General features: G+C 56.1%; 856 protein-coding genes, 4 tRNA genes, 2 other RNA genes, 21 pseudogenes, 1 riboswitch and 2 other annotated features (2 of these 886 running past the window's edge). Of the genes and pseudogenes, 465 read left to right on the top strand and 418 right to left on the bottom strand.

Annotated features, from left to right (window positions below):
- Positions 1-376 carry the 3' end of a copper homeostasis membrane protein CopD gene (copD, locus tag OKF39_RS14545; RefSeq protein ID WP_479983084.1) on the top strand. 494 nt of this gene lie to the left of the window's left edge, so the window shows 376 of its 870 coding nt (coding positions 495-870); its start codon lies off the left edge, out of view; the stop codon is at positions 374-376.
- 16 nt (positions 377-392) lie between these two features.
- Entirely contained in the window at positions 393-731 is a 339-nt protein-coding gene (locus OKF39_RS14540) for a YebY family protein (protein ID WP_028013604.1), read from the top strand.
- Between the two features lie 440 nt (positions 732-1,171).
- On the opposite strand, the gene OKF39_RS14535 is transcribed toward OKF39_RS14540, so the two are convergent.
- Positions 1,172-2,047, bottom strand: a complete 876-nt coding sequence (locus OKF39_RS14535; protein WP_193031980.1) for a glycosyltransferase family 17 protein — start codon at positions 2,045-2,047, stop codon at positions 1,172-1,174.
- Between the two features lie 172 nt (positions 2,048-2,219).
- Complete coding sequence (locus OKF39_RS14530) at positions 2,220-3,161, bottom strand: VirK/YbjX family protein (protein WP_045260308.1); 942 nt, start codon at positions 3,159-3,161, stop codon at positions 2,220-2,222.
- A gap of 168 nt (positions 3,162-3,329) precedes the next feature.
- Here OKF39_RS14530 and pphA point away from each other — a divergent pair, with 168 nt between their 5' ends.
- A complete protein-coding gene (gene pphA, locus OKF39_RS14525; RefSeq protein WP_041909471.1) occupies positions 3,330-3,974 on the top strand; it encodes a protein-serine/threonine phosphatase in 645 nt (214 codons plus the stop codon).
- Between the two features lie 34 nt (positions 3,975-4,008).
- On the opposite strand, the gene OKF39_RS14520 is transcribed toward pphA, so the two are convergent.
- From OKF39_RS14520 to yebS, 4 genes are all read right to left on the bottom strand, one after another.
- On the bottom strand, positions 4,009-4,248 hold the full coding sequence (locus tag OKF39_RS14520; RefSeq protein WP_008500472.1) for a YebV family protein: 240 nt from the start codon (positions 4,246-4,248) through the stop codon (positions 4,009-4,011).
- Positions 4,249-4,353: 105 nt separating this feature from the next.
- Complete coding sequence (gene rsmF / locus OKF39_RS14515) at positions 4,354-5,802, bottom strand: 16S rRNA (cytosine(1407)-C(5))-methyltransferase RsmF (protein WP_479983083.1); 1,449 nt, start codon at positions 5,800-5,802, stop codon at positions 4,354-4,356.
- Positions 5,803-5,873: 71 nt separating this feature from the next.
- Positions 5,874-8,507, bottom strand: a complete 2,634-nt coding sequence (locus tag OKF39_RS14510) for a PqiB family protein (protein WP_045630782.1) — start codon at positions 8,505-8,507, stop codon at positions 5,874-5,876.
- Entirely contained in the window at positions 8,476-9,759 is a 1,284-nt protein-coding gene (yebS, locus tag OKF39_RS14505; protein WP_041909475.1) for a membrane integrity lipid transport subunit YebS, read from the bottom strand. Before yebS ends, OKF39_RS14510 begins: the two co-directional genes overlap by 32 nt.
- Positions 9,760-9,891: 132 nt before the next feature.
- Here yebS and OKF39_RS14500 point away from each other — a divergent pair, with 132 nt between their 5' ends.
- From OKF39_RS14500 to htpX, 4 genes are all read left to right on the top strand, one after another.
- Positions 9,892-10,389 (top strand): GAF domain-containing protein, encoded by a 498-nt coding sequence (locus OKF39_RS14500; RefSeq protein WP_008500476.1) that lies wholly within the window; start codon positions 9,892-9,894, stop codon positions 10,387-10,389.
- A gap of 96 nt (positions 10,390-10,485) precedes the next feature.
- Positions 10,486-11,172: an RNA chaperone ProQ gene (gene proQ, locus OKF39_RS14495; RefSeq protein WP_028013543.1), complete on the top strand. Its 687-nt coding sequence runs from the start codon at positions 10,486-10,488 to the stop codon at positions 11,170-11,172.
- A gap of 19 nt (positions 11,173-11,191) precedes the next feature.
- Positions 11,192-13,240 (top strand): carboxy terminal-processing peptidase, encoded by a 2,049-nt coding sequence (gene prc / locus OKF39_RS14490; protein ID WP_028013542.1) that lies wholly within the window; start codon positions 11,192-11,194, stop codon positions 13,238-13,240.
- A 193-nt stretch (positions 13,241-13,433) separates the two neighbouring features.
- Positions 13,434-14,315 carry a protease HtpX gene (gene htpX / locus OKF39_RS14485; RefSeq protein ID WP_010432647.1) on the top strand — a complete coding sequence of 294 codons (882 nt, stop codon included), beginning with the start codon at positions 13,434-13,436 and terminating at the stop codon, positions 14,313-14,315.
- A gap of 50 nt (positions 14,316-14,365) precedes the next feature.
- Here htpX and OKF39_RS14480 read toward each other — a convergent pair whose 3' ends face one another.
- Positions 14,366-15,739 carry an MFS transporter gene (locus tag OKF39_RS14480; protein ID WP_479983082.1) on the bottom strand — a complete coding sequence of 458 codons (1,374 nt, stop codon included), beginning with the start codon at positions 15,737-15,739 and terminating at the stop codon, positions 14,366-14,368.
- A 178-nt stretch (positions 15,740-15,917) separates the two neighbouring features.
- Here OKF39_RS14480 and kdgR point away from each other — a divergent pair, with 178 nt between their 5' ends.
- Positions 15,918-16,709, top strand: a complete 792-nt coding sequence (gene kdgR / locus OKF39_RS14475) for a DNA-binding transcriptional regulator KdgR (protein ID WP_014884288.1) — start codon at positions 15,918-15,920, stop codon at positions 16,707-16,709.
- 64 nt (positions 16,710-16,773) lie between these two features.
- Here the strand turns inward: kdgR and OKF39_RS14470 are convergent, their stop codons facing one another.
- The gene (locus OKF39_RS14470) at positions 16,774-17,013 is read right to left on the bottom strand and encodes a YobH family protein (protein WP_041909477.1); all 240 of its coding nucleotides are present in this window, start codon (positions 17,011-17,013) and stop codon (positions 16,774-16,776) included.
- Between the two features lie 159 nt (positions 17,014-17,172).
- Here OKF39_RS14470 and mgrB point away from each other — a divergent pair, with 159 nt between their 5' ends.
- The 7 genes and pseudogenes from mgrB (at position 17,173) to rlmA (ending at position 22,405) form a co-directional block, all read left to right on the top strand.
- On the top strand, positions 17,173-17,316 hold the full coding sequence (mgrB, locus tag OKF39_RS14465; RefSeq protein ID WP_006175995.1) for a PhoP/PhoQ regulatory lipoprotein MgrB: 144 nt from the start codon (positions 17,173-17,175) through the stop codon (positions 17,314-17,316).
- Positions 17,317-17,390: 74 nt separating this feature from the next.
- Complete coding sequence (locus OKF39_RS14460) at positions 17,391-17,681, top strand: YebO family protein (protein WP_047364849.1); 291 nt, start codon at positions 17,391-17,393, stop codon at positions 17,679-17,681.
- A 23-nt stretch (positions 17,682-17,704) separates the two neighbouring features.
- The gene (locus OKF39_RS14455; RefSeq protein ID WP_479983081.1) at positions 17,705-18,694 is read left to right on the top strand and encodes an MBL fold metallo-hydrolase; all 990 of its coding nucleotides are present in this window, start codon (positions 17,705-17,707) and stop codon (positions 18,692-18,694) included.
- 524 nt (positions 18,695-19,218) lie between these two features.
- A pseudogene (locus OKF39_RS14450) lies at positions 19,219-19,363 on the top strand (DUF2627 domain-containing protein).
- A gap of 13 nt (positions 19,364-19,376) precedes the next feature.
- A complete protein-coding gene (cspE, locus tag OKF39_RS14445) occupies positions 19,377-19,586 on the top strand; it encodes a transcription antiterminator/RNA stability regulator CspE (protein ID WP_001062678.1) in 210 nt (69 codons plus the stop codon).
- A 217-nt stretch (positions 19,587-19,803) separates the two neighbouring features.
- Positions 19,804-21,522: a peptidoglycan glycosyltransferase FtsI gene (gene ftsI / locus OKF39_RS14440; RefSeq protein ID WP_028013537.1), complete on the top strand. Its 1,719-nt coding sequence runs from the start codon at positions 19,804-19,806 to the stop codon at positions 21,520-21,522.
- 67 nt (positions 21,523-21,589) lie between these two features.
- Positions 21,590-22,405, top strand: a complete 816-nt coding sequence (rlmA, locus tag OKF39_RS14435) for a 23S rRNA (guanine(745)-N(1))-methyltransferase (RefSeq protein WP_214573865.1) — start codon at positions 21,590-21,592, stop codon at positions 22,403-22,405.
- Here rlmA and mntP read toward each other — a convergent pair.
- The 5 genes from mntP to manX form a co-directional block, all read right to left on the bottom strand.
- Positions 22,402-22,968: a manganese efflux pump MntP gene (gene mntP / locus OKF39_RS14430; RefSeq protein ID WP_041911997.1), complete on the bottom strand. Its 567-nt coding sequence runs from the start codon at positions 22,966-22,968 to the stop codon at positions 22,402-22,404. The two genes, rlmA and mntP, sit on opposite strands and share 4 nt — an antisense overlap.
- Position 22,969: 1 nt before the next feature.
- Positions 22,970-23,169: riboswitch (yybP-ykoY riboswitch) on the bottom strand.
- A gap of 198 nt (positions 23,170-23,367) precedes the next feature.
- Positions 23,368-23,826 carry a DUF986 family protein gene (locus tag OKF39_RS14425; RefSeq protein ID WP_479983080.1) on the bottom strand — a complete coding sequence of 153 codons (459 nt, stop codon included), beginning with the start codon at positions 23,824-23,826 and terminating at the stop codon, positions 23,368-23,370.
- A gap of 54 nt (positions 23,827-23,880) precedes the next feature.
- Positions 23,881-24,732: a PTS mannose transporter subunit IID gene (locus OKF39_RS14420; protein WP_006810994.1), complete on the bottom strand. Its 852-nt coding sequence runs from the start codon at positions 24,730-24,732 to the stop codon at positions 23,881-23,883.
- Between the two features lie 12 nt (positions 24,733-24,744).
- Positions 24,745-25,545, bottom strand: a complete 801-nt coding sequence (gene manY / locus OKF39_RS14415) for a PTS mannose transporter subunit IIC (protein ID WP_003859914.1) — start codon at positions 25,543-25,545, stop codon at positions 24,745-24,747.
- 47 nt (positions 25,546-25,592) lie between these two features.
- Complete coding sequence (manX, locus tag OKF39_RS14410) at positions 25,593-26,561, bottom strand: PTS mannose transporter subunit IIAB (protein ID WP_028013533.1); 969 nt, start codon at positions 26,559-26,561, stop codon at positions 25,593-25,595.
- A 462-nt stretch (positions 26,562-27,023) separates the two neighbouring features.
- On the opposite strand from manX, the gene yoaE reads away from it, so the two are divergent.
- Positions 27,024-28,583: a CNNM family cation transport protein YoaE gene (yoaE, locus tag OKF39_RS14405; protein WP_028013532.1), complete on the top strand. Its 1,560-nt coding sequence runs from the start codon at positions 27,024-27,026 to the stop codon at positions 28,581-28,583.
- Between the two features lie 240 nt (positions 28,584-28,823).
- Here the strand turns inward: yoaE and sdaA are convergent, their stop codons facing one another.
- The 3 genes from sdaA to pabB all read right to left on the bottom strand — a co-directional run bounded on the left by sdaA (position 28,824) and on the right by pabB (position 32,282).
- Positions 28,824-30,188 (bottom strand): L-serine ammonia-lyase, encoded by a 1,365-nt coding sequence (sdaA, locus tag OKF39_RS14400; protein ID WP_028013531.1) that lies wholly within the window; start codon positions 30,186-30,188, stop codon positions 28,824-28,826.
- A 184-nt stretch (positions 30,189-30,372) separates the two neighbouring features.
- Complete coding sequence (locus tag OKF39_RS14395) at positions 30,373-30,951, bottom strand: CoA pyrophosphatase (protein WP_028013530.1); 579 nt, start codon at positions 30,949-30,951, stop codon at positions 30,373-30,375.
- Positions 30,952-30,953: 2 nt separating this feature from the next.
- The gene (gene pabB / locus OKF39_RS14390) at positions 30,954-32,282 is read right to left on the bottom strand and encodes an aminodeoxychorismate synthase component 1 (protein ID WP_288764608.1); all 1,329 of its coding nucleotides are present in this window, start codon (positions 32,280-32,282) and stop codon (positions 30,954-30,956) included.
- Positions 32,283-32,343: 61 nt separating this feature from the next.
- Here pabB and OKF39_RS14385 point away from each other — a divergent pair, with 61 nt between their 5' ends.
- Positions 32,344-32,526 (top strand): YoaH family protein, encoded by a 183-nt coding sequence (locus OKF39_RS14385; protein WP_008500497.1) that lies wholly within the window; start codon positions 32,344-32,346, stop codon positions 32,524-32,526.
- A 6-nt stretch (positions 32,527-32,532) separates the two neighbouring features.
- On the opposite strand, the gene OKF39_RS14380 is transcribed toward OKF39_RS14385, so the two are convergent.
- Positions 32,533-32,877: a RidA family protein gene (locus OKF39_RS14380; RefSeq protein ID WP_028013528.1), complete on the bottom strand. Its 345-nt coding sequence runs from the start codon at positions 32,875-32,877 to the stop codon at positions 32,533-32,535.
- A 133-nt stretch (positions 32,878-33,010) separates the two neighbouring features.
- On the opposite strand from OKF39_RS14380, the gene yoaA reads away from it, so the two are divergent.
- From yoaA to rnd, 5 genes are all read left to right on the top strand, one after another.
- Positions 33,011-34,921, top strand: coding sequence for a DNA repair helicase YoaA (gene yoaA, locus OKF39_RS14375; protein ID WP_479983079.1), 1,911 nt, complete (start codon positions 33,011-33,013; stop codon positions 34,919-34,921).
- 66 nt (positions 34,922-34,987) lie between these two features.
- Positions 34,988-35,683, top strand: a complete 696-nt coding sequence (gene tsaB / locus OKF39_RS14370) for a tRNA (adenosine(37)-N6)-threonylcarbamoyltransferase complex dimerization subunit type 1 TsaB (RefSeq protein WP_047367799.1) — start codon at positions 34,988-34,990, stop codon at positions 35,681-35,683.
- A 37-nt stretch (positions 35,684-35,720) separates the two neighbouring features.
- Positions 35,721-36,302 carry a Slp family lipoprotein gene (locus OKF39_RS14365; RefSeq protein WP_041909497.1) on the top strand — a complete coding sequence of 194 codons (582 nt, stop codon included), beginning with the start codon at positions 35,721-35,723 and terminating at the stop codon, positions 36,300-36,302.
- Positions 36,303-36,505: 203 nt separating this feature from the next.
- Positions 36,506-38,191 (top strand): long-chain-fatty-acid--CoA ligase FadD, encoded by a 1,686-nt coding sequence (gene fadD / locus OKF39_RS14360; protein WP_072252102.1) that lies wholly within the window; start codon positions 36,506-36,508, stop codon positions 38,189-38,191.
- A gap of 71 nt (positions 38,192-38,262) precedes the next feature.
- Complete coding sequence (gene rnd / locus OKF39_RS14355) at positions 38,263-39,390, top strand: ribonuclease D (RefSeq protein WP_028013523.1); 1,128 nt, start codon at positions 38,263-38,265, stop codon at positions 39,388-39,390.
- 74 nt (positions 39,391-39,464) lie between these two features.
- On the opposite strand, the gene minE is transcribed toward rnd, so the two are convergent.
- The 3 genes from minE to minC are packed head-to-tail and all read right to left on the bottom strand — an operon-like array spanning position 39,465 to position 41,281.
- Positions 39,465-39,734 (bottom strand): cell division topological specificity factor MinE, encoded by a 270-nt coding sequence (minE, locus tag OKF39_RS14350; protein WP_010432714.1) that lies wholly within the window; start codon positions 39,732-39,734, stop codon positions 39,465-39,467.
- Between the two features lie 3 nt (positions 39,735-39,737).
- The gene (minD, locus tag OKF39_RS14345; RefSeq protein ID WP_028013522.1) at positions 39,738-40,550 is read right to left on the bottom strand and encodes a septum site-determining protein MinD; all 813 of its coding nucleotides are present in this window, start codon (positions 40,548-40,550) and stop codon (positions 39,738-39,740) included.
- A 23-nt stretch (positions 40,551-40,573) separates the two neighbouring features.
- Positions 40,574-41,281, bottom strand: a complete 708-nt coding sequence (gene minC, locus OKF39_RS14340; RefSeq protein WP_028013521.1) for a septum site-determining protein MinC — start codon at positions 41,279-41,281, stop codon at positions 40,574-40,576.
- 123 nt (positions 41,282-41,404) lie between these two features.
- Here minC and OKF39_RS14335 point away from each other — a divergent pair, with 123 nt between their 5' ends.
- The 3 genes from OKF39_RS14335 (at position 41,405) to OKF39_RS14325 (ending at position 42,921) form a co-directional block, all read left to right on the top strand.
- Entirely contained in the window at positions 41,405-41,680 is a 276-nt protein-coding gene (locus tag OKF39_RS14335) for a YcgL domain-containing protein (RefSeq protein ID WP_041909499.1), read from the top strand.
- Positions 41,681-41,727: 47 nt separating this feature from the next.
- Positions 41,728-42,387 (top strand): fumarylacetoacetate hydrolase family protein, encoded by a 660-nt coding sequence (locus tag OKF39_RS14330; RefSeq protein ID WP_028013519.1) that lies wholly within the window; start codon positions 41,728-41,730, stop codon positions 42,385-42,387.
- A gap of 93 nt (positions 42,388-42,480) precedes the next feature.
- The gene (locus tag OKF39_RS14325) at positions 42,481-42,921 is read left to right on the top strand and encodes a YcgN family cysteine cluster protein (protein WP_028013518.1); all 441 of its coding nucleotides are present in this window, start codon (positions 42,481-42,483) and stop codon (positions 42,919-42,921) included.
- 33 nt (positions 42,922-42,954) lie between these two features.
- On the opposite strand, the gene dsbB is transcribed toward OKF39_RS14325, so the two are convergent.
- Together dsbB and nhaB are read right to left on the bottom strand one after the other, a co-directional pair.
- Positions 42,955-43,485: a disulfide bond formation protein DsbB gene (gene dsbB / locus OKF39_RS14320; protein WP_028013517.1), complete on the bottom strand. Its 531-nt coding sequence runs from the start codon at positions 43,483-43,485 to the stop codon at positions 42,955-42,957.
- 46 nt (positions 43,486-43,531) lie between these two features.
- Entirely contained in the window at positions 43,532-45,070 is a 1,539-nt protein-coding gene (gene nhaB / locus OKF39_RS14315; protein ID WP_028013516.1) for a sodium/proton antiporter NhaB, read from the bottom strand.
- Positions 45,071-45,271: 201 nt separating this feature from the next.
- Here nhaB and fadR point away from each other — a divergent pair, with 201 nt between their 5' ends.
- Positions 45,272-45,991: a fatty acid metabolism transcriptional regulator FadR gene (fadR, locus tag OKF39_RS14310; RefSeq protein WP_028013515.1), complete on the top strand. Its 720-nt coding sequence runs from the start codon at positions 45,272-45,274 to the stop codon at positions 45,989-45,991.
- A gap of 45 nt (positions 45,992-46,036) precedes the next feature.
- On the opposite strand, the gene OKF39_RS14305 is transcribed toward fadR, so the two are convergent.
- A complete protein-coding gene (locus OKF39_RS14305; protein WP_023293929.1) occupies positions 46,037-47,569 on the bottom strand; it encodes a SpoVR family protein in 1,533 nt (510 codons plus the stop codon).
- Positions 47,570-47,890: 321 nt separating this feature from the next.
- Between OKF39_RS14305 and OKF39_RS14300 the strand changes: the two genes are divergently transcribed.
- The 3 genes and pseudogenes from OKF39_RS14300 to OKF39_RS14290 form a co-directional block, all read left to right on the top strand.
- Complete coding sequence (locus OKF39_RS14300) at positions 47,891-49,189, top strand: D-amino acid dehydrogenase (RefSeq protein WP_049138818.1); 1,299 nt, start codon at positions 47,891-47,893, stop codon at positions 49,187-49,189.
- Positions 49,190-49,198: 9 nt separating this feature from the next.
- Positions 49,199-50,269 carry a catabolic alanine racemase DadX gene (gene dadX / locus OKF39_RS14295; RefSeq protein WP_047367798.1) on the top strand — a complete coding sequence of 357 codons (1,071 nt, stop codon included), beginning with the start codon at positions 49,199-49,201 and terminating at the stop codon, positions 50,267-50,269.
- A 16-nt stretch (positions 50,270-50,285) separates the two neighbouring features.
- A pseudogene (locus tag OKF39_RS14290) lies at positions 50,286-50,378 on the top strand (hypothetical protein); the annotation flags it as partial.
- A gap of 3 nt (positions 50,379-50,381) precedes the next feature.
- Here OKF39_RS14290 and OKF39_RS14285 read toward each other — a convergent pair.
- Positions 50,382-52,049 (bottom strand): annotated as a pseudogene (locus OKF39_RS14285) (potassium/proton antiporter); the annotation flags it as partial.
- An 88-nt stretch (positions 52,050-52,137) separates the two neighbouring features.
- Positions 52,138-53,052 carry a muramoyltetrapeptide carboxypeptidase gene (gene ldcA, locus OKF39_RS14280; protein WP_041909506.1) on the bottom strand — a complete coding sequence of 305 codons (915 nt, stop codon included), beginning with the start codon at positions 53,050-53,052 and terminating at the stop codon, positions 52,138-52,140.
- 106 nt (positions 53,053-53,158) lie between these two features.
- Here ldcA and emtA point away from each other — a divergent pair, with 106 nt between their 5' ends.
- Positions 53,159-53,770 (top strand): membrane-bound lytic murein transglycosylase EmtA, encoded by a 612-nt coding sequence (emtA, locus tag OKF39_RS14275; protein ID WP_028013510.1) that lies wholly within the window; start codon positions 53,159-53,161, stop codon positions 53,768-53,770.
- A 36-nt stretch (positions 53,771-53,806) separates the two neighbouring features.
- Here emtA and ycgR read toward each other — a convergent pair whose 3' ends face one another.
- The gene (gene ycgR / locus OKF39_RS14270) at positions 53,807-54,538 is read right to left on the bottom strand and encodes a flagellar brake protein YcgR (RefSeq protein ID WP_028013509.1); all 732 of its coding nucleotides are present in this window, start codon (positions 54,536-54,538) and stop codon (positions 53,807-53,809) included.
- Positions 54,539-54,745: 207 nt separating this feature from the next.
- Between ycgR and OKF39_RS14265 the strand changes: the two genes are divergently transcribed.
- Both OKF39_RS14265 and OKF39_RS14260 read left to right on the top strand, forming a co-directional pair.
- On the top strand, positions 54,746-55,000 hold the full coding sequence (locus tag OKF39_RS14265) for a GlsB/YeaQ/YmgE family stress response membrane protein (protein ID WP_028013508.1): 255 nt from the start codon (positions 54,746-54,748) through the stop codon (positions 54,998-55,000).
- Positions 55,001-55,112: 112 nt separating this feature from the next.
- Positions 55,113-57,215 (top strand): TonB-dependent siderophore receptor, encoded by a 2,103-nt coding sequence (locus OKF39_RS14260; RefSeq protein WP_473711343.1) that lies wholly within the window; start codon positions 55,113-55,115, stop codon positions 57,213-57,215.
- Positions 57,216-57,275: 60 nt separating this feature from the next.
- On the opposite strand, the gene OKF39_RS14255 is transcribed toward OKF39_RS14260, so the two are convergent.
- A complete protein-coding gene (locus tag OKF39_RS14255) occupies positions 57,276-58,961 on the bottom strand; it encodes an alpha,alpha-trehalase (protein ID WP_047367795.1) in 1,686 nt (561 codons plus the stop codon).
- 281 nt (positions 58,962-59,242) lie between these two features.
- Between OKF39_RS14255 and OKF39_RS14250 the strand changes: the two are divergent.
- Positions 59,243-59,920 (top strand): annotated as a pseudogene (locus tag OKF39_RS14250) (carbohydrate porin).
- 14 nt (positions 59,921-59,934) lie between these two features.
- Here the strand turns inward: OKF39_RS14250 and OKF39_RS14245 are convergent.
- Complete coding sequence (locus OKF39_RS14245) at positions 59,935-60,891, bottom strand: AraC family transcriptional regulator (protein ID WP_028013503.1); 957 nt, start codon at positions 60,889-60,891, stop codon at positions 59,935-59,937.
- A gap of 115 nt (positions 60,892-61,006) precedes the next feature.
- Here OKF39_RS14245 and OKF39_RS14240 point away from each other — a divergent pair, with 115 nt between their 5' ends.
- Entirely contained in the window at positions 61,007-62,194 is a 1,188-nt protein-coding gene (locus tag OKF39_RS14240; protein WP_045260284.1) for an MFS transporter, read from the top strand.
- 41 nt (positions 62,195-62,235) lie between these two features.
- Here the strand turns inward: OKF39_RS14240 and gap (OKF39_RS14235) are convergent, their stop codons facing one another.
- Both gap (OKF39_RS14235) and OKF39_RS14230 read right to left on the bottom strand, forming a co-directional pair.
- Entirely contained in the window at positions 62,236-63,246 is a 1,011-nt protein-coding gene (gene gap, locus OKF39_RS14235; protein WP_049138809.1) for a type I glyceraldehyde-3-phosphate dehydrogenase, read from the bottom strand.
- Positions 63,247-63,324: 78 nt separating this feature from the next.
- Positions 63,325-64,305, bottom strand: a complete 981-nt coding sequence (locus OKF39_RS14230; protein WP_479983078.1) for a GlxA family transcriptional regulator — start codon at positions 64,303-64,305, stop codon at positions 63,325-63,327.
- Between the two features lie 148 nt (positions 64,306-64,453).
- On the opposite strand from OKF39_RS14230, the gene OKF39_RS14225 reads away from it, so the two are divergent.
- Positions 64,454-65,425: a fatty acid desaturase gene (locus OKF39_RS14225; protein WP_479983077.1), complete on the top strand. Its 972-nt coding sequence runs from the start codon at positions 64,454-64,456 to the stop codon at positions 65,423-65,425.
- The gene (locus tag OKF39_RS14220) at positions 65,418-66,176 is read left to right on the top strand and encodes a phosphate/phosphite/phosphonate ABC transporter substrate-binding protein (protein ID WP_479983076.1); all 759 of its coding nucleotides are present in this window, start codon (positions 65,418-65,420) and stop codon (positions 66,174-66,176) included. Before OKF39_RS14225 ends, OKF39_RS14220 begins: the two co-directional genes overlap by 8 nt.
- On the opposite strand, the gene OKF39_RS14215 is transcribed toward OKF39_RS14220, so the two are convergent.
- Complete coding sequence (locus OKF39_RS14215) at positions 66,155-67,051, bottom strand: LysR family transcriptional regulator (RefSeq protein WP_479983811.1); 897 nt, start codon at positions 67,049-67,051, stop codon at positions 66,155-66,157. The two genes, OKF39_RS14220 and OKF39_RS14215, sit on opposite strands and share 22 nt — an antisense overlap.
- Positions 67,052-67,074: 23 nt before the next feature.
- On the bottom strand, positions 67,075-69,363 hold the full coding sequence (locus OKF39_RS14210; protein ID WP_100170107.1) for an FdhF/YdeP family oxidoreductase: 2,289 nt from the start codon (positions 69,361-69,363) through the stop codon (positions 67,075-67,077).
- Positions 69,364-70,341: 978 nt separating this feature from the next.
- Between OKF39_RS14210 and OKF39_RS14205 the strand changes: the two genes are divergently transcribed.
- From OKF39_RS14205 to OKF39_RS14080, 26 genes are all read left to right on the top strand, one after another.
- A complete protein-coding gene (locus OKF39_RS14205) occupies positions 70,342-70,836 on the top strand; it encodes a hypothetical protein (protein ID WP_028013496.1) in 495 nt (164 codons plus the stop codon).
- Positions 70,837-70,859: 23 nt separating this feature from the next.
- Positions 70,860-71,363 (top strand): type VI secretion system lipoprotein TssJ, encoded by a 504-nt coding sequence (gene tssJ, locus OKF39_RS14200; protein ID WP_028013495.1) that lies wholly within the window; start codon positions 70,860-70,862, stop codon positions 71,361-71,363.
- 28 nt (positions 71,364-71,391) lie between these two features.
- The gene (gene tssK / locus OKF39_RS14195; protein ID WP_479983075.1) at positions 71,392-72,735 is read left to right on the top strand and encodes a type VI secretion system baseplate subunit TssK; all 1,344 of its coding nucleotides are present in this window, start codon (positions 71,392-71,394) and stop codon (positions 72,733-72,735) included.
- A 17-nt stretch (positions 72,736-72,752) separates the two neighbouring features.
- Positions 72,753-73,991 (top strand): DotU family type VI secretion system protein, encoded by a 1,239-nt coding sequence (locus OKF39_RS14190; protein ID WP_028013493.1) that lies wholly within the window; start codon positions 72,753-72,755, stop codon positions 73,989-73,991.
- A gap of 2 nt (positions 73,992-73,993) precedes the next feature.
- Positions 73,994-77,614 carry a type VI secretion system membrane subunit TssM gene (gene tssM / locus OKF39_RS14185; RefSeq protein WP_047367788.1) on the top strand — a complete coding sequence of 1,207 codons (3,621 nt, stop codon included), beginning with the start codon at positions 73,994-73,996 and terminating at the stop codon, positions 77,612-77,614.
- Between the two features lie 16 nt (positions 77,615-77,630).
- On the top strand, positions 77,631-78,347 hold the full coding sequence (gene tagF, locus OKF39_RS14180; RefSeq protein ID WP_028013492.1) for a type VI secretion system-associated protein TagF: 717 nt from the start codon (positions 77,631-77,633) through the stop codon (positions 78,345-78,347).
- 11 nt (positions 78,348-78,358) lie between these two features.
- Positions 78,359-79,375, top strand: coding sequence for a type VI secretion system protein TssA (tssA, locus tag OKF39_RS14175; protein WP_479983074.1), 1,017 nt, complete (start codon positions 78,359-78,361; stop codon positions 79,373-79,375).
- A gap of 75 nt (positions 79,376-79,450) precedes the next feature.
- The gene (gene tssB, locus OKF39_RS14170; RefSeq protein ID WP_008502644.1) at positions 79,451-79,975 is read left to right on the top strand and encodes a type VI secretion system contractile sheath small subunit; all 525 of its coding nucleotides are present in this window, start codon (positions 79,451-79,453) and stop codon (positions 79,973-79,975) included.
- Positions 79,976-79,978: 3 nt separating this feature from the next.
- Positions 79,979-81,478, top strand: coding sequence for a type VI secretion system contractile sheath large subunit (tssC, locus tag OKF39_RS14165; RefSeq protein WP_006810956.1), 1,500 nt, complete (start codon positions 79,979-79,981; stop codon positions 81,476-81,478).
- A gap of 225 nt (positions 81,479-81,703) precedes the next feature.
- A complete protein-coding gene (locus OKF39_RS14160) occupies positions 81,704-82,186 on the top strand; it encodes an Hcp family type VI secretion system effector (RefSeq protein WP_008502640.1) in 483 nt (160 codons plus the stop codon).
- Between the two features lie 58 nt (positions 82,187-82,244).
- Positions 82,245-82,736 (top strand): type VI secretion system amidase effector protein Tae4, encoded by a 492-nt coding sequence (locus tag OKF39_RS14155; protein WP_023330611.1) that lies wholly within the window; start codon positions 82,245-82,247, stop codon positions 82,734-82,736.
- Complete coding sequence (locus OKF39_RS14150; RefSeq protein ID WP_048960690.1) at positions 82,733-83,086, top strand: T6SS amidase immunity protein Tai4 family protein; 354 nt, start codon at positions 82,733-82,735, stop codon at positions 83,084-83,086. Before OKF39_RS14155 ends, OKF39_RS14150 begins: the two co-directional genes overlap by 4 nt.
- An 86-nt stretch (positions 83,087-83,172) precedes the next feature.
- Complete coding sequence (gene tagH / locus OKF39_RS14145) at positions 83,173-84,933, top strand: type VI secretion system-associated FHA domain protein TagH (RefSeq protein ID WP_182034817.1); 1,761 nt, start codon at positions 83,173-83,175, stop codon at positions 84,931-84,933.
- Positions 84,930-85,727, top strand: a complete 798-nt coding sequence (locus OKF39_RS14140) for a PP2C family protein-serine/threonine phosphatase (protein ID WP_023336024.1) — start codon at positions 84,930-84,932, stop codon at positions 85,725-85,727. The genes tagH and OKF39_RS14140 overlap by 4 nt, the downstream gene beginning before the upstream one ends.
- Before the next feature lie 16 nt (positions 85,728-85,743).
- The gene (locus OKF39_RS14135; RefSeq protein WP_479983073.1) at positions 85,744-86,742 is read left to right on the top strand and encodes a hypothetical protein; all 999 of its coding nucleotides are present in this window, start codon (positions 85,744-85,746) and stop codon (positions 86,740-86,742) included.
- A 9-nt stretch (positions 86,743-86,751) separates the two neighbouring features.
- Positions 86,752-87,564 (top strand): type VI secretion system accessory protein TagJ, encoded by an 813-nt coding sequence (locus tag OKF39_RS14130; protein WP_047367782.1) that lies wholly within the window; start codon positions 86,752-86,754, stop codon positions 87,562-87,564.
- Complete coding sequence (gene tssE, locus OKF39_RS14125) at positions 87,557-88,120, top strand: type VI secretion system baseplate subunit TssE (protein ID WP_028013485.1); 564 nt, start codon at positions 87,557-87,559, stop codon at positions 88,118-88,120. Before OKF39_RS14130 ends, tssE begins: the two co-directional genes overlap by 8 nt.
- Positions 88,121-88,122: 2 nt before the next feature.
- A complete protein-coding gene (gene tssF / locus OKF39_RS14120) occupies positions 88,123-89,994 on the top strand; it encodes a type VI secretion system baseplate subunit TssF (RefSeq protein WP_045260272.1) in 1,872 nt (623 codons plus the stop codon).
- Complete coding sequence (gene tssG / locus OKF39_RS14115) at positions 89,991-91,034, top strand: type VI secretion system baseplate subunit TssG (RefSeq protein ID WP_069733000.1); 1,044 nt, start codon at positions 89,991-89,993, stop codon at positions 91,032-91,034. The genes tssF and tssG overlap by 4 nt, the downstream gene beginning before the upstream one ends.
- Positions 91,035-91,069: 35 nt before the next feature.
- Complete coding sequence (tssH, locus tag OKF39_RS14110) at positions 91,070-93,685, top strand: type VI secretion system ATPase TssH (RefSeq protein ID WP_479983072.1); 2,616 nt, start codon at positions 91,070-91,072, stop codon at positions 93,683-93,685.
- Positions 93,686-93,709: 24 nt separating this feature from the next.
- On the top strand, positions 93,710-95,128 hold the full coding sequence (locus OKF39_RS14105; RefSeq protein WP_479983071.1) for a serine/threonine protein kinase: 1,419 nt from the start codon (positions 93,710-93,712) through the stop codon (positions 95,126-95,128).
- A 279-nt stretch (positions 95,129-95,407) separates the two neighbouring features.
- Positions 95,408-95,818: a hypothetical protein gene (locus tag OKF39_RS14100; RefSeq protein ID WP_227008604.1), complete on the top strand. Its 411-nt coding sequence runs from the start codon at positions 95,408-95,410 to the stop codon at positions 95,816-95,818.
- A gap of 64 nt (positions 95,819-95,882) precedes the next feature.
- Complete coding sequence (locus OKF39_RS14095; protein WP_479983070.1) at positions 95,883-97,841, top strand: type VI secretion system Vgr family protein; 1,959 nt, start codon at positions 95,883-95,885, stop codon at positions 97,839-97,841.
- A gap of 22 nt (positions 97,842-97,863) precedes the next feature.
- On the top strand, positions 97,864-98,919 hold the full coding sequence (locus OKF39_RS14090; protein ID WP_024909805.1) for a PAAR domain-containing protein: 1,056 nt from the start codon (positions 97,864-97,866) through the stop codon (positions 98,917-98,919).
- Between the two features lie 24 nt (positions 98,920-98,943).
- Entirely contained in the window at positions 98,944-99,378 is a 435-nt protein-coding gene (locus OKF39_RS14085) for a hypothetical protein (protein ID WP_028013479.1), read from the top strand.
- Between the two features lie 22 nt (positions 99,379-99,400).
- Complete coding sequence (locus OKF39_RS14080) at positions 99,401-100,474, top strand: hypothetical protein (RefSeq protein ID WP_047366826.1); 1,074 nt, start codon at positions 99,401-99,403, stop codon at positions 100,472-100,474.
- Between the two features lie 101 nt (positions 100,475-100,575).
- On the opposite strand, the gene OKF39_RS14075 is transcribed toward OKF39_RS14080, so the two are convergent.
- Positions 100,576-100,824 (bottom strand): hypothetical protein, encoded by a 249-nt coding sequence (locus OKF39_RS14075; protein ID WP_088204531.1) that lies wholly within the window; start codon positions 100,822-100,824, stop codon positions 100,576-100,578.
- Here OKF39_RS14075 and OKF39_RS14070 point away from each other — a divergent pair.
- The 11 genes from OKF39_RS14070 to OKF39_RS14020 all read left to right on the top strand — a co-directional run bounded on the left by OKF39_RS14070 (position 100,823) and on the right by OKF39_RS14020 (position 113,719).
- Positions 100,823-101,173, top strand: coding sequence for an immunity protein Tsi6 family protein (locus tag OKF39_RS14070; protein WP_045261346.1), 351 nt, complete (start codon positions 100,823-100,825; stop codon positions 101,171-101,173). The genes OKF39_RS14075 and OKF39_RS14070 overlap by 2 nt on opposite strands.
- Positions 101,174-101,198: 25 nt before the next feature.
- Entirely contained in the window at positions 101,199-102,266 is a 1,068-nt protein-coding gene (gene tri1, locus OKF39_RS14065; protein ID WP_479983069.1) for an ADP-ribosylarginine hydrolase Tri1, read from the top strand.
- Between the two features lie 157 nt (positions 102,267-102,423).
- Positions 102,424-105,009, top strand: coding sequence for a type VI secretion system Vgr family protein (locus tag OKF39_RS14060; RefSeq protein ID WP_479983068.1), 2,586 nt, complete (start codon positions 102,424-102,426; stop codon positions 105,007-105,009).
- 1 nt (position 105,010) lies between these two features.
- Entirely contained in the window at positions 105,011-105,517 is a 507-nt protein-coding gene (locus tag OKF39_RS14055) for a hypothetical protein (protein ID WP_223824751.1), read from the top strand.
- A 55-nt stretch (positions 105,518-105,572) separates the two neighbouring features.
- Positions 105,573-106,166 carry a hypothetical protein gene (locus OKF39_RS14050; protein WP_479983067.1) on the top strand — a complete coding sequence of 198 codons (594 nt, stop codon included), beginning with the start codon at positions 105,573-105,575 and terminating at the stop codon, positions 106,164-106,166.
- A 3-nt stretch (positions 106,167-106,169) separates the two neighbouring features.
- Positions 106,170-107,246, top strand: a complete 1,077-nt coding sequence (locus tag OKF39_RS14045; protein ID WP_048959368.1) for a hypothetical protein — start codon at positions 106,170-106,172, stop codon at positions 107,244-107,246.
- A 73-nt stretch (positions 107,247-107,319) separates the two neighbouring features.
- Entirely contained in the window at positions 107,320-107,760 is a 441-nt protein-coding gene (locus tag OKF39_RS14040; protein ID WP_048959369.1) for a DcrB-related protein, read from the top strand.
- A gap of 3 nt (positions 107,761-107,763) precedes the next feature.
- On the top strand, positions 107,764-112,179 hold the full coding sequence (locus OKF39_RS14035; protein WP_479983066.1) for an RHS repeat-associated core domain-containing protein: 4,416 nt from the start codon (positions 107,764-107,766) through the stop codon (positions 112,177-112,179).
- Between the two features lie 8 nt (positions 112,180-112,187).
- A complete protein-coding gene (locus tag OKF39_RS14030) occupies positions 112,188-112,631 on the top strand; it encodes a DUF6386 family protein (protein ID WP_479983065.1) in 444 nt (147 codons plus the stop codon).
- A 433-nt stretch (positions 112,632-113,064) separates the two neighbouring features.
- Positions 113,065-113,307 carry a hypothetical protein gene (locus OKF39_RS14025; RefSeq protein ID WP_226858932.1) on the top strand — a complete coding sequence of 81 codons (243 nt, stop codon included), beginning with the start codon at positions 113,065-113,067 and terminating at the stop codon, positions 113,305-113,307.
- Positions 113,294-113,719, top strand: coding sequence for a hypothetical protein (locus tag OKF39_RS14020; protein WP_063437393.1), 426 nt, complete (start codon positions 113,294-113,296; stop codon positions 113,717-113,719). The genes OKF39_RS14025 and OKF39_RS14020 overlap by 14 nt, the downstream gene beginning before the upstream one ends.
- Before the next feature lie 59 nt (positions 113,720-113,778).
- Here the strand turns inward: OKF39_RS14020 and ychF are convergent, their stop codons facing one another.
- On the bottom strand, positions 113,779-114,873 hold the full coding sequence (gene ychF, locus OKF39_RS14015) for a redox-regulated ATPase YchF (RefSeq protein WP_003856650.1): 1,095 nt from the start codon (positions 114,871-114,873) through the stop codon (positions 113,779-113,781).
- Between the two features lie 126 nt (positions 114,874-114,999).
- Entirely contained in the window at positions 115,000-115,584 is a 585-nt protein-coding gene (pth, locus tag OKF39_RS14010; RefSeq protein ID WP_479983064.1) for an aminoacyl-tRNA hydrolase, read from the bottom strand.
- Between the two features lie 274 nt (positions 115,585-115,858).
- Here pth and ychH point away from each other — a divergent pair, with 274 nt between their 5' ends.
- Together ychH and OKF39_RS14000 are read left to right on the top strand one after the other, a co-directional pair.
- Positions 115,859-116,134: a stress-induced protein YchH gene (gene ychH / locus OKF39_RS14005; protein ID WP_028013466.1), complete on the top strand. Its 276-nt coding sequence runs from the start codon at positions 115,859-115,861 to the stop codon at positions 116,132-116,134.
- A gap of 121 nt (positions 116,135-116,255) precedes the next feature.
- Entirely contained in the window at positions 116,256-117,314 is a 1,059-nt protein-coding gene (locus OKF39_RS14000; RefSeq protein ID WP_479983063.1) for a MerR family transcriptional regulator, read from the top strand.
- On the opposite strand, the gene dauA is transcribed toward OKF39_RS14000, so the two are convergent.
- From dauA to lolB, 4 genes are all read right to left on the bottom strand, one after another.
- Positions 117,300-118,979, bottom strand: coding sequence for a C4-dicarboxylic acid transporter DauA (gene dauA, locus OKF39_RS13995; protein WP_063942336.1), 1,680 nt, complete (start codon positions 118,977-118,979; stop codon positions 117,300-117,302). The genes OKF39_RS14000 and dauA overlap by 15 nt on opposite strands.
- Before the next feature lie 124 nt (positions 118,980-119,103).
- Complete coding sequence (prs, locus tag OKF39_RS13990; protein ID WP_003856663.1) at positions 119,104-120,051, bottom strand: ribose-phosphate diphosphokinase; 948 nt, start codon at positions 120,049-120,051, stop codon at positions 119,104-119,106.
- A gap of 125 nt (positions 120,052-120,176) precedes the next feature.
- Positions 120,177-121,046, bottom strand: coding sequence for a 4-(cytidine 5'-diphospho)-2-C-methyl-D-erythritol kinase (gene ispE / locus OKF39_RS13985; RefSeq protein WP_028013463.1), 870 nt, complete (start codon positions 121,044-121,046; stop codon positions 120,177-120,179).
- A complete protein-coding gene (lolB, locus tag OKF39_RS13980) occupies positions 121,043-121,654 on the bottom strand; it encodes a lipoprotein insertase outer membrane protein LolB (RefSeq protein ID WP_028013462.1) in 612 nt (203 codons plus the stop codon). The genes ispE and lolB overlap by 4 nt, the downstream gene beginning before the upstream one ends.
- 201 nt (positions 121,655-121,855) lie before the next feature.
- On the opposite strand from lolB, the gene hemA reads away from it, so the two are divergent.
- The 6 genes and pseudogenes from hemA (at position 121,856) to kdsA (ending at position 126,900) form a co-directional block, all read left to right on the top strand.
- On the top strand, positions 121,856-123,112 hold the full coding sequence (gene hemA, locus OKF39_RS13975; RefSeq protein ID WP_021240361.1) for a glutamyl-tRNA reductase: 1,257 nt from the start codon (positions 121,856-121,858) through the stop codon (positions 123,110-123,112).
- A gap of 41 nt (positions 123,113-123,153) precedes the next feature.
- Positions 123,154-124,236 carry a peptide chain release factor 1 gene (gene prfA, locus OKF39_RS13970; RefSeq protein WP_021240360.1) on the top strand — a complete coding sequence of 361 codons (1,083 nt, stop codon included), beginning with the start codon at positions 123,154-123,156 and terminating at the stop codon, positions 124,234-124,236.
- On the top strand, positions 124,236-125,066 hold the full coding sequence (gene prmC, locus OKF39_RS13965; protein WP_479983062.1) for a peptide chain release factor N(5)-glutamine methyltransferase: 831 nt from the start codon (positions 124,236-124,238) through the stop codon (positions 125,064-125,066). Before prfA ends, prmC begins: the two co-directional genes overlap by 1 nt.
- A gap of 8 nt (positions 125,067-125,074) precedes the next feature.
- Positions 125,075-125,158 (top strand): annotated as a pseudogene (locus OKF39_RS13960) (siroheme synthase); the annotation flags it as partial.
- 41 nt (positions 125,159-125,199) lie between these two features.
- Positions 125,200-126,009, top strand: coding sequence for an invasion regulator SirB1 (gene sirB1, locus OKF39_RS13955; RefSeq protein WP_047368720.1), 810 nt, complete (start codon positions 125,200-125,202; stop codon positions 126,007-126,009).
- A gap of 36 nt (positions 126,010-126,045) precedes the next feature.
- Complete coding sequence (gene kdsA / locus OKF39_RS13950) at positions 126,046-126,900, top strand: 3-deoxy-8-phosphooctulonate synthase (RefSeq protein ID WP_028013459.1); 855 nt, start codon at positions 126,046-126,048, stop codon at positions 126,898-126,900.
- 73 nt (positions 126,901-126,973) lie between these two features.
- On the opposite strand, the gene chaA is transcribed toward kdsA, so the two are convergent.
- The gene (gene chaA / locus OKF39_RS13945) at positions 126,974-128,074 is read right to left on the bottom strand and encodes a sodium-potassium/proton antiporter ChaA (RefSeq protein ID WP_047368718.1); all 1,101 of its coding nucleotides are present in this window, start codon (positions 128,072-128,074) and stop codon (positions 126,974-126,976) included.
- A gap of 269 nt (positions 128,075-128,343) precedes the next feature.
- On the opposite strand from chaA, the gene chaB reads away from it, so the two are divergent.
- On the top strand, positions 128,344-128,574 hold the full coding sequence (chaB, locus tag OKF39_RS13940) for a putative cation transport regulator ChaB (RefSeq protein ID WP_014884191.1): 231 nt from the start codon (positions 128,344-128,346) through the stop codon (positions 128,572-128,574).
- A gap of 177 nt (positions 128,575-128,751) precedes the next feature.
- Positions 128,752-129,447 (top strand): gamma-glutamylcyclotransferase, encoded by a 696-nt coding sequence (locus tag OKF39_RS13935; RefSeq protein WP_028013457.1) that lies wholly within the window; start codon positions 128,752-128,754, stop codon positions 129,445-129,447.
- A gap of 29 nt (positions 129,448-129,476) precedes the next feature.
- Here OKF39_RS13935 and OKF39_RS13930 read toward each other — a convergent pair whose 3' ends face one another.
- The 3 genes from OKF39_RS13930 to OKF39_RS13920 all read right to left on the bottom strand — a co-directional run bounded on the left by OKF39_RS13930 (position 129,477) and on the right by OKF39_RS13920 (position 132,155).
- Positions 129,477-129,716 carry a DUF1883 domain-containing protein gene (locus tag OKF39_RS13930; RefSeq protein WP_013096243.1) on the bottom strand — a complete coding sequence of 80 codons (240 nt, stop codon included), beginning with the start codon at positions 129,714-129,716 and terminating at the stop codon, positions 129,477-129,479.
- A 194-nt stretch (positions 129,717-129,910) separates the two neighbouring features.
- A complete protein-coding gene (locus OKF39_RS13925; protein WP_479983061.1) occupies positions 129,911-131,695 on the bottom strand; it encodes a methyl-accepting chemotaxis protein in 1,785 nt (594 codons plus the stop codon).
- 106 nt (positions 131,696-131,801) lie between these two features.
- Positions 131,802-132,155, bottom strand: coding sequence for a DsrE/DsrF/TusD sulfur relay family protein (locus OKF39_RS13920; RefSeq protein WP_028013455.1), 354 nt, complete (start codon positions 132,153-132,155; stop codon positions 131,802-131,804).
- Between the two features lie 71 nt (positions 132,156-132,226).
- On the opposite strand from OKF39_RS13920, the gene nasR reads away from it, so the two are divergent.
- The 7 genes from nasR to OKF39_RS13885 all read left to right on the top strand — a co-directional run bounded on the left by nasR (position 132,227) and on the right by OKF39_RS13885 (position 144,542).
- Positions 132,227-133,411 (top strand): nitrate regulatory protein NasR, encoded by a 1,185-nt coding sequence (gene nasR / locus OKF39_RS13915; RefSeq protein WP_479983060.1) that lies wholly within the window; start codon positions 132,227-132,229, stop codon positions 133,409-133,411.
- A gap of 227 nt (positions 133,412-133,638) precedes the next feature.
- Complete coding sequence (locus OKF39_RS13910; protein ID WP_479983059.1) at positions 133,639-134,886, top strand: CmpA/NrtA family ABC transporter substrate-binding protein; 1,248 nt, start codon at positions 133,639-133,641, stop codon at positions 134,884-134,886.
- A gap of 2 nt (positions 134,887-134,888) precedes the next feature.
- Complete coding sequence (gene ntrB, locus OKF39_RS13905; RefSeq protein WP_479983058.1) at positions 134,889-135,767, top strand: nitrate ABC transporter permease; 879 nt, start codon at positions 134,889-134,891, stop codon at positions 135,765-135,767.
- 9 nt (positions 135,768-135,776) lie between these two features.
- Positions 135,777-136,565, top strand: a complete 789-nt coding sequence (locus OKF39_RS13900; protein ID WP_045630583.1) for an ABC transporter ATP-binding protein — start codon at positions 135,777-135,779, stop codon at positions 136,563-136,565.
- A 13-nt stretch (positions 136,566-136,578) separates the two neighbouring features.
- Positions 136,579-140,565, top strand: coding sequence for a nitrite reductase large subunit NirB (nirB, locus tag OKF39_RS13895; protein ID WP_479983057.1), 3,987 nt, complete (start codon positions 136,579-136,581; stop codon positions 140,563-140,565).
- Positions 140,562-143,060, top strand: a complete 2,499-nt coding sequence (locus OKF39_RS13890) for a nitrate reductase (RefSeq protein ID WP_479983056.1) — start codon at positions 140,562-140,564, stop codon at positions 143,058-143,060. The genes nirB and OKF39_RS13890 overlap by 4 nt, the downstream gene beginning before the upstream one ends.
- A gap of 75 nt (positions 143,061-143,135) precedes the next feature.
- Positions 143,136-144,542 (top strand): YchO/YchP family invasin, encoded by a 1,407-nt coding sequence (locus tag OKF39_RS13885; RefSeq protein ID WP_045261100.1) that lies wholly within the window; start codon positions 143,136-143,138, stop codon positions 144,540-144,542.
- Between the two features lie 3 nt (positions 144,543-144,545).
- Here OKF39_RS13885 and narL read toward each other — a convergent pair whose 3' ends face one another.
- Positions 144,546-145,196: a two-component system response regulator NarL gene (gene narL, locus OKF39_RS13880; protein ID WP_003856701.1), complete on the bottom strand. Its 651-nt coding sequence runs from the start codon at positions 145,194-145,196 to the stop codon at positions 144,546-144,548.
- Complete coding sequence (gene narX, locus OKF39_RS13875) at positions 145,189-146,985, bottom strand: nitrate/nitrite two-component system sensor histidine kinase NarX (protein WP_032644884.1); 1,797 nt, start codon at positions 146,983-146,985, stop codon at positions 145,189-145,191. Before narX ends, narL begins: the two co-directional genes overlap by 8 nt.
- Positions 146,986-147,294: 309 nt before the next feature.
- On the opposite strand from narX, the gene OKF39_RS13870 reads away from it, so the two are divergent.
- The 5 genes from OKF39_RS13870 (at position 147,295) to narI (OKF39_RS13850) (ending at position 155,734) form a co-directional block, all read left to right on the top strand.
- Positions 147,295-148,692 (top strand): NarK family nitrate/nitrite MFS transporter, encoded by a 1,398-nt coding sequence (locus OKF39_RS13870; RefSeq protein WP_047364940.1) that lies wholly within the window; start codon positions 147,295-147,297, stop codon positions 148,690-148,692.
- A gap of 382 nt (positions 148,693-149,074) precedes the next feature.
- Positions 149,075-152,818 (top strand): nitrate reductase subunit alpha, encoded by a 3,744-nt coding sequence (locus OKF39_RS13865; protein WP_479983055.1) that lies wholly within the window; start codon positions 149,075-149,077, stop codon positions 152,816-152,818.
- Positions 152,815-154,350, top strand: a complete 1,536-nt coding sequence (gene narH / locus OKF39_RS13860; RefSeq protein WP_028013444.1) for a nitrate reductase subunit beta — start codon at positions 152,815-152,817, stop codon at positions 154,348-154,350. The genes OKF39_RS13865 and narH (OKF39_RS13860) overlap by 4 nt, the downstream gene beginning before the upstream one ends.
- Positions 154,347-155,057, top strand: coding sequence for a nitrate reductase molybdenum cofactor assembly chaperone (narJ, locus tag OKF39_RS13855; RefSeq protein ID WP_045261096.1), 711 nt, complete (start codon positions 154,347-154,349; stop codon positions 155,055-155,057). Before narH (OKF39_RS13860) ends, narJ begins: the two co-directional genes overlap by 4 nt.
- Entirely contained in the window at positions 155,057-155,734 is a 678-nt protein-coding gene (gene narI / locus OKF39_RS13850; protein ID WP_021240339.1) for a respiratory nitrate reductase subunit gamma, read from the top strand. The genes narJ and narI (OKF39_RS13850) overlap by 1 nt, the downstream gene beginning before the upstream one ends.
- Here the strand turns inward: narI (OKF39_RS13850) and OKF39_RS13845 are convergent.
- A complete protein-coding gene (locus OKF39_RS13845) occupies positions 155,731-156,627 on the bottom strand; it encodes a DMT family transporter (RefSeq protein ID WP_232928313.1) in 897 nt (298 codons plus the stop codon). The genes narI (OKF39_RS13850) and OKF39_RS13845 overlap by 4 nt on opposite strands.
- A 107-nt stretch (positions 156,628-156,734) precedes the next feature.
- On the opposite strand from OKF39_RS13845, the gene OKF39_RS13840 reads away from it, so the two are divergent.
- A complete protein-coding gene (locus OKF39_RS13840; protein WP_041909598.1) occupies positions 156,735-157,178 on the top strand; it encodes an Lrp/AsnC family transcriptional regulator in 444 nt (147 codons plus the stop codon).
- A gap of 84 nt (positions 157,179-157,262) precedes the next feature.
- Here OKF39_RS13840 and OKF39_RS13835 read toward each other — a convergent pair.
- The 5 genes from OKF39_RS13835 to OKF39_RS13815 form a co-directional block, all read right to left on the bottom strand.
- Positions 157,263-157,393, bottom strand: a non-coding RNA gene (locus OKF39_RS13835) — RtT sRNA.
- A gap of 44 nt (positions 157,394-157,437) precedes the next feature.
- A tRNA-Tyr gene (locus tag OKF39_RS13830) sits at positions 157,438-157,522 on the bottom strand.
- Positions 157,523-157,557: 35 nt separating this feature from the next.
- Positions 157,558-157,642 (bottom strand) — tRNA-Tyr (locus tag OKF39_RS13825).
- A 158-nt stretch (positions 157,643-157,800) separates the two neighbouring features.
- Complete coding sequence (gene purU / locus OKF39_RS13820; RefSeq protein WP_028013439.1) at positions 157,801-158,643, bottom strand: formyltetrahydrofolate deformylase; 843 nt, start codon at positions 158,641-158,643, stop codon at positions 157,801-157,803.
- 46 nt (positions 158,644-158,689) lie between these two features.
- Entirely contained in the window at positions 158,690-159,148 is a 459-nt protein-coding gene (locus OKF39_RS13815; protein ID WP_479983054.1) for a YchJ family protein, read from the bottom strand.
- Positions 159,149-159,262: 114 nt separating this feature from the next.
- On the opposite strand from OKF39_RS13815, the gene rssA reads away from it, so the two are divergent.
- From rssA to galU, 3 genes are all read left to right on the top strand, one after another.
- Positions 159,263-160,165, top strand: coding sequence for a patatin-like phospholipase RssA (gene rssA / locus OKF39_RS13810; RefSeq protein ID WP_028013437.1), 903 nt, complete (start codon positions 159,263-159,265; stop codon positions 160,163-160,165).
- Positions 160,166-160,256: 91 nt separating this feature from the next.
- Positions 160,257-161,270 (top strand): two-component system response regulator RssB, encoded by a 1,014-nt coding sequence (rssB, locus tag OKF39_RS13805; protein WP_028013436.1) that lies wholly within the window; start codon positions 160,257-160,259, stop codon positions 161,268-161,270.
- Positions 161,271-161,470: 200 nt separating this feature from the next.
- Complete coding sequence (gene galU, locus OKF39_RS13800; protein WP_028013435.1) at positions 161,471-162,379, top strand: UTP--glucose-1-phosphate uridylyltransferase GalU; 909 nt, start codon at positions 161,471-161,473, stop codon at positions 162,377-162,379.
- Positions 162,380-162,577: 198 nt separating this feature from the next.
- Here the strand turns inward: galU and hns are convergent, their stop codons facing one another.
- Complete coding sequence (hns, locus tag OKF39_RS13795; protein ID WP_028013434.1) at positions 162,578-162,991, bottom strand: histone-like nucleoid-structuring protein H-NS; 414 nt, start codon at positions 162,989-162,991, stop codon at positions 162,578-162,580.
- A 548-nt stretch (positions 162,992-163,539) separates the two neighbouring features.
- Here hns and tdk point away from each other — a divergent pair.
- Positions 163,540-164,154: a thymidine kinase gene (gene tdk / locus OKF39_RS13790; protein ID WP_028013433.1), complete on the top strand. Its 615-nt coding sequence runs from the start codon at positions 163,540-163,542 to the stop codon at positions 164,152-164,154.
- A 66-nt stretch (positions 164,155-164,220) separates the two neighbouring features.
- On the opposite strand, the gene adhE is transcribed toward tdk, so the two are convergent.
- Positions 164,221-166,899, bottom strand: a complete 2,679-nt coding sequence (gene adhE / locus OKF39_RS13785) for a bifunctional acetaldehyde-CoA/alcohol dehydrogenase (RefSeq protein ID WP_028013432.1) — start codon at positions 166,897-166,899, stop codon at positions 164,221-164,223.
- 477 nt (positions 166,900-167,376) lie between these two features.
- Here adhE and OKF39_RS13780 point away from each other — a divergent pair, with 477 nt between their 5' ends.
- The 7 genes from OKF39_RS13780 (at position 167,377) to OKF39_RS13750 (ending at position 175,266) form a co-directional block, all read left to right on the top strand.
- Complete coding sequence (locus OKF39_RS13780; RefSeq protein ID WP_041909604.1) at positions 167,377-168,024, top strand: YchE family NAAT transporter; 648 nt, start codon at positions 167,377-167,379, stop codon at positions 168,022-168,024.
- 772 nt (positions 168,025-168,796) lie between these two features.
- Positions 168,797-170,428 (top strand): oligopeptide ABC transporter substrate-binding protein OppA, encoded by a 1,632-nt coding sequence (gene oppA / locus OKF39_RS13775; RefSeq protein ID WP_028013430.1) that lies wholly within the window; start codon positions 168,797-168,799, stop codon positions 170,426-170,428.
- A gap of 83 nt (positions 170,429-170,511) precedes the next feature.
- On the top strand, positions 170,512-171,432 hold the full coding sequence (gene oppB / locus OKF39_RS13770) for an oligopeptide ABC transporter permease OppB (RefSeq protein WP_028013429.1): 921 nt from the start codon (positions 170,512-170,514) through the stop codon (positions 171,430-171,432).
- Between the two features lie 14 nt (positions 171,433-171,446).
- Entirely contained in the window at positions 171,447-172,355 is a 909-nt protein-coding gene (oppC, locus tag OKF39_RS13765; protein WP_028013428.1) for an oligopeptide ABC transporter permease OppC, read from the top strand.
- Positions 172,356-172,366: 11 nt separating this feature from the next.
- A complete protein-coding gene (oppD, locus tag OKF39_RS13760) occupies positions 172,367-173,380 on the top strand; it encodes an ABC transporter ATP-binding protein (RefSeq protein ID WP_063942349.1) in 1,014 nt (337 codons plus the stop codon).
- A complete protein-coding gene (gene oppF, locus OKF39_RS13755) occupies positions 173,377-174,381 on the top strand; it encodes a murein tripeptide/oligopeptide ABC transporter ATP-binding protein OppF (protein WP_041909608.1) in 1,005 nt (334 codons plus the stop codon). The genes oppD and oppF overlap by 4 nt, the downstream gene beginning before the upstream one ends.
- Before the next feature lie 48 nt (positions 174,382-174,429).
- Positions 174,430-175,266: an ion transporter gene (locus tag OKF39_RS13750; protein ID WP_193051378.1), complete on the top strand. Its 837-nt coding sequence runs from the start codon at positions 174,430-174,432 to the stop codon at positions 175,264-175,266.
- Between the two features lie 31 nt (positions 175,267-175,297).
- On the opposite strand, the gene OKF39_RS13745 is transcribed toward OKF39_RS13750, so the two are convergent.
- Together OKF39_RS13745 and cls are read right to left on the bottom strand one after the other, a co-directional pair.
- Positions 175,298-175,627 carry an HI1450 family dsDNA-mimic protein gene (locus tag OKF39_RS13745; RefSeq protein WP_006810881.1) on the bottom strand — a complete coding sequence of 110 codons (330 nt, stop codon included), beginning with the start codon at positions 175,625-175,627 and terminating at the stop codon, positions 175,298-175,300.
- A 33-nt stretch (positions 175,628-175,660) separates the two neighbouring features.
- On the bottom strand, positions 175,661-177,121 hold the full coding sequence (cls, locus tag OKF39_RS13740) for a cardiolipin synthase (protein ID WP_028013424.1): 1,461 nt from the start codon (positions 177,119-177,121) through the stop codon (positions 175,661-175,663).
- A 144-nt stretch (positions 177,122-177,265) separates the two neighbouring features.
- Between cls and OKF39_RS13735 the strand changes: the two genes are divergently transcribed.
- Together OKF39_RS13735 and leuE are read left to right on the top strand one after the other, a co-directional pair.
- The gene (locus OKF39_RS13735) at positions 177,266-177,439 is read left to right on the top strand and encodes a YciY family protein (protein ID WP_086379783.1); all 174 of its coding nucleotides are present in this window, start codon (positions 177,266-177,268) and stop codon (positions 177,437-177,439) included.
- Between the two features lie 106 nt (positions 177,440-177,545).
- Complete coding sequence (gene leuE, locus OKF39_RS13730) at positions 177,546-178,181, top strand: leucine efflux protein LeuE (RefSeq protein ID WP_479983053.1); 636 nt, start codon at positions 177,546-177,548, stop codon at positions 178,179-178,181.
- Positions 178,182-178,215: 34 nt separating this feature from the next.
- Here leuE and OKF39_RS13725 read toward each other — a convergent pair whose 3' ends face one another.
- Positions 178,216-178,512, bottom strand: a complete 297-nt coding sequence (locus tag OKF39_RS13725) for a YciI family protein (protein ID WP_045260670.1) — start codon at positions 178,510-178,512, stop codon at positions 178,216-178,218.
- 222 nt (positions 178,513-178,734) lie between these two features.
- On the opposite strand from OKF39_RS13725, the gene tonB reads away from it, so the two are divergent.
- The gene (gene tonB / locus OKF39_RS13720; protein WP_049138284.1) at positions 178,735-179,457 is read left to right on the top strand and encodes a TonB system transport protein TonB; all 723 of its coding nucleotides are present in this window, start codon (positions 178,735-178,737) and stop codon (positions 179,455-179,457) included.
- A 38-nt stretch (positions 179,458-179,495) separates the two neighbouring features.
- Here the strand turns inward: tonB and yciA are convergent, their stop codons facing one another.
- From yciA to OKF39_RS13700, 4 genes are all read right to left on the bottom strand, one after another.
- Complete coding sequence (gene yciA, locus OKF39_RS13715; protein ID WP_041909616.1) at positions 179,496-179,891, bottom strand: acyl-CoA thioester hydrolase YciA; 396 nt, start codon at positions 179,889-179,891, stop codon at positions 179,496-179,498.
- 104 nt (positions 179,892-179,995) lie between these two features.
- Positions 179,996-180,535: a septation protein A gene (locus tag OKF39_RS13710; RefSeq protein ID WP_028013419.1), complete on the bottom strand. Its 540-nt coding sequence runs from the start codon at positions 180,533-180,535 to the stop codon at positions 179,996-179,998.
- 56 nt (positions 180,536-180,591) lie between these two features.
- The gene (locus OKF39_RS13705) at positions 180,592-181,335 is read right to left on the bottom strand and encodes a YciC family protein (protein WP_045630546.1); all 744 of its coding nucleotides are present in this window, start codon (positions 181,333-181,335) and stop codon (positions 180,592-180,594) included.
- 25 nt (positions 181,336-181,360) lie between these two features.
- The gene (locus OKF39_RS13700) at positions 181,361-181,765 is read right to left on the bottom strand and encodes a YkgJ family cysteine cluster protein (RefSeq protein ID WP_052682991.1); all 405 of its coding nucleotides are present in this window, start codon (positions 181,763-181,765) and stop codon (positions 181,361-181,363) included.
- 281 nt (positions 181,766-182,046) lie between these two features.
- Here OKF39_RS13700 and ompW point away from each other — a divergent pair, with 281 nt between their 5' ends.
- Positions 182,047-182,679 carry an outer membrane protein OmpW gene (gene ompW, locus OKF39_RS13695; protein ID WP_479983052.1) on the top strand — a complete coding sequence of 211 codons (633 nt, stop codon included), beginning with the start codon at positions 182,047-182,049 and terminating at the stop codon, positions 182,677-182,679.
- Positions 182,680-182,722: 43 nt separating this feature from the next.
- Here the strand turns inward: ompW and yedF are convergent, their stop codons facing one another.
- From yedF to trpL, 8 genes are all read right to left on the bottom strand, one after another.
- Entirely contained in the window at positions 182,723-182,956 is a 234-nt protein-coding gene (yedF, locus tag OKF39_RS13690; protein ID WP_045260667.1) for a sulfurtransferase-like selenium metabolism protein YedF, read from the bottom strand.
- Positions 182,953-184,164, bottom strand: a complete 1,212-nt coding sequence (gene yedE / locus OKF39_RS13685) for a selenium metabolism membrane protein YedE/FdhT (protein WP_479983051.1) — start codon at positions 184,162-184,164, stop codon at positions 182,953-182,955. Before yedE ends, yedF begins: the two co-directional genes overlap by 4 nt.
- 180 nt (positions 184,165-184,344) lie before the next feature.
- Positions 184,345-185,154 carry a tryptophan synthase subunit alpha gene (trpA, locus tag OKF39_RS13680; protein WP_045260665.1) on the bottom strand — a complete coding sequence of 270 codons (810 nt, stop codon included), beginning with the start codon at positions 185,152-185,154 and terminating at the stop codon, positions 184,345-184,347.
- Positions 185,154-186,347 (bottom strand): tryptophan synthase subunit beta, encoded by a 1,194-nt coding sequence (gene trpB, locus OKF39_RS13675; RefSeq protein WP_028013413.1) that lies wholly within the window; start codon positions 186,345-186,347, stop codon positions 185,154-185,156. The genes trpA and trpB overlap by 1 nt, the downstream gene beginning before the upstream one ends.
- A gap of 10 nt (positions 186,348-186,357) precedes the next feature.
- Positions 186,358-187,716: a bifunctional indole-3-glycerol-phosphate synthase TrpC/phosphoribosylanthranilate isomerase TrpF gene (gene trpCF, locus OKF39_RS13670; RefSeq protein ID WP_479983050.1), complete on the bottom strand. Its 1,359-nt coding sequence runs from the start codon at positions 187,714-187,716 to the stop codon at positions 186,358-186,360.
- 3 nt (positions 187,717-187,719) lie between these two features.
- Positions 187,720-189,315, bottom strand: a complete 1,596-nt coding sequence (gene trpD, locus OKF39_RS13665) for a bifunctional anthranilate synthase glutamate amidotransferase component TrpG/anthranilate phosphoribosyltransferase TrpD (RefSeq protein ID WP_028013411.1) — start codon at positions 189,313-189,315, stop codon at positions 187,720-187,722.
- The gene (locus OKF39_RS13660) at positions 189,315-190,877 is read right to left on the bottom strand and encodes an anthranilate synthase component 1 (RefSeq protein ID WP_048961049.1); all 1,563 of its coding nucleotides are present in this window, start codon (positions 190,875-190,877) and stop codon (positions 189,315-189,317) included. Before OKF39_RS13660 ends, trpD begins: the two co-directional genes overlap by 1 nt.
- Positions 190,878-190,902: 25 nt before the next feature.
- Positions 190,903-190,996: a sequence feature (Trp leader region), on the bottom strand.
- On the bottom strand, positions 190,973-191,017 hold the full coding sequence (trpL, locus tag OKF39_RS13655) for a trp operon leader peptide (protein WP_106993556.1): 45 nt from the start codon (positions 191,015-191,017) through the stop codon (positions 190,973-190,975). It overlaps the preceding feature by 24 nt.
- Positions 191,018-191,156: 139 nt before the next feature.
- Between trpL and rnm the strand changes: the two genes are divergently transcribed.
- The 3 genes from rnm (at position 191,157) to rluB (ending at position 193,628) form a co-directional block, all read left to right on the top strand.
- A complete protein-coding gene (rnm, locus tag OKF39_RS13650) occupies positions 191,157-192,038 on the top strand; it encodes an RNase RNM (RefSeq protein WP_028013409.1) in 882 nt (293 codons plus the stop codon).
- Positions 192,035-192,655, top strand: a complete 621-nt coding sequence (locus tag OKF39_RS13645; RefSeq protein ID WP_003856793.1) for an L-threonylcarbamoyladenylate synthase — start codon at positions 192,035-192,037, stop codon at positions 192,653-192,655. The genes rnm and OKF39_RS13645 overlap by 4 nt, the downstream gene beginning before the upstream one ends.
- 97 nt (positions 192,656-192,752) lie before the next feature.
- Entirely contained in the window at positions 192,753-193,628 is an 876-nt protein-coding gene (gene rluB / locus OKF39_RS13640) for a 23S rRNA pseudouridine(2605) synthase RluB (RefSeq protein WP_028013408.1), read from the top strand.
- 35 nt (positions 193,629-193,663) lie between these two features.
- On the opposite strand, the gene cobO is transcribed toward rluB, so the two are convergent.
- Together cobO and OKF39_RS13630 are read right to left on the bottom strand one after the other, a co-directional pair.
- Positions 193,664-194,254 (bottom strand): cob(I)yrinic acid a,c-diamide adenosyltransferase, encoded by a 591-nt coding sequence (gene cobO, locus OKF39_RS13635; protein ID WP_479983049.1) that lies wholly within the window; start codon positions 194,252-194,254, stop codon positions 193,664-193,666.
- Positions 194,251-195,012 carry a YciK family oxidoreductase gene (locus OKF39_RS13630; protein WP_028013406.1) on the bottom strand — a complete coding sequence of 254 codons (762 nt, stop codon included), beginning with the start codon at positions 195,010-195,012 and terminating at the stop codon, positions 194,251-194,253. Before OKF39_RS13630 ends, cobO begins: the two co-directional genes overlap by 4 nt.
- 251 nt (positions 195,013-195,263) lie before the next feature.
- On the opposite strand from OKF39_RS13630, the gene sohB reads away from it, so the two are divergent.
- Positions 195,264-196,310, top strand: coding sequence for a protease SohB (gene sohB / locus OKF39_RS13625; RefSeq protein WP_479983048.1), 1,047 nt, complete (start codon positions 195,264-195,266; stop codon positions 196,308-196,310).
- Positions 196,311-196,344: 34 nt separating this feature from the next.
- Here the strand turns inward: sohB and OKF39_RS13620 are convergent, their stop codons facing one another.
- On the bottom strand, positions 196,345-196,596 hold the full coding sequence (locus tag OKF39_RS13620; protein ID WP_003856804.1) for a YciN family protein: 252 nt from the start codon (positions 196,594-196,596) through the stop codon (positions 196,345-196,347).
- 399 nt (positions 196,597-196,995) lie between these two features.
- On the opposite strand from OKF39_RS13620, the gene topA reads away from it, so the two are divergent.
- The 6 genes from topA to acnA all read left to right on the top strand — a co-directional run bounded on the left by topA (position 196,996) and on the right by acnA (position 204,482).
- Positions 196,996-199,593, top strand: a complete 2,598-nt coding sequence (gene topA / locus OKF39_RS13615; protein WP_041909639.1) for a type I DNA topoisomerase — start codon at positions 196,996-196,998, stop codon at positions 199,591-199,593.
- A gap of 187 nt (positions 199,594-199,780) precedes the next feature.
- Positions 199,781-200,755 (top strand): HTH-type transcriptional regulator CysB, encoded by a 975-nt coding sequence (gene cysB, locus OKF39_RS13610; protein ID WP_028013403.1) that lies wholly within the window; start codon positions 199,781-199,783, stop codon positions 200,753-200,755.
- 338 nt (positions 200,756-201,093) lie between these two features.
- Positions 201,094-201,234 (top strand): YmiA family putative membrane protein, encoded by a 141-nt coding sequence (locus OKF39_RS13605; protein WP_213743510.1) that lies wholly within the window; start codon positions 201,094-201,096, stop codon positions 201,232-201,234.
- Positions 201,235-201,236: 2 nt separating this feature from the next.
- Entirely contained in the window at positions 201,237-201,407 is a 171-nt protein-coding gene (locus OKF39_RS13600; protein WP_032644881.1) for a hypothetical protein, read from the top strand.
- A gap of 137 nt (positions 201,408-201,544) precedes the next feature.
- Positions 201,545-201,643: a small membrane protein YmiC gene (gene ymiC, locus OKF39_RS13595; RefSeq protein ID WP_032644994.1), complete on the top strand. Its 99-nt coding sequence runs from the start codon at positions 201,545-201,547 to the stop codon at positions 201,641-201,643.
- 163 nt (positions 201,644-201,806) lie between these two features.
- Complete coding sequence (gene acnA / locus OKF39_RS13590) at positions 201,807-204,482, top strand: aconitate hydratase AcnA (protein ID WP_479983047.1); 2,676 nt, start codon at positions 201,807-201,809, stop codon at positions 204,480-204,482.
- 36 nt (positions 204,483-204,518) lie between these two features.
- Here acnA and ribA read toward each other — a convergent pair whose 3' ends face one another.
- A complete protein-coding gene (ribA, locus tag OKF39_RS13585) occupies positions 204,519-205,109 on the bottom strand; it encodes a GTP cyclohydrolase II (RefSeq protein WP_028013401.1) in 591 nt (196 codons plus the stop codon).
- A gap of 197 nt (positions 205,110-205,306) precedes the next feature.
- On the opposite strand from ribA, the gene pgpB reads away from it, so the two are divergent.
- The 5 genes from pgpB (at position 205,307) to yciH (ending at position 208,957) form a co-directional block, all read left to right on the top strand.
- Positions 205,307-206,074: a phosphatidylglycerophosphatase B gene (gene pgpB / locus OKF39_RS13580; RefSeq protein WP_028013400.1), complete on the top strand. Its 768-nt coding sequence runs from the start codon at positions 205,307-205,309 to the stop codon at positions 206,072-206,074.
- 148 nt (positions 206,075-206,222) lie between these two features.
- Positions 206,223-206,531 carry a LapA family protein gene (locus tag OKF39_RS13575; protein ID WP_028013399.1) on the top strand — a complete coding sequence of 103 codons (309 nt, stop codon included), beginning with the start codon at positions 206,223-206,225 and terminating at the stop codon, positions 206,529-206,531.
- A gap of 6 nt (positions 206,532-206,537) precedes the next feature.
- On the top strand, positions 206,538-207,707 hold the full coding sequence (gene lapB / locus OKF39_RS13570; RefSeq protein WP_041909646.1) for a lipopolysaccharide assembly protein LapB: 1,170 nt from the start codon (positions 206,538-206,540) through the stop codon (positions 207,705-207,707).
- A 186-nt stretch (positions 207,708-207,893) separates the two neighbouring features.
- Positions 207,894-208,634 (top strand): orotidine-5'-phosphate decarboxylase, encoded by a 741-nt coding sequence (gene pyrF, locus OKF39_RS13565; RefSeq protein WP_248214504.1) that lies wholly within the window; start codon positions 207,894-207,896, stop codon positions 208,632-208,634.
- Positions 208,631-208,957, top strand: coding sequence for a stress response translation initiation inhibitor YciH (yciH, locus tag OKF39_RS13560; RefSeq protein WP_045630534.1), 327 nt, complete (start codon positions 208,631-208,633; stop codon positions 208,955-208,957). Before pyrF ends, yciH begins: the two co-directional genes overlap by 4 nt.
- A gap of 104 nt (positions 208,958-209,061) precedes the next feature.
- On the opposite strand, the gene osmB is transcribed toward yciH, so the two are convergent.
- From osmB to crrC, 9 genes are all read right to left on the bottom strand, one after another.
- Positions 209,062-209,280, bottom strand: coding sequence for an osmotically-inducible lipoprotein OsmB (gene osmB, locus OKF39_RS13555; RefSeq protein ID WP_008501216.1), 219 nt, complete (start codon positions 209,278-209,280; stop codon positions 209,062-209,064).
- A gap of 261 nt (positions 209,281-209,541) precedes the next feature.
- Positions 209,542-210,294, bottom strand: a complete 753-nt coding sequence (gene yciT, locus OKF39_RS13550; protein ID WP_041909650.1) for a DNA-binding transcriptional regulator YciT — start codon at positions 210,292-210,294, stop codon at positions 209,542-209,544.
- A 43-nt stretch (positions 210,295-210,337) separates the two neighbouring features.
- Positions 210,338-210,520, bottom strand: coding sequence for a YciZ family protein (locus tag OKF39_RS13545; protein ID WP_041909652.1), 183 nt, complete (start codon positions 210,518-210,520; stop codon positions 210,338-210,340).
- Between the two features lie 118 nt (positions 210,521-210,638).
- Positions 210,639-212,630, bottom strand: coding sequence for a cyclic di-GMP phosphodiesterase (pdeR, locus tag OKF39_RS13540; RefSeq protein WP_479983046.1), 1,992 nt, complete (start codon positions 212,628-212,630; stop codon positions 210,639-210,641).
- Between the two features lie 320 nt (positions 212,631-212,950).
- A complete protein-coding gene (locus tag OKF39_RS13535; protein ID WP_045260657.1) occupies positions 212,951-214,885 on the bottom strand; it encodes an exoribonuclease II in 1,935 nt (644 codons plus the stop codon).
- A gap of 88 nt (positions 214,886-214,973) precedes the next feature.
- Complete coding sequence (locus tag OKF39_RS13530) at positions 214,974-215,960, bottom strand: CMD domain-containing protein (protein WP_479983045.1); 987 nt, start codon at positions 215,958-215,960, stop codon at positions 214,974-214,976.
- Positions 215,961-216,114: 154 nt separating this feature from the next.
- Positions 216,115-216,903, bottom strand: coding sequence for an enoyl-ACP reductase FabI (gene fabI / locus OKF39_RS13525; protein ID WP_003856831.1), 789 nt, complete (start codon positions 216,901-216,903; stop codon positions 216,115-216,117).
- Between the two features lie 270 nt (positions 216,904-217,173).
- On the bottom strand, positions 217,174-220,269 hold the full coding sequence (locus tag OKF39_RS13520) for a multidrug efflux RND transporter permease subunit (protein WP_479983044.1): 3,096 nt from the start codon (positions 220,267-220,269) through the stop codon (positions 217,174-217,176).
- Positions 220,270-220,405: 136 nt separating this feature from the next.
- On the bottom strand, positions 220,406-220,798 hold the full coding sequence (gene crrC, locus OKF39_RS13515; RefSeq protein WP_080472180.1) for a colistin resistant protein CrrC: 393 nt from the start codon (positions 220,796-220,798) through the stop codon (positions 220,406-220,408).
- A gap of 265 nt (positions 220,799-221,063) precedes the next feature.
- On the opposite strand from crrC, the gene OKF39_RS13510 reads away from it, so the two are divergent.
- Both OKF39_RS13510 and OKF39_RS13505 read left to right on the top strand, forming a co-directional pair.
- Complete coding sequence (locus tag OKF39_RS13510; protein WP_028013388.1) at positions 221,064-221,768, top strand: response regulator; 705 nt, start codon at positions 221,064-221,066, stop codon at positions 221,766-221,768.
- Positions 221,765-222,829: an ATP-binding protein gene (locus OKF39_RS13505; RefSeq protein WP_048959144.1), complete on the top strand. Its 1,065-nt coding sequence runs from the start codon at positions 221,765-221,767 to the stop codon at positions 222,827-222,829. Before OKF39_RS13510 ends, OKF39_RS13505 begins: the two co-directional genes overlap by 4 nt.
- 14 nt (positions 222,830-222,843) lie before the next feature.
- Here OKF39_RS13505 and OKF39_RS13500 read toward each other — a convergent pair whose 3' ends face one another.
- The 7 genes from OKF39_RS13500 to pspF form a co-directional block, all read right to left on the bottom strand.
- The gene (locus tag OKF39_RS13500) at positions 222,844-223,758 is read right to left on the bottom strand and encodes an ATP-grasp fold amidoligase family protein (protein WP_047368691.1); all 915 of its coding nucleotides are present in this window, start codon (positions 223,756-223,758) and stop codon (positions 222,844-222,846) included.
- Between the two features lie 162 nt (positions 223,759-223,920).
- Complete coding sequence (sapF, locus tag OKF39_RS13495; RefSeq protein WP_028013385.1) at positions 223,921-224,727, bottom strand: putrescine export ABC transporter ATP-binding protein SapF; 807 nt, start codon at positions 224,725-224,727, stop codon at positions 223,921-223,923.
- Between the two features lies 1 nt (position 224,728).
- Positions 224,729-225,721 (bottom strand): putrescine export ABC transporter ATP-binding protein SapD, encoded by a 993-nt coding sequence (sapD, locus tag OKF39_RS13490; protein WP_028013384.1) that lies wholly within the window; start codon positions 225,719-225,721, stop codon positions 224,729-224,731.
- Positions 225,721-226,611 (bottom strand): putrescine export ABC transporter permease SapC, encoded by an 891-nt coding sequence (gene sapC / locus OKF39_RS13485; protein ID WP_479983043.1) that lies wholly within the window; start codon positions 226,609-226,611, stop codon positions 225,721-225,723. Before sapC ends, sapD begins: the two co-directional genes overlap by 1 nt.
- Entirely contained in the window at positions 226,598-227,563 is a 966-nt protein-coding gene (gene sapB, locus OKF39_RS13480; protein ID WP_041909670.1) for a putrescine export ABC transporter permease SapB, read from the bottom strand. Before sapB ends, sapC begins: the two co-directional genes overlap by 14 nt.
- Positions 227,560-229,200, bottom strand: coding sequence for an ABC transporter substrate-binding protein SapA (gene sapA / locus OKF39_RS13475; protein ID WP_028013381.1), 1,641 nt, complete (start codon positions 229,198-229,200; stop codon positions 227,560-227,562). Before sapA ends, sapB begins: the two co-directional genes overlap by 4 nt.
- Before the next feature lie 88 nt (positions 229,201-229,288).
- Positions 229,289-230,281 carry a phage shock protein operon transcriptional activator gene (gene pspF / locus OKF39_RS13470; protein ID WP_162269366.1) on the bottom strand — a complete coding sequence of 331 codons (993 nt, stop codon included), beginning with the start codon at positions 230,279-230,281 and terminating at the stop codon, positions 229,289-229,291.
- Positions 230,282-230,432: 151 nt separating this feature from the next.
- On the opposite strand from pspF, the gene pspA reads away from it, so the two are divergent.
- From pspA to OKF39_RS13395, 15 genes are all read left to right on the top strand, one after another.
- The gene (gene pspA / locus OKF39_RS13465) at positions 230,433-231,101 is read left to right on the top strand and encodes a phage shock protein PspA (RefSeq protein WP_028013379.1); all 669 of its coding nucleotides are present in this window, start codon (positions 230,433-230,435) and stop codon (positions 231,099-231,101) included.
- 53 nt (positions 231,102-231,154) lie between these two features.
- Complete coding sequence (gene pspB / locus OKF39_RS13460; RefSeq protein WP_028013378.1) at positions 231,155-231,379, top strand: envelope stress response membrane protein PspB; 225 nt, start codon at positions 231,155-231,157, stop codon at positions 231,377-231,379.
- Positions 231,379-231,738 carry an envelope stress response membrane protein PspC gene (gene pspC, locus OKF39_RS13455; RefSeq protein WP_028013377.1) on the top strand — a complete coding sequence of 120 codons (360 nt, stop codon included), beginning with the start codon at positions 231,379-231,381 and terminating at the stop codon, positions 231,736-231,738. Before pspB ends, pspC begins: the two co-directional genes overlap by 1 nt.
- A 12-nt stretch (positions 231,739-231,750) precedes the next feature.
- Entirely contained in the window at positions 231,751-231,975 is a 225-nt protein-coding gene (pspD, locus tag OKF39_RS13450) for a phage shock protein PspD (RefSeq protein WP_479983042.1), read from the top strand.
- A gap of 184 nt (positions 231,976-232,159) precedes the next feature.
- Positions 232,160-233,857 (top strand): sugar phosphorylase, encoded by a 1,698-nt coding sequence (locus OKF39_RS13445; RefSeq protein WP_028013375.1) that lies wholly within the window; start codon positions 232,160-232,162, stop codon positions 233,855-233,857.
- Between the two features lie 13 nt (positions 233,858-233,870).
- Positions 233,871-235,163, top strand: a complete 1,293-nt coding sequence (locus OKF39_RS13440; RefSeq protein ID WP_150144020.1) for an ABC transporter substrate-binding protein — start codon at positions 233,871-233,873, stop codon at positions 235,161-235,163.
- Between the two features lie 22 nt (positions 235,164-235,185).
- Positions 235,186-236,067, top strand: coding sequence for a carbohydrate ABC transporter permease (locus OKF39_RS13435; RefSeq protein WP_028013373.1), 882 nt, complete (start codon positions 235,186-235,188; stop codon positions 236,065-236,067).
- On the top strand, positions 236,054-236,896 hold the full coding sequence (locus OKF39_RS13430) for a carbohydrate ABC transporter permease (RefSeq protein ID WP_049001105.1): 843 nt from the start codon (positions 236,054-236,056) through the stop codon (positions 236,894-236,896). The genes OKF39_RS13435 and OKF39_RS13430 overlap by 14 nt, the downstream gene beginning before the upstream one ends.
- Before the next feature lie 29 nt (positions 236,897-236,925).
- Positions 236,926-237,978 (top strand): D-guloside 3-dehydrogenase, encoded by a 1,053-nt coding sequence (gene ycjQ, locus OKF39_RS13425; RefSeq protein WP_041909681.1) that lies wholly within the window; start codon positions 236,926-236,928, stop codon positions 237,976-237,978.
- A gap of 17 nt (positions 237,979-237,995) precedes the next feature.
- Complete coding sequence (ycjR, locus tag OKF39_RS13420; protein WP_063942372.1) at positions 237,996-238,784, top strand: 3-dehydro-D-guloside 4-epimerase; 789 nt, start codon at positions 237,996-237,998, stop codon at positions 238,782-238,784.
- Positions 238,785-238,795: 11 nt separating this feature from the next.
- On the top strand, positions 238,796-239,854 hold the full coding sequence (ycjS, locus tag OKF39_RS13415) for a D-glucoside 3-dehydrogenase (RefSeq protein WP_479983041.1): 1,059 nt from the start codon (positions 238,796-238,798) through the stop codon (positions 239,852-239,854).
- Positions 239,848-242,127, top strand: a complete 2,280-nt coding sequence (locus tag OKF39_RS13410; protein WP_479983040.1) for a glycoside hydrolase family 65 protein — start codon at positions 239,848-239,850, stop codon at positions 242,125-242,127. Before ycjS ends, OKF39_RS13410 begins: the two co-directional genes overlap by 7 nt.
- Positions 242,117-242,782 (top strand): beta-phosphoglucomutase, encoded by a 666-nt coding sequence (pgmB, locus tag OKF39_RS13405; RefSeq protein ID WP_248095792.1) that lies wholly within the window; start codon positions 242,117-242,119, stop codon positions 242,780-242,782. Before OKF39_RS13410 ends, pgmB begins: the two co-directional genes overlap by 11 nt.
- Positions 242,783-242,795: 13 nt before the next feature.
- On the top strand, positions 242,796-243,878 hold the full coding sequence (locus OKF39_RS13400) for an ABC transporter ATP-binding protein (protein WP_479983039.1): 1,083 nt from the start codon (positions 242,796-242,798) through the stop codon (positions 243,876-243,878).
- A gap of 66 nt (positions 243,879-243,944) precedes the next feature.
- Positions 243,945-244,859, top strand: coding sequence for an OmpG family monomeric porin (locus tag OKF39_RS13395; protein WP_479983038.1), 915 nt, complete (start codon positions 243,945-243,947; stop codon positions 244,857-244,859).
- Positions 244,860-244,892: 33 nt separating this feature from the next.
- On the opposite strand, the gene OKF39_RS13390 is transcribed toward OKF39_RS13395, so the two are convergent.
- Positions 244,893-245,903: a LacI family DNA-binding transcriptional regulator gene (locus tag OKF39_RS13390; protein WP_479983037.1), complete on the bottom strand. Its 1,011-nt coding sequence runs from the start codon at positions 245,901-245,903 to the stop codon at positions 244,893-244,895.
- A gap of 155 nt (positions 245,904-246,058) precedes the next feature.
- Between OKF39_RS13390 and OKF39_RS13385 the strand changes: the two genes are divergently transcribed.
- The 3 genes from OKF39_RS13385 (at position 246,059) to tyrR (ending at position 250,165) form a co-directional block, all read left to right on the top strand.
- A complete protein-coding gene (locus OKF39_RS13385) occupies positions 246,059-247,456 on the top strand; it encodes a YcjX family GTP-binding protein (protein WP_320700786.1) in 1,398 nt (465 codons plus the stop codon).
- A complete protein-coding gene (locus OKF39_RS13380; protein ID WP_479983036.1) occupies positions 247,453-248,511 on the top strand; it encodes a TIGR01620 family protein in 1,059 nt (352 codons plus the stop codon). The genes OKF39_RS13385 and OKF39_RS13380 overlap by 4 nt, the downstream gene beginning before the upstream one ends.
- 112 nt (positions 248,512-248,623) lie before the next feature.
- Positions 248,624-250,165, top strand: a complete 1,542-nt coding sequence (gene tyrR, locus OKF39_RS13375) for a transcriptional regulator TyrR (protein WP_028013361.1) — start codon at positions 248,624-248,626, stop codon at positions 250,163-250,165.
- 33 nt (positions 250,166-250,198) lie between these two features.
- On the opposite strand, the gene OKF39_RS13370 is transcribed toward tyrR, so the two are convergent.
- Positions 250,199-251,407 carry an aldose 1-epimerase family protein gene (locus OKF39_RS13370; protein WP_479983035.1) on the bottom strand — a complete coding sequence of 403 codons (1,209 nt, stop codon included), beginning with the start codon at positions 251,405-251,407 and terminating at the stop codon, positions 250,199-250,201.
- Positions 251,408-251,682: 275 nt separating this feature from the next.
- Positions 251,683-252,189 (bottom strand): thiol peroxidase, encoded by a 507-nt coding sequence (tpx, locus tag OKF39_RS13365; RefSeq protein ID WP_028013359.1) that lies wholly within the window; start codon positions 252,187-252,189, stop codon positions 251,683-251,685.
- Positions 252,190-252,297: 108 nt separating this feature from the next.
- Between tpx and ycjG the strand changes: the two genes are divergently transcribed.
- The gene (gene ycjG / locus OKF39_RS13360) at positions 252,298-253,263 is read left to right on the top strand and encodes an L-Ala-D/L-Glu epimerase (RefSeq protein ID WP_236307990.1); all 966 of its coding nucleotides are present in this window, start codon (positions 252,298-252,300) and stop codon (positions 253,261-253,263) included.
- Here ycjG and mpaA read toward each other — a convergent pair.
- Positions 253,254-253,967 (bottom strand): murein tripeptide amidase MpaA, encoded by a 714-nt coding sequence (gene mpaA / locus OKF39_RS13355; RefSeq protein ID WP_069732859.1) that lies wholly within the window; start codon positions 253,965-253,967, stop codon positions 253,254-253,256. The genes ycjG and mpaA overlap by 10 nt on opposite strands.
- 185 nt (positions 253,968-254,152) lie before the next feature.
- On the opposite strand from mpaA, the gene OKF39_RS13350 reads away from it, so the two are divergent.
- Entirely contained in the window at positions 254,153-255,769 is a 1,617-nt protein-coding gene (locus tag OKF39_RS13350; protein WP_047368679.1) for a peptide ABC transporter substrate-binding protein, read from the top strand.
- A 101-nt stretch (positions 255,770-255,870) separates the two neighbouring features.
- Here the strand turns inward: OKF39_RS13350 and OKF39_RS13345 are convergent, their stop codons facing one another.
- Positions 255,871-256,800 carry an aromatic alcohol reductase gene (locus OKF39_RS13345; RefSeq protein WP_479983034.1) on the bottom strand — a complete coding sequence of 310 codons (930 nt, stop codon included), beginning with the start codon at positions 256,798-256,800 and terminating at the stop codon, positions 255,871-255,873.
- Between the two features lie 142 nt (positions 256,801-256,942).
- On the opposite strand from OKF39_RS13345, the gene OKF39_RS13340 reads away from it, so the two are divergent.
- A complete protein-coding gene (locus tag OKF39_RS13340) occupies positions 256,943-257,842 on the top strand; it encodes a LysR family transcriptional regulator (RefSeq protein WP_479983033.1) in 900 nt (299 codons plus the stop codon).
- A gap of 190 nt (positions 257,843-258,032) precedes the next feature.
- Here the strand turns inward: OKF39_RS13340 and OKF39_RS13335 are convergent, their stop codons facing one another.
- From OKF39_RS13335 to OKF39_RS13325, 3 genes are all read right to left on the bottom strand, one after another.
- On the bottom strand, positions 258,033-258,173 hold the full coding sequence (locus tag OKF39_RS13335) for an Ecr family regulatory small membrane protein (RefSeq protein WP_032644880.1): 141 nt from the start codon (positions 258,171-258,173) through the stop codon (positions 258,033-258,035).
- Between the two features lie 74 nt (positions 258,174-258,247).
- Positions 258,248-259,480, bottom strand: a complete 1,233-nt coding sequence (locus OKF39_RS13330) for a sensor domain-containing diguanylate cyclase (protein ID WP_479983032.1) — start codon at positions 259,478-259,480, stop codon at positions 258,248-258,250.
- A 92-nt stretch (positions 259,481-259,572) separates the two neighbouring features.
- Positions 259,573-261,702, bottom strand: a complete 2,130-nt coding sequence (locus OKF39_RS13325) for a putative bifunctional diguanylate cyclase/phosphodiesterase (protein WP_479983031.1) — start codon at positions 261,700-261,702, stop codon at positions 259,573-259,575.
- A gap of 454 nt (positions 261,703-262,156) precedes the next feature.
- On the opposite strand from OKF39_RS13325, the gene OKF39_RS13320 reads away from it, so the two are divergent.
- The 4 genes from OKF39_RS13320 (at position 262,157) to dbpA (ending at position 266,294) form a co-directional block, all read left to right on the top strand.
- Complete coding sequence (locus OKF39_RS13320) at positions 262,157-263,299, top strand: methyl-accepting chemotaxis protein (protein WP_479983030.1); 1,143 nt, start codon at positions 262,157-262,159, stop codon at positions 263,297-263,299.
- Between the two features lie 154 nt (positions 263,300-263,453).
- Positions 263,454-264,437, top strand: coding sequence for a zinc transporter ZntB (gene zntB / locus OKF39_RS13315; protein ID WP_028013350.1), 984 nt, complete (start codon positions 263,454-263,456; stop codon positions 264,435-264,437).
- 273 nt (positions 264,438-264,710) lie between these two features.
- Positions 264,711-264,893 carry a proline-rich small protein YnaL gene (gene ynaL, locus OKF39_RS13310; protein WP_071993717.1) on the top strand — a complete coding sequence of 61 codons (183 nt, stop codon included), beginning with the start codon at positions 264,711-264,713 and terminating at the stop codon, positions 264,891-264,893.
- Positions 264,894-264,920: 27 nt separating this feature from the next.
- Positions 264,921-266,294: an ATP-dependent RNA helicase DbpA gene (gene dbpA / locus OKF39_RS13305; RefSeq protein ID WP_479983029.1), complete on the top strand. Its 1,374-nt coding sequence runs from the start codon at positions 264,921-264,923 to the stop codon at positions 266,292-266,294.
- 42 nt (positions 266,295-266,336) lie between these two features.
- On the opposite strand, the gene ttcA is transcribed toward dbpA, so the two are convergent.
- From ttcA to OKF39_RS13280, 5 genes are all read right to left on the bottom strand, one after another.
- Positions 266,337-267,272 (bottom strand): tRNA 2-thiocytidine(32) synthetase TtcA, encoded by a 936-nt coding sequence (ttcA, locus tag OKF39_RS13300; protein ID WP_028013348.1) that lies wholly within the window; start codon positions 267,270-267,272, stop codon positions 266,337-266,339.
- A gap of 49 nt (positions 267,273-267,321) precedes the next feature.
- Positions 267,322-268,560: an Arm DNA-binding domain-containing protein gene (locus tag OKF39_RS13295; protein ID WP_479983028.1), complete on the bottom strand. Its 1,239-nt coding sequence runs from the start codon at positions 268,558-268,560 to the stop codon at positions 267,322-267,324.
- A 40-nt stretch (positions 268,561-268,600) separates the two neighbouring features.
- Positions 268,601-268,774 (bottom strand): excisionase family protein, encoded by a 174-nt coding sequence (xisR, locus tag OKF39_RS13290; protein ID WP_479983027.1) that lies wholly within the window; start codon positions 268,772-268,774, stop codon positions 268,601-268,603.
- 64 nt (positions 268,775-268,838) lie between these two features.
- Positions 268,839-269,081 carry a DUF4060 family protein gene (locus tag OKF39_RS13285; protein WP_020882485.1) on the bottom strand — a complete coding sequence of 81 codons (243 nt, stop codon included), beginning with the start codon at positions 269,079-269,081 and terminating at the stop codon, positions 268,839-268,841.
- Positions 269,082-269,119: 38 nt separating this feature from the next.
- The gene (locus OKF39_RS13280) at positions 269,120-270,205 is read right to left on the bottom strand and encodes a RecT family recombinase (protein ID WP_028013346.1); all 1,086 of its coding nucleotides are present in this window, start codon (positions 270,203-270,205) and stop codon (positions 269,120-269,122) included.
- 76 nt (positions 270,206-270,281) lie between these two features.
- Here OKF39_RS13280 and OKF39_RS13275 point away from each other — a divergent pair.
- From OKF39_RS13275 to acuI, 6 genes and pseudogenes are all read left to right on the top strand, one after another.
- Positions 270,282-270,443, top strand: a pseudogene (locus tag OKF39_RS13275) (YdaS family helix-turn-helix protein); the annotation flags it as partial.
- A 4-nt stretch (positions 270,444-270,447) separates the two neighbouring features.
- The gene (locus OKF39_RS13270; protein ID WP_028013343.1) at positions 270,448-270,999 is read left to right on the top strand and encodes a toxin YdaT family protein; all 552 of its coding nucleotides are present in this window, start codon (positions 270,448-270,450) and stop codon (positions 270,997-270,999) included.
- A gap of 84 nt (positions 271,000-271,083) precedes the next feature.
- The gene (locus OKF39_RS13265) at positions 271,084-272,001 is read left to right on the top strand and encodes a replication protein (protein ID WP_028013342.1); all 918 of its coding nucleotides are present in this window, start codon (positions 271,084-271,086) and stop codon (positions 271,999-272,001) included.
- Complete coding sequence (locus OKF39_RS13260; protein ID WP_048254461.1) at positions 271,998-272,684, top strand: replication protein P; 687 nt, start codon at positions 271,998-272,000, stop codon at positions 272,682-272,684. Before OKF39_RS13265 ends, OKF39_RS13260 begins: the two co-directional genes overlap by 4 nt.
- 276 nt (positions 272,685-272,960) lie before the next feature.
- Entirely contained in the window at positions 272,961-273,410 is a 450-nt protein-coding gene (locus OKF39_RS13255; RefSeq protein ID WP_014832179.1) for a carboxymuconolactone decarboxylase family protein, read from the top strand.
- 965 nt (positions 273,411-274,375) lie between these two features.
- Positions 274,376-275,359 (top strand): acrylyl-CoA reductase (NADPH), encoded by a 984-nt coding sequence (gene acuI / locus OKF39_RS13250; RefSeq protein ID WP_028013340.1) that lies wholly within the window; start codon positions 274,376-274,378, stop codon positions 275,357-275,359.
- Between the two features lie 51 nt (positions 275,360-275,410).
- On the opposite strand, the gene acuR is transcribed toward acuI, so the two are convergent.
- Positions 275,411-276,067 carry an acrylate utilization transcriptional regulator AcuR gene (gene acuR, locus OKF39_RS13245; protein ID WP_479983026.1) on the bottom strand — a complete coding sequence of 219 codons (657 nt, stop codon included), beginning with the start codon at positions 276,065-276,067 and terminating at the stop codon, positions 275,411-275,413.
- Between the two features lie 271 nt (positions 276,068-276,338).
- On the bottom strand, positions 276,339-277,520 hold the full coding sequence (locus OKF39_RS13240) for a diguanylate phosphodiesterase (RefSeq protein WP_028013338.1): 1,182 nt from the start codon (positions 277,518-277,520) through the stop codon (positions 276,339-276,341).
- A 488-nt stretch (positions 277,521-278,008) separates the two neighbouring features.
- On the opposite strand from OKF39_RS13240, the gene OKF39_RS13235 reads away from it, so the two are divergent.
- The 21 genes from OKF39_RS13235 (at position 278,009) to OKF39_RS13135 (ending at position 293,132) form a co-directional block, all read left to right on the top strand.
- Positions 278,009-278,458, top strand: coding sequence for a VOC family protein (locus tag OKF39_RS13235; protein ID WP_028013337.1), 450 nt, complete (start codon positions 278,009-278,011; stop codon positions 278,456-278,458).
- 365 nt (positions 278,459-278,823) lie between these two features.
- The gene (locus tag OKF39_RS13230) at positions 278,824-279,048 is read left to right on the top strand and encodes a DinI family protein (protein ID WP_028013336.1); all 225 of its coding nucleotides are present in this window, start codon (positions 278,824-278,826) and stop codon (positions 279,046-279,048) included.
- A gap of 105 nt (positions 279,049-279,153) precedes the next feature.
- Positions 279,154-279,396 (top strand): hypothetical protein, encoded by a 243-nt coding sequence (locus tag OKF39_RS13225; RefSeq protein ID WP_224065701.1) that lies wholly within the window; start codon positions 279,154-279,156, stop codon positions 279,394-279,396.
- Between the two features lie 39 nt (positions 279,397-279,435).
- Entirely contained in the window at positions 279,436-280,038 is a 603-nt protein-coding gene (locus OKF39_RS13220; protein ID WP_025913039.1) for a DUF1367 family protein, read from the top strand.
- The gene (locus OKF39_RS13215) at positions 280,038-280,244 is read left to right on the top strand and encodes a hypothetical protein (RefSeq protein WP_072032019.1); all 207 of its coding nucleotides are present in this window, start codon (positions 280,038-280,040) and stop codon (positions 280,242-280,244) included. Before OKF39_RS13220 ends, OKF39_RS13215 begins: the two co-directional genes overlap by 1 nt.
- Positions 280,245-280,246: 2 nt before the next feature.
- Positions 280,247-280,528: a DUF1364 family protein gene (locus tag OKF39_RS13210; protein ID WP_028013335.1), complete on the top strand. Its 282-nt coding sequence runs from the start codon at positions 280,247-280,249 to the stop codon at positions 280,526-280,528.
- Entirely contained in the window at positions 280,525-280,881 is a 357-nt protein-coding gene (locus OKF39_RS13205) for a RusA family crossover junction endodeoxyribonuclease (protein ID WP_479983025.1), read from the top strand. Before OKF39_RS13210 ends, OKF39_RS13205 begins: the two co-directional genes overlap by 4 nt.
- Positions 280,878-281,015, top strand: coding sequence for a YlcG family protein (locus tag OKF39_RS13200; protein WP_000801961.1), 138 nt, complete (start codon positions 280,878-280,880; stop codon positions 281,013-281,015). The genes OKF39_RS13205 and OKF39_RS13200 overlap by 4 nt, the downstream gene beginning before the upstream one ends.
- On the top strand, positions 281,015-281,848 hold the full coding sequence (locus OKF39_RS13195; RefSeq protein ID WP_028013333.1) for an antitermination protein: 834 nt from the start codon (positions 281,015-281,017) through the stop codon (positions 281,846-281,848). The genes OKF39_RS13200 and OKF39_RS13195 overlap by 1 nt, the downstream gene beginning before the upstream one ends.
- A 204-nt stretch (positions 281,849-282,052) precedes the next feature.
- On the top strand, positions 282,053-282,364 hold the full coding sequence (locus OKF39_RS13190) for a hypothetical protein (protein ID WP_028013332.1): 312 nt from the start codon (positions 282,053-282,055) through the stop codon (positions 282,362-282,364).
- Positions 282,365-282,489: 125 nt separating this feature from the next.
- The gene (locus tag OKF39_RS13185) at positions 282,490-282,681 is read left to right on the top strand and encodes a hypothetical protein (protein ID WP_028013331.1); all 192 of its coding nucleotides are present in this window, start codon (positions 282,490-282,492) and stop codon (positions 282,679-282,681) included.
- A gap of 1,080 nt (positions 282,682-283,761) precedes the next feature.
- Entirely contained in the window at positions 283,762-284,064 is a 303-nt protein-coding gene (locus OKF39_RS13180) for a hypothetical protein (protein WP_028013330.1), read from the top strand.
- A complete protein-coding gene (locus tag OKF39_RS13175) occupies positions 284,064-284,600 on the top strand; it encodes a lysozyme (RefSeq protein WP_028013329.1) in 537 nt (178 codons plus the stop codon). Before OKF39_RS13180 ends, OKF39_RS13175 begins: the two co-directional genes overlap by 1 nt.
- On the top strand, positions 284,597-285,115 hold the full coding sequence (locus OKF39_RS13170) for a hypothetical protein (RefSeq protein ID WP_028013328.1): 519 nt from the start codon (positions 284,597-284,599) through the stop codon (positions 285,113-285,115). Before OKF39_RS13175 ends, OKF39_RS13170 begins: the two co-directional genes overlap by 4 nt.
- A gap of 388 nt (positions 285,116-285,503) precedes the next feature.
- Positions 285,504-285,917: an Ivy family c-type lysozyme inhibitor gene (locus tag OKF39_RS13165; protein ID WP_050590030.1), complete on the top strand. Its 414-nt coding sequence runs from the start codon at positions 285,504-285,506 to the stop codon at positions 285,915-285,917.
- A gap of 451 nt (positions 285,918-286,368) precedes the next feature.
- Positions 286,369-287,358 carry a terminase small subunit gene (locus OKF39_RS13160; RefSeq protein WP_479983024.1) on the top strand — a complete coding sequence of 330 codons (990 nt, stop codon included), beginning with the start codon at positions 286,369-286,371 and terminating at the stop codon, positions 287,356-287,358.
- Positions 287,336-288,643 carry a terminase large subunit domain-containing protein gene (locus tag OKF39_RS13155; RefSeq protein ID WP_049136388.1) on the top strand — a complete coding sequence of 436 codons (1,308 nt, stop codon included), beginning with the start codon at positions 287,336-287,338 and terminating at the stop codon, positions 288,641-288,643. Before OKF39_RS13160 ends, OKF39_RS13155 begins: the two co-directional genes overlap by 23 nt.
- A gap of 1 nt (position 288,644) precedes the next feature.
- Entirely contained in the window at positions 288,645-290,033 is a 1,389-nt protein-coding gene (locus OKF39_RS13150) for a DUF4055 domain-containing protein (protein WP_182033718.1), read from the top strand.
- A 144-nt stretch (positions 290,034-290,177) separates the two neighbouring features.
- A complete protein-coding gene (locus OKF39_RS13145; protein ID WP_479983023.1) occupies positions 290,178-291,200 on the top strand; it encodes a tail fiber domain-containing protein in 1,023 nt (340 codons plus the stop codon).
- 241 nt (positions 291,201-291,441) lie between these two features.
- Entirely contained in the window at positions 291,442-291,861 is a 420-nt protein-coding gene (locus tag OKF39_RS13140) for a translesion error-prone DNA polymerase V autoproteolytic subunit (protein WP_059357634.1), read from the top strand.
- A gap of 2 nt (positions 291,862-291,863) precedes the next feature.
- On the top strand, positions 291,864-293,132 hold the full coding sequence (locus OKF39_RS13135) for a Y-family DNA polymerase (RefSeq protein ID WP_061098078.1): 1,269 nt from the start codon (positions 291,864-291,866) through the stop codon (positions 293,130-293,132).
- 376 nt (positions 293,133-293,508) lie between these two features.
- Here OKF39_RS13135 and OKF39_RS13130 read toward each other — a convergent pair whose 3' ends face one another.
- Positions 293,509-293,847 (bottom strand): hypothetical protein, encoded by a 339-nt coding sequence (locus tag OKF39_RS13130; protein WP_126345475.1) that lies wholly within the window; start codon positions 293,845-293,847, stop codon positions 293,509-293,511.
- A gap of 173 nt (positions 293,848-294,020) precedes the next feature.
- The gene (locus tag OKF39_RS13125) at positions 294,021-294,248 is read right to left on the bottom strand and encodes a hypothetical protein (RefSeq protein ID WP_061098079.1); all 228 of its coding nucleotides are present in this window, start codon (positions 294,246-294,248) and stop codon (positions 294,021-294,023) included.
- Positions 294,249-294,396: 148 nt separating this feature from the next.
- Here OKF39_RS13125 and OKF39_RS13120 point away from each other — a divergent pair, with 148 nt between their 5' ends.
- Complete coding sequence (locus OKF39_RS13120) at positions 294,397-294,561, top strand: YnfU family zinc-binding protein (RefSeq protein WP_213729873.1); 165 nt, start codon at positions 294,397-294,399, stop codon at positions 294,559-294,561.
- A gap of 241 nt (positions 294,562-294,802) precedes the next feature.
- Here OKF39_RS13120 and OKF39_RS13115 read toward each other — a convergent pair whose 3' ends face one another.
- The gene (locus OKF39_RS13115; RefSeq protein WP_045370991.1) at positions 294,803-295,021 is read right to left on the bottom strand and encodes a cold shock domain-containing protein; all 219 of its coding nucleotides are present in this window, start codon (positions 295,019-295,021) and stop codon (positions 294,803-294,805) included.
- Between the two features lie 287 nt (positions 295,022-295,308).
- Between OKF39_RS13115 and cspF the strand changes: the two genes are divergently transcribed.
- The gene (gene cspF, locus OKF39_RS13110) at positions 295,309-295,521 is read left to right on the top strand and encodes a cold shock-like protein CspF (protein WP_248239327.1); all 213 of its coding nucleotides are present in this window, start codon (positions 295,309-295,311) and stop codon (positions 295,519-295,521) included.
- Between the two features lie 51 nt (positions 295,522-295,572).
- On the opposite strand, the gene OKF39_RS13105 is transcribed toward cspF, so the two are convergent.
- Together OKF39_RS13105 and OKF39_RS13100 are read right to left on the bottom strand one after the other, a co-directional pair.
- Positions 295,573-296,247, bottom strand: coding sequence for an SOS response-associated peptidase (locus OKF39_RS13105; RefSeq protein ID WP_248239328.1), 675 nt, complete (start codon positions 296,245-296,247; stop codon positions 295,573-295,575).
- A gap of 298 nt (positions 296,248-296,545) precedes the next feature.
- Positions 296,546-296,719 (bottom strand): annotated as a pseudogene (locus OKF39_RS13100) (site-specific integrase); the annotation flags it as partial.
- Between OKF39_RS13100 and OKF39_RS13095 the strand changes: the two are divergent.
- The 6 genes and pseudogenes from OKF39_RS13095 to OKF39_RS13070 all read left to right on the top strand — a co-directional run.
- Positions 296,716-296,799, top strand: a pseudogene (locus OKF39_RS13095) (ABC transporter); the annotation flags it as partial. The pseudogenes OKF39_RS13100 and OKF39_RS13095 sit on opposite strands and share 4 nt — an antisense overlap.
- Before the next feature lie 133 nt (positions 296,800-296,932).
- Positions 296,933-297,277, top strand: a complete 345-nt coding sequence (locus tag OKF39_RS13090; RefSeq protein ID WP_479983022.1) for a DUF1294 domain-containing protein — start codon at positions 296,933-296,935, stop codon at positions 297,275-297,277.
- A 95-nt stretch (positions 297,278-297,372) separates the two neighbouring features.
- Positions 297,373-297,801: a VOC family protein gene (locus OKF39_RS13085; protein ID WP_028013318.1), complete on the top strand. Its 429-nt coding sequence runs from the start codon at positions 297,373-297,375 to the stop codon at positions 297,799-297,801.
- A 64-nt stretch (positions 297,802-297,865) separates the two neighbouring features.
- On the top strand, positions 297,866-298,063 hold the full coding sequence (locus OKF39_RS13080) for a hypothetical protein (RefSeq protein ID WP_049136498.1): 198 nt from the start codon (positions 297,866-297,868) through the stop codon (positions 298,061-298,063).
- Between the two features lie 3 nt (positions 298,064-298,066).
- Positions 298,067-298,489: a GFA family protein gene (locus OKF39_RS13075; protein ID WP_041909734.1), complete on the top strand. Its 423-nt coding sequence runs from the start codon at positions 298,067-298,069 to the stop codon at positions 298,487-298,489.
- A 68-nt stretch (positions 298,490-298,557) separates the two neighbouring features.
- Complete coding sequence (locus tag OKF39_RS13070; protein ID WP_223239581.1) at positions 298,558-298,635, top strand: hypothetical protein; 78 nt, start codon at positions 298,558-298,560, stop codon at positions 298,633-298,635.
- Positions 298,636-298,967: 332 nt separating this feature from the next.
- Here OKF39_RS13070 and ompC read toward each other — a convergent pair whose 3' ends face one another.
- On the bottom strand, positions 298,968-300,107 hold the full coding sequence (gene ompC, locus OKF39_RS13065; RefSeq protein ID WP_028013315.1) for a porin OmpC: 1,140 nt from the start codon (positions 300,105-300,107) through the stop codon (positions 298,968-298,970).
- 389 nt (positions 300,108-300,496) lie between these two features.
- On the bottom strand, positions 300,497-304,021 hold the full coding sequence (gene nifJ / locus OKF39_RS13060; protein WP_063154247.1) for a pyruvate:ferredoxin (flavodoxin) oxidoreductase: 3,525 nt from the start codon (positions 304,019-304,021) through the stop codon (positions 300,497-300,499).
- A gap of 271 nt (positions 304,022-304,292) precedes the next feature.
- Here nifJ and OKF39_RS13055 point away from each other — a divergent pair, with 271 nt between their 5' ends.
- A complete protein-coding gene (locus OKF39_RS13055; protein ID WP_028013313.1) occupies positions 304,293-304,559 on the top strand; it encodes a putative hemolysin in 267 nt (88 codons plus the stop codon).
- Here the strand turns inward: OKF39_RS13055 and hslJ are convergent, their stop codons facing one another.
- The 6 genes from hslJ to OKF39_RS13025 all read right to left on the bottom strand — a co-directional run bounded on the left by hslJ (position 304,560) and on the right by OKF39_RS13025 (position 309,002).
- Positions 304,560-304,997 carry a heat shock protein HslJ gene (gene hslJ / locus OKF39_RS13050; RefSeq protein WP_028013312.1) on the bottom strand — a complete coding sequence of 146 codons (438 nt, stop codon included), beginning with the start codon at positions 304,995-304,997 and terminating at the stop codon, positions 304,560-304,562.
- Between the two features lie 126 nt (positions 304,998-305,123).
- A complete protein-coding gene (locus OKF39_RS13045; protein ID WP_008501283.1) occupies positions 305,124-305,252 on the bottom strand; it encodes a DUF2474 domain-containing protein in 129 nt (42 codons plus the stop codon).
- A complete protein-coding gene (gene cydB / locus OKF39_RS13040) occupies positions 305,252-306,262 on the bottom strand; it encodes a cytochrome d ubiquinol oxidase subunit II (RefSeq protein ID WP_045630504.1) in 1,011 nt (336 codons plus the stop codon). Before cydB (OKF39_RS13040) ends, OKF39_RS13045 begins: the two co-directional genes overlap by 1 nt.
- Positions 306,262-307,662 (bottom strand): cytochrome ubiquinol oxidase subunit I, encoded by a 1,401-nt coding sequence (locus OKF39_RS13035; protein ID WP_309264118.1) that lies wholly within the window; start codon positions 307,660-307,662, stop codon positions 306,262-306,264. Before OKF39_RS13035 ends, cydB (OKF39_RS13040) begins: the two co-directional genes overlap by 1 nt.
- A 381-nt stretch (positions 307,663-308,043) precedes the next feature.
- Entirely contained in the window at positions 308,044-308,523 is a 480-nt protein-coding gene (locus OKF39_RS13030) for a DUF2778 domain-containing protein (RefSeq protein ID WP_072058755.1), read from the bottom strand.
- Positions 308,520-309,002 carry an Hcp family type VI secretion system effector gene (locus OKF39_RS13025; protein WP_479983021.1) on the bottom strand — a complete coding sequence of 161 codons (483 nt, stop codon included), beginning with the start codon at positions 309,000-309,002 and terminating at the stop codon, positions 308,520-308,522. Before OKF39_RS13025 ends, OKF39_RS13030 begins: the two co-directional genes overlap by 4 nt.
- A gap of 425 nt (positions 309,003-309,427) precedes the next feature.
- Between OKF39_RS13025 and ymcF the strand changes: the two genes are divergently transcribed.
- The 7 genes from ymcF (at position 309,428) to patD (ending at position 316,745) form a co-directional block, all read left to right on the top strand.
- A complete protein-coding gene (gene ymcF, locus OKF39_RS13020; RefSeq protein WP_028013309.1) occupies positions 309,428-309,616 on the top strand; it encodes a cold shock small protein YmcF in 189 nt (62 codons plus the stop codon).
- 81 nt (positions 309,617-309,697) lie between these two features.
- On the top strand, positions 309,698-311,107 hold the full coding sequence (locus OKF39_RS13015; RefSeq protein WP_069732880.1) for an aminotransferase-like domain-containing protein: 1,410 nt from the start codon (positions 309,698-309,700) through the stop codon (positions 311,105-311,107).
- A gap of 270 nt (positions 311,108-311,377) precedes the next feature.
- Positions 311,378-312,523, top strand: coding sequence for a putative ABC transporter substrate-binding protein YdcS (gene ydcS / locus OKF39_RS13010; RefSeq protein WP_041909761.1), 1,146 nt, complete (start codon positions 311,378-311,380; stop codon positions 312,521-312,523).
- Positions 312,524-312,540: 17 nt separating this feature from the next.
- A complete protein-coding gene (locus OKF39_RS13005) occupies positions 312,541-313,554 on the top strand; it encodes an ABC transporter ATP-binding protein (RefSeq protein WP_028013306.1) in 1,014 nt (337 codons plus the stop codon).
- A 1-nt stretch (position 313,555) separates the two neighbouring features.
- Positions 313,556-314,500 (top strand): ABC transporter permease, encoded by a 945-nt coding sequence (locus OKF39_RS13000; protein WP_028013305.1) that lies wholly within the window; start codon positions 313,556-313,558, stop codon positions 314,498-314,500.
- The gene (locus tag OKF39_RS12995) at positions 314,490-315,296 is read left to right on the top strand and encodes an ABC transporter permease (RefSeq protein ID WP_041909768.1); all 807 of its coding nucleotides are present in this window, start codon (positions 314,490-314,492) and stop codon (positions 315,294-315,296) included. The genes OKF39_RS13000 and OKF39_RS12995 overlap by 11 nt, the downstream gene beginning before the upstream one ends.
- 24 nt (positions 315,297-315,320) lie before the next feature.
- On the top strand, positions 315,321-316,745 hold the full coding sequence (patD, locus tag OKF39_RS12990; RefSeq protein ID WP_479983020.1) for an aminobutyraldehyde dehydrogenase: 1,425 nt from the start codon (positions 315,321-315,323) through the stop codon (positions 316,743-316,745).
- A gap of 39 nt (positions 316,746-316,784) precedes the next feature.
- Here patD and OKF39_RS12985 read toward each other — a convergent pair whose 3' ends face one another.
- From OKF39_RS12985 to OKF39_RS12975, 3 genes are read right to left on the bottom strand one after another with little or no spacing between them, the layout of a single operon-like run.
- A complete protein-coding gene (locus OKF39_RS12985; protein ID WP_003856955.1) occupies positions 316,785-316,967 on the bottom strand; it encodes a DUF1869 domain-containing protein in 183 nt (60 codons plus the stop codon).
- A 4-nt stretch (positions 316,968-316,971) separates the two neighbouring features.
- Positions 316,972-317,325, bottom strand: a complete 354-nt coding sequence (locus tag OKF39_RS12980; RefSeq protein WP_126818138.1) for a TehB family protein — start codon at positions 317,323-317,325, stop codon at positions 316,972-316,974.
- Positions 317,326-317,352: 27 nt separating this feature from the next.
- On the bottom strand, positions 317,353-317,679 hold the full coding sequence (locus tag OKF39_RS12975) for a TehB family protein (RefSeq protein ID WP_041912006.1): 327 nt from the start codon (positions 317,677-317,679) through the stop codon (positions 317,353-317,355).
- 244 nt (positions 317,680-317,923) lie between these two features.
- Between OKF39_RS12975 and OKF39_RS12970 the strand changes: the two genes are divergently transcribed.
- Complete coding sequence (locus OKF39_RS12970) at positions 317,924-318,097, top strand: GhoT/OrtT family toxin (protein WP_014883956.1); 174 nt, start codon at positions 317,924-317,926, stop codon at positions 318,095-318,097.
- Positions 318,098-318,183: 86 nt separating this feature from the next.
- A complete protein-coding gene (locus OKF39_RS12965) occupies positions 318,184-318,939 on the top strand; it encodes an alpha/beta fold hydrolase (RefSeq protein ID WP_479983019.1) in 756 nt (251 codons plus the stop codon).
- Positions 318,940-318,995: 56 nt separating this feature from the next.
- Here OKF39_RS12965 and OKF39_RS12960 read toward each other — a convergent pair whose 3' ends face one another.
- The 3 genes from OKF39_RS12960 to OKF39_RS12950 are packed head-to-tail and all read right to left on the bottom strand — an operon-like array spanning position 318,996 to position 325,493.
- Positions 318,996-321,170 carry a virulence factor SrfC family protein gene (locus OKF39_RS12960; protein ID WP_479983018.1) on the bottom strand — a complete coding sequence of 725 codons (2,175 nt, stop codon included), beginning with the start codon at positions 321,168-321,170 and terminating at the stop codon, positions 318,996-318,998.
- Complete coding sequence (locus tag OKF39_RS12955) at positions 321,167-324,148, bottom strand: virulence factor SrfB (RefSeq protein WP_479983017.1); 2,982 nt, start codon at positions 324,146-324,148, stop codon at positions 321,167-321,169. The genes OKF39_RS12960 and OKF39_RS12955 overlap by 4 nt, the downstream gene beginning before the upstream one ends.
- A 4-nt stretch (positions 324,149-324,152) precedes the next feature.
- Positions 324,153-325,493, bottom strand: a complete 1,341-nt coding sequence (locus OKF39_RS12950; RefSeq protein WP_309264112.1) for an SrfA family protein — start codon at positions 325,491-325,493, stop codon at positions 324,153-324,155.
- Between the two features lie 283 nt (positions 325,494-325,776).
- On the opposite strand from OKF39_RS12950, the gene OKF39_RS12945 reads away from it, so the two are divergent.
- The gene (locus tag OKF39_RS12945; protein WP_479983016.1) at positions 325,777-327,375 is read left to right on the top strand and encodes an ABC transporter substrate-binding protein; all 1,599 of its coding nucleotides are present in this window, start codon (positions 325,777-325,779) and stop codon (positions 327,373-327,375) included.
- A 55-nt stretch (positions 327,376-327,430) separates the two neighbouring features.
- The gene (locus OKF39_RS12940) at positions 327,431-327,664 is read left to right on the top strand and encodes a YdcY family protein (protein ID WP_193532452.1); all 234 of its coding nucleotides are present in this window, start codon (positions 327,431-327,433) and stop codon (positions 327,662-327,664) included.
- On the opposite strand, the gene OKF39_RS12935 is transcribed toward OKF39_RS12940, so the two are convergent.
- Positions 327,665-328,114, bottom strand: coding sequence for a DMT family transporter (locus OKF39_RS12935; protein ID WP_479983015.1), 450 nt, complete (start codon positions 328,112-328,114; stop codon positions 327,665-327,667). It lies immediately after the preceding gene.
- Positions 328,111-328,629, bottom strand: a complete 519-nt coding sequence (locus OKF39_RS12930) for an N-acetyltransferase family protein (protein WP_479983014.1) — start codon at positions 328,627-328,629, stop codon at positions 328,111-328,113. Before OKF39_RS12930 ends, OKF39_RS12935 begins: the two co-directional genes overlap by 4 nt.
- A gap of 135 nt (positions 328,630-328,764) precedes the next feature.
- On the opposite strand from OKF39_RS12930, the gene OKF39_RS12925 reads away from it, so the two are divergent.
- From OKF39_RS12925 to OKF39_RS12915, 3 genes are all read left to right on the top strand, one after another.
- Positions 328,765-329,340 carry a helix-turn-helix domain-containing protein gene (locus OKF39_RS12925; protein WP_182033757.1) on the top strand — a complete coding sequence of 192 codons (576 nt, stop codon included), beginning with the start codon at positions 328,765-328,767 and terminating at the stop codon, positions 329,338-329,340.
- A 65-nt stretch (positions 329,341-329,405) separates the two neighbouring features.
- Complete coding sequence (locus tag OKF39_RS12920; RefSeq protein ID WP_047368643.1) at positions 329,406-330,446, top strand: NADP-dependent oxidoreductase; 1,041 nt, start codon at positions 329,406-329,408, stop codon at positions 330,444-330,446.
- 255 nt (positions 330,447-330,701) lie between these two features.
- Entirely contained in the window at positions 330,702-331,370 is a 669-nt protein-coding gene (locus OKF39_RS12915) for a GntR family transcriptional regulator (RefSeq protein WP_045260622.1), read from the top strand.
- A 119-nt stretch (positions 331,371-331,489) separates the two neighbouring features.
- On the opposite strand, the gene pqqU is transcribed toward OKF39_RS12915, so the two are convergent.
- Positions 331,490-333,601: a TonB-dependent receptor PqqU gene (gene pqqU / locus OKF39_RS12910; RefSeq protein ID WP_479983013.1), complete on the bottom strand. Its 2,112-nt coding sequence runs from the start codon at positions 333,599-333,601 to the stop codon at positions 331,490-331,492.
- Positions 333,602-333,844: 243 nt separating this feature from the next.
- Here pqqU and yncE point away from each other — a divergent pair, with 243 nt between their 5' ends.
- The gene (gene yncE / locus OKF39_RS12905; protein ID WP_047368641.1) at positions 333,845-334,906 is read left to right on the top strand and encodes a 7-bladed beta-propeller protein YncE; all 1,062 of its coding nucleotides are present in this window, start codon (positions 333,845-333,847) and stop codon (positions 334,904-334,906) included.
- Positions 334,907-334,957: 51 nt separating this feature from the next.
- On the opposite strand, the gene ansP is transcribed toward yncE, so the two are convergent.
- Entirely contained in the window at positions 334,958-336,454 is a 1,497-nt protein-coding gene (ansP, locus tag OKF39_RS12900) for an L-asparagine permease (RefSeq protein WP_479983012.1), read from the bottom strand.
- A 331-nt stretch (positions 336,455-336,785) separates the two neighbouring features.
- Complete coding sequence (locus tag OKF39_RS12895; RefSeq protein WP_045260620.1) at positions 336,786-337,673, bottom strand: LysR family transcriptional regulator; 888 nt, start codon at positions 337,671-337,673, stop codon at positions 336,786-336,788.
- Positions 337,674-337,781: 108 nt separating this feature from the next.
- Here OKF39_RS12895 and OKF39_RS12890 point away from each other — a divergent pair, with 108 nt between their 5' ends.
- Complete coding sequence (locus tag OKF39_RS12890; RefSeq protein WP_045260619.1) at positions 337,782-338,180, top strand: (R)-mandelonitrile lyase; 399 nt, start codon at positions 337,782-337,784, stop codon at positions 338,178-338,180.
- On the opposite strand, the gene OKF39_RS12885 is transcribed toward OKF39_RS12890, so the two are convergent.
- Positions 338,177-338,320: a hypothetical protein gene (locus OKF39_RS12885; RefSeq protein ID WP_154818592.1), complete on the bottom strand. Its 144-nt coding sequence runs from the start codon at positions 338,318-338,320 to the stop codon at positions 338,177-338,179. The two genes, OKF39_RS12890 and OKF39_RS12885, sit on opposite strands and share 4 nt — an antisense overlap.
- A 62-nt stretch (positions 338,321-338,382) precedes the next feature.
- On the opposite strand from OKF39_RS12885, the gene OKF39_RS12880 reads away from it, so the two are divergent.
- The 11 genes and pseudogenes from OKF39_RS12880 to OKF39_RS12830 all read left to right on the top strand — a co-directional run bounded on the left by OKF39_RS12880 (position 338,383) and on the right by OKF39_RS12830 (position 348,662).
- Entirely contained in the window at positions 338,383-338,922 is a 540-nt protein-coding gene (locus OKF39_RS12880) for an AAA family ATPase (RefSeq protein WP_028013284.1), read from the top strand.
- 110 nt (positions 338,923-339,032) lie between these two features.
- Positions 339,033-340,034: an LLM class flavin-dependent oxidoreductase gene (locus tag OKF39_RS12875; RefSeq protein ID WP_248035231.1), complete on the top strand. Its 1,002-nt coding sequence runs from the start codon at positions 339,033-339,035 to the stop codon at positions 340,032-340,034.
- Complete coding sequence (locus OKF39_RS12870) at positions 340,031-341,152, top strand: amidohydrolase (protein WP_028013282.1); 1,122 nt, start codon at positions 340,031-340,033, stop codon at positions 341,150-341,152. Before OKF39_RS12875 ends, OKF39_RS12870 begins: the two co-directional genes overlap by 4 nt.
- A 16-nt stretch (positions 341,153-341,168) precedes the next feature.
- Positions 341,169-343,432 (top strand): annotated as a pseudogene (locus OKF39_RS12865) (NtaA/DmoA family FMN-dependent monooxygenase).
- A gap of 9 nt (positions 343,433-343,441) precedes the next feature.
- Positions 343,442-343,951, top strand: a complete 510-nt coding sequence (locus OKF39_RS12860) for a GNAT family N-acetyltransferase (RefSeq protein WP_028013279.1) — start codon at positions 343,442-343,444, stop codon at positions 343,949-343,951.
- A gap of 9 nt (positions 343,952-343,960) precedes the next feature.
- Positions 343,961-344,887 carry an amino acid ABC transporter permease gene (locus OKF39_RS12855; protein ID WP_063437940.1) on the top strand — a complete coding sequence of 309 codons (927 nt, stop codon included), beginning with the start codon at positions 343,961-343,963 and terminating at the stop codon, positions 344,885-344,887.
- Positions 344,871-345,644 carry an amino acid ABC transporter ATP-binding protein gene (locus tag OKF39_RS12850; protein ID WP_258151409.1) on the top strand — a complete coding sequence of 258 codons (774 nt, stop codon included), beginning with the start codon at positions 344,871-344,873 and terminating at the stop codon, positions 345,642-345,644. The genes OKF39_RS12855 and OKF39_RS12850 overlap by 17 nt, the downstream gene beginning before the upstream one ends.
- A gap of 9 nt (positions 345,645-345,653) precedes the next feature.
- Entirely contained in the window at positions 345,654-346,541 is an 888-nt protein-coding gene (locus tag OKF39_RS12845; RefSeq protein ID WP_032644878.1) for an ABC transporter substrate-binding protein, read from the top strand.
- A 41-nt stretch (positions 346,542-346,582) separates the two neighbouring features.
- Positions 346,583-347,200: a glutathione S-transferase family protein gene (locus tag OKF39_RS12840; RefSeq protein WP_041909801.1), complete on the top strand. Its 618-nt coding sequence runs from the start codon at positions 346,583-346,585 to the stop codon at positions 347,198-347,200.
- A 37-nt stretch (positions 347,201-347,237) separates the two neighbouring features.
- On the top strand, positions 347,238-347,468 hold the full coding sequence (gene pptA / locus OKF39_RS12835; protein WP_045630478.1) for a tautomerase PptA: 231 nt from the start codon (positions 347,238-347,240) through the stop codon (positions 347,466-347,468).
- Between the two features lie 192 nt (positions 347,469-347,660).
- On the top strand, positions 347,661-348,662 hold the full coding sequence (locus OKF39_RS12830; RefSeq protein ID WP_048999898.1) for a Kdo(2)-lipid IV(A) acyltransferase: 1,002 nt from the start codon (positions 347,661-347,663) through the stop codon (positions 348,660-348,662).
- Between the two features lie 25 nt (positions 348,663-348,687).
- Here the strand turns inward: OKF39_RS12830 and OKF39_RS12825 are convergent, their stop codons facing one another.
- The gene (locus OKF39_RS12825) at positions 348,688-349,002 is read right to left on the bottom strand and encodes an ArsR/SmtB family transcription factor (RefSeq protein ID WP_041909805.1); all 315 of its coding nucleotides are present in this window, start codon (positions 349,000-349,002) and stop codon (positions 348,688-348,690) included.
- A 160-nt stretch (positions 349,003-349,162) separates the two neighbouring features.
- On the opposite strand from OKF39_RS12825, the gene fusA reads away from it, so the two are divergent.
- Positions 349,163-351,262, top strand: a complete 2,100-nt coding sequence (fusA, locus tag OKF39_RS12820; protein ID WP_479983011.1) for an elongation factor G — start codon at positions 349,163-349,165, stop codon at positions 351,260-351,262.
- 68 nt (positions 351,263-351,330) lie between these two features.
- On the opposite strand, the gene OKF39_RS12815 is transcribed toward fusA, so the two are convergent.
- The 3 genes from OKF39_RS12815 to OKF39_RS12805 all read right to left on the bottom strand — a co-directional run bounded on the left by OKF39_RS12815 (position 351,331) and on the right by OKF39_RS12805 (position 352,817).
- Complete coding sequence (locus OKF39_RS12815; RefSeq protein ID WP_248036405.1) at positions 351,331-351,756, bottom strand: DUF3828 domain-containing protein; 426 nt, start codon at positions 351,754-351,756, stop codon at positions 351,331-351,333.
- Positions 351,756-352,118 carry a hypothetical protein gene (locus OKF39_RS12810; RefSeq protein ID WP_048959621.1) on the bottom strand — a complete coding sequence of 121 codons (363 nt, stop codon included), beginning with the start codon at positions 352,116-352,118 and terminating at the stop codon, positions 351,756-351,758. Before OKF39_RS12810 ends, OKF39_RS12815 begins: the two co-directional genes overlap by 1 nt.
- Before the next feature lie 126 nt (positions 352,119-352,244).
- Positions 352,245-352,817, bottom strand: a complete 573-nt coding sequence (locus tag OKF39_RS12805; protein WP_288764243.1) for a flavin reductase family protein — start codon at positions 352,815-352,817, stop codon at positions 352,245-352,247.
- Positions 352,818-352,925: 108 nt separating this feature from the next.
- On the opposite strand from OKF39_RS12805, the gene nhoA reads away from it, so the two are divergent.
- Positions 352,926-353,771: an N-hydroxyarylamine O-acetyltransferase gene (gene nhoA / locus OKF39_RS12800; RefSeq protein ID WP_088205495.1), complete on the top strand. Its 846-nt coding sequence runs from the start codon at positions 352,926-352,928 to the stop codon at positions 353,769-353,771.
- A 79-nt stretch (positions 353,772-353,850) separates the two neighbouring features.
- On the opposite strand, the gene narI (OKF39_RS12795) is transcribed toward nhoA, so the two are convergent.
- The 6 genes from narI (OKF39_RS12795) to OKF39_RS12770 all read right to left on the bottom strand — a co-directional run bounded on the left by narI (OKF39_RS12795) (position 353,851) and on the right by OKF39_RS12770 (position 362,742).
- Positions 353,851-354,531, bottom strand: coding sequence for a respiratory nitrate reductase subunit gamma (narI, locus tag OKF39_RS12795; protein ID WP_022648214.1), 681 nt, complete (start codon positions 354,529-354,531; stop codon positions 353,851-353,853).
- Positions 354,528-355,223 (bottom strand): nitrate reductase molybdenum cofactor assembly chaperone, encoded by a 696-nt coding sequence (gene narW, locus OKF39_RS12790; RefSeq protein ID WP_048958314.1) that lies wholly within the window; start codon positions 355,221-355,223, stop codon positions 354,528-354,530. Before narW ends, narI (OKF39_RS12795) begins: the two co-directional genes overlap by 4 nt.
- Positions 355,223-356,767 (bottom strand): nitrate reductase subunit beta, encoded by a 1,545-nt coding sequence (gene narH, locus OKF39_RS12785; RefSeq protein ID WP_008501747.1) that lies wholly within the window; start codon positions 356,765-356,767, stop codon positions 355,223-355,225. Before narH (OKF39_RS12785) ends, narW begins: the two co-directional genes overlap by 1 nt.
- Positions 356,764-360,504 (bottom strand): nitrate reductase subunit alpha, encoded by a 3,741-nt coding sequence (locus tag OKF39_RS12780; protein WP_479983010.1) that lies wholly within the window; start codon positions 360,502-360,504, stop codon positions 356,764-356,766. Before OKF39_RS12780 ends, narH (OKF39_RS12785) begins: the two co-directional genes overlap by 4 nt.
- A gap of 67 nt (positions 360,505-360,571) precedes the next feature.
- The gene (locus OKF39_RS12775) at positions 360,572-361,957 is read right to left on the bottom strand and encodes a NarK family nitrate/nitrite MFS transporter (RefSeq protein WP_479983009.1); all 1,386 of its coding nucleotides are present in this window, start codon (positions 361,955-361,957) and stop codon (positions 360,572-360,574) included.
- Positions 361,958-362,166: 209 nt separating this feature from the next.
- Complete coding sequence (locus OKF39_RS12770; RefSeq protein ID WP_479983008.1) at positions 362,167-362,742, bottom strand: TetR family transcriptional regulator; 576 nt, start codon at positions 362,740-362,742, stop codon at positions 362,167-362,169.
- A gap of 117 nt (positions 362,743-362,859) precedes the next feature.
- Between OKF39_RS12770 and OKF39_RS12765 the strand changes: the two genes are divergently transcribed.
- Positions 362,860-364,347: an MFS transporter gene (locus tag OKF39_RS12765; RefSeq protein ID WP_063154196.1), complete on the top strand. Its 1,488-nt coding sequence runs from the start codon at positions 362,860-362,862 to the stop codon at positions 364,345-364,347.
- Between the two features lie 66 nt (positions 364,348-364,413).
- Here the strand turns inward: OKF39_RS12765 and OKF39_RS12760 are convergent, their stop codons facing one another.
- Genes OKF39_RS12760 through OKF39_RS12730 form a run of 7 tightly spaced genes read right to left on the bottom strand, consistent with a single transcriptional unit; the run spans position 364,414 to position 370,864 of the window.
- The gene (locus tag OKF39_RS12760; protein WP_479983007.1) at positions 364,414-365,640 is read right to left on the bottom strand and encodes a Zn-dependent hydrolase; all 1,227 of its coding nucleotides are present in this window, start codon (positions 365,638-365,640) and stop codon (positions 364,414-364,416) included.
- Positions 365,637-366,119 carry an L-2-amino-thiazoline-4-carboxylic acid hydrolase gene (locus OKF39_RS12755; protein ID WP_028013263.1) on the bottom strand — a complete coding sequence of 161 codons (483 nt, stop codon included), beginning with the start codon at positions 366,117-366,119 and terminating at the stop codon, positions 365,637-365,639. The genes OKF39_RS12760 and OKF39_RS12755 overlap by 4 nt, the downstream gene beginning before the upstream one ends.
- Before the next feature lie 17 nt (positions 366,120-366,136).
- Positions 366,137-367,294 (bottom strand): branched-chain amino acid ABC transporter substrate-binding protein, encoded by a 1,158-nt coding sequence (locus tag OKF39_RS12750; RefSeq protein WP_041909827.1) that lies wholly within the window; start codon positions 367,292-367,294, stop codon positions 366,137-366,139.
- Positions 367,295-367,322: 28 nt separating this feature from the next.
- Positions 367,323-368,042, bottom strand: coding sequence for an ABC transporter ATP-binding protein (locus OKF39_RS12745; protein WP_048999754.1), 720 nt, complete (start codon positions 368,040-368,042; stop codon positions 367,323-367,325).
- Complete coding sequence (locus OKF39_RS12740) at positions 368,035-368,802, bottom strand: ABC transporter ATP-binding protein (protein WP_479983006.1); 768 nt, start codon at positions 368,800-368,802, stop codon at positions 368,035-368,037. Before OKF39_RS12740 ends, OKF39_RS12745 begins: the two co-directional genes overlap by 8 nt.
- Positions 368,799-369,905: a branched-chain amino acid ABC transporter permease gene (locus OKF39_RS12735; protein ID WP_047368619.1), complete on the bottom strand. Its 1,107-nt coding sequence runs from the start codon at positions 369,903-369,905 to the stop codon at positions 368,799-368,801. The genes OKF39_RS12740 and OKF39_RS12735 overlap by 4 nt, the downstream gene beginning before the upstream one ends.
- Positions 369,906-369,913: 8 nt before the next feature.
- Positions 369,914-370,864 (bottom strand): branched-chain amino acid ABC transporter permease, encoded by a 951-nt coding sequence (locus OKF39_RS12730; protein WP_063154187.1) that lies wholly within the window; start codon positions 370,862-370,864, stop codon positions 369,914-369,916.
- A 170-nt stretch (positions 370,865-371,034) separates the two neighbouring features.
- Between OKF39_RS12730 and OKF39_RS12725 the strand changes: the two genes are divergently transcribed.
- Positions 371,035-371,979 (top strand): LysR substrate-binding domain-containing protein, encoded by a 945-nt coding sequence (locus OKF39_RS12725; protein ID WP_320716317.1) that lies wholly within the window; start codon positions 371,035-371,037, stop codon positions 371,977-371,979.
- Positions 371,980-372,034: 55 nt separating this feature from the next.
- On the opposite strand, the gene OKF39_RS12720 is transcribed toward OKF39_RS12725, so the two are convergent.
- Both OKF39_RS12720 and yddG read right to left on the bottom strand, forming a co-directional pair.
- Positions 372,035-373,144: a porin OmpC gene (locus tag OKF39_RS12720; RefSeq protein ID WP_479983005.1), complete on the bottom strand. Its 1,110-nt coding sequence runs from the start codon at positions 373,142-373,144 to the stop codon at positions 372,035-372,037.
- 476 nt (positions 373,145-373,620) lie between these two features.
- Positions 373,621-374,499, bottom strand: coding sequence for an aromatic amino acid DMT transporter YddG (yddG, locus tag OKF39_RS12715; RefSeq protein WP_479983004.1), 879 nt, complete (start codon positions 374,497-374,499; stop codon positions 373,621-373,623).
- Positions 374,500-374,720: 221 nt separating this feature from the next.
- Here yddG and fdnG point away from each other — a divergent pair, with 221 nt between their 5' ends.
- Genes fdnG through fdnI form a run of 3 tightly spaced genes read left to right on the top strand, consistent with a single transcriptional unit; the run spans position 374,721 to position 379,313 of the window.
- On the top strand, positions 374,721-377,768 hold the full coding sequence (fdnG, locus tag OKF39_RS12710; RefSeq protein ID WP_479983003.1) for a formate dehydrogenase-N subunit alpha: 3,048 nt from the start codon (positions 374,721-374,723) through the stop codon (positions 377,766-377,768).
- An 11-nt stretch (positions 377,769-377,779) separates the two neighbouring features.
- Positions 377,780-378,664, top strand: coding sequence for a formate dehydrogenase subunit beta (fdxH, locus tag OKF39_RS12705; protein ID WP_479983002.1), 885 nt, complete (start codon positions 377,780-377,782; stop codon positions 378,662-378,664).
- Entirely contained in the window at positions 378,657-379,313 is a 657-nt protein-coding gene (fdnI, locus tag OKF39_RS12700; protein ID WP_028013252.1) for a formate dehydrogenase-N subunit gamma, read from the top strand. Before fdxH ends, fdnI begins: the two co-directional genes overlap by 8 nt.
- Positions 379,314-379,361: 48 nt before the next feature.
- On the opposite strand, the gene OKF39_RS12695 is transcribed toward fdnI, so the two are convergent.
- From OKF39_RS12695 to ppk2, 3 genes are all read right to left on the bottom strand, one after another.
- Positions 379,362-379,685, bottom strand: coding sequence for a CcdB family protein (locus tag OKF39_RS12695; protein WP_047368614.1), 324 nt, complete (start codon positions 379,683-379,685; stop codon positions 379,362-379,364).
- On the bottom strand, positions 379,685-379,873 hold the full coding sequence (locus tag OKF39_RS12690; protein WP_045260590.1) for a type II toxin-antitoxin system CcdA family antitoxin: 189 nt from the start codon (positions 379,871-379,873) through the stop codon (positions 379,685-379,687). The genes OKF39_RS12695 and OKF39_RS12690 overlap by 1 nt, the downstream gene beginning before the upstream one ends.
- Positions 379,874-379,975: 102 nt before the next feature.
- Positions 379,976-380,794 carry a polyphosphate kinase 2 gene (gene ppk2 / locus OKF39_RS12685; protein WP_479983001.1) on the bottom strand — a complete coding sequence of 273 codons (819 nt, stop codon included), beginning with the start codon at positions 380,792-380,794 and terminating at the stop codon, positions 379,976-379,978.
- A 333-nt stretch (positions 380,795-381,127) separates the two neighbouring features.
- On the opposite strand from ppk2, the gene OKF39_RS12680 reads away from it, so the two are divergent.
- Both OKF39_RS12680 and araJ read left to right on the top strand, forming a co-directional pair.
- A complete protein-coding gene (locus OKF39_RS12680; protein WP_063437954.1) occupies positions 381,128-381,634 on the top strand; it encodes a YqhG/Tai3 family protein in 507 nt (168 codons plus the stop codon).
- Positions 381,635-381,821: 187 nt separating this feature from the next.
- A complete protein-coding gene (gene araJ / locus OKF39_RS12675; protein WP_479983000.1) occupies positions 381,822-382,997 on the top strand; it encodes an MFS transporter AraJ in 1,176 nt (391 codons plus the stop codon).
- A gap of 6 nt (positions 382,998-383,003) precedes the next feature.
- On the opposite strand, the gene OKF39_RS12670 is transcribed toward araJ, so the two are convergent.
- From OKF39_RS12670 to OKF39_RS12640, 7 genes are all read right to left on the bottom strand, one after another.
- The gene (locus tag OKF39_RS12670; RefSeq protein WP_479982999.1) at positions 383,004-384,095 is read right to left on the bottom strand and encodes an alkylhydroperoxidase domain protein; all 1,092 of its coding nucleotides are present in this window, start codon (positions 384,093-384,095) and stop codon (positions 383,004-383,006) included.
- A gap of 10 nt (positions 384,096-384,105) precedes the next feature.
- Complete coding sequence (locus OKF39_RS12665) at positions 384,106-385,095, bottom strand: putative FMN-dependent luciferase-like monooxygenase (protein ID WP_248178538.1); 990 nt, start codon at positions 385,093-385,095, stop codon at positions 384,106-384,108.
- The gene (locus OKF39_RS12660; protein WP_479982998.1) at positions 385,092-386,699 is read right to left on the bottom strand and encodes a dipeptide ABC transporter ATP-binding protein; all 1,608 of its coding nucleotides are present in this window, start codon (positions 386,697-386,699) and stop codon (positions 385,092-385,094) included. The genes OKF39_RS12665 and OKF39_RS12660 overlap by 4 nt, the downstream gene beginning before the upstream one ends.
- The gene (locus OKF39_RS12655; protein ID WP_063437959.1) at positions 386,696-387,547 is read right to left on the bottom strand and encodes an ABC transporter permease; all 852 of its coding nucleotides are present in this window, start codon (positions 387,545-387,547) and stop codon (positions 386,696-386,698) included. Before OKF39_RS12655 ends, OKF39_RS12660 begins: the two co-directional genes overlap by 4 nt.
- Positions 387,544-388,488: an ABC transporter permease gene (locus tag OKF39_RS12650; protein WP_262804274.1), complete on the bottom strand. Its 945-nt coding sequence runs from the start codon at positions 388,486-388,488 to the stop codon at positions 387,544-387,546. The genes OKF39_RS12655 and OKF39_RS12650 overlap by 4 nt, the downstream gene beginning before the upstream one ends.
- A gap of 10 nt (positions 388,489-388,498) precedes the next feature.
- Positions 388,499-390,118 carry a TIGR04028 family ABC transporter substrate-binding protein gene (locus tag OKF39_RS12645; RefSeq protein ID WP_479982997.1) on the bottom strand — a complete coding sequence of 540 codons (1,620 nt, stop codon included), beginning with the start codon at positions 390,116-390,118 and terminating at the stop codon, positions 388,499-388,501.
- Between the two features lie 140 nt (positions 390,119-390,258).
- Positions 390,259-391,461, bottom strand: coding sequence for an NAD(P)/FAD-dependent oxidoreductase (locus OKF39_RS12640; protein WP_479982996.1), 1,203 nt, complete (start codon positions 391,459-391,461; stop codon positions 390,259-390,261).
- Between the two features lie 130 nt (positions 391,462-391,591).
- On the opposite strand from OKF39_RS12640, the gene OKF39_RS12635 reads away from it, so the two are divergent.
- The gene (locus OKF39_RS12635; protein ID WP_479982995.1) at positions 391,592-392,098 is read left to right on the top strand and encodes an RrF2 family transcriptional regulator; all 507 of its coding nucleotides are present in this window, start codon (positions 391,592-391,594) and stop codon (positions 392,096-392,098) included.
- Between the two features lie 43 nt (positions 392,099-392,141).
- Here the strand turns inward: OKF39_RS12635 and adhP are convergent.
- From adhP to OKF39_RS12605, 6 genes and pseudogenes are all read right to left on the bottom strand, one after another.
- A pseudogene (adhP, locus tag OKF39_RS12630) lies at positions 392,142-393,151 on the bottom strand (alcohol dehydrogenase AdhP).
- 196 nt (positions 393,152-393,347) lie between these two features.
- Positions 393,348-395,060, bottom strand: coding sequence for an ABC-F family ATP-binding cassette domain-containing protein (locus OKF39_RS12625; RefSeq protein WP_479982994.1), 1,713 nt, complete (start codon positions 395,058-395,060; stop codon positions 393,348-393,350).
- 351 nt (positions 395,061-395,411) lie between these two features.
- Positions 395,412-397,109, bottom strand: coding sequence for an NAD-dependent malic enzyme (locus tag OKF39_RS12620; RefSeq protein ID WP_028013235.1), 1,698 nt, complete (start codon positions 397,107-397,109; stop codon positions 395,412-395,414).
- A gap of 176 nt (positions 397,110-397,285) precedes the next feature.
- Entirely contained in the window at positions 397,286-397,423 is a 138-nt protein-coding gene (sra, locus tag OKF39_RS12615) for a stationary-phase-induced ribosome-associated protein (protein ID WP_008501714.1), read from the bottom strand.
- Positions 397,424-397,518: 95 nt separating this feature from the next.
- A complete protein-coding gene (gene bdm / locus OKF39_RS12610) occupies positions 397,519-397,734 on the bottom strand; it encodes a biofilm-dependent modulation protein (RefSeq protein WP_236300456.1) in 216 nt (71 codons plus the stop codon).
- Positions 397,735-397,965: 231 nt separating this feature from the next.
- Positions 397,966-398,817, bottom strand: a complete 852-nt coding sequence (locus OKF39_RS12605; protein ID WP_063437963.1) for a Vmh family MBL fold metallo-hydrolase — start codon at positions 398,815-398,817, stop codon at positions 397,966-397,968.
- Between the two features lie 110 nt (positions 398,818-398,927).
- Between OKF39_RS12605 and OKF39_RS12600 the strand changes: the two genes are divergently transcribed.
- A complete protein-coding gene (locus OKF39_RS12600; protein WP_479982993.1) occupies positions 398,928-399,803 on the top strand; it encodes a LysR family transcriptional regulator in 876 nt (291 codons plus the stop codon).
- A gap of 7 nt (positions 399,804-399,810) precedes the next feature.
- Here the strand turns inward: OKF39_RS12600 and OKF39_RS12595 are convergent, their stop codons facing one another.
- Positions 399,811-400,770, bottom strand: a complete 960-nt coding sequence (locus OKF39_RS12595) for a hypothetical protein (protein ID WP_479982992.1) — start codon at positions 400,768-400,770, stop codon at positions 399,811-399,813.
- Between the two features lie 115 nt (positions 400,771-400,885).
- Here OKF39_RS12595 and OKF39_RS12590 point away from each other — a divergent pair, with 115 nt between their 5' ends.
- A complete protein-coding gene (locus tag OKF39_RS12590; RefSeq protein ID WP_028013230.1) occupies positions 400,886-401,314 on the top strand; it encodes an OsmC family protein in 429 nt (142 codons plus the stop codon).
- A gap of 23 nt (positions 401,315-401,337) precedes the next feature.
- On the opposite strand, the gene OKF39_RS12585 is transcribed toward OKF39_RS12590, so the two are convergent.
- Positions 401,338-402,243 (bottom strand): LysR family transcriptional regulator, encoded by a 906-nt coding sequence (locus OKF39_RS12585; protein WP_136485760.1) that lies wholly within the window; start codon positions 402,241-402,243, stop codon positions 401,338-401,340.
- 112 nt (positions 402,244-402,355) lie between these two features.
- Here OKF39_RS12585 and OKF39_RS12580 point away from each other — a divergent pair, with 112 nt between their 5' ends.
- On the top strand, positions 402,356-403,105 hold the full coding sequence (locus OKF39_RS12580) for an SDR family NAD(P)-dependent oxidoreductase (RefSeq protein ID WP_047368601.1): 750 nt from the start codon (positions 402,356-402,358) through the stop codon (positions 403,103-403,105).
- Here the strand turns inward: OKF39_RS12580 and OKF39_RS12575 are convergent.
- Genes OKF39_RS12575 through OKF39_RS12545 form a run of 7 tightly spaced genes read right to left on the bottom strand, consistent with a single transcriptional unit; the run spans position 403,102 to position 409,935 of the window.
- Entirely contained in the window at positions 403,102-404,031 is a 930-nt protein-coding gene (locus tag OKF39_RS12575) for an oligopeptide/dipeptide ABC transporter ATP-binding protein (RefSeq protein WP_047368600.1), read from the bottom strand. The two genes, OKF39_RS12580 and OKF39_RS12575, sit on opposite strands and share 4 nt — an antisense overlap.
- Positions 404,024-405,010: an ABC transporter ATP-binding protein gene (locus OKF39_RS12570; RefSeq protein WP_047368599.1), complete on the bottom strand. Its 987-nt coding sequence runs from the start codon at positions 405,008-405,010 to the stop codon at positions 404,024-404,026. Before OKF39_RS12570 ends, OKF39_RS12575 begins: the two co-directional genes overlap by 8 nt.
- Complete coding sequence (gene ddpC, locus OKF39_RS12565) at positions 405,010-405,903, bottom strand: D,D-dipeptide ABC transporter permease (RefSeq protein WP_041909883.1); 894 nt, start codon at positions 405,901-405,903, stop codon at positions 405,010-405,012. The genes OKF39_RS12570 and ddpC overlap by 1 nt, the downstream gene beginning before the upstream one ends.
- Complete coding sequence (locus tag OKF39_RS12560; RefSeq protein ID WP_041909885.1) at positions 405,900-406,922, bottom strand: ABC transporter permease; 1,023 nt, start codon at positions 406,920-406,922, stop codon at positions 405,900-405,902. The genes ddpC and OKF39_RS12560 overlap by 4 nt, the downstream gene beginning before the upstream one ends.
- Positions 406,923-406,945: 23 nt before the next feature.
- Positions 406,946-408,478 (bottom strand): ABC transporter substrate-binding protein, encoded by a 1,533-nt coding sequence (locus OKF39_RS12555; protein ID WP_047368598.1) that lies wholly within the window; start codon positions 408,476-408,478, stop codon positions 406,946-406,948.
- A gap of 14 nt (positions 408,479-408,492) precedes the next feature.
- Positions 408,493-409,068 (bottom strand): D-alanyl-D-alanine dipeptidase, encoded by a 576-nt coding sequence (ddpX, locus tag OKF39_RS12550; protein ID WP_047368597.1) that lies wholly within the window; start codon positions 409,066-409,068, stop codon positions 408,493-408,495.
- A gap of 12 nt (positions 409,069-409,080) precedes the next feature.
- Positions 409,081-409,935, bottom strand: a complete 855-nt coding sequence (locus OKF39_RS12545; RefSeq protein WP_045630451.1) for a MurR/RpiR family transcriptional regulator — start codon at positions 409,933-409,935, stop codon at positions 409,081-409,083.
- A 266-nt stretch (positions 409,936-410,201) separates the two neighbouring features.
- Here OKF39_RS12545 and OKF39_RS12540 point away from each other — a divergent pair, with 266 nt between their 5' ends.
- From OKF39_RS12540 to OKF39_RS12505, 8 genes are all read left to right on the top strand, one after another.
- Complete coding sequence (locus tag OKF39_RS12540; RefSeq protein ID WP_479982991.1) at positions 410,202-411,683, top strand: alpha/beta hydrolase; 1,482 nt, start codon at positions 410,202-410,204, stop codon at positions 411,681-411,683.
- 95 nt (positions 411,684-411,778) lie between these two features.
- Positions 411,779-412,990 (top strand): diguanylate phosphodiesterase, encoded by a 1,212-nt coding sequence (locus tag OKF39_RS12535; RefSeq protein WP_028013219.1) that lies wholly within the window; start codon positions 411,779-411,781, stop codon positions 412,988-412,990.
- 88 nt (positions 412,991-413,078) lie between these two features.
- A complete protein-coding gene (locus OKF39_RS12530; protein ID WP_479982990.1) occupies positions 413,079-413,969 on the top strand; it encodes an aminoimidazole riboside kinase in 891 nt (296 codons plus the stop codon).
- Positions 413,970-414,141: 172 nt separating this feature from the next.
- The gene (locus tag OKF39_RS12525; protein ID WP_479982989.1) at positions 414,142-415,659 is read left to right on the top strand and encodes a carbohydrate porin; all 1,518 of its coding nucleotides are present in this window, start codon (positions 414,142-414,144) and stop codon (positions 415,657-415,659) included.
- A gap of 66 nt (positions 415,660-415,725) precedes the next feature.
- The gene (locus tag OKF39_RS12520) at positions 415,726-417,096 is read left to right on the top strand and encodes a sucrose-specific PTS transporter subunit IIBC (protein WP_028013216.1); all 1,371 of its coding nucleotides are present in this window, start codon (positions 415,726-415,728) and stop codon (positions 417,094-417,096) included.
- Complete coding sequence (locus OKF39_RS12515; RefSeq protein WP_193051609.1) at positions 417,096-418,502, top strand: sucrose-6-phosphate hydrolase; 1,407 nt, start codon at positions 417,096-417,098, stop codon at positions 418,500-418,502. The genes OKF39_RS12520 and OKF39_RS12515 overlap by 1 nt, the downstream gene beginning before the upstream one ends.
- A 28-nt stretch (positions 418,503-418,530) precedes the next feature.
- Positions 418,531-419,547, top strand: a complete 1,017-nt coding sequence (locus OKF39_RS12510; protein ID WP_047368592.1) for a LacI family DNA-binding transcriptional regulator — start codon at positions 418,531-418,533, stop codon at positions 419,545-419,547.
- An 89-nt stretch (positions 419,548-419,636) separates the two neighbouring features.
- The gene (locus OKF39_RS12505) at positions 419,637-421,187 is read left to right on the top strand and encodes a methyl-accepting chemotaxis protein (protein ID WP_479982988.1); all 1,551 of its coding nucleotides are present in this window, start codon (positions 419,637-419,639) and stop codon (positions 421,185-421,187) included.
- A gap of 111 nt (positions 421,188-421,298) precedes the next feature.
- On the opposite strand, the gene OKF39_RS12500 is transcribed toward OKF39_RS12505, so the two are convergent.
- Positions 421,299-422,369 carry a hypothetical protein gene (locus OKF39_RS12500; RefSeq protein WP_479982987.1) on the bottom strand — a complete coding sequence of 357 codons (1,071 nt, stop codon included), beginning with the start codon at positions 422,367-422,369 and terminating at the stop codon, positions 421,299-421,301.
- Positions 422,370-422,461: 92 nt separating this feature from the next.
- Here OKF39_RS12500 and OKF39_RS12495 point away from each other — a divergent pair.
- From OKF39_RS12495 to dsbG, 9 genes and pseudogenes are all read left to right on the top strand, one after another.
- A pseudogene (locus tag OKF39_RS12495) lies at positions 422,462-422,850 on the top strand (phage baseplate assembly protein V); the annotation flags it as partial.
- 121 nt (positions 422,851-422,971) lie between these two features.
- A complete protein-coding gene (locus OKF39_RS12490) occupies positions 422,972-423,646 on the top strand; it encodes a hypothetical protein (protein WP_479982986.1) in 675 nt (224 codons plus the stop codon).
- 9 nt (positions 423,647-423,655) lie between these two features.
- Positions 423,656-424,084, top strand: coding sequence for a WapI family immunity protein (locus OKF39_RS12485; RefSeq protein ID WP_479982985.1), 429 nt, complete (start codon positions 423,656-423,658; stop codon positions 424,082-424,084).
- Positions 424,085-424,357: 273 nt separating this feature from the next.
- Positions 424,358-424,777: a hypothetical protein gene (locus tag OKF39_RS12480; RefSeq protein ID WP_479982984.1), complete on the top strand. Its 420-nt coding sequence runs from the start codon at positions 424,358-424,360 to the stop codon at positions 424,775-424,777.
- Between the two features lie 5 nt (positions 424,778-424,782).
- Positions 424,783-425,343 carry an RNA polymerase sigma factor gene (locus OKF39_RS12475; RefSeq protein WP_060571876.1) on the top strand — a complete coding sequence of 187 codons (561 nt, stop codon included), beginning with the start codon at positions 424,783-424,785 and terminating at the stop codon, positions 425,341-425,343.
- Positions 425,344-425,430: 87 nt separating this feature from the next.
- Positions 425,431-425,799 (top strand): hypothetical protein, encoded by a 369-nt coding sequence (locus tag OKF39_RS12470; RefSeq protein ID WP_479982983.1) that lies wholly within the window; start codon positions 425,431-425,433, stop codon positions 425,797-425,799.
- Between the two features lie 48 nt (positions 425,800-425,847).
- A complete protein-coding gene (locus OKF39_RS12465; protein ID WP_479982982.1) occupies positions 425,848-427,872 on the top strand; it encodes a protein-disulfide reductase DsbD family protein in 2,025 nt (674 codons plus the stop codon).
- 6 nt (positions 427,873-427,878) lie between these two features.
- The gene (locus OKF39_RS12460) at positions 427,879-428,490 is read left to right on the top strand and encodes a DsbA family protein (RefSeq protein ID WP_126345522.1); all 612 of its coding nucleotides are present in this window, start codon (positions 427,879-427,881) and stop codon (positions 428,488-428,490) included.
- Between the two features lie 41 nt (positions 428,491-428,531).
- Positions 428,532-429,290 (top strand): thiol:disulfide interchange protein DsbG, encoded by a 759-nt coding sequence (dsbG, locus tag OKF39_RS12455; RefSeq protein ID WP_479982981.1) that lies wholly within the window; start codon positions 428,532-428,534, stop codon positions 429,288-429,290.
- Positions 429,291-429,329: 39 nt separating this feature from the next.
- On the opposite strand, the gene OKF39_RS12450 is transcribed toward dsbG, so the two are convergent.
- The 9 genes from OKF39_RS12450 to OKF39_RS12410 form a co-directional block, all read right to left on the bottom strand.
- A complete protein-coding gene (locus tag OKF39_RS12450; protein ID WP_479982980.1) occupies positions 429,330-430,622 on the bottom strand; it encodes a glycoside hydrolase family 10-like protein in 1,293 nt (430 codons plus the stop codon).
- 7 nt (positions 430,623-430,629) lie between these two features.
- Positions 430,630-430,917 (bottom strand): VF530 family protein, encoded by a 288-nt coding sequence (locus OKF39_RS12445; RefSeq protein WP_041909918.1) that lies wholly within the window; start codon positions 430,915-430,917, stop codon positions 430,630-430,632.
- A gap of 94 nt (positions 430,918-431,011) precedes the next feature.
- Positions 431,012-433,186, bottom strand: coding sequence for a glycoside hydrolase family 2 protein (locus OKF39_RS12440; RefSeq protein ID WP_479982979.1), 2,175 nt, complete (start codon positions 433,184-433,186; stop codon positions 431,012-431,014).
- Positions 433,183-435,849, bottom strand: a complete 2,667-nt coding sequence (locus OKF39_RS12435; RefSeq protein WP_479982978.1) for a hybrid sensor histidine kinase/response regulator — start codon at positions 435,847-435,849, stop codon at positions 433,183-433,185. The genes OKF39_RS12440 and OKF39_RS12435 overlap by 4 nt, the downstream gene beginning before the upstream one ends.
- Positions 435,850-435,860: 11 nt before the next feature.
- Complete coding sequence (locus tag OKF39_RS12430; protein WP_236299336.1) at positions 435,861-436,286, bottom strand: globin family protein; 426 nt, start codon at positions 436,284-436,286, stop codon at positions 435,861-435,863.
- Positions 436,283-437,677 (bottom strand): DUF3131 domain-containing protein, encoded by a 1,395-nt coding sequence (locus OKF39_RS12425; RefSeq protein WP_041909922.1) that lies wholly within the window; start codon positions 437,675-437,677, stop codon positions 436,283-436,285. The genes OKF39_RS12430 and OKF39_RS12425 overlap by 4 nt, the downstream gene beginning before the upstream one ends.
- A complete protein-coding gene (locus tag OKF39_RS12420) occupies positions 437,662-439,209 on the bottom strand; it encodes a DUF3131 domain-containing protein (RefSeq protein ID WP_028013200.1) in 1,548 nt (515 codons plus the stop codon). The genes OKF39_RS12425 and OKF39_RS12420 overlap by 16 nt, the downstream gene beginning before the upstream one ends.
- Positions 439,206-440,525 (bottom strand): DUF3131 domain-containing protein, encoded by a 1,320-nt coding sequence (locus tag OKF39_RS12415; RefSeq protein WP_273907568.1) that lies wholly within the window; start codon positions 440,523-440,525, stop codon positions 439,206-439,208. The genes OKF39_RS12420 and OKF39_RS12415 overlap by 4 nt, the downstream gene beginning before the upstream one ends.
- Positions 440,522-442,339 (bottom strand): glycosyltransferase family 2 protein, encoded by a 1,818-nt coding sequence (locus tag OKF39_RS12410; protein WP_479982977.1) that lies wholly within the window; start codon positions 442,337-442,339, stop codon positions 440,522-440,524. The genes OKF39_RS12415 and OKF39_RS12410 overlap by 4 nt, the downstream gene beginning before the upstream one ends.
- 280 nt (positions 442,340-442,619) lie before the next feature.
- Here OKF39_RS12410 and opgC point away from each other — a divergent pair, with 280 nt between their 5' ends.
- The 5 genes from opgC to OKF39_RS12385 are packed head-to-tail and all read left to right on the top strand — an operon-like array spanning position 442,620 to position 446,726.
- Positions 442,620-443,837 (top strand): OpgC domain-containing protein, encoded by a 1,218-nt coding sequence (gene opgC / locus OKF39_RS12405; RefSeq protein WP_236299332.1) that lies wholly within the window; start codon positions 442,620-442,622, stop codon positions 443,835-443,837.
- Positions 443,838-443,848: 11 nt separating this feature from the next.
- Positions 443,849-444,748: a hypothetical protein gene (locus OKF39_RS12400; RefSeq protein WP_028013196.1), complete on the top strand. Its 900-nt coding sequence runs from the start codon at positions 443,849-443,851 to the stop codon at positions 444,746-444,748.
- A 9-nt stretch (positions 444,749-444,757) separates the two neighbouring features.
- Positions 444,758-445,972, top strand: coding sequence for a PP2C family protein-serine/threonine phosphatase (locus OKF39_RS12395; protein ID WP_063437989.1), 1,215 nt, complete (start codon positions 444,758-444,760; stop codon positions 445,970-445,972).
- Positions 445,962-446,300, top strand: coding sequence for an STAS domain-containing protein (locus OKF39_RS12390; RefSeq protein ID WP_028013194.1), 339 nt, complete (start codon positions 445,962-445,964; stop codon positions 446,298-446,300). The genes OKF39_RS12395 and OKF39_RS12390 overlap by 11 nt, the downstream gene beginning before the upstream one ends.
- Positions 446,301-446,726 carry an ATP-binding protein gene (locus OKF39_RS12385; RefSeq protein ID WP_063437990.1) on the top strand — a complete coding sequence of 142 codons (426 nt, stop codon included), beginning with the start codon at positions 446,301-446,303 and terminating at the stop codon, positions 446,724-446,726.
- Positions 446,727-446,750: 24 nt separating this feature from the next.
- Here OKF39_RS12385 and OKF39_RS12380 read toward each other — a convergent pair whose 3' ends face one another.
- Positions 446,751-448,238 (bottom strand): UbiD family decarboxylase, encoded by a 1,488-nt coding sequence (locus OKF39_RS12380; RefSeq protein ID WP_047365139.1) that lies wholly within the window; start codon positions 448,236-448,238, stop codon positions 446,751-446,753.
- Between the two features lie 113 nt (positions 448,239-448,351).
- Here OKF39_RS12380 and OKF39_RS12375 point away from each other — a divergent pair, with 113 nt between their 5' ends.
- Positions 448,352-449,236 carry a LysR substrate-binding domain-containing protein gene (locus tag OKF39_RS12375; RefSeq protein WP_479982976.1) on the top strand — a complete coding sequence of 295 codons (885 nt, stop codon included), beginning with the start codon at positions 448,352-448,354 and terminating at the stop codon, positions 449,234-449,236.
- On the opposite strand, the gene OKF39_RS12370 is transcribed toward OKF39_RS12375, so the two are convergent.
- The 4 genes from OKF39_RS12370 to OKF39_RS12355 all read right to left on the bottom strand — a co-directional run bounded on the left by OKF39_RS12370 (position 449,227) and on the right by OKF39_RS12355 (position 452,628).
- Positions 449,227-450,138, bottom strand: a complete 912-nt coding sequence (locus tag OKF39_RS12370; RefSeq protein ID WP_479982975.1) for a LysR family transcriptional regulator — start codon at positions 450,136-450,138, stop codon at positions 449,227-449,229. The genes OKF39_RS12375 and OKF39_RS12370 overlap by 10 nt on opposite strands.
- 4 nt (positions 450,139-450,142) lie before the next feature.
- Complete coding sequence (locus OKF39_RS12365) at positions 450,143-451,129, bottom strand: MBL fold metallo-hydrolase (protein WP_479982974.1); 987 nt, start codon at positions 451,127-451,129, stop codon at positions 450,143-450,145.
- A gap of 141 nt (positions 451,130-451,270) precedes the next feature.
- Positions 451,271-452,014 (bottom strand): 5'-nucleotidase, lipoprotein e(P4) family, encoded by a 744-nt coding sequence (locus tag OKF39_RS12360; RefSeq protein WP_479982973.1) that lies wholly within the window; start codon positions 452,012-452,014, stop codon positions 451,271-451,273.
- Between the two features lie 86 nt (positions 452,015-452,100).
- Entirely contained in the window at positions 452,101-452,628 is a 528-nt protein-coding gene (locus OKF39_RS12355; protein WP_479982972.1) for a GNAT family N-acetyltransferase, read from the bottom strand.
- A 132-nt stretch (positions 452,629-452,760) separates the two neighbouring features.
- Between OKF39_RS12355 and treZ the strand changes: the two genes are divergently transcribed.
- Genes treZ through glgX form a run of 3 tightly spaced genes read left to right on the top strand, consistent with a single transcriptional unit; the run spans position 452,761 to position 459,104 of the window.
- A complete protein-coding gene (gene treZ / locus OKF39_RS12350) occupies positions 452,761-454,548 on the top strand; it encodes a malto-oligosyltrehalose trehalohydrolase (RefSeq protein ID WP_479982971.1) in 1,788 nt (595 codons plus the stop codon).
- Entirely contained in the window at positions 454,545-457,013 is a 2,469-nt protein-coding gene (treY, locus tag OKF39_RS12345) for a malto-oligosyltrehalose synthase (RefSeq protein WP_479982970.1), read from the top strand. Before treZ ends, treY begins: the two co-directional genes overlap by 4 nt.
- Positions 457,014-457,028: 15 nt before the next feature.
- Positions 457,029-459,104: a glycogen debranching protein GlgX gene (glgX, locus tag OKF39_RS12340; protein ID WP_028013184.1), complete on the top strand. Its 2,076-nt coding sequence runs from the start codon at positions 457,029-457,031 to the stop codon at positions 459,102-459,104.
- Between the two features lies 1 nt (position 459,105).
- Here glgX and OKF39_RS12335 read toward each other — a convergent pair whose 3' ends face one another.
- The gene (locus OKF39_RS12335) at positions 459,106-459,651 is read right to left on the bottom strand and encodes a winged helix DNA-binding protein (protein ID WP_028013183.1); all 546 of its coding nucleotides are present in this window, start codon (positions 459,649-459,651) and stop codon (positions 459,106-459,108) included.
- A 199-nt stretch (positions 459,652-459,850) separates the two neighbouring features.
- Between OKF39_RS12335 and OKF39_RS12330 the strand changes: the two genes are divergently transcribed.
- The 3 genes from OKF39_RS12330 to OKF39_RS12320 are packed head-to-tail and all read left to right on the top strand — an operon-like array spanning position 459,851 to position 462,561.
- Complete coding sequence (locus OKF39_RS12330; RefSeq protein ID WP_028013182.1) at positions 459,851-460,573, top strand: DUF969 domain-containing protein; 723 nt, start codon at positions 459,851-459,853, stop codon at positions 460,571-460,573.
- Positions 460,570-461,556, top strand: coding sequence for a DUF979 domain-containing protein (locus OKF39_RS12325; protein WP_041909955.1), 987 nt, complete (start codon positions 460,570-460,572; stop codon positions 461,554-461,556). The genes OKF39_RS12330 and OKF39_RS12325 overlap by 4 nt, the downstream gene beginning before the upstream one ends.
- Positions 461,557-461,565: 9 nt before the next feature.
- Positions 461,566-462,561 (top strand): DUF2891 domain-containing protein, encoded by a 996-nt coding sequence (locus OKF39_RS12320; protein WP_479982969.1) that lies wholly within the window; start codon positions 461,566-461,568, stop codon positions 462,559-462,561.
- An 83-nt stretch (positions 462,562-462,644) separates the two neighbouring features.
- Here OKF39_RS12320 and OKF39_RS12315 read toward each other — a convergent pair whose 3' ends face one another.
- Positions 462,645-464,045, bottom strand: coding sequence for an MFS transporter (locus OKF39_RS12315; protein ID WP_479982968.1), 1,401 nt, complete (start codon positions 464,043-464,045; stop codon positions 462,645-462,647).
- 117 nt (positions 464,046-464,162) lie between these two features.
- On the opposite strand from OKF39_RS12315, the gene OKF39_RS12310 reads away from it, so the two are divergent.
- Entirely contained in the window at positions 464,163-465,068 is a 906-nt protein-coding gene (locus OKF39_RS12310; protein WP_479982967.1) for a LysR family transcriptional regulator, read from the top strand.
- Positions 465,069-465,186: 118 nt separating this feature from the next.
- Here the strand turns inward: OKF39_RS12310 and OKF39_RS12305 are convergent, their stop codons facing one another.
- The 9 genes from OKF39_RS12305 to OKF39_RS12265 all read right to left on the bottom strand — a co-directional run bounded on the left by OKF39_RS12305 (position 465,187) and on the right by OKF39_RS12265 (position 472,249).
- Positions 465,187-465,990 carry a carboxymuconolactone decarboxylase family protein gene (locus OKF39_RS12305; protein ID WP_049137962.1) on the bottom strand — a complete coding sequence of 268 codons (804 nt, stop codon included), beginning with the start codon at positions 465,988-465,990 and terminating at the stop codon, positions 465,187-465,189.
- A 15-nt stretch (positions 465,991-466,005) separates the two neighbouring features.
- The gene (locus OKF39_RS12300; RefSeq protein ID WP_479983810.1) at positions 466,006-466,701 is read right to left on the bottom strand and encodes an antibiotic biosynthesis monooxygenase; all 696 of its coding nucleotides are present in this window, start codon (positions 466,699-466,701) and stop codon (positions 466,006-466,008) included.
- A gap of 59 nt (positions 466,702-466,760) precedes the next feature.
- Positions 466,761-467,780: an aldo/keto reductase gene (locus tag OKF39_RS12295; protein WP_479982966.1), complete on the bottom strand. Its 1,020-nt coding sequence runs from the start codon at positions 467,778-467,780 to the stop codon at positions 466,761-466,763.
- A gap of 2 nt (positions 467,781-467,782) precedes the next feature.
- Complete coding sequence (locus OKF39_RS12290; RefSeq protein WP_479982965.1) at positions 467,783-468,355, bottom strand: NAD(P)H-dependent oxidoreductase; 573 nt, start codon at positions 468,353-468,355, stop codon at positions 467,783-467,785.
- Between the two features lie 150 nt (positions 468,356-468,505).
- The gene (locus OKF39_RS12285; protein WP_193542680.1) at positions 468,506-469,540 is read right to left on the bottom strand and encodes an amidohydrolase family protein; all 1,035 of its coding nucleotides are present in this window, start codon (positions 469,538-469,540) and stop codon (positions 468,506-468,508) included.
- Positions 469,541-469,642: 102 nt separating this feature from the next.
- On the bottom strand, positions 469,643-470,590 hold the full coding sequence (locus OKF39_RS12280; RefSeq protein ID WP_248198986.1) for an aldo/keto reductase: 948 nt from the start codon (positions 470,588-470,590) through the stop codon (positions 469,643-469,645).
- A gap of 84 nt (positions 470,591-470,674) precedes the next feature.
- On the bottom strand, positions 470,675-471,376 hold the full coding sequence (locus OKF39_RS12275) for a type 1 glutamine amidotransferase domain-containing protein (protein ID WP_479982964.1): 702 nt from the start codon (positions 471,374-471,376) through the stop codon (positions 470,675-470,677).
- Positions 471,373-471,681: a hypothetical protein gene (locus OKF39_RS12270; protein WP_014831950.1), complete on the bottom strand. Its 309-nt coding sequence runs from the start codon at positions 471,679-471,681 to the stop codon at positions 471,373-471,375. Before OKF39_RS12270 ends, OKF39_RS12275 begins: the two co-directional genes overlap by 4 nt.
- 184 nt (positions 471,682-471,865) lie before the next feature.
- Positions 471,866-472,249, bottom strand: coding sequence for a winged helix-turn-helix transcriptional regulator (locus OKF39_RS12265; RefSeq protein ID WP_072032014.1), 384 nt, complete (start codon positions 472,247-472,249; stop codon positions 471,866-471,868).
- A 97-nt stretch (positions 472,250-472,346) separates the two neighbouring features.
- Between OKF39_RS12265 and OKF39_RS12260 the strand changes: the two genes are divergently transcribed.
- Both OKF39_RS12260 and OKF39_RS12255 read left to right on the top strand, forming a co-directional pair.
- Positions 472,347-473,450 (top strand): alkene reductase, encoded by a 1,104-nt coding sequence (locus OKF39_RS12260; protein WP_063154090.1) that lies wholly within the window; start codon positions 472,347-472,349, stop codon positions 473,448-473,450.
- 204 nt (positions 473,451-473,654) lie between these two features.
- Complete coding sequence (locus OKF39_RS12255; protein WP_028013169.1) at positions 473,655-474,554, top strand: LysR substrate-binding domain-containing protein; 900 nt, start codon at positions 473,655-473,657, stop codon at positions 474,552-474,554.
- Between the two features lie 36 nt (positions 474,555-474,590).
- Here OKF39_RS12255 and OKF39_RS12250 read toward each other — a convergent pair whose 3' ends face one another.
- Entirely contained in the window at positions 474,591-475,499 is a 909-nt protein-coding gene (locus OKF39_RS12250; RefSeq protein ID WP_136343365.1) for a LysR family transcriptional regulator, read from the bottom strand.
- Positions 475,500-475,711: 212 nt separating this feature from the next.
- Between OKF39_RS12250 and OKF39_RS12245 the strand changes: the two are divergent.
- Both OKF39_RS12245 and OKF39_RS12240 read left to right on the top strand, forming a co-directional pair.
- A pseudogene (locus OKF39_RS12245) lies at positions 475,712-476,697 on the top strand (aldo/keto reductase).
- A gap of 46 nt (positions 476,698-476,743) precedes the next feature.
- Complete coding sequence (locus OKF39_RS12240) at positions 476,744-477,925, top strand: aldo/keto reductase (protein ID WP_045260683.1); 1,182 nt, start codon at positions 476,744-476,746, stop codon at positions 477,923-477,925.
- A gap of 141 nt (positions 477,926-478,066) precedes the next feature.
- On the opposite strand, the gene OKF39_RS12235 is transcribed toward OKF39_RS12240, so the two are convergent.
- Positions 478,067-479,104 (bottom strand): aldo/keto reductase, encoded by a 1,038-nt coding sequence (locus OKF39_RS12235; protein WP_479982963.1) that lies wholly within the window; start codon positions 479,102-479,104, stop codon positions 478,067-478,069.
- 382 nt (positions 479,105-479,486) lie between these two features.
- Here OKF39_RS12235 and OKF39_RS12230 point away from each other — a divergent pair, with 382 nt between their 5' ends.
- Positions 479,487-479,930, top strand: a complete 444-nt coding sequence (locus tag OKF39_RS12230; protein WP_479982962.1) for a PACE efflux transporter — start codon at positions 479,487-479,489, stop codon at positions 479,928-479,930.
- A gap of 99 nt (positions 479,931-480,029) precedes the next feature.
- Positions 480,030-480,401, top strand: a complete 372-nt coding sequence (locus tag OKF39_RS12225) for a VOC family protein (protein ID WP_028013164.1) — start codon at positions 480,030-480,032, stop codon at positions 480,399-480,401.
- Between the two features lie 57 nt (positions 480,402-480,458).
- Here OKF39_RS12225 and OKF39_RS12220 read toward each other — a convergent pair whose 3' ends face one another.
- Positions 480,459-481,214: a DeoR/GlpR family DNA-binding transcription regulator gene (locus tag OKF39_RS12220; RefSeq protein WP_479982961.1), complete on the bottom strand. Its 756-nt coding sequence runs from the start codon at positions 481,212-481,214 to the stop codon at positions 480,459-480,461.
- 86 nt (positions 481,215-481,300) lie between these two features.
- Here OKF39_RS12220 and OKF39_RS12215 point away from each other — a divergent pair, with 86 nt between their 5' ends.
- A complete protein-coding gene (locus tag OKF39_RS12215; protein ID WP_479982960.1) occupies positions 481,301-481,885 on the top strand; it encodes a GDP-mannose pyrophosphatase in 585 nt (194 codons plus the stop codon).
- Between the two features lie 83 nt (positions 481,886-481,968).
- A complete protein-coding gene (gene tam / locus OKF39_RS12210) occupies positions 481,969-482,727 on the top strand; it encodes a trans-aconitate 2-methyltransferase (protein ID WP_045260523.1) in 759 nt (252 codons plus the stop codon).
- Between the two features lie 6 nt (positions 482,728-482,733).
- On the opposite strand, the gene OKF39_RS12205 is transcribed toward tam, so the two are convergent.
- The 6 genes from OKF39_RS12205 to OKF39_RS12180 form a co-directional block, all read right to left on the bottom strand.
- The gene (locus OKF39_RS12205; protein WP_479982959.1) at positions 482,734-483,924 is read right to left on the bottom strand and encodes a cytochrome c biogenesis protein/redoxin; all 1,191 of its coding nucleotides are present in this window, start codon (positions 483,922-483,924) and stop codon (positions 482,734-482,736) included.
- A 136-nt stretch (positions 483,925-484,060) separates the two neighbouring features.
- A complete protein-coding gene (locus OKF39_RS12200; protein WP_479982958.1) occupies positions 484,061-485,359 on the bottom strand; it encodes an ATP-binding protein in 1,299 nt (432 codons plus the stop codon).
- The gene (locus OKF39_RS12195) at positions 485,356-486,096 is read right to left on the bottom strand and encodes a response regulator (protein WP_049137820.1); all 741 of its coding nucleotides are present in this window, start codon (positions 486,094-486,096) and stop codon (positions 485,356-485,358) included. Before OKF39_RS12195 ends, OKF39_RS12200 begins: the two co-directional genes overlap by 4 nt.
- 44 nt (positions 486,097-486,140) lie before the next feature.
- Positions 486,141-487,136: an alpha/beta fold hydrolase gene (locus OKF39_RS12190; protein WP_048958215.1), complete on the bottom strand. Its 996-nt coding sequence runs from the start codon at positions 487,134-487,136 to the stop codon at positions 486,141-486,143.
- 145 nt (positions 487,137-487,281) lie between these two features.
- Positions 487,282-487,722 carry an N-acetyltransferase family protein gene (locus tag OKF39_RS12185; RefSeq protein WP_479982957.1) on the bottom strand — a complete coding sequence of 147 codons (441 nt, stop codon included), beginning with the start codon at positions 487,720-487,722 and terminating at the stop codon, positions 487,282-487,284.
- Positions 487,723-487,734: 12 nt separating this feature from the next.
- Positions 487,735-488,205, bottom strand: a complete 471-nt coding sequence (locus tag OKF39_RS12180; RefSeq protein WP_048958818.1) for a GNAT family N-acetyltransferase — start codon at positions 488,203-488,205, stop codon at positions 487,735-487,737.
- A gap of 144 nt (positions 488,206-488,349) precedes the next feature.
- On the opposite strand from OKF39_RS12180, the gene OKF39_RS12175 reads away from it, so the two are divergent.
- On the top strand, positions 488,350-488,898 hold the full coding sequence (locus OKF39_RS12175; RefSeq protein WP_028013154.1) for a GNAT family N-acetyltransferase: 549 nt from the start codon (positions 488,350-488,352) through the stop codon (positions 488,896-488,898).
- Here OKF39_RS12175 and OKF39_RS12170 read toward each other — a convergent pair.
- The 8 genes from OKF39_RS12170 to sad all read right to left on the bottom strand — a co-directional run bounded on the left by OKF39_RS12170 (position 488,886) and on the right by sad (position 497,751).
- Positions 488,886-489,800 carry a bestrophin family protein gene (locus OKF39_RS12170; protein ID WP_028013153.1) on the bottom strand — a complete coding sequence of 305 codons (915 nt, stop codon included), beginning with the start codon at positions 489,798-489,800 and terminating at the stop codon, positions 488,886-488,888. The genes OKF39_RS12175 and OKF39_RS12170 overlap by 13 nt on opposite strands.
- A gap of 200 nt (positions 489,801-490,000) precedes the next feature.
- Positions 490,001-491,452 (bottom strand): tagaturonate reductase, encoded by a 1,452-nt coding sequence (locus tag OKF39_RS12165; protein ID WP_479982956.1) that lies wholly within the window; start codon positions 491,450-491,452, stop codon positions 490,001-490,003.
- A gap of 116 nt (positions 491,453-491,568) precedes the next feature.
- Positions 491,569-492,096: a GNAT family N-acetyltransferase gene (locus OKF39_RS12160; protein ID WP_045260516.1), complete on the bottom strand. Its 528-nt coding sequence runs from the start codon at positions 492,094-492,096 to the stop codon at positions 491,569-491,571.
- Between the two features lie 82 nt (positions 492,097-492,178).
- Positions 492,179-493,144, bottom strand: coding sequence for a sensor domain-containing diguanylate cyclase (locus tag OKF39_RS12155; RefSeq protein ID WP_028013150.1), 966 nt, complete (start codon positions 493,142-493,144; stop codon positions 492,179-492,181).
- A 170-nt stretch (positions 493,145-493,314) separates the two neighbouring features.
- Positions 493,315-493,677, bottom strand: coding sequence for a DUF4186 domain-containing protein (locus tag OKF39_RS12150; protein WP_045260515.1), 363 nt, complete (start codon positions 493,675-493,677; stop codon positions 493,315-493,317).
- Positions 493,677-494,579 (bottom strand): glutaminase B, encoded by a 903-nt coding sequence (gene glsB, locus OKF39_RS12145; RefSeq protein ID WP_153656315.1) that lies wholly within the window; start codon positions 494,577-494,579, stop codon positions 493,677-493,679. Before glsB ends, OKF39_RS12150 begins: the two co-directional genes overlap by 1 nt.
- A gap of 86 nt (positions 494,580-494,665) precedes the next feature.
- The gene (locus OKF39_RS12140; protein WP_069732966.1) at positions 494,666-496,255 is read right to left on the bottom strand and encodes a methyl-accepting chemotaxis protein; all 1,590 of its coding nucleotides are present in this window, start codon (positions 496,253-496,255) and stop codon (positions 494,666-494,668) included.
- Between the two features lie 107 nt (positions 496,256-496,362).
- Complete coding sequence (sad, locus tag OKF39_RS12135) at positions 496,363-497,751, bottom strand: succinate-semialdehyde dehydrogenase (protein ID WP_479982955.1); 1,389 nt, start codon at positions 497,749-497,751, stop codon at positions 496,363-496,365.
- Between the two features lie 98 nt (positions 497,752-497,849).
- Here sad and ptrR point away from each other — a divergent pair, with 98 nt between their 5' ends.
- The gene (gene ptrR, locus OKF39_RS12130) at positions 497,850-498,728 is read left to right on the top strand and encodes a putrescine utilization regulator PtrR (protein WP_028013145.1); all 879 of its coding nucleotides are present in this window, start codon (positions 497,850-497,852) and stop codon (positions 498,726-498,728) included.
- Here ptrR and OKF39_RS12125 read toward each other — a convergent pair.
- The 3 genes from OKF39_RS12125 to OKF39_RS12115 form a co-directional block, all read right to left on the bottom strand.
- Complete coding sequence (locus OKF39_RS12125; protein ID WP_047368544.1) at positions 498,682-499,164, bottom strand: GNAT family N-acetyltransferase; 483 nt, start codon at positions 499,162-499,164, stop codon at positions 498,682-498,684. The two genes, ptrR and OKF39_RS12125, sit on opposite strands and share 47 nt — an antisense overlap.
- Before the next feature lie 90 nt (positions 499,165-499,254).
- The gene (locus OKF39_RS12120; protein ID WP_479982954.1) at positions 499,255-500,049 is read right to left on the bottom strand and encodes a PhzF family phenazine biosynthesis protein; all 795 of its coding nucleotides are present in this window, start codon (positions 500,047-500,049) and stop codon (positions 499,255-499,257) included.
- A gap of 26 nt (positions 500,050-500,075) precedes the next feature.
- Positions 500,076-500,864 carry a PhzF family phenazine biosynthesis protein gene (locus tag OKF39_RS12115; RefSeq protein WP_479982953.1) on the bottom strand — a complete coding sequence of 263 codons (789 nt, stop codon included), beginning with the start codon at positions 500,862-500,864 and terminating at the stop codon, positions 500,076-500,078.
- Between the two features lie 177 nt (positions 500,865-501,041).
- On the opposite strand from OKF39_RS12115, the gene OKF39_RS12110 reads away from it, so the two are divergent.
- Positions 501,042-502,238 carry a sugar transporter gene (locus OKF39_RS12110; protein WP_479982952.1) on the top strand — a complete coding sequence of 399 codons (1,197 nt, stop codon included), beginning with the start codon at positions 501,042-501,044 and terminating at the stop codon, positions 502,236-502,238.
- Between the two features lie 137 nt (positions 502,239-502,375).
- On the opposite strand, the gene OKF39_RS12105 is transcribed toward OKF39_RS12110, so the two are convergent.
- Positions 502,376-503,218 (bottom strand): lysozyme inhibitor LprI family protein, encoded by an 843-nt coding sequence (locus tag OKF39_RS12105; RefSeq protein WP_069732968.1) that lies wholly within the window; start codon positions 503,216-503,218, stop codon positions 502,376-502,378.
- 180 nt (positions 503,219-503,398) lie between these two features.
- Positions 503,399-504,064, bottom strand: a complete 666-nt coding sequence (locus tag OKF39_RS12100; protein ID WP_041909999.1) for a MarC family NAAT transporter — start codon at positions 504,062-504,064, stop codon at positions 503,399-503,401.
- A gap of 256 nt (positions 504,065-504,320) precedes the next feature.
- Between OKF39_RS12100 and marR the strand changes: the two genes are divergently transcribed.
- Genes marR through marB form a run of 3 tightly spaced genes read left to right on the top strand, consistent with a single transcriptional unit; the run spans position 504,321 to position 505,408 of the window.
- On the top strand, positions 504,321-504,755 hold the full coding sequence (gene marR, locus OKF39_RS12095; protein WP_028013139.1) for a multiple antibiotic resistance transcriptional regulator MarR: 435 nt from the start codon (positions 504,321-504,323) through the stop codon (positions 504,753-504,755).
- A 20-nt stretch (positions 504,756-504,775) separates the two neighbouring features.
- Positions 504,776-505,156, top strand: coding sequence for an MDR efflux pump AcrAB transcriptional activator MarA (gene marA / locus OKF39_RS12090; RefSeq protein WP_008502237.1), 381 nt, complete (start codon positions 504,776-504,778; stop codon positions 505,154-505,156).
- A 33-nt stretch (positions 505,157-505,189) separates the two neighbouring features.
- Complete coding sequence (gene marB, locus OKF39_RS12085) at positions 505,190-505,408, top strand: multiple antibiotic resistance protein MarB (RefSeq protein WP_028013138.1); 219 nt, start codon at positions 505,190-505,192, stop codon at positions 505,406-505,408.
- 38 nt (positions 505,409-505,446) lie between these two features.
- Here marB and eamA read toward each other — a convergent pair whose 3' ends face one another.
- Entirely contained in the window at positions 505,447-506,346 is a 900-nt protein-coding gene (gene eamA, locus OKF39_RS12080) for an O-acetylserine/cysteine exporter (protein WP_028013137.1), read from the bottom strand.
- A gap of 194 nt (positions 506,347-506,540) precedes the next feature.
- On the opposite strand from eamA, the gene ydeE reads away from it, so the two are divergent.
- Positions 506,541-507,734 (top strand): efflux MFS transporter YdeE, encoded by a 1,194-nt coding sequence (ydeE, locus tag OKF39_RS12075; protein ID WP_028013136.1) that lies wholly within the window; start codon positions 506,541-506,543, stop codon positions 507,732-507,734.
- 46 nt (positions 507,735-507,780) lie between these two features.
- On the opposite strand, the gene zinT is transcribed toward ydeE, so the two are convergent.
- The 8 genes from zinT to OKF39_RS12035 all read right to left on the bottom strand — a co-directional run bounded on the left by zinT (position 507,781) and on the right by OKF39_RS12035 (position 515,799).
- Positions 507,781-508,422 carry a metal-binding protein ZinT gene (gene zinT / locus OKF39_RS12070; RefSeq protein WP_041910003.1) on the bottom strand — a complete coding sequence of 214 codons (642 nt, stop codon included), beginning with the start codon at positions 508,420-508,422 and terminating at the stop codon, positions 507,781-507,783.
- 52 nt (positions 508,423-508,474) lie between these two features.
- Entirely contained in the window at positions 508,475-509,173 is a 699-nt protein-coding gene (urtE, locus tag OKF39_RS12065; protein WP_028013134.1) for an urea ABC transporter ATP-binding subunit UrtE, read from the bottom strand.
- 9 nt (positions 509,174-509,182) lie between these two features.
- Positions 509,183-509,980, bottom strand: coding sequence for an urea ABC transporter ATP-binding protein UrtD (gene urtD / locus OKF39_RS12060; protein WP_479982951.1), 798 nt, complete (start codon positions 509,978-509,980; stop codon positions 509,183-509,185).
- Positions 509,980-511,053 (bottom strand): urea ABC transporter permease subunit UrtC, encoded by a 1,074-nt coding sequence (gene urtC / locus OKF39_RS12055; protein ID WP_479982950.1) that lies wholly within the window; start codon positions 511,051-511,053, stop codon positions 509,980-509,982. Before urtC ends, urtD begins: the two co-directional genes overlap by 1 nt.
- Entirely contained in the window at positions 511,053-512,627 is a 1,575-nt protein-coding gene (gene urtB, locus OKF39_RS12050; RefSeq protein WP_479982949.1) for an urea ABC transporter permease subunit UrtB, read from the bottom strand. The genes urtC and urtB overlap by 1 nt, the downstream gene beginning before the upstream one ends.
- Before the next feature lie 24 nt (positions 512,628-512,651).
- Positions 512,652-513,923, bottom strand: a complete 1,272-nt coding sequence (gene urtA, locus OKF39_RS12045) for an urea ABC transporter substrate-binding protein (protein WP_479982948.1) — start codon at positions 513,921-513,923, stop codon at positions 512,652-512,654.
- A gap of 202 nt (positions 513,924-514,125) precedes the next feature.
- Positions 514,126-515,229 (bottom strand): cobalamin-independent methionine synthase II family protein, encoded by a 1,104-nt coding sequence (locus OKF39_RS12040; protein WP_479982947.1) that lies wholly within the window; start codon positions 515,227-515,229, stop codon positions 514,126-514,128.
- 156 nt (positions 515,230-515,385) lie between these two features.
- Entirely contained in the window at positions 515,386-515,799 is a 414-nt protein-coding gene (locus OKF39_RS12035; RefSeq protein ID WP_041910013.1) for a rhodanese-like domain-containing protein, read from the bottom strand.
- 73 nt (positions 515,800-515,872) lie between these two features.
- Between OKF39_RS12035 and ftrA the strand changes: the two genes are divergently transcribed.
- On the top strand, positions 515,873-516,880 hold the full coding sequence (ftrA, locus tag OKF39_RS12030) for a transcriptional regulator FtrA (RefSeq protein ID WP_047368537.1): 1,008 nt from the start codon (positions 515,873-515,875) through the stop codon (positions 516,878-516,880).
- A gap of 156 nt (positions 516,881-517,036) precedes the next feature.
- Here the strand turns inward: ftrA and OKF39_RS12025 are convergent, their stop codons facing one another.
- Positions 517,037-517,399, bottom strand: coding sequence for a hypothetical protein (locus OKF39_RS12025; protein WP_045260501.1), 363 nt, complete (start codon positions 517,397-517,399; stop codon positions 517,037-517,039).
- A 246-nt stretch (positions 517,400-517,645) separates the two neighbouring features.
- Between OKF39_RS12025 and OKF39_RS12020 the strand changes: the two genes are divergently transcribed.
- Positions 517,646-517,876: a DUF2554 family protein gene (locus tag OKF39_RS12020; protein ID WP_047368536.1), complete on the top strand. Its 231-nt coding sequence runs from the start codon at positions 517,646-517,648 to the stop codon at positions 517,874-517,876.
- Here the strand turns inward: OKF39_RS12020 and OKF39_RS12015 are convergent, their stop codons facing one another.
- Together OKF39_RS12015 and OKF39_RS12010 are read right to left on the bottom strand one after the other, a co-directional pair.
- Entirely contained in the window at positions 517,877-519,841 is a 1,965-nt protein-coding gene (locus OKF39_RS12015) for a peptidase U32 family protein (RefSeq protein WP_479982946.1), read from the bottom strand.
- 80 nt (positions 519,842-519,921) lie between these two features.
- A complete protein-coding gene (locus OKF39_RS12010) occupies positions 519,922-520,449 on the bottom strand; it encodes a helix-turn-helix domain-containing protein (protein ID WP_045260498.1) in 528 nt (175 codons plus the stop codon).
- A 92-nt stretch (positions 520,450-520,541) separates the two neighbouring features.
- Here OKF39_RS12010 and OKF39_RS12005 point away from each other — a divergent pair, with 92 nt between their 5' ends.
- Positions 520,542-521,714, top strand: coding sequence for a benzoate/H(+) symporter BenE family transporter (locus OKF39_RS12005; RefSeq protein WP_248199005.1), 1,173 nt, complete (start codon positions 520,542-520,544; stop codon positions 521,712-521,714).
- Here the strand turns inward: OKF39_RS12005 and OKF39_RS12000 are convergent.
- Complete coding sequence (locus OKF39_RS12000; protein WP_193051943.1) at positions 521,688-522,560, bottom strand: helix-turn-helix transcriptional regulator; 873 nt, start codon at positions 522,558-522,560, stop codon at positions 521,688-521,690. The two genes, OKF39_RS12005 and OKF39_RS12000, sit on opposite strands and share 27 nt — an antisense overlap.
- Positions 522,561-522,734: 174 nt before the next feature.
- On the opposite strand from OKF39_RS12000, the gene OKF39_RS11995 reads away from it, so the two are divergent.
- Entirely contained in the window at positions 522,735-523,631 is an 897-nt protein-coding gene (locus OKF39_RS11995) for a DMT family transporter (protein ID WP_479982945.1), read from the top strand.
- A 34-nt stretch (positions 523,632-523,665) separates the two neighbouring features.
- Here OKF39_RS11995 and OKF39_RS11990 read toward each other — a convergent pair whose 3' ends face one another.
- Together OKF39_RS11990 and OKF39_RS11985 are read right to left on the bottom strand one after the other, a co-directional pair.
- The gene (locus tag OKF39_RS11990) at positions 523,666-524,340 is read right to left on the bottom strand and encodes a DUF3313 domain-containing protein (protein ID WP_028013119.1); all 675 of its coding nucleotides are present in this window, start codon (positions 524,338-524,340) and stop codon (positions 523,666-523,668) included.
- A gap of 134 nt (positions 524,341-524,474) precedes the next feature.
- Positions 524,475-526,070 carry an ABC transporter substrate-binding protein gene (locus tag OKF39_RS11985; protein WP_479983809.1) on the bottom strand — a complete coding sequence of 532 codons (1,596 nt, stop codon included), beginning with the start codon at positions 526,068-526,070 and terminating at the stop codon, positions 524,475-524,477.
- Between the two features lie 111 nt (positions 526,071-526,181).
- Between OKF39_RS11985 and pepT the strand changes: the two genes are divergently transcribed.
- Positions 526,182-527,411, top strand: a complete 1,230-nt coding sequence (gene pepT / locus OKF39_RS11980) for a peptidase T (protein ID WP_100170311.1) — start codon at positions 526,182-526,184, stop codon at positions 527,409-527,411.
- Here pepT and tehB read toward each other — a convergent pair.
- Both tehB and tehA read right to left on the bottom strand, forming a co-directional pair.
- Entirely contained in the window at positions 527,408-528,001 is a 594-nt protein-coding gene (gene tehB / locus OKF39_RS11975; RefSeq protein WP_100170312.1) for a tellurite resistance methyltransferase TehB, read from the bottom strand. The genes pepT and tehB overlap by 4 nt on opposite strands.
- Entirely contained in the window at positions 528,001-529,002 is a 1,002-nt protein-coding gene (gene tehA, locus OKF39_RS11970) for a dicarboxylate transporter/tellurite-resistance protein TehA (protein ID WP_479982944.1), read from the bottom strand. Before tehA ends, tehB begins: the two co-directional genes overlap by 1 nt.
- Positions 529,003-529,124: 122 nt before the next feature.
- Between tehA and ydcK the strand changes: the two genes are divergently transcribed.
- Positions 529,125-530,105 (top strand): YdcK family protein, encoded by a 981-nt coding sequence (gene ydcK, locus OKF39_RS11965; RefSeq protein ID WP_479982943.1) that lies wholly within the window; start codon positions 529,125-529,127, stop codon positions 530,103-530,105.
- Here the strand turns inward: ydcK and rimL are convergent.
- From rimL to OKF39_RS11945, 4 genes are all read right to left on the bottom strand, one after another.
- Positions 530,100-530,648, bottom strand: a complete 549-nt coding sequence (gene rimL / locus OKF39_RS11960) for a 50S ribosomal protein L7/L12-serine acetyltransferase (protein WP_479982942.1) — start codon at positions 530,646-530,648, stop codon at positions 530,100-530,102. The two genes, ydcK and rimL, sit on opposite strands and share 6 nt — an antisense overlap.
- A 45-nt stretch (positions 530,649-530,693) precedes the next feature.
- Positions 530,694-532,349, bottom strand: coding sequence for a glucan biosynthesis protein D (locus OKF39_RS11955; protein WP_045260490.1), 1,656 nt, complete (start codon positions 532,347-532,349; stop codon positions 530,694-530,696).
- 242 nt (positions 532,350-532,591) lie between these two features.
- Positions 532,592-533,365 carry a transporter substrate-binding domain-containing protein gene (locus tag OKF39_RS11950; protein ID WP_025756391.1) on the bottom strand — a complete coding sequence of 258 codons (774 nt, stop codon included), beginning with the start codon at positions 533,363-533,365 and terminating at the stop codon, positions 532,592-532,594.
- A 10-nt stretch (positions 533,366-533,375) separates the two neighbouring features.
- Positions 533,376-534,545, bottom strand: a complete 1,170-nt coding sequence (locus tag OKF39_RS11945) for a pyridoxal phosphate-dependent aminotransferase (RefSeq protein ID WP_063438032.1) — start codon at positions 534,543-534,545, stop codon at positions 533,376-533,378.
- Between the two features lie 114 nt (positions 534,546-534,659).
- Between OKF39_RS11945 and OKF39_RS11940 the strand changes: the two genes are divergently transcribed.
- Positions 534,660-535,502, top strand: a complete 843-nt coding sequence (locus OKF39_RS11940) for a LysR family transcriptional regulator (RefSeq protein ID WP_193531858.1) — start codon at positions 534,660-534,662, stop codon at positions 535,500-535,502.
- Here OKF39_RS11940 and OKF39_RS11935 read toward each other — a convergent pair.
- Positions 535,489-536,994, bottom strand: a complete 1,506-nt coding sequence (locus OKF39_RS11935) for a carboxylesterase/lipase family protein (RefSeq protein WP_248203514.1) — start codon at positions 536,992-536,994, stop codon at positions 535,489-535,491. The two genes, OKF39_RS11940 and OKF39_RS11935, sit on opposite strands and share 14 nt — an antisense overlap.
- A 43-nt stretch (positions 536,995-537,037) precedes the next feature.
- Positions 537,038-538,381: a 2-oxoadipate dioxygenase/decarboxylase HglS gene (gene hglS, locus OKF39_RS11930; protein WP_028013108.1), complete on the bottom strand. Its 1,344-nt coding sequence runs from the start codon at positions 538,379-538,381 to the stop codon at positions 537,038-537,040.
- 506 nt (positions 538,382-538,887) lie between these two features.
- Here hglS and OKF39_RS11925 point away from each other — a divergent pair.
- The 8 genes and pseudogenes from OKF39_RS11925 to OKF39_RS11890 all read left to right on the top strand — a co-directional run bounded on the left by OKF39_RS11925 (position 538,888) and on the right by OKF39_RS11890 (position 545,425).
- Positions 538,888-539,073 carry a con-10 family general stress protein gene (locus OKF39_RS11925; protein ID WP_004150795.1) on the top strand — a complete coding sequence of 62 codons (186 nt, stop codon included), beginning with the start codon at positions 538,888-538,890 and terminating at the stop codon, positions 539,071-539,073.
- Between the two features lie 94 nt (positions 539,074-539,167).
- A complete protein-coding gene (locus tag OKF39_RS11920) occupies positions 539,168-539,662 on the top strand; it encodes a YciE/YciF ferroxidase family protein (protein WP_008502272.1) in 495 nt (164 codons plus the stop codon).
- Between the two features lie 23 nt (positions 539,663-539,685).
- Complete coding sequence (locus OKF39_RS11915) at positions 539,686-539,889, top strand: hypothetical protein (RefSeq protein WP_008502273.1); 204 nt, start codon at positions 539,686-539,688, stop codon at positions 539,887-539,889.
- A gap of 25 nt (positions 539,890-539,914) precedes the next feature.
- Positions 539,915-540,421, top strand: coding sequence for a ferritin-like domain-containing protein (locus OKF39_RS11910; RefSeq protein WP_028013107.1), 507 nt, complete (start codon positions 539,915-539,917; stop codon positions 540,419-540,421).
- A gap of 17 nt (positions 540,422-540,438) precedes the next feature.
- Positions 540,439-541,311 carry a manganese catalase family protein gene (locus OKF39_RS11905; RefSeq protein ID WP_028013106.1) on the top strand — a complete coding sequence of 291 codons (873 nt, stop codon included), beginning with the start codon at positions 540,439-540,441 and terminating at the stop codon, positions 541,309-541,311.
- A 67-nt stretch (positions 541,312-541,378) separates the two neighbouring features.
- On the top strand, positions 541,379-542,782 hold the full coding sequence (locus OKF39_RS11900) for a cytochrome ubiquinol oxidase subunit I (protein WP_028013105.1): 1,404 nt from the start codon (positions 541,379-541,381) through the stop codon (positions 542,780-542,782).
- Positions 542,782-543,791, top strand: a pseudogene (gene cydB / locus OKF39_RS11895) (cytochrome d ubiquinol oxidase subunit II). Before OKF39_RS11900 ends, cydB (OKF39_RS11895) begins: the two are co-directional and overlap by 1 nt.
- Before the next feature lie 8 nt (positions 543,792-543,799).
- Entirely contained in the window at positions 543,800-545,425 is a 1,626-nt protein-coding gene (locus tag OKF39_RS11890) for an alpha-amylase family protein (RefSeq protein ID WP_063942488.1), read from the top strand.
- On the opposite strand, the gene OKF39_RS11885 is transcribed toward OKF39_RS11890, so the two are convergent.
- The 4 genes from OKF39_RS11885 to OKF39_RS11870 are packed head-to-tail and all read right to left on the bottom strand — an operon-like array spanning position 545,426 to position 547,919.
- Complete coding sequence (locus OKF39_RS11885) at positions 545,426-546,412, bottom strand: SDR family oxidoreductase (RefSeq protein ID WP_479982941.1); 987 nt, start codon at positions 546,410-546,412, stop codon at positions 545,426-545,428.
- A 17-nt stretch (positions 546,413-546,429) separates the two neighbouring features.
- A complete protein-coding gene (locus OKF39_RS11880) occupies positions 546,430-546,948 on the bottom strand; it encodes a 2-oxo-tetronate isomerase (protein WP_136485872.1) in 519 nt (172 codons plus the stop codon).
- A gap of 11 nt (positions 546,949-546,959) precedes the next feature.
- Positions 546,960-547,406, bottom strand: coding sequence for a DUF421 domain-containing protein (locus tag OKF39_RS11875; RefSeq protein ID WP_028013100.1), 447 nt, complete (start codon positions 547,404-547,406; stop codon positions 546,960-546,962).
- A gap of 9 nt (positions 547,407-547,415) precedes the next feature.
- Positions 547,416-547,919 (bottom strand): hypothetical protein, encoded by a 504-nt coding sequence (locus OKF39_RS11870; protein WP_479982940.1) that lies wholly within the window; start codon positions 547,917-547,919, stop codon positions 547,416-547,418.
- Between the two features lie 139 nt (positions 547,920-548,058).
- Between OKF39_RS11870 and OKF39_RS11865 the strand changes: the two genes are divergently transcribed.
- The 4 genes from OKF39_RS11865 (at position 548,059) to OKF39_RS11850 (ending at position 553,140) form a co-directional block, all read left to right on the top strand.
- Positions 548,059-548,448 carry a YdeI family stress tolerance OB fold protein gene (locus tag OKF39_RS11865; protein ID WP_479982939.1) on the top strand — a complete coding sequence of 130 codons (390 nt, stop codon included), beginning with the start codon at positions 548,059-548,061 and terminating at the stop codon, positions 548,446-548,448.
- Positions 548,449-548,512: 64 nt separating this feature from the next.
- Entirely contained in the window at positions 548,513-549,397 is an 885-nt protein-coding gene (locus OKF39_RS11860; RefSeq protein ID WP_028013098.1) for an SDR family oxidoreductase, read from the top strand.
- Positions 549,398-549,579: 182 nt separating this feature from the next.
- The gene (locus OKF39_RS11855) at positions 549,580-550,503 is read left to right on the top strand and encodes a LysR substrate-binding domain-containing protein (RefSeq protein WP_028013097.1); all 924 of its coding nucleotides are present in this window, start codon (positions 549,580-549,582) and stop codon (positions 550,501-550,503) included.
- A 255-nt stretch (positions 550,504-550,758) separates the two neighbouring features.
- Positions 550,759-553,140 (top strand): glucose/quinate/shikimate family membrane-bound PQQ-dependent dehydrogenase, encoded by a 2,382-nt coding sequence (locus OKF39_RS11850; protein WP_248070348.1) that lies wholly within the window; start codon positions 550,759-550,761, stop codon positions 553,138-553,140.
- Between the two features lie 76 nt (positions 553,141-553,216).
- On the opposite strand, the gene OKF39_RS11845 is transcribed toward OKF39_RS11850, so the two are convergent.
- The 3 genes from OKF39_RS11845 to OKF39_RS11835 all read right to left on the bottom strand — a co-directional run bounded on the left by OKF39_RS11845 (position 553,217) and on the right by OKF39_RS11835 (position 556,497).
- Positions 553,217-554,911, bottom strand: a complete 1,695-nt coding sequence (locus OKF39_RS11845; protein WP_041910068.1) for a methyl-accepting chemotaxis protein — start codon at positions 554,909-554,911, stop codon at positions 553,217-553,219.
- A gap of 160 nt (positions 554,912-555,071) precedes the next feature.
- Positions 555,072-556,190 (bottom strand): S-(hydroxymethyl)glutathione dehydrogenase/class III alcohol dehydrogenase, encoded by a 1,119-nt coding sequence (locus tag OKF39_RS11840; protein WP_041910069.1) that lies wholly within the window; start codon positions 556,188-556,190, stop codon positions 555,072-555,074.
- 31 nt (positions 556,191-556,221) lie between these two features.
- Entirely contained in the window at positions 556,222-556,497 is a 276-nt protein-coding gene (locus OKF39_RS11835) for a metal/formaldehyde-sensitive transcriptional repressor (RefSeq protein WP_479982938.1), read from the bottom strand.
- Between the two features lie 664 nt (positions 556,498-557,161).
- Here OKF39_RS11835 and OKF39_RS11830 point away from each other — a divergent pair.
- Positions 557,162-557,353, top strand: a pseudogene (locus OKF39_RS11830) (ATP cone domain-containing protein); the annotation flags it as partial.
- Between the two features lie 263 nt (positions 557,354-557,616).
- Here the strand turns inward: OKF39_RS11830 and OKF39_RS11825 are convergent.
- Positions 557,617-558,555, bottom strand: a complete 939-nt coding sequence (locus OKF39_RS11825) for a LysR family transcriptional regulator (RefSeq protein WP_192971046.1) — start codon at positions 558,553-558,555, stop codon at positions 557,617-557,619.
- Between the two features lie 89 nt (positions 558,556-558,644).
- On the opposite strand from OKF39_RS11825, the gene OKF39_RS11820 reads away from it, so the two are divergent.
- From OKF39_RS11820 to OKF39_RS11810, 3 genes are all read left to right on the top strand, one after another.
- Positions 558,645-559,121 (top strand): GNAT family N-acetyltransferase, encoded by a 477-nt coding sequence (locus tag OKF39_RS11820; RefSeq protein WP_045260478.1) that lies wholly within the window; start codon positions 558,645-558,647, stop codon positions 559,119-559,121.
- Positions 559,122-559,243: 122 nt separating this feature from the next.
- The gene (locus OKF39_RS11815; protein WP_048338866.1) at positions 559,244-559,912 is read left to right on the top strand and encodes an epoxyqueuosine reductase QueH; all 669 of its coding nucleotides are present in this window, start codon (positions 559,244-559,246) and stop codon (positions 559,910-559,912) included.
- A gap of 119 nt (positions 559,913-560,031) precedes the next feature.
- Complete coding sequence (locus tag OKF39_RS11810; RefSeq protein ID WP_028013089.1) at positions 560,032-560,304, top strand: ElaB/YgaM/YqjD family protein; 273 nt, start codon at positions 560,032-560,034, stop codon at positions 560,302-560,304.
- A gap of 25 nt (positions 560,305-560,329) precedes the next feature.
- Here the strand turns inward: OKF39_RS11810 and OKF39_RS11805 are convergent, their stop codons facing one another.
- On the bottom strand, positions 560,330-561,793 hold the full coding sequence (locus tag OKF39_RS11805; RefSeq protein ID WP_479982937.1) for an EAL domain-containing protein: 1,464 nt from the start codon (positions 561,791-561,793) through the stop codon (positions 560,330-560,332).
- 281 nt (positions 561,794-562,074) lie between these two features.
- Here OKF39_RS11805 and OKF39_RS11800 point away from each other — a divergent pair, with 281 nt between their 5' ends.
- Entirely contained in the window at positions 562,075-562,959 is an 885-nt protein-coding gene (locus tag OKF39_RS11800) for a helix-turn-helix domain-containing protein (RefSeq protein WP_063438049.1), read from the top strand.
- Between the two features lie 34 nt (positions 562,960-562,993).
- Here the strand turns inward: OKF39_RS11800 and OKF39_RS11795 are convergent, their stop codons facing one another.
- The 5 genes and pseudogenes from OKF39_RS11795 to OKF39_RS11775 all read right to left on the bottom strand — a co-directional run bounded on the left by OKF39_RS11795 (position 562,994) and on the right by OKF39_RS11775 (position 585,880).
- Entirely contained in the window at positions 562,994-564,169 is a 1,176-nt protein-coding gene (locus tag OKF39_RS11795) for an HlyD family type I secretion periplasmic adaptor subunit (protein ID WP_028013086.1), read from the bottom strand.
- Complete coding sequence (locus tag OKF39_RS11790) at positions 564,166-566,343, bottom strand: type I secretion system permease/ATPase (RefSeq protein WP_047368514.1); 2,178 nt, start codon at positions 566,341-566,343, stop codon at positions 564,166-564,168. The genes OKF39_RS11795 and OKF39_RS11790 overlap by 4 nt, the downstream gene beginning before the upstream one ends.
- 72 nt (positions 566,344-566,415) lie before the next feature.
- Entirely contained in the window at positions 566,416-583,317 is a 16,902-nt protein-coding gene (locus OKF39_RS11785) for an Ig-like domain-containing protein (RefSeq protein ID WP_479983808.1), read from the bottom strand.
- 51 nt (positions 583,318-583,368) lie between these two features.
- Positions 583,369-584,421 (bottom strand): annotated as a pseudogene (locus OKF39_RS11780) (BapA/Bap/LapF family prefix-like domain-containing protein); the annotation flags it as partial.
- Positions 584,422-584,542: 121 nt separating this feature from the next.
- Complete coding sequence (locus tag OKF39_RS11775; RefSeq protein WP_048999260.1) at positions 584,543-585,880, bottom strand: TolC family outer membrane protein; 1,338 nt, start codon at positions 585,878-585,880, stop codon at positions 584,543-584,545.
- Positions 585,881-586,596: 716 nt separating this feature from the next.
- Between OKF39_RS11775 and OKF39_RS11770 the strand changes: the two genes are divergently transcribed.
- Positions 586,597-587,340, top strand: a complete 744-nt coding sequence (locus OKF39_RS11770) for a DeoR/GlpR family DNA-binding transcription regulator (protein ID WP_028013082.1) — start codon at positions 586,597-586,599, stop codon at positions 587,338-587,340.
- Between the two features lie 13 nt (positions 587,341-587,353).
- Positions 587,354-588,421 carry an oxidoreductase gene (locus OKF39_RS11765; protein ID WP_248205384.1) on the top strand — a complete coding sequence of 356 codons (1,068 nt, stop codon included), beginning with the start codon at positions 587,354-587,356 and terminating at the stop codon, positions 588,419-588,421.
- Positions 588,422-588,465: 44 nt separating this feature from the next.
- Here OKF39_RS11765 and cybB read toward each other — a convergent pair whose 3' ends face one another.
- Complete coding sequence (cybB, locus tag OKF39_RS11760; protein ID WP_032644876.1) at positions 588,466-588,996, bottom strand: cytochrome b561; 531 nt, start codon at positions 588,994-588,996, stop codon at positions 588,466-588,468.
- A 189-nt stretch (positions 588,997-589,185) separates the two neighbouring features.
- Here cybB and gap (OKF39_RS11755) point away from each other — a divergent pair, with 189 nt between their 5' ends.
- Complete coding sequence (gene gap, locus OKF39_RS11755) at positions 589,186-590,187, top strand: type I glyceraldehyde-3-phosphate dehydrogenase (RefSeq protein ID WP_028013079.1); 1,002 nt, start codon at positions 589,186-589,188, stop codon at positions 590,185-590,187.
- Between the two features lie 53 nt (positions 590,188-590,240).
- On the opposite strand, the gene OKF39_RS11750 is transcribed toward gap (OKF39_RS11755), so the two are convergent.
- Complete coding sequence (locus OKF39_RS11750; RefSeq protein ID WP_479982936.1) at positions 590,241-591,035, bottom strand: YdcF family protein; 795 nt, start codon at positions 591,033-591,035, stop codon at positions 590,241-590,243.
- A 202-nt stretch (positions 591,036-591,237) separates the two neighbouring features.
- Here OKF39_RS11750 and OKF39_RS11745 point away from each other — a divergent pair, with 202 nt between their 5' ends.
- The 4 genes from OKF39_RS11745 to OKF39_RS11730 all read left to right on the top strand — a co-directional run bounded on the left by OKF39_RS11745 (position 591,238) and on the right by OKF39_RS11730 (position 596,133).
- Positions 591,238-592,890: an MFS transporter gene (locus OKF39_RS11745; RefSeq protein WP_479982935.1), complete on the top strand. Its 1,653-nt coding sequence runs from the start codon at positions 591,238-591,240 to the stop codon at positions 592,888-592,890.
- Between the two features lie 22 nt (positions 592,891-592,912).
- Entirely contained in the window at positions 592,913-593,995 is a 1,083-nt protein-coding gene (locus OKF39_RS11740) for an HlyD family secretion protein (RefSeq protein ID WP_047368507.1), read from the top strand.
- Positions 593,992-595,371 (top strand): efflux transporter outer membrane subunit, encoded by a 1,380-nt coding sequence (locus OKF39_RS11735; protein WP_479982934.1) that lies wholly within the window; start codon positions 593,992-593,994, stop codon positions 595,369-595,371. The genes OKF39_RS11740 and OKF39_RS11735 overlap by 4 nt, the downstream gene beginning before the upstream one ends.
- Before the next feature lie 102 nt (positions 595,372-595,473).
- Positions 595,474-596,133, top strand: a complete 660-nt coding sequence (locus OKF39_RS11730) for an O-methyltransferase (RefSeq protein ID WP_047368505.1) — start codon at positions 595,474-595,476, stop codon at positions 596,131-596,133.
- Positions 596,134-596,187: 54 nt separating this feature from the next.
- Here OKF39_RS11730 and hrpA read toward each other — a convergent pair whose 3' ends face one another.
- Positions 596,188-600,090: an ATP-dependent RNA helicase HrpA gene (gene hrpA / locus OKF39_RS11725; protein WP_309265000.1), complete on the bottom strand. Its 3,903-nt coding sequence runs from the start codon at positions 600,088-600,090 to the stop codon at positions 596,188-596,190.
- Between the two features lie 205 nt (positions 600,091-600,295).
- Between hrpA and azoR the strand changes: the two genes are divergently transcribed.
- Positions 600,296-600,901, top strand: coding sequence for an FMN-dependent NADH-azoreductase (azoR, locus tag OKF39_RS11720; protein WP_479982933.1), 606 nt, complete (start codon positions 600,296-600,298; stop codon positions 600,899-600,901).
- Between the two features lie 89 nt (positions 600,902-600,990).
- Complete coding sequence (locus OKF39_RS11715; RefSeq protein WP_048998490.1) at positions 600,991-601,677, top strand: RluA family pseudouridine synthase; 687 nt, start codon at positions 600,991-600,993, stop codon at positions 601,675-601,677.
- A 7-nt stretch (positions 601,678-601,684) separates the two neighbouring features.
- On the opposite strand, the gene OKF39_RS11710 is transcribed toward OKF39_RS11715, so the two are convergent.
- Positions 601,685-602,224 (bottom strand): DUF2058 domain-containing protein, encoded by a 540-nt coding sequence (locus tag OKF39_RS11710; protein WP_049137897.1) that lies wholly within the window; start codon positions 602,222-602,224, stop codon positions 601,685-601,687.
- Between the two features lie 276 nt (positions 602,225-602,500).
- Here OKF39_RS11710 and OKF39_RS11705 point away from each other — a divergent pair.
- The 5 genes and pseudogenes from OKF39_RS11705 to OKF39_RS11685 all read left to right on the top strand — a co-directional run.
- Positions 602,501-602,746 (top strand): annotated as a pseudogene (locus tag OKF39_RS11705) (DUF6883 domain-containing protein); the annotation flags it as partial.
- Between the two features lie 10 nt (positions 602,747-602,756).
- Positions 602,757-602,981 (top strand): annotated as a pseudogene (locus tag OKF39_RS11700) (DUF4926 domain-containing protein); the annotation flags it as partial.
- A gap of 18 nt (positions 602,982-602,999) precedes the next feature.
- Positions 603,000-603,098, top strand: a pseudogene (locus tag OKF39_RS11695) (type VI secretion system tube protein Hcp); the annotation flags it as partial.
- 196 nt (positions 603,099-603,294) lie between these two features.
- A complete protein-coding gene (locus tag OKF39_RS11690) occupies positions 603,295-604,269 on the top strand; it encodes a DUF1852 domain-containing protein (RefSeq protein WP_479982932.1) in 975 nt (324 codons plus the stop codon).
- A gap of 23 nt (positions 604,270-604,292) precedes the next feature.
- The gene (locus OKF39_RS11685) at positions 604,293-605,321 is read left to right on the top strand and encodes a methionine synthase (protein ID WP_479982931.1); all 1,029 of its coding nucleotides are present in this window, start codon (positions 604,293-604,295) and stop codon (positions 605,319-605,321) included.
- 5 nt (positions 605,322-605,326) lie between these two features.
- Here OKF39_RS11685 and OKF39_RS11680 read toward each other — a convergent pair whose 3' ends face one another.
- Positions 605,327-606,259, bottom strand: coding sequence for a LysR family transcriptional regulator (locus OKF39_RS11680; RefSeq protein ID WP_193030566.1), 933 nt, complete (start codon positions 606,257-606,259; stop codon positions 605,327-605,329).
- 95 nt (positions 606,260-606,354) lie between these two features.
- Between OKF39_RS11680 and OKF39_RS11675 the strand changes: the two genes are divergently transcribed.
- Together OKF39_RS11675 and OKF39_RS11670 are read left to right on the top strand one after the other, a co-directional pair.
- Positions 606,355-606,789: a DMT family transporter gene (locus tag OKF39_RS11675; protein WP_028013065.1), complete on the top strand. Its 435-nt coding sequence runs from the start codon at positions 606,355-606,357 to the stop codon at positions 606,787-606,789.
- A 4-nt stretch (positions 606,790-606,793) separates the two neighbouring features.
- On the top strand, positions 606,794-607,252 hold the full coding sequence (locus OKF39_RS11670; RefSeq protein ID WP_028013064.1) for a DMT family transporter: 459 nt from the start codon (positions 606,794-606,796) through the stop codon (positions 607,250-607,252).
- On the opposite strand, the gene OKF39_RS11665 is transcribed toward OKF39_RS11670, so the two are convergent.
- From OKF39_RS11665 to OKF39_RS11630, 8 genes are read right to left on the bottom strand one after another with little or no spacing between them, the layout of a single operon-like run.
- A complete protein-coding gene (locus tag OKF39_RS11665; protein WP_028013063.1) occupies positions 607,249-607,782 on the bottom strand; it encodes a DUF3833 domain-containing protein in 534 nt (177 codons plus the stop codon). The genes OKF39_RS11670 and OKF39_RS11665 overlap by 4 nt on opposite strands.
- The gene (locus OKF39_RS11660; protein ID WP_045630382.1) at positions 607,779-608,303 is read right to left on the bottom strand and encodes a hypothetical protein; all 525 of its coding nucleotides are present in this window, start codon (positions 608,301-608,303) and stop codon (positions 607,779-607,781) included. Before OKF39_RS11660 ends, OKF39_RS11665 begins: the two co-directional genes overlap by 4 nt.
- Positions 608,300-608,785, bottom strand: coding sequence for a DUF2878 domain-containing protein (locus OKF39_RS11655; protein ID WP_028013061.1), 486 nt, complete (start codon positions 608,783-608,785; stop codon positions 608,300-608,302). Before OKF39_RS11655 ends, OKF39_RS11660 begins: the two co-directional genes overlap by 4 nt.
- Complete coding sequence (locus OKF39_RS11650) at positions 608,782-610,002, bottom strand: class I SAM-dependent methyltransferase (RefSeq protein WP_479982930.1); 1,221 nt, start codon at positions 610,000-610,002, stop codon at positions 608,782-608,784. The genes OKF39_RS11655 and OKF39_RS11650 overlap by 4 nt, the downstream gene beginning before the upstream one ends.
- Positions 609,999-610,721, bottom strand: coding sequence for a DUF1365 domain-containing protein (locus OKF39_RS11645; RefSeq protein ID WP_048956418.1), 723 nt, complete (start codon positions 610,719-610,721; stop codon positions 609,999-610,001). The genes OKF39_RS11650 and OKF39_RS11645 overlap by 4 nt, the downstream gene beginning before the upstream one ends.
- 1 nt (position 610,722) lies before the next feature.
- Positions 610,723-611,982, bottom strand: a complete 1,260-nt coding sequence (locus OKF39_RS11640; RefSeq protein WP_479982929.1) for an NAD(P)/FAD-dependent oxidoreductase — start codon at positions 611,980-611,982, stop codon at positions 610,723-610,725.
- Positions 611,979-612,698, bottom strand: coding sequence for an SDR family NAD(P)-dependent oxidoreductase (locus OKF39_RS11635; protein ID WP_224066579.1), 720 nt, complete (start codon positions 612,696-612,698; stop codon positions 611,979-611,981). The genes OKF39_RS11640 and OKF39_RS11635 overlap by 4 nt, the downstream gene beginning before the upstream one ends.
- Complete coding sequence (locus OKF39_RS11630; RefSeq protein ID WP_041910128.1) at positions 612,695-613,129, bottom strand: nuclear transport factor 2 family protein; 435 nt, start codon at positions 613,127-613,129, stop codon at positions 612,695-612,697. The genes OKF39_RS11635 and OKF39_RS11630 overlap by 4 nt, the downstream gene beginning before the upstream one ends.
- Before the next feature lie 257 nt (positions 613,130-613,386).
- On the opposite strand from OKF39_RS11630, the gene OKF39_RS11625 reads away from it, so the two are divergent.
- The gene (locus OKF39_RS11625; RefSeq protein ID WP_024908361.1) at positions 613,387-613,584 is read left to right on the top strand and encodes a hypothetical protein; all 198 of its coding nucleotides are present in this window, start codon (positions 613,387-613,389) and stop codon (positions 613,582-613,584) included.
- Position 613,585: 1 nt separating this feature from the next.
- On the top strand, positions 613,586-614,362 hold the full coding sequence (locus OKF39_RS11620) for a hypothetical protein (protein ID WP_045261405.1): 777 nt from the start codon (positions 613,586-613,588) through the stop codon (positions 614,360-614,362).
- A gap of 67 nt (positions 614,363-614,429) precedes the next feature.
- Here the strand turns inward: OKF39_RS11620 and OKF39_RS11615 are convergent, their stop codons facing one another.
- Positions 614,430-614,831, bottom strand: a complete 402-nt coding sequence (locus OKF39_RS11615) for a VOC family protein (RefSeq protein WP_028013054.1) — start codon at positions 614,829-614,831, stop codon at positions 614,430-614,432.
- 85 nt (positions 614,832-614,916) lie between these two features.
- Positions 614,917-615,498 (bottom strand): TetR/AcrR family transcriptional regulator, encoded by a 582-nt coding sequence (locus tag OKF39_RS11610; protein ID WP_045261406.1) that lies wholly within the window; start codon positions 615,496-615,498, stop codon positions 614,917-614,919.
- Positions 615,499-615,601: 103 nt separating this feature from the next.
- Here OKF39_RS11610 and OKF39_RS11605 point away from each other — a divergent pair, with 103 nt between their 5' ends.
- The 3 genes from OKF39_RS11605 (at position 615,602) to OKF39_RS11595 (ending at position 617,427) form a co-directional block, all read left to right on the top strand.
- Positions 615,602-616,069 (top strand): nuclear transport factor 2 family protein, encoded by a 468-nt coding sequence (locus OKF39_RS11605; RefSeq protein ID WP_048998459.1) that lies wholly within the window; start codon positions 615,602-615,604, stop codon positions 616,067-616,069.
- Between the two features lie 90 nt (positions 616,070-616,159).
- Positions 616,160-616,753: a TetR/AcrR family transcriptional regulator gene (locus tag OKF39_RS11600; protein WP_479982928.1), complete on the top strand. Its 594-nt coding sequence runs from the start codon at positions 616,160-616,162 to the stop codon at positions 616,751-616,753.
- Positions 616,754-616,827: 74 nt separating this feature from the next.
- On the top strand, positions 616,828-617,427 hold the full coding sequence (locus OKF39_RS11595) for an NAD(P)H-dependent oxidoreductase (RefSeq protein WP_479982927.1): 600 nt from the start codon (positions 616,828-616,830) through the stop codon (positions 617,425-617,427).
- Positions 617,428-617,478: 51 nt separating this feature from the next.
- On the opposite strand, the gene OKF39_RS11590 is transcribed toward OKF39_RS11595, so the two are convergent.
- Positions 617,479-617,955, bottom strand: a complete 477-nt coding sequence (locus OKF39_RS11590) for a WbuC family cupin fold metalloprotein (protein ID WP_028013049.1) — start codon at positions 617,953-617,955, stop codon at positions 617,479-617,481.
- A gap of 293 nt (positions 617,956-618,248) precedes the next feature.
- Here OKF39_RS11590 and OKF39_RS11585 point away from each other — a divergent pair, with 293 nt between their 5' ends.
- On the top strand, positions 618,249-618,719 hold the full coding sequence (locus OKF39_RS11585) for a hypothetical protein (protein WP_328729004.1): 471 nt from the start codon (positions 618,249-618,251) through the stop codon (positions 618,717-618,719).
- Positions 618,720-618,761: 42 nt separating this feature from the next.
- Here OKF39_RS11585 and OKF39_RS11580 read toward each other — a convergent pair whose 3' ends face one another.
- Positions 618,762-619,688: a LysR substrate-binding domain-containing protein gene (locus OKF39_RS11580; RefSeq protein ID WP_045261411.1), complete on the bottom strand. Its 927-nt coding sequence runs from the start codon at positions 619,686-619,688 to the stop codon at positions 618,762-618,764.
- 186 nt (positions 619,689-619,874) lie between these two features.
- Here OKF39_RS11580 and OKF39_RS11575 point away from each other — a divergent pair, with 186 nt between their 5' ends.
- Positions 619,875-620,312: a VOC family protein gene (locus OKF39_RS11575; RefSeq protein WP_063154467.1), complete on the top strand. Its 438-nt coding sequence runs from the start codon at positions 619,875-619,877 to the stop codon at positions 620,310-620,312.
- Positions 620,313-620,357: 45 nt separating this feature from the next.
- Here OKF39_RS11575 and OKF39_RS11570 read toward each other — a convergent pair.
- Both OKF39_RS11570 and OKF39_RS11565 read right to left on the bottom strand, forming a co-directional pair.
- A pseudogene (locus OKF39_RS11570) lies at positions 620,358-621,214 on the bottom strand (dihydrodipicolinate synthase family protein).
- Positions 621,215-621,235: 21 nt separating this feature from the next.
- On the bottom strand, positions 621,236-621,931 hold the full coding sequence (locus tag OKF39_RS11565; RefSeq protein WP_199886484.1) for a B3/B4 domain-containing protein: 696 nt from the start codon (positions 621,929-621,931) through the stop codon (positions 621,236-621,238).
- 43 nt (positions 621,932-621,974) lie between these two features.
- Between OKF39_RS11565 and OKF39_RS11560 the strand changes: the two genes are divergently transcribed.
- Positions 621,975-622,577: a helix-turn-helix domain-containing protein gene (locus OKF39_RS11560; RefSeq protein ID WP_224066574.1), complete on the top strand. Its 603-nt coding sequence runs from the start codon at positions 621,975-621,977 to the stop codon at positions 622,575-622,577.
- A gap of 127 nt (positions 622,578-622,704) precedes the next feature.
- Entirely contained in the window at positions 622,705-623,325 is a 621-nt protein-coding gene (locus OKF39_RS11555) for a LysE family translocator (protein ID WP_048959092.1), read from the top strand.
- Between the two features lie 53 nt (positions 623,326-623,378).
- On the opposite strand, the gene OKF39_RS11550 is transcribed toward OKF39_RS11555, so the two are convergent.
- The gene (locus tag OKF39_RS11550) at positions 623,379-624,173 is read right to left on the bottom strand and encodes an AraC family transcriptional regulator (protein ID WP_028013041.1); all 795 of its coding nucleotides are present in this window, start codon (positions 624,171-624,173) and stop codon (positions 623,379-623,381) included.
- 109 nt (positions 624,174-624,282) lie between these two features.
- On the opposite strand from OKF39_RS11550, the gene OKF39_RS11545 reads away from it, so the two are divergent.
- Entirely contained in the window at positions 624,283-625,074 is a 792-nt protein-coding gene (locus OKF39_RS11545) for a sulfite exporter TauE/SafE family protein (protein WP_032674705.1), read from the top strand.
- A gap of 117 nt (positions 625,075-625,191) precedes the next feature.
- Here OKF39_RS11545 and OKF39_RS11540 read toward each other — a convergent pair whose 3' ends face one another.
- The gene (locus OKF39_RS11540) at positions 625,192-625,674 is read right to left on the bottom strand and encodes a glutathione peroxidase (protein WP_194386107.1); all 483 of its coding nucleotides are present in this window, start codon (positions 625,672-625,674) and stop codon (positions 625,192-625,194) included.
- A gap of 136 nt (positions 625,675-625,810) precedes the next feature.
- On the opposite strand from OKF39_RS11540, the gene OKF39_RS11535 reads away from it, so the two are divergent.
- On the top strand, positions 625,811-627,082 hold the full coding sequence (locus OKF39_RS11535; RefSeq protein WP_150143687.1) for a serine hydrolase domain-containing protein: 1,272 nt from the start codon (positions 625,811-625,813) through the stop codon (positions 627,080-627,082).
- Here OKF39_RS11535 and paaY read toward each other — a convergent pair.
- From paaY to paaA, 13 genes are all read right to left on the bottom strand, one after another.
- On the bottom strand, positions 626,991-627,587 hold the full coding sequence (paaY, locus tag OKF39_RS11530) for a phenylacetic acid degradation protein PaaY (RefSeq protein ID WP_479982926.1): 597 nt from the start codon (positions 627,585-627,587) through the stop codon (positions 626,991-626,993). The genes OKF39_RS11535 and paaY overlap by 92 nt on opposite strands.
- Before the next feature lie 9 nt (positions 627,588-627,596).
- Positions 627,597-628,532: a phenylacetic acid degradation operon negative regulatory protein PaaX gene (gene paaX / locus OKF39_RS11525; RefSeq protein ID WP_021241337.1), complete on the bottom strand. Its 936-nt coding sequence runs from the start codon at positions 628,530-628,532 to the stop codon at positions 627,597-627,599.
- A gap of 102 nt (positions 628,533-628,634) precedes the next feature.
- Complete coding sequence (gene paaK / locus OKF39_RS11520) at positions 628,635-629,951, bottom strand: phenylacetate--CoA ligase PaaK (protein WP_041910177.1); 1,317 nt, start codon at positions 629,949-629,951, stop codon at positions 628,635-628,637.
- Between the two features lie 27 nt (positions 629,952-629,978).
- Positions 629,979-631,184, bottom strand: a complete 1,206-nt coding sequence (gene pcaF, locus OKF39_RS11515; protein ID WP_479982925.1) for a 3-oxoadipyl-CoA thiolase — start codon at positions 631,182-631,184, stop codon at positions 629,979-629,981.
- A complete protein-coding gene (gene paaI / locus OKF39_RS11510; RefSeq protein ID WP_028013034.1) occupies positions 631,184-631,606 on the bottom strand; it encodes a hydroxyphenylacetyl-CoA thioesterase PaaI in 423 nt (140 codons plus the stop codon). The genes pcaF and paaI overlap by 1 nt, the downstream gene beginning before the upstream one ends.
- Positions 631,596-633,020, bottom strand: coding sequence for a 3-hydroxyacyl-CoA dehydrogenase PaaH (gene paaH, locus OKF39_RS11505; protein ID WP_248037976.1), 1,425 nt, complete (start codon positions 633,018-633,020; stop codon positions 631,596-631,598). Before paaH ends, paaI begins: the two co-directional genes overlap by 11 nt.
- A 1-nt stretch (position 633,021) precedes the next feature.
- The gene (gene paaG / locus OKF39_RS11500) at positions 633,022-633,810 is read right to left on the bottom strand and encodes a 2-(1,2-epoxy-1,2-dihydrophenyl)acetyl-CoA isomerase PaaG (RefSeq protein WP_028013032.1); all 789 of its coding nucleotides are present in this window, start codon (positions 633,808-633,810) and stop codon (positions 633,022-633,024) included.
- Positions 633,810-634,577: a 2,3-dehydroadipyl-CoA hydratase PaaF gene (paaF, locus tag OKF39_RS11495; RefSeq protein WP_207120129.1), complete on the bottom strand. Its 768-nt coding sequence runs from the start codon at positions 634,575-634,577 to the stop codon at positions 633,810-633,812. The genes paaG and paaF overlap by 1 nt, the downstream gene beginning before the upstream one ends.
- A complete protein-coding gene (gene paaE, locus OKF39_RS11490; protein ID WP_047368476.1) occupies positions 634,574-635,644 on the bottom strand; it encodes a 1,2-phenylacetyl-CoA epoxidase subunit PaaE in 1,071 nt (356 codons plus the stop codon). The genes paaF and paaE overlap by 4 nt, the downstream gene beginning before the upstream one ends.
- Positions 635,645-635,651: 7 nt before the next feature.
- Positions 635,652-636,149, bottom strand: coding sequence for a 1,2-phenylacetyl-CoA epoxidase subunit PaaD (gene paaD, locus OKF39_RS11485; protein WP_479982924.1), 498 nt, complete (start codon positions 636,147-636,149; stop codon positions 635,652-635,654).
- Between the two features lie 11 nt (positions 636,150-636,160).
- Positions 636,161-636,907: a 1,2-phenylacetyl-CoA epoxidase subunit PaaC gene (gene paaC, locus OKF39_RS11480; RefSeq protein WP_063942529.1), complete on the bottom strand. Its 747-nt coding sequence runs from the start codon at positions 636,905-636,907 to the stop codon at positions 636,161-636,163.
- A gap of 8 nt (positions 636,908-636,915) precedes the next feature.
- Positions 636,916-637,203 (bottom strand): 1,2-phenylacetyl-CoA epoxidase subunit PaaB, encoded by a 288-nt coding sequence (paaB, locus tag OKF39_RS11475; protein WP_003857353.1) that lies wholly within the window; start codon positions 637,201-637,203, stop codon positions 636,916-636,918.
- A gap of 12 nt (positions 637,204-637,215) precedes the next feature.
- Positions 637,216-638,145: a 1,2-phenylacetyl-CoA epoxidase subunit PaaA gene (gene paaA / locus OKF39_RS11470; protein WP_041910193.1), complete on the bottom strand. Its 930-nt coding sequence runs from the start codon at positions 638,143-638,145 to the stop codon at positions 637,216-637,218.
- Between the two features lie 285 nt (positions 638,146-638,430).
- Here paaA and paaZ point away from each other — a divergent pair, with 285 nt between their 5' ends.
- The 3 genes from paaZ (at position 638,431) to OKF39_RS11455 (ending at position 644,174) form a co-directional block, all read left to right on the top strand.
- Positions 638,431-640,473, top strand: coding sequence for a phenylacetic acid degradation bifunctional protein PaaZ (paaZ, locus tag OKF39_RS11465; protein ID WP_193067087.1), 2,043 nt, complete (start codon positions 638,431-638,433; stop codon positions 640,471-640,473).
- Positions 640,474-640,676: 203 nt separating this feature from the next.
- Complete coding sequence (gene tynA, locus OKF39_RS11460; protein WP_479982923.1) at positions 640,677-642,950, top strand: primary-amine oxidase; 2,274 nt, start codon at positions 640,677-640,679, stop codon at positions 642,948-642,950.
- 117 nt (positions 642,951-643,067) lie between these two features.
- Positions 643,068-644,174, top strand: coding sequence for a GGDEF domain-containing protein (locus OKF39_RS11455; protein WP_193052065.1), 1,107 nt, complete (start codon positions 643,068-643,070; stop codon positions 644,172-644,174).
- A 9-nt stretch (positions 644,175-644,183) separates the two neighbouring features.
- Here OKF39_RS11455 and OKF39_RS11450 read toward each other — a convergent pair whose 3' ends face one another.
- The gene (locus OKF39_RS11450) at positions 644,184-645,170 is read right to left on the bottom strand and encodes a GlxA family transcriptional regulator (protein ID WP_069732331.1); all 987 of its coding nucleotides are present in this window, start codon (positions 645,168-645,170) and stop codon (positions 644,184-644,186) included.
- 121 nt (positions 645,171-645,291) lie between these two features.
- On the opposite strand from OKF39_RS11450, the gene OKF39_RS11445 reads away from it, so the two are divergent.
- Both OKF39_RS11445 and OKF39_RS11440 read left to right on the top strand, forming a co-directional pair.
- Positions 645,292-646,056 (top strand): alpha/beta fold hydrolase, encoded by a 765-nt coding sequence (locus tag OKF39_RS11445; protein ID WP_069732332.1) that lies wholly within the window; start codon positions 645,292-645,294, stop codon positions 646,054-646,056.
- Positions 646,053-646,667, top strand: coding sequence for an FMN-dependent NADH-azoreductase (locus OKF39_RS11440; protein ID WP_126818007.1), 615 nt, complete (start codon positions 646,053-646,055; stop codon positions 646,665-646,667). The genes OKF39_RS11445 and OKF39_RS11440 overlap by 4 nt, the downstream gene beginning before the upstream one ends.
- A 49-nt stretch (positions 646,668-646,716) precedes the next feature.
- On the opposite strand, the gene OKF39_RS11435 is transcribed toward OKF39_RS11440, so the two are convergent.
- Entirely contained in the window at positions 646,717-648,216 is a 1,500-nt protein-coding gene (locus tag OKF39_RS11435) for an aldehyde dehydrogenase family protein (RefSeq protein ID WP_063153947.1), read from the bottom strand.
- Positions 648,217-648,457: 241 nt separating this feature from the next.
- Here OKF39_RS11435 and feaR point away from each other — a divergent pair, with 241 nt between their 5' ends.
- On the top strand, positions 648,458-649,366 hold the full coding sequence (feaR, locus tag OKF39_RS11430; protein WP_028013021.1) for a transcriptional regulator FeaR: 909 nt from the start codon (positions 648,458-648,460) through the stop codon (positions 649,364-649,366).
- Here the strand turns inward: feaR and OKF39_RS11425 are convergent, their stop codons facing one another.
- From OKF39_RS11425 to OKF39_RS11410, 4 genes are all read right to left on the bottom strand, one after another.
- Entirely contained in the window at positions 649,367-649,684 is a 318-nt protein-coding gene (locus tag OKF39_RS11425) for a YdbL family probable chaperone protein (protein ID WP_028013020.1), read from the bottom strand.
- A gap of 7 nt (positions 649,685-649,691) precedes the next feature.
- Positions 649,692-649,877 (bottom strand): YnbE family lipoprotein, encoded by a 186-nt coding sequence (locus OKF39_RS11420; RefSeq protein ID WP_028013019.1) that lies wholly within the window; start codon positions 649,875-649,877, stop codon positions 649,692-649,694.
- Positions 649,874-652,513 carry a YdbH family protein gene (locus OKF39_RS11415; RefSeq protein WP_479982922.1) on the bottom strand — a complete coding sequence of 880 codons (2,640 nt, stop codon included), beginning with the start codon at positions 652,511-652,513 and terminating at the stop codon, positions 649,874-649,876. Before OKF39_RS11415 ends, OKF39_RS11420 begins: the two co-directional genes overlap by 4 nt.
- A 215-nt stretch (positions 652,514-652,728) precedes the next feature.
- Positions 652,729-653,052 carry a hypothetical protein gene (locus tag OKF39_RS11410; protein WP_047365301.1) on the bottom strand — a complete coding sequence of 108 codons (324 nt, stop codon included), beginning with the start codon at positions 653,050-653,052 and terminating at the stop codon, positions 652,729-652,731.
- Positions 653,053-653,377: 325 nt separating this feature from the next.
- On the opposite strand from OKF39_RS11410, the gene OKF39_RS11405 reads away from it, so the two are divergent.
- Positions 653,378-654,367 (top strand): 2-hydroxyacid dehydrogenase, encoded by a 990-nt coding sequence (locus OKF39_RS11405; protein WP_028013015.1) that lies wholly within the window; start codon positions 653,378-653,380, stop codon positions 654,365-654,367.
- An 18-nt stretch (positions 654,368-654,385) separates the two neighbouring features.
- On the opposite strand, the gene OKF39_RS11400 is transcribed toward OKF39_RS11405, so the two are convergent.
- The 3 genes from OKF39_RS11400 to dcp form a co-directional block, all read right to left on the bottom strand.
- On the bottom strand, positions 654,386-655,591 hold the full coding sequence (locus OKF39_RS11400) for an MFS transporter (protein WP_479982921.1): 1,206 nt from the start codon (positions 655,589-655,591) through the stop codon (positions 654,386-654,388).
- A 425-nt stretch (positions 655,592-656,016) separates the two neighbouring features.
- Positions 656,017-657,564 carry a methyl-accepting chemotaxis protein gene (locus OKF39_RS11395; protein WP_479982920.1) on the bottom strand — a complete coding sequence of 516 codons (1,548 nt, stop codon included), beginning with the start codon at positions 657,562-657,564 and terminating at the stop codon, positions 656,017-656,019.
- Between the two features lie 409 nt (positions 657,565-657,973).
- Positions 657,974-660,007, bottom strand: coding sequence for a peptidyl-dipeptidase Dcp (dcp, locus tag OKF39_RS11390; RefSeq protein ID WP_479982919.1), 2,034 nt, complete (start codon positions 660,005-660,007; stop codon positions 657,974-657,976).
- Positions 660,008-660,149: 142 nt separating this feature from the next.
- Here dcp and ydfG point away from each other — a divergent pair, with 142 nt between their 5' ends.
- Entirely contained in the window at positions 660,150-660,896 is a 747-nt protein-coding gene (gene ydfG / locus OKF39_RS11385) for a bifunctional NADP-dependent 3-hydroxy acid dehydrogenase/3-hydroxypropionate dehydrogenase YdfG (RefSeq protein WP_028013011.1), read from the top strand.
- Positions 660,897-660,987: 91 nt separating this feature from the next.
- On the top strand, positions 660,988-661,674 hold the full coding sequence (locus tag OKF39_RS11380) for a GntR family transcriptional regulator (RefSeq protein WP_028013010.1): 687 nt from the start codon (positions 660,988-660,990) through the stop codon (positions 661,672-661,674).
- Positions 661,675-661,707: 33 nt separating this feature from the next.
- Here OKF39_RS11380 and OKF39_RS11375 read toward each other — a convergent pair whose 3' ends face one another.
- Positions 661,708-662,139, bottom strand: a complete 432-nt coding sequence (locus OKF39_RS11375; protein ID WP_041910207.1) for a universal stress protein — start codon at positions 662,137-662,139, stop codon at positions 661,708-661,710.
- 287 nt (positions 662,140-662,426) lie between these two features.
- On the opposite strand from OKF39_RS11375, the gene ydfZ reads away from it, so the two are divergent.
- Positions 662,427-662,630: a putative selenium delivery protein YdfZ gene (gene ydfZ, locus OKF39_RS11370; RefSeq protein ID WP_028013008.1), complete on the top strand. Its 204-nt coding sequence runs from the start codon at positions 662,427-662,429 to the stop codon at positions 662,628-662,630.
- A gap of 43 nt (positions 662,631-662,673) precedes the next feature.
- Here ydfZ and OKF39_RS11365 read toward each other — a convergent pair whose 3' ends face one another.
- The 4 genes from OKF39_RS11365 to manD all read right to left on the bottom strand — a co-directional run bounded on the left by OKF39_RS11365 (position 662,674) and on the right by manD (position 668,047).
- Positions 662,674-664,137 (bottom strand): mannitol dehydrogenase family protein, encoded by a 1,464-nt coding sequence (locus OKF39_RS11365; protein WP_063942541.1) that lies wholly within the window; start codon positions 664,135-664,137, stop codon positions 662,674-662,676.
- A 221-nt stretch (positions 664,138-664,358) separates the two neighbouring features.
- The gene (locus OKF39_RS11360) at positions 664,359-665,726 is read right to left on the bottom strand and encodes an MFS transporter (protein WP_063942542.1); all 1,368 of its coding nucleotides are present in this window, start codon (positions 665,724-665,726) and stop codon (positions 664,359-664,361) included.
- Between the two features lie 72 nt (positions 665,727-665,798).
- The gene (locus OKF39_RS11355) at positions 665,799-666,818 is read right to left on the bottom strand and encodes a Zn-dependent oxidoreductase (RefSeq protein WP_063942543.1); all 1,020 of its coding nucleotides are present in this window, start codon (positions 666,816-666,818) and stop codon (positions 665,799-665,801) included.
- Between the two features lie 14 nt (positions 666,819-666,832).
- Complete coding sequence (manD, locus tag OKF39_RS11350; protein WP_028013004.1) at positions 666,833-668,047, bottom strand: D-mannonate dehydratase ManD; 1,215 nt, start codon at positions 668,045-668,047, stop codon at positions 666,833-666,835.
- Between the two features lie 297 nt (positions 668,048-668,344).
- On the opposite strand from manD, the gene OKF39_RS11345 reads away from it, so the two are divergent.
- Positions 668,345-668,683: a DUF1283 family protein gene (locus OKF39_RS11345; protein ID WP_008502414.1), complete on the top strand. Its 339-nt coding sequence runs from the start codon at positions 668,345-668,347 to the stop codon at positions 668,681-668,683.
- Complete coding sequence (gene speG / locus OKF39_RS11340; protein WP_041910220.1) at positions 668,683-669,243, top strand: spermidine N1-acetyltransferase; 561 nt, start codon at positions 668,683-668,685, stop codon at positions 669,241-669,243. The genes OKF39_RS11345 and speG overlap by 1 nt, the downstream gene beginning before the upstream one ends.
- A 17-nt stretch (positions 669,244-669,260) precedes the next feature.
- Here the strand turns inward: speG and OKF39_RS11335 are convergent, their stop codons facing one another.
- Positions 669,261-670,007, bottom strand: coding sequence for a YnfC family lipoprotein (locus OKF39_RS11335; RefSeq protein WP_032644870.1), 747 nt, complete (start codon positions 670,005-670,007; stop codon positions 669,261-669,263).
- A 69-nt stretch (positions 670,008-670,076) separates the two neighbouring features.
- Between OKF39_RS11335 and OKF39_RS11330 the strand changes: the two genes are divergently transcribed.
- The 3 genes from OKF39_RS11330 to dmsD all read left to right on the top strand — a co-directional run bounded on the left by OKF39_RS11330 (position 670,077) and on the right by dmsD (position 673,647).
- The gene (locus OKF39_RS11330; protein WP_047368462.1) at positions 670,077-670,370 is read left to right on the top strand and encodes a DUF1161 domain-containing protein; all 294 of its coding nucleotides are present in this window, start codon (positions 670,077-670,079) and stop codon (positions 670,368-670,370) included.
- A 131-nt stretch (positions 670,371-670,501) separates the two neighbouring features.
- A complete protein-coding gene (ynfE, locus tag OKF39_RS11325; RefSeq protein WP_063942546.1) occupies positions 670,502-672,940 on the top strand; it encodes a selenate/tellurate reductase subunit YnfE in 2,439 nt (812 codons plus the stop codon).
- A 92-nt stretch (positions 672,941-673,032) separates the two neighbouring features.
- Positions 673,033-673,647, top strand: coding sequence for a Tat proofreading chaperone DmsD (gene dmsD, locus OKF39_RS11320; RefSeq protein ID WP_063942547.1), 615 nt, complete (start codon positions 673,033-673,035; stop codon positions 673,645-673,647).
- Positions 673,648-673,682: 35 nt separating this feature from the next.
- On the opposite strand, the gene OKF39_RS11315 is transcribed toward dmsD, so the two are convergent.
- Positions 673,683-675,413: a SulP family inorganic anion transporter gene (locus OKF39_RS11315; RefSeq protein ID WP_045631623.1), complete on the bottom strand. Its 1,731-nt coding sequence runs from the start codon at positions 675,411-675,413 to the stop codon at positions 673,683-673,685.
- Positions 675,414-675,646: 233 nt separating this feature from the next.
- Complete coding sequence (locus OKF39_RS11310) at positions 675,647-676,483, bottom strand: MipA/OmpV family protein (protein ID WP_048956351.1); 837 nt, start codon at positions 676,481-676,483, stop codon at positions 675,647-675,649.
- Between the two features lie 203 nt (positions 676,484-676,686).
- Here OKF39_RS11310 and OKF39_RS11305 point away from each other — a divergent pair, with 203 nt between their 5' ends.
- The 3 genes from OKF39_RS11305 to oqxR all read left to right on the top strand — a co-directional run bounded on the left by OKF39_RS11305 (position 676,687) and on the right by oqxR (position 679,369).
- Complete coding sequence (locus tag OKF39_RS11305) at positions 676,687-677,364, top strand: response regulator (protein ID WP_028012995.1); 678 nt, start codon at positions 676,687-676,689, stop codon at positions 677,362-677,364.
- Positions 677,364-678,752, top strand: a complete 1,389-nt coding sequence (locus OKF39_RS11300; protein ID WP_479983782.1) for a sensor histidine kinase — start codon at positions 677,364-677,366, stop codon at positions 678,750-678,752. The genes OKF39_RS11305 and OKF39_RS11300 overlap by 1 nt, the downstream gene beginning before the upstream one ends.
- Positions 678,753-678,889: 137 nt before the next feature.
- Positions 678,890-679,369 carry an efflux pump transcriptional repressor OqxR gene (gene oqxR, locus OKF39_RS11295; protein ID WP_028012993.1) on the top strand — a complete coding sequence of 160 codons (480 nt, stop codon included), beginning with the start codon at positions 678,890-678,892 and terminating at the stop codon, positions 679,367-679,369.
- Between the two features lie 60 nt (positions 679,370-679,429).
- On the opposite strand, the gene oqxB is transcribed toward oqxR, so the two are convergent.
- Positions 679,430-682,582 carry a multidrug efflux RND transporter permease subunit OqxB gene (gene oqxB / locus OKF39_RS11290; protein WP_028012992.1) on the bottom strand — a complete coding sequence of 1,051 codons (3,153 nt, stop codon included), beginning with the start codon at positions 682,580-682,582 and terminating at the stop codon, positions 679,430-679,432.
- Between the two features lie 24 nt (positions 682,583-682,606).
- On the bottom strand, positions 682,607-683,782 hold the full coding sequence (gene oqxA, locus OKF39_RS11285) for a multidrug efflux RND transporter periplasmic adaptor subunit OqxA (RefSeq protein WP_028012991.1): 1,176 nt from the start codon (positions 683,780-683,782) through the stop codon (positions 682,607-682,609).
- A 333-nt stretch (positions 683,783-684,115) separates the two neighbouring features.
- On the opposite strand from oqxA, the gene OKF39_RS11280 reads away from it, so the two are divergent.
- Together OKF39_RS11280 and OKF39_RS11275 are read left to right on the top strand one after the other, a co-directional pair.
- Positions 684,116-684,469, top strand: coding sequence for a helix-turn-helix domain-containing protein (locus OKF39_RS11280; RefSeq protein WP_136343208.1), 354 nt, complete (start codon positions 684,116-684,118; stop codon positions 684,467-684,469).
- A gap of 69 nt (positions 684,470-684,538) precedes the next feature.
- Entirely contained in the window at positions 684,539-684,829 is a 291-nt protein-coding gene (locus OKF39_RS11275; protein ID WP_028012989.1) for a YebG family protein, read from the top strand.
- A 64-nt stretch (positions 684,830-684,893) separates the two neighbouring features.
- Here the strand turns inward: OKF39_RS11275 and catA are convergent, their stop codons facing one another.
- Positions 684,894-685,559 (bottom strand): type A chloramphenicol O-acetyltransferase, encoded by a 666-nt coding sequence (catA, locus tag OKF39_RS11270; protein WP_479983781.1) that lies wholly within the window; start codon positions 685,557-685,559, stop codon positions 684,894-684,896.
- Positions 685,560-685,810: 251 nt separating this feature from the next.
- Between catA and OKF39_RS11265 the strand changes: the two genes are divergently transcribed.
- The 6 genes from OKF39_RS11265 to osmV all read left to right on the top strand — a co-directional run bounded on the left by OKF39_RS11265 (position 685,811) and on the right by osmV (position 691,037).
- Positions 685,811-686,434 (top strand): glutathione S-transferase family protein, encoded by a 624-nt coding sequence (locus tag OKF39_RS11265; protein WP_069732349.1) that lies wholly within the window; start codon positions 685,811-685,813, stop codon positions 686,432-686,434.
- A 155-nt stretch (positions 686,435-686,589) separates the two neighbouring features.
- Positions 686,590-687,327 (top strand): YoaK family protein, encoded by a 738-nt coding sequence (locus OKF39_RS11260; RefSeq protein ID WP_479983780.1) that lies wholly within the window; start codon positions 686,590-686,592, stop codon positions 687,325-687,327.
- Positions 687,328-687,604: 277 nt separating this feature from the next.
- Positions 687,605-688,315, top strand: coding sequence for an osmoprotectant ABC transporter permease OsmY (gene osmY / locus OKF39_RS11255; RefSeq protein ID WP_028012985.1), 711 nt, complete (start codon positions 687,605-687,607; stop codon positions 688,313-688,315).
- A gap of 18 nt (positions 688,316-688,333) precedes the next feature.
- Positions 688,334-689,233, top strand: a complete 900-nt coding sequence (gene osmX / locus OKF39_RS11250; RefSeq protein WP_041910236.1) for an osmoprotectant ABC transporter substrate-binding protein OsmX — start codon at positions 688,334-688,336, stop codon at positions 689,231-689,233.
- Positions 689,234-689,241: 8 nt separating this feature from the next.
- Positions 689,242-689,889 (top strand): osmoprotectant ABC transporter permease OsmW, encoded by a 648-nt coding sequence (gene osmW, locus OKF39_RS11245; RefSeq protein WP_028012983.1) that lies wholly within the window; start codon positions 689,242-689,244, stop codon positions 689,887-689,889.
- On the top strand, positions 689,889-691,037 hold the full coding sequence (gene osmV, locus OKF39_RS11240; protein WP_479983779.1) for an osmoprotectant ABC transporter ATP-binding protein OsmV: 1,149 nt from the start codon (positions 689,889-689,891) through the stop codon (positions 691,035-691,037). Before osmW ends, osmV begins: the two co-directional genes overlap by 1 nt.
- 171 nt (positions 691,038-691,208) lie before the next feature.
- Here the strand turns inward: osmV and OKF39_RS11235 are convergent, their stop codons facing one another.
- The 3 genes from OKF39_RS11235 to OKF39_RS11225 all read right to left on the bottom strand — a co-directional run bounded on the left by OKF39_RS11235 (position 691,209) and on the right by OKF39_RS11225 (position 693,976).
- Positions 691,209-691,415 (bottom strand): DUF7683 domain-containing protein, encoded by a 207-nt coding sequence (locus OKF39_RS11235; protein ID WP_444861435.1) that lies wholly within the window; start codon positions 691,413-691,415, stop codon positions 691,209-691,211.
- Positions 691,416-691,814: 399 nt separating this feature from the next.
- Complete coding sequence (locus OKF39_RS11230) at positions 691,815-692,282, bottom strand: DUF6392 family protein (protein ID WP_047368455.1); 468 nt, start codon at positions 692,280-692,282, stop codon at positions 691,815-691,817.
- Positions 692,279-693,976, bottom strand: a complete 1,698-nt coding sequence (locus tag OKF39_RS11225; protein ID WP_214573980.1) for an S-type pyocin domain-containing protein — start codon at positions 693,974-693,976, stop codon at positions 692,279-692,281. Before OKF39_RS11225 ends, OKF39_RS11230 begins: the two co-directional genes overlap by 4 nt.
- 250 nt (positions 693,977-694,226) lie before the next feature.
- Here OKF39_RS11225 and clcB point away from each other — a divergent pair, with 250 nt between their 5' ends.
- A complete protein-coding gene (gene clcB, locus OKF39_RS11220) occupies positions 694,227-695,537 on the top strand; it encodes a voltage-gated ClC-type chloride channel ClcB (RefSeq protein ID WP_479983778.1) in 1,311 nt (436 codons plus the stop codon).
- Here the strand turns inward: clcB and bioD are convergent.
- The 3 genes from bioD to OKF39_RS11205 form a co-directional block, all read right to left on the bottom strand.
- Positions 695,472-696,167 carry a dethiobiotin synthase gene (gene bioD, locus OKF39_RS11215; protein ID WP_028012980.1) on the bottom strand — a complete coding sequence of 232 codons (696 nt, stop codon included), beginning with the start codon at positions 696,165-696,167 and terminating at the stop codon, positions 695,472-695,474. The genes clcB and bioD overlap by 66 nt on opposite strands.
- Positions 696,168-696,297: 130 nt before the next feature.
- On the bottom strand, positions 696,298-697,518 hold the full coding sequence (mlc, locus tag OKF39_RS11210) for a sugar metabolism global transcriptional regulator Mlc (RefSeq protein WP_479983777.1): 1,221 nt from the start codon (positions 697,516-697,518) through the stop codon (positions 696,298-696,300).
- A gap of 129 nt (positions 697,519-697,647) precedes the next feature.
- Positions 697,648-698,544, bottom strand: coding sequence for a LysR family transcriptional regulator (locus OKF39_RS11205; protein ID WP_048961364.1), 897 nt, complete (start codon positions 698,542-698,544; stop codon positions 697,648-697,650).
- Positions 698,545-698,665: 121 nt separating this feature from the next.
- Between OKF39_RS11205 and OKF39_RS11200 the strand changes: the two genes are divergently transcribed.
- Entirely contained in the window at positions 698,666-699,919 is a 1,254-nt protein-coding gene (locus OKF39_RS11200) for an MFS transporter (RefSeq protein WP_479983776.1), read from the top strand.
- A gap of 63 nt (positions 699,920-699,982) precedes the next feature.
- Here OKF39_RS11200 and OKF39_RS11195 read toward each other — a convergent pair whose 3' ends face one another.
- On the bottom strand, positions 699,983-701,374 hold the full coding sequence (locus OKF39_RS11195; RefSeq protein ID WP_063153918.1) for an APC family permease: 1,392 nt from the start codon (positions 701,372-701,374) through the stop codon (positions 699,983-699,985).
- Positions 701,375-701,730: 356 nt separating this feature from the next.
- Positions 701,731-703,149 (bottom strand): glutamine synthetase family protein, encoded by a 1,419-nt coding sequence (locus OKF39_RS11190; protein ID WP_024909135.1) that lies wholly within the window; start codon positions 703,147-703,149, stop codon positions 701,731-701,733.
- Between the two features lie 214 nt (positions 703,150-703,363).
- Between OKF39_RS11190 and puuD the strand changes: the two genes are divergently transcribed.
- The 9 genes from puuD (at position 703,364) to OKF39_RS11145 (ending at position 712,198) form a co-directional block, all read left to right on the top strand.
- Positions 703,364-704,128 carry a gamma-glutamyl-gamma-aminobutyrate hydrolase gene (puuD, locus tag OKF39_RS11185; RefSeq protein WP_041912017.1) on the top strand — a complete coding sequence of 255 codons (765 nt, stop codon included), beginning with the start codon at positions 703,364-703,366 and terminating at the stop codon, positions 704,126-704,128.
- Between the two features lie 25 nt (positions 704,129-704,153).
- The gene (puuR, locus tag OKF39_RS11180; protein WP_013096835.1) at positions 704,154-704,711 is read left to right on the top strand and encodes an HTH-type transcriptional regulator PuuR; all 558 of its coding nucleotides are present in this window, start codon (positions 704,154-704,156) and stop codon (positions 704,709-704,711) included.
- 157 nt (positions 704,712-704,868) lie between these two features.
- Positions 704,869-706,362 carry an aldehyde dehydrogenase PuuC gene (gene puuC / locus OKF39_RS11175; RefSeq protein ID WP_479983775.1) on the top strand — a complete coding sequence of 498 codons (1,494 nt, stop codon included), beginning with the start codon at positions 704,869-704,871 and terminating at the stop codon, positions 706,360-706,362.
- On the top strand, positions 706,359-707,639 hold the full coding sequence (locus OKF39_RS11170) for an NAD(P)/FAD-dependent oxidoreductase (protein WP_069732357.1): 1,281 nt from the start codon (positions 706,359-706,361) through the stop codon (positions 707,637-707,639). Before puuC ends, OKF39_RS11170 begins: the two co-directional genes overlap by 4 nt.
- A 25-nt stretch (positions 707,640-707,664) precedes the next feature.
- A complete protein-coding gene (gene puuE, locus OKF39_RS11165; RefSeq protein ID WP_479983774.1) occupies positions 707,665-708,936 on the top strand; it encodes a 4-aminobutyrate transaminase in 1,272 nt (423 codons plus the stop codon).
- A 150-nt stretch (positions 708,937-709,086) separates the two neighbouring features.
- The gene (locus OKF39_RS11160) at positions 709,087-710,574 is read left to right on the top strand and encodes a carboxypeptidase M32 (RefSeq protein ID WP_126345661.1); all 1,488 of its coding nucleotides are present in this window, start codon (positions 709,087-709,089) and stop codon (positions 710,572-710,574) included.
- A 148-nt stretch (positions 710,575-710,722) separates the two neighbouring features.
- Complete coding sequence (gene asr / locus OKF39_RS11155; protein ID WP_032642591.1) at positions 710,723-711,097, top strand: acid resistance repetitive basic protein Asr; 375 nt, start codon at positions 710,723-710,725, stop codon at positions 711,095-711,097.
- A gap of 93 nt (positions 711,098-711,190) precedes the next feature.
- Complete coding sequence (gene ydgU, locus OKF39_RS11150) at positions 711,191-711,274, top strand: small membrane protein YdgU (RefSeq protein ID WP_023617729.1); 84 nt, start codon at positions 711,191-711,193, stop codon at positions 711,272-711,274.
- A 102-nt stretch (positions 711,275-711,376) separates the two neighbouring features.
- Positions 711,377-712,198: a trypsin-like serine peptidase gene (locus OKF39_RS11145; protein ID WP_028012967.1), complete on the top strand. Its 822-nt coding sequence runs from the start codon at positions 711,377-711,379 to the stop codon at positions 712,196-712,198.
- A gap of 38 nt (positions 712,199-712,236) precedes the next feature.
- On the opposite strand, the gene mdtI is transcribed toward OKF39_RS11145, so the two are convergent.
- The 3 genes from mdtI to OKF39_RS11130 form a co-directional block, all read right to left on the bottom strand.
- Entirely contained in the window at positions 712,237-712,566 is a 330-nt protein-coding gene (gene mdtI / locus OKF39_RS11140) for a multidrug/spermidine efflux SMR transporter subunit MdtI (RefSeq protein ID WP_028012966.1), read from the bottom strand.
- Complete coding sequence (gene mdtJ / locus OKF39_RS11135; protein WP_028012965.1) at positions 712,553-712,915, bottom strand: multidrug/spermidine efflux SMR transporter subunit MdtJ; 363 nt, start codon at positions 712,913-712,915, stop codon at positions 712,553-712,555. The genes mdtI and mdtJ overlap by 14 nt, the downstream gene beginning before the upstream one ends.
- Positions 712,916-713,033: 118 nt before the next feature.
- On the bottom strand, positions 713,034-713,204 hold the full coding sequence (locus OKF39_RS11130; RefSeq protein ID WP_088205359.1) for a protein YdgV: 171 nt from the start codon (positions 713,202-713,204) through the stop codon (positions 713,034-713,036).
- Positions 713,205-713,337: 133 nt separating this feature from the next.
- Between OKF39_RS11130 and OKF39_RS11125 the strand changes: the two genes are divergently transcribed.
- The gene (locus OKF39_RS11125; RefSeq protein ID WP_126345662.1) at positions 713,338-714,372 is read left to right on the top strand and encodes an AI-2E family transporter; all 1,035 of its coding nucleotides are present in this window, start codon (positions 713,338-713,340) and stop codon (positions 714,370-714,372) included.
- Positions 714,373-714,375: 3 nt separating this feature from the next.
- Here the strand turns inward: OKF39_RS11125 and OKF39_RS11120 are convergent, their stop codons facing one another.
- Positions 714,376-715,323 carry a zinc-dependent alcohol dehydrogenase family protein gene (locus tag OKF39_RS11120; protein WP_479983807.1) on the bottom strand — a complete coding sequence of 316 codons (948 nt, stop codon included), beginning with the start codon at positions 715,321-715,323 and terminating at the stop codon, positions 714,376-714,378.
- A 28-nt stretch (positions 715,324-715,351) separates the two neighbouring features.
- Positions 715,352-716,377, bottom strand: a complete 1,026-nt coding sequence (locus OKF39_RS11115; protein WP_048956325.1) for an LLM class flavin-dependent oxidoreductase — start codon at positions 716,375-716,377, stop codon at positions 715,352-715,354.
- 177 nt (positions 716,378-716,554) lie between these two features.
- On the opposite strand from OKF39_RS11115, the gene yajD reads away from it, so the two are divergent.
- Entirely contained in the window at positions 716,555-716,902 is a 348-nt protein-coding gene (gene yajD / locus OKF39_RS11110; RefSeq protein ID WP_003857471.1) for an HNH nuclease YajD, read from the top strand.
- 28 nt (positions 716,903-716,930) lie between these two features.
- On the opposite strand, the gene OKF39_RS11105 is transcribed toward yajD, so the two are convergent.
- Positions 716,931-717,716 (bottom strand): MipA/OmpV family protein, encoded by a 786-nt coding sequence (locus OKF39_RS11105; protein WP_194386129.1) that lies wholly within the window; start codon positions 717,714-717,716, stop codon positions 716,931-716,933.
- A gap of 124 nt (positions 717,717-717,840) precedes the next feature.
- Between OKF39_RS11105 and OKF39_RS11100 the strand changes: the two genes are divergently transcribed.
- From OKF39_RS11100 to OKF39_RS11085, 4 genes are all read left to right on the top strand, one after another.
- Positions 717,841-718,536: a response regulator gene (locus OKF39_RS11100; protein WP_028012960.1), complete on the top strand. Its 696-nt coding sequence runs from the start codon at positions 717,841-717,843 to the stop codon at positions 718,534-718,536.
- Positions 718,533-719,729, top strand: coding sequence for a sensor histidine kinase (locus tag OKF39_RS11095; RefSeq protein WP_192970992.1), 1,197 nt, complete (start codon positions 718,533-718,535; stop codon positions 719,727-719,729). Before OKF39_RS11100 ends, OKF39_RS11095 begins: the two co-directional genes overlap by 4 nt.
- 78 nt (positions 719,730-719,807) lie before the next feature.
- Positions 719,808-720,956, top strand: a complete 1,149-nt coding sequence (locus tag OKF39_RS11090; protein WP_252051267.1) for an efflux RND transporter periplasmic adaptor subunit — start codon at positions 719,808-719,810, stop codon at positions 720,954-720,956.
- Positions 720,953-724,024, top strand: a complete 3,072-nt coding sequence (locus OKF39_RS11085; RefSeq protein ID WP_479983773.1) for an efflux RND transporter permease subunit — start codon at positions 720,953-720,955, stop codon at positions 724,022-724,024. Before OKF39_RS11090 ends, OKF39_RS11085 begins: the two co-directional genes overlap by 4 nt.
- A gap of 383 nt (positions 724,025-724,407) precedes the next feature.
- Here OKF39_RS11085 and umuC read toward each other — a convergent pair whose 3' ends face one another.
- A complete protein-coding gene (umuC, locus tag OKF39_RS11080; protein ID WP_045630206.1) occupies positions 724,408-725,670 on the bottom strand; it encodes a translesion error-prone DNA polymerase V subunit UmuC in 1,263 nt (420 codons plus the stop codon).
- Positions 725,654-726,088, bottom strand: coding sequence for a translesion error-prone DNA polymerase V autoproteolytic subunit (umuD, locus tag OKF39_RS11075; protein ID WP_028012955.1), 435 nt, complete (start codon positions 726,086-726,088; stop codon positions 725,654-725,656). Before umuD ends, umuC begins: the two co-directional genes overlap by 17 nt.
- A gap of 310 nt (positions 726,089-726,398) precedes the next feature.
- Between umuD and OKF39_RS11070 the strand changes: the two genes are divergently transcribed.
- On the top strand, positions 726,399-726,599 hold the full coding sequence (locus tag OKF39_RS11070; protein ID WP_028012954.1) for a hypothetical protein: 201 nt from the start codon (positions 726,399-726,401) through the stop codon (positions 726,597-726,599).
- A gap of 46 nt (positions 726,600-726,645) precedes the next feature.
- Here OKF39_RS11070 and OKF39_RS11065 read toward each other — a convergent pair whose 3' ends face one another.
- Complete coding sequence (locus tag OKF39_RS11065; RefSeq protein WP_028012953.1) at positions 726,646-727,512, bottom strand: aldo/keto reductase family oxidoreductase; 867 nt, start codon at positions 727,510-727,512, stop codon at positions 726,646-726,648.
- Between the two features lie 143 nt (positions 727,513-727,655).
- Here OKF39_RS11065 and tcp point away from each other — a divergent pair, with 143 nt between their 5' ends.
- The gene (tcp, locus tag OKF39_RS11060) at positions 727,656-729,317 is read left to right on the top strand and encodes a methyl-accepting chemotaxis citrate transducer (protein WP_028012952.1); all 1,662 of its coding nucleotides are present in this window, start codon (positions 727,656-727,658) and stop codon (positions 729,315-729,317) included.
- A gap of 27 nt (positions 729,318-729,344) precedes the next feature.
- Here the strand turns inward: tcp and smrA are convergent, their stop codons facing one another.
- Positions 729,345-729,908, bottom strand: a complete 564-nt coding sequence (gene smrA / locus OKF39_RS11055; RefSeq protein ID WP_048999461.1) for a DNA endonuclease SmrA — start codon at positions 729,906-729,908, stop codon at positions 729,345-729,347.
- A gap of 355 nt (positions 729,909-730,263) precedes the next feature.
- Positions 730,264-731,175 (bottom strand): LysR family transcriptional regulator, encoded by a 912-nt coding sequence (locus OKF39_RS11050; RefSeq protein WP_028012950.1) that lies wholly within the window; start codon positions 731,173-731,175, stop codon positions 730,264-730,266.
- A gap of 175 nt (positions 731,176-731,350) precedes the next feature.
- On the opposite strand from OKF39_RS11050, the gene OKF39_RS11045 reads away from it, so the two are divergent.
- The 7 genes from OKF39_RS11045 to uspE all read left to right on the top strand — a co-directional run bounded on the left by OKF39_RS11045 (position 731,351) and on the right by uspE (position 738,525).
- A complete protein-coding gene (locus OKF39_RS11045) occupies positions 731,351-732,661 on the top strand; it encodes a M20 family metallo-hydrolase (protein WP_479983772.1) in 1,311 nt (436 codons plus the stop codon).
- Complete coding sequence (locus OKF39_RS11040) at positions 732,661-734,106, top strand: M20 family metallopeptidase (RefSeq protein WP_045261472.1); 1,446 nt, start codon at positions 732,661-732,663, stop codon at positions 734,104-734,106. Before OKF39_RS11045 ends, OKF39_RS11040 begins: the two co-directional genes overlap by 1 nt.
- 41 nt (positions 734,107-734,147) lie before the next feature.
- Positions 734,148-735,674: a p-aminobenzoyl-glutamate transporter gene (gene abgT, locus OKF39_RS11035; protein ID WP_045261473.1), complete on the top strand. Its 1,527-nt coding sequence runs from the start codon at positions 734,148-734,150 to the stop codon at positions 735,672-735,674.
- A 10-nt stretch (positions 735,675-735,684) separates the two neighbouring features.
- Positions 735,685-736,200 carry a methylated-DNA--[protein]-cysteine S-methyltransferase gene (ogt, locus tag OKF39_RS11030; RefSeq protein WP_193541342.1) on the top strand — a complete coding sequence of 172 codons (516 nt, stop codon included), beginning with the start codon at positions 735,685-735,687 and terminating at the stop codon, positions 736,198-736,200.
- Positions 736,201-736,383: 183 nt separating this feature from the next.
- Positions 736,384-737,136: a fumarate/nitrate reduction transcriptional regulator Fnr gene (gene fnr / locus OKF39_RS11025; protein ID WP_006174991.1), complete on the top strand. Its 753-nt coding sequence runs from the start codon at positions 736,384-736,386 to the stop codon at positions 737,134-737,136.
- A 146-nt stretch (positions 737,137-737,282) separates the two neighbouring features.
- On the top strand, positions 737,283-737,465 hold the full coding sequence (locus OKF39_RS11020) for a hypothetical protein (RefSeq protein ID WP_224224379.1): 183 nt from the start codon (positions 737,283-737,285) through the stop codon (positions 737,463-737,465).
- 109 nt (positions 737,466-737,574) lie between these two features.
- Positions 737,575-738,525: a universal stress protein UspE gene (gene uspE, locus OKF39_RS11015; protein ID WP_028012944.1), complete on the top strand. Its 951-nt coding sequence runs from the start codon at positions 737,575-737,577 to the stop codon at positions 738,523-738,525.
- Between the two features lie 40 nt (positions 738,526-738,565).
- Here uspE and OKF39_RS11010 read toward each other — a convergent pair whose 3' ends face one another.
- The 3 genes from OKF39_RS11010 to pntA all read right to left on the bottom strand — a co-directional run bounded on the left by OKF39_RS11010 (position 738,566) and on the right by pntA (position 742,710).
- Complete coding sequence (locus OKF39_RS11010; RefSeq protein ID WP_041910286.1) at positions 738,566-739,675, bottom strand: mechanosensitive ion channel family protein; 1,110 nt, start codon at positions 739,673-739,675, stop codon at positions 738,566-738,568.
- A 106-nt stretch (positions 739,676-739,781) separates the two neighbouring features.
- Complete coding sequence (gene pntB, locus OKF39_RS11005; RefSeq protein WP_479983771.1) at positions 739,782-741,170, bottom strand: Re/Si-specific NAD(P)(+) transhydrogenase subunit beta; 1,389 nt, start codon at positions 741,168-741,170, stop codon at positions 739,782-739,784.
- Between the two features lie 10 nt (positions 741,171-741,180).
- Entirely contained in the window at positions 741,181-742,710 is a 1,530-nt protein-coding gene (pntA, locus tag OKF39_RS11000) for a Re/Si-specific NAD(P)(+) transhydrogenase subunit alpha (protein WP_479983770.1), read from the bottom strand.
- 535 nt (positions 742,711-743,245) lie between these two features.
- Here pntA and ydgH point away from each other — a divergent pair.
- From ydgH to folM, 3 genes are all read left to right on the top strand, one after another.
- Positions 743,246-744,190, top strand: coding sequence for a DUF1471 family protein YdgH (gene ydgH, locus OKF39_RS10995; protein WP_028012941.1), 945 nt, complete (start codon positions 743,246-743,248; stop codon positions 744,188-744,190).
- A gap of 184 nt (positions 744,191-744,374) precedes the next feature.
- A complete protein-coding gene (locus OKF39_RS10990; RefSeq protein ID WP_047368429.1) occupies positions 744,375-745,757 on the top strand; it encodes an amino acid permease in 1,383 nt (460 codons plus the stop codon).
- 39 nt (positions 745,758-745,796) lie between these two features.
- Positions 745,797-746,519, top strand: coding sequence for a dihydromonapterin reductase (gene folM / locus OKF39_RS10985; RefSeq protein WP_041910292.1), 723 nt, complete (start codon positions 745,797-745,799; stop codon positions 746,517-746,519).
- On the opposite strand, the gene OKF39_RS10980 is transcribed toward folM, so the two are convergent.
- Positions 746,516-746,851 carry a GlpM family protein gene (locus OKF39_RS10980; RefSeq protein WP_014883596.1) on the bottom strand — a complete coding sequence of 112 codons (336 nt, stop codon included), beginning with the start codon at positions 746,849-746,851 and terminating at the stop codon, positions 746,516-746,518. The two genes, folM and OKF39_RS10980, sit on opposite strands and share 4 nt — an antisense overlap.
- Positions 746,852-746,979: 128 nt before the next feature.
- On the opposite strand from OKF39_RS10980, the gene rstA reads away from it, so the two are divergent.
- Entirely contained in the window at positions 746,980-747,696 is a 717-nt protein-coding gene (gene rstA, locus OKF39_RS10975; protein ID WP_028012938.1) for a two-component system response regulator RstA, read from the top strand.
- A gap of 244 nt (positions 747,697-747,940) precedes the next feature.
- The gene (locus tag OKF39_RS10970; protein WP_219259077.1) at positions 747,941-748,201 is read left to right on the top strand and encodes a hypothetical protein; all 261 of its coding nucleotides are present in this window, start codon (positions 747,941-747,943) and stop codon (positions 748,199-748,201) included.
- 175 nt (positions 748,202-748,376) lie between these two features.
- Here the strand turns inward: OKF39_RS10970 and OKF39_RS10965 are convergent.
- Positions 748,377-748,523, bottom strand: a pseudogene (locus tag OKF39_RS10965) (DJ-1/PfpI family protein); the annotation flags it as partial.
- Between the two features lie 326 nt (positions 748,524-748,849).
- On the opposite strand from OKF39_RS10965, the gene OKF39_RS10960 reads away from it, so the two are divergent.
- Positions 748,850-749,236 (top strand): hypothetical protein, encoded by a 387-nt coding sequence (locus tag OKF39_RS10960; protein WP_063942569.1) that lies wholly within the window; start codon positions 748,850-748,852, stop codon positions 749,234-749,236.
- Positions 749,237-749,278: 42 nt separating this feature from the next.
- On the opposite strand, the pseudogene OKF39_RS10955 reads toward OKF39_RS10960, so the two are convergent.
- Positions 749,279-749,452 (bottom strand): annotated as a pseudogene (locus OKF39_RS10955) (KilA-N domain-containing protein); the annotation flags it as partial.
- Between the two features lie 315 nt (positions 749,453-749,767).
- On the opposite strand from OKF39_RS10955, the gene rstB reads away from it, so the two are divergent.
- Both rstB and tus read left to right on the top strand, forming a co-directional pair.
- Positions 749,768-751,066: a two-component system sensor histidine kinase RstB gene (gene rstB, locus OKF39_RS10950; protein WP_479983769.1), complete on the top strand. Its 1,299-nt coding sequence runs from the start codon at positions 749,768-749,770 to the stop codon at positions 751,064-751,066.
- A gap of 73 nt (positions 751,067-751,139) precedes the next feature.
- Complete coding sequence (gene tus / locus OKF39_RS10945; protein WP_193531788.1) at positions 751,140-752,069, top strand: DNA replication terminus site-binding protein; 930 nt, start codon at positions 751,140-751,142, stop codon at positions 752,067-752,069.
- Here the strand turns inward: tus and fumC are convergent, their stop codons facing one another.
- Positions 752,070-753,464 (bottom strand): class II fumarate hydratase, encoded by a 1,395-nt coding sequence (gene fumC, locus OKF39_RS10940; protein ID WP_479983768.1) that lies wholly within the window; start codon positions 753,462-753,464, stop codon positions 752,070-752,072.
- A 137-nt stretch (positions 753,465-753,601) separates the two neighbouring features.
- A complete protein-coding gene (gene fumA / locus OKF39_RS10935) occupies positions 753,602-755,248 on the bottom strand; it encodes a class I fumarate hydratase FumA (protein ID WP_028012930.1) in 1,647 nt (548 codons plus the stop codon).
- 199 nt (positions 755,249-755,447) lie between these two features.
- Between fumA and manA the strand changes: the two genes are divergently transcribed.
- A complete protein-coding gene (gene manA / locus OKF39_RS10930; protein ID WP_028012929.1) occupies positions 755,448-756,623 on the top strand; it encodes a mannose-6-phosphate isomerase in 1,176 nt (391 codons plus the stop codon).
- A 99-nt stretch (positions 756,624-756,722) separates the two neighbouring features.
- Positions 756,723-758,255: a YdgA family protein gene (locus OKF39_RS10925; protein WP_047365362.1), complete on the top strand. Its 1,533-nt coding sequence runs from the start codon at positions 756,723-756,725 to the stop codon at positions 758,253-758,255.
- 38 nt (positions 758,256-758,293) lie between these two features.
- Here the strand turns inward: OKF39_RS10925 and OKF39_RS10920 are convergent, their stop codons facing one another.
- Positions 758,294-759,148: an alpha/beta fold hydrolase gene (locus tag OKF39_RS10920; RefSeq protein WP_402740462.1), complete on the bottom strand. Its 855-nt coding sequence runs from the start codon at positions 759,146-759,148 to the stop codon at positions 758,294-758,296.
- Between the two features lie 15 nt (positions 759,149-759,163).
- Entirely contained in the window at positions 759,164-760,144 is a 981-nt protein-coding gene (locus OKF39_RS10915; protein ID WP_248035125.1) for an MBL fold metallo-hydrolase, read from the bottom strand.
- Positions 760,145-760,251: 107 nt separating this feature from the next.
- Between OKF39_RS10915 and OKF39_RS10910 the strand changes: the two genes are divergently transcribed.
- Positions 760,252-761,139 (top strand): LysR family transcriptional regulator, encoded by an 888-nt coding sequence (locus OKF39_RS10910; RefSeq protein WP_479983767.1) that lies wholly within the window; start codon positions 760,252-760,254, stop codon positions 761,137-761,139.
- A gap of 10 nt (positions 761,140-761,149) precedes the next feature.
- Here the strand turns inward: OKF39_RS10910 and OKF39_RS10905 are convergent, their stop codons facing one another.
- Positions 761,150-762,178 carry a Mal regulon transcriptional regulator MalI gene (locus tag OKF39_RS10905; protein ID WP_028012924.1) on the bottom strand — a complete coding sequence of 343 codons (1,029 nt, stop codon included), beginning with the start codon at positions 762,176-762,178 and terminating at the stop codon, positions 761,150-761,152.
- Positions 762,179-762,355: 177 nt separating this feature from the next.
- Here OKF39_RS10905 and malX point away from each other — a divergent pair, with 177 nt between their 5' ends.
- From malX to add, 3 genes are all read left to right on the top strand, one after another.
- Positions 762,356-763,948, top strand: coding sequence for a maltose/glucose-specific PTS transporter subunit IIBC (malX, locus tag OKF39_RS10900; RefSeq protein ID WP_028012923.1), 1,593 nt, complete (start codon positions 762,356-762,358; stop codon positions 763,946-763,948).
- Positions 763,949-763,996: 48 nt separating this feature from the next.
- Positions 763,997-765,169, top strand: a complete 1,173-nt coding sequence (locus OKF39_RS10895; RefSeq protein ID WP_402740461.1) for a MalY/PatB family protein — start codon at positions 763,997-763,999, stop codon at positions 765,167-765,169.
- 96 nt (positions 765,170-765,265) lie between these two features.
- Positions 765,266-766,267, top strand: a complete 1,002-nt coding sequence (gene add, locus OKF39_RS10890) for an adenosine deaminase (protein WP_028012921.1) — start codon at positions 765,266-765,268, stop codon at positions 766,265-766,267.
- A gap of 54 nt (positions 766,268-766,321) precedes the next feature.
- Here add and OKF39_RS10885 read toward each other — a convergent pair whose 3' ends face one another.
- Positions 766,322-767,362 (bottom strand): oxidoreductase, encoded by a 1,041-nt coding sequence (locus tag OKF39_RS10885; RefSeq protein ID WP_048956290.1) that lies wholly within the window; start codon positions 767,360-767,362, stop codon positions 766,322-766,324.
- A 241-nt stretch (positions 767,363-767,603) separates the two neighbouring features.
- On the opposite strand from OKF39_RS10885, the gene blr reads away from it, so the two are divergent.
- The 12 genes from blr to gstA all read left to right on the top strand — a co-directional run bounded on the left by blr (position 767,604) and on the right by gstA (position 777,772).
- On the top strand, positions 767,604-767,729 hold the full coding sequence (gene blr, locus OKF39_RS10880; RefSeq protein WP_168733269.1) for a division septum protein Blr: 126 nt from the start codon (positions 767,604-767,606) through the stop codon (positions 767,727-767,729).
- 233 nt (positions 767,730-767,962) lie between these two features.
- Positions 767,963-768,178: a transcription modulator YdgT gene (gene ydgT / locus OKF39_RS10875; RefSeq protein WP_013096896.1), complete on the top strand. Its 216-nt coding sequence runs from the start codon at positions 767,963-767,965 to the stop codon at positions 768,176-768,178.
- Positions 768,179-768,264: 86 nt separating this feature from the next.
- On the top strand, positions 768,265-768,705 hold the full coding sequence (locus tag OKF39_RS10870) for a DUF2569 domain-containing protein (protein WP_025758365.1): 441 nt from the start codon (positions 768,265-768,267) through the stop codon (positions 768,703-768,705).
- Positions 768,706-768,781: 76 nt separating this feature from the next.
- Positions 768,782-769,363, top strand: coding sequence for an electron transport complex subunit RsxA (rsxA, locus tag OKF39_RS10865; RefSeq protein WP_028012919.1), 582 nt, complete (start codon positions 768,782-768,784; stop codon positions 769,361-769,363).
- Positions 769,363-769,941: an electron transport complex subunit RsxB gene (gene rsxB / locus OKF39_RS10860; protein ID WP_032640037.1), complete on the top strand. Its 579-nt coding sequence runs from the start codon at positions 769,363-769,365 to the stop codon at positions 769,939-769,941. The genes rsxA and rsxB overlap by 1 nt, the downstream gene beginning before the upstream one ends.
- The gene (gene rsxC / locus OKF39_RS10855) at positions 769,934-771,955 is read left to right on the top strand and encodes an electron transport complex subunit RsxC (protein WP_479983766.1); all 2,022 of its coding nucleotides are present in this window, start codon (positions 769,934-769,936) and stop codon (positions 771,953-771,955) included. The genes rsxB and rsxC overlap by 8 nt, the downstream gene beginning before the upstream one ends.
- Positions 771,956-773,008: an electron transport complex subunit RsxD gene (rsxD, locus tag OKF39_RS10850; protein ID WP_479983765.1), complete on the top strand. Its 1,053-nt coding sequence runs from the start codon at positions 771,956-771,958 to the stop codon at positions 773,006-773,008.
- A 10-nt stretch (positions 773,009-773,018) separates the two neighbouring features.
- A complete protein-coding gene (gene rsxG, locus OKF39_RS10845) occupies positions 773,019-773,639 on the top strand; it encodes an electron transport complex subunit RsxG (RefSeq protein WP_262789851.1) in 621 nt (206 codons plus the stop codon).
- Between the two features lie 2 nt (positions 773,640-773,641).
- Positions 773,642-774,328: an electron transport complex subunit E gene (locus tag OKF39_RS10840; protein WP_023617347.1), complete on the top strand. Its 687-nt coding sequence runs from the start codon at positions 773,642-773,644 to the stop codon at positions 774,326-774,328.
- On the top strand, positions 774,325-774,960 hold the full coding sequence (gene nth / locus OKF39_RS10835) for an endonuclease III (protein ID WP_028012914.1): 636 nt from the start codon (positions 774,325-774,327) through the stop codon (positions 774,958-774,960). Before OKF39_RS10840 ends, nth begins: the two co-directional genes overlap by 4 nt.
- Positions 774,961-775,552: 592 nt before the next feature.
- On the top strand, positions 775,553-777,061 hold the full coding sequence (gene dtpA, locus OKF39_RS10830; protein WP_028012913.1) for a dipeptide/tripeptide permease DtpA: 1,509 nt from the start codon (positions 775,553-775,555) through the stop codon (positions 777,059-777,061).
- Positions 777,062-777,166: 105 nt separating this feature from the next.
- Positions 777,167-777,772 (top strand): glutathione transferase GstA, encoded by a 606-nt coding sequence (gene gstA, locus OKF39_RS10825; protein ID WP_028012912.1) that lies wholly within the window; start codon positions 777,167-777,169, stop codon positions 777,770-777,772.
- Between the two features lie 60 nt (positions 777,773-777,832).
- On the opposite strand, the gene pdxY is transcribed toward gstA, so the two are convergent.
- The 5 genes from pdxY to anmK form a co-directional block, all read right to left on the bottom strand.
- Positions 777,833-778,693: a pyridoxal kinase PdxY gene (gene pdxY / locus OKF39_RS10820; protein WP_048956288.1), complete on the bottom strand. Its 861-nt coding sequence runs from the start codon at positions 778,691-778,693 to the stop codon at positions 777,833-777,835.
- A 66-nt stretch (positions 778,694-778,759) separates the two neighbouring features.
- Complete coding sequence (gene tyrS, locus OKF39_RS10815; RefSeq protein WP_028012910.1) at positions 778,760-780,034, bottom strand: tyrosine--tRNA ligase; 1,275 nt, start codon at positions 780,032-780,034, stop codon at positions 778,760-778,762.
- 125 nt (positions 780,035-780,159) lie between these two features.
- On the bottom strand, positions 780,160-780,816 hold the full coding sequence (gene pdxH, locus OKF39_RS10810) for a pyridoxamine 5'-phosphate oxidase (protein ID WP_028012909.1): 657 nt from the start codon (positions 780,814-780,816) through the stop codon (positions 780,160-780,162).
- Between the two features lie 57 nt (positions 780,817-780,873).
- Positions 780,874-781,197: a C-type lysozyme inhibitor gene (gene mliC, locus OKF39_RS10805; RefSeq protein ID WP_028012908.1), complete on the bottom strand. Its 324-nt coding sequence runs from the start codon at positions 781,195-781,197 to the stop codon at positions 780,874-780,876.
- A gap of 93 nt (positions 781,198-781,290) precedes the next feature.
- Positions 781,291-782,415: an anhydro-N-acetylmuramic acid kinase gene (gene anmK / locus OKF39_RS10800; RefSeq protein WP_028012907.1), complete on the bottom strand. Its 1,125-nt coding sequence runs from the start codon at positions 782,413-782,415 to the stop codon at positions 781,291-781,293.
- 255 nt (positions 782,416-782,670) lie between these two features.
- Here anmK and slyB point away from each other — a divergent pair, with 255 nt between their 5' ends.
- On the top strand, positions 782,671-783,138 hold the full coding sequence (gene slyB, locus OKF39_RS10795; RefSeq protein WP_028012906.1) for an outer membrane lipoprotein SlyB: 468 nt from the start codon (positions 782,671-782,673) through the stop codon (positions 783,136-783,138).
- A gap of 196 nt (positions 783,139-783,334) precedes the next feature.
- On the top strand, positions 783,335-784,696 hold the full coding sequence (locus tag OKF39_RS10790; protein ID WP_047368413.1) for a sensor domain-containing diguanylate cyclase: 1,362 nt from the start codon (positions 783,335-783,337) through the stop codon (positions 784,694-784,696).
- A gap of 37 nt (positions 784,697-784,733) precedes the next feature.
- Here the strand turns inward: OKF39_RS10790 and slyA are convergent, their stop codons facing one another.
- Positions 784,734-785,174 carry a transcriptional regulator SlyA gene (gene slyA, locus OKF39_RS10785; RefSeq protein WP_028012904.1) on the bottom strand — a complete coding sequence of 147 codons (441 nt, stop codon included), beginning with the start codon at positions 785,172-785,174 and terminating at the stop codon, positions 784,734-784,736.
- 186 nt (positions 785,175-785,360) lie between these two features.
- Here slyA and OKF39_RS10780 point away from each other — a divergent pair, with 186 nt between their 5' ends.
- From OKF39_RS10780 to OKF39_RS10770, 3 genes are read left to right on the top strand one after another with little or no spacing between them, the layout of a single operon-like run.
- On the top strand, positions 785,361-785,597 hold the full coding sequence (locus tag OKF39_RS10780; RefSeq protein WP_028012903.1) for a DUF1656 domain-containing protein: 237 nt from the start codon (positions 785,361-785,363) through the stop codon (positions 785,595-785,597).
- 2 nt (positions 785,598-785,599) lie between these two features.
- Complete coding sequence (locus OKF39_RS10775) at positions 785,600-786,460, top strand: efflux RND transporter periplasmic adaptor subunit (RefSeq protein ID WP_194386143.1); 861 nt, start codon at positions 785,600-785,602, stop codon at positions 786,458-786,460.
- Positions 786,460-788,493, top strand: a complete 2,034-nt coding sequence (locus OKF39_RS10770) for an FUSC family protein (protein ID WP_049138886.1) — start codon at positions 786,460-786,462, stop codon at positions 788,491-788,493. The genes OKF39_RS10775 and OKF39_RS10770 overlap by 1 nt, the downstream gene beginning before the upstream one ends.
- Here OKF39_RS10770 and sodC read toward each other — a convergent pair.
- The 3 genes from sodC to OKF39_RS10755 all read right to left on the bottom strand — a co-directional run bounded on the left by sodC (position 788,472) and on the right by OKF39_RS10755 (position 790,255).
- Positions 788,472-788,990, bottom strand: a complete 519-nt coding sequence (sodC, locus tag OKF39_RS10765) for a superoxide dismutase [Cu-Zn] SodC (RefSeq protein ID WP_028012900.1) — start codon at positions 788,988-788,990, stop codon at positions 788,472-788,474. The genes OKF39_RS10770 and sodC overlap by 22 nt on opposite strands.
- A gap of 80 nt (positions 788,991-789,070) precedes the next feature.
- Positions 789,071-789,967 (bottom strand): aldo/keto reductase, encoded by an 897-nt coding sequence (locus tag OKF39_RS10760; protein WP_479983764.1) that lies wholly within the window; start codon positions 789,965-789,967, stop codon positions 789,071-789,073.
- 48 nt (positions 789,968-790,015) lie between these two features.
- Positions 790,016-790,255 (bottom strand): DUF1289 domain-containing protein, encoded by a 240-nt coding sequence (locus tag OKF39_RS10755; protein ID WP_028012898.1) that lies wholly within the window; start codon positions 790,253-790,255, stop codon positions 790,016-790,018.
- A gap of 149 nt (positions 790,256-790,404) precedes the next feature.
- Here OKF39_RS10755 and eptA point away from each other — a divergent pair, with 149 nt between their 5' ends.
- From eptA to rnt, 5 genes are all read left to right on the top strand, one after another.
- The gene (gene eptA / locus OKF39_RS10750) at positions 790,405-792,030 is read left to right on the top strand and encodes a phosphoethanolamine transferase EptA (RefSeq protein WP_479983763.1); all 1,626 of its coding nucleotides are present in this window, start codon (positions 790,405-790,407) and stop codon (positions 792,028-792,030) included.
- Positions 792,031-792,071: 41 nt separating this feature from the next.
- On the top strand, positions 792,072-792,671 hold the full coding sequence (locus tag OKF39_RS10745) for a TetR/AcrR family transcriptional regulator (protein WP_047368408.1): 600 nt from the start codon (positions 792,072-792,074) through the stop codon (positions 792,669-792,671).
- A gap of 53 nt (positions 792,672-792,724) precedes the next feature.
- Entirely contained in the window at positions 792,725-793,822 is a 1,098-nt protein-coding gene (gene nemA / locus OKF39_RS10740) for an alkene reductase (RefSeq protein WP_028012895.1), read from the top strand.
- A 100-nt stretch (positions 793,823-793,922) separates the two neighbouring features.
- Positions 793,923-794,330: a lactoylglutathione lyase gene (gene gloA, locus OKF39_RS10735; RefSeq protein ID WP_013096923.1), complete on the top strand. Its 408-nt coding sequence runs from the start codon at positions 793,923-793,925 to the stop codon at positions 794,328-794,330.
- Between the two features lie 95 nt (positions 794,331-794,425).
- Positions 794,426-795,076 carry a ribonuclease T gene (gene rnt / locus OKF39_RS10730; RefSeq protein WP_028012894.1) on the top strand — a complete coding sequence of 217 codons (651 nt, stop codon included), beginning with the start codon at positions 794,426-794,428 and terminating at the stop codon, positions 795,074-795,076.
- A 44-nt stretch (positions 795,077-795,120) separates the two neighbouring features.
- Here rnt and grxD read toward each other — a convergent pair whose 3' ends face one another.
- Positions 795,121-795,468 (bottom strand): monothiol glutaredoxin 4, encoded by a 348-nt coding sequence (gene grxD, locus OKF39_RS10725; RefSeq protein ID WP_003832760.1) that lies wholly within the window; start codon positions 795,466-795,468, stop codon positions 795,121-795,123.
- Positions 795,469-795,806: 338 nt separating this feature from the next.
- Here grxD and OKF39_RS10720 point away from each other — a divergent pair, with 338 nt between their 5' ends.
- A complete protein-coding gene (locus OKF39_RS10720; protein WP_047368407.1) occupies positions 795,807-796,580 on the top strand; it encodes a C40 family peptidase in 774 nt (257 codons plus the stop codon).
- A gap of 122 nt (positions 796,581-796,702) precedes the next feature.
- Positions 796,703-797,284, top strand: a complete 582-nt coding sequence (gene sodB / locus OKF39_RS10715; protein ID WP_028012892.1) for a superoxide dismutase [Fe] — start codon at positions 796,703-796,705, stop codon at positions 797,282-797,284.
- A gap of 37 nt (positions 797,285-797,321) precedes the next feature.
- On the opposite strand, the gene OKF39_RS10710 is transcribed toward sodB, so the two are convergent.
- Positions 797,322-798,488: an MFS transporter gene (locus tag OKF39_RS10710; protein WP_479983762.1), complete on the bottom strand. Its 1,167-nt coding sequence runs from the start codon at positions 798,486-798,488 to the stop codon at positions 797,322-797,324.
- A gap of 163 nt (positions 798,489-798,651) precedes the next feature.
- Positions 798,652-798,741: a cytochrome bd-I oxidase subunit CydH gene (gene cydH / locus OKF39_RS10705; protein ID WP_020688313.1), complete on the bottom strand. Its 90-nt coding sequence runs from the start codon at positions 798,739-798,741 to the stop codon at positions 798,652-798,654.
- A 297-nt stretch (positions 798,742-799,038) separates the two neighbouring features.
- Here cydH and purR point away from each other — a divergent pair, with 297 nt between their 5' ends.
- Complete coding sequence (gene purR / locus OKF39_RS10700; protein WP_008500597.1) at positions 799,039-800,064, top strand: HTH-type transcriptional repressor PurR; 1,026 nt, start codon at positions 799,039-799,041, stop codon at positions 800,062-800,064.
- A 17-nt stretch (positions 800,065-800,081) separates the two neighbouring features.
- Here purR and punR read toward each other — a convergent pair whose 3' ends face one another.
- A complete protein-coding gene (gene punR, locus OKF39_RS10695; RefSeq protein WP_028012890.1) occupies positions 800,082-800,993 on the bottom strand; it encodes a DNA-binding transcriptional activator PunR in 912 nt (303 codons plus the stop codon).
- A 114-nt stretch (positions 800,994-801,107) separates the two neighbouring features.
- On the opposite strand from punR, the gene punC reads away from it, so the two are divergent.
- Together punC and cfa are read left to right on the top strand one after the other, a co-directional pair.
- Positions 801,108-802,298 (top strand): purine nucleoside transporter PunC, encoded by a 1,191-nt coding sequence (gene punC, locus OKF39_RS10690; protein WP_047368404.1) that lies wholly within the window; start codon positions 801,108-801,110, stop codon positions 802,296-802,298.
- A 297-nt stretch (positions 802,299-802,595) separates the two neighbouring features.
- Complete coding sequence (gene cfa / locus OKF39_RS10685) at positions 802,596-803,744, top strand: cyclopropane fatty acyl phospholipid synthase (protein ID WP_028012888.1); 1,149 nt, start codon at positions 802,596-802,598, stop codon at positions 803,742-803,744.
- A 31-nt stretch (positions 803,745-803,775) separates the two neighbouring features.
- On the opposite strand, the gene OKF39_RS10680 is transcribed toward cfa, so the two are convergent.
- Positions 803,776-804,417 carry a riboflavin synthase gene (locus tag OKF39_RS10680; RefSeq protein WP_028012887.1) on the bottom strand — a complete coding sequence of 214 codons (642 nt, stop codon included), beginning with the start codon at positions 804,415-804,417 and terminating at the stop codon, positions 803,776-803,778.
- A gap of 225 nt (positions 804,418-804,642) precedes the next feature.
- On the opposite strand from OKF39_RS10680, the gene mdtK reads away from it, so the two are divergent.
- The 4 genes from mdtK (at position 804,643) to OKF39_RS10660 (ending at position 808,041) form a co-directional block, all read left to right on the top strand.
- On the top strand, positions 804,643-806,016 hold the full coding sequence (gene mdtK, locus OKF39_RS10675) for an MdtK family multidrug efflux MATE transporter (RefSeq protein WP_479983761.1): 1,374 nt from the start codon (positions 804,643-804,645) through the stop codon (positions 806,014-806,016).
- Positions 806,017-806,169: 153 nt separating this feature from the next.
- Positions 806,170-806,246: transfer RNA gene (locus OKF39_RS10670), tRNA-Val, on the top strand.
- Between the two features lie 4 nt (positions 806,247-806,250).
- Positions 806,251-806,327, top strand: a tRNA-Val gene (locus tag OKF39_RS10665).
- Between the two features lie 118 nt (positions 806,328-806,445).
- Entirely contained in the window at positions 806,446-808,041 is a 1,596-nt protein-coding gene (locus OKF39_RS10660) for an FAD-NAD(P)-binding protein (RefSeq protein WP_479983760.1), read from the top strand.
- A gap of 28 nt (positions 808,042-808,069) precedes the next feature.
- Here the strand turns inward: OKF39_RS10660 and OKF39_RS10655 are convergent, their stop codons facing one another.
- Positions 808,070-808,705 (bottom strand): carbonic anhydrase, encoded by a 636-nt coding sequence (locus OKF39_RS10655; RefSeq protein WP_028012884.1) that lies wholly within the window; start codon positions 808,703-808,705, stop codon positions 808,070-808,072.
- Between the two features lie 72 nt (positions 808,706-808,777).
- Positions 808,778-809,560, bottom strand: a complete 783-nt coding sequence (locus OKF39_RS10650) for an MBL fold metallo-hydrolase (protein ID WP_047368401.1) — start codon at positions 809,558-809,560, stop codon at positions 808,778-808,780.
- Between the two features lie 125 nt (positions 809,561-809,685).
- Between OKF39_RS10650 and OKF39_RS10645 the strand changes: the two genes are divergently transcribed.
- Entirely contained in the window at positions 809,686-809,826 is a 141-nt protein-coding gene (locus OKF39_RS10645; RefSeq protein ID WP_003857665.1) for a hypothetical protein, read from the top strand.
- A 36-nt stretch (positions 809,827-809,862) separates the two neighbouring features.
- Here the strand turns inward: OKF39_RS10645 and OKF39_RS10640 are convergent, their stop codons facing one another.
- The 5 genes from OKF39_RS10640 to OKF39_RS10620 form a co-directional block, all read right to left on the bottom strand.
- The gene (locus OKF39_RS10640) at positions 809,863-810,342 is read right to left on the bottom strand and encodes a GlcG/HbpS family heme-binding protein (protein ID WP_047368400.1); all 480 of its coding nucleotides are present in this window, start codon (positions 810,340-810,342) and stop codon (positions 809,863-809,865) included.
- Positions 810,343-810,432: 90 nt separating this feature from the next.
- Positions 810,433-811,044: a response regulator transcription factor gene (locus OKF39_RS10635; protein ID WP_047368399.1), complete on the bottom strand. Its 612-nt coding sequence runs from the start codon at positions 811,042-811,044 to the stop codon at positions 810,433-810,435.
- On the bottom strand, positions 811,037-812,347 hold the full coding sequence (locus OKF39_RS10630; protein WP_236307097.1) for a sensor histidine kinase: 1,311 nt from the start codon (positions 812,345-812,347) through the stop codon (positions 811,037-811,039). Before OKF39_RS10630 ends, OKF39_RS10635 begins: the two co-directional genes overlap by 8 nt.
- A 91-nt stretch (positions 812,348-812,438) precedes the next feature.
- The gene (locus tag OKF39_RS10625; RefSeq protein ID WP_045630173.1) at positions 812,439-813,845 is read right to left on the bottom strand and encodes a DUF1996 domain-containing protein; all 1,407 of its coding nucleotides are present in this window, start codon (positions 813,843-813,845) and stop codon (positions 812,439-812,441) included.
- Positions 813,846-813,989: 144 nt separating this feature from the next.
- Positions 813,990-814,157 (bottom strand): hypothetical protein, encoded by a 168-nt coding sequence (locus OKF39_RS10620; protein WP_048338863.1) that lies wholly within the window; start codon positions 814,155-814,157, stop codon positions 813,990-813,992.
- 241 nt (positions 814,158-814,398) lie between these two features.
- Between OKF39_RS10620 and OKF39_RS10615 the strand changes: the two genes are divergently transcribed.
- Genes OKF39_RS10615 through OKF39_RS10600 form a run of 4 tightly spaced genes read left to right on the top strand, consistent with a single transcriptional unit; the run spans position 814,399 to position 817,463 of the window.
- Positions 814,399-815,229 (top strand): ABC transporter substrate-binding protein, encoded by an 831-nt coding sequence (locus tag OKF39_RS10615; RefSeq protein ID WP_071993779.1) that lies wholly within the window; start codon positions 814,399-814,401, stop codon positions 815,227-815,229.
- Positions 815,230-815,231: 2 nt separating this feature from the next.
- Positions 815,232-816,047 (top strand): amino acid ABC transporter ATP-binding protein, encoded by an 816-nt coding sequence (locus OKF39_RS10610; protein WP_047368396.1) that lies wholly within the window; start codon positions 815,232-815,234, stop codon positions 816,045-816,047.
- A complete protein-coding gene (locus tag OKF39_RS10605; protein ID WP_048960377.1) occupies positions 816,047-816,793 on the top strand; it encodes an amino acid ABC transporter permease in 747 nt (248 codons plus the stop codon). The genes OKF39_RS10610 and OKF39_RS10605 overlap by 1 nt, the downstream gene beginning before the upstream one ends.
- A complete protein-coding gene (locus OKF39_RS10600) occupies positions 816,777-817,463 on the top strand; it encodes an amino acid ABC transporter permease (RefSeq protein ID WP_479983759.1) in 687 nt (228 codons plus the stop codon). Before OKF39_RS10605 ends, OKF39_RS10600 begins: the two co-directional genes overlap by 17 nt.
- Here OKF39_RS10600 and fumD read toward each other — a convergent pair.
- From fumD to OKF39_RS10580, 4 genes are all read right to left on the bottom strand, one after another.
- Positions 817,444-817,653 carry a fumarate hydratase FumD gene (fumD, locus tag OKF39_RS10595; protein WP_028012876.1) on the bottom strand — a complete coding sequence of 70 codons (210 nt, stop codon included), beginning with the start codon at positions 817,651-817,653 and terminating at the stop codon, positions 817,444-817,446. The genes OKF39_RS10600 and fumD overlap by 20 nt on opposite strands.
- Positions 817,654-817,763: 110 nt before the next feature.
- Positions 817,764-818,576, bottom strand: coding sequence for a MetQ/NlpA family ABC transporter substrate-binding protein (locus OKF39_RS10590; RefSeq protein ID WP_028012875.1), 813 nt, complete (start codon positions 818,574-818,576; stop codon positions 817,764-817,766).
- Positions 818,577-818,599: 23 nt separating this feature from the next.
- The gene (locus tag OKF39_RS10585; RefSeq protein WP_028012874.1) at positions 818,600-819,268 is read right to left on the bottom strand and encodes a methionine ABC transporter permease; all 669 of its coding nucleotides are present in this window, start codon (positions 819,266-819,268) and stop codon (positions 818,600-818,602) included.
- Positions 819,261-820,283, bottom strand: a complete 1,023-nt coding sequence (locus OKF39_RS10580) for a methionine ABC transporter ATP-binding protein (RefSeq protein ID WP_479983758.1) — start codon at positions 820,281-820,283, stop codon at positions 819,261-819,263. The genes OKF39_RS10585 and OKF39_RS10580 overlap by 8 nt, the downstream gene beginning before the upstream one ends.
- A gap of 400 nt (positions 820,284-820,683) precedes the next feature.
- On the opposite strand from OKF39_RS10580, the gene OKF39_RS10575 reads away from it, so the two are divergent.
- The 5 genes from OKF39_RS10575 to lpp all read left to right on the top strand — a co-directional run bounded on the left by OKF39_RS10575 (position 820,684) and on the right by lpp (position 825,547).
- The gene (locus OKF39_RS10575) at positions 820,684-822,054 is read left to right on the top strand and encodes a pyridoxal-phosphate dependent enzyme (protein ID WP_194386152.1); all 1,371 of its coding nucleotides are present in this window, start codon (positions 820,684-820,686) and stop codon (positions 822,052-822,054) included.
- 11 nt (positions 822,055-822,065) lie between these two features.
- A complete protein-coding gene (locus tag OKF39_RS10570; RefSeq protein ID WP_248112172.1) occupies positions 822,066-823,211 on the top strand; it encodes a trans-sulfuration enzyme family protein in 1,146 nt (381 codons plus the stop codon).
- Positions 823,212-823,386: 175 nt separating this feature from the next.
- On the top strand, positions 823,387-823,581 hold the full coding sequence (gene ynhH / locus OKF39_RS10565; RefSeq protein ID WP_418721936.1) for a protein YnhH: 195 nt from the start codon (positions 823,387-823,389) through the stop codon (positions 823,579-823,581).
- Between the two features lie 7 nt (positions 823,582-823,588).
- Positions 823,589-825,001, top strand: coding sequence for a pyruvate kinase PykF (pykF, locus tag OKF39_RS10560; RefSeq protein ID WP_014883536.1), 1,413 nt, complete (start codon positions 823,589-823,591; stop codon positions 824,999-825,001).
- Between the two features lie 309 nt (positions 825,002-825,310).
- A complete protein-coding gene (lpp, locus tag OKF39_RS10555; protein ID WP_001082307.1) occupies positions 825,311-825,547 on the top strand; it encodes a murein lipoprotein Lpp in 237 nt (78 codons plus the stop codon).
- 60 nt (positions 825,548-825,607) lie between these two features.
- Here lpp and ldtE read toward each other — a convergent pair whose 3' ends face one another.
- The 9 genes from ldtE to OKF39_RS10510 all read right to left on the bottom strand — a co-directional run bounded on the left by ldtE (position 825,608) and on the right by OKF39_RS10510 (position 834,686).
- On the bottom strand, positions 825,608-826,621 hold the full coding sequence (gene ldtE, locus OKF39_RS10550; RefSeq protein ID WP_479983757.1) for a L,D-transpeptidase LdtE: 1,014 nt from the start codon (positions 826,619-826,621) through the stop codon (positions 825,608-825,610).
- A 97-nt stretch (positions 826,622-826,718) separates the two neighbouring features.
- Complete coding sequence (sufE, locus tag OKF39_RS10545) at positions 826,719-827,135, bottom strand: cysteine desulfuration protein SufE (RefSeq protein ID WP_028012869.1); 417 nt, start codon at positions 827,133-827,135, stop codon at positions 826,719-826,721.
- Between the two features lie 13 nt (positions 827,136-827,148).
- Entirely contained in the window at positions 827,149-828,369 is a 1,221-nt protein-coding gene (sufS, locus tag OKF39_RS10540; protein ID WP_063942589.1) for a cysteine desulfurase SufS, read from the bottom strand.
- Complete coding sequence (gene sufD, locus OKF39_RS10535) at positions 828,366-829,637, bottom strand: Fe-S cluster assembly protein SufD (protein ID WP_059356944.1); 1,272 nt, start codon at positions 829,635-829,637, stop codon at positions 828,366-828,368. The genes sufS and sufD overlap by 4 nt, the downstream gene beginning before the upstream one ends.
- Entirely contained in the window at positions 829,612-830,358 is a 747-nt protein-coding gene (gene sufC / locus OKF39_RS10530; RefSeq protein ID WP_041910384.1) for a Fe-S cluster assembly ATPase SufC, read from the bottom strand. Before sufC ends, sufD begins: the two co-directional genes overlap by 26 nt.
- A 9-nt stretch (positions 830,359-830,367) precedes the next feature.
- Positions 830,368-831,858: a Fe-S cluster assembly protein SufB gene (gene sufB, locus OKF39_RS10525; protein WP_479983756.1), complete on the bottom strand. Its 1,491-nt coding sequence runs from the start codon at positions 831,856-831,858 to the stop codon at positions 830,368-830,370.
- Positions 831,859-831,866: 8 nt separating this feature from the next.
- On the bottom strand, positions 831,867-832,235 hold the full coding sequence (gene sufA, locus OKF39_RS10520) for a Fe-S cluster assembly scaffold SufA (RefSeq protein WP_479983755.1): 369 nt from the start codon (positions 832,233-832,235) through the stop codon (positions 831,867-831,869).
- A gap of 313 nt (positions 832,236-832,548) precedes the next feature.
- Positions 832,549-833,277, bottom strand: a complete 729-nt coding sequence (locus OKF39_RS10515) for a MerR family transcriptional regulator (RefSeq protein ID WP_048956258.1) — start codon at positions 833,275-833,277, stop codon at positions 832,549-832,551.
- A 188-nt stretch (positions 833,278-833,465) separates the two neighbouring features.
- Complete coding sequence (locus OKF39_RS10510) at positions 833,466-834,686, bottom strand: diguanylate phosphodiesterase (RefSeq protein WP_479983754.1); 1,221 nt, start codon at positions 834,684-834,686, stop codon at positions 833,466-833,468.
- Between the two features lie 340 nt (positions 834,687-835,026).
- On the opposite strand from OKF39_RS10510, the gene ycgZ reads away from it, so the two are divergent.
- The 4 genes from ycgZ (at position 835,027) to fdhF (ending at position 838,234) form a co-directional block, all read left to right on the top strand.
- Positions 835,027-835,266, top strand: a complete 240-nt coding sequence (gene ycgZ / locus OKF39_RS10505) for a regulatory protein YcgZ (RefSeq protein ID WP_028012861.1) — start codon at positions 835,027-835,029, stop codon at positions 835,264-835,266.
- Between the two features lie 4 nt (positions 835,267-835,270).
- Entirely contained in the window at positions 835,271-835,591 is a 321-nt protein-coding gene (locus tag OKF39_RS10500; RefSeq protein ID WP_047368384.1) for a hypothetical protein, read from the top strand.
- A 29-nt stretch (positions 835,592-835,620) separates the two neighbouring features.
- Positions 835,621-835,899 (top strand): biofilm development regulator YmgB/AriR family protein, encoded by a 279-nt coding sequence (locus OKF39_RS10495; protein ID WP_063942594.1) that lies wholly within the window; start codon positions 835,621-835,623, stop codon positions 835,897-835,899.
- Positions 835,900-836,083: 184 nt separating this feature from the next.
- Complete coding sequence (gene fdhF, locus OKF39_RS10490) at positions 836,084-838,234, top strand: formate dehydrogenase subunit alpha (protein ID WP_479983753.1); 2,151 nt, start codon at positions 836,084-836,086, stop codon at positions 838,232-838,234.
- Between the two features lie 63 nt (positions 838,235-838,297).
- On the opposite strand, the gene OKF39_RS10485 is transcribed toward fdhF, so the two are convergent.
- The 6 genes from OKF39_RS10485 to OKF39_RS10460 all read right to left on the bottom strand — a co-directional run bounded on the left by OKF39_RS10485 (position 838,298) and on the right by OKF39_RS10460 (position 844,331).
- Positions 838,298-838,936 (bottom strand): LuxR C-terminal-related transcriptional regulator, encoded by a 639-nt coding sequence (locus OKF39_RS10485; RefSeq protein WP_088205596.1) that lies wholly within the window; start codon positions 838,934-838,936, stop codon positions 838,298-838,300.
- 51 nt (positions 838,937-838,987) lie between these two features.
- Complete coding sequence (locus OKF39_RS10480) at positions 838,988-839,500, bottom strand: fimbrial protein (protein ID WP_075202918.1); 513 nt, start codon at positions 839,498-839,500, stop codon at positions 838,988-838,990.
- A 10-nt stretch (positions 839,501-839,510) separates the two neighbouring features.
- Positions 839,511-840,458 carry a fimbrial protein gene (locus OKF39_RS10475; RefSeq protein ID WP_479983752.1) on the bottom strand — a complete coding sequence of 316 codons (948 nt, stop codon included), beginning with the start codon at positions 840,456-840,458 and terminating at the stop codon, positions 839,511-839,513.
- A 10-nt stretch (positions 840,459-840,468) separates the two neighbouring features.
- Positions 840,469-842,997, bottom strand: coding sequence for a fimbria/pilus outer membrane usher protein (locus OKF39_RS10470; protein WP_479983806.1), 2,529 nt, complete (start codon positions 842,995-842,997; stop codon positions 840,469-840,471).
- A 46-nt stretch (positions 842,998-843,043) separates the two neighbouring features.
- Positions 843,044-843,721 carry a fimbrial biogenesis chaperone gene (locus tag OKF39_RS10465; protein WP_479983751.1) on the bottom strand — a complete coding sequence of 226 codons (678 nt, stop codon included), beginning with the start codon at positions 843,719-843,721 and terminating at the stop codon, positions 843,044-843,046.
- A gap of 79 nt (positions 843,722-843,800) precedes the next feature.
- Positions 843,801-844,331 (bottom strand): fimbrial protein, encoded by a 531-nt coding sequence (locus tag OKF39_RS10460; RefSeq protein WP_041912021.1) that lies wholly within the window; start codon positions 844,329-844,331, stop codon positions 843,801-843,803.
- Positions 844,332-844,749: 418 nt separating this feature from the next.
- Here OKF39_RS10460 and OKF39_RS10455 point away from each other — a divergent pair, with 418 nt between their 5' ends.
- On the top strand, positions 844,750-845,409 hold the full coding sequence (locus OKF39_RS10455; protein ID WP_049138935.1) for a winged helix-turn-helix transcriptional regulator: 660 nt from the start codon (positions 844,750-844,752) through the stop codon (positions 845,407-845,409).
- 69 nt (positions 845,410-845,478) lie between these two features.
- A complete protein-coding gene (locus OKF39_RS10450; RefSeq protein ID WP_402740444.1) occupies positions 845,479-846,108 on the top strand; it encodes a helix-turn-helix domain-containing protein in 630 nt (209 codons plus the stop codon).
- 50 nt (positions 846,109-846,158) lie between these two features.
- Here OKF39_RS10450 and OKF39_RS10445 read toward each other — a convergent pair whose 3' ends face one another.
- The 3 genes from OKF39_RS10445 to ydiJ all read right to left on the bottom strand — a co-directional run bounded on the left by OKF39_RS10445 (position 846,159) and on the right by ydiJ (position 849,902).
- Positions 846,159-846,353 (bottom strand): YdiH family protein, encoded by a 195-nt coding sequence (locus OKF39_RS10445; protein ID WP_003857766.1) that lies wholly within the window; start codon positions 846,351-846,353, stop codon positions 846,159-846,161.
- An 85-nt stretch (positions 846,354-846,438) separates the two neighbouring features.
- Complete coding sequence (menI, locus tag OKF39_RS10440) at positions 846,439-846,849, bottom strand: 1,4-dihydroxy-2-naphthoyl-CoA hydrolase (RefSeq protein WP_028012841.1); 411 nt, start codon at positions 846,847-846,849, stop codon at positions 846,439-846,441.
- Positions 846,846-849,902 (bottom strand): D-2-hydroxyglutarate dehydrogenase YdiJ, encoded by a 3,057-nt coding sequence (ydiJ, locus tag OKF39_RS10435; protein WP_248199211.1) that lies wholly within the window; start codon positions 849,900-849,902, stop codon positions 846,846-846,848. The genes menI and ydiJ overlap by 4 nt, the downstream gene beginning before the upstream one ends.
- A gap of 198 nt (positions 849,903-850,100) precedes the next feature.
- On the opposite strand from ydiJ, the gene ydiK reads away from it, so the two are divergent.
- Both ydiK and rprA read left to right on the top strand, forming a co-directional pair.
- Positions 850,101-851,216: an AI-2E family transporter YdiK gene (ydiK, locus tag OKF39_RS10430; protein WP_041910407.1), complete on the top strand. Its 1,116-nt coding sequence runs from the start codon at positions 850,101-850,103 to the stop codon at positions 851,214-851,216.
- A gap of 209 nt (positions 851,217-851,425) precedes the next feature.
- Positions 851,426-851,533: antisense sRNA RprA (rprA, locus tag OKF39_RS10425), an RNA gene on the top strand.
- Positions 851,534-851,538: 5 nt separating this feature from the next.
- On the opposite strand, the gene OKF39_RS10420 is transcribed toward rprA, so the two are convergent.
- The 3 genes from OKF39_RS10420 to ppsA form a co-directional block, all read right to left on the bottom strand.
- On the bottom strand, positions 851,539-853,914 hold the full coding sequence (locus OKF39_RS10420; RefSeq protein ID WP_479983750.1) for a glycoside hydrolase family 3 N-terminal domain-containing protein: 2,376 nt from the start codon (positions 853,912-853,914) through the stop codon (positions 851,539-851,541).
- A 3-nt stretch (positions 853,915-853,917) separates the two neighbouring features.
- Complete coding sequence (locus tag OKF39_RS10415) at positions 853,918-855,318, bottom strand: MFS transporter (protein WP_248037896.1); 1,401 nt, start codon at positions 855,316-855,318, stop codon at positions 853,918-853,920.
- 234 nt (positions 855,319-855,552) lie between these two features.
- On the bottom strand, positions 855,553-857,931 hold the full coding sequence (ppsA, locus tag OKF39_RS10410) for a phosphoenolpyruvate synthase (RefSeq protein ID WP_028012836.1): 2,379 nt from the start codon (positions 857,929-857,931) through the stop codon (positions 855,553-855,555).
- Positions 857,932-858,266: 335 nt separating this feature from the next.
- Here ppsA and ppsR point away from each other — a divergent pair, with 335 nt between their 5' ends.
- The 8 genes from ppsR to OKF39_RS10370 all read left to right on the top strand — a co-directional run bounded on the left by ppsR (position 858,267) and on the right by OKF39_RS10370 (position 866,401).
- Positions 858,267-859,100: a posphoenolpyruvate synthetase regulatory kinase/phosphorylase PpsR gene (gene ppsR / locus OKF39_RS10405; RefSeq protein ID WP_028012835.1), complete on the top strand. Its 834-nt coding sequence runs from the start codon at positions 858,267-858,269 to the stop codon at positions 859,098-859,100.
- 152 nt (positions 859,101-859,252) lie between these two features.
- Positions 859,253-860,299 (top strand): 3-deoxy-7-phosphoheptulonate synthase AroH, encoded by a 1,047-nt coding sequence (gene aroH, locus OKF39_RS10400; protein WP_028012834.1) that lies wholly within the window; start codon positions 859,253-859,255, stop codon positions 860,297-860,299.
- A 212-nt stretch (positions 860,300-860,511) separates the two neighbouring features.
- Positions 860,512-860,700 carry a hemin uptake protein HemP gene (gene hemP / locus OKF39_RS10395; protein ID WP_028012833.1) on the top strand — a complete coding sequence of 63 codons (189 nt, stop codon included), beginning with the start codon at positions 860,512-860,514 and terminating at the stop codon, positions 860,698-860,700.
- 72 nt (positions 860,701-860,772) lie between these two features.
- Positions 860,773-862,755, top strand: coding sequence for a TonB-dependent hemoglobin/transferrin/lactoferrin family receptor (locus tag OKF39_RS10390; protein ID WP_207119052.1), 1,983 nt, complete (start codon positions 860,773-860,775; stop codon positions 862,753-862,755).
- Between the two features lie 35 nt (positions 862,756-862,790).
- Positions 862,791-863,819, top strand: a complete 1,029-nt coding sequence (gene chuS / locus OKF39_RS10385; RefSeq protein ID WP_045630149.1) for a hematinate-forming heme oxygenase ChuS — start codon at positions 862,791-862,793, stop codon at positions 863,817-863,819.
- Positions 863,816-864,637, top strand: coding sequence for a heme/hemin ABC transporter substrate-binding protein (locus tag OKF39_RS10380; RefSeq protein ID WP_248037894.1), 822 nt, complete (start codon positions 863,816-863,818; stop codon positions 864,635-864,637). Before chuS ends, OKF39_RS10380 begins: the two co-directional genes overlap by 4 nt.
- Positions 864,637-865,629, top strand: a complete 993-nt coding sequence (locus OKF39_RS10375) for a FecCD family ABC transporter permease (protein ID WP_248037893.1) — start codon at positions 864,637-864,639, stop codon at positions 865,627-865,629. Before OKF39_RS10380 ends, OKF39_RS10375 begins: the two co-directional genes overlap by 1 nt.
- A complete protein-coding gene (locus OKF39_RS10370; RefSeq protein ID WP_479983749.1) occupies positions 865,622-866,401 on the top strand; it encodes a heme ABC transporter ATP-binding protein in 780 nt (259 codons plus the stop codon). Before OKF39_RS10375 ends, OKF39_RS10370 begins: the two co-directional genes overlap by 8 nt.
- On the opposite strand, the gene OKF39_RS10365 is transcribed toward OKF39_RS10370, so the two are convergent.
- Positions 866,368-867,291, bottom strand: coding sequence for a LysR family transcriptional regulator (locus OKF39_RS10365; protein WP_032644866.1), 924 nt, complete (start codon positions 867,289-867,291; stop codon positions 866,368-866,370). The two genes, OKF39_RS10370 and OKF39_RS10365, sit on opposite strands and share 34 nt — an antisense overlap.
- A gap of 140 nt (positions 867,292-867,431) precedes the next feature.
- Here OKF39_RS10365 and OKF39_RS10360 point away from each other — a divergent pair, with 140 nt between their 5' ends.
- Genes OKF39_RS10360 through OKF39_RS10340 form a run of 5 tightly spaced genes read left to right on the top strand, consistent with a single transcriptional unit; the run spans position 867,432 to position 872,206 of the window.
- A complete protein-coding gene (locus OKF39_RS10360) occupies positions 867,432-868,139 on the top strand; it encodes a CoA transferase subunit A (protein WP_479983748.1) in 708 nt (235 codons plus the stop codon).
- Positions 868,140-868,141: 2 nt separating this feature from the next.
- Positions 868,142-868,798 carry a CoA transferase subunit B gene (locus OKF39_RS10355; RefSeq protein WP_479983747.1) on the top strand — a complete coding sequence of 219 codons (657 nt, stop codon included), beginning with the start codon at positions 868,142-868,144 and terminating at the stop codon, positions 868,796-868,798.
- Positions 868,799-868,807: 9 nt separating this feature from the next.
- On the top strand, positions 868,808-869,989 hold the full coding sequence (locus OKF39_RS10350; RefSeq protein ID WP_479983746.1) for an acetyl-CoA C-acetyltransferase: 1,182 nt from the start codon (positions 868,808-868,810) through the stop codon (positions 869,987-869,989).
- A 41-nt stretch (positions 869,990-870,030) separates the two neighbouring features.
- Positions 870,031-871,425 (top strand): GntP family permease, encoded by a 1,395-nt coding sequence (locus OKF39_RS10345; RefSeq protein ID WP_479983805.1) that lies wholly within the window; start codon positions 870,031-870,033, stop codon positions 871,423-871,425.
- Positions 871,426-871,435: 10 nt separating this feature from the next.
- Positions 871,436-872,206 carry a 3-hydroxybutyrate dehydrogenase gene (locus OKF39_RS10340; protein ID WP_479983745.1) on the top strand — a complete coding sequence of 257 codons (771 nt, stop codon included), beginning with the start codon at positions 871,436-871,438 and terminating at the stop codon, positions 872,204-872,206.
- A gap of 43 nt (positions 872,207-872,249) precedes the next feature.
- Here the strand turns inward: OKF39_RS10340 and selO are convergent, their stop codons facing one another.
- From selO to thrS, 14 genes are all read right to left on the bottom strand, one after another.
- Positions 872,250-873,692 (bottom strand): protein adenylyltransferase SelO, encoded by a 1,443-nt coding sequence (selO, locus tag OKF39_RS10335; RefSeq protein ID WP_045630224.1) that lies wholly within the window; start codon positions 873,690-873,692, stop codon positions 872,250-872,252.
- A gap of 61 nt (positions 873,693-873,753) precedes the next feature.
- Complete coding sequence (locus tag OKF39_RS10330) at positions 873,754-874,470, bottom strand: EAL domain-containing protein (RefSeq protein WP_028012821.1); 717 nt, start codon at positions 874,468-874,470, stop codon at positions 873,754-873,756.
- A 291-nt stretch (positions 874,471-874,761) separates the two neighbouring features.
- Entirely contained in the window at positions 874,762-875,226 is a 465-nt protein-coding gene (locus OKF39_RS10325; RefSeq protein ID WP_028012820.1) for a C40 family peptidase, read from the bottom strand.
- Between the two features lie 74 nt (positions 875,227-875,300).
- Complete coding sequence (btuD, locus tag OKF39_RS10320) at positions 875,301-876,056, bottom strand: vitamin B12 ABC transporter ATP-binding protein BtuD (protein WP_328729727.1); 756 nt, start codon at positions 876,054-876,056, stop codon at positions 875,301-875,303.
- On the bottom strand, positions 876,056-876,607 hold the full coding sequence (locus tag OKF39_RS10315) for a glutathione peroxidase (protein WP_041910445.1): 552 nt from the start codon (positions 876,605-876,607) through the stop codon (positions 876,056-876,058). Before OKF39_RS10315 ends, btuD begins: the two co-directional genes overlap by 1 nt.
- A 22-nt stretch (positions 876,608-876,629) precedes the next feature.
- Entirely contained in the window at positions 876,630-877,610 is a 981-nt protein-coding gene (btuC, locus tag OKF39_RS10310) for a vitamin B12 ABC transporter permease BtuC (protein ID WP_045261582.1), read from the bottom strand.
- Between the two features lie 102 nt (positions 877,611-877,712).
- The gene (gene ihfA / locus OKF39_RS10305; RefSeq protein ID WP_003857805.1) at positions 877,713-878,012 is read right to left on the bottom strand and encodes an integration host factor subunit alpha; all 300 of its coding nucleotides are present in this window, start codon (positions 878,010-878,012) and stop codon (positions 877,713-877,715) included.
- 4 nt (positions 878,013-878,016) lie between these two features.
- Positions 878,017-880,404 carry a phenylalanine--tRNA ligase subunit beta gene (gene pheT, locus OKF39_RS10300; RefSeq protein WP_479983744.1) on the bottom strand — a complete coding sequence of 796 codons (2,388 nt, stop codon included), beginning with the start codon at positions 880,402-880,404 and terminating at the stop codon, positions 878,017-878,019.
- 15 nt (positions 880,405-880,419) lie between these two features.
- Positions 880,420-881,403, bottom strand: coding sequence for a phenylalanine--tRNA ligase subunit alpha (pheS, locus tag OKF39_RS10295; RefSeq protein WP_010426091.1), 984 nt, complete (start codon positions 881,401-881,403; stop codon positions 880,420-880,422).
- A 62-nt stretch (positions 881,404-881,465) separates the two neighbouring features.
- Positions 881,466-881,590, bottom strand: a sequence feature (Phe leader region).
- Positions 881,541-881,585: a pheST operon leader peptide PheM gene (gene pheM, locus OKF39_RS10290; RefSeq protein ID WP_001386830.1), complete on the bottom strand. Its 45-nt coding sequence runs from the start codon at positions 881,583-881,585 to the stop codon at positions 881,541-881,543. It overlaps the preceding feature by 45 nt.
- A gap of 117 nt (positions 881,591-881,707) precedes the next feature.
- A complete protein-coding gene (rplT, locus tag OKF39_RS10285) occupies positions 881,708-882,064 on the bottom strand; it encodes a 50S ribosomal protein L20 (RefSeq protein ID WP_000124850.1) in 357 nt (118 codons plus the stop codon).
- A gap of 50 nt (positions 882,065-882,114) precedes the next feature.
- A complete protein-coding gene (rpmI, locus tag OKF39_RS10280) occupies positions 882,115-882,312 on the bottom strand; it encodes a 50S ribosomal protein L35 (protein ID WP_003030583.1) in 198 nt (65 codons plus the stop codon).
- A 97-nt stretch (positions 882,313-882,409) separates the two neighbouring features.
- On the bottom strand, positions 882,410-882,952 hold the full coding sequence (gene infC, locus OKF39_RS10275) for a translation initiation factor IF-3 (RefSeq protein ID WP_023616141.1): 543 nt from the start codon (positions 882,950-882,952) through the stop codon (positions 882,410-882,412).
- Positions 882,953-882,955: 3 nt separating this feature from the next.
- Positions 882,956-884,884, bottom strand: coding sequence for a threonine--tRNA ligase (gene thrS, locus OKF39_RS10270; protein ID WP_028012814.1), 1,929 nt, complete (start codon positions 884,882-884,884; stop codon positions 882,956-882,958).
- Between the two features lie 322 nt (positions 884,885-885,206).
- Between thrS and yncL the strand changes: the two genes are divergently transcribed.
- Together yncL and yniD are read left to right on the top strand one after the other, a co-directional pair.
- Entirely contained in the window at positions 885,207-885,299 is a 93-nt protein-coding gene (yncL, locus tag OKF39_RS10265) for a stress response membrane protein YncL (RefSeq protein ID WP_072032007.1), read from the top strand.
- Between the two features lie 97 nt (positions 885,300-885,396).
- On the top strand, positions 885,397-885,504 hold the full coding sequence (gene yniD / locus OKF39_RS10260) for a small membrane protein YniD (protein ID WP_088205299.1): 108 nt from the start codon (positions 885,397-885,399) through the stop codon (positions 885,502-885,504).
- Positions 885,505-885,605: 101 nt separating this feature from the next.
- Here yniD and OKF39_RS10255 read toward each other — a convergent pair whose 3' ends face one another.
- Positions 885,606-886,364: a DUF481 domain-containing protein gene (locus OKF39_RS10255; protein ID WP_028012813.1), complete on the bottom strand. Its 759-nt coding sequence runs from the start codon at positions 886,362-886,364 to the stop codon at positions 885,606-885,608.
- Positions 886,365-886,660: 296 nt separating this feature from the next.
- On the opposite strand from OKF39_RS10255, the gene pfkB reads away from it, so the two are divergent.
- The 3 genes from pfkB (at position 886,661) to OKF39_RS10240 (ending at position 888,954) form a co-directional block, all read left to right on the top strand.
- Positions 886,661-887,593 carry a 6-phosphofructokinase II gene (pfkB, locus tag OKF39_RS10250; RefSeq protein WP_041910452.1) on the top strand — a complete coding sequence of 311 codons (933 nt, stop codon included), beginning with the start codon at positions 886,661-886,663 and terminating at the stop codon, positions 887,591-887,593.
- A 104-nt stretch (positions 887,594-887,697) separates the two neighbouring features.
- On the top strand, positions 887,698-887,988 hold the full coding sequence (gene ghoS, locus OKF39_RS10245) for a type V toxin-antitoxin system endoribonuclease antitoxin GhoS (protein ID WP_028012811.1): 291 nt from the start codon (positions 887,698-887,700) through the stop codon (positions 887,986-887,988).
- 105 nt (positions 887,989-888,093) lie between these two features.
- Complete coding sequence (locus OKF39_RS10240; protein ID WP_041910453.1) at positions 888,094-888,954, top strand: fructosamine kinase family protein; 861 nt, start codon at positions 888,094-888,096, stop codon at positions 888,952-888,954.
- 36 nt (positions 888,955-888,990) lie between these two features.
- Here the strand turns inward: OKF39_RS10240 and OKF39_RS10235 are convergent, their stop codons facing one another.
- Positions 888,991-889,527 carry a YniB family protein gene (locus OKF39_RS10235; protein ID WP_045261585.1) on the bottom strand — a complete coding sequence of 179 codons (537 nt, stop codon included), beginning with the start codon at positions 889,525-889,527 and terminating at the stop codon, positions 888,991-888,993.
- A 147-nt stretch (positions 889,528-889,674) separates the two neighbouring features.
- Here OKF39_RS10235 and hxpB point away from each other — a divergent pair, with 147 nt between their 5' ends.
- From hxpB to OKF39_RS10215, 4 genes are all read left to right on the top strand, one after another.
- Positions 889,675-890,346, top strand: coding sequence for a hexitol phosphatase HxpB (gene hxpB / locus OKF39_RS10230; protein ID WP_028012808.1), 672 nt, complete (start codon positions 889,675-889,677; stop codon positions 890,344-890,346).
- 127 nt (positions 890,347-890,473) lie between these two features.
- Entirely contained in the window at positions 890,474-891,235 is a 762-nt protein-coding gene (gene kduD / locus OKF39_RS10225) for a 2-dehydro-3-deoxy-D-gluconate 5-dehydrogenase KduD (protein WP_041910455.1), read from the top strand.
- A gap of 94 nt (positions 891,236-891,329) precedes the next feature.
- Positions 891,330-891,920 (top strand): metal-dependent hydrolase, encoded by a 591-nt coding sequence (locus OKF39_RS10220; RefSeq protein ID WP_032644865.1) that lies wholly within the window; start codon positions 891,330-891,332, stop codon positions 891,918-891,920.
- A 129-nt stretch (positions 891,921-892,049) separates the two neighbouring features.
- Positions 892,050-893,441 carry an L-cystine transporter gene (locus OKF39_RS10215; RefSeq protein ID WP_479983743.1) on the top strand — a complete coding sequence of 464 codons (1,392 nt, stop codon included), beginning with the start codon at positions 892,050-892,052 and terminating at the stop codon, positions 893,439-893,441.
- 48 nt (positions 893,442-893,489) lie between these two features.
- Here the strand turns inward: OKF39_RS10215 and cedA are convergent, their stop codons facing one another.
- The gene (gene cedA / locus OKF39_RS10210; RefSeq protein WP_028012805.1) at positions 893,490-893,729 is read right to left on the bottom strand and encodes a cell division activator CedA; all 240 of its coding nucleotides are present in this window, start codon (positions 893,727-893,729) and stop codon (positions 893,490-893,492) included.
- Positions 893,730-893,932: 203 nt separating this feature from the next.
- Between cedA and katE the strand changes: the two genes are divergently transcribed.
- Entirely contained in the window at positions 893,933-896,182 is a 2,250-nt protein-coding gene (katE, locus tag OKF39_RS10205) for a catalase HPII (RefSeq protein ID WP_479983742.1), read from the top strand.
- Between the two features lie 111 nt (positions 896,183-896,293).
- Here katE and chbG read toward each other — a convergent pair whose 3' ends face one another.
- The 7 genes from chbG to osmE all read right to left on the bottom strand — a co-directional run bounded on the left by chbG (position 896,294) and on the right by osmE (position 902,145).
- Entirely contained in the window at positions 896,294-897,043 is a 750-nt protein-coding gene (chbG, locus tag OKF39_RS10200) for a chitin disaccharide deacetylase (RefSeq protein WP_126326152.1), read from the bottom strand.
- An 11-nt stretch (positions 897,044-897,054) separates the two neighbouring features.
- Positions 897,055-898,410 (bottom strand): 6-phospho-beta-glucosidase, encoded by a 1,356-nt coding sequence (locus OKF39_RS10195; protein ID WP_028012802.1) that lies wholly within the window; start codon positions 898,408-898,410, stop codon positions 897,055-897,057.
- Positions 898,411-898,519: 109 nt separating this feature from the next.
- Complete coding sequence (gene chbR, locus OKF39_RS10190) at positions 898,520-899,338, bottom strand: transcriptional regulator ChbR (protein ID WP_032644864.1); 819 nt, start codon at positions 899,336-899,338, stop codon at positions 898,520-898,522.
- A 29-nt stretch (positions 899,339-899,367) separates the two neighbouring features.
- Positions 899,368-899,715 (bottom strand): PTS N,N'-diacetylchitobiose transporter subunit IIA, encoded by a 348-nt coding sequence (gene chbA / locus OKF39_RS10185; RefSeq protein WP_028012800.1) that lies wholly within the window; start codon positions 899,713-899,715, stop codon positions 899,368-899,370.
- Positions 899,716-899,762: 47 nt separating this feature from the next.
- On the bottom strand, positions 899,763-901,121 hold the full coding sequence (gene chbC / locus OKF39_RS10180; RefSeq protein ID WP_028012799.1) for a PTS N,N'-diacetylchitobiose transporter subunit IIC: 1,359 nt from the start codon (positions 901,119-901,121) through the stop codon (positions 899,763-899,765).
- A gap of 80 nt (positions 901,122-901,201) precedes the next feature.
- Positions 901,202-901,519 carry a PTS N,N'-diacetylchitobiose transporter subunit IIB gene (gene chbB, locus OKF39_RS10175; RefSeq protein WP_014883474.1) on the bottom strand — a complete coding sequence of 106 codons (318 nt, stop codon included), beginning with the start codon at positions 901,517-901,519 and terminating at the stop codon, positions 901,202-901,204.
- Between the two features lie 281 nt (positions 901,520-901,800).
- Positions 901,801-902,145: an osmotically-inducible lipoprotein OsmE gene (gene osmE / locus OKF39_RS10170; RefSeq protein WP_003857836.1), complete on the bottom strand. Its 345-nt coding sequence runs from the start codon at positions 902,143-902,145 to the stop codon at positions 901,801-901,803.
- Between the two features lie 232 nt (positions 902,146-902,377).
- On the opposite strand from osmE, the gene nadE reads away from it, so the two are divergent.
- Positions 902,378-903,202 (top strand): ammonia-dependent NAD(+) synthetase, encoded by an 825-nt coding sequence (gene nadE, locus OKF39_RS10165; protein WP_048959444.1) that lies wholly within the window; start codon positions 902,378-902,380, stop codon positions 903,200-903,202.
- A gap of 121 nt (positions 903,203-903,323) precedes the next feature.
- Complete coding sequence (gene cho / locus OKF39_RS10160) at positions 903,324-904,202, top strand: excinuclease Cho (RefSeq protein ID WP_479983741.1); 879 nt, start codon at positions 903,324-903,326, stop codon at positions 904,200-904,202.
- Here cho and ves read toward each other — a convergent pair.
- The 5 genes from ves to astD all read right to left on the bottom strand — a co-directional run.
- Complete coding sequence (gene ves / locus OKF39_RS10155; RefSeq protein ID WP_041910459.1) at positions 904,180-904,737, bottom strand: environmental stress-induced protein Ves; 558 nt, start codon at positions 904,735-904,737, stop codon at positions 904,180-904,182. The two genes, cho and ves, sit on opposite strands and share 23 nt — an antisense overlap.
- 297 nt (positions 904,738-905,034) lie before the next feature.
- Complete coding sequence (gene spy, locus OKF39_RS10150) at positions 905,035-905,529, bottom strand: ATP-independent periplasmic protein-refolding chaperone Spy (RefSeq protein WP_028012795.1); 495 nt, start codon at positions 905,527-905,529, stop codon at positions 905,035-905,037.
- 337 nt (positions 905,530-905,866) lie between these two features.
- On the bottom strand, positions 905,867-906,832 hold the full coding sequence (gene astE / locus OKF39_RS10145) for a succinylglutamate desuccinylase (protein WP_059355651.1): 966 nt from the start codon (positions 906,830-906,832) through the stop codon (positions 905,867-905,869).
- A 10-nt stretch (positions 906,833-906,842) separates the two neighbouring features.
- Positions 906,843-908,168 (bottom strand): N-succinylarginine dihydrolase, encoded by a 1,326-nt coding sequence (astB, locus tag OKF39_RS10140; RefSeq protein ID WP_100170438.1) that lies wholly within the window; start codon positions 908,166-908,168, stop codon positions 906,843-906,845.
- Positions 908,155-908,480: the final stretch of a succinylglutamate-semialdehyde dehydrogenase gene (astD, locus tag OKF39_RS10135; RefSeq protein ID WP_248177792.1), read on the bottom strand. The gene runs 1,162 nt beyond the window's last position; the window shows 326 of its 1,488 coding nt (coding positions 1,163-1,488); the start codon falls outside the window, past its right edge; the stop codon is at positions 908,155-908,157. The genes astB and astD overlap by 14 nt, the downstream gene beginning before the upstream one ends.

Below are 908,480 nucleotides of genomic sequence, written 5' to 3'. Positions count from 1 at the left end.
GCCGCTGCTGTTTTGCATGCGTCTGGCGAAAGGACGCTGGCAGAACGCGGCCATCTATACCATGATGCGTTTCTCGCGCGTGGGGCATTATGCCGTCGCAGGCGTGCTGCTTACCGGCGTAGTGAATGCGCTGTTGATTCTGGGCATCCATATTCCCTGGCAGGCTGGCTACGTGCAGTTTTTGTTGTTCAAATGTGCTCTCGTGGCGTTGATGGTGGCAATTGCGCTGGCAAATCGGTATTTTCTGGTGCCACGGTTCCGTCCGGATTCCGGGCGCGCACAACAGATGTTTATCAGGATGACACAGGCAGAGGTGGTGCTGGGCGCGCTGGTTCTGGCAACGGTCAGTCTGTTTGCTACCTGGGAACCCTTCTGACAAGGTTAACTATTAAATGAAAAAGACAGTACTTTCTCTCTTATTGCTGGCCTGCGCGGGAAGCGCTCTGGCGGCACCGCAGGTAATCACCGTAAGCCGCTTTGAAGTGGGCAAAGACAAATGGGCCTTTAATCGCGAAGAGGTGATGCTGACCTGCCGTCCGGGCCATGCGCTGTATGCGATCAACCCGAGCACGCTGGTCCAGTACCCGCTCAACGATACCGCTGAGCAGCAGGTCGCCAGTGGCAAGAGCAGCGGTCAGCCAGTCAGCGTGATTCAGATTGATGACCCGGCCAACCCGGGGCAGAAGATGAGCCTGGCACCGTTTATCGAGCGCGCTGACAAGCTCTGCTGACGTTCAGGTTTCCAATAAAAAAACCGCAGATGCTCGCCAGAGCACTGCGGTTTTTCACTTTTAATGATGCTCTGACGCTTTTTTTCAGGCCACTTTTGCTGTGGACTGGAAAACCTGGCGTCGTCATCTATTCTTAAAAGGCAAGGCGACTTAGCCTGCATTAATGCCAACTTTTAGCGCACGGCTCTCTCCCAAGAGCCATTTCCCTGGACCGAATACAGGAATCGTATTCGGTCTCTTTTTATCTATTTGTTTCTCAAAAGGTTTTTTGGTTATGGACCGAAAACCCCGAGAATAGATGGACAGTTCCCTATCCTGACTAAACCATAACATACTCAGGACCGCGTACGTCCAGGGTTTTTTGGCATCTTTGTTAAAAAATTGTGGCCTGGCGATCGCTGTGGAATCTTCGTCGGTGAAGTAAAGGCCCGGCCTGATAGTTAAATAATGAATTCCCTGAATTTATCTTTGTTGTTAACGATATACTCGGGGAAATTGTCTGCCGACAGCTCTTGCCTGATTAACTTCCTGTCTCGTCCCCAGATATCTTCGGCGTTTTTTATCACCTTCATGATATGTTCCGGGTTGTTGAACTCAGGCAGATCGTATTCCGTGTGGGAGATGGTGGACATTTTTTCTGATATGCGTTCAGGGGTCATAACCCATGAGAAATGCCAGCCACTATTTTCAATGATGCGATTGTTAAGTTTGAACCAGTTCCATTTAAGCCAGGACCAGTTTTTGACGCTTCTGGTGCGTTTAAGATTTCTGAACGACTCAGGCTCGCCGCCAAAAAAATGAACGAGGTTTTTATATTTTGTCGCTCTCGGCAGTTTACATTTTCTTGGGGTGTTATCTGTATTAAAAACCTGCAGATTAAACTGATAATTATAAAAGTTCTGATAAAGCGTTGTGCAGAGTTTATTCGCGTTGATAGAGCCGATAACCTGTGGTGAAAAAATCTCGTCCACATCGGAAATTAAAATCAAATCATCATCTTTAGCACTTTTGAGGCCCTGCATGATGGCATTTCTCTGCGCGGCTTCATTCGCCCATGCATCCACCACCAGACCGTCCTGATGCTGATCGCCGCCGTCAGAGGCTTTCATGAGAGGTGTTTCATCATGCACAACATAAATAATTTTATCTTTAAAAGGACCGTATTTATTTATGTCAAAGTGAAGCTGCCGCTTTTTGCCGGTAAAGGTATGCGTTGACTCAACAATAACGAAGCGATCAACAACGCCTGCTAGCGTATTCAGCCTGATATCAAGAAGCATATCTTCATCGTAATACAAGAAGCAGTCGTAAATCATCATTAAAGTCCTTAAATTTGCGTCTACACTGCGCTTTTCCAACGCATTCGCTATTTTCATTTCGCGCAATGCTAACTGAGCACCCCTGGCATATGCAAGAGTGCTCTGCTTTATCATTCCTTTTTCAAACCGAGTGCATTCTCTGTGCTGAGAGCGAAAACGCTTGTCGCGATTAGAAATGGGACTTAACGGACGCCTCAATTTCATCAAGCAGTTCAAAGCGACGACGGTATTCAGCACGTTTTTTACTGGCTATCTCGTCGAGGGATTTGCGCTCCATCTGCAGCGGCAGCTGCCAGCAGAAGGCGGAAAGTTTTTTTCCACCCAAAGAATCCCAGAATTCGTCATAGCTGGCGTGGAAATGACGGCCTTTGCTGAGGCGATAGCGTAGCGCGCGGAAAACGTGTCCTTCATCGCTGACGGCAAAAATGGCCCGAACAGATGACTGCGCTGCCAGCTGGAAAAGTACCTCCATCAGCACGCGCTTGGGAAACAGGCCATGGCAGGCGCGAGTTGCCAGTTTAATGGCATCTCGTGACACGCAGCGACGGGGGCCCTGAAGTCCGCCAATGACCATAACGGGCTGGCCATTGCTGCGGGCGACGCTAAAGGTCAGGCTGGCAAGAAGCGTATCCTCGTTGTCGCGCAGCCAGAGCGTGCTCTCACCTTCACGCTCGGCTTTGCCAGCTGAGGACGCATTAACCGTGTAGGTCACGCCGTCTTTGACGTGGAACTGCGCGATAGGTTGTTCCTGCGCGCCGGTCATAGCCTGGGCAAGACGGCTCTCCTTCAGGCGATCGATCCAGTAGTAATGGTTAACGATAGCGTCGGCGCGATCGTTTGCCGTCAGACCGCGCATCAGGTACTGCCGATGGGTCTTGCTGGGCAACGTAATTTGCGATGTCAGCAGTTTGTCGAAATCGTCACGGCCAGAGAGGGCTTCCAGCATACGGTGGGTGGAAGACCAAAAGAGCAGGGAACGTAAAAGGAACTTCAGTCTGTAGTCGCGTTTCCGCCAGATTGGCCCCGGGACGCGTTTGCCGTTCACCAGCTCGGAAATAATATTCGTGCGATGCGGATAGAAAACATCGTTATGTAGCTGTGTATTAGACACGTGAAGACCTCTCGTTTTTATCTCCCCTTATTCTAAGGAGCCAGTAAAAAGGGATTAAGAGCGCGCGGATCTTTATTTCTCTTTGGTTTACCGTTTGTTTTACTTTGTAAGGGCTGCGCTGATCTTCTTGCGCTTTTGACGGCGGCTATACTGTTAAAGGGAGGCCTTATGTATCAGCGAATAGAAGGTGGAGAGTGGCGTCACGTATGGGTTGTCAGCGACATACACGGCTGTTACCAGAGGCTCATGGAGGAACTGAAACGCCGTCATTTCAATCCTTATGAGGATTTACTTATTTCCGTTGGCGATCTGATCGATCGTGGTCCGGACAGCGTGAAATCATTGCAGCTCATCAATGAGAAATGGTTTCGAGCAGTGCGGGGCAATCATGAGCAAATGGCAATAGATAGCCTGGATAATAATGATTTTGCGCTCTGGACAATGAATGGCGGAATGTGGTTTTCGCGGCTTGAGCATGAAGAGCAGCAGCGGGCGCGCTCGTTACTTAACGCATGTCGTGCGTTACCGCATATTATCGAAATTACCTGCGCGAACGGGTTGAACGTTATTGCTCATGCTGATTACCCGGCGGAGGAATACCGCTGGGAAAAACCGGTAAGCGCCCAGCGCGTGTTATGGGATCGCGACCGCCTGATGGGGTTTATGGTGGGCAAAGGGCAGGGCATCAGCGGGGCGGATCATTTCTGGTTCGGACATACGCCCGTCGACAGAAGGTATGATTTTGACAATCTGCACTACATTGATACGGGAGCCGTATTTGACGGTTACTTTACGCTGGCGCAGCTGCAGTAATAAATAACCCGCCTTCGGGCGGGTTCTCTTTAGGTCAGGCAAGACGCATGACCCAGGCATCGGTTTTACTATCGTAATGCTCACGGTAAAGGACAGAATGTTCGCCATCAAGTATTGCCGGGACGCTGGTGTCTGCATCCCATGCATCGAGCTGCATGCACAAATCCGGGTCGGATTTGCAGGGAATACTTAACGTTCGATCGCCTTGTGCTTCGCCGCGCAGTTCTGCGTCGTCGATCTCAAAAGCGCCAATACGCACGCTGGTTTTCGTCATAGTGCTCTCCGGGTCGGTTGTCAAAATCTGGTATGACCAGTATGGGCATCCATTTTTGATCGTAGACAAGGAGAGCAAAATCGCCAGTAAAAAAATGCGATTTTTTCAGGCGGTGCGATCGTTACCGGTAAACAGTCGGCCATCCCGGACCAGTTCGCGTGGATAGCTGTTTTTAAGCCTTGAACCGACCTTTTTGGCCAGCCCCAGCGGGAATCCCTGATAGGTCACCACCACTTCATCTGCGGAAGGCGAGCTGTCAGGATAAACATCGCGGCCACGGTACCACTCTTCGGCTTCCTGATGCGTCAGGGTAAAGGTATTCTCGTGTCCGGCAAGCGCGATGACGGCCTCATGCTGCCAGCGATAGCCTTTATTATGCACTTCCGCCAGGCGGATCCCGATTCGGGAAAAACGGACCTTTCCGATGAGCGGTGCGATCTCTGCCGGGAACAACCATACCTCTTTATCACGCACCCAGAGTTGCATGCTCTCATCCCAGACCAGGCCAACCTTTTCGGCGGCGGCGACAAGCTGTGCTGCATCGCGCCCTTTGAGGGGGGCAAACGGGAAGTTGCCGACCTTGAATTTGGGTGCGGGTAGGGAAGCAACCGCCTGCGTTTTACGCAGACGCGCCACAAAGAACCCTTCGCAGTCGTAAATCTGCGGGAACACGTGGAGGAAACCTTCCGGCGTGACCGCCTCCTGTGCCGAGGAAAACAGATCGTTAAGCGGCATGAACTCGACGGCATCCGGGTATTGCGCTTTCAGCCACAGGCAGACGTCTTCGTTTTCATCGCGGTTTAAGGTGCACGTTGAATAGACCAGCGTGCCGCCGGGGCGCAGGGCGTGGAACGCGCTGTCGATCAGCTCGCGCTGCGTGGCGGCGATCTCAAGATTGCTCTCCACGGACCAGTTCTTTAACGCATCGGGATCTTTACGCACTACCCCTTCACCGGAGCAAGGGGCGTCCAGCAGGATGGCATCAAACATTTCCGGCAGGGCGGCGCCAAAGACGCGACCGTCGAAGTGCGTAAGAGCGACATTATGAATACCGCAGCGGCTGATATTGGCATGCAACACCTTCACGCGGCTGGCGGAAAATTCGTTGGCGAGGATTGCTCCGCGGTTGCCCATGCGCGCGGCAATCTGCGTGGTTTTCGAGCCGGGGGCGGCGGCGACATCCATCACGCGTTCAGGCGCATTGCCGTCGGCGAACAGGGCGGCAACCGGTAGCATCGAGCTCGCTTCCTGAATATAAAACAGACCGCTCAGATGTTCTGCGGTACTTCCCAGCGGCACCGCGTCTTCGTCATCGCGGTCGATCCAGAATCCCTCTTCACACCACGGAACCGGCGTAAGCTGCCAGCCGTACGGAGAAACCAGGGCCAGAAAATCCTCGACGCTGATTTTCAGCGTATTAACGCGGATGCTCCGGCGTAACGGACGCTGGCAGGCGGCGATAAAATCGTCCAGCGACAGATGAGAGGGAAGCGCCTCGCGCATCTGCGCCAGGAATTGTTCAGGAAGAAATACGGAGTTTTGAGCCACGAGCACACCACAGGGAAAAGTTCAGGTGCGCAGTGTAACATAAAGGCTCCGGTGCGTTGACACCGGAGCCTGTCAGATTAACGCGGCAGGGCCGTTCCCCATTCGCGCCACTCTTTCGGTTCGCTTTCCAGCAGCAGGAAGTGTTTACCCGGCTGCGCTTTCGGCGCCAGCGGCGTTCCCGGCGGGGTGGCAAACGCAATACCGCCGCGGATGAACTGGTTGAAGGTACCGGTTTTCACCACGCCACCCGTCAGGCCGAAGTCCAGCGAATAGCCGGATGCCAGCCAGAACACCGAGTTATTACGCACCAGATGCTGGTAACGCTCGCTGATGCGTAGCGCCACCATCACGCGGTCGGAGAGCGTGCCGAGCGTGAGGCCCGTTACCGTACCCACCTCAATGCCGCGGAACAGCACCGGCGTACCGATGCCAAGCGAGCCCGCTTCCGGCACTTCCACTACAATGCTCAGGCCGCCAAGGTAGCGCGAGTCGGTAATGGTAGCTTCCTGCAGCTCGAAATCACGACGGGCTTTGCCCTGACCGGGCTCGACGTTGATGTAAGGCTGCAGAATGGTGTCGAGATGCTCAACGCCCGCGGCTGAAATCTGTGGGGTCACAACCGAGAAGCGGGAACCCGAGCGGGCGAAGGTCTGCACATATTCCGGATAAAGCACGGCGGTGGCCTGCACCTCGTTGCGCGAGGTGATGAGCGTCAGCTTCTGGATCTGCCCGATATCAATGCCCAGGTAGCGAATTGGCATGCCTTCCGCCAGCTTGCCGGCATCGAACGCATGCAGGGTAATCTGCCCACCCACGGCACGCGCGGCGGTTTCGGATGGGAAGAGAATTCGCTTATCGCCTTTACGCAGGTTCGCGCCCGCGCCGCTGAGGTTATCAAAGCTGATCGCCCCGCGCAGCGCGCGCGAGAGCGGGGAGGCCTGCACGGTCAGGCCGTTGCCGTTAAGCTGCACCTTCGCGCCGCCCTCGGCCCAGAAGACGCTGTTTGGGGTCAGCAGCTTGCGGTACTCGGGCTTGATATGCAGTTCGATATCAAACGCGTCCGCACGCGGGCGAACGGCGATCACCTCCCCAACCTCAAATTTGCGGTAGAGCACCACGGAGCCCGCCTGAACGTCAGGCAGCGTCTCGGCGCTTAAGGTCAGGGTCGTGGTTGGCATATCGCTCAGGCTGTTTTCAATCGCTTTGTCCAGGTTGGCGTAGAGCGGGTAGCTGTCGCGAACGGGGCCTTTATTGCCCGGCAAAATGCGAATACCGCCGTTAACCCATTCGCTGGCGCTGGCGCCGAGGAACTCCACGCCGTCCAGACCCACCTTCACGTCGACGCGGCTGTTCACCACGAACTTACTGTCGCCATGGACGAGGTTGCTGTATTGCGGATCGATAGCTACCGAGAAGCTCACGCCATTTTCGGAGAGCGTTCGCTCCAGCACCTGACCCACCTGTACGCCGTGCAGAATCAGCGGCTGACCGGCCTCAATGCCGTAACTTTCAGGCGCATTGAGCGTAACCGTCACGACGCCTGGTTTTTGCAGCAGCGCTTTATCCGCCGGGGCAATGACGAAGCTATTGCTGGGCTGACCTTCACCGGGGATCAGTTCAAAGGTATTTCCGGTCAGCAGCGTGCTGAGGCTGGCATCGTTCAGAGAGAGTTTAGGGCTGCGCATCTCGATGCGCGTTTTCTCGCGCAGGAGATCGACCACGCTCGGATCGACCGTCATTTCGCCCGTGACCGAACCGCCAGGGTTGAGCGTCATTTTGGTGAGCTGGCCGACCTGCAGTCCCTGGTACATCAGCGGCGTTGACCCAGCTTTCAGCCCTTTGGCATCAGGCAGAACGAGCTTAACGATCACGCCACGCTGGCTGTGCGCCAGATCCGGGTATAAACCGAACGTGTCATCGGCCGTGGCAGGGCTTGAGTTTTCCGGGGAGTCAAAGGCAATGGCACCGTTAACCAGGGCGGCCAGACTCTCCAGCTTCACTTTTGCACCGCTCAGGCTGAGGTCGGCATCGACGCCGGACACGTTCCAGAAGCGGCTGCCTTTTTTCACCAGATTGGTGAAGCGACGCTCGATCAGCACATCAATGGTGACGCCCTGTTTATTCGGGTTGATGCTGTAATCATACACGCGGCCAACCGGAATCTTGCGGAAGTAGACCAGCGAGCCGCTGTTCAGCGAGCCCAAATCCGGTGCCTGAAGATGGATCATCAGATCGCCGTTATTGAGGCGGTATTTCGGCTGCGTATCCAGCGCGACAAAGTGATCTTGCGGTTCACCCTTGCCCGGCATCATGCCGATGTAGTTGCCGCCAACCAGCGCATCCAGCCCGGACACGCCGGCCAGGGAGGCTTTCGGCGTCACCAGCCAGAACTGCGTTTCGCTGCGAAGAGCATCCTGCATGTCAGATTTAATACTGACCCGCACCTGAATCTTGTTAAGCCCTTTTCCAAGGGAGATGTCCTGAACCGTACCGACTTCGACCCCCTGAAAACGAACGGGGGTTCGTCCGGCGACGATGCCGTCGGCGGTCTGAAAATCAATGGTGACGGTACTGCCGCGATCTTCATAGCTCGTCCAGATAAGCCAGCCTGCAATCATCAGGGCGATGACGGGCAGCAACCAGAATGGCGAAATGCGGCGTTTAGTTTTAATTCTCGCTTCAGTCGGCGAAGCGGGGGTTTCCTGACTCATGTGCATCCCAAAGTAAGCGGCTATCCAGCCATTCCACAGCAAGAATAGTCAATATCACCGCAGAGCCGAAATAAAAAGCCGCGGGTCCCATAGTAAAAGCAAGAAGCTGGTCGCGATTGATCAGCGACATCATCAGCGAAATCACAAACAGATCCAGCATTGACCAGCGGCCAATCCAGGTGACGAATCGCAGAAGCAGAATACGGGTACGTAAACCTTGTTCACACTTAAAGTGAATGCTGACGAGCAGGGTAAACATCACCACCACTTTGGTAAAGGGAACCAGGATACTGGCAATAAAGACGATGGCCGCCACCCCAACGTTACTGTGTGCAAGGGAGATAATACCGGAGAGGATAGTATCTTCCTGACGGCCACCGTTCACGTAAATAATGGATATCGGCAGCATATTGGCCGGGAACAGAAACACCAGGGAGGCAATCAGCGCCGCCCAGCATTTTTGCAGGCTGTTGTTGCGTCGTAACCTCAACGGTATGTGGCAGCGCGGGCAGCGTCCACGCTTGTCGGGCAACCCGGTGTAATGGCATCCCAGACAGACGCGGAGGTTTTCATCCGGGCGGGTGGCAGGGCGCTGCGGGTAAAAACGCTCCCAAAGCTGCTCAACGTTCAGGTGGATCAGTGTCAGGATGCTGAGCAATACCAGGCAGATAAAGGCAAAAAGCCCGACGCCCGGCTGCAGAAAGGCATAGTCCTGCACCTTGATTGATGCCACGCCCACGCCCACCAGATAGATATCCAGCATGACCCACTCTTTAAGCTTTTCCAGCATCAGCAATACCGGACGCAGGTTCATTCCCAGTATGTTACCAAACCACAGGTAGGCAATGGCTGCAACCAGCACCAGCGGCGCGCCGACCACGCAGAACAGTACCATGGCGGCGGTGAGAGGATCGCCCTGGCTCGTCATCTGCCAGATACCCTGCAGCACGTTGGCGTCAATGCGCACACCAAGCAGGTAAAGCTTCAGAAGCGGCTCGGTCCAGGCGAAGGGCATCAGCAGCAGCATGGTAACGGCCATAGCGGCAAGGCGGGTTAACGACCAGTCGCGGCCGTCACGAATTTTAGCGTCACAGCGGGGACAAAAGGCGCTTTGGTGCGATTTCATCTTCGGCAACATAAAAAGCGTATCGCACTGGGGGCAACGCTGATAATGTGCACGAGGCAAAGCGTCGCTTACCGTATGGACAGTTATCTTTTTTGTCGGCGTAATTTTGGTTGTTTTTAAGGCCATCAGCTGCGCGCAAATAAGTATTGTTGAACGTTATATTAACTCATGAACGGATTCATCTTGAGCATGAGCGCATTTATTGCTTATTTTAATAGGCTATGCGGTAATTTTGTAAGACAACTAAGTGATTGAATAATGAACAAAACAGAATTCTACGCGGATCTGAACCGCGATTTTAAGGCATTGATGGCAGGTGAAACCAGCTTCTTAGCCACTCTGGCAAATACTAGCGCATTGCTGTTCGAACGGCTATCCGATGTGAACTGGGCTGGTTTTTATCTCCTGGAAGGTGAAACGCTGGTGCTGGGTCCGTTTCAGGGCAAACTGGCCTGCGTGCGTATTCCGGTAGGGCGCGGCGTATGCGGTACCGCGGTGGCCGAGAATCAGGTTCAGCGCGTGGAAGATGTTCATGCGTTTGACGGGCATATCGCCTGTGATGCTGCCAGCAATTCAGAAATCGTTCTGCCGCTGGTGGTAAAAAATCAGATTATTGGCGTTCTGGATATCGACAGTACGGTCTTCAGTCGCTTTACAACCGAGGACGAACAGGGGCTGCGCGAGCTGGTGGCGAATCTGGAAAACGTCCTCGCTGCAACCGATTATCAAAAATTCTTTGCGAGCGTCGCAGGATAATCAACGGATAACGTAGCATTTACTGATAGCGTCATTATAATGACGCCTGTTCATGCCTGCGCTTGTTGGCAACGTCCGTTGTAATCAGGAAATTTCATGGAAAATCAACCTAAGTTGAATAGCAGTAAAGAAGTTATCGCATTTCTGGCCGAGCGTTTCCCTCAGTGCTTCAGCGCGGAAGGTGAAGCACGTCCCCTGAAAGTCGGTATTTTTCAGGATCTGGTAGCGCGTGTTGAAGGGGAAATGAACCTCAGCAAAACTCAGCTGCGTTCTGCCTTACGTCTTTATACTTCGAGCTGGCGTTACCTGTACGGTATCAAACCGGGCGCGACCCGCGTGGATCTCGACGGCAACCCTTGTGGCGAGCTGGACGAGCAGCACGTAGAACACGCGCGCAAGCAGCTGGAAGAAGCCAAAGCACGCGTTCAGGCACAACGTGCAGAACAGCAGGCGAAAAAACGCGAAGCCGCAGCGGCAAACGGCCAGGAAGAAGCGCCTCGTCGTGAGCGTAAACCACGTCCTGCGCCGCGTCGTCACGACAATAACGATCGCAAACCGCGTGCAGACAAACCAGCAGCGAAAGCCCCTCGTGCGCCTCGTGAAGAGCAGCGCCATACTCCGGTTTCTGACATTAACGCCCTGAGCGTGGGTCAGGCTCTGAAAGTAAAAGCGGGCAACAACGCAATGGACGCCACCGTACTGGAAATCACCAAAGATGGCGTTCGTGTACAGCTGACTTCTGGTATGTCAATGATTGTACGCGCAGAACACTTGTTGTTCTGAAACGGAGGCCAAGCCTGGCATGAACACTTTTTTTAAGCTCACCGCGCTGGCGGGCCTGTTTGCCATAACAGGTCACGCTTTCGCAGTGGACGATATCACGCGTGTTGATCAAATTCCGGTACTCAAGGAAGAGACGCAGCACGCGACGGTAAGCGAGCGTGTAACCTCTCGCTTTACCCGCTCGCACTATCGTCAGTTCGATCTCGATCAGGCCTTTTCGGCCAAAATCTTTGACCGCTATCTGAACTTGCTGGATTACAGCCATAACGTTTTGCTCGCCAGCGATGTCGAGCAGTTCGCTAAGCGCAAATCCGAGGTGGGTGATGAGCTGCGGTCAGGCAAGCTGGATCTGTTCTACGATCTCTACAACCTGTCGCAAAAGCGCCGCTTTGAACGCTATCAGTACGCGCTGAAAGTGCTTGAACGTCCAATGGACTTCACCGGCAACGACACCTTTAACCTCGATCGCAGCAAAGCGCCCTGGCCGAAAGACGAAGCCGAGCTGAACGCGCTGTGGGATGGAAAGGTCAAATACGACGAGCTAAGCCTCAAGCTGACCGGCAAAGATGAAAAAGAGATCCGCGACACGCTGACGCGTCGTTACAAATTTGCCATTCGCCGTCTGGCGCAGACCAACAGTGAAGATGTTTTCTCGCTGGCGATGACCGCCTTTGCGCACGAAATCGATCCGCACACCAACTATCTCTCTCCACGCAATACCGAACAGTTCAATACTGAGATGAGCCTGTCTCTGGAAGGTATTGGCGCGGTACTGCAAATGGATGATGACTACACGGTGATCAACTCCATGGTCGCGGGCGGCCCGGCATCCAAAAGCAAAGCGATAAGCGTAGGCGATCGCATTGTGGGGGTAGGACAAACCGGTCAGAGCATGGTTGATGTCATTGGCTGGCGTCTGGACGATGTGGTTGCGCTGATCAAAGGTCCGAAAGGCAGCAAAGTTCGTCTGGAAATTCTGCCTGCTGGTAAAGGCACCAAAACCCGTATCGTGACCCTGACCCGCGAGCGTATCCGTCTGGAAGACCGCGCGGTGAAAATGTCGGTGAAAACCGTGGGTAAAGAGAAGGTGGGTGTCCTGGATATCCCTGGCTTCTACGTGGGGCTGACCGACGATGTAAAAGTTCAGCTGCAGAAACTTGAGAAGCAGAACGTGAGCAGCGTCATCATCGACCTGCGCACGAACGGTGGCGGTGCGCTGACCGAAGCGGTGTCGCTCTCAGGCCTGTTTATCCCGTCTGGCCCGGTTGTACAGGTGCGTGATAACAACGGTAAAGTTCGTGAAGATGCTGATAACGACGGTGTGGTCTATTACAAAGGCCCGCTGGTGGTCCTGGTTGACCGCTTCAGCGCGTCCGCATCTGAAATCTTTGCCGCTGCAATGCAGGACTATGGCCGCGCGCTAATCGTGGGTGAGCCCACCTTCGGCAAAGGTACTGTTCAGCAGTATCGCTCGCTGAATCGTATTTACGATCAGATGCTGCGTCCGGAATGGCCTGCGCTGGGCTCCGTTCAGTACACCATTCAGAAGTTCTACCGCGTTAACGGCGGCAGTACGCAGCGTAAAGGCGTAACGCCGGATATCATGATGCCGACCGGCACGGAAGAGACCGAAACCGGCGAGAAGTTTGAAGATAACGCGTTGCCGTGGGACAGCATAAATGCTGCGACATTCGTGAAGGCAGGTGATATGACGCAGTTTGGCCCTGAGCTGCTGAAAGCGCATAATGAACGCATCGCGAAAGACCCGGAATTCCAGTACATCATGAAGGACATTGCGCGTTTCAATGCCCTGAAAGATAAGCGGAATATTGTTTCTCTGAACTACGCTCAGCGTGAAAAAGAGAACAACGAGGACGACGCAACGCGTCTGGCGCGTATCAACGATCGCTTCAAGCGAGAAGGTAAGCCTCTGCTCAAGAAACTGGACGATCTGCCAAAAGATTACCAGGAGCCGGATCCGTACCTGGACGAGACGGTGCATATCGCGCTCGACCTGGCGAATCTGGAAAAAGAGAAGCCTGCCGTACAGCCCGCTCCGGCAAAATAATCTCCCAACAGGCACAAGAAATTGTGCCTGTTTCTTTTTGTTCTGCATCCTTCCGTCAGGCTGATTTCCAATTGTGTAAAGTTGTGTCTTTCTGGTGACTTACGCCCACCGGATGCTTGAAAATAGCCGTAATACCCATACGATGTGGGTAATCGCATAGTGCGTTTTGTTAAACTGAGGTTAAAAGAAAATTATGATGCGAATCGCGCTCTTCCTGCTCACCAACCTGGCGGTGATGGTGGTTTTCGGGCTAGTGCTAAGCCTGACGGGAATTCAGTCGAGCAGCGTTCAGGGTCTGTTGATTATGGCGCTGCTGTTTGGTTTTGGTGGCTCTTTCATTTCCCTGCTGATGTCAAAGTGGATGGCGCTGAAATCCGTAGGCGGTGAGGTGATTGAACAGCCGCGTAACGATATGGAACAGTGGCTGATGAATACGGTGGCACAGCAGTCTAAGCAGGCAGGCATTGCGATGCCGCAGGTTGCTATTTACCATGCCCCGGATATTAACGCGTTTGCTACGGGTGCCCGTCGTGATGCGTCGCTGGTTGCCGTGAGCACCGGGTTGTTGCAGAACATGAGCCGTGACGAAGCCGAAGCGGTTATCGCGCACGAAATCAGCCATATCGCCAACGGTGACATGGTGACCATGACCCTGATTCAGGGTGTGGTGAACACCTTCGTTATCTTCATCTCCCGTATCCTGGCGCAGATTGCGGCTGGCTTCATGGGTGGCAACCGTGATGAAGGTGAAGAGAGCAACGGTAATCCGCTGATCTACTTCGCCGTATCGATGGTGCTGGAACTGGTGTTCGGTATTCTGGCCAGCATTATCACCATGTGGTTCTCCCGTCACCGTGAGTTCCATGCGGATGCCGGTTCAGCGAAGCTGGTAGGGCGTGAAAAGATGATTGCCGCCCTGCAGCGTCTGAAAACCAGCTATGAGCCGCAGGAAGCGAACAGCATGATGGCCTTCTGCATCAACGGCAAATCAAAGTCGCTGAGCGAGCTGTTTATGTCTCACCCGCCGCTGGATAAACGTATTGAAGCGCTGCGCAGTGGAGAATACCTGAAGTAACGCTAAGCGCTTAAATAAGCCGGGCAGGAGAAGACTCCGCCCGGCTTTTTTTATGCCTGAACGCCGGGTTGGGTCACGCGCAATCCGCTGACGATGGCTGCAAGGGTGGCAAGGGCGCCTGCGGTGAGAAGCGCAACGTGGTTGCCGTTTTGCCCGGCAAGGTTAAACATCAGGGCAACCAGCGCCGCACCGGTGCTTTGCCCCAGCAGACGCGCGGTCCCCAACATGCCGCTGGCCCCTCCGCTGCGGTGGCGCGGCGCAGAGGTAATAATGGTGTGGTTGTTGGGGGACTGAAACAGGCCAAACCCGGCTCCGCACAGAATCATGCGCCAGATGATGTCCAGATCCCCTGGCGATGATGGAAGCAGCGCCAGCGCGAAAAGACCTGTTGCCATCACGGCCAGCCCCACCGCGCCCAACAAACCGGCATGTACACGTTCTATTAAATAACCTGCCAGGGGTGCCATCACCATCGTCGCCAGCGGCCAGGGGGTTAACAGCAGCCCGGTCTCCACTTCGGAACGTCCTATCACGCTTTGCAGGAAGAAGGGCAGAGAAACCAGAGCCAGCATCTGGGCGCAGAATGAGCAGACGGAGGTGCAGATGGAAAGCGAAAAGAGGGGAATACGCAGCAGATCGACCGGCAGTAAGGGCACCGGCAGGGAAAGCTGGCGGCGAACAAAGAAGAAGCCCGTCACCAGCAGGGCAACAAGCTCCACGGCGGTTAGCATCAGGGATTGACCCTGCGCAAAACCGCTCAGGGCGGTAATCAGTAGACCAAAGGTGAGCGCATTCATCACCGCGCTTGCTACGTCAAAGCGCGGCATGGTGCTTTTCGGGCCGTTAGCGGGGAGAAATTGCAGGGCAAAGAAGATGGCCACGATACCCAGCGGCACGTTTATGGCGAACAGCCACTGCCACGAGGCGACAGAAAGAATGGCCGCTGCAATCGTTGGCCCGGCGGCAGAAGAGACCGCGACAATAAACGAATTTATCCCCATGCCGCGGCCCAGATGGCGGTGCGGATAGATTAAGCGGATTAGCGCCGTATTGACGCTCATCAGCGCCGCGCCGCCAAAACCTTGCGCGATGCGCGCCAGCGTCAGCGTATGCAGAGAGTCCGAAAGGGCGCACAGCAGTGATGTAAAGGTAAATACCACCAGCCCGCACTGATATACCCGACGGTAGCCGAACATATCGCCCAGAAAAGAGAAGGAGAGCAGGGAAACCACAATCGCAATCTGATAGGCGTTAACAATCCATATCGAACTGGCCGGGGATGCATGCAGATCGGTGGCAATGGTGGGAAGGGCAACGTTCGCAATCGCGCCGTCAAGAACGGCCATTGAGATACCAATAATAATCGTAGCGATAGCGCCATACCGCTGGGGCAAAGGCAGACCATCGGAAAGGTTCTTTTCCATCGGGGATAAATAGCTCAGAGTGAAATTATTCTCAGGGTAACTATTTTAGCATCGTTAACACCGTTTTATGTCGCAGATTTGTAACGAAGTAAACGCGGATTGATTGCAGGTAACATGACGGGAATTTATAATAAAAACCGGTTCTGATTTTTATAAAACACTCTCTATGAGGTGGTAAATGGCAATTGCGGATTTGGATAAACAGCCAGATTCAGTTTCTTCCGTGCTGAAGGTGTTTGGCATCTTACAGGCGCTCGGGGAAGAGCGTGAAATTGGTATCACAGAGTTGTCACAGCGCGTGATGATGTCGAAAAGCACCGTTTACCGCTTTTTGCAAACCATGAAATCACTGGGTTACGTTGCACAGGAAGGCGAATCTGAAAAATATTCTCTGACGCTGAAACTGTTTGAACTGGGTGCCCGGGCATTGCAAAACGTGGATCTGATCCGTAGCGCGGATATTCAGATGCGCGAGATCTCCCGCCTGACCAAGGAGACTATCCACCTGGGCGCGCTGGATGAAGACAGTATTGTTTACATCCATAAAATTGACTCCATGTATAACCTGCGTATGTATTCGCGCATTGGTCGTCGCAACCCGCTTTACAGCACGGCAATCGGTAAGGTTCTGCTGGCGTGGCGCGATCGTGAAGAAGTTAAACAGATCCTCGATGGCGTGGAGTACAAACGCAGCACAGAACGCACCATTACTAACACCGATGAGTTATTAACGGTGCTCGACAAGGTGCGTGAGCAAGGGTACGGCGAAGATAACGAAGAGCAGGAAGAAGGGCTGCGCTGTATTGGCGTTCCGGTGTTTGACCGTTTTGGCGTCGTGATCGCGGGGTTGAGCATCTCTTTCCCAACGCTTCGCTTCTCGGAAGAGCGCCTGCACGAGTACGTGGCTATTCTGCATACCGCCGCGCGTAAGATTTCTGAACAGATGGGTTACCACGACTATCCGTTCTAACCCCGGTTAGCATAAAAAACGCCGCATCTTTGCGGCGTTTTTTATTCGTCGTTAACGCTGTGGCTCAGCCATTATCAATCACGACGGAGGTCTTACGCAGTACCGGGCAGTTGGTTAACCCAATGATCCCGCTATCAGAATGGAGATACTGCGCCGTGCTGACTCCCTGTGCTGTTAAATACTTACATTGAATGCCTAACCCTGCGGCGTTTTCGGTGCTCCCCACCAGCACGCCATAACCCGTTAAAAGAAGGCCAATCCAGAGTATCGCCAGTGCAACAATTGTACGAATAATTAAGCGCATTATTACCTCTTTATCATTTTTATCATGATGCTAGCCTAACCGGTTTACGTTATGAAACAAGTGCAGGATTCTGAAAAGAGCCTGATGGCGCTACAGTTAGTCCTTGTTTAAGATAACCGTGATAACCTGGTCATATCAGGTCTGTAAACGGAGTGTGGAGTGAAAAAAATACGCTGGGTGATTCTGATTATCGTGCTGATAGCGTGCGTGGTGTTGTGGACGCAGACTATCAACGTGATGTGCGATCAGGATGTACAGTTTTTTAGCGGCGTTTGCGCAATCAATAAGTTTATTCCGTGGTAGCACGCATTTTTTCTTCAGGTGATTTCCTTCCTTCGCGCCAGTGGTAAAATAGACGTTTTTATTGAGGTGGTGAAATGGGTGAGTTACTGAATTCAGGGCTGCTAAATATGGCATCCCTGACGATCTCTTTGGTTGTTCTGCTGGTGGGGCTGGTCATTTGGTTTTTCGTAAACCGTGCCAGTTCACGTACCAATGAGCAGATCGAACTGCTGGAAGCGCTGCTTGAGCAGCAAAAACGGCAGAATGCACTGTTGCGTCGTCTGTGCGAGGCTAACGAGCCGGAAGAGAAAGAAGCACAAAAAGAAGCGGTCGCTGACGAGAACAACGATCAAGACGATTTTATCCGCCTGGTGGCTGAGCGTTAATCGTATTATTCCGGGAGGTGGCAGTGGTCTGGAAAAATCCTTGGTATGACCCCTCCCTGAAACATCACACCCCAAACGGTTTTCGTAATACTACTTCTGCAGGACACCAGCCTGGCGACCTTGACCGCTGGCGCAAAGAACGCAAAGCAGCAGGCTTACCGAAGCCGCCCGCGTTCGGCTACGATGACTTTATACGGCGGTGGTGGCAACCGGCCGATCTTCAGCAGCCGCAGCAGGATGGGGCGTGGTGGCTCGGACATGCGAGCATACTGCTGCAGCTGGACGGCAATATCCTTCTTACCGATCCCGTTTTTTCAAGGCGCGCTTCGCCACTTCCGTTCTTAGGGCCGCAGCGTAGAACGCCTCCGGCACTCTCTGTCGATCAACTGCACCAGCTTGACGCGGTCGTTATTTCGCATAACCATTACGATCATCTTGATGAACTCACTGTTCGCCACATTCTCAAACGCTTTCCGGACGTTAGCGTGTTTGTTCCTTTAGGCCTGGGCGGCTGGTTTCGCCGCCGGGGCGCAAAACACGTGGTTGAGCTCGACTGGTGGCAGAGTTTTACCTGGCAGGGGATAACATTATCCGCCGTACCGGCGCAGCACTGGAGTATGCGCACGCCCTGGAACCGCAATCGCTCATTGTGGTGTGGCTGGGTCTTTGAAGGGCGGCATCACCGGTTCTGGTTTAGTGGCGATACCGGCTATTCGCCTGAGCTGCTGTTGATACCGGAACGTTTGGGGAAAATTGATGCTGCAGCATTGCCCGTTGGCGCCTATGCTCCACGATGGTTTATGGCCGTACACCATATGGATCCCCAGTCTGCCGTTGCGCTGTGGCAACAGTTAGGTTGCCCGCTGGCGTTCCCTGTTCACTGGGGCGTGTTTGAGCTGGCGGATGAAGCGCTGGATGACCCCATAAAAGAATTAGCTGATGCGCTGGATAATGTAGCACCAGTTAATAGTACTTTCAGGATACTGAAAGTTGGCGAGTATTTACCCTTATAAACGAAGCGATAAATTGTTGCGTATATTGTGTATGTATTCGTCGTCAGGAAAATTTTAATTTTATCGAAACGTTTTGCTTGCCTTGTTTTGATGCAGAGTCATAAAAATTTCATTATTTTGGTGCATAACACTGCTAATTAACTGATGGATTTTAATACAGAAGGGTGCGGATTATTAACATCGTTTTTGGCTGAAACAATACGGTCACGTTACAATGATTTAAGCATAAGTTTTCACAATTTGTTCTAACTCAATCAACGCCAAAGATTTCTTTTCCCGACTGCTGGACGCATTGTAATGATTGAGCTATGTTAAAAAAGTCTTAGATTACAGCGGTTGTGCAAGCAGCGTTGAGTCTGTGTAAGGGAGTATAGCCGTCTGTTTGAGAAGCGCATAATTGTGCAATTCCTTACAGACAGTGTTCGAATTTGTGCGGCGGATCGAGACATGTTTAAAAATGGCTTGCCATATTAAACATAGTGTGTGATAACACGTTTTGGGTCAAACGAGGTACAGTTCTGTTTATGTGTGGCATTTTCAGTAAAGAAGTCCTGAGTAAACACGTTGTCGTTGAATACCGCTTCTCTGCCGAACCTTATATTAGTGCCTCATGCAGTAATGTCTCAGTTTTATCTCAGTTAATGCCTGCGGGCTAAGAAAACACTCTAAGGAATTTTGCAAAATGGCAAAGATTAAAGGTCAAGTTAAGTGGTTCAACGAGTCTAAAGGTTTTGGTTTCATTACTCCTGCTGATGGCAGCAAAGACGTGTTCGTACACTTCTCTGCAATCCAGGGTAACGGCTTCAAAACTCTGGCCGAAGGCCAGAACGTTGAGTTCGAAATTCAGGACGGCCAGAAAGGCCCAGCTGCAGTTAACGTAACTGCTATCTGATCGAACCGCTGCTGACTGGGGCGCATAGCGCTTCACTCTCAGACATAAAGCCTCGCATCATGCGGGGCTTTTTTATTCCCTATCTTTCAAAATATTACTATCTACGGTCTTGTTAGCAACTTGTTGCAAAGCTGCGAGGTTAGTATCACAGTTTCGCCTCCCTAAGCGCATCTTTTCTCGTTAAATCAGAGCGTTGTTTAACAGCCCTGGGGTTCAGGTGAAGAAAAAATTGATATTAACCGCTGGCAATTTCACGCCGGCGCGTTTCGCGCTGCTCTGTTTCGCTATTTTCTGCAGTCTGGCCTTTTTACTTGGCCGCGTTGCCTGGCTACAAATCATCAAACCTGACAATCTGGTGAAGCAGGAAGATATGCGATCCCTCCGTCAGCTGGCGATTGATGCGCCGCGTGGGATGATTATGGATCGTGAAGGCCGACCGCTGGCGGTCAGCGTGCCTGTCCGGGCCGTATGGGCCGATCCTAAAACGGTGTTGGCAAAAGGGGGCGTTGGGTTTGATGAACGCTGGCAGGCGCTGGCGAGCGCGCTGCACCTCTCGTTGAGCACCCTTTCATCACGAATTAACGCCAACCCCCAGGGCCGCTTCATCTACCTGGCGCGTCAGGTCGATCCTGCTCAGGCGAAGTGGATTGATAAGCTCAATTTACCCGGCATTAATTTGCGCGATGAATCCCGCCGCTTTTACCCGGCAGGCCACGTGGCGGCGAACCTGATTGGCTTCACCAATATTGACGGGCAGGGCATTGAAGGGGTGGAGAAAAGCTTCAATACTCAGCTGACCGGTAAAGCGGGTGTCCGACAGGTCCGGGAGGATCGCTACGGGCGCGTGGTTGAAAACCTGACGGAAGTGGCGCCCACGCCGGCACATAACATCCAGTTGAGTATTGACGAGCGGCTGCAAACCATTACCGAAGACGCGCTGGACAATGCCGTCGCCTGGAATAAGGCCGAGTCAGGGGCATCGGTGCTCATTAATATCCCCACCGGGGAAATACTCGCCATGGCGAGCTATCCGGATTTCAATCCCAATAACCGTGAAGGCGCGACGATAAACGATTTTCGCAACCGGGCAATCAGCGATACGTTCGAGCCCGGTTCGACCGTCAAGCCGCTGGTGTTGATGACGGCTCTGCAGCAGGGGCTGGTCCAGCCAGACAGCGTCATTGATACCCACCCGTATACCCTTGACGGGCATCGTATCCGCGACGTGGGTTATTATCCTGAGCTGACCATGACCGGGATCCTGCAAAAATCGAGCGACACCGGCGTATCCCGGCTCTCGCTGGCGATGCCTGTCCAGCATCTTATTGATACCTATCGAAACTTTGGATTTGGCACCAACACGGGGCTGGGCTTAACGGGCGAAAGCGCCGGGCTGTTGCCACAGCGTAAATACTGGAGTCAGCTAGACCGCGCGACTTTTGCCTTTGGCTACGGCCTGATGGTCACACCGCTCCAGCTTGCCCACGTCTACGCGACGATTGGCGGCTTCGGGCTTGAGCGTCCACTCTCCATCACCCGCATCGATCCCCCGGTTATCGGCCACCGCGTCATGCCGGAGGAGATCGCGCATGAAGTGGAGCACATGATGGAAAGCGTCGCGCTGCCCGGCGGCGGGGGCGTTAAGGCCGCCGTTCGCGATTATCGCGTGGCGGTAAAGACCGGGACGGCGAAGAAAATTGATGATAGCGGCAAATATGTCGATAAATACGTCGCCTATACCGCAGGCGTTGCGCCTGCCAGCGACCCGCGTTTCGCCCTGGTGGTGGTGATTAACGATCCACAAAACGGGGCCTACTATGGCGGGGCGGTTTCCGCGCCGGTCTTCAGCGAAATCATGGGCAACGTGCTGCGCCTGGAGAATATCAAACCCGATGGCCTGCCGGCCGGTTCAGACCACCTTATCGTCATGCGGTAATCCAGCCGTTTTATAGCAGGGCGAATAGCGGTACACTTCGCCCTTTGGTTTATCTCCCGGAGTTTCCATGTCCTTCAGCTGTCCCCTTTGCCACGCGCCACTGACGCGCTCAGATAAAAGTTATGCCTGTCCGCAGGGACATCAGTTTGATATGGCGAAAGAAGGTTATGTGAATCTTCTTCCGGTGCAGCACAAGCGCTCCCGCGATCCGGGCGATAGCGCAGAGATGATGCAGGCGCGCAGGGCGTTTCTCGATGCCGGGCACTATCTGCCGCTGCGGGAGACGGTGGCGCAGATGCTGGGTGACTTACTGCCTGATTCGGCGTCCGCCATGCTTGATATCGGCTGCGGGGAAGGGTACTACACCGCACGATTTGCGGATGTGGTGCGGGAGAAGGGGGCCGTGACATTCGGTCTCGACGTGTCGAAAGTGGCGATCCGCGCGGCGGCTAAACGTTACGCTGGCGTGACGTTTTGCGTGGCATCCAGCCACCGGCTGCCGTTTGATAATGCCAGTATGGATGCCGTTATCCGCATCTACGCGCCGTGTAAAGCAGACGAGCTGGCGCGCGTGGTGAAGCCCGGAGGCTGGGTGATAACCGTCACGCCGGGCCCGCGTCACCTGATGGAGCTGAAGGGACTCATTTACGACGAGGTGCGTCTGCATGCCCCACACTCTGAACAGCTGACAGGCTTTACGCTGAAGCAGGAGCATTCAGTGGCGTATGAAATGAATTTGAACGGGGAAGAAGCGGTAGCCCTGCTGCAGATGACGCCGTTCGCGTGGCGGGCAAAGCCGGAAGTATGGGATGCGTTAGCGGCTCGGACGACGTTTGGCTGCCAGACGGATTTCAGTATCCACGTCTGGCAGCGCGACGCTTAAGGCGCGAAGTGTGCCCAGAGGATCTGGGCACCAATGCCGATCAGCACAATTCCGCCTAAGATCTCGGCGCGTTTACCCAGCAGCGGGCCGATAAACCGACCGACCATCATGCCCAGCGTGGACATAATTAGCGTTGCACAGCCAATGGCCAGCGCGGTGGCGATAATATTGACCTGCAGGAATGCCAGACCCACCCCGACGGCCATGGCGTCCAGGCTGGTGGCAATTGCCGTGGTGACCAGAAGCCAGAAACCGTGGCGGTGCAGCGGTGCTTCATCTTCATCATCATTCCCGCGAAAACCTTCAATCATCATTCGGCCTCCGAGAAACACCAGCAGGACGAACGCAATCCAGTGGTTCCACTCCAGCACGAACTGGCTGGCGAGCATGCCCAAACCCCAGCCGATGAGCGGCGTCAGCGTTTCGATGGCACCAAAGATCAGACCGGTGCGCAGAGCTTCAGTGAATTTAGGTTTGTGGAGCGTGGCGCCTTTGCCGATGGAGGCGGCAAATGCATCCATGGACATGCCAAAAGCGAGAAGGATCGTAGCGGAGATGTTCATAAGAGCGTCCAGACCGGGGATATCCATATGACACATCACTGCCCCCAGTAAACAGCAGTTGATGTATCTATGGTCTCGCCTGATCTCTTTTGCACGGTAAGCGTGCTGAAAGCGATCCGTACGCGCCACGTTTTTCAACGAGTATGTTGACGCGTACATTTCCTGCGTGCAGGAAATCGGCTACTCCCCAACGACGGGCGCAACCTTAACATATTTTGAGAATATAAAACAACAACGAGCAAGGCTTAATTTATCTGCGTCTTTGATAACGATTTTCATTTAGGTTTGTGCGTGAAAATATCGTTAATAAATATAAGTCAAAGAGGAGAGAAGATATAGCAACGGCTATATTCTTTGCGAAAGAATATCACAATATATAGCCGAGGTTATAATGTTAAATTATTGAGTTTTAACGAGTAATGTGTAGATTTTCTCAAGGTCATCAATATTTTTGACCCGAATGAGCAGGCGGCGCTGTTCTAATTGCATCACTAACACGCCGTCTTCGGATAAATTCATCTCTTTAATGCGGTTATATTCTATCCATAAGTTGGCGAAGAAGAATCCCTGTTTTTTAAAAATGAGTTTTGGCGAGCGGATCCAGAACAGGTAAATCGCCATTAATGCCAGCGCACATAATAACCATGTGGTTAATATTGCACCGTGGCTGGTCACGTTATTGTAAATCAGAATGACCACCAGGCCGGCGAAGATAAATGCATCAATGCGTCCACGGCGTAAGAGGGGAAGGGTCAGCAGCGTCTCGCCGTTACGGCGAGGCATAATGAACTCGTCATAGATCGCGTAAGCCAGAAGGGCAACAATAAACAACACCAGTACGATGTCCGTAACAGTCATTCATCCTCCAGATAAAAAGACCGGGGGCAAGCCCCCGGTCGATAACGCAATGTTTTACAGGCCCAGCAGGCCGACAGCGTAGCCCGCGATACCGATGACGAAGAAGCCAACGATGATCCACAGCGGGTTCACTTTCTTACGCAGCAGCCACATACAGGCGAAGGTCAACAGCAGCGGCACCAGGCCAGGCATCAGCTGGTCCAGAATCGTCTGCACGGTGGTGACGCGGGTTTGACCATCCTGACCGGTGATGGTTGAAACCACCAGCGGGATGTTCACGTGCGTCCACTTGTTAACCAGCGCCCCCATCACAAACAGGCCGAGAATAGACGCCCCCTCGGTCAGTTTCTGCAGGAAGCCGCCGCCCATATCCTTAACGATGTCCACGCCCTTACGGTAGCCGTAGGCCACGCCGTAGTAACGGGTCAGCAGACGTACCGCGTTGAACAGGATAAAGAACAGCAGAGGACCGAGCAGGCTGCCGCTCATCGCGATCCCGGCACCCAGCGCCGCGAAGACCGGACGAACAGTACCCCAGAAGATAGGGTCGCCCACGCCGGCCAGCGGACCCATCAGACCGACTTTGATACCGTTGATGGCACCATCGTCAATCTCCGCGCCGTTCGCACGCTGCTCTTCCATCGCCAGCGTCACGCCCAGAACCGGAGCCGCGACGTAAGGATGGGTGTTGAAGAATTCCAGGTGACGTTTAATCGCCTGACGGCGTGCTTCGTTGTTCTCAGGGTAGAGGCGTTTTATCGCCGGCACCATTGAGAAGCAGAAGCCCAGCGCCTGCATACGTTCGAAGTTCCATGAACCCTGAAACAGGTTAGAACGGATGAACACGCCACGAATATCACCCGGAGTGAGTTTTTTCTCGGTGGTAGTTTTTGTCATATCAACCATTTCGCTCACCTGTTAGTCCAGTTCGTTATCGAGATCGTTGTTACCAGCAGCCTGCGCTGGGGCACCCGCAACACGGTTGTATTTCGGGCTGAGCTGGATGTAGAGAATCGCCATCACGGCACCAATCACGCCCAGCGCAACCAGGTTGAAGTTGGTGAATGCTGCGGTGACGAAGCCGAGGTAGAAGAACGGCATCAGGTAGCCCGCGCGCATCATGTTGATGACCATCGCGTAACCTACCACGACGATCATACCGCCCGCGATGTTCAGACCGCTGGTGACCACTTCAGGAATCGCGTTCAGCATGCCCTGAACTTCACTGGTGCCGACAGAGATCGCAACGATAACCGCCGGGATTGCGATACGCATCGCCTGCAGGAACAGGGACGACACGTGGATCCAGGAGAGTGCCGTGAGGTTGCCGTTCTCGGCCGCCTTATCCGCCGCGTGCTGGAAGGCCACGGTGATGGTACGAACGATGATGGTCAGCACCTGGCCTGCTGCGGCCAGAGGAATGGCAAGGGCAATACCTGCACCAATACTCTGATGACCGGCAATAACCAGAACGGTTGAGATGATTGAGGCCAGTGCGGCATCAGGCGCAACGGCGGCACCGATGTTCATCCAGCCCAGGGCGATCATTTCCAGCGTACCACCGATGATGATACCGGTTTTCATATCACCCAGAACGGCACCGATCAACGTACAGGCCACCAGAGGGCGGTGGAACTGAAATTCATCAAGTACGGATTCCATACCCGCAATACACGCGACGATGAACACCAGCACAATCTGAAGAGTGGTAATCTCCATTGTACTTCTCCTATAACATAAGCTTTATGTGAAAAACCGGCGCGGGCTTATTTCCCAACTTTACCGATCAAATCCATCATTTTCAGTTTCTGGTCAGTGGAAACCTTACGGGCTTCCAGCTCAATACCGCGGGCATTCAGCTTGTTGAACGCCTCGATATCTTTCGCATCAACTGAAATCGCGTTGTTGACCTGCGTTTTGCCCTGACGGAAAGCCATACCGCCGATGTTCACGGAGGTGATTTTCACGCCGCCTTCAACAATGCGCTCGACGTCTGTCGGGTTAGTAAACAGGAGCATCACGCGTTCACCCGCGTATTTCGGGTTGTTGTAAACGCGGATCATCTTGGCGACATCCACCACGTGCGCGGTAACGCCCGGTGGTGCAACCTGAGTCAGAAGGGTTTTACGGACAGTGTCGGCGGCCACTTCGTCACTGACCACGATGATACGCTGTACGTTGGTCTCTTTGGTCCAGCGAGTCGCAACCTGTCCGTGAATCAGACGGTCATCAATACGCGCCAGGCCGATAACCATGTAATCGTTCGGTCCCATCGGTTTTGCCGGTGCCGCTGCTTTCGGTGCCGCCGCAGCCGGGGCAGGGGCGGGTTTTTCAACCGGCTGAGCCTTCAGGGCTTTCACCCCTTCGCGGCCGGTTTCAACGGCCAGCGCGACCAGCTCATCGAAGCCTGGGTTGTCGTCGCGTGCCATAAAGGTTTCCACCAGCATGGGAATGTTTACCCCGGCGACGACTTCATAATGCTCTTTATCGACGACAATGCGGCTGGCAGCATTAAACGGACTGCCGCCCCATGTATCGACGAGAAACAGCACGCCTTTGCTGGTATCCAGCTTCGCGAGTTGAGCGTTGTACTTCTCAATCAGCGTCTCGGCATTTTCACCGGGAACGAAATCGATCCAGCCGACGTTTTCCTGCTCGCCCAACAGCATCTCTGCCGTTTTGAGTAGCTGCTCAGCAGCCCAACCATGTGTGCCTATGACAATAGCAATGGTCACTTGCTACCTCCTTTTATTATCATTAATACGCCTGCCGGGCAGACGTACTGAGAATCGTATTGGCGAACCGAATCGATTCAGATAAGGGTTAGAGTTCAAAAAACTAAGACTTCCGCGAATTATTTTAGATAGTGAAAAAATAATTTATGTGATGAAGATCCGTAATTTAGCCACGCGTTACAGAATTATCTGTAGCGTATAGCCGCTGTGTTACAGAACTTTGCAAAGGAACGTAAATCTTTGCTAAAAACACAGTCTCTCTGATATGTTTAGCCTCCGTTTACTTGTTCAGGAGTATAGGGCTACAGCCCACTATATGGACCGTCACCGACGTCAGTCATCTACCAGGCCATTCCGCGCCTTTTTCACCGGCGAACCACGCCACGTATCAACTCTGTCTGCCTCTTATTTGCCCACGTTGAGTGGGGCACCGTTTTGTCATTCCTTTAGCAGGAGCTTGTCATGGAATTCTTAATGGACCCGTCAATCTGGGTGGGACTGCTCACGCTGGTGGTGCTGGAGATCGTTCTCGGCATCGATAACCTGGTATTTATCGCCATCCTTGCGGACAAGCTGCCGCCAAAACAGCGTGATAAAGCGCGTCTGATTGGACTCTCGCTGGCGCTGGTCATGCGACTGGGGCTGCTCTCCGTGATCTCGTGGATGGTCACGCTGACCAAACCGCTGTTCTCCGTCATGGATTACACCTTCTCCGGCCGTGATTTGATCATGCTAATCGGGGGGATATTCCTGCTCTTCAAAGCGACAACAGAGCTGCATGAACGGCTGGAGAACCGTCAGCACGACGATGGTCACGGTAAGGGCTACGCCAGCTTCTGGGTCGTGGTGCTGCAAATTGTGGTGCTGGATGCAGTCTTCTCGCTGGATGCGGTGATTACCGCGGTCGGTATGGTGAACCACCTGCCGGTGATGATGGCGGCCGTCGTGATTGCGATGGCGGTGATGCTGCTGGCCTCGAAACCGCTGACGCGCTTCGTCAATCAGCATCCGACGGTGGTCGTGCTCTGTCTGAGCTTCCTGCTGATGATTGGTTTGAGCCTGGTGGCGGAAGGTTTCGGCTTCCATATTCCGAAAGGCTACCTGTACGCCGCGATTGGCTTCTCGATCCTGATCGAACTGTTCAACCAGATTGCGCGCCGTAACTTTATTAAGCAGCAGTCAAATCAGCCGCTGCGTGCCCGTACAGCGGACGCCATTCTGCGCCTGATGGGCGGACGCCGTCAGGTGAACGTCCAGTCTGACCCTGAAAACCGTAACCCGGTGCCGGTTCCGGAAGGGGCGTTTGTGGAAGAAGAACGCTACATGATTAACGGCGTGCTCTCCCTGGCCTCCCGCTCGCTGCGCGGCATCATGACGCCGCGCGGGGAAATTAGCTGGGTCGATGCGAACCTGAGCGTTGATGAAATTCGTCAGCAATTGCTCTCATCTCCGCACAGCCTGTTCCCGGTATGCCGCGGTGAGCTGGATGAAATCATCGGCGTGGTTCGGGCGAAAGAGATGCTGGTGGCGCTGGAAGAGGGCGTCAACGTGGAGGCCATTGCAGCTTCGTCGCCGGCGATTGTCGTACCGGAAACGCTGGATCCGATCAACCTGCTGGGCGTATTGCGTCGCGCGCGCGGTAGCTTTGTTATCGTCACCAACGAGTTTGGTGTGGTACAGGGGCTGGTGACGCCGCTGGACGTGCTTGAAGCGATTGCCGGTGAATTCCCGGATGAAGACGAAACGCCTGAGATTGTGGCCGACGGCGAAGGCTGGCTGGTCAAAGGTGCGACCGACCTGCACGCGCTCTCGCATACGCTGGGGCTGGAAAACGTGGTTAATGATGAAGAAGACATCGCAACCGTGGCGGGGCTGGTTATCGCCGTAAACGGTCAGATCCCGCGCGTCGGGGATGTGATCGAGCTTCCTCCATTGCACATCACTATCGTTGAAGCTAACGACTACCGCGTCGATCTGGTCCGCATTGTTAAAGAACAATCTGCACACGACGAAGACGAATAAGTCTGCTTAACGGGTACGATGTGCCCGTTACGATCTTCTGGCGGGGAAGATTTTCCCGCCAGCCATTGTGGCGTTACTACCGCGCCTGCTTCTCTCTCAACCCGTTCGCTATTTAGCCGCTGCCTGATGCCAGGCCGAGCGCGAGCAGCCGCGACCGTAAAAGTGTAGTGGGGAAAGAAGAAGGAGACGAGAATGAAGGGAGAAATTCGCCCATCCGTTGCGGATGGGCGAAAGAGAGGATTAGTCGCACTGCACCTTAATGGCCAGACCGCCGCGCGACGTTTCACGGTACTTCGCGTTCATGTCTTTGCCGGTTTCGTACATGGTTTCGATAACCTTATCCAGCGACACGCGTGGTTCGCTGGTACGGCGCATTGCCATGCGCGAGGCGTTAATCGCTTTGACGGAGGCAATCGCGTTACGCTCAATGCACGGTACCTGCACCTGGCCTGCGACCGGGTCACAGGTCAGACCGAGGTTATGCTCCATGCCAATTTCCGCAGCCACGCAAACCTGTTCAGGGCTTGCGCCCAGCAGCTCTGCCAGACCGGCCGCCGCCATGGAGCAGGCCACGCCTACTTCACCCTGACAGCCCACTTCAGCGCCTGAAATGGACGCGTTCATCTTGTACAGCGCGCCGATAGCGCCTGCCGCGAGGAAATAACGGATATAAATATCCGGCGTCACAGGCTCGATAAAGTGATCGTAGTAGGCCAGCACCGCCGGAACGATCCCGCACGCACCGTTGGTTGGCGCAGTCACGACGCGCCCCCCTGCGGCGTTCTCTTCGTTCACCGCCAGAGCAAACATGTTCACCCAGTCAACTACGTTCATCGGGTCGTTAGAGAATTTGTCCGTGGTCACCAGCATACGGCGCAGGGCAGAGGCACGACGCGGCACGCGCAGTGGCCCTGGCAGTACGCCTTCGGTGTTCATCCCGCGATCGATACAGGCGCGCATGGTTTGCCACACGTTGGCAAAATAGTCTTCGATCTCTTTTTTGCTGTGCAGCGCCAGCTCGTTCTGCATCACCATGCCGGACAGCGACAAACCGGTCTCTTTGCAGTAGCCCAGCATCTCGGTGGCCGATTTGAACGGATAGGGCACGTTCACGTCGCCCGCGCTCTCTTTACCGAAATGCTCTTCGTCAACGATGAAGCCACCGCCGATGGAGTAGTAGGTTTTGCTGTAGATCTCTTTTTCGCCGCTCCAGGCGTGGATAGTCATGCCGTTTTCATGCAGCGGCAGGTTGTCGCTGCGAAAACGCATGCCGTCATCCTGCGGGAAATCCACTTCGTGCTGACCGTTAGCCAGCAGCAGGCGACCGCGCGCTTCCACGTCGCGGATGAATGCCGGGATGGCATCAATATCAACAGTGTCCGGCATATTGCCCGCCAGACCCATAATAATGGCGATATCGGTGTGGTGGCCTTTACCCGTTAATGACAGTGAACCGTAAACGTCTACGGCGACACGGGTAACGCTTTCCAGTAATCCTTTTTCGACCAGATCATCGACGAACTGTTTACCGGCCTTCATCGGCCCTACAGTGTGGGAAGAAGAAGGACCAATCCCCACTTTGAACATGTCGAATATACTAATCACTTTCACACTCCTGACAGGGTTACCGGGGTTCCAGTAACGATGTTATAACTGCGCATAGTGTAAGAGGGAACACCAACCTCGGCTTAACTATTCACATGAATTAAACTAATGGTTAGCGATGGGTTTTGCTAATAGCGCGACGCGGATCGCAAACCTGCAAAAAAGGCTGGAATGTAAAGTATAGTCAAGGCTTCAGGCCGATTTGTAGCGCCAGTTCACGAATGATGCCCGCCGTCATGCCCCAGACAAAATAATGCTGATACCAGGACAACCAGACCCGATGGTCGTGCCCCCGGCGATGGATATCCAGCGGATGATAGCGGCTTAGCCGGAGCGCCTCTTCAAGCGGCATCTCAAACACCGCAGAGACTTCGTCGACGCTGGCGTGATACTGAAGATTGGGGGGGATAATGCCGACGACCGGCGTGACCTGAAAGCCGGTCACGCTGTCGACGGGCGGCAGCACGCCGATGACTTCCACCGCGTCAGGCGGGATCGCCACCTCCTCCTGCGCTTCCCGCAGCGCGGCGGCAATCAGCGACGCATCGGTGCTGTCCACAGCGCCTCCCGGGAAGGCCACCTGACCGGCGTGTTTGCGCATATGCGGCGAACGCTGCGTAAGCAGCAGGCCCGGCTGTTCCCGGCGCACCACCGGGATCAGCACCGCCGCCTGACGCTGATTCAGCGTGGCGCGGTTGACCTGCGGCCGTAGCAGCTGAAAGCGCGACAGAAAATCATCCAGCGTCAGGTTCTCTTTCTCCACCGTTAGTTCTCCAGTTGCTTCAGGATGCGGTTCACCTTATCAAAGGTTTCCTGATATTCCGCCTCGGCCTGGCTGTCCGCCACAATGCCGCCGCCCGCAGAACAGTACAGATTGCCGCCGCAGGCCGTCAGCGTGCGAATGGTAATACTGGTATCCATGGTGCCGCACAGGCTGATATAGCCGATGCTGCCGCACCAGGCGTTGCGGCGGTGCGGTTCCAGTTCGTCGATGATTTCCATGGCGCGAATTTTTGGCGCACCGGTGATGGAGCCGCCCGGGAACGCGGCCCGGAGCAGATCGCAGGCGGTGCGAGAGGCGGGCAGACGCGCGGTGATGGTGCTGACCAGATGATGCACTGCCGGGAAAGGTTCGACGACGAACAGCTCCGGCACGCGCACGCTGCCTGGTTCGGCGACCCGGCCAATATCGTTACGCATCAGGTCGACAATCATCAGGTTTTCGGCGCGGTCCTTCGGTGACCCGGCGAGTTTCTCCGCCTGCTGGCGATCGGCGTCCGGATCGGCAAGGCGCGGCAGCGTGCCTTTAATCGGGCGGGTCTGAATCGTCCCTTCCGCCAGATGGATAAAACGCTCCGGCGACAGGCTGAGGATGGCCCCCTGTTTCAGACGTACGAACGCGCTGAACGGAGCCCTGTTGCTGGCATTGAGACGGGTAAACGCCTGCCACTCGTCCCCCTGGTATGCTGCCTGGAAACGCTGGGCAAGGTTAACCTGATAGCAGTCGCCGCTTTGCAGATAGGCCTGCACGCGGGAGAATTTTTCCGCGTATTCCGGCGCGGTCATGTTCGAGCGCCAGCCGGAGGTCAGGGTGAACGCCTCAGCTGGAGCAGGCTTCTGTGCCTCAAGCCAGGCCAGACGCGCCTGCACGTCATCATGGCTCAGCAGGGAGACCCTTTTTTTCTGGTGGTCCACAATCAACGCCCAGTCATACAGCCCCACGGCCATGTCCGGCAGGGCAATATCCGCCTGCGCATGCTCGGGCAGCATCTCGAAGCGGCGACCCAAATCGTAGCCAAACAGGCCCAGCGCGCCGCCCTGGAAGGGCAGGTCCAGGTTAGGGGTAGCGGATAAGCCCAGCGCGTTGATTTCCTGCTGAAGCTGCATCAGCGGATCGTCCGTCGTCGACAGATCGTCGGTCGTCAGCGTTTTCAGGGGATCGGCCACCAGAATATCGAAGCGGCTGTACGGGTGATCCGCATGGCCGGAGTGCAGCAGCATAGCAAAAGGAAGATGGCTCAGACGGGCAAACCAGAACTCAGCGGCGTCAGCGCGCCAGGGTAAGGTAACAACAGTGGGGAAGCGCATGTTCATGTATGGCATACTACCGGGCAGCGTGAAATAATTAGCGCGAATAATTTAGCAGGAGTTGACGATGTTTGCAGGTTTACCTTCTCTGAGCCATGAACAGCAGCAGAAAGCGGTTGAGCGAATTCAGGAACTGATGTCCCAGGGGATGAGCAGCGGACAGGCGATTTCCCAGGTGGCGGAGGAGCTGCGCGCCACCCATACCGGCGAGCGGATCGTGGCGCGTTTTGAGGATGAAGATGAAGAGTAATCGGGCTTAAACCGCCGCGATAATCTTGATCTCAACCTTGTATTCCGGTTTCATCAGCGTGGCCTGTACGGTGCAGCGTACAGGCGCGTGACCCGCTACCACCCACGCATCCCAGGCTTTGTTCATCGCCGCGAAATCGTCTTTATTTGCCAGGAAAATGGTCGCATCCAGAATGCGGGATTTATCGCTGCCCTGTTTTTCCAGCACGGCATCAATCTGCGCCAGGGTATTCGCCGTCTGTTCGAACGCATCCGCGTCCAGATTTGACGGTACACCGGTGTAATACAGCGTCTGGTTATGGATCACCACATCAGACCAGCGGGCTTCGGCATCAATGCGCACAATTGTCATAAACGTTTCCTCGTTATTTTTCGTCGTCAGGCGGCAAGACTGCCATATTGTTCTGCCGTCGTCACTATTTGGGGTGGCACAGGAGAAGATGGACTGACATAATCCCTGTGCAAAAATACAGTGAGAGAGCAACGTGGCAGACGATTTTTCCCCTGAAGGTCAATTAGCGCAGGCGATCCCCGGCTTCAAGCCCCGTGAGCCTCAGCGACAGATGGCGCACGCCGTTGCCCGCGCCATTGATAAGGCCCAGCCGCTGGTGGTTGAAGCCGGAACCGGCACGGGTAAGACCTATGCTTACCTTGCGCCGGCGCTGCGGGCGAAAAAGAAGGTGATAATTTCCACCGGATCGAAAGCGCTGCAGGATCAGCTCTACAGCCGCGACTTGCCCACGGTTGCGAAAGCGCTGAAATACAAAGGGCGTCTGGCCCTGCTGAAAGGGCGATCGAACTACCTGTGCCTGGAGCGACTCGAACAGCAGGCGCTGGCCGGCGGCGATCTGCCGGTTCAAACCCTGAGCGACGTCATTATCCTGCGCGCCTGGGCGAACCAGACCGAAGAGGGCGATATCAGCACCTGCGCGAGCGTGCCGGAAGACTCCCCGGCCTGGCCGCTGGTGACCAGCACCAACGACAACTGCCTCGGTAGCGACTGCCCGCTGTATAAAGACTGTTTTGTGGTGAAAGCGCGCAAAACCGCGATGGACGCAGACGTGGTGGTGGTGAACCACCACCTGTTCCTCGCGGACATGGTGGTTAAGGACAGCGGTTTCGGCGAGCTTATCCCGGAGGCGGACTTGATGATCTTCGATGAAGCCCATCAGTTGCCGGATATCGCCAGCCAGTATTTCGGCCAGTCGCTCTCCAGCCGCCAGCTACAGGATCTGGCGAAAGATTTTACCATTGCCTACCGGACCGAACTCAAAGATACCCAGCAGCTGCAGAAGTGTGCCGACCGTCTGGCGCAAAGCGCGCAGGATTTCCGCTTACAGCTTGGCGAGCCGGGCTATCGCGGCAACCTGCGCGAACTGCTGGCGGACAAAAATATCCAGCGCGCGCTGCTGCTGCTCGATGATGCACTTGAGCTCTGCTACGACGTGGCGAAGCTGTCCCTCGGACGCTCCGCGCTGCTTGACGCCGCCTTCGAGCGCGCCACGCTCTATCGCGGGCGGCTGAAACGGCTAAAAGAGATCAACCAGCCGGGGTACAGCTACTGGTATGAATGCACCTCGCGCCACTTTACCCTGGCGCTCACGCCGCTGACGGTGGCCGATAAATTCAAAGAGGTGATGGCGCAGAAGCCGGGAAGCTGGATATTCACTTCCGCAACCCTGTCTGTAAATGACGATCTGCACCACTTCACCGAGCGCCTCGGTATTGAGCAGGCGGAATCACTGCTGCTGCCCAGCCCGTTTGATTACGAAAAGCAGGCGCTGCTCTGCGTGCCACGCAATCTCCCGCTGCCGAACCAGCCGGGGGCGGCGCGGCATCTCGCGGCGATGCTCAAGCCGATGATTGAGGCCAACAACGGGCGCTGCTTTATGCTCTGCACCTCACACGCCATGATGCGCGATCTCGCCGAGCAGTTTCGCGCCACCATGACCCTCCCGGTGCTGCTGCAGGGGGAAACCAGTAAAGGCCAGCTGCTCCAGCAGTTTGTCAGCGCCGGTAACGCCCTGCTGGTGGCAACCAGCAGCTTCTGGGAAGGGGTGGACGTGCGCGGCGACACGCTCTCGCTGGTGATCATCGATAAGCTGCCGTTCACGTCGCCGGACGATCCGCTGCTCAAGGCGCGGATGGAAGACTGCCGCCTGCGCGGTGGCGATCCTTTCGACGACGTCCAACTACCGGACGCGGTCATCACGCTTAAGCAGGGGGTAGGGCGACTGATCCGTGACGTCACCGACCGCGGCGTGCTGGTGATCTGCGATAACCGCCTGGTGATGCGTCCTTACGGCGCAACCTTCCTCGCCAGCCTGCCGCCCGCCCCGCGTACGCGGGACATTAAACGCGCGGTGCGTTTCCTGGCAAACCCAACGGCGGAGTAATTCGCTCCGGAGTGTGCTAAGATGCGCGCCATTTTGTGACTGACCCTTGCGAGAGCGCGACAACTGATGCGAATTCTGGCTATTGATACCGCGACAGAGGCTTGCTCTGTTGCTCTGTTAAACGACGGTGCTGTTTCTGCTCATTTCGAAGAGTGCCCACGGGAACACACCCAGCGTATTCTGCCCCTGGTAAAAGCCATTTTAACCCAGGGCAACACCACCTTAACCGACCTCGACGCGCTGGCCTTTGGCCGCGGCCCCGGCAGCTTTACGGGCGTGCGCATTGGGATTGGCATCGCGCAGGGGCTGGCGCTGGGCGCTGACCTGCCGATGATCGGCGTCTCTACGCTTGCGACGATGGCGGAGGGAGCCTGGCGCATGACGGGCGCGACCCGCGTGCTCGCCGCTATTGACGCTCGCATGGGTGAAGTTTACTGGGCGGAATATACCCGCGATGAAAACGGCGTCTGGCACGGCGAAGAGACGGAAGCAGTGCTTAAGCCTGAAGCCGTTACTGAGCGCCTGAAGCAGCTGTCCGGCGAGTGGGCGACGGTCGGCACGGGCTGGCCGGCGTGGCCAGAGATGGCGAGCGGCACCGGCGTGACGCTGGTGGACGGCAACATGCTCCTGCCTGCGGCAGAAGATATGCTCCCGATTGCCCGTCAACTGCTTGCAGCAGGAAAAACCGTTGCCGTTGAGCATGCGGAGCCGGTTTATTTGCGAAACACCGTCGCGTGGAAGAAACTTCCGGGCCGCGAATGAATCTCAGTAACAGGAACTGAGAAAAAGGAGTCGCATCATGGCGGTTCAGACTAAAGTAGTACGCCTTTTTATGGCAGGCGCGGTTGCCATAGCACTGAGCGGTTGCGTAACCGTACCTGATGCGATCAAGGGCAGCAGCCCGACGCCACAGCAGGATCTGGTTCGGGTAATGAATGCGCCCGAGCTTTACGTCGGCCAGGAAGCCCGCTTCGGTGGGAAAGTGATCGACGTGCAGAACCAGCAGGGGAAAACCCGTCTGGAAATTGCCACGGTACCGCTCGACAGCGGCGCGCGTCCCGTACTCGGTGAAGCCTCTCGCGGGCGTATCTATGCCGACGTTAGTGGTTTCCTCGACCCGGTCGATTTTCGCGGACAGCTGGTAACCGTTGTCGGGCCGATTACCGGTTCGGTGCAGGGCAAAATCGGCAACACGCCGTACAAATTTATGACCATGCAGGTGAACGGCTATAAGCGCTGGCGTATCGCCCAGCAGGTGGTGATGCCGCCTCAGCCAATCGACCCGTGGATGTGGGGTCCACATCCTTATCGTTACGGTTATCCGGGATGGGGCTGGTATAACCCGGGCCCTGCACAGGTTCAAACGATCGTAACTGAGTAACTTACTGTTATTGTTAAGAAAGAGACAGCGGCTCAGCCGCTGTCTCTGTTTTTTTACGGATAAAACGAAAAAAAAGAGTGACGCGCTTCGCAACCTGCAATCTGAACAATTAATAAACTGGTACGCTGAGTTAATATAATGTTAACAAACTGTTTATTATCGGGGCTGTGATGACGACGAACACTCATTTCAGAGGTGATGCATTGCAAAAGGTTTGGCTTAACCGTTATCCCGCAGATGTGCCTGCGGAGATCAATCCTGACCGTTATCAATCCCTGGTGGAATTATTTGAGCACTCGGTAAGACGTTACGCAGACCAGCCCGCGTTTGTGAATATGGGCGAGGTGATGACGTTCCGTAAGCTTGAGGAGCGTAGCCGGGCGTTTGCGGCTTATCTGCAGGAAGGACTTGGGCTGCAAAAAGGGGATCGCGTCGCGCTGATGATGCCGAACCTGCTGCAATACCCGGTGGCGCTATTTGGCATCCTGCGTGCCGGGATGATTGTGGTCAACGTTAACCCGCTTTACACGCCGCGCGAGCTTGAACATCAGCTGAACGACAGCGGGGCGGTGGCGATTGTCATTGTTTCTAACTTTGCCCATACCCTGGAAAAAGTGGTCGACAAAACCCAGGTGAAGCACGTCATCCTGACGCGCATGGGCGATCAGCTTTCCACCGCCAAAGGAACGCTGGTCAACTTTGTCGTTAAATACGTCAAACGTCTGGTACCAAAATACCATCTGCCGGATGCTATCTCTTTCCGCCGCGCGCTGCATGCGGGCTATCGCATGCAGTACGTCAAGCCTGAAGTCGTCTCCGAAGACCTGGCCTTCCTGCAATATACGGGCGGCACCACCGGCGTGGCCAAAGGCGCGATGCTGACCCACCGCAACATGCTGGCAAACCTTGAGCAGGTCAATGCCACCTACGGGCCGCTGCTGCATCCGGGTAAAGAGCTGGTAATTACCGCGCTGCCGCTGTATCACATCTTCGCGCTGACCATGAACTGCCTGTTGTTTATCGAGCTGGGCGGGCAAAACGTATTGATCACCAACCCGCGCGATATCCCGGGTCTGGTGAAAGAGCTGGCAAAATACCCGTTTACCGCCATGACCGGGGTGAACACCCTGTTTAACGCGCTGCTCAACAACAAAGAGTTCCAGCAGCTTGATTTCTCCACGCTGCATCTCTCCGCGGGCGGCGGCATGCCGGTTCAGCAGGCGGTGGCCGAGCGCTGGGTGAAGCTAACCGGGCAATATCTGCTGGAAGGCTACGGCCTGACGGAGTGTGCCCCGCTGGTGAGCGTCAACCCGCACGATATCGACTACCACAGCGGCAGCATCGGCCTGCCGGTCCCGTCGACGGAAGCAAAGCTGGTGGATGATGAGGATAACGAAGTGCCTCACGGCGAGCCGGGCGAACTGTGCGTCAGAGGGCCGCAGGTAATGCTGGGTTACTGGCAGCGCCCTGATGCGACCGACGAAATCATTAAAGACGGCTGGCTTCACACCGGCGATATTGCGGTGATGGATGACGAAGGCTTCCTGCGCATCGTCGATCGCAAAAAAGATATGATCCTGGTCTCCGGCTTCAACGTCTATCCGAACGAAATCGAAGACGTGGTGATGCAGCACAGCGGCGTGCTGGAAGTGGCGGCGGTGGGCGTTCCTTCCGGCAGCAGCGGTGAAGCGGTAAAGATATTTGTGGTCAAGAAAGATCCTTCTCTTACCGAGGAAGCGCTGATAACGTTTTGTCGCCGTCAGCTGACGGGCTATAAAGTGCCGAAGCTGGTGGAATTCCGCGATGAGCTGCCGAAATCCAACGTCGGGAAGATATTACGACGAGAATTACGTGACGAAGCCCGTGCCAAAGTAGACAATAAGGCCTGAGCTTCACGTTAATCGCCCAGACGCCGGTTAAGCCGGCGTTTTTTATGGGCGCAAACAAAAGAGAATCCGATTTGAATTACCAGATGATCACGACCAACGACGAGCTGGCTTCGCTGTGCGAAGTGACGCGCGACTTTCCTGCCATCGCTCTGGATACCGAGTTTGTCCGTACTCGCACCTATTATCCACAGCTGGGTTTGATACAGATGTACGACGGTAAGCACGTCTCGCTGATTGACCCGCTCGGCATTACCGACTGGGCGCCGATGCGTGACCTGCTGCTGGATACTGCGGTAACGAAATATCTGCACGCGGGCAGTGAAGATCTGGAAGTCTTTCTTAACACCTTTGGCATCATGCCTCAGCCGCTGATTGATACGCAGATCCTCGCGGCGTTCAGCGGTCGTCCGCTGTCGTGGGGCTTTGCCGCCATGGTGGAGGAGTACACGGGCCTGACGCTGGATAAAAGTGAATCCCGTACCGACTGGCTGGCCCGTCCGCTTACCGAGCGTCAGCTGGAATATGCGGCGGCAGACGTGTTTTACCTGTTGCCGATTGCCGGACAGCTGATGAAAGAGGCGGAAGCCTCCGGCTGGCTCTCTGCCGCGCTGGACGAGTGCCGTATGACGCAGCAGCGTCGCCAGGAAGTGGTCGACCCGAAAGAGGCCTGGCGTGATATCACCAACGCCTGGCAGCTTCGCACGCGTCAGCTGGCCTGCCTGCAGCTGTTAGCGGACTGGCGTTTGCGTAAAGCGCGCGAGCGCGATTTGGCCGTGAATTTTGTGGTGCGTGAAGAGCATCTCTGGGCGGTCGCGCGCTATATGCCGGGCAGCCTGGGCGAACTGGACAGCATTGGCCTTTCCGGCAGCGAGATCCGTTTCCATGGTAAAACCCTGCTGGCGCTGGTCGCCAAAGCGCAGGCGCTGCCGGAGGATGCACTGCCTGAGACGCTGCTGAATCTCATGGATATGCCGGGCTATCGTAAAGCATTTAAGGATATCAAAGCGCTGGTGCAGGATGTCGCAACGGAAAGCAAGCTGAGCGCTGAACTGCTGGCGTCACGCAGACAAATTAACCAGCTGCTGAACTGGCACTGGAAGCTGAAACCGCAGAATGGCGTGCCGGAACTGATGGCTGGCTGGCGCGGGGTATTGATGGCCGATCGCCTGAATACCTTGCTGGAAGGTTATCCGCGATAAAAATATGCCGGGCGATATACCCGGCATATTCTCCCCGGTGGCGCTGCGCTTACCGGGGCTACGACACCAGGAACCTACGGACGCGACTCTTCCGCTTCCGGAAGCGTTACGTTCAGCTCCAGAATCGAAATATCCCCGTCTTTTTGCTCCAGCTGTACGGTGACCATCTCCGGGTCAATCTGCACATACTTACAGATCACTTCCAGGATGTCCTTGCGCAGCTGCGGCAGGTAGTGAGGCTCGGCGTCGCTACGACGACGCTCCGCAACGATAATTTGCAGGCGTTCTTTTGCGATGTTGGCGGTGCTTTTTTTCCGCGAGAGAAAAAAGTCCAGTAATGCCATAACTTATCCTCCGAACAGGCGTTTGAGGAAACCTTTCTTTTCTTCTTCAATGAAGCGGAAAGGACGTTCTTCTCCCAGCAGACGGTCAACGGTATCGGCGTAAGCTTTACCTGCATCTGCCGTTGTATCAAGGATCACGGGCTCGCCCTGGTTAGAGGCGCGTAATACGGACTGGTCTTCCGGGATAACGCCAACCAGTTTAATGCGCAGGATCTCCAGCACGTCTTCCATGCTCAGCATGTCACCTTTGTTTACGCGACCCGGGTTATAGCGGGTCAGCAGGAGGTGCTCTTTAATCGGATCCTGGCCATTTTCCGCACGGCGGGATTTGGAAGCCAGAATACCGAGAATACGGTCGGAGTCACGCACGGAGGAGACTTCCGGGTTGGTGGTGATGATCGCTTCATCAGCAAAGTAGAGCGCCATCAGGGCACCGGTTTCAATGCCGGCAGGGGAGTCACAGACGATGAAGTCGAACTCCATTTTTTTCAGCTCGTCGAGTACCTTTTCCACGCCTTCACGGGTCAGGGCATCTTTATCACGCGTCTGAGAAGCCGGAAGAATGAAGAGGTTCTCGGTGCGCTTGTCTTTAATCAGCGCCTGGTTCAGCGTGGCATCGCCCTGAATGACGTTCACGAAGTCATATACGACGCGACGCTCACATCCCATGATGAGGTCGAGGTTACGCAGACCGATATCGAAGTCGATAACGACGGTTTTCTTTCCCTTCTGGGCCAAACCAGTAGCGATGGCCGCGCTGGAGGTGGTCTTGCCAACGCCTCCTTTACCCGAAGTAACAACAATAATGCGTGCCATAGAAATTCCTTGTTAAAAAGGGATTAATTCAACGGTTGAACGGTCAACGCGTCGTCTGCCAGAAGCAGGCGAGCCGCTTTGCCATAAAATTCGGCTGGGATCTTGTCGCTCAGCCAATATTCACCTGCGATGGACACCAGTTCCGCCGTCAGATGAGTACAAAATATTTGCGCGTCCCGATCGCCACTTGCGCCCGCGAGCGCACGTCCACGCATCATACCGTAAACGTGAATATTGCCATCTGCAATAAGCTCTGCGCCAGCGCTGACGTGGCTTGTAACAATTAGATCACAGTTTGGCGCATAAATGCGCTGACCGGAACGAACCGGCACATCAATCATTCGCGTTTTTGTGAGAGCGGTAACGTTTTGCGCCGCAGGAGGGGGCGTTTGTACGGCAGCGGGTGCTGCACGTGGGGTTTTTTCTTTGCCTTCATTAAGAAGAGGCAGCCCCGCACGGTCGATTTCCGCTTTCAGCTCGGGATCTTTGCAGCCGCTGATGCCGACAATACGCAGCCCGGTAGAGGAGACCGCCTGCTGGAGACGTGTCCAGTTAACCGGCGCCTCAAGACCGCTGACGTTGATGACGACGGGGGCGTGCTTCAGAAAGGCGGGAGCCTGGGCGATTTTGTCTTCTAACGCCTGACGAATAACCTCGGGTTTTGCATCATGCAAATGAACCACTGATAAGGTGAAGCTACTGCCTTTAAGCTCGATGGGCGTGTTTGACATCCTGGCCTTACTCAATTTGCTATTAACCGCAACCATTCGCTGCGATATTCCGAAGAGTATCAGGCATGTTATAGTCAGGAGTATATTGAGGCAAGCAACCACCCATTAATTCAGAGTAAAAACATGTTTTGTGTGATCTACAGAAGTACAAGCCGTGACCAGACCTATCTTTATGTCGAAAAGAAAGACGATTTTTCACGCGTGCCGGAAGAATTAATGAAGAACTTTGGCCGACCACAGCTGGCGATGCTGCTGCCGCTGGACGGCCGTAAGAAACTGGTGAATGCCGATCTGGAAAAAGTGAAAACGGCATTAGCCGAGCAGGGCTATTATTTACAGCTTCCACCGCCGCCTGAGAATTTATTAAAACAGCACCTCGAGGCGTCCGGGAAAAAATAGCCTCAGCTGTTTTCGGGCATAACACATCAACCGATTAGGGGTCGAGCATGTATCAACATCATAACTGGCAAGGTGCATTACTGGATTATCCCGTCAGCAAAGTGGTCTGCGTGGGCAGCAACTATGCGAAGCATATTCAGGAGATGGGCAGCGCAACCCCAGAAGAGCCGGTCCTGTTTATTAAGCCCGAGACGGCGCTATGCGACATCCGCCAGCCGCTGGCGCTGCCGCAGGGGCTGGGGTCGGTGCATCACGAAGTAGAGCTTGCCGTGCTGATCGGCGCCACGCTGCGCCAGGCTTCCGAAGAGCATGTCGAGAAAGCGATTGCCGGCTACGGCGTGGCGCTGGATCTGACCCTGCGCGACGTGCAGGGCAAAATGAAGAAGGCAGGGCAGCCGTGGGAAAAAGCCAAAGGCTTTGATAACGCATGTCCGATTTCAGGGTTTGTTCCGGTGAATGAATTTACCAACGATCCGCAGGACACTCCGCTCAGCCTGAAGGTTAACGGCGAGATCCGCCAGCAGGGCACCACGGCAGATATGATCCACAAGATCGTGCCGCTGATCGCCTACATGAGCCGTTTCTTCACCCTGAAGCCGGGCGATGTGATCCTCACCGGCACGCCGGAAGGCGTGGGCCCGCTCGCCAGCGGCGATGAGCTTGAGGTCGGTTTTAACGGCCTGTCGCTAAAAACCCGCGTGCTGTAACCGCATCTTGCCGCCTGCAAAGGGCGGCAAAACTTGCAACCACGTGCCAGACTCGTTATAAGGTGCGCTTTCTTTTGACGTGTGGACATCCTGATGAACGACATTCCTTTCTGGCAAAGCAAAACTCTTGACCAAATGACCGACGCGGAGTGGGAATCGTTGTGCGACGGCTGCGGGCAGTGCTGCCTGCACAAGCTGATGGATGAAGACTCCGATGAGATCTATTTCACCAACGTCGCCTGCAGGCAGCTGAACATTAAAACCTGCCAGTGCCGCAACTACGAACGCCGCTTTGAGTTCGAGCCGGACTGCATCAAGCTCACCCGTGAAAATCTGCCGACTTTTGAGTGGCTGCCGCACACCTGCGCGTATCGCCTGCTGGCGGAAGGGAAAGATCTACCGGCCTGGCATCCTCTGCTGACCGGTTCAAAAGCGGCGATGCACGGCGAGCGTATCTCGGTACGCCACATTGCGGTGAAGGAGTCCGAGGTACGGGACTGGGAAGATCACATCATGAATCACCCTAATCGGTGATAATAAAAAACCCGCCGTGGCGGGTTTTTGCTTTTACCTTCCAAACAAATCGCGTTTCTTCGGTTTGAATGGCTGAGCAATCAGCACCAGCAGCGCCACGACGAAGTAGGCCACAAAAATTCCCACCAGCCACTGCGGCATCTCCAGCGTCAGGAATTCCCACTGACGTACGGAGCAGTCACCGGATGCGACAAACACCTGCGGAAGCCACTTATCCAACGGCAGCCAGCTCGGGAAGCGGGCGGCGAAATCACAGGTCATAAACGGTGACGGATGCAGCTGCATCATGGTGTGCTGCCAGGAAAGCTCAATACCTTTCCAGGCGCTGTACAGCCAGATGGCAATACCCACATAGCGCAACGGCGTTTTTGGGGCAATTGCGCCCACCAGGCCTGCACCCATAATGCCGAACAGCGCGCAGCGCTCGTAGATGCACAGCACGCAGGGCTTGAGTCCCATCACGTGCTGGAACCACAGCGCAACCATTTCCAGCGCAAAGGCGGTCAGGGCCATCAATAACCACGCTCCGCGACCGCGGGAGCACTGGTTTAAAAATCTCAACATAATCATTTCCCTGGAACATGCTTAGAAAGCGCAGTGTAAACGAATTTTAATGCGCCGCAAGTATACCCGCTTGTAGCAGCCATTGCGTACAGGGAACGAGAGTAATTTTGATGCACAGCAAACCAACAACGGTGAGCACCAGCGTGTACGGCAGCGCCATCCAGACCATTCTTCCATAAGAAAGCCGTATGAGCGGTGCCAGCGCCGAGGTCAGCAGGAAGAGAAATGCCGCCTGGCCGTTCGGTGTTGCAACGGAGGGCAGGTTTGTTCCGGTGTTGATGGCTACTGCCAGCAGGTCGAACTGCCCGGTGCTGACGATCCCTTGCTCCATCGCCGCTTTGGCCTCATTGATATACACCGTCCCGACAAAGACGTTATCGGAAATAGAGGACAACAGGCCGTTAAAGAGATAGAACAGCGTAAGCTGCGAGTCCGGCGAGGCCTGAAGCACAAACGCGATAATCGGTGCGAAAAGGTGTTGGTCAATAATCACCGCCACGACCGCAAAAAAGACCGCCAGCAGCGCGGTAAACGGCAGGGCTTCGGTAAAGGCTTTACCAATAGCATGTTCGTCCGTTACCCCGCTAAAGGTGGTGGCAAGAATAATGACGGAGAGGCCAATCAACCCGACTTCGGCAAGATGCAACGCCAGCGCGGCGATAAGCCAGATGCCGATGATCCCCTGCGCAATCAGACGCAGCGTCTCCTGGCGCGTACGCTGTTTGCGGCTCTGCTCGTCAAATTTATGCAGTTCTTTGCGGACCGGTTCAGGCAGCTGTGCGCCGTAGCCGAACAGCCTGAATTTTTCGACCAGAATGCAGGTCGCTAACCCGCAGACCAGAACAGGCACGCTGACGGGGGCCATGCGCAGGAAAAACTCGCCAAAATGCCATTCAGCCGCTTTCGCGATGATCAGGTTTTGCGGCTCGCCCACCATGGTCATCACGCCGCCCAACGCCGTACCGACCCCTGCGTGCATCATCAGGCTGCGCAGAAACGCGCGGAACTGTTCCAGCACGTCGCGGTTATGCGCCTCGACGTGGCTATCGTCCTGTAAATCCTCACTTGGGCGAGAGGAGGCCACGCGGTGATAAATGCCGTAAAATCCGACGGCGACGCTGATCACCACCGCGACAACGGTGAGCGCATCCAGGAAGGCCGACAGAAAGGCGGCGGCAAGGCAAAACGCCAGCGAGAGGATCGTTTTTGACGTAATGCTCAGCAGCAGGCGGGTAAAGATAAACAGCAGCAGCTGTTTCATAAAGTAGATACCGGCCACCATAAAAATGAGCAGCAGGAGTACTTCCAGATTGGAGGCCAGCTCTGCTTTTACATGCTCTGCGGACGTCATGCCGATGACAACGGCTTCAAACGCCAGCAAACCGCCGGGCAGCAGGGGATAACACTTCAGCGCCATGGCCAGGGTGAAGATAAATTCTGCCACCAGCAGCCACCCGGCGATAAACGGATCCACGCTAAAAATGATGGGATTAACGACCAGGAAAACCAGCAGTATCAGTTTGTACCAGTCAGGAGAATGACCTAAAAAATTGCGCCACAGCGCGCGCCCAAAAGAAATTTCCACAACAGACGTCCTTCCCGTTAAGTAATACAAAACATCAGTATACGCAAAAATCACGGCCCGGAGGCGGATAAGACCGCATTGTAAATTTCACAAAAATGAAACGGCGATCCCTCTTTTCTCACTTTGCCGCGCTACCTGCCGTTGCACGCCTCTGGTATGATGAGTCCAATTTGCAAAAAGCTGTGTAATGGAAATCTCACTATGGTCATTAAGGCGCAGAGCCCGGCGGGTTTCGCGGAAGAGTACATCATTGAAAGCATCTGGAATAATCGTTTCCCTGCGGGGTCCATTCTTCCGGCTGAACGCGAACTCTCTGAACTGATTGGCGTCACTCGCACCACGCTGCGTGAAGTGCTTCAGCGACTGGCGCGTGATGGATGGTTGACGATCCAGCACGGCAAGCCAACAAAGGTAAACAACTTCTGGGAAACCTCGGGGCTGAACATTCTAGAAACGCTGGCGCGCCTCGACCACGAAAGCGTGCCGCAGCTGATTGATAATCTGCTCTCCGTGCGCACCAACATCGCGACTATTTTTATTCGTACCGCTTTCCGTCAGCATCCTGAAGATGCGCTTGCGGTGCTGGCCAGCGCGAATGAAGTTGAAGATCACGCCGACGCTTTTGCCACCCTCGATTACAACGTGTTTCGCGGCCTGGCGTTTGCCTCCGGCAACCCGGTTTACGGCCTGATCCTCAACGGTATGAAAGGGCTCTATACCCGCATTGGTCGTCACTACTTCGCTAACCCTGAAGCCCGCAGTCTGGCGCTGGGCTTCTACCATAAGCTGAGCAAGCTCTGCACCGAAGGCCTGCACGATCAGGTTTATGAAACCGTACGCCGCTACGGCCACGACTCCGGTGAAATCTGGCACCGTATGCAGAAAACGCTGCCGGGCGATTTGGCGATTCAGAGTCGCTAAAATAAAAAACCTCTCAATCGAGAGGTTTTTTTTCGCCCGGTGGCGCTACAGCGTATTCAACCGCGCCGGGCAGCGTTCCAGCAGCTCCACGCTGCCGTCCTCATTCTGCTGCTCCAGCTGCACGTCAAAGCCCCACAGGCGGTGCACGTGCTTCAGCACCTCTTTACGTCCTTTATCCAGCGGCGCGCGGTTGTGCGGGATATAGCGCAGCGTCAGGGAGCGGTCGCCGCGCAGGTCCACGTTCCACACCTGAATATTGGGTTCAAGGTTGCTCAGGTTGTACTGGGAGGAGAGACGGGAGCGGATCTCCCGGTATCCTTCCTCGTTGTGGATCGCGGAGATCTCCAGATAGTTGTTGCGGTCATCGTCCAGCACGGTGAAGAAGCGGAAATCGCGCATGATCTTCGGCGACATGAACTGGCTGATAAAGCTCTCATCCTTAAAGTCGCGCATCGCAAAATGCAGCGTTTCCAGCCAGTCAGAACCGGCGATATCCGGGAACCAGTACTTGTCCTCTTCCGTTGGCGATTGGCAGATGCGCTTAATATCCTGGAACATCGCAAAGCCCAGCGCATACGGGTTAATCCCACTGTACCACGGGCTGTTGTAGGGCGGCTGGAACACCACGTTAGTATGGCTGTGGAGAAATTCCATCATGAACCGCTCGGTGACTTTCCCCTCGTCATACAGATGGTTGAGAATGGTGTAGTGCCAGAATGTTGCCCAGCCTTCGTTCATCACCTGGGTCTGTTTCTGCGGATAGAAATACTGGCTCACCTTACGCACGATACGCAAAATCTCGCGCTGCCACGGCTCCAGCAGCGGGGCATTCTTCTCCATAAAATAGAGCAGGTTTTCCTGCGGCTCGGACGGATAACGACGCGCTTCGGCAATCGTTTTTTCCTCCTCACGCTTCGGCAGGGTGCGCCACAGCATGTTCACCTGGCTCTGCAGATACTCCTCGCGGCTTTTCTGCCGGGCTTTCTCCTCCTGCAGTGAGATTTTCTGCGGGCGTTTATAGCGGTCCACGCCGTAGTTCATCAGCGCGTGGCAGGAGTCTAGCAGCTTCTCTACCTCGTCTACGCCGTAGCGCTCTTCGCAGTCGGTAATGTATTTACGCGCGAAGATCAGGTAATCGACGATGGAGCTGGCGTCCGTCCAGCTGCGGAACAGATAGTTATTTTTAAAGAAGGAGTTATGGCCGTAGCAGGCGTGTGCCATCACCAGCGCCTGCATGGTAATGGTGTTCTCTTCCATCAGATAGGCGATACACGGGTTGGAGTTAATGACGATCTCATACGCCAGCCCCTGCTGGCCGTGCTTGTACAGCCGCTCCGTTTCAATGAATTTTTTACCAAACGACCAGTGCGGATAGTTGATCGGCATCCCGACGCTGGAGTAAGCGTCCATCATCTGTTCGGAGGTAATCACCTCAATCTGATGGGGATAGGTATCCAGGCGATACAGTTTTGCCACCCGGTCGATTTCGGCGAGGTAGACATCCAGCAGCTCGAAGGTCCAGTCGGGTCCATCGCTCAGACGTGTGTTGTCCTTGTTCAGGGAATCAATAGTAGCCATTAGCGCGCCCTCGTTGTGGGTGCTCTCTCTGTCTGGAGAGCCTCCTTTCAAGCATAGATCAACGTGTTAAAAAGCGTGCTGGCGCAGAAATTTTTTCTTTGCGATTTCCCGTTTTTGATACGGCAAAAAAAGCGCACTCATCAGAATTTTATGCTGGTTAAAAATAAAGCTCAGCAGGAGATCCCAAATTATCCCTGTCCCCTGATGCTGGGGGATGTGTGAGGTAAGTCACCATAAAAAAGTCGTATGTTGAATAATATTTTCAACTAGGTTATCAATCTGTAATTAGATGATTGTTCTTTTGCTCATGATGGAGTGGCTATGCGTGTTGTCATACTGGGAAGTGGTGTCGTTGGCGTAACCAGCGCCTGGTATTTAAGTCAGGCGGGACATGAGGTTACCGTTATCGATCGTGAATCCGGCCCGGCGCTTGAAACCAGTGCGGCAAATGCCGGTCAAATCTCTCCTGGCTATGCGGCCCCGTGGGCGGCGCCCGGCGTGCCGCTGAAGGCGATCAAATGGATGTTCCAGCGCCACGCGCCGCTGGCCATCAGCCTTGACGGCACGCAGTTCCAGCTGAAGTGGATGTGGCAGATGCTGCGCAACTGCGACACCCGGCACTATATGGAAAATAAAGGCCGCATGGTGCGTCTGGCGGAATACAGCCGTGACTGCCTCAAAGCCCTGCGCGCGTCGACGGGTATCGAGTACGAAGGCCGTCAGGGCGGCACGCTGCAGCTGTTCCGCACCGAGCAACAGTATGAAAACGCCACCCGCGATATCGCCGTGCTGGAAGATGCCGGTGTACCGTATCAGCTGCTGGAAGCCAGCCAGCTGGGGCAGGTGGAACCCGCGCTGGCCGAAGTGGCCCACAAGCTGACCGGCGGTCTGCGTCTGCCGAATGACGAAACCGGCGACTGTCAGCTCTTTACCCAGCGTCTGGCGCACATGTGCGAGCAGGCTGGGGTGAAATTCCGCTTTAATACCTCCGTCGACAAGCTGCTGTCGGAAGGCGAAAAAATTTACGGCGTGAAGTGCGGCGATGAGGTGATAAAGGCGGATGCCTACGTGATGGCGTTTGGTTCCTACTCCACCGCCATGCTGAAAGGCATCCTCGATATTCCGGTCTACCCGCTCAAGGGCTACTCATTGACTATCCCGGTGAAAGAGGAGAGCGGGGCGCCCGTGTCAACCATCCTGGATGAAACCTACAAAATCGCCATTACCCGCTTCGATAATCGTATTCGCGTCGGCGGCATGGCGGAGATTGTCGGCTTCAACACCGAGCTGCTGCAGCCGCGTCGTGAAACGCTGGAGATGGTGGTGGGCGATCTCTTCCCGCGCGGCGGGTTTGTGGAACAGGCGACATTCTGGACCGGCCTGCGTCCGATGACCCCGGACGGCACGCCGATTGTGGGCCGCACGCCATATAAAAACCTGTGGACCAATACCGGACACGGCACGCTCGGCTGGACGATGGCCTGCGGCTCGGGCCAGCTGCTGAGCGACCTGATTTCCGGGCGCACGCCGGCAATTCCGTTTGACGATTTAAGTGCAGCGCGCTATCAATCAGGATTTACGCCATCGCGTCCTCAGCACCTGCACGGCGCGCATAATTAAGGAGTTGTCATGTCCCGTCCTGTTCTGGCTCAGCTGGATCTGCAGGCCCTGAAGGAAAACCTGCAAATTGTTCGCCGGGCAGCACCTGGTTCGCGCGTCTGGTCAGTCGTCAAGGCAAACGCCTACGGCCACGGTATTGACCGTATATGGAGCGCGCTCGGCGCGACCGACGGTTTTGCGTTACTGAATCTCGAAGAGGCCATCCTGCTGCGCGAGCGCGGCTGGAAAGGGCCTATTCTGCTGCTGGAGGGGTTCTTCCACGCGGACGATCTGCCGCTGCTGGATAAGTATCGCCTGACCACCAGCGTTCACAGCAACTGGCAGATTAAAGCCATTCAGGATGCGAAGCTCCACGCTCCGCTGGATATTTATCTCAAGGTGAACAGCGGCATGAACCGCCTGGGCTTCCAGCCTGAGCGGGTGCATACGGTCTGGCAGCAGCTGCGTGGCCTGAAAAACGTCGGCGAAATGACGCTGATGGCGCATTTTGCCGATGCGGAAAAACCGGACGGCATTGCTGATGCTATGGTCCGCATTGAGCAGGCGGCTGAAGGGCTCGATTGTCCGCGCTCCCTTTCGAACTCGGCGGCGACGCTTTGGCATCCTGAAGCCCACTATGACTGGGTGCGTCCGGGGATCGTTCTGTACGGTGCATCACCCTCAGGCCAGTGGCAGGATATTGCCAACAGCGGCCTGAGGCCGGTCATGACCCTGCGCAGCGAGATCATCGGCGTGCAGACGCTGAAGGCGGGCGACACGGTAGGCTACGGCAGCCGCTTCCGGGCGAAGGGCGAGCAGCGGATTGGCATCGTCGCGGGCGGTTATGCCGACGGCTATCCGCGTATCGCGCCGACCGGCACGCCGGTCTGGGTGGATGGGGTGCGCACGGGCACGGTGGGGACCGTCTCAATGGATATGCTGGCCGTTGACCTGACGCCATGCCCGCAGGCGGGCATCGGTTCACCGGTCGAGCTGTGGGGCAACGAAATCAAAATTGATGACGTGGCGGCCGCGGCGGGAACGGTAGGGTATGAACTGATGTGTGCCCTGGCACCAAGAGTGCCGGTTGTGACGGTGTAACTTGTATCTTTGCCGGGTGACGCGAAGCCGCCACCCGGCAAAAAAACTACTCCGCGTCCTCTTCCATCGGCCTCAAACCGACCTTCCGCACCGCGTTATCTTCTTTTTCGGCCACCGTCCAGATCATCCCGGCAAACTCCACCTGGTCACCCACAACCGGCGCAGCGCCAAGCCGCTGCTGAATGATTTCGCCCAGCGTTTGCGGGTTATCACCGTCTTCTGCACCTTCATCCAGGCCATAAATGAGCGCCACATCCGCAAATTTGGCGCTGGCTTCCAGAATAAAATCGCCGAAGAAACGCTGGTCCAGCGCCACGGGAGGCGACTGGCTGAACAGCTTGCCCAGCGCGGGCAGGTCGCGCTCGCGGCCAATGACGCACAGAATATCCCCTTCGCGCAGGCGGGTGCTGCCGGTCGGGTGCAGCAGGACATTATCGCGGAACAGGGCGGCAATGCGCGTTTCAGTCGGCATGTGCAAATCGCGCAGCGAGGCTCCCACGCACCATTTGTCGGCGCTCAGCTGATAGACGAACTGCTCCCACGGGTTTTCCGGGTGAATATCCAGCCCCACGCGGGAGACCGGCCAGCCTACGGGCGGCACCACCACTTTGGCCTTTTTCGCCGCCCACCCGAGCGACGTGCCCTGGAACAGCAGGGAAATCAGCACCACGAAGAACGCCACGTTGAAGAACAGCCGCGCGTTGTCGAGACCGGCCATCATCGGGAACACCGCAAGGATAATCGGCACCGCGCCGCGCAGGCCGACCCAGCTGATAAAGACGCGCTCGCGCAGGTTAAAACCGCGAAACGGCAGCAGGCCTGCAAATACGGAGAGCGGACGGGCGAAAAAGATCATCCACGCCGACAGCAGCAGCGCCGGAACGGCGATCGGCAGCAGGTCCGACGGGGTCACCAGCAGGCCCAGCACCAGGAACATGCCGATTTGCGCCAGCCACGCCAGGCCGTCAAAGTTCTGCAAAATAGCATGACGGTTGCGAATAGGGCGGTTGCCCATCAGGAACCCGCAGAGGTAGACGGCGAGAATACCGCTGCCGTCCAGCGCGGTGGTAACGGCAAAAATGAGAATGCCGCCGCTCAGCGCCAGCAGAGGGTAAAGCCCCGAGGGCAGAGAAATGCGGTTGATCGTCTGCTGTAACAGGTATCCCCCCGCCAGGCCGATGACAATCCCCAGCCCGAATTGCTGCAGAATATGCAGGGCAAACATCCAGCTCAGGCCCGTCTCGTGCTGCTGGATCATCTCTATCAGCGTGATGGTCAGGAACACCGCCATCGGATCGTTACTGCCGGATTCAATCTCAAGCGTTGAGCCAACGCGTTCGTTAAGCCCTTTACCCCCAAGCAGTGAAAAGACCGCCGCCGCATCGGTAGAGCCAACGATTGCGCCAATCAGCAAGCCTTCCATCAGATTGAGATTGAAAAGCCATGCGGCCATCATCCCGGTGAGGCCGGAGGTGATCAACACGCCGACGGTCGCCAGCGACAGCGCAGGCCCTAAGGCCACGCGGAAGGAGCTCGCCTGAGTGCGCATCCCGCCGTCGAGCAGGATCACCGCCAACGCGAGGTTACTTACCATGTAGGCGAAGGGATAGTTATCGAAGGGGATACCGCCGATGCCGTCAACGCCGGCCAGCATGCCGATGGCCAGGAAAATAACAAGAATGGGTATGCCAAGACGCGATGAAAATGAACTTAATAAAATACTGCTGGTTACAAGTACAGAACCCAGAATGAAAAGGCTGATTATCGCTGCGGCATCCAATGTTCTCTTTCTCCCACCTCAATGTTAACGCTGTTACTAAAACCCTAACATATTAACAACGGCAACAGCGTTTTATTAAGGGGGTTTTTTATGCTTTTATGACCGGATGACCACCGATCGTTAACCGACTGCCCGAAACATCATGTGTAAGCGTCGCCTGCGCGCCCAGCGCAAGGGTAACGGTCTGCTGCTCATGGCCGAAATCCAGCCCGGTGATAACCGGAATATCCAGCCGCGAGCGGATGAAATCGACCATCGTTTCCAGGGAGTAGCCCGCATCATAGTCATTCGGGGCAGAGCCGCTGAAGCTGCCCAGCACGATCGCGGACTGGCGATCGAGAATACCGGCATGATAAAGCTGCAATAACATGCGCTCGACGCGGAACGGATGTTCGTTAATATCCTCCAGCACCAGAATGCCGTCCTTGATTTGCGGCATCCACGGCGTGCCGATCAGCGAGACTAGCATCGCCAGGTTACCGCCCCAGAGCTGGCCCTCACATTCCCAGTGCGGTCCATTGCCTTGCCATTCAACGCTGTAGGTGGGATTGCGCAGCGCGCGCCAGAAATGCTCCATTGTGAACGCGTCCAGTTCCGGCGCGCCGAAGTTACCGGCCAGCATCGGGCCGCTAAACGTGATGACGTTATGCAGCGCCAGAAGACCAAGCTGGATGGCGGTGAAATCGCTGTGGCCGCATATCAGCAGCGGATCCTGCTGCTGGCGCTGCGCCAGGCCCTGCCAGTCAATGCTCTCAAGCAGCCTGCTCGCACCATAGCCGCCGCGCACCGCAAGGACTATTCGGTTTTCGCCCTTCAGGTTCACCAGGCTATTGATATCATTTAGCCTCTGCGCTTCTGTTCCGGCAAAACGCTGCTGGCGGCGGGGGATAATTGTCTGATTTTCTACCTGATGGCCGGATTCCAGTAAGCGCTGAACGCCCCGCTGCGCCGCGTCCTGGTTAATACAGTAGCCCGACGGCGCGATGAGATGAAACTGAGACATGGCAATTCCTTGCTGAATGAGAAACTAATTGTCTATATCATGCCGCGTATACGCCGCCTGCTTCAAGGGCGGCGCACCGCGATGACCGGCTATAAGGATAGATGACGTGAAATTGAGATGGTTTGCTTTTTTGATTGTTTTGCTGGCTGGCTGTAGTTCAAAACATGATTATCAAAACCCGCCCTGGAATCCGGAAGTACCGGTGAAACGGGCCATGCAGTGGATGCCGATCAGTGAAAAAGCCGGGAAGGCATGGGGCGTCAGCCCGCGGCTGATCACCGCCATTATTGCGGTGGAGTCCGGCGGCAATCCTACGCTTGTCAGCAAATCCAACGCGGTGGGGCTGATGCAGCTGAAAGCCTCTACGGCGGGGAGAGAGGTCTACCGCTATATGGGCTGGAGCGGCCAGCCATCGACCAGCGAGCTGAAGAACCCGGAACGCAACATTTCTATGGGGACCGCTTACCTGAGCATTCTGGAACACGGCGTGCTGAAGGGCATTGAGGATCCGGAAGTGATGCAATACGCGCTGGTGGTCTCGTACGTGAATGGCGCCGGGGCGCTGCTCAGAACTTTCTCCTCTGATCGCAAAGAGGCGATTGAGGAGATCAACGACATGGACAAAGATGAGTTCGTCGAGCATGTGGCGAAAAATCATCCGGCACCGCAGGCGCCTCGCTATATCTGGAAAGTACAGAAAGCGATGGATGCCATGTAATGCCGCAAACGGGCGGCGCTCGCTGCCCGACTTTTCCTACAGAACCTTATTCGCACGTTCCCGTGCTTCCCGTTCCAGCGAATAGATAATGCGCTGCAACTCGCGCTCCGCGCCGGGCCCGACGTTCAGAAAACGGAAGCTCAGACGCGGCGTGGTAATCGTTTCATTTTTGCTGTCCACCACCGTGCGCTCGCTGATGGCAATCAGCTGTGCATCGAAATAAAAACGGCCCCAGCCCGCCATATCCAGTTCTATTTGCGTGAACCGCATGCCTTCTACCAGACCCTCCGGCTTCGGGGTATCCATCAGTGCGCCCATTCCACCCAGCGACAGGTCAAAGAGACGGAAGCGGATCTCTTTTTTGTCCGGCATTTTGGCCTTACAAAAATAGGCAGGATGAAGGGGGGCGCTGATGCGGAAATATTCACGGCGCTGGACAAACCAGAGATTGCCAGGAAGGAGGGTAACAAAAGCCGGAAGTCCCTGGTATTCGCTCAGTTCCAGTCGCGGCAGGACAAATTCCACTTTGGCCCCATGGGTTTCGGCCATGACCACGATATTCTCTGCTTTCAGCGCCGCGCGGTTTTCATACTCCAGGCTGCCCAGGTCAATAACCAGCCTCTCCTGCGAGACGTCAAGGATCTTGCTGATAAACTGATTATTCGACCAGCTGATGCGCAGCGGCACTTCGCCTTTTTGCAGGTCGCGTAATACCCCTAATACAGCCAGCGGATTTTGCTTGAGGAACTGCTCACTGTAATGACTCACGCCGGATGGCTCCTTGATTGATGACAGACTGTCTTAGTGTTATCGGCAATCCACCCTCAAACTTAATACAAACCGGTGAGATTTTTTTACCGTTGTCCGCAGGATAAATCGGTGAGACGAAACTGGTTTTCCGGTGATGACCTATACTTAAGTTAGCTGTGCAGAAGGTTTTCTGCACATGCGTTTAATCTGCAAGAGGGCATTGCTATGGGTATCATCGCCTGGATTATCTTTGGCCTTATTGCCGGCGCTATCGCAAAACTGATCATGCCGGGAAACGATGGCGGCGGCTTTATTTTGACCTGCGTACTCGGGGTCGTTGGTGCGGTTGTAGGCGGCTGGCTGGCGACGATGTTTGGTTTTGGTGGTGACATCAGTGGTTTCGACATGCACAGTTTCCTGGTCGCTGTCGTGGGAGCCATTGTCGTGCTGGGCATATTCAGATTACTGCGACGAGCATAAAATGACAGAACGGCTCTCTGCGGAGGGCCGTTTTTTTTGCCGCCATATTGATTTGCTAATCTAAATGATAATAATTGTCGTTCCGTATTGCATGTAATAACAAGACGACATTATGAACTCCTCACGTTTTACGTTATGCACCCTGGCGGGTGCCGTCACGCTGGCATTGCAGGTCCAGGCTTTCGCCGAAGAATCAACCATTGTCGTCACGGGCTCAGAGCAGGGCAGCGCGCTGCCGGCCTGGACCAACAGCGCCACCAAATCGGCCGTTGCCGAAAGTAAAACGCCGCAGGTTATCAACACGCTCTCTGCGCCGGAGATCGAAAAGCGTCACGCGAACTCCGTGAATGAAATCCTGCGCTATGCCCCAGGCGTCTCAACCGAGGTGCGGGGGAATACCTCCTATATGAGCGAATACAAAATTCGTGGCTTTACCGTTGATCAGGAGTTTTACAACGGACTGCAGCTACCCTATAACGTCACCGGTAACACCAAGGCGCGCATCGATCCGCTGTTAATAGAGAGCGTCGATATCCTGAAAGGGCCTTCATCGGTGCTTTACGGCGGCGGTTCGCCGGGCGGGCTGGTAAATATTCAAAGCAAAAAGCCGCAGCGGGAAGCCCGAACCGAGGTCGGTTTTAACACCGGGAACCGTAATCTGAAAGAAGGCTACCTCGATTCGACCGGACAAATTGCCGACAGCGACTGGAATTACCGCCTGCTGGGTAAGGCGACGGAGAATGACGATCAGCCGCACACCAGCCGCTATGAAAATTATCTGGTCGCCCCGTCCGTTACATGGCAACCCGACAGTAAAACCCGCCTCACCCTGGATGCGCTGGCGCAAAACTCCCCGAGCCTGACGCCGTCTAACCCGCTGCCGCTCGCTTATCTGCGGTCCAAATATGCCGATCGCCGGGATTACGCCGGAGATGAGTGGAGCGGGTTTAAGCAGCGGCAGTGGATGCTGGGCTACAGCTTCGAACACGAATTTGACAGCGGCTGGGGCTTTAATCAGAAAGCGCGCTATTTCGACGTCGATACCCACCAGAACAGCGTCTACGCGACGGGAACGGGAAGTGAGGTCTATCAGCTTAACCGCTTTGCCTATACCACCGATGAAGATCTTAAGAGCTTCAACATCGACAACCAGGTGACTAAAACCGTTGCGCTGGGCGACTGGAAACACCATCTGCTGGCCGGGTTTGACTATCAGAGGCTGAACTCCCATTTCCACTACCGCTACGCGTCGACTACGCCGGACATGGATATGCGTAATCCGGACTATTCGCAAATCCACGAAAGCGCGCTGGGGCTCTACAACGCCCAGAAAAACCGCCTCAGCTACCAGCAGAACGGGTACTACCTGCAGGATCAGGTGGAATTTGGCGGCTTAAGTCTGTTGGGCAGCCTGCGCTACGACGATTACCGCTCCGTCACCACCGATTACCTGCAAAACGGCGATAAGGCCTGGGTATCGCAGGATCGCGTTACCAAACGCCTGGGGGCGCTTTACGCCTTCGATAACGGTATTTCGCCGTTTATCAGCTATTCAGAGGGTTTTGCACCGGTCTCGCCGCAGGGGACGCTCACGGCGAAAGACGTCAAGCCAACCACCAGCAAGCAGGTGGAAGGAGGGGTTAAATATCTGCTGGCCGAGTACGCCACGACGTTTACCGCCTCGGTGTTTAACATCCGGCAGAAAAACGTCGTCACCTCCGACCCGGGCTTCCTGAACTACCGTCAGACTGGTGAAGTGGAATCCAAAGGCGCGGAGCTCTCCGCCATCAGCCGCCCGACGGACAACCTGACGCTGATTGCCAACTATGCCTACACCCACGTAATTAATACCGAAGATGATAAATACCAGGGCAAGCGTCCCACTCAGGTGCCGGAAAATGCGTTCAACCTGTGGGGGGATTACACCTTCGAGAGCACGCCGCTGAAGGGGCTGATGCTGGGCGCCGGGGCGCGCTATACCGGGCCGATGGAGATTTCACCGTCTAACGATGCGGGTAAGCTGGGGGGCACCACGCAGTACGATCTGGCGGCGTCGTACCGGATGGGCGAAATTCTGCCTTCGCTGGCGGGGCTGACGCTTAAGGCAAGTATGCAGAACATCACCAATAAAGAGACGCTGACCTGCTACGATGCGACCAACTGCTGGATTGGGCGTGACAGGACGTATCAGCTAGGGGCGAGTTACAGCTTCTAAATCCCTGTGAGTTCAAAATGTAGGCCGGGTAAGGCGTAGCCATCACCCGGCAATACTCCCTTACTGCGCCGCAGCTTTCACCGGCGCAGCCTCATCGTTCGCCGCAGGCTGATTTTCCGGCACGCTGTCGCACGGTTTCTCTTTCGGACAAACCAGATCCAGCATTTTCAGCGTCACGCCGTTACTCCAGCCGAACCCATCCTGGAGCGGATATTCACCGCCGCCACCGCCGGTACCGGTAGAAGAGACATCATACTTCTCCACCAGCTTCTTCTCGCGGTCGTAAGTATGCTGAACGTTCTTCAGGAAGCGCCAGGTCACGTCCATTGCAACCTTATCCTGCCCATAGTTCTGCAACCCTTCCGTTGCCACCCACTGCAGCGGTGCCCAGCCGTTTGGCGCATCCCACTGCTGGCCGCTGTTGATGGTGGTGGTGGTAATACCGCCCGGCTTCAACAGGCGTGCGGAGGTGGCCGCGGCCACTTTATCGGCGCGATCCTGTGCCGCCGCCTTCACGTAGAGCGGGAAGAGGGCCGCCGCCGTGAGCTGGTTGCGCACCTTCTTACTCTTGAGGTCGTAATCGGCGTACCAGCCCTCTTTATCGTTCCACAGGTGGCGCTCAATGGCTTTTTGACGCGCGGTTGCTAATGCCTCGTATTTACTCGCCGCCGCGCTGTCGCCCGCCTCCTGGCCTGCTCGCGCGAGCAGTTTTTCCATTTTAAACATCAGGGCGTTCAGATCGACGGGCACAATGCTGGTGGTGCGGATGGTGCCGAGCTTTTGCGGGTCGTCCATCCAGCGGGAGCTAAAGTCCCAGCCCGAGGCCGCTGCGGAGCGCAAATCGCGGTAGATCTCCGTCGCAGGCCGGTTAGGGTTGCTCTTCGCCGTGGTGATATCGTCAAGCCAGGACTCCGGGCGCGGGGTATCGCGATCGTCCCAGTAGCGGTTGAGTACGGAACCGTCATCGAGCTTCACCACGCGCTGGTTAGCCTGCCCAGGCTGAAGGCTTTCTACACCCTCCATCCAGTAGGTGTACTCTTTTTCCATTTGTGGACGGTATTTTTTCAGCGCGTCTTTGTCATGCGTCGCCAGCAGCTCAACCATCAGTGAGAAGAACGGCGGCTGGGAGCGGCTCAGGTAATAGCTGCGGTTGCCGTTGGGGATATGGCCGAAGGTATCAATCTCATACGCAAAGTTATCCACCATATCGCTGATTTTGTCCCAGTGGCCGCTCTCCGCCAGGCCCAGCATGGTGAAATAGCTATCCCAGTAGTAGACCTCGCGGAAGCGCCCGCCGGGCACAACGTAAGGTTTCGGTAACGGCAGCAGGGAATCCCATTTGTTACTGGCTTTATCCGTGGTGCGCGTCAGCACAGGCCAGAGGTCGTCAATGTGCTCACGTAAGCTTTGTCCCGCAGGCGGCACATATTTTTCACCTTCCGCAGGCAGCGTGAAGTTCATCTCCACAAAGTGGCGCAGGTCAAAGCTTGTCTGGGTGTGCTGCATCCGGTAATCCGCCAGAATCATCAGCGGGTCGCTTTTGGGAACGGCATCGGCAAAGGTTTTCTGATCGGGAAACAGTTTGGCACTCTGCACGTCGTTAAACAGAGGGCCAAGCAAAATATCGGGTGAATTTTTCTGGTAGGCTGGCTGTTCTTCAGCATAACCCATCGTTGCCACACCGAGCAGCGCGCCTCCCAGCGCGAGGTGCAAAAGAGCAGGGCGTAAAGTACGAGGTCTTATCATCGGTTCGTCTCCTGTATTCCTGAGCAGCGTGACCGCTGTTATCAATCACCTGAAAACCTTAGACGAATATTGCCCGCTTCGCGTGTTGAATATCCCATTTTGCGCAGAACCAGACAATTTACCGCTTCGCACGCCCTGTCCGGAAGGATTTGTTGTGCAACAAAAAAAATAATAGAACCCAAAAGGCTATGTAGTCGAAATGGCGATGCTCCCTATTTGCGTATTCACTTTTATAATCAGGATGGATTTTATGAAATTAAAAAAAACGGTAATACTGATAAGTGCATTTTATTCCGGCGCTTAGACAGCAGCTGGCAGCACCCGCCGTTGTTGTGCAGTCCGAAGAGCCGGTGAGCAAAGCCGAACCGCCAAAGCTGACGCTTTCAGGGTTTGGCGATATTAAATTTTATGGTGACGTGGAGTTTAATATAGATGCCGCCAGTAAAACAGGCAGTCTGACCTCCATTAAGCAAAGCGCTAATAGCGACCGGGCACCGGGATATAAATAACGCTGGGATATTAACGGGCGTAATTTATGAGGTTTTGATGGTTATCGAAAAAGGGATAACGGCAATTTTGCCGGATTTTCCGTTCAGCCTCTCGGCGGGAAAATGTATCTCGATGATGCGGTATTCTTCTTCGGTTCTGTGAACGACTGGGAAATTAAAGTCGGACGATCTCTACAGCGACGGCTACGGGTTTACTATGACCTGGGACGGGCTTAAAACCGATCCGGAGAACGGCGTGGTCATGAACCTCAACACCGCTTACCTGGACGCGAAGGGCGAGTACGATATTCATACCATCCATACGATCTGATCCCGAACGTCATGAAGATGAAAAACTTCAACATCTATCTGGGCGCGTATGCGTCCTGGGTCAACGCTTCGCCGAAAGCGGGCGATAAGAAAAACGACGATCGCTACGGTGGCCGCGTGCGCTTTAAATACTCTTTCTGATGCCAGCCTGCCGGTCAGACCTCTTCCGGGGCCTGGCCGGCTTCCCGCAGCGTGCCCGGCGCATGGCCAATGATGCGCTTAAAGGCCCGGCTAAACGCCGCCAGCGATCCGTAACCCAGCCGCAGGGCGACCGTTTCAATCGGCTGATTTTCGTGACGAATGTACTGAATCGCCAGCCGCATTCTCAGTTCGCTGAGATACTTTGCCGGGGTCGTCCCCGTCGCGGCCAGAAACCGTTCGGCAAACACGGAGCGTGAGGTGCCCGCTTCTTTCGCCAGATCCGCCACGCTCCAGTTCAGGCCAGGCTGCTGGTGCATGGCGTAAATGGCCCGGCTCAGGCGCGGGTCGCGTAAAACCTGCACCCAGCCGGTGGCTTTACCGCAGCCGCCCTCAACCCAGCCGCGCACAATTAACGCCGCCACCACATCAGCCAGCCGGGCAAGGATCCCGGCGAACCCGGCCTGACGGGTCATGGATTCTCGCTCCATCGCCGCCAGTAGCGGATGAATTTCCGGCCAGGTGGACATCAGCCGGCTGACCATCATCACTTCCGGCATTGCTTTGATCAGCGGCTGCATCCCGCCGAGCTCAAAATCCATACACCCGCTAAAGATGATGGTGTTCTCGCTCTCCGGACAGGGCTCGCAGGTAATGGCGCACACCGAGCCGCAGATAGGTTCGCTCGGAAAAGCGTTCACCGGGGTAATGGCTGCCTGCGCGTCAGAGAGCAGGGCGTGGGCATTCCCGCCAGGAATAAACAGCGCGTCGCCGCCGCTCAGTTCGAAGGTCGCACCGCTCTCCATACGCAGCAGGGCGCTACCGTGGCTCACAAAATGGAACTGCGCCTTACCGGGCGCCTGGTGGAACGCCACGCCAAACGGCGCGCTGGCTTCAATCCGTCGGTATTTCACGCCCGACAGGCGCATGCCGCGTAAGAGTTCGCTGATCAAATCGGGGGACTGAACGGTCATGGCGCAACTCCGGACGAATAATCAATAAGTGGAGATTATATGTCATAGATCGTCCACGGTGAACCCTCTATGCTTTTGCGACAGTTGTCACATTTTTATAACGGGAGAACAACAGATGAATTCATGTGTCGTGGCGAGAGAGGCCGTGGCGCCTGCCAGACCCGCCTGGCGGGCCGTCTATTCACTGGGGCTGGGCGTGTTTGGGTTGATAACGGCTGAGTTCCTGCCAGCCAGTTTGCTGACGCCGATGGCCGCGAGTCTGGGCGTCAGCGAGGGCATGGCCGGGCAGGCCGTCACCGCCACCGCGCTGGTGGCGCTTGTCACTGGGCTTCTGATTACGCCGGCGACCAAAAGTATCGACCGTCGCTGGGTACTGATGTTTTTCTCCGTGCTGCAAATCATCTCCAGCCTGCTGGTGGCATTTGCGCCTACGCTGCACGTCCTGCTGATGGGGCGTCTGCTGTTAGGGGTCGCCATCGGTGGCTTCTGGGCGATGTCGACGGCCACCACGATGCGCCTGGTTCCGACGGATAAAGTACCGAAGGCGCTGGCGGTGATCTTCTCCAGCGTGTCGATTGCCACCGTGGTTGCTGCCCCGCTGGGGAGCTATCTGGGTAGCCTGATCGGCTGGCGCAACGTCTTTGTGCTCTGCATACTGCCGAGCGTACTGGCGCTGCTCTGGCAGATCTGGGTGCTGCCGTCCATGAAGCCCGAGAGCAGCGGTAGCCTCAGCACGCTGTTCCGCGTGCTGCGTCGACCGGGCATGATCGGCGGCATGCTGGCCACTATTCTGATCTTCAGCGGCCATTTCGCCTTCTTTACCTACCTGCGCCCGTTCCTGGAAACGGTGGGGCAGGCGAACGTTGAGACCATTTCACTGATCCTGCTGGGCTTTGGGCTGGCGAACTTTGTCGGTACTTCCGTTGCCGGACATCTGCTGGCACGTAATCTACGCCTGACGCTGGCGCTGGTGCCGTTCGCCATGGGCATACTGGCGCTGACGATGGTGGCGTTTGGCCATCTGGCAATGCTGGACGGTTTCCTGGTGGCGCTGTGGGGCTTTGCGTTTGGTCTGGTTCCGGTGGGCTGGTCAACCTGGCTTGCCACCACCGTTCCGGATGAAGCCGAAAGTGCAGGGGGGCTGCTGGTGGCCTCAATCCAGCTGGCGATAAGCGCCGGTGCGGCCGGGGGCGGGGCGGTATTTGACCTTAACGGTGCCAGCGGCGTATTCGCCGGAAGCGGGTTCCTGCTGGTGACGGCGATGGTGATTGTGTTGATGGGCGTGAAAGTGAAAGCGGAATGATTTTTTTGCCGGGTGAGCGTTCGCGCCACCCGGCTCCAGGCTTACAGCCCTTTCTTATCCATTAGCACCGCCAGATCCACCAGGCGGTTAGAGAAGCCCCACTCGTTGTCATACCACGCCAGGATCTTCACCATGTTCCCGCCAATCACCAGCGTGGAAAGCCCGTCGATAATGGAGGAGCGCGGGTCGCCCTGGTAGTCGCTGGAGACCAGCGGTTCATCGCTATAGCCCAGGATCCCTTTCAGAGGCCCGCTGGCGGCCGCGTTGCGGAACGCCTCATTCACCTCTTCGGCGGTTACGCTACGGCTGAGCGTTACCGTTAAATCCACAATCGACACCACCGGCACCGGCACGCGCAGGGAGTACCCGGTCAGCTTGCCGTCCAGGGAGGGGATCACTTTGCCCAGCGCTTTCGCCGCGCCACTGGAGTAAGGCACAATCGACAGCGCCGCCGCGCGCGCGCCGCGCAAATCTTTTTCCGGCTGGTCGTGCAGCGCCTGGCTGTTGGTGTAGGCGTGCGTCGTGTTCATCAGACCATGCTCGATCCCGAACTGCTGATGCAGCACCTGAGCCGCCGGCGCCAGACCGTTAGTGGTACAGCTCCCGTTACTGACGACCACGTGCTGAGCCGGGTCGTAGCGATCGTGGTTCACTCCCATCACAACCGTCAGATCGTCATTCTTGCCGGGCGCGGAGATGATGACGCGCTTTGCGCCACCCTGCGTGACGTGCACCGCCGCTTTTTCCCGATCGGTAAAGAAGCCGGTGGCCTCAATTACCACGTCAACACCAACATCGCGCCACGGAATATTTGCCGGGTCGCGTTCGCTAAACACCACAATCCGCTGACCGTCCACCTGCAGCGCGCCGTCAGCCGCTTCAACGGGCGCGGGCAGTTTGCCCAGAAGGGAATCATGTTTCAGCAGGTGGGCGAGGGTTTTACTGTCCGTCAGATCGTTAATGGCCACAATCTGAAGATCCGGGTTACCCAGCGCCGCGCGCAGGAAATTACGTCCGATACGGCCGAAACCGTTAATACCGACCTTAACCATGGTGCACTCCTTATCTCTGTTGTCTGGAGTCACTGTAGGCGCGGGGCCGGTTGGCGTAAACGACAAAAAAGGATCAGATTACGCCATCTTGCGGCAGTGGAAGCGCTGGCGGTACTCGCCTGGCGTGAGGTGGAGCTGTTTCTCAAACACGCGGCGCAGGTTAATGCTGGTGCCAAACCCGCTTTGCTCGGCAACCCGCTCAAGGGGATCATGGGTCTGCTCAAGCAGCTGTCGGGCGGCGGCCAGGCGCGCTTCCGTCACGTAACGGGCAGGCGAGACGCCCGCGTCGCGGGTAAAAACCCGGGTGAAATTGCGCGGGCTCATCGCCACCTTTTCGGCCAAATTTTCCACACACAGGTCGGCGGTGAGGTTCTGCAGGATCCAGGTTTGCAGTTCGCTGATAGGCCCCGATGCGCCAGGCTGCTGCAGGCTGTAGCGGCTGAACTGTAGCTGTCCGCCGGGGCGACGCAGATACATCACCATATCCTGCGCCACGTCGCGGGCGAGGGTAAATCCGTAGTCGTCTTCCACCAGCGCGAGGGTCAGATCGAACCCGGAACTCACGCCGCCGGAGGTCCAGATGGGGCCATCCTGAATATACAGCGGGCCGCCTTCGACATGGATAGCCGGGTACTGGGCTTGCATCGTCTCCAGCAGCCGCCAGTGGGTGGTTGCGCGGCGGCCGTCCAGCAAGCCGGACTGGGCAAGCAGCATCGCGCCCCCGCAAATGGAGGCGACCCGCCGGGCGTGCGGGGCAGCGAGGTGCAGCCAGTCCACCACCGCCGTGCTCTCCTGCTCGTTGATCCCGCGTCCGGTGATGATAATGGTGTCCAGCGGTTCGCGCGGATCCAGCTCCGGCAGACGATAGTCCGCCAGCAGGTTCAGGCCAGACTGGCCGTGGATCACCTGGTGGGGCTGCGTGGTGGCAATGATGATACGGTAGCGGGGCTGGGTAAGCCCTTCCGGATGCAGCCGGTTGGCCTGCATCAGAATGTCGGCGATACCGGCGGCCTCAAATAGCATGCCGCCGTCAGGTACGATAATTAATATTTTCTTCATGTCCTGAAAAGTACATTTACCACAGAATAAGTCAAGCCGGGTGTGACCCTGCGTTTCCGGCAAAGCAAAGCGATTTAAGTTCTTTGTCATTTCAGGCGTTATCCCCGATCGTCAGAGCATTGTCTCTGGCGAAACGGCGTCTGAAGGAATGAGTAAACGAAGCTCCCTCTATTTACATCCGCAGCAGCGCAATCACATCCACCGACTTGCATCTGGGGTTCTGTGGCGAAGTGAACTCCCTACGTGGCTGCTGATCGTCACTATCTATACCGGCTGGTTTTCCACGCTAACGTTCTGGCAAACGCTAGGCCTGCTTCCCGCCACGCTGCTGCTTATCTGGTTTACCGCCTGGTACATGTCCCTGCAGCATGAGCTGATCCACGGGCATCCCACCCGTTTTGCCCGGCTTAACCAGCTGTTCGGCACGCTCCCGCTGGCGGTCTGGTATCCGTATGGCCTGTACCGGGATTCCCATCTGGCCCATCACCGTCACGATAGCCTGACCGATCCGGTGGATGACCCGGAGTCGTATTATTTTACCGAGGCGAGCTGGGCGCGCTTTTCCCCGTGGCAGAAGCGCGCGATCCGGGCCCGGAATACTTTCGTCGGGCGGCTGGTTCTGGCGCCGCTGCTGGATATCCTTCAGGCGCTGGGCAGCGCCGGGGCGGCGTTTCGTGATTTTCACCTGCGGGCGATGGCGATGTGGCTGGTTCATGCTCTGCTGCTGGGGGCACTTTTCGCGTGGATGGTGCATCACGGCTTTTCACCCGTCTGGTTTGTGCTGGCGGTGAGCTATCCGGCGCTGGCGCTGACCAAGGTCCGCTCGTTCTACGAACATCGGGCGGCGGACGATCCGCTCGCGCGCTCGGTCATTAACGAGGCCGGGCTAGTCTGGCGGGTGCTGTTTTTGAATCTCAACTACCATTCTATTCACCACGATTTACCGGGCGTTCCCTGGTACGGGTTGCCGACGATCTACCGGCAAAACCGGGAGGCGTACCGGCAGCGTAACCACGGCTTTGTGGTCCGGGGCTACGGTGAATGGCTACGCCAGTTCTGGACCCGGCCAGTGGAGGTCACCGTCCATCCCGGAAAACAACAGGAGGAGAGGTATGAGTAACCTGCTGGCGTTTCCCATGTACGCCGTGGATCGCGGCGATACCCGCGCGCTCTGGCTGGCGGTGCAGCATCTGCTGGCCGCGCGTGGCGTGCCCGTCGATCGTGCTCCCGGCTGGCCGGAGTCTGACCTGCTGGCCCACTGGCAGCAGCCTGAGCTTATCCTCAGCCAGACATGCGGCTACCCGCTGGTGACGCAGCTCCCGGAGGTACAGGTGGTGGGCTGTTTTCACTACACCGCCGCGGGCTGCGAAGGGAGCCAGTACCGCAGTTTTCTGGTAGCGCGCGCGGAGGAAAGGCATCTCACGCTGGCGGATTTTCGCGGACGTCGGGCGGTTTGTAATTCGGAAGACTCGCAGTCCGGCTATAACGCGCTGCGAAAAAAGGTGGCTCCCCTGATTGTTGACGGGCCATTTTTCTCACAAACGTCCTTCAGCGGCAGCCACCGTCAGTCGCTGATTGACGTGCAGCGCGGGAAGAGCGATATCGCCGCCATCGACTGCGTGACCTGGGCGCTGCTGGAGCGTCATGAGCCGGAACGGCTTGCGGGTCTGGCGGCGTTCGATCGAACGCCGCTGACGCCAGGGCTGCCATTAATCACGTCGCGACGCACGTCCCCCGAAACGCTCAGCGCCATTCGCGATGCGCTGCGCGAGCTGGTGAGTGCGCCGGATTACCGGGAGGTCTGCGCCGCAGTGCTGATCGGCGGTTTCAGCGTGGTGACGCGCCAGGCTTACGCCTCCTTGTCCGCGTGATAAATCGCCTGCGCGTCGGTAAAGCAGCGCAGCGCCAGCGAAGAGACGGGTTTCTGCCTGCGCATAATCAGGCCGATGGGAGCCTCAATGTTCGCGTCGGCGATGGGGACAATCCTGAAAGTGCTGTTCAGGGCTTCCAGCCCGTTATTCAGAGGCATCACGGCGCAGCATACGCCGCTCTGAACCGCCTGAATGATCTGGAACGTGGAGTCGCTCTCAAAAACGGCCGCCGGTTCGATGCCAGCAGCTTTAAAGCTGGCCTCCATATGCGCCCGGTAGTGCATCCCTTTGGTCAGGAACCCCAGCGGAAAATCCGTCAGGTCGTGCCAGGTCAGCGTCTCCGGGGTAAGCTGGAAATGACGGGTATCGTGGAGCAGGCCCATCTTCGTTTTGGGAAGCTGAATAATGTCAAACAGGCTGGTATCGATGCTGTTCAGGTAGCAAATCCCCAGCTCAAGCTGATTGCGGCTGACGCCGTCGGCAATCTGCGCCGAAGACATAGAATAGAGGCTGTAGGTCAGCTCCGGGTACTTTTGCGTCAGCAGGCGGATAAAGATCATCGGATCCACGCTCGCCAGCGGCACCATCCCCAGACGTAATTCTCCCACCACCTGGCCTTTGCACAGCGCGGCTTCCGCCTGCAATCCGTCGTGCGCGGCAAGAAGCGCGCGCGCCCATGCGAGGATGCGCTCTCCCTCCGGCGTAAACCCTTCAAAACGCTGCCCGCGCACGATCAGCACCAGCCCCAGCTCCTCTTCCAGGCTGCGGATGCGCATGGAGAGGGTCGGCTGGGTGATATTGCACCGCAATGCCGCTTTACCAAAGTGGCGGGTCTCGTCGAGCGCGAGTAAATATTTTAACTGTTTTATGTCCATCACTCTTCTCTGCGCGTAAAGCCTTACAGCATGCGGATCTCTTTCGAGCGCAGGGTAATGCGAACCGGAACCGATTTATACGACGGCGTACCACTGTCCTTATCGAGATAATCGAGCGGCACCAGCACGTTGGCCTCCGGGTAATACGCGCCGACGGAGCCCGGGGCGATGTTGTACGCCACCACCGTAATATCTTCCAGCCGCTGCGCGCTGCCGGGGAGGGCGGTTTCGATATCCACGCGATCGCCGTGTTCCAGCCCTGACTGCGCCATATCTTCTTCGTTCATAAACAGCACGTCGCGGCGGCCAAATACGCCACGGTAGCGATCGTCCAGGGCGTAAATGGTGGTGTTGTACTGGTCGTGGCTGCGCAGCGTGATCAGGCGCAGCACATGCTCGCCTTCACCGCTGGCGTTTTCCTGTACGCCGTCGAAAACCGAGAACATCGCTTTGCCCGTTGCGGTCGGCCAGATACGCTGTGTCGGAGGCAGCGGCATGCGGAAGCCGCCGGGAACACGGATCCGCGCATTGTAGTTCTCAAAGCCCGGAATGGTCTGCTCGATCAAATCGCGGATGCGGTCGTAATCCTCGACCAGCGTCAGCCAGTCCACGCGTGTTTCCGGCAGGGTAGCCTTTGCGAGGCCAGCGACGATGGCAGGCTCCGAACGGAGCAACGGCGAGGCGGGTTTCAGCTTGCCGGAGGAGGCATGCACCATCGACATAGAGTCTTCGACGGTGATGGACTGACGGCCGGTGGCCTGCATATCCAGTTCCGTGCGGCCGAGGCACGGGAAAATAAAGGTCTCTTTGCCCACCAGCAGATGGGTACGGTTCAGCTTGGTCCCGACGTGCACGCTCAGATCCAGGTTACCCATCGCCGGGAAACCGTTCTCGTGGTCGGGCATCGCGACGGCAAAGTTACCTCCGAGGCAAATGAGCGCTTTTGCGCGACCGTCGATCATGGCCTGCGTCGCCTGCACCGCATCGTGTCCGTGACGGGAAGGGGGCTCAAAGCCAAACACCTCTTTCAGGCGGTTCAGGAAGGCCGGGGCAGGCTTCTCGCTAATCCCGACGGTCCGGTTCCCCTGAACGTTAGAGTGGCCGCGCAGGGGGCAGATCCCCGCGCCGGGCTTGCCGATATTCCCGCGCAGAAGCAGCAGGTCAGCAATCAGGCGGACGTTCGCCGTGCCTTTATTGTGCTGGGTAATCCCCATTCCGTAAGTAATAATGGTGGCGTTTGATTTGGCATAGGCCTCGGCCACCTTTTTGAGCGCCGCCTGGCTGAGCCCCGACTCGCGCTCAATGTCGTCCCAGCGGGTCTGCGCGATATCGGCGGCAAAATCTTCAATACCCCGGGTGTGTTCTGCAATAAACGCGCGGTCAAGCACGTCACCGCGTTCGGCCTCCATCTCCAGAAGGTGTTTAGCAATGCCTTTCAGCGCGGCGGCATCGCCCCCGGCCTTCACCTGGAAGTAGGTCGAGGCGATGTCCGTAGAGCCATAGGTTGCCATTTCAATCACGCTTTGCGGGTCGGCAAAACGTTCGAGGGCGCGCTCGCGCAGCGGGTTGAAAACGATAATCGGCACATTGCGACGCGCCAGCTCGTGCAGGGTACCCATCATTCGCGGATGGTTGGTGCCGGGGTTGTGACCGATGGAGATCACCAGCTCAGTCTTGTCGAAATCGTCCAGCGAGACAGTGCCTTTCCCAATTCCGATGGAGCGCGGCAAGCCGACGCTGGTGGCCTCGTGACACATATTCGAGCAGTCCGGGAAATTATTGGTGCCGTACTCGCGGGCGAACAGCTGGAACAGATACGCCGCTTCGTTGGAGGCGCGCCCGGAAGTATAGAACTCGACCTGGTCCGGTTCGAGCCCGCGCAATATTTCCCCGATGCGTTGAAACGCCTCGTCCCAGTCGACGGGCCGGAAGGTATCGCTGGCCCGGTCATAGCGCAGGGGATGCGTCAGACGACCATAACCTTCCAGCTCAAAGTCTGATTTAGCCAGTAGCGAGGAGACGCTGTTTTCCGCCAGAAAATCGGGCGTCACGCGCTTACTGGTCGCTTCCCAGGTTACCGCTTTCGCGCCGTTCTCGCAGAACTGGAATGTCGACTTGTGCTCTTTATCGGGCCACGCGCAGCCGGGGCAGTCAAAACCGTCCGGCTGGTTGGTACGCAGCAGCGTCGCGGGAGCGTCCAGGGTATCCATTTGGGTACGTACTGCAATGGCCGTCGCCTTCAACGCGCCCCAGCCGCCGGCAGGACCATCGTAGTGTCTGATACCGGGAACTGAGCGTCTTTTCGTGTTCATACTGACTCCTGACGTGTTTGGTCGCGCAACGGCTGGGTAATAAGCAAAAGCAATGACAGGCGGAGATGGAAATCCACGCGGTCGAGTTACGGCTCTTGCCTGTAATTATCTTTATAACAATGAGTTAAAAATGTTGACATGCAACTATTTAAAGAAATTATAACGAAATTTTATCATTTTAATAATAAATTGTATCTATCATTCGGTAGGCAGGATAGATAGCATCGAGAGAGAAAGCATGTAGCGCAGGTAAAATTTCGAATGAAAGAGATGGTCGCTCTAAAGTGGAAACGTGGCGGCTGACAGGCGCTGTAGCAACATCGGTATTCGAAATAGTGACGAGAAGGTTTACTCAGGCTTAATGATTAATGGAAATGTATAATCACTTACAGGGTTATTATCACAACATGAAATATAAGTTATTTTGAGTCGTGAAATTAAAGGCGCAGTCAATAAGTTAAATAGCGATGGTGTCGTCAGGTGATGCGGCAATATTAAACATACCCTGTTAGTGCAACAAATAATTCATCGTCGATATCTTCTTCTGATATCACCAAAACGACATTTCTACTAATTATGGTAGTGGCGATAATAGCATTATTGCGTTAATGAAATCCGTTCTCTTTTGAATTTTATGCTTTAATAACAGTGTGTTATATCATTAGAAGGTGTTGAAATAAGTAGATCCAGGCCATGTCGGGTTTTTTTATCAGATTAATCCTATAATGTTTTGTCTGCTTCAATTACCACCACTTACGCTGCGGTAAATATTGAATTGAAGCAAAGCTCATGTAAACTTGTTTACCGTTTGTCAAAATATGTCAGGAAGACGCTGGGCCTTATTCTGAAGGGCTCGTGCGGTAGCTATGCCTTTAAATTAGTAACACCCCGAAATTATCCTGACTATTTTAACAATAGCACCTAAGTCAAATTTCATCCCCTTATCTCCATCATCAAAATATCGCTACGGAAAAGCATATGAAAATGCGCGTACTGTTTTCACTTCTGTTTGTAATGGCGGTGGCGGGCTGTAAAGCGCCACAGAAACCGGCAATCACCGACGACACGATCGTGACCAGCCAGGTCAACGGTGTCACCCTGACCCACCGTCATGCCGTGGTGCCGCCAACGGAATTCACCCAACTCAACGAGCCTTATCGTGCCATGTACCCGGCCTCCCTGATGAGCCGTCCTGATTTTGGCGGAAAGGTTATCCGTACGCTGGAAACCGGAAAAACCTATGTAGTGCTGGGGCAGGTTGAACACTACTGGATGGCGCTCGCCGATGAGGGGAACGACCAGCTGATTGGCTACGTCCCGATGCGTGCCGTTATCAAAGCCGACCAGTACGAAGCCACCGTCCGAAAACAGGCCATTCGTCCTAAGGTGCGTAAAAAAGCGACCTGCGTCGATGTGGATGGCAACAGCAAAGCCTGCAAAGACAGCGCTAACGGTACCTGGATCCTGAACTAAACGGCTTTCGTGGGCGTATTTTTATGAATAATAAAAAGTTTCATCGGCTGTGGTTAGTCTTTTACGCGGCGATTTTCGCCCTTGTCAGTGGTTGTACGTCGTCTTCACACAGCGACCCTTCCCGCTACAATCTGCAGTTTCAGGCTCATCCACAAATCAATGATTCTGCGCCACTTAAAGTCCGGGTGCTGTTGTTGAAATCCGATGCGGATTTCATGTCCAGCGACTTCTATTCCCTGCAGAACAACGCGTCAGCAACGCTTGGCGCGAATCTGCTGAACAGCGACGTTTTCTTCCTGATGCCGGGACAGCTGTCCAAAACCCTCAGCGGTCAGAGCGATCCTGAGGCACGTTATATCGGCGTGATGGCGGAATATCAGAAGCTGGACGGTAAAAAATGGCGCGTTTCACTCCCGCTGCCTGTGCCAGGCGAAAATCATATCTACCAGTTCTGGAAATGGTCCGCGGATGAACTCCAGGCCAACGTTTTTCTCGACGTAAACGGCATTCGGGTCATCAGCCAGTAACGCGCTTCACAACAGGAAACACATCATCATGACCAAAGCAGAAAAGGTCGTCTGGACCGAAGGCATGTTCCTGCGTCCACACCATTTTCAGCGGACTGAAAGTTATCTGCTCAACCATGTTCGTGAGTGGGGTGCGCTGCAGCGTTCCTATCTCTGGGGCTTTCTCGACGTAGAACTGGACGAAGCGATGCTTCGCCAGGGCTGCATTGCCCTGAGCTACTGCAGCGGGTTACTGCCGGACGGCACCTTTTTCCAGGTCCGCAACGGACGCAATGGTCCCGCGCCGCTAAAAATTCCTGACAATCTCACCAACGAAAAGGTGGTGCTCGCGCTGCCGGTTCGTCGTGGCGAGCGGGAAGAGGTGATTTTCAGCGAAGAGCCCGCCTCGCTGGCCCGCTTCGTCGCGTTTGAGCAGGAGGTGGAGGACGATAACGCCATGTCGGTGGGGGATGCCACCGTCCAGTTTGGCCGCCTGCGCCTGACGCTGATGCTGGAAAAAGACCTCACGGCAGAATGGACATCCATCGGCGTGGCGTTTGTGACTGAAAAACGCAACGACAACCACGTGCGGCTGGATAACAGCTACATCCCGCCGATGCTGAACGCCAATAACAGCCCGCAGATCTACAGCATGATCAACGATCTGCACGGTTTGCTGGTGCAGCGCAGCCAGCAGATTGGCGGCCGCCTGCGTCAGCCTGGCCGCTTTAACACCTCTGAACTGATTGAATTTACGCTGCTTTCGCTCGTGAACCGTCATCTGGGCGAGGTTTCACATTTAAAAACGCTGCCGCTGCTGCACCCGGAAACGCTCTGGCGCAGCTGGCTGCCGTTTGCCACCGAGCTCACGACCTGGACGTCGCAGCGCACCACCGAGGGCGTGCTGCCGATCTACGATCACGACGATCTGGCGAACTGCTTCAGCAAGCTGATGCTGATGCTGCGCCAGGGGCTGTCGCTGGTGATGGAAGACCACGCCATTCAGCTGCCGCTTAACGAGCGCTCGCATGGCCTGAACATCGCCACTGTTCCTGAAACCAGCATGGTGCGCGAATTTGGCTTCGTGCTGGCGGTGAAAGCCAACGTGCCGGGCGAACACCTGCAAACCCACTTCCCGGCGCAGATGAAAATTGCCCCGGTCTCGAAAATTCGCGATCTGGTTCAGCTGCAGCTGCCGGGCATTATGCTGCGCGCCATGCCGGTCGCGCCGCCGCAGATCCCGTGGCATGCCGGCTACAGCTACTTCGAGCTGGAGAAGGGCAGCGAGCTGTGGCACGAGATGGATAAGTCCGGCGCATTCGCCCTGCACCTTGCAGGGGAGTTCCCGGGGCTGGATATGGAGTTTTGGGCCATCCGTAGCCCGACAGAATAATAAAGCGAGCGCTTAATATGCAGGAACGACAGGATAGCGGCAGTGATGCCGCGTTTACCGGAGCCAGTAGCAACAATCAGCTGGTGGCGGCCGCCAATCCGCTGCTCAACGCGATTCCGCAGATCCGTCATTCGGTATCACATGACGATCAGGTGGCGTTACGCCAGCGCCTGATCGATGAGATTCGCCGTTTTGAAGTCCGCTGTCAGCAGGCGGGGCTGCCCTACGAAGTGATCGTCGGGGCGCGCTACTGCCTGTGCACGGCGCTCGACGAGGCCGCCGCGCTGACTCCCTGGGGCAGCAGCGGCGTCTGGTCCAGCAATGGCCTGCTGGTGACGTTCCATAACGAAACCTGGGGCGGCGAAAAGTTCTTCCAGCTGCTGGCGCGCCTGTCGCAGAACCCGCGCGAGCATATCCTGCTGCTGGAGATGATCAACTACTGCCTGCTGCTCGGCTTCGAGGGGCGCTATCGGGTGCTGGACAATGGCCGCACCCAGCTTGAAACCATCAAGCAGCGGCTGTGGCAAATGATCCGCGGCGTGCGCGGCAGCTATCCGCCGCCGCTTTCTCCCCATCCGGAAGATCGTCCGGTGCTGCGCAAGCTCTGGCGGCCGATGGTTCCCCTGTGGGCCTGCGTGGCGCTGGCCGGGTTTATCGCCTGCCTGTTTTACATCGTGCTTAACTGGCGCCTTGGCGACAACACCAACCCGGTGCTGGCGAAGATTTATCAGTCCCAGCTGCCGGAAACCACCATCCAGCAGCCGGCGCGTCAGCTGCCCGCGGTGCTTAACCTGCGCGGCTTCCTGAAGCCTGAAATTGAGGCGGGCCTGGTGGCGGTAAAAGACCAGGCAGATCGCAGCGTCGTGATCCTGAAGGGCGACGGGCTGTTTGCCTCCGCCTCGACCGTCGTGCGCGACCGCTATGAACCGGTCATCAACCGCATTGCGCAGGCGATGAACAACGTCAGCGGCAAAATTCTGGTGGTGGGCTACAGCGATAACGTGCCGATCCGCAGTGCGCGCTTTGCCTCTAACTACGAGCTCTCACTGGAACGCGCGCGCTCCGTACAGAAAATGCTGCAGGGAAGCCTCTCTCAGCCTGGCCGCGTGAAGGCGGAAGGGCGGGGCGAGATTAACCCGGTGGCGCCGAACACGACGCCGGAAAACCGCGCCCGTAACCGCCGTGTGGAAATTACTCTGCTGGTGTCGCCTGAAAACACCCAGGCCGAGCTGAACGGATTGCCGCAAGGAAACTAAGGATGCTGACTACACTTCTTTCCATTCTGACCAACCGCATTCTGTGGAGCTTCCTCGGCGTAACGGCGCTGGCGGCGGTGATCTGGATGATTGGCCCGCTGTTGTCCATCGTGGACACCCGACCGCTCGAATCCGAACAGAACCGCATCATCAGTATCGCCGTGGTCTACCTGCTGTGGGCGCAGGGCCATATTCTGCCGCGCCTTTATAACGCCTGGCTGAACCGCAAGCTGATGGACAAGCTCAACGAGAACACCACCAGCCCGGAGGCGGCGGATCCGCAGCAGCGCCTGAACAGTGAGGAGCAGATCCTCGCCAGCCGTTTTGATGAAGCCGCGCAGATGCTTAAAAAAGCGCACTTCAGCAAAGCGGGCCAGGGCGCTCAGTGGACCCAGCGCTTCAGCACACAATATCTCTATCAGCTGCCGTGGTACGTCATTATCGGCGCGCCGGGCTCCGGTAAAACTACGGCGCTGGTGAACTCCGGGCTGCAGTTCCCGCTGGCCGACCGTTTTGGTAAGACCGCGCTGCGCGGTATTGGCGGCACGCGCAACTGCGACTGGTGGTTCACCAACGAGGCCGTGCTGCTGGACACCGCGGGTCGCTATACCACCCAGGAGAGCGAGCAGGCGCAGGATGCCGGTGAGTGGCTGCAGTTCATGGGGCTACTGCGCAAGTACCGTCGCCGCCAGCCGATCAACGGCGTCATCGTCACGATCAGCATTTCGGACCTGCTGACCCAGTCTGCCGAGGCGTCCCGCCAGCAGGCGGTGAACCTGCGCCAGCGCCTGTCTGAGCTGCATGAACAGCTGGGTATCCGCTTCCCGGTGTACGTGATGGTGACCAAGGCCGACCTTCTCAAAGGCTTCCGCGCCTGGTTTGCCGACTACGATAAAGCACAGCGCGACCAGATCTGGGGCTTCACGCTGCCGTGGGAGCAGACCAAACACGCCGATTACGACCTGATGGGCAACTTCCAGCAGGAATTTTCGCTGCTGCAGCAGCGCCTCGATGCCGGGCTGCCGGAAACCATGCTCAAGGAGCATGACGCGAAAACCCGCGCCGAAGCGTATCTCTTCCCGCAGGAGTTCGCTGCGCTACGTCCGCTGCTGGCGGACTACCTGAGCACGGTCTTCGCCCGCTCCAACTTCGAAACTGAGTTCTCCCCGCGCGGGATCTACTTCGCCAGCGGGACGCAGGAAGGCATGCCGTTTGACCGCGTAATGGGCGAACTGAACCGCGCGCTCTCCCTGCCGGAAGGGGCAGAGCGCGATAACTGGGATTCGGTCAGTAAAGAAGCCCCAATCCCGGGCGCGAAGGGCCAGAGTTTCTTCATCAAGAACCTGCTGCAAAACGTTATTTTCCAGGAAGCCGGGATCGCCGGGGAAAACCGCTGGTGGGAACTGCGCAACCGGGCGGTGATCTGGTCCGGCTACGCGGCGCTGCTGGCCCTGCTGGCGATCCTCGGCGGGCTGTGGCTGACCAGCTATGCTAAAAACAAGGCCTATCTGGAAGAGGTGGATGCGAAGGTGCCGCTGCTGGACCAGCAGAGCAAAGCGTTGCAGAACCAGCCGCAGCGTGACCTGTTCGATCTGCTGCCATTGCTGAATGGCCTGGTGGACCTGCCGAAAAGCGACGCGTTTGATGTCAACGATCCGCCAGTCTCCCGCCGCATGGGGCTTTACCGTGGGGATGACGTCAGCGATGCTTCGCAGTCCCTGTACCAGAAGGCGCTGGATCAGCTGCTGTTGCCCGCCGTTGCTATGCACATCACCACCTGGCTGCGCAACGACAACGGCAGCGACGTGGAGTACAGCTATGAGGCGCTGAAAGCTTATCAGATGCTCTATCAGCCGAAGCACTACGACGGAAAATTCCTGCACTCCTGGGTGATGCTCAACCTGCAGCGCAACCTGCCGCAAAACGTCACGAAGGCGCAGCTGCAGCAGCTCGAATGGCACCTCACCCAGCTGCTGGAGCCGAAAATTCAGGCCTCGCCGTACGCGCAGGACGAATCCCTGGTGGCGCGTGAAAGAGCGCTGATCAACCAGCAGCCGCTTTCAACCCGCGTCTACGGTCGCCTGAAGCGCCTGCTGGAACATGACGACAACCTCAAACCGGTCTCCCTTTCCGACCTGGGCGGGCCACAGAGCGAGCTGGTGTTTTCACGCAAAAGCGGTAAGCCGGTGAGCGAAGGGGTGCCGGGTCTTTATACGCCGGACGGTTACTGGAAAAGCTTTAACAGCCAGATTGACAGCGTAACGACCGCCCTGCATGAAGACGACGCCTGGGTGCTGGGCGCCGCGACCGCGCAGGAAGATAAACAGCAGATCGATAACGCCGTACGTCAGCTCTACATGCGCGACTTTATCGCGAACTGGGATCGCTTTCTCGCCGACATCCAGCTTAACAACAGCGCCGATCTCTCCCAGCGCATCAACACTGCGCGCCTGCTCTCTGGCGCAAACTCGCCCCTGCGCCGTCTGGTGCAGAACCTGAGCCAGGTGCTGACGCTCTCCCGGGATACCCCGGCACCGGAAGATGCCGATAAAGCGCAGGCGCAGAGCAACCGCGCCACCCGCACGCTGGAAGCGCTGTTCAGCAATAATGACAATGCCCCGACGCAGGCCGCCGCGATTACTCAGGCGCCGGAGCAGCTGGTGACGGACCACTACGCGCCGATGATTGAGCTGGCCCAGCCGCTGGAAAAGGGTGGCAAGACCATCGTCTTTGATGATTTTCTTAAGCAGGTGGATGAGCTTTATCGTTACCTGACCGCCGTGCAGGATGCGGCCAACAGCGGCATGCCGGCGCCGGGCGGCGAGGCGATCAGCCGTCTGCAGGCCAGCGCCGGTCGACTGCCGGGCGGATTGCAAACCATGTTCAGCAACATGGCGGTGGGGGCCAGCAGCGATACCCAGCGCCGCGATCTGGAAAACGTGCGTAAGCGGATCAACGTTGAAGTCGGCGGTTTCTGCCGTCAGGCGATCGCCGGTCGCTACCCGCTGGTGCGCAGCGCCAGCACTGAGGTCACTCCGGACGATCTCGCCCGCATGTTCGCGCCGGGCACCGGGCTGATGGATACCTTCTTTCGCGACAACCTGACCAGCAAAGTGGATACGACGCAGGCAAACTGGCGCTTTATGCCGGGTATCGACGGTAAAACCCTGCCGGGCAGCGAAGGGCTGCTGAGGCCGTTCCAGCAGGCCCAGTCGATTCGCGACGCGTTCTTTGCTAACGGCGCAACCACGCCATCTTTCAAGGTGACGGTTCGCACCGTGCGAATGGATAACACCATTCTGAACCTGACGCTGGATGTCGACGGTCAGCTGCTGCGTTACAGCCACGGTCCGCAGGCGGTGCAGATCATGAACTGGCCGGGGCCGGGCGGCACCAACCAGGTCCGTATGCAGCTGGGTCTGGCTAACGGCAGCACCGCGACGCTTGTGACCAACGGCTCCTGGGCGCTCAACCGCTTTTTTGACAAAGCGAGCACCAGCCCGGGCGCGGGAAGCCTGAGCCGTCAGGCCACCTTCAACGTCGACGGACATCAGGTCACGCTGGAGTTTGCGCCGAACAGCATCCGCAACCCGTTCCAGCTTCCCCGTTTTTCATGCCCATAACCGCAAGGACAGCCGTATGACGAATACCCCTGCGATGAACCGCTACAGCTGGTATGGCAAATTACCCAGCGCCGGAGATTTCCTGCAGCGTCGCTTTCCTGACACCTTACAGCGCCAGTGGTCTCACTGGTTTCAGGTTGGCCTGCTGGCCTGGCAGCAGGAAGAGCAGCGCAGCGGCGAGCGCCAGTTCACCAAAGCTCCGGTCTGGAATTTCGTCGTCCCGCCGATGCTGGGCAGCCAGATGATCCAGATGGGCTGCCTGCTGCCCGGCCGCGACAGCGTTGGCCGACAGTACCCGGTCTGCATTCAGCTGAGCTTCGCCCCGTCAGAGTGGTCGACCAGCCTGCTCAGCCAGGCGGAGAGCTGGTATCAGCAAATTGGTCGTCTGGGGCTGCACGCGGTGCGTAACAGCTTTTCCGCCTCGCAGCTGGATGAGATGCTGATGTCCATTCCGGCGCCGCAGCCCGTCGAGCCGCAGAAGCGCTCTGACATCCTCGACGTCATTGGCTACGACGAGGACGGCCAAAGCACGCTGGGCTGGCCGCAGGCGGCAGAGTGCTTTGACCCGCTGCGTCAGACCAGCTACTGGTGGACCAACCGCTGCGACGGTTACCCGCTGTACACCCACGTTCACAGCGGCAACTTCACCGGCCAGCTTTTTACCCTGCTGTTCGACCCGGCAGGGGGCGCCCGCCCGGGGCGTCACGGTCTCTATCCGCCTATGTTTGAATAAGCAGGGATCTCATGAATATCGAAGAATTTCTCGCGCCAATAAGTCCCGACAAGCCCTGTGGCGACAATCTGGAATATGACGCTGACTTCCAGGCAATGAATCAGGCCAGTCAGGGCAAAGCGGAACAGCAGTTTGGCGACACCATCATCCCGGCAGAGCCTGCGGACTGGAACACGGTAGAAAAATTCGCTACCAGCCTGCTGAGCCGCACCAAAGATCTTCGCGTGATGCTGGCGTTAACCCACGCCTGGACCCGCCGTCGCGGTCTTGCGGGCTACGCCGACGGACTGTTGCTGGTGCAGGAAGCTATCGCGCGCTACTGGGAGCCGCTCTATCCGCTGCTGGAAGAGTATGGCGAAACCGACCCGTTCTATCGAATTAACGCTCTGGCAGGGCTGAGCGATAAATCCGAGCTCACCGTCGCGGTACGTAACGCCTCGCTGCTGCGTTCAAACGGCGATGAAATTTCGCTGCGTGACGCCCAGGCGCTGCTGGACGGCAGTAAAACCGAGTGTCCGGACTATCCGGGCGGTCGCCCGAGGCTGATTGACGAACTGGCCCGCGGCGACCAGCCGGGAACCGCAGCGGTCATTGTGATTAACGAACGGCTGCTGACCATCCGCGAGCTGCTTACCGGGCATCTCGGTGAAAGCGGCGTACCGGAAATGGAACAGCTGCTGAAAACCGTGGGGCTGGTCGCCAGCGCCTGTCAGGTGACCGACATCAGCAAGCTGCTGCCGAACCGTGAAGCGCAGGCTGAACAGCACGCTGAGCCGCAGCCTGCGGCAGCGCAGCCCGTTCAGCCGGTCACCGACTGGCGCAGCGTGCAGGTTACCAGCCGCGCCGACGCGCAGCTAATGCTGGAAAAAGCGAAGCAGTATTTCGCGCAGTACGAACCGAGCCACCCCGCGCCGCTGATGATTGAACGGGTGCAGCGGCTGTCAGAACTTAACTTTATGGACATTATTCGCGACCTGGCGCCAGACGGCGTTAACCAACTGGAAAACATCTTTGGACGCCGCGAATGACGCGTCCTGGCATTATGACGACAGGCATGGAGTCTGCCGTTTCACCTTCACCGCGCATCTTTGATGGAGAACATCATGGCAATGAGTAACAGTGGACAGAAATTCATCGCACGCAACCGTGCTCCCCGCGTGCAGATCGAATACGACGTAGAGATCTACGGTGCAGAACGCAAAATTCAGCTGCCGTTTGTGATGGGCGTTATGGCCGATCTGGTTGGCAAGCCGGTGGAAAACCTGCCAGCCGTCGACGAGCGTAAATTCCTGGAAATCGACATCGATAACTTCGATGAACGCATGAAGGCGCTGAAGCCGCGCGTGGCGTTCCAGGTAGATAACACCCTGACCGGCGAAGGTAAGCTCAACGTCGATCTGACCTTCGACAGCATGGACGACTTCCTGCCGGACGCGGTGGCCCGCAAAGTTGAGCCGCTGAACAAGCTGCTGGAGGCGCGCACGCAGCTCTCTAACCTGCTGACCTACATGGACGGCAAAAACGGTGCGGAAGAGCTGATCGCAAAAATTCTCCAGGATCCGACGCTGCTCAAATCCCTGAGCCAGTTGCCAAAAAATGACGAAAGTGCGAAAGGTAGCGAGGAATAATCGATGAGCAACCAGACTCAACAACACGATCAGCAGGCGGGTCAGGCGTTCAGCCAGGATGAGTTCAGCGCGCTGCTGAACAAAGAGTTCCGCCCGAAAACCGATCAGGCGCGTTCCGCTGTGGAGAGTGCGGTCAAGACCCTGGCGCAGCAGGCGCTGGAAAATACCGTCACCTTCTCGAACGACACCTACCGCACCATTCAGAACCTGATTGCCGGTATCGACGAGCAGCTCTCGCAGCAGGTGAACCAGATTATTCACCACGAAGAGTTTCAGAAGCTGGAGAGCGCCTGGCGCGGCCTGAGCTACCTGGTCAACAATACCGAAACTGACGAGATGCTGAAGATCCGCTTTATGAGCATCTCCAAGCAGGAGCTGGGCCGCACCCTGAAGCGCTACAAGGGCGTGGGCTGGGACCAGAGCCCGATCTTCAAGAAAATCTACGAGCAGGAGTACGGTCAGTTCGGCGGCGAGCCGTTTGGCTGCATCGTCGGCGACTATTACTTCGACCACAGCCCGCAGGACGTTGAGCTGCTGGGGGAAATGGCGCGCATCGGCTCTGCGGCGCACTGTCCGTTCATTACCGGTACCGCGCCGGGCGTGATGCAGATGGAGTCCTGGCAGGAGCTGGCCAACCCGCGCGATCTGACCAAGATCTTCCAGAACACCGAATACGCCGCCTGGCGTTCACTGCGTGAATCCGAAGACGCCCGCTATCTGGGGCTGGTGATGCCGCGCTTCCTGTCGCGTCTGCCGTACGGCATTCGCACCAACCCGGTGGACAGCTTCGATTTTGAAGAGCAGACCGACGGCGCGAACCACAACAGCTACTCGTGGGCGAACGCGGCCTATGCGATGGCCGCCAACATCAACCGTTCCTTCAAAGAGTACGGCTGGTGCACCTCGATTCGCGGCGTGGAGTCCGGCGGGGCGGTGGAAAACCTGCCGTGCCACACCTTCCCGAGCGATGACGGCGGCGTGGACATGAAGTGCCCAACAGAGATCGCCATCAGCGATCGTCGCGAAGCCGAGCTGGCAAAAAACGGCTTTATGCCGCTGGTACACCGTAAAAACTCCGACTTTGCCGCCTTCATCGGCGCGCAGTCTCTGCAAAAACCGGCGGAGTATCACGATCCGGATGCCACCGCCAACGCGCGCCTGGCGTCTCGTCTGCCGTACCTGTTCGCCTGCTGCCGCTTTGCCCACTACCTGAAGTGCATCGTGCGCGACAAAATCGGCTCCTTCCGCGAGCGCGAAGAGATGGAGCGCTGGCTGAACGACTGGGTGATGAACTACGTCGACGGTGACCCGGCTAACTCGTCCCAGGAGACCAAGTCCCGCAAACCGCTGGCGGCTGCGGAAGTGCAGGTGCAGGAAATCGAAGACAACCCGGGCTACTACGCCGCGAAGTTCTTCCTGCGTCCACACTACCAGCTGGAAGGTCTGACCGTTTCTCTGCGTCTGGTTTCTAAACTGCCGTCGCTGAAGACGAAAGACGCGTAAGAGCAACATCTTGCACGGGCCGGCAAGAAAGACGGCTGGAACGGTAATAATGACTTCACATTCATTCCGTTATTTCGGAGGAATGTAAGACTGTCAAATGACACGGGTCATTTGATATGAGGCAGAGGTAAAATATGGACGGTTTTATTCAGCCCCATGCTTTCCTGTTTGCCATATAAGTGCTTTTTCGAAAGCAATATTGTTCATCCACGAAGAGTAGATATTATGGCTATTGATATGTTTCTGAAGGTCGAGGGTGTTACGGGCGAATCTAAAGATTCTAACCACACCGGCTGGACTGATATTACCTCCTTCTCCTGGGGCGCTTCCCAGCCAGGTAATATGAGCGTTGGCGGTGGCGGCGGTGCCGGTAAAGTTAACTTTAACGACCTGCACGTTAACGCGCTGATCGACAAATCCACCACCGCTATCCTGAAACACTGCGCCAGCGGTAAACACCTGACTAAGGTTGAGCTGTCCGTCTGTAAAGCGGGCGGTCAGCAGGTGGAATACTCCCGCATTACGCTGGAGGATGTGCTGGTGACTTCCGTTCAGTACACCGGTGCAGACAACGGCGACACCGTGGGTGTGACCTATGCATTCCAGGCTGCGAAAGTGAAACAGCAGTACTGGGAGCAGACCACGTCGGGTGGTAAAGGTGCTGAAAGCAGCGCTGGCTGGAATATCAAAGAAAACAAAGAAGCATAATAATAGTGGGCCCGAAAGGGCTCACTTTACCCTGAGCTTCTTATCAAGGAGAAACGAGATGTCTCATATGCGTCCTGCTTTTGGTGCCGCCTGGAACAGATTCAGAGAAGTGAACGTAAACGTAGAACAGGTTGGCAAATTATTGGGTGGAAAAGTTCAGCATAATATCGACGCCGGTATTTTTAAAAATGCCTGCCCAATTCGTATGAGTTACGTTTTAAATTACTGTGGCATTCCGATTCCTTCTAACAGTAAATATGCGACAGTGACCGGGAACGACAAAAAGCGCTATATGTTCCGCGTTAAAGATATGATTGCATTTCTACCCACGGTACTGGGCAATGCAGATATGTCGGTCTCTTCCCCAACGCCTGCGCAATTTGCAGGCAAGCAAGGCATCATCATTTTTACCGGGCACGGCTGGAGCGACGCAACCGGTCATGTCACACTCTGGAATGGAAATATTTGCTCTGATGATTGCCATTTCCTCGGCTCACCGGGTAATGGTTCGTTTATTCCGACCAACGCCACCTTCTGGAGCCTGAAATGAAACGTTTATTACTGCTGGTATTGGCTATCAATGCCTCTGCTGTTTATGCCCAAAATCTGCCTGCCGTCAGCGCTTTTTCTCAGCAACAAATCTTTGAAAATTGGGTGCAAAACCGTTGCATCAGTAAGATCGCGGACAGTAAAAGTCTGAAAGATGATGCAGAGGCCAGCGCGGCCGCCTGGCTGGAAGCAAGCAATCTCCCTGCTGAAAATTTTGAAAAAGCTGACCAGATCATTGTTTCTTCTCTGAAAGAGAAGATAGGCGGTACTGAACCGGGTCAATATCAGGTTTTAAAGTGCAGCTTAATCGCCAACAGCGACGCGATTCGTCCGCTCAAAACCGCAAAATAGAAGCAATGGAAGCGGCCCCAAACGCCGCCGTTCTCGTCCCGAGAGCGGCAGCGTTTGAGCGCTAATCATACCAGCAGGAATACGCCATGCGATTCACGATTATTTCTACGAAACCCGGTCATCAGCCGCCGCAAAGCAGCTGTGATTTTTACGCCCCGGGCGGCACCATTGGGCGCGGTACGGATAACAATCTGGTATTGCCGGACAATGACCGCACCATCTCGCGTCTGCAGGCCATTGTCCACGTTGACGCTCAGGGAGAATGCCGTGTCACCAACCGTGGCAGCGTCACCCGCGTGGTATTAAACGATATTCCGCTGGAGCGCGGGCGTCAGGTTGAACTGCAGGATGGCGACATTCTCGGTATTGATGACTACCGTATCGAAGTGACCGAACTGATCCACGACACACAGCCGGTGAGCCGTATGGCGGCCAGCATGCAGCAGCAGTCACGTCCGACAGCAGCACCCGCTGCGCCCGCAGCGCAAACGAAGCCTGCTAACCCCGCGCCACGCGGTAAGGCGGAACCGACCGCCGTGCCTTCCGAAATCTGGGACAGCCTGATGCAGGAGTTCTCCATCTCCGACAGCATCTCCAGCAACCGCGCAAAGCCGCAGCCTGCGGCCTCACAGGATCCCTTCTCCCAGCCCGCCGCGCCGGAGCGTAATGCCGAAGATCCGTTGGCGATGTTCAACGACAGCGATCCAACGCTTGAGCGCAAGAACGTCGACCCGGACACGCTGTTCAGCGACGAAGCGCTGTTCAAAAAAGAGAGCATTTTTGACGACGTGACGCCTTCCACGCTGGTGCCGCCGGTTGAGGGGCAACCCGCCCCTAAAGAAGACGCGGCGGACGAGCTTGACCCGCTGGCGCTGTTCGGTGGAAAGGCCAGCGCGCCAGCCGCGCGCAATGATGACCCGCTCGGGCTGATGGGCGGAGCACCGTTAACCCACCCGGATGATATTGCAGACGAAAAGCCAGCACCAACGCCTGAACCGGAGCAGGAAGAGGACGTGCTTGCCGATTCTCCGCTGTTCGCCCCAGAGCCGCAGGAAACGCCACGTGAAGAAGAACCGGCGCGGCCGGATTACGCAGGCTTCACCATGCCTACGCCGCAGGCCGTTGCGCGCAGCAGCGCTCAGGCACCGAAGGGGCGCCTGCGCATCGACCCGGTCAATAACGCGGCATCCCCAACCGCCAGCCCGAATAATGGCGAGAAGGGTGAAGTGCTGCAGGGCGAGCTGCTGCAGGCGCTGCTTGAAGGTATGGGCCTGAGCGAAATGCAGCCTGTTCCGCAGTTTGACCGGGAAAATATGCGTCAGTTGGGGCAGATTCTCGGCATGTTCTCGCAGGGCACCGTGGCGCTGCTCTCGTCGCGCTCCATCCTGAAACGCGGCGTAAAAGCCGATATGACCATGGTGCTGGACGATGCCAACAACCCGTTCAAGCTGTTGCCGACCGGGAAAACCGTCTTAATTCAGATGTTCGGCACCCCGATGCCGGGCTTTATGCCGCCGACCAAATCGGTGCGCGATGCGCTGATCGACCTGCAGGCGCACCAACTGGGGATGATCTCCGGTATCCGTGCCATCATCGCCGCGATGCTGCAGTCCTTTAACCCGGAACAGCTGGAGGAGCAGGCGAAGCAAAACGGCATGACCTCGCGTCTGGCGCTGCCGGGCAGCCGCAAAGCCGCCCTGTGGGACTATTTTGTTCGTAGCTATGGCGAGACGGCGGGCGAGATTGAGGATGACTTCCACACCCTGTTCGGCGAAGCCTTCCTTCATGCGTATGACATGGAGGTGAATCAGTACAAAGACTCACAGAGCGGATCGGAAGACAAATGAATATCGCAACCGCTTCTCTCTCCCGCCAGGGGACGCGCGCCAGCAACCAGGATCAGACGGGAGAAACCATAGGGGAACGCTCGGCCTGCTTTGTCGTCTGCGACGGCATCGCGGGTCTGCCCGGTGGTGAAGTCGCCGCGGAACTGGCCCGTAACAGCATTATCTCCCGCTTCGATGGCGACAAGCACCTCAACGCGCAGCATATCCGCGACTACGTGCAGACGGCGAATCGCACCATTCTGAGCGAACAGCAGGCCGTTCAGGACTATCGCCGGATGGGCACGACGCTGGTCAGCCTGTTCATTGACCGGGACTACGGGCTGGCGTACTGGGCGCATGCCGGCGACAGCCGCCTGTACCTGTTTCGCCGGGGGTGGCTGTGGCACGTCACCACGGACCACAGTCTGGTGCAGCAGATGAAAGATGCCGGGCATCAGACGGACGATCTCAACAGCAACCTGCTTTATCTGGCGCTGGGAATTGAAAACGGCGGACCGGAAGCGAGCTACAGCGACGTGGTGCAGGTTGAAGACGGCGATGCCTTTTTACTCTGCACCGACGGGTTCTGGCACGGCGTCAGCGAAGAGCAAATGAAGCAGTCGCTGCACATGGTCAATACGCCGCAGGAGTGGCTGACCTTAATGAACCAAATCATTCAAAAGAATGGCGAGCAGGAGGGGAATGCGCAGGATAACTATACCGCCCTGGCGGTATGGATGGGCAACCCTCAGGACACCACTTTGCTGCACACCCTCTCTGATGCAGCACAATTTCTTCCCTGCGGAACTGATTAGACACACAAGGAACGATATGAAACTTTGGCTATCGGGTTTGGCACTTCTGGCGGCGACCTCCACCGCGCAGGCTGAAAATTTCCGCATCGTGCAGTCTCCTGCGCAGAAGCTGGATATCTGGATCGACAACATCAAAGACAACACCCCGCAGAGCTGGTGTAAGCCAGAAGTGGCGCTGCGCATTGTGGCGAACGGCAAGAAAGACGTCTCCGTGCTGGAAAACTTTGTGCCGCGTCTTGGCTCGCTGCTGGAACACCAGTGCAGCAAAGTGAATAAACTCAGCTGGACGCTCAACGATCCCGAGGGAACGACGCTGGCGCAGGGCACGGCAGCTAAAGCGCAGGACTGGGCGCTGGTGGTGAAACAGCAGCAGGCCGCGCCTGCCGAGACTGTCACCGCAACCCCAGCCAGCGGCGCGTTACTGCCACCCGATCAGAACGTGGCTTCCCGCACCGTTGCCGCGGACCGCACGCCGTGGCAGGAGTTTACCCTGCAGGATGGCTGCCACCTGCGCACCTTCTGGGAGGGCGGCGCGTCCGCTCCGGCGCTCTTTATTCCGGATTCTGACACCACCCGCTGCGGTAACGGCAGCTGGCTGAGCGGTCACACCGTTATCTCTCAGTCCCGCAACGGCGGGCAGAGAGAGATGGCAGTGACCTACATTCACGGCTTCCCGGTGATGGGGCTGAATCAGAGCGCCGATCCGGAAAACGCGCTGATCACCTCCGTCAATAAAGAGCGCATGGTATTCAGCACGCCAGACAGCGATCAGAGCTGGATGATCCTGCCTTACGACAGCACCCTGAACAGCTGGAAGAGCAACGGCACGGTAGCGGTAGAAATTTCCCGCGAGACCGCCAGCGACGATGCAAAACTGCAGGCGCGTATTGCGGCGGTGAAGAAAACCTGGAACGCCTGGGTTGCCCCAGGCACCCCGCTGAATATCGTTCTGATTGATACCCTGCGTCCTCAGCTGCGCGATCCGGCAGTAGGCGCCTGGCGCGCGGCGAATTAAGGAATGGCTATGAATACGCTCTATCAACACCTTGCGGGTGAAACGCTCAACGACGCGCTGGCGCGTCTTGAAGCGGAGATCAAAGCCCGCCCGGCAGATGCAGACCTCCGCGCCGCGTTCGTGCAGTTTTTAATCCTCAGCGGCAACGGGACGCGCGCGCTGACCCAGCTGAAAAGCTGGCTGGCGCTGAAGCCTCAGGCGAAACCCACCGTCACGCTGCTGGAGCAGTCCATTCAGGGCGAGCTGCAGCGTGCACAGGTGATGGCGGGGCAGGCGCGTCCGGCTATGCCTGAAACTCAGTGGCCGTGGCTGACCACCCTGGCCGCGGCGCTCCGCGAGGAGGGCGAGCGTGCCCGGTCGCTGCGCCTGGAAGCGCTTGACCAGGCGCAGGCCACTCCCGGCCACATCACCCTCGAAAACGATGAGGCTCAGCCGTTTGACTGGCTGATGGACGGCGATGCCCGTCTCGGCCCGGTGTGCGAAACCATCGTGAACGGCCGCTATTTCTGGCTGCCGTTTAACGCAATCGCCGAGATCCGTTTCCAGGCGCCTGCCAGCGTGACCGATCTGGTCTGGCGTCACGCGCTGGTGCGCCTGACCGACGGTACGGAGCAGGTATGTCAGATCCCGGCGCGTTACCCGTTTGCTGCCGATGCGTCGGATGCGATCAAACTGGGCCGCACTACCGAGTGGCAGCCGCTCGACGAGGACGGCACCCTCTACGAAGGGATGGGCCAGAAAGCCTGGCTCAGTGAGCAAAGCGAAAGCCCGTTGCTGTCGTTAAGCCTCGTGTCGTTTGCGACGGATGGAGCCGATGAGTAATCCCGCTGGCGAAGGCGATCTGCTGCGCAGCGGCTGGCAAGCCCGCAGCAGGCAGGAGAAGGTGGGGGCGCGTGACAAAATGCAGCCCTCGCTGCTCGATCGCCTCACCGATAACGATCCGGAAAAAAAACGCGAGCCGGCCAACAGCAACCTGATCACCCACGCAGCGCTGCGTCGTAACGTGCTGCGGGATCTGCAGTGGCTGTTTAACACCATCAACCACGATGCCTCCGGGGATTTGAGCGCCTTGCCGCACGTGAGCCGCTCGGTGGTTAACTTTGGCGTCGCGCCGCTCGCCGGGAAGAGAATGTCGGATATCGAATGGCACGATATTCAGCGCAAGCTCACCGAGGCCATCATCAATTTTGAACCGCGCATTTTGCCGCAGGGGCTGCAGGTCCGCTGCGTGTCGGATACCTCCTCGCTGGATCTGCACAACGTGCTCTCCATCGAGATTAAAGGGCGCTTATGGTGTGTGCCGTACCCGCTGGAGTTTCTGTTTCGCACCGATGTCGATCTGGAAAACGGCCATTTTGAACTGAAAGATGCGGGGTAATCATGGAAAGTAAACTGCTCGAATATTACAACCGTGAGCTGGCCTACCTGCGCGAAATGGGGGCCGAGTTTGCCGAACGCTATCCGAAGGTCGCCGGGCGGCTGGGCATGCGCGGCATCGAAGTGGCGGACCCGTACACCGAACGCCTGATGGAAGGTTTCGCGTTTCTGACCTCCCGCGTGCAGATGAAAATGGACGCGGAGTTTCCGCGTTTCTCCCAGCGTCTGCTGGAGATGATCGCGCCGAACTACCTCGCGCCCACCCCTTCAATGGCGATTGCGGAAATTGAGCCCGACAGCAGCCGCGGCGATCTGAGCAACGGCTTTATTGTGCCGCGCGGCACCATGATGGACAGCCTGGCGCTGAAAAAAACCGGCGTAACCTGCAGCTATACCACCGCGCACGAGGTTAATCTGCTGCCGCTGAAAATCGACAAAGTGGAGCTCGGCGGCGTGCCCGCTGACCTGCCGCTGGCGCAGCTCGGCTTAAGCCAGCGGGGGATCAACAGCGCCTTGCGGATCCGCATTGCCTGCGACGGCCCGCAAAACCTTGGGCACCTGAATTTTGACCGGCTGGAGTTTTTCCTCAGCGGCCCGGACATTGAGGCGCTGAAGTTGCTGGAGCTGGTGATGGAGCACCACGCCGGGATCGTCTGCCAGACGGTCAGCCCGCAGCCGCAGCGACAGCTGCTGGCAACGGATGCGCTGCGTCAGGAGGGCTTTGCGCCGGACCAGGCGCTCCTCCCGGACGATCTGCGCAACTTTGACGGCTACCGTCTGCTGCAGGAGTATTTTGCGTTTCCGGCCCGCTTCCGCTTTATCAGCCTGAGCGGTCTGAGCACGCTAATCCAGCGCTGCGAAAACGAAAAAGCCTTCGATATCTTCATTCTGCTGGATAAGTCGGATGAACAGCTGGAGCGCGTGGTCGACGCCAGCCATCTGGCGCTGCACTGCACGCCGGTCATCAACCTGTTCCCGAAAGTGGCGGCCCGGCAGAAGCTGAATGAAGGCCAGCATGAATACCATCTGGTGGTCGATAACATCCGCCCGCTGGACTACGAAATTTATGCGGTAAATAAAATTTTTGGCAGCGCCGACGGCCAGCGCGACGACCAGACGTTTCGTCCGTTCTGGAGCACCTGGAGCGGCGACGCGGGCAACTACGGGGCCTATTTTTCCCTGCGCCGGGAACAGCGTGTGCTCTCCGAGCACGCCCTGCGCTACGGCACCCGTACCGGCTATATCGGCTCGGAGGTCTTTGTCTCGCTGGTGGATGAACAGCATGCCCCGTGGCAGGAAAACCTGCGCTACATCTCTGCCGAGGTGCTCTGTACCAGCCGCGACCTGCCGCTGATGCTCCAGCAGGAGCTCGGGCAGTTCATTATGGCCGACTCCATGCCGGTGAAGGGGTTAACCCTGCGCAAAGGCCCGACGCCGCCGCGTCCGGCGCTGGCGGAAGGGTTCAGCACCTGGCGGCTCATCAGCCAGCTGCAGATGAACTACCTCAGCCTGATGGACAGCGAAAATGAAGAGGGGGCAGCGGCGCTGCGCCAGCTGTTAGGTCTGTATGCCAACCTGGCCGAAACGCCGGTTGCACGTCAGGTGGAGGGGGTTCGCCACTGCGTGCTGGAGCCGGTACACCGCCGCGTGCCTGAACCCGGCCCGGTCGTTTTCGCCCGCGGAATTGGCATCACCCTGACGGTGGACGAGCGAGCCTTTTCCGGCGCCAGCCCGTGGCTTTTCGGCAGCGTGATGGAGCGCCTTTTTGCCCGTCTGGTCTCCATCAACAGCTTCACCGAGTTCACCCTGAAGAGTCAGCAGCGCGGCGAGATAGGCTACTGGGCGCCGCGCATGGGTAAAAGGGCGCTGGTATGAGTGACGCTGCCACCGCACCGCTGCGCGTGCATCGCCTGACGAAGCTGCCGGATACGTTCTGGCACGGGGTCCGCGAGACGCCCTGGCGCTACGATCTGTTTCAGCTGTTAAGGCGCATTGATGCCCAGGGCGGCGAGCGCTACCCGCTGGGACGCGCGCCGCTGCCGAAATTTGAGCCGCTGCGCATTGGCCAGCAGCCCTCAATGAGCTTTGCGCCGTCGACGCTGGCCCAGGTGCGACAGCGTGAAGAAAGCGGGCTGCATGAGGTGTCGATCCTCAGCTTTGGCCTGTTTGGCCCGAACGGCCCGCTGCCGGTGCATATGACCGAGTACGCCCGCGAACGGATTCATCATCACCAGGACACCAGCCTCAGCGCGTTTGCCGATCTGTTCCATCATCGTCTGGCGCTGCTGTTTTACCGCGCCTGGGCGGATGCGCAGCCTGCCGTTTCCCTCGATCGCGCCGACAATAAGCGCTTTGAGGGCTACCTGGCGTCGCTGATCGGCATGGGACAGCCGGGTCAGATGAACAAGGGCAGCCTGAGCGCCCATGCCCGCTTTGCCCACGCCGGGCACCTGACCCGCCACGGGCGGGATCCAGAAGGGCTGGAGAAGATCCTGCGCAGCTATTTTAAAGCGCCGGTTAAGCTGGTGAGCAACGTGCCGCAGTGGATGCCGCTCTCCACCCGCGAGCAGGCGCAGCTGGGAGCAGGACGCCGCATGCCGCGCATGGGGGAATCCGCTTTTCTCGGCGTCGCCGTCCGCGACGTGCAGCATAAGTTTCGTATCGAGATTGGCCCGCTGAGCGCGGAGGAGTACAACCGCTTTCTGCCGGGCGAAGCGTGGGTCACCGAGCTGCGCGACTGGGTGCGCCAGTACGCGGGAATTGAGTTTGAATGGGAAACACGGGTGATCCTGCGTGAAGACGCGGTGCAGGGCACCACGCTCGGCAGCGATGGGCGATTAGGCTTTAACACCTGGCTGGGGCATCAGCCGCAGCCTGTCCCGCGTGGCGATCTGGTGTATCGCGCAGAGCGATAAATTTTTCTAACGCATTGTTATCAACGGAACCGAACATGTCAGAAATTAGCCGTGCCGTGCTTTTCGGCAAACTGGATACGCTGTTATTTACCTCTCTGGAAAGCGCGACTGCCTTCTGCAAGCTGCGCGGCAACCCCTACGTTGAGCTGGTGCACTGGCTGCATCAGCTGATGCAGCAGCAGGATGGCGATCTGCAGCAGGTCATCCGCCACTTTGCCCTCGACGAACAGCAGCTAACGCGCGATATCGTCACCGCGCTGGACGCTCTGCCGCGCGGCGCAAGTTCCGTTTCCGATCTCTCCGAACATATCGACAGCGCCGTGGAGCGCGCCTGGGTCTTCGGCTCGCTGAAGTTTGGCGTCAGCCGTATTCGCGGCGGCCATTTGCTGATTGGCATCCTCAAGACCTGGAATCTGGCCAACGTGCTGAAAAGCATCTCGTCGCAGTTCACCCGTCTTAACGTCGAAGTGCTGATCGAGCAGTTCGACGCTATTTGCGCCAACAGCAAAGAGACGCAGCAGGCTGCTGCCGCCGTCGATGCACCGGCGGGTGCGGTCCCGGCGGCCCAGGGAACGCTGGCCCAGTACGGCCAGGACCTGACCGCCCGCGCCCGCGACGGGAAGATTGACCCGGTTGTCGGGCGCGACGAGGAGATCCGCCAGATGGTGGATATCCTGATGCGTCGCCGCCAGAACAACCCGCTGCTGACCGGGGAGGCCGGGGTCGGCAAAACCGCAGTCGTTGAAGGGCTGGCGCTGCGTATCGCCGACGGCGACGTGCCGGAGCCGCTGCAAAATATTCAGCTGTGGCTGCTGGATATCGGCATGCTGCAGGCAGGCGCGGGCATGAAAGGCGAGTTTGAAGCCCGTCTGCAGGCGCTCATTAATGAAGTCCAGTCCAGCACCACGCCGATTATTCTGTTTATCGATGAGATCCACACTCTGATTGGTGCAGGCGGCCAGCAGGGAACCGGCGATGCGGCGAACCTGCTGAAGCCGGCCCTGGCGCGCGGTCAGCTGCGCACCATCGGTGCCACCACCTGGGCGGAATACAAAAAGTACATTGAGAAAGACCCGGCGCTGACCCGTCGTTTCCAGACCGTACAGGTTCACGAGCCGGACGAAGCGAAAGCGATTCTGATGCTGCGCAGCACCGTGTCGCCGCTGGAGACGCACCACCAGGTCCTGCTGCTCGACGAAGCGGTCAGCGCGGCGGTGAAGCTGTCCCATCGCTACATCCCGGCGCGCCAGCTGCCGGATAAAGCCGTTGCGCTGCTCGACACCGCCTGTGCCCGCGTGGCCGTCAGCCAGAGCGCGCCGCCGGCGCAGCTGGAAGACTGCCTGCGCCATCTTGCCGCGCTGGACGTTGAAATTGAAATTGCTGAACGCGAAGCGCGCGTCGGCGCCGGTGACGCAGAGCGCGTAACGGCATTAATCACAGAGCGCGACGCGTATGAAACAAAACGCGAAGCTCTGGCCCGGCGCTGGGAAGATGAGCGCGGTCTGGTGCAGGAGATCATCCGCCTGCGCGCCGCGCTGTTTGCGGCGGGCGAGGAAGAGACCGCCGAGCTGCGCAGCCAGCTGGCGGAGCAGCAGCAGGCGCTGAACGCCTTGCAGGGTGACGAGCCGCTGCTGTTTGCGGCGGTAGATGAAAACGTGGTCGCCGCAGTCGTCTCTGACTGGACCGGGATCCCGCTGGGCCGGATGGTGAAAAACGAGATCGACGCGGTGCTGAACCTTGCCGATACGCTGAACCAGCGCGTTATCGGCCAGCGTCACGGGCTGGATCTCATTGCCCGCCGCGTGAAAACCTCGCGGGCGAAGCTCGACGATCCGAACAAACCGGTGGGCGTCTTTATGCTGTGCGGCCCGTCCGGCGTCGGGAAAACTGAAACCGCGCTGGCGCTGGCGGAATCCCTTTACGGCGGCGAGCAGAACGTCATCACCATCAACATGAGCGAGTTCCAGGAAGCGCACACCGTTTCCACCTTAAAAGGTGCGCCTCCGGGATACGTAGGGTATGGTGAAGGCGGCGTGTTAACCGAGGCCGTGCGCCGTCGCCCTTACAGCGTGGTGCTGCTGGACGAAATTGAAAAAGCGCACCCGGACGTCCATGAGATCTTCTTCCAGGTCTTCGACAAAGGCTGGATGGAGGACGGCGAGGGGCGCCACATTGATTTCCGTAACACCATTATCATTCTGACGTCCAACGTGGGCACCGAGCTGATAAGCGCCATGTGCGCCGATCCGGAGCTGATGCCGGAGCCTGATGCGTTAAGCGGCGCGCTGCGCCAGCCGCTGCTGGAAGTATTCCCGCCGGCGCTGCTGGGCCGCCTGCTGGTGGTGCCGTACTACCCGCTCAGCGACGAGATGCTCGGGCAGATTGTGCGCCTGCAGCTCAAGCGCATTCAGCGTCGTCTGGAAGAGAATCACAGCATTATTTCTGAGTTTGACGACAGCGTGGTGGAACAGATTGTTCAGCGCTGCACCGAGGTGGAGTCCGGGGGCCGCATGGTGGATGCTATTCTGACTAACACCCTGCTGCCTCAGATGAGCCAGATCTTACTTACCGCCAGCCGCAGCGACGAGCAGTACCGACGCCTGCATGTCACCTGCGAGCAGGGCGAGTTTCACTGTCAGTTTGCCGCGTAATAATCATCAAGAGAACTGTAAAAGATGACGGATAATGATAACAATCGGACTGTCCCAAACGCGCTCCCGGTCGGGTACCGCTTCAACGAGTTTGAAATCAAAGAGGTGATCGGCGGCGGCGGTTTTGGCATTGTCTATCGCGCGTGGGATCACCAGCTCGAACGCACTATCGCTATCAAAGAATTTATGCCTTCCTCGCTCGCCGTGCGCGGCGACGACATGACCCTGGTGCTGCGCAGCGAGCGCTTTGGCAAAGCATTTTCCGCGGGCCTGAACAGCTTTATTCAGGAAGCGCGTCTGCTGGCGCGGTTTAACCACCCGAACCTGCTGCACGTCCTGCGTTTCTGGGTGCAAAACGACACGGCCTACATGGGGACGCTGTTTTATAGCGGCACCACGCTTTCACGCCTGCGCGAAGAAAAACCGGAGCTGATCAACGAGGCCTGGATCCGCCGCACGCTGCCGATGCTGTTCGGGGCGATCAAGACCATCCACGACGAAGGCTATCTGCACCGTGATATCTCTCTGGATAATATTCAGATCCAGGATAACGGCCTGCCGGTGCTGCTCGATTTCGGCTCCGCGCGCCGCACCATCGGCAACCTTTCCGACGAAACGGAAACCATGCTGCGCCCCGGCTTTGCGCCGATTGAGCAGTACACCGACGACAACGAGAGCGAGCAGGGGCCGTGGACGGATATTTACGCCCTCGGCGCGGTGCTGCGTACCCTGATTGTGGGTTCTCCGCCGCCGGTCAGCGTGGTGCGCTCCATCCAGGATACCTGTAAGCCGCTGGTGGAAATCATGCCGCAGGGCTACTCCATCCCGCTGCTGCAGGCCATTGACCGCGCGCTGGCGCTGCACATGGAGGACCGTCCGCAGTCTATCGACGAATTCGCGGCGCTGATTGAGATGCCGGTCGCCGGGATCAACGACGTGCTCACCGCCAAAAAGACCGGCACCATGCTGGTTCCGGTTGAGGAAGAGAAGCCAGCTTCGATGCTCGACTGGCGTCGCTATAAGATCCCGGGCATGGTTGCCGCGGGCGTGCTGGTGGGCGTTGTCGCCGGGGCGATGCTGTTCAGCGGTGGGAATGATGCGCCTGAGCAGGCTGCCCAGGCTCCGTCAGAGACGCGTCCGACAGAAACTGCCGCGAACGCGCCAGAGGTGAAGCCAGAAACGGCGACGGTGAGCGAGCCAGCGACGGCGCAACAGACGCCACCACCTGCCGCGAGCCCGATTGCGCTGGTCTATATCCGTATCCAGGACGGTGAAATGCTGAAAGTGAACGGCGAACCAAAAGCGCTGCGTCCGGCGACCAACGGCTATGCCTCGCTCAAGCTGCCAGCCGGAGAGGCGAAGATTGAACTGCAGGGCAACGGGAGAACGCGCAGCCAGACGCTGGATATCAGCAAGCCGGGCACCTGGCTGGTGAATCCTTAGTAATGCACGATCTTCAAGGCCAAAGACTTATTCCAAAGGTGTTCGAAGAGCGTCTCTCCTCTTTATGTACAAAATCGCTTTAGGATTGAAAGCTCAGTTGGCTTAGTAGCGGTGGTCTTAATTGACCACCGTCAGTGAAAAACGACAGGCCCTTTTGTCTCCGACCCCGGAGAGTTAGCTGAAGCGAAGATGCGGAATTCCATTTTTGTCAGTGTTAATTACGTGTATAAACAAAATGTCGCTCATTTAAAGAGTAAATCAGGGTATTTCTGGGGAAGTATGGATCTTCTCGCAATTTTACTTTATTGCGCGAATTCAGTACGCCACAACAGAATCCCATTTCTTTCTGACGCAAAAGCATTTAGTGCTTCGTTGAATTATTTTGCAGGTGATGGTTTCAGCATTTTGGTCATGCTTTTTTTTGTGCTTGACTTACTTTTACTACTCTCTTTGTTTGCTTCGGCCTGGTTATTCTTCAAACGAAAGAACGGTGCAGTCAAATTTGCTCTTGCTCAGGAATTATTTCGTTTGATTTCATTCAGATGTTCAGTCTCATTTTTCCCTCTTTTAGTAAGCGTGTTTGGAATTTCAAACGTCTGGTTGAATGTAGGGTTATTTATCACATCAGAGTCACTGAAAATCTACTCTCTTGTTTTTTGGATGAACGAGCGGGAAAAGCCCCTTTCTTGAATGATGCTTTATCAGAGATGCGACCCGCTTTTTTGCATCGCATAAGCTAAATGGAATAAAGATTATGCTCAACCGAATTACCGTTCAGCTCCCGGTGGAGGGGCTTCTGTTCTGGAAACTGACGGGCCGCGAGGCGATGTCCGAGTCGTTCGCGCTGACGCTGACCGTACTCGGCACGGACGCGCGCATTGACCGCAGTAAGCTGCTGGGCCAGCCGGTCACGGTGACCATCCCGACGCAGAGCCTGCTGACGTCCCGCTATATTAACGGCAAGATTACCCGCGTGGCGGTGAGCGCCGTTGAGCTGACGGGCACGCGCTATGCGGTGTACCAGCTGACGGTGGAGCCGGACCTGTGGCCGATGAAGCGCGACCGTAACCTGCGTATTTTCCAGGGCCAGACTGTGCCGCAGATTGTGAAAACCCTGCTGGGTGAGCATCAGGTCAACGTTGAGGATAAACTCACCGGCAGCTACCGGGTCTGGGACTACTGCGTGCAGTATCAGGAGTCGAGCCTGGACTTCATCAGCCGCCTGATGGAGCTGGAGGGAATTGCGTATCACTTCCGCCATGAGGCGGACAAGCACACCCTGGTGCTGACCGACGCCGCCACGCAGCATCAGCCGTTCAGCGGCTATGAGGTCATTCCTTACCACCAGACGCCGTCCGGCGGCAGCACGGACGAAGAGGGCATCAGCCAGTGGGCGCTGGAGGACAGCGTGACGCCGGGGATTTACAGCCTCGACGACTATGACTTCCGCAAGCCGAACGCGTGGCTTTTCCAGGCCCAGCAGAACCCGGCGTCGCCGAAGCCGGGCAGCATTGACGTGTACGACTGGCCGGGTCGCTTTGTGGACAAAGGTCACGGGGAGTTCTATGCCCGTATCCGTCAGGAGCGCTGGCAGGTGGAGCATCAGCAGATTCAGGCCACCGCCACGGCGGCGGGGATTGCGCCCGGACACACCTTCACGTTAACCAACGCGCCGTTCTTCAGCGACAACGGCGAGTATCTGGTGACGGCGGCGGGCTACCACTTCGAGGAGAACCGCTACGCCAGCGGCGAGGGGGAGACCATACACCGTACCGATTTCACGGTCATTCCGTCGGCGGTGGTTTACCGCCCGGCGCAGAGCACGGCGTGGCCGCGCACCTACGGCCCGCAGACGGCGAAGGTGGTGGGGCCGAAGGGGGAGAGTATCTGGACGGATAAATATGGCCGGGTGAAGGTGAAGTTCCACTGGGACCGGCTGGCGAAGGGCGATGACACCAGCTCCTGCTGGGTTCGCGTGTCGAGCGCGTGGGCGGGCCAGGGCTACGGCGGGGTGCAGATCCCGCGCGTCGGCGACGAGGTGGTGGTGGACTTTATCAACGGCGACCCGGACCGTCCGATTATTACCGGCCGCGTGTATAACGACGCGAGCATGCCGCCGTGGGCGCTTCCGGCTGCGGCGACGCAGATGGGTTTTTATAGCCGCAGCAAAGATGGCCATAAAGACAATGCCAATATTCTCCGTTTTGAAGATAAAGCCGGGCACGAGCAGATCTGGATCCATGCAGAAAAAAATATGGATACGGATATTGAAAATTCTGAAACTCATGATGTCGGTGTCGATCGTAGAAAAACCATCGGACAGGATGAGAATATTACGATTAAGCGGAACCTGAAATCAGATGTAGGTAATAATGAAACGCATAATATTGGTAACAAGCACGTTATAAACGTTGGGAAAGATCAAACCGTCTTGACCATGGATAAAGAAGGTAACGCGCTGCTGGAATCTGTGACCACGATTAAACTCAAAGTTAAAGACAATTATATTCTGATCGCCCCGGATACCATTGAGATTCACGTAGGCCAAGGCAACCTCAAAGCAGAGGCTGTGGAACAAGCCATCTTCAAAGGTGATGAGCTTACAAGACTAGGTGATGGGATCAATACCGAGCTCAAAGCAAATGATACGGTGAGTATAACGGGAACTAACCTTACCGATATTAAGGGCGCGATTGTAAAAGTTAACAGTTAATCTGCGTACAGAGAACGCTATTATGGGAAAACCAGCCGCCAGAGCGCGCATTGATTCCAGCGCACATACTGGCCCAATTCAAAGCGGAAGTCCCAACGTAATTATTGGCGGATTTCCGGCAGCACGAAAAGGCGACCCGCTTTCATGCTCCCAACATGGTCAGGGAAGTATTCTCAGTGGTTCAACAACGGTATTTGTGAATGGTTTGCCTCTCGCCAGGGAAGGTGACAAGACGGGTTGCAATACCTCAGCAACCCCTGCGGTCGCATCCACTCAACCCGCACCTCCGCAATACTGGGGCGGAACGGCGGCGAAGGATGCGGGTAAAGATGGTGCTATACATGGTGATGTTTACGACGCCCGTGTGCTTGGCGCCTATGCAAGCCTTGAAGATAAATCCGGCTTTGGAAAACCCGATACGGCTTCAGCCGGATTCGCACTTGCCGATATCACGGTCGGGAATACAAAAAGTCAGGATAAATATAAAGGCGAGGTACGTACTAAAGTAGGGGTGGCGACTGCCAGCGGCACGTTAGTGACCGATCGAGCTGATTACGGGGCGATTAATCTCAATGCAAACGCCACCGCAATACAATATGGCGCCTCGGGAAGCATTGGAAAAGAAGGGCAACAATACGGCGGCGTCGGTGGGGATGTATACCTGGCAACCGCTGAAGCGAAGGCCGTCAGTGAACTATATGACGGAAATAAAGGGCGTTATGGTTTTAATGTTGAACTTGGCGCAGAAGCCGCGGCGGTCAAAGGAGAGGCGACGGCTAAAGCCGATTTTTATGGCGTAGTCGTTGCCGATGGCAAGCTTTCAGGGAGTGCAGGGAGCGCTGGCGCTTCTGCAGGCGTGGGAACCTGGATTGATAGCACTGATTATTCATTTAACCTTAAGGTGTCCGGTGAGCTTGCAGCGGCGCTCGGTCTGGGAGGGGATGCCAGTATCAAATTTGCTCTCAAACCGATTCTTGACTGGATTTATGACGATGATGAAAGTAAGCCGTCCCCAGCGGCGGGCAGTGGCGATGGTGTGATTAAGACTGGCTGTGTTACAGTCCTGATAGGAGATTAAAATGTGTAAATGGGGAACGTTGTGATGCATTGGTTTTTCTTTATAGTCTTTATGATTTGGACGCTAGCGCTTATCTGGAATGGAAAAGATTTATTTAACAAAAAGCAATGGCTCCTTGCGGGGTTAATGTTCGTTCTAGTGTTAGTGGCTACGGTCGTCATTGGCTTTACGTTGAAATGGCTTGCTCAGTCAATGTCATTATTTTCCGTCGCAACGGCCAAGCATTATTCGATCATCTTATCCATGTCTTTCTTGTGTGTTTGGGGATTAAAGATCACAGTAGTGCTGCTCTGCACGTTATTTTCCGGGATTATGGGGGGGCACAAAAGATACAACGCGGAAAATTATGAAAAATTATCGTCTATGACACGTGCCGTGGCTCCTGGCTTACTTATCTTTGCTAAAAGCTTAATTACCCTCGGAAGCTTCCTTATGTTTTCGGGTTTATGGCTTAAGTAAGCGCGACGAGTGAGGTTGCATTATGGTTGCTGAAAAACAATATTTTTTTCCTCTTGAGATGAAGGATCAGGAAAAAGAGATTCGGGAAAATTTCTGGAAATGTCTCTATACCTCTGCAGAAAAAGAGATGCTTCATTACTGGCTATTGTTACCCCAGAATGTTAAGCCAGCAGAGTTAAAGCCGATCACATTTCAGGAGGTTGGGCTGACGAATATCGGACGATACATCGCCGATGACACCGGCCCCTATATTGAAGTCTGGGCTGCATATGAACACTGTCAGTGGGAGATGAATGCGTCAGACTGGCTTATAAATAAGCTCGATTTAATGGGTGAGAAAGTACTGAGCCAAAGAATAATTACGCATCCTTCAGGAAGCGGGAAGTTTGCGGATATCCTGTCCATTAAAACGATGCCATCGGGTGATGAGGTCGTTTCACGATATACGGTGCAGAAGGATTATAATCCTGTAAATGGTGGGGGAAATTACTTCCTTTTGAAAACGGCTTGTGCGTCGAAAGATTACAACACGATTGCCGATACTATTTTCCTGATTGCTATCAACTGGGATTTACTGCATCGCAGCAATTTGATGCTTTCAGAACTGTTGAAAACAGTCAGCCTTAGCAACAAAAATGACAGTGGATTTAAAATTCCGGATTCATGGCTGGTGAATACGCTGGATGATAATCGTCTGGTAATTGAACACACAATAGGTAACGTCAACCATGGAGTGATTAATTTCTGTCTTTTCCGTCAGGCTGATTATCCCGCTGCGCAGGCTATTTTCGATGAAGCAACTGCGCGCTTTAACCGCCACGATAGTGCGGTCTCTCTTACGACATCGGACATTGCCAGCATCCCAAATGATATCAATCCCTCGTTTACAGGCGATCTTTATAGCTGTACGGGAGAGGTAGTCAGTGCTGCTGAGAATATCAGGGCTTATTACGATATGCGTATCTTTAAAATGAATGATTTGTGGTGTTACGTTGAGGTGGTTGGGCCTCATCGTAATCATCAGGATTATTATTACGAAGCCAATAAACGATGCATGGAAATCATTCTTTCTACGTTTCGCATAGAAAAACGATGAGCTGACAAAGTTAATTCATGGCCATCTAAATAAAACCATAGAAATGTGGTTTTATTTTTTGTTTCACAGAAATAATATCATAACCGCCCTCGTTCTGAGGATTAGTTAACTTCAGGCACTGAGAACAGATCATCGTGGAATAAAAAATCATGCTCAGCTGAACTATCGTTCAGCTCGCGGGAGTGGATATTCTGTTCTGAAAACTGACATCCCGCTATGTTAACGGCAAGATTATCCATGTGGCGAACGGTGCCGTTGAGAGAACGGGCATGCACTATGCTGTGTAACAGGTAGAAGTGGAGCATCCGCAGGTTCAGGCCATCGCCAGGGCAGTATTTGAGGTGACTCATGAGTAAAGAAAATTACACCGCGCTGGATTATATCAATGATGCTATTGATGCAATTAATCATCGATTAGATGAAAATCCTACATTTTCTTTATATGTTATGGCGAAGAATCAGTTGGACTATATTAAGTCTATTCTAACGGGGTCTGAGAAAGATAAAAGTAAATTGCACAAATTAAATCTTGGAGTGCTTGCGTCAAAAGAGTTTGATACAACCGATGCAGAACTTGCTCAGCATTTGTCCAATGTTAATTATATAGCTTCGCAAATGGGAAAAGGATTGAAGTTTATTCTCCCTCATGAGCAAGACGTTGAGTATTTGAAAAGGCAAAAACGATATCGCAAGTGGTAAACAACGTTTGATTAAAGGGTGCGGGATGATAGATCTTTACAGCGAAGACTCAGTAATTAATCATTATGCCGATCGTTATCGTAACTACATGCCAGTTAATGTTCGTAAGGTAATAAGAAGCAGCATTGATGATTCAAATTCCTCTCATGTATGGGATGAAATATTACCTTTAATCACAAATGAAGATGTTTCACGCGATAAAGCACTTGGGGCGTTAGTGGGTTTGGCTGTTGGAGATGCAGTTGGCACTACTCTTGAATTTAAACGCAGAGACAGCGAACATGTAGCGGATATGATTGGTGGGGGACCTTTTCAATTAAAACCTGGTGAATGGACAGATGATACGTCCATGGCATTATGTCTGGCAGAGACTTATCTTTCAGAAAACAGAATGCACACCGATGTGCTTAGAAAATATCTCCTGAAATGGTATCTTGACGGAGAGAATAGTAGTAATGGTCGGTGCTTCGATATCGGGAATACGACGCGATTCGCACTTGAACAGTATAAGCGTGTCGGACCTTCCTGGTATGGTAATACAGAGAAACACACTGCTGGTAATGCTGGGGTTATTCGTCAAGCACCGGTGTCTATCTTTCGTCGAAAATCGCTGCGTGCGATTTACTTCGAATCCCAGGCTCAGAGTCGAGCAACGCATGGCGCGGTAGAGTCAATTAACGCATGCCAATTTCTCGGATTGGTATTGCACTATTTAATTAACGGTTATCAAAAAGAAGAAGCTTTTTCCCCTCATGTTTTCCCACTGTGCGCGCGTGTAATGATCATAAATGCGGGTGAGTATAAGCAAAAAACTCGCGATCAGATTCGTTCAAGTGGTTATGTTATCGATACGCTTGAGGCCGCGATGTGGTCCGTATGGAATACTGATAATTTCCGGGATGCGATTCTGCTGGCTGCCAATCTTGCCGATGACGCTGACAGCGTTGCGGCAACGGCGGGACAAATAGCGGGAGCATTATATGGTTATTCCGCTATTCCGCAGGAGTGGAAAAATAAACTCGTACAACATGAACGTATCGCCAAAATGGCTGGTGAATTGTTCGATAGAGCCCCTGAAGACACTTTCTTGTAACTGTTTATCTCCATGAAAATTCAGGAAAAGTGGTTTTTTTGTGGCATGAGAAGTCAATCTTACAGCTACTCATTATCAAACCAGCAGCGTTTACGCTTTGCGTATTGAAATGAGTTAACTTCTGGCACTGAGATTAGTCCATATTGGAATAAAGATTATGCTCAACCGAATTACCGTTCAGCTCCCGGTGGAGGGGCTTCTGTTCTGGAAACTGACGGGCCGCGAGGCGATGTCCGAGTCGTTCGCGCTGACGCTGACCGTACTCGGCACGGACGCGCGCATTGACCGCAGTAAGCTGCTGGGCCAGCCGGTCACGGTGACCATCCCGACGCAGAGCCTGCTGACGTCCCGCTATATTAACGGCAAGATTACCCGCGTGGCGGTGAGCGCCGTTGAGCTGACGGGCACGCGCTATGCGGTGTACCAGCTGACGGTGGAGCCGGACCTGTGGCCGATGAAGCGCGACCGCAACCTGCGTATTTTCCAGGGCCAGACTGTGCCGCAGATTGTGAAAACCCTGCTGGGCGAGCATCAGGTCAACGTTGAGGATAAACTCACCGGCAGCTACCGGGTCTGGGACTACTGCGTGCAGTATCAGGAGTCGAGCCTGGACTTTATCAGCCGCCTGATGGAGCTGGAGGGAATTGCGTATCACTTCAGCCACGATGCGGACAAGCACACCCTGATGCTGACCGACGCCGCGACGCAGCATCAGCCGTTCAGCGGCTACGAGGTCATCCCGTACCACCAGACGCCGTCCGGCGGCAGCACGGACGAAGAGGGCATCAGCCAGTGGGCGCTGGAGGACAGCGTGACGCCGGGGATTTACAGCCTCGACGACTATGACTTCCGCAAGCCGAACGCGTGGCTTTTCCAGGCCCAGCAGAACCCGGCGTCGCCGAAGCCGGGCAGCATTGACGTGTACGACTGGCCGGGTCGCTTTGTGGACAAAGGTCACGGGGAGTTCTATGCCCGTATCCGTCAGGAGCGCTGGCAGGTGGAGCATCAGCAGATTCAGGCCACCGCCACGGCGGCGGGGATTGCGCCCGGGCACACCTTCACGTTAACCAACGCGCCGTTCTTCAGCGACAACGGGGAGTATCTGGTGACGGCGGCGGGCTACCACTTCGAGGAGAACCGCTACGCCAGCGGCGAGGGGGAGACCATACACCGTACCGATTTCACGGTCATTCCGTCGGCGGTTGTTTACCGCCCGGCGCAGAGCACGGCTTGGCCGCGCACCTACGGCCCGCAGACGGCGAAGGTGGTGGGGCCGAAGGGGGAGAGTATCTGGACGGATAAATATGGCCGGGTGAAGGTGAAGTTCCACTGGGACCGGCTGGCGAAGGGCGATGACACCAGCTCCTGCTGGGTTCGCGTGTCGAGCGCGTGGGCGGGCCAGGGCTACGGCGGGGTGCAGATCCCGCGCGTCGGCGACGAGGTGGTGGTGGACTTTATCAACGGCGACCCGGACCGTCCGATTATTACCGGCCGCGTGTATAACGACGCGAGCATGCCGCCGTGGGCGCTTCCGGCCGCAGCGACGCAGATGGGCTTTATGAGCCGCACGAAAGGGGGCTCCGTGGACAACGCCAACGCCCTGCGCTTTGAGGATAAAGCGGGTGCAGAGCAGGTGTGGATCCAGGCCGAGCGCAACATGGACACCAGCGTTAAAAATGATGAAACGCACAGCGTCGGCGGGGCGCGCAGCCATTACGTGAAGAAAAATGAGCTGCATCGCGTAGAAGCGAACCAGACGCAGGCCGTGAAAGGTGGCACCGAGATCCTGACGGGGAAAGGCAAGCTGGATGCGGCGGTCGAGCAGTATGTTATTGCATCCGGGACGAAGCTGAGGCTGGTCTCAGGTGAGAGCGCTATTGAGCTGAACGCTAACGGCAAGATTAACCTGATTGGCAAAGAGTTTAACTTCTTCGTGGAAGGAGATGGGTATATCACCACGGGCGGTAAGCTGCATCTGAATACCTCGGGAACCAAGCCGGGCACAACGGCACCGGGATCGGGGCATAAAGGGGATATTGATGCGGCGGTGCAGGCGAAGTTTTCGCCGCAAGAGAGCGCTAGTCGTCCTGCCCCCGCTGCGGCTCCAGCAGCAGGCCAATCGAAACCTGCTCCAGCTTCGGCGTCAACAACAGCCCCGCCTTTGAAAGGGAATTATGTTTATAAAAACAATCCGAATAGCTCAGACGTTATGCCTTTCAATGATGATGTTGTTAAACAAATCAACAAGTCACCGACCCTTCAAACTCAGCTAAAAGATTTGAAAGACAAGGGATGGGCGATTCAACCAGGTGCGACTGGAGGGGGAAGTTATACTGATTCGGATAATAAACTGATCGTTATGGATCCCGAACACATGGAAGACACGGCCAATACAGTACAAACACTGGCTCATGAAGCAGGGCATGCAACATATCCTGTTGCAGCGGACTATTCTAGTAAAGAAAATTTCGTTAACAGCCAGCTTATGGATGAAGGTGGTGCAACCTTGAATAATATTAAAATACAGCGTGAAATTCTGGGAAATGGCGGTATTGATATTGATATAGCAGGAAGCCCGGAAAATCTCAAAGCTTACAATGCAGCCTATGATAAAATGGTAAGTGGAGAGTTGTCGCGGGATGACGCTGCAAAAGCTATAGGTAAAGTCTACGGTAAAGGCGAAATAGCTTCGGGTACCGATCTCAATTACAGCGATTATTACGGGGGTTTCTATGGTAAGTAGAATGACAAAAAATACCATCCTCTTTTTGCTCCCACTATTTTCATCTTTTTCTTACGCAGGACAAAAAAACATGAACCAAGATTCGTTATGGAATATTGTTAAAGAACTCAAAACAGTCTGGGGAAAACAGACCGAGGATGTCAGTAAACTTTTCCATCAACCACTGGTCCAAAAAAATCCAGAAGTGAAAGACCGTTATACGTCAGTTCCATTCACATTATCTGATGGAACTCGTATCAGCGATTTAGATGTTCGTTTATGGGGAAATGGAGATAATAGTGTTTCACTTATCTCGTTTGTAATCGAACAGCCTTGCATTACGCTCGAACAAGTCAAAACTCATTTCCCTGATGTTAAAATTTCTAACATTCCTCGTGGGAATACCGCAGGACAATCAGTTGGATACCGAACCGTTACTGATGAGAGAGGACTTGCATGGGCATTTAGTTTTCCGGTAATGAACCAGGAATGCCTAAATAGAGTCGTTATGTCGCGTTACGATCGTTAATAAGTGTTGTGTTTTCATGCCGGCACGGATATTTCGCTGCCGGTTTGCAGTATTCGTGAAAAGCGTAATTTACATCAAGTTAGTGACGATAAACGTGAAAAAACACACGCCTATATTTCTTTGTTTTTCCCTGATGTTTAGTTGTCTGAGTAGCAATGTGGTTTTGGCAGAGGCTATGCCGCCCGTTCTGACAAAACAGGATTTTTCCGTGAAGGTCAAAGACCAGTCCATCGCCCTGGGCGACAGATGGGCTCCTAATATCGCGCTTAAATTTGACGTGCCGGTGGAAGGCAGTTTTACCGGTGAGGTTCCTTTTGACGGAACTAATTATAAATTCTTCCAGCATCAAAGGGCTGGGTTAGAAATATTCAGTTCCAATCTCTGGTGGGATAAAGCGGAAAGAAGCGTTGATGATTATATCGTGTCTCAAATTACGGTGACTGCCGAAGGCTTCGCAACGCCGCGTGGTATCCATGTGGGTTCAACGAGAGAGGAATTGAACAGCGCATACGGTACCGGTCAGGTCGACAATGATTCGGGGGAACAGTGGATTACCTACGAGTTGGGTAAAAAAGCGCTCTCGTTTGAGATGAAAGACGGCGACGTTTTGAAAATAACCATGAATTACAACAATGGCTCTTCAGAGTAATTTATGACCAAAAAACATTTGGCAGCCATATTGTTCACCGCTTTATTGACAGGCCCCGTTGAAACCACAACGGCGCTTGAATTATCACAATATAATAAGCTTGATACGGTTAGCCGCATCGTTAACGACAGCGAAGTGACAGACAATCTCAGGAAAACGCTGGGAAATCATTACCAGACCTTTATTGATAACTTTGATGTTTTCGGTGAACCGCATACCACCGCAGGTGGTGGATTGTTTGTTGAGGGCTGGTTAAAAGATCTCTATCAGGAGAATGCATCCGCGCTGGTCATCAATCCTGACGGCAAAATCTTTGCAGCCTGGGTGGTTCCGACGTCGGACGTTATTCATTACCAGTCATCTGACAATAGCCCGGTTATTCATGCCGATATTCAGCAGTGGGCCGCCAGATTTAATGCGATGCATTTTGCAAAGTTCGGCCAATCAAAACTCGTATTTGACGGGGAGTGGGCTGGCGAATTCAAGAACGACTCGACGTTAACCCTGCGGTTAGCTGAATCAGACAACCGGATCATCGGCTCTTATTGCTATATATCCCAGAGAGGAAACCGCATAGATTGCCCGGAAGACGATGAGCAAAATCTTAGTGGTACGATTGCTGGCAATCGTGCCAGCGTTGAGTTCAACTCATCATTTGGCGGCGTAGGTGGACGGGCTGTTCTGGAAATAAAGGGGCGTGAAATGGAATGGCGTTTAGTTACTCCTCCTCAAAAAGGAAATTACTATGCCCCGCTGCGGTATACATTACGTAAAGCCGCTTCGGTTCAAAACGCGGAAACCAGAAAACTGGACACCGATAAATTCGCCATTTCGCTGATAAACAAATGCGGCCATTTTGAGAGCAAATGTGACGAGATGGTTTACCTCGGCGTGCGCAAAAGCGATAACAGTACGATCTCCTTAAGGGGTAAAACGTTACACGACTCCGCAGGTAAAATAATCGGCTCAACGTACAAGAATGGCGAGATCGCTTATACCGTGACGTATGCACCTGTGAAATTGGTTGTCAGCAAAGGCAGTCATGTTTTAGTCGAACAGTCAGGTCAGTGGCTTAAATAAAACAGCCAGCCAAAAGGTCAGCATGGATTGGCCTCTTTTGTTTCTCTCAATATTAATCATCCCGAGTTCACTTATGAAATACACCCTCCAGGAAGGTTCATTTTCCCTTTTTCCTGCTGCCTGGCAGGATAACAGCATGAACATCATTCGCGATGACGAAAGCGGGCTGTCCGTGGTGGTCAGCCGCGGCGTGATTCCCGATGGCAGCGACTACGAACAAGAGTTTCACCGCCAGTGGGATGTGCTGCGTCCTCAGATGGGTGAGATCGCCCAGAGCGAATTCCGGAGCGTAAAAGCCGGGCCTGATGGAAAAATTAACGGGCTGGAAGTTGAGACCACCTTTGACCGCAACGGGCAGCGTCTGTGGCAAAAACAGCTGGCCGTGCAGACGCCGGGCAAACCCGTAATGATGATTTTTACCCTCTCGGCACTCAGAGCATTCACTGAAGAGGACGAGGTGCGCTGGAGCGCGCTTAAGCAGAGTCTGACGCTAAACGACAACCGGAATGTGTAAGGCATGAGCGATAACAACGCGGCCCGTAAGGGCGACGAGATTATTCACTCCAGCATTTTTGCTGACATCACCAGCATTGTGGCGGAAGGTGCCGCCTATGCGGTGATCGGTGCGGCGGTAGGCGCAGCAGCAACCGTAGCGGCGCCATTGCTGGGGGCGGGGGCAGCAGCTGCAGGCGTGGCAGCAATTGGATCCAGTTGTCTGTTAAGCGGCATCATTGGCGGCGTGCTGGCGAACGTGGCGGGTATCACAGACGATATCAGTAACGCCGCGGAAGGGTTAGGTAATGCGCTTTTCCCGCCGTCGCCTGCGGGCAAAATCACCACCGGTTCGAACAACGTTCTGACCAACGCAATCCCTGCCGCACGCGCGGCAGGCACGCTCACGCCCGCCGATACCCCGCCCCCTGAGCCGCAGTCGCCGGGCAGCTTTGCCGATTACGCGGGCATGCTGCTTTCCGCCGCCGGACAGTTTGGCAGCGAAATGTGGCAGCCGAGCGTGGCCTCTGCCGCTGCGGGAACTTCGCCGCTGGAAGAAGACAAGGTGGCGTGTGAAAAACACTCCGGGCCGCAGTATCTGGCGGAAGGCTCCAAAAGCGTTTTCATCAACGGCCAGCCTGCGGTGCGCGCGAAAGATCGCACCACCTGCGAAGGCACCGTTTCCGACGATGTCTCTCCTAACGTGATCATCGGCGGGGACACGCTCACGGTCCGCGATATCAAAAGCGGTAAAACGCCGGGTCTGGCGCTGGGGATGATTGCGCTCTCCCTGCTGCGCGGGCGTCCGGGCAAGATCCTGAAAAACATGCCCTGCGCGCTGGCGGCGGCAGGCGGTGGGATGCTGGCGGATATGGCGGTGAATGCCGTGTTTGGCTCCTCGCACCCGGTTCACGCCGCCACCGGCGTGAAGGTGCTGAATGACGACGACGAGCTCGATTTCTCGCTGCCGGGGCGCTTTCCGCTGCGCTGGCAGCGCAGCTATAACAGCCTGACCACCCGCGAAGGGCTGTTCGGTCTGGGCTGGGCTACAACCTTTGACAGCTATCTCTCGCTCGAAGAAAACAATGCGACCTGGTTCGATGAAACCGGGCGCGAGCTGAGCTTTGAACTGCCGCCTGTCGACCAGGCGTTTTACAGCATCAGCGAAGGCATCATTATCCGCCGCAATGAGAGCGGCGACGTGGCGATTGCCGACGATGACGGCGCGGTGTGGCGTCTGTACAAACCGACCCGCGCGAATCCTTCTATCCTGCGTCTGGCCTCCCTCAGCGACGAATACGGCAACGCGCTGCTGACGGCGTGGGACGAGCACGGCAGGCTGGTTGGTCTTCACGACGAGCCGCGGGCGATCGACGTCACCCTGCGCTATGAAGATGAGCGTTTCCCGCAGCGGGTTACCGCAGCCAGCCATTTCGACGGCAACCAAACCTGGCCGCTGATGCAGTGGGGCTACGACGCGCGCGGCCAGCTGGCGAGCGCGACGGACGCCTCCGGCGTGGTGACGCGTGAATACCGCTATAACGACCACGGCCTGATGGTCTGGCACCGGATGCCCGGGGGGCTGGAAAGCGAATACCGCTGGCAAAAATTCGACCACTGGCGCGTGGTGGAAAACCGCACCAGCACCGGCGACGGCTGTCGCTTTAGCTACGATTTAGCCGCCGGGCTGACGACCGTCGAGCACTACGATGGTCAGACGCGCCGCCACTACTGGAACGCGCAGAATCTTATCGTCCGCTACGTGGACGAGCGCGGTGAAAACTGGCGCTACGAGTGGGACGATAACGAGCTTCTGACGCGTCGCATCGATCCGCTCGGCAATGCCGTCACCTTCGTCTACGACGAGATGGGCAACCGGGTGCAGGAGACCGATGCCGACGGCAATACCCGCACCACCACCTGGCTGGAGCACCGCGCGCTCCCCGCGTCAATCATTGAAGCAGACGGCAGCGCGACCCGATTCTGGTACGACGAACACCACGGGCTGAAGCGCGTGCTGGATCCGATGGGGCAGACCACGCAGCTGCGCCGGGACGAGTTTGGCCAGGTTGTGGAAGAGATCGATGCCGCCGGCAACAGCCGCTATCAGGAGTACAACGAGGCCGGGCAGATTGTCCGTTCGACGGACTGTTCCGGGCGTATTACCCGCTATCGCTATCACCCGCTGGGCTGGCTGGTGGCTGAGACTGGCGCCGACGGGGAAGAGACGCGCTACCGCTACGACGCCGCAGGGCGCCCGGTGCAGCTCGACCGTCCGGAAGGCTGGACGGAGTCGCTTAAATGGAACGAACGTGGCCTGCCGGTGAGGCACGCGGGCGCCGACGGGAAAGAGAGCGAGTTCAGATACGATGAGGCGGGGCGCTTAACCGCCACCCGTAATACGCAGGGCGAAGAGGTCCGTCGCCGCTGGGACAGCCGCGGGCGTCTGATTGCCCTGGAAAACGAAAACGGCGAAGCGTACCAGTTCCGCTGGGGCGCTGACTCGCTGCTGCTGGAAGAGGTAGGGCTTGATGGCGTGGCCTCGCAGTATCGCTATGATGCCTGCGGACGCACGATAGCGCGCACGTATGCCGCCGGCCATCCGGAGGCCATCACCCACGCCTTCGCCTGGAGCGCGAGCGGCCAGCTGGTCGCCCGCACCACGCCAGAAGGGCAGACCCGCTACCACTACACGCCGTCCGGGCTATTAAGCCGCATTGGGCTGCATCCGGCGCTTTCAGCCGATGCCTGGAGCACCGAGGCGGAGCAGGAGCTCGCCTTTGAGTATGACGCGCTCGGCCGCGTGACGCGCGAAGCGGGCGAGCACGGGGAGCTGGCGTGGGAATATGATGCGCTGGGCAATCGCACCTCCGTCACGCTGCCCGATGGCCGCGAGCTGAAACAGTTCTACTACGGCAGCGGACATCTGCTCAGTATTGCCCTCGATAAGCTGTCGGTCTCCGACTTTACCCGCGACGAGCTTCACCGCGAGACCAGCCGCACGCAGGGGCTGCTGACCACCCGCAGCGAATACGACCGCCTTGGTCGCCTGCATCGGCGGGACGTCTTCACCGGCAACGCCCAGCGCCCGTCGCCGCGCCGCTGGTCCCGCCGCTGGGATTACGATTACCGTAATAACCTGGTTCGCGAAGAGCGGGACGATAACCCGTTCAGCTGGTACCGCTGGCAGTACGACAGCGCCGGGCGTCTGCTCGTTCAGGACGGCACGCTGCCCGGCCAGGAGCAGTGGCGCTGGGATGCGGCGGGTAACCCGCTCGAAGGCTCTGCTGAGAAGGTCACGCATAACCGCCTGACGCAACTGAACGGCATTCGCTGGCGCTATGATGTCCACGGACGCACCGTGGAGAAAGATAACGGCCAGACCCGCTGGCACTATCGCTACGACGGTGAGCACCGTCTGACGGAGGTGATCAGCCAGCCGCGGGACCGCAACAGGCCGCAGACGCAGGTCAGCTTCCGCTATGACCCGCTCGGGCGACGCATCAGCAAAACGCGACGCCAGATGCTGGGCGGCCAGCCAACCGGTAAACCGGTCACCACGCGGTTTGTCTGGGAAGGGTTCCGCCTGCTGCAGGAGGTGCACGGGGACGTGCCGCTCACCTACGTCTACAGCGATCAGGACAGCTACGATCCGCTGGCGCGTATTGATGGCTTGGAAGCGCCGGAGATCTTCTGGTTCCACTGCCAGCCCAACGGCACGCCGGAGCGGATGACGGATAGCGAAGGGCAGGTGCGCTGGGAAGGCGTGAACAGCGCCTGGGGCAAGCTGCTGCGGGAAAGCGAGACGCAGCTATCAGGATATTCCCAGAACCTGCGGATGCAGGGGCAATACCTGGACCGTGAGACAGGGCTGCACTACAATCTATTCCGGTATTACGACCCGGATTGCGGAAGGTTTACGCAGCAGGACCCGATAGGGCTGGCGGGGGGGATAAACCTTTACCAGTATGCGCCGAATGCGCTGGGGTGGGTGGATCCGTGGGGGTTGAGTAGGTGTTCTGGAGGTACCCGCTTAACTGTCAATAAACCGAAGATTTTAAGCAGCACAAAGCTGTCATCAACTGAGAGAAAATTCCTCGAAAGACAGTTTATGAAAAAAATGAATGCTTTAAACCGAGCGGCTCAAAGAGGAGAGTTAGTTTGGTCTCCTGGCACCCATGAGGTTAGGATTTCATCTTTGCAAAGTTCTTACAGGCAGGCTGTTTCTGCACGTTTTGAAAAAATGTTTGGTTCAGCACCTGATCTAAGTAAGTTAAACGCTGATCATCCTGTTGATTTAATTGTTGGAGGTTCGCCTACACAAAGATTACAAATGCTGAATGAAACTATTAATAAAAGTGTAGGTAGTTCTTTGAAAAATGCAGGCAGAAAGGCGGGGCTTCAGCCCGGAGATGCCATCAGTGAAATAATATTTCAATAGGGGGTAAAATGAATAAATCTATTAATATACAGACGGATACTGCCACATTAGTGATTTATGATTTGATGTCATTAAAGCATAGGATTAATGATGATGCAGATTGGTGGAGTCTTCCAGAAGATGAAGTTGAAGAAATAAATAAAGGGAATGTATTATTTCTCAATCTTGGAGATGATGGTAACTATAAAGTTGATATTAAAAGTGACATTGGTGAATATACCGGATCGTTATTTTTAAACGTACCTACTGGAAAGGTTTTCATAGGGGCGGGAGAGGATGTCACTGGAGGAGATCTGGAGCCAGATGATTCAGATGCTATTTCAGGCGAGTTTATTACTTTAGTACCAGGTAGTTACGAGGTTAAATATAAAAAGCATGGTTCAGATGTGCTAATTTCCTTTACAAAAGCAACGTTTACTGAAAACTCATTAGAAGAGGGTGTTTACCTCTGAATGAAAATCCACGCCCTGGCGTGGATTTTTTCATCCAAAAAAATGTTAAATAATTAATTAGTTCACTACGTGGCCATTTTTAACACTATTTTTTTTCCTTCTGCACGCATCTTGCTTGCTTTTTTCGCGCCTTGCTTACCCTTGTGTTCAATAAGCTGTCAGTATACTCGCGACGAACAACTCTACCCTGAGTAAAGCCCCCAGTGGCGGCTGATCCCCGTAGCGAGTAAGACCGCCTTGGGCGATGGCATCGCCGGGACGTCTTTACCTGCAATGTCAGAAATTTATGGGAAGACCCCCGGGAAAAAACAGTAAAACTTGACGTGAAGTAATTGCACGAATGCGAGGAGAAAGACGTATTCATGGTACGGGCGATAGGATGCAATTTAAAAGCTCAACTGATGGTAAATGGTACCGTATTCAGGATGCGGACATGGCTCATTTAACAGATGCAGTTAAATACTGGAATCAGAAGGGTGGCTACTATGGTCCTAAATCTCGTGAGGTCAGAGCCTTTATGAGAGATTCCAGGAAGTATGAGCTTGAATATTATGGCACAATCGGTCTCAGGGAGCAGTGCTACCGGATAGATATAAAGATTCCCTTGATTTTATTGGCCCAAAGGAAAAGTCCCAATATTTCCAATGAAGGAGCATTGTTCCATGAAAGATCTTGAAGACCCAAAAATTGAATCCAAAATTAACTCCTTTGTTGAAAAAGGAAACGAGTTTCACGATGACAAAAAATACGCCGAGGCTTTAGAGCAATACCAAAAAGCATGGCAAGCTCTCCCTGAACCAAAGCTTGAATGGGAACTCGCCAACTGGATCTCTGCGTGCATGTACAGCGCATATTTTGATCTTGCGGATTACGTTGAGGCAAAGAAATGGGGAGAGACGACTTTACGGACACGTGGATCGGATATAGACACTGCACCGTTAATCGACTTGGGTATGGTCTGTTACGAGTTGAATCAATTCGATGAAGCGTACAAATATTTTAACGATGCTTATAACTACGGCAAAGAGCGTGCGTTTCAGGATAGACCTAAAAAATATCTAGAGTTCTACCTGCGCAAAAGGGGATAAGTTCGTTACTCTATAAAAAAATCCACGCCAAAGCGTGGATTTTTTTCATTCAAAACAAATCAAACGTTAAACAGGAAGTTCATCACGTCGCCATCTTTAACGATGTAATCTTTCCCTTCCGCACGCATCTTGCCAGCTTCTTTCGCGCCTTGCTCACCCTTGTAGGTGATAAAGTCTTCAAACGCGATAGTCTGCGCACGAATGAAGCCCTTTTCGAAGTCGGTGTGGATCTTACCGGCCGCCTGAGGCGCAGTCGCACCCACAGGAATCGTCCACGCACGCACTTCTTTAACGCCAGCGGTGAAGTAGGTCTGCAGGTTCAGCAGCTCATAGCCCGCGCGGATTACGCGGTTCAGGCCCGGCTCTTCCAGACCCAGTTCGGCCATGAACTCTTCACGGTCGGCGTCGTCCAGCTCGGCGATATCGGACTCAACGGCTGCGCAAACCGCCACAACCACAGAACCTTCCGCCGCGGCGATTTCACGGACTTTGTCCAGGTACGGGTTGTTCTCGAAACCGTCTTCGTTAACGTTGGCGATGTACATGGTTGGCTTCAGGGTCAGGAAGCTCAGGTATTTGATCGCCGCTTTGTCTTCGTCAGTCAGGTTTTTCAGCGCGCGCAGCATGCCGGCGTTTTCCAGCTGTGGCAGGCATTTTTCCAGTGCAGCCAGTTCCGCTTTCGCGTCTTTGTCGCCGCCTTTGGCTTTCTTCTGCACGCGGTGAATCGCACGTTCGCAGGTGTCGAGGTCAGAGAGCGCCAGCTCGGTGTTGATGACGTCGATATCGTCAGCCGGATCCACTTTGTTATTAACGTGGATGATGTTGTCGTTCTCGAAGCAGCGCACAACGTGGCCGATCGCTTCAGTTTCACGGATGTTGGTCAGGAACTGATTACCCAGACCTTCGCCTTTGGAGGCACCCTTCACCAGGCCCGCGATGTCCACGAACTCCATGGTGGTTGGCAGAATGCGCTGCGGCTTCACGATTTCCGCAAGCTGGTCCAGACGCGGGTCCGGCATTGGCACCACGCCGGTGTTAGGTTCGATGGTACAGAACGGGAAGTTCGCCGCTTCGATACCCGCTTTGGTAAGCGCGTTAAACAGGGTGGATTTGCCCACGTTTGGCAGACCGACGATACCGCATTTGAATCCCATTTCTAAATCACCTTAATATCTTGATAATCAATCCGTTAACGATAACCGATTGATGAAAAGTAAATAACTACGCCTATTATACACGTAACCCGCATGACGCGCGGTAAAAAAGCCGTATCGGGCGGATTATTGCGCTTTGAAAGCGTGTAAGCGATTTGTCGCTTTGGTTAAGCCGTCTTGCAGCCAGATTTCAGTGCAGCGCGCCGCTTCGTCTACCGCCTCGTCAATCAGTTTTTGTTCGGAAACCGGGGGTTTACCGAGCACGAAACCGACAACTTTGTTTTTATCGCCCGGATGGCCGATTCCCACGCGCAAACGGTGGAAATTCGGGTTATTGCCCAACTTGCTGATGATGTCTTTAAGACCGTTGTGACCGCCGTGTCCGCCGCCCAGCTTGAATTTTGCTACGCCAGGCGGAAGATCCAGCTCATCGTGAGCCACCAGAATTTCATCCGGATTGATGCGATAAAACGTTGCCATCGCCGCCACCGCTTTACCGCTCAGGTTCATAAAGGTGGTGGGCACCAGCAGGCGAACATCCGCGCCTGCAAGGTTGATACGTGAGGTATAGCCGAAGAATTTTGGTTCTTCACGCAGGGGAGCACTTAACCGTTCGGCCAGCAGATCGACGTACCATGCCCCAGCGTTGTGGCGGGTGGCCGCATACTCCGCGCCCGGGTTGGCGAGGCCGACAATCAGTTTAATCGTCACGATTCAATTCCTAATGGGTTCCAGATCTGGCGCGTAGTTTACTGTCTGGCGCGCCGCTTGACAAAATTCTGCGGTTATCCCGGCGAAATTCGAATAATTACTCATCTGAACAATTAGAATTTCAAGCTGTTCAACGCCTTATTTGTAAACTTTTGTTTGTGCGTCATCCGTAATTGTGATCATTCACGCAACTCATAAAAGGGGCGTTGTCTATACTTTACACACAAGGATTAGGGGCTTTTCCCCTGACAACCCAAAGTTCCGGAGGTGACATATGAAACGCAAAAACGCTTCGATGCTCGGTAACGTGCTAATGGGGTTGGGACTGTTCGTGATGGTAGTCGGCGTAGGTTATTCCATTTTAAACCAGCTGCCGCAGCTTGATCTCCCACAATACTTCGCGCATGGCGCGGTATTGAGCATCTTCCTCGGTGCAGTATTGTGGCTCGCCGGGGCGCGCGTAAGCGGACATGAGGAAGTCTGCGATAAATACTGGTGGGTGCGCCACTACGACAAACGCTGTCGTCGTGACCAGCATAAGCACAGCTAGTGCCTGATTAAGAACATCGAAACGACTCCATCCGGAGTCGTTTTTTTTTGCATAGCATATTGACCCTCACGTAACGTAAGGCTCCAGAGTGGTGGCACTGGCAAAGTAAAAAGGAGCAGTTATGTTGATTCAGGTGGGTGAGCTGGCGAAACGAGCCGGTATCACCGTGCGGACATTGCATCACTACGAGCAAACAGGGCTGTTGCTGCCTTCTGCCAGAAGCGCGGCAGGTTACCGGCTTTACAACCTGGCGGATGTCCAGCGTCTGCACATGATCCAGGCGCTGGCAAAAGCGGGGCTGGAACTTGCCGAAATCAGGGATTTTCTGGAAAAGGAGTCGCTGTCGTTGACCGAGCTACTCGATGCGCAAATCACGCTGCTGGATAAACAGCTGCGCAGTATACACACGCTGCGCGACCGGCTGGTGGAGCTGCGTTCCGGGCTTACTGACGATGCGACGCCGGATCTGGAGTCCTGGCTACAGACTCTGGAGTTAATGAATATGTACGATCGCTGGTTTAGCAAAGAAGAATTACAGCAGCTGCCGTTTGCGGTACAGAAGGATGCGCTGGCGGCTATCTGGTCAGGGCTGGTGGCAGAGGCTAACGCGCTGCTGGAACAGGATATACCCGTTACTGACACGCGGGCGATGGATCTGGCGACCCGCTGGATGGAACGTCTTGAACAGGACACGGCGGGCAAGCCGGAGTTTCTCACCCGGCTGAACGAGATGCACAGCGTAGAGCCACAGATGCAGGCGCAGACCGGCATTACCCCGGAGATGACAGATTACATCACGCGCGCGTTTGCGGAATCTAAGCTCAGCATATGGGAGAAGTATCTCACTGCCGAAGAGATGGCCTTTACCCGGGCGCATTATTTTGACCGCATGATGGAGTGGCCGCCGCTGGTGGCGAAACTGCATCAGGCGCAGCGGGACAATATCGCTCCTGACTCGAAGGAGGCGCAAAAGCTGGCTGAAAACTGGCTGACATTGTTCCAGTCCTACGCAGGCACCAACCCGGAGACCCAGCAAAAGTTTCGTACGGCTATGCAGCAGGAGCCGCATCTGATGAAAGGAACCTGGATGACGCCTGCCGTGCTTGCATGGCTCCAGCAGGCGATCGGGGTGATGATGCAGAGACGTTTCTCTGCATCAGATAACTCACAGATCCGCTAACGCGGCTTCACGGTTAGGATAAAAGGCAAGGCGGCCAGGGATCGGCTGCACGCCCGCACGCGCCATGGTGCGCAGGGGCTGGAATTCCAGGTTGCTGACCCGCAGCTCGCAGCCTTCCGGCAGACGTTTCACAAAGCGCTGGAAGGCATCCAGACCGCCGGCATCCAGCACCGGGACGGCATCCCACTTCAGCACCACAACCCGTTTCCCCGCGATGCGGGACTCCAGATCGCTGAACAATCCTTCCGCCGCGGCAAAGAATAGCGGGCCAATCACGCGCAGCACCAGCACATCCTCAGGCACCTCCACGTTAACCGGAGAGAGACGCGTCATCTGCGCGATGCGGCGCATAAATAGCAGGGACGCGAGCACGATCCCAACGCTGATGGCGATAACCATATCGAACAGCACGGTCAGCGACATGCAGATCAGCATCACGATGATGTCGTCTTTCGGCGCACGGCGCAGCAGATTCACCACCTTATGCGCCTCGCTCATGTTCCAGGCCACCATCAGCAGCAGGGCGGCCATGGCGGAAAGCGGCAGCCAGGAGAGCAGTGGGGCAAGGATCAGCAGCGCCAGAATCACCAGCACGGAGTGGATAACCGCTGAAACGGGGGAGGTCGCACCTGCGCGCACGTTTGCCGCAGAACGGGCGATGGCTGCCGTAGCGGTAATCCCGCCAAAGAACGGTGCGATGAGGTTGCCTAAGCCCTGACCGACCAGTTCGCTGTTGGCTTTGTGCTTGGTGCCGGTCATGCCGTCGAGCACCACAGCGCACAGCAGGGATTCAATCGCTCCCAGCATCGCCATAGAGAACGCGGCGGGCAGCAGGGCGCGAAGGGAATCCCAGCTCAGGGTGAAGCTCGAACCAGGCATGTCCCACGGCAGCACCAGCTGCGGCAGCAGCTGTGGAATGCCGTTACCCTGCGAACCGTCCGCCAGAACATAGTGGAACTGCGAGCCGATAGTCGCGACATGACCGCCGAACATATTGACGATAGCCATCACCGCGCAGCCCAGCAGCAGGGCGGGCAGATGGCCCGGCAGGCGAATACCGAGGCGAGGCCAGACGATAAGCGTCCCCAGGGTGACTATTCCGATGGCGGCGTCGCCCAGGTTGGCCGTCGGCAGCGCCATAAACAGCGCGCCCACTTTCTGTAAATAGTGCTCCGGAACATGGGTCATTTGCAGACCGAGGAAATCCTTAATCTGCATGGTTCCGATGGTGATCCCAATCCCCGAGGTGAACCCCAGCGTCACGGAAAGGGGAATGTATTCAATCAGGCGACCAAAACGGGCCAGACCGAACAGAATCAAAAAGACGCCGGACATCAGGGTGGCAACCAGCAGGCCTGCCAGACCAAACTGTTGTGAAACCGGGTAGAGGATCACCACAAAGGCGGCGGTCGGGCCGGAGACGCTGAAGCGCGAGCCGCCCGTCAGGGCAATAACAATCCCGGCAACGGCCGAGGTATACAGACCGTACTGTGGCGCAACGCCGCTGCCAATCGCCAGCGCCATCGCCAGTGGGATGGCAATAATCCCGACGGTGATCCCGGCAATCAGGTCACGGATAAAGCGTGACGAGGTGTACTTCTCTTTCCAGCAGGCGTCGATGAGGGCGCGAAAGGGCAGAACATGTGAGGAGGCTACGTTTTTCACAATTATCTATCATCCGTGTGCGCATCATCTGTCATATGAATGGCAGGTGAAGGAGGCATTAATCATACAAATAAAACCCAGAGACAAAAAAACCCGCCGCAGCGGGTTTTTTGGCCGTGTTCGATTAGTGTTCGAACATTGCAGAGATGGATTCTTCGTTGCTGATACGACGAATCGCTTCGGCCAGCATCCCGGACAGGGTCAGGGTACGCACGTTTGGCAGTGCCTTGATCTCGTCGCTCAGTGGGATGGTATCGCATACCACAACTTCGTCAATGACGGAGTTGCGCAGGTTGTTCACGGCATTACCGGAGAAGATCGGGTGGGTCGCGTAAGCGAACACGCGCTTGGCACCGCGCTCTTTCAGCGCTTCAGCGGCTTTACACAGCGTACCGCCGGTATCGATCATGTCGTCAACCAGCACGCAGTCGCGGCCAGCCACGTCACCGATGATGTGCATCACCTGAGAAACGTTAGCGCGCGGACGACGCTTGTCGATGATCGCCATGTCGGTATCGTTCAGCAGCTTAGCGATAGCACGGGCACGTACCACGCCGCCGATGTCCGGAGAAACCACGATTGGGTTGTCCAGGTTCAGCTGCAGCATGTCTTCCAGCAGGATTGGGCTGCCGAATACGTTATCAACCGGGACGTCGAAGAAGCCCTGGATCTGCTCTGCGTGCAGGTCAACGGTCAGTACGCGGTCAACGCCGACGCTGGACAGGAAGTCAGCGACAACTTTTGCGGTGATTGGCACACGCGCGGAACGGACGCGACGGTCCTGGCGGGCATAACCAAAGTAAGGGATAACAGCAGTGATACGGCCTGCGGAAGCGCGACGCAGAGCGTCGACCATAACAACCAGTTCCATCAGGTTGTCGTTTGTTGGAGCACAGGTGGACTGGATGATGAAAATATCACCACCGCGTACATTTTCGTTGATTTGTACGCTGACTTCGCCGTCGCTAAAGCGACCTACGGCGGCGTCGCCGAGGGAAGTGTACAGGCGGTTGGCAATACGTTGTGCTAGTTCCGGGGTGGCGTTACCAGCAAAAAGCTTCATATCAGGCACGAGAAGAACCTCAGGCATGCGTCCAGTGGTGGATAGCGTTCGCCGCAAACTGCGGGGCCTAAGCGAAGGCTATCCAGGCGGTGTATTAAAGAGCGCGATGCAACGTCTGGAACAGGGTGACGTTGTCACCGAAACTCAGTCTGCGCCAGAATGGCCTGCTGTAGGGGGGAGGTGTTCATCCCGCGTGCTACAAAACCATGCAGCCAATCCGGCGCTTGCTCAAGCACCTGACGGGCGGCGGATTCGGTGTCAAATTCAGCAAAGACACAGGCCCCTGTACCGGTCAGGCGCGACGGCGCGTATTCTAACAGCCAGGAAAGCACCGCATCAACCTCGCGAAAACGTTTTCTTGCGATATCCTCGCAATCGTTGCTGAATTCACAATTTAATAACGTTTCTATTGACCGTACCGGGGTATTTCTTTTCAGGTCAGGATCTTTAAAGATGACCGGGGTCGGAATGCTCACGCCGGGGTGGGCAACCAGATACCATTTCTCCGGCGGGTTGACCGGGGAGAGGATCTCACCCACGCCCTCGGCAAAGGCCGCGTGGCCGCGAACAAACACAGGGACATCTGCGCCCAGCGTTAAGCCCAAACCAGCCAGTTCATCCGTCGACAGCCCGCAACCCCAGAGGTGGTTCAGCGCAACCAGCACGGTGGCGGCGTTGGATGAGCCCCCGCCGAGACCGCCACCCATCGGCAGACGCTTCTCAATGCGGATATCCGCACCGCTTCCCGCCGGCAGACGACCCGATTCCGCGGCGGCTTTCATCAGCAGGCGCGCGGCGCGGACGATCAGGTTGTCCTCATGCGCCACGCCGTCGACCGGCGTCAGCAGGCAAATCTGCCCATCCTGACGCGGCTCGATGGCAATCGTGTCGCCATAGTCAATAAACTGAAACAGCGTCTGCAGAGTGTGATAGCCGTCAGCACGCTGGCCGGTGATGTATAAAAACAGGTTCAGTTTTGCCGGAGAAGGCCAGTGGGTCATCATTTAACGATCCAGTTGTCCATTTTCAGCTTGATGCGCTGGCTGCCCTGGGTCAGCTCCATGTTTGATGGCAGCGAAGGTTTACTCTTGCTGTCATAGGCGCTGTACACCACTTTCCAGGTTTTGCCGTTCTGGGTGTAGTTGACCTGGCTCAGACGGTATTGATCGTCAAGCGTATAGTCGGTCGCTTCGCCCGGCAGGCCGAGGATCCACTGGCGCAGGCTGTTCAGCGGAATTGGCATCCCGGTCAGCTTGCCAATCATCTCTTCGGCATCGGTCGCCGTGTAGTGCTGGCCTTTGTTATCGGTGATCTGCGCTTCGCCCGGTTTGGCGATAAGCTCCAGCTCGGTGCTGCCCAGCGGGTTCAGCAGCAGCAGGCGATAGTTGTCCTGCCCCGTTTGCTGCCAGAAGAAGCGGGCATAAACCTTTTGTTCGTCAGAGAGATACGCGAAGGCGCCGCGCGTCTGGTACTGCTTCAAATTAAGGACGTCCTGCTGGTGCTGACGCCACTGCGGTGAATCAGGGCTTTTGCCCGGGCCTTTTGGTTGGGTGACAGTACAGGCGGTCAGAACCAGTGCTGCCAGCGGCAGCAGGCGAATCAGTCGGGTCATAATGAGGACAAATCCTTGAGATACGTTGCAGTTATAACTGTTAATGCTAGCGCCCCGCAGTGCTACCGTCTACGTTCAAATTATCTCAAAGCGTTGAGTAACCTATTACTCCGAAAGGAGGCGGTCTCTTTTATTGATCTCGCGCATCCTGTATGATGCGTCCTGCTAACCTTATTAACGCTGGTACTACTCCCGCTCAACATGACCCTATTAGCACTCGGCATCAACCACAAAACGGCCCCGGTTTCGCTGCGAGAACGCGTTACGTTTTCGCCGGATACGCTTGACCTGGCGCTGGACAGCCTGCTTGCACAGCCGATGGTGCAGGGTGGCGTGGTGCTTTCAACGTGCAACCGTACTGAGCTGTATTTGAGCGTGGAAGAGCAGGATAACCTGCACGACGCGCTGATCCGCTGGCTATGTGACTACCACAATCTCAACGAAGACGAGCTGCGCAACAGCCTGTACTGGCATCAGGATAACGATGCGGTCAGCCATCTGATGCGCGTCGCCAGCGGTCTGGATTCGCTGGTGCTTGGCGAGCCGCAGATCCTCGGCCAGGTAAAAAAAGCCTTCGCAGATTCCCAGAAAGGGCATCTCAAGGCCAGCGAGCTGGAGCGTATGTTCCAGAAGTCCTTCTCCGTGGCGAAGCGTGTGCGAACCGAAACCGACATTGGTGCCAGTGCGGTTTCTGTTGCTTTCGCGGCCTGTACCCTTGCACGGCAAATCTTTGAATCCCTGTCGACCGTCACCGTGATGCTGGTAGGCGCGGGCGAAACCATCGAGCTTGTGGCGCGCCATCTGCGCGAGCATAAAGTGAAAAAGATGATTATCGCGAACCGCACCCGCGAACGCGCGCAGGTGCTGGCGGATGAAGTGGGTGCCGAGGTGGTTGCGCTGAGCGATATTGATGAACGTCTGAAAGAGGCGGACATTATTATCAGCTCTACCGCCAGCCCGCTGCCGATCATCGGTAAAGGGATGGTGGAGCGTGCGCTGAAATCCCGCCGTAATCAGCCAATGCTGCTGGTGGATATCGCCGTTCCGCGCGATGTTGAGCCAGAGGTTGGCAAGCTGGCTAACGCCTATCTTTACAGCGTGGATGACCTGCAAAGCATTATTTCGCACAACCTCGCCCAGCGTAAAGCGGCGGCGGTGCAGGCGGAAACCATTGTTGAGCAGGAAACCAGCGAATTTATGGCCTGGCTGCGCGCGCAAAGCGTCAGCGAGACCATCCGCGAGTACCGCGGGCAGGCGGAGCAGGTGCGTGATGACCTGACTGCCAAAGCGTTAGCGGCCCTGGAACAGGGCGGCGACGCGCAGGCGATTATGCAGGATCTGGCGTGGAAGCTGACTAACCGCCTGATCCATGCGCCAACCAAATCTCTTCAACAGGCTGCCCGTGACGGGGATGATGAACGCCTGACTATTCTGCGCAACAGCCTCGGGCTGGAATAGCGCCCTATACCCATTTTCTAAGACAAGGTGCACTTACGCCTATGAAGCCTTCTATCGTCGCTAAACTGGAAGCTCTGCACGAGCGCCATGAAGAAGTACAGGCGCTGCTCGGCGATGCCGGGACTATCGCAGACCAGGAACGTTTTCGCGCGCTTTCGCGTGAATATGCGCAGTTGAGTGATGTATCAAAATGCTTTACCGACTGGCGACAGGTTCAGGAAGATATTGAAACCGCGCAGATGATGCTCGACGATCCTGAGATGCGCGAGATGGCGCAGGAAGAGCTGCAGGATGCAAAAGCGCGTTCCGAAGAGATGGAGCAGCAGCTTCAGGTGCTGCTCCTGCCGAAAGATCCGGACGATGAACGTAACGCGTTTGTCGAAGTGCGCGCCGGGACCGGCGGTGACGAAGCGGCGCTCTTTGCCGGGGATCTGTTCCGCATGTACAGCCGCTACGCCGAATCGCGCCGCTGGCGCGTGGAGATCATGAGCGCCAACGAAGGCGAACATGGCGGCTACAAAGAGGTTATCGCCAAGATCAGCGGCGACGGCGTGTACGGACGTCTGAAGTTTGAATCCGGCGGTCACCGCGTGCAGCGCGTTCCGGCCACCGAATCTCAGGGCCGCATTCATACCTCCGCCTGTACGGTGGCGGTGATGCCGGAGCTGCCGGAAGCGGAACTGCCGGACATCAACCCGGCGGACCTGCGCATCGACACCTTCCGCTCCTCCGGGGCGGGCGGTCAGCACGTTAACACCACCGACTCCGCCATCCGTATTACCCACCTGCCAACCGGCATCGTGGTGGAGTGTCAGGACGAACGTTCGCAGCACAAAAACAAAGCCAAAGCGTTGTCCGTGCTGGGCGCGCGCATCCACGCGGCGGAAATGGCGAAGCGTCAGCAGGCGGAAGCCTCTACGCGTCGTAACCTGCTGGGCAGCGGCGATCGCAGCGACCGTAACCGCACCTACAACTTCCCTCAGGGGCGCGTGACCGACCACCGCATCAACCTGACCCTGTACCGTCTGGACGAGGTGATGGAAGGGAAGCTGGATATGCTGATTGAGCCTATCGTGCAGGAATACCAGGCCGACCAGCTGGCGGCGCTGTCCGAGCAGGAATAATGGATTTTCAGCGCTGGTTACGCGAGGCGGCCGGTGAGCTTTGCAAAAGCGAAAGCCCGAAGCGCGATGCCGAAATTTTGCTTGAGCATGTGACGGGTAAAGCCCGCACGTACCTGCTGGCATTCGGCGAAACTGAGCTGACCGCAGAGCAGGAAGCACGGCTCGCCGCACTCCTTGCCCGCCGTAAAAACGGCGAGCCGGTGGCTCACCTTGTCGGTGAGCGCGAGTTCTGGTCGCTACCGCTTTACGTCTCGGCGGCGACGCTGATCCCGCGTCCGGATACCGAGTGTCTGGTGGAGCAGGCGCTGGCGCGTTTACCGGCGAAGGCCTGCCGCATTCTCGATCTCGGTACTGGAACAGGTGCTATCGCGTTGGCGCTGGCCACCGAGCGGCCTGACTGCGATGTGACGGCAGTGGATGTGATGCCCGACGCGGTGGCGCTGGCGCTGCGTAATGTGGAACGTCTCGGGCTCAGCAACGTAACGGTGCTGCAAAGCAGCTGGTTTACCGCGCTGGAGAGCCGCTCATTTGCGATGATTGTCAGCAATCCTCCTTACATTGACGAACATGATCCGCACCTTGCGCAGGGGGATGTTCGCTTCGAACCGCTGACGGCGCTTGTGGCCGCCAACGCGGGATTAGCCGATCTTGATCACATTGTGACAACGTCACGAGAGCATTTGCTTCCCGGCGGCTGGCTGCTCGTGGAGCATGGATGGACGCAGGGAGAATCCGTGCGGGCACTGTTTACCCAGGCAGGCTACGCCGCTGTCGAAACCTGCCGCGACTACGGCGGCAACGAACGCCTGACGCTGGGGCAGTGGTCTTGAGTTCCGGGTATCTGCCATTTACTGATAAAGGCGTAAGGCTGACTGAAAGGCAGTTTGGCGTTATCATCTACATCGTTTTGAGTTTTATCGCGCCTGAGCGTCATTGTTCGCTCAGTCGTTACTGGGGTAAGTCATGAGGTCCTTAGCCGATTTCGAATTTAATAAAGTGCCGCTTTGCGATGGCATGATCCTGATTTCGGAGATGATACGCGACGATTTTACGTCGCAGTACGTCTACGATGAGCTGGAGAATCTGGTCAGCCTGGCGCGTGAAGAGATCAATCAGGCGCGCCCGCAGGACTGGCAATTAGAGAAGCTTCTGGAGCTTTTCTACGGCGAATGGGGTTTCTGCGACACGCGTGGCGTGTATCGCCTGTCTGACGCATTATGGCTGGACCATGTCTTAAAAAATCGTCAGGGCAGCGCCGTTGCGCTGGGCTCTATTTTGCTGTGGGTTGCGCACCGCCTGGATATTCCGCTGGTGCCGGTTATTTTCCCGACGCAGATGATCCTGCGTGCGGAGTGGCTGGACGGTGAGATGTGGCTCATTAATCCGTTTAACGGCGACACGCTGGACGAGCATACGCTGGACGTCTGGCTGAAAGGCAACATCAGCCCGGTGGCCGAGCTCTTTAACGAAGATCTCGACGAAGCCGACAACGCCGAAGTCATTCGCAAGCTGCTGGATACGCTGAAGTCAGCGCTGATGGAAGAGCGTCAGATGGAGCTGGCCTTGCGTGCCAGTGAAGTGCTGCTGCAGTTTAATCCGGAAGATCCGTACGAAATTCGCGACCGCGGGCTTATCTATGCCCAGCTCGACTGCGAGCACGTGGCGCTGAACGATCTGAGCTATTTCGTCGAGCAGTGTCCGGAAGATCCGATTAGCGAAATGATTCGCGCGCAGATCAACGCGATCTCGCACAAACAAATTACACTGCATTAATCTTAATTCCGATTCACACCTGAATAAGGCGATCCTATGAAACAAAAAGTGGTTAGCATTGGTGATATCAAGGTAGCAAACGACCTGCCGTTCGTGCTGTTTGGCGGTATGAACGTGCTGGAGTCCCGCGATCTCGCCATGCGTATCTGCGAGCACTACGTGACCGTGACCCAGAAGCTGGGCATTCCGTACGTGTTTAAGGCCTCTTTTGACAAAGCCAACCGCTCCTCCATCAACTCTTACCGTGGCCCTGGCCTGGAAGAGGGGATGAAAATTTTCCAGGAGCTGAAGCAGACGTTTGGCGTGAAAGTGATCACCGACGTGCATGAGTCCTGGCAGGCGCAGCCTGTGGCAGACGTGGTAGACGTAATCCAGCTTCCGGCGTTCCTGGCGCGTCAGACCGACCTGGTTGCCGCGATGGCGAAAACCGGTGCCGTGATTAACGTGAAAAAACCGCAGTTCGTGAGCCCGGGCCAGATGGGTAACATCGTTGATAAGTTTATCGAAGGCGGTAACGACAAGATTATTCTGTGCGACCGTGGCGCTAACTTCGGTTACGACAACCTGGTGGTGGACATGCTGGGCTTCAGCGTCATGAAGAACGTCTCTAACCAGTCGCCGGTGATCTTCGACGTTACCCACGCGCTGCAGTGCCGCGACCCGTTTGGTGCAGCCTCTGGTGGCCGTCGTGCTCAGGTGACCGAGCTGGCGCGCGCCGGTATGGCGACCGGCCTGGCAGGTCTGTTCATTGAAGCGCACCCGGATCCGGCTAACGCGAAATGCGATGGTCCATCCGCGCTGCCGCTGGATAAGCTGGAGCCGTTCCTGAAGCAGATCAAAGCGATTGACGATCTGGTGAAAAGCTTCGACGAGCTGGATACCAGCAACTAATAAAAAAACCCGCTTCGGCGGGTTTTTTTATGGGACATATTGCCGGGTAAGCGAAGCGCCGCTAGGCAAAAGACTACGCAAAGATCGTCATCAAATACGCTACAAACAGCGCCATATGCGCCGCGCCGTTCAGGACATTGGTGCGGCCAGTGGAGAATGAAATCTGGCACAGCAGCAGCGAGGCCACCATCACAATCATCTCCGGTGCGCCCAGCGCAAACTGCAGCTCGTTACCGGTCATAAAGGCAATCAGCGTCACCACCGGCACGGTGAGTGAAATGGTCGCCAGCACGGAGCCGAAGAACAGATTCATCGCACGCTGCACCTGATTGTTCAGCACCGCCTTCAGCGCACCTAAACCCTCAGGGGACAGGATCAGCAGCGCCACCAGGAAACCGGTAAAGGCCACCGGCGCGTTCAGCTCGGTTAACAGCGTCTCCAGCGGGTTGGCGTTCATCTTGGTGACGGCAATCACCGCAATCAGATGCACGATCAGCCAAACCGTGTGCCACAGGCTGCTGTGGGCCGACGGCTTGCCGTGGTGCGGGTCATCGTCGTCGCTGTCATCTTCATGTTCGTAAACAAACAGGCTCTGGTGCGTTTTGGTCTGAATGAGCAGGAACACGCCGTACATGGCGGCGGAAATCAGCGCGACCAGCAGCGACTGGCCGGTGGAGAAATTTGCGCCCGGCAGCGCCATCGGGAAGACCAGCACGATGATGGCCAGCGGGAAGAGGGCAATCAGATACTGTTTAATGCCGAAAAGATTCATGTACTGGGTCGCAAATTTGCGTCCGCCCAGCAGCAGAGAGAAGCCTACCAGGCCGCCCGTCACAATCATAATGATGGAGTAAAGCGTATCGCGCATCAGGGTCGGGGCGGCATCGCCGGTTGCCATCAACGCGGAAATCAGGCTGACTTCGAGAATAACGACGGAAAGGCTGAGAATTAAAGAGCCATAAGGCTCGCCCAGGCGGTGGGCTAATACGTCCGCATGACGAACGACGCTAAACGCGCTGGTTAAAATGCCCACCAGGGCAAGAATATTGATACCAACCACCACTGGCAGTGACTGACTGCTTCCCCAGAAGAGCAGCACAGCCAGTGCCAGAACCGGGAAAATGAGAGACGTCTCCTTGTGGCGGGTCTTTACCGCCTCGTGTGTTGCTGTCATGTGCTTCTCCATCAATGCAGGTGCTTGTAATTATAGATAGATTTTAAGGGCAATAAATTAACAGAAATCTGTTAAATAACCTTTATTTTTTACTTAATTTTACCCTTTGTTATGGTTTTCTTGTTTAATGCCTATAATAAGATATTTATTTTAAATATATGTTTAATAACAATGAATTATGAAATACATCTGTTCATTGTTTATGACCGGCTGGCACACCGGCGTATCGTCGTCCACACTTAACTCTTTAGGCAAAAGAGAGGTTAGTGATGCCATATAAAACGAAACGCGAATTACCCGATAACGTGAAAAACGTCCTGCCCGAACACGCGCAGGATATCTACAAAGAAGCGTTTAACAGCGCCTGGGATCAGTACAAAGATAAAGACGATCGGCGGGATGATGCCAGCCGGGAAGAGACGGCGCACAAGGTCGCCTGGGCCGCAGTAAAACATGACTATGAGAAAGGAGACGATGATAAATGGCATAAGAAGAAATAGCCGTGAAATTATTCGCTGCCTTCATTTTGACTTTTCAGGCGGTTGAACTGCCGTTGTATTGCAACTGGTCCGCTAATTGCTTATCGTAATTTGACTGCTGGCAAAATGACCAGCACAGAATGCCGGGAAGGCGAATTACAGATGTCGCAAGGAAGCATGCAGTGGCGGAGGTGTAAAGTGTTAACGCGTGATTTCTTAATGAAGGCAGATTGTAAGACGGCATTTGGTGCTATTGAGGAATCGCTTCTCTGGTCAGCTGAACAACGTGCGGCGTCGCTCGCTGCCACGCTTGCCTGCCGCCCGGATGATGGCCCGGTATGGATTTTTGGCTACGGTTCACTGATGTGGAACCCGGCTCTCGAATTTGTTGAATCGGCAACCGGCACGCTGCCCGGCTGGCATCGCGCATTTTGCCTGCGCCTGACGGCCGGACGCGGCAGCGCCTGTCAGCCAGGGCGCATGCTTGCACTAAAAGAGGGCGGACGCACCACGGGCGTCGCGTATCGCCTTCCGGATGCCACGCTCGAAGAGGAGCTGACGCTGCTCTGGAAGCGCGAGATGATCACCGGCTGCTATATGCCGAGCTGGTGCAAGCTGGAGCTCGACGACGGGCGCACCGTTAACGCGCTGGTATTTATTATGGATCCGCGCCACCCGCTGTATGAAGCGGACACCCGCACGCAGGTGATTGCCCCGTTAATTGCCGCCGCCAGCGGGCCGCTGGGCACCAACGCGCAATATCTCTTCTCCCTCGATCAGGAGCTGACCCGCCTCGGCATGCAGGACGATTGTCTGAATGAGCTGGTGGTGAAAGTGAAGGCGCTGCTGGAAGGGAACCCGCTCAACAGCACGCTGCGACCGGGTTTTGCCTGAGAATACGCCCGGCGAGCCGGGCGTTTAAATTACGCTGCCACGTAGCTGACCGAATGCTCCAGCGACTGGCTGTGGCTGTCGATCAGCACATCCCACGTGCCGGTATACGGCACGGTAAGCCAGGCCTTGTCATCCTGCACGGTCAGAATATCCGCCTGGGATTGCTTCTGTGCTTTCGCACTCATCAGATGAATACGACAGCGCTCTGAGCAACGCACCACCACCGTATCCCCGCCAAACAGTTTCAAACTTGTTTTCACCAGTGCCATTTTCTACCCCGTCGATTTTGCCCATCCCGAGCGTGATGTTGTTCACAAAATACTCATTGCATAACACCAAAGCGGGGAGCGAGGGATGCTGATTTTGATCAAAAAATGGCATAACGATTAAACAAAAATGACAAAATTCCTGAAACCTTTCAGCTGACGCGCGTTTACCCTGTTTAACGCGCGCCTGAAGAAAATTAAATGCGGAAATGGCCGGCGGTTTCAGCAAGGTCGCCCGCCTGGCTTTGCAATGCGCTGGCGGCCGCGGCGGACTGCACCACCAGCTCGGCATTCTGCTGCACCATTCTGTCGAGATGGGTCACCGCGTGGTTGATCTCGTGAATGCCTTTCATCTGCTCGCTGGTGGCAATCGAGATCTCGCGCATGATGCCGGAGACGCTGCCGATGCTGGAGCGGATCTCATCCATGCTTTCCCCGGCCAGATGCACGTAGCGCGAGCCGGTGGCTACGCTGTCGGTGGTGGAGTCGATAAGCGATTTGATCTCTTTCGCCGCCTGGGCGCTGCGGCTGGCGAGGTTCCGCACTTCACCGGCAACCACGGCGAACCCGCGGCCCTGCTCACCGGCACGCGCCGCCTCGACGGAGGCGTTCAGCGCCAGAATGTTGGTCTGGAAGGCGATGCCGTCGATCACGCTGGTGATATCGCCAATCTTAGCGGACGCCACTTCGATGGACTGCATGGTGCTGATGGCCTGCGAAACCACTTCACCGCCGCGCGCTGCGGCCGCAGAGGCCTTGCTGGCCTGATCGTTGGCTTCTGCTGCCGATTCATTCGACTGGGTGACAGAGGCGGTGATCTCTTCCACGGCGCTGGCGGTTTCGCGAAGGCTGGACGCCGCCTGCTCGGTACGTCCGGAGAGATCCTGGTTACCTGCCGCAATCTCCTGCGCGGCGTTTTTCACCGAGGCGCTGGCGTCGCGGAGCTGAACCATTACCACCGAGAGCTTATCGCTGAAGGCGTTAAACGCCTGCGCAATTTGCGCCACTTCGTCATCGCCGCTGTCCGGCAGGCGCTGGGACAGATCGTTAGTGCCGTTGGCAATGTTGTGCATCGCGTCGCGAATGTCGGACAGGCGCTTCAGCAGGCGGGCAATCAGGACGTGAACAATGGCGCCGCTCAGGAGTGCGAGGATCACCAGCGAAATCGCCGACGCTTTCAGCAGGGAACGCATGCCGGAGGTGGCATCGCTGCTGTCGAGGGCGACGACCAGGAGCCAGTTCGTGCCCGGCACGGCTGAGGCGATAAAGGTTTTTTCCTCGTCATTCAGCGTTCCGTCGACCGGGTTACCGCTCTTCAGCGCCGCAAGGTCGATGCCTTTGATCGTCTCGGCAAACGGCTTCAGCGTCAGGGCCGGCTCGTTGGCGGCAATCACCGTGCCGTCGCTGTTCAGAAGCAACCCGCTGCTGGCCGGCGTGGGGTGGATCCCGCGCACGTTCGCCACCACGCTATCCATGGCGACATCGCCCGCCACCACCGCTTTCAGAGCGCCATTCTCTTTCACCGGCACGGCAAACGTGACCACCAGCTTCCCGGTCCCGGCATCAACGTAGGGTGCCGTTACCACCGGGCCGTCCGTGCTCACCACCTGTTGATACCAGGGTCGAACGGTGGGGTCATAATCCGCCGGGACGCCTGTCGGGTCGGAGAATTTCGCCGTCTTGCTGGCGTAACCCACGTAAACGTTGGTGAAACCGCCCGCCAGGGCAAGCTGCTTAAACGCCGGAACCGGATCGTCAGCCAGCGCGATGCTCTGTGCGGAGGTAATCACCGTCATTTTGCTTTTGACCCAGTCGGCAATCGCCATGTTGTGGCTGGCGCGGGTGCTGGTCAGAATATCGCGCTGGAACTGCTGGTTATCCTGGCGCGTGACCTGGAAGTTAATTACGGTATTGAGAAGAAGGGCGACGACGAGGCAGCCTGTCGTCGCGGCGATAATGCGTGCGCGAATGGATCTGAACATAAGTGAAATACCTGCTGTGTTGTTTCCATGCCTATCGGCAACCCCGCAGGTAAACTTGATGCTGAAACCGCGTCCATAAGAAAATAATATTTTTACGGGTTTATTATTAAAAAGTTAATACTTTATCCGCGGTCAGCGTCCATTCGGCCAGTTCAACCAGCGTACCGATTTCTACGCCCTCGATCAGCGGCAGCCCGGTAATGCCGCGCCCATCGGTGCAGGTCTTACAGAGTTTAACCGGCACGTCCTGCGCGGTCAGGATCTCCAGCATCTGCTGAATGTTGTAGCCTTCCGCCGGTTTTTGACCCTTCAGCCCGGCGGTCACGGCATCGGACATTAAAAATATCCGCAATACCAGATCGCTCTCTTTTTCGCGTAGCGCGATCGCCAGGCGCAGGCTGTTGAAAAGGGATTCGCTGCCGTAGGCCGCCCCGTTGGCGACGATCACAATCTTCTGCATGTTGACTCCTGTTCTTATAAGGCACGAATATTGCTTAATTTCCCGGAGTTTCGCTGTCCGGGAGAGTAAGCATGACATTAATGGCCGGCATTTCGCCAGGTGCAACCGAATGGCTCCAGCGCGCAAGGCGGATGCGCCGGGAGCAGCTCAGCAGGCTGGCGCAGCTGAACGTGCTGGTGCGCGGTATTAGCCAGCTGGTGCATATGCTCCAGTGCGAGCGCGGCGCATCTAACGTCTGGCTCTGCTCACAGGGTAAGCTCTATGCACCTGAATGCAAAGCCAGCCGGGCGCTGGTGGACGAAAACCTTGCTGCACTGAACGGCACTCTTGGAAAACAGTCCGCCTTTCCGGGAAGCGCCGTTTGCGAACGTATCGGCAATGCGCTGCTCACGCTGGAGACGCTTCCCGCACTGCGCGACGGTGTAAATCGGCAAACGCTGACGGCTCCGCAGGCAATGGAGCACTACTCCCGCATGCTGCGCCACCTGCTCAGTATCGTACCGCAGCTTAATGACAGCATTGACGACCCGCAAATTGCGGGCCGTTTCGTCGCGCTATATAGCCTGATGCAGGGGAAAGAACTGGCGGGACAAGAGCGGGCCCTGGGGGCGATTGGCTTCACGCAGGGCTTTTTCGATGATGTGACCCGCCAGCGGCTGGTTGACCGCATTGACGGGCAGCAGGCCTGCTTTGAGATCTTTCTCTCCCACAGCCAGGCCGACGTGCAGACTTCGTTCTCCCTTAATTGTCAGCCCGATCGTGAGACGGAGCAGCTCCGGCGCGTGGCCTGTACCCGCCAGCCTGCCGCAGACAATGGCCATACCGCACTCGCCTGGTTTGCGCTGCAAACGGCGCGGCTGGAGCATCTGCGCGCGCTGGAGGAGACGATCATCGCCGATCTAATGGTCGCGGTGGATGAGCGTATTCAGCGCGACGAGGCATACCCGCTTCCCGGGGATGAACAGGACGATCCGCTGGCGCACTACCCGGATAAACCGCTGCTGACCCTGGTTCGCCAGCAGGCACGAGAGATAGAGCAGCTTTCCCGCCAGCTCGCGTCGCTGCGCGATACGCTTGAGGAGCGCAAAACCATTGATAAAGCCAAAAGCGTGCTGATGACCCACCAGAACATGAGTGAAGAACAGGCCTGGACGACGCTGCGCAAAATGGCAATGGACAAGAACCAGCGCATGGTCGATATCGCCCGCGCGCTGCTTACGGTGAAGAGCGTCTGGCAGGTAACAACTAAGGAGTAGCTGCACAATCAGCGGGCATTTTATGCCTGATTGAGGTGCGTGAACGCGGGCAAAACCCGGTTTTCGGCCCTGAAAGAGGGTCTTTAAACCTGGCACTGGCTTTGCATTATTTAATTAACCATTTTTGACGGTGCGCCAACGGCGGTGCATTTGTCTTCGGGATAAAGGCGTCCAGCGGTGCTTCGGCACGGCGGGCGCTTTTTTTTGGCTTTTTTTCGGGAGCGGTTATGGCGGATTTGTCGAGACGGCGATTTTTGCAGGCCAGCATGCTGGCGAGTGGCGCAGCGCTGTTACCGGGTGTTATGCAGGCTGCCTGGGCGGCTGGCTCAGATAAACCGGAACAGGAGACGGTGCGCGTCGGGTTTATCCCGTTGACCGACTGCGCGCCGGTGGTTATCGCAGCGTTAAAAGGCTTTGATAAAAAATACGGTATCACCATCGTTCCCACCAAAGAGGCGAGCTGGGCGGCGGTGCGCGACAAGCTGGTGGCGGGAGAACTGGACGCCGCACACATTCTTTACGGTCTGCTGTACGGGCTGGAGCTGGGCATCGCCGGCAAGCCGCAGCAGATGGCGAACCTGATGACGCTCAATCAGAACGGCCAGGCCATCACGCTTTCAAGCGATCTGGCGGAGAAGGGCGTTCGCGATCTCGACGGGCTGAAAACGCTGATCGGGCAGCAGGCGCCGGGAACCTACACCTTCGCGCACACCTTCCCGACCGGGACGCATGCCATGTGGCTTTACTACTGGCTGGCCAGCGCGGGCATTAACCCCTTTGACGACGTGCGCACGGTGGTGGTGCCGCCCCCGCAGATGGTGATGAACATGCGCATCGGCAACATGGTGGGCTTCTGCGTCGGCGAGCCGTGGAACGCGCGGGCGATTAACGACCGTATCGGCTTTACCGCAGCCACGTCGCAGTCCATCTGGGCCGATCATCCGGAAAAGATCCTCGGCACGCGTCGCGACTGGGTGGAGAAAAAACCGCACGCCGCCCGGGCGCTGGTGAGCGCGGTGCTGGAGGCCGCGCGCTGGATCGAGGCGTCCCCGGAAAACAAACGCGAAACCGCGCAGATCCTCTCCCGCCGGGCGTGGCTCAACTGCAAAGAACAGTATCTCACCGGGCGTATGCTCGGCGAGTACGACAACGGCCTGGGCCAGCGCTGGCAGGACGCGCACCCGATCCGCTTCTTCAACGAGGGGGCTGTGAGCTACCCGTATCTCTCCGACGGCATGTGGTTCTTAACCCAGTTCCGCCGCTGGGGCTTGCTCAAAGCCGCGCCGGACTATGCGGGCATCGCGCAGCGCATCAACCAGACCTCGGTCTGGCAGGATGCCGCCACCGCCGTCGGCGGCATGTCCACGCCGTCATCACCGTTCCGCAGCAGCACGCTGATGGACGGCACCGTCTGGAACGGCACCGATCCGGAAGGGTACGCCAGCCGTTTCGCCATTCACCGTAAAGGGGCCTGATTATGCCGCATCTGCAAAACACGAAACCACAAGAGACGCCAGAGAGCGGGGAAGTGATTATCCTGCCTCCGGTACAGGTTCGCCGCCGTCCGCCCGCGTTAGCGCGCCGGATGAACGACTTTTTCCAGCGCGTTATCCCGGCGCTGCTCGGCCTCGGGCTGCTGGTGGTGCTCTGGCAACTGGCGGCGATAAACAGCAAAGGCTTCCCGACGCCGCTCAGCACGCTTGATTCCGCCATTACCTTGTTTGCCGACCCGTTTTATCGCGACGGGCCTAACGATATGGGCATTGGCTGGAACGTGCTTGCTTCACTGCAGCGCGTCGCCATCGGCTTTGGCCTGGCAGCGCTGGCGGGTATTCCGCTGGGCTTTTTGATTGGCCGCTTCACCTTTTTCTCGCGCATGTTCAATCCGCTGATTGCGCTTCTGCGGCCGGTCAGCCCGCTGGCCTGGCTGCCCATCGGCCTGCTGCTGTTCCAGAAAGCGGAGCCCGCGTCGAGCTGGACCATTTTCATCTGCTCTATCTGGCCGATGGTGATCAACACCGCCGAAGGCGTGCGCCGCATTCCGCAGGACTACCTCAACGTCGCCCGCGTATTGCAGCTTTCCGAGTGGACGATCATGCGCCGCATACTCTTCCCGGCTGTGCTACCCGCTGTGCTGACCGGGGTGCGCCTCTCCATCGGCATCGCCTGGCTGGTGATTGTCGCCGCCGAGATGCTCACCGGGGGGCTGGGTATCGGCTTCTGGATCTGGAACGAGTGGAACAACCTCAACGTCGAAAACATTCTGATCGCCATCGTCATCATCGGCGTGGTCGGGTTGCTGCTGGAGCAGGGGCTGATGCTGATCGCCCGTCGCTTTAGCTGGCAGGAAAAATAAGGAGCGAACATGAAACCATTAATTCAGGTCCAGGCCGTGAGCCAGCGTTTTTCCACCGCCAGCGGCGAGTTTCTGGCGCTGCAGAACGTCTCTTTTGATATCCACGAGGGCGAAACCGTGAGTCTTATCGGCCACTCCGGCTGCGGTAAGTCGACGCTGCTTAACCTCATCGCCGGGATCGCGCTGCCGACGGAAGGCGGGCTGATTTGCGACAACCGCGAAATCGCCGGGCCGGGGCCCGAGCGCGCGGTGGTGTTCCAGAACCATTCGCTGCTGCCGTGGCTGACCTGCTTCGACAACGTGGCGCTGGCGGTGGATCAGGTGTTCCGTCACACCATGAGCAAGGCCGAGCGCAAAGAGTGGATCGAGCACAACCTCGACCGCGTGCAGATGGGACACGCGCTGCACAAGCGTCCGGGGGAGATCTCCGGCGGCATGAAGCAGCGCGTCGGGATTGCCCGCGCGCTGGCGATGAAGCCGAAAGTATTGCTGATGGATGAGCCGTTCGGCGCGCTGGATGCGCTGACGCGCGCCCATCTGCAGGACTCGGTGATGCAGATCCAGCAGGCGCTGAACACTACCATCGTGCTCATTACCCACGACGTGGACGAGGCGGTGCTGCTCTCCGATCGCGTGCTGATGATGACCAACGGCCCGGCGGCCACCGTCGGGGAGATCCTGCGCGTTGACCTGCCGCGCCCGCGCAACCGGGTGCAGCTGGCGGACGACAGCCGCTATCACCACATGCGCCAGCAGATCCTCCATTTCCTCTACGAAAAACAGCCGAAAGCGGCGTAACGAGGGGGCGTTGATGCGACTGGTCATTATCGGGAATGGCATGGCGGCAACCCGGCTGATTGCTTCGCTCACCGGGCGAGCTTCCGGTCGGTTCGCTATCACCGTCATCGGTGACGAGCCGGAGCATGCCTATAACCGCATCCAGCTTTCGCCGGTGCTGGGGGGTGAAAAAACGGCTGCGGGCATCTGCCTTCAGGATGACCAATGGTACCGGGAGCGCGGCGTGACGGTGCTGCGGGGCGAAAAGGCACTCGCCGTGAACGTGGACGCGCGGGAAGTGCAAACTACCGCCCGCACGCTGGGCTGGGATGCGCTGGTATTTGCCACCGGGTCAACGCCGTTTGTGCCGCCGATTCCTGGGGGCGATGCGCCGCACGTCTTCACGTTCCGTACCCTGGAGGATATCCGCGCCATTCAGGCGATAGCCGGTCCGGCAGTGGTGCTGGGGGGCGGCGTGCTCGGCGTAGAGACGGCGGCAGCGCTGGCTCGTTCAGGTGACAACGTCACGCTCGTTCATCGCGGCCCGTGGCTGATGGAGCAGCAGCTGGACCAGCAGGCGGGCGTACTGCTTGAAGAGGCGCTGGCGGCGCGGGGCGTGCGCTCTGAACTCGCCTCCGGCATCGCGAGGATTAACGGGAATAGCGTGACGCTGCTCAACGGACGCCGCGTCGCCGCCGCGCGCGTGGTGCTGGCGACCGGCGTTCAGCCCAACGTCGCGCTGGCGCAGGCCAGCGGTGTTCGCTGCGCGCGCGGCATCGTGATGGATAGCCAGATGCGGACCTCCGCACCGGACGTCTACGCCATTGGCGAGTGCTGCGAAATTGACGGCCAGACCTTTGGCCTGGTCGCGCCCTGTATGACGCAGGCGGATATTCTCGCCGCGCGGCTGGCGGGCGACACAGCCGCGCCGTTTGCCCTCACCGACAATGGCGTGCGCCTCAAGGTGACCGGCGTGGAGCTGTTCAGCCTCGGGCGCGCGGCGGCGCAGGAGGGCGATGTGGTCTGGAGTTCCTGGGATCCGCTAACCCGTCACTATCGTCGGTTACTGATCCATCAGGGTGCGCTGGCTGGCGTGCTGCTGATGGGCGACTGCCGCAGCGCGGCAACATTTACCGATTTACTGGCAACGGCTGCGCCCGCACGCGCGGACTGGCTGTTCGATCGTTTCACTACGCAACCGCAGGTTGCAGGACAGAACGCTATGACAAAACCTACTCTGGTGGTGGTTGGGCACGGTATGGTCGGCCATCATTTTCTCGAAGACTGCGTTAACCGCAATCTGCATCAGCAGTATCAGATCGTTGTCTTTGGTGAGGAGCGCTATGCCGCCTATGACCGCGTGCATCTGTCGGAATACTTTGGCGGCCGAAGCGCGGCGTCGCTCTCGCTGGTGGAGGGGGAGTTCTTTGCCGATAACGGCATTGAGCTGCGCCTCTCGCAGCAGATCGTCGCTATCGATCGCGATGCGCGCGTGGTGCGTACCGCCAGCGGGCATGAGACCCACTGGGACAAGCTGGTGCTGGCGACCGGCTCATACCCGTTCGTACCGCCGGTACCGGGCAACGATCTGCCGGGCTGCTTTGTCTACCGCACCCTTGACGACCTGGACAACATAGCGGCCCACGCGGCGGGCTCGCGTCGTGGCGTGGTGATTGGCGGCGGCCTGCTTGGGCTGGAGGCGGCGAATGCCCTCAAGCAACTCGGCCTGGAAACGCACGTGGTGGAGTTTGCGCCCAATCTGATGGCGGTGCAGCTTGATAATGACGGCGCGGCGATGCTGCGCAGGAAAATCGAGGCGCTGGGCGTTGGCGTTCACACCAGTAAAGCCACCACGGAAATTGCTGCGACGGCCGACGGGCTGGTGCTGCGCTTCGCCGACGGTGAACAGCTGGAAACGGACATGGTGGTCTTCTCTGCCGGTATTCGTCCTCAGGACGCGCTGGCGCGCAGCAGCGGGCTGGCTATTGGCGAGCGCGGCGGGATCTGCATTGATGACGCCTGCCGGACCTCCGATTCGAACGTGCTTGCCATCGGTGAATGCGCCCTGTGGGAGGGGAAAATCTTTGGCCTGGTGGCGCCGGGCTACCAGATGGCGCGCGTCGCCGCCGCCGCGCTCGCGGGCGAAGATAAGACCTTCACCGGGGCAGATATGAGCACTAAGCTCAAGCTGCTCGGCGTGGACGTGGCGTCGTTTGGCGATGCTCACGGGCGCACGCCGGGGGCGCTAAGCTACCAGTGGACGCACGGCCCGCAGCAAATCTACAAGAAAATCGTGGTCAGCCACGACGGCCAAACGCTGCTCGGCGGCGTGCTGGTGGGCGATGCCAGCGAATACGCCACGCTGGTGCAGATGATGCTTAACGGCATAAGCCTGCCGAAAGAGCCGGAAACGCTGATACTACCTGCGTTGTCAGGCAGCGCGCCAAAAGCGCTGGGCGTGGCGGCGCTGCCGGAAAGCGCGCAGATCTGTTCGTGTCATAACGTCAGCAAAGGCGATATTTGCCGGGCGGTGAGCGCGGGCGCAGCGGATATCGGCGCCGTTAAGCAGTGCACCAAAGCGGCGACCGGCTGCGGGGGCTGCAGCGCGCTGGTGAAGCAGGTGATGGAGTTCCAGCTTGCCGAGCAGGGCGTGGAGGTGAAAAAGGACATCTGCGAACACTTCCCGTACTCGCGCCAGGAGATTTACCATCTGGTGCGCGTCAACCATATCCGAACCTTCGACCAGCTTATCAGCCGCTACGGTCAGGGGCACGGGTGCGAAATATGTAAGCCGCTGGTGGGGTCCGTGCTGGCCTCCTGCTGGAACGAATACCTGCTGAAGCCGGCGCATCTGCCATTGCAGGACACCAACGACCGCTACTTCGCCAATATTCAGAAGGACGGGACGTATTCCATCGTGCCGCGCATGCCCGCAGGAGAAGTGACCGCCGACGGGCTGATCGCCATCGGCCAGATTGCGAAACGCTACGGCCTGTACAGCAAAATCACCGGCGGGCAGCGTATCGACCTGTTTGGCGCCACCCTGGAACAGCTGCCTGAGATCTGGCAGGCGCTGGTGGAGGCCGGGTTTGAAACCGGGCACGCTTACGGGAAATCCCTGCGCACGGTGAAATCCTGCGTCGGGTCGACCTGGTGCCGCTACGGCGTGCAGGATTCCACTGGTCTCGCGGTCAGGCTGGAGCACCGTTACAAGGGCCTGCGCGCCCCGCACAAAATCAAAATGGCCGTTTCCGGCTGCACCCGCGAGTGCGCGGAGGCGCAGAGCAAGGACGTGGGGGTGATTGCCACGGACAAAGGCTGGAACCTCTATCTGTGCGGCAACGGCGGGATGAAGCCTCGCCATGCGGATCTCTTCGCCAGCGACCTGGATGACGAAACGCTGATCCGCACCGTCGACCGTTTCCTGATGTTCTACATCCGCACGGCGGATCGCCTGCAGCGCACCAGCACCTGGATGGACAACCTGGAGGGCGGCCTCGACTATCTGCGTGAGGTGATCCTCAACGACAGTCTCGGCATCGCCCACGAGCTGGAGCAGGAGATGGCCCGGGTAGTCGAGACGTACCAGTGCGAATGGCAAACCACGCTCAACGATCCTGACCGCCTGGCGCTGTTCCGCACCGCGGTGAACGTCGCGCCGTCGGACGAAAGCAAGCGCTGGCAGGAAATCTGCGGCATTGACGATATCCCGGAGCAGGCGGGCATTGGCGCGCGTCTTGGCCGTAAACCGATCGCGCTGTTCCGCTTTGGTCAAACTGTTTATGCCCTGGACGACCTGGAGCCGGGCAGCCGCGCGAACGTACTGTCACGCGGCATCCTCGGCGATGCGGCGGGCGAACCGGTGGTTATTTCTCCGCTCTACAAGCAGCGCATTCGCCTGCGCGACGGCTGTCAGGTGGAGAGTGGCGAACCCGCGGTGCGCGCCTGGCCGGTCAAAATTGAAAATGGCAAGGTGTGGGTCGGCAACGAAGAGCTGGTGATGCGCGCGGAGGCCTCATGACGGAAACCAGGACAACGTGCCCCTACTGCGGGGTCGGCTGCGGCGTGATCGCCAGCGTGGAGGATGGAGCGGTCAGCGTTCGGGGGGACGACACCCACCCTGCAAACTTTGGCCGCCTGTGCGTGAAAGGATCGGCCCTGGGGGAGACGACGGGCTTGCAGGGGCGATTGCTGTACCCCGTTGTCGATGGACTTGAGGTGGACTGGTCCCAGGCGCTGAACGCGGCGGGCGAGCGGTTGCGGGAGATCATCGACACATGGGGGCCACGGGCGGTGGCGTTTTACGCCTCCGGCCAGCTGTTAACCGAGGACTACTATGCCGCCAACAAGCTGATGAAAGGGTTTATCGGCGCGGCGAATATCGATACCAACTCCCGGCTCTGCATGTCCTCGGCGGTGGTGGGCTACAGGCGCGCCTTTGGCGAAGACGTGGTGCCGTGCAGCTACGAGGATGTGGAAAACAGCGATCTGGTGGTGCTGGCCGGCTCGAACGCGGCCTGGACGCATCCGGTGCTCTATCAGCGTCTGGTGCAGGCAAAGCACAACAACCCGCAGATGAAGGTGGTGGTGATTGACCCGCGTAAAACCGCTACCTGCGATATTGCCGACCTGCATCTGGCGCTTAAACCCGGCAGCGACGCCGGGCTGTTTGTGGGATTGCTCAATCTGATCCAGGGCACCGATGAGTGGCCGATTGCCCGCGTGGCGGCTTTTTGCGACCTTCCGGCAGAGGATATTGGTACCTTTTACGACTGGTTTGTTACCGTGCCTCGCGCCATTACGCTCTACACCATGGGGATCAACCAGTCCTCCAGCGGCAGCGACAAGTGCAGCGCCATCATTAACGTGCATCTTGCCAGCGGGAAGTTCAACCGTCCGGGCTGCGGCCCGTTTTCGCTGACCGGACAGCCAAACGCCATGGGCGGCCGGGAAGTGGGCGGGCTGGCGAACCAGCTGGCGGCGCATATGAGCTTCGAGCCGGACGATCTTTCGCGGGTGGCGCGTTTCTGGGGAACGGAACGGCTGGCGCAGACGCCGGGGCTGATGGCGGTGGAACTGTTTGACGCCATCGCCCGCGGCGAGGTGAAGGCGGTGTGGATCATGGGCACCAATCCTGCCGTGTCGCTGCCGGACAGCCACGCGGTGTGTCAGGCGCTGGCGGCCTGTCCGCTGGTGATTGTCTCTGAGGTGATGAAAGATACCGACACCAGCCGCTTCGCCCATATCCGTTTTCCGGCGCTGGGCTGGGGGGAGAAGGACGGCACGGTGACCAATTCCGAGCGGCGCATTTCGCGCCAGCGCGCGTTTCTGCCCGCGCCGGGTGAGGCGAAGCCGGACTGGTGGATCGTGGCTCAGATTGCAAAACGGCTGGGCTACGGCGAGGCCTTTGCCTGGCAACATCCGCAGGAGATTTTTTGCGAACATGCGGCGCTGACGGCGTTTGAAAATGACGGTGCGCGGGCGTTGAACCTTCAGGAACTGGCGGGGTTAACCCGTGAAGCGTGGGAGACGCTTGAGCCGTACCAGTGGCCGACGGGAAATTTACCGCGTCGAAACGTAGTGCCTGTCGATCCGCTGCCGCACGGCGCGACGGCTACCGCGCTATACCCGGCGATCCTCAACACTGGCCGTATCCGCGACCAGTGGCACACCATGACCCGTACGGGATACGTGCCCCGGCTGATGCAGCATATCGCGGAGCCGTTTGTTGAGGTCTGCGCCGCAGACGCCATTCGGTTTTCACTGTGCGACGGCCAGCTGGCGCGGATCGGCTCGCCGCGCGGCGTGATGGTGGCCAGAGTACGAATCAACGACGGAATACGGGAAGGCGAAGCGTTTGCCCCGATGCACTGGAACGCTGAGTTTGCCCGCCAGGGAAAGGTTAACGCGCTGGTGGAAGGGCGCGTCGATCCGGCTTCCGGGCAGCCGGAGAGTAAGCAAACCGCCGTCAGAATCATGCCCTGGCAGCCCGCCTGGCAGGGGGAGCTCTATGCCCGGGAATGGCCGGAAATCCCCTCTTCGGTTCACTGGTGGCGTAAAGCCTCGCGAATGACGATAGCGGGTGAAAAGCCGCTGCTGTCGTGGGTCATGGACTATGCCAGCGGCCGGGGCTGGCAGCTGCAGGTTGCGCAAACGGGTGAACGCAGCAGCGTACTGGCCTGGCATAACGGCCATCTGATGCTGGGTTTCTGGGAAGGCACCGCCTTGCCCGATCTGGCGCACCCGGTGATAGAAGCCGCTTTTCAGTCACCACCCTCGACGCCCGCTGAGCGCCATGCGCTGCTGAACGGGCAGGGCGTGGGGAAGGTTACAGATCCGGGGCGCATCATCTGCAGCTGTTTCAGCGTTGGAGAAAACGCGATACGGGATGCGATTGCCGGAGGCTGCGGTTCCGTTACCGCGCTGGGGGCGACGCTACGGTGCGGCACGAACTGCGGTTCGTGCGTGCCTGAGCTCAAAACAATGTTTCAGGAAATTCCGGAAAATTCCCCGTAAAGCTGCAAAGAGGGAGAAATCACGTTAAGGTACCTGGTGTTCTTACGTAAGCACCAGGTAATTCTTACGACATTGATGACTGTTTCTTCCCCTTTCCGAACGCTGGTTTTACTCTCCCTCGTTACAGCCGGAGCCGTTCACGGTGCGCCGAATTCCTTTATCCAGCAGGCACAAAATCCCTTTGATAATAATGGGGATAATCTCCCCGATCTCGGTATGGCAGCCCCGACCGGGGAGGGGGAAAAGCATCTCGCCGAAATGGCGAAAGCCTTTGGTGAAGCCAGTATGACCGACAACGGCCTGACTACGGGCGAGCAGGCGCGGCAGTTTGCCTTTGGTCAGGTGCGCGACGCGGTGAGCGGCGAGGTGAACCAGCAGATTGAATCCTGGCTGTCGCCCTGGGGGAATGCCAGCGTCAATTTGCTGGTGGATAACGACGGGAAATTCAACGGCAGCAGCGGGAGCTGGTTTATCCCCTGGAACGATAACAACCGTTACCTGAGCTGGAGCCAGCTCGGCCTGACGCAGCAGACGGATGGCCTGGTCAGTAACGCCGGAATCGGCCAACGCTGGGTGGCAGGAAAATGGCTGCTGGGCTACAACACCTTTTACGACAACCTGCTGGATGAGAACCTGCAGCGTGCCGGGCTGGGCGCGGAGGTATGGGGAGAAAATCTGCGCCTGTCGGCTAACTATTATCAGCCTTTTGCCGGCTGGCGCGACAGCTCTGACGTCCAGGAGCAGCGCATGGCGCGGGGATATGACGTGACCGCCAAAGCCTGGCTGCCGTGGTTTCATCACCTGAACACCAGCGTCAGCTTTGAGCAATATTTTGGCGACAACGTTGACCTCTTCAACAGCGGAACCGGGTATCACAACCCGGTGGCGGTCAATCTCGGGCTTAACTATACCCCCGTGCCGCTGGTGACGCTGACCGCCGGGCATAAGCAGGGCGAAAGCGGAGAGAGCCAGAATAACCTCGGGCTGAAGCTCAACTATCGCTTCGGCGTGCCGCTGGTGAAGCAGCTCTCCGCCGGAGAGGTCGCGGCCACGCGATCCCTGCGCGGAAGCCGCTATGACTCGCCGGAGCGTAACAGCCTGCCGGTCATGGAGTTCCGCCAGCGTAAAACGCTCTCCGTCTGGCTGGCAACCCCTCCGTGGGATCTCAAAGGGGGCGAAACCGTCATGCTGAAGCTGCAGGTTCGTAGCACTCACGGTATTCGTCAGATCCACTGGCAGGGTGATACCCAGGCATTGAGCTTGACGTCCCCGGGGAAAAGTGACAGCACCGACGGCTGGAGCGTGATCATGCCTGCCTGGAATGACGCTGAAGGGGCGACAAACCGCTGGCATCTCTCGGCGGTGGTGGAAGATGCGAAGGGCCAGCGCGTCTCATCCAATGAGATCACGCTCGCTGTGGTGCAGCCGCTGGTCGCATTACCTGACGACGACCCGCGCTGGAAGCTGCTGCCGGATGAGTAATGCTTAAAAAATACGTTCCTGATGGACCCACACCGCGGCTTCAACGCGGGATTTTAGCTTCATTTTCTTGAGCATATGCTTCACGTGCACTTTAACCGTGCTTTCGGTGATATCCAGGCGGCGGGCGATCATTTTGTTCGGCAGGCCCTGGGCAATCAGCTTCAGAATATCGCGCTCGCGCGGGGTTAACTGGCTGACGTCGCGGTCAGAGGTGGCGCGGTTCGCCCGCAGGCTGGCAGCCAGCACCGGGGTCAGGGCCTCGCTCAGCACCATCTCGCCTGCGGCGGCCTGCTGCAGCGCCTTGAGCAGGTCTTCCGGCTCCATATCCTTCAGCAGATAGCCATCCGCGCCGCGCTTCAGCGCCGTGACCACATCCTCTTCGTGGTTGGAGACGCTAAAGACCACCACGCGACCGGAAAGGGATTTCTCGCGCAACTTGTCGAGGGTTTCCAGACCGTTCATGCCGGGCATGTTGAGATCGAGCAGGATCAGATCCGGATCGAGGGATTCGGCCAGCTCAATACCCTGTTCACCGTTGCTGGCTTCGCCCACCACGGTAATGTCGGGTGCCATGCTGACCAGCTGTTTTACGCCAGTACGCAGCATCGGATGGTCGTCGATCAACAGGATGGATGCCGGTTCCTGATTAGTCATGGGTTTCTCCTTGAGCAGTTGTAAGCGGTTTTTCGGGAATAAAGGTGACCACAACTTCCGTGCCACCCGTCTCTCTCCGTCGAACCTGGCAATCACCGCGCAGGCTTTGGGCGCGGTCTCGCATAATGATTAAACCATAGTGGTTAGTGCGTTCGGCATTTTCCGGCACGCCGCGACCGTTGTCGTGAACCGTCAGCCTGACCTGATTAGCGTGCTGGCTGACGGTAACCGTAACCGCCGTCGCTTCAGCGTGTTTGAGCACGTTGCTCAGCGCTTCGCGGGCGATCTGCAGCAGATGAATCGCCTGATGAGAAGGGACAAACCGCGGCGGCAGCTGGTAATCCAGCTTCACCGGGAAGCCAAGCCGGGCGCTAAATTCCTGGCAGCTGGATTCCAGCGCCGGGCGTAGCCCCGGCTCGGTCAGCTGCAGGCGGAAGGTGGTCAGCAGCTCGCGCAGCTGTACCCAGGAGGTGTTCAGCTCGTTGCGGATCTGGCTCAGCAGCTGTTTGTTGCTTTCCGGCATTTCCGCGTCCTGCATCTGCAGGCAGCTCACCTGCATTTTCATACAGGAGAGCGACTGGGCGATAGAGTCGTGGAGCTCGCGGGCGATGGTCGCGCGCTCTTCCATGACGATCAGCTGCTGCTGTTTTTCCTGGTGCCTGTCGAGCGCCAGCGTGGCCGTTAGCTGTTCAACCAGGGTGTCCACCAGCTGCTGCTGGTCGTGGCTCAGATGACGTCCGGCTGGCAGGGTGGCCAGCAGAATACCGTACTGGGTGTGGCTGTCCGTCAGCCGCCACTTCAGGGTAGTGCCGCCAGAAGCCTGCAGCGGCAGGCCGCGCGGGCACAGGTGGCAGCCTTTATCATCGCAGGACATGTCGGACTGACAGGTAAACTCCTGATGATTATCTTCATCTTCCACATCGTAAACCCGCAGCTCCAGGTCATGCAGCAGGGTCAGATTTTGCAGGCCGTTCAGCACCGGCGAAAGGCGTTCACATAGCGGCACCTGCATGTGCAGCCGACGGTTGGCTTGCCACAGGAAGGAGAGGATCTCATTTTTCTGCTCCAGCCCGGCGGTTTTTTCCTGCACGCGCTGTTCCAGCACCGCGTAGCTTTCGGAGAGCTCCGCCGACATGGTGTTCAGCGCCTGGCCGAGCATGGCCATCTCGTTGCGGCCGCTGATGTGCGTGCGCTGGGTAAAATCTCTGTTCGTTACGGCGCGCGCCATCGCCAGCAGCTGTTTCCAGGGATTCAGCAGCCGCGCCCGGAGCCAGATAATGGTGAAGATCAGCAGCAGGCCCATAAACAGCGCCATGGCACGGTGTACCATTACCACCCGGTCGATGCGTAATTCGGTGGTTTGGTCGAAAGAGGAGACCAGCGCGTCAATGCGGGAGACGAAACCCGCTACGTCCTGCGCAACGGTTTCGGTGCTGCGCGCCTGTTTCAGACCGGGTTCCAGCTGGGTGTGCCAGTAGCCCTGCAGGGCTTTAAGCTGGGACTGCTGGCCGGCGCGGATGGCGGCGTTTTCCAGTTCGGGGCTGAAGGCCGTGCGCTCCATTTCATCAATTAAGGGTCGATCGTCCTGCGTCAGGGGGACCGACGCCAGCAGACGATAACTCTGCATGCGTAGAGAACCTGCCTCGTTGATGGCATGTGCATTACCCTGTACCCCTTGTACCAGCCAGCCGGAAATCGCCATGCCGGCCACGCCAAGGGCGGTAGACAGCAAAACAATCAGGGCTAGCTGATTGACGAGAGTCAGCGGTGATAAACATCTTTTTAACATAGAGTTGCCGGGCTCCTGACGTGGCCTGCTTGCAGGAATGGCGCTATTCTGGTGCATACCCTGGAGTATACCCATACCAATAAAGGATTACCCCTAAATTGCCAACGGAGTATAGGTGAAGAAGCGGTGGTAGCAAGGAACCTTCAGTGCAGTGAAAAACCACGTCTTTTTTACCGAATTATCCTACTCACTAAGGATAACCCCTTTTTTTGCGCCGCAAATCCCCGCACTTTTCCTTTGATTTATATCAACTTACCGCCGCCCTAAAACCCTAATGTTTGCAGCATCATTCGAGAATCAGAGGTGTCTATGAGTCACTCATCCGCTCCCGAAAGGGAAAATGGTGCCGTTATTACAGACTGGCGTCCAGAGGATCCGGCGTTCTGGCAACAGCGCGGCCATCGTGTAGCAAGCCGGAATCTGTGGATTTCCGTTCCGTGTCTGCTTTTAGCGTTTTGCGTATGGATGTTGTTTAGCGCGGTCGCGGTAAACCTGCCGAAAGTAGGGTTTACGTTCACGACCGATCAGCTGTTTATGCTTACCGCATTGCCGTCGCTGTCTGGCGCGCTGCTGCGTGTCCCTTACGCGTTTATGGTCCCGGTATTCGGTGGACGTCGCTGGACGGCGTTCAGTACGGGCATCATGATCGTCCCTTGCGTGTGGCTAGGTTTCGCGGTGCAGGATACCTCCACGCCGTTCAGCGTGTTCGTGATTATCTCCCTGCTGTGCGGTTTCGCCGGCGCTAACTTCGCCTCCAGCATGGCGAACATCAGCTTCTTCTTCCCGAAAGCGAAGCAGGGCGGCGCGCTGGGTATTAACGGCGGTCTGGGCAACATGGGCGTAAGCGTGATGCAGTTGATTGCGCCGCTGGCGATCTCTGTTTCTATTTTTGCCGCCTTCGGTGGCGGCGGCGTTGAGCAGGCGGATGGTTCTTCCCTCTACCTGCAGAACGCGGCCTGGATTTGGGTCCCGTTCCTGGTGGTCTTCACCCTCGCTGCGTGGTTCTTTATGAACGATCTGAGCGCGTCGAAAGCATCCCTGAGCGAGCAGCTTCCGGTGCTGAAACGTGGACACCTGTGGGTGATGGCGCTGCTGTATCTGGCTACCTTCGGTTCGTTTATCGGCTTCTCAGCGGGCTTTGCCATGCTGTCGAAAACCCAGTTCCCGGACGTGCAGATCCTGCAATTCGCCTTCTTCGGTCCGTTCATTGGCGCACTGGCGCGTTCGCTGGGCGGCATGATCTCCGACCGTCTGGGCGGGACTCGCGTTACGCTGGTGAACTTTATTGTGATGGCAGTCTTCTGCGCGCTGCTGTTCCTGACGCTGCCTTCTGACGGGCAGGGCGGTAACTTCTTTGCCTTCTTCGGCGTGTTTATGGTGCTGTTCCTGACGGCCGGGTTGGGGAGTGCTTCCACCTTCCAGATGATCTCCGTGATCTTCCGCAAGCTGACGATGGATCGCGTGAAAGCGCAGGGCGGAAGCGAAGAGCAGGCCATGCGTGAAGCGGCGACGGATACGGCTGCGGCCCTGGGCTTTATCTCGGCTATTGGCGCAATTGGCGGCTTCTTTATTCCGAAAGCATTCGGCATCTCGCTTGACCTGACCGGCTCTCCGGCTGGCGCCATGAAAGTCTTCCTCGTCTTCTATATCGCCTGCGTCGTGATTACGTGGCTGGTATATGGCCGTAATACCAAGAAAAATAAGTAAGTGTGATTATCCGTTAACGCGGCCTTCGGGCCGCGTTTTTTTTCGAATGAATAATAGTTACAACATACTGAAAGCTTTTACCGCAGTCATTTGCGGGTAACACTGTGATCGCCATCGCTTTGCAGGTATGTCTACCCCTTAATACCTGAGATGTTAAATTTTGCCGGGGTTATTGTACGATGAATAATAAATATCTTTATAAATCATTTAGTTATTCGTTCTAAAAATATACCGCTTTGGTGGTATTTGGTCTAACCCCTCCTTTTACAGTCCCTCTTCGTCTTGATCGTTATCAATTCTCCCCCTCTTTCAGGGCGTTACCTTCGCTGCAAATCAGCAATGTCGATTTAGAGAGCCACAGGCTCCATACAGGAGATACCCGATGAGCAAATTTTTGGACCGGTTTCGCTACTTCAAACAGAAGGGTGAAACTTTTGCCGATGGGCACGGCCAGGTTCTGGATACCAACCGGGACTGGGAAGACGGTTACCGCCAGCGCTGGCAGCATGACAAAGTCGTCCGTTCTACCCACGGCGTAAACTGCACTGGCTCATGTAGCTGGAAGATTTTCGTTAAAAACGGTCTGGTGACCTGGGAAATGCAGCAGACTGACTATCCGCGCACCCGTCCGGATATGCCGAACCATGAACCGCGCGGCTGCCCGCGCGGGGCCAGCTACTCCTGGTATCTCTACAGCGCCAACCGTCTGAAATATCCGCTGATGCGCAAACGCCTGATGAAAATGTGGCGTGAAGCGAAAGTGCAGCACAGCGATCCGGTTGATGCGTGGGCCTCTATCATTGAAGATGCCGACAAAGCGAAAAGCTTCAAGCAGGCGCGCGGTCGCGGTGGTTTCGTTCGTTCTTCCTGGAAAGAGGTGAACGAGCTGATTGCCGCTTCCAACGTCTATACCGTAAAAACCTACGGTCCTGACCGCGTGGCGGGCTTCTCGCCAATCCCGGCGATGTCGATGGTCTCTTACGCTTCCGGCGCGCGCTACCTGTCGCTTATCGGCGGGACCTGCCTGAGCTTCTACGACTGGTACTGTGACCTGCCGCCTGCCTCTCCGCAGACCTGGGGTGAGCAGACCGACGTACCGGAATCCGCCGACTGGTACAACTCCAGCTACATCATCGCCTGGGGCTCTAACGTGCCGCAGACCCGTACCCCGGACGCGCACTTCTTTACCGAAGTCCGCTATAAAGGGACCAAAACCGTTGCGGTCACCCCGGACTACGCGGAAATCGCCAAGCTGTGCGACCTGTGGCTGGCACCGAAACAGGGTACCGATGCCGCGATGGCGATGGCGATGGGCCACGTCATGCTGCGCGAATTCCACCTCGACAAACCGAGCCAGTACTTCACCGACTACGTGCGTCGCTACACCGACATGCCGATGCTGGTGATGCTGGAAGAGCGTGAGGGCTACTATGCCGCGGGCCGCACGCTGCGCGCCGCCGATCTGGTGGACGCTCTGGGCCAGGAAAACAACCCTGAGTGGAAAACCGTTGCCTATAACAGCAACGGCGAGCTGGTGGCGCCAAACGGCTCTATCGGCTTCCGCTGGGGCGAGAAGGGCAAGTGGAACCTTGAGCAGCGCAACGGCACCACCGGTGAAGAGACGGAGCTGCGCCTCAGCATGCTGGGCAGCCAGGACGAGATCGCCGAGGTTGGCTTCCCGTACTTTGGCGGTGAAGGTTCCGAGCACTTCAACAAGGTTGAACTGAAAAACGTGCTGATGCACAAGCTGCCGGTTAAGCGCCTGCAGCTGGCCGACGGTTCTACCGCGCTGGTCACCACCGTCTATGACCTGACCATGGCGAACTACGGCCTGGAGCGCGGTCTGAACGACGAAAACTGCGCAACCAGCTATGACGACGTGAAGGCCTATACCCCGGCCTGGGCGGAGCAGATCACCGGCGTACCGCGCGCGCAGATCGTTCGTATCGCCCGCGAGTTTGCGGAAAACGCCGACAAGACCCACGGTCGCTCGATGATCATCGTGGGTGCCGGTCTGAACCACTGGTATCACCTCGATATGAACTATCGCGGCCTGATCAACATGCTGATCTTCTGCGGCTGCGTCGGGCAGAGCGGCGGCGGCTGGGCGCACTATGTGGGCCAGGAAAAACTGCGTCCGCAGACCGGCTGGCAGCCGCTGGCGTTTGCCCTTGACTGGCAGCGTCCGGCACGTCACATGAACAGCACCTCCTACTTCTATAACCACTCCAGCCAGTGGCGCTACGAGACGGTTACCGCGCAGGAACTGCTGTCGCCGATGGCGGATAAATCCCGCTACAGCGGCCACCTGATTGATTTCAACGTGCGCGCTGAACGCATGGGCTGGCTGCCGTCTGCGCCGCAGCTGGGCACTAACCCGCTGCGCATTGCACAAGAGGCGAAGAAAGCGGGCATGTCGCCGGTGGATTACACCGTGAAATCGCTCAAGGAAGGCTCAATTCGTTTCGCGGCAGAACAGCCTGAGAACGGCAAAAACCATCCGCGCAACCTGTTCATCTGGCGCTCCAACCTGCTGGGCTCGTCCGGTAAAGGTCACGAGTACATGCTGAAATACCTGCTGGGCACCGAGAACGGTATTCAGGGTAAAGATCTCGGCAAGCAGGGCGGCGTGAAGCCAGAAGAAGTGGAGTGGAAAGACAACGGTCTGGACGGCAAGCTGGATCTGGTGGTGACGCTGGACTTCCGTCTGTCCAGCACCTGCCTGTACTCCGATATCGTGCTGCCAACCGCCACCTGGTACGAAAAAGACGACATGAATACCTCGGACATGCATCCGTTTATTCATCCTCTGTCTGCCGCCGTTGACCCGGCGTGGGAATCGAAAAGCGACTGGGATATCTACAAAGACATCGCGAAGAAATTCTCCGAAGTCTGCGTAGGTCACCTGGGCAAAGAGACCGACGTGGTGACGCTGCCAATTCAGCACGACTCCGCTGCCGAACTGGCGCAGCCGCTTGACGTGAAGGACTGGAAAAAAGGGGAATGCGACCTGATCCCGGGCGTGACCGCGCCTCACATCATTCCGGTTGAACGTGATTACCCGGCAACTTACGAGCGCTTTACCTCTATTGGCCCGCTGATGGAGAAAATCGGTAACGGCGGCAAAGGCATCGCCTGGAACACCCAGAGCGAAATGGACCTGCTGCGCAAGCTCAATTACACCAAAGCAGACGGCCCGGCCAAAGGCCAGCCAATGCTCAACACGGCAATTGATGCGGCGGAGATGATCCTGACCCTGGCACCGGAAACCAACGGCCACGTGGCGGTGAAAGCGTGGGCGGCCCTGAGTGAATTTACCGGTCGTGACCACACGCATCTGGCGAAGAATAAAGAGGAAGAGAAAATCCGCTTCCGCGATATCCAGGCCCAGCCGCGCAAGATTATCTCCAGCCCGACCTGGTCTGGTCTGGAAGATGAGCATGTATCCTATAACGCTGGTTATACCAACGTTCACGAGCTGATCCCATGGCGCACGCTTTCCGGCCGTCAGTCTCTGTATCAAGACCACCAGTGGATGCGCGACTTCGGTGAAAGCCTGCTGGTGTACCGTCCGCCAATCGATACCCGCTCCGTGAAAACGGTGATGGGCGCGAAATCGAACGGTAACCCTGAGAAGGCGCTGAACTTCCTGACGCCGCACCAGAAGTGGGGTATCCACTCCACCTACAGCGACAACCTGCTGATGCTGACCCTGTCGCGCGGTGGTCCGATTGTCTGGATGAGCGAAGCGGACGCCAAAGATCTGGGTATCGAAGATAACGACTGGATTGAAGTGTTCAACAGCAACGGCGCCCTGACGGCGCGTGCGGTGGTGAGCCAGCGCGTGCCGGCCGGGATGACCATGATGTACCACGCGCAGGAACGTATCGTGAACCTGCCGGGTTCAGAGATCACCGAGCAGCGCGGCGGTATTCACAACTCCGTGACCCGTATTACGCCGAAGCCGACCCACATGATCGGTGGCTATGCGCAGCTGGCCTACGGCTTTAACTACTACGGCACCGTAGGATCGAACCGCGATGAGTTCGTGGTGGTACGTAAGATGAAGAATATTAACTGGTTAGATGGCGAAGGTAATGACCAGGTACAGGAGAGCGTAAAATGAAAATTCGTTCACAAGTCGGCATGGTGCTGAATCTGGATAAATGCATCGGCTGTCATACCTGCTCGGTCACCTGTAAAAACGTCTGGACCAGCCGTGAAGGTATGGAGTACGCCTGGTTTAACAACGTGGAAAGCAAGCCGGGCACCGGTTTCCCGACCGACTGGGAAAACCAGGAGAAGTGGAAGGGCGGCTGGATCCGTAAAATTAACGGCAAGCTGCAGCCGCGCATGGGTAACCGCGCAATGCTGCTGGGTAAAATCTTCGCTAACCCGCACCTGCCGGGCATTGAGGATTATTACGAGCCGTTTGATTACGACTACCAGAACCTGCACAACGCGCCGGAAAGCAAACACCAGCCGATCGCCCGTCCTCGCTCGCTGATCACTGGTCAGCGCATGGACAAAATTACCAGCGGTCCAAACTGGGAAGAAATTCTGGGCGGCGAGTTCGAAAAGCGCGCCAAAGACCAGAACTTCGAGAACATGCAGAAGGCGATGTACGGCCAGTTCGAAAACACCTTCATGATGTATCTGCCGCGCCTGTGCGAACACTGCCTGAACCCGGCGTGCGTCGCGACCTGCCCGAGCGGTGCCATCTACAAGCGTGAAGAAGACGGCATCGTGCTGATCGACCAGGACAAGTGCCGCGGCTGGCGCATGTGCATCACCGGCTGCCCGTACAAAAAAATCTACTTCAACTGGAAGAGCGGTAAGTCTGAGAAGTGCATCTTCTGCTATCCGCGTATCGAAGCCGGTATGCCGACCGTCTGCTCCGAGAGCTGCGTAGGTCGTATTCGTTACCTCGGCGTGCTGCTGTACGACGCGGACGCGATTGAGAATGCCGCAAGCACCGAGAATGAGAAAGATCTCTATCAGCGTCAGTTGGACGTCTTCCTCGATCCGAACGATCCGAAGGTGATTGAGCAGGCCCTGAAAGACGGCATTCCGCAGAGCGTCATCGACGCCGCACAGCAGTCGCCGGTGTACAAAATGGCGATGGACTGGAAGCTGGCTCTGCCGCTGCACCCGGAATACCGCACCCTGCCGATGGTCTGGTACGTGCCGCCGCTGTCTCCGATACAGTCTGCGGCGGACGCGGGCGAGCTGGGCAGCAACGGTATTCTGCCGGACGTGGAAAGCCTGCGTATCCCGGTTCAGTATCTGGCAAACCTGCTGACCGCCGGAGATACCCAGCCGGTGCTGCTGGCGCTGAAACGTATGCTGGCGATGCGCCACTTCAAACGTGCGGAAACCGTTGACGGCGTGAACGATACCCGCGCGCTCGAAGAGGTCGGCCTGACCGAAGCGCAGGCGCAGGAGATGTACCGCTATCTGGCAATCGCTAACTACGAAGATCGTTTCGTGGTGCCAAGCAGCCACCGCGAGCTGGCGCGCGAGGCCTTCCCGGAGAAAAGCGGGTGTGGCTTTACCTTTGGCGACGGTTGCCACGGGTCAGACAGTAAATTCAACCTGTTCAACAGCCGCCGCATCGACGCCATGGATGTGACCAGCAAAACGGAGCCGCACCAATGATTGAACTCGTCATTGTTTCGCGTCTGCTCGAGTACCCGGATGCTGCGCTTGCGCAGCATCAACAGGAACTCTTTGATGCACTCGCGTCATCTGAAAACCTGGATAAAGAGGATGCCCAGAAGCTGGGCGTTTTCCTCCGCGATCTGCTGGCACGCGATCTGCTCGACGCGCAGGCGGACTACAGCCAGCTGTTTGACCGCGGGCGCGCGACGTCGCTGCTGCTGTTTGAACACGTTCACGGGGAATCCCGCGACCGCGGTCAGGCGATGGTGGACCTGATGGCCCAGTACGAGCAGCACGGCCTGCAGCTCGACAGCCGCGAGCTGCCGGACCACCTGCCGCTGTACCTGGAGTATCTGGCGCAGCTGCCGAAAGAAGAGGCGCTGGGTGGTCTGCAGGATATCGCCCCGATTCTTGCGCTGCTCGGCGCGCGTCTACAGCAGCGTGAGAGCCGCTATGCCGTACTGTTCGATCTGCTGGTGAAGCTGGCGAACGCCTCTGTAGACAGTGAAAAAGTGGCGGAGAAAATCGCGGATGAAGCCCGGGATGATACCCCGCAAGCGCTGGATGCGGTCTGGGAAGAAGAGCAGGTGAAATTCTTTGCTGACCAGAACTGCGGCGAGTCTGAAATCTCCGCTCACCAGCGTCGTTTTGCCGGCGCGGTTGCCCCGCAATATTTGAATATCTCTAACGGAGGACGGCACTAATGCACTTCCTGAATATGTTCTTCTTTGACATTTACCCGTATATCGCGGGCACCGTATTCCTGGTGGGAAGCTGGCTGCGCTATGACTACGGCCAGTACACCTGGCGTGCTGCCTCCAGCCAGATGCTGGATCGCAAAGGGATGCACGTCGCGTCTAACCTGTTCCACATCGGTATTTTGGGGATTTTTGCCGGTCACTTCCTTGGGATGCTGACGCCGCACTGGATGTACGAAGCGTGGCTGCCGATTGAAGTGAAGCAGAAGATGGCGATGATCGCCGGCGGTGCTTGCGGCGTGATGACCCTGGTGGGTGGCCTGCTGCTGCTGAAACGTCGTCTGTTCAGCCCGCGCGTGCGTGCAACCACCACTGCAGCGGACATCCTGATCCTCTCCCTGCTGATGGTGCAGTGCGCGCTGGGTCTGCTGACTATTCCATTTTCTGCGCAGCATATGGACGGCAGTGAAATGATGAAGCTGGTGGGGTGGGCGCAGTCCGTCGTGACCTTCCACGGCGGAGCGTCTGAGCACCTGGACGGCGTGGCGTTTATCTTCCGCGTTCACCTTGTGCTCGGGATGACGCTGTTTGTGCTGTTCCCGTTCTCCCGACTGGTGCATATCTGGAGCGCGCCGGTGGAGTACCTGACGCGCAAATACCAGATTGTGCGTGCCCGTCGCTAATTCAGCGTCTTGATACCAACCCCGCAATCGCGGGGTTTTTTTTCGCCCCAGCCCAGGTTGTTGCCCGCTGCAGCAAACAGGATCAGCGCGCCGCCCGCCAGCTGCGTCAGGTTCAGCGAGTGCCCGAACACCAGGTTATCGACAACGATCGCCACCACCGGATAGATAAACGACAGGGAGCCGGTAATGGGGGTAGGTAGCTTCTGAATCGCGCTGTAGAGCAGCTGGTACATAATGCCGGTATGGACGATGCCGAGCGTCAACAGGAGCGGCCAGGGAAAATCACCGGAAAATGACGGCCGGCTGGCAAACGGCAGAAGCATCACGACGCCCGTCAGCACCTGAATAAAGGCAATATGCTGCGGTGCGATAGTTTTCAGTTTGCGCGCAATGATTGCCGTCAGCGCGTAGAAGAAGGCCGCGGCCATTGCCAGACCGATACCCGCCAGCCATTCAGTGTCGTGGGTGCCGGTCAGCTCGCTGGAGAGCAGTATCACCACGCCGCCGAAGGCGAGGAACAGCCAGCCCCATTTCACCATGCTGACGCGCTCGCCTAAAAACATCCCCATCAGGACCAGCATAAACGGCTGAGTGTTATAGACCACGGTCGAAAGACCAATAGAGATCCGCTCATAGGCTGCGAAGAGCAGCAGCCAGTTCACCACTAATGCCACACCGCCGAGAATCGCCAGCAGCAGCGTGGTGCGGGTGAGGGGGCTAAAGGGCTTTTGACTTACCCGGATAAAAATGAAAAGCGCTATTGCCCCAATAAGGCAGCGCCAGAACACCACTTCCGTCACCGGCAGACCGCTGAGCAAAACAAACGCGCCGATAGAGCCGGAAATTAACATCGCCAGACTCATCTGCCAGACGCCTTTATGTAAATCACGCATCATTCACCTCCTGATTAATAACGCTATTGTCGAAAATCGCTGTTGGGTTTTACAGGGGTGAGATAAGGTTGAAGGTGTTAACTGCATTTTTAAATTAGGTGAAACGAGTGGAATACCTTATTGATGATATCGATCGGCAAATTTTAGCCTGCCTGGTTGAGGATGCGCGCATGTCGTTGAAGGTGCTCAGCGGCCGTATCGGCCTGACCTCACCCAGCACGGCAGAGCGTCTGAAGCGGCTGGAAGAGCGCGGTGTGATTCAGGGCTATGGCGCACGGGTGAATCTCGCGGCGCTGGGGTATACGCTGCAGGCGCTGGTACGGGTGCGGCCTTTGCCGGGGCTGTTGCATAAGGTGGATAAATACATACAGGCGATGCCGGAGTGTATTGAGAGCGACAAGGTGACCGGGGAAGACTGCTTTGTGATTAGGCTGGTGGTGCGATCGATAGAACAACTGGATGCGCTGCTGGACGGGCTGGCGGAACATGCCCAATGTAATACGTCGATTGTGAAAAGTTCGCCGGTGAAGCGTCGTTTGCCGCCAATGTAGTCGTCTGTCGCCGGGTGGCGGCTGCGCCTTACCCGGCCTACGAAGGCGGACTCGGTTCGATTTTGTTCGGGTTTTTTGAAGTGATGGTGGTGGGGGAAGGATTACTCGGCGCGTTGCGCCTCGCCCTTCGGGTCGTTGCCTGCGGCAACGCTTTCTCGCTGCGCTCGAATCGAACCTTAGTCGAAGCTTCTCATCCTTCCCCTTGCGGAAATACATGATGCACGGTGCGAGCAGAATGTTAAGTGTCGTTTGGAAGTGATGGTGGTGGGGGAAGGATTCGAACCTTCGAAGTCGATGACGGCAGATTTACAGTCTGCTCCCTTTGGCCGCTCGGGAACCCCACCAGGGGTAATTCATATTTTGAGGTCGTGCTGAGAGATGGTGGTGGGGGAAGGATTCGAACCTTCGAAGTCGATGACGGCAGATTTACAGTCTGCTCCCTTTGGCCGCTCGGGAACCCCACCACGGGGTAATGCTTTTTTACTGGCCTGCTTCCTGCTGGAAGCGGGGCGCATCATATCAAATGAGACGCCCCTGTAAAGCTTTCCTTTAGGGAAAAGAAGCTGTTTGCCTGCTTTTTATCCGTAAAGGCGCAAAGCTAATCAATTCATTTTCCGAAAGATTAAAGAATGATGGTTCTGTTACCGTAGACAAAGACACGCTGCGCCAGCACCTGATACAGGGCACGACTCAACACGTTCTTCTCAACGTCACGTCCGGCGCGCATCATATCTTCTGCGGTGTAGGTGTGATCCACGTGAATCACGTCCTGCATGATGATGGGACCTTCGTCCAGATTGTCATTCACGTAGTGCGCGGTTGCGCCGATGATCTTCACGCCGCGCTCGTACGCCTGGTGATAAGGCCGCGCGCCAATAAAGGCCGGCAGGAACGAGTGGTGAATGTTGATAATCTTGTTCGGGAAGCGGGCGACGAAGGAAGGCGTCAGCACGCGCATATATTTCGCCAGCACCACGTAGTCCGGGTTATGCGCTTCAATGGCAGCAGCCATCAGGTTGTCGTGCTCTTCACGGGTATGGCCTTCATGGCTCACCAGCTCGAACGGAATATCAAAACGCTCAACCAGCGTGCGCAGGGTTTCGTGGTTGCCGATAACAGCGGCAATTTCTACGTCCAGGCCGCCGTAGTTGGCCTTCATCAACAGATCGCCCAGGCAGTGAGCTTCTTTCGTCACCAGAATCACAATGCGACGACGGCCCGCAGGATTCAGCTCACGCACGGAACCGTCCGGCAGCGCGCTGTCCAGATCGGCCAGCAGGGTGGTGTCGTTGAAAATGCCTTCCAGTTCGGTACGCATGAAGAAGCGACCGGTACGGTGGTCAACGAACTCGTTGTTCTGCACGATATTCAGTTCATGCTTGTAGCAAATATTGGTAATTCGTGCGATCAGCCCTTTTTGATCGGGACAGATAGTGCGCAGAACTTTACGTTGTAATGATTGCATCGCCGGGAAATCCTGTTTGTATTTGCGAAGTCTGGGTTGTCAGGCGTTACTGCCCGCAACACTTTTTGAATTTTTTTCCTGAACCACAAGGGCAGGTATCGTTACGACCAAACTGTGGGCGCGTACCGTCAATATAATACCACTGCCCGCTTTCCTTTAAGAACCGGGAACGCTCGATAATGGCGCCAGGCCTGGCGTTCTCGGTAAAACGGGCAACAAAGCTGACAAAGCCTTCGTCGTGGTGGCTACCGGGTGACGATTCAAACACGGTAAGCCCAAACCAGTGGGTGTTGGCGAACCCGGCTTCGATCTCCTGTCGGAAATCGGCGGCGTGGCAGGACGGGTGCCAGGTTTTTATCAGGTAGTCTGCGTCTTTGATCACAAAAGCAGTATACCGTGAACGCATGAGGTGTGACGGATCCGGTGCAACCTGATTGCCAGAAAGATATCGCTGGCAACATAGGCTATACTCCAGAGCGCTACCACAGGGGCAGAGTTGAGACACGATTCTCTTCCTGGAACAAAAAATAAGGGCGTAAAACGCCTCGGGTAGCACTATGTTAACTGAGCAGTTGCGTTGACGCTATGTCAGGAATCCAGGGGAAGTAAAACAGGGCTAATGAGAAAGGTTAAAATTGGACTGGCGCTGGGATCAGGTGCAGCCCGGGGATGGTCTCATATCGGCGTGATTAATGCCTTAAACAAGATGGGCGTTGACGTTGATATCGTAGCAGGATGTTCAATCGGATCGCTTGTCGGCTCTGCCTACGCGTGCGGCAAGCTCCCGGATCTCGAAACCTGGGTGCGCTCCTTCAGCTATTGGGACGTGCTGCGTCTGATGGATCTCTCCTGGCAGCGCGGTGGGCTGTTGCGCGGTGAACGCGTCTTTAACCAGTTCCGCCGGGTGATGCCTCTCGAAGACTTTACTGACTGCCGGATGCCTTTCGGCGCCGTTGCAACTAATCTCAGCACAGGCCGTGAACTCTGGCTGACCGAAGGGGATATTCACCTTGCGGTGCGTGCTTCATGCAGTATTCCTGGGCTTATGGCGCCCGTGCCCCATAACGGTTACTGGCTTGTCGATGGTGGCGTCGTGAACCCGGTTCCCATCTCTCTGACGCGCGCCATGGGGGCGGACATCGTCATCGCCGTTGATTTGCAGCACGACGCTCATCTGATGCAGCAAGACCTTATGCCGGTCAATCTGCAGAGCGAAGATGCCGACGTCGAAAAGCTTGCCTGGCATGAACGCCTGCGCGGAAGAATTGGTCGCCTGGCCGCACGACGCTCGGTTGCCGCACCGACGGCCATGGAGATCATGACCACCTCAATTCAGGTTCTTGAGAATCGCCTTAAACGTAACCGTATGGCTGGCGATCCTCCGGATATTCTTATTCAGCCTTACTGTCCGCAAATCTCTACCCTTGATTTCCATCGGGCTGAGGCCGCCATCGCAGCGGGCTCGCTAGCCGTCGAAAAGAAAATAGACGAGTTGCTGCCGTTTGTGCGAACAGCACGTTAAGCACCTTTTTTTGACTACTTCAGCAAAATCTGACAGGCGATAGTGCCGATAGCATGCCACTATTTAGTAACTGTCAGCCAGGGGAGGAACCATGACGCAGCCATTGGCCGGAAAACACATTTTGATTGTTGAAGACGAGCCCGTTTTCCGATCGCTACTGGATTCGTGGTTATCCTCGCTGGGAGCAAACACTTTACTGGCTGAAGATGGTGTCGACGCGCTGGAAAAAATGACCGGTATTACGCCCGATCTGATGATTTGCGACATCGCGATGCCGCGAATGAATGGGCTGAAACTGGTTGAACATCTGCGCAACGAGGGTGACCAGATGCCCATTCTGGTGATCTCCGCGACAGAAAATATGGCGGATATTGCCAAAGCATTACGTCTTGGCGTTCAGGATATTTTGCTGAAACCCGTCAAAGATCTGAACCGGTTACGTGAAACGGTATTAGCGTGCCTTTATCCAAATATGTTTAATTCCCGCGTTGAGGAAGAGGAACGCCTTTTTCAGGACTGGGACGCGCTGGTGAGTAATCCGCCAGCGGCGGCGAAATTGTTGCAAGAACTTCAGCCTCCCGTTCAGCAAACTATTTCCCACTGCCGCGTAAACTATCGCCAGCTGGTGGCGGCCGATCAGCCTGGGCTGGTGCTGGATATTGCACCTCTGTCTGATTCCGACCTCGCATTTTATTCTCTGGACGTAACCCGTGCAGGGGATAATGGCGTATTAGCTGCATTGTTACTTCGCGCACTCTTTAATGGATTATTGCAGGAACAGTTATCACATCAGGGACAACGGCTCCCAGAGTTAGGCAGTTTACTCAAACAGGTAAACCAGCTTTTTCGTCAGGCCAATTTACCCGGACAGTTCCCGCTGCTGGTTGGTTATTACCATAGCGGTTTAAAGAATCTTATCCTCGTTTCTGCAGGTCTCAACGCGTCACTGAATACCGGGGAACACCATATTCAGGTGAGTAACGGGGTGCCGCTTGGAACACTGGGAACGGCGTATCTAAATCAAATTAGCCATCGCTGTTCTTCCTGGCAGTGCCAAATTTGGGGTGCCGGGGGAAGGCTTCGCTTAATGTTGTCCACGGAATAAGCAATTGGATCTTAATTTTAAGATTGCTTTACCTGTGTTTTCTCGGGAGTGCTACTATCGCTGCCCAGATTCATGCGTATTTGTCCTAATTCATCGGCAACGCGTTCTTTTCAGACCCGGACTGCGGGGCGAGGCTGATATACTCAACGCGTTATTTATTGCATAAAAGTTCAAAACTTGAACAGCTCAGGAGAATTTGAATGGCTGCCCTAAATTCGAAAGTCAGAAAGGCCGTCATCCCGGTAGCGGGATTGGGGACCAGGATGTTACCAGCAACTAAGGCGATTCCTAAAGAGATGCTGCCTCTGGTTGATAAGCCATTAATCCAGTATGTCGTTAATGAGTGTATCGCGGCCGGCATTACTGAAATTGTGCTGGTTACGCATTCATCTAAAAACTCTATCGAAAACCACTTCGATACAAGTTTTGAACTCGAAGCCATGCTGGAAAAACGCGTTAAGCGTCAGCTGTTAGAAGAAGTTCAGTCTATTTGCCCTCCGCACGTCACCATTATGCAGGTTCGTCAGGGGCTGGCTAAAGGTCTGGGCCACGCGGTTATGTGTGCACACCCGGTTGTGGGTGATGAGCCCGTCGCGGTTATTCTGCCTGACGTGATTCTGGATGAATACGAATCCGATCTTTCCCAGGACAACCTGGCTGAGATGATCCACCGCTTCGACGAAACGGGCTGCAGCCAGATCATGGTTGAGCCAGTTGAAGACGTGACCGCTTACGGTGTGGTTGACTGCAAGGGCGTGAACCTTGAGCCAGGCGAAAGCGTGCCAATGGTTGGTGTCGTAGAGAAGCCTAAAGCCGACGTAGCGCCGTCTAATCTGGCAGTGGTGGGTCGCTATGTCCTGAGTGCTGAAATCTGGCCTCTGCTGGCGAAAACGCCTCCAGGAGCAGGGGATGAAATCCAGCTGACGGATGCCATTGATATGCTGATCGAGAAAGAGACCGTTGAGGCTTACCACATGAAAGGTAAGAGCCATGACTGCGGTAATAAGCTCGGTTATATGCAGGCGTTCGTTGAATACGGCATTCGCCATAATACGCTGGGTGAAGAATTTAAAGGCTGGCTCAAAGAGAGTATGGGTATTAAGAAATAATCCAGGCGTAAATCTCTAAAACCGGTGTGGCGCTGCCCACCGGTTTTTTTATGCCCATAAAACGCCATGACCAGCCTGTTTGTAAGCGAAACTAAATAGCCAAATAACGCTTTATGACGGAGTGTAAGAGGATGTTAGTGATAAATTGCGGGCAAAAAAAATCCCACCAGAGGCGGGATTTTTCTGAATTCGGCTTGATTAATCCTTGATCAGGAAGTCATCCAGCTGTTTACCTTGCTCATCCATAGCTTTCTTGATTACAGCAGGAGTACGGCCCTGGCCGGTCCAGGTTTTAGTTTCGCCGTTCTCATCTACATAGCTATATTTAGCAGGACGGGCAGCGCGTTTTGCTTTGGTACCGGTTTTTGCAGCAGCAATGCTGTTCAGCAATTCATTTGGATCGATACCATCAGCAATCAGCATTTCACGATATTGCTGCAGTTTACGCGTACGCTCTTCGATTTCAGCAGCAGCAGCGCTTTCTTCTTCGCGACGTTCATTAACTACAACTTCTAATTTTTCCAGCATTTCTTCGAGCGTTTCAAGGGTACATTCTCTTGCCTGCGCACGAAGAGTACGGATGTTGTTCAGAATTTTAAGTGCTTCGCTCATTGTAGTAATCTCAAACTTATAATGGGGGGTGGTTTGTTGACCTAATAATAGAGCCATAAATTCAGATGTGCAATAGCCAGGAATGTAAGGAATTCAAAAAATACTAAATAAAGCCGCTATTATTAATTACGCTAACTTAAATTTCCTCTTTGGCAGTCTCGCTTGTTATCACGATAACCTGCTTAACCCCGCCGCTTGCATCTTTTTTTTGTGACATTTGCCGCAGGAATTATAGTTGCGGCGGATAAATATCAGCCTTTTGTATTAGTTCCAGCCGACGGTGTTAAGGCAGGAATAGTTAATAAATAGTGAATTTTAATGAACGCAGATTCCACTATAAAAAGAAGTGTTATGTTTGGCTAACCATATAACCTATTCACCAGCATGACCGTCATTACTCTCTGTTTTAGCGGATTATTTTTGCGAAAAGAGGGCGTTTTACACCTTTCAGCACGGCATCGTTTGTGCGGCGTGTCGCTGATGACCAGACAAAATATGGTACAATGAATCATCGGGAATATTACACATTGATTAGGGTTTTACGGCCAATGGCACAACTTTATTTCTACTATTCGGCAATGAATGCCGGGAAATCCACCGCACTGCTGCAATCCTCATACAATTACCAGGAACGAGGAATGCGTACCGTTGTTTATACCGCTGAAATCGACGATCGCTTCGGTGCAGGGAAGGTGAGTTCCAGAATAGGCCTCTCTTCGCCAGCCAGGCTGTTTAACCCGCAAACTGACCTGCTGGAGGATATCCGCGCTGCGCATGCGTCAGAGCCCATTCACTGCGTGCTGGTTGATGAGAGCCAGTTCCTGACACGTGAACAGGTGCACGCGCTCTCTGAAGTGGTTGATGAGCTCGATATCCCCGTTCTGTGCTACGGGCTGCGTACGGACTTCCGCGGGGAGCTGTTTGCCGGAAGCCAGTATTTGCTTGCCTGGTCAGATAAGCTGGTTGAACTGAAAACTATTTGTTTCTGCGGACGCAAGGCAAGCATGGTGCTTCGTCTCGACCAGGCTGGAAAACCTTATGCGGACGGTGAGCAGGTGGTGATTGGTGGCAATGAACGCTATGTGTCGGTCTGTCGTAAGCATTATAAGGAAGCGTTGTCCGTAGGCTCGCTGACGGCGATCCAGCACGACAACAGAAAATAATATCCGCTGTTATTCAGACATAAAAAAACCCGCCATACAGGCGGGTTTTTTTCATCAGACTGTCAGTTAAGCGCTTTTCTTCGCTTTCTTGTCAGCTTTAATGACCGGAGCTTCTGTTTTCACAGCAGCAACGTCACCTTCTTTGAACTCACGACCGTAGTAGGTATCCAGCAGAATCTGTTTCAGCTCGGAGATCAGTGGGTAGCGCGGGTTAGCACCAGTACACTGGTCATCGAAGGCATCTTCAGACAGCTTGTCTACGTGAGCGAGGAAGTCAGCTTCCTGAACGCCTGCTTCACGGATAGATTTAGGAATACCCAGTTCAGCTTTCAGGCTTTCCAGCCATGCCAGCAGTTTCTCAATCTTCGCAGCAGTACGGTCGCCCGGTGCGCTCAGACCAAGGTGGTCAGCGATTTCAGCATAACGACGGCGCGCTTGCGGACGGTCATACTGGCTGAACGCAGTCTGCTTGGTTGGGTTGTCGTTGGCGTTATAGCGGATAACGTTGCTGATCAACAGGGCGTTCGCCAGACCGTGAGGAATGTGGAACTGTGAACCCAGCTTGTGCGCCATAGAGTGGCAAACACCCAGGAAGGCGTTCGCAAACGCGATACCGGCGATGGTTGCTGCACTGTGGACACGTTCACGTGCTACAGGGTTTTTAGAACCTTCGTTGTAGGACGCTGGCAGGTTTTCTTTCAGCAGTTTCAGAGCCTGCAGAGCCTGACCGTCAGAGAACTCAGACGCCAGTACAGAAACGTAGGCTTCCAGCGCGTGAGTCACGGCATCCAGACCACCGAACGCACACAGAGACTTCGGCATTTCCATTACCAGGTTGGCATCAACGATAGCCATATCTGGCGTCAGCGCGTAGTCAGCCAGCGGGTATTTCTGACCTGTTGCGTCATCTGTTACTACCGCGAATGGCGTCACTTCTGAGCCGGTACCGGAAGTAGTGGTGACGGCGATCATTTTCGCTTTCACGCCCATTTTCGGGAACTTGTAGATACGTTTACGGATGTCCATAAAGCGCAGCGCCAGTTCTTCGAAGTGGGTTTCCGGATGTTCGTACATAACCCACATGATTTTCGCGGCGTCCATTGGGGAACCACCACCCAGTGCGATAATCACATCTGGTTTGAAGGAGTTCGCCAGTTCAGCACCTTTGCGTACAACGCTCAGGGTTGGGTCAGCTTCAACTTCGAAGAACACTTCAGTTTCGACGCCAGCCGCTTTCAGCACAGAGGTGATCTGGTCAGCGTAGCCGTTGTTGAACAGGAAACGGTCAGTCACGATGAGCGCACGTTTGTGGCCATCAGTAATCACTTCATCCAGCGCGATTGGCAGAGAGCCACGGCGGAAGTAGATAGATTTCGGAAGTTTGTGCCACAACATGTTTTCAGCTCGCTTAGCAACGGTTTTCTTGTTGATCAGATGTTTTGGACCAACGTTTTCAGAGATGGAGTTACCACCCCAGGAACCACAACCCAGAGTCAGGGAAGGTGCGAGTTTGAAGTTATACAGGTCACCGATACCACCCTGAGAAGCAGGGGTGTTAATCAGGATACGGGCAGTTTTCATCATCTGACCGAAGTGGGCAACACGCTCTGGCTGGTTATCCTGGTCGGTGTACAGACATGAGGTATGACCGATACCGCCCATGGCAACCAGCTTCTCGGCTTTTTCTACCGCGTCTTCGAAATCTTTCGCACGGTACATAGCAAGCGTAGGAGACAGTTTTTCGTGAGCAAACGGCTCGCTTTCGTCGACAACTTTAACTTCACCGATCAGGATCTTGGTGGTCGCCGGAACGGTAAAGCCTGCGAGTTCAGCGATTTTATAGGCTGGCTGACCTACGATAGCAGCGTTCAGCGCGCCATTTTTCAGGATAATGTCCTGAACCGCTTTCAGCTCTTTGCCCTGCAGCAGGTAGCCGCCGTGGCTGGCGAAACGCTCGCGTACTGCGTCGTACACGGAATCAACAACAACTACAGACTGTTCAGATGCACAGATAACGCCGTTATCGAAGGTTTTAGACATCAGCACAGACGCAACAGCACGTTTGATGTCAGCGGTTTCATCGATAACAACGGGGGTGTTACCTGCGCCTACACCGATTGCTGGTTTACCGGAGCTGTATGCTGCTTTAACCATACCAGGACCACCGGTCGCCAGAATCAGGTTAATGTCCGGGTGATGCATCAGCGCGTTAGACAGTTCAACAGAAGGTTGGTCGATCCAGCCAATCAGATCTTTTGGTGCGCCCGCAGCAATTGCTGCCTGCAGAACGATGTCTGCTGCTTTATTTGTTGCGTCTTTCGCACGTGGATGTGGAGAGAAGATTATTGCGTTACGGGTCTTCAGGCTGATCAGTGATTTGAAGATAGCCGTTGAAGTAGGGTTAGTCGTTGGAACAATACCGCAAATGATGCCGATAGGTTCGGCGATGGTGATCGTCCCGAAGGTGTCGTCTTCAGACAGAACGCCACAGGTTTTCTCATCTTTATAGGCGTTGTAGATATACTCAGAAGCAAAGTGGTTTTTGATCACTTTATCTTCAACGATACCCATGCCAGATTCGGCAACGGCCATTTTAGCGAGAGGGATTCGAGCATCTGCAGCAGCCAGAGCGGCCGCGCGGAAGATTTTATCAACCTGTTCTTGGGTGAAATTGGCATATTCACGCTGGGCTTTTTTAACGCGCTCGACGAGGGCGTTCAGTTCAGCGATATTAGTAACAGCCATAATGCTCTCCTGATAATGTTTAAACTCTTTTAGTAAACCAGCGCTCGATACGTCAGACAGTATAGACAGTGCCAATACGACTTGCGTTACATAAAGTAAAACAAAGGGTTACTTTATGCTCCAGTACACTAATTTACTAAAAGAGCCTTACCTTAGCATCATCCCTTTTTGTCAGGTGACCTCCCTGGGGCGTAATCAAGATTACTCACTTCTGAGTACGGAAATCATGATCTGCGTCAATTTTCCACCAAGCTGATACCTTTCAGCAGGGTTATTTAATGGATATATTTCCACTGTTAATTAATTAAGTAACTATTGGAAGTGACGCTATCATTGTCTCAACATATGTTTAACATTCTGAAATGCTAACGTTTTGGCACAGATTTCTGGTGAAGTATGCTAATAAAAAGCGTATCTTCAGCGCGATTTTTCCTAACAATGTAACTGTCCCGGGCATGCGCAAAAGCGGAGCAAAACGTGATCCAAACGCTCTTTGATTTTCCAACGTATTTCAAATTTTTTATTGGTCTGTTTGCCCTGGTCAACCCGGTGGGGATCATTCCTGTCTTCATTAGTATGACCAGTTACCAGACGGCGGCGGCCCGGAACAAAACCAATCTTACCGCTAACCTGTCTGTGGCGATCATTTTGCTCACCTCGCTTTTCCTGGGTGATGCCATTCTCCAGCTCTTTGGCATCTCGATTGACTCCTTCCGCATTGCAGGCGGGATCCTGGTGGTGACCATTGCCATGTCCATGATCAGCGGTAAGCTGGGTGAGGATAAGCAGAACAAGCAGGAAAAGTCAGAAACCGCCATCCGCGAAAGTATCGGCGTGGTTCCGCTGGCATTGCCCCTCATGGCCGGGCCGGGTGCCATCAGTTCAACCATTGTCTGGGGCACGCGTTACCATAGCCTCATGCATTTGATTGGTTTTTCTGTCGCGATTGCCGTTTTCGCGCTCTGTTGCTGGGGCGTCTTCCGCATGGCGCCGTTGCTGGTACGCCTGCTGGGGCAGACCGGCATCAACGTTATTACGCGTATCATGGGGCTGCTGTTAATGGCACTCGGGATCGAATTCATTGTCACGGGTATTAAAAGCATTTTCCCCGGCTTGTTACATTGATATTTCATACGAAAGAACGGCGCTTCGGCGCCGTTTTTTTTTGTATCAATATTAGCAAATCATATAAATAAAGTTGAAAAGCTTACCTGTCATAATAAATTCTACTAATAATGTTCATCTCATATATTTCATAGAGTTATGAATTCATCTCAAGCCTGTCTGCACAGAAAATCTTCGAACGCACTGTTATTTTACTCACACGATAGTCTTGGGCTTGCTGCGGGATAACCGAAATGATATTAGTAATTTCAACATTTCGTTAGATGAATGTGCTAAATAATAATCAATTGTTAAATTTTCGTACAAAACTACGCGATGAGAATGCAGCGACGCGCCTGAAGGGAAAATCTTCCATATTAGTTTGAATTTAAAGTGTTTTTTAGGGTGCTCAACGTATGGAAGGGCTGGGCGGGACGATACGGCCTGGGCCGTAAAAGAGAATTGCTTAACAAATTTGCAAAATGTATTGGCGCGTGTTTACGCCATTTGATACTTTCCGGCCTACTATTTTGCAGCCTAAAACAAGTAGATGAGAATTATTTTCATATAATCCTCTTCTCAGATATCCAGCACAGGTCTCAAACAGGGGAGGCCTGGCAAGAATCGACGCAAGACGGCCATACGAGCGGTCAGTAATAAAAAAGTCGGTGATAGCAAGCAGTAAAAAAAGAACCTGACAGCAGCAAAAAAAACTCCTGCGCTGTACAGGCCCCAACAGGGGATTAGACAGCTGGCGAAAGCCAGTAATTATAATGAGTGGAGTACCAACACAATGTCCATCATCACAAAAAAAAATCTGGTAGCGGCGGGGATTTTAACTGCGCTAATCGCGGGAAACGCTGCAATGGCTGCGGACGTTCCTGCAGGTGTTCAACTGGCGGAAAAACAGACGCTGGTGCGTAACAACGGTGCGGAAGTGCAGTCTCTCGATCCGCATAAAATTGAAGGCGTTCCTGAGTCAAACGTTAACCGCGACCTGTTCGAAGGTCTGCTGGTGACTGACGTAGACGGCCACCCGGCACCGGGTGTGGCAGAAAAGTGGGAAAACAAAGATTTCAAAGTCTGGACCTTCCATCTGCGTAAAGATGCCAAATGGTCCGACGGTACACCGGTTACCGCCGAAGATTTCGTGTATAGCTGGCAGCGCCTGGCGAATCCAAATACCGCCTCTCCGTATGCGAGCTATCTGCAGTATGGCCACATCGCCAATATCGATGACATCATCGCCGGTAAAAAGCCGGTCACCGACCTGGGCGTGAAGGCGATCGATGCTAATACCTTTGAAGTGACGTTGAGCGAACCTGTTCCGTACTTCTATAAGCTGCTGGTTCACCCGTCCGTCTCGCCGGTACCAAAATCCGCCGTGGAAAAATTTGGTGAAAAATGGACGCAGCCTGCCAATATCGTGACCAACGGCGCCTATAAGCTGAAAGACTGGGTGGTCAACGAACGTATGGTGCTGGAGCGTAACCCGCAGTACTGGGATAATGCGAAGACCGTGATTAATCAGGTCACCTACCTGCCAATCTCTTCCGAAGTGACCGACGTTAACCGCTACCGCAGCGGTGAAATCGACATGACCTATAACAACATGCCGATTGAACTGTTCCAGAAGCTGAAGAAAGAGATCCCGAAAGAAGTTCACGTCGATCCATATCTGTGCACCTATTATTACGAAATCAACAACCAGAAAGCACCGTTCACCGACGTGCGCGTTCGTACCGCGCTGAAGCTGGCACTGGATCGCGATATCATCGTGAACAAAGTGAAAAACCAGGGCGATCTGCCGGCGTACAGCTACACGCCTCCGTATACCGATGGGATGAAACTGGTTGAGCCTGAGTGGTTCAAATGGTCGCAGGAAAAACGTAACGAAGAAGCGAAAAAACTGCTGGCTGAAGCAGGATACACCGCAGACAAGCCGCTGACGTTCAACCTGCTGTATAACACATCAGATCTGCATAAAAAACTGGCGATTGCCGTCGCGTCTATCTGGAAGAAAAACCTGGGCGTGAACGTTAAGCTGGAAAACCAGGAGTGGAAAACCTTCCTCGATACGCGTCATCAGGGGACCTTCGACGTGGCGCGTGCGGGCTGGTGTGCGGACTATAACGAACCGACATCATTCCTGAACACCATGCTCAGCGACAGTTCAAACAACACGGCGCACTATAAGAGCCCGGCGTTTGACAAGATCATCGCTGAAACCCTGAAAGTGTCTGACGATGCGCAGCGCGCAGAGCTGTACGCGAAATCAGAAGAACAGCTCGATAAAGACTCTGCAATTGTACCGGTTTACTACTACGTTAACGCCCGTCTGGTGAAACCGTGGGTAGGGGGTTATACCGGTAAAGACCCGTTGGATAATATTTCCGTTAAGAATCTTTATATTATCAAGCATTAATGGCAATACGTGGGGCGAGCCTGGCTTGCCCCACTGTGTCTACTTTGTAACATTCATCAGGCACACGCCAGAAGGTACGGGCAATGTTGAAATTTATCCTGCGTCGCTGTTTAGAAGCGATACCAACGTTATTTATTCTAATTACGATTTCCTTCTTTATGATGCGTCTCGCGCCGGGAAGTCCATTTACCGGTGAACGTACGTTGCCGCCAGAAGTCATGGCCAACATCGAGGCGAAGTATCACTTAAACGATCCCATTACCACCCAATACTTCAACTATCTGAAGCAGCTGGCGCACGGTGATTTTGGACCGTCATTTAAATATAAAGACTATTCCGTTAACGATCTGGTGGCCTCCAGCTTCCCGGTCTCGGCAAAACTGGGTGCTGCAGCATTCATTCTGGCCGTCGTTCTCGGGGTCACCGCAGGCGTTATCGCCGCGCTCAGACAAAATACCAAATGGGATTATGCCGTAATGGGGGTGGCAATGACCGGGGTAGTCATACCCAGCTTCGTTGTCGCGCCATTGCTGGTGATGATATTTGCCATCACGCTGAAATGGCTGCCCGGGGGCGGCTGGAACGGCGGGGCATTGAAGTTCATGATTTTGCCGATGGTGGCATTATCGTTGGCGTACATCGCCAGTATCGCGCGTATTACCCGTGGTTCAATGATCGAAGTGCTGCACTCAAACTTCATCCGCACCGCGCGCGCGAAAGGGCTGCCGATGCGCCGGATCATCTTCCGCCACGCGCTCAAGCCGGCGCTGCTGCCTGTGCTCTCCTATATGGGACCGGCATTCGTCGGCATCATTACGGGTTCAATGGTTATCGAAACAATTTACGGCCTGCCGGGTATTGGTCAACTGTTCGTAAACGGGGCGCTTAACCGTGACTACTCGCTCGTTCTGAGCCTCACGATCCTCGTGGGCGCACTGACCATTCTCTTTAACGCCGTTGTCGATGTGCTTTATGCCGTTATCGACCCGAAAATTCGTTACTAACGCTGGAGCACGCCATGATGTTGAGTAAGAAAAACAGCGAGGCGCTGGAAAACTTCAGTGAAAAACTGGAAGTAGAAGGTCGTAGCCTCTGGCAGGACGCGCGCCGTCGCTTTATGCATAACCGTGCGGCGGTCGCCAGCCTGGTTGTGCTGGTGATCATCGCGCTGTTTGTCACCCTGGCGCCGATGCTGTCGCAATTTACCTATTTCGATACGGACTGGGGCATGATGTCCAGCGCGCCTGATATGGAGTCCGGCCACTATTTCGGTACCGATTCATCCGGCCGTGATTTGCTGGTGCGCGTGGCGATTGGTGGCCGTATTTCTCTGATGGTCGGTATCGCCGCCGCGCTGGTGGCGGTGATCGTGGGGACGCTTTACGGCGCGCTTTCCGGCTACCTTGGCGGCAAAGTAGACTCGGTGATGATGCGTCTCCTGGAAATCCTGAACTCCTTCCCGTTTATGTTCTTCGTGATTTTGCTGGTGACCTTCTTCGGCCAGAACATCCTGTTGATCTTCGTGGCCATCGGGATGGTTTCCTGGCTGGATATGGCGCGTATCGTGCGCGGCCAGACGCTGAGCCTCAAACGCAAAGAGTTTATCGAAGCGGCGCAGGTAGGGGGGGTATCAACCAGTAATATCGTGGTTCGTCATATCGTGCCTAACGTGCTGGGCGTGGTGGTGGTCTATGCCTCACTGCTGGTGCCAAGCATGATTCTGTTTGAATCCTTCCTCAGCTTCCTGGGGCTGGGCACGCAGGAGCCACTGAGCAGCTGGGGTGCGCTGCTGAGCGACGGCGCAAACTCGATGGAAGTTTCACCGTGGCTGCTGCTTTATCCGGCGGGTTTCCTGGTCGTTACCCTGTTTTGTTTTAACTTTATCGGCGATGGCCTGCGTGATGCCCTCGACCCGAAAGACCGTTAAGGAGCGCCGTCATGACAATTATTGAAACGGCCATCGCGCCACAGGCGCAGCAGCAGAGCAATCTTCTGCTGGATGTTAAAGACCTCCGCGTGACCTTTAAAACCCCGGACGGCGATGTTACTGCGGTCAACGATCTCAACTTTAACCTGAGCAAAGGGGAAACGCTGGGGATCGTGGGTGAATCCGGCTCCGGAAAATCCCAGACGGCATTTGCGTTAATGGGCCTGCTGGCCGCTAACGGCGTGATTGGCGGTTCGGCGAAATTCAACGGTCGCGAAATTCTTAACCTGCCGGAGCTCGAGCTGAACAAGCTTCGCGCCGAACAGATCTCAATGATTTTCCAGGATCCGATGACCTCCCTGAACCCGTATATGCGCGTCGGTGAGCAGCTGATGGAAGTCCTGATGCTGCACAAAGGTCTGGGCAAAGCGGAAGCTTTTGAGGAATCCGTTAAAATGCTGGATGCGGTAAAAATGCCGGAAGCGCGCAAGCGCATGCGCATGTTCCCGCACGAGTTCTCTGGCGGTATGCGTCAGCGCGTGATGATTGCCATGGCGCTGCTGTGCCGGCCAAAACTGCTGATTGCCGATGAACCGACTACCGCGCTGGACGTCACCGTGCAGGCGCAAATCATGACCCTGCTGAACGAGCTTAAGCGTGAGTTCAACACGGCGATTATCATGATCACCCACGATCTGGGCGTGGTTGCCGGTATCTGTGACAAAGTGCTGGTGATGTACGCCGGGCGCACCATGGAATACGGCAAAGCGCGCGACGTGTTCTATCAGCCAGCCCATCCGTACTCGATTGGCCTGCTGAACGCGGTGCCGCGTCTTGATGCGGAAGGGGAATCCCTGCTCACCATTCCGGGCAATCCACCAAACCTGCTGCGACTGCCGAAAGGCTGTCCGTTCCAGCCGCGCTGCCCGCACGCGATGGAAATCTGTAACAGCGCGCCGCCGCTGGAAGAATTTGCCCCAGGCCGTCTGCGCGCCTGCTTTAAGCCGCAGGAGGAGCTGGTATGAACGCAGTAGATGAAAAACGCAACGTGCTGCTCGAAATCGCCGACCTCAAGGTGCATTTCGACATCAAAGACGGCAAGCAGTGGTTCTGGCAGCCGCCGAAGACCCTGAAAGCGGTAGATGGCGTCACCTTGCGTCTGTACGAGGGGGAAACCCTGGGCGTGGTGGGCGAATCCGGCTGCGGTAAATCCACCTTTGCGCGTGCGATTATCGGTCTGGTGAAAGCTACCGGCGGCAAAGTAGCCTGGCTGGGTAAAGATCTGCTGGGCATGAAGCCTGACGAGTGGCGCGACGTGCGCAGCGATATCCAGATGATTTTCCAGGATCCGCTGGCGTCATTAAACCCGCGTATGACCATCGGTGAGATTATCGCCGAACCGCTGCGCACCTATCATCCAAAGATGCCGCGTCAGGAAGTCCGCGATCGCGTGAAGGCGATGATGCTGAAAGTCGGGCTGTTGCCTAACCTCATTAACCGTTACCCGCATGAATTTTCAGGCGGCCAGTGTCAGCGTATTGGCATTGCGCGTGCGCTTATCCTTGAGCCGAAACTGATTATTTGTGATGAACCGGTCTCCGCGCTGGACGTGTCGATTCAGGCGCAGGTGGTTAACCTGCTTCAGAAATTGCAGCGCGAAATGGGGCTGTCGCTGATCTTCATTGCGCACGACCTGGCGGTGGTAAAACACATCTCCGACCGCGTGCTGGTGATGTATCTGGGCCATGCCGTGGAACTGGGAACCTATGACGAGGTGTACCATAACCCGCTGCACCCTTATACCAAAGCGCTGATGTCGGCTGTGCCGATCCCCGATCCGGATCTGGAAAAGAATAAAACGATTCAGCTTCTGGAAGGGGAATTGCCGTCGCCGATCAATCCGCCGTCGGGCTGCGTGTTCCGCACGCGATGCCCAATGGCCGGGCCGGAATGCGCGAAAACGCGACCGGTGCTGGAGGGCAGTTTCCGACATGCGGTTTCCTGCCTGAAAGTAGACCCGCTATAATCGCAAGGGCTGACATGATGTCAGCCCTTATTTTTTTGCGAGGTTACCGTGTCGCGTTTATTCACTTCAGTCCGTCGGCGGCTCTATCATCTTTTATTCGATCCTGAAACGGTATCGGGACGCCGTTTTGAAGGTCTGTGTGCGCTGTTTGCGCTACTGAGCGTAGTGGTCATCTTTATTGAATCGGGTGTGGGGACGCAATATCACCTGACATTTGAGGAATGGCATGCGTTTGTCTGGCTGGAACTTATTATTACCCTGGTCTTTACCGCAGAGTATATTCTGCGTGTTGTTTGCTGGCCCAACCCGGCAAAGTACGTCTTTAGCTTCTGGGGCTTTATTGATTTAGCGACGATCCTGCCGCTCTATGTGATGTGGCTGTGGCCGGAGATCAGCCTCAACTATGTTTTCGCCTGGCGAGCGATGCGCGTTATTCGGGTCTTGCGTATTCTGAAGTTACTGCGCTTTATGCCGTCGCTGCGCGTATTCTGGAGCGCGATCGTCAGCGCACGCCATCAGCTTATTCTGTTCTATTCGTTCATTGCCATTGTGATGATTGTTTTTGGCGCGCTGATGTATTTGATCGAAGGGCCGAAATATGGCTTCACGACGCTCAACGCTTCCGTCTACTGGGCGATAGTGACCGTTACGACCGTGGGGTATGGCGATATCACGCCCCATACGCCGCTGGGACGGATTGTGGCATCCGTGCTGATTCTGATTGGGTATTCGGTAATTGCCATTCCGACGGGGCTTATTACCACGCACATGAGCAGCGCGTTTCAGAACCATAAACAGCGGCGCAAATGTCCGAACTGCCACCAGGCCGATCATGAACACAGCGCGCGGTTTTGCAACCGCTGCGGAAGCGCGTTACCGGATTAAATAAAAAAGGCTGCTATCGCAGCCTTTTTTATTATTCGCGCCAGAGTATGTGACACAGCTTGTGGTCTTTCTCACGACACAGCAGGACGCGCGCAAAAATGTCGTTAATTTCACCGCCGTCTTCATCAGCCAGCCCAATAACCACTTCGGCAAAGAAGTCAGGGTTCAGGTCGAAATCTACATGTTCGGCCCAGTCCTCTGAAGGGTCGAACAATTCGGCACCGCCGCGCTCTTCGAACTGCAGATTAAAGAGGATCACGTCTGCGGGATCGAGGTTATCAACCGCCAGTTCGAGAAAAATGTCATAGGCCTGCTCGAGCGTTTCGTCTTCGGTCAGGCGATTGTTCAGATCCATTTCCATGATGACTACCTGTTTAACATCGTTGGGCACGTTTTACAGCAATGGACTAAAGAAGTAAAACAGTCGTTCAGCTATTCGCTGCCATAACGGACGTTTTACCCACAGCCTGGCATCCAGCAGCCGCGAGCGGGAGATATAGTCATCCTGAACCGCCGCCAGGTCACCGCCAAAGCCGGCGTCATCAATCACCAGGGTGATTTCAAAGTTTAGCCACAGGCTGCGCATATCAAGGTTAACCGTGCCCACCAGGCTTAATTCGCCGTCGACCAGCACGCTCTTAGTGTGCAGGAGCCCGCCTTCAAACTGGTAAATTTTCACCCCGGCGGCAAGCAGTTCGCTAAAGAAGGCACGGCTGGCCCAGCCCACCAGAAGGGAGTCATTTTTGCGTGGCAGAATGATACTGACATCGACGCCGCGCTGCGCTGCGGTACAAATCGCGTGCAGCAGATCATCGCTGGGGACAAAGTAGGGCGTCGTCATGATCAGATATTCACGCGCGGAGTAGGTTGCCGTCAGCAGCGCCTGGTGAATCAAGTCCTCCGGGAAGCCTGGTCCGGAGGCGATAGTATGAATTGTATGACCGCTGGCCTCTTCAAACGGCATAATATTGCCATCCGGCGGTGGCGGCAGGATACGCTTGCCGGTCTCTATCTCCCAGTCGCAGGAGTAAACGATCCCCATCGAGGTGGCAATCGGCCCCTCCATTCGCGCCATCAGATCCACCCATTGCCCGACGCCGGAGTCCTGTTTAAAGAAGCGCGGGTCAACCATGTTCATACTGCCGGTGTAGGCAATATAGTTATCGATCATGACCATTTTACGGTGCTGGCGAAGGTCCATCCGGCGCAGAAACACGCGCAGGAGATTCACCTTCAGTGCCTCAACCACCTCGATACCGGCGTTACGCATCATGCCCGCCCAGGGGCTACGGAAAAATGCCACGCTGCCCGCGGAGTCCAGCATCAGACGGCAGTGGATCCCCCTGCGTGCAGCCGCCATCAGGGATTCAGCGACCTGGTCAGCCATGCCGCCGGGCTGCCAGATATAAAACACCATCTCAATATTATGGCGAGCCAGCTGAATATCGCGGATTAACGCCTGCATGACATCATCGGACGACGTCAGAAGCTGGAGCTGATTGCCCTTAACGCCGCCAATCCCCTGGCGGCGCTCGCAGAGCTTAAACAGCGAGGAGGCGACGCTGCTGTTCTCCTCGGCAAAGATATGCTTGCAGGCTTTGAGATCGTTAAGCCACTTCGCGGTGGAAGGCCACATTGCGCGCGCCCGCTCGGCACGGCGCTTACCCAGATGAAGCTCACCGAAAGAGAGATAGGCAATAATTCCCACCAGTGGGAGGATATAAATGATCAGAAGCCAGGCCATGGCAGAGGGTACGGCTCTGCGCTTCATCAGGATGCGTAACGTCACACCCGCGATTAACAGCCAGTATCCCAGAATGACCAGCCAACTCACCACGGTGTAGAAGGTTGTCATAGATAAAAAAATCCTTTTGAAAGCGTATTGTTATGAGTGTACGCATCAGGATTCATCTGGCAAATAAAAACGCCAGGTAAAAGCGCTGGTTTGCTGCCGGGTTGGGTTTATAATGGCGGCTCTGTTTGAGAAAGAGTTGTAGACATGAAGCGCAGTAGAACAGAAGTAGGGCGCTGGCGTATGTTGCGACAGGTGAGTCGTCGCAAGGCTCGTTGGCTGGAAGCACAATCCCGCCGCAATATGCGTATCCACGCCATCAGAAAATGTGGATTGACCCGGCACCGCAATGCGTTGCTGTTCGCAGTCCAGGATATCTGAAACCCATGAGGGCACCGCAAGGTGCCCGCTGATTATATTGTGTCTTATTTTGCGAATATCGTTATTGCGGCGATATTCTGGTTATTTTTAGCAAAAGGAGGGAGAGGTGTTTGCGGAGTTTGGTGTACTGAATTTCTGGACGTATGTTGTTGGCGCATTTTTTATCGTGCTGGTTCCCGGGCCAAACACCCTGTTTGTGCTGAAAACGGGGATCGGTCACGGTGTGAAAAAAGGGTATCTTGCCGCTACCGGCGTGTTTATCGGTGATGCGGTATTGATGTTCCTGGCCTGGGCGGGTGTTGCGGCATTGATCCAGACGACCCCCGTACTCTTTAATATCGTGCGCTATCTCGGGGCTTTCTATCTGCTGTGGTTGGGCGGAAAAATGCTCTGGTCGGTGATCACACGTCAGAATAATGCTCAAGAGAGCGGAACCGAGCCTGCCAGCACGATCATGAAACGCTCCCTCGTCCTGAGCCTGACCAATCCAAAAGCGATTCTGTTCTACGTTTCGTTCTTTGTGCAGTTTATCGACGTGAATGCGCAAAATACCGGGACCTCTTTCCTGATCCTCGCTACCACGCTTGAGCTGATTAGCTTTATGTACATGAGCTTCCTGATCTTCTCTGGGGCGTTTGTTACGCGTTATCTGAAAAACAAAAAGAAACTGGCAAAGCTGGGGAACGGGCTGATAGGGCTGCTGTTTGTCGGGTTTGCGGCGCGGTTAGCGTCACTGCATTAATGTGAAGAAAGGCTCCTGCGGGAGCCTTTTTACCTCAGAACACTTTCTTATACGGTCGCACCGTCACTTTTGCATACACACCCGCCGCAACGTATGGGTCTGCGTCAGCCCAGGCCTGCGCCGCTTCAAGAGACTCAAACTCAGCAATAACCGTGGAGCCAGAAAAACCGGCGGCTCCCGGGTCATTGCTGTCAACAGCAGGCATTGGACCCGCGGTCAGCAAACGGCCTTCGTCCTGGAGCAGCTGCAGGCGAGCCAGATGGGCAGGGCGAACAGAGAGACGTTTTTCGAGGGAATCAGCGACATCTTCAGAGTAAATCACGTAAAGCACGGTGAAGCTCCTTAAGCGTTATAAAGTGTCAGTTACGTTATGTGAAAGGGCAATTGACTGCAATGTAAAGATAAAAACAACGTTAATACCCCGATCTGGATGTCCTTTTTTTGACCACTCCTGTGCTTTAATTGCGCCAGAACAAAGTGTCTTATTGAATATGATTGCTATTTGCATTTAAAATCAGGGTCCGGTTTTTTAACGTTGATGATTATGACTTCGATGACCCTTGATTTACCTCGCCGCTTTCCCTGGCCGACGCTGTTGTCCGTCGTGATTCACGGTGCCGTCGTGGCGGGTTTGCTCTACACCTCGGTTCATCAGGTTATTGAAATGCCCGCACCCGCCCAGCCGATCTCGGTAACCATGGTCTCGCCAGCGGATCTCGAACCGCCGCAGGTTGCGCCACCACCGCCACAGCCGGTTGCTGAGCCTGAACCGGAACCCGAGCCTGTACCGGAGCCACCGAAGGAGGCACCGGTGGTGATCCACAAACCTGAACCGAAGCCAAAACCTAAGCCGAAGCCAAAGCCGGTGAAGAAGGTCGAGGAGCGTCCGAAACGTGAAGAACGCCCGGTTGAACCGCGCGCGACCCAGCCGGTCGAGAATACAGCGCCTTCGCGTCCGGTCATGAATAACAGCGCACCGGCGGCGAAGCCGACGGTTGCCGCACCAGCGGGCCCACGTGCGTTGAGCCGTAATCAGCCTCAGTATCCGGCGCGGGCTCAGGCCTTGCGTATTGAAGGTCGCGTACGGGTGAAATTTGACGTGACTGCGGATGGCCGCGTGGATAACGTGGAAATTCTGTCTGCGCAACCTTCAAATATGTTTGAGCGCGAAGTGAAGTCGGCGATGCGCAGATGGCGCTACGAACCCGGTAAACCGGGAAGCGGACTGATCGTGAACATTGTTTTCCGCCTGAATGGCGGGGCGCAGATGGAATAAGAAAAGCCTCCGAAAGGAGGCTTTTTTTTGCCTGCCATTCAGGCTGGCGGAAGCTGACGAGGTTTACCGTCGCTATCGACAGCGACATAAATAAACAGCGCTTCAGTTGCTTTATAGCGCTGTCCAATCGGTTCAGAAGAGACTTTCTTCACCCAGACTTCAATGTTGATGGAGATGGATGTATTGCCGCGCTTTACGCAGCGGGCGTAACAGCAAACCACATCACCTACCGCAACCGGGCGCAGGAAGGTCATTCCATCCACCCGCACGGTCACCACGCGTCCGTGAGCAATCTCTTTTGCCAGAATTGCGCCGCCCATATCCATCTGCGACATCAGCCAGCCGCCAAAAATATCGCCATTGGCATTGGTGTCAGCGGGCATTGCCAGTGTGCGTAAAACCAGTTCGCCCTGAGGGGCGTTATTTGTTGTCATTGTTTTAACTCATAACGGAAGACTTCAGGCGGGATGCTACTATGATTTCACAGCGGAGAGAATAGACCAGAACGCCTGTCGAACACGTTCTGGTCAGTCAGCAATCAGTGCTTGTCGTCCTGCGGCATGTGGCGATAGATATAAATGCCGCTTAGCAGGGTGAATATCAGCGTCAGGGCCGTCAGGCCGAAGACCTTAAAGTTGACCCAGATATTCTGTGGCAGCCAGAAAGCGATATAGATATTGGCAAGACCGCAAAGGATAAAGAACACGGCCCAGGCGATATTCAGGCGCGACCAGACCTCCTGAGGCAGCGTCAGCTCTTTGCCGAGCATGCGCTGGATCAGCGGCTTTTTCATCACCCACTGGCTGATGAGCAGCGCACCCGCAAACAGCGCGTAGATCACCGTCACTTTCCACTTGATAAATTCATCATTGTGGAAGAAGAGGGTTAGCCCACCGAATACGGCGACCAGGACGAACGTTACCAGCGCCATTTTCTCAACTTTACGGTAGCGCACCCAGCTGTAGATCAGCACAACCGCTGTCGCAATAATCAGCGCTGTGGTGGCAGCATAAATGTCATACAGTTTGTAAAACGCGAAAAAGACCACCAGCGGTAAAAAATCAAGAAACTGCTTCATTCTGTGATTCCATCTTCTTTGTTGAGCCGGGCCCTGTCATGCACCCGGCATCAGGGTTACTGACGAATTAACATATACAGGCGGAACAGATAGACAAGCAGCACCGCTGAAATCAGGTTGCTCAGTGTATTTGCGACCACCGCGCCGACGTTCGGGGTTAATACCGCAAAATTCGGAGCAAACAGGAGCAGGAGCGTTTTTGCCAGCAGCCAGGCAATGACTGCGGGAGCCACCAGACGCATATTAGCCCATGCGAGTCGGATGCTGCTGCGCATCGCGGTAAAAATTCCCATTTTATCCTGCACGACCATTACTGGGGCAAAAGCGAGCACAATAGCCAGTAACACGCCCGGCACCACAACCAGCATAATTCCCATCTGCACCAGCATGGTGGTTAAAAAGATCAGAATAAACAGCTTAGGTAAGACCGGCGCGCTGGCGCCAATTGCCCGCAAGGCGCTGACCCGGTGGCCCGCCGACACCAGTTGGATCATCAGCAAAACGCCGCCCGCCAGAATGGCGTTACCAATCAGGCCAGAAAACGTGGATGCGGCAGACGCCCGGAGCAGAATTTGTTGCTGCTCTGGCGTCATGTTTTGCACCAGTTCAAATAGCCCCACGCTTCCTGCAAGATGGTCGCCCTGGCTCAGGCTGGCAATCTGTTCTTCACTCGGTGAGAACGCATGACCCAGCACCACAGTGATAAAGGCGCAAAGCAACGCGATCAGTAAAAAGGTAATGAACTGATTGCGGAAAAAATTTCCCGTGTCACGGTAGACAGACTTCGCCGTGATAGACATGCACTCTCCTTGCGTATTGCAGGTGTTAATTAGCCGGCAATTGTACACCGGATGAACCTGCTGTGGCAGCATCAAGGCTTGTATGGAAAAGCATATCTTTGTAAAGCGGCGGTAATCCAAAGCGCGCGCGGGCGCGATTACAGGCTTCGTTGACCTGCCCATCTTCCCCCGACATGGCAAATTCCCGGCACGGGCTGGGGCGATCCTCATAGATCGCGCACCGGGTCGAAACCCCGGGCTCACCTTGTAAGGCCGCGCAGCGGGCCTGCTTTTGATTGGTGCCGCTCATGCAGCGCAGAAAGGGGGTTAACGGCTCAGTAAGATGAACCGGAACGGTACCGCCGCCATCGCTGGCTTCAGCCCAATAGAAAGAGACTCGAAAATACGCACAACAGGCTCCGCACGTCATGCACGGGTTAACTTCACTCATGGCACACCTGCAAAAAAGAACGCATCAAATCAACTTGTGAGAGCGATAAATTATCCAGCCGACAGAGGAAGAGCAAGAGGGGGAAAAGAGAAAATTTTGTAACTGTGAAATGCCAAAAATTGACATAGAAACAACTTATTGCTTTTCAAAGCGCCACAAAAAATTAACCCAGATCAATGAATGTTAACTTACTGGTTTTAATGTGATCTGTGGCAGATCACTTATTACTCTTTTGTGAGTATATTCTCATCCGCGATTAAAACCACAACGATGGAGCGGATATGAAAAAATTAGCGGTGGCAGCCCTTGTATTAAGCAGTCTCTCTGGCGGCGCGTATGCGCATGAAGCAGGCGAATTCTTTATTCGTGCCGGTTCGGCTACGGTTCGCCCAACTGAAGGATCGGATAACGTGTTGGGTATGGGCGGTTTTAACGTCAGTAACAACACCCAGTTAGGTTTAACATTCACCTGGATGGCGACGGATAACGTTGGGGTTGAGCTTCTGGCGGCAACGCCGTTCCGTCACCGTGTCGGTCTTGGTACGACCGGTGATATCGCCACGGTTCACCATTTACCGCCAACGCTGATGGCGCAATGGTACTTTGGCGATGCCAGCAGCAAGGTGCGTCCATATATTGGCGCGGGTGTGAACTACACCACCTTCTTCGATGAGAAATTCAACGATACCGGCAAAGAAGCAGGACTCTCCGATCTCAGCCTGAAAGACTCGTGGGGTATGGCTGGGCAGGTTGGTCTGGACTATCTGATTAACCGCGACTGGCTGATCAACGCCTCGGTCTGGTATATGGATATTGATACGGACGTACGCTTCAAGGCGGGCGGCGAGCAGCAAAGCATCAATACGCGTCTGGATCCGTGGGTGTTCATGTTCTCTGCGGGTTATCGTTTCTAATTCTGTATGTTTAATGCGCCCCCGAGGGGGCGCATTTCGTCTATTACTTCTGAATCAAATAGCGAATGGTTGGCCCGTCCTGCTGGATATCCAGCACCGTATAACCGTGGTTTTTTGCATCCAGCGGAATGTTGTTGATGGATTGCGGACAATCGCTCACCACCTCAAGAATTTCACCTTTTTCCAGCTGCGGCAGTGCCTCAAGCGTGGCAACCGCCGGATACGGGCAGGGTTCACCGACCATATCCAGACGATAGTCGGGGACGATCTCTTTCATGCAGCGTTCTCCTGCGTTTCAGTTTTGACGACGGCACGGCGGAAGAAGCGTTTCTCCTGCGCGACAACCAGTAAAAAAGCGACCAGCAGCAGGGCATAAGTCATCAGCAGGCCGCCGAGAGGGCCGAAAGCGCTCAGCAGGTTAACCTTGTCCCAGTTTGTGGCAAGCACCGGGGACACGTCGTCCCAGAAGTATGCGAGGAGTGTGGATCCAAGGACATTCCCAAGCCCGACCCACCAGTAGTGCACCTGTCCCTCAACCGCGCGGTACATCCAGCCGGTTTCACACCCGCCCGCCAGCACAATCCCGAAGCCAAACAGCAGACCGCCAATCACCGCGTTCGGGCCAGCCCACATGATCTTCGGTTCAACACCGAGCTGAACATAGCTGAAAATGCCGATAGCGCTCACCGCCATGCCAGCAATGATTGCCTTCGCCATCATCGTCCTTCCGGTGATCCACATATCGCGAAACGCAGAGGTAAAGCAGATCTGCGCGCGTTCGATCAGCAGGCCAAAGCCGACGCCGAACAACATCGCCAGGCCAAGCTTCGGCTGATTCATCGCCGTGCAAATGGCCCATGCGATCATAGCAAAAAAGACCAGCATACCCAGGCGTAAACGGCGCTTTGCCTGCTCTGGTTTTTGGGTTAGCGGGGACGCCGCGCTGACTTTTATCATTTTCACCGGAATGCGGAACAGCGGCAGAAGGGTGAATTTTGCTCCGAAGTAAGAGCCAATCGCCGTGGCCACGGCAAAAAACCAGGCATGAAGGGAGAACTGCGGAATCCCCGTAAAGAACGCGGCCAGATTACAGCCCATCGCCAGGCGGGCGCCAAACCCGGCAATCATACCCCCGACTACCGCCTGCATGATGCGAACGCGGCTTTTGGGCATGCGCAGCTTAACGTTGTTTGCCCACAGCGCCGCAGCGAAACAGCCGCCGAACATGCCGATAATCATCATTCCGTCGATGCGGGTAAGCGGGGTGCCGTCCAGGTGAATGAGTTTGAAGTATCCCCACTCTTCGGTGTGCACGCCTGCGAGCTGCAGCAGTTGCCCACCCCAGCGGGTGAATTCACCGGTGACGGCCCAGAAGGTGCCGGTAATGCCGAAATAATAAGTAGAGAGAATGCCTGCCGCGATGACGGCCGGAACAGGTGACCAGAACTTAACCAGGTAAGTCTGTTTGAAGGATTGCCATGACATGAATAAGCCTCTGAACTCAGAAGGATTAGTGCTAAAAAGAGTCCAGATCATACGCTTACGCGAAAGTTTGAAAAGCTATTCACACCGAAAATATCGACGGGATCAATTTTGACGTAATCCTTTGTAGAGGATGGAGAAGGAGGAGTAACCGTCTGGCAGGGTTGCCAGACGGTGGAGGGATTATGCTTTACGCGTCGCTGCTTTCATTGCGGTCACGAACGCGTTCAATTCGCTCAGCATCTGCTCGGGCTTGTCCACGTTCTTCTCGATGATCTTCACAATCGCAGAGCCGGAGATGGCGCCCGCTGCCTTCGCGTCAATCGCCGCGGTGACCTGATCCGGAGAGGAGATCCCGAAGCCCTGCAGCGGCGGCGCGGCATGGTACTCGGCCAGCTTTTCCACCAGATGATGCAGCGGCAGTGCAGCTTTATTTTCGGCGCCAGTCACGCCCGCGCGGGAAAGCAGATAGGTATACCCGCGCCCGTAAGAGGCTATCTGGCGCAGCAGTTCATCATCGGCGTTTGGCGGGCAGATGAAAATAGGGGCGACATTGTGACGCATCGCAGCCTGGCGGAACGGCGCGGACTCTTCCACGGGCACGTCTGCTACCAGGACCGAGTCGACACCCACGCGCGCGCATTCTGCATAGAACTCGTCAACACCACGGTTGAACACCAGGTTGGCGTACATCAGCAGGCCAATCGGAATGGTCGGGTGCTTCTGGCGGATCGCCGCCAGCATTTCAAAGCACTGGGTTGGGGTCACGCCTGCCGCAAAGGCGCGCAGGGTGGCGTTCTGGATGGTCGGGCCATCCGCCAGCGGATCGGAGAACGGAATACCCAGCTCCAGCGCGTCGGCACCGGCTTCAATCAGGGCGTCGATAATCTTCAGAGACTGCTCAGGGCCCGGGTCGCCCAGGGTAACGAAGGGGACGAACGCGCCTTCCTGGCGGGATTTCAGTTCTGCAAATACGTTATCGTAGCGTTCCATCAGATTTCCCCTCGTGCTTTCAAAATATCGTGAACGGTGAAGATATCTTTGTCACCGCGACCGGAAAGGTTCACCACCAGCAGTTGCTCTTTTTCCGGGTTCTCTTTCATCATTTTCAGCGCGTGCGCCAGCGCGTGAGAAGACTCCAGCGCCGGGATGATCCCTTCGCTGCGGCACAGCGTTTTGAAGGCTTCCAGCGCTTCGTCATCGGTAATGGAGACATAGTCCGCGCGCCCCGTGCTGTTCAGGAACGCGTGCTGTGGCCCAACGGACGGGAAGTCCAGTCCGGCAGAAATTGAGTAAGACTCTTCAATCTGCCCTTCATCGGTCTGCATCATCGGGGCTTTCATGCCGAAGTAGATCCCCACGCGGCCATGCTTCAGCGGCGCGCCGTGCTCGCCGGTTTCAATCCCATGACCGGCAGGCTCGACGCCAATCAGCCCTACGCGGGTTTCGTCGATAAAATCGGCAAACATGCCGATGGCGTTAGACCCGCCGCCGACGCAGGCAATGACTGCATCCGGCAGGCGACCCTCTTTTTCAAGGATCTGCGCTTTGGTCTCTTCACCAATCATGCGCTGGAATTCGCGCACGATGGTCGGGAACGGGTGAGGACCTGCCGCGGTACCGAGCATATAGTGCGCGGTTTCATAGCTGCCGGACCAGTCGCGCAGCGCTTCGTTACAGGCATCTTTCAGCGTCGCAGAACCGCTGTGCACCGGGATCACTTCCGCACCCATCAGGCGCATACGGAACACGTTCGGCGACTGACGCTCAACGTCTTTAGCACCCATATAGATGCGGCACTTCAGGCCGAGCAGGGCGCTGGCGAGCGCAGAAGCCACGCCGTGCTGGCCCGCGCCGGTTTCGGCGATGATTTCGGTTTTACCCATACGCTTCGCGAGCAGCGCCTGGCCCAGCACCTGGTTAGTTTTATGCGCGCCGCCGTGCAGCAGGTCTTCACGCTTAAGATACAGCGTGGTTTTGGTGCCTTCGGTCAGGTTGCGGCATTTGGTCAGCGCGGTTGGACGCCCGGCGTAGTTTTTCAGCAGGTCGGTAAACTCCGCCTGAAACGCCGGATCTTTCTGCGCGCTCACGAACGCTTCTTCCAGCTGGCGCAGCGCGGGCATCAGGATTTGCGGAACGTACATCCCGCCGAATTCACCAAAATACGGGTTAAGTAATGTCGTCATCTTCTCTTCCTTAATATGCACGCAGAGTTTTAAACACCGAGGCCAGCTTGCTGGCATCTTTGATACCCGGTTGCGACTCTACGCCTGAATTGAAATCGAGGCCTGCGCAGCCGGTTTTCGCGGCTTCTACACAGTTATCCGGGCTTAGTCCGCCCGCCAGCAGGACGTTTTCCAGCTTTTCGCCGTTCAGCAGCGACCAGTCAAAACGTTCCCCGGTGCCGCCCTGGCCGTTGTCGAGCACGTATTTGTCAACGTGGTGAAGATTACGTGCGGGCAGGGTGGCGCCCACGCTTTGTGCTTTCCAGATTTGAACCTGCGGTGCCAGCGCGTCGCGCAGGGCATTGATATAAGCCTGATCTTCATCGCCATGGAGCTGAACGGCACTCAGGGATAACGCGTCGGCTTTTGCCACAACATCCGCGACATCCGCATTGCGGAACACGCCAACATAGCTCAGCGGGGCCGCCGCGATTACCTTGCGGGCCTGTTCCTCATTGACTGCTCGAGGAGAGGTGTCGACGAAGATTAAACCGCCATAGATTGCTCCAGCCTCATACGCGTCCAGCGCATCCTGTTCGCGGGTCAGGCCGCAGACTTTGTTTTCACCCAGCAGCACGCGACGCACAGCCGCATTGAGGTCGTCATGTTCCATCATGGCGGAGCCAATCAGGAAACCGTTGGCGAAGTGGCTCAGCTCGCGCACTTGGGCGTAGCTGTTAATGCCGGACTCGCTGATCACCGTGACGCCCGCACCCAGACGCGGCGCCAGCTGGCGGGTACGGTTCAGGTCAATCGACAAGTCGCGAAGATCGCGGTTGTTGATGCCGACCACTTTGGCTTCCAGCGCGATGGCGCGCTCAAGCTCTTCTTCGTTACTCACTTCGGTCAGCACGCCCATTTTCAGGCTGTGCGCCACGGCAGCAAGCTGCCGATACTGTTCGTCGTCCAGTACCGAGAGCATCAGCAGGCAGGCATCGGCCTGGTAGAAACGCGCCAGCCAGATCTGATACGGGTCGATAATAAAGTCTTTGCACAGGATCGGCTGCGGTGCGATGCCGCTGACGATCGGCAGAAAATCGAAGCTGCCCTGGAAATATTTCTCATCCGTCAGCACGGAGATTGCCGACGCATGATGCTTATAAATACCGGCGATACGTGCCGGGTCGAAATCGTCACGAATAACGCCTTTTGAGGGAGAGGCCTTTTTGCACTCCAGAATAAAGGCGGTACGTGCACCCTGCAGGGCGTCATAGAAACGACGGCTGCTCGGGACGACGTCATTCTGGAAACTGGCAAGCGGCTGCTCTGCTTTGCGTGCTTCCACCCAGATGGCCTTATCGGCAACGATTTTCGCTAAAACGGTCTGCATTCTTTACCCTCTTGCCGCAAGTGCGGTAACGCGATCGTAAGCTGCACCAGAGCGCAGTACATCCAGAACTTTTTGAGCATTGGCCTTCAGGTCTTCCTCACCGTGCAAACGCATCAGCATGGCGACGTTGGCAGCCACGGCGGCCTCATGAGCGGCCTCACCTTTACCTTGTAGTAAGCGCGTCAGAATGTCACGGTTTTCTTCCGGCGTACCGCCTGCCAGCGCTTCCTGATGGTACGGCGTTAAGCCGAAATCAGACGCCTCAAGCTGATAGCTGAGTACTTCCCCATCGTTAAGCTCGGCCACCAGCGTCGGCGCATGCAGCGAAACTTCATCCATTCCGCCGCTGTGCACCACGGCGGCGCGTTTGTAACCCAGCACGCGCAGCGTCTCGGCAATCGGCAGGACCAGCTCAGGGCTGTAAACGCCAATTAATGCCAGCGGCGGATGGGCCGGGTTGATCAGCGGGCCGAGCACGTTAAAAAGCGTGCGGGTTTTAAGCTGCTGGCGAACCGGCATCGCGTGGCGGAAACCGGTGTGGTACTTCGGTGCAAACAGGAAGCAGACGCCCAAATCGTCCAGCGCTTCACGCGAACGCTCGGCATTCATCTCCAGATTGATGCCAAACGCGGCCAGCAGATCGGACGAGCCTGAACGGCTGGAGACGCTGCGGTTACCGTGTTTTGCCACTTTCAGTCCACACGCTGCGGCGACAAAGGCACTGGCGGTCGAAATATTGATACTGTTGCTGCCGTCACCGCCGGTCCCCACGATATCGGCAAACTGATAGTCCGGACGCGGGAACGGGGCGGCATTTTCCAGCAGCGCGGTGGCCGCACCGGCGATCTCCTGCGGGCTTTCGCCGCGCACTTTCATGCTCACCAGCGCCGCCGCCAACTGCTCAGGCTTCAGCTCGCCGCGCACCACGGCGGAAAAAAGCTGGTGGCTCTCCTGCTGGCTCAGGGTCTGGGCCTGATACAGTTTTTCCAGAATCGGCTGCAGGGTGTTGGTCTGCTCCAGCTTCTGTAACGCCCAGTCAAGGGTCTGCTCCAGCAGGCGGGCGCCATTGGAGGTCAAAATAGATTCCGGGTGGAACTGCATCCCGCAGACGCGATCCGCATCGTGGCGTACCGCCATCACCATCCCTTCAAACGAGGCGTTGATGGTCAGCCCGGCCGGAATGTTGCTGCCGACCAGCGAATGATAGCGCGCGACCGGGAGCGGATTCGGCAGCCCGGCAAACATTGCCTGGCCGTCATGTTCAATGCTGGAGGCTTTACCGTGCAGGATCTCGCCCGCCTGGCCGACGTAACCGCCGTAAGCTTCCACGATTGCCTGGTGACCAAGGCAGATACCGATAATCGGCAGCTTGCCGCGCATGCGGGTCAGCAGTTCGGGCATACAGCCCGCTTCGCTCGGCGCGCCCGGCCCCGGGGAGAGCATCAGCACCGGGTTTTGCATGGTCGCCAGGCGGTCAATCAGGGTCTGAGCCGGAACGTGGTTGCGGTAGATAACGACGTTGTGACCATTCGCACGCAGCTGATCTGCCAGGTTGTAGGTAAAGGAGTCGATGTTATCGAGCAGCAGAATGTCAGCCATCAGAAAATCTCCTGTGCGTGGTGTGCGGTAGCGATGGCGCGCAATACCGCGCGTGCTTTACTGCGGGTTTCGTCAGCTTCAGACTGCGGAACAGAGTCAAGAACAATCCCGGCGCCGGCCTGAACGGTGGCAATACCGTCTTCGACGTAGGCGGAGCGGATCACGATGCAGGTATCGAGGTCGCCGTGGGCGGTGAAGTAACCTACCGCGCCGCCGTAGCTCCCGCGCCGACGTCCTTCCGCTTCGGCGATAAGCTGCATGGCGCGCACCTTCGGCGCGCCGCTCAGGGTGCCCATATTCATGCAGGCGCGGTAGGCGTGCAGCACGTCGAGGTCGCTGCGCAGTTCACCCACCACGCGGGAGACCAGGTGCATCACGAAGGAGTAACGGTCAACTTTGGTCAGGTCTGCCACGTAGCGGCTGCCCGGGGTGCAAATGCGCGCCAGGTCGTTACGCGCCAGGTCAACCAGCATCAGGTGTTCGGAGAGCTCCTTGTGATCGGTTCGCATTTCAAGTTCGATGCGGCTGTCCAGATCGCGGTCCAGCGAGCCATCGGCACGACGGCCACGCGGACGGGTGCCCGCAATCGGGTAGATCTCAATCTGACGGCTGGTGGCGTCGTACTTCAGCGAGCTTTCCGGCGAGGCGCCGAACAGCGTGAAATCATTGTCCTGCATAAAGAACATATATGGGCTCGGGTTGCTTTTCTTCAGCACGTCGTAAGCCGCCAGCGGTGACGGGCAGGGCAGCGAGAAACGGCGGGACGGCACAACCTGGAAAATCTCCCCGGCGCGAATAGCCTTTTGCATCTGGCGAACCACGGCCCCGTATTGATCGTCGGTCTGGTTAACGTCGCATGTCATTTTTTCCACGTGCTGTACCGGCAGCGCAGGCGGCGCTTCCGTCATCTGCTGCTGGAGCTGAGCGATGCGATGCTCAAGGCGGTTTTTCTCAAACGCAGAGGGCGTGAACAGGCTTGCCTGGATGCGGGTATATTTTTTCTGATGGTCGATCACCAACAGGGTTTCGGCCAGGTAGAAACAGTAGTCCGGGCAGCGGTTGCCCTGCTCGGTTTCCGGCAAATCTTCAAAACCGGCGACCAGGTCGTAAGCAAACAGCCCGCCGAAGAACATTGCTTCGCGCTCATCTTCCGGCACGGTGACAAGATTTTGCAGCAGGCGGAAGGCATCGAACACGGACAGCGAGCAGAGGCGCGCGTCTTCGTCCAGCAGCTGGCTTACCGGCGGGAAATGCAGAATTCGCAGGTCCGGGTGACGTTCATTGTCGATGCCCGCGGGCAGAGCCGCATCCAGCAGCGGCAGCAGCGATGCGCCATTATCAGAGAGCGCCTTAATGGTGACGGTGTCACCTAACGCGGTAATGCGCAGCGCGCTGTCGACCAGCAGCAGGCTTTTCAGATCGTCCTTGCTGTCGATATCCGCAGACTCCAGCAGCAGCGTCGCCGGACGCGCGCCGCACACCTGATGAAACAGCGCCGTCGGGTTGTGGCGATAGACCGCCTCGCAGGTCAACAGTTCGAGATGAGGTTTGGCTGTTTGCATGTTATGATTCTCATTTATTCTGTTCAAAAAAAAGCCCGCTGGGTAGCGGGCGGGTATCTGTTTGCATTTCGCAGATGCGTGACACTGCCCGAAGATCAGGAAGTGCGCCACCAACCGTGCAGAGTGAAATGTGCTGTCATTTTCAGATACCTTTCTCGTGTGAACTTGCGTACTAGTTAACTAGTTCGATGGCGTATTGTCAACCCTTGATTTCAGAATTTCACATTAAGTCGGTATCATGGCGTTTTCGGATGTCTCCAACCTGTTATGGGAAGTGCTTTGAGCGATACCACCTACGCGATTATTTATGATTTACACAGCCATACTCAGGCCTCTGATGGCCTGCTGACACCCGAAGCCCTGGTTCATCGCGCGGTTGAAATGCGTGTTGGCACGCTGGCGATAACCGATCACGATACCACCGACGCCATTCCGGCAGCGCGCGCCGAGATTGCCCGCAGCGGGCTGGCGCTGAATCTGGTGCCCGGCGTCGAGATCTCTACCGTCTGGGAAAACCATGAGATTCATATCGTTGGCCTGAACATTGATATAGAACATCCGGCACTTCTTGCCTTTTTGCAAGAACAAAAAACGCGCCGCAACCAGCGCGCGGAGATGATCGGCGAGCGTCTGGAGAAGGCGCATATTCCGGGCGCGCTGGAAGGTGCGCAAAAGCTGGCAAACGGCGGGGCAGTCACCCGCGGTCATTTCGCCCGCTTTCTGGTTGAAGCGGGCAAAGCGACGACCATGGCGGATGTCTTTAAAAAGTATCTGGCGCGCGGGAAAACCGGATACGTTCCGCCACAGTGGTGTACAATAAAACAAGCTATTGATGTCATTCATCATTCTGGCGGTAAGGCCGTGCTGGCCCATCCGGGACGGTATAATCTTTCTGCTAAATGGCTGAAACGGCTGCTGGCGCACTTTGCCGAATGCGGTGGCGAGGCGATGGAAGTCGCCCAGTGTCAGCAGGCACCCAACGAGCGCGCGCAGCTCGCGACTTACGCCCGCCAGTTTGGCCTGCTAGGGTCACAGGGCTCTGATTTCCACCAGCCCTGCGCGTGGATCGAGCTGGGACGCAAGCTCTGGCTACCCGCTGGCGTTGAGCCGGTCTGGCAGCTCTGGGAGCAGCCGCAGCAAATTGAAGAGAGGGAAGTATGAGTCAGTTTTTCTATATCCATCCGGACAATCCGCAGCCACGTCTGATTAACCAGGCCGTGGAGATCGTCCGCAAAGGCGGCGTGATAGTCTACCCGACCGATTCCGGCTACGCGCTGGGCTGTAAAATTGAAGATAAAGGGGCGATGGAGCGAATATGTCGCATCCGTCAGCTGCCGGACGGCCATAACTTTACCCTGATGTGCCGCGATCTCTCTGAGCTTTCGACCTATGCGTATGTCGACAACGTGGCGTTTCGCCTGATCAAGAACAATACGCCGGGTAACTACACCTTCATTCTGAAAGGGACGAAGGAGGTGCCGCGTCGCCTGCTGCAGGAAAAGCGTAAGACTATCGGCATGCGCGTGCCGTCGAACCCGATTGCCCAGGCGCTGCTGGAAACTCTCGGCGAACCGATGCTCTCTACCTCGCTGATGCTGCCGGGCAGCGAGTTTACCGAGTCCGATCCGGAAGAGATCAAGGATCGTCTGGAGAAGGTGGTCGAGCTGATTATTCACGGCGGCTATCTCGGCCAGCAGCCAACCACCGTGGTAGATCTCACCGAAGATGCACCAGAAGTCATTCGTGAAGGCGTGGGCGATGTTAAGCCTTTCTTGTAAAGGTGTAAGCAGATATACTACGCGGCCATCAAAGCAGGGCTCGGCTCTGCTTTTGACCTGATTCGACGCCTGTGAAGGCGACACCTGAGGAAGCTCAATGAGCGAGAAGTTACAGAAAGTGCTGGCGCGTGCCGGCCACGGTTCACGCCGTGAAATCGAAGCCATTATTGAAGCGGGCCGCGTGAGTGTGGACGGTAAAATCGCCACGCTGGGTGACCGCGTAGAAATCGTACCGGGGCTCAAGATCCGCATTGACGGTCATCTTATCTCCGTGAAAGAGTCCGCGGAACAGATCTGCCGCGTGCTGGCGTATTACAAGCCGGAAGGCGAGCTGTGTACGCGCAACGACCCGGAAGGTCGTCCAACGGTGTTTGACCGTCTGCCAAAACTGCGCGGCGCCCGCTGGATTGCGGTGGGGCGTCTGGACGTGAACACCTGCGGTCTGCTGCTGTTCACCACCGATGGTGAACTGGCAAACCGTCTGATGCACCCAAGCCGTGAAGTTGAGCGTGAATACGCCGTTCGCGTCTTCGGCCAGGTCGATGAAAATAAACTGCGCGATCTGTCGCGTGGCGTGCAGCTGGAAGACGGCCCTGCGGCGTTCAAAACCATCAAATTTACCGGCGGTGAAGGGATTAACCAGTGGTACAACGTGACCCTGACCGAAGGACGTAACCGCGAGGTGCGTCGTCTGTGGGAAGCGGTAGGCGTGCAGGTTAGCCGCCTGATCCGCGTTCGCTACGGCGACATTCTGCTGCCGAAAGGTCTGCCGCGCGGTGGTTATACCGAGCTGGATCTTACCCAGACTAACTACCTGCGCGAGCTGGTTGGCCTGACGCCGGAAACCACCTCTAAAGTGGCGGTGGAGAAAGATCGTCGTCGTATGAAGGCGAATCAGATCCGTCGTGCGGTGAAACGCCACAGCCAGGTGAACAGCAATCGTCGCTCTGGCAGCCGGAATAACAACGGTTAATTGAAAAAGCCCGGTGAACTCACCGGGCTTTTTCTTTAGTAATCAATGCCAATTTGTGCTTTGATGCCTGCATCAAACGCATGCTTGACCGGACGCAACTCGCTGACGGTATCTGCCAGCTCCAGAATCTCACGATGACACCCACGACCTGTAACGATAACAGTCTGGTGCGCAGGGCGGCTCTTCAGTGCATCCAGCACCTCCTCCAGCGGCAGGTAGTCGTAGGCGACCATATAGGTGATCTCATCCAGTAGCACCATATTCAGCCAGGGATCGGCCAGCATTCTTTTAGCGTGCTCCCAGACGGCCAGACAGGCTGCGGTATCGGTTTCCCGGTTCTGCGTATCCCACGTAAACCCGGTCGCCATCACCTGAAACTCAACGCCGTGAGGTTCAAGCAAATTACGCTCACCGTTGGGCCATTCCCCTTTGATAAACTGGATGACCCCCACTTTTTGCCCGTGGCCGACGGCGCGCGTAGCAGTGCCAAACGCGGCAGTAGTTTTGCCTTTACCATTGCCGGTAAAAACGATGACGATCCCTCGCTCGTCCTGGGCTGCCGCGACGCGCGCGTCAACCTGTTCCTTCAGACGCTGCTGTCGCTGCTGATGACGTTCTTCACTCATTGCGAAATTCCCGGTTTGCGGCCCGGCTGGGCATCAAAGGTCATTCCGGTTTTGCGGCGGCTGTCGTCGCCCATCAGCCAGAGATAGAGCGGCATAATGTCTGCCGGGGTTTTCAGCTTCAGCGGATCTTCCGTCGGGAACGCGCTGGCGCGCATGCTGGTGCGCGTACCCCCCGGATTAATGCAGTTTACGCGCAGATGGCGGCTCTGATACTCATCCGCCAGCACCTGCATCATGCCCTCGGTCGCAAATTTTGAGACAGCATAAGCCCCCCAGTTTGCGCGACCCTCGCGGCCTACGCTGGAAGAGGTGAAGACCAGAGATCCAGACTCGGATTTGAGTAATAAAGGAAGCAAGGCCTGCGTGAGGAAAAAAGTACCGTTAACGTTAACCTGCATCACCTGCTGCCAGATTTCAGGATCCTGTTCATCCATTGGACGCACTTCACCTAACAAACCGGCGTTGTGCAGTACGCCGTCAAGACGTGGGTAGTGGGTACTGATACGGTGAGCAAGCTCCTGGCAGAGCGCTGGGGTGCAGGTCAGCAAATCGAGCGTGTACCAGGGGGCAGGTGTCCCGCCTGCGGCCTCAATTTCCTGAGCGACCCCTTTGAGCTTTTCTTCGTTACGCCCAATCAGAATTACGCTTGCGCCATATTCAGCGTACGTCAGGGCTGCTTCGCGACCAATACCATCGCTGGCGCCGGTGACAAGAATGATTCGGTTCTGCAGCAGGTTTTTTTGCGGTTGATAATGCACGGTGACTCCTCAGGCGCACGGGGTCTCAATCACGCCTTCATAATGACTTTTCGGCTTTATGCCCGAATTAGCGTGAGAATTCAATCAGTCTACAGGACGCATTGCTGCAAAATTAACAATTTGCAAATATTTAAACCGCAGCGCGGGGATTCCTGAAGACGGCTCGCAGAGGTAATGTCACGGGCGAGACGCAGGGGCAGGGCTGTTGTACACTGCCGTGAAAGATTCGTGGTTAAATCAAGGTGGAACGCGTGGAATTACTTTCTCAATATGGGTTGTTTTTGGCCAAAATCGCGACGGTGGTGATTGCCATTGCCGTGGTTGCCGTTCTGATTGTCAACCTGACGCAGCGCAAGCGTCAGCGTGGGGAGTTACGCATCACCCGCCTGAGCGAGCAGTATAAAGAGATGCAGGAAGAGATGTCCCTCTCGCTGCTCGATAGCCATCAGCAGAAGCTGTGGCTGAAAGCCCAGAAGAAAAAACACAAGCAGGAAGCCAAAGCCGCGAAGGCGAAGGCAAAGCTCGCGACGCCGCAGGGCGACGCAAAATCCCGCGTCTATGTGCTCGATTTTAAAGGCAGCATGGATGCGCATGAAGTCGCTTCGCTGCGCGAAGAGGTGACTGCGGTTCTGGCCGTGGCAACGCCGCAGGATCAGGTGGTGGTGCGTCTTGAGAGCCCGGGCGGGGTGGTTCACGGTTACGGGCTGGCCGCTTCACAGCTGCAGCGTCTGCGCGAGAAGCAGATCCCACTTACCGTGGCGGTAGATAAAGTCGCGGCGAGCGGCGGCTATATGATGGCCTGCGTGGCGGACAAAATCGTTGCGGCGCCGTTTTCCATCATAGGTTCGATTGGCGTGGTCGCACAGATCCCTAACTTTAACCGCTTCTTGAAAAATAAAGAGATTGATATCGAACTTCACACGGCGGGTCAGTACAAACGCACCCTGACGCTGCTGGGGGAAAACACGGAAGAGGGGCGCCAAAAATTCCGTGAAGATCTGAATGAAACTCACCATCTCTTTAAAGACTTCGTACATCGCATGCGCCCAACGCTGGATATTGAACAGGTGGCGACCGGTGAGCACTGGTACGGCATCCAGGCGCAGGAAAAAGGGCTGGTGGATGAAGTAGGTACCAGTGATGACCTGCTGCTCAACCTGATGGAAGGCCGGGAACTGGTAGGCGTGCGCTTTACACAGCGCAAACGGCTGATGGACCGCTTTACCAACAGTGCGGCGGAAAGCGCGGACCGCCTGCTGCTTCGCTGGCTACAGCGCGGACAAAAACCGCTGCTGTAAACAAAAACGCGAGGCATATGCCTCGCGTTTTGCATTAATCGACCAGGTGATATTTCTCTGAAAGCGTATGCGCCAGGTATTTAAACATATTAAACACGGCAGTGCTTTTCGGGGTCGGTAACCCCTGCTCGTCAAGGAAGTATTCGCCGCTGAAAACCAGCACGCCATTACGTTGCTCAACGCCGGTGGCTTCAATGCCTGCCAGCGTATCTTCATGGTCACGAATAAGCTTGTTTGCTTCGATAAGCAGAGAGGCTCGGTCAATGGGTTGGGTCGTATTCTGCATAATCCACTCCTTAAACAGTGACAATAGTCTACGCCGGGGCCGCTTTGGGGGCAAATTTTCCCTGTAATGTGAGGGGATAAGATGCAGAGGGCAGGTTGGCGGGATTTGCTTTTGCATGCTAATAAAGTTGCGTAACGAATTTTATCAGGTAGAGTGTGCGCTTTCGTCATTCTGGCAACAGAATTGCTTGACATTCGACCGGGAATTCGTCACGAATTATACGAGATGTGAGAAAAATACCCGAAAACTCAATGACCTGGATGTCGCCATTCTGACGTTCGGTAAGACATAGGGGTTGATATCCCCTGACGCAGTCGCAATATCATTGGCTCGTCGTCAGCGGAAGGGAAATCAACGTGCGGCGTATTCCTGGAAGAATTAAATTAGGTAAAGGTGAATATGGGTAAAGCTCTCGTCATCGTTGAGTCCCCGGCAAAAGCCAAAACGATCAATAAGTATCTGGGTAATGACTACGTGGTTAAGTCCAGCGTTGGTCACATCCGCGATTTGCCGACCAGTGGCTCAGCCAGCAAAAAGAGCGCAGACTCTACCTCCACCAAAGGGGCTAAAAAGCCTAAAAAGGATGAACGTAGCGCGCTTGTCAACCGCATGGGTGTTAACCCATGGCACAACTGGGATGCACAATATGAAGTGCTGCCCGGGAAAGAAAAAGTCGTTAACGAGCTGAAGCAGCTTGCTGAAAAAGCAGACCACATCTATCTCGCAACCGACCTTGACCGCGAAGGGGAAGCCATTGCGTGGCACCTGCGGGAAGTGATCGGGGGGGATGACAAACGCTACAGCCGCGTAGTGTTTAACGAAATTACAAAGAATGCGATTCGTCAGGCGTTTGAGAAGCCGGGCGAGCTGAATATCGACCGTGTGAACGCCCAGCAGGCGCGTCGCTTTATGGACCGCGTTGTGGGCTACATGGTTTCTCCACTGCTGTGGAAAAAGATTGCCCGCGGCCTGTCTGCAGGACGCGTGCAGTCTGTAGCCGTGCGTCTTGTCGTTGAGCGTGAACGCGAAATTAAAGCCTTCGTGCCGGAAGAGTTCTGGGAAGTTGACGCCAATGTCACCACCCCGGGCGGTGATGCGCTGCCGCTGCAGGTAAGCCATCACAACGATAAGCCTTTCCGTCCTGAAAACCGCGATCAGACCATGGCCGCCGTGGCGCTGCTGGAAAAAGCGCGCTATCAGGTACTGGAACGCGAAGATAAGCCGACCAGCAGCAAGCCTGGCGCGCCGTTTATCACGTCCACACTGCAACAGGCGGCGAGCACCCGTCTGGGTTACGGCGTGAAGAAAACCATGATGATGGCCCAGCGCTTGTATGAAGCGGGTTACATCACCTACATGCGTACTGACTCCACCAACCTGAGCCAGGACGCGGTGAACATGGTGCGCGGCTACATCAGCGACAACTTCGGTAAAAAATACCTGCCGGAAAGCGCCAACCAGTTCGCCAGCAAAGAGAATTCTCAGGAAGCGCACGAAGCGATTCGTCCTTCTGATGTCTCTGTTTTAGCCGAGTCGCTGAAGGATATGGAAGCCGACGCCCAGAAGCTGTATCAGCTGATCTGGCGTCAGTTTGTCGCGTGTCAGATGACGCCAGCGAAATATGATTCCACTACGCTGACCGTTGGTGCGGGCGATTTCCGTTTGAAAGCGCGCGGTCGTATCCTGCGCTTCGACGGCTGGACGAAAGTGATGCCTGCACTGCGTAAAGGTGATGAAGACCGTACGCTGCCTGCGGTAAACAAAGGCGACGAGTTGTCGCTTGTCGACCTGGTTCCGGCCCAGCACTTCACCAAGCCGCCTGCGCGCTTTAGTGAAGCGTCGTTGGTTAAAGAGCTGGAAAAACGCGGGATTGGCCGTCCGTCAACCTACGCGTCAATCATCTCGACCATTCAGGACCGCGGTTACGTTCGCGTAGAGAACCGCCGTTTCTATGCCGAAAAAATGGGTGAGATTGTCACTGACCGTCTGGAAGCTAACTTCCGCGAATTGATGAACTACGACTTCACCGCGCAGATGGAAGACAGCCTCGACGAAGTGGCCAGTCACAAGGCGGAGTGGAAGAAGGTTCTCGATAGCTTCTTCAGCGACTTTACCAACCAGCTTGAGAAAGCGGAGAAAGATCCTGAAGAGGGCGGCATGCTGCCTAACCAGATGGTTCTGACCAGCATCGACTGCCCGACCTGCGGCCGCAAGATGGGGATCCGTACTGCGACAACGGGCGTGTTCCTTGGCTGTTCAGGCTATGCGCTGCCACCAAAAGAGCGCTGCAAAACAACCATCAACCTGGTGCCGGAGAACGAAGTTCTCAACGTGCTGGAAGGTGATGATGCGGAAACCAACGCCCTGCGCGCGAAACGCCGCTGCAAAAAATGCGGCACGGCGATGGACAGCTATCTGATCGATCCTAAACGTAAGCTGCACGTGTGTGGTAACAACCCAACGTGCGACGGGTATGAGATCGAAGAGGGTGAGTTCCGCATTAAAGGCTATGACGGCCCGATTGTGGAGTGCGAGAAGTGTGGCTCTGAGATGCACCTGAAAATGGGGCGTTTCGGTAAGTACATGGCCTGCACCAACGACGAGTGTAAGAACACGCGCAAAATTCTGCGCAATGGTGAGGTTGCTCCGCCGAAGGAAGATCCGGTTCCGCTGCCAGAATTGCCGTGTGAAAAATCCGACGCGTACTTCGTGCTGCGTGATGGTGCCGCAGGTGTCTTCCTGGCCGCCAACACCTTCCCGAAATCGCGTGAAACGCGCGCCCCGCTGGTGGAAGAGCTGCATCGCTTCCGCGATCGTCTGCCTGAGAAGCTGCGTTATCTGGCCGATGCGCCACAGCAGGATCCTGAAGGCAATAAGACGGTGGTCCGTTTTAGCCGTAAAACGAAGCAGCAATACGTTGCGGCAGAGAAAGAGGGTAAAGCGACCGGATGGTCCGCCTTCTTTGTCGATGGCAAATGGGTTGAAGGCAAGAAATAATCTTTCTTAACCGTAGCTTACCCGTGAAAGGGCCGGACTTCCGGCCCTTTTTTATTACCTTATTATTATTTTTTGTTCCGTACTATACAGTCAGGCTATAAGTGATATAGTGGTTATAGTTAACCCTTTTTTTATTATCAAATCGTCTTAAGCGATTGACCGCGTGCGCTAAATCGGATGGTCTGGCATGAAATTACAACAGCTTCGTTATATCGTTGAGGTGGTGAATCACAACCTTAATGTCTCTTCCACCGCCGAGGGGCTATATACCTCGCAACCGGGCATCAGCAAGCAGGTTCGCATGCTGGAGGATGAATTAGGTATTCAGATTTTCGCCCGCAGTGGTAAGCACCTTACCCAGGTGACGCCAGCGGGGCAGGAAATCATCCGTATTGCGCGGGAAGTCCTTTCCAAAGTCGATGCGATTAAGTCTGTGGCGGGGGAACATACCTGGCCGGATAAAGGCTCGCTGTATATTGCCACGACGCACACCCAGGCGCGCTATGCGCTACCGGGCGTTATCAAGGGCTTTATCGAGCGTTATCCGCGCGTCTCCCTGCATATGCACCAGGGATCGCCGACGCAAATTGCGGAGGCGGTGTCGAAGGGCAATGCAGATTTTGCCATCGCGACGGAAGCGCTCCATCTCTATGACGATCTGGTCATGCTGCCGTGCTATCACTGGAACCGCTCCATTGTGGTGACCCCGGATCATCCGCTGGCGGGCAAGGGGTCGGTGTCAATCGAAGAGCTGGCGCAATATCCTCTGGTCACTTACACGTTTGGCTTCACCGGACGATCTGAGCTTGATACCGCCTTCAACCGGGCCGGGTTAACGCCGCGGATTGTCTTTACCGCCACCGACGCCGACGTTATAAAGACCTATGTACGGCTTGGCCTGGGGGTAGGGGTGATCGCCAGCATGGCGGTCGACCCGGTGTCAGACCCTGACCTGGTGCGTCTTGATGCGCATGATATTTTCAGCCACAGCACGACAAAAATTGGCTTCCGCCGCAGTACCTTCCTGCGAAGCTATATGTATGATTTTATTCAGCGCTTTGCACCGCATTTAACGCGTGACGTGGTGGATACCGCCGTGGCATTACGATCAAATGAAGATATCGAAGAGATGTTTAAAGATATCAAACTCCCCGAAAAATAATCACACCCGGTATCTTTCCCTGAGGGAAAGATACCGAAATATCGGCTTAAAGCTAAATTAGAATTATCATCATCTGCACTTCCCCTGCCATATATTGTCATTATCCTTTTAATTTGTGTGGCTTTAATGTCGTGAATTGGCGACAAAAATAGAAACTAATTAACGGCTACGCAAATTTTTCTTTTCAAATATTTATTTCTGGTCAAAAGATTGAATATTTCATGCCTCTTGATGCGTAAATTCACTGGCTTTTCGGCTAAAGTTTCTTTAGGATTTATCTCAACAGATGATTAATTGTACCAATTGTTTGGTCCTAAATGATAAGCGATATCGATTGTATGAGGTTAGCAATGCCTTCAGGAAGTGAAGAACCGCAAAGGGATCCTGCGCTCAAGCGTAAAGCCTGGCTGGCGGTCTTTCTCGTTTCCGCCCTGTTCTGGGTGATGGTTGCTCTCCTGGCCTGGAAATATTGGGGTTGAATATGGCAGTGACGGTACGTACAGAAACGGCAAAGCGGATGTGTCAGCATCATGACACTGTTCACAAGGGACGCAAAGCGCCTGCAACAGCAGTGCCAGCATCCTGGAAACTGACGCCGCAGCAGCAGGCTTTTATTGATGTGTTCGCGGAAGACGAACCCAAAAAACAATAATTTAGTTTATTGCGTAATGATGCAGTTAGTCTGAATAATGACTATGCGCCTTTGTACTCTTTAATAAATACACATCAGCAATATAGCACGAGGACCTGCCTCGGAATGTTTAATAAATAATGCCTGGTGTCCCTATGATGAATAACATGATGTCTCAAAAATACTGGTCATGGATCGGCGTTTTTACCCTGTCGATTCTGTTCTGGAGTCAGCTCATCTGGTTGGCCGTCCACTAAATCATAAAACCTCGCTGCGGCGGGGTTTTTTGTTTTACCCTCCTCTGGACCATTCCTAAATTTATCAATTTGGGTTGTTATCAAAACGTTACGACATCTTTGTGTTATCTTTAATTACGGCCCTGATGATTGTCAGGACATCTCTGTAATTAAGGAGGAGCTTATGTCGTTAACCCTACGCGAAGCCAGTAAGGACACGTTACAGGCAGAAAATAAAACCTGGCACTACTATAGCCTGCCGCTAGCTGCCAGAACGCTTGGGGACATTTCGCGTTTACCCAAGTCCTTGAAAGTTTTGCTGGAAAATCTATTGCGCTGGCAGGACGGTGACTCCGTTACCCTCGACGATATTCAGGCGCTGGCAGGGTGGCTTAAGAATGCCCATGCCGACAGAGAAATTGCCTACCGCCCGGCAAGGGTTCTGATGCAGGACTTCACCGGCGTTCCTGCCGTGGTGGATCTCGCCGCCATGCGTGAGGCGGTTAAACGCCTCGGCGGCGATACGGCTAAAGTGAACCCGCTTTCACCCGTCGACCTCGTGATTGACCACTCCGTAACCGTTGACCACTTCGGTGATGACGATGCCTTTGGCGAGAACGTGCGTCTCGAGATGGAGCGAAATCACGAGCGTTATGTCTTCCTGAAGTGGGGTCAGCAGGCGTTCAGCCGCTTTAGCGTGGTTCCACCCGGCACCGGTATTTGTCACCAGGTTAACCTTGAATATCTCGGTAAAGCCGTCTGGAGTGAATTGCAGGACAAAGAGTGGGTGGCTTATCCGGACACGCTGGTGGGTACAGATTCCCACACCACCATGATTAACGGCCTCGGCGTGCTGGGCTGGGGTGTCGGCGGTATCGAAGCGGAAGCCGCCATGCTCGGTCAGCCGGTCTCCATGCTTATCCCTGATGTTGTGGGCTTTAAGCTCACCGGGAAGCTGTCTGAAGGCATTACCGCCACCGATCTGGTGCTCACCGTTACCCAGATGCTGCGTAAGCATGGTGTGGTGGGAAAATTTGTTGAATTTTACGGTGACGGGCTGGATTCGCTGCCGCTGGCTGACCGCGCGACCATCGCCAACATGGCGCCAGAATATGGCGCAACCTGCGGATTTTTCCCCATTGATGACGTCACGCTGGAGTACATGCGCCTGAGCGGACGCAGCGAAGAGCAGGTGGCGCTGGTGGAGGCGTACACCAAAGCGCAGGGCATGTGGCGCAATCCGGGGGATGAGCCGGTATTTACCAGCACGCTTGCGCTTGACATGGGAAGCGTTGAGGCGAGCCTCGCCGGTCCGAAACGTCCGCAGGATCGCGTAGCGTTAAGCGACGTGCCAAAAGCGTTTGCCGCAAGCAACGAGCTGGAAGTTAACGTGGCGAAGAAGGACCATCGCCCAATCGACTATGTTCTGAACGGACATCAGTATCAGCTCCCGGACGGCGCGGTTGTCATAGCCGCCATTACCTCCTGCACCAACACCTCAAACCCCAGCGTATTAATGGCGGCCGGCCTGCTGGCTAAAAAAGCGGTTGAGCGGGGACTGAAACCACAGCCCTGGGTAAAAGCCTCCCTGGCACCGGGCTCCAAAGTGGTCTCGGATTACCTGGCGCAGGCCAGGCTAACGCCATATCTTGACGAGCTGGGCTTTAACCTCGTGGGCTATGGCTGTACCACCTGCATCGGTAACTCCGGCCCGCTACCTGAACCTATTGAAACGGCGATCAAGCAGGGCGATCTGACGGTTGGCGCAGTCCTTTCCGGTAACCGTAACTTTGAAGGACGTATTCATCCGCTGGTGAAAACCAACTGGCTCGCTTCGCCGCCGCTGGTGGTGGCCTACGCGCTCGCCGGGAACATGAATATCAACCTGGCTACCGATCCTATTGGTCACGACCGCAAGAATGAGCCGGTCTATCTGAAAGATATCTGGCCGTCCTCACGTGAAATTGCGATGGCCGTTGAAAAGGTCTCCACCGAGATGTTCCGCAAAGAGTATGCGGAAGTATTTGAAGGCACGCCGGAGTGGAAAGCCATCAACGTTGTGGGCTCGGACACCTATGACTGGCAGGACGATTCCACCTATATCCGCCTGTCGCCGTTCTTTGATGAAATGCTGGCCGAGCCTGCACCGCTTCAGGATATTCACGGGGCGCGCATACTGGCGATGCTGGGGGATTCCGTCACCACTGACCATATCTCTCCGGCGGGGAGCATCAAAGCCGACAGCCCGGCGGGCCGTTATCTGCAAAGCCGGGGCGTGGAGCGCCGCGATTTTAACTCCTACGGATCGCGCCGCGGTAACCATGAAGTAATGATGCGCGGGACGTTTGCCAACATCCGCATTCGTAACGAAATGGTTCCGGGCGTGGAAGGGGGGATGACGCGCCATCTTCCGGGGACGGAAGTCGTGTCGATTTATGACGCAGCCGTCAAATATCAGCAGGAAGGTACGCCGCTGGCGGTGATCGCCGGGAAAGAGTACGGTTCCGGCTCCAGTCGTGACTGGGCGGCGAAAGGTCCGCGACTGCTTGGCGTTCGCGTGGTCATCGCCGAGTCGTTTGAACGTATTCACCGCTCGAACCTGATTGGTATGGGGATCCTGCCGCTTGAGTTCCCGCAGGGCGTCACGCGCAAAACGCTGGGCCTGACGGGGGAAGAGCAGATTGATATTAGCGGCCTGCAAAACCTGAAGCCGGGCAAAACGGTGCCGGTGAAGCTTACGCGAGCAGACGGGAAAAGCGAGGTACTGGAATGCCGGTGTCGTATTGATACGGCAACCGAACTGACCTACTACCAGAACGACGGCATTTTACATTATGTGATTCGTAAAATGCTGGATTGATAAAAAAAGCCCGGCATTTGTGCCGGGTTTTTACTTTCACTCTTTCAGAAGATGTCCCATTTTAGCCGCCTTGGTATCGAGATAGTGGGCATTTTTCGGGTTGCGGCCGACAATCAGCGGTACACGCTCGACGATGTTGATCCCGGCTTCGGTGAGGATTTCCACCTTTTTGGGATTATTGGTCAGCAGGCGAACCTCGTCCACGCCCAGCAGCTTGAACATATCGGCGCAGAGGGTGAAATCACGTTCATCGGCGGCAAAACCGAGCTGGTGGTTGGCTTCCACCGTATCGTAGCCCTGGTCCTGCAGCGCATAAGCGCGGATTTTATTCAGCAGACCAATGTTACGACCTTCCTGACGGTGATAGAGCAGCACGCCGCGGCCTTCTTCGGCAATATGGGTAAGGGCAGCTTCGAGCTGGAAACCGCAATCACAGCGCAGGCTGAACAACGCGTCGCCGGTCAGACACTCCGAATGGACGCGGGACAGCACCGGCGTCTGCCCTGAAATGTCGCCGTAGACCAGCGCGACATGATCCTGTCCGGTTGCCAGTTCTTCAAACCCCACCATCAGGAAATCGCCCCATGGGGTTGGCAGTTTGGCTTCTGCCACACGTTTAAGCTGCATGTGATTCTCCAGAGTAGGCTGACACGTTTCGTGCCTTGCGCCTGTTTTGCTTTCTGTATTTGTCCATTTTGCCACAAGCTCAGCACGTTCGCCTAATGGGCGCCATGCTATATGAACGTTAAACGCACGATCCGACATATCCACCCATCGAATGAATTTCAGTTATGATTGTGAGGCTTAGCGAAAAAGGAGAAGACATGCTTTCAATCGCCAGACGTACGGCAGCAGGCGCGGCCATTTTACTGATTATGCCTTTGGCCGTGTGGGTCTCCGGCTGGATGTGGCAGCCGGGGCAGAATGCCACGTGGCTGAAAACGTTATACTGGGTAACGGAGACGGTCACGCAGCCGTGGGGAATTATTACCCACGTTATCCTCTGCGGCTGGTTCTTGTGGTGCCTGCGCTTTCGACTTCGCGCGGCGTTGATGCTCTTTGCTATCCTCGGTGGCGCGATCGTTATTGGACAGGGCGTGAAGTCCTGGGTGAAGGATCACGTTCAGGAGCCAAGACCTTTTGTCGTCTGGCTGGAAAAAGCGCACCATGTTCCGGTGGATGAGTTCTACAATTTAAAGCGTAAAGATCGCGGCGCGCTGGTGAAAGAACAGCTTTCAGAACAGGAAGATATTCCAAAGTTCCTGCGTAAGCACTGGCAAAAAGAGACGGGATTCGCGTTTCCTTCCGGCCATACGATGTTTGCAGCCAGTTGGGCGTTGCTGGGCGTTGGGCTGCTTTGGCCTCGACGTCGCACCATGACCATCGCGATTTTACTGGTTTGGGCGACAGGGGTGATGGGCAGCCGCTTGCTGCTGGGAATGCACTGGCCGCGGGATCTGGTGGTCGCTACGCTGATCTCCTGGATGCTGGTGACGCTGGCAACCTGGCTTGCAGAACGGTTCTGCGGCCCGCTCACGCCACCACCTGAAGAGAAAGAAGAGATCGCCGAAAGGGAGCAAAGCGATGCCTGACGGTTGATATTGTGCATTTTGCCCATAAATCCATGACGTGCGCGTTACTTTTTCCGTTTCGCGCCCGTCGCTAAAATGGTAGTTTATAAGGCTGATTGCGGTGAGTTGAACACACTTTATTCGCTTGAACCACATAACGGGAAGTAATGTGAAATATTTACTCATTTTCTTACTGGTATTGGCGATTTTTGTCATTTCAGTCACATTGGGTGCACAAAACGATCAACAGGTGACGTTTAACTATCTGCTGGCGCAGGGTGAGTATCGGGTCTCCAGCCTGCTGGCGGTCTTATTTGCTGCAGGCTTTGCCATCGGCTGGCTGGTTTGCGGTCTTTTCTGGTTGAAAGTTCGTGTTTCTCTTGCGCGCGCTGAACGTAAAATTAAACGACTTGAACAGCACATTGCGCCTGCGTCCGACATGCCGGAAAGTTCAGGTGTGCCGGTCGTGAAGGAATAATCGACTATGCTGGAGTTGTTGTTTCTGCTTTTGCCTGTAGCCGCAGCCTATGGCTGGTATATGGGCCGCAGAAGTGCGCAACAAACGAAACAGGATGAGGCTAACCGACTCTCCCGCGACTACGTTGCGGGGGTGAACTTCCTCCTGAGCAATCAGCAGGACAAAGCGGTAGACCTGTTCCTCGATATGCTGAAAGAGGATACGGGGACCGTCGAAGCCCACCTCACTCTCGGTAACCTGTTCCGCTCGCGCGGCGAGGTTGACCGCGCTATCCGTATCCACCAGACCTTGATGGAAAGCGCCTCCCTGACCTACGAACAACGTCTCCTGGCGGTACAACAGCTGGGCCGAGACTATATGGCCGCAGGGCTGTACGATCGCGCTGAAGATATGTTCACACAGCTGGTGGATGAAACGGATTTCCGTATCGGCGCGTTGCAGCAGTTACTGCAGATTTACCAGGCCACCAGCGACTGGCAGAAAGCCATTGATACGGCCGAACGTCTGGTGAAGCTGGGCAAAGACAAGCAGCGCGTTGAAATTGCGCATTTCTACTGCGAGCTTGCCCTTCAGCAGATGGGCAACGACGACATGGACAAAGCCATGGCGTTGCTGAAGAAAGGTGCCGCCGCAGACCGCAATAGCGCGCGTATCTCTATCATGATGGGGCGCGTTTTTATGGCCAGCGGCGACTACGCTAAAGCCGTTGAAAGCCTGATGCGGGTGATTGACCAGGACAAAGAGCTGGTCAGCGAAACGCTTGAAATGCTGCAAACCTGCTATCAGCAGCTGGACAAGCAGGAAGAGTGGGTGGCATTTCTGCGTCGTTGCGTGGAAGAGAATACCGGCGCGACCGCTGAGCTGATGCTCTCTGACGTGGTTGAGCAGTATGAGGGGAGCGACACCGCACAGGTTTATATTACCCGTCAGCTGCAGCGTCATCCCACGATGCGCGTATTCCACAAGCTGATGGACTACCATCTGAACGATGCGGAAGAAGGGCGCGCGAAAGAAAGCCTGATGGTACTGCGCGACATGGTTGGCGAGCAGGTGCGCAGCAAGCCGCGCTACCGTTGCCAGAAGTGTGGTTTTACCGCCTACACGCTCTACTGGCATTGTCCGTCCTGCCGGGCCTGGTCCACCATCAAGCCAATTCGCGGCCTGGATGGGCAGTAATTTTTTTAAAAGCCTTCATTTTAGTTACAACATACTGATGGCTTTTACCGCTTTCTCAACACCGTGCGGCTTGCTGGCCTGGCAGGGGCATAAATGGATTCTGTCAATTTGCGGCGACGGCAGGTAGAATGCAGGCCGTTTATCTGTTCCGCGCCGCTGCGCGCCCATAGACGAAAAGGGCTGGTCATGACGTCTGTTACTTCCTCCACTTCCCGCGTTATTACGGATTCTCCTGTTGTTGTTGCGCTTGATTACAATAAGCGTGACGCAGCGCTGGCCTTTGTCGACGGTATCGATCCTCGCGATTGTCGTCTGAAAGTTGGTAAAGAGATGTTCACGCTGTTTGGACCGCAAATCGTCCGCGATCTGCAGCAGCGTGGTTTCGATGTCTTCCTCGATCTCAAATTCCATGATATCCCGAACACCACGGCGCACGCGGTTGCCGCGGCTGCGGAACTGGGTGTATGGATGGTCAACGTCCACGCGTCGGGTGGGGCGAGAATGATGACAGCCGCTCGCGAAGCACTCCTGCCGTTCGGCAACGATGCGCCATTACTGATTGCGGTTACCGTGCTGACCAGCATGGATGACAGCGACTTGCGCGACCTCGGCGTGACGTTGTCACCGGCCGGGCATGCCGAACGTCTCGCGCGTCTGACGCAGAGCTGTGGTCTCGATGGCGTCGTTTGCTCCGCGCAGGAAGCGGTACGCTTTAAGTCAGAGTTGGGCAAAGATTTTAAACTGGTCACGCCAGGCATTCGTCCTGCTGGCAGCGACGTGGGCGATCAGCGACGCATTATGACGCCTGAGCAGGCGCTGGCAGCAGGCGTTGACTACATTGTTATCGGCCGGCCGGTGACGCAGTCTGCGAACCCGGCAGAGACGCTTAAGGCTATCAACGCATCACTGAAAAAGGGGGCGCAATGACTGATTCCAACAGTCGGCTGGTCTACTCGACGGAAAGCGGGCGCATAGACGAACCGAAAACGAAAGCAGAACGTCCGAAAGGTGACGGTATTGTTCGTATCCAGCGTCAGACCAGCGGGCGAAAAGGAAAGGGGGTCTGCCTGATCTCCGGGATTGATCTGGATGATGCGGAGCTGAACAAGCTGGCAGCAGAGTTGAAGAAAAAATGTGGCTGCGGCGGCGCCGTGAAGGACGGCATTATCGAAATTCAGGGTGATAAACGCGATTTAATTAAATCGCTCCTTGAAGCCAAAGGCATGAAAGTTAAACTGGCAGGCGGCTAAAATAAATAAGCCACGGCAAATGCCGTGGCTCGTGTTATATACGTGCGTTAGTCAGACCTGAAATGCGATGCTAAATCGCCTTAACGGGAAGGCTGATAGAATAATTATTTGCCAACCTGGTGACCGATAATACCACCGACAGCAGCGCCGCCTAATGTACCCAGCGTACTACCATCCGTTAATACTGCACCACCGAGCGCACCAGCACCGGCGCCAATTGCGGTGTTACGGTCACGTTTAGACCAGTTAGAGCACGCGCTCAGGGACATTGCTACAGTGATTGCCAGAACAGCGGCGGCTAATTTTTTGCTGGTTAAGGTCATAATACTTTCTCCTGAATTATCGATTCACGGAAAGATGTACACATTAAGTATAGTCAAAATGAATACTCAATTCTTTTTTCCGTGAAAGCTGGTCGCGCAGGCGTTACGTAATCACGCAGGTGATAGTCACTTCCTGTTATATCGCTAACATTAATTTTACGACTTTACGGCAGGTTAAACAGGTAAAAACTCTTAAAGGATGGATAGGAATCCTCTCAGACGAAGGGGGCATATGCGCCCGGAATACGGGCGCAAATGGACTCAGGCGGGCGTTTTAATAATATCGACAATGAGACCGTCATCTTCCAGTTTATTACGATGTTCGTCGCTTAACCTTTCGTCGGTAATTACGCGGCTAAAGCGTGAGGCTGGACCCATGGTGTAAGGATGGACGGCACCAAATTTAGAGCTGTCGGTCAGCACAATGGCTTCACACTCTTTTTCCAGAACGGCATTCACAACGTCAGATCGCATCATATCCCGGCCGGTGAAGCCTGTCTCCGGCTGCCAGCCGTCAATACCGATAAACGCCTTACTGAAATGAACCTGCTGGACATATTGCCGGGTTAGCGGGCCTACCATGCTCTCACTTTTTTTCTGGTAAATGCCGCCCAGCAAAATCACCTCACAGCGCGTCTCTTTGAGCAAATGGGCGATATAGCTGCTGACGGTGATGATGGTAACGTCTTTTTGTTCGGCAAGCGTACGTGCCAGAAGAGCGTTGCTGCTGCCGTTTTCAATAAAGACCGTCTCGCCAGGGTTTACCAGCGATGCGGCAAATTCTGCCAGTTCTCGTTTAAGCGCGTAGTTATTCATCATGCGCGTCTCAACGTCGTCGCTGTCCAGCGGCACGGCATAACCATGCGCACGGCGCAGGTAGCTCTGTTTTTCCAGCAGATTAAGATCCTGACGGATGGTCACTTCTGAAACGCCGGTGGTTTTAGCCAGCTCAACGACGCTTACGCGCCCCTGATCGATGACCATCTGCAAAATGAGTTGTTGTCGGGAATTCATAGCATCCAATTAATAAAGCGAAACGAGGTCTGAGACAGTGGGATTAGACTTCCCACGGCGCTTTAGGCTGTCGGTTTTCGGGGGCATTGTCAGCGCCATCCTGAGCGAGAAGTTCAGACTTCAGGATCTCGAGATTACGGATTGCAGAGTGATAATCACCCGCCACCAGGATATCCAGCACGGTATCAATACGTTGTGCTACAGCTTGTGGATCAATAGTAGACATCATCTCTCCCCAGGAGCGAAAAGTTAATAATTTCAATGATGCAGAAAATAGGTTCAAAAGAGAAGGGAAAAAACGCCATAACGAAATTACCTATACGAAAGTGAACCTCTGTATGATGTTAACGCTGTTGTCGCGCTTGATATCGTTTTAGCCAGCGCTCTAATGCGGCAGCGGGCATCGGCTTAGCGAAAAGAAAACCCTGCCGTTCGTTGACGCCGTTTTTGGTCAGAAAGGCATCCTCTTTTGCGTTCTCCACCCCTTCGGCAATCACCTGCAGGTTTAACGCCTGCGCCACTGCAACAATGGCGCGTACCAGAGACTGGGAGACAGAGTGCTTATGAATATCTCTGACAAAAGCCTGATCGAGTTTAATGGCATCAATAGGAAAACGCGCCAGCTGGGAAAGGGAGGAGTAGCCGGTACCGAAATCGTCCAGATGAATTTGTGCCCCGAGCCGACTGAATTGCTGGATCACCGAGAGCGCCAGCTCTTCGTTTTCGATAAGACAGCTTTCGGTTAATTCAACGTCGATAGGGCAGTACTCAAAATGCAGATCCTTAAGCGCCTGCTTTAGCTCGCTGAAAATCGTCTGGTCGGCCAGCTGACGCGCAGAGACGTTCACGGCCACGCGCAGGTTAATTCCCTTGTCACGCCATTTTGCCACCTGGCGAACCACATCAAGCATCACCCAGCGACCCAGCGGCACAATCAAACCGGACTCCTCGGCATAAGAGATAAATTCCAGAGGGGGGATAAGCCCGCGCTCGGGCGACTGCCAGCGGACCAGCGCTTCAAGGCTTCGGACTTCGCCGCGCCAGGTCATTTTCGGCTGGTAGTGGATCAGGAGCTGATCGTTATCCAGCGCTTTACGCAGGTTGGTGTCCAGCCACAGGTACTCAAACACGCGCTGGTTCATCTCGGGGGAGAAGACGCAGAATTTGCCACGGCCATTCTCCTTGGCGGTGTACATGGCGATGTCGGCATTGCGAATCACGCTTTCCCGATCGTTCCCGTGCTGCGGCGCGAGGGCGATCCCCAGGGAGCAACCGGTGTAAACCTCAATCAGACCGATTCGGAACGGCTGGCGCAGGCGGGTCAGAATACGCGACGCCATCGCTTCCAGCGAGCCCTGAGAGGTATTGGTGGCCATAACGATAAACTCATCGCCGCCGAGCCGCGCTAAAACCTGCCCTTCATCCAGACAACTCAGAAGGGCAAGTGCAACCGCCTGCAGGAGCTGATCGCCGAACATATGCCCGTAGGCATCGTTAACCTTTTTAAAGTTATCGAGGTCGAGGTAAACCACGCCAACCTGCGTATCGCCGCGGCTATTGATGGCGTCTGAAATCAGCTCATGGATCGCATTGCGGTTGGGCAGGCCGGTGATGGTATCGGTATTGGCCAGCACGCGCAGGCGTTCCTGTGCCCGTCGTTCTTCGGTAATGTCGGTCCCGGAGCAGATAAGGAAAATTTCATTTTTACCGCTGCCGCTGTGAACGAATTTATTTCTGAACAGAAACAAGCGTTGCCCTTTTCGCGTTTTAATCCAGCGTTCGACTTCGTAGGAGCTGCCGTTGCGAAAGAAACCCGCAATGTTGCGCTTCGAGGCTGCCGCTTCGCTGCGGCTCATGAACAGTTCAAACACGTTTTGACCAATGACTTCATGTTCTTTCAGACCGGTATACTCTTCGCTCAGGCGGTTAAAGCGCTGGATATTGCCGTTTTGATCGAGAATGACAATGACGGAATTCGCTTCAGAAACTACCTGTTCCGCAAAGGAGAGTCCCTGAGCCAGATCGCGTGCCACGGAGGGCGTATCGTTCCAGGCGGAAGCCGTTCCGGCCCAATCGTTTCGGGTGATTTTGCGTCCGACAAGATGGACGGGAACTTGCTCGCCGTAAAGAGAGAGGTTCAGGGAAATGCTGGTGGTCATTACCGTTAGCTGACGGATCTGTGCGGCCTGTTCATCATCCAGTACGATCTCCTGAGTCACGTCAGCATTTTCGCTGGCGGCAAGGTGCAGAGCGTTGCTGTCAGCCGACAATCGCCACCACGGGCTGTGAGTACCCATGTAACGAAACAGCAAATTTTGCTCAAGTTCGTCGATCATGATTTCTCCCGCCGCGACGCATTAGCGAACAAATTATTCATTAGTCGTCGACTTTTCCGTTGAAAATAGCGGCAAAGCCGCAGTGAAAGTATTGTTTTTCTGAGCTTTTTTATAATAAAACGCATCAGGCATATAAAAATGCTGAGCGTATAAAATCCACGTGCCCGAACAGGGCAGCACTCTTTAACTGTAGATAATTATGGCTATTTTGGGCGGGCTGGGGCGGAAAAAGTAAGAAAAATGATGCTTTTGCGAGGGGAAAGACAGGGAGAAAATTGTCGGCCTTTCTGAACGGAAATGACCGACAATTGAGCAGGTTATCAGGCGACAGGGCGCGCAATAATACTGCGGGTTTCCATGCGAACTTCAGCGATAGTTACATCAATCACGTCAGTGACTTTGTAAACCGTCTCGCCTTTAATTTGCACGGTGCCGCTTTCCTGACTGCAGACCAGTTCGTCACGAACGGCGTGCAGGAACGGGGCAGGGATAAAGGCGACCGCACCGTTATCCACCAGACGTACGCGCATTCCCCCGCGGCTGATATCAATAATTTCTGCCGCGAAGCGGGTATCGGTACCGGCTTTATCCTGCAGGAAGCGCGCGTATAGCCAGTCTCCAACGTCACGTTCCGCCATGCGGTTCAGACGGCGACGCTCGGCCATCTGTAGGGTCGTGTCGTCCTGAGGACGGGCAATGGTTTCGCCCTTAATAATCGCTTTCAGCAGGCGGTGGTTAACCATATCGCCATACTTACGGATCGGGGAGGTCCAGGTGGCGTAGGCTTCCAGACCGAGGCCAAAGTGCGGGCCTGGCTCGGTGCTGATTTCCGCGAAGGACTGGAAGCGGCGAATACGGCTATCCAGGAAACCGGACGGCTGAGCGTCCAGCTCGCGGCGAAGCTTGCAGAAGCCCGGCAGTGTCAGCACTTCTTCCGGATCAACATGCACATCGTGATTCTTCAGCAGGGCCGCGAGCGCTTCGGTATTGGCCGGATCGAATCCGGTATGAACGTTGTAAATACCGAAGCCCAGCCTGTCGCGCAGCACGCGCGCGGCACAGATGTTGGCGGAAATCATCGCTTCTTCGACGATGCGGTTAGCAATGCGTCGCGGCTCGGCCACGATATCCAGCACTTCGCCTTTTTCACCGAGAACAAAACGATAATCCGGACGATCTTTGAAGACCAGGGCGTGAGTCTTACGCCACTCGCCGCGGTTCAGGCAGATGCGGTGCAGCAGACGAATCTGTGCCGCGATAGCATCGGATTCAGGTTTCCAGCTGCCGGTGTTTTCCAGCCAGTCGGAGACATTGTCATAGGCCAGCTTGGCTTTGGATTCGATGGTGGCGGCAAAGAATTCGATATCGTCTTCAATCGTGCCATCTGCGGCAATGGTCATGCGGCAGGCGAGAACCGGGCGCACCTCATTTGGGCGCAGCGAGCAGAGGTCGTCAGACAGTTCGCGCGGCAGCATCGGGATGTTAAAGCCCGGCAGGTAGTTGGTGAACGCGCGGATTTTCGCCGTTTCGTCCAGCTTGCTGCCTTCCACAATCCAGGCGGTTGGATCGGCAATGGCGACGGTCAAATGCAGTTTGCCATCGGCGCTCTCTTCAGCGTAGAGCGCATCGTCCATATCTTCTGTGCTGGCGCTGTCGATGGTGACAAACTCCAGCGCGGTAAGATCGCGGCGCGCCAGGCCTTCATCCTGCATCTCAGTTGCCACGCCGTTCGGCGCTTCTTTTTCAAGATTATGGCGCGCCAGCGTGACCCACCACGGGACGAAATGGTCGTCGCCAAAGGTGATGAACTGGGTCAGTTCAGCATAGAAACCGCGGTCGCCTTTCAGAGGATGACGGCGCATTTCTGCCACGGCCCAGTCACCTTCTTTAAAATCATGCTCAACGCCGCGGGCGGCGCGGCAGGGAATGGCATCTTTCAGCAGGGGGTGATCCGGCACGACAGAAAGACGATCGTCCTTTCTCTGCACTTTGCCCACAAAGCGGGTCAGGAACGGCTCGATCAGTTCTTCCGGCTCGGCGGATTCACGTTCCTTCTCGGTATGGATGACGGCCATGACGCGATCGCCATGCATCACTTTCTTCATCTGCGGTGGCGGAATGAAGTAGCTTTTCTGCGCGTCAACTTCAAGGAAGCCAAAGCCCTTTTCCGTGGCTTTCACGACCCCTTCTGCACGCGGCGTCTGGGAATGCAGTTGCTGTTTAAGCTGCGCTAGCAGCGGGTTGTCCTGAAACATAATGTTCTATTTTCGTAGCCATTGAGCGGCTGACAGTTTTACGCGATTCTCACTGCTACAGCAAGCGCTCTTTGGGGAAAGAGTGTGGTTATTCCGCTTTGCCGGATGCGACTTTTAGTCGATTGAGCCAGCCCTCCAGCGCGCATTGGCTGAGCAGGTTGATCGCCTGAACGGCAGTAAGTCCTTCTTCCGTGAGCGGGGTAAATTGTGCGGCGCTGAAGCGGTCCGGCGAGCGTGTCAGCAATTCGGCTGCTGCCGAAAGCGCCGGAGGAGGCAGCGAAATCGTTTCCCGGCTGTTTATCAGGATCTCCCCCATCAGGTCGAGCAAGGTCGGTTCATGGCACAGGACCGGCGTCAGCGCCTCAAGCGTGGGCTCTGCCTGCCAGCGGGAGAGGGACTCAAGCTGATGCGCACTGGCATAGCGAAGCTCGACCACGGGCAGAAGCGAGATCCACGCGTCGGAGGACATTGGCAGGGTGTGCGGCTGGATATGATGGCCCGGCAGCCAGCGGACGGGATGGCCGAGCAGCGCCTGAAAGACGGCGACCACGCGCGCCTGAAAACCGATAAAGCCGATTATCTGGTTAATCACCACAACGTCATAGATAGACAGACCTACCTCATCAAGCTGGTTTCGCGCCTTATCATCAATGACGTCAGGTGAGCTGGCGAGCTGGCGGGCGTACTGCGTGATTTGCGCCAGCCGTCGGTTACTTTCGCGGGAGGAGTCAGGGCCCGGCAGCGGGGCGAGGAGGGCGGCGTAGTGGTTGCACAGCCGCTGAACGCCGCAGGCCTGCGCCACCGTCAGCGCGGTACTTAACCGATCGTAGGCGCTAAGCGTTCGCAGGCGGTTTACGGGAAGTGAGAGCGGGAACAGCAGGTGACATAAGGATCTGGCAGGAGCAAGCCAGCCGGTACAGGCGGCGACAATCTCATCTGGCAGGGCTAAATCGAGCAAAAAACGATCGTCGACGTTAGCGGCTTCGGGCACCAGGGGCAGCACATCCGGCTGCGCGTGGTTAGACTGGGTTTCGTGATACCAGTGGCCTTTGCCGGAAAAACGGCGTTGTTCCATGGGCGTTCCTTGATCTCAAAATGGCGATCAATATCCTGGCGTAAGGCAGATAAAGGGAAAAATATTGTTAGGTGATAACAAATAGCAGAACGGAATAACGAAGGGGAGTGCGGAGGGGGAAAGCTCTCTTCCCGTGCGGGAAGAGAGCCACAGCTTATTTAATTTCCAGCTCGTTCATTGCAGCGATGTTGAAGCCGCCGTCAACGTGAACCACTTCGCCGGAGATACCTGCGGAAAGGTCAGAGCACAGGAATGCAGCAGAGTTACCCACATCTTCAATGGTAACGGTACGACGAATCGGGGTAACCGCTTCGCAGTGTGCCAGCATTTTACGGAAATCTTTGATGCCGGACGCCGCCAGGGTGCGGATAGGGCCAGCAGAGATGGCGTTAACGCGCACGCCTTCTGGACCCATTGCGTTCGCCATGTAGCGGACGTTGGCTTCCAGAGATGCTTTCGCCAGGCCCATAACGTTGTAGTTAGGGATAGCACGCTCTGCGCCCAGGTAGGACAGGGTCAGCAGCGCTGCGCCCGGGTTCAGCATTGCGCGGCAAGATTTCGCCATTGCAACGAAGCTGTAGGAGCTGATGTCGTGCGCGATTTTAAAGCCATCACGGGTTACCGCGTTCACGTAGTCGCCGTCCAGCTGGTCGCCAGGAGCGAAGCCGATGGAGTGAACGAAACCGTCGAATTTCGGCCATGCTTTTGCCAGTTCAGCAAACATGCCGTCGATGCTTTCGTCTTGTGCAACGTCACATTCCAGAACAATGCTGGAACCCAGCTGCGCGGCAAACTCTTCAACACGGCCTTTCAGCTTGTCGTTCTGGTAGGTGAACGCCAGCTCAGCGCCTTCGCGATGCATTGCCTGTGCGATGCCGTATGCGATGGACAGTTTGCTGGCAACGCCAGTCACCAGAATGCGCTTACCGGAAAGAAAACCCATAGCTTTAATCCTTATATTCATTGCTTATTTTGCCTTGTAATTCATAGCGTTACAGGCAGTATTTCAAAATCATTCGAAATTAGCTCGAAATTATAGCCCACTCACGGCCCCTTGTGTCACGATATTTCTCGTCGATCTCCGAAGAGGAATGCCCCAAAAGGTGAGGCGCGGGCTGGCGGGGGCTCAAAATTTCAGCATTCGTCCAGTATATCACCCGGCAGCAGCTTCGCCTCATCCAACCAGCAAGGTTCCGCGATCCATCAGCGGTATTCACACTTTCCTGGCGTTCTCAACGAAACGCGCAACGACAATAAAGAATACCGGGACGAAAAAGATCGCGAGAAGCGTGCCGCTGATCATGCCGCCAAACACCCCGGTGCCGATAGCGTGCTGCGTGCTGTCACTCGCGCCACGCGCCAGCATCAGTGGCACCACGCCTAACGTAAAGGCTAACGATGTCATCAGAATAGGGCGCAGACGCTGGCTTGCGGCCTGTATTGTTGCCGCCAGCAGGGGTTGTCCTTCCCGGTGGAGCTGCCTTGCAAACTCGACAATCAGAATAGCGTTCTTGGCGGACAGGCCTATCAGGGTGATAAGGCCGACCTTAAAGAAAACATCATTCGTCATGCCCGCAACGGAGACGGCAACCACCGCACCGATAAGCCCCAGGGGAACGACCAGCATGACCGCAAAGGGAATTGACCAGCTCTCATACAGGGCGGCGAGCACCATGAACACGACCAGTATCGACAGAACGATCAGACCCGGGAGCTGAGATTCGGATTTTCTCTCCTGCAATGAGCTCCCGGCCCACTCGCCGGCCATCCCCTGCGGTAAATCCCGTGACAACGTCTCCATGGCCTTCATTGCAGTGCCGCTGGATTTGCCCGGGGCCGCACTGCCGGTAATGCGGATAGCAGAATATCCCTGATAACGCGTCAACTGCTGCGGCGCAACGTTCCAGGAAAGCGTCGCAAACGTAGATACTGGCACCATCTGCCCCATACGGTTTTTTACCGATAATTTCAGGATCTGCTCAGGCTGCATGCGGTAAGGGGCGTCGGCCTGAATAATGACCTGCTGAACGCGGCCCTTGTTCGTGTAATCATTAACGTAGTTCGACCCCATGGTGACCGAGAGCGTCTGGTTGATTTCATCAAATGAAACGCCCAGCGCTTCCGCTTTTTCCCGGTCAATCTGAAGGGCCAGGCTTGTTCCTTCCGGCAGACCGTCTATATACACGTCACTCAGTTCAGGACGTTGATTAGCTTTCATAACCAGCGCATCGGCCGCTCTCTTTAACGCCTCGTAGCCCAGTCCCGCCCTGTCCTGCACGTACCAGGTGAAGCCCGAGGAGGTGCCCATATCCGAAATGGCCGGCGGGAGAAGGCTCATCGTGACGGCATCAGAGACGTTAGTCATGCTGGCCTGTATATGGTCGGCTTCATTCTGTGCGGTCGTACCCTGCCGATCTTTCCAGTCCTTCAGCGTGGTGAAGGCCATGGCCGAATTCGGTCCCGAGCCTGAAAACCCAAATCCCAGAATCATAATGTTGCTTTCAATATCCGGCCGGGCCGCAATTTCCTCTTCAAATTTTTTAACCACTCTCAGGGTGCGCTGCATTGTGGCATCGGAAGGCAGCTGAATTGAGGACATAAAATAGCCCTGATCTTCATCCGGAAGAAAGGACGAGGGCAGCGAAGAAAGCCCCAAACATAGGGCAGCACATAGCGCAACGTACAACAGCAGCATACGCCCGGTACGTCTCAGCACCGAGCCCAGCCCGGATTCGTACCACGTCGTGAGGGTACGAAAGCGGGCGTTAAACCCTGCCGCGAACCTGCCACCAACGTGCTTTGCTGCGCTGTGAGGCTTAAGTAGCGTCGCGCATAGCGCGGGGGTAAGCGTGAGGGCAAGAAATGCCGACAACAGTATGGAGACCGCCATGGAAATACAAAATTGTCGATAAATAATCCCGACGGATCCTTCGGCGAAACCCATGGGAATAAAGACGGCGGTAAGCACCAGCGTGATCCCGATAATTGCCGGCGTGATTTCATTCATGGCCTCCCGGGTCGCGTCGCGCGGAGAGAGTTGTTTTTCTTCCATCAGGCGCTCGACGTTCTCCACGACCACAATAGCGTCATCTACGATAATCCCTATCGCCAGAACCATGCCGAACATGGTCAGAATATTGATGGAGTATCCACTCAATAGCATCACCGTGAAGGTGCCAAGCAGTGCGACGGGGGCAACAATCGCCGGGATAAGCGTACAGCGTATCTTATGCAGAAATAGCAGCATTACGAGAAAGACCAGAACCATCGCTTCCACAAAGGTCTGCACCACCTTCATGATGGAGAGCTTCACAAAAGGCGCGGTATCGAAGGGAACCGTAAACGTCATTCCTTCCGGCAACACCTGAGAAAGTTCGTCGATGCGTGCGCGTACGCCTGCAGCCGTGCTCATCGCATTGGCGCCAGGCGATAGCTGGACTGCCGCAGCCGTTGCGGGAACCCCATTTTCGCGGATACCGAAAGCGTAGCTTTGCAGGCCGGACTCAATGCGCGCGACGTCGGACAGCTTCAGCCTTGCGCCGGACGCCTCTGATTTCAGAGTAATATTCCTGAAAGCCTCTACGGAAGTGAGTTGCCCCTTCACGGTGATCGGATACGTTACGCCTTGCCCTTCAGATGCCGGTTCATCTCCCGTTTTGCCGGGCGAAACCAGGGCATTTTGCTGGCCAACGGCGGTAAGCACATCGCTCACCGAAAGTCCGTAGCTATGAAGCTTCATCGGGTCCAGCCAGATGCGCAGCGCTTTTTCGCCACCAAACAGCTGAATTTTCCCTACTCCAGGTACGCGGCGAAGCTCGTCGCTGACATGCCGGGCAAAGTAATCGCTTAAATCGGCTTCCTCAAATTTACCGGTTGTGGACTTCAGCCCCACCATCATTAAAAAACCGGAATTGGCCGCCTCGACGTTGATGCCATTTTGCCTGACCGCCTGTGGCAAACGCGGCTCCACAATTTTAATCTGGTTCTGAAGGTCCATCTGCGCCAGCTTGATGTCCGTGCCGGGCTTAAACGTCACGGTAATAGACGCAGAACCGGTTGTGTCACTGGATGATTCGAAGTAAAGCAAATTATCGACGCCAGATATTTCGCGCTCAAGTAACGACACCACCGACGTATTCATAATATCGGGGCTGGCACCCGGGTAGGTGACAGAAATAATAATCCCAGGCGGTGCCACCGCCGGATACTGCGCAACCGGCAGCCGGGGGATAGACAATACACCCGCCAGGACGATAAAAAGCGCCACGACCCAGGCGAAAATGGGACGTTCAATAAAGAAATGAGGCATTAATTTAACTTCCAGATACGTGACTATTTCAGTGAGTTATTTTGTTCAAGATGGTGTGATAGAGAGTCTACAACTCGCCTGTTTAGCGGACATGGGCGGTTTATGGAGAGAGTGTGGAGCGAAACAACACGGTTGTTTAAATCATTCTCACGATGAGGTACAACGGTGAACCGCCAAAAAAGAGAATTAAATAACACTCATAGTAAAACACCAAATCGTTAAAATCTGGCGTAGCGTTCAGCAGCACAGTGAACGTAATAATGAGATAAACAAAAATCACCATTAGCCAGAAGGCGATGAGAAGTAATTCAGTGAACGCGCCTGCTTTGTTTTGTATTATCAGAGAGACAACCGACAAGGCAATGCAGCCATAGATCATGGGGGAAGAGAGTAGCGTTGCGGCGACTTTCTCATCCATTATATGCATCAATACCAGCCAGGTATAAAGTAATCCCCACGATAGCAGCAGGAAGAGAGAAAATATGCCGATTTTTTTAGGAGAGAAGTATTTCGAAAGTTCCATGTTCATTATCTCAGCCAAATTCAGAAAGCCTTTAAGCGACAGGGGTATTTACCACGTTAAACGAAAGACGGTTTAACTCCGAATAACTATTGTGGACTGACATTGTCGAGTCTTTATTGACTGAATGTGTAGGCTGTATGGAGAAATTGCCGGGCACTTAAATTAATTCAGGAAATTTTCGCGGCCACGGCACTTTTTCCCGGAGCCTGTGTCTTATTGTGCTAAAGATATCTGATAGCGTGCTCAAAGGGATTTCACCCGCGGAGATAAAATGAACAAAAATACTCTAATCCTTGTTGTTGAAGATGAAAACGAAATTGCCGATATACTGATGAGTTACTTAGAGCGTTCTGGGATGAAAACGCTGAGAGCCCGGCAGGGCGAGCAGGCGATAGCGCTTAATCGGCTCCATAAACCGGATCTTATATTGCTGGATATCCATCTGCCCGTATGCGATGGCTGGAGCGTACTCACGACGCTCCGTCAGGAAAGTTCTGTGCCCGTCATTATGGTGTCCGCACTCGATCAGGACGTGGATAAGCTGATGGGGCTTAGGCTTGGCGCGGATGATTACGTCATCAAACCTTTCAACCCTTCCGAAGTGGTCGCGCGGGTTGAAGCCGTGCTGCGCAGAACCAGACCCGCTCTTCAGCAGGCGGGTGCCGTGCCTCTCAGGACGCCTTTTATTACGGTCTACCCGGACGATTTCTACGTTGAGGTCACCGTGGGCGAAGAGGTAGTCTCCCCAGTATTAACGACGACGGAATTTAAACTTCTTACTTACCTGGTGAGATACCCGCGAAAGGTCTGTTCCCGGGAAGAGTTACTTAACGCGTGTCTGCCTGAAGGCGATACGCTCGACAGAACGGTAGACAGCCATATGAGCAAGCTGCGTAAAAAGCTGGAGCTTGCAGGCCTTTATGGCGTCCCTGAGAGCATCAGGGGGATGGGCTATCGACTCGGGGAGAAAAAATGAACAGAGATTCTGTCCTGAGTCGGCAGATCTTAACGTATATGCTGCTGCTGACGTTTATGATCATTGCCATTGCGGTACTGGGCTCCTGGTTTTTTTACTCTTTTATTCTCGATCACCTCCCCGGCGGTGCCGTTGAGGGCGATGACGAGCAAATGACGATGTGGGACTGGGTGTGGATCGGGACCGCGACAACAATCAGTCTAATAATCGCGATATTTTTAACGATAAAACTTTCTTCACGAATACTCACCCCGTTAAATGCGGTAGCGTCCAGCCTGAGAAAAATTTCTCAGGGCCAGCTGGATGCCCGTGCTTATTGCGCCAGCTCCCGTCTGGGAGAGGTCAATCATCTGGTCACGGATTTCAATGAAATGGCGGAAAAACTCCAGACGCTGGATATTCAGAGGAAATCCTGGAACGCCGCGATTGCCCATGAGCTGAGAACCCCGGTCACGATTTTACGCGGGCGGCTTCAGGGGCTGGTTGACGGCGTTTTTGAGCCGGATCCGCTGCTTTTTAATAATCTTCTCAAGCAGACTGAGGGGTTAACCCGTTTGATTGAAGATCTTCGGGTGATCAGCTCTGACGGCGGGGCGGGTTATACGCTGTATAAATCCAGAACGGACCTCAAAGGCACAATCCAGGATGCGCTTGATACTTTCATGCCCGAGTTCAAGCACAATCAGTTTGTAATTAAAACAGAGTTGAGGGAACAGCGATGCGTGTTCGATCCGTTGCGCATTAATCAGTGTCTGGCCGTTCTGTTTGACAACGCATTACATTATTCAACTTCGCGGAAACTCATCGTAAAAAATGGCGTCTCTGATAAAGGCAATTATATCCTTATTGAGGATGGCGGGCCGGGCATCCCCAGGGAATTTCATGATTTCTTATTTCAACCCTTCCAGCGGGATAATGGTGCCAGAGATGTGAATCCTGAAGGATGTGGTTTAGGCTTATCGGTGGTAAAAGCCATCATGCTGGCTCATGGTGGCGATGTAACGTATACCTTATCGAAGCAAAACCACTCCCTGTTCAAACTGACCTGGCCCGATGCCTGAGCCCTGGCGGCAGGTCAGCCTGGCCTGCCCGCCGATAGCGGCAACTGCCATATATCGCCTAACTTTGTATCCCATTCCAGAGGGGTAATTCGCAATTTGCCCCGTTTTGGGCTTAAGGTTATTTCACTGAAGTAAATTTCATCGCTTTTCAACATGAGGTCAACGCGGCAGTAGTCAAGACCCTTCGCCAGCTCCTGAGAGGCCAGCAGAGCCTCACGGAACAATTTCGGCTCGCCGGGCGCGACCGGCGTATTAGGATATTCCATCTGGAAGGGCTGTAAATTCCAGTGTCGGTCGTAAACGTTGATAAACTCTCTGCCGAGGTCATCCGTAAAATCGGCCTCAACATAGTGTGCGACGCCGTGAAAACAGTGAATTCTCAGCATTTCCGGCGTGCTGTTCCTGTCCGCATTATTGAAAAGATCGACATAGGGCTCACACAGTATAACGGGTGTAATATTTTTGTACTGCCACTCGCGCGTGGTGTAATACAAATTCTTCTTTAATGCGAGAGTGAGCTTTTTTCGGGCCTGCCGGTAATTGAACTGGTTTTTGTTTGTACAGATTATTGTGCTTCCACTGTCATGATTGCACTTAAGGACGAATTGATCGGGCAGTGTTGAAAAATCGATATGCGAAAACCTGCGGTATACACCAATCAAAGGCACCGCTTTTACTCGTGTTGTTCTGGACGCAACGTATTCGCGGACGGCGAGTTTATCGGCAAGCATTGTGTAGAGATTATTATGGTCATAGACCAGGCGATGACATATTTTTTCACTCAACGTAGTGGGTGATTTAATGTCAGGGGTTATGCCTGATGTCTTTTTGAGTTTTGCAGTGTGAAAATTGAGGTCCGTCATGAAATATGAACGGCATTTTCTGATGAGATACTCCGTATATTTTAGAACATATGTGGTGGTGTTCATTTCTTCTCCTCCGTAATGTTCCGTTATTCTGGAGAAGAACTATTGCTGGATATTGCTTAAAATATGGAGCAGGGATGGAGACAAAAAAATAAAAGGATTAAATAGCGCACGCAGGCTATTTAATCCTTATTTGAGCGGAGCAATCCGTGTTTACCGCCGCGCTTAACGGTCTTTTCTCCACGCATCGGCGGTCAATGCTTCACCGAAATGCCCGGCAATCAGCCTTTTCGTCAGCTCATGAAGCGGGGAGGCCATCACATCCGCCGTGCTGCCGCGCTCGACGACTTCCCCCTGGTGCATGACCATTACCTGATCGCTGATGTGCTTCATCATCCCCAGATGCTGGGTGACGTAGATGTAGGAGATACCCTGCTTTTCCTGTAATTCGAGCATCAGGTTAATCAGCTGCGAACGCATCGACATATCCAGCGAGGCAAGCGCTTCGTCTGCAACGATCACTTTCGGGCGCAGAATCAACGCGCGGGCCAGACCCAGACGCTGTTTCTGACCGGGGGCCAGCATATGCGGGTAGTAGCTTTCGTGATCCGGTAACAGCCCAACCATACGCAGCGTTTCGAAGATACGCTTGCGGCGCGCCTCTGGCTCCAGTTCGGTATTCAGACGCAGAGGGAAATCAAGGATCTGCGAAATGCGCTGGCGTGGATTAAGTGAGGTAGACGGATCCTGGAAGATCATGCGGATGCGCTGGCTGCGGAAAGAGTAATCGCCAAACTGCAGAGGATGATCGTCAATCAACACTTCTCCAGCAGTGGGCTCGACCATGCCGGCAAGCATTTTCGCCAGCGTGGATTTGCCGGAGCCGTTTTCGCCGATGATCGCCAGCGTCTGTTTTTCACGCAGGGTAAAACTCAGCGGTTTAACCGCTTCGACAGTCTGACGATGAAACAGCCCCGTGCGATAGCGAAAGGTCTTACTCAGATTGCGGACTTCCAGCAAGGTTTCGACCATTTCACTCTCTCTCCATGTTCAGCGGGAAATGACAGGCGTAAAGATGATTTTTGGCGCCGGTCAGGCGCGGCGTTTCGATACATTTACGCTGAGCATACGGACAACGCGGCCCCAGACGACAGCCTATCGGCAACGATTCCAGCAGCGGAATCGCTCCGGGTAGGGTATTCAGACGGCTCTTGTGCGGCATGGCGCTGCCAAAATCAGGAATGGCGCGGATAAGCGCCTGCGTATATGGATGGTGCGGCGCGGCGATCAGCTCCTCACTCGGGGCAGTTTCGACCGTTTGCCCGCAGTACATCACGTCAATTTTATCCGCCCATTTGCTGAGCATTTGCAGGTCATGGCTGATCAGCAAAATGGTGGTGTTATTGTTCTGGTTCAGGCGCGACAGCAGGCGGAAAATTTGTGCCTGGGTGGTCGGCTCCATCGCGTTGGTGGGTTCATCCGCAATCAGCAAACGCGGCTGATTAGCCAGGGCGATGGCAATCATCACCTTCTGGCATTCACCGTCGGTCAGCTCATACGGGAAGCTGCGCATCGCGTCTTTATGGTCTTTGATCCCGACGCGGTGTAATAGCTCAATGGCGCGGCGCTTGCGCCAGCCGAAACGCTGCCACCAGCGGCCTTTATAGGTCCAGCCGGGAATGTTCTGCATCAGCTGTTTGCCTACGCGCTCGGACGGATCGAGGCAGGACTGTGGCTCCTGGAAAATCATCGAGACGTTATGGCCGACCAGCTTGCGACGCTCGCGCGGAGAGAGGCGCAGCAGGTCTATATCGTCGAACCGCATGCGGTCGGCGGTCACGCGCCAGTTGTCTTTCGCCACGCCGCAGATCGCTTTGGCGATCAGGCTTTTTCCCGAACCAGATTCACCCACCAGCCCGCGAATCTCGCCCTCGGCGAGAGTAATGCTGATGCGATCGACGGCTTTAACCCAGCCTTCACCGGTTTTGAATTCAATGGTGAGGTTGCGAATATCAAGAAGCGGCATTATTGCACCCCCGCGTTAATTGCACGGCGAATACCATCGCCCAGCAGGTTGATCAGCAACACGCTTACCATAATCGCCGCCCCCGGCAGCATAACCGTCCACGGCGCCACGTAGATCAATTCCAGCGCGTCACCGAGCATTGCACCCCATTCAGGAGACGGCAGCTGCGCGCCGAGGTCGAGGAACCCGAGCGCAGCGATGTCCAGAATCGCCATCGACAGCGCGCGGGTGATCTCGGTGACCAGCCCGGCGGCGATGTTTGGCAGAACGGCAAACCACAGAATATTGAAGGTCGTCGCGCCGTCCAGACGGGCCGCAACGACATACTCTTTTTCCAGCTCGTCATGCACCATGCTGTAAACCGAACGCACGATGCGGGGGAGGATAGCCAGCCAGACGGCGAACATGGCATGCGACAGATGCGGACCGGCAAAGGCAACCACAATGATTGCCAGCAGCAGAGACGGAATCGACAGCAGCGTGTCCAGAATGTGGTTCAGCACCGCCGAGCGCAGGCCATGCGTGGAGCCCGCGAAAATACCGAGCGCCAGTCCACAGAGCGTCGCCGCGAGCGTCACGACAAACGCGCCGCCCACCGTCGGGGCAGCCCCGCTTAACAGACGGCTCAATACGTCGCGTCCGAGATCGTCAGTGCCGAGGAAGAATGAGACTTCGCCGTAGCGTGACCAGGAAGGCGGTAGCAGCTGATAGCCAAGGAACTGCTGATCAATGCCATAAGGCGCAAACCACGAACCAAAGAGGCAAAGCAATACCAGACCGGCGCAGCCATAAAGGCCGATCATTGCCGTGGTGTCATCATAGAACTTTCGCCACACGGTACGCAGCGCACCGGGCGTGCGCTTTTCACTGTAAACGTTATCGTAAGGCATACCATTCCTTATGCTTCAATGGGTTAGCCATCGCACCCAAAATATCGGACAACACGTTAACAATAATGACCAGCGAACCAATCACCATCACACCCGCTGAGATAGCAGCATAATCCTGCTGACGGATGGCGTTAATCAGCCAGCGTCCCAGCCCGGGCCAGCTAAAGACCATCTCGGTGATCATGGCCAGCGTAAGCATGGTGGAAAACTGCAGCCCCAGGCGCGGAATTACCGGCGGCAGAGCGTTGTGCAGGACGTTGCGGCGCAATATGGTCAGGCGCGACAATCCGCGCGTGGCGGCAGCTTTGACATAGTTCTGCTCAAACACCTCGATGGTGCTCAGGCGCATCAGGCGGATCACCTCGGTTGTCGGCGCAACCGCCAGCGTCAGCACCGGCAGTACCATATGACGCAGGGCGCTGACGATCATCTCATGGCGCCAGACGGAATCGGACAGCCAGGCGTCAATGATGGCAAAACCCGTTACCGTTTTAACCGTATAGAGCAGGTCAAAACGGCCAGAGACCGGTAGCCAACCCATCGTCAGCGAGAAGAACAGCGTCAGCAGCAGCGCCAGCCAGAATACCGGGATAGAGAAGCCGAGCAGGGCAAGGGCGCTGATAAACTTATCCTGCCATTTGTTGCGGTAGATCCCGGCCAGCATGCCCACGGGAATACCTACCATCAGGGCAAAGCCGAAGGCCAGAATGCACAGCTCCATCGTGGCCGGGAACACCTCCTTCAGCTGCTCGGAGATAAGCTGCCCGTTGATGCTCGACACGCCGAAATCCCAGTGCAGCAGACCGTTAAACCAGAACAGCCAGGCATCCCACAGCGATGAGCCCTGTAGCGGGGCGTGCGGCGTGAAATAGCTCAGGCTGAAGCCGACAAAGTTCAGGAAAAAGAGCGTCACCAGCAGTAAAAGGAGCCGACGCAAGGTAAAAATAATCATGGTTTTTTCACCTCTTGTTCTTTTTCACGCGATACGCCGGCGAACGAGGCGTTGCCGAACGGGCTCAGCACCAGGCCTTTAATATCATAGCGGTAGGCCTGAAGGCGCAGGGAAGAGGCCAGCGGAAGCACGGGCAGTTCCTGAGCGAGTATCTTTTGCGCTTCATCGTAAGCGTCAATGCGCGAAGCCAGCTGTTGGGAAGAGAGCGCTTTTTGCAGCACGGCGTCGAACTCCCGGTTACACCAGTGGGCGTAGTTGGTCTGCGAATTTATCGCAGCACAGCTCAGCAGCGGCCGGAAGAAGCTGTCCGGATCGTTACTGTCGGTAGCCCAGCCTGTCAGGGTGAGGTCGTGATTCATATCCATCAGGCGCGCCTCCTGGAAACGGCCCTCAACCGGAACGATGATCACCTTGACGCCCACCTGCGCCATATCCGCCTGCAGCAGTTCAGCGGTTTTCAGCGGGCTCGGGTTCCACGCCTGGGAGCTGGTGGGCACCCAAAGCTGGAGCGTCAGGTTTTCCGCGCCCAGCGCTTTCAGTTGTTCACGCGCTTTTGCCGGATTGTATTCCGTAATTTTAGCCTCACCGTCGTAGGCCCACGAGGCGCGCGGTAAAATTGAGGCGGCGGTTTCCGCCGTGCCGTAGTAAATCGACTGCATCAGACGCTGGTTGTTGATCGCCAGCGCCAGAGCGTGACGTACGGCAGGGTTGTTCAGCGGCGGCTTATCGGTGTTAAAGGCCAGATAAGCGATGTTCATCCCCGGGCGTAACGTCAGACGCAGACGCGGATCGTCGCGCAAAATGGTGAGCTGGCTGGCAGCGGGCCAGGCGAGCACGTCGCATTCCCCGGTGAGCAGTTTCGAGAGCCGTCCCGTTCCGCCAGACCCGAGATCGACCACCACCTGCGGCATCAGCGGCGTACCGCGCCAGAAATGTTCGTGGCGCTGCAGGCGAATATATTGCCCCGCGCGGTATTCGGCCAACTGGAATGGACCAGTACCGACCGGCTGGCGGTCGAGCAGCTCCTGACGATCTTTTTTCGTCAGCTTCGCCGCGTATTCGGCGGACATAACGGACGCATAGTGGGTCGCCAGGTGCCAGAGGAAGGAGGCATCCGGGCGCGTCAGCGTAAATTCAACCGTCCGGCTGTCCAGCTTGCGCACGCTTTTAACGGTGTCGGCAAACTGTAGGCTGTCGAAATAGGGGAAATTATCCCCGTTAACGTTATGCCACGGGTGGTTACGGTTAAAGATACGCTGGAAGGTGAAGACCACGTCATCCGCGTTCAGCTTGCGCGTAGGGGTAAACCACGGCGTACGCTGAAACGCGACATCATCGCGCAGGCGAAAACGGTAGGTTGCACCGTTATCCAGGACTTCCCAGCTTTCCGCAAGTTCAGGCACCAGGCGATAGGTGTACGGGTCGACATCAAGCAGACGGTCGTAAAGCTGCGCGGCGAGCGTATCCACAATCAGGCCGCTGCCCGCTTTTTGCGGGTTGAAGGTGTCCACCTGGCCACTTACGCAATAGACGAAGCCGCTGTCACGAATGTCAGGCTGCGTAGACTGCCCGGGCGCAGCAAACGCCAGGCCGCTGAACAGACCGAGTGCAAAAAAGGACGATAAAACCAGACGCATAATTTTTAAGGTTTTTAGGTTCGATCTGCAAAGTGTATCGCACTTACGCCTGCTTCGTAAAAATGTCTGCGGGTAAGTGCCGATATTGTCAGCGCATTTGATGTTTTTTAAGCAATGCCCGTAACTGATGGTAGGTCAGGCCCAGGAGTTCGGCCGCGCGTTTCTGGTTATATTTCGCCGCCTTCAGGCTTTGCTCCAGCAGCTGTTGCTCCTGCTCGTGCTGGAACTGGCGCAAATCAAGGGGCAGCGCGGGAGTATCGCCTGACGATGACGGGGAGGAAACCGGCGGCGCATTGCGCTGAAAAGGATCGATAATGATATTGTCCAGCTCCGTCTCGCTGCTGCCGTGGCGGTAAACAGAACGCTCCACAACGTTCTTCAGTTCGCGGATATTTCCCGGCCAGCGGTAGGCCAGAAGCGTCTCCCGCGCATGATCGCTGAAGCCGGGGAAAAGAGGGAGACCGAGCTCGCGGCACATCTGAATCGCAAATTGTTGAGCAAGCAGCATGATGTCGCTTCTCCTGTCGCGCAGGGGCGGAAGCTGAACGACGTCAAAGGCCAGGCGGTCAAGCAGATCGGCACGGAATTTCTCCTCCGCGACCATATCCGGCAGATTGGCGTTGGTGGCGCAGACCAGGCGCACGTTAACCTGCAGCGGCTGGCTGCCGCCGACGCGCTCCAGTTCACCATACTCAATCACGCGTAGCAGCTTTTCCTGCACCAGCATCGGCGCGGTGGCGAGTTCATCAAGGAACAGGGTGCCGCCGTCGGCGCGCTCAAAACGTCCCGGATGGCGCTTCTGAGCGCCGGTAAACGCGCCCGCCTCGTGGCCGAACAGCTCGGTATCGAGCAGGTTTTCATTCAGCGCCGCACAGTTTAGAGAAATGAAGGGGCCGTCCCAGCGTCCGGATAAATAGTGCAGACGGTTAGCAATCAGTTCCTTACCCGTGCCGCGCTCGCCGATAATGAGTACCGGTTTGTTGAGCGGCGCAAGGCGAGAAACCTGTTCCAGTACCTCAAGAAAGCTGTTGGCTTCGCCGAGTAAGTTATCTTTGTATTGAGCCATGATGAAATTAACCACTCCTTAGCGATATTCACCAGGTCAGCATAGTTCTGTGCTGAATAAAAATCAATCACGCCGTGTAAAATCAATAAGATAAAAAACTGGCACGGGAATTGTATTGTCAGTACGGCAGGGCATAGCCCGATAACAGAACTATGAGGATTTGATTATGGGTATTTTTTCTCGTTTTGCCGACATCGTGAACGCCAACATCAACTCACTGCTGGAGAAAGCAGAAGATCCGCAGAAGCTGGTGCGCCTGATGATTCAGGAGATGGAAGACACGCTGGTTGAAGTGCGTTCTACCTCCGCCCGTGCGCTGGCTGAGAAAAAACAGTTAACGCGCCGTATTGAGCAGGCCACCGCTCAGCTCAATGAATGGCAGGAAAAGGCGGAACTCGCCCTGCGCAAAGATAAAGAAGATCTTGCTCGCGCAGCGTTAATTGAAAAGCAGAAGCTGGCGGACATGATCGCTACGCTGGAGCATGAAGTCACGCTGGTGGAAGACACGCTCACCCGCATGAAAAAAGAGATTGGTGAGCTCGAAAATAAACTGAGCGAAACCCGCGCGCGTCAGCAGGCGCTGACCCTGCGTCATCAGGCGGCAAGCTCTTCCCGCGACGTGCGTCGTCAGCTGGACAGTGGCAAGCTGGATGAGGCCATGGCGCGTTTTGAGTCATTCGAGCGTCGTATCGACCAGATGGAAGCGGAAGCAGAGAGCCACGGCATCGGTAAGCAAAAGTCGCTGGATCAACAGTTTGCCGATCTGAAAGCGGACGATGAAATCAGCGAGCAGCTGGCGGCATTGAAAGCCAAAATGAAGCAAGATAACCAATAATAATGTTGCGGCACCTGAGCGTGCCGCTAAGCATCCGACGACAAGGAGTACACATGAGCGCGCTTTTCCTGGCCATTCCCCTGACGATTTTCGTGCTGTTTGTTTTGCCGATTTGGCTATGGCTGCACTACAGCAACCGTTCTTCAGGGAACGATTTATCCCAGAGTGAACAACAACGTCTTGCGCAGCTTACCGACCAGGCTAACAAGATGCGCGATCGCATTCAGGCGCTGGAAGCAATCCTGGATGCAGAACATCCTAACTGGAGGGACCGTTAATGTCAGGACTGAATCTGAACAAAAAATTGTGGCGAATTCCACAGCAGGGCATGGTGCGCGGCGTTTGCGCCGGGCTGGCCCATTATCTCGACGTTCCGGTAAAGCTGGTTCGTGTGGTCACGGTGCTGTCGATATTTTTCGGCCTGGCGTTTATCACTTTCGTCGCCTACATCGTGCTGTCGTTTGTACTTGACCCGATGCCGGAAGGCGAACTGGCTGCGGAAGGCGCGCCTACCAGTAACGATCTTCTCAATGCGGTTGACGATCGGCTGGCTGAAGGGGAGAAGCGGTTACGTGAAATGGAACGCTATGTCACATCCGATACCTTTACGCTGAGAAGTCGTTTTCGTCAGCTTTAAGAGAGAATATACATGAAGAAAAACTGGCAACAGGCCGGTCAGAAGGTAAAACCCGGCCTGAAAATCGCAGGTAAACTGGTTCTGATGACGGCGTTACGTTACGGCCCGGCAGGTGTGGCGGGCTGGGCGATCAAATCTGTTGCCCGCAAGCCGGTCAGAATATTGCTGGCCGTGGCGCTTGAACCTCTGTTGCAAAAAGCGGCAAAGCGGCTGTCACGCCGCTACTTATCCCGATAATTCACGCTCGCGTTAGCCCTTTCTCTCCCCGGAAGGGCTAACGACATTTCATCCCTTTCCCTCACTTTCTTTGCGGCAGCTCACATTACTGCACAGAGCTGCTTTGTAATTGCGTTTTTCAGCCTCCCGGTTCGTTGACAGATATTTTTCAGGGGAGTAGATTGCCCTTCGTGGGACCGCTACCATGGAAAATAATGTGAACGCAAAAATTAAAAAACTTATCAATCATATTTACGGTGAATCATTTTCTGAAGCACATTTTAAAGTGTTATTAACAAAGCTTGAACAAGCTGCTGTTGATATTACAGAAAAGCGTAAATCAGGCTGGGATGAAAAAGATGTCGTTCTGATCACCTACGCCGATCAGTTCTCCGCGAAAGGGGAGAAAGCGTTGCCGGTATTTACCCGCTTTTATAATGAGTGGCTTGCTCGCACGTTTTCCCATGTCCACCTTTTACCTTTTTATCCGTGGTCCTCTGATGACGGATTTTCCGTTATTGATTACCACAACGTTGCGCCTGAAACCGGGACCTGGCAAGACGTTGCTGATTTAAAACAGTCTGCCAGCTTAATGTTTGATTTCGTCTGCAACCATATGTCAGCAAAAAGTGAATGGTTTGCTAATTATCTTGCGCAGAAACCTGGCTACGAAGATTTCTTTATTGCAGTCGATCCTGAAACTGATTTATCTGCGGTGACGCGTCCTCGCGCATTACCGTTGCTGACGCCGTTTACGCTGCATGATGGCAGCGTGCGTCATCTTTGGACCACCTTCAGCGATGACCAGATCGATCTCAACTTCGCCTCGCCTCAGGTGCTGATTGCGATGGTTGACGTGCTGCTCCATTACCTGGCGGAAGGGGCGCGTTATATCCGTCTGGACGCCGTCGGATTTATGTGGAAGATCCCTGGAACAAGCTGCATCCATCTGGAACAGACTCACTGCCTTATCCAGCTTTTCCGTGCTATTACCGAGGCCGTGGCGCCGGGTACCGTGATCATTACTGAGACGAACGTTCCGCATAAGGACAATATCTCTTATTTCGGTGACGGTGAAAATGAAGCTCAGATGGTCTACCAGTTCTCCTTGCCGCCGCTGGTGCTGCATGCAGTGCACCGTCAGGATGTTAACGCTCTCTGTCAGTGGGCGGGATCGCTGGCGCTGCCTTCAACAAAAACGACCTGGTTCAATTTCCTGGCGTCTCATGACGGTATCGGTCTGAACCCACTGCGCGGCATTCTGCCGGAATCAGAAATCCTCGCACTGGTTGAGAAACTTCAGCAGGAAGGGGCGCTGGTCAACTGGAAAAATAATCCTGACGGTACGCGCAGTCCTTACGAAATTAATGTGACCTATCTTGACGCGTTAAGCGCGCAAAACAGTTCAGATGATGAACGCATTGCGCGCTTTATTCTGGCGCATGCGGTGCTGTTAAGTTTCCCAGGTGTACCTGCCGTGTATATTCAAAGTATTCTTGGCTCCCGTAACGATTATGAAGGGGTCGAGCGCCTCGGCTATAACCGCGCAATAAACCGCAAGAAATATACCGCCGGTCAGGTTGATCTCGAACTTAATAATAAAAATAGCATTCGTCATAAAATTTATTCCCGTTTAAGCGAGTTTATTGCGATTCGTCGTGGGGAAAGTGCGTTTCACCCTGATGCCCAGGCATTTTTTGAATCACTGGATGAACAAATTCTTAAAATTGTTCGCGTGGCTGAAAACGGTGAGAGAATTACAGCCCTGTTTAATTTTAGTAATAACGTTCATACCGTTTATGGGGACACGCTTACTGGTATGGAATTACTATCAGGACAAGCTGTTAGCGGTAAAGAGCTGACCCTCAATCCATGGCAGGTTATGTGGATTAAAGAAAACTAAAAAGGACCCTAAAATGAAAATGCCCAAAATTGTGCTGTTATCAGCACTGGTTTCGTGCGCCCTGTTATCAGGCTGTAAAGATGATAAAGCGTCTGCTGTGACCATTGAGTTCATGCACTCGTCAGTAGAGCAGGAGCGCCAGGCGGTTATTACGAAACTGATCGAAAAATTCGAGAAAGAAAACCCCGGCATTACGGTGAAGCAGGTGCCGGTGGAAGAAGATGCCTACAACACCAAAGTGATTACGCTCGCCAGAACGGGCGCGCTGCCTGAAGTGATTGAAGTCAGCCATGATTACGCGAAAGTCATGGATAAGGAACAACTGCTGGATCGCAAGGCTATCGGTGAAGCCATTGAAGCGGTAGGCGAAAAGACCTTCTATGACGGGATCCTGCGCGTTGTGCGTACTGAAGACGGCACAGCCTGGACAGGGGTGCCGATGAGCGCCTGGCTGTCCGGCATCTGGTATCACAAAGATGTGCTTGCCGCTGCGGGTATTCAGGAACCGCATAACTGGGAACAGCTGCTGAAAGCCAGCCAGAAGCTTAACGACCCGGCCAACAAACATTACGGTATTGCGCTGCCCACCGCGGAAAGCGTCATGACCGAGCAGGCGTTCTCCCAGTTTGCACTTTCCGGCGGCGCGAACGTTTTTGATGCCAACGGAAACGTTGAAATTGACACCCCTGAAATGGCAAAAGCGCTTGAGTTCTATAAAGCGCTGGCCGCGACCACCATGCCGGGCTCGAACGACGTCATGGAGATCAAAGATGCCTTCATGAACGGTTCTGCACCGATGGCCGTCTATTCCACCTACATCCTGCCGGCGGTATTCCAGGATGGTAACCCTGCCAACCTTGGCTTCGTTGTCCCGACAGAAAAGTCCTCTGCCGTTTATGGCATGGTCACCTCGTTGACGATCACCAGCGGACAAACCGAAGAAGAAACGCAAGCGGCTGAAAAGTTTGTGACGTGGATGGAGCAGGCTCAAAACGCAACCGACTGGGTCATGATGTCGCCGGGCGCGGCGCTGCCGGTGAACACGCTGGTCGTAGGAACGGATACCTGGAAAAACAACGAGGTGATTAAAGCGTTTGGGCAACTGCCTTATGAACTGATCGCCCAATTCCCGAACGTACAGGTGTTTGGTGCTGTCGGCGACAAAAACTTCACGCGCATGGGCGATGTGACAGGGTCCGGCATTATCAGCTCCATGGTGCATAACGTCACCGTGGGTAAACAAGATCTCAGCGCAACGCTTAGCAAGAGCCAGACGCGACTGACAGACCTGATTTCACAACGATAGGAGCGCTCTGCGGAAGGAAATTATGAAGACGTTGTTTTCTGGTCGTTCAGATATGCCTTTCGCCATGCTGCTGTTGGCCCCCAGCCTGATTTTGCTGGGGGGCCTGGTGGCCTGGCCAATGATTTCCAATATTGAAATCAGTTTCTTACGCCTGCCGCTTAACCCGCGTATTGATGCGGTGTTTGTTGGCCTGGATAACTACATCCGCATTCTGGGGGATGCTGCGTTCTGGCACTCGCTGTGGATGACGTTCTGGTATACGGCGCTGGTCGTGCTCGGCAGCACCGGGCTGGGGCTTGCCGTCGCCATCTTCTTTAACCGTGAGTTTCGTCTCCGGAAGACGGCGCGTTCGCTGGTGATTTTATCCTACGTGACACCCTCTATTTCCCTGGTATTTGCCTGGAAATACATGTTCAACAACGGCTACGGCATTGTGAACTATCTGGGCGTCGATCTGCTGCATCTGTATGACCAGGCGCCGCTCTGGTTCGACAACCCTGGCAGCAGCTTCGTGCTGGTGGTGCTGTTCGCCATCTGGCGCTACTTCCCGTATGCCTTTATCTCATTCCTGGCAATTTTGCAGACCATTGATAAATCGCTGTATGAAGCGGCAGAGATGGACGGAGCCAACGCCTGGCAGCGTTTCCGTATCGTCACGTTGCCCGCCATCATGCCTGTACTGGCAACGGTGGTGACGCTGCGAACCATCTGGATGTTCTACATGTTTGCGGATGTTTATCTGCTGACCACGAAGGTCGATATTCTGGGCGTGTATCTCTATAAAACTGCCTTTGCATTCAACGATCTGGGCAAAGCAGCCGCCATTTCTGTTGTGCTGTTTGTGATCATCTTCGCCGTCATTCTGCTGACCAGAAAAAGGGTAAACCTCAATGGCAACAAATAAACGCATACTGGGCCGTATTGGTTTCTATCTGGGGCTGACGGTATTTCTGATTATCACGCTGTTCCCGTTCTTCGTGATGCTGATGACGTCATTCAAGAGCGCGAAAGAGGCCATATCGCTGAATCCGACTATTCTGCCGCAGGCGTGGACGCTTCAGCATTACGTTGACATCTTTAACCCGCTAATTTTCCCGTTCGTGGATTATTTCCGCAACAGCATGGTGGTGTCGCTGACGTCATCGGTAATTGCGGTGTTTCTCGGCACGCTGGGCGCTTACGCCTTGTCCAAGCTGCGTTTTAAAGGACGCGCGACGATCAACGCGAGTTTCTACACCGTCTATATGTTCTCCGGGATTTTGCTGGTGGTGCCGCTGTTCAAAATCATCACCGCGCTCGGCATTTACGACACTGAACTGGCGCTGATCATCACCATGGTGACCCAGACGTTGCCTACGGCGGTATTCATGCTGCGCAGCTATTTCGACACCATTCCGGACGAAATAGAAGAGGCCGCGATGATGGATGGTCTGAACCGCCTGCAAATCATCTTCCGCATTACCGTGCCGCTGGCCATTTCCGGTCTCGTGTCGGTGTTTGTTTACTGCTTCATGGTGGCATGGAACGACTACCTGTTTGCCTCCATTTTCCTGTCCAGCGCCAGCAACTTTACCCTGCCGGTCGGACTGAACACGCTCTTTAGTACGCCAGATTATATCTGGGGTCGCATGATGGCGGCATCGCTGGTGACGGCGCTTCCGGTGGTCATCATGTACGCACTCTCTGAACGTTTTATTAAAAGTGGTTTGACCGCCGGTGGCGTCAAGGGCTAAGGCGGCCAATTTTTTATCAGGAGCAAGTTATGAAGAAGTTAGTTGCGACAGCGCCACGCGTGGCGGCGCTGGTGGAGTATGAAGACCGTGCTGTGGAAGCACATGAAGTGAAAATTCGCGCCCGCTTTGGCGCACCGAAGCACGGAACGGAAGTCGTGGATTTCCGCGCGGCAAGCCCGTTTATTGATGAAGAGTTCAACGCAGAGTGGCAGATGTTCACGCCGCGTGAAGAGGGCGCTGCGCGCGGTATCGAATTCGGTAAGTTCCAGCTGGGCAACATGATCGTTGGCGACATTATTGAATGCGGTGCAGACGTAACGGAATACCAGATCGGCGACAGCGTCTGCTGCTACGGCCCGCTGCAGGAGACGGTCATCGTTAACGCGGTGAACAACTATAAGCTGCGTAAAATGCCGCAGGGCGCGTCCTGGAAGAATGCCGTTTGCTACGATCCGGCGCAGTTCGCCATGAGCGGCGTGCGAGATGCCAACGTCCGTGTGGGTGACTTTGTTGTCGTGGTCGGTCTGGGAGCCATCGGACAGATTGCGATTCAGCTGGCGAAAAAAGCCGGTGCGTCAGTGGTTATCGGCGTTGATCCGATTGAACACCGCTGTGAGATCGCTCGCCGTCACGGCGCGGACCACTGCCTGAATCCAATCGGTACCGATGTCGGTCTGGAAATTAAAAAGCTGACCGGCAAGCAGGGCGCGGACGTGATCATAGAAACCAGCGGCTTTGCAGATGCATTGCAGTCCGCGCTGCGCGGGCTCGCCTACGGCGGCACCATCTCCTACGTGGCCTTCGCCAAACCGTTTGCGGCAGGCTTCAACCTGGGCCGCGAAGCGCACTTTAACAACGCGAAGATTGTCTTCTCCCGCGCCTGCAGTGAACCGAACCCGGACTATCCGCGCTGGAGCCGCAAGCGTATCGAAGAGACCTGCTGGGAATTGCTGATGAACGGTTATCTGAACTGTGAAGATCTGATCGACCCGGTCGTCACCTTCACCACCAGCCCGGAAAGCTATATGAAGTATGTCGATCAGCATCCGGAACTCAGTATCAAAATGGGCGTCACTTTTTAAGCTAAGGACAGCAAATCATGAAGATCGCAACACAAAACCAGGCCTTTTTCCCGACCAACATCATGGAAAAATTCGAGTACATCAAAGCGATGGGTTTTGATGGCTACGAAATTGACGGCCGTCTGCTGGTGGAAAATCTCGACGAAGTGAAAGCCGCTGTCAAAGCCACGGGCCTGCCGGTGACGACAGCATGTGGCGGGTACGATGGCTGGATCGGTGATTTCATCGAAGAACGCCGTCTGAACGGATTACAGCAGATCGAACGCATTCTGGAAGCGCTGGCGGAAGTTGGCGGAAAGGGCATTATCGTGCCTGCGGCCTGGGGCATGTTTACCTTCCGTCTGCCGCCAATGACCTCTCCACGCAGCCTGGACGGTGACCGCAAAGCCGTAAGCGCCTCGCTGCGCTGGCTGGATGAGGTGGCCGCGCGCACCGGCACCACCGTCTACCTGGAGCCGCTGAACCGCTACCAGGATCATATGATCAACACCCTGGCAGACGCGCGTCGTTATATCGAAGAGAACGGCCTGAAGCACGTGCAGATCATCGGTGATTTCTATCACATGAACATTGAAGAAGACTCGCTGACGGACGCGCTGCATCAGAACCGCGATCTGCTGGGTCATGTTCACATTGCAGATAACCATCGCTATCAGCCGGGCAGCGGCAGCCTCGATTTCGCCAGCCTGTTCGATCAGCTGCGTGCCGATAACTATCAGGGATACGTGGTGTATGAATGCCGTGTTCGCGCCGAGGATCCGGCTAAGGCTTATCAGGACTCTCTCACTTATTTGCGTGAATGCTAAGGATGACGAGCGTGATGAGTGCTTCTACACCTTCGCCTCTGCGCGTCGCCGTTATTGGCGCCGGGCAGGTCGCGGACAAAGTGCATGCCTCGTATTACGCCACGCGCAGTGATGTTCAAATGGTGGCTGTCATGGACAGCCGCCTTGAGCAGGCACAGGCGTTCGCGGAACGTTATGCTATTCCATCGGCATGGCAGGACGCTCACGAGATGTTGCAGGCAGTAAAACCGGATGTGGTGAGCGTCTGTTCGCCCAACCGGTTCCATTTTGAACACGTGATGGCGTCGCTCGAGGCGGGTTGCCATGTGATGTGCGAAAAGCCCCCGGCGATGACGCCGCAGCAGGCTGATGAGATGCGCATCGCGGCGCGCAAGGCAGGAAAAGTCCTGGCCTATGATTTTCACCATCGCTTTGCCCTGGATACCCAACTCCTGCGCGATGCGGTAATGAACGGAACGCTTGGTGAAATTTACTTTACCTCAGCGCAGGCGCTGCGTCGCTGCGGTGTGCCGGGGTGGGGCGTTTTTACCAACAAATCGCTACAGGGCGGTGGACCGCTGATTGATATCGGCATTCATATGCTCGACGCCGCAATGTATGTCCTGGGTTTCCCGGCGGTCAAACGGGTGACTGCGCACAGCTTCCAGAGGCTGGGAAACCGTAAAAGCACCGGTCAGTTTGGCGAGTGGGATCCTGCGCAATTTACCGTGGAAGATGCGCTGTTTGGCACGATTGAATTCTGCAACGGCGGCATTTTGCGTCTGGACACCTCCTTTGCGCTTAACATTCGCGAGCAGTCGATCATGAACGTCGCTTTCTGCGGTGAAAAGGCGGGTGCAACGCTGTTCCCGGCGCACATCTACAACGACGAAGCCGGTGTTTTAGAAACCCTTACCCAGCGCGAAGAGGCGGACGATCAGCGCCATCTGCGCAGCATGGATGCCTTCGTACGTCACGTGCTGGGAGAGCCCGTGATGATTGCCGATGCAGAACAGGGACTGGTAATTCAGCAGCTTGTTGGCGCGCTTTATGAATCGGCAGAAACAGGGGAAAGCGTAACACTATGCTGAACGTCTCTGTATTAACCGATCCGGGCTTTTGTCCACACAGCCTGAATAAATACGCCTCCATCATGGCATGCGGCAATGGCTACATGGGCATTCGCGCTGCGCATGAAGAAGAGTACACCCAGCAGACCAGAGGCATGTATCTCGCTGGGCTGTATCATCGCGCGGGGTGCAACGAGACCACCGAGCTGGTCAATCTGCCGGATATCACCGGTATTGATGTAGAGCTGGACGGCGTCAATTTCACGCTCCTGGCCGGGGAAATTCTTGAGTGGCAGCGCGAGCTGGCCTTTGCAAACGGCGAACTGCATCGTAACGTTGTCTGGCGTTCGCCCGACGGCAAGCGCTATCGGCTGGAGAGCCGTCGTTTTGTGTCGCTGGACCAGTTGCCATTAGTGGCTATGCAGCTCGCGATCACGCCTCTTGATGCCGCCACGCATGCCGTGCTGAAAACCGGCATCGACGCAACGCAAACGAACAGCGGCAGACAGCATCTGGATGAACTCTCGGTCAGAGTCTTTGATCAGCACTATATGCAGGGGGTGTATGAAACGCAGGATCGGGCGTCGGAGGTTGTTGTTTCGGCGTTTTGTCAGCTCTCGACGAAGAGCGACAGCTGCTTCACCGCCAAAAATCGTCGTCTCAGCGTTCACCATTCGCTGACGATTGCGCAGGGTGACACTGTCACGCTTGAGAAAATCGTCTGGCTGACGCATCGCAGTGATAAAGCGCTGTCACAGGAGTCTTTCGCGCGCAACGCGCTGGCCGATCTCAAAGTCTCTGCCGCAAGAGGCTACGACGCATTGCTTGAAAGCTCAGCGTATGCCTGGAAAGAGGTCTGGCGTGATGCCCGGGTGGAAGTGACTTCCGCAGAGCAACAGGATCAGATGGCGCTGGATTATGCAGTCTGGCACCTGACCACGATGACGCCTGCCCATGATGAGCGAAGCAGTATCGCTGCGAAGGGGCTGACGGGAGAGGGGTATAAAGGCCACGTCTTCTGGGATACCGAAATTTTCCTGCTGCCTTTCCATCTGTTTACCCGCCCGCAGGTTGCCCGCAGCCTGCTGCGCTATCGCTGGCTTAATCTGGCTGGCGCACGGGAAAAAGCCCGTCGTAACGGCTGGCCGGGCGCGTTGTTCCCATGGGAAAGCGCCGCAAGCGGTGAGGAAGAGACGCCGGAGTTCGCGGCAATCAACATCCGCACCGGGGTACGCCAGAAGGTGGCTTCCGCACTTGCTGAGCATCACATCGTGGCTGATATTGCCTGGGCCGTCGTTGCGTACTGGCAGGCGACGCATGATGACGCCTTTATGCGTAACGAAGGCCTGACGCTGCTGATGGAAACGGCTTTGTTCTGGATGGGACGCGCAACGGACGTCAATGGTCGTCTGGAAATCCATGATGTGATCGGACCGGACGAATACACCGAGCACGTGAACAACAACGCTTACACCAACTATCTGGCCTGGCACAACGTTGCCTGCGCGCGCCAGTTTATGGCGATGTTTGGGCGTGAGGATGAGCGTTTTACGGAGAATGCCGCGCAGTTCCTGGCGCGCTTATGGCTACCGGAGGCCGATGCAGACGGTGTAATCCCGCAGGATGATACCTTCATGGCAAAACCGGCCATCGATCTGAGCCGTTATAAAGCCAAAGCGGGCAAGCAGACGATTCTGCTCGATTATTCCCGCGCGGAAGTGAACGAGATGCAGATCCTGAAGCAGGCCGATGTGGTGATGCTTAACTACCTGCTGCCAGAACGGTTTACGCCACGGCAATGCGCCGCCAATCTGGCGTTCTATGAGCCACGCACGATCCATGATTCGTCCCTGAGCAAGGCCATTCACGGGATTGTGCTCGCGCGCTGCGGTGACACGCAGGGGGCCTATGCCTTCTGGCGCGATGGCATCGCCATTGATTTGGGCGAGGATCCGCACAGCAGCGATGAGGGCATTCATGCCGCGGCAACCGGTGCGATCTGGTCTGGCGCAATTCAGGGATTTGCTGGCCTGCAAATCATTGAAGGGGAACTGCATCTCGCGCCAAAACTGCCTGCTCACTGGCAAAAACTCGCTTTCCCGCTGCGGTGGCGGAACGCAGCAATGCACTTCACGTATGAAAACGAGGTGTTAACCATTGAAACCACGGCGCCTGCCACGCTGACGCTGTGGGGCAAAACGCTGCATGTATCGGAGCGAAAAGTTTGCACTTATAAGGACTTTTCTGTATCCGCATCTGGGACCGCTACCACGGAGGGGAGCCATGACGCTTAAGGCTGTTGTATTCGATTTGGACGGTGTGATCACCGATACCGCGCATCTTCACTTTCTGGCCTGGCGTGCCGTGGCGGAGGAAATTGGCATTACCTTCGACGAAGTGTTTAACGAACAGCTTAAGGGGATAAGCCGCATGGATTCCCTCCAGCGCATTCTGAAGCACGGCGGGAAAGCGGGGATGTTTAGCGAGGAGCAGTGCCTGGCGCTTGCGACGAAAAAAAATGCGCTTTACGTCCAGTCTCTGGCATCACTGACGCAGGATTCTCTGCTGCCGGGGATCCGCGACGTGCTGGCGGAGATCCGTGCCGCGAAGGTCAAGATTGGGCTGGCATCCGTATCGCTCAATGCCCCAGGGATTTTGCACGCGCTGGGCATTCATCAGGCCTTCGATTTTTGCGCTGATGCTTCCCGCATTTGCCGTTCAAAGCCGGACCCGGAGATCTTCCTTGCGGCCTGTGCGGGGCTGAACGTGCGTCCTGAAGAGGCGATTGGCATTGAAGATGCCGCTGCGGGTGTTGAAGCAATCAACGCCGCAGGAATGCTGTCGGTCGGGATTGGGCCTGGCCTTAACCATGCGGGATTACAACTTCATTCAACGCGGGAACTGACCTGGAAATGCCTGACAGAATTCTGGGCGTCCCGGGCGTATTGATAAGGAATAAATTATGGCTCAACTTTCTCTGAAACATATTCAGAAAATCTATGATAACCAGGTCCACGTGGTTAAGGATTTCAACCTCGAAATTGAAGACAAAGAGTTTATTGTTTTCGTCGGTCCGTCGGGCTGCGGTAAATCCACGACGCTGCGAATGATTGCCGGTCTTGAGGAGATCAGCGCGGGTGAACTGATTATCGACGGCGTGTGCATGAATGACGTGCCTGCCAAATCGCGTGATATCGCGATGGTATTCCAGAACTATGCGCTTTATCCGCATATGACGGTCTACGACAACATGGCGTTTGGCATGAAAATGCAAAAAATAGCGCCCGCGGTGATTGAAGAACGCGTGAACTGGGCGGCGCAGATTTTAGGGTTACGCGAATACCTGAAGCGTAAACCTGGCGCTTTATCAGGTGGTCAGCGCCAGCGCGTGGCGCTGGGCAGGGCGATCGTGCGCGAAGCGGGCGTCTTCCTGATGGATGAGCCGTTATCCAACCTCGATGCTAAGCTTCGCGTGCAGATGCGTGCCGAAATCAGCAAGCTTCACCAGAAGCTTAACACCACCATGATCTATGTTACGCACGACCAGACGGAAGCCATGACGATGGCGACCCGCATCGTGATCCTGAAAGACGGTATCATTCAGCAGGTGGGTGCGCCGAAGCAGGTATACAACGAGCCGGCCAATATGTTTGTCGCAGGGTTCATCGGCTCACCGGCAATGAACTTCATTCGTGGCGCTATCGACGATCGCTATTTCGTAACGGAAACGCTGCGTCTGGAGATCCCTGAGGGCAAGCTGGCCGAGTTGAATGCGCAAGGTTACCAGCGTAAAGCGGTCGTCTTCGGGATCCGTCCGGAAGACATTCTTACCCTGCAGAGCAGCGGAGAAGATATCGCGGCGAAAGTCAGCGTCGCTGAGCTTACCGGTGCCGAATTTATGCTTTATGCCACCGTGGGCGGACATGAACTGGTTGTCCGCGCAGGCGCGGCCAATGACTACGTAGCCGGAGATACTATCGGCATTCAGTTCGATATGAATAAGTGCCATTTCTTCGACGCCGATACCGAAGCGGCTATTAGATAAGAAAGGTGTTTGCCGGAAATGCAAATTTCCGGTTTTTTTGTTTGTTAATTATAAAGGGAATATTTTATGAGTACTCTACTAAGAAGTGCTGCGCTCGTTCTGTGCGCAGGGGTTAGCTGCGCGCAAGCAACAGAATCCGCAAAGCAGTGGGCGTTTAATATCGGTGCCATGTATGAAATTGAAAACGTCGAAGGTCAGAGCGACGATAAAGATGGATTATATGAACCCTCCGTATGGTTTAATGCAACATGGGATGCCTGGACAATCTCTCTGGCAATGTATCAGGAAGGGCCGGTTGATTATAGCAGCATGACGCGTGGCACCTATTTCGATCGCCCGGAATTTGAATTGCGCTATCGCTTTATCGGCACCGATGATTTTACGTTCGGTCTGACCGGTGGCTTCCGCAATTATGGTTATCACTTTAAAGATGAACACGGCGCCAAAGATGGTAGCGCTAATATGCAGCGCTACAAAGTTCAGCCTGACTGGGATATTAAATTAACCGACGACTGGCGCTTTGGCGGCTGGTTTGCCATGTATCAGTTTGCCAACGATCTCGATAAAACCGGTTATTCTGACAGCCGCGTCGAGACCGAAACCGGTTTTACCTGGACCATCAACGAAACGTTCTCTGCGAAAATAAATTATTATTTAGAGCGCGGCTTCAATATGGACAGCTCACGTAATAACGGCGAGTTTTCTACCCAGGAAATTCGTGCCTACCTGCCGATTTCGTTAGGCCAGACGACATTGACGCCATATACCCGTCTGGGACTCGATCGCTGGTCAAACTGGGACTGGCAGGACGATCCGACGCGTGAAGGACATGATTTCAACCGTCTGGGTATGCTGTACGCCTATGATTTTAACAACGGTTTATCCATGACGCTGGAATATGCCTACGAATGGGAAAACCATGACGAAGGTGAGAGCGATCGCTTCCACTACGCGGGTGTCGGCGTGAACTACGCGTTCTGATCATGATTTACCAGGGGCGATTGCCCCTGGTTATTAGCGCAAGGACGCCGCATCCGAAAAATGGGTATCAACCAAAATCTTATGCGGCGCAGGTTTACCCGCAATACGCTTAAACAACACGTTGCAGCTCTCTTCGCCGAGCTTTCTCGTCGGAATATCAAACCCGCCTGGCGCAGGGGTTAAAACGAGAGACAGCATCGGATCGCTGTAGCCTGCCATTGCAACCTGCTCGGGAACCATCAGATTTAACTCATCCGCAGCACGATAAAGACCCAACAATTTCATACTGTCAGTAGCAAAAACGGCATTGGGCGGGTTGTCAGACGAGAGTAATTTGCAGGCTGCCTGGAGCGCGCTTTCATGGGTATATCCGCCATCAATAACCCAGTCCGGGTTTATGGCGATACCCTGCTTCTCAAGGCTGGATTTATAACCCGCAAGGCGATCGATAGAAACGTGATAATCGAGCGGGGCATGCAGACAGGCAATTTTTGTTCGCCCATGTTTAATAAACGAATCGACCAGAATAGCGCTGTCGTGATAATTGTCCGTATCAACAGAATAAATATTCTGGAACTTTCCTTCTACTTTTCCAATAACCACCACGGGCACACCGTATTCGTCCAGCGTGGTGAAAAAAGATTCGTTTGCGGGTGAACTCAGCATGATGATCCCTTTGATCATCTTCTGCTTTATTTTTCCCACGCACTTCTGGAGATCGTCCTCACTGCTTTTCGAGGTTTGTAAAATAACGTCAAACCCTTCCTCTTCCGCTTTTGCCGTAATGGCGTGAAGAACATCGGAGAAAAAAGGGTTACCGGCAGTAGTTTTGGTCGAGCGGGTCGAAATAACCATAATGGCATCAAAGCCAGAAGAGGTCAGGGCGCGGGCCAGTTTGTTGGGCTGATAATTTAATTCGTCTATCGCCTTAAGCACTTTGTCTCGCGCTTCAGGGGAAATATTCGTTTGTTTATTCAGAACGCGGGAAACGGTTGATTTCGATACGCCCGCAACCCGTGCGATATCATAGATGGTGGGTGACATACACCTTACTCACTCCGGACTGACAGCAATGTCGTTCATCTTACTGGAGAGAAAACGGCAATAGCAATAAATAAGAATTGATAATCAACGATCTGCCCCCATTTATTGTATTCTGAAGCCATACATTCCTGGCTTCCGGGCAATGAAGGATGGCGATGAAGAGATTTAAGAACGAACTCAATTCACTGGTGAACCGCGGCGTTGATCGACATCTGCGTCTGGCCGTCACCGGCCTGAGCCGCAGCGGTAAGACGGCGTTCATCACCGCGATGGTAAACCAGTTGCTGAATCTGCACGCCGGCGCGCGGCTGCCGTTGCTCAGCGCCGTGCGCGAAGAGCGTCTGCTGGGCGTTAAGCGCGTCCCTCAGCGTGATTTTGGCATACCGCGTTTTACCTACGACGAAGGGCTGGCGCAGCTTTACGGCGATCCGCCCGCGTGGCCGACGCCAACGCGAGGCGTCAGTGAAATTCGCCTTGCGCTGCGCTTTCGTTCTAATGAATCGCTGATACGTCACTTTAAGGATACCTCAACCCTGTATCTGGAAATCGTCGATTATCCCGGCGAATGGCTACTCGACCTGCCGATGCTGGCGCAGGACTACCTCAGCTGGTCCCGCCAGATGACGGGCTTGTTGCAAGGGCAACGCGCAGAGTGGTCAACGAAATGGCGACAGCTGTGCGAGGGCCTTAATCCGCTGGCGCCTGCGGATGAAAACCGTCTGGCGACCATTGCTGAAGCCTGGACGGACTATCTGCATCAGTGCAAACAGGAAGGGCTGCACTTCATCCAGCCGGGCCGTTTTGTCTTGCCGGGTGATTTAGCAGGCGCGCCCGCGCTGCAGTTCTTCCCGTGGCCGGATGTGGACGGCGCAGGCGAGTCGAAGCTGGCACAAGCCGACAAACACACGAATGCCGGCATGCTGCGCGAGCGTTACAATTACTACTGCGAAAAGGTGGTCAAAGGTTTTTATAAAAACCACTTTTTACGTTTCGACCGCCAGATTGTGCTGGTGGATTGCCTGCAGCCGCTCAACAGCGGGCCGCAGGCATTTAACGATATGCGCCTCGCGCTGACGCAGCTGATGCAGAGTTTCCACTACGGGCAGCGGACGCTGTTTCGTCGTCTGTTCTCACCGGTGATCGACAAGCTGCTGTTTGCGGCCACAAAAGCCGATCACGTTACGGTCGATCAGCACGCCAACATGGTTTCTCTGCTGCAGCAGCTGGTGCAGGACGCCTGGCAAAACGCCGCGTTTGAAGGCATCAGTATGGATTGTCTTGGGCTCGCATCGGTGCAGGCGACCCAAAGCGGCCTGATTGACCTTAACGGCGAGAAAATACCGGCATTACGCGGGAATCGACTCAGTGACGGCGAGCCGCTTACCGTCTATCCCGGCGAAGTCCCCGCGCGGCTGCCGGGTCAGGCCTTCTGGCAGAGTCAGGGCTTCCAGTTTGAAGCCTTCCGCCCTCAGACCATGAGCGTCGATCGGCCGTTACCGCACATCCGTCTGGATGCGGCGCTGGAGTTTTTGATTGGAGATAAACTGCGATGACGGAACCCTTAAAACCGCGCATAGACTTTACCGGAACGCTTGAGCCCGAGCGTCAGGACGCCTTTAAAACGGCGCAGACGTTCAGCGGCGCGCAGGCGGAGAACTTTGCCCCGGCGCTGCCGGACGATCCCTCCGTCGAGGAAGGTCCGGCGGAGGCGGTCGTGGAAGCCGCTCTGCGTCCTAAACGCAGCCTGTGGCGCAAGATGGTCACCGCCGGTCTGGCGCTGTTTGGCGTCAGCGTGGTCGGGCAGGGCGTGCAGTGGGCGATGAACGCCTGGCAAACCCAGGACTGGGTTGCGCTGGGAGGATGTGCCGCGGGCGCGCTCATCGTGGGGGCGGGCGTCGGGTCGGTTGCCACCGAGTGGCGCCGCCTCTGGCGTTTGCGACAGCGCGCGCACGAGCGCGATGAAGCGCGGGATCTCCTCCACAGCCACAGCCACGGCACCGGCAAAGGCCGCGCCTTCTGTGAAAAACTGGCCAGCCAGGCCGGTATCGATCAGTCGCATCCGGCGCTCCAGCGCTGGTACGCCGCCATCCATGAAACCCAGAACGACCGGGAGGTGGTTACGCTCTATTCCCATATGGTTCAGCCGGTGCTGGATGCCCAGGCGCGGCGTGAGATTAGCCGCTCGGCGGCGGAATCCACGCTGATGATTGCCGTCAGCCCGCTGGCGCTGGTGGATATGGCCTTTATCGCCTGGCGTAACCTGCGCCTCATCAACCGTATCGCGAACCTTTACGGCATAGAGCTGGGTTACTACAGCCGGCTCAGGCTGTTCAAACTGGTCCTGCTCAATATCGCGTTTGCGGGCGCGAGCGAGCTGGTGCGCGAAGTGGGAATGGACTGGATGTCGCAGGATCTGGCGGCGCGTCTTTCAGCCCGTGCAGCTCAGGGCATTGGCGCGGGCTTGCTGACGGCGCGTTTGGGTATCAAAGCGATGGAGGTGTGCCGTCCGCTGCCGTGGATTGATGGCGATAAGCCGCGGCTGGGGGATTTCAGGCGTGAACTCATCGGTCAGCTGAAAGAAACGCTCAATAAAAAACCGTCTCCTTAAGGCGTTGTTCACTAATCGTGCTGGCTGTCAATATTTGTTGACAGCCATCTTCCGGTTCACCGAGTTCTGACATATCATTTTAACGTTATTGGCTTAAAACGGTGAATTTCCCATGCGTCTTGAAGTCTTCTGTGAAGACCGTCTCGGTCTTACCCGCGAATTACTCGATCTTCTTGTTTTACGTAGCATTGACTTACGTGGCATTGAGATCGATCCTGTCGGGCGAATTTACCTCAATTTTGCCGAAATTGAATTTAACACCTTCAGCAGCCTGATGGCGGAAATACGCCGTATCGCTGGCGTTACGGATGTACGCACCATCCCCTGGATGCCCTCCGAACGTGAGCACCTCGCCCTGAGCGCGCTGCTTGAAGCGATGCCCGAACCGTTCCTCTCTTTGGATCTGAAAAGTAAAGTCGAGCGCGTTAACCACGCGAGCTGCCAGCTTTTCGCGCAGAGCCAGGAGAAGCTCAGCAGCCACCACGCCGCGCAGCTGATCCCCGGTTTTAACTTTCAGCGCTGGCTGGACAGCAACCCGCAGAATACGCACAGCGAGCATGTGGTGATTAACGGGCAGAATTTCCTGATGGAGATCACACCGGTCTATCTGAAAGGAGAAGGAAATAGTCGCGTATTGACCGGGGCGGTGATCATGCTGCGCTCGACGCTACGCATGGGGCGCCAGCTGCAAAACCTCTCCAGCCAGGACGTTGGCGCATTCAGCCAGATTATTGCCGTCAGCCCGAAGATGCGCCACGTGGTTGACCAGGCGCGCAAGCTTGCCAGCCTGACCGCGCCGCTGCTGATTACCGGCGATACCGGTACCGGGAAAGATCTGCTGGCGCACGCCGTGCACCTGGCAAGCCCGCGTGCGGCAAAACCGTATCTGGCGCTTAACTGCGCTTCAATTCCAGAAGATGCCGTCGAAAGCGAGCTGTTTGGACACGCGCCGGAAGGCAAGAAAGGGTTCTTCGAGCAGGCCAACGGCGGCTCCGTGCTGCTGGACGAGATCGGCGAAATGTCGCCGCGTATGCAGGCTAAACTGCTGCGTTTCCTGAACGACGGCACCTTTCGCCGCGTCGGTGAGGATCACGAAGTGCATGTGGACGTGCGCGTCATTTGCGCCACCCAGAAAAACCTGGTGGAACTGGTGCAAAAGGGGATTTTCCGCGAAGATCTCTATTACCGCCTCAACGTCCTGACGCTGAACATTCCACCGCTGCGCGATTGTCCGCAGGACATCATGCCGCTCACGGAGCTGTTTGTGGCCCGCTTTGCCGACGAGCAGGGCGTTCCACGTCCGAAACTGTCTGCAGATCTCGGCACGGTGTTAATGCGCTACGGCTGGCCGGGCAACATTCGTCAGCTTAAAAACGCCGTTTATCGCGCGCTGACCCAGCTGGAAGGGTATGAACTGCGCCCTCAGGACATTCTGTTGCCGGATTACGACGCCGGGACGGTATCGGTAGGCGAAGAAGCGATGGAAGGCTCGCTGGATGATATCACCAGCCGCTTCGAGCGCTCCGTGCTGACGCAGCTGTACCGCAGCTACCCCAGCACCCGCAAACTGGCAAAACGGCTTGGCGTCTCGCATACCGCGATTGCGAATAAGCTACGTGAGTATGGATTGAATCATAAGAAAGGTGACGAATAACAAAAAGCCTCTGTAAAGAGGCTTTTTTAATGCTTATTCCTTCGCCAGCGGCGTGGTCACGATTTCTGTTTTTGTCTCGCCCTGAATCGACGCAATCCTGCTTTCGACGTCCTTCACCTGCTGCGCGCTGTGTAGCAGGGTATAGGTCAGGTCAAATTGAGCGCTGGCGCCTGGTTGCAGCTGCTTAACCCGCTTCTGCTCGCGTTCAATGGTGACGGGGTAGGCGTAGCTGGTGCCTGGCTCAATCCCCGTGACATAGCCCTGTTTTGGCGTATCGGTATTTTTCCACAGGGTCAGCACGGGCAGCTGGCGGGTATCAAACTGAATTGACGCGCCTTTGTCACCGGCTTTATTCACCACCGCCGCGAGGGTTTCATGGTTGCTGTCCGCAAGCGGTTTGATGTTAAAGACCATCTCATCAAAGCCTTTTGTCGGCCCGGCGTAGGTTTGCCAGTCGTTAACGCCCGCTTTCGCGTAATCATTGAACGGGCTCACGCTTGCCGCCGGGGCAAGGAAGCGCGCGCCTTCTTCGAGGACAGGCGCCCCGAAGTTGCTGTGGTAGATGATCTGATAGTCATGAGGGTAATCGGCATGGTTCGTCAGAACGTCATGCAGGCTGAACTGGTTGGTTCCTGGAACGTAACGCAGTTCGGTCATGGTTTGCAGATCCGCTTTTTTAAAGGTGCTTTCTTTGATGAGACCGCGAATACGAATTTCATGCGGGGCAGCATCCGCAATTTCTACTTCCACCTGGGATGCCGGTGTATTCCCCGCCTTGCCATGCAGGGTGTAAATCTGGCCGTCAGCGGTGACCGGGTGCCCCGTCCATTCGTAGCCACAGCGGACCATCATCTCGTTGAAACCTTCCAGCCAGCCAAGTCCGTTTCGGCTTTCCAGATTAATATACGCCGGATTAACGACCTCTTTAACGGGCGAATTCCACCCCAGCCTGGTGCCAAAGCCCTCCACATGCAGAAGGTTCATCCCGCGCGTCGGGCTTAAGGTGATGGTCAGGCCGTTTTTACTGCTAATAACGATCACTTTACTGCCTTCCTGCTTGCCGCCGTGCAACACTATTTGCTCAATGCTGAACGTTCGATCGTTAATTTTCAGCTCATCGCTGGAAATCTTCCAGTTCCCTTTTTCCACGCTGCTTTCAGCGCTTGTCAGCACCCAGGTTTTTGCTGCGGCATGGCCCGAAACCAGTACCGAAAGGAGCGTTAAAGCCAGTTTTATTTTCATATTTATCCCTTTTTGCTGAAACGATTATTTAACTTCGTGAGCAAATCTAATGTTTTGGCGATAAGGGAAATGTGATGCGCCTCACTGAGGGTAAATTCAGGGTTGTTTAACGATCAATATGCGGGTGTGATCGCTATTTTGCTGAATTCCAGAAACTTAATTGCGTTAATTTTGTGACGCAAGCTCATTGCTGCTTTAACGATTCAGCGAGTAATTAATAAAAAACCCCGCCATAGCGAGGTTTTGAAAAAGCGGTATAGAATGCTAAGTAATGATTATGCTTTCAGCTTTTCCAGCGCGGCGGTGTAATCCGGCTCGGTAGTGATTTCATTAACCAGTTCGCTGAAGATGACAGTGTCGTTTTCATCAAGAACCAGTACCGCGCGTGCTGCCAGGCCTTTCAGAGGGCCTTCGGCGATGCTGACGCCATAGTTTTCGAGGAAATCCGGGCTGCGCAGGGTGGAGAGGGTGATAACGTTGCTCAGGCCTTCAGCACCGCAGAAGCGAGACTGGGCGAACGGCAGGTCAGCAGAAATGCACAGCACAACGGTGTTGTCCATTTCAGTTGCCAGCTGGTTGAACTTACGCACGGATGCGGCGCAAACACCGGTATCAATGCTCGGGAAAATGTTCAGCACTTTGCGTTTGCCCGCAAACTGAGCCAGTGTGACGTCAGACAGATCTTTAGCCACCAGAGTAAAAGCCTGCGCTTTGCTGCCAGCCTGCGGAATGGAACCTGCAACAGCAACCGGGTTGCCCTGGAAATGAACGAGTTGTGACATAGATATCTTCCTGTTTACATATAGTTAACGTCGGGGCTAGTGTATGTCATCCGCGGATAACACGGCAAACCAAATTTTTTCGCCTTTCAGGGCTGCAAGGAGTCAGTGATGAGAAGTGTTAAGGTCTATGAAGAAGCCTGGCCACTGCATACCCCGTTTGTGATCTCCCGCGGCAGCCGAAGCGAAGCCAGCGTGGTGGTCGTTGAAATCGAAGAGGACGGTTTTAAAGGCGTAGGGGAGTGCACGCCTTACCCGCGCTATGGTGAAAGCCTCGCGTCAGTGATGGCGCATATCATGACGCTGGTGCCAGACCTGCAAACCGGGCTCACGCGCGAGGCATTACAGCAGCGTTTGCCCGCCGGGGCCGCACGTAACGCCATTGATAGTGCGCTCTGGAGTCTCGAGGCGGCGAAACAGCAGCAACCCCTGACAGCATTGCTGGGCGTGGCGCTGCCGGAATCGGTGGCTACCGCGCAAACGGTAGTGATTGGCGAGCCGGAACAGATGGCCACCAGCGCCAAAGCGCTTTATGACGCCGGGGCCCGGCTGCTGAAGGTGAAGCTCGACGATCGTCTGATTAGCGAGCGGATGGTCGCCATTCGCGCGGCGGTACCCTCAGCCACGCTGATTGTTGATGCCAATGAATCATGGCATCCAGAAGGGCTGGCCGCCCGCTGTCAGCTGCTGGCCGACCTGGGGGTGGCCATGCTGGAGCAACCTCTGCCAGCAAAAGATGACGCGGCGCTGAAGAACTTTATCCATCCGTTACCCGTTTGTGCGGATGAAAGCTGTCACACCCGCGCGAGCTTGAGCGAGCTGCAGGGCCGCTACGAGATGATTAATATTAAGCTCGACAAGACCGGCGGGCTGACAGAAGCGCTGGCCCTGGCGGCAGAAGCCCGGGCGCAAGGTTTTTCACTGATGCTGGGCTGTATGCTCTGTACGTCCCGGGCAATCGGCGCGGCGCTACCGCTGGTCAATCAGGTCCGTTTCGCCGATCTGGACGGCCCGACGTGGCTGGCGGTTGACGTCTCTCCCGCGCTCCATTTTACCAGCGGCGTGCTTCATCTCTGAGGCTGCCAGCGTAAAAGATCCACCATGGCTTTTAAGTATTTTTCGCTGGCCTCGTCGGAGGAGATCGGTGGGAATTCAGCGGTTATGCAGGGCAGGCTCAAATCGGCGCACCAGCTACCGAACGAGCCTGGCGTTTCATAGCCCACGCTGGTCACGAGCGGCAGGGCGAATGCGTCTGCCAGCCATGCGCCAAGCTCGGAGTGACGCGGATCTTCAATACAGGCCAGCGGATCGTGGAAGGAGACCACCCACGCGGGGTGGATCTTATGGATAAGCTGGCACAGCGCCTGGGTTTCCGGCTCTGAGCCCGGCTTATCTCCCGTTAGCAGAACCACATCACGCTCCTCGGCGGAGCTGTTCCAGCGATACACCGTTTCCCCGGCGCGCCAGTTTGCTGATGGAAAATTACGGTTTAAGTCAACGCCTCGCGCATTGGCGCGAAGACCCAGCTGGCAGCCGTCCGGGTTAACCGCCAGAATCACGTGATGACGCCGTAATGACGGCGTCAGCGTCCGCAGCGCACATGAAAGCGTCACGATGGAGGAGTTTTCATCCCCGTGCGTGCCGGCAAGAATCAAGCCGCTTTCGCGGTCTGCGTCGGGGGCGGGGAACCAGATCAGCGATGCGCCTAAAAAGGAGCGGCCATATTGCTCAGCGCCCGGCGGAAAGGCGCCGCGTTCCGCTCTCGGTCGGGTGGTTACCATACGAAATCCTGATAAAGAAGACACTACTGGCAGTGTTGTGCAAAACCCGCTGTTAATCAAATAGTTTCCGTAATGGCTAAGAATTGCCTTAAATCACTATTCAGGCGTAAGTTATTTGCATTTCTCTTTGTCGAAACAAATAATTACGCATCTGCTTAATACCTGAATTCATTAAAGGGGATCTTATGAAGCATCCTGTTTCGCGTCTTTTTGCCGCACTGTGCCTGTGCGGGCTCTCTTCACTTTCTTTCGCAGCTGACGTGCCGCAGGGCACTGCGCTGGCGCAAAAACAGGAGCTGGTCAGGCATATTAAAGACGAGCCGGCTTCGCTGGACCCGGCGAAAGCCGTGGGGTTGCCAGAGATTCAGGTGATTCGCGATCTCTTTGAAGGCCTGGTTAATCAGAATGAGAAAGGGGAGCTGACGCCGGGCGTGGCGACACGCTGGCAGAGCAACGATAACCGTGTCTGGATGTTTACCTTACGCGATGACGCGAAATGGTCCGACGGCTCCCCTGTCACCGCCCAGGATTTTGTCTACAGCTGGCAGCGTCTGGTTGACCCGAAAACCACCTCTCCGTTTGCCTGGTTTGCCGCGCTGGCGGGAATTAATAACGCGCAGGCCATTATTGACGGCAAAGCCGCGCCCGATACGCTGGGTGTGACGGCGGTGGACGCCAGAACGTTACGCGTTCAGCTGGACAAACCGCTGCCGTGGTTCAGCAACCTGACGGCGAACTTTGCTTTTTATCCAGTACAAAAAGCTAACGTCGAAAGCGGTAAAGAGTGGACGCGACCGGGCGCGCTGGTGGGGAACGGGGCTTACGTTCTGAAGGACCGCGTGGTGAATGAAAAACTGGTTGTGGTGCCCAATACGCACTACTGGGACAATGCCAAAACGGTACTGCAGAAGGTGACCTTCGTGCCGATTAATCAGGAATCGTCGGCGACCAAACGCTACCTGGCAGGGGATATTGATATTACCGAATCGTTTCCAAAAAACATGTATCAGAAGCTCATGAAGGACATTCCGGGGCAGGTTTATACGCCGCCTCAGTTGGGAACGTATTACTATGCCTTTAACACCCAAAAAGGCCCGACGGCGGATGCACGGGTTCGTCTGGCGCTGAGTATGAGCATCGACCGTCGTATCATGGCAGAAAAGGTGTTAGGGACGGGGGAGAAGCCCGCCTGGCACTTCACCCCAGACGTGACGGCAGGGTTCACTCCGGACGCCTCGCCGTTTGAGCAGATGTCGCAGCAGGAGCTGAACGCCCAGGCCAAAACCTTGCTGCAGGCTGCAGGATACGGTCCTCAGCGTCCGCTAAAGCTGAACCTGCTGTATAACACTTCGGAAAACCACCAGAAAATCGCGATTGCGGTGGCCTCCATGTGGAAGAAAAATCTCGGTGTGGATGTCAAACTGCAAAACCAGGAGTGGAAAACCTACATTGATAGCCGTAACACCGGCAACTTTGATGTGATCCGCGCCTCATGGGTGGGCGATTACAACGAACCATCAACGTTCCTGTCGTTGTTGACCTCCACTCACAGCGGCAACATCTCCCGCTTTAATGACCCTGCCTACGATAAGATCGTCCAGCAGGCGACGCTGGAAACCACCGCGAAGGCGCGCAATGCGGACTACAACATGGCGGAGAAAATCCTTATGGAGAAGGCGCCTATCGCGCCAATTTATCAGTACACTAACGGTCGCCTGATTAAGCCCTGGGTGAAGGGCTACCCGATCAATAACCCGGAAGACGTGGCATATAGCCGGACGATATATATTGAAAAGCACTAATCGGTACTGGCTTGCTGTTAACGCAAGGTAACCACGGCTAAATCCAGAGCTGGCGCGGCTGACAGCGCCAGTTTTCATTAGCGTCCTGAAAAGAGATGTCCTCAAATGACGGTTTTTAGCCATGACGCTATATCCTGGGTCGGCAGGTTATTCTGTACATTCCAGGTATCTTTCATCGGCCACCATACACCGTCTCCCCTGGCGAAGGCCGTGCGATAGCCTGTCATCGTATCATCCGGTTTCAAACGCAGCTCATCCAGTAACGCAGAGAGGGGTAATACGTCTTTAGTGAACGTTTGGCCGGTCACACGTTCAACGGTTTCTGCCAGTTTTCCGTATGAGGTTGTTTCACCTGCGATAAATATCACTTCATTTACGATCCGCGGCTGATGCAAATAAATTTCGGTGGTGAGTCGGCCAATATCCGCAGGTGATGTCACGGTGACCTGTGTGTCCCATCCTCCGAGCGCATTAATGGTTTTTTCGGATAAATTCACCACATCAAATGCCGGTTCGAAGAGAAAACTGGTAAACATGCCGGTTGAAACAATCACCCATTCCGTCGCGTTCTGTTCCCGCAGTAGCATCCTGACATCATACTGCTCGTCCCAGACGGGCTGACCGCTCCCTTTGCCTACCACATCGTAATTCACGCCAAACTGCCAGGGAAAATAGCGTTGAACGCCAGCCTCCAGTACCGCGCGAGTAATCTTTATCTGTGTTCCCGCGCCAGCGACAAACCCCATGCAGTTGATAACAGTATCAAAATCCGCGAAGTGGTTTTTTAACGCGTCAATCGTGCTGGCAGCGACATCGACAGAGATAAATTTGGCCCCTGCATCAGCCAGTTTTTGATGCGTTTCGGACTGAAGCTTACCCCGGCTGTCCCTGGAGCCGGGCGATACGATAACGGAGACAGCGCCGTCGCGCTGCGTGACTGCCGGAACCAGATACTCCAGCACGGCAGCGCCCAATTGTCCTGCACCAAGCACTAATACTTTTTCGCCTGTCGTGATATCACGTTCTTTCATACTGAGCCTCTCTTTGTTAAATCGCTTGATTACTTCAACTTGAGCAAGGTTATGTCAGATGGCTGCATTCGATAAGACGACAAGCATAAGTTAGACTGTTCGTAAAAATGGGATAATCGATCTTTTCATGCGCGGTGGGAATATGGATAAACTGGAATCAATGCGGGTATACGTTTGTGTGGTCGAGACCCATAGCTTCGCCAGGGCGGCAGAAGTGCTGGGGCTACCGCGCTCAACCGTATCGCGGGTCGTTAAGGAGCTGGAGACATACCTGGGCATTCAGCTTTTACAGCGCACCACCCGGAAACTCAGCGTGACCGCAGAAGGCCGACGTTACAATGACGAGAGCAAACGGCTGCTGACGGATATTGCGACAATGGAGTCTTCCTTTCCCGGCAGATCCGCGCAGCCAAGGGGCCGTTTTAAAGTCGGGATGCCGCAGTCTCTCGCCCGACATTGCATTCTTCCCAGTCTCCCGGAATTTCTCCGCCAGTATCCCGAGCTGGAGCTGATACTCTGTTCCAGCGATAACGTGGAGGACATTATTCAGGAAGGGTATGACTGCGTGATCCGCACCGGGAGGATCGAAGATTCAACGACGCTGGTCGCGCGCCCTCTGGCGAACTTCAGATGGGTTGTTCTGGCTTCTCCGGGCTATATAGCCGCCTGTGGTAAGCCGGAAAATCTCGACCAACTGGAAAAGCATTACGCAGTCGGCTACCTGAACCACCGCACCGGGCGTACCATTGACTGGTTTTTTACGCGTGATGACGGCGATTGTGCAATCCGCATGAAAGAGACGCTGATCGTCGATGACACCGACGCCTATATCCAGGCCGGAATTCAAGGGCTCGGATTAATTCGCGTGGCCAGCTATCTGGCTGAGCCGTATCTGAAGAGCGGGGCGTTGGTTCGCTGTATGGAGGACGTCTCTTTCGATTTACCGCTTTCGCTTGTCTATCCACAAAACCGCTATCTCCCGCCTTCGGTACGCGCCTTTTATGACTGGAGCAGAGCGGTGCTACACCAACATGGTGACTGACGGGCGAAAAACCTGATTTTGCTTAATAGCCGGAAATAAAAAAAGCCCGTCAGAGAACGGGCGAAATAAGCAAATGATTTAGTGATTCGTTATCAACATTGTTGGAGGATAACGCCGCGTATCTTACGTGGCTGAGGGCAATGCAGATACCTGACAAATTCGGTAGGTGAAACAATAAATTAAACGTGCACTACAGTGCGTCAAAAGTGGGGTAGAGACTGTTTTCCAGATATTCAACGAAAAACCAAATCTCACCGCTGAAAATAAACCATAAGCCAAATATAATAAGCAATAAAATAATTAAGGTGAGTATTATTTCTGTCTTTCCCATTGTTGCCACAACCCACCCGTCGTTAATTTACTTAAGCTGGGCATTGTAGCGGGGCTTTTCACGATACTCCAGTTTCATGCCGCAAGGACTTTATTACGCCCATCGTTTTTGGCGCGATAGAGCGCATCGTCGACACGTTTAAACAGCGCGTCAATACTCTCTTCCGGGTCATGCCGAGCCACGCCAATACTGACGGTAAAGCGTGGTAAGCCTGGGAGGGTAATATGGGCGACCGCCGCACGGACGGATTCGGCAATCTTCAGCGCCGTTTCGAGAGACGTACGCGGCAACAGGATGACAAACTCTTCACCGCCCCAGCGGAACACCAGGTCATCTTGTCTGCTGCAGGCTTCCAGCGTTCTGGAGAGGGCGATGAGCACCTCATCACCCTTCAGGTGACCAAAGAGGTCATTGATGTTTTTAAAATGATCGGTATCCACCAGCAGCAGGCTAAATTGCTGCTGGGCGGAGAGGTGGCTCAGGTTGGTTTGGTCGATAACGTTATAAAACTGACGTCGGTTGAGTAACCCCGTCATCGAGTCACGTAATGCAGCATTTTCCAGCTCCTGCTCAAGCCTCTTTTGCTCAGTGATATCATGGATTATGCACAGCATCAGTTTGTCACCGTATATTTCAATGGGTCCCGCGTAGGTCTGGACGTGGCGGGTGGTGCCATCGGCAAGGCGGTGAATAAAATTGAGCGGCTTATGTCCGCCGGGCAGCGCGGCGATCTCCGTCATGATGGGCATGACGCCTCTGCCAAGCGTGTTAATTTCCCAGGTGTGCTTCTGGCACATCTCATCATGTGAATAACCGTAAAAGCTGAGCGCGGCCAGGTTTGCATCGACAATTTGCCCGTCACGGGCAGGATCAATTAGCAACATTGGTGCGCTGTTGGTCAGGAAAAAGCGGGCGTAAAACCCGTGTTTTTTGCGTTGATAGGTTGCGGAACGGCTGGCTTTCAGGCCTGAGGGGGCGTGCGAAGAGATCCCTTCGAAAACGATAACATCACCATCCGGCGTGACGTGGGTGAGGGAGAGGCGACAGCTTATCGGTACGTCCTGCCCGCCCCGGCTAACTGTCCAGATCTCGACAATATCGTGATCGTTCTTCAGTTCAGGAACATACATCGACAGTACGGTTTGCGCACTTGCAGAACAGGATCCTTTACGCAGGTCATTCAGCGTTTTATTACCCGTTAGCTGTATTGCGGCCACATTTGCAAAAATAATCTGTTCCGAAACAGGAGAAATGAGCCACACGGGCGTTTTAATTGCATTAAGCGCATCAAAACTATTTTGCGACATAGTATTTTCCTTTTCATCGGCACGATACGCCTGGCAATCATGGCAGAACTGACCCGCATGTACTCCCTTGAAACATACTCTACTCAATCCCGTCAGGCATGATTTTTTTGTGAAATAAATTCGGGGTCCGTTTGAATTTTACTTATGGGTATAATTTGTTTGTCTGAGTTTTTTTGTAGCAGCAGCCACGGAACCTGTTCAGCAGGCAAGGGGCGGGAGAAAAGGTAGCCCTGGAGATAGTCACAGCCGAGGCTGGTCAGTATTGCCTGCTGTTCGTCCGTTTCAATCCCCTCGGCAACGACAGTCATCTCCATGGTGCGGGCAATATTAATAATGGTTTCCACCAGCTTGCGGCTTTTTTCATTTCCCAGCATAGAGGACACAAAGCTCTTGTCGATTTTAAGCTCTTTTGCCGGAAGAACGCTCAGCATCAGCAGATTGGAATAGCCCGTGCCAAAATCATCAATAGAGACGGTGATCCCCGCATGGTTAAAGACGTTGAGCAGCTCGATGCTGCGGTCGAGATTTTTTAGCGCGGTACTCTCCGTGACCTCCAGGATCAGCCTTGAGGGCGACAGATTATATTTATCCAGCATGGACGACACGATGTGAAAGATATCCGGCTGTTCGAACTGAATAGGGGATAAATTGAGCGATAACGTCCACTGGCTGAAACCTTGTTCAGTCCAGAAATGAAGCTGCCGACACGCGGCTTCAATAGCCCAGTTGCCAACCGGAATAATCAAACCCGTTTGTTCCAGAGTGGGTAAAAACAGACCTGGCAGCAAAACGCCTTGCTCCGGATGCCGCCAGCGCAGAAGAGCCTCAAAACCGTGGATTGTCTTATCTTTAGCATGCCAGGTTGGCTGATACCACAGTTCAAACCGATCGCTTTCCAGCGCCTGATAAAGTTCCTGCAGAAAACCCGGCTGCGCCGGAACCGCCGTTGACATCTCAGGGCGGTAAAACGCCCAGCCGTTACGACCTTCTTGCTTAACGTGGTGTAAGGCGGCGTCCGCCTTAAACTTCAGTTCATGCAGCGTTTCGCCATCCTGAGGATAAAGGCTTACACCCGCGCTGAGGGTGGTACTCAACGTATGTCCGCAAAGCGAAAGCGGGCGGCGCATATCCGCAAGCAGCGTCGTGAGCAGGGTAGTGAGCTTTTCTTCGTCGTATTCGGGAACCAGCAGGATAAAGGCATCCCCACCCAGCCTGGCCAGCGTCATCTCACGGGTAAGTAGGGAGGTGATGCGTTGGGCAATGGTAATTAATAACTCATCACCGACGCTGTGACCCCAGGTATCATTCACGCGTCTGAAGCGATCGACATTCAGAAAAATCACGGCAAATTGTTTGTTACTTAACAAGGCGCTGTGCAGACAATCCTGCATTCGGATATCCATCTGCTGGCGGTTTGCGAGGCCGGTGAGAGCGTCAAAGCGAACCTGTAGCTCAAGCTGACGGTTGAGTTGGCGCAGATTGTCCGTCAGCCGGCTGGTCCGCCAGTGCGAATCGATAAGCGAAATAATTAACATCATGCCGAGCAGGGCGAGCGTGGTGACGGAAACCCAGATGGATAACCCCAGCTCGCTGACCCCGCCGGGGAGCGTATGCGCCATCTCATGGAAATGCGCGGCGCTCATGCCCGTATAGTGCATCGCGCAAATGGCGGCGCCCATGACTAACGCGGCGAGAATGCGAGTCACAAAGACCCCTTTGTGCTTATCTCTAAGGCGAAAAGCCAGCCACAGCGCCACACCGGAGGCAACCACGGCAATCATCACGGACACACCCACAATGCGCCGATCCCAGAGGATGCTTCCTTCCAGCATCAACGCGGCCATGCCGATATAGTGCATAGCGACCACGCCAGCGCTGAGGATAACCGTGGCGAAGAACAGCCGAAAGGGAGAGAGGTGTTTGCCCGTAACGGCAATATTTATTGCTATCGTGGAGGCAACGATCGCCACGCCGAGAGACGCAAGGGTTAGCCATAGGTCATAGCTCATCATCATCGGCATTTGCATCGACAGCATACCGATGAAGTGCATTGACCAGATCCCGATGCCCAGCGTGATCCCGCCGGCAATGCGCCAGAACAGAGCCGCTTTACGGCTGGAAAGGGGAATTTTCCCGGCGCTGTCCAGGGCCACAAAGGAGGCGATAAACGCCACCAGATAAGAGACAGCGATCAACACAGGGTCCCACGATATATTGAGCATTATGCAATCCCACGCCTGAGAGGGTTACCGATGTTGCCGGCCGGCACGTCTTTATCTGGCAACGAACATGCGCATTCAAACCATATTAGTTATTTATCGTGGAAAATAGCCACTTATATAAAAGGTCAAACTTACCCGAAATATAAAATATATTCTTTATGTTAATGCATTAAGTACTGCTAAACATAGTCGATAGATTGTAGCAAAGCGTCTTAAATATGTGTGCATATGGACCGTTGTACCGCAGATAATGGTATCGCTTCAGGGGGCTTTGGACCAGCAATACAGTATATGGGGTATGACATTTCTACTAAAACACCTTTTTTATCTGACTTAAGTTAAATGCAGGGTGGGTAACGGCGAAACGAGAAACCAGCGTATTATGTGAGGACAAACGCAAAAGTGAATGCTATAAATCTAAATGCCGACCAAAATATAAGTTGTGGGTAAAATCATGCTAAGAAATATTAGTGTCAGGACCTTCATTGCCTGGTTCTTGCTGTGCCTGTTTTTAGTGAATGCAGGTATCGTTGCTCTATTTTCCAGCAATCTTCCTCTTTTCGTTTCGATTAATCTGGTCAATTTCGTTGGATTATTTTTTCTCTGGAGTTATATGACGAAGTTTCTTGTGACGCCGATCAATACTGTGAAAAAAAGTATTGAAGAAGTGACCGCAGGCAACTTAGGCGTCTCTATCCCCGAGTTTGGCAATAACTGCGCGGGGCGATTAATTCCCGGGATTAATAGTCTTTCCAGCAACATCGCTACGCTGGTGCGTGAGATCAGGGCATCATCACAAAACGCCATGGCCTTGTCGGATCAGCTCTCTTCCCGCAGTGCTCAGCTCTCGGTGAAAACAGAGCAACAGTCTGCATCTCTGGTACAAACTGCGGCAAGTATGGAGCAGATGGCGGCAAGTACCCGAAACAATGCCGATAATACCCGGCTGGCGAGCGAGCAGGCGAATGCCGCGACGCTGCAGGCGCGCAAGGGCGGAGATCTGATGGAACAGGTTGCCAGCAATATGCAATCCATTACCGAGTGCGCGCAGCAGATGACGGAAATTATCTCGCTGATCGACGGGATTGCATTCCAGACGAATATTCTGGCGCTTAACGCGGCCGTCGAGGCCGCGCGGGCGGGCGATCACGGGAAAGGGTTCTCCGTGGTCGCAGAGGAAGTCCGAAACCTGGCCCACCGCAGCGCTGAGGCGGCGAAAAACATCAAAACGCTGATTGACGTTACCAGCAGTAATGTCACCCAGGGTGCCAGCGTTGTGTCGGAAGCGGAGAAGAATATGCGTGACATCGTGACCGGCTCCGGCAACGTCAGCCGGTTAATGGACGAAATTTCTACCTCAACCGCAGAGCAGGAGAAGGGCATTTCCCAGATCACGCTGGCGCTGTCCGAACTGGAGCGGGTCACGCAAAGCAACGTGGCGATGGCGGAGGAGCTCAACGGTTCCTCTGATGTGCTGCGTAATCAGGTGATCGAACTGCAGACGCGGACCCGAAATTTCAGGCTGGACCAGGGGCACCCCTCGTCACCCGTAGCCAGCCCTGTCTCGTTTCATCCGCGCCCCGAGCACTCTCATTGACAGCTTCCCGAAGCCTGGCATGCCAGGCTTTTTTATTCTCAAAATATAGCGTGTACAATTCCTGAGCGATTTCAGCGCGATGCGAAACATAGTTGTTGCTTAACCCCTGATGGAAGCTAGACTGACATCGAAAGAGCCAAACAGGGGAGGCGCTGTGGAGAGCATTAAAGGATCCGAACTTAACGTTCCTGACGCAGTTTTTGCGTGGGTGCTGGACGGTCGCGGCGGTGCCCGACCGCTGGAAGATGATGATGTCATTGATAAAGAGCATCCCTGCTGGCTACATCTGAACTATACCCACCCGGACAGCGCTGACTGGCTGGCCTCGACTCCGCTGCTGCCTAACAACGTACGTGATGCGCTGGCGGGGGAAAGCCTGCGGCCTCGCGTAAGCAGGATGGGTGACGGGACGCTTATCACCCTGCGCTGTATAAACGGCAGCACGGATGAACGTCCCGATCAGCTGGTTGCGATGCGCGTCTATATGGACGATGGGCTGATTGTTTCCACACGTCAGCGTAAGGTTCTGGCGCTGGATGACATTGTGAACGACCTCAAAGAGGGGACCGGACCGGTTGACTGCGGCAGCTGGCTGGTGGACGTCTGTGACGCCCTGACCGATCATGCGAGCGAATTTATTGAAGAGCTGCACGATAAAATCATCGACCTGGAAGATAATCTGCTCGATCAGCAGATCCCGCCGCGCGGCTTTCTGGCGCTATTGCGCAAGCAGCTGATCGTGATGCGTCGGTATATGACGCCACAACGGGATGTGTATGCCCGTCTGGCCAGTGAAAGACTCAACTGGATGAATGACGATCAGCGCCGCCGGATGCAGGACATTGCTGACAGGCTGGGCCGCGGGCTGGATGAGATCGATTCCTGTATCGCCCGAACGGCGGTGATGGCGGATGAAATCGCGCAGGTGATGCAGGAGTCGCTGGCGAGAAGAACCTACACGATGTCCCTGATGGCGATGGTCTTTTTACCCAGCACATTTCTGACAGGGCTTTTTGGCGTCAATCTGGGCGGTATACCCGGCGGCGAATATCGGTACGGCTTCACCGCGTTTTGCGTCATGTTAGTTGTTTTGATTGGTGGTGTTGCATGGTGGTTGCATCGTAGTAAATGGCTGTAAATTTACGATTTTTTCACCTTTTTCGAGGATTAAAACGCTCTTTTAATTGAGCGAAGTCAATAAACATCACCCCCGTAAGGTGCAATATTACTCCCGCAGGTGAATGCAACGTCAAGCGATGGGCGTTGCGCTCCATATTGTCTTACTTCCTTTTTTGAATTACTGCATAGCACAATTGATTCGTACGACGCCGACTTTATAGTCGGCTTTTTTTTGCCTCCTGTTTCTCAGCGTCTACCCTAAAAGGGACGACAGCAAATCCTGGAGGGAAAGATGAGCATTTTACTCGCTCTGCTACTGCAACACGCGCGTCAGTCCGATCCTGTCCCCACCGATCCCGTGCCGATGCCCGATCCCATTCCGCGTCCGCAGCCGATGCCAGACCCGCCGCCGGACGAAGAACCGATTAAATTGTCGCATCGAACCCCGAGATCTGCGAGGATACGCGCCATCTGACCGTAAAGATGACCACGAGAGATTATTGTGACCGCTTTTTCTACCCTGAATGTTCTGCCTGCCACCCAACTCGACAACCTCAACGAGTTGGGATACCTCACGATGACGCCTGTTCAGGCGGCCGCGCTGCCCGCTATCCTTGAAGGCCGGGATGTGCGTGTGCAGGCGAAAACGGGCAGTGGGAAAACGGCCGCTTTCGGTCTTGGTCTGCTGCAGCATATTGACGCGTCGCTGTTTCAGACCCAGTCACTTGTCCTGTGCCCGACCCGCGAGCTGGCAGACCAGGTCGCGGGTGAACTGCGTCGCCTGGCGCGCTTCCTGCCCAATACCAAGATCTTAACCCTCTGCGGTGGGCAGCCGTTTGGCGCACAGCGCGATTCGCTCCAGCACGCGCCGCACATTATTGTCGCCACGCCCGGCCGCCTGCTTGATCACCTGCAAAAAGGCACCGTTTCGCTCGATGCCTTAAGCACGCTGGTGATGGACGAGGCGGACAGGATGCTGGATATGGGCTTCAGCGATGCCATTGATGAAGTGATCCGCTTCGCGCCGGCCGGGAGGCAGACGCTGCTGTTCTCTGCGACCTGGCCTGAAGCCATCGCCGCGATCAGCGGTCGCGTGCAGAATAATCCGCTCACCATTGAGATCGATAGCGTCGATGCTCTGCCGGCCATCGAACAGCAGTTCTTTGAAACCTCGCAGCAGGGAAAAATCCCGCTCCTGCAGAAACTGCTGAGCCAGCACCAGCCTGCGTCATGCGTGGTGTTCTGTAATACCAAAAAAGACTGCCAGGCGGTTTGTGATGCCCTGAATGCGGCGGGGCAGAGCGCGCTGTCGCTGCACGGCGACCTTGAACAGCGCGATCGCGATCGGACGCTGGTGCGCTTTGCTAACGGCAGCGCGCGCGTGCTGGTGGCGACCGACGTGGCCGCACGCGGCCTGGATATCAAATCCCTTGAACTGGTGGTCAACTATGAGCTGGCATGGGATCCCGAAGTGCACGTCCACCGTATTGGTCGCACTGCTCGCGCCGGAAACAGCGGGCTGGCCATCAGCTTCTGCGCGCCGGAAGAGGCGCAGCGCGCCAATATTCTCTCAGAAATGTTGCAGATCAAACTGAACTGGGTGAACGCGCCGGGGAACGTCAGGCTCGTGCCGCTGGAGGCCGAAATGGCGACGCTGTGCATTGATGGCGGCAAAAAGGCCAAGATGCGACCGGGGGATGTGCTGGGCGCACTGACCGGAGATGTGGGGCTGGAAGGAGCGGATATCGGGAAAATTGCCGTTCATCCGGCACACGTGTACGTGGCGGTTCGCCAGGCGGTTGCGCATAAGGCGTGGAAGCAGCTGCAAAACGGCAAGATTAAAGGCAAAACCTGCCGCGTACATCTGCTGAAATAAGGCATAAAGCGTCTCAGAAGGTCTTTCTGAGACGCCCATCGCTTATTTCACTTCAAGCACGTTCAGACGCAACTCTTCGAACTGATTGTCCTCGTCTTCCGGCTGCCAGCCCGCAGGCTGCATTGGGATCTCTTCCCGGTCAAACGCCAAATCGCCACCATTCACCACCTCCGAGCCGTGGTTGATACCTTTGAAGTCGAACAGCTCTACGTCCGCGAGGTGGGAAGGAACCACGTTCTGCATCGCGCTGAACATGGTCTCAATACGGCCCGGATAACGTTTGTCCCAGTCGCGCAGCATGTCGCCAATCACCTGACGCTGCAGGTTCGGCTGTGAGCCGCACAGATTGCATGGAATGATCGGGAACCCTTTCGCCTGAGAAAAACGCTCAATGTCTTTTTCCCGGCAGTAGGCAAGAGGGCGGATCACAATATGCTTGCCGTCATCGCTCATCAGCTTAGGCGGCATGCCTTTCATCTTGCCGCCATAGAACATATTCAGGAACAACGTTTGCAGGATATCGTCGCGGTGATGGCCCAGAGCAATTTTGGTCGCGCCCAGTTCCGTTGCGGTGCGATAGAGAATGCCGCGGCGCAGACGGGAGCAAAGCGAGCAGGTGGTTTTCCCTTCCGGGATCTTCTCTTTCACGATGCCGTAGGTGTTTTCTTCGACGATTTTATACTCAACGCCCAGCTGCTCCAGATATTCCGGCAGAATGTGCTCCGGGAAACCCGGCTGTTTCTGGTCAAGGTTGACCGCCACCAGGGAAAAATTCACCGGCGCGCTTTGCTGAAGATTACGCAGGATCTCCAGCATGGTGTAGCTGTCTTTACCCCCTGACAGGCAAACCATGATGCGGTCGCCTTCTTCAATCATGTTGAAGTCCGCAATGGCCTCGCCCACGTTACGGCGCAGGCGCTTTTGCAGTTTATTCAGGTTGTATTGCTCTTTCTTTGTATTTGATTGATTTTCTTGCATTTATTACTACCTTCGGAGCCAGTAGGGGCACAATAGGGGCAAAAATTTTTCAGCGTGCCAGCTTATCGTTAAGCATCAGCACCTGTTCGCCATTCATTTCTTCAATCCACGCACCGTAGACTTCATAAACCATTTGCGCGTTTTCATGCCCCATCTGGCTGGCTATGAAAGACGGGTTAGCGCCGGCAGATAAAAGCCAGCAGGCAAAAGTATGCCGCGTATGGTACGGATTCCGGCGGCGAATACCAGCACGTTTTACAGCTGCGTTAAATCTGGAGCCGATACTCGATAAAGAGTAGTAGGCCTTCTGTATGCCCTTGCGCATCCTGGGCATGAAAACAAACCGCAGGTTCTGATATTCCATCGCACCATACTCTCGGTGATGAAACACAATCTCGGTTTTGGGCTGTAACGAAGTCAGCGTACGCTGTGCCTTCAAGGCCTCTAGTGCTGGCTCTAATAGCGTGATAACTCGATCACCTGCATCGGTTTTTGGTGGGACGAACATTCCTAGCGCATTAAGGTTGCGCTGTATATGAGCCGTACCTTTTTCCCAGTCGATATCTTCCCAGGCAAGAGCTGCAAGCTCTCCATGACGGACACCAGTATAAACTGCGAACGTCCACATATTGAGGCTTTGGCCACGCTCGGATGCCGCAAGCAAACTAAACTCCTGCTTCGTTAAAGGATCCGGTTTTACTTTCCCTTTGTGTAGTTTCTTGATCCCTTCAAAGGGTTTGCAACTGATAAAGCCAGATTTGTGTGCAAACCGAAGAAGGGAGCACAGAAGCGATATATAGTTGTTCACGGTACGCACAGTGCGTCCCTGTTTGTTACTTCTGGGATTTGCCAGGTAAAGTGTCTCACCGTTCAACAGCTCCTTTCTGTATTTCAGAATGTCGCTGTGGCGTATAGTTGAAACAGGCGTATCTCCGTTAATGATGTGCATTAACGTACCGAGTTGTGAGCGAGTCTTACGCATGGTATTCGCGCTAATTTCGGTTTCTTTAATGCTCGTCCACAGTTCACACAGCTCTGAAAAGGTTTGAACTGAAGCAGTGGTTACGGTTTTTTTTGCTCTGGACGATGAAGGAAAGCGCTGGTGGTAATCAAACTCTCCAAGGTTGATCTCACTAACGATCACAGCCCGAAGATTCCCGGCTTTTTTGATGTTCGCCGGGGTGTTAATCCAACCTTTGAGAATTTCGCGGCAACGCTTTCCCCGGTACATAAACCAGATACAAATCTTATTGTTTCTGATTTCGACACCTGTAGGCAAAGCTGCCATCTTACGCATCCCTTATTAACTGATTAATTCTCGGATAGTTTTACCAGGTTGTGCCACGCAAGGTTTTTTCTCCGGAAGGAGAAACCCGTTTAAAATGGACACCTTCCACCCAACAGCCCTGTCGATACTTCTCAATCTGTCGTTCGGTCAGGCCTGTTTTTTCTGTGAGTCTTGCGCCAACAACCCATTCTTCGTTAAAAATTACCTGCGACATGGTTCACCTCAGGTAACCGGCATGAGTATAGATATGCCGGTCCGTAGTTGTTGATATTTCAGTTTCAGTTTGCTTGGCCGGGCAGGGAGCGTAGTCGGCGCATGCCAGTCATTGCTGTGGCCACGTAGCTTGCCTTGCAGTTCACTACCTCGACCCAGACCTTCACGCCTTCCACTCTCACCGTATAGGTCTCTTTCATCTTGCTGCGCCCGTAGTCACCATATCTCTGCTGGTGGGCTGCGAGTGCGATTTCACATGCCTGGCGAGCCAAAGGGGATTGCTTACTGCCTCGATTAATCAGTCGCATTTCTTCTCCTTGAGGGAGGGTTTCCCCTCCCGATCTCGTTAGTCCACGTATTCCGGTTTCATATCCGCCAGAGTGATGCTGAACTGACCATGCAATTCATCGCCCAGATGACGTTTAGACGACGCAAGAACGCGCTCTACCTCTGCGAACCGCGCAGCTGCATCGGGTTCATCTGAAGGTGGCAAGGAATTGATGGCTGCTTCGACTTTGTTCCGTGCATCAACCAGGTAATAACGCTTCACGGCCTTGTTTTTCAGCTCAGTGAACAGGGCAGAACCCAGCGTTGCTTTCACGGTTTCAATATCTGCGCGCAGAGCTTTAGCGCTATCCACATCCTGAGCCGCCTCGATGCGGTCGCGGAAATCATCAGCTAGAGCATCGATGTTTTGTGCCGATTCATGAGCCGTTTGAGTAGTAGTGACGTTGTCACCTGAAATATCAGCGAGGCTAACGTGCTGCGCTGGTGCGGGGTTTACCTCTCGTTCTTCACGGCGATCATCGAGCTCATCCGGGGTGTAAACGCCCAGAATCACATCCGGGCAGAACAGTCTCGCCCAGCGTTTGACGGCCAAGTACGCCAGCTGCTGGCGTGGGTCGTCAGCCCACAGGGTAGAGTTTCGGGTTCGGGCCTGAGCCAGCAGCAAATCGAGTTCTCTTGGCTGATCTTCGCCTTTAAGCGTTGCGCGGATAATGATGCCGATCCCGGCTTCGTCAGCCAGGGTCCAGCCCGGGACGCGGTACTCGCCTTTGTCTCCTTTACGGATATGGAATTTTCCAACGACCTTTTCCCATGGCCCGTACCACTCATATTCAAAACGGCTGGCCAGCACGCCGCTGCGCGAGATGACGGCATTAACCAGTTGCGCTTCGTACCCGAGCACACCGTTAATAAGGTGCGTTTTCTGCGCCACGGCAAAGGGATTCATCTGCCACTGTGCCGCTTGCATTGCTACAGCCATGCAGTCGGCCTGGTTGCCCTGCAGGTGCTTAGGAACAGTAGCGGTGCCTTGGGCCATAATCTGCGCGAACGTGCTGATGGCGTTCAGATACTGGGAATCGAACAAAGCCACGTTGGAGTTAATAACGGTGTTCTGGTCAGCAACGGTAACGTTAGTGTTATGCATAAATCCCCCTTAAGCCTGAGCGCGCAGCGCTTCGAGGCGGCGCAGGTCGAAGTCGTTCAGTTCATCGGTGTAAACCGTAAGCGCCATGACTGTTAGTCATTGGCGAAATCGATATCAGGGCGTCGTCCCGGCAGATCGAGTTTTGCAAATTTATGGGGTTACCGGCGTAACTCCGCACGAGTTGCGCCCAGATCTCTACCCAAACCCAACAGACGGTTTACCCAAACAGGAGCCTTAACAAAATGCAGACTGTTTCATTCCAACAGAGTAACAGAGCTTCCTCTAATTCACTGATATTCCAGTGTCATCAAAGCGAATCGGCAGTGAAGGATATCGATCATCGCGATATCTGCTCGGCGGTACGAGCTTGGGCGGCGGCAGAAGGGCGCGTAGCTGTAGCACTTCAAATCCAAGAAGCGGCGGAAGAACTTCAACTTGATGACGTGGATTTCTCAGGCCAGGCCGATGTCTGGAACGTGAAGCTGTTCCGCTGGCTCGACAACAAAGAAGACTCCGCATCGTACCGAAAGAACATCGAACAGCTGGTGCCCGCGATCATGTCCGTATTACCGCTTCGATACCGCGACCGTGTCGTTAAGAACGACTCGTTTGCCTACCGGATGGCCCGGCTGGAAAAAGAGGTGAGTGAGGCGAAGCAAGCTTTGATGCTCGATGCACCGAAAAAGGAAAAGCTGAAGGAGTTAGGAGAGGGGATTTTCGAAATGTTCAGGATCGATCCGGACCTTACGGCTCCACTGCTGGCGATGGTCACAACCATGCTGGGGGCAATGTGAAGACTTCAGAAAAGGCGAAAGCCGGTCTGCGCTAACAGAACCGACTTTCAGGTGCAAAAACGGAGTGTAATTGCGGAGCTAAGTATGTCAAACACAGCTGAAATTATCAATTTCCCCAACAGAACTGAACAACCGGGAGGTCGTATGGCCGACCTGTCGAACGGGTATACCAAGGTCGCTAACGAAATCCAACAGCTCAAGCCTCGTCTGAGAATGTCAGGCCGGGAGTGGCAGTGTTTTGAGGCGGTGATCTGGCTTACCTACGGCTGGAACAAGAAACAGGACCGCGTTACGAACACGGTGATCGCTGAGCTTACAGGGCTGAGTGATTCGCATGTTTCTGATGCGCTGAAATCGCTCGCAGAACGCAAAATTATCTTCAGTCAAAAGCAGGGAGTGATGAAAACTGTCGGTATAAATACTGACCTTTCCGCCTGGGTTTTAGACAAACCGAAAACGGGAAAAGTCTTCCCGAAATCGGGAAAAGTGTTACCGAAAACGGGAAAAACCTTCCCGGAAACGGTAGACACCCAAGACTATAACAAAAACAATATTAAAATATCCTCGTCTCGGAATTCTGACGAATCCCGAAACCAGAAAACTCAAAAGTTTCTCTCTCGTCATCCTGAAGCTGCCGCCGGGATATACACCCCTGCAGGTAAATCATGGGGATCCGCTGACGACCTCAAGGCCGCTCGCTGGATTTACGAAAGGCTTCTCACCGTCAACGCTTCGCTATCCGAACCAAACTGGGCTGAATGGGCAAACACCATCAGGCTGATGCGTGTTCAGGACAATCGTACTCACTACGAAATCTGCGACCTGTTCCAGTGGGCCAACAGGGATGAATTCTGGAAAGACAATATCCTGAGCCCTTCGAGTTTGCGCAAGCAGTGGGATCAACTCACAACCAAACGGCTGCGCGCAACCGGGGCGGCAAAGTCATCGCGGGGCGGCGTTGACCTGCATAACACCGACTGGATTGACGGGGTGCTGGAATGAAAAATCTTGCCGAGAGCATTCGCAATTTTGACAGGGAACAGGCTCGCCGCGTGGCGCACAACATGCCTGAGCAGTACACCGAACGCGAACAAACGCAGCAGGTGGCTCAGATTATCAACGGGCTGTTCGTACAGCTGGCAGCCGCGTTCCCGGCAAGCTTGGTTAATCGCAGCCAGGAAGACGTGAACGAGATCCGCCGTCAGTGGGTGCTGGCCTTCAAAGAAAACGGGATCACCACTCTGGAGCAGGTTGAAGCCGGCATGCGCATGGTGCGCCGTCAGGAACGCCCATTCCTGCCTTCGCCAGGCCAGTTCATCAAGTGGTGCAGGGAAGGGCGCTGCGTGCTGGGGATCACCGTCGCTGATGTGATGGCCGAATACTGGAAGTGGCGCAAGCTGGTGTTTCGGTACCCGAGCAGCGAGCAATATCCGTGGCCGAAGCCGGTTTATTACCACATCTGCCTTGAGCTGCGTCGCCGCGGAACTGATGGCCAACTGAGCAACAAAGAGCTTGAGCGTGAAGCTGGAGAAATACTGGGTATGTGGGAAAAGCGGGTGCTGGCCGGAAAGCCGATTCCGCCTATTCGTCGGGCGTTGGCTGCGCCAGTTGATCCGAAAGGGCCGACACCGGCGGAGCTTTTGAAAGCTAAATATCAGCGGATGAAAGCAGATGGCAGGGCATAGTGAGGAAATGGTCTGTTATGAGCGAGAAGCGGACTCTACCGTGGATTTTATCAACACTCAGGGATTGCTTTTAAAAATTGTTATCCAGTTTTACTGCATGAGGTATCCCATAATTGTCCTACCGTTTTACTCATTTTTTGTCTCTTTTATCTATGACATCAATGGTTAAGATTACAACGTCTGAGCAGACGTACTAATTTAAATTCTGTCATTCAGTCGTAGCGATTCTGTGAGGAATCTTTTTATTTTAAACAACTCAAAAAGGTGGAAATAACGATGAAGCGTCCAAACTGGTTTCAAGTTTCCGATAAAGGTGGCAAGGCTATAGCAGCGCTCCATCATTACGCCACTACTGGTACAGGTTTACCTGCCGAGCTGATCCATTTAATTTTTTTAAGAGTTTCCCAGATCAATGGTTGTGCACACTGCATAGATATACATACTCGCGATCTTATCAAGAGTGGCATGTCCGTCGAAAAGATTGTATTGGTGCCTGTCTGGCGAGAAGCTACCTATTTATTCTCGGATATAGAGCAAGCTGCCCTCTCATGGGCGGAAGAAGTTACCCGTGTTAGTGAAACACATGCTTCCGATGAAGCATATTCCGCAGCGCTTTCTGTATTCGGTGAAAAAGATTTGGTTGAACTTACCATTGTTATTGCCACCATGAATGCCATTAATCGTATGGGTATTAGTTTTCGAATGAAGCCGCTTGCTAAAGCTTGACAGATGTAAATAGCTCCCATAAGGGACTCTGGAGCTATATTAAAGTCTGCTTCTGGCACACAAATGACATCCCAGCCTGTGCATGACCGTAAAAACTACCTTCACTTGATAAGCCGCTTCGGGTTATGACGAGGCGCTTGTGTGACATGCTGGAAAACCAATTTAGGCGTTTACTGAAAGCCTGGTTGTCCTCAAGTGAAACGACCCTTAGAAATTTCTATGGCGAAATAATCACATAAGTCTTCTCCACGTGTGTTATAAGCGAGTTTGAAATCGCCACCACTGGCGGTTAAGAGGCATCTCATGAAACTACGCATCACAAGAGCAATCGGCCTCAGCAAGTTCTCGCCACGTTGGGTTAAGGTTATCTGTTTACGGTTGACTAAAAACGATATTGAGCGCTCCCTTAACGCTCTTCTGGCCACAATCGATGAATCTGAACTTACCCCTGAGCAAGTCAAAGCATTAAGGGAATGCATTGACAGAATTAACATCGCAAGGGGGAAGGGTATGAAGGCGTGAGCACGTTTGATTAAAGGTAAGCCAACACTGTATTTGCGCGGCGCGTTTGCTGCGCAAGTATCGCTGACCGTTCGATACCAGCTGAGCTTTTAAAGCCAAATTTAATTGGATCAATGCTGGTGTGAGGAGATAGAGATGAACTGGTTCCTGTGAGCGAAAATGAGGCCAACAATCCAAGCCTGCTGGGTTTACCGTTATCAACTGAGTACTGAAGCATTGCCTTTGCACCCGCCGGATCCGCTTACATTTCCCTATGTATTAGTTTACCCACCTCCAGCTTGACACTGATCAATTATGACTGCGTTAAGCCTATGAAAAAAGTAATAAGTCTTGAATCCTGACAAAATACCGGGATAGTAGGATTGATTATTAGACGATCGGTCAATATTATTTGTACATGACTTAATTACTGAACGATAAACGCCCAAATAGACGAGGTGAAAGTGTTTAAATCTTTATTAATAAACAAAGCAGATGAACGCTACAGTGCGCAACTTGTTGAAATTGCTGAAAGTGAGCTGCCGCAGGGGGATGTTGAGGTAAATATTGAATATTCCTCCATCAACTACAAAGATGCGCTTGCCATTACGGGCCGAGGCCCAATCGTCCGACACTTTCCAATGGTGCCAGGCATTGATTTTGCCGGTACGGTGTCCGCCAGTTCACATCCTGAATATCAGCCCGGAGATAAGGTTCTACTGACAGGCTGGGGTGTAGGGGAAAAACACTGGGGTGGGCTGTCTGAAAAAGCACGAGTGAAAGGCGACTGGCTGACGCCGCTTCCGGCAGGCGCAAATAGCAAACACGTCATGGCTATCGGGACGGCTGGGTTTACCGCGATGCTGTGTGTCGACGCGCTGCTCAATCATGGTGTTAAGCCTGAAGATGGGTCCGTACTTGTTACCGGTGCCAGTGGAGGTGTCGGTAGTATTGCGGCCATGATCCTTTCGTCTATGGGCTTCCATGTGACCGCTTCTACCGGTCGGCCGGAAGAATCCTCGTGGCTATATAAAACGGTCGGGGTGAACGACATCATTAACCGTGCTGAGCTTTCAAGCCCGGGCAAACCGTTACAAAAAGAACGCTGGGCTGCTGCCATTGATACAGTCGGCAGCCACACGCTCTGTAACGCCTGTGCAGGGGTCCGCTATGGCAGTATTGTTGCAGCCTGTGGCATGGCTCAGGGTATGGAGTTGATGGGAAATGTGGCTCCGTTTATTCTTCGTGGTGTTACGCTGAAAGGGATTGATAGTGTCATGTTCGCGAAAGAGAAAAGAGCGGCGATCTGGCAGCAGGCGTTAAAGCATTTACCAGAGTCCAGGCTGGATAGCCTGACGACTGTATATCCGCTAAGTGAGGCCATCACTGTAGCCGAAAAACTTCTGAATGGCGGAATTCGCGGTCGAGCGGTAATTGAATGTAGCTAATTATAGATACGGAGTTGCAGATCGAACGAGGGGCCGCTAACGGCTCCTCTTTTACTGTACTTCAGTTGCTTCCTGCGACGACTGGTAACGGACAGATGTTTTGAAATAGTTCCAGAAATCGTACACAGGTTGGGTTGAACTATAAAGTTTGGAACGCATAACGGCACCCTCCCAGCCACTCCAGAAAATTGCTGCCAGTTGTTTGTCGTTCATTTCGGAGCAAATTTCGCCTGAAGTTAGTGCATCGGACAGACAGGAAGCAACAAGTTCTTGCCAGCTCTCAAGAACATCTTGTAGCTGCTGGATAAAGGATTGTGGCAGTCCCGGACTTTCCTGCATCATATTTCCAACAAGGCAGCCTCGGGTAAAATTGTACTTTTTAATCCCGTTGCAGGCATCGTGGATAAAATTTTCCAGCCGTAACATTGGTTCGCATAAAGGTTGATGAAGGTGTTTTTTAAGTTTATGCTCGAAGAAACTGTCATAGGCATGGAGGACGGCCTGCGCATACTCCTCTTTGCTCTTGAAGTAATAATAAAATGAGCCTTTAGGCACACCGGCATTTTTGACAATGGCATCGACTCCAGTTGCAAGAAAACCATTCTGCGTCAGCAACTCAAGACCGCTGCAGATCAGATCATTACGAGTATCTGCATAGGTGCTCTCTGTTTTCCGTGGTCTTCCCCGTCTGCGGATTTCACTGGTCATGGCTCTTCTCCTACATGTTTAGCGGCAAAGAATAAGTGATTTTGCCTAACAGCTACAACCAGTTTCACCTCGGCATTTTTGAAGGGCACCATTGCCAACTACAAGTCTCAATACCGTCTTACTTAACTCAACTGCAGCGCATATGAGCGACCTTGCTGTCCCTCATGTCAAATTTTATTAGTGAGTGCAGCAACGAATTGGCTGCGCCCGCTTTGTGTACTTATCGGACATTACACTTTGCTTATCACAGAAGAATGTCTCAAGTTTCATTTTAACATTCTTTAAACTCATTAGATTCTGGCCAGAAGATCGTCAAAGATCCATTTTTATCATATTTTGAAAAAAGATTGCCCTGGAAGCAAAATATCCCAGCGGATTCTAACCACATCCATTCTTCTGGTTGTTCGACACCTGTTGCACAAATCCTTATCTCTAAAAGTTCGCCGCAACGTATTAAGCTTTGCAGTATCGCCTGTTTGGTACCGTCTTTATGTATGTTTTGGATTAGTTGAGGGTGTATTTTTAGCTTCTCAGGCTGAAATTTTGAAAGAAACAATAAACCTGCATTTCCTACACCAAAGTCATTAATAGCAACGCTTAAACCGCAACTTTTGAGTATCTGCACTGAATGCGCGAACTCATCAATTTCAGGGATTATTTCGCTCTCTGAAAACTCAACTATAACTTGTTCTGGGTATAAGTTACTTTCTCTGATGTAATCGAGCAATATCTCAATCGCATTAGGTACCCTCAGTAAGGTTAAAGGCAGGAGTGTTATTGATACTCGTTGTGAAGAGGTAATGAAACTCCCTGCGATTTTTAACAAATCTCTCTTCGATTCCAAATCAAAAAATAAATTATTGGCTTTTATATCGTCTTTATCTGATTTTGCACTCAAGACAAAAGAATGAATTTGAGCAGCCAGAGGGTCTATAACTGCATGCATGTCTTCGATAATATCGGGATCAACCGATGATACATTTATTTGATCGGATGAAAAAAACCAACTGTATCTATCAGGAAGTTCATAATAGCTGTCTGTCTCAGCAGAATCTATAAATGTACGGAAAAACCGTAATGCTCTGTCGTTGTAAAGCAATTTATGTTTGGTTGTTCCACGTTGAAGAACCCTGTCCAGACACTCTTCTTTACTGAATAGTCTTATATCAATTAATTCCATGCCTGAGCGACCAAATCGTCGATAGGGGGCATAATCGGATAAGAGTTCTACAATGTTAAAGTGAAGTGCATCCATACAAATTTTTTTATAGATTTGCCTTACAGCGGTTTCATCTCCTTCCAGAAGCTGGAAGAAATGAACGCCATTAAAAAGTAAAACACCAGTTACCCCCGCACGTTCATTTCGGGAATTGGCTTCACTAACCATGTCAACTATGGATTGAATTGGTGTATCAGCTCGCAGGTGGCTTCGGTAGATGAGAGTGGTAAGCATAGTTGCACACTTTAAAGGATTTTCTACTAAAGTAGCATGCGAAAGGTCAGTTAGTGCTATTTTACTGAAAAAATTTACAAAAAAGAGTTCTGTGACCTTAAAATTGTCTATGAAGGGTAAAATGCTTCACAAAAAAACCAATCAATAAACGTGGTTAAAGCCCGCGAGATATGTTTGGCTCTGCAACATCAAATCGCCTGGTGTGCACACGTGATAAAGTAAAAATTAATTCTAAGATTGTGGTAGTAAAAATGATTACATGGAGTTTCGAATGGTTTTTATTGCGGCTTTAACTTTATCTTTTCTTCTGTGTGTAGCGGGCCTTATCTTCATTTTGCTGGAGTTAGTTAGCATAGGCTGCAACCCTGAACGACATTGAACAATACGTGCAAGAAATCCAGCAAAATCACTGATTGAAAGTCTCTTGACCTCACGTTAACTTGAGCTTTTAAAATGGCGATTCTGTAGATAGTTAAAGGATTAGCCTAATGAAAGAGATTGATGTCGGTTTTACGCACGTTGCGTTTGTTGTTAGAGATTTGGAAAAAAGTATCGATTTTTACGGCCGTTATGCTGGCATGGAAGTCGTACACAGGCGAGAGCCTGACCTTCCGGAGGCACGTAAAGTCGCGTGGTTAAGTGACCTAACTCGCCCTTTTGCGCTTGTCCTTGTCCAGGTTGATGCTGTGGCTGACACCCCTTTAGGTAATTTTGGTCACTTGGGAGTAGCTTGTTCAAGCATTGAAGAAATCGACAATAAGGTAGCGATGGCCAGAATGGAAGGCTTCTTGCGAAAAGAACCGGTTCAGGCAGGGGAACCGGTAGGTTATTATGTCTTCTTCGCTGATCCTGATGGTAACACACTTGAACTTTCTTATGGTCAGAAAGTCGGGATCGAGGCTTTTCGTCATTATGATACAGTGCCTGCATCTCAGTAAATTTCGATAACCGGTTGGATTACATTACGCTCTGGTAATGTTTCATATCGTTTTAGAGCTTGCTGATTAATTTGTTGCTAGTAACAGCAAGCTCCATATTAGCCTTTACAGATTTTCATTTTATTAATCTCATTTCTAAGCCACAATTTAGTAGCGAAACTGCACCAAACTCTGCTGAAATCTATTCAACATAACTATTGTGTAGACCTCCAAATCTGAGATCTGCCCCATATCGTACTTAAAACATATACCTGTAAGCCTGCAGGCGATCCATCCTTATAACACTCTTTAATCGTTGCAAAATCCGTAAGATATGTTTATAAATAACCTGTATATGCATACAGTTGTTCATTGCGGAGGGAAAAATGAAAATCGAGTTAACCATTGATCGCATGAAGAAACTTCCTGTTGGAGCTATACCTGCGCTCGAGTCAGAACTGCTCAAAAGACTTAGCAAGCAGTTTGATGATTGTCAGTTAACGATCAGGCGTGCCAGCAATGATGGGCTGACTGTTTTCGGAGGCGATAAGAAGGAGGTCGAACATATCCTGCAGGAGACCTGGGAGAGCGCGGACGAGTGGTTTTATTAATCGCGTGAATTTCACTGGAGCAGTTTTAAAGAGTATCGCTGTTTGCGTTCCCCTGGCTGTTCCCGATTACTGTTTACCGCGTCATAAGTCGCTCTGGGGGAAAAAGTGTGTAGTGCAGATGCCTTTAATGCAGATGATCAATGGTACGACGTGGTCAGAAGGGCCGATAAAGCAGTTATCTATAGCTTCCCGGCGGAAGGGAGATATCTGGTTTATCGAGTAAATGGAATAGTTTCATTAAGACCGTTACTCGAAGAGGAAGAAATCTTCACTCTGAATGGGTTTATGCAATTTGCAAAACGGCTGGGGTACCGAGTTACACCACCGTCTGATATTATTCTTTCATAGGCCTGAACACCCTATACCTGATGCGCCACGGAGAGAACCATGGCGCTAGAATTACAACTTATCAAACACCACTCAGGAATACTGATCCCGGCTACGCCCGAGACCAGCGATATTCTGCAATCAAAAACCCGGCTCGGCGATGTTCTTGTTGCCGAGTTCAGGCGGGTACGTAACCCGGCATTCCATCGGCGCTTTTTCGCGCTTCTCAATCTCGGTTTTGAATACTGGGAACCAACCGGCGGGGCTATCTCGAGTAACGAGCGGAAGCTGATCACCGGCTACGCCAAGTTCCTGGCTTCTTATGGCGGGAATGAGGGGGCGCTTATCGATGCTGCCGAGCAGTATCTTGAGCAGGTTGCTTACCGGCGCGTCACGAATGGCATTAGCCTGTGCAAATCCTTCGATGCTTACCGCTCCTGGGTGATCGTCGAGGCAGGGCACTTTGATGCCATTCAGTTGCCAGACGGAACACTCAAAAAGCATCCTCGCAGCATCTCGTTTGCCAATATGGACGAGCTCGAATTTCAGCAGCTCTACAAAGCTGCGCTCGATGTCCTCTGGCGATGGGTCCTGTCCCGTTCATTCCGCAGCCGTGACGAGGCCGAAAACGTCGCCGCGCAGCTGCTTGGCTTTGCGGGGTGATGGCCATGAAATACACCTGGTTTCATCACACCGATTGCAGCACCGAACAGGCCGACGAACTGGTTAAGCGTTACAAAGCTCGCGGGGTACGAGTTGAGCGTAGCCTTAATCAGGATTACGTGACCTGGACTGTCAGTGCGTTCCTTCCGACATCAAATACACCAGCGCGCCCGGACAGCCGCTGGCGAAACCGGATGTGGGGGTGAGCATGGTTATTTATCGCAGCAAAAAATGGCTCGCTGCCGTCGGGCAGATAGAGCGTTGTGTTCTTTGTGGTGCATGGGAAACGCAGGTGGCACACCGGAACGAAGGGAAAGGCATGGGATTAAAAACCGATGACTGTGCGACAGCTGCGCTCTGCGTTTGCTGTCATGACAGCATTGATAACGGGAATAAGCTGAATAGGGAAGAGCGCCGGCAGCTTATGGACCGCGCGATTGTTCTGACAGTGATTGAAGTTGCCCGCCGCGGGCTGGTGGTGCCCGCATGAAAATTTACGAAATTACGCCGATTGGCAAGCCCAGAATGACTCAGCGTGACCGATGGCATAAACGGCCAGCAACAGCAGCGTACTGGGCTTACAAAGAACAGGTCAGGTTGCTGGGCGTCCGTCTGCCGGAGTCTGGATATCACGTCACGTTCGTGATCCCCATGCCAAAGAGCTGGAGCAAGACAAAGCGAGCGCAATATGTCGGCCAGCCTCATCAACAAAAGCCGGACAAAGACAACCTGGAAAAAGCTTTGCTGGATGCAGTGTTTGACGAGGATAGCGATGTTTGGGACGGACGGGTTACCAAAATCTGGGAGGAGACAGGGCAAATCATTATCGAGGTGACCAGATGAAGCCAGAAACGCTTGAGATACTCCGCGCGCGCTGGCAGCGCCTTCGCATTTACCGCTACCGGGGATCGGTGCTGGTGGATTACCGCATTCTTCGTAATTTTGTTCGTATCTATCATTCAGCAGGAGCAGCCTAATGAACCTCGAAAACACCGTGAAATACCACTTCGCCAAGTCGACGCTTATTAGCGACTCTCCGCGCGCCACTGGTTCATATACGCTGACCGGGACGGATGTCATGGCGGCCATGGGCATGACGCAGGAACGGGCTGCTTTGGGTTATAGCGCTTTTCTCGGGAAGATGGGGATCAGCAACAATGACCGTGAGAGGGCGATCGAGTTGCTGGCTCAGTATGCGCTGACCATGTGCGATCGGGTGGCTGCGCTGCGCAAACTGGATGCCGGGGTTAAGCCACTGGTGATGCATCAGTTGGCCACCTTCGCTTTCGAAGATTATTCTCGCAGCGCCGCCAGCGTAAAGCAGTGTGATGGCTGCAATGGGGAAGGCTTTATTGACGCTGAGGTTTTCAGCATGAAGTCTCACACTCCGGCAAAAGAGAAGAAGTTCGTGAAGATGTCTTTGCACATGGGTGTCGAGAATATTCGACCTTCTGAGTATGAGGTGCGTAGGCAGGTCATGGAGTTAGCGCGCGTTCTCTGCCCTCAGTGCAAGGGTAAGAAGGTTGTAAGTTGCGCCTGTAAAGATTGCCATGGACGTGGGAAAGCCGTTAATCAGGTTCTTACTGAACAGCAGGGTGTGCCGGTTCTGGCTGACTGTAAGCGCTGCAGCGGACGGGGGTATGAACGAATTCCATCAACTGAGGCTTACGCCGCGGTGTGTCAGATAACGGATGCAATCAGCCTCGATACCTGGAAGAAGTCTGTTAAGCCATTCTACGACCAGCTCATCACCAAGTTTGATATCGAAGAGGCGTGGGCTGATGCACAGCTTAAGCAGATAACAAAATAGGGCGTTATTTTATCGTGAGCTATTTACTTTTCCCGAATCTGTGGTAATTTTGCTCTAACGATGGGTTGTTGCCTTCGTTTAAAGCCCTGCGGTTAACCCCGTGGGGCTTTTTTATGACGTCAGAATGCATTTTAAACCCCCAAAGAGATTAAATATTATGATAATGTGAATATAAATTCACTTTCAGACATTTAATGGAGGGGTATGATTGTAAGAACATGGCATGGTTGCGTACCAGTACGACACGGTGATGGGTTTGCTGCGCATCTTGAATTAACGGGAGTTAAGCACTCTAAAAGTGTTAATGGCAACCAAGGTGCATACGTACGGCGTGAACGACAGGGAGAATGGGAGCATTTCTTTCTGGCAACTTATTGGCGTGATCTCTCATCCATTAAGGCTTTCGCAGGTGAAAATTACCACGTAGCGGTAACCTATCTAGACGATGAGCAATTTGAGCTTCTTTCTGATCCCTATGTCTTTCAGTTTGAAGTATCTGAGATGAATGAGATCTGATTGAGTAGTTCGGCAACAGTGATGAGGAAGTCCTATCCTCATGACAGAAATAAATCCTAAGTATATTTAACGCCATTCATCTCAACTCAGCAATATACTCATCTCATCATGTTAAGGAGATGATCATGCAAGAAGGTTACTACTGGATTCAGCACAACGGTAGGATTCAGGTTGCTTACTACAGCAATGGCGTTACTGAAGACCTTGAGACGGGACTTACTTTTAATGGTATTTGGCATCTGACACAGGGTGACGACATCTGCGACAACGGAGAGGCCGAGGTGATTGAAGGCCCTCTTCCTGTACCATTTAAATGAATATATTCATTTAATTACGTGGCAGATTCTTCATACTGCACATATGCTTCTTAAGCATCCTGCAGAATGGATGTTTCTGAAAGCGTTTTAGTGGTGGATCCCCCTAAGCGGAGGGGCGGTTCAGCAGGACATTTCTCCAGAGTGTCCAACCAGCGCGCGGGAATGAATGCTGTGATCATTTCCACCGGGAGGCACCCGGCACCACTCCCTCAGTTATTGCCAACTTAGCTATTTATGCCTGCTTGTCCGAGCAGGCTTTTTTTTGCGAATGTTGAATAGTATTGACCGGGTGAATACTTCATGAGTAATTTATGCATGTGGTGAATCCTTTCTAAGCGAAAGGGCGTTCCAGTCAACTGCGCTCTGCAGGTATGCACGCGGCCTTGCTGACTGGGGTAGGGTCACCGGGAGGCACCCGGCACCATGACAACAACAATAAAAGATTAAAATTCCTTGAGAGCCTGCCATAAAACGCAGGCCTTTTTTTATGGCTTGGAAAACTACTGCTACTCTTCAAGTCGTGAGAAGTTACTGAATGCCCGGTGGTTCTCCTGATACTAATGTGAATCAGTCGATACAGTCTCACTACTGAGGTATTGGTTTCACTCACACCTACCTTACAAATAGTCAACTCATTGGCCCGCTTCAAAAGAGCGGGCTTTTTTTCTCTCCATTCAAATTTTCTGAATGGGGTAGCCAAAGAAAGAGGGGGCTAAATGTCTGATCATGTTTCTGGCACTAATGTAATAGCTGGTGGACATTTGATATCTAGCTCAGTGCACAAAAAAAGTGCGGAGAACGACATCAATCTTCTCCGCATGAATAATGCCAGTGCTACCAGCTTGTATCTCTTTTTTCCCTACGAGGATAAGTCATTAACTTAACGCAAATGATAACATTTAAAAACTATGTGAAAAGTTAATTATTTTAAGGGGTTAAATAGCTCTTCTTAAGGATTATTTAATTTATTGCACTTCTCAGGAGAAGGAAGCTGCAGCAGATTTCAATCCTCACAAGGCAGCCGATTGGCGGCCTTTTTTATTCCAAAATCAGCACCCGCACCTAGCGAGGTGAGAGACCATGAAAATGAATGATTCAGGGAACATCTTCACGCAGTTCTTCGCGTGGGTAGCAGCTCTGGCGTCAGCCATTGGATTTACCACTCAGGATCTGGTGTTCATGTTCTTTGGCGCTGCTGGTCTGCTTATCTCGCTAGCCTCGTACATTAACGGGCGGGTAGATGCAAACCGTAGGCGTAGAGAGGATGAGAAGCGAACAAAAATGGTCAATGACTACCTGAAAGGCGTTGGTGATAAACCCCTTCAAGAGCGTCCTGCCGCTGCAAGCGTGGTCGTTGAGGCATTACAAAAGGAAGGTGAGTGATGGGATCCAGAGCAAAGTTGAGTACTGTAGTTCTGGGGCTGGTACTGGCTGGTGCTCCTGCATCCGTCATTCTCGATCAGTTTCTGAATGAGAAAGAGGGTAACAGCCTCACGGCCTACAAAGATGGCGGCGGTATCTGGACTATTTGCCGCGGCGCAACGATGGTTGATGGTAAACCGATTGTGCAGGGCATGAAATTGACTCAGGCCAAATGCAATCAGGTGAACGCCATCGAACGCAATAAGGCTCTGGCGTGGGTTGATCGCAATATTACGGTACCGCTTACCGAACCTCAGAAAGCTGGGATAGCTTCTTTCTGCCCGTACAACATCGGGCCAGGTAAGTGCTTCCCGTCCACGTTCTATAAGCGCATTAATGCCGGTGACCGCCGCGGGGCATGCGAGGCAATCCGCTGGTGGATTAAAGACGGTGGTCGCGATTGCAGTATGACTAAAGGTCAGAAGAACGGCTGCTACGGTCAGGTAGAACGGCGAGACCAGGAAAGTGCGCTGGCGTGCTGGGGGATAGACCAGTGAAAATTAATCCGGGTATTATCGGCGTTGTCATTATTGCTGGCCTTTCGGTTGCCCTCGTTCGGAGCTGCTCGGAGGCCAGTAATCTTCAAAGCGAAAACGACGTTCTGCGAAGTGACAATTCTCTGCAGGGGCAGGTTATCGCTACCCAGGCATTCAACTTCAATCGATTCAATCAGGTTGCAGAACATGCCAATAGGCTCAACTCCCTGATTGACACCAGCACCGAAGAAACCGTAATCGAATACCGGGAGATTCTCCGCCGTGAAAAAACCTGTGATCTGCCTGTTCCTGCTGACATTGCTGGTGGGCTGCTCAAATACGCGCACCGTTTACGTGCCAGCGCCATGCACACCGATTCCAATGGACCTGACACAGCCGATGATCGTGCCGTTGCCACCAACTCCATGACGTACTGCCAGGCAGTATTGTGGATTAAGCCGCTACTGGCTGTAATTGAAAAGGGCAACAATAATTTCGCTGGCATAAGGCAGATCGAGTTGGAAAGAAAGAATTAGGGATGGCTCGTCCTTGAGCACACGGGTATTCCTGAACGACGGCTTTACCTGACATAGCAAAGCACTATTAAATTGTAGAAAAGACTCAATATTTAACAAGCGAAGCGCAGCATTGTAAAAAAATGCCCTCACAAGGAGGGCTACCAGAGTCTCAGTTTCACTTGCTCTTTTTATGGATGTTTCCTTGGAGTTGGCAAACTCCTCATCAGAGTCTTGAATAGTCTGGCAAGCAGTCCGTAATCAACAAGCATAAGCGGTAGCTATTAGGATGATTCTGACTTAATCACTTGGGATAGGCAGTAATATGGAATCCGCTAGCTAACTGTAGGGCTGACATAGTAGCCGATAAGGTATAGTGTTGAGATGTCTTTATGGAGTGAGGATTAACATGAAAGGTAAAGTGATTATCGCTGCTATGGCTTTTGTATCTTTCAGTGCTCTTGCCGACGAGGGGCAGTCTCTTTCTGACTTCGCCAGTGCAAAAAGCACGTCTAAAAGCTACTCCCAGCTGATTAGTAAAAACAAACTACCTGCATGGGTAAAAAGTGGTGGCACGAGCACGCCATCAACCGAAGTAACAGTTGCGGGCAAAAAGTATATTGCGCTGTCAGGATGTAAACCACACAGTTGTCCAGAACAGAATATTGCTGTTCTCTACTCACCTGATAGCGGTGATATCCATGGTGTGTTTTCAGATTTCAATGCAGAAAAGAATCGTGAGACATTGACCTGGTTAAACCTGGATCCGATTGATTCTGATGCGATAAAAAATGCCCTTTTCAATCGGCTGTACGGCAATTAAATAACCCAAGCTTCAAACTGTAATCCACCAGTTTGAAGCTTCTATACACGAATCAATCGTCTCACAGTGTGTTTGTCGCTCACATCGCACCCTCATTCCTCTTAACTTTAGCAATGAATTCCTCTGTGATTGATAGACCCGCTATGATTTCCGAATTTAAGACGGAAGCACCAAATTGGCTTACAAGGTCCAGAAGCGTTTCATATGTCTGGATTAGTTCCATTAGATCGGAAATCACTAATTGGTCATGCTCAGTGCGCAAATGAGACCGGGCAGAGGCTTGATGCACTATCCACTCGAGATTGGCCTTGATTTTCTGTACGTCATCGTAATTATACATATATCATAAGCTTAAATCCTCATTTCAAGATTTCTTTGAGAAAAATACTTCATTGCTTCAAATACTGAAGCTGTGAGTGACGTCTAAAGTTCAATCAGTTTAGAGGTAACAATGGCTAAGCCGGACTGGGGCGAGCTGCAGAAGCGGTTCCTGTCTGATCACGCTGCTACTGGCATATCCCCTAAGGAATGGTGCGAGACACATAACCTTAATTATGTAACTGCTCGCCGCTATATCAAGAAAGCTACTGCGCAAAATACAAAAATTTACGCGCGAAAGATAGTGCGCACTGCGCAGAAAGATAAAAGCGCAAATGTGCTGGTGGATGATGATGGACTTACTGCTCAGCAGCGCTTATTTGTCGCGGAGTACCTGAAGGACAACAACGCCACGGCCGCCGCTGCGCGTGCTGGTTATAGTGACCCAAATTACGGTCGTCAGCTCATAGCGAATCCTAACGTTGCGCAGGCTATTGCGCAGCAGCAAAAAGCGTCCATTGCACGCACGCTTGGCAGTGCCGATGAAGTCCTCGCGCAGATGTGGCAGCTCGCCACCTTCGATGCAAACCAACTCTCACAATACCGCCGCGGCGCGTGCCGTTACTGCTGGGGATTCGGCCATCAGTACCAGTGGCGCGATGCCGTTGAGTTCGAAGAGAAAAGACTCGAGGCGCTTGAGCGTGACAGACGTGAACCCGAAGATTCCGGCGGTTACGGTTACGACCACACCCGAGAGGCCAATCCAGAATGCCCGCGCTGTAATGGTGACGGCATCGGCCAGCCTTATTTCCCTGATACGCGCAAACTCCCGGCTGCTTCCAGGCTCGCATATTCAGGCGTGAAGGTCGGCAAAAATGGCGTCGAAATCACAGCAATCAGCCGTGAGCGCATGTTCGAAGCTGTTATGAAACGGCTTGGCCTAGCTGATAGCGAGTTCGCGCAGCGCCTGCAGCAGATTGAAATCGAACGCCGGCTGCTGGAGGTTGAGAAACTCCGCAAGGAGCTGGCCGGTGATGGTGATGACGATGAACCAACCCCAGTGCAGATCAATATCAACGTAGTGGATGCGAGGGCAGACGATGGGGATCAGCCCGACACTTAACATTCCTCAGGCGCGTTTCCTCGCGATGCAGTACAAATTCAAAGCCTATGTTGCCGGATTCGGTTCCGGTAAGACGTGGGTGGGTTGTGGCGGTATCTGTAAGGGAATGTGGGAGCACCCTAAGATTAACCAGGGCTATTTCGCGCCAACATATCCACAGATCCGTGACATCTTCTACCCGACGATTGAAGAGGTAGCCTTCGACTGGGGGCTGAGCGTCAAAATCAACGAAGGGAACAAAGAGGTTCACTTCTACGAAGGACGGCGCTACCGCGGGACAACCATCTGCCGCTCGATGGAGAAGCCCGGCTCGATAGTCGGTTTCAAAATCGGTAATGCGATGGTGGATGAGCTGGACGTCATGGCGGCTGCTAAAGCGCAGCAGGCCTGGCGAAAAATCATCGCTCGTATGCGTTACAAGGTTGATGGGCTACGTAATGGCATCGATGTAACGACCACACCGGAAGGTTTCAAGTTCGTCTACCAGCAATTCGTGAAGGCGGTGCGTGAAAAGCCAGAGCTTGCGGCTCTATACGGACTGATTCAGGCCAGCACGTTCGACAATGCGAAGAATCTACCGCCTGATTACATCCCGTCGCTGCTGAGTTCTTACCCTGACGAACTGATTCAGGCGTATCTGCGTGGGAAGTTCACCAACCTTAACAGCGGGACCATTTACCACACCTTTAACCGCAAGCTGAATAACTGTTCTGACGAGATTCAGGACGGGGATCCGCTGTTTATCGGTATGGACTTCAACGTTGGGAAAATGGCCGCGATCGTTCACGTAAAGCGTAATGGCCTGCCGCGTGCGGTACGTGAACTGGTGAAGGTCTACGACACGCCGGCGATGATTAAGCGCATACAGGAAGAGTTCTGGCGCTACGAGGACGGTCGCTACGTGAAGAGCCGGGAGATTTACATCTATCCGGATGCGTCAGGCGACTCCCGCAAATCGCAGAACGCCAGCAAGACGGACATTGCCCAGCTTAACGATGCCGGCTTCAGCGTCATCGTTGATGATGCCAACCCGCCGGTTAAAGACCGCATCAACTCGATGAACGCCATGTTCTGCAACGCCAACGGCGAGCGCCGCTATTTGGTTAACGTGCAAAACTGCCCGGTTTATACCGAGAGCCTCGAGCAGCAAATCTGGGCGGCCAATGGCGAACCGGACAAGTCAGCAGATAACGATCACCCCAATGATGCTGGTGGGTACTTCATCGTGAAGGATTACCCGATCGTGAAACCGGCATACTCAATCACCATGGACACCACTTTCTGATATGGCAAACGACGACATCACCTGGGTTCGACCAGAACACCGGGCGGCTTCTGCTGCCTGGAGGAAATACAGGGACTTCTGCAAAGGCGCTGAGGCCGTAAAAGCGGCAGGTAACAAGTATCTGCCGTATCTCGACCCAACCGATAAATCCACGCGTAACCGCAAACGCAACGAAGACTATCTGAGTCGCGCGGTGTTCTACGCCATTGCCGGCAATACGAAGATCGGCATGCTTGGGATGGCGTATCGCAAGGACCCCACGTTTAATGGACCTGAAAAGCTGAAATATCTGTTGGACAATGCTGACGGGGCCGGTACCAGCATCTATCAGCAGTCGCAACTGGTGACCGAGAACGTGCTGGAAGTTGCGCGAGAAGGGCTTTATGTCGATTACGCAGAAGCCTCCGATGAGGCGATCATCCTCCGCTATCCAGCAGAGAACATCATTAACTGGCGGACGAAGCGTATCAACGGGCGCGATCAGCTGGTGCTGGTGGTACTGCGCGAATGCGTAGAAGAGCCGGATGGCTACGCTTACAAGGATGAAATCCAGTACCGCGAGCTGGCGCTGCAGGAAGGGAAGTTTATCTGCCGGGTATGGCGCCGGGCAGGTGGCACCGCAAGCGGTACCTACACCGTTGACAGTGAGTACCACCCTAAGCCGAAAGGAAAGGACTACTGGGACGAAATCCCGTTCACCTTTGTCGGTGCTCAGAATAACGATCCCACTATCGATGATTCACCGCTAGCTGCGCTGGTGGAGATAAATCACGGTCATTATCGTAACAGTGCTGACTATGAGGACAGCGTGTGGTTCTGTGGCCAGGTGCAGCCGTACATGACTGGGCTCGATACAGGCTGGCGCGATCACCTCGAGAAGAAGGGCGTGAAAATTGGTTCCCGATCACCGCTTTTGCTTCCCAAGGAGGGCTCGTTTGGTTATGCCCAGGCACAGCCGAACATGCTGGCTAAAGAGGCCATGGACAGCAAACGCGATTATATGGTGCAGCTTGGCGCCCGGCTGATTGAGCAGAATGCCACGGCGAAGACGGCAACCCAAGCGAGCGGTGAGCAAACATCCTCAACATCGGTGCTCGGTATCTGCGTTTCAAACGTTTCTGAGGCCTATACGCTGGCGCTTGGCTGGTGTGCGAAATACCTCGGCATCAAGGGCGAAACGACGAGTTACACCATCAATCAGGAATTCATCGCGAAGGTTGCTGAGTCGGGCATGGTGATGGCAATCGTCAATGCCTGGCAGTCCGGTGCGCTGCGCGATAGCGATATGATTCGCGCGCTGCAGAAGCTCGATCTCATTGACCCGGCCGACAGTCCGGACGAGGTTATTGATGCGCTTCGCAATCAGGCACTAACGTTGACGGGAGGCTGATATGCCCACCATTAACGAAAGCCTGCGTGATGAATCGATCGCACATTCCGTCTGGTTAAGCCGCTACGCCACTGGCGTGGCAAACCGGATGGTAAAGTTGCTTAACGAGACGGACGCGGACCTTTCGGTGCGGCTACCGGAACCGTGGCGGCCGGGAATGATTCGCGTCTTAACACCATTGAAGGAAAGTTAGGCGGTACTGTTACAGGAAGCATAATCTCAACCGCAGGTAATGAGGTCGGTATCGCTACTGGTAGTGGGGGTAATAAAGCCATTACTTTAGGTAATGTTGGCTCCGATGGTCCGGCCGAGAATTATGTTAACTGGCTTTCTGGTAACTATTATTCGGGCACCTGGCGGCTCGGTGCAGTACGCGGCGCGGGAACTGATTTAGCTCGGGTACAAATGAACATCTTTGACGGTGTAAGCTCCGGTGCTGATTTCCGCTGGTACCCTTATGGTGCGTTTCAGTCTAAAAGTCATATCGGCCCCGGTGAGGGGTACGGTGGCGGTTACCAAGATATTGTTAACGGCTACAGCACGAACACATCGTTTGCACGCCCAAACCTATCAACTCCAAACGATAGTGGATTTGTACCATTTGGCAGGTGGCATACCTATTGCTCAGGGGGGTATCACGCCGTTACCGCTCTTGGATCTATTTCCCAGGGGAAAAGCAACTGGCCATCTATTGAACTTGTAACCATTGGTGATAGCGGATCTGCAGGAACGCGTATTTTCTCGTTTAATACCGTTACCGCGGATATTTCAGTTTCAGGCAGTGGTGGTTTTGGGGGCAATTATATTTTCTCTAAACAACCAAACTGTGATATCGAACTGAAACATAGTGTGAAATACGATGATGGTTATCAGTCATACGAGAATATCAAGAAATTCCTGCCAGCAACTTACGTATACAACGATGACCCTTTGGAGAGAGTTCGCCGAGGTGTTATCGCTCAGGATGTCATGAAGATCGACAGTGAGTACGTAACGTTGGTCCCTGCAGCACCGAAATTTGATGGTGAAGGCAACAGGGTTGATGCTGACGATACGTTAGCGCTGGATAGCAACGTCATCATGCTTGATACCGTGTTGGCACTGAACTACGTCATTAAACAGCTGGAGGCAACACAGAAAGAGCTCCAGGAGCTTAAGCAAAAATAGCGGAATCATGAAGACTTAGCTTTCAGTCGCAGCCCGTTCTGGCATTTAACGGGCTTTGTCTCCCTCAAATCTGCTTACATCTGCGCCATTATTGAAAAATTTACAAAAGAGATAATTCGAAACGAGAGATAAACTTAGAAACGAAACGGCGAAGCTTTAAGCAGTGACGATAGGGCCTGTATCTTGCGGACACTTACAAATAAAACTACTGTATATAAAAACAGTATTTGAGGTGTGTGCAATGGAATTCATCAGGCCAACAGAACTGCGAGATATTATCGCTCTTCCGCTTTTCAGTGACTTAGTACAGTGTGGTTTCCCAAGCCCCGCAGCTGATTACGTTGAACAGCGTATCGATCTCAATGAGTTACTTGTCGCTCACCCGAGCTCTACATATTTCGTCAAAGCCGCGGGGGATTCAATGATCGAAGCCGGGATAAGCGACGGTGATCTGCTGGTGGTGGATAGTTCGCGCACGGCTGAGCACGGTGACATTGTCATCGCCGCGGTTGAAGGGGAATTCACTGTTAAGCGTTTGCAGTTGCGTCCAAATGTCCAACTCATCCCAATGAATAGCGCCTACAGTCCGATTGTTGTAGGCAGCGAAGATACGCTGGACGTTTTCGGCGTTGTTACTTTCATCGTCAAATCGGCGAGCTGAGTATGTTTGCGCTCTGCGACGTGAATTCGTTCTACGCATCATGCGAGACGGTGTTTCGTCCCGATTTGAAAGGGCGGCCAGTGGTTGTTCTTTCGAACAATGACGGCTGCGTAATCGCGCGCAGCGCCGAGGCCAAGGCGGCTGGAATTACAATGGGAGAGCCTTTCTTCAAGCAAAAGGACTTATTTCGGCGCGCTGGGGTTGTTTGCTTCAGCAGTAACTACGAGCTGTACGCAGACATGTCGAATCGAGTAATGACCACACTGGAGGAGTTGAGCCCTCGCGTAGAAATTTACAGTATCGATGAAGCATTTTGTGACCTAACAGGTGTTCGCAATTGCCGGGATCTTACTGAGTTCGGCAAAGAAATCCGCGCTACCGTTCTGAAGCGGACGCACCTGACTGTCGGGATTGGAATTGCCCAGACAAAGACACTGGCCAAGCTGGCCAACCACGCCGCGAAGAAATGGCAGCGGCAAACGGGAGGGGTAGTTGATTTATCCAATATCGACCGCCAGCGCCGATTGCTCGACATCGTGCCAGTAGAAGATGTATGGGGCGTAGGCAGGCGCATCAGTAAGAAGCTGAATGCCATGGGCATCAAAACAGCTCTGGACCTTTCTGAACAAAGCACGTGGATTATCCGCAAACACTTTAATGTCGTCCTGGAGCGAACTGTCCGGGAGCTGCGCGGCGAGCCCTGTCTCGAGCTGGAGGAATTTGCGCCGGCAAAGCAGGAGATCGTCTGTAGCAGGTCATTCGGTGAACGCGTCACTGATTACGAACAAATGAGGCAGGCCATTTGCAGTTATGCGGCCCGAGGCGCAGAAAAGTTGCGGGGAGAGCATCAGTACTGCCGCTTTATTTCTGCGTTCGTGAAAACCTCTCCCTTTGCGCTTAACGAGCCATATTACGGTAACAGCGCGTCCATGAAGCTTCTCACCCCTACACAGGATTCCCGCGACATAATCAACGCCGCGGTAAAGTGCCTGGACAAAATCTGGAAGGATGGCTATCGCTATCAAAAGGCTGGAATCATGCTGGGAGATTTTTTCAGCCAAGGGGTGGCGCAGTTGAACCTTTTCGATGAGAACGCTCCACGCGCAGGAAGCGATAAGTTGATGGAGGTGCTCGATCACTTGAACGCGAAAGATGGAAAAGGAACGCTTTACTTTGCCGGGCAGGGCATACAGCAGCAGTGGCAGATGAAACGGGATATGTTATCTCCACGATATACTACGAGGTATTCAGACCTAATAAAAGTTAGATGATTCTTTAAACGGTCTATTCATTCGAGCCTAATTATCGGCTATGAGTATTAACAGTAATATGTCTAAGACTATGCTTTTGTAATGTAAATAAGCCCCTGCAATTATACAGGGGCTTACGGATATGATGCCGGGTGCCTCCCGGTGAGTCATTGAGCTAACCACTCGTGACTCGCTGCTTCAGAAATTCACGATGAGCCGCTTGATATACAAATCATCAGGTTAATTAGCCCTGCCGCTTAGGAGGATTCATCATTAAACCGAATGTAACAGCAATGCTTAGCAAATGATACAATATTTACTGATGTTCCTCATGATTTTCTTTCGCAGTTTTCACGATCGCAGCATTTTGAGATGGTGAAGGCTGAAATAACGATGTTCATTTTTTTTCTTTAAGTCTTGAAACAAAGGTTAAGGTTTTTTCTTCTGGGCAAATCATTAGAAAAATTGCTGTGGGAAACTCTTCTAAACGTGTAATTCCATGCAGCATCTGGTAGAGTCTTTTTTTTAGTATTTCTGCTCCATCTTTTTCAGACTGCCACTCTAAAACTGCCTGCCCCTCTGAACCAATGAATGCATGGGATGGAAGTTTAACGCCTCGGTTTGACTTACTTGAATAGTTTCTGTCATGCAAGAGACCCAAGAGAAGAGGGTTGATATTATTATCTGAGGATCGTGCTTCAATAACTATTAATACTGTGTATTGTAGGATTTTCATGGAAGCCTTATGGTTGCTTCAGCAATAAAGTCATATTGCCATGATGTTGGATGCACTTGTCTTAATTATAATTGTTTGTGTGGGGGTAAAAAAAAGCCTGCATTAAGCAGGCCATAATAATTAAACGTAGTTATAATAATGATTTTATGAATGTTGGCGTTGAATCTCAGGCGTCAAAGATACTTCTGCGCCGCATCTAATATTTCCTGAGAGGTAAGCTCTCGATCTGATGCCACATAAACCACTTCATGGTCACCTGTTAAAGAGGGAAAACCTGCTGACATTATCTGAAGGTTTATCACTTCTCCATTAGGATATTCTTCGAGTATTGATGTCACACCTTTAAGCACAGTGATAACTTTACTTGGCTTACCATTAAAAAAAATGATTACTTTTTTCATATATCACCATGTATTTTGAGGGTTTCTAGCCCCTGCAGGTGGTCGAAAGAGTTCTGTTTGTTCATTTTTTTTGCCTCTTTCGAAATTAAAACAAGCATTATACAGTCTTAACGTGTACTGTAACGGTCCATTTGAACTGGAGAAGTCTATGTCTGCACGTAAAAATACTCAATTCCGCCGAAATTATTTGGTAAAATGTCCTTGTCCAAACTGCTCAAAAGATTCCGAACATAGTTACAATCGTGTACAAAAGGGGGCTCAGTTGGTGTGCCCATACTGCTGTGCTTTGTTCAAATCTTCCCAGCGCTTCTAAAAAAAATTATTAAAAAATAAGAAGTGATGCTTTTGGAGGCTGCCTAACCTCTTACGCACTTTAGTATTTTATAAGCAGTTAGCTTCTGCTTTGAGACTGTTCATGCAGCAGTCCTGCATTTCATCACATCGGTCAGCAAACTTGATGGTAAGTAAATATGCTGGCCTGTTGTAATGATGTGAGTAACCGAACATCACCTTTCACTGATAAAGTCATGCTGGCTTAAGTAAACCATCTAAAATTATCTATCGCAAAGTGTTACATTGGCAGCGATTGGACCTTTAGTTCCAGCTATGATAGCGAATTTGACTTTTTGTCCTTCAAAAAGAGTATTAAATGTTTCTCCCAGCAGGGAAGAAGTGTGAACAACAACATCTTTACTTCCATCGAGTGGGGAGATAAAACCAAACCCCTTATCTTCGTTAAACCACTTAACAAGACCTATGATTTTAGATGACATACAAACTCCGTTTGAACATTTCAACTGACAAGCAAGCTCATGATAAGAAACGTATGCTGGTATATGTATGGACTCAAGAGGAGGAGGTATCAGAGATAACACCTGGTTATGAGAACGGCTTTTGGAAAAGTTAGATTCATCATCGCAACGAATCAGTCAAACCATTAAGGCACGTGTTGAAAGATTAAGCAAATTTTATTTTAGCCTTCCGGAAGGCCAATAAGATAGGATTAGCTATTATTAACCAATCCTGTATAGTCAAATCTGGATTGCCATTAGGAAAATATTTGTCTCGTAAAATGACAGGAATTGTCAAAAGTTTTGACTTCAAGAGCGGAAGGGGATTGATTATCCCATCAGATGGCAGAAAAGATGTTTTTTTACATATTTCTGCATTAAGAAATAATGAAAGCCAAACGTTAAAACCTGGCGTTCGTGTTGAATTTTATCGTATAAATGGGCTTAGTGGCCCGATGGCTGCAAATATATTTCTTTCTTAAAGTGAGATAATATTGAACCAAATATAAAGTACACATCAAAAGTACATCAGATTATATATCTATTTGTTCTATCAATTTTATCCCCTGATTTTTTACATTTCCTACTTCACGGGTCACAGCATGCCAGATAAACATCTCAGCTGGTACAGAGCCGTCAGATACAATCTCTTCCGCTTCTTTCCCTCCAACGTCCTGGCGCATCCATTCCCGGGCCGCTTCTGGCGATAGGACCAGGGGCCGGCGGTCGTGAATATCCACTAGGCCTTTGTCAGCGGCAGACGTTACTATCAGAAAACCTTCTGCCTCATCGCCTCGCTCAAACGGTGTGCTGCCGATAGCCGCCATAAAAATCGGCTGACCGTCTGCCCGATGGATAAAATAAGGTTGTTTCTTGTCACCTTCCTTCTTCCACTCGAACCATCCATCTGCAAAGCAGATCGCCCGGCCATGTTGCCACAGAGGTTTAAACATTCTGCTTGCGGCCGCGGTTTCGACGCGAGCGTTAATCAGTGGCGGCTTATCCCACCATCCGGGCGCATAACCCCATAAAACCGGATCAAGATGCAGCTGCTCGTCGCGTTCGCTCAACAGCAGCACTTTGGTGCCGGGCGCGACGTTGTATCGGCCAATAGGTTCAGGGTCGTATGCGATGCCGCGATCAGCTTCATCGGACAGGTAAGCCAGGTATTCTTCACGCGTTTGAGCTTGTGCAAAACGCCCACACATAGAAACCTCCACCCAGATGTCAGACTTAAAGTATAGGGCAGGGAGAAGAAGGGTGGCGCACTGGCTAGTGTTAGGGGCAAATTTAGGGGCAAAAATGCGAAATAGGGGCAAAAAAAGGGCATTAAAAATGTAGTTCTGGGTAGCTTTAGGGAGAAGTTATTATGCTATAACTAATTGAATTCAATGGTAAAGCAAATGATATCAATGAGTTGGCAAAATCAGCGTAGCTTATTCAGGTTGTATTGTTCTTTCTTTGTATTGGATTGATTTTCTTGCATTTATTACTACCTTCGGAGCCAGTAGCGGCGAAAGACGGGTTAGCGCCGGCAGATAATAGCCAGCAGGCAAAAGTATGCCGCGTATGGTACGGATTCCGGCGGCGAATGCCAGCACGTTTTACACTCTGCGCAATAGCTAATAAAGCGTAGTCGGCTTTCTGTTCGCCATCCGGGAGAGGGGGGACCAAAACAAACTGGCGTTATCGTTGAACGCGGAAGCCATAAGGTACTGCTTGCTCATGATGGAGCGTATGCGCAGCTTCACAAAATGTAATTCGGTGCGTCGAAGAGGTCATTCATTTTGAGGCCGCATGCAAAAGCGGGCTGATAGCACCTGACCGGATACATGCGTAAGATAGCGTATAATGCTTTCCCAACATACGCTTACATATTCCGTGACTGACCCTATGACATTGAATCGCTTTTGTTTTGTTCTGCTGATCTTCACTGCGATCGGCAGCTTTTTTTCCTCGTATCCTTTTGCAATGTGGTTTCTGCTGATTAATATGCTGACGATAGCGATTTATGGTGTCGACAAAACGGCGGCACGAAAAACGATGCGCAGGATACCGGAAGTCACTTTACTGACGTTTGGTACTGTGGGAGGGTGGCCAGGCGCCATATTGGGCCAACAGCTCTTTCGCCATAAAACGCAGAAGCAACCCTTCAAAACTTGGTTTTTGCTGAGCATCGTCGTGAATATTTCAGCCACGGCGGCGCTTTATCATTTCTGTCCCATTATTCTTTTTTGAACGTCATCAAGACCGCACAAATTCACCGTTGACCTCAAGTTAACTTAAGCTTTTAAGATGGCTACGACATGTTGATACAGGAGTAACATCTTAATATGAAAGATATTGATGTAGGATTCACTCATGTTGCGTTTATGGTCAGGGATCTGGAGAAGAGCCTTGCTTTTTATCGCCGATATGCCGGGATGGACGTCATCCATTCGCGTGAGCCCGATCTTCCAACTGCCCGTAAAGTGGCGTGGCTAACTGACCATACGCGTCCTTTTGCGCTGGTTCTGGTGCAGGCGGACACCGTGACCGATACGCCGCTGGGGCATTTTGGCCACCTTGGGATTGCCTGCGCCACGCGCGAAGAAATTGACAGAAAAACTGCGATGGCCGCTAAAGAAGGGGTGTTGAGGAAAGCGCCGGAAGATCTGGGTGACCCCGTCGGCTATTATGTATTTTTTGCCGATCCTGACGGTAATACCTTAGAGCTCTCATACGGCCAGCGTGTCGGAATAACAGCGATTCAGGCGAAATAGTAAAACGCCTGAAAACGGTCTGAAAAATCCTGCTACGCTTGTTTGTTGTATCAGGAGCATGAGTATGAAGAACAAAGACGAACAAACAGGATTAGTGGGGCTGGCGATCGGGGCCGCCGTTATAGGGCTGGTTTCATCGCAAAAAACGATCGATCGTGACAGCATTGTCAACGAACTTGTCAGGCTGGGCAGGCAGAAAGGCGATGGTGTAGAAGATGAGGTTTTTCTCAAAGCTGCCGAACTGGTAAGAAAAGGGATATAGCCAATGGCTGACATTCGTCATGCACAGTGCCACTGTGGTGCGGTGGCTTTTACCGTCGAACTGACTGACGGCTTGAATACCGCGCGGCGCTGCAGCTGCTCTTTTTGCCGTATGCGGGGCGCGGTTGTGGTCTCTGCACCGCTGTCGGGTATCACCGTGACCAGAGGTGAGGATAAGCTGACGGAGTATCGGTTCAACACGGGGACGGCGCGCCATTTCTTCTGCTCGGTCTGCGGGATTTACACGTTCCATCAGCGTCGCTCTAACCCAAATGAATACGGCGTCAATGTGGCCTGTTTTAAAAATGTGTCGCCGTTTGATTTCCCAGAAGTGACGGTGATGGATGGCGTAAACCATCCGAGCGACGGCGAAAGCGGCGTTTTTGGCTATCTCTCGTTTCGCAAAAAAGAGACCAATCAAGATTAATTACCGCCTGGCCTTTTTTTTATCAGCCTGGCTATAGTGGGAAGTGGGTTTCTAAAACAGGAGAAATTATGCTCTGTGTAGAAAAAGACGATCCGCGTGAGGCCCCGGAATCAGGGGATAAAAAACCTCAACCCGTGAAAAAATAACGCTCGAAATGCGTATGACCGCCACCGGCACTGCTGGTGGCTTTTTTCTGGGATTCACTGTTAATGGTGATCCAGATGGTTTAGCAGCGTGCCGAGATGCCCGACAATATCTCGAAAATCAAAGATTAACGCCATCCACAAGCATGCTAAAAGTGTCAGAATAGTAACGGATATACGACCAAACAACGCAGGTATCCTTAATGAAGAGGGGGATATCGGCGCAGTCTAACCCGCTTTCTTTCAACTTATCCTCAACAATATCGCGATAAAGCGCTGTTGTAAGACAAACATCAAAAAAAGGAGAGCCCGCATGACGCTGCGGGCTCTGACCATCAGAACTGGTAAACCAGGCCTAATGCAACGACATCGTCGGTGCTGATACCGTTGTTTTTGTAGAAGCTGTCATCTTCATCCAGCAGGTTGATTTTATAATCAACATAGGTCGACATGTTCTTGTTGAAATAGTAGGTCGCGCCTACGTCCGCATATTTAACCAGGTCCTGATCGCCCTGACCGTTGCCCAGGTCTTTCCCTTTAGACTGCAGGTAAGAAATGGCCGGACGCAGACCGAAATCGAACTGGTACTGTGCGGTCACTTCGAAGTTCTGAGTTTTGTTGGCAATACCACCGCCTGATTTGCTATCACCTGAACCGTACGGCGTCATATTACGGGTTTCAGAATACATCGCCGCCAGGTAGATATTATTTGCGTCATATTTGAGGCCTGCAGTCCAGGCATCCGCTTTATCACCACCCGCATATTGAGACGCAGCGCCAGTACCTGCGCTTACCTGGTCATTTGTACGGTCAGATGAGGCGTAGGCGGCACCGGCACTGAACCCCATGCCGAAATCATAGGTGGTTGAAATACCGAAGCCGTCGCCATTCTCATAACGCATGTCGCGGCCGTTGTTGGTGCCTTCCTGATTGTTGCTGGCATCTTCATTGTTGCCCTGATACTGCAGCGCGAAGTTCAGACCCTGCACCAGACCATAGAAATCAGTGTTGCGGTAGGTTGCCACGCCGTTGGCGCGGCCGGTCATAAAGTTATCCGCATAGGTGTAAGAGTCGCCGCCGAACTCAGGCAGCATATCGGTCCAGCCTTCCACGTCGTACAGCACGCCATAGTTACGACCATAATCGAAGGAACCGTAGTCACCCACTTTGACACCCGCGAAGGCCAGACGCGTCCAGGACTGATTATCAGACCCTTCGGTGTTATTCGCCTGAATGTTATATTCCCACTGCGCGTAGCCGGTCATCATGTCGTTAATCTGCGTTTCACCTTTGAAACCCAGACGCATGTATGTTTGATCGCCGTCTTTAGAGGCATCGTCGGAGAAATAGTGCAGACCATCTACTTTTCCGTACAGATCTAATTTGTTGCCGTCTTTATTATAAATTTCTGCCGCATGCGCGGCGCCAGCCATTAACAGAGCTGGAATCATCAGAGCCAGTACTTTTCTTTGCATCGTGATATTCCTTTGCAGTTGTTTTTATTTGATTACCTGTTGAACTTCCCGGATAAGAAAGTTGTCTCATGCTAAATCACTCCTGCGAAAGAGTAATAAAATATAATTGTTACTAATTGAGTAAAATCTCAAATGAATAAATCCGCGGAAATGATCATTGTTGTGGTGAATGATTGAAAATGATTCATATTAAATAAAAATTATTAATCAGCGGTTGAATCAGGTAATCTCTGTGGCGTTATATGCCTTTAAGATTATTTATCCATAATTATCGTGAATGTCATTTGGGAAACTAAAGAGAGATTCATTAATTATCTGGATTAGCCCGGTGTGAAGACATCGGGCTTTTTTTATGGCAAAAAAATGCCCGGACAAGCCGGGCAGTGGAGTTAGTCGCTGGTTGATTTTTCGGCTTTACCCGCCATTTGTGCCAGGAAGTCATACCGTTTTTGCAGATCTTCGGCGGCGTCTTTCCAGAGCTGTTCTGCCACCTCAGGCTGTTGCGCATTCAGACGGCGGAAGCGCTGTTCCTGCATCAGCGTCTCTGCCAGGGCATCTGACGGCGGACGTGAATCCAGCGCCAGCGGTAATTTGCCCTCGTCCGCACGGCGCGGATCGAACCGGTAGAGCGGCCAGAAGCCGGTGGCCGTCAGCTGACGCATCTGATCGTGGCTGAGGGCCAGGTCGTAGCCATGCTCTTCGCACGGGCTGTAGGCAATGATCAGCGACGGCCCCGGATACGCTTCAGCCTCCTGAATGGCTTTCACCGTCTGGTTAAGCTGCGCCCCCAGCGAGATTTGCGCGACGTAAACGTGGCCGTACATCATCATGCTCACGCCGAGATCCTTACGTGCCTTGCGTTTACCGTGTTCACCAAATTTCGTGACGGCGCCCAGCGGCGTGGCTTTCGATGCCTGCCCACCGGTATTGGAATAACACTGCGTATCCAGAACCAGAATGTTGACGTTTTCGGTCAGGCTTAACACATGATCCAGCCCGCCAAAGCCGATGTCGTAGGCCCAGCCGTCACCGCCAATCAGCCAGATCGATTTTTCTACCAGGGCGTCAGCGTCGGTCAGAAGCTGTTCAGCGCCGTCAATTCCCTTGAGTGCGCTGCGAAGTGCAGCTACCTGCTCGCGACGAACCTCTGGCGTGGCTTCTGCGTGTAGCGCCGCGTTAAGTTCAGCCGGGATCTTATCGGCAAATTGTTCAAGCAGGCGCATCACACGCGCGCGGTGCTGGTCAACGGTGAGTCGGAAGCCCAGGCCAAACTCGGCATTATCCTCGAACAGGGAGTTTGCCCATGCCGGACCGCGCCCATTCGCATCGGTGGTGTACGGCGTGGAGGGCAGGTTACCGCCATAGATAGACGAGCAGCCGGTGGCGTTGGCAATCAGCATCCTGTCACCATACAGCTGGGTAAGCAGTTTGATGTACGGCGTTTCACCGCAGCCGGAGCATGCGCCGGAGTACTCGAACAGCGGCGTGATCAGCTGCGAGGTACGAATATCAATGCGTTCCAGCTTGCTGCGATCGATTTCCGGCAGGTTCAGGAAGAAGTCATAATTCACTTTTTCTTCTTCAACGTGTTCAAGGCGCGACATCATATTGATGGCTTTGATGTCCGGGTTCTGCCTGTCCTTCGCCGGGCAGACCTCAACGCACAGGTTACACCCGGTGCAGTCTTCCGGTGCGACCTGCAGAACGTATTTCTGGCCGCGCATGTCGCGGGATTTTACATCCAGAGAGTGCAGGCTGGCCGGGGCATCTTCCATTGCTTCCGGTGACACCACTTTGGCGCGAATGGCAGAGTGCGGGCAGGCCGCGACGCAGTGGTTACACTGGGTACAGAGTTCTTCTTTCCAGATGGGGATCGCTTCGGCGATGTTGCGTTTTTCCCAGCGGGTGGTGCCCATCGGCCAGGTTCCGTCCGGCGGCAGCGCAGAGACGGGCAGGGCATCACCCAGCCCGGCCAGCATGGCGGCCGTGACGGTCTTCACGAAATCAGGTGCGGCATCCGAGACCACCGGAGGGCGATTCGGGCTGGCGTCATTGACCGGCTGCAGCGGCACCTCGAACAGCGACTCGCGCGCCAGCGCCAGCGCCTGCCAGTTTCGCTCTACCAGCTCCTGCCCCTTGCTGCTGTAGCTTTTGGCGATGGCGCCCTGAAGTTCCACCAGCGCGCTGTCGCCCGGCAGGATATTGGTCAGATGGAAGAAGGCCATTTGCATGACGGTATTAATACGCGCGGCCAGGCCACATTCGCGGGCAATTTTCGCCGCGTTAACCACATAGAATCGGGCTTTTTTCTGATTCAGCACCGTCTGTACTTCCTGCGGCAGGCGTGCCCAGACCTCATCCGCATTGTATGGCGTATTAAGGAGGAAAATACCGCCGGGCTTCAGGCGCTCAGCCATCTGGTACTTGTCGATAAACTGCAGCTGATGGCAGCCAACAAAGTCGGCCTGAGAAATAAGGTAGGCCGAGCGGATGGGCTGCTCGCTGACGCGCAGGTGAGAAACGGTCAGACCGCCAGCTTTTTTGGAGTCGTAGACGAAGTAACCCTGCGCGTACCACGGGGTTGAATTGCCGATGATCTTGATGTTGTTTTTGGTGGCCGAGACGCTGCCGTCGCTGCCCAGGCCGTAGAACAGCGCTTCAAGTTTGGCTGTCGCAGGCAGGGTATTTTCCGGTAAAGGCAGGGAAAGATTCGTTACGTCATCATAAATGCCGACCGTGAAACGCGGCTTAGGTTTCGCTTCCCTTAGCTCGTTAAACACGGCCAGCACGCAGTCCGGGCCAAACTCTTTGGAAGACAGGCCATAGCGACCGCCGATAACGCGCGGTAGCGTTTCACGTTCGCCGTTATTAAAGGCTTCAGCGAGGGCAGTCATCACGTCAAGATACAGCGGTTCCGCGTGTGCGCCAGGCTCTTTGGTTCGATCGAGCACCGCCACGGTACGCGCGCTTTCCGGCAGGGCAGAGAGCAGATGTTTAGCCGAGAACGGGCGGTAAAGACGCACTTTAAGCACGCCGACCTTTTCGCCGCGGGTCAGCAGCTCGTCAACGACTTCTTCACAGGTGCCGATAGCAGATCCCATCAGCACAATCACGCGCTCAGCCTGCGGATGGCCGTAGTATTCGAACGGCTTGTACTCGCGTCCGGTTGCGGCGGCAAAGTCATTCATTGCCTGCTCGACGTGGTCATAAACCGCGTTGTACCACGGGTTTGTGGCCTCGCGTGACTGGAAATAAGTATCCGGGTTTGCTGATGTCCCGCGAATTACCGGATGTTCCGGGTTAAGGGCGCGGGCGCGATGCGCGTCAATTTCCGCCTGTGGCAGCAGATCCAGGATAGTCTCGTCCGCCAGCGGGACGATTTTGTTGATTTCGTGAGAGGTACGGAAACCATCAAAGAAGTGAATAAACGGAACGCGACTTTTAAGCGTGGCGATATGCGAAATTAAGGCAAAGTCCTGCGCTTCCTGAACGCTGCTGGCGCACAGCATCGCGCACCCGGTCTGGCGCACGGCCATCACGTCCGAGTGATCGCCAAAAATTGAGAGTGCGTGGGTGGCCACCGTACGCGCCGCGACGTGCAGGACGAAGGGGGTCAGTTGACCCGCGAGTTTGTACAGCGTTGGGATCATCAACAGCAATCCTTGAGAGGAGGTGAACGAGGTGGAAAGCGCGCCAGTCTGCAGCGCACCGTGGACCGTAGCAATCGCACCCGCTTCAGACTGCATTTCAACCACTCTCGGGACATCGCCCCAGACGTTTTTTAACCCGTTTCCCGCCCAGGCATCCGCCTGCTCGGCCATAGTTGAACTTGGCGTGATCGGATAAATGGCGATAACTTCACTGGTGCGAAACGCGACTGAGGCAACTGCACCATTACCGTCAATAGTTTGCATAGGACGACACCCTTACATTGCGCAAAAAATAGGGGGCTGTCATAAGGCGACAAACCCTGAATATTATCTGTGTAGTCTAGCAAACAGGGGGTTTTACGATTTTCGCTTTTGTGTCCTCGGTATTCCCACCATCAATGGTTAGATCAAACTTAGGGCGAAAAAATTGCGAGAAATTGTTTCAGCGGCGCATAAATACGCACTTCCGCTCTCGACGACACGGGATGTGATGCCTATTATGCTTAGGTTTCGCACTAATTACGGGGAAGAGAGCATGCGTTCAGCATTTTGGGTAGGGTGTGCCGCGTTGTTGTTGTCGGCATGTAGCAGTGAACCTGTGCAGCAGGCCACGGCGGCCCACGTGGCGCCGGGAATGAAAGCGGCAATGTCCAGTTCAGGCCAGGCCAACTGCGCCATGATTGGCGGCTCGCTGTCTGTTGCCCGCCAGCTTGACGGTTCGGCTATTGGGATGTGCGCCTTGCCAAACGGCAAACGCTGCAGTGAACAGTCGCTTGCCGTTGGAAGCTGCGGTAGCTACTGATTATTCTGCTCGCTTAAACATCAGCGTCTTATCGGCCGTCGCCAGCGTCAGCTGGTCTTCAGTCAGGTCGACCTGCGCCCCTTTGCGCAGCATGTCGCCGATGGCCTGATCCAGTTCGTTAAGCTGTGGTTCGGTACAAAGTTTGCGGGTCATCGCCAGCGTTTTCACTTTCAGCTCACCTTCGGACAGCTTTCCCTGCCCGTTGAAGCGGTTACACATCTGGCCCGAAACGCTAATGTTATCAATGAGGCTAATGTCGGGAAGCGCGTTAAAAGCGATCTCAGGCTGCGTTGTCATGCCCTTCACGGATTTGCCGTCCACGTTTTCCAGAACAAAACGGTGGCTCTTCAGCTGATCCGGCTGAACGGATGCTTTGCCCGGATTAACGCAGCCGCTGAGGACAAGGCTGATAACACTTAACGCGATGAGCTTTTTCATTTTTCTTCTCAAATAATAAATTCTGTGAATCTTTTACCAGTGTAACGATACTCTGCGGTGCGTTAATGGGGTTTATCTGAAAGTGCGGGGTGGTGCCGGGCAGCGCAGGGCTGCCCGGAATGAAGTTTAATGCGATTTAAACCCGGCAGCCGTCATCAGCATGCGAAAGAGCATGCTGACTGCTGCCAGCGCAAGAACGCTGCCGCCCCAGATAATGGCCAGCCACAGCAATCTTTTCCAGACAGGTTGTTGCATCAGTGATAACCCTCCCCAGGCTGAACTTTGCCGCGAAATACGTAGTAGCTCCAGAAGGTGTAGACCAGAATAACGGGAATGATCAACAGCGCGCCCACCAGCATAAAGCCCTGGCTTTGCGTCGGCGCGGCGGCCTGCCACAGGGTGATCGACGGCGGTATGATATGCGGCCAGATGCTGATCCCAAGCCCGCTAAAGCCGAGAAATATTAGCCCCAGCGTCAGAATAAACGGTCGAGCATGGCTGTCAGGATTACTCAGGCAGCGCCACTGGTAGAAGCTAAACATGACGACCAGGGCAGGGACTGGCAGCAGATAAAACAGATTCGGCAGCGTAAACCAGCGCGCCGCGATGGCCGGGTGCGCCAGCGGCGTCCAGAGGCTGATCGCTGCGATAAACGCCAGCAGCACGATTAACAGCGTTTTCGACACCTCACGCATCCGCTGCTGCAGCGCATTTTCGCTTTTCATCACCAGCCAGGTTGAGCCTAACAGCGCGTAGGCCACCACCAGACCCGCGCCGCAGAACAAGTTAAACGCGGTAAACCAGTCAAACGGTCCGCCGGTATACGTTCTGCCAGTGACGCTAAAGCCGTTAATGACGGCACCTACCGTCACCCCCTGGGTAAAGGTCGCCAGAACGGAACCGCCAATAAACGCCTTATCCCAGAAAGGACGGTGGGCCGGCGTGGCTTTAAAGCGAAATTCAAACGCCACGCCGCGGAATATAAGTCCGATCAGCATTAACGTCAGCGGAATGGTCAGAGCATCAACAATCACCGCATAGGCCAGTGGGAATGCACCGAACAGGGCGGCACCACCTAGCACCAACCAGGTCTCATTGCCGTCCCAGACCGGTGCAACGCTGTTGACCATCACGTCGCGATCGTCGGCGTTTTGTGTTGCCGGGAACAGAATACCGATTCCCAGATCAAACCCGTCCATGACGATATACATCAGCGTGGCAAAGACGATGATGACAAACCAGATAATGGAAAGATCGATACCCATTATGGCTGCTCCTTATGTTCAGCTGTGACGGCAGAAAGCGGGCGCGCCGGGCGTCCATCGGACTCGGTGGCGAACGATTCATGCGGCTGCGGGCCTTTTCGGATGAGGCGCACCATATAGCTGTAGCCCACACCAAATACCGAGCTATAGACGACGAAGAAGGCCAGCAGGCTCACGCTCATATGCAGGTCACCATGGGCTGAAACCGCATCCTTTGTTCGCTGGAGTCCGTAGACCACCCACGGCTGGCGGCCGACTTCGGTGGTGACCCATCCGGCCAGAATGGCAATCAGCCCGGATGGCCCCATCAGCAGGGCAAACCACAGGAACGGACGCGAAGAATAAACCCGCTTTTTATAACGCAGCCAAAGCGCCACTACCCCAAGTAGCAGCATCAGCATCCCTAAGCCCGCCATAATGCGGAACGACCAGAAGACGATGGTGGAATTAGGACGGTCTTCTTTTGGAAACTCTTTTAGCGCAGGGACCTGTTTATCCAGGCTGTGCGTCAGGATGAGGCTACCCAGCGCCGGGATCGCCAGTCCAAAGCGGGTGCGTTCCTGCTCCATGTCAGGCCAGCCAAACAGCAGCAGTGGGGTAGGCTCGCCCGGCGGATTTTCCCAATGGCCTTCAATAGCGGCAATCTTGGCCGGCTGATGCTTTAAGGTGTTCAACCCGTGCATATCGCCAACCAGGGCCTGGATGGGGGCAACAATCAGCGTCATCCACAGCGCCATCGAAAACATCGCCCGAATGGCAGGGGTATTATTCCCGCGCAGCAGATGCCATGCCGCGGATGCACCGACAAACAGGGCGCTACTCAGGAATGCCGCAATCGACATATGCAGCAGGCGGTAGGGGAAGGAGGGGTTAAATACCACGGCGAACCAGTCCACCGGTACCACCTGACCGTTGACGATCTCGTAGCCTTGCGGGGTCTGCATCCAGCTGTTCGAGGAGAGGATCCAGAAGGTTGAGATAATGGTGCCCAGCGCCACCATGCAGGTGGAGAAGAAGTGCAGCCCTGGCCCCACTTTATTCCAGCCGAACAGCATCACGCCGAGGAACCCGGCTTCGAGGAAGAAGGCGGTAAGCACTTCATAGGTCAGCAGCGGGCCGGTAATGCTGCCTGCAAACTGCGAAAAGCCGCTCCAGTTGGTGCCAAACTGGTAGGCCATCACCAGCCCGGAGACCACGCCCATGCCAAAATTGACGGCGAAAATCTTCGACCAGAAATGGTACAGCGAGCGCCAGACCGGATTTTTTGTTTTCAGCCACAGCCCTTCGAGCACGGCAAGATAGCTGGCCAGGCCGATGGTGATGGCCGGGAAAATAATGTGAAAGGATACGGTAAAGGCAAACTGTATCCGCGCAAGGTGAAAAGCATCTAAACCAAACATGCAATACTCCGCGATGTAATTATGTCGATGCCATTCTAAGCCGCGCCAGCGCTGGGTTGCAGAGACAGACCTGGGTTATTTATCTATAACAGTTTTCTTGCCTGCCTTTGCTTTATATTGCTGGGCGACAACATTTCTGCCCAAGGGAGGTTCATTTTCGTAATGCCCAGAGGTAAATCAACATGGCATTCAGCAAAAATGAGAAGATAAAAAGCAACAGTGTATAGCTTTCACTCCATTCAAGTTCAGTCATAAAGCCAAAATGTCTGGTGAAGAGATGATAAAGTAATACATCAGGCATGAAGTAACATACAAGTGAGTAAATAACAAACAGCATCAATGTTTCAACAACCCAGGTCAGGGTATGCTTTTTTGCATTCATCAATATACCTGTATTGTTCCAAGTGCATCTAACCCAGCAGTAACTTTAAACGTGCCGGATGCCAGTAGACCATGCATCAGAATTCTGTAATGGGAGTGATTTGGCAACGTAATACATCCATTGCTAATCCCAGATTGTCCCGCCGGGTGTAACCGGAAAGAACCACGCTCAACGTTATTGATAAAAGTTCTGTCGTCAATGTGAGTATCGTGGCGGTAAAGAGCAAACCAAAAGTCACGGTTTGATCCGCTTTCTAACCCTTTAATTGCGTCATGCCAGTGAGTACCAAAACCGCCTCGTGGACGTGTCACGATATAATAGAGTCCTGGGGGTAAGGGGCCCACCTCAGGAGTCGCAACGGCATTAGGGTTATTTCTGTTATGCCCGGAATTTCCAGAATATGCGGGGAAAAAGCCTAAGCCGGGGCAACTCAAAGTGGAAAGCTGATAGCCGTTCAAATGAAAAGTGCACCGAATCATCTGTATTTCCACTCGTCAGAAAAAATAATATTACCGTCACAGTGTTTCCAGGTTATTTTTTCGTAACGCAGGGAGATACTTTCCAGATGGTTATGCTTCTCCGTTGCCGGGTTTTTAATGTCATGCATGAGTGGACATATAGAGACGACTTTGACATTTTCTAGCTGCATATTGAAGTATTCAACTTCCTGCCCGGAATCGTTGATCTTATACCATTTAAATTCAGCCCCTTTCAGCGTCTGACCTTTTGCAACGGCTTTGTAGTGATAGGGACTTGATCTGTCGAATTCCTTCTCAAAAAGGAGAGCTGAATGAATACGAGTACCAGTAATTTTCCCCGTCATGTTATCTGTTGGTAGATGCAGGCCATGACTAAATCCCAACACCTCGATACTGCCCTCACGATCTTGTACATCGACAGCGCCTTTGATATCTGCTCCACCGTCGTCTTTTAGCCACAGGTATGCTGGAATGGCCATCTTAAACTCCTTTTTCTTTCACAGTTCGTATACCGAATGAATGTTAATACTCTCAATGTGTTATGGTGATTAGACAAAAAATGCCATGCAAAATATTTATATTTCATTGATTTATAAATTTTTTTCTTGAGATTGGTCCCGCTAATATTTTGTGCCGCATTTAGCGTTTCTGAATAAAAACACTATTTTTATGAATTTTAGGCATTAAACCGCTTGCTTTGTCATCATTGCCGTGCGTTAATGGTCTTCTGGTTTTGAGTCCAAAAAAATATCTGACGTAGTTTCATAAAGCAGTTCTCATCACGTTGTGCCTCTCCGCAGCCTCTCTTGGGTCTTTATCTACATTCCGATTAGTTTTGTTTAAAACCATTATTGCCTGATCGGCTCATGAGTAATTTACGTTTTTACGTTCACAGGAGAATCCTATGACTTCTTATATCCATTTCCGCTGCCCATGCTGTCATGGCTCGCAGTACCGTACCTCAGTCTTTGATGTATCTGAGAAAAACCCGCTCGGTGCGAAATGCATCTTTTGCAAATCGTCAATGATCACGCTCGATCACCTGGCCGCTGCGCGTCAGGCGCAAAGCCACGTTACCGAGTACCGTAAGTAATTTTTACTTAAACTATAACAGTTAGCAAAAACTTCTCTTTTTCTCCTGCTGATATACACTGTCGGCAATAAGGAGAATCTGATGAAAAAATACCAGCGTCTGGCGCAACAAATTATCTCGCAGATTGAGCTTGGCGTTTGGCTGCCGGGCGATAAGCTGCCTTCCCTGCGAGAGCAGGTGGCAAGCAGCGGCATGAGCTTTATGACCGTTGGCCACGCTTATCAGATGCTGGAAAGTCAGGGGCGCATTGTCGCCAGGCCGCAGTCGGGCTATTACGTTGCCTCGCGCCCGACCGCACAACAGCCTGCGCCGCCTGCCCAGGTAATGCGTGATGAAGCGGTAGATATCAACACCTATATCTTCGAGGTCTTACAGGCCAGCCGCGATCCGTCCGTTGTTCCTTTCGCCTCCGCGTTTCCCGACCCCCGGCTTTTCCCGCTTCAGCAGCTCAACCGCTCGCTGGCAAACGTCAGTAAAACCGCTACCGCAATGAGTGTGATTGAGAACCTGCCGCCCGGTAACGCTGAACTCCGTCACGCCATTGCGCGCCGTTATGCGCAGCAGGGGATGAACATCTCGCCGGACGAGATCGTCATTACCGCAGGCGCCCTTGAGGCCCTCAACCTGAGTTTGCAGGCGGTGACGGAGCCAGGAGACTGGGTGATTGTTGAAAACCCGTGTTTTTACGGCGCGCTGCAGGCGCTGGAGCGTCTGAAGCTAAAAGCGCTGTCGGTCGCCACAGACGTCCGGGAGGGTATCGATCTGAATGCGCTGGAGCAGGCGCTGAACGACTACCCCGTAAAAGCCTGCTGGCTCATGACCAACGGCCAAAACCCGCTTGGCTTTACGCTAAGTGCGGAAAAAAAAGCGCGTCTGGTCGCGCTCCTGACGGAACACAACGTCACCTTGATCGAGGACGATGTCTACAGCGAGCTCTATTTTGGTCGCGAAAAACCGCTTCCGGCCAAAGCCTGGGATCGGGTAGATATGACGCTTCACTGCTCTTCATTTTCAAAATGCCTGGTGGCGGGGTTTCGCATCGGCTGGGTGGCGGCAGGAAAACACGCGCGCCGCATTCAGCAGCTGCAGCTGATGAGCACGCTTTCAACCAGTTCTCCCATGCAGCTGGCGCTGGTGGACTACCTGGCGACAAAACGCTACGACGCCCATCTGCGCCGTCTGCGACGAACCCTCGCCGAGCGAAAACAACAGGCGTGGCAGTCGCTTCTGCGCCATATGCCCGCCGGTGTCAAAATCCACCACAACGACAGTGGCTACTTTTTATGGCTGGAGCTACCTGCGCAGCTGGACGCGGGGCTGCTGAGCGAAAAGGCCTTAACGCACCACATCAGCATTGCGCCCGGAAAGATGTTTTCCACCTCTGACGCGTGGACGCCGTTCTTCCGGTTTAATACCTCCTGGGCGTGGGGCGAGCGGGAAGAGCAGGCGGCCCTTCAGTTAGGTAAATTAATTAGCACAATGATGGAATAACTTTTCCCCTTTATTTAAATAATCATTTCTTATCCTGACGACGGCACGGCAAATATTTTGCGGTGCCGTATCATATGAAATCTGCATACCGGCTTCCGCGGCTAACTCCTTGTCTATAATCCAGTTAACGGGGAATGCGTCCTCGGTCACACCTTGATGAAAATTCCTTAAGCCGAACTGTGCGGCGCATTTGCGCGGTCTACGTTTAATAAGGGAGATATTTTTACGGCACGGCTGCCGCTAAATTTCATTGCGACAGGAGTAACTCTTATGAGCAAAAAATTTGCCCGCAGCAGCCTGTGCGCGCTCGGCATGACTATCATGACCGTGCAAGCCGCAGAACCACCAAAGGCCATTGGCGACGGGGAAGGCCGACTGGATATTATCGCCTGGCCGGGGTACATCGAACGCGGACAGACGGATAAAAATTATGACTGGGTTACCCAGTTTGAAAAAGAGACCGGCTGCGCGGTCAACGTTAAAACGGCGGCCACGTCCGATGAAATGGTCAGCCTGATGGCGAAGGGAGGTTACGACCTTGTCACCGCGTCAGGGGATGCCTCGCTCCGCCTGATTATGGGAAAACGCGTTCAGCCGATTAACCCGGAACTGATCCCCAACTGGAAAACCCTTGACCCGCGCATCGTGAAGGGCGAGTGGTTTAACGTGGGCGGCAAGGTCTACGGCACGCCGTATCAGTGGGGGCCCAATCTTTTGATGTACAACACCAAAACCTTCCCGACGCCGCCGGACAGCTGGAGCGTGGTCTTTACGAAGCAGGATCTGCCGGACGGCAAAACCAATCAGGGACGCGTGCAGGCGTACGACGGTCCGATTTATATCGCCGATGCGGCGCTGTTCGTCAAAGCCACTCAGCCGCAGCTGGGTATTAGCGACCCGTATCAGCTCACTGAAGAACAGTATGCCGCCGTGCTCAAAGTACTTCGCGACCAGCATGCCCTGATCCACCGCTACTGGCATGATACCACCGTCCAGATGAGCGACTTCAAAAATGAAGGCGTCGTGGCCTCCAGCGCCTGGCCGTATCAGGCTAATGCCCTGAAGGGCGAGAACCAGCCCGTTGCCACCGTCTTCCCGAAAGAGGGGGTGACCGGCTGGGCGGATACCACCATGCTGCATGCGCAGGCAAAACACCCGATGTGCGCCTACAAGTGGATGAACTGGTCGCTCACGCCGAAAGTGCAGGGCGATCTGGCGGCATGGTTTGGCTCGCTGCCCGTCGTGCCTGAAGGGTGTAAGGCCAGCACGCTGCTGGGTGACAAGGGCTGTGAAACCAACGGCTATAACTATTTTGACAAAATCATGTTCTGGAAAACCCCCATCGCAGAAGGCGGAAAATATGTGCCTTACAGCCGCTGGACGCAGGATTACATCGCCATCATGGGTGGCCGTTAATCATCCGGGAGCAGAACATGACGTACGCGGTAGAGTTTAATGACGTTTCCCGTCTGTACGGCGACGTGCGGGCGGTGGATGGGGTCACCATTGCCGTTCGTGACGGAGAATTCTTCTCCATGCTGGGGCCTTCGGGCTCCGGCAAAACCACCTGCCTGCGTCTGATTGCCGGCTTTGAGCAGCTGTCTGGCGGCACGATATCTATCTTTGGCAAAGAGGCGAGCGCGCTGCCGCCGTGGGAGCGGGACGTGAACACCGTATTCCAGGATTACGCGCTGTTCCCGCATATGTCGATCCTCGATAACGTCGCCTACGGGCTGATGGTGAAAGGCGTCGACAAGAAAAAGCGCCACGCGCAGGCTCGCGACGCGCTGGAAAAAGTGGGCTTAAGCTTTGCCGTCGCCCGCAAGCCTTCGCAGCTTTCCGGAGGCCAGCGCCAGCGTGTGGCCATCGCGCGGGCGCTGGTGAATGAACCGCGCGTCCTGCTGCTCGACGAGCCGTTAGGCGCGCTCGATCTCAAGCTGCGGGAGCAGATGCAGTTCGAGCTGAAGAAACTTCAGCAGGAACTCGGCATCACCTTTATTTTCGTCACCCACGATCAGGGTGAAGCCCTCTCCATGTCGGACCGGGTGGCGGTGTTCAATAATGGGCGCATCGAGCAGGTCGATACCCCGCGCGATCTCTACATGCGCCCGCGCACGCCGTTTGTCGCCGGTTTTGTCGGCACCTCGAACGTCTTCGATGCAGGCCTTGCGCATAAAGTCTGCGGCATGGAGGGCAGCTATTCCCTGCGTCCGGAACATATCCGCCTGAATGAGGGCGGTGAGGTTCAGGTGCAGGGCGTCGTCCAGGCCGTTCAGTATCAGGGGGCTGCCACGCGCCTTGAGCTCAGGCTCGCCGACGGTGCCAAACTGCTGGTGAGCCAGGCCAATCTCAGCGATTTCTCGCCGCTAAGCGGCATTGCGCCGGGGCAGGCCGTCACGGCGTCGTGGTCGCGCGAGGCGATGATTCGCCTGCAGGAGGAGAGGTGAAATGGCTATGAGTGTCGCGCACCCTCCCGCCCCGCGCGGCCGCATAAGCCGCATTACGTCACTGTTCTGGCGTAAACCGTCGCTCGGACTGTTCCTGCTTCTGCTTGCACCGCTGATGTGGTTTGGCATCGTCTATTTAGGATCGCTGCTGACCCTTTTGTGGCAGGGGTTTTACACCTTTGACGATTTCACCATGGCGGTCACGCCGGATCTGACCCTGGCGAACGTACTGGCGCTCTTCAACCCGGCAAACTACGACATCATCCTGCGCACGTTAACGATGGCGATTGCGGTGACGATTGCCAGCGCAATTCTGGCGTTCCCGATGGCCTGGTACATGGCGCGATACACCCGCGGCAAGTGGAAAGCGTTTTTCTATATCGCCGTGATGCTGCCAATGTGGGCGAGCTACATCGTCAAAGCCTACGCCTGGACGCTGCTGCTGGCGAAGGACGGCGTGGCACAATGGTTCCTCAACCACCTTGGGCTGGAGCCGCTCCTGACCTCGATCCTTACGCTACCCGCGGTAGGCGGCAACACCTTATCCACCTCTGGGCTGGGGCGGTTTCTGGTCTTCGTCTATATCTGGCTGCCGTTTATGATCCTGCCCGTTCAGGCGGCGCTGGAACGTCTGCCGGCTTCGCTGCTGCAGGCCTCAGCCGATCTCGGCGCGCGCCCGCGCCAGACCTTCCGCTATGTCGTTCTGCCGCTGGCTATCCCGGGCATTGCCGCGGGCTCAATCTTCACCTTTTCCCTGACGCTGGGGGATTTCATCGTACCGCAGCTGGTTGGGCCGCCGGGGTTTTTCATCGGTAACATGGTCTACTCCCAGCAGGGGGCGATCGGCAATATGCCCATGGCCGCCGCGTTCACACTGGTTCCCATCGTGCTGATTTCACTTTATCTGGCGTTCGTGAAGCGTCTGGGAGCATTCGATGCACTCTGAACGCGCACCGCTGTTCCTGAAAGTGGCAGCGTGGGGAGGCGTCATCTTCCTGCACTTCCCGCTGCTGATTATCGCAGTCTATGCCTTTAATACCGAAGATGCTGCCTACAGCTTTCCGCCTCAGGGGCTGACGCTGAAGTGGTTTACTGCGGCGGCGGGGCGCGGCGATATCATTGAATCGGTGACGTTGTCACTTCAGGTTGCCGCGCTATCCACCGCGATAGCCCTGGTGCTTGGCACGCTTGCTGCAGCGGCGCTCTGGCGAAGCGAGTTTTTTGGCAAGAACGCGATCTCGCTATTGCTGCTGCTGCCGATTGCGTTGCCGGGGATCATCACCGGCCTGGCGCTGCTGACAGCGTTCAAAACAATCAACCTTGAGCCGGGGTTTTTCACCATCGTGGTTGGGCACGCCACGTTTTGCGTGGTGGTGGTCTTCAATAACGTGATTGCCCGGTTCAGACGCACCTCCTGGAGTCTGGTGGAAGCGTCGATGGATCTCGGGGCCGACGGATGGCAAACCTTCCGCTATGTGGTGCTGCCCAACCTGGGCTCCGCGCTGCTGGCCGGGGGAATGCTGGCGTTTGCCCTGTCGTTTGACGAAATTATCGTCACAACCTTTACGGCGGGACACGAACGCACGTTACCGCTGTGGTTGCTCAATCAGCTAGGCCGTCCGCGCGACGTGCCGGTCACCAACGTCGTTGCACTGCTGGTGATGCTGGTAACAACCATCCCCATTCTGGGAGCCTGGTGGCTAACCCGCGACGGCGAGAACATCGCCGGCGGCGGGAAATAACATTGATTTGAACAGGACAATGCTATGCAAACACATCTGCTGATAAAGGGTGAACTGGTTGCCGGAGAGGGAGAGAAACAGCCGGTCTATAACCCGGCCACCGGAGAGGTGCTGCTGGAGATTGCTGAAGCGTCAGCGGCACAGGTCGACGCAGCGGTTCAGGACGCCGACCGGGCTTTTGCTGAGTGGGGACAAACGACGCCGAAAACCCGCGCCGAGTGCCTGCTGAAGCTCGCGGATGCGATTGAAGCGCATGGCGAAGAGTTTGCCCGGCTCGAATCCCTCAACTGCGGCAAGCCGCTGCACTGTGCGCTGGGCGATGAAATTCCCGCAGTGGTCGACGTTTTCCGTTTCTTCGCCGGGGCGGCCCGCTGCCTGAACGGGCTGGCCGCGGGTGAGTATCTTGACGGCCACACGTCGATGATCCGCCGCGACCCGGTGGGCGTGGTTGCCTCTATCGCACCGTGGAATTACCCGCTGATGATGGCGGCATGGAAGCTGGCGCCTGCGCTGGCGGCCGGTAACTGTGTGGTCATCAAGCCGTCTGAAATCACGCCGCTAACGGCGTTAAAGCTGGCGGAGCTGGCGAAAGATATCTTCCCGGCTGGCGTTCTCAACGTGCTGTTTGGCCGCGGGAAAACGGTGGGCGACCCGCTCACCGGACATGAAAAAGTGCGCATGGTGTCGCTGACCGGTTCGATTGCCACCGGGGAGCATATCATCGGCCACACGGCGTCCTCCATTAAGCGCACCCACATGGAGCTGGGCGGTAAAGCGCCGGTTATCGTGTTCGATGACGCCGACCTGGATGCGGTTGTAGAAGGCGTGCGGACGTTTGGTTTCTACAATGCCGGGCAGGACTGTACGGCGGCCTGCCGTATCTATGCCCAGAAGGGGATCTATGCCCAGCTGGTGGAAAAGCTCGGTGCCGCGGTCGCCAGCCTCAAAATGGGTGCCCCGGAGGATGAATCTACTGAACTCGGTCCGCTCAGCTCGGCTGCCCATCTTTCACGCGTCTGTCAGGCGGTTGACGAGGCGAAAGCCCTCGGCCATATCCGCGTGGTGACGGGCGGGAGCAAAAAAGAGGGGGCGGGCTACTACTTCCAGCCAACGTTGCTGGCCGGGGCGAAACAGGACGATGCCATCGTTCAGCGCGAAGTGTTTGGACCGGTGGTGAGCGTCACCGAATTCGACGATGAAGCGCAGGTGCTGGCCTGGGCGAACGATTCGCAGTACGGCCTGGCTTCGTCGGTCTGGACGAAAGACGTGGGCCGCGCCCATCGCCTGAGCGCGCGCCTGCAGTACGGCTGCACCTGGGTCAATACCCACTTTATGCTGGTGAGCGAAATGCCGCACGGCGGCATGAAATTGTCTGGCTATGGAAAGGATATGTCGGTGTACGGGCTTGAGGATTATACGGTTGTCCGGCACGTTATGATTAAACACTAGAAAATCATGCCCGGCGGTCTGCATCGCCGGGCGTTTGCTTTACCAGCCACACACCTCGTGCTCATTTTCCGTGTCGTAAGCGCGGACGGTATTCACCAGATCTTTTACCACGTCTGCGGCGACGTCGGGGATGAGCAACTCCATCGGAGCTTCTGTTTCATAATCCACCGAGACGCCGTTGCTGTTGTTGGTCACGGTCACTGTGTACGTTGCTTTACCCACGCGGTTACTCCTTATGTGTATTGACCACTTTGCCGATGCCCGCACCCTGAAGCGTAACGTCAGGATCGGCAAAAAAGTCGATATTGAAATAGGTATCGTCGGTCAATAGCTCGATGCGGTGCCATTTCTCTGGCGGCGAGATGCCAAACGATCCGGCTTCAATCACCAGCTCCAGATCCGGTTCGGTCGCGTCAGCGTTCGGGAAACCGAAATAGTGCACCGCACCCTGCATCACCGACAAACGGCCATATACGCTGGCTTTCGTATTATGGTGGGTGAAAAGGGCTTTTGGCGCGGTGTCTTTGTTCCAGAATGGCGTGGAGCGGGTATGAACAAAATTCTCAGGGATACGTAGCATAAAGGTTACCTCGTAAATAAAAGCCGCTTAAAGCGACTTCAACACCTCTGGTTCGACGAAAAATTCAATATTGAACAGCGTGTCGTCGCTCATCACCTCGATGTGATGCCATTTCTCAGGGGGAAAAACACCGAAGTGGCCGGCCCTGATAATCAGTGTGCTGTCAGGCTCAGGGGCATGTTCATCAGCATAACCCAGATAGCGGACGGCACCCTGCATAACGGACAGGCGGGGATAAACGCCCGGACGGGTACCCGTGTCGAGATGACGCTGAAAGATCCCGGCGGGGGCGGTTTCTTTATTCCAGAAAGGGGTAGAGCGGGTATGTATACAGCTTTGCGGAATGCGTAGCATATTGCCTCCCATGTATGTCTGCCTTTATTAGACGCCTATGCGGAAGAGAGGATTTATCAAAAAGTGCATTTAACTTGCATGTTATCAATGAAGATAATGGGTGGCTCCCCCTTTTTGTAATACAAAATACTCAGTTGTTATTAGCCATAATATTTAAGTGGTTATTATGTAATGAAAAAACTTGATCTGTATCAACATATGACGCATATTGCGTGCGGTTATTTTTTCGGCTCTGGTATACAGAATGACGTTGTATCAAAAGATGTTGGTTTTTTACGCAGTGATGGCTTCCATCTGTGCATTAATTACCTGGTTCCTTTCTAAAGACCGCAAGCGCATCCGCCTGCTTAGCGCGTTTCTGGTCGGGTCGACCTGGCCGATGAGTTTCCCCGTTGCGCTGCTGATTTCTCTTTTCTGAAGCATCCTTCCAATTTCGAAAGATGAACATAGCATTCCAGTTACGATGGCTGTATAAATACACAGTGCATCGTAAAAGGAGTGCTTATGAACAGTTTTTACTCGCAGCATGCGGGTTGCACCGTGCGCTGGCATGATTTGCCCGGCTCTGGCGATCCCGTAGTCTTTATCCACGGATTGGGCTGCGCCTCTTCCTATGAATATCCTCGCGTCGTCCGAGACCCTCAGTTTGGCGGGCGCAGAGCTATTCTCATCGATTTACCCGGCAGCGGTTACAGCGATAAGCCTGAACATTACAGCTATAAAACGACTGAACAGGCGCGCGTCGTGGCGGAGTTGATTGACCATCTTCAGCTGGATGCCTTCTGGTTATACGGTCACAGCATGGGCGGCAGCATTGCTATAGAAACGGCGGGGCTGCTGGCACCGCGCGTGAAGGGACTGATGGTGTCGGAGCCCAATTTTCACGCCGGTGGGGGGATGTTTAGCCGCGTTATTGCGGCGCAAACCGAACACCAGTTTGTGGCGCAGGGCTATAATGCCATGCTCCGTAAAGAGACCACCGCCTGGGCCGGGTGCCTGCAAAGCAATGCACCCTATGCCGTCTGGCGCGGCGCATCAAGCCTGGTCGCGGGTGTTGAGCCGGACTGGGAAGCGCAATTTCTGTCGCTGCCTTGCCCGGTGACGTTGATTTTTGGTGAGCTCTCACTGCCGGATGACGATGTGGATAATCTGAAGCTGAAGGGCGTTGAGGTCAAAATCATCCCTGCGGCGGGGCACTCCATGTCGTGGGAAAACCCGTCGGCACTGGCGCAGGCCTTAGCGGAGTGTATGGCGGCGTGATTATCGTTGCGGAATATAGGCCGGGTAAGCGCAGCGCTACCCGGCAAGAAAGGCCGCTACAGGATTAAAGCCCGCAGTGCCCGACGTGCGTCAGGCTGAACATCATGCGGGTGCTGATAATTAATGTTTTCGATTGCCCGGCTATAGAGGGCAACCAGCCAGTCGTAAACGTACGCGGTGGCCGCATGAACAGGCTGCTCCCCCAGACGCGTCAGGCGTGGTGCGGCACTGCTGACGACGGGCGTAACAAAGATTGCCTGACCTTTGCGAATGCGGCTTGCGGGGCGTTCTGCTGACGGGGTCTGGTCGTAACCCAGCCAGCCAACGAAATTCCCTATCACCGCATGCAGCTGCGCCGCGCTGCTTTTATCCGCGTCGACAATTCGCTGAAGCTGTTGCGGGAGATTAAGCCGGTAGCTGGTTACCACCAGCACATCCGCGATTTGCTGCAGCACCGCGGGCTCCAGACCAAGACGGGCGGCGGTAGCTTCATTGCGGCTCCACTGGCGCAGATGATTTATCCATACTCTGTGCGCCAGGCGCGCTTTGTCTTTTGTCTGGAATCGTCCTGCGCTTTCCTGGGCGTTATCGGCGAACAGATCGATGGTGTCCGTGAACAGCCCGTTCACCTGCTCCTCGCGCGGCTGCTGAACGGCGAGCAGCGTTTCAAAGGCTTTCAGCGGCGGCAGCAGGCCCTCAAGCAGCTCGCCGTGACGGGCGGCGCTGCTTTGCAGCGTGCGCACCATGTTTTCGGCCTGAGCACGTCGTGTACCCGGTTCCTCAACCAGCGGCGCCAGATAGCTTTGCATCAGCGACGCGATCTCCTGCCGCAGCAGGTTTTTCAGCGTGCCAAGACGCTTCTGCCGCTGTGCGGGGAGCGTCGCCTGAGACAACCACTCAATAACGCGCAGCATGCTGTGGCTGTCCAGCGCCTGCAGAGTTCCCCAGCGCAGGCCTGGCTTGCCCAGCAGATGCTGTACGGCTTCATCGAGATTCTGTCGGGTAGTGAAACGAGCGTCATGCGGGGTGATCGCCCACACCAGCCCCGGCAGGGCAGACTCCTCGGTAGGCTGGGTCTCTTTAATCCAGTTAATTAACACTTTTGCTTTTTGGGCCGTCTGCTCGTGCCGCGCTGTCGCGTTGCAGATAACCAGCACATCCGGCTGGAGCTGCTGGCGGTAATGTTCAAGCAGCCACTGGCATTTAGCCTGTACTAAAGGATCGGCACTGCCGTCTTCAAAGACCGGAATATCAATGATATCAACGTTATCCAGCGCCCCATTCTCAACCGGCAAGACCAGCTCGCGGGTTAGGAAGGCAAGCACGTCGACCGGGATGCTGATGGCGTTGAGCATTTCACCGTTGTTCAGCGGGTGAAGCAGCGTCTCCTGAGTTTCCTGCTGGGTTAAGGTGCCGTGCGTCAGGAACCCTTCACCAGGCAGACCAAAGCTGTCCACCAGCAGGCTCAGCGGCGCAGCCAGCTCGCTCGCATGGCTGGTCTGTTGCAGCACGTGGGCAAGCTTCAGCCACTGCTGGGTTAACTCCTGTTGCTCGCCCCACAGCAGCGACCAGACGCTGGCGCGGGTGCTGAGATCGAGCGATGGCACCAGCTGGGCAAACTCATGCCACAGGGCGTCATCAATTTGCTGTCTCGCGGCGGGTACCGTGCTTTGCCAGAAACGCGAAATCGCACCCACATCCTGCGCCGTGATGCCGGGCACGCTCTGCGGCTGGCGAAGGCCGCGCCATTTCTCCAGACGCGTCTCAATGACCGCCTTATCCACCGCGCGCATCTGCGGGTGCAGCGTCGTGCGGGCAATAAACAGCTGTACCAGTTCGGCCTCGGAAACCAGGCTCAGACGCAGCGGAAACGCCTCATCCGCTACCTCCGGGGTGTCTCGGGTGAAGCGCACGGCCATGTTGGTCAGGGCATGTCCTGGGTTGATATGCGAAAAATAGTCAAAGGTGCGCTGGCCCGGCATCACGTTCAGGCGCCCGTTACCGCTGCCGCACAGCGACAGCAGCAGGTGCGCTTTGGCGCTTTGAGAATGGCCGTAAAGCCCAATGCTGCTCCGGCGGGTCAGGGCGCGTTCAATGGCTTGCTCCCGCGCCTGCGCCGCGTTGATGCGAGCAAGCAGGGCATCAGCATCGTTATCCAGCACAGGGGCGGTCAGGCGCGTCTCATTAATCCACCCGATCAAGGCCTGGGTGGTGGTCGTGGTCGCTGTCATTTCAGGTATACGCTCCCGCTGTCGATCCAGTAGTGGCTACCGCTGTGTCGGCGATCGGCCAGGGTATTCAGTTTGAAGGTTAACGCGTCAGGCGCAACCGGCGTGCCGTCCTGCAGCCAGGCATCGCTGAGCTCGAAGGACTCAGGGCCCTCTAATTTGCTGCCGCCGCAGAGCTTAAGCCGCACGTTCAGCACGCCGTCGCCGGCAATCGCTTTTGCCAGTTCAGCCGAGTTGATGCTGAGCGTATAAAGCGGCGTGGCGGGCCAGCGCGCGTTCGCCAGCTGGCGGAAGCCGAGGGTGACGTTACCGCGCAGCGGGAAGTGCAGCCGCGCGTCAAGCTTCGCGCCGGGTTTATCGAGATCGATATCCTGATACCAGACGTTTTCCTCGCGCAGGGTATTGACGGTGTTATCCAGCACGCCCAGATAGCGCACGGTGGAATAGGCGCCAATGTCCGCGGCCTTAAAGTTAAAGCGCGGCAGACGCAGATCGAGCGCCAGGCTGCAGAGCATGGCCCCCACCGCGGCGGTCGATTTCGGATTGCCTATGCGCCCCTGCTGGCTGAAGGGATACCACTCGTGAACCTGATATTTATCCAGCCAGACGATGCGGTTGACCGGCACCGGCTGCAGATGCCGAATCAGCGCCTGAACGCCCGGCAGGCAGCCCGGGCGCCCGGTGATGAGCAGAATATCGCAGCTGTAATGGGAAATCGCTTCACACACCGCGTGAAGCGGCGAGGTCAGCGTAAACTGACCGGCCAGCATTGCATCCTGCATTTCGCGGAAGTTCACGTGCAGCGGCACGGCGAACAGGTCGAACGCCTCTGAGCCCGCCGGCAGGGCATGATCGATTGCCTGCTGAAGATAGTTCATCACGTTGCGGGTTGGTTTCTGCGCAAGGAGCTCGCCAAAGGTGGCATGCAGGCCCGCCAGCGGATCGTCAATGTCGCTGGCTTCCCACGCGGAAAGAATGGCGTGGCCAATCGGCATAAAGAGCTGAAGCGCCGTTTGCTGGCGCAGTACCGCCTGGGTATCAATACGCCCGGAGTCGCCGAACAGCGACGCCATCAGCAGCGAGGCGTCCGCAATGCCGGATTTCTGCAGCTGCGTTTGCAGGGCGGGCAGGACATAGCGCTGAATCACGTCCAGCAGGGTATCGTCGCCCGCCACCTTGAACCCTTCGCGGAACAGCAGTTGCGGGGTGATTTTGACGTTATTACCGGAGCCGTCATCAAGCTGGTAGTGGGTTATTGCCATATCCGTGGTGCCACCGCCGATGTCGATAGACGCGACGCGTAATGCGCGGCCCGGCTGCACGCCCGGCTCAGGTTCACGATCCGTGCGGGCGAGTGAGGCGAAAAAGGCTTCCGTCTGGCCGCCAAAACGGGAAATCGCTTCGTTATACAGCCACACCAGCTGACCGCAGCTGGCTTCATCCCACTCCATCTGGATCTCAGGGACCGGCACCACGCTTTTTTCCTGCTGCTTGCGGGTGGCAAAATCTTCATCCTGTGGGTGCCAGCCCATCGCTTTCCAGACGATGGCAATGGCTTCAAACATGCGGCGACGGAAAATCTCGCGCTCCTGCTTCGGCATGGCCGAGGGCAGGGTCAGGATCAGGGTGCGCAGCTGGCGCGGCGAGGCCGGGAAGCCCAGGCGCAGGCGGGTGGCGACGCTGTTGATCTGGCCCAGCGCCTGCGCCAGCAGCTCGCACAGCATGTGCGTCATCAGCGTGCTGCGGCTGTACTGCGGCGAAAAGACCGGCAGCCGCTCGTCCTGCGGCAGCGTAAACAGCGGCTCACCGTCATCGTTCATCAGGTTCATCAGCGGAAACGCCGTGGCGAGCGGTTCACGCTGGGTTTTGCCGTTCATCTGGCTAAAGCGCCAGTCCTGTACGACAGGCGTTTCATCCCACAGGTAGCGGCGCGGGCTGGAGATGCCGCTGTTACCTTCGGTTCCCAGGCGCTGCATCGCCAGCTTGCGGGCTTCATCGCCCACGCGAACAATCGACGGCCAGACAAACGCATCTTCGCGACCGCTTTCCACCGAGAAGTGCTGTTTGCCAAAACGCGCTTCGGAGAATTCAAGACGGCTGGTAAAGAGAGGCTCGTTCAGGAACTGCGGCTCGCTTAACGAACGAACCTGCAGCTCGGCGGTCTGCCGGAGCCCGTCGTTTGCATCACCGTGGTCTTCGATAATGACACCGCAGGTGTGGGTGTTGCCCACGTCGAGGATCAGGTCGACCGGAATGGCAGGCGTGCTGAGCGTGTGGGTGACAAATTTCACTTCCGGCACGGTGAGTTGTTCACCGAGCATGGTCAGTACATTGAGCCAGTGGGCCTGATATTCAAAACTGCGCATCGCCTGATGCAGGTCGCGTTCAGAGCGGTTTTCAACGCCGTCGGCATACTGGGTAAATGCCTCGCGCAGCCAGCCGTCAATCCAGGTCTGGTCGAGGAAGCTTTCTACCTCACTATCACGCCACGCCAGCGCAAAGCGGGTTCCGTTCAGAATATCGTTTTCAACCGGCGACAGGGCTGAAGCGGCATGCTCCGCGATCTGGCTGTCGAGCGCGAGGGTGACGCGGTGCGAGTTGCCTGCCGTGTCGGGCTTCTCGAGCTTGCGCACCTGAACGCGCGCCCAGTTATCCGGTCCTTCCACAAAGGTTCGCGGTGGATTGAAGCGCAGGAACGGCACGGGAAGCCAGACGCCGTCCAGCACGGCAAGGGACTGATGCAGCGGAATGGTGGTTTCCGGTTTAACCACTTCAGGCTGACCGCCGTTCGTCCCCGGCAGGGTATAGCGCCCGTTCACCAGGTCGAAATCGAGTCGCAAAAGGGGGCCGTTCGCGGTTTTACGTACGAAGCGCCCGTTGCTGGCGGTGTCCTGCGGCGTCAGGCCGAAATCCAGGAACTGCACGCCGCTATTGGCAATAAGCGTGACGCTTTGTTTATAGTCGCAAAGATTTACCAGCATAGGATCAGGCACCTGCTTTCTTGAACGTCAGTGGGACGACGGTGTTGGCGTCATAGCGAGCGCGACATTCTGCGATATCGCTGGCCCCGGCTTTACAGGCGACTTCCGGCATCGGGTAGCGGGAACCGTCGGTGCAGCGAGCATTGCCGCGACTTTTAATCATCAGCTCGCCATTGCTGTGCAGCCCGGAGAAAATCTCCGCGCGGCAGACAATGTTGTCGCCGTGCACGACGCGGGCGAAACCTTTATTATTCTGGATTTGATAGCGCATTGACGGCGGCTTGCCGGTGACCGGATCTTTCACGTCGAGAACCGCGCGCCAGGTACCGTTCAGGAAGCGCGTCGACCCGGCTTTCACCTGACCGGCTTCCATCACCATGGCATCTTTCGGGATCGGAACAATTACCACCGGTGCGGCTTCAGGTGCAGGAGCGGGTTCTTTTTCTTTACTGGCGACGACCTCAGCCTGATGCAGGGGGAGATTCATAGCCAGCGGCTCTACCGCTTTGATCGGCTGCGGTGCAATAGCCACGGGCTCAGGAGCCGGTGCCGGAGCGGGCTCTGCCGAAGGGGCCTGTTTTGGCCACAGCAGCGGCGCGGCAACGGCTGCCACAATCACGGCGGCAACCGGCAGGGTCCACAGGGGAATGCGACGTTTTTTCGTGACGGCAACAGGCGCAGGTTCTTGAGCGGGTTGCGCAACAACCGGCGCGGGTTCCGGCTCATACAGTTCTTCCGGCGTAATACGCACGGCGGCGACGGGCGCAATCAGCGGCTCGTCTGCTTTTTCAAAGGTGATGGCCGGTTCGGGCGCGGGTTCTGGCTCGGGCTCTTCAATCACAACGGGGGCAGGCTCGGGGATCAACGCTTCACGCAGGCAGTCGAGGACATCGTCGCGCGCATTTTCGTTCAGGTTTACAAAACCCCAGAAGCAAATAATCGGCTTTCCTGCGACCAGGAAAACAAAATTCTCGCCGGGAAACTGAAACGCTTTCGACAGCAGCGAGCCGAAAAGCTGCTGCGCGGTTTTGGGCGACTGGAGGCATTTCTTGCTTAACGACTCAACGCTGGCAAGCGTGTTTTCCAGATAGCGCAGGGCGCGATAGCGGTCGTCTTCACTGGCCGCCTTCCAGCTGGTGACGCTTCCCTCAACGGGGGAATACCAGTCCACACGGTCGCCGCTGTCGTTGACCTGAGGAATAGCCAGACAGTCCACTATGGCCTGCTGTTTGCGCAATCGAAGCGCTTCCCGGATTTGTAACGCTGATTCAAAAACGGCCTGTCCGCCGCCGCCAACGGCCTGAAAATCATCCAGATTACCGCTGCGTAAAAGAGTTTTTGCCACGATTTGATCCCATATACTTCTTCACACCGTTACTTTAACGAAACGAGGAAGCAAACAAACGGAGGAAGAGACGCTAAAAGCGCCGATTTCTTGCGGCATAGATCGTGACGGTTGTGCTTGACGAATAACGTCACTTAAGGCAAATCACCTTTTTCTGTACTGGCGGCAAAACCGGCAAAAAACGCGGCTTTAGAATAACCTGATAGTGTTTCGTTATTTGCCAGGTGATAAGGGCTGTGCTGTTATTACTGACCTATATAATAAATCTGTCAGGGTTATAACTATGTCTACAGGGAAAACGCTGCTCGCCCTTGCGCTGAGCGCTCTTTTACCAGCCGGTGCCGCATGGGCGGCAAACAACGACACCCTTATTTACTGCTCCGAGGCATCGCCAGAGTCGTTCAACCCGCAAATCGCCAGCTCCGGCCCGTCGTTCGTGGCCAGCTCTCAGGTTCTGTACAACCGCCTGATCAATTTCGACCCGGTGAAAAATACCCCGGTACCGTCACTGGCGGAATCCTGGACGATTTCACCAGACGGCAAGACCTATACCTTTGCCCTGCGCAAAGGAGTGAAGTTCAACAGCAACAAATACTTCAAGCCGACGCGCGACTTTAACGCCGATGACGTTATTTTCTCGGTGATGCGTCAGAAAGACCCTAAACACCCGTACCATAATGTGTCCCAGGGCAACTACGAATACTTCAACGATGTCGGGCTCGATAAGCTGATTCAGGACGTTAAAAAGGTCGACGATTATCACGTCCAGTTCACCCTGAGTGAACCCAACGCCGCGTTCCTGGCCGACTGGGGAATGGATTTCGCATCGATCCTCTCCGCCGAATACGCCGATGAGATGCTGAAAAAAGGCACGCCTGAGAACGTAGATACCTGGCCGATCGGTACCGGGCCCTATGTGCTCCAGCAGTACAAGGTGGACTCGCTGATCCGCTACGTCGCTAATCCGAACTACTGGGATGGCGAGGCGCCGACCAAACATCTTATCTTCTCCATCACGCCAAACGTGGAAACCCGCCTGGCGAAATTACAGACCAACGAGTGTCAGATTATTCCTGCGCCGTCTCCGGTTCAGTTTGACGTGATTAAAAAGAACAAAGACCTGACGCTGCACTCTGTCGATGCGCTGAACGTCGGCTATCTGGCGTTTAACACCGAGAAAAAGCCGTTCGATAACGTGCTGGTGCGTCAGGCGCTGAACTACGCGACCGACAAGAAGGCTATCGTTAATGCGGTCTTTATGGGCTCCGGTACGGTGGCTAAATCGCCGATCCCGCCAAATATGCTGGGCTTTAATAAAGATCTGCAGGACTACAGCTACGATCCTGATAAAGCAAAAGCGCTGCTGAAGCAGGCCGGGCTGGAGAAGGGCGCAGAGGTCACGCTGTGGTCAATGCCGGTGCAGCGTCCGTATAACCCTAACTCGCGTCGTATCGCGGAGATGATCCAGAGCGACTGGGCGAAAGTCGGCGTGAAGGCCAAAATCGTCTCCTATGAGTGGGGCGAATACCTCTCCGGGATGCGCAAAGGCGAGCACGACTCCGCGCTGTTCGGCTGGATGTCCGATAACGGCGACCCGGACAACTTCGCCGATGTGCTGCTGGGCTGCAACAGCATTAAAACCGGGTCAAACGCCGCACGCTGGTGCGATAAGGGTTATGATGCCCTGGTGCAAAAAGCGATGCTGACCAGCGATCCGGCCGAGCGTGCGAAACTGTACGGCCAGGCGCAGGAGATTTTCTACCAGCAGGCACCGTGGATCGCGCTGGCAAACGGCAAAACGTTCTTTGCAACCCGCAGCAACGTGACCGGATACAGCGTGAGCCTGATGGGCAGCGATTTCTCTAAAGCGAAGCTGAACTAAGCATTTATTGCCGGGTAAGGCGTAAGCCGCCACCCGGCAAAAACAAGGAGTGACAATGTCACATTTAAACGAAGTTACCGCCCGCGTGGATGCCGCCATCGAAGAGAGCGTCATCGCCCACATGAACGAACTGCTGATTGCATTGAGCGATGATGCCGATCTCAGCCGTGATGACCGTTACGCCCAACAGCAGCGTCTGCGTACCGCGATTTCGCACCACGGTAAGCTGCACAAAGAGGAGATGGACGCGCGCCAGGAACAGCTGACCAAGGGCGGCACCATACTGTAATCAAAACTGGCGTCGCGCTACCAGCCAGGCCCCGACGACCAGCATCACCGCGCCGCATACCGGGCCGATCAGCGTGCGCAGGGGAATGCCATGGCTTCTCAGCACGTCAAGGACCATCCCGCCAATCAGCTGGCTTGCGACCAGCACCGCGATGGTCGTTGCCGCGCCAACGTTCTGGTAGCCGCTGATGCTGGCAAACACAAAAAACGACCCCAGCAGCCCCGGGATCAGCGTCCACCAGCGCACCGTTGCGGCCAGCTCACTGAACCCGGCGAAGCCCTGCTTCAGCAGCAGAATGCTGACAAACAGCACAATGCCGACCAGGGAGTTCAGCAGCATTGCGATAAGAATGGTGGAGGAGGACTGGGTGATACGCACCATTAAGGTGTTTTGCACCACCAGACCGATCCCCGCCGCCACCAGGAACGCCAGCGTCAGCGACTGATTCATGGGATTGCGTCCGGGTCGCTGCGCTCGTCCAGCTGCAGCTGCATAAAGGTTAAGTCCAGCCAGCGGCCAAACTTGGTTCCCACCTGAGGCATCTGCCCCGTGGTCACAAAACCGAGCGTTTCGTGGAGGTGAATCGAGGCCTTATTTTGCGCTTCAATGCCGGCCACCATCACGTGTTTGCCGATGGCGCGGGCCTCGTTGATCAGCGCTTTCATTAACGTGCGGCCAATGCCTTTACCCTGATGCTCCGGATGGACATATACCGAATGCTCAACCGTGTGACGAAAGCCGTCGAAGGCGCGCCAGTCGCCGAAAGAGGCGTACCCGGTAACCACACCATTTTCCTCAGCCACCAGAACCGGGTAACCCGCGAGCGTGCGGGCCTCGAACCAGGCGATTCGGTTATTGGTATCAACGGTTTTATCGTTCCAGATCGCGGCAGTATGCAGCACCGCATGGTTATAGATCTCTCCTATCGCAGCGCAGTCTTCTTTACAGGCGTGACGAACGATCATGATTAAACCTCTGTATGTTGTTTACTATAGTATTACGCTATAGATATGATATTACACAACTGTATCGTCAGAGCGCTACGTGAGAATGATTATGAGCCCCATTGAAACGGCGTTCATACGCTTTAGTATGACGTTATGAACACAATAACAAACACAATGAATCAGCGTATTAGCGCCAGAATTCGCCTCGAACGTGAATCACGCGGCTGGTCTCTTAGCGAGCTGGCCGAGCGGGCAGGCGTATCTCGCGCCATGATCCACAAGATAGAGCGCGGCGACAGCAGCCCGACGGCAACCTTGCTTGCCCGTCTGTCAGGCGCGTTTGGGATCAGCATGTCGACCCTGATTGCCAGAGCCGAGATGCAGGAGGGAAAACTCCTGCGCCTGGCGAACCAGCCCGTCTGGCGCGATCCGCAAACCCACTACCTTCGTCGCCACGTTTCTCCCCGTACCGATCTGCCTATCGACCTCGTTCAGATTGAGTTACCCGCGGGGAGCGACGTCCCGATGCCGGCGTCCTCCTACGCGCTCGCGCGGCAGCTGATCTGGCTGCAGTCCGGCGAGCTGGTATTCCAGGAGGGCGATACTCGCCACGAGATGAAGGCCGGAGACTGTCTGGAGCTGGGGCCGCCAAACGACTGCCGTTTTATCAACGAAACGAACGAAACCTGCATCTATCTTGTGGTCCGGCTTAACCAGTCTGCCTCGTAATGTTAAGGCGATAATGCCGATCGTGAGCCAGGCTGTAATGACATTTGTACCAGAAGGAGAATCCGATGAATCAATCTGTTTCGCAAAACCGCCGCTGGGTGCTGGCCTCTCGCCCACAGGGCGCGCCGGTGGCGGAGAATTTTCGTCTGGAAGAGCAGCCCGTTCCTGCCCCTCAGGCGGGGCAGCTGCTGCTTCGCACCGTCTGGCTGTCGCTGGACCCTTACATGCGGGGCCGCATGAGCGATGCGCCATCCTATTCTCCGCCGGTTGAGATTGGTGCGGTGATGGTAGGGGGAACAGTTAGCCGCGTTGAGCAGTCAAACCACCCCGACTTTAAAGCGGGTGAATGGGTGCTGAGCTACAGCGGCTGGCAGGAGTACGCGCTTTCGGACGGCAGCGGCCTGGTAAAACTGGGCGATAATCCCACCCATCCCTCCTGGGCGCTGGGCATTCTTGGGATGCCGGGCTTTACCGCCTATATGGGGTTGCTGGATATCGGACAACCGAAAGCGGGTGAAACGCTGGTGGTCGCCGCCGCGACGGGCCCGGTTGGGGCGACCGTCGGGCAGATCGGTAAAATCAAAGGCTGCCGCGTGGTCGGGGTAGCCGGTGGGGCAGAAAAATGCCGCCACGCCGTTGAGGTTCTTGGATTTGACGTGTGTCTCGATCACCACGCGGCGGATTTCGCTGAGCAGCTGAAACGCGCCTGCCCGAAAGGCATTGATGTCTACTTTGAAAACGTCGGCGGGAAAGTGTTTGACGCCGTGCTGCCGCTGCTGAATACCTCCGCGCGCGTGCCGGTGTGTGGCCTGGTGAGCGGCTACAATGCAACGGGGCTGCCTGACGGACCGGACCGTTTGCCGCTTCTGATGGGGACGATTCTGAAGAAACGCATCCGGATGCAGGGCTTTATCATTGCCCAGGACTACGGCCACCGCATTCATGAGTTTCAGGAAGAGATGGGGCGCTGGGTGCAGGAGGGCAAAATTCACTATCGTGAACAGGTGACGGACGGGCTGGAAAACGCGCCTGAAGCGCTGATTGGCCTGCTGGAAGGAAAAAACTTCGGTAAAGTCGTGATTCGCGTCGCGGGTGACAATAAATAAAAGGCACTATGGCGGGGTTTCCCGCCATATTTATTTGTGAAGATACGATATATTGTCTTTAATTAACGGACATGGCTTTTCGCGCCATCATCCCGGATGAGCCCGAAACCGATAAAAAAAACACATTTTGCATTTTTTGCTGTTTTACGTACTTCCCACCACCAGGCATGACGATACAGGATATATCGGACCAGCGTCGTTTTATTAAAACTGGCGTTTAAAAATAGCATTAAGTTTTAGCTACAGGAATTGAACATGCTTGATTTGGATCACTTAGAAAAAGCCCAAAGGATCAGTCTTACCATGCAAGTTGAACTCAGTTTGAAAGGAGCGTTAATTACAGGCTCCCTTAAACCGGGTGCACGACTGATTACGAAAGAGATCGCCGATAAATTAGGAACCAGCATTACCCCAGTGCGCGAGGCGCTGCTGCGTCTGGTGTCAGCAGGGGCATTACATGCCACGCCGGCACAGGCATTTCTGGTGCCGGAGGTGACGCTGGACCGTTATAACGAAATCAACGCTATTCGCAAGCAGCTTGAACCCATGGCGGTTGCCGCAGCCTGTCAGAATATGTCTGACCAAAAGATCGAGACGTTGCGCAAATTGTCGGAAGCGTTTCATGAGGCCATGCGCAACGGGAACGTTCAGCAGGCATTGCAGGCAAATCGCATCTTCCGCTTTACGCTTTATCAGTACGCGGAAATGCCCACGCTGAATGCATTAATTGAACAGCTTTGGGTGCGTATCGGGCCTTGCATTAACTATCTGCACCGGGAGCTTAATGACATTAAGGAAGCGACGTATCACTATGACGAACTGCTTTCAGCCCTGGAACGCCGGGATGTCGACGCCAGCCAGAAGGCGATTGAAAAATCGATTGATGAAGCGAATACGCTTTTACAGCGACAATATTTTAACTGAGAGATAATTTAACAGAGCGACTATATACCGCGTCTATTTATTTATCTGGTGAATAACTCCTGATGGCATTTTGCCATCAGGAGCGTTATTTTCGGTATAAAATAAACTTTACTTATTTGTTACTCGAATCGATAAGACACCGACAGACCCACACCGTAGTTACGGCCAGGCGCTGGCTCGTAATAACGCCCGTTGGATTCGTTGACAATAACCGAGCCAACGTACTCTTTGTCGAACAGGTTATCTACGCGGCCAAAGACGTCCATCCCCCAGTTGCCGTAGTTGAATTTATACCCGGTATTCAGCCCGACCACCGTGTACGATGGCGCTTTCGCCGTGTTCTCGTCGTCGGCCATGATATCGCTCATGTAGCGCACGTCCGAGCCCGCGTACCAGCCTTCTTCAGGCTGCCAGCCAAACGACGCATAGCCCATATTGCGGGCAATGCCCGGCATACGGTTGCCGTTACAGTCCGCGTCGCCGCAGACGTTGGTCCGGTAGGTGGCATCAAGGTAGGTCCACGCCATTTTCAGCTTCCAGTTCTCAGCAAACTGCTGATCCAGGGAAACTTCCACACCCTGACGGCGGGTTTTCCCGGCGTTTTTGAACGTATCGCGTCTTCCCGTCGATGTATCGACCACAATTTCATTATCGGTATCGGTACGGAAAAGCGCTGCTGTCAGTAAACCATTGCCGATGCGGGTTTTACTGCCTATTTCATAGGTATTATTTGTTGAAGGTTTAAGGTCATAATTTAATCCCCCGTTACCTCCTGCTGTATATGCGCGTTCATTGATAGTTGGTGTTTCAAAACCGCGACCAGCAGCCGCATAAATGTTCCAGGCATTGGTAATCGCATACTTCACTGAACCTGCAGGCAGCCACTTATGATAACTGGTGTCGCCGCTATCATCGCCATTCTTCAGATAATGATCATTTGAATCAAACCAGACAGAGCTATAACGAACCCCTGCATCAAGTGATAACTTATCTGTGAGTTGCCAACTGCTCTGGAAGTAAGGATCCAAATTCCACATCAGATTACGTTCATCACGACGTTTTGTTCCTTTTACACCGTAATCTGGTTTGCTATTGACCATTACATAGTTTTCATAACCCAGACGATCTTCGTTCAGATTTTCGTAGTTCAACCCTGTAGTGAATGTTACTGGAACCAGAAGTTCTCCACGATGAGTCCATCGAGTATCTATCCCTTGATAGTGGCGTGTCATATCAATGACACCTCCAGAGTGGTTCGGATTATTACGTTGTGCAGTGTACGGAATCGACTGGTACTGGGTCATTTCACGCTCGCCGGCGTACATCATCACGCTGAGATCGTCCTGAGCGCTAAGCTGGCGGTCGTAGCGCAGCCCCGCCTGAGTCTGCTTGATGGTCTTGCGCGTGTTGTACTGATCGCCACGCGGGGACTGACGCGGGTTATCCTGCCACTCCTGATAGCTCAGCCCGCCCGGATCGTTTGCTTTCATGTCCACGCTGTTAAAAATCAGCGTCAACTTGCTGGCATCGTCAATGCGTACGCCCAGTTTGGCATTAGCGAGATTCTTCCGCGCGCCGCTGTGGTCGCGGTAGCCTTTAGTGGTGAAGCGGGTGGTGGATACGGTGTAATCCACGTCCCCGGCATGGGTACCATCGCCCATTGCGCCGGTGGCTTTCATGCCGTAGCGCCATGTCCCGTAACTGCCGTAATAGCTGCTTGCCTCGATGGTCGGCGGCTGCTGCCCGGTTTGCGTATTGATGTTAATCACGCCGCCAGAGGCGTTGCCATACAGGGCGGAGAAGGGTCCGCGCAGCACCTCAACGCTGTCAATGCTGGAGAGATCGATGTTGGAGGTCTGGCCCTGTCCGTCCGGCATGGTGGCTGGAATACCGTCGACGTACATGCGAATGCCGCGCACGCCAAACGTTGAGCGGGCACCAAACCCGCGCATCGAAAGCTGGAGATCCTGAGCATAGTTCTGACGGTTCTGAATCTGTAGTCCCGGAACGCTGCCAAGCGATTCGGAGAGATTAATGCGCGGCGCAGCGTGGCGCATATCCTCGCCATTCACGACGCTGACCGCCGCCGGAGTATCAAGCTCTGATACGGTTTGCGGCGTGGCGCTGACGATCATGGTCTGTTCCTCTGCGCTCATCGCGCTTAGAGGCGCAAAAACAACGGGAACCAGCAGCAGCGGGAGAGATGCCTTACGGGCAGATATGATTTTCATGAGTAAAACCGGTTGTGATGTATAAACGAACCAAATGGAACATGTCCATACATGTTAAAGGTTTTGTAAATGTTTTGAAAACTATAACCGCACATTGCGTTAATGAAAGGCAATAGGGAAAAGAAAAACTCCACTTTTAACTTATTAATGATTACTATTCTCATTATCAAAACGGCAATGCCATGACGTTGCCAGCCGGAAGCGATGTCAGCAGTACCCCCAATTTTCAAAAAAGGAATTGTTATGTCTTTACGCCATCTGTGCTCGCCACGCCTGAGTACGTCTCTGCTGTCTGCCGCTTTACTGTTTGCCGGAACCTTCCAGGCGCATGCCGCCGAAGAGATGCTGCGTAAAGCGGTGGGTAAAGGTGCCTATGAAATGGCGGTCAGCCAGCAGGAGAACGCGCTGTGGGTTGCGACGTCGCAAAGCCGTAAACTCGACAAGGGTGGCGTTATCTATCGCCTCGATCCTGCTACGCTCGAGGTGACGCAGGCCATTCATAGCGATCTCAAACCGTTTGGCGCCACCCTCGACGGCGCGACGCAAACCCTGTGGCTGGGTAATACGATCAACGGCGCAGTGACGGCCATTGATGCGAAAACGGGCGACGTGAAAGGGCGACTGGTGCTTGATAGCCGCCAGCGCAGTGAAACCGTCAAGCCGCTGCAGCCGCGCCAGCTGGTGGCGGATGACGCGAGCAACACGATTTACATCACCGGAGTCGGCAAAGAGAGCGTGATTTGGGTCGTGGATGGCGCAACGCTGAAGCTGAAAGAGACCATTGCCAACACCGGCACATACAGTACCGGTCTGGCGCTGGATGCAAAGGCGAAACGCCTGTACACCACCAATGCAGACGGTGAGCTGGTCACCATTGATACCGCCACCAACAAAATCCTGAGCCGCAAAAAAGTGCAGGACGACGGAAAAGAGCACTTCTATCTGAACCTGAGCCTGGACACCGCCGGTCAGCGCGCGTTCCTGACCGATTCAAAACAGCCGGAAGTCCTGGCGGTGAGCCTGAAAGACGGCAGCGTGATCGAGAAAATCGCCGCGCCTGAATCCCTGGCCGTTCTGTTTAATCCGGCTCGCAATGAAGCCTACGTGACGCACCGTGAGGCCGGCAAGGTGAGCGTGATTGACGCGAAGACCTACAAAGTAACGAAAACGTTCGATACGCCGGTCTACCCGAACAGCCTGGCGCTCTCTGCGGATGGCAAAACGCTTTACGTGACGGTGAAGCAAAAATCTACCCGCCAGCAGGAAGCGACCCAGCCTGACGATGTGATTCGTATCGCGCTGTAATATAAAAAAAGGGAAGGCAAATGCCTTCCCTTTTTAATGCCTGTTTGATGCTTAACGCGAGGTCTCTTCCACCAGCGGCGCGTCGTGTTTTTCATCGTCTGGATGAACCGGCGCGGTGCTGTGAATTTCGTGAACGCGCTTACGCACGCCGAACCAGCCAGCGATCAACAGCACGGCCAGCAGCGGGATGGTGGCGATGGTATAGGTGCCGTTCGGGTAGTCGAACGCCATCAGCACCAGCACGCTGAACAGGAAGAGCAGAGTGAGCCAGGAGGTCACCGGCGCGCCCGGCAGCTTGAAGCTGATATCTGCGGCTTTGCCTTCTTTAATGGCTTTACGCAGACGCATCTGGCAGACCACGATAAAGGCCCAGGAAGCGATAATGCCGAGTGCGGCCACGTTCAGAACGATCTCAAAGACCTGAGACGGCACCAGATAGTTCAGGAATACGCCGAAGACATACACCACCAGCGTAGCCAGAATGCCCGCGTAAGGCACGTGCTGCTTGCTCATCTTCGACATGAACTTCGGCGCTGAACCGCCCATCGACATGGAGCGCAGGATACGCCCGGTAGAGTAAAGACCGGAGTTCAGGCTGGAGAGCGCCGCCGTCAGCACCACGATGTTCATGATACTGCCCACGTAAGGCACGCCGAGCTTCGAGAAGAAGGTGACGAACGGGCTCTGGCCGGCCTGATAGGCGTTCCACGGCAGCAGCAGAACCAGCAGCACCACGGAGCCGACGTAGAACAGACCGATACGCCAGATCACGCTGTTAATGGCTTTTGGCACCATCGTTTGTGGGTCTTTACATTCGCCCGCAGCGGTACTGACCAGCTCAATAGAGGCAAAGGCAAACACCACGCCCTGCACCAGAACCAGCGCAGGCAGCAGACCGTGCGGGAAGAAACCGCCGTTATCGGTTATCAGGTGGAAGCCGGTAGCATTGCCGTCCAGCGGCTTGCCGCTGCCGAGGAAGACGGTACCGACCACCAGGAAAATCACAATGGCGAGCACTTTGACCAGCGCAAACCAGAACTCCATCTCGGCGAACCACTTCACGCCGATCATGTTCATGGTGCCGACGATCGCCAGCGCGCCAAGGGCAAAGACCCACTGCGGCACATCACCGAACGCGCCCCAGTAGTGCATATACAGCGCAACGGCGGTGATATCGACGATACCGGTCATCGCCCAGTTGACGAAGTACATCCAGCCTGCCACGTAGGCGGCTTTTTCACCGAGGAATTCTCGGGCGTAAGAGACGAAGCTTCCGCTGGAAGGGCGATGCAGTACCAGTTCACCCAGCGCGCGAAGAATGAAGAAAGAGAAGATCCCGCACACCAGATAGACCAGGGCGAGAGCCGGGCCCGCCATCTGCAGACGCGCGCCAGCACCTAAAAACAGACCCGTTCCGATAGCGCCGCCGATGGCGATCATTTGAACCTGACGGTTGCCCATCGCTTTGTGGTAGCCCTCTTCGTGGGAGTTCAACCAGCGACGTTTCGCAGCGTGATGATCGGCTGCGCTTTTATTGCTTGTTTTCATTGAGTTACCTGTTTGCCTGTCTGAACCATTATCGTGATAGTCCTGCCTGGCAGAGCGCAATACAAACGATTGCTTCTGCGCAAACACATGCCGCCTTCCCAGTCATTCTGCGTATGGATAAGGCGAAACATGGCGAGGCATCCTACCTGCAATTGATAAGCGACGCAAAATATAACCGTGCCGAAAGTGATGCACGTCGAAGGAAATCGTGTGGTCAGAGCAGAGGGGGATCACAACACGCTGAATCGTGATGAGTTTTTAGTCAAAACAATCGCGACGTTGTTTATTTAATCATCAGATTCCCTTAATTATTACCAGATGGTATAAATTTTTACTGCCGCAGGGCATCGAGAAGCAACCTGAACGCGGTTGTGTGCTGTCGACGGCTTGGATAATAGAGGTGATATCCTTCAAACGTGGGGCACCAGGACTCAAGGACCCTGACGAGCCGTCCGTACTGAAGGGCGTCCAGGACCGAGGACTCGGGCACGTAGGCTAATCCGAGGCCACTCTCCGCCGCGTCGATGCGCTGCGACAGATTACTCAGTGTAAGCTGTCCTTCAACCCGCACCCGAAGCTCGCGCCCGTCGCGCTCAAATTCCCAGTCATACACTGCCCCTCGGGTGGGCAGGCGGAGATTGATACAGCGGTGTTCACCCAGCTGCTCCGGCACGAGCGGCACGCCAAAACGAGCCAGGTAATCCGGGGAGCCGACGACCGCCATGCGCATGTCCGGCGCTATCCGCACCGCAATCATATCTTTTGCCACCTGTTCACCCAGGCGTACCCCCGCGTCGAAGCGGCCATCGACGATATCTGTCAGGCCGTTGTCGACCGTCACTTCGACGTTGATTTCAGGATACTGCAGCATAAAAGCCTTCAGTGCCGGCCAGAGCACGGCGTCCATCGCGTGCTCGCCGGCGACGATGCGGATAGCGCCTGCGGGTTTGTCGCGGGTGCTGCAAAGCGCCGTGAGTTCCTGTTCGATCTCCTGCAGATGCGGGCTGAGGCGCGAAAAGAGCTGCTCACCCGCGGGTGTCGGAACCACGCTGCGGGTTGTGCGGGTTAACAGGCGAACGTCTAATCGCGCTTCAAGCTTGCGCATCGCATGACTCAGTGCCGATTGCGAGACGCCCAGCTGCGCCGCTGCGCGCGTAAAGCTGCGCTCGCGGGCCACTACCATAAAGGAGAGCAGGTCGTTGAAATTATCTTTTAGCATTGCGGTTCTATTTATGAATTTCAGTCATGTGTTCTATCTCATTATGTACCCTAATGCTCCAGAATGCTTTGCGCTACTGTTAACGCAACAGTCAACAAGGAGCAAAAGATGAAAATTATCCGCAGCGGTTCATTACCTTCAGCAACAGGCCCGGAGGCCTGGTTTACCGGCGCTGTTCGCATTGACGCGCCCTTTCAGGCGAGCGAACCTGCCAGCGTCGGCGGGGCAACCGTGACCTTTGAGCCGGGGGCGCGCACGGCCTGGCATACGCATCCCCTGGGACAAACGCTGATTGTGACGCAGGGGCGCGGCTGGTTACAGGCGTGGGGCGAAGAGGCGGAAATCCTGAATCAGGGCGATATCGCCTGGATCCCACCCGGCGTGAAGCACTGGCACGGCGCAAGTGCGCAAACGGCGATGACGCATATCGCCATCGCCGAAGCGGTAAACGGCAGCCCGGTAACGTGGCTGGAAAAAGTGACCGACGAACAGTACCCGAACGGCTAACCGCCAAAAACGGCAATCGCCTGCTGCAGGCGCGGTTGATCAAACAGCAGCACCAGACTGGCCAGCTGCAGACGTTTCTCAGGGAATAAATAGACTGCCAGACAGGAGAGTAACACCGCCGCGGTAATACCAGGAAGCATTTCGTTAACAGAATGAAAACGTTATGATTCGGTCTCATTTTCGTAAATACAGGGAGGCTGAGGTGAAAATTAACGTCATCGGAACCAGCGGAAGTGGAAAAAGCACGCTGGCGAAGCAGATTGCGACCGAACTGGCTATTCCCTATATCGAGATGGACAGACTCTACTGGCGACCCGAATGGCAGGGAACGCCGGACGATGAGTTTCAGGAAAAGCTTGAGCAGGTGCTACAGGCGTCGCCAGACTGGGTACTCGACGGCAACTATAACCGCACGCGGCCCGTTAAATGGCGTAATGTAGACGTTGTCGTGTGGGTGGATTATGGGTTTGTCCGCACCCTCTGGCAGGCCGTCAACAGGGCAATCAAACGGGCCTGGCATAAACACGAGCTTTGGCCCGGAACCGGGAACAAAGAGAGTTTCCGGCGCGCGTTCTTCAGTAAAGAGTCGATTCTCATCTGGACGATGAAAACGTGGCGTAACAACCGCACGCGTTATGAAGCCGATCTGCAAAACCCGCAATATGGACATATCCGCTTCGTCCATATTACCCGCCGCGGGCAGGCGGAAACGCTGATTGCCGCCTTAAAATCTTATTCTTAGTAGGGTTTTATATATCTGATTTCCGGCAAACCAAATGTAAATTAATTGTTTCTCAGTGGTGAAATACGCCTTTAATAATGTCGACATGTTAAGTCAAACGAGAACGCAACATGTCATGGCGAATCAGCATTCTGGATAAAAGCCCCATCGCTGAAAATGAAACGGCTGCCGATGCGCTGGCGCGGACGTTAGCGCTGGCGCAACAGGCGGAAAATCTGGGCTATCACCGCTTCTGGATTGCCGAACACCACAACACACCACAGCTCGCCAGCCCCTCGCCGGAACTGCTGATTGCCTGGATCCTCGGGCAAACAAAGCGCATCCGCGTGGGCTCTGGCGGCGTCATGCTTCAACACTACAGCCCTTATAAAGTCGCTGAGAACTTCAACGTGCTGGCCGCGCTGGCGCCGGGTCGCGTGGATCTGGGCGTCGGGAAAGCCCCCGGCGGGCTACCGCTCTCAACCCGCGCGCTGCAGCAGGGCCTCAATCAAGAGGAAAAGGGCAGCTTTGCCGAACAGCTGACCCAGCTCGATCGCTGGATCCGCCCTGAAAACCAGTCGGCGGAAGAGGCCGTTCGCGCCACGCCGTTGCCGCCGGTCCCTGCACAAGGTTTCCTGCTGGGGGCCAGCCCCGAAAGCGCGCTGCTCGCCGCATCGCTCGACTGGCACTTCGTCTTTGCCGCGCACCTGAACGGCGATCCGGAGCTGCTGCGCGAGGTGGTATCGATCTGGCGGAAGAACAGCGCGCGGGAGGTGATTGTGGCGGTGCAGGCGATTGTCGCACCGACCCAGGCCGAAGCGGACGCGCTGGCGCAGAAGGTCGAAGTGTGGGGCGTTGAGCTGGCAAACGGCCAGCGCGTAACCGTCGCCAGTGAGGAGCAGGCCTACGCCTTTGCCCGTCAGGCGGGGAGCGAGCCGGTGCGCATTGCCCGTCGGGCCCAGTCGCTGCTGGCGGGAACAGCTGAGTCGGTGCTGGAACAGCTTAACGCGCTGCACGAACAGTGGGGCATTGACGAATTTATCATCGACACGCCGGTCGCGGAGGGGGCAACGCGCGTCGCGTCTCTGCGTCTGCTGGCCGAGGCGCGTCTTAACAGGGAGGTCACCGTATGAGCTTCGGCGAACAACTGATTGCCTGGCGTCGTGAGCTGCACCGGAACCCGGAGCTGTCCGGCCAGGAAGTGGAGACCACCGCGCGCCTGCGCCAGTGGCTGACGAATGCCGGTATTCCCCCGCAGCCTTACGATCTGCCGACCGGGCTGGTGGCGGAAATTGGAACCGGTAGCAAGCTGATTGCGCTGCGGGCAGACATTGATGCCCTGCCAATTGAAGAGCGCAGCGGCGTGCCGTTTAGCTCGCAGCATGCAGGCGTGATGCACGCCTGCGGACACGATATCCACACCAGCGTGATCCTCGGCGCCGCGTTAAAGCTCAAAGAGCGGGAAGCCTCGCTTAACGGCCGGGTGCGTATCCTGTTTCAACCTGCCGAAGAGAACTTTGGCGGTGCGAAGAGCATGGTGCGGGCCGGTGCCTTACGCGACGTCAGCGCGATTTTCGGTATGCACAACGAGCCCGGCCTGCCGGTCGGTGAGTTCGCCACCCGCGGCGGACCGTTTTATGCCAACGTCGATCGCTTCGTGATCCGCATCACCGGCAAGGGCGCACATGCGGCCCGCCCGCACGAAGGCAACGACGCCATTGTGCTGGCGAGCCAGCTGGTGACGGCGCTGCAAAGCGTCGCCAGCCGCAACGTCAATACGCTGGATTCGGTGGTGCTGAGCGTGACGCGCATCGCAGGGGGCAACACCTGGAACGTGCTGCCGGAAAGCGTCGAGCTGGAGGGCACGCTTCGCACCCACCGCACGGAGGTTCAGCAGAACGTGAAGGCCCGCGTGGGCGAAATCGCCGCCGGGTTTGCCAGCGCCTTCAGCGCGCAGATCGACATCACCTGGTATGCCGGGCCCACCGCGCTGGTGAACGACGAGCGCTGGGCCGACTTCGCCACCTCGGTCGCGCGTGAGGCCGGTTATGAAACCCGGCACGCGGAACTGCATATGGGCGGGGAAGATTTTGCGGTCTACCTGCAGTCTGTTCCCGGCGCGTTTGTCAGCATCGGCAGCAACAGCCCGTATGGTTTACACCACCCGGCGTTTAATCCTGACGAAGCCCTGATTGAACCCGCAGCCCGCTATTTTGCACAGCTGGCGGAAAAAGCCCTGCAACACGTTTAATTCTGGAGAGGTAAATATGTCTGCACATCGTCAACTGCGGCTTGGGACCATTTTGCATGGTGCATCGGGCAATATGTCCGCCTGGCGTCATCCGGCGGCGGTCGCGGATGCCAGCATTAATTTTGAATTTGTAAAAGAGACGGCGTTAAAAGCGGAGGAGGGCAAACTCGATTTTTTATTCGTTGCCGACGGTCTTTATATAAATGAGAAATCCATTCCGCATTTTCTAAACCGCTTTGAGCCGTTAACGGTATTATCCGCGCTGGCAAGCATCACCACGCGGCTGGGGCTGGTGGGAACGTTATCCACCTCCTACAGCGAACCCTTTACCACGGCGCGCCAGTTCGCCAGCCTCGATCATCTGAGCAACGGACGTGCGGGCTGGAACGTGGTGACTTCGCCGCTGGAAGGGTCGGCAAAGAACTTCTCTCGCGAAAAACACCCCGAGCATGCGCTGCGCTATCGCATTGCGGATGAGTATCTCGACGTGGTGAAAGGGCTGTGGGACTCCTGGGAAGGCGACGCGTTTATCCGCAACAAAGAGAGCGGTCAGTTTTTTGACCCGGCCAGGCTGCATACCCTCGATCACCACGGTGACTTCTTCCAGGTCGCCGGTCCGCTGAATATTGGTCGCACCCCGCAAGGGCGTCCGATTGTTTTTCAGGCGGGCGCGTCGGACGACGGGAAAAAGCTGGCGGCAAAACATGCCGACGCCATTTTCACTCATCACGAAACGCTCGACGAGGCAAAAGCGTTTTACCGCGACGTGAAGCAGCAGCTGGAAACAAACGGCCGCCGCGCGTCAGATTTACATATCTTCCAGGGCGTCAGCGTGATTGTGGGTAAAGACGCCGATGACGTGGAAAACCAGTATCAAACCACGGCGGCGCTGGTGTCGGTTACCGATGCCCTCAATTACCTCGGGCGTTATTTTGAACATCACGATTTCAGCCAGTATCCGCTCGACGAGCCGTTCCCGGATATCGGTGACTTAGGCAAAAACAGCTTCCGCAGCACCACCGATGAAATTAAGCGAAATGCCCGCGAGCGCAACTTAACCCTGCGCCAGGTGGCGCTTGAGGCCGCATCGCCGCGCCCGCGCTTTTCCGGCACGCCGGAGGAGGTCGCCGACGGTCTGCAGGCCTGGTTTGAAGGCTATGCCGCAGACGGCTTCATCATCCAGGGCGGTACGCCGGATACCTTTCCGCGCTTTGTTGACCAGGTGGTGCCCGTTTTACAGGCCCGCGGCCTGTTCCGCACCGACTACCCGGGAACCACGCTGCGCGAAAGCCTTGGCTTAGACCAACCGAAAAACCAGTTCACACAACAATAAAAGAGAACTCCGCTATGCAAAAAACATCGCTTATTCTGGCGCTCGCGCTGGCCTTTACCCCTGCCGTCTGGGCAGAGAATGTGAACATTAACGGCACCGGCGTGAGCATCGAGGCCAATAAAACGCCGATCAATACCGCCAAAAACAGCGATGCAGTGGCGCAGCTGCCGAAAGATTATCGCTTCGCCGTGCCGGGGAAATTTACCGTGGCGGTGGCGGGCCTCAATCAACCGCCGCTGACGGTATTTTCCGACGACAACAAAACGCTGCTCGGGAGTGAAGTTGACGTCGCCCGTCTGGTGGCCGACAGCCTCGGACTTGAGTTGAACGTGGTGCCAACGTCGTGGGAAGACTGGCCGCTGGGCGTGGCGTCCGGGAAATACGATGCCGCCATCAGCAACATTACCGTTACCAAAGCGCGAAAAGAGAAGTTCGATTTCGCTACCTACCGTAAGGACTCCCTCGGTTTCTACGTGAAATCGACCAGCCCGATCGAATCGCTTCAGAAGGCTGAGGACATCGCCGGGCTGCGGATTATCGTTGGTTCCGGGACCAATCAGGAGGCCATCCTGCTGGCATGGAATGCTGAAAACCTGAAGAAGGGGCTGAAACCGTTTACCCCGATCTATACCAAAGACGATGCGGCGCAAACGCTGGCGCTCCAGTCCGGGCGCGCGGATGCCTACTTTGGCCCGAACGTGATTGGCGCATGGAAGGCGGCGCTGAACGGGAAAACCAAACTGGTGGGTAGCGTCGACGGCGGCTGGCCGAAGGCGGCGCACATTGCGGTGACGCTGAAGAAAGGCAGCGGGCTGGTTGAGCCGGTGCAAACCGCGCTGAACGGCGTCATCAAAAACGGCGATTACGACAAAGTGCTGAACCGCTGGGGAGAAGGCGTTGAGCGTATTCCGCAGTCAGAAGTGAATCCTGATGGCCTGGGTGATTAAGGAGGCGCTATGCGTGAACAATTTCGTGACGTTTCACCGGAAGATGCCGAACTTCAGCCCATTATCGAGGGGCTGTTCGGTGAATATGCCGCCCGCTACGGTGACTACTTCTCTAAAGACGCGGAAGTGGAACTCACCGAGTGGTATTTAGCGCCGCAGGGGCTGTTTATCGTCCTGGAGCGTGACGGAAAAATCATCGCCACCGGTGCGTACAAACCCTTCGACGAACGCACCGCGGAAATCAAGCGCATCTGGACGGACAAAACCCTGCGTCAGCAGGGGCTTGCCGGACGCGTAGTGCAGGAGCTGGAGCGCAGGGCGGTGCTGGCAGGTTACAGCCAGATCTACCTGACAACCGGTTTTCGCCAGCCGGAAGCGGTCAGGCTCTATCTCAGCCAGGGCTACCAGCCACAGTTTGATCTGAACCGGGATCCGGAAGAGTACAGCCAGCCGCCGTTTGACGGTCGGCTGCGCTTCACTAAAACGCTGGTACGCGAAGCGTTCAGTAAAACCGCATGAGGAACGACGATGAGCAACGTTGAAACCATTAAGGTGGTCCCGGCGCGTTATCCGCTGCGGACCGTCGGCGCCGCGGTGGCGCTGTTTGTCCTGGCGGTCGTGATCCAGTCCGTCGCTTTCAACCCGCGCTGGGAGTGGGCGGTGTTTGCCCGCTGGTTCTTCGACCCGGTTATTCTCGAAGGCGTAGGGCAGACTCTGCTGCTTACCCTGATCGGTACCGCGCTGAGCGTGGTATTGGGCGGCATGCTGGCGCTGGCGAGACTCTCCTCGTCATGGCTGCTGAGCAGCCTGGCGTGGGGCTATATCTGGCTGTTTCGCTCGCTGCCGCTGATCGTGGTGCTGATCATTCTCTACAACTTTTCCTATCTCTACGACACGCTCTCCCTCGGCGTGCCGTTCACCAGCATTAGCTGGGGCAGCTTTGAGACCATTAACGTGCTCGGGCAGTTCTCCACCGCCGTGGTGGGGCTGACGCTGGTGCAGAGCGCCTACACCGCAGAGATTATTCGCGGGGGGTTCCTCGGGGTGGATCACGGCCAGTATGAAGCGGCCGCCGCGCTTGGCCTGCCGGCCTGGCGACGTACGGTGCGTATAATCCTGCCTCAGGCGTTGCGCACCATTCTGCCGTCCGGGTTCAATGAAATCATCAGCCTCGCCAAGGGGACGGCGATGGTCTACGTCCTGGCAATGCCGGAGCTGTTCTATACCATCCAGATGATCTACAACCGCACGCAGGAGGTGATCCCGCTGCTGATGGTCGGTGCCGCGTGGTACCTGGTGATTACCACCGTCTTGTCCGCTATCCAGTACGGTGTTGAACGCGCACTCGCCCGCAGCGAACGCCGCTCTGCGGTTAATCAGAACCGCGCCGCCCGTCGCACCCGTTCCGTCACCACCACGCCAGCACAGGAGCCTATCCATGCAAGCCTCTCCTGAAGGACATATCTCGATTACCGGCGTCAGCAAGTATTTTGGTCGCCATAAGGCGCTCGACAACGTTTCGCTTGAGATCCCGCCCGGTTCCGTGACGGTCATTCTCGGACCCTCAGGCTCGGGTAAATCGACGCTGCTGCGCACCATTAACCATCTGGAGCGCGTCGACGAAGGCTTTATTCAGATCGACGGGGACTACATTGGCTACCGTCGTCAGGGCGACAAGCTCTATGAGCTGAAGGAGAAAGAGATCCTCAGGCAGCGCGTCAACGTGGGCTATGTGTTTCAGAACTTCAATCTCTTTCCTCACCTCACGGTGCTGGAAAACCTGATTGAGGCGCCCATCGCGCATAAGAAGCTCAGCAAAAAAGATGCGGTGGAAAGGGCATACAGCCTGCTGGATGTGGTTGGGCTGCGGGATAAGGCCGATGCCTGGTCTCGCCATCTCTCCGGCGGGCAGCAGCAGCGCATTGCGATCGCTCGCGCGCTGGCGCTACGCCCCCGCGTGATGCTGTTTGATGAACCTACCTCGGCGCTGGATCCGGAGCTGGTGGGAGAGGTGCTGGACGTGATCAAAAAACTGGCCCGGTCCGGCACTACGCTGGTGGTGGTCACCCACGAGATCGGCTTTGCCCGCGAGGTGGCGGATCAGGTGGTGTTTATGGTCGACGGGAAAATCGTGGAGCAGGGCAGCAGCGACGCGGTATTGAACCGTCCGTCGCACGCGCGAACGCGCCAGTTCCTGTCAAAAGTGCTGTAAGGAGCGCAGATGAAATACGGACTTCTGGCGGGGCTGGTCTTCACAACGGCAAGCCACGCCAGCATCGATCTGAAAGCCAACGAGCAGCCGCTGCCGGTGACGGTGGATCGGCAGGCCGTGGCAAAGATCCCCGCCGGTTATAAATTCGTTGAGCCGGGTACGCTGACGGTCGCCGTCTCGATGCTGAACTCCCCGCCGCTGGCGCTGCTGGCCAGCGATAACCGCACGCGGATTGGCAGCGACCCGGATATCGCCCGCCTGCTGGCGGGCAGCCTGGGGCTGAAGCTAAAGCTGGTGCCAACGGCGTGGGAAGACTGGCCGCTGGGCATCGCTTCCGGACGCTACGACGTGGCGCTGGTGAACATTGCGGTGACCGAACAGCGTAAAGAGAAGTTTGATTTTGCGACCTACCGCGTCGATTCTCTGGCGTTTTCGGTGAAGTCCACCAGCGAGATTCAATCAATCAAAAGCGCGGAAGATCTGGCCGGGAAAAAGGTGATTGTCGGCTCGGGCACCAATCAGGAGCGCATCCTGCTGGGCTGGAACGAAGAGAATAAAAAGGCGGGGCGAGCGCCTGCGCTGCCGGTCTATCTCCACGACGATGCCTCGGGCAATCTCTATATCCAGTCCGGCAGGGCGGACGTGTTCTTTGGCCCTCAGTCGGTTTCAGCTTACAAAGCGGCGCTCACCGGCAAAACCCGCGTGGTGGGTTTAGGTCCGAAAAAAGCTTATGTCGCCACCACGACCAAAAAAGGCAATGGGCTGGTATACGCGCTGCAGGCCGCGCTGAACGGGGCGATTGAGCGCGGAGAGTACCAGAAAGTGCTGGCGCGCTGGGGGGAGCAGGGCGAAACGGTGGCGCAATCGGAGGTCAACCCGCCTGGGATAACCTACTAATGGTGCTCTACACTTAGGATTTTCACTCCTGAGGGGGCAACATGATGAAACTCTATGGCGTACCCGGCTGGGGCTCGGCAATCAGTGAAGTGATGCTGACCCTGGCTGATATCCCTTATCAATTTGTGAACGTTGACGGGTTTGACCAGCCCGGCCCGCAGCGTGAACTGCTGCAAAAACTCAACCCGCTGTGCCAGGTGCCCACGCTGGAGCTGGAAAATGGCGCCATCATGACCGAAACGGCGGCGATTGCTCTGATGGTGCTCGACCGTTGTCCCGATCTCGCCCCGCCCGTGGGGCAGGCCGAGCGTCAGCAGTTTCAGCGTCTGCTTATCTGGTTCGTGGCGAACGTCTATCCCACCTTTACCTATGCCGATTATCCCGAACGCTGGGTGCCTGATGCGCCGGAACAGCTGCAGAAAAACTGCATTGAGTACCGGAAATCCCTCTATCTGTGGTTTGAAAATCAGCTTAAGGCCGCGCCGTTTGCGCTGGGTGAACGGCTGACGCTGCTGGATGTGTATATTGCGGTGGCGCGCACCTGGGGGCCTCGCCATGAGTGGTTTGCGACAAATACGCCGAAGCTTACGGCGATTGCGGATACCGTGTGTCAGCTGCCGGAACTGCACAAGGTGTTAAAGGCAAACAACATTATCTGATAACGTGGATTGCTCACACATAACAGGAAGCCTGCATATGCCACACGTAGATATCAAATGTTTTCCCCGCGATCTTAACGACGAGCAAAAAAACGCGCTGGCGGCAGATATCGCCGAGGTGATAATTCGCCATTTCAACAGCAAAGACGGTTCAGTATCGGTGGCGTTGAACCAGGTAAACCCGGAAGACTGGAAGGCACAGGTCTGGGATACCGAAATCGGACCGAAGCTGGACGAGTTGATTAAAAAGCCCGGGTATTCAATGTAATCTTTCGCCGGGTGAGGTCATCGTCTTACCCGGTTTCTCCTGCCGCTTACGCCTTCTTTTCGCAAAAAACGATAAAAATAAGTTTTATCTGATCCGTTACACTTAACGTTCACGACCGACATTTCATCAATCCTTAGGAAAGATCGACAACAGAATCAATTAAGGACAGTCACATTAAAGGATAATTTTCTCATGACAAAATTACCCCGGTTTTCACCTGCTTTTTTCCACCCGCGATACTGGCTAAGCTGGACAGGCATCGCCGCCCTGTGGCTTATCATGCTGCTGCCTTACCCGCTGTTGTTCAAACTCGGACACGCTCTGGGCCGGTTAGCCATGCGCCTTTTACCGCGCCGTGTCGAGATTGCCCGCCGCAACCTGGAGCTTTGCTTTCCGCAGATGGAAGCAGAAGCGCGTGAATCTTTGCTGCAGCGAAATTTTGAATCCGTGGGAATGGGGGTAATCGAAACCGGCATGGCGTGGTTCTGGCCTGAATGGCGGGTGCGTAAATGCTTTACCGTGCGCGGTTACGAACATATGGAGCAGGCCAGGGCGCAGGGGAAGGGCGTGGTGCTGGTTGGCATGCATTTTCTGACGCTTGAGCTGGGCGCGCGGATATTTGGCATGCTTAACCCCGGTATTGGGGTTTATCGTCCAAACAATAATGCGCTCCTGGACTGGCTACAAACGCGCGGTCGTCTGCGTTCGAATAAAACCATGCTGGATCGACATGATTTAAAAGGCATGATCCGTGCCCTGAAGCAGAATGAAATTCTCTGGTACGCGCCGGATCATGACTATGGCAAAGCCAACAGCGTGTTTGCGCCATTCTTCGCCGTCCCGGATGCCGCCACGACGGCGGGCAGCTATATGCTGGTCAAAAGCGCTAAGCCTGCGGTTATTCCGTTTGTGCCGCGCCGCAGAGAGGACGGTACAGGGTACGAGCTGATTATTCTTGAAGATATCAGCGCGTCATTGCAGGGTGCGGATAAAGAGTCTGTCGCAACCCAGATGAACCGGGCGATCGAGCGCGCGGTGCTGATGGCGCCGGAGCAGTATATGTGGCTGCACCGTCGCTTCAAGACGCGTCCTGAGGGCGTGCCGGACAGATATGCCCCTAAAAAAATCTCCGCGCCCCCTCGGGCTGGCTTAACCGACGATGAATTCTCGCAGCAGTCGGGCATGCAGCACTAAAACGCCACGCAAAAGGCTGCTGGAGCTAGTTTCCGGCAGCGCTTTTGGCCTTTAGCAGTATTTCCATCAGCCCGGGAAAACGGGCATCCAGATCCTCCCGACGCAGTGAAATCATATTTTCTCGTCCCTGCGGACGCTGCCAGATGACCCCACTGTCGCGCAACACGCGCCAGTGGTGGGTCATCGTGGACTTCACCACGTCCTCCGGGCGCAGCGCGTTACAGCTGAGTTCGCTGCCGTCGGCGAGCCGGCGAATAATCGATAGCCGGAGCGGGTTGCCGAGGGCAAACAGCACATTTTCCAGCAGTATTTGTTCAGTTTCAGGGTGGTTAGGGATCATCGTTTTCCTGCGCGTGATGTCAGATTGAGCTATATCAACAATAGGTCAACCCTTAAAAAATAGTTCGATAATACTCGTACAATAGGACTATTATAGCAAACGAACCAATGAACGACCATCCCGGTCGTCACAAACACGTCATAGTGACTAAGGAAATATCATGCCCCGACCCATTCCTCTCGAACGTTATCGCAACATCGGTATCTCCGCGCATATCGATGCCGGTAAAACCACCACCACTGAGCGAATCCTGTTTTATACCGGGATGAGCCACAAGTTGGGTGAAGTACACGATGGCGCGGCAACCACCGACTGGATGGCGCAGGAGCAAGAGCGCGGGATAACCATTACGTCCGCGGCGGTCAGCTGCTTCTGGCCAGGCATGGACAGAGGCTTTGAGCCGCACCGGATCAACATCATCGATACCCCGGGGCACGTGGACTTCACCATTGAGGTGGAGCGTTCCATGCGCGTGCTCGACGGCGCGGTGATGGTGTATGACTCCGTGGGTGGCGTGCAGCCGCAGTCGGAAACCGTCTGGCGTCAGGCCAATAAATATCACGTACCGCGTCTGGCCTTCGTCAACAAAATGGACCGTCCGGGTGCCGATTTCTTCCGCGTCGTGCGGATGATGCAGGAGCGCCTGAAGGCCAATCCGGTGCCGATTGTCATCCCGGTGGGTGCCGAAGATCATTTCACCGGCGTGGTCGATCTCATCAAGATGCGAACCATTCTGTGGGACGATGCGACGCAGGGTATGGTGTTTACCTATGCCCCCGTGCCGGACGATTTAGTCAGTACCGCCCAGGAGTGGCGGGAAAAAATGGTCTCCGCGGCGGCGGAAGCCAGCGATGAACTGATGGACAAATACCTGGTAACGGGCGACCTGACGGAGGCGGAAATTATCCAGGGGCTGCGCATTCGCACTATCTCGGGCGAAATCCAGCCGATGCTGTGCGGCAGCGCCTTTAAAAATAAAGGCGTACAGCGCATGCTTGATGCGGTGATTGAGCTGATGCCGTCCCCGCTGGACGTGCCGGCCATTGACGGCGTGGATGAAAAAGGGCAGCACGCGGAGCGTCATCCGAGTGATGATGAGCCGTTCTCGGCGCTAGCGTTCAAGCTGATGAGCGACCCGTACGTCGGGCAGTTGACCTTTATCCGGGTCTACTCTGGCGTGCTGCGCAAAGGCGACGCGGTCTATAACCCGGTGAAAGAGAAGAAAGAGCGCATCGGGCGCATCGTGCTGATGCATGCCAACGATCGCCATGAGGTGGATGAACTGCGCGCGGGCGATATCGCGGCCTGTGTCGGGTTAAAAGACGTGACCACCGGTGACACGCTCACCGATCCGAACGCCGTCATTACGCTTGAGCGCATGGAGTTCCCGGATCCGGTGATCTCGCTGGCGATTGAGCCGAAAACCAAAGGCGATCAGGAGAAAATGGGCATTGCGCTGCAGCGTCTGGCGGCGGAAGACCCGTCTTTCCGCCTGCATACTGACGAGGAGTCCGGTCAGACGATTATCTCCGGGATGGGTGAGCTACACCTCGAGATTATCGTCGACCGCATGAAGCGTGAGTTTGGCGTCGAGGCGAACATTGGTCGTCCGCAGGTAACCTACCGGGAAACCCTGCGCAAGGCGGTGAAGGATATCGAAGCCAAATTTGTCCGGCAGTCCGGCGGGAAAGGGCAGTACGGTCATGTGGTGCTGAGCCTGGAGCCGCTGGAGCCCGGAAGTGGCTTTGTATTTGAAGATGCCACCAAGGGCGGCGTGGTACCGCGCGAGTATATCCCGTCCGTGGAGAAAGGGCTGCGGGAAGCGATGAACAGCGGCGTGCTGGCGGGCTATCCGGTGGTGGATGTCAAAGCGACCCTGACCTTTGGTTCGTACCACGACGTCGACTCCTCGGAGATGGCGTTCCGCATGGCGGCGATCCTCGGCTTCAAGGAGGGCGCTCGCAGGGCGGATCCGGTGATCCTTGAGCCGATCATGCACGTGGAGGTGGAAACGCCGGAAGAGTACGCCGGGAACATCATGGGCGATCTCTCTTCCCGCCGCGGCATGGTGCAGGGAATGGCAGAGCAGTACGGAAGCCAGATTATCCGCGCCGATGTGCCGCTGGCCGAGATGTTTGGCTACGCCACGACGCTGCGTTCGATGTCCCAGGGACGCGCGACGTATACGATGGAGTTCCATCATTTTGCGGAGGCACCGCGGAATGTTGCGGATGAGATTATTGCGCGGCGTGCGAAGTAGTTAATTAATTGCACATGGTAGTCGGTGGGCTACCATGTGCTTTTTTTACGACACGGAGATTATCCATGTTACTTAATTAGCGTTGCCGAGCGGACTTTCCATTTCCCTTGTTCTTCAATAAGACAATCTGCAACAACGTGATCTTGCTTCTTACCAAACGCGATATAAACGTTTGTGCAAACGGCGTCAAAATCAGAGTGCAGGATGGTTATCTGATTCCAGTCCTCATCCCAATCCTGTGATTTGATAAACATATCCGTATCGGGCATATCTTTTTCGTTACTGTCACCTGAATACAACTCTTTTATTGCTGCAATTGTCCCCGAGGCAACGTAATCATTCATAATATCTGGGTTAAGTACGGGCGGTTTGTGCTGATCTAACTGCGCGATATACCATTGATTGAATTTAAGCGCCGCCTGACCCGGTGCATAAACGTTTTCTGCGGCCGCGAGCGGAGAAAGGGCGAAAAGAAAAAACCAAAGTGTTTTCATTAGTCATGCCTGAACAGTTCGTAATGTGGTTGTATGTTGCGGTAAGCCTGCCCTGGGTACATGGTGCGTTGAACAAAATCGCTGATCCACTGCTGACCATCGTATATGCAAACGTGCCCGCTATCATGACCAACAATATTTTGAATAACTGCGACGTCGCCTGCATGGGGTTGATCGTATACAAGGCGGAATCCAGCGTTAACCAATGTCCGCCCCATGTCTTTTGCCAGACGCGTATTGGGGATTTTTAATCTTCCACCCGTTCTGATCGCTTCGGTGACGTAGTGAGCACAATACCCCGTGCTCTTCGGTTGGGCGTGTGATTTGGCATACGCGATTGCGCCATCTTTATTCCATGTCATTGATATTTCCTTAACGCGAGAGTGCTAATGCAGCAACTCTGGAAATATCCTCCGTTTTACAACGCAATAGTAAACATAAAATGCCATAGAAATTCACTATAATTCAGTAGGATATAATTTAGGAAATCAATCCAGCGCCTTCACCATCTTCCCGCTCGCCACAAACGTCCCAGCCCCTAGATGATGCAGCGTATTCAACTTATCCCCGTCAAACTGCCAGCGTCCGGCAATAAACGCGCGCTCATCGGCTGCCGCTGAAACCACTTCTCCAAACAGCGTGTCGTATTTCTCTGCCGCAGAGGTGACGGGAAGTAATCGGCACTCCATCCACGCCAGACATTTTTCTTCAATCACCGGCAGCCCGAGCTCAGGGCCGTTCACGACCGGGATCCCGTAGCAGTTGAATTTGTCCTCGTCGCGCCCGCTGACGCTTCCGACAGCATATGTCCAGTTAGCTGCCGCCACGCCGGGGATGACGATGCCAAACTTTCCGCTGCGCTCGATAAGCTCGCGTGACCAGGTACTTTTATCCACCACAATCGCGATGCGCGGCGGTTCAAACTCAACGGGCATGGACCACGCGGCGGCCATCACGTTGCGTCTGTCGAGGTTTTCATCCCGACTGGTAATAAGCACGGTAGGGCCGTGGTTCAACAGGCGGCTGGCATGACGTAATTCAACAGGGCGAAAGTGGCTCATAGGATCTCCTCATCTGTAACGATGAGTATGACGAAAAAGCACGTAAATCAAAGTGAGTGCGTAAAATTAGTTTATAAACAGAACATCACAATCAAAGGAAAATGATGTATGTCCCCCTTTCTGACTGACTATTTTGCCCGCATTGGGTGGGCGCAACCGACACGGGTTGATATCGAAACCCTGCGCGCGCTGCATTTACACCACAACTGTGCGATCCCGTTCGAAAATATTGATGTCGTCCTGCCGCGCGAAATCCATCTTGACGATCAATGTCTGGTCGACAAGCTGGTGACGGCGCGACGCGGAGGATATTGCTTCGAGCAAAACGGCCTTTTCGAGCGCGTGTTGCGTGAAGTCGGGTTTAACGTGCGCAGCGTGCTGGGGCGGGTCGTACTGGCAAATCCGTCGCAGATGCCGCCGCGCACGCACCGCCTGCTGCTGGTTGAGCTGAACGGCGAGCGCTGGATTGCCGACGTGGGGTTTGGTGGACAGACGCTGACGGCGCCGATTCGCCTGCTCGCCAACGAGGAACAGGAAACCCCGCACGGCATGTACCGTCTTCTGAGCGAGGGTAACGACTGGGTATTACAGTTCCGTCACCACGAGCACTGGCAGTCGATGTACCACTTTGACCTGACGACGCAGTATTTCAGCGATTACGTGATGGGGAACTTCTGGTCGGCGCACTGGCCGCAGTCCCATTTTCGTCATCATCTGCTGATGTGTCGCCACCTGCCGGACGGCGGCAAGCTGACGCTGACTAACTTCAACTTTACCCACTGGCAGAACGGTCACGTGGAGGAGCAGATCCATTTGCCGGATGCGGAGGCGCTGTATAAGCTGATGCAGGAGCGGTTTGGCCTTGGCGTTGATGATCCGAAGCACGGCTTTACACTGGCCGAGCTGACGGCAGTGATGGCGGGGTTTGATACGCATCCGCAGGCAGGGAAATAGCCCGGTGGCGGCTACGCCTTACCGGGCCTACGGTAGTGTGAACGTAGGTCGGGTAAGGCGAAGCCGCCACCCGACAAAATCAACGGCGCGATCTCACCACCTGATACCGACGGGTAAAATACTCAAACGGCGCGCTCCACACGTGTACCAGACGGGTGAACGGGAAGATGAGGAAGATCGTCATCCCCAGCACCAGATGCACGCGGAAGATCGGCGCGACGCCGCTCAACATCTCCGACGAACCCCCCTTAAACGTCACGATCCCCTGCGCCCAGCCGACCAGCTTCATCATCTCGCTTCCGTCAGGATATTGCGCGGAGAAAGGAATGGTCGACAGCCCGAGGATGCACTGAAGCAGCAGGATACTCATGATGATAATATCCGGCGTGGTGGACGTGGCGCGTACCCGCTGGTTGAAGAGGCGGCGGATCAGCAGCATTGACCCACCAATCAGCGTCAGTACGCCGCAAATGCCTCCCGCAATCATGGCCAGCTGCTGTTTAACCGCGACGGGTAAAAACCAGGCGTACATCCAGTGCGGGGTTAACATGCCGAACAGGTGCCCGAAGAAGATCCCCAGAATCCCGATATGAAACAGGTTAGAGGCCCAGTTCATCCCGCGCTTGCTGAGCATCTGGCTCGATGAGGCCCGCCAGGTGTATTGCCCGTAGTCGTAGCGCAGCCAGCTGCCGAGGAAAAAAACGGTAGCACAGATATACGGGTAAATATCATAGAAAAACACGTTCAGGTAGTGCGTCATTTTGGGCCTCCGGCGCTGACGTCCACGTACTGCGGCGCGACGTCCTGGCTAAAGCGTCGTTGATATTGCTGCATCGGCGAACTGTCGCACGACGTCGCGTTGTCTTCGATAAACTTCACCTGTTCCTCTTCCCACACGGCGTCCAGTGCCTGACGGGTATCATCCCGTTTTTCACCGGACACCTGCTTCGCCACGCTGTCGCTGGAAAGCCGCGTACCGGCCATCGTCAGCAGGGCGTCAAACAGCTGGTAATGCGCCACGCCGCGCTGCTTGAGGCGACCACCAATCAGCGCCAAGATCGGCGCGACATTTTGCAATCCTTCACGCGCCTCGTCGTCGGTGACGAGGCTGAGGTATTCCAGGTAGAGCGGCAGATAGTCTGGCAGCTCGCGACAGTCCAGCTCCAGCCCGGCTTTCTCATACTGGCTCATTAGATCGACCATCGCCTGACCGCGATCGCGGGACTCGGCGTGAACGTGCTCGAACAGCAGCAACGACGTTGCGCGCCCGCGTTCAAACACTTCGCACCATTCGGCCTGTTTATCCAGCAGCGGGGCGCTCAGGTGCTGCCGGGCAAACGGCAGCAGCATGGGCGCGTCCTGCTCAACCAGGGAAAGCGCCTCATCGCGGTTTTCCCACAGCAGCTCATCGGGATACTCAATCAGCAGCGCGATGATTTTAAGGATCTGCATTATTCTCCCTCCCCGTGTTCGCGCACCTCGGTGATGTTAATCGCGTCGATGCGGCTACTGTTGAAGAGGTTGAATTTGGTGTCGGAGCCGTGGCAGCCGTCGCCAAAGGTGAAGCCGCAGCCGTTTTTCTCCGGGAAGGCGTCGCGCGCCATTTCGCGGTGGCTGGTCGGGATCACGAAGCGATCTTCGTAGTTAGCGATGGCGAGATAGCGGTACATCTCCTCAACCTGCGCTTCGGTCAGGCCCACTTCCTCAATGGCGCGGGTATCGGTCACGCCTTCAACGGTCTGGGAGCGTTTATAGTGACGCATCGCCATCATGCGCTTCAGGGCGCGCAGCACCGGGCCGGTATCGCCCGCGCTGAGCATGTTTGCCAGGTACTGCACTGGAATGCGCAGGCTTTCCACGGCAGGCAGGACGCCGTCACTCTGCGGCAGGCCGCCCGCATCCGCGTAGGACTGAATCGGCGACAGCGGCGGCACGTACCAGACCATCGGCAGGGTGCGGTATTCCGGATGCAGCGGCAGGGCCAGCTTCCAGTCCATCGCCATCTTGTAGACCGGCGAACGCTGGGCGGCATCAATCACGTTCTGTGGAATGCCCTGTTTCAGCGCTTCCTCAATCACCGCCGGATCGTTCGGGTTGAGGAACACGTCACACTGGCGCTCGTACAGATCGGTTTCATGCTCGGTGCTGGCGGCCTCTTCAATACGATCCGCGTCGTAGAGCAGCACACCGAGATAACGGATGCGCCCAACGCAGGTCTCCGAACAAACGGTCGGCTGGCCGGACTCAATGCGCGGGTAGCAGAAGATGCATTTTTCTGACTTGCCGCTTTTCCAGTTGAAGTAAATTTTCTTGTACGGGCAGCCGCTGATGCACAGGCGCCAGCCGCGGCATTTATCCTGATCGATCAGCACAATGCCGTCCTCTTCGCGCTTGTAAATCGCGCCGCTCGGGCAGGTGGCCACGCAGCTCGGGTTCAGGCAGTGCTCGCACAGGCGCGGCAGATACATCATGAAGGTGTTTTCAAACTGGCCGTACATCTCCTTCTGGATCTTCTGGAAGTTGCGGTCGCGGGCGCGCTTTTCGAACTCGCCCCCCAGCAGTTCCTCCCAGTTTGGCCCCCAGACGATTTTGTCCATCCGCTTACCGTCGATCAGCGAGCGGGGGCGCGCGGTAGGGAGGTGATCCCCCTCCGGCGCGCGGTGCAGATCCTGATAGTCAAAGGTGAAGGGTTCGTAATAATCGTCAATCTGCGGCAGGACGGGGTTGGCGAAAATCTTCGACAGCACGCCCATTTTGCCGCCGAGGCGCGGCGTCAGCTTGCCGTGTATGCCGCGGATCCAGCCGCCTTGCCACTCCTCCTGATCTTCCCAGTTTTTCGGGTAGCCAATCCCCGGTTTGGTCTCCACGTTGTTAAACCACGCATACTCCATCCCTTCGCGCCCGGTCCAGACGTTCTTGCAGGTGACCGAGCAGGTATGGCAGCCGATGCATTTATCGAGATTCAGAACCATGCCAACCTGTGAGCGTATTTTCATTTTTTCGCCTCCTGTACCTGATCCCGACCTTCGCCATCCAGCCAGTTAATGTTTTTCATTTTGCGGATCATGATGAACTCGTCGCGGTTCGAGCCGACGGTGCCGTAATAGTTGAAGCTGTACGCCAGCTGGGCATAGCCGCCGATCATGTGCGTCGGTTTTGGGCAGACGCGGGTGACCGAGTTGTGGATCCCGCCGCGCCGTCCGGTCACTTCTGACCCCGGAATGTTCAGGATGCGCTCCTGGGCGTGGTACATCATGGTCATGCCTGGCGGCACGCGCTGGCTGACCACCGCGCGGGCGGTGAGGGCGCCGTTGGCGTTGAAGGCTTCGATCCAGTCGTTGTCCTCTATGCCCAGCTCGCGGGCGTCGGTTTCGCTGATCCAGACGATGGGCCCACCGCGCGACAGGGTCTGCATCAGCAGGTTTTCGCTGTAGGTGGAGTGGATGCCCCATTTCTGGTGCGGCGTCAGGAAGTTCAGCGCTTTTTCCGGGAAGCCGTTCGGCGGGATCTCGCGCATGTGGGTCACGCTGCGGGTATCAATCGGTGGGCGATAGGCCACCAGGCTCTCCCCGAAGGCGCGCATCCACGGATGATCCTGATACAGCTGCTGGCGGCCCGAAAGGGTGCGCCACGGGATCAGCTCGTGGACGTTGGTATAGCCCGCGTTATAGGAGACGTGCTCGCTCTCAAGGCCGGACCACGTCGGGCTGGAGATGATTTTGCGCGGCTGCGCCTGAATGTCGCGGAAGCGGATTTTCTCGTCTTCCTTGTTCAGCGCCAGATGGGTGTGGTCGCGCCCGGTCAGTTCCCCGAGCGCTTCCCAGGCCTTCACCGCCACCTGTCCGTTAGTTTCCGGGGCGAGGGCGAGGATCACCTCCGAGGCGTCAATGGCGGTTTCAATGCGCGGGCGGCCTTTCGCCGGGCCGTCGAGCTTGATGTAGTTCAGCTTGCCGAGGAAATCGACCTCGTTCTGCGTGTTCCACGAAATGCCTTTCCCGCCGTTGCCGAGCTTGTCCATCAGCGGGCCGAGGGCGGTAAAACGTTCGTAAGTTTCCGGGTAGTTACGCTCCACCACCGCGATGTTCGGCGCCGTTTTACCGGGGATCAGGTCACATTCCCCTTTGCGCCAGTCCTGAATATCAAACGGCTGCGACAGCTCCGCCGGGGAGTCATGCTGCAGCGGCTGGAGCACCACGTCGGTTTCTGTGCCCAGATGGCCAACGCACACCTCGGAGAAGACTTTGGCGATGCCTTTGTAGATCTCCCAGTCGCTGCGCGATTCCCACGCCGGGTCAACGGCGGCGGAAAGCGGATGAATAAACGGGTGCATGTCCGAGGTATTCATGTCGTCCTTTTCATACCAGGTGGCGGTCGGCAGGACGATATCGGAGAACAGGCAGGTGCTGGACATGCGGAAATCGAGCGTCACCAGCAGGTCGAGTTTGCCCTTGATGGCGGCGGTTTGCCACTCCACCTCTTCAGGCTTCACGTCATCCGTTGAGCCTAAATCTTCACCCTGAATGCCGCTCTCGGTGCCGAGCAGGTATTTCAGCATGTACTCGTGGCCTTTCCCGGACGAGCCGAGCAGGTTAGAGCGCCAGACGAACAGGTTGCGCGGGTGGTTCTTGCCGTTGTCCGGCTGTTCGCAGGCGAAGCGGATATCGCCCGATTTCAACGCCTGAACGGTGTACTCCTGCGGCGTCATGCCCGCCGCGTCCGCACGAGCCTTGACGTGCAGCGGGTTGAGGTTGAGCTGCGGGGCCGACGGCAGCCAGCCCATGCGCTCGGCGCGAACGTTAAAGTCGATCAGATGTCCGGTGAACTTCGACGCGTCCGCCAGCGGGGAGAGCAGCTCCTGCGCGGTGAGCTTCTCGTAGCGCCACTGGCTGGCGTGGTTGTAGAAGAACGAGGTGCTGTTCATCTGGCGCGGCGGGCGGTTCCAGTCCAGCGCGAAGGCCAGCGGCAGCCAGCCGGTTTGCGGGCGCAGCTTCTCCTGGCCGACATAGTGGGACCAGCCGCCGCCGCTCTGCCCGATGCAGCCGCAGAAGACCAGCATATTGATCATCCCGCGGTAGTTCATGTCCATGTGGTACCAGTGGTTCACCCCGGCACCCAGAATGATCATCGAGCGACCGTGCGTTTTGTGCGCAGTGTCGGCGAACTCGCGGGCAATTTTTTCGATCAGGTACGCGGGCACGCCGGTGATCTGCTCGCCCCAGGCGGGCGTGTAGGCTTTGATCTGGTCATAGCTGTCTGCGGCGTTACTGTCTTCCAGGCCGCGATCGAGACCGTAGTTAGCCAGCACCAGATCGTAAACGCTGACCACGCGTTTCTCGCTGCCGTCGGCGAGCGTCAGGGTTTTGCTCGGCACGCGGCGCGTCAGCACCGGCTCCTGCTTCACGCTGCGAAAATGCGGGTTTTCGTTGCCGCCAAAGTAGGGGAACGCGACGTCCGCCACGCTGTCGTGGGTAATCAGCAGGGAGAGGGTGAGTTCTGTTTCATGGCCCGCAGCCTGAGGCTCCAGGTTCCATTTGCCTTTTTCCCCCCAGCGGAAGCCGATCGAGCCGTTTGGCACCACCAGGTTACCGGCAATATCGAAGGCGACGGTCTTCCACTCTGGGTTATTGGCTTCCCCCAGCCCGTCGACGAGATCGGAGGCGCGCAGCATCCGGCCCGGCACCACGCGACCGTCAGCCTGCTCGTCCAGCAGCACGAGCATCGGCATGTCGGTGTAGCGGCGGCAGTAGTTAAGGAAGTAATCGCTCGGGTTATCGAGGTGGAACTCTTTGAGGATGACGTGGCCCATCGCCATGGCGAGGGCGCTGTCGGTGCCCTGTTTGGGGGCCAGCCACTGGTCGCTGAGCTTGGCGACCTCCGAGAAGTCCGGCGTAATCGCAACGGTCTTGGTGCCTTTGTAGCGCACCTCGGTAAAGAAGTGGGCGTCCGGAGTACGCGTCTGCGGCACGTTCGAGCCCCAGGCAATGATATAGCTGGAGTTGTACCAGTCGGCGGACTCCGGCACGTCGGTCTGCTCGCCCCAGGTCATCGGCGACGCCGGCGGCAGGTCGCAGTACCAGTCGTAGAAGCTCAGGCAGGTGCCGCCCAGCAGGGAAAGATAGCGCGTTCCGGCGGCGTAGGAGACCATCGACATCGCCGGAATAGGCGAAAAACCGGCCACGCGGTCCGGGCCGTAGTTTTTGATGGTCCAGACGTTAGCGGCGGCGATCAGCTGGTTCAGCTCTTTCCAGTTTGAGCGGATAAACCCGCCTTTACCCCGCGCCTTCCTGTAGCTTTGCGCCTTTTGCGGATCGTTCTGGATGGCATCCCAGGCCTGCACCGGATCGGTATGCTGCGCCAGCGCCTCGCGCCAGAGTTCAATCAGCCTGCGGCGCACCAGCGGGTACTTAAGGCGGTTGGCGCTGTAGAGGTACCAGGAGTAGCTTGCGCCTCGCGGGCAGCCGCGCGGCTCGTGATTGGGCAGGTCAGGGCGGGTGCGGGGGTAGTCGGTCTGCTGGGTTTCCCAGGTCACCAGGCCGTTTTTGACATAAATCTTCCAGCTACAGGAGCCGGTACAGTTTACCCCGTGGGTGGATCGCACAATCTTGTCGAACTGCCAGCGCTGGCGGTAGCTGTCCTCCCAGTCGCGGTTGGTGTGATACACCTGCCCGTGCCCATCGGCGAAACTGTCGCCTTTTGTTTTGAAGTAACGGAAGCGGTCCAGCAGTTTGCTCATGACATTTCTCCTGCTTCGATAGCATGGCCGGAGTGCGATGCATCACGCTCCGGCGAAGATGTAGTTTTTATTTTTTTGAGGATTTACGGCCATACACCAGCCAGGTGACCAACACGCAGACGATGTAAAACACGAGGAAGACCTTCATAGCCCCAACCGGCGAACCGGTCATTGCCAGCGATGTGCCGAACGCCTTAGGGATAAAGAACCCGCCAACGGCACCGATGGCGGAGATAAAGCCCAGCGCGGCGGCGGTCTCCGTCACCGCTTCATGCTGCGCCTGATCATCCGTGCCGCCCTGCTTTTTGACGCGGTCGAGGGTGATTTGGCGAAAGATAATCGCGATCATCTGGAAGGTCGAACCGCTGCCCAGCCCGGCGGTGAGGAACAGGCCCATAAAGACCAGGTAGAAGGCGATAAAGCTGCCGGAGCCAGAGCCGGGGAGCGTCAGGAAGATCAGGGCGCTGAAGATAGCCATAAAGACGAAGTTAATCAGCGTGACGCGCACGCCGCCCAGCCTGTCAGAGACCATCCCGCCCGCCGAACGCGCCAGCGCGCCGATCAGGGGGCCAAAGAAAGCGAGGTGCAGGATGTTCACGTCCGGGAACTGGGTTTTCGACAGCATGGCAAAGCCCGCCGAGAAGCCGATAAACGAGCCGAAGGTAGCAAGATAAAGCAGGCTCAGCAGCCAGAGGTGAAAGCGCTTCAGTACCGGCAGCTGGCTGGCGATAGAGGCTTTAGAGCTGGCGATATCGTTCATGCCAAAAAACGCCGCAAGGGTTGCCAGCAGCAGCAGCGGCGCCCAGACCCAGGCCGCATTGGCCAGCCACATCGTTGAGCCGTCCTCCTGCGGTACGCCGTGCACGCCGAGGAAGGTAAACATTGGCAGGAAAATCACCAGCGGAGCAAACAGCTGCATCACGCTGACGCCCAGATTTCCCAACCCGCCGTTGATGCCCAGCGCGCTGCCCTGTCTGGCCTTCGGGAAGAAGAAGCTGATGTTACCCATGCTGGAGGCAAAGTTGGCCCCGGCAAAACCGCAGAGCAGGGCAATCACGATAAAGACCCAGTAAGGTGTCGCGGTGTCCTGAATGGCTATCCCCAGCCAGACGCAGGGGATAATGAGGATAACGGTGCTCAATACCGTCCAGTAGCGTCCGCCAAATATTGGCACCATAAACGAGTAGGGGACGCGCAATATCGCGCCAGAGAGTGAAGGTAATGCCGTTAGCATAAAAAGCTGATCGGTGGTGAAATTAAATCCGACTTTATTCAGATTGACCGCAACGGCGCTAAATAACATCCACACGCAAAACGCTAATAGCAGGCAAGCTACAGAAATCCATAGGTTTCTTCGTGCGATATGTTTTCCTTTATTCTCCCAAAATTGCGCGTTTTCAGGTTTCCAGTTACTCAACAGATGGGGATTACTTTTATCACTTTGTTGCGACATATCGCCCTCTTGCTTACCATGTTTGAGAGAAAAATGAAGTAAAAACAAAAAGATGATTAAAGAAGTGTTATTGGTTTTTTGGGATGCTTTGGGATACATCTGAAAGGATAGATAAAAAAGCGAACCCCCGAGATTAGAATGAAAATAAGGGCTCGCTTAATGTGTTACTAATTGTAACATTTTGCATAATTTGTACTCCGGAAGGAGTATTAAAACAATTCCAGCGTGATAAGTTTGTCGAGATGTTTATTAAATGCCGCATCGTCCATTTCAGGCATATTTAATACGGTGATCCCATCCAGGCCACAAACCAGCCCTATTAAACGCCAGGCGATATTTTCCGCTCGATCGGTAAGCGTGAACGCGTGGGCATCAGCCCCGGCGCGGATAATCGCCACGGTTTCCTGATGCCACATCTCCATGGTGAGGACATAAGCCGCTTTGATCTCGGGATCACGGCTGGCAAGAATTTGGGCTTCCCGCCAAAGGCGAATGTAAGGTTCAAGGCCACCGTCTTCACTGCCGAGCATGCTATGCAACCGTTCCCGCCAGCCCGCGTTTTCACCCACCACGTCGGCATCCAGCAGCTCGCGGATCACGCGCACAAACGCCAGCGATTTTAACTCGCCTCCGGAGGCAAAGTGGTGGTGGACCTGCCCGGTCGCGACGCCCGCTTCTGCGGCAATGCGCCGTACCGTCATGGCTGCCAGCCCCTCGGCCAGCGCCACGCGCATCGCGGCCTGTAAGATCGCTTCCCGCCGCTCTTCCTTGCTCAAATAGCGCATTTTTTCTCTACTCTCAATAAGACCGAAACGAGTGTAACAAAAAGCTGGACAGTCGTTCAACTTTACGTAGGATCGGATTCTGGACATGTGTCCATGTTTAAAATGAAAAGGAAATTTATGTTTCGTCAGTGGTTAGCGTTAGTGATTATCGTGCTGGTGTACATCCCGGTGGCGATTGACGCGACGGTGCTGCACGTGGCGGCGCCGACATTGAGCATGACGCTGGGTGCCAGCGGAAACGAATTGTTGTGGATCATTGATATTTACTCGCTGGTGATGGCGGGGATGGTGCTGCCGATGGGTGCCCTGGGTGACCGCATTGGCTTTAAACGCTTGCTGATGATCGGCAGCACGCTGTTTGGCCTGTCGTCCCTGGCGGCCGCGTTTGCACCGTCGGCAGGGTGGCTGATAGCGGCGCGCGCCTCGCTGGCGATCGGTGCGGCAATGATCATTCCGGCTACGCTTGCGGGGATCCGCACGCTGTTTACCGACGCGAAAGATCGCAACATCGCGCTCGGCGTCTGGGCGGCAGTGGGTTCCGGCGGGGCGGCGTTTGGTCCGCTGATTGGCGGTATGTTGCTCGAGCATTTTTACTGGGGATCGGTGTTTTTAATCAACGTGCCGATTGTGCTGGTAGTGGTGTCGCTGGCCGCGCGTTTTGTGCCCCGTCAGCAGGGCCGACCGGAGCAGCCGCTGAATATCAGTCATGCCATCATGCTGATTGTGGCGATTTTGCTGCTGGTCTACAGTGCCAAAACCGCGCTCAAAGGCGTCCTGTCGCCGTGGCTGGTTGCCTCCGCGCTGGTGACCGGCTCGGTGCTGCTGTTTATCTTCGTGCGTATTCAGCTTCGCGCCCGCATTCCGATGATCGATATGCGCCTGTTCTGCCATCGCATCATTCTGAGCGGCGTGGTAATGGCGATGACCGCCATGATTGCCCTGGTCGGGTTTGAGCTGCTGATGGCGCAGGAGCTACAGTTTGTCCACGGCTTTACGCCGTTTGAAGCGGGTATGTTTATGCTCCCGGTGATGGTGGCAAGCGGATTCAGCGGGCCGATTGCCGGTGTGCTGGTGGGCCGCCTGGGGCTGCGCATTGTCGCTGCCGGGGGGATGGGGCTTAGCGCTGTCAGCTTCATCGGCCTGTCGATGCTTGATTTCAGCACGCAGCAGTGGCAGGCGTGGGGGCTGATGGTTCTGCTTGGCTTTAGCGCCGCAAGCGCGCTGCTGGCCTCGACCTCCGCCATTATGGCCGCCGCGCCGAAGGAGAAAGCCGCTGCCGCAGGGGCGATTGAAACCATGTCCTATGAACTGGGCGCCGGGCTGGGGATCGCCATTTTCGGTCTGCTGTTGACCCGCAGCTTCTCGGCGTCCATTGATCTTCCGCAGGGGCTGAATGCCTCGCTCGTCGATAAAGCCTCGTCATCCATTGGTGAAGCGATGAAGGTGGCGCAGGAGCTGACGCCGTCCCTCGCGGAGCCGGTGATTGAGGCGGCGAAAAGTGCGTTTATTACCTCCCACAGCGTGGCGCTGGGGAGTGCGGGCGGAATGCTGCTGTTGCTGGCAGTGGGGATCTGGTTTAGCCTGGCGAAGGTGCCGAAGCCGTAAAACACGCCCGGTGGAGCTGCGCTTACCGGGCCTACGGGCGCGGTTGTCCGAGCCGCGCCACCCGGTTTATTTTTCCTGGGCCGCGGACAGGACGCTGTGCAACAGCACGTTCGCCCCTTTCTCCGACCACTCTGGCAGGATCCTTTCCGCTTCGTTATGGCTGATGCCCTTCACGCAGGGGATAAAAATCATGCTGGCAGGGGCAATCTTGCTGACATAGCAGGTGTCGTGTCCCGCGCCGGAGACCATCGGCTTCGACGAATAGCCCAGTTCCGCCACGGCCTTCTCCGTGCGGGCCAGACATTCGGCATCAAACGCGATGGGGGCGTAGTCAAAAATGCGCTCAACGACAGCCGCCACCCCGCGCAGGCTCAGGCTTTCAGCCACCTTATGCAGCGCCGCCTCCATGGCTTCCAGTGCCGTCAGCGCCGGATGGCGAAACTCCACGCTGCAGACCACCCGAGACGGCACGACGTTGCGCGAGTTTGGCGTAACCTGCGCCATACCGATGGTCGCACGTCCGTCCGGCGCGTGCCGATAGCCAATCTCCTCCACCTTCAGCGCCAGCTCCGAGAACGCGGTCAGCGCGTCGCGTCGGCTGTGCATCGGCGTGGTGCCCGCGTGGGCGGCAAACCCGTCCAGCGTCAGGGTAAACCAGCGCTGGCCCATTGCCGCGCGGACTAACCCGATATCCAGGGCTTCATCTTCCAGAATCGGGCCCTGTTCGATGTGCAGCTCGTAGCAGGCGTGAACCGGAAACGCGCGGGCAGGGGCTTCACCCCGGTAGCCGATGCTTTCCAGCGCTTCACCCACGCTGATACCGTCGCTATCCGCGAGGGCATGGGCGTACGCTTCGCTAAATTGCCCCGTCCAGACCCCTGAAGCGAGCATGGCTGGCGCAAAGCGCGCGCCTTCTTCGTTGGTCCAGTTGACCAGCACGATGTCACGCTCCGTCTCAAGGTGATGGTCATTGAGGGTGCGCAGCAGCTCCAGCCCGGCCAGCACGCCGTAAACCCCGTCGTAGTTCCCTCCCAGCGGCTGGGTATCCACGTGCGAACCGGTCATGACCGGCGCGAGTTGCGGGTTTTTCCCGGCGCGGCGGATAAACATATTGCCCATGCTGTCGACGTCACAGGTAAAACCGGCGTCCAGCGCCCAGTCGCGCAGCAGGTTACGCGCAATACGATCTTCCTCGCTCAGTGCCAGACGGGTGACGCCACCGGCGGGCGTGCCGCCGATCTGCGCCATCATCTCAAGCGTTGACCACAGCCGTTCGGCATTGACGCGGATCATGGCTTGTCCTTACCGCTGCGGTAGCGGAAATCACAGCACGCACCGCCCTGCATAATGGTCGTGGTGCGGGTTAGCTCTACGTCCGGCGCATAGCCAACGATGAATTTCTCATCGCGCGCGCAGGAGAGCAGATGGCCGATCTCGCCCAGCCCCATCTCGTGATACATCTCCGCGTAGCGACAGCGGGTTACGTTGTAGTTGTACTGCTGGTCGTCAGCGTCGATCACCTTCACGTCCAGGGCGTTATCTTTCTCCCACAGATACTGCAGGGCGATAAAGCTCTTGATGTTCGCGCCGTTGGGTTCTTTGCTGGCAAACCCTTTACCAGCATCAATCGCGGCCTGCTCAATGGCCTCGCCAATCACCGCCTGGGCGCGGGCTTTCCCTATCTCGCGCACCAGGATTTCATAAATTGGCTTAATAATTTCAGCTTCAATTTTGCGGCGGGCGAGAATGCCCAGCTCATTATTATCACTCATCACATTGCCTCGCTGCGTTACTTCGCTTTTGCGCCGCCCAGCACGGTCTGCGGCTGCCATTTGCCGTCGACAACCTTATAGACCGTGAACGACGGCGATTTCAGGTTGCCCTCTTTATCAAACGCGATCTGTCCGGTAACGCCGGAATAGCTGATGGCGCGCAGGGCGGGCAGATAGTCTGATGGCTCAACGGAGTCTGCTTTTTCCATCGCCGCAACCAGCACGCGGGTGGCGTCATAGGCGAACGGGGCGTGCAGTTCGATATGAGTGTGGTAGCGGGCCTGGTAGGCCTGTTCGAATGCCTTTCCACCCGGCATCTGGTCAACGGGCAGGCCCGGCTCCAGCGCCACAACGCCTTCGCCTTCTTTCTGCGCCAGCTTCAGGAACGTCTGGCTGACGAATCCGCCTGCGCCCATTAGCGTGGCATTCATGCCCAGCTGTTTAATGCGGCGAGCCAGCGGTGCGGCCTGGCTGTCGACGCCGCCGAAGAAGATCAGATCGGCGTTTTTACTGCGGATGGCGGTCAGCACGGCGCTGAAATCGACCGTTTTGTCATCCACGTACTGACGGTCGACAATTTTCACGCCCTGGGCTTCCAGCGATTTAATAAACTGGTCCGCAAGCCCCTGACCGAAGGCGGTACGGTCGTCGATTACCGCAATGCGTTTGGCTTTCAGGGTGTTAACCGCGTACTGACCGGCGAGCTGGCCGCCGTCATCGTCGTGTCCCATCACGCGGAAGCTGGTATCAAAACCTTGTTGCGTATAGGCGTGACCGGTCGCGACCGGTGCCACCTGGGCGATGCCCGCATCGTGATAAACGCGGGCCGCTGGAATGCTGGTGCCGGTGTTCCAGTGGCCGACCACGCCCGCCACATCGCTGTCCACCAGACGCTGCGCGACGGCTACGGCAGTGCGCGGGTCAGACTGATCGTCTTCGGACTGCAGTTTGAAGGTGACCGCTTTGCCGCCGATGGTCGGATGCTGCTTGTTAATGTCGTCAATGGCCAGTTGCGCGCCGTTCTCCAGATCTTTCCCGATACGGGCGGACGGGCCGGTCAGCGGCCCCGCCAGGCCGATCACCACGGTTTCGCCGTCGGCGGCCCACGAGGACGTTGAGGCAAGACCGCCGAGCAGAATAGCGGCGCTGAGCGCACTGATTTTTACTGTTTTCATTGTATTTCCCTGATGTTGGCTGGTGTGGTTAAACGGGCATTTCGCCCAAATAAATGTGTGCAATCTGGTCGTCGTTAAGCAGCGCTGTCGATTCGCCATGATGAACAATGCTGCCGCTGTCCATCACCCACGCGCTGTCGGTCACTTCCAGCGCGAGCCGGGCGTTTTGTTCGATCAGCAGCAGGGCGACGCCGCGCTCGCGCAGCCCGGCGATAACGGCAAATATGTTCTCGACCATCTTCGGGGCAAGGCCCATCGACGGCTCGTCGAGGATCAGCAGGCGCGGGCGGCTGAGGAGGGCGCGGTTAAGGGCCAGCAGCTGTTGCTCGCCGCCGGACAGCAGCCCGGCAAGCTGATGCTGGCGCTCGCCCAGACGCGGGAAACGTTCGAAAATCTCGTTCATCTCGCGCTTAATGGTGACAGTGTCACGTCTTAGCCAGGCGCCCATCTGCAGGTTTTCCAGTACCGTCATGCGGGAGAAGATCCCGCGGCCCTCCGGGACCATGACCAGCCCGTCACGAAGCAGGGTCTCCGGGCTCTGTTTACGGACCGGCTTACCGCTGAATTCAATACTGCCGCTAAAGCTTTCCAGCCCGGTAATGGCGCGCACGGTGGAGCTTTTCCCCGCGCCGTTAGCGCCGATCAGCGTAGCCTGTTCGCCCTCGTGCAGGGTAAAGGAGACATCGCGTACGGCCTGAATGCCGCCGTAATGCACGTCCAGACGTTCTACCTTCAGTAATTCAGTCATGGGCGTTACCTCCAAGCCAGGCGGCGATCACTGCCGGGTCGCGCCGCACGCTTTCCGGCGTACCGCTGGCGAGCGTTTTACCGTAATCAAGCACCGTCAGGCGATCGCAGATGCCCATCACCAGCTTGACGTCATGTTCAATCATCAGCAGGGTTTTGCCGTCATCGCGGATGCGGATGAGCAGCTCGCCGAGCGCCACTTTTTCCGCCGCGTTCATTCCTGCGGCGGGCTCGTCCAGCGCCAGCAGCAGCGGATCCGTCGCCAGCGCGCGGGCGATTTCAAGGCGACGCTGATGACCATAGGCCAGATCGCAGGCGCGATAGTGGGCGAACTGCGCAATGCCGGTATATTCCAGCCAGTGCCAGGCCAGCTCGCGGGTCTGCTTCTCTTCCTCGCGGGCGCGTTTATGGCGGCTCAGCGCGGCCCACAGACCGTTACGGGTGCGCACGTGGCGGCCCACCATCACGTTTTCCAGCACCGACATCTCGTTGAAGAGGCGCACGTTCTGGAAGGTGCGGGCAATCCCGGCTGCGGTGACTTTCTCTATGTGCTTTGGGAAGTAGGGCTTATCGGCAATCGAAAACTCGCCGCTGTCCGCCGGATAAAGCCCGGTGATCAGGTTAAAGCAGGTGGTTTTTCCCGCGCCGTTGGGGCCAATCAGCCCGTAGATTTCCCCTCTGTTCACGGTAATCGAAACGTCATCTACGGCAGTCAGCCCGCCGAAGCGTTTTGACATGTTGCGTACGGTTAACAGGCTCATGCCTTCACCTCCTTGTGGCGTACCGGCCAGAGGCCTGACGGGCGCACCAGCATGACCAGCACCAGTGCCAGACCGTAAAACAGCTGGCGCAGCACTTCCGGGTCAATCAGTACCGTACCGAACAGCGCCTGCTGAACCGGCGCTGCCTGGCTGCGCAGCAGTTCCGGCAGGGCGGTAAGCAGTACCGCGCCCAGGATCACGCCCGGTATGTGCCCCATACCGCCCAGCACCACCATCGCCAGTACGGCAATCGATTCCTGTAAGGTGAAGGATTCCGGGGAGACAAAGCCCTGAAACGCGCCGAACAGCGCACCTGCTATGCCGCCAAAGGAGGCGCCCATCGCAAAGGCGAGCAGCTTATAGTTACGCACGTTGATGCCCATCGCGCGGGCCACGTCTTCATCCTCGCGGATGGCGTGCCAGGCGCGGCCAATACGGGAATGCTGCAGGCGCAGGCAGACAAAAATAATCGCTACAATCACCAGCATCAGCAGGTAGTACCACAGCCACAGGGCGGGCACTTTGAAACCAAACCAGTGGTAGACGCCGCTAAACTTCAGGCCGAACAGGTTCAGCGTATCCACCCCGGTAATGCCCTTTGCGCCGTTGGTGATGTTTACCGGACGGTCGAGGTTGCGCATCAGGATGCGGATAATTTCGCCAAAGCCGAGGGTCACTATCGCCAGGTAGTCCCCGCGCAGCTTCAGCGTGGGCGCACCGAGTAAAATCCCGCAGACTGCCGCCACGAGGGCCGCCAGCGGAATAATAAGCAGATACGAGGTGTGCAGCCCGTCCGGGAACCAGACGCTGAGGATCGGAAACACCTCCAGCAGGTGTGGGGAGGCCATCAGTGCCGCGAGGTAGGCGCCGACGGCGTAAAAGGCGATAAAGCCCATGTCCAGCAGGCCGGTATAGCCGACCACAATATTGAGCCCGAGCGCCAGCATGATGTAGAGCAGGGCGAAGTCGATAACGCGCACCCAGTAGTTGCCGCCGAGCTGCGTGGCCACCACGGGTGCAATCAGCAGCGCGAGGCAGAACAGGCTCATGCCTGACCAGAATTTGCGCGTCGTCGCCGGGGCCTGAATTTGAAGTGTTGTCATGGTATTCCTTACGCCCTGTGCGCTACGCGCTCGCCCAGCAGGCCAGCCGGACGGAAGACCAGCACCAGGATCAGCACCATAAAGGCAAAGACATCCTGATAGTTGCTGCCAAATACACCGTGGGTCAGTTCACCCAGGTAACCTGCGCCCAGCGCTTCGATAATGCCGAGCAGGATGCCGCCAATCATGGCACCCCGAATGTTACCAATGCCCCCAAGCACTGCGGCGGTAAAGGCCTTGATCCCGGGTAAAAAACCCATCGAGAAGCTGGCGTTACCGTAGTTGCTCGCCATCATTACGCCTGCCAGCGCGGCAAACGCCCCGCCAATGGCAAACGTCAGGGTGATAATGGCGTTTGGGTTAACCCCCATCAGCGTGGCCACGCGCGGATTTTCCGCCACGGCGCGCATGCCGCGCCCCAGGCGGGTGTATTCCACCAGCAGCCAGAGCCCGATCATCACCGCCAGCGCCAGCGCCACGGTGACAATACCGGTAACGGTCACGATGGCGGGAGGGTGCATTTCACTTCCTGACGTCACGGTAATCGGATCCATGGGCAGGATCTGCGGAAACATTAGCGGGTTGCGCGTCCAGATAATCATCGCCACGGTTTGCAGCAGGACGGAGACGCCGATACCCGATATCAGCGGCGCCAGGCGCGGAGCGTTGCGCAGTCGACGGTAGGCAAAGCGCTCCACGGCCATGGCCAGCAGGGCGCAAACGGCCATGGCAATCATCAGGGCAACGCCGAGCTGCAACAGCAGCGGCATATGCGGGAAGGTGCTATTCAGGGCGTTAATGGCGGAGAGCGTGGTGAGCGCGCCGACCATCAGAATATCGCCGTGGGCAAAGTTAATAATGCGCAAAATGCCATACACCATGGTATAGCCCAGCGCGATCAGCGCGTAGATGCTTCCCAGCATCACACCGTTGATCAGTTGTTGTATGAGTGTATCCAACGTCTGTACCCGCAAAGTGCTCGTTCTGCGGCTACCATCCAATAAATGAATTAAATTGTAAAATACGCATCTATTATTTCTTATGATAAATAAATATTGTTTTATGCTTATGATTTAAATGAAAATAGTTAATGCCTGCTTTTTGGTGAAAAGCCTAAAGAAATCAACATATGAATAAAACAGAACAATTGACGAGCCTGACGGCGTTTGCAGAGAGCCGCCTGGCAAACGATCCGCCGCTTCGGGCCGTACGTGCATTCGAGGCCATCGCCAGGCTGGGGAGCGTCACGCTGGCCGCGCAGGAGCTGGATATCTCTCCGTCGGCCGTCAGCCATCAGCTCAAGGTGCTCGAAGGATACCTGCAAATGCCGCTCACGGAACGTCAGGGACGCAGGCTGGTGCTGAGCCAGCACGGGCGGGAATATTACCGCTCGATCCGTGCGGCCTTTAACGTGTTGCGCCAGGCGACGGAGCACCTGGCGGAGCAGGCGCAAACGCGTCAGGTCACCATCAGCCTGATTCCGCTTTTTGGTATGGGGTGGTTTATCCCGCGCTTGCCTGCGTTCATGCGCGCCAATCCCCAAACCGAGATCAACGTGGTGTATGCCAATCACCGTAACTATCTGAGCGACGCGTCGGATATGTCGATTCGTTTTGGTAACGGGCAGTGGGCGGGGTATCAGAGTGAAAAGCTGATTTCCGGCCAGATGGTGCCGGTGTGCAGCCGCGCGTTTTTGCGCGTACATGGCCATATCGACACGCCTGAACAGCTGCTGCAAATGCCGCTGCTGCACGATGAAGAGCGTACGAGCTGGACGCAGTGGTTTTTGTTGCAGGGGGTAAAACGTCCACTCCGGCGCAGCGGCCCGCTGTTTGAAGACGGGCTGTTGACGCTGGCGGGCGTTCAGGCAGGGCTGGGATGTGCGCTCATGCGGGAGCCGCTGATTGCGCCATATCTTGAGAGCGGCGAGCTGGTCAAGATATTTGACTTACCGATTGATGACGGGCGCGATTATTACCTCTGCGTGCGCTCAGATTCAGAGATGACCGAAGACGGCAAGCTGCTGCAAACCTGGCTGCGTCGGGCGGCAGGCGGGGAGTTGTCTGTCGGGTAAAAGCGGAAGATAAAAAAAGCCAGCGTGTTACGCTGGCTTTTTGACAGACAAGATTTTAGAACTGGTAGGTCAGACCCAGCGCCACGATGTTGTCGGTACCGATACCTGCCTGGCGAGTGAACTGGTTGTCGTCCAGCAGGTTGATTTTGTAATCCACGTAGGTGGACATGTTTTTGTTAAAATAGTAGGTGGTGCCGACATCAATGTATTTAACCAGATCCTGGTCGCCGAAGTTCTCGATGTCTTTACCTTTAGACTGCAGGTAAGCGATGGATGGACGCAGGCCAAAGTCGAACTGATACTGTGCCACAACTTCGAAGTTTTGCGCCTTGTTTGCAAAGCCGTAGATGTCGCTGCGGTTACCGTTAGAGGTGCCGAAACGGGTTGCGTTATAGGTCTGAGAGTACTGCGCCGCGAGGTAAACGTTGTTCGCGTCGTACTTCACGCCGCCGCTGTACACTTCAGCGCGGTCGCCTTCACCGTATACGCCAGCCGCATTCTGGTCAGCGGTACGGCGAGAAGAAGACATTGCACCACCGACGCTGAAGCCTTCACCCAGATCGTAAGTCAGAGACGCACCGTAGCCGTCGCCGTTCTGGTTCAGCAGGCTGCGGCCGTTGGTGTTTTCACCGCTTACGCTGCCATTTTTACCCTGGTACTGCAGGGCAAAGTTCAGGCCGTCAATCAGACCGAAGAAGTCCTGGTTACGGTAAGTTGCCACGCCGTTTGCACGAGACTGCAGGAAGTTGTCGGCACCGTAGGTGTCACCGCCGAATTCTGGCAGAACGTCGGTCCAGGAGGTCACGTCGTAAATCACGCCGTAGTTACGACCGTAATCGAATGAACCGGCTTCAGCGAACTTCAGACCTGCGAAGGCCACACGGGTCCAGGACTGGTTGTCGCCTTCGTCCTTGTTACCCTGAATCTGGTATTCCCACTGGCCGTAACCGGACAGCTGGTCGTTAACCTGGGTTTCACCCTTGAAGCCGATACGCATGTAGGTTTTATCACCGTCTGCGCCTGCGTCATCAGAGAAATAGTGCAGACCTGTCACTTTACCGTACAGATCCAGCTTGTTACCGTCTTTGTTATAAATCTCAGCTGCGTTTACAACGCCTGCTGCCAACATGGAAGTGACTGCCACTGCAACTAATTTAAGTTTCATCTTAAATATTCCTTATAATTTTTTTCAGTATTTCCTGAACCATCGCGAACGATTTCTAAACGAGGCTGTTCGTCAACGGCGTGCTATTTTTAAAAATCTTGTAGTTGTCTTTCAATAATAAGTTTCAAAATATGAGTAATAATTTCATTTAGTGTGATCGAGATCGGGTTAATGACGGCTGAATAAAATGTTGTGGCGATTATTTAATCAGTATGAGTTTATTTTTTTGGCAACTATGATGGCGAATATTATTGCATTTCGTGTTATTAATAGCGGTAATATTCGCAGGGAAGTAGTTACGCAGCGGTGTCAGGTTATGTCAATTTGATGTCGGGGGAATTGACGAAGGAAGCTAATATAAACAGAACATCAACAAATGCACTAATGTTCTGATTAATATATTACGATGTGATCACATATTAAATTTATGTTAATTTTTCTGCCGGATTTAATCGAACCCGGCATAAATCTGAACCCTATTTTCGTGTAGCGTACCAGCAGAGCAATGACCCGGTGCAGACCATCAGCGCGCCCTGCCAGAACGTAAAAGAGAGGGGTGAGCTTAGCAACACGGCTGCAAGCGCGGCGGAGAGCACGGGAGTAAAATAGGATACGGCAGCCAGCACCGTGACGTTACCGTGCAGAATGCCAATATTCCATGCCGCATAGCCAAACCCAAGCGCAATGCCGCACATAACGAGCTTCACGATAACCGGAAAGCTGAACACCATTTCTGGCTGATCGCTAATGGTATATTTCACCCACAGGCTCAGCGCAGTGAGCAAAACAAAGAGGGTAATACCGTTTTGCCCTTTGGCAAATTTGGCGGTTACGGTGCAGTAGGCGGCCCAGATAAATGCTCCGGCAAAAGCAAGCGTATAGCTAAGGGGATTAGAGACGACATTGCGGATTATTTCATCAATGTGTAATCCTTGCTCTCCTCCTAATACCCAACACACGCCGAGCAGAGCGATAGCTAAACCGGGGACGACCCACAGCGTTGATTTCTGTCCGTTGAATAAAATAGCAAAGACGATCGTCAGGCTCGGCCAGAGATAATTAACCATACCGACTTCTATGGCCTGCGCTCGCGTGGCGGCATAGCCTAACGACAGCGCCAGACATATTTCGTAACTGACAAACAGTACGCTGCCTGCAATAAGATACCCAGGTGAAAAACGTTTAATATCAGGAAATCCTACCGTTAACAGGCACAATAACCCGCTAAGGGTGTAAATCATCGCCGCGCCGCCGACGGGCCCCAGCCCCTCGCTTACGCTGCGAATCAGGCCCACCATTGTGCTCCATAGCAGTATCGCCGCCAGCCCCGTGAGCGTTGCTCTCTTTCTGTCCATTACGTTTTCATCGCTAATAAAATCAAAGGGAAAATGTATAGCATTAATTCTGACCCTGTCGCGAATTATTCTCTTACGTGTTTAACCCTTAAGGGGTATTCAAACGCGGCAGCGGTGACTATTAAGGGGGCGACGTCAGGCGACCTTGATTTGACGCAAAAAAAACAGGGGCTTTAATGTTAGTTTGCGGCGCGAAGTCTTACCAGATAACGAGGACAACAATGGACGTCAGCCGCAGACAATTTTTCAAAATCTGCGCGGGCGGTATGGCCGGAACCACAGCCGCAATGCTGGGATTTGCTCCCAAAATGGCGCTGGCTCAAGCACGCAACTATAAGCTGCTGCGTGCGAAAGAGATCCGTAACACCTGCACATACTGCTCCGTGGGTTGTGGGCTATTGATGTATAGCCTGGGCGATGGCGCGAAGAACGCCAGAGAAGCGATTTACCATATTGAAGGGGATCCGGATCATCCGGTGAGCCGTGGGGCGCTGTGCCCGAAAGGGGCGGGACTGCTGGACTATGTCCACAGCGAAAACCGCCTCCGCTACCCGGAATACCGCGCGCCGGGCTCCGACAAATGGCAGCGCATCTCCTGGGATGAGGCGTTCTCCCGTATTGCAAAACTGATGAAAGCCGACCGTGACGCCAACTTTATTGAAAAGAACGAGCAGGGCGTGACGGTCAACCGCTGGCTCTCTACCGGGATGCTGTGTGCATCTGCGGCAAGCAATGAAACCGGCATGCTGACGCAAAAATTTGTGCGCTCTCTCGGCATGCTGGCGGTTGACAACCAGGCGCGCGTCTGACACGGACCAACGGTAGCAAGTCTTGCTCCAACATTTGGTCGCGGTGCGATGACCAACCACTGGGTTGATATTAAAAACGCAAACGTCGTGGTGGTGATGGGCGGTAACGCCGCTGAAGCCCATCCGGTGGGATTCCGCTGGGCGATGGAAGCGAAAAACAACAACGATGCGACGCTTATCGTCGTCGATCCGCGCTTTACGCGTACGGCATCGGTGGCCGATATCTATGCGCCGATCCGCTCCGGTACGGACATTACGTTCCTCTCCGGGGTTCTGCTGTACCTGATCGAAAACAACAAAATTAACGCGGACTACGTTAAGCATTACACCAACGCGAACCTGCTGGTGCGGGATGATTTTGCCTTCGATGACGGGCTGTTCAGCGGCTATGACGCTGAAAAACGTCAGTACGACAAGACGTCCTGGAACTATCAGTTCGATGAAAACGGCTATGCGATGCGGAATGAAACGCTGACGCATCCGCGCTGCGTGTGGAACCTGCTGAAGCAGCACGTTTCCCGCTATACGCCGGACGTGGTGGAGAACATCTGCGGCACGCCGAAAGCGGACTTCCTGAAGGTGTGCGAGGTGCTGGCCTCTACCAGCGCCGCTGACAGAACCACCACGTTCCTGTATGCGCTGGGCTGGACGCAGCACACCGTGGGCGCGCAGAACATCCGTACCATGGCGATGATCCAGCTGCTGCTCGGCAACATGGGGATGGCCGGTGGCGGCGTGAACGCCCTTCGCGGACACTCTAACATTCAGGGCTTAACCGATCTCGGCCTGCTCTCCACCAGCCTGCCGGGCTACCTGACGCTGCCCTCGGAAAAGCAGGCCAGTCTGCAAGCGTATCTTGAAGCTAATACGCCAAAAGCAACGCTGCCGGATCAGGTGAACTACTGGAGCAACTATCCGAAGTTCTACGTCAGCCTGATGAAATCCTTCTACGGCGACGCGGCGCAGAAGGAGAACGACTGGGGCTTTGAGTGGCTGCCCAAGTGGGACCAGGCTTACGACGTCATTAAGTATTTCAACATGATGGATAAGGGCGACGTCACCGGTTATATCTGCCAGGGCTTTAACCCGGTGGCGTCATTCCCGGATAAAAACAAAGTCGTGCGCAGCCTGAGTAAGCTGAAGTACATGGTGGTTATCGATCCGCTGGTGACCGAGACCTCCACCTTCTGGCAGAACCACGGGGAATCTAACGATGTCGATCCGGCGTCGATTCAGACCGAAGTGTTCCGCCTGCCATCCACCTGCTTTGCGGAAGAGGACGGCTCTATTGCCAACTCCGGCCGCTGGCTGCAGTGGCACTGGAAAGGGCAGGACGCACCGGGCGAAGCGCGTAACGACGGCGAAATCCTGGCCGGCATTTATCATCGGCTGCGCGAAATGTACCGCACCGAAGGCGGCAAAGGCGCTGAGCCGCTGCTGAAGATGAGCTGGCACTACAAGCAGCCGGATCGTCCTGAGTCTGAGGAAGTCGCGAAAGAGAACAACGGCGTGGCGCTGGCGGATCTCTACGACGCCAACGGCAGCCTGGTGGCGAAGAAAGGCCAACTGCTGAACAGCTTTGCGCTGCTGCGTGACGACGGTACCACGGCATCGTCCTGCTGGATCTACACCGGCAGCTGGACGGAGCAGGGTAACCAGATGGCGAACCGCGATAACGCTGACCCGTCAGGCCTGGGCAACACGCTGGGCTGGGCATGGGCGTGGCCGCTGAACCGTCGCGTGCTGTACAACCGCGCGTCCGCCGACGTGAACGGCAAGCCGTGGGATCCGAAACGGATGCTGATCCAGTGGAACGGGGCGAAGTGGACGGGGAACGACATTCCGGATTACAACACCGCCGCGCCGGGCAGCAACACCGGACCATTCATCATGCAGCCGGAAGGGCTGGGGCGCCTGTTCGCTCTCAACAAGCTGGCAGAAGGGCCGTTCCCGGAACACTACGAGCCGATGGAAACGCCGCTGGGGACCAACCCGCTGCACCCGAACGTGGTCTCAAGCCCGGTGGTGCGCATCTACGAAGAGGACGTGCTGCGCTTAGGCAAAAAGGACAAATTCCCGTACGTGGGGACGACCTACCGCCTGACCGAGCATTTCCACACCTGGACCAAGCACGCGCGGCTTAATGCCATCGCGCAGCCGGAACAGTTTGTGGAGATAAGCGAAACGCTGGCGAAGGCGAAAGGCATTGCCAACGGCGATCGCGTCAAGGTGAGCAGCAAGCGCGGCTTTATTCGCGCCGTGGCGGTGGTGACCCGTCGTTTGCAAAGTCTGAACGTGCACGGCCAGCAGGTGGAAACCGTCGGTATTCCGCTGCACTGGGGCTTTGAAGGGGTGGCGCAGAAAGGCTATATCGCCAACACCCTGACGCCAAACGTCGGCGATTCCAACTCGCAAACGCCGGAGTACAAAGCGTTTCTGGTCAACATCGAGAAAGCGTAAGGAGCGATTGAATGGCGATGGAAACACAAGACATTATTAAACGCTCCGCGACTAACCCGATTACCCCCGCGCCTCGCGCGCGGGACTACAAGGCAGAAGTCGCCAAGCTTATCGACGTCTCCTCCTGCGTGGGCTGTAAGGCCTGCCAGGTGGCCTGCTCAGAGTGGAACGACATCCGCGACGAGGTGGGGCACTGCGTCGGGGTTTACGATAACCCGGCGGATCTGAGCGCCAAATCCTGGACGGTGATGCGCTTTAGCGAAACCGACCAGAACGGCAGGCTGGAGTGGCTGATCCGCAAGGACGGCTGTATGCACTGTGAAGATCCGGGTTGCCTGAAGGCGTGTCCGTCTGCCGGTGCGATAATTCAGTACGCCAACGGGATCGTCGACTTCCAGCAGGATAACTGCATCGGCTGCGGCTACTGCATCGCGGGCTGTCCATTTAATATCCCGCGCCTCAATAAAGAGGATAACCGGGTATACAAATGCACGCTGTGCGTGGACCGCGTCAGCGTCGGGCAGGAGCCTGCGTGCGTGAAGACCTGTCCGACCGGGGCGATCCACTTCGGCACCAAAAAAGAGATGCTCGACGTGGCGCAAGAGCGCGTGGATAAGCTGAAAGCGCGCGGCTACGACAAGGCGGGCATTTACAACCCGCAGGGCGTGGGTGGCACGCACGTGATGTATGTGCTGCATCACAACGAGCAGCCGGAGCTGTATCACAACCTGCCGAAAGATCCGGCGATCGATACCTCCATTAACCTGTGGAAAGGGGCGCTTAAACCGCTCTCTGCGGCGGGCTTTATCGCCACCTTTGCGGGGTTGATTTATCACTACATCGGTATCGGCCCGAATAAAGAGGTGGATGACGACGAGGAGGAGCATCATGAGTAAGTCGAAAATGATAGTGCGCACCAAATTTGTCGATCGCGCCTGTCACTGGACGGTGGTCATTTGCTTCTTCCTGGTGGCGGTATCCGGCATTTCGTTCTTTTTCCCGACGCTACAGTGGCTTACGGAAACCTTCGGGACGCCGCAGATGGGGCGCATTCTGCATCCGTTCTTCGGCGTGCTGATTTTCGTGGTGCTGATGTTTATGTTCGTGCGCTTTGTCCATCACAATATTCCGGACAAGCAGGACATTCCGTGGGTGAAAGGGATTGTCGAAGTCCTGAAGGGCAACGAGCATAAAGTCGCGAAGGTGGGAAAATACAATGCCGGACAGAAGATGATGTTCTGGACCATCATGAGCATGATTTTTGTGCTGCTGGTGACCGGGGTGATGATCTGGCGTCCGTATTTTGCACAGTACTTCCCGATCCAGGTGGTGCGTTACGCGCTGCTAATTCACGCGACGTCTGCCATCATCCTGATTCATGCCATCCTGATCCATATGTATATGGCGTTCTGGGTAAAAGGGTCGATCAAAGGGATGATTGAAGGGAAGGTGAGCCGCCGCTGGGCGCAGAAACATCACCCGCGCTGGTATCGTGATGTGGAACGGCTGGAGGCGAAACAGGAAAGTACGGAAGGGATGAAGTAAGACCTGCGCCGTCGGCTCTGCCCGGCGGCGCTGCGCTTGCGCGGGCCTTCATGTGTTAGTCAATAAACGATCAATTGCCGCTATAACGTCATGACGTGCGTTGCGTAAATTACAAACAAAGTCTTTAGGGTTGATTTTATTGTTGTTAATGTTTGTTATCATCGGTGAATAAATCAGAAACGTTTCAAAGTCGATATTTATCCCCGGAGCCAGATGGCTTTGCCATAACGGCAACTTATTATTTCTCGCGAGCGGTACAATTACGCGTGTGGCAAGATCATCATAACAATCATCCTGAATGAGCATATAATAGGGAAGTTTGTCCCGTGTAGCCGCAGATGTATTACGGTAAACATTAAATTGTCTCAGCATTAAAGCACCCTGAAAAACTCATCATCAGTGATGGTTCCGTGTTTCTCCACAAAATCATTCATTGCCCGTATAAATGCACGATCCTCTTCTGATGGCTGCCGCCGCCTGGTTGAGTTTTGTTCTGCATGACACAAGGGCTTACGCGATGTGATGTTCTGGCCCAGCTCTGCTTCTGTGGTATGTTTCATCGTTATCTCCTTTGTTGGTGCGGTCATTATCAACCGCCGCCAACAAAAAACGATACTGTATCCCCTGGTAATCTATATTCTGCGAGCCGCCTTCCAATTATATCAGAATCGCTCCTCTACATACCGGAACGGGTATTTCGTGGGTTTAAGTTTGCCGATTTTGCGCTTCGGTAAATCCACCTTGTCGAGGTGAATTTTTTTATACGGAATCTGCGAAAGCAGATGCGAAATAATATTCAGACGCACGCGTTTTTTATCTTCAGAACGGGCGACAAACCACGGTGCCCAGGCTGTATCGGTGGCTTCAAACATGGCGTCGCGCGCGCGGGTGTATTCGTCCCAGAGGTTAAAGGATTTAATATCCATCGGCGACAGCTTCCAGATCTTACGCCCATCGTTAATGCGGTCGCGCAGGCGGCGCTCCTGCTCTTTCGGCGTCACCTCCAGCCAGTACTTCAGCAGGATAATCCCGGCATCGACCATCGCTTTTTCCATGACCGGCGCGCCGTCTAAAAATTTCTCCGCCTGTTCCTCCGTGCAGAACCCCATCACCCGCTCCACGCCCGCGCGGTTATACCAGCTGCGATCGAAGATCACGATTTCACCCGCCGAGGGCAGGTGGGGCACATAGCGCTGGAAGTAGAGCTGGCTTTTCTCTTTATCCGTTGGGGCAGGAAGCGCAACAACGCGAAACACGCGGGGGCTGACGCGCTCGGTGATCGCTTTAATGGTGCCGCCTTTGCCGGCGCCGTCGCGTCCCTCAAAAACAATGCACACCTTCAATCCTTTGGCGACGACCCACTGCTGGAGCTTAACCAGTTCGACGTGCAGGCGGCGGAGCTCTTTTTCATACTCTTTGGTCTTAAGGGGGGCATTCGATGCGACATCAACAGCGACAGGGGTTTTCTTTTTGCTTCCCATGATTGTCATCCTCAGGTTGTCCGGCGTGGAAAAAGCGAGGCCGCACTATGAAGTGTAATCCACTTGTTATTATGCGTATTGTTTTTATCACAATGCTTTTTTAAGAAGTTACTGAGGTATTTACGCAGGTGCTTAGCACCCGTTCCACTATTAGAACGCCGCGGATGTAATAAAAGCATTTTTAATACCACTGTTTGTGTGTGGTTAATGTAATAATTCATTCTTATTTACTAAAAGGAACTAAGAATGAGTTGGAATAAAGACGCTGCGGTTTCGTATCTCCGCTCACATGCTCTGGGGCGCTCTCATAATGAACGTGCTATGGATGCATAGATGAAAAGGATATTTTTATCATTCGTTATGTTGCTGGTGAGCTGTAGTTCGGCTGCCAATCAAGGACGTAGCGCACAAGACGCTACTGTATCATTTTATAAATCCTATCTTTCTGCATTCGGCAGCGATGAAGCCAGGCCTTATCCTGCCGATGAACTGCGCAAATATGTTTCTGCTGATACTATTGCTCGCATCAATGCTATTCAGGAAATCTTTGAACAAGAGTTAATAGAGTCTGACTATTTTACGTATACCCAAGATTACTCTCGTGAATGGATACCTGCGTTACGAGTGGAAAACGCCAGGCCATTTTTAAACGGTGAAGTTGTCCAGGTTATTGAAGGGGCGGGTAACGGGAGAAGCATCCACCTTGAGGTATTTCTTCGTCGTGAAGATGATGCATGGAAAATCTATCGCGTTCGTGACGTAACGAACAATTACGAGCACCCAATTTTCAATGCTGGCGCTATTACACGCGCTAAAGAAGCGGCAGAAAGCACACCGTAAAAGCCAGACCTTAAATCCTTTAAAGCCCTGACGCCTGCCGGGGCTTTTTGTTTTCCATTCCCCCGTGTCGTGGTTGGAGAAAACTCCTGAATTAATGGATTAACGTGTCAGCCAGCTGATTTGAACTGGCTCACCATACAAGATTATTTAATAATGCCCTCGCGATTGATTAACCGGTGGTTGAGGCATGAAAAAGACAATATTTTCGTTGGCGCTTGGCACATTTGGCCTGGGTATGGCTGAATTTGGCATTATGGGGGTGTTAACCGAGCTGGCGCACGACACCGGTATTTCGATTCCCTCCGCCGGGAATATGATCTCGTTTTATGCCTTCGGCGTGGTGATTGGCGCGCCGATTGTGGCGCTGTTCTCCGGCAAGTTCTCGTTAAAAACGACGCTGCTGTTTCTGGTTGCCATGTGCGCAGTCGGAAATGCCCTGTTTACGTTTTCTACGTCGTATTTCTGGCTAGCGCTGGGGCGTTTGATCTCCGGTTTTCCGCACGGGGCCATTTTTGGCGTCGGGGCGATTATCCTCTCTAAAATTGCGCCACCCGGGAAGGTGACGGTCGCGGTGGCCGGGATGATCGCCGGGATGACCGTGGCCAACCTGGTGGGCGTCCCGCTCGGCACCTGGCTGGGGCACCAGTTCAGCTGGCGCTATACCTTTTTCCTGATTGCTGCGTTCGACGCGCTGGTTATCCTCTCGGTTCTGCTCTGGGTACCGGATATCCATGACAAATCAGAAATCAAATTGTCCGAGCAGTTCCACTTCCTGAAGAAACCGGAACCCTGGCTGATTTTTGCCGCCACCATGTTTGGCAATGCTGGCGTGTTCGCGTGGTTCAGCTTCGTTAAGCCGTTTATGGTCAACGTTTCTGGCTTTTCCGAAGGGATGATGACGGCCATCATGATGCTGATGGGCCTTGGCATGGTCTTGGGCAATCTGCTGAGCGGCAAACTCTCGGGGCGCTTTAGCCCGCTGCGCATTGCGGCCATCACCGATATGGTGATTGTCGCCTCGCTGCTGCTGCTTTTCGCCCTGGGCGAACTGAAAACGGCCTCGCTGGTAATGGGCTTTATCTGCTGTGCCGGGCTGTTTGCGCTCTCTGCACCGCTGCAAATTTTGCTTCTGCAAAATGCGAAGGGCGGTGAGATGCTGGGGGCGGCCGGAGGGCAGATGGCGTTTAATCTCGGCAGCGCGATCGGGGCGTACTTTGGTGGGATGATGATTACCCTCGGCTTTAGCTGGCGCTACGTCACGCTGCCTGCGGCGCTCCTCTCGTTCTCGGCCATGACCGCGCTGTTGATCTACGGTTACCTGCGGGCCAGACAGGCTCAGGCTAACGCTCGCGCGCTAGCCTGATTGCATTCAGGCAAGCCAGGGCTCACCCAGCGTCAGCATCAGGCGGTTGGCCCAGGCGAAGAACGCAGCGGACTGCACCAGGTCCAGCTGGGCTAAGGTGTCCAGCCCCTCTTTTTCCAGAGCGGCGAGGTGCAGTGGCGTGGCGGCAGGCGGGGTAACCGACAGCGCCGCCGCAAAATTAATTTCCGCCTGCCAGCGCGCAGATTGCCCCTCGCTCAGGGAGCGTCCCGGACGCACGGCCAGCAGGGCCTCTACCGCCGCGTCATCCTTTGACAGCTGGCTGGCTTTGCGCGCATGGACAGAGGCGCAGTAGATGCAGCCGTTAATTTTACTGGTTACCGTTGCGGCCAGCTCGCGCTCGGCGCGCGGCAATCCCCCCGGCGTATAAAAAATTCCTTTATCCGTTAGCGTGCGCTGTTCAAGCACCGGCAGGTTGCGCCCCAGCAGGCGGAAGTAGTCGGAATCGGTATGGCCAAATTTCGCCAGAACGGCAACCTCGTCATCATGGAAGTCCGCCAGCGGTTTGGCGTCGATCCACGGCTCCCAGCCCAGCTCCTGCTGGGTGAACGCGACGGGAGCCGTCTTCCCGGAGACCGTGGTTGCGGTTGTATGCCAGATGCCTGCCGCCACCGGCGCATCGCTTGCCACCACCGGCTTGTCATTTAGCAGCCGCAGCCCGGCGACGAGTCGGCTCTGAAAGCTGACAAACGCAACAAGCTGCGCCAGGGTAACAATGCCTTCCTTGCTCCAGCCCGCGCGGGTCAGCGCCGTCAACGCGGACGGCGTGGCTTCGACGGGAGAGAACGTCAGCAGGCGCGCGAAGTGCAGCGCCGGGGTCAGGCGTTCGGATGTAGGGTCGGCCAGGCCAAACCCCGCATAGTGCGCGGCCAGCGCCTCCGCGTTGTGCCACCTGGCGACTTTTGCCGCGACGGCGAAGCGCTCGTCGAGCGCAAAATCGCTATCCTGCTGGGTAAATAAGATTTCGTAGCTGCCCTGTGCGTGGCGCGTGGCGGCGTCCCGCGTGGTGCGCGCCTCTGCCAGAGGGGAACCGGGTTTAATTTCCGCCAGCTCGGCGAGAATGTCGTGACTTAATGCCATAGGTATCTCCTCAATGTAAATAGGGGGCAATATGTTCGGCGATCAGTTCGATGGATCGCAGCGTGTCGCGATGGGTGGGCTCGACCGAATGAACCTGGAACGAGATATCCGTGGCGCGCCTGAGAACGGAGTCCGCATGCAGTGAACGCAGCACCGTATCTGGCGAACCGATATGGGCGTCGAACTGGCGACGAAAATCTGTGACGGTGTCACCTTTAACCGCGTGTCCGGCAGCGCGATGCTGCTGGGCCTGCCTGGTGAGACCCGGCGTGGCGACCTTCAGCGCGTAGTCATCGCTGTCGGCGACGAACGCCGTGCGGGAGGCCAGAATACGCGGCGCAATGCCCGCAGGCAGTGCCTCAAGGTAGGCATCCACAATCGGGTTCTGGATCGCGTCGAGCGTCAAATCCAACTGATCTGCCGGGCGCGGCTGCGTGCGGGAGAGCATCAAACCGTGTCCGGCCCGCGCGGCGCGAACGGCACCGTCGACAGAAAAGGTGGCAATCCAGATCCGTTCAGCCAGCTGTGGCGCTGGCGGGTAAAGGTGATTATCCGGATGGGTGAGCGAATCCCCGCGCCAGGCGCTCTGGATCACATGCAAATGGTCAGCAAAGGCCGCGCCGCGCTGTTCAAACGTCAGTCCAAACGGCAGGAAAGAGGTCGGCGTGCCGCCCGAACCAAAACCGACTTCGAGACGTCCATCGGCGAGTAAATCCAGCACCGCCGCATCTTCCGCCACGCGCAGCGGGTTTTCCATCGGCAGGGTAATGATGGCCGTGCCCAGGCGGATGGTTTCGGTATGCGCCGCAACGTGGGCCAGAAACAGCAGCGGCGACGGCAGGCCGCCTTCACTTTCGTGGAAGTGGTGCTGGGCAATCCAGGCGCTGTCAAAACCGTGGCGTTCGGCGTGGCGGATCTGTTCGGTTGCCAGACGATAGCGCTCCTTCGGCGTGGCGTCGTCAAGCAGGCGGGTGAAAAATCCCAGGCGTTTTCGCGTCATGCGAACTCCTCCGTAGCGGGTGAAAAATGGGGAATGGCGGCAATCAGCTCGCGGGTATAGTCGTTCTGCGGCGACGTGAATAAGGTCTCGACGTCACCGTGTTCGACCACCTGACCGCTGCGCAGCACCGTGACGCTGTGGGCGATCCGGCGGACGGTAGAGAGATCGTGCGTGATGAACAGGTAGGTTAATCCCAGTTGCTGCTGCAGCTGCTGAAGCAGTGCCAGAATCTGCGCCTGTACGGTGACGTCCAGCGCGGAGGTGGCCTCGTCCAGCACCAGAATAGTCGGCTCCAGGATGAGCGCCCGGGCGATGGCTACGCGCTGGCGCTGCCCGCCTGAAAGCTCCCGGGCGGTGCGGGTCAGAAGTTCGACGGGCAGGGCAACCCGCTGCGCCACGGTCTCCACCCGGACCTTTCGCTCCGCCTTAGCGAGGCGAGAAAAGTTCTTCAGCGGCTCTTCGATGATGTCAAACAGGGTTTGACGCGGGTCGAGAGAGGCGAAAGGGTTCTGGTAGACAAACTGGATCTTCTGGCGCAACTGGCGGCGGGCCTCGCGGCTGAGGTCGGTGGCATCAATATCATCAATAATGACCTGTCCGCTGTCCGCCTGTTCAAAACCCAGCAAAATACGGGCGAGGGTGGTTTTCCCGGAGCCGGATTCTCCGACCAGCGCATGCGTGCTGCCGCGCCTGACGTCAAACGTCACCCGATCCAGCGCCTGAAGGTGATGACCTTTGCCTAGCGAGAACCGTTTGCTGATGGCGCGGGCGTGAATGGCCGGTGACGCCAGCGGAAGGCCAGCTACCGGGGCGATGGTCAGGCGCTGGCCCTGGAGATCGCTCAGTAGCTGACGAGTATAGGCGTGCTGCGGCGTGCGGACAATGTCGGCGGTGTCGCCGTGCTCCTGAACCTCGCCGTTGCGAAACACCAGCAGCCTGTCCGCGCGCTGGGCAGCCAGCGCCAGATCGTGGGTGACAAACAGAACCGCAGTACCCGATTCCCGACGCAGGATATCCAGCAGATCGAGAATGCGTTTTTGCACCGTCACGTCCAGCGCGCTGGTGGGCTCATCGGCGACGATCACATCCGGGCGTAGGGCAATGGCGATGGCAATCAGCACGCGCTGTTTCATCCCGCCGGAGAGCTGATGCGGATACTGCTTCATGCGCTGTTCGGGATGGCTCAGGCCGACCTTTGTCAGCAGGGCGAGCACCTGCTCGTCGCGCTGGAGTGCAGTTACCTTTTGGTGCTGCTGAATAATTTCCCCGACCTGTACGCCGATCGTCTTCACCGGGTTGAGTGAATTACCCGGATCCTGCGGAACCAGGCTGATTCGCGCGCCGCGAAGGGTATCGAGACGCTTCGCTGACCACCGGCTAATCTCCTCGCCGTTGAGCACGATTTTCCCGGCATCGCGTCGGGCATTATCCGCCAGCAGACCGATGATCGCCTGTGCCGTGGTTGTTTTGCCGGAGCCGGATTCGCCGACAAAGGCCAGCATTTCCCCCCGTCGGAGGGTGAAGCTGACGTTATGCACCACCTCGCGCCACTGGCGCGCGGTACGGTAGCTGATGGTCAGGTTTTCTACCGAGAGTACGGTCATTTCAGGCCTCCGCTGAACTGCTGGCTGATACGGTTGGTGGCAAGCACGACGGCGATGACGACCACGCCGGGGAAGGTAGTTAACCACCAGGCGGTAGAGAGATAGTTACGGCCTTCGGCAATCAATAAGCCCCATTCCGGAACGGGCGGCGGGGTGCCGTAGCCGAGAAAGCTCAGCGTGGAAAGCGCCAGAATGGCCTGACCAAACTGCAGCGTGGCAAAGGCGAGGACGGCGGTTAAGGCGTTGGGCAGGATGTGTCGCCACAGGACCGCCAGGAACGTCCCACCGCTGCCAAACGCCGCCTCGACATAATCCGTATGGCGGATGCGAACCACTTCACCGCGCGCGAGGCGGGCGAAGCTGGCGATGGAGGCCACGCCGACGGCAATGGCGGCGTTAACGGTGCCAAACCCGAGCAGAATAATGACCGTCAGCGAGAGCAGCAGAGACGGAATGGACAGCAGCACGTCGACAAAACGCATCAGGAAAGACTCGACGCGTCCCGCGAACGCCCCGGCGACAACCCCCAGACCGGTGCCCACCACCAGTCCCATCGTGACGGCAGCGAGCGCTGCGCTCAGGGAGTGGGACGCACCATACACAATACGCGCGTAAACATCGCGGCCAAGCTGATCGGTGCCGAGCCAGTGGCCCGCCTGCGGTGCCAGACGTTGCGCTCCGGCGATGCCCTCAATCGGGCTGTAGTGGGTTAACAGGCCGGGGGCTACGGCAGCAAAAATCGCGAGAATAATCACCGCCCACGCCAGCCACAGTCCCGGCTGCCACGCGACGCCCTGCCAGCCGGGAACGCGTTTTCGTGCGGCGGCAGCGTAATCGACCAGGCTCATGATGCACCTCCGGTAACGGTTTGCAGACGGGGATCCAGCAGCGGCATCAGCAGGTCCACCAGCAGATTGATCAGGACAAAGCCGAGAGCGGAAATCATGACCACCGCCTGAAGCACGGCGATGTCCTGGTTGTTCACCGCCTGCTGGGTCAGCTGCCCGAGCCCGCTGCGGCCAAATACGGTTTCGGTGATCAGCGCTCCGGCAATCAGTTCGCCCAGCAGCAGCCCGGCAATATTGAGTACCGGCAGCAGCGCGTTGCCGGTGACGTGGCGCCACAGGACGGCGGTTTCACTCAGTCCTTTGGCGCGGGCAACGGCGACAAACGGCTGCGTCGCCACCTGGTCCAGGCTGCGCATCAGAATTTGCGCCAGCGGGGCGGAGATCGGGATCGCGACGGTGACGATCGGCAGGATCAGCCCCTGCAGCGGCGTCGGGTTAATCACCGGAATGAGCCGCAGCTGAAAAGAAAAAAGCTGAATGAGGGCAATCCCCAGCCAGAACGTGGGTAAGGAGATAAACAGGACCGGCAGAGACTGGAGGGTATTACTCAGCCAGCGCAGACCCGGCAGACGCGACGCAAAGGCCAGCGCAAACGCCAGCAGGACCGCGAGTAAAAAAGCGGGCAGGGCGAGGCTCAGGGTATCCGGCAGATTGCTGGCAATCAGCTCGCTGACCGGCACCCCTGCCTGTAATGAATAGCCGAAATCTCCGCGCAGCATCGCCAGCAGCGTGTGGCCGTATTGCTGCCACAGCGGGCTGTCCGCGCCGTAGGCCACGCGCATCTCCTCGATTTGCGCCGGGCTTAGGCCCAGGTCCGGGTTCTGAAATTTAATCAGCACCGCGTCGCCAGGCAGCACCTGGAGCAACACGAACGAGAGGGTAAAGGCGGCCCACAGCACCAGCAGCCCGTGCCCAAGACGTTGAAGAAGTGAGTGGCGCATCGTCAGCTCCTCAGTGTTTCTCAATCCACGCGCCGTAGAACGACGGGCGGCCGACCGCTTCAAAATTGACGCCTTTCAGCCACGGCGCACCGGCAAAGACCTGTGGCTCCTCGAAAATCGGAATGACGTAGGCGTTATCCAGCAGGTAGCGCTGGGCATCGCCGGTCAGCTGCAGGCGTTTTTGCGGATCGACCTCTGAGGAGATATTTACCAGCAGCGCATTCAGCTTGTCGTCGCGGAAGCTTTTGACCTTGTCGCTGGAGCCGCCTTTTTGCAGCAGCGCGTCGCGGTTAGCCGGGTAGAACATGCTTTTCACCACGTCCGGATCGGCGCGGCCCACTTCTGAGACGGTTAACGGGGTTTTCTGTGGATCAAGGTTATCCAGCGTGCGGCTGCCAGCGTCACCGGCTTTTACGTTCAGCACTACGCCCACCTGACGCCACTGCTGGGCAACCAGCTGCAGCACCTCTTTGTTTTGCGGCTGCGGCAGGGATTCATATACCGTCAGCGCCAGCCGCTGCCCGTCTTTGGCTCGGATCCCGTCGCTGCCCGCTTTCCAGCCCGCCTCGTCGAGCAATTTATTCGCTTTTGCCGGGTCAAAGGTCAGTTTGTCGCTGAGATCGACAAAGCCTGCGGCGGAATCGGCAATCACCGACTTCGCCTGCGGATAGTTGGCCGAGAAGAGAGTCTCGACCACCTGCTTTGCATTCGTGGCATGCAGCAGCGCCTGGCGCACGCGAATATCGGAGACCAGCGGATTATCCGGGCGGAAGCTGATACTGTCGTTCACCCCGCGCGTTGGGGCGGCGTAGATTTTATAGCCCTGGTCTGTCGCCTGCTTTTCGTCATACGCCTGCACCTGGCGAATAAAGTCGGCCTGACCGGCCAGCAGGGCGCCGACGCGCACGCTGTCTTCCTGGGTGACGATAAACTTGATGCCATCCAGATTGGCTGGACCCTGTTGCGTCAGGCTTTTGGGCCCCCACTGGTAGTCCTTACGGGCTTCGAGCGTCACTTCGCGGCCCAGCTTCTCGTCCTTCACCACAAACGGGCCGGAGCCAATGATATGCCGGGCATCCCCCAGCTCTTCAAAGTTGCGCTTCAGCGTGCTGAGCGAGACCAGACCCGAGCCAATCGTGGCGGTGCCCTGCAGGAACCCCGGCGACGGTTTTTTGAAGTAAAACTTCACGGTCAGCGGGTCGACCACTTCGCTGCGATCGTAGTTATTGATCACTTCTGACACCGGCAGGCGCTGCGCCTTATTGCCCAAACCGTAGGTATCAAAGTTTTTTGCTACGGCGTTGGCGTCCAGCGGCGTGCCGTCGGAGAAGGTAATACCGGGACGCAGTTTAAAGGTGTATTCAGTTTTATCGGCGTTGGTGGTCCAGCTTTCGGCCACCCACGGTTCGACCTGCAGCGTCTTTGGATTTTGCCACGTCAGTTTGTCGGTGATCTGGTTCAGAATGCCGCCGTTCGGGTAGAAGCCGCCGGCAGGCGGATAGAGGTTGGTGTGCGCCTGTTGTTCCAGATAAATCAGCGTGCCGCCTTTGACCGGCGCATCGGCGGACCAGGCTGCGGTTGTCGTCAGAATCAGCGCCGTCAGCAGCGGCAGACGAAATGGGGTTTGCATGGTGAATTCCTTTGTTATCTTCTTGTTAGCGTCGGATTCATCATCGGGCGCGGGGGAAAACAAGGGAACAAAGGAATTAAGATAAGGATTGCCGGAAACTGAAAATAAAAACGCCCCGTTAGCGGGGCGATGGCGGGGACCTAAACGAATTTCGCCAGCGGGTCGGCGGCGGCAAAGGCGACCGTTTTGTCTGCTAATGGCGGATAGATCAGCTCATTCGTGATGGCGATTTTGATCTTCTTCGCCTCGTCGCGGACGGATTTGACGGCCTGATCCCAGCCCTCGGTATAAACCGCGCCCCACGCGCCTAAATCCAGGCAGGTAACATAGTTCACCTGACGATAAGGGTAAGGAGTAACGTTCAGCAGGCTGGCGGCAGCGTTATGACCGGCAAATTTCCCTAGCTGGATCGCGTGCTGGCAGGTCATCAGCGCCGTGTTGCCCGCATCGTCTGTTTTGGCGTGAGCCATATCGCCGGTGGCATAGACGTCAGGAAGTGCGGGGACCTGCAACGTCTCTGTCACAACCAGGCGGCCCTGGCTATCGCGTTCACCGTCTATCTGCAGGCTGAGAGGATTTGCCTCGACGCCTGCGGTCCAGACGACGGTCGCAGCAGCAATACGTTCACCATTTTTCAGCGTTACGCCGTGAGCATCAATGGCTTCAACTTCACTCTTCAGCCGCCATTCAACGCCCAGCGCCTCACTCGCCTCTGCAATTGTTTTACGCAATGCGTCGCTATAACGGCCGCCAATGACTGGCTCCCTCTCAACTACGACTATTTTAATCTCCGTATTGTCGTCAAAACGGGCACGCAGTCGGGCAGGTAGCTCCGTTGCCAGCTCGATGCCGGTAAAGCCGCCTCCGCAGACTACCACGGTGTTGCGCTCGGGCGTGGAGGGACGTAACGCCAGTGAATCAAGGTGGCGCTCAAATACCTGTGCGGATTCCAGCTGGTCGATGTCAAAGGCGTAGTCAGCCAGGCCGGCAATCGGTGGGCGTTTGGTCTGGCTGCCCGTAGCGAGGATCAGCCTATCGTAGGAAGCCGTAGCATGCGCGCCGTTGGACATCCGGTATAAAACGATTTTCGCCGTGGTATCAATTTGTTCCGCGTGTCCGGCAATGAATGTGATATCAAGCTCGGCAAACAGGTCAGTCAACGGGGCAACCAGCGTTGACACCTTCTCCTCATAGAAGCGTGGCCGAACGCGCAGTTCGGGTAAGGGGGCCAGAACCGCAATTTCCAGACTGCTATTACCCTGCTGCTCAGAAAGACGTGCCGCGCTCACGGCTGCCCACATACCCGCAAAACCACTGCCTACGATTAAAATCTGCTTTTTCATATTCGATCCTTTCTCCCGCCAGGCTTCATGCCTGACATAACTGCCACTATACTTGTCGGAGTTAACTCCGACAACTTCTTTCTGAGTTAAAAATCGTTATAATGCTCCGAACACTAATTCGGAGTTAACCATGGCGTTTTACAGTTCCGGTGTGGAATACGGCATTCACAGCCTGATATGTATGGTGGATGCGAAGGGCAACGAGCGTGAGATGAGCGTCCGTGAGATGGCTGCCTTGCAGGGCGTGCCGTATGACTACCTCGGCAAAATCTTCACACGCCTGTCACGTGCCGGGCTGGTCATCAGTACGGAAGGCAAGGGCGGGGGCTTTAAGCTGGCGCGTCCGGCGGAGCTGATCAGCGTGTTGGATGTGGCGCATGCCATTGACGGCGAGAAAAACATGTTCGAATGTCGTGAAGTGCGCCAGCGGCTGGCCGTGTTTGATGAAGCACCGCCTGCCTGGGTCTGCGACGGGCCGTGCGGAGTACGTTCAGTCATGGATAGCGCGCAGCAGCGGATGGAAGAGGAGCTCGCGCGTCATACTATTCTCGACCTGGCGCGTAAAATGTACCGAAAAGCGCCGGACACCTTCCAGATTGAGGTTCAGGAGTGGATTTCAGTTCGTCGTTCGTCGTAGCAATGAGCCGGGTAAGGCGTAGCCACTACCCGGCAAAAGGTGTTTACGAGCGTAAGTCGATCACCATACGGCCACGGATCTGGCCCTGTTCCATCTCTTTAAAGATGGCGTTGATGTCCTCGATAGGACGCATCGTCACTTTCGGTACCACTTTGCCCTCGGCCGCAAACTGGAAGGCTTCCTGCAGATCCTGACGGGTGCCAACCAGCGAACCCACCACCTGTATACCGTCCAGCACCAGGCGCGGAATGTCCAGGCTCATCGCTTCCGGCGGCAGGCCAACGGCGACCACGCGGCCACCGGCACGCACGGCATCTACCGCCGAGTTGAAGGCAGCTTTTGCGACGGCGGTGACGACTGCGGCATGCGCGCCGCCGGTTTTTTCCTGCACAATCTTAGCGGCATCTTCGCTGCGTGAGTTGATGGTTAAATCCGCACCCATGCTCGCGGCCAGCTTCAGCTGTTCATCGTTAACGTCCAGAGCGATGACTTTGGCATTAAACACGTTTTTGGCGTACTGCAGCGCGAGGTTGCCCAGCCCGCCCAGACCGTAAATCGCGATCCACTGGCCCGGCTTAATACCCGACACCTTCACCGCTTTGTAGGTGGTGACACCGGCGCAGGTGATGCTGCTGGCCGCCGCCGAATCCAGACCATCCGGCACTTTTACCGCGTAATCCGCGGTGACGATGCACTCTTCCGCCATGCCGCCGTCAACGGAGTAACCGGCGTTTTTCACGTCACGGCACAGGGTTTCGTTACCGGTATTACAGTATTCGCAGTGACCGCATCCTTCAAAGAACCAGGCCACGCTTGCACGGTCGCCGACTTTCAGCGACGTCACGCCAGGGCCGACTTCTTTCACGATACCAATACCTTCATGGCCCAGGATTACCCCGGTCTTATCGCCAAAATCACCGTTCTTCACGTGGAGGTCGGTATGGCATACACCACAGCACTCCATTTTCAGCAGGCTTCTCCGTGCTTAAGCGGGCGTAAGGTTTTTTCAGTGACATTGACCTGGTGATCCTGAGTAACAACAGCAGCCTTCATGTGTATCTCCTTGTTCATGATAAGAATCTGCATAGCAGGTGTAGTACCCCTTAAGGATTAATACATTAGCCTGGTAATGCAAGGCTGCGGCAACATAATGTCATCATTTGATTCGATTTCGGATTAAGAATACGGCGATCCTCTAATAATTAAGGGGGAAAATGCTGGCCCGGCGAGGTGCTCGCCGGGCGCAGATTTACAGCTGGGCTTCAATCTCCTCAATTTCTCTTCGCCATTGCGCCTGCAGCTGCGGCTTCTGATGTTTCGGCTTACGCGCCAGATCGTCTTCCAGCAGCGTTTCCAGCGCGATCAGCCGCTCAAGCAGATCATCGTACGGCGATGGTTGAACTTCCCCTGCACTGACAACGGGCGCGCCGGATGTCTCAAGCCCCACGCTTTCACGCAGCCGCTCAAACACGGCTTCAGCATCGTGCCACTCGCTCAGCCAGCCGTCCTCAATCAGCCAGAAGCGGTTACAGCTTTGGCTAATTAACTGGCGATCGTGGCTGACCAGCAGCACGCCGCCTTCGAACTGTTGCAGCGTTTCCGCCAGTGACTCTTTGCCTTCCATGTCGAGATGGTTGGTGGGCTCATCCAGCATCAGCAGGCTGTAGCGGGCAAGCGTCAGCCCGACGAACAGCAGGCGAGAGCGCTCGCCGCCGCTGAGCGTGCTGACTTTTTGCCCGTGTCTCGCCCACGGGAACCCGGCGCTGATGAGCGCCATCTTCCTGTTTTGCGGGTCGGGAGCGAAAGGTTCCAGCGCGTCGAGCAGCGTGGCGTCATCCGGCAGCTGATGCAGCGTCTGGTCGTAGTAGCCCGGCGAGACGCGCGGATGGATTTTCAGCCCGCTGTCCGTCGGTTCATCCACAAAATGTCGCCAGATAAGCTTCATCAGCGACGATTTACCGCAGCCGTTACGACCGACAATTGCCACGCGATCGCCGCTTTTCAGCCGCGCCGTTTCGATGTTAAACAGCGGCGGTAGCCCGGGCGCAGGCGGGACGCTGAGGTTTTCCATCTCCAGCAGACGGTCCGCCCGCAGCGCGTCGCCGCGCAGGGTTAGCGTCCATGGACTGCCCGCCGTGAGCGCGGTCTGGCTTTCTTTGAGTCGTTCGACCTGTTTTTCCATCTGCTTGGCTTTGCGGGCCAGGTCTTCGTTGTCGTAAACCTTACCCCAGGTCGCCAGACGTTTGGCGCTGGCGGTGACGCGGTCGATCTCCTTTTGCTCCGCCTTGTGGCGCTGCGCATCGCTTTCGTCTTTTGCTGCAAGCGCTTTACGGGCGGCCGTGCAGGGAAGGGCAAAGTAGTGCAGCGTCTTATCACGCAGGATCCAGCTGCCGTTTGTGACGGCATCCAGCAATTGCCTGTCGTGCGAAACCAGCACGAAGCTGCCTGACCAGTTCTGTAAAAAGTGTTCCAGCCAGAGCATGGTCGGCAAATCGAGGTGGTTGCTGGGTTCATCCAGCAGGAGCAGATCCGGCTCGTGAATCAACGCCCGCGCCAGCAGCAGGCGGGTGTGCTGTCCGCCGCTCAGGGTGGCGGATTGCAGCGTCATATCCTGCGGCGTGAAGCCCATGCTCGCCAGCAGCGTTTCAGCTTTCCAGCGCAGGCTGTCGTGCTCAGCTAAAGGCAGTTGCGCGAGTACGGCATCCAGCATGGTCAGCGGGAAAATGGCGTCCGGGAGATGTTGCTCCACGCGCGCCATCAGGCAGTGCCCGGCCAGCGCTACCGTTCCGGCGGCTGGGATATCTGCTCCGTCCAGCACCTTTAAAAGCGTACTTTTGCCGCAGCCGTTGTCGCCCAGCAGGCCGATGCGGTCGCCTTTTTTCAGCGTAAAGGAGAGTGAGTCGAAGAGCGTGCCAAACGCCGTATCAACGCGTAAAGATTGTGCAGTGAGTAAAGTGCTCATTGTTGCTTACCCAAGAGTTACAGGCATGTTTATGCCTCGTCAAACATCGCTGACGATAACTCAGTAAGCCCGAGAGAAGGGATTTCAGGGGTTGGTGTCTTCGCTCAAGCAGAAGTTATCGCAGCACGATACCGATAACGCTTGAGCTGGTGCGATCACCAAATGTATGTGAAACATTGAAAATTTCACGATACAGCATAATTGGCCTCCTTATATATTCAGTGGGTTAATGGATGAAAGGAGTGTAGCGGGGGAAAGGGGGTTTGGCTAGTGGGTATTCGATGGTGCGGTCTGTTGCCCCTCATCGTAACCCTCTCCCCAATGAGGAGAGGGAACGGTTCGGGCGCAGAATTAAATCGAGGTACGGCGATAGCTGCGGTATTCAGGCATCCAGAAGTTATCATCGATAGCCTGCTGCAGCGCATCGGCAGAGGTTTTCACCGCCACGCCCTGCTGCTGCGCCATTTTACCCACCGCAAACGCGATAGCGCGCGACACCTTGTGAATGTCCTTCAGTTCCGGCAGCACCAGCCCTTCGCCGTTGTTGACCAGCGGCGAATAGCCCGCAAGGGTTTCGCTCGCTGACATCAGCATCTCATCGGTAATGCGGGACGCGCCGGAGGCGATCACGCCCAGACCAATGCCCGGGAAGATATAGGAGTTGTTGCACTGGGCGATCGGATAGGTTTTATCCTTCCAAACCACCGGATCGAACGGGCTGCCGGTGGCAACCAGCGCGTTACCTTCGGTCCAGGCGATGATGTCCTGCGGCGTCGCTTCCACGCGGGAGGTCGGGTTAGACAGCGGCATCACGATAGGGCGCTCGCAGTGCTTGTGCATCTCGCGAATAATCTCTTCGGTGAAGAGACCGGTTTGCCCGGAAACACCGATCAGAATATCCGGCTTCACGTTGCGCACCACGTCCAGCAGGGAGAGCACTTCGTTGTCGGTGTCCCAGTTCTTCAGGTTCTCGCGCTTCTGCACCAGCTTGGTCTGGAACGGCAGCAGGTTCGGCATACCGTCGGTCAGCAGGCCGAAACGGTCAACCATAAAGACGCGGGAGCGGGCCAGCTCTTCGCTTAAGCCTTCGCGCTGCGTCTGGGCAATAATCTGCTCGGCGATGCCGCAGCCCGCAGAGCCTGCGCCCAGGAAGACGATTTTCTGGTAGCTCAGCTGGCTGCCGGCCGCGCGGCTGGCGGCGATAAGCGTGCCCACGGTCACCGCTGCGGTGCCCTGGATGTCGTCGTTAAAGGAGCAGATCTCATCGCGATAGCGGTTCAGCAGCGGCATCGCGTTTTTCTGCGCAAAGTCTTCAAACTGCAGCAGAACGTCCGGCCAGCGGTGCTTCACGGCCTGAATGAAATCGTCGACAAACTGATAGTACTCGTCGTCGGTAATGCGCGGATGACGCCAGCCCATGTACAGCGGATCGTTCAACAGTTGCTGGTTGTTGGTGCCGACATCCAGTACCACCGGCAGGGTGTACGCCGGGCTGATGCCGCCGCAGGCGGTGTAGAGAGAGAGTTTACCGATTGGGATCCCCATCCCGCCAATGCCCTGGTCGCCGAGGCCGAGAATACGTTCCCCGTCCGTCACCACAATCACTTTAATATTGTGGTTCGGCACGTTCTGCAGAATGTCGTCCATGTTGTGACGGTTCTGATAAGAGATAAAGACGCCGCGTGAGCGACGGTAGATCTCAGAGAAGCGTTCGCACGCCGCACCCACCGTTGGGGTGTAGATCACCGGCATCATCTCTTCGAGATGGTTTTGCACCAGGCGATAGAAGAGGGTTTCGTTGGTGTCCTGGATGTTGCGCAGGTAGATGTGTTTGTCGATCTCGGTTTTGAAGCCCTGATACTGGATCCACGCGCGCTCTGCCTGCTCTTCAATGGTTTCAACCACTTCCGGCAGCAGGCCAAGCAGGTTGAAGCTGCTGCGCTCTTCCATGCTGAAGGCGCTGCCTTTGTTGAGCAGGGGGAATTCGAGTAAAACCGGGCCGGCATAAGGGATATATAAGGAACGATGTTTTTTCAGTTTGTTGTCCATGTCACTCACTCTTTTTTTGAAGATCCGTCCCTGACACTGCTGTTTGTCATCTTTCTGGCCTGTGCTACGGGGTGCGGTCGGGCGGTATTATAAAGGAGCTAAATATTAATTACCGCAACACATAAACAAAAACACCATCGGTTTTGCCGATGGTGTTCTGGATCTCAGTCTGGAACTTACTTGCCCGCGTGGCGTTTTCTGCCGGTGGCGTGAGTGACTTGCGTTTCATGGTCGCCTTCAATCACCACTTTACGCTGATTAGAAAGCTTGTAGTTCAGTCCCAGAATGTGGCGTGCCTGACGGTTCGATTTCATGTTAACTCCTCAATCCTGTTGATAGTTTTAAGGACCAGTTTGCTTTCGCAAACGAAATGTAACCCCTTAGGTTGCAGATCCAGCTTAGCAGGTTTTTACAAAGGTGCGTTTTGCCCGCTGACGACGTAGTTAATGGTCTGCTGGTAGATGTCACTGAGGATGTCATTATCCGTGGATTCCACCCACTTGGTCAGTTCCATTAAAATGTCATCTTCAGTCACAGCACCGTGCGCGGCGTGAAGACCCTGCGCAATCGCGTTAACGAGTTCAGGTTGTGCTGCTGTGGTATTAGCCGGGTAATAAGTAAACATGCTGCCTCCGTGTCGTTGTCTGTTTAATGGTACGGCTCGCAAAAATTTAATTCATAAACAGAATGGCAAATATTTCCCCGGTTGTGTCTCAGATTCATCTTAGAAATAAAAATGACATAAGTGCATGCTTTTATGCGCTTTTAAAACGGAGGGATATATTGGCGTGAGGCAGTGCGGATATTATGGCGGTGCTCCTGCTATCGCGGGAATATAGCAGGAGCCGTTTTTAAATTACCACTTCATTTCGCCAGTATTCACTTTGGCGCTTAATTCCAGAGAGCTCTCTTCTGCCAGATCCGGATACTGTTTTTTCAGTGCACCGATGACGCCCGCAGAGTTTTTATGTGCCGACAACGCCTGTTCAAAATGCTGCAGATAGCCTCGGGTAAAATCAATAGCCCCGGTTCCGGACGGTGGCGTGCCCAGATAGTGGCCTGGGATCACGCGTTCCGGCTTGTGCGCGGCCATGTTGTCCAGAGTCTGCTGCCACTGCTGCCGGCGAGCCGGCGTCTGAGTATCAGCCGTCCAGACGTGAATGCCCCAGGAGACCCCGGTGCCGCCGAGGATGGTTTTCACGGACGGGATCCACACGTAGGCCGCATAGCTGTCCGGCTGCTCGATATCGACCTTTTCCCCGTCAATCATAAAGGTGGTGGAGGCGAGCACCTGCGGCACCACCAGTTCCGTTGGCGCGCCGTCTTTCATCTGCGGGCCCCAGAAGGCGAGCTTGGCGTCTTTGGTGGCCTTAATATGGTCAACCACCTGCTGCGTGGCCACCACTTTGGCATTCGGGAAGGCCTTCACCAGCGGCTGCAGGCCAAAATAGAAATCCGGATCGCCGGAGGTGATCACAATCTTATTCAGCGTTTTACCGCTGCGGCGAATTTTCTCTACCAGCGCTTCGCCATCCTTCACGCTGAACTGCGCGTCAAACAGCACCGCCTCTTTCGGGCCGGAAACGAGCGTGGAGGAGACCGCGAAAATGCCTTTTTCCTGCGGGTTATAGGTATCAATCGTCAACGGCGCGGCAAAAACGGCCGGAGCGAAAAGGGTGGAAAGCAGGGCAATATGAGTGAGTTTCATGCTGTTGTCTCTGTTGTTCAGTAATGTTTCTATTGTACGGATATTCTCATTTGCCAGAATTCCTGAAACAAGACATGCTTAGTTTCATAAATCGAGCAGATGGAGCTTATATGGATCGCGTTATTGCCGCTCAGGTCTATAACCGGATATGCGAGCTGGGAAGCCTGAGCGCGGCGGCCCGCGCGCTGGGCATTTCCCGGCCGATGGTGAGCCGTTACCTTGAACAAATGGAGAAGTGGGCGGGGACGCGGCTGGTAAACCGCTCCACGCGCAAGTTGACGCTGACGGCGGCAGGGGAAAAGGTGCTGCAAAAAACGCGGACGCTCTCGCAGATCTCGCAGGAAATCGAAGGTCAGTCGGAAAAAGATCTGCCGTCCGGCACGCTGCGGGTAGCCTGCGCGCACTTTACCGCCATGCACCTGATTGCGCCGGTCCTGCCCGGCCTGCTCTCGCGCTACCCGCAGTTGCGCATTGAGCTGGACGTGAACAACCATCCGGTCAGCCTGGTGGGAGAGCGCATTGACGTCGCGGTGCGCATTACCGATAACCCGGAGCCCGGCATGATCGCCCGCCGGCTGGGGGAGTGTCGATCGGTGCTCTGCGCCTCGCCGGCGTATCTGGCACAGCACGGCACGCCCGTCAGCCCCGAAGAACTGGCGCAGCATAACTGCCTGCACTACAGCTTTTTCGCGGGGCAGTCCTGGCACTTCCTGACGCCGGAAGGCGAAAGCCTGAGCGTGGCCGTCAGCGGCAACCTGAGCGCCAGTATCTCTTCACTGCTCATGAACGCGGCGATCGAGCACTGCGGCATCGCCATGCTGCCGGAGCGCGAAGCGCGCGCCGCGCTGGAGCAGGGATTACTGGTGCCGGTACTGGCGTCGCTGGAGCCGAAACCGCTTGCCATCCACGGCATTTATCAGTCACGGGAATACCAGCCTGCCGCGCTGCGCGTGTTTCTTAACGAACTGTCCCGCCACCTTGCCTGAGGGGCGATTATTTTGCCTTTAGCCAGGGAGAGGCCGTGCTCCAGAAAATAATATCGGCCCCGAGATAATTTTCGCCGAAGCGGACAAACTCGGCTTTGGTGAACGGTTTTCCGGTCTGAGGATCCTTATAGGTCAGAGTCGGCTCCTGAACCGCCATGGCGATGAGCGGCAGCGCCTGTTTATTTTTATGGAAGAAGGGATAGGCATTCTTCATGTGCGCCTTGCGGTTGGGCACAATGTCCGGCCCGCCCAGGCCGATATTGTTGGCGCGGGCATACGCAAAAAGACGTCCCATATAGTTGTGGTCGTTATCCCACTCGCACGGCCAGAAGTTCACGTACTGCACCACATGTGATTTCTGAAAAACCTTGCGCGCAAAGGCCAGATTTTCCATCTCACCCGCGAAATAGCTGTCGCAGGTGAAGCCCGCTGGCGGATTTTTCTCGTCAATATCAATCGCGGTTTCAGGCAGGTTTACGCCATACACCTCGCCATCAAAGCGTTTTGCGAGCGCTGCCAGCAGTGCCTGGTAGCGCTGGCGCACCGTGGGGTCCCACTGACGCGCTACCCATCCCGCGCCGACAGGCTTGCCCTCGCCGGGGTTATCAAACTGCGGCGCAATCCCGCCGCTGTATTGCTTATCGTGCATCAGATAGTCCGGGACGTAGCGGGCGTCCGGCTCAAAGAAACGATCCTGGATCTGAATAAAGAGTTTTTTCCGGGCGGCCTTAAGACGCGCCAGATCCTGCTCAATCCGCGAGAAGTCATAGCTGTCCTTCTCGGGTTCAAGCTGGCGCCAGTTGTACACGATCTGCACGCCGCCGATGTCGCCACGCGCAACCAGCGGGAGCGCTGCGTCGAGGTCGCCTGAGCTGGTATAGATAAAGTTTTCCGGCGTTTTGGCCAGTGAAGAAAGAGAGAGAGCCAGCGTGGCTACCGCGACGGCCATCCTGATTTTTAGCGTCATATCATTATCCTTGTTGTCGGTACAGCAGGTGAAAGACACGGAATCGTCTGTGTTCCAGGGCGTGTCAGATGCGTAGTCTATACTTAACCCTTTGTAAGCCAAAAGGAGAGCAAGAATGACGATTCATAAGCACGGTTCGGCACACTGGTCTGGCGACATTAAGCGCGGGAAAGGAACGGTTTCCACCGAGAGCGGCGTTCTCAACCAACAGCCTTACGGCTTTAACACCCGCTTTGAGGGTGAAAAGGGGACCAACCCGGAAGAGCTGATCGGCGCGGCACATGCGGCTTGTTTTTCCATGGCGCTGTCGCTGATGCTGGGTGAAGCGGGCTATACCGCTGATTCGATTGATACGACCGCGGACGTCTCTCTGGATAAAACCGACGGCGGCTTTGCCATCACTAAGGTTGCGCTGCAAAGTAAGGTCACCGTACCGGGCATTGCGCCACAGCAGTTTGACGGCATTATTCAGAAAGCCAAAGCGGGCTGCCCGGTTTCACAGCTTCTAAAAGCCGAGATCACCCTGGACTATAAGCTAAATTAACTTCCCGCCGGGTTTGCGCCCGGCTATCCCTTCAGCGCGGCGGGGAACACCTCCGCCAGCCAGGCGATAAACACCTTCAGCCTGTGCGTCAAATGCCTGTTCTGCGGGTAGACCACGTGAAACGGGTACGCGGCAGGCTGCCAGTCACCCAGAATCGCCACCAGCGCTCCCGCCTGCAAATAGGTCTTTGCTGAATACTCAAAGGTTTGAACGATCCCCAGACCCGCCGCGGCGGCCGCCAGATGAGCGTTACTTTCATTGACGCCGAGATAGTGCGGAATAGTGATTTCCAGCGCCTCGCCGTTCTGTCGGAAGCGAAACGGAAACGGCCGCCCGGTGACGGGAGAGAGATAACTAACAAGCTTGTGGCCGTTGCGCAGCTCCTGCGGATAGGCCGGAACGCCGTGGTTTTTAAGGTAACCCGGCGTCGCGCAGGTGACCATCTGAGCGTCACCGAGATGACGGGCGATAAGCGTTGAATCGTTCAGCGGGCCGCCGCGGATCACGCAGTCTACGTTACCGCTGATAAGATCGACCGGACGATCGGCCACGCCAAGATCGATACGGATATCCGGGTAGCGCTGCATAAAATCCGGCAGCAGGGGGATGAGCACGTCCCGTGCTGTGGAACCGCCCACGTCAACCCGCAAATGTCCCTTGGGCGTCGCGCGGGAAACGCGAAACGAGGTGTCGATATCTTCGATATCAATCAGCACCCGGCGCGCTTTTTCATAGTATTCCAGCCCTTCAGGCGTCGTGACCACCCGACGAGTCGTGCGGTGAAGGAGACGTATCGCCAGGTGCGCCTCAAGGGATTTAACCAGTTTGCTCAGCGTGGCGATCGGCATATTCAGCGAGTCCGCCGCGCGGGTAAAACTGCCGGATTCCACCACCCGCGTGAAGGCGCGCATCGCCATAAGCTGATCCATGATGACCTCTGATTATTTCCATAGATGAATAGTCATTTTCATTTTTGCCCATTTTTCACAAATGTCGCAAGGGATAAAGTCTGTCCAACGCAAACACAAAAAGGTAAATGACATGAACACGACTCTCTCAGGAAAAATTGCACTGGTCACCGGCGGCAGCACCGGTATTGGTCTTGCCACGGCGCAGGAGCTGGCGGCACAGGGCGCGAAGGTGTACATCACCGGGCGTCGTCAGGCCGAACTTGACGCCGCGGTAGCAGAGATTGCTTCTGACGCAGTGGGCATTCGCGCGGACGTCTCTAAGCTTGCCGATCTGGATGCGGTTTATGCCCGGATAGCAAAAGAAGAAGGCCGTCTCGATATTCTGTTCGCCAATGCGGGTGGCGGCGATATGCTGCCGCTGGGCGCGATCACCGAAGAACAGTTTGACCGGATTTTTGGCACCAACGTTCGCGGGGTGCTGTTCACGGTGCAGAAGGCGCTGCCGCTGTTATCAACCGGCTCGTCGATCATTCTGACCGGCTCGACGGTGTCGATTAAGGGGACGGCCAATTTCAGCGTCTACAGCGCCAGTAAGGCCGCGGTGCGTAACTTTGCCCGCTCCTGGGCGCTGGATTTGCAGGGCCGTGGGATCCGCGTCAATGTCGTAAGCCCGGGCCCGATCAAAACGCCTGGTTTAGGGGATCTGGTGCCGGAAGAACACCGCCAGGGGCTGTACGACGCGCTGGCCGCGCAGGTGCCGCTCGGACGTTTAGGTGCGCCGGGCGAGGTGGGTAAAGCGGTGGCGTTTCTGGCCTCCGACGCGGCCAGCTTTATCAACGCCACCGAGCTGTTTGTGGACGGCGGGATGGCGCAAATTTAACCCAGGCTGCGCCAGCAGCGAACGTGACGGCCCTCGCGAGAGGGCTGTAGCGGCTGAGGACGTTCGCACCCCTGCGCGGCCATCGGGCAGCGGTCGCGGAAAAAACAGCCTTCGGGCAGATGACGGTTGCCGGGAAGCTCCGTTTTGCGTAACGCCAGCGTTTCATCCAGCGGCTCTCCGGTGCGAGGAACCGAATCAAGCAGCAGGCGGGTATAGGGATGGCGCGGTTCGCCAAGTACCTGCGCGGCGCTGCCCAGCTCCACAATCTGTCCGAGATACATCACCGCCACGCGGTCGCTCATGTGTCTGACCACCGAGACGTTATGCGAGATCAGTACGTAAGTCAGATTACGCTGCTGCTGTAGCGTCACCAGCAGGTTGAGGATTTGCGCCTGCACGGAGATATCCAGCGCGCTGGTGGGTTCATCGAGCACGATGATATCCGGATCGGACGAAAGCGCCCGGGCGATGGCAATGCGCTGGCGCTGCCCGCCGGAGAAGGCGTGTGGAAGGCGGTCGAGATATTCCGGGCGAATGCCCACCTGCAGCGCCAGATCCGCCGCCAGCTGACGGCGCTCGCGCTCGCTGCTGCGTTTTTGCACCCACACCGGCTCGGTAATGATGCGCCAGACCGGCAATCGCGGGTCGAGCGAGGAGAGCGGATCCTGAAACACCATCTGCATGCCACCGGCATGGTGGGCACGCTGACATGCGCCGGTGCTGGGTTTAAGCATCCCCATCAGCAGCTGGGCCAGCGTGCTTTTCCCGCAGCCGGATTCCCCGACAACGCCCAGCGTTTCGCCCCGACGGATCTGGAGATCCAGCCCGTTGAGCGCATGGACCCGTTCCGTCACGCGGCCCAGCCAGTTTTTGCGCGCCGCAAAGTTCACGTGCACGCTATCCAGTTCCAGCAGTACATCAGACATGGTGTTTCTCCCGTTGTGGATACCAGCAGGCAGCCAGTTGGCCCTCTGCGCCATGCGGCTGCAGGCGCGGCGTTTCGCTGCATTTTGCCCCCGCGGCAAAGCAGCGCTCGCGGAAAGCGCACCCCTGCGGAAGCTGGCTCAGGTTGGGCACCGTTCCGGGAATGGCGGGCAGCAGGTCGCGCGGCTGGCCGTTTTCCGGCGCGCACCGCAGCAGGCCGATAGAATAGGGATGCACAGGGCGGTGGATCAGCGTTTGCGTGGCGCCGCTCTCTATCACGCTGCCCGCATACATCACGTACATTCTGTCGCAGAGCTGGGACACTACGGCCATATCATGGCTGATAAACAGCACCGAGGTGCCGCTGGCCTTCGCCTTATGCTTCAGCAACCGCAGCACCTGGAGCTGGACGGTCACGTCCAGCGCGGTGGTCGGCTCGTCGGCGATGATCAGCTCCGGCTCGCAGGAAAAGGCAAGGGCGATCATCACCCGCTGGCGCATGCCGCCGGAGAGTTCAAACGGATAACGCGCCATGACCTCCTTCGCGTCCGGAATTTGCATCTCTTCCAGCAGGGCGATCGCCTTCTGCTGTGCCTCGCGCCGGGAAAGCGGCTGATGCTGGCGGATCACCTCCACCATCTGTTTGCCAATCCGCCGCGTCGGGTTGAGTGCGGTCATGGGCTCCTGAAAAATCATCGCTACTCTAGCGCCGCGCCACTGGCGAAGCTGTTTCTCGGACGCCGTCAGGGCGTTTTCACCGAGTAATCTCACCTGACCGTGATGAATACGGTAGCTTCCCTCTGGCAGCAGGCGCATGGCGAGCATGGCGGTAACGGATTTGCCCGACCCTGATTCGCCCACCACGCCGACAATTTCGCCCCTGCCGATCTCAAGCGAAACGTGGTTCAGCGCGTGGACCTCCCCGCGAAAAACCGGGAAGCTCAGATGCAGGTCTTCAATATTGAGTACCGGTTCGGTCATTACTGTTTGCCTCCTGACTTCGGATCCAGCAGATCGCGGATACCGTCGCCAAACAGATTAAAGCCCACGGCGGTAATCAAAATTGCCGCACCGGGAAAGGCGCAGTACCACCACTGGTCAAGGACGTAGTTACGGCCCACGGCCACCATCGCGCCCCATTCGGCGGTGGGCTGCTGCGCGCCCAGGCCAATAAACCCCAGCGTGGCGGCCATCAGAATGGCGCTGCCGATATCCAGCGACGCCTGCACTATCAGCGGCGGCAGGGCGTTGCGCAGGATGTGCCAGCGGATCAAATGCCAGCGGGAGGCGCCAAAGGTGCGGGCGGCCTGAACGTAGGTGAACTGTCGCACCACCAGGGTTTGCCCGCGCGCCAGCCGCACGTAGAACGGTATGCGGACAATCGCAATCGCCAGCATGGCGTTAAACAGGCTCGGACCGAGCGCGGCGGCCAGCGCCATGGTCAGCACCAGAGAAGGAATGGAGAGCATAATGTCCATCACCCGCATGATGACGGCGTCGCCGCGCCCGCCCAGGACGCCGGACAAACAGCCCAGTAGCGAGCCAATGCCGCCCGCAATCACCACCACCGCCAGCCCGGCGGTAATCGACTGCTGGCTGCCCGTCAGCACGCGGCTGAACAGGTCGCGTCCCACCTCATCGGTGCCAAACCAGTGTTGCGCAGAGGGTGCCTGCAGGCGGGCGGTGAGATCCAGCGCGTTCGGGTCATGCGGCACTATCCACGGCGAGGTCACCATCAGCAAAAGCATCGCGATCATAATGACGCCGCCGACAATCGTGAGCGGGCTTTGGCGCAGCATCCAGAACAGCTTTGCCCAGTTGATGCGTTGTCTGGCGGTTTTCACCGGGACGGGTGTTTCCTGCGTTAACATCATTCGGCACCTCCGCGCCCGATTCGCGGGTCAATCCACAGGTAAAGCAGATCGACCACCAGATTAACCAGCACGTAGGCCAGCGAAACGACGACGGCAAAGCCCATCACCGCCGGGAAGTCCAGCGCCTGAATGGACGTCACCACCCAGGCGCCCATACCCGGCCAGGCAAAGACGGTTTCGGTCAGGACGGCGCCGTAAAGCAGGTCGCCCAGCGCCAGCCCGAGCACGGTAATGGACGGGATCATCGCATTCGGCAGGGCGTAGCGCAGGACGATGTACCAGCCGGGCAGCCCGCTGGCACGTGCGGTGCGGATGTAGTCCTCGCTAAGCTGCTCCAGCATCGCCGAGCGCACCTGGCGCGCCACGATGCCCAGGTGAACAAACGCCAGCGTCAGCGAGGGTAAAATCAGGTGCTGCAGCGCGTTGAAAAAGACTTCACCGTTGCCTTCCAGCAGGGCGTCCAGCAGATAAAACCCGGTGACGTGCGTCGGCGGATCGAGCCAGTCGTCCAGCCTGCCGCCGCCCGGCAGAATCTGCAGATGCCCGTAAAACAGGACAATCACGCCCAGCCCAAGCCAGAATGCAGGCGTGGAAATCCCGGTCATCGCCATTAAACGCACCAGGTGATCCAGCCAGCGGTTGCGGTACACCGCCGACAAAATCCCCAGCGGCACGCCGATAACCAGCGCCAGCAGCAAAGAACAAAAGGCCAGCTCCAGCGTGGCGGGGAAAAAGGCCTTCAGGTCTTCCGCAACCGGGCGTCCGGTACGGATGGAGGTGCCTAAATCACCGTGGGCCAGGGCGTCCACGTAGCGGCCAAACTGCACATACAGCGGCCGATCCAGCCCCAGCTGCTGGCGAATGTTCTGCACGATTTCGTCGCTGGCGCGATCGCCCGCCAGCAGACGCGCCGGGTCGCCGGGGATCATGTGTGAAATAATAAAGGTAATAATACAGACACCGGCCACCACCAGGAGTAACCCCCAGCAGCGCTGGCGCACGATGCTCCAGAACGTCATACGCTTTCCCCCGACGAGAACTGTTATTTACTCATGGTGGCGATGTTGAACACCTGCTCGAGCATCGGATTAAAGGTGAAGCCTTTGACCTCTTTATTCATCGCCAGCTGGTAGTTCTTCTGGAACAGATAGACGTAGGCCGCTTCGTCAATCACCACCTTTTGCGCTTGCTGGTAATCTTTGGTGCGTTCCGCCTGGTCGGTGGTTTTCAGCGCGGCCTGCAGCAGCGAATCCACCTCTTTGTTCTCATAGAACGAGCGGTTGCCCGGCAGCCCTTTTTTGTCCGATTCGAACCAGTAGTTCATGAACATATATGGGTCGGCAAAGTCCGGGCTCCAGTTGCCGATGGCAATGTCGTAATCGCCTTTACCGACGCGGTCGCGCATGGTGGCATTGGCCAGTTTTTCCAGCTTGACGTTAATGCCGATCTTGCCGAGGCTCGCCTGAGTGGAGAGGGCGATAGGCTCCCAGTTCGGATCGTTGTCCGAGTAAAGGAAGGTCAGGCTGGCGGGCTTGTCTTTGACCTTCTCCAGCGCCGCTTTGGCTTTGGCCTCGTCGAAGCTGTACTGCATTGCCGCGGCGTCAAAGCCCCACATGCCTTCCGGGATCGGGCCGCGCATCTGCTTGCCGTTGCCGCTCAGAATGCCTTTTACCATTCCCTGATAGTCCGTCGCCCAGGAGATGGCCCGGCGTAAATCCACCTGATTGAGCGGCGCTTTGCTGTTGTTGAGATAGAGATAGGTCACGCGCAGGGAGGGGTATTCCGCGACGGCGACTTTGCCTTCCTGCTTCAGGGCTGCAAGCTGATCGACCGGCAGGGAGTCGGCAATGTCCAGATCGCCGCGGGAAAGCTGCAGTCGGCGCGAGGCGCTTTCACCGATAATTTTCACCGAAACGCGCTTAAAGTGCGGCTTCGCGCCCGACCAGTGGGGGTTCGGCACCAGGATCAGCTGCTGGCCTTTCTGCCAGCTCTTCAGCATAAACGGCCCGGAACCGGCGGTATTTTGCGCCAGAAAACCGCGCGCGTCGTCCGCGGCATTGGCCTTCAGCACCGCCGGGTTAATGATGGACGCCCCGTCGTTTGCCAGCGTGTAGAGGAAAGGCGCGAACGGCTGGCTGAGGGTGAATTTCACCGTGTGGTCATCGACGGCATCAATTTTGAGATCTTTCGGGAAGGCTTCAGACGGCCCCTGGCCGAGCTTGAGCAGGCGCTCAAAGGAGAGTTTGACCGCTTCGGCGGTGACCTGCGTGCCGTCGGAGAATTTGGCGTTATCCGCCAGGGTAAAGGTCCACTCTTTCTGGTCGTCGGACGCCTTCCAGCCCGTCGACAGATCGCCCTCCACCTCGGTAGAGCCGGGCTTGTACTTGACCAGACGCTGGTAGGACGGATAGGTGACGGTCCAGTCGTTGTTATCGATGGTGATGGCAGGGTCGAGCGTTTGCGGGTCGGCGGCTTTACCGATCGCCAGCATGTCTTTCGGGACGGCGGCCAGCGCCAGCGGGGCGCTCAACGCCAGCGTGGCGGCAATCAGGGTCGTGAGAAGCGATGTTTTCATGGCAGTGCTCCAGGTTAAAGAGAGGTGTGCGTCAGGGGAAAACAGGCAAAACGGTCATCAAGCAGCGGGTAGCTGGCGGCGTTCGGCAGTTCGAAGTGCCACCATTCGCTGCTAATCCCCACAAAACCGCCGCCGAACATGATGGCGTTCAGCAGCAGACGGTTTCGCTGGGCGTGTGGGGGTACGGAAGGGTGATAGGGATGCGAGCGGTCATGCATTTCGTCAAAACCGGCGCCCATATCCAGCACGCTGTTATGCTCGTCCATCAGCGTGACGTCGATGGCCGTACCGCGGCTGTGATTGGAGCCAATTGCCACATCGACCACATACTCCGGGTTCGGGCAGGCGTCCCACAGCTGGGCCTGCGCCTGCTGCGGCCGATAGGCGTCGTACACCACCAGCTTCAGCCCGGCCAGGGCGGCAATGCTGATGGCTTTTGCCAGCGCGGTGGCGGCCTCGGTATGCAGCAGGCACAGTGCCTCCTGATAGATCGGCCTGCCGGTGATGTTGTCGGCGGTGGCGTACTTCAGGTCGATATGCAGCGTGGGAAACGTCTTCGCCACGTCAATCAGTTCACTCTCATCGGGCATAGCTCCGCTCCTTTAGCGTTCGAATTGACCAAACTCTTGTTGTAATTGTCGGTTTACCGCCAGACGCGCCGGGAGCGCATCACCCAGCGCTTCCACCACGCCCGACAGCAGCAGGTTGAACAGACAGCTCACGGGGGCAAGCGAATCCCAGAAATGACCGGTATCGGTTTTCACCTGCAGTAAATCCATCGGGTAATCCCGCGCCCACGGGCACCAGATGTCGGTGATTAAGGCCAGCGGGATCCCTTTTTCGCTCGCCACGCGGCAGTACTGGCGGGCCATCGTGGAGTAGGTGCGCGTATCGGTCAGCACAACGTAAGGGTGCGAAAACCCGGAGTTGAGGGATTCCACCCAGCTGCCGGACGCGCCTTCGGAATAGCTCACGCGCGGGCGAAGGTACTCGAGATGGCTGAAGAAGGCGTTGGCGATCCCGCGCGTGGACTGGATCCCCAGCACAAACACCGCGTCGGCGTGGGCCAGGTTGTGCACCACCTGACGGAAGGCGTCCGTTTGCGCCAGCTGATACACCTGCGTAATGGCGTCCACCTCCAGCGACAGGGCATGCTGAAGGCGGTTGGGGAGGGGACGCTGCTGCTGCCAGGAGTCCAGCCGCTCGTTCATGCCCCAGGGCTGATACGGATCGCGCAGGCTCTTTTTGACATCTTCCAGGTTGCGATACCCCAGCTTGCGCAGGAAGCGTCCGACGGTGATCCCGCTGGTCCCGCTTGCCAGACCGACGCTTTCCGCGGTTTCGAACGGGATTTGCGCGGCGTGCGCCAGCAGCCAGCTCCCGACACGCTTTTCGCTGGGAGTGAGCTGGCTGAACGTCGCTTCGATACGGCTCAACATCTCGGGTTTCGTCGTCATACCGCCTCGCTGTTAACTGGCTGTCAAAAGCTGGATTTGTGTTACAGGGTTAACAATGCACGACGCGTGCCATGTTCACGGTGAGATAAAAACTCGCCGCGCTGTTAATTTCACGCAATATTTAGTTAACCAATGATCAACATTTGTGCAGCGTAGTTCACTTTTGGTGCAGCGGCTGACGCGGCAGGTATGAATTTGATGAATACGTCAGTCCGTTCACATTTTTGATAAGATAAAAGGACAGTGAACATAAAAGGGATCCCGGCATGGCGAATTTGCCCTGGCGAATCAGCGTGCGCCTGGCGGCGCTTGCAAAGAAAACAGGGATGGTCGTGGGGATCGTCCTGGTCGTCCTGTTGGCGGTGCGGGTCTATCTCTCGCAGCAGGGGCCGGACCTGCACCTCTGGCACACCTGGCGGGCGGACGAGATGTCCGTGCGTGAACTCGATAACACCAACTTTGCCGGGTATGTTGCCCGGGAAAACGCCATTTTCGCCGAGCTTGATAGGGCGGTGACGGCGAAAACAGCGGGCGAGGAACAAACGCCGCTAAACCGCTATTATCGCCAGAGCCTGGTTTGGCCGGGACAGTTCACGCCCGATGCCAACCGTTCGTTTGTGCTGATGCCAGCAGGAAAACCCCGTGGCGCGGTGGTATTGCTGCACGGACTGACTGACTCGCCTTACAGCGTCAGGCACCTTGCCGAAAATTATCAACAGCATGGTTTCGTGGCCGTGGTTCCGCGCCTGCCCGGACACGGCACCGCGCCCGGCGCGCTAACCGACGTTGACTGGGAGATGTGGCTCGCGGCGACGCGTCTTGCCGTGCGGGAAGCCACGCGCCTGACGGGAGATAATGTGCCGCTGCATCTGGTGGGGTACTCCAACGGCGGGGCGCTGGCGATGAAATATGCTCTCGATGCGATGGATTCCTCTGCGCTTCGTCGACCACAGCAGGTAATCCTGCTCTCACCAATGATCGGCGTGACGGCCTTTGCGCGTTTTGCCGGTTTTGCGGGGCTACCGGCGCTGCTGCCACCGTTTGCCAAAGCGGCGTGGCTGAATATCTCTCCGGAATATAATCCGTATAAATACAACTCGTTCCCGGTGAACGCCGCCCGCCAGTCGTGGCTGCTGACGAAGGCTCTGCAGGAGCAGATTGGCCGCGAGGCGCGGGAGAACAGGCTGGTGAATTTGCCGCCTGTGCTGGCATTCCAGTCGGTCATGGATTCTACGGTCAGCACCCGCGCGGTGGTGACCGGCCTGTTTGACCAGCTTCCGGCAAACGGCAGCGAGCTGGTGGTGTTTGACATCAATCAGGCGGCCAGCTTCCGCCCGCTGTTCAAGCCGTCGTCGTGGACGGCAACCTCGGCGCTGCTGCCGGTTGCGCAGAGACGTTACGGTGTCACGATTATTACCAATGCGGACGCACACAGTTTCTCGACGGTGGCGAAAACAACGCCAGCAGGCAGCACGCGGGAGACGGTTGTGCCGCTTGTGCAGACCTGGCCGCAGGATGTCTATTCCTTGTCGCATATCGCCGTGCCGTTCCCGCCGGATGACGATCTCTATGGCCGCGAACCTGGGGTGAAAAACCGCTACGGGATAAGCCTGGGAACGATTGCGCTGTGGGGAGAAACGTCCGTGTTGAGCGTCGGTAAAGAGGCGCTGATGCGGGTCACCTCGAACCCGTTTTACGACTATATGCAGGAGAGGATCGACAGCAGGATTGGCGATGGGGAAAAGTAATGTTCCCTTGTGGCGTGAATATGTTAGGTCGCATTGATTAAGTATGTTACATAGTAGCTTCAAGGCACCTCTCATTATCATTGGAACCCCTTTTTGTGCTGACGACGCTGATCTACCGAAGCCAGTTGAATTTATCCCGCCCGTCCACCGAACTGCGGGAGCTGGTGGAGCGCGCCAGAGGCCGCAACACAAAACTGGATATTACCGGCGTCCTCCTGGCAAAAGGGAATGACGTTCTGCAGATCCTCGAAGGGTCGGAAGAGAGTGTGGTCAAACTGTTCCACACCATCCGTGAGGACAAGCGTCACAGTGGGGTGGTTGAACTGCTGCGGGACTATGGTCCGCGCAGACGCTTCGAAAACGTCGGTATGCTGCTGTTCGACCTGCAAACGCAGTCGCCGAAAGAGGTGCTGCAGTCGGTGCTGCGCTACAGCAAGCTGGACAGCTATCTGACATCTGATGACCGGGTGTTCAAATTTATTCAGACCTTTATAACCGGTAAACGTCCGGCCCCGTCGGGGACGCGTTACACCTCGGACAAATGGACGCTCTCGACCGAAGCGCTACCCTTTGGCGAACATCTGGGCCTGATTGCCGGGCAAACCTGCCAGTTTGCGCTGCAGCCAATTGTCGAGCCCTCGGAAGGGAAAATCAGCTCCCTTGAGGCGCTTATCCGTAGCAATGACGGCGGCAGCCCGGAACATTTCTTCAGCTCCCTGGACCCGGCGAAAATCTATGAAGTCGATCTCCAGACGAAAGCGTATGCCTTCGCGCTGGCGGAAAAACTGGGCATTGGTAGCCATAAAATCGCGGTAAACCTGCTGCCCATGTCGCTGGTGAATGTCCCTGGCGCGGTGGAATTTTTGGTCGATGAGATTAAAAAACATGGCCTTCAGCCGGAGCAGGTGGTCATTGAAGTTACTGAAAACGAGATGATCTCCGGGTTCAACCAATTTAACAGCGCCATCAAGCGGCTTCGCGGTGAGGGGGTTGGCCTGGCGATTGATGATTTCGGTTCCGGCTATGCCGGTCTTTCGCTGCTGACCCGCTTCCAGCCGGATAAAATCAAAATCGATCGCGAAATCATCAGCGATATCCACCTCAGCGGCCCGAAGCAGGCGATAGTGCGATCCATCATCAGCTGCTGCTCCGATCTTGAAATTACCCTGGTGGCCGAAGGGATCGAGAAAATAGAGGAGTGGTGCTGGCTAGAATCTGCCGGGATCCGCCGCTTCCAGGGCTTCCTGTTTGCCCGCCCGCAGCTTAACGGCGTTGGCGATATTCGCTGGCCGCATCTGAAGCGTTAGGCAATTTTCCTCCCGCGTTATTTCCCCTTTTCCCTGCCTGTGCTTAAATAGCTAAAACGGTTTAACATAGTTTAGCTAAGAGGATCACATGGAAAAAATCTGGGTACTTGGCGATGCGGTGGTGGATTTATTGCCCGATGGCGAAGGGAAATTACTGCAGTGCCCCGGTGGCGCACCGGCAAACGTCGCGGTGGGCATTGCCCGGCTGGGGGGCAAAAGCGCGTTTATCGGCAGGGTTGGCGACGATCCTTTCGGGCGCTTTATGGCGAAAACGCTCGCTGACGAGCGGGTCGACGTGAAGCATATGCGCCTTGACCCGGCGCACCGCACCTCTACGGTAGTGGTGGATCTGGATGAGCACGGCGAACGCTCGTTTACCTTCATGGTGCGCCCGAGCGCCGATCTGTTTCTGGAACCCTCTGACCTGCCGACCTTCAGCGCGGGCGAGTGGCTGCACGTCTGTTCCATCGCGCTAAGCGCAGAGCCGAGCCGCTCGGCGACCTTTCAGGCGATGGACGCCATCCGGAAGGCGGGCGGTTACGTGAGCTTCGACCCCAATATTCGCCCGGATCTCTGGCCGGATGAGAACGCGCTGCGTCGCTGCCTAGAACAGGCCCTCCAAAGCGCCGACGTGGTCAAGCTCTCCGTTGAGGAACTGGCATTTTTAACCGTCGATGCGGATGTACGAGAAGGTCTGAACACGCTGATGCAGCGCTGCCCGGCGCGCCTGGTGCTGGTCACCCAGGGAAAAGAGGGCGTTATCGCCTGGCATCAGGGCGCGGTGAAACACTATCCGGCTACCCATGTGCAATGTGTCGATACCACTGGCGCGGGCGATGCCTTCGTCGCCGGGCTGCTCTACGGGCTGGCCGCCGGTCAGGAGCTGGTCCCGGCAATCGCCTTAGCCCAGCGCTGTGGCGCGTTAGCCACCACGGCAAAGGGGGCGATGACCGCGTTACCCTGGCAGCACGACCTGTAATCCTTCCTTCACTGGCCGCCGTCCGGCGGCCTGAATTGTCGCCTCGATCACACTTACTAAAACGGTTTAGCAAAAAAGATTGCCGATCCAAAATTCCCGGGTTTAGTATCAGCAGCCTAAACCGGTTTAGCAATTTAGCACGTTCGATTAATACTTTTAGGGATGCGACAAAATGTATAAAAAACGCAGACTTGCCGTGATGATAGGCATGCTGGCCGGCAGTACCTCTGTTTTTGCCCAGACGGATATGACGAGTATCGAAGCGCGCCTTGCCGCGATGGAGCAGCGCCTTCAGGCTGCTGAAGCGCGTGCGCAGGTCGCTGAAAAACGCGCCACCGAAGCCGAACAAAAAACGCAGCAGCTGGTCGCCGCCCAGCAGCGGACGCAAACCACAACCCAGGCGGTGGCGCAGCGTACCGCCGCGCTGGAGAAAAAAGCGGATCAGAGCAGTGGGTTTGAGTTCCACGGCTACGCCCGTTCCGGCCTGCTGATGAACGACGCGGCCTCCAGCAGCAAAAGCGGCCCGTACCTGACGCCAGCCGGAGAAACCGGCGGTGCGGTAGGGCGTCTGGGTAACGAAGCCGACACCTACGTCGAGCTGAACCTGGAGCACAAGCAAACCCTGGATAACGGGGCGACCACGCGCTTCAAGGCGATGCTGGCCGACGGTCAGCGAACCTATAACGACTGGTCAGCCGATACCAGCGATCTCAATATTCGCCAGGCCTTTGCGGAGCTGGGTAACCTGCCTGATTTTACCGGCGCGCTGAAGGGCAGCACCTTTTGGGCGGGTAAACGCTTCGACCGCGACAACTTTGACATTCACTGGCTGGATTCCGACGTGGTGTTCCTGGCCGGTACCGGCGGCGGCGTCTACGACGTGAAGTGGAACGACTCGCTGCGCAGCAACTTCTCGATCTACGGCCGCAACTTCGGCAGCGTGGAGCAGACCGACAATAACGTTCAGAACTACATCCTCAGCATGAACCACTTCGCCGGGCCGCTGCAGGTGATGGTGAGCGGCCTGCGGGCGAAGGATAACGACGATCGTAAGGACGCTAACGGCGATCTCATCAAAACCGACGCGGCCAATAACGGCGTTCATGCCCTGGTGGGGCTGCACAACGAGAGCTTCTATGGCCTGCGGGAAGGGAGTGCCAAAACGGCGCTGCTGTACGGTCACGGCCTGGGCGCAGAAGTTAAGAGCATCGGTTCCGACGGGGCGCTGCTGTCTGATGCCGATACCTGGCGCTTCGCAAGTTACGGTGTCACGCCTGTTGGCGGTGGCTGGAGTATCGCGCCTGCCGTGCTGGCGCAGAGCAGCAAAGATCGCTACGTCAAGGGCGACAGCTATGAGTGGGTGACGCTCAACACCCGCCTGATTAAAGAGGTGACCCAGAACTTCGCGCTGGCGTTTGAGGGAGGCTATCAGTACATGGATTTACATCCGGAGGGCTATAAGGACCGCAACGCCGTTAACGGCAGTTTCTACAAGCTGACCTTTGCGCCAACGTTAAAAGCGAGCAAAATCGGCGATTTCTTCAGCCGCCCGGAGCTGCGCCTGTTTGCCACCTGGATGGACTGGAGCAGCAAACTGGATAATTACGCCAGCGATGATGCCTTTGGCAGCAGCGGCTTCAACGCTGGCGGGGAATGGAACTTTGGGGTCCAGATGGAAACCTGGTTTTAACCCATCACGCTCCCGCCCGGCGGGAGCGTTTCGCACATCATAAAAAGAAGTCAGGCAGAGGTATCTATGGATGTTAATCAAATCGCCCGCGAGCTTATTCCGCTGCTGGGCGGCAAGGAAAATATCGCCAGCGCTGCGCACTGCGCTACGCGTCTTCGTCTGGTGCTGGTCGACGACGCGCTTGCCGATCGGCAGGCGATTGGCAAGGTCGAGGGCGTGAAGGGCTGTTTTCATAACGCCGGGCAGATGCAGGTCATTTTCGGCACGGGCGTGGTGAATAAGGTCTACGCCGCGTTTATTCAGGCGGCGGGGATTAGCGAGTCCAGCAAGTCTGAAGCGGCGGATATCGCCGCGCGCAAGCTGAACCCGTTCCAGCGCATTGCGCGTTTGCTTTCCAATATCTTTGTCCCGATCATTCCCGCCATTGTGGCGTCCGGCCTGCTGATGGGCCTGCTCGGGATGGTGAAAACCTACGGCTGGGTCAATGCGGATAACGCCCTCTACATCATGCTGGACATGTGCAGCTCGGCGGCGTTTATCATTCTGCCAATCCTGATCGGCTTTACCGCGGCGCGGGAATTTGGCGGGAATCCGTATCTGGGCGCGACGCTGGGCGGCATTCTGACCCACCCGGCGCTGACCAACGCCTGGGGCGTGGCCTCCGGCTTCCACACCATGAACTTCTTCGGCCTTGAGATCGCGATGATTGGCTACCAGGGCACGGTATTCCCGGTGCTGCTGGCCGTCTGGTTTATGAGCATCGTCGAGAAAAACCTGCGCCGCGCTATCCCGGACGCGCTGGATCTGATTTTGACGCCGTTCCTCACCGTCGTTATCTCTGGCTTCATCGCCTTGCTGATTATCGGCCCGGCAGGTCGCGCGCTGGGCGACGGCATCTCCTTTATTCTGAGCACGCTGATTGAACACGCGGGCTGGCTGGCCGGGCTGCTGTTCGGCGGGCTGTACTCGGTGATTGTGATCACCGGTATTCACCACAGCTTCCACGCGATTGAAGCCGGACTGCTGGGTAACCCGTCCATTGGCGTGAACTTCCTGCTGCCGATCTGGGCCATGGCGAACGTGGCGCAGGGCGGCGCCTGTCTGGCGGTGTGGTTTAAAACCAAAGACGCGAAAATCAAAGCCATTACCTTACCGTCGGCGTTTTCTGCGATGCTGGGCATTACCGAAGCGGCCATTTTTGGTATCAACCTGCGCTTCGTGAAGCCGTTTATCGCGGCGCTGATCGGCGGCGCGGCGGGCGGAGCCTGGGTGGTGTCAGTGCATGTCTACATGACCGCCGTCGGGCTGACCGCCATTCCGGGCATGGCTATCGTTCAGGCGAGCTCGCTCCTTAACTATATTATCGGCATGGTGATTGCCTTCGGCGTGGCGTTTACCGTCTCGCTGCTGCTGAAATATAAAACGGATTCTGAATAATGACGCAACTTTCCCGCTGGCCTGCGATCCTGCAGGCCGTTATGAAAGGGCAGCCGCGCGCGCTGGCGGATAGCCATTACCCGCAGTGGCACCCCGCGCCGGTGACGGGGCTGATGAACGACCCGAACGGGTTTATCTGGTTTGCCGGACGCTACCACCTGTTTTATCAGTGGAACCCGCTGGCCTGCGAGCATCGCTTCAAATGCTGGGGGCACTGGAGCTCTGCAGACCTGGTACACTGGCAGCATGAGCCGCTGGCGCTGATGCCCGACGAAGAGTATGACCGCAACGGCTGCTACTCCGGTAGCGCCGTGGACAACCACGGCGTTCTCACGCTGTGCTACACCGGCAACGTTAAGTTTGATGACGGCAGCCGCACCGCCTGGCAGTGCCTCGCCGTGGAGCAGCCGGACGGAACCTTTACGAAGCTGGGGCCGGTGCTGGCGCTGCCGGAAGGCTACACCGGCCACGTGCGTGACCCGAAGGTATGGCAGCACGACGGGGAGTGGTACATGGTGCTGGGTGCGCAGGATGTGCAAAAGCGCGGCAAGGTGCTGCTGTTTAAATCAGCCGATTTGCATGCCTGGACGTCCTGCGGGGAGATCGCTGGTCACGGCGTCAACGGCCTGACGGATGCGGGATATATGTGGGAGTGCCCGGACCTGTTCGCCCTCGACGGAACGCACGTCCTGATCTGCTGCCCGCAGGGGCTGGCGCGCGAGCCGCATCGCTACCTCAATACCTATCCGGCCACCTGGATGAGCGGGGCGTTTGACTATGCCAGCGCCGCATTCGATCACGGCGAGCTTCACGAGCTGGACGCGGGCTTTGAGTTTTACGCGCCGCAAACCACCCTGGCGGAGGATGGACGCCGCATTCTGATCGGCTGGATGGGCGTACCGGACGGGGAAGAGATGCTTCAGCCAACCCGGGCGTACGGCTGGATGCACCAGATGACCTGCCCGCGCGAACTCAGCTATCGCGACGGCAGGCTCTGGCAGACCCCGGCGCGCGAGCTGGCGGCGCTGCGTGAAGATGAGCAGCGCTGGCAGGGGCGCGCCAGCGAGGCGCCGGAACTGGACGCGACGCGCCTGGAGTTTGAGCTGGGCGCATCGCAGGTGAATATCGATTTCGCAGGCGCGCTGCGCCTCACGGTCGATGAGCAGGGTTTACGCCTTGAACGCGCGAGCCTGAAAACCGGTGAAACATTGACCCGCTACTGGCAGGGTGAGGTTCGTCATTTACGCGTTCTGTGCGACCGCTCCAGCGTCGAAATTTTCATCAACCACGGTGAAGGGGTGATGAGCAGCCGCTATTTTCCTGACCATCCGGCCCGGGTGCGATTCGAAGGTGCGTCCGACATCACATTACGCTACTGGTCGCTGCGCGCCTGCATGATAGAATGAGGGTTTTGGCAGCCGGATCTAAGTCGTTGTGAGAAAAACAAAACGCGTCACCATAAAAGACATCGCGGAGCTGGCGGGTGTGTCAAAAGCCACCGCCAGCCTCGTCCTGAACGGGCGCAGCAAAGAGCTTCGCGTGGCGGAAGAGACGCGCGAGCGCGTGCTGGCGATTGCAAAAGAGCACCACTATCAGCCCAGCATTCACGCCCGCTCGCTGCGCGATAACCGCAGCCACACCATTGGTCTTGTCGTTCCTGAGATTACCAACTACGGTTTCGCCGTCTTTTCTCACGAGCTGGAGACGCTGTGCCGCGAGGCCGGCGTTCAGCTGCTTATCTCCTGCAGCGATGAAAACCCAGGGCAGGAGACGGTGGTGGTGAACAATATGGTGGCGCGTCAGGTGGACGGGCTGATTGTGGCCTCCAGCATGCTGAACGATGCGGACTACCTGAAGCTCAGCGAGCAGCTGCCCGTGGTGCTTTTTGACCGGCACATGAACGACAGCGCGCTGCCGCTGGTGATCACCGACTCCATTTCCCCGACAGCGGCGCTGGTAGCGGACATTGCGCGCCAGCATCCGAATGAATTCTACTTCCTCGGCGGCCAGCCGCGCCTGTCTCCGACGCGCGACCGTCTGGACGGTTTTAAGCAAGGTCTGCGAGAGGCCGGCGTGGAGCTGCGCCCCGAGTGGATCATTCACGGCAACTATCACCCGAGTTCCGGATACGAGATGTTTGCTGAACTCTGCGCCCGCCTGGGGCGTCCGCCAAAAGCGCTTTTCACCGCCGCCTGCGGGCTGCTGGAAGGGGTGCTGCGCTATATGGGCCAGCATAACCTGTTGCAAAGCGATATCAGGTTAGCCAGCTTTGACGATCACTATCTCTACGATTCACTGACGATCCCGGTGGATACCATTCGTCAGGACAACCGCCAGCTGGCGTGGCACTGCTTTGATCTGATTGGCAAATTGATCGAAGGGGAGACGCCGCAGCCATTGCAGCGCAAGCTGGATGCCACCCTGCAGCGGCGCTATAAGTCAGCGGTATAGCCCCAGGGGATACATCAATAACTTTAATTAATTTAAGTTTTGGAAGCGCCGATAACCATAAGGAATAATTCTCCTTGAGGTATTGGTTTATGTCGTTGAAAAAGTCGTCCCTGATTGTCCTGTTCTCGCTGCTTTTCTTCTTTGTTGTCAGCACCGTCACCAGCGTTGGCCTCATCATTAAAAGTAATAATTCCCTGGATAACGTGAACAAAGAGATCCAGGTTGTGCTGTCCATTATTGACCCCATCAACCACAGCCGTACGCTGCGCGTGCGGGTGATGGAGTATGTAAAGATGGTGGAAGCGGGCAACTCGGCTGACGAGTCTACGAAGCTTGCCGCAGTAAAAGAGGCGCTGACCAAAGCGGACAATGCCTTTGCGGCGTTTATGGCTTCGCCGCGTCTGACGGATGAAGCACCGATGGTGAGTGCCTATCAGGACGCCTGGCAAAACTACCGCAACCAGGGGCTGGCGCCGCTGATCGATGCCGCTGCGGCGCACGATGTCGCCAAATTTAACGCGCTGATCCCGGACGTTTCCCGTCTCGACCGCCAGTACGAAATCGTGCTCGACCAGGTGCTTTCGGTCCACCAGAAATACGCTAAAAGCCTGAACGAGGATGCGAGCAGCAATTTCGTCTCCGGCCTGGTGATGATTGCCGTTATTGCCTGCCTGTTTGTGGTGGTGATCGTTGCAGTCAGCATCTTCATGAAGCGCTTTGTCTTTGCCCCGGTAAACCTGGCGCGCGAGCACTGCAGCCAGATTGCAGCGGGCAAGCTGGATGTTCCGGTGCCGGTGAAGGGGAGTTCAAGCAACGAAATCGACCACCTGATGGGTTCGATGGAGCAGATGCGTCTGGCACTGCTGGCGACTATCGCCCAGGTGCGCGATGCGAGCCATACCGTGACGCACGCGGCGCAGGAGATTGCCGCCGGGAATATCGATCTGGCTTCGCGTACCGAGCAGCAGGCTTCCGCGTTGACCCAGACGGCGGCGAGCATGGAGGAGCTGAGCGCGACGGTGGCGAACAATACCGATAATGTCTATCAGGCCGGAAAACTGGTGCAGGACGCGGTGAACAATGCCCACACCGGGGAAGCGGTGACCCGGGAAGTCATCGACACGATGAACACCATCGCGGCGAACTCGAAGCGCATCGAAGACATTACCAGCGTGATCAACAGCATCGCCTTCCAGACCAACATTCTGGCGCTGAACGCGGCGGTTGAAGCGGCGCGCGCCGGTACGCAGGGCCGCGGCTTTGCAGTGGTGGCCAGCGAAGTGCGCACTCTCGCGCAGAAAAGCGCGGTGGCGGCTAAAGACATCGAGAGCCTGATTGCGCAGTCGGTCTCAAGCGTCAAAAACGGTGCGGAGCTGGTGAGCCGCTCGGGCGAGGTGATTGACGCGATCATTTCGTCGGTGAATAAGGTGAATACGCTGATGGAGCAGATCTCCGTCGCCTCCGAAGAGCAGAGCCGCGGGATCGGCCAGGTCGGGCAGGCGGTAACCGAGATGGATGGTGTGACCCAGCAGAACGCCGCGCTGGTGCAGCAGTCCGCGGCGGCAGCGGCCTCGCTGGAAGAGCAGGCGCAGCAGCTTTCGCGGAGTATTGCGAGTTTTAGGTTGCCGGTGCAGGCTTGATTGATGGTTTAAGGCTCCTGAGGGAGCCTTTTTCATATCTGGCGTAGCTGGAAAGCCGCGCTAGACAAGGATTCACGTTTACGACTAGTAGTCAAGAGCTATAAAATGCGGCTAACCTCCCTTTTTTAACGCACCAATTAAATTTGTTAATTGCTCAATCCCATCAAAAGTCGAGGGTATCTTGTCCTCTGATGGCATTATATTAGAAAAAATAACCTCTTCAAATTTCACTAAAAGATCTGTGTTATGTTCTCTAATTTCTTGAGCATAAGTTGCGTAATTCTGGATGAACTGGCAAAGGCTTTTTCTTAGGTCAATTTGGATTAATTGTGCGCGGATAGAGTTGAAATTTAAAAGTGAAACTCTAAAGAAATATACGAGTATTAATGTTAGTGAAAGTATGGGGATGATCTTTGCCAAGCTTGACCACCCAGAGGGCAATGCACCAGACTCTGCAAACGTCAGGATCTCTATCAGTAGAGGAAACGGAATAAGTATGCCCAAGATAAACATAAGATACTTGGCTGACTTTAGCTCCTTAGATTTATTTTCCCCAAGCTCGGCAAATCCCTTATAAAGACCAACAAAGTTAAATTTATATGCCTGCATGACTAGGGATTCATTTAATTTTTCGGATTTAGCTAAGTTCTCCTTTAAAATTGAATCCCAATGGCGTCCTGCATCTTCAAGGTCATTAGCCCTTCGGATATACTCTTGGTATGACTTAGCGTTATCGCTACTTAAAATCTCTCTAATCATTGTTAGAGGCATCTCTTTTAGAGCATATGTGATCTGGCCTGATGATCTTTCGTCGAATTCATCTTGTCTGTAAATTGCGAATTGTTTTATGGCATCAGTGAGTTGAAAGAGATTGTCTTTATGGAATATATAATTTTCCATGAAAAATCTAAAGCAAGAGGTGAAGAGTAGGTTAAGATTTTCTTCATTTATAGGTGTGTTTAGCTCTCTAATAAACGCATCACCAATTAGCTCTATATTAAACTGAACCCTTTCATCCCATATTGCAGCATGTTTTAAAAAAAGTTGTAATGCTCCCATTACGAGGTAGTCTCGTTCTTTACTGAAACTTATCTCGCCATCGGTATCATTTGCATTCAATTCACGAAGTTTATTTGAAATGAGATATTGATTATCTGGATTGCTGAAGAAAACAGTATTCATTATCTAATCCTGATGGTCATAAGTTTGTTGTGTAGAATATGTCAGAATCTAGTCGAATTTCATGTACAATCAAAAGACCTCACGATTGTGACATGAACATACAAACCAACGCAATTTTACGACTTCTTAGAAATTTCATTCGCACCGGCATTGTGACTGATATCGACCTCGACGAGGGGGGCGTGTCCAGACCGGCGGCATGGAAACCACCTGGCTGAACTGGCTTTCCTCTCACGCCGGTCGGTCGCGCGTATGGTGGGCTCCGTCTGTTGGTGAGCAGGTGCTTTTACTGGCGATCGGCGACGAGCTCGATACGGCGTTTGTGCTGCCCGGCATTTTCTCGGATGACAATTCCGAGCCGTCTGCCTCCCCTGATGCGCTTCACGTGTCCTTTGCTTACGGGGCGCTTACCGTGTCAGGCATCAAGACCGCTGACTTCACCGCGTCGGGCTCCATTATGGTCACCGTGCCGATGGTGTTGAACAACGAGCCCGGCGAGGCGTTAGCTTCTGTGTCGATTAAATCAGAGTCGAGAAAAGTAGAACGCAGAGAAAACGTCAATTATGATGACCACAAGGTTAGCCCAAAAGGAAATCATGACAATGAGCGTTGGATTAATTTCAGACGAGCCAGGACGTTTTTATACCTTCCAGTCAACATTGCCTGCTGGTGAATATTTCGAATTACGCCCCCGCAACCCTCCACTGAACTCAAAACCTATCGTTGATGACGCAAGCGGTATGTGTATTGGTTATTCCGTCGCCCAGGCTCCCGGTTTGTGGCAAATTTATGATACCGATGGCGTGTTTGTCAGGCTGGAAGAAGCGCCATTAGAGGCTCCTCTGATTGACCCAACAGATCTCGCTTTAATCGCCTTTGGCGCATTTCGACTTTTTCGGGTTGGTAAGGCGTTACTGGAGAGTGGTGTCAAAACCGCCGTAACGGTGAGACTCAGTGAGGCTACCATCAGTCTCTTGCGTGGCCGTCTGAAAATGGGCTTATCAGCTCGCGGGCTCAGGATGAGTGAATCATCAGCAAAACATATGCTAACACCCGGTCGCTATGTGCCTTTACAGATTCAGGAAAAGGCCATTCGTTATGGTACGAGAACACCAGACCCACTGAAAAAGCCAGGGCTTTTCCGGTACGAGGCTCGTATGTATAAGCTTGTGGAAGACAAGCAAAATAAAGGCGCTTATATTTACAAGTCTTACCGTCTAGAGGTGTTGGTCAGGGAAGCTGACTGGACTATTATGCATTTTCAGTACATGCCGTAAGGGGGGATTATGATAAATATCACAAGCGGTGACAGACACCTTAAATTAACGCCTTATGAAAGGCTGACTGAGCCCGAGGTGCATGCCTATAGCCGTATTATGGTATGGGTTGAATTCTCAATCCCTGTCTTAAAAACAGAGTTTGCTGCAGAGTTTTTTGTCGGTCAGTTAGAGCAATTCAGGAATGATACACATGCTTTCCATCAGGCCTTAACGAAAGGTATAAAGTCTAAGGATATTAGTTTAACCTCGGCATTCGAGCAGGTTATGCTTAAGTTTCATCAGGCACATTTTGCCGGGGCTGTTGGAGTTAGTATGGTACTGAAGCCTGAAAACCATGCTGACAGTATTACCCTTGACGATTCCTTTGATATTGATGAAAGTTACTTTCCCGAACTGTTGTCTGGTCTGGACAACATCATTTCATGGCAAAACTGATGTTGAATTAAGCCACAAGACCAGCATTCAGAATGCCGGTCTTTTTATGCCATTTACTCGCGCCTTTCTCCTTTTCTTTCAAGCGAAGACTAGCGACTTCATTTCGCAAAAAAAGATGGCCTGAAGGTGACTCATAACGAGCGCCCGCTCTAACAGCTATGAGTCTAAATCCGACAGCACAAAAAATTTTTATTCACCCCGGCAATATTTCCCATCCTCATCCGTCTACCTCATCACAAGCCATAATCAGTTACTGTAAACGAGGTAAACACCATGAGAGATTTTGAAATGCACGGCAGAGGTCACGGGCGCGGATTTGGTCGCCACCGTATGGGCAAGGGTTTAATCATCGGCGCGGTGATTTCCATCGTGCTCGGCCTGCTGGTGATGTCCCTGTGGAACGCCTTGCTCCCGGCGATCCTCGGCGTGAAGGCCATTGGTTTCTGGCAGGCGCTAGGGATTCTGGTGCTGAGCCGCATTCTGTTTGGCGGATTAGGTTTCCGCCCGGGGATGTTTGGCGCGCACCGCCGGATGCACGAGCGCTGGATGAACATGACGCCCGAACAGCGCGAGGCGTTTATTCAGCAGCGTCGCGAAGGTTTTGGTCGTCACGGTCGCGGTCACTGCGGCTGGCACGGCCATCGTGACGATAAGCGCGATGACGCCGCGCCCAAAACCCCGGAAGCAGAGTGAGCGAAATGAAAGCCGGGGAGGCGGGCGGATCCATGCTGATGTCGGCGCTCAACGCCTGCCGCGCCCGGCTGAAAGCCTTCATTCGCGGACGGACGTCCGTTCGCGATGATGCCGACGACATTTTGCAGGAAGTCACGTATCAGCTGATGAAAGTGGAGCAGCCGGTCGAAAACGTCGCGGCCTGGCTGTTCCGCGCGGCGCGTAACGAGATGACAGACCGGGCGCGTAAAAAGCGCGAGGTGCCGCTCTCCGGCTATTTTACGGGCGAAGACGAAGAGGGTTTTCCCGAGGACGAGCTGGCCGAAACCCTGTTCGGCGTACCACAAACGCCGGAGGAAGAGTATCTCAAAACGCTGCTGTGGGAAGAGCTGGGGCAGGCGCTGTCTGAACTGTCGCCGCCGCAGCGGGAGGTGTTTGAAAAGACCGAACTCCACGGCTACAGCATTAAAATGCTGGCAGAGGAGACGGGGGCCAGCGAGCAGGCGCTGTTATCCCGCAAGCACAAGGCGGTGCTGTTTCTGCGCACGCGGCTGCGGGATATCTACGACGCGCTGACGGGGGAATAGCGGCGACAGACAAAACCTTACACTTCCGGCACTTGTAGATTCATCACTATCGTTTATGATCGGGGCGTCTTGTTACTCTGGAATATTATGCGCAACCGTCAGCTCCTCGGAAAATGGCTTTTGATCATCACCTGTCTCGCGATGGCGATTTGCCTCGTGCAGCGTGCGGTGATGCTCAACCATTTTTTACAGGGACTGGATCCGCAGATTTCACTGAGTGCAGATGCCCCAACCCAAATTAGCACCGAGCAGTCCGGGCCATCGCCCTGCCAGCTGGGCGCCCAGTCGCTTCTTTGTGCCCAGCCGCTGTTCTTCGACGGCGCGCTGCCGGCTATCATTATCTTCTTCGCGCTGTTACAGCTGCTGACGCAAGGGCGGGCATTCGCTCCCGCGGAACAGCCGGTTCAGGCACCGCCTCCCCGAATACACCTTAAAAACTGCGTTTTCCGTGAATGAAAATCATCGTCACCACACGATAATTTTTAACTGTTCACGGAGTAATACATGGTTAACCTCTTCAGGGGATTCGTCCTCCTGTGGCTGTCCTGCATCGGCGTTGCCCATGCGGCAGACACCGGCTGGCTGGTCTCCCCACAAAACGATCACGCCCGCATCCGCTTTCAGGCGGAAAGGGAACAAACCCACGTTAAAGGCCTGCTCACCGTTGAGCTAAAGCCTGGCTGGAAAACCTACTGGCGATCGCCGGGCGAGGGCGGCGTCGCGCCAAAAATCAGCTGGCCGGAAGGCGTAACGGACAGCTGGTCCTGGCCGGTTCCTTCGCGCTTCGATATCTCCGGCATGACCACGCAGGGGTATCACGATAAGGTCACGATTCCGATCGTTCTCGACGGGGTGAAGGGCGACGCGCTCAATGGAACGCTCACGCTCTCCACCTGCAGCAACGTCTGCCTGCTGACGGACTACCCGCTGCATCTCGATTTTACCCAGCCGGCGGATGAGGGCTTCCGTAGCGAGTTCGAACAAGCGATGCGCGCCGTTCCAGGCACGTCTGGCGTATCCACGGATCTCTCCGCCTGGCTCGCTGGCGACAAGCTGGTGATTACCGGTACGACGGACGGGAAGTGGAACAATCCGGGGATCTACTTTGACCCGCTGGAGGGTGACATTCTGCCAGGCGAGCCGGCCATTAAGCACGACGGCAACACGCTTCGGGTGACGGTACCCGTGACCGACGAATGGGGCGATAAACCCGCCTCGCTGGAAGGCAAGAGGCTGTCGTTTGTGCTGACCAATGGCGGTAACGCGCAGCAAACCACCATGACCGTTGGGGCAACCCCCACAGAGCCTTCCGCGCCTGAAGGAACGGGTAAAATGGTACTTTTTGCCCTGCTTGGCGGATTGATCCTGAACCTGATGCCCTGCGTGCTGCCGGTAATGGGCATGAAGCTTAACAGCATCCTGCAGGCGGGATCGGACAGGCGCGCCATCCGGCTGCGCTTCCTGGCCACCAGCGCCGGGATCCTCACCTCCTTTGCGCTGCTGGCCGCGATGGTGACCGCGCTTAAGCTGACCGGGGCGTCGCTGGGGTGGGGCATTCAGTTCCAGAACCCGTGGTTTATCGGCCTGATGGTTGCCGTGACCTTCCTGTTTGCGCTGAACCTGTTTGGGGCGTTTGAGATGCTGCTCCCTTCTGCCGCCGCCGGGCGGCTGGCAACGGCAGGGGGCACAGGGCTTGGCGGCAGTTTCTGCGAAGGGATGTTCGCCACGCTGCTTGCCACGCCGTGCTCCGCGCCGTTCCTCGGCACGGCGGTTGCCTTTGCCCTTGGCGCGCCGCTGCACGCCCTGTGGCTTATCTTCCTGATGCTGGGCGTGGGCATGAGCCTGCCGTGGCTGTTTGTGGCCCTGGTGCCGAAAACGGCCATGCTGCTGCCAAAACCCGGCCGCTGGATGAACACGCTCAAAACGATCCTGGGCCTGATGATGCTGGCCTCCAGCCTCTGGCTGGTCACGCTGCTGAGCCTGCATCTCGGCGAGGCGGTCAGCCAGATCGTGATGCTGGTGCTGATCGCTATCGGGCTGGCGCTGTTCGCGAAGAAGGGGCAAACCTCCTCGCCGTTATTCTGGGTCGTGGTCATCGCGCTGTCGGTGTTCGGCGGGTATCAGCTGCGCGGGTTGCTCAACTCACCGTCTGACGCCACCACGCAAAGCGTCGCACAGACCATCCCGTGGCAGCCGCTCAGCGAGGAGGCCATTGAGCAGGCGCTGGCGCAGGGGAAACGGGTGTTTGTGGATATCTCGGCGGACTGGTGCGTGACCTGCAAAGTTAACGAGCACCGGGTACTGCGTCAGCCGGACGTTATTGCCGCGCTGAGTCAGCCGGACGTGGTGGCCCTGCGCGGAGACTGGAGCCAGCCCTCCGCGCTGATCGCGGAGTTTCTCGCGAAGCGAAACCGCTACGCCATTCCCTTTAATGAGGTCTATGGCCCCGGCACGCCTGACGGAGAGATCCTATCGCCGCTGCTGGACAAGCGCACCCTGGTCACCACCCTGAACAACGCAAAAGGCTAATGCATTATGAAAAAATTCTTTATTACGCTTATGCTCCTGCTGACCTCGGCTCAGGTCATGGCAGCCCAGCCGCTGACGCCGGACCAGGAACAGCGCGCGCAGAAGATGATCGCTGATTTCCTGTTTAACGATCCGAACTCCCCGCGCATCGGCGCGAAAAACCCAAAGCTTACCCTGGTGGTGTTTACCGACTATAACTGCCCGTACTGTAAGAAATTCGATCCTTACCTGGAGAAGATCGTCGAAAAACACCCTGATGTGGCGGTGGTCTTTAAGTTTTTACCTTTCCGCTCGGAAAGTTCGCTGACCGCCGCGCGCGACGCGTTAACCGTCTGGCGCGCGCATCCCGAGCAATTTATGAAATTTAACCATACCCTGATGGCCAAAAAGGGATACCACGATGACGCCAGCATTCAGGAGGCGCAAAAGCGCGCGGGGGTGAGCGTCACCGCGCCGGATGATGAGAGCATGGTGTCGATTAAACGCAGCCTGATCGTCGCGGAAAAAATGGGAATTCAGGGCACGCCCGCCACGCTTATCGGCGAAGGGCTGCTGCCCGGCTGGGTTCCTTTTGAACAGTTCGACGAAATGGTCAGTGACGCACTGAAAAACCGCTAACCTGAAGGGGGCGGAATGCCCCCGACAAACCGGAGAGGGAAATGAAAAAATTACTGTTACTTTCGGCGCTGGCGACCTCAGGGCTGGTACAGGCGGCTGAAGCCATACCGGATGTGGTGAAGCAGTTCAGCGAGCAGCAGCAGATCAAAATCATCAAGAAACTGGATCCCCCCGGCGGCGCACCGGCCTGGCTGGGGCAATATCAGGACATGGGCGTGACGCTGTTTTTAACGCCGGACGGCAAGCACGTCATCTCGGGCTATCTGTACGATGACAAAGGAAATAACCTCAGCGAAGGCTATTTCCAGAAAGAGATCTACGCTCCGATGGGACGCGAGATGTGGAAGAATCTCAACGCGGCGCATCCCCTGAAGGAAGGGGCAGATAACGCCCCGCGTAAGGTCTTCGTCTTCGCCGATCCGTTCTGCCCGTACTGCAAGCAGTTCTGGGCCGAAGCGCAGCCGTGGGTGAAGGCGGGCAAGGTTCAGCTCAACACGCTGCTGGTGGCGTTTCTTAACCCCAACAGCGGGCGCAACGCCTCTGCGATCCTGAATGCGAAAGATCCGGTTTCGGCCTGGCGCGAATACGAGCTTTCCGGTGGGAAAAAATTGCCAAAACCTGAAGGGGACGCATCCCGCGAAACGGTAGCGATCCTGCAGAAACACCAGGCGCTGATGGACAGCCTGGGCGCAAACGCCACGCCGGCCATTTATTATCTGAATGCGGAAAACGAGTTGCAGCAGGTGGTCGGTATGCCGGACGCGCAGCAGCTTGAGGCAATGTTCGGGCCGAAGCCGTAAGAAATCAGGCAGAAACGGCCGTTTCTGCCTGGTCGTCACTCAGCTACCCCAGCGTCCACGTAGGTAGTTTACCGCCTGCTGCGTCTGCGGCTGGTTCAGGTAATCTTCGCGGAACAGGATAGTGCCGTTGACGTTGGGCAGCGAATCGTTAAGGTCGAGCTGCTTTTTCAGCTCCGGCACGCCGCCCTGAACCGTCCAGTCCGGCTCATTCTTCGACGGTTCGCCCACCTTGTAGAATGCAATGCCGATATACAGGCGCGTGTGGGTCGGCTTGACGACGTCGGCCCACCATTTGGTCAGCACGTCGTAGCGCGCGGCATCCCGCGCGAAGGGCCAGTAAATCTGCGGGGCGATGTAGTCCAGCAGGCCCTGCTGCACCCACTGACGCGTATCGGCGTAGGATTCATCGTAGGCCGCGGCGCCGCGGGTGTCGGAGCCTGCCGGGTCAAAGGAGCGGTTTCGCCACACGCCCGCCGGGCTGACGCCAAACTCAACGTTGGGCTTGGTCTGTTTAATCGCGCGGGAAACCTGGACTATGAGCTGCTGCGTGTTGTGTCTTCGCCAGTCGGCCTTTGAGGCAAATCCCTGACCGTACTGCCGCCAGGTCTGTGCGTCATTGAGCGCGGACCCCGGCGTTTCGGCATAGAAGTAATCGTCAAACTGCACGCCGTCTACCGCGTAGTTCGCCACCACTTCGGTCACCACGCGGGTGATCCAGTCCCGCACTTCCGGAATGCCGGGGTCGAGAACAAAGCGGTCGCCCGAGATGCGCACCCATTCAGGGTGCTGGACATAGACGCTGGACGGGGTCTGATAGGCGGTCCGGTTCAGCGCGGCAATGGTGGAGGGTTTGGTATTGGTCGACACGCGGTACGGGTTAAACCAGGCATGGACCTTCATGCCGCGCTTGTGCGCTTCATCCAGCATAAACTGCAGCGGGTCGTATCCCGGGTACTCACCGATGTTGCCCGTCAGCATATCCGACCACGGCAGAATCTTTGATGACCAGAGGGCCGTACTGTCCGGCTTCACCTGGAAAAATACCGTGTTGATGCCGATCTGCTTAAGGTTGTCGAGCTTTGCGATCAGCGCCTGCTTTTGCATCGCGATGCGCTGGTCCGCGCTGCGGCCATTCACCGAGGCCACCGGCGGCCAGTCGAGGCGCGAGACGGTCGCCAGCCAGATGCCGCGCATCGGCTCGTTTACCTGCTGCGTCGGTTTGCTGGCGGTGGGAAGAGGGGTAACCAGTGATTTAGGTGATTTTGAGGAGCAGCTTACAAGTAAAAGCGCGCAGGCAGCCAGCGCACCGATCCGTTTTACGTGTCGCGTCATTTGCGTATTAGCTCTTGATAATCCGACTGTTAGCCCAGGGATTAAAGGCGGGCGCCGCCTGTTCTGCGCTTTCCTCATCGTTGAGGGAGTCCAGATACAGGGCTTCAACTTCCGCGCGCGCCCACGGGGTGCGGCGCAGGAATTTCAGGCTCGATTTAACGCTGGGATCTTTTCTGAAACAGTTAATTTTGATGCGGTCGCCCAATTCGCTCCAGCCATACTTCGCCACCAGGGCGTTGACCATCATCTCCAGCGTTACGCCATGTAAAGGATCTTTGGAAATGTGTGCAGTCATAGGCGTCCGGATGTCTCGATTTTTTGGGGATTGGGTTAAACGCTGAAAGGGTACAAGAAAGCAGGGGAAGCGGCAATTTTCCTTTTCCCCTCGCTCACTTTATGACGGACTCCGTGCGCTGATTTTCACCGACAATTTTTCCCGCGCTGTTTTCAATCGTAAACCGAATCGACACGTCGTCCTGGCCCACGGGCGTAGCCGTCAGCGTTTTGACCATCGTTCCCGAGTCTGCTGCGATCGTCATCGTCGTCGTGCCTTTAGCCAGCAGCTTGTCGCGCTGGGTGATGCGCCAGCTCAGACGGCATTCGCTGCACGGTTTCCAGGTGTCGTTGATGGCCCAGAGGCGCACGGTCGCCGCCGCGCCGGATTGCCACTGCGCGGTGACCGGTTCGATGGACGGCAAAACAGGCTGGTACGCGCGCTGGAGCGCGTAAAACCCGGCTTTAGGTTTACGAAGGTAGTCCACTACGCCCCAGTTGATGGAGGGCCAGGTTTCCACAAACATAAAGTGGAACAGGGCCGTCACCGGCTGGTATCGCTGTCGGCGATAGCTTTCGGCCGCCGTGGCCACCAGCTGAGACTGGTACGCCTGGGTATTGCGTATCATCGCCTGAATATTCTTCCCGCGCGAAATACCGGCGAACTTAAAGGTCTGGAAGGGCTGAAAATTATGGTATTTCCAGACGGTCCAGCCGGGATCGTCGGCGGCAGTCGTTTTTGGCCAGAGCGACGCCGCCGGGATGATGGTTTTTAGCGTTGACAGGCGGGGAAGCGCCTGCGCGCCGAACTCGGTAATGATCCCCGTTTTGGCTGGGGCAAGCAGGTCGCGCACGGTGCCGAAGTACCAGCCCGCCCAGTAATGCTCCTCAACGGCGGAGAAGCGGTGCACGATGCGGGAGGTATCTTCGGCAAGCGTATCCGCCACCTTTTGCGTGAGCTCGCGATTCAGATCTTTATTCCAGTCCGGGAAGCGTTTTTCCATCCACGGCGAGTTCCACGGCGGTTCGTTATGCCCGCCCCAGACGATGATGGCGGGCGAATTGCCAAACTGTTCGATCATCTCTCGCGTCTGTCGAACCGCATTTTCCGTGAAAGCCGCACTGTTGTTGTAGCCCCACTGCAGCGGAACATCCTGCCAGATCATCATGCCCATCTCATCGGCCACGTCATACAGCGCGCGCCCCGCAACGTGTCCGTGCACGCGTATGGCGTTGGCGTTCATGGCTTCCACCAGACGAAGGTCGCGTCGGTATTTTTTCCGCGTCATGGTGCCGAGCCAGGGGGAACCGATGTAATTGCTGCCCTTAATAAAAAGGCGCCTGTCGTTTATGAGCCAGCCCTTATTGTCGGGCTGCTCGACGATTTTGCGCAGCCCGGTGCGGGTTACCGCCGTGTCCATTAAGCCGTTTGCATCCCGCAACGCGACGCGAACGGTATACAGGTGGGGTTTCCCCGTGCCGATCGGCCACCACAGCTTTGCCTTCGGCATGGGCAGCATCACCTGCACGGAATGGGCACCGCTTTCGAGGGTAACCGGAAAGTCAGCCTGATAGGGCCTGCCGCTGAAGTTGGCGGGCGTGGCGGTGAGCCGCACGGTCGCCGGGCCCTGATCGAGCGCGCGATAGCGAATCTCCGCTTTTAGCGTCGGGCGAGTCAGCCCCTGCGACCAGTCGGGCCGCAGGATGGTCTCATCAAGGGTAGCGCCCCGGCTAAGGTGCAGCCTGACCGGTGCCCAAATGCCGCCCGAGTTAGCGTCCTGTCCTTCCGGCGACCAGGCGCCACCGGGACGCGTGTCATGCTGATTCAGAACCCCCTTCATGACCGTTTTATGCAAAGGCCAGATCTTGTGCGGATCTTCGTAGGGGCTGTCTACCCTGACGATGAGCCGATTGTGACGTTGTAACGCCGGGCTGGCGTCCAGCGAAAAGCGCTGAAAGTAGCCCTCATGCTTGCCCAGCGGCTGGCCGTTCAGGGTCACCTCTGCCAGGTAATCGACGCCGTCAAACACCAGGGTACTCATCACGTCGGGGGGCTGCACGGGCAGGGTAAACGCGTGCTTGTACCACAGCGCGCCCTGATGATCGTACCCGGCGCTGTACCAGTTGGCAGGGACCTGAAGCGGGTGCCAGCCTGATGCGGCAGGATGTGCGCTGTCATTGGCATCCTGAACCTGCCATTCTCCGGCCAGAGACCAGCTGACCGGCGCAGAGTTCGCCACCGCGTGGGTGGTCAACAGGGCAACGAGCAGCGTGCAGTTGCGAGCGTTCATTTGTTTACCCCGCGCGCGTTGAGCCACGCCATCAGGCGCAGCGATTCCTGGCGAAGATTTCCTTTCAGGGCCGCAAGCTGGCGCCCATCCAGCGTATGCGCGTCGCTTTCCAGCACCTGAAGCTGCTGTGCGAGCGTGCTGAAGTCCAGGGTGACGGCTTCTCCGCGCAGCTTGTGGGCCGCGCGTCGCAGCGCCTCGCGGTCGTTGCTGTCGATCGCCTGGATAATGGTTTTGATTGCTTCATTTAGCCCTTCGCCAAACAGGGCCAGCAGCTCCTGTACCAGGGTGGGATCGTCAGCGCACTGCTTCAGCAGGCGTGCTTCATCCGGAAAACCGGAGGCGTCTTCGTGGTGCTGGAGCACGCGGGCAATCTCTTCAGCGAGACGCTCCTGGCTGATGGGTTTGGCAATGTAGCCGTCGAACCCCATGTTCAGGCAGCGCTCTTTATCCCCCTGCATGGCGTGTGCGGTCATGGCGACGGTGGGTTGAGGCGGTCCGGGCCGAGACTGCTCTTCTTCACGAAGCAGGCGAATGGCGGTCTCACCGTCCATCTCTGGCATCTGAAGGTCGATCAGTAAAACGTCCCACGTATCCGCGCGCCAGCGTTCCAGCAGCGCGACGCCATTGTCGACGATCTGACAGCTATGACCGAGCCGCTCGAGCAGGCGCGCGGCGACCTTCTGGTTGACCAGATTATCTTCAGCCAGCAGGATCCGCAGGCCCGTGGCTGCAGGCGAGGCGACAGGCGCGGGCGTGCTTTCACCCACCGGTGCTGGCGAACGTTCAAACGCGGCGGCAATCGCCTGATGTAATTCATCCTGGGCGATAGGCTTATGCAGATAGTTCTTGATTCCGATCCGCTTCAGCATATTGATATCAAAATGTCGGCTCATGGAGCTCAGCATGATGATATGACTTTCAGCAACCTGCGGCAGAACCGAAAGCTCAAGGGCCAGAGACACGCCGTCCATATCCGGCATCTGCGCGTCCAGCAGGATCAGGGGCCACGCTGTTCCCGTTCTAACCCGATCAATGGCCTCGCTGGCGTTGTTAACGCAGGTGGGTTTCAGTCCCATCTGGCTGAGCATCGCGGCCAGCAGCCGCAGGTTGGTCGCGTTATCATCAACCACCAGTACGGGTTCACCGTTAAAGCGCTGGCTATGTGGGCGCTCTCCGGGCGCAAGGGGCTGCGCCGCCAGCGACAGCGAGAACGAAAATTCGCTTCCTTTTCCCGGCTCGCTGGAGACCGTTAATTCGCCCCCCATGGCCGCAACCAGTCTTGCCGAGATGGTTAGCCCGAGCCCCGTACCGCCATAGCGGCGGGTGGTTGAGTTATCCGCCTGGCTGAAGGCTTCAAAAATAGCCTTCTGCTTATCTGCCGGTATGCCAATGCCGCTGTCGCGCACGCGAAAACGCCATCGATTCGCGCTATCGCCGGGCTCAACAACCAGGATAACTTCTCCCTGATGGGTAAATTTCAGCGCGTTGCCCAGCAGATTGGTCAGGATTTGCCGCAGCCGCGCGCCGTCAACCAGCAGCACGTCGGGAACGTCGGGCGCAATATCAACCAGCAGCTCGATGCCTTTTTCGCTCGCCCCCGGCATGTGCGGGCGAATGAGCGACTGAATAAAGGGGCGGACAGGTACGGGTTCCGACTCCAGCTCCACTTTGCCGGCTTCAATTCGGGAAAAGTCGAGAATATCGTTGATGATATGCAGCAGAGACTGGGCAGAGCTCATCACCAGGGTCAGATAGTCGCGCTGATCGGCGCTCAGAGACGTATCCAGGCACAGCTGGGTCATGCCAATAATGCCGTTCATAGGGGTACGAATTTCATGGCTCATATTCGCCAGGAACGCGCTTTTTGCCTCATTGGCTTTTTGTGCCTCAATGGCCGAGGCGAACGCCTGAATTTCAGCCTCTTTGCGCCGCGTAATATCCTGCAGCGTGCCAATAACGCGCTCTGCGTTTCCCTCAATGGAGAGCGTAACCACCTGGCCGGACAGCAGCATCCAGCGCAGTCCTTCGGTAGGGTGATGCACGCGAATTTCACATTCAAAGACCGGACGATGATCTTGCTTCGAAGCGTGCAGCGCCTTGCGTAGCGCTGCGCGATCGTCCTCGTGGACCTGATTGAGGAGAAAACGCACCGGATATCGCCACTGTGTGCGCGACTGGCCCAGCATGGCAAGCAGGGTATCGTTGACCTGGAGCGTGTCGCCGGAAACCTGCCAGTCCCAAATCCCGATATGAATGGATTCCGCCGTCAGCAGAAAGTCGTCATGCAGCTGGTGGCGCGCGCGCTGCGCTTCATCCAGCTCCGTAACATCGCTGTGCAGGCTGACAATACCGCCGTCCGCAAGCCGCTGATGCTGGACGAAGATCCGCCGCTGGCCCGCCTGGCGCACCTCGCAGTGTTTATCCTGCCGACAGTTGCGCACGATCGACTCGCGCAGCGTCTGGCGCAGGCCGGGGTCGACGTTGTAAACGGCATCGATAAAGCGTTCCGCCAGCGCCTCAAGTGTCGTTCCCACCTTCAGCCACGGGGTAATGACCGGATAAAACAGGGCCACGTTGTGATTCCAGGCCTGCAGGCATTCATTACGGTCATAAATCATGACGGCGGCCGGCAGCGCGTTAAGATCGTACGTGAATGAACTCATCGTGATTCCCCCTACGCGCGGTAGTGCAGTTCTGCCTGTCGGCGAAGGTATTCCAGCCCGGGCGCGATCGCCATGGCCCAGGCGGTGAGGATCTCATCGTCGCACTGCGGATCGCGCAGGCTCACCGCGTTCAACATCGCTTCACGCCAAAGGGCAAAAAAACGCGGGGGAAGGTGGAGGCCGTCGTCGCTTTGCTCCCGCGCCAGGCGCTCGAGAAAATCAGGGACGATCAGGGCGCCGTCGACCGCAAGCATGGCGAAGAAGCTTTTAAACAGGGTCTGCTGGCCCTCCCGAACCGGCAGACGAGAAAAATGCGCCTCGGTTTCGGGTGACATATGGACGAAGGCGTCATAGAACGTCTGAAAAAACGCGGTTTTTTCATTATTCGGAAAGACGCGGTTCAGGCTGGATTCAAACAGATCGCGATAGAACTTCACGGCGTCCTCCTTAGGGTGCTTTCGCCCGGCAGACAGTGTCCGATGGGCGTGTATTGCTCCGCCAGGCGGCGTGAGAAGTAGCTCTCTTTCTTCGACCGACGCACGTCAAACAGAGGCCCGGCGTTGTGTTTAAAGAAAAGGGCTTCCAGCACCGTGGCGTTGGTCGAGAGGGTTAAGGCAGCGTTGGTATCGCCCGTGGCTTCCTGACGGCCTTCATACCAGCCTTTCTGCGGATCGTTAAGGTGTTTGGTGACCGTCATCAGCACGTCGGTGTACGGGGTGTCCCACAGCGCCCACAGGGCAAAAACCGCTTTAGTCGATACCTGTGCGAAACGGGTGTAGTCCCGGCCATCGTCTCCGACAGAGTTCCAGGCATAGCCATTTCCCCAGACGGTATCCTGGATATGCCAGGGCGCCTGAGAGAGCGTGAAATCTGCCCTGGCCGTCAGGATTTTATCGGTCTCCCAGCGGGTCTTCTGGCTCAGCCAGACGTTTTCGGCCTGCTTGCGCAGACGCTGTTGCAGATCGGCCGCAACGCCTTCTGGCTCCCAGCCAAACTCCAGGCCCGGCAGCATATAGGGAAGGGTGGTAATCAGAGAGGGCTGCCACGTGGTGCGCGGATCGCGGGCATCGACGGCCAGACGCCGCTGGGCGATGATGACGTGGTGCGCCGGGGGCGTAAATGCTTTATCCGGGGAAAATCCCCACAGCTGAAACGCCGTCGCGGCATATTCACTTTCGCCCAGCCGCAGTTCCTCCCGCACGACCGGCTGACCGTTTTGCAGGGAAGAGGACCACAGTTCGCCTTCGCTGTCGATGACCGGGCAGAAATTCCAGCGCAGGATAATTTTATCCAGGTATTCGCTGTACTGCGGCTCCCGCTCTGCGGTAAGGCGCAGGGCGAGCATCAGACGCGCCATGTCGCGCGCGGACCAGCCGTTTTTGCTGGGCTTGCCGCTAAAGTCGACTGGCGTCGCAGTCTGGCTGGAATAGAGTCGACCCGGCGTTCGGGCATCGGTCAGCATCAGGCGGTTAAGGGTGCCCATGAGACGGGTTAAGCGAGCGTCATACTCGGCGTCCTCAATCAGCCCCAGCTCTTTTGCCGCCAGCAGGGCGATAAGCGTATCGCCCATTTGCCAGAGCGTGACGCGGGGCTGTTTGTCGCTCCCGTTGACCAGGCCCGTTTGCGGCTGGGTATTATTGACGAAATAGCGCCAGGCGATCGTCGCCCACGTCTGCTCTTCCGGCGTCAGGGCGGCGATACGCGCGCTGGAGTGCCAGCCGCCGTGGATTAGCCAGCGCCAGCCTGCGCCCTGATGGCCAAACAGGGCAAAAATGACCCCGCCTGCAAGGAGTAATCCCGCGAGCCCTCTGGCTAAGGTTTTAAGCATTGCGCAGTCACCGGAGGCAGTTTAACGGGCTCGTCCACGCTGCATGACGCGCACTGACAGGCCTGACAGGCGGGTTTGGTTCGCTGCGTGACGCCGGTCCGGTCGCACCAGCTTTTTATGGCCGGTGTGCTGCTAAGGAACGGACGGCTGCGCAGCGCGTTGTTCTCTTCAAACTGATCGAGCAGCTTGCGATCCCACAGCGAGGGGGCAAAATCCTTGCTCTTTGGGTTGTCGGTGTTGAAGGCCAGCAGTTTTCCCTCTTTCTTGAACAGCAGGGCTTCCAGCATGATGCCGTTATTGTTCGCGGTGAACTCTTTGATCGGGCCGTCACCGTTTTCATACAGCCCTTCGTAGTAGCCTTTTCCCTCTTCGTTGGCATTCTCAATCGTATTCAGCAGGCGGTCGGTATAGGGGGAGTTCCACAGCACCCACATGCCCAGCGCCGCCTTCAGCGATATCGCGGCAGCGTTGGGGACGAACTGGCCTTTATCGGTAATGGTGTTCCAGTTGTATCCGTCGCTGAAGACGGTGTCATAGACGAAGTAAGGGGCCTTATCGAGCTGGTGCTCGGAGCGCGCGGTGAGGACGCCGGTAATGGTATAGCGGTTCTCCTGAGCCTGATAAACGCGGTCAGCAAAGTTTTTCATCCACGTCAGGGAGTAGTCGCGCGGGGCGTTATCCCGGTCGGTCGGTTTATCAAAGCCGAACTCCAGCCCGTAGAGCAGGTAGGATTCCGTCACCACGTAGTTATGCTGCGACGTGTTGCGCGGGTCGCGCGTATCGTACGGGACCAGCACGCAGTAGATTTCGGCCAGCTCATAAGGCTGCGGACGGCTGGCTTTACAGGTATTAAACCCCCAAAGCTGGAACCCGGCCGCGCCGTACTCTTCATAGCCCAGCCGACCTTCCTGAACGTACTTCGGCTGGCCGTTCTCGAGATAGGCCCCGTACAGCGTGCCGCAGGGGTCGATCGCGTGGCTGAAATCCCAGCCGAGCACCACGTTATCAATGCTGTTGCCGTATTCCGGATAGCGCTCTTTGACGATTTTCAGCCAGACCAGCATTCGCCCGATATCCAGCGCCGAGAAGCCAATTTCGCCGGGCTTGTTGGTGTAGTCCACCTTCTGGGCGCTGATGGTGTTATAGGCCTTGTTGGGCAGCTCGTTGCGGAACAGTACCAGGGTGTTTAACGTGGCGAGAAATTTCAGCATCCGGCGGTCAAATTCCGCTTTATCAATGATCCCGAGCTCGCGCGCCGCCGTCAGGGCGGCCAGATAGGAGGCGCTGTCCCACATGGTGGTGGAGGGAAATTTGTTGACCGCATTCACCAGGCCCGTCGTGGGCTGATAGTTGGTGACGAAATACTGCCAGGCGTTTTTCGCGATGGTCATCTCTCGGACCGTCAGCTCGCCGCTGCGCGGGGAGTAACCTGATGCAGGAAGCTCGGTGTCCGCACGCACGGTCGATAACGCCAGCCAGCAGATCGTTATTCCCGTGAGCAGGTGGAAAAGGATCGGGGATCGTGGCTTCATGGCGTTGCTCCTGCTGAGGGGGAAGTGTAGAGGCAGGCCAGACAGAGCATCTGACCATGCGCGATGTAAGACAGACTTTCCAGCACAATGGCATTGGTATCGGCGTCCACGACGGCATTGACGCTGTTGTTGAGATTTAATCCGCGCTGCCAGCCTTTACCCGGTACCTGAAGCGGCAGAACCTGCTGGCGCAGGGCTTCGCTCCAGCTGTTGCGGAACAGGGCATACCAGGCAAACGCGGTGCGGGTGGAGGTAATTGCCACTTTCTCCGGCACCTCGTCGCGCAGGTTGCGCGCCTGTACCGGCTGCCTGTTCGGCAGATCGTTGACGTAATCCGGCGCCGGTTCGGCGTAATCCGTGCTGACAGGCTGTTTCGGGCTGCGCAGGCTATGACGCCGCTGCTGGATCTGCATAATCCGCCACGCAATCTCAGCGCTCTGCGCGTCAAAGCCCAGTTCAAGGCCGGTTAACAGGTAGGGGAGACTGATCAGGGAGGTTTGCTTGCCCCAGGGCGTGCGTAGCCCTTCATCCGGCACCATCACGCCGTCCAGATCGATCATCTTTTGCCCTTCAGGCGGGTTGGTTACCGCGAGGCCTGCCGCGCTGTCAATCAGGCGCAGCGTATGGCTGGCATAGAGACGGTAGCCAAAGCTGTCCCGCTGTTCGTCATCGGTCAGCGTCCAGTGATGGAGCGGCACGGCCGCCTGGCTTTGGACGTTATGTTCAATCAGAGCGCCGGTGTTCCAGAGGCTGAAGAGATCGTGGATAGCCGCCGCGTGCTGAGGATAGCGCCACAGGAGGGTCTGAAGCGCCGTCAGCAGGCGGCTCAGCCCAATTGCCGAGGCGTCGGGTTTGCCGAGGATTTTCAGGGTGTCGGCATGGTAATACGCAGCCGGGAGGCCTCGCTCGTTGAGCGGCAGCTGCCCCAGCGCGAACAGGGCCGTACCGATCCTCTCGTCGAACTCATCGGCGGAAATAATGTTGAGCTGCTCTGCGGCAGCGGTCGCAAACAGGTAGCTTCCGACGCTCCAGAGGCTCAGCCAGGGTTCACCGTCGCTGGCATTCGCCAGCCCGTTTGGCTGGGTATTATTCACGTAGTATTGCCAGGCGACCCGCGCCCAGATGGCTTCGTCATAGGTCAGGGCGCGTTTCGCAGGCAGCGGCGGGAAGTCTTTGCTGAGCGCGATGCCGCCGCTGCTTTCCACGCGCGTGGGCATCTGTTTCTCCACCCAGACCACAATGGCAAAGCCGAGCAGGAACCCGAGCAAAATGGTGAGGTAGCTGCGCGCGGGCAGCAGGGCATCACGTATCCTCATTGGGTGACCTCATTCTCTTCGGCGGGCGTCCACATGGCCGCGAAAATCAGCGGCAGCATGGCGGCGATGTTCACCCCTCCCCAGAAAATATTGATGACGTAGCCGGAGGGGTCGTCCACCTGTCCACGCGCCACCTGAATACCGCCCCAGATAAGCCCTGCGAGGGTCAGCACCACAATGGCAATCTGCGGCTTCACCAGGTAGAGAAAACGGCCCGTCTGCCGCTCTTTTGGCGTGACGTGAAATTTGATCTGCTCGCCCCGCAGCACGGTATTAAGCGCGCGCAGGTTCATGGAAAAGAAGGAGAGGTAAGAGGCCCTGCCGTCCCAGGCCGAGATCCCCCATGTCCCGAACATAAACGCCAGTTCAGAGAAGATAAAAAAGGGGAGAAAGTGGAGATAGAACGGCGTCGACCATGCGGATACCGGCGGAATGCCGGTGAACAGATAGATAATGGGCGAAATCAAAAATACCGTGTTCCACACGCAGGCCATGTAAGACCAGAAGGTGGTGGCATACATCAGCGTCTGGGGGAGGGAAAGCCGGAAGCGGCGACGGCTGAAGATATTGTCATGGAACAAAATATCCAGCGAGCCGGCGGCGTATTTAAAGCGCTGGATCATCCAGGTCAGCATATCCTGAGGAGAGAGCATCTTCGACTCCACCCGCGGATGCATGACCGAGCGCCAGCGTCGCGCGGCGTCACCGTGCAGCAGCACCGAGGTGTAAATATCTTCGGAGACGTGAAATTTGTAGGGGGTGAGCTCGGTGTCAAACGCCACGTGCGGGCGCATCGCCTCCTGCAGCGCTTCGCGGGTTTCTTCATCGCGGATGTCGCGGGTGTGGCGATGGATCTCCTCTTCGACGGACCAGACGTAGCTTCTCAGCGCGGCCTGCATGACTGCCTCGCGCCGGTGGATGGAGGCCGCGCCGCAGCAGAAAGCCGCGTTCGCCCAGTTGCGCCGCCGCAGGATCACGTCATAGAACATGCGAGGATCGTTAAAAAACGGGTCGCGGCCTACGGTGACCGGGCCAACACACTTTTGAATCAGCCAGCCCAGACCGTAGCCCACTTTTCCGGCTTTTCGCTGGCCCCAGCGTGAAAGATTTTCTCCTTCCGGAAGGTCGAAGAACCACTGCGGCGTCTGCACCCAGGCCACGTCCGGATCGCGAAAATAGCCCAGCGTATGGCTGAGCAGGGTGGGAAATACGCGGGTATCGGCGTCGCAGATAACAATGAAATCACCGTCGGTTTGCTCAAGACCGTTGCGCAGGTTGCCGGCCTTAAAGCCGATGTTGGTCTGGCGGCTGATATAGTTAACGCCTTCCTCGTCGCAGACGGCTTTCATCTCCGGGCGGCGGCCGTCATCAAGCACGTGGATCCGGTAGTCAATCGGGTGCGGGTAGGCCATCTTCAGGGCGTCGCGAATGGACAGCCTGACCAGCTCGGTGTCTTCCGAGTAGGTGGCAATGAACAAATCCACTTTAACAGGACGAGATTCTACGGCCTCTTCCGGAAACAGGCATTCGTTGATTTCGCCGGGGGGCGGACACTGGGGGGGATCCTGTTCTTTCCATAAGTTGATGGTAAACAGCACGGTCCCTATCCACGCCAGCGTTTCGGCGAGGACCAGCGGTATGGCATACCATAGTGCGTCAGTATTCAGGGAGGCGGTCCAGCGCCAGTAAATATAATTTGCACCCAGAATAAGTGCCGCGACCGCTAATACCTGCCAGGTCATCATGACCCAACGCGGTGTTGTTAACGGTTCCGGAGGACGACGATGTTCAAAACGGGAAAAATAAAAATCCATAGTTCCGGCGTTCCTGATTCCGTGAAAATGCAGACCCATTCTGCTGCGCAGACAGTTGCCCAAAAGCGAAAGAAAATAGCGAGTAAACAAGATTTAAGATAAGTGTAGAACGCCGAATAAAAGTGTCCAGCGTCGTTTTTATTAATATGAAGTGGTGATTAATTTGGATTTAATTCTGCTTAATATGTTTCATCTGCCGGTGATAAATTGCAGTTACTATTCCTTTAGACTATCTACTTTATTTAGACCTTAATTTTCGTTTTCAGGCAAAGGACACCCTATGAGCCATGTTGCGCCGTCGATTGCGCAAGAAGATGACGCTAAATCAATAACATGGAGGTATTCCGTTGCAGGTGCCCGTGACCTGAGAATTGACTTTATGCGCGGCATTGCCCTCGTCATGATGGTCGTGGCGCATACGGAGGTGATGTCGATATTTAATATATTCTCCTGGGAGCGTTTTGGGTTAACAACAGGTGCAGAAGGCTTTGTCATTCTCTCCGGGTTTATGCTGGGAATGCTGAATCGCGCGCGTCTGCAAAAAGTGGTTTTGCTTACGGTTTCCTGGGGGCTTTATCTCAGGGCATGGAAAATATATCGCGTAAATATCATTATCATAGTGTCGTTTATTCTGCTGGCCTATATCCCACATATTAACGTTTTCGAGGTCACCCATTTTACCGACCGATTTTCAGGTCAAAGCTGGTCGCTTTATCCTGTGACGCCGCAAATTAAAGAGACCTGGTTCAACATTATTCTCTATTTGCAGATCGGCCCCCACCAGACGCAAATTCTCGGACTGTATATCTTTTTGCTGCTACTCAGCCCGCTATTTTTAGGGATGCTGCAGAAAGGAAAAGTCTGGTGGCTGTTAGGGCTGTCGCTGCTGGTGTACAGCCTGTGGCAGCGGTGGCCGCTTCGGCTGACGCCGTCGGAATTCGAATTTGCCTTCCCGCTGCTCGCCTGGCAGTTCATCTTTGTGCTGGGCATGGCCAGCGGCTGGTATAAAGCCGAACTGCTCTCGTTCGCCCGGACGCCCCCGGGCAAAGGGGTGGTGGTGGCGCTGGTCATGGTGTCACTGGTGCTGGGATTTGTCGCCCAGAACCATACCAACCCGTTTATGCCGCCCGCGCTGCTGATGCACGTCATCCCGCCTGACAGCTTCAATTCGTTTTATCACACCTTGGCAGCGAAGAATGGGCTGGGGCCGGTGCGGGTATTGAACGATATCGCACTGATGGTCACCGTCTATCTGGTGCTGACGTATTGCTGGACGCCGCTCAACCGCCTGCTGGGATGGTTCCTGATCCCGCTAGGGCAGCACTCGCTCTATACCTTTATTTTGCATGTGTACGTGGTGCTGCTGGTGAGTCAGTTCATCACCTTCGATTTATGGCGTCACGCCTGGATAGAGAACACGTTAGTGCATGCGGCGGCACTGGGTATTTTGTGGCTGATGGCAAAATACGACGTCGGCGCACGCTGGATACCTAACTAAGGATGGCGGTTATGCGCGAAAAATGGCTTCTGGCGGGCGTGCTGCTCGCCGCGATACCCGCCGCGGAGGCGGCGCAAAGCAGTGATAAAGAAACCCTGCGCGATAAGAACGGTGAACCCGTTCAGGCAGGCGTTTTTACCAGCCGTTGGGGGCGCCTGTTCTCGGGTAACGACAAGAAATTCTCAGGTGCGCTGAGCTTTAGCTCGGGACTGAAAGAGCAGTGGATGAGCATTCCTAACAGTTCAGACACCGCCACGGAAAAGAAAAAGATTAACCAGACGCTGAATCTCAGCCTTCAGTATTCCCCCTACAGCTTCTGGTTTGCCAACATTACGTCCCGACTGCCGGTCAGAGACACCAGCCGCTATACCGCCGATTTTCGCTACAGCTTCGGCTACGATGACTGGCACGCCAACACCGTGAGTCTGGTTTACAGCAACTACGGCGATAACCATTTCTGGACATCGGGCAGCCGACGACACACCTATTTCGAACAGGGCGCCTTCACGCTGGCCTATAAGTTTTCGCTACCGAAACCGGTTGAAAACACGCTCCTGATTAATAAAGGGGATTCCATCATTTGCCAGGTCGGGTACAGCTGGGTACCGCGCTACTACGACCTCAGCAGCGATGACATCCGCAAAAATAAAAACGTCATGCTCGGCGGCTGCGGCTACACCTTCAAACAACATTTCTTCGTTCGCGCGACGGCATTCTGGTTCCCGGACAGCAGCCAGCAGCAGCCCTGGAACGGCGATTACAGCTACAGCTTCGGTTATGCCGGCTATACGCCGGGTTCGTTCTCCATCCAGTACGCGAACTATGCGGGAACGCGCTATCCGGGGCACGGCAACGGGAATGCAAAATTCAGGGAAGGGACCGTGAGCCTCATCTGGTTCTTACCGCTTTAGGAGGGATGTATGTCGGCGCTGCACGTGTTAATCGTTGAAGATTCGCTGATTTATCGTCGGTTACTCTCCCGAATGCTCACCCAGTGGGGATATATCGTGAGCGAGGCGGAAAATGGTGTCGACGCGCTGGAAACCTTGTCCAGCCAGCCGGTCAGCATGGTGATAAGCGACTGGGAAATGCCGGAAATGGACGGACTGACGCTGTGTCAGACCATCCGCAACCGTCAGTTTGGCCGCTACGTGTATATCATCCTGTTGACGGCCCGCGAGAATGCCGGGGACGTGACGCAGGGGTTTGATGCCGGAGCGGATGATTTTTTGAGTAAGCCCGTTGAGCAGGCTGAACTGCGGGCGCGGCTCCATGCCGGGGTCCGTATTCTGACGCTGGAGGCGACCCTCGCGGCGCACAACAAGCGCCTGAGTGAAGCGTTGCATCAGATTGAAAAAGATCTGGAACTGGCTGCGCGCGTTCAGCACTCGGTGCTGCCTTCACGCCGCTTACGCTATGGCGACTACTTCTCCGACTGGCTTTTCCTGCCGTCAGCCTGGGTTTCGGGCGATGTGTTCAATATTTTCCCTCTGGATTCACATCTGGGATTCTATTGCGTTGATGTCTCGGGTCACGGCGTGGGGGCCGCGATGATGTCCCTCGCGGTGGCTCGCCAGTTTTTACATGGCCGGGTGGTGGATCGCTTTCTGTTTACCGAAGAGGGGGGGATTCAGTCACCTGCGGAGGTTGTCAGGATGTTGAACAGCCGCTTTTGCAGTGAAGAGAGCGACATCACCAGTTATTTCACGCTCATTTACGGCGTGATCGATCCAGAGACTGGCGAAGGGTGGCTGTGCCAGGCCGGGCATCCTACTCCCTTCATTGTGAACGCGGATAGCGCCGTCACGTCCGTGGGCGATGGCGGACCGCCGGTCGGGCTAATCCCGGATCTGAGCTGGGAAGACGTCGCGTTTACCCTCCATCCGGGGGATCGCTTATGCTTATTCAGTGACGGTATTACCGAGTGTGAGAACGTCAGCGGCGAGCAGTTTGGCACGCAACGTCTCGAACGCTGGCTTCATGAGCATGCCCGGCTCCCCGTTGACCAGCTCCTGCCGCGGTTCGGTGACCACCTGACCGGCTGGCGCAATGCAAACCGTGATGAACCGATCGCCTTAACCGATGACGTGTCACTGCTCGTGATTGAGCGTCAGGGAGAACAGAATGATAATTAACACCGAACGATTACCGCATGCCAACATTCTCACGCCCGCGGTCCGACGGCTGGACGCCTCCGTTGCTGCGACGTTTAAAGCGTCCGTGACGGAGGAAATCGGCAGCGATCGTAAAGCCTTGATCGTCGACTTTAGCAAAGTGGATTTCATCGACAGCAGCGGGCTGGGGATGCTGGTGTCGTTGTTTAAGCTGATGAACGGGAAAGGCGACATGGCGCTGTGCTCTCTGAACCCCGGGATCATGAACATGTTCACCCTGACCCGAATGGATCGCATCTTCCGTATCTATCCGGATAAACATAGCGCGCTTGCGCAGCTGGGGCAGTAGATGCAGAGGCCAGAGCATGCTGAATTTCCGGCGGCGATCGCGTCCCTGACGCAGCTGTCCGACTGGCTGAGAGACAGGCTGAGCGCGCTTCCCGTCGATGACGAGTGGCGTTTCGCCTTCGATCTCGCCGTTTGTGAAGTGGCAACGAATATCATCCGCTACGCGCTTCATGAGGATAATTCGTGCGTCTTTAGCGTACAGTTCGCCATCCGCGGCAATGACGTCAGCCTTGTTTTTATCGACGCGGGTGACGCGTTCCCGCAGGAGCGTCTTGAGATCGCCCGGCGAGACCGTTTCTGCGAAATGTCGCCGCTGCTGGAGAGCGGCAGGGGGCTAATGCTCATATTGCTGAGCGTCGATCGTTTCACTGTTGAACGCGTGGCGGGTGAAAATATCGCCACGCTTGAAAAGAAAATACGCGTATGACATACGGGCCATACGCGCGTGATTTTATTTCTTATCGGCAAACAGCTCCGGCGCCCACGGACGTGGATCCACTTCCATAAACGGCGCGCGCTCGAAGCGGTCCTTCAGCGCCCACGGCACCGTGCAGTCGAAGATCGTCTTGCAGGAAATGCCGTTGCCGCGAATCGAGGTGCTGTAATCCGGCGACTGGGACGGATCCAGCTGGTGGCCGCGGATCCCCGGAATATTGGTGATGCTCACATCGCCCTGCATGCGCGTCGTCATCGCCCACAGGATGTCGTCGCTGTCGAAAATATCCACATCTTCGTCGACAAGAATAATGTTTTTCAGCTCCGAATAGGTGGCTAAGGCGATGAGCGCCGCCTGGCCCTGGCGTCCTTCGTCTGACGGCTGGCGTTTTTTCACCTGCAATATGCCGAGGAACTTACCGCCGCCCGCGGTATGGGCATAGACGTTTTGCAGGAAGCCCGGAATTGCCTCTTCAACGGCATTACGGATGCTGGCCTCGGTCGGCAGTCCGGCCAGCGTGGTATGTTCTTCCCCCGGTCCCACCAGCGTCTGCAGGATCGCGTGGTTGCGCATGGTCACGGCTTTCACTTTGATCACCGGCAGGGAGGGATTCGCCTCACCGCAATAGCCCGGGAACTCCGGCATCGCGTGGCCAGTGTTGGTATGCTGATCCTCTCTTACGCGCACGCCCGGAAGCAGTTCGCCTTCGATGATGATTTCCGCCCGTGCGATGGCTTTCTCTTTGACCGCCACGCCCTGCACCAGCTCGACCGGCTGCTGGCGCAGCGCCCCGGCGACGCCCAGCTCGTTGTAGCCAAACGGCGTGGTAGGGGCCTCAAAGCATGCGCCGATATAGATGGCGGGGTCGAGACCCATGTTGATCGTCACCGGCAGCGGTTTTCCGGCATCCTCCGCTTTTTTACGGAAGACTTCGATATGTCGCCCGGCGGCAAGGAACATGGAAAGCTCGTCGCGCTCCTGCACGCAGAGGCGGTGAATGGTGACATCTGTCAGCGAGCTGTCTTCCGGATCGCTTGCCAGCACCAGCCCCAGGCAGAAAAACGGACCGGCATCAATTGGCGTATTGGTCGGTGCCGGAAGCAATTTGCGAAGATCGAAGTCAGGATCGTCAGCGTAGAAGACCTGTTCCTGGCAGGGGGCCTGCGAGGCCGGAACGACAACCGGTGCGACCGGCTTTTTCACCGCATGGCCAACGTGTTTTGCCAGTTCAGACGGTTCGCAGCCTAACAGCAGCGCCGCGCGCTCGCGGCTGGCGTGCATGCCCACCAGAATGCGGGAGCCCGGATAGCCCTTAACGCTGTTGAACATCATGGCCGGACCCGTGCGGGTCGGACGTTTGACCGTGCCGCCTGCGCCGATATGGCGGTAGACACCCGCCAGTTCCGCGTTGGGATCGACCGGATGATCGGTTTCAATATACTGGCCTTCGTGGCGCTGCAGTAAGGCGATGGCGCTGCGGAGATCGTTGACTTGGTTTTCCATATTTTCCTCCCTCGGTTGAATACCTCCATTTTTATGGCAATGACCAATAGCATCAATTTCATCATTTCTGTTAAATTGATAAGTAAATTTATATCAATACAGGAAGACGCCTCGTGCAGTTTCGTCAGATGCGCCACTTCATTGTCGTAGCCGAAGAGCTCCACATGCACCGGGCCGCCGAGCGTCTGAACATCGCCCAACCGGCGCTGAGCCAGCAGATAAAGGCGCTGGAAGAACGTTTAGGCGTCACGCTTTTCAGTCGGGCGAACCGCCGCTTAACCCTGACGCCCGCGGGCGAAGCGTTTCTGGTCAAAGCCCGGCTTGCCATCTCGTTGACCGAGCAGGCGGTGCTGGATGCCAGACAAACGGCACGGGGCGAGCAGGGGGAGTTAAACCTGGGGTGCGTGTCGAGTGCGATGTTTGACGGCAGGCTGCCCGCCGCGCTGCGCCAGATGCACAGCCGCTGGCCGGCCATTACCATGTCCCTGATGACGGGAAATGTGCAGACGCTCTACGCCGCCGTGCAGAGCAACCAGCTGGACGTGGCCATCATCCGCGCGCCGCTGCCGTCGCTGCCTGACGATCTGCAAAGCCGGCCGTTCACCTCGGAGAAAACGGTGCTGGCACTCTCTCGTCAGCATCCGCTCGCCGGATCGTCCGCGCTGACGCTTTCGTCGGTGAAAGACGAAAAATGGATCTCGCTGCGCGATCCGGAGGGAATGGGGCTGGAGCAGTACTTCTATGACGCCTGCAGCGGGGCGGGCTTTCAGCCGGACGTGGTGCAAAATGCGACCGACGTGCCCACGGTGATAAGCCTTGTTGCGGCCGGATTTGGGCTGGCGCTGCTGCCCGCGTCGGCAAAGGCAGTGAGCGTTGAGAATATCGTCTACGTGGACATCCTCGACCGGCTGCGGGAGAGCGAACTCACCCTGGTTTGCCACCGGATTATTCGTTCAGAAGTGCTTAAAAAGTTTCTGGTCACGCTCGATCACACCTGACGTCCGGCGGCCCGCAGCAGCTGCCCGCGCAGCCAGGCGTTCGCCGGATCCTGGCTGTTTTTCGGGTGCCAGTACATGTTGATGGTAATCGGCTGGAGCGGCAGAGGCGGTGGAAAAATATCCAGCGTGCTGGCAAACTGCTTCAGCATCCGTTCCGGCAGGGTACATACCAGGTCGGTACCGGCAACCAGCGCAGGCGCCATAGCGTAGCTCTGGGTGGACATGGCAACGTGTCGCTGATAGCCCAGCCCGGCGAGGGTTTGGTCGACAAATCCGGTAAAGGGATCTCCCGCCGACGACACAACCAGATGGGAAAGCGCGCAGTAGCTTTCCAAATCTAACGGACCTGTTCCACGCGGATGAGCTTTGCGCTGGGCGGTGGCAAACGCGTCGTCGAGAAGTTTGCGCCTCACCCATCCGTCATGGGCGCCCGCGCTCACGCCGATGTAGATATCCACATCACCGTTTTCCAGCTGCTGCGGCAGGTCTACCATCTCCGGCAGGGCGAAGCGCAGGCGGATGCCGGGGGCATCGGTACTCACCTGGTTAAGCAGCGCGGTGCCGAGCATCAGCGCCGGGTTTTCATGCAGCGCGATAACAAATGTCCGGCTGCTGGTTTGCGCCTCAAACGCGGTGGGGGCAAACATCGCGCGGATGCCGCGTAGCACGCTTTCAACCTGTGGCCTCAACGCCTCCGCTCTCGGTGTGGGTAACACCCCACGTCCATGTGGGGAGGGAATAAACAGCGGCTCGCCAAACAGCGTGCGCAGACGCGCGAGACGGGCAGAGAGCGCGGGCTGGCTGATGCCCAGCCGCGTGGCCGCATGAGTAATGTTCCTGTCCTGAAGCAGGGCGTCCAGCGCCAGGAGCAGGTCGATGTCCATGTCAGATATGCGCGACATCACTCTACTTCGCGCCGCTGGCGTCCCGGTTGGTATAGGTGACAGGGACCCAGGCATAGCCGCCTTTCTCACCTTTCGTCACATAGCCGATGCCCGGGAAAGGCAGATGGGGCGCGGCAATAAGGTCTTTATTTTTCACAAAGTCAGCGAACGCATGCTCGCGTACGTTTGCCGCTTTGTTCTCATCTTCATCGTAGGTGATGGTCACCGCAGGCTGCGGGAACTGGACCGCCGCTGCGTGAATGATGTCGCCGACAAAGGTGATCTTCTCGCCTTTACTTGTCAGCGTGTAGAAGGCCGATCCCGGCGTATGTCCGGGGTGAACCGTGCCGGTCAGCCCCGGAAGAATCTCCGATGTGCCGCTAAACGGCACCACTTTACCCGCGTCAAGATAGGGTTTTAAGGTCTTCTGCGCGACATCGAAGTAGTTCTTGCCGTAGCCGGTTTTCTTCTGATTGTCGTCGTTAAAGAAAAAGTCGATGTCCGGTTTGCCAACGAAAACGCGCGCGTTGCTGAACACCACCTTGCCGTCTTTCACCAGGCCGCCCGCGTGGTCGGAATGGGCGTGGGTCAGCAAGACTTCAGTAATGTCCTCGGGTTTGATCCCCTGGGTGGCGAGGCTCTCAATCAGACGTCCGCCGTTGCCGGGGCCAAAGAGCTGGCCGGAACCGGTATCCACCAGGATTTTGTGTCCGGGCATCGCAATCAGGAACGCGTTGATGGACACTTCCGCCGGGTTTGTCTGAAAGTTTTTCGCGAGCAGTGCATCAATGTTTTGCGGCGTTGTCCGGCGCAGTAGCTTATGCAGATCCTGCGCAACGGTCCCGTCCGTAAACGACGTTACCAGAACGTCACCGACCTGCACGCTGTAACCGCCCGCCGGTTGTTTAACGACGTGCTGCGGCGATTCTGCCGAGGCCTGCAGCGCAGGGTAGAACAGCAATGAACTGGAAATCAGCGTGGAAAGAGCAAGTTTTTTCACGGTAAGCATACGAGTCTCCTTTGAAAGTGCTCATCTTACTGCTCCGTAAAATTATAAGAACCTGCTCAGAAATGATAGGACCTATAAACGAGATAAATAGCACAGCGCAACAGCCGGGTGGTGGTGAAGCCATTCCCGGCCCGTAAAGCATTATTTTTTCAGCGGTGCGTTCCAGCTATCCAGCGTGGCCCTGGACCAGGCACCATAAGCGGCATTAGGCAGCACAATCCAGTCGTTGCCGAAGTGTTCCGCGCTGGCCTCAACCAGTTCACGCTGCTGCTCGCTCGGTTTTTTGTTTTTGAACTGTACGGCGAAGTCCGGCAGGCTGTCGCCGAACAGCATCACGATCTGCTGCTTTTTGAGGATGCTCTGACGGCGCTCTTCCTTGCTGACCGTATCCAGCAGCACGCTCTCGTCAGATACCTGCGGCAGGCCGAGAGCGTTTAACGTCTTCAGCGTGTCGGCTTTGTTTTCCTGCATACGGTCCGAGACATAGTAGATACGGACCTTGCTTTGATTCACGTGGTCAAGAAACGCCTTCGCTCCCGGGATTAAGCCGGGTTTTCCCTGTTTTTCCCAGTCGCTCCAGGTATCCCATTTCGTATAGTCGTGACACTGCGCCATGTCGCGCACCAGCAGAGGGGTGTTATCCAGCACCGTTTCATCCAGGTCCATCACCACGGCGTAATTTTCAGGTGTTTTCAGATCTTTTAATTTTTCGTTGAAACGCTCGGTGGCAAACCGATACGTCTGCAGCTGAAGGGCCAGAATCTCTGCCGATTTCTGCTGATAGCGCAGCGCCATTTCGTACGCTTTGGGTTCACACAGCTCGTGCTCAGCGGCCGTCGCCGCTGCACTCAAAACGGGTAATGCCAGCAGTAATGCCTTAGCCATTGAATTCACACTTCTTTCCTCAACACCGTGGTTAAAATCCCGAAAGCGTAATGAAGTTCAATGACAGAAATATGAAGGCAGCGTCGCTACACCAGCATGTAATACCAGAACAGGGCGACCTCGTCTTTTTCAGGTAAGGCGTTGTAAAGATGACGATCGTACCCGCCCAGGGTGAACCCGTAGTTACGGTAAAACAGACAGGCAGAGACGTTCACATTTTGTGTTTCAAGCCGTAATCCCGGCGCGTTTATGCTGCGGGCCCACACGTGCGCGGCAGCCATTAATTTTTGCGCAGCGCCGGTTCTGCGTCTGGTGCGATCAACGGCAATATAATCCACTGAAATAAATTTATTCCAGCCGATTGACGCGGTAATAAATCCGGCTAATTCACCGTCATCGGTTTCCGCAACAAGAAATATGGCGTCCGGATTAACGCAATGGTTTTCAAGCGTTTGGATGTCGAGTTCGTAGGTTTTTATCCAGGGTTCGGCGACGGCTTCAATATGCAAATCACAATGGATAAAGGGCTCTCGCGCAATGTGGCTAATGGTGAAAGAAAAGTCACAACATTCAAGACGGACGAGGTCCGTATTTAATCCTTTTCGAATCTGCATAGTATTCCTGGTAGTGAGTTATTTCATAAAGAATAGACGACGCGGTTAAATCCGCTGAGCTCACGCACTTGAGATCCTGAACTAAGCTTGTACTTCGTTCCGCGTAAAATGTGGGTCATTCGAGGACAATGAATGGAATTCAGGACATTTCAAAAGCAGTGGGGTGCTGAGTTTATTTCCGATGACGTGGTACGTTTTCGCGTCTGGGCAGAAGGACAGAAAGAACTTACGCTACGTCTGGCCGCCACCGACGTGCCGATGACGGCGGTGGGGCACGGCTGGTTCCAGGCAGACGTCCCCGGCGTCATGCACGGTGCAGAGTATCAGTTTGTCCTGCAGGACGGCATGGCGGTACCCGACCCGGCATCGCGCGCGCAAAAGGGCGACGTTAACGGGCCATCGGTTGTTATCAATCCCCGACGCTATCAGCCGGTTAACCGGGACTGGGCAGGGCGGCCGTGGGAAGAGACGGTCATTTACGAGCTGCACGTCGGCACCTTTACCCCGGAGGGCACCTTCCGGGCGGCCATCGACAAGCTGCCCTATCTGGCGGAGCTCGGTATCACCCAGCTTGAAGTGATGCCCGTTTCCCAGTTTGGCGGAACCCGCGGCTGGGGCTACGACGGCGTGCTGCTGTATGCCCCGCACGCTGCCTACGGCACGCCGGAGGATTTTCACGCGTTTATCGACGCCGCGCACGGGCTGGGGCTTTCCGTGGTGCTGGATATCGTGCTCAACCACTTCGGCCCGGAGGGGAATTATCTCCCTCTGCTGTCGCCCGCGTTTTTTGATGCGGATCGAATGACGCCGTGGGGCAACGGCATCGCTTACGAGCGCGAGCCGGTGAGGCAGTACATCACCGACGCATCGCTCTACTGGCTGACGGAGTACCGTCTGGACGGCCTGCGCTTTGATGCCATCGACCAGATTAAAGACAGCTCCGGAACGCACATTCTGGAGGAGATTGCCGCGAAGATCCGCGAGGCGATCCCGCTCCGTCACGTTCACCTGACCACGGAAGACAGCCGCAACGTGATTTTCCTGCATCCGCGCGATGAACAGGGCAACACGCCGCTGTTTACCGCCGAGTGGAATGATGACTTCCACAACGCTGCCCACGTGTTTGCCACCGGCGAAACGCACGCCTACTACCAGGATTTTGCGTGTGAGCCGGAGAAAAAGTTCGCCCGTGCGCTGGCGGAAGGGTTTGTCTACCAGGGCGAGATTTCGCTGCAAACCGGGGAATCTCGCGGGGTGGAGTGCCGTACCCAGCCGCCGCAGTTCTTCGTCGATTTCATTCAGAACCACGATCAGACCGGGAATCGCGCCCAGGGGGAGCGGCTCATCACCCTCGCGGGGGCCGACAGGACGCGGGTGCTGCTTGCCGCGCTGCTGCTCTCTCCCCATATCCCGCTACTGTTCATGGGCGAGGAGTTCGGTGAAACGCATCCTTTCCTGTTCTTCACCGATTTTCACGGCGACCTGGCAAAAGCGGTGCGGGAAGGGCGCGCGAAAGAGTTTACCGGCCACGCCGGGCACGATGAAGCCGTCCCGGACCCAAACGACGTTAACACCTTCGTTCGCTCAAAGCTCGACTGGCATAAGATTGCTACCGACGAAGGGAAAACGTGGCTGCGCTTCACCCGCCACCTGCTGACGTTGCGCCATCGCTATATCGTTCCGCTTCTGCATCAGGGCGGCATCGTTGAAGGCAAGACGATCGAGACCGCGCCCGGCATGGTGGCGGTGAGCTGGCGCTTCCCGTCCGGTACGCTCTCTCTGGCGCTCAATATTGGCCCTAAGCCTGTCGACGTGCCCGCGCTCGCAGGGGAGACGCGCTTCGCCTGGCCGGAGGTAAACGACGTTTTGCCGCCGAACAGTATTGTCGTTCGCTTTGCTGATGGAGACGCATCGTTATGATCCCTTCCGCCACGTACCGTATTCAGTTCCGCAACGGCATGACGTTTGACCGCGCTGTCGAGCTGGTGCCGTATCTGAAAGACCTCGGCATCAGCCACCTCTACGCCTCGCCCGTGTTTACCGCCACAACGGGTTCCACCCACGGCTATGACGTGACCAACCCGAATGAAATTGACCCCGCGATTGGCGGTCGGGCAGGGTTTGACCGCATGGCCGCGGCGCTCAGGCAGGCTGGCATGGGGCTGATTCTGGATATTGTCCCGAACCATATGTCCACCTCGCTGGAAAACGCCTGGTGGCGGGACGTGATTGAATATGGCCAGCAGAGCCGCTATTTCCGCTATTTCGATATCGACGCGTCGCGCCCGCTTACGCTGCCGTTTCTCGGCGACACGTTTGAGGCGGAGCTGGAGAAGGGTGCCATTACGTTAAAACGTGACCCTGTCACGAATAAAGCCTCTCTGGTCTATTACGACACGGCGTACCCGCTTAATCCGGGCACGTACAGCGAGGATAAAAGCATCGCCGAACTGCATGAGCTGCAGAGCTGGCGGCTGATGTCCTGGCGGGAAGCGCCGAAGCAGCTCTCATGGCGGCGCTTCTTCGAGATCACCGGTCTTGTAGGCGTACGGGTTGAAGACGAGGAGGTCTTTGACGACACGCACCGTCTCATTCTTGAGCTGGTTCACGCGGGCGTGGTTGACGGCCTGCGCATTGACCATATTGACGGCCTGGCCGATCCGCTGGGTTATTTGCAGAAGCTGCGGCAGGCAGCCGGACCTGACTGTTACATCACGGTCGAAAAAATTCTCGCGAAGGGAGAGCAGCTCCCCACCGACTGGCCGGTTTCCGGCACCACCGGCTACGAGTTTATCGCCTCGCTGGCAGAGGTGCTGGTCGACGACGATAACCTCTCGCGCCTGGAGACTATCCACGACGAGACGCTGGGCGTCACGGTTGATCGCCACGCCGAACTGCGCGATGCCAAGGGGCTGATGACCGATCGTAATTTTGAGGGCGAGTTCACCACGCTGCTAAACCTTGCGGACGATCTGGCCCGCCGCAATGACGTTGCGCTGCCGCGCGAGGAGATCCGCCACGCGCTGCGCGAGTTGCTTATCGCTTTTCCGGTGTACCGCACCTACGGCACTCGCGAGGGATTAACCCCGCCTGACGTGGCGCTACTTAACCGCGTAGTCGCCAGCGTGGAGACGTCCGAAGCAGCCCTGAGCCTGATTGTGCGCATTCTTACCGGCGATCTGCCGGAAGATTGCCGCGACTGCGCCGCGCTTTTCAGAACCCGCTTCCAGCAGCTGACCGGGCCGCTGATGGCGAAATCGGTGGAAGATACGCTGTTTTTCCGTCTGAACCTTGAGCTTGCGCTCAATGAAGTGGGCGCTGACCCGACGCCGCGCGCGTTCTCGTTATCCCGCTTTCACCAGGAGATGCGCATTCGTCTCGCCCGTCAGCCCGACGCGCTGCTGGGCACCTCCACGCACGATACCAAGCGCGGAGAAGACGCCCGGGCGCGGCTCTACACCCTGACGGAGGCGCCGGAACGCTGGGGAGAAAATCTCGCCCGCTGGCGGCAGATGAACCAGACCCAGGTGCGTTTTCTCAACGACGGCACCGCGCCGAACGCCGCCGATACCTGGATGATCTATCAGGCGCTGGCGGGCGTCTGGCCCGCCACGCTGTCGCCTGACGATGCCGAAGGGCTTGCATCGCTGGAGACGCGTTTCCTCGGCTTCCTTGAGAAAGCGCTTCGCGAGGCGAAGCAGCGCACCGACTGGATCGACAGCAACGAGAGCTATGAGAGCGTGGTGCTGAGCTATGCGCGGCATCTGCTTTCCCCGGATAACGCCCCGTTCCTGCACGATTTCAGCGAGGCGATGCAGCCCTTTATCCGCGCCGGGCTGATGAACAGCCTCAGCCAGACGGTCATCAAGCTGACGGCGCCCGGCGTGCCGGATATCTATCAGGGCAGCGAGGCGCTCAACTTTAGCCTCGTCGACCCGGATAACCGGCGGGAGCCGGACTTCAACGCGCTGGTGCAAAACCTCAGCGCGGCGGATGCTTCAGTGTTTGAACACCCGGCGTGCTGGCGGGACGGCAGGGTAAAGCAGTTTGTCACCGCCACGCTGCTGCGGCTTCGACCGCATTACGACGCGCTTTTCCGCTACGGCGACTGGCTGCCGCTCAAGGTTTCCGGTGAGCGCGAGGAGAACCTGATTGTCTATGCGCGCGTTAAAGACGAGGAGGCGCTGATCGTTGCCGTGCCGCGTCTGGTTTTTGGCATCACCGATAATCATCAGCTGTGGGTCAATACCACGGTAGCGATACCCGACGAACTGGCCGGGAAGCGCTATCGGGATCTGTTCAGCGGTGAAAGCCGCATTCTGCAAGAGACGCTGGATTTAACGTCAGAAAAGGGATGTGTACTGGTTCTGCTTACCTGCGAATAATCGTGGAGAACGAAAATGGCAAAGGAAACTACGTTTGAAATTCGGGCCGGTCATGGCCAGCAGTTGGGGGCGAATTATGACGGGAAGGGCGTTAACTTCGCGCTGTTCTCCGCGCACGCGGAGCGGGTGGAGCTCTGTCTGTTTGACCCGTCCGGGAAAACAGAAATCGCCCGGCTGGAGCTGCCGGAGTATACCCATGAGGTCTGGCACGGCTATGTGCCTGACCTGAAACCCGGTGCGCTGTACGGCTATCGCGTCTACGGCCCCTACGATCCGGAAAACGGTCACCGCTTTAACCCGCATAAGCTGCTTATTGACCCGTATGCCCGTGAACTGGTGGGCGATATCGACTGGAACGACGCCCATTTCGGCTATGAGCTGGGGCACGACGAACTGGATCTTAGCTTCGATACGCGGGACAGCGCGCCGTTTACGCCGAAATGCAAGGTTATCGACCCGAACGCTTTTGACTGGCAGGACAACAACCGGCCAAACGTGCCCTGGCCACATACCGTCGTCTATGAGAGCCACGTGAAGGGTTTCACCCAGATGAACCCGGCCATCCCGCCCGAGCTGCGCGGGACGTTCGAAGGGATGGGACACAAAGCCTCGGTCGACTACATCAAAAGCCTCGGCATTACCTCGGTGGAGCTGCTACCCGTTCACTGGTTCCCGGACGACCAGCATCTGCTCGACCGTGGCCTGAAGAACTTCTGGGGCTATAACACGCTCGGCTTTTTTGCTCCGGCGTCGCGCTACTATGGCCCGGCGGGGATCCAGGGCTTTCGCGACATGGTGCGCGCCTATCATGACGCGGGCATCGAGGTGATTCTGGACGTGGTCTACAACCACACGGCGGAAGGTAACGAGCTGGGGCCAACGCTTTCATTCAAGGGCATTGATAACTACAGCTACTACCGCACGCTGCCGGACCAGCACCGGTATTACATTAACGACACCGGGACGGGGAACACGGTGAATACCTCGCACCCGCGCGTGCTGCAGATGGTGATGGATTCCTTGCGCTACTGGGCCGAATCCATGCACATTGACGGTTTTCGTTTCGACCTGGGGACGATTCTGGGCCGCGAGCCTGAGGGGTTCGATCCGCGCGGGGGCTTTTTCGACGCCGTTACCCAGGATCCAGTGCTCTCTAAGCTCAAGCTAATTGGCGAGCCCTGGGATATTGGCCCCGGCGGCTATCAGGTCGGTGGCTTCCCGCCAGGCTGGGGAGAGTGGAACGACAAATACCGCGATACCGTGCGCGAGTACTGGAAGGGGGACAACGTCTCGACGGACTTTGCCGCGCGTCTGCTGGGCTCCGGGGATCTGTACGACCTACGCGGGCGTCGCCCGTGGGCCAGCGTCAACTTTATCACCGCCCACGACGGCTTTACGCTGAATGACCTGGTGTCGTACAACGAGAAGCACAACGCCGACAACGGCGAGGACAATAACGACGGGCATAACGATAACCGGTCGTACAACTATGGCGAAGAAGGGCCGACGGAGAACCCGGACATTATCGCCACCCGCGAACGGCAGAAGCGTAATTTCCTGACCACGCTGCTTTTCTCCCACGGTACGCCGATGCTGCTGGCGGGGGACGAGTTTGGCCGCACGCAGAAGGGCAACAACAACGGCTACTGCCAGGACAGCGAGATCTCATGGATCGACTGGAAGGGGCTGTCCGAAAACGACGCGGCGCTGCGCGAGTTCACCCGCCGGCTCATTGCCCTGCGCGCGCAGCAGCCGTTGCTGCGTCGTGAGAGCTGGCGCGACGGGCTCGAGATCCGCTGGTTCAATGCCGGAGGCGGTCCGCAGCAGGCCGAGCAGTGGGATGAAGGATCAACGCTCGGGGTCTCCATCAGCAGGCCGGATCTTCAGCAGGAGGACGGCATCTGGCACGACGTGCTGATGCTGTTCAATCCGTTTGAAGGCACCGTGCCGTTCCAGATCCCGCAGTTTGGCGAAGGGGGATGGGTGCTGGAGCTTTCTACGGCGGATGACGCTGCCGCCGGGACAGCGTTCACCGAAACCGTAGAGTACGAACTGGCTGGACGCAGCATTACCCTGTTCAGACGTCCGTAATTCAGAGTGATGCCGCCGCGCGGGCGGCGGTGTCATACAGGGAGGAGATCGCGCGTAGCAGCTGCGCGGTTTCGCCGATCGATTTCCCGGAAATGCCGCTCTCCGCATGAATGGCGATCAGGCACGCTTCGCGCACGTCCCGGTACTTCATGCACAACGCTTTCCCTTCCTCCGTGGTGGAGAAAAAGAGCTCTTTACCCGCTTTCTCGCTCGTCACGTAGCCCGCTTTGACCAGCTTTTTCAGGGCATAGGTCACTACATGCGTGTCTTCCACGTTGAGAACAAAGCAGATATCGGCCAGCTTTTTCTTGCGGTTGCGGTGGTTCACGTGATGCAGCAGCGAAACGTCAAAAGCGCCCATATCCGGCTCTCCGGCTGCGGCCATGCAGCGCACCATCCACTTGTTAAACGCGTTGCCGGTCATGATCAGCGCGTACTCCAGCTCTGACAGTTCCGCGCAGCGCTCCGACACCAGATGGCGGGAGGAGACGATCCGGCCATCGTTGATATCGTTGCAATCGGGTGAAGCACTCTTTTTCGAGGTCATAACGTTCCTTAGCCAGAAATGTAAACTCGTCGATAAAATAAGAACATTTTATTGATAATTTGTTTACATGTTTTTGAGGTTCAGATATAGCTTTTTAGCGCAGGTTTTGTGAAGCCTGGCGAAAAACACAACATCGCTCGCCGCAAATTAAAAAAATAGCCGTCGGCGCGCAACGCTCACTTTCGATAGGGTAAACGTTATGGACGGTACTACGCTGTTGCCGCTGATCGGGATACCGATCGTGGTCATTGGTTTTGCACTGCGCTTCAACCCGCTGCTGGTCGTTGTGGTGGCGGGGCTGGCGACGGGCCTGCTGGTCGGGATGGATTTCGGGATGCTGCTGGAGACCTTTGGCGAGAAGTTCGTCAATAGCCGATCGCTGGCGACCTTCATCCTGATCCTGCCGGTAATTGGTCTGCTGGAATATTACGGGCTTAAAGAGCGCGCCCAGGCCTGGGTGGCGAAGATCGCCAGCGCCACCTCGGCGCGTATTCTGATGCTCTACTTCGTGGCGCGTGAAGGAACCGCCGCGCTGGGGCTGATGTCGCTGGGCGGCCATGCCCAGACGGTACGCCCGCTGCTGGCCCCGATGGCCGAAGGGGCAGCGCTGAACGAATACGGCGAACTGCCGCAGCACATTCGCGACAAAATCAAGGCCCATGCCGCGGCGTGCGATAACATCGCGGTCTTCTTTGGGGAAGATATCTTTATCGCCTTCGGTGCGGTGCTGCTGATTGACGCGTTTCTGAAGGAAAACGGGATCGAAGGGATCGAGCCGCTGCACATCGGCCTGTGGGCCATTCCCACCGCCATTGCGGCATTGATTATTCATATGACGCGCCTGCTGCGCCTGGATGCCAGCATCCGCCGCGACGTCATGGCCTGGCGTGCAGAGCAGGGTACGCAGGGGGCCGCGCAATGATGACGCTTATCACCATTAATCGCGTGTATTACCTGATCGGCTTTGTTGTGATGCTGCTGGTTGTCATGACCCTGCGCGACCGCGCTAATCCGAAGCGTTTTACCACCGCGCTGTTCTGGTTTTTATTCGGCGGTATCTTCCTGTTCGGTGACCTGATGGTTCAGGAGCTGGGCAAATCGCTGGCGTACCGGATCGTTGGCGGTTGCGTTATCGCTATCGCGCTGCTGGCGGGTTTTGGCCTGGTCGGGAAAGGCCACTATAAAATGGCCTCCGACGAGGAGCGCATTGCCTCGTCAAACCGCCTTAAAAACTGGCTGTTCCTGCCCGCGCTGATGATTCCGGTGGTGACGGTAATCGGGACGCTGTTCCTGAAGGGGGTGTCGATTGGCGGTGTTTACCTTCTCGACCAGAAACAGCTCACTCTGGCGGCGCTGTGCGTGGCCTGCGTCGCGGCGATCCTCACCGGCTGGTGGCTGACCAAAGGCACGCCGCTGCACGCCATTCGTCAGTCCCGTCGTCTTGTCGATACCATCGGCTGGGCGGTGATCCTGCCGCAGATGCTGGCCATGCTCGGCGGCGTGTTCGTGGCGGCCAATACCGGTGATTCGGTGCAGAAGGTGGTGAGCCTGTTCGTGAACCCGGACAGCCGCTTCATGCTGGTGGTCATTTACTGCGTGGGGATGGCGCTGTTTACCATGATCATGGGGAACGCCTTTGCGGCCTTCCCGGTGCTGAGCGCGGGGATCGCCTTACCGTTCCTGATCAACGTGCATCACGGCAACCCGGCGCCGCTGCTGGCGATCGGCATGTACGCGGGCTACTGCGGCACGCTGATGACGCCAATGGCTGCGAACTTCAATATCGTTCCCGCCGCGCTGCTGGAGCTGAAAGACAAATATCAGGTGATCAAGATCCAGATCCCGACCGCGTTAACCCTGCTGGTGGTGAACGTGTTCCTCATGTATTTCCTCGTGTTTCGCTAAGGAGCTGTTATGGAATTGACGCAACATCAGGCTGACGCGTTTGCCCGCATGCCTTTAACCTATTTGCGCCAGGAATACCCGAACCACATCATGCATCTACTGAATGATGACGGTGACGTTCTGCCGCCTCGCGAGCTGCACCCGATTTTCTACGGCTGTTTCGACTGGCACTCGGCGGTGCACGGCTACTGGCTGCTGCTGCGCTGCGTGCGCCTCTATCCTGAGCTACCGTGTCGGAATGACATCGTCGCGCTTTTCGACGAGCACCTGACCGACGAGAACCTGGCCAAGGAGCTGGCCTATTTCACCGCGCCGTTCCGCGCCTCGTTTGAGCGGCCGTATGGCTACGGATGGCTGCTGGCGTTGGCCCAGGAGCTGAAACAATCGTCGCTGCCGCAGGCCACAGGCTGGTACCAGACGCTGGAGCCGCTCACCCAGGATATTCGCAACCGGCTGGTGGATTACCTCAGCAAGCTCACCTATCCGATCCGCGTCGGAACGCACTACAACACGGCGTTTGCCCTCGCGCTGGGGCTGGACTACGCCCGAGCCGTGGAAGATAGCGCGCTTGAGCAGGCGATTATGACGGCGGCGGAGCGGTTTTATCTCGCCGACACGCGCTACCCGGCCCATTACGAGCCGGGTGGCGATGAGTACATCTCTGGTGCGCTGACGGAAGCGCTGCTGATGAGCAAGGTCGCAGAGAATTTCCCGGCCTGGTTTGACGCGTTTCTGCCGGATATCGGCTCCATTGCGGCGCTGATGAACCCGGCGGAAGTGAGCGACCGTACCGACCCGAAAATTGCTCATCTGGATGGGTTAAACCTCAGCCGCGCCTGGTGTATGAAGCATATTGCCAGGGCGCTTCCGGCAAACCACCCGGCCCAGCAGGCCTTGCGTGATGCCGTGGCGAAACACCTGGCGGCAAGCGTCGGGCACGTGGTGGGCAGTCACTACAGCGGCGGGCACTGGCTGGCGAGCTTTGCGTTGCTGGCGCTGGAATAAACGAACGAGTCGTCTTTTTTGCCGGGTGGCAGCTTTGCCTTACCCGGCCGTTGTACCGTACAAACGTAGCGCCGCCGGGCGATTCAGGCTGAAGCCCGAACCGCAGGGCGCATCCTGCTCAGGCTAAACAAAACCGATCCCGTCGAGGCGATGACGGCGATCCACAATGCCAGATGCACGGCCCGATCGTGGTCTGATCCGGTCGTCGCAAGCAGCACCCCCACGGTGGCGGCCCCCAGACATTGCCCGAACGTCCTGACGATAGACAACACCCCTGAGGCATAGCTGGCATATTCCCGTGCCACATTAGAGAGCATTTCCCGGTTATTGGGGCTCTGGAAGCAGCCAAACCCAATCCCGCAAACCAGACTGCGCAGGCAGATATTCCATACGGACGGATTTTCCGGCAACGTCGCCAGCAGGACCAGCCCACCGACAAAAATCATCAGGCCGATAGTCGAGATCAGCGGCGCGGAAAGGGTATCTGCCCAGCGCCCCGCGTGCGGTGCGATCAGCACGATGCCCATTGGCCACGGGGTGAACAGCAGCGCCGAAACCACCGGGCTGTAGCCATACACGCTCTGAAACAGGAACGGCAGCGCGACAAAGGTGATGCCCTGGCTGACAAACGAGGCCAGCGAGGTCAGGGCGGCGAGGGTGAAGCGTCCGTTTCTGAACATAACGGGCGGCAGTATGGGACTGCGCGCGCGCCAAATACGCCAGACGAAGGCGATAGCGCTGACCAGCGTGAGAAGCCCCCAGCCAGCGGCTGCCGGGTTAATGCCTTGCGTTATGTGCTGAAGGCTGTCGGCCAGCATGATTGCAGAACCTAACAGCACGGCGGAGAGCGCGGCGCCCGGCGCATCAAAGGGGGAGCGGTCAACGTCCGACTGGCGCGGCAACGCCCGCCATGCCAGCAACAGGGCAATACTTCCCGGAACAAGGTTAATGGCGAACAGCCACTGCCAGCTCAGCGCGTCCAGTATCGTTCCCCCCAGTACAGGGGCAATCGCCGTGCTGGAAGCAATAAGCAGGGCGTGCAGCCCAAGAATACGCCCAAGCAGTCGCCCCGGAAAAACGGAACGCAGGATCGCCGGGGCGATACTCAGGGTAGCCGCGCCGCCGATGCCCTGCAGAATACGCATCCCGATCAGCATGTCGGGCGTTTTCGCCAGCGCGCAGCCGAGCGAGGTGAACGTAAAGGTGGCAAGCCCGGCAAGAAAAACCGGTCGAAAGCCCACGCGCGCCGCCAGCGCCGCGAAGATGGCCAGCGTCATTGCCGCCGATAGTAGATAACCGTTGGCAAACCACACCGCAACGTTCGCGGGGACCTGCATCGCCCTTGCCATGGAGGGCAGCGCGATGTTGATCATGGTGCCGTCAAAGACGCCCATCAGCGTGGTGGTCATGACGGCGGCCATCACCCGGGCGCGTTCATGACCGGGTAAGCCTTCATCGCCGGGCTGGTTTGAAAAGAGCGTCATCGTCGTTACTCCGCATAAGAATAGTGATGACGAAACTATAATCATGGGGTATACAGGGCGGAAGACGCAGCACTTGCACTTTATCGTTGCATATAACGCCTTATCTGAGGAGCTATCGTGTCCGATCCTGACTTTAACCTTCTGGTTGCGCTCGACGTTCTGCTGGCCGAAGCCAGCGTGGCTGGCTCGGCGCGGCGCTTAAACCTGAGCACGTCCGCCATGAGCCGCACCCTGAGCAGGCTGCGGGAGGTGACAGGCGATCCTATCCTGGTGCGGGCCGGTCGGCAGATGGTGCTGACGCCCTGGGCCGAAGCCACCCGGGACCGGGCCAGAAGCGCTGTGCATGAGGCAAGGGCGGTACTGCAACCCTCCATGGAAACGCTGAATGTTGAGCGTATGGAGCGCCTGTTCACCATCCGAGCCAACGACGGCTTTGTGGTGGCGTTTGGGCCACTGCTCATTGCCGCAGTGGCGGCGGTGGCGCCCGACGTCTGCATTCGCTTTTCGCCGAAACCTGAGAAAACGTCGCGCTATCTGCGTGAGGGGCTGGTTGACCTGGAGATCGGCGTGCAGAGCAATATGGGGCCTGAAATTCGTCTGCAACGACTCTTTCAGGACCGGTTTGTTGGCGCGGTGCGCCAGGGGCATCCACTGGCCTCGCTGCCGTCAGTCAGCCTGGAGGATTATGTCGCCTGGGGGCACGTGGTGGCCTCGCCCGACGGCTCGTTACACGGGTTTGTCGATGAGGCGCTGGCGGAACGCGGGATGAAGCGCAAAATTGCCAGCGTGGTGCCAGGGTTCCCGACGGCGTTATCGGTGGCGCTGGTCTCCGATCTCGTTGCCATGGTGCCGGCGCTCTATCTGCTCAATCAGCCAATGACCGAGCGCGTGCACGTCTTTGAACTGCCGTTTAAAACCCGGAGTATTACGGTGTCACAGATGTGGCATCCGCGCATGGAAAAGGACCCGGCGCATCGCTGGCTCAGGGAAAAGGTGCTGGAGGTGTGCCGCGCTGTACGCTGACGGCTCAGGCCACTTTTTTCGGCACGGAGAGAATGAAGCGCGTCGATACCGCATCCGATTCCACGCGAACGTTCGTTCTAATTTTGTGATGTGCGTCAGGTTTTAGTGTTCAGTAATATTACCTTTTACTCGATGAGCGATTGCTTAATACCTCTCCGACAACAGGAGCAGCGGTAAATGCGTTTGGCCAGCCAGCGTAAAACGCGGCTTGGGTAACGATCTCCCCAGCTTCCTCAGCAGAAAGTCCATTATCCATCGCCCTGTTAAGGTGATAGCCAATCTGCGCACTCTGTCCGGATGCGATTAACGCGCTGACCGTAATCAGGCTTCTGTCGCGGGGTTTCAGCGCGGGTCTTTGCCAGAGATCCAGGAACAGGGGGTCAGCAGTAAATTTAACCAGGCCTGGAGATATTGGGCCTACATTTTTTTCCACTGTCTCTGAACGCTGCTTTTCTGCTTCCTGATTGAGAGGAAGCAGGTCCGGAGAAGCTTCAGGAAGTGCATCTGCCGTGACGCCACGAGTTTCAAATACTGCTTTGGTCACGCTGACGGCTGACATTGCATTTGGCCAACCTGAGTAGAACGCCAGATGGGTAATGATTTCTGATAATTCCGCTGGCGTAACGCCGCTATCGAGAGCGACGTCAATATAGTGCTTAAGCTCGGCAGGCTGGTTACGGGCAATCAGCATGGCGACGGTCACCATACTACGATCTCTGGGCGAGAGGGCATCGCGTGTCCACAGATCTTCAGTAATCGCTTCTCGACCAAAGCGCGCAAGAGCCGGTGAGACGGAACGAATATCAGCTTCAGGAATCGCTGAAGGTTCAATTTTCATCATAGCTTTACCTCTTGTTTCCTCAGCATTAGCAAAATCAGAAATAACAAGCGACATGGCCGCCGCTGCAATTACGCTTTTCATGTTAATCCTCACTGGTCAACGGTGCGGATCCTGTTTGATTCCGCCTTTGTTACGAAGAAATACCGGTTTTACCGGGATAGCGTCCTTCCTGGCGCTCATATGCGCCGTTTGCTTGAGATAGTCCAGGAAGTGCGGCGTTTGTCGGTGCAGTTGATAATCCTCCTCAGTGGCGTAAATCTCATAGAAATACCAGCGGTTCGGACTCTGTGAGTCTGTAGCGGCATACATGGCTAACACGCCTTTCTCTACTTTGAGCGACTCGGCCATTTCAGGAAGGACGATGTTTTTAAATTCGGTCTGAAATTCAGGCTTTACCTCGACGATCACCAGATTATTAATGGTTCGCTCATTCGGTATGATGTGTTTGTCGCCCAGAAACTGTGGCTCCAGAGTGATTTTATTTTTCAGATCGATAATGTCAGGTGCCCGGGCAGCGAATGCCTTGTATGGTTCGGCATTCAGATGTTTGCGGTAAGCACTCTCGTTTTCATAGAGTTCGACCATGAATGCCTTACGTGGATTGTCGCTTCGTTGCTGGGCGTACATCGCCAGCGTACCTGCTTCATGATCAACCGAAGCGGAAATCGTCTGCCTGGCCACGTCTTCAAACTCTTTGTCCCGATCGGGTCTGACGCCGAGCTCAAAGATATTCATCACTACCTTATCCGGCGCGTCCGGTTTTGTTGCAAAGACAGAGCTGCTTATTAGCATGCAAATTAAAAGCATAAGGGGCTTTTTCACGTTGATCCTTTTACTGAAATGACTGTTTGCTACCGCGTCCAGACCTGCTTAACGTCTTTCGTTTGCGGCGTGTTTTGCGCCATAATCCCCGTCAGAACGTGCGGCTGGTAGGTTTCTTCCAGAAACCGGATTTCCTCAAGGCTCAGTTGAAGATTTACGGCGTTTACCGCGCCATCAACGTGATCTTTTTTTGTGGCCCCTACGACAGGTGACGTGACCTTTGTCAGCAGCCAGGCGAGTGAGATTTCCGTCATGGACACCTGATGTCGTTCAGCAAGCTCGGCGACGCGCTCGATAATGCTCCGATCCTGTTCAGCCGTGCTGTCATATTTCCCGCGCGCATAATCATCCTCCGTGGCTCGCCGCGTGTGGCCTTCTTTCCGGGCGAGACGGCCGCTGGCGAGCGCGCTATAGGGCGTCATTGCGATATCATCTTCAGCGCACAGACCGAAGAGCTCTCGTTCATCTTCACGCATAATCAGGTTGTAGTGGCTTTGCACGGAAACAAAGGGCGTCAGCCCTTCGCGTTCGGCAAGCGCGTTCGCTTTCGCAAGCTGCCAGGCATAGCAATTGGAAATACCAATAGCGCGCACTTTGCCCGCAGTAACGGCGGCATGCAGCGCTTCAAGCACCTCAATAACGGGCGTGTTGTAATCCCAGATGTGGTAGATGTAGAGGTCGATGTAGTCCATCCCCAGATTCTGCAGGCTCTGGTCGAGCGATCGGGCTATTGCCTCTTTTCCGCCGATCCCCGCGGCAATTTGCGCGGCGGTTCGTGGCAGAAACTTGGTGGCCAGCACCACGTCCTCGCGTTTTGCCATCTCCCGCAGCGCCCGGCCAACGTATTGCTCGCTGGAGCCGTTCTGATAGGCGATGGCGGTATCGTAAAAATTGATACCCTTTTCGAGACCGTAGCGGATGATGTCCCGGCTTGCTGTTTCGTCCAGCGTCCAGCGATGCTGGCCCGTTAACGGGTCTCCAAACCCCATACATCCCATACAGATGCGGGAGACCAGTAAGTCACTTTTACCGAGCCGGGTATACTGCATCGTTATTCTCCCTCTGGATTATTCACGACGGTATTGAGCAGATCGACAAGCCTTGAAGCGTGTTCCCGGGCAAGCGTTTTTTGCTGCGCAATTTTGTCGGCATCCCGGTCGGCATAGCTGATACCGCAGGTATAAACCGGCGCCAGCAGCTCAAGATTGCACAGTCTTGCCGTGGTCTCGAACGGAATAAGATACTCTTCAATGGCATGGCCAAAGAAACCGTCAGCGGTATAGAGCGCCTGTGGCGCCCCTGTAGTGAAGGAGAGGATTAGCTTTTTACCGCCCAGTTTCGCCGCTGAGCCATGCGCGAAGCCGTGGACAAAGACCTCGTCCAGCCATTGTTTCATTAACCCGGGCAGCCCATACCAGGAAAAAGGAAACTGCCAGACAATCACATCGGCCCTGAGCAGGCTTTCCTGCTCCGAAGCGATATTGAATTTGCCGTCCGGATAGAGCCAGTCCAGACGACGAATTTCAGCATCGGGAAGGGCGGTCGCCACTTCATCAAGGATAGTGGCGTTGGCGACGGAATGGTTCAGCTCAGGATGACCTGAAATAACAAGGATATTTTTCATTTCAATACGTTAAAGAGGCTGGTGAATTTTCAACCCAGTATAGAGTGACACCATTATTTTTTTTAGAGCAGTAAAGGCTCATTCACTTTTAGACAAAAACTAATAATGGTCGACTGTTCTCATTGTGCCCGGTCATCATGAACCCGTGAACTACGCCATGATGCCTAGTAAACGTTCTGCATTGCGAAACGCGATGGCCTCTTTTTCAGCCTTGTTGACGGGCAGACTGTCGATAAATGTTTTTACACCGTCCAGGGTCTGATAGGGGTAATCAACGGAGAACAGGATCCTGTCTGCCCCCATTAACGCGTAGATAAACTGGAAGTGCGGCAGTGTCAGCATACCTGACGGGGTAACGTAAACGTGTTCCTGGAAGGTTCTCGTTAGCGTGCGTGACAGACCCGTTGCAGCCAGCGGAAGGCTGTCATCAAGACGCTGCAGCCAGAAGGGCAGCATCTCCCCCCAGTGGCCACTGATTACCTGCAGGTGGGGATATTTATCAAATGCGCCCGATAACATCAGCCGTAACAAATGGATCCCGGCTTCGTGATGCCAGCCCCAGCCAAACATAGAGAGCCGGGCGTTGACCTCTGCGCTGAAGCCCGTGAAGTAGGCCTGTTGCACGCTTTTAACCGGTAATCCGGGATGAAGATAGAGTGGCACATTCAGTTTATTAAAGCGGGAAAGCAGGGAGTCATAGTCAGGATGATCGAGAAAGCATGAAGAGGGTCGGCCATTCAGAAGGGCCCCCTTAAACCCCAGTTTTTCAACTGCGCGGACAAGCTCTTTTTCAGCCTCTTCTGGCTGTGCCCAGGGAAGTGTGGCAAATGCCGCGAAGCGATCCGGGTGATTTCTTACCGCCCCGGCAAGGCGGTCGTTTGCCGCCGTATTTAATGTTACTACTTCATCCCCGGGTGCCAGCTGGGGAAATCCGCCCACAGAGAGGATCTGAAGGGTAATTCCAGCTTCATCCATATCCCTGAGGCGGCGGCTTCCCAAATCAGCGCCTTTCGCGTTTATCAGCGCATTCTTTTCTATCTGCGGCCGGCTTCGGTCAGGATTATGACCATCAGCGACGGTTTTCCCCCAGTCGCCAAGGAAAGGTGCCTGCTCAAGCGCAACAGGCATACACGCTCGCCCTAACTCGCTGTCGAGATAATGTTCTTCGAGGCAAATGATTTTCATATTCTCACCCTTCATACAAAGCAGTAAAAGTGATGCAGATTAGGAGCGCCCGGAACAGCCCGTTCGTGAGTGTCATTCATGACAGTCTGTCCCGGACAGGGTTTACACCATCGGTTTTTCCCAGGCGCCTCGTGTATCCACTCTGGTCTCTGTGGCGAGTTGTTCCAGCAGGATGATTTCCTCATCGCGTAACTGGATGTCTGAAGCGCATGCGGCGTCCAGAACGTGATGGACTTTAGTCGCACCAACGAGGGGAAGGGTACCTTTTGCAATAGCCCATGCGATGGCTATCTGTGCCACGCTGGCATTCCTTTCGGCTCCCATTTTTTTCATGGCGGCGGTTAATCTTTCTATCTGCGGCAGTACTGCGTTATAACTTTCGGCCCGGCCACTCCCGGCAGGCATGGGATGATTTGAATCATAACGACCACTGAGCGCGCCTTGCTCCAGGACCATGTAAGCAAAGAACGTGATGTTATTTTGTCGGCAATAATCAAGGATCCCGGCCTCTTCAGAGGCCCGATAAAGCAGGCTGTAGTGATTCTGTACTGCACTGAGGGAATAACCGGAAGCGTTAAGGATTTCGTTGGCGCGTCTGATTTGTGCCAGATTGTGGTTGGAAACACCTACGCGTTTGACCTTACCGCTTTGTAAAAGTGGGATCAGTCCTGGCGTCCATTTCTCAACGTCGAGGGGATTGTGGATCCAGTAGATATCAATCGCGTCCACACCCAGACGTCCAAGGCTGGCCTCAAGCATATCGCTAACAGGCTGCGCTGACTGTTCGTTCGCAATCTGCGGCGTGAATTTGGTGGATAAAATCATATCCTCGCGGGGGAACTGACGGACTAATGCTCCCAGCGCTGCCTCGGAACTCCCCATGCCATATACTGCTGCGGTATCCCAGAGATTCAGACCCTTACTCATGGCCGTGGTGAACACGTCTGCCATCTGAGTATCAGAAAGATGATTGCCGAAGACGGTGTCGCCACCGGCGAAGCCTGTGCCCCAGGACCATGTGCCGAGCGCGACTGGAGGAAGAGTTTTCATATTCAGCTCCTGAAAAAAGGCCGGAACGTTGCTGACGTAAACCGGCCAAAGAGGGTGAGTAACGATGAAAGACAGATGAATGAATTAAGTTGGCTGGCGGAGGGCATTTAACAGCGCCACACCGACACCGTGCGCTGAAGCGGGATTCTGCCCCGTGATAAGGCGACCGTCAGTAACCACATTTTCAGACCAGTTCGGGGCTTCATGATGAAGCGCGCCATGCTCGCGGAGTGCAGTCTCAAGCAGGTAGGGAACCACATCTGTGGTGTGAACTTCTTCCTCTTCCTTGTTGGTAAAGGCCGCCACGTTTTTGCCTTTCACCAGGTATTCGCCGCTGCTGAGCTTTGCGTCAACCAGTGCCGCAGGCCCGTGGCAGACGGCTGAGACAATCCCATCACTTTCATACACTTCGCGGATAATACGCTGGGCATCCTGGCTGTCGCGGAAATCCCACATGGTTCCATGCCCGCCCGCAAAGAAAACGGCGCTGTAATCGGAACCGTTCAGCTCGGATAACGCAGGCGTTGTTGCCAGGCGCTGCTGAAAATCGGTTTCGTTCCAGTACCAGGCGTTGACAGGATCACTGAGGTCAAATCCATCCACCGGCGGCTGTCCCCCGCGAATGCTGGCTATCATCGTTTTTAGTCCGGCATCTTCCAGTACTTTCAGCGGATGCGTCAGCTCAGCCAGGAAAAAACCGGTTGGTACACCGGATGCGCCTTTAATCGGATGGCTGGAAACGACACACAGCACGGGTTTATCTGCAGGTTTCTTATCGGGCCTCACTCTTTATTTTTAAATTCAGCGGCAAAGAGATTTTCCCAGTTAATAAAGGAGCCAAGCGGAATGCACTCAAAGCTTAATAAGCCTGCTTTTGCCAGCGGGAATTCGGCCATTACGTTCATCGCTTCATCGACAGAGTCACATTCAAGAAAAATAGCGACGCCAGGTCTGTCCTGACGGAAGTAGATGTCGCGGATGAAGCCGGATTTATACAATCCCCAGGCGTGCAGTGCTTCAGCGTTAAGGTGTGGAGCATACTTTTCCAGCGATGCTCCAGGTGCGGGGATATCCAGACATAAAATTCGCATAAGTGTCTCTTGTTCTCAGGTTTAAAGGGAAAGAGAGAAGAGTATATGAGCGCCATTTTGAGAAGATTAGGTGGCCATTGGCTTAAGCATATTTAGTCTGTACTTAATAATCAGGTGAGGAGTGCGACAGGGTAAATCTATGCCAGACATGTCTGTTCCTGCATCTGTATATGAATAGTCTGGCTTAATCAGTCGAAAACTCGGGCTGGCTTTCATATTCAGAACGTGCCTTTTCAACCTCGCCCTGATGAATCAAGGACCAGTCTATAAGTGTCATAACTGGCCCCATTAATGTCCGTCCAAGTGGAGTTAGCTCATATTCAACACGTGGCGGGATCGAAGGGAATACCGTCCGCGATACTAACCCGTCTCGTTCAAGACTTCTCAGTGTTAACGTCAGCATTCTCTGAGAGACCTGACCGATGGTACGTCTGAGTATATTAAACCGCAAAGGTCCCTCGGCAAGATGAGCAATGATTAAGATACTCCACTTATCACCAATCCGACTGAGCAATTCGCGGGTGAAAATATTGCAGGTGGGTGCTGTCCGTTTATCTGACGGTATCATGAATGTGCCTTCTTGCGGGTAAAATAACGGTATGTAATATAGCCCTGGTTACAAAACAAAACGACTCGTTTCTTACTGAGAATAAAGGTACTGCTCCTTGAAAAATGCCCCCCTTACGCTTTTATCCCCATATAACATCGGGGAATTGACACTAAAAAATAGAATGGTAATGGCCCCAATGACCCGCAGTCGGGCCGTTACCGGTAATGTACCTAACCCTCTGGCTCCTGTTTACTATGCGCAGCGGGCGCAGGCAGGGTTGATAATATCTGAAGCTACGCAGGTTAGCCGTCAAGGTACCGGATATATAAGAACACCGGGAATATATTCCCTCGCTCAGGTTGAGGCATGGCGTCGCGTAACAGATGCAGTTCATGAAGCCGGGGGAATTATTTTTGCGCAACTGTGGCATGTCGGACGCGTTTCGCATCCTGAGTTCCATGATGGTGTCCTTCCGGTTGCCCCATCTGCAATTAATGCAGAGGCAGACGTTTTTACGTCTAATGGAATAGCACAAACACCTGTCCCTCGCGCGCTTTTAACAAGTGAAATCGCCGATGTCGTCTCACAGTTTCGTCAGGGTGCTGAAAAAGCTTCTGAAGCCGGTTTCGATGGAGTAGAAATACATGGTAGTTCAGGATATCTCCTTGACCAGTTCCTTCGTGACGGTTCTAACAAACGAGAAGATCATTATGGTGGGACTATTATAAACCGTGCACGTTTTCCTCTGGAGGTCGTCAGTGCTGTGAGCGAAGTGCTCGGCGCCGATCGCGTTGGTTTCAGGGTTGGTCCAAACATGTCGCTACATGGTATGTCTGATTCTTCGCCGGTTGAAACATTCAGTTATTTAGCGACTCAACTCGACGCTATTGGCATCGCCTACCTTCACGTTACCGAAGGTATTGCCGGTCCCGATGCTCCGGTCGCAGGTTCACAGCGGATTGCACCTTATCTTCGTCAGTGTTTCTCGCGAACTTTTATTCTGAATGGTGGATATGATGCTCAGACCGGTGAGGATGCAATTAACAAGGGTGAGGCCGATCTCATCGCCTATGGTGTTCCATTTATTGCCAATCCCGATTTACCCGCAAGATTTGCGTGCGGCAGCGATCTCAACGTTCCGGACCCTGCAACCTTCTATGCGCCGGGACAGAACGATGCGGTGGGCTACACTGACTATCCCGCACTAAACAATAGTTAAAAAACATCAATACCTTAATGTCTTACGCCTATTGGCATCCATTCTGTGCCGTGAATGTCATCTGAATGAGTACAGGTGTATTTCAAAATACATGGTTAACAGTGGATCGCAGCATCAGTAAAAACGAACTAAAGGGATATTATTGACTTAAGCATCTTTAGGCTGTAGTTAATAATTAAGCAGTAATTGCTTAAGGAACACATTATGAATAACGCCCTGTATAACCAGATACGGATCTTTCAGAGCATTGCACGTGAGGGCAATATTTCGGCAGCCGCAAGAAAACTGGAAATTACGCCTCCCTCCGTCAGCAATGCGCTTAAGCTGCTGGAAGATCATATTGGCCATCCGCTTTTTGTGCGTACGACCCGCCGTATTGAGCTGACGGAAACCGGGCAACTGTTGCTGGAACAGACCGCTGCGGCGGTGGAGTCGCTGGAAAATTCGCTTGAAAGCATTCGCGACCAGAATCAGGAGCCCTCTGGTATCGTGCGAATCACGCTCTCGCGTTTTGCCTATCTGTTAATTCTCAAACCTGCAATGGCGGAATTCTGTCAGCAATACCCGGGTATACAGCTGGAAATTTCGGTTTACGACGGTACCGTGAATATCATCGAAGAACGTTTTGATCTTGGGATCCGTTTTGGCGATATCCTCGAGGGTGGGGTGGTGGCACGGCCGTTAATGAAACCCTTTCGTGAAGGGTTATATGCATCCTCAGCCTATCTCAGCGAGCATGGAACGCCTGAGGTGCCGTCAGATCTCAGTCAACACAAGCTGATTGGCTACCGTTTTATTACTAACAACCGCATCCTTCCGTTGATTCTGAACGATCGCGGAGAGCAGTTGACGGTTGAGATGCCCGGACAGTTAATCAGCAACGATATTGACGTTATGGCAGACGGGATCCGTAACGGCCTGGGAATTGGACGTTTGTTTGAACCCATCTGGCAGTTACAGCCGGACAGGGAGCGCTTTATACCCGTGATGGAGAGCTACTGGAAAACCTACCCGCCAGTGTATCTCTATTATCCCAAAAACGCGGGTAAAACGAAAAGAGTGAAGGCCCTGATTGATTTTCTGATATCCGCTACGGGGCGATAAAGACGATAACGCATCGTCCCGTATGGAAGCGCTATTTCACAACCCCAGCGGCCTGGCCTCCTGTATGAACTCAATCAGAAGGCGAAGCCCGGTTGGCAGTTGCCGGCGGCTTGAATAATAGATATAAAAACCTTCCTCCAGCGGGGACCATTCCGTAAGCACCAGGCGGAGCCGTCCATCCTTCACATAGGGTGCAACAAGAGGCTCCGGAAAATACATCAGGCCGGCCCCGCCTAATACGGCCACAAGACCCGTTTCAGCCTGGTTGACCGTCACTGAGCCAGGCACAGTGATTTGGTACGTTTCGCCGTCTCGCTCAAGTTCCCAGCGATAGATCCGATCGTCGCCGAGACGATTGCTTATACAGCGATGGCGTAACAAATCATCCGGATGTTCAGGCGTTCCGTAACGTTCAAGGTAGTCGGGGGATGCGGCGATAACCCAGCGAATATCGGCAGATAAACGCCGGGCAACCATGTCTTCCGGGACGGTGCCACCATAGCGGATACCGGCATCGAAGCCCGCATCAGTGACGTCAACCATACGGTTGCTGGCCACAATATCGATTTCAATATCGGGATAGCGATCCATAAACGCGGGCATAACCGGTGCAAGCAAAAGATTGGCCGCTTCAACGGCTGCATTGATGCGGATACGCCCGGTAGGCGTATTACGATACCGGTTAAGCGATTCAAGCGCGCCTTCTATCTTGTCGAAAGGCTGAAGGACAGACTGAACCAGTTCTTCACCTGCAGCCGTAGGTGTAACGCTCTTGGTCGTGCGATTAAGCAGGCGAACCCCGAGCCGGGTTTCCAGTCCCTTCAGGGCATGACTAAGCGCTGATGCACTGACACCTAATTCAATCGCCGCACGGCTGAAACTGCGATGACGTGCAATAGCCATGAAATAAATGAGATCGGCGACATCAGCTCTGCTTATTTGCATACAGAATCGTTTTCCTTGTGCGTTAAGGCCCGAATGCGTTGATAGGGAAATGATATACACCATAGACCGACCACGGCTAATCCGTTGCTGAATTTTTTTCACAAGTCCATCCACCCATCGCCTCTCACTGAACATATTGTGCTTCGTTATTCTTGAAAATTATGCGCTCTGGCCGTCGGTCAGGGCGGAACATTCACCTAACGGAGCCGTGTATGAACTATACGCATCTTGGCCGCACCGGCCTGAAAGTCAGCCGCCTCTGTCTCGGAACCATGAATTTTGGTGATGTCACCGACGAGAAAACCAGCGCCAGCATTCTGGATGAAGCGCTTGAGGCGGTATCAATTTCATTGATACAGCAGACGTGTATGGCACCGAGCAATCACCCGATATCCAGCAAGGTTCGGGGCTGTCTGAAGAGATTATTGGTCGCTGGCTCCAGCAGGGTGGCCGCCGTGACCGTATCGTTCTGGCGACGAAAGCCTATCAGCCTATGGGACCGGGTCCGAACGATCGCCGTCTTTCTGCTTACCATATTCGCAAGGCCTGCGAGGACAGTTTGCGACGGCTTAAGACCGACCATATTGACGTCTATCAGATGCATCACATCGATCGTTATACACCATGGGAGGAGGTCTGGCAGGCCATGGAACTCCTTGTTCAGCAGGGAAAAGTGCTTTATATCGGTAGCAGCAATTTCGCAGGCTGGGACATTGCGACCGCGCAGTCAGTTGCCACGGCCCGTCATTCCCTGGGCCTGGTTGCTGAGCAAAGTCTCTACAATTTGACTGCCCGAACCGTTGAGCTGGAGGTCATTCCCGCATGCCGTCATTTTGGCCTGGGACTGATTCCCTGGAGCCCACTTGCCGGAGGGTTGCTTGGCGGCGTACTGAAAAAGATGGCAAGCGGGCGCCGTGCAAGGCCCGCGTTTTCCCGTCTAATCGAACAGTATCGTCCGCAGCTGGAAGCCTACGAAGGATTATGTGAGGACCTCGGCGAAACCCCTTCCGATGTGGCGCTTGCCTGGCTCCTGCAGAATCCTGTGGTTACTGCTCCACTTATCGGGCCTCGTACGGTCGAACAACTCCGGGAGGCGCTTCACGCAACGACAATCACGCTATCAGACGACACCATGAGCTGTCTCGATGAAATCTGGCCCGGCCCCGGGGGAGAAGCGCCCCAGGCTTATGCCTGGTAATGACCAAATTAATGAATCCTTTCTTCGCTATAGGGAGTTCCAGTTTATGAGCAAGATGATGCATGACCAGCATTCTGCTTCCGTACCCGCTTCCCGGGATCGTCGCAATTTTCTGATCGCCGGCGCCGGTCTGGCGTTGGCCGCTACCACCCTTGGCAGGAGCGGTGCAGTGATGGCGAACCCGGCTGGTCAGGACTCGTCGAACGCCCCTTCGGATGCTGTTCCCGTCCAGAAGGAGACCTTAACCACGCGTAAACTCGGCTCGCTGGAGGTTTCCAGCATGGGACTGGGGTGTCTGCCCATGGTGGGGTATTACGGCGGTGGTCCGCGCGATCGCAAAGCCATGGTTTCGCTCATCCGGGCCGCCTTCGAACAAGGCATTACGTTCTTTGATACTGCCGAGGTGTATGGTCCCCATCTCAGTGAAGAATTTGTCGGGGAAGCACTGGCCCCCGTTCGCGATCGTGTGGTGATTGCCACTAAGTTCGGTTTCGGCGTGGAGGAGGGGAAGCCAACCTCCCTTAACAGCCATCCTGACCATATTCGCCGTGCCGTAGAGGGCTCGCTAAAGCGTCTGAAAACGGACCATATCGATCTGCTTTATCAGCATCGCCCCGATCCGAATGTGCCGATTGAGGATGTGGCGGAAACCGTGAAGGCGTTGATCCAGGAGGGTAAAGTGAAACACTGGGGATTGTCGGAAGCGAGTGCCAGGACAATCCGCCGCGCACATGCGGTACTCCCTGTGACTGCAGTACAGAGTGAGTATGCCATGTGGTGGCGTGAACCGGAGACGCGGATATTTCCAACGCTCGAAGAGCTGGGTATCGGCTTTGTACCTTACTGCCCGACCGCCCGGAGTTTCCTTGCCGGGGCAGTCAATCCAGATCAGCGGTTCGACAGCACAGATCGGCGGCATAACCTGCCACGCTTCCAGCCCGATGCCCTGGCCAAAAACATGGTACTGCTTGAATTTGCGCAATCGTGGGCCCGCCGCAAAAACACCACTCCGGTTCAGTTCGCGCTGGCCTGGGTGATGGCACAACGGCCATGGATTGTCCCCATCCCGGGTACGACGCAATATCCGCACCTGATAGAAAATAGCGGTGCACCGCAAGTCCGGTTGACGGACAGCGAGTTACGCGAAATCGATGCAGCGCTTGCCAGGATCCCATTGCAGGGTGGTCGCGCAGATCCGTTTACCGAAAGTCAGTTTGATAAAAGTTAAACGGTGATGGCCACCTTTATACTTACTGTCACAGGGAGACTGTAGGTAAAGTCTCCCTGTCTGGCGATCCGACCCGGACATCAAGAGTTGTTCATTGTCACCAACAGCGGAACCGAACCAACGCCGGGCCAGGGTAGGGCATTAACAGTCCTGTATTGCTGAAGGCGGCGTGAGTGAAGGTGGCGTATCCGGAAGCGGGGGAATGATCCCGTCGACGGGGTGCGGCAGATAGCGTGCCTCGAGTTCCATGATTTCGGCATCGCTAAGTGAAAAGTCAAGCGCGCTGATAGCCGTGGAAAGATGTTCTGGTTTTGTCGCGCCGATGATCGGTGCTGTGATGACCGTTTTTGATAGCAACCAGGCAATTGCAACATGGGCTCTTGGCACATCGTGCTTTTCAGCAATGTTGGCAACAACATCAATAACGGGCTTATCCAGAAGGGCTGCGTTCTCATACATTTTTAACGCAAAGGCATCGTTTTGCGTTCGTCGGGACGTGACACTCCAGTCGCGCGTGAGCCTGCCGCGTGCCATCGGACTCCAGGGGATCACACCAACGCCCTGGTCTTCACACAGGGGCAGCATCTCGCGCTCTTCTTCCCGGTAAAGCAGGTTGTATTGCGGTTGCATCGTAATAAATCGGGTCCAGCCGTTACGCTCTGCCGTATGCTGCATTTTTGCAAAGCGCCAGGCTTCCATAGATGATGCGCCGATGTAACGTACTTTTCCTGATTTAACGAGGTCATGCAGAGCCTCCATGGTCTCTTCAACAGGCGTGGAGTGGTCAAAGCGGTGAATCTGAAAGAGATCCACGTAATCCATGCCTAAGCGCATCAGGCTATCGTCAATAGACTGAAAAATGGCCTTGCGGGAAAGAAACCCGGTATTGGATGAGTTGCGCCACGGAAAGAAGGTCTTTGTCGCCACAACGATCTCATCGCGTCTGGCCATTTCTCTCAACGCTTTTCCAGTGATCTCTTCAGAACTTCCGCCCGAGTAGATATTCGCGGTATCAAAAAAATTAATGCCCGCTTCAAGCGCCTGACGAATGAGCGGACGTGACGCCTTTTCATCCAGGGACCAGGGTTGAGGCAAGCGTTCAGGTTCACCATAGCTCATACAACCGAGACAAAGACGGGAGACTTGCAAACCGCTACGACCCAGATTCACATACTTCATTCTGTGTTCCTTCTTTTATTGCCAGCAATTCTGTATGTGAAAGGGTATTGCACTGACATGAAGGGAACCAGCATGCGCCATCGAATGGTGTTGTGAGTTTTTTTCACAGATGGGCGTAATCGTCAGTGGGTTTTACATACAAACTGCGTGGCCAACGGTGAATCCTCAAGACTGAGGAGGGATACCTCCTGAGGCACGGCAATATTCTTATTTAACATAATATACATTATGCGCACCAACGTAATGCCAGTCAAAATCTGCCTTTCTACGGTCGTGATTGCCCCGGTTCATTGATAGCTTGTGAAATCCCAACTTCTACGTTTATCCAATGTTAAAAGACGTTTGATATACTCCTGGCTTTGACCACCGCTGCTGTAGACTTATGGAAATCGAACTCAATAAAAGCTTTAAAGAAAGGATTTTCCACGCTGTCATTTTTGAAGTGACGGCCAACGTTATCATCGCTCTGTCTCTTACGTGGCTGATGAACGTTTCGGTACTCCAGTCGGGTTCGTTGTCGGTGATATCTGCGCTTACCGCAACGGTCTGGAATTTTGTCTTCAATAAGCTCTTTGACTCCCTGCAGAAAAAACATCAGTTCCAACGAACGTTTCTCGTTCGCGCCATCCATGCAGTTGGGTTTGAAACTGGCCTTATCATCTCCTTAATCCCTGTGGCCATGTTCATGCTGAATTTAACGATCGCGGAGGCATTTTTTGTTGAGATTGGCCTTGTACTGTTTTTCCTGCCATACACGATGCTATTTAACTGGCTCTATGATTATCTGCGTTGGACATTCGTAGGGAGTAAACGGTCTGCTGTGTAGCGAGTATTGATATCGGTCACATTCACAACCCCTTGATCGTATTGGACTCCACTCTCTTTCTATACTTCTCATTTCACCATCACTTTTGAGGAGTCCATAATGTTTGATCATGTAAAATTCGGCGTCAGCGATTATGAGAAAAGTAAAACCTTCTTCCTCATGTCGCTTCAACCGCTCGGTGTCGAACTCGTCGATGAAGGCTCTCCTGACTATGGCGTCGAAATGAGTTCCGGCGATGTTTCTCTTTGCCTTTTTCAGTCGAATGATAAACCCGCTCCGCTTCATCTGGCCTTTGTGGCCACGACACGCCAGCAGGTTGATGACTTTTACCATGCCGCGCTGCGCGCAGGCGGACGCGACAATGGCGCACCGGGATTACGCTCCTACGGTAAAAATTACTATGCCGCATTTGTCATTGCGCCTGATGGTCATAATATCGAAGCGGTATGCCATGCCCCCGAAGAAAGATAACTTAATTTCACCCGCTTGCGAGTACCCGCGCCAGCCAGTTTTCTGGCTGGCTCACGCTCAGGCCAATACGACCGATACCCCTTTTTCCGATACCGCATTGACCCAGCCGCGGTCGGTATCGCCTTCGACGACAATCGTATTCGCCAGCGCCACATCGCCAATAACAAATGATGACGCCGTATTTATTTTTTCCGGCGACGCCAGGACAACCGTCTCGGCGGCTCTGCCGGAAAATGCACGTTTGATGCACGCCTCTTCGAAATCTCCGGTCGTCAGCCCTGCTTCCGGATGGATACCGGTCACGCCCATAAAGAACAGATCCGCATGAATGTTTTCGATACCTTCGATGGCAGCCGCGCCAACGGCGACAATCGAGTGTTTATACAAACGGCCGCCGATCAGAATCACCTCGATGGAAGGATGATTAACAAGCCCCAGGGCAATGCTCGGACTGTGCGTCACCACGGTAATACGCAGGTCACGCGGTAAAAAAGCGAGCAATTCTGAAGTGGTCGTTCCACCGTCAACGATCACCACCTGGCCCGAAGAAATCAGCTGTGCCCCCTTCTGCGCCACCTTTCTTTTGGCATCCATTTTAACGGACTGTCGTTCCGCGAAAGGCACAGTAGCGGAAGACGACGGCAGCGCGCCGCCGTGAACCCGCTGTAAACGCCCTTCTGCCGCCAGCTCGCGCAAATCGCGTCGGATGGTGTCTTCAGAGACGTCGAAGAGAACGCTAAGCGCTTTTGACTGGACTTGACCTTCGGCACCGAGCTTTTCAAGGATCAACTGTTTTCGCTGACTGGTGAGCATGATGTATTCCTGATGTTGCATGTTTAATCTTGAAAATGCACGATAGTGCTGGTATTGATAGTTACTCTACGTAAGGAGGACGAAACGTGCAATCAAAACGTGCAGATGTGCGCATCATTGACAGTGAAACCCTGTCCGATAACTGGTACTTACTTAAAAAATATACCTTTGACCTGCAAAGACGCGATGGCGAATGGCAGCGGCAAACGCGTGAAGTTTATGACCGGGGGAACGGCGCTACGATCCTGCTCTACAACCGTGACCAAAAAACGGTGATTCTGACCCGCCAGTTCCGCTTCCCGGTCTTTATTAATGGCCATGAGGACAATCTGATTGAGGCGGCGGCCGGCCTGCTTGATAACATGGATCCGGAAAGCCGCATTAGAGCAGAGGCGGAAGAAGAGACCGGGTTTAATGTGTCGAGCGTGCAGAAAATCTTTGAAGCCTACATGAGCCCAGGCTCCGTAACGGAGAAACTCTATTTCTATATTGCCGAGTATCAGCCGAAGGACAAAACCAGCGCAGGCGGCGGTATCAAAGCGGAGGGAGAAGATATCGACGTGCTGGAAATGCCCTTTGAAGAGGCCTTGCGGGGAATTGATATGGGCAAAATCGTCGACGGAAAAACCATCATGCTGCTCTACCATATTGCACTGAAAGGCATTCTGTAACCTGCCGGTCGCCCGACGCCTGTCCCGGTGCAGGTGTCGGCCTGTGCTATCCTTGCTGAAACACGCAAAACGGAGATCTGAAGATGGCCGACTGGAACCCTTCGCTTTATCTGCAATACGGCGCTGAACGAACGCGCCCTGCCGCCGAGCTGCTTGCCAGAATTCCCCTGAGTGACGTTGCCACCATTGCCGATTTGGGCTGCGGGCCGGGAAACAGCACCGCGCTGTTGCAGCATCGCTGGCCAAAAGCGCAGATTGTCGGCGTCGATAACTCACCGGCTATGCTGGAAGAGGCGCGCAGCGCACTGCCCGACTGTCAGTTCGTTGAGGCCGATATCCGCCAGTTCAGGCCAGGCCAGCCGTTGAACCTCATCTATGCGAACGCATCCCTACAGTGGATACCTGACCATTACGATCTCCTGCCGCATCTGGCGTCACTGCTCGCGCTCAATGGCGTGCTGGCGATCCAGATGCCGGACAACTGGCTTGAGCCCACGCATGTGGCGATGCGTGAGGTGGCGCTGGAGCAAGGCTACCCGGACCGTGGCCGCGAGCCGCTGCCTGGCGTGCATGCCTATTACGATATCCTGTCGGAGGCCGGCTGCGATGTGGATATCTGGCGGACAACCTATTTCCATAAAATGAGTTCGCACCAGGCCATTATTGACTGGGTCAGCGCGACCGGTTTACGCCCGTGGCTCCAGGAACTGAACGAGAGCGAGCAGCAACGTTTCCTGAAACGCTACCATGAACTGCTGGAAGAGCAGTATCCGCTCCAGGAAAATGGGCAGATACTGCTGGCTTTTCCTCGACTGTTTATGGTTGCCCAGCGTCAGCCCTGAACGGCGCTATGAACGGGCCTCTTTGAGCAGCTGCTGGATAACCTTTTCCTGCTGCTCATAATTCCCTTCGCCAAACGAGGTATAGCGTAGCTGACCTTTAGCATCGAAATAGTAGTGCGCGGGCCAGTACTGGTTGCCGAAAGCGTTCCAGATCTGATAGTTGTTGTCCGTCACAACCCGGTACGGCAGTTGCCACTTATTTACCGCGTTTTTCACCGAGGCGATCGGTTTCTCCCAGGGGTATTCAGGCGTGTGTACCCCTATGACGACCAGGCCCTGAGACTGGTATTTTGTTGCCCAGTCGCGCACGTGCGGAAGCGTATGCTGGCAGTTAATACAGTCCCAGGTCCAGAAATCGATCAGAACCACCTTCCCGCGCAACGATTCAGACGTGACAGGGTCACCATTTACCCACCCTGTCCCACCGCTTAATGAAGGCAGCTGGCTGCTGGGCTCGGTCATGACGACCGGTTGAAGCTTCGCCGGTTGCGCGACGGGCTTTGCCAGATTCAGCAGCGCGGTTTCAAGACGATTCGCGACGCCGTTTGCGCCTTGCAGAACAGACGTCATCCCCGTTGCGTTAAAGACGACGGCCGCTAACATCACCACGCCTGCCCCCTGACGTAATTTTTCCATCAGCGCAGATCTTGCTCTCAGCGGCGCCATCAGCGTGCGGCCTCCGAAAACGAGCAGGCCCAGCATCAGCGCGCAGCCGCTACCATAGGCGGCCAGCAAGGCTCCTGTGGCAATGGCCGAGTGTCCGGCAATATTGATGATGAAAATGGTGCCCAGAATCGGTCCCGCGCAGGGAGACCAGAGCAGCCCGACGGCAAGCCCGGCCAGAAAAGCCGATGCCATACCACGCGTTTGCCCGCTTCGGGTGTTGAGGACATTCCCCGCGCTGACTGCCGGCCCGGCGATACGCTGGGCAAAGGCCGGAAAAATTAAGGCCAGTGCGGCCGTGGCCAGGACGATAAGCGCGATCCAGCGCCCGACGATAGTTGCCTCTGCTATCCACTCGCTGGCGACGGTGACGACCATCGCCACCAGGGTGAACATGACGATCATCCCCGCGAGCAGCGCCAGAATATGTCGCCGCTGCCCCTGAAAACCGGCGAACAGGAGAGGAATTACCGGGAGCGTACATGGACTGAGCAGGCTTATCATCCCGCCCAGGAAAGCAATTATCAGAAACATAGACACCTCACAATACAAGTCCTGCGACGCTGCAGTGAGGCTATTTCATCGTGCGGATGTGTTCAGGATATGTGTAAAAGCGTGGGTTTTTGTCTGGCTCTGTATCGGCCTCGCGGGGAGATACAGAACCGTACAATTAAAGGCGCGGGAGAGTAATCGAAACGTCCAGCCCGCCCTCTGCGCGGTTCTCCAGCTTTAGCTTTCCGCCCAGCTGAGCGGTGAGCTGCTCTGCGATCGCCAGGCCGAGTCCTGTCCCGCCGGTGTCGCGGTTGCGTGATGTTTCTACCCGATAAAACGGCTGTAATACCGCCTCCAGCTCGGCATCCGGTATCCCAGGCCCGCCGTCCATGATATGAATCACCACCTCTCCGGCAGCCGAGTCATCAATGCTAATGGTGGCGTAGTCGCCAAATTTCAGGGCGTTATCCAGCAGGTTGGTCAACACCCGGCGCAGCGCCTGTGGACGCGTAACGATGGGCAAACGGTTTTCGCCTGCCTGAAACTGCACGTTTTTACCGATGTCCTGATAATCGCAGGCGATGCTGTTTATCCAGGCGTTCAGCTCCAGCTTCAGCGAGGTCTCTTCCAGTGATTCTGATGACCGGGCATACGCAATACCCTCCCGCACCAGACGCGACATGTTATCAAGGTCGTTTAAGAGCTTGTCGCGCAGGTCAGGCTGATCCGCCATTTCAACACGAAGCTTCATGCGGGTAATGGGCGTCTGGAGATCGTGCGATATGGATGCCAGGATCTGCGCCCGCTCCCTGAGATAGGACTGAATGCGCGCCTGCATCGCGTTGAAGGCATGTGCTGCCCGCTGCACCTCGATCGGCCCCTTTTCCGTCATTGGCGAATTGGCAGCCGGGTCCAGGGAGTCTACCGCGCGGGTAAACTGTGAAAAAGGCCGTATCACCTGGCGTACGGCGATCCAGGAGCAGGCAGCCAGCACGAGCAACTGCAGAATAAGAACAACGGGCAGCCAGCTGGCGACCGGCGGCATCCGAGGGATCAGGTCAATGGTCAGCGGTGCGCCATCATGTAGCGTGAGATGCGCCTGGATATGTGAAATGGCGCCGGGAACGGCGGTGAAGCTGAGCGGGTACTGTTCCGCAAGCGTCGCTTTTAAGGTTCGGATGGCGTCCCGGGAGCGCTTGTCCGTCGGCGCGTTCCCGGGCTCTCCCGGCCCCAGAATATAGCGATAGTTACCCCGTTCAAGTCGCGGCAGCCAGGCCGCGCGCTCGCTGGCGGGTAAGCGGTCTAAAATAGCCACGCTGGTCGCGACATCGTATTCCAGATTACCGAGCATCACCGTTCGGGCGCTGTGCATTCGCTCTATCATGACCAGCGTCAGGCTCAGGGCATTGGCGAGCAACAGGCCGGGCAGCACGACGATCAGCAAGCGGGCCAGCAGCGAGCGAGGCCAGAGCGTCATTCGTTAGCCTCTATGATGGTGACCGGCATGGTAAACACATAGCCCTCGCTGCGCACGGTTTTGATATACGCGGGCGTACGGGCATCTTCATTCAGACGCTGGCGAACCCGGCTAACCAGCAGGTCGATTGATCGTTCAAACAGCTCGGCGTCACGCCCCTGTGTCAGGTTGAGCAGCTGATCGCGGGTCAGCACCCGCTGCGGGTGGTCAAGGAAAACGCGCAGCAGGCGATACTCCGCCCCGCTGAGCGCCACAATCACCCCTTCCGGGTCGATCAGGTGGCGGGCAACGGTATCGAGCTGCCATTCGCCGAACGTCACCAGCCGCCCTGCTTCCGTCACCTGTAAATTGGGCGGCATCGTGCGAAAACGGCGTAAAATCGCTTTGATACGCGCCAGCAATTCTCGCGCGACGAAAGGCTTTACGACGTAATCGTCGGCTCCCATTTCCAGACCCAGGATCCTGTCCGTCTCCTCGTTGCGCGCCGTCAGCATCAGGATGGGCAGATCTTTATATTTCCCGACGCGTAATTGCCGACACAGCGTAAGCCCATCGTCGCCGGGCATCATAACGTCCAGCACCACCAGGTCGATATGCTGCTTGTCCAGCACGACGCGCATCTCTTTGCCGTTTGCCGCGCCAGAGGCGCGATAACCGGACTTAACGAGATAGTCGATAATCAGTTCACGAATATCCCTGTCGTCATCGACGACAAGGATATGATCAATATGCTCCACCGAAATCTCCAGACCGAAGGGTAACGTACTGAAAATAGCACATTTCAGAGTTTGTCAGCGTCAACAACTGCCTTGACGAAATCCTGCGGATCTTCCTGAGGCGGATTGTGCCCCACGGTTGCGCCGAAGGTACGGTGTTCATACTTACCGGTGAATTTACCCGCGTAGGCCTGCGGTGCCGGATGCGGCGCCCCGTTGTTTCCGCCTTCGATGGTGATCGTCGGAACGGTGATATTCGGCAGCGTGGCCAGTTTTTGCTCGTAGGCGTCGTATTTGCGCTCGCCTTTTTCCAGCCCTAAGCGCCAGCGATAGTTGCTGAGCGTTACCGCAACGTGATCCGGGTTATCAAGGGATTTGGCGCTGGCGTTAAAGACAGCGTCGCTAAATTTCCAGTCAGGTGAGGCCTGAGACCAGATCAAACGAGCGAAGTCATGCGTGTTTTTGGCATAGCCTTCAGCGCCGCGCTCGGTGGCGAAATAGAACTGATACCACCACTGCTGCTCCGCTTTTGGCGGCAACGGCTGTTTACCAATTTGCTGGCTGCTGATGAGATAACCGCTTACCGAAACGAGCGACTTAACGCGCTCTGGCCACAGCGCCGCAACGATATCGGCCGTACGGGCACCCCAGTCATAGCCTGCAAACACCGCCTGCTTGATATTCAGGGCGTCCATCAGGTTCACGATATCTTTCGCCATCGCGGAAGGCTGGCCGTTGCGCGGCGTTTTTGCCGACAGGAAGCGCGTAGTGCCGTAGCCGCGTAGAGAAGGCACAATCACGCGATAGCCTTTTGCCGCCAGCGCAGGCGCGACTTCAGCGTAGCTGTGAATATCGTAGGGCCAGCCGTGTAACAGAATGACCGGTTGGCCGTCTTTAGGACCAATGTCGACATACCCGACGTTAAGATCGCCGGCGTTAATTTGCTGTGGACGATCGAAAGCCGCCGCTAAGTTAGTGCCGGTGACTTCGGCCTGACATGACATGACGGTGCCAAGGGAAACGGTGAGGGCAAGCGTTGAATAAGCGAGTTTGCTGAACATGTTGGTATCTCCGGTTGAGTACAATTCACGGGGATATAACAACAGTTCAATGTATAGCGGATATGTGCGGAAACGCGTTTATTGCAAGCCTGTGTATGTATCTGGAACACGGATACAGTGTGATACAAACACAGGCGTTTTTGCCTTAAAGGGAGAGACGATAGCGGACGTAATCGTCAGCGTCACCGTATCGATCGTAGAGTTTACGTGCCGGATTGTTCTCCCGGGTAACCCAGTAGAGCTTTGACCACCCTTCGCGCTTGCCTTCCGCTATCAAGGCATCAATCAGCGCCTTACCCGCTCCCGCGCCGCGCTCGGCTGCATCAACAAACAGATCTTCCAGATAGCAGATGGGCGCGGTTGACCAGGTTCCTTCGTGCAGAACACACATTGCGAAACCGATGACCTTTGCGTCTTTCTCTACCACCCGAGAGAACATCGGTGAATGCGCTGAAAGCGCCCTTTCCCATGTCGATGCGGTAACGGACTCCTCGAGGTAGCAATCATAAAAATGGGTATAGCCATCCCACAGCGGTCGCCACTGGGGATAGTCGTCTTCGCGTAGAGGTCTTACCGTGACAGCCATGCGTTCCTCACATTACAAGTCGATTGCCATTTCAAAACAGCGTAAATCAGCCCCCGCCATACGCGAGTGATGATAGTTTTCGCGCAGCGTCACAAACCCCAGCTTCTGATAAAAGGAGTGGGCGTTAGGCGTTGCATCCAGCCTTAGGCGGGTTATCCCCCGGCTGCGCGCCTCGTGTGTAAGCGCTTCGATAATTCGGGTCGCCATGCCTTTTCCGGTGGCTGAAGGCAAGGTGAATATGGCCTCCAGACAATGGGTATCAAGATCCAGATAGCCGGTAGCCGCAATGACGCCCTTCTCGTCTTCCACCACGTAAAAAGGGTAATCAATGACCATTTGACGGTAATGCTCGGGCATAAGATCCGGCGTCCAGCGTGCAATCACGTCAGCGTCGTAGCTGGTTTTGCAGCCGTGACGAATCGCCTGATTGCGTATATTCCAGAGTATTTCGGCTTCCTGTGGATGAGCAGTTCGTAACGTCATATCATCTCTTCAATATTTCGCCATGAAAGAGACGTTGCCCATTTTTGGTAGTGAATAACCACAGCACGCCTCACCAGAATGTGATAGAGATGAAAATACCAGAACGCAAACAAAAACATAACGCTTAAATAAGGAGATCCGCAGATGACAATACCGACCCTCACGACAGAACGTCTCCTGCTGAAACCGCTGGTCGCCGAAGATGCGGTTCAGATTCAAAAGCTGTATCCGCGCTGGGAGATCGTCCGCTATTTGGTCTCTTCCGTGCCCTGGCCCTACCCGGATAATGGCGCGGAAAACTATGTGAATAATGTCGCGCTGCCGGATATGGCAAAAGGGATAGCCTGGATCTGGAGCATCCGCCGTCGTGAGGTGCCGGATGCGTTGATGGGGATTATCTGTCTGTACGATGTTGACGATAATAACCGCGGATTCTGGCTGGCGCCGGAGTTTCAGGGACAGGGATATATGCGTGAGGCCAGCATTGCCGCGACGGATTACTGGTTTAATACGCTCAACAAACCCGTTTTGCGGGCGCCGAAGGCCGCCGCGAACAGCCGCTCCCGTCGTATTTCAGACAGCAGCGGCATGCGGCTCATCAGAACGGAAAAGAAAGCCTACGTCAGCGGGATATTGGACTCCGAACTGTGGGAGATCACCCGCGACGAGTGGAACGCCCATCAGGTCAGCTGATAGTGCTTATCCGGCATCAGCCTTTCCGGAATGTTCTCTTCATCGTTCATCTGTAGCAGATCGCGTTCCATCATGTTGCAGATGGCGTCCAGCGGAAGGTCGTTATCTTCTGTGCCAAACGGGTCTTCCAGCTCTTCCGCCAGGGTGTCCAGCGAGATAAAGGTGTATGAGATCAGCGCCGAGACAAACGGCGTCATGTAGTGCAGATCCACAACCAGCGCGAACGGCAGCATGATGCAGAACAGATACACCGTGCGGTGCAAAATCAGCGTATAGGCAAACGGCACTGGCGTTGTCGCAATCCGTTCACAGCCGGAAAGGACGATGGACATATCGTTCAGGCGGTTGTTCAGGCTGTGGAACAGGATGTCCGAAAGCTGCCCGTTACGCCGCCGCACGGCCAGCCACTCCCCCATGACCAGCAAAATACGGTTCGCCGGCGAGTTGGCGCCCATTACCTGAGCTAAAACGTCCGGGGCAAGATAGCGAGAGAGCTGATCAGCGTTCATTTCCCGGCGCAGGGTCATGCGCAGGCAGTTGGCAAAGGCGATCTGCAGGCGGACAAATTCCCCCAGGTGTTTATCGTCCGGCAAGGTGTTTTTTACCTCGCGAAACAGCGAGCGTGCCGCTATCATCAGTTGCCCCCACAGCTGGCGAGCCTCAACGTAGCGTGAATAGCAGGCGTTGTTTCTGAAACCAAGAAAGATTGCGATCGCCACGCCGAGAATGCTAAATGGCGCCACGGTAAATTTGATGCCCAGCGAGGTATACCACGGCAGCATCAGGATAACGGCGATAGAAAGCAGGAAGTTGAGCAGCAGTCGGGTATAGATTTTGGGGAGTACCGAACCGTGCCAGACGAAAATCAGTTGTAGCCAGTGCTGTTTAGGACGAACAATCATAGTGAGTTTCAGGCAAGAAAAGAGCGTGGCTATTAAACGTGATCCCCATCACGGTTGCAAGCATGTTAACGGAACATTGCATTCACTCACCTGAAGAATGAAAACCGCACGGTGCTGCATTTGATTTTAAAAACAGGGTAAAAAGTATGTTGTAACTAAAATAATGCCTGTTTAAACCCGGCCGAAGCCGGGTCACGTAATTAGCAAAGCGGCTTCACCGCTGCGCGCATGCCCTTCAGCAGAATGGCATCAAGATCCCGCGTCACCTGATCAACCAGACCGTCCACCTTCGTCAGGTCCTGCTCCCAGTGCGCTTCTACGCTCAGCACGGCGTGCACCAGTTCGCGGGTAGCGAGCTGATTATCGCGATGCTGCGCCCATAGCTGTTGATAACGTTCCAGCCAGAACGCATCATCCTGCACCGGATAGTTCTCTCCGTTACGCTCCGCGCGATAAAATGCGATCAGTGCCGCTAACGCAAACGTCAGACGCGCTGGCAGTTGACCTGAAGCCTTCTGCCCTGCCAGCAGCTGCGGAAGAATACGCGTGCGATACTTGGTCATGCCGTTGAGCGCGATGGAAAGCAGCTGGTGTCTGATGTAGGGATTTCGAAAACGCCCTGTTACCGCGCTGGCGAACGACTCCAGTTCGTCGCGGGGCAAATCGAGAACCGGAATAATCTCCTCATAAATTGCTTTTTCGACGAAAGCGCACACGTCTTCATCATTCATCGCCTCGCCAACCGTATCCAGCCCGGCCTGATAGGCCACCGGTACCAGCGCCGTGTGCGCACCGTTAAGAATGGCGACTTTACGCTCTTTATAGGGCTTGATGTCGTCGACAATCAACACGTTTAACGGGTACTTATCCAGGCGCAGTTCAACAGCCAGCGAGGCTGGCCCCTGAATTACAAACAGATAAAAGTGTTCAGCCGTGTCCAGGAACCCATCGTGATAACCCAGCTCGGCCTCAAGCGTGTCCACTTCATCGCGCGGGTAACCGGTTACGATACGGTCAACCAGCGTTGAGCAGAAGTGGTTTGCCTCGTTCAGCCACTGGATAAAGGCGGCAGGCAGCGCCCACTCCTGGGCATAGCGCAACACAAGTTCACGCAATGCGTCACCGTTGTAGTCAATCAGTTCACACGGAATGATAACCCAGCCCTTATCAGGCGCGCCGTTAAAGTGGCTAAAGCGCTCAAACAGCAGGCGCGTTAGCTTCGCCGGGAAGCTGACGGCAGGCGCATCGTCGAACTTATCCTCCGCGTGATAGCTGATTCCGGCTTCGGTGGTGTTCGAGAAAACAAAGCGCATATCCGGGCTGTGTGCCAGTTTCAGAAAGGCGTCGTAATCGTCGTAGACGCTGATTTCACGGTTAACAGAGCGGATAAGTCGGGCTTCGCTCACCTCTTCGCCCTGCTCATTCAGGCCACGAATAATGGTGGTGTATAACCCATCTTGCGTGTTCAGCGACGGCGGGAAGTCGCTCTGAATAGGACGAACGATAACCACACCGGCGTTGAGATCGGTATGTTCATTCAAAAGGTCAATTTGCCAGTCGACAAACGCACGCAGGAAATTGCCTTCGCCAAACTGAATAATGCGTTCGGGATACTGCGCACCGGGAAAATCACGACGGTTGAGCGTGTTCACAAGAGGGTTCCTTTTATGATTAGTCATACAGCATGATAAGATTGGTACGATAACTTATCAAAACTTTACGACCAGAAACCCTGTTTCGATCAATCCCCGGCGTGGTTGTGAAAAAATTATAAGAATTTATAGAACACCGACGTGGCCGTCATAGCGCCGTCCGGCATCAGGGCGTAGCGCGGGATCTCACCGACCTTTTGCCAGCCGGCACGCTGGTAGAAGGTTTCGGCGCCGCTGCCGGTGGAGGTATCGAGCACCAGAACCGAAATGTTTCTGGCCCGGGCCTCAGCTTCCAGCGCTTCCATCAGCGCCATTGCGGCCCCTTTTCGACGCGCTTTTTCATGAACCAGCAGCTTTGCCACGTCCGCACGGTGCGGCTGGTTTTCCGGCTGGTCGGTAATCAGTTGCACCGTGCCGATCACGCCCTCCTGCGGATCAATACTGGCCAGCACCACGCGCTCGTTGCGCCCTACGCTGTCAGCTATGCCGAGCCAGAATGAACGGGCCTTCTCCAGGTTAAAGGGCAGCATAAAGCTGACGGATGCGCCGCCGTTTACGCAGTTTTCGAGGATCCCGGCCAGCGCATCAAGATGGGTGAGAATGTCGTCGCGGGTGAGGTTTTTGATTTGCAGTGAGGTATTCATTTTTTGTCCTTACGTTGAATACCCTCACTTTGCATTTAACATTTCTTTAACGCAAACGGAACGGTCATATGCTTTTGTTATGTCATCTGGCCCGCTGCCGCTGCTGCTTCATGGCATACATTTTTTCATCGGCATCTTTAAGCCACTGCTGCAGGTCGTTGCCGTTATGATCGAATTCGCTCAGCCCCCAGGAGAACAGAAGCGACCACGGATGTAGCTTGCGTGCATTGTAGTTTTCGACCTGCTCGGCGAGATACTGCATGGCAATCCACGCGCCCTTCTCATCCGTATCAGCAAACAGCACGGCAAACTCATCGCCACCAAAACGAACCAGCATATCCGCTTCGCGGAAAGAGGCGCGCATCAGCTGCGCCATGGTCTTTAACGCCTTATCTCCCTCTTCGTGCCCGTAGCGATCGTTAATCTCCTTGAAACGATCCAGATCCAGCCAGCCGAGCGTTAACGGTTCCGCCCGGCGTCGGGCGATGGAGAGCGTGAACCGCACGAGCTGGTTAAAGCCCCGTCGGTTGAATAATCCGGTCAATTCATCCGTGGTCGCCGCGCTGATTGCCGCAAACTCATCTTCAGCCAGCGCGCCCAAATCCCCCAACACGGCGAGATCGGTCGCTGAGAACTCCCGCGGTGCGTAGTCAATCAGGCAAAGCGAGCCAACGCTTGCGCCGTTGCGTAAGCGCAGCGGAAAGCCTGCGTAAAACCGCACGCGAGGTTCGCCGGCCACCAGCGGGTTATCCGCAAAACGATCGTCCTGAAGCATATCCCCGACGATCAGCGGTGCTTCGGTGAGGATGGTATGGCCACAAAAAGAGATGTTGCGCGGAACGGAATCGGGTGCCTGCCCATCCGCCGACTTAACGATCAGCGTATGCTCATCAATAAGGTTGACCATGGCCAGCGGCACCTGGAAAAAGCGTTTTGCCAGACGCGTTAAGCGGTCAAACGCCGGGGAACTGTCAATCTCAAGCAGACCCGATTCGCGCAGCGCGTTAAGTCTGTCAATTTCATTTTCAGGTGTTGCAGGTGCTTTCATAATGTCTCCTGACGTAAAGCGTTACTCAAAGCGTAGCTTAAACCGAGACATTGTCAGCGTTCGACGTCCTGTTAAGCCGCTATCCATTTCACGTCAATGCGTTATGACGATTTGCTCGTCCGCCAGCCAGGTACGAGGCTGCAGGCGGTAAGCGCAGAACGCATTAAATATCATTTTTGGGCGTTCATCTGTATCACCAGCCAGCGGTGGATCACGCTGACGATATAATGTTGCTGCTGCGCGCTCAGCTGCACGCCCTGGGGAATGTTATGCCATTTTGCCAGACAGCCCCGGCAGCAGGTCGCGGTGGCATGCTGGGCGATAAACACCGGGTGGCCACGCATGGGCGTCTGCTTGCCGTCGTTTGCGGGTTGCGCGGGTGCAAGGCGTTTAGCGACAAAATCGGCGGCATGCTGGTCAATGGTTTCGGGGCCTTTGTCCCAGCAGTACTGTCGTTCCTTATTGCCTAAACGGAAGCGCGAGCGAAACGTCGATCGCGCCAGGCGGGAAAAGAGGGGATCCAGGTCAGACATCAGTATACAGAACGTCCCAGGCGTTGGGTCAGCTTCTCCAGAACCGCCACGCCGGCAAGTGAATTTCCCGTTTCATCCAGCTCCGGGCTCCAGACAGCAATCGCCATTTCATGCGGCACAATCGCCACCACCCCGCCGCCAACGCCCGATTTGGCCGGAAGGCCAACCCGCCAGGCAAACTCCCCGGCGTTCTGATACATGCCGCTGGTAGCCATCAGGGCGTTAACCTGACGCGCCTGAAGCGGGGAAACCACCTCCTGATCGAGATGCGGCGCGTGCCCCTGGTGTGCAAGAAACAGAAACGTCTGGGCCAGCTCAACGCAGTTCATCTTCAGGGCGCAGTAATGGAAGTAGTTTTGCAGCACGGTCGCCACGTCGTTGTGGAAGTTACCAAAGGATTTCATCAGCCAGGCGATAGCCGCGTTGCGGGCGGAGTGTTCAAACTCCGAGCGCGCCACCACTGAATCATAGGCAATGTCGTCCACGCCAGAAAGCTGACGAACAATCTCAAGCATTCGCTGACGCGGTGCGCTGAGGCGGCTTTGCAGCATATCGCAGACCACCAGCGCCCCGGCGTTGATAAAGGGGTTACGCGGTTTACCCTGCTCGATTTCGAGCTGAAGCAGTGAGTTAAAGGGCTGGCCGGACGGATCTTTTCCCACGCGCTGCCAGATCTCTTCTTCCTCATACTGGCGCATCGCCGCGACCAGACTCAGCACTTTAGAAATAGACTGAATAGAAAAGCGTTCAGTGGCATCGCCTGCCTGGTATCGCTGTCCGTCTATGGTACAGATAGCGATGCCCAGCTTATTCCCGCTCACCGAGGCAAGGGCCGGAATGTAGTCGGCTACCTTCCCCTTTCCTAATAACGGACGAACCTGCGCCAGAATCTCGTCCAGCATCTCATTATGGATGACCGCAGCCACTCTTTGCTCCTTGCCCTCAGGCTAAAACGGGCTGCGAGTATAACAGAGGCTAATGTATTGCGTCAGGCGCTAAGACGAAAACGCGAAACGGCCTGCAATAAAAGATCGGACTGCTTTTGCAGGCGTTCAGAGGCCTCCGAGGCGTCAGAAACCAGCAGATCCGTCTGGCGCGAGACCTGATTCAGCGCCTGAAGCTGGCGCGTCATCTGGTGAATACTTTCTCCCTGACTGAGCGTGGCGGTCGAGATTTCATTCAGCAAACTGCTTAAATTGCCCACCAGACCGGTGACCTGCTGCAGGTTCTCTTCCATCAGATTCACGGCGCGGGAGCCGTCTTCAATGCCCTGCACGGAGCGGTTGATCAACTCCTGAATGGTCTGCGTCGAGTGGCTGCTCTTTCGCGCCAGGAGCCCGACTTCCCGGGCGACGACGGCAAACCCGCGCCCCTGGTTTCCTGCATGGGCGGCCTCAATGGCGGCGTTGAGCGCCAGAATGTTAGTCTGAAACGCCACGCTGTCGATCATCGCCACGATCCCGCGCATCTCTGACGATCGCTCGACGATCGCCTGCATGGAGGCATTCACGGTCGACATCATCTGGTCGCCTCCTACGGCAGCCTGACGCGCTTCATCCGCGCGCGAGCTGGCGAGGCGGGCATAGCCGGTATTCCCTTCCACGTGGGTTTCCAGCGCCGCGATATGCGCTGTAACCTCCTCCAGCTCCTTTGCCTGACGCGCCGACTGCTGGTACAGCTTCTGGTTTCCCTCCGCGAGGGAGCCAATGTTCTCCACCATCGTGGCTGTGGCGTGGCTGACCTGCGTCACCAGCTGCTGCAAGCCGCGCTGCATGGTGGCAACGCTGTCGCTAAGCTGCCCCGTCTCCCGGTTAAAGCGCATCACGTTTGGCGGCGTGCCGGAGAGATCTCCAGCGGCCAGCCGGTTAATATGCGCAATAAGCCGACGCAGCGGCGTAATCACCCACCTGGACATGCCGAACCAGACGGCTGCGGCGATGGCGAGTAGCAGAACCGGTGCCAGCAGGAACAACGTTTGCAGACTGGAGAGCTGCGCCATTAAAGCCTGACGCCCCTGCATGGCCTGCTTCTCGCTGGCCTGCTGATAGCGCGCGTAGTTGTCGTTAAAGTCGGTCTGAAACGCCTGTGCCGGCACGGCAAAAAAGGCATCAATCGAATTGGTTCTGACAAGCGCTTCCGATTGCTCCTTAATGGCATCGTAGAAAAGCTGGTAACTATTAATCAGCGCCTCATCTTTTGGCGGGCTGAGCGCCAGCCAGGCCTTCCATGCCTGCTGAGAAACCGCCAGCGACTTTTGTGCGTCGTCCATCAGGCTGTGCCAGCTTCCTTCCGAGCCGGTTTCTTTATCCTGCATAAACCAGACGCCGGAGCGGTTGAGCAGATCGCTCGCCGCCAGCAGGGAGACGCGCGCCAGATCCAGCTTGCTCTGCTGCTGATACGCCAGCAGGTTTTGCCGTTCATTGCGCTGAGCTTCCTTCAGGGAGGCGTTCAGCAGAAAGGATGAGGAGAGCTGCAGCGCGGAGAAAAGGCCAATAATACAAAAGATACCCGTCAGCAGGCCAAACTGGCGAGGGATAAGACGCTGCGCAATACGGCGAAAAATTTGCGTTAGGTTCATAATTTTCTTCAGTAACAAGACGTTAGACGCGTGCGAGTCTACGAAACGAAAATGACAGAACCATTGCAGATAAATGACAACGGCCCTCGTGATGAGGGCCGAATAAATTACACGCGATCCTTCCACACCGTCTGCACATTACAGAACTCGTGCAAACCAAAATGGGAAAGCTCGCGGCCAAAGCCACTTTTCTTCACGCCACCAAAGGCCACGCGCGCGTCGCTGGCGCTGTATCCGTTGATAAACACCCCGCCGCACTCCAGCTCGCGAGAGAATTTATCCGCAAGCGCTGCGTCGGCGGTGAAGACCGTGGCAGACAGGCCAAAGTCGCTGTCATTGGCAAGCGTCAGGGCGTGCGCCGCGTCTTTCGCAACCGTAATGGCCGCGACCGGACCAAACAGCTCCTGGCGGAAGGCCGTCATCGATGGGGTGACGTTCGCCAGCACGGTTGGCGCGTAATAATTCCCCTCACCGCTGATTTTCTCTCCCCCCAGAAGCAGCGTTGCCCCTTCTGCCAGGCTCGCCTGCACCTGCTGATGCAGTTCATCGCGCAGATCATAGCGCGCCATCGGGCCAAGGTAGTTCTCTTCTTCATCCGGCGCGCCCATCTTTAACGCGGCGACGGCGTCAACGAAGCGTCGGGTAAAGGTGTCTGCAATACCCTCTTCCACAATGAACCGTTTGGCCGCCGCGCACACCTGCCCGGTATTCTGGTAGCGCCCTGCTACCGCCGCCTTCACGGCAAGATCCAGGTCGGCATCGTTGAGAACGATGAACGGGTCAGCCCCCCCCAGCTCAAGAACGCATTTTTTCAGCGCCGCCCCCGCCTGCGCGCCAATGGCTGCCCCGGCGCGCACGCTGCCGGTGACGGTTACCGCCGCAATGCGACGATCGTTAATCGCCTGGCTTACGCCGTCATTGGTGGCGTTCACCCAGCCGAATACCCCTTCAGGGAAGCCGGCGTCCGCAAAAATCTGCGCGATAAGTTCCGCCGAGCCGAGCACGTTGGGCGCGTGTTTGAGCAGATAGCTGTTACCTGCCAGCAGGATCGGCACCGCGCCGCGCAGCACCTGCCAGAGCGGGAAGTTCCACGGCATCACCGCCAGAATTGGCCCCAGCGGACGATACTCGATGACCGCGTTGTTATTCTCGACCTGCGTGGGTTCAGCATTCAGCATCGCCGGGCCATGTTCGGCATACCAGTCGCAAAGGCCCGCTGATTTCGCCACTTCCGCCCGCGCCTGCTGAATGGGTTTTCCCATCTCGCGGGACATCATCCGGGCCATCTCTTCCGCGCGACCGCGCAGCGCGGTGCCGAGATCGCGCAGCTTCTGCGCCCGGTGGGCTACGCTTTCGCACCGCCAGTGACGAAAGCCCGCATCAGCCAGCGCGATGGCACGTTCAACCTCTTCCTGCGTCGCCCACGGATACGAGGCGAGCGTTTCGCCCGTTGCAGGGTTAACGGACAGAGCATGTGTAGCAGATGAATATTTCATGATGTTCTCCACGCATTTCGGTTGATTAAGTGTGGCTCACTCTGCTATTTCTTAAAAATGAATAATACTGACCACCTTATTCACGAAACGAGAATACTATGGACTTAACCCAGCTTGAAATGTTCAACGCCGTCGCGCTGACGGGCAGCATCACCCAGGCGGCGCAGAAGGTGCATCGCGTTCCTTCGAATCTGACGACCCGCATCCGCCAGTTGGAGGCCGATCTTGGCGTGGAGCTGTTTATTCGTGAGAACCAGCGCTTGCGCTTATCTCCCGCCGGACATAACTTCCTGCGCTACAGCAGACAGATCCTGGCGCTGGTGGATGAAGCGCGCATGGTCGTCGCGGGCGATGAGCCGCAGGGGCTGTTTGCCCTCGGCGCGCTGGAGAGCACCGCCGCCGTGCGCATCCCTGAGACGCTGGCGCAGTTTAACCAGCGCTATCCGCGCATCCAGTTTGCCCTGTCTACCGGGCCGTCCGGGACGATGATTGATGGCGTACTGGAGGGAACCCTGAGCGCCGCCTTTGTCGACGGGCCGCTGTCGCACCCGGAGCTGGAGGGGATGCCGGTCTACCGGGAAGAGATGATGCTGGTCACCCCTGCCGGGCAGACAGAGGTAACGCGCGCTGCGCAGGTGAGCGGCAGCGATGTTTATGCCTTTCGCGCAAACTGCTCGTATCGCCGACACCTGGAGAGCTGGTTTCATGCAGACAGAGCCGCGCCGGGACGCATTCATGAGATGGAGTCCTATCACGGCATGCTCGCCTGCGTCATCGCGGGCGCGGGCATCGCGCTGATGCCGCGCTCAATGCTGGAAAGTATGCCGGGCCACCATCAGGTTGAAGCCTGGCCGCTGGCGGAAAACTGGCGCTGGCTCACTACCTGGCTGGTGTGGCGACGCGGAGCGATGACCCGCCAGCTGGAAGCGTTTATAGCGCTGCTAAACGAACGTCTTCAACCAGCGCCTTCTCCATAAAAAGGCTAAGCGGATCGTCCACATACGGGGCAAACGCCGGACGCCGATCGTAGCCGCTTCGTTCATAAAGACGAATCGCGGCATGCTGTTTGATGCCCGTTTCCAGCCGTACGGTATGGCAGTGACGGCTCAGGGCCTCATCTTCCAGCGCGGCCAGCAGCTTCTCAGCCAGATGTTGCCCGCGATGGGCCGGATCGATATAAACCCGCTTCATCTCCCCCGTTCCGTCGCCGTTGAGCACTATAGCTCCACAGCCAACGGCCTGAAGCTGCGGGTCGCGGACGATCATCAGGATAAGGGATGTCGCGGGCAGTTCTGAAAGATCGAGCAGATGGTTGCTTTCGGCGGGATAGAGTTCGCTCTGATAACGGTCGAGGGCCGCAATCAGCATAAGAATGTCCGGGTGACGTGCAGATTCAGAGGTAATGGAATACATGGCAGGCTCCTTGCTTTATTTGTGAAACTCAATGTCAACATAGCGCAGGCCTGCCAGGCTGCTTCATAGTATTAACTTATTGCGCAACCGCTAGCGTAAAAAGATCCGCCCTTTCAGGTACAGGGTGGCCTGACCGGCAATGAGTACGCGGTCGCCCTTCAGCTGGCAGCGAAGATCCCCGCCGCGGTACGACACCTGGCGGGCGTTAAGCGACGTCTTACCCAGCCTTTCACTCCAGTAAGGGATCAGCATGCTGTGCGTGGACCCGGTAACCGGATCCTCCGGTACCCCTTCGCCCGGGCAGAAAAAGCGGCTGACGAAGTCATATTCCCCTTCGCCCGGCGCGGTTACGCAGACCATTTTGCCCAGCGGAACCATCGCGCCAATATCCGGCATTAATGCCTCCACCTGCTGCTGGCTCTCCAGCACCACGCAGTAGTCTCGCCCGACGCGCACCTCTTTTGCCGCCGGGATGCCCAGCGCGCTAAACAGTGCAGGCGGTGGGTTATCGACGACCTCCGTGGACCATGCGGGGAAATTCAGCGTCAGCCAGTCGCCGCTGCGTTTGACCGTCAGCTCCCCCACGAAGCGCGTGGTAAAGTGGATTTCCGTATGCGGATAGACCAGATACTCAAAAATGACGTGTGATGCCGCGAGGGTCGCATGGCCGCAGAGGTTAATTTCATGCAGCGTGGTGAACCAGCGCAGTTCAAATCCGCCGTCGGTTCGCACAAAAAACGCGGTTTCCGACTGGTTATGCTGCTGTGCCATTTTGAGAAGCGTCTCGTCCGGCAGCCATTCTTCCAGAGGACATACCGCTGCCGCGTTGCCGCCAAAGGTTTTGTCGCTGAAGGCATCCACCAGATAAAAATCAATTTCCCGCATTGTCTCTTCCTCTTTTGTTATCAGTTTTAGCGCAGATACACAGTGCCTTTCAGGTAGCACGACGCCTGACCGCTCATTAATACGCGCTCCCCTTTCAGCTCGCAGCGTACATCCCCGCCGCGCGCCGAAACCTGACGGGCAAACATTGCCGTTTTCCCCAGCTTTTCGCTCCAGTAGGGGATCAGCATCGTGTGCGCGGATCCAGTCACCGGATCTTCCGGAACGGCAACGCCCGGTGAGAAGAAGCGGCTGACAAAGTCATATTCCCCTTCACCCGGTGCCGTCACGCTCACTTTATGCTCGCCCGGCGTCATCGCCGAAAAGCGCGGCGCAAGCGCTTCAACCTGCCGGGGATTTTCCAGCACAATCACCCAGGCGCGGCCTTTACGGGCTTCAACGTAATGGCGGATACCGAGCGCCGCGAGCATCTCCGGCGGCGGCGTCTCTTCTCGGGTCGGGCACGCCGGGAAGTCCAGCGTCATCCACTCTCCCTCCCGGCTGACCGTCAGTCGGCCAGAGGCGGTATCAAAGTGGATCCGCGAGTCGGGGTAATCGAGTTCATTAAACAGAACGTGCGCGGCGGCCAGGGTGGCGTGACCGCAGAGATTGACTTCAGTGAGCGTGGTAAACCAGCGTAGCTCAATGCCGCCCTTAGTGCAGACGAAAAATGCGGTTTCCGACTGATTATGCTGCTGCGCCATTTTCAGTAACGTTTCATCCGGCAGCCATTCGTTCAGCGGGCAAACCGCTGCCGGATTGCCGCCGAACGAGGTATTGCAGAACGCATCTACCAGATAAAAATCAATCTCCTGCATTGTCTTACCGCCTGTCTTTGCTGTGTTGTACTTTTATATTCAATGAAAACAACGCCCCCGGCTACCGCTTTCATAAGGTAAATATTGAGATCTGCGTCACATAATGATTGAGTTTTCGCCGTATGACGTTTTAAGATCGCCTTCTCATCTTTCCAGCAACGAATCTCCGACATCCCTATGACAACGAACACAGTTTCCCGCAGGGTCGCGTGGCTACGCGTGGTCACGCTGGCCATTGCCGCATTTATTTTTAACACCACAGAATTTGTTCCGGTTGGGCTGTTGTCTGACATAGCAGAAAGCTTCCAGATGGAAACGGCGCAGGTGGGGATTATGTTAACTATCTACGCCTGGGTGGTGGCGCTGATGTCTTTGCCGTTTATGTTGCTGACCAGCCAGATGGAGCGGCGCAGGCTGTTGATCGGCCTGTTTGCCCTGTTCATTGCCAGCCATGTCCTGTCGTTTATAGCGTGGAATTTTACGGTGCTGGTCATTAGCCGCATCGGCATTGCCTTTGCCCACGCGGTATTCTGGTCGATCACCGCGTCGCTGGCTATTCGGCTCGCGCCGGCGGGTAAACGCGCCCAGGCCTTGAGCCTGATTGCCACCGGTACCGCGCTGGCGATGGTGCTGGGGCTGCCCATTGGCCGCATCGTGGGACAGTACTTCGGCTGGCGTACCACCTTCTTTGCCATCGGCATGGGCGCGCTGGTGACGCTGGTGTGTCTGATTAAGCTGCTGCCCGCGCTGCCAAGCGAACACTCCGGCTCGCTGAAAAGCCTGCCGCTGCTGATGCGTCGCCCGGCGCTGCTGAGTATCTACCTGCTTACCGTTATCGTGGTCACCGCGCACTACACGGCGTACAGCTACATTGAACCGTTTGTGCAGGTGGTCGCGGGCTTTAGCGCAAACTTTGCCACCCTCTTACTGCTCATTCTCGGCGGCGCGGGCATTATTGGCAGCGTGCTGTTTGGTAAACTGGGTAACCAGCATGCCTCCTTGCTGGTGAGCAGCGCCATCGGCCTGCTGCTGGCGTGCCTGGTGCTGCTGCTGCCTGCGTCAGGCAGCGAAAGCCAGCTGGCGATCCTGAGCCTGTTCTGGGGCGTGGCGATCATGATTATTGGTCTCGGCATGCAGGTGAAAGTCCTGGCCCTGGCGCCGGATGCCACGGACGTGGCGATGTCGCTGTTCTCGGGGATATTCAATCTGGGGATTGGCGCGGGGGCGCTGGTGGGCAATCAGATTAGCCTGTACGTATCGATGTCGGCGATTGGCTATCTGGGGGCGATTCCGGCGCTCGTCGCGCTCGTCTGGTCGGTACTCATCTTCCGCAAGTGGCCGGTGGCGCTGGAGGAACAAGGGCAGCACGGGTGAGGTTTATTTATGCCGGGTGGCGCATGGCGTCCTGAAATCAGGACGCCCGTACGATGCCACACTGCATGGGGAAATTACTTGCGTGGCATAACCGTATCGACAACATCAGCAGGTCAGATTGACCCACAGTATAAGTATTAATACTGTCTTTCTTCCTCTCCACCCAGATAGACATATCTTTCATGGGTTATGTCAGCCTGGCACTGATAGATATTAATTCTTGTTTCAACAGGCGTGGCAGTGGAAGACGCATCACTGATCTTCCCGCATTTTTTAGCTTTCTCGTTAATCCAGAGATTCTGTTCTTTTTTCATAGAGGCCCTGACTGACTCTGGAAGAGATTTCCAGAGATTATTGAGTTGACTATCGTTCTCAGAATAGGCCAGCACTGCATCGTTTAATTTGTTGTTGAGATCGGCTTTCTCAAATTCGGATTTATTCATGGCCAGCATAGTCATATCGACCAATGACTGGGAGACATAATCTCGGTCAGAATATTCATAGGATGCTGAAATGTCTTTCTCATTGTCCGCCAGGGATAATATATATACAAAATTATCCCATTGAACACTGTTATTAAGCACCTTGCCACCACCTTGATTTATCCGCTCTAGTTTCTGAGGATAGGCTGCAATAAACCCAAGGATTTCCGTAGGTATGGCGAGCGTGACCTTAGCGGAGCAACTGCGGTTTGAATCATTTTTATCAAATGGTTTAGTTGTAACATTCTCCAGATGAATGGCTATTTGATTTGCTTTTTCCTGGTATGATTTAAGTGGTTTTCCATAAAATTGCGAAGGCGTTGCCAGATACGTTTCCTGCAATTTACTCATTGCATCATCTCTGATTTTTGCTTGCATAGCAGCAACGGCATCCTCACGACCACATTTAAATTCGGGCGCAGAATCGAACAAGCCTGCAGTGGCAGTAAATGAAAACAGCAACGTACTGAGTACGATAAAAGAATATTTTGCACGCATGACACTATCCTGAAAAGAAATGAGTGCAGTACATTACTTTAAGAACTAACGAGCGACAAGTCTGGCTATGCTCATTTAACCCGGTTTGAATTAAAAAAGTATTTTTCCGGAATTTATTTGTATTCATTTAATAAATATTTTACATACCGGGTAAGGGTAATCCGTTACCCGGCAATGACATCAGTGGTAGGTCTTAATAATCTCCAGCACGCCGTTAATAATAAACTGCACGCCCATACAGACCAGTAAGAAGCCCATCAGACGGGAAATCGCCTCGATACCGCCCTTGCCCACCCAGCGCATGATCGCACCGGAACTGCGCAGAGACGCCCACACGATAACCCCAATAAGCGCAAAAATTAGCGGTGGCGCAACGGTCAGTACCCAATCCGGGAAGGTAGAGCTGTCGCGCACCGTCGATGCAGAACTGATGATCATCGCGATGGTACCCGGCCCGGCCGTACTCGGCATGGCCAGCGGTACAAAAGCAATATTCGCGCTCGGTTCGGACTCCAGCTCTTCAGATTTGCTGGTTGCCTCCGGAGACTCGTGCGCTTTCTGCGCCGGGAACAGCATGCGGAAGCCGATAAAGGCCACAATCAGCCCGCCCGCAATACGCAGCCCGGGAATTGAAATCCCGAAGGTATTCATCACCAGCTGTCCGGCGTAGTAGGCCACCATCATAATGGCAAACACATACACCGAAGCCATCATCGACTGATGGTTGCGCTCGGCGCTGTTCATATTCCCTGCCAGCCCCAGGAACAGCGCCACCGTCGTTAACGGGTTAGCTAACGGCAGCAGTACCACCAGCCCGAGACCAATTGCTTTAATCAAATCCAACATAGTGCGTTGTTGTCCTTATCCACATTTAACATCGCAATTATAGGGTGAAAGTGTGACGTTCAGCCATCGGCGCAACGTAACGATAGTTTTCCTTTTGGAACGATACTCGTTAGTTATCTTCCTGATTTGAAAGGTTGCAAAAATCGTTCATGAAACGTTTTAGCAATTCGTGGCATCGGCTGATCCATTCAGTTGACTTATACTTGCCTGAGCAATAATATCTGCCGTGATTAAACTACTTGCCAGGGCAACCATTGTGAAAAGCACCAGTGATATCTTTAACGACGTTGTTCCGCTGGGTCGTCTTATTCATATGGTTAACCAGAAAAAAGATCGCCTGCTCAATGACTACCTGTCACCGCTGGATATCACCGCAACACAGTTCAAAGTGCTGTGTTCCATTCGCTGCGAAGTGTGTATCACGCCGGTTGAGCTGAAAAAGGTGCTCTCTGTCGATCTGGGTGCGTTAACCCGCATGCTCGATCGTCTCGTCTGCAAAGGATGGGTAGAACGAAGCCCTAACCCGAATGACAAACGCGGCGTACTGGTCAGGCTCACCAGCGATGGTGCGGCTATGTGCGAGCAATGTCATCAATTAGTAGGACAAACACTGCATCAGGAACTAACAAAAAACTTAACGGCAGATGAAGTGGCTACCCTTGAGCTTTTGCTGAAGAAAATACTGCCGTAAACAGAAAAAGAGGTATGACGATGTCCAGACGCAATACTGACGCTATCACTATTCATAGCATTTTGGACTGGATCGAAGATAACCTGGAATCGCCGCTCTCCCTTGAAAAAGTGTCTGAGCGTTCAGGTTACTCCAAATGGCACCTGCAACGGATGTTCAAAAAAGAGACCGGTCATTCATTAGGTCAATATATTCGCAGCCGCAAGCTGACGGAAATTGCCCAGAAACTGAAAGAAAGCAATGAACCGATCCTTTATCTGGCGGAGCGTTACGGATTTGAATCACAGCAAACCCTCACGCGTACGTTCAAGAACTATTTTGACGTGCCGCCTCATAAGTACCGAATCACCAGCGTGCCGGGTGAATCCCGTTACCTGTATCCGTTAAAACACTGTAGTTAATCATCGCCTGTAAAAGACGTAACCGAGGAAAAAATGAAAGTTACCGCCTCCGCCGCCCTCGCCTTGCTGGTGCTGTTTTCCAGCCAGACCTTCGCGGAGCAAACCCCAGGTGCAACGCAGCAAAATAATCATGACACGATGATTTTGCCGTCAGCACATGACCAGTCGCCTTATGATTTCAACCATATGGGTGCTGGTAGCGACAAATCCGACGAATTAGGCGTGCCTTATTATAATCAGCACGGCCTCTGATTCGTTTTTGCCCCGCAGCCGCGGGGCTTTTTTATGCCCTATCCCCTTACCCGCGCCGCCCGGCGAACCCGCAGGCCAAACACGTTGATGTACAGCCCGGCCATGATCAGCACGGCACCGAGCAGCTGGAGCGCGCTCAGCGTTTCATCCAGCAGTATCGCCGCACTGGCAAGCCCCACGACCGGAACCAGCAAAGACAGAGGCGCGACGCGCCAGGTCTCATAGCGCCCCAGCAGCGAACCCCAGATCCCGTAGCCCACGATGGTGGCGACAAACGCCAGATAGATAAGAGAAAGGATCGTGGTCAGATCGATCTCGACCAGGCTGTTCAGCATCACCTCCGGGCCATCCAGAATAAACGACGCCACCAGAAACGGGATTATCGGGATCAATGCGCTCCAGACCACCAGGGACATCACCTGAGGCCTCGCCTCGTGCTGCATAATCAGCTTGTTGAAAATATTGCCGCACGCCCAGCTCAGCCCCGCCGCCAGCGTGAGCATAAACCCGAGCAGCGCCACATCCTGACCGTTCAGGCTGGCTTCAATCAGCACCAGCACGCCAAATACCGCCAGCGTTATCCCCGCCAGCTGCTTGCCCTGCAGGCGTTCGCCAAACACAAATGCGCCGAGAATAATGGTAAAGAACGCCTGCGCCTGTAACACCAGCGAGGCCAGACCGGCCGGCATGCCGAACTTGATGGCGCAGAAGAGAAACGCGAACTGGCCAAAACTGATGGTCAAACCGTAGCCCAGCAGCAGTTTTAACGGGATTTTCGGACGGGCGACGAAAAAGAGCGCCGGGAACGCCACCAGCATAAAACGCAAACCGGCCAGCATCAGCGGGGGCATGTTGTGCAATCCCAGCTTGATGACCACAAAATTGAGTCCCCATACCACGACCACCAGCAACGCCAGCAGTCCGTCTTTACGCGTCATACCCTGCCCCTGAATTATTAATAATTTGTTAACACTTCAAGGTAACAGAAAAAAGTGTGCCGCGAGAAGATCATTATTTCTGGCAGGCAGCTGAAGCACTTAGGGATAAATCGGGTGCTATACAAGCCCCTTATGTCATGGTAATCCTGTTAACACTCGTCTAAAAAAAGCATAAGCAACCGTCGGGAAGGAATATGAAACCATCTCTCAGGCGCTCAACCGCAGCGCTGCTGGCATCGTCATTGTTATTAACCATCGGTCGGGGGGCAACGCTGCCGTTCATGACCATTTATCTCACGCGCGTGTTTAATATGAGCGTCGAGAATATTGGTTATGCCCTGACGATTGCGCTGACCGTTGGCGTGGTGTTCAGCCTGGGATTTGGCATTCTGGCCGATAAGTTTGATAAAAAACGCTATATGCTGATCGCGATCGTGGCTTTTATCGCCGGTTTTGTCGCGATCCCGCTGGTGGATAATGTCACCCTGGTAGTGCTGTTCTTTTCCCTGATCAACTGCGCCTATTCCGTCTTTTCGACGGTGTTGAAAGCCTGGTTCTCGGACGTGCTGACCTCCAGCCAGAAAGCGCGCGTCTTCTCGCTCAACTACAGCTTCCTGAACATTGGCTGGACGATAGGGCCGCCGATTGGCACCCTGCTGGTGATGTACAGCCTGCAGCTGCCGTTCTGGCTGGCGGCCTTCTGCGCCGCGCTGCCGCTCGGGTTTATTCATTTCTTCGTGCAAAAAAGCGTCGCGCTGGATACCGCCGAGGAGAAGATGCCCTGGCAGCCGTCGGTGCTGCTGAAAGATCGCGCCCTGTTCTGGTTCACCCTCTCCGGCCTGCTCGCGTCTTACGTGGGTGGATCGTTCGCCAGCTGCATTTCGCAATACGTACTGGCCGCCAATGCCGACAGCGATTTTGCCCAGAAGGTGGTCGCCGTGGTGCTGCCCGTTAACGCCGCCGTGGTGGTGACGCTGCAGTACGCGCTGGGACGGAAGATCTCCGCCAGCAATATTCGGCCTTTAATGACCGCCGCAACGCTGTTTTTTATCCTGGGGCTGGGAGGCTTTATGCTCTCCGGGGAGAACCTGATTTACTGGGGCATCGCTGCCGCCATCTTTACACTGGGTGAGATTATCTACGCACCGGGTGAATACATGCTGATCGACAACATCGCCCCGCCGGGGATGAAGGCGAGCTATTTTTCCGCGCAGGCGCTGGGCTGGCTCGGCGCGGCGGCAAACCCGATGATCACCGGCATTATCCTGACCAACCTGCCGCACTGGTCGCTGTTTGCAATCATGATGGTTGCCATCGTCGTTGCCTGGCTGATGATTTTGCGGGGAATGAGCGTGAAGGCGTGGAACGAATCCCCCAAAGCGGCGTAAAAAATAGTGGCCGGGTAAGGCGAAGCCGCCCCCCGGCAATAACGCATCAGTGGTGCAGCATCTCCTCCACCACCTGCTCTTTGTACATCTCGTTTGGATAATAGGTCGGCCAGTTGTCCATCTCTTTCAGCAGCGCCTCGTGGGAGGTATTGCCCATAAAAATATGGAAGTGCGATGAGGCTTTCGGTCCGATGATATGGTCGCTGAACTGCACGAACTTCGGCGCCTTGCTGTCCGCATCCTTACACTCAAACAGATAGCGAACGCCTTTTTTGCCCGATGCGTAGGTCAGAATTTTGTAGCCACTGTAGTCATACTGACAGCTGCTGACCGCCTTGCCTCTGTGGAATTCCATTACGTTATTTTCAATGCCGATGGCATCCACGTCCGTGGCATATCCCTTGCGGTAGTACGCTTTCACCTCGTCAAAGGTTTTGCTTTTATCCTTCTGCGCTTTCTGTTTGAAGACCGGATCCAGCGAACCGTCCAGCAGGAACGGATACACCGACTGCCAGGTGCCGTCCCAGTCGGACAGCGCTCTGTCCTTTACGTCTTTATCCTCAAACACGCCGTTTGCCGCCTTCTGTTCCGCTTCGGTCATCTGATGGCCGTGCGAGTGAGCAAACAGCTGGCCGCTGACCAGCAGCGCCCCCAGAGTCATGGCAAATTTTCCAATATGTGCAGCCAAAGTAACACCCTCATTCCGTTTTATAAGAATGAGGATGTTATATTATAACACTTCAGATCGCAACCAGCCCGCGAACGCCCTCCTGCTCCATATTTTCGCCCCTCCCGCGCTGAATGATAGTGCCGCGGGACATCAGGAGATAGCTGTCGGCCAGCTCGGCGGCAAAGTCGTAAAACTGCTCGACGAGCAGGATTGCCATATCGCCTCTGTTTGCCAGGGTGCGGATCACCTGGCCAATCTCTTTGATGACGGAAGGCTGTATGCCTTCCGTCGGTTCGTCCAGAATCAGCAGCTGCGGACGGCTCGCCAGCGCGCGACCAATCGCCAGCTGCTGCTGCTGCCCGCCGGAGAGATCGCCCCCGCGGCGGTGCTTCATCTCTTTGAGAACCGGAAACAGCTGCCAGATCTCGTCAGGAACCTGCTTTGCCTCGCGGGCGGAAAAACGCGACAGCCCAAGCAAAAGGTTCTCTTCCACGGTCAGGCGCGGGAAAATCTCGCGGCCCTGCGGGACATACGCCACGCCGGACTGCACCCGCTGGTGCGGCCTGCTGTGGGTGATCGTTTTACCCTGCCAGATGACCTCCCCGGTTTTCGCCGGGATCAGCCCCATCAGGCACTTCAGCAGCGTGGTTTTCCCGACGCCGTTGCGTCCCAGCAGACAGGTGACTTCACCGGGAGCGGCTTCGAAGCTCACGCCGCGCAGGATATGGCTGCCGCCGTAGTACTGATTCAGTTCGTTAACCTGTAACATCATCGCTCCTTAGCGGCCCAGATAGACCTCAATCACCTGCTCGTTGGCCTGCACCTCGCGAAGCGAGCCTTCCGCCAGCACGCGCCCCTGATGCAGCACCGTGACGTGGTCGGCAATCGTTTCAACAAAGCCCATGTCATGCTCCACCACCATCAGCGAATGCTTGCCCGCCAGGGTTTTGAACAGCTCGGCGGTGTATTCCGTTTCCGCATCGGTCATCCCGGCGGCGGGTTCATCCAGCAGCAGCAGGTGCGGGTCCTGCACCAGCAGCATGCCGATCTCCAGGAACTGTTTCTGCCCGTGCGAAAGCAGCCCGGCGCGACGGTCCCGCTCGCTGCCAAGGCGCAGAAGAACCAGCATCTCGTCAATGCGGTCCCGCTGCTCGCCGTTGAGTTTTGCCCGCAGGCTCGCCCAGACGGATTTATCGGTTTTCATGGCGATCTCAAGGTTCTCCCACACCGTCAGCGCTTCAAAGACCGTGGGTTTCTGGAATTTTCGGCCAATCCCCTGGCGAGCAATGGCCGCAGGCCCCAGCCCGGTCAGGTCGATGGACTGGTCGTAAATCGCTCTCCCGCTTTTGGGTCGGGTTTTGCCGGTGATCACGTCCATCAGCGTGGTTTTACCCGCCCCGTTGGGGCCAATCACGCAGCGCAGCTCGCCCACGCCGATATTCAGGGAGAGATCGGTCAGCGCCTGGAAGCCGTCGAAACTGACGTTAATGGCCTCAAGCTGAAGCACCGGGTCAGTCTGGTCCCGGTAGCGATCGCCGGGCAACTGGCGGGTAAATAACTCTTCCGTTGGCTGCATTATTTCTCTTCCTTACGCAACAGACCGTAGACGCCGCGCGGCAGGAACAGCGTGACGGCGATAAAAATCAGCCCCAGAAACAGCTGCCAGTACTCCGGCATGGCAACGGTAAAGAAGCTTTTCGCCCCGTTCACCAGCGCCGCGCCAATCACCGGCCCCACCAGCGTGCCGCGTCCGCCCAGCGCCACCCAGATGGCGGCTTCTATCGAGTTGGTCGGCGACATTTCACCGGGGTTAATGATGCCCACCTGCGGAACGTACAGCGCCCCCGCCAGGCCGCACAGCACGGCGGAGAGCGTCCACACCAGCAGCTTGAACCCGCGCGGATCGTACCCGCAGAACGTCAGGCGGTTTTCCGCGTCGCGCACGGCGGTCAGGATGCGGCCAAACTTGCTCTTCGCCAGCGCAAATCCGATGCCCAACGCCAGAAGCAGCATCAGCACCGTCGCCAGGAACAGCGCGATGCGGGTGGTCGTTTCCGTCACCGAAAACCCAAGCAGCGTGGTGAAGCCGGTAAAGCCGTTATTGCCGCCAAAGCCGGTTTCGTTGCGAAAGAACAGCAGCATGCCCGCGTAGGTCAGCGCCTGGGTCATAATCGAGAAGTAAACCCCTTTGATCTTCGAGCGGAAGGCAAACCAGCCAAACACCAGCGCCAGCAAACCCGGCACCATCACGATCAGCACCAGCGCCCAGGCAAAGTGCTGGGTGCCCCACCAGAACCACGGCAGCTCGCTCCAGGAGAGAAACGACATAAACGCGGGCAGGCCGTCGCCTGACGCCTGGCGCATCAGGTACATGCCCATCGCATAGCCGCCCAGGGCGAAGAAGATGCCGTGTCCAAGAGAGAGCATGCCGGCGTAGCCCCACACCAGATCCAGCGCCACCGCAACGATGGCATAGCAGAGGATCTTGCCGATGAGCGTCAGCATCCAGGTCGACAGCGCCAGCGGATGCGTGGCGGGCAGCAAGGCGAAAAACGGTAAAATCAGCAAACACGCCACCAGCAGGCTGCCTGCAATCTGTGTCGTGCGCGGCGCTTTACGCGCCAGCGTTAAGGTCAGCGGCTGGCTCATCAGTCAATCACCCTCCCTTTCAGCGCAAACAGCCCCTGAGGGCGCTTCTGGATAAACAGGACGATCGCCACCAGAATCACGATCTTGCCCAGCACCGCACCCATCTGCGGCTCAAGGATTTTATTGAATATGCCCAGCCCGAACGCGGCAGCCACGCTGCCTGCGAGCTGGCCTACGCCACCGAGAACGACTACGAGAAACGAGTCGATGATGTACCCCTGACCAAGCTCCGGCCCGACGTTACCTAGCTGGGATAACGCCACGCCGCCAAACCCGGCGATCCCTGAGCCCAGACCAAACGCCAGCATATCGACGCGCCCGGTCGGTACCCCGCAGCAGGCGGCCATGCTGCGGTTTTGCGTCACCGCGCGCACGTTCAGCCCAAGACGGGTTTTATTCAGAATCAGCCAGGTGAAGAACAGCACCAGCAGCACGAAGCCCAGCACCACAATGCGGTTCCACGGCAGGGTCAGGTTGGCAAAAATCTGCACCCCGCCGGAAAGCCATGCCGGGTTTGCCACCTCCAGGTTCTGGGCACCAAAGGTCATGCGCACCAGCTGGATGAGCATCAGGCTGATCCCCCAGGTCGCCAGCAGGGTTTCCAGCGGACGACCGTACAGGTGACGGATCACGGTGCGCTCCAGCACCATTCCAATGCCCGCCGTCAGGCAGAACGCTACCGGCAAGGCGATAACGGGATAGAGCGCCAGCCACTGAGGGGCAAGCCCGGCCATTGCCTGCTGCACCATCCACGTGGCGTACGCCCCCAGCATCAGCATCTCGCCGTGGGCCATGTTAATGACGCCCAGCAGACCGTAGGTGATCGCAAGCCCCAGCGCGGCCAGCAGCAGCACCGAACCCAGAGAAAGCCCCATAAACGCCTGGCCCAGCAGATCGCCCCACATCAGGCGATGCGTAATCTGGCTAAGGCTCTCTTCTGCGGCCGCGCGCACGCCGGCATCCGGCTCGGTCTGCACCTGGGTAAACGGAGTGAGTCTGGACTGTACGTCCTGATCGTCTGACTGGCCCAGCAGTTCGACGGCCCTGCGGCGCACCTCCGGCTGCGGGCTCGCCAGCTGGAGGTTTGCCACCGCCAGCAGCAGCGCCTGACGCGCCACGGCGTCCGCTTCATCCCCGGCGCGCTTTTCCAGAAAAGCGAGCATGTCGGGCTGAGCATCACGCTGGAGCTGACGGGCTGCCGCCCGTCTTTCGGTGACACTGTCACTAACAAGCTGATGCGTGGCAATGGCCGTTGCAGCCAGCACGCGCAGCCGGTTTGTCAGGCGTACGGCTTTGGTTTGCCCTACTGCCGCGCGGGCGTCACCGAGCGAAACCATTTCGCCATTACGCTTCGCAAAGGCGTGCTTTTGGCTGTCGGTATACAGGTTTTCCTTTTGCAGGGACTGAAGCAGCGGAAGCCTGGCGGCATCCGGCGCAGCGGCCCACTGCGTGAGGAGCTCCGCCTGCTGGCCGCGGCTGGCGGCAACAAAACGATCGGCATCCGATGCCTGCGCCATCCCTGGCAGCAGTCCGGAAAGCCATACAAGAGCGATGAACATGCGCATGGCGTTCATGACGTTTCTCCCTGAGGCAATGGCCTAGTTGCTGGCGTTTTTCATCGGCTGGTCGGGCTTTTTGTCATTCCCGGCAATGAACGGACTCCACGGCTGGGCGCGCACCGGCTGTTCCGTCTGCCAGACCACGTTGAACTGGCCGTTGCCTTCAATTTCACCGATCATGACCGGCTTATGCAGATGATGGTTGGTAGCATCCATGGTGAGCGTAAAGCCAGACGGCGCCTTAAATGACTGACCGGCCATCGCCGCGCGCACCTTATCCACGTCGGTGGTGCCCGCTTTTTCCACCGCCTGTGCCCACATATGGATCCCCACGTAAGTCGCTTCCATCGGGTCGTTGGTCACCACGGTATCGGCATTCGGCAGCTTGTGCGCCTTCGCATAGGCTTTGTAATCCGCGACGAACGCCTGGTTGGTTGGATTATCCACGGACTCAAAGTAGTTCCACGCCGCCAGGTTACCCACCAGCGGTTTGGTGTCGATTCCGCGCAGCTCTTCTTCGCCGACGGAGAACGCCACCACCGGCACGTCGGTGGCCTTCAGCCCCTGGTTAGCCAGCTCTTTGTAGAACGGCACGTTGGAGTCGCCGTTGATGGTCGACACCACGGCGGTTTTGCCGCCGGCGGAGAATTTCTTGATGCTGGCGACGATGGTCTGGTAGTCGCTGTGACCAAACGGGGTGTAAACCTCTTCGATGTCCTTATCCTCCACCCCTTTCGAATGCAGGAACGCGCGCAGGATCTTGTTGGTGGTGCGCGGGTAAACGTAGTCGGTACCCAGCAGGAAGAAGCGCTTCGCCCCGCCGCCGTCCTCGCTCATCAGGTATTCCACCGCCGGGATGGCCTGCTGGTTCGGCGCTGCGCCGGTATAGAAGACGTTTGGCGACATCTCTTCGCCTTCATACTGCACCGGATAGAACAGCAGGCCGTTCAGCTCCTCAAACACCGGCAGCACGGATTTGCGCGAAACCGACGTCCAGCAGCCGAACACCACTGCCACTTTATCCTGGCTCAGCAACTGGCGTGCCTTCTCGGCAAACAGCGGCCAGTTTGAGGCTGGATCCACCACCACAGGCTCCAGTTTCTTACCCAGCACGCCGCCTTTGGCGTTGATCTCGTCGATGGTCATCAGGGCGACGTCCTTCAGCGGGGTTTCGGAGATGGCCATCGTGCCGGACAGAGAGTGCATGATCCCCACTTTGATGGTGTCGGCCGCCTGCACGCCAAAACTCATTCCCATCGCCACGACGGACGCGGATAACGCAAAGGCTTTTAATAAGGTACGACGCTGCATATTTTCACTCCTGAAAAAGAACGCTGTGCGAAAACGTCCGTTACGGCATGGACGCGGAAATAAAGGTGTCAGCGAAGCAGGAGCAAAAAGGATGCCAGAATGGAGGAAGCGCTATTGCAGGAGACAGACGGCAGGATGTAAAGAGAACGACTCAGAATGGCACAGCGCTGCACTTTTATAATGCAGCGCTGAGGAAGCGCTTTTACCAGACTTCGCTGGCGATCTGCGTCACCAGACGGACCTTATCCCACTGCTGGGACTCGCTCAGGCTGTTGCCCTCTTCGGTGGAGGCAAAACCGCACTGCGGGCTGAGGCAGATTTGCTCTTTCGCCACGTATTTCGCCGCCTCTTCCAGACGTGCCTTTACGCCTTCCGGGTTCTCCAGCTCACCGTTTTTCGTGGTGATCAGGCCCAGCACCACCTGCTGCTTGCCCGGGCGAACGAAGCGCAGCGGCGCGAAATCCCCGCTGCGGTCGTTATCGTATTCCAGGAAGAATGCGTCAACGTTGACCGTCCCGAACAGCACTTCCGCTACCGGCTCGTAGCCGCCTTCGGAAATCCAGGTTGAACGGAAGTTACCGCGGCAGACGTGCAGCCCGATGGTCAGATCCTCTGGCTTGCCTTCCAGGGCCTTGTTCAGCACGCGGGCATAGATTTGCGCCAGCTCATCGGCATCGTCGCCGCGCTCGCGGATCTGACGGCGCTGGTCGTCCGAGCAGAGGTAGGCCCAGACGGTGTCGTCCAGCTGCAGATAACGGCAGCCCGCGTCGTAGAATGCGCGGATGGCGTCGCGCCAGGTGGTTGCCAGATCGTCGAAATAGTCGTTCAGAACCGGGTACACCGTCGCGTCGATGTCTTTGCGCCCGCCGCGGAAATGGAGCACGCTTGGGCTGGGAATGGTCATCTTCGGCTGGGCATTGCCGCTGATGCTTTTCAGATAGCGGAAGTCTTCCAGCATCGGGTGGTCGCCAAAGCCCAGCTTGCCGGTCACGCGCACGCCGTGGGCTTTGGTTTGTACTCCGTTGAACTGAATCCCCTGCTGTGAATCGTAACGCTCAACCCCCTGAAGACCGTCGAAGAAATCGAAGTGCCACCAGGCACGGCGAAATTCACCGTCGGTCACCACATGCAGGCCGCACGCGCACTGCTGCTCGACGACGTGGCGAATAGCCTCGTCCTCCACCGCGCGAAGCTGTCCGGCATCAATCTCGCCGCTGGCGAACTTCAGGCGAGCCTGCTTGATGGCATCCGGGCGTAAAAAGCTGCCGACTACGTCGGCGCGGTATGGGGCGTGCTGTCGTTGCATGGAAATCTCCTCAGTCTGCCGGTATTAATTGCCCGCAGTGATAATTCATTATTTGAATCTTTAGACTTCTGGATGTCTAAATGTCCAAAAAAGATGTCATACCTTACCGTTTCCGGCAAACGAGAAAATTTCACGGGTGTTGAAAAAAATTCATCTTCACAGCGCGTCAGCGTGCGCCTGGCTGGCAAAGGCGTAGCGTTCATCTTCCCAGCCGGTGATGCCGCCGAGCATGATTTTGACCGGCAGCCCGAGACGCGCCAGCTTCAGCGCCGCCCTGTCCGCGCCGTTACAGTGTGGCCCCGCACAGTAGACGACAAACAGTGTCCCTTCCGGCCATTGGGCCATGCGCTCAGCGGTCATCTGGCTCCAGGGCATATGCAGTGCGCCCGGCACATGGCGGCGGGCAAACTGCTCCGGGCTCCCCACCACGTGCAGCAGCACGAAGTCCTGCTCATTATTGGCGATGGCGTGATGCACGTCGGCGCAGTCGGTTTCGACGCTCAGGCGACGCAGAAAATGGGTAACGGCTTCCTGCGGCTCGGCAGCCGGAAATTCAGTAACATAGCTCATGATCCTTCCTCATCTTTGGCGTTTGTGTTAACACTACTCTATCCACAAATTCAGCCCGTGAATGCGCTCGCTTATGCCAGAAAACAGCAAAAAGATGACAAACTTAAGACAGGTTACCCGCCCGCAGGTGGTGGTGCTGGCGTATGACGGGCTATGTACCTTTGAGTTTGGCGTGGCGGTTGAGATTTTTGGCCTGCCGCGTCCGGAGCTGGGCGACGACTGGTATCGTTTTGCGGTGGCGAGCGTGGATAGCGGCGAACTGCGGGCGACCGGCGGGATCCGCATCGTTACCGATGGGGACTTGAGCCTGCTTGCGTCGGCGGACCTGATCTTGGTTCCCGGCTGGCGGGGGCTGGACTCACCGGTTCCTCCGGCGCTCTGCGAGGCACTGCGCCAGGCCAGCGCGCGCGGATGTCAGCTGCTGTCCATCTGCTCGGGCGTGTTCGTGCTGGCCGCTACGGGGCTGCTGAACGGACGTAAAGCCACGACGCACTGGCGCTACATTGACGCGCTTAAGGTTCGCTACCCTGACATCGAGGTGGTTGAGGATGTGCTCTACCAGGACGAGGGCGATATCCTGACCTCCGCGGGCAGCGCGGCGGGAATCGATCTCTGTCTGCACGTCGTCCGGCGGGACTATGGCATGGAAACCGCCAACAGCGTGGCGCGTCGGCTGGTGATCCCCCCTCACCGGGATGGTTCACAGCCGCAGCAGCTGAGCCGCCCGGTGGCGCAGCTGCGTGAGAGCCAGCGCCTGGGCCAGCTGTTTGATTTTCTGCACACGCACCTTGTCGAGCCGCACAGCGTCGACTCGCTGGCGCGTCGGGTCGGCATGAGCCAGCGCACCTTTCTTCGTCGCTTCGAGGCGGCAACGGGCACGACGCCTGCTCGCTGGCTGCTTAATGAACGCCTTCTGAGAGCAAAAGATTATCTGGAGAGCAGCCGTTTAAGCATCGACAGCATCGCGGAACAGACCGGGTTTGGTCAGGCGTCGACGCTGCGTCATCATTTTCGTCAGCAGTTCGCGCTTTCCCCGGCTCAGTATCGCAAACAATTTTCACGTTCTGATACTCCCCGCTAGCGGCAAAAGCGCAAAAAAAAACCGCCATTATCTGGCGGTAAATGCTTGCATGGATAGATTTGTATTTTGGTCTCTACGTCCCCGACGCTCCATGGTCGGGCAGCGGATCTCATACAAACTAACACTGGCTGTCTCAACGAAAGCTAAACAGCCTGATTAACTCGCGCTGGTGTTGATTTGCAAATAGCGCATCAGGCCCTGCTCAGCGCTCTGCCTGGCATCATCGTTAAGGGCCTCAAGATAAAACGATCGCGATACGCCATAGGGAGCCTTTTCAGAGGGATATACCGCAAACTGGAATGTTTTTCCCCGTGCCGGATGGGTGCAGTCTAATTCCCAGCGCTGTTCATTTACTCTTTTACTAGTGCAGGCTACGCGTCCATAGTCGCTGGTTAAATAGGAACCAACGCGAATTTCAGCGGACTGAATATATTCTGGTTCGTCATTACCTGCATAACGAATCGCTGCAACGGCACCTACCGCAACAGCCAGAAGCGAAAACGCTATTATTTTTTTCATTTATGAATGACCCATTCCTTAGCCAGAGATTCACTATTATATAGGATTTATCCTTAAAGCGAACATCCAACTATGGACCAGAAATAGGAGGTTTACAAAAACGCACATATATTTTAAGAAAAATCCTAATCGGTATTATGAACCCACGTTATTTGACATTTTCTTTGCGCTATTTTGAAATTTTGAATAATAACCCTAAACAATAATTGGCATGATTTCCCCGCGCTGTTCTTATTCGGTGAATTTATGTTCAAAAAAGGGCTATCTTTTATCATGCTTATTTGTGCCCTCTTTTCTGGCCAGCTGATGGCCGGGCACAAAGGGCATGAATATGTTTGGGTAAAGAATGTGGAGCATCAGCTGCGGCATGAGGCCGACAGTGACGAGTTACGCAGTGTAGCGGAAGAGTCAGCGGAGGGTTTGCGCGAACACCACCTGTGGCAGAAATCGCGCAAACCGGACACGCACGTAAGGTAATTAACTGCCCTTGCGTTTCGGAAGGGTTTTCATCAGATCGTCCGGGCTCACGGACGCAACGATGCTGCCCGGCGGTGGCATTTTGAAAATGTGGTTTTTCATTTTGCCGATAACATGCATTTCGCAAGGACGGCAGTCAAACTTCAGGGTCAGGACTTCGTCACCGTTGACCAGCTGCATGGGGGTGGCCTTCCAGCTTTTAATATTCCCTTTCGCCTGTTTCGGGCACAGGTTAAAAGCAAAGCGCAGGCAGTGCTTGGTGATCATCACCGGCACATCGCCCTTCTCTTCGTGCGCTTCATAGGCCGCGTCGATAAGCTGCACGCCGTGGCGATGATAAAATTCACGCGCTTTATGGTTGTAAACGTTGGCCAGGAACGATAAATGGGTGTCCGGATACACAGGCGCAGGAATGGATTCGGCCTTACGGCTGCCGCGCGGATACTGCGCCAGGCGTGCGGCATCCAGCATCTCTGCCGTTTCGCGGCGGAACTGGTTCAGCAGGCTATTCGGCACGAACAGCGCGTCCGGCAGATTAACCTCGATGGCGCGCGCGTAGTAAATCGTCTGGCCCAGCTTCGCTACGCCGTCCTTCAGGCTGTTAAGCGCTTTATCCGCGTTGTTTGCCACCTCGAACAGACCATCAAGCGTATGCGTTACGCTGATGCCGTCTTCGCAGGTCATGGTCAGGATCAGCTGCTCTTCCCAGCCGCCCAGCTCAATGTCCACCGCGATGCGACGCTCGCTGGAGGTTTTCAGCAACGCCTGCTGCCAGTTATGATCCAGGTTACGGTTGAGCGGCGCGTTCGGCCTTGCCTTGTAGAGATCGGCAGGCATTTCATTCGGCCAGACGCGGTAGCGGTTCTCGCCGGTTTTTTCGACCGTGTTGGCGCGGAAACCCACAACTTCACGCTTAATCATCACGTTCAGGCCGTCGCCGTTCGCCAGCGGCTCGGTCACTTCAACGTCCAGGTGATCATTCGCCACTTTCAACACTTCACCGACCGGTAAACCGATAAACTTCGGTGAGTCAAACGCGCCGATATCCCCTTTGCGGGCGTTCACGAAATAGTCCGTGCTGCCGCGGTGGAAGGTTTTGTCCGTTGACGGAATAAAGAAATGTTCGGTACGACCGGCCGAGGCGCGCGCCAGGTCACCGCGATCTTCGATGATGGCGTCCAGCATCTGGCGATAGTGGGCGGTGATGTTCTTCACGTAGCTCATATCTTTGTAGCGCCCTTCAATCTTAAAGGAACGCACGCCCGCGTCGATCAGCGCGCCCAGGTTGGCGGTCTGATCGTTATCCTTCATGGAAAGCAGGTGTTTTTCGAACGCCACCACGCGACCCTGGTCGTCTTTCAGGGTATACGGCAGACGGCAGGCCTGCGAGCAGTCGCCGCGGTTGGCGCTGCGGCCCGTCTGCGCGTGGGAAATGTTGCACTGGCCGGAATAGGCCACGCACAGCGCGCCGTGGATAAAGAATTCGATCGTCGCGTCGGTTGCCTGGTGAATATCGCGGATCTGATTGAGGTTCAGCTCGCGCGCAAGAACGATCTGCGAAAAGCCGACGTCGGAGAGAAACTTCGCCTTCTCAACCGTGCGGATATCGCACTGGGTGCTGGCATGCAGCTCGATAGGCGGAATATCCAGCTCAAGCACGCCCATGTCCTGAACAATCAGGGCATCGACGCCGGTCTGGTAGAGATCGGTAATCAGACGCTGCGCGGGCTCCAGCTCATCATCATGAAGAATGGTGTTCAGGGTCACGAACACTTTCGCCCCGAAACGGTGGGCAAACGGCACCAGATCGGCAATATCGCGCAGGCTGTTGCTGGCGTTATGGCGGGCACCGAAGCCAGGGCCGCCGATGTAGACGGCGTCAGCGCCATGAAGGATCGCTTCACGGGCAATGGCGGCGTCGCGGGCCGGGCTTAAAAGTTCAAGATGATGGGATTGCAGGCGCATACTTCGTCGTTATCCGTTATGGTCAAAATGGCGGCTATTGTAGTCAGAAGTATGCGCCAGCGAAACAGTTTTGCGTAGCCTCAGCGGGGATAATGGATCAGAGAGTGAAAATGCACCGGCCTGTCGCTGCTGTTGCGGTAGGCGTGCGGTTTATCGCCGGCAAAACGGACGCCAGAATCGGCATGAACCGTCTGCCACTCGTCGTTGATGTTCATCTCCAGCTCGCCGCTGATGACCACCACATGTTCAATCACGCCTGCCTCATGCGGCGTGGACTCGCTCAGGGCACCCGGTGCCAGCGTGATGGAGAAATGATCGAACCGGAGCGTCTCATCCCAGGGAAAGAGCGGTTTGACCACCATCGCCTGCTGCTGTGAATCAAACACAGCCGGCCTGTCCGCCTCTGGCGTAATGAAAGCGGAAAACGGGACGTTCAGCCCGGTGGCAATTTTCCACAGCGTCGACACCGTCGGGCTGGACTCATTGCGCTCGATTTGCCCGAGCATCGCTTTCGACACGCCCGTTTCGTCCGCCAGCTTCGACAAACTCCAGCCGCGCGCCTGGCGCAGCGTTTTCAGCGTCGCTGCAAGATGTTGTGTAATGTCCATGCTCCCTCCTGATGGCCCTGAGCATACCACTTGTACGCTATAGCGCACAGTGTTACTTTATCGCGGACGTTATAACGCACAGTGGAGTTTCTATGCGCCCTACCTCTCATCTCGTTCCAGTCGTACTGGCTGGATTTGTCGCCGTTCTGGTCGGTTACGCCAGTTCGGCAGCCATCATCTGGCAGACCGCCGCGGCGGCAGGCGCCAGCGCACAGCAGATTGCGGGCTGGATGACCGCGCTGGGGGTTGGGATGGGCGTCAGCACGCTGGCGCTCTCCTGGTGGTATAAAGCTCCGGTGTTGACCGCCTGGTCTACGCCCGGCGCGGCGCTACTCGCCACCAGCCTGCACGGCGTGACGCTGGCCGAGACAATCGGCGTGTTTATCTTCGCCAACGCGCTCATTTTACTCTGCGGCATGACCGGGCTTTTCGCCCGCCTGATGAAGCTGATCCCACACTCACTGGCTGCGGCCATGCTGGCAGGCGTACTCCTGCAGTTTGGGCTGCATGCGTTTGCCCATCTGGACGGGCACTTTCTGCTGTGCGGCAGCATGATTGCCGCGTGGCTGCTGGCGAAAGCGCTGGCACCGCGCTATGCGATCGTCGTTACGCTGCTGGTGGGCGGGATCGTGGCGTGGGCGGGAGGTGACGTTGTCACCGATAAAATCACCATTTCCTTCGTGACACCTGAGTTTATTGCGCCCACGTTCACCTTCACCAGCCTGGTGAGCATCGGCTTGCCCTTCTTCCTGGTGACCATGGCCTCGCAAAATGCGCCCGGTTTCGCGACCATGAAAGCGTCCGGCTATCCGCTGGCGGTCTCACCGCTCATTATTTTTACGGGCGGGCTGGCGCTGCTGCTGTCCCCCTTCGGCGTCTTTTCCATCTGCATAGCCGCCATTACCGCCGCTATCTGTCAAAGCCCGGATGCCCACCCCGATGCCGGTAAACGCTGGCTGGCGGCCATCGCGGCCGGCGGGTTTTATCTGCTGGCGGGAGTGTTCGGCGGATCTATCACCGGGATAATGGCTGCGCTGCCGCTCAGCTGGATCCAGACGCTGGCCGGTCTGGCGCTGCTGGGTACCATCAGCGGGAGTTTATATCAGGCGCTGAATCATGAAGCGGAGCGCGACGCGGCTATCGTCACGTTTCTGATGACCGCAAGCGGCGTCACGATCCTGGGCATCGGCTCGGCATTCTGGGGGCTGGTGCTGGGCGGCGTAAGCTATGCCCTGTTTTCACGCGCTAGACGCGCGCAGCTGTGACGGCGTGATGCCCATGACGCTGCGAAAACGGTTACTGAAGTGGCTGGCGGAGTTAAACCCGCAGGCCAGCGCGATATCCGTCAGCGGCGTCGAGGTATGCTGCACCAGGTTTTTCGCTTTTTCCATGCGCCGTTGCATAACGTACTGATGCGGCGCCAGCCCCGTCGACTGGCGGAACATGCGGGCAAAATGGTATTCGCTGAGTGCGGCCTGCGCCGCGAGATCGGCCAGCGTCAGGGGCTGTCCGAGGTTTTCTTCAATAAAAGCCAGCACGTTGCGCAGAACAAACGGCGATAGCCCGCCGGTAACGACCGGGAGCTTCCACTGAACGTTGGCGTAGTTTTGCAGCAGGTGGGTCAACAGCAGCGTAGAGGCCGTGCTCAGGGTGAGCTGGTTGGCCTGCTGCTGCCAGTCGCAGCCGAGCAGAAACTGGCGGTACAGCGCGGTGATCTTCGGGTCGCTGCCAAAAATGCGCTCGTCCAGAGTCAGCGACAGGGGCCGTTTATCCCAGATTTTTTCGCCCACATCGCGCAGGTGTTCATCGGTGCAGTAGAGATGGACAAACGACAGGTCATCGCGGATATCCCACGTCGATTCGCTCTCTTTCGGCATCAGACAGAAACGGTCCGGTCCCCCGCCGTTCTTCCAGCCGCCCGGCGTCTTTTGATAGCTCTCATAACCGTCGGCGACGTACAGACTAAGGGTATGATGATTGCTTTTAACCGTTATCGTATCGTGCTTGTTGTACCACGCCGCCAGCTGAATGCCGGAATTGAGCGCGACCGTTTCCCGCAGGACCGCATTCTGCTGGCGAAGCGTTTCAAAGGTATCGTAAGCGTGAGACATAACCGTTAGCGCGTTATTGAGTGAACTGTCAGTCTAAGAACTGTTGTCCCCCGTTGCCAGCCCCCGGAAAAGAAAAAAGCGCAAGATTTTGCAAGTCTACCGCAAGCCGGTGAAAGCCCCAGACCGAGGACAGCGCCATACTGCGGGCTTCCGTGGTTTGAGAAGAGAAAAAATATGAACGCGTTATTATACGGACTGGTGGTGATCATCTGGGGAACCACCTGGATTGCCATTTTCCTGCAGCAGGGTCCCGTACCCGCCCCCGTCTCTATTTTCTGGCGTTTCGCGGTGGCCAGCGCCACGATGATGGTGGTGTTACTTGCCCTGCGCCGGTTGCGTAAGCTGGCGCTGCGGGATCATCTGTTCTGCATGCTTCAGGGATGCTGCGTCTTCTGCTTTAACTTCTGGTGTTTTTATACCGCGGCGGCACACATCAACACCGGGCTGGAATCGGTGATCTTCTCCATGGCGGTGCTCTACAACGCCATTAACTGTTTTATTTACTTTGGACAGCGCCCGCCCGCGCGTTTCTGGACGGCGGCGGCGCTGGGTCTTGTGGGGATCGTGACCCTTTTCTGGGACGACCTGCTGGCCAGCGGCTGGAGCGTATCGCTCCTGACGGGCATTGGCCTTTCCGCGCTCGGCACGTACGGCTTCTCGCTGGGCAATATGATCAGCATGCGCCATCAGCGCAGAGGTCTGGAAACCATGACCACCAACGCCTGGGCTATGCTTTACGGCACGCTGGTGATGGGGGGTATTGCGCTCTTCAGAGGCGACAGTTTTACCCCGGAATGGACGGTCACCTATATGGGCGCGCTGCTCTATCTGGCCCTCTTCGGCTCGGTGATTGCCTTTGGTGCCTACTTCACGCTGGTGGGACGTATCGGCCCCGGGAAAGCGGCCTACAGTACGCTGCTCTTTCCGCTGGTGGCGCTCTCTATCTCAACGGTGTATGAAGGCTACGTCTGGCACATTAACGGTATCGTCGGTTTGCTGCTGATTCTGGGCGGGAATATGGTGATGTTCACGAAACCAGAGACCTGGTTCAGGCGTCTGCGTACGGCGTAAAAAAAACGGCCTGCGCAATGCAGGCCGCTTAACGTTATTTCGCTGTTTTATGCACGTCAAACATGGTGGCGTCCGTCGCCATGTCGTCAACAACCTGCTTCAGCGTCGCAAAGGTCATCGGCGTGCTTTCGTTATTCAGCTCTTTACCTTCACCTTTACGAACCACCTTCATCACCGGTTTATTGGTGGCCGCGTCGATCAGCTCACCTTCAAAGTAGAGATGGGTATCCATGGTGCGATGGCCGGTAGCCATCTGCGTACCTGCAACCACCAGCGCGACCGGCACCACTTCATAGAACTGCAGGCCTTCTTTCTGCGAACTCACCCCGGTGATAGCACCGCGGAAAATCAGGCTGTGTTTACCCGGCGTGGTCACAATCGGCTTACGGGTACCAATAGCCGTTTTCATTTTGTTATTGGTGTAATTCAGCAGCTCATCAAGAGTTTGTTTCCCGATCTGAGTCGTCGGTTTTGGCGTTGGATAATAAGTAATTGGCGTCCAGATAATGCTGTCATAGTTGGCTTCGTTATAGGAAGGGTCAACCCAACGCAGCGTTGGTTTACCCGTTGCAGACGTCGTCTGCTGCAAGCCGGAATAATCTTTTAAAAAGCCTGAATATTGTTCTGGAGCCGCGACTTTTGAAGAACAGCCCGCCACTGCCAATAAACCCGTAAGCACTGCAACTTTAAAAAAAGTTTGAGTACGCATGATAGTTTTCCATGTAATCTGCAAGTATGCATTTGAAGTTATAGCAAAAGTTCGGCGGGTTTGTTGTGACAAAAAATGACGTGGGGAGCACAAATTGCGAAAAGAGTGCCCGGCAGCGTACCGGGCAGAGAAAATTACTGATTAATATCCACCTGCCAGAACAAATGTTTGCCAAACGGATCGATTTCGTAACCTGTCACCTCTTTGCGCACCGGTTCGAAGATCGTTGAATGCGCAATCATGACCGCCGGCATCTGGTCATGCATGATCTGCTGCGCCTCTTTATACAGCGCTACGCGCTTGTCGCGATCGGTAGTTGATTTTGCCTCCGCGATAATTTTATCAAACGGCTTATAGCACCACTTCGCCGAATTCGAACCGCCGTTGGCCGAGGTGCAGGTAAACAGCGGGCCAAAGAAGTTATCCGGGTCGCCCGTTGCGGTCGTCCAGCCCATCAGGGCAGCCTGATGTTCACCGTCCTTCACGCGCTTGAGATATTCGCCCCATTCGTAGGTGATAATTTTGGTCTGCACCCCCACCTTCGCCCAGTCAGCCTGAATCATCTCCGCCATCCGTCTGGCGTTCGGGTTATAGGGCCGCTGGACGGGCATCGCCCACAGGTCAATACTCATGCCGCCGGCTAAACCGGCCTCTTTCAGCAACGCTTTCGCTTTTTCAGGATCGTAATCGTAATCCTTCAGCTCGCTGTCAGCGCTCCAGACGCCCGGCGGCAGCAGATTTTTCGCCGCGGTGCCGGTGCCGTGGAACACCGCGTCGATAATGGCCGGCTTATTGATCGCCATCGCCAGCGCCTGGCGAACCTTCACGTTATCCAGCGGCGGCTTTTGGGTATTAAACGCCAGGAAACCCGTGTTCAGCCCGGCCTTGCTCATCAGCGTAATATCTTTATTAGCCTTCATACGCGACAGATCCGCCGGGTTCGGGAACGGCATCACCTGGCATTCGTTTTTCTCAATTTTGGCAAAACGCACGGAGGGATCCGGGGTGATGGTAAAGACCAGCCTGTCCAGCTTTGATTTCCCCTGCCAGTAGTCGACAAACGCCGTAAACAGAATGCGGGAATCCTTCTGATACTGCGCCAGCTTAAACGGCCCGGTGCCAATGGGCTGCATATCCACCTTCTCCGGCGTGCCCGCTTTCAACATTGCATCGGCATACTCCGCGGAGAGGATCGAGGCAAAATACCATGCCAGATCCGCAACAAACGGCGCTTCAGGGTGCGCCAGGGTAAAGCGCACCGTGTGGTCATCGACTTTATCAATAGCGGTAATCAGGCTGCCAAACTCCAGGCTTTCGAAGTTGGAATAGCTGCCGTTTGAGACGTTGTGATAGGGATGGTTCACGTCCTTCTGGCGCATAAACGAGAAGATCACGTCATCGGCGTTAAAATCGCGGGTCGGCGTGAAGAATTTATTGCTCTGAAACTTCACCCCTTTACGCAGATGGAAGGTATAAACCTTGCCGTCGTCGCTCACCTCCCAGCGCTCTGCCAGGCTCGGCACCAGCTCCGTGGTACCGGGTTTGAAATCGACCAGCCGGTTGTAGACCGGCACTGCGCTGGCATCCACGCTGGTGCCCGAGGTGTATAACTGGGGATTAAAGTTTTCCGGTGACCCTTCGGAGCAATACACCAGCGTTTTCGCGGCTACGGTGGAACTGACCGTGAGCGCAGCGAGTGCCAGCGTTAACGTTGTGCGTTTGCTTGTCATCATTTATTCCTGTCTTTTTAATTCGACGGCTAATTAATTCTTTTGCCATTTCATAAATAACATTAAAGTGAAGTGGCAAACACCCGAAAAATAAATAAGGAAGAAAACACTATGGGCTCGCCGCTTTCCAGACAATTAACGCACCGTTTTTTCCGCTATCTTGCGATTACCAGCCAGAGCGATCCGAAAGTGAAAACTCTGCCCTCGACGCCGGGCCAGCACGACATGGCGCGAGAGCTGGCGCAGGAGCTGGCGCAGCTGGGGTTAGACGACATCGTGATTGACGAATTCGCGACCGTGACGGCAGTTAAAAAGGGCAACGTGCCCGGCGCGCCGCGCATCGGCTTTATTACCCACATTGATACGGTAGACGTCGGTTTATCACCGAATATTCATCCACAAATATTAACGTTTAATGGTGAAGATCTCTGTCTGAATAAGGAAAAAGACATCTGGCTGCGCGTGAACGAGCACCCGGAAATTCTGGCTTATCCGAATGAGGAGATTATTTTCAGCGACGGTACCAGCGTATTGGGCGCAGACAATAAAGCGGCGGTGACGGTGGTAATGACCGTACTGGAAAACCTCACCGCTGAGCATCAGCATGGCGACATTGTGGTCGCGTTTGTGCCCGACGAAGAGATTGGCCTGAACGGCGCCAAGGCGTTGGATCTGAAACGCTTCGACGTGGACTTTGCCTGGACCATCGACTGCTGTGAGCTGGGAGAAATTGTTTACGAGAATTTTAACGCGGCAGCGGCAGAGATCCACTTCACCGGCGTGACGGCGCACCCGATGTCCGCCAAAGGGGTACTGGTGAACCCGTTATTGATGGCGACCGACTTCATCAGCCATTTCGACCGCCAGCAAACCCCGGAGTGCACCGAGGGCCGCGAGGGCTATATCTGGTTTAACGGCATTCAGGCCGGACAGAACGACGCCGTGCTAAAGGCTAATATTCGCGATTTTGATAAAGCCAGCTTTGCCGCCCGCAAGCAGCAGATTGCGGACGTCGCCGCGCTGATTGCCGCCCAACACCCGACGGCGAAGGTCGACTATCGCATTGAAGATACCTACAGCAACATCAGCAATGCGATTGGTGAAGACCGGCGCGCCATCGACCTGATGTTTGAGGCGATGAAATCGCTCGGCATCACCCCAAAACCGATCCCTATGCGCGGCGGCACGGACGGTGCGGCGCTGTCGGCAAAAGGGCTACTCACCCCGAACTTCTTCACCGGCGCGCATAATTTCCACTCGAAGTTTGAGTTCCTGCCGCTGTCGTCGTTCGAGGCGTCTTACAAGACTGCCCTGCAGATCTGCCTGCTGGCCGCCCGTTAAGCGGGCTTGCGCGCCAGCATAGTGGCAAAGCGCAGCTTGATGCGGTTGCCGTTTTCATCGGTGCGGTGCAGTTCGCCAACCTCTTCGTTGTATTTGAGCAGCTCCCAGCCTTCGTAGTAGCTGCTCAGCTCACCGCTTTTGAACGCAAACGGGAAGCCGACGGTGCACGGGTAATCCGCCGTGTCCATCGCGGCAACGATCAGGTTGTAGCCGCCGGGTTTGGTGCAGCGCTGCATGTTGGCGATAAGGCCCGGAATGGTTTTTGCCTCCAGGAACATCAGCACCACGGTGGAGAGAATAAAGTCGTACTCGCCGTCAAAGCTCAGGCTGTTAAGATCTTTGACGGCAGTGTGCAGATTCTCAATCCCTTCTGCCACCTTGATACGCTCAATGTTATCAACGCTCATCGGGTTTTTATCCCAGGCGGTCACCTCGTGGCCGTTGGCCGCCAGGTAAAGGCTGTTGCGGCCATTTCCGCAGCCCAGATCCAATGTCTTGCCGGGCTTTACGATCCCGGCGCTGTACAGCACCTCTGAATGCGTGCGGGTTAAGCCATATTTCTCTGTGAAGTAATTTTCATCGACAGCCATTATTTTTCCTCAGATTGCATAAGCAGTGCCTTATCAGTGCGCACCATAAGTTTGCCCTGAATCAGCAGAATAAATGTACGGACCAACAGCATCCCAATGATGAGATTGGTAAAGATAAACAGCGGCACGGCAATGGCGTGGAAGAATCCAGACGAACTGCCGTGACCCAGATGCAGCCCGGTGGTAGCCAGAGCCGACACGCCAAACGAGAAACTCCAGAAGGAGGCGTTAAACGGCTGAGACACATACCACGGCAGCAGGCGCAGCATAAAGAGCAACTGCAACAGGCCGTAGCCAAAGAGCATTTTGGCGAAGGTGTCGGCTTCCCCACCGTTGACGCTAAACCAGGCGCTGCACGCCACCAGCGCGGGCGCCAGCTGAATGCCTAAAGCGGTGCGCTGCGCGGTGGGAAGCTCCCCGGCGCTACGAAGACGCTGGAGGATCACCGGCTCCAGGCTGAGCCAGGAAAAGACGCCCGCACCGAGAAAAACGAGCCCTGCATCGTTGAACCCCAGAGCACCGCACGCCATCGCGCTGATGAAATTATTCGCCACCGTCGGCAGATACAATCCGGGCGTGGTGGCCTCCTGCGGGTGCCTGCCTCGCCAGAGCCCGGCGCTTTGCCAGGCGGAATAAGCAAGCTGTAACACCACGCCCACGCCGAACAGCGCCAGCGATACCGGGCGGAACCAGGGCACAAAACCGATGGCGACCAGCATGGTGGTGGCCGGAAAAAGGCTGACGAAGCTGCTCATCACCGGATGGCGCATCTCTGCCAGCACGCTGTGCGGGAAACGGATCGCACGGGTAATAAACGCCGTCGTCAGTAAAAACCAGCAGGCAACTGCGAGAGCGACCAGAATCTCACCCGGCCAGCGCGTCACCGGCCACAGGGTGCTGGCGTATCGCCAGGCGAAACCCATGCCGATGATGCCCAGCACCATGCCAAAATAGCCTGCGGGAAGGTTAAGCGCCTGTTCAGGTTTATTTAATTTATCCATTAATTTGAATTTTTAAAATGTATTTTAAATGCCATTTTAAGGGGTTTCAGCAACGGATGCCAGCACAACGGAAAGCCGAAAGTTTGCTACGTTTAGTGAAGACGCATATCAGGGACCCCACGATGAATAAGTATCGGCTCAGCGATGAAACCCGGCTCTGGCAATGGAAAAATGGCGAAACATCCCACTCAACGACGCTGCGGCAGATTATCGCTACGGTGGACTTTAACGATGTGAAGGCCGGCACGAAAGGCGGCTGGATTGACGATGAGCGCGCCCTTGCGCAGGATGGAGACTGCTGGATCTACGATGAAAACAGCGTGGTATTCGCTGGCGCAACCGTGTCCGGCAACGCGCGCCTGACCCTGCCGTGCACCGTCAGCCATGACGCGCATATCGGCGATAACTGCTGGCTTGACGCCGCAGAGGTCAGCCACGGGGTGCGAATAAGTGACAACGTCACTATTCAGCACTCCTGCGTGCGGGGTGAGTGCCATCTCTACGGCGATGCGCGCGTGCTGCACAACAGCGTCATCATTGCCGCTAAAGGACTCACGCCGGACCACGACCAGATCCTGCAAATCTACGGCAAGGCGACGGTAAGCCGATCGCGCATTGTGCATCAGGCACAAATATACGGCGAGGCGATGGTGAATAACGCGTTTGTTGAGCACCGCGCCGAAGTGTTCGACTGCGCGATCCTCGAAGGTAACGAACTCAACAACGTCTGGGTGTGCGACTGCGCCAAAGTGTACGGCAACGCCCGCGTGATAGCCGGTTTCGACGATGACGCCATCCCTACCGTGCGCTACAGCTCTCAGATTGCCGAGAACGCCGTGGTGGAAGGAAACTGCATCATCAAGCACCACGTCCTGATCGGCGGTCAGGCATGGCTGCGCGGCGGGCCGATCATGCTGGATGATAAAGTGGTGATTCAGGGACGCGCGCGGATCAGCGGCGACGTGCTGATTGAGCATCGGGTAGAAATCACCGACGATGCGGTGATAGAGGCCTTTGCTGGTGAGAGCATTCACCTGCGCGGTGAAAAGGTGATCAACGGCGACCAGCGCATCACCCGCACGCCGTTGCTGGGAGCGCTATAGGGTATAAATTTTGCCGTAGATGTTCACATCGTCATAGGCGCCATTCAGATATTCCGCTTCCCGCAGGCACCCTTCCAGCGTAAAACCGTTGCGCAGGGCCACGCTGTTGCTGTGCTGATTCGCCACCCGACACTTGATCACAAAACGGCGGATCTCACCGCGCTCAGCGTAGTAGCGCATAAACGCCTGCAGCGACTGCGAGAGGATCCCCTGCCCCTGGTGTGCTTCATCCAGCCAGTAGCCGATGTACGCGGCTTTGTTGGCAGGCTCAATCGCATTAAACGACAGTACGCCGACCAGCGCATCCTCCCTGAAGATCAAAAACATTTTGGCGTAGCCGCGCTGGTGCAGCATCTGGTTACTCTGCACGTTGCGTCGGGTATCGTCCTCGCTGCCCACGTGCTGCGCCCATTCAAAGGCGGTTTGCAGATAGGCTCTGTTTTTGACGACGAGGTTATGCAGTTCGGCGGTGTAACGCTCTTCGACGGCGCGAAGCTCGAGCGCGTCAGATACGGGAATAGTTTCGGATTGTGTTGCGGTCATTGCCCCTCACCCTAACCCTCTCCCACAGGGAGAGGGAATCGATCGTTAACGCATTACCCGGTCATCAACGTAATGACGTTTATCCGGCGCTGGCGGGAAATACTGATACAGCCAGGTTTCACTGATGGCATCGCCCTGGCAGCGCAGGAACAGGCGCATATCCACCGGCTCCGTCGAATCCGACGTTGGGTACCAGTCAAACAGAATGCGATACCCGTCAAACGGCTCAACGTAAAGGATCTCAACCTGCTTCGCTTCACCGCTGGAGAGCGTAATCACCGGCTCAATGCCTTTTGGCGCAGCGGCCTTCAGGTCGCCGCCGACGAAATCAATCGCAAAGCGGCGGGCCCACACTTTCGGATAGTGTTCGCCCGGCGCCCAGCCCTCAGGGAATCCGCCCATGCCGGTGCGGGTCGCGTAAACGTTGGCCAGCGGGGAACGCACCGGCGGCTGCGCGCTCCAGTAGAGACGATATTTAAAGTCCAGCTCGTCGCCCGCTTTCACCGGTTTTTCCGGCTGCCAGAAGCAGACCACGTTATCCAGCGTTTCACCGGTGGTTGGGATCTCCATCAGCGCGATAGATCCTTTCCCCCAGTCATTGCGCGGCTCAACCCACAGGCTCGGGCGCTTGTTATACCAGCCCATCACGTCCTGATAGTGGGAGAAATCGCGATCGAGCTGCAGCAGGCCGAACCCTTTCGGGTTTTTGTCCAGATAGGCATTAAACTGCAGCTTCTGCGGGTTATTGAGCGGACGGCAGATCCACTCCCCGTTGCCGCGCCACATTGCCAGGCGGTCGGAGTCGTGGATTTGCGGGTGAATGGTGTCGCACATGCGGCGTTCGTTGTTGCCACAGCTGAACATGCTGGTCATCGGCGCGATGCCCAGCTGCTTAATGTCCTTACGTGCGTAGAGGTGGTTTTCCACCTCCATGATCACCTGGCTCTTCTCGCAGTGGATCACGAATTTATAGGCACCGGTGACGCTCGGGCTGTCCAGCAGCGTATAGACGGTAAAGGTGGTATCGCCAGGCTTGACGGTTTCAAACCAGAAGGAGGTGAAGTCCGGGAACTCTTCCGGGGTGTCGGTAAAGGTATCTACCGCCAGACCGCGCGCGGAAAGCCCGTACTGGTAGGTGTCGTCCACCGCGCGGAAATAGCTCGCCCCGAGGAAAGAGACGATATCGCGGCGCGCCAGCTCAGGCGCTTTAAAGGCGCGGAAGCCCGCGAAGCCGAGATCGCTTTGCCCTTCCAGCTGTTTGGTATCGACACCCGTGTCTCCGTAGCTGAACAGCTCAGGGCGGAAGTGGATCTCGCGCGCCATAGAGGTAGACTGGTCCAGCGAGAACATCCGCACGCGGCGGCGGAACCCCATTCCCATATGGAAGAACTGCACGTCCAGCTGACGCCCTTCAATGTTGTTCCACAGAGACTGTTTTTCATCGTAGCGGATGGCGTTATACGCCTGCGGCGTCATGGTCGCCAGCGTCTCCGGCAGCGGACGCGGCGCGCCACCCCACGGGGTTTTCGCCAGGTCATGCGCCATGGATTGCAGTACGGAGAAGTCAAACCGACGGCTCTGACCGTCAGCGATGTCAGAGTCAGCCGCGTATGCCGCTTTGGAAAACAGGGAAGCAAGGCCGGAGGTGCCGCTCAGGGCTGCCACAGCCAGCGAGCCTTTTAGAAAACGTCTGCGATTCATGCCTGGAAAAACGTCCTTATGGTCGTGTGAATGTGTTTCGCGCTCGGCGAAATGACGGCAAGAAAGAACGCACAGCCTAAACAAAAATGGTTAAGAATCCAATTGTTGGCCGGTGATTATCTGAACAAAGTGAGAAATATTTTCTGTCGACCAGAACGGCCCGAAAGTGGTGTAAAGAAAGCCTGGAAAATGTGTAGAAAAATGCCCCGTCAGGACATCAGCTGACGGGGCCAATGAGGCGGTTATTTTACGCTGACATCGATACCCGGGAAGTACTTATCAGCGAGTTTGGCGATCGTGCCGTCGGCACGTACTTTATCAATGGCGGCATCAAGCTGCTTTTTGGTGGCCTCGTCACCTTTGCGCAACCCAAAGCCGATCCCACTGCCGAGGATAGTGTCGTCAGACACCGGTTTGCCGATGAAGCCAAACCCTTTTCCCTGCGGCTTGCTGAGGAAACCCGCCTGCCCGGCCGCGGACATGACCAGCGAGGCATCAATGCGGCCATTCAGCAGGTCACCCCAGGCCATATTCTGATCTTTATACGACACCACGGTGACACCCTGCTTTTCCCAGTGCTCTTTGGCATAGGTTTCCTGAATAGACCCCTGCAGCACGCCGATGGTTTTCCCCTTCAGCCCTTCAGGCGTTGCTTCGACCGCCGTACCGGCCTTGCCCACCAGCTGAGACGGAATGCGGTAGATCGGCTGGGTAAAATCGATGCTCTTGCGGCGCTGTTCGGTGATATTCATCGCCGAATTGATGGCGTCAAACTTCTTCGCCACCAGCCCCGGGATCAGCGCGTCAAACGAGGTTTCGACCCAGCTGCACTTCAGCGCTGCCGCTTTGCAAATGGCATTTCCCAGCTCAACGTCAAACCCTTCCAGTTCGCCTGCCGCATTACGGCTTTCAAACGGCGGGTATTCCGCTTCCAGACCGTAGCGCAGCTCGGTGGCCGCGAAGGAGGAAAAGGTACACAGCAATCCCATGCCGACAACTAACGCGCGTAATTTCATCTCATACTCCTTAGCGTGGTTTAACCCGACACAGGGCTTGAGCACCTGCCCGTAACGTCGCCTCATCTTTCGCAAAAGAGAGACGAATCAATTTATTATCCGTGCCGTCGGCATAAAACGCCGACAGCGGAATGGTGGCAACACCGTACTCAACAATCAGCCGCTTCACCAGCTCGCTGTCGCGCTCGTCACTGAACTGGCTGTAGTCCGCCAGCATAAAGAACGACCCGGCGCTCGGCAGCAGGGTAAACGGCGAATCGGCCAGCAGGCCGTGCAGCAGATCGCGCTTACGCTGGTAAAACGCCGACAGCGACAGCCAGGTTTGCGGATCGGTCATGTGTTCTGCAAACGCGTATTGCATTGGCGTATCGGCAGAGAACATCAAAAATTGATGGACTTTACATATCTCGTCCATCAGCTCTGCGGGTGCCACACAATAACCCACGCGCCAGCCGGTGACGTGATAGGTTTTTCCGAAAGAAGAAATAATCACGCTACGTTCCGCCAGCTGCGGGTGCGTGGCCATCCCGTGGTGCGGTTCCCCATCAAACACGACGTGTTCATACACTTCGTCAGACAAAATAATGATGTCGGTATTGCGCGTCAGCGCCGCCAGCTGCTGCAGGTCGTTGGCTGAAAAGACCTGGCCGCTCGGGTTGTGCGGCGTATTGATGATGATCATGCGCGTGCGCGGGGTGATTGCCGCACGGACCTCATCCCAGTTGACGGCAAAATCCGGCACCGTGAGCTTGATGGCGACAGGCGTTGCCCCCTGCAGACGAACAATCGGCGCGTAGCTGTCAAACGACGGCTCAAAGTAGATCACCTCATCGCCAGGGTGCACCAGCCCGCTTATCGCCGAATAGAGCCCTTCGCTGGCGCTGGCGGTGACCAGCACCTCGCTGGCAGGGTTATACTGCGTGCCGTAGAGCGCGGCAATCTTATCGGCGATGCGTTCTTTGAGCGGCTGCAGCCCGGTCATCGACGCATACTGGTTATGCCCTGCCTCCATCGCGCGGGTAACGCCGGCGATCAGCTTCGGGTCGCAGGAAAAATTCGGTGCCCCCTGAGAAAGGTTGATGGCGTTATGCTGGGCCGAAAGCTGGCCGATAACGGTAAAAATGGTGGTCCCCACGTCTGGCAGCTTAGAGCGCGTTTGCACCGGCGTTCGTAAAGTCATCCTCTTTCCCTTCTCATGGATATTGCATAACTATTCAAACAACAACTCCGTTGCCGGGACAATCGAATTGTTGTCATAATAGCCATGAGAAAAATGCATAGCTGAGGTGTTTCAATGTCACGCCGTTCGCTCCCGCTCAATGCCATCGACGCATTTTTAGTCACCGCGCGTCATCTGAATCTTACCCATGCCGCCGCGGAACTCTGCCTGACGCAGGGGGCCGTGAGCCGTAAGATTGCCTCCCTTGAAGCCTGGTTTGGCTTTCCGCTGTTTGAACGCCACGCGCGCGGGTTGCGTCTCTCCCCTCAGGGCAGCGCCCTGCTTCCCGAACTGCAGTCCTCCTTCGAACAGCTGCTGAGCGTGGCCGACCAGGCCCGCAGCCAGCACACGGTGATCCGCCTCAAGGCCCCCACCTGCGCGATGCGCTGGCTGGTGCCGCGCCTGCTGGAAGTGGAGCGCGAGCAGCCGGATCTGCAGATCGCGCTCACCACCACGACCGATCATAACGTCAATTTCAAAACCGAATCTTACGATGCCGCCATCGTCTTCGGCACGCACATGAGCGCAGGCGATCTGCTGTTCGAAGAGGCGCTGACGCCGGTGTTCAGCCCCGTGCGAGCGGGTGCCGCGCTGGGTTCGCTGACGTTTCTTCATCCGACAAGGGATAAGACAGACTGGTCACTGTGGCTGGCGAATCAGGAAGGTCCGGGCTTTGCTATGCACAAAAATCAACACTTCGATACGATGGATCTCGCCATTACCGCCGCCATTCAGGGACTGGGCGTAGCCATTGCCGACGAAACGCTGGTGGCAGAAGATATCCGCGCCGGAAGGCTAATGCGGCCCTATGAGACCAGCATTAAAACCGGCGCGAGCTACCGGCTGGTGCTGCGCGAAACGCCTTGTCAGGAGAATGGTCTGGCGGCGTTTCGCGCCTGTTTGCTTAATCGAGGCTGACGTGGTGCTTCATTACGCGCTTGAAGAGGCTCATGCGGGCGCGCATAAAGCGGTTTTCAAGCCTGAAACCTGCATGTTTATTCACACCAATGCGTAACAGCACGTCCCGCCCTTTGCGGCAGGCGGGCCAGCGCGTCGGCCCGTGAAGGCTGTCATGCGTTCCGGCATCGCGCGCAAAGCTCACCCAGTAATCAGCTACCTGGGCGGCAAACGCCAGATCCCGTTCGTTAACGTACTGGCGCGAAGGCTCCACCTGCCCGAGGGTATCGAACGCGTACGGCACCTCATTGCCGTGCCAGGCACCGTTGATATAGGTGGCGTGTTCCGCTTCGGCCACATAGTCAAACCAGTAGCGCCAGCAAAGCCCGCCGACGCGCTGCTGGGCCTGCATCACCACGTAGCCCATAGTGGTGAAGGCCATGTCGCGGCACACCTGCCTGCCGAGCTCCTCGTCGCCCTTCACGCCCGGATAAAGCAGCTTGATGAGCCCCAGCCCGAAGCGGCGCTCCCGGCGAAGCTTCTGGATCTGCCCGGCGAGATCGACACCAAACACCGCCATCACGCTGGCTTCATCGCTGTTGGAGCCAATCATCACCGGCACGGGATGCTGGCGGGCGGCGAAAAAGACGTCCAGCATCGCCTCCGGCAGAACGCAATCCCCAACGATAGGGGCCGGGGCGACGTTCAGCGGCGAGGTCAGCGGCCAGAACGCCTCGGGCGGGATCGCGCGCAGCTGCTCTGCCGTCGCATTTTCCAACCCGAAGTGGGCGGCCAGCGCTTCCCCTTTTTGCAGGGCCTGCGCGCGCGGCGTATCCGGCAAAGTGTACCCGCTTTGCACTATCGCCTTATGGAATAGTCCTTCCGCCAGCGGCGAGGCCAGCAGCGACAGCACGCTGCGCGCGCCGGCGGATTCACCAAACAGGGTCACGTTATTCGGGTCGCCACCAAACGCGGCAATATTATCCCTCACCCATTCGAGCGCGGCGATCTGGTCAAGCAGGGCAAAATTATGCACCACCCGCTCCTCTTCCCCTTCCAGAGCGGGATGGGCGAAGAAGCCGAGATGGCCGAGACGGTAGTTAATCGTGACGACAACCACCCCGCGGGATGCCAGGGCTTTGCCGTTATACGGCGGCAGGCTTCCGGCGCCGATCGTAAACCCGCCGCCGTGAAGCCAGACCATGACCGGCAGCGGCCCGGTACGGTCGATAGGGGACCAGACGTTCAGATAGAGGCAGTCTTCAGAAAACTGGCCGGGATCGCCCCCGCCCAGCTCCTGACAATATTCACTGCTTTGCCAGCTTGAGGGCGAAAAGTCGGTAGCTGCACGCACGCCATCCCAGCGTTCCGGCGGCCGGGGTGAGCGCCAGCGCCAGTCGCCAACGGGCGGTGCGGCATAGGGAATACCGCGCCAGAGGTGAACGTTTTCATCGGTTAAACCAGACAGTGCGCCCTGGCGCGTTTCAACCACAGGGGCGGAAGGATTTTGCATAACGACCTTATTTTTTCCATCACCCCCCTGAAGAGTAACGATTTCAGAGCAAACCGCAACGCTGTTTGCTGCGCGTTTCCGCCTCCTCGTAGAGCGTAAATTCGTCATACACCGGGCAGCCGAGCGCGGCTTCAAACGCATTGCGGCTGGCATTTCCGTGGCTGCGCGCCTGGGTTTCATTCCCGAGATTGGACTGGAAAATCCCCGCCGCGCTGACCGGAAGGAAATCTTCGTAAATTATCGGCTGGGCCACCACCCACCCGCGCTCGATCAGCGGCTGCGGGTCATCCCCCGGACGAAACGCGTGACGATGGGCCTCTCCCGCTGGGGTCAGGCGATAGCGAAAATACGCCAGCTCCTGACGGCGCAGGAACATTTCGCTGTCCGGGAAGGCGCTGAAAATCTCCCGCAAATGCAGCTGGTGCGTGAGGTTATCTTTTCCGGTTCCGGCCTGGGCCAGCAGGCTATCGTACAGTTCACGGCCTTTCGGGGTCAGTGCCACGCCGCGCTGTTCAATTTCACCGAAGCGCGCGGTGTGGGTGCCTTTATGTTCCCCGGCGAAAAGCACCGGCTCTTCGAGGGCTTTAAAGCTGGTCTGACGCAGCAGGATCGGCACTTCACGACGCGGCGGCCCTTCGATCAGAATTTTGGGCTCAATCCCGTACTTCGGCATCAGCTCCTGCACCCGGTCAATGTCCAGCGTGCGCGGCGTGAGGTGGTTGATATGGCACCCCGGGAAGCAGACCACGTCAGCTATCAGGCGGTGCTCGTTACTCAACGCCAGGTAGGTCTCCTGGTCGACCGTTGCATGACGGTGCCAGCGGAAGGTTTCTAACGCTTCCTGCACAAACTCGTGCGCCTGCGCTTCGGTAAAGTGCCCTTCCGACTCATGGAGGTCAATAAGTTCCAGACAGCGCGGCGTAAAGATGTTCCGCTGAGAGAGAATTTCTGCCGCCCGCTCGCGTAACGCCACGTTTTCAATCAGCTCAAGGCGCAGCAGTGAGGTAAAGATACGAAACGGATTGCGGCACAGCGCCGCATCGTCAACCGGACGAAACGCCGTTGAGTGGACCGGTACCCCCGCCTGAGAAAGATCGTAATAGCTGACCGGGAACATGCCCATGATGGCAAACATACGACGCAGGGTGGAAAGCTCTTGTGCCGTACCGACGCGGATCGCCCCGTGACGCTCCACGTTCAGGCGTGCCAGCTCGTCGGCGTTCGCCAGTTGTTCATGTAATAGTGGATTATTTTCCAGAACCGCCAGGTTTACGTCCGCGACCAGCTCAAGCAAGGTGCCGTACTGCGGAACTTCCTGCTGGTACATCGCCGACATAGCCTGCGAAAAATGTTCCCGAATATCATCAGCCGTGATGGTGTTCGCCATGATGTCATGCCTCCAGTGAATATTACCTGGAGTGTAGAGAAGGCCGTTCCTTCCGGGGGGAAGAATTTCTGATTTGTGATCTTAAGACGCCAGTGGTTAAACCGTGTGCTACCGACCCCTGTCAGCCACCTCGTCATCTTTTTCCAGGATTTTCCTTATGATTCGTAGCGGCTATTTTTTCTAGCCCTTAAGGGGTAATTTTCTCCTAATCACCGCTTGCAAATTATTCGTTTTTGCTACGCCATTATTATTGGCCTCAACCTTCCGATTTTTAAATGAAACTTAGGACTAATCCGATCATTTGTTTACAAGTCCTTCCCACACTTCCATATTTCCAAACCAAGCGAAGCGCAAACGCAGCAATAATTAAATATAACGCAACCGCTAATGGCGAAACGAATTTGACGTATGCCTCACAGCGACTAGAGTTATTACTCGAACGACGAGTGATACGGAATATTTTCGTATCGTACTGACATAACCAATATATGACTATGAGGTTTAATATGGCAGAGCATCGTGGTGGTTCCGGTAATTTCGCTGAAGACCGTGAAAAAGCATCAGAAGCTGGACGTAAAGGCGGCCAGCACAGCGGTGGTAATTTCAAAAACGATCCGCAACGCGCATCTGAAGCGGGTAAGAAAGGGGGACAGAACAGTCACGGCGGAGGCCGTAAATCTGATAACTCCTGATCTTATTTAGTACTCTTTTAATAAAACCTGAGAGCATGCTGCGGGCTGAAAAGCTCGCAGTACCCTTTCCTTATTTTACCGGAGCGTAATTATTATGAATATGAAAAGTGTTGAGGATGTATTTATTCATCTTCTGTCCGATACCTACAGCGCTGAAAAACAACTTACCCGAGCGTTAAGCAAACTCGCTCGCGCCGCCTCCAGCGAGAAGCTGAGCGCCGCATTCACCGCGCACCTGGAGGAGACGCAGGGTCAGATTGAACGTATTGACCAGATCGTCGAACAGGAAGACGGTATTAAGCTCAAGCGCATGAAGTGCGTGGCAATGGAAGGCTTAATTGAAGAAGCCAACGAAGTTATCGAAAGTACGGAAAAAAATGAAGTGCGTGATGCCGCGTTAATTGCCGCTGCGCAAAAAGTGGAGCATTACGAAATAGCCAGCTACGGTACCCTTGCGACCCTCGCAGAACAACTGGGCTACAAAAAAGCCGTTAAACTTCTTGCCGAAACGCTGGAAGAAGAGAAAGAGACCGACCTTAAACTCACCGACCTGGCCGTTGGCAATATTAACCAAAAAGCGCAGAAATGACGCGATAAGACAGGTTAAATAAAATGAGCATCAGTCCCAGGACAATTAAACGGTGCCATTTAGCGGCAGCAATAATATGGTTCATTCTCGCTATCCCTTCCGTAATATGGTGGAAAAATAGCGTGCTATGGGTCATTATCATCAGCATTTACGCCAATATTGTCGGCCACTTATCTGGCTACAGTGCCGCACGTGCCGATCAGGCTGCTGAAAGTGAGACCAAATAAGCGAACCCCTAATGAGGATACAATGATGAATCACGTAGAACACTACCATGACTGGCTACGCGATGCCCATGCAATGGAAAAGCAAGCCGAATCTATGCTGGAGTCCATGGCCAGCCGTATTGATAATTATCCTGATGTTCGCGCCAGAATTGAGCAACATATTAATGAGACAAAACGGCAAATTACATTGCTGGAGGAAATCCTCGACCGTAATGATATTTCTCGTTCGGTCTTAAAAGACTCGATGAGCAAAATGGCGGCCCTGGGTCAATCCATCGGCGGTATGTTCCCGTCCGATGAGATCGTTAAGGGCTCGATCAGCGGCTATGTCTTCGAACAGTTTGAAATCGCCTGCTACACCTCCCTGCTCGCTGCGGCGAAAAAAGCGGGCGATACCGCCTCCGTGCCTGCCATTGAGACGATCCTCGCAGAAGAGCGCGAAATGGCAGACTGGCTGATTCGCCATATCCCGCAAACGACGGAACAGTTCCTGCTGCGTTCAGACGCAGACGGTGTCGAAGCGAAAAAATAATCCACAGGAGAGTGCCTATGTTTCGACACGTCAAACAGCTGCAATATACGGTTCGCGTCGCCGAACCCAACCCCGGTCTTGCTAACCTTTTACTGGAACAGTTTGGCGGGCCGCAGGGCGAACTGGCTGCCGCCTGCCGTTACTTCACTCAGGGCCTGAGCGATGACGATCCGGGCCGCAAGGATATGCTGATGGATATCGCCACCGAGGAGCTAAGCCACCTCGAAATCATCGGTACGCTGGTTGGTATGCTGAACAAAGGTGCCAAAGGCGCGCTGGCGGAAGGGGTGGAAAATGAGGCTGAACTGTATCGGTCCATGACCGAAAACGGTAACGACAGCCACATCACCTCCCTCCTCTACGGCGGCGGTACCCCGCTCACTAACTCGGCGGGCGTGCCCTGGACGGCAGCCTACGTCGATACCATCGGCGAGCCGACGGCGGATCTGCGGTCGAACGTGGCGGCAGAGGCCAGGGCGAAAATCATCTATGAACGGCTGATTAACGTCACTGACGATCCCGGAGTGAAGGATGCGCTGGCGTTTCTGATGACGCGTGAGGCGGCGCATCAGCTCTCCTTTGAGAAGGCGCTGCAGTCCATTCGTAATAATTTCCCGCCGGGAAAACTGCCGCCAATCGAGGAATTCACCAACAAGTACTACAATATGTCTGAAGGTGGAGAGGTTCGCGGAAGCTGGAACAGCGATAAGCACTTTGATTACGTTGAGTCCCCCCAGCCTGCGGTTGATGGCGGAGACGGTAGCGCCAGCGTGACGCTCACAGCTGAACAGGCAACCCTGGTTAAGGCGATGTCTGCCCGCACCAAGTCCGATCCCCATTCCGACCCGCTGACCGGTGCCGAGCTGGGTGCCGGAAAGAGTAAACCGTAATCGGTTTTGCCGGGCATCCTGACCTGCCCGGCAATTCTCGTGCCCCATCGCTTCAGAGGTACGGACCATGTTCGAACTTGATGCATTCCATCTCGCCAGAATTCAGTTCGCTTTTACCGTCTCGTTTCACATTCTTTTCCCGGCGATCACCATCGGTCTTGCCAGCTATCTGGTCGTGCTCGAAGGCATGTGGTTGCGCACCAAAAACGACGTCTGGCGCTCGCTGTACCACTTCTGGCTCAAGATATTTGCCGTTAACTTCGGGATGGGTGTCGTTTCCGGGCTGGTCATGGCGTATCAGTTCGGCACCAACTGGAGCGGGTTCTCCCAGTTCGCAGGCAGTATTACCGGTCCCCTGCTGACCTACGAGGTGTTAACCGCCTTCTTCCTGGAAGCCGGCTTTCTTGGCGTAATGATGTTCGGCTGGAACAAGGTTGGCCCTGGGCTGCACTTCTTTTCAACCTGCATGGTGGCGCTCGGCACGCTGATGTCGACCTTCTGGATCCTCGCCTCAAACAGCTGGATGCACACCCCGCAGGGTTTTACTATCGAGAACGGGCAGGTCATTCCGCAGGACTGGCTGGCGATTATCTTTAACCCCTCCTTCCCTTACCGCCTGATTCATATGGCCATCGCCGCATTTCTGAGCAGCGCGCTGTTTGTCGGCGCGTCGGGCGCATGGCACCTGCTGCGCGGTAACGATACCCCTGCCATACGCACCATGTTCTCCATGGCGATGTGGATGGCGCTGCTGGTTGCCCCCATTCAGGCCGTCGTGGGCGATATGCACGGCCTGAACACGCTTGAGCATCAGCCAGCCAAAATTGCCGCCATAGAGGGGCACTGGGAAAATCCGCCCGGCGAGGCCACGCCGCTGCTGCTGTTTGGCCTGCCCGATATGGACGAGGAGCGCACCAAATACGGTCTTGAAATTCCCGCGCTCGGCAGCCTTATCCTGACGCACAGCCTCGATAAGCAGGTCCCGGCGCTGAAGGACTTCCCGAAAGAGGATCGCCCAAACTCGACCATCGTCTTCTGGTCGTTTCGCATCATGGTCGGAATGGGCCTGCTGATGATTACCCTCGGTCTGGTCAGCCTCTGGCTACGCTATCGCCACCGGCTCTACCACTCGCGTCCGTTCCAGTGGTTTGCCCTTTGCATGGGGCCCGCGGGTCTGGTGGCGCTGCTCGCCGGCTGGGTGACCACCGAAGTGGGCCGCCAGCCGTGGGTGGTTTACGGTTATCTGCGCACGATTGACGCGGTCTCCCTGCACAGCACCCTGCAGATGAGCATCAGCCTGCTGGCGTTCTTCGTTGTCTACTCGTCGGTGTTTGGCGTGGGCTATGTGTACCTCATCCGGCTGATTAAGAAAGGTCCGCAGCCCGTCGATACGCTGACGTCAAACACGTCGGGCACCCCCGCCCGTCCACTGTCTGCCGCGGAGTCTGTTCCGGAACAGGAGAGAAACTGATGGGCGTCGATATCTCTGTTATCTGGTTTGCCATCATCGTCTTTGCACGCTGATGTACATCATTATGGATGGCTTTGATTTGGGCATCGGCCTGCTGTTTAACTTCGTGGGCGATGCGAAAGAGCGCGATGTGATGGTCAACAGCGTAGCGCCCGTGTGGGACGGCAACGAGACCTGGCTGGTGCTCGGCGGCGCGGGGCTGTTCGGCGCGTTCCCGCTGGCTTACGCGGTGATCATTGATGCGCTCACTATCCCCCTTACCGCGATGCTGATCGGTCTCATCTTTCGCGGCGTCGCCTTTGAGTTTCGTTTTAAAGCGACGCCTTCACACCGCAAGTTCTGGGACTACTCCTTTGCCGGTGGCTCTCTGCTCGCCACCTTCAGCCAGGGGATCGTCGTGGGGGCGGTGATCAACGGCTTTGAGGTAGAGGGCAGACGCTTTGTGGGCTCGCAGCTTGACTGGCTGACGCCCTTTAACCTTTTCTGCGGTATCGGCCTGGTGGTCGCCTACACGCTGCTGGGCACCACCTGGCTTATCATGAAAAGTGAAGGCGCCCTGCAACGCCGCATGCGCGAGCTAACCCGCCACGTGCTGCTGGCCCTGATGGTGGTGATCGCGGTTGTCAGCGTCTGGACGCCGCTCGGCTGGCAGTACGTGGCCGACCGTTGGTTTACCCTGCCCAACTTCTTCTGGTTCCTGCCGGTTCCCCTGCTGGTAGGCCTGTTTAGCGTGTTGATCTGGCGGCTGACCCGCAACCCGGCCAGCCACTCGCGCCCCTTCCTGCTGACGCTGGGGCTGATCTTCCTCGGATTTAGCGGCCTGGGTATCAGCCTGTGGCCAAACATTATTCCGCCGCGCATCACCCTGTGGGAAGCCGCGGCGCCCCCCGCCAGCCAGCTGTTTATGCTGGTCGGGACCCTGCTGATAATTCCGGTGATTCTGGTGTACACCGCCTGGAGCTACTACGTCTTCCGGGGCAAGGTTTCGGATACTGAAGGCTATCACTGAGGAACGCTATGACGGACTGGCATACACGGGCCATTATCTACCAGATTGATACCGCGCTTTTTTACGATATGAACGGCGATGGCTGCGGGGACATCGCCGGGATCGCGGCCAAGCTGCGCTATATTCGCCGCATGGGGGCGACAGTTATCTGGATCACCCCGTTTTACCTCACGCCCTTTCTCGATGAGGGCTACGACGTCAGCGACCATCTGCAGGTGGATCCCCGCTTCGGAAAACTGGCTGATATCATCGCCTTTATCGAACAGGCCCGGGAGCTGGGCATGCAGGTTATTATTGAGCTGCTGATCCAGCACACCTCGGACGCCCATCCCTGGTTCCAGCAGGCCCGACGCAGCCCTGCCTCGCCCTATCGCGATTACTATATCTGGTCGGATAACGACGACGACGACACGCCCCCCATGTTTCCCGGCGTGGAAAAGAGCGTCTGGAGCTGGGACGACGAGGCGGGACAGTATTACCGGCACATGTTCTACCGCCACGAGCCGGATCTGAACCTGACCTCGCCCGCCGTGCTTAAGGAGATTGAGAATATTATCCTCTTCTGGCTCAAGCTGGGGGTATCGGGATTTCGACTGGATGCCGCATCACACCTCACGAAGCAGGCGGGCAGCGGTGACGAGAAAAAGGGCCTGTGGATCCTGGAGCACATGCGCCGTCTTATCGAACAGCGTAATCCGGACGCGATCCTGCTCGGCGAAGTGGACGTAGACGTTGAGGTTTATAAAGACTATTTCGGCAATAACGACCGCCTGCATCTGGTGCTCAACTTCTGGCTCAACAAGTATTTCTACGTCAGCCTGGCCAGAAAAAGCGCCCGCCCGCTGCGCAACGCGGTGAAGAAGATGATCGTCCCGCCAGATTCATGCTGTTTTGCCAACTGGCTGCGCAACCATGACGAGCTGGATCTGGAAGGGATTAGCCAGAAAGATAAACAGTTCGTGCTCGATACCTTCGCCCCTGACGAGGAGATGAACGTCTATCAGCGTGGGATCCGCCGACGTCTGGCCCCGATGCTGAATGGCGATCCAAAGCGGCTGGCGTTTTGCCACGCGGTGCTCTTTTCACTGCCGGGCGTCCCGGTGATGCGCTACGGGGATGAGATCGGCATGGGTGACGACCTTGAACTGGAGGAGCGCTACGCCGTCCGCACCCCAATGCAGTGGGCAGGTTCACAGGGAGGTGGTTTTTCGGCGGCCGATCCTGAAAAATTTATTGCGCCGATAATCGACCACGGGCCCTACCGCTATCAGAAAATCAACGTCGCCGATTCGCTGCTCCACCGCAACTCGCTCCTGCACCGGATTATTGATATTGCCAATACCCGCTCGGAGTTCCCCGAAATTGCCGTGGCGCCCTTTCGCCTCATCACCCTCAATCATGACGCGGTGCTGGGAATCTATTACGAGACCGACGAGCGCAGCATTCTGACCTTCGTAAACTTCAGCGACCAGCCGGTGCAGTTCACCGCCAGAGGGATCCGCAACGCCACCTGGACCGCCTGCCTCGCGGACAAACGCTACGACGACGCGCTGGTTTGCGGCAAAACCGTCGAACTCAGTATTGGCGCCTACGGCTACCGCTGGTTCTGGACGCACCGCAGCGCGCTGCGGTGATTAGCGTTTCCGGCGGGTTATCAGACACGTCAACATAATCCCCGCCACCGCGAGGGCCCCCAGCGCCACCTTGCCCGGCATACCGGAGGTGACGGACGTAGCGCGGTTCTTCGCTTCGTCGGTAAAACGACCATGGATTTTGTGCAGGTCGTCAATCGGCTGGTCGAGATAGTCCCGCCGATCCGCTGCGTTCAGATCGTCGGTCATCTGGCCTTCCCAGGCTTTTTTTACCATCAGACGGTCAAGGTAGCCCGGAAAGAAGAATTGCCCGACGATGGACTGGATAGTGCTGCTGCCCACCCACAGCTCTCGCACCGGTTTCTGCGCAACCTTAAAGATGGCGCTGGCGGCCACTTCAGGCTCAAAGACCGGCGGCACCGGTCGCATCGCCCAGGCGAACTTATTCCTTACCCATTCGAACTGCGGCGTATTGAGCCCCGGCATCTGCACCATGGAAAGCTGAACCCGGCTGTTCTCGTGCATCAGCTCCGTGCGCACCGCATCGGTGAATCCGCGGATCGCCGCTTTGGCCCCGCAGTAGGCCGACTGCAAAGGGATGGAACGGTAGGCCAGCGCGGACCCCACCTGAATAATCACCCCCCTGTCGCGGGGCACCATCAGCTCCAGCGCGGCGCGGGTGCCGTTAACAAATCCGAGATAGGTAACATCCGTCACGCGACGAAACTCATCCGGCGTCAGGGTACGAAACGGCGCCAGCACGGCCCCCATCGCATTGTTGACCCAGACATCAATCGCCCCGAGGCGATACTCAATCTCGTTAGCCGCATCCACCACCGCCTGGCTGTCGGCGACGTCTGCCTGCACCGCGTGGGCATTAACGCCGAAGCGGCGCAGCTCTTCCTGGGTGGAGTGCAGGCTGGCTTCATCGCGGGCGATAAGCCCCACATCGTAACCTGCCTTTGCAAATTTCAGCGCCGTAGCTTTTCCCACGCCCGCCGTCCCGCCGGTAATCACTATGACCGCCATAGAACCTCCGCGTGAATTTAGCCGTTATTACCGTCCGACAATGTTGTCACCAGTTCAGCGAGCGAAAATTGCACCGCTTTTTCCACCACATCCTGGCAGTCGCCGGAGAAAAGGACGGTGCGGGTTTTCGTCTCACCGCAGATATTCCAGGCAAAGCAGACCGTTCCCGCCGCCGTGCCGTCATCGCCCCCTTCCGGGCCCGCGTAGCCGCTGATGGCGATGCTGATATCCGCCTGGGCAATGTCGAGGATGCTGGCGGCCATCTCGGTTACCGTCTGTTCACTGACGGCGGTATAGCGCGCCAGCGTCTCCGGACGCACGCCGAGGATCCGCGATTTGGCTTCATCGCTGAACACAACCAGCCCGACGTCATAAAAATCGGCCGTGTTTTCCTCTGCACACAGCGCCACCGAGAGCTTTCCTCCCGTACAGGATTCCGCGGTGGTTAAGCGCAGCCCGGCATCGGTTAATTTACTCGCCAGCTTTTTGGTGAGTTCACTCACGGTATAATGACTGTCGTGTAAAAGATTGCTCATCTTACCGCCTCTTATTTTTCAACAGGAATGATTGAAATATGTCCATTGCGCTCAAGTATGGCATATTTAATTTCGCTAAGTTCTGTAATGCCATTATTTTGACGCGCTGACACCAGAATATCATCACAAGATACGTCGACTTTTTTTAGCTTATCCGCTAATGGAACGCCATTCTCAACCAGAATCACAGGGGTCCCATCAAGAATATTCTCCACCGGGGAAAAATATTTCTTCATCAGGCCAAATATAATGTCAACGACCACCAGCGTGGTAATGGTAATCATTGCACCGGTAACGGAGAAATCCTGCCCCAAAAGCGCCTGTTGCGTCGCCTCACTAATAATTAAGAGGAGGATGAGATCAAAGCTGGTCATCTGCAGCAGCGCCCGTCGCCCTGCCACTTTAAATACCACCACGAGAAACAGATAAATCGCCAGCGCGCGAAAGACCATATCCATATCAGCCTCCTAGGGGTAAATAAATTGCCAGAGGTTTATCTCCGGCTCGTTGTTGACGCGGATGACGTTGTTCCATTTACCGGCTCTGGAAGGTGTCGTGAAGTATAAAACAGAGAAGTTGTCTGATTTTTGCAGGTCGTCATAGACCAAATAGAGGGTTTTGCCGTGGCTATACATTTTGTCTGGCTGCGGCCAGACGCTGCCGGGCTCGTATACGTCGCTGCTGTCGGTGGTCAGGCTGAGGGTATAGCTGCCCTCCGTCTTTACCGGGAAGGTGACCTGCATTCTTGACTCCGTCTCCCGCCGGCCGAAGCGTTCATAGTTTATGCTCAATGAGTTAGCGGAATTGGTTTTGGCCGTATCGCTCACCATCCCGCTGGAAAACAGACCAGCAACCGCTGCGATGATAATAGCCAGGAGGACAACAAAACCCACCTGGCGAAATGAATATTCAAACCTCAACAAGCGATAACTCTCATCTATCCCGGGTAACTTTTCATTTTCATGCTTCATAGTCGTTGTCACCGTTTCGCTTATTTCAAGATAGTTTTGATTTTCAAAGAGAATGTTTTTAAGACTTATCACATTTGCCACATAAAGGAATAGCAACAATACTTAATATGTCAAGACACTCAAAAATGAAGGATATCAGATGAAATTATCACTTATTTCCGCTTTTTTGATATTTCTGGTTTCAGCTGCATGGGCAGATAATAACGGCGGGTTACAAAAAGGTGAAGCACCGCCACCGCCCCACGCGCTGGACAGCGGATATCGTGGAACCGACGACGCGCGTATTATGACCATCGATCAGGCAAAACAATTGCACGATGGCGCGACAATTTCATTGCGCGGTAATCTTATTGACGGTAGCGGCGATAAGTTTGTATTCCAGGATAAAACCGGAAAAATCGACGTTATTATTCCCCAGGCAGTCTTCGACGGCAGAACGGTAAAACCCGATCAGATGATCAGTATCAACGGTTCGCTTGATAAAAAATCATCGCCTGCCGTCGTTCGTGTTGATCGTTTGCAGAAATAATTCAGCGAAGCGTTAACGCTGCAACTATCCATCAAATCTCACCCCTTGGCTTAAGGAGTCAGCTATGAGTGATACTACACAACGTACGAACGCTTACCCGAAACCTCCGTTCCCGGAACAGCCGCAAACGCCGCCGGGACTGGCGTCTGAAATGCAGCCTGTACCCGATCACGGTGAAACAAGCTATAAAGGGCATGGCCGCCTTGCCGGCAAAAAAGCGCTGATCACCGGTGGTGACTCCGGGATTGGTCGCGCAGTGGCTATCGCCTACGCCCGTGAAGGGGCAGACGTCGCCATCAACTATCTGCCTGAAGAAGAGAAAGATGCCGCCGAGGTCATCGACCTGATCAAAGCGGAAGGCCGCAAGGCCATCGCGCTGCCAGGAGACGTCCGGGACGAGACCTTTTGCCAGAATCTGGTTGAAGAAGCCGTTTCGAAGCTGGGCGGGCTGGATATTCTGGTCAACAACGCAGGCCGTCAGCAGTTCCGGGAATCCCTTGAAGAGCTGACTACCGAAGATTTTGACGCGACGTTTAAAACCAACGTTTACGCCCCCTTCTGGATCACCAAGGCCGCCCTGCGCCACCTGAAAGCGTCGTCCGTGATCATTAACACCTCCTCCGTTCAGGCGGTGAAGCCCAGCCCCGTACTGCTGGACTATGCTCAGACGAAGGCCTGTCTGGCGGTGTTTACTAAATCCTTAGCCAAACAGCTGGGTCCGAAAGGCATTCGCGTCAACGCGGTCGCCCCCGGCCCGTACTGGACGGTACTCCAGTCCAGCGGCGGCCAGCCGATGGAGAAAGTGAAGGAGTTCGGGGGTGATACCCCGCTGGGTCGTCCGGGACAGCCCGTCGAGATTGCCCCGCTGTACGTCACGCTGGCCTCGGATGAGTGTTCCTTTACCTCCGGTCAGGTATGGTGTTCTGACGGCGGCGACGGCGTGATCTAAACCGGTTTGCAGCTTATCCCTCCGCAGTGAGCAATAAATGAACAAGGACGTTCATCACCCACCTCGCCTGAAAAACATGTTGTAACTCAAACAGATCAAATGTTAAAAATATTTTGCTATCAAGTTATCAAAATTAAACAACTTAACTTGTCACCCGCATCGCTCTGTTTTTAACATCGCCTATGGAAAAAAATGGTCTGTTCAGTCAGCGCATACGCTTGCGCCATTTGCATACATTTGTGGCCGTCGCTCAACAGGGAACGCTGGGGCGCGCGGCTGAAACTCTTAACCTGAGCCAGCCCGCGCTCTCAAAAACCCTTAACGAGCTGGAACAGCTGACCGGCGCCCGTCTATTTGACCGCGGTCGGCTGGGGGCACAGCTGACTCTGGTGGGCGAACAGTTCCTGACGCACGCCGTGAAGGTGCTGGATGCGCTCAACACCGCAGGCCAGTCCCTGCACCGAAAAGAAGAGCAGACCAGCGAGGTGGTGCGCGTCGGCGCCCTGCCAACCGCGGCGCTGGGGATCCTGCCGCCTGTTATTGGTCAGTTCCACAAGCAGCAGCGAAATACCACTATTCAGGTTGCCACCATGAATAACACCATGCTGCTCGCGGGGTTGAAATCGGGTGAGCTTGATCTTGGTATCGGTCGAATGTCCGACCCCGAGCTGATGGGCGGTCTCAATTATGAACTGCTGTTCCTGGAATCCCTGAAGCTGGTGGTTCGACCCGATCATCCTCTGCTGCAGGACACGGTGACGTTAAGCCGGGTGATGGAGTGGCCGGTGGTGGTTTGCCCGAAAGGGACCGTCCCGCGCCAGGCCGCCGAAACCTTGCTGCAGATGCAGGGGTGTACGCTACCCTCAGGGTGCATCGAAACGCTTTCGGCTTCTCTTTCGCGCCAGCTTACCCTGGATTATGACTACGTCTGGTTCGTCCCCTCCGGTGCGGTAAAAGATGATTTGCGTCAGGGCACGCTGACCGCCCTGCCGATCGCCTCCCCGGGGGCGGGTGAACCCATCGGTATTTTGACCCGGGTAGATACTCCCCTTTCCACGGGCGCACAAACGCTGCTGAGCGCTATCCGTAAATCTATGCCTGTCTGATTCCCTTCACCCCTCACCCAGTTCCCTCTCCCTGTGGGAGAGGGAACTGGGCTGTGCGTTAATCAAATAATGCGGAATGATCCATTAACAATTGCGTAAAACAAATTAACAGTTTTATCATAACGGCGGATTCACCATTTGGTTCGCGAATCGTTATATAAACAAGAATTCACTCGTTTTAATCATTGCTCTCCCCGCATTTATTATCCAGATGGTACACACCCGGCAATGCGGAGAGATTCAAAGGAGACAGAAATGGCATTTGGCAGCGCGCCGCGCGGGATACCTCGTATTTTGCAGTGGCTCCTTGCCGGACTGATGTTGCTCATCGGTCTGGCGGTCGGCGGGTTGGGCTTCAAGCTCGCCGCCGTAGGCGGAAGTTTTTACTTCGTGATAATGGGCGTGGTGATGGTCATTGCCGCGCTCCTGATTTTCCTCAATCGCAGCAGCGGGATCGTGCTTTACGGCATCGCGTTTATGGCCTCGCTGTTCTGGGCGGTAAGCGATGCGGGCTGGGATTTCTGGCCGCTCTTCTCGCGCCTGTTCACCTTTGCCGTACTGGCCTTCCTCTGCGCCATCGTCTGGCCTTTCCTGCGCGCGGCCAACCACGGCGCAGCGAATAAAGCCCCGGCTTATGGCGTTGCGGCGGTTCTCGCACTGGCGATGCTGGTCAGCCTCGGCTGGATGTTTAAGCCTCAAACCCTCGTGGCGGCGAACGAGCCCGTTCCGGTGAAACCCGTTGCTCCCGGCGAACAGCAGAAAAACTGGGAACACTGGGGCAACACCACCCACGGCGACCGCTTCGCCGCGCTGGACCAGATTAACAAGCAAAACATCAGCGATCTGAAAGTCGCCTGGGTGGCGCACACCGGGGATATTCCGCAGAGCAACGGCTCCGGCGCGGAAGATCAGAACACGCCGCTGCAAATTGGCGACACGCTCTATGTCTGTACCCCGTACAGTAAAGTGCTGGCGCTGGACGTGGATTCCGGGAAAGAAAAATGGCGTTATGATTCGAAAGCCACCGCGCCGAACTGGCAGCGTTGCCGTGGTCTGGGCTACTTTGAAGATCATGCAAACGTGACAGCGTCACAGACCGGGACGTCGCCAGCGGCATGCCCTCGCCGCCTGTTCCTGCCGACCACCGACGCCCGTCTGATTGCCATCAATGCGGATAATGGCAAGCTCTGCGACGACTTTGGCGAGCATGGCACTGTTGACCTGAGCGTTGGCATGGGCGAAATCAAGCCGGGCTATTATCAGCAGACCTCCACGCCGCTGGTGGCCGGAAACGTTGTTGTCGTCGGCGGTCGCGTCGCGGATAACTTCTCCACCGGCGAGCCGCCGGGCGTGGTGCGCGCCTACGACGTTCACACCGGTAAGCTCGCCTGGGCGTGGGATCCGGGTAATCCGAACCTGACCGGCCTGCCGCCGGAAGGTCAAACCTACACGCGCGGCACGCCGAACGTCTGGTCTGCGATGTCTTACGACGCTAAGCTGAACCTGATCTACCTGCCAACCGGCAACGCCACCCCGGACTTCTGGGCGGGCGAGCGCACCCCGTTGGACGATAAATACAGCTCCTCCATCGTCGCCGTCGACGCGGCCACCGGACAGGTGCGCTGGCATTTCCAGACCACCCACCACGACCTGTGGGACTTCGACCTGCCTTCCCAGCCGCTGCTGTACGACCTGCCGGACGGCAAAGGCGGCACCACGCCTGTACTGGTGCAGACCAGCAAGCAGGGCATGATCTTTATGCTCAACCGTGAAACCGGCAAGCCGGTGGCGAAGGTGGAGGAACGTCCAGTTCCGGCGGGTAACGTTGAAGGTGAACGCTACTCTCCGACCCAGCCGTACTCCGTGGGCATGCCGATGATTGGCAACCAGACGTTAACCGAGTCCGACATGTGGGGGGCGACGCCTGTCGACCTGCTTCTGTGCCGCATTCAGTTTAAAGAGATGCGTCATCAGGGCGTCTTCACCCCGCCGGGTCTCGACCGTTCCCTGCAGTTCCCCGGCTCGCTCGGCGGGATGAACTGGGGCAGCGTCTCCGTTGACCCGAACAACAGCCTGATGTTCGTCAACGATATGCGTCTGGGGCTGGCAAACTACATGGTGCCGCGCGCGAACGTGGCGAAAAACGCCAGCGGCATTGAGATGGGGATTGTCCCGATGGACGGCACGCCGTTCGGCGCAATGCGCGAACGCTTCCTGTCGCCGCTGGGCATTCCGTGCCAGAAGCCGCCGTTCGGAACCATGTCGGCTGTTGACCTGAAAACCGGCAAGCTGGTGTGGCAGGTACCGGTTGGTACCGTAGAAGATACCGGCCCGCTGGGCATTCGCATGCACATGCCAATCCCAATCGGGATGCCAACGCTGGGCGCGTCGCTATCAACCCAGTCCGGCCTGCTGTTCTTCGCCGGCACCCAGGATTTCTACCTGCGCGCGTTTGATACCGCCACCGGGAAAGAGATCTGGAAGGACCGCCTGCCGGTCGGCAGCCAGTCCGGCCCGATGACCTACGTCTCGCCGAAAACCGGTAAGCAGTACATCGTCATTAACGCCGGGGGCGCTCGCCAGTCGCCGGATCGCGGTGATTACGTTATCGCGTACGCGTTACCCGATAAGCAGTAACGGATGAAAAAAGGGACCGAAAGGTCCCTTTTTTGTCGGCCGGGTAAGCGAAGCGCCACCCGACACGGCCGGCGAGTCAGAACGTTTCCCAGTTATCACCGTTATGCGCTACCGCCGGACGTAGTGCAGCAGGTTTTACTGCCGCAGAGTTCTGCTGTTGAGTACGCCCCTGAGCCTTGCCGCTCAGACGAAACGCCCCGACCGCCTCGGTCAGACGCGCGCCCTGTTCTTCCAGCGACGCCGCCGCCGCGGAGGCCTCTTCCACCAGCGAGGCGTTCTGCTGGGTCACTTTATCCATCTCCGAAATAGCCTGGCTGACCTGCACGATACCGCGGCTCTGCTCGTCAGACGCGGCGGCAATCTCCAGCATGATGTCGGTGACGCGCTTCACCGCCTCGACGATCTCATTCATGGTATTGCCAGCGGCAACGACCTCACCGGAACCCTGGTCAATCAGCGAGACCGATTCGTTGATCAGGCTTTCGATCTCTTTTGCGGCGTTGGCGCTGCGGCTTGCCAGGGTACGGACTTCGCTGGCCACCACGGCGAACCCGCGTCCCTGCTCGCCCGCCCGCGCCGCTTCTACCGCCGCGTTAAGCGCCAGGATATTGGTCTGGAAGGCGATGCTGTTGATCACCGCGGTAATCTCAGAGATTTTCTTCGAACTGCTTGAGATATTGCCCATAGTTTTAACCACACCGGAGACCATCTGGCCGCCGCGGCTGGCTTTCCCGGAGGCATCTTCCGCCAGCTTGCTGGCATGATGGGCGTTATCGGCGTTCTGCTTCACCGTCGCAGTCAGCTGCTCCATGCTGGCGGCAGTCTGCTCAATCGCCGCGGCCTGCTGCTCGGTGCGTGATGAGAGATCGGTGTTACCGGCAGAGATCTCGCTGGTACCCCGGTAAATCTCCTCCGCCCCCTGACGGACGGTGCCGACCGTTGTTTCAAGGGAGTGCTGCATGGTTTGCAGATCGCGCGTCAGGCGGCCAATTTCGCTGCGTCCGGCCACGTCGTCCGGCATCGTCAGGTCGCCTTTGGCGATATTCTCGATACGTTTCGCTGCACGCTGCAGCGGATTAATGACAGTGCGGCGGAGCACGACGAAGGTCATCGCGGTCAGCACCAGCGCCAGCGCAAACGCGCCCACCATAAACATCAGGCCCAGCTGCGTGCGGCTGTGCGCCTGCGCCGTCAGCGCATTGGCGCGGTCGGTGCGGATCTTAATCGCCTTCAGCAGAACGGCGTTGTAAGCGTCGTCCAGCGGGCGCGCGGTCTCATTTTCGTGGTTGATGATCGCCTCGAACATGCCGTTTTTGGCAAATTTGACCATCGGCTGGAGGCCCGCAATATAGGCGTCGTAGCGTGCCTTCAGGTCTGCATCCAGCGCTTCGTCCGCAGCGCTGCGCACGGAACGATGCATATAGGCGGTAAAGCTATCCTGGGACTGTTTAATGCGCGTTTCCGCCTCACGGATGTTCTGCTTCATGGCCTCCATCTCCGCGATACGGCTTGCCGCGCCGGCGTGGATCATATTGATACGCGCGGTGCGCAGATGGTTTGAGCTGTTCGACAGCCCCATACGCACCTGAATTTCGGACGTAACGTCCTGCTGATCGTTGTCGGCCTGTAGCAGGAAATACCCCGCCAGACCCGAACTCAAGGCAAACAGCAGAATAATGCCACCGAGAATGGAGGAAAACAGCGGAACCAGCCTGATGTGATGCAGGAAGCTCAGCTTGCGCTGCGCCTGCATCGAAGAAGTGTTGTCCATGACCGTCGACTCTCTTATAGGTAAGATGCGCAAAAACACGCCTGTTAGATAGTCATCGGCACGGCAGAGATTTAGATTACGGCTAAAAACGCCGCACTGGTCACACTTTAGAGAAGATTATTAAAGAAATGCCAGCGGCTAAAAACCGCTGGCAGAAGAGTTACTTGTCGCCGAAATGAATGACGGTACGGATGGATTTTCCTTCGTGCATCAGATCGAACGCCTCGTTGATCTGTTCCAGCGGTAAACGGTGGGTAATGAACGGGTCGAGCTGAATTTTACCGACCATCGCGTCTTCCACCATGCCGGGAAGCTGGGTACGCCCCTTCACGCCGCCAAACGCGGAGCCGCGCCAGACGCGTCCGGTCACCAGCTGGAATGGACGGGTTTTGATCTCCTGGCCTGCCCCGGCCACGCCGATGATGATACTCTCACCCCAGCCCTTGTGGCAGCATTCCAGCGCAGAACGCATTACGTTGACGTTGCCGATACACTCGAAGCTGAAGTCCACGCCGCCGTCGGTCATCTCAACGATGACGTCCTGAATCGGTTTCTCGTGATCTTTCGGGTTCACGAAATCGGTCGCGCCCATTTCACCCGCCAGCTTGAATTTTTCCGGGTTGGTATCGACCGCGATGATACGCCCGGCCTTCGCCTGCACCGCACCCTGAATCACTGCCAGACCAATGCCGCCGAGACCAAACACCGCCACGGTGTCGCCCTCTTTGACTTTTGCCGTGTTATGCACCGCGCCAATGCCGGTAGTTACGCCGCAGCCCAGCAGGCAGACTTTATCCAGCGGCGCCTGCGGGTTGACCTTCGCCAGCGAGATCTCCGCGCAAACGGTGTATTCACTGAAGGTGCTGGTACCCATGTAGTGATAGATTGGCTCACCGTTGTAGGAGAAACGGGTGGTGCCGTCCGGCATCAGCCCTTTCCCCTGAGTGGCGCGCACGGCCTGGCAGAGGTTAGTTTTACCGGATTTACAGAATTTACACTCGCCGCATTCCGCCGTGTACAGCGGGATAACGTGATCGCCTGGCTTCAGGCTGGTCACGCCCTCGCCCACTTCCACCACAATCCCGCCGCCTTCATGACCCAGCACAGCCGGGAAGACGCCTTCCGGATCGTCACCGGAGAGGGTAAACGCATCGGTATGGCACACGCCGGTATGGGTGATTTTGATCAGCACTTCGCCTTTTTTCGGCGGCGCTACGTCGATGTCGACGATTTTCAGCGGCTGGCCGGGGCCAAATGCAACAGCTGCGCGAGATTTCATCATGTCTTCCCTTTTTGTCAGGTGTGTGGATTTATTTTAGATAAGAGCGCAGCAAATGGCCGACTTCCGCCATGCGTACGGCTCGCTGATCCGGCGTTGTGTCTCCCGTCACCAGCTCGTCTTTGAGATGTATTTCAACCATTTCGCCCATCAGGCCATTGGCAGCGCCGCGCACGGCGGCAATTTGCTGCAGGATGGCCAGACAGGGGTCGCCCGACTCCAGCGCGCGTTCAAGGGCATCAACCTGGCCCCGAATGCGGCGGACGCGCGTCAGAATACGTTTTTTATCTTCGGGTGATTGCGGCATATGCCCTCCTGATACTATAGGGGGGTATGGTATATGAATTATCTTACATATGTAAACTTACTTTTAACGTGAAATCTATAAGCAAAACCTTATGTAAATAAATGTAATTAATGAACCATAATCGTTGATATTAACGTTCACGCCCACATTTCTTATTTGCCAAACTACCCGGGCGACAGACGGTTATGGTGGCTTGCTTCATATCCCTAAAAGGAAACCGGATATGAAAAAGCCACGTCGAAACCAGAATTCAACCCACCGTAGTAAAAGTAAAAAGATTGCATGTAATTCTGCAGGCAGGGGACGAGAATCCTCTAAACACTCGATTTCATCGAAGCAAGTTTTTACCAAAATGGTAACCATCGCTTCCTTGATAGATCGGGGTTACAGATTCTTTTGTTACTGCCAGGAGAATGGCTATATTCCATCTGGTGAAGGAATTTGGCGTGTAATCAAGGAGGCGGTTAGCGCATTAGCTTAATTATTCGGCAATTTTATAACTTTCTGCCAATTGGAGGCATTTATGAATAAAACGCCATATAACGCAGTTTACTGTTCATCTAACTAACCTCTGTCAGCATAGGGGAAGCACCACCAGCTTCCTCTATTCAAACAAAAGCCATTGGCAGTTATGGCTTCTGTCAGGGTAGAAAAGGATTTGTGATTGAACCACTTTTTGTTAGTGACAAAACGCGATGGCAAAACCGAACGTATTAACCTGGACAAGATACAAAGAGTTCTTGACTGGGCAGCTGAAGGTTTGTCTAACGTTAAGGTATCAAGGATTGAACGCGGGCATTTTCCCATCTTAACAAGGGCTATTGCATCTGCAGTCACACAATCCTTAGCGTCGCTAACAGAGTACTTAGTGGTTCCAACGATTATTGGCGACATAGAAAGCGGGCATTTGATATATCTGACGCCATCAATGCAACCGCCACGGAAGTCGTTTTTGAAACTGCTGACTGAGGTGTGTAAACTACCTCGCTCCCCCCCATTTGAAAATAATCCGCTTCAGTTTTATTCATCATGTTTCGTAACATGAGTTGCTCACGGATATCTTCCTGCCAGTGAGATAACTATTTCAATCATAGCCATTTTTGCCCGATCGGGCTGAGCTTATCCGGCACTCATCCCCCTGCCATCTTGCGCCAGCATTTGCAGCTCCTCCTGAAGCCATCGGGTCGCCCCCCGCTGGCCGCTGCGCTTATGCGAGTAAATTTTCACCTCAAATTTGGGAATAGAGAACGGCAAGGCAAAAATCCTCAGTTCTGCCGCCGCCACCAGCTTCTCGGCGGCGTAACGAGGAATGGCCATCAGCAGGTCGCTTTCCGCAACGATAAATGGCGCGCTCAGCATCGACGGCGTTTTGATCGCAATGTGCCGCGTATAGCCCAGCTGCTCGAGCCGCACATCCAGAACGCCCTGCTTCTCATTCCAGGGCGTCACCACCAGGTGGCGGGCCGCGAGATAATCCTCCAGCGTCAGCCGGGTCCGGCTTGCGTTGCTGATAACCACATACTCATCCTCAAACCAGCCGATCTCTTCCAGTTCCGGATGGCGGATATCGTCCTCGGTGCTGAAACCCAGCGCCAGATCCACCTCGCCCGCCAGCAGCTCCGTCAGCGCCGGGCTGTGCGGCAGATAGCGCAATTCGAAACGCAAGCCCGGGGCAGCAGTCTGCAGCTTGTGCATCAGGGCGGGAAAAATACATAGCGCGGTAAAATCCGTAATCCCAATTTGCAAGCTTTCGGTACTGCTGGCGGCGTCAAACTCCGGCTGCGGGGTCAGCTCCTGATTAAGGAACGACAATGCGGAAGCAATAGAAGGCGCAAGCTGAGAGGCGTACACGCTGGGGGACATACGATGCCCTTCCCGAAAAAAGAGCGGATCGTTAAGGGCTGTGCGCAGACGCGACAGCGCATGGCTCAGCGCCGAGGTGCTCATCGCCAGCTCGTCGGCTGCGAGGCGAACAGAACGGTGGCGGTAAATGGCGTCAAAAACGGGCAGCAGGTTTAAATCAAGACGTCTCAGCGCCGGATGCATAATATTCATCATTTGTTGATTTCATTGCACTTAATTCTTCGGACAATACTCCGTATGCTTAACGCCATCAATCGCGAACCGTGCAAAAAACAGGAAAAACAATGAGCATAACCCTTCGTCAGGCCCGTCCCGAAGATGCAGCGGCTATTTACGCCATGATCTATGAGCTGGCGGTATATGAAAAAGCCCCCGAAGAGGTCGTAACCACGCCGGACGAGATCCGGGAAACCCTCTTTGGTGCGGGCAGTAAAACCGAGGCGTTGATCGCTGAGTTTGACGGCAGGATCGCCGGCTATGCCGTGTTCTTCACCAGCTATTCGACCTGGCTTGGACGCAACGGGATTTATATGGAAGACCTGTACATTTCCCCGGACTACCGCGGAAAAGGCGCGGGCAGAGCGCTGCTGAAACATATCGCTCAACTCGCGGTAAAACGGCAATGTGGCCGCCTTGAATGGAGCGTGCTGGACTGGAACCAGCCCGCCATCGATTTTTATCTCAGCATTGGCGCGCTGCCGCAGTCCGAATGGGTGCGCTACCGTCTTGACGGCGAAGCGCTGCTCAAATTTGCCGAATAGCGGCACCGCTCAGCGCGAGGATCCCGACCAGGCGGGATCCTCGATTCCCGCCAGTACTGTCTGAAGACATTAATAACTTGTGCTACAATTCCATAAATTTCATTAACATATTGTAGAACATCATGAGTACAACCCCCTTCATCCGCCCGCAGCTCACCCTGCCAAACGGCGCCGATAAACTTCTGCTGCATTCCTGCTGCGCCCCCTGCTCCGGTGAAGTCATGGAAGCTATCCAGGCCTCGGGCATTGACTACACCATTTTCTTCTATAACCCCAACATCCATCCGCAAAAGGAATACCTCATCCGTAAGGAAGAAAACATTCGTTTTGCAGAAAAACACGGCGTGCCGTTTGTTGATGCCGATTACGATACTGATAACTGGTTCGAGCGTGCCAAAGGCATGGAGTGGGAGCCCGAGCGCGGCGTCCGCTGCACCATGTGCTTCGATATGCGCTTCGAGCGTACGGCGCTCTACGCGGCGGAAAATGGTTTCAGCGTTATCAGCAGCTCACTGGGGATCTCTCGCTGGAAGAATATGCAGCAGATCAATGACTGCGGCCAGCGTGCGGCAGCGCGCTATCCGGGGATGGTCTACTGGGACTACAACTGGCGCAAACAGGGCGGCTCATCACGCATGATTGAGATCAGCAAGCGGGAACAGTTTTACCAGCAGGAATATTGCGGCTGCGTGTATTCCCTTCGGGACAGCAACCTGCACCGCAAGTCGCAGGGCCGCCCGCTTATCCGCATTGGCAAGCTGTATTACGGCCAGGATGAGAGCGAAAAATAACGCCCTCTTCTGGTGTAGATATATCCGAAAACCGGCCAATTCCCTCCGAAATTTAGCGTTCCGCCTCTCATCTTTTCAAAGAGAGGCTATCCTTTAACTATCAACAAAAGGAGGCAAAAATGTCTGATTTCGGTACTGATAAAAACACCCAGTTTGCAGAAGACAAAGCAAAAAATAAATTTGATGAACTTTCAGGTTCAGCCCAGCAGCAGTTCGGTGAATTCGTTGATTCACCGAAGCATCAGGTAAAAGGCGCTGCGAAAAAATATGCCGCACAGGCCAGCGATGCTGTCTCTGACGTGACTGAAGCGGTCAGAAATAACCCGCTCACCGGTCTTATCGCCGCGGGTGCGGTCGGTATTGTGCTTGGCCTGTTGCTGGGACGCAAATAAACAAGGCCCTTCGGGGCTTTATTTTTTAGCTGAACAATCTCACCATGCGATCTAATTCCTCCTCTTTCACGGCGCGCGAGAGATAATATCCCTGAAAGTTTTTCACACCCAGCTCGACTAATTTTTCAAACTTCTCCTCACTGTCAACGCCCTCTGCAATGCAAGCTGTTCCGGTCATGTCGCTGTAAATCTGTATCGCTTTAATAAGATTATAATCGTTGTCGTTCGCCACAAAATGATCGACGATGTCCCGATCCAGTTTCAGCCCATCAAAATGCACCTGCCTCACGGGGAACATGGCATGATGGCTTGAGAAGCAGTCGTCAAGAAACAGTTTGCATCCCGTATTACGCAGGTGCCGCATGGTTTCTGGGATGGTTTTATCTTTCGTTACATCAATATCTTCCGCGAATTCAAAGACCAGCTTTTCTGCCCACTGGGGGTTAAGCAGCATGCCGATGGCTTTCCTGGCCATCTCTGGCAGCGCGTTCCCGGACGCCAGGCGAGGCGGAATATTAACGGAAAAATAGAATTTACCGTTATATTTATTAATCCCGGACACGGCGGCGTGGATCACCATAGCCGTAATCTTTAGCCATACTTCATAATTAGCGATGTCATTCAGAAAACGGGCTGGCTTGACTATTTTACCGTTTTTATTCCAGCGAATAAGTATCTCAAACCCCACCCCTTTCTTGTCACGATCGGTAATGATCTGGTAGGCGGGAAATATCTCCCTTTTCACCAGCGCATTAAAAACTTCCGCTTCTTTATCCGTGAAGTCCACTCTTTGATTTTGGCTTTTAATCCGCCTTTCCACTTTTACATTGCGCGGTTCATTCAACCATCGCTTGATACAATGTAATTTCTGCAGACCTTCTTTACGATGGGTGTAAACCGTTTTATTAGAAAGCCTCAGTTTGTCGCACAGGTCTTTTATAGACATGCCGCGATAGAAGTTCAATAAAACATCAACCTCTCTTCTTGTCAGCCATTTGAGCTTTTCTGACGAAGAACAGTCCAGATAGTAATCGCGTAATAAGCGCGAGCGGTCCTTAAAGCCATTATTGTGGGTGTGGAAACAGGTTATTACATCAGATACGCTGGCTACGCGAATCAATGATAATTGATGACTGTTATTTAGAAGACTACCCAGGGTTCGATACAGCCAGCTGTCCGGTATATCACCATACAGGGTAACACGACGAATAACAGGAAGTGCATTGAGTACGGATGCCAGTCGCGTCAGGCTCTCCAGTAGACCTACCGTACCTTTTCCCAGGAACACTACGATGTGAGCGTTTTGATGAATAAGGATATTTTCCTTGTCAGGATCAGATAACTCATCTCCATCAAAGTGAATATGCGCAGTCTCAATGCCGTACTTTTTGAGCAGCAGGTGATATCCCTGAAACGTAAAGCCGCAGGTTGAAATGACAAATCTTCGCTCGTTGCGCGCATCATTCCTGAGAGAAATTTGGTGGGTCATAACCTGCTCCTGGGCACGAAAGCGCCATTATTATTATGAGTATGTATACCAACAGCGGTGTGTATAATAATTTTACAATACACCATCAGGTTAAGATACTGTTATCAACGCCATGCACTGTAACATCTTTGCGTTAATCACCCTTTTTCCAAACATAAATATAACTCTATATTTCTTTTAAAATACCGACCGCAAGCCACTTTTTCTCAGGTATAATGAAAATTCCGAAAAAGAAGGCTGGATACTTCATCTATCGGCTCATCAAATACGAGAAAAATGCTATGGATAATCACATCTCATCCAGGGCCTTGCTACATCGAAGGGATGTTATAAAAAGCAACCCGCGGTTTAGTGAGGCAATATTAGAGCACTACACAATCAATGACGCCATCTACAAAAAACAACCTTTGTTCTACAAGACAATGCTTCAGGAATCACGGTTTAACATTGTTCTTTCCATGTGTTGTTTTATATTTGGCAATCAGGCCGAATCCGTCTCAGAGATAAAAGAGTTATGTTCCCGCTATAAAATAGCCAGCCCCAACAGCGTTATTGCGATCATTACGTTACTCAGAACCACGGGACGCATCAGGACCTGGCGCTGTACGGAAGACCGGCGAAAAACGAGAATTGCCCCAACCGAAAAAGGATTGAATGAACTCAAACGCTATATGTCCGGTGCATTTTTACCCGTCAGCATTCTTTACCCGACGTTTAATATTGATGTTAACCTGCTGGATAATGACACATTGAGAAATAATTTCTTCCGCCGCGCGGCAGAATATCTTTTTAGGGGATTAACGTTCAGAAAAGTTTTACCGGAAGTGGGGTTATTTATTGATAAGGATGGAGGCCGCATGATTATGCTGTATCTTTACCTGCAGGCCATAAAAAACAAATCCGCCCACGGCGCGGTTATTCAATACTCCGCCAGCACGCTCGCTAAAGAATTCTTTGTCTCCCGGATCCACGTCAACCGGATTATCAAATCGGCGCATGAGGCAGGTTATCTTAAAGATCGCGGTGACGGTCGCCTGTCGGTGTATCCGGCGTTTTTCGAACTGGTCGAAAACTATGCCGGATTATATTTCGCCTATGTTACTCATTACATTAACGTGGTGCCGAAGGAGCGACGCCACCCAAACAACGTAACGTCAACGGTATAATACAAATGGCGTTCGGTATCCCGAACGCCAATCTTTATCTTTCGCGCAGCGCCTCTTTTGCCTTGTTCAGCGGTTTCAACAGATAATCCAGGATGGTTTTGCTGCCGGTTTTAATATCTACCGTTGCAATCATCCCTGGAAAGACCGGAAAGTCTTTGCCCTGCTTATTGGTCAGGTGGTTACTGTCGGTGCGGATATAGACGCGGTAGTAGTAGACATCTCTTTTCACCTCGTCCTGCAGGGTGTCCGGCGAAATCATGGTCACCTCGCCCTCCAGCCCGCCATAGATGGAGTAGTCATAGGCCGTAATTTTCACCAGCGCTTTCTGCCCGGGGTGGATAAACGCGACATCGCGCGGCGAGATTTTCGCCTCAACCACCATCTGGTCGTCCAGCGGGACCAGGCTCATCAGCTTGCCGTTCGGGGGAATAACGCCGCCCACGGTCGTCACGTCAATATCCTTCACAATCCCACGCACCGGCGCGTTGAAGGTCAGCCGGGTCAGGGAGTCCTCACGCCCTTTCATCACCGAACGCTGGGCTTCAATCTCCGCGTTGGCTTTCGCCAGCTCTTCACGGGCGCGGACGTAATACTGATTTTTCATCTCGGTGATTTTATTCTCAAGCTCATTTTTTTGACGCTCAAGACGTAACACCTCAACCTTGCTGGCCGCCCCCTGGGTCACCAGCGGACGGGTCAACGACAGCTCGCGCTGCACCAGCTCGGCGCCCTGACGTAAGCCGGCCAGCCCTTTTTCAAGGCTCTCGCGACGGGACTGATAGAGCGCCGTTTCCTGTTTGACCAGCTCAACGTCATCGTCCAGCTCCTCGGGAAACGCGAGTTCCGTGTCGTTAACTTCGGCCTTCAGTCGCGCAGCCGTTGCCAGCGCCGCGTTCAGACGAGACTCGCTCTCCAGCACGCTGGACTCGGTTTTAGTCCGGTCAAGCTGTGCCAGCTGCTGACCGCGCTCAACGATATCGCCTTCGCGCACCAGCAGGCTGTGGATAATCCCCCCTTCCAGGGACTGAATCACCTGCTCATGGGAAGACGGGATCACCTTGCCGCTGCCGGTCGTGACTTCGTCCAGCTGGAACAGGCTCGCCCAGGCGATAAACACCGCCAGCAGGGCAAACAGCGACCATGCCACCAGCGAGGATCGCGGCAGGCGCGGCTCTTTCAGACGGCTGTTATAACGGGAGAAATCGTTCATGCCGCACCCTCCTCTGCTACAGCCGCCGGCTTCATGGTCACGGTGCGCTGTGCCGCCTTTTGCGGTGCCAGCCCGTGCTGATGCAGGATCGCGTCGCGAGGGCCGTCCATCACCACCTTGCCGTTTTCCAGTACAATAATGCGGTCGACCAAATCCAGAATCGGCAGGCGATGGGTTGCTACCACCAGCGTCCGGCGCTTGCCCAGCCATTTGTGAAGATGCTGAATAAATTGCTTCTCGCTCATCTCGTCCAGCCAGGCGGTAGGCTCATCCAGCAGCAGGATATTCGGGGCAGTGATCAGCGCGCGCGCCAGCAGCAGCGCCTGACGCTGTCCGCCGGAGAGGCCCGTTCCGCCCTCGTTGATAATGGTGTTCAGCCCCATTTTCTGCTTACGCACGTACTCCAGCGCGCCGCTATTGACCAGCGCCTGATGAATTTCATCGTCGGTGGCAAGCGGGTTCCCCATCAGGATATTGTCCCGCACGGAGCCAAAGAACAGCCGCGCCTGCTGGCTAAGCAGCTGCATGTCGCGGCGCAGGTCGGCCGGGTCCAGATGATTGAGAGCAATATCGTCCAGCAGAATGCTCCCCTGCTGCGGCTCCTGCATGCCCGCCAGAAGCTGCAGCAGCGTGCTTTTACCGGAGCCGTTACGCCCGAGCACCGCCACGCGCTCACCGGCGCGAATCTGCAGTTTGCTGATGTTCAGCACGGTGAGTTTCTCTTCTTCGTCATAGTAGAAGCCGACGTCTTCCAGCCGGTAATCCCCGCGCAGGTGGGCTTTATGCACCTTCTTCCCGTGCTGCGGATCGTCAATCGGGCGCTGCATCAGGTCGTCCAGCCCCTTGCGGGCCACTTTTGCCGACTGCCAGCGCGAGAGCACGCCAGAGATCTGCGACAGCGGCGCGATGGTACGCGATGCCAGAATCGAGGTTCCCACCAGCGCACCGGTGGTCATGTCGCCGCTGATGACCAGGTAACAGCCCACCAGCAGGACCACCGCATAGACGATGGACTGCACCTCCTGGGTCCAGGTCAACAGCAGCCCCGTCAGCCAGCGCTGCTTCATGCCGACGCTGGCGGCCACGTCGTTGGTGTTGTTCCACTGGTTCTGGAAACGCTGCTCGGCGCGCATCAGCTTGATGTCTTCAATACCCTGCACCGCCTCCACCAGCGTCGCGTTACGAATGGCGGATTCACGCATCCCTTCGCTGGAGAGTTTCCCCAGCGGGCGCTGCACCAGCAGGCCCGGAATAAGCAGCAGCGGCACGGCGAGCAGGACCACCAGCACCAGTGGGCCGCCAATCATCCACAGAATAAAGACGAACAGCAGGAAGAACGGCAGATCGGAGATCGCCGCAATGGTGGTGGAGGTGATGAGCTCACGCACCGACTCCAGCTCGCGGATCTGGGCGATAAACGATCCGGTTGATTTGGAGCGCGCCCCGTTTTTAATTCGCAGCGCGTGGGCAAAGACGCGTTCTGAGATGCGCAGGTCGGCGCGTTTCCCCACCACGTCCGAAATATGCACGCGCAGCATGCGCATGATGAATTCAAACACGATGGCGAGCATGACGCCGCCAAACAGCACCCACAGCGTGGCCTCCGACTGCGACGGTACCACCCTGTCGTACACCTGCATGGAGAAGACCATGCCGGAGAGTGCCAGCACGTTAGCGACCAGCGCCACCAGCATGATGTCGCTGTAGCGGCGCCAGTCCTTCAGCGCCAGCTGCCAGAACCAGTTTTTCTCATACGGTTTGATGTAGTCGTCCACGCGGGCATCCGGCGTAGACTCTAGCGGGCGCAGCACCAGCAGCGTTTTCAACCGTGAGCCGAGCGCGTCCCGCGTTAGCGTGGTCTCCAGCCCGCCGTCGCCGCTGAACTGCAGGCTGACGTTGCCTTCGTTGTCCATGCGGTTAATGACCGCGATTTGACCGCCAGTGAATTCCGCCAGCAGCGGCAGGCGCCACGGATCGAGAGATGTTGCATCCGTCGCCACGCGCATTCCCAGCCCTAGCTGGCGCGCCATCTCCTCCAGCACCAGCTGGCGCGGAGACTGACTTTCATGGTTAATCGTGACCCGAACGTGCTCCACCGAAAAGTCCAGCCGGTAGTGCTTCGCGATGATGAGCATGCCCTGCAGCCAGGGTTCGTACTGTGGATGTGTCTTCATAATCTCCGGGTTAACGCCATTCGTGTAAAGAAACGCCAAAAGGCCGCGAGGATTGCTCCCCGCGGCGTTGGTTTACGCAATTAACAGCTGATGATTCGCCAGCAGCGTCGCCAGGTCCGTCTGCACGCCGTTCAGCGTCACCAGGGTGGTTGGCGAGAACTGGCCGCCGGTACCGTCCAGATCCACCTGGATTTCGGTATTGCTGCCGTTCTGCACCACGCGGACGTAATCGGTGATGTTGCCCGCGCTGCTGTCCAGCGTGGCCACGCCGTTCACGTAGCTCGCCGAGCCCGTGCCGGTATAGCCGCTGCCGGAGAGCAGATCGCGCAGGTCAATACGATCCGTGTCCGCGGTCCCTTCCCAGGTGCCGACGGTGAAGCCGTTCACCACGTCGTGACCGTTACCGCCCGTCGCGTCCGACGCGTTGATCAGCTTGTAGAGCAACGTATCGTGACCGCCGCTGCCGATGTTGAAGGTGTCGTTCCCGCCGCGGCCTTCGAACTGGTTATCACCGCTGTTGCCGGTAATGACGTCGTCGAAGTTCGAGCCGTTGATGCCCTCAATGTTGAGCAGTCGTGACGTACCGAACCCGGTGTCCTGCGCGGTAGAGAGACGCAAATCAACGGTTACGCCGGAGGTCGCATTGCGGTAATCCACCACGTCCATCCCGCCGGTGTTGCTCCAGGTGTCGTAGTCAGAATGGGTATTCCAGCCGCCGGAACCGTTGTAGGTATAGGTGCCATCTTCTGCGATAAAGGTGTCGTTATACCCGGTCCCGGTGAGGGTCCCGCTGTGGCCGCCGGTGGCCGCTTCGGCCGTCAGGACGTAGCCCTCTTTGCCGTTGCCCGCCTCCAGACCGCTCCAGGTGACGTTATCCGACACGCCGTTGGTGATCTTCAGGATCTCGGCCGAATAGGTCTCATTCGGATCCAGCCCGTAGAAGCTCACCAGCGCAGAGGTATCGTTCGAACCAATACCTGACTGGGCGTTAATGATCTGCGACGCCACCAACACGCCCGCGGCGTTGTACAGATTGACCGTGTTGCCGTAGTAGGCGTTGATGCCCTCGCTGTCGACAATGTGCAGGTGCATCGCGGTACCGTCGGCAATTTTGGCGCTGTTTTGCACCAGCACCACCTTGCCGTTCTGCTGCGACACCAGCAGATCCTTCGCGCCGTCCCAGTTGTAGTCCACTGCCGCCACGCCGGTGGCGTAGGCCAGGCCAGTTTTAAGCTGGCTGGCGGTCCAGCTGGAACCGTAGCCGTTGTTGGTGAACAGGGTTGCCGTCTGTGAACCGCCGTAGGTGCTGAGCTTGACGATGTCCATCTGCCCGTCCCCGTTCCAGTCCACCGCCACCGAGAGATACCCCGCCGTGGCGTTAGAGGCTTCCACCGCGCTCTTGGTGGTCGAGAGCTTCCCGGTACCGTCGTTGTAGTAGATCACCCCGCCGTTGTTGTTGTAGCTGCTGCCCAGGTACAGATCCATGTAGCCATCGCCGTTGAAATCCGCCCACGTCATGGACGCCGCCGTGGTGGTATTCGCGGCGTTTACCACAAACACGTTGGTCAGGTTCTGGCCGATGGAGAGCGTGCCGTTGCCGTTGTTGTTGATCACGGTTAACGAGTACGCGCCGCTGCGGTTGGTGTGCTGGACAATATCCACCGTACCGTCGTTGTTCAGGTCGACGCCGGAGATTTCACGCCCGGAATCGAACTGACCGTAGAAACCGCCCTCCCCGCCGGTGCCGTCCGGCGACAGAACGCCGTTGTTGTTCACCAGGTAGGTCAGTGAGTCCATACCGGCATCGCCGTAAGCCAGATCCAGATAGCCATCGCCGGTTTTATCGTACGCAATCACGCCGCCGTACCAGATGGTGGTCCCCATCGCCAGCTGGCTGGCGTTATAGGTGCTGCCATCGTAGGTCCACATCACCTGAGTAGACCCGGCGTAGGTATTCTCGGTCGCGAAGATATCCTGCGTGCCGTTACGGTCAAAGTCGGCGGCGGTCTGGCTCACCACGTAGTAGCCGCGGGTGTTGGTCAGCGTATTGCCGGCATAGGTCGAGCTATCGCTACTGGAGTAAGCCTGAGTGTTCGCAATGATATTCCACAGACCGCTACTGTTCATGCCGAGGGTCATGGTGGAGTTGTTGCTGTTCCCCGCCGTGGTCGCCCAGTCGGTATTCACCGTGGTGGTATCAATCACCAGGCTGCCGGTCGCCGTACCGGTGGTATTGCCGTTACCCGCGCTGCTCTTCACCTGCGCCGTCACACTGTAGCCCGCCACGCTCAGGGCATCGCCGTCCGGGATCTGCAGGTACCAGGTATTGTGATCCGGGTCGACTACCACGGCCCCCCCCGTCTGGGAGGTGTAGGTTTTCCCGTTCACCGTCACCACCAGATACTCGCCATTCACCAGGTCGGCGGAGACGGTACCGCTGACGATTGGGGTGGTATCTGACGTGGTCTGGGCGGTAATCGCCGCCGTGGTGGTCGGGATACTGGTATCAACGTTCAGCACGAAGCCGTCGGATTCCGTGTAGTTACCGGCTTTGTCGGTCACGCGCACGATGTACGTGTGGTTGCCATCGCTCAGGCCGTTATCCTGGAAGGACCAGCTTGCGCTGCCGTTCATGGTCACCTGACCGAGCAGAACGCCGTCGCGGTATAGCTGGACGATCTCGCCGTCTTCAGGGGCGCGGTTGAGCGTACCGTTGATCAGCGGTGCGTTATCGTCCGTGGCCACCGTGCTGCCAAAGGTGCCCTGACGCTCGCCTTCACCGTCGGTATAGCTCACTACCGTGCCTACCGTAGCTGGCGGCGTGGTGTCCACCGTCACCACCTGAGAGGCGGTGGAGCCGACGTTGCCCGCCTGGTCGATAATCCGCACCTGGTAGGTGTAATCCCCGTCAGGCAGATCGCGGGTATCGGTGTAGGTCCAGCGCTGATTAGTCACCGTGGTGTCAACCCAGGTGTTTCCGCCGTCAAGGCTGATCTGCACCCTCTCGTCGCTCGCCAGCGCGCTGCCCAGCGAGCCGTTGATGGTCAGGGTGGTGTCCATAGTGATGAAATCACTCCCGGACTGGCCGGTATCTTCGCTGATGCTGTCAATGGTGATGCCGTACTGCGGCGCCTGGGTATCTACCGTCACGGTCTGGGTGGTAGTAGCACCAACGTTGCCCGCCTGATCGACTACCCGCACCTGATAGCTGTAATCGCCGTCGGCCAGGGTGCGCGTGTCGTTATAGCGCCACTGGGTACCGCTTACCGTGGCATACACCCAGGTGCTGCCGCCGTCCATGCTCACCTGCACGTACTCACCCGCCCCTAACTCTGCGCCAAGCGTGCCATGCAGGGTGTACGAGGTCGAACTGGTCAGGAAGTCGTTATTGTCGAAGCCAGTATCCACGGTGATGTTATCCACCGTCACCGTAATCGCCGCATCCGGGGCGACCGTATCGACGGTCACCTGCTGATGGGCGCTGGCGCCCACGTTGCCCGCCGCATCCACCACGCGCACGTAGTAGTCATAGGTCTGGTTACCCAGCGTACGTCCGTCCACGTAGTACCAGCTGTTGCCGGTGACGATTACGTTCTGCCAGGTGACGCCGCCGTCGATGCTGATCTGGGCATACTCGCCGTCGGCCAGCGTCGCGCCGAGCGAGCCGTGCAGCGTCAGGGACGTATCGTTGGTGATAAAGTCGCTGCTGCTCAGGCCGGTATCGTCGCTGATGCTGTCGATAGCGATCGTTTTGCTGGCGTCCGGCGCAACCGTATCAATCGTCACGACCTGGCTGGCGGTGGCGCTGATGTTGCCCGCGTCGTCAATCACGCGCAGCTGGTAGTTGTAATCCCCGTCGGCCAGCGTACGACCGTCCACGTAGGTCCAGGTCAGGCCGCTCACGCTGACGTCGGTCCAGGTGACGCCGCCGTCGAGGCTGATCTGCGCGTGGTCGCCGCTGCCCAGCGCCGCGCCGAGCGTCCCTTTCAGGCTGATCTGGTTGTCGCTGGTGATAAAGTCGCTGCCGGACAGGCCGGTATCCTGGGTAACGGAATCCACGGTAATGGTCGTTGCAGCAGGCTTCGTCAGGTCAATCACCACGTCCTGGCTGTCCGTTGCCCCCACGTTACCCGCGCTATCAATCACCCGCACCTGGTACTGATACGTACCGTCCGTCAGGGTGCGGCCATCGGTGTAGCGCCACGTGGTGCCGGTCACCGTCAGGTCAATCCAGGTGGTGCCGCCGTCGAGGCTGATCTGCGCCTTCTCGTTATTGCCGAGCTGCGCGGTCAGGGAGCCGTTGACCACTACCTGCTTATCGTTGGTGATGAAATCCGTCGCGCTCAGGCCGGTGTCGTTTTGCAGCGAATCAATGCTGATGCCCATCGACGGCGCGGTGAGATCGACGGTGACGGTGTGGTTATCGCTGCCGCTGTTGCCGATGGCGTTGCTGACCTGCGCCTTAATCATGTACGAACCGCCGTCTGCCAGCGCGGTGACGTCTGCGCTGCCCACCGTGTAGCTCCAGGTGCCGTCATTCTGCACGGTCGCCGCGTAGGTTTTGCCGTTCAGGGTGATGGTCACCGTCTGGCCCGCAGGCGCGTCGGTGGTGCCGCTGACGACCAGCGGCGTGCCGTGTTCGGCCGCGTTGACGATATCGTCCTGCGCAAAGGTGTTAATGGTGATGGTTGGGACATCGCCGTTCAGCGTCACGTCATGCGTTGCGCTACCCGGGTTGCCCGCCCTGTCGCTTACCGACGCGGTAATGGTGTAATCCCCGTCGCTCAGGCCGAGGAAATCACGCCCCGGCACGAAGACCGACCACGTTCCGTCCGCCCCGACGGTCGCCTGATAGCTGTGCCCGCTGAAGGAAACGGTCACCGTCTGGCCCTGTTCTGCCGTGGTGGTGCCGCGGATGGTCTGACCCGCCAGCTGCTCCGCGTTGTTGACGATATCGTCATCCGCCACGGTACTGATGGTCAGGGTCGGCGCAGCGGTATCCACCGTTAAGGTGTGCGTAGTCTGGCCGCCGTTACCGGCTTTGTCGTTGACCGACGCGGTGACCGTCAGCGCCCCCTGGCTCAGAATAGCCAGATCTGCCGCCGGCACATCGAGCGTCCAGGTGCCGTCGCTGCCCACAAGCGCAGTGTAGGTTTTGCCGCCCAGCGTCACGGTGACGGTCTGGCCCGCCTCCGCGCTGGTCGACCCGTGTACCGTCAGCGGCTGCTGCGCTTCCAGCGCGTTCAGCATGTCGTCACCCGACAGCGTCGCAATGCTCACGACAGGCGCGGTGGTATCCACGCTGATGCCGTGCGTCGCCGAGGCGCTATTGCCCGCGCTATCCTGCGCCGACACGGATACCTGATAGCTCGCGCCATCGGCCAGGGCACCCACGTCTGCGGCCGGAACGGTGGTCGTCCAGCTGCCGTCGTTCTGGATGGTGGCCGTATAGGTCTTGCCGTTCAGCGTCACGGTGACCTGCGTCCCGCTGGCGAACTGGGCGCTGGAGCCGTTAATCACCAGCGAACTACCCGCTTCTGTCGCGTTGATGACGTCGTCACCGCTGAGGGTGTTCACCGTCAGCGCCACGGAAGCCGTATTCACCACCACATCGTGAGTCTGGGTGCTGCTGTTGCCCGCGCTGTCGGTAATGGTCGCGCTAATGGTCACGGTGCCGTCGGTCAGGGCAGAAATCACGCTGGCCGGAACGCCCACGCTCCAGTTGCCGCTGGCGTCAACGGTGGTGGTGTACTGGTTTGAACCGATGGTGATGACCAGCTTATCGCCGACGCTCGCGCCGGTTGCCGTGCCGCTCACGATTTGCGCCTGCCCGTGCTCCACGCTGTTGATGACGTCATCGCCCGCCACAGCCTTAAAGCTGACGGACGGCGGCGTGGTATCAAGCGTAATCGCTTTGCCCGCGCTGCCCGGGTTACCCGCGGCGTCGCTCACGCTGACCTGCACGGTGTAACCGTTATCGGCCAGTGCGGAGAGGTCAGTGCCCGGTACGTTGACGCTCCAGATACCGCCCTGCTGCACCTGAGCGGTATAGCCCTTGCCGCCCAGCGTCACGGTGACCGTCTGCCCGGCTTCCGCCGTGGTGGTGCCGGAGATGGCCACGCCCGCAGCCGCTTCGCTGCCGTTAATCACGTTATCACCTGCCACCGTATCAATCGTCACGGTCGGCGCGGTCGCATCCACGCTGTACTCGCGGCCTGCCGTCGCGCTGTTGCCGTGCACGTTGGTGACGCTCACCTGCACGCTGGCGTCGCCGTCCTTCAGGCCCGCGAGATCCGCGGAAGGCACGGTGGCCGTCCAGTTGCCGTCGGCATCCACTTTCGCGGTGTAGGTTTTGCCGCCGAAGGCGATTGTGACGGTCTGGTTTTCCTCCACGTTCGAGGTGCTGCCCGAGAGCACCAGATCCGCGCCTTTCTCCGCCGCGTTAATCACGTCGTCGGTGGCGATCGCATCGATGCTGATAGCCACGGCCGCCAGATCGACGGTGACGTCGTGACTGATGGAGACCGGGTTGCCCGCGCTGCTCTGGCCTGCCACGGTGACGGTCACCGCGCCTGCTGCCATGGCACCCACGTCTGCGGCCGGGATCGCCGCGCTCCAGGTACCGTTCGCCAGCACGGAGGCCGCATAAGTTTTGCCGTTAACGGTCACGGTGAGCGTGGTGCCCGCCGCCAGCCCGTCGCTGGAACCGGTGACGATCAGGTTCTGTCCGTGCTCGATGCTGTTGATCACATCATCGCCCGCCACGGTATTGATACGCAGACCCGGCAGGCTGGCGTCTATAACAATTTCGCGCTCGCCCGCGCCGGTATTGCCGTGGCCGTTGGTGACGGTCGCCGACACAGTCAAATCGCCGTTGCCCAGGGCCGTCAGGACGGACTCCGGCACGCTCACGGACCAGGTCAGATCGCTCTGCACCGTCGCGGTGTAGCTGTTGCCGCCGATGTTCACCGTCACCGTGTTACCGGCTTCCGCGTTCGCCACCTTACCGGTGATGGTCTGGCCTGCCGCCACTTCCGCCGCGTTGATGACGTTATCGCCCGCCACGGTGTTGATGGTGACGGTCGGCAGCGCGGTGTCGACCAGCAGATTCGCCGTATTGCTGACGCTATTGCCCACGCCGTTGGTCGCGGCTGCGCTCAGGGTGTAATTCGCTTCGCCCAGACCCGCCAGATCCGCCGCCGGAACCGTCAGGCTCCAGGTGCCGTCTGCGGCGGTCGTTGCAGTGTAGCTTTTTCCGTTGAGGGTCACGGTCACCAGGGTGCCTTCCGCGAGGTTGGCGCTGGTGCCGCTGACGCTTAGTTCCTGACCTTTTTCCACCGCGTTCAGGACGTTATCGCCGCTGATGGCGTTGAAGCCCACGGACGGCAGCCCGGTGTCCACGGTGACGTTATGGCTGCCGCTGCCGGTGTTGCCCGCCGCGTCGGTAACAGACGCAGTGACGGTCACGGTGCCGTCGCTGAGGCCGGAAATCACGCTGGCCGGAACGCCCACGCTCCAGTTCCCCGCCGCGTCCAGCACGGTGGTGTACGTCTGGTCGCCGATGGTCACGGTGACCTTATCGCCCGCTGCTGCGCCGGTGGCGGTGCCGCTGATGATTTGCGCCTGCGCGTGCTCAGCGAGGTTAATCACGTCATCGCCCGCCACGGTGTTGATGGTCACCGCAGGCACGGTCACGTCCACCGTCAGGTTATGGTTTACGGATGCCGGGTTGCCCGCCTTGTCGCTTACGCTCGCGGTCACGGTGACGCTGCCGTCGCTGAGCGACGCCAGATCCGCTGCCGGAACGTCCAGCGTCCAGCTGCCGTTCGCGCTGACGGTTGTGGTGTAGTCCTTGCCGTTCAGCGACACGGTCACGGTCTGGCCCGCTTCGGCGGAGCTGGTGCCGGAAACCGCCAGGTCAGACTGCGCTTCCGTGGCGTTCAGGATGTCGTCAGTCGCCATCGTATTAATGGTGACGGACGGCGCGGTGGCATCCACGCTGTACTCGCGGCCCGCCGAGGCGCTGTTGCCGTTCACGTTGGTGACGCTCACCTGCACGCTGGCGTCGCCGTCCTTCAGGCCCGCCAGATCCGCAGCCGGCACGGTATAGGTCCAGTTGCCGTCTGCTTCTACGGTAGTGGTGTAGATTTTACCGTTCAGGCTCAGGGTGACGGTCTGCCCGGCTTCCACGTTGGTGGTCGCGCCGGACAGCACCAGATCCGCCCCTTTCTCCGCCGCGTTGATCACGTCGTCGGTGGCAATGGCGTTGATGCTGATGGCAACAGAGGCCAGATCGACGGTGACGTCGTGGCTGATGGTAATCGGGTTACCCGCCGCGCTGTCGCCGGTGACGCTGATTTTTACTGTGCCTTCCGGCCACGCGCTCACGTCCGCAGACGGAACCGCCGCGCTCCAGGTGCCGTCCGCCAGCACCGTCGCCGCATAGTCTTTGCCGTTCACGGTAACGGTCAGCGCCGTGCCCGCCGCCAGCCCGTCGCTGGAGCCGGAAACGATCAGGTTCTGCGCATGCTCAATGCTGTTGACCACGTCGTCGCCCGCCACGGTGTTCACGCGCAGGCCCGGCAGGTTAGCGTCTATCGCGATCTCACGCTCGCCGCTGCCGGTGTTGCCGTGGCCGTTGGTGACGGTTGCCGTCACGCTCAGGCTGCCGTTGCCGAGTGCGGTCAGCACATCAGACGGCACGTTCACGGACCAGCTCAGATCGTTCTGCACCGTTGCGGTATAGCTGTTGCCGCCAATGGTCACGGTTACGGTGTTGCCCGCTTCGGCATTCGCCACGGTACCGCTCAGGGTCTGGCCTGCCGCCACTTCCGCCGCGTTGATAACGTTATCGCCCGCCACGGTGTTGATGGTGACGGTCGGCAGCGCGGTGTCGACCAGCAGGTTCGCAGCGCTGCTCACGCTGTTGCCCACGCCGTTGGTGGCGGTCGCATTGAGGGTGTAACTGGCCTGACCGAGACCGGCCAGATCCGCAGCCGGAACCGTCAGGCTCCAGGTGCCGTCCGCCGCGGTCGTTGCGGTGTAGTTCTTACCGTTCAGGGTCACGGTCACCACGGTGCCTTCCACCAGGTTGGCGCTGGTGCCGCTGACGCTCAGATCCTGACCTTTTTCCACCGCATTCAGAACGTTATCGCCGCTGATGGCGTTGAAGTTGACCGATGGCAGACCGGTATCGACGGTGACGTTATGGGTGCCGCTTCCGGTGTTGCCCGCCGCGTCGGTAACAGACGCAGTGACGGTCACGGTGCCGTCGCTGAGGCCAGAAATCACGCTCGCCGGGACGCCCACGCTCCAGTTACCTGCCGCGTCCAGTACGGTGGTGTAAGTCTGGCCGCCGATGGTCACGGTGACCTTATCGCCCGCTGCCGCGCCTGTGGCAGTGCCGCTGATAATCTGCGCCTGACCGTGCTCGGCGACGTTAATCACGTCGTCGCCCGCCACGGCGTTGATGGTGACCGCAGGGACGGTCACGTCCACCGTCAGGTTATGGTTTACGGATGCCGGGTTGCCCGCCTTGTCGCACACGCTCGCGGTTACGGTCACGCTGCCGTCGCTGAGCGCCGCCAGATCCGCCGCCGGAACGTTCAGCGTCCAGCTGCCGTCCGCGCTGACGGTTGTGGTGTAGTCTTTGCCGTTCAGCGACACGGTCACGGTCTGGCCCGCTTCGGCGGTGCTGCTGCCGGAAATCGCCAGGTCAGACTGCGCTTCCGTGGCGTTCAGAATGTCGTCAGCCGCAATCGTATTAATGGTGACGGATGGCGCGGTGGCATCCACGCTGTACTCGCGGCCCGCAGAGGCGCTGTTGCCGTTGACGTTGGTGACGCTTACCTGCACGCTGGCGTCACCGTCCTTCAGGCCCGCCAGATCCGCAGCCGGCACCGTGGCGGTCCACTTACCCGCCGCGTCCACCGTGGCGGTGTAGTTCTTGCCGCCGAAGGTGATGGTGACGGTTTGATTTTCCTCCACGTTTGAGGTGGTGCCGGAGAGCACCAGATCCGCCCCTTTCTCCGCCGCGTTAATCACGTCGTCGGTGGCAATGGCGTCGATGCTGATAGCGACGTTCGCCAGATCCACCGTCACATCGTGGCTGATGGAAACCGGGTTACCGGCGCTGCTCTGGCCCGCAACGGTCACGGTAACCGTGCCTGCGGCCAGCGCACCCACGTCCGCCGCCGGGATTGCGGCGCTCCAGGTGCCGTCCGCCAGCACGGTCGCCGGATAGGTTTTGCCGTTTACGGTCACGGTCAGCGCCGCACCCGCCGCCAGCCCGTCGCTGGAGCCGGTGATAATCAGGTTCTGTCCGTGTTCGATGCTGTTGATCACGTCGTCGCCCGCCACGGTGTCCACGCGCAGGCCCGGCAGGCTGGCGTCTATCGCGATCTCACGCTCGCCGCTGCCGCTGTTGCCCACGCCGTTCGTCACGCTGGCGGTTACAATCAGATCGCCGTTGCCCAGCGCCGTCAGGACCGATTCCGGTACATCGACGGACCAGGTCAGATCGCTCTGTACCGTCGCGGTGTAGCTGTTGCCGCCAATCGTTACGGTCACGGTGTTGCCCGCTTCGGCATTCACCACGGTGCCGCTAATAGTCTGACCTGCGGCCACTTCTGCCGCGTTGATGACGTCATCGCCTGCCACGGTGTTGATCGTGACGCCCGGCAGAACGGACTCCACGTTCACGGTGTGCGAAGTGCTGGTGCTGTTGCCGACGCTGTCCGTTGCGGAGGCAGTGACGGTGTAAAGCGCTTCACCCAGCTGCCCCACCTCGCTCGCCGGAACCGTCGTGGACCATTGGCCGTTGGCCTCAACCGTGGCGCTGTAGGCTTTGCCGTTGAGCATCACGGTCACCACCGCGCCCGCCGCCAGTCCGGAAGCCGTACCGGTGATGGTCAGATCCTGCGTTTTCTCGCTGCTGTTGATCACATCGTCACCGGAGACGGTGTCGATGGTCAGCACCGGCGCGCTCAGGTTGACTTCCACCTCGCGCGTCGCGCTGTTGCTGTTTCCGGCTTTGTCGGTCAGCGCCGCGGTGATGGTGTAATCCCCGGCGGTCAGGGCACCGACGTCCGCCGCAGGCACGCCCACGCTCCAGTTGCCGGACGCATCCAGCGTCGCCGTGTAATCTTTGTTATTGATGGTGACGGTCACCACGTCGCCCGCCGCCGCGCCGGTCACTGAGCCGGTAACGATCAGAGCCTGCCCGTGCTCGGCGCTGTTGATCACGTCGTCATCGGAAACGGTGTTGATGGTCAGCTGTGGCACGGTGGTATCGACCAGCACATCGCGAGCAGCGGAGGCCGGGTTGCCCGCTTTGTCCGACACGGCGGCGCTGACGGTATAGTTCCCGTCGGTAATCGCGCCCACATCCGCAGAAGGCACGGTCACGCTCCAGCTGCCGTTTGCCTGCACGGTGGTGGTGTAATCCACGCCGTTCAGCGTGACGGTCACGGTCTGGCCCGCTTCGGCGTTAGAGACGCCGTTGACGACCAGATCCTGCTGCGCTTCGGCGGCATTGATGATGTTGTTGTCGCTGACGATTTCGATGGAGACCGTCGGCGCGGTGGCGTCCACGCCGTACTCGCGTCCCGCCGAGGCGCTGTTGCCGTTTACGTTGGTGACGCTCACCTGCACGCTGGCGTCGCCATCCTTCAGCCCAGCCAGATCTGCCGACGGCACGGTCGCCGTCCAGTTGCCGCTGGCATCCACTTTCGCCGTGTAGGACTTGCCGCCGAACGTGATGTAAACCGTCTGGTTCTCTTCCACGTTGCTGGTGGAACCTGAAAGCACCAGATCTGCGCCTTTTTCTGCCGCATTAATCACGTCGTCGGTAGCAATCGCGTCAATGCTGATAGCAACCGTCGCCAGATCGACCTTCACGTCGTGGCTGATGGAGACCGGGTTGCCTGCCGCGCTATTTCCCTCGACCTTCACGGTGACCGTGCCTGCGCCGAGCGCGCTGACGTCTGCCGCCGGAATGGCCGCCGTCCAGGTACCGTCTGCCAGCACCGTGGCCGCGTAGGTTTTGCCGTTGACGATCACGCTCAGCGCCGCGCCCGCTGCCAGGCCGTCGCTGGAGCCGGTAATAATCAGGTTCTGCGCATGCTCAATGCTGTTAATCACGTCGTCGCCCGCCACAGTATCGACGCGCAGGCCCGGCAGATTGGCGTCGATGGTGATGTCGCGCTCGCCGAAGCCGGTGTTGCCGTGGCCGTTAGTGACGCTGGCTGACACCGTCAGATCGCCGTTACCGATGGCGGTTAAGGCCGCGGACGGCACGTTGACCGACCAGCTCAGATCGTCCTGAACCGTCGCGGTATACGTATTGCCGCCAATTGAAAGGGTGACAGTGTCACCGCTCGTCGCGCCGCTCACCTTCCCGCTCAGGGTTTGTCCGGAAGCGACTTCCGCCGCGTTAATCACGTCATCGATGGCGATTGCGTTAATGGTAACCTGTGGCAGCGCGCTGTCGACCAGCACGCTATGGCTGGCGTTCGCGCCGTTGCCTGCGCTATCGGTCACGCTTGCCGTGACGGTATAGCTCGCTTCGCCCAGCGCAGAGACGTTCGCCGCCGGAACGGTCACGCTCCAGCCGCCGCTGGCGTTGGTGGTCGCGGCATAGCTGATGCCGTTCAGGATCACCGTAATGGCAGTACCTTCCGGCTGGTTGCTGGTGCCCGAAATCAGCAGATCCTGGCCTTTCTCGACCGCGTTAATCACGTCGTCAAGCGCCAGGGTATTGAAGGCAATCTCCGGCGCAGCCAGGGAGACGTCAAATTCATGCGTGGCGGTGGTGCTGTTACCCGCTTTGTCGGTGAGGGTCGCGGAGATCGTCTGCTCGCCGTTAGCCAGCGCGCCCACGTCTGCCGCCGGAACGCCCACGCTCCAGCTTCCGGACGCGTCCAGCATCGCGGTGTAGTCTTTGCCGTTCAGGGTGACGGTAATGACGTCACCCGCCTGCGCGCCCGTGACCTTGCCGGAGACGATCAGTGCCTGGCCGTGCTCGGCAATATTCACAATGTCGTCGCCCGCGACGATGTTGAAACTAATCTGCGGTACGGTGGTATCCACCAGCACGGAGGCATCCGCGCTGGCCGGGTTGCCGGCTTTGTCGGACACGGTCGCCGTGACCGCCGCGCTGCCGTCGGTGATGCCCGCCAGATCGGCTGCCGGCACGACCAGCGTCCAGCTACCGTCAGCCTGCACCTGCGCGGTGTACTGGTTGCCGTTGAAGGTTACGGTAACCGTCTGGCCTGCTTCGGCAGTGGACGTCCCGCTCAGGGTCAGATCCTGCGCTGCCTCAGCCGCATTCAGCATGTTGTCGCCACTGATGGTATTGATGGTCACCGTTGGCGCGGCGGTATCGACGCTGAACTCCTGCGCAGACGACGCCGCGTTGCCGTTCACGTTGCTCACGCTGACCTGCACGCTGGCGTCGCCGTCCTTCAGGCCGCTCAAATCGGCTGCCGGTACGGTGTACGTCCAGTCGCCGTTGGCGTTCACCGTCGTGGTGTAGGTTTTACCCGCAAAGGTGATGGTGACGGTCTGGCCCGCTTCTACGTTCGCGGAGGAGCCGTAAAGCACCAGATCCTGACCTTTTTCTGCCGCGTTGAGCACGTTGTCCGCGGTCACGCTGTTGATGCTGACGGCGACCGGCGCGAGATCGACGTCCACGATGGTGCCGATAGTCACCGGGTTGCCGGAAGGATCCTGCGCGCTTGCCTTGATATCCAGCGAACCATCCGCCCACTGGGACACGTCCGCTGCCGGAACCGCCGCCTGCCAGGTACCGTCCGCCAGTACGGTTGCGGAATAGATCTTGCCGTTAATGGTCACCGTGACGGTGCTGCCCGCTGCCAGATCGGTGCTTGAACCGGAAACAATCAGGTTCTGAGCGTGCTCGATGACGTTAATGACATCATCACCCGCCACGGTATCAATACGCAGGCCCGGCAGTTGGGCGTCGATGGTGAAGTCCAGCGAAGTCGAACCGGTGTTGCCGTGCGCGTTGGTGACGCTGGCCGATACGGTCAGTTCGCCGTTGCCGAGCGCGGTTAACTGGCTCTCGGTTAACGGCAGGCTCCATGAGAGATCGTCCTGCACGGTAGCGGTGTATGTCTGCCCGCCGAGGATAATCGTGACGGTATCGCCCGATGCCGCGTTAGAGACCTTCCCGGTCAGGGTTTGCCCTGCGGTGACTTCCGCCGCGTTGACGATATTGTCGGTCGCGAAAGTGTTGATAGTGACGACCGGCAACGCGCTGTCCACCAGCACATCGTGCGAAGTTGAGGCGCTGTTGCCCACATTATCGGTAACGCTCGCCGTCACGGTGTAATTGGCTTCGCCCAGCGCGCTCACCGCAGAGGCTGGCACGGTTACGCTCCAGCTGCCGCTGGCGTTAGTGGTGGTGGTGTAGTTGATACCGTTCAGGTTTACGGTGATGGTGGTCCCTTCCGGCTGGTTGCTGGTACCGGAAAGCAGCAGATCTTCACCCTTCTCTGCCGCATTGATCACGTCATCTACGGCCAGGGTGTTAATACCGATAACAGGCGTCACGGTATTCACCACCACATCCAGAGAACTGCTGCCGGTGTTGCCGGAGCGATCGGTCACGGAGACGTTAATAGTCCAGGTGCCGTCCGTCAGCCCCTGAACGACGGATGCAGGCAGGCCGAGGCTCCAGTTGCCCGCCGCGTCCACCGCGGTGGTGTAGTCCACGTTATTAATAGTGATGGTGACCAAATCGCCCGCCGCCGCGCCGGTGACGGAGCCGCTCAGGATCTGCGCCTGAGAATGGGCCAGCTGGTTAACGGTGTTGGTGTCGGTGACAAAGTCATTAATGGTCACCTGCGGCACGGTGGCATCCACCAGCCCAACGCGGTCCGCACTGCTGCTGTTACCTGCCACGTCGCTGACGGAGGCCGTCACGGTGACAGTGCCGTCTGCCAGCGCGCCAACGTCGGCGGCAGGCACGTTCAGCGTCCAGGTGCCGTCAACTTGTACGGTAGTTTGATAGTTTTTGCCGTTCAGCGTCACGGTGACCGTCTGGCCCGCTTCAGCGGTTGTGCTGCCGCTGAGCACCAGATCCTGCTGCGCTTCTGCCGCATTGATGATGTTGTCGTCGGTCAGATTATCGAGCGTAATGGTCGGCGGCTGCGTATCGACGGTCACCACGCGTGAGGCGTCCGCGCTGTTGCCGCTGACGTTGGTCACGCTGACGCTTACCTGCGCCCGCCCGTCAATCAGCGTTTCCATGGCGTTCGCCGGGACGGTCAGGCTCCAGGAGCCATCCTGCTGCACCTGCGCGGTAAAAGTCTGGTCGGCAAATTTCACCACCACGGTTTGCCCTGCCTCCACGCCCTGCGTCTGGCCGGAAAGGGTTAAATCGCTCCCTTTTTCTGCCGCGTTCAGCAGGTCATCGCCGGAGACGGTATCAATGGTGACCGCCACGGCGTTGAGATCGAGTTCAAGCGGGTGTTCAGCCGCAACGGTGTTGCCCCAGGCATCTTCTGCGCTGACGCTGACCGTCATACCTCCGGCCGTCCAGGCCTGCAAATCCGCAGCAGGAACGCCAATGCTCCAGCCGCCGCTGGCGGTCACCACGGCCTGATAGTCGACGTTGTTGATGGTGACGACAATCGGCGTACCTGCGGCCAGATGGGTGCTGGCGCCGGTGACGGTCAGATCCTGCTGCTGCTCGATGGCGTTGATTACGTCATCGCCGGAAATGGTGTTTACGCGCAGACCCGGCAGTTCCGCGTTGATATTGATATCGCGCTCGCCGGTGCCGGTATTACCGTGCCCGTTGGTCACGGAGGCGGTAAAGGTCAAATCCCCGTCGCCGAACGCCTGAAGATCCGCTGAAGGGATCGTGACGTCCCAGGTCAGATCGCTGCCCACCGTGGCGCTGTAATTCTTACCGCCAACGGTAACAGACACCGTATCGCCCGCCGCCGCGCCGGTAACGCGGCCACTGAGGGTTTGGTCCACGCCCGCTTCGGCGTTATTAACCAGGTTATCTCCCGCAAAGGTGTTAATGATCACCTTCGGCAGCACGGTATCGACCAGCAGATTCGCCTCTGCGGAGCCGCTGTTACCCACGCTGTCGGTGCCGCTGACGCTGACGTTATAAAGGGTGTTCGCCAGATTCAGGACGTCGGATACCGGCACCTGAACCGCCCAGATACCGTTTTCGACGGTCGCCTGATAGCTGACGTTGTTCAGCGTCACGGTAACGGTGCTGCCGTCCGGCAGGTTGCTGGTGCCGCTCAGTCTCAGCGGCTGCATCGCCTCCCGGGCATTCAGCACGTTGTCCTGGCTGATGGCGTCAATCGTAAATTCCGGCGGGTTGCCGCTTAGCGCAATGCCGTGCGTGGCGCTACCAGTGTTTCCCGCTGCGTCGGTGACGGATACGGCAAGGGTGTGGTTGCCCTCGCCCAGCGCGCCGACGACGGAGGCAGGAACGCCCACGCTCCAGCTGCCGTCTGCCTGTACGACGCCGGTGAAGGTCTGGCCGCCAAGGGTCACGGTGACGACATCGCCTGCCGCCGCGCCGCTCGCCTGCCCTGAAATAATCTGCGCCTGTCCCTGCTCGCTGGTGTTGAGGATATCGTCGCCCGCGACGGTGTTGATGGTAACAACCGGCGCGTTGGTATCCACCGTGAAATCCGCGGTCACGGACGAGCCGTTGCCCGCTTTGTCGCTGACGTTCACCGTCAGGGTGTGGTGACCCTCATTAAGGGCCTGCACCTCGCTGGCCGCCAGCGTGACGGACCAGGTGCCGTCGCTGCCCACCGTGGCGTTATAATTTTTGCCGTTCAGCGTCACCGTCACAATCTGCCCGGCTTCCGCGTTGGTTTTACCACTCAGCGTCAGCGGCTGGTTGTGCTCAGCGGCATTAATGATGTTGTCCTGCGCGAGCGTATCGACGGAGAGCGTTGGCGCAGCGGTATCCACGCCAATCGTCTGGCTTCCGCTCACGGTGTTACCCGCCGCGTCTTTGCCGCTGACGCTGACGGTCCAGGTACCGTCGCTGAGCGTCTGCGCGTCTGCCGCAGGCACGTTAACGCTCCACGCGCCGTCTGCTCCCACCTGAGCGGTGTAGGCTTTGCCGTTCAGCGTTACGGAAACGTCGGTTCCCTGCGCCAGATGCTGGCTGCTGCCGGACAGCGTAAAGCCTGCGGACTGTTCGCTGGCGTTAATCACGTTGTCACCCGCCGTTGTCGCCAGCGTAAGCGTGGCCTCGGACGTAGAAACGGTCACGGTGATGTTGCCCGCTGACGTGGTTTTACTGCCGTCGATCTGCACCACCGACCAGGTGTGCTCTCCGTCGGCCTGGGTCGGGAGTTTTACCGTCCAGGTGCCGTCTTTACCGACCATCGCGCTGGCGATGGTGCTGCCGCTGCCGTCTTTAATCTGGATGGTCGCGCCCGGCTGACCGGTACCGCTGAAGGTCGGCGCGTTATCGTCCGTGAGGGCGTTTGCGCTCAGCACTCCCTGCTTGTCGCCCACCTTGTCCGACAGCAGGAAGGTCGGCGTGGCGCTTTCCACTTCTTTGGTGTTATCAATGACTTTCGTTTTGGTTTCGCCGTCACCGCCGTGGGCCAGCAGTGCGCCGATAGCACCGCCGCCTAACGCCGCCCCTGCAATCCAGCCCCACGGGGCATCGCTCAGGACGTTTCCCTGCTCCAGGAAGGGTTCAATGCTGCTAATGGGTGTGGCCTGCGCGGTTAATTCAGTAGCGGCAACGCCTGATGCTTCCCCGGCATCGGCAAAAGAGAGATGAGTCAGTTCCTGCCCGTCGTTGAACACCAGCTCTGACTGATGTTGGGTTTCAGGATCTTCAACAAAATAGTTATTGCAGCGAATAACGCTGCCGTCCTTCATATAAATGAGAAGGTCTTTACCCTGGCGGACATAACGCACCACGTCCTGAGCAGAGCCCTGAATTTCAATCACGCTCGGCGATGAAATAGAGACCGACAGATTTCCTTCGCCGGTTAATTTCGTTTTCTCCGCCGTTTTGCGAATGATGACATCAACAACCTTTACGTTACTCATATTCCTCTCCTTGCAGGTGTACGGATCCCTGTGGATATATCCACCAGACGGATGTAGCTATCCCTGGGAAAAAACACCCATTATTTTCAGACTTATTTCGTGCAGCTATGCGTGGCTTTTGTTAACTCAAATCGGGTAATTTTGCGGCAGCGTTTTTCTCTATTCCAATAAGCGGCATTAAATTATCAACCGCGGAAGCATAATTAATTGCCGAACTCCAGCCATCATACTCGGCGATTATTTTCGCCGAAGTGGCCTGCCAGACATCCTGCTCAACGCTGAGCAAATCATTAATGCTCCGCTTGCTCAGGGTGTATTCATTTTTATAAACCTCGCGGGCCCGCAGCGCATTTTCCAGCTGCCGCTTCCCGGCCTCCATTCTTCCGCGTGCGCCGGTCCAGTCAGCTTGCGCGACGGAGGCCTTTTGCAGCACGTCGAAACGCGCCTGATCGACCTGAGAGGACGCCATCGCCCGTGCACCCTCAGCCTGACGCACGCGTGCAGATACCGCGCCGCCCTGATAAAGCGGTGCGTCAATATTGAGCTGGATCTGGTCGTCCCAGTATGAGCGGTTGTCCGATTCGTAACGCGTGCGTCCCCCCTTCAGGCTCAGGGTTGGCCAGTGCTGGGACTTCGCCGTTTCAACGCCATACTGGGCCGAACGTTCCATATTCTGCGCGGCCATTACCGCCGGTATTAACGAATAATCAATGCGGTTGAGCGAATCCGGCTCAACGGCGAGGTTTGCGGGTACCGGCGAATAATGATCTGCCTGCATTCCGGTTAATACCGCGAGCCTTGCGCGGGCGCTGTTCAACGCGGCGTTATACTGCGCCACCGTCGCCTGCATGCCGGCAATACGCGTGCGGGTCTGGAGTTCATCGGAGGTGGAACTCACGCCCGCATCGGCGCGCAGTTTTGCCAGCTGCTCCACGTTTTTCAATGCCTGAACATTCTCTTTTGCCGCCTGTAGCAGGTCGGAATAACGTTTGACCTCCACGTAGCCGAGCGCCGTTTTTTCCGCCACGTCAGAAAGCGTGGTCATCAGCTGGTAGCGGTAGCTATCGCGCTGTGCGGAAGACTGGCTGATGCTGTTGTTGGTCTTGCCAAAATCGTATATCAGCTGGGTCAGGCTCACCCCCCAGGCCGCAGAGTTCTTCAGCGAACCGCTGGAATCGGTGGTCTGGCTATGCCCCGTACTCCCGTTCAACGCTATTTGCGGCATCCAGCCGCTGCGCGCCTCGTCTATTTGCGCCTGACCAATACCTAACTGCGCGGCCTGCTGGCTAATTGACGGATCGCGATCGATAGCGAAAAGAATACTTTCCTTTAAGGTCGTCGTTGCCATCGGGGCAATACCTACCGCGCCACTATTGGCATAAGCCGTATTTAGGGCTAATGAAATTAACGCCAGCGTAGCTATAAATTGGCGTGAAACAGGCTTGCGTAATATCGTCATTTTATCTCCCTGACTCTGAGTGATACTCAAGCAATTACCCAAAAAGAGGTACAGATAATTAGACAAATATCTTATTTAACTTCCTCGCTAAATTTCAGGTAAAGCTCCCCATACCCATTTCCGATGGAGATGAGATCCGCCTTTGTCTTATTAAATTTAAGAAATTACTTATTTCATAAGTTGATTTGCAGCATAACAAAATGTGGTATAGGCCACTACACCCGCAATGTTAATACGGTGTTACATATAAGAAAAAACATGGGGTTTCTGGACAAAACTCCGAAAGTAGCCTTTCAGATGAAACATCAAAACACACTGTAATTTAAGGAAAATTCTTAATCTCCTCTGCGCACATTTTTGCGTTAATTTCTGAGCGGGTCAGACACAAAGATTTTCAAAGAAGTGTCAACTTAAGTAAGAGCCATCGATTTGTTGAAAAATAATTCCAATAAAAAACATAAATCAGACATTAAATGCTTTATTTTAATTTCATATCAGCACATTCCACCAATTAATGACAATGTGTTGGTTACATAACCCAAATCGTTGATTAAAACATAACATTAACACTCTGGTTAACATTCAGAACGGCTTAATGATATCCGCTTAATATAATTCCAATAATCAAACATCAACCTGGTTTATGATGCCCCTTCCTTCTGCGTCAAAATGCTGTATTATGCGATTTATTGCGACATTTTGCAGGATTGCTGCCCATGCACAAAACCGCACGTCAACGCTATGTCCTTGATATTCTCAGTGAACAAGGTCAGGCCAGCATCACCGAGCTGGCAGAAAAGCTGCAGGTTTCGGCGGATACCGTTCGTCGGGATTTGACCGATCTGGAAAATCAGGGGCTTGCCCAGAAGAATCACGGCGGGGCTATTGCTCTGAATCTTTCGGCCATGAATCGTCAGGGCCGCAATACCCTGCTGCCGGAAACCAAGCAGCGTCTGGGGAAACAGGTTGCGCAGGCGGTTCCGCCGGGTTCCACCCTGTTTCTGGATGCCGGCAGTACGGTGATGGCCGTCGCTACTTTTCTGCAGGGACCTCACACCGTGATCACTACCTCGCTGGATATCGCCCAGCATTTTAGCGACCGGGAAGACATTGAGCTTATTCTGCTCGGTGGAAAATGGGACCCGAAGCAGCGCCTGTTTGCCGGCAGCGCCACGTTGTCCCTGCTGTCACGCTATCGGGCCGATATCGCCATTCTCGGTGCGTGCGCACTTCATGCCGAACTCGGTCTGAGTGCCGGTAAAGAAGCGGATGCCGAGGTGAAACGCGCGATGCTCGCCGCAAGCCATGCGCACTGGATTGTTGCCGATCACCTGAAAGTTAACCGCTGCGAGCCGTATCTGGTCTCCGGGCTCACCGATATTCATCAACTCTTTTTAGATCGTCCCTGGCCTGAGCTTGGGGACCCTGGCGCATTACGGGTCACGGTGTGCGCGCAATAACGTGGAGAAGGTCATGAGTAAAGTTCAAACAATCAACATTGCGCTGATCGGGTATGGTTTTGTCGGTAAAACCTTCCATGCCCCGCTGATCCAGTCCGTGGACGGGCTCAAGCTGGCGGTGGTCTCTTCCCGTGATGAAGAGAAAGTGAAGCGCGATCTTCCGGATGTGCTGGTGGTAGCCACGCCCGAAGAAGCCATTCAACATCCTGATGTTGACCTGGTGGTCATTGCCTCCCCTAACGCCACCCACGCGCCGCTGGCGACGCTGGCCCTGAACTCGGGAAAACACGTGGTCGTGGATAAGCCTTTCACTCTGGATATGCAGGAAGCCCGGGACCTGATTGCCCTGGCGGATGAAAAGCAGCTTCTGCTCTCCGTTTTCCACAACCGCCGCTGGGACAGCGATTTCCTCGGCATTAAGCAGATTATTGAGCAAGGCACGGTTGGCAAGGTTAAACATCTGGAGTCGCATATTGACCGCTTCCGCCCGGAAGTGCGCGTGCGCTGGCGCGAGCAGAACGTCCCCGGCAGCGGTCTGTGGTTTGACCTGGGCCCTCACCTGATCGACCAGACGCTTCAGCTGTTTGGCCTGCCAGAGTCTGTTCAGGGAAATATCGCCACGCTGCGCGACGGCGCAGAGGTTAACGACTGGGCGCATGTGGTCCTCAATTACCCGGATCATAAGGTGGTTCTGCACGCCAGCATGCTGGTGGCTGGCGGTACGGCGCGCTTTACCGTTCACGGGAACAAAGGCAGCGTGGTGAAAGCCAGAATCGATCAGCAGGAAGCGCAGCTGCTGGCTGGCGTAATCCCCGGCAGCGACGCCTGGGGCGAAGACGACGACAGCATGGTGTTCTTCGGAGCTGATGGTGAACCCCAAACGATTGCCACGCCAAAGGGCGATCAGCGGCAGTACTACATCAACGTGCGGGATGCGATGCTCGGGAAGATCGCCAATCCCGTTCACCCTGTCGAGGCGTTAGCGGTCATGGCTGTTCTGGAAGCGGCGGTGAAATCGTCAGAGACGGGGTCAACGCAGACGCTGGCGTTAACTGATGAAGAGTGTGCTCTTCTGGGTTAAAAAACAAGCCGGGTGGCGCTGCGCCGCCCGGCACGAGTTAAAGATTACTGACGCTTATTCGGCATCATGCGCAAAAGAGTATTATCTTTCCAGAAATAGTGGTGCATCAGCGCCGCAAAGGCGTGCAGACCAATCACGAAATAGCCCAGGTTTGCCAGCGTAACGTGCCACTCCTTCAGCACATCCACCAGGTCAAAATTCCCCTCCGCCGCGTGAGGCATCGCCAGACCAAAGGCGAACCAGTCGTTTCCACGGTTATACATCATTACAATGCCAATCAGCGGAAGCGCAATAAACAGCAGATAGACGATCAGATGCCCAAGGTGGGACATGCCGGTTATCATCGCTTTGGGTTTAGGCTGGATGGGCGGTGCGGGAAACTTCAGGCGGATCAGCAATCTCGCCACCATCAGCACCAGAACCGAGATGCCGCAGGAGACGTGGATCATGTTAATAAGCGGTCGGTCGGAACGCGGGAAAAAGCCCCTGAATTCCATCGCGCAGTAGGCGACAACGATTAACAAAAACACCAGCCAGTGAATCGTGATTTGCAGGCTTGTATATTTAGTGCGCATGGGATTTCCTGAAAAAAAACAGTCACCGCGCCAACATAATCTCCTTTCCTTAAAAATTCATTAACTTTTCTGTATGGTTTTTCAAATACTTCCCCTCGCATGAAGCATCTTCAATTGCTGCCCTGCCCGTGATGGTCTAAGCCTGGATGAGTTCAAACTGTCGTATCGACACGTTCACAGGAGAACACCATGAGTAAAATTGGCATTAACGGATTTGGACGCATTGGACGCCTTGTGCTGCGCCGCCTTCTTGAAACCCAGGACAGTAATACCGTCGTCGCCATTAACGACCTCACCTCCCCGAAAGTCCTGGCCTACCTGCTCAGGCATGATTCCAACTACGGTGGCTTCCCCTGGAGCGTGGACTTCACCGAGGATGCGCTGATTGTCGACGGTAAAACCATCGCGGTGTACGCCGAAAAAGAGGCAAAGCACATTCCGTGGAAAGCCGCGGGCGTGGATATCGTCGTGGAGTGCACCGGCTTTTATACCTCAGAAGAAAAATCGCGGGCGCACCTGGACGCCGGTGCGAAGAAAGTGCTGATTTCGGCGCCCGCGGGTGAGATGAAGACCATCGTCTATAGCGTGAATGACGATACCATTGACGCCAGTGATACTATTATTTCCGTCGCGTCCTGCACCACCAACTGCCTCGCCCCGCTGGCAAAAGCCCTGAACGACGCGTTTGAAATTAAAGTGGGCACCATGACCACCATTCATGCCTATACCGGCACCCAGGCGCTGGTGGATGGCCCGCGCGGGAAAGATCTGCGCGCCTCGCGGGCGGCGGCAGAAAATATTATTCCGCATACCACCGGTGCGGCGAAAGCCATCGGCCTGGTGATCCCCGCGCTCAGCGGCAAACTAAAGGGTCACGCCCAGCGCGTGCCGGTGAAAACCGGATCGGTAACCGAGCTGGTAGCGATTCTGGGTAAAAAGGTGACGGTCGAGGAGATCAACGCCGCGTTGAAAAAGGCGACCCAGGGGAATAAATCGTTCGGGTATACCGATGACGAGATTGTGTCGTCAGATGTGATTGGCTCGCACTATGGTTCGGTGTTTGACGCCACGCAGACGGAGGTGTCAGAAGCGGGAGATCTGCAGCTGGTGAAAGCCGTTGCCTGGTATGACAACGAGTATGGGTTTGTGACGCAGCTGGTGCGGACGCTGGATAAGTTTGCGGCGCTGTGATTTTTCCCTCACCCTAACCCTCTCCCCAATGGGGCGAGGGGATTGTTCCGTGCTCAGATGATTTTACGCGCCACCTTCAGGACTGGGTCCTGTTGAAGCTGTCTCCAAGCGGCGGTGACGGTTTCAGGGAATTCAACGTGGGCGATAAAATCCCGCCCGGCCGGGCCATAGCCGTTAACGTCATCATACAGGCGCGGCAGTTCCCCCATAACCAGCGAAAGATACCGGTCAACGGGCCACAGCCCGGCATTGCCCCCACTAAACTCCACGCCCTCTGTGCCGTTTTGCAGCACTGGCGTAAACCCGGGATGGCTGATCCACTGCGGTGATGCGGGTTCATCGCGGCACACGCGGGCAAACGTCGCCATCGTGCGGCGCTGCATCGTTGGGTCCTGCACCACCAGCACGCGCCCGCTTGTCCGCTGACGCTCTTTTAGCATGTTCCAGCTAAAGCGCGCGTTTTCTCCGCAGTTGGTGGAGCGATCTTCAACCCACACGCGCGCCTCGGGGATCTGCCAGAACGCCCGCGCAACGTCGGCAAGAATGCTCGCTTCGGCCCGCCCTTCGACTTGTAAGGTGTGATAACGCGGATGATTTCCGATAGCTGAATATAAAAACGCGGTTGAATGACCAATACCTCCGCTAATCAGGAGCGGGATTTCTCGCTGCGCGGCAATACGGCAGGCTGCATCAATGGTCGGGATCACCGCGTTCCCTGCCAGAATTACCGCATCGACGTCCGGGTACAGGCGGCTGTCGCTCAGGTCATCCTGCGCCAGCCATTCACCGACAGTATTAATGGCCGCCAGTGTGGCATCCGGCAGGATGGGAAAATGGGTCTGTTCCATGATGAACTCCTTCTCGCTATCCCTGCAGGGTAGCGACTTCAGGTTCTCAACACAACGGCGACATCGGGCCGCTCTTTTTCCTTAAATTTCTTTCGTACATTTGATTAACATGCGCAAATCATATTCACTTGAATTATCATTTGCGGCAGACGTAGAATCGCTAGCCCGCTAATTATTCAATCATTTCTAAGGTAATGACGTTATGCGCCTGCCCGAACGCGACCCTTATGCTCCTCGCGAGTGGCAGCCCCATGAGAAACCCGCCCTGCTGGGTTCGCCTTCCACTCCCGAGCACAGTACGCCAAAACGCGTCGCCTATGGCGTCGTTGGGCTGCTGGTTTGCCTGACGGGGGCACTGGGCAATGCGGTGGTTACCGCCAACCTGCAAAACCTGCAGGGAACCTTCGGGGCCTGGTCGACCGAAATCGCCTGGCTGCCCGCAGTCTATGTGATGACCAACATCTCCATTAACCTGCTGCTGGTCAAATTTCGTCAACAGTACGGCCTGCGCGCCTTTACGGAAGGTTTTCTGGTGCTCTACGTGCTGGTCACCTTTTTCCACCTGTTCGTTAACGACCTCAGCTCCGCGCTGATGGTACGCGCCGCGCACGGGATGGTGGCCGCCGCGCTCAGCTCGCTGGGGATTTACTACCAAATCCAGGCCTGGCCTGCGAAGCATCGCCTGAAGGCGCTTACCATCGGGATCACCGGATCGTCGCTCGCTATTCCGCTGGCGCGTCTGTTTTCCACTGAGCTTCTCCAGCTGGACGAGTGGCGCGGGCTCTATTTCTTTGAGCTGGGGCTGGCGCTGATCTCCCTGGCCTGCGTAATCGCCTTAAAACTGCCGCCGGGTGACCGACGCAAGGTCTTCGAGAAGAAAGACTTTGTCACCTTCTTTTTACTGGCTCCCGGAATGGCCCTGCTCTGCGCCGTGCTCTCTTTAGGCCGTCTTGACTGGTGGTTTGAAGCGCCGTGGATCGGCTGGTCGCTGGCGCTATCGCTGGTGCTGATTGTTTCCGCCATCGTGTTTGAACATAACCGCGCCAACCCGCTGCTGAACACCCGCTGGCTGTCGAGCGGCAGCATCGTTCGCCTGGGGCTGATCATGCTGCTGATCCGCATCGTGCTGGCGGAGCAAAATACCGGCGTCATCGGCTGGCTGCAGTACGTGGGGTTACAGAATGAGCAGATGACCCACCTGGCGTGGTCCATTTTCGCCGGGATCGTCTGCGGGATCGTCACCAGCTGCCTCACCATCAAGCCCACAAAGCTGGCGTGGCCGATTATCACCTCTCTGGCGCTGATGATTCTTGCCTCGCTGCTGGACAGCCAGTCCAATAACCTGACCCGCCCGGATCAGCTGATGGTCAGCCAGTTCCTGCTGGGCTTCGGCAGCGCCTTCTTCCTGGCGCCCGCCATGCTGGCCGCCATTGGCGGGGTAATTGCCGACCCGCGTAACCTGGTCAGCTTTTCGGTCATGTTTGGCATGAGCCAGAACCTCGGCGGCCTGCTGGGATCGGCGATTCTCGGCACCTTCCAGACCTGGCGCGAGAAATACCACTCCAGCCTGCTGGCGGATCAGCTCACCACGCTTAACCCGCTGGTCAACGAGCGGATTCAGCTTTATACCCAGATGTATAAAAGCCTGATTGGCGACAGTACGCTGCTGGGAACGCAGGCCATTACCCAGCTACAGACGGTGACCACCCTTGAGGCAAATATTCTGGCCTACAACGATACTTATCTGCTGACGGCAAGCATCGCTGCCGCCACGCTGGTCTGGATTTTATGGCGCTTGCTGCGCCTGCGCATTACTGCCCGTATGGCGCTGAAGAACGCCACCGGCAACAAATAATTGTAATATTTCTGGAGAGTTTATGAGTCAGCAGGATGCCGCCAAAGAGCAGGCCAACACCCGCAAAAATGTGCGCATTGTTTCCGTTTTCACCGCCGCTGCCATCGGTATTGTCGGCGTGCTGGTCATTCTTTACGCCTGGCAGCTGCCGCCGTTTACCCGCCACGCGCAGTTTACCGACAACGCCTACGTGCGCGGCCAGACGACGTTCATTAGCCCCCAGGTTAACGGCTATATCACCGAGGTGAAGGTTCAGGACTTTGTGCAGGTCAAAAAAGGCGATCTGCTGCTGCAGATCGATGACCGCATCTACCGCCAGCGCGTCCATCAGGCCGAGGCGCAGCTGGCGATGAAAATTGCCGCGCTGAATAACAACCTGCAGCAGCGGAAAAGCGCCGAAGCGACCATTGCCAAAAATGAAGCCGCGCTGAAAAATGCCCGCGCCCAGAGCCTGAAAACCCAGGCGGATTTAAAGCGCGTGAAGGATCTGACGGCGGATGGTTCGCTTTCCATTCGGGAGCGCGATGCCGCGCTGGCCAGTGCGGCTCAGGGCAGCGCAGATATCGACCAGGCGAAAGCCACGCTTGAGATGTCGCGTCAGGATCTGCAGACGGTGATTGTGAACCGCGGCGCGCTGGAGGCAGATGTTGAAAACGCCAAAGCGGCGCTGGAGCTGGCGCAGATTGACCTGCAAAACACCCGCATTATCGCCCCGCGCGACGGCCAGCTCGGCCAGATTGCCGTGCGTCTCGGCGCGTACGTGACCGCCGGAACGCACCTCACTACGCTGGTACCGCCGCAGCACTGGGTGATTGCCAACATCAAAGAGACCCAGCTGGCAGAGCTGCGCGTCGGTCAGCCGGTGAAGTTTACCGTCGATGCCTTAAACAACAAAGCGTATCAGGGCCGCGTAGAGAGCATCTCGCCGGCGACCGGGGTTGAATTCAGCGCCATCACGCCGGACAACGCCACCGGCAACTTTGTCAAAATCGCCCAGCGTATTCCGGTGCGCATTGAGGTGCTCGGTAAGCCTGAAGAGTCTGCGCTGCTGCGTCCGGGTATGTCGGTCCAGGTGACGATCGATACGCGGGAGGCGAAGCCATGATCCTTCGCCCGATAGCCGCTCTGGTGGGGGCGCTCATGCTGGCCGGATGCCAGTCCGTTGACGTCAAGCCGGCGCAGCCGACGCTGCACATCCCTGCGCAGTGGAGAGCCGCCTCCGGCCCGGCCAGCCCGGCGGAGCAACTCTGGTGGCGCAACTTCCATGACAACGACCTGAACCGCTACGTGGATCGGGCGCTTAAAAATAACAGCGATGTGCTGATTGCCCGCGAGCGGATAAACGAATATCAGGCACGGGTCTTTGCCGCCGACGGCAGCCTGTTTCCTTCGCTCGACGCGGGCGTAACGGGAACGCGCGCCCGTTCGCAATCCGCCGCCACTGGGCTTCCGGTTTACAGCACGCTGTACAGAGGCAGCCTGACGGCGAGCTATGACGTTGATATCTGGGGCGTCAACCGCAGCACGGCCAATGCCGCCGAAGCCTCGCTGGAGGCGCAAAAAGCCGCCGCCGCGGCTGCGGATCTCACCGTCGCCTCGTCCGTTGCCTCCGGGTACGTCACCCTGCTCTCGCTTGATGAACAGCTGCGCGTGACCGAATCCACGCTGAAATCGCGCGAAGAGGCGTTTAATCTTGCCAAACGCCAGCTTGAGACGGGCTACAGTTCGCGCCTGGAGCTGATGCAGTCTGATTCCGAGCTTCGCTCAACGCGAGCGCAGGTGCCCGTGCTGCGGCATCAGATTGCGCAGCAGGAGAATGCCCTGAGCCTGCTGCTGGGAAGCAATCCCGGTGCGGTAGCGCGTAGCGAAAGCTTTGCGGCGCTGACGCCGCTCACGCTGCCGTCACAGCTGCCCTCCACGCTCCTGAATCGTCGGCCGGATATCGTGCAGGCTGAGCGACAGCTGGTCGCGGCTGACGCCTCGCTTGCCGCGTCACGCGCCAGCCTGCTGCCGTCGATCAACCTGACCGCAACCGGATCGATCCAGGATCGCACCCTTTCCGGCCTGCTGGACAACCCGCTCCAGCTCTGGAGCGCAGGCGGCAGCATTCTCGCCCCGCTGCTGAACCGCCAGGCGCTGAACGCGCAGGTGGATATTTCCCAGTCCCAGCGTAACCAGGCGCTGTATGCGTATGAAAAAACCGTGCGTAACGCGTTTGCCGAAGTGAACAACAGCCTTGATGCCATTACGCGCTATCAGGAACAGCTGACGGAGCTGCTTGCCCAGCAGGATGTGGCCCGGGAGACGCTGCGCATTGCGCAGAACCGCTATCGCAACGGTTATTCATCCTATCTTGACGTGCTGGACGCGCAGCGCACGCTGTACTCGGTCCAGACCAGCGTGGTGCAGGTCAAAAATAACCCGCTGCTGGCGCAGATTGATTTGTATAAAGCACTGGGCGGAGGATGGGTCAGTGCCTGAAAACCTGCCCGGTGGCGCTTTGCTTACCGGACCTGCATTTCGCACCCGTAGGCCGGGTAAGGCGTAGCCGCCACCCGGCAATCCCTCTAAAGGAGTCAATCTATGCAACAACAATGGTCTGCAGTAGATAATTACATGATTTCTTCGCTTATCCCTGAGGATGAGGTTCTACAGAAGGTTCTTGAGAACAATAAACGCGCCGGGCTACCCGAACACGATGTTGCGGCCAATCAGGGACAGCTGCTGGCGCTGTTCGTGCGCATGACGCAGGCAAGACGCATTCTTGAGATCGGTACGCTGGGTGCCTATAGCTCTATCTGGATGGCGCGCGCCCTGCCGCCGGACGGAAAGCTGATTACGCTCGAGGCGGACCCAACGCATGCCGATGTTGCCCGCCAGAATATTCGCCTCGCGGGGCTGAACGATCGTATTGAATTAATAGAAGGCCCGGCGCTGAACTCGCTGGAGAATTTCGGTGACGTTCCGCCGTTCGACCTGATCTTTATTGATGCCGATAAGCCAAACAATCCCGGCTATCTGGAGTGGGCGCTGCACTATTCCCGTCCCGGCACGGTGATTATCGGCGATAACGTGGTCCGCGACGGCGAGGTCATTAACGGGCAAAGCGACGACGCGCGCGTGCTGGGCGTGCGGCGTTTTATCGAGATGACGGGGGATAACCCGCGCTTAACCGCCACCGCGCTGCAAACGGTGGGGGTTAAGGGATGGGATGGGTTTACGCTGGCGATTGTGAATGGGTGAAGGCATCAGCCCGACCCTCTCCCTGTGGGAGAGGGAGAAAACCGGGCAAGGACGTTAAGCGGAAATCTGCTCCATCGCCTGCAATATACGCTTATCCGAAATCGGATACGGCGTACCGAGCTGCTGAGCAAAGAAGCTGACGCGCAGCTCCTCGATCATCCAGCGGATCTCCTGCACATCTTCATCGTCGCGGCGCGCCGGCGGCAGCTTGTTTAACCACTGCTGCCACGCCTGCTGCACGCTTTCGACCTTCAGCATCTGCGCGCGATCGCGGTGCGGATCGATCGCCATTTTCTCCAGACGTTTTTCAATCGCCTGCAGATAGCGCAGCGTATCGCCCAGACGCTTAAAGCCGTTGCCGGTAACAAAGCCGCGGTACACCAGTCCCGCCATCTGCGCCTTCACGTCCGACAGCCCCAGCGCCATGGTCATATCCACGCGCCCCTTCAGGCGCTTGTTGATGTTGAACACGGCGGTGAGGATCTGCTCGACCTGTTTGGCAATCTCCACCACGGTGTCGTTCAGCTCGGCGCGAACCTTGTCATGCAGCTTCGCAAAACCTTCTTCCGTCCAGACCGGGCCGCCCGCCTCGTGGATCAGCTTGTCCACGCCGCAGGAGATGCAGTCGTCAATCAGATCCAGCACTTTGCCGTACGGGTTAAAGTAGAGCCCCAGCTTGGCTTTGTTCGGCAGCTTCTCGTGCAGATACTTGATCGGCGACGGGATGTTGAGCAGCAGCAGGCGGCGCAGCCCGCGCCACATCATCTGCTGCTGTTCCTGCGGGTTATCAAACAGTTTGATCGCCACGCTGTCACGTTCGTCCACCAGCGCCGGCCAGGCTTTGACCTTATAGTTGCCGCGCTTCTGCTCGTAGCTTTCCGGAAGCTGGCCAAAGCTCCAGATATGCAGCCCGCTCTGCTCGATGCCGTCGTCCGCCACCGCAGAAAGCGTCTCCTGAACTTTTCCTTTCAGCGCCTCTTTCAGCTCGCTGAGAGAACGCCCTTCCAGCAGCTTTTTGTTTTTATCATCCACCACGCGGAAGCTGATTTTCAGGTGATCGGGCACCTGATCCCAGTTCCAGTCTTCGCGGTCGATGGTGGTGCCGGTCATACGGCGGAACTCACGCTCCAGCGCGTCCAGCAGCGGCAGTTCCAGCGGCGTGACGCGGCCCAGAAACGCTTCCGCATAATTTGGCGCTGGCACAAAATTGCGCCGCACCGGTTTCGGCAGGGATTTGATCAGCGCAATCACCAGCTCGCGGCGCAGGCCGGGAATTTGCCACTCAAACCCGCTCTCGTCGACCTGGTTTAACAGCGGCAGCGGAATGTGGACGGTTACGCCGTCCGCGTCGGTGCCCGGTTCAAACTGGTAGGTCAGACGCAGCTTGAGGTTGCCCTGATGCCAGAAGTTCGGGTAGTCGAGCTTGCTGACCGACTCCGCCCCCTCTTTAATCAGCATGCTCTTTTCGAAGTTGAGCAGGTCCGGCGTCGCTTTGCTGGCCTTCTTCCACCAGCTGTCAAAGTGGCGGGCGGAGATCACATCATGGCTGATGCGCTGGTCGTAAAACTCAAACAGCGCCTCATCGTCCACCAGAATGTCGCGGCGTCGGGACTTGTGCTCAAGCTCTTCCACCTCGGCGCGCAGCTTCAGGTTTTCACGGAAGAACGCGTGGCGCGTCTGCCAGTCCCCCTCCACCAGCGCGTGGCGGATAAACAGCTCGCGGCTGAGCGCCGGATCGATCTGGCTGTAGTTGACCTTACGCGCGGCGACCACCGGCAGGCCGTAAACGGTCACTTTTTCGGTCGCCATCACCGCGCCCTGCGCGCGCTCCCAGTGCGGCTCGCTGTACGAGCGTTTCAGCAGGTGCTGAGCCACCGGCTCAACCCATTCCGGGTCGATGCGCGCGGCAATGCGCCCCCACAGGCGGCTGGTTTCCACAAGCTCCGCGACCATGGTCCACTTCGGCGGCTTCTTGAACAAGCCGGAACCCGGGAAGATGGAGAAACGCGCGTTACGCGCGCCGGTATATTCCTGCTTATCCGCATCCTTCATCCCGATATGGGACAGCAGGCCGGTCAGCAACGCGATGTGAATTTCGCGGTACTCCGCCGGTTCACTGTTCACCGGAATGCCCAGCTCTTTCACCACCTGGCGCAGCTGGGTGTAGATATCCTGCCATTCACGCACGCGCAGGTAGTTAAGGAAATCCACGCGGCACTGGCGGCGGAACTGGTTCGAGGAGAGCGCTTTCTGCTGCTCGCCGAGGTAGTTCCACAGGTTCACAAAGGCGAGGAAATCGGACTCTTTGTCGTGGAAGCGGCGGTGCTTTTCGTCCGACGCCTGCTGTTTGTCCATCGGACGCTCGCGTGGGTCCTGAATGGAGAGCGCCGAGGTGATGATCATCGCCTCGCGCACGCAACCGTGCTTTTGCGCTTCCAGCACCATGCGCGCCAGGCGCGGGTCGACCGGCAGCTGGCTGAGCTGGCGGCCCAGCGGCGTCAGCTTATAGATGCTCGCCTGCTCGTCGGTGGTAATCGCCCCGAGCTCTTCCAGCAGACGCACGCCATCCTGAATGTTGCGCTTGTCCGGCGCTTCCACAAACGGAAACGCCGCGATGTCGCCCAGCCCCAGCGCGGTCATCTGCAGGATAACGGACGCCAGGTTGGTGCGCAGAATTTCCGGGTCGGTAAACTCCGGGCGCGACAGGAAATCGTCTTCGGAATAAAGACGAATACAGATCCCTTCCGACACGCGGCCGCAGCGGCCCTTACGCTGGTTAGCAGACGCCTGGGAGACCGGCTCAATCGGCAGGCGCTGAACCTTGGTGCGGTAGCTGTAGCGGCTGATGCGCGCCGTGCCCGGGTCGATCACGTATTTAATCCCCGGTACGGTCAGCGAGGTCTCCGCCACGTTGGTCGCCAGCACGATGCGGCGTCCGCTGTGTGGCTGGAAGACGCGGTTTTGCTCGCTGTTCGACAGGCGCGCGTACAGCGGCAGGATCTCGGTGTGGCGCAGGTCGCGCTTGCTGAGCGCATCGGCAGTATCGCGAATTTCGCGCTCGCCGCTCATGAAGATCAGGATGTCGCCCGCGCTCTCGTTGCCCAGCTCGTCAACAGCGTCGAAGATGGCCTGCAGCTGATCGCGCTCGGTATCGTCCGCCTCTTCCACAATCGGGCGATAGCGCACTTCCACCGGATAGGTGCGGCCCGACACTTCAATAATCGGCGCATTGTTGAAGTGTTTTGAGAAGCGCTCCGGGTCGATGGTCGCGGAGGTGATGATGATTTTCAGATCAGGGCGACGCGGCAGCAGCTCTTTAAGATAGCCAAGCAGGAAGTCGATGTTCAGGCTGCGCTCGTGCGCTTCGTCAATGATGATGGTGTCGTACTGCATCAGCAGGCGGTCCTGCTGTATTTCCGCCAGCAGGATACCGTCCGTCATCAGCTTGACCATGGTGTTGTCGCTGACGTGGTCGCTGAATCGCACCTTGTAGCCGATGCAGCCGCCCGGCTCCGTCTGCAGCTCTTCGGCAATACGGTTCGCCACGGTGCGCGCCGCCAGACGACGCGGCTGGGTGTGGCCAATCAGCCCCTTCACCCCGCGGCCCAGCTCCATACAGATTTTCGGCAGCTGGGTGGTTTTGCCTGAACCGGTTTCCCCCGCGACAATCACCACCTGGTGGTCGCGGACGGCCTCAAGGATGTCCTGTTTCTTCTGACTGACGGGCAGGTTTTCCGGGTAGGTGATCGCAGGACGCGCGGCTTCGCGCAGCACAACCTTCCCTGCCGCCTGTTCAATCTCTTTGGCCATCTCCTGGTAAATGGCCTGTTGTGCATCAGGATTTTTAACCTTCTTCACGCCGTGCAGACGGCGGGCGAAGCGCTGTTTATCGCGCAGCATCAGGGAATCAAGCTGTTGCAGGAGCATCGGGAAGGTGAATTTTTGTTGTTCTGTCATAGCGTTAACGGGCAGTGCTCTGCCGGATAAAATCTCTTTTTAATGATTGCTATAGAGTACCACATTGACGCTTTTAGCGCCTTATTCAAAAAATTCGAACATAGACTTCGATATATTGCGCTATCTCTGTGGCAGGATTGTGAATAAAGTGTCAACAAGCAACGGGGCCCCCCCCTTCAATCAAATGCAACAACAGGAATCACCCATGAGCAAAGTATTAGTTTTGAAATCCAGTATTCTGGCAGGGTACTCTCAGTCTGGTCAGCTGTCTGATTACTTCGTTGAACAGTGGCGTAAACAGCATTCTGCAGACGAAATCACCGTGCGTGACCTGGCAGCAAACCCCATTCCTGTGCTGGACGGCGAGCTGGTTGGCGCGCTGCGCCCAAGCGATGCGCCACTGTCCCCGCGTCAGCAGGAAGCCCTGGCCCTGTCCGACGAGCTGATTGCTGAGCTGCAGGCGCACGACGTTATCGTCATCAACGCCCCAATGTACAACTTCAACATTCCTACCCAGCTGAAGAACTACTTCGACCTGGTGGCGCGCGCTGGCGTAACCTTCCGCTACACCGAGAACGGCCCGGAAGGTCTGGTAAAAGGCAAGCGTGCGATCGTCCTGACCAGCCGTGGCGGTATCCATAAAGATACCCCAACTGACCTGGTTGCGCCGTACCTGAGCCTGTTCCTCGGCTTCATCGGCATCACTGACGTGAACTTCGTGTTCGCGGAAGGCATCGCTTACGGTCCGGAAGTGGCGACCAAAGCGCAGACCGACGCGAAAGCCGCCATCGACAGCCTGGTAGCCGCGTAAGATTTCCCCCTCTCACCGCCCGGTGGGAGGGTTTTTCTTTTCCCCGCATTTCGCTATCATCCGCTCCCACTCTCCAGCCGGGCGGCCTGATGTCTGCGATTATTGATTCTTTTATTGCCCCACCGTGTCACGACGACATTGAGATCCTCTGGCAGGATGAACATCTGCTGCTGATTAATAAGCCTTCTGGCCTGCTCAGCCTCTCGGGCAAAAACCCGCAAAACCTCGATTCTGTCCATTATCGTCTGGTGCAGACGTTCCCCGGCTGCACGCTGGTGCATCGTCTGGATTTCGGCACGTCCGGGCTGATGGTGGTTGCGCGCAATAAGGCCATCAACGCGGCGCTTTGCCAGCAGTTCAGCCAGCGCAGCGTGGAGAAAGTCTACAGCGCCCTGCTTTATGGACATCTGGGAAACGACGAGGGAATAATAGACGCGCCCATTGCCAAAGACCCGGCGCTGTTCCCGCTGATGTCGATCTGCGCCATCAACGGTAAACCCGCCCGTTCCCGCTATCGGGTGGTGGAACGTTTTTTTCGGGGGACAGGAGTGCCGTTAACGCGGGTGGAACTGACGCCGGAAACCGGGCGAACCCACCAGCTGCGCATCCACTGCCAACAGCTGGGGCACCCTATTCTGGGCTGCGATCTGTATGGCGGTCTTGACGCGCCGGGGGCTAAGGAAACGCCCCGGCTGATGCTGCATGCCAGCGAGCTGAATTTTATTCATCCCGTGAGCGGAGAGCCGGTTAACGCCCGCCACGCCGCCCCGTTTTGAACGCGGTTTACCACATCAAATCGTCAGGAATTTTGAAGTCCGCGTACGGATCGTCTTCGTCCTGCTCTTCCTGACTGAGCGTGCTGTTTAACACGATGCTGTCGGCATCGCGCTGGGCAATTTTATCAGCCACCACCGCCGGAATGATCGCGTATTCACAATCGCCGTTTGCATTGAGCACCAGGCGCGCAATGGCCAGACGGCCGTTGATCAGCTGGGTTTGCGTCTGCTTGTCGACCTCAATTTTTTTGATCAGATTACCGTCGGTGAAGTTAAAGGTGATGTTACCCTTCGCCACGGTGATGCGGTTCATCTCGATCAGCTGCTTCACCTGCGCTTTAAACTCTTTAGCGAGTACGGCCTGCTTCTGCTGCTCGCTCAGCAGCTTGTCACGCTCGATCTGCGCCTTCTTATTCTCTTCTACCGCTTCCCGAGCCTCACGTGCCTGAACGCGTGATTTCTTTGCCGTGCGCTGCACTTTCGCCGCTTTCTTGCTGCTGACCAGGCCCGCTTTCAGCATCTGCTCTTGTAAGGTGAGTTTTGTCATGATCGTTTCTAAACCGGTTGGAAATTTGGGGGATTATAGCGGGAATTGAGGATGGTGTACCAGAGAAGCAGATATGGCGTTTAGCTGCCTGAATCTGGTTCATTATTGATTCAACATAGACTCACGCTAACGCCTAAAAAAATGGTTAAAAATTGCCTGGTTATTTTCTTAAAAAAAATGAGCAGTTCATAAATATGATGTGGGTTGAATATCTGTGTTCGCTTCAGGCGTAGGCTGCTTATTCTTATTAAAGAATGAAAAAATATGCCCTTGAAAGAAACAAGGGTGTTTGAGTCAGCGCTGGGATACCCCCCAACTAATGCAGATGTTTTAGCAGCAAGAATTCAGGAAGGCGTATTATCGGTCCCAGCAAAAGTGTTGCAGGCCAACAATTACGGTCAAACAATGGCTGTCGATATGCCCATTTTAGGCGTCAACGGTGAAACAGCGCTCGTGCGTACAGGCTGGATGTATGAAACTGACGCGCTAGTTCCTCGCCTGACAACCCTATTCGTTAAATGAGAAAACAAAAATGAAAAGAGCCGAATTAGACGTTGTGGTTTTAGACGAGGATTTACCGGATGAAGGACTGGTAAAAGGGGCTGTTGGTACGATTGTTATGGTTTTCGATACCCCGACACTGGGCTATCTTGTCGAATTTTGCGACGAGGAAGGAAGAACAATAGCAATGCCTGCTTTGCTACCCGCTCAGCTAAAGAGTTATTTCATTCCTGGCACCCTCAAAACGCGGTTGGTTCGCCCCGAATAAAGCGTGGTTGAAAGCGTAAGCCTGCATTATGAAAAAATTACCTGGCGCATCGCCGCTGGGAACATCATGCACAGCGACGCCTGGGACGAACGTCCTACAGCATAGCCCAAAGGGGCCCGATGCCCCTTACTCTTTCACTTCCCTGCCTGAAGCAATCTGAAGTTTCCACTCAGCGTCTCCCTGTTCATGAACTTCCCTCATGTTGCATTGAAATTAAGTCACTTCCCCTGCGCCGCGGGCTCAGGCATAAATTATGCATTGGTAACTTCTTAGCAACATGAACTTAGGATGCATAACCACAATGAGCAAAGCTTTCACATATACCCTTAAGCGCAGTTGCTTCGATGAGAATTACAACCCGTCAGAAAATACGCGTACAACCACCAACTTTGCCAACCTGGCGCGTGGGGAAAAACGTCAGGAAAACCTTCGCAATACGCTGGTGATGATCAACAACCGCTTTAATGCCCTGGCGCGCTGGGATAACCCGACCGCCGATCGCTACGCGGTTGAGCTTGAAATCATCTCTGTCGATTTGAACATTGGCGCGGAAAAGCCGTTCCCGGCCATTGAGATTTTGCAGACGTATATTGTCGACAAGAAAAATAACCAGCGTATCGCAGGCATTGTCGGGAATAACTTCTCTTCTTACGTGCGGGATTATGATTTCAGCGTCCTGCTGCTGGAGCACAACAAGAACCAGCAGCACTTCAGTATTCCGGAAAGGTTTGGCGAACTGCACGGCAATATTTTCCGCCATTTTGTGAACTCGCCGGAATACAAAGAGAACTTCAGCAAGGGCCCGGTGATCTGCCTGAGCGTCTCGAGCAAAGACACCTATCGCCGCACCGGTAACCAGCACCCTGTTCTGGGTATTGAGTACGCGCCGGATGGCGAGTCGTTAACGGAACTGTACTTCGCCAAAATGGGCCTGAAGGTCCGCTACTTCATGCCTGAGAACAGCGTGGCGCCTTTCGCGTTCTTCTTTACCGGAGACTTGCTGAGCGATTACACCGATCTGGAACTGATCGGCACCATCAGCACGATGGAGACGTTCCAGAAAATCTATCGCCCGGAAATTTATAACGCGAACTCGGCGGCGGGACTGTTTTATCGCCCGGACCTGAACCAGCAGGATCATTCATTAACCAAAATTGTTTATGACCGCGAAGAGCGAAGCCGGCTGGCGATTGAACAGGGTCGATTTACCGAAGAATATTTCATTAAGCCTTATAAATACATTCTCGAGCAGTGGTCTGATAACTACACGCTTTAATTCATCAAGAAAGGTCTTTTATTATGAAAAGATTGCTCCCGACGTCTACGGCTGGCAGCCTGCCTAAGCCGACCTGGCTTGCGCAACCTGAAACGCTCTGGTCTCCGTGGAAACTGCAGGATCAGGAATTACTGGCGGGTAAACAGGATGCACTGCGCCTGTCTCTTGACGAGCAGATCCGTGCGGGAATCGATATCGTCAGCGACGGGGAACAGACCCGTCAGCACTTCGTCACCACCTTTATTGAACACCTGAGCGGCGTCGATTTTGAAAATCGCCAGACCGTGCGCATTCGTAACCGCTACGACGCCAGCGTGCCGACCGTGGTTTCTGCCGTTGCGCGTCAGAAGCCGGTATTCGTGGACGATGCAAAGTACCTACGCCAGCTCACGGACAAGCCGATCAAATGGGCCCTGCCAGGGCCAATGACCATGATCGACACCCTTTACGACGCGCATTATAAAAGCCGCGAAAAGCTGGCCTGGGAATTCGCCAAAATCCTCAACCAGGAAGCGCGTGAATTAGAAGCCGCGGGCGTGGATATTATCCAGTTCGACGAGCCGGCGTTTAACGTCTTTTTTGATGAGGTCAACGACTGGGGTATCGCCGCGCTCGAGCGCGCCATTGAGGGTCTGAAATGCGAAACCGCGGTACACATCTGCTACGGCTACGGCATCAAGGCCAATACCGACTGGAAAAAGACGCTCGGCTCAGAATGGCGCCAGTATGAAGAGGCCTTCCCTAAGCTGCAAACCTCTAACATCGACATCATCTCCCTGGAGTGCCACAACTCCCGCGTACCGATGGATCTGCTGGAGCTGATTCGCGGTAAAAAGGTGATGGTTGGGGCGATTGACGTGGCAACCAACACCGTCGAAACGCCAGAAGAAGTCGCCGACACCCTGCGTAAAGCGCTGCAGTTCGTCGACGCCGACAAGCTTTACCCCTCAACCAACTGCGGCATGGCTCCCCTCTCCCGTCAGGTGGCTAACGGTAAGCTGAAAGCGCTCAGCGCCGGCGCAGAAATTATCCGCAAGGAGCTCGGCGCGTAATTGCCTTACGTTTGCCAGTACGGCGGCGAGCCGAAAAACGCCACATAATAATCAATCACCGCCCTGACGTTCAGGGGCGGATGACGTGCGTGAGGATAGATCGCCGCAATATTCAGCGGCTCCGTATTGATAGCGCACGCCATTTCCGGCATAAGAGCGACCAGTTCCCCGCGCTGCAGCCTGTCGCCAATCAGCCAGTCCGGAAACAGGACGATCCCCATTCCACCCAGCGCGGCAGTGAGCAGCGACTCCGCATTATTGGACGTCATCAACGGCGCCACGGGATAGTGCACCCAATTCTCCCCCTTGCGTCGCACAAGCCAGCGATTAGGGCCAGACGAACCGCGATACACCAGGCATTTATGCTGGCTCAGCTCGGCCGGGTCGGCCGGTACGCCGTGTTGACGCAGATACGCGGGCGACGCGGCAAGATGGTAGCGCTGCTGCCCGAAGATGCGGGCGTGGAACGTCGAGTCCGTCAGGGTGCCGATGCGAAAAATGAGGTCGGCGGCATCCCGGTGCGGGTCGATAAAGTCATCGGTCAGCGTCAGCTCTATGGTTAACCGTGGATAACGCTCGGCCAGGCCTGCCAGGCCGGGTGCAACGTGCCTCTGTCCAAAAAATACCGGCCCGTTAATGCGTACCGTGCCGGAGGGTTCGGTCGAACGTTCATCCAGCTCCCGACGCGCCTCTTCGAAGTTATCGACCATCGCCCGGGCATAGCGGATAAAAAGATGCCCGTTTTCCGTGGGGATCACCGCCCGGGTATTGCGATAGAACAGCTGCTGGCCGAGCGCGTCTTCAAGCTGATGAATAATTCGCGACACCTGCGAGGCAGAAATTCCCTCCCGTCGCGCAACGACGGAAAAGTTCTGCGTTTCATAGACGGCAATAAACAGCAGCAGTGAGCGAAGGTTCATGCTTCCGGCATCTGACATTAATGCATTTCCTGCAAAGGTGTTTCCTGCATTATGGCATTTTTCTCACATGTCTACCGACGTAATCTTCTTCGCCTGATATTGGAGGAAGCATAATGCAGTTTGTATTGATTTTACTGGTGATTGCCGGCGGGATGGGCCTCTCCGTCGAGGCGGGTTTGCTGGGGCCGTTAGGGGGAGAAGTAGGCGATTTATGGGCCACGTTCAGCATTTTCGGGGTCGGCGCTGCGCTGACCTTTCTGCTGATGCTGTTTTTCAGCCCGCGCAACGGTCCGTCGTTTTTCGCACAGCCCGGCTGGCAGCTGCTTGGCGGCGTGCTGGGTCCTGTTTACGTTGTCATTCTGACTATCGCCACCCCCGCTATCGGCATCGCTCTGACGATGATCGGCATTCTGGCAGGTCAGGTTTTTAAAAGCCTGATCATTGACCACTTTGGCCTGCTGGGTACGCCGCACAGGAAGATAAACGCAAGACGCATCGTGGCGCTGGTTTTTATTATTGCCGCACTGGTACTGGTCGCAAAGGGGTAAACACATGACACTGATGATGATAATTCTGGCCATCTGCGGCGGGGCGACGCTGAGCATACAGGCCGCAATTAACGGACAGCTCGGCAGCAGCGTGGGCGTTTTCAAGAGCGCGTTTCTGACGTTTTCCGTCGGCGCGCTGGTGACCGCCCTGCTCATTTTCTTCTTTGAGCCTAAGCAGACGGTCACGCTGCTGGACGTGCCGAAATGGCAGCTCCTCGGGGCGATGTTCGGCGTGCCCTACATTGTGATCATGGTGCTTGCCGTGCAGCGCATCGGCACCGCCGTCGCCACGGTGGCGGTGATATTCGGCCAGCTCGCCATGAGCATGCTGATAGATAACTTTGGCTGGTTGAACAATCCCGCTATTCCGTTTTCACCGAGCCGTCTGGGCGCGGTGGTGTGCCTGGGGATTGCCCTGTACTTCATTTACTCCAGCAGCAAAACCGGCGATGTTCGCGACTAAGCTTCCGTATTCCGGGTAAAGAACAGCGTCACCGTGGCGACGGTGACGCCAAATTTCTTCATCTCGGTTTTATTGAACAGATGCGTCTCATCCTGCAGGTACATCCAGTCATCAAAGTTCAGCAGCCACGTTTTGCCGTTGGCCTTCACGTTCATGCTGTAATGCCAGTTAAAGGCGTTCCCTGCGGCCTGCCCGGTGGCAACCCCTTCAATATCACCTGCCGTCCCCTCGTAGCGGTCGTTCCCCACGCGGCGAATGTGCCATACCCGCTGCTGCTTCTCGCCGTCGTCGTAAACGAAGCGCTCGTTCAGCGTCAGCGTATCGCCGATGACGTCCCCGGCAATCTCAACGTGAAAGCGGCGGATCTGCTTGCCGCTGCGATCCTGCACCATGCCCCACGCTTCGGTTTTGCCCTGGAAGTAGTGGAAGATATCAAGCCGCGGCTGCTGCTGGCGATACTCGGACACCTCCGTACTGCAGCCGGCCAGCAGCATCGTGAATGCCAGCGCCAGCGTCAGGATTCGTTTCATTTTTTGCCTCCGATTAGCTGCTGACGCAGCTCAGGATATTGCGTGCGGGGATCGAGCCAGATGGCCAGAAAGCGGGTGCTGAACGCTTCTGACTGGCGCGGACCGAGCGGAATAAAGGATTTTTGCGCCGCCGACGCGCGGTACCAGAACTGCCCCTGCTTATCGTTGAGAACAAAAGCCAGCTGTGAACCCGGTCGGACATCCGGCCACAGGGACTGGAGCATCCTTAGCCAGGCTTCACTTTGCGGTTCCTGCGTCAGGATCCCCTGCGCCTGCCACTGGTCGCGGGTCGCCTCAACCAGTTCATCGCGATCTATGTCGCGCGCGTAGGTAATAATCAGCGCCTGATCCTGATCGTCCCGGCTGTAACGGCCATCCGGCGTGCGGAGCTGAGAGGTATAGACCGTGAACGGCCCCCAGGTCAGCGTGGCGTCGCCCACCTTGCGCCAGGCCAGCCAGTCGGCGGCCTGAGCACCAGGAACAACCAGCATGAGGCAAAACAGCAGAACCGCAGCCCTCATTTTTGTCTCCCCATCAGCAGGTGGAAAAACAGCATCAGCACCAGCCAGCCCGGCGCCATCCAGCTGACGACGATAAAGGTTGGCTCCAGAAACGTGATGGCGCCCAACCGCTCGCCAATCAGGTAGGCCACCGGGCCTCCCACGGCCGCCAGCAGGGTCAGCAGCCAGCCGGGTAACGTGGTGGTACGCGCAAGCTGCGTCCAGACCACGGCGAACATCAACCACAATGCCACCATCCATAGCGGCATCAGGGAGTCGCCCGTGAAGGCAATCAGCCCCGTCAGCGCCCAGAGCGCATCCAGCAGGCTGCCCGCCGCGGCCAGCCCAATGGCGTAAAGACGGTATGCTGACGGCAAGAGCAGGCACGCCAGGATCGCCAGCCCGAGCCAGATAATCAGGCCCTGTTCGCGAAACAGCACTACCAGCGCCCAGTAGAGATCGAACGCGACGGCCAGCAGAAAGACCTGAAGGTAGCGTCTCATACGCGCTCGGCGGTCAGCTGCACCACGCTGATAGTGCGGGCGTTAAACCCGGCTTCGCAGTAGCCGAAGTAGTACAGCCACATGCGGCGGAAGCGTTCATCAAAGCCAAGCTTTTCAATCTCCTGCCAGGCGTGGACAAAGCGCTGCCGCCAGTGGGCCAGCGTGCGGGCGTAGTCCGGTCCCATGTCGAAGAGATTGCGCACCACGAAATCGGTGTGGCGCGTCATCAGTTCGTTCATCGCCGTAATGCTCGGCAGGAAGCCGCCGGGGAAAATGTAGCGCTGGATAAAATCGACGCTTTTGCTGTAGTCGCGGTAGCGCTGGTCCTGAATGGTGATGGCCTGAATCGCCATCCGTCCACCGGGGCGCAGCCGCGCCTGACAGGTACGGAAGAACGTGGGCAGATAGCGTTGCCCGACGGCTTCAATCATCTCTATCGAGACCAGCTTGTCGTACTGCCCGGTGAGGTCGCGATAGTCGCAGAGCAGTACCTCAACCCGATCCTGCAGCCCGGCGCGGGCAATGCGCGCGGTCGCCCAGATATATTGCTCCTGCGACAGCGTGGTAGTGGTCACCCGACAGCCGTAGTGACGGGCGGCGTATTCCGCCATCGCCCCCCAGCCGGTGCCAATTTCCAGCAGGTGATCACCCGGGTTTAGCGCCAGCTGCTCGCACAGGCGAGCCATTTTGGCCTGCTGAGCCGCCGTCAGATCCTGCTCGTCCGCGGTAAACAGTGCGCTGGAGTAAAGCAGTTCCTTATCCAGAAAATGGGCATAGAAAGCGTTGCCCAGATCGTAATGGGCGGCAATATTTTCGCGGGCCTGGGCGCGAGAGTTGCGCCGCGTCCAGTGGCGCAGCCGCTCCAGCGGTCGGCCAAGCAGCCGGAACCCGTTCTCCAGACGACCAAGCACCTCGCCGTTGAGGGCCAGGATTTGCAGAAGCGGCGTAAGCTGCGCGGTCTCCCATTCGCCGTCCATCCAGGCTTCTGCGGCGGCAAGGCTACCGCCCGTTAAGACGCGCCAGTAGACGCCGGGCGTGAGGATCTGCACGTCGGCGTGCAGCGCGGAGGATGTCTCGCCAAAATGGAAGGTCTGCGCCCCTTCACGCAGGGTGAGTGAGCCGCCGCGAATGCCGCTTAACAGACGAAACAGCAGCCATCTCGCGATGCGGACGTTGCGCGGGATATCGGGTTCTAGCGCAAAGACGGGATCGGTCATGAGCGTTCACTCCTGCTGACGGGATGGTTATACAGCGGCACGCGCTTGAGCCACAGCCTCAGCGCCTGCCAGTAAATGGCGAAAACGGTTTTCAGAGTCATCAGCGGGATGCGCAGCAGCAGCGCGCGCAGCGCCGGGCGGGTCAGAGGCTCCCGGCGCAGGGCCAGCGTGGCGTCAAAGACCTTCGCTTCCTGATGATTTTCAATGTGCATATGCAACGTGTTGTCCGGGTTGTTGAAGCGCCAGTGGTAGACCATGTCCATCGGGTTGAAGGGGGAAACGTGAAACGCTTTTTCCGTGGGCCGGGCATTTTGCCCGTCGACCGCGTAATAATGGCGCTCGTTCCACGGCGTGTTGCGCACCTCCGCCAACACCCAGCGAAGCGTGTTTTCCTGGTCATAGCAGTAGTAAAAATTGACCGGATTGAAATGAAACCCGAAGTAGCGCAGCTGCGTCAGAAGCATGATCCTCCCTGCGGGACGTTCCCCGGTCAGGCTCTCCAGCCTGTTCAGCACGTTCTCTTTAAGCGGCGTGCCGAGCGGATAGTCCGCGTCATGGAACGCGGCGGCGGCAAAGCGGTTGCGCCGCACGCCGACGGACGCCAGCAGCGGCAGTTCATCAAGATCCAGCCAGGCCATAAAAACGCCGTAGCTGAATTCATGCGTTTTCGGCTGAAGGCGGCGGTGGCGCAACACGCCGTGATAGAGGCAGCTGTTCATGTCAGTTCCCCTCCCCGGCGGCTATTTCATTGACAACGTCCAGCGCGCTGCGCACGCCGTCTTCATGAAAACCGTTGTACCAGTAAGCGCCGCAGAACCAGCTCCGGTGATGACCGTTGATCTCCCCACGGCGCGCCTGCGCACGCCAGCTTTGCGGGTTAAACAGCGGATGCTCATAGACAAAGCGTTGCAGGACGAAGCGTTCATCCACCGGCTCGTCCGGGTTCAGGGTGACGCAGAACAGTGGGCTGCCCGCAGGCAGACTCTGCAGAATGTTCATGTTGTAGGTGACGCAGGCGCTGGCCTGCTCCTGCGCGCTCAGGCGGTAGTTCCAGCTGGCCCAGGCGCGCTGCCGCACCGGCAGCCAGCGCGGATCTCTGTGCAAAACAACCTCGTTGCGCTGCCAGCCGATATCGCCCAGCACTTCGCGCTCCGCGGGCGTAGGATCCTCAAGCATGGCCAGCGCCTGGGCGGAGTGGCAGGCAAATATCACCTGGTCGAAGGTGTGGCTGCCGTTTTCAAGCTGGAGCGTGACCCCGTGCGCATGGCGGCTCACCCGCAGAACAGGCGCGTTCAGGTGCAGCGTCAGGCGGTCGCCCAGTTTTTCCAGCATGGCGCGGATATACTCCCGCGAGCCGCCCGGCACCACGTACCACTGCGGACGCTGGGTGATATCCAGCAGGCCGTGGTGATGAAAGAAGCGCAGGAAGAGCGGCAGCGGGAAACGCTTCATCTCCTGCAGTGACGACGACCAGATGGCGGCCCCCATCGGCAGAATGTAGTGGCGCGCAAAAAACGGCGTGAAGCCGTGCAGGTCCAGAAACGTCTGCAGCGTGGCGTTCGGATCGATCTCGCCTTCAAGCGCCTGTTTCGCCAGGCGGTTAAAGCGGACGATGTCACCGAGCAGCCGCCAGAATGCCGGATTCACCAGGTTTCGGCGCTGGGCAAACAGCGACGTCAGCGTGTGTCCGTTGTACTCAAGCCCCGTCTCGGGGTTGTGTACTGAAAAGCTCATCTGTGTTTTTTGCCCGCTGATGCCGAGCTCGCTGAGCAGGCCCATAAAGCGCGGGTAGGTGCGGTCGTTGTAGACGATAAACCCGGTATCGATCGCGTATGTGCCCTGCGGTGTCGACACGTCAACCGTTGCGGTATGGCCGCCCGGCGTGGATCCCGCTTCAAACAGGGTCACCTGATGGTGCCCTGCCAGCCGCCAGGCGCAGGTCAGCCCGGCGATGCCGCTGCCGATAATTGCAATGTTCATGAGCGCACCATCCTGCGCAGCAGCGTGCGCTGCAAAAACGCGGGCAGCCCGGAGAGCAGCCGCAAAATAAGGCCAAACCCGGCCGGAAACGCGATATGCATTTTGCCCTTTGCCAGCCCGGTACGGATCGCCTTGACCGCTTCGTCAACGCTCACCCTGCCCGGCATGGCAAAATCGTTTTTGCGCGTCAGCGGGGTATCGACAAAGCCCGGAGAGACGACCGTCACGGCAATCCCCTTTGGCTCCCAGTCCAGACGCAGGCTGTCGGCAAACCAGCTCAGCGCCGCTTTGGACGCGCCGTAGGCCTCTGCTCGCGGGAAGGGAAGCCAGTGGGCCATCGAGCTCACCAGCACCACGCGGTTACCGGCAACCAGCTGCGGCTGCAGCGCGGCCAGGCAGTTCACTGGCCCGAGAAAATTAGTGGTCATGACCCGCTCCACTAGCGCCGCATCCACCACGCCGCCGTCGAGATATTCGCAGGTACCGGCGCAGAGAATAACCAGATCGGCGTAAACGCCGCTCAGCGCCTGGCGACAGGCGTCCCTGTCTGTCATATCGAACGGGCGAACGGCGAGATTTGGGCAGGTCTGATGTAGCGCTTCTAGCCGCGCCGGATCGCGCCCGCAGGCAATCACGTGGTAGCCGTCAGCGGCAAAGGACTTCGCCAGCCCCGCGCCGATGCCCGAGCTTGCGCCGGTAATCAGCACCGCCTTCATGATTTGACCCTCCGCTTCACGCCGCGTACCGCCCAGCCCAGCAGAGGGAGGTGTTCGTAGATCATCTCTCCTGCATCGTAGAAGTCCCGCTGACGGGTGATGAGATTGTTTTCGGTGTCCACCACCGAACATCCTGGCAGTTCAAGCGGCTCGCCCCCGGCAATGCGCGGATGCGACCAGTGCATTACCCAGGTGACAACAAACCGGTTCCCGCTGCAGAGCGGCGGATCGATGACAAAACGGCACTTCTCGACGTTTGCCAGCAGATGGGTGAAATAGCGCTGAAGCGCGAAAATACCGTTGTGCTCGCCGAACGGATCGATAAGGGTGGCATTCGAATGGTAAAGCCCGACCAGCGCGGTCGGCGGCTGGCTATCCAGTGCGGCGTAGTACTCAATAAACCGACTCACGACAGAGGGCAAAGTGCTCATGGGTCACATCCTGGCTGTAAACAACGTGGCGTAATCGCATAATTAAAACTTACACAATTAACGTTATTTGTCCAAGTTTGTGCAAATTTATTTTTTATTACCCATAAATATCAATAAATTGAAAACTCAATCATTTGACGGTTTTGTAGGCCGGGTAAGGTGTAGCCGCCACCCGGCTTTCACTTTCAGGTTATCCTTAAGGCAAATTCAGCCGTCATCTTCCAGGCTTATCCTTTTTATTCATAAGGATGCCTGACATGAAACGTTTCTTTCTCTCCCTATTCTCAAGCCCGGAATCCTTACTGCAGGTGATGAGTCAGCAGGAAATTATTGAAGCCGTGGAAGATGGCGATCGCATCATTATCGACCAGGACGGGAACGCCTCGGTGAACTACAAGAGCAACGAGGTGCGGCAGGACTTTCTGCGTCACGTCAACACGCTGAAGAGGGCCTGATATGGGAACGGCGATATTTATGGTGCTGATGGTCTGCGGGTACTGGTACACCAGCCGCGACCTGTCGACCCGCTTTAAAATCAAGCGTTCCTTTGGCTGGGACGTCTATTTTCTCGTCGCGCTTTACGGCTGTATTTTCGTTCTGCAGGGCGTAATCGCCACGGGATTGCTCTGGCTGCTGCTGTTCGCCCTTTCCGCCGCCAACAACGCTTTTCACTTTGCCTCACCGAAATACACCGACTGGCAAATCGACTTTATGAACTGGAGTTTTTTAGGCATTCAGGCGCCGGTGGTCGTAATGCTGGCGTTTGCCATTCTGTTTTGCCTCTACCGCTCTAACTGGGCAGGAAGCGCCAGGCTGGACGGCGAGAGCAGGAAAAAGCTCTACAAACGGCTTGCGCAGGCGAGCGGGATTGAACAACTGCTCTATCAGTGTATGGAGCAAGGCGAGCTGGCGCAGGTCACACTCCGCTCGAGACGGATTTACGTCGGCATGATCCACACCGCGACGCTGGAATATGAAAAAACGGCCAATATTGTGCTGATCCCAATGTTGAGCGGGTACCGGGATGCGAAGACGATGAATCTGCGTATCGAGAATAATTACAGCAGGTGGTATGCGGAGCATGACATTACGCTCGACTCTGAACCCCGCAGCGCCATGTCATTCCGCAAGGTGATTTTACTCAATCAGATTGAGAGCATCTCGCTGTTCGATCCTGCCAGCGCCAGCGCGCTGTCGCTGGCACAGCGGGACGAGAGCCAGACGTCCCCATAATGTTGAGTACGCTCTGCTGGGAAGCGTGCACGACGAAAGGCGAATGACACATCATTTATGGTGATATTCACGGTTGCGCATTCTGATAAAGATCCCAGCGGTTGCCGTAAATATCTTCAAACACCACCACCGTACCGTACTCTTCCTCACGCGGTTCTTCGCAGAAATGAACGCCTTTTGCTTTCATGGCATGGTAATCGCGCCAAAAGTCATCCGTCTGAAGGAACAGGAAAACTCTTCCACCGCTTTGATTACCGATAAAACCTTCCTGCCTTTCGTTGGAGGCACGAGCCAGCAGGATATTGCAGTCGCTTTCCGGGTTGGGTGAGACGACGACCCAGCGTTTCCCCGGTTGGGGCGTATCCTCTACGAGGGTAAAACCCAGCCTGTCGGTGTAGTATTCAATGGCGCGATCGTAGTCATCAACCACGATAGCCACGCATCCCAGGCATCGTTTCTGCGTTCTCATATTTTTCGTTTCCTTTGGATAAATAGCTTACCGATTCGGTGAGTCGATATTCCAGCTACCGTAATACTTGCGGCAGATTCAGGACTTATTTCTGACCGGTCAACGCCTCTAATCCCCTTTTTAGCACATTTATTACCGTCTCTGAATCCATGCCCATCTGTGCATGAATAATGGCGCCGTCAATAAGCAGCATGATTTCATTGACGACGCGCTCATCAGCGATCTTCGTCAGCAACGCAATCATATTCTTAGTTTCGATTTTATGACCGCGGCATATCGCTTTTATTTCGCTTTCTATATCTTCGGATTTGGCTTCTGCGCTGGCATTAATAAACGCGCAGCCGTGGAACTCGGGCGAAATAAACCATTCATAAAGGGTTGCAGATATCGCATCAGAAGGTATTTTGCCTTCATCAAGATGTCGACGCAGCGTGGTCTCAAACCAGTTAATCCATATTTCATGTCGATAGTGCAGGTAGGCGAGAATCAGTAAACTTTTACTCGGAAAATGGCGATAAAACGTCACCTTGGTCACCTTCGCCTCTTTAATCAGCGTATCCACCCCCGTCGCCCTGAAGCCATTGGAATAAAAAAGATCGTGCGCCGTCAGTAATATTTTATCCCTGACGCTGATTTTTGCTTCGTTGCCTGCGTGCTCGGTTTTCACTTTTCGGTAGCCTCAAAACGGATGTTGACAGCGTTATTTTTCAGGCATAGATTAGCGTAAGTAGACAGACCTGTCTACATCATATAACACTGAGATTATCGCTATGAACACTCGTCCTCCATTACCGCCCTTCACTCGCGAAAGCGCGATCGAAAAAGTCAGACTGGCCGAAGACGGCTGGAACAGCCGCGACCCGGCAAAAGTCGCGCTGGCCTACACGCTGGACACCCAGTGGCGCAACCGCGCTGAGTTCGCCACCAACCGCGAGGAAGCCCAGGCATTTCTGGCGCGGAAATGGAAAAAAGAGCTGGATTACCGCCTGATTAAAGAGCTCTGGGCATTTACGGACAACCGGATCGCGGTGCGCTATGCCTATGAATGGCATGATGATTCCGGCAACTGGTTCCGCTCGTACGGCAATGAAAACTGGGAATTCGAAGCGGACGGACTGATGAAGCGTCGTTTTGCCTGCGTAAACGACATGCCGATAAAAGAATCTGAACGCCTGTTCCACTGGCCGCTGGGCAGACGCCCGGACGATCACCCTTCTCTGAGCGATCTGGGGCTATAAAGTATCGGCTCCGCTCTGTGGAACAACGGGTGCAGCAGCCTGCCGAAAATGTGTAAACTACCATGAGTAGATAACAAAACCGAGGCAAGCATGGTTGTTAAGCGCTTAAGAAAAGAGGACCGCCGCGTGCAGCTGCTGGAGGTTGCACGAGGGATCGTGCGTCAGCAAGGCACGGAGGCGTTGACCCTTGGCTATCTGGCAGAACGGGCTAACGTGACCAAGCCTATCCCCTACGACCACTTTGGCGATCGTGAGGGGCTGCTGATGGCACTGTATCAGGACTATAGCGATCGGCAGCTGGCGAAATTCAGGGAGACGCTGGCGGTGGACAGCAAAACGCTGGAGAAGACGATCCGCTTTTTCAGCGCCGCCTATATCGACTGTGCCATTGCCGCCGGGCCTGAAACCGGGCCAATCGCCGCGGCGCTGTCCGGTTCCCGGGCGCTGCAGACGTTTCGGGAAGCATGCGTGGCCGAATGCGCCGACTGCCTGCGCACCGCGCTTTCTCCTTTTATCGTCTTAAAAGGTGTTCAGGGAGAAGCGGTACTGACGGCCATCATTGGCGCGGCGGAGGCCCTCAGCACCTCGGCGGGCAACGGCGTGCTCGCCCGGAATGTGGCAGAAGATATGCTCTGCGGCGCCATGACCGGGATGCTTGAGACCTACGCGAATAGCACAAAATGATCGCCGGGGGCGGATTGACACCTAAGTTACCAATAGTAATATAGGCATCACTTCTCCCCCATCTGGAGGTCGCTATGTCTGCAACCCATGCCATTAAAAACGCGCTGATCGTGACGGCACACCCGATCGACAATTCGTTATCCCATATGCTGGCAGCCCGTATTGCCGGGAAATTACGCGAGGAAGGTACGCAGGTTGAGATCGCCGATCTGCATGCTGAAGGGTTTAACCCGGCGATGACCCGCGCCGATCTCGATTTGTATCACGGCGATCCGAGCGCCCTCCCCGACGATATTCTGCGCGAGCAAAAGCGCGTCGAGCGCGCGGATATGCTGGTATTCGTCTTCCCGGTGTACTGGTGGTCGGTTCCCGCGCTGTTGAAAGGCTGGTTCGATCGCGTGTTAACCCTGAACTGGGCGTATAAGGTGGCCGACGACGGCCGGATTGTGGGCAACTTACGTGATGTTCCCGTCCGCCTGATTGCCACCGGCGGTAGCGATCTTACCGGGTTCGACAAACACGGCTATTCGACGGCGATTCAGACGCAGATAATCGAAGGGGTATTTGGCTTCTGCGGGTTGAAGAACGTTAAGCTCGAAATCCTTTACCAGGCAGACACGGCTACGCCTGAGCAGGTTGAGGAATTCCTGCAAAGACTCGGCGACATCCAGTAAACCATACGGTGCTGGCGCGCTTTTCTGCGCGCCGGGAACACTACAGGAAAATTACAGGGTAAAACGCCTATCACCCACCTGCGCCTGGGCGTACCATTTCATCAACTCTACAGTACCTGGCGCGTTCTCAGCAGGCGACCACGGGGCGGTATCGTGCTCAGGCACGGGCTGATACGCCCCGTGTTTTACCTCAAAAATGACGCCGCCTTTATCCAGCGACAGCACGGCATGCCAGGTTCCGGCATCCATCTCCAGGACTTTACACTCTTCGCCTAACACCACGCGCCGGGTCACGTTTCCGCTGTCGTCAAAATTCAGCACCAGAAAGCGGCCGCTCAGCGCCGTCAGCAGTTCAAACGTGTGCGGATGGCGATGGGGGCGGACATAGGTACCGGGTTCCATTGCAATGGCCAGGCGCTGCACCGGGTCGCTCAGGTCAGGGTGTAAATTACGGTGTGCGCGTAAACGAGGAGAATGTGCGGCCTGCTCGCTTTGCTGCTGCAGGTCACTAAAAGTAATTTGTTTCATATAAGCCTTTGAGAATGTGGCGATTAACGGCAAGCCGATTGCTGCACGACGTTATACCATCCTGAAAAGCCGATAAGCTAAGGCATTTGTGAAACAAAACGCTGCCGTGAGAGGATCTGCAATGTTGGAGCCCAGAGCGCCACATTGAGTAAAACTCACATTAATGCCAACTATTTATCGTTTTTCAAACATAACCGCACTGAAATACCATCCATTTACCCCTGGTATACCGCTGTCAAAAACAGATAGCGACGTAAAAACAATAAATAATAATGTGCGGATATGGAGCACCTATGACACTCGATGTTTTATTCCATTTAATGAAAACCCTCTCACCAGAAAAAAGCTCCGCTGATGAAAAAATACCTGCGCTAATCACCTTACTTTCCTCAGAAAGTCATCGTTCAGAAGCGCTTTCGCCATTTATACATCGACTGCACCTGCTCTCATTTGCCCAGAACGCTCCTGGCAATGCCGAGGAGCTACTCTCAGCTCATATTACAAAAGACGACGGACTCTTCCCCCAGCCTGACTTCGCGGACTGGCCACGGGTGCGTTACGCCGAGTCCGGTGAAGTACAGACGCCGGAATCAGAAGAGTATTTTCGTAAAATGACCTCGGCTGCCAATGTGCTACGTTCTTCGCTGATCGACGAAGAGCGCGCAAAGGGAACGCCAGCGCTTTATATTCTGGATAAATTACTTAACCTGAATAGCGCACTGCCGGAAAGATATAAGAAGATGGCTAATATACCCTACGCGTAAACTTATTAAACAGGATAGTCCGTAAGGAATATCCTGTTTGATTTAAGACAGCCGCTTTTCATTATACTCAAGACAGACGATATCCAGCGAAGGAACGACCGGCGAATTGAGGTTAAGCCAGGCCAGCAACCGTTCAATACTCTGTCCTCTGAGCGAATTTTTCGGCCAGACAAGATAGTATCCGTCCCCTGTTGCTATCGCCTCCCGGAAGGGCAGCGCGAGCAGGCCGCTTTTCAGCGCGTCGAGCGTGAGCCGGAGATCGGCCATCGCCACGCCGTGTCCGTGCATGGCCGCAAGGCTTCCCTGCTCCAGGGTGTCGAACACGATCCCGCCGCTCATGTCGAGGCCGGGGAATAAGCCCGTCCTTTTCAGCCAGCGCTTCCAGTCCCGTCGGTCCGGAGACGGATGAATAAGATCGCATTCTGGAAGCTGATGCCGGGCAGGCTCCAGCAAAGACGGCGTACAAACCGGAATAAGCCATTCGCTGAACAGCAGCCTGCTCTCCGTTGATTCGCCGAAATAGCCGTTACCGAGGAGGATCGCACAATCGTAGGGCTCGCGGCTGAAGTCAACGGTGTCGAAGTCCATCCAGACGCTGGCGATTTCGATTTTCGGCTTCGCATGATTCTCCCGAAAGGATTTAAGCACATTGAGAAGCCATCGCATCGTCAGGGTGCTAGGGGCTTTGAGGCGCAGAAGATGGTTTTCACTTTTGAATGCGCGACAGGCCCACTCAATATTCGAGAAACTTTCGCTAAGCTGCCCGGCCAGAATACGCCCGGCGTCGCTGACCTCCACTCTCGGTCCCTGCCGTTTAAACAGCTCGCAGTCGAACCACATCTCAAGCGTGCGGACATGCCTGCTGACCGCCCCCGGCGTGATATTCAGGACTTCAGCCGCTTTGCTGAACGAGTTCAGCCGTGCGGCAACTTCGAACGCGCGCAGCGCATACAGTGGCGGTAAAGACATACATTCCCTTTTTGGAAGGTGTAATCATACAGTTTTTGTATTATCGGCACACGATGACGTCAGCCAACATTTTTTATCGCCGAGGCTTCCTGCTGAGGCATGCCGATGATCCTGGCCTGGGTGGTGATGAAGATAGCTACTTTGAGATAATCTCTGTTCAGACTGACGGAAAAGAGGATGTTTAAAGTGCTGGCTTATATCACGATTGGGACAAATGACTTTCAGCGCGCCGTGAACTTTTATGACGCTATTTTTAACGTGCTGGGCTATACACGTCTGCCCGCCTGGACTGATAGCTGGGCAATGTGGGGAAACGAAAATCATCCGGATGACGAATTTAGCTTCTGCATTTGTCCTCCTTTTGACCAGCAACCCGCGACGGCGGGAAACGGGACAATGTTCGCTTTCAGAGCAGATAACGCGGACATTGTCAGACGCTTCCATGCAGCGGGCCTCCGTGCGGGTGGGAAAAATGAAGGCGTGCCCGGTACACGAACCGCCTACGGCCCCGACTTTTATGTTGCCTATCTGCGCGATCCTGACGGACATAAACTGGCGTGCGTTTGCCAGCATTATTCTCCTGATGCAGATAAGCTATCAGGCGAAGAAGAGTCACTTCAATAATAAAATTTTGCTGTAAGGACCGGTAGACACCCAGTCCTGCGGAGATCACTTCAGCTCCAGCGTGCTTATCACATGGGCAATATCCGCGATGTCGCCAGCTGACAACGGTTGCAGAGGGCGAGGCAGGCAATCCATGTCGGTAAGACCAAGCACGCCAGCAGCAGCGGCAATAACGCGAATACTGCCGCCATGTTTACGGAACAGCGACCACAATGGCTCAAGGCGGGTTGTCAGGGCTGTAACGCGTTGACGATCGTTTGCCGCCGCGGCTTCAGTGATTTGTTTCGCCATCTCAGGGAACAGACCGCCACACACGGAATACCACACTTCACAACCGGCGTTAAGTCCCAGTCCCGCATCAGATGTTGACGTAACGCATTCACCCGCTCAGTTGCTGCAGCGGGGCTATTCGGGACGCCAGGGATCTTGACCGAGCGAACCCCCTCAAGTGATGAGAGACGACCGTGGAGTTCATCCGTAAAGGTAAAATGCGTCGTGCCCGGATTATCATAGATACACACCGGTACAGACACGTGCCGGGTAACGGTCTCAAAGAGTGAGAAGACTTCTTCGTCACGGAGTGGCTGGTAGCTGACCGCCGGGAGTAACAGCGCATTCGCACCAGCGGCCTGTGCATCATCTGCCAGATGCAGAATGGCATCGGTACTGACCGCTCCCACACACACCATCACGGGGATGTTCCCTGCATGCTGTTTGGCCAGCGTTGCTACGCGCTTGCGCTGCTCCCGGGTCAGATAGGCGTAGCTTCCGGTTGACCCCAGGATGCCCATAGAATCAACCCGAGCGTCTATAAGACGGGAAAGGATATGGCTGAAACCCTTTTCATCCACGCCGCTGGCGGTGACTGGGGTTAATGGAAATGCCGACAAGCCGGTAAACATACATGTTTCTCCTGAAGGATATTACTGCTGTTGTTCTTCGATGAGAGCAACGTCAAACCACAGACCGGGCATCATTTTTTCCAGGCCGTCGGTCAGCATTTTTCCGGCTTCGTGAAGCGTCTCCAGCGGCATCTGCGGGAGACTCTCCAGAATGAACCACATTTGCTGCGCTTCAACGCCTAAGCGGGTTCTGATCCCCTGTCGCCAGTTCCAGCGACGGCAGGTCACGCCGATATCATCACACCAGATAACCTCGCCTTGTGAAGGATACTCAACGGCGGTCTCTCCCTCTTTGACCGTATCAAAAGGTTCTGTTCCTTTTGCCACAGTCAGACGCGGCGCCCCCTGATAGGCAGAGAGATCCTCTCCACCAACCGGAACGGCATAGCGGAGACTGACGGCATTATAAAGATCAACGACAGGATCGAGCGCTGGCATCGTTCCGTCACGTAAGACGCGCTTGCGTAACGCATCCGCTGAGCAAGGGGTGCGTTTAGGTTTAGCCCCAAATTTTTGAAAAACGTCGGCCCATGCCGCCAGATGAGATTCCGCCCAGGCAGGCTCACCGGCCAGAACCGCCTCACAGGCTTCTCGCAGCGCCGTTTCTCCAGTGCCGGGATTAAGCACTGGCGCAGCTTTTACGCAGATACTGAGCGCCCGAAAACCGGGAGCAATACGATAAATTTCAGGAGAAATTGACGGAGATACTGTTAACACGTGATAATCCTGTAATGACCAATTTATTCCATGATAATGACCAATGACCAAAAAAGTCAATTTAATGACCGATGCAAATTCGATCGCCAGCTCCGTGAATGAAGCCGTATCGCAGCGAATTAAACTGTATCGTAAGCAAAAGAAAATCTCCCTTGATGAACTCTCGCGTCAGGCGGGTGTAAGTAAGGGAGCGTTGGTTGAGATAGAGGGATGCCGGGCGAATCCCAGCATTGCCCTGTTATGTCGCCTGGCTGCCGCGATGGGGGTTTCGGTGGCTGATTTTGTGGATGTCAGTGCCAAACCGACCGTGCATCTCATTGCTGAAGATGAGATCCCAGAATTGTGGAAAGGTGAAACAGGCGGGAGAGCAAGATTGCTCGCAGGTTCGGGTGGCCCTGATATGACCGAGCTCTGGATGTGGGAAATGCAGCCCGGGGAAAAGTTTGCGTCACCCGGCCACGCGGAAGGAACGCTTGAACTGTTTTATGTTCAGTCGGGCACGCTCACACTCGGCGTAAAGGATCACGTGTATCAGATAAAAACTGGCTGTTCGGCAACTGCCAGAACGGACGTTCCTCATTTCTATGAAAACCGGGAGAAGAACCCATTGGTATTCATCATGACAGTGCATGAGAAAGCGTCCTGAGTTGTAGCCCGGTATGCCAGCAGGGCTTGTCTCATTAAAGCAATTTACAATTTATTCACATAACTGCCTTTGTCTAATTGATTGGCGCAAAGTAAGGGGGTAACATCCACTCTTTCGGATAAAGAAAATGTCTGTTACTGATTCTCTCCTTGCCTTCTCTCTCGCTGCACTACTGCTCACCCTCACTCCGGGCCTGGATACGGCACTCATTCTACGAACGGCATGTGCTGAAGGTGGAAAGAAGGCTTTTCAGGCAGCTCTTGGAATTGATACTGGCTGTTTTATCTGGGGCGCACTTGTTGCGCTGGGACTGGGAGCGCTGCTGGCGGTGTCAGAGCTCGCTTATACCATGCTGAAAATGTGTGGTGCGACTTACCTTTGCTGGCTGGGTTTACAACTGCTGAGGCGGCCACGTTCATCTTTCAATCACGGCGATGGCGTTAATCCTTCAGCCGGGAACTGGTTTATAAAAGGAATGCTGGGAAATGTACTCAATCCTAAAATGGGTATTTTCTATGTCTCTTTTTTACCTCAATTCATACCTGCCGGGCATTCCCCTTTTGTATGGACTTTTATACTTGTCAGCATTCATGTCGCAATAGGGACAATGTGGTCAGTCACGCTCATTTTATCCACGCACTTTGCATCAGCCATACTGAAGAAAAGCAGTGTTGTCAGGGGAATGGACAGAGCTACAGGAGGATTGTTTTTGTGCTTTGCGGCTAAACTTGCACTCAGCACAAGATAACCTGATTAACGCTAACACAGCTCAGAACGTCCGCTGTGGTCACATAACTGACGTTATGAACGGTGCCCTGTGAAGCTTTTGAAATCAAGCCGATAATACGAAGGCGGCTGTCCCGTGACACGGCGGAACATCGTGGCGAAAGATGATGCATTGTCGTATCCGAGAGTGAGTGCCACTTCATTCACCGGTTTACCTGTTATCAGCAACGTCAGTGCACTGACGACACAGGCTCGCTGTCGCCATGCAGAAAATGACATGCCGGTTTGCCGTAAGAAAAGTCGACGAAAGGTACTGGCGCTCATAAACAGCGTACTGGCCCAGCGCTCAGCAGGGTCATGGATTGAGGGGTTGAGTAAAAACGCCTGACAAAGAGCCAGCAGAGCCGGATGTTGTGGCAGCGGAATATCGAATTCGCGAACCGGCATTTCCGCCAGTTCCAGTAACAGCAGATTTACCAGCGCACGGTCGCGTGCGCTGTCATACATCAGCGGCAAATCCACGGCATCAAGCAACAACTGACGTAACAATGGCGATACGCTGATCACCTTACAGTGTCGATACTTAATCGATCCCGTCACGCATGTTGGTTCAATATATAAGCTACGCGTGGTCACACCTACAAACCGGACAGCGTGAGGGGTTTCGGGTGGGATCCATACTGCATGTTGTGGGGGTACAACCCACTCTCCGTTACAGGTTGAGACGTACATGAGACCCGTTGCACCATACAGCAGCTGCGCGCGGCGATGTTGGTGTTGTGGCAGTATAAATCCCTGCGCATAGTCATTGCCTAACGCCACCACTTCACGATCGAGCTTATCGACATCTTCAATTTTTACGTTGCGCACACCGGTCTCCGTCTGAACGATTTACAAAGGTAATTGAGCGCTGCGCAAATGGGAAGCAGGATGCTACCGGTATAAGCTGCTCGCTCATTTTCTGGTCGGGGATATTCTCTTGAACGATATCGCAATTATTGCACTGGCAGGCTTTACTACCGGTATCACCACGGTGCTCTTTGGTTTTGGGGGTGGTTTTGTCGTGGTGCCATTTGTTTATCAACTGATGCTGCGGCAGTCTGAGCTGGCAGGAAACGCCATGCATATCGCGGTTGCGACCTCAACGGCGGTGATGATATTTAACGCGGGCTGGGTCAGCTATCGAAACTGGCGCGCCGGCAAACTTTCAGCGCAGACATTGTTCCCATTATTATGGTTTATCGCCATCGGGGCTGTCGTGGGTTCCTGTCTGGCGGGAGTCTTCAGCGAGAATATTGTTCGCGCACTGTTCATTCTTTATATGCTGGTAACCATTGGCGATTGTTTGTTGCGCAAAGGTTTTTTTAGCTGCAGTTCCCCGCGTCGCTTGTCACTTTCTGTGGTAACGGGCGGCGGAGTGATCATCGGCATGATAGCCGCATTGCTGGGCGTGGGTGGCAGCGTGATGACAGTGCCATTATTACGGCGACACGGCTATGCGATGGGTGAATGTATTAGCGCTTCTAACCCGCTTTCTCTGCCTGTCGCGCTGTGTGGTGCCGTGACGTATGCAGTCATTGGTTGGCAAAATATTCCGGTGAGCGGATTTCTCGGTTTCATCAGCCTGAAAATTTTAGGCCTGTTGGTACTGACGGGCTGGGCTGGAATAGTTTTTAGCCGTCGGGTTATACCTGCTTTACCTGACATATGGCACGCACGAATCTATGTAATACTGCTGTGCCTGGTGCTACTGGCGATGCTGCTCCAGTAAACCCATCCATCGCGGCGACTACTGGGCTACCTGTACCAACGTCCGCTCCTGGCACAGAGCGGACATTATGAATTTCGGCTATACCCGGCAAATGGATGGCTCTGGCGACAAAAACACTCACCTTCCCAGTGCCGCAACAATTGCCCCCTCCATTTTCTCTGGCGTCGTCATCGGTGCAAAACGCTTGAGCGGCTTACCGTCGCGTCCGATCAGAAACTTAGTAAAGTTCCACTTGATCCGCCCACCCAGCACGCCAGGCAATTCGCTTTTCAGATAACGAAAAATCGGATGTGCTGCGGCGCCATTGACCTCAACTTTCCCGAACATGGGAAAACAGACGCCGTAGTTAATGTAACAGGTCTTTGAGATTTCATCGGCGTCGCCGGGTTCCTGTTTACCAAACTGGTTGCAGGGGAAGCCCAGCACCACTAACCCTTGTTCGGCGTATTTCTTGTATAGCGCTTCGAGACCCGCATACTGGGGCGTAAAGCCGCACTGGCTGGCGGTATTGACGACCAAAACCACCTTCCCCGCATAGTCGGCCATTGAGATAAGACTGCCATCCAGGCGGGTGGCGGTAAGCTGATGAAAGCGTGTCATGCTGAAATCCTCAAAGCAGGCCGAAAAGCTGCTATGACCACCCACGCGGCGGCCTCCGTACAGAAAGTTTACATTCAAACAGGCTAAGTGTGATACATTCCCGCCGCGCCAATGACCACCACACTCGCTATCAGGTATGCAGAACATCACAAAAAAAATTCGCTGGCTTCTGCTTGCTATCCCATTCCTCAGCGGTTGTGGCACGCTCTCGCAAATGTCCTCCCCGGAAGGTACCCAGGAACTCCTCACCCATGAATCGCTGGATGGCGACGTTGACAGCGTGGTGCGTCACTACATGGCGCAAAAGTCCGTTCCAGGAATGACGGTCGCGGTGATCCATAATCACGGCTCGCCTCAGTTTTACACCTGGGGCGTTACCGATGCGGTCAACCGCTACCCGGTCAGGCCCGATACCCTGTTTGCGCTCGGCTCGCTCAGCAAAGGGATCACGGCGGAAGTGGTGGCCTGTCTGGTGAGTGAGGGGCAACTGAACTGGAACGACAGCCTGGCGACATTGCTACCGCCGGGAACACCGCTAAGTAAGGATGCACAAAAAATCACCCTGCTGGAGCTGGTAACCCACACCTCCGGCCTTCCGCGCCAGAATATGGATGTTCCGATGCTCGGAAAATTCATCCGCTACTTAGGCACGGGTGATAATTTCTACGGTGAACTGGACAGCGATAATGTGCTGCGTTATCTGGCGAACTGGCGCGCGCCGAGAGATAAAACGCCGCAATACTCGAATACCGGCTACGCCCTGATTGGCTATATCCTGAAGCACAAAACCGGCGAAGATATTCAGAGTTTAGCGTCACGCTATATTTTCCGTCCGCTGCACATGGTTAACAGCAGCTTTACGCCCCAGAAGCTCAAAGGATACCCCCAGCGGGCGCTCGGCCACGCGGGCGATCAGCCAAAATTCATCCCGCGCGGGCAGCTGACGCCAGACTGGCATTTTTCCAACAACATGGTGGCGGCAGCAAGCCTGTACAGTAACGCCGAAGATCTGGCGGCCTATGCCCGCTATCACGTCTCTACGACCCACAATCCCTTGCTGGACAGCGTCTTTGACGAAGTCAGAAATACCGATATTCAACGCCCCGACGGGGTGCAGGGCATTGCCTGGACCACCGACTTTATCGGTCTGGAAAAAATCACCTATCAGGTCGGCTATATCGGCGGCTACTCCAGCTTCATCGGCTATGACAAAGAGAAAGGCAATGCGGTGGTGGTGCTGCAAAATATCTTTAACTGGAGCAACTATATTGGCATCGCGCTTCTGATGGATATGGCGAAAAAAGACGGCCTTACCCCTACATCGCCGACTTCGGCCTTAAGTTCTCGTCAAACGCCAGCCGTTTCCGGTCAGGCTCAGCCTCGCGCAGCGGCTCAACCTGGTGCATAGTTAGCTTGCAGCGCTCCACCAGCACCTGATACTCCCGCGTGCCCTGCCGCTTCCACGCCATCTCCTGCTCGCTCAGCTCGCGAATCGCTTTAGCCGGGCTGCCGATAATCAAGTGGTTGGCAGGCATCTCCGCTTTCGCCTTCACGAACGCCGCCGCGCCGACGATGCTGTTTTCACCGATCATTGCCCCATCCATCACCACCGCGTTCATACCCACCAGCGCGTTGCGGCGGATGATGCAGCCGTGCAGGATGGCGCTGTGGCCGATATGCCCCTCTTCCTCCACCACCGTGTCCTGCTCCGGGAAACCGTGCATCACGCAATTATCCTGAATGTTCGCGCCATCTTTCACCACGATACGGCCAAAATCACCGCGCAGGCTGGCGTTAGGGCCAACATAAACGCCTTTACCCAGAATTACGTCGCCAATCAGCACCGCCGTTGGGTGAACATAGCTCTCGTCAGGTACCACCGGCGTCAGACCGTCAATTTGATAAACTGGCATCTTCACTCCTTATGCGCTTGTAAGACCACCAAAGCGTTGATAGTAGAGCGTGCCGGGCACGGGCAGTTCGCCCACGGAGGTTTCGCCCTTCTCGCTGACAAACGCCAGCGCCCCCGGCGCGACACGCTGATAGATATTAATGCAGAGCTGTCGGGCGCTTTGCCCCGCCCAGTGCGCGGGCAGTAACTCCTCCGGCAGCAGCGGGTCCTTCAGCACCACGCGGCGATAAAAGTGAATCAGCAGCAGCTGGATCTGGAAGCAGCGCTCCGGCGTCAGCTCCTCCGGCGCGGCTTCCTTCAGCAGCGGCAGCAGCGGGCGGAACGAGTTGATAAACGACTCGTACATCGCGTTTTGCTCGGTTAACTGCCAGCACTCTTCCACCCGCGAACGCAGCGCGGCACGGGAGAGCGCCAGCGGCGAGTGGGCTTCGAAGAAGATCACGTTTTCCGCCACGCCGGCATCGTGAAGCAGGGACTGCACGTCCGCCAGATGCTGGGACGGCGAGGCCATCAGGCTCGGTGCCAGCGTGCCAAATCCTTGCCAGATGAGCTGTTTTTTCACATCCGCGAGCGTAGTTTTATCCAGCCCTTCGGAGAGCAGCAGCAGCCATTTGCCGTCCCAGGCGGGCAGCTCTGCGCGATAAATCTTATTCTCCGCGCGACGCGTCAGCCGCAGCCCCTTATCGCTCAGGCGGTAAAAGCTTCGCCGCCCGATGCGGGAGACGTCCAGCCAGCCCTCTTTGTTGAGGCGAAACAGCGCGGTGCGCACGAAGCGCTCGCCAAATCCCATGCCTTCCAGTAAGGCGGCCAGGCTGCCGAGCCAAATCTCGCCGCCGCGGTGGGAAAGCGCGTCACCGTATAACGAGGAGATAAGCGACGTTCCGCTGACGGGAACCGAGCTGACCGCGTGCTGGATAAAGGCGTCGAGTTTATTCATGTGATTCATTCTGTTGTTATTTTTGTCCTGGATGAATCATAGCATAGGATTCTGAGATAGCCCCTCACCCTAACCCTCTCCCATTGGGAGAGGGTCGCCGGGAGGGGAAACTTAGCCGTTGGCCGCAACTTTACGCAGATCAAACACCCGGCAGGCTTTCCCCTCCGAGCGCGGAATGCTGCCGCAGTTCACAATCATCACGTCGGTGGAAATCCCGACCATCGACTTTATGCGGTGGCGCAGCTGGTGGCATACCTGGCAACGCTGCTCGTGCGTCAGCGTTAAGCTGCTCTCTTTCAGTTCCACCTTCACGGAAAGTGAATCAAGATGCCCACGACGATTCACCTCCAGCTGATAGTGCGGAGAAAGGTGTTCGAACTTCACGATCTCCTCTTCCAGCTGCGACGGGAAAACGTTGACGCCGCGGATGATCAGCATATCGTCGCTGCGGCCGCCGATCCGGTCCATACGGCGCATACTGCGCGCGGTTGCCGGCAGCAGACGCGTCAGGTCGCGGGTGCGGTAGCGGATCACCGGCAGCGCCTCTTTGGTCAGCGTGGTGAACAGCAGTTCGCCCTGCTGGCCGTCATCCAGCGGCGTGCCGTCGTTCGGGTTGACGATCTCCGGGTAGAAATGATCTTCCCAGATGGTTGGGCCGTCGGCGGTTTCGATACACTCCATCGCCACGCCCGGCCCCATCACCTCGGAGAGGCCATAGATGTCCAGAGCCGTAATGCCTAAGCGTTTTTCGATTTCGCGACGCATGGCCTGCGTCCACGGCTCCGCGCCGAAAACGCCAACGCGCAGGGAGCAGGTGCTGGCGTCGCCGCCCATCTGGCGCTCCAGCTCCTCGATCAGGTTGAGGCAGTAGGACGGTGTCACCATGATCATGTCCGGCTGGAAATCACGGATCAGCTGCGCCTGTTTCTCTGTCTGGCCGCCGGACATCGGGATCACCGTCGCCCCCAAACGCTCGGCGCCGTAGTGCGCGCCCAGCCCGCCGGTAAACAGGCCATAGCCATAGGCCACGTGAATTTTGTCCTTCGCGCTGCCGCCCGCCGCGCGCAGGGAGCGCGCCACCAGGTTGGCCCAGTTGTCGATGTCGCCCTGCGTGTAGCCGACAACCGTCGGCTTGCCGGTGGTGCCGGATGACGCGTGAATGCGCACCACCTGCTCCATCGGCACGGCAAAGGTATCAAACGGGTAGTTATCCCGCAGGTCCTGCTTGGTGGTGCACGGGAATTTGCGAATATCCGCCAGCTCGTTGAAATCGTCAGGGTGAACGCCCGCAGCGTCAAACTTGCGTTTGTACATCGGCACGTTGTTATAGGCGTGGTGCAGCGTCCATTTCAGACGCGCGGTCTGCAGCGCCTGCAGTTCGTCAAGGGAGGCCGTTTCAATCGGATCAAGCTTTGTTGTATTTGTCATTGTAGGGTACTCACATTGTTTTTATGCTCAAACACGCTCAAGGATCATGGCAATGCCCTGACCCACACCGATGCACATCGTACACAGCGCGTAGCGCCCGCCGCGTCGGTGCAGTTCATTACTCGCGGCTAGCGCCAGTCTGGCGCCGCTCATCCCCAGCGGGTGACCAATCGCTATCGCGCCACCGTTCGGGTTGACGTGCGCGGCATCATCCGGCAATCCCAGCTGACGCAGCACGCCCAGCGCCTGCGCGGCGAAAGCTTCGTTAAGCTCGATCACGTCCATCTCGTTAATGCTGAGTCCGGCGCGCTCCAGCACCTTACGCGTGGCCGGTACCGGGCCGAGTCCCATCAGACGTGGCTCCACGCCTGCCGTCGCCATCGCCACGATCCGCGTGCGCGGGACCAGCCCCTGCGCCAGCGCCATCTGCTCGCTGGCGACGATCAGCGCCGCTGCGCCGTCGTTGACGCCGGAGGCATTTCCCGCCGTGACCACCCCGTTACTGCGGAACGGCGTTTTTAGCCCGGTAAGCTGCTCAAGCGTGGTGTCCGCGCGGGGATGTTCATCCTCGCTGAACTCGTTGACCGCCCCTTTTTTCCCCGGCACCTGCACCGACACAATCTCCTGCGCCAGAATGCCGTTCTGCTGCGCCTGCGCGGTACGCTGCTGGCTGCGCAGCGCGAACGCGTCCTGATCGGCACGGCTGATATTTAACAATTCCGCTACATTCTCTGCCGTTTCCGGCATGCTGTCAGTTCCGAATTGCTGATGCATGAGCGGATTCACAAATCGCCAGCCGATGGTGGTATCAAAGATCTCCGCCTGTCGCTGGAACGCGGCGGTGGCTTTGCCCATCACAAACGGCGCGCGGGACATGGACTCCACGCCGCCCGCAATCAGCAGGTCGCCGTCGCCCGCCTTAATGGCTCGTGCGGCAAAACCAATCGCGTCCAGCCCCGACCCGCACAGGCGGTTAATGGTGGTTCCGGACACCGTCTGCGGCAGCCCGGCCAGCAGCGACGACATACGCGCCACGTTGCGGTTATCTTCACCCGCCTGGTTCGCGCAGCCGAAGATCACGTCGTCAATCCGCTCCAGATCAAGCTGCGGATAGCGGGCCAGCAGCGCGCGGAGCGGCACGGCACCGAGATCGTCAGTCCGAACGGCGGAAAGCGCCCCGCCGTAGCGCCCCACCGGGGTTCGAACGCCATCACAAATAAATGCGTCACGCATCAGGCCTCTCCTGTCACATTGCCGCCGATGCGGTGAGATTTTCCGCGAAAAAGGGCGACGGTTTTCTGTTGCTGGTTCTGAATTTCAATGTCGTACACGCCGGTCAGCCTGCCCTGATGCTTCACCCGCGCGGTGGCGGTGAGCGTGTCCCCGGCAAAGCCCGGACGCAGAAAGTCAATCGAACAGCCGGAGGCCACCGCCGCCAGCCCCTGACTGTTGCAGGCGTAGGCAAAGGCGGTGTCTGCCAGCGAAAACAGCTGTCCGCCGTGGCAGGTTTGGTGGCCGTTGAGCATCTGCGGGGTGATGGTCATGGACACCACCGCGTAGCCGTCGTCCATATCGACAATGTCCATCCCCATCGCCTGCGCGCAGGCGTCTCGTTCGTACATGGCGCGGGCGTTGTGCCAGGCGTTATGACTCATAGCTACTCTCCAGAAGCGCGCGCTGGCGCAGCAGGGAACAGGGGCGATAGCGTTCTTCGCCGTAATGACGCTGCAGGTTCTCCAGCAGCGTCAGCAGGCGCTGCCAGCCCAGACGCTCGCCCCAGGCGATCGGCCCGCTCGGGTAGTTGACGCCCAGGCGCATGGCGGTATCGATGTCCTTCTCGCTGGCGACCCCTTTTTGCAGAGCATCCAGCGCTTCGTTGGCAATCATCGCCACCGTGCGCCAGACCAGCAGGCCGGGATAATCGGCAATCTGCACCACCCGAAGCCCCTGCTGCTGCAGGTAGCGGATGGCCTTTTGCGTCGCGGTATGCGGGTTGCTGGCGGCTGCGGCGATGATCGCGACGTCGCGCTCGATGCGGTCTACTACAACCACCGGCCCGTTGAGCCGCAGCGCCAGCGCCTGCGCGGTTTCGCCCTGCGTTTCAATCAAGTACAGATCATCAATTTCCGTGACACCGTCACGTCTTTTTTCCACGCGCATCGGGCTGTAGCTGTCGTTCACGGTATCAGCCCAGCGCACCCCGGGCCTGTCGCCCTGCCAGTCATAAACGCCCTTCCCGCTTTTTTTGCCCAGCCTGCCTGCCAGCACCAGCTCCTGCTGCACCAGCGAGGGCAGAAAACGACGCTCCTGCCAGAAGGCGTTAAATACCGAGCAGGTCACCGCGAAGTTAACGTCCTGACCAATCATGTCGGTCAGCTCCAGCGGGCCCATCGGGAAGCCGCCGCCTTCGCGCAGGGCGGCGTCAATCACCTCCGGCGCGGCCACCTGCTCTTCCAGCGCGCGCCAGGCCTCGGAATAGAACGGGCGCGCGACGCGGTTGACGATGAATCCCGGCGTTGACTGGCAGCGCACGGGCTGCTTGCCCCAGTTCAGCGCCAGCTCGCACAGCGCGTCGGCCACTTCCGGGGAGGTCGCCAGCCCGCTGACCACCTCCACCAGCTTCATGACCGGCGCCGGGTTGAAGAAATGCAGCCCGGCGACGCGCTCCGGATGGTGGACGTCCGCCGCAATCGCCGTGACGGAGATCGACGAGGTATTGCTGGTCAGCACCGTCTGCGGCGGGCAGATTTCCGCCAGCTGCGAAAACAGCGCCTTTTTCACCTCCAGCCGTTCCGAGGCCGCTTCAATCACCAGCTCGGCCGCGGAGAGCGCGTCGATATCCGTGACGGGAAGCAGCCGGGCGAGGATCTGGCTCCCGGCATCGGCGGAAAGTTTTCCGCGCGTCACCCGGGAGGCCAGACGCTGGCGGATCCCGTCGATAGCGCGGGATATCGCATCGCTGGAAATATCGTAGAGCAGCACCTGATGCCCGTGGCTGGCCGCCACTTCTGCAATCCCCGCGCCCATCGTGCCGCTGCCAATCACGGCGACAGTCCGTATGTTGAGCATCTTATTTCCCCGTAAAGTTAGGCGCGCGCTTCGCGAGGAAAGCGCTGACGCCCTCGCGGTAGTCGTCGCTGCGACCGGCCAGACGCTGATAGTCGCGCTCCAGGTCAAGCTGCGCGTCGAGGGTGTTGGTTTCCGCAGCATTGATCGCCTGCTTGATCAGGCCCAGGCCGAAGGTCGGCTGCGAGGCAAAGTGCAGCGCCATCTGCTGCGCCGTGGCGGAGAGCTGGTCGTCGTCCACCACCTGCCAGATCATCCCCCATGCCTGCGCCTGCTCGGCGCTGAGTTTGTCCCCGAGCAGCGCCAGCCCCATGGCGCGGGCGCGTCCGGCCACGCGCGGCAGCAGCCAGGTGCCGCCGCAGTCCGGCACCAGGCCGAGCTTGCTGAAGGCCATCACGAAGTTGGCCGACCGGGCGGCAATCACCATGTCACAGCCGAGCGCCAGCGTAGCTCCCGCGCCAGCCGCCACCCCGTTAACCGCGCAGATGACCGGCTTCGGCAGCTTTGCCAGGCGGCGCACCAGCGGGTTGTAGAAGGTTTCGACAGACATCCCCAGATCCGGCGCCGGGCCGTTGGGGTCGACGTTACGGTCGTTCAGATCCTGACCGGCGCAGAACCCGCGTCCTGCCCCGGTGATCAGCAGGCAGCGGATGGCGTCATCGCGCTCGGCCTGCTTCAGGCAATCGGCAAGCTGCTGGTGCATCACGTCGTTAAAGCTGTTCAGACGCTCCGGACGGTTCAGCGTAATGGTCATTACGCCCTGTTCTACGTGACTGAGAATAAATTCCACAATTAGCGTCCTTTAAAGTCGGGGGTGCGTTTTTGTAAGAAGGCGTCGATACCTTCCCGGCGGTCTTCGGTGGCGGAAAGCAGCGAAAACAGCTGGCGCTCCTGGGCGAGACCGGCCTGGAGCGGCACCTCCTGCGACTGGCGCAGCGCCTGCTTCGCCGCCTGCAGCGCCAGCGGAGAGTGGCGCGCCATCAGCGCCGCCTGCTTCAGGGCGTACTCCAGTGTCAGAGACGCCGGGAAGAGATCGCTCACCAGCCCGGCGCCCAGCGCCTGCTCTGCGGTAATGCTCTCGCCGGTCAGCACCATTTTGCTGGCCAGGGATTTACCGACGCTGCGGATAAGACGCTGGGTGCCGCCCGCGCCGGGCATGATGCCCAGCGTGATTTCCGGCAGGCCGAAACGGGCGTTATCGCCAGCAATGATCACGTCGCACAGCAGCGCCAGCTCGCAGCCTGCGCCCAGCGCGAAGCCGTTCACGGCAGCAATCAGCGGTTTGTTAAACGCGTTAATGCGCGCCCATAGCTGCGGGCGGATATCGTTCAGGGTGGCGGGCAGGTCCTTCTCCGCCATTTCGTTGAGATCGGCCCCGGCGGCAAAGCAGCGCTCGCTGCCGTAAATCACGCAGACGGCGATGTCGGCATCCACGGCGGCAGCCTCAAGCTGTTCCGCAAGCTGCGCCAGCAGCGCATTGTTAAGGGCGTTGCGCGCCGCCGGACGGTTCAGCGTCAGCTGCAGCACGCGGCCATGACGGGTAACAATCAGTTCGCTCATGCCATCCCCTTCGCGTCAAAGTCGACAATCACGTCGGCGGTTAACGGCAGCGACTGACAGCTCAGTACGTACCCGGCGGCCAGCTCGTCCGGCTCCAGGCTGTAGTTGGTTGCCATGTCCACCTTGCCGCGCAGCACTTTGCATTTGCAGGTGGCGCACACCCCGCCCTTGCAGGCATACGGCAGATCCGCTCCCTGACGCAGGGCAGCATCAAGAATGCTTTCGTCGTCCGCCGTCAGGGTGATTTCACGGTCGCGCCCGTCCTGGCGCACGGTCACTTTGTGTCCTTCCGCCTGCACGTGCACCGCGCGCTTAACGGTGATTCCGGAGGTGTTAAAGCGCTCAAGGTGAATGGATTTTTCCGGCATCCCCAGCGCTTTCAGCGTCGCTTCGGCGTCGTCCATCATCGCCGACGGGCCGCAGATAAAGGCCTCGTCATACTGGCGGAAGTTGATCAGGGTTTTCGCCAGCGCCTGCAGCTTTTCCCCATCGATGCGGCCAAAGAGCAGGTCGCTGTCCAGCCGCTCCTGGCTGAAGATGGAGACCAGCTGCAGCCGCTGCGGGTATTTGTCCTTCAGGTCCGCCAGCGCCTGGCGGAACATCATGCTCTGGCTGCTGCGATTGCCGTAGATCAGGGTGAAATGGCTGTTGGATTCGGTTGAAAGCGTGGCGGAGATAATCGCCAGCATCGGGGTGATCCCGGAGCCTGCGGCAATTGCCAGGTAGTGGCCTTCACGTTCAGCCTGCGGCTGGTAGCCAAACTGCCCTTGAGGAACCATCACCTCCAGCGCCATGCCCGCTTTGATCTCATCCCGGGCATAGCGGGAGAAGCGCCCGCCCTCAATCGCTTTGACCGCCACGCTGATCTCACCCGGCGCGGTGCTGCGGCAGATGGAGTAGCAGCGGCGCAGCTCGTCTTCGCCCAGCGTCGTTTTCAGGGTCAGGTGCTGGCCGGGGCGGAAGCGGTAGGCCTCCTGCAACGCCTGCGGCACCGCGAAGGTGATGGTTACCGCGTCGCGGGTTTCGGGTTCCACTTTTGCCACTGTTAATGAATGAAACGTTGTCATGGCAGCCTCAAATACATTTGAAATAGTCGAAGGGCTCGCGGCAGGTATTGCAACGGTAGAGCGCTTTGCAGGCCGTCGAGCCAAATTCACTGATAAGGGAGGTGTCGGTGCTGGCGCAGCGCGGGCAGCTCACCTCTGCAGGGGCGTGCGCGTGACAGCTATGCCCCACGGGTGGGCTGATGCCGTACGCCCGCAGGCGCTCGCGCGCGTCGGCGGTCATCCAGTCGGTGGTCCAGGCAGGTTCAAGCTGGAGCACGATGTGCACGGGGGTGAAGCCGTGCGCGGTCATCGCCTCGCGGATCGCCCCCAGCAGGTGTTCCGTTGCCGGGCAGCCCGAGTAGGTTGGCGTGAAGCCAATCACCCAGCTTTCCCCCTGCGCCTTCACGCTGCGCACCATGCCTAAATCGGTGATGGTTAACACAGGCACTTCCGGATCGGGGATCTGGCTTAACAGCGACCAGATCTGCGGAATTTGCGCAGGCGCGATGTCGACGAGGCGTTGCATAGCGTTCTCCTTTACCACTGCTGACCGGGATACGCGCGCTGGAGATACTGCATTTCCGCCAGCATCGGACCCAGATGTTCGGTATGAAGCCCCTTCTTGCCCCCGGTGCGGTACGCCACCTCTGCGGGAACCTGCAGACAGGCTTCTTTCAGACCAGCAAACACTTCGCTTTCCCACGGCTGGCGCAGGGTTCGCGGATCCACCGCCACGCCGGCGTCAATCAGATCAAGCTCGACCTCATCGGCGTCAAACAGCTCCGCCGTAAACCGCCACAGGCTGTCGATGGCCTGCTGCATTTTTTGCGCGGAGGTTTCGGTCCCGTCGCCCAGCCGCACCAGCCAGCCGCGGCTGAAGCGCAGGTGGTAGCGCGCCTCTTTGATCGCTTTGGCGGCGATGGCAGCAAGCTGGCCGTCGCTGCTCTGAGTCAGGCGTTCGTACAGCGCCACGTTCCAGGCGTCCATCAGGTACTGGCGGGCAATCGTGTCGGCGAAGCTGCCGTTCGGCTGCTCCACCAGCAGGACGTTGCGGAACTGGCGCTCGTCGCGGCCAAACGCCAGCGTGTCTTCATCGCCCTGGCCTTCTAATTCCGCGGCATAGGTCAGAAAATTGCGCGCCTGCCCCAGCAGGTCGAGGCCGATATTGGCGAGCGCGAGGTCGATTTCCAGCTCCGGCGCGTGGCCGCACCAGGCGCCGAGACGCTGGGAGAGCACCAGACCGTTGTCGCCCAGACGCAGGGCATAGGCAGTCACTGAGTTCATTCTTTGCCTCACATATGCTCGATGCCGTCAGGGATGGTGTAGAACGTCGGATGGCGGTAAACCTTGCTTTCCGCCGGGTCGAAGAACTCGCCGCTCTCTTCTGGCTGGGAGGCCACAATTTCACTCGCCTTCACCACCCAGATAGAACACCCTTCGCTGCGGCGGGTGTAGGCATCACGGGCATTTTCCAGCGCCATGCGATCGTCGGCGGCATGCAGGCTGCCCACGTGACGGTGGGATAATCCTTGTTTGCTGCGTACGAACACTTCGTACAGCGGCCAGTAGACATTGCTCATGGTTATTTCCTCTTATGCGGCCTGACGGGTACGTTGTTTTTCGGCGTGCGCCAGCGCGGCTTCCCGCACCCACGCCCCGTCGTCCCAGGCTTTGCGTTTCGCGGCCAGACGTTCGTGGTTACAGATGCCGCGCCCGTTAATGACCTCGTCAAACTCCTGCCAGTCGATCTCGCCGAAGCGGTAGTGACCGCTCTCTTCATCGAAACGCAGGTCCGGATCCGGCACCGTCATGCCGAGCATCTCCACCTGCGGCACCGTGTTGTCGACAAAGCGCTGGCGCAGCTCGTCGTTGCCAAAGCGTTTGATTTTCCAGGCCAGGCTGCGGGCGCTGTTCGGCGAGTTGTCGTCGTTCGGCCCGAACATCATCAGCGCCGGCCACCAGAAGCGGTTGATGGCGTCCTGCAGCATCTGACGCTGATCCTCACTGCCCTGCGCCAGCGCCATGCAGGCTTCAAAGCCCTGACGCTGGTGGAAGCTCTCTTCTTTACAGATTTTCACCATCGCCCGGGCATACGGGCCGTAGGAGGTTCGGCACAGCGCCACCTGGTTGACGATGGCCGCCCCGTCCACCAGCCAGCCGATCACGCCGATATCGGCCCAGCTCAGGGTCGGATAGTTGAAGATGGAGGAGTATTTCATCTTGCCGTCGAGCATCTTCTGGTAGATGTCTTCCCGCGCGCAGCCCAGCGTTTCCGCCGCGCTGTAGAGGTAAAGCCCGTGTCCGGCTTCGTCCTGCACTTTCGCCAGCAGGATCGCTTTTCGGCGCAGCGTCGGCGCGCGGGCTATCCAGTTCCCTTCCGGGAGCATGCCGACAATTTCGGAGTGCGCGTGCTGACCAATCTGGCGGATCAGCGTTTTACGGTAGGCTTCCGGCATCCAGTCCTGAGGCTCAATCGCCGTCTCCTGCGCTATGCGCTGCTCAAACCGTTGTTCTTGCGTCACGTCATCACCTTTATGATTCGTTAGTTTGCAAATTAAAGCGAAATGTTGAATCACTTTGTTTTGTAAAAGTTACACAAAGGTTAAATATAACCCCAAGAATTGTTTCCCGGTTTTGTGATGCTGCTCGCAAGGCTTTTACGCCAGGCCTTTTACAAAGCGCCTATACGCGACGCGATTCGGCAAGTCAGATCACAACGTTAACAATTCATTAAAAACACAGCTTGATTTTTATGATTCACGATCAAACTATTAATGGTGAAATCACGAAACATTTGGAGATAAGCGATGCAGCAGTTAGCCAGCTTCTTGTCCGGTACCTGGCAGTCTGGCCGGGGCCGCGAACGCGCGATTCATCACGCCATCAGCGGCGAAGCACTCTGGGAAGTGACCAGCGAAGGGCTGGACATGGCGGCCGCCCGTCGCTATGCCATTGAGCATGGGGGCGAGGCATTGCGCGCCATGACTTTTATTGAACGTGCCGCCATGCTGAAAGCGGTGGCGAAACACCTGCTCGGCGAAAAAGAGGCGTTTTATGCCCTGTCCGCCCAGACGGGCGCGACGAAGGCGGACAGCTGGGTCGATATTGAAGGCGGCATCGGCACCCTCTTCACTTACGCCAGCCTGGGCAGCCGCGAGCTGCCGGACGACACGCTGTGGCCGGAAGATGAGCTAATCGCCCTGTCGAAAGAAGGCGGCTTTGCGGCGCGCCACGTTCTGACCTCGAAATCCGGCGTGGCGGTACACATCAACGCCTTCAACTTCCCCTGCTGGGGAATGCTGGAAAAACTCGCGCCGACCTGGCTTGCCGGGATGCCCGCCATCATCAAGCCCGCCACCGCTACCGCGCAGGTGACGCAGGCGATGGTCAAATCCATCGTGGACAGCGGACTGGTGCCGGACGGCGCCATCAGCCTGATTTGCGGCGGCGCGGGCGATCTGCTCGACCAGCTCGACAGCCAGGACGTGGTGACCTTTACCGGCTCCGCCAGCACCGGGCAAAGCCTGCGCGTGCACCCGAATATTGTGGCGAATTCGATACCGTTCACCATGGAAGCCGACTCCCTGAACTGCTGCGTGTTGGGTGAAGACGTCACGCCGGAGCAGCCGGAGTTTGCCCTGTTCATTCGGGAGGTGGTCCGCGAAATGACCGCCAAGGCCGGGCAGAAATGTACCGCCATTCGCCGGATTATCGTCCCGCAAAGCCAGGTTGATGCCGTGAGCCAGGCGCTGATTGCCCGTCTGGAAAAGGTGGTGATGGGCGACCCGGCGCAGGAAGGGGTGAAGATGGGGGCGCTGGTCAACGCTGAACAGCGCGCAGACGTGCAGGAGAAAGTGGATCGGCTGGTCGCCGCAGGCTGCCAGATCCGTCTGGGCGGCAAAGCGGATTTGCAGGCCGCGGGGGCGTTCTTCCCGCCGACCCTGCTGTTCTGCCCGCAGCCGGATGAAACCCCGGCGGTGCACGATACCGAAGCCTTCGGCCCGGTCGCCACGCTGATGCCGTATCGCAGTGCAGAGCACGCCATGCAGCTTGCCCGCGCGGGCGGCGGCAGCCTGGCGGGGACGCTTGTCACCGCAGACCTGAACATTGCCCGCCAGTTTATTGCCGGCGCGGCACGCGCCCACGGGCGAATTCAGATCCTTAACGAAGAATCATCAAAAGAATCTACCGGCCACGGCTCCCCGCTTCCTCAGCTAATGCACGGCGGCCCTGGCCGCGCGGGCGGCGGCGAAGAGCTGGGCGGCCTGCGCGCGGTGAAGCACTACCTGCAGCGCACCGCGATTCAGGGCAGCCCGACGATGCTGGCCGCCATCGGCAAGCAGTGGGTGCGTGGCGCAGCGGTGCAGGAAGATCGCGTCCATCCGTTCCGTAAATACTTTGAGGAACTGCAGCCGGGCGACAGCCTGCTGACGCCGCGCCGCACGCTGACGGAGGCGGACATCGTCAATTTTGCCTGCCTGAGCGGTGACCACTTCTACGCCCATATGGACAAGATCGGGGCGGCAGAGTCGATCTTTGGCGAGCGCGTGGTCCACGGCTACTTCCTGATCTCCGCCGCGGCGGGACTGTTCGTTGATGCAGGCGTCGGGCCGGTGATTGCCAACTACGGCATGGAAAACCTGCGCTTTATCGAGCCGGTCAAGCCGGGCGACACCATCCAGGTGCGTCTGACCTGCAAGCGCAAAACGCTGAAGAAACAGCGTACCGCCGAGGAAAAACCGACCGGCGTGGTGGAATGGGCGGTAGAGATTTTCAACCAGCACCAGCAGGCCGTGGCGCTCTACTCCATTCTGACGCTGGTGGCGCGCCAGCGTGGTGATTTCAGCTAACGTTCGCCCTCATCCTGCCCCTCTCCCCAACGGGGAGAGGAGATTGCTCTGCACGACCTGTGATTTATCTCAGCGCCTTTTTTAACCTGGCAAGACCAACAAATAACCTGGCAGATGCAGGCAAACGCTTTTCTCAGGCGCCTGTCAGGATAAGGCTGTCACAACACAATAAACCCTAAAAACACAACAAGATGAGGTCTACGATGGGAAGCAATTCTTCTTTTTCTGCCCGTAGAACGGCACTGGCCATGGCCGTTGCGCTGTGTTGCGCCTGGCAATCCCCTGCTTTCGCCCACGGCAGCGAGGCGCATATGGTCCCGATGGACAAAACACTGCAGGATTTTGGCGCGGACGTTCAGTGGGATGATTACGCACAGATGTTCACCATTGCGAAAGACGGCGCCTTCGTGAAGGTCAAACCGGGCGCAAAGACGGCCATCGTCAACGGTCACCCCCTCAAGCTTGAGGTGCCGGTAGTGATGAAGGACAAAAAAGCCTTTATCTCAGAGACCTTCATCAACGATGTTTTCCAGTCTGGTCTTGACCAGACCTTCCAGGTTGAAAAACGTCCTCACCCGCTAAACGCGCTCACGGCGGACGAAATTAAGCAGGCTGTCGGGGTTGTGAAAGCCTCGGCGGATTTTAAACCCAATATCCGCTTTACCCAGATCGCCCTTGCGGAACCAGAGAAAGCCAAAGTGTGGGACTTTGTGCTCAACGGTACGGCAGTGGACGCCCCTCGCCAGGCAAAGATCGTCATGCTCGACGGGAAGCACGTTATCGAAAGCGTAGTGGACCTGAAGGATAAAAAAATCCTGCGCTGGGAGCCGGTGAAGGACGCGCACGGCATGGTGCTGCTGGATGATTTCACCGCGGTTCAGCAGATCATTAACGAGAGCCCGGAGTTTGCCGAGGTGCTTAAAAAACACGGCATCACCGACCCGAAAAAAGTGATCACCACGCCGCTTACCGTCGGCTACTTCGACGGTAAAGACGGCCTGAAGCAGGAAGACCGCCTGCTTAAGGTGGTTAGCTATCTGGACGTCGGCGACGGCAACTACTGGGCGCACCCGATCGAGAACCTCGTGGCCGTGGTCGATCTTGAGCAGAAAAAAATCCAGAAGATTGAAGAAGGTGCTGTTGTGCCGGTTCCGATGACGCCGCGCCCCTATGACGGCCGCGACCGTGTCGAGACGCCGAAAAAACCGCTCAACATCATTGAGCCGGAAGGCAAGAACTACACCATTACCGGCGACATGGTGCACTGGCAGAACTGGGATTTCCACCTGAGCCTGGATTCCCGCGTCGGCCCGATGATTTCGACCGTCACTTACAACGACAACGGGAAAAAGCGTCAGGTGATGTATCAGGGATCGCTCGGCGGCATGATTGTCCCTTACGGCGATCCAGACGTGGGTTGGTACTTCAAGGCCTATCTCGACTCCGGCGACTACGGCATGGGCACCCTGACCTCGCCGCTGGTGCGCGGTAAAGACGTGCCGTCCAACGCCGTGATGCTTAACGAAACCATCCCGGACTACACCGGCACGCCGATTGAGATCCCGCGCGCGATCGCCATTTTCGAACGCTACGCGGGGCCAGAATATAAACATCAGGAGATGGGCAAGCCGAACGTCAGCGCCGAACGCCGCGAGCTGGTGGTGCGCTGGGTGAGTACCGTGGGCAACTACGATTACATCTTCGACTGGGTGTTCCACGAAAACGGCACCATCGGCATTGACGCCGGTGCAACGGGTATCGAGGCGGTGAAAGGCGTGCAGGCGAAAACCATGCATGACGCCACCGCCAAAGACGACACAAAGTACGGCACGCTGATCGATCATAATATCGTGGGCACCACGCACCAGCACATCTATAACTTCCGTCTTGATATGGACGTGGACGGCATCAACAACAAGCTGGTGGCGATGGACCCGGAAGTGAAGCCGAATACCGCCGGCGGCCCGCGCACCAGCACCATGCAGGTGAACCAGTACGATATTGATACCGAACAGCAGGCGGCACAGAAGTTTGACCCGGGCACCATCCGACTGCTGAGCAACACCAGCAAGGAGAACCGCATGGGCAACCCGGTCTCGTACCAGATTATCCCTTACGCGGGCGGTACCCATCCGGTGGCGACCGGCGCGAAATTTGCCCCGGACGAGTGGATTTACCATCGTCTGAGCTTTATGGATAAACAGCTGTGGGTCACGCGTTACCACCCTGACGAGCTGTATCCGGAAGGGAAATTCCCGAACCGCTCCATCCACGACACGGGCCTTGGGCAGTACAGCAAGGATAACGAGTCGCTCAACGATCAGGATGACGTGGTGTGGATGACCACCGGCACCACCCACGTGGCGCGCGCGGAAGAGTGGCCGATCATGCCGACGGAATGGGTGCATACCCTGCTTAAACCGTGGAACTTCTTCGACGAGACGCCAACGCTCGGGAAGAAGAAAGAAGAAAAATAACCACCCGCCGGGCAATTGCCCGGTTTTTTTTGCCCTGACGTTTGATGATCGCCCTCGCTTGCTTATAGTTACTGATATATCACCTGCATGATTTTTCCCCCGGACGGGAAAGGCTTTATGGAAAAAAGAAAAAAACCGACGCTGGAACGGGCAACCTGGCCGACGCGCCACGCCATGGTTATGCACGGGCTGGCGATGAACCTGCCCTGGCTGGCTTTCGTCAACATCAGCTTCGCCGTGATGATTCTGCTGCGCCATGTTCTGCTTAACGCCAGCGATCCCCTTTATCCCCACTTGCCGCATATGATGAAAATGGTCGACGCTTCGATGCTCGGCATTATTATCCTCTCGGCTGCACTGATCCTTATGGGCTGGCGGCGCATCGCCGGTATCAGCGTAGTGCTGTGTATCTGTAGCGCTATCTGGTCGATATCATGCTTCTGGTTTATCACCGATTTACTGCTGCCCCACGTCTGGCCGCTGTGCGTTATTTTATTACTCGCTGGGTTAACGGCCCTCTACTTTTACCCTGTGGGGTTGCTCGCCTTCGTGCTCCCGCTCTGGATAACCCTGCCGATTGCAAGCTGGGCACTGAATGATGGCCTTAATCTTCACTTCGTTATCATCTGGAGCGTCTTTTCGCTGATCCTGATCTGCGGGCGATTCATCCTCTTAAGCTGGTTTGACGAGGCCTGGCGACGTAACCAGCAAAACCAGCTGCTGATCTCACGACTGGATGCGCTGGCGCATCAGGATCCGTTAACCACAACCGCCAACCGCCGGAAGATGGAGGTGGTGCTGGAGAACGCGGTTGAGCAGAAGAAACCGTTCTCGCTGATTATGCTGGATATTGACTATTTCAAACGCTACAACGACACCTACGGTCACCAGGCGGGTGACGAATGTCTGACGCGGGTGGCGCGGGTGCTGAAGCAGTCGGTGCGCACACCTGAGGATGTGGTGTCACGCTACGGTGGCGAAGAGTTTCTGGTGATTCTGTTTAATTGCCCTGAAGCCATCGCGGAAAAGGTCGCCCTGCGTATTAAGGACGGCCTGCGCGCGGAGTCCATACCGCACGGCTCCTCAACCGTCAGTGACCACGTCACCGTGAGCATGGGCATTGCGAGCATGGCGGAGGGATTAGCCGGCACCGAGATCATTGCCCGCGCCGACGCGGCGCTGTACCGGGCGAAAGAGGCCGGGCGGGATCGGGTATGCCGCTGAGAACGACGGCTATTCCTTATGCCGCTCGGCGATCCACTTACGGTATTGCCCGGGCGACATTCCTGTCACGCCAGAGAATGCGCGTCTGAATGCCGTATCGTCAGCGTAACCGCAAGCCTCGGCAATCTGCCCTATCACGTTTCCCGGCTGCTCCAGGAGCCGCATCGCCTTTTCAATACGCATGCGCGTCAAAAAGTTTTTAGGGCTTTCATTCATCTCTTCCGCCATTTTTCGATGCAGGGTACGGGTGGTCATATTCAGCGCCCGCGCAAGCTGCTCCACGGTAATCGCCGGATTTTCATACCGGACGATGTGCTCCGCTTTCATAATCATCGGGTGTACTGAGTTTAAAAAACCAGCCGGCGCGTAAACCTGCTGAGACAACGGCTGGCTGTCAGCCACGGCCATATCGGCCGTCAGGCGCGCCAGCTTCTGCCCCGCGTGCAGACGAATGATGTGCAGCGCCACGTCAACCCACGAGAGCGGGCCTCCGGAAGTGATAATCCGCGCGTCCTGCACCAGCGCCTTCCCCCAGACCGGTTTGCTGAGTGGATAACGCTGGCGGAAAGTGTGGTAAAGCCACCAGGTCGTCGTGCATGTCCGGCCATTTAGCACCCCCGCTTCGGCGAGAACCAGCCCGCCGGCACAGGCTCCCGCCAGCAACGCCCCCTGACTATGCTGGCCCCGCAGCCATTCGCCAGCCTCGTGGACCGCCGCTGGCGAGACCGGGCGCTTTTGCTCGTCAAGTTTCATCCCGCTGACAATCACGAGATCGAAGGTTCCGCCGGTTGTAAAACTCCCGTCGGCGTCAATCAGCCGGCCCTGTGCGTCCGGAACCGGCGTCCCCTCCGCGGTGATGATGGCCGCTTCAAAAGGAGAAATGCCCTCGCCGTCCGGCTGCTGGGCAATCACCTCGTTGGCCAGCCAGAACATATCGCAGAGCCCAGCCACGGCGGATTTCATGCTGCCGGGTAACGCTAAAATGCCAATTTTCATGATTCAGGTCTGAGCAGAATGTCTGATTTCGTATGATAACCGTCATTTCGGACACTACAAGCGTCATTACACCTCTCGTTACACTGTGCCTCACCGTCCCTCAGGAAATTACGTCACGCCTATGAAACCGACACGCTTGCCCGTTCTTCTTACTTTGCTGTGCCTGGCCGCATCGCAGCCAGTGCAGGCGCGGATTAATAACATCATCCTCGTGCACGGAGCCTTTACCGATGGTTCCGTCTGGCAGGCGGTAATCGGCCGCTTGCAGTCCCGGGGCTACCACGTCACGGCAGTGCAGAACCCCCTGACTTCGCTGGCAGATGACGTCGCCGCCACGGAGCGCGTCATCGATCGCCAACAAGGGGATGTCGTCCTTGTCGGGCACTCTTGGGCCGGCGCGGCGATCGCCCAAGCGGGCAATAACCCGAAGGTGAAGAAGCTGGTTTTCCTTTCCGCCCTTGCCCCCGATAGCGGAGAATCGGTCGCCTCTCTTCTGACCCGTCTTAACGCGCCGATGGCGGACATGCGCCCGGATAAGCAGGGATTCATCTGGCTGGACGATCCCGTGGCTTATCAGCGCGTTATGGCCAATGACCTGCCTCTCAGACGCGTAAAAGTACTTACGGCGACCCAGCAGCCTATCGCGGCGAGCGCATTTAGCGAGAAGATTGAGCACGCCGCCTGGCGTGAAAAACCCTCATGGTATTTGCTGACCGAAGACGATCGCGCCCTCTCTCCCGGCGTCCAGCAGCAGCTTGCCGGTGCCATGAACGCCACCGTCATGCGGATAAAGAGTAGCCATATGTCGATGATTTCCCACCCGGACGCCGTCAGCCAGCTTATCGAACAAGCAACCCAGCCCAACGTAAAGGAAACCAAAAAATGAAGATCCTGCATATAGATTCAAGCATTAACGGCGAGTTCTCACTTTCACGTCAGCTGACGGCAGAGGTGGTTCGCCAGCTCGCGTCAGACAAGGTGGTCTATCGCGACGTCGTTAAGGCGCCCGTTGCCCATCTCACCGGCGCCGTTGCCGCCGGCTTCCGGACGCTGCGGATAGCCACGGACGCGACGGCGCAAGACGTCCGCGAACGCCAGCTGTCCGGGGAGCTGGTGAACGAATTTCTCGACAGCGACATTATCGTAATAGGCGCGCCTATGTATAACTTCTCCGTTTCAACGCAGCTTAAAGCCTGGTTAGATCGGCTGGCCCAGCCGGGAAAAACATTCAGCTATACCCCAACGGGCCCGGTGGGACATGCGACCGGCAAGAGGATTATCGTCGTTTCTACTCGCGGCGGGATCTATCACGGTACGCCAATCGCAGACATGGATTTTCAGGAGCGATACCTGCAGAAGTTTTTTGGCTTTCTGGGCATCGACAGAGTGGAATTCGTGCGTGCTGAAGGGGCGACGCGCGGTGAGGAGATCCGCGCTAAAGGCGTTGCGCAGGCGTTTGACGCAATTCCGTCCGTCATCGCCGCCTCGCTGAATTAGTCATCGGGTGAAAGCATGCCGGGTAAGCGTGGCCGCCACCCGGCTTTTTTTAGTACCGCACGCAAACCGACTTGGTTTCGCACCAGCCGTCCAGCCAGTCCGGGCCAAAATCACGTCCTGTACCAGACTGCTTCATCCCGCCGAACGGCAGGTTGGCGTCAATCAGCGTATGGCTGTTCACCCATACGGTGCCCGCCTGCAGCCGATCGGTGTACTCCAGCGCCTTGCTGATATTCTGCGTCCAGACGCTGGCCGTCAGGCCATATTCGGTGTCGTTTGCCAGCTGGAGCGCCTCTTCTCCGTCGGATACTCGCACCAGGTTGACCACCGGACCAAACACCTCTTCTCGGGTTAACCGCAGCGCGGCATCCGGGTTCACCACCAGCGTAGGCGACACGTAATAGCCTTTGCCCTCCGGGCCGCGATTACCGACGATCAGCTCCGCATTGCGCGACGTCGCCTCGTCGAGGAATGTCTGCACCTTATCGCAGTGGGCGCGCGACACCAGCGGGTTGATAAACGCCTCCGGCGACATGCCCGGCCCGACGCTCAGGGATTTCACCGCCTGTTCGAACCCGCTCACCAGCGTGTCAAACAGCGGGGCTTCAATGTAGATGCGCGAGCTCGCCGCGCACACCTGCCCCTGGTTCAGGAAGCTGCCGGTCATTAATCCTTCTATCACCCATGCGGGGTCCGCATCCTTCAGCACGATGGCCGGGTTTTTCCCGCCCAGCTCCAGGGTCACCCCGGTTAGCGTGTCCGCCGCCGCGCGGGCAATTTGCTTACCCGTTGCCGTTGAGCCGGTAAAGCTCACCTTCGCAATATGCGGGTGCGAGGTCAGCGCTGCGCCACACACCGCGCCGCTGCCGGTTACTACGTTGAACACCCCGTCCGGGATGCCCGCTTCGCTGGCCAGCTCCGCCACGCGCAGCATGGTCAGCGGCGTGGTTTCAGACGGCTTAATGACAATTGAGCAGCCCGCGGCCAGCGCAGGCATCACTTTCCACATCCCGATCATCAGCGGGAAGTTCCAGGGCACAATCCCGGCCACCACACCAACCGGCTCCTTACGCGTCCACGCCTGGTAGCGCGCACCCTGCGGCAGCGGGATGGAAAGATCGAGGGTTTTGCCCGCAATTTTGGTGGTCAGCCCGGCGGTATAGCGCATCCAGTTGAGGGTGCAGCCCACTTCAAAAGCCCGGGAGATGTTAATTGATTTGCCCTGCTCCAGCGTTTCAAGCTGGGCCAGCTCCTCGCCGTGCTGTTCGACCAGATCGGCGAAATGGAGCAGGATCCGCTCGCGCTCCGCCGGTAATTTTCCGGCCCAGGTGCGGGCCACAAAGGCGCGCCAGCCGGACATAACGGCCCGGTCAACGTCATCGACGCTGGCATCGGCGGTCGAGGCAATCACCTCGCCCGTGGCCGGGTTGTAGACGTTCAGCCGTTTTTCGCTGTCCGACGCGGCCTGACGCCCTTCAATCCACAGGCCGTGGTGTCGGTCTAAAAACTGCTGCACGGCAGGCAGAACAGCCACCGGTGATTCAGACATAGGATACTCCTTCGTTATTCTTCGCAGGGTGTTCATCCAGTCTATGTGGGGTTTTGCATTCTCGCTTTTGTCTCTGTGACATTCGCTTTGCCACCTGTGACAGGTGCCGCAAATCGCGATAATCGCCGCTTATATCGCTGTTACCGGTGAGTGTTCTTTCCTATAGTCAGCCTCATAGCTCTGACAAAATGCAACACAAATGCAACAATGCGAAAACGTTGACGGTGCAGCGAGAGAAACGATGGCGTGTGCAAGCGAGCAGGAACAGTATCAGCAGTGGCTGGCGCAGATTAACCAGGTTTGCGGGCGTTTCAACGCGCAGCCCACCGAAGGCAAATTCTTCGGCGAGCTGGAAACCAGCTACGCGCGCAGCCTGAAGCTCAGTACCGTCACCGCCGGCGGCGTTAACCTGTTCCGCTCCCGACGGGAGATCGCACAGAGTAATGATGCCTGGTTCTACACCGTCTTCCAGCTTGAAGGCAGCGCGCAAATTGAGCAGGATGAGCGTCGCGCGGTGCTCAGAACCGGGGATATCACGCTGATTGACGCCTCTCGTCCCTGCTCGATCAACTGGCAGGAAAAGTCCCGCCAGATTTCGCTGCTGGTTCCCCGTCAGATTATCGAGCAGCAGTGCCGCTTTCAGGAAATAAGCTGCGCGCTCGCCCTTTCCCGCACCTTACCCACGGTACAGCTGAGCCATCGCCTGCTGATGGAGAGTATGAACAACCCCGACCTGAGTGACCGGGAGAGTGAAGCGGCGCTTGAGGCGATGGTCTGCCTGCTGCGCCCCGCGTTCCAGCAGCGCGACGTGATTCAGCCGCGCAAGGAGCGCCAGTTTCAGCACGTTGTGGCGCTGATTGACAACCATATTCAGTCTGAATCGCTGCGTCCGGAATGGATTGCCGCCGAGAGCGGAATGTCCGTGCGCAGCCTCTACCGCATGTTTGCCGAGAAGGGGCTGGTGGTGGCGCAGTACATTAAAAACCGTCGTCTGGATCTCTGCGCGCAGGAATTGCAGTCAACCGGCGACGATGAAAAGCTGGCGGGCATTGGCTACAGCTGGGGATTCACCGACCATAGCCACTTTTCAACGGCCTTTAAGCAGCGTTTTGGCGTCTCGCCGGGTGAATACCGCAAGCGCTACCGCTAGCTATTTTTTCAGCCACTTACCGTTAATGCCCTTCACGTACTCGCCCGGCTGCGCGCGGGCCACCAGCTTTTGCCCCGCCATTTTCGCCACTTCATCAACCGGCAAATTATTGCTGTCGGCCAGCTTCTGATAGCTCTCCGTGCGCGCCGCGTTAATGCGATTCACCAGCTCCAGCGTTTCGGCATCCTGTTGGATCGGAGCAAGATAGCCGCTCAGGGTTTCCCCCACGCGCCCCTGCGCGCGGGCATCGTTTAAGGTCAGCGCAGCCGCCTGCACGTTTATACTCAGGGCCAGTAAAATCAACGCTAATCGTTTCATGGCATCCTCAGAACAGATCGCTGCGCGATTTCAGCAGGGCTTCAACGTCTTTATCGACCTTGATGTGGATCTCGTGTTCGATTTTGACATTCATATTGATGGTAATCGGCTCCTTTGGCGCAGCGACTTCAATGCGCGGCGTACAGCCGGTCAGTAGCGCGGCAACGGTGAGCGCACCAGCCATCTTTTTCATTGTTGTTCCTCACTTTCCTTGCCAGTCGAACTGCGGAGACCGGGAATCGCCGCGTGTTGCTCAAACCAGGTTTGCAGGTTGTCGCCAAAACGCAGGCTGCGCCACAGGGTAAAGACATTCTCGTCATGGGTGTAGTTCAGATTGACGGAGCTGCTTTTGCCGTCCACGCGGCTGGTCCCCTTGATGGTCGCCTGCATGGTTAATTCACCCAGGTTATCTAAATTGATTCTCGTCCACGACTGCGAAATTTCCATGTAGCGGAGCCAGTTAATCGCTGCGCCCGCGACCATATTATCCTTCACGATGGCGTCTGCCGTATCTTTGTCGATGCGCAGCGTCATTGGCCCCGGGTTGGTCAGCCAGCCATCTTTAATGATCCATTTTTCATTGTCCAGCCAGAACGGCAGTGCCCCGCTCACCGGGCCCGACAGGGTAAACTGCTTCGGGTTGACGGCGCTGATCAGCTCGCTTGAGGAGATATTGTCCACGCGCAGCAGGGCCGGATCGTGCTGCGGCATCCGCAGTTGCTGCATGGTGATCTTCCCGCCGAGCGTTTCCACCTTAACGTTGGTGAGCAGCAGCGGGTTGTCCTCCGTCCAGGGGTAATTCCCCTGCAGGTCCGCGGTAATGTTGCGCGCGGTCACCAGGTTTTCCACTTCGCCAATGCGCAACGTGACCGGGCCGCGCGTGCCCAGTGACCAGGTGCCCTCGCTGAAGCGGAACGGCAGCACAAAATCGACGCCGTTGATCTGGTTGTCCGGCATCCAGGCGCTGCCGGATTTCAGCACGCCGTGTCCGCCCGCCTCAAAGCCCTGATCGGGGGCCGCCGAGAAGGCAACCTGCGCATAGAGTTCACCGTCACGCAGCGTCATTTTCCAGTCCGGCGGAACCAGCGGCTGGAAGACGGTGAGCGACTGTTTCGGCCACCAGGCCTGCCCGCGAAGGCGCACGCCATCCCAGCGTCCGTTCACCTGTACCGGGCCGATGTTGTCCGCATGGAGGTCGCCCTTAAACTGAAAAACAGTCGGGTCGGTACCGTCGACGCTGAAGGTCAGGACCGAGGGCGGCAACACGCTGCCGCCGGAGAACCGGGTTTGCCCGGCATTCAGCGACAGCGCGCCGCTGAATGCGGGTTTTTCGGCATCGCGCAGCCAGCGTACAGGCCGATCCAGCACCAGACGCGGCTTGCTGACCTCCATGGTGCCGTACTGAAGCTTGTCAAAACCGGTGGAGAGCGCCGTCAGTTCAATAAGGTTGTCTCGCCACTCGCCTTTCCCGGCGACATCCCAGCGGGCATGCATCGGCGTAAAGCCGCCTTTTCCCCAGTAGCGCCACTGCCACAGGCCGTTATCAGGTAAAAAGTCGTTGGCCTGACCGTCCAGGTGGAGTTCAAAACCGCCCATCTCGTTTTCATGGGCACGCAGAATAGCCTGCAGACGCCCGTCCACGCCCTTCTGGGTGAGCCTCACGCCCGCCAGCGGCCAGCGGATTTCATCGATATCGAGTGAGTCAATAATGCGCCCGCGCGAGCGGAGCAGCGCGCCGGGCTCAAAAGCAAGCTGCGGTTCATACAGGCTGCCGGTCAGTGTGGCGGGCAATTTGGCGTAAAGAATGAGATCGTTTTGCTTCGCCTCGCCGCTCAGATGCAGCGGCATGTTGCTGTTTTCCATGCTGAGCCTGCCGGGCCCAATGTTCAGTACCGCGTTACCTTTACCCGCATCGCCTTGCGTCAACACGTTCAGTCGTCCGGTCAGGGTGGCTTTCTCCAGCCCCTGCTGCCAGTTGTCGGCGCGAAGGGACACCCGCCCGCTCAACGGCATACCCGAAAGATCCCAGTTCCAGCGCCCGTCGCTGATGTTCAGCTGTTCCGCCGTGATCTGCCACGGCAGGTCGAGAAGCGGATCGGGGTTATCCCGCGCCATCACCACCAGCTGTCCCTGATTGTCTTCCCAGTCGAGATCGGCATCGACCAGAGACGTTAACTGTGGCACGTTAAAGGTCGCGACCGCGTGGCCTTTCACCGGCACGCCGTCCGGCACCAGCGGCAAAGTGAGCTCGCCCACCAGCTTAATCGGCTGCGGCTGGTCAGGGAGCTGAACATCGAACTGGCTGACCGAGAGCGTCTGGCCGCGAAGCGTGCCTTTGATGCTGACCTGTTCGCCTCGGTAAGCGATCTCCTGGCTGGAGGGCGTCAGTGACGCATTAAGCTCGCCCTGCCACTGCTGCCAGGGCGAGAGCGTCAGACGGTGAATGGTGAGCCAGGTATTGGGCAACACAGCCTGCCACTGGGCCAGCGTTTTGGGGGCGACCGTAGAGGGTGCAGACTGGGGAATTTTGCTCAGGCAGACGGTGTTAAGATCCAGTGCGCCGATATCCAGTTTCCAGCGGCTAGGATGTGACAGCGTCACGTTATCGATGCGGGCAATTTCGCAGTCTTCCACCAGATAGCGAAGATCGGGGATCACCAGCGCGTGGCGAGTCAGTTTTGGGCTTTCTTCGAAAGCAATGCGCGTCCCGACGGGGAGCCAGATCCCGGCAAGCGTCGGCACCCACTGGGCGAGCGTCATCAGCAGCGTCAGCGGCACCACAATCAACAGCAGTAAAACCGCAATGGCGGCTTTGTATTTACCCTTCATGGGCAGTTAATGTCCTGATTTTTCGAAAGAATTAAGCTGGCAATGCCGAATATTGTCGCATGTTTGGCGGTTGAGTTGAAGTTAACCACAAGATAAAGGATAGATGCTGTAAGGAGTATGAGAAAACTTTTTGCTATGCGTAACCTAAAGAACACATTTTAGATTCAGTGGGTTACGCATTATCTCAGACGTAAAAACGGGAAAACACTGCGTAACTAATACCTGTTCCTGGGCATTGCCAATAGGTAGAGCATGGCAAATATCAACGACCCCCAATACACTGAATCGTACCGCCATGGATCAAAATCGATATGTAAAAAACCGCGAACAAACTCATAGCCGTTGGCAAAAACATTAATCTGGATGGCTGCAATCGCTATCACAAACAGCGTATAGGCAATGAACAATGGATATTTACGGAGCCTATTGACCTTGAGTTTTCCAATCAACAGTAAGAAGAAAACCGCAATAGATGCTATAAAATAGTACAAAACAGGCAACATCGGCGCAGATAAGGATAACTCCACTTGTTGCGACATGCATCATTCTCCCTCTTTTCAGAAACTCACCCGGTTCCTAATATCGTCCCATCACATCCGGAAGGATTGCAGTTTTCATACCCTATTGCCATTCTTTCAAGTAATACCGATATGCGTTTTTCGCACCCGTTACCCACTCCGTTTTGCCCAACCTGATTTGAACCGAGTCGCGCCGAAGATTTCTCGTACTAAGAATATCATGGAGTTAGGGTGTATATATGCTCTAGAATAATTGATAGAACTTATTGAATTCAATAATATTTTATAAATTGTAAGATAATTTTAATCATGCTAACGTGAATGCAAAATCACTGGAGAAAGTCTTATGAAACTCGCGGTATATAGCACAAAGCAGTACGACAAAAAGTATCTGCAACATGTTAACGAAGCTTACGGGTTTGAGCTTGAATTTTTCGACTTTCTGCTGTCCGAGAAAACCGCCAAAACGGCGCACGGCTGTGAAGGCGTCTGCATTTTTGTTAACGATGACGGCAGTCGTCCGGTGCTGGAAGAGTTGAAAAAGCAGGGAGTGAAGTATATCGCCCTGCGCTGCGCCGGCTTTAACAACGTTGATCTCGACGCGGCAAAAGAGCTGGGTCTGAAGGTGGTTCGCGTCCCGGCGTACTCCCCGGAAGCGGTAGCAGAACATGCGATTGGCATGATGATGTCGCTCAACCGTCGTATTCACCGCGCTTATCAGCGTACGCGTGACGCCAACTTCTCGCTGGAAGGGCTGACCGGCTTTACCATGTACGGCAAAACCGCGGGCGTGATCGGCACCGGTAAAATTGGCGTGGCTGCCCTGCGCATTCTGAAAGGCTTCGGCATGCGTCTGCTGGCATTCGATCCGTACCCGAGCGCCGCAGCGCTGGATCTGGGCGTGGAGTACGTTGACCTGCCGACGCTGTTCTCGCAGTCCGACGTGATCTCCCTTCACTGCCCGCTGACGCCGGAAAACTACCACCTGCTTAACCAGGCGGCGTTTGACCAGATGAAAGACGGCGTGATGATCATCAACACCAGCCGCGGCGGTCTGGTGGATTCTCAGGCCGCTATCGAAGCGCTGAAAACCCAGAAGATTGGTGCGCTGGGGATGGACGTCTATGAGAACGAACGCGATCTGTTCTTTGAGGACAAGTCTAATGACGTCATCCAGGACGACGTGTTCCGTCGCCTCTCAGCCTGCCATAACGTCCTGTTTACCGGACACCAGGCGTTTCTGACCGCCGAAGCGCTGATCAGCATTTCGGAAACCACGCTGGGGAATCTTCAGCAGTTAGAAAAGGGTGAACCGTGCCCTAACGAACTGGCTTAACTGCGACGCCGGGTGGGGCTAAGCCTCATCCGGCGCGTTTGTTTCCCAGCTTCGGTGAGCAACGCGCCACCAGAGCAGGACGGCGGCCAGCGCAATCGCGCTCAGGACACTGAATGCCGTCGCAAACGAGTAATGACCGGCGATCGTGCCGGTTAACGCCGGGCTCATGGCTGCCCCCACTCCCTGCATCAGCATCACCACACTCTGCCCGGCATTAACGTGCCCGCTTCCGCGCAGCAGCACCACAATAAACGACGGTACGACGACACCCAGAATCCCGGCAGCGAGACCGTCGAGAATTTGTACCGGGATCATCATTAACGGCGCGTCGGTCGATGCCGCCAGCGCCGCGCGCACCGGCATAACCAGCAGCGCCAGCATAATCAAGCGCCAGTAGCCGTAGCGTTCTATTCGGCCTGCAACCCAGATGGCAACGGGGATCATCACCGCCTGCGAGATGATGACGGTGCCTGCCGCGTACAGGCCAGGGTTGTTCGAGGCGGGTGCCGCGGCCACCCTCATGCTCAGCATCGGCAGCAGTGCGGCATTCGCCAGGTGGAACAGCAGTAGCATCAGCCCGGTCACAAACAGCGCCCGGTTTTTAATCAGCACCGCGAAGCCGGGGACAGGAACGCTACCTGAGGATGAAAGCCCTCGCGCCGCATCGTTATCAATGTCCCCGTTGCGGATGGCAAGCAGCGCGCAGAGCGTCAGCAGCGTCGTGCAGGTCATCAGCAGGAAAATCCCGCCGACGCCCCAGTACCAGGCAATACCGCCTGCTATCACTGCGGTGACAAAATTACCGCCGTGATTGAACGCCTCATTTTTGCCCATCTGCGCGCTGAACCCGCGCTGGCCGGTCAGGCCCAGCGTAATCCCGGCGATGAGCGGCCCGACAAACGCCGCGCAGATGCCGGTGACCATTTGTGAGACGGCAACAACGCTGGTCTGCTGGCTAAACCAGAGCAGCAGCGTGCTCAGGGTGATCAAAGTGCAGAGCAGCGCCAGTACGGCGCGTTTGTTCCGCGAAGTGTCAGTAATTACCCCCGCCGGGAGCGTAGCCAGCAATCCCGCCAGCCCACCGGCAGTCATCAGGATGCCAATATCATCGGGGCTCCAGTGGCGTTCTGTCAGAAAGATACCGAGAAAAGGACCAAGGCCATCACGGACATCCGCAATGAAAAAACTTGTCAGGCATAACGCCCGCAGCGAACGAAGAGACATACTTCCTGCCTGTAAATTATCCGGCTCGCGTTTCGCGATGACCCGCGTCCAGACGATCGTACAATAAAATTTAAAATGTAGCGTAGCGCTGCTTATTGAAAATCAGATGACGGCCCAAAAGACCGGATTAACCGGGGAGGCTACGCGTCACACCAGCCTCCGACGAGCTGTAGCAAAATGTGAATAGCCGCCGGGAACATCAACAGGAAGAGTAAAACTGTCACCACAGCAATCGCCATCAGAAACTCCTTTTAAATTTTCGTTTTACGAAATCGTAGTCAGTATTTTTAAATTGTCACTGACGCTCGGCTATTTTCTTCATTATTCACGGGGACGCCCCTTTTTATTAGCGCCCCCGTTGCTGGTTTGATTAAAATTCGCGTTTAAAACGCCGGAGCTTTACCTTTTGATTATGCTTTTGCTGCTCAAATAGCAAAGTTTTCCGTCATCTGCTTCAGTGCCCTGGACTGCTCGGTCAGCGCCTGCGATGCCGCTGCGGACTGCTCAACGAGCGCCGCATTACCCTGCGTCACGCCATCCATCTGGGTGACAGCAGCGCTGATTTGCATGATGCCCTGCATTTGCTCAACCGAGGCCATTGAAAGACTGTCCATAGTTTCAGCAAGCGTAGCCACGTTGCTCGCAGCCCGCAAAATCGTCTCTGCCGTTCTGGATGCCACCGACACACCGTTATCGACATCCTCAACGGCATGCTCAATCAGCGCCCCAATTTCTTTGGACGCCGTTGCGCTGCGCTGAGCGAGATTTCTGACTTCCGTCGCCACCACGGCGAAGCCACGACCATGCTCACCGGCACGTGCAGCCTCGACCGCCGCATTCAGCGCCAGAATATTAGTCTGGAAAGCAATCCCTTCTATAACGCTGGTGATTTCCTTTATCTTCAGGGCGTTAGCCGAGATATTCTGCATCGTTTCGCTCATTTCGCCCACGGCAGACTCACCTTCACGTGCCAGTGCTTCCGTCTTTCTTGCTGACGTTGCCGTATGCTCCGCGACCTCGGTATTGTTCCGAACGGTCATCGTCAGCTGTTCCATGCTGGCGGCAGTCTGCTGCAACGCCGCCGCCTGCTCCTCGGTACGAGACGATAACTCCATATTGCCCTGCTCGATCTCACCGGCAGCCAGATCCACCGACGTCGCGGCCTCTTTGATTTCAGTGACAAGGGTTTTCAACTGGGTCTGCATGTTGTCCAGAGCCGCAAGCAGCGTGCCGGTTTCATCCATCCGGGTAATACGTATGGTTGAGGTGAGATCGCCGGCGGCAATGGTGTTCGCCGTATTCACGGCCTGCTTTAGCGGTCGGAGAATACTGCGCGACAGCAAAATGCCCGTCAGCAGCGCGGTGACAACCGCCGCAATCATTCCCAGGATTATCATCATGCGCGTACGGAAGCGTTCTTCAGCCAGTCGGGTTTGACGTTCAGCCATAATGCGGTACTCGTCGCTCAGCGCTTGCTGAATAACACCCCGCATGGCGTCCATTTGCTCTTTTCCGGTATTACGCTCCAGGCTACTGATGAACGCATCCATCTCTTCCCCCCCGCGGGATACGCTCTCTCTTCGCTGGATTAACGGCAGCGCAAATGACTTTTTCCATTCTTCTTCAAGCCTGGAGAGGGTGGTTAATTTTTGCTGCTGCGACGGGTTATCACGCGTAAGCCCTGCAATTTCGTCAACTTTGCTTTTAAACCTCTCATCCCCCTGCGTGAAGGGTTGAAGAACGTCCTGATTACCGGTGAGCGCAAAACCGCGAATGCCGGTTTCCATGTTGATCAGGTTTTCGGTTACGGAGCGAAGGTTATCGACCACTTTATAGCTATGAACGTTGAGCTTGCTGACGGCCGTCACTCTGTCAAAGCTCAAATAGAGCAGCCCGCAGACGACGGACATTAAAACCACAATTGCGCCAAATGCTATGGTAAGCCGGGTGCCGATGTTGAGATTTTTAAACATGACTCTTCCTTAATAATTAGCATAGGTTCATCTTCTGGAGATGAATTTTAATAACGGCTTATTTCTTGTGGTTAATGGAAATGGGTTTCCACCACGACCACACCCATGCTAATCGGCAGAGAAAATTAATACTTTAGGCTGAGACAAAAATATAATAATCATCTTTTTGCGATGATTCTTATATGCAATAAATGGCCATGTACCAGTCAGCATAAATAATTAAATAAACTTGCGAGCATTATAAAATTGAGATTGGTAAAAGCGCCTAAATTTAAGCACATTTAATATAAATATATTTCAAACTATTAATAAATGTAAATTTCAGTTCTTTTTTTGACCATTTTCGAGCTTTCAGACCTATAAAAAAACCGGGCGCGGGGCCCGGTTATCTTCTTAGCTAAAAGTGGCTTTATGCGCTCAACCCGCGATTCTCCAGCATCGGTTCAATCTTCGGATCGTGTCCGCGCCAGTTTCGATAAAGTTCGGCTAAGTCAGCGCTGTTGCCGCGAGACAAAATCGCCTCACGGAATTTCTGTCCGTTTTCACGCGTCAATCCACCCTGCTCCACGAACCACTGATAGCCATCGTCCGCCAGCATTTGCGTCCACAGGTAGGCGTAATACCCCGCCGCGTAGCCGCCGCCAAAAATATGGGCAAAGTAGCTGCTGCGATAGCGCGGCGGTACAGCGGGCAGATCCAGCCCCTCTTTTTTCAACGCGGCGGCTTCGAATTCTTCAACGCTCGACACGGCCTCGCTGATGCCGTGCCAGTTCATGTCCAGCAGCGCCGCACTCAGCAGCTCCGTCATGTCATAGCCCTTGTTGAAATGGGTCGCGTTGAGCATGCTTTCCCGCAGCGCGTCCGGCATGGGGTCACCGGTTTCGTAATGACGGGCATAGTGGCTAAACACCTGAGGATGGCTGGCCCAGTGCTCATTGATTTGCGACGGGAATTCAACGAAATCACGCGGCGTATTGGTACCGGACAGCGTGGCGAAGCGCTGGCTGGCAAACAGACCGTGCAGGGTATGGCCAAACTCGTGGAACAGGGTTATCACGTCATCCCAGGACAGAAGCGCGACGCCGCCGTTACCCGGCTTTTGGTAGTTGCAGACGTTGTAGATCACCGGGCGGGCAGCAAGCTCAAAGGACTGCTCGATGAAATTGCCCATCCAGGCGCCGCCCTGCTTGGAATCGCGGGCGAAGAAGTCGCCGTAAAACAGCGCCATGCCCTCACCGGTATGGTCAAAAATTTCCCATACGCGGACGTCAGGGTGATAAACCGGAATGTCGAAACGCTCCACAAAACGAATGCCAAACAGCTGGCTGGCCGCCCAGAATACACCGTCCTGCAATACGGTATTGAGCGCAAAATAGGGCCGAATCTGCGATTCATCGAGGGCATATTTCGCCTGACGCACGCGCTCGGCATAAAAGGCCCAGTCCCAGGCCTGCACGGTGAAGCCACCCTGCTCGTCGTCGATGACCTTCTGAATATCGGCCTGCTCGCGTTCCGCGCGGGCGCGGGCGGCAGGCACAATGCCGCGCATAAATTCCAGCGCGGCGGCCGGGATTTTCGCCATCTGGTCGGCAATGCTCCAGCTGGCGTAATCCTCAAAGCCGAGCAGACGGGCCTGGCGCGCCCGCAGCGCCGTAAGGCGCAGGATCAGCGTGCGGGTGTCGTTTTCATCCCCTTTCTGGGTGCGCGTCCAGCCGGCGTTGAACAGGTTTTCGCGCGTCTGCCGATTGCGCAGCGCGGCTAGCGCAGGCTGCTGTGTCGTATTCAGGAGCGGGATCAGCCAGCGGTCGTTAAGCCCTTTTTCCGCGGCGGCCTGCGCCGCGGCGGCAATCTCTTCGGCGCTCAGGCCTTCAAGCTGGTGCGCGTAATCCACCACCAGCCCGCCCGCGTTGTTAGCGGCCAGCAGGCGCTGGTTAAACTGGCTGGTCAGGGACGCGGCCTCGGTATTCAGCGCCTTCAGCTCGGCTTTTTCCGCTTCATTCAGGCGCGCGCCGGCCAGAATAAAGCGCTGGTACGTCTCCTCGACCAGCCGACGGGATTCGGCATCCAGCGCGGCGCGGTCCTTCCAGACGCTCTCGACGCGGGCGAAAAGAATGTCGTTCAGCCAGATGTCGTTCGCCAGCGCGGCAAGTTCGGTGGAGAGCTGCTCCTCCAGTTCCTGCAGGTACGCATTAGTGTGCGCGGAGGTCATGGCGAAGAAAACGCTGCTGACGCGCGCGAGCATAACGCCGCTTTTCTCCAGCGCCAGCACGGTGTTAGTGAAGTCTGGCGCAGCGGTGTGAGAGACTATCGCCTCTATGTCCGCCCGCTTCTGGCGAAGCGCTTCTTCGAAGGCCGGACGATAATGCTCGTCTTTGATGGTATCAAAATGGGGAGCCTGGTAAGGCAGCAGGCTGATGTCAAAAAAGGGGTTGGTGGCCGTCATCTTTCACTCCTCCGAACGAATATCTTCCCAGAGTAGGCCAGGCCGCCATCGCCTGCAACGCCGTCATACAAATGTTGCCTTAACGCACCCTCTGCGGGCGTGCTATGTTAGTACCACACAAAAAGCGTTGAGGAACAGTGAGATGATTATTTTAGTTACCGGGGCAACGGCAGGTTTTGGTGAAAGCATCACGCGTCGCTTCGTCGCCAACGGGCATAAGGTGATTGCAACGGGTCGTCGTCAGGAGCGCCTTCAGGAGCTGAAGGACGATTTAGGTGACAGCATCCTGACCGCGCAGCTGGACGTGCGTAACCGTGCGGCCATTGAAGAGATGATTGCCAGCCTGCCGGCAGAGTGGCGCGCCATCGACGTGCTGGTCAACAACGCCGGTCTGGCGCTGGGCATGGAGCCTGCCCACAAAGCCAGCGTTGAAGACTGGGAAAACATGATCGACACCAACAACAAAGGGCTGGTGTACATGACCCGCGCGGTGCTGCCGGGCATGGTCGAGCGCAACCGCGGCCACATTATCAACATCGGTTCTACCGCCGGGAGCTGGCCTTACGCGGGCGGTAATGTCTACGGCGCGACCAAAGCGTTTGTGCGCCAGTTCAGCCTGAACCTGCGCACCGACCTGCACGGCACCGCCATTCGCGTCACCGATATTGAGCCGGGGCTGGTAGGCGGCACCGAATTCTCCAACGTGCGCTTCAAGGGCGATGACGCAAAAGCGGATAAAACCTACGAAAACGCCAACGCCCTGACGCCGGAAGATGTCACCGAAACGGTCTGGTGGGTCGCGACGCTGCCAAAACACGTCAACATCAATACCGTGGAAATGATGCCGGTCAGCCAGAGTTTTGCCGGACTTAGCGTCCATCGTGGCTAAATAAGCCCTTCCCGGCCCGCGGGCCGGGTCTGTTTCGGGTTATAAAAGAATGGTAGTATGTTCGGGCTAACTCTCTGAGAAATGACAACTCATGGCCGCTGAATCGCAACTCAACCCCACCCAGCCCGTAAACCAGCAAATCTATCGCATTTTGCGACGTGATATTGTCCATTGCCTGATCCCACCGGGAACGCCGCTTTCTGAAAAAGAGGTCTCCGTGCGATTTGACGTGTCCCGTCAGCCGGTGCGTGAAGCGTTTATTAAGCTTGCGGAGAACGGCCTGATTCAGATCCGCCCGCAGCGCGGCAGCTACGTGAACAAAATTTCACTCTCACAGGTGCGCAACGGCTGTTTCGTACGCCAGGCGATTGAATGCGCTGTGGTGCGCCGTGCCGCGACGCTCATTAATGACAACCAGTGTTACCTTCTGGAGCAAAACCTGCATCAGCAGCGCATTGCGATTGACCGTAAACAGCTCAACGATTTCTTCCAGCTTGATGATGAGTTTCACCAGAAGCTGGCGCAAATTGCAGACTGCCAGCTGGCCTGGGATACCATCGAGAATATCAAGGCCACCATTGACCGGGTGCGCTACATGAGCCTCGATCACGTCTCCCCGCCGGAAATGCTGCTCCGCCAGCATCACGATATTTTCAGCGCGCTGGAAAAACGCGACCCGGACGGCGTGGAAAAAGCGATGACCCTGCATCTGCAGGAGATAGGCGAATCCGTGCAGCTTATTCGTCAGGAAAATAGCGAGTGGTTTAGCGAAGAGTGATATTTGCCGCCCTTTTCGCGGGCGGCACCGTAATTAGCGAACGACTAACACCGGAATTGTGGCGTAGCGCAGAATAGATTCCGCATTTGACCCCAACAGATGGGTGGTGATGCCCGGATTTTTTGACCCGATGACAATCACGTCATATTCCCCTTCTTTGCTCAGCTTGATAATTTCATCGCGGACGCTGCCAAAACGAACCAGAGTGTGAATATTCTCCGGGGAGATATCGAACAGTCGTTTTAACTCGTTCATTTTCTTCCCGGATTCTGCGCTCATATACTCTTCAAACTTTTTAATATCGGCGTTGAATCCGCGCAGCAGAGACCGACTGCTGGCAGGCAGAATATTGACCAGGGTAATCGACGCGCCCTCGGCCTTTGCGAGGTTAGCCGCGTGGCGAACCGCTTTGTCGCTTAAATCCATTTCAAACACGTCAACAGGCATCAAAATCTTCTTATACATAAGCCTGACTCCTTATTCCGATGAAGGGTTATTTCCTGCAACCAGAATGGCATCGGGAATATAAACCAATCCTCAACGCTTACCCGTAGAAACTATCAATAAGTGAAAATAACGGTCTGCTTTGTAAATTGCCGTCGTGAAGCGTCAACGCCCCATGTATAAAGAAAAAAGTGTGAGTTTGATCAAAAACAAAAACATGACTGGCAGACAGGCGTATTTATAGTGCCCCGTGAGCGGCAAAACCTGAAATAGCGCCGTAACGGAAAGTTTAGAGAGGAGAAAATACCATGATGACATACGACCGTAACCGCAATGCAATCACCACCGGCAGCCGCGTCATGATTAGCGGCACCGGCAAAACCGGCGTGATTAAGGCGATTCACAGCGACGGGCTGGATGCCGCGCAGGTGCGCCGTGGCAAAACGGTGGAAGTGGAAGGATGCGAAGGTAAGTTCGAACCAATTGAACTGATTCGTCTGGGTATGCACTAAATTGTGCGCCGACATGCCGCCGCGAACGGCGGCATGTGTTGAATTACAAATGCGCCACGTACTCCGCCACCGTGGTCTTAGCCCCCTTCTGCAGCAGCGTCTGATACGCGCTCATCACGGCATCTGTAAAGGCTTTTTCTCGCGGCAACTCTTTCCCAAAAATGGCCTCAATGCCGAGCAGCGCGTTAACCCGGCTTTCCCCTTCGGCACTTCCCTTCACCGCCGCCTGAATCACCGCCAGCTGCGGATCGCTCACGTCGATGGCGTTCCCCTGCTCGTCCACACCGCCGACATAGCGCATCCACCCAGCCACGCCCAGCGCCAGCAGTGGGAAAGGCGTCTGGTGCACCAGGTGCCAGCGCGCAGGATCCAGCATCCGCTGCGGAAGCTTCTGGCTGCCGTCCATCGCAATTTGCCAGGTACGGTGGCGCAGGGCCGGGTTACTGTAACGGGCGATCAGCAGGTCAGCGTAGCGTTCTAAATCGACGCCCTTCACTTTCAGGGTCGGCGCCTGCTCGTTAAGCATCAGCGCGTGCGCGGCGACGCGATAGTGTTCGTCTTCCATACACTCATTGATGTGCTGATAACCGGCCAGATAGCCCAGGTAGGCCAGGAAAGAGTGGCTGCCGTTGAGCATGCGTAGCTTCATCTCTTCAAACGGGATCACGTCTGAAACCAGTTCGGCTCCGGCTTTTTCCCATTCCGGACGCCCGGCCACAAAGTTATCCTCGATAACCCACTGGCGGAACGGCTCGCAGGCCACCGCCGCCGGATCGCGTACGCCGGTCAGCTGCGCGATTTTATCCAGCGTATCGGGTGTGACCGCCGGCACGATGCGGTCCACCATGGTTGACGGGAAGGTGACGTTAGCCTCGATCCAGTCCGCCAGCTCGCCGTCTACCGCCCGGGCGTACGCGCAGGTGACATTGCGCATCACGTGACCGTTCTCCGGCATGTTGTCGCAGGACATCACGCTAAACGCGGGCAGCCCCGCCGCTTTACGGCGCGACAGCGCTTCCACCACCACGCCCGGCGCGGATTTCGGCTGATGCGGGTTTTGCAGGTCGGCAACGATGAAAGGATGATCGAGCATCAGTTGCCCGGTTGCCGGAGAGTGGCAGTAGCCTTTTTCGGTGATGGTCAGCGAGACAATCGCCACCTGCGGTTCACACATTGCCGCCAACACGCTTTCCAGCCCGTCGACCTGCGCGTGCAGGGCCTTTTTGACTACGCCAACCACGCGGGACGTCCAGGCATCGGCAGACATTTCCGCTACGGTGTAGAGGTTATCCTGCGCCTTCAGGTCGGCAATCTGCTGCTCGCCGCCAATCAGGTTAACCTCACAGTAGCCCCAGTCGCTGCCGTGTTCAGCCGCGAGGATGTCCGCATACACCGCCTGATGCGCGCGGTGAAATGCGCCGAAGCCTAAATGTACAATGCGTGCTTTAAGGCTGTCGCGATCGTACTGAGGCAGCGTCGCGTTGGCCTGTAATAAGGTGTTTTCCATGATTAAGACTCGCTAATTAGAAAGCTGTGGATCGCTGCCGCCCCTAGTCCAGAGCAGCAGCGCCTGCTGACTACACCAACTAGAATGGCAGTCGGGGTAAAAAATTACTGCCATCAACCATACTGATACTGCCGTTTGAGTTTTTGATTTATATTAACTTTTGCTCAGGTGGTGTGACATAAACAAAAAGTTGTGTGATAAGTCACGAAAGATGTAAACCGCTAGCGTCGCGTGGAGACCGCGCCGTAACCCACGCGCTCTTTCGGCGCGGCCTCGGCGGCATCTTCAGCCGCGCTGAGGTCGCGGTCGCGGACTTCCGGCATCAGGAACGCCGAAACCAGCCCAATCACGGAATAGGCCACCAGCATGGCTACAATCGGCCACCAGGAACCCGTCATATTGCAGAAAATCCCCGCCAGTACCGGGCCAAAACCCACCGCCACCAGACCGCCCGCCTCCTTGGAGATAGCCATACGGGTAAAGCGATTTCGCGAGCCAAACATCTCCGCCATGGTGATATTTTCCAGCGCAAACAGCCCCAGCACGGCGAAGTTATGGATAACGATGATCGAGAGCATGATTGTCCCCGGCGCATAGCTCTTATCGACGATAATCGACAGCATCGGGTACGCCAGAATAATGGCGGAGATATTGAAGATAATGTACGGCAGCCTGCGCCCCACTTTGTCGGAAAGCCAGCCCAGCAGCGGGATGGAGATAAACCCGAGAATAGAACTTATCATCAGCGCGTCGGTGGGAATCGCTTTATCGAACAGCAGCGTCTGGACCAGATAACCCGCGAGGAAGGTCTGGATCAGCCCGGAGTTGCCCGCCTGACCGAAGCGCAGGCCGGTCGCCAGCCAGAAGGATTTACTTTTCACCATTGAACCCAGCGAGGTGTCCGGCTGCACTGTTTCTGCATCGTTTACTTTCTCAAAGATCGGGCTCTCCTTGAGGTTCATTCGCAGCCAGATGGCAAAGATCATCACCACGACGCTGGCAAGGAACGGCACGCGCCAGCCCCAGGCGAGCAACTGTTCACGATCGAGGGCGAAGAACATAATGGCCCAGATCGCCGTGGCGCTCAGCGTCCCGCAGTTAGTCCCCATCGCCACCAGCGAGGAGATGATGCCGCGTTTCCCTTTTGGGGCGTACTCCGCCAGCATGGTCCCGGCCCCGGAGATCTCCGCCCCGGCACCCAGCCCCTGAATGATACGCAGCGTCACCAGCAGTACGGGCGCAAAAATGCCGATCTGCGCGTAGGTCGGCAGCACGCCAATCAGCGTGGTGCAGATCCCCATCATGGTGATGGTGATAAACAGCACCTTTTTACGGCCAATGCTGTCGCCCATTCTGCCGAAGATAAAGGCCCCGACGATACGCGCGATGTAGCCCGCGCCGTAGGTTCCCATCGCCAGAATCAGCGCCATCGCGGCCGACTGTTCCGGGAAGAAGATTTCATGAAATACCAGCGCCGCCCCCAGCGAGTAGAGCTGGAAATCCATAAACTCCAGCGCGGTGCCCAGCCAGCCGGAAACGGCGGCTTTCACCAGATCTGAGGTAGTTCTTTGAGGTTGTGCTTGCGTCATAATGGCTATCTCTAAAGGTAAGATGCGTACCACTGAGAGCCCGTCTTCGCGGGCCCTTAACCGCGTGTAGGGTTATTGCCCGAACGTCAGTAAAACCTTGCAGCACTGCCGCTGGTCTTTTTCAAACAGTTCGATGGCGTCTGTTACATGGTGATAGTCAAAGGTATGGGTGATCAGTTTTTCCGGATCGATCAGCCCTTTTTCAAGCCAGTCGATGACGACCGGGAATTTGTTGGCATTGAGGCGCGAGGAGAAGATCGCCAGCTCTTTACCAGTAATCCCCTGCTGGACTATCTGGCTCGGCTCGCTGGAGAAGCCCATCAGCACGATGCGCGCCGCCGGGGAAGCCAGGGTGACCGCCTCCTGCAAAATCGACGGATGACAGGCGGCATCAATAATCAGCGTCGGCTTGATGCCTTTTTCGTCCAGCGCGGCCTGCAGCGACTTTTCGCCGTTATTAAAGACCCAGTCCGCGCCGCTGCGCTGGGCCATGGCCAGACGCTCATTGATTCTGTCGACGACGATAACCTGCTTCACGTTGTAGACGCCCTTCAGCGCCTGTACGGTGACCAGTCCCATCGGCCCTGCGCCGTAGATCAGCGCAACGTCCTGTTCGGTAGGGCTAGCCTGCCCCGTCACGTTGGCGGCAATGGTGAAAGGTTCAACCATCACGGCGTGTTTATCCGGGATCGCATCCGGGATGCGCCAGGCATTTTTAGCGGGCACGGCGGCATATTCGCTGAATCCGCCGTCGCGGTGGACGCCCAGCACCACCAGCGAGGTGCAGACGTTAGGCTTGCCGACGGAGCACGGGTAGCAGTGCCCGCAGCTGATCACCGGATCCACCGAAACGCGCTCCCCTAACCGGGACGGTTCTACGCCCTCGCCCACGGCGTCGATCGTGCCAAAAAACTCGTGGCCAATCACGCGCGGATATTTTGCAAACGGATTATGCCCGCGGTAGATGTGGCTGTCTGACCCGCAGATCCCGGCCAGCTTGATTTTGACGCGGACTTCCCCTGCGCCTGGCTCCGGGCACGGACGCTCTTCAATTACCAGCTGGTTCGGCTGTTGAATCACTACGCTTTTCATCGTTCGCTCCTCGGTTACCAGTTCCACAGCGTGCCGTCTTCGAGACGGGCCACCGGCAGATAGGCCGGATCGTACGGGTATTTCGCCGCCAGCTTTTCATCAAACTCAATGCCCAGCCCCGGCTTCTCGCCCGGATGCATATAGCCGTTATCAAAGCGCCAGCTGTGCGGGAAGACTTCCAGCATCTGTTCGGAGTATCCCATATATTCCTGCACGCCGAAGTTCGGCACCCACAGGTCGAAATGCAGCGCGGCCGCGTGGCAGATCGGCGACAGATCGGACGGTCCGTGCGAGCCGGTACGCACCTGATAGAGCGACGCGAAGTCCGCGATGCGGCGCATCCCGGTGATCCCCCCCGCATGGGTGATAGTGGTGCGGATATAGTCGATAAGCTGCTCTTCGATAAGCTGCTTGCAGTCCCAGATGCTGTTGAACACCTCGCCCACCGCAATTGGCGTGACGGTATGCTGGCGGATCAGGCGGAAGCACTCCTGGTTTTCCGCAGGCGTTGGGTCTTCCATCCAGAACATGCGGAACGCTTCGATACTCTTGCCGAAGCGCGCCGCTTCGATGGGCGTCAGGCGGTGGTGCATGTCATGCAGGAGATGCTCATTGAAGCCAAATTTACTGCGCACCGCGTCAAACAGTTTTGGCGTGAAATCGAGGTATTTCTCGGTGGACCAGAGCTGCTCTTCCGGCCAGTCGCCTTTGGTGGCGGGCTCGTAGGCCAACCCCTTCCCTTTAGCCATGCCGTAGGTGGTTTTCATACCCGGCACGCCGCACTGGACGCGGATCGCCTTAAAGCCCATCTCCTTATGGCGGGCGTAATCTTCCAGCACGTCGTCAATGGTGTGCCCGGTGGTGTGGCAGTAGACCATTACGCCCTCACGGGATGCGCCGCCCAGCAGCTGATAGAGCGGCATATTGGCCGCTTTGGCTTTGATGTCCCAGAGCGCCATATCCACGGCGGAAATTGCCGACATGGTGACCGGCCCGCGGCGCCAGTAGGCGCCCTTATAGAAGAATTGCCAGATATCTTCGATGCGGTGCGCGTCGCGGCCAATCAGCTGCGGGCAGAGATGATCTTTCAGGTAGGAAGCAACGGAGAGCTCACGCCCGTTCAGCGTGGCGTCACCGAGGCCAACGATCCCTTCATCGGTAGTGATTTTAAGGGTGACAAAGTTCCGTCCCGGGCAGGTAACAAACACGTCAGCCGCGACAATCTTCATAATTCCTTTCCTTACATCGTTCGTTGTGATGACGGAAATTTACCCACTCACATAACTACCATACAAGTATGATGATCATAAAATCGGCTAACGATCACAAAAACGGTCGCCTGCTCGTCCCCCTAAAACCCATCATTTTGTGCCTGTTTCACTTCAGGTGACGATTCATTTAGGCAGCGTACCTGAAGATATCTTTTACTTTTCCATACCCGTGTCGCGGGTATGCCGTTATTGCTCTTTGGTGTAGAATCTGAACGGGGAAACTTGCTCATCTGCACCCATTTAAAAGGAAACGCTATGACTACATTAAGCAAACGCCTTTGTCTGACAGCCCTGCTGGCGCTGTCATCGTTCGCCTTTGCCGCCTCTGCGACAGCGGAAACCAGCAAGCTCATTATTGAGTCTGGTGACAGCGCGCAAAGCCGCCAGAATGCCGCGATGGACAAAGAACAATGGAATGACACCCGCAGCCTTCGTCAGAAGGTCAACAAACGTGCTGAAAAAGAGTGGGACAAAGAAGATGTCGCCTTTGACGCACGCGATAAGTGTCAGCAAAGTGCGAACGTCAATGCCTACTGGGAGCCGAACACCCTGCGCTGCCTGGATCGCCGCACTGGTCGTACGGTAGCCCCATAATGTCTGCGCCCTGTGACGTAAAACTCCGGCCGCTGGAGCGTGAAGACCTGCGCTTTGTCCACCAGCTCGACAATAACGCCAGCGTGATGCGCTACTGGTTCGAAGAGCCGTACGAGGCCTTTGTCGAGCTGTCGGATCTTTACGACAAGCACATTCACGATCAGAGCGAGCGTCGTTTTGTGGTGGAGTGTGAAGGCGACAAAGCCGGGCTGGTGGAGCTGGTTGAGATCAACCACGTTCACCGCCGGGCGGAGTTCCAGATCATTATTTCGCCGGAGCACCAGGGGAAAGGCCTGGCCTCCCGGGCGGCGAAGCTGGCGATGGATTACGGATTCAACGTACTTAATCTCTACAAGCTTTATCTGATCGTGGATAAAGAGAACGAAAAAGCGATCCATATCTACCGCAAGCTGGGCTTTATGGTAGAAGGCGAGCTGATTCATGAGTTCTTTATCAATGGTGAATACCGGAATACCATCCGCATGTGCATTTTCCAGCATCAGCATCTGGCCGGTCACAAGCCCTCAGGTGCCAGCCTGCTGAAACCAACCGCGCAGTAGCCTGCGCGGTTTCATTCTCAGTAATACTCAATCGTGTTTTTGATGGTGTACTTGCGCTCAACGGCGGGTTTGACGCTGTCGTCCGTGATCGTCAGATCGCAGCTCACCGGGTTATTGTGGCGATCGTAGTCGCAGCTCTGCGTAACGTTGCCCAGCGGCTTATCGTTTAACAGGCTCACGGCCGAGTAATCCATTCTTTTGCGCAGATCCTTAGACGGCGTCGACTGTACCGATAAATGCTGATCCCCGGAGACGGTGGTTTTGCCCAGCGGGTAGCCATCCGCATCGTAGCGGTACTTCACCTCCATCTCTTTACCATGTGCGGCCACCACAAAGCCGTTGTCGTCGGTATCCCACGTCACCCCGGCTGACGGCAGTTCGGCCAGCTGGCATTTGCCCTGCAGCTTCACCTTACGCTGCTGGGTTTCTGCATCGATGTAGTAGTTTGCATCCAGCACCAGCGCTACGCCCGTGTTAGCCTCCAGGTCGTGCAGCTCCAGCGTATCAAAACACCCTTCCGCCGACACAGTGCCGGTGACCCGTTTGGATACTTCACCCTTCTCGTTGAACAGCGTCTGGGTAAAATCCTTGACCGGGCCGCGAAGAGGGTCGAAATCGAATTCGTTCGAAAAACTCGCCATCTCGGGCGTAAACGACAGCGGCGCGGAGTTGTTATCACACCCTGCGAGAGTAGCTGCCAGGAGCGTTATCGCTGCATATTTCTTCACATTCTTTACCAATACAGAGAGATTATTCCCAATCATATTAGCAAATACAGTTGTTTACACGAAGCCTGCTAAAATTAATCTCTACACAGAGAAAAGGAGCTACAGATGAAACGGTTACCCTGGATTACCGCCCTGCTGTTAATGAGTGCCTCAACGGCCGCGCTGGCGGCACCGGACTCCTGCGAGCGCGTGAAAAGCGACATTCAGCAGAAGATCATCAACAACGGCGTGCCGGAGTCAGGTTTTACGCTGAATATTGTGCCGAACGATCAGGCTGACCAGCCGGACGCTCAGGTGGTGGGCCACTGTGCCAACGACACCTTTAAAATTTTGTACACCCGTACGGGCAGCGGGGCGGCGGCCGGCAATCAGGATAATGCACCAGCTGAACCTCAGTAAATCACCGCCAATCCCCTTTGATTTGACAAGGATTAATATTTAATACCTCCAAATAAGTAACACTCACCCCATCATTAGCCCGGTTATCATTTCGGGAAAAATAATACGTAATCACAATGGTGGGGTGAGCCATGTCCGATATCGAACATCACGGCGGGATTAGCCGTCGAACACTCGTGAAATCTACGGCGATAGGTTCTCTGGCGCTTGCCGCTGGCGGAATTTCGTTGCCTTTTGGACTGAAAAGCGCCGCAGCCGCGGTACAAAATGCAATGAAACCGGCAGAAGATAAAGTGGTCTGGGGCGCCTGTTCGGTCAACTGCGGCAGCCGCTGCGCGTTGCGTCTGCACGTCCGCGATGACGAAGTGTACTGGGTCGAAACGGATAACACCGGTGAGGATATCTACGGCAATCACCAGGTCCGGGCCTGCCTGCGCGGGCGCTCCATTCGCCGCCGCATCAACCACCCCGACCGTCTGAACTACCCGATGAAACGCGTGGGTAAGCGGGGTGAAGGCAAATTCGAGCGCATCAGCTGGGACGAAGCGCTGAACGTCATCACCACCAGCCTGAAAGACGTGGTCAGCAAGTACGGCAACGAAGCGGTGTATATTAATTACTCCTCCGGGATTGTCGGCGGCAATATCACCCGCTCCTCCCCTTACGCTTCGCTGGTGGCGCGCCTGATGAACTGCTACGGCGGTTTCCTGAGCCACTACGGCACCTACAGCACGGCGCAAATCGCCTGCGCGATGCCTTATACCTACGGCAGCAACGACGGCAACAGCACCTCGGATATCGAAAATACCAAACTGGTGGTGATGTTCGGCAATAACCCGGCGGAAACGCGCATGAGCGGCGGCGGGATTACTTACTATCTGGAGCAGGCCCGCGAGCGTTCTAACGCACGCATGATTGTCATTGATCCGCGCTACACCGATACGGCAGCCGGACGCGAAGACGAGTGGATCCCGATCCGTCCGGGTACCGATGCCGCCCTGGTGGCGGGGATCGCCTGGGTATTGATCGACGAAAACCTGGTTGACCAGCCGTTCCTGGACAAATACTGCGTTGGCTACGACGAAAAAACGCTGCCGGAAGGTGCCCCCGCGAATGGTCACTATAAAGCGTACATTCTCGGCCAGGGTGAGGACAACACGGCGAAAACGCCGGAGTGGGCCTCGCGCATCACCGGCATTCCTGCAGACCGCATCATTAAACTGGCCCGCGAGATTGGATCCGCGAAGCCGGCCTATATCTGCCAGGGCTGGGGACCACAGCGTCAGGCGAACGGTGAACTGACCTCCCGCGCCATCGCGATGCTGCCGATTCTGACCGGCAACGTGGGGATCAACGGCGGCAACAGCGGCGCCCGTGAGTCGACCTACACCATCACTATCGAACGTATGCCGCTGCCGGAAAACCCGGTCAAAACGCAAATTTCCTGCTTCAGCTGGACGGACGCCATCGCCCGCGGCCCGGAAATGACCGCTCTGCGCGACGGGGTACGCGGTAAAGATAAGCTGGACGTGCCGATTAAGTTCATCTGGAACTATGCGGGCAACACCATTATTAACCAGCACTCCGATATCAATAAAACCCACGATATTCTGCAGGACGAAAGCAAGTGCGAAACCATCGTGGTGATCGACAACTTTATGACCTCATCGGCGAAATACGCCGATATCCTGCTGCCAGATTTAATGACCGTCGAGCAGGAAGACATTATCCCTAACGATTACGCCGGGAACATGGGTTACCTGATTTTTCTCCAGCCCGTGACCGCGCCGAAGTTTGAGCGCAAGCCTATCTACTGGATCATGAGCGAAGTGGCGAAACGCCTCGGACCGGATATCTATCAGAAATTTACCGAAGGGCGAACGCAGGAAGAGTGGCTGCAGTATCTGTATGCCAAAATGCTCGCTAAAGATCCCACGCTGCCGTCCTATGACGAGCTGAAAAAAATGGGCATCTATAAGCGCAAAGATCCGAACGGACACTTTGTGGCCTATAAAAAATTCCGCGAGAACCCGGAAGCCAACCCGCTTAAAACGCCCTCAGGCAAGATTGAAATTTATTCCAGCAAGCTGGCGGATATTGCGGCGACCTGGGAGCTGGCAAAAGATGAGACGATCAGCCCGCTGCCCGTCTATGCATCCACCTTTGACGGCTGGGATGCGCCCGAGCGCGCGCAGTTCCCGCTGCAGCTGTTTGGCTTCCATTTTAAAGCCCGCACCCACTCGAGCTACGGTAACGTCGACGTGCTGCAAGCGGCCTGCCGCCAGGAGGTCTGGCTGAATCCCGTTGATGCCGCGAAACGTGGCATTAAAAACGGCGATACGGTGCGCGTCTTTAACGATCGCGGTGAGGTGAGAATAGAAGCGAAAGTCACGCCGCGCATCATGCCAGGCGTAAGCGCCATGGGCCAGGGAGCCTGGCACGATGCCAATATGAATGGCGATCGTATCGACCACGGCTCGTGTATCAACACCCTGACCACGCACCGCCCGTCACCGCTGGCAAAAGGCAACCCGCAGCACACCAATCTGGTGCAGATTGAGAAGGTGTAAGGGGTGAATTCTATGACCCTGGTTTATGCTTTGGTCTGTATTAATGGTTAATCACGTCGCGCGGACATAACCGCGCGAGCAAGGAAGGTTTAATGAAAGACGTCTCACACCGTGACTCGTTCGCGTTCAGCGCCCGCGTACTGGGCGCGCTGTTTTACTTCGCGCCTGACAGCGAGCAGACAGCCCCGCTGGTGCAGGCACTTACCGCTGGCGAATGGATAGAGGACTGGCCCCTGCCGCCGGAAACGCTGCTGCCCGTTGCCGAAACCTTTGCCTCATCTTCCGATGAGCCGCTGACGGATGCCTGGCAACGGCTGTTCATTGGTCCTTATGCCCTGCCCGCTCCGCCGTGGGGTTCCGTCTGGCTGGACCGTGAATCCGTGCTGTTTGGCGATTCGACCCTCGCGCTGCGCCAGTGGATGCGGGAAAACAATATCGCGTTTCAGATGCAGCAAAATGAACCGGAAGATCATTTCGGCACCCTGCTGCAGCTGGCGGCATGGCTGGCCGAGAATGGCCGCGAGTCGGAGTGCGATCGGCTTCTGGCGTGGCATCTGCTGCCGTGGAGCACCCGCTTTCTGTCGGTGTTTGTCGACAACGCCGGGCATCCGTTCTATATCGCGCTCGGCAGGCTTGCGCAGCTGACGCTGGCGGACTGGCGATCGGCGTTGGTTGTTCCGGTTGCGGAAAAGACGTTGTACCGCTAAGGGATATGGCTTGCTCGCGGGTGGCGAGCAAGCCTTTAACCAGGGTTTGGTTGTGCATCACCACCTGATTCACTCACACTTTCTTTGCTTTGAATGAACCGGAGTGCCAAATAGAGGTCTGGCGCCAGAATCATGTCATCATCATTCATCGTTGGCCGACTTTCTTTAAACCAACGTGTTAATTCCGTTTTCCTGCCCGCAAGGATTAACATAATCTGTCGGGCTTTCAGGTCACGCTTTAACTCATTAATGGTTGCCAGGACACTGATATCTGAATAGGTGAAGCAAGCCACGGCATCAATAACCACCCATTTAGGTTGTACTGCTGCACCATCAACCAGGTTCAATACCCGACGTTTAAAATAAGCCACATTAAAATAGGTCAACGGTGAGTTAAATCGATACATCAGCACGCCCGGGACCATTTTAATATCGGTTGTATTACCTAATGAGTGGATCATTCCATTTTCGTCAGTCCCGAGTAAGTGCTCAGAGGGACGAAATACCGTACGCAGGAACTGTAACAGGCCAAGCAACACCGCAAGGCCGATCCCCTGGATTACACCGATGATTAAAACACAGCCAAACGTGAAGAAGGCCAGGCGAAATGCCTGTTTATTTCTTCGCCTCAGGTTCCATAAACCACGTAAATCAATTAATGACCACGATGCATACATTAGAACAATACCTAATGCAGATACCGGAATAAATTGTAATGGCTGCGTGAAAAATACCACCACTAAACCTATCAGTAAGGCTGCGACTATGGAAACCAGCTGACTTTTCCCCCCAACGGAATCATTAACCGCGGTCCGGGAATCGGCTCCACTGATGGCAAATCCCTGAGATAACCCAGACATAATGTTCGCAATACCCAGTGCCCGGAACTCTGCATCAGCATTAATTTCATAGCCATTTTTCGCGGCGAAACTGCGGGCGGTCAGCATCAGACTGACAAAACTTACTAAAGCCAGGTTCAGCGCCGGGATCACTAATTCTCGCATCGGACCGGGCTGGAACGCCCCCCAGTTAACGACGGGTAAACCAGGCTGGAAGCCATCCCCCCCAATCGTGGCAATACCATACTGTTGCGCAGATGTTCCCCATACCAGTATCGTTGTTATCACAATGGCAATCAGAGGTGCTGGCCAGTTGCTGCGATACGTTTTGATAACCATTAAAATAATTAACGTTAAAAGTGATATCCCTATTGTTAATACATGGCTGTCTAAAAGTCGGCCTGGCAAGGCCAGTATTTTCTCAATAACCTGCGCTTCATCGAGCTTGATCCCCAAAACCTTGCCTAATTGCCCGACAATAATCGTCACGGCTACGCCATTAAGCAACCCTGTAAGAATGGGATGAGAAAGGAGATCGGCAAGTGCACCCAGATGGAATTTACTGGCAAGCAGGCACCACCCGCCCATCATCAATGTCATGACGATCGTCAGTTGCCAGTGCAGTTCAGGATTGCCTGCAGAAAGAGGAAACACGACGGCTGCAATCACGGCGCAGGTCGTTGCATCAGGGCCAACAATAAGCTGACGTGAAGAACCAAACAGTGCATAAGCTATCATCGGTAAAACGCAGGAATAGAGCCCCACTATTGCCCCAACACCCGCCAATTCAGCATAAGCAATAGCAACGGGTAGCGCTACAGCCGCGACGGATAATCCAGCTTTAACATCATGTTTTAGCCAGCTTTTATCGTAGGCTAACAAATTTTGTAACCCTGGCATGTACTTTAACAATAATTTTCCGAGCACTTTATTCTCCGGACAGGGATTATAGCCACGTAATATTGACACACTTCTCAGTGAGGTTATGGTTTCCAAATGCTCCGGAGTCAGGTCGATGCCTCTCAGTTCTTAATAAAACGTCAGTCAACTCATTATTCTGACTGCTGTTAAGCATCATTTAAAAACTACCGCCCCATCATCTTTCCGGGGCGGTTCAAATTCGTCGCTATTGCGCGCTCATATCTATAAGCAACCTGCAATCAGAAACTGTACGTCACCTTCAGGCTTCCCGTTGGCGACGTTTTACGTTGCACGATCGGGCTATCACCCGCATCCCCCGTCAACTGCGTTACGCCCGCGGAGGTGAGAACGCTCCAGCGCGAGGTGAGCCTGTAGGTCCAGTCAAGGTTCATCGACCAGGCGTAAATTCCCGCTCCGGCGTCATGTCGGGCAAATCCCGATGCGGCGGACTGGGCAGCATTAACCCCATAGTACGTTTGCATGTACTTGCCGGAACCCCAGCTGCCCGTCAGCCCCAGCGTCACCGCATTTTTCGACGATGTATAGAGCGGGCTGGAAATGCCGAAATGCACCGCCTCACCGTTGTCTCTCTCAGAAACCGGGATCTCAGCCTGCAGCTGCAGATTGAGCCAGTCGGTCACCTTATACCCCAGACCCGGCACCACGATAGCGGAACCCTTGATATCGCCCATCCCCCGCAGGTAGTCGCTGCCGGAGCTGATCGAATCACTGCTCACGTCTTTATCTTTACGGCCTGTTCGGTAGCTCACTGCGGCGTTGTAATCCAGGTTGCCAATGTTGTTTCCGTAACCGATACCCCGCGTGGTGCTGATAAAGAAACCATTTGCCATGGAATAATCTACTACCTGAGCTGCCGAGACCCGGCTTTTATCCGAACCCGAGTAGCGTGGCGCGACGTCCACGCCTCCCCCCAGGGTTAAGACATTGCCCTGTTTCTGCTCTGCCGCCAGTACCGGGGTAGCCAGTAACGCCAGAATAACGCCCGGCACGATGTTTTTCAGTCTGCGGCTCGGAAGTAAATAGGGGAAAGAATGACGCAGTTCGATGTTACTCATTGAAGAAGTCCTTTGGATTCAAATGATTGCGATGCAAGCGGTTTACACGCCAGAGCACTCATTCTGAATACTCACCCTGAGGTTCTTATGAGCCGAAAATGAAGAACGGCTGAAGCGCGTGCGGGCGCTGTCAACCGAACGGATTTCCTGCTACCGTTTTTTTCTTAAGTTGTTCTTCATTCACTGTTGATACAGTTACCAATGTGAAAATCTTACTAATCGAAGACGACCTGGATCTCGGCAATGGCGTACGTATCGCTCTCTCAGATCAAGGATTTGATGTCATATGGGTTCGCCGTAAAGAGGATGCGCTGCATCAGCTTGAGGTCGGCGTGCCGGAACTTATTCTGCTCGACCTGGGGCTGCCCGACGGCGACGGCATGAGCCTGATGACGCGTTTGCGCCAGCAGCTTAAGGGGATCCCCGTCATTATCCTGACGGCGCGAGGCACCCTGCAGGATCGCCTGTGCGGGCTGGATGCTGGCGCAGACGACTATCTTGTCAAACCCTTCGTTCTCGCCGAACTGCTGGCGCGAGTCAGAGCCCTTGCGCGACGCAGCTACGGTTTTGAAAATGAAGCGATAGAAATCAGGAGTTTATCGCTTCATATCCCGACGCGTCGCGTAACGGTGAACGCGCGTCACGTTGAGTTGACGGCCAGTGAATATGCGCTGCTTGAAACGTTGATGCTGCGCGCTGACCGGGTGATCACGCGGCGGTTCCTGGAAGAGAGGATATTTGGCGCGAAGGAAAATCTCAGCAATGCGCTCGACGTGCATATGGGGAATTTGCGGCGAAAAATTGGTGACGGCTATGTACGAACGGTGCGAGGCGTCGGGTATGTCATTGATACCGTCGCAATCCAGAAGGTGACAGATTAATGCGAAATGTCTGGCACCAACTGAGGCGCCCAACGCTGGTACGGCGAATTATCATCGCCCAGATGCTGCTGCTTACCCTGCTGTGGTGTCTTTTTTTAACCTTTATTTTATTGGAAGACCTGCGTAGCCCTCCGATACTCACGGGAAGTAAGACTTACGAAACCATTTTTACTCTGGTTGATCTCAGTGACGAGCGCCCGCAAGATCGTAATGATGTCCTGGAAGCATTCAGCAAAGCGTTGCGGGAAGGCTATGGCGGCGGTGAAGATCCGGAGTTGTCGATTAACCTGATCGTTCGCAAAAACAACGAGGTTATTTTCTCTTCTGATGGTGCACCTACGGGGGTAAAAAACACCAGACTGGGCGAAATGCAGCGCGTTCAGAGTGAAGGTCACGCCTGGACGAGCCGCACGCTTAAATCCCCCCACTCCGACGTGGAGGTTACCCTTTTCACCCCTGCCGGAAGCTGGAACTTCTTTATCTACCTGAACTCGCGGGGCTACTACATTATGCCGCTGCTGGTATGCATTCCTTTTCTTCTGTTTCCTGCGTGGCTGTCAATCCGCATTGCGATGCGCCCCTGGAGCAAGGTGGTTAATGAGATCTCATTACGTTCGCCTGACGATCTCTCCCCTTTAAAGGCTGTTCCCGGGCATAAGGAACTCCGCCAGATGGTGGACGCGATAAATGATTTTCTTGCCAGAGTGCGGGAAAGCGCTGAACGCGAACGGGTATTCATTGCGGACGCCGCGCACGAGCTGCGTACGCCGCTGGCCGCGATGCGCATCAACGTGGAGGCGCTGCAGTCCTGGGTGAGCAGCGAGAGCCAGCGGCAGCTGCTTGCAGGGATTGTGCGCAGCAATAGCCGGGCGGCCCGTCTCGTCAACCAGCTGCTGCTGATGATGCATAGTGAAGCGCGCATTGACACCGCGATGGAGCCCGTGCCGCTAACCTCGCTCATACAAGAGCGGATGGCTGCGCTGGAGCCGCTAGCGTCCGGGCGCAAGATTGAGCTGGAATTCTTCGCTGAGGATGAGATTTGGATCGCTGGCGTCAGGGAGCGTCTGATGTCGCTTATAGACAATCTCATTGAAAACGCCGTGAAGTACAGTCCTGAGGGCGGGCGGATTCAGGTAGAGGTACGCTCAGCAGATAAATCAGCCCAGCTACGCGTCTCCGATCGGGGGCCGGGTATCCCGGTTGAATTGCGCGAGCGCGTATTCGACCGGTTTTTCCGCGATCCCAATCAGCTGCAAAGCGGGAGCGGACTGGGGCTTGCCATTGTCAAAGCCGTTGCACAGCAGCACGGCAGCAGCGTAAACCTGAATACTTCCGCAGAAGGTGGCCTGCTGGTGACGGTTGACTTCCCGAACCGCACGTATAGCTAAACCGGAACAGGGGGTTTGATCGCAAATGCCGCAGATTGCTTCAAAAAAATTACCGTATTTGTTATATTGTTGTTTATTGCTTATTCACCTCTGCGGTGCCAAAAAGAACAAGATTCACCGCAACCCAGGAAAGAGAAATGTTAGATTACCGCTTCCCGACAGCTTTGCAGATGGTTCTCAGCGTAGCGATGGCGGAGCAACTAGGTGAACGTTCGACGAGTGCGATTCTGGCCTACGGCCTGGAAGCCAACCCGAGCTTTATCCGCAAATTGATGGTTCCACTCACGCGTGACGGCATTATCGTCTCAACGCTTGGCCGCAACGGCTCAATTCATCTTGGACGTCCGCCGGAAGAGATTACCCTGCGCGATATCTACCTTTCAGTCACCGAAGATAAAAAACTCTGGGCGTCGCGCCCGGACGTGCCGGCCCGCTGCGTGGTCAGCGCGAACGCATGCTGGTACTTCAAATCTATTTCCGAAGAAGCAGAGCAGGCCTCGCTCGCGGTATTAGCGCGCCACACCGTGGCAAGCGCGCTGGACGAGGTCAAAAAAGCCGATACCAGCGGGTGCGATCCTTTACCTGAACTGATTGCCCAGTACAAAAAAGCCCAGTAATTTACGCAAAAAAAAACCGCCCTCATAGTGAGTGCGGTTTTTTTGTTATCTGCGATATCCCTACGCAGGCAGAACCTCTCTTTCCACTTTGCCGCGCGTCACGAACTTACGCAGCGTCACGTAAAAGACCGGCGTCAGGAACAGACCAAACAGCGTCACGCCCAGCATCCCGGAGAAGACCGTAATCCCGGTGACGCCGCGCACTTCTGCGCCCGCGCCGTGGCCGAGGATCAGCGGAATGGTCCCGGCGATAAAGGCGATGGATGTCATCACAATCGGACGTAAACGCAGGCGGCACGCTTCCAGCGCTGCTTCCATGATGCCTTTACCCTGAATTTCCAGCTCGCGGGCAAACTCCACGATAAGAATCGCGTTTTTACAGGCCAGCCCCATCAACACCACCAGCCCCACCTGCACGAAGACGTTGTTATCGCCCCCGGTCAGCCAGACGCCAAACAGCGCGGAAAGCATGGTCATCGGAACGATGAGGATCACCGCCAGCGGCAGCGTCCAGCTTTCATACAGCGCCGCCAGCACCAGGAACGCCAGCAGTACCGCGACCGGGAATACGATCAGCGCCGTATTGCCCTGCGTGGCCTGCTGGAAGCTCAGATCCGTCCATTCAATGTTCATTCCATTCGGCAGGATCTGCTTAGACATCGCGTCCAGCTGCGTCATCGCCTGCGCGGACGAGAGTACGCGCGGGTCGGCATCGCCAATCAGATCCGCCGCCGGGTAGCCATTGTAGCGGATAACCGGATCCGGTCCGTAGGTGGTCGTGATTTTCACCATACTGCCAATCGGCACCATTTCGCCCTGGCTATTCCGGGTGCGTAAATTCGCAATATCTTCCACGCTGTCGCGGAACTGCCCGTCTGCCTGCGCCATCACGCGCCAGGTGCGCCCGAACTGGTTGAAGTCGTTCACGTACGACGAGCCCAGATAGGTTTGCAGCGTACCGAACAGATCGGTCAGCGACACGCCCTGCGCTTTCGCCTTATCGCGGTCAACCTGCACGTCCAGCTGCGGAACGTTAGCCTGATAGGTTGAGATTGGGAAGTGCATTCCCGGCGTCTGCATAATCGCACCGGACATGGTGTTCACCGCGTTTTGCAGCGCGCCATAGCCCAGACCCGCGCGATCCTGAATATACAGCGAGTAGCCTGACCCCTGACCCAGCCCCAGAATCGGCGGCGGCAGAATGGAGAAACCAAAGCCCTGCTGGATTTGCGCGATTTTCGCGTTGATCTCCGCGTTAATTTCCGCCGCAGAGTGCTTGCGCTGGTCGAACGGCTTCAGGCCAAAAAACACCGTCCCGGTATTCGGCGTGTTGGTAAACTGCAGCGCATTCAGCCCCGGGAAAGCCACCGCGTAGTCCACGCCTTCGGTATTCATGCCGATTTCGCTCATTTTGCGGATCACCGCGTCGGTGCGCGCCAGCGACGAGCCTTCCGGCATCTTCACGCCGCCAATCAGGTAGAGCTTATCCTGTGTCGGAATAAACCCGCCGGGTACCGCTTTAAACATGACGCCCGCGGCACACAGCAGCAGCAGATACACCACAAACACCGCGCCGCGTCGGCCAAGCGTTTTGCCCACCAGCCCCTGATAGCCGTTAGAGCTACGATGGAAAAAGCGGTTAAACGGACGGAAAATCCAGCCAAACAGGCGATCGATAAGCCGGGTCGGGAAGTCTTTCGGCGCGCCGTGCGGTTTTAACAGCAGCGCCGCCAGCGCCGGAGAGAGCGTTAGCGAGTTGATGGCGGAGATCACCGTCGAAATCGCTATCGTCACCGCAAACTGCTTGTAGAACTGACCGGTTACGCCTGAGAGGAACGCCATCGGCACGAACACCGCGCACAGCACCAGCGCAATCGCGATAATGGGCCCGGAAACTTCACGCATCGCCTGATGCGCCGCCGCAAGCGGCGCAAGCCCCTCTTCAATGTTTCGCTCGACGTTTTCCACCACCACGATGGCATCGTCCACCACGATACCAATCGCCAGCACCAGCCCGAATAAACTCAGGGTGTTAAGCGAAAAGCCCAGCAGATAGAGAATGCTGAACGTCCCCACCACCGACACCGGCACCGCAATCAGCGGAATGATCGACGCGCGCCAGGTTTGCAGGAACAGGATCACCACCAGTACAACCAGCACCACCGCTTCCAGCAGGGTTTGCACCACCGCACGGATGGAGTCGCGCACGAAAACCGTCGGATCGTAAGGTGCCGCCCACTTCATATCTTCCGGGAAACGGGTGGACAGCTCGTCCATTTTGGCGCGCACCGCGTTAGACAAATCGATGGCGTTCGCCCCCGGTGACTGGAAGATACCAATCCCGACCGCGTCTTTATTGTTAAGCTGGGAACGCAGCGCATAGCTGCCGGAACCCATTTCAATCCGCGCCACGTCACGCAGGCGGACGACCGAACCGTCCTCCGACGTTTTCAGGACAATGTTGCCAAACTCTTCTTCGGTATGCAGACGACCCTGGGCGTTAATGGAGATCAGGAAATCGCTCTCTTTCGGCAGCGGCTCGGCGCCAAGCTGGCCCGCGGAGACCTGCACGTTCTGCTCCTGCATTGCCGTGACCACGTCCGAGGCGGTCAGCCCGCGGGCCGCGACCTTGTTCGGATCCAGCCAGATGCGCATCGCGTATTCACCGGAGCCGAAAATCTGAATCTGGCCGACGCCGGGCAGACGCGCCAGCTCGTCCTTCACCTTCAGCGTGGCGTAGTTCCGCATATACAGTGAATCGTACTTACCGTTGGGCGAGAACAGATGCACCACCAGCGTCAGCGTTGGCGACTGCTTCTGCGTCGTGATGCCCAGGCGCCGCACGTCTTCCGGCAGACGCGCCTCGGCCTGTGCTACGCGGTTTTGCACCTGCACCTGCGCCTGATCCGGATCGGTACCCGGACGGAACGTGACGGTAGTAACCAGCACGCCGTCCGAGCCGGCAACGGATTTCATGTACATCATGTTCTCGACGCCGTTGATCGCCTCTTCCAGCGGCGTCGCCACGGTCTCGGCAATCACTTTCGGGTTGGCGCCCGGATACTCCGCGCGCACCTGCACGCTTGGCGGTACGACGTCAGGATATTCACTCACCGGCAGAAGCGGGATGGCGATTAATCCTGTGATAAAAATCAGAATCGACAGTACGGCAGCGAAAATCGGCCTGTCGATGAAAAAGCGGGAAAAGTCCATGGGAAGGATTCTCAGGTCAAGTGATCAGTTGAGGGCGGTGCTGGCGGTCATGGCGACGGTTTTCGCGTTCACCGGCATACCCGGCATGAACACTTTCTGTAGACCGTCAACGATGACCTTATCGCCAGGTTTCAGCCCCTGCTGCACGATGCGTAAACCGTCGGCCAGACGCCCCGGCGTAATATCGCGACGCTGCGCTTTGCCCTCTTTATCCACGATATAGACATACTTGCGATCCTGGTCAGTCAGTACCGCTTTGTCGTCAATAAGCATGGCCTGGAATTCCGCGCTGCCCGGCAGGCGCACGCGGGCAAAGAGTCCCGGCGTGAACTGACGCTGCGCGTTATCCAGCAGCGCGCGCATGCGGATCGTACCGGTACTCGGCGTGAGCTGATTATCAAGGAAATCCACTTTACCCTGATGGGGGTAGCCCTCCTCGCCGGCAAGGCCGATCTCAACCGGTAGCGCCGTATGGTGGCTGGACGCCCCCTGCCCGTTGCGGGCGAGATTTTGATAGTGAAGATAGGTTGACTCATCCACGTCAAAGTAGACGTAAACCGTCTTCTGCGAGACCAGGGTGGTGAGCACGCTGGCGCTGTCGCCCGCGGAGACCAGATTGCCGCTGGTGATTAACGCCCGGCTGGCGCGACCATCAATAGGAGCCGTCACTTTGGTGAAGTCGAGATTCAGCTGCGCGGCGTCTACCGCAGCCTGGGCTGCGCGAATATCGGCCTGCGCCTGAATGGCGGCCGAACGGCGCTGCTCCCACTCTTCACGGGATACCAGGTTGGTATTAATGAGTTTATCGGTACGGTTAGCCTCGCTTCGCGCCAGGCTGGCCTGCGTTTTGGCTCTCTCCAGTGTCGCCTGCGCCTGCTCCAGCGCGGCGCGATAGGTTCGGTCATCAATCGTGAACAGCACCTCGCCCTTTTTCACCTCCTGGCCGTCGGTGAAATTCACTTTGTCGATGTAGCCAGAGACACGGGGACGAAGCTGCACGCTTTCCACGGCTTCAATCCGGCCGTTAAAGCTATCCCACTGGCTAATGGATTTCACAACCACGTCTGCAGCATTAACGGCGGGCGCGGGCGGCGCGGCGTTTTGCGCGACGCTGTCATCACATCCGACGAGCAGCACGGAGAGCATCATCGCTCCCAGCGCATTCAGATGATAGTTTCCCCAGGTTTTTTGCAGGCTCATTATTTTTATTCCGGTAATTGTAGCCGCCGGGCAAGACGCAGCGGGAGGTGCCGCGCCACTTCCTTTGTCCGGGCTGGCTTAAGGCCATTTGTGTCGTTCATCGCCACAAAACTGTAACAGTTTCGAATACACTATCGCGGCGATTGTAGGAATGCGCCTAACTAAGTGCAAGAATAATTGTTGCACTTTATGTGCTATTTGAGGCGGCGATAAAAGGCCCGTTTCGGGCAAGGATTTAAATGCAACAATAAAACTTGCAATTATCGTGAAACCAGGCCACCTTAAAATGCAACAGACAAAGATACCTTTCTATCGCTGCGTGGGGGAAACCTGATGAACACTGGCGCATTTATGCATGATTTACTCGACTGGATTGATAACAACCTCGACAGTCGCCTGGACATTGAGACCGTCTCCAGGCGCTCCGGCTACTCGAAATGGCACCTCCAGCGCCTGTTTAAAGAGCACACGGGCTATCCCCTCGCCGGCTATATTCGCGCGCAAAAGCTGCAAAAATCGGTTGAGCGCTTAGCCCACAGCGATGAGCCCATCCTGAACGTGGCAATCGCGCTCGGGTTTGACTCTCAGCAGTCGTTCAACCGCAGCTTTAAGCGCCAATTCGGTCAGGCACCTGGCGCATGGCGACGCAGTATCGGCGGCCGTGAAACGCAGCTGATGCACCAGTAGCTCACTTTTTACTGCAACATCATCCCGAAGCTGTTATACTGTATATAAATACAGTATGAGAGGTGCGTGATGGCTGTTGAAATAAAATATGTTGTCGTAAGAAAAGGTGAAGAGAAAATGACATTTGCCAGTAAGAAAGAGGCTGACGCTCACGACAAGCTGCTCGATATGGCAGACGCGTTCACCGACTGGCTGTTGCAAAGCGGAATGCAGATGGATGAAACGCAGGCTGAAAATCTTGGTCTGTATCTCGCCGAGCAGAAAGAGACCGTGCAGCATATTCTGCGCACCAGCAAGCTCCCTGCTCTCGATGCCCCTGCGGCTGACAGTAAAAAAATCAGAGCGGTAAAAGCTGCCTGATTGCCACATCATCACCGAGCCTGACGCCGCAAGCAGCATGCTGCTTGCGGCTTTTTTATTAACGTCACGCGCCGGATTGCGGCAAGGCATCAATCATCTCTTGTAGTTCATTGTACAGTCTTGCCACATGGAAACCATCGCACACGGAATGATGAACCTGAACGGCAAGGGGCAATAATACTTTGCCATCTTGTTCATAGTATTTTCCAAGCGTAAACATAGGGGCAAAAAAGTTCTTCATGTGCGCAACGTTGACGTTAAAGCTGGTAAAACTCACCCAGGGAATACCCGATATGAAAAAAATATTTTCCCGGGAATCTTCTTTAGGCCAATAAGAAAAATTATTACCGTAGCGCGCAATGTCTTCAGCGTAGGTCTTCTGGAAGTGCTGAATATTGCCATCATAATGGCTCCATAATGATGAAAAGGTCTCTGTTTCATTATGGAAAATGGTATAATTTGGATGAACTTCATTCCATATAATAAGCTTATTGTCTTTCATGGCCATACGGAACTCCGGATGACTGTTGACGATTTTCGAAATGAGAAAAATAATAGTTGGGTAAAATTTCCAGCCGACCGCTTTGATATGTTTTAACAGCGCAGTAATATCGATTAAAACCGTCTGGTTAAACGTCGACTGAGCGAACCCCTGAAAAATCTCAAAATGTTCCTTCCTTGCCCAACGAGATAAGTCAACGGACGTATATTCAGGGGTTATTTTTTCCATTTCTAAGCCTTTAATGAGCAAGCATATCTCTGATGTTAGCCTAAATTTTTTCCAGGCATTAAGCAAGCAGGCGCCTCTGGAGAAAACGGCGCGGAATAACCGCCATTACGCACCCTGAAGACGTAACGTTTCCGCTTAAAACGCGCTGACCTGCCCGTACAGAGCACTCCTCACTCAATATTATCCCTCCCTCTTCGCGCAAAGGGTGTATTGTTTTTAAATGTTTAATCCCCCTGAAGAGAAGCAGCGTCATGATTAATATCCTCGGTAAAACCACCTCCATCAACGTTCGTAAAGTGCTCTGGACCTGTGAAGAAGCGGGCATCCCTTACCTGCAGGAAGACTACGGCAGCGGTTTTGCCTCAACAGAAACGGATGACTTCCGCGCGCTGAACCCCAATGCCATGGTGCCGGTGCTGATGGATGACGATTTCGTGCTGTGGGAGTCCAACGCCATCTGCCGCTATCTGGCGCGCAAGGCCGGACGTCACGATCTGCTGCCTGCAGAGCCGCAGGCCTGCGCCAACGTTGAGCGCTGGATGGACTGGCAGGCAACTGAATTCAATAACGCCTGGCGCTATGTCTTCCCGGCGCTGGGACGAAAAAACCCGGACTTTAACGACCCTGCGCGCATTGCGGCGGGAATAAAAGAGTGGAACCACTGCATCACCATTCTGGAAAACCAGCTGCAGCGCACCGGGGCCTTTGCGGCGGGCGAGACGTTTACCCTTGCGGACGTGGTGCTTGGGCTGTCGGTGAATCGCTGGAAGATGACGCCGTTTGACAAGCCCGACGTGCCGGCGATTGAGGCCTGGTATGAGCGCCTCAACCAGCGCCCAGCGTTTTTGCGTCACGGCAATAACGGCATGATATAAATTATTTACGCCCACACCTTGAGTAAGGATATTTTATTTAATTACTAAACCCTGATTGGCGTCAGAGAGAATAATAATTAAGCCATATCCTGGACAGCCCGTTGCACCGCTTTGCTAGCCTGACTATTCAGGCAAAGCTCAACCCGGAGGTATTCTTGCTGATTAAACTCAAGAAAGAACGAACGCATAAGGAGGATCGTCGGCTTGCCCTCTGGCTGGCGACCTCGGCAGGTTTGCTTAACGCCATCGCCCTTGGGGCATTTGGCTTTTTCCCCTCTCACATGACCGGCAATACCTCACAATTATCCAGCGAAGTCTCCTCCACCGATCTGAGCGATATGATTTTCTTTGGCTCGATTATTCTCTCTTTTGTCACCGGCGCCATCCTTGCTCGTCTTATTGTACTCTGGGGCATTATCCACAATATCAGGCTGGTTTTTTGCCAAATCCTTTTCGTCGAGGGGGTACTATTGACCGGCATCTCTCTCTACGAGATGTATTTCCACGCCCTCACGAGCAACCGCGAGATTATTATTTTTCTGTGCGGCCTGATGGGCATTCATAATTCAACCTCCACGCAGCTCTCCGGAGGGCGGGTGAGATCGACGCACATTACCGGCACGCTAACGGATGCAGGCATATCACTGGCCTCCGTGCTGGTGGCGATGCTTCGCAGGGATTACTCGAAGGATACCGCGGCACAAAAAAGTCAGCTGAAAACTCACTTAACCACTATTTTCTCGTTTATGAGCGGAGGGATTGCTGGGCTGCTGCTGTTCAGATGGATTGGGTTTAACGCCATGCTGGCGCTTGGGCTGATGCTCGCGATTGTTGCCATTTTTTCTATCATTAGCATCTCGGTTCGCGTTCGCCGGGTTCGTGCCACTATCTAAATAACGAACGACTCTCGGCGTAAGGGCGCCCTTTAATATGTGACACTGTCACTATTGAAAATTCGCTTTAGGACTATTCTGCCCGGCACGCAACCAGCCCTTACGCCATAAGGCTTTAATTAAGGTTGTCACTAATTTCATAGGGTTACTGATTTCCCCCCTTCGCTGGAACCCTTCCCAAACGCTTGCTATAGGTCAATTACCCCTGCCGAAACATGGCATAACAACAGGCAACCGGTGGTTGCTATAACGCATGCGCACAGGGAGACACACCGCAATGCACCCATTACTCAAACGCTCGCTGCTGTTTGTCGGCGCCATTCTCGTGGTCCTCGCCCTCCTCGTCTGGGGAATCGGGCTTGAGACAATCAAGGCGCGCCAGGTTGACCTGGTCTACCTCGGGCAACAGCACATGATTCTGGTTTTCTCGTCGATGTTTTTTGCCCTGCTGGTGGGCATTCCGGCCGGTATTCTGCTGAGCCGTCCGGCCGCGCGGGGCGTCGCCGAATACGTGATGCAAATCTTTAATGTCGGCAACACCTTGCCGCCGCTGGCCGTGCTGGCGCTGGCGATGGTGGTGATTGGTATCGGCGATACGCCCGCCATCATCGCCCTGTTCCTCGCCTCGCTGCTGCCGATTGTGCGCAATACCTACGCCGGGCTGTGCTCGGTCCCGTCGTCGCTGCTGGAAGCGGCAAACGGGATTGGGATGACCAAATGGCAGCGCCTGTGCCAGGTTGAGCTGCCCAACGCCTGGCCGGTTATGCTCTCGGGGATCCGCATCGCCACCGCCATTAACGTCGGTACCGCGCCGCTGGCGTTTCTGATTGGCGCCAGCAGCTACGGCGAGCTGATTTTCCCGGGCATTTACCTGAACGATTTCCCGACCCTGATCCTCGGCGCGGCGGCCACCGCCCTGTTCGCCCTGATCCTCGACACCCTGCTGGCGGCGCTGGGTCGCGTGATGAGTCCCCATCTCGCTCGATAACAATAACAAGGAGCTTTTATGAGACTGATATCCAGCCTTGCGGCGCTGTGTGCCGCGGCGCTGTTCACCGGCCAGGCGATGGCAGCCCCGCTGATTCTGGCGACCAAGAGCTTTACCGAGCAGCACATTCTCTCGGCGATGACCGTACAGTACCTGCAAAAGAAAGGTTTTCAGGTTCAGCCAAAAACCAATATCGCCACGGTGATCTCACGCAACGCGATGATCAACAAGCAGATTGATATGACCTGGGAGTACACCGGCACGTCGCTGATCATCTTCAACCACATCAACAAGCGCATGTCACCGCAGGAGTCCTGGGAGACGGTGAAGCGCCTGGATGCGAAGCACGGTCTGGTGTGGCTCAAACCCGCCGATATGAACAACACCTATGCCTTCGCCATGCAGCGCAAGCGCGCCGAGGCGGAGCATATCAACACCATGTCGGAGATGGTGGCGAAAATTGAACAGGTTCGCAAAACCAACCCGGACAAAAACTGGCTGCTGGGCTTAGACCTTGAATTTGCCGGGCGCAGCGACGGCATGAAGCCGCTGCAGGAGGCCTATAAGATGGATCTGGACCGTCCGCAAATCCGCCAGATGGACCCGGGTCTGGTCTATAACGCCGTGCGCGACGGCTTCGTCGACGCCGGGCTGGTTTATACCACCGACGGGCGCGTGAAGGGCTTTGATCTCAAAGTGCTGGAAGATGATAAAGGCTTCTTCCCGAGCTACGCGGTCACCCCGGTGGTGCGCAAGGACACCCTGGAGGCCAATCCCGGTCTGGAAGAGGCGCTTAATACCCTCTCGGCCCAGCTCAACAACGACGTTATCACCGAGCTGAACAAGAAGGTGGATATTGACCATCAGTCACCGCAGCAGGTCGCCCGCGATTTCCTGCGTAGCAAACAGCTGCTGTAGGAGGCGCTATGGATACCGTTCACTACATTCTGGACAACTGGGACTATCTGTTAACCCTCACGCTGCAGCATCTGTGGCTGGTGGCGCTGGCCGTGGGCTTAGCTATTATCATCGGCGTCCCGCTGGGCATTTTGATTGTGCGCCACAAGTGGCTGGCGACGCCGGTGCTGGGGATTGCCACCATCGTGTTGACCATCCCGTCCATTGCCCTGTTTGGCCTGATGATCCCGCTGTTTTCGCTGATCGGTCAGGGGATTGGCGCCCTGCCCGCAATCACGGCGGTGTTTCTCTACTCGCTGCTGCCGATCGTGCGTAACACCCACACGGCGCTCGACAGCCTGCCGCCGGGCCTGCGCGAAGCCGGACGCGGCATCGGCATGACGTTCTGGCAGCGTCTGCGCTGGGTGGAAATTCCGATGGCGCTGCCGGTGATTTTCGGCGGGATCCGCACCGCCGTGGTGATGAACATCGGCGTCATGGCGATTGCCGCCGTGATTGGCGCGGGCGGACTTGGCCTGCTGCTGCTTAACGGCATCGGCGGAAGTGATATCCGCATGTTGATTGCGGGCGCGCTGATGATTTGTCTTTTAGCGATTGTGCTCGACTGGCTGCTGCACCGTCTGCAGGTGGTTCTGACTCCAAAGGGGATTCGATAATGATAAAACTGGAAAACCTCACCAAACAATTTTCACAGAAGCACGGCCAGACCTTTAAGGCCGTCGATAACGTCAACCTGAACGTGCCCGAAGGGGAAATGTGCGTCCTGCTCGGCCCGTCCGGCTGCGGAAAGACCACCACCCTGAAGATGATTAACCGACTTATCACCCCAAGCAGCGGAAACATCCTGATTAACGGCGAGGACACCAGCGGGATGGACACCGTCACCCTGCGCCGCAACATTGGCTATGTGATCCAGCAGATTGGCCTGTTCCCGAACATGACCATTGAAGAGAACATCACCGTCGTGCCGCGCATGCTGGGCTGGGATAAAGCGCGCTGCAAAGCCCGCGCCGAAGAGCTGATGGATATGGTGGCAATGGATCCGCACAAGTTCCTCCACCGTTATCCGCGCGAGATGTCCGGCGGCCAGCAGCAGCGTATTGGCGTTATTCGCGCCCTGGCCGCGGATCCTCCGGTACTGCTGATGGATGAACCCTTCGGCGCGGTGGACCCGATCAACCGTGAGGTGATCCAGAACCAGTTCCTCGAGATGCAGCGCAAGCTGAAAAAAACCGTCATGCTGGTGAGCCACGATATCGACGAAGCCCTGAAGCTCGGGGACCGCATCGCGGTCTTCCGTCAGGGGAAAATCGTCCAGTGCGCCAGCCCGGACGAGCTGCTGGCGAAACCGGCGAACGAGTTTGTCGGCTCGTTTGTTGGTCAGGACCGCACGCTGAAGCGCCTGCTGTTGGTCTCCGCCGGCGACGTCACCGACCAGCAGCCGACCATTACGGTACGGGGTTCGACTCCGCTCCCGGAAGCCTTTGCAACCATGGATGATAACGATATTCGCGCGATTACCGTGGTTGACGAGCACGGCAAGCCGCTGGGCTTTGTGAAGCGTCGCGAAGCGCGTAACGCCAGCGGGAACTGCGCCGACATCCTGCATCCGTTCCGCATGACCGGCAAAGCCGAAGACAACCTGCGCGTGGTGCTGTCACGCCTGTATGAGAGCAACACCAGCTGGATGCCGATCGTGGATGAGGACGGGCGCTACAACGGCGAGATTTCGCAGGATTATATTGCCGAGTATCTGAGTTCAGGGCGTACGCGCCGGGCGCTGAATATTCATAGCGAGAGCTGAGAATTATATTTTTGAATCCATGCGCGAGACAGGTTCGGCTAGAGCTGTGTAGGGAGTTCATTCGTGAAGCCTCATCCCTTTACGTCATCACGCTGAAGAGACAACGTAATTTCTTCCCGGCAATTTCAACCCACCAGCAACAATTCGCTGGTGGGTTGAAGAACCCGGCCCTCATATTTCTCCACCAGAAATTTGCAAGGTCACATCATCTGAATAAAACGTTTTACCTACCAATAATTCAAACTCGTGAGCCTGGTTTTTTGTCAAGTTGTACACTCCAATTCCACACATAAATTCTTCTCGGTCTCTCGCATTTAATCCCAAAATATCTGCCATTACATGTGCTTTTTCAGATGGAATTTCTATCTCGAAAAGCAAGATTTCTGTTTCTTTTCTATAAATATCAATAGCTTAGACAATATTCTTTTTTCAACCTTTCTGGATTGGTCGGCAGGCTTCATCTACTCGCCTTTTAGCCGCAGCTGCGGCAGCCTGATAATCCACCTCCTCATCGTTACCATTCCACAACTTACTGCCTCTTTAGTGTCAGTTTTATAAGTGATTATTTCATTGTCCACTAATTCTTTTTAGCTCCTGCCCAGATTACGGCTCAGTGCTTCTACATTTACGGTCATTCGTATAACCCCACATTACGATTCAATTCGTGAATTTTAACCTTTGCAGCTTCAATCTGACTTTCCGTCGCACCATGCTTTTTTAATGGTGGCTTTATTGCACGCGAGCACAAAAAGCCCCTCCCGGGGCTTGTGTTGCGCATTACCAGCGAAGCTCTGAGGTTGGCATGAAGGTTACAGACCTCACGCGATCCTCTAGGTCATAGTTAATCTGCATGCTCGTAGGAATATCGTGATCCTTTACCTCATAAAGGTCTGTCCAACCATAATCCTTATTCATCACAGTGTAAGGCGGCGCACTTCTTAGCGGCTCACCAAGAGTTTCATTAACCCATTTACGAGACATAGACGCCTGCAAGGGTGCTGGTAGTTCATTAGGAAATGTCCAACTGGACGCAGGTTCGTGCTGAATTCTGAGTGTGACAGATTTCAAAATCCGCCCCTCTCGCCAAAAAGAAAGAAAAATCCCTTCCTGAGCCATTTCGAGGTTGAGGGTCGGTGTTCCAGAAGATCCCTTTGGAGGAGACTTATACGGAATTAAGTCCTTACCAAGCATATATTGATAAGACTTACCAAGACTATATATCAGCGCCTCAACGTCTATCGTCATTTGTAAAGCCCCGCTTCACTGTTAATTGTATGTATTTTCACCCTTGCTGCTTCGATCTGGATTTCGGTCGCTCCATGCTCTTTCAATGCCGGTTTTATGGCATCCAGATTGCGATCCACTGCTGCCCTGAGGTTCCTTGAGTCAAGATCAATATGTGTAGGCGTATTACGTCCACCATATGTCTCGCTTATTTTTTGATGAATATCTTTCGGGATCACGATGGCTGCAACTTTATCAGTCAGTGCAAATATCTCGTCATCATCTAGCAACGGATAATTAGCTTTTAGATATGCATCAACGGCAGCCCTCGACGGCATGTGATCAGCCTCGTAAATCCCCTGCCGAGAACGGCGTTTGAAGTCACTGTATAACTCAACCTCCAGAAACTCCACCGGCGGTTTGCTCAGGTAAATATAAATCGGCGGCAGGTCAGGGAACGGCAGGATCAGAATGTAATCCGCGAAACGTTTTTCCTCCGGTGCCGGGCTGGTGGTCGCCGTTATGCCGGTGTTATCCGGCAGCGGGTCCACTATCACCGGGTTCGGCAACACTGGCCGCGTCTGGTTGCCGGTATTCCACGGTTTTTCTTCACCTGTCCGATCAGGCGTCCAGACGATGGTGACGCGCGGTTCTTCCTCCGTGGTGAAGGTGTACGCCTGAGCGCTGCTGTCATACTCCATTTTTCTGACGCGAACACTGTCCCGGCCGGGTGGCGTGTGCCAGCCACGCGGGACCGCGTTCCCGCTGCTGTCGTTCTCCCACGTATAGCGCACCCGGCTCGGGGCTTCACGCATCTGCTCCAGGCGCATACGGTCGATAAAATCCTGTTCGCCGTCGTTCAGCCTGCCGGGCATCATTCCCACCAGCAGCCCGGCCACGGATGCACCCGCTCCGGCGGCGGCTGTCTCCCCCAGCCCGGCGGCACCACGTACCGCCCAGGTGCCGTAGGTCAGCGCTCTGCCGCTTATCAGCTCCAGCAGGCTTGCGCCTGCCGTGGCCGTCTGCGCGCGTGCAGCTGCAACTGCAGCAGCAACGGCGGCCTGATAATCCATCTCCTCATGGTTACCGTTCCACCAGCGATAAAGGGCGCTGCGCTTCTTCGGTTTGGGAATATCGTCTGGCTTTTTCTTTTTTGCGGTCCGGGCGTGCTGCGGGGTGTCTGAATCGGTTGCAGGGTCGCTGGCGGGCATGGCCTGAAAAAAAGCCATATCAGCAAAATTGGTGTGAGGCTCGCGCTGGTCACCGGCATCATTACACCCCTCACCGCGCAGGCAGGATTTTGCGAATACCCGGTTACGCTCCCTTTCTTCCTCTCTGCGTTTTTCTTCGGCTTGCTTTTCTGCAACCAGCCTGGCAGCGTGTTCTTCCCTGGCAACCTCAACCGGGTCCCGTCCCCGTCCCAGCCACTGACCTGCCGGAGCAATCACCCGGTTCGAACCCGGCGGGCAATCACAGTGTACTTTTGAACCGTGAACGGCTGCGGGCACCCCGTGAAATGTCACGCGTTCTTCACCTGATACAATGACGCCCTGTTTCCCGCATTTGGGACAGGGTGTGGTTTTATCACCTACCCTGAGTATTCTGCGGCCAAATTCGGTGCTGTCCGTTATAGACGCAATACACCTGGCACCGGTAGTCGTTTTATCATTCTCAAGCGCCTGCCCCCGACCATAATTATCGGTACGGTAACCCATGCATTACGCTCCGGTAATTAGTGAGTTCGTTACTCATAAAGAATTTCCTTTTCCTTCCTGTAAATAAAAAAGCAATTTTACTATGAAGACGAGTTCACCAGATTTATTCAGCACTTTTGGTTAATATTTAATAATCAAATAAATGACAAAGAAAAATAAATAATATATATAGAACACCCTATAAAAGCTCATTTGCATACTGATTGAGTTCCAACCACAATAGGACATCGTCCCCGTTTACTCGCGACCCATGCAACGTCTTCATACGTACCCCGACATCCGCGCAATGTTTCGCCGACTCCTGATTGCCACCGTCACCGGCGTGCTGGCCGCGCTGGCCGTTGCGGTGTTCCGCCACAGCATGTACCTGCTGGAGTGGCTGCTTCTGAGCAACGACAGCGGCAGCCTGGTGAATGCCGCCGCGTCGCTCTCCCCCTGGAGGCGCGCGCTGACGCCCGCGCTGGGCGGGCTGGCTGCCGGGTTGTTGCTCTGGGGATGGCAGCGCCTGACCGCCCAGCGGCCTCATGCCCCCACCGATTATATGGAAGCGCTGGAGACCGGCGACGGTCAGTTTGACTACGGCGCGAGCCTCGTTAAATCTCTTGCTTCGCTGCTGGTCGTTGCCAGCGGAAGCGCCATCGGCCGCGAAGGGGCCATGATCCTGCTTGCCGCCCTCGCCGCCTCCTTTTTTGCCCGGCGCTTTACGCCCAAATCGGAATGGAAGCTTTGGATCGCCTGTGGCGCCGCCGCCGGGATGGCCAGCGCCTACCATGCTCCGTTAGCGGGAAGCCTGTTCATTGCAGAGATTCTGTTTGGCACGCTGATGCTGGCCTCGCTCGGCCCCGTGGTGATTGCGGCGGTGGTGGCGCTTCTTACGACGCAACTCCTGGCACCGGGTGCCGGTACGCTCTACGAGGTCCATCTGAGGGGCATTCTCACCGCGGCAGATTATGCCCTGCTGGTCGCGATGGGGCTGCTGGCAGGTCTCTGCGGACCGCTGCTGATGTGGCTAATGGCGTTCAGCCACGGGCTTTTCCTGCGCCTCAAACTTTCGCCGCCGTGGCAGCTGGCACTCGGCGGCTTGATTGTCGGGCTGCTGTCTCTTTTGACGCCGAAGGTTTGGGGGAACGGCTACAGCGTGGTTCAGGCTTTTCTGCTCGCCCCGCCGCTGCTGTCGGTGATTGCCGGCGTGTTCATCTGTAAATTGCTGGCGGTGCTGGCAAGCAGCGGTTCGGGTGCGCCGGGCGGGGTATTTACGCCTACCCTGTTTGTCGGTATGGCTACGGGGATGCTGTTCGCGCAGTTTTTCGCGCTGTGGCTGCCGGGTTCTGAGACGGCCATGTTGCTGGGGCTGGCCGGGATGGCAACGCTGCTCGCTGCGACCACGCATGCGCCCATTATGTCGGCGCTGATGGTCTGTGAAATGACCGGGCAGTATTTTTTACTGCCCGGTTTACTGGTCGCCTGCGTGATAGCGTCCGTACTGTCGCGGACGTTACGCCACGACTCGATCTACGGTCAACACGCCACCGAGGGCAGAGAGATCGATGTACTGCGCTAGCTCGCGCTGCTCGGCGCGAGGCAGATAAGGCAGCTCGCCCACCAGCGGGCCAGGCAGTTTGGTGCTCAGTACGTCGATGATCTCCGCGTAGTGCGCGAGGCCTGGATTAATACGGTTTGCCACCCAGCCAGCCAGCGGCAGGCCGTCATTGGCAATCGCCTGCGCCGTCAGCAGCGCGTGGTTGATACACCCTTCCTGGATCCCCACTACCATCACTACCGGCAGCTGCTCCTGCACGACCCATTCAGACAGCGGGCGTAAATCATTCATCAGGCTGCGCCAGCCGCCCGTTCCTTCGACGACTACGTGATCGACCTGCTCACTCAGGTTCGCCAGCCCGTCGGATAACAGGGAATAATTGATCGGGCCGCTGTGCGCCACGCTGCTTTCATCTTCGCTTAACGCAATAGGATTGACCGCGTGGTAAGGCAGTTCCAGTGACGAGACGCTTTGCAGCACCAGGGCGTCTTTATTTCGCAATCCCTCTGGCGTCTCTTTACTCCCTTTTGCGACCGGTTTGTACCCAGCGACGCGTTTACCGCTTGCTGTCAGAGCCTGCAGCAATGCGCGGGATACAACGGTCTTGCCGACAGAGGTATCTGTACCAGTAACAAAGAAACGCTTAAGCATGACTCACTCCACCTCTTGGGTATGCTTCGAAAATATCAACCAGGTAAATAATTCAGTGGAGGAAGTCTACGGGATGCGTGCGCTACCCGGCTTGAGATAGCGCAATTTTTCTTACATCTGCGGAAAAGAGTTAACCCTGTAACAGGCGGATAAGCAGCGAGCCATTGTACATGGCATCTTTGACCAGCGCCGCGCCGGCCATCGTGCCCTGGTTGGAAAACTGGGTACTTTCTACCGCAATATTTCTGCTGTAGGCAGGAAGCGACTGCTGCTGAATACAGGCCGTAATCGCCGGAAAAAGGATCTCCGCCGCCTGGCTGAGCGGTGAGCCGATCAGGATTTTTTGCGGATTGAAGAGGTTCACCATAATCGCCAGAATGCGGCCTACGTTATTCCCCACCCCGGTAATAATGTCCTTCGCCAGCAGATCCCCCTGACGCGCGGCGTCACAGAGAGAATCCACCGTCAGGGGTTGGCCGTGAAGCGAAGAGCTCATGGACTGACTGAGCCTGACCTGCGCCAGCTCCAGCACGCTTTCCACGCTGGCAATGGTCTCCAGACAGCCGTGGTTCCCGCAGTAGCAACGCTTGCCGTACGGGTCGACCTGGGTATGGCCAATTTCCACCAGGCTGCTGCTCCCGGCGTGGAGAAGCCGTCCGTCGGTGATCACCCCCGCCCCGACGTTGTGGTCGATGACCACCTGAATCACATCCCGCGCACCGCGCGACGCGCCAAACAGCGCTTCCGCCATCGTCCAGGCGCTAATGTCGTGCTGAATATAGACCGGCACGCCGGTATGGTTTTCCAGCACTTCGCCCAGCGGCATCTCTTTAACATCGTCGTAAAACGGCATGCGGTGAACAATACCATTTTCGGTATCAATAATGCCGGGCATGGTGATGGCAATCGCCGTTAAGCGTTCAAGCCGCTGCTGATGGCGAATAAAGAAGCGATCGATATGGGAGACAATCGCATCGAGAAGCGGTTCCTCGGCATTGAGCGACAGCTCAAGCCGGTCTTCCACCACCAGCTTGCTGCTGAGATCGCGCAGCGCAAGGAAGATCTCTCCGCGGCTGATGCGCAGCGAGAGGTAGTGCCAGGCTTCCGTCTCGACCACCAGGCCGACCGCCGGACGACCACGGCTGCCCGGCTCCTGAATTTCCGTCTCCTGGACCAGGTGCGCTTCCAGCATTTCGCGGACAATTTTGGTGATACTGGCAGGTGCCAGCTGTGCCAGGCGCGACAGATCGATACGCGAAACCGGACCAAGCTGATCAATCAGGCGATACACCGCGCCAGCGTTGGTCTGCTTAATCTGATCAATATGCCCTGGCTGACTATCAGCAACCACCTCGTACTCCCTTATTTTCGAGCTTCGAAATAAACTGTTGGCTATGGTGAAGCACTTCCATGGGTGTCGTCAAATATTTACTTAGCCTTGTGATTTACCGCACATTTTTACCCGTTTTCCAGGGAAATATCAGACCGCGGAAGCCTGGATTAACCGCTGTTTGAAGCGCTGGGCAGCATGACTCTGTTCGCGATGTTTTGACCACACCAGCCACATCTCTGAAACGGCATCCTCCTCGGCGATAGTAACCCAGCGCATCTCACGCAGCTGTACCCGCTTAAAGGAGGCCGGGAGTATCGACACACCCAGCCCGGCGGCGACCAGGCCGATAATGGTCATCGCCTCTCCCACTTCCTGGGTAATGACCGGCGCCAGATCGTAGCGGCGCATCAGCCCCAGAATATCGTCATACAGGCCCGTCCCGACCTGCGGGTCAAAAAAGACAAACGGCTCTTTTGCCAGCTCCGCCAGCGAAACCGCCGGACGCGACGCCAGAGGGTGATCGTTCGGGATCATGGCCATCAGCGGTTCGCGCAGGATAACCTCCCACGCCAGCGTGTCCGGCAGCTGGGTATTACGCATCAGCCCCAGATCGAGCGCACCTTCGTTCAGCGGCGCAATCTGCTCGCGGGTATTAATTTCGCGAGTCTGAATATGCACGTCCGGAAAATGACGGCGGAAGGACGAAAGCGTCTGCGAGACGGCGCTGATAAACGGCGCGGACGAGGTAAACCCGATCCGCAGCTCCCCGGCTTCCCCAAGATAGAGCCGTTCCGCCCGGGCAGCGGCGTCGTCGACCATGCTCAGAATTTGTCGGCTGTCGATCAGAAACTGCTTACCCGCCGCCGTCAGGCTCACGCTGCGGTTGGTGCGGGCCAGAAGACGCGCCCCGACCTGCTGTTCGAGGATTTGAATCTGCTGGCTTAAGGGCGGCTGAGAAATGTTCAGTCGTGCCGCCGCGCGGCCGAAATGCAGTTCCTCAGCGACGGCGACAAAGTAGCGAAGATGACGCAGCTCGATATTCATATTTTTAAAGTATCATTTGAGATTATTAATATATTAGACAGAATATTTACATTTTCCTACCCTGAAGGTGTGGTCATACCCGTCACCAGAAATCACGGGGATGTTTAAGCAAGGAAACTGTGTGAGTCGTACATCTACCATTGATATCGCGCCGGCCAGAGATATTAATGATTTGCCTGTAGCATCGCAGCCGGTTCAGTTCATCAAACGTGGTACCCCCCAGTTTATGCGCGTCACGCTGGCGCTCTTTTCCGCCGGTCTGGCAACGTTTGCCCTGCTCTACTGCGTTCAGCCGATCCTGCCCGTTCTCTCCCATGAATTTGGCGTATCGCCTGCCAGCAGCAGCGTTTCGCTTTCCATTTCAACCGGGATGCTGGCAATTGGCCTGCTTTTTACCGGCCCGCTCTCCGACGCCATTGGCCGTAAACAGGTGATGGTAACCGCCCTGATGCTGGCCTCGGTCTGTACGTTACTCTCGACAATGATGACCAGCTGGCACGGCATTTTGATGATGCGCGCGCTGATCGGGCTCTCGCTCAGCGGCGTGGCGGCAGTCGGGATGACCTATCTCAGCGAGGAGATCCACCCGAGCTTCGTTGCCTTTTCGATGGGGCTGTACATCAGCGGGAACTCGATTGGCGGCATGAGCGGGCGTCTGCTGAGCGGGGTATTCACGGACTTCTTTAGCTGGCGCATTGCGCTGGCGGTGATCGGCTGTTTTGCGCTGGCATCGGCCCTGATGTTCTGGAAAATCCTGCCAGAATCGCGCCATTTTCGCCCGACGTCTCTGCGCCCGAAAACGCTGTTTATCAACTTCCGCCTTCACTGGCGTGACAAAGGTTTACCGCGACTGTTTCTGATGGGATTCCTGCTGATGGGTTCCTTCGTGACGCTGTTTAACTATATTGGCTACCGGCTGATGCTCTCGCCGTGGCATCTGAATCAGGCTGTTGTGGGTTTGCTTTCCGTGGCCTATCTCACCGGTACGTGGAGTTCGCCGAAAGCCGGGGCGATGACAGCACGCTTTGGCCGCGGGCCGGTGATGCTGGTGTTTACCGCGGTGATGCTGCTCGGCCTGCTGCTGACGCTCTTCTCCTCCCTGTGGCTTATCTTTGCCGGGATGCTGCTCTTCTCCGCAGGGTTCTTCGCCGCTCACTCCGTCGCCAGCAGCTGGATTGGCCCGCGTGCGCGTCGCGCCAAAGGACAGGCATCGTCGCTGTATCTGTTTAGCTATTATCTGGGCTCAAGCATCGCCGGGACGCTGGGCGGTGTGTTCTGGCATCACTACGGCTGGAACGGCGTGGGCGGGTTTATCGCGCTGATGCTCTGTGCCGCACTGCTGGTGGGCGCAAGCCTTCATAAACGCCTGAGATAATCATCCTGCGGGCTGATGCCCGATCCAGATAAACGGCACCAGCTTACTGGTGCCGTTTCACGTTCAGGAATCCCAGGCCTGCTCTATCTTACCGGCTTCAAACTGCGGAGGCGGTTTTCGGAAGCGGCGCGTGAGCCAGGTCAGGTAAAGGACACCCAGTGCCGCCCAGATGAGGCCAAGCGTCAGGGACGTCGCTTCGAGGTTGATCCACAGCACGCCGACCGTTGCGGCACCAATGAGTGGCAGCAGGAAATAGTGGAGCCGATCTTTCCACGTTTTGTTCAGCCCCTTACGCCGCCAGAAATGGTTGTACACCGAGAGATTAACAAACGTAAACGCCACCAGCGCGCCAAAGTTGATCAGCGCCGTCGCGGTCACCAGATCAAAGTACAGGGCCGACAGCGCCACTATCCCTACCATAATCACGTTCAGGGCCGGAGTGCGCCACTTCGGATGCACGTAGCCAAACACCCGCTCAGGAAAGACGTTGTCACGCCCCATCACGTACAATAAGCGTGAGACGCTGGCGTGCGAGGCCAGGCCTGAAGCGAGCGTATTCACAAACGTGGTGCACAGAAACACCGACTGGAAGAGCTTGCCGCCCACGTACAGCGCAATTTCCGGCAGCGCGGCGTCCGGGTTCTTGAAACGCGCGATCGTCGGGAAAAAGAGCTGCATGAAAAACGAGGCAACAATAAATATCAGCCCGCCATACAGTGCGGTCAGGAAAATCGCTTTGGGGATCACCCGCGCCGCGTTTGGCGTCTCTTCCGACAGCGTGGTGACCGCGTCAAAGCCGAGGAAAGAGAAGCAGACGATAGTCGCGCCGGTAATGATAGGAAGCAGGTGCGCGTTCTCGCTGATAAACGGCTGGAGCGACCAGACGGTGCCGACCCCCTCACCCTTGTGCAGGCCGTGCACCACGAGTATGACAAAGACCACCATGATGGCGACCTGCACCAGCACAAACAGGGTGTTAAAGTTGGCGACCAGGTTAACGCTTTTCAGGTTCGCCAGCGTCAGGATCGTTACAAAACCCACCACCCAGACCCAGGGCGGGACTTCAGGGAACAACGCGGAAAGGTAGATCTTCGCCAGCAGCACGTTGATCATCGGCAGGAAGAGATAGTCCAGCAGCGATGACCAGCCAACCATAAAGCCTAAGTGAGGGCCGATCGATTTCTGCGTGTAGGTGTAAGCAGAGCCCGCTTCCGGGAACTGTCGCACCAGTTTGCCGTAGCTGATGGCGGTAAACATGACGCCCGCCAGCGCCAGGAGATACGAGGCGGGCACGTGGCCATTGCTGATACCGGACACAATGCCGAAGGTATCAAACACGGTCATGGGCGTGAGGTAAGCCAGCCCCATCATGACCACCTGCCAGAGCTTGAGGGAACTGCGCAGCCGGGTTCTTCCGGCCATGCGCGGCGAGTCAAGAGAGGTATTAGTCGCCATAAACCATCCCCCCCATGCTTACCGTGGTTTGCAATCGCGCTGACCGTAACGCAAACCTGCTTAGCAAAGGGGGAAGTTGTAAAGAACATACGCGATCGTACCAGCGCAGCGTCTCTCGCTCGCACTCACAGCAGGCACCTGACTGGCCCCCTTCGCCCTGCGGATAGTTGAACATCTGCATCATTTCCTACCTCGTCACACAGTGTCGTTAAGAAAGTCCCTGTGCCGCCTGCGCTCCATAACGCGACTCCCGGGAGATAGCTGGCGTGCCAGCGAACGTTTCGGCCAGGCTCCGCGCAGGCCGTTTGGTGATACGTATGCAATGAAACAAAGCGGCCCCTTACCGGGGCACGTCATCAGGCGTTTTTCAGCATCCACTCAATTTCTGTTTCGGTAATCAGGCGTTCAAACTGCAGTAATTCATCATTTTTGCAGGCGTGATAGACGTGGCAGAAACGTTCGCCCAGCCGCTCGCGAAGATGATCGTTTTGCATGAATTCCCACAGCGCATCGCTCTGACGAATCGGGAACGGCAGTCCGTCCTGCTCCAGGCCATTGCCTTCCACTTCTTCCTGCAGGGGTAAATCGTTATCCAGCCCGTGTAGAATGCCGGCAAAAATCGCCGCCATCACCAGATACGGATTCGCGTCTGCTCCCGCCACCCGGTACTCGACCCGATGGTTATGGCGATCGCCGCAGGGGATACGCAGGGCAACGGTGCGATTATTGTGTCCCCATGACGCCTGCGTCGGTACGTACATTCCCGGCTGGAAGCGGCGGTAGGAGTTGACGTTCGGCGCCAGCAGCGCCATGGACGCGGGCATCAGATCGATCATTCCGGCCAGCGCGCGTTTCAGCAGCGCGGAATCCTCGCCGCTGGCGTCTGCGAGCACGTTTTCGCCTCGGTTGTTTTGCATGCTGATGTGAATATGCATCCCGCTGCCTGCATGCTCTTCATACGGCTTTGCCATAAACGTGGCGTGCATCTTATGTTTTTCCGCCATCTGCCTGACGAGACGTTTTAGCGCCAGCGCATCATCGCAGGCGTCGAGCACGTTTTCCGTATGGTGCAGGTTTATTTCAAACTGGCCCGGGGAGGCCTCAGCCACGGCCCCGTCGGCGGGGATCAGCTGCAGCTGCGCCAGTTCGTCAATGTCGTTCAGCACGTCAGCAAAGTGGTTCAGGTTATCAACCGAGTAGACCTGGCTCTGCGTATTACGTACGTCGGTGCCCGGCGCGCAGGGTGGCTGCAGATAGCCGTCGGCATCGCGCTTACGATCAAGTAAATAGAACTCCAGCTCTACCGCTACCACGGGGAACAGACCGCGCTGGCGCAGCTGCTGCCAGAGTCGGTTGAGTACGTTCCGCGGCTCAACGTCAAAGGGAGCGCCATCTTCATCGACCATGGTGAGCTGCACCTGACCAATGTATTCCGGGTCGGCGGCGGACGGCGTCAGGGTACCCGGCACCGGCACGCAGATACAGTCCGGCTCGCCGAGCTCCTGCCCCAGGCCCGCCTCTTCCACGACGTTACCCAAAATGTCCATGGCGAAAACCGATGCCGGGAAATAGCAGCCTTTTTCAAGCTTGCTCAGTCCGGCAACCGGGATGCGCTTGCCGCGAAAACAGCCGTTCAGGTCGGTCAGAAGGACATCAATAAACTGGGTGTCAGGATACTTTTCTAAATAGCGCTTCACTTCCTGCGTAAAGGCGCTGCCCCGCCTCTCATCCGTGTGCTGCACAAAGTTCTCAACTTCTACGATATTGGTTTCCATGATTTACCACCGTTTTTGGGATTTGCGTTCGCTGCTCTGGACTGTCAAATATAATGTCCACCCTATCGAATCTGTATGCAAACAAATTGTTTGTCAAATGTTAAATTAAGTTTGCAAAAGGCAGATCCCGTTGCTAGATTGAGAAAATATTGAACGAAAAGGCCGTTTCACAGGCGAGAATGGCCTAAATTTAGTCCACTTTGTGAGGGCGATCATGGAAAATATAATGAACAAGCCAGTTATTGGCGTAGTGATGTGCAGAAACAGGCTTAAGGGTCATGAGACCCAGACCCTGCAAGAAAAGTACCTGAATGCCATTATTAACGCGGGGGGCTTACCGATTGCCTTACCCCATGCGCTGGCAGAGCCAGAGCTACTTACCGCTCTGCTGCCAACCCTGGACGGGATTTACCTGCCGGGCAGCCCAAGTAACGTGCAGCCGCACCTTTATGGTGAAAACGGCGATGAGCCTGACGCCGATCCCGGGCGAGATCTTCTGAGTATGGCGCTGATTGCCGCCGCGCTCGAAAGGCGCATCCCCATTTTCGCCATCTGCCGGGGGCTGCAGGAACTGGTTGTTGCGACGGGAGGGACGCTGTATCGCCGCCTGTTCGAGCAGAACGACCTGCTTGAACACCGGGAAGATCCTGAACTGCCGGTTGAGCTACAATACGCCCCTTCTCATGAGGTTCAGGTTCAGGAGGGAGGACTGCTGTCTCAATTAATACCAGGCTGTAACACATTTTGGGTAAACTCGTTACACGGGCAAGGTGCACGATCGTTAGGACCACGGCTTCGCGTGGAGGCCCGTTCGACGGACGGGCTGGTCGAAGCGGTCAGCGTTCATGACCACCCTTTTGCCCTCGGCGTGCAATGGCACCCCGAATGGAACAGCAGCGAGTACGCCCTCTCACGTATGTTGTTTGATGGTTTTATCACCGCCTGTCAAAGCCACATTGCCGAGAAGCAACGGCTTTGACCACTACCGTAAAGGAAATGCAACTATGAGCGATGACGGACTGGCGCCAGGGAAACGTCTGTCTGAGATCCGCCAGCAATTGGGTCTCTCGCAGCGGCGTGCCGCCGAACTGTCTGGGTTAACACACAGTGCCATCAGCACCATTGAGCAGGACAAAGTGAGTCCTGCCATCAGTACGCTGCAAAAGCTGCTGAAAGTCTATGGGCTGTCGCTCTCGGAATTCTTTTCGGAACCGGAAAAACCTGATGAACCGCAGGTGGTTATTAATCAGGAAGACCTTATCGAAATAGGCAGTCAGGGGGTTTCGATGAAGCTGGTTCATAACGGAAATCCGAACCGTACGCTGGCGATGATTTTTGAAACTTACCAGCCTGGAACCACGACCGGAGAGAGGATCAAACATCAGGGTGAGGAGATCGGTACGATACTGGAAGGTGAAATAGTGCTGACCATTAATGGCCAGCCTTATCACCTGGTTGCAGGGCAGAGCTATGCCATCAATACCGGCATACCGCACAGCTTCAGCAATACCTCGGCAGGCATCTGCCGCATTATCAGTGCCCATACCCCCACCACGTTCTAATTACCACTCAGTCCCGGCGTAAGCGCGCTTACGCCGGGACAAATAAAAACGATCAATGTCGGCATTCAACGGGTTAATTCCCGGGATGCCCCACGGCTTCGTATTGCCTGAAACGGCCATGCCTTTATTTATCTGATTGCGAAAGAAAGGAGTGAATATGCATTTTCAGCACCTGACTTACTGGCAGGATAAAGCAAAAAACAGCGCCATTGAGACCCGGTTATTTATTAACGGTGCCTATTGTGACGCCGCCGATAATGCCACGTTTGAAACCGTCAATCCCGCTACCCAACAGACGCTGGCGAACGTGGCCCGGGGCAAGCAGGCGGACGTGAACCGCGCGGTTCAGGCCGCACGTGAGGTATTTGAGCGCGGCGACTGGTCACAGGCGTCTCCGGCGCAGCGCAAGGCCGTGCTCAATAAGCTCGCCGATTTAATGGAACGCCACGGCGAAGAGCTGGCCTTACTGGAAACGCTGGACACCGGTAAACCCATCCGCCACAGCCTGCGCGACGATATTCCCGGCGCGGCTCGCGCCATTCGCTGGTACGCCGAAGCGGCGGATAAAGTCTACGGCGAAGTGGCGCCTACGGGTCCGGGCGAGCTGGCGATGATCGTGCGCGAGCCGATCGGGGTTATTGCGGCCATCGTCCCCTGGAACTTCCCGCTGCTGCTGGCCTGCTGGAAGCTGGGCCCGGCGCTGATCGCAGGCAACAGCGTGGTATTAAAACCGTCGGAGAAATCGCCGCTTACCGCCCTGCGACTGGCCGGGCTGGCGAAGGAGGCGGGCCTGCCGGACGGCGTGCTGAATGTGATAAGTGGTTACGGCCACGAAGCGGGCCAGGCGCTGGCACTGCATCCTGAGGTCGAAGTGCTGACGTTTACCGGCTCTACCCGTACCGGCAAGCAGTTGTTGAAGGACGCGGGAGAAAGCAACATGAAGCGCGTCTGGCTGGAGGCAGGCGGCAAGAGCGCCAACATTATTTTTGCCGACTGTCCGGACCTGGACAAGGCCGTGAGCGCGACCGCCGCCGGGATTTTTTACAACCAGGGGCAAGTCTGTATCGCCGGTACCCGCCTGCTGCTCGAAGACAGCATCGCCGATGATTTTCTGGCAAGGCTGAAAGCGCAGGCCCACCGCTGGCAGCCTGGCGATCCGCTCGACCCCGACAGCACGATGGGCATGCTCATCGACGCTGCGCACGCCGATACCGTCCACACGTTTATTCGCGAGGGAACCCGGAAAGGTACGCTGCTGCTGGACGGGCGGGAACAATCATGGCCTTCCGCAGTCGGTCCCACCATTTTTGTCGACATCGACCCTGCCTCCCCGCTGTGCCGGGAAGAGATTTTCGGGCCGGTGCTGGTTGTCACCCGTTTTAAAACCGAAGAGGAAGCCTTGACGCTGGCCAACGACAGTGAATATGGGCTTGGCGCGGCGGTATGGACCCGCGATCTCTCCCGGGCGCACCGCATGAGCCGCCGCCTGAAAGCCGGCTCGGTCTTCGTCAATAACTACAACGACGGTGATATGACCGTCCCCTTTGGCGGCTATAAGCAGAGCGGCAACGGTCGCGATAAGTCCCTGCACGCGCTGGAAAAATTTACCGAACTGAAAACCATCTGGATTGCCCTGGAGCCTCAATCATGACCGAACATACCACCAGCTACTACGCGGCCAGCGCGAACGCTTATGAACCTTTCCCGACGCTTAACGAGTCGATCAGCTGTGACGTGTGCGTGGTGGGCGGCGGCTATACCGGCCTCTCCTCCGCGCTACATCTCTCCGAAATGGGCTACGACGTGGTGCTCCTTGAAGGGGCGCGCATCGGCTTCGGCGCCAGCGGACGCAACGGCGGCCAGCTGGTTAACTCCTACAGCCGCGATATCGACGTGATCGAGAAAAACTACGGGCCCGATGCCGCCAAAGTGCTCGGGAGCATGATGTTTGAAGGCGGGGAAATTATTCGGGAGCGTATCCAGCGCTATCAGATCCAGTGCGACTATCGTCCCGGCGGGCTGTTTGTGGCGCTAAACCATAAGCAACTGGAGACGCTGGAAGAGCAAAAGTCCAACTGGGAACGCTACGGCAACACGCAGCTGGAGTTGCTGGACGCCAGCGCCATCCGCCGGGAAGTCGACAGCGACCGCTATACCGGCGCGCTGCTGGACCGCAGCGGGGGGCACATTCATCCGCTGAACCTGGCGATCGGCGAAGCGGACGCCATTCGCCTGAACGGTGGGCGTGTATATGAACAGTCTCCGGTGACCGCCATTCAGCACACCAGCCCGGCAGTAGTAAGCACGCAGCATGGCCAGGTCACGGCCCGCTACGTGATCGTCGCCGGGAATGCCTATCTGGGCGATAAGATAGAACCGGAGCTGGCAAAACGCAGCATGCCCTGCGGCACCCAGGTGGTGACCACCGCCCCGCTGTCGGAAGAGGTCGCCCGCACGCTGATCCCCAATAACTACTGCGTGGAAGATTGCAATTATCTGCTGGATTACTACCGCCTCACCGCCGACAACCGCCTGCTGTACGGCGGTGGCGTCGTCTATGGCGCGCGCGATCCGGACGATGTGGAGCGCCTGGTGATGCCAAAGCTGCTCAAAACCTTCCCTCAGCTGGCAGGCGTCAAAATCGACTACCGCTGGACGGGCAATTTCCTGCTGACCCTGTCGCGGATGCCGCAGTTTGGGCGTCTGGATAAAAACATCTATTACATGCAGGGCTACAGCGGCCACGGCGTGACCTGCACCCACCTGGCCGGACGGCTGATCTCGGAACTGTTGCGCGGTGACGCTGAGCGCTTTGATGCGTTTGCCAATCTCCCGCACTACCCCTTCCCGGGCGGCCGAAGCCTGCGGATTCCATTCACGGCGATGGGCGCGGCGTACTACAGCCTGCGCGATCGTCTTGGCGTATGATCGTTTCGACAAAAGGGTATCTGACATGAGTAACCAGGAATTTCATCAGCGCAGACTTTCTGCCACCCCGCGCGGCGTAGGCGTAATGTGTAATTTCTTTGCCCGTACGGCGGAGAATGCCACCCTCACCGACGTGGAAGGCAACGACTATATTGATTTCGCCGCCGGGATCGCGGTGCTGAATACCGGCCATCGTCATCCTGAACTGGTGGCCGCAGTGGAAAAACAGCTTCACCAGTTCACCCACACGGCCTACCAGATTGTGCCGTATGAAAGCTATGTTTCATTAGCCGAGAAACTTAACGAGCTGGCCCCGGTCCAGAGCCCGGCCAAAACGGCGTTCTTCACCACGGGCGCAGAAGCGGTGGAAAACGCCATTAAAATCGCCCGGGCCCACACCGGCAGACCGGGCGTGATTGCCTTCGGCGGAGGCTTCCACGGCCGAACCTATATGACCATGGCCTTAACCGGCAAGGTCGCGCCTTATAAGCTGGGATTTGGCCCCTTCCCGGGGTCGGTTTATCACGTGCCGTATCCCTCCGAGCTGCACGACATCACGACGCAGGATGCCATCACGGCGATAGAACGCCTGTTCAAAGCGGATATTGAGGCGAAACAGGTGGCGGCGATTATTTTTGAACCCATTCAGGGTGAAGGCGGATTCAACGTCGCCCCGCCAGAGCTGGTGGCCGCCATCCGCCGAATCTGTGATGAGCACGGGATCGTGATGATTGCAGACGAAGTGCAGAGCGGCTTCGCCCGTACGGGTAAACTGTTTGCCATGGAACACTACGTGGACAAGCCCGACCTGATGACGATGGCGAAAAGCCTGGCAGGCGGAATGCCGCTGTCTGGCGTGGTGGGTCGCGCCGAAATCATGGACGCGCCGGCTCCCGGCGGTCTGGGGGGGACCTATGCAGGCAACCCGCTTGCGGTGGCCGCCGCGCACGCGGTGCTGAAGATTATCGACAACGAGTCACTGTGCGCCCGCGCCTGCCATCTGGGGGATCGACTGAAAGCCACGCTGGAGGAGATTCAGGGCACCTTCCCTGCGCTCGTGGCGATAAGGGGAAGAGGATCGATGATTGCGGCGGAGTTTTTTGATCCCGAGAGCCGTGAACCGTCGGCCGCCATCGCGCAGGCGATCCAGCAAAAGGCGCTCGCCCAGGGCCTGCTGTTATTGATCTGCGGCCAGTACGGCAACGTGATCCGCTTCCTTTATCCGCTGACCATTCCGGATGCTCAGTTCAACCAGGCGCTGGCGATCCTGCAACAGGTTATGCGCGATAAGTCCTGAGTGCCCACCGAAAACCGTCACCCGGAATGCCGGGGACGGTTTCAACGGAGGAGATCGGCACAGCTTTCCTCCGTGTGGGAAATGTTGGGGAATTTGGTCTGTTTCATTGTATGCTCCCTGAAACACATCCCCGGCATGAGGAAATAAGAATTGCAAAAAACATCAGCCTATCAGTCACTTGTGAAAACCTTCCAGCGCCTCTCACGCTTCTCGCACCTCTCCTCCATCGCCAGCTGGGACATGTTCACCATGATGCCGCCAGGCGGCAGCGCCGCGCGCGGTGAAGCGCTGGCAGAGATGAGCGTCCTGCAACATCAGATCCTGACCGATAAAAAAGTCGGCGACCTGTTAGCGGCCGCAGCAGGGGAAGATCTGAATGACGTCGAACAGGCCAACCTGCGTGAAATGACGCGACAGTATCAGCAGGCTACCCTGCTGCCGGAATCGCTGGTGGAAGCCAAATCCCTGGCGGGCAGCAGATGCGAGCACGCCTGGCGTACGCAGCGTCCCGCGAACGACTGGCAGGGCTTTTCCGCCAACCTGAAAGAAGTGGTGAAACTCAGCCGTGAAGAAGCCCGCCTGCGCGCAGAAGCCAAAGGCTGTACGCCGTACGACGCGCTGCTGGATATTTTTGAACCGGACATGACCAGCGCGCGCCTGGACGTGCTGTTTGGTGATATGAAAACCTGGCTGCCGGACCTGCTGGCAAGCGCGGTGGAGAAACAGGCTCAGCGGTCGTTCGTTCCGCCGCAGGGCCCCTTCCCGACGGCAACCCAGCGCGAACTGGGTCTGGAAGCCATGAAGATGCTCGGCTTCGATTTCAACGGCGGTCGCCTGGACGTGAGCGCGCACCCGTTCTGCGGCGGCGTACCGGAAGACGTGCGCATTACCACGCGCTATGATGAGGACGAGCTGCTCAGCGCGCTGTTTGGCGTGATCCACGAAACCGGACACGCGCGCTACGAACAAAACCTGCCGCGCGCGTGGGCAGGCCAGCCTATTGCCCTGGCCCGCTCAACCGCGATCCACGAATCCCAGAGCCTGTTCTTTGAGATGCAGCTGGGACGCAGCGAAGCCTTCCTTAAGCACCTCCTCCCAGCCGTTCACGCCCGCTTTGGCAGCCAGGCGGCGTTTAGCGAAGAGAACTTTATCGCCTGGAACCAGCGCGTGAAGCCAGGCTATATCCGCGTCGATGCCGACGAAGTGAGCTACCCGGCACACGTGGTGCTGCGCTATGAGATTGAGCGCGCGCTGATCAACGGCGAGATCGAGGTGGACGATATCCCCGCCCTGTGGGATGAGAAAATGCAGGCCTGGCTCGGATTATCCACCAAAGATAACTACCGCAACGGCTGCATGCAGGATATCCACTGGACCGACGGCGGTTTTGGCTACTTCCCATCCTATACGCTGGGGGCCATGTATGCCGCGCAGCTGTTCCATGCGGCCAAAACGGCGCTTCCGGGACTGCAGGCCTCCATCGCTGAGGGCGATTTTTCCGCCCTCTTTGAGTGGCTGCGTCAGAACATCTGGCAGCACGGTAGCCGCTTTAGCACGTCGCAGTTAATCACCCAGGCGACGGGGGAAGATCTGAATATCCGCTACTTCCGCGAACACCTGACCTCACGCTACCTGTAATGATAAGGCCGGGGTTCTTCCCCGGCCTTGTACATATGGTTACACGCCGATACCAATCACTCACGGAAACCCCGAATTTACAGGGATATAGTTATTTCAACGGCCCCGCAGTGGGGTTAAATGAAAAACCAAATTCGAGGGTATGAACATGAAAAAAGTATTAGCTCTGGTTGTTGCCGCTGCTATGGGTCTGTCTTCTGCTGCGTTTGCTGCTGAAACCACTGCTGCACCAGCTGCTGCGGCGCCTGCTGCAACGACCACCGCGGCGCCAGCAAAAACCGTACATCACAAGAAACACCACAAAGCCGCTAAACCGGCTGCAGAGCAAAAAGCGCAGGCAGCTAAAAAGCACCACAAAAAAGCCGCTAAACCAGCCGTAGAGCAGAAGGCTCAGGCTGCGAAAAAGCACCACAAGAAAGCCGCTAAACCAGCCGTAGAGCAGAAAGCCCAGGCTGCGAAAAAGCATCACAAAAAAGCAGTAAAACACGAAGCTGCTAAACCAGCTGCACAGCCAGCTGCGTAAGCGTACAAGCTTAACCGTGCCCTGCGGGGCACGTTGGTAAACCGGCGCTGAACCGGAAAAGGTTCTGCGCCGTTTTTTTTATCCGGAGGGCGTATGCTGCGACGCTATCGGTTTGAGCTGATTCTTATCCTGCTTATTTTATGCGCGCTCATCGCCAGCCGCTTTTATCTTTCCTGACTGTAGCACGCTGATTTTACTCCCACTTTAGCGCCGTCCCGTCTATAGTATTTTCATAGGGTTCACTTTTAATAATCATAATTACCCCCACCAGAGTGTGATATGCGTAAATCTGTTGTGTTGTTGCTGGGAACGTTTGGCCTTTTTTCTGGATTTTCACAGGCGGATGATGGCGGTGATAACGCCATTAGCGCGAAAGAGCTAAAGACGCTTTTTTTCGGTCATGACGATCGTACTCGCGTCACCGATCCTACCCAGGCTCCCTGGGACGCTATAGGCCAACTGGAAACCGCCAGCGGCAACCTGTGTACCGCGACGTTAATCACCCCGCAATTAGCGCTGACGGCGGGCCACTGCCTGTTGACGCCACCCAACGGTAAGCCAGACAAAGCGGTTGTCTTACGATTTGTGTCGCAAAAAGGGATCTGGCGCTATGAAATCCACGGCATTGAAGGCCGGGTTGATGCTTCTCTTGGGAAGCGTCTTAAACCGGATGGCGACGGCTGGATTGTGCCGCCCGCGGCAGCCTCGTGGGATTTTGGCCTGATTATTTTGCGCTACCCGCCTTCGGGCATTACGCCGCTGCCGTTATTTGATGGCGATAAAGCGGCGCTCACCGCCGCGCTGAAAGCCGCCGACCGCAAGGTGACGCAGTCAGGCTACCCGGTCGATCATCTGGATGCGCTTTACACCCACACGGACTGTATCGTGACGGGCTGGGCGCAGACCAGCGTGCTTTCCCATCAGTGCGATACGTTGCCGGGCGACAGCGGTTCACCGCTGATGCTGAAAACCGATAACGGCTGGCAGTTGATTGGGGTTCAAAGCTCCGCCCCGGCGGCGAAAGACCGCTGGCGAGCCGATAACCGGGCCTTATCCGTCACCGGTTTTCGCGATAAGCTGGAAGCGCTGGCTAAAGAGTAAGCCAGCGCGGCTGTCTGTGAATCAGGGTTACCAATTGATCAGGCGAGTTTTATCATGATCATGCCCGCCAGCAGCAAGATCAGCCCTATCCAGCCTTTATTATTTAAACGCTGCCCGAAAAGCACCCACCCTGCGGCCAGGGTGGCGGCGATACCAAAACCGCCCCACAGCGCATAGGCCACGGACAGATCGATACCTTTGACCGCCTGTGACAGGGCGCTGAACGCCCCCAGCACTGCGGCAATCGACATCAGGCCATAAACCTTACGGCGAAAGCCGTCAGAGAATTTCAGCAGAACGTTCGCCAGAATTTCCAGCACGATGGCGAAGCCCAGCCAGGCCGCATGAACCCATTCAAACTGTTGCATGGTTCTGCTCCTTCTGCTGTTTTGTCGGTTTACGGGTACCTGATTTAATCAGCACGATACCCGCGACCAGCGTCGTTAACCCGGCGACCTTCATTGTTGTTAATGTTTCGTCGAATATCAGAACGCTGAACAGCGTAATCAATAAAATACCGATCCCTTCCCACAGCGCATAGGCCACACCCAGCGCAATTTTCTTCACCGCAAATGAGAGGAAAATATAGGAAAGGGATATCATCACCAGCATTAAAATAAAACCGGTATTGCCCTCGCTGACGCTTGCCCATTTCATTGACAGCGTGCCGGTAATTTCAGCGAGGATAGCCAGGGCTAATAAGATCCAGTAAAACATGTTTTTCTCCTGCTTGAGAATATAATCCATCGTGGCCCGCTGCATGCAGCAAACCAAAAAAATATGAAATTAAATCAGATAGCTAAGCGCGTAGCGCCAGCTCAGGCAGAAGAGGTGACTATAGTGCGGTGCGCCAGTGTTGCTCACCAGCAATCAGGCAGAAGGAGGTAGAAAATAGAGCAGCGTTGTTTGAAGAATAGGTCCTGAACAAATTGTCCATAAAATTACAATTATCCGCGTTGTTGCTTCTCGTCTTTGCGGATGAAAATTGTCCTCGGTAGTTGAACACGCCAAATTTGTACCATAACTGAAGATTTTACTCAAAGTCTTTTCAATTCTTTACCCATCCCGTTTGATTTTGGTTAGTTTATTGCAGGACGTTTACCCTCTATTATAAATAAAACGCGTTTTTTGGAGTCACCATGGCTAAACCCATTATTACCCTCAACGGGTTAAAAATTGTCATCATGCTGGGCATGCTGGTGATCATACTCACGGGCGTTCGTTTTGCCGCCGACATCATTGTGCCCTTTATTCTGGCCCTGTTTGTTGCGGTGATCCTTAACCCACTGGTCCGGCGCATGACGCGGCTGCGCATCCCGCGCGTGCTGGCAATTACCCTGCTAATTAGCGTCATTATTTTCGCCATGGTGTTACTGGTTGCGTATCTGGGTACCTCGCTGAACGAACTGGCGCGAACGCTGCCGAAATACCGTTCCTCGCTGGCGATACCGCTGCTGCAGCTTGAGCCCTGGCTTCAGCGCGCGGGAATAGAAGTTTCGGTTGAGGAGCTTCTTAAATATATCGACCCTAATGCGGCCATGACCATCGTCACAGGCCTGCTGACGCAGCTTTCCAATGCCATGACCTCCATTTTCCTGCTGTTTTTAACGGTGGTGTTCATGCTGCTGGAGGTGCCACAGCTGCCCGCAAAGTTACAGCAAATCATGGTTCGTCCGGTTGAAGGAATGGGCGCTATTCAGCGCGCGCTGGACAGCGTTTCACGCTATCTGGTACTGAAAACCGTCATCAGCCTGGTCACCGGGGTGGTGGTCTGGGGAATGCTGGTGGCGCTGGACGTCCGCTTTGCGTTCGTCTGGGGGTTACTGGCATTTGCGCTCAACTACATTCCTAACATCGGCTCCGTGCTGGCGGCAATCCCCCCTATTCTTCAGGTGCTGGTGTTCAGCGGACTTTATGATGCGCTGATTCTGCTGGCCGGCTATCTGGCGATTAACCTGGTATTCGGGAATATTCTTGAACCGCGAATGATGGGGCGTGGGCTGGGGCTTTCAACGCTGGTCGTCTTTTTGTCCCTGATTTTCTGGGGCTGGCTGCTCGGCCCCGTAGGCATGCTGCTCTCCGTTCCGCTGACCATCATCGTGAAGATTGGTCTGGAACAGACGGCGGGCGGGCAAAGCATCGCCGTGCTGCTGAGCGATATGAGCCATCAATAGCCGTCATTCCGCCATCGACATGAGGGGCTTGCTTGCCCTTCCTCCTTCACAGTATGCCCTGAGCGCCCTCTGCCAGTCCGTCAGAGGGTACACCGTTCCGGGGCTGTATTCACTGGCGCGCATCCGGGGCCAGATTTGATCGAACTCCGCGCGCCACGCCTCTGCGCTGAGCCCATCCAGATAGTTACGAATATGGAACCACGCCACGCGCGGCAGGGGCCGTTGCTGGCGGAAGGTCTGCCCGGAGAGCAGCCCGTAGCAGACAAATATGCCCAGCTCCGGCAGCACGCTCAGGATCGCTTCCGCCAGCGCCCCGCCGGTTGCATCGTAAACGACGTCGGCACGCGCGGCAACGGAGAGAATCCGCTGCATGTCATGCTGTGCGACAGGAACGATCCCCATCGCCGCCAGCCGTTCAGCGTGAACGGGCGAACGATGAATACCGTACACCGCCTCTGCCCCCGCCAGACGCGCCCACTGCCCGAGCAGGATGGCGCAATCCGAACCGGCGGCCGTGAGCAGCACCCGCTTTCCCCGCGGTGGATAGTGGCTCAACATCATCTGCGCCGCCAGCGGGTTGATATAGGCCCGCGCGGCCAGGCGTGAATCGACATCATCAGGCACGGGGATCGCATACTCTGCCGGGCAATCCGCATAGCGCTGCCAGGTGCCCTGCCCGCGCAGCGGCAGAACGCGTTTACCCTGCAGATGCGCAAAAGACGCGGGCGCCTGAATGACAACGCCGACGCCTTCATACCCCGCGACGGCGGGCAGCGGGGTTCTGTGGCGGTAAGCGCCGGTAATGGGAATGAGATCGGACGCGTTCACCGGCGCATACAGCATTTGCACGCGGAGGTGTCCCGGCGCAAGCGCGCCCGGCGGCGCAGTTTCAGGTTGCAGAGCAGATTCTGGCTCGCCAAAACGGCGATACCAGAGGGCCAGATTTTCCATTACGATCTCACGGCTGACGGCGGAATACTTAATCGCGCCAGCCCATTGCCGGTGCGACATGTTTGAGAATGGACTCAATCACGTGCGCATTGTAATCCACACCGAGCTGGTTCGGTACGGTCAGTAATAACGTATCAGCCTCGGCAATCGCCTCGTCCTTCTTCAGCTGTTCAATCAGCCTGTCAGGCTCCGCGGCATAGCTGCGCCCGAAGATCGCGCGCGTTTTTTCATCAAGATACCCCACGCTATCGCTGTCGTTGCGGCTGGCGCCGAAGTACATCCGGTCGCGGTCGTCCATCAGGGCAAAAATACTGCGGCTGACCGAGACGCGCGGCTCGCGCGCATGCCCTGCCTCTTTCCACGCCTGACGGTACGCGCGGATCTGTTTTGCCTGCTGAATATGGAACGGTTCGCCGGTTTCGTCGTCTTTCAGGGTTGAGCTTTGCAGGTTCATGCCGAGCTTAGCGGCCCATACCGCCGTCGCATTTGAACCGGCGCCCCACCAGATACGCTCCCGCAGCCCTTCAGAATACGGTTCCAGGCGCAGCAGCCCAGGCGGATTGGGGAACATCGGCTGTGGATTCGGCTTTGCAAACCCTTCGCCGCGCAGCACCTCAAGCAGCACCTCGGTATGACGGCGCGCCATGTCCGCTTCGTTTTCCCCTTCCTGCGGGACATAGCCGAAATGACGCCAGCCATCAATGACCTGCTCCGGGGAGCCGCGGCTGATGCCAAGCTGCAAACGGCCGCCGGAGATCAGATCTGCCGCGCCCGCATCCTCGGCCATATACATCGGGTTTTCATAGCGCATATCAATCACGCCCGTACCGATTTCAATGGTTTTCGTTTTCGCGCCTATTGCCGCCAGCAGAGGGAACGGCGAGCTAAGCTGACGGGCGAAGTGGTGCACGCGGAAATAGGCGCCGTCCGCGCCCAGCTCTTCAGCGGCCACGGCCAGGTCGATGGACTGCAGCAGCGTGTCTGCCGCCGAGCGCGTGCCGGACTGCGGAGAAGGCGTCCAGTGACCAAACGATAAAAAACCGATCTTTTTCATAACCCTGTGTCCTGATAATGCGTTGCGTTCTGTCCACTTTACGCATTACCCGGTAAGAATAAATGCCGTTTATTTAACGGAAAGCATCAAATAAATTGACGGAATAGAGGGGTTCGTCATTCCGCTCCATAATGGATATAATATCCCCCACTTTTTTCATGGCAGGTAAAACCGGCAATGGCTCTGATCCCTAAAAACTACGCGCGACTGGAAAGCGGCTATCGCGAGAAAGCATTAAAAATCTATCCCTGGGTCTGCGGACGCTGCTCGCGGGAGTTCGTCTATTCCAACCTGCGTGAATTGACGGTTCACCATATCGATCATGACCATACTAACAACCCGGAAGATGGCAGCAACTGGGAGCTGTTGTGCCTGTTTTGCCACGATCACGAGCATTCGAAATACACCGAAGCGGATCAGTACGGCACCACCGTGGTCGCCGGTGAAGACGCGCAAAAAGACGTGGGCGTCGCCACGTTTAACCCGTTTGCCGATTTAAAAGCGATGATGGATAAGAAGAAATAATCTTCTCGTCCGCTCGTGCTCCGCAATTTTAAAATGTCCAGGTGATAGCGGCGGTTGCAGACCCCTCATTGCGCCGCATCACTATTGGGCTTTCATTCGCATGGTCGCCAAGCCAGGTATAGTCCGCGCTCAGGACCGTTCCCCAGTGAGCATCGAACTGATGGCTCCAGGTCAGGCTGGTGTCGACGCCATAAAATCCCCCCGGCGCTGAATAGCGGCGATAGCCGGTGCGGCGGCTCTGCTGCTCGCTGACCCCATACCAGGTATTCAGATAACGGCTGTCGCCAAACAGAGCCGCAGACTGAAGGGCGATCGTGTCCTCGCTGTTTTGCAGGGGAATCAACGTAACGGACGCCTGATAACTTACGCCCTGGCTGTCCGTTAACGGTAGCGTCGCCTTACCCTCAACGCTTAGCCAGGACGCAGCCTGCCAGCCGACGGCCAGGCCGGTATTCAGGGTGGCATCAATGTCCCCCATCCCCTTCAGATTGTTTGCGCCCTCACGCCAGCCAGAATTTTTCTCTGCCCTCCCGAGGTCGTAACCCAGCGTATGTTCCAGGTACCAACCGCTGTCGTTTTGCAGGTCATATCCCACTCCTTTTTGTGCATCAATAAAGAAAGCACCCTTGCGCCCCTCCAGCACAGGAACCACCTGCCACACCTGCTTGTCTGAGCCTGAATAACGGGGGGCATAGTGACCGCCCAGCCCGACGGTTAAAGAGCCGGAAGCGGCGTCATCATCCGCCTGCACACCTGAGGCAACGGCCATCAGAAGCGGAACGGTCATATACAGGCCTTTTTTTATCGCTATCATACTGTTCTCCACGCAGACGCTGGCGTCTGCTGATTCAGGGTCTGCCACACAATGTTGGCGCAGTATGGTTTGGCTAAATCAATGAATCGTCGGGATAGTGTTAAGAAACGGTCAAGGTGAACGGATGTTGTCCAGAAGAGTGCTGATTATTGAAGATGACGCCGATGCGGCTGGCGTGCTTGAAGCCTATTTACGTCGTGAAAATTACGATGTCACCATTACCGGAGACGGTCTTTCCGGGCTGGATATGGCGCAGCGGTGGAAACCCGACCTCATCCTGCTGGACGTGATGCTGCCCGGGCTTAACGGCACCGAAGTGCTGGCCGGACTGCGTCGTAAAAGCGATGTACCGGTGATCATGGTCACCGCCATGGGCGACACCCCCGATCGCATTGGTGCCCTGCGGTACGGTGCCGATGATTATGTCGTGAAACCCTATCATCCGGGAGAAGTCGTGGCTCGCGTACAGGCGGTGCTGCGACGCAGCAGTAAAAAAGAGACAGACGACGAGATCCTTCGCTGGCAAACGCTGGAGGTGGATGTGGCCGCCATTGTGGCGAGCGTGGATAACGGCGGCGACGCGCCCGTGATGCTCGATCTTACGCCAACGGAATTCTCGCTTCTGGCAACGCTGCTGCGCTCTCCCGCTCGCCCCTTTTCCCGTCAGTACCTGCTGGAACACTGTCTGCCGGAAAGCGAGGCGCTGGAGCGCGTGGTGGACACCCATATTTATAACCTGCGTAAAAAACTCGAAGCGGCGGGTATTTCCGGCGTGTTGATTAACGTTCGCGGCGTGGGATACAGGTTTAGACAACCATGATAAAAAACCGGCACTCCTCTCTCTGGCGCTGGATTTGCGCGCGTATCCTGGCACTGGCCATCGGCAGCGTGATCGTCATTGCCACCTGCATGTGGCTACGTTATGCGGTACAGAACTACTGGATAATGGGCAGAATGCCAGCGGCGGTCCGGCAGGAATTTCTGACGCTCAGCCAGAACCCACAGGCCGATCCGGCCCGCTTTCACAGCATTGTGGATACCTGGTGGGGGCTGAGTTATTCCACGCCATCCATTGCCTCTGCGGACTGGGTTACGGTGGCCCTGCTGGTGCTGGTGATGATCCCGTTTATTGTGGTGATGGGGTTAAAACACGCCCGACCGCTGGCGCTGCAGTTCAGCCGTCTTCGCGATGCCGCCAAAGATGTCGCCGACGGGCAGTTTGGCCGTCAGGCTGAACTGGTCAAGGATGCGCCAGCGGAAATGGTCAGCTTTGCAAACGACTTTAACTCCATGACGGGGCAACTCGCCCGCTATGAAAAAGAGCTCCGCGCCTCGCACGTCGCGATGGCGCACGAGCTGCGCTCGCCCCTGACGGCCGCCATTGGTCGTCTGCAGGGCATGTTGGACGGTGTGTTTGATGCCAGCCCGATGCAGCTGGAAATGGTGATGAAACAGCTTCAGCATCTTAATCGCCTGACCGATGAGCTTCACCTTCTCTCGTTAGCGGACGCGGGAAATCTGGTGCTGGAAGAGCAGGCCTTTTCTCTGGATGAGCTTATTCAGGAGCGGGCGGCCTGGATCATGCCGCAGGCCGAAGCGCATCATTTTACGATTACGCTGCGTAACCCGCGTACGTGCCCGTTCAGAGGCGATGCGTTCCGCATGGGGCAGGTATTTACTATCCTTATGGAAAATGCACTACGCTACGGGCGCGAAGGCGGCCATCTTGAGGTGGCGCTGCACTACGCCAGCGGGCATTACGCCATTGAATTTCACGATGACGGACCGGGCGTATCCCCCCAGTTCTTACCGGACATGTTTAAGCGCTTTAGCCGTGAGGAGCAGTCCCGCGCGCGGCATTCCGGCGGCAGCGGCCTCGGTTTGTCTATCGCCCGGGCGATTTGTCAGGCCCATGGGGGCACGATCGAGGCCTCATTACCGGAAACGGGCGGCCTTGCTGTGCGTATTTTGTTACCCTGGCAGCCGTCCGGTAATGAAAATATCCACTCTTGATAAACCCTTGACAGAACATCGAATCTTTCTCGACGTAGCGCGCATTTAATAACGCCCTCATCTTTATGGAGCGGCGTTATGTCAGACGAATTTGTTCTCTCCCTCCGCCACTGCCTGCACCATATGTACGGCGTGGCGCGTACTCTTTCCTGGGTAAATTTTCTCCCTCTGGTCCTGCTCGCGCTGGTGATGTTTCCGCTCACCGGCTGCGGTGACAAACAGGAAAATAAGCCTGCCCCAGTGCGTAAGGTGCGCTACGTCGTCGTACGTACAGCCCAAACCCTCCCCGCGCTGGAAAGGACCGGTGAGATCCATGCCCACGATGAAACGACGCTGAGCTTTCAAACCGGGGGGCGAATACTGACGCGCAGCGTTGATATTGGCGATCGGGTTAATGCCGGACAGCTGCTGGCCACACTTGAAAATACCACCGGACAAAATCAGCTCGACAGCGCAACGGCCGACTATGAAGGGGCCACAGCCTCAGCGCAGGTTGCCGCGCTTAACGTCAGCCGAATGCAAAAGCTCATGCCGACGGGCGCAATAGCCCGCACGCAACTCGACAGCGCCCGCGCGGACTGGCTTGTCGCCCGCGCGCGATTAAAAAGCAGCGAGGCCGCGTGGCGTAACGCCCGCGAAAGCCTTGGCTGGACGCGCCTTATCGCTCCACAAACCGGCACGATCACCGAGGTGAGCGCCTCTGCGGGCCAGGTTGTCAGCGCGGGACAGACGGTGCTTACGCTGGCAACCGGCGAAGCCCGCGACGTAGCGTTTGATATCGCCACGCCCGATGCGATACCGCCGCTGGATAAGGCGGAATTGCGGGTTTCCCTGCTCAGCGACCCATCGGTACAGGCATCTGCCGTGCTGCGGGATATCACCCCGCAGGCCGATCCTCAGACCCGCACCTGGCGCGTCAGAGCCACCCTGATAAACCCGCCAGCGGCGATAGCGCTGGGTGCCAGCGTCACCGTCACCCTGCCCTCGACTGGCCCGCGAGGTTACGTCATTCCCGCATCGGCGCTGAGCCGAACAGGAGATAGACCGGCGGTGTTTGTGATTAACCCGCATTCGCAGGCGCAGCTGCGCGCGGTGGTGCCTGCCTGCTATACGGCCTCCTCGGTGATTATCGCCTCCGGCCTTGAGCCAGGCGACCGGGTGATTACGGCTGGCGTGAGCAAACTCCGTTCCGGAGAGCCGGTGGTACCCGGGGAGGTTCAGCCATGAACACGAAACCGGAAGCGAAATTTAACCTGTCCGCATGGGCGCTTAACCATCAGCAGATGGTCAGTTTCTTCATGCTGCTGATCGTGGCGATGGGCGTGTTCTGCTATGAAAAACTGCCGCGTAATGAAGATCCGGTTTTTACCATCAAAACAGCGGTCGTCTCCGCGCAGTGGCCGGGCGCGTCCGTAACGGACACCACCCGTCTGCTGACCGATACGCTTGAAAAAAAGCTGCAGGAAACGCCCTGGCTTGATTATCTCGAAAGTGAAACCCGCGCCGGGAGCACGGTTATCCATGTGAATCTCCGTGACAATACCCCGCCGCAAATGGTGCAGGACATCTGGTATCAGATCCGCAAAAAAATGCAGGACATCGCGCCGTCTTTACCGGAAGGCGTTCAGGGCCCGGCCGTGAACGACGAATTTGACGATACGTTCGGCACGATTTACGGCTTTATTCCCGACGGCTACACCTTACGGGAAGTGCGGGATCGCGTTGAGACAATACGTCGTGAGCTCGCCTCCTTGCCAGATATCGGCAAAACCACCCTGCTGGGCGAACAGCAGGATCAGATGGTTCTCGCCTTTTCTCCGGCCCGTCTGGCGGGTATGGGACTGGATATTCAGGCGGTCGCCGATGCGCTGCGGGCGCAAAACGCGGTTGTCCCGGCTGGCGTTATGCGTACCGGGCAGGAGAACATCGCGATCAAGGTCAGCGGGGCGCTCACGTCCGAAGAGAGTTTACGCGCCGTCACGCTGCACATTAACAATCGCTATATTCCGCTGACCGATATCGCCACCGTCACCCGGGAAGCCGCCGAGCCGCCGGCCCCCGCGTACCGGGTAAACGGCAAACCGGCCATCGGGCTGGCGGTGTCAATGGCGCCAACGGGCAACATGCTGCGTTTTGGCGCCGCGCTGAACGACAGAATGACAGTCCTCAGCGCCGGGCTGCCGCACGGTATTGAGATGGTGAAAGTTGCCGATCAGTCGGCGGTGGTCAGTGACGCGGTAAGTGGTTTTGTCCGGGTGCTTATTGAAGCTGTTGTTATCGTGCTGGCGGTTTCATTTGTCTCGCTGGGTTTGCGGGCTGGGCTGGTGGTGGCTGCGGCCATTCCGCTGGTGCTCGCCATGACGTTTGCCGGCATGATGCTCGCCGGCATCGGGCTTCAGCGTATCTCGCTTGGGGCGCTGATCATTGCGCTGGGTCTGCTGGTGGATGACGCCATGATCGCCGTCGAAACGATGGTCTCCCGACTGGAAGCCGGGGATTCCCGTCGGCATGCGGCCACCCATGCATTCAAAACGACGGCCTTCCCGATGCTCACCGGAACCCTGGTGATGATTGCCGGGTTTATTCCCGTTGGTTTTGCGGCCTCCAGCGCCGGTGAATATTGTTTTTCCCTGTTTGCGGTAGTGCTGATTGCCCTGCTCTGCTCCTGGGTTGTCGCGATCCTGTTTTCGCCGCTGACGGGCACGTGGCTGCTGCCGGAGAAGGTCAGACATCGCGCGGCAGGCCCTGGAAGGATCGCGCGCGGGTACGGGCGGCTTTTAGGGCTGGCGCTACGTCACCGGCTCGCCACCGTGCTGATTGCGCTTTCCGCGCTGGGGCTGTCCGTGTACGGCACGACATTTATGCAGGGTGAGTTCTTCCCCGCGTCGGACCGGCCTGAGCTGCTGGTCAGCCTGACGCTTCCGGCCAACGCGTCGCAGCCCGAAACGTTAAGAGAGGTGGAAAAGCTGGAACACGCGCTGGCCGGCAACAGCAATGTCGAGCGCTACTCGACGTACGTCGGGTCAGGAGCCATCCGTTTTTACCTGCCGATGGACGTGCTGCTGGAAAATGAAAACATCGCCCAGATTGTGGTGGTGGCGAAGGATCTTCAGGCGCGGGATCGTCTGCATGGGCAGTTGAACAGGCTGCTGGCGGCGCAGTTTAGCGATATCATCACGCGCGTGTCGCCCCTGGAGCTTGGGCCGCCCGTCGGCTGGCCAATCAAATACCGGGTGAGCGGGCCTGATTATCTGCAGGTCCGGGCGCTTGCGAACCGTCTGGCCGACGCGATTGGCCAATCGCCGCTGTCGCGCGAGGTTAACCAGACGGCCGGAGAGCCGGAGAGGATCATTACTCTGAAGGTGAATCAGACGGCGGCCAGGGCGGCAGGAATATCGTCAGAAGCTCTCGCCCGCACCTTGAATACCCTCTGGTCCGGCAGCGTTGTCACCTCGGTCAGGGATAACGATCGCCTTGTCGACGTGGTGCTACGGGCCACGGACAATGAACGTCACAGCACCGCCACCCTCTCCTCGCTGACCGTTCAGGGGAATGACGGTAAAAAAATTCCGCTCAGCGCCGTCGCGACGCTGGTCTGGAGCGTGGACGATCCGGTCATCTGGCGTCGACAGCGGTTGCCTTTTATTACGGTGCAAACTGATCTCGCGCCGGGGCTGAGGGCCGAAGCGGTATCGGCGGCGCTGCGTCCGGCGATCGACACGCTGCGCGCGGAGCTGCCTGCCGGTTACAGCATAGAAGAAGGCGGCGCGGTTGCCGAATCAGATAAGGGGAACAGCTCCGTTTTTAGCGTTCTTCCGGTGACGCTTGTCATCATGTTGATGCTGCTGATGCTTCAGTTGCGCCGATATTCCCTGATGCTGCTGGCGCTTCTGATGGCCCCGTTTGGTTTACCGGGGATCGTGCTGGCTATGCTGCCCGGCGGCACGCCGATGGGATTTGTCGCGCTGCTGGGCGTCATCGCCCTGGCGGGGATGATCGTGCGTAACGCGGTGATACTGATTAGCGAGGTAGACAGTAATCTTGCTCAGGGGATGGCAAACGATGCCGCGATTGTGGCGGCCGCGGAGCATCGGGCCAGACCCATCTGTCTGACCGCCTGCGCCGCCATTCTGGGCATGATCCCGATCTCTCATCAGGTATTCTGGGGGCCAATGGCCTATGCGATTATCGGCGGGCTGCTGGTCGCGACGCTGGTAACGCTGACCGTACTACCCGCGTCGTTTAGCCTGCTGTTACAGTGGGGGACTCAGCGCAAAGCCGCAGAAGAAAGGTGAGCTGAGGCTCAATCGTTCCCCGGCAGATTACACAGCAGTCAGCGCAAAACGGTTCCTCAGGACCCGGGGGATCTCATCCTCCGTCAGCTGCTGCGGCTAAACTGCGCAAACGAACCCACGCCTCGCCTGCTGAATGCCATGGAACAGATTAGCGCGCGGTGTCATGAACTGGCGGCTCTTCTCCGGGGGCGGTTTTACACTAAACTTTCCAGCCACTCGGTAAAGGCCCGCACCTTGCGGGAGAGATGGCGGTGTGGATAGAGAAGCGACAAGGTTGTCGATGCGTTAACGGTTGAGTAAGCCCTTAACCCTGATGCTATGGACGCTGCACAGGAGCGGCGTCCGTAAACCGTCTTCGGCTCTTTGTCACACATAGCCGCCTTTCATCTCGCCACCGGTAAATCCGCGTAGCGCGTCGTATAGGCCGGTGACAGCATCTCCCGCTTCATCGCCCAGGCTTTCTCAATCCCCTGCCCGGCAAACCATATTTTCCCTTTGCCGGAATGATTTAAGCTGTCGATGGTTTCCATCAGCGCGGCGCTGTTGGCGCTCGGGCGGTTATCGTCAAACAAATTCAGCTGGGCAACGCCGCTGCTGAAAAAGTCTGCCAGCATCACCCCCGCTTTCATATAGCGATATCCGTCAAGCCAGATACGCCCCAGCGCCTCAGTGGCGGCACGGATGATATCGCGCGAATCATTGGTGGGCGTCATCAGGGTGACGGAAGCCTGATTGCCGTAATAAATTTCGTTGTCCGCGTGTGGGCTGGTGCGCACAAACACGCTGATAAAGCGGCAATACTGATGCTCGCCACGCAGTTTTTCCGCAGCACGTTCTGCATAGGCGCAAATGGCCTGATGCATCTCCTCGTACTGCGTAATACGGTGTCCAAACGAACGACTACAGATAATTTGCTGCTTCGTAGGAGTAAACTCTTCCAGATCGAGGCAGGGCTCACCTCGAAGCTCGCGCGCCGTGCGCTCCATTACCACGTTAAAATGTTTGCGGATGACCCAGGATGACGCTTCCGCCAGCTCCAGCGCCGTGGTTATCCCCATCGCGTTAAGCTTTTTCGTGATACGTCGTCCTACGCCCCACACCTCCTCCACCGGAACCTTTGCCAGCAGCTTACGCTGCCGTCCACGATCCGAGAGATCGACCACGCCACCGGTGGCTGACCACCGCTTCGCCGCATAGTTGGCCAGCTTCGCCAGCGTTTTAGTCGGCGCAATCCCGACGCCCACACTTAAGCCTGTGTTTTTAAAGACCTGCGTACGCATCTGATGACCGAATGCTTCCAGCGAGATGCAGTTGCTGACACCCGAAACGTTCACAAATGCTTCATCGATGGAGTAGATCTCAATGGCCGGCGCGAGATCGGTCAGCGTCTGCATCACCCGGCTGCTGAGATCGGCATACAGCGCATAGTTGGAGCTAAAGACGTAAACCCGCGACGGATACCCCTTCTCTTTGAATTTAAAATAGGGCTCCCCCATTTTTATGCCGAACTGCTTTGCCTCCCGCGACAGCGAAATAATACAGCCGTCGTTATTGGACACCACCACGATGGGCTTACCCACCAGATCGGGGCGAAACACCCTCTCGCAGGAGGCATAGAAGCTATTCACATCAACCAGCGCGAACATGTTTATGCGTTTTGAGCGTATGAGTGACGACACCGAAGATTTGCAGCTCCTCTTCGGACTGAAAGGCGATCGGCTGATAGCGGGCATTACGCGGCAGCAGCCGCAGAACCGGGCGGGTCTGTAGCTCTTTCACCGTAAACTCGCCGCCGACCGACGCCACAACAATGTCCCCGTGCTCGGCATTTAACGAGCGGTCTACCACCAGCAGATCGCCGTCGCTAATCCCTGCGCCGATCATGGAGTCCCCGCTCACTTTGATAAAGTAGGTCGCACTGGGGTGCCTGACCGCCAGCCGGTTAAGATCGAGACGATCCTCCACATAATCCTGCGCAGGGCTTGGAAAGCCACAGGCAACACGCTCAAGATATAAAGGTAATTCAATAAGTTGCTTTGGATGATAAGAAAAGAGAGTGTCCATAAATGCCTTTCCCGCCAGATACTGTATATAAACACAGTATTACGGATTACGGCACAGGATCAAGGTCATTTCCGACAAAGACCGCAAACACGTTGAAGTTTGAGCGGATTTAATTTAGCAACCTCTCCTGCTGGCGATCGCAGATGGGCCAACCAAAAGTCATAAAAAAGTCATTAGAAAACACTTTAAAATCACTTCATGTGAAAAAAAGATCACTAAATCACTATACAAACACTATCTATTGACTTATATATCAGAATAACGCATATTTTAGGGCACGAATTATCAAGACTTTTGGAGGACGTTTTCTATGCCAGCCCGTGACTATCCCGACAAGCGAGTTGCCCGCGGTTTAGCAAAGGAGGCCGATCTCAGGATGTTGAGCGCCCGCATTGAGCCTGACCTGATGGAATACATCAGAATCACCGCCTTTGAGACGCGAAAAAGCAAGCAGGAAATTGTGGCAGAAGCGTTAGCGCTTCACAGACAGAAAAGTCAATGCGGAGTCTGAGCAGGCAAAGCCTGGAAGTGTCCTTCCGGCTTTGCCCATGCTGTGATTAACCCATCAGCGCATTCAGTTTTTCAAGTGCTTCAGGCGGCAATTGCACCTCTCCCGCCGCGAGGTTTTGCCGCAGATGCGCCACGGATGACGTGCCGGGGATCAGCAGGATGTTCGGCGACCGTTGCAGCAGCCATGCCAGCGCAACCTGCATCGCCGTTGCGCCCAGGGAATCCGCGACGGCCTGCAGGCCGGTGGACTGCAGTGGCGTGAAGCCTCCCAACGGGAAGAACGGCACATACGCAATCCCCTGCTGCGCCAGTAAATCCACCAGCGCATCGTCGCCGCGGTTCACAATGTTGTACATGTTCTGCACGCAGACGACCTGCACCATCTTCCGCGCTTCCGCCACCTGCGTGGCCGTGACGTTGCTCAGGCCAATGTGGCGTACCAGCCCCTGCTGCTGTAATTCTGCGAGGGTGGAAAGCGGTTCAGCAATCGATCCTTCTGCCGGGCCGTGTGCGCTAAACATGATCCGCAGGTTCACCACGTCCAGCACATCCAGCTTCAGGTTGCGCAGGTTGTCATGCACCGCCTGGGTCAGCTCCTGCGCGGAAAAGGCCGGCAGCCAGGCCCCTTTGTCATCGCGACGGGCACCGATCTTGGTGACGAGGGTGAGATCGTCCCGGTAAGGATGAAGCGCCTCGCGGATCAGCTGGTTCGTCACATGCGGGCCGTAAAAATCGCTGGTATCGATATGATTCACACCCGCCGCCACGGCTTCGCGCAGCACGTCCAGCGCGGCCTGTTTATCCTTCGGCGGGCCAAATACGCCCGGCCCGGCAAGCTGCATTGCCCCGTAGCCCAGTCGTTTAACCGTTCGCGTTCCGAGCGCGTACGTCCCGCTTTTATCAATGCTGCTCATGTTAACCTTCCTCATAAAATGATCCGGATTTACAACAGGTTCCTGACCGAAGCCCTAAGTTAAGCGCGAGTTAAATTAAAGTTTAAATTCTATACGACGATAGTATGGGTGTACCTCTGCATCTTTTCTAACGGACGACCGCTATGCTGAAAAATCTGCACGTGATTACCGGAATTATCTTTGCCCTCACCATATTCTGTCTGCTGCAAGTTGTCACGGGAGGGTTGTTCTACTCTGCCGTCAGCAACGATCGCCATAACTTCCAGAACTCCGGCGTGCTGAATGCCCAGCAGGAAAGCCTGAGCGACAGCGTGAACACGCTGGTGAAAACGCGCGTTACCGTCACTCGCGTGGCAATCCGCTACCTGAAGAACCAGCGCGACCCGGCATCCCTTGCCGCGATTAACAAACTGCTCGGCACCGCAGGCGACTCGCTGGCTAAAGCTGAAGCCTATAACAAAGAATGGCAGAAAATGCCGCAGGTTAACGGCCAGAATGCGGCGTTAACCGACGAGATGCAGAAGTCATGGAATCAGATGCACGAGGTGATGCGTTTGTCGATTGAGTATCTGCGTGCCGACAACTACCAGGCCTATGGCGATCTGGACGCTCAGCAGGCCCAGGACGACATGGAAGCGGTCTATAACCGCTGGCGCGCCGAGAACAACACGCTGCTGAAGGCGGCAACCGAAGAGAACCAAAGCAGCTTCACGCAGATGCAGTGGACGCTGGCAGCCATTTTCCTGGCCGTTATCGCCGTGCTGGTGGTGATCTGGCAGGGTTTACAGCACCTGCTGTTAAAACCGCTCAACGCCATCATGAACCATATTCGCGCCATTGCGGGAGGCGATCTGACGCAGGATATCACCCTCTCTGGCCGCAATGAGATGGGTCAGCTGGCGGCTGGCCTGCACGAGATGCAGCAGTCGCTGGTGACGACCGTCAGCGCCGTACGCGGCAGCACCGACTCCATCTACACCGGCGCGGGTGAAATTGCCGCAGGGAGCAACGATCTCTCTGCCCGCACCGAAGAGCAGGCCTCCTCGCTCGAAGAGACAGCCGCCAGCATGGAAGAGCTGACCGCAACGGTTAAACAGAACTCCGATAACGCCCGTCAGGCGACGCTGCTGGCGAAGAATGCCTCTGAAACAGCGGCTCGCGGCGGCCACGTCGTGGATAACGTGGTGCGCACCATGAACGAAATTGCCGACAGTTCGCAGCAAATCGCTCATATTACCGGCGTGATTGACAGCATTGCATTCCAGACCAACATTCTGGCGCTTAACGCCGCGGTGGAAGCCGCACGCGCAGGCGAGCAAGGCCGCGGGTTTGCGGTTGTCGCCGGTGAAGTTCGTACGCTGGCCAGCCGCAGCGCGCAGGCGGCGAAAGAGATCAAAGGGCTTATTGAGAACTCCGTCAGCCGGGTGAACACCGGTTCTGAGCAGGTCAGCGAAGCGGGCGCGACCATGAAGGAGATTGTCGCCGCCGTCACCCGCGTCACCGATATCATGGGCGAGATTTCGTCCGCATCGGATGAACAGAGCCGCGGAATTGAGCAGGTGAGCCTGGCCGTGTCGCAGATGGACAGCGTAACGCAGCAAAATGCCGCGCTGGTGCAGCAGTCCGCCACGGCGGCAGCGGCGCTGGAAGATCAGTCCGAACAGCTGCGTCAGGCCGTGGCCGCGTTTCGTCTGAACGGTAAAGCAAACGCCACCGCCCCACGCCCGGCCAACGTTAAAACGCCGCAGCTGCTGCGTCCGGCAACGGCTAACGCCACCCCCGACAGTAACTGGGAAACCTTCTAAGCCTCAGGCGGGCGAAGATATCGCCCGCTAACGGCTGCGCTTGGCGTGCCGTTCCCAGTTCTCCTGCTTCGCGTCGTCGGATTTTCGCAGGGAAACATAGCAAGCCCCGCTGCCGCCGTGATGCGGCAGCGCCACGCAGAACGCCTGCACTTCCTCGAACTCGCTTAACCAGCGTGCCAGATAGCTACGCACCACATTAGGATGCGAATTTTGCTCGCGCCCTTTCCCGTGGATGATGATGAGGTTACGTAATCCGTCACGACTGGCCTGGCGAATAAAGGAATACAGCATCTGGCGGCAGCGTTCAGCGGGCTGACGCAACAGATTTAAGCTGGCCTGTCGGGAGTATTTACCCGAACGCAGCTTATCAATAACGCCCTGCTGGACGCCTTCGCGCTGGAACGCCAGCGGCTCGTCAAGCGGCAATAGCTCAAGGAAACCCAGGGTCAGAAAGTTGTCGAGCTGTTCGGTATCGATGTCCTGGCGAGCCCGGGTATTACGGCTTTGCTGCCAGTGGATATCGGTGCAGCGTTTCAGGGGCTGGACATCCTCCATGGCGTCAAGAAAAAGGGATTTGTCGTCAGGGTTCATGGAAATCCTCCGGCTACATCTGGGCTTGTACTATACCTGCGCCAGACAGGTGTCTCAATAACCCTTAGAAGATGAGGCACGAGATAAATATTAACCCGATGAATATATATAGTCATTATAAAATGCACTTAAACCTGACTTAACTAAAACCCCAGCAAGAGTAAAATAGGTGATTTGCGTTAAATTTTTCTAAAATCAGTCATTCACCTTCCTTTCATTTTTCGGGAAAGGTGTTATAACTAAATTTACCTGCCTCATGGATATAATACCCAGGACTTGCGAAAGGACGCACTGCTGTGTGTACTATAGGGTCTGTCTGATGTCGGGCAGACTCTGTTTTTTTATTATGCGATATTCACCCTGAAACTATTTTCCTCGCCTCCCTTCTGAATTGCGTAATTAATGATTCGGCAAGCGGAGTTTGACGAGAATCCCGGCGCTGAATTAAATAATATGCGGCTTTTGGAAGCGACTCGGCAACCGGCAGAATGACCAGACGGTGCGCCAGCAGCGGATCACAGCCTAACTCCTGTGGAAGGATACTTAAAAAATCACTTTGCGCAACAAGGCTAATGCAGGAAGAAAAGGTTTCGCACACTACGCCAATCCGCGGTATTTGCGAGCGGTGGCTAAATAGATCTTCTAATTGCTTATAATAACTTCCCCGCGGCGTTGGCATTGTCCAGTTATAATGCAGCAGATCGTTAATGGATGTTGCCCCTGTCGCCGGATGCCCTTCCCGGCAAAATACCGCAAACGGTTTTTCGAAGAGTTTTTCAAACGTAAACTCATGGTCGTAAGGCCCCTGATAATAGGTGTTGATGGTGAAGTCCAGTTCGCCCTGGCGTAATTCATTGATCATCGACACCAGCTGCCCTTCCATAATTCGCACTTTAACCTGCGGGTGCTGGGCGTGAAAACGGGTGATGACGGCGGGCATCAGGCTGCGTGACACGCTGGCCCCCATCCCGATATTGATCTGCCCGGCCAGATCCCCCTGCCGCTGGCGAATGTCATCCTGCGCCGCACGCAGCTCTTCCAGAATCAGCCTGGCGCGCTGGTAAAACCCTTCCCCGCACTCGGTCAGCGCAACGCCTTTACTCCGGCGAACAAAAAGCTGCGCCGCCATGCCCTCCTCCAGCTCTTTGATGGATTTGGTCAGCGCCGGCTGCGAGAGATTCAGCGTCCGGCTGGCACCGCGAATGCTGCCCTGACGTGCCACTTCAACAAACGCCCGGATTTGATGGAATTTAATCTGAAATGACATAGCCCAACCGATAACCGTTGTTTATCAGAGTAAAGAAACTGTCATCTACTTTAATGGAAAGGGATGTGCGAGGGTAATTCCTGAACGGTTAAAACTGTGAAAAAACGGTTAGTGATAAGTAAAAACTATCACAGCGTGAAGCAGTTCACATTTTTTAATGATGACAGGAACAGATATGGACACACTGGCGCAGTACATCCAGACATTAGCCCCCCAGCTGATCGCATGGCGTCGCGATTTTCACCATTTTGCGGAATCCGGCTGGGTAGAGTTCCGTACCGCCGCAAAGGTCGCGGAAATTCTTGACTCCCTGGGCTACGAACTGGCGATGGGTCGCGACGTGATCGATGCCGAAAGCCGTATGGGGCTGCCCGATGACGCTACCCTTTCGCGAGAGTTTGCCCGTGCGCGGTTACAGGGGGCGCCTGAGAAATGGCTGGCACCGTTTGAAGGCGGATTTACCGGCATTGTGGCGACCCTGAATACCGGACGACCGGGCCCGACGCTGGCGTTTCGCGTCGACATGGATGCCCTTGATTTAAGCGAAGCGCTCGACGACAGCCATCGCCCGTTCCGCGACGGTTTTGCCTCCTGCAACGCGGGAATGATGCACGCCTGCGCGCACGACGGCCACACCACCATTGGCCTGGGGCTGGCAAAGGTGCTTAAGCAGAACGAAGCGCAGCTCAACGGTACCGTCAAGCTGATTTTCCAGCCTGCCGAAGAAGGCACCCGCGGCGCGCGCGCCATGGTCGCCGCCGGGGCGCTGGACGGCGTGGACTATTTTACCGCCATCCATATTGGTACCGGCGTCCCCGCCGGAACGGCGATCTGCGGCAGCGATAACTTTATGGCAACCACCAAGTTCGACGTGAACTTTACCGGCTTTGCCGCACACGCGGGCGGCAAACCGGAGGATGGACGTAACGCCCTGCTTGCCGCCGCGCAGGCCGCCCTCGCCCTGCACAGCATCGCCCCGCACAGCGAAGGCGCTTCCCGCGTCAACGTCGGCGTGATGCAGGCGGGTAGCGGCCGCAACGTGGTGCCCGCAAATGCACTGATTAAGGTTGAAACCCGCGGCGAAAGCGAAGCAATAAACCAGTATGTCTTTGAACGCGCGAAGGCTGTCATTACCGGCGCGGCCGCGCTCTATGGCGTGAGCGCGGAGATGCGCCTGATGGGGGCCGCCACCTCCAGCGCGCCGACGCCGGCCTGGGTTGATTACCTGCGTGAACAGGCGAGCCAGGTTTCCGGAATTGTGCACGCAATCGATAAGGTGAAAGCGCCAGCAGGCTCTGAAGACGCCACGCTGATGATGGCCCGCGTGCAGCAGAACGGCGGCATGGCATCGTATATGGTGTTCGGCACGGATTTGAGCGCCGGACATCACAACGAAAAATTCGACTTCGATGAGCAGGTCATGGCTGTCGCCATTGAAACGCTGGCGCGAACTGCGCTCAATTTCCCGTGGACGCGAGGTGTGTAATGCAGGAGAACTACGCTTTTATTGCCGATGCCATCGACACGCGATGTCAGACGCTAACGGATATTGCCGACGCTATTTGGGATCATCCCGAAACCCGCTTTGAAGAGTTCTGGTCCTCCAGACGGCTCGCTGACGAGCTGGAAGCCGAGGGCTTTACGCTGACCCGCGAGGCAGGCGGTATCCCAAATGCCTTTATCGCCAGCTTCGGCAGCGGAAAACCGGTTATCGCTCTGCTGGGCGAGTACGACGCACTGGCCGGGCTAAGCCAGCAGGCGCACTGCGCGACGGCGCAATCCGCCACGCCGGGGGCGAACGGCCACGGCTGCGGGCATAACCTGCTGGGCACCGCGGCGCTTGCGGGCGCGGTGGCGGTAAAAAGCTGGCTGGAGCAGCACGGCGGCAGCGGAACGGTACGTTTTTACGGCTGTCCCGGTGAGGAAGGCGGCTCCGGGAAAACCTTTATGGTACGTGAAGGTCTGTTTGATGACGTTGATGCCGCTGTCACCTGGCACCCGGAGGCCTTTGCCGGGATGTTTAACGTCAGCACGCTGGCCAACATTCAGGCGGCCTGGCGTTTTCACGGCGTGGCGGCGCATGCGGCCAACTCGCCCCATTTAGGGCGCAGCGCGCTGGACGCCGTGACGCTGATGACTACCGGCACCAACTTCCTTAACGAGCACATCATAGAGAAAGCGCGCGTCCATTACGCCATCACCGACACCGGCGGGATTTCGCCCAACGTGGTGCAGGCGCAGGCTGAAGTGCTGTACCTGATCCGCGCCCCGGAGATGGCCGACGCGCAGCAGATCTACCAACGCATCGAAAAAATTGCCCAGGGCGCGGCAATGATGACCGAAACCACCGTCGAATGCCGCTTTGATAAGGCCTGCTCCAGCTACCTGCCGAACCGCACGCTTGAGGCTGCGATGTACCGCGCGTTGCAGCACTACGGCACGCCGGAGTGGACCGATGAAGAGCGCGACTTTGCCCGCGAAATCCGCGCCACGCTGACGCCAAACGATCTGCAGAACAGCCTGAAAAACATTGCCGCCACGGGGGGAGAAGCTGGCAAAGCCTTTGCCCGCCGCCATCAGGAGACGCTGCTGGTGGATGAAGTCGCGCCCTATGCCATCACCGATAACGTGCTGGCGGGTTCAACGGACGTGGGTGACGTCAGCTGGAAAATGCCGGTCGCCCAGTGCTTCAGCCCCTGCTTTACCGTCGGCACGCCGCTGCACACCTGGCAACTGGTGGCGCAGGGACGAACCTCCATCGCCCATAAAGGCATGCTGCTGGCCGGGAAAGTGATGGGCGCAACCGCGCTCAATCTGCTGCAGGATGCAGACCTGCTGAAAACATGCCGTGAAGAGTTCGAACAACAAATAGAAGAAAAACCGTACGCGTGTCCGATCCCACCGGGCGTGACACCGTCACCTTTAAAATAAAAAAACACAACACAACAACACAACACTCCCGAGGAACGCCCATGAGTATGTCATCCATACCTTCGCATTCCCCATCCGGTAAGCTCTATGGCTGGGTTGAAAGGATCGGCAATAAAGTGCCGCACCCTTTCCTGCTGTTTATCTATCTGATTGTGATTTTGATGGTTGCCACCGCCGTGCTATCGGCCTTTGACGTCAGCGTGCGCAGCCCGGCAGACGGCAGCCTGGTGGCGGTGAAAAACCTGCTCAGCGTTGACGGGCTGCACTGGTTTTTACCGAACGTGATCAAAAACTTCAGCGGTTTCGCTCCGCTGGGGGCCATTCTGGCGCTGGTGCTGGGCGCCGGGCTGGCTGAACGCGTGGGCTTGTTACCCGCGCTGATGGTAAAAATGGCGTCCCACGTCAGCGCGCGCTATGCCAGCTACATGGTGCTGTTTATCGCCTTCTTTAGCCACATTTCATCCGATGCCGCGCTGGTGATTATGCCGCCAATGGGGGCGCTGATCTTCCTCGCCGTCGGGCGCCATCCCGTGGCGGGTCTGCTGTCGGCCATTGCGGGCGTGGGCTGCGGCTTTACCGCCAACCTGCTGATCGTCACCACCGACGTGCTGCTCTCGGGCATCAGCACGGAGGCAGCGAAAACCATTGATGCGGCCATGCACGTCAGCGTGATCGACAACTGGTACTTTATGGCCAGCTCGGTGATTGTCCTGACGATTGTCGGCGGGCTGATTACCGATAAGATCGTCGAACCGCGTCTGGGCAAATGGGAAGGCCGTAGCGATGAAAAGCTGGAGACGCTGAGCAAAGAGCAGCGCTTCGGCCTGCGCGTGGCCGGGCTGGTATCGCTGGCGTTTATCGCGCTGGTGGCGCTGATGGTGGTGCCGGAAAACGGCATACTGCGCGATCCGGTTAAGCATACCGTCCTGCCGTCGCCGTTTATTCAGGGCATCGTGCCGCTGATTATTCTCTTCTTCTTTGTCGTTTCGCTCGCCTACGGTATCGCTACCGGCAAAATCCGCCGTCAGGGCGATCTGCCGCAGCTGATGATCGAGCCAATGAAAGAGATGGCGGGCTTTATCGTGATGGTATTCCCGCTGGCGCAGTTTGTGGCGATGTTTAACTGGAGCAACATGGGCAAGTTTATGGCCGTGGGCCTGACCGACGCGCTGGAGGCTGCCGGATTAAGCGGCGTACCGGCGTTTGTCGGGCTGGCGCTGCTGTCATCCCTGTTGTGCATGTTTATTGCCAGCGGCTCCGCCATCTGGTCAATTCTGGCGCCGATCTTCGTGCCGATGTTTATGATGCTCGGTTTCCACCCGGCGTTTGCCCAGATCCTGTTCCGCATCGCGGACTCCTCGGTGATCCCGCTGGCGCCCGTCTCACCTTTCGTTCCGCTGTTTTTAGGCTTCCTGCAGCGCTATAAGCCCGAGGCCAGACTGGGTACCTACTATTCGCTGGTTTTACCCTACCCGCTTATCTTTTTAGGGGTATGGCTGGTGATGCTGGTGGCATGGTATCTTGTCGGCCTGCCGATTGGGCCGGGGATATACCCGAGGCTAAATTAAAGGATTGAAAATGCTGAGATTACTCGAAGATAAAATTGCGACGCCGCTCGGGCCGCTGTGGGTGATTGCGGACGAGCAGTTCTGCCTGCGCGCCGTTGAGTGGGAAGAGCACAGCGACCGCATGGAGGAACTGCTTGATATTCATTACCGCGCACAAGGTTATGAACGCATCAGCGCCACCAACCCGGGCGGGCTGAGCGACAAGCTGGCGGCGTATTTTGAAGGCGATCTCAGCATCATTGACACTCTGCCAACCGCCACGGCAGGTACCCCTTTTCAGCGCGAAGTGTGGCAGGCGCTGCGGTCGATTCCATGCGGGCAGGTCATGCATTACGGCCAGCTCGCGGAGCATCTAGGCCGCGCAGGCGCCGCACGCGCGGTGGGTGCCGCCAATGGCTCTAATCCGGTCAGCATTGTGGTGCCCTGCCATCGGGTCATTGGCCGTAACGGCACCATGACCGGCTATGCCGGTGGCGTGCAGCGCAAGGAGTGGTTACTGCGTCACGAAGGGTATCTCTTGCTGTAGATCCCAGGCTTTTTGTGCTTAATTTTCTACCGGTTAGGCTAAAAATCCATAATCAAGCTGTGGAATTTCAAGAAGATGGCAACACGTTGCCGTCTCTTGTCCTTATTGAGGGTTTGTCAGGCTTACGTACTTACCAAAAAGATGTTAAAATTGACCAATATCAATTAAGGCTTGAGCAAACCTATGATCCCGGAAAAGCGAATTATACGACGCATTCAGTCTGGCGGTTGTGCTATCCATTGCCAGGATTGCAGCATCAGCCAGCTCTGTATCCCGTTTACCCTGAATGAGCATGAACTCGATCAGCTTGATAATATCATCGAGCGCAAAAAGCCGATTCAGAAAGGGCAGACGCTGTTTAAAGCGGGAGACGAACTGAAATCGCTCTATGCTATCCGCTCTGGCACCATCAAGAGCTACACCATCACCGAACAGGGTGACGAGCAGATCACCGGCTTCCACCTGGCAGGCGATCTGGTGGGCTTTGATGCCATCGGCACTGGTCACCACCCGAGCTTTGCTCAGGCACTCGAAACCTCGATGGTTTGCGAAATTCCGTTTGAAACCCTGGACGATCTGTCCGGTAAGATGCCTAACCTGCGTCAGCAGATGATGCGTCTGATGAGCGGTGAGATCAAAGGCGATCAGGACATGATTCTGCTACTTTCCAAAAAGAACGCAGAAGAGCGCCTGGCCGCGTTTATCTACAACCTCTCCCGCCGCTTCGCCGAACGCGGTTTCTCGCCGCGTGAGTTCCGTCTGACCATGACCCGTGGCGATATCGGTAACTACCTGGGCCTGACCGTTGAGACCATAAGCCGTCTGCTGGGTCGTTTCCAGAAGAGCGGAATGCTGGCCGTTAAGGGTAAATACATCACTATCGAAAACGGCGAAGCGCTGGCCGTTCTTGCCGGACACGCCCGCAACGTGGCGTAACTCTCCGCATGTTGATAACCAGACTGATAAATTCACGTGATTTATTGGTCTGGTATCATCGCTTCCGCTTTAAGACATTTTCATCGTAGCACGTCCCCATACAGCGCCTGAAAGGTTGTCGTTGAGGTTATGAATTGAGAGAAAGTTTGTTTTTCGTTTCAGTCGTGATCGCCTCAGTGACCTTTATATTCATCTGGATCATGCTTGTCGGTCCGATGAAGGGGGAGGAAAAAACCTACGTTCAGGATTCCACGACCTTTGCGATAGCGGTAATGGTGCTGCTGTTCATTGCGTTTATCGCGGTGACATCCACCGTGCTTTTCCTCTGATAAATTTTCATGAATTATTGATCTGGCAAAAGCTCCCCTCTGTTTCATTCAGGATATATAGGTTACTCTTTTAATTACAGACTGTGGTGACAGTAGTAAGGAGACCTGTATGGCCAAGTATCAAAACATGCTGGTAGCTATCGATCCGAATCAGGACGATCAGCCGGCATTACGACGTGCTGTGTATTTACATCAACGGATTGGTGGCAAAATCAAAGCGTTTTTGCCGATCTATGACTTCTCGTATGAGATGACCACCCTTCTGTCGCCTGACGAGCGCACCGCTATGCGTCAGGGCGTCATCAGCCAGCGTACCGCGTGGATCCGTGAACAGGCGAAGTATTACCTGGAAGCGGGCGTGCCTATTGATATTAAAGTGGTCTGGCATAACCGACCTTTTGAGGCCATTATCCAGGAAGTGGTTGCCGGTGGGCACGACCTGCTGCTGAAGATGGCGCACCAGCACGACAAGCTGGAGTCCGTAATCTTCACTCCGACCGACTGGCATTTGTTGCGTAAATGCCCTTGCCCGGTCTGGATGGTGAAAGACCAGCCGTGGCCTGAAGGCGGGAAAGCCGTTGTGGCGGTGAATCTCGCGAGCGAAGAGGATTATCACAATTCGCTCAACGAGAAGCTGGTGAAGGAGACCATCCAGCTTGCCGATCAGGTTAACCATACCGAAGTGCATCTGGTGGGCGCCTATCCGGTTACCCCGATCAATATCGCCATTGAGCTGCCGGAATTTGACCCAAGCGTCTATAACGACGCGATCCGCGGTCAGCACCTGCTGGCGATGAAAGCGCTGCGCCAGAAGTTCAGCATTGACGAGAACATGACGCACGTGGAAAAAGGGCTGCCTGAAGAGGTGATCCCGGATTTAGCCGAACATCTGCAGGCCGGGATTGTGGTGCTGGGCACCATTGGCCGGACCGGTATCTCTGCTGCCTTCCTCGGCAATACCGCCGAACAGGTGATCGACCATCTGCGCTGCGACCTGCTGGTCATCAAGCCGGATGAGTATCAGACGCCGATTGAGCTGGACGACCCGGAAGACGATTAACGTAAACATCAAAGCCCGCCGCTCCGGCGGGCTTTTCTCATCAGCTCTCCATTACCGGCTTCGGCTGTTCACCTGACTCATCCTGCATCCACGGCGCGTGCAATACCATGCTGGGCAGCGCCAGCTTAATCCCCTGGGCGTTCAGCCCTTCAAGAATACGGATATTGATCTCCTGCTGGATGTCCATGTATTTGTTGTAATCCGCGGTATTAACGATATGGACGACTTCGAACGTCAGGCGGTCGCGGTCAAATCCCAGAAAATGGGCACGATCGAATTTTGTCTCGCCGACATCGGTAATGATCTGCCTGACCATATCCCCCACGTAGCGCAACTTATCGGGCGGCGTGTCGCTGGCAACGCCAAAGGTGAAGACGATGCGACGCGTCTGCATGCGTTTGTAGTTGTGAAGCGTCTGCTGAAGCAAAATGGCGTTACCGCAGACGATCTGCTCCCCGCTCAGGCTGCGGATACGGGTCGTTTTCAGGCCAATGTGCTCTACCGTCCCCGCCACGTCGTTGAACACCACAAAATCGCCAATTTCAAACGGCTTATCAAAGCCGATAGAGAGCGAGGCAAACACGTCGCTGAGGATCGTTTGTACGGCGAGGGCGATGGCAATACCCCCTACCCCAAGGCTGGCAACCAGAGCAGTGATGTTGACGCCCGCGTTAGCAAGGATAGACAGCAGCATCACTGACCAGACGATGGCACGGAGAATAAGCCCCGTGATCACCAGCGTGACCGGGTTTTTATGGCTTCCGGGCGCCAGCATGACGTGACGAAGCCACGACACCACCCCCTGATCCATCCACAGCGCCACCTGGATGGCGAAAACCAGGAACCAGGCGTGGCTCACGGTGCCAAAGAGATGATCCGGCAAGTCAACGAAACGCAGGCTGAAGAGCAGCGCCACCACAAACAGCAGGAAGCGGCTGGTGCGGTTAAGCATATCGGTCAGGATAAAACGCATCCGGTTGGTGGTCGGGTGCTTGTCGCCCCAGGTGGTGATGCCTTTCTTAACGAACGCGATCAGGCGCGTTAGCAGCCAGTACACCAGCAGCGTCACAAAGACAACCGTGGCGGCGCCTATCCAGAATGTCGGCGTCATCATCAGCGCGATGATGTCGAAGCGGGACAGAAATTGCATTACACCTCCTCGTATTACACAAAGGGTAAAGTATAGACAGAGGAGAAACGCTGGCCGCAGAAATAGGAAAACCGCCCCGAAGGGCGGTTTGTCAGGAGAAAGCGAATTACAGCGCTTTCAGAATCGCATCCACGCTGGCTTTGGCGTCGCCAAACAGCATATGGGTATTCTCTTTGAAGAACAGCGGGTTCTGCACGCCAGCATAGCCGGTGTTCATCGAGCGTTTGAAGACAATGACGTTCTGCGCCTTCCACACTTCCAGAACCGGCATCCCGGCGATTGGGCTGCGCGGATCGTCCTGTGCCGCCGGGTTAACGGTGTCGTTAGCACCAATAACCAGCACGGTGTCGGTGTCGGCGAAATCATCATTAATCTCGTCCATCTCCAGCACGATGTCGTATGGCACCTTCGCTTCCGCCAGCAGTACGTTCATGTGGCCCGGCAGACGTCCGGCCACCGGGTGAATACCAAAGCGAACTTTGATACCGCGCGCGCGCAGCTTCTCGGTGATTTCCGCCACCGGATACTGCGCCTGCGCCACCGCCATACCGTAGCCTGGGGTGATGATCACAGAATGCGAGTTTTTCAGCATTTCCGCGGTGTCTTCCGCGCTGATCTCACGGTGTTCACCCACTTCTTCGTCAGAGCCGGTAGAAGAACCGTCAGAACCGAAGCCACCGGCGATAACGCTGATGAACGAACGGTTCATCGCCTTACACATGATGTAAGACAGGATGGCACCGGAAGAACCGACCAGCGCACCGGTGACGATCAGCAGGTCGTTGCTCAGCATAAAGCCCGCAGCCGCCGCTGCCCAACCGGAGTAGGAGTTCAGCATCGAGACAACCACCGGCATATCCGCACCGCCGATGGACGCCACCAGATGCCAGCCAAACGCCAGCGCGATGATGGTCATCACCAGCAACGCCAGTACCTGCAGGCCCACGCTTTCGGTACGCACGAAGACCACCAGGAGCACAAACGACACCACCAGCGCCGCCAGGTTCAGCTTGTGACGGTTAGGCAGCATCAGCGGTTTAGAAGAGATCTTACCGCGCAGCTTGCCGAACGCTACGATAGAGCCGGTGAAGGTTACTGCACCGATGAAGATACCGAGGAACACTTCGGTCAGATGAATGTTGACCAGAATCGGCTCCATGCCCGGTTCGTGATACAGGTAGTTGTTGAAGCCCACCAGCACCGCCGCCAGGCCCACGAAGCTGTGCAGAATCGCCACCAGCTCCGGCATCTCGGTCATTTCCACGCGCTTCGCCAGGCGAATACCAATCGCGCCGCCGATGATCATCGCCACCAGGATCCACGCCACGTTGCCGGTATCCGGCCCGAAGATGGTGGCAATCAGCGCAATCGCCATCCCGGCGATACCAAAGTTATTTCCCTGCTGAGACGTTTCGTGTTTGGAAAGCCCCGCCAGACTGAAAATAAACAGGATTGCAGCAACAATGTATGCGGCTGTCACTAATCCTCCAGACATATGCTACCCCTTAGCCTTTACGAAACATTTTCAGCATGCGCTGAGTCACGGTGAAACCACCGAAAATATTGATACTGGCGATCAGCACCGCGATAAAGCTCAGGAAGCTGATCCAGCCGCCGTGTCCAATCTGCAGCAACGCCCCTACCACGATGATCCCGGAGATAGCGTTGGTCACCGACATCAGCGGCGTATGCAGCGCATGGGAGACGTTCCACACCACGTAGTAACCCACAACGCACGAGAGTGCGAAGACGGTAAAGTGGCCGAGGAACTCTTTCGGCGCGACGTCAGCCAGCCAGCCGAACAGAATAATGACCAGCGCCATGATGGCGTATTTGCGCCACGGAGAAGCCGGTTTAGCCGGTTCTTTTGGCTCGGGTGCCGCTTTCGGCGCAGCCTGGGGCTGGGCTGAAACCTGAATAGGCGGCGCAGGCCAGGTAATTTCACCTTCGCGAACGACGGTGACGCCGCGCACCACCACATCGTCAAAATCGACGGTGATGTTGCCGTCTTTCTCTTTGCAGAGCAGCTTCAGCAGGTTAACCAGGTTGGTGCCGTACAGCTGAGACGACTGGGTTGGCAGGCGGCCAGGCAGGTCGGTATAGCCGATCACCTTCACGCCGTTAGCGGTCGTGGTCACCTTATTGGCAACGGTATACTCGCAGTTACCGCCGTTTTGCGCCGCCAGGTCGACAATCACGCTGCCCGGCTTCATGGAGTCGACCATCTCACGGGTGATCAGCTTCGGCGCCGGTTTACCCGGAATAAGCGCGGTGGTAACAATAATGTCGACGTCTTTCGCCTGCGCGGCGAAGAGTTCCATTTCGGCTTTGATAAAGGCTTCGGACATCACCTTCGCGTAACCATCACCGCTGCCCGCTTCTTCCTTAAAGTCCAGCTCAAGGAATTCGGCCCCCATGCTCTGGACCTGTTCCTTCACTTCGGGACGGGTGTCGAACGCGCGCACGATAGCGCCCAGGCTGTTTGCCGCACCGATTGCGGCAAGACCCGCCACGCCCGCGCCAATCACCATCACTTTCGCCGGTGGGACTTTCCCCGCCGCGGTGATCTGGCCGGTAAAGAAGCGTCCAAATTCGTGAGCGGCTTCAACAATGGCGCGGTAGCCGGCAATGTTTGCCATGGAGCTCAGCGCATCCAGCGACTGCGCGCGCGAAATACGCGGCACGGAGTCCATCGCCATCACGGTCACGCCACGGGCCGCCAGCTTCTCCATCAGTTCAGGATTTTGTGCAGGCCAGACGAAGCTCACCAGCGTGGTGCCTGGATTCAGCAGCGCAATCTCACTCTCTTCCGGCGCGTTGACCTTCAGAATCACGGGCGACTGCCAGACTTCAGCACCGTCCACCACTTCCGCGCCAGCCTGAATAAAGGCTTCGTCATCGAAACTCGCCAGCTTGCCTGCGCCGCTTTCAACCGCGACGGTAAAACCCAGCTTAAGCAGTTGCTCCACCGTTTTCGGTGTTGCCGCTACGCGGGTTTCATTGGCTAACCGTTCTTTTGGTACCCCAATACGCATAGTTTTCCCTTCCATCGGTTTTTGATGATGGTTTGTCGATAAATGCCCGCGGTTTGTATCAATTTTCGCCAGCATGATAGCGACGAGAAATGAGTAACCCCGCAAAATAAAACAGTAACAAACTGTCTATAACCTACTGAAAATAGCGCTTGTGATCTACCGCCAGAAAACACTATTTCTTACTTTATCTGTGAAAAATAAGCGATCGGCGTCACTGACAGTGATATTTACCTTAAATTCATCGCCAGAACCGATAAATCGCGCAAGCGAAGCGGTAAAAACATGATATAGCGCCATAAGAGAACAAGTTATTAACATTAAATTAACTTGTAAAAGTCATATGCTTTATCAGTTTTGCTTGTCAAACGCCTGTTTTTTCAACATATCACTAAATGTTATCGAATTCGGTAATTGAGTGAGCACAGGCAGTGAAAAATGGCGCAGACAGCGACGGGTTTTAAATGCCATAATCGGGGCCGTCTCAAATAAACAACAATACCAGTACATGGTTTGCGCAAGGCGAAGGATTATTTTTATGAAGCTTAAGAACACACTCCTGGCGTCCGCACTTCTCTGTGCGACCGCCCTGTCTGCGAATGCCGCAACAGAGTTAACGCCAGAGCAAGCGGCAGCGTTAAAACCTTTTGACCATACGGTCATTGTGGGTCGTTATAATTCTATTGGCGATGCCGTCGCCGCCGCATCAAAAGCCGCGGATAAAAACGGGGCGGCCTCGTTTTACGTCGTTGACCAGTCCGATTACGGCAACAGCGGTAACCAGCGCGTGACCATTGCGCTGTATAAAGATAATGCACCAAAGGCTGACGCGCCGAAAAATCGCGTGATCAACGGTATCGTTGAGCTGCCGAAAGACCAGGCCATTGAGCTGGAACCTTACGACACCGTTACCGTTCAGGGCTTCTATCGCAGCCAGCCAGAAGTGAACGATGCCATCACCAAAGCCGCGAAAGAGAAAGGTGCCTACTCTTTCTATATCGTGCGTCAGGTGGATGCTAACCAGGGCGGCAACCAGCGTATTACCGCATTCATCTACAAAGAAGATGCGAAAAAACGCGTTCTGCAGAGCCCGGATGCCATCCCTGCGGATTCTGAAGCGGGTCGCGCGGCGATAGCCAAAGGCGGCGAAGAAGCGAAGAAAGTTGAAATTCCGGGCGTAGCGACCTCTGCGGCGCCAAGCGCTGAAGTGGGCCGTTTCTTTGAAACGCAGTCCACGAAAGGTGGCCGTTACTCCGTGACGCTGCCGGACGGCACCAAAATTGAAGAGCTGAACAAAGCCACTGCCGCGCAGATGGTGCCGTTCGACAGCATCAAGTTTACCGGCAACTACGGCAATATGACGGAAGTCTCTTATCAGGTCGCGAAGCGTGCGGCGAAGAAAGGGGCGAAGTATTACCACATCACCCGCCAGTGGCAGGAACGTGGTAACAACGTGACCATCAGCGCCGATCTGTACAAGTAACAAAACCGTTGACGAAGGGCGGCGCAATGCCGCCTTTTTTGTTACTTTTTTTGAAAATCTGCCACACATCATTGCATGCTTTCGTTACACTCCGTAAAATCCCGCGCCTTAGTGTGATCCACCATTTTTATGCGCCTTAGCGAAATAATTATTCTGGATTGGGACTTTTCATAACAGGAAGCCAATGGAAAAGAAACTTGGCCTGAGTGCTTTAACTGCACTTGTATTGAGCTCAATGCTGGGCGCGGGCGTATTCAGTTTGCCGCAGAACATGGCGGCCGTCGCAAGCCCTGCCGCCCTGCTCATTGGCTGGGGCATTACCGGTGTCGGGATATTGCTGCTGGCGTTTGCCATGCTGTTGCTGACGCGCATTCGCCCGGATCTGGACGGCGGCATTTTCACCTATGCACGTGAAGGTTTCGGCGAGCTGATCGGCTTCTGTTCCGCCTGGGGCTACTGGCTGTGCGCGGTCATCGCCAACGTCTCTTATCTGGTGATTGTCTTCTCGGCGCTCAGTTTCTTTACCGATACCCCTGAGCTGCGCCTGTTTGGCGACGGTAATACCTGGCAGTCTATCGTCGGCGCCTCGGTGCTGCTGTGGATTGTTCACTGGCTGATTTTGCGCGGTGTCCAGACCGCCGCCAGCATCAACCTGGTGGCGACGCTGGCGAAGCTGGTGCCGCTTGGCCTGTTTATCGTGCTGGCCTTCATTGCGTTCCGTCTTGACGTGTTTTCGCTTGATTTCAGCGGCATTGCGCTGGGCGTTCCGGTCTGGGAGCAGGTGAAAAACACGATGCTGATTACCCTGTGGGTATTTATCGGCGTTGAGGGTGCCGTCGTGGTTTCTGCCCGCGCGCGTAATAAGCGCGATGTGGGTCGCGCCACGCTGCTGGCCGTCCTGGCGGCGCTGGGCGTGTATCTGCTGGTGACCCTGCTTTCGCTGGGCGTGGTGGCGCGTCCTGAACTGGCCGAAATGCGTAACCCGTCCATGGCAGGACTGATGGTGAAAATGCTCGGCCCGTGGGGCGACGTGGTGATTGCCGCAGGGCTGATCGTCTCCGTCTGCGGCGCTTATCTGAGCTGGACCATCATGGCGGCTGAAGTGCCGTTCCTGGCCGCGACGCACAAGGCGTTTCCACGCCTGTTTGCCCGTCAAAATCATAATAATGCGCCATCAGCCTCACTCTGGCTGACCAACATCAGCGTTCAGGTCTGTCTGGTGCTGATCTGGCTCACAGGTTCAGACTATAACACCCTGCTGACCATCGCCTCGGAGATGATTCTGGTACCCTATTTCTTAGTGGGTGCGTATTTGTTAAAAATCGCCACGCGTCCGGCGCACTATGTTGTGGGCGTAGGGGCCTGTATTTACGGCCTGTGGTTGTTGTATGCTTCCGGGCCGATGCATCTGCTGCTGTCGGTTGTGCTGTATGCGCCGGGTCTACTGGTGTTTATCTATGCCCGCCGCACGCATCAGCTGGAGAACGCGCTGAAACGCCGTGAAATGGCCTTAATCGGGCTGTTACTGGTTGCTGCCGTACCGGCAACCTGGATGTTAATGGGATAGCACTGTCTTTCCCATTGTTGAACTGTAAAGGAGAATACGATGGGAAATGCACCGCTTCGCCCAATACTGATCACCGGTGGAGGCCGCCGTATCGGCCTCGCCCTCGCCCATCACTTTCTCAACCTTCGCCATCCGGTCATTGTCAGCTACCGTACGGAATACCCGTCGATTGAGGGGCTGCGCAAAGCCGGAGCGATCTGCATTCAGGCTGATTTTTCCACCGACGAAGGCATTCTGGCCTTTGCCGAACAGGTTAAATCCACCGCGACGGGGTTGCGCGCCGTGATCCATAACGCCAGCGCATGGTGTGCCGAGAAGCCCGGCACGTCCCTCAGCGATACGCTCTCCGCCATGCTGCAGATCCACGTTAACGCCCCTTATCTGCTTAACCACGCGCTGCAGGATCTGCTGCGCGGCCACGGGCATGCGGCGGGCGACATTATTCACTTTACCGATTATGTGGTGGAGCGCGGCAGCGACAAGCATATCGCCTACGCGGCCAGCAAAGCCGCGCTGGATAACATGACGCGCTCCTTTGCCCGCAAGCTCGCGCCTGAGGTGAAGGTGAACGCCATCGCCCCGGCGATGATTTTGTTTAACGAACACGATGATGCGGAATACCGCCAGCAGGCGCTGAATAAGTCGCTCATGAAAATAGCGCCCGGTGAGAAAGAGGTGATCGACCTGGTGGATTACCTGCTCACCAGCTGCTACGTCACCGGCAGAACCTTTGCCGTGGACGGCGGCCGCCCGCTGCGCTAGTGAAAGCGGCTCCAGAAGAAGATTAACACCCAGGCGCTGAGCCCCCAGCAGACCACTGCCCCGCCCAGCGCCAGGGGAAGCCGCAGAAAACCGGTGAAATACCACAGGGAAAGCAGGTAGAGAAAGTACGGTATGATTGACCACATGCCAAACACGATGGTCGTGCGTAGCGCTTCCGTACCCCGCTCAGAGGCCACAATATAGTGGGCAATCAGCGCAAAGGTCGGGAACAGCGGGATCAGCCCGGCAATATAGTAGTTTTTGGTTTTTGCCAGAATGCCAATCAGTAACACCACCAGCGCCCCCAGCGCGGCTTTGATCACCAGCCCCATATTTTTTCCTATAACAATCAAATAACAAGAAACGTCAGAATAACGGAAGCGGCGTTAATTTTGAAAGATTAATGGAAGGTTAAGGTTCCGCGGTGTATTTTGGCTTTTTTCACGAAAACAGACGCTGTATGAATAAGATTGTATATGTTGAAGACGAACCCGAAGTCGGGCAATTGATCGCCGCCTATCTGGGTAAACATGATATGGACGTCATTGTCGAGCCTCGCGGCGATCGTGCCGAAGAGGTGGTCGTCCGTGAAAACCCGGATTTAGTGCTGCTGGACATCATGCTGCCAGGCAAAGACGGCATGACGCTCTGCCGGGACCTGCGCGCCCGCTGGGACGGTCCTATCGTTCTGCTTACCTCACTGGACAGCGATATGAACCATATTCTGTCGCTGGAGATGGGCGCCAATGATTACATTCTGAAAACCACACCGCCTGCCGTCCTGCTGGCCCGCCTGCGCCTGCATTTGCGCCAGCACGCCAGCATCGAACGCGAAGCGCCCGCGCCGTCCCTGACGCCGCACAAAGCGTTGCGCTTCGGTACGCTGTCTATTGACCCGGTTAACCGCCAGGTCCTGCTTTCCGGCGAGCTTATCGCCCTTTCTACCGCAGACTTTGACCTGCTCTGGGAGCTGGCCACGCATGCCGGGCAAATCATGGACCGCGACGCGCTGCTGAAAAACCTGCGTGGCGTGAGCTATGACGGTATGGATCGCAGCGTTGACGTGGCAATTTCGCGATTACGCAAAAAACTGCAGGATAACGCCACCGAGCCCTACCGCATTAAAACCGTGCGTAACAAGGGTTATCTGTTTGCCCCGCACGCCTGGGAAACCTGATCGTCGGATAGGATAATCTGCGCGAATTGAAGGCATTGCGCTAAAACGCCCTCCTTTCGCGCATTTATTTTTACGTTTGCGCAACATTTAACTTGCTAAGCACGCAAACTATTCCATAATTAGCTTCTCGACTCTCCTTTCTTCAGCTCATCCCGCTCTTGCGATCGTTTTACTCATTTTCGCCGTGAAGCTTTCACGACATCGCTCCCAGAAATCTTGAAATGAGGATTTAAGCCCATGAATTATGTATAGCTACGGTCAGGTAGAAGCGATAAAAACCAATCTTGAGTGGATTGTTAATCAGGCAACCCTTAACCACACCTCACCCTCACGCACCGATCAAAAAGCGCTCTTTGACCTCCTGGAACTCATCCAGTCTTACGAAATACTGCTGGATCTCATCAGCGAATACGGGGTGGATGTGATTGATACGCACATTGCGGAAGGCCTGGCCGCGACCGAAAAACTCATCGCCAAGGTAAAAAACAGCGCGAAAGCCATATAACACGCTCGACAGTCGTGAAAAAACCGAAAGGTTTTCATGTATATTCTGCACATAGCGTTTTTTCGGTGAGATCCAATGAAAAAGCTGTTTGTGCAGTTTAGTGTGCAGAAAATCTGCAATTTACTGGAAAGGCTATAGCTTCTCTCCCGTTCGCAAAGCTATTAACGGCTCGTTACAACGCATCTGCCTCTACGATTATTTGGGGATGCCTGGCGGTAAGGGTTTTCGCACATGCCCAATGCGTGGTCACTCTTTTTCCATTTAGCTTTCCGGTGAGCGCCAGGAGTAATGCCCCCGTACAAACTGAACCAAACCGCTTGCTGCATAAGTTTGTAAAAAATTCAACACCTTCAGAAACAAACGCTCGCATCAGATTGATCATTTCAAAATTACCAGCAGTTAAATCGATTCCCTTACAGGTTTAATGCATCTGTCGATGTAAGTCATGAACGTCTATTTATCCACTCAAGGGAATAGCAGATGATTTTTCCGCTGTAGGGATATCCCTTTTAAATCCACTTACAAATGCGCTCGTGTTGGACGAATTTCATGTATGGTATTCTTTTGTTGTTTATATTTAGTACATTGCCCACAGTAGTTACATCCTATGCTCAATTACATTGTCATTAATTAGTTAGCGAGATAAGAATGAAATCAAATGTAAAGTATACTTTTCATCACTTCGGCATCCCGTTACAGGATGGCGTTTTTGAAGGTGCATACAGCGAAAAAGCCGGGATGTATACAGTTGATAACCCAGGTCAGTTTCGTGTGCAGTGGCATAGATTTAAAGATAGTTCTCCACTCCACAATCTGATAAAAACTGTGCCTCACGTCGCCTTCAAAGTGGATAACCTGCTAAGAGCTATCGAAGATGAAGAAGTAATTCTTGGTCCCTATGAGCCCATTGACGGTTTCTTTGTTGCCATGATTAATGACAATGGCGCACCGATTGAACTGATAGAAACTTCACTCTCTGATGATGAAATCTGGGGAAGAGCAAGGTCCGGTCAAGGCGACCTTTACAGGAAGTAATTTTATCTGGGAGCCGTTGTGAAAGTGGCTCTCTGTGAATACTTATTTGAAGCCTGGCAAATAAATCTGAACTTCGCTCATCATCCACTCACGAGCCACATGAAGAAATTGTTTCCTACCACCAGCTTCCCACCGGGCCATTTTGCTGGCGCAATGACTAACCTCTTTCGTTTCGGTATTAATAATATGAACAAGCTTGTTCAGCCGAGAAATTGCTTCAAAACTGAAAGAGAAGACAGGCCTACCGAATGATAAAACGATCGGGCATTCGCCGCAGACGCCCTATCAGCTGCTTCATACATACGCGTGCTGGATGTTGTCGGCAGGTGCTAATCCTGCTTTTATAGCGAATCAGATGGGTGATGAGAATGCAGAGATGGTCTTCCATGTATACTCTGCGAGGATAAATGTTCTCGATAGCGATCAGGTAGCATTTTTGAATCAGCGCTTTGGCGGATATGCAAGTGCCCCTATAGTGCCCCTGAAGGTAAAAACAAAGTAGTTAATTACTTGATGTCCCGGTGATATTTAATGAAAAAGCTGTTTGTGCAGTTTTATCTTTTACTGTTTGTCTGCTTCCTGGTGATGACCATGCTGGTCGGCCTGGTTTATAAATTCACCGCCGAACGTGCGGGCCGGCAGTCGCTGGACGATCTGATGAAAAGCTCGCTTTATTTGATGCGCAGCGAGCTGAGAGAGATCCCGCCACACGACTGGGCGAAAACCCTGAAAGAGCTGGATCTCAATCTGTCATTCGATTTACGCATTGAGCCGTTAAAAGATTTCGATCTGGACCCGCCCGCCATGCAGCGTCTGCGCGACGGGGACATCGTCGCGCTGGATGAGAAATACACGTTTATTCAGCGTATTCCGCGCAGCCATTACGTGCTGGCCGTCGGGCCGGTGCCCTATCTCTATTATCTGCACCAGATGCGCCTGCTGGACATGGCGCTGATGGCCTTTATCGCCATTTCGCTCGCATTTCCGGTCTTTATCTGGATGCGGCCCCACTGGCAGGACATGCTGAAGCTGGAATCCGCCGCGCAGCGTTTTGGTGAGGGGCATTTTACCGAACGCATTCACTTCGACAGCGGTTCCAGCTTTGAGCGTCTGGGCGTGGCCTTTAACCAGATGGCCGATAACATCAACGCCCTGATCGCCAGTAAGAAGCAGCTTATCGACGGAATTGCGCACGAGCTGCGCACGCCGCTGGTTCGCCTGCGCTACCGTCTGGAGATGAGCGAAAATCTGACCGAGGCAGAGAATCAGGCGCTTAACCGTGACATTGGCCAGCTTGAAGCGCTGATTGAGGAGCTGCTGACCTACGCGCGTCTCGACCGCCCGCAAAACGAGCTGAACCTCACCACGCCGGATCTGCCCGCCTGGCTGCAAACCCACATTGATGACGTTCAGAGCGTAAACCCGCAGCGCACGCTGTTGACGCGCGTCACGCCGGGTGACTACGGCGCGCTCGATATGCGCCTGATGGAGCGCGTGCTGGACAACCTGATGAACAACGCCATGCGCTACAGCGAAAGTACGCTCCAGATTGGCCTGGATTTGCAGGGCAACCGGGCCAGCCTGACGGTGGAGGACGACGGACCGGGAATTGCCCCGGAAGCGAGAGAAACCGTGTTTGAACCGTTTGTCCGCCTCGATCCCAGCCGCGATCGCGCCACCGGCGGGTGCGGCCTTGGGTTGGCGATTGTCTACTCTATCGCGCAGGCGATGGGCGGCACGGTGCATTGCGAGGAGAGCGAGCTCGGCGGCGCATGCTTCTGTTTTAGCTGGCCGGTGTACCATAACATCGCCCTTCCCGTCCCTGCATGACCTCAACCGCACGCTGGCCTGACCCGGCGTGCTGTGCTATATGATAAGTATGTTGTAACTAATGAGAGTGTTTATGGCGAACTACGATCTCATCGAACGGCTTAACGGCACGTTTCGGGAAATAGAACACGAACTCCTGACCCTGACCGAGCGTTTGCAGGCCTGCCGCCTGCTGGCCGCGCGCGTCTTTACCCTGCCGGAAGTGGCTAAGGGAGCCGAGCACGATCCGCTGGACACCATCGAGGTCGAACAGCACATCGGCAGCGCGGCCCTTGAGCTGGCGCTAAAACACTATCGTCGCCTGTTTATCCAGCAGCAGTCAGAAAACCGCAGCAGCAAGGCCGCCGTGCGCCTGCCGGGGGTCATCTGCCTGCAAACCGATGCGACATCGCGCGAAGCGCTGGAAAGCCAGATTGCGCATATCAACACCCTGAAAGCGGCCTTTGAAAAGATCATCACCGAAGAGTCCGGCCTCGCGCCTGCCGCGCGGTTCGAGTGGGTGCACCGACAGCTTCCGGGGCTGATTACCCTGAATGCCTATCGGACGCTGACGGTACTGCGTCACCCCGCTACGCTGCGCTTCGGCTGGGCGAATAAGCACATCATTAAAAACTTCACCCGGGATGAGATTCTGGCCCAACTGGAAAAAAGCCTGAAGACGCCGCGCACCGTCGCGCCGTGGTCGCGGGAGCAGTGGATTGAGCGCCTGGAGCAGGAGTACCACAGCATCGCCTCGCTGCCGGCGGATGCGCGCCTGAAGATAAAGCGCCCGGTGAAGGTGCAGCCTATCGCTCGCGTCTGGTATTCCGGTCAGCAAAAGCAGGTACAGTATGCCTGCCCGACGCCGCTGATTGCGCTTTACGATGCCGATCAGGGCGCGGTGGTACCCGATATTGGGGAACTGCTGAATTACGATGCTGACAATGTTCAGCACCGTTACAGACCTCAGGCGCAGCCGCTACAGCTGATTATTCCTCGGCTGCACCTGTACGTGGCGGGATGATTATTTCAGGCTACCGACCATCGCTTCCGGGCGAACCCAGGCGTCAAACTCCGCCTCCGTGAGATAGCCCAGCGCCAGGGCGGAGGCTTTCAGCGTCAGCCCCTCTTTATGCGCTTTTTTGGCGATCTCGGCGGCCTTGTCGTAGCCAATATGGGTATTGAGCGCGGTGACCAGCATAAGAGATTCATTGAGCAGCTGGCTGATGCGTTCGCGATTGGGCTCAATCCCCACCGCGCAATGCTCGTTAAAGCTCTCCATCCCGTCCGCCAGCAGACGAACAGATTGCAGCACGTTGTGGATCACCATCGGGCGATAGACGTTCAGCTCGAAGTTGCCGGACGCACCGCCCATGTTGACGGCCACGTCGTTGCCCATCACCTGGCAGCAGAGCATGGTCATGGCTTCGCACTGGGTCGGGTTCACTTTACCCGGCATGATGGAGCTGCCCGGCTCGTTTTCCGGGATGCTGATTTCACCGATGCCGCAGCGCGGGCCCGAGGCCAGCCAGCGCACGTCGTTAGCAATTTTCATCAGCGAGGCCGCCAGCCCCTTCAGCGCGCCGTGGGTGTGGACCAGCGCATCGCAGGTCGCCAGCGCTTCGAACTTATTGGGCGCCGTGACGAACGGCTGTCCGGTGATGGCAGCAAGCTCCTCCGCCACGCGCACCGCGTATTCTGGATGGGTGTTTAACCCGGTACCGACCGCCGTCCCACCGAGCGCCAGCTCCGCCAGGTGCGGCAGGCTGTTCTCGATATGCTTCAGGTTGTGTTCCAGCATCGCCACCCAGCCGGAAATCTCCTGGCCGAGCGTCAAAGGCGTGGCGTCCTGCAGGTGCGTACGGCCAATCTTGACGATGTTGCGGAAGGCCTGCGCTTTCTCGTTAAGCGTGGATTTGAGCACGTTGAGCTGCGGGATAAGCTGCTCGCGAATGGCGATTACCGCCGCCACGTGCATCGCCGTCGGGAAGACGTCGTTAGAGCTCTGGCTTTTGTTAACGTCATCGTTCGGGTGGACCTTACGTTCCATGCCGCGCACGCCGCCCAGCAGCTCGCTCGCCCGGTTCGCCAGCACTTCGTTCATGTTCATGTTGCTCTGGGTACCGGAACCGGTCTGCCAGATAGCAAGGGGAAATTCGTCAGGATGCTTGCCCGCCAGCACTTCGTCTGCGGCGTTGATAATGGCGGTGGCTTTATCGGTGTCCAGCAGGCCCAAATCCTGGTTCACTTTCGCGGCGGCGCGTTTGGTCAGCGCCAGCGCCTGAATCAGCGAGACGGGCATTTTTTCGGTCGAAATACGGAAGTGCTCCAGCGAACGCTGGGTTTGCGCGCCCCATAGCTTGTCGGCCGGGACGTCGATGGCGCCCATCGAGTCTTTCTCATGGCGTACCGTGGTCATTACTTTCTCCTTGATAACAAAAGAGGGATTGCTCACATGCTTAAGGGATAAGTATTGATGACTTCTGAGAAACGGTATGGCGCTTTGTGCGCTCTTTTTGATGTCGGGTGGCGGCTGCGCCACCCGTTTTTTTCAATTTACTTCACGCACGCCGAACACTGGGACGACTGGATCTGCTTGAAGAAGTCGTTGCCTTTGTCATCCACCAGGATAAACGCCGGGAAGTCTTCCACTTCGATTTTCCAGATCGCTTCCATACCCAGCTCCGGGTATTCCACGCACTCCAGGCTCTTGATGCTGCCCTGCGCCAGAACCGCCGCCGGGCCGCCGATGCTGCCGAGGTAGAAGCCGCCGTGCTTGTGGCACGCGTCCGTCACCTGCTGGCTGCGGTTGCCTTTCGCCAGCATGATCATGCTGCCGCCGTTGGCCTGAAGCTGATCAACGTACGAGTCCATACGCCCTGCCGTGGTTGGGCCTAACGAGCCGGAGGCATAGCCTTCAGGCGTTTTCGCCGGGCCCGCGTAGTAGATCGGGTGATCTTTAATGTACTGCGGCAGCCCTTCGCCGTTGTCCAGACGCTCCTTCAGCTTCGCGTGCGCAATGTCGCGGCCCACGATGATCGTGCCGTTCAGGGAGAGACGGGTCGAGACCGGATACTGAGAAAGCTGCGCCAGAATCTCTTTCATCGGACGGTTCAGGTCAACGCGAACCGCTTCACCCTCACCCGCTTTACGCAGCGCTTCCGGGATGTATTTGCCCGGGTTATTTTCCAGCTTTTCGATCCACACGCCTTCGCGGTTGATCTTGGCCTTGATGTTGCGATCCGCAGAGCAGGAGACGCCCATCCCGACCGGACAAGAGGCACCGTGGCGCGGAAGACGGATCACGCGCACGTCGTGGGCGAAGTACTTACCGCCAAACTGCGCCCCGAGTCCCAGATTACGCGCCTCTTCCAGCAGCTCCTGCTCAAGCTGCACGTCGCGGAACGCCTGACCGTGCTCGTTACCTTCAGTAGGCAGGCCGTCGTAGTATTTGGTCGAGGCCAGCTTCACGGTCTTCAGCGTGCTTTCCGCCGAGGTACCGCCAATCACAAACGCGATATGGTACGGCGGGCACGCCGCGGTGCCGAGGGTACGCATCTTCTCAACCAGGTAATTTTTCAGCTTGCCCGGAGTGAGCAGCGCTTTGGTTTCCTGGTAGAGATAGGTTTTGTTGGCTGAACCGCCGCCTTTGGCGATACAGAGGAATTTGTACTCGTCACCGTCGACGCTGTAGAGGTCAATCTGTGCAGGCAGGTTGGTGCCGGTGTTGACCTCTTTGTACATATCCAGCGCCGCATTTTGCGAGTAGCGCAGGTTGTCTTCGGTGTAGGTGTTGTAGACGCCGTGAGCCAGCGCCGCTTCGTCACCGCCGCCGGTCCAGACGCGCTGGCCTTTTTTACCGACGATGATCGCCGTGCCGGTATCCTGGCACGTTGGCAGAATGCCTTTCGCCGCGATATCGGAGTTACGCAGGAACTGCAGGGCAACGTATTTGTCGTTTTCGCTGGCTTCCGGGTCGCTCAGAATATCGGCAACCTGCTGCTGATGCGCGGGGCGGAGCATAAAGGAGGCATCGTGGAAAGCGTGCTGCGCCAGCAGCGTCAGCGCCTGCGGATCCACCTTGAGGATCTCTTGTCCTTCAAACTCAGAGACGGAGACGTGATCGCGGGTTAACAGGTAATACTCGGTCTGATCCTTACTGAGGGGGAAAGGATCCTGATAATGGAAGGGTTTATTCGACATTGTTCTCTCACTTACTGCTTCGGTCTGTTTATTCAGGGCAGATGTTCCGCTGCCCGGCTTAAAAGCGAGTCAGCTTATCCTACACAATTTTTTAACAAAAACTGAGACTAGTACGACTTTTTACATCCACAGGTTACTTCCACGTAGTTTATTGCTTTAATACCCGGAGTTAATTCCACATTTGAATCAGGGCTTGATAATGCAAAAACTCATTAACTCAGTGCAAAACTACGCCTGGGGAAGTAAAACTGCGTTAACGGATCTCTACGGTATCGCGAACCCGAACAACCTGCCGATGGCGGAACTGTGGATGGGGGCGCACCCGAAGAGCAGCTCAAAAATTGAAGACGCCAGCGGCCAGGTACGCAGCCTGCGTGACGTGATTGATGCCGATAAAGCCGCACTGCTGGGCGACAAGGTGGCTCAGCGCTTTGGCGAACTGCCGTTCCTGTTTAAGGTGCTGTGCGCCGACCAGCCGCTCTCCATCCAGGTTCACCCGAACAAGAAAGCGTCTGAAATCGGCTTTGCCAAAGAGAACGCGGCGGGCATCCCGCTGGACGCCGCCGAGCGTAACTACAAAGATCCTAACCACAAGCCGGAGCTGGTGTTCGCGCTGACGCCGTTCCTGGCGATGAACGCCTTCCGCGAGTTTTCAGAGATTATCTCCCTGCTGCAGCCGGTCGCGGGTGCCAACAAGGCTATTGCCCACTTCCTCGAAAACCCAAACGCGGACGCGCTCAGCCAGCTGTTTGCCAGCCTGCTGAATATGCAGGGTGAAGAGAAATCTCACGCGCTGGCGGTGCTGAAAGCGGCCCTGAACAGCCAACAAGGGGAACCGTGGGAGACCATCCGCCTGATTTCCGAGTTTTACCCTGACGACAGCGGCCTGTTCTCCCCTCTGCTGCTGAACGTGGTGAAGCTGAACCCGGGCGAAGCGATGTTCCTGTTCGCGGAAACCCCGCACGCCTACCTGCAGGGCGTAGCGCTGGAGGTGATGGCCAACTCTGACAACGTGTTGCGCGCGGGCCTGACGCCGAAATATATCGACATCCCTGAGCTGGTTGCCAACGTGAAGTTTGTAGCGAAGCCTGCCGCGGAGCTGCTGACTCAGCCGGTGAAAAACGGTGCAGAGCTGGACTTCCCGATTCCGGTTGAGGATTTTGCGTTCTCCCTGCACGACCTCAATCAGACGGAAACGACAATCGCACAGGAGAGCGCGGCGATCCTGTTCTGCGTCGAGGGCGAAGCAACGCTGCGCAAAGGCGAGCAGCGTCTGGTTCTCCAGCCTGGCGAGTCAGCATTCGTTGCAGCCAATGAGTCCCCGGTCAGCGTGAGCGGCACCGGTCGCCTGGCGCGCGTTTTTAATAAGCTTTAAGCACTTACTGAATTTTTTAACAACTCTTGCTAAGCTAGTTGAAGGCTTAATATCTCCGGGCGGTTTTTACCGCCTGGTTTCATTTTAGGGATAGTCGCAATGAAAAAATCGGTCGTAGCGGTTGGAGTGATTGTAGCGTTAGGCGTGGTCTGGACGGGTGCCTCCTGGTTTACCGGGAAACAGCTGGAAGGCCGTCTGGCTGAGATGGTGGCGCAGGCTAACGGAGAAATTAAGCGCAGCGCGCCGGAGGCGGGTCTGGAGCTGAGCTACCAGAACTATCAGCGCGGCGTGTTCACCAGCCGCATGCAGCTGGTGGTGAAGCCGGTGGCCGGTGCGGCAAACGGCTGGCTGAAACCGGGGCAGAGCGTGGTGCTGGATGAAGTGGTAAGCCACGGTCCGCTGCCGCTGGCGCAGTTAAAGTCGTTTAACCTGATCCCGTCCATGGCGTCCGTTCATACCGTACTGGTGAATAACGACGTCACCAAACCGCTGTTTGACCTGGCGAAGAATGAATCACCTTTCGACATTAACACCCGTATTAGCTACTCCGGTGATACCAGTTCTGATATCGCGCTGAAACCGCTGAACTACGAGAAAGAGAACGAAAAAGTCGCCTTCAGCGGCGGCCATTTCAAACTTGATGCGGATCGGGACGGCAACGTCTTCTCCATGACGGGTGAAGCGGAAAGCGGCCTGGTCAACGCCGTGAACGAATATAACCAAAAAGTTCAGCTCACCTTCAACAACCTGAAAGCCGACGGCAACAGCCGTATGACCGACTTTAAAGAGCGTATCGGCGATCAGAAGCTCTCCGTGGATAAGATTGCTATCGCAATTGAAGGAAAAGAGATGGCCGTGCTGGAAGGCATGGACGTTAACGGTCAATCCGACGTATCCAAAGACGGTAAGAGCATAAATACCCAGCTGGATTACACTCTGAAGAGCCTGAAAGTGCAGAATCAGGATCTGGGCACCGGCAAACTGTCGCTGAAGATCGGCAATATCGACGGCCAGGCATGGCACGAATTTAGCCAGAAATACAGCAAAGAGAGCCAGGCGCTGCTGACCGACGCCGCGCTGCAGCAGAACCCGGAAGTGTACCAGCAGCAGGCGATGGCGGTGCTGTTCAATAACCTGCCAATCCTGCTGAAAGGCCAGCCGGTAGTCACCGTTGCGCCGCTGAGCTGGAAAAACAGCAAAGGCGAAACCAGCTTTAACCTGTCGCTGTTCCTGAAAGATCCTGCAGCCGCCACGGGTGAACCGCAGACTCTGGCGCAGGAAGTGGATCGCAGCGTGAAGTCGCTCGACAGCAAGCTGACCATCCCGATGGATATGGCGACCGAGTTTATGACCCAGATTGCGAAGCTGGAAGGCTACGGTGATGAAGATGCCGGCAAGCTGGCGAACCAGCAGGTGAAAGGTCTGGCGGCGATGGGTCAGATGTTCCGCATCACCAAAGTGGAAGACAACACCATTTCCACCAGCCTGCAATATGCCAACGGCCAGGTAACGCTGAACGGCGACAAAATGCCGCTGGAAGAGTTTGTTGGCATGTTTGGTATGCCGACGCTGGGAATGCCGGAACCGGCTGAACCCGCAGCGCCAGCCGTACCGGCGGCACCGCAGCAGTAAACGTCAAGACCCCTCGCAAGAGGGGTTTTTTATTGCCCTTATCCTTTCCATCCCTCCAGGAAATCCAGCAGCAAGGCGTTAACTTTCTCAGGCTGTTCCTCCTGAGGAAGATGGCCGCACTCGTCGATACCCTGCGCCCGCAGGTTATCCGCCATTTCAGCCCAGACGCTTTGCATATCGAAGAGCTTTCCGACCGCGTGAAAATCATTGCCCCACAGCGACATTACCGGACAGGCGATTTTTACGTCAGCGTCGGCAAGATCCTGCGCCACGTCTTCCGCGTTGGCGCGATAGTCAGCCATCGCGCCTCGCACGGCTCCGGGCGCCTGATACGCGCGAACATAGGTGTCAAACGCCTCGCCGCTGATGGTTGACGGATCGTAGGTCCAGTCCGAGAAAAAGTGGCGCAGCCAGATATTTTCACGTCCTGCAATCAACGCTTCCGGCAGATCGGGCACAAGATGGAACAGGAAGAACCAGTATGCGCGGGCGATGGACGCATTCAAATCGCGCGCCACGATACGCGTTGGCACGTTATCCATGACCACCAGACGATCCACCAGCTCAGGGTAATCTTTTGCAAACCGCGTCGCGACGCGCGCCCCGCGATCGTGCCCCACCAGCACCACCTTCTGTAACCCCAGCGCACGCATTAGCTCCCGGATGTCCCGGGCCATGTTCCGTTTATCATAGCCAGTAGCCGGTTTATCCGTTTCGCCATATCCTCGCAAATCCGGCGCGATGACGCGGTAGTGCCGGGACAATACAGGTATCTGGTAGCGCCAGGCATAGTTTGTTTCAGGAAAACCGTGCAGAAGAATAACCGGCGCGCCTTCACCCTCTTCAACCACAAACTGGCGAATGCCGTTTGCCGTTACGGTGTAACTTTTCATATTCATAACCTTACTTTATTTCAGCAGAGGCACGTTGGCCGCACGTTGATAAGGACCGTAATTTACAGGGTTCCAGCTATAGCCCTGCTGCCAGGCGGTGATATGCCCAATACCGGGGAAAGGCAGATGCGCAGCGGCCATCCACTCGCCGTCTTTCGCCAGGGCGTTAAATTCCTGCGCCCGGGACGAGATGGCTTTTTTCGAATCGACATCAAAGCGAATAGACACTTCAGGATGCGGGAACTGGACGGCTGGCGCATGAATCAGATCCCCAATGAAGTTAATAGCCGTCCCCTGCGACGCAAAGCGATAAACGGTACTGCCGGGCGTATGGCCAACGGCATAGGCCGTCTGGACTTCCGGGATCGGCGAAGCTGGCGGAACGAAGGTTTTAAGATGTCCGGAGGCTTTATACTCAGACAGTGCTTTTCGGGCGATAGCGAAATACTCTTTCGCATTAGCCGGCGCGCTCGCTTCTTTTGCAGGATCAAGCCAGTAGTCGGCCTCCCCCTGCGGTACATAGACGGTGGCATTGGGGAACAACGCTTTACCGTTCGCATCGCTCAGGCCACACACGTGGTCAAGATGCAGGTGAGTCAGGAAAATGGTATCAACCTGCTCGGGACGATAGCCTGATGCTTTCATATTGTTAACCAGCTGGCCGGCCGTTTCCGGCACGCAGTGCCCCGCTCCGCTGTCAATCATGACCAGATGTTTACCGGTATTAACCAGGAAAGCGTTAAAAGCGGTCGGCATGCGGTCGGCATCGATTTTATGCTGAGCCAGCAGTTTACGAACCTTGTCGTCTGAAAGACCGTGTAGTAATGACGGCGAAAGGTCGTTATAGCCGTCGAACAGCGCCGTGACCTCGTATTCCCCTACCGCCAGACGATAATAGCCGGGGACCTGCTGCTTCACCTGCGCAGGTGCGTCAGCCCAGGCGGCACTTACCAGCAACAGGCTGCTGAATGCCAGAACCGTTTTCAACTTTTTCATCTTCACTCCAGATTGATATTTTTCAGGTTGTGAAGAGACTATGGCAGCGTAACGATAAATACTGTAGATATGTACTTTGATAAGGCAGCATAACGAAAAGCGATACAATGAAACTGGAAGACGTTGAAGTGTTTGTCGAAGCGATTAAGGCGGGTAGCCTGGCGGGCGCCGCGCGTCGGCTCTCAATGAGCGCCATGGCGGCGTCACGCTCTCTTAACAATCTTGAGGCTGAGCTGGGGGTCAGGCTGGTGCATCGCACCACGCGATCCCTTTCACCCACCAGCGATGGTGACGTTTTTTTGCCGCATGCGCAGGCGTTGCTGGAAGATAAAAATAACGCGCTGGCCGATCTGTTTCCTGATGGTACGCACCTGTCCGGACGCCTTCGCATTACCGCCTCAGCGGCGTTTGGACGCAAGATCGTTGCACCGATGTTGCCGCTGTTTATGCAGCAACATCCTGCCCTGCAGGTCGACCTGCTGGCAACCGATGAGCAAATTGATATTGTCGGGAAAGGCATAGACGTGGCGTTACGCATTGCACCGCTGCGCGATAACCGGTTAGTCGCACACCGCATCTGTGATAATCCCCGCGAGCTTTGCGCCAGCGCGGAGTATCTCGCCGCGTACGGTTCACCGAAATTGCTTAACGATCTGGCTGGACATAGCTGCCTGACCACCTCAGATACGACACACTGGTCGTTTGAAAAGGGTGAACAGCGCTACAAACAAAAGGTGTCAGGCCGATTCTCGGCTAACTCTATTGAGGCGATTTTCGAGGCCTGTCTGGGGAGACTCGGCATCGCAAATTTATCTCGCTGGTACGTAGAGCCTGCCATTGCTGAGGGTAAACTCGTGCGGATCGTCCTGGAAGATGCTCAGCCGGAATCGCTGGCCATTTGGGCGGTTTACCCGACCTCCCGGCTGATCCCGGCAAAAGTACGAAAATTTGTAGAAGCCCTGGAGACACATCTGACGCTCAACCCGCTTACGTAGCAGAGCTGAGTTATTTCACCGTCACCAGCCGAGCCGCCACAATCTGGTGCCCGGACTGGACATCCGTGTTGTCGATGCGCTGCATAATTCTGTCTGCCAGCGTGTAGCCCATCTCCCGCGCAGGGGTGGTAGCCCAGACTATCGGCAGGTCATCCAGCGCGTTTTCACCAACGTCGGCGAACGCCCCTAACGCCACCTGATGGCCGAAGAAGGTTTCCACCCCGCCCTCGCCGCTCTGACGCCCGGCGCGGATCAGGCCAAACCAGGCCCCCATGGCAATCACATCGTTGTAGCAAATCACGGCGCTGATCGTCGGATTGCTTCGCAGCAGCGCGCCTATCGCTTCCGCCGCTTTCTTCTGGCTGGATTCACACTCCACGACCCATTCGCTGTGGAACGGCAGGCCGTATTTAATCAGCGTCGCGCAGTAGCCGCCGACCCGCTCGGCGCGCGTCAGGGAGGAGCTTTTCCCTCCCAGCCAGGCAATGCGCTGATGCCCGCGGCGAATAAGATGTTCGGTCAACATTTGCGCGGCCTGCATGTTATCCGGGCGCAGCGTATCGGCCTCGTCCAGATAGCTGGCGCGCGAGGCGAACACCAGCGGCACGCCTTTTTCGGCGGCGCGCTCGCACAGTTCGCTACCCACGCCCGACGCTCCGGCGACGATCACTCCGTCAACCCCCTGGGTCAGCAGCATATCGAGACGGGAGAGAAGCTGCCCGGCCTCGCGCCCGCCGTGCAGCAGAAAGACCATCCGCCCCTGCGCTTCCAGCGCTTCGGTTAACCCGGCGGTCAGCTCCGCATAGAAAGGTGACGTCAGGTCGCGGACAATCAGGCCAATCACCCCGCTTTGCCCGCCGCGCAGCGCCGACGCCTGACGGTTACGCACAAAGCCCAGCTGTTCAACCGCCTCGTTCACCCTCTGGCCGGTTGCGGGCGAGATGCGCCCTTTACCACTGAGCACGAGAGAAACGGTGCTGACGGAAACCCCCGCCGCCAGCGCGACATCGTTGATGGTGACTTTTTTCGCTACAGCCATGTGTCAGCGTGACTCCCTGAAATGAGATCGGTAAAACGTTTTATCAATACGTTATCTTTATACTACCAGTCAAAGCCTGAGAATGTGATTTAGCGCGCACTAAACTTTGATAAAACGTTTTATCTTCTCGCAGCATTGAAGCAGGCAAACTGATTTTAACAATAAAGGAGTCGTTTTATGACGGCGAAAACAGCACAAAAAATATCGCTGTGGGAGTTTTTCCAGCAACTGGGTAAAACCTTTATGCTGCCCGTGGCGCTCCTCTCGTTCTGCGGGATCATGCTCGGGATCGGCAGCTCGCTGAGCAGTAAAGACGTTATCACGCTGATCCCGTTCCTCGGTACTCCCGTGCTGCAGGCGATCTTTATCTGGATGAGTAAGGTCGGCTCCTTCGCGTTTAGCTTCCTGCCCGTGATGTTCTGCATCGCCATCCCGCTGGGCCTGGCCCGCGAGAATAAAGGCGTCGCGGCGTTTGCCGGGTTTGTGGGTTACGCCGTGATGAACCTGGCGGTTAACTTCTGGCTGACCGCGAAAGGCATTCTGCCGACGACCGATGCTGCCGTGCTGAAGGCCAACAACATTCAGAGCGTGATTGGTATCCAGTCTATTGATACCGGGATCCTCGGAGCGGTGATCGCCGGGGTCATTATCTGGATGCTGCACGAGCGCTTCCACAATATCCGCCTGCCGGATGCTCTGGCCTTTTTCGGCGGTACCCGCTTCGTGCCGATTGTCACCCTGGTGGTCATGGGTCTGTTCGGCCTGATCATTCCGCTGATCTGGCCGGTCTTTGCGATGGGCATCAACGGCATTGGCCGCATCATCAACGGCGCGGGAGATTTTGGTCCGATGATCTTCGGCACTGGCGAGCGTCTGCTGCTGCCGTTCGGCCTGCAGCATATCCTGGTGGCCCTGATTCGCTTCACCGAAGCGGGCGGTACCATGGAGGTGTGCGGTCACGACGTGAGCGGTGCGCTGACCATCTTCCAGGCGCAGCTGAGCTGTCCGACTACCCACGGCTTCTCCGAAAGCGCCACCCGCTTCCTGTCTCAGGGTAAAATGCCGGCCTTCCTCGGCGGCCTGCCGGGTGCCGCGCTGGCGATGTACCACTGCGCGCGCCCGGAAAACCGACATAAAATTAAAGGGCTGCTGATCTCCGGCGTGATTGCCTGCGTCGTGGGCGGCACCACCGAGCCTATCGAATTCCTGTTCCTGTTTGTTGCGCCGGTGCTGTATCTCATCCACGCGCTGCTGACCGGCCTGGGCTTTACCGTGATGGCGGTGCTGGGCGTCACCATCGGCAACACCGACGGCAACGTGATTGACTTCGTGGTGTTCGGGATCCTGCACGGCCTGTCAACCAAGTGGTATCTGGTGCCGGTCGTGGCGGCTATCTGGTTCGCGGTGTACTACGGTATCTTCCGCTTCGCCATCACCCGCTTTAACCTGAAAACGCCGGGCCGCGATACCGATACCGCCACCAGCGTTGAGCAGGCGGTGGCCGGTACCGTGGGCAAATCCGGGTATAACACCCCTGCCATTCTGGCTGCGCTGGGCGGTGCGGATAACATTACCTCGCTGGATAACTGCATCACCCGCCTGCGTCTGTCGGTGGCGGATATGTCAAAAGTAGATACCAACGCCCTGAAAGCCAACCGGGCCATCGGCGTGGTACAGTTAAATCAGCACAATTTGCAGGTGGTTATCGGCCCGCAGGTTCAGTCGGTGAAAGATGAGCTGGCAACCCTGATGCGAACAGTAGAAGCCTGATGCCTCAACCCCCTCTCATGAGGGGGTTTTACTTTAAGGATTAACGTCATGTTTGATTTTTCTACCGTCGTGGATCGTCACGGCACCTGGTGTACGCAGTGGGACTACGTCGCCGACCGCTTTGGCGCGGCGGATCTGCTGCCCTTCACCATCTCGGATATGGACTTCGCCACCGCCCCCTGCATTACCGACGCGCTGCATCAGCGCATCAACCACGGCGTGCTGGGCTACAGCCGCTGGAAAAACGACGAGTTTCTTGCCGCTGTTGAGCACTGGTTTCGGCAGCGCTTTAACAGCCGCATTGATAAAGAAACCATCGTTTATGGCCCTTCCGTCATCTACATGGTGTCAGAGCTGATCCGCCTCTGGTCAAAGCCCGGTGACGGCGTGGTGGTTCACACCCCGGCGTACGATGCGTTTTACAACGCCATTGGAGGCAATGCGCGTCAGGTAGTGGCCGTTGAGATGGAAAAGCAGGCGGCTGGCTGGCAGGGCAATATGGCGGCGCTTGAAGCGGCCCTGGCGAAACCGGAAAACAAAATTCTGCTGCTGTGCAGCCCGCAGAACCCGACCGGCAAGGTCTGGACGCGGGATGAATTGACGCAGATGGCGGAACTCTGTGAGCGCTATGACGTGGCGGTTATCAGCGATGAAATTCATATGGACATGGTCTGGGGGGCGCATCGCCACACCCCGTGGAATGCGGTAGCGCGCGGCAAATGGGCGCTTCTCACCTCCGGCTCGAAAAGCTTTAATATTCCGGCACTAACAGGCGCATACGGCCTGATCGGCGATGAAGAGAGCCGTAACGGCTATCTCAGCGCGCTAAAAGGACGGGATGGGCTCTCTTCCCCTTCCGTGCTGGCGCTGACGGCCCATATCGCCGCCTATCAGCAGGGAGAGTCGTGGCTTGATGCCTTGCGTCGTTATCTGGAAGAGAATCTGTTATATATCGCACAGGAATTAAACAGTGCTTTTCCGAAACTGAACTGGCAGCCGCCGGAAGCAACCTATCTGGCCTGGATTGACCTGCGCCCGCTGAACATTGACGACAGGGCACTGCAAAAAGTGCTGATCGCGCAGCAAAAAGTCGCCATCATGCCGGGATACACGTACGGAAACGAGGGTAACGGCTTCGTGCGCCTTAACGCCGGCTGCCCACGCAGCAAGCTGGAACAAGGGGTTCAGCGCCTCATCGCCGGGATCAACACGCTCCTGTAATTTGTTTGCGCAACGGAATATTCCCTTGCGCAAATAGCTTTTTACCCCGTTTTGTTTTTATAATATGGCGCACTTTAACCCGAAAAGAGTGCGACCATGATTGATACACGCCTGCCCTTAACTGATATTCATCGTCACCTTGACGGTAACATTCGTGCCCAAACCATCCTCGATCTTGGCCGCCAGTTCAACTTAACGCTTCCCGCTCAGACGCTTGAGTCGTTGATCCCACACGTACAGGTCACCTCCAATGAACCGGACCTGGTCAGTTTCCTGAGCAAACTCGACTGGGGCGTGAAGATGCTGGCCTCGCTGGATGCCTGCCGCCGCGTGGCGTTTGAGAACATTGAAGACGCGGCCCGTAACGGCCTGCACTACGTTGAGCTGCGCTTCTCGCCGGGCTATATGGCGATGACCCACAGCCTGCCCGTTGCAGGCGTGGTGGAAGCCGTCATTGAAGGCGTCCGCGAAGGGTGTAAAACCTTCGACGTTCAGGCCCGCCTGATCGGCATTATGAGCCGCACGTTCGGCGAAGCCGCCTGCCTGCAGGAGCTGGAAGCGCTGCTGGCGCACCGCGATGCCATCACCGCCGTTGACCTCGCCGGCGACGAACTGGGCTTCCCCGGCAGCCTGTTCCTCTCCCACTTCAACCGCGCGCGCGATGCCGGCTGGCACATTACCGTCCATGCGGGTGAAGCAGCGGGCCCGGAAAGCATCTGGCAGGCCATCCGCGAGCTGGGCGCCGAGCGTATCGGCCACGGCGTGAAGGCGGTAGAAGACCGCGCGCTGATGGATTTCCTGGCGGAGCAGCGCATCGGCATTGAGTCGTGCCTGACGTCCAACATTCAGACCAGCACCGTAGCAACGCTGGCGCAGCATCCGCTGAAAACGTTCCTTGAGCACGGCGTGCTGGCCTCGCTGAACACGGACGATCCGGCGGTTCAGGGCGTGGATATCATCCACGAGTACAACATCGCCGCACCGCAGGCGGGCCTGAGCCGCGAGCAGATCCGCCAGGCGCAGATCAACGGGCTGGAGATCGCCTTCCTTACGCCTGCAGAGAAGCAGGCGCTGCGGGATAAGGTGGCAACCGCGTAAACCCTTTGCCGGGTGGCGGCTAGGCCTTACCCGGCATACAACAACGTCAAAAACTTATGCCAGACAGAGCGTGGCGCGATGTTTGGCAGATTCGATCCCCAGCTCAATCAGCTCCATAATCTGAATCGCCTGGCTGGCCGGAACAGGGTTCTCCCCCGTGCCGTTAAGCGCATCGCGGATGGCAGCATAATAAGCCGGATAGTTACCCGGGATCGTTAACAGGGTTTCCTCAACCAGCTCCTCACCTTCCGTCCGTGTCACGACGCCGTCGCGCATATCATAGCCCCAGTCTTCCTGCGGCAGACGTTCACCGTTTTTGAGGCGGTCTTCCTGCGGATCGAGGCCAAACTTCACGTAGCTCCCGCGCGTGCCGTGGATGATATAGCGGGCAGATTCCGCGGCCGCGACCATCGTCCCGTGCAGCACAATCCGCCGCTGCGGGTAACTCAACACCGCGTGGAAGTAATCCGTTGTCTGCGCACCGGGCCTCAGCTGGGCCAGATCGACCGTCATGCTCACCGGCAGCCCAAACAGATTCACGGCCTGGTCCAGCAGATGCGGGGCTAAATCGTACCAGATGCCGCTGCCCGGACCGGCCTGCTCGCGCCAGCGGTTTCTCACCTGCGGACGGAAGCGGTCAAAATGTGATTCAAAAAAAACAATCTCTCCTAACGTGCCTTCCCCGAGAAGCGTTTTAACCGTCAGGAAGTCGCTGTCCCAGCGGCGGTTATGGAAAACGGACAGCACTCTGCCCAGGCTTTTTGCCAGCGCCTCCAGCTCACGCGCCTGTGACAACGTCACGGTGAAGGGTTTGTCAACAACGACGTGCTTCCCGGCTTCCAGCGCGGCTTTCGCCAGCGGGAAGTGCGTGTCGTTCGGCGTGGGAATAACAATTAAATCGATATTCGGATCGTTGAAAAGGTGTTTAGGCTCGGAGACAACCGGCACTGCGGGCCAGTCAGCGTGGACTTTGGCGGCGTCGCTGCTGGATACAGCCGCCAGCGCCATTCCCGGCGTTCCGGCTATCAGAGGCGCATGAAACGTTTTGCTCGCGTACCCGTAGCCTATAAGCCCGACGCGGATGTTATCACTCATCGTGTTGTCCTCTTTTTGCGTTTCTTATTTCATACTGGCTTTTCTGGCATTGTCCTCATTAATAATGAGCCATGGCGCTTAAAATAGCAGGCTGTATCGGCTATTTTTGTTACATAGTATTAACCTTCTGATTTTGTTTAAGGGAATCGTTCCCAAAGCGCTTGCCGTCAGAGAAACAGCGCTGTAACATTTGCGACCTGTATTTATGGATAAATTACAACAGTGAATCATGGCATCAATTATTAATCGAATCATTGAATTAGCGGGATGGATTGTTCTTGGGGTTTCGGTCATTTTGCTCGGCGTAGCCAGCCATATTGATAACTACCAGCCGCCGGAGCCTGCTGCCGTCACCCATCCTAAGTAACCGGTTGCTGCTTTAAAGAGTGACATAATGTGTCAGTTTCGTATTGCCAGCCCTGGTGAACGCGGTTAACCTTCTCTTCCAGGCATCACCTTCGGTGCCTGAATTTCAGCAAAGAAAACTCCTAATTTCGTCGCGTTATCTGAGTGGGCTGTTTACGTCTGTATTAATCCGTTTATTATTCGACCGAATTACCTTAACTGGTATTACTCACTTTTATATGGAAAATTATTAATATGACAGTTCAGGACTATTTATTAAAATTTCGCAAGATCAATTCGCTTGAGAGCCTGGAAAAACTGTTTGACCATCTGAACTACACCCTGTCGGATAATCAGGACATCATCAATATGTATCGCGCCGCTGACCATCGCCGTGCGGAGCTGGTCTCCGGCGGACGCTTGTTCAACGTCGGCGAGGTGCCGAAGTCCGTATGGCGTTACGTTTTATAAGAAAGTAGCCATCCGCGCGAAATGTTATATACTCTCCGCCCTGCAAACTGGCTGTACAACATTTCGCGCAGATAATGGGAGAGTTCATGACCGCAACGCCTGGAGAACGCATCGGAGGCTGGTTAATCGCCCCACTGGCATGGCTGCTGGTTGCCTTATTAAGCGCATCGCTTGCACTGCTGCTTTATACCACCGCATTGATTACCCCTCACGCTATTCAGACCCTGATGTCGCAAAGCGTGCTGAATATAGCGATGTGGTTTGTGTCGTTCGTTTTCGCGATTGGGATGTGGTACTACACCCTGTGGCTGACTATCGCCTTCTTTAAGCGCCGCAAGAGTGTGCCTAAGCACTACATTATCTGGCTGCTGGTCTCGGTCTTGCTGGCGGTTAAAGCGTTTGCTTTCTCGCCCGTCTCTGACGCGCTTGCTGTCCGCCAGCTGCTTTTCCCGTTACTGGCCGCGGCGCTGCTGGTGCCCTATTTCAAACGTTCAACGCGTGTGAAAAACACCTTCGTGAACCCGTAATAACCTTACAGATAACCTGTTGTCGCCTGCCCCGGTTTGTCCGATAATAGGCGGCTTTTTTATTTCAGGCTAAATAATGACCGATTACTTACTGCTCTTTGTCGGCACCGTGCTGGTTAACAACTTCGTTCTGGTGAAGTTCCTTGGCCTGTGCCCGTTTATGGGCGTGTCCAAAAAGCTGGAAACAGCGATGGGCATGGGGCTGGCGACGACCTTCGTCATGACGCTGGCGTCTATCTGTGCGTGGTTGATTGACACGTGGATCCTCATCCCGCTGGGGTTAATCTATCTCCGTACGCTGGCGTTTATTCTGGTTATCGCGGTGGTGGTGCAATTTACCGAAATGGTGGTGCGTAAAACCAGCCCGGCGCTCTATCGCCTGCTGGGTATCTTCCTGCCGCTGATCACCACCAACTGCGCGGTGCTTGGCGTGGCGCTGCTGAACATCAACCTTGGCCATAACTTCATGCAGTCGGCGCTGTACGGCTTCTCCGCCGCTGTCGGTTTCTCATTTGTTATGGTGCTGTTCGCGTCGATTCGCGAACGTCTGGCAGCAGCGGACATCCCTGCGCCATTTCGCGGTAATGCCATTGCGCTGGTGACCGCGGGTTTAATGTCTCTGGCCTTTATGGGCTTTAGTGGTCTGGTGAAGTTGTAATGAGTGCTATCTGGATTGCCATCGCCTCTATCAGCGTCCTGGGGTTGGTGTTTGGCCTTATCCTGGGCTACGCCTCCCGCCGTTTCGCGGTAGAGGACGATCCTGTTGTTGAAAAAATTGATGAGCTTTTGCCGCAAAGTCAGTGTGGACAGTGCGGCTACCCGGGCTGCCGCCCTTACGCTGAAGCGGTAGGCATTCAGGGTGAAAAAATTAACCGCTGTGCGCCCGGCGGCGAAGCGGTGATGCTGAAAATTGCCGCCCTGCTTAACGTCGATCCGCAGCCCGTTGATGGCGATGCGGAAGTCCAGGAGCCGGTCCGTGCCCTCGCGGTGATCGACGAAGCAAACTGCATCGGCTGCACCAAATGTATTCAGGCCTGCCCGGTCGACGCCATTGTTGGCGCGACCCGCGCCATGCACACCGTTGTGGCGGATCTTTGCACCGGCTGTAACCTCTGCGTGGCCCCCTGCCCGACGCAATGTATAGAGCTGCGCCCGGTTGAAACGACTACCGAAAGCTGGAAGTGGGATCTTCAAACCATTCCGGTTCGCAATATTCCTGTGGAACAACATGCTTAAGTTATTTTCTGCTTTCAGAAAAGAGAAGATTTGGGACTTTGACGGCGGTATCCATCCGCCAGAGATGAAAACCCAGTCCAACGGCACGCCGCTGCGTCAAATTCCGCTGGCGACGCGTTACGTTATGCCGCTCAAGCAGCATATTGGCGCTGAGGGCGAGCTGTGCGTAAAAGAAGGCGATACCGTCCTTCGCGGTCAGCCGCTGACCTTTGGTCGCGGACGTATGCTGCCGGTGCACGCCCCCACCTCCGGTAAGGTGGTCGCCATCGCGCCGCATACGGTGGCGCATCCGTCCGCGCTGTCGGAACTGAGCGTGATTATTGAAGCCGACGGCGAAGACCGCTGGATTGACCGTGACGGCTGGAGCGACTACCGCAGCCAGAGCCGCGAAGCGCTCATCGAGCGCATTCATCAGTTCGGCGTGGCCGGGCTTGGCGGCGCGGGCTTCCCGACCGGCGTCAAGCTGCGCGGCGGTGGCGATAACATTCAGACGCTGATTATCAACGCCGCCGAATGCGAACCGTACATCACCGCCGACGATCGTCTGATGCAGGATTGCGCCGCCCAGGTGGTGGAAGGCATCCGCATCCTTGCGCACATTCTGCAGCCGCGGGAAGTGCTGATTGGTATCGAAGACAATAAACCGCAGGCTATCTCGATGCTGCGCGCCGTGCTGGCCGGTAGCCATGATATCAGCCTGCGCGTCATTCCGACCAAGTACCCCTCTGGCGGTGCTAAACAGCTGACACAGATCCTCACCGGCAAGCAGGTCCCGCACGGCGGACGCTCTTCGGATATCGGCGTGCTGATGCAGAACGTGGGCACCGCGTACGCCGTGAAGCGCGCGGTGATCGACGGCGAGCCGCTGACCGAGCGCGTGGTGACGCTGACCGGGGAAGCGGTCTCTCGTCCGGGCAACGTCTGGGCACGTCTGGGTACACCGGTGCGTCACCTGCTGGAGCAGGCTGACTTTTGCCCGGGCAGCGATCAGATGGTGATCATGGGCGGCCCCCTGATGGGCTTTACCCTGCCGTGGCTCGATGTGCCGGTGGTTAAAATCACCAACTGCCTGCTCGCGCCTTCCCCGACCGAGATGGGTGAAGAGCAGGAAGAGAAAGGCTGTATTCGCTGCAGCGCCTGCGCCGACGCCTGCCCGGCGGATCTCCTCCCGCAGCAGCTGTACTGGTACAGCAAAGGCCAGCTACACGATAAAGCCAAAGCCCATAACCTGGCCGACTGCATCGAATGCGGCGCCTGCGCCTGGGTCTGCCCAAGCAACATTCCTCTGGTGCAGTATTTCCGCCAGGAGAAGGCCGAGATTTATGCCATCTCCATGGAAGAAAAACGCGCCGCGGAAGCCAAGGCACGTTTCGAAGCACGTCAGGCGCGTCTCGAACGTGAGAAGATGGCTCGTCAGGAGCGACATAAGCAGGCCGCCGTTCAGCCTGCCGGGAAAGATCAGGATGCAATCAACGCCGCACTGGCGCGCGTTCGCGAGAAAAAAGCCAGTGCCGCCCAGACGCTGGTGATCCAGGCCGGTGAAAAACCGGATAACAGCGAAGCGATTGCCGCCCGCGAAGCGCGTAAAGCTGCGGCCCGCGCCCGTCAGGCGGAAAAAGCGCAAGCGGCGCAGCCGGATACTGAAATCGATCCACGCAAAGCCGCCGTCGAAGCGGCAATAGCCCGTGCCAAAGCGCGCAAGGCCGGGGAGCAGCCAGTGGTGGTTGAACAGGAACCGGTCGATCCGCGTAAAGCTGCCGTTGAAGCGGCGATTGCCCGCGCCAAAGCGCGCAAAGCAGCGCAGCAGGCGCCAGCCGCAGAACCTGAAGCACCGGTCGACCCACGCAAAGCCGCCGTTGAAGCGGCGATAGCCCGCGCCAAAGCGCGCAAAGCAGCACAGCAGGAAGAGCAGCCGCAGGCCGCCAACGATGACCCGCGCAAGGCCGCCGTCGCCGCCGCCATTGCGCGCGTTCAGGCAAAGAAAGCCGCACAGCAAGCCGTAAACGAGGATTAAATGGTTTTCAGAATCGCAAGTTCCCCTTACACCCACAATCAGCGCCAGACCTCGCGCATCATGATGCTGGTCTGCCTGGCCGCGCTGCCGGGCATTGCCGTTCAGTGCTGGTTTTTCGGCTGGGGAACTCTGTTCCAGATAGCTCTTGGATGCGCCAGCGCCGTCGCGGCGGAAGCCCTCGTGCTGAAGCTGCGCAAGATGGCGGTTTCCCGCATCCTGGCGGACAACTCCGCTCTGCTGACCGGCCTGCTGCTGGCCATCAGCATTCCCCCGCTTGCCCCGTGGTGGATGGTGGTGCTCGGCACCGTGTTTGCCGTGATTATTGCCAAACAGCTCTATGGCGGCCTCGGTCATAACCCGTTTAATCCGGCAATGATTGGCTACGTGGTGCTGCTGATCTCCTTCCCGGTACAGATGACCAGCTGGCTGCCACCGCACGAGATTGCGGCCACGGTGCCCGGCTTTATGGATGCTCTGCAGGTGATCTTTACCGGCCATACGGCGCTGGGTGCTGATATGAACGCGCTGCGTATGGGCGTGGACGGTATCAGCCAGGCGACGCCGCTCGATACGTTTAAAACGTCCCTGCACGCCGGGCACAGCGTTGAGCAAATCATGAAGTCCGCCATCTACAGCGGCGTGCTGGCGGGAGCCGGCTGGCAGTGGGTCAACCTGGCGTATCTGCTGGGCGGCCTGTTCCTGTTGCAGCAGAAGGCCATCCGCTGGCATATTCCGGTCAGCTTCCTGGTAACGCTGGTGGTCTGCGCCACGCTGGGCTGGGTATTCTCTCCTGAATCGCTGGCCAGCCCGCAGATGCACCTGCTCTCCGGCGCGACCATGCTGGGTGCCTTCTTTATCCTGACGGATCCGGTGACGGCCTCAACGACTAACCGCGGACGCCTGATCTTCGGCGCGCTGGCTGGATTGCTGGTCTGGCTCATCCGCAGCTTCGGCGGCTACCCGGACGGCGTGGCCTTTGCCGTCCTGCTCGCCAATATTACCGTTCCGCTCATCGACTATTACACGCGCCCCCGCGTGTACGGTCATCGCTAAGGGTTTCGCCATGTTAAAAACGATGCAAAAACACGGCGTCACTCTGGCTGTCTTCGCCGCGGTTCTGACGGGGCTGACGGCACTGGTTAATGCGCTGACCAAAACGACCATCGAAGAACAGGCCTCGAAGCAGCAAAAGGCGCTGTTCGATCAGGTGATCCCGTCCGATTTCTACGATAATGACCTGCAAAAAAGCTGCTTTGTGGTAGAGGCGCCGCAGCTTGGGAAAGGCCCGCACCGCCTCTTTATCGCCCGCAAAGGGGATAAACCGGTCGGCGCGGTGATGGAAGCGACCGCGCCTGATGGCTATTCCGGCGCCATTCAGCTGCTCGTGGGCAGCGATTTCTCCGGTACCATCCTGGGCACCCGCGTGACGGAGCATCATGAAACGCCGGGTCTTGGCGACAAAATTGAAACCCGTCTGAGCGACTGGATTTTGCACTTTGCCGGTAAAGTGATCCATGGTGAAGATGACACCGCGTTTGCGGTGAAGAAAGACGGCGGCGAGTTTGACCAGTTCACGGGCGCAACCATCACCCCGCGGGCGGTGGTAAACGCCGTAAAACGAGCCGGGCTGTACGCTGAAACGCTGCCCGCGCAGATCAACAATCTTCCGGCCTGTGAGGAGTAATCATGAGCCAGGTTAAAGAGGTTATTGTCCAGGGATTGTGGAAGAACAACTCCGCGCTGGTACAGCTTCTGGGTATGTGCCCCCTGCTGGCGGTGACATCCACCGCCACCAACGCGCTCGGTCTGGGTCTGGCAACCACGCTGGTATTGACCCTGACCAACCTCTCCATCTCTGCCCTGAGACGCTGGACGCCGTCGGAAATTCGTATTCCGATTTACGTCATGATCATTGCGTCGGTGGTCAGTATTGTCCAGATGCTGATTAACGCGTACGCGTTTGGTCTGTACCAGTCGCTCGGGATCTTCATTCCTCTTATCGTCACCAACTGTATTGTGGTCGGGCGTGCGGAAGCGTTCGCGGTAAAAAACAGCCCGGCCATGTCGGCGCTGGATGGTTTTTCGATTGGCATGGGCGCCACGTGCGCCATGTTCGTGCTGGGCTCGCTGCGTGAAATCCTCGGCAACGGTACGCTGTTCGACGGCGCAGATGCGCTGCTGGGCGGCTGGGCTAAAGCGCTGCGCGTTGAGGTGTTTCACACCGATACACCATTCCTGCTGGCGATGCTGCCGCCCGGCGCGTTTATTGGCCTCGGCATGATGCTGGCGATAAAATACCTGATTGATGAGAAACGTAAGCGCCGCGCGGCTGAGCGCAGCGTTCTGGAAGGGACACCCGAGAAGGCCTCATGAATAAAGAAAAGCGCATTGCGATCCTGACCCGTCTGCGGGACGAGAACCCGCATCCGACGACGGAGCTGAATTTTACCTCCCCGTTTGAGCTGCTGATCGCGGTGTTGCTCTCTGCGCAGGCGACCGACGTGAGCGTCAATAAAGCCACTGCCCTGCTCTATCCGGTCGCCAATACGCCGAAGGCCATGCTGGAGCTGGGCGTGGAAGGCGTGAAGTCCTATATCAAAACCATCGGCCTGTTTAACAGCAAAGCCGAGAATGTGATTAAGACCTGTCGGATCCTGCTGGAACAGCACGGAGGCGAAGTACCGGAAGATCGCGCCGCGCTGGAAGCCTTGCCGGGCGTGGGGCGTAAAACCGCGAACGTTGTGCTCAATACCGCGTTTGGCTGGCCGACCATCGCCGTTGATACGCATATATTCCGCGTCTCAAACCGGACAAATTTCGCCCCAGGGAAAAATGTCGAGCAGGTAGAAGAGAAGCTGTTAAAAGTGGTTCCTGCCGAATTCAAGGTTGACTGCCACCACTGGCTGATTTTGCACGGTCGTTATACCTGCATAGCCCGAAAGCCGCGCTGCGGCTCCTGCGTTATTGAAGATCTCTGCGAATATAAAGAAAAAGTCTATCCCTGACCCGTCATAATCCCCTACCAAAAGAAGGACTACCGTTCGTTCTTCTTTTGGCCGTTATTTGTCCGCTCTTACTTTCTTCTGACTTGTCACTTGTTCGGCTCTATAACGCTCAAACAGGTTAATACTTTTTTCATAGCCAAAAATTTCTATACATCTGTGATCGCGATCACTCTGATAACGTCATGTTGATTTTTTGTAGACAAAGTCATCGCAAACCCTTTGCCGGGCAAGATTTAAATGCGTTTACCCGGAAGATAAGACCAGCTATTTTTCAGAATATGGGCTATATCACTACAACAGACGGCAAATAGCAGAACATATTGCCAAAACCCCGTCACACAGGGTGTATACCAGTCGAAAAAACTACCTTTAGTTATCGTATAAAATTTAACGCTAAATAACATTTGTAGAAACCGACAATTATACCGCTCAAGATATATGTAACAGATTATTACAAACGTATTGCCAGACGGGGCAGGATAGTGAACATTACCCGCCGTTTCTCCTCCCAATATAACTATAAGGCGGATGGGCTACGGCCATCACGCTATGAACACCCCCGTTAATATGGGATGTAAAAAAAGAGGTATATGTGTCGACTGCAAACAATAAACCAACAGATGAAAGCGTGAGTCTGAACGCTTTTAAACAACCGAAAGCGTTTTATCTCATCTTCTCTATCGAGTTATGGGAGCGTTTTGGTTACTACGGCCTGCAAGGGATCATGGCGGTTTACCTGGTTAAACAGCTGGGTATGTCCGAAGCCGATTCCATCACGCTGTTCTCCTCCTTTAGTGCCCTCGTTTACGGTCTGGTTGCTATCGGCGGCTGGCTGGGTGATAAAGTTCTCGGTACTAAGCGCGTCATTATGCTGGGTGCCATTGTTCTGGCTATTGGCTATGGTCTGGTTGCATGGTCAGGACATGATGCGGCTGTGGTCTACATGGGCATGGCAACCATCGCCGTGGGTAACGGCCTGTTCAAAGCGAACCCGTCTTCCCTGCTCTCAACCTGCTACAGCAAAGATGACCCACGTCTGGACGGTGCATTTACCATGTACTACATGTCCATCAACATCGGTTCCTTCTTTTCCATGCTGGCAACCCCATGGCTGGCCGCGAAATTCGGCTGGAGCGTGGCGTTTGCGCTGAGCTTCGTGGGTATGCTGATCACCGTGGTAAACTTCCTGTTCTGCCGCAACTGGGTGAAAGACTACGGTTCAAAACCTGACTTCGAGCCCGTCCACATGGGCAAGCTGCTGGCTACCATCGTGGGCGTTGTCGTCCTGGCGGCGATCGCCACCTGGCTGCTGCACAACCAGGGTATCGCTCGTGCCGTTCTGGGCGTAGTTGCGCTGGGCATCGTGGTCATCTTCGCGAAAGAAGCGTTCGCTATGAAGGGTGCAGCCCGTCGTAAGATGATTGTGGCGTTCATTCTAATGCTGGAAGCGATTATCTTCTTCGTGCTGTACAGCCAGATGCCAACCTCTCTGAACTTCTTCGCTATTCGTAACGTTGAGCACTCTATCCTGGGTATCGCATTCGAACCCGAGCAGTTCCAGGCACTGAACCCATTCTGGATCATGATCGGTTCCCCGATTCTGGCCGCAATCTATAACAAGATGGGCGATCGTCTGCCAATGCCGCACAAGTTCGCGGTGGGTATGGTGCTCTGTTCTGGTGCGTTCCTGGTGCTGCCGCTGGGGACTAAGTTTGCGTCCGACGCCGGTATCGTGTCCGTTAACTGGCTGATCCTGAGCTACGCGCTGCAGTCTATCGGCGAACTGATGATCTCCGGTCTGGGTCTGGCGATGGTTGCACAGCTGGTTCCACAGCGTCTGATGGGCTTCATTATGGGTAGTTGGTTCCTGACCACTGCCGGTGCGGCGATCATCGCCGGTAAGATCGCGAACCTGATGGCTGTGCCAGAAAACGTGACCGATCCGCTGCTCTCCCTGAACGTCTACGGTACCGTGTTCATGCAGATTGGTATCGCTACGGCGGTTATCGCGGCGCTGATGCTGCTGACCGCGCCGAAACTGAATCGAATGACTCAGGACGACGACAAGACGGCGGAAGCGAACAAAACCGCTACCGCGTGATATTTGAGAGAAACGACAGAACAGAAGCCGCTAAGAGATTAGCGGCTTTTTTTTTGTCCCTTCGCGCACTAACATAGCTGAAACCTCAGCAAAAAGGAGTTACCGATGAAACTGTTCTACAAACCGGGCGCGTGCTCTCTTGCTTCCCATATCACCCTGCGCGAGAGCGGCAAAGATTTCACGCTGGATGGCGTTGATCTGATGAAAAAGCGCCTGGAAAACGGGGATGACTTTTTTGCGATTAACCCAAAAGGGCAGGTTCCGGCCCTGCTGCTGGATGACGGAACTCTGCTGACCGAAGGCGTGGCGATTATGCAATTCCTGGCGGACAACGTACCGGATCGCCAGCTCCTTGCCCCTACCGGCAGCGTCGCACGTTATAAAACGCTGGAGTGGTTGAACTATATCGCCACCGAGCTGCACAAAGGTTTTACCCCCCTCTTCCGCCCGGATACGCCGGAAGAGTACAAGCCTACCGTGCGAGCTCTGCTGGAGAAAAAGCTGCAGTATGTTAACGAATCGCTGAAAGACGATCAGTGGATTTGTGGTTCACGCTTCACCATTGCCGACGCGTACCTATTTACCGTACTGCGCTGGGCGCGTGCGGTTAAGCTGAACCTGGAAGGGTTGGACCACATCGCATCGTATATGGCGCGCGTGGCGGAGCGTCCAGCGGTGGCCGCGGCGCTAAAAGCGGAAGGGTTGAATTAAGCGAGGCGTCTGTGTTGCCGGGTGGCGCTGACGCTCACCCGGCCTACGAACTCTGGACGATTATAGCCGTGTGGCGCTGAAATAGTGCTCCGGCTTCGCGATACGATCCTGTGCCGCGACCACCTGCAGTTCATATTCCTGCATCTGTTTCGTCGCAATCATGATTTCGTACACCGCTGCCGTCACGTGCTCCAGCGCGTCTCTCACCGTTGCACCCTGCAACAGTTTCACCAGCAGCAGCCCGCTGGTCACATCACCCACGCCCACCGGCTGACGCGTGCCGAAATCCACCAGCGGACGGCTGATATGCCATGCGTCATCTTTCGTCACCAGCAGCATCTCAAAACGCTCCTGGGTCAGCCCTGCGCGGGCGAGATGTTTTACCAGCACAATCTCAGGCCCCTGGGCTATCAGCTCGCGAGACGCGCGTACAGCCTCTTCTACGCTGTTAACCGGATGCTCGCAAAGGATCTCCAGCTCAATCAGGTTGGGCGCAATGATATCGCTGGCGGGCAGCGCATGGCGAACGTGAAATTCCGCTACGCCAGGCGCCACAATGCAGCCTTTCTCCGGGTGTCCCATGACGGGGTCGCAGAAATATTTTGCCGCCGGGTTTGCCGCTTTCACCTGACGGACGATGCCGAGGATGTGTTCCCCCTGCTCCGCTGAGCCGAGGTAGCCGCTCAGAACGGCGTCGCAGCGCTTGAGCTGGTCGATATCCGCAATACCCTGCACAACCTCTGTGAGGTGCGAAGGCGGCATCACGCAGCCGGTCCATTTGCCGTATTGCGTGTGGTTAGAGAACTGCACGGTATTGAGAGGCCAGACGTTGGCACCGAGGCGGCGCATTGGGAATTCCGCTGCGCTATTGCCAGCATGTCCAAACACAACGTGGGACTGAATGGCGAGGATGTTCTTCATCTTTTTCTTACCAAACCCTGAACAAACAAAAAGGGCGTGGTTTCCCACGCCCCTCGAGACTTTTACTTACTTCCAGCAGACCAGACAGTAGTTTTTCTTACCGCGGCGCAGCAGCGTGTAGCGGCCATACAGACGATCGCCGTCAACGAAGGTGTATTCCGGATCAGCCTGCTTTTCACCGTTGATGGTGATAGCGTTGGAGGCGATGGTTTTACGCGCCTGACCACGGGAAGGCTGGAGCTCTGAGTCCACCAGCGCCTGCATCAGGTCAGCCCCTTTTTCCATCTCGACCATCGGCACGCCGTCCTGCGCCAGCTGTTCGAAGTCCGCTTCGCTCAGATCGCTCAGCGTACCGTTGAACAGGCTTGCGGTGATGCGTTTTGCCGCGGCCAGACCCTCTTCACCATGAACCAGTTTGGTCACTTCGTCCGCCAGCACGTACTGGGCACGCGGCGCTTTACCGCTGTTCTTATCTTCCTCTTCCAGCGCATTGATCTCTGCAATGTCCATGAAGGTGAAGAACTTCAGGAAGCGATAAACATCTGCGTCCGCCGTGTTGATCCAGAACTGATAGAATTTGTACGGGCTGGTTTTCTTCGGATCGAGCCATACCGCGCCGCCTTCGGTTTTACCGAATTTGGTGCCGTCTGCTTTGGTGATCAGTGGAACGGTCAGGCCGAAGACCTGGTTCTGATGCAGACGACGGGTCAGGTCGATACCGGAGGTGATGTTCCCCCACTGGTCAGAGCCGCCGATCTGCAGAGAGACGCCGTGCAGCTTGTTCAGGCAGGCAAAGTCATAGCCCTGCAGCAGGTTGTAGGAGAACTCGGTAAAGGAGATACCCTGATCGTCACGGTTCAGACGCTGCTTAACCGCTTCTTTGTTAATCATCTGGTTAACAGAGAAGTGCTTGCCGATGTCACGCAGGAAGGTCAGCACGTTCATGCCGCCAAACCAGTCGTAGTTGTTAGCAGCAATGGCAGAGTTATCACCACAGTTGAAGTCGAGGAACGGTGCAACCTGTTTGCGGATCTTATCCACCCACTCCTGCACGGTATCTTCGGTATTCAGCTTACGCTCCGCGGCTTTAAAGCTCGGGTCACCAATCAGACCGGTCGCGCCGCCCACCAGGGCAACAGGCTTATGGCCCGCCATCTGGAAGCGTTTCAGGCATAACAATGGAACAAGATGCCCCAAATGCAAGCTGTCAGCGGTGGGATCGAAGCCGCAATAGAGCGCGATCGGGCCTTGCGCCAGTCGCTCTGCTAACGCTTCCTCGTCCGTCACCTGGGCCACGAGGCCCCGCTCTTGCAATTGTTTAATCAAGTTACTGCTTGCCATCAAATTCTCCATGTATAAACGACTGCACCTTTGCCGGTACACGACTTTTCGCCTGATGCGAAAGGACCATAGAATAAAGCGCAAGCGCGGTGTGCGCTAGCGCTTAAATCAACAAATTTCGGGGATTACGGGGCCAGTCTGTCGATTTTCCAGCCGCCATTCTCGCGCTGGTATAAAAAGCGGTCATGCAGGCGATGCTCACCGCCCTGCCAGAATTCCATCTGCTCAATCGGAATGCGGAAGCCGCCCCAGAAGCTCGGCAGCGGAATTTCCCCCTGCTGGAACTTCTGTTTCAGCTCCAGGAATTTACTTTCCAGCACGCCACGGGCAGAGATCCGGCTGGACTGTTTTGATACCCAGGCGCCAATCTGGCTGTCGCGCGGGCGGCTGTGGAAATACTTCACCACCTCAAGGGTCGAGAGACGTTCCGCTTTACCGGTGACCATCACCTGACGTTCCAGCATGTGCCACGGGAACAGCAGGCTGATGCGCGGGTTGTTTTCTAAGTGGTGCGCCTTGCGGCTGCCCAGATTGGTATAGAACACCAGCCCTTTCTCATCGTAATGCTTAAGCAAGACGATGCGCTGATACGGTTGACCGTTTTCATCTACCGTCGCGACGACCATGGCCGTTGGGTCGGCCAGCTTCGCGTCGCAGGCCTGTTTCAGCCAGCGCTCAAAAAGCACGAGGGGTTCAGCGGGAAGATCCTGGCGACGCAGGCCGCCTTTGGTGTATTCACGGCGCAGATGCGCAATTTGCTGCAGTTCGTCGTTATCTGACATGGCGTTAGCTGATCTTGAGATTGGGTGGCGCTATTGTGCGCCGCCCCTGTAAAAATCTCAACGCTTCGGATTTTCAAGCTGGCAGTTGTTCAGCACAATGCGGTCTCGTTTGTAGACCGTGGCGCTGTCGCCTTTCGACCAGAAGACATAGATGCCGTCCGAATAACGCGCTCCGGAGGCCGAGATACCCTGCTTAAGGGTTAGCAGCTTGTTATCGTAAACGAAGCTGGCTTCCTGACGCGGGTTATTCAGCTTCACGGTCAGCGGTTTTTCATCGCAGCGATACTCCAGCGTATCGGTCTGCATGCGCTCAAGGAACTGGTTATAGACGCTGCATCCTGACAGCAATAAAGGCGCGGCAATAAGAAGAAGTTTTTTCATGGGCGTATTCCGAAGACTTTCCTGGTCCTGGAGGGCATGGCTGCCCCCCTGTTTTATTCCATTCTAACGACGAGGCGCCGCGCTGAATTTCAGTTAACTCTGATTATGACGAGGATTTGCAGGGAAAATCGCCCCGAGGACGCTGGCCTCGCGCGCGCCGGTTACCGACGGCAAATTCCCTGGCAGCCCGGCGATGGTGCGCCAGGCAAGCCAGGCGAAAGCCAGCGCTTCCATATCATCCCCGCTGATGCCGGCCTCGTCCGTCGTGGTCACCTCAGTGCCCGGCAGCAGCCCGGCAAGACGCGCCATCACCAGCGGGTTTCGGCTTCCCCCGCCGCACACCAGCAGGCGTTCGCAGCCGCCGCTGAGCAGCACTTGCTCAGAGATCGACACGGCCGTTAATTCGGCAAGCGTCGCCTGGACATCCTGCGGGGCGAGTGCCGGGAACAGCGCAAGCTGGCGCTCGAGCCAGCCAAAGTTGAAGTATTCTCGTCCCGTGCTTTTCGGCGCCGGTAAGGCAAAATAAGGGTCGCTGAGCATGGACTGCAGCAGCGGGAGAACCACTTTGCCCTCGCTCGCCCACTCGGCGTTTTTATCATAAGGTTGACCGCACTGTCGCCAGATCCAGGCATCCATTAACATATTTCCCGGGCCGGTATCGTAGCCGCGAACGGGCTGCCCTGGAATAAGCATTGAGAGGTTAGCAATCCCGCCTATGTTGAGCACCATGCGGCGTTCTGTAGGGTGCGCCAGCAACGCCTGATGGAAGGCAGGCACCAGCGGCGCGCCCTGGCCGCCAAGGGCAATATCGCGGCGACGAAAATCCCCGACGACCGTTACGCCCGTCTTCGCCACAATCTGGTTGTTATCGCCGATTTGCAACGTATGCGGCGCGTCGCCAGTCGGCTCATGCCAGACGGTTTGTCCGTGACACCCGATGGCGACCACATCCTGGGGACGAAGATGTTCTTTTTGCATTAACGCCTGCACCGCATCCGCAAACAGCGCACCCAGCCGAACATCAAGTTGACCAAGCTGGGAGAGGGTTAACTGCTGCCCCTGACAGATGCTCAGAATGTCCTCTTTCAGCGAAAGGGGGATTGGCCAGGTCAGGCTCGCCTGCTGTGCCACCATATGTTCGTCAATGGCGGCCAGAACGACATCTACCCCATCCAGACTGGTGCCCGACATCACACCAATGTAGCGACCCGATTTCATGCGCTTTCCTTACGTTGCGTGGGCTAAGGATATCCACTCAACCATAAACAGCGCTCCTTTGCCATCCGACGATAATATTTTTTAACAATGTCTTGCCGGTATGGCGAGTGGCTCCTGTTTATGTCTCGTTAAGTCAAATTCAAGTACAATTTTCTTATTGTTAGTGCAAAGATATGAACTATGGCTCTTTATGCCATATAATTTAGCCATAACGGATGCCTCCAGATGGGCGTTTTTGGTGAACAGGAGATTCAAATGATTGTACGTGTACTGGGCGTTTCGCTGATTGGTTTAACCCTGGCTGGCTGTGTGAACGACAGCTCGCTGTCTGGCGACGTTTACAGCGCTTCTGAAGCAAAACAGGTTCAGAGCGTGACTTACGGTACCGTTGTTAACGCCCGTCCTGTACAAATTCAGGGTGGTGATGAAAACAACGTGATGGGCGCAATCGGCGGTGCTGTACTGGGTGGTTTCCTGGGTAATACCGTTGGCGGCGGCACGGGCCGTTCTCTGGCAACCGCAGCGGGCGCTGTAGCGGGTGGTGTCGCGGGTCAGGGCGTACAGGGCGCGATGAACAAAACCCAGGGCGTAGAGCTGGAAATTCGTAAAGACGACGGCAGCACCATTATGGTTGTTCAGAAGCAGGGCAACACCCGCTTCTCTGCGGGTCAACGCGTCGTGCTGGCGAGCAACGGCAGCCAGGTTACCGTTTCTCCGCGTTAATTAAAAATGGATGTGGTCATCAGGCCACATCCATTTACAATATATATCACCCTCACAAATATATTTACAGAATACATTCATCCCACACATTATTAAACGCGCCATATATTGTTTCTGCGCAAAGTATTTAGCGTGCTAATTGATTAAACTCTTCGCAATCATCTCTTCATAATTATTTTAATTTGTAAAACTTTATATGCTTGCGAATAGTCGTTCTGTAAAAGGTCGTTATATCTCGTTCTGTTTCGGTTGCTTTGTCGTCATCGGAATATTACAGGCTTTATTTTCAAAACTGGTTGACTGGGTTCCATCCTTTTCGCCTCTTTTGTTCCCCACACTCACCATTTTTTTACTCGTGTTTCACCTGTTTATTGCCTGTTTTATGGCAATGAAATACTGGTGTGATAAGCGGCGGCTCTATCTGATTGCCATCTCATTTGCCTTTGCCGGTTCGGCCTTGCTGATGGTCGGAACATTGACCAGCTTTCCGGCGTGGCTGGATCTCTATCAGTTCAACGTTGTGAACTACAACGATGCGATGATCTACTATATGTTCCGCCACCTCTTAATGGCGGTGCTGATGATCGTTTCGGCATTACTTTATCCCACGCGCAATCTGCCCCTTTCACGGTTGGCGCATATCATCATCGTTAGCGGTTCATTTCTTTTTACCGCATGTATGGTGATTCTGGCCTGGATGTATTCCAGCCATTCCCCGTTTCTATCCCTCGATCTGGTTGATAATGAAACGCGGCAGTTTATGGTTCTCTGGAGCCACAGCATTAATATTTCATTAATCGTTCTCTGGGTCGTGACACTAGCCACGCTGATGTTTATTACGCGCGTGCGTAATCTGTTCTGGGTAGGCGGTAATTTTCTGTGTGTCTGCTATGTCGTCACGCTCTCTATGCTGTTGGTAGGCGGACATGCAGAAGATATATCCTGGTATCGCGCCCGATTATTTGAAACCGTCGCGACGCTGATTATTATTTTTGTGCTGCTCTATGATGTCTTCAGGTTGTATCGTGACTCCCATTTGAAGTATCAGCAGTCGTATCAAAATTCGATTCGCGATCCGCTCACGCGCCTTTATAACCGCAGCTATTTTTATGAATCGTTAAACCAGGCGCTGGGCATCGCCAAACCCAGCCGTCCGGTTTCGGTTATCGTCAGCGATCTCGATCGTTTCAAGCGTATCAACGACAACTACGGTCACCTGCAGGGAGATAAAGTCCTGCAGTTTGTCGCCAATCTGCTGATGGACTCCGTACGTCCGCAGGATATCGCAGCGCGAATCGGCGGCGAAGAGTTTGTCCTGATGCTGGCAAACACCTCCGCAGAAGACGCATATCAGGTGGCGGAGCGCATTCGGTTGAAGCTAAGCGGTTTTGATAAAATTAGCAGCGAGGGTCAGTTACCAGAGCCGATTACCATCAGCATGGGGGTGTTTACGGCAACCTCTTCGTCGGTAAGCGCAGAAGCGTGCGTGGAAAGTGCCGATAAGGCGATGTATGAAGCGAAAGAGACGGGCCGTAACCGCGTCGTTGTCTTTAAGTAAAAACAAGGCCTTGCAGATGCAAGGCCGTGTTGTCTGGTCAGTCGCGAGACTGTAGCTCGTGAATGTTTTGCTCAAGGCGCGCAATGAGGCTGATGAGCATTTCCAGCTCCGTCGGTGAAACGCCTGAAAGGATTTCACCGCGCGTTTTGGTGATCACCGCTTCCATTTCAGTGATGATAGGCGCCGCTTTCTCCGTCAGCTTAATGCGCTTGGCGCGACGATCGCTGGCGCAGGTTTGCCGGGAGATCAGTCCCTTCTCTTCCAGTTGGTCAAGCGTGCGCACCAGCGACGGTTGCTCAATGCCTATCGCTTTAGCCAGTTGAATTTGCGACTGGTCGGGCGGCAGCTGATGAATGTTGTGCAACGTGACCCAATGCGTCTGCGTCAGTTCCAGAGGTTTCAGGCGATGGTCAATCAGAGCACGCCAGACGCGTACCAACCTTGCCAGATCAGAACCTAATGGCGATTCCAATTTCATCTCCTTATAATTAGCTTGCTAAGTTATTATACTGATTTTAGAATAGTGTGCAGCATTTGTATTGGCAAAACAAATGCAATACTGCATTCATCGGACTCAAAAGTATGACTTACACTGAATTATGATGCTTCTTCATACTCAGACAAGCCAACGCGGCATTCTGTTCACTGCAAAGGATTTCTGCCTGTGATCTTTTTTCATCGCTCAGAAGGTTTACCCCTTCAGGACCTGATCTTCGGTGCGTCAGTCTACTTTCCTCCCCTGTTTAAAGCCGTGCTGGTGGGCTTTGTTCTCTGGCTCATCGCGCATCGCCTGCTTCGCGACTGGATGTACTCCGGCGAAATCTGGCACCCCATGCTGATGGATCTCTCCCTGTTTGCCCTCTCCGTATGCCTGGGCCTTGCTGTTCTGATCGTGTGGTGAATATGCCTCTGAAAACGCTGAAGTACTTTTCCACCCTGTTAGTTCTTGTCCTCGCCCTGGCTGCTGGATGGTGGTTGTGGAATTATTATATGCAGTCCCCCTGGACCCGTGATGGCAAAGTTCGCGCTGAGCAGGTCAGCATCACCCCCCAGGTCTCGGGAAGTATCACAACGCTGCTGGTTAAGGATAACCAGTACGTTAAAAAGGGAGAGGTGTTATTCCGCATCGACGACACCCCGTATCACATTGCGATTCTGAACGCCCAGGCGCAACTGGCAAAAGCCCAGTCTGACCTTGCAAAGGCCAATAATGAGGCCAATCGCCGCCGTCATCTGTCGAAAAACTACATCTCCGCGGAAGATTTAGATACCGCCAATATCAACGTCAAGGCCATGCAGGCGAGCGTCAACGTGGCTGAGGCCACGCTGAAGCAGGCGCAGTGGGAATTAACCCAAACCGTGGTCACCGCCCCTGTCGACGGATGGGTGACCAACCTCTCCGCCCGGGTGGGAAATTATGCCACCGCCGGTCAGCCGGTTTTTGCTCTCGTCGACAGCCACTCGTTCTACGTCGTGGGCTATTTCGAAGAGACCAAGCTTCGTCATATACGTGAAGGCGCACCCGCCGCCATAACGCTGTATAGTGGCCCGCAAAAGTTACAGGGTCACGTTTCCAGCATTGGCCGCGCCATTTACGATCAAAGCGTTGAAACGGATTCCGGGCTGGTGCCGGACATCAAGCCGAACGTACCGTGGGTGCGCCTGGCTCAACGCGTGCCTGTGCGCGTGGAGTTTGACCGTTTACCCGAGGACATCACGCTGGTTTCCGGCACCACCTGCACTGTCTCTATCGGAACCCGTTAATGAAGCTGCAGGCGCTCTCCTGGCAAAACACGCCGTGGATGAAAGCGACGCGCCCCCAGTGGCGCTACGCGCTGCGTAACGGCATTGCCATGTGCCTGGCGCTAACTGTCGCCTATTATCTGAACCTGGATGAACCCTACTGGGCGATGACCTCCGCGGCGGTGGTAAGCTTCCCCACCGTTGGCGGGGTGATCAGCAAAAGCCTTGGCCGTATCGCAGGTAGCCTGCTGGGTGCCACCGCGGCGTTAATTATCGCGGGCCACACGCTGAACGATCCATGGCTGTTCCTGCTGAGCATGGCGGCATGGCTGGGTTGCTGTACCTGGGCCTGCGCCCATTTCACCAATAACGTGGCCTATGCTTTCCAGCTGGCGGGCTATACCGCCGCCATTATCGCCTTCCCGGTCGTGAACGTGCTCGACACCACCGAGCTATGGGATATCGCACAGGCGCGCGTCTGCGAAGTCATTGTCGGGATCCTCTGCGGCGGATTTATGATGATGATCCTGCCCAGCACCTCTGACGGCACTGCGCTTATCACTGCGCTGAAAACCATGCATACCCGGCTGCTGGAACATGCGAGCCTGCTGTGGCAACCGGATACCAGCGATGACATCCGCCTCGCGCATGAAAAGGTTATCGGGCAGATCCTGACCATGAATCTGTTGCGAATTCAGGCGTTCTGGAGCCATTACCGTTTTCGCCGTCAGAACACGCTGCTTAACTATTTACTGCACCAGCAGCTGCGTATGACCAGCGCTATCTCCAGTCTGCGCCGAATGCTGCTCAACTGGCCGACACCGCCAGAAAACACCCGCGCGGTAATCGAAACCCTGCTCGCGGCGCTCGCGCGACCGGATGCGGACATCTATACCGTCGCGAAGATCATCGCCCCGCTCGCCCCGGTGGATGAGTATGATTATCGCCATCGCGCCTTCTGGCAGCGGCTGAATTACTTTTGTCGGCTATACCTGCGCAGCAGCCGCTGGATTAAGGCGGTAGAGAATGCTACCCCGGTCACGGAGTTCGCCGTTCCCGGCAGCCCGGCTCTCGCACGTCACACCGATTATCTGGAAGCGCTATGGAGCGGTTTTCGCACCTTCAGCGCACTGATGCTGGTGGGGGCGTGGAGCATTACTACGCAGTGGGAGTCAGGTTCTGCGGCGTTAACGCTTGCCGCTATCAGCTGCGTGCTTTACTCCGTCGCGGCCTCGCCGTTTAACTCGCTTACGTTGCTGCTGCGAACGCTTGTTTTGCTATCACTGTTCAGTTTTGTGGTGAAGTTTGGCCTGATGGTACAGATAAGCGATCTCTGGCAGTTTCTGCTGTTCCTGTTTCCGCTGCTAACTACGATGCAGCTCCTTAAGCTGCAAATGCCGAAACTGGCGGGTCTGTGGGGGCAGCTGATTGTCTTTATGGGCTCGTTTATCTCCGTGACGAATCCGCCGGTTTATGATTACGCCGCTTTTCTGAATGACAACCTGGCAAAGATTCTTGGCGTCGGGCTGGCGTGGCTGGCCTTCGCGGTGTTGCGTCCCGGCTCTGACGCACGCAAAAGCCGTCGACATATCCGTGAATTGCGCAGAGGGTTTGTCGACCAGCTCAGCCGCAAGCCGCATCTGCAAGAAAGCGAGTATGAATCGCTGGTTTATCACCACGTTAGCCAGTTAAATAACAGCCAGGACGCGCTGTCCCGACGCTGGCTGCTGCGCTGGGGGGTGGTGCTGTTGAACTGCTCGCACGTGGTCTGGCAGCTTCGCGCATGGGAAACGCGCTCCGATCCGCTGTCGCAGGTACGTGATGTGTGTATCTCTCTGCTACGCGATGTGATGAGCGAGCGCGGCGTTCAGCAGCGGCCTCTGGAGGCCACACTGGCTGAACTGCAGCGGATCTGCGACACCCTTGCCCGGCATCATCTTCCCGCAGCCCGCGATTTGGCCTCGATAATCTGGCGCCTGCACTGCTCGCTGTCGCAGCTGGAACAGGCGCCCCCGCCGGGAACGATTGGGGATCAGATTACGCCACAGGCATAGCGCGCCCCGCCGCCGCCAAGCGGTTTAGGCTGATCGGACATGTTATCGCCGCCCACATGGATCATCAGCGCTTTGCCTTTGACCTCATCCAGCTTTTTCAGCCGCGGGGCCACGACCGGATCCGTGGCTTTACCGTCATTGTTTACCACCAGCACCGGCAAGTCGCCCAGGTGTCCCATACCTTCAGGCCCTTCATGTTTACCTGAATTCTGCGGGTCGAGGTGGCCCCCTGCTGCTTCCGCTGCCGACGGTTTGCCCTCTTTCATGGCTGGCTGACAGCTCCCTTTGGCATGAACATGGAAGCCGTGTTCGCCCGGCGGGAGTGCTTTAAGATCGGGTGCGAATTCCAGCCCTTTATCGGTCTCGGTGATTTTCACCGTCCCGATGGACTGACCCACACCCTGTGAGGTGACGAGATTCATTTCTACTTCGTCGCTGGCTGCCTGCGCCCCTGCGCAAACAACCAGCGTGACCAATGCCAGAGTAAAACGCTTCATATGACCTCCGCTGGTTATTTTTTGCCCCTTAAGTGTATACCAGGGGCACAGATTTCACCGGAAAGTCACCTTCTTGCGGTTTAAGGCACGTCGTAACCCAGCGCGGCCTTGCGGATGCGGAACCACTGCTGGCGGGTCATCTGCAGCTCTTCGGCGGCCAGCGCGGAACGGACGCGTTCAATTTTCCCGGAGCCAATAATCGGCAGCGGTTTTGACGGCAGACGCAGGATCCAGGCGTAAACCACCTGCTCTATGCTCTGGGCGTTCAGCTCGCGGGCGATGGTTTCCAGCTCATTGCGCAGCGGCTGGAACGCATCATCATTAAACAGGCGTCCACCGCCGAGGCACGACCAGGCCATCGGGCGAATGCGCAGCTGCTGCAGCTGGTCGAGCGTGCCATCCAGCAGCAGCGGCTGATGCACCGGGGAGATCTCAACCTGGTTAGTGGCGAGCGTAAACGGCAGACGAGACTGAAGCAGGGCAAACTGAGCCGGGGTAAAGTTGGAGACGCCGAAGTGACGCACCTTCCCGCTCTGATGCAGACTCAGGAAGGCTTCCGCCACCTCGTCGGCATCCATGAGCGGGTCCGGACGGTGAATCAGCAGCAGGTCGATACGATCGGTTACCAGATTGACCAGCGACTGCTCGGCGCTCTTGATGATATGGGCGCTGTCGGTGATGTAGTGGCCGAGGGCATGCTCCGGTTTGGCCGTGGTGGCAATACCGCATTTGGTAACGATCTCCATGCGCTCCCGGAGTGCCGGAACCAGCTTGAGCGCCTCGCCAAAGGCGGCTTCACACTGATAGCCACCGTAAATATCCGCATGATCGACGGTTGTTACCCCTAAATCGATATGCTCTTCAATAAAGCTTGCCAGCTGGAGGGGGGACATATTCCAGTCCATCAGGCGCCAGTAGCCCATCACAAAACGGGAGAATTCTGGCCCCTGGGGGGCAAGGGTAATACGCTGAACCATAACATTTTCCTCAAGGACGTGATGTCATGAGTATACGCAATTACCGCATTAAAACAGTGAAGGTTGCTGGGGTTCTTCGGTCTCAGAGGCTTTGTTTGCGCGGATTTTGCGCAGAAGTCGCTGTCTGCAGAGGCGCAGCACATCCTGCTTTTGCGTGTCGCTGAAGTTTTGCCAGTTAAAACGCTCGTCACGGGTACGCATGCACCCGCGGCAATAACCACGTTCATCTGACTGACAAATCCCCCGGCACGGGCTCTGGATGGGGAAAAACTCCAGTTGCTCTGCCACACTCACCTCCGGTTAACCTCTCTCACCTACAGTGAAGACGCTAAAAGCGCCGCGTGCAAGGGCTTTACCACAGTTTTGTGGCATTAAGGTTTCACTAATCTTCCCTCTTTATACTCGCCACATCATGACAATGACAGGTTTTACGATCGATGTGGTTAAGTAAAAAGTTACAATGTAACGACATAAAATTTACTCTGGGCTGTGCACTCTTTTTTACTCTGCTTAACGGGCTGTTTATCCAGCGCAGCTGGGCCATTATTGCCCCTGCGCATCTGCACGATATTCTCTTCGCCGCATCCGTACCGGTGGTGCTGTTTTGTGGCTGGGTCATAGTATTTAGCCTGCTCAATATCCCGTATATCCGTAAGCCGCTGATGATCGTCTTAACTGTCGGGTGCGCTGCGGCAACTTACTTTATGTTTACCTACGGCGCGGTCATCGATCAGAACATGATTGTGAACATGTTCGAAACTAACTCCCAGGAAGCCACCGCGCTGGTGACCCCGCAGATGATTCTGTGGATTGTCATAGCCGGTCTTGTTCCATCCCTGGTGCTGGCGCTGACCCGCATTCGTACCGGCAAATGGTGGTACGCCCTGCTGACGCGTGTTGCCGCGATGCTCGGTGCCCTGCTGGTGATTATTCTTATCGCTGCAGTGTTTTATAAAGATTACGCGTCGCTGTTCCGCAATAACAAAAGCATCGTCAAAATGGTCACTCCGGCGAACTACGTCAGCGCCGTGGTGAAATACAGCAAGATGCGCTGGTTTGCCGGCGATCAAACGCTGGTGCGGATTGGCGAAGATGCGCACAAAGGCGCGCTGATTACGGGTCAGCAGAAGAAAACCGTTCTGGTGCTGGTCATCGGCGAAGCGTCGCGCGCGGCGAACTACTCCCTCAATGGCTACGGGCGTGAAACCAACCCCGAGCTGAAAAAGCAGGATGTGATTAACTTCCCGCAGGCCTCCTCGTGCGGCACTGAAACCGCTGTATCCGTTCCGTGCATGTTCTCCGGTATGACGCGCAGCAAATACGATGCCGACCTGGCGCACCATCAGGAAGGGCTGCTCGACGTGCTCAACCATGCGGGTATCAACCTCCTGTGGCGCGACAACGACGGTGGCTGTAAAGGTGCCTGCGATCGTATTCCCCATACCGACATGACGCAGTGGAAGCTGGATCAGTTCTGCAAAGACCAGTCCTGTATTGATGACGTGAGTTTCTACCGCCTGGACAACGTGCTGGACGGTCTGAAGCAGGACACGGTGCTGGTTATCCACCTGATGGGCAGCCACGGCCCGGCGTACTATCGCCGTTACCCGGATAATTTCCGTAAATTCACCCCCACCTGCGACACCAACGAAATTCAGGATTGCGACCATCAGGCGCTGATGAACACCTATGACAATACCATCCTGTATACCGACAGCATGGTCAGCAAAACCATTGATGCGCTGAAAGCCCGTCAGGCGAACATGAACACCGCGCTGATTTACCTCTCGGATCACGGGGAATCGCTCGGTGAAAGCGGTATTTATCTGCACGGCACGCCGTACATGCTGGCGCCGGAGCAGCAGACGCACATTCCGTTTATGTTCTGGCTGTCCCCGGACTATGCGAAAAACTTTGGCATCAACGCGCAGTGTTTACGCGACCACGCAGCAAAAAATGCGGTTTCGCAGGACAATTTATTCTCGACGGTGCTGGGCATGATGGACGTTAAATCAAGCGTTTATCAGCAACAGCTGGACATTCTGAATGCGTGTCGCCGGTAACAGCGCTTGCATTAGACCGAACGGTCTATTAGAGTGAGTCCATGAGCAGAAATACTGAACACGACACGCGCGAACATCTCCTGGCGACCGGCGAGCGGCTGTGCATGCACCGCGGCTTCACCGGTATGGGGTTGAGCGAGCTATTAAAAACCGCTGAGGTACCGAAAGGGTCGTTTTATCACTACTTTCGGTCCAAAGAGGCCTTTGGCGTGGCGATGCTGGAGCGGCACTATGCTGCTTACCACCAGCGCCTCGCGACCCACTTCGCCACGGGGGAAGGTAACTATCGGGATCGTGTTCTGAACTACTACCAGGAAACGCTGAACCAGTTCTGTCAGCAGGGCATTATCAGCGGATGCCTGACGGTTAAACTCTCTGCCGAAGTGTGCGATCTCTCAGAAGATATGCGCACTGCAATGGATAAAGGCGCCAGCGGCGTTATCGCCCTGCTGGCGCAGGCGCTGGCGAAGGGGCGCGAAGAAAATACGCTCGCCTTCCCCGGGGATCCCTTAACGCAGGCTCAGGTGCTCTACTCCCTCTGGTTAGGCGCCAACCTGCAGGCTAAAATTTCTCGCAGTGCCGTGCCGCTCGAAAGCGCGCTGGCACATGTGATAAGTACGATTACTGCGCCTGGCGCTTAGCAGGCGTTTTTATTTACGTTATTACTAGTCGACTGGTCTACTCAGGAGTCGTTATGTCAGCTGAAAAATTATTTACCCCCTTAAAAGTGGGTGCCGTCACCGCGCCAAACCGCGTGTTTATGGCTCCGCTTACCCGTCTGCGCAGCATTGAGCCGGGTGATATCCCAACCCCACTGATGGGTGAATACTATCGTCAGCGCGCCAGCTCTGGCCTGATCATCACTGAAGCCACGCAGATTTCTGCTCAGGCCAAGGGATATGCGGGTGCGCCGGGGCTGCACAGCCCGGAGCAGATCGCCGCATGGCAGAAAATCACCGCGGGCGTTCACGCTGAAGACGGTCGCATTGCGGTCCAGCTGTGGCATACCGGTCGTATCTCCCACAGCAGCATTCAGCCTGGCGGTCAGGCGCCGGTTTCAGCGTCTGCCCTGAACGCGAACACCCGCACCTCCCTGCGCGATGAAAACGGCAACGCGATCCGCGTCGACACCTCTACGCCACGCGCGCTGGAGCTGGATGAGATCCCGGGTATCGTGAACGACTTCCGCCAGGCCGTTGCTAACGCCCGCGAAGCCGGTTTTGACCTGGTTGAGCTGCACTCCGCGCACGGTTACCTGCTGCACCAGTTCCTGTCACCGTCGTCTAACCATCGCACCGACCAGTACGGCGGCAGCGTCGAAAACCGCGCCCGCCTGGTGCTGGAAGTGGTTGACGCCGTTTGTCAGGAGTGGAGCCCGGACCGTATCGGTATCCGCGTCTCCCCAATCGGTACGTTCCAGAACGTCGACAACGGTCCGAATGAAGAAGCGGACGCGCTGTATCTGATTGAAGAGCTGGCGAAGCGCGGCATTGCCTATCTGCACATGTCCGAGCCGGACTGGGCCGGCGGTAAGCCTTATACGGAAGCCTTCCGTCAGAAAGTGCGCGAGCGCTTCCACGGGGTGATCATCGGAGCGGGTGCTTATACCCCTGAGAAAGCCGAAGATCTGATTAATAAAGGGCTGATCGACGCCGTGGCGTTTGGCCGCGACTATATTGCCAACCCGGATCTGGTTGCTCGACTGCAGCAGAAAGCGGCCCTGAACCCGCAGCGTCCTGAGAGCTTCTACGGCGGCGGCGCGGAAGGCTACACCGACTACCCTTCACTGTAATCTCGCCATTGTTCATTGATAGCGGCGACACTTCGCCGCTATACTAAAACATCGTTTCTGTTCAAAAAAATAGTCTATTCCATTGGTTAATGAGGAAATTATGCGCCTACTTCACACCATGCTGCGCGTTGGCGATCTGCAACGTTCTATCGATTTCTACACTAACGTCCTGGGCATGAAGCTGCTGCGCACCAGCGAAAACCCGGAATACAAATACTCGCTGGCGTTCGTGGGCTACGGCCCGGAAACGGATGAAGCGGTCATTGAACTGACCTACAACTGGGGCGTGGACAGCTATGAGCTGGGCACCGCCTACGGCCATATCGCGCTGGAAGTGGACAACGCGGCCGAGGCGTGTGAACGCATTCGCAGCAACGGCGGTAACGTCACGCGCGAAGCCGGCCCGGTAAAAGGCGGCACCACCGTTATTGCCTTTGTAGAAGATCCGGACGGTTACAAGATCGAGCTGATTGAAGCCAAAGACGCGGGTCGCGGTCTGGGCAACTGATCCTTCAGGGCGCAACATGCGCCCGTAGTTTTACTGCATCACCCTGCAAAATTTGCCATAATGCGCACTGCTTTTTCCCCTTGTAAGAGACCCTGATGTCCGATAACGCTCAATTTAGCGGTCTGTGCGACCGTTTTCGTGGTTTTTATCCCGTTGTCATTGATGTAGAAACAGCCGGATTTAACGCTAAAACCGATGCGCTGCTCGAAATTGCCGCCATCACGCTGAAGATGGATGAACAGGGCTGGCTTACACCGGACACCACGCTGCATTTCCACATTGAACCTTTCGAAGGGGCAAACTTACAGCCGGAGGCGCTGGCGTTTAACGGTATCGATCCGCATAACCCGCTGCGTGGTGCAGTCAGTGAATATGATGCGCTGCACGCCATTTTTAAAATGGTGCGTAAAGGCATGAAAGAGAGCAACTGCAGCCGCGCCATCATGGTAGCCCATAACGCCACCTTCGATCACAGCTTTACCATGGCCGCAGCCGAACGCGCGTCGCTCAAACGCAACCCTTTCCACCCGTTCGTGACCTTCGACACCGCCGCGCTAAGCGGCCTGGCGCTGGGACAAACGGTTTTATCCAAAGCCTGCATTACGGCGGGTATACCGTTTGACGGTACCCAGGCGCACTCCGCCTTATACGATACGGAGCGCACCGCAGAGCTGTTCTGTGAGATCGTCAACCGCTGGAAGCGTCTGGGCGGCTGGCCGCTGCCGATGGGCGACAGTGAAGAATAAAAAAAAGCGACCTCTTCAGGTCGCTTTTTTATTAACGCAGAAAATTATTCTGCGTCCGGCTCTTCCGTTTTGTACTTCGCCGCCGTCTCTTTGATCAGCTGCTGCAGTTCGCCGCGCTGATACATCTCAATCAGGATATCGCAGCCGCCCACCAGCTCGCCGTCTACCCACAGCTGCGGGAAGGTCGGCCAGTTAGCGTATTTTGGCAGCTCAGCGCGGATGTCCGGGTTCTGCAGGATATCAACGTAAGCAAAACGCTCACCACAGGCTGACAGCGCCTGAACCGCTTGCGCGGAGAAGCCGCAGCTTGGCAGCTTCGGAGAACCTTTCATATACAGCAGAATCGGGTTTTCAGCGATCTGGCGCTGGATTTTTTCAATAGTGGTGCTCATGTCTTGCTTCCTTTAACTTCTGTTACGGCAATAGTCTGACATTGTAGCGGGTCAGGCTGGCATCGGAAAATAACATTTTAGTCACGTTTATATATTTTACCCCGACTCCACAAAAGTTGCATTGCAAATGGTGTTTACCCCTTCGCCCGTCAGGGTTTTGCTTAGGGAGCGAACAATTGTGCGTCAGAATGATGAATTTTTTTGCACTTGCTAACGAAACACGTTTTTAGATTGAAAAATGCTATTAACTTCTCGGGTTTTTATGGATTAGAATCGACGGGCTTTGTAAATCACACGCGGGTATTATTGATGACCTGCATATATCAGGGGACTGCCCAGTGGCGCGGATAACTAAAATCTCGATCACGCTCTGTGCTTTACTGTTTACATCACTCACGTTAACGCCAGCGGCAAACGCCTCTCAGCAGGCGCGGCAATCTGCTGTACAAAAAAGCCATCTGGTGAAAGCCACAGAACGTAAGAAAAAAACCAGCAACAAGAACGACAAGAAAAAAACCACCGCTCAGACTAAACAAACCGCTTCCAGCAAGACGAAAACAAAATCTTCCCGCACTACCCGCACCGCCAAAAATAAAGCTTCGCAGACCGCCGCTAACCTCGTTACAGAAAAATGCATTACCCGTAAAGGCCATAAAGCAAAATGCACGAAGGTAACAAAGCTGGCGGATGTGCATAAAGTGCGTGTGCAAAAAGCGCAAAAAACCGCGATGAATAAACTGATGGGGCAGATTGGCAAACCTTATCGTTGGGGCGGCAGTTCGCCGCGTACCGGTTTCGACTGCAGCGGCCTCGTCTATTACGCCTATAAAGATCTGGTTAAATTCCGTATTCCACGTACCGCCAATGAGATGTATCACCTGCGCGATGCGTCACCGGTTAACCGGGGTGAGCTGGAAAACGGCGACCTGGTCTTCTTCCGCACGCAGGGTCGCGGTACGGCTGACCACGTGGGCGTCTACGTCGGCAACGGGAAATTCATCCAGTCTCCGCGCAGCGGTCAGGACATTCAGATCACCTCGCTCAGCGAAGATTACTGGGTACGTCACTACGTCGGCGCGCGTCGCGTCATGACGCCAAAAACCATTCGTTAATCCCTGCCCTGCCGCATCTGCGGCAGGGTAAGTTCCTCTTTTGCATACCCTTTCAATTTGCTATCCTGTCCTTGTTGTCTGTAGGGTTATTGGCAACACAAAATACAATAAGGAGAGAAGCAATGTCGTTCGAATTACCTGCACTACCGTATGCAAAAGACGCCCTGGCACCGCACATTTCAGCGGAAACCCTGGAATACCACTACGGCAAGCATCATCAGACGTACGTCACTAACCTGAACAACCTCATCAAGGGCACCGATTTTGAAGGCAAAACGCTGGAAGAGATCGTTCGCAGCTCAGAGGGTGGCGTTTTTAACAACGCGGCTCAGGTGTGGAACCACACTTTCTACTGGCACTGCCTGGCGCCGAATGCCGGTGGCGAACCTGCCGGTGAACTGGCAGCCGCCATCAACGCCGCCTTTGGCAGCTTTGCAGAGTTTAAAGCGAAGTTTACCGATGCCGCCATCAAGAACTTCGGTTCTGGCTGGACGTGGCTGGTAAAAGAGGCGGATGGCAAACTGGCTATCGTGTCCACGTCTAACGCGGGCACCCCGCTGACCACCAGCGCTACGCCGCTGATGACCGTGGACGTGTGGGAACATGCTTACTACATTGATTACCGTAATGCGCGCCCGAACTACCTGGAGCACTTCTGGGCTCTGGTTAACTGGGACTTTGTCGCGAAGAACTTCGCCGCGTAAGAGACACGCAGAAGGGGTAACCCTTCTGCGTTTTTGCTTATTCAGCCGTGCAAACCGCTTCAGGCTGTTTACGGCCGGACATCATCACCAGCAGCAGGCCGAGCGCGGCAATAATCGCCCCCATCACCGGCACAAAACTGTACCCCAGACCGCCTGAAATCACGGCGCCTCCGGCGGCGGCGCCCAGCGCATTGCCGAGATTGAATGCCCCGATATTCACGGAAGACGAGAGACCCGGCGCCTCATGGGCGACACGCATCACGCGCATCTGCAGCGGCGGCACCACGGCAAAGGTGGCAGCGCCCCAGACAACCATCGCAATCGCCGCGCCGAATTCATTCTGCGCCAGCCACGGGATCGCGACCATAATGACAATCAGCAGGGTTAAAAAGCCCTTCAGCGTGCCGTTCACGGAACGGTCAGCAAATTTCCCGCCGAGATAGTTGCCAATCGAGAAGCCGACGCCAATCAGCACCAGCATCGCGGTAACAAAGAGTGGCGTTGCGTGGGTAATGTCGTGTAAGACCGGCGAAATATAGGTGTAGAGGGTAAACATCGCTCCTGCCCCCAGCACGGTGGTCAGCAGCGCGGAGAGTACCTGCGGGCGCATCAGCACCGACAGCTCTCTGCGTACATCAGGGCGTTCACCCGCACTGCCTTTTGGCAGGGAGAAGAATAACGCCACCATCGCGACCACGCCCAGTCCGGCCGTCGCCAGGAAGGACATCCGCCAGCCAATGACCTCGCCCAGCCAGGTTGCCGCAGGAACACCGCCGATGTTAGCGATGGTCAGCCCCATAAACATGGTCGCCACGGCGCTGGCCTGCTTGTGTTTTGGCACCACGCTTGCGGCCACGACTGAGCCCAGACCAAAGAAGGCACCGTGGTTGAGGCTGGTCAGAATGCGCGACAGCATCAGAGTGGTGTAATCCGGCGAAATGGCCGAAAGCACGTTGCCCAGGGTGAAAATCGCCATCAGGAAAATCAGCGCATTGCGACGCGCACGGTGCGAAAGCAGAAGCGTCATCAGCGGCGCTCCCACCATCACGCCGATAGCGTAGGCGCTGATTAACATCCCGGCGGCCGGGATCGAGACGTCCACGCCCCGGGCGATAACGGGCAGTAACCCCATCGGGGAGAATTCAGTGGTGCCAATCCCAAAAGCGCCAATCGCCAGGGCCAGCAGGGGAAAATTGATTTTCATGCGTCAACTCCGGATGCCGTGTCATGTGGTGACACAGAACAAAGAAGCGGAAAGCATGACATCAATCACAAAAAATGAGAAGTTAACAAAATGGCAAAAGATTTTTGCCAGAGAAGTAACAATCGGAGCGTTCGGGAGGGAGAAGGCTCTCCCCCCGCGTAAATCAATGCAGCGCAGCCGTCAGGCCAGCCGCCACAATCAGCGCCAGCACAATAACGGTGGTGAACAGCGAAAACTTCAGATCGGAACTCATCAATTTTTCTCCTTTTAATCCCCCCACGAAAAGTGAGCTTGCTCATTTTTGCACAGTTTACGTCAAAAATCTTCCTGGATTTAAGCTGATAAACACTTTACCTCTTCCCCTTTTCATCAAGATAGGCCAAAATTCCACGCTAAATTTATTAGCGTACCGGCCATTGACCCCCTCCTGACGTCCCGTGTCGTTTTCCCGGCGTGCCGCAATTCAAAATTGCGTGATAAGGGTGAGAGAAGGCAAACGTTTACCTTCAAGTTTTTCAGGAGTTTAGGATATGGTCTGGAGTGACATTTAATGGCAACAATTAAAGACGTAGCAAAACGCGCAAACGTTTCCACTACAACCGTATCACATGTAATTAACAAAACCCGTTTTGTGGCGGAAGAGACGCGCAACGCCGTCTGGGCAGCGATCAAAGAGCTGCACTACTCGCCGAGCGCGGTTGCGCGCAGCCTCAAGGTTAATCACACCAAGTCTATTGGTCTGCTGGCGACCAGCAGCGAAGCGGCCTATTTTGCCGAGATCATTGAAGCGGTAGAAAAAAACTGCTTCCAGAAAGGCTATACCCTGATTCTCGGCAACGCCTGGAACAGCATTGAAAAACAGCGCGCCTACCTGTCGATGATGGCGCAAAAGCGCGTGGACGGCCTGCTGGTAATGTGTTCAGAGTACCCGGAATCCGTGCTGTCGATGCTGGAAGAGTATCGCCATATCCCTATGGTGGTGATGGACTGGGGCGAAGCGCGCGCCGACTTCACCGACTCCGTTATCGATAACGCCTTTGAAGGCGGTTACATGGCGGGCCGTTATCTGATCGAACGCGGCCACCGCGAGATTGGCGTGATCCCGGGTCCGCTGGAACGCAACACCGGCGCGGGCCGCCTGGCCGGTTTTATGAAAGCGATGGAAGAAGCGCTAATCACCGTGCCGGAAAACTGGATCGTGCAGGGCGACTTTGAGCCGGAATCAGGCTACCGCGCGATGCAGCAGATCGTCTCCCAGCCTCACCGTCCAACCGCCGTTTTCTGCGGGGGCGATATCATGGCGATGGGCGCCCTCTGTGCGGCCGACGAGCTGGGTCTGCGCGTACCGCAGGACATCTCCGTGATCGGGTATGACAACGTGCGCAACGCGCGCTTCTTCACGCCAGCGTTAACCACCATTCACCAGCCGAAAGATTCACTGGGTGAAACGGCCTTCAATATGCTGCTGGACAGGATCGTCAACAAGCGTGAAGAGTCACAGTCCATTGAAGTTCACCCTCGCCTCATCGAACGCCGTTCCGTTGCGGATGGCCCGTTCCGCGACTACCGTCGTTAATTTCATTGCGGAGCCAGTCAGTCTGGCTCCCGCAGCCACTCCCGGTTAAGCGTTTCGCTGTCCCCCAGATAGTCCAGCAGCCAGGCCATCGCCGGCGAGACATCATTTTGTTGCCAGGTGAGGCAGCAGGCCGCATCCGGGAACGGATTCTCCAGCGTTAGCTCAACCCACTCACCGGTGTCGATTCGCGGACGTGCAAAATGGGCGGGCACCATGCCTACGCAGAGCCCGGCGCTGAGGCACGTCGCCGACGATCCCCAGTCAGGGGCGACAACCCGCCGCTGGTTGTCCAGCAGCCAGGTAATTCGCTTCGGCAGCGAGCGGGAGGTATCTTCCAGCACCAGCGACGGCCAGCTGCGCAGCGTATCGTCGCTCAGCGGCCCTTCCGTCGCCGCCAGCGGATGATCGCTTGCCACCACGCATTTCCAGCTCAGCATCCCCATATCGCGAAAGGCGTAACGTCCCCCGACCGGGATCGCCTGGGTCGCGCCAATCGCCATCTCTACCCTGCCGTCCGCCAGCGCATCCCAGACGCCGTTAAACACCTCCTGCGAGACCCGCAGTTCTACGTCTGAGAAATGCCGATAAAAATCGACAATCATCTGCCGGGTGCGCTCGGGCTTAACGATGTTATCCACCGCAATGGAAAGGTGGCCCCGCCAGCCGTTCGCGATCTGCTGACACTGCTCGCGGGTGATCTGCATTTTTTTGATAACAGAACGCCCTTCCTTCAAAAACCACGCCCCTGCGGGCGTTAATTCAACATCACGATGCCGCCGTTCAAACAGCGGTACCGCCAACCACTCCTCAAGCTGTCGCACCGTATAGCTGATGGCCGAAGGGACGCGGTGCAACTCCTGCGCCGCTCCGCTAAAGCTGCCGTTACGCGCGACAGCATCGACCACTTCAAGAGAATAATCGGACCACATTTTCTGCCTGCAAAAAATTTGAATGCACCCGCCAAATATTAGCGTTTCACAAGCGGCTTTGCACTCCCTACACTCAGCGCCAACATATACCTGCCTCCTCAGGAGAATAAAACAGTGCAACCCAGGAAAGGTTTTTTAGTCTGGCTCGGCGGCTTAAGCGTGCTGGGCTTTTTGGCCACCGATATGTACCTGCCGGCGTTTGCCGCCATGCAGGAAGATTTGCAAACCCCTGCTGCCGCCATCAGCGCCAGCCTGAGCCTGTTCCTGGCCGGTTTTGCCTTCGCGCAGCTGCTCTGGGGACCGCTTTCGGATCGCTTTGGGCGTAAACCGGTGCTGCTGCTGGGGCTGGCCATTTTTGCCGTGGGCTGCCTGGGGATGCTATGGGTGCGCGATGCCACCTGGCTGCTGGTGCTGCGGTTTGTTCAGGCGGTCGGCGTCTGTGCCGCGGCCGTGACCTGGCAGGCGCTGGTCACCGATTACTATCCGGCGAACCGCACTAACCGTATTTTCGCCACCATCATGCCGCTGGTAGGGCTCTCACCGGCCCTCGCCCCGCTGCTGGGAAGCTGGATCCTCGCGCACTTTGACTGGCAGGCCATCTTTGCCACACTGTTTGCCATCACGCTGGTGCTGATGCTGCCGGCGTTCGCCCTCAAGCCCGCGCATAAAAAAGAGGCGCACGCAGACGCGAAGCCGATTACCTTCACCTCCCTGCTGAGCGCGAAAGCGTATCGCGGCAACGTTCTGATCTATGCCGCCTGCTCGGCGAGCTTCTTCGCGTGGCTGACCGGCTCGCCGTTTATTCTGCACGATATGGGCTATAGCCCGGCGGCCATTGGCCTGAGCTACGTTCCGCAGACCATCGCGTTCCTGGTGGGCGGGTACGGCTGTCGCGCGGCGCTGCAAAAATGGGAAGGCCAGCAGATGTTGCCGTGGCTGCTGGTGCTCTATGCGCTGAGCGTCATCGGCACCTGGGCCGTAGGGTTTATTCCGGGCGCGGGTCTGGCCGAAATATTGATTCCATTCTGCGTGATGGCCATAGCGAACGGGGCGATCTACCCTATCGTTGTGGCGCAGGCGCTGCGTCCGTTCCCGCAGGCGACAGGCCGCGCGGCTGCGCTGCAGAACACCCTGCAGCTGGGGCTGTGCTTCCTGGCAAGCCTGGTGGTCTCCGCGCTGATCGCCACGCCGCTGCTGACGACAACCAGCGTGATGCTGGCTACCGTTGCGCTGGCCGTCATAGGCTATCGCATGCAGGCTTCCGCTCAGGATGAGAGCACGCAGGTAGAAACCTCGCATGCCTAATCGCGCCAGAAACTATGTTAATTTTCAGTGATTAGGTTGCTAAGAATTTTCTATTGAATCACCAAATTTTGAGGCCTATACTAAATTTGGTTCGATTAAATACGATAAATATTATGTGTTAACGGGAGCCGGAGTGCTCCCGTTTTACCATGGAAGGCATTTCGGCAAGGGTTATCTCCCTTCCTCTGTTCTACGTCGGATACTAGCCTCGCGGTATTTACCGTGAGATTTCTCACAAACCAAAAAAGCGTCTACGCTGTTTTAAGGTTCTGATCACAGTAGGGTGATGGAGAAGCTATGAGTTCATCGTGTATAGAAGAAGTCAGCGTTCCGGACGATAACTGGTCCCGGATCGTCAGTGAACTGTTAGGTCGGGCAGGCATCACTATCAACGGATCATCCCCATCGGATCCTCAGGTTAAACATCCCGATTTTTTTAAACGCGTGTTGCGCGAGGGGTCGCTAGGCCTGGGGGAAAGCTATATGGACGGCTGGTGGGAATGCGAACGGCTGGATACTTTTTTCGCCAGCGTGCTGCGTGCTGGTCTGGAAAAACAGCTCCCCCGTAATCTTAAAGACACCCTGCGTGTCGCCTCTGCCCGTCTCTTTAACCTGCAAAGTAAAAAGCGTGCCTGGATCGTCGGCAAAGAGCATTACGATCTCGGCAACGATCTGTTCAGCCGCATGCTGGACCCCTTCATGCAATACTCCTGCGCCTACTGGAAAGAGGCGTCGACGCTTGAAGAGGCTCAGCAGGCCAAGCTGCGCCTGATTAGCGAGAAATTGCAGTTGCAGCCCGGTATGCGCGTGCTGGATATTGGCTGCGGCTGGGGCGGGCTGGCGTATTTTATGGCGAAGCACTACGGCGTCAGCGTGGTCGGCGTCACCATTTCCGCTGAACAGCAAAAAATGGCGCAGGAGCGGTGCCTGGGGCTTGATGTGGATATCCGCCTGCAGGATTACCGGGACCTGAACGAACAGTTTGACCGGGTCGTTTCCGTGGGCATGTTCGAGCACGTCGGGCCGAAAAATTACGACACCTATTTCGAGGTGGTGGACCGTAATCTGAAACCGGACGGTATTTTCCTGCTGCACACCATCGGCTCTAAGCGGACCGACAATAACGTTGACCCGTGGATCAACAAATACATCTTTCCGAATGGCTGTTTACCGTCCGTACGCCAGATTGCCAACGCCAGCGAATCCCATTTCGTGATGGAAGACTGGCATAACTTCGGCGCGGATTACGACACCACGTTAATGGCGTGGCATGCACGTTTTCAGGAAGCCTGGCCTGAAATTGCGGACAACTATTCTGAACGATTCAAGCGGATGTTTAGCTATTATCTGAATGCCTGCGCGGGAGCGTTTCGCGCGCGAGATATTCAGCTCTGGCAGGTTGTTTTTAGCCGTGGGATTGAACACGGCTTGCGGGTCGCACGCTAGAAAAATAACCCCGGCCAGCCGGGGTTATTTTTTATTCTTCTTCTACAGCTTTAATTATTGCGGCTTCTTTTGCGGCCAGCACGCGCTCAACGGTATCTACAACCGCCTGGGTTTGCGGATCGATTTCGATATTCACGCGATGCCCCAGTTTTTTCGAACCCAGCGTGGTGCGCTGCAGCGTCTCGGGAATTAAATGCACGCAAAAACGCGTCGGAGTAACTTCTCCCACCGTCAGACTAATCCCATCAATGCCAATAAACCCTTTATAGAGGATGTATTTCATTAATGACGGGTCCTGCACTTTAAACCAGATTTGACGGTTATTTTCTGATGTGACGATTTTCGCCACTTCGGCGGTGGTCATGATGTGCCCGGACATCAGATGGCCGCCAATCTCGTCGCTGAACTTCGCCGCGCGCTCAACGTTGACGGTGTCCCCCACCACCAGCTCGCCCAGGTTGGTAATACGCAGCGTCTCTTTCATTAAATCAAAGCTAATCTGGTTGCCATTAATTTCGGTGACGGTCAGGCAGCAGCCGTTATGGGCAACCGAGGCGCCGGTTTCGATGCCGTCGAGCATATATTCCGGCAGCTCTACAACATGAGTACGAAAATTAGGTTTTTCATCAATGGACACCACTTTGGCGGTGCCCTGCACAATACCAGTAAACATGCTTACAACTCCTGTTTTTTCCGGACGGTGGTGACACCGTTTAATCCCACCACAATAACAGTTGGAAAAACAGGTTGCCAGCGGAGCGCATTTTCTGGCGATTTTTTCACTAGATAAATAGCTAAAGCCCGCTACAATAGCTGGCACCCCCCTGCATTTTCTTCTTGCTGCCCGTTTCGGCGGCTTTTTTAGTCTCTCATATAACTACAAAATAAAGGTGTTCACGTGCAGAAGTACATGAATGAAGCGCGCCAGCTATTGGCACTGGCTATACCAGTGATCGTCGCGCAGGTGGCCCAGACCGCAATGGGATTTGTGGATACGGTAATGGCGGGTGGCTACAGCGCCACCGATATGGCGGCCGTTGCTATCGGCACGTCAATCTGGCTGCCGGCCATCCTGTTCGGCCACGGTCTGCTGCTCGCCCTCACCCCGGTTATCGCTCAGCTTAATGGCTCGGGTCGTCGCGAGCGTATTGCCCATCAGGTCCGTCAGGGTTTCTGGCTGGCAGGGTTTGTCTCCGTGCTGATTATGGTCGTGCTCTGGAACGCGGGTCATATCATCCGCGCCATGCATAATATTGACCCGGCGCTGGCAGACAAAGCCGTGGGCTATCTGCGCGCCCTGCTCTGGGGTGCGCCCGGCTACCTCTTTTTCCAGGTCGCCCGTAACCAGTGTGAAGGGCTGGCGAAAACCAAGCCCGGCATGGTGATGGGTTTTATCGGCCTGCTGGTGAATATTCCGGTGAACTACATCTTTATCTACGGCCATTTCGGCATGCCGGAGCTGGGCGGCGTCGGCTGTGGCGTGGCGACGGCTGCGGTTTACTGGGTAATGTTCTTCAGTATGATCGCTTATGTGAAACGCGCCCGTTCAATGCGCGATATTCGTAACGAGAACAGATTCAGCACGCCGGACTGGAGCATCATGACGCGCCTGGTGCAGCTAGGCTTGCCGATTGCGCTGGCCCTGTTCTTTGAGGTGACGCTCTTTGCCGTGGTTGCCCTGCTGGTCTCCCCGCTGGGGATTATTAACGTGGCCGGACACCAGATCGCGCTCAACTTCAGCTCCCTGATGTTCGTCCTGCCGATGTCGCTGGCGGCGGCGGTGACGATTCGTGTCGGCTTCCGCCTGGGACAGGGCTCCACCCTGGATGCGCAAACGGCGGCGCGCACCGGGCTGGGCGTCGGTGTTTGCATGGCCATCTGTACGGCGCTGTTTACGGTGGCGCTGCGCGAGCAGATCGCCCTGCTCTATAACGACAACCCGGACGTGGTGGCGCTGGCTTCGCACCTGATGCTGTTGGCTGCGGTGTATCAGATTTCTGACTCCATCCAGGTGATTGGCAGCGGCGTATTGCGCGGATATAAAGACACGCGTTCGATCTTCTTTATTACCTTTATCGCCTACTGGGTGCTGGGTCTGCCTACTGGCTACGTGTTGGCGCTGACCGATCTGGTCGTTGATCGCATGGGGCCAGCCGGATTCTGGATGGGCTTTATCATCGGACTGACGTCGGCGGCGATCATGATGATGATGCGCATGCGCTTCCTGCAGCGCCAGCCGTCAACGGTAATTTTGCAGCGCGCTGCGCGTTAACTACGCAGTAGCCGCCAGCTGGCGGCTACTTTCTCTTCACTTTGCGCGGTAATGAAGCAATCGCGTGAAATCAGAGAGAAAAATGCGTTTTCCCTCTTGCCTCCTTGATGCTGTGCCGCTAATATTCGTCCCCGTTGTCACCGACAACACGTTGCGTTCATAGCTCAGTTGGTTAGAGCACCACCTTGACATGGTGGGGGTCGTTGGTTCGAGTCCAATTGAACGCACCATTCTGCGTCCGTAGCTCAGTTGGTTAGAGCACCACCTTGACATGGTGGGGGTCGGTGGTTCGAGTCCACTCGGACGCACCATTTCAGTCCTGAAATGGTGCAAATTCTCTCCTTTTACCCTGAATTTTCTTAATCGCTTATTTTCATCATTATTCTCCTGCTACGCTTTTCTTATGGAATAAATACAGGAAGCGCGTCAATGAAGAATATCGCGATTATCGGCTCCGGCCCCACAGGGATTTACACCTTTTATCATCTGCTTAATAACAGCACCCCGCTCTCCGTATCCGTCTTCGAACAGGCCGATGAAGCCGGCGTGGGCATGCCCTATAACGACGACGATAATTCCCGGCTGATGCTGGCGAACATTGCGAGCATAGAAATTCCGCCCATTTTTATGACCTACCTCGACTGGCTCAAGGAACAGAGCGACGCCCATCTGGCGCGCTTTAAGGTTGATAAAGCCAGCCTGCATGACCGGCAGTTCCTGCCCAGACTCCTGTTGGGAGAGTATTTTCGCGACAGCTTGCGTTCAATCGTGAAAGAGGCAAAAAAGCTGGGGTTCCAGGTTACGGTCCATGAATCCGCGAAGGTAACGGACATCATCCCCTCGACAACCGGCGTAACGCTTTCCGTCAACGACACCACTTTGCCCGATCGGTTCGACCTGGCGGTTATCGCCACCGGCCACGTCTGGCCAGATGAGGAGGAAGCCACGCGCACGTTCTTCCCCAGCCCGTGGTCGGGGTTGATGGACGCCAGCATTCCCCCTTGTCGCGTGGGCATTATGGGAACGTCGTTGAGCGGTCTGGACGCGGCTATGGCGGTGGTAATGCAGCACGGTGAGTTTCGTGACGGTAAATTCCTCCTCGACAAGGGCAGTGAAGGGTTAAACATTACGCTGATGTCCCGCACGGGCATTCTGCCGGAAGCCGATTTTTACTGTCCAATCCCTTACGAACCGCTGTCGGTATTGACCGAATTCGGGGTTGAACACGAGATAGCCAAAGGATCGGACGGTCTGCTTGACCGCATATTTTCCCTGATGGTGAAAGAGCTCGAGCTCGCTGACCCAGCGTGGTGCGAGAAAATTTCTCTGCGTAACCAGGATGCCGACAGCCTTCGTGAGGCATGGTTTGAGGACCGTAAACGGCACGGGCCCTTTACCTGGGCGGAAGAGAACCTCAGTGAGGTTGAACGCAACAAACGCGAACGGCGCACCGTGGCCTGGCGCTATACCGTCCTTCGACTGCATGAGGTGGTTCAGGAGATTGTGCCCCACCTCAACGAAGAGGACAGAGAGCGCTTTAAGCAGGGCCTCGCCCGCGTGTTTATCGACAACTATGCCGCCATTCCGCCGCAGTCTATCCGCAGGCTGCTTGCGCTTCGCGAGGCCGGCATCATTAGCGTGGCGGCGCTCGGCGATGATTACACGCTCGATGCTGGCAGCGATCGGACGGTAATTACCACCAAAGAGAGCGTTTATCGTTTCGACGTGTTTATTGACGCGCGCGGACAAAAGCCGCTCAAAACAAAGGACTTGCCTTTCCCGACGCTGCGTAAACAGCTGGCAGAGACGGGCGACGAGATACCCGACGTTGGCGAGGATTACACGCTTAAAGCGCCTGAAACGGTTCGCGGGCGCATTGCTTTCGGTGCGATACCGTGGCTGATGCACGATAGTCCCTTCGTTCAGGGGCTGGCGGAGTGTGCGGAGATTGCAGAGGCGATGGCGAAGGCGGCTGAAAAACCTGCCTCGGGGAGACGGCGTCGGTTACCGTACGTGGAGAACTGACAGGGCTTCCATGCCCTGCTATCGGTGATTACTCGAAGAAGACCTCCGGGTTTTCCGACAGCGATACGAACGTTTTGGTGTTCTTATCCAGGGCAAGGATTTTGCCGCTTTCAATGTCATACACCCAACCGTGCAGACGAAGTGAGTTATTACGCAGGCCCACCGCGACGGACGGATGGGTCTTGATGTTGCTCAGCTGCGCAAACACGTTCTCCTGCACCATCGCATTCACTTTATCGATAGGCTTGTCCCAGCTTTTCTTCTCTACCACGGCTTTCGCCGCGTCGGAATAGCGCAGCCAGTGCGACACGGCTGGCATTGGCTCCAGGTTGGCGTTATCGGCAATTGCCTTCATCGCGCCGCAGTTGGAGTGGCCGCAGATCACGATATCCGTCACGCCCAGCGCCACCACCGCGTACTCGATAGTTGCAGATACGCCGCCCGGCTCCGGCCCGAAAGGCGGGACAATGTTGCCAGCATTACGAATGACAAAAAGCTGTCCCGGCTCTTGCTGGGTGACCAGTTCAGGAACCAGACGGCTGTCGGAGCAGGAGATGAACAGCGCTTTGGGATTCTGGCTGGACGCTAAACTGCGAAAGAGCTCTTTACGTTGCGGGAAAATCTCTTTTTGAAAGCTGAGAAAACCTTCAATGATATGTTGCATAGCAATTTCTCTTTTATCTGTTTTCGTTTAGGTATGATCGCGATCACACTCGTAAAGTTTACCCACCGTACTTTACCTGAGACAAGCAATATATTTCTGGCCCGACCGCTGCACGATGTTGTCGGCGTTCGCCGGGATGTTTTGCCCTTCGAACGCGCCGTAAAGACGAGCGAACGATTTTCCCGCCAGGCGCCGGGTAACGTCCTCAACCGTACGGACAGGCAGCGGGAGCATATTCGGGTAGCTCCACATAAACGACACCGCATCTTTCCCCGGGGTGACCTGCAAAATATCCCCCGCCAGCAAAACGCCCTCGCCCTCCTGCCAGTGCAGCACCGTTCCGCCCGCAAAATGGCCGCCGAGACGTAGCAACGTGACGGACGGCCAAATCTCCAGCGCCTCCCCCTCCCAGAAATGAATCGCCGGGCTGTTGCGCATCACCCATTCGCGGTCGCTGGCGTGCAGGTAGACCGGCGCATCGAAAGCCGCGGCCCACTCCTGCATCGTGGTGTAATAGTGCGGATGCGAAATCGCAATGGCGTGAAGGCCACCGAGCGCTGTGATGAGCGTTTGGGTTGCCGGGTCAAGGTTGGCAATGCAGTCCCAAAGAATATTGCCGTGCGGGGTGCGCAGAAGCAGCGCCCTCTGGTTAATCGCAAAAACGGGAACCGTTTTGATACTGAACAGCGCGGGCTCCAGCTGCTGCCATTTATTCACGTGCGTGGCCGTCACCGTCGCGTAATCAATCCACGCCTGACCGCTGACCGGGACGTACTGGCGTTCATCCTCGCAAATCGGACATCTCTCCGGCTTTCCATCGTAGGAGGTACCGCAGGTTTTACAGAGTGTAATCATGAGCGCTCCTCGGTGATAAAGCACTGAGTATGGCAGGGATTATCCTTATGTGCTGCGAGGTACATTGCCGACGTTTTTTACCCTATACTGTGCCAGTATCAAAAACCGAACAGAGCAGGTGCAACATGGAAATTGATCTCGATAACTTAGTTTTTAACGGTCTGGATGAAGCGGAAGAGCGTAACGCGGAACGTCTGGACGACGCGGATAAAAAAGCGCAGGCGATTGTTGCCGACGACGACTGCGGTGATGCCTGCAAGATTTGATAAAAAAAGCACCGGTAAACCGGTGCTTTTTTTATATTACTTTTTCAGCCCGTCAATGGCCGCCTGAGCGCAGGCTTCATCAAGATGACCGCCCGGCGCGCCGCCGATGCCGATCGCCCCAATCACCTCATCGCCTTCTTTTACCGGCAGACCACCTGCCAGCAGCAGGTAGCCAGGAATATCACGCATGTTCTGTGCGCCCGCATTGCTCTGCGCCGCTTCCATCACTTTGCCTGACGCATTCTTTGCGCTGAGCGCCGTAAACGCTTTCATTTCGCTGGCTTTAACCGTGTGAGGACCGGCGTTATCCATACGCTGCACCGCTTTTACCACGCCCGCACGGTCAACCACCGTGACCGCGACCTGGTAATTTTTCGCTGCACAGGACTGAATGGCTGATGTTGCCAGTGCGTTAGCCTGCGTCAGAGAGAGATTTTTTTGGGTCAACGTCTCGGCCTGTGCGGCCAGACTTACGCTACCTGCGACCAGTGCCGCAACCATCATGACTTTTTTCATCGCACTTCCTCGCGTGTTGTTAGACATCCCGGAGGTTACTTAACGGCGCGATGAAACGTAATTCGGTTGATTACGCACTCCACCTGGTAGTTATACGGATTGCAATTTGTCGTACGCCCGGCTCGCCTGTACCAGACTGGTGACGCCGAGCTTGGCAAACGCCGCCGCACGGTGCGCTTCCACGGTTCTCGGGGAAAGATTCAGGCGTGCTGCCACCTCTTTATTACTGCACCCTTCCATCAGTACGGTCAGTACCTCGTGCTCCCGCGCGGTTAGCTGTTCAAAGCGTGCTTTGATCTGCGAAATATCCTGCCAGGCGGCAGACCGTCGCTGACTCTCCTCAAAGGCCAGCCCAACCGTTTCGATGAGCTTATCGGCGTCTAACGGCTTGGTGAAAAACTCAAATACGCCGTTGCGAAACGCGCGACGGCAGGCGTCGATCGTTCCGTGTCCGGTCATGACAACGACCGGAAGCAGCGGCCACGGCCATTCGCCCTCTTCCAGCCACGCCAGCCCGCCTTTGCCCGGCATGCGCATATCCAGCAGCAGACAGCCGACAAGCGCCGATTCACCGCTCTGCGCCTGAGTAAAAGCCTCGACGCTCGCAAACGTCTTAACCTGCCAGCCCATCCCCGACAGTAAAAACGACAGGGATTCTCTGATGGACTCGTCGTCATCAATGAGCCAGACCACCTTATCCATGTTTTAACTCCTTTCCTGCTGCCAACTGCAAGCGGATCTGCGCCCCACCCTGCGGGGCATTGCCCAGGGCGATCGAGCCGTTCATGCGCGTCATCAGCGTTTCCGTTAACGTCATTCCCAGCCCAATTCCGCCGGGGCGTCCGCTGAAGAATGGCATAAATGCGTTCTGCAGGGCATCCGGGCTAAACCCGGGCCCGCCGTCGGTCAGGGTAACCAGAATGCCCTTCTCATTTTTCTGACTGTCGATTCGCACCCAGCCGTCCGCGCTCTCCTGCTGCGCCTGAATCGCATTGCTGAGCAGATTATGCAGGATCTGCTCCAGCCAGAGTCGGTCCGCCATTACGGTCGTAGCATCCACAGCAAACGCATGAATAACTGCGATACGTCGGGATTTACGCTCGTGCTCCAGTAAATTCTCCACCTGCTGCCAGCACTGCACCAGATCGGTTTCGCGCAGGGTCACCTTTTCCTGTACCACATGCTCGCGAAACCGGGTCAGCAAGGCGCTGATACGCTGCGTTTGCAGCAGCGCGGCCGCGAGCGCCTGCGACACGGCCTGCGGATTATCCTGCTGCTGTCGCTGCGCCCCCTGGATCCAGGTTTGCACGGCGGTCAGCGGCTGGTTGATTTCATGGACAATGCCCGCAGTGATCTCTCCCAGCGTGTTAAGCCTGGCGTGCTGATAATAGAGCGCACGCTGTTCGGCCTGCTGGCGCTGTTTGCGCTGCCAGAGCACGGTTCCCGCGCCCGCAATCACTATCCCCCACGTCAGAAACAGCAGCGGATACGCCAGCCAGGAGACCCTGAACCAGTCCGGATCTGCCGCGGCAGTGAGAATAAAGGGCTGAGTATGCTGCGGGAAGGTGCGCTGCCAGTGCCAGAAAGTGCCCGTTGACCGCGGACGATCGTCATTCGAGAGATTCAGATGCAGCTCAGCAAAGCTATGGCTCGGCGCAAGCAGCGCGCTTAAGTCGATCAGGATGCGGATCTGCCGCCACGGGTTGTATAGCCAGTACTGAACGCCGCGAAAAGGCTCCACGCGGGCGGCGTCCAGCGCGCGACCGGTGGTTTTTTCCAGAGCCTTAATGTGGGGGAATTTTTTGCGTAACGCGGTGAGGTCTTCATCGCCGGTGAGAAGCGGAAGTACCGACTCGTTTTGCGTCAGCACGGCGCCGATCCCCGAATACAGCGCCGTAAACTCTCGATCGCGCTCCCAGAACTGGCGGCGTATCTGTTCCGCATACAACAGCACGCCGCTTATCAGGCAGACCACCACCCACGCAGCGATGCTGCGCTTTATCATCTTTTTTATGCTCATCGCGTTAACTGGCCCGTCATTCAGGCTGTCGACATTACCAGTTAACGTTGATGAGAACAAAAAAACGCGGGCGTAATCAGATCTCAGGCGTTTTGCTAAAGCCGGTCAGCATCAGGATCAGGCTTTGCGGGGAAGACGCCGTCTCAAACTGGTAGTGATTTCCCTGACGATCGCCGCCGATGTACCACGAAATCTCGGTTTTCCCTTCTGCCAGCGCCTTGCGCACCGCCTTATCCACGTCCACCATCCGGTATTCGCGGGAGTGGTTAAGGTAAAGCACCGCATCCGAGCGGTAGTTACAGGCTGGCCGCGACTGCCAGCTCACGCTGGCCGGATCCCAGTCGTTGCTTGCCGGATAGAAGAAAATTTGATCCGCGCCGTTTGTTTCCACTTTCCCGCCATAAATCCGCACGCGGTATTTAAACTGCGAAGGATCCTGTCCGGCAGGCAGCGGGGGAATGTGAAACTTCACCAGCGACAGCGTTTCGCTGTTTTTGGTGCGCCCGCCGTTCTGCCAGTTATCCTGCACCAGCAGGACCTGGGGCTCTGGCTGGGTAAGCGCGGGCTCCAGGCTGCTGAGCCAGACGTTGGCCTTCGCTTTTGAATAACCATACGGAACGGTGGTGCCGCAGTCCAGACCGCGGTTCATGCACAGGTCGGTCATAAAGCGCGCGGCGTCTTCCGTCCAGCCGTTCATAAAATCAGCATGCGCCGTATACAGGCTCCCCCACCGCTCTTCACGCTCGTTGCCGTGCATGATGGGGTCGAGAGAAAGCTGCGCTTTGCTGGTATCGAGCGAGCTAATCGTCGGGAGCACGTACGCAATGTTCATGTTCACGGTGGGAATTTTCACCGGGAAGTCGGACGGGCACTGCCCTTTGGTGTCGTAGGTGGCGTTGGCCAGACCGTGAGCGGGCTTAAGATTTACCCCGTCCCAGCAGTTCGGAAACTGAATGCCGATATTAAACTGCACGGCATCGTTCGCCTTGCGTAAGCCGCAGACCTCACCCGTTTTGGTGGTGTAGCCCTTGCCGTTAGCGCACAGGAAGGTGATATGTGGATTCGGGGCGGTGCCGTGATGATCGCCCGCCAGCAGCGACAGCCCCGCCGGGAACGGGTGCAGCGGCCAGGCGTCGACGTTCGATGCCTGATAATAGGTTTTTTGATAGGCGGGTTTGACCACCGTTCCGTCAGGCAATTTCAGAGAGGGTGCCCAGTAGGCCGAGCTGTCTGCTTTGTTATCGCAGGTGGTCTTTTCATCTTTACGCAGCGATTCACGGCTGGAGAAGGCATCCGTTTGCACGTTGCCAAAAAAATCGTGCAGCATGGCCTCGTTGGGCATGCCGTGCATCATAATGGCATCGTCGCCGAGCGTGTGGGAGTAACCGCAGACGACGTGTGCCTGTGGCGCAGCGTGCGCCGCCTGCATGGCAATCAGTAGTGCGGTGGCAGAAAGTGCCGGGGTTAATACTGTCCGTTTCATTATCATCTCCTTCTGAGAAAGGAGATATTGGTATCAAAACGGCCAGGGTTTACCGAGGATTTGCCCGCGTATTTTTCCGTTCATCCCTGCTTTACACGGATCACGCACAGCTCATTCCAGTACGTTTCGCGCGTGCGGCGAAGTTCAGCGTGACGTTTTATCATGGAACCACTCCGGGTCGATGTTAGCGACGTCCACGCCATACAGGCTGGCAACAGGCAGTATTGACTCCAGAACACGCTGCGCGCTGTTCTCCGCATTCGCTGACCGGGTCGCAAAAAACCGCCGTAGCGTGCCGATCCATTTTTTCATTGCCTTTACCCCTCTCGCTTCACCAGCCCTGAGTTAAGCACGCGTTTCCTGGCCGCGGAAATATCAATTCCGGCAGTCAATGTGCAGGAAGTGCAAATAGCTCCTTACATTTACCTGCCGGTAACACACTGTTCACTAATGCTTTTTTGTATAGAGCAAAGAACATTTTCTTATTTGGCGATAGCTTTTGCTTATGGGAGCGTAACGGTGCAAAACAAAAACAACGGGACGAACGATGACTATGGCAGCAAAGATGAAAAGGTTTAAAAAAGGGACGGCAGTTCTGGGATTACTGGCCGCCGGGAGCCTGTTTTCAGCGCAGGCGCTGGCCGATCGGCTGGAAGATATTAAGGCCGCGGGGGTGGTGAAAGTCGCCACGTTTGACGCCAACCCACCGTTTGGCTCAATTGATGCAAAAACGCACGAGATCGTGGGTTACGACGTGGACTTTGCCAAAGCACTGGCAAAATCACTCGGCGTGAAGCTTGAACTGGTTGCCACCAATCCGGCCAACCGCATTCCGCTGCTTCAGTCCGGAAAAGCAGATCTGATCGTAGCGGATATCACCATCACCCCGGAACGCGCGCAGGTGATTGATTTCTCCACCCCCTATTTCGTGACCGGACAACAGTTCCTGGTTCCCGCCAAATCGCCCGATAAGCTGGATGAATACAGCCGGGCGCGCATTGGCGCGGTCAAAGGCACCACGGGTGAACAGGCGCTCCACCAGCGTTTCCCGCAGTCCCGCGTGCTGGCTTATGACGACATTCCTCTGGCGCTGACGGCGCTGCGCAACGGCAACGTACAGGCCATTACCCAGGACAGCACAATTCTTGCAGGCCTGCTGGCACAGGCCCCGGATAAAGCGAACTTCAAAATCCTGCCCGATCTGCTCAGTAAAGAAGAAATTGGCGTCGGGGTGAAGAAAGGTGAAACGGCGCTGCTGAAAGCAGTCAATGATGAGCTGGTTAATCTCGAGAAGAACGGTCAGGCGGCAAAAATCTATGACGTCTGGTTTGGCCCAAACACGCCCGCTCCACAGCCTCGCGCCTTTAAAATAGAAGCCAGGTAATTATGCTCTCAGGTTTATTTTCCCACTCCGCGGCCGGTGCCGCGGATTTTTCACATCTGGAACAGGCCAGCGTTGAGTTTCGTCACGTGGACAAACGCTACGGCGACCATCAGGTTTTACGCGACATTAACCTCACCATCACGCCCGGTGAAGTGGTTGCTATTCTCGGCCCTTCCGGTTCGGGTAAGTCAACGCTGATCCGTCTTATCAATCAGCTTGAAACCCTGAGCGGCGGGGAAATCCTGGTCGACAGCAAGCCGACCGGGCAGCTTTCCGGCAGCAGGCTGCGTCAGCTGCGCAGCCGCGTTGGATTCGTGTTTCAGCAGTTCAATCTGTATGCCCACCTCACCGCCAGCCAGAACATCACCCTGGCGCTGGAGCATGTGCACGGCTGGAAGCCGCAGCCAGCTCAGGAGCGCGCGCTGGCGCTGCTGGAGAAGGTCGGAATGCAGGAAAAGGCTCACCACTTCCCCGCTGAGCTTTCCGGCGGCCAACAGCAGCGCGTGGCGATTGCCCGCGCCCTGGCCTCGTCGCCGCAGATCATCCTCTTCGACGAGCCGACGTCGGCGCTCGATCCGGAGATGATTGGCGAAGTGTTATTCGTCATGAAAGCCCTTGCCCATAGCGGGATCACCATGATTGTCGTGACTCATGAGATGCAGTTCGCCCGGGAAATTGCCGACCGGATTGTCTTTATCGACGGCGGGCAGATTCTTGAAACCGCGCCGCCGGGGCAATTTTTCAGTCAACCGTCGCATCCCCGGGCGCAGCGTTTCCTGCAAAAAGTGCTGAACCCGCTGCACCAGGAGCACCTCTGATGCCCGCCCTCGACTGGCAGGGCGTGCTGGCCGGACAGCCTCTGCAGTGGATACTCTCCGGATTTCTCACCACCCTGTGGGTGACGCTGGCGGGGGGCCTGATCGCCAGCCTGCTTGCACCGACCTTTTTGCTCCTGCGTCTTTCCGGTGGACGCATCGGGAATGCGGTCGTCAGCGGCTGGGTATCGCTGTTTCGCAATACGCCGCTGTTGGTGCAGCTGCTGTTCTGGTATTTCGCCGCCTGGAACGGATTACCGCAGGGCTTTCGAGACGCGGTGAATGCGGATCACAGCTGGTCAATTCTGCCCGGCGACGTCTGGTGGTTTACCCCTGAGTTTTTATGTTCTGCCTGGGGGTTGGGCGTTTTTACCTCGGCGTTTTTAATTGAGGAAGCGGCATCGGGACTGCGTTCTGTTCCTGCCGGACAGCAGGAGGCGGCACTGGCGCAAGGGTTCTCGTCGTGGCGTTTATTTCGCTACATCCTTCTGCCGCAGGGGCTCGCCAACGCCTGGCAGCCCGTTGTCGGCCAGTACCTCAACTTGATGAAGCTCTCCTCGCTCGCCAGTGGGATTGGCTTCGCTGAGCTAACCTACCAGGTCCGGCAGATTGAAAGTTACAACGCCCACGCCATGGAGGCGTTTATCGTCGGTACGGTGCTCTATTTGCTTACCGGCATTGTCATGGGGATGGTGCTGGTGCGCGTCGGTCCGCATTCAGGGAGGAAGAAAGATGATTGCAGGATTTAACGTTATTGTCGAAAACCTGGATTATCTGCTGTGGGGACGAACGGCAGCGGGTGAACCCGGCGGCGTACTGCTTTCGCTGCTGATGGCCGCAGGGGCCACCCTGCTTGCGCTTCCCGGCGGCGTGGCGCTGGCGTGCCTCGCCTGGCGCTATCCTGGGCTGGTGCGCAGGGGGCTTTTTCTGTGGGCGGAGTTGATTCGCGGTATTCCCCTGATTTTTGTGATTTTCTGGATGTGGTACCTGTTGCCGATGATCACCGGCGGGGATCTGCCGGGGGCGCTGACCGTGACGCTGGCGCTGGCCTGGTTTACGGCGGCATCGGTGATGCATTCGGTTTTTGCCGGGCTCAGGGCGCTCCCTGCGGGTCAAAACGAGGCCGCGCTGTCTCAGGGGTTCAGCACGCAGCAAACCCTGTGGCGCGTGCTGCTGCCGCAGACGCTGAGAAATATTTTGCCGTCGCTGGTGGGAATTTTTATCAGCCTGCTGAAGGATACGTCGCTGGCATTCATCGTCAACGTCCCGGAGCTAACCACGGTGGCGGGACAGGTAAATAACCGGGTGCAAATCTACCCGGCGGCCATCTTTATCTTTACGGGTGCGGTCTATTACCTGCTCTGCTGCTCGCTTGAACAGGTCGCGAAACGCTGGCGCGTTAGCCGGCCAGCGCCTTAACCACCGTTTCCATCGCTTCGGTTGTCAGTGCGCTGCGCTTGATGCGCTGGTTCGCCAGCGCCGTGCGCAGCACGCCCGCAATGACAATATGCTTCGGCTCCTGCCCTAAATCACGCATCTCCAGCACCACCTTTCCGACCACCCGGCACATCTCCTGGTACAGCGCTTCATCTTTGGTCACGTTACCCATCGTCATCACTCCATTGCCTGTTAAACGTTGAGCTTAAATGATTCTCCCGCCGGATACAAAAAAGAAGCCCGGCGAGGATCTCGCCGGGCTTCATCTGGAAAATCAAATAATTAGTTGTTTACTGGAATGACCGCGCCTTTATATTTGGTGCGGATCCAGTCCTGAATCTCTTTGGAGTGCAGCACGTTCACCAGCGCGACGATGTCTTTCTTTTTCTCATCGCCACGATGCACGGTAATGATGTTGGCGTACGGGTTGTTTTCACCGCTCTCGACCGCAATCGGGTCGTGAACCGGATCCAGACCGGCGTCTATCGCATAGTTGGCGTTAATCACCACCGCGTCGCCTTCGTCGTTGTTGTACATCTGCGGCAGCAGGGACGCTTCCACGTTCGGCGTGAACTTCAGTTTTTTCGGGTTCTCAACGATATCGCTGATGCGCGCCGTCACTTTGTCGATGCCCGGCTTCAGCTTGATCACGCCCTCTTTTTCGAAGATGGAGAGAATACGGCCTTCCTCGGAAACCGCATCACGCATGATGATCTTGCCGCCTTCCGGCAGGTCCTTCAGGGATTTGTATTTTTTTGAGTAGATGCCGATTGGCTCAATGTGGATCGCGCCCGCACTGACAAAATCGTAGTCTTTATCGCCCGCATGATCTTTCAGCACGCTGTTCAGGTAAGGAATGTGCTGGAAATAGTTCGCGTCGATGTCATGACCCGCCAGCGCAGTGTTCGGCAGAATGTAGTCCTGGAACGGTTTAATCTCCAGGTCGATACCCTGCTTCGCCAGAATCGGCTTGGCCTGCTCCAGAATTTCGGCGTGCGGCGTGTTGGATGCGCCCACGGTCAGGGTGTCGGCCCAGGAGGCGAAGCTCAGGGCGCTCAGGGTTGCGGCGGCGATCAGTGTCAGTGTCTTTTTCATGATGTGGTTCCTGTGTGTATTTATTAGCGTTTATCTAACAGTGAAGTAATGACATCGCCGCAGAACTGGATAATGAAAACGATGATTAAAATGGTCACCGTTGCCACCAGCGTGACGTCACCATGGTTGCGCTGGAATCCTTCCAGATAAGCCAGATTTCCCAAACCACCGGCGCCAATCACCCCCGCCATGGCGCTGTAGCTCACCAGCGCAATCAGCGTCACCGTAATACCTGATACCAGTGCAGGTGATGATTCCGGCAGTAAAACCCGAAACACGAGCGTGCTCAGTCGTGCGCCCATCGAGCGCGTTGCTTCAATGACCCCTTTGTCCACTTCGCGCAGGGCGATCTCCACCAAACGCGCATAGAACGGCGCAGCGCCGACAATCAGGGCCGGCAGCGCCGCGTTAGCGCCAAGGATGGTGCCGACGACGGTCTTGGTGAACGGGATCAGCAGAACGATGAGAATGATGAACGGAATAGAGCGGAACACGTTCACCACTATCGAAATGACGCTGTAGACCGTGCGGTTGTGGAACAAGCCACCGCGCGCGGTTAAAAACAGCGCCAGCCCCAGCACGATGCCCAGAACAAAGGTCGCCACGCCGGACAGCGCGGTCATGTACAGCGTCTCCAGCGTTGCAGCCCAGAGCTGATCCCACTTGAGATGTGGAAAGAGATTCTCAGACATGTTTAATTACCTCGCCTTCAATATCGCTGTGCTGCAGGTCGGCGAGGATATTGTTCAGTTGTTCATCGGATGCCGCCACGTGGACCCAGAGCTGCCCGAAAACACCGTGGGCGGTCTGCGTCATTTTTCCGTGCAGGATGTTAAACGGCAGGCCGTAGCGCAGGGTGAGTTCCCCGACAATCGGCTTATGCGTGCTGTGTCCGGTAAAGGTCAGCCTGATCACCGTGCCTTCCAGATCGTTTGCGAGTTCAGTATTGAAGGTCTCTTCCTCGGCGTACTGGCTCACCTGGCGGACAAACTGCTGCGTAATCGGCTGCTGTGGATGGGTAAAGACGCTCAGCACGTCGCCCTCTTCCACCACTTTGCCGTTCTCCATCACCGCCACGCGGTCGCAGATTTTGCGCACCACGTGCATCTCGTGCGTGATCAGCACGATGGTGAGCTTGAAGCGGCGGTTAATGTCCAGCAGCAGATCGAGGATCTGATCGGTGGTCTGCGGGTCGAGCGCGGACGTAGCCTCATCGCAGAGCAGCACGTCGGGGTTGTTGGCCAGCGCACGCGCAATCCCCACGCGCTGCTTTTGCCCGCCGCTCAGCTGCGACGGATACGCATTTTCGCGTCCCTTCAGGCCAACCAGCTCAACCAGTTCGGCGACGCGCGCCTTAATCTTCGCTTTTGGCACACCGGCAATTTGCATAGAGAAAGCAATGTTCTCACTCACCGTGCGCGACCACAGCAGGTTGAAGTGCTGAAACACCATGCTGATCTTCAGACGCGCCTGGCGCAGTGCTTCACCTTTTGCGGCGGAGATATCCTGCCCGTTAATGGTGACGCTCCCGGCGCTGGGTTTCTCCAGACCGTTCAGCAGGCGAATCAGCGTGCTTTTCCCGGCGCCGCTGTAACCGATAATGCCGTAAATTTGTCCCTGCTCTATCGTCAAATTGACGCTATCAACGGCTGTGAGTGCGACCTTTCCGTTGTCAAAAACCTTCGAAATATTGCTCAGTACAATCATTCTTATTCGTTATCCGTGCCGCCCTCGGCGGTTTAGCAGTATGGATGTCCAAAAGATAGTAAACAGGCGTTATCAGCTTTTAAATGAACAAAAAAGCATGTGTTATAACTTTCGGAAATAAACAGCGGATTTACCGGGTGGGAAGCATTTAGACCAATTTCAGCAATGATTATCTACGAGACGCATATATGCTGGCTTACCTTCCGTAAAAGCGGTCATTTTTTCAACATTTTATGCCGATATAGCCATCCTCACATCCAGACAACTTTACGTCTTGCTGTCCTGACATCCAAAAACGGTATTTATATTCCTTTCCGTTCTAAACGGCAGTGAATGGTTCTTTATTGAGAAAATTTCATCGCCCTATCATCCCGTCATGACATCCCGAAAGGAAAACATCATGACGATTTACCACTCCGTCACCGAACTGATTGGCCGCACGCCGCTGATCCAGCTGCATAAGCTTGATACCGGTCCCTGCTCGCTGTTTCTGAAGCTGGAAAACCAGAACCCCGGCGGTTCGATTAAAGACCGCGTTGCGCTGTCGATGATTAACGAAGCGGAGCGTACCGGCCAGCTGCAGCCGGGCGGCACGATTATTGAGGCCACGGCGGGCAATACCGGCCTTGGCCTGGCGCTGATCGCCGCCCAGAAAGGCTACTCACTGATCCTCGTAGTGCCCGACAAAATGAGCCGCGAAAAGATTTTCCACCTGCGCGCGCTGGGTGCCCAGGTGGTGCTGACCCGCTCGGACGTGAATAAGGGCCACCCCGCCTATTACCAGGATTACGCCCGGCGTCTGGCTAACGAGCTGCCCGGCGCGTTTTACATCGACCAGTTTAATAACGTGGCCAACCCGCTGGCGCACCGCACCACCACGGCACCGGAACTCTATGAACAGCTTGACGGCAAGATTGACGCCATCGTGGTCGGCGTCGGCTCAGGTGGTACGCTCGGTGGCCTGCAGGCGTGGTTCGCCGAGCACTCTCCGCACACGGAGTTTGTCCTGGCTGACCCGGCCGGATCCGTTCTCGCTGACCAGGTGGAAACCGGACGCTACCACGACGCGGGCTCCTGGCTGGTCGAAGGCATTGGCGAAGACTTTATTCCGCCGCTGGCCCACATTGAAGGGGTGAATCGCGCCTGGCGCATCACCGACCGCGAAGCCTTCGCCACCGCGCGCGAGCTGCTGAAAACGGAAGGCATTCTGGCGGGCTCCTCCAGCGGCACGCTGCTGGCGGCGGCGCTGAAGTATTGCCAGGCGCAGACCGTGGCGAAACGCGTGGTGACCTTCGCCTGCGACAGCGGCAATAAATATCTCTCGAAGATGTTTAACGACGACTGGATGCGCCAGCAGGGGCTTATCACGCGCCCTCAGGCGGGGGATCTCTCCGACTACATTGCCCTGCGCCATGATGAAGGCGCTACCGTCACCGCCGCGCCGGACGATACGCTTTCCACCGTACTGGCACGCATGCGCCTGTATGACATCTCTCAGTTGCCGGTCCTGGAGAACGGCAAGGTGGTGGGCATTATCGACGAGTGGGATCTCCTGCGGCATATCGGCGGCGACGGCGACCGCTTTGCCCTGCCGGTCACGGCGGCCATGACCCGTCAGGTGGAATTTCTCGATAAACGTGCCCCGGAGAGTGCCCTGCACGCCATCTTCGACCGCGGTCTGGTGGCCGTGATTAACGACAATGACCATTTTCTCGGCCTGATTACGCGCAGCGACGTCCTGACCGCGTGGCGCAATCGTCTACAGCAATAAAGGATTAAACGATGAAAAACCTGGCAACCCTGAGCGTCCACAGCGGCGCATTCAACGACCCGCACGGCGCCGTCATGCCGCCGATTTACGCCACGTCGACGTTTGCGCAACCGTCACCCGGCGAGCATACCGGCTATGAGTATTCCCGCAGCGGCAACCCCACCCGTCATGCGCTGGAAACGGCGATTGCCGAACTGGAGGGCGGCACGCGCGGCTACGCCTTTGCTTCCGGTCTGGCGGCCATCTCCACGGTGCTTGAGCTGCTGGATAAAGACAGCCATATCGTCGCCATTGATGACGTTTACGGCGGGACGTATCGCCTGATTGAAAACGTGCGCAAACGCAGTACGGGCCTGCAGGTCAGCTGGGTTAAGCCGGACGACTTAGCCGGGCTTGAGGCCGCCATTCGCCCGGAGACCCGCATGGTGTGGGTCGAAACGCCGACCAACCCGCTGCTGAAGCTGGCGGATCTGACGGCCATTGCGGCGATCGCCCGTCGTCATAACGTCATCAGCGTGGCGGATAACACCTTCGCATCGCCGGTGATCCACCGCCCGCTGGCGTCGGGTTTCGATATCGTGGTGCACTCAGCCACCAAATACCTTAACGGCCACTCTGACGTGGTGGCCGGGCTGGCTGTGGTGGGAGATAATCCGGCGCTGGCGGACCAGCTTGGTTATCTGCAAAATGCGGTCGGTGGTGTCCTGGATCCGTTCAGCAGCTTCCTGACCCTGCGCGGTATCCGCACGCTTGCGCTGAGGGTAGAAAAGCACAGCAGCAACGCGCTGGAGATTGCGCAATGGCTGGCGCAGCATCCTCTGGTCGAAAAAGTGTTCTATCCCGGCCTGGAATCGCATCCGCAGTACCAGCTTGCCCGCACTCAGATGGCCCTGCCGGGCGGGATGATTTCCGTCGTGGTGAAAGGCGATGCGCAACGCGCCACCGAGGTGATTCGCAACCTGAAGCTGTTCACCCTAGCGGAAAGCCTGGGCGGCGTGGAGAGCCTTGTGAGCCAGCCTTACAGCATGACGCACGCCTCGATTCCGCTGGAGCAACGGCTGGCAAACGGCATTGTGCCGCAGCTGATCCGCCTCTCGGTAGGCATTGAAGATCCGAAAGACCTGATTGCCGACCTCAGCCAGGCGCTGCAAAAATAAGCAAACGGCGGCAGGTCGCTCACCTGCCGCCAAAAGTTGTCATCATGGCTTAACGCCTTGATAACAATATTATGTGAAACGGCATTGATTAATTCTGAAACACCGTTTCCATTTTCCTTTTATCTTAAAATTAGCGTATAATGCGCGCCAAATCCCTGGTGAATGGTTTCAGCGCTTGGAATACAAAAAACAACGTACAACTTCTCCTCTCCTTCGTTGGGCTGTCACTCAGGCACACTTTCTTCTGCACGCTCATTTGATGTCTCCTATCCTTAGTGCGTGTCATATACTCTTTTGCAACACAGGTTTGACTCCGCGGCGGTGCGCCCCCGGAGCGAGATTTCCATATCCTTCCCAACTTAAAGACTAAGACTGTCATGAAAAAGACGAAAATTGTTTGTACTATCGGCCCGAAAACCGAATCCGAAGAGATGCTGAGCAAAATGCTGGATGCCGGCATGAACGTGATGCGTCTGAACTTTTCCCACGGTGACTACGCAGAACACGGTCAGCGTATCCAGAACTTGCGCAACGTGATGAGCAAGACCGGTAAAAAAGCGGCGATCCTGCTCGATACCAAAGGTCCGGAAATCCGTACCATCAAACTGGAAGGCGGTAACGACGTCTCTCTGAAAGCGGGCCAGACCTTCACCTTCACTACCGACAAATCCGTTGTTGGTAACAGCGAAATCGTTGCGGTCACCTATGAAGGCTTCACCAGCGATCTGTCCGTGGGTAACACCGTGCTGGTCGACGATGGTCTGATCGGTATGGAAGTCACCGCTATCGAAGGTAACAAAGTTATCTGTAAAGTGCTGAACAACGGCGACCTGGGCGAAAACAAAGGCGTTAACCTGCCGGGCGTTTCTATCGCGCTGCCAGCACTGGCGGAGAAAGACAAACAGGACCTGATCTTCGGCTGCGAACAAGGCGTTGATTTCGTTGCGGCGTCCTTCATCCGTAAGCGTTCCGACGTAGTTGAAATCCGTGAGCACCTGAAAGCCCACGGCGGCGAGAAGATCCAGATCATCTCCAAAATCGAAAACCAGGAAGGCCTGAACAACTTCGACGAAATCCTCGAAGCGTCTGACGGCATCATGGTTGCTCGTGGCGACCTGGGCGTTGAAATCCCGGTTGAAGAAGTGATCTTCGCGCAGAAGATGATGATCGAGAAATGTGTTCGCGCGCGTAAAGTGGTTATCACCGCCACGCAGATGCTGGACTCCATGATCAAAAACCCACGCCCTACCCGCGCTGAAGCAGGCGACGTGGCGAACGCCATCCTCGACGGTACCGATGCAGTCATGCTGTCCGGTGAATCCGCGAAAGGGAAATACCCTCTGGAAGCGGTCGGCATCATGGCGACCATCTGCGAACGTACTGACCGCGTGATGACCAGCCGTCTGGACTTCAACAACGACAGCCGCAAGCTGCGCATCACTGAAGCAGTGTGCCGCGGTGCGGTAGAAACCGCTGAGAAACTGGAAGCGCCACTGATTGTTGTTGCGACCCAGGGCGGTAAATCTGCGCGCGCAGTGCGTAAATACTTCCCGGATGCCACCATCCTGGCCCTGACCACCAACGAAACCACCGCACGTCAGCTGGTGCTGAGCAAAGGCGTGGTTGCGCACCTGGTCAAAGAGATCGCCTCTACTGACGATTTCTACATTCAGGGTAAAGCAATGGCTCTGGAAAGCGGTCTGGCGCAGAAGGGCGACGTGGTTGTAATGGTTTCTGGTGCTCTGGTACCAAGCGGAACAACCAATACTGCCTCCGTTCACGTGCTGTAATAATTCACGAACGAATTAAATTTGATAAAAAGCGCCCAATGGGCGCTTTTTTTATTCCCGGCATTAGCCAAATTCATTCAAAAAGCAAATCGGGTTTTTCTATTTAAATGCGATTTATCTAAGATGAATCCGATGAAAAATGCCTTTTTTTACATAGCTTTTTACTCAAAACGCACTGATTCGATGCTTCTTTGAGCGAACGATCAAAAATAGGCGTATTCCCATCAAAAAAATATTCTCAACCCAAAAAAGTTTGTGTAATACTTGTAACGCTACATGGAGATTAACTCAATCTAGAGGGTATTAATAATGAATCGTACTAAACTGGTACTGGGCGCGGTAATCCTGGGTTCTACTCTGCTGGCTGGTTGCTCCAGCAACGCTAAAATCGATCAGCTGTCTTCTGACGTTCAGACTCTGAACGCTAAAGTTGACCAGCTGAGCAACGACGTGAACGCAATGCGTTCCGACGTTCAGGCTGCTAAAGACGACGCAGCTCGCGCTAACCAGCGTCTGGACAACCAGGCTACTAAATACCGTAAGTAATAGTACCTGTTAATAAAATGGCGCACATTGTGCGCCATTTTTTTTGCCTGCGTCAAACTGCTACTGCGTTACTTTTTCCCCTTCCTCTTCTGCTACCGCAGCAGACACCCGGCTGTTCTGCACTGACAACACGCTATTGCTGGCCGACGGGCCGCTACCCGCGGATACGACAACCGGGATCCCGGCACGGCGCGCCAGGGCTTTATCAATTAACGCCTTATCGCTTCCGGCCTGAGAAACAAAGGTGGCAAAGTCTGCCGAGTGGGTAATGGGCGAAATCTGCGGGTTCTCGCCCTCCACCTGCGCCAGCGGACGGTGGACCTCAATATAGCGCTTACCGTCCGGCTCAACCGAGAATTTCACCGGCTCGTTGATGATCTGTACCCGCGTGCCGACCCGCACCTGTTCAAACAGGGCTTTAATATCCGGGGCGTTCATTCGCATGCAGCCGGAACTGACGCGCAGACCTACGCTGTCCGGCGCGCTGGTGCCGTGAATAAGATATTCCCCATTACCAATTCCCAGACGCAGCGCATAGCGCCCCAGCGGGTTATTTGGCCCCGCCGGGACGACGGGTGGCAATTTAATTCCCTGGGCCAGGGAACGCGCTCTGATGCCCGCCGTTGGCGTCCAGGTTGGATTAGGGATTTTTTGGCTGACGCGGGTGGTGCTCACCGGCGTTTCCAGCCCCAGCTGTCCGATGCCGAGCGGGAAGACCTGGACAATATTTTCTCCCGGTGGGAAGTAGTAGAGCCGAAGCTCGGCCAGGTTAACCACAATGCCTTCGCGCGGGGTATCCGGCAGCAACATCTGCGACGGGATGGTGATAACGGTACCCGGCGCCGGGTTTACTGGCGCAATGGTATTGTTCGTTTCAAGGATCACCAGCGCCGCCGTATTAAACCGACGGGCGATTGTCTGAAGCTTATTATCCCCTTCCTGTATCGTGTAGGTTTGATTTTGCCCAATCAGACGGCTACCTGCGGGCGGCAACGGATAGTCCATCGCGCGGGCCGAATTAAACGTACCGAGCGAACTGAGGAGTAATAGAGTTATTAGAGACGCGCGCTTCATGCTGAGATTCCTTATTCACTGGCAGGATGCCAGAAAGCTGAAAAACCAGCGAGGCGGGAACCACCTCGCGAAACAGAATGAATGCTGTTCTATAAGTCTAGCTAAGGATTGCAGCTTTGGCGCGAATGGCGCGAATCATCGCTTCCAGCCCCTGGGAGCGGGACGGGGTGAGGTGTTGGGTCAGGGCCATTTTTTCAAACCACGGGCGGACATCGAACGCGACGATATCCTGCGCCGACATCCGGTGGTAAAGAATAAATACGACCGCAATCAGCCCTTTTACAATGGCCGCATCGCTGTCGCCGTGCAGGGCGATAGTGCCGTCGTCAGACTGCTCCATCACAATCCACACCTGGCTCTGGCAGCCCTGAATAATGTTTTCCGGGTTATGCGCCTCTTCTCCGAGCGGCGGCAGACGCTGCCCCAGCTCGATGATATAAAGGTACTTCTCTTCCCAGTTTGCACAGCGTCCAAAGTTGCGCAGCAATTTGTCTCTGTCCGGCAGTTCTGCCATCTTTTGCCTCTTCTTAGCCCAGCAGCTGGTGAATGCGCTTAAGCCCCGCCACCAGCCTGTCGACCTCTTCCATTGTGTTATACATCACCAGCGATGCGCGGCACATTGCCGGCACCTGGTAAAAAGCCATCAGCGGCATGGCACAGTGGTGCCCGGTACGGACGGCCACGCCGTAATTATCGAGGAAGCTGCCCACGTCATAGGCGTGGTGTTTCCCCAGGTTAAAGGCAATCACGCCCTGTCGGTCAGCCGGGCCATACAGGCTAAGGTCCGGCACGCTGGCAAGCTCCTGCAGCGCGTAGTGCATCAGCAGCTGTTCGTACTCCTGGATGGCGTCCAGGCCGATTGCGGAGACATAAGACACCGCTGCCCCCAGGCCGATAATCCCGCCGGTGTTGGGGGTGCCCGCCTCGAAACGCCAGGGCGCGCGGGCGTAGGTCGTCCCTTCCGTCAGGCTGACGGTGGCGATCATCGATCCGCCCCCTTCCCACGGCGGCATCGCCTGCAGGATGTCCTCTTTCACATACAACACGCCAATCCCGGTCGGGCCATAGAGCTTATGCCCGGAGAATACGTAGAAATCGCAGTCCAGCGCCTGCACGTCCACCGCGTGGTGCATCACCGCCTGCGCGCCGTCAATCAGCACCTTCGCGCCGGCCTGATGGGCTTTTGCGATAATCTCTGTCACCGGGTTTTCGGTGCCCAGCACGTTAGAGACCTGGGTGACCGCCACCAGCCGCGTTTTATCGTCCAGCAGGGCGTCAAGCTGCTCCAGCTGCAGCGTGCCATCGTCGTTCAACGGAACGACCCGCAGCTGTGCGCCGACACGCTCGCAGAGCATCTGCCACGGCACAATATTGGCGTGGTGCTCCATCTGGGTGATGATGATGTTATCCCCCGCGCGCACCTGGGCGTTGCCCCAGCTGTTGGCGACAAGGTTAATCCCCTCGGTTGTGCCGCGCACAAATACCAGCTCTTCCGGCAGGCGTGCATTGAGGAAGGCTGCAATTTGCGTGCGCACGTTTTCCATGCGCTGGGTCGCCTCGGCGCTCAGGGTATGAATACCGCGATGCACGGCGGCGTAGCCGTGGCGGTAGAACTCGGCTTCCGCATCCACCACCTGATTCGGCTTCTGCGCGCTGGCCGCGCTGTCGAGATAGGCCAGCGGCAGGCCGTTCACTTCACGGGTCAGAACCGGGAAATCGGCCCGCACTTTCTCTACGGGAAAACTCATGCTTCGCCTCCGGGCAGACGCTGACCAATGCGGGCCAGCACCTGCTGCTTCAATACGCCATCGTGCAGCGCTTCCGTAAGCTCCGCCGCAAAGGCGTAGATGATCATTTTCTGCGCCGCCTGCTGGTCGATGCCGCGCGAGCGCAGGTAGAACATCTGCTCGTCGTCGATCCGACCGACCGTCGCGCCGTGACTGCATTTTACGTCGTCGGCGTAGATCTCCAGCTGCGGCTTGGTGTCCACTTCCGCCAGGCGCCCCAGCAGCAGATTGTTGTTGGTCATCTGCCCGTCGGTTTTGATGGCGTGCTGGGCGACGTTAATCAGGCCGTTAAACACCGCCCGCCCTTTATCGCTGACGATGGTTTTGTGCAGCTGGCGGCTGTTGCAGTAGCCTTTGTTGTGCTCAAGCCAGGTGCGTGTGTCGCACACTTCTGCCTTCACCGGCATCGCCAGGCTGTTGATGCGCAGCGTAGTGTTTTCACCGTTAAGCTGCGTGCTGGTGTTGTGGCGCAGCACCGCGCCGCCGAGCAGGAAGCTGTGGCTGTACGCCGCGGCATCCTGGCCCAGCAGAAGATCGTTATGGGCAAAATGGTGGCTCTGCGGATTCTCAAACGCCAGCTTAATGTGATGAAGCTGCGCATTGGCGGCAACGTTCATCGTCAGCCGCGACCCGGTAAAGTGACGGGTCTCGTTGAGGCTGACGTAATGTTCGATTACCGTGGCCTCCGCCCCCTCCGCCAGCTCAAGGTGATGGCGATAGTGCGCGGTGTTGATCTCATCGCCCTCCACGCCCTGTGTGATGTGCATCAGCAGCAGCGGTTTTGCCGGCCGCTGGTTACGCTTGACCTGAATATGCGTCACGCTGCGGGCCAGGCTCTCGGTCAGGTGGAGGAAGACTTCCGGCTGAACCGGGGCGCTCAGGCTCTGGCGGTCGTCGTTAATGACGATATCGAACCCGCTATCCCGGGCGTCATCACTCAGTTCTGGACGCCAGACGCCATCGACAAAGACCAGACGCACCGCATCCACCGTCAGCGCCAGATCGTCGCGCCGGGCCGGGTCAATCTCCGCCAGACGCGTCACAAACTCGCCGTTCAGCAGGCCGTCGAGTGGGGTGTATTTCCAGTTCTCATGCTTCCGCGTCGGCAGGCCGAGGCGCAGCATCTGCTGCAGGTGCTGCTGCGCCTGCTCGGAGCGCGTATTACCCTGCTCCTCAAACAGCCGGTGCCACTGCTGGAGCGCATTACTGCTGTTCGGTAAGCCAGCCATAGCCCTGCTCCTCCAGTTGTTTAACCAGCGTAAAATCACCGGATTTCACAATACGTCCCTGGTAAAGCACGTGGACATAGTCCGGCTTGATGTAATCCAGAATGCGCTGGTAGTGGGTGACAATAATGAACGAGCGCTTGCCGTCGCGCAGGGAATTCACCCCGTCGGCGACAATCTTCAGGGCGTCGATATCCAGACCGGAGTCGGTCTCATCCAGAATGCACAGCTCGGGCTCGAGCACCGCCATCTGCAGGATATCGTTACGCTTTTTCTCGCCGCCGGAAAAGCCGACGTTGACCGAGCGGGTCAGCAGGTCTTCCGGCATTTTCAGCAGTTTGATCTTCTCTTCCATTAGATCCTGGAAGTCGAAGCGATCCAGCGCCTCCTGGCCACGATACTTGCGCACCGCATTCAGCGCCGTCTGGAGGAAAAACTGGTTGCTGACGCCCGGAATTTCGACCGGGTACTGGAAGGCCATAAAAATGCCCTCACCCGCGCGGTCTTCCGGCGACATCTCCAGAAGATCTTTGCCGTTAAATTCGACCGAGCCGCCTGTCACTTCGTAATCTTCGCGTCCCGCCAGCGTCGCTGAAAGCGTACTTTTCCCGGAGCCGTTCGGCCCCATGATGGCGTGAACTTCACCCGGCTTGACGTCAAAATTGAGACCGCGCAGGATCGCTTTCTCTTCCACGCTGACCTGTAAATCTTTAATGCTTAACATGTGCTTTCCTTAACCGACGCTGTGTTCAAGACTAATGGCGAGGAGTTTTTGTGCTTCAACGGCGAATTCCAGCGGCAGTTCAGAGAACACGTCCTTACAGAAGCCGTTCACAATCATCGAAATGGCATCTTCTTCGCTGATGCCGCGCTGCAGGCAGTAGAAGAGCTGATCTTCCCCAATACGCGACGTGGTCGCCTCGTGCTCCAGCTGAGCCGTGTTGTTGCGACACTCGACGTACGGGAAGGTATGCGCCCCGCAGTCGGCACCGATCAGCATTGAATCACACTGAGTGAAGTTACGCGCGTTGGTGGCCGTCGGCATGATTTTCACCAGCCCGCGATAGCTGTTCTGGCTATGCCCGGCAGAGATCCCCTTCGAGATAATCGTCGATTTGGTATTTTTCCCAATGTGGATCATCTTGGTGCCGGTATCGGCCTGCTGATGCCCGCTGGTCAGCGCCACCGAGTAAAACTCACCGATGGAGTTATCCCCGCGCAGAATACAGCTCGGGTATTTCCAGGTAATAGCGGAGCCGGTTTCCGACTGCGTCCAGGACATTTTGCTGTTTTCGCCTTCGCACAGCGCACGCTTGGTGACGAAGTTCAGGATACCGCCGGTATTGCCGTCGCCGGGGAACCAGTTCTGCACCGTGGAGTATTTCACCTCGGCGTCTTTGTGAATGATGACCTCAACCACCGCCGCGTGCAGCTGGTAGCTGTCGCGCACCGGGGCGGAGCACCCTTCGATATAGCTGACGTAGCTGCCTTCGTCCGCTACCAAAATGGTACGTTCAAACTGTCCGGTTTTTTCGGCGTTAATGCGGAAATAGGTGGAGAGCTCCATCGGGCAGCGCACGCCTTTCGGCACGTAGATAAAGGTGCCGTCGGAGGCTACCGCGGCATTCAGCGCGGCGAAGAAGTTATCGTTGCTCGGTACCACGGTGCCGATGTACTTTTTCACCAGATCGGGATGGTCATGAATGGCTTCGCCAAAGGAGCAGAAAATGATCCCCTGCTCGGCCAGCTTTTCACGGTAGGTGGTCGCTACCGAGACGGAGTCGAAAATGGCGTCCACCGCCACCTCTCTCCCCTCGCGCACGGGCACGCCCAGCTGGTTAAACGCCTCTTCAACTTCTTTGCTCAGGAAGCTGTTCTCGGCACCGGTCTGCTGGACCGCGCCGGGCTGCGAGGCGCAGGTATCGTCACAGCTGCCGCAGGAGGGCGCGGAGTAGTAGCTGTAATCCTGATAGTTCAGCTTGTCGTAGTGGGCTTTCAGCCAGTGCGGCTCTTCCATCTCCAGCCAGGCGCGAAACGCACTCAGGCGAAATTCGAGCATCCACTCGGGCTCGTTACGTTTGGCCGAAATGGCGCGCACCACATCTTCATTAATGCCTTTCGCCAGCTCGTCGGTCTGCAGATGCGTGAAAAAACCCTCTTTATAGTTGAGGTGTCCGCCGCTCCAGGTGTTTACATCACTCGTTGCTTCAGTATTACGAGACATAGTACCGCCTATACCCCAAAGCTTTCGCCGCAGCCGCATTCGTTCTGGGCTTTCGGGTTATGAAATTTGAATAACTGGTTTAAACCTTCCCGCACGTAATCCACTTCGGTTCCATCGATAAACGGCATAGCCTGCAGCGCGACGTACAGCTTTGCGCCGTCGGTTTCAAACACCAGGTCATCTTTTTCCGGTGCGGTGACGGTATCCAGCACGTAGCCAAAGCCCGCGCAGCCGGTCTGCTTAACGCCTAAGCGCACGCCGAGAATGTCGGGATTTTTTGTCACCAGCTCGTGGATATGCGCCGCCGCCGCAGGCGTGAGCGTTAATCCTCGCCAGGCAAAATCGGCAGGATTGAAGGTTTCTGAATGCAGTTCCATAGGTCCACCTCATCTGATTAGCCATCAGGGCATAACACCATGTTAGTGATAACGATTATCACTTCAACCCTCTGTCAGCAGGGGCATTCGGCTAAACCGCCCTTTTTGTCTACTTTTATTAAGCATAGACCCTGTCAGAAGATGCGGGCGGGATGGATTTAATTGTTCAATACTTTGAAAATTAATGGATTATCTGTTGGAGAAAACAGCAAAGTGAGGAAAAGTAAAATATGTATCGGAAATGCCTATTTTTGAGATAGCTTTTGTTCTGGAAGTGTCTAAAACAATAAAAGGCCCTCAAGGCCTCTGATTATTATTGGTGAAATGAAACGCTAAAACCCTGCTCACGCCAGTGATCCAGCTGTTCCTGCTGACGCGGTGTTAGCGTCTTTCCCGTCCAGACGAAGATTTTTTGCCCCGGGAAAAGTTCAGGACGCGGAGAATCAATCGGGTCCGCGAGCACGTCAATGTGCCAGCCTTGCTGCGCCAGCCGCGCGGCTTCAAGCCAAAGATGAGTACGGTCATCGCATTCCCAGCCGATAAGCAACGCATCTTTACCCGCTTTCTTGCGCGACTCCGCCAGGCTTAGAACCGCGAATTCAATCAGGACGCCGTCAAGCATGCTCGCCATGTGGCGTACAGTATTTTGATCCTGATTCATTCGCTGGCGGACGGGGGAAATGATGTTATCAATCAGCGCATCCATGGCGTGATCCCGGCGGAACTCACCGATTTTGGCGCGCAGCTTTGCCGGGCTGGCATAACGCAGAACGGTCATCATCTCTTCCTGGAACGAGACCCAGTTACCCTGAGTCAGGACTTCTTTATTTTCCAGCAAGGCTTTTACTTTTCCGACCGAAACGCCGCTTTTCATCAGGCGTTTGATCTCTTCAATACGCAGGATATCTTCATCGTCAAACTGACGATGCCCCCCTTCGCTGCGCTGCGGCTTCAACAATCCATAACGTCGCTGCCAGGCACGCAGCGTAACGGGGTTGATACCGCATCGTTCGGCCACTTCGCCGATACTGTAATAGGCCATTAACTCCCTCACGCTCAGAACTTCCATACCTAACTACACCAACCTTATCAGATTGTACAAACCATTTGTATAACTAAGACCGCATTTTGCACAGGTGAAAGGGGTCGTTCTCCCTTCACCTGTTAATACATTGTTGTCTAAAGTTTGCTTCTCGTACAGCTAAGTCTGCCGAATTTTGTACAGCTTTATCAAAAATCGAATTTCTTCTCCGGCCATGCAATCGCCGGAATTCCGCCATGGCGGGGGCTGGCAAAAAGATGCCCCTGGAACTGGGAAATGCCCGCAGATTCCAGCCACATCCACTCTTCTGCCTTCTCCACGCCGACCGCGCAGAACTGAATTTCAAGCGAGGAACAGCATTTGATAATCGCCTGAATGATGGCCTGTCGAGGGCCACTTTTATGCACGTTCGCGACGAGATCGCGATTAATCTTAATTCTGTCGGGCTGGAATTGGGCCAGTAGCTGTAGTCCCGCAAAGCCGGCACCAAAGTGATCGATCGTCACGCTGATGCCTGCACTTTTTAGCTGTCTGACTGAATCCGTGAACTCGTCAAAACGGGAAATGGCTTCACTTTCGGTAAACTCCACCACAATTTGCTCAGGAACAAAACCGTTTGCTCCAATCGCGGTGAGCAGGAAATCAACGGCGTTAGGAATGTTAACCAGCGTCATAGGCAGCAGGTTGAGGGATAACGTCTGGTTCTGCAACCCGAGTGCGCTGGCCATTGAGAGGGCCACCTGCTTGCTGTGCAAATCAGAGGTATACACGTCGTCACGCGGCAGATTGGCAAAGTAGATCCCCGGAGCGCCGCCGTCAGGCGTGCGGAGAAGCGCCTCCCAGGAGACGACCTGCTGCCTAAACGGATCGACTATCGGCTGGAAAGCAAAGCTGCAATCCGCTCCTTTCGCGACCACCTCGGGTTGCGCTGACAAGCGTGTTTCTTCGCGAACGAACTCCCAGGAATCCGCAGGCGGCAGTTCAAAATAGTTCGCTTTTTCCGTGGCCTCGACAAAGGTACGGAAAAACTGCAGCGGACGGTCATTGTAAGTCAGCTGATAGCGTGTTGTTCCCTTGTTCAGCACCTGTTGCAGCACCTCGTTCCTGTCGAACTGGCGCAAATCAAAAAGCTCCATCCCCACCTTGCCAAAACGCCGGACGGGGCCGTGATCGCGCATCAGCTCGACTACGTTATGGTGTCGCGGGTCGTTGCAGATCTCCTCATAAATAGCAGAAACATGCTCCACTGGCCCCTCAAGCAACTGAAAAAAATGTGTGCCGTTAAACAGCAAGATCCCCGTGACGTTGGCTTGCCGGTTTTTATTATTTGCAGCAGCGACCATAGCTTCCAGTGCTTTCACTGGAACGTCCTCGCAGATATGACTGCGGTAAATGATGGTTGTAAGCATGCGATTCCTGGGGGTTAAGGGTTTTGACCACAAAAACATGTGGAGAGACTTCTCTTATAGCACATTAATTGCCTCACAAATAATTTACATCTCAATCATTTACGCCCGTTAATGGCACTCTCACAAGTGTTGTACAACTTAACAGCGGCTGTGCGATTTGTACAATATATTCTGTAGCATTACCGTTTCATGAACAACAAACAACTAATTGAAAAATAGAGTATTTATAAAATATATCCTGATTTTATTAAAAATCTGTACATTTTTAATGTACAGATTTAGAAAAAGTGTATACCTTAAATGTAACGTTACTGATTACAAAATTTTACAGGAGCGAAACATGCAGCAGAAAGGTTACGTCGCAGATTCCGCAGCAGCAATCGCACAGTACTTCGAAAAAGCCACGCTTCCCACCCAACAGGAAACGCTGGGTCAGGTCGTTGTTGAGATCCTTAGCGACGGGCGAAATCTCAATCGCAAATCGCTCTGTACCAAACTGTTAAGTCGCCTTGAAAGGGCCGAGGGCCCCGAAGAGGAACAGCATTACCATATGCTGCTTGGCTTGCTCTTCGAACGATAACGTGATGAACAGCAGTGACGCAGACAAACTGACCGATCAGCTGATTGGCGAAGCCGTTCTTTCTCTTTTGAGAGAGCGTGGCCCCGTTACAACTGAAGCTCTGGTTCAGCGTCTGCGGCAGATGAAAACACATGAAAAGAATCCCCGGCGGCGGGAGACACTGGCGAAGGCGATTGCCGATATCGGATCAAAAAGCCTCGGATTAAAACGTCGCAGAACCGCGCAAGGACGAATGAGCAGAGAGGGACCTCTCAATGATAACAGAGGCAATGTAGTGTCGTTGTTTGGAAAGGGAAAGCCGTCCGATCCCAAAAAAATACATTGACTGCATTTTAACAGCTACGGTGAGAACAAATGAGACAAAATATTCAGCTTCAACCCGAATTCCACTCTGCTTTTTTAGACAGTGCGCTTGCGGAATATTTCCGTCACGCAGGCGATCGTTTTGCTGAAGAGTCCGCTATTTTTTCTACTGCAGTACGCTGTGTTCTGGCCTCTGAAGGTCATATTTCCAATAAAGCGATCATCCTGTGGCTCATTCAGACGCTGGAAGCGACCAGAGACGTGGTGCAGGCGGATGTTATTCGTAAGACGCTTGAGATCGTTGTGGGCTACACCATGGATGACGTTTAAACGCCCTGCCATTCAGCGATCGTGTCATCGTCAGAATTGTCGAACATGCTGACGATGACACCCCCCTCTCTTCATAACCCCCTGTAAAGAAGCGTTATAAAGATGGCATGGTTTCTGCTTACTCCCTGTTACGGGACTGGGCTTACCAGTCATTTTGCTTCATTTCTTAACAGGTCTGTTATTGATGAAAAAAATCGCCAGCGTCTGCCCTTACTGTGGTGCAGGCTGCAAACTAAACCTTGTCGTTGAGAATAACCGTATCATCCGTGCCGAAGCGGCAGAGGGGGCCACAAACCAGGGCACGCTATGCCTGAAAGGATTTTACGGATGGGATTTCCTTAACGATACCCGCCTGCTCACCCCACGCCTGACCCAGCCGATGATCCGCTACCGCAAGGGAGAGACATTCACTCCCGTGACCTGGGAAGAGGCTATCCGCTACACCGCCCAGAAGCTCAGCAGCATTAAAGCCCAGTTCGGCCCGCGTTCGATTATGACCACCGGGTCGTCGCGCGGTACCGGGAATGAAACCAACTACGTGATGCAAAAATTTGCCCGCGCGGTGCTGCACACCAACAACGTCGACTGCTGCGCGCGCGTTTGTCACGGTCCTTCCGTCGCCGGACTTCAGGAGACCCTCGGCAACGGTGCAATGAGCAACTCTATCAACGATATTGAACACTCCAAATGCCTGCTGGTATTTGGCTATAACTGCGCAGACTCCCACCCTATCGTCGCCCGGCGCGTGCTAAAGGCCCGTGAAAACGGCGCGAAAATCATCGTCTGCGACCCGCGCCGCATCGAAACGGCGCGCATTGCCGATCAACATCTGCAATTGAAGAACGGTAGCAACATGGCGCTGGTGAACGCCTTTGGCTATGTGCTTCTGGAAGAGGAGCTGTACGACAAGAACTACGTCGCGCGGTTTACCGAAGGACTTGAGGCCTATCGGCAGACGGTGAAAGAGTATGCCCCAGAGCGCGTAGAACACCTCACCGGCATCCCCGCCCGCGACGTTCGTCAGGCAATGCGCACCTTCGCGGCGGCCCCTTCCGCCACCGTAATGTGGGGAATGGGCGTGACCCAGTTTGGCCAGGCCGTCGATGTCGTCAAAGGGCTTTCCAGCCTGGCACTGCTGACCGGCAACCTCGGCCGCCCTGCCGTCGGTGTCGGTCCCGTGCGCGGGCAAAACAATGTTCAGGGCGCCTGCGATATGGGCGTTCTGCCGAATATGTTCCCCGGCTATCAGGATGTGACCGATCCGGCTGTCCGGCAGAAGTTCGCCGATGCCTGGGGGATTGACGTCAATAACATGGACGATCGCGTCGGAACGCGCATTACCGAAGTGCCTCACCTTGCGCTGGAAGGCAAGGTCAAAGCCTATTACATCATGGGGGAAGATCCGCTGCAGACGGAAGCCGATCTCGGCCTGGTCCGCAGCGGTTTCGAGGCGCTTGACTTCGTGGTGGTTCAGGACATCTTTATGACCAAAACGGCGGAAGTGGCGGACGTTCTGCTCCCTGCCACCTCATGGGGCGAACACGGCGGCGTTTTTACCTGCGCCGACCGGGGTTTCCAGCGTTTTGGCCAGGCTATTGAGGCCAAAGGCAACGTGAAGCGCGACTGGGAGATCATCAGCCTGCTCGCCACCGAGATGGGCTATCCGATGCATTACGACGATAACCAGCAGATCTGGGATGAAATGCGCGAGCTGTGCCCGCTCTTCTACGGCGTGACGTATGAAAAAATGGGCGAGATGGGCCACGTGCAGTGGCTGTGCCCGACGCTCGATCACCCCGGCACGCCGTACCTCTACAAAGATAATCAGTTCGATACCCCGAGCGGTAAAGGGCAGCTCTTTGCCGCTCCGTGGCGCGCGCCGGCCGAGACGCCCGATGATGATTATCCGCTGGTACTCTGCACGGTACGCGAAGTTGGGCACTACTCCTGCCGCTCGATGACCGGGAACTGCGCCGCGCTGCAAAGCCTCGCCGATGAGCCGGGACGGGTGCAGGTGAATCCTGCCGATGCGGAGAGACTAGGTATTAGCGACGGTCAACTGGTCTGGGTACGTTCGCGCCGGGGTAAAGTGATCACCCGCGCCAGCATTAGCGAGCGCATCAACGCCGGGGCGGTCTATATGACCTATCAGTGGTGGATCGGGGCCTGCAATGAGCTGACGCAGGATAATCTCGACCCCGTATCAAAAACGCCGGAGACAAAATATTGTGCGGTGCAACTGGAGGCCATTGAGGATCAGCGCTGGGCGGAGGAATTTGCTGCGTCGTCTTACCAGACGATGAAAACGCGATTGATCAATGCCGTGAACGTCTGATGCACCTGCCGGGTGGTGTCAGCACCACCCGGCAACAGCGCCACGCTTTAGCGTTATTGCTGGTTATAAGCTGTTAATCAGATAGTCACGCAGCCGGTTCGGACAGGCATTTTTCTCTACCATCCGGTGAATCAAGGCCATAAGTTCAAAATCGCTGCGCAGATCGAATTTCTGCATCAGCAGATATTTATGCGTAAAAATGGTTTTATCACTGGTGTTTAGTTTATTCGCAATCTGCCCTACCGATAACCCGCGGTAAAAATTGACCATAACGCGAATCTGCTGCGGCGATAATATTTTGTGCTGGCATTCGTAGCAGCTTTTATTCTTCCAGCGATAGCCCGGTAATTGCGTGCGATACCATGCGATAAAGAGCGCCTCACCGATCCGATCGAGCGAGGCCCGGCGAGAGATAAAAATCATATCCTGAAAACAGGAGGGAAATGCCGAGAAACGCTGCTCATCATCAACCAGGCCGATCACAATCCCTTTTTTCCGCGCCTGTAGCTCGGGATAACAGGTCAACGTTTCCCCCTGGCATAAAGAGAGAAAAATGATATCCGCAACGCTGACATTTTCCGGCGTAAGTTCAACCTCAAAATGAAGCTGGTGTCTGAAATTATGAAAGAAGAACTCCCCCAGAAAACGCTTTAGGCCATCTCGAAAAAATGAATCTGTCTCTTTTATCAGAATATTCAACATTACCGTTACCGACATCTGTCAATCATTAAGAAATATCAACCCATGTACTGATTAGTTGTACTGCATCGTCATGACGACGACGGCACTGATGCTCCCCGGCGTTGCGCCGCCCGTGGAAGATCTGACCGATGCCAGCATGGCCATCGTTGCGGTTCTGTCTGCTGCAATAGTTTGTGTAATACTTGTTCCGGTTCCCTTCATTGCACCCGTTGCGGCCTCACTCATCGCAATCGCGACGTTCGTGGCCGAACCGCTGTTCATGTAGTAATCCGCCCCGGCGACCGGATCGGGGTTTCCGGTAAAGGAGACCGTCACGCTGCGCGTCCCTGTCGGACACTGGGTAAACAGCAGGTTAAACGGCACAGGATCGGACGATGACCCTGGCGTAGCCATATTGGATGCCTGAATATTGCCAAGGTTGATATCCAGACTGTTATTTCCCCCATTAAAGATACAGGGAGAGGCCACAATATTTCCGGTAACGCTGACGCTAACGCTGTCCGTCGCAAAGGTATTGCAGCTTACTAATATGGCGGCAAGCGCTGCCGTGCGCAGAATATTCATCATTTATCCTTTACTGATACGTCAAATTTAAGGTTGCAGACGCATTGGCAGTACCGGGTTCAACCGTCGTTTGGGTCTGGTAATAACGCGCTGTTAATGGAAATGCCTGCTGCCCACCCGCGGCGGCATTTAACGGCAGACGGGTATTTAACGAGAGAGGCGTACCGTTATAGAGCAGTTGAACGCCAACCCCTTTCGCCGTGCCGGTATTACCCTGCCCCGTCAGCGCGAGCACGCTCGTTGTTGCTACGTCCGGGTTCTGAATGCCACTGAGCGAAACGTTGACGTTTGCCCCCGGGTCGCAGTTCAGACCCAGGTTTTGCGTATTCTGAGCGCCCGTCGGCGTGGTTCCGACCGTTGAGCCAAACGTCGCGGCAGAAATATCGCCGATGGGAAACGACAGCTGCGGCGTCGTTATGCTGCAGGCCAGCACGTTGATGATCCCGTCCAGAAGCTTCGTCGTAAGGCCATCGCGATACACACCATCGCTCCCCTGCAGCATAACGACACCCAGTACGCCGGGCGTCAGCGAGCCAGAGGCAACGGGTCCGGTAACGACAAGTTCTATTTTACCGCCCCACCATTCGACATAACTTGTCTGCGCGTTATAAGAAAAGGTATAGGTCGGGTTTTCAAAATAATTACCTGATGAAAAGCGCACGCCAATACCGCTTACATTGGTGTTATAAACGTGATTACCGTAAGTACTCGGCGTTGCATTAAGGTACCGCATGCTAAACCCGAGCATTAACGGATTAGTACAGCCGCTTAAATAAGACCCGGTGACCGACGCATTTTTTGAAAATAATACCGTGCCAACCGCGACATCACGCTGCACCGTAATTGTGCCGATGGACAAAGTGGATTCCTGTGGCGTAATCGTTGTGCAGGTTCCTGCATGAGCACTATTCCAGGCAGCGGTGAGACACAGCAGGAACAGGATGTTAAGTATGCGCATTTTAAAAACCCTAAATACAAGTGACGTTAATTTCAGTAATTCCGCCTGCCGAAGATTGCGGCGAAAGCCGGAACGGCGCGCGGCACTGCCGATCGCTTTCCACTCCCCACGTAACGAATACTGTCCCCTGCGAATCCAGGCCAGTGAGATAGACTTGCCCTTTGTCGCCAACAATAAAGCTGCTGTTGTCGCTGCCTTTCAGGCTCACGATTGCACCAAAAGGAACAAAATGGCCGTTATGCATTAACGTGAATAATGCCCGCCTTCCCACTTTCGCCTTATAGTCGGCCAGGACAATTGCACCGCGCGTCGGCGTCACCGTGCGGGTATTAATATCCAGTTCAACGTCATCCGGCATACTTTCCGGGGCAAGCGTGATGTCATTTTTACGGTACGCGGAAAGGTTACTGACCACCGTATATCCCCGGAAATCTGTTTTTGCCCCCGGCTGATTACGGATATCTACGTCATGCACGCCCGGTGCGCTAATCAGAACATTGGTCTCCCCCAGAGGCTGAGAAAGCGTAATCCCCTCTCTGTGAGCAAGAATGCCCCCCTGCAAACCATAGTTAAGACGCTCGCTGTTTTTGTCGTAGCTATAGCCCGCCGTCACTTCGCCGTACGTGCCCCTGTAATCCCCGTTCATGTTGCCCGTATAGCCAACGCCGTCCGACCCATACCCTTGCTGCACGTTCCAGTTCAGCCCATGGTTTTCCAGCGCCACGCCGTTCAGACCAATGTTCTGCGTGGTGCCGTTATTCTTGCTGGCGCTCACGCTATAGTTAGCCCAGGTCTGCGGCAGGAATTTTTCAAGCGGAATGCTGACGTTAAAGGCCAGCAGCTGATCGTTGTCGTAGCGTTTATTGCCGTCATATGAGCCCGCGCTGCCGTTTTTACTGTAAGTCCAGGTGAGTCCGTAGCTAATGTTGTGCCAGTAGTTGTTGTAACCCAGGCTGTAAGACGCCATCCTTTTGCCCGAATTCCAGTAATCTTCACGGACCGCGCTCAGCGTCAGCGAGCCAAGATTGCTGCCCAACGTCTGGCTCATCGTGAGCTCGGCACGGTTACGACGACGGTCCTGGAGCGCAGAGCTGTCTCCCCAGGAATCAAGGATCTCCTGCATGCCGTAGTAACCGCTGGTCGAATAGCGGTAGCCCGCAATCGAAAATTGGGTCCCTGTCCCGATAAAGTTCTTGCTGTAACGCGCACGCCAGGACTGCCCGATGGATTTTTCTTCCCCCTGCGGGGTTGACCAGGCCTGGGTCATGTCCGCCGAAATCGCGCCGAAATCCCCCATGTTTTTCCCGACCCCGGTGGCGATCGACTGATATTTGCTCGACTCCTGCAGCCCGCCATAGAGCGTGAGGCCATATGGCAGACCATAAATCCCCGTGATTTGGCCAAACGGGGTCTTATCCACGCTGCTGCTGTAAGAACGATACTGCCCTCCGGTCACCGCATACTTAAGGCGCCCTTCGCGCTGCAAAACCGGTAATGAGGCATAAGGCAGGGTGAAATGCTGCTCGCTGCCGTCAGCTTCCTTAATGGTGACGTCCAGATCGCCTGCCCCGCCGGTGGGATACATATCGGTAATTTCAAAGGCGCCGGGCGCGACATAGGTCTGGTAAATCTGATAGCCATTCTGGCGAACAATGACCTGAGCATTCGTACGCGCAATCCCACGCACGACGGGCGCGTAGCCTTTGAGCGAATCCGGGAGCATGTCATCATCGGAAGCCAGCTGTCCGCCGCGAAACGGTATACTGTCGAACACGTCGGCGGGCGCGGAGCTATCGCCCAGCGTGAGCTCCGCCTTGAGCGGAATAATCGCCCGCTGTGCATAGGTGTAGACGGTATCCCATTTGTCCTGACCGTTCTCATCACGCGACCAGGTGGTGTAGTTGCGCAGTCGCCATGGCCCAACGTTGAGGCCTGGACGTAAGTTGGCGTACTGACTGCTGCTGTTTTTACTCTCGCTCTGTTTCGCCCAGCTGTTGGCTCCGCTCAGGCTGTAGTTGAGCATCGCAGCGGCGATCCCCTCGTCCCACTGTTCTGGCGGGACATACCCTCTCGCAGGCAGGTCGATCGCGGCCTGGGGAATGCTGATAACAAGCCGCTGTGCGCCAAACTGAAAATCCGTAGTGGCGTGAGGAATTGCCTGGAGGTCGACGCAGGAGGTGCTTTCAACCGCCAGGTTGGGGAACAGCGCCCTTTTAACGCCCCATTTTTTTAGCTGATCCATGCTCAGGCAGGGCTGCAGGCTATCGTTTTCCTGCCCATCTTTCCCGGCAACAAAATCAATATCGCTGGTCTCAATAAGCTGGTCGTCGAGGATGATGTCAACATGGTATTTCCCTGGTGCCTGCGAACCTGATTCAAATGCAGATAAATCGGCTTTAGCCATTCCCGGATTATCAAGTTCCACCAGTTCGGCGTTAAAGGAATCACGGGCGTTAACCACGGGGACTGCATTCGCCAGCGCGAAGGCAATACACATTGCCAGACGCGCGGGCTGCATTTTTATATTGCTTGTTGCCATCATCATAAACCTGACTCGATATTGCGGATGCCACTTTTCTCAGGAACTAAAAGCTGGCCTGATGTATTATTCCCGGGCTGCCATAATCGTTAATCACTTTAAATACGATCTGATTGCCATTAACGCCTGGCGGTAAGCGAAATGCTGCCACTGCGCCAGGTGCAACCCAGGAAACATCCTCCAGCTTTTTACCGCCGACGCTTATTTCATTAAAGTTGATCACATACGGTGTAGGATTTGTGACCTGAAGGTTGTTTCCGCTCCGGGACCAGGTTAATTTATTCGCCTGTTCTTCCGGTGTTGACGCCTTCAGGCTTGTCGGGCGATAAATAAGCTTAATACGTGTTTTAACGGCAATTTGTAACGAGTTTGCCTGTTTGCTCGCTGAAGGTATCGCTTTAATATTTAACCAGAAGAGGCTTTCTATATCCTGCGGCAGTGAGCCGGAGAGTAAAATCCGTTCAATATTTTGCTGGCCGCCGTTCAGTCTGTACAAAGGTGGCGTGACGATAAAAGGTGCTTTATTAGCATTACCCTCTGGCATGTCGACCCAGGACTGGATTAAATAAGGGGCGGCATCCGCATTGTTTACACTGATGAATGCCTCTTTTTTCCCGCCATCAAAAATTACGCGGGTACCACCAATAATAACCCCGGCATAAGCATGCGAAACAGATACAGTAATAACCGCCGCACTCAGCAGGGTTTTGCAAATAAAATTCATTTTGGACCTCTTAAAACAAGGGGGCAGTTTATGCCCCCGCGCAGCGCCTCGCGGAGCTGACTCTTGTTCTGCTTAATGACTAGTTGTAAACAACGGAGAAGTTAGCGACGGAGTTGGCAGGACCCGCCGTTACCGATGCCGCCGTTGAAATATACTGTGCATAGAAATTCAGCGTATTGTCTGCGGTGCTGCTCAGTACATAGTTGTAGCCGTTGCTGCCGTGCAATGGCAGATCGGCTTTATCAGCGGTCATTAAATTAATGGCAACACCCGTTGCCGCCCCGGCGACAGAGGTATCAATCGCCAGCAGATCGGCGTTGGTCAGGTCAGGCGTACCGTCAAAACGAACTTTGGCACTGGTGACCGTAACCGGGCAGTTCTTCAGAATAATATCGAATTTCGTTGCCGCCGTTCTGGACCCTGTTGTCGGGAATTCTGTTTTATAATAATCGCCTAATACGACCACCTGGTTTTGAGAAGCAACAGCCACGTCGCAGGCTGAATCCAGGATGTTACCATTAAAATTAACGGTTCCTGCGGCGGCGAGAACATTGCCCATCATTAAGGCTGAACCCGTCGCAACCATCGCTAAAATAATACTCTTTTTCATAATGTTCATTTTCCTGTTCACGGGATAACTTTATTTATTATTGAAATTCAAGCAGCAGAAGACCGATAAAAGAATCGCTAAGGGTTCTTTTATTTTTCGCTGAATGGCTTAAGGTCTTCCTGACTGACTGGTCAAAATTTATATAATCATTTTAATGAGTACAACTTTTAGATGGTCTAGCTGTAGACTCTGATTTAACGAAAACTCAACATTTACGTCAGCAAAATCATATCTTATATTGCAGAAGTCTATTATTAGACCTTTCGAATTTTGTATTTATATTCAACCAGTTACCCCCACAAGAACTCCCGGTCTACTTTTAGACCTCACCAGAATATTCCCTGAGTTCTTCGTTTTTAAGATAATTCCCTCTGCAGATCAAAAATTGATCACACAAGAAGTCGATGTGAGGTATCTTATGAATACACGTTTAACCACCCCACTGAATAATTATCAATCCTCCGTTCTGGATTTAAAGCCGTTCGCCGATATAGACACCCTGATTAAACATGTGCTGCCAGCCGCCAGCAGAATGATCATCGGTCGGGGGGAGACGGTACATTATTATAAAGATAATGTCCGGCAGTGTTTTTTGTTAATCCAGGGCAGCGTGGCGCTTCATCGTCGCGGCGACGGTATTGTGTTAAATTCTGAATCTGCGCCTTTTATTCTGGGCGTCAGCAGCCAGTTTTCCTCTGAGCACCTGTACGTCAGGGCACTGGAGACTGCCGAGATCGCGCGCGTCTCGCTGGAGAGTTTCAATCAAATAGTGTCCCAGTACGATTTATGGGAGCACTTCTCAAAACTGCTTATTTATACCGCCTCGCGGGTATACGAACATTGTGCACAAATATCGCAAATGTCTGCTTACGATATCATCCGCTTCCAGCTTGTTGAGCTGATGCAAGAGCCGGACGCCATACGGCAAAATACAACGGCGGCAGCCTACATCAAAAGCCGGACGTATCTTTCACGTAGCGGAATTATGCGTATTCTGTCGGAACTGCGGACCGGCAAGTACATCACCATGGAGCGCGGCGTGCTGCTTGAAATTCACCATCTGCCACGCAAATATTGATTGCCACCGTGCCTGTCCCGGCGAGAAACGCTATAATTAGCCAGGTTATTTTTAAGGTTACCGGCTACCATGTCCCTTCCAGAAAAGTCTCACCGTGGCTCGCCCTACGCACAAGAGCTTATTTCTCACTTACTGCCTGATTGCACAACGCGACGCACCGCTCGCGGTGAGCGGCTCGATCTTCAGATCAACGGTCAGGGAATGTGCTATTTAATTCTTGAGGGGACGGTCGCTATCTACAGAAGAAGCGACGACATGATGCTCTCCACGGCCCGCAGCCCCGCCCTTTTCGGTCTCGCTAATCTGACAGATATCTATTTCAATGATTACCTGAAGACCGTTAGCCCGTGCCTGATAGGAACGCTCACCACCGAACGGTTGAATGAGATTCTCAAGGAAAAGGCGCTGTGGGGGCTGCTCTCGAAACAACTGATGTTTGTCTATAGCCGGCTTTATAACAACGTGATGCCGCAGGGCGCACCGACGGCATATGAGATGATTCGCCAGCAGCTGATAAAGCTGATGGAGGAAGATGAAAGTTATCGCAGCAGCGTAACGGCGGAAAGGTATATTCGGGAGAAAACCCAGCTCTCCCGCAGCGGCGTAATGCGCATTCTGGCGGATTTAAAAACCGGCGGATTTATCGAAATGGAAGAAGGCAGGCTTATTAAAATCAACAAGCTCCCCGCTAAATACTGAATGTCAGACACAAAAAAGGCCGCACTCGCGGCCTGTTCAACAACACTCACTCAATGGACGTGAACGCCCAACCGCCAGGCAAAGTAGATCTCTTCTTTCAGTTCATTCGAAGAGAGCGCCAGCAGATCCGTGAACTCCAGCTCAAGCTGTTTCAGCTTTTTCAGGTACTGCGCCGGAGACAGGTTGCTCTTATCGCGACGTAAATATTCAATTGCCAGCTGTGTTGGGGTTATTTCAGTATCCATGATGTCCTCGCTTATGTACAAATCCTGACCAGTATATCACAACATGCTGGCTAGTTTTTGACCAAAGGCAATTCATCTGAAAACTTTACACGACCGCCGTCGTCAGACGCGACGAGCAGCACAGGCGATCCTGCTCGTCGAGAATATCAATCTGCCACACCTGGTGGCGGCTGCCAGCGTGCAGCGCGCGGCAGATACCGCGCACGCGCCCGCTGCGCACCGAGCGAATGTGGTTGGCATTCACCTCAAGCCCGACCACCTTCTGTTCGCCTTCGGTGCAGAGATATCCCGCGACGGAGCCCAGGGTTTCCGCCAGCACGACGGAAGCCCCGCCGTGCAACAGGCCAAACGGCTGATGGGTGCGACTATCGACAGGCATCGTCGCCTCCAGATCGTCTTCCCCAATGCGGGTGAACTGGATATCCAGCAGCCCCACCATATTCCCCTCGCCCATGGCGTTTAGCGCCTGCAGCGTGACGGCACGTTTCCAGATCATCCAATTATCTCCAGTAAAGCCTGTAATGGGTGGCGTACGCCGTTACCCTCAACCCGTTTCACCTGGCTGCGGCAGGAGTAGCCCGTCGCCAGGCAGCGGTTTCTTGGCAATCGCTGCATCGCCTGATGCCACGACAGCTCATAGATGCCGAGCGAGTTGGCGTGGTTTTTCACCTCGTGGCCGTAGGTGCCCGCCATACCGCAGCAGCCCACGCTGACGTTCTCCAGCTTCGCGCCGAAACGCGCAAAAATAGACGCCCATTGCGCCGGGGCGCCGGGCAGCGCCGTCACTTCCGTACAGTGTCCGAACAGATACCACGGTTCACCACCAGCCTCCTGAATGGCCTTCTCTTCCAGGGCTGCCGGCAGCCACTCGTGCACCAGCATGACGTGGAAATCGCCGCGCTTATCACCCAGCGTCTGCTTGTATTCATCGCGATAGCAAAGCACCAGCGCCGGATCGACGCCGACCATCGGCATCCCAAGTTCGGCGATCCGGTTGAGAAAATCAGCGGTTTTTTGCGCCGTTTTCGCAAAGCGGTTCAGGAAGCCTTTAATGTGCTGCGCCTTGCCGTTTGGCGAGAACGGCAGCACTACCGGCTGATAGCCCAGTTTTTCAACCAGGCGGATGAAGTCAGCGACCACCTGCGCGTCGTAGTAGCTGGTGAACGGATCCTGGACCACCAGCACCACCTTCGCTTTTTGCTCAGGAGTAAGCGCTTCGAGCTGTTCCAGGGTCATGTTCGCCGAGCGGTGGCCGACGAGCTGGCGCTGCAGCGACGGCACCGACAACAACGGCAGATCGACCATGCCGATATGCTTTTCGGAAAGCTTGCGCACCAGCGGCTGATTGATAAAGAAGTTAAAGGTCTTCGGCGCGCGCGCCATCAGCGGCGCGTAGCTTTCCACCGTCGCCACCAGATGATCGCGCACCGGGCGCAGATAGCGGGTGTGGTAGAGCTGCAGGAAACGCGAGCGGAATTCCGGCACGTCGATTTTAATCGGGCACTGGGTAGAGCAGGCTTTACAGGCCAGACAGCCGGACATCGCCTCTTTCACCTCATGGGAGAAATCATACTCGCCCTTATTGGCATGCCAGCTGTTGCGGGTGCGCTCAATCAGCGAGCGCAGGCTGGCCCGTTTTTCCGGCAGCTCCTGCTCCAGCTTCAGGGGATCGACGCCACGGTCCGCCAGCAAACGCAGCCACTCGCGCACCAGCGTCGCACGCCCTTTCGGCGAGTGAATGCGGTTGCTGGTGATTTTCATTGACGGGCACATCGGGCTTTTCACGTCAAAGTTAAAGCACAGGCCGTTGCCGTTACACTCCATCGCGCCGCGCCAGGACGAGCGCACCGCAATCGGAATCTGTCTGTCATACGTACCGCGCTTAACGGCATCCACCTGGAGCATCGGCGCGTCCACCCCTTCAGGCGGGCAGATTTTCCCCGGATTGAGGCGATTATCCGGGTCGAACGCCGCTTTGACCTTGCGCAGCTCCGCGTAAAGCTGCTCCCCGAAGAACGCCGGGCTGTATTCCGCGCGGAACCCTTTCCCGTGCTCCCCCCACAGCAGACCGCCGTATTTGGCGGTCAAGGCCACGACGTCGTCGGAGATCTGCTTCATCAGGATCTCCTGCTGCGGGTCGCACATGTCCAGCGCCGGACGCACGTGCAGCACCCCGGCATCCACGTGGCCGAACATGCCGTAGCTCAGGCCGTGGCCGTCCAGCAGGGCGCGAAACTCCACGATATAATCCGCCAGATGCTCGGGCGGCACGCAGGTGTCTTCGGCAAACGGAATCGGCTTCGCCGCCCCTTTCGCATTTCCAAGCAGGCCCACGGCTTTTTTACGCATGGCGTAAATACGCTCGATACCGGCCAGATCGTGACAAAGCTGCCAGCCAATCACGCCGCCTTCGCCATGAGCAATCAGCTCATCCAGGCGCTGGCAGAGCGTCGTCACCTGGCTTTCAATCAGCTCCGCGTCATCACCGGCAAATTCCACGATGTTGAGGCCAAGCATCTCTTTGTCCGGCACGTCGGTAATCAGCTCGCGCACGGAGTGCCAGACGATATCTTCCCGCGCCAGATTCAGCACCTTAGAGTCGACGGTTTCCACCGACAGCGCCTGCGCTTCCACCATAAACGGCGCATTGCGCAGCGCGGAGTCGAAGGAGTCATATTTGACGTTCACCAGGCGACGCACCTTCGGCAGGCGGGTGATATCCAGCTGCGCCTCGGTAATAAACGCCAGCGTTCCTTCGGAGCCGGTCAGCACGCGGGTTAAATCAAACTGCGTCAGGTCGTCGTTAAACACGTGGCGCAGGTCGTAGCCCGTTAAGAAGCGGTTCAGTTTGGGGAATTTGTCGAGAATAAGCTGGCGGTTGTCGCGGCAGCGCTCCAGCACGGTGCGGTAGATGCGCCCGCTGGTGGTGTTATCTTTACCCAGCGTTTCCGCAAGTTCGACCGGCATCGGCTGGGTATCAAGGATATCGCCGCCTAACAATACTGCCCGCACGCCCAGCACGTGATCGGAGGTTTTACCGTAGACCAGCGACCCCTGCCCGGAGGCATCGGTGTTGATCATCCCCCCGATGGTTGCTCGGTTGCTGGTGGAGAGTTCAGGGGCAAAAAAGTAGCCGTAAGGCTTGAGGTACTGATTAAGCTGATCTTTGATAACGCCCGCCTCAACCCGCACCCATCCCTCTTCGGGGTTGATCTCAATGATGCGATTCATATAGCGCGACATATCAATAATGATGCCCTGGTTCAGCGCCTGACCGTTGGTTCCGGTGCCACCCCCGCGCGGCGTGAAGACCAGAGAGGCAAACCGCTCCTGCGTTGCCAGCCGGGCGATAAGCGCCACGTCGGCCGTGGAACGAGGGAAAACGACCGCATCGGGAAGAAGCTGGTAGATACTGTTATCGGTTGCCATCGTCAGCCTGTCGGCATAGTTCGTGGCGGTATCACCTGTAAAACCCTGTTGCTCCAGTGCCTGCAAAAAATTAAGCACCAGCTGAACGACGCCAGGTGCCTGAGAAATCTGTGGGATCATTACTGTCGACCCTAATTAGAGTTGTGGGAATCGTTTGCGTGTATCTTAAAAGTTTTATCACATTTTTTTCTTATAATCTCTGCTGAATTACAGGCAGAATTCGCCTGTCAAAAACCGCTGCGATCGCTAATGATAAGAGAGACGCGGTTTTCCATTCCCGCCAGTGGTACTGGCGTTCTTTTAAGGAAAGTTTCATTTATGGTCAATCTTCGCCAGCCCAGGGATGTTGCGCAAATTCTGCTGTCGGTGCTGTTCCTGGCCCTCATGATTATTGCGTGTCTGTGGATTGTTCAACCCTTTATTCTCGGCTTCGCCTGGGCTGCGACCGTTGTCGTCGCCACGTGGCCTTTGCTGCTGCGCTTGCAGAAACTGCTGTTTGGCCGCCGCGGGCTGGCCGTGCTGGTGATGACGCTGCTGCTGTTCCTGCTGTTTATTATTCCAATTGCGCTGCTGGTAAACAGCCTTGTCGACTCCAGCGGCCCGGTGATCCGCGCCGTGACAAGCGGCGACCTGACGCTGCCGGACCTCGGCTGGCTGAACAGCATTCCGGTCGTGGGCGCTAAGCTTTACAGCGGCTGGCATAGCCTGCTGGAGATGGGCGGCAGCGCGCTGATGGCGAAAGTGCGTCCGTATATTGGCACCACCACCACCTGGTTTGTCGGTCAGGCCGCACATATCGGCCGCTTTATGATGCACTGTACCCTGATGCTGGTCTTCAGCGCCCTGCTTTACTGGCGCGGTGAGCAGGTGGCTTTAGGCGTTCGTCACTTTGCCACCCGCCTGGCGGGAAAACGCGGTGACGCCGCGGTGCTGCTGGCCGCGCAGGCCGTGCGCGCGGTCGCCCTGGGCGTCGTGGTGACGGCGCTGGTGCAGGCGGTGCTGGGCGGTATCGGCCTGGCGATTTCTGGCGTACCGTACGCCACCGTCTTTACCGTAGTCATGCTGATGACCTGCCTTGCACAACTGGGGCCGCTGCTGGTGCTGGTTCCGAGCATTATCTGGCTTTACTGGACGGGTGATACCACGTGGGGAACGGTGCTGCTGGTCTGGAGCTGCGTGGTTGGCACCATGGATAACGTGATTCGCCCCATCCTCATCCGCATGGGCGCAGACCTGCCGCTGATCCTGATCCTCTCCGGGGTTATCGGCGGGTTGATTGCTTTCGGGATGATCGGTCTGTTCATTGGCCCGGTGCTGCTTGCCGTTACCTGGCGTCTGTTCTCCGCCTGGGTTCATGAAGTGCCGCCGCCTGGAACCGACCCGGACGTGATTCTGAGCGAGCTGGAAGAGCTGGAAGAAAAGAATACCCATTAAGCCTTGTTGCCGGGTGGCGCTTACGCTTACCCGGCCTACATTATCCCGCACAATACTTTAACGCCGCTAAAGTATTTATTCGTTGCACACTGGTCAGACCCGCCATTTCAGCACTAAGTCCGCTATTATTCTCAAGAAATCTTTACGTCTCTTTAACTATTGAGACGAATCTGATCGACGCTAAAAATTACAATGCCTACTATTAGCTCACGGTTATAAATCAACACCTTGATTTATAAGCATGGAAATCCCCTGAGTGAAACAACGAATTGCTGTGTGTAGTCTTTGCCCATCTCCCACGATGGGCTTTTTTTTATCCTGACTACGCGCGCGTAACCTCACAGGCACTGAGCATCTGCCACTCAGCAGGCAGCACCCGCGTTTCACCTGTCACATTGACCGTCAACGCCTGGCGGATATCCGCCGACGATGCGCCAATCTGCAGTTCAAACTCGCCCGGCTCAACGATGCGCTTGCCGTCACGGCGGGTGAAGTTGAACATCTCAACCGGCAGCGTGAAGGTGAGCGTGGCGGTTTCGCCCGGCGAGAGCGTGACGCGCTGGAAGGCCTTAAGCTCCTGAAGCGGGCGCACCTGGGTGGCGACCTTGTCCCGCACGTAGACCTGCACCACCTCGCTGCCGCTGCGCTCGCCGGTATTGGTGATATCCACGCTCAGCGTCACCTCACCGTCGACCGGCACGCTGCTTTCAGCGACGCGGGCAGTGCCCCAGCTAAACTGCGTCCAGCCGAGGCCGAAACCAAACGGGTAGCGCGCACCGAAATGGAACGCGAACGGCGTGCCGCCGCTTTTCAGCTTGTGGTTATAGTAGAATGGCATCGCCCCGGCGCTTTTCGGCACGCTGACCACCAGCCGGCCCTGCGGCTCCGCGCGACCGGTTAACACATCGGCAATCGCCCAGCCCCCTTCCTGTCCCGGCGCCCAGGCCATCATCAGCGCGGCAATCTTCTCCTCCAGCCCCTGAAGGTTGTACGGACGCCCGCCGGTCATCACGACGATCACCGGTTTGCCCGTCGCCACCAGCGCCTCCAGCAGCTGTTGCTGCACGCCCGGCAGATTCAGGGAGTCGGTATCGGAGCCTTCCCCTACCGTGCCGCTCTGGAACAGCCCGGCGAGATCGCCCACGAAGGCCACCACCACATCACTCTCCTGTGCGGCGCTGACCGCCTCGGGGATAAGTGCGGTACTTTGCGACACCGGAGACTGCTGCATTGGCTTGCCGCCGCTGTCGCCCGGGAAGACCGGCGCACCCGCCATCCGTTTTTCAATAATGTGGCACCCTTTCGCGTAGCGCACGTTCGATGCACCCAGGTACTGCTCCAGCGCCGCGCGCGGCGTCGTCACCTGCGAGGTCTCCTCAACCATATCGCTGATGATCAGATGGACCGGGAAGCTATACCCGCTGAGTAACGCCAGCGGATCGTCTGCCGTCGGCCCCACCACCGCCACGCGGGGTTTACCGTTCAGCGGCAGAATGCCGTTGTTTTCCAGCAGCGTGACCGATTTTGTCGCCACCTCCCGCGCCACCTGGCGGGTCATCTCATTTTGCAGATCGATGCCGTTTTCATCGGCATACGGGTTCTCAAACAGGCCGAGACGGAATTTTTCGGTCAGCGTACGCGCCACGATCTCATCGACTTTCGCCATAGAGATCAGCCCGCGCTCTACCGCTTCCGCCAGATGGCGTGCGCAGTCATCTTTCGGCAGCTCAACGTCCAGCCCGGCGTTAAACGCCAGCGCGGCGGACTCCGCTGCGTCGTGGGAAATCCCGTGGTGCTGGTGCAGCAGGCTGACGCCGCCGTAGTCCGCCACAATAATGCCGTCGAAGCCCCACTGTTCGCGCAGGACGGTGGTCAACAGGAAGCTGTCGCTGTGCCCCGGCTGGTTATCGATGTCGTGGTAGGCGGGCATGACCGAACCGGCATTTGCCAGCTTGACCGCCATTTCAAACGGCAGCAGGAAGGTGTCGTTCAGCTCGCTAAAACCAAGATGCACCGGGGCGTGGTTGCGCGCCCCTTCGCTGAACGAGTGGCCCACGTAATGCTTGAGCGTCGCCAGCAGATCGCGCTTGTCGCCTTGTAACCCTTTCACCCAGGCGGTTGCCATCACGCCCACCAGCCAGGGATCTTCCCCGAAGGTCTCTTCGGTTCGCCCCCAGCGGACGTCGCGGGAAACGTCCAGCACCGGGGCCAGCCCCTGCTGGCAACCGACGGAACGCGCCTCTTTACCGATCTGCTCTGCCGCGCGCTGCACCAGCTCCGGGTCCCAGGTCGAGCCGTAGTTGAGCGAGGACGGGAACAGGGTGGCGTCTTTGCACAGTAGCCCCACCAGGCACTCCTCGTGGAACAACGCCGGAATGCCAAGCCGCGTCTCTTCCATCATCATGCGCTGCAGGCGGTTAGCCGCGCGCACCCCGGTTTTCGCGTCAACGATGTGGGTGCCGAGCGGACGGGTGATCTGCCCGACGCCCAGTTTTAGCCGTTCGCTCAGCGCCGCCTGCTCGCTGACGCCGGCGAATTCGTCGCTCAAATCGCTGCGCTCCCGGTGGTTGCCGTTTTCATCAAGGATCAGCCAGTAGGCGTGCATCTGGGCGAACTTCTCTTCCGGGGTCATGCGCGCCAGTAAATCAGCGACGCGCTCGTGCACGGGACGTCCCGCGTCCTTATAGATAGCAGTCATATTTTACTCCTGTAGTGCGGAAGGGGTTGCCGGGCTGAGCTGCCCCGCGTCGGGTCTTACCTCACGCTTGCTGGCCAGCTCCCGGGCGATGGAATCCACCAGCCGGCTGTTGAGCTTGTAGATGGAAAGCAGCGCCACCATGCAGAGGAACAGCGCGCACGGAATAAGGGTGAACAGCGCGTTGATGGTGGAGAGCACGTGCGGCGCCTGGGCTGCCTGGCCCGGGGCGTAATCCACCATGCCGAGCACCCAGCCGACCACCGCCCCGCCCAGCGCAAGGCCAAACTTGATGGCGAACAGTGCGGTAGAGAAGACCAGCCCGTCCAGACGGCGGCCGCTACGATGCTCTTCGTAGTCGACCACATCAGAGAACATGGTCCACTGGAGCGGCGTGGTGAGGTTTTGAATAAAGCTAAAGACGATGTTAAGGCCAAAGATTAGCCACACCTGCGAAGGCGGCAGGAAGAAAATCAGCGCGCCGAAAATGACGAAGGACATTATCGTCCACTGATAGGCGCGTACGCGGTCAAATTTCCCCAGCAGGCGTTCAGATAATAACGCGCCGCTTAGCGAGGCCACCATGCCAGAAACAATAAAGGCAAAAACCAGCTCCGGGCGCAACAGTACATAGTTGACGTAATACATGGTGGCAGAGCCGCGCGTCACCACCGCCGTTAACAGCAAAATATTAAACACAAACACAATGCGCCACTGGCTGTTACCGGCCAGCAGTTTTAAATCGGTGAGCATGGAGCCGGAGGTATCATTGCGCGGGGAATAACGCTCACGGGTCATCAGGAAACAGCAAAAGAACAGCACAATTCCCAGCAGCCCCATCAGGCTCATGGCATAGAAATAGCCTTTCTGCAGATTGCCCTGGCCCAACAATGAGACCAGCGGCAGAGCGATAACCGTTACGATCAACCCACCAATAAATGACAGGCCAAAACGCCAGGACTGAAGGGAGTGACGCTCGCGCGGATCCAGCGTCAGCGCACCGGGCATGGCGCAGTAAGGCACGTTAATGGCGGAGTAAATCAGACTTAAAATCGCGTAGGTCGCGCAGGCATAAACAATTTTTGCCGTCGGCCCGACGTCCGGTACGTAGAAGGTAATAAGGCAGCTTACGCCAAAGGGAATAGCAAACCACAGCAGCCAGGGACGGAAACGGCCGTGACGCGTCTGCGTGCGGTCAACCAGCGCGCCAATACACGGGTCGACAAACGCATCAACCACGCGCACCACTAAAAACATGGTACCCATGATCGCGGCAGGCAAACCAAAAACGTCGGTATAGAAATAAGCAAGAAATAATGTGGCTGTTTGCCAGACCAGCGCGCTGGCCATATCACCTAAGCCATAACCTATTTTATCTTTGGTACGCAATACAGAGGAGAGTGTCATTGTTATTTGCCTTTTTATCAGGTTAAAACGTATTTCAACCAGTTGCGCATCATCTGAAGGGAAATGCGCAGTAAGGCTCAAGTATTAGCAACGCGTTGCGCACTAACAATTGTCTTAATTAACAGACAAATTATGATATTTGGTTTTTTAGATTATTTGTGATGGGGAGCAAATTAGAGGTGAAATAAAAAAGGCGAGGAATAAAATCCTCGCCTTTTTGCGATCGTGTTGCCGTTACTTGTTCAGTTCCGCCAGGCTCAGCCAGGTTTGCACTACCGTGTCCGGGTTCAGGGAGAGGCTGTCAATCCCCTCTTCCATCAGCCAGGCGGCAAAGTCTTCATGGTCGGATGGACCCTGACCGCAAATCCCGACGTATTTACCCTGCTTCTTCGCCGCGCGGATGGACATGGAAAGCAGCGCTTTCACCGCCTCGTTACGCTCGTCGAACAGCTCGGAAACCACGCCGGAGTCGCGGTCCAGGCCCAGCGTCAGCTGAGTCATGTCGTTCGAGCCGATAGAGAAGCCGTCGAAGTGCTCCAGGAACTGCTCGGCCAGCAGGGCGTTGGACGGGATCTCACACATCATGATGATCTTCAGCCCGTTTTCGCCGCGCTTCAGGCCCTGACGCGCCAGCTCGTCCACCACCGCTTTCGCCTGATCCACGGTACGCACGAACGGGATCATGATTTCGACGTTGGTCAGCCCCATGTCGTTGCGCACGCGTTTCACCGCCTCGCACTCCAGCGCGAAGCAGTCGCGGAAGCTGTCGGACACGTAGCGTCCGGCCCCGCGGAAGCCCAGCATCGGGTTCTCTTCTTCCGGCTCGTAGCGCTCGCCGCCCACAAGGTTAGCGTATTCGTTAGACTTAAAGTCAGACAGACGCACGATCACGCGTTTCGGGTAGAACGCTGCACCCAGCGTGGCGATCCCTTCGGTCAGACGGCCGACGTAGAACTCTTTCGGCGAGTCGTAACCTTTCATCATCTCGCGGATTTCGTTCTGCAGCTTCGCGTCCTGGTCGTCAAACTCCAGCAGCGCGCGCGGGTGAACGCCGATCATGCGGTTAATGATGAATTCCAGACGCGCCAGGCCAACGCCTTCGTTCGGCAGGCAGGCGAAGTCAAACGCGCGGTCCGGGTTACCCACGTTCATCATGATCTTCAGCGGCAGATCCGGCATGGTATCCACGCTGGAGCTCTTCACGCTGAAGTCAAGGATATCGGCGTAGACGTAGCCGGTGTCGCCTTCGGCACAGGAGACGGTCACGTTCTGCCCGTCCTTCATGCGCTCGGTGGCGTCACCGCAGCCGACAACCGCCGGGATCCCCAGCTCGCGGGCAATGATCGCCGCGTGGCAGGTACGGCCGCCGCGGTTGGTGACGATGGCCGACGCTTTCTTCATGATAGGTTCCCAGTCCGGGTCGGTCATGTCGGTCACCAGCACGTCGCCTGGCTCAATACGGTTCATCTCGCTGATGTCGTGGATCACTTTGACCGGACCGGCACCGATGCGGTGACCGATGGCGCGGCCTTCCGCCACGATTTTACCCTGCGCGTGCAGCGTATAACGCTCCATCACCTGGCCGCGAGAGCGAACGGTTTCCGGGCGCGCCTGAACGATAAACAGCTTGCCGGTGTTCCCGTCTTTCGCCCATTCGATATCCATCGGACGGCCATAGTGTTTCTCAATCTGCACCGCCTGCTTCGCCAGCTCCTGCACTTCGGCGTCGGTCAGGGAGAAGCGGTCGCGCTGCTCCTGCGGCACATCTTCAATCTTAACCTGCTTGCCATGCTCCTGGGTTGGGGCATAAATCATGCGGATTTTTTTCGAGCCCATGGTGCGGCGCACCACCGCCGGACGGCCCGCGGCAAGCGTAGGCTTGTGTACGTAGAATTCGTCAGGGTTCACCGCGCCCTGCACGACCATCTCACCCAGGCCCCACGCGGAGGTGATGAACACCACCTGGTCGAAGCCTGATTCGGTATCAATGGAGAACATCACGCCGGAGGAACCTACGTCCGAGCGCACCATGCGCTGCACGCCCGCGGAGAGCGCCACGCCGCGATGGTCATAGCCCTGGTGCACGCGATAGGAGATGGCGCGGTCGTTGAACAGGGAAGCAAATACGTGCTTCACCGCCACCAGCACCGCATCGTAGCCCTGAACGTTCAGGAAGGTTTCCTGCTGCCCGGCAAACGACGCGTCCGGCATGTCTTCTGCGGTCGCGGAAGAACGTACGGCAAAGGAGGCCTGCGCGTCGTCAGCGGAGAGCTGGTTGTACGCGTCATGGATAGCTTTTTCCAGTTCCGGCTGGAAAGGTGTGTCGATGATCCACTGGCGGATCTGCGCCCCGGCTTTGGCAAGCTCGGTGACGTCATCAATATCCGTTTTATCCAGTAGGTCGTAAATGCGCTGGTTTACACCGCTCTGGTCTAAAAACAGGTTAAACGCGTCGGCGGTCGTGGCAAACCCGTTTGGTACGGAGACACCCATACCGGACAGATTTGTAATCATTTCACCCAGGGAGGCATTTTTGCCCCCAACTCTGTCTACATCATTCATGCCGAGTTGGTTATACCAAAGCACCAGCGGTGACGAGCCATTGTTGGACATCGAAACAATCCTTTTGTGATATTTGATCGGAGTAAGTAACACCTGACTACGTATTTATACTGGCATAATTATTTGCGCTAAAAAAACGGTGAATCGTGTAAGCAATTTAAATTTTCAACTTTTCGGATAGTTTCCCACCAGCCAATAAACTGATGATTCCTCTATATTCAGCCAGAAACCACAAAAATAAAGTCGCTATTTGAAAAATGAAATCCGCTTTTCAGGAAAATCAAAAACATCATTTCATTTTAAATTCAGATAACTTCTTTGCTGTGCAATTAACTTTTTTAATTTATGCTTTCAGACAATTAGGTCCGATATTCAGGGTGGGTAAAATGGATAATGCTGTCGATCGTCACGTTTTTTATATTTCTGATGGTACGGCGATCACCGCCGAGGTGCTGGGCCACGCGGTGATGTCGCAATTCCCCGTTTCGATTAACAGCATCACGCTGCCGTTTGTGGAAAATGAGAGCCGTGCCAAAGCGGTGAAAGACCAGATTGACGCCATCTTCCAGCAGACCGGCGTGCGCCCGCTGGTGTTCTACTCCATCGTTATTCCTGAGATTCGCCACATCATTTTGCAAAGTGAAGGCTTTTGCCAGGATATCGTGCAGGCGCTGGTGGCCCCGCTCCAGAGCGAGCTTAAGCTTGACCCGACGCCTATCGCGCACCGCACACACGGGCTGAACCCCGGCAACCTGACCAAATATGACGCGCGTATTGCCGCCATCGACTACACCCTGGCGCACGACGACGGGATCTCGCTGCGCAACCTCGACCAGGCGCAAGTGATTTTGCTCGGCGTGTCGCGCTGCGGCAAAACGCCGACCAGCCTCTATCTGGCGATGCAGTTCGGCATCCGCGCCGCAAACTACCCCTTTATTGCCGACGATATGGATAACCTGGTGCTGCCCGCTGCGCTCAAGCCGCTGCAGCACAAGCTGTTCGGCCTGACGATTAACCCGGAACGTCTCGCGGCGATCCGCGAAGAGCGCCGCGAGAACAGCCGCTACGCCTCGATGCGTCAGTGCCGCATGGAGGTTTCCGAAGTGGAAGCGCTGTACCGCAAAAACCAGATCCCGTGGCTGAACAGCACGAACTATTCGGTAGAAGAGATCGCCACCAAAATTCTCGACATCATGGGGCTTAATCGCCGCATGTACTAATAAGCTAGTACATTAGCTCGGATTCATGTATCATCCTTTTCAACAGCGGGGCGGTGTCGCCCCGAACTTGAAATCAGCAGGGATTGGTTTAATGTGATGCCCATCACTTCCCGGTAGTCTGCCGATGAAGCAAAAATTTTCTGAGACAAGTCATGAATAAAACCGATGAACTCCGCACGGCGCGCATAGACAGCCTGGTCACCCCGGCTGAACTGGCCGAGCGGCACCCCGTTTCCGCCGCGGTCGCGGAACATGTGACGGCCTCCCGCCGCCGCATTGAAAAAATCCTCAATGGTGAAGACAAGCGTCTTCTGGTGGTGATTGGGCCCTGCTCCATCCACGATCTGGATGCCGCGATGGATTATGCAAAACGACTTCAGGGGCTGCGGGAAAAATACCAGCATCGCCTTGAGATTGTGATGCGCACCTACTTTGAAAAACCGCGTACCGTGGTGGGCTGGAAGGGGCTGATTTCCGACCCTGACCTTAACGGCAGCTATCGCGTAAACCATGGCATCGAGCTGGCGCGCAAGCTGCTGTTGCAGGTCAACGAGCTGGGCGTGCCGACGGCCACCGAGTTTCTCGACATGGTGACCGGGCAGTTTATCGCCGATCTGATCAGCTGGGGCGCGATTGGCGCGCGCACTACCGAAAGCCAAATCCACCGCGAGATGGCCTCAGCCCTCTCCTGTCCGGTCGGCTTCAAAAACGGGACCGACGGCAACACCCGGATTGCGGTCGATGCGATCCGCGCCTCGCGTGCCAGCCATATGTTCCTGTCGCCGGACAAGAACGGCCATATGACCATCTACCAGACCAGCGGTAACCCGTATGGGCATATCATTATGCGCGGCGGGAAGAAGCCTAATTACCATGCACAAGACATCGCTGCCGCCTGTGAAACGCTGGCCGAATTCGACCTGCCGGAACATCTGGTGGTGGATTTCAGCCACGGCAACTGCCAGAAGCAGCATCGCCGCCAGCTTGACGTCTGCGATGAGGTCTGTCAGCAGATCCGCAGCGGCTCGACCGCCGTTGCCGGGATCATGGCCGAAAGCTTTATCAAAGAAGGCACGCAGAAAATCGTTGCCGGCCAGCAGATGGTATACGGCCAGTCGATCACCGACCCGTGCCTGAGCTGGGAAGACAGCGAGCTGCTGCTGGAGAAGCTGGCAGCTGCGGTTGATTCTCGCTTCTGATGTTATTGTCGGGTGGCGCTGCGCTTACCCGACCTACGGTTCGCGCCCTTCTTCCTCTCCCCGTGGGAGAGGGTTGGGGTGAGGGCATCAGGCCGCATTTCCTCCTCCTGAATTTGATCCCGTCACACAATTTTCACAAAAACGCTTGCCGTGAATTTGCAGTTTATTGATAATGATTATCATTGTTACATTGATTGTTATTTATAAACATTATGTCACCGACCGATAACAGCGCGGCAACGCCAGTAAAAACACACACAGCGCCATCCCCTGCTTCCACCGATCGCCGCATCGACAGCAAAAGCCTGTTGGGTGAGGAAGGCCGGGTGATTATTGAGCATGACGGCCAGCAGTATCTGCTGCGCCAGACGAATGCCGGAAAACTGATCCTCACAAAATAAACCAAAACTTTCGCCAGCCACCCAGGTGATCCCCAGGCAGCCAGCGCTTTCGATACTTTATGGAGAGTTGCTATGCTACACCTGCATACCGAACGTTTACGCCCGTCCCTTCTGGCGCTGGCGATTGTCAGCACCCTGCCTGGCGCCGCGTTTGCTGCCGCAGATGAAATAACCGTCACCGCCACAGGCAACGCCCGTAGCGCCTTCGAAGCCCCGATGATGGTGAGCGTGGTTGACGCCACCGCCCCGGAAAAACAGACCGCCAGCTCTGCCGCCGACCTGCTGCGCAACGTGCCCGGTCTGACGCTGGACGGCACCGGCCGCACCAACGGTCAGGACGTTAACCTGCGCGGCTATGACCGCCGCGGCGTTCTGGTGCTGGTCGACGGCGTGCGCCAGGGTACCGACACCGGGCACCTCAACAGCACGTTCCTCGATCCGGCGCTGATTAAACGTATTGAAGTGGTGCGCGGTCCGTCTGCGCTGCTCTACGGTAGCGGCGCGCTGGGTGGCGTCATCTCCTATGACACCGTCGACGCCAAAGATCTGCTGGAACCGGGCAAAAACAGCGGTTATCGCGTGTTTGGTACCGGCGCAACGGGGGACCACAGCCTCGGCCTGGGGGCCAGCGCCTATGGCCGTACCGATACCCTGGACGGCCTGGTATCGTGGTCCAGCCGCGACCGCGGCGATATCCGCCAGAGCGACGGTGCGACGGCGCCGAACGACGAATCCATCAATAACATGCTGGCGAAAGGCAGCTGGAAAATCGACCAGGCCCAGACGCTGAGCGGCGCCCTGCGCTACTACAACAACGCCGCGCAGGAGCCGAAAAACCCGCAAACCTCTGATGCCAATAGCAGCAACCCGATGACCGACCGCTCCACCATCCAGCGCGATGCGCAGGTTGGCTACCACATTGCGCCGGAAGGATACGACTGGCTGAACGCCGATGCGAAGGTTTACTGGTCCGAAGCGCGCATTAATGCCCAGAACATCGACAGCACCGGCGAGTTCCGCAAGCAGACCACCAAAGGCGGCAAGGTGGAAAACCGTACCCGCCTGTTCAGCGACTCTTTTGCCTCTCACCTGCTGACCTACGGCGGAGAATATTATCGTCAGGAGCAGCGTCCGGGCGGGGCCACGACCGGCTTCCCGGAGGCGAAAATCGACTTCAGCTCCGGCTGGCTGCAGGATGAAATCACCCTGCGCGATCTGCCCGTCACCCTTCTGGGCGGCACGCGGTATGACAACTACCGCGGCAGCAGCAATGGCTACGACGATGTCGATGCCGATAAATGGTCCTCCCGCGCCGGGTTAACCGTCAGCCCCACCGACTGGCTGATGCTGTTCGGATCTTACGCGCAGGCCTTCCGCGCGCCGACCATGGGTGAGATGTATAACGACGCCAAACACTTCTCCATTGGCCGCTTCTACACCAACTACTGGGTGCCGAACCCGAACCTGCGCCCGGAAACCAACGAAACGCAGGAGTTTGGTTTTGGCCTGCGCTTTGACGATCTGATGCTCGCCAACGACGCGCTGGAGTTTAAGGCCAGCTATTTCGATACCAAAGCCAAAGACTATATCTCCACAACCGTCGATTTTGCCGCGGCGACCACCATGTCGTACAACGTTCCGAACGCCAAAATCTGGGGCTGGGACATGATGGCAAAATACTCGGCCGATCTGTTTAGCCTCGACGTGGCCTATAACCGCACGCGCGGGAAAGACACCGATACGGGCGAGTACATCTCCAGCATTAACCCGGATACCGTCACCAGCAAGCTGGACGTTCCGGTGGCGCAAAGCGGTTTCTCCGTGGGCTGGATCGGCACCTTTGCCGATCGCTCAACCCACGTCAGCAGCAGCTACAGCAAGCAGCCGGGCTATGCGGTTAACGATTTCTACGTCAGCTATAAGGGCCAGGAGCAGCTCAAGGGCGTCACCACCACGCTGGTGCTCGGCAACGCCTTCGATAAGGAGTACTGGTCTCCGCAGGGTATTCCGCAGGACGGTCGTAACGGCAAGATTTTCGTAAGCTATCAGTGGTAATTCCCTTCGGGGCCACTCTTCAGAAGGATAAGACAATGCATCACTACGCACGCTGGCTTGAGCTAAAAGAAGAAAATCCGGGTAAGTATGCGCGAGACATCGCAGGGTTAATGAACATCAGCGAAGCGGAGCTGACCTTTTCCCGCGTGGGCCATGACGCCTGGCGACTGCGCGGCGAAATCCGCGATATTCTGGGCGCGCTGGAAGCCGTGGGTGAAACCAAGTGCATCTGCCGCAACGAGTATGCCGTTCACGAGCAGGTGGGCAGCTTCACCAACCAGCACCTGAACGGCCACGCAGGGCTGGTGCTGAACCCGCGCGCGCTGGATCTGCGCCTGTTCCTCAACCAGTGGGCGAGCGCGTTTCACCTCAGCGAAACCACCGCCCGCGGCGAGCGACAGAGCATTCAGTTCTTCGATCGTCAGGGCGATGCGGTGCTGAAGGTCTACACCACGGACAATACCGACCTCGCCGCCTGGGGAGACGTGCTGACCCGCTTTATCTTTGCCGATAACCCGCCGCTTGAGCTGAGCGCTGGGGATGTCCCGGCTCACGCCGAAAACGCGGATGCCGCGCTCGTGGACAAAGAGTGGCGCGCCATGACCGACGTGCATCAGTTCTTCAGCCTGCTCAAGCGCCACAATCTCAGCCGTCAGCAGGCGTTTCGCCTGGTGGGCGACGACCTGGCCTGTAAGGTGGAGAACAGCGCGCTGGCACAGCTGCTGGAAGCGGCACGCCGGGACGGCAACGAAATCATGGTCTTCGTCGGCAACCGCGGCTGCGTGCAGATCTTCACCGGCGCGGTGGAAAAAGTCGTGCCGATGAAAGGCTGGCTGAACGTCTTTAACCCTGCCTTTACCCTGCATCTGCTGGAGGAGACGATCGCAGAGAGCTGGGTGACGCGCAAGCCCACGGCTGACGGTCACGTCACGAGCCTGGAGCTGTTTGCCGCCGACGGCACGCAAATCGCCCAGCTTTACGGCCAGCGTACCGAAGGTGAGCCGGAGCAGAGCCAGTGGCGCAGCCAGATTGACGCCCTGACGCCAAAAGGGCTGGCCGCATGAAAACATGGTTAGCCCTGCTGAGCGCCCTGCCTCTGGTGGCGTTTGCCGCTGCGCAGGAGAAAATTGTCGCCCTTGGCGGCGACGTGACGGAGATTGTCTACGCGCTTGGCGCGCAGTCTTCGCTGGTCGCGCGCGACAGCACCAGCCAGTGGCCGCAGGCGGCAAACGATCTGCCTGACGTGGGATATTTACGCCAGCTTAACGCCGAAGGCATTTTGTCCATGCGCCCCACGCTGGTGCTGGCCAGCGACCAGGCGCAGCCGTCTCTGGCGTTGAAGCAGGTTGAACAAAGTCACGTCAGGGTAGTAACCGTTCCCGGCCGCAACGACCTGAGCGTCATTGACGAAAAGGTTCGGGTGATTGCCAACGCTACGCACCGTGAAGCCGAGGGGGAAGCCCTGCGCCACACGCTGCGTCAGGCGCTGGCGGCCCTGCCCTCCGCGCCCCTCAACAAGCGGGCGCTGTTTATCCTCAACCACGGGGGAATGACCGCAATGGCCGCCGGGCAGCAGACCGGCGCAGACGCTGCCATCCGTGCAGCCGGGCTGCAGAACGCGATGCAGGGATTCACCCGCTATCAGCCGCTGTCTCAGGAAGGGGTCATTGCCAGCCAGCCCGATCTGGTGGTGATTTCGCAGGACGGCGTGAACGCGCTGGGCGGCGAAGAAAACCTGTGGAAGCTGCCCGGTCTGGCGCAAACCCCGGCGGGACGGAACAGGCAGGTGCTGGCGATTGATGATATGGCGCTGCTGGGCTTCAGCGTGCGAACGCCGGATGCCATCCAGCAGCTGCGCGCCAAAGCGGAGCAACTGCCCTGATGTCCCGGCGGATCGCCTTGTCGTTGTGGATGCTGGCCGCGATCCTGAGCATCATGACGCTCACCGCGACCGGGTTTGGGGCACTGCACCTGCCGGTCAGCCTGCTGTGGAGCGGCAGCGATGAGGCCATGCGTCAGATCTGGCTTACCATTCGCCTGCCCCGCGTACTGCTGGCGCTGGTGATTGGCGGAGCGCTGGCGCTGGCCGGCTGTGTGATGCAGGGGCTGTTCCGCAACCCGCTGGCAGACCCGGGTCTGCTGGGGATCAGCAGCGGCGCGGCGCTGGCGGTGGCGCTGTGGGTGGTCATTCCCGCCGCGTTACCTGCCCTGCTGATGCTGTATGCCCCGATGCTCGCGGCGTTCCTCGGCGCGCTGGCCGCAACCGTCATTATCTTCCTGCTCAGCCAGCAGCGTCACGGCTCCCTGTCCCGCCTGCTGCTGGTGGGGATCGCCATCAACGCCCTGTGCGGCGCGGCCGTTGGGGTGCTCTCATGGCTCAGCAACGATGCCCAGCTTCGCCAGCTTTCCCTCTGGGGAATGGGCAGCCTCGGGCAGGCGCAGTGGTCCACCCTGCTGGCGGTAACGTCGCTGATGGTGCCCGCGGTGCTGATTATCTGGCGGCTGGCCGCCCCGCTCAACCTGCTGCAGCTGGGCGATGAAGAGGCGCACTATCTCGGGGTGAATGTCGCGATGGTACAGCGGATCCTGCTGCTGTGCAGCGCCCTGCTGGTTGCCGCGGCGGTAGCCGTCAGCGGCGTGATCGGCTTTATTGGCCTTGTGGTGCCGCACCTGATGCGCATGTGGCTGGGGGCCGACCACCGGGCCGTCGTACCCGGCTCGGTGCTGGCCGGTGCGCTGCTGCTGCTGGTTGCCGACACGCTGGCGCGCACCCTGGTCTCTCCGGCGGAGATGCCCGTCGGGTTATTGACCAGCCTTCTCGGCGCGCCGTGGTTCCTGTGGCTTATCTTTCGTCGCGGAGGTACGCATGGCTGAACGCTATTGTGCAGAGAAGATTTTCTTTCACGCCGGGCAGCGGACGCTGATAGACGATGTGTCGCTTACCCTCTCTCAGGGTGAGCTGGTCGCCCTGATTGGCCCGAACGGTGCCGGGAAATCGACGTTATTGCGGCTGCTTACCGGCTATCTCAAGCCCGCAAGCGGACGCTGCACTCTGGCCGGAACGCCGCTTGCGGACTGGCCGCCGGATACCCTCGCGCGCTACCGGGCGGTGATGCGCCAGAGTACACAGCCCGGATTCGACTGGCCGGTGGACGCGGTGGTCGGTATGGGACGCGCGCCCTGGACTCGCTCCCCTGAAGCGTCGGTAGTTGAGGAAGTGATGGCGATAACGGGCTGTCTACCGCTGGCGGGCAGACGTTATTCGACGCTCTCCGGCGGCGAGCAGCAGCGGATCCAGCTCGCCCGCGCGCTGGCCCAGCTCTGGTGCGACGGAGCCCCGCGCGGCTGGCTGTTTCTTGATGAGCCCACCTCCGCGCTGGATCTCTACCACCAGCAGCATCTGCTGCGCCTGATGAGATCCCTGACCCGTCGGGGTCATCTCCACGTGTGCGTGGTGCTGCACGATCTCAATCTGGCGGCGCTGTGGGCGGATCGCATTCTGCTGTTACACAACGGCAGGCTGGTCTCCAGTGGCACACCGGAGGACGTGCTGCAGGCCGGGACGCTGGCGCGCTGGTACGGCGCACAGGTGCGCGTCGGCAGCCATCCGGATCACCCCGTACCGCAGGTATTTCTCGCCCCGTGAGCGGGCTGGTAAAAATCCTTCAGCGTTTCCAGCAGGGCATGCGCCGCTTTAGAGAGCTGCGTGTGCCCCGGATGGATTGCCCCGATGCACTTTTCAATGGGCGGATTATCGAGCGGTATACAGACCGCGCCCAGCGCCGTCATCTGCGCTTCGCAGAGCGCCGGTACGGCACTGCCGCCCAGCCCGCTGGCGACCATGCGACCTACCGTCACCAGCTGATGACTCTCCAGCGCCACGTCCAGCTTTCTGCCGCTTCGGGCCAGCTCCTCCTCCATCATCAGACGTACCGCCGATGGGCGCTGCAGGGTAATAAAATCCAGCGTCAGTAGCTCTTCCCAGGCCAGCCGCTTTTTGCCCGCCAGCGCAGAGTCCTTCGGCACAATGGCGACAAACCTGTCGAGCCCCAGCGGCGTAAACAGCAGGTTGTGCGTGGGGGCCGGCTCAAAGGCGATCCCCATCTCAACCCGCCCTTCCCGCACCATCTCAATCACCTGCTCGTTAATGACGTCATGCACGGTGACGTTGATCCCGGCGTGGCGATCGCGAAACGCCTTGAGCACCTCCGGTAAAACGTTGGCGGCAAATGACGGCATCGCCGCGACCGAGATTTTGCCGCGCTGCAGGGTAAAGCACTGGTGCATCGCCTCCTCCACATTATCCCAGTCGGCAAGCAGCTGCCGCGCCATCGGCAGAAACGTCTCCCCTTCCTGCGTGAGGGCAACCTTGCGCGTGCTCCGCTGCAGCAGCGGGCCGCCGAGCGCGTCTTCCAGACTTTTAATCGTCAGGCTCAGGGCCGGCTGGGAGAGATTTAAGCGTTCGCTGGCGTGCGCGAAATTGAGAGTGTGAGCTACCGCTAAAAACGCGCGTAACTGTTTGACACTCATTCTCATTTTTCATCCTGTTAACTAATTGAAAAGAATTAGTTAACAGGAAATTAATAAGAAAACCAAATGAGTGGGTCACAAATTCAAAATTAACAAATGAGTCGCCGCCCCTAATGATACCGGCACGGTTAACGGGAGGGATGACTATGGCAGGACTGGATAAGCGCGTCGGCAGCTATGCGCAGGCGCTGGACGGGCTGACGGACGGAATGACCTTGCTGGCGGGCGGCTTCGGCCTGTGCGGCATTCCGGAGAACCTGATTGCGGAGGTCCGGCGCTGTCAGGTGAGAGATTTGACCGTGGTGTCAAACAACTGCGGCGTGGATGGATTCGGCCTGGGGATACTGCTCGAAACGCGGCAGGTTCGCAAAGTGGTGGCCTCTTACGTCGGCGAGAACGCGCTGTTTGAGCAGCAGGTGCTGAGCGGCGAGCTGGAAATTGAGCTTACGCCGCAGGGCACGCTGGCGGAAAAGGTGCGCGCGGGCGGGGCCGGTATTCCGGCGTTTTATACGGCCACCGGCTACGGCACGCCCGTGGCGACCGGCAAGGACGTGCGCCAGTTCGCGGGGAAGCACTACATCCTCGAGGAGGCGATCGTCGGCGATTTCGCGCTGATCAAGGGGTGGAAAGCGGACTGGTACGGCAACGTCATCTATCGCCATACCGCGCAAAACTTTAATCCGCTGATGGCAACGGCGGGCCGGATCACGGTGGTGGAGGTGGAAGAGATTGTTCCGCCGGGTGAACTGCCCCCGTCGGCCATTCACACCCCGGGAATTTACGTCGACAGGCTGATTGTCGGCCAGTTTGAAAAACGCATTGAGCAGCGCACCCTGCGCGCGCAAGGAGTGTGACGATGTTAACCCGTGAACAGATGGCCAGGCGCGTCGCCCGCGAGCTGCGCGACGGTTATTACGTCAACCTGGGGATCGGCATCCCTACCCTGGTGGCGAACTACATTCCGGACGGGATGGACGTGATGCTGCATTCGGAAAACGGCCTGCTGGGGATGGGGGCTTTTCCCGACGAGCAAACCCTTGATCCTGACATGATCAACGCCGGTAAACAGACCGTGACCGCGCGGACCGGCGCGGCCATTTTCGACTCGGCCCAGTCGTTTGCCATGATCCGCGGCGGCCACGTGGACCTGACCGTGCTGGGGGCATTTGAAGTGGACGTGGAGGGCAACATCGCCTCGTGGATGATCCCCGGAAAGATGGTGAAGGGCATGGGCGGCGCGATGGATCTCGTTGCCGGGGCGCAGAACATCATTGTGGTGATGACCCACGCCTCAAAGAGCGGTGAGTCGAAGCTGCTGCCGCGCTGCACGCTGCCGCTCACGGGCGCGGGCTGTATCCGTCGGGTCCTGACCGATCTCGCGCTGCTGGAAATTCAGGACGGCGCGTTCATCCTGCGGGAATACGCCCCGGGCGTCAGTATTGACGAGATCGTGTGTAAAACGGCAGGGAAAATCATTGTGGCGGACGACGTGCGCGAGATGCGCTTCACCTGAGAGGTCAGCATGAAAAAGGTCATGATTGTCGGGGCAACGCGAACCCCCATTGGCAGTTTTCGCGGATCGCTCTCGTCCCTTGCTGCGGTTGAGCTTGGGGCCGTCACGGTACGGCACCTGCTGGAGAACAGTGGTCTCAGCGTCGAACAGGTAGATGAAACGATTTTCGGACAGGTGCTGACGGCCGGATGCGGGCAAAACCCCGCCCGCCAGACGGCCATCGGCGCCGGATTGCCCGTCAGCACGCCGGCGACCACCGTCAACCTGGTGTGCGGTGCGGGCTTAAAAGCGGTCCAGCTCGCCGCCCAGGCGATCCGCTGCGGCGACGCGGAGGTGGTTATCGCCGGCGGTCAGGAGAGCATGAGCAACGCCCCATATCTGCTGGACGGCGCACGTGCCGGGCTGCGTTTCGGGCATGCGGGTCTCAAGGACAGCATGATTACCGACGGCCTGTGGGACGCATTCAACGATTACCACATGGGGATCACCGCTGAAAACGTCGCCCGCGAGTATGACATTTCCCGCGAGCAGCAGGACGCCTTCGCCGCCCGCTCGCAGCAAAAGGCGGCGTCCGCCATTGAGTCCGGCCGGCTTGACGCCGAGATAGCGCCGGTGACGGTGAAACAGGGTAAAAAGCCACCGCTGGTTATTGATCGTGACGAACAGCCCCGACCAGGCACTACTGCAGAGCAGCTTGCGCAGTTGCGTCCCGCCTTTTTGCACGAGGAAGGCACCGTCACGGCGGGGAATGCCTCCACGCTCAACGACGGTGCCGCCGCGGTGCTGCTGATGAGCGAGGAAAAGACGCGGGAGAGCGGATTGCCTGTCCTTGGCCGCATCGTGAGTTACGCCGTGACGGGCGTTGACCCGTCAGTAATGGGCATGGGCCCGGTCAGCGCCTGCCGGACGGCGCTGGCGCGGGCGGGCTGGACGCTCGACGAGGTGGACCTCATTGAAGCCAATGAAGCCTTTGCCGCCCAGGCGCTGGCGGTGGGCCAGCAGCTCGGCTGGGATGAGCACAAGGTCAACGTTAACGGCGGTGCCATCGCCCTGGGCCATCCGATTGGTGCTTCCGGCTGCCGAATCCTCGTGACCCTGCTGTACGAAATGCAGCGCCGTGACGTTAAAAAAGGGCTCGTCACCCTGTGCGTAGGCGGCGGACAAGGCATTGCCCTGACCGTCGAGCGTTAAACCTCTCGTTGGTACCCGAATAATAAGTAAAGTGAGGAGTCATAATGAGTGTGTTAATAGCCCTGGCGGCGCTGGCACTGCTGATGCTGGCGGCCTACCGCGGATACAGCGTTATTTTGTTTGCGCCGATCGCGGCGCTCGGTGCCGTGCTGCTGACCGATCCGGGTGCCGTCGGCCCGACGTTTACCGGCCTGTTTATGGAAAAGATGGTGGGCTTCGTCAAGCTCTACTTCCCGGTGTTCCTGCTGGGTGCGGTGTTTGGCAAGCTGATTGAGCTTTCCGGCTTCTCACGCTCCATCGTCTCCGCCGCAATCCAGATCCTCGGGCGTCGACACGCCATCCCGGTGATTGTCCTGGTATGCGCGCTGTTAACCTACGGCGGCGTTTCGCTGTTCGTGGTGGCGTTTGCGGTGTACCCGTTTGCCGCCGAGCTGTTTCGCCAGAGCGGTATCCCTAAACGGCTGATCCCGGCCACCGTGGCGCTGGGGGCATTCTCGTTTACCATGGACGCCCTGCCCGGCACGCCGCAGATCCAGAATATCATCCCCACCAGCTTCTTCGGCACGAACGCCTGGGCGGCCCCGTGGCTGGGGCTTATCGGCTCTCTGTTTATTATCGTCTTTGGCCTGCTCTGGCTGGAGCGCCAGCGGCGTAAGGCGCTCAGCAACAACGAGGGTTACGGCACGGATCTGAAAAATGAACCCGAGACGCCGGATAACATTAATCTCCCGCATCCGCTGATTGCTATCTCTCCGCTGCTGGTGGTGGGCATACTGAACCTGCTGTTTACCCGCTGGATCCCCGGCTGGTACGGCGTGAGTCACGAGCTTACCCTGCCCGGCCTGGCGAAACCGATTGTGACCGAGGTGGGCAAGATCACCGCCATCTGGGCCGTGGAGGCGGCGCTGATCGCCGGTATCGTGCTGGTGCTGGTTTTTGGCTTTCGCAATATCCGGGGGCGTCTGGCTGAAGGCAGCCGAACGGCGGTGAGCGGAGCCATTCTGGCGGCGATGAATACCGCCTCGGAATACGGTTTCGGCGCGGTTATCGCGGCGCTGCCTGGGTTCCTGGTGTTATCCAAAGCGCTGGCGGCCATTCCGAATCCGCTGCTAAATGAGGCCATCAGCGTGACCGTGCTCGCGGGGATCACCGGTTCGGCGTCCGGCGGGATGAGTATTGCCCTTGCCGCCATGTCCGACTCGTTTGTTGCCGCCGCCCATGCGGCCAATATCCCGCTTGAGGTGCTGCACCGCGTGGCCTCGATGGCGAGCGGCGGGATGGATACCCTTCCCCATAACGGGGCGGTGATTACCCTGCTGGCTATCACCGGCCTGAGCCATCGCCAGGCCTACGGCGGCATTTTCGCTATCACCATCATTAAAAGTCTGGCAGTACTTTTTGTCATTGCCGTGTTCTATCTGACCGGCATTGTGTAAGGAGAGAAAAATGAATCTGAACGGTAAAACCGCCCTGGTCACCGGCTCAACCAGCGGCATTGGTCTGGGGATCGCCCGCGTGCTGGCGAAGGCGGGCGCGCAGCTGATCCTCAACGGCTTCGGCGACAGCGGATCGGCACGGGAAGAGATTGCGCAACTGGGCAAAAAGCCGGGCTATCACGATGCGGATCTGCGGGACGTATTGCAGATTGAAGCCATGATGCGCTACGCCAAATCGCAGTTTGGCGGCGTGGACATTCTTGTGAACAACGCCGGGATCCAGCACGTGGCCCCGGTTGACGCCTTCCCGGTGGAGAAATGGAACGACATTATCGCCATTAATCTTTCCGCGGTGTTTCACACCAGCCGGCTGGCGCTGCCGACCATGCGGGATAAAAACTGGGGGCGCGTCATCAATATCGCCTCCGTTCACGGGCTGGTCGCGTCGAAAGAGAAATCGGCCTACGTTGCGGCCAAGCACGGCGTGGTGGGCTTTACCAAATCCCTGGCGCTGGAAACCGCCCGCACGGGTATTACCGCCAATACTATTTGCCCCGGCTGGGTACTGACCCCGCTGGTGCAGCAGCAAATCGACAAACGTATCGCGGACGGCGTACCGCCGGAGCAGGCTCGCGAACAGCTTCTGGCGGAGAAACAGCCTTCAGGGGAGTTTGTTACCCCGGAACAGCTGGGCGAGCTGGCGCTGTTTTTGTGCAGCGACGGCGCCGTGAACGTTCGCGGCGCTGCGTGGAATATGGATGGCGGCTGGGTTGCTCAGTGATGAACAGGCCGGGTAAGGCAACGTCGCCGCCCGGCTAAAATCGCTAGCTTGAGCAGCTGACCTCCAGCCGCTTGCCCCAGTCAGGCGGGCGGCTGACGTAGTCATCATCCCGGTCGGCAAACGGCGTACGCAACGCCAGGTGCAGACGGTGTAGCTCGTCGTACTCCCCCTGCTCTGCCTGCTCAATCGCCCGCTGCGCCAGCCAGTTGCGTAATACCATCGCGGGATTCGCTGCGTTCATCTGCGCCTGACGGGTAGCGTCGTCTACCTGCTCCTGCTGCAGCCGTGTGCGGTACTGTGCAAACCAGTCGTCAAACGCCTGACGGTCAATAAACTCGTCGCGCAGCGGCGAGGCGGCGCTGTGCTGCTCCGTCTGGCCCAGCATTCGGAAGGTGCGGGTGTAATCGCTTCCCTCACGCGCCATCAGGGCAAACAGGCCGTTGAGGATGTCGTTGTCGCCCTTCTCCTGGGTCATCAGCCCCAGCTTGTTACGCATCAGCGTGCCGTATTCCCGCAGCAAAAGGTCCTGATAGCTGTCGAGCGCATCGTTCAGGGCATCAACGTCGATAAACGGCGATAAGGTTTGTGCAAGCCGCTGGAGGTTCCACAGCCCAACCGCCGGCTGATTGTCAAAGCTGTAACGCCCCTGATAGTCAGAATGGTTGCAGATATACCCCGGCTGATAATCGTCCAGGAAACCAAACGGACCGTAATCAAAGGTCAGGCCGAGAATCGACATATTGTCCGTATTCATGACCCCGTGAGCAAAGCCTACCGTTTGCCAGCGCGCAATCATCGTGGCGGTACGGGCAACCACGTCCCGGAACCAGAGAACGTATTTATCCGCCTCATCCTGCAGATGCGCCCAGTGGTGGCGAATGGCGAAGTCCGCGAGCTGGCGAACCTTGTCCGGCTCGCGGCGATAGTAAAAGTGCTCAAAATGACCAAAGCGGAGATGGCTTTGCGCTATGCGCATCAGCATCGCCCCCTTTTCCACCGTTTCGCGCGTCACCGGCGTGTCGCTGGTGACGATCGACAGCGCGCGGGTGGTGGGAATCCCCAGCGCATGCATCGCTTCGGATGCCAGACTTTCACGTATCGTTGACCGCAATACCGCGCGCCCGTCGCCCATCCGTGAGTATGGGGTAAGACCTGCGCCTTTCAGATGCCAGTCAACCGTCTCCCCGTTGGGAAGCCGTTGTTCGCCGAGCAGGATCCCCCTGCCGTCACCCAGCTGCCCCGCCCAGACGCCAAACTGGTGTCCACTATAGACCTGAGCCAGAGGCTGCATACCGGGGAGAAGCGTCTCGCCTCCCCAGACGCCAGCACTGTCTGAACGCTGAAACAGATCGGGCGGAATGGCCAGCTCATCGGCCAGCCGATCGTTATGCCAGATAAGACGTGAATTATGTAACGGTGTTGGTTTGAGTGCAGTGTAAAAGCCAGGCAACTCGTCATGCCAGTGAGCAGTAAAAGACAGGGTCATAAGTCCTCCTGCCTTTAGTGTAGAGGGTTTACCCGGACTTAAACACGGGCGAAAGGCAGGGTTATCGCTGCTGAACGAGCGTCGTGACGTGCTCCGCCGAGACGGCTGGCCAGAGCGCACCCTGCATGGCACCAAAATTGAAGGACAGAACGCGCTGCAGCAAACCGTGGTCGTCAATGCCGGAGACGATCACCGACTGGCAGTGCGGCGTTATTTGCCAGAGGATCGCGCGCATAAAAGGCTCGAAAGAAAGCTCAGAAGCACGCTGCTGGATGAATCCTTTATCAAGAATAACCCGTTTAAATAATCCATCATAGACGGCCTTGAGCGATGCAGCACCGGCTCCAAAGTTTGCCAGCACCAGCGGAAAATGGATCGCCATTCTTGCCAGCTGCAGATCGTCCTTTCCGTTATTTAAACCTGGATAGTTCTCATTAACAGTAAACTCAAGAAACGGATAACGCTCAAGAATTGAAACAGCATTCCCATTACTTAATAAAAACTCAACAATTGCTGGTGTAATATTGATCCATGCAATTAACTGATGCTGAATAAAAAACAGTTTACAGGTATCAAGCAATTGCAGTTTTTCGTTAAACAGCGCTAACTCCTCTGCCGCTGAAAGCCGAGGGATAACGAGCTCAGTGGGGATCCTCACATCGGTGCCGACGCCAGTAAAGTTAACCAGTATTTCTAAACCTTTTAGCTCGCCTGCGCTATTACGGGCAGGCAGAAGCATCAGTTCAGACTGGTAAGCATTATCTAGCGTAATAATCATTGCACTCGCCCCGCATTAAAGATGAGAGAGGACATCCTGGAGCAATTGCTGACACAATTCCACTGTCTTGATTTTAATAAGTTTAATTTCATTAGTTCCGTATTAATTTTCAGATTTATCCCTGAATCTAAAATAATCTTATCCTGGTTACTGAATAATAGCCAGTTTTAGATAAAACAGACACATAAGGATGTTGCTAATTTAGGTAAATTTAACTTTAATCAGCTTATTTGAGAAAAACGGCATGGTTTAATAGTTACCATGCCGACATAAGAAACGTGTTCGGGCAGTCTAAATACGTCGCGCCTGCCAGAAATTTTTACGCCAGTACACGTTATCGAGAGAAGAGCGCATCACGCCGCGGCTGGTAGAGGCATGAATAAACTGGTTGTCTGTATCATATATCCCAACATGCAGGCCGCTTTCTCCCGATCCGGTTTTGAAAAAGACCAGGTCACCGGGAAGGAGATCGTCTTTATCAATTTCAGTGCCTATTTCCGCCTGCTTGCGCGTGTCTCGCGGAAGCTGTAAATCAAACTTGTCACGAAACGTCATCAGGACAAAGCCTGAGCAGTCCACCCCACCGCGGCTCATGCCGCCGTAGCGATAAGGCGTGCCGCGCCAGTTGCTCAGCTGATCGTTAAGGCTGGCAATAACGGTGATAGAATCTGACAGCCGCGGATTAGGCGGCGGTGCACGATGGCTGCTGCATCCCGCAAGAAAGAGTGCCGCCACGAAGAGAAACCAGAATCGCATTTTCAGACGAATCCTCTGCTTTTATTGTTCTTTTGGTAATTTAGCGTGCAATTGTGTTCACAGGCAAGAAACGGTTACCCCTGCCCGGTAGAAATCAGCATCTTATGTCCCTCTATATCCAGCCTGCGGAACGACATGTTGTAGGCGCGGGCAAGATTTGGCGGCGTAAGGACCCGATCCCGCGTACCGCTGGCGATCATCCTGCCGCGCGACAGGAGCCACACGCGATGGGCGTGACGTAACGTATGGTTAAGATCGTGGCTGCTCATCACTACGGCGATACCTTTCCTGCTCAGAGCGCTTAGCAGGCTATCCAGCGCCGCCTGCTGGGCAACATCCAGACCGCTCATCGGTTCATCCAGCAGCAGCATCCTCCCGTGAGGATTGCCCGCGGGATGGATCTGCAGAATGACCGCCGCCAGACGCACCCGCTGCCATTCCCCCCCGGAAAGCTGGCTGGCATGCCGGGACAGTTTATCTTCCAGCCCTAACGCTGCAGCCACTTCCTCCAGCAGTGCCGTATGCTGTTTGTCGTGCAGATGCAGCATCAGATAATGCCAGACCGGCATCGCAAAAGGCGGTACCTGCTGCTGCACCAGGTAGCTGCGCCGGTGGGCCAGCGAGGCGGGTGACCAGTCGACCAAAGCATGTTCCAGCAGCGTAATCTGCCCTGGCCCGGTGGTCAGCCCCGCCATCCGCGCCAGCAGCGTACTTTTACCCGCGCCGTTTGGCCCGACGAGATGCAGGATTTCACCCGAATTGATGTCGCAGGTTACCGGCTCCAGACGCCCCTTCTCGGCGACGTCCGTGAGCTGCATCAGCAGCGACATTATTTCGCCAGCGCCAGCTTAATAGATTCCATGACGATCGGGTCCTCAGGCGTCATATCCGGCGAAAAACGCTGAACGACCTGGCCGTCACGACCAATCAGGAATTTTTCGAAGTTCCACAGAATATCGTCCGGATAGAGCGGCGCGCGGCCTTTGCTGGCCATGCGCTCGTAAAAACCGCTCTCTTCCGGCGCAACGGCCTTCGGCGCGGCGGCAATCAGCTTCGCATACAGCGGATGGCGCTCTTCACCGTTGACGTCAATTTTGCTGAACATCGGGAACGTCACGCCATAAGTGGTGCTGCAGAAGGTTTTGATCTCTTCTTCGCTGCCCGGCTCCTGGCCCAGGAACTGGTTGCACGGGAAGCCCAGCACGGTAAAACCGTCTTTCTCCCAGGCCTTCTGAATATTCTCCAGCTGCTCGTACTGCGGCGTCAGGCCGCATTTCGATGCCACGTTGACGATGAGCAACACCTTGCCTTTGTAGCTTTCCAGCGTGGTGTTATCCCCATCAATGGTGGTCACTTCGGTATTCAGGATATCTGACTGCATAGCATTTCCTCAGGTTGTCGATTTAACGTCCAGCTTTTAATAGTAGCCAGATAAAGACTGGCGCGCCCAGCGTTGCGGTTACCACGCCAACAGGCAATTCTGCGGCCGTCAGGGCGAGACGGGCGATGATGTCGGCCACCAGCAGCGTGGCAGCCCCGGCAACCGCCGAGGCCGGAAGCAAGGTTCGATGATCCGTGAAGCCGCAAAGACGCAGCATGTGCGGAATGACCAGCCCAATAAAGCCAATCGCCCCCGCCAGGGCCACGCTCACGCCTACCAGCCAGCCAATGGCAATGACCAGTACGTTACGCCAGAAACCAATCGGCATGCCGAGCTGGCGGGCAGAGATTTCCCCCAGCGCGAGCCGATTCAGCGGCTGGGCCTGCAGCGCAGCCCACGCGATGACCGGTACCAGCAGCGCCATTAGCCAACCCTGGTGCCAGTCAACGCCGCCAAAGCCTCCCATCATCCAGTACATGAGCTGACGCAGGTCAAAGGAGGTCGAGAAGTAAACCGCCCAGGTCATCAGCGCGCTACAGATGATCCCCAGCGCGACGCCGGCAAGCAGCAGCCGGCTGGTCGACAGGTGACGTCTGGCGAAGCGAAGAAGAATGACTGTGATCAGCAGTGCGCCGAGAATGGCGCTCAGGCTAATGCTCCAGCCGGAGAGTCCTCCCCCGCCCAGCATCACCGCCGCAATCAGCCCGACGCCTGCACCGTTCGACACCCCCAGCAGGCCGGGCTCCGCCAGCGGGTTTTCGAACAGCGCCTGCATAATGGTGCCAGACAGCGCCAGCGCGGCGCCGACCAGGATCACCGCGACGGTGCGCGGCAGGCGAATTTGCCAGACGAAGAGCTGCCCGTCAGGCCCCAGCCAGCTTTCAGGCCCGATCCAGCTGTCGCCTGCGCAGAGGCTAATACCCGCGGCAAGAATAAGCAGCAGCGCCAGCAGGAGCAGGCGACGCCGATCGGAACGGTGCTGGCGATGAGCATAATCAAGCATGTGTACGGTTTGTTAGCGAGTGATGTAATTGATTTTACGGCGTGTTTGCCGAAGAGCGCAAAGAAAAAAGGCCGCGTGGGCGGCCTTTTTGGTTAGTTCATATTACTCTGCTTTAGGCGTTGCGTTTTCGACGCGGCTCTTTAACTTCTGGCCGGGTCTGAAGGTCACCACGCGGCGGGCTGTAATGGGAATATCTTCCCCCGTCTTCGGGTTACGGCCCGGACGTTGGTTTTTGTCTCGCAAATCAAAATTGCCAAAACCGGAGAGTTTTACCTGCTCACCATTTTCCAGAGCACGACGGATCTCTTCGAAAAACAGCTCTACCAGCTCTTTGGCATCCCGTTTGCTAAGCCCAAGCTTATCAAACAGATATTCTGACATTTCAGCTTTTGTAAGCGCCATAGGTTCAATCCCTCAATGATGCCTGGAATCGCTCTTTTAATGCCTCTACACATTTGGCGACGGTAGCGGCAATCTCCTCTTCTTCGAGTGTACGGCTGGTATCCTGAAGGATAAGGCTGATAGCGAGGCTCTTGAAACCTTCTGCTACGCCCTTGCCGCGGTACACGTCAAATAAGTTTACGCCAACTACCTGATTTACGCCAACTTTCTTACATTCGGCCAAAATATCTGCTGCGGGCACGTTTTCAGCGACCACAACCGCGATATCACGGCGGTTCGCCGGGAAGCGGGAGACGTCCTGCGCCTGAGGAATGACGCGGTCTGCAACCGGGCTCCACTCCAGCTCGAACACGATGGTACGGCCGTTCAGGTCCAGCTTACGCTCCAGCTCCGGGTGAACAACGCCAATGAAACCAACGCGTTTGCCGTCTAAATAAATCGCCGCGCTCTGGCCCGGATGGAGCGCAGGAATCGCTTCCGCGCGGAATTCAATTTCAGATAATTTACCGGTCAGATCCAGAATCGCTTCCAGATCGCCCTTCATATCGTAGAAATCAACCGTGCCTTTTGCCAGGTCCCAGTGCTCTTCGTAGCGGTTACCGCTGATGGCGCCAGCCAGCATGAGATCCTGACGGATGCCTAAATTTGCCTGATTATCCGGCACAAAGCGCAAACCGCTTTCGAAAATGCGCACGCGGTTTTGCTGGCGGTTCTGGTTGTAAACGATAGTCCCCAGCAGGCCCGTCCACAGGGACAGACGCATCGCAGACATTTCGCTGGAGATTGGGCTTGGCAGGATCAGCGCTTCCTGACCCGGGTGGATCAGCTGCTGCAGCTTAGGATCAACGAAGCTGTAGGTGATCACTTCCTGGTAGCCTTTGTCGTTCAGCATGGTTTTCACACGCTTCAGGGACAGGTCGGCTTCACGGTGGGCGCCCATCACCAGACCCGCCTGCACAGGCTCGTCAGGGATGTTGTTGTAACCGTAAACACGGGCCACTTCTTCCACCAGATCTTCTTCAATTTCCATGTCGAAACGCCATGACGGCGCAACGGCTTTCCACTCGTCCTGACCTTCGGTCACTTCGCAGCCCAGGCGCGTCAGGATGTCGGTCACCTGCGCGTCGGCAACGTGGTGACCAATCAGGCGATCCAGCTTGCTGCGGCGCAGGGTAATGGTCGCACGCTTCGGCAGGGTCGCTTCGTTGGTGACGTCAATAACCGGGCCCGCTTCGCCGCCGCAGATGTCGATCAGCAGGCGGGTTGCACGCTCCATCGCTTTGTACTGCAGCGCCGGATCAACGCCGCGCTCGTAGCGGTGAGAGGCGTCGGTGTGCAGGCCGTGACGGCGCGCGCGGCCGGTGATGGAGAGCGGGCTGAAGAACGCACACTCCAGCAGAACGTTTTGCGTTTCGTCGTTGACGCCAGAGTGTTCGCCACCAAAGATACCGCCCATCGCCAGCGCTTTGCTGTGGTCAGCAATCACAAGGGTGTCGGCGTTCAGTTTGGCTTCTGTGCCGTCCAGCAGCACCAGGGTTTCCCCCTCTTTCGCCATGCGCACAACGATGCCGCCGTCGATACGATCTTTATCGAACGCGTGCATCGGCTGGCCCAGCTCCAGCAGAACGTAGTTAGTGACGTCAACCACGGCGTCGATTGAGCGGATACCACAGCGGCGCAGCTTCTCTTTCATCCAAAGCGGGGTTGGCGCTTTAACATTAATGCCTTTTACCACGCGACCGAGGTAGCGCGGGCAGGCATCAGCAGCGTCAACCTGAATCGGCAGCACGTCACTGATGGTCGCTTCAACCGGCACAATCTCCGGCGCGTTGAGCTCGGTCTGGTTCAGTACGGCCACGTCGCGCGCCACGCCGATAATACCTAAGCAGTCGGCACGGTTTGGCGTGACGCTGATTTCGATAGTATTGTCATCAAGCTTCAGGTATTCACGGACATCGGTACCCACTGGCGCATCCAGCGGCAGCTCGATGATGCCGTTGTGGTCGTCGGAAATACCCAGCTCGGAGAAGGAGCACAGCATGCCTTCAGACGGCTCACCGCGGAGCTTGGCCGCTTTGATTTTGAAATCACCCGGGAGTACGGCACCGACGGTCGCCACGGCTACCTTCAGGCCCTGACGGCAGTTTGGCGCACCGCAGACGATGTCCAGCAGACGGTCGCCGCCTACGTTCACTTTTGTCACGCGCAGTTTGTCAGCATTAGGGTGCTGGCCGCACTCGACCACTTCACCCACCACGACGCCGTTGAAGGCACCGGAAACCGGCTCAACGCCGTCAACTTCCAGGCCCGCCATGGTGATCTGGTTGGAAAGCGCTTCGCTGTCCAGCGTGGTGTTAACCCATTCGCGTAACCACAGTTCACTGAATTTCATTGTTCTGTCCTGCCCTTATTTAAACTGTTTGAGGAAACGCAGATCGTTTTCGAAGAATGCACGTAAGTCGGTCACGCCGTAGCGCAACATGGTCAAACGCTCCATGCCCATGCCGAACGCAAAGCCGGAATAAACTTCCGGATCGATGCCCACGTTGCGCAGCACGTTTGGATGCACCATGCCGCAGCCCAGCACTTCCAGCCATTTGCCGTTTTTACCCATCACGTCAACTTCCGCAGACGGTTCGGTGAACGGGAAGTAGGACGGACGGAAACGAACCTGCAAATCTTCCTCAAAGAAGTTGTTCAGGAAATCGTGCAGCGTGCCCTTCAGGTTGGTGAAGCTAATGTTTTTATCAACAATCAGACCTTCCATCTGGTGGAACATTGGGGTGTGGGTCTGATCGTAGTCGTTACGATACACGCGGCCCGGCGCGATGATGCGGATTGGTGGTTCCTGATCCTTCATGGTACGGATCTGAACGCCAGAGGTCTGGGTACGCAGCAGACGCGTCGCGTCAAACCAGAAAGTGTCGTGGTCAGCGCGTGCCGGATGATGGCCAGGAATGTTCAGGGCGTCGAAGTTGTGGTAATCATCTTCGATTTCCGGGCCAGTCGCCACGGTAAAGCCGAGCTCACCGAAGAAACTTTCAATACGATCGATAGTACGGGTAACCGGATGCAGACCACCGTTTTCAATACGGCGACCCGGCAGAGAAACGTCGATGGTTTCTGCCGCAAGACGCGCGTTTAGCACCGCGCTCTCCAGCTCGGCCTTACGCGCGTTCAGCGCCTGCTGAACCTGCTCTTTGGCTTCGTTAATCACCGCACCCGCTGCCGGGCGTTCTTCTGGCGGCAGTTCACGCAGGGTTGTCATTTGAAGGGTCAGGTGCCCTTTCTTCCCAAGATATTCGACGCGGACATTGTCTAACGCGGCAACATCTGAGGCCTGATTAATGGCGGCTGTTGCACTGGCAACCAGCTCTGCGAGATGTGACATGATTTTCCTCATTATGTCGGTGCAGACACCGATTTGGTGGAGTTATTCTCTCAAATTCAGGCACAAAAAAAGCCTCCATCGGGAGGCTTATCTGGCGCTGTTTTTCGTTTCATCTTTCACGCGCTAGCCTCCTGGAGTCAGGTGCTAAAGTAAAAGAAGAAGCGGAAAATAGCAGCATTCATGCTTGCGTTACCTTGTTGGGTAAAAACCGGTAAGACCTTATTGAAAAGCCTGCACGGATAAATGTCAATCTTCTGATGGTGTTAAATGAAAAGAGGGAGCCAGGCCCCCTCTCTCAACTGGCTTATGCCAGTGCTGCTTTCGCTTTTTCGACCAGAGCGGTGAACGCTACTTTGTCGAATACTGCGATGTCAGCCAGGATCTTACGGTCGATTTCAACAGAGGCTTTTTTCAGGCCGTTGATGAATTTGCTGTAAGAAATACCGTTCTGACGTGCTGCTGCGTTGATACGCGCAATCCACAGTTGACGGAACTGACGCTTACGCTGACGACGGTCACGGTAAGCGTACTGACCTGCTTTGATAACAGCCTGGAAGGCAACGCGGTATACGCGTGAACGCGCACCGTAGTAGCCTTTAGCTTGTTTCAAAATTTTCTTGTGACGTGCACGTGCAATTACACCACGTTTTACGCGAGCCATATGTGCTCTCCTGTATCTATATTCTTAGTAAAAAATTAAACGTTAACGGCTTATGCGTACGGCAGGCACGCGATAACCAGACCCAGATCGCCTTTAGAAACAAGGCCTTTTGGACGCAGGTGACGTTTACGCTTAGTAGATTTTTTGGTCAGAATATGACGCAGGTTTGCGTGCTTACGCTTAAATCCACCACCACCGGTTTTTTTGAAGCGCTTAGCAGCACCGCGTACGGTCTTAATTTTTGGCATCTTAATAACTTCCACTTCGCATTGTTAAATAAACGAAACATAGGCGAACAAAACCTATGAAACCCGAAGGCTCCACAGATTTTGCTGCTTGAAGGCCTTACTGTTTCTTCTTAGGAGCGAGCACCATGATCATCTGGCGGCCTTCGATCTTCGTAGGGAAGGATTCGACTACTGCCAGTTCACTCAGATCATCACGGACGCGGTTAAGCACTTCCATACCAATCTGTTGGTGGGCCATCTCACGACCGCGGAAACGCAGCGTGATCTTGGCCTTATCGCCATCTTCCAGAAAGCGAATCAGGCTGCGGAGTTTTACCTGATAATCGCCATCGTCGGTACCAGGACGGAATTTGATTTCCTTAACCTGGATAACTTTTTGCTTCTTCTTCTGTTCCTTAGAAGACTTACTCTTTTCATAAAGGAACTTGCCGTAGTCCATGATACGACAAACTGGCGGTTCGGCGTTAGGGCTGATTTCAACTAAATCTACTCCAGCTTCTTCAGCCTTTTCGATCGCTTCTCTCAGACTCACAATCCCCAGCTGCTCGCCTTCCAGACCTGTTAAGCGAACTTCCTGGGCGCGAATCTCGCCATTGATACGATTCGGACGTGCCGTTTGAACTCGTTTTCCGCCTTTAATACCTTATTCCTCCAGTTGTTGAAGACTGCGGCTGCGAATCTCTTGTTGCAGCTTCTCAATCACTTCACTTACGTCCAGGCTGCCCAGGTCTTTACCACGGCGGGTGCGAACGGCAACTTTGCCTGCTTCCACCTCTTTATCACCACAGACCAACATATACGGGACACGACGTAAAGTGTGCTCGCGGATTTTAAAGCCAATCTTCTCATTTCTCAAGTCTGCTTTTACGCGAATGCCCGCATTTTGTAGTTTCTGCGTCAATTCTTTAACGTAATCTGCCTGAGAATCGGTAATGTTCATCACCACGACCTGCACTGGCGCAAGCCAGGTTGGGAAGAAGCCCGCGAACTCTTCGGTCAGGATGCCGATGAAGCGCTCCAGAGAACCGAGAATAGCACGGTGAATCATGACCGGTACCTGACGCTCGTTGTCTTCGCCAACATAAGAGGCGCTTAAACGCTGCGGCAGGGAGAAGTCCAGCTGTACAGTACCGCACTGCCATGCGCGATCGAGGCAGTCATACAGGGTAAATTCAATTTTCGGACCGTAGAATGCGCCCTCGCCCAGCTGGTATTCGAACGGAATACCGTTCTCTTCCAGCGCTACGGCGAGATCCGCTTCTGCGCGATCCCAGGTCTCATCGCTACCGATACGTTTTTCCGGACGCGTTGAGAGTTTGACCACGATCTTCTCGAAGCCAAAGGTGCTGTACATATCGTAGACCATACGAATACAGGCGTTAACTTCATCACGGACCTGATCTTCAGTACAGAAGATATGCGCATCATCCTGCGTAAAGCCACGCACGCGCATCAGACCGTGCAGCGCACCTGATGGCTCGTTACGGTGGCAGCTACCGAACTCCGCCATACGCAGCGGCAGGTCGCGGTAGGATTTCAGACCCTGGTTGAAGATCTGAACGTGACCCGGGCAGTTCATTGGCTTGATGCAGTATTCACGGTTCTCGGACGAGGTGGTGAACATCGCATCTTTGTAGTTGTCCCAGTGGCCGGTTTTTTCCCACAGCACACGGTCCATCATGAACGGGCCTTTCACTTCCTGATACTGGTACTCTTTCAGCTTGGAACGTACGAACGTTTCCAGTTCACGGAAGATAGTCCAGCCATCGTTATGCCAGAACACCATACCCGGCGCTTCTTCCTGCATGTGGTACAGGTCAAGCTGCTTACCGATTTTACGGTGGTCACGCTTCGCGGCCTCTTCCAGGCGCTGCAGGTACGCGTTCAGGGCTTTCTTATCCGCCCATGCGGTACCATAGATACGCTGCAACATCTTGTTGTTGCTGTCGCCACGCCAGTAGGCGCCGGCGATCTTCATCAGTTTGAAATGATGACAGAAGCGCATGTTCGGCACGTGCGGTCCACGGCACATGTCGACGTATTCTTCGTGATGGTACAAGCCAGGCTTGTCATCATGAGCAATGTTTTCATCGAGAATAGAGACTTTATAGCTCTCGCCACGCTTGACGAAGGTTTCACGCGCTTCGTGCCAGCTGACTTTCTTCTTGATGACGTCATAGTTGGTCTCGGCGAGCTCGTGCATACGTTTTTCGAGCGCGTCGATATCTTCCTGGGTCAGGGTGTGGTCAAGATCAACGTCGTAGTAGAAACCGTTGTCGATAACCGGACCGATCGCCATTTTGGTGTTTGGCCACAGCTGCTTGATAGCATGACCCAACAGGTGTGCGCAGGAGTGACGAATGATCTCCAGACCTTCTTCGTCTTTCGCGGTGATGATTGCAAGCGTCGCATCGTTTTCAATCAGATCGGACGCATCAACCAGCTCACCGTTAACACGGCCGGCGATGGTCGCTTTCGCGAGGCCAGGACCGATGTCCAGGGCGACATCCATAGGGCTAACAGCGTGGTCGAAATGGCGTTGGCTGCCATCAGGAAGAGTAATTACAGGCATTTTATATCCTTATTTGCAGTGATGCCCCACACATAAGAGCATATACAAAGAAAATAATCGTGATTTGACAATAGATTACGACACCATCTGACCAACAATCGTCAAATTGGTTCGTCATCATGCACCTGCCGAATTCAGATTAATGCGGATTTACGGCAAGCGACGTAATGTTAACACTATCAGCAAGGAGATTGCACCCTCTGCAGCCAGAATGATGGGCTGGCACGTAGCGTAAATTTGCAGATTGCATCTCTCCGGCGCTCGCATTTCAGACATGCTGGGCTACTCTTGAACATGCCTTTTATATCAACAGGTGCATACCATGAATGTATCCAGTAGAACGGTTGTGATTTTGAACGTCCTTTCCGCAACAGGTTTAGTGTTGATCCTCGCCGAACGATTCCACTGGTTCTGAGCCGACCCCTTGTTGGCATAACTCGATCGCTCCCGGGAAGGCGCATCTTTTGGCCCCGTTTGATAGACTATGCGTATCAACGAACAAGGATTAGGTTATGCCAACAAAACGATTTGCCGTAAAACACTGGAAAATGGTGCTGGTGCTGGTTGCCATCTGCGGTGCAATGCTGTTATTTCGGTGGGCGGCAATGATTTGGGGCTAAGTACAAATAAAAATAAATGCCGTTGCGTGTGATGAGAATTTATTGGCGCGGGTTAACCATAATAATGAAAACGGGCCGACACTTTCATCGGCCCGCTATGATTACATTTTATAGCCCAGCGAAATCGTGGTTCTGCGATCGGTATGATCCGGTGCCGTTTCTGGCGGTGAAGAGTTCCAGGTCACGTTGTAGGCCAATTTCAAACCGAAGTGTTCATTGATAGCCACGTTCAAAGCGCTTTCGGAATTCAGCGTCGTATCCTCGGCACCAAACACAGAAACACCCTGCGTAAATTTGGTGTTATCGGTCATCTGCCAGGCATACGTGCCGGAAGCATAGCCCAGCGGCTGGGTTTCATTTTCGCCATTGGTGTACTCGTCATAGCGGACACCCGGACCGAATTCGAAACGGAGGCTGTGTACCGGACCATTCAGGAACTGACGACCATAACCGGCGGTGAACACATCGCGCTGGCGATAGCCGTTGAAGCGGTCGGTTAACCAACTTGCCTGACCAAAGATGTAGTCATAGTCGGTCATGTTGTAACGGCTACGTCCACCGACCGCGTATTTCTCGGATGAGCGTTCATCGTTAGCGGACGTGTTGCTGGCATTTCCCCACAGCGACCATGCAGTGGTATTGCCGTACCAGGTCAGGGTGCTGTCCGCCGTCAGAGAAGAGCTTTTCGTGTTACCCGATTGCGCGAGATACCCGGCGTTCAGGTTACCTTCAAACGGTTTTTTGGCAGTGGAGGGATCGTCCATGACAGTAAAAACGGTGTCATCGGCGGCTGCATTCAGTGATGCAAAAACGCCACCCGCCAGCATCAGTGCTGCGGGTACTGTCTTCAAAAGCTTCATTTTATTTAAGGAGTCCGTACAACAAAAAAAGAGACCACCACGGTCTCGGAAACTTTCTTGAGGATCAATGACAAGGCGTCCAGAGAAAGGTAACAAATTATAAAAAGGCGCAAATAACATAGCAATATTTTCTTATTTCATTTTTTGAATAAGAACGATCTCAAAACGCGTTTTATTTTATATATCCCTCATCGCATTTATGTCAGCATTCATTTTTAAAATCATACTGTTATTTACATTGCCTTCCTGTCGATCGGTGCCAGGCTTAAAAGAACCCATGCTAAAAGGAGGTTATGATGGCTTCTATTTATACGCTGACGCTCTCCCCTTCCCTCGACTCCGCGACCATAACGCCGCAGATTTACCCGGAAGGTAAACTACGCTGTAGCGCACCTGTATTTGAGCCGGGCGGCGGCGGGATTAACGTTGCGCGCGCGATTACCCACCTCGGTGGTAAAGCGACTGCCATCTTTCCGGCCGGTGGTGCCACGGGGGAGCATCTTGTTGCCTTGCTGGCCGATGAACAGGTTGCCGTGGATACCGTAGACGCCAAAGACTGGACCCGGCAGAACCTGCATGTCCACGTTGAGTCCAGCGGGGAACAGTATCGTTTCGTTATGCCAGGCGCCAGGCTGAGCGATGATGAGTTTCGTCAGCTGGAAGAGAAGGTGCTAACCATTGAAAGCGGCTCGCTGCTGGTCATCAGCGGTAGCCTGCCGCCAGGCGTCAAAACAGAAAAGCTGACAGCACTGGTTGATGCCGTACTTCAGCGCGGCATTCGCTGCATTGTCGACAGTTCAGGCGAAGCCCTGCAGGCGGCATTAGAACCCGGACAACTTGAGCTCGTTAAGCCTAACCAGAAAGAGCTGAGTGCGCTTGTTAATCGCGAACTTAGCCAGCCGGATGACGTGCGTACTGCCGCTGAAGAACTGGTTCGCAGCGGCAAAGCGCACCGCGTTGTCGTCTCTCTCGGTCCTCAGGGTGCGCTGGCCGTCGACAAGACGGGCTTTGTGCAGGTTGTTCCGCCCCCAATGAAGAGCCAGAGCACCGTTGGCGCAGGCGACAGTATGGTCGGCGCGATGGCGCTGAAGCTGGCGCAGGGCGCATCACTTCTGGAGATGACGCGCTATGGCGTCGCGGCGGGGAGTGCCGCCACCATCAATCAGGGAACGCGCCTGTGTTCGCTTGCCGATACGCAGAAAATCGTCGATTACCTGTCACGAAGCTAACCGATATATCCCCCTCCTGACGGAGGGGGAATATCTGTGGAAGTCGCCAAATATGACGTATCGACTATGCTAAAAAAACTTTCAGGATAACAACGAGGTGAATTATGAGCAGTGGTGATATCACCCGCTACGTCGTGACCATCAGCCTTCATGAAGCATCGCTGACCGAGCTTAACGAGCTCAACAATGCCTTTACACGGGCGAATTTCCTGCTCACGCTAACGGATGACGAAGGTCATATTCATGATTTAGGCACCCTGGCGTTTGGCCTGATCGCAGCCCTGAGTGAAGAAGAGGTACATGCGCTGGCCGCCAGCCTGGTGGAAAGCGTGACCGACAAGCCTGCCGACATCACCGTGGAGACGTGGGAACGCTGGCAGAAAAAAGAACAATAAGTGCCCTGCATGAAATTAATCCGCTCAGGTGTGCGTTAGTTCGTATTTTTTTACCGCAGTTATGCGCTAACTTTATGATCTGGCAGACAACATGGGAGAGTCAACATGTGGCAGGCTATCAGTCATCTTTTACATGAGCAATTGGGTGAAGGTGAAATTGAACTGCGTAACGAGCTGCCGGGCGGGGAAATTCACGCCGCGTGGCATTTACGCTACGCAGGACGCGATCTGTTCGTTAAATGCGACGAGCGAGAGCTGCTCCCGATTTTTACCGCTGAAGCCGATCAGCTTGAACTGTTGTCCCGTAGTAAAACGGTGACGGTACCTGAGGTGCTGGCCGTGGGCAGTGACCGGGACTACAGCTTTCTGGTGATGGACTATCTCCCTGCCCGTCCGTTGGACGCCCATAACGCCTTTATTCTCGGGCAACAGTTAGCGCGCCTGCACCAGTGGAGCGACCAGCCCCAGTTTGGTCTCGACTTCGACAACGACCTTTCCACCACGCCGCAGCCCAATGCCTGGCAGCGCCGCTGGTCGACGTTCTTTGCCGAGCAGCGCATCGGATGGCAGCTTGAACTGGCCGCAGAGAAAGGGCTGGAATTTGGCAACATTGATGCCATCGTCGAGCATGTGCAACAGCGCCTGGCCTCCCACCAGCCTCAGGCGTCTTTGCTGCACGGTGATTTATGGTCCGATAACTGCGCGCTTGGCCCCAACGGCCCGTATATCTTCGACCCGGCCTGCTACTGGGGCGACAGAGAGTGCGATTTGGCCATGTTGCCCCTGCATCCCGAACAACCGCCGCAAATATACGATGGCTATCAGTCTGTCTCCCCCCTGCCGCCGGACTTCCTTGAGCGCCAGCCCGTGTATCAGCTCTATACGCTGATGAACCGAGCCATTCTTTTTGGCGGGCAACATCTGGTCAACGCCCAGCGCGCGCTTGAACGCGTGCTTGCGGCTTAAAGACAAAACGGGTGGCCTTGCCGCCACCCTGATTCGTTACAGAAAACCGAGCAGTGAGAAGAAGAAATATCCCGCCACGATGATGATAACCGGCAGGATATAGAGCGGGAAAATTTGCAGGAAAATGGTGTGACGAGGCACCACAATGCGGGATTCAATCTGCTCCCGGCTCATTCCTTCAGGACCTTTCGCCTTCTCAAGGATAAGCTGATCTTCCACCCCTTCGCGTAAAAAACGGGTCTGGCGACTCATTCGTGCGCCCGATGCCTGCAGCGCCATCGCAATAAAAATCAGCGCATAGATAATCCAGAACCCAACATTCAGCTGCTGGTGAAAGTCCGGCGTTGGCGAGTTGAACCAGAAGACGTTCAGGAACGGGGTGTTAAACCGCACCATCTCAATCATGACATGCGCAAAATCAAGCATTACCGCATTAATGCCCGGCTGTTTTTCGCTGTGATCGTACATAAACTTCAGCACGGATATCAGCGTAGAAATGACGGCAGGAATAAAAATCACCCAGCCTGCAATACGTTTTAAGACAGCAATGCGTCCAGCTTGTTGATACGTCATCAGTTCCTCTTCATAAAGACGCGTGATTTGAGCCTAAGTCTACCTGCTGGACATCAATTTCGCCCGCTCTTTAAAAGCAATATGCTAAATTGCAGACTGTGCTTAGCACTTATCGTCTGTCGAACACCTGGATAAGGAGACGTTGTGATGTCGACACCGCGCCAGATACTTGCCGCTATTTTTGACATGGATGGATTACTGATTGATTCCGAGCCGTTGTGGGATCGCGCCGAGCTGGACGTGATGGCCAGCCTGGGCGTTGATATCAGTCGCCGTAATGAACTTCCCGACACGCTGGGCCTGCGTATTGATATGGTCGTTGACCTGTGGTACGCCCAACAGCCGTGGGTTGGGCCCGATCGCGACGAAGTCACCTCGCGAATTATCAGCCGCGCCATCGCGCTGGTGGAGGAGAACAAGCCGCTCTTGCCGGGCGTACATGAGGCTGTCGCGCTGTGCAAGTCTCAGGGGCTGAAGGTTGGCCTGGCTTCCGCTTCACCGCTGCATATGCTGGAAAAAGTGCTGATCATGTTTGAGCTGCGCGACAGTTTTGACGCCCTGGCGTCTGCGGAAAAACTGCCCTACAGCAAGCCACATCCGCAGGTCTATATGGACTGCGCCGCGAAGCTGGGTCTTGATCCGCTTACCTGCGTCGCGCTGGAAGATTCAGTAAACGGCATGGTGGCCTCCAAAGCCGCGCGTATGCGCTCCATTGTGGTGCCCGATGAAGAAAACCGCCACGATCCGCGGTATGCTCTTGCCGACGTTAAGCTGAATTCGCTGGCTGAACTGACGGTACAACACCTGCGCGGCGAATAGCGCCCCTCTTACAGGCAGCGTCATGCTGCCTGATAAAAACAAAACACAGTTTCATTTTGTTTGCTTTTCTCATCCCTGCCTCCTATCTTTAACGTCAACACGACGATAACCAGCTTCTGAGGCGCGTATGATACTGGACACCTTTACTCTTTCAGGCAAAGTAGCCCTCATCACCGGGTGCGATACCGGTCTGGGGCAAGGCATGGCTATTGCGCTGGCGCAGGCAGGTTGCGATATCGTTGGGGTAAATCGCAAAGCTCCTGAGAAAACGGCCAGCGCCGTCACCGCCCTGGGAAGACGTTTTGTGGCTATTCGGGCCGATCTGAGCCAGCAGGAAAATCTTCAGTACGTCGTGGACACCGCCGTGGCGGAGATGGGACGAATTGATATTCTGGTGAACAATGCCGGGACGATTCGCCGGGAGGAGGCCCTGACGTTTAGCGAAAAAGACTGGGATGACGTTATGAACCTGAATCTCAAGTCGCTCTTTTTCCTCTCTCAGGCGGTCGCTAAGCGATTTATCACCCAGGGCCAGGGCGGCAAAATTATCAATATCGCCTCTATGCTCTCCTTTCAGGGCGGCATTCGCGTGCCGTCGTATACCGCCTCGAAAAGCGGCGTGCTGGGGATCACGCGCCTGCTGGCAAATGAGTGGGCGCTACATGGCATCAACGTGAATGCCATCGCGCCGGGCTACATGGCGACGAACAACACGCAGCAGCTGCGCGATAACGAACAGCGTAACGCGGAGATCCTTGACCGCATCCCGGCGGGTCGATGGGGAGTACCGGATGACCTTCAGGGGCCGGTCGTCTTTTTAGCCTCCCCCGCATCAGATTACGTGAATGGTCACACCTTAGCCGTCGACGGCGGCTGGCTGGCGCGCTGAGGCGCGTTTGTGACAAACAGTTACACCGTCACCTCTTTCGCCCACTGTATAAAAACCCTATACTGTATAAATTGACAGTTTCGTGGGTTTTATCATGACGGCGGAAGGCCACCTGCTTTTTTCAATTGCGTGCGCAGTATTTGCCAAAAACGCAGAACTTACTCCCGTGCTTGCACAGGGAGACTGGTGGCATATTGTCCCTTCCGCCGTTTTAACCTGTCTGCTGCCCGATATTGACCATCCAAAATCCTTCCTCGGACAGCGCCTGAAGTGGGTGTCGAAGCCCATCGCCCGCGCGTTCGGCCACCGCGGGTTTACCCACAGCCTGCTGGCCGTTTTTGGCCTGCTCACGCTTTTCTATTTAAAAGTCCCTGAAAGCTGGATAGTGCCGGGTGATGCCATTCAGGGCATGGTGCTGGGTTATTTAAGCCATATCCTCGCCGATATGCTGACGCCCGCGGGCGTGCCGCTGCTGTGGCCCTGCCGCTGGCGTTTCCGTTTTCCGATCCTTGCGCCGCAGAAAGGGAATCAGCTTGAACGCGTGCTGTGCATGGCGCTATTTGCCTACGCCGTCTGGATGCCGCAAACCTTGCCCGAAAACAGTGCAGTGCGCTGGTCTTCCCAGATGATCAATTCGCTGCAATTTCAGTTCAATCGTTTTATTCATCACCAGATTGAACAGTAAACCAACAAAATCTTTCCATTTGTCATAAACCATTCCATTTGGATATAAGCGCCACATCACACTTCTGCTAACCTTCCGCCAACAGGATCGGGAAAAACCGATCCCACATAATAAATCAGGAGAACGGGGATGAATTTTCCACTCATCGCGAACATAGTCGTGTTCGTCGTATTACTATTGCTTCTCGCGCAGGCGCGCCACAAACAGTGGAGCCTGGCGAAAAAAGTACTGGTCGGTCTGGTCATGGGTGTGGCGTTTGGTCTGGCCTTACACGCCGTCTACGGCTCCGATAGTCCGGTACTGAAAGAGTCCATTCAGTGGTTCAACATTGTCGGTAACGGCTACGTCCAGCTGCTGCAGATGATCGTTATGCCGCTGGTGTTCGCCTCTATTCTGAGCGCCGTAGCCCGTCTGCACAACGCAACTCAGCTGGGTAAAATCAGCTTTCTGACCATTGGTACGCTGCTCTTTACCACGCTGATTGCCGCGCTGGTGGGGGTGCTGGTTACCAACCTGTTTGGCCTGACGGCCGAAGGTCTGGTTCAGGGTACCGCTGAAACGGCGCGTCTGACCGCAATTCAAACCAACTACGTGGGTAAAGTGGCTGATCTGACGGTTCCGCAGATGGTCCTCTCCTTCATTCCGAAGAACCCGTTTGCTGACCTGACCGGTGCAAGCCCAACCTCTATCATCAGCGTGGTGATCTTCGCGGCATTCCTGGGCGTGGCTGCGCTTAAGCTGCTGAAAGACGACGCGCCGAAAGGCGAACGCGTGCTGACGGCGATTGATACCCTGCAAAGCTGGGTGATGAAGCTGGTCCGTCTGGTCATGCAGCTGACGCCATACGGCGTTCTGGCACTGATGACCAAAGTGGTAGCCGGCTCTAACCTGCAGGACATCATTAAGCTGGGCAGCTTCGTTGTCGCCTCTTATCTGGGCCTGGGCATTATGTTCGTGGTGCACGGTATCCTGCTGGGCGTGAACGGCGTCAGCCCGCTGAAATACTTCCGCAAAGTATGGCCGGTACTGACCTTTGCCTTCACCAGCCGTTCCAGCGCAGCGTCTATTCCGCTGAACGTTGAAGCGCAGACCCGTCGTCTGGGCGTGCCGGAATCTATCGCCAGCTTCTCTGCCTCCTTTGGTGCTACCATCGGTCAGAACGGCTGCGCGGGTCTCTACCCGGCGATGCTGGCGGTGATGGTTGCCCCAACCGTGGGTATCAACCCGCTGGATCCGGTCTGGATCGCCACGCTGGTCGGGATTGTTACCATCAGCTCCGCCGGCGTTGCAGGTGTCGGCGGCGGTGCAACCTTCGCCGCGCTGATTGTGCTGCCCGCGCTGGGCCTGCCCGTCACGCTGGTCGCCCTGCTGATCTCCGTTGAACCGTTGATCGACATGGGCCGTACCGCGCTGAACGTGAGCGGCTCCATGACTGCCGGTACGCTGACCAGCCAGTGGCTGAAGCAGACCGACAAAGCCATTCTGGAAAGTGAAGACGACTCCGAGCTCGCGCACCGTTAATCTCGATAGAAATAAAAAAACCGCCTGATGGCGGTTTTTTTATGGCTGTTATTCTTCAACCTCTTCATCCTGGCGGATTTGCGTCGCCCATCGCTGGGCTGACTCCGGCACGGAAAACGCCGGTGACCGGCGGAAATGTTCCCCCATCAGGACAAAAGCCACATATTTACCGCGAAGCAGCCAGACATCACGAAAACCATCCACTTTCAGGGCATGGTCAGGCGGCGCGGGCTCAACGCGGGGCACATAGCTAATAACCTGGCGGTTTTGTTGACGAAGAGGTTTCATAAGCGACGGATTCACTAAAGCAAATTCTTGAAGCAGGAAAATTCTATGATAGCCGATCCTGCTGCCTTACGTCGCGCTCCGAGTGGGTGAGATGGCTCCTTTCGTTAATAACGTCATATGAAAACGCTTAGTTAGCGAGCTATCTCACGACATTGTTCTATCCTTAATAGGGTTTTTAGCAATGGATAAAGGAGAAGCGTGCAATGTCGAACAAAGATAAATCACATCAATCACCGATTCATGGCACTGAAGAATCTCAACCGGGTATGGACTCTCTCGCCCCTGCTGACGGCTCTCACCGCCCCGCGCCGGGCCCATCAGCCCCTGGCGAACAACCAACCGCGCCGGGAAGCATGAAATCGCCGGACACCGGAAACGAGAAGCTGAAATCGCTTGAGCCACACCGTAAAGGCGGCGAAGGTTTTGCACTCACCACCAATCAGGGCGTGCGCATTGCTGACGATCAAAACTCCCTTCGCGCAGGCGCGCGCGGGCCGACCCTGCTGGAAGATTTCATCCTGCGGGAAAAAATTACCCATTTTGACCACGAGCGAATTCCGGAACGCATCGTTCACGCGCGCGGTTCTGCGGCGCACGGCTTCTTCCAGCCCTATAAAAGCCTGAAAGCGATCACCAAAGCGGATTTCCTCTCCGACCCGGATAAAATCACGCCGGTCTTTGTGCGTTTCTCCACCGTGCAGGGTGGCGCAGGTTCGGCAGATACGGTGCGTGATATCCGCGGCTTTGCCACCAAGTTTTATACCGAAGAGGGTATTTTCGATCTGGTGGGCAATAACACCCCGGTGTTTTTCATTCAGGATGCGCATAAATTTCCTGACTTTGTCCATGCGGTAAAACCGGAGCCCCACTGGGCCATACCCCAGGGACAAAGTGCGCACGATACCTTCTGGGACTATGTCTCCCTGCAGCCTGAAACCTTACACAACGTGATGTGGGCGATGTCCGACCGTGGGATCCCTCGCAGCTATCGCACGATGGAAGGGTTCGGTATTCATACCTTCCGCATGATCAACGCGGAAGGAAAAGCCACGTTTGTGCGCTTCCACTGGAAGCCGGTAGCGGGCAAAGCCTCGCTGGTATGGGACGAGGCGCAGAAGCTCACCGGGCGCGATCCGGACTTCCATCGCCGTGAACTGTGGGAATCCATTGAAGCGGGTGACTTCCCGGAATATGAACTGGGCTTACAGCTGATCCCGGAAGAAGACGAGTTTAAGTTCGATTTCGACCTGCTTGACCCGACAAAACTCATCCCTGAGGAGCTGGTGCCCGTTCAGCTGGTGGGGAAAATGGTGCTTAACCGCAACCCGGATAATTTCTTTGCCGAAAACGAGCAGGCCGCGTTCCACCCGGGCCACATCGTCCCCGGACTGGATTTCACCAACGATCCGCTCTTACAGGGACGTCTGTTCTCGTATACCGATACGCAGATTAGCCGTCTTGGCGGGCCGAACTTCCACGAGATACCGATTAACCGCCCAACCTGCCCGTACCATAACTTCCAGCGCGACGGGATGCACCGTCAGGATATTGATACCAACCCGGCAAACTATGAGCCGAACTCCATCAACGACAACTGGCCGCGAGAAACCTCGCCGGGGCCGAAACGCGGCGGATTCGAATCGTACCAGGAGCGTATCGACGGCAACAAAATTCGCGAGCGCAGCCCCTCGTTCGGTGAGTATTACGCCCACCCTCGCCTGTTCTGGAACAGCCAGACGCCGATTGAGCAACAGCACATCATCGGCGGCTTTAGCTTCGAACTGAGCAAAGTGGTGCGCACCTACATCCGCGAGCGCGTGGTCGATCAGCTGGCGCGCATTGATATTCAGCTTGCCCAGAGCGTGGCGGATAACCTTGGTATCACACTAACGGACGAACAGCGTAACCTTGCGCCACCGAAAGAGGTTAACGGCGTGAAGAAAGATCCATCGCTGAGCCTGTATGCGGTGCCGGGTGGTTCAATTAAGGGCCGCGTGGTCGCCATCCTGCTGAACGACAAAACTCGCGCCAGCGACGTGCTGGGGATTATGCAGGCGCTAAAAACCCAGGGCGTACACGCCAAACTGCTCTATTCCCGCATGGGTGAAGTGACCGCCGACGATGGTTCTGTGCTGCCGGTCGCGGCGACCTTTGCCGGTGCGCCATCGCTGACCGTCGATGCGGTGATCGTGCCGTGCGGGGATATTGCCAGCCTGCTGACCAACGGCGACGCCGTCTATTATCTGCTGGAAGCCTATAAGCACCTGAAGCCCATTGCGCTATCCGGCGACGCGCGTCAGTTTAAAGCACAGCTGAAGGTGGCCGATCAGGGTGAGGACGGCATTGTCGAGGGCGATAACGTGGACGATGCGTTTATGACGAAGCTGTTTGATTTGCTCGCCGCGCACCGTGTCTGGTCGCGCAGCAGTAAGATTGATCAGATTCCGGCGTAAAAACCATTCCCGGTTGTGCGGCCTGATGCCCTCACCCACGGGAGAGGGAGAAAACAATAAAAACGGTAACCCAGGTTACCGTTTTGCTTTTACCTCGCCATCCGGCACTTCTTACAGATCCCCAAACGTCCCCAACCGATACCCACGCTCGGCAATGGCGTATTTCAGCGACGGCGACGTCAGGACATCCAGCTCCGCCAGGCGCGGCCAGCAGTAGGCGCTCTTACGCACGGTGTTATCGACAAAGGCAGGATGCGCCATGACCTCCAGCGACCGTTCCCCCCGCGCGGCGGAATCATCCAGCACCTTGAGGAACAGCGCTTCGTCGATCTCGTCACCGTAAAAGGCACTGCTGAACCCCTCAGTTGTTGTCACGGCACAGTCCGGCACGCCCTGCGCCTCACGATCCACGCGCATCGCCACGCCTTTGCGTTGGGCAAACGCCGCAACAATCGGGAAAATCGCCGGGATCATGTGCACATGATGGTGGCTGTCGATGTGCGTCGGCGCCTTGCCAAAAAGATCAACAAAGCGGTTGTACTGGCAGTCCAGCTCACGGGCAATCTCTTCGAGCGGCAGAGCGTCCTGCTCCGCCAGTTCCCAAATCCATTTGCCCAGCAGACCGTCACGCGTCAGGCCTGGCATGGGCGAAAGCGGCATCCCGAGCGTCAGCACAAAATGCATGCCGACACCCAGCTCTGGCACCTCGCGGCTCAGCTGCGCCGCGTGTTCAACCGCTTCACCGTTCACCAGTGCCGTTGTAGAGGTCACTACCCCGCGGCGACAGGCTTCAATAATGCCGTAGTTCTGGCCTTTCGAAAGGCCAAAGTCATCAGCATTAACGATCAGCAGGTTTTCCATTGTGCGTCCTCTCAGTGTTGTTTGAACTTCAGCTTCTCAATCGTGGCGGCAAAGTTCGGCAACCATTTTTCATGCGCCAGGATCATCTCGCTGGCCAGCTGCTCCGCATCGCGGTCGGAATGCACCAGCGGGCTGAGGTTCAGCGCCAGAAGCACGTCATTGAGTTCACCGCTCAGCGCCGCGTTGCTCGCCGCCACTTCAAAGCCTTTGATGGTGTGGATCAGGCCCATAACTTTGTCGTCGAAGTGGGTGATACGTGGATGCGGTTTAGCCCCCTCGCGCCCCAGAATGCAGGTCATCTCGACGGCCCAGTCCGCCGGGATATTGTCGATATGGCCGTGATGCGGCACGTTAACATAGTGCTCCGCCTGCTTGTCGTTGTAGATGGCGTTGATCACTTCACACGCTGCATCGGAGTAATAGGCCCCACCGCGCTGCTCAAGCGCTTTCGGTTTAACGTTCAGGTTCGGATCTTTATATAAATCGAACAGCTGCTTCTCAACTTTCTGAACGATTTGCGCACGCGCGCCGCCCTTATAGTACTCGCCCATTTCGATAGCCAGCATCTCTTTCTGCTTGAAGTAGTAAAGCAGGTACGAGCACGGCAGCAGATTCAGCGAGCGGATCAGCCCTTCGCTGAACGGCAGGTCAAAGATGTTCTTCACGGAGGCCGCGGTCAGGCGACCGGAAGCCACGCCGTCGAGCAGTTCGGCAAAGCGCGATTTTCCGTTCACGATGACGTCTTTAATGAACACCATGTGGTTCAGGCCGAACAGATCGATTGAGAGATCGTCACTGTCGGTCAGCTCCAGCACGTCGCGGATAAACATCTTCATGCCGATCGGGATATTACAGACGCCGATAAAGCGTTTGAAATTGGTATGACGATATACCGCCTCGGTCACCATTCCGGCCGGGTTAGTGAAGTTAATCACCCACGCGTTCGGGCAGATCTCTTGCACATCTTTGACGATGTCGAAAATCACCGGAATGGTACGCAGGCCTTTGAACAGGCCGCCCGCGCCGTTGGTCTCCTGCCCCAGGTAGCCGTGGCTCAGCGGAATACGCTCGTCCAGCTCGCGCGCTTTTAGCTGGCCGACGCGCAGCTGAGTGGTAACGAAATCCGCATCTTTCAGCGCCAGGCGACGATCGAGGGATTTATGCACGGTCATAGGCACGCCCGCTTTCTCAACCATGCGCTTGCACAGGTCGAAAATAATATCCAGCTTCTCCTGACCTTCCTCAACGTCCACCAGCCATAATTCGCTGACCGGTAATTCATGATAACGTTTCAGAAAACCTTCGAGTAATTCCGGGGTATAGCTGCTGCCGCCACCAATGGTTACGACTTTTAATTTCTTTTGCATAATATCTCCCTTAGCGTATCAGGTTAATCGCCTGCAAGGTATAGCGTACTCTTCCCGCTATTTGGGCAAGCCATTAAAGCAATATTTATGGCGGGTAATCCGCCGAAAGTTAATTAATTACCGTTAAATTCTTCCGGTAGCTGTTCGGTGTGAATGAGGTCAACTTCTTAAAAGTTTTAATAAACAGGCTGGGACTGCTATATCCTGACTCATAGGCAATATCGGTGACAGAATAGTTGGTAATCTCCAGCTGTTTTTTGGCAAAATTAATGCGGATTTCATTAATTATTTGCACCGGCGTTTTACGATAATAACGCTGCGTCGCGCGGGTCAGATATTCCTGGGATTTCCCCGAGAGGGATACCATATTTTCCAGCGCATTTTCGCTGAACTGGCCTTTATCGTGCATCAGTTCCACGGTGCTGCGCAGCCACTGTGGAACATCATCCGTCACCTGCTGCTCTTCACGGTGATGCCGCAACCGGTTCATCACGTAGAAGGTCACCGTTTCAATAAATTCATCAAACTCATTGTCGCGGAAGTTAAGCGAGGCGATGACCGTTTCAATCCAGGTCATGAACTCGTTTTTCACACGATATACCTGGGACGCCACAAAGCAGAACGGCACCAGCGGCAGATAGTGCTTCTCAAAGAAGCGTCTGCTGACGCCCACGTTCAGAATGCGGGTCGCGCCAAATTCGTAAAAGCTCTGGTGATAGGAACCCATCGGCAGGAAGACAAAATCCCCTCGCTCCAGCAGGACGCGCTTACCGTTGATCTCCTGGTAGTAGCGGCCGGTCAGAACAATCGTGAACTCATAGTAGTCATGCTGGTGCAGACCGCTGGCGCTCTCCGTCTTGTTGTAGATAACCACGTGAAAATTTTTGCCATTAAACAGTTGCTGTTCAAATGCGGTTTTGATTTCCATCGTGCTGACCTCCTGCTGCTCAATCCGACCTAGTGCATTTTCTCGTGAAGCTCAATCAACTCCGCCACCAGCTCACGCGCCAGCATGGACGTCATCAGGTGATCCTGAGCGTGTACCAGCACCAGGCTGACCTTCATCTTCCCTTCGCCCTGGTCGCTTTCAATCAGCTTTGTCTGCACCAGGTGCGCTTCGTTCAGCGCCGTGCGGGACTGCTCCATCATGGTTTTCGCGGCGGCGAAATCGCCCTGCTTGGCCTGCTTCAGTGCGGCATACGCCAGGCTGCGCGCCTGCCCGGAGTTGATGATAAGGCCCATCACCACTTCTTCGAGATCGTTCTCTGCGGCTTCGTCTGCGACGATACTATCCAAATCTAACATGTTTTAGCTCCTTGTGGCTGGCGCGGGCTTCCCCGCGCCGGTCAATCTTAGAATTTCAGTGAGAGGGCAATTTCCTCTTCGCTCTCTTCTTCATCAATGATGGTGGCAGCTTTGTTCGCAATCGCCACGAACGGCATGTACAGCAGGGTGGCAATCCCGAGGTTGAATATCGCCAGCAGGAAGGCCGCGACGCTACCGTTGGTGTTAAAGAAGGCACCCAGACCTGCTGGCATGGTCCACGGAGCAATGTTGGTGATCGGTGGAATAATACCCATGTAGTAGGCCGTCAGGGTGATCGCTGCCAGCAGCGGCTGCACCAGGATGAACGGGATAAACATTACCGGGTTCATGATGATTGGCAGACCGAACAGAATCGGCTCGTTAATCTGGAAGATGCCTGATGGCAGGGCCAGTTTCGCCACCTGACGATAGTCAGCGCGACGAGAGACAATAAAGACCGCGATGATCAGACCCAGGGTCGCCCCGGTACCACCCAGGAAGATATAGGAGTCAAGCATCGGCTTCGCCCACACATGGAAGGTTTTACCTGCCGCCAGCGCCGCGTCAACGGAGCCGTACTGCTGGTAAAGCGCAACGTTTTCCAGTGCCCATGGGGTCATAATTCCGCTGTCCAGCGCGGCCAGTGCCAGTGAACCGTGCACGCCGAAGAACCACAGCAGAGAGGTGAAAATCACATACGCCCAACCGACCACGCCACCCATCGACGCCAGCGGCGTAGAGATAGAGTCCATGATGATCTGGTGGAAGTTCGTGCCCCAGTGAGAGAGCGCCCAGGCGATAATCCCCATGATGGAGAGGATAATGAAGCCTGGGATCAACGCGGAAAATGAACGAGAAACGGAGGCCGGCACGCTATCCGGCAGGCGGATAACCCAGTTGCGACGGATAATAAAGGTGAACATTTCTGCCACCACCAGGCCGATAACAATACCGGAGATGATGTTGGCTCCGCCCAGCCAGTTTGCGCCAACGGCGTAGGCTTCACCCACGCTGTAAGGCGTGACGGTCATAAACGCGGCAACGGATAATAATCCGGCGGCCAGCGGATCCACTTTCCGCTCTTCAGCCAGCGCCATCCCAATAAAGAAAGGCGCCATCAGCGACATAATACCCAACGTACCGTTATATACGTTGCCGCCGATGGCTTTAAAACCATTAAGGGTTTCAATAGTGGAAGCGTCTAACCGAATTCCTAATGAATAAAAGAAGGAACCTTCACCAAAGCTCAGAAAAACGTTGTTAATTAAAACGAACATGGCCCCGGCCAGCGTCAACGGCATTAATTTAATAAAACCGTTTTTGATGGCATTAACGTGAGGCTGCTTTCCTATTTTAACAGCAAAAGGAAGGAGTACCTTTTCAAGTGAAGCGATGACTTTACTCATAGGAAAATACCCTTAAATGCCGTAACGCATGTTACGGCGTAATTGTGTGTGAAATAACTCTTTGACGGGAAAAATAAAAATTAATTAGCAGCTTTTTTAATGGCTGCCACAGCAGCTTTAAGTACACCTAAACCATCGATCTTGCCGTACAGCCCCGAATCGATCACTTCGACCGGTTTATTCGGTAGCAGTCGTTGAATTTCGGGCAACATATAGGCAATTTGCGGCCCCAGTAACACCACATCGGCTTTCTGGCCTTTTTCGCCCGCCAGCGTTTCCGGAAACGCTTCAATCACCACAGGAACTTCATACTTTTCAGCCTGCGCGCGCATCTTTGACACCAGAAGCGAGGTTGACATGCCCGCTGAGCAGAACAGGTAGATATGTTTCTTTTCCATCATAATTTCCCTCTTGTATGACTACCTGCCGTCGCGCTATCACTCGACTCGCTGTCCCGGCAGACAGGTAGCTTGCGTACTGTTGTTTATCGTTGAAGTGAGTATACGCAATGGTACAGAGGGGAGATAATTCTGGATAGGCCTAAATTGTCTCTCATTGACCTGGCTTGTTGACTACCTTCACATTTCAGGCAAATAATTCGCGCAAAGAAATAAGATTAACGTATGAATAAAAAAACCGGCCCAGAGGCCGGTTTGTTAACATCTTCAGGCAAGCAGGGTTACTGCGCCTTAGGTGCCTGCGGATCGGTGTCGTATTCAGCACAGGTCTGATAGCCAGAGTTAATCACATGTCCGGTATCATCCAGCGCGACGAAGTAGGTTTCTGCCTTACCATCACGTTGACCCAGGATATAAGTCTGACACGTACCGCGCGCGTGAATCATGGTCACTTCAGAAGAAGGCTTGCCGGCGATCGCAGCCACCTGCGAACGTGTCATCCCTTTTTTAACGTCTTTAACCACGGGCTGGGTAAACTGATCCTTGGTGCGATCGTAAGCCGTACACCCTGCCAGCATCGTCAGTACCGCCGCTGCGCTAAGAATTCCTGCTACGTTCTTGTTCATATTCCGTCCTCTTGTTTATCAGCGTGTTATCTAAGCATGGGATAAAAAGTACTATTGTTCAACTTTGTGATTTACGCCAGACGAATTTCGGAAAATTCTAATAAAACAACGATAAGCTGCTAAATCGCCGCAAATTAACGCACTCGAAACTGTGATCCTTGTCGTTTTCCGCCCAAAGGGTTAGTTTTAACAGTTAACACATTCTGTTTATGTTCTGCATACGGAGGGCATGATGGCTCTGCAACAAGAGATTATTCAGGCGCTGGGCGCTAAGCCTGCGATAGATGCACAGGAAGAGATCCGCCGCAGCGTGGATTTTTTAAAGTCGTACTTAAAAAAGAACGCTTTCCTGAAATCCCTGGTGCTGGGCATCAGCGGCGGGCAGGACTCTACCCTGACGGGTAAACTCTGCCAGATGGCGATTTCAGAGCTTCGTGAAGAGACGGGCGACGAAGCGCTGCAGTTTATCGCCGTGCGTCTGCCTTACGGGGTTCAGGCGGACGAACAGGATTGCCAGGACGCCATCGCGTTCATCCAGCCCGACCGCGTGCTTACCGTCAATATCAAAGGCTCGGTGCTGGCAAGCGAGCAGGCGCTGCGCGAAGCGGGCATTGAATTGAGTGATTTTGTGCGCGGCAACGAGAAAGCGCGCGAGCGCATGAAAGCGCAGTACAGCATCGCCGGGATGACCAAAGGCGTTGTGGTAGGCACCGACCATGCGGCAGAAGCGATCACCGGTTTCTTCACCAAATACGGCGATGGCGGCACCGACATCAACCCGATTTTCCGTCTCAACAAGCGTCAGGGCAAGCAGCTGCTCGCCGCGCTGGGCTGCCCTGAGCATCTGTACAAGAAAGCGCCAACCGCGGATCTGGAAGACGATCGCCCTTCCCTGCCGGATGAAGCGGCCCTTGGCGTCACCTATGACAACATTGATGATTATCTGGAAGGCAAAACGCTGGATGAAGGTACCGCGAAAATTATCGAGGGCTGGTACCTGAAAACCGAGCACAAGCGCCACACGCCAATTACGGTGTTTGACGATTTCTGGAAATAAACGCAAAACGTTAATCTTTGCTCCCTCTCCCCTTTAGGGAGAGGGCATCACGCCACCCGGCTCTTTTTTAACCACAGCACACCTGCTACACTGTATACCTGAACAGTATATGGAGCAGTATGTGAGCAGGCGTCAATCAGCCCCGCGTCTTGAGTTTGAAGCGGCGGCTATCTATGAATATCCCGAACATCTTCGCCCCTGGCTTGAGGCGCTGCCTAAACAGCCGGGCGTGTACATCTTTCACGGTGAAAGCGAGACCCTGCCGCTCTACATCGGCAAAAGCGTTAACATTCGCAGCCGGGTGTTATCCCACCTGCGCACCCCGGACGAGGCCGCCATGCTGCGCCAGTCGCGACGCATTACCTGGTTCCAGACGGCGGGAGAAATGGGCGCGCTGTTGCTGGAAGCCCGGCTGATAAAAGAGCATCAGCCGCTCTTCAATAAGCGCCTGCGCCGCAACCGCCAGCTCTGCTCCCTGCAGATCGCCGACGGCAAGCCGCAGGTCGTCTACGCCCGCGAGGTCGATTTCTCCCACGCCCCGAATCTCTTCGGGCTGTTCGCAAACAAGCGTGCCGCCCTACAGTCTCTGCAGGCGCTCGCGGACGAGCTGCAGCTTTGCTATAGCCTTTTAGGGCTAGAGGGCACCACGCGGGGCCGCGCCTGTTTCCGCTCCGCTCTGAAGCGCTGCGCAGGCGCCTGCTGCGGAAAAGAGAGCGTTGAGGCGCATCACGCCCGGCTCCTCGCGGGCCTGGCCGGGATCAGCGTCAACTGCTGGCCGTGGGACGGCGCCGTTGCGCTAAAAGAAGTGGGTGAAACCATGACGCAGTATCACATCGTCAATAACTGGCTCTGGCTGGGGGCGGTCGATGATTTAAGCGACGCGGCAACCCTGCTGCGCACCCCCGCGGGATTCGACCACGACGGCTACAAAATCCTCTGCAAGCCCGTATTAGCGGGCAAGTTCGAGATCATCGCGCTCAGTGACCCGGCAGCCAGTTAATTTCACTGAACAGCAGGGTGCCCTGAGACTCCAGCAGACGCAGAGTATGGGTCCCCTCCTGCCAGCTGGCGCCCTGATCGGCCGTGAGCAATTTATCACCCAATTGCCACGCCCCGCTTAATACAAACACCACGCCCCCGCGCGAACCAAAGGTGGTAAAAGTACGATCGGCAACCCGCACCTTCGCCTGACAGCAGTCGCGCCGGGTCATGATGTTGAAATCCATCGCCATCCTGCCATCGGAAAGCAGCGCCTTCACCGGCAAATCGCCGGCAAAACTGTAAGGCTGATGCTGTTTAAGGGTATGGCAGAACGCCTGACCGGCATCCAGCGTCACCTCCCCGCCTTCCAGCAGGGTAATGACCCGGTCGACACCGGGAAACGAGGAGAATTCGCCGTTGCTGGCGATGGTCGCGATACTGGCACGCCAGTAAAAATCGCGCGTCGCGGGAGGGATACAGCAAATTTCTCGCGTTTCGCCAGCACCATTGCGCCAGAGGCTGACCGGCATCTTACGAATATCAAAGAACTCCATCACCACTCCTGAATGGCACAACCCGTGCCAGGGCAAGGATATCGCTACCCCTGCAGTCTTGTTTGTTATCGTTAGGTATTCACAGACACAGTATCGGCAGCAGAGCGGGCAGGCCTTAGCGGAACGTTAATAAAAATGCTAACGCCATGACTCTACAGACATTCTCTGAAGCGACTACAGGAGAATACCGCGCTGGCGGCGGCAGGCAAGAGGGCAGAATAGAAAAACCGCCGGTCCTGTCCACAGCGATTTCGCTTTTGTGGACAGGATCCCGGCGGTCTTAAGAGAGTGAACCGATTATTCGGTTGGTGCTGGCATTTTACCTTCCATCGCCGGACGTTCTGTCAGACGCTTCTCAAAATTAGCATTAAACTGTTTTTTCTGTTCCGGGGTCAGAATGTTGTAGATCTTGTTCTGGGTTTCCATGTGGGCCAGCATGCGGGCTTTGTGCTGCTCGGCCATTTTGTCGATCTGCGCTTCGGCTTTCGCCTTATCGAAGCTGTCACTGGCAATAATGTCATGCATTGCGCGGCGCTCTTCCAGCGGAGGACGCTTCATCTGGTCACGCTGGCTTTTCATGATGTCGCGGATCTGCTGCTTCTGCGCGTCCGTCAGGTTCAAATCTTTGAACATCATCATCTCGTGGTGCATACCCGGCTTGCCTTTATGATGCATCATCATTTTGCCTTCAGCTGGCGCGGCGGTGGTGGTTGCGGTATCTGCGGCGAACGCCATGCTGGTAGCGCCCAGAGCCAGGGTAGAAGCAACAAACAGTGCAGTAAACTTACGCATAATTTATTTCCTTTCTTTCAGTTATTCTTCGGCGCTATGCCGTGTTGACGAGATTAACTTTACGGGGTTTATCGTCAATTAATCAGAGCAACGGTAAAACAATGAAAGTGTAAAAAACATTTTTTCGCCAAATGTGGAGGAAATAAGGATAAAGCGTGGAGAGTTGCAACAAAAAATATTCAATACGATGATTTTAAAGCTATTTAGCAGAAGTATAACGAAGTGACGGTGAATAATAAAGCAATTCGCCAGGAATATTCCGTAAAAGAAATCAGAGCGCTTTAATCGCTAAGAAAACATTTTTACTTCCCCTCCCGGATGGTGAGAGGGGAAAGGTTCAGGTGAGTTTTTCCAGCATCAGACCAGCCCGCAGGCCAAACGCTACGGAGGGGTTGGGGAACAGCACATATTCGGTGGTTTTCTGCACCTCGTAACGCTCTTCGCCATCTTCCGCCAGCAGAGCCCCTTTGCGAAACGGCGTGAAGTTCAGGGTGTGCGCGGCCATGTGAAGCTGGAAAGCCTCGCTGCGGCGGGTGATCTGCTGTACGACCCGGTACCGCTCAACGGGCTGATGTGCGTGCTCGGTAGCCGTCCCACCGAGCAGCGCCCGAAGCGCGAGCTCCGTTGGCGCAAAGCGCGTGAGATCGTTCTGTCCGAACGGTAGCGCTTTTCCCAGCTCCAGCGTACAGGACAGCGCGCCAAACCGTTCGCAAGTGAAGTGAGTAAAGGTCCCACCCGGCGACTGATGAAACACCAGCGCCTCCAGCCCGGCATCCCCCAACCAGCTCAGAAACGCTTCATCCCACGGCTGATTGCGCTGCGGCAGAACGCCGAATCTGACATGGTAAGAGGCGCGGATCGCCGTATGCAGATCCAGATGCCAGCGCGCCGGTCCCGCCGCGGCAAAAAACGTTGTCACGACGTTCTCCAGCCACTGCGCGCGCGCCGTTTCGTCACTCTGCGGAAACTGCGACCAGCGACCGCCGAACATGCGGTTAATGTCGCTAACCAGGTACCGTTTGTTTTGCGCCAGCGCAGGCGGATTGCCAAGCACCACCAGCACGCGGCACGCAAGGGCGAGCTCGCCGCGATACAGCGCGCGCAGCAGCCCATCGACGATCTCAACGGGTGCAGTTTCATTCCCGTGGATCCCCGTGGAAAGCAGCAGCGATAACGCGCTGCCGGCCTTCGGCGTCAGCTCAAGCACCCCGCGCCCCAGCCACCGCCAGCGGAATGAGGGGCCTTCCCCCTCACTCTGGTCCGGCGTTTCATCGGCCAGGGTCAGCGCCAGTAAATTTTCCATATTCACTCCTTTAGCGCTGGAACGGGTAAACCGAGCCCAGCTGCAGGATTGACGATAATGCGTCCAGCGCCTCGCGCCCTTCGCGCAGCAGCTGCGGGTCAACCAGATCGGCCTGCGTTAACCGGTCGCGATAGTAGCGGTCCACCCAGTCGTTCAGGGTGTTAAAGAGCGTCTCATTCATCATGACTGCCGGGTTAACGGCCTGTATTTCATTTGGCGTTAACACGACCCGCAGGCGCAGACAGGCGGGGCCACCGCCGTTAGCCATGCTTTCGCGCAGGTCAAACACGCGCAGCTCGTCAATCGGGTTATCGGCCTTCACCAGTTCGGTGAGGTAGCGCCACACGCCCTGATGATCCCGGGACTCCTGCGGCAGCACCAGCATCATGCTGCCGTCATCGCGGCTCAGCAGCTGGCTGTTGAACAGATAGGTTTCGACCGCGTCCTGCACGCTGACCGCCTGCGTTGGCACCTGGATCGGCATAAAGCCGGGCACGCGTTCGTGCAGCGTGGCGAGCAGCTTATCCTGATGGGCAAAGGCCTGCTCATGGCAGAACAGCACCTGGCGGTTGGACACGGCAATCACGTCGTTATGGAACACGCCCTGGTCGATCACGTGCGGGTTCTGCTGGGCAAAAATCACCTGGGAAGGATTGACCTGGTTCAGGCGCGCAACCGCCTGGCTGGCCGCGAGCGTCTGACGCGCTGGATAACGGGTTGGCGCGGCGTGGCCACCCTCTTCCCGCCCGTAGATAAACAGCTGCACGGCGGGATCGCCGTAATCGCCACCCAGCCGGTTATGGTTGGCCGCGCCTTCGTCGCCAAACATCGCCACCTGCGGCAGGGCCTGATGGATCTCAAAATGGGCGTCATGCTTGAAAATAGCGCGCAGCACGCGCTCGGTGGTGTCCGCTTCGGTGGCGCGATGAAACTTATTATTCAGGTTCGCCACCGTCAGATGGACTTTACCATCCAGCGTATCGGCTGACGGCGCGACGGTGGCCGCGTTGGCCACCCACATTGAAGAGGCAGAGCTTGCCGCAGAGAGCAAATGCGGCGTCTGCGTACCCGCTTTTTCGACGACCTGCTCGTCCGTACCGCTAAATCCTAGCTGGCGCAGCACCGCCACGTTAGGGCGTTCCTGCGGCGGGATCACCGCCTGCGGGAAGCCGGCATCCGCCAGCGCCTTCATTTTTAGCAGCCCCTGCTTCGCCGCCAGCTTCGGGTTGGAGACCTGAAAGCGGTGCTTCGTCGAGGCTTCATTACCAAAGGAGAGACCGGCATAGTGGTGCGTCAGCCCCACCAGCCCGTCAAAGTTGACTTCACGCGCTTTCATGGCCTTCTCCCTTCGTAAAATCGAGCCCCGGGTTAAGCGTCTCCGGCAGCGTCAGCGCCGGGGTTTCCAGACTCGCCATCGGCCACGCGCAGTAATCGGCGGCATACCAGGCGCTGGCGCGATGGTTGCCCGAGGCGCCCACGCCGCCGAACGGCGCGGTGCTCGCCGCCCCGGTCAGCGGTTTATTCCAGTTCACGATCCCGGCACGCGCTTCCAGCAGCAGTTGTTCAAACTTCTCGCGATGCGGCGATATCAGCCCGCTCGACAGGCCGTAGCGGGTGTTATTCGCCATCGCAATGGCCGTATCAAAAT

This window comes from Enterobacter cloacae complex sp. HYC042_NIDB, assembly GCF_056673315.1.
Note: the sequence above shows the minus strand (reverse complement) of the source record. Positions and strands in the feature narration are given on the sequence as shown.

Excerpts from the sequence above, each read along its gene's own strand:
- OKF39_RS10445 (WP_003857766.1), bottom strand. The coding sequence starts at position 846,353 with ATGGATACTGAAATAACCCCAACACAGCTGGCAATTGAATATTTACGT.
- OKF39_RS13395 (WP_479983038.1), top strand. The coding sequence starts at position 243,945 with ATGAGTACTCTACTAAGAAGTGCTGCGCTCGTTCTGTGCGCAGGGGTT.
- katE (WP_479983742.1), top strand. The coding sequence starts at position 893,933 with ATGTCGAACAAAGATAAATCACATCAATCACCGATTCATGGCACTGAA.
- OKF39_RS11375 (WP_041910207.1), bottom strand. The coding sequence starts at position 662,139 with ATGTATAAGAAGATTTTGATGCCTGTTGACGTGTTTGAAATGGATTTA.
- OKF39_RS10680 (WP_028012887.1), bottom strand. The coding sequence starts at position 804,417 with ATGTTTACTGGTATTGTGCAGGGCACCGCCAAAGTGGTGTCCATTGAT.
- purU (WP_028013439.1), bottom strand. The coding sequence starts at position 158,643 with ATGCAATCATTACAACGTAAAGTTCTGCGCACTATCTGTCCCGATCAA.
- OKF39_RS12390 (WP_028013194.1), top strand. The coding sequence starts at position 445,962 with ATGATAATTAACACCGAACGATTACCGCATGCCAACATTCTCACGCCC.
- rsxC (WP_479983766.1), top strand. The coding sequence starts at position 769,934 with ATGCTTAAGTTATTTTCTGCTTTCAGAAAAGAGAAGATTTGGGACTTT.
- ydgH (WP_028012941.1), top strand. The coding sequence starts at position 743,246 with ATGAAGCTTAAGAACACACTCCTGGCGTCCGCACTTCTCTGTGCGACC.
- pykF (WP_014883536.1), top strand. The coding sequence starts at position 823,589 with ATGAAAAAGACGAAAATTGTTTGTACTATCGGCCCGAAAACCGAATCC.
- ydiK (WP_041910407.1), top strand. The coding sequence starts at position 850,101 with ATGGTCAATCTTCGCCAGCCCAGGGATGTTGCGCAAATTCTGCTGTCG.
- OKF39_RS12330 (WP_028013182.1), top strand. The coding sequence starts at position 459,851 with ATGGACGGTACTACGCTGTTGCCGCTGATCGGGATACCGATCGTGGTC.
- OKF39_RS12290 (WP_479982965.1), bottom strand. The coding sequence starts at position 468,355 with ATGAAAAATATCCTTGTTATTTCAGGTCATCCTGAGCTGAACCATTCC.
- pspB (WP_028013378.1), top strand. The coding sequence starts at position 231,155 with ATGAGCGCGCTTTTCCTGGCCATTCCCCTGACGATTTTCGTGCTGTTT.
- ydiJ (WP_248199211.1), bottom strand. The coding sequence starts at position 849,902 with ATGATCCCACAGATTTCTCAGGCACCTGGCGTCGTTCAGCTGGTGCTT.
- OKF39_RS10790 (WP_047368413.1), top strand. The coding sequence starts at position 783,335 with ATGCTTGCGAATAGTCGTTCTGTAAAAGGTCGTTATATCTCGTTCTGT.
- minC (WP_028013521.1), bottom strand. The coding sequence starts at position 41,281 with ATGTCAAACACGCCCATCGAGCTTAAAGGCAGTAGCTTCACCTTATCA.
- OKF39_RS11050 (WP_028012950.1), bottom strand. The coding sequence starts at position 731,175 with ATGTCATTTCAGATTAAATTCCATCAAATCCGGGCGTTTGTTGAAGTG.
- OKF39_RS12515 (WP_193051609.1), top strand. The coding sequence starts at position 417,096 with ATGACGCAACTTTCCCGCTGGCCTGCGATCCTGCAGGCCGTTATGAAA.
- OKF39_RS11920 (WP_008502272.1), top strand. The coding sequence starts at position 539,168 with ATGAATATGAAAAGTGTTGAGGATGTATTTATTCATCTTCTGTCCGAT.
- tus (WP_193531788.1), top strand. The coding sequence starts at position 751,140 with ATGGCGAACTACGATCTCATCGAACGGCTTAACGGCACGTTTCGGGAA.
- OKF39_RS11100 (WP_028012960.1), top strand. The coding sequence starts at position 717,841 with ATGTTGTCCAGAAGAGTGCTGATTATTGAAGATGACGCCGATGCGGCT.
- OKF39_RS11655 (WP_028013061.1), bottom strand. The coding sequence starts at position 608,785 with ATGAGACGCTACCTTCAGGTCTTTCTGCTGGCCGTCGCGTTCGATCTC.
- OKF39_RS13260 (WP_048254461.1), top strand. The coding sequence starts at position 271,998 with ATGAAAAATCTTGCCGAGAGCATTCGCAATTTTGACAGGGAACAGGCT.
- OKF39_RS13660 (WP_048961049.1), bottom strand. The coding sequence starts at position 190,877 with ATGCAAACAGCCAAACCTCATCTCGAACTGTTGACCTGCGAGGCGGTC.
- OKF39_RS12930 (WP_479983014.1), bottom strand. The coding sequence starts at position 328,629 with ATGATCGTTCGTCACGCCTGTAAAGAAGACTGCGCTGCGATAGGAGAG.
- OKF39_RS10580 (WP_479983758.1), bottom strand. The coding sequence starts at position 820,283 with ATGATTGTACTGAGCAATATTTCGAAGGTTTTTGACAACGGAAAGGTC.
- OKF39_RS11765 (WP_248205384.1), top strand. The coding sequence starts at position 587,354 with ATGAGTAAAGTTCAAACAATCAACATTGCGCTGATCGGGTATGGTTTT.
- OKF39_RS10575 (WP_194386152.1), top strand. The coding sequence starts at position 820,684 with ATGACGATTTACCACTCCGTCACCGAACTGATTGGCCGCACGCCGCTG.
- urtA (WP_479982948.1), bottom strand. The coding sequence starts at position 513,923 with ATGCAGCGTCGTACCTTATTAAAAGCCTTTGCGTTATCCGCGTCCGTC.
- ymcF (WP_028013309.1), top strand. The coding sequence starts at position 309,428 with ATGACTTCTTATATCCATTTCCGCTGCCCATGCTGTCATGGCTCGCAG.
- OKF39_RS10380 (WP_248037894.1), top strand. The coding sequence starts at position 863,816 with ATGAAAACATGGTTAGCCCTGCTGAGCGCCCTGCCTCTGGTGGCGTTT.
- OKF39_RS14255 (WP_047367795.1), bottom strand. The coding sequence starts at position 58,961 with ATGATAAGACCTCGTACTTTACGCCCTGCTCTTTTGCACCTCGCGCTG.
- tpx (WP_028013359.1), bottom strand. The coding sequence starts at position 252,189 with ATGTCACAACTCGTTCATTTCCAGGGCAACCCGGTTGCTGTTGCAGGT.
- OKF39_RS11085 (WP_479983773.1), top strand. The coding sequence starts at position 720,953 with ATGAACACGAAACCGGAAGCGAAATTTAACCTGTCCGCATGGGCGCTT.
- OKF39_RS12555 (WP_047368598.1), bottom strand. The coding sequence starts at position 408,478 with ATGAAAACATCGCTTCTCACGACCCTGATTGCCGCCACGCTGGCGTTG.
- OKF39_RS12980 (WP_126818138.1), bottom strand. The coding sequence starts at position 317,325 with ATGCTACGTATCCCTGAGAATTTTGTTCATACCCGCTCCACGCCATTC.
- OKF39_RS12745 (WP_048999754.1), bottom strand. The coding sequence starts at position 368,042 with ATGACTGAATTACTGAAGGTAGAACGTCTGGACGTGCATTACGGCGGC.
- OKF39_RS10515 (WP_048956258.1), bottom strand. The coding sequence starts at position 833,277 with ATGGCCTATTACAGTATCGGCGAAGTGGCCGAACGATGCGGTATCAAC.
- ycgZ (WP_028012861.1), top strand. The coding sequence starts at position 835,027 with ATGCAGCAGAAAGGTTACGTCGCAGATTCCGCAGCAGCAATCGCACAG.
- ves (WP_041910459.1), bottom strand. The coding sequence starts at position 904,737 with ATGGAGTTCTTTGATATTCGTAAGATGCCGGTCAGCCTCTGGCGCAAT.
- fumA (WP_028012930.1), bottom strand. The coding sequence starts at position 755,248 with ATGTCGAATAAACCCTTCCATTATCAGGATCCTTTCCCCCTCAGTAAG.
- OKF39_RS13845 (WP_232928313.1), bottom strand. The coding sequence starts at position 156,627 with ATGCGTGATTTACATAAAGGCGTCTGGCAGATGAGTCTGGCGATGTTA.
- OKF39_RS11605 (WP_048998459.1), top strand. The coding sequence starts at position 615,602 with ATGAACACTCGTCCTCCATTACCGCCCTTCACTCGCGAAAGCGCGATC.
- OKF39_RS12755 (WP_028013263.1), bottom strand. The coding sequence starts at position 366,119 with ATGAGTGATAATAATGAGCTGGGCATTCTCGCCCGCCGCAAAATTGAA.
- nirB (WP_479983057.1), top strand. The coding sequence starts at position 136,579 with ATGCGACTGGTCATTATCGGGAATGGCATGGCGGCAACCCGGCTGATT.
- OKF39_RS13160 (WP_479983024.1), top strand. The coding sequence starts at position 286,369 with ATGGCTAAGCCGGACTGGGGCGAGCTGCAGAAGCGGTTCCTGTCTGAT.
- OKF39_RS13215 (WP_072032019.1), top strand. The coding sequence starts at position 280,038 with ATGGCCATGAAATACACCTGGTTTCATCACACCGATTGCAGCACCGAA.
- ycjR (WP_063942372.1), top strand. The coding sequence starts at position 237,996 with ATGAAGATCGCAACACAAAACCAGGCCTTTTTCCCGACCAACATCATG.
- OKF39_RS14225 (WP_479983077.1), top strand. The coding sequence starts at position 64,454 with ATGAGTAAACGAAGCTCCCTCTATTTACATCCGCAGCAGCGCAATCAC.
- chbA (WP_028012800.1), bottom strand. The coding sequence starts at position 899,715 with ATGTTAGATTTGGATAGTATCGTCGCAGACGAAGCCGCAGAGAACGAT.
- mdtI (WP_028012966.1), bottom strand. The coding sequence starts at position 712,566 with ATGCAACAGTTTGAATGGGTTCATGCGGCCTGGCTGGGCTTCGCCATC.
- rplT (WP_000124850.1), bottom strand. The coding sequence starts at position 882,064 with ATGGCTCGCGTAAAACGTGGTGTAATTGCACGTGCACGTCACAAGAAA.
- OKF39_RS11205 (WP_048961364.1), bottom strand. The coding sequence starts at position 698,544 with ATGAATATCGAGCTGCGTCATCTTCGCTACTTTGTCGCCGTCGCTGAG.
- fadR (WP_028013515.1), top strand. The coding sequence starts at position 45,272 with ATGGTCATTAAGGCGCAGAGCCCGGCGGGTTTCGCGGAAGAGTACATC.
- OKF39_RS12120 (WP_479982954.1), bottom strand. The coding sequence starts at position 500,049 with ATGCGGGAAATTGATTTTTATCTGGTGGATGCCTTCAGCGACAAAACC.
- oppF (WP_041909608.1), top strand. The coding sequence starts at position 173,377 with ATGAACGCAGTAGATGAAAAACGCAACGTGCTGCTCGAAATCGCCGAC.
- gstA (WP_028012912.1), top strand. The coding sequence starts at position 777,167 with ATGAAACTGTTCTACAAACCGGGCGCGTGCTCTCTTGCTTCCCATATC.
- eptA (WP_479983763.1), top strand. The coding sequence starts at position 790,405 with ATGTGGTTAAGTAAAAAGTTACAATGTAACGACATAAAATTTACTCTG.
- OKF39_RS13430 (WP_049001105.1), top strand. The coding sequence starts at position 236,054 with ATGGCAACAAATAAACGCATACTGGGCCGTATTGGTTTCTATCTGGGG.
- OKF39_RS14130 (WP_047367782.1), top strand. The coding sequence starts at position 86,752 with ATGAATACGCTCTATCAACACCTTGCGGGTGAAACGCTCAACGACGCG.
- OKF39_RS14380 (WP_028013528.1), bottom strand. The coding sequence starts at position 32,877 with ATGACAATTGTGCGCATTGATGCCGAAGCCCGCTGGTCTGATGTGGTG.
- osmX (WP_041910236.1), top strand. The coding sequence starts at position 688,334 with ATGAGACTGATATCCAGCCTTGCGGCGCTGTGTGCCGCGGCGCTGTTC.
- OKF39_RS13025 (WP_479983021.1), bottom strand. The coding sequence starts at position 309,002 with ATGGCCATTCCAGCATACCTGTGGCTAAAAGACGACGGTGGAGCAGAT.
- paaX (WP_021241337.1), bottom strand. The coding sequence starts at position 628,532 with ATGAATCACATGAATAAACTCGACGCCTTTATCCAGCACGCGGTCAGC.
- pheT (WP_479983744.1), bottom strand. The coding sequence starts at position 880,404 with ATGAAATTCAGTGAACTGTGGTTACGCGAATGGGTTAACACCACGCTG.
- ycjQ (WP_041909681.1), top strand. The coding sequence starts at position 236,926 with ATGAAGAAGTTAGTTGCGACAGCGCCACGCGTGGCGGCGCTGGTGGAG.
- osmW (WP_028012983.1), top strand. The coding sequence starts at position 689,242 with ATGGATACCGTTCACTACATTCTGGACAACTGGGACTATCTGTTAACC.
- rlmA (WP_214573865.1), top strand. The coding sequence starts at position 21,590 with ATGTCCTTCAGCTGTCCCCTTTGCCACGCGCCACTGACGCGCTCAGAT.
- OKF39_RS11650 (WP_479982930.1), bottom strand. The coding sequence starts at position 610,002 with ATGACCGATCCCGTCTTTGCGCTAGAACCCGATATCCCGCGCAACGTC.
- OKF39_RS11825 (WP_192971046.1), bottom strand. The coding sequence starts at position 558,555 with ATGATGAATATTATGCATCCGGCGCTGAGACGTCTTGATTTAAACCTG.
- OKF39_RS12100 (WP_041909999.1), bottom strand. The coding sequence starts at position 504,064 with ATGTTGGATTTGATTAAAGCAATTGGTCTCGGGCTGGTGGTACTGCTG.
- OKF39_RS11265 (WP_069732349.1), top strand. The coding sequence starts at position 685,811 with ATGATTAATATCCTCGGTAAAACCACCTCCATCAACGTTCGTAAAGTG.
- OKF39_RS12830 (WP_048999898.1), top strand. The coding sequence starts at position 347,661 with ATGACAAAATTACCCCGGTTTTCACCTGCTTTTTTCCACCCGCGATAC.
- OKF39_RS14035 (WP_479983066.1), top strand. The coding sequence starts at position 107,764 with ATGAGCGATAACAACGCGGCCCGTAAGGGCGACGAGATTATTCACTCC.
- OKF39_RS11880 (WP_136485872.1), bottom strand. The coding sequence starts at position 546,948 with ATGAGCAATCTTTTACACGACAGTCATTATACCGTGAGTGAACTCACC.
- pntA (WP_479983770.1), bottom strand. The coding sequence starts at position 742,710 with ATGCGTATTGGGGTACCAAAAGAACGGTTAGCCAATGAAACCCGCGTA.
- gloA (WP_013096923.1), top strand. The coding sequence starts at position 793,923 with ATGCGCCTACTTCACACCATGCTGCGCGTTGGCGATCTGCAACGTTCT.
- OKF39_RS12605 (WP_063437963.1), bottom strand. The coding sequence starts at position 398,817 with ATGAAACTCACTCATATTGCCCTGCTTTCCACCCTTTTCGCTCCGGCC.
- OKF39_RS10570 (WP_248112172.1), top strand. The coding sequence starts at position 822,066 with ATGAAAAACCTGGCAACCCTGAGCGTCCACAGCGGCGCATTCAACGAC.
- OKF39_RS13340 (WP_479983033.1), top strand. The coding sequence starts at position 256,943 with ATGGATAAACTGGAATCAATGCGGGTATACGTTTGTGTGGTCGAGACC.
- pntB (WP_479983771.1), bottom strand. The coding sequence starts at position 741,170 with ATGTCTGGAGGATTAGTGACAGCCGCATACATTGTTGCTGCAATCCTG.
- sad (WP_479982955.1), bottom strand. The coding sequence starts at position 497,751 with ATGAAATATTCATCTGCTACACATGCTCTGTCCGTTAACCCTGCAACG.
- OKF39_RS12460 (WP_126345522.1), top strand. The coding sequence starts at position 427,879 with ATGAAAAAATTCTTTATTACGCTTATGCTCCTGCTGACCTCGGCTCAG.
- OKF39_RS12665 (WP_248178538.1), bottom strand. The coding sequence starts at position 385,095 with ATGACGCGAAAACGCCTGGGATTTTTCACCCGCCTGCTTGACGACGCC.
- urtB (WP_479982949.1), bottom strand. The coding sequence starts at position 512,627 with ATGAACGCCATGCGCATGTTCATCGCTCTTGTATGGCTTTCCGGACTG.
- OKF39_RS11740 (WP_047368507.1), top strand. The coding sequence starts at position 592,913 with ATGAGTCAGCAGGATGCCGCCAAAGAGCAGGCCAACACCCGCAAAAAT.
- OKF39_RS12580 (WP_047368601.1), top strand. The coding sequence starts at position 402,356 with ATGAACACGACTCTCTCAGGAAAAATTGCACTGGTCACCGGCGGCAGC.
- paaK (WP_041910177.1), bottom strand. The coding sequence starts at position 629,951 with ATGACAAATACAACAAAGCTTGATCCGATTGAAACGGCCTCCCTTGAC.
- OKF39_RS12355 (WP_479982972.1), bottom strand. The coding sequence starts at position 452,628 with ATGCAGATTCGAAAAGGATTAAATACGGACCTCGTCCGTCTTGAATGT.
- pspA (WP_028013379.1), top strand. The coding sequence starts at position 230,433 with ATGGGTATTTTTTCTCGTTTTGCCGACATCGTGAACGCCAACATCAAC.
- lpp (WP_001082307.1), top strand. The coding sequence starts at position 825,311 with ATGAATCGTACTAAACTGGTACTGGGCGCGGTAATCCTGGGTTCTACT.
- OKF39_RS11190 (WP_024909135.1), bottom strand. The coding sequence starts at position 703,149 with ATGGAAACCAATATCGTAGAAGTTGAGAACTTTGTGCAGCACACGGAT.
- OKF39_RS10905 (WP_028012924.1), bottom strand. The coding sequence starts at position 762,178 with ATGGCTGTAGCGAAAAAAGTCACCATCAACGATGTCGCGCTGGCGGCG.
- OKF39_RS12825 (WP_041909805.1), bottom strand. The coding sequence starts at position 349,002 with ATGATCCCTAACCACCCTGAAACTGAACAAATACTGCTGGAAAATGTG.
- OKF39_RS10455 (WP_049138935.1), top strand. The coding sequence starts at position 844,750 with ATGAATACACGTTTAACCACCCCACTGAATAATTATCAATCCTCCGTT.
- hemP (WP_028012833.1), top strand. The coding sequence starts at position 860,512 with ATGTCACCGACCGATAACAGCGCGGCAACGCCAGTAAAAACACACACA.
- puuD (WP_041912017.1), top strand. The coding sequence starts at position 703,364 with ATGGAAAATATAATGAACAAGCCAGTTATTGGCGTAGTGATGTGCAGA.
- OKF39_RS11355 (WP_063942543.1), bottom strand. The coding sequence starts at position 666,818 with ATGAAAAGCGTAGTGATTCAACAGCCGAACCAGCTGGTAATTGAAGAG.
- pspD (WP_479983042.1), top strand. The coding sequence starts at position 231,751 with ATGAAGAAAAACTGGCAACAGGCCGGTCAGAAGGTAAAACCCGGCCTG.
- OKF39_RS12480 (WP_479982984.1), top strand. The coding sequence starts at position 424,358 with ATGAGAGATTTTGAAATGCACGGCAGAGGTCACGGGCGCGGATTTGGT.
- OKF39_RS10255 (WP_028012813.1), bottom strand. The coding sequence starts at position 886,364 with ATGAAGCTTTTGAAGACAGTACCCGCAGCACTGATGCTGGCGGGTGGC.
- topA (WP_041909639.1), top strand. The coding sequence starts at position 196,996 with ATGGGTAAAGCTCTCGTCATCGTTGAGTCCCCGGCAAAAGCCAAAACG.
- ynfE (WP_063942546.1), top strand. The coding sequence starts at position 670,502 with ATGTCCGATATCGAACATCACGGCGGGATTAGCCGTCGAACACTCGTG.
- OKF39_RS11665 (WP_028013063.1), bottom strand. The coding sequence starts at position 607,782 with ATGAAACGAATCCTGACGCTGGCGCTGGCATTCACGATGCTGCTGGCC.
- OKF39_RS11380 (WP_028013010.1), top strand. The coding sequence starts at position 660,988 with ATGGCCGCTGAATCGCAACTCAACCCCACCCAGCCCGTAAACCAGCAA.
- OKF39_RS13135 (WP_061098078.1), top strand. The coding sequence starts at position 291,864 with ATGTTTGCGCTCTGCGACGTGAATTCGTTCTACGCATCATGCGAGACG.
- OKF39_RS12625 (WP_479982994.1), bottom strand. The coding sequence starts at position 395,060 with ATGAGCACTTTACTCACTGCACAATCTTTACGCGTTGATACGGCGTTT.
- OKF39_RS14105 (WP_479983071.1), top strand. The coding sequence starts at position 93,710 with ATGACGGATAATGATAACAATCGGACTGTCCCAAACGCGCTCCCGGTC.
- OKF39_RS10470 (WP_479983806.1), bottom strand. The coding sequence starts at position 842,997 with ATGGCAACAAGCAATATAAAAATGCAGCCCGCGCGTCTGGCAATGTGT.
- OKF39_RS11730 (WP_047368505.1), top strand. The coding sequence starts at position 595,474 with ATGCAACAACAATGGTCTGCAGTAGATAATTACATGATTTCTTCGCTT.
- rssB (WP_028013436.1), top strand. The coding sequence starts at position 160,257 with ATGACGCAGCCATTGGCCGGAAAACACATTTTGATTGTTGAAGACGAG.
- slyB (WP_028012906.1), top strand. The coding sequence starts at position 782,671 with ATGATTGTACGTGTACTGGGCGTTTCGCTGATTGGTTTAACCCTGGCT.
- OKF39_RS11630 (WP_041910128.1), bottom strand. The coding sequence starts at position 613,129 with ATGAGCACTTTGCCCTCTGTCGTGAGTCGGTTTATTGAGTACTACGCC.
- OKF39_RS12975 (WP_041912006.1), bottom strand. The coding sequence starts at position 317,679 with ATGCTACGCATTCCGCAAAGCTGTATACATACCCGCTCTACCCCTTTC.
- OKF39_RS11675 (WP_028013065.1), top strand. The coding sequence starts at position 606,355 with ATGCAGTTTGTATTGATTTTACTGGTGATTGCCGGCGGGATGGGCCTC.
- OKF39_RS11310 (WP_048956351.1), bottom strand. The coding sequence starts at position 676,483 with ATGAGTAACATCGAACTGCGTCATTCTTTCCCCTATTTACTTCCGAGC.
- ydfG (WP_028013011.1), top strand. The coding sequence starts at position 660,150 with ATGATTATTTTAGTTACCGGGGCAACGGCAGGTTTTGGTGAAAGCATC.
- nasR (WP_479983060.1), top strand. The coding sequence starts at position 132,227 with ATGACATTAATGGCCGGCATTTCGCCAGGTGCAACCGAATGGCTCCAG.
- sufC (WP_041910384.1), bottom strand. The coding sequence starts at position 830,358 with ATGTTAAGCATTAAAGATTTACAGGTCAGCGTGGAAGAGAAAGCGATC.
- pqqU (WP_479983013.1), bottom strand. The coding sequence starts at position 333,601 with ATGAAAATCATATCTGCCCGTAAGGCATCTCTCCCGCTGCTGCTGGTT.
- OKF39_RS13380 (WP_479983036.1), top strand. The coding sequence starts at position 247,453 with ATGACGGAACCCTTAAAACCGCGCATAGACTTTACCGGAACGCTTGAG.
- trpA (WP_045260665.1), bottom strand. The coding sequence starts at position 185,154 with ATGGAACGCTACGATAACGTATTTGCAGAACTGAAATCCCGCCAGGAA.
- OKF39_RS12780 (WP_479983010.1), bottom strand. The coding sequence starts at position 360,504 with ATGAGCAAACTGCTGGACCGCTTCCGTTACTTCAAAACAAAAGGCGAC.
- ogt (WP_193541342.1), top strand. The coding sequence starts at position 735,685 with ATGCTGAGATTACTCGAAGATAAAATTGCGACGCCGCTCGGGCCGCTG.
- OKF39_RS12875 (WP_248035231.1), top strand. The coding sequence starts at position 339,033 with ATGTCATGGCGAATCAGCATTCTGGATAAAAGCCCCATCGCTGAAAAT.
- OKF39_RS11415 (WP_479982922.1), bottom strand. The coding sequence starts at position 652,513 with ATGAAGGGTAAATACAAAGCCGCCATTGCGGTTTTACTGCTGTTGATT.
- OKF39_RS11590 (WP_028013049.1), bottom strand. The coding sequence starts at position 617,955 with ATGAAACAAATTACTTTTAGTGACCTGCAGCAGCAAAGCGAGCAGGCC.
- pgpB (WP_028013400.1), top strand. The coding sequence starts at position 205,307 with ATGCTTTCAATCGCCAGACGTACGGCAGCAGGCGCGGCCATTTTACTG.
- OKF39_RS11595 (WP_479982927.1), top strand. The coding sequence starts at position 616,828 with ATGTCTGCAACCCATGCCATTAAAAACGCGCTGATCGTGACGGCACAC.
- OKF39_RS11770 (WP_028013082.1), top strand. The coding sequence starts at position 586,597 with ATGCACAAAACCGCACGTCAACGCTATGTCCTTGATATTCTCAGTGAA.
- tssG (WP_069733000.1), top strand. The coding sequence starts at position 89,991 with ATGAGTGACGCTGCCACCGCACCGCTGCGCGTGCATCGCCTGACGAAG.
- OKF39_RS12970 (WP_014883956.1), top strand. The coding sequence starts at position 317,924 with ATGACGTTGTATCAAAAGATGTTGGTTTTTTACGCAGTGATGGCTTCC.
- OKF39_RS13015 (WP_069732880.1), top strand. The coding sequence starts at position 309,698 with ATGAAAAAATACCAGCGTCTGGCGCAACAAATTATCTCGCAGATTGAG.
- OKF39_RS13190 (WP_028013332.1), top strand. The coding sequence starts at position 282,053 with ATGATTGTAAGAACATGGCATGGTTGCGTACCAGTACGACACGGTGAT.
- mpaA (WP_069732859.1), bottom strand. The coding sequence starts at position 253,967 with ATGGTAACCACCCGACCGAGAGCGGAACGCGGCGCCTTTCCGCCGGGC.
- OKF39_RS14045 (WP_048959368.1), top strand. The coding sequence starts at position 106,170 with ATGACCAAAAAACATTTGGCAGCCATATTGTTCACCGCTTTATTGACA.
- OKF39_RS12255 (WP_028013169.1), top strand. The coding sequence starts at position 473,655 with ATGAATAACGCCCTGTATAACCAGATACGGATCTTTCAGAGCATTGCA.
- urtC (WP_479982950.1), bottom strand. The coding sequence starts at position 511,053 with ATGAGCCAGCCGCTGACCTTAACGCTGGCGCGTAAAGCGCCGCGCACG.
- sufB (WP_479983756.1), bottom strand. The coding sequence starts at position 831,858 with ATGTCTCGTAATACTGAAGCAACGAGTGATGTAAACACCTGGAGCGGC.
- ispE (WP_028013463.1), bottom strand. The coding sequence starts at position 121,046 with ATGATGACCCACTGGCCTTCTCCGGCAAAACTGAACCTGTTTTTATAC.
- OKF39_RS11835 (WP_479982938.1), bottom strand. The coding sequence starts at position 556,497 with ATGCCGCAATCACCCGAAGATAAAAAACGTATTCTGACGCGCGTCCGC.
- tdk (WP_028013433.1), top strand. The coding sequence starts at position 163,540 with ATGGCACAACTTTATTTCTACTATTCGGCAATGAATGCCGGGAAATCC.
- feaR (WP_028013021.1), top strand. The coding sequence starts at position 648,458 with ATGGCGTGTGCAAGCGAGCAGGAACAGTATCAGCAGTGGCTGGCGCAG.
- tehB (WP_100170312.1), bottom strand. The coding sequence starts at position 528,001 with ATGGCTGTCGATGAAAATTACTTCACAGAGAAATATGGCTTAACCCGC.
- OKF39_RS14540 (WP_028013604.1), top strand. The coding sequence starts at position 393 with ATGAAAAAGACAGTACTTTCTCTCTTATTGCTGGCCTGCGCGGGAAGC.
- fnr (WP_006174991.1), top strand. The coding sequence starts at position 736,384 with ATGATCCCGGAAAAGCGAATTATACGACGCATTCAGTCTGGCGGTTGT.
- OKF39_RS14155 (WP_023330611.1), top strand. The coding sequence starts at position 82,245 with ATGTCTCATATGCGTCCTGCTTTTGGTGCCGCCTGGAACAGATTCAGA.
- catA (WP_479983781.1), bottom strand. The coding sequence starts at position 685,559 with ATGGAAAAAATAACCCCTGAATATACGTCCGTTGACTTATCTCGTTGG.
- OKF39_RS11580 (WP_045261411.1), bottom strand. The coding sequence starts at position 619,688 with ATGTCTTTACCGCCACTGTATGCGCTGCGCGCGTTCGAAGTTGCCGCA.
- OKF39_RS11925 (WP_004150795.1), top strand. The coding sequence starts at position 538,888 with ATGGCAGAGCATCGTGGTGGTTCCGGTAATTTCGCTGAAGACCGTGAA.
- OKF39_RS11795 (WP_028013086.1), bottom strand. The coding sequence starts at position 564,169 with ATGAACGATTTCTCCCGTTATAACAGCCGTCTGAAAGAGCCGCGCCTG.
- OKF39_RS12645 (WP_479982997.1), bottom strand. The coding sequence starts at position 390,118 with ATGCAAACCCCATTTCGTCTGCCGCTGCTGACGGCGCTGATTCTGACG.
- OKF39_RS11865 (WP_479982939.1), top strand. The coding sequence starts at position 548,059 with ATGAAATTATCACTTATTTCCGCTTTTTTGATATTTCTGGTTTCAGCT.
- OKF39_RS14090 (WP_024909805.1), top strand. The coding sequence starts at position 97,864 with ATGGGAAAACCAGCCGCCAGAGCGCGCATTGATTCCAGCGCACATACT.
- OKF39_RS10510 (WP_479983754.1), bottom strand. The coding sequence starts at position 834,686 with ATGCTTACAACCATCATTTACCGCAGTCATATCTGCGAGGACGTTCCA.
- OKF39_RS10885 (WP_048956290.1), bottom strand. The coding sequence starts at position 767,362 with ATGAGTGATAACATCCGCGTCGGGCTTATAGGCTACGGGTACGCGAGC.
- cobO (WP_479983049.1), bottom strand. The coding sequence starts at position 194,254 with ATGAGTGAAGAACGTCATCAGCAGCGACAGCAGCGTCTGAAGGAACAG.
- OKF39_RS11690 (WP_479982932.1), top strand. The coding sequence starts at position 603,295 with ATGAGCAAAGCTTTCACATATACCCTTAAGCGCAGTTGCTTCGATGAG.
- OKF39_RS14365 (WP_041909497.1), top strand. The coding sequence starts at position 35,721 with ATGGCGGTTCAGACTAAAGTAGTACGCCTTTTTATGGCAGGCGCGGTT.
- oppC (WP_028013428.1), top strand. The coding sequence starts at position 171,447 with ATGATGTTGAGTAAGAAAAACAGCGAGGCGCTGGAAAACTTCAGTGAA.
- OKF39_RS12185 (WP_479982957.1), bottom strand. The coding sequence starts at position 487,722 with ATGGCTGTCACGGTAAGACCTCTACGCGAAGACGACTATCCCCAGTGG.
- OKF39_RS10590 (WP_028012875.1), bottom strand. The coding sequence starts at position 818,576 with ATGAAAAAGACACTGACACTGATCGCCGCCGCAACCCTGAGCGCCCTG.
- paaY (WP_479982926.1), bottom strand. The coding sequence starts at position 627,587 with ATGCCAGTTTATCAAATTGACGGTCTGACGCCGGTGGTACCTGACGAG.
- sapA (WP_028013381.1), bottom strand. The coding sequence starts at position 229,200 with ATGCGTCTGGTTTTATCGTCCTTTTTTGCACTCGGTCTGTTCAGCGGC.
- OKF39_RS11910 (WP_028013107.1), top strand. The coding sequence starts at position 539,915 with ATGAATCACGTAGAACACTACCATGACTGGCTACGCGATGCCCATGCA.
- ppk2 (WP_479983001.1), bottom strand. The coding sequence starts at position 380,794 with ATGGGAAGCAAAAAGAAAACCCCTGTCGCTGTTGATGTCGCATCGAAT.
- OKF39_RS14245 (WP_028013503.1), bottom strand. The coding sequence starts at position 60,891 with ATGACCGTTCAGTCCCCCGATTTGATCAGCGAACTCTTACGCGGCATG.
- OKF39_RS12025 (WP_045260501.1), bottom strand. The coding sequence starts at position 517,399 with ATGAAAAAAATAATAGCGTTTTCGCTTCTGGCTGTTGCGGTAGGTGCC.
- OKF39_RS11750 (WP_479982936.1), bottom strand. The coding sequence starts at position 591,035 with ATGGAACAGACCCATTTTCCCATCCTGCCGGATGCCACACTGGCGGCC.
- OKF39_RS12425 (WP_041909922.1), bottom strand. The coding sequence starts at position 437,677 with ATGCTTAAAACCTTAGCCAGAGGGCTCGCGGGATTACTCCTTGCAGGC.
- OKF39_RS13910 (WP_479983059.1), top strand. The coding sequence starts at position 133,639 with ATGGCGGATTTGTCGAGACGGCGATTTTTGCAGGCCAGCATGCTGGCG.
- pphA (WP_041909471.1), top strand. The coding sequence starts at position 3,330 with ATGTATCAGCGAATAGAAGGTGGAGAGTGGCGTCACGTATGGGTTGTC.
- fusA (WP_479983011.1), top strand. The coding sequence starts at position 349,163 with ATGCCCCGACCCATTCCTCTCGAACGTTATCGCAACATCGGTATCTCC.
- OKF39_RS13530 (WP_479983045.1), bottom strand. The coding sequence starts at position 215,960 with ATGGAACAACGCCGTTTTTCCGGCAAAGGCCACTGGTATCACGAAACC.
- OKF39_RS12450 (WP_479982980.1), bottom strand. The coding sequence starts at position 430,622 with ATGACGCGACACGTAAAACGGATCGGTGCGCTGGCTGCCTGCGCGCTT.
- rstA (WP_028012938.1), top strand. The coding sequence starts at position 746,980 with ATGAATAAGATTGTATATGTTGAAGACGAACCCGAAGTCGGGCAATTG.
- OKF39_RS13900 (WP_045630583.1), top strand. The coding sequence starts at position 135,777 with ATGAAACCATTAATTCAGGTCCAGGCCGTGAGCCAGCGTTTTTCCACC.
- oqxB (WP_028012992.1), bottom strand. The coding sequence starts at position 682,582 with ATGGACTTTTCCCGCTTTTTCATCGACAGGCCGATTTTCGCTGCCGTA.
- OKF39_RS11885 (WP_479982941.1), bottom strand. The coding sequence starts at position 546,412 with ATGGCGGTCATAGTGATTACCGGCGGGACGGCGGGCGTGGGAAAAGCT.
- tssF (WP_045260272.1), top strand. The coding sequence starts at position 88,123 with ATGGAAAGTAAACTGCTCGAATATTACAACCGTGAGCTGGCCTACCTG.
- thrS (WP_028012814.1), bottom strand. The coding sequence starts at position 884,884 with ATGCCTGTAATTACTCTTCCTGATGGCAGCCAACGCCATTTCGACCAC.
- selO (WP_045630224.1), bottom strand. The coding sequence starts at position 873,692 with ATGACCCTGTCTTTTACTGCTCACTGGCATGACGAGTTGCCTGGCTTT.
- OKF39_RS10710 (WP_479983762.1), bottom strand. The coding sequence starts at position 798,488 with ATGAAAATCAATTTTCCCCTGCTGGCCCTGGCGATTGGCGCTTTTGGG.
- OKF39_RS13410 (WP_479983040.1), top strand. The coding sequence starts at position 239,848 with ATGCTGAACGTCTCTGTATTAACCGATCCGGGCTTTTGTCCACACAGC.
- OKF39_RS14215 (WP_479983811.1), bottom strand. The coding sequence starts at position 67,051 with ATGGACATAAAACAGTTAAAATATTTACTCGCGCTCGACGAGACCCGC.
- ddpC (WP_041909883.1), bottom strand. The coding sequence starts at position 405,903 with ATGATGTTAACGCAGGAAACACCCGTCCCGGTGAAAACCGCCAGACAA.
- OKF39_RS12190 (WP_048958215.1), bottom strand. The coding sequence starts at position 487,136 with ATGTTCAGCAAACTCGCTTATTCAACGCTTGCCCTCACCGTTTCCCTT.
- gap (WP_028013079.1), top strand. The coding sequence starts at position 589,186 with ATGAGTAAAATTGGCATTAACGGATTTGGACGCATTGGACGCCTTGTG.
- smrA (WP_048999461.1), bottom strand. The coding sequence starts at position 729,908 with ATGAACCCTGACGACAAATCCCTTTTTCTTGACGCCATGGAGGATGTC.
- paaH (WP_248037976.1), bottom strand. The coding sequence starts at position 633,020 with ATGCTCAACATACGGACTGTCGCCGTGATTGGCAGCGGCACGATGGGC.
- sufA (WP_479983755.1), bottom strand. The coding sequence starts at position 832,235 with ATGGAACTGCATTCAGAAACCTTCAATCCTGCCGATTTTGCCTGGCGA.
- opgC (WP_236299332.1), top strand. The coding sequence starts at position 442,620 with ATGAGCCATGTTGCGCCGTCGATTGCGCAAGAAGATGACGCTAAATCA.
- OKF39_RS14140 (WP_023336024.1), top strand. The coding sequence starts at position 84,930 with ATGAATATCGCAACCGCTTCTCTCTCCCGCCAGGGGACGCGCGCCAGC.
- OKF39_RS12325 (WP_041909955.1), top strand. The coding sequence starts at position 460,570 with ATGATGACGCTTATCACCATTAATCGCGTGTATTACCTGATCGGCTTT.
- OKF39_RS12545 (WP_045630451.1), bottom strand. The coding sequence starts at position 409,935 with ATGACGACGAAACCCGAGATGTTGAGCCGTATCGAAGCGACGTTCAGC.
- yddG (WP_479983004.1), bottom strand. The coding sequence starts at position 374,499 with ATGGACAGAAAGAGAGCAACGCTCACGGGGCTGGCGGCGATACTGCTA.
- OKF39_RS14265 (WP_028013508.1), top strand. The coding sequence starts at position 54,746 with ATGGGTATCATCGCCTGGATTATCTTTGGCCTTATTGCCGGCGCTATC.
- marB (WP_028013138.1), top strand. The coding sequence starts at position 505,190 with ATGAAAGTTACCGCCTCCGCCGCCCTCGCCTTGCTGGTGCTGTTTTCC.
- OKF39_RS12770 (WP_479983008.1), bottom strand. The coding sequence starts at position 362,742 with ATGCGCTATTTGAGCAAGGAAGAGCGGCGGGAAGCGATCTTACAGGCC.
- OKF39_RS13400 (WP_479983039.1), top strand. The coding sequence starts at position 242,796 with ATGGCTCAACTTTCTCTGAAACATATTCAGAAAATCTATGATAACCAG.
- OKF39_RS10450 (WP_402740444.1), top strand. The coding sequence starts at position 845,479 with ATGTCCCTTCCAGAAAAGTCTCACCGTGGCTCGCCCTACGCACAAGAG.
- asr (WP_032642591.1), top strand. The coding sequence starts at position 710,723 with ATGAAAAAAGTATTAGCTCTGGTTGTTGCCGCTGCTATGGGTCTGTCT.
- OKF39_RS12435 (WP_479982978.1), bottom strand. The coding sequence starts at position 435,849 with ATGAGTTCATTCACGTACGATCTTAACGCGCTGCCGGCCGCCGTCATG.
- OKF39_RS14325 (WP_028013518.1), top strand. The coding sequence starts at position 42,481 with ATGAACGACATTCCTTTCTGGCAAAGCAAAACTCTTGACCAAATGACC.
- pabB (WP_288764608.1), bottom strand. The coding sequence starts at position 32,282 with ATGAACATGCGCTTCCCCACTGTTGTTACCTTACCCTGGCGCGCTGAC.
- OKF39_RS10620 (WP_048338863.1), bottom strand. The coding sequence starts at position 814,157 with ATGAAAAAATGGATCGGCACGCTACGGCGGTTTTTTGCGACCCGGTCA.
- OKF39_RS11125 (WP_126345662.1), top strand. The coding sequence starts at position 713,338 with ATGGCTAAACCCATTATTACCCTCAACGGGTTAAAAATTGTCATCATG.
- OKF39_RS14535 (WP_193031980.1), bottom strand. The coding sequence starts at position 2,047 with ATGATTTACGACTGCTTCTTGTATTACGATGAAGATATGCTTCTTGAT.
- acuR (WP_479983026.1), bottom strand. The coding sequence starts at position 276,067 with ATGACCAGTGAAATCCGCAGACGGGGAAGACCACGGAAAACAGAGAGC.
- OKF39_RS12660 (WP_479982998.1), bottom strand. The coding sequence starts at position 386,699 with ATGACCGTACTCTCGGTAGAAAACCTGACCATCAGCTACCGTACCGCG.
- purR (WP_008500597.1), top strand. The coding sequence starts at position 799,039 with ATGGCAACAATTAAAGACGTAGCAAAACGCGCAAACGTTTCCACTACA.
- OKF39_RS10610 (WP_047368396.1), top strand. The coding sequence starts at position 815,232 with ATGCTCTCAGGTTTATTTTCCCACTCCGCGGCCGGTGCCGCGGATTTT.
- OKF39_RS12680 (WP_063437954.1), top strand. The coding sequence starts at position 381,128 with ATGAAAAGGATATTTTTATCATTCGTTATGTTGCTGGTGAGCTGTAGT.
- OKF39_RS13080 (WP_049136498.1), top strand. The coding sequence starts at position 297,866 with ATGAAGAACAAAGACGAACAAACAGGATTAGTGGGGCTGGCGATCGGG.
- OKF39_RS11045 (WP_479983772.1), top strand. The coding sequence starts at position 731,351 with ATGGACACACTGGCGCAGTACATCCAGACATTAGCCCCCCAGCTGATC.
- kduD (WP_041910455.1), top strand. The coding sequence starts at position 890,474 with ATGATACTGGACACCTTTACTCTTTCAGGCAAAGTAGCCCTCATCACC.
- dcp (WP_479982919.1), bottom strand. The coding sequence starts at position 660,007 with ATGACGGCCACCAACCCCTTTTTTGACATCAGCCTGCTGCCTTACCAG.
- OKF39_RS13055 (WP_028013313.1), top strand. The coding sequence starts at position 304,293 with ATGCGTTCAGCATTTTGGGTAGGGTGTGCCGCGTTGTTGTTGTCGGCA.
- OKF39_RS13920 (WP_028013455.1), bottom strand. The coding sequence starts at position 132,155 with ATGCAGAAGATTGTGATCGTCGCCAACGGGGCGGCCTACGGCAGCGAA.
- OKF39_RS13390 (WP_479983037.1), bottom strand. The coding sequence starts at position 245,903 with ATGTCACCCACCATCTATGATATCGCACGGGTTGCGGGCGTATCGAAA.
- OKF39_RS10420 (WP_479983750.1), bottom strand. The coding sequence starts at position 853,914 with ATGACTGCTATCTATAAGGACGCGGGACGTCCCGTGCACGAGCGCGTC.
- glgX (WP_028013184.1), top strand. The coding sequence starts at position 457,029 with ATGGCAAAGGAAACTACGTTTGAAATTCGGGCCGGTCATGGCCAGCAG.
- galU (WP_028013435.1), top strand. The coding sequence starts at position 161,471 with ATGGCTGCCCTAAATTCGAAAGTCAGAAAGGCCGTCATCCCGGTAGCG.
- ydgT (WP_013096896.1), top strand. The coding sequence starts at position 767,963 with ATGACAGTTCAGGACTATTTATTAAAATTTCGCAAGATCAATTCGCTT.
- OKF39_RS14075 (WP_088204531.1), bottom strand. The coding sequence starts at position 100,824 with ATGAGTCACCTCAAATACTGCCCTGGCGATGGCCTGAACCTGCGGATG.
- OKF39_RS11195 (WP_063153918.1), bottom strand. The coding sequence starts at position 701,374 with ATGGCGACTAATACCTCTCTTGACTCGCCGCGCATGGCCGGAAGAACC.
- OKF39_RS11105 (WP_194386129.1), bottom strand. The coding sequence starts at position 717,716 with ATGATAGCGATAAAAAAAGGCCTGTATATGACCGTTCCGCTTCTGATG.
- OKF39_RS11775 (WP_048999260.1), bottom strand. The coding sequence starts at position 585,880 with ATGACGATATTACGCAAGCCTGTTTCACGCCAATTTATAGCTACGCTG.
- OKF39_RS14480 (WP_479983082.1), bottom strand. The coding sequence starts at position 15,739 with ATGGAAAAGAACCTTTCCGATGGTCTGCCTTTGCCCCAGCGGTATGGC.
- OKF39_RS11995 (WP_479982945.1), top strand. The coding sequence starts at position 522,735 with ATGAACGCGTTATTATACGGACTGGTGGTGATCATCTGGGGAACCACC.
- ntrB (WP_479983058.1), top strand. The coding sequence starts at position 134,889 with ATGCCGCATCTGCAAAACACGAAACCACAAGAGACGCCAGAGAGCGGG.
- OKF39_RS11435 (WP_063153947.1), bottom strand. The coding sequence starts at position 648,216 with ATGTCTGAATCACCGGTGGCTGTTCTGCCTGCCGTGCAGCAGTTTTTA.
- OKF39_RS12155 (WP_028013150.1), bottom strand. The coding sequence starts at position 493,144 with ATGAAAGCACCTGCAACACCTGAAAATGAAATTGACAGACTTAACGCG.
- aroH (WP_028012834.1), top strand. The coding sequence starts at position 859,253 with ATGAATAAAACCGATGAACTCCGCACGGCGCGCATAGACAGCCTGGTC.
- sufE (WP_028012869.1), bottom strand. The coding sequence starts at position 827,135 with ATGGCAGAACTGCCGGACAGAGACAAATTGCTGCGCAACTTTGGACGC.
- OKF39_RS11360 (WP_063942542.1), bottom strand. The coding sequence starts at position 665,726 with ATGACGCAAGCACAACCTCAAAGAACTACCTCAGATCTGGTGAAAGCC.
- OKF39_RS11170 (WP_069732357.1), top strand. The coding sequence starts at position 706,359 with ATGACCGAACATACCACCAGCTACTACGCGGCCAGCGCGAACGCTTAT.
- OKF39_RS10475 (WP_479983752.1), bottom strand. The coding sequence starts at position 840,458 with ATGCGCATACTTAACATCCTGTTCCTGCTGTGTCTCACCGCTGCCTGG.
- tssB (WP_008502644.1), top strand. The coding sequence starts at position 79,451 with ATGGCAATGAGTAACAGTGGACAGAAATTCATCGCACGCAACCGTGCT.
- OKF39_RS11850 (WP_248070348.1), top strand. The coding sequence starts at position 550,759 with ATGGCATTTGGCAGCGCGCCGCGCGGGATACCTCGTATTTTGCAGTGG.
- urtE (WP_028013134.1), bottom strand. The coding sequence starts at position 509,173 with ATGTTACAGGTTAACGAACTGAATCAGTACTACGGCGGCAGCCATATC.
- OKF39_RS11790 (WP_047368514.1), bottom strand. The coding sequence starts at position 566,343 with ATGAAGACACATCCACAGTACGAACCCTGGCTGCAGGGCATGCTCATC.
- OKF39_RS13265 (WP_028013342.1), top strand. The coding sequence starts at position 271,084 with ATGTCAAACACAGCTGAAATTATCAATTTCCCCAACAGAACTGAACAA.
- OKF39_RS11400 (WP_479982921.1), bottom strand. The coding sequence starts at position 655,591 with ATGTCTCTTCGTTCGCTGCGGGCGTTATGCCTGACAAGTTTTTTCATT.
- OKF39_RS12895 (WP_045260620.1), bottom strand. The coding sequence starts at position 337,673 with ATGCTAAAAGATAATTTCAACGACCTGCTCTCCTTTATGGTAGTGGCC.
- tssM (WP_047367788.1), top strand. The coding sequence starts at position 73,994 with ATGCTGACTACACTTCTTTCCATTCTGACCAACCGCATTCTGTGGAGC.
- OKF39_RS12395 (WP_063437989.1), top strand. The coding sequence starts at position 444,758 with ATGTCGGCGCTGCACGTGTTAATCGTTGAAGATTCGCTGATTTATCGT.
- OKF39_RS10390 (WP_207119052.1), top strand. The coding sequence starts at position 860,773 with ATGCTACACCTGCATACCGAACGTTTACGCCCGTCCCTTCTGGCGCTG.
- sapB (WP_041909670.1), bottom strand. The coding sequence starts at position 227,563 with ATGATTATTTTTACCTTGCGTCGGCTCCTTTTACTGCTGGTGACGCTC.
- OKF39_RS13445 (WP_028013375.1), top strand. The coding sequence starts at position 232,160 with ATGGAAAATAATGTGAACGCAAAAATTAAAAAACTTATCAATCATATT.
- sodC (WP_028012900.1), bottom strand. The coding sequence starts at position 788,990 with ATGAAGCGTTTTACTCTGGCATTGGTCACGCTGGTTGTTTGCGCAGGG.
- OKF39_RS10660 (WP_479983760.1), top strand. The coding sequence starts at position 806,446 with ATGAAGAATATCGCGATTATCGGCTCCGGCCCCACAGGGATTTACACC.
- OKF39_RS11010 (WP_041910286.1), bottom strand. The coding sequence starts at position 739,675 with ATGCAATTTCTGTCCCGCTTCGACATCATCGCGCTGATGATGACGCCG.
- OKF39_RS11070 (WP_028012954.1), top strand. The coding sequence starts at position 726,399 with ATGCCAGCCCGTGACTATCCCGACAAGCGAGTTGCCCGCGGTTTAGCA.
- OKF39_RS11115 (WP_048956325.1), bottom strand. The coding sequence starts at position 716,377 with ATGAAAAAGATCGGTTTTTTATCGTTTGGTCACTGGACGCCTTCTCCG.
- OKF39_RS12115 (WP_479982953.1), bottom strand. The coding sequence starts at position 500,864 with ATGCAGGAGATTGATTTTTATCTGGTAGATGCGTTCTGCAATACCTCG.
- chbB (WP_014883474.1), bottom strand. The coding sequence starts at position 901,519 with ATGGAAAAGAAACATATCTACCTGTTCTGCTCAGCGGGCATGTCAACC.
- OKF39_RS12180 (WP_048958818.1), bottom strand. The coding sequence starts at position 488,205 with ATGACGTTACGAACTGCTCATCCACAGGAAGCCGAAATACTCTGGAAT.
- nadE (WP_048959444.1), top strand. The coding sequence starts at position 902,378 with ATGGCTCTGCAACAAGAGATTATTCAGGCGCTGGGCGCTAAGCCTGCG.
- rimL (WP_479982942.1), bottom strand. The coding sequence starts at position 530,648 with ATGACCGCAACACAATCCGAAACTATTCCCGTATCTGACGCGCTCGAG.
- puuC (WP_479983775.1), top strand. The coding sequence starts at position 704,869 with ATGCATTTTCAGCACCTGACTTACTGGCAGGATAAAGCAAAAAACAGC.
- treY (WP_479982970.1), top strand. The coding sequence starts at position 454,545 with ATGATCCCTTCCGCCACGTACCGTATTCAGTTCCGCAACGGCATGACG.
- OKF39_RS12935 (WP_479983015.1), bottom strand. The coding sequence starts at position 328,114 with ATGAATCAGTCGCTGACGCTGGCGTTCCTGGTGGCGGCGGGGATCGGT.
- OKF39_RS10460 (WP_041912021.1), bottom strand. The coding sequence starts at position 844,331 with ATGAAAAAGAGTATTATTTTAGCGATGGTTGCGACGGGTTCAGCCTTA.
- OKF39_RS12995 (WP_041909768.1), top strand. The coding sequence starts at position 314,490 with ATGCACTCTGAACGCGCACCGCTGTTCCTGAAAGTGGCAGCGTGGGGA.
- lolB (WP_028013462.1), bottom strand. The coding sequence starts at position 121,654 with ATGACCCGACTGATTCGCCTGCTGCCGCTGGCAGCACTGGTTCTGACC.
- rsxG (WP_262789851.1), top strand. The coding sequence starts at position 773,019 with ATGTTAAAAACGATGCAAAAACACGGCGTCACTCTGGCTGTCTTCGCC.
- OKF39_RS12585 (WP_136485760.1), bottom strand. The coding sequence starts at position 402,243 with ATGGATCAGCTTATGGCGATGCGCGCCTTCACGCGGGTGGTGGAATCC.
- OKF39_RS13890 (WP_479983056.1), top strand. The coding sequence starts at position 140,562 with ATGACGGAAACCAGGACAACGTGCCCCTACTGCGGGGTCGGCTGCGGC.
- OKF39_RS12315 (WP_479982968.1), bottom strand. The coding sequence starts at position 464,045 with ATGACGCTCTTTTCAAACCAGCCCGGCGATGAAGGCTTACCCGGTCAT.
- patD (WP_479983020.1), top strand. The coding sequence starts at position 315,321 with ATGCAAACACATCTGCTGATAAAGGGTGAACTGGTTGCCGGAGAGGGA.
- puuE (WP_479983774.1), top strand. The coding sequence starts at position 707,665 with ATGAGTAACCAGGAATTTCATCAGCGCAGACTTTCTGCCACCCCGCGC.
- tam (WP_045260523.1), top strand. The coding sequence starts at position 481,969 with ATGGCCGACTGGAACCCTTCGCTTTATCTGCAATACGGCGCTGAACGA.
- OKF39_RS12285 (WP_193542680.1), bottom strand. The coding sequence starts at position 469,540 with ATGAAAATCATTTGCCTCGAAGAACATTATCTCGACAGCGAGTTAGGG.
- OKF39_RS11405 (WP_028013015.1), top strand. The coding sequence starts at position 653,378 with ATGAAACTCGCGGTATATAGCACAAAGCAGTACGACAAAAAGTATCTG.
- sapC (WP_479983043.1), bottom strand. The coding sequence starts at position 226,611 with ATGCCTTACGATAACGTTTACAGTGAAAAGCGCACGCCCGGTGCGCTG.
- OKF39_RS12300 (WP_479983810.1), bottom strand. The coding sequence starts at position 466,701 with ATGCTAATAAGCAGCTCTGTCTTTGCAACAAAACCGGACGCGCCGGAT.
- OKF39_RS12690 (WP_045260590.1), bottom strand. The coding sequence starts at position 379,873 with ATGAAACATACCACAGAAGCAGAGCTGGGCCAGAACATCACATCGCGT.
- ompC (WP_028013315.1), bottom strand. The coding sequence starts at position 300,107 with ATGCAAAGAAAAGTACTGGCTCTGATGATTCCAGCTCTGTTAATGGCT.
- OKF39_RS10615 (WP_071993779.1), top strand. The coding sequence starts at position 814,399 with ATGGCAGCAAAGATGAAAAGGTTTAAAAAAGGGACGGCAGTTCTGGGA.
- OKF39_RS10350 (WP_479983746.1), top strand. The coding sequence starts at position 868,808 with ATGAAAAAGGTCATGATTGTCGGGGCAACGCGAACCCCCATTGGCAGT.
- OKF39_RS12445 (WP_041909918.1), bottom strand. The coding sequence starts at position 430,917 with ATGACTGCACACATTTCCAAAGATCCTTTACATGGCGTAACGCTGGAG.
- OKF39_RS12125 (WP_047368544.1), bottom strand. The coding sequence starts at position 499,164 with ATGTATTCCATTACCTCTGAATCTGCACGTCACCCGGACATTCTTATG.
- umuD (WP_028012955.1), bottom strand. The coding sequence starts at position 726,088 with ATGGACACTCTCTTTTCTTATCATCCAAAGCAACTTATTGAATTACCT.
- kdsA (WP_028013459.1), top strand. The coding sequence starts at position 126,046 with ATGAAACAAAAAGTGGTTAGCATTGGTGATATCAAGGTAGCAAACGAC.
- cysB (WP_028013403.1), top strand. The coding sequence starts at position 199,781 with ATGAAATTACAACAGCTTCGTTATATCGTTGAGGTGGTGAATCACAAC.
- OKF39_RS11915 (WP_008502273.1), top strand. The coding sequence starts at position 539,686 with ATGAGCATCAGTCCCAGGACAATTAAACGGTGCCATTTAGCGGCAGCA.
- chbG (WP_126326152.1), bottom strand. The coding sequence starts at position 897,043 with ATGGAAAACCTGCTGATCGTTAATGCTGATGACTTTGGCCTTTCGAAA.
- osmV (WP_479983779.1), top strand. The coding sequence starts at position 689,889 with ATGATAAAACTGGAAAACCTCACCAAACAATTTTCACAGAAGCACGGC.
- OKF39_RS12015 (WP_479982946.1), bottom strand. The coding sequence starts at position 519,841 with ATGCGCCTGCAATCCCATCATCTTGAACTTTTAAGCCCGGCCCGCGAC.
- OKF39_RS12965 (WP_479983019.1), top strand. The coding sequence starts at position 318,184 with ATGAACAGTTTTTACTCGCAGCATGCGGGTTGCACCGTGCGCTGGCAT.
- OKF39_RS12570 (WP_047368599.1), bottom strand. The coding sequence starts at position 405,010 with ATGACCGAACCGGTACTCAATATTGAAGACCTGCATCTGAGCTTCCCG.
- yncL (WP_072032007.1), top strand. The coding sequence starts at position 885,207 with ATGAATGTATCCAGTAGAACGGTTGTGATTTTGAACGTCCTTTCCGCA.
- OKF39_RS11950 (WP_025756391.1), bottom strand. The coding sequence starts at position 533,365 with ATGAAATTACGCGCGTTAGTTGTCGGCATGGGATTGCTGTGTACCTTT.
- ttcA (WP_028013348.1), bottom strand. The coding sequence starts at position 267,272 with ATGCAAGAAAATCAATCAAATACAAAGAAAGAGCAATACAACCTGAAT.
- cybB (WP_032644876.1), bottom strand. The coding sequence starts at position 588,996 with ATGCGCACTAAATATACAAGCCTGCAAATCACGATTCACTGGCTGGTG.
- OKF39_RS12640 (WP_479982996.1), bottom strand. The coding sequence starts at position 391,461 with ATGAAAAAGCAGATTTTAATCGTAGGCAGTGGTTTTGCGGGTATGTGG.
- OKF39_RS11300 (WP_479983782.1), top strand. The coding sequence starts at position 677,364 with ATGCGAAATGTCTGGCACCAACTGAGGCGCCCAACGCTGGTACGGCGA.
- OKF39_RS11585 (WP_328729004.1), top strand. The coding sequence starts at position 618,249 with ATGACACTCGATGTTTTATTCCATTTAATGAAAACCCTCTCACCAGAA.
- OKF39_RS11860 (WP_028013098.1), top strand. The coding sequence starts at position 548,513 with ATGAGTGATACTACACAACGTACGAACGCTTACCCGAAACCTCCGTTC.
- abgT (WP_045261473.1), top strand. The coding sequence starts at position 734,148 with ATGAGTATGTCATCCATACCTTCGCATTCCCCATCCGGTAAGCTCTAT.
- hglS (WP_028013108.1), bottom strand. The coding sequence starts at position 538,381 with ATGGCGAACACCATCACGGCTGATGATATTCGGGAACATTTTTCGCAG.
- OKF39_RS13330 (WP_479983032.1), bottom strand. The coding sequence starts at position 259,480 with ATGTCGCAAAATAGTTTTGATGCGCTTAATGCAATTAAAACGCCCGTG.
- pcaF (WP_479982925.1), bottom strand. The coding sequence starts at position 631,184 with ATGCGTGACGCATTTATTTGTGATGGCGTTCGAACCCCGGTGGGGCGC.
- OKF39_RS10640 (WP_047368400.1), bottom strand. The coding sequence starts at position 810,342 with ATGAAAAAAGTCATGATGGTTGCGGCACTGGTCGCAGGTAGCGTAAGT.
- OKF39_RS14210 (WP_100170107.1), bottom strand. The coding sequence starts at position 69,363 with ATGAACACGAAAAGACGCTCAGTTCCCGGTATCAGACACTACGATGGT.
- OKF39_RS10355 (WP_479983747.1), top strand. The coding sequence starts at position 868,142 with ATGTTAACCCGTGAACAGATGGCCAGGCGCGTCGCCCGCGAGCTGCGC.
- tyrS (WP_028012910.1), bottom strand. The coding sequence starts at position 780,034 with ATGGCAAGCAGTAACTTGATTAAACAATTGCAAGAGCGGGGCCTCGTG.
- OKF39_RS10970 (WP_219259077.1), top strand. The coding sequence starts at position 747,941 with ATGTATAGCTACGGTCAGGTAGAAGCGATAAAAACCAATCTTGAGTGG.
- cydB (WP_045630504.1), bottom strand. The coding sequence starts at position 306,262 with ATGGGTATCGATCTTTCCATTATCTGGTTTGTCATCATCGTCTTTGCC.
- OKF39_RS14335 (WP_041909499.1), top strand. The coding sequence starts at position 41,405 with ATGTTTTGTGTGATCTACAGAAGTACAAGCCGTGACCAGACCTATCTT.
- OKF39_RS12735 (WP_047368619.1), bottom strand. The coding sequence starts at position 369,905 with ATGACAACACTTCAAATTCAGGCCCCGGCGACGACGCGCAAATTCTGG.
- OKF39_RS14300 (WP_049138818.1), top strand. The coding sequence starts at position 47,891 with ATGCGTGTTGTCATACTGGGAAGTGGTGTCGTTGGCGTAACCAGCGCC.
- OKF39_RS13545 (WP_041909652.1), bottom strand. The coding sequence starts at position 210,520 with ATGTCTACTATTGATCCACAAGCTGTAGCACAACGTATTGATACCGTG.
- OKF39_RS13345 (WP_479983034.1), bottom strand. The coding sequence starts at position 256,800 with ATGAAAGAACGTGATATCACGACAGGCGAAAAAGTATTAGTGCTTGGT.
- ldcA (WP_041909506.1), bottom strand. The coding sequence starts at position 53,052 with ATGTCTCAGTTTCATCTCATCGCGCCGTCGGGCTACTGTATTAACCAG.
- OKF39_RS14420 (WP_006810994.1), bottom strand. The coding sequence starts at position 24,732 with ATGGTTGATATGACAAAAACTACCACCGAGAAAAAACTCACTCCGGGT.
- OKF39_RS14305 (WP_023293929.1), bottom strand. The coding sequence starts at position 47,569 with ATGGCTACTATTGATTCCCTGAACAAGGACAACACACGTCTGAGCGAT.
- OKF39_RS11855 (WP_028013097.1), top strand. The coding sequence starts at position 549,580 with ATGGAAAAAAATGGTCTGTTCAGTCAGCGCATACGCTTGCGCCATTTG.
- OKF39_RS14020 (WP_063437393.1), top strand. The coding sequence starts at position 113,294 with ATGAAAGATCTTGAAGACCCAAAAATTGAATCCAAAATTAACTCCTTT.
- OKF39_RS12005 (WP_248199005.1), top strand. The coding sequence starts at position 520,542 with ATGCGCCCTACCTCTCATCTCGTTCCAGTCGTACTGGCTGGATTTGTC.
- OKF39_RS14460 (WP_047364849.1), top strand. The coding sequence starts at position 17,391 with ATGGGTGAGTTACTGAATTCAGGGCTGCTAAATATGGCATCCCTGACG.
- prc (WP_028013542.1), top strand. The coding sequence starts at position 11,192 with ATGAACACTTTTTTTAAGCTCACCGCGCTGGCGGGCCTGTTTGCCATA.
- OKF39_RS11955 (WP_045260490.1), bottom strand. The coding sequence starts at position 532,349 with ATGAATCGCAGACGTTTTCTAAAAGGCTCGCTGGCTGTGGCAGCCCTG.
- astB (WP_100170438.1), bottom strand. The coding sequence starts at position 908,168 with ATGAAAGCGCGTGAAGTCAACTTTGACGGGCTGGTGGGGCTGACGCAC.
- OKF39_RS11330 (WP_047368462.1), top strand. The coding sequence starts at position 670,077 with ATGAAACGGTTACCCTGGATTACCGCCCTGCTGTTAATGAGTGCCTCA.
- OKF39_RS10585 (WP_028012874.1), bottom strand. The coding sequence starts at position 819,268 with ATGTCTGAGAATCTCTTTCCACATCTCAAGTGGGATCAGCTCTGGGCT.
- OKF39_RS12520 (WP_028013216.1), top strand. The coding sequence starts at position 415,726 with ATGGATGTTAATCAAATCGCCCGCGAGCTTATTCCGCTGCTGGGCGGC.
- OKF39_RS13335 (WP_032644880.1), bottom strand. The coding sequence starts at position 258,173 with ATGGGAAAGACAGAAATAATACTCACCTTAATTATTTTATTGCTTATT.
- ldtE (WP_479983757.1), bottom strand. The coding sequence starts at position 826,621 with ATGAAGCGCGCGTCTCTAATAACTCTATTACTCCTCAGTTCGCTCGGT.
- OKF39_RS12220 (WP_479982961.1), bottom strand. The coding sequence starts at position 481,214 with ATGCTCACCAGTCAGCGAAAACAGTTGATCCTTGAAAAGCTCGGTGCC.
- OKF39_RS10415 (WP_248037896.1), bottom strand. The coding sequence starts at position 855,318 with ATGACACTCTCCTCTGTATTGCGTACCAAAGATAAAATAGGTTATGGC.
- OKF39_RS12575 (WP_047368600.1), bottom strand. The coding sequence starts at position 404,031 with ATGTCTGATGTACTGCTGGAACTGGATAGCGTGCACGTGAACTTTGCG.
- OKF39_RS11445 (WP_069732332.1), top strand. The coding sequence starts at position 645,292 with ATGAAACCGACACGCTTGCCCGTTCTTCTTACTTTGCTGTGCCTGGCC.
- OKF39_RS12415 (WP_273907568.1), bottom strand. The coding sequence starts at position 440,525 with ATGAGGATACGTGATGCCCTGCTGCCCGCGCGCAGCTACCTCACCATT.
- OKF39_RS10980 (WP_014883596.1), bottom strand. The coding sequence starts at position 746,851 with ATGGGGCTGGTGATCAAAGCCGCGCTGGGGGCGCTGGTGGTGTTACTG.
- OKF39_RS10630 (WP_236307097.1), bottom strand. The coding sequence starts at position 812,347 with ATGATAAAGCGCAGCATCGCTGCGTGGGTGGTGGTCTGCCTGATAAGC.
- OKF39_RS13165 (WP_050590030.1), top strand. The coding sequence starts at position 285,504 with ATGAAAGGTAAAGTGATTATCGCTGCTATGGCTTTTGTATCTTTCAGT.
- paaI (WP_028013034.1), bottom strand. The coding sequence starts at position 631,606 with ATGAGTCATAACGCCTGGCACAACGCCCGCGCCATGTACGAACGAGAC.
- tssJ (WP_028013495.1), top strand. The coding sequence starts at position 70,860 with ATGAATAATAAAAAGTTTCATCGGCTGTGGTTAGTCTTTTACGCGGCG.
- OKF39_RS14230 (WP_479983078.1), bottom strand. The coding sequence starts at position 64,305 with ATGAAGAAAATATTAATTATCGTACCTGACGGCGGCATGCTATTTGAG.
- OKF39_RS12870 (WP_028013282.1), top strand. The coding sequence starts at position 340,031 with ATGAGCTTCGGCGAACAACTGATTGCCTGGCGTCGTGAGCTGCACCGG.
- menI (WP_028012841.1), bottom strand. The coding sequence starts at position 846,849 with ATGATCTGGAAACGTGCCGTCACGCTGCAGGCGCTAAACGCCATGGGC.
- bdm (WP_236300456.1), bottom strand. The coding sequence starts at position 397,734 with ATGTTTACTTATTACCCGGCTAATACCACAGCAGCACAACCTGAACTC.
- OKF39_RS14100 (WP_227008604.1), top strand. The coding sequence starts at position 95,408 with ATGGATCTTCTCGCAATTTTACTTTATTGCGCGAATTCAGTACGCCAC.
- ansP (WP_479983012.1), bottom strand. The coding sequence starts at position 336,454 with ATGAAAACAAGCAATAAAAGCGCAGCCGATCATCACGCTGCGAAACGT.
- OKF39_RS12365 (WP_479982974.1), bottom strand. The coding sequence starts at position 451,129 with ATGCTTACCGTGAAAAAACTTGCTCTTTCCACGCTGATTTCCAGTTCA.
- OKF39_RS13735 (WP_086379783.1), top strand. The coding sequence starts at position 177,266 with ATGAAGCGCAGTAGAACAGAAGTAGGGCGCTGGCGTATGTTGCGACAG.
- sodB (WP_028012892.1), top strand. The coding sequence starts at position 796,703 with ATGTCGTTCGAATTACCTGCACTACCGTATGCAAAAGACGCCCTGGCA.
- nemA (WP_028012895.1), top strand. The coding sequence starts at position 792,725 with ATGTCAGCTGAAAAATTATTTACCCCCTTAAAAGTGGGTGCCGTCACC.
- pepT (WP_100170311.1), top strand. The coding sequence starts at position 526,182 with ATGGGCTCGCCGCTTTCCAGACAATTAACGCACCGTTTTTTCCGCTAT.
- bioD (WP_028012980.1), bottom strand. The coding sequence starts at position 696,167 with ATGCTTAAGCGTTTCTTTGTTACTGGTACAGATACCTCTGTCGGCAAG.
- OKF39_RS12420 (WP_028013200.1), bottom strand. The coding sequence starts at position 439,209 with ATGAAGCCACGATCCCCGATCCTTTTCCACCTGCTCACGGGAATAACG.
- OKF39_RS10895 (WP_402740461.1), top strand. The coding sequence starts at position 763,997 with ATGTTTGATTTTTCTACCGTCGTGGATCGTCACGGCACCTGGTGTACG.
- prfA (WP_021240360.1), top strand. The coding sequence starts at position 123,154 with ATGAAGCCTTCTATCGTCGCTAAACTGGAAGCTCTGCACGAGCGCCAT.
- OKF39_RS13085 (WP_028013318.1), top strand. The coding sequence starts at position 297,373 with ATGAAAGATATTGATGTAGGATTCACTCATGTTGCGTTTATGGTCAGG.
- tssK (WP_479983075.1), top strand. The coding sequence starts at position 71,392 with ATGACCAAAGCAGAAAAGGTCGTCTGGACCGAAGGCATGTTCCTGCGT.
- OKF39_RS13325 (WP_479983031.1), bottom strand. The coding sequence starts at position 261,702 with ATGCTCAATATATCGTGGGACCCTGTGTTGATCGCTGTCTCTTATCTG.
- yebS (WP_041909475.1), bottom strand. The coding sequence starts at position 9,759 with ATGGCCTTAAAAACAACCAAAATTACGCCGACAAAAAAGATAACTGTC.
- OKF39_RS12010 (WP_045260498.1), bottom strand. The coding sequence starts at position 520,449 with ATGGACATTACACAACATCTTGCAGCGACGCTGAAAACGCTGCGCCAG.
- minD (WP_028013522.1), bottom strand. The coding sequence starts at position 40,550 with ATGGCACGCATTATTGTTGTTACTTCGGGTAAAGGAGGCGTTGGCAAG.
- OKF39_RS12815 (WP_248036405.1), bottom strand. The coding sequence starts at position 351,756 with ATGAAAACACTTTGGTTTTTTCTTTTCGCCCTTTCTCCGCTCGCGGCC.
- ddpX (WP_047368597.1), bottom strand. The coding sequence starts at position 409,068 with ATGCCCGATGAGAGTGAACTGATTGACGTGGCGAAGACGTTTCCCACG.
- OKF39_RS10645 (WP_003857665.1), top strand. The coding sequence starts at position 809,686 with ATGGAAATTGATCTCGATAACTTAGTTTTTAACGGTCTGGATGAAGCG.
- paaZ (WP_193067087.1), top strand. The coding sequence starts at position 638,431 with ATGCAGCAGTTAGCCAGCTTCTTGTCCGGTACCTGGCAGTCTGGCCGG.
- OKF39_RS11440 (WP_126818007.1), top strand. The coding sequence starts at position 646,053 with ATGAAGATCCTGCATATAGATTCAAGCATTAACGGCGAGTTCTCACTT.
- OKF39_RS11120 (WP_479983807.1), bottom strand. The coding sequence starts at position 715,323 with ATGGAAAATCTGGCCCTCTGGTATCGCCGTTTTGGCGAGCCAGAATCT.
- narW (WP_048958314.1), bottom strand. The coding sequence starts at position 355,223 with ATGCAGATCCTTAAAATCATCGCGCTGCTGATTGAGTATCCCGATGAG.
- OKF39_RS14135 (WP_479983073.1), top strand. The coding sequence starts at position 85,744 with ATGAAACTTTGGCTATCGGGTTTGGCACTTCTGGCGGCGACCTCCACC.
- OKF39_RS12635 (WP_479982995.1), top strand. The coding sequence starts at position 391,592 with ATGGCGTTTTACAGTTCCGGTGTGGAATACGGCATTCACAGCCTGATA.
- osmE (WP_003857836.1), bottom strand. The coding sequence starts at position 902,145 with ATGAACAAGAACGTAGCAGGAATTCTTAGCGCAGCGGCGGTACTGACG.
- OKF39_RS12440 (WP_479982979.1), bottom strand. The coding sequence starts at position 433,186 with ATGAACGCTCGCAACTGCACGCTGCTCGTTGCCCTGTTGACCACCCAC.
- OKF39_RS11620 (WP_045261405.1), top strand. The coding sequence starts at position 613,586 with ATGGGAACGGCGATATTTATGGTGCTGATGGTCTGCGGGTACTGGTAC.
- spy (WP_028012795.1), bottom strand. The coding sequence starts at position 905,529 with ATGCGTAAGTTTACTGCACTGTTTGTTGCTTCTACCCTGGCTCTGGGC.
- OKF39_RS10375 (WP_248037893.1), top strand. The coding sequence starts at position 864,637 with ATGTCCCGGCGGATCGCCTTGTCGTTGTGGATGCTGGCCGCGATCCTG.
- OKF39_RS12540 (WP_479982991.1), top strand. The coding sequence starts at position 410,202 with ATGGCGAATTTGCCCTGGCGAATCAGCGTGCGCCTGGCGGCGCTTGCA.
- OKF39_RS11395 (WP_479982920.1), bottom strand. The coding sequence starts at position 657,564 with ATGTTTAAAAATCTCAACATCGGCACCCGGCTTACCATAGCATTTGGC.
- OKF39_RS13700 (WP_052682991.1), bottom strand. The coding sequence starts at position 181,765 with ATGAGTGAAGTTAACCCGTGCATGACGTGCGGAGCCTGTTGTGCGTAT.
- OKF39_RS11820 (WP_045260478.1), top strand. The coding sequence starts at position 558,645 with ATGAGCATAACCCTTCGTCAGGCCCGTCCCGAAGATGCAGCGGCTATT.
- yciT (WP_041909650.1), bottom strand. The coding sequence starts at position 210,294 with ATGAATTCCCGACAACAACTCATTTTGCAGATGGTCATCGATCAGGGG.
- sirB1 (WP_047368720.1), top strand. The coding sequence starts at position 125,200 with ATGAGGTCCTTAGCCGATTTCGAATTTAATAAAGTGCCGCTTTGCGAT.
- OKF39_RS13140 (WP_059357634.1), top strand. The coding sequence starts at position 291,442 with ATGGAATTCATCAGGCCAACAGAACTGCGAGATATTATCGCTCTTCCG.
- OKF39_RS12765 (WP_063154196.1), top strand. The coding sequence starts at position 362,860 with ATGTTTCGTCAGTGGTTAGCGTTAGTGATTATCGTGCTGGTGTACATC.
- OKF39_RS13120 (WP_213729873.1), top strand. The coding sequence starts at position 294,397 with ATGTCTGCACGTAAAAATACTCAATTCCGCCGAAATTATTTGGTAAAA.
- OKF39_RS13130 (WP_126345475.1), bottom strand. The coding sequence starts at position 293,847 with ATGAAAATCCTACAATACACAGTATTAATAGTTATTGAAGCACGATCC.
- OKF39_RS13510 (WP_028013388.1), top strand. The coding sequence starts at position 221,064 with ATGAACAAAAATACTCTAATCCTTGTTGTTGAAGATGAAAACGAAATT.
- ynaL (WP_071993717.1), top strand. The coding sequence starts at position 264,711 with ATGAGCATTTTACTCGCTCTGCTACTGCAACACGCGCGTCAGTCCGAT.
- ihfA (WP_003857805.1), bottom strand. The coding sequence starts at position 878,012 with ATGGCGCTTACAAAAGCTGAAATGTCAGAATATCTGTTTGATAAGCTT.
- OKF39_RS11040 (WP_045261472.1), top strand. The coding sequence starts at position 732,661 with ATGCAGGAGAACTACGCTTTTATTGCCGATGCCATCGACACGCGATGT.
- rpmI (WP_003030583.1), bottom strand. The coding sequence starts at position 882,312 with ATGCCAAAAATTAAGACCGTACGCGGTGCTGCTAAGCGCTTCAAAAAA.
- gap (WP_049138809.1), bottom strand. The coding sequence starts at position 63,246 with ATGGTTAAGGTCGGTATTAACGGTTTCGGCCGTATCGGACGTAATTTC.
- pptA (WP_045630478.1), top strand. The coding sequence starts at position 347,238 with ATGCCACACGTAGATATCAAATGTTTTCCCCGCGATCTTAACGACGAG.
- OKF39_RS12810 (WP_048959621.1), bottom strand. The coding sequence starts at position 352,118 with ATGACATGGAATAAAGATGGCGCAATCGCGTATGCCAAATCACACGCC.
- paaE (WP_047368476.1), bottom strand. The coding sequence starts at position 635,644 with ATGACAACGTTTCATTCATTAACAGTGGCAAAAGTGGAACCCGAAACC.
- chaA (WP_047368718.1), bottom strand. The coding sequence starts at position 128,074 with ATGACAGCAACACACGAGGCGGTAAAGACCCGCCACAAGGAGACGTCT.
- OKF39_RS11345 (WP_008502414.1), top strand. The coding sequence starts at position 668,345 with ATGACTACATTAAGCAAACGCCTTTGTCTGACAGCCCTGCTGGCGCTG.
- dmsD (WP_063942547.1), top strand. The coding sequence starts at position 673,033 with ATGAAAGACGTCTCACACCGTGACTCGTTCGCGTTCAGCGCCCGCGTA.
- OKF39_RS11945 (WP_063438032.1), bottom strand. The coding sequence starts at position 534,545 with ATGACTTTACGAACGCCGGTGCAAACGCGCTCTAAGCTGCCAGACGTG.
- OKF39_RS12295 (WP_479982966.1), bottom strand. The coding sequence starts at position 467,780 with ATGCAGTATACCCGGCTCGGTAAAAGTGACTTACTGGTCTCCCGCATC.
- OKF39_RS12200 (WP_479982958.1), bottom strand. The coding sequence starts at position 485,359 with ATGACGCTCTGGCCTCGCTCGCTGCTGGCCCGCTTGCTGATCGTCGTG.
- OKF39_RS10775 (WP_194386143.1), top strand. The coding sequence starts at position 785,600 with ATGCCTCTGAAAACGCTGAAGTACTTTTCCACCCTGTTAGTTCTTGTC.
- OKF39_RS10960 (WP_063942569.1), top strand. The coding sequence starts at position 748,850 with ATGAAATCAAATGTAAAGTATACTTTTCATCACTTCGGCATCCCGTTA.
- tagH (WP_182034817.1), top strand. The coding sequence starts at position 83,173 with ATGCGATTCACGATTATTTCTACGAAACCCGGTCATCAGCCGCCGCAA.
- OKF39_RS11335 (WP_032644870.1), bottom strand. The coding sequence starts at position 670,007 with ATGATTGGGAATAATCTCTCTGTATTGGTAAAGAATGTGAAGAAATAT.
- OKF39_RS11990 (WP_028013119.1), bottom strand. The coding sequence starts at position 524,340 with ATGCGTACTCAAACTTTTTTTAAAGTTGCAGTGCTTACGGGTTTATTG.
- nifJ (WP_063154247.1), bottom strand. The coding sequence starts at position 304,021 with ATGCAAACTATTGACGGTAATGGTGCAGTTGCCTCAGTCGCGTTTCGC.
- oppA (WP_028013430.1), top strand. The coding sequence starts at position 168,797 with ATGTCCATCATCACAAAAAAAAATCTGGTAGCGGCGGGGATTTTAACT.
- OKF39_RS11365 (WP_063942541.1), bottom strand. The coding sequence starts at position 664,137 with ATGGAAAACACCTTATTACAGGCCAACGCGACGCTGCCTCAGTACGAT.
- OKF39_RS12105 (WP_069732968.1), bottom strand. The coding sequence starts at position 503,218 with ATGCGTGCAAAATATTCTTTTATCGTACTCAGTACGTTGCTGTTTTCA.
- ydcK (WP_479982943.1), top strand. The coding sequence starts at position 529,125 with ATGAATAAGTATCGGCTCAGCGATGAAACCCGGCTCTGGCAATGGAAA.
- mdtJ (WP_028012965.1), bottom strand. The coding sequence starts at position 712,915 with ATGTTTTACTGGATCTTATTAGCCCTGGCTATCCTCGCTGAAATTACC.
- OKF39_RS12040 (WP_479982947.1), bottom strand. The coding sequence starts at position 515,229 with ATGCAACGACAGCACGCCCCATACCGCGCCGACGTAGTCGGCAGCTTT.
- OKF39_RS10480 (WP_075202918.1), bottom strand. The coding sequence starts at position 839,500 with ATGAATATTCTGCGCACGGCAGCGCTTGCCGCCATATTAGTAAGCTGC.
- OKF39_RS13185 (WP_028013331.1), top strand. The coding sequence starts at position 282,490 with ATGCAAGAAGGTTACTACTGGATTCAGCACAACGGTAGGATTCAGGTT.
- OKF39_RS12890 (WP_045260619.1), top strand. The coding sequence starts at position 337,782 with ATGAAAATTATCCGCAGCGGTTCATTACCTTCAGCAACAGGCCCGGAG.
- OKF39_RS10770 (WP_049138886.1), top strand. The coding sequence starts at position 786,460 with ATGAAGCTGCAGGCGCTCTCCTGGCAAAACACGCCGTGGATGAAAGCG.
- OKF39_RS14425 (WP_479983080.1), bottom strand. The coding sequence starts at position 23,826 with ATGACTGTTACGGACATCGTACTGGTGTTGTTTATTGTTGCCCTTCTG.
- OKF39_RS10215 (WP_479983743.1), top strand. The coding sequence starts at position 892,050 with ATGAATTTTCCACTCATCGCGAACATAGTCGTGTTCGTCGTATTACTA.
- OKF39_RS11425 (WP_028013020.1), bottom strand. The coding sequence starts at position 649,684 with ATGAAACGATTAGCGTTGATTTTACTGGCCCTGAGTATAAACGTGCAG.
- OKF39_RS13075 (WP_041909734.1), top strand. The coding sequence starts at position 298,067 with ATGGCTGACATTCGTCATGCACAGTGCCACTGTGGTGCGGTGGCTTTT.
- OKF39_RS11535 (WP_150143687.1), top strand. The coding sequence starts at position 625,811 with ATGCAGAACATCACAAAAAAAATTCGCTGGCTTCTGCTTGCTATCCCA.
- hrpA (WP_309265000.1), bottom strand. The coding sequence starts at position 600,090 with ATGACAGAACAACAAAAATTCACCTTCCCGATGCTCCTGCAACAGCTT.
- OKF39_RS12400 (WP_028013196.1), top strand. The coding sequence starts at position 443,849 with ATGCGCGAAAAATGGCTTCTGGCGGGCGTGCTGCTCGCCGCGATACCC.
- ydcS (WP_041909761.1), top strand. The coding sequence starts at position 311,378 with ATGAGCAAAAAATTTGCCCGCAGCAGCCTGTGCGCGCTCGGCATGACT.
- lapB (WP_041909646.1), top strand. The coding sequence starts at position 206,538 with ATGCTGGAGTTGTTGTTTCTGCTTTTGCCTGTAGCCGCAGCCTATGGC.
- OKF39_RS11645 (WP_048956418.1), bottom strand. The coding sequence starts at position 610,721 with ATGAACAGCTGCCTCTATCACGGCGTGTTGCGCCACCGCCGCCTTCAG.
- OKF39_RS10920 (WP_402740462.1), bottom strand. The coding sequence starts at position 759,148 with ATGAAAAGTTACACCGTAACGGCAAACGGCATTCGCCAGTTTGTGGTT.
- treZ (WP_479982971.1), top strand. The coding sequence starts at position 452,761 with ATGGAATTCAGGACATTTCAAAAGCAGTGGGGTGCTGAGTTTATTTCC.
- yncE (WP_047368641.1), top strand. The coding sequence starts at position 333,845 with ATGTCTTTACGCCATCTGTGCTCGCCACGCCTGAGTACGTCTCTGCTG.
- OKF39_RS12850 (WP_258151409.1), top strand. The coding sequence starts at position 344,871 with ATGCAAGCCTCTCCTGAAGGACATATCTCGATTACCGGCGTCAGCAAG.
- OKF39_RS14030 (WP_479983065.1), top strand. The coding sequence starts at position 112,188 with ATGAATAAATCTATTAATATACAGACGGATACTGCCACATTAGTGATT.
- OKF39_RS12170 (WP_028013153.1), bottom strand. The coding sequence starts at position 489,800 with ATGATTGTTCGTCCTAAACAGCACTGGCTACAACTGATTTTCGTCTGG.
- cedA (WP_028012805.1), bottom strand. The coding sequence starts at position 893,729 with ATGAAACCTCTTCGTCAACAAAACCGCCAGGTTATTAGCTATGTGCCC.
- OKF39_RS11625 (WP_024908361.1), top strand. The coding sequence starts at position 613,387 with ATGAAACGTTTCTTTCTCTCCCTATTCTCAAGCCCGGAATCCTTACTG.
- hxpB (WP_028012808.1), top strand. The coding sequence starts at position 889,675 with ATGTCGACACCGCGCCAGATACTTGCCGCTATTTTTGACATGGATGGA.
- OKF39_RS11660 (WP_045630382.1), bottom strand. The coding sequence starts at position 608,303 with ATGAGGGCTGCGGTTCTGCTGTTTTGCCTCATGCTGGTTGTTCCTGGT.
- ydfZ (WP_028013008.1), top strand. The coding sequence starts at position 662,427 with ATGATGACATACGACCGTAACCGCAATGCAATCACCACCGGCAGCCGC.
- ompW (WP_479983052.1), top strand. The coding sequence starts at position 182,047 with ATGAAAAAATTAGCGGTGGCAGCCCTTGTATTAAGCAGTCTCTCTGGC.
- OKF39_RS14205 (WP_028013496.1), top strand. The coding sequence starts at position 70,342 with ATGAAAATGCGCGTACTGTTTTCACTTCTGTTTGTAATGGCGGTGGCG.
- osmB (WP_008501216.1), bottom strand. The coding sequence starts at position 209,280 with ATGACCTTAACCAGCAAAAAATTAGCCGCCGCTGTTCTGGCAATCACT.
- OKF39_RS11800 (WP_063438049.1), top strand. The coding sequence starts at position 562,075 with ATGGATAATCACATCTCATCCAGGGCCTTGCTACATCGAAGGGATGTT.
- OKF39_RS13870 (WP_047364940.1), top strand. The coding sequence starts at position 147,295 with ATGAGTCACTCATCCGCTCCCGAAAGGGAAAATGGTGCCGTTATTACA.
- OKF39_RS13220 (WP_025913039.1), top strand. The coding sequence starts at position 279,436 with ATGGCGCTAGAATTACAACTTATCAAACACCACTCAGGAATACTGATC.
- OKF39_RS13180 (WP_028013330.1), top strand. The coding sequence starts at position 283,762 with ATGAAAATGAATGATTCAGGGAACATCTTCACGCAGTTCTTCGCGTGG.
- OKF39_RS13645 (WP_003856793.1), top strand. The coding sequence starts at position 192,035 with ATGAGTCAGTTTTTCTATATCCATCCGGACAATCCGCAGCCACGTCTG.
- OKF39_RS11870 (WP_479982940.1), bottom strand. The coding sequence starts at position 547,919 with ATGAAGCATGAAAATGAAAAGTTACCCGGGATAGATGAGAGTTATCGC.
- OKF39_RS11420 (WP_028013019.1), bottom strand. The coding sequence starts at position 649,877 with ATGAAAAAGATGGCTGGTGCGCTCACCGTTGCCGCGCTACTGACCGGC.
- rstB (WP_479983769.1), top strand. The coding sequence starts at position 749,768 with ATGAAAAAGCTGTTTGTGCAGTTTTATCTTTTACTGTTTGTCTGCTTC.
- ychF (WP_003856650.1), bottom strand. The coding sequence starts at position 114,873 with ATGGGATTCAAATGCGGTATCGTCGGTCTGCCAAACGTGGGCAAATCC.
- OKF39_RS10500 (WP_047368384.1), top strand. The coding sequence starts at position 835,271 with ATGAACAGCAGTGACGCAGACAAACTGACCGATCAGCTGATTGGCGAA.
- OKF39_RS14060 (WP_479983068.1), top strand. The coding sequence starts at position 102,424 with ATGCTCAACCGAATTACCGTTCAGCTCCCGGTGGAGGGGCTTCTGTTC.
- OKF39_RS10925 (WP_047365362.1), top strand. The coding sequence starts at position 756,723 with ATGAAAAAATCGGTCGTAGCGGTTGGAGTGATTGTAGCGTTAGGCGTG.
- OKF39_RS12920 (WP_047368643.1), top strand. The coding sequence starts at position 329,406 with ATGAATCAATCTGTTTCGCAAAACCGCCGCTGGGTGCTGGCCTCTCGC.
- OKF39_RS12205 (WP_479982959.1), bottom strand. The coding sequence starts at position 483,924 with ATGTTTCTGATAATTGCTTTCCTGGGCGGGATGATAAGCCTGCTCAGT.
- OKF39_RS12590 (WP_028013230.1), top strand. The coding sequence starts at position 400,886 with ATGACGATTCATAAGCACGGTTCGGCACACTGGTCTGGCGACATTAAG.
- OKF39_RS12955 (WP_479983017.1), bottom strand. The coding sequence starts at position 324,148 with ATGCTGGTAAATCTTTGCGACTATAAACAAAGCGTCACGCTTATTGCC.
- OKF39_RS12760 (WP_479983007.1), bottom strand. The coding sequence starts at position 365,640 with ATGATCCGCGTCAATGCCGAACGGCTGTGGTCAACGCTTGAGATGATG.
- OKF39_RS11230 (WP_047368455.1), bottom strand. The coding sequence starts at position 692,282 with ATGACGATAGACGTTGAGGCGCTGATATATAGTCTTGGTAAGTCTTAT.
- OKF39_RS12860 (WP_028013279.1), top strand. The coding sequence starts at position 343,442 with ATGCGTGAACAATTTCGTGACGTTTCACCGGAAGATGCCGAACTTCAG.
- OKF39_RS12335 (WP_028013183.1), bottom strand. The coding sequence starts at position 459,651 with ATGACCTCGAAAAAGAGTGCTTCACCCGATTGCAACGATATCAACGAT.
- OKF39_RS13155 (WP_049136388.1), top strand. The coding sequence starts at position 287,336 with ATGGGGATCAGCCCGACACTTAACATTCCTCAGGCGCGTTTCCTCGCG.
- OKF39_RS14025 (WP_226858932.1), top strand. The coding sequence starts at position 113,065 with ATGGCTCATTTAACAGATGCAGTTAAATACTGGAATCAGAAGGGTGGC.
- OKF39_RS12925 (WP_182033757.1), top strand. The coding sequence starts at position 328,765 with ATGAACACAATAACAAACACAATGAATCAGCGTATTAGCGCCAGAATT.
- pheS (WP_010426091.1), bottom strand. The coding sequence starts at position 881,403 with ATGTCACATCTCGCAGAGCTGGTTGCCAGTGCAACAGCCGCCATTAAT.
- astE (WP_059355651.1), bottom strand. The coding sequence starts at position 906,832 with ATGGAAAATTTACTGGCGCTGACCCTGGCCGATGAAACGCCGGACCAG.
- OKF39_RS11225 (WP_214573980.1), bottom strand. The coding sequence starts at position 693,976 with ATGGGTTACCGTACCGATAATTATGGTCGGGGGCAGGCGCTTGAGAAT.
- cydH (WP_020688313.1), bottom strand. The coding sequence starts at position 798,741 with ATGAGTTCCGATCTGAAGTTTTCGCTGTTCACCACCGTTATTGTGCTG.
- paaC (WP_063942529.1), bottom strand. The coding sequence starts at position 636,907 with ATGAACTCAGTGACTGCCTATGCCCTGCGTCTGGGCGACAACGGTCTG.
- OKF39_RS12655 (WP_063437959.1), bottom strand. The coding sequence starts at position 387,547 with ATGAGCCTGGTCGATTACGCTGCCGCCGCACGAAAACGCGTTCCCGGC.
- OKF39_RS14040 (WP_048959369.1), top strand. The coding sequence starts at position 107,320 with ATGAAATACACCCTCCAGGAAGGTTCATTTTCCCTTTTTCCTGCTGCC.
- btuD (WP_328729727.1), bottom strand. The coding sequence starts at position 876,056 with ATGTCGCTGCTGATGCAGCTCACGGACGTCGCCGAGAAGGGGCGTCTG.
- OKF39_RS11935 (WP_248203514.1), bottom strand. The coding sequence starts at position 536,994 with ATGCAAAATCCTTCCGCCCCTGTGGTTGAAACGCGCCAGGGCGCACTG.
- yedE (WP_479983051.1), bottom strand. The coding sequence starts at position 184,164 with ATGTCATGGCAATCCTTCAAACAGACTTACCTGGTTAAGTTCTGGTCA.
- OKF39_RS11540 (WP_194386107.1), bottom strand. The coding sequence starts at position 625,674 with ATGACACGCTTTCATCAGCTTACCGCCACCCGCCTGGATGGCAGTCTT.
- OKF39_RS13520 (WP_479983044.1), bottom strand. The coding sequence starts at position 220,269 with ATGCCTCATTTCTTTATTGAACGTCCCATTTTCGCCTGGGTCGTGGCG.
- azoR (WP_479982933.1), top strand. The coding sequence starts at position 600,296 with ATGAGCAAAGTATTAGTTTTGAAATCCAGTATTCTGGCAGGGTACTCT.
- sufD (WP_059356944.1), bottom strand. The coding sequence starts at position 829,637 with ATGGCTGGCTTACCGAACAGCAGTAATGCGCTCCAGCAGTGGCACCGG.
- hslJ (WP_028013312.1), bottom strand. The coding sequence starts at position 304,997 with ATGAAAAAGCTCATCGCGTTAAGTGTTATCAGCCTTGTCCTCAGCGGC.
- punR (WP_028012890.1), bottom strand. The coding sequence starts at position 800,993 with ATGTGGTCCGATTATTCTCTTGAAGTGGTCGATGCTGTCGCGCGTAAC.
- rsxB (WP_032640037.1), top strand. The coding sequence starts at position 769,363 with ATGAGTGCTATCTGGATTGCCATCGCCTCTATCAGCGTCCTGGGGTTG.
- clcB (WP_479983778.1), top strand. The coding sequence starts at position 694,227 with ATGCAACGTCTTCATACGTACCCCGACATCCGCGCAATGTTTCGCCGA.
- trpCF (WP_479983050.1), bottom strand. The coding sequence starts at position 187,716 with ATGCAGACCGTTTTAGCGAAAATCGTTGCCGATAAGGCCATCTGGGTG.
- OKF39_RS10315 (WP_041910445.1), bottom strand. The coding sequence starts at position 876,607 with ATGCAGTCAGATATCCTGAATACCGAAGTGACCACCATTGATGGGGAT.
- araJ (WP_479983000.1), top strand. The coding sequence starts at position 381,822 with ATGAAAAAGACAATATTTTCGTTGGCGCTTGGCACATTTGGCCTGGGT.
- eamA (WP_028013137.1), bottom strand. The coding sequence starts at position 506,346 with ATGACGCGTAAAGACGGACTGCTGGCGTTGCTGGTGGTCGTGGTATGG.
- hns (WP_028013434.1), bottom strand. The coding sequence starts at position 162,991 with ATGAGCGAAGCACTTAAAATTCTGAACAACATCCGTACTCTTCGTGCG.
- folM (WP_041910292.1), top strand. The coding sequence starts at position 745,797 with ATGGGAAATGCACCGCTTCGCCCAATACTGATCACCGGTGGAGGCCGC.
- OKF39_RS10240 (WP_041910453.1), top strand. The coding sequence starts at position 888,094 with ATGTGGCAGGCTATCAGTCATCTTTTACATGAGCAATTGGGTGAAGGT.
- OKF39_RS13440 (WP_150144020.1), top strand. The coding sequence starts at position 233,871 with ATGAAAATGCCCAAAATTGTGCTGTTATCAGCACTGGTTTCGTGCGCC.
- OKF39_RS10635 (WP_047368399.1), bottom strand. The coding sequence starts at position 811,044 with ATGGATAAGGTGGTCTGGCTCATTGATGACGACGAGTCCATCAGAGAA.
- OKF39_RS13605 (WP_213743510.1), top strand. The coding sequence starts at position 201,094 with ATGAGGTTAGCAATGCCTTCAGGAAGTGAAGAACCGCAAAGGGATCCT.
- rsxA (WP_028012919.1), top strand. The coding sequence starts at position 768,782 with ATGACCGATTACTTACTGCTCTTTGTCGGCACCGTGCTGGTTAACAAC.
- OKF39_RS14385 (WP_008500497.1), top strand. The coding sequence starts at position 32,344 with ATGTTTGCAGGTTTACCTTCTCTGAGCCATGAACAGCAGCAGAAAGCG.
- OKF39_RS14070 (WP_045261346.1), top strand. The coding sequence starts at position 100,823 with ATGAGTAAAGAAAATTACACCGCGCTGGATTATATCAATGATGCTATT.
- ycjG (WP_236307990.1), top strand. The coding sequence starts at position 252,298 with ATGAGAAGTGTTAAGGTCTATGAAGAAGCCTGGCCACTGCATACCCCG.
- OKF39_RS10360 (WP_479983748.1), top strand. The coding sequence starts at position 867,432 with ATGGCAGGACTGGATAAGCGCGTCGGCAGCTATGCGCAGGCGCTGGAC.
- OKF39_RS12240 (WP_045260683.1), top strand. The coding sequence starts at position 476,744 with ATGAGCAAGATGATGCATGACCAGCATTCTGCTTCCGTACCCGCTTCC.
- OKF39_RS12320 (WP_479982969.1), top strand. The coding sequence starts at position 461,566 with ATGGAATTGACGCAACATCAGGCTGACGCGTTTGCCCGCATGCCTTTA.
- tehA (WP_479982944.1), bottom strand. The coding sequence starts at position 529,002 with ATGGATAAATTAAATAAACCTGAACAGGCGCTTAACCTTCCCGCAGGC.
- rnt (WP_028012894.1), top strand. The coding sequence starts at position 794,426 with ATGTCCGATAACGCTCAATTTAGCGGTCTGTGCGACCGTTTTCGTGGT.
- OKF39_RS14190 (WP_028013493.1), top strand. The coding sequence starts at position 72,753 with ATGCAGGAACGACAGGATAGCGGCAGTGATGCCGCGTTTACCGGAGCC.
- OKF39_RS10220 (WP_032644865.1), top strand. The coding sequence starts at position 891,330 with ATGACGGCGGAAGGCCACCTGCTTTTTTCAATTGCGTGCGCAGTATTT.
- OKF39_RS12490 (WP_479982986.1), top strand. The coding sequence starts at position 422,972 with ATGAGCGTTGGATTAATTTCAGACGAGCCAGGACGTTTTTATACCTTC.
- acnA (WP_479983047.1), top strand. The coding sequence starts at position 201,807 with ATGTCGTTAACCCTACGCGAAGCCAGTAAGGACACGTTACAGGCAGAA.
- OKF39_RS13600 (WP_032644881.1), top strand. The coding sequence starts at position 201,237 with ATGGCAGTGACGGTACGTACAGAAACGGCAAAGCGGATGTGTCAGCAT.
- OKF39_RS12845 (WP_032644878.1), top strand. The coding sequence starts at position 345,654 with ATGAAATACGGACTTCTGGCGGGGCTGGTCTTCACAACGGCAAGCCAC.
- OKF39_RS11410 (WP_047365301.1), bottom strand. The coding sequence starts at position 653,052 with ATGTCGCAACAAGTGGAGTTATCCTTATCTGCGCCGATGTTGCCTGTT.
- yedF (WP_045260667.1), bottom strand. The coding sequence starts at position 182,956 with ATGAAAGAGATCGTCCCCGACTATCGTCTGGATATGGTCGGTGAACCC.
- OKF39_RS11450 (WP_069732331.1), bottom strand. The coding sequence starts at position 645,170 with ATGAAAATTGGCATTTTAGCGTTACCCGGCAGCATGAAATCCGCCGTG.
- OKF39_RS14150 (WP_048960690.1), top strand. The coding sequence starts at position 82,733 with ATGAAACGTTTATTACTGCTGGTATTGGCTATCAATGCCTCTGCTGTT.
- OKF39_RS14000 (WP_479983063.1), top strand. The coding sequence starts at position 116,256 with ATGTTGATTCAGGTGGGTGAGCTGGCGAAACGAGCCGGTATCACCGTG.
- dsbB (WP_028013517.1), bottom strand. The coding sequence starts at position 43,485 with ATGTTGAGATTTTTAAACCAGTGCTCCCGCGGTCGCGGAGCGTGGTTA.
- marA (WP_008502237.1), top strand. The coding sequence starts at position 504,776 with ATGTCCAGACGCAATACTGACGCTATCACTATTCATAGCATTTTGGAC.
- OKF39_RS12720 (WP_479983005.1), bottom strand. The coding sequence starts at position 373,144 with ATGAAACTTAAATTAGTTGCAGTGGCAGTCACTTCCATGTTGGCAGCA.
- OKF39_RS12175 (WP_028013154.1), top strand. The coding sequence starts at position 488,350 with ATGACAATACCGACCCTCACGACAGAACGTCTCCTGCTGAAACCGCTG.
- pspC (WP_028013377.1), top strand. The coding sequence starts at position 231,379 with ATGTCAGGACTGAATCTGAACAAAAAATTGTGGCGAATTCCACAGCAG.
- slyA (WP_028012904.1), bottom strand. The coding sequence starts at position 785,174 with ATGAAATTGGAATCGCCATTAGGTTCTGATCTGGCAAGGTTGGTACGC.
- tonB (WP_049138284.1), top strand. The coding sequence starts at position 178,735 with ATGACCCTTGATTTACCTCGCCGCTTTCCCTGGCCGACGCTGTTGTCC.
- OKF39_RS14500 (WP_008500476.1), top strand. The coding sequence starts at position 9,892 with ATGAACAAAACAGAATTCTACGCGGATCTGAACCGCGATTTTAAGGCA.
- OKF39_RS11875 (WP_028013100.1), bottom strand. The coding sequence starts at position 547,406 with ATGGATATGGTCTTTCGCGCGCTGGCGATTTATCTGTTTCTCGTGGTG.
- ghoS (WP_028012811.1), top strand. The coding sequence starts at position 887,698 with ATGAGCAGTGGTGATATCACCCGCTACGTCGTGACCATCAGCCTTCAT.
- OKF39_RS13710 (WP_028013419.1), bottom strand. The coding sequence starts at position 180,535 with ATGAAGCAGTTTCTTGATTTTTTACCGCTGGTGGTCTTTTTCGCGTTT.
- speG (WP_041910220.1), top strand. The coding sequence starts at position 668,683 with ATGTCTGCGCCCTGTGACGTAAAACTCCGGCCGCTGGAGCGTGAAGAC.
- tssA (WP_479983074.1), top strand. The coding sequence starts at position 78,359 with ATGAATATCGAAGAATTTCTCGCGCCAATAAGTCCCGACAAGCCCTGT.
- OKF39_RS13195 (WP_028013333.1), top strand. The coding sequence starts at position 281,015 with ATGAACCTCGAAAACACCGTGAAATACCACTTCGCCAAGTCGACGCTT.
- anmK (WP_028012907.1), bottom strand. The coding sequence starts at position 782,415 with ATGAAATCGGGTCGCTACATTGGTGTGATGTCGGGCACCAGTCTGGAT.
- pdeR (WP_479983046.1), bottom strand. The coding sequence starts at position 212,630 with ATGATCGACGAACTTGAGCAAAATTTGCTGTTTCGTTACATGGGTACT.
- OKF39_RS10650 (WP_047368401.1), bottom strand. The coding sequence starts at position 809,560 with ATGATTACACTCTGTAAAACCTGCGGTACCTCCTACGATGGAAAGCCG.
- OKF39_RS13270 (WP_028013343.1), top strand. The coding sequence starts at position 270,448 with ATGCAGACTGTTTCATTCCAACAGAGTAACAGAGCTTCCTCTAATTCA.
- OKF39_RS14055 (WP_223824751.1), top strand. The coding sequence starts at position 105,011 with ATGACAAAAAATACCATCCTCTTTTTGCTCCCACTATTTTCATCTTTT.
- urtD (WP_479982951.1), bottom strand. The coding sequence starts at position 509,980 with ATGCAGCCAACGGAAGAGTTATTTACCCGCCAGTTGCCCGGCGATCGC.
- OKF39_RS12620 (WP_028013235.1), bottom strand. The coding sequence starts at position 397,109 with ATGGACAACAAACTGAAAAAACATCGTTCCTTATATATCCCTTATGCC.
- OKF39_RS12960 (WP_479983018.1), bottom strand. The coding sequence starts at position 321,170 with ATGACAGCGACCACGACCACCACCCAGGCCTTGATCGGGTGGATTAAT.
- OKF39_RS11815 (WP_048338866.1), top strand. The coding sequence starts at position 559,244 with ATGAGTACAACCCCCTTCATCCGCCCGCAGCTCACCCTGCCAAACGGC.
- OKF39_RS14470 (WP_041909477.1), bottom strand. The coding sequence starts at position 17,013 with ATGCGCTTAATTATTCGTACAATTGTTGCACTGGCGATACTCTGGATT.
- OKF39_RS13115 (WP_045370991.1), bottom strand. The coding sequence starts at position 295,021 with ATGTCATCTAAAATCATAGGTCTTGTTAAGTGGTTTAACGAAGATAAG.
- chbR (WP_032644864.1), bottom strand. The coding sequence starts at position 899,338 with ATGGAAATCAAAACCGCATTTGAACAGCAACTGTTTAATGGCAAAAAT.
- OKF39_RS12650 (WP_262804274.1), bottom strand. The coding sequence starts at position 388,488 with ATGCGCCACTCACTTCTTCAACGTCTTGGGCACGGGCTGCTGGTGCTG.
- ppsA (WP_028012836.1), bottom strand. The coding sequence starts at position 857,931 with ATGTCCAACAATGGCTCGTCACCGCTGGTGCTTTGGTATAACCAACTC.
- OKF39_RS14085 (WP_028013479.1), top strand. The coding sequence starts at position 98,944 with ATGCATTGGTTTTTCTTTATAGTCTTTATGATTTGGACGCTAGCGCTT.
- OKF39_RS12505 (WP_479982988.1), top strand. The coding sequence starts at position 419,637 with ATGTCGTTGAAAAAGTCGTCCCTGATTGTCCTGTTCTCGCTGCTTTTC.
- OKF39_RS14330 (WP_028013519.1), top strand. The coding sequence starts at position 41,728 with ATGTATCAACATCATAACTGGCAAGGTGCATTACTGGATTATCCCGTC.
- OKF39_RS10330 (WP_028012821.1), bottom strand. The coding sequence starts at position 874,470 with ATGATTATTACGCTAGATAATGCTTACCAGTCTGAACTGATGCTTCTG.
- narH (WP_008501747.1), bottom strand. The coding sequence starts at position 356,767 with ATGAAAATACGCTCACAGGTTGGCATGGTTCTGAATCTCGATAAATGC.
- xisR (WP_479983027.1), bottom strand. The coding sequence starts at position 268,774 with ATGTCGCAGGTAATTTTTAACGAAGAATGGGTTGTTGGCGCAAGACTC.
- OKF39_RS13125 (WP_061098079.1), bottom strand. The coding sequence starts at position 294,248 with ATGAAAAAAGTAATCATTTTTTTTAATGGTAAGCCAAGTAAAGTTATC.
- OKF39_RS12805 (WP_288764243.1), bottom strand. The coding sequence starts at position 352,817 with ATGAGCCACTTTCGCCCTGTTGAATTACGTCATGCCAGCCGCCTGTTG.
- OKF39_RS11710 (WP_049137897.1), bottom strand. The coding sequence starts at position 602,224 with ATGACAAAACTCACCTTACAAGAGCAGATGCTGAAAGCGGGCCTGGTC.
- OKF39_RS12600 (WP_479982993.1), top strand. The coding sequence starts at position 398,928 with ATGGATCGCGTTATTGCCGCTCAGGTCTATAACCGGATATGCGAGCTG.
- sapF (WP_028013385.1), bottom strand. The coding sequence starts at position 224,727 with ATGGTCGAAACCTTGCTGGAAGTCCGCAATCTGAGTAAGACCTTTCGC.
- cfa (WP_028012888.1), top strand. The coding sequence starts at position 802,596 with ATGAGTTCATCGTGTATAGAAGAAGTCAGCGTTCCGGACGATAACTGG.
- OKF39_RS12725 (WP_320716317.1), top strand. The coding sequence starts at position 371,035 with ATGAATAAAACAGAACAATTGACGAGCCTGACGGCGTTTGCAGAGAGC.
- paaB (WP_003857353.1), bottom strand. The coding sequence starts at position 637,203 with ATGAGCAATGTCTACTGGCCGCTGTACGAAGTGTTCGTACGCAGCAAA.
- OKF39_RS12775 (WP_479983009.1), bottom strand. The coding sequence starts at position 361,957 with ATGTCGCAACAAAGTGATAAAAGTAATCCCCATCTGTTGAGTAACTGG.
- OKF39_RS12465 (WP_479982982.1), top strand. The coding sequence starts at position 425,848 with ATGGTTAACCTCTTCAGGGGATTCGTCCTCCTGTGGCTGTCCTGCATC.
- ftrA (WP_047368537.1), top strand. The coding sequence starts at position 515,873 with ATGCCAGAAAACAGCAAAAAGATGACAAACTTAAGACAGGTTACCCGC.
- OKF39_RS13885 (WP_045261100.1), top strand. The coding sequence starts at position 143,136 with ATGACTGTTTCTTCCCCTTTCCGAACGCTGGTTTTACTCTCCCTCGTT.
- OKF39_RS13385 (WP_320700786.1), top strand. The coding sequence starts at position 246,059 with ATGAAGAGATTTAAGAACGAACTCAATTCACTGGTGAACCGCGGCGTT.
- OKF39_RS12485 (WP_479982985.1), top strand. The coding sequence starts at position 423,656 with ATGATAAATATCACAAGCGGTGACAGACACCTTAAATTAACGCCTTAT.
- OKF39_RS12000 (WP_193051943.1), bottom strand. The coding sequence starts at position 522,560 with ATGTCTCACGCTTACGATACCTTTGAAACGCTTCGCCAGCAGAATGCG.
- OKF39_RS10495 (WP_063942594.1), top strand. The coding sequence starts at position 835,621 with ATGAGACAAAATATTCAGCTTCAACCCGAATTCCACTCTGCTTTTTTA.
- OKF39_RS10870 (WP_025758365.1), top strand. The coding sequence starts at position 768,265 with ATGACCGCAACGCCTGGAGAACGCATCGGAGGCTGGTTAATCGCCCCA.
- OKF39_RS11615 (WP_028013054.1), bottom strand. The coding sequence starts at position 614,831 with ATGAGAACGCAGAAACGATGCCTGGGATGCGTGGCTATCGTGGTTGAT.
- ydeE (WP_028013136.1), top strand. The coding sequence starts at position 506,541 with ATGAAACCATCTCTCAGGCGCTCAACCGCAGCGCTGCTGGCATCGTCA.
- cspE (WP_001062678.1), top strand. The coding sequence starts at position 19,377 with ATGGCAAAGATTAAAGGTCAAGTTAAGTGGTTCAACGAGTCTAAAGGT.
- OKF39_RS10340 (WP_479983745.1), top strand. The coding sequence starts at position 871,436 with ATGAATCTGAACGGTAAAACCGCCCTGGTCACCGGCTCAACCAGCGGC.
- ymiC (WP_032644994.1), top strand. The coding sequence starts at position 201,545 with ATGAATAACATGATGTCTCAAAAATACTGGTCATGGATCGGCGTTTTT.
- OKF39_RS11735 (WP_479982934.1), top strand. The coding sequence starts at position 593,992 with ATGATCCTTCGCCCGATAGCCGCTCTGGTGGGGGCGCTCATGCTGGCC.
- OKF39_RS12940 (WP_193532452.1), top strand. The coding sequence starts at position 327,431 with ATGTCACATTTAAACGAAGTTACCGCCCGCGTGGATGCCGCCATCGAA.
- prmC (WP_479983062.1), top strand. The coding sequence starts at position 124,236 with ATGGATTTTCAGCGCTGGTTACGCGAGGCGGCCGGTGAGCTTTGCAAA.
- paaD (WP_479982924.1), bottom strand. The coding sequence starts at position 636,149 with ATGCAACGCCTCGTCGACATCGCGCCTGCGCAAATTCCGCAGATCTGG.
- OKF39_RS11840 (WP_041910069.1), bottom strand. The coding sequence starts at position 556,190 with ATGAAATCTCGCGCAGCTGTTGCATTTGGCCCCGGCCAGCCGCTGAAA.
- OKF39_RS10655 (WP_028012884.1), bottom strand. The coding sequence starts at position 808,705 with ATGCAACATATCATTGAAGGTTTTCTCAGCTTTCAAAAAGAGATTTTC.
- OKF39_RS13105 (WP_248239328.1), bottom strand. The coding sequence starts at position 296,247 with ATGTGTGGGCGTTTTGCACAAGCTCAAACGCGTGAAGAATACCTGGCT.
- OKF39_RS14260 (WP_473711343.1), top strand. The coding sequence starts at position 55,113 with ATGAACTCCTCACGTTTTACGTTATGCACCCTGGCGGGTGCCGTCACG.
- OKF39_RS13280 (WP_028013346.1), bottom strand. The coding sequence starts at position 270,205 with ATGCATAACACTAACGTTACCGTTGCTGACCAGAACACCGTTATTAAC.
- OKF39_RS14220 (WP_479983076.1), top strand. The coding sequence starts at position 65,418 with ATGAGTAACCTGCTGGCGTTTCCCATGTACGCCGTGGATCGCGGCGAT.
- OKF39_RS12140 (WP_069732966.1), bottom strand. The coding sequence starts at position 496,255 with ATGAACCTAACGCAAATTTTTCGCCGTATTGCGCAGCGTCTTATCCCT.
- OKF39_RS10840 (WP_023617347.1), top strand. The coding sequence starts at position 773,642 with ATGAGCCAGGTTAAAGAGGTTATTGTCCAGGGATTGTGGAAGAACAAC.
- OKF39_RS10915 (WP_248035125.1), bottom strand. The coding sequence starts at position 760,144 with ATGAAAAAGTTGAAAACGGTTCTGGCATTCAGCAGCCTGTTGCTGGTA.
- OKF39_RS12160 (WP_045260516.1), bottom strand. The coding sequence starts at position 492,096 with ATGAATACCTCACTGCAAATCAAAAACCTCACCCGCGACGACATTCTC.
- yciH (WP_045630534.1), top strand. The coding sequence starts at position 208,631 with ATGACTGATTCCAACAGTCGGCTGGTCTACTCGACGGAAAGCGGGCGC.
- OKF39_RS11090 (WP_252051267.1), top strand. The coding sequence starts at position 719,808 with ATGTCAGACGAATTTGTTCTCTCCCTCCGCCACTGCCTGCACCATATG.
- OKF39_RS13150 (WP_182033718.1), top strand. The coding sequence starts at position 288,645 with ATGGCAAACGACGACATCACCTGGGTTCGACCAGAACACCGGGCGGCT.
- narH (WP_028013444.1), top strand. The coding sequence starts at position 152,815 with ATGAAAATTCGTTCACAAGTCGGCATGGTGCTGAATCTGGATAAATGC.
- chuS (WP_045630149.1), top strand. The coding sequence starts at position 862,791 with ATGCATCACTACGCACGCTGGCTTGAGCTAAAAGAAGAAAATCCGGGT.
- proQ (WP_028013543.1), top strand. The coding sequence starts at position 10,486 with ATGGAAAATCAACCTAAGTTGAATAGCAGTAAAGAAGTTATCGCATTT.
- OKF39_RS10625 (WP_045630173.1), bottom strand. The coding sequence starts at position 813,845 with ATGAAACGGACAGTATTAACCCCGGCACTTTCTGCCACCGCACTACTG.
- OKF39_RS12265 (WP_072032014.1), bottom strand. The coding sequence starts at position 472,249 with ATGATACCGTCAGATAAACGGACAGCACCCACCTGCAATATTTTCACC.
- paaF (WP_207120129.1), bottom strand. The coding sequence starts at position 634,577 with ATGAGCGAACTGATTGTTACCCGTCATGGCCGCGTGCTGCAGCTGACG.
- oqxA (WP_028012991.1), bottom strand. The coding sequence starts at position 683,782 with ATGAGCCTGCAAAAAACCTGGGGAAACTATCATCTGAATGCGCTGGGA.
- OKF39_RS10325 (WP_028012820.1), bottom strand. The coding sequence starts at position 875,226 with ATGCGATTCTGGTTTCTCTTCGTGGCGGCACTCTTTCTTGCGGGATGC.
- fabI (WP_003856831.1), bottom strand. The coding sequence starts at position 216,903 with ATGGGTTTTCTTTCCGGTAAGCGCATTCTGGTGACTGGCGTTGCCAGC.
- OKF39_RS13370 (WP_479983035.1), bottom strand. The coding sequence starts at position 251,407 with ATGAAAATAAAACTGGCTTTAACGCTCCTTTCGGTACTGGTTTCGGGC.
- tyrR (WP_028013361.1), top strand. The coding sequence starts at position 248,624 with ATGCGTCTTGAAGTCTTCTGTGAAGACCGTCTCGGTCTTACCCGCGAA.
- narI (WP_021240339.1), top strand. The coding sequence starts at position 155,057 with ATGCACTTCCTGAATATGTTCTTCTTTGACATTTACCCGTATATCGCG.
- OKF39_RS11985 (WP_479983809.1), bottom strand. The coding sequence starts at position 526,070 with ATGACAAGCAAACGCACAACGTTAACGCTGGCACTCGCTGCGCTCACG.
- OKF39_RS11145 (WP_028012967.1), top strand. The coding sequence starts at position 711,377 with ATGCGTAAATCTGTTGTGTTGTTGCTGGGAACGTTTGGCCTTTTTTCT.
- OKF39_RS11900 (WP_028013105.1), top strand. The coding sequence starts at position 541,379 with ATGTTCGAACTTGATGCATTCCATCTCGCCAGAATTCAGTTCGCTTTT.
- OKF39_RS10235 (WP_045261585.1), bottom strand. The coding sequence starts at position 889,527 with ATGACGTATCAACAAGCTGGACGCATTGCTGTCTTAAAACGTATTGCA.
- OKF39_RS12250 (WP_136343365.1), bottom strand. The coding sequence starts at position 475,499 with ATGCAAATAAGCAGAGCTGATGTCGCCGATCTCATTTATTTCATGGCT.
- OKF39_RS13090 (WP_479983022.1), top strand. The coding sequence starts at position 296,933 with ATGACATTGAATCGCTTTTGTTTTGTTCTGCTGATCTTCACTGCGATC.
- OKF39_RS12525 (WP_479982989.1), top strand. The coding sequence starts at position 414,142 with ATGTATAAAAAACGCAGACTTGCCGTGATGATAGGCATGCTGGCCGGC.
- OKF39_RS13205 (WP_479983025.1), top strand. The coding sequence starts at position 280,525 with ATGAAAATTTACGAAATTACGCCGATTGGCAAGCCCAGAATGACTCAG.
- OKF39_RS13320 (WP_479983030.1), top strand. The coding sequence starts at position 262,157 with ATGCTAAGAAATATTAGTGTCAGGACCTTCATTGCCTGGTTCTTGCTG.
- OKF39_RS12360 (WP_479982973.1), bottom strand. The coding sequence starts at position 452,014 with ATGGCTAAGGCATTACTGCTGGCATTACCCGTTTTGAGTGCAGCGGCG.
- adhE (WP_028013432.1), bottom strand. The coding sequence starts at position 166,899 with ATGGCTGTTACTAATATCGCTGAACTGAACGCCCTCGTCGAGCGCGTT.
- OKF39_RS11845 (WP_041910068.1), bottom strand. The coding sequence starts at position 554,911 with ATGGACAACACTTCTTCGATGCAGGCGCAGCGCAAGCTGAGCTTCCTG.
- OKF39_RS14095 (WP_479983070.1), top strand. The coding sequence starts at position 95,883 with ATGCTCAACCGAATTACCGTTCAGCTCCCGGTGGAGGGGCTTCTGTTC.
- OKF39_RS12475 (WP_060571876.1), top strand. The coding sequence starts at position 424,783 with ATGAAAGCCGGGGAGGCGGGCGGATCCATGCTGATGTCGGCGCTCAAC.
- uspE (WP_028012944.1), top strand. The coding sequence starts at position 737,575 with ATGGCCAAGTATCAAAACATGCTGGTAGCTATCGATCCGAATCAGGAC.
- fdhF (WP_479983753.1), top strand. The coding sequence starts at position 836,084 with ATGAAAAAAATCGCCAGCGTCTGCCCTTACTGTGGTGCAGGCTGCAAA.
- mntP (WP_041911997.1), bottom strand. The coding sequence starts at position 22,968 with ATGAACATCTCCGCTACGATCCTTCTCGCTTTTGGCATGTCCATGGAT.
- narJ (WP_045261096.1), top strand. The coding sequence starts at position 154,347 with ATGATTGAACTCGTCATTGTTTCGCGTCTGCTCGAGTACCCGGATGCT.
- OKF39_RS10365 (WP_032644866.1), bottom strand. The coding sequence starts at position 867,291 with ATGAGAATGAGTGTCAAACAGTTACGCGCGTTTTTAGCGGTAGCTCAC.
- yciA (WP_041909616.1), bottom strand. The coding sequence starts at position 179,891 with ATGACAACAAATAACGCCCCTCAGGGCGAACTGGTTTTACGCACACTG.
- yoaE (WP_028013532.1), top strand. The coding sequence starts at position 27,024 with ATGGAATTCTTAATGGACCCGTCAATCTGGGTGGGACTGCTCACGCTG.
- OKF39_RS11810 (WP_028013089.1), top strand. The coding sequence starts at position 560,032 with ATGTCTGATTTCGGTACTGATAAAAACACCCAGTTTGCAGAAGACAAA.
- rssA (WP_028013437.1), top strand. The coding sequence starts at position 159,263 with ATGAGAAAGGTTAAAATTGGACTGGCGCTGGGATCAGGTGCAGCCCGG.
- OKF39_RS14240 (WP_045260284.1), top strand. The coding sequence starts at position 61,007 with ATGAATTCATGTGTCGTGGCGAGAGAGGCCGTGGCGCCTGCCAGACCC.
- grxD (WP_003832760.1), bottom strand. The coding sequence starts at position 795,468 with ATGAGCACCACTATTGAAAAAATCCAGCGCCAGATCGCTGAAAACCCG.
- glsB (WP_153656315.1), bottom strand. The coding sequence starts at position 494,579 with ATGCTGGACGAGATTCTGGCGCAGGTTCGTCCGTTATTAGGAAAGGGG.
- oppD (WP_063942349.1), top strand. The coding sequence starts at position 172,367 with ATGACAATTATTGAAACGGCCATCGCGCCACAGGCGCAGCAGCAGAGC.
- OKF39_RS14510 (WP_045630782.1), bottom strand. The coding sequence starts at position 8,507 with ATGAGTCAGGAAACCCCCGCTTCGCCGACTGAAGCGAGAATTAAAACT.
- OKF39_RS11275 (WP_028012989.1), top strand. The coding sequence starts at position 684,539 with ATGGCTGTTGAAATAAAATATGTTGTCGTAAGAAAAGGTGAAGAGAAA.
- OKF39_RS10485 (WP_088205596.1), bottom strand. The coding sequence starts at position 838,936 with ATGTTGAATATTCTGATAAAAGAGACAGATTCATTTTTTCGAGATGGC.
- OKF39_RS10910 (WP_479983767.1), top strand. The coding sequence starts at position 760,252 with ATGAAACTGGAAGACGTTGAAGTGTTTGTCGAAGCGATTAAGGCGGGT.
- OKF39_RS12500 (WP_479982987.1), bottom strand. The coding sequence starts at position 422,369 with ATGAATACTGTTTTCTTCAGCAATCCAGATAATCAATATCTCATTTCA.
- trpB (WP_028013413.1), bottom strand. The coding sequence starts at position 186,347 with ATGACGACATTACTTAACCCGTATTTTGGTGAATTCGGCGGGATGTAC.
- OKF39_RS12385 (WP_063437990.1), top strand. The coding sequence starts at position 446,301 with ATGCAGAGGCCAGAGCATGCTGAATTTCCGGCGGCGATCGCGTCCCTG.
- OKF39_RS12225 (WP_028013164.1), top strand. The coding sequence starts at position 480,030 with ATGTTTGATCATGTAAAATTCGGCGTCAGCGATTATGAGAAAAGTAAA.
- OKF39_RS12230 (WP_479982962.1), top strand. The coding sequence starts at position 479,487 with ATGGAAATCGAACTCAATAAAAGCTTTAAAGAAAGGATTTTCCACGCT.
- OKF39_RS12470 (WP_479982983.1), top strand. The coding sequence starts at position 425,431 with ATGCGCAACCGTCAGCTCCTCGGAAAATGGCTTTTGATCATCACCTGT.
- sufS (WP_063942589.1), bottom strand. The coding sequence starts at position 828,369 with ATGAGTTTTCCCGTAGAGAAAGTGCGGGCCGATTTCCCGGTTCTGACC.
- OKF39_RS11560 (WP_224066574.1), top strand. The coding sequence starts at position 621,975 with ATGACCAAAAAAGTCAATTTAATGACCGATGCAAATTCGATCGCCAGC.
- crrC (WP_080472180.1), bottom strand. The coding sequence starts at position 220,798 with ATGAACATGGAACTTTCGAAATACTTCTCTCCTAAAAAAATCGGCATA.
- fumD (WP_028012876.1), bottom strand. The coding sequence starts at position 817,653 with ATGGGTAACGTGACCAAAGATGAAGCGCTGTACCAGGAGATGTGCCGG.
- cls (WP_028013424.1), bottom strand. The coding sequence starts at position 177,121 with ATGACAACCTTCTACACCGTGGTGAGTTGGCTGGTCATTCTGGGATAC.
- OKF39_RS11555 (WP_048959092.1), top strand. The coding sequence starts at position 622,705 with ATGTCTGTTACTGATTCTCTCCTTGCCTTCTCTCTCGCTGCACTACTG.
- oqxR (WP_028012993.1), top strand. The coding sequence starts at position 678,890 with ATGTTAGATTACCGCTTCCCGACAGCTTTGCAGATGGTTCTCAGCGTA.
- OKF39_RS11805 (WP_479982937.1), bottom strand. The coding sequence starts at position 561,793 with ATGACCCACCAAATTTCTCTCAGGAATGATGCGCGCAACGAGCGAAGA.
- OKF39_RS12670 (WP_479982999.1), bottom strand. The coding sequence starts at position 384,095 with ATGGCATTAAGTCACGACATTCTCGCCGAGCTGGCGGAAATTAAACCC.
- OKF39_RS12035 (WP_041910013.1), bottom strand. The coding sequence starts at position 515,799 with ATGAGCTATGTTACTGAATTTCCGGCTGCCGAGCCGCAGGAAGCCGTT.
- OKF39_RS10605 (WP_048960377.1), top strand. The coding sequence starts at position 816,047 with ATGCCCGCCCTCGACTGGCAGGGCGTGCTGGCCGGACAGCCTCTGCAG.
- manD (WP_028013004.1), bottom strand. The coding sequence starts at position 668,047 with ATGAAGATTGTCGCGGCTGACGTGTTTGTTACCTGCCCGGGACGGAAC.
- umuC (WP_045630206.1), bottom strand. The coding sequence starts at position 725,670 with ATGTTCGCGCTGGTTGATGTGAATAGCTTCTATGCCTCCTGCGAGAGG.
- OKF39_RS13705 (WP_045630546.1), bottom strand. The coding sequence starts at position 181,335 with ATGTCTATCACGGCGAAGTCTGTCTACCGTGACACGGGAAATTTTTTC.
- tssH (WP_479983072.1), top strand. The coding sequence starts at position 91,070 with ATGTCAGAAATTAGCCGTGCCGTGCTTTTCGGCAAACTGGATACGCTG.
- OKF39_RS11685 (WP_479982931.1), top strand. The coding sequence starts at position 604,293 with ATGAAAAGATTGCTCCCGACGTCTACGGCTGGCAGCCTGCCTAAGCCG.
- pgmB (WP_248095792.1), top strand. The coding sequence starts at position 242,117 with ATGACGCTTAAGGCTGTTGTATTCGATTTGGACGGTGTGATCACCGAT.
- tssE (WP_028013485.1), top strand. The coding sequence starts at position 87,557 with ATGAGTAATCCCGCTGGCGAAGGCGATCTGCTGCGCAGCGGCTGGCAA.
- tssC (WP_006810956.1), top strand. The coding sequence starts at position 79,979 with ATGAGCAACCAGACTCAACAACACGATCAGCAGGCGGGTCAGGCGTTC.
- kdgR (WP_014884288.1), top strand. The coding sequence starts at position 15,918 with ATGGCAATTGCGGATTTGGATAAACAGCCAGATTCAGTTTCTTCCGTG.
- OKF39_RS13005 (WP_028013306.1), top strand. The coding sequence starts at position 312,541 with ATGACGTACGCGGTAGAGTTTAATGACGTTTCCCGTCTGTACGGCGAC.
- add (WP_028012921.1), top strand. The coding sequence starts at position 765,266 with ATGATTGATACACGCCTGCCCTTAACTGATATTCATCGTCACCTTGAC.
- ppsR (WP_028012835.1), top strand. The coding sequence starts at position 858,267 with ATGGATAATGCTGTCGATCGTCACGTTTTTTATATTTCTGATGGTACG.
- OKF39_RS12020 (WP_047368536.1), top strand. The coding sequence starts at position 517,646 with ATGTTCAAAAAAGGGCTATCTTTTATCATGCTTATTTGTGCCCTCTTT.
- rsxD (WP_479983765.1), top strand. The coding sequence starts at position 771,956 with ATGGTTTTCAGAATCGCAAGTTCCCCTTACACCCACAATCAGCGCCAG.
- OKF39_RS12855 (WP_063437940.1), top strand. The coding sequence starts at position 343,961 with ATGAGCAACGTTGAAACCATTAAGGTGGTCCCGGCGCGTTATCCGCTG.
- OKF39_RS10600 (WP_479983759.1), top strand. The coding sequence starts at position 816,777 with ATGATTGCAGGATTTAACGTTATTGTCGAAAACCTGGATTATCTGCTG.
- OKF39_RS11455 (WP_193052065.1), top strand. The coding sequence starts at position 643,068 with ATGGAAAAAAGAAAAAAACCGACGCTGGAACGGGCAACCTGGCCGACG.
- OKF39_RS10760 (WP_479983764.1), bottom strand. The coding sequence starts at position 789,967 with ATGGTTCAGCGTATTACCCTTGCCCCCCAGGGGCCAGAATTCTCCCGT.
- OKF39_RS13235 (WP_028013337.1), top strand. The coding sequence starts at position 278,009 with ATGAAAGAGATTGATGTCGGTTTTACGCACGTTGCGTTTGTTGTTAGA.
- OKF39_RS12560 (WP_041909885.1), bottom strand. The coding sequence starts at position 406,922 with ATGACGTTCTGGAGCATCGTGCGCCAGCGCTGCTGGGGGTTACTCCTG.
- manY (WP_003859914.1), bottom strand. The coding sequence starts at position 25,545 with ATGGAGATTACCACTCTTCAGATTGTGCTGGTGTTCATCGTCGCGTGT.
- fdnI (WP_028013252.1), top strand. The coding sequence starts at position 378,657 with ATGAGTAAGTCGAAAATGATAGTGCGCACCAAATTTGTCGATCGCGCC.
- nth (WP_028012914.1), top strand. The coding sequence starts at position 774,325 with ATGAATAAAGAAAAGCGCATTGCGATCCTGACCCGTCTGCGGGACGAG.
- OKF39_RS11680 (WP_193030566.1), bottom strand. The coding sequence starts at position 606,259 with ATGTCAGATGCCGGAAGCATGAACCTTCGCTCACTGCTGCTGTTTATT.
- trpD (WP_028013411.1), bottom strand. The coding sequence starts at position 189,315 with ATGGCTGACATTCTGCTGCTCGATAACATCGACTCCTTTACCTACAAC.
- OKF39_RS13070 (WP_223239581.1), top strand. The coding sequence starts at position 298,558 with ATGCTCTGTGTAGAAAAAGACGATCCGCGTGAGGCCCCGGAATCAGGG.
- minE (WP_010432714.1), bottom strand. The coding sequence starts at position 39,734 with ATGGCATTACTGGACTTTTTTCTCTCGCGGAAAAAAAGCACCGCCAAC.
- ychH (WP_028013466.1), top strand. The coding sequence starts at position 115,859 with ATGAAACGCAAAAACGCTTCGATGCTCGGTAACGTGCTAATGGGGTTG.
- OKF39_RS10370 (WP_479983749.1), top strand. The coding sequence starts at position 865,622 with ATGGCTGAACGCTATTGTGCAGAGAAGATTTTCTTTCACGCCGGGCAG.
- tcp (WP_028012952.1), top strand. The coding sequence starts at position 727,656 with ATGCTGAAAAATCTGCACGTGATTACCGGAATTATCTTTGCCCTCACC.
- OKF39_RS11280 (WP_136343208.1), top strand. The coding sequence starts at position 684,116 with ATGAACACTGGCGCATTTATGCATGATTTACTCGACTGGATTGATAAC.
- OKF39_RS13500 (WP_047368691.1), bottom strand. The coding sequence starts at position 223,758 with ATGAACACCACCACATATGTTCTAAAATATACGGAGTATCTCATCAGA.
- OKF39_RS13505 (WP_048959144.1), top strand. The coding sequence starts at position 221,765 with ATGAACAGAGATTCTGTCCTGAGTCGGCAGATCTTAACGTATATGCTG.
- OKF39_RS13865 (WP_479983055.1), top strand. The coding sequence starts at position 149,075 with ATGAGCAAATTTTTGGACCGGTTTCGCTACTTCAAACAGAAGGGTGAA.
- OKF39_RS14080 (WP_047366826.1), top strand. The coding sequence starts at position 99,401 with ATGGTTGCTGAAAAACAATATTTTTTTCCTCTTGAGATGAAGGATCAG.
- OKF39_RS13295 (WP_479983028.1), bottom strand. The coding sequence starts at position 268,560 with ATGGCAGCTTTGCCTACAGGTGTCGAAATCAGAAACAATAAGATTTGT.
- ydgU (WP_023617729.1), top strand. The coding sequence starts at position 711,191 with ATGCTGCGACGCTATCGGTTTGAGCTGATTCTTATCCTGCTTATTTTA.
- OKF39_RS12370 (WP_479982975.1), bottom strand. The coding sequence starts at position 450,138 with ATGTCGCGCATATCTGACATGGACATCGACCTGCTCCTGGCGCTGGAC.
- htpX (WP_010432647.1), top strand. The coding sequence starts at position 13,434 with ATGATGCGAATCGCGCTCTTCCTGCTCACCAACCTGGCGGTGATGGTG.
- OKF39_RS10745 (WP_047368408.1), top strand. The coding sequence starts at position 792,072 with ATGAGCAGAAATACTGAACACGACACGCGCGAACATCTCCTGGCGACC.
- OKF39_RS12280 (WP_248198986.1), bottom strand. The coding sequence starts at position 470,590 with ATGAAAACTCTTCCTCCAGTCGCGCTCGGCACATGGTCCTGGGGCACA.
- btuC (WP_045261582.1), bottom strand. The coding sequence starts at position 877,610 with ATGCTTGATTATGCTCATCGCCAGCACCGTTCCGATCGGCGTCGCCTG.
- OKF39_RS13240 (WP_028013338.1), bottom strand. The coding sequence starts at position 277,520 with ATGCTTACCACTCTCATCTACCGAAGCCACCTGCGAGCTGATACACCA.
- yniD (WP_088205299.1), top strand. The coding sequence starts at position 885,397 with ATGCCAACAAAACGATTTGCCGTAAAACACTGGAAAATGGTGCTGGTG.
- dsbG (WP_479982981.1), top strand. The coding sequence starts at position 428,532 with ATGAAAAAATTACTGTTACTTTCGGCGCTGGCGACCTCAGGGCTGGTA.
- OKF39_RS13210 (WP_028013335.1), top strand. The coding sequence starts at position 280,247 with ATGGTTATTTATCGCAGCAAAAAATGGCTCGCTGCCGTCGGGCAGATA.
- OKF39_RS13285 (WP_020882485.1), bottom strand. The coding sequence starts at position 269,081 with ATGCGACTGATTAATCGAGGCAGTAAGCAATCCCCTTTGGCTCGCCAG.
- OKF39_RS11065 (WP_028012953.1), bottom strand. The coding sequence starts at position 727,512 with ATGAGCAGCATTGATAAAAGCGGGACGTACGCGCTCGGAACGCGAACG.
- OKF39_RS11095 (WP_192970992.1), top strand. The coding sequence starts at position 718,533 with ATGATAAAAAACCGGCACTCCTCTCTCTGGCGCTGGATTTGCGCGCGT.
- oppB (WP_028013429.1), top strand. The coding sequence starts at position 170,512 with ATGTTGAAATTTATCCTGCGTCGCTGTTTAGAAGCGATACCAACGTTA.
- OKF39_RS12110 (WP_479982952.1), top strand. The coding sequence starts at position 501,042 with ATGACAACGAACACAGTTTCCCGCAGGGTCGCGTGGCTACGCGTGGTC.
- OKF39_RS13535 (WP_045260657.1), bottom strand. The coding sequence starts at position 214,885 with ATGTTTCAGGACAACCCGCTGCTAGCGCAGCTTAAACAGCAACTGCAT.
- OKF39_RS12305 (WP_049137962.1), bottom strand. The coding sequence starts at position 465,990 with ATGAAAAGCGTAATTGCAGCGGCGGCCATGTCGCTTGTTATTTCTGAT.
- fdxH (WP_479983002.1), top strand. The coding sequence starts at position 377,780 with ATGGCGATGGAAACACAAGACATTATTAAACGCTCCGCGACTAACCCG.
- OKF39_RS11640 (WP_479982929.1), bottom strand. The coding sequence starts at position 611,982 with ATGAACATTGCAATTATCGGCAGCGGCATCGCCGGGCTGACCTGCGCC.
- OKF39_RS12595 (WP_479982992.1), bottom strand. The coding sequence starts at position 400,770 with ATGACGCTAAAAATCAGGATGGCCGTCGCGGTAGCCACGCTGGCTCTC.
- ptrR (WP_028013145.1), top strand. The coding sequence starts at position 497,850 with ATGGACTTAACCCAGCTTGAAATGTTCAACGCCGTCGCGCTGACGGGC.
- OKF39_RS11715 (WP_048998490.1), top strand. The coding sequence starts at position 600,991 with ATGTCTGCGATTATTGATTCTTTTATTGCCCCACCGTGTCACGACGAC.
- OKF39_RS11670 (WP_028013064.1), top strand. The coding sequence starts at position 606,794 with ATGACACTGATGATGATAATTCTGGCCATCTGCGGCGGGGCGACGCTG.
- OKF39_RS13925 (WP_479983061.1), bottom strand. The coding sequence starts at position 131,695 with ATGTTCAGATCCATTCGCGCACGCATTATCGCCGCGACGACAGGCTGC.
- OKF39_RS11635 (WP_224066579.1), bottom strand. The coding sequence starts at position 612,698 with ATGAAGGCGGTGCTGATTACCGGCGCAAGCTCGGGCATCGGCGCGGGG.
- OKF39_RS12945 (WP_479983016.1), top strand. The coding sequence starts at position 325,777 with ATGTCTACAGGGAAAACGCTGCTCGCCCTTGCGCTGAGCGCTCTTTTA.
- narX (WP_032644884.1), bottom strand. The coding sequence starts at position 146,985 with ATGTTAAAAAGATGTTTATCACCGCTGACTCTCGTCAATCAGCTAGCC.
- narI (WP_022648214.1), bottom strand. The coding sequence starts at position 354,531 with ATGACGCACTACCTGAACGTGTTTTTCTATGATATTTACCCGTATATC.
- OKF39_RS12410 (WP_479982977.1), bottom strand. The coding sequence starts at position 442,339 with ATGGATTTTTATTTTTCCCGTTTTGAACATCGTCGTCCTCCGGAACCG.
- mliC (WP_028012908.1), bottom strand. The coding sequence starts at position 781,197 with ATGAAAAAACTTCTTCTTATTGCCGCGCCTTTATTGCTGTCAGGATGC.
- OKF39_RS13035 (WP_309264118.1), bottom strand. The coding sequence starts at position 307,662 with ATGTTTGGTTTAGATGCTTTTCACCTTGCGCGGATACAGTTTGCCTTT.
- OKF39_RS13930 (WP_013096243.1), bottom strand. The coding sequence starts at position 129,716 with ATGGCACTGGTGAAAACAAGTTTGAAACTGTTTGGCGGGGATACGGTG.
- tynA (WP_479982923.1), top strand. The coding sequence starts at position 640,677 with ATGGGAAGCAATTCTTCTTTTTCTGCCCGTAGAACGGCACTGGCCATG.
- pdxH (WP_028012909.1), bottom strand. The coding sequence starts at position 780,816 with ATGTCAGATAACGACGAACTGCAGCAAATTGCGCATCTGCGCCGTGAA.
- OKF39_RS13000 (WP_028013305.1), top strand. The coding sequence starts at position 313,556 with ATGGCTATGAGTGTCGCGCACCCTCCCGCCCCGCGCGGCCGCATAAGC.
- OKF39_RS12530 (WP_479982990.1), top strand. The coding sequence starts at position 413,079 with ATGGAAAAAATCTGGGTACTTGGCGATGCGGTGGTGGATTTATTGCCC.
- OKF39_RS14520 (WP_008500472.1), bottom strand. The coding sequence starts at position 4,248 with ATGACGAAAACCAGCGTGCGTATTGGCGCTTTTGAGATCGACGACGCA.
- OKF39_RS13435 (WP_028013373.1), top strand. The coding sequence starts at position 235,186 with ATGAAGACGTTGTTTTCTGGTCGTTCAGATATGCCTTTCGCCATGCTG.
- OKF39_RS11745 (WP_479982935.1), top strand. The coding sequence starts at position 591,238 with ATGCGCCTGCCCGAACGCGACCCTTATGCTCCTCGCGAGTGGCAGCCC.
- OKF39_RS12235 (WP_479982963.1), bottom strand. The coding sequence starts at position 479,104 with ATGAAGTATGTGAATCTGGGTCGTAGCGGTTTGCAAGTCTCCCGTCTT.
- OKF39_RS10465 (WP_479983751.1), bottom strand. The coding sequence starts at position 843,721 with ATGAATTTTATTTGCAAAACCCTGCTGAGTGCGGCGGTTATTACTGTA.
- tsaB (WP_047367799.1), top strand. The coding sequence starts at position 34,988 with ATGCGAATTCTGGCTATTGATACCGCGACAGAGGCTTGCTCTGTTGCT.
- dadX (WP_047367798.1), top strand. The coding sequence starts at position 49,199 with ATGTCCCGTCCTGTTCTGGCTCAGCTGGATCTGCAGGCCCTGAAGGAA.
- hemA (WP_021240361.1), top strand. The coding sequence starts at position 121,856 with ATGACCCTATTAGCACTCGGCATCAACCACAAAACGGCCCCGGTTTCG.
- sapD (WP_028013384.1), bottom strand. The coding sequence starts at position 225,721 with ATGCCGCTTCTTGATATTCGCAACCTCACCATTGAATTCAAAACCGGT.
- OKF39_RS10990 (WP_047368429.1), top strand. The coding sequence starts at position 744,375 with ATGGAAAAGAAACTTGGCCTGAGTGCTTTAACTGCACTTGTATTGAGC.
- fumC (WP_479983768.1), bottom strand. The coding sequence starts at position 753,464 with ATGACCACGGTACGCCATGAGAAAGACTCGATGGGCGCCATCGACGTC.
- OKF39_RS11905 (WP_028013106.1), top strand. The coding sequence starts at position 540,439 with ATGTTTCGACACGTCAAACAGCTGCAATATACGGTTCGCGTCGCCGAA.
- OKF39_RS12380 (WP_047365139.1), bottom strand. The coding sequence starts at position 448,238 with ATGGAAAACCAAGTCAACGATCTCCGCAGCGCCATCGCCTTACTGCAG.
- OKF39_RS10195 (WP_028012802.1), bottom strand. The coding sequence starts at position 898,410 with ATGCAAAAGAAATTAAAAGTCGTAACCATTGGTGGCGGCAGCAGCTAT.
- OKF39_RS14160 (WP_008502640.1), top strand. The coding sequence starts at position 81,704 with ATGGCTATTGATATGTTTCTGAAGGTCGAGGGTGTTACGGGCGAATCT.
- chaB (WP_014884191.1), top strand. The coding sequence starts at position 128,344 with ATGCCATATAAAACGAAACGCGAATTACCCGATAACGTGAAAAACGTC.
- narL (WP_003856701.1), bottom strand. The coding sequence starts at position 145,196 with ATGACTAATCAGGAACCGGCATCCATCCTGTTGATCGACGACCATCCG.
- yajD (WP_003857471.1), top strand. The coding sequence starts at position 716,555 with ATGGCTCTGATCCCTAAAAACTACGCGCGACTGGAAAGCGGCTATCGC.
- nhoA (WP_088205495.1), top strand. The coding sequence starts at position 352,926 with ATGTCCCCCTTTCTGACTGACTATTTTGCCCGCATTGGGTGGGCGCAA.
- OKF39_RS12695 (WP_047368614.1), bottom strand. The coding sequence starts at position 379,685 with ATGCTGAGACAATTTAATGTTTACCGTAATACATCTGCGGCTACACGG.
- pyrF (WP_248214504.1), top strand. The coding sequence starts at position 207,894 with ATGACGTCTGTTACTTCCTCCACTTCCCGCGTTATTACGGATTCTCCT.
- OKF39_RS13255 (WP_014832179.1), top strand. The coding sequence starts at position 272,961 with ATGAAGCGTCCAAACTGGTTTCAAGTTTCCGATAAAGGTGGCAAGGCT.
- OKF39_RS11600 (WP_479982928.1), top strand. The coding sequence starts at position 616,160 with ATGGTTGTTAAGCGCTTAAGAAAAGAGGACCGCCGCGTGCAGCTGCTG.
- OKF39_RS13350 (WP_047368679.1), top strand. The coding sequence starts at position 254,153 with ATGAAGCATCCTGTTTCGCGTCTTTTTGCCGCACTGTGCCTGTGCGGG.
- pfkB (WP_041910452.1), top strand. The coding sequence starts at position 886,661 with ATGGCTTCTATTTATACGCTGACGCTCTCCCCTTCCCTCGACTCCGCG.
- OKF39_RS12885 (WP_154818592.1), bottom strand. The coding sequence starts at position 338,320 with ATGCTTCCTGGTATTACCGCGGCGGTGTTACTCTCCTGTCTGGCAGTC.
- pdxY (WP_048956288.1), bottom strand. The coding sequence starts at position 778,693 with ATGAAGAACATCCTCGCCATTCAGTCCCACGTTGTGTTTGGACATGCT.
- malX (WP_028012923.1), top strand. The coding sequence starts at position 762,356 with ATGACGGCGAAAACAGCACAAAAAATATCGCTGTGGGAGTTTTTCCAG.
- OKF39_RS13175 (WP_028013329.1), top strand. The coding sequence starts at position 284,064 with ATGGGATCCAGAGCAAAGTTGAGTACTGTAGTTCTGGGGCTGGTACTG.
- OKF39_RS13030 (WP_072058755.1), bottom strand. The coding sequence starts at position 308,523 with ATGATTCGGTGCACTTTTCATTTGAACGGCTATCAGCTTTCCACTTTG.
- OKF39_RS13620 (WP_003856804.1), bottom strand. The coding sequence starts at position 196,596 with ATGCAGAATACGACCCAACCCATTGACCGAGCCTCTCTGCTTATCGAA.
- OKF39_RS13045 (WP_008501283.1), bottom strand. The coding sequence starts at position 305,252 with ATGCAACAACCTGTCTGGAAAAGATTGCTGTGGCTGGCCATTATCTGG.
- puuR (WP_013096835.1), top strand. The coding sequence starts at position 704,154 with ATGAGCGATGACGGACTGGCGCCAGGGAAACGTCTGTCTGAGATCCGC.
- chbC (WP_028012799.1), bottom strand. The coding sequence starts at position 901,121 with ATGAGTAAAGTCATCGCTTCACTTGAAAAGGTACTCCTTCCTTTTGCT.
- ribA (WP_028013401.1), bottom strand. The coding sequence starts at position 205,109 with ATGCAGCTTAAACGTGTGGCAGAAGCCAAACTGCCAACCCCATGGGGC.
- tagF (WP_028013492.1), top strand. The coding sequence starts at position 77,631 with ATGACGAATACCCCTGCGATGAACCGCTACAGCTGGTATGGCAAATTA.
- OKF39_RS12270 (WP_014831950.1), bottom strand. The coding sequence starts at position 471,681 with ATGCGAATTTTATGTCTGGATATCCCCGCACCTGGAGCATCGCTGGAA.
- OKF39_RS12150 (WP_045260515.1), bottom strand. The coding sequence starts at position 493,677 with ATGTCTGACCTGGATCCCCTCTTTTCCCGCCTGGCGCGATCGACGTTT.
- rluB (WP_028013408.1), top strand. The coding sequence starts at position 192,753 with ATGAGCGAGAAGTTACAGAAAGTGCTGGCGCGTGCCGGCCACGGTTCA.
- OKF39_RS12840 (WP_041909801.1), top strand. The coding sequence starts at position 346,583 with ATGATGAAACTCTATGGCGTACCCGGCTGGGGCTCGGCAATCAGTGAA.
- OKF39_RS11940 (WP_193531858.1), top strand. The coding sequence starts at position 534,660 with ATGTCACGCCGTTCGCTCCCGCTCAATGCCATCGACGCATTTTTAGTC.
- OKF39_RS13200 (WP_000801961.1), top strand. The coding sequence starts at position 280,878 with ATGAAGCCAGAAACGCTTGAGATACTCCGCGCGCGCTGGCAGCGCCTT.
- OKF39_RS13745 (WP_006810881.1), bottom strand. The coding sequence starts at position 175,627 with ATGGAAATGGATCTGAACAATCGCCTGACCGAAGACGAAACGCTCGAG.
- OKF39_RS12915 (WP_045260622.1), top strand. The coding sequence starts at position 330,702 with ATGCTTGATTTGGATCACTTAGAAAAAGCCCAAAGGATCAGTCTTACC.
- tri1 (WP_479983069.1), top strand. The coding sequence starts at position 101,199 with ATGATAGATCTTTACAGCGAAGACTCAGTAATTAATCATTATGCCGAT.
- OKF39_RS13230 (WP_028013336.1), top strand. The coding sequence starts at position 278,824 with ATGAAAATCGAGTTAACCATTGATCGCATGAAGAAACTTCCTGTTGGA.
- osmY (WP_028012985.1), top strand. The coding sequence starts at position 687,605 with ATGCACCCATTACTCAAACGCTCGCTGCTGTTTGTCGGCGCCATTCTC.
- OKF39_RS12740 (WP_479983006.1), bottom strand. The coding sequence starts at position 368,802 with ATGAGCCTGTTAACCGTACGCAACATGTCAAAACGCTTCGGCGGGCTG.
- OKF39_RS12750 (WP_041909827.1), bottom strand. The coding sequence starts at position 367,294 with ATGAAAACAGTAAAAATCAGTGCGCTCAGCGCCGCTATTCTGCTCGGC.
- OKF39_RS11890 (WP_063942488.1), top strand. The coding sequence starts at position 543,800 with ATGACGGACTGGCATACACGGGCCATTATCTACCAGATTGATACCGCG.
- sra (WP_008501714.1), bottom strand. The coding sequence starts at position 397,423 with ATGAAATCGAACCGTCAGGCACGCCACATTCTGGGACTGAACTACAAG.
- manA (WP_028012929.1), top strand. The coding sequence starts at position 755,448 with ATGCAAAAACTCATTAACTCAGTGCAAAACTACGCCTGGGGAAGTAAA.